Below are 922746 nucleotides of genomic sequence, written 5' to 3'. Positions count from 1 at the left end.
GGGTGTAATTTAAAAACCAAAACAAATGTAGATTACGGAGATATAATGAATTTTACCAGCCAAAACAACTAGCAAATTATCCGATAAACCGAAAAATTATATCGACATACTACACAAGTAAAATTTTTGTTAAAATAAAATTACACCGAAAATACAGTATACTTTTTTTAACAAAATTTAACATTTTAAAAAAGGTCAAAAAAATTTCTTAACGCCCCGAAAGATACATAAACAAAGGCATTAACAGAAATTGATCAAATTAGTTTCTAAATAAAATTAACAAAAAAATGAACTTAAATCAATTTTTTACAAGTAACTCGCTATCAACCAATTAGAAAAATTTTCTGTTTTTAAGCTATTTTTAACAGTATTTTATCAGTCATAATAAATTATGTTAACAAGTTTAATCTTACATTTTTATTATATTTTATTTATTTGATAATTTGTTGCCTATTGCTAAAATTGGCTTATTTGTTATGAATATCCATTTTAAGATGATTTAAGGCCTGTAAAATAATTTCACAATAAAAACCATTTATGTTTTTTTAAAGCATAAAAAAAAGCGCTCTTTCAGAGCGCTTTTTAGAATTTGAATAAGAAAAAACTATAAATCGATTTTTAGCAATAGTTTTAATCAATTTTTATATTTCGCGTAAGCGTAAGGATTATCCCTTTATTAGATTCCAAATATCGTTACCAAAAATGATCACCATTAGACCCATCACGATAACAAAACCTATTATCTGTCCTCTTTCTAATGTTTTTTCTGAAGGTGCTTTACCAGAAATCATCTCATAAAGTAAAAACATAACGTGTCCACCATCTAGCGCTGGGATAGGAAGAATATTTACAAAAGCTAGCCATACAGAAAACATTGCCGTAAAGCCCCAGAATTTATACCAGTCCCATTGTGGCGCCATCATCTCAACAATACCTATAGGACCTTTTACTTTTTTATAGCCTTGTACTTTTCTATTAAATATGAGTTTAAATTGTCTTACTTGTTTTGTAAGTACATCCCAAGTTTTTGTGAGACCTGCTGGTATTGCCGCAGCAACGCTATACTCATCTTTAACCAGAAGTTCATTTACATTTGCTGCTACACCTAGCGCTCTATCTTGAGCTACCATAAATCTTTTCTCAATCTGCTCGCCATCTCTATCTAGTTGCATCACAACCTCACCACCCTTTGCGGCGTCAAAGACAGACTGAAACTCTGACCACTCATTTATAGGTGTACCATTTATATTCATAATACGGTCTCCAGCAAGCACTCCATTTACATACCCTATTGAGTCCTTTGCAACAACACCTATTATATTACTAAATCTTGGTCTTATAAAACGCTCCTCTGCGTCAAGCACAGATTTTTTTGCCTCATCTGGTATGGCAAATGTCATCTCGTTTCCATCACGTACAACAGTTACATTGTCACCTAGTAAAATATCTATCTGGACATCATCAAAACGTGTGACCGTCTTATCATCTATTTTTATAACCTGGTCTCCATTACGAAGGCCTATCTCCTCACCTATCTCACCTACTGCAATACCATATTTTAATCGGTCTGCAGGCACATACTCATCACCATAATACACAAGCATAACACTATAGATAAACCACGCAAGCAGTACATTAACCGTTACACCCCCTATCATTACAATAAGACGTTGCCACGCTGGCTTAGACCTAAACTCCCAAGGTTCTGGATCTTTTGCCATCTGCTCCTTATCCATAGATTCATCTATCATACCAGCAATCTTGACATAACCACCTAGAGGTAGCCACCCTATACCATAAACGGTATCACCTATCTTCTTTTTAAAAAGTGCAAACTTCACATCAAAAAACAAGAAAAACTTCTCCACCTTAATTCCAAACCATCTGGCAGGAGCAAAGTGACCAAACTCGTGTAAAACCACAAGAATAGATATAGCTAGCGTAAACTGGGCAATCTGTATAAATGTCTCCATAAAGGATAAAAATCAATTTTTAAAACGCACAAAAATAGGCTTTTCGATGCGCATAGTAAAGTTCTAGAGCTGTATGATAGCATTTTTCAAGCCATACTTAAAGTAAATGCCACGTGCATTGTAACTTTGTAAAAAAATAAAGCTATGCGACAGATTTTTAATCGCTATAAAATACTGCTCATTACACTGTTTGTACTATCTGTAATTATACTTACCTTAATATATAGTCAGCTTAAAGTTACACCTACACTACCCATATATCAGCCAGATATGGTTAATAAAGAACTCGTAGACAGCACCCTTCAGTATGTCAAGAAATATCACAAAATAAGTGACTTTGCTCTTACAAATCAAAACGGTAATCTAGTAACTCAAAAAGACTACAAGGACCACATCTATGTGGCAGATTTTTTCTTTACCACCTGCCAGACTATATGTCCTATTATGACAGACCATATGGTAGAGATACAAGAAGAGCTCAAAGGTGACACACTTGTAAAACTACTCTCGCACTCAGTTATCCCTGAGTATGACACTCCAGAAATTTTAAAAGCATACGCCACTAAGAAAGGTGTAGATGATAGTAGATGGAATCTTGTAACCGGCTCAAAAGAAGAAATCTTTACGCTTGCGCGAAAGAGTTATCTCGCGGTAAAAGATATACCAGGTACAGAAGATGACCTAGATATGGTACATACCGAAAACTTTATGCTCATTGACAAAAAAAGTCAAATAAGAGGATACTATGACGGTACAGATCGTGAAGCCATAGATCAATTGCTAGAAGACATCGAGATTTTAAAACAAGAGTACGAGCCACGTAAAGCTTGGTATCAAAAGATTTTTTAGTTTGGAATGCGTACGCTTTCGCGAAAGCGTAAAATGCATTACTTTTGTTATCTAAATTCAATCTAAATAAACATTGAAAAAAACAGTAGCCCACTTACTAAAAGGAGAACGCGCAATCATTACAGATGTAATGACAGACGAGGTGCCTCTTAAACTACTAGAAATGGGCTGTCTACCAGGTAACGAAGTGCGTTTATTACAACTTGCGCCCTTTGCAGACCCTATGTACATAGATGTAAATGGTTGTCATATGGCAATACGTCGTGAGACTGCATTACACATTCTAATAGAAACGCCAGCATAACCCTATGGCAAAACAGCTCAACGTTGCACTCATCGGTAACCCGAACACAGGGAAGACCTCTGTATTTAATCACCTTACAGGCCTTAACCAGCAGGTAGGTAACTATCCCGGTATTACGGTAGAAAAAAAGGAAGGTGTATGTAAACTCCCTCGTGGTGTAAAAGCACATATATTAGACCTACCAGGTACTTATAGTCTTAATGCTTCTTCACTAGATGAGAATGTTGTAATAGAGTTACTACTTAACAAGAATGATAAAGACTACCCAGATGTAGCAGTTGTAGTGTCTGACGTAGAAAACCTAAAGCGCAACCTGCTCCTTTTTACACAAATTAAAGATCTAGGTATACCCACCATACTCGCCATAAATATGGCAGACCGTATGGAGCGCAAAGCCATCTCCCTAGATATACCAGAGATGGAGAAGCGTCTTAAAACACGCATAGCTCTTATAAGCTCAAGAAAAAATACGGGAATTACAGAACTCAAAGAGCTTATATCTGAGTATCGCACGCTTAACACAGAGCCTTGTGTAAATGCATCTGTCATTGCTCCAGAATATTTTGATAGACTACGCAAAGCCTTTCCTAACCAAGATTTATATAAGTTATGGCTAGTAATTACTCAAGATGTAAACTTTGGTAAACTAGAACGTGGGGAGATGAAGAGTATCTCATCATTTAAGACCGAGTCTGAGAGTAACCTAAAAAGACTACAGCAAAAGGAAACCATCATACGCTATAAGTTTATAAATGAGACGCTCAACGAGACACAAACTATAGACGTAGAAAATGCAAAAGATCTAAGAGCGCGTCTTGATCGCATACTCACGCACAAAGTATGGGGTTACGTGATTTTCTTTGCGATACTCTTGCTTATTTTTCAAGTGATATATGACTGGTCGCAATACCCAATGGATGCGATAGACGCTGCATTTGCACATATGAGTGAGTGGGTACAAGCCACGCTACCAGAAGGAAAGCTCACAGACCTACTTGCCGAAGGTATAATCGCGGGACTAGGTGGTATCGTGATTTTTATACCACAAATTGCCTTTTTATTTTTATTTATTTCTGTGCTAGAAGAGAGCGGCTATATGAGTCGCGTAGTCTTCTTGATGGATAGGGTGATGCGCCGTTTTGGACTAAGTGGTAAATCTGTAGTGCCGCTTATATCTGGAACGGCCTGTGCTATACCCGCTGTAATGGCGACTCGTAATATAGAAAGCTGGAAAGAGCGATTAATTACCATACTAGTAACGCCATTTACCACCTGCTCTGCACGATTACCTGTATATCTTATTATTATATCACTTGTTATTCCAGATGAGAAGTTCTTATTTTTTAATCTGCAGGCGCTCACGCTTATGCTTATGTACCTCATAGGCTTTGGTGCTGCCATAGGCTCTGCGTGGATCCTCAATAAGATTCTTAAAATAAAAAGTAAGTCTTTCTTTGTAGTAGAAATGCCTAACTATAAACTCCCTCTTCTTAAAAACGTGGGAATCAATGTACTTGAAAAGACAAAATCTTTTGTAGTAGATGCTGGTAAAATCATACTCGCCATAAGTATTGTGCTATGGGTACTCGCTTCTTTTGGGCCTAATGAAAAATTTAATCAGGCAGAAGATATTGTAACCACAAACCTAGAAGCACAAGGAGGTATCAACGCATTTACAGATGCGCAGGCTTACCAAGCAGAAATAGATAAACTCGTTGCAAGCCAGAAGCTAGAACACAGCTATATAGGTTATATGGGTAAAGCCATAGAGCCTATAGTAGAACCACTTGGTTATGACTGGAAAATAGGGATCGCCCTTATCACTTCGTTTGCCGCTCGTGAGGTCTTTGTAGGTACACTAGCAACTATTTATAGCGTAGGTGACGCCGAAGAAGAAACGATAAAAAATAGAATGGCAGGCGAGATCAACCCAGTACTAGGTACGCCTAGATTTAACTTTGCAAGTGGTATATCGCTCTTATTATTTTATGCCTTTGCAATGCAATGTATGAGTACACTTGCCATTGTAAAGAGGGAAACTAATACCTGGAAGTGGCCTATGATACAACTAGGGGCAATGACAGTAATTGCATATATGGCTGCGCTAATAGCCTACCAGATGCTCAAATAAACTGTAAGGATTAACCATTAAGAACTACTAAGTAATATGGAGATTTTTCAAAAAATTATGGTGCTGCTCATCTTTCTTGCAGCTGTAGGTTACTTAATAACAAAATTTATTTATACCCCGTCTTTTTTAAAAAAGAAGAACGACAACGGCTGTGGTAATGGCAGTTGCGGTTGCTAGTTTTTTACCTCCACCCTCAAATAATAATCACTCGGATTTATTTTTGATCCCGTTGTAGGATAAGGCGCTAGACCTCTTATATAGATCTCAAGACCATCTTCTGTAAACACTGGTGGTGATTGCACCCCGTTTAGTGTAACTTGTTTGGTGATTTTATCACCTTTTTGATTTATTATTTCTACCTCAACTTTTGCATTTCCCGCCCAGATACAGTCGGCACCTTTTGGGCACCTGCTGTCTTGCAATACTTGCACCAGTCTCAATGACGTATGATTTATAGGCGTAGCGGTGCCTTGATATGCTTTAACATATATCACTGGGACTTCTACTTTTGTGGTGTCTTGCGCTTTCGCGAAAGCGGAAAATAAAAGCAAACAAATGAGTGTAAGGTATGTTTTCATAAACAACGGTTCTTTTTAAATCTTATGATTAGTTACTTAAATACTCCAAAACTAATGCCACGTTGCAAAATAACTATTAATTAGCCTCTAAAGAGGAAGAAGTCATCCTTCATATGCTCTATTTTTTCATCCTTATTTGTGATGATATATTCTAAAGCGAGGTCTGTAAACTCTTTTCCTTTTGTAGTAAGAGAGACAATGTTCTTATCAATGTGTACGAGATTATTTTTTTCAGCAAGGTCGAGTACTGTTTTAGAGCGTACCTTTTGCCAGTTTATATGCTCATTAAGATGTTTTACGTGGCGCTCACTCTCTTCCTCGTGGTTGTTTAAATGTAATAAAAATGTAAGAAGTGACACTTCCGTGCGCTGTTGTTTCTGGCGATACATCACTGCAATGAGACCTTTATTTGGCGCAAATAGATAGACCATTAAAAAGACTAAACCTAAGACGGTTGTCATAGATCCAGCGATAGAGGCATCAAGAAAATGAGCCACCCAATACCCCGCTATTGCCGAAAAGACTCCAAAAATAACAGATAACACCAGCATCTTTTTTAAATCTGAAGTGAGCAAATATGCAGTGGCTGCCGGGGCAATCATAAGCGCTACGACTAGCACTGCACCTACTGCTTCAAAAGCGCCCACCACCGTAACCGAAGAAACTGTCATTAACCCATAGTGCAGAACGACTGGTGAAAATCCTAACGCTGCTGATAGTCCTGCATCAAAGGTGCTTACTTTAAGTTCCTTAAAGAAGGCAAATAGCATACCTACGGTTATTAATAGAATTGTACCCATAACCCATAAAGATTTTGGACCGATATCTGTACCAGACACAATGAGTCTGTCAAAAGGAGCAAAAGCGAGCTCACCTAGCAAGACGGCGTCTACATCTAGGTGCACATCGTTTGCATTTTTTGCAATGAGAATAACACCTATGCTAAATAAGGCTGGGAAGACTAAGCCTATTGCCGTGTCTTCTTTTACAAGTCCTGTTTTCTGTATTGCCTCCACGAGTACAACTGTAATCACTCCCATAAGAGCCGCAAGAAGTATTAAAAGTGGAGAGTTAAGATCTTCTGTTATAAAGAAGCCTATCACAATACCCGGTAAGATAGAGTGACTTATGGCGTCACTTATGAGCGCCATCTTGCGCAATACAAGAAAAACTCCTGGTATAGCACAAGCTATAGCGACTACTGCGGCAATAAGTTGTATTTCTACCTGAGCATCCATTAATTATTCTTATAAAGGTTTACTGCGGCATCATAGCCTTTTTCTGTCATTGCCCATTTCTGACCTCGTACTTTCACCCATTCTTTTTCTTCCATCTCTTTAAGAGAAGCACGGGTATACCCTTGGAAATTATTAAGAATCCTTATTGCGTGTGGGTGTGATATATTCTCGTGTGTTTTTGCAATATCAAACATAAATTGCAAGGTCTTTTGTAATTTGAGATCTCGTCTATTCTGATACTTGCGCAGCTGTTTAAACAAAATTCCGCGACCAGGAGAAAACACAAAAGAAACCACCACAAACACACCAGCTACCAGCACAATAACTGGCCCTGTAGATAAGTTGTTTTGACTCGCACTTATAGCTGTCCCAAATACACCAGAAAAGGCGCCAAAAATCGCCGCAAGCACGATCATTACACTTAGCTTATTTGTCCACTGTCTTGCAGCTGCGGCAGGAGCAAGAAGCATAGCACTCATAAGTACAACACCTACCGTTTGCAATCCTAAAACAATTGCCAGAACAATAAAAAAAGTGATAAGCACATCTATAAATCTAGTATTAAAACCCAATGTCTTTGTATAATCTGCATCAAAGAGAAGAATTTTAAACTCCTTCCAGAAGAGTAACATAATCACCAGACAAATCCCAGTTACAATCGCCATCAAAATTACGTCGCTCTCTACAAGGGTTGCGGCTTGACCAAATAAGTATTTATCAAGTCCAGCTTGATTTGCATTGGGCTGTTTCTGTATAAATGTGAGCAATAACATTCCAAAACCAAAAAATAATGACAACACAAGACCAAGTGCTGTATCACTCTTGAGGTGCGTTTTTGTAATCATACCTCGTATCCAGAAAGTACCTATCAAACCACTTACGAGTGCTCCAAGCAATAAGATATTACTATCCTTTGTGCCGGTGATTAAAAAAGCTATTGCAATACCTGGTAGGGCTGCGTGTGAGATTGCATCACCTAGAAGGCTCTGTTTTCTCAATACCGCAAAACTCCCTAACATCCCACAGATTGCTCCAAGAATAGCTGTACCCAAGGTGATAGTCCTTAGGGTATAATCTGAAAATAATTGCGAGAAGTAATCTGAGAGTTCCATAAATTAATAGCTATTAGTTCTTAACCTTTAGCTTTGGGATTTAGACTTAATGAATTGAGAGCAATATCTAAATATCTATTAAATTGCGCATCAGAACTCCCTTGACCTTCACCAATGTTGAGTGAAATAGATAATGCTGCCCTGCGATATTGAGAGCTTAAAGCAAACCTCTCATCAACTGGGAACTTCTGAATTATTTCATAGACAAAGTCAACAAAGTCTAGTGATTTTTGATACACTTTTAGTTTTTCAAAATTAAATACAACTTCTTTACTCATTCTCTAAATATTCTAAAAGCTAAACTCTAAAAACTACCAACTACTGATTTACCGCTACTTTATAATTAATTCCATAGGTTTTGGTGAGATTATCATCATTAAATATATCTTTTACTGGACCGGTAGCAATCTTCTTTACATTTAAGAATGTTACCCAGTCAAAATACTCTGGTACCGTTTGTAAATCGTGATGCACAACCACTACGGTTTTACCTGCTTTACGAAGCTCCTTTAAGATATTGATAATAGCAATTTCTGTCGTGGCATCTACCCCTTGAAAAGGTTCATCCATAAAATAAATAGCAGCATTTTGCACAAGTGCTCTGGCAAGAAAGACACGTTGCTGCTGCCCGCCAGACAGTTGACTTATTTGCCTACTTTTAAAAGGTAGCATCCCTACTTTTTCAAGTGCTTCTAGCGCTGCCTTTTTTTGCTTTGCTCCTGGTCGTTTTATCCACCCTAGCTTTCCATACGTTCCCATCATCACTACATCTAGCGCCGTAGTGGGGAAATCCCAGTCTACACTCCCCTTTTGAGGTACGTAGGCCACAAGCTTACGCTGCTTATCGTATGGTTTTCCATAAATGGAAACACTACCCGCTATGGGGTCTATAATACCCAAAATGGATTTTATTAGAGTAGACTTACCAGCACCATTAGGACCTACTATTGCCATAAGCACACCTTCAGGCACTTCAAGATCTATATCCCACAGCACTGGCTTATAGTTATAAGCAACAGTGAGATCATCTACGCGTATGGCTATTTTTGATTCTGACATTGTTTTATTTTAAAGCTTCTACGATTGTAGTCACATTATATGTAAACATCCCTATGTAGGTTCCCTCTTCTGTACCAGCATTACCCAGCGCATCGCTATATAAAGATCCCCCTATGGTTACTTCGTTTCCTTTAGACTGAACTGCGGCTTGCAATGCCTCTATCGTGCGTCTAGGCACAGAGCTTTCTACAAAGATGGCTTTTACCTTATTCTCTATTATAAATTTTGATAGACGCTGTACGTCTTGAACACCAGCCTCTGCTGCTGTAGATAGACCCTGCAAGCCTACTACCTCAAAACCATAACTCTTGCCAAAATAATTAAAGGCGTCGTGTGCGGTAACGAGTATCCTTTTTTCGGGGGCAAGGGTTGCTACTTTGGCCTTTATTTCGGCTTCTAGGGTTTCTAGTTTTGCGAGGTACGCTTTAGCATTTGTTTGATAATGTTGTGCGTTCTGAGGGTCCTTTCGCGAAAGCGTACTTGTCACCTCTGCTACAAACTGCTTAAAATAATTGATATTAAACCACACGTGAGGATCATAGTTAGACGCAAAATAGTCTGACCCTATGAGCGTGCTTTTATCAAGAGCTTCTCCTAGAGCCACTTGCGTGACTTGGGTGGCGTTCATCTTTTCAAACACCTCCACCAGTTTACCTTCTAGGTGTAGGCCGTTATAAAAAATAACATCTGCACGAGATAATTTTGTCACATCGCCAGCACTTGCTTTATATAAGTGTGGATCTACTCCGGCACCCATAAGCCCTTGCAAGTTGATGTGCTCACCACCTATGTTTTTTACGAGGTCCGTAATCATAGAGGTAGTGGTAACAACGTTTAACCTACCATTATCCTCTTTATTTTCTTTACAACTTATCACGCTTAAAGCGAAAAATACAATTGCGATATAAAAACTCTGCTTCATTAATATTGCTTTAAATTAAATGTGGATGTAAAGATTTTCGGCTATTTTTTTTGAGATAAAAAACTGCTCTCCCTGCACCTGAATGACCATTGATCCATCAAAAAACTCTTTACCAAGCACTTTAATTTTTGAACCTATCGCTATGCTACGCTTGTCTAAAAACTGAAGAAAGTCTGGACTTGTCTCACGCACACCTACTAGCTGACCTTGGTTTCCTTTCTTAAGTTCGGCGAGTAGTTTCTTTTCTGCACTTTTGATATTTCCGTTTTTATCTGGAATAGGATCACCGTGCGGATCGTAATCTGGATAATCTAAAAACTTATCGAGCCTGTTTATGAGCTCTTGTGATTTTATGTGCTCCAGTTGCTCTGCTATATCGTGCACCTCGTCCCATTGAAAATCGAGCGTTTCTAAAAGAAAAACTTCCCAAATACGATGTTTTCTCACGACACCTAGCGCCGCTTTTCTTCCTTTTTCTGTAAGTGTGGTGCCCTTATATTTCACATAATTTACCAGACCTTTATCTGCAAGCTTCTTTACCATATCTGTAACAGAAGATGGCTTGGTCTCCATCTCTCCTGCTATGGCATTAGTGCTCACCCCGTGCTTTGCAATCGCCTCAAGATGGTAGATTGCTTTTAAATAATTTTCTTCTGACTTGCTATACATAACTTATTGATGTCACCAAAGATACAGATTTTTACAATCGCAACAATAATTTTTTAGATAAGACTAACTTTTTATATAGCTTTGCAGAAAAAAGAAAAACTATGCATAGAATACTTTTATGTCTATTGCTTTTTGCTACTCAATTTACCACTGCTCAAACCACCATTAAAGGTGAAGTTTCTGACCCTAAGGGCCCATTACCCTTTGTAAACGTATACCTCGCAAATACAACTCTAGGTGCATCTTCAAATAATGATGGTAGCTTTGAGATTTTAAATGTGCCAGACGGAACTTATACCCTTATTGCCTCTTTTACAGGTTATGAATCTGTAAAGAAAAACATCACTGTAAACGGTGGTACTATTACCGCAAATTTCTTTCTAAAACAAAACACATCTCTCGAGGAAGTCGTAATTTCTGGAACCCTCAAACCTGTGGTGCGTAAAGAAAGCCCCGTGCCGGTAGAGGTGTACTCTCAAGCATTTTTAAAAAAGAATCCTGTTCCCTCGGTTTTTGAGGCGTTGCAAAATGTGAATGGCGTGCGCCCGCAGCTCAACTGTAGTGTGTGTAATACAGGCGACATACATATTAATGGTCTTGAAGGACCATACACGCTTGTACTCATAGACGGGATGCCTATTGTAAGTGGCCTTTCTACTGTATATGGTCTTTCTGGGATTCCTACTTCACTTATAGAACGTGTGGAAGTTGTAAAAGGACCAGCCTCATCGCTCTATGGAAGCGAGGCAGTAGGAGGATTAATAAATGTGATTACAAAAATACCCGAACAAGCACCACGCTTTTTTATAGAAAACCAACTTACAAGTTGGGGAGAAAACAACTTAGACATAGGCGCTTCTTTTAAGGCTGGAAAAGCAAACAGTCTAGTGGGTGTAAACTATTACAACTATAGCAATCCCATAGATAACAACAACGACAACTTTACAGATGTAACGCTGCAGGGCCGTATTTCGGTGTTTAATAAGTGGAGTTTTGATCGTAAGGATGATAAAGTCTTTGATCTTGCTGGACGGTTTTTTTATGAAGACAGATGGGGTGGAGAAATACAGTGGACACCCGCTTTTCGCGGAGGCGATGAAATATATGGAGAGAGCATTTACACACGTCGTTTTGAAATTTTAGGAAATTACCAACTACCCACTACCGAAGATTTCTTACTACGCTTTTCATACACAGACCACGATCAAAATAGCGTGTATGGCAACGAAGCATACATCGCACAGCAACGCATAGGTTTTACCCAGCTCACCTGGAACAAAAAAATAAATAAGCACGACCTACTGCTCGCAGGTGGTGTACGTTATAACTATTATGATGACAATACCACAGCAACCTTTAATGCAGGAGCAAATGCCGAAGAAGAGGTGGTGATTCCTTCATTTTTAATACAAGATGAGATTAAGTTTACAGATAAAAACACTCTTTTACTGGGTGCGCGTTATGATTATGACTCACGACACGGCAGCATATTTACCCCGCGCCTAGCCTACCGACATAAATTTAATGAAGACAATATTTTAAGAATCAATGCTGGTACAGGTTTTAGAATTGTAAGCCTCTTTGCCGAAGATCACGCCGCGCTTACAGGTGCAAGAGATGTCATTATCACAGAAGAGCTAGACCCAGAGCAATCGTATAATGTCAATCTCAACTACTTAAAGAAAATTTATAATCGCAATGCCATCTTAACGCTAGATGCTTCTACTTGGTTTACACATTTTACAAATCAAATACTCCCAGATTATGACACAAACCCAAACCAGATTATATACAGCAACCTTAATGGCTACTCACAAACTTACGGTGCTAGTATTAATCTAGACGCCACACTCACAAACGGTATAAAAGGAAGTCTAGGAGTTACATATCAAGACGTATCACAAACCGAAGACGGCGTGCGTGAGCGTCAAATTCTTACAGAGAGTTATAGTGCTAACTGGTCACTAAGCTATAAAATAGAAAACCTTAATCTCAATATAGATTATACAGGTAGCCTATACGGCCCTATGCGATTACCCATACTGGGAGAACTAGACCCTAGAGAAGAATACAGCCCCACCTGGAGTACACAAAATATACAGCTCACCTATGACGGCATTACAAACCTAGAACTCTATGGCGGAGTCAAAAACTTGTTGAACTACACTCCTAACCGCAATAACCCTTTTATCATCGCCAGAGCAGACGATCCTTTTGATGAAAATGTAGTCTTTGATAATCAAGGGCAAGTAGTACCTACGGCAGATAACCCAAATGCACTCACCTTTGACCCCAACTATATATTTGCTCCTAACCAAGGAATACGAGGCTTCTTTGGGATACGCTACACCTTAAACTAAAGTGTTAATCCTCATTAATTTAACACCTATGGATATAAACTTGTGTACTTTTCTCAAAAATTGAGAAGATGAAGAAGAAAATCATACGTGCCATTGCCCCATTACAATCTTGGGATATTTTTTCTGAAGGTCTTGCTCAAAACAGTATAAAAGCGAGAAAAAAAGCCGAACGAGAGCAACTTGCCATTTTCAAGAAAAAATATAAGTGGACGATTGATGTTACCGCAATAACAGATTGCGACTACACCACCATAGTTGTTACAGATCACACACAGCGCATACAGTGGGTAAATGCAGGCTTTAGCGATATGACAGGTTACCCTAAGAGTTATGCCATAGGGAAGCACCCTCGCTTTTTACAAGGCGCAAAAACTTCACTACAAGTACGTGAAGAGATTAAAACACACCTCAACAAAGGAACAGTTGTAGAACGACAACTCCTCAATTATAAAAAAGATGGCACACCGTACCTGTGTGATATCAAAATTATACCGCTACACAATTCAAAAAGTGAGATCACTCATTTTATGGCGCTAGAGAAACCTGCTAGAGTAGCCTAATATTTCTTTCTATTAAATATTGAGTCCTCCTTTTTTTGACTCATTAGTACAGCACACTTTTTTAAACTACTTGCACTCCACGTAAATTGTAGGTGGATATTTTTCGCTTTCGCGAAAGCGTAAAAAACCATAAAATGCTCTATATAAAGGAAATCCGTAAAGGATGTGCGTAAGAAATTTCTATCTTACCGCTGCTTAAAATTGAAAACGTGACCTAATGAAACTAAAAATTTTCATACTTGCATTACTTGTATCTAGTCAAGTATTCTGCCAAGAACGAAAACTTATAATAGTTGACAGTTTATCAAAAAAGCCTCTTGCATTTGCTCACATTTTTACGGGTAACAATAATGAAGGTCTTACTAGCAATGCAACTGGAGAAGTAATTTTAAAACAAGGATATAAGAAGGAAGTAATTACAATAACACATCTAGGCTACCACACAAAAACCTTAAAAAAAGAAGTATATAATGATACTATCTTTCTAAAAGAAAAGAACACAAACCTAACAGAGGTTATAGTACAGAATAAAAAAGTGCAAACCTTAGGATATACAAATCTTAAGAAAACTCATTATATCACAACCTATGGTGAAAATATTATTCTAGCACAACACATCCCCAATAAAACAGGCGCTGCGCATACCCTTAAATCGCTTCATTATAAAATACGCGCAAAGAAAAAAGATAGCCTTTTAGTAAGAGCCCACATTTATAGCGTTGACCCCATAACTAAAAAGCCTAACAAAGAGTTATTGTCAAAATCAATTATCTATCCCGTACGTAGAAAAAAAGGCACACTTAGTATAGATATTCAAGATCAATACATAGAGATGCCTAGCGAAGGACTGTTTATAGGCTTAGAATGGCTAGGAGAAAATAATGATGCTGCATACGGATTTACAGCCGGCAACGACTCATCTATAAATGCATTTGTAACGCTTGCCAAGCTCAAAAATAAAATCTGGTTGCAATCACAAGTAAGTGGTTCTTACCTCAGAGCATCTTTTGGCGTAGAGGTTTATTAATTAAGGCACCAGCTCCTTCACCCTTTCATACACAAGATCACCTTCCCATCCTCTGTAGGAGAGATAGTCTGCAAGTTTTTTGCGCTTGCGGTATTTATCGGTTTCTGAGGAGAGTTGTTCATAACGCTTTCGCGAAAGCGTATTAAAAACCCTATCATACTCCTCGTCTTCTATCTCAAGTAAGGCTGTTTTGAGATTATAAGCGCTTATGCCGCGTTGTTTTAACTCACGGGTGATACGTACCCTTCCCCAGCTTTTATGACGAAATTTACCCCTTGCAAAGGCTTTTGCAAATCGCTCCTCATTTAAAAAGTTGTGCTCAAGTAGGTGACCTATCACTACATCTATAGCTTCTGGTATCATACGCATATCTCTAAGCTTTTGTGCCACCTCTTTATGACAGCGGTCTTGATAAGCACAGTAGGCTTCTAGCTTGCGTTTTGCCTCTTCTACAGTATATGTTTTTACGGGTTGTCGCACTGGGCAAATGTACTTGTTTTACCGCGATATCATTTTTACAACAGCGCATAAAAAAACCCCATCCTCTATTGAGAATGGGGTTTTTACTAGTTTACAATCTTGATTTCCTTGCCAGAAGCGTCTGTAAAGTTATACTCGAGATACGTGTATGCATCTCGTGGCATTACCTTTACCCACTTTTTGTGTTCTAAAAACCATTTAGAACGTATAGAAGGAAAGCCTTTTGTTAAATAGGCTGCAACAAAGGGGTGCGCGTGTAGCGTTACCTTTTTTGCACCAGATTTTAAAATACGGTTGAGTTGTCCTTGAAGCTTCTCTACTATTACAATAGGTGCTTCTATCTCATTAGTTCCGCCGTTCGGGTTTTCCTCACGGGTCTTAATGTTCATCTCTGGACGTACTCGCTGCCTAGTGATCTGGATAAGTCCAAATTTACTAGGAGGTAATATTTTGTGTTTTGCGCGGTCTTCTTTCATCTCGTCTTTGAGGTGATTGAATAATTTGCGACGATTTTCAGCCTTTGCCATATCGATAAAATCGACTACAATGATACCTCCCATATCACGGAGGCTAAGCTGTCTTGCTACTTCTGAGGCAGCAATCATATTTACCTCGAGTGCAGTGTCTTCTTGACTCTTGGCCTTGTTTGATCTGTTACCACTGTTTACGTCTACGACGTGTAGGGCTTCTGTGTGTTCGATCACGAGATAAGCACCACGGCTCATTGATACTGTTTGTCCAAAAGAGGTTTTAATTTGTCTTTCGATTCCAAATTTCTCAAAAATAGGCACTTGGCTATTGTATAATTTTACAATGCTCTCTTTATGAGGAGCGATCTCGCTTAGGTATTCTTTAATTTGATAATAAAGTGTCTCATCATCAACAGTGATGCTCGTAAAGCTATCGTTAAATATATCCCGCAGGATAGACGATGCCCTATTCATCTCACCTAGTACTTTACTAGGGTGGTGAGCACCTTTAATTTTTTTGCTCATAGTGGTCCATTTGTCCACTAGATTTTGCAGGTCCTTATCTAGTTCTGCAACTTTTACACCTTGTGCAACAGTGCGCACAATCACGCCAAACCCTTTGGGTCTGATACTTGTTACCAGTCTTTTAAGACGTGCCTTTTCTTCTTTGCTCTCAATCTTTTGTGAGATAGAGATGCGGTCTGAAAATGGCACGAGAACAATATAACGACCAGCTATAGACAACTCGCTACTTATGCGAGGCCCCTTAGTCGAGATAGGTTCTTTTGCGATCTGTACAAGTACACTTTGTTTAGACTTAAGAACATCGGCTATTTTGCCATTTTTGTCTATGTCTTTTTCAAAGGTGAAGTTTTGTAAGGAATAGTCTTTTAATTTACCTGTGCTTATACTTTTGATGTACTTAAGTAAGGTAGGCAGTTTTGGGCCCAAATCGTGGTAATGCAAAAATGCATCTTTCTCGTAACCTACATTTACAAATGCAGCATTGAGACCAGATACGGCCTTTCTCACGTTTGCGATATAAATATCACCTACGTTAAACTTATTTTCATCTTCATCTTTATGAAGTTCTATAAGTTTTCCATCTTTTAGTAAGGCAAAATCAACTACGGAGGAACTAGATCTTATGATCAATTCTTTATTCACGTTGTAGTAATTTTTATCCCAATATAAATCGGGATGGTTGATACTTTTAATTTATCACAGGTGTATAGTGTATGTGTTTACATACTGTGTGTAATAAATACCGTTGCAATAATGACGTATCTTAGGTAAAAGATAGTGCTGTTATTGCGATGTCAAAGAACGCGTTATTGCACCCTTAGGGTGTAATAAAAGAAAAAGTAGTCTTAAGACTACTTTTTCTTTTTGTGGCGATTTGCTCTACGTCTTTTCTTACGTTTGTGAGTCGCTACCTTGTGTCTTTTTCTTTTTTTACCGCTTGGCATAAAAATGATAGTTTAAAATATTACTTATTAGTCTACACTAACGTTCGTTTTTACACCTTCTACAAATACTTTAGCAGGCTTGAACGCTGGAATATTATGTGCTGGAATCTTGATAGTTGTATTTTTTGAAATGTTTCTACCAGTCTTCTCGGCTCTAGTTTTGATTATAAAGCTACCGAATCCTCTTAAGTACACGTTATCTCCTCCTTCTAATGAAGTTTTTACTTCCTCCATAAAAGATTCAATAGTCGCTTGTACGTCATTCTTTTCGATACCCAGTTTCTCAGAAACTTTCGCTACGATATCAGCTTTAGTCATAATGTCAAATATATTAGGGGGTTAAAATTCAAGATTGCAAATATAGGAATTAAAATATCAAAGAATCAAACATAATCTTTTAAAAAATAGACACATAACATCTAGCTTTGTATAAAACCCTATTTTATATTGTCTTTTTCTAACAAACTCATTACTTGGTATTTAGAACACAAGCGTGATATGCCTTGGCGCAATACCACCCATCCTTACCACATCTGGCTCTCAGAAATTATTCTTCAGCAAACGCGCGTAGCGCAAGGATTACCGTATTATATTGCCTTTACAGAGGCCTTTCCTACAGTGCAAGATCTTGCTCAAGCTACAGAAGAAGAAGTTCTTAAATTATGGCAAGGTCTAGGCTACTATTCTCGTGGTCGTAACCTACACGCAAGTGCAAAAATGATTGTAGAAGAGATGGACGGAGTTTTTCCTAACACCTATGAGGAGATTAAAAAACTTAAAGGTGTGGGAGATTATACCGCCAGTGCCATTGCAAGCATATGCTTTAATGAGCCTACTGCCGTGGTAGATGGCAATGTGTATAGAGTGCTATCTAGAGTATACGGTATAGACACTCCTATAAATAGCACAGCCGGCATAAAAGAGTTTAAAGCACTGGCGCAGGAGCTTATTGATGAAAACCGCCCTGCAGATTTTAACCAGGCTATAATGGAGTTTGGGGCGATACAATGCAAACCTCAAAACCCTTACTGCTTGCACTGTATATATAATCACAGCTGTGTGGCGCTACAACAAAATAAAGTATCTGAGCTTCCCGTAAAGCTCAAGAAGACAAAGGTGAAACACAAATATTTCCACTACCTATATATTAAAGACAAGCAAGAGCAAACTATCATAAAGCAACGCACAGGCAAAGGCATCTGGCAGGGACTGTATGAGTTTCCCGTTATAGAAGAACTTGCGGCGCTGCAAGAGGGAGAAGGAGACCGCTTTCGCGAAAGCGTAAAAAATCACCCCTTACTACAAGATCTGGTTATAAATGATATTGATAGATATAATAACACCCCTATTGTACACAAACTGTCACACCAGCATCTACACACCACATTCTGGATAGTAACGGTAGATGAAATTACTGATAATGCCACACCTATAAATAGGATTACCGAACTACCCGTACCCGTGCTGATAGGGAATTTTATAGAGAAGTTACTCTAGTACGGTTCTAAGCTCTTTTCTATACTCTGAAGGATTTTGACCCACAAAGGCCTTAAATTTTTTATTAAAGTGAGAGAAATTATTAAATCCACTGGCAAAACATACCTCTGTGATACTAAGGGGCTGCTCTGCAAGTAACTTTGAAGCGTGTACGAGGCGGTACTCGTTTACAAATTGCGTAAAGGTCTTATGAGTAATCTTTTTAAAGAAACGACAAAAACTCGGGATGGTAAGGTTAGTAAGATCTGCCATATCTTCTAGTGGTATTTCTTCTTTAAAATGAGTTTTTACATAATTAAAGACTAGGTTAATACGGTCGTTATCTTTTACATCAGACATTAATGAGAATCCATCTGCATTGAGAATTCTGTACTCCTCAGTATGTGCAAGATCATTAAGAATATTGAGTTGTGACACCAGGCGTTCAAAATCTGTTTGATTTTCCATTGCTTCCATCATCGCTCCTACTCTGGCCTTTGTCTCGCCAGAAAATACAATCCCACGATTTGCAACGTGCAATAATCTTTTAATACTGGCCATCTCTGGGATATTAAAGAAGTCTGCTCCTAAAAAATCGGGTTTCATATGTATGACGGTCTCACAGCTGTTACCCGTATCCTCATTTGTAAAACCACAGTGAGGTAAATTGCTCCCTACTATTATAAGTGTTCCCCAAGTGTAATAAGAGACGTTACTCCCTACCTGCCTTCTCCCTGTACCTCCGTTTACAAAAACGAGCTCTATCTCGGGATGATAATGCCAGACATTATTAACGTTTGTAGTGCGCTCATCAAACTTCTGATATGCAAACGAGGTTCCAAAATCTGGAGAAATAGACTCAAAAGTAGGTTTTTGCAAAATCATAGTAGAGCTGCTTTACGAGGCAAAATTAAATAGGTTTAAATCCTTACATCACTAGAGATTTACCTCAATTATGTGCTAAATTAACATTTTAAGATTTATTAACACATTACTGTGTTAATTACACACATATATTTGAAAATATGCGTGTAGTAGAAACTTATAATCGACCGTATGTTTGCAGTGTAAAAAATTAGAAATCAATCTTTTAAATTGAAATATTATGAAAAATGCAATCAAATTACTAGCAGCCTTTGCGATTTTAGTAACAAGCATTCAAGTTAATGCTACAGGATTAAACAATCCTCCTAAGACATCTGCAGAGAGCTTAGTTTTAAAAACAGACGGAGAGGTCGTGTATCTTAACCTACTTAACCTTGACCAAAGCCCAATAAACGTAGTAGTACGTGACGCAATGGGACGCATTGTTTTTACAGAAACTATTGAAGAGACAAAAACGGTACACAAGGCTTTTAACTTTACAAAAGCTTTCAAAGGTACGTATTATGTAAAAGTAAAAGACGGTGACAAGAGTTACACCAAAGAGGTGGTTATCGGATAAACAAGACTAGTTTATTTTGTGTAAAAATTAGTATGCTTAGTTTAATCCCTAAAAGGTGGTTCTTTTAGGGATTTTTTATGTCTTATTGTGAGGTATCACTGTTAGTTAAGGAGATTATAACTCTATATCCTTTATGAAATACAAGTGTGTTTTGGTAAACTTTCGCGAAAGCATAACAGCCTTGCATCGCAATATTTATTACATTTGATACTATGGCAGGAACAGTAAATAAAGTGATCCTTATAGGACACACCGGAGATGACGTAAAGATGAATTACTTTGAAGGAGGTAATTGTATAGGAAGATTTCCTCTAGCGACTAACGAGGAGTATGTAAACCGTACCACGGGAGAGCGCGTGAGTAATACTGAGTGGCACAATATTGTTGTGCGTAATAAAGCTGCCGAAATCTGTGAGAAATATCTGAAAAAAGGTGACAAAGTATATGTAGAAGGTCGCCTTAAAACTCGTAAGTGGACAGATGATAAAGGTATGGACCGCTACTCTACAGAGATACAGTGTCAAGAGTTTACCTTCTTAACACCTAAAGGCGAGAGTCAAGGACAAGGGCAGCAAGCCCAGCAACCTAGACAAGCTGCTCAACCAGCACAGCCTAAAGCGCAACCTTATAATACAAATCAACCTTCTCAACCTGCGCAACCTACTACAGACACCAGTGATGTAGATGATTTGCCATTTTAAGTTAATTTAAATTTTTGAACCTTTGGATCCCGATCCCGAACCCTTACTTATACTTTTACTCGCCCTTGACACCTCAAGTATTTTGAGTCTCGTGGCGCTTGTTATACTGCTCACGTGCTCTGCGCTTATAAGTGGTGCAGAGGTAGCTTTTTTTTCTTTATCACCTAGTGACTTACTAGAAACCGAAGAGCTCGTTGCAGATCGCAAGATGATGGTGGTAAAAAAATTACTCACCAAACCAAAAAAATTACTAGCAACTATACTTGTGGCAAATAATGCTATAAATATTGCTATTGTTCTCCTATTTGCCAGCCTGGGTGAAGTCATATTTGCAAATATTACAGCAGAGATTCTTACCATCCCTGTGCGCTTCTTATTAGAAGTGGTCCTTATCACGTTTTTGATATTACTTTTTGGAGAGATTTTACCTAAGGTATATGCAAACAGAAATAATAAGAAATTTGCAGCACTAATGGCATACCCGCTGCGTTTTTTAGATATGATCTTCACACCATTAAGCAGTCCTATGCGACTCGCGACGATATGGATACAAAACAAGCTAGGTGAACAAAAATCTAGTTTTAATGTAGATCAATTATCACAGGCACTAGAACTTACTAGTGAAGAAGACACAACAAAGGAGGAACAAAAAATTTTAAAAGGCATTGTATCCTTTGGTAATACAGATACAAAACAGGTAATGCGACCACGTATGGATGTCTTTGCCCTTAATAAGGATGACGATTACCAAAAAGTACTTAAAGAGATTACAGAAAATGGTTTCTCCCGTATCCCCGTGTTTTCTGAGAGTGTAGATACTATAATAGGTATTCTCTATGTAAAAGATTTACTACCACATCTTACTAAAAAAGACTTTGACTGGACAAAACTTATACGCGAGCCCTACTTTGTGCCAGAAAATAAAAAGCTAGATGATTTACTCTCAGAGTTTAAAGAAAAGAAAAACCACCTAGCCATCGTAGTAGATGAGTATGGTGGTACTAGTGGCATTATCTCTCTAGAAGATATTATAGAAGAGATTGTGGGAGACATCTCAGACGAGTTTGATGATGAAAATATTATCTATTCTAAACTTGATGATTATAACTGGATCTTTGATGGGAAGACATCGCTCAAGGATTTTTATCGCATCATAAAACTAGAAGACACCACTACCTTTGAAAACAAGAAAGGTGAGGCCGAAACCATCGCTGGCTTTGTACTAGAAGTATCTGGCGGTTTTCCTCGTAAAAATGAGGTAATAAAATATGACACCTATGCGTTTACTGTGGAGGCTATAGATAAAAAGCGCATCAAGCAAATTAAATTTACCATTACATCTTGAAAAACACAGCAGCCATACTCATCTTAATCATTGTAAGCATATCATTTATTTCTTGTGGAGGCGACACCTTGCCTAAACCTAAAAGCCAGCTTAGTTTATCATACCCTGCGCCTAGCTACAAGGCTACTGCTAGCGAATGTGATTATAACTTTGACCTCAACAAGCTAGGAATTGTACGCTACAAAGATGACTGCTCTGCAGTAATAGATTACCCAACCATAAACGGCAGCATCTTTTTAACCTACCGAAGGGTAAATGAAAACATAAATGCGTTACTTAATGATGCCCAAAAACTCACGTATGAGCACGTGCGTAAAGCAGATAATATTATAGAAGAAAAGTATGTAAACGAGACTCAAAACGCCTACGGGATGTTTTATGATATAAAAGGAGATGCAGCCTCACAGTCTCAATTTTATATTACAGATAGTACAAATCACTTTCTTACAGGTTCTATTTATTTTAATGCAAGGCCTAATTATGATAGTATCTATCCTGCTGCCATATATCTCAAAAATGACATACGCCACCTTATGGAAAGTATAGAATGGCGTAAATAATATCGCCCTACTTTACCTCACAAACCTTTTAGATTTTTACCTTAAAAACGCCGACCTTTGCATTCTTAAATCAAAGCAATGCCAAACAAGTCTTTAAAATGGATATACCTCTTTGTTTTATCCATTATCTGGGGTAGTTCTTTTATCCTTATTAAAAAAGGGCTTGTAGGTCTAGACCCATTGCAACTAGGGGCTTTACGTATTTTATTTTCGGCAACGGTGTTATTGCTCTTTGGGTGGAAAAGTCTCAAAAAGATTAAGAAATCAGACTGGAAATGGATAGGCATTACCGGTATACTAGGCACAGGGCTGCCCGTATTTTTATTTGCCTTTGCAGAGACAGAGATAGATAGTGCTGTGGTAGGTATTTTAAACTCTAGCGTACCCTTACTGGCATTTATTTTTGGGATACTACTCTTTGGTGCTCAATTTATACAACGGCAGTTTATAGGTGTACTTTTAGGGCTTGTGGGTGCTGGGGCTCTTATTTATATAGGCGCTCAAATTAATGAAGGTCAAAATTATTGGTATGCCTCGCTGGTCATTATAGCAGCCTCCTTTTATGCACTTAATGTAAATATTATAAAAAGACACCTACAAGAAGTGCCTGCCATCGCTATTGCGGCTGGTAACTTTGTCTTTCTCATTATACCTGCGGCAATTATACTCGCTATTTCTGGTTTTTTTGATTTACCCGTTACTACAGATGCTACGCTACAGCAGTCTATAGGGTACATCGTGATCCTCTCTATATTTGGCACCGCACTAGCAAAAGTGATGTTTAACAAACTTGTGCAAATGAGCAATCCCGTCTTTGCTTCTTCTGTTACCTACTTGATGCCTATTATATCTGTAATGTGGGGACTGCTAGATGGCGAGGCCTTTACAATGCTTCAGTTTATTGCCACCCTTATCATTCTTGTAGGCGTTTATATAGGTAATAGCGCCAGAAAAAAAGCATAAGCGCTGTAAAAACAACTTTTACTATGTAGGTTCACGCTTTCGCGAAAGCGTAAAAAAAAGAAAAGCGGTCTACCGAAGTAAACCGCCTTTCACCAACTAAACTGTCGTTTTTCTAGCCTAATGGTGGCTGTCCATTCATAATCTCTTCACTTGCATATGCTTCAAACTGCTTGAAGTTTTCTTTAAAAGATCTTGCAAGCTTGTTTGCCGTTTCATAATAACCTTTGTCATTATTCCACGTTGCGCGTGGGCTCAATACTTCTGTAGGCACTCCTGGACACGTACGTGGTTGTGCTAGTCCAAAAACTGAGTGTATGTGATAGTCATCGTGCGTGGTTTCTTGTGGTAACTTCCCTTCCATCGCAGCTTTAATCATTGCGCGCGTGTACTTTAACTTCATACGTGATCCTACTCCGTAAGGTCCGCCGGTCCATCCTGTATTGATAAGCCATACATTTACTCCAGCTTCTGTCATTTTCTTACTAAGCATCTCTGCATATTTTGTAGGGTGAAGCGGCATAAATGGCGCTCCAAAACACGCTGAAAATGATGGTACAGGCTCGTTTACTCCTGCTTCTGTACCAGCAACCTTTGCAGTATACCCACTTATAAAGTGGTATGCGGCTTGACCTGGTGTAAGCTTAGAGATAGGAGGTAGTACTCCAAAAGCATCTGCCGTAAGGAAGAAGATGTTTTTTGGGTTTTTACCTAGTGATGGTACCTGTATGTTCTCAATGTGATCTATAGGGTAACTTACACGTGTGTTTTGTGTGATAGATGTATCTTCAAAAGCTACATTACCTTGCTCATCTAGTATGACATTCTCTAGAATGGCTCCTGGCTTTATAGCATTGTAGATATCTGGTTCATTTTCGGCAGAGAGGTTAATCACTTTTGCATAACAGCCACCCTCAAAGTTAAAGATGGTGTTATCTTTAGTCCACCCGTGCTCATCATCACCTATAAGCTTGCGCTCAGGATCTGCAGAGAGTGTGGTTTTACCTGTTCCAGAAAGTCCAAAAAAGATAGCGGTCTCACCGTTATCACCTACGTTTGCACTACAGTGCATAGGTAATGTCTCTTTCTCTACAGGAAGTATAAAGTTAAGCGCAGAGAAGATTCCTTTCTTAATCTCACCTGTGTAACCTGTACCCCCTATAATGATGGTTTTTTCTGTAAAAGATAATATCGCAAAGTTGCTCTGGCGTGTACCATCTACAGCTGGATCTGCTAGAAAGCCCGGTGCGTTTAAAATCGTCCACTCTGGGTCAAATCCTTTAAGCTCCTCTTCTGTAGGTCTAAGAAACATATTATATGCAAACATATTAGACCAAGGGTACTCGTTTACAACGCGTATGTTGAGTTTGTAATCTTTATCTGCACACGCATAACTATCACGCACGTAGATTTCTTTTTCTGAGAGATAGTTTGCAACTTTTGTTTTAAGTTTTGCAAACGCCTCTTCTTCAAAGGGGAGGTTTATATCTCCCCACCAGACTTTACCTTCTGTTTTTGCGTCCCTTACGATAAAACGATCCATAGGAGATCTACCTGTAAACTTACCTGTGTTTACAGCGAGAGCGCCAGATGATGCGGTTTTACCCATATCATTTTCTACAGCAATTTGATGTAGTTTTTCGGGAGAAAGTTGGTAGTTGATTTTGGCATTTTTTATGCCAATTTTTTCTAATGAGAGTGTCTTCGATGCTAAGCTATCTGCGACCATACCAATGAGTTTTGTGTTGTTTTATGACACAAAAGTAAGAAGTCTAATCTAGGTACTATAACGTTTTCGCTGTTTTATTTAGATTTTATGAATTGTACTAGGAGTATTACCCAGCTCACAATGAGCAAAGTACCTCCTAGAGGGGTGATAAGAGCAATTTTTGTGAAGTTAAAACTGGTCAAATCATTAGTAGCAAGCCCATAAATAGAGCCAGAAAAGAATAGTATACCTATAACCGTAAGTATGAGAAGTATCCTCTTTGACTTTTCGCTTAAAGCGAAAACAGATATGAGCAATAGCAACAAGGCGTGATACATCTGGTATTTTACACCTGTCTCAAATGTAGAAAGTGCATCTGCATCAAGAACTTTTTCTAGCCCGTGAGCCCCAAAGGCACCAATAACTACAGCCGTTAATCCAAATATCGCACCTGCTATACGTAACTTTTTATCCATAATCTTACTATTATATGCCTTGCAAAAGTGTACATTTAAACCTGCATAAATCAAACACAAAACTACAAAATACACCATCAATGCGAAAGATTCTAGTCATAGGAGCCGGTAAATCTACTAGCCAACTCGTAAACTATTTACTCAATAAATCTGCAGCAGAAGATTTGCACATTACCGTAGGTGACATCTCTCTTGAAAATGCTCAAAAGCTTATAAATAATCACGATAATGGGACAGCTATCTCACTAGATGTTTTTGACAAAACACAACGAGAGCAAGCCATACAAGAAGCAACCATCGTTATCTCAATGCTACCCGCACGTTTTCACATAGAGGTGGCAAAAGACTGTGTGACTTTTAATAAGTCTATGGTGACCGCATCTTATATTTCAAAAGAAATGGAAGCCCTAGATACCGCTGTTAAGGAAAAAGGACTTGTGTTTATGAATGAGATAGGGCTCGACCCAGGTATAGACCATATGAGTGCTATGCAGGTGCTAGATCGCATACGAGATAAAGGCGGTAAGGTGATACTTTTTGAATCTTTTACGGGTGGACTTGTTGCGCCAGAGAGTGATACAAACCTCTGGAATTATAAATTTACTTGGAACCCTCGCAATGTGGTACTTGCCGGTCAAGGCGGTGCGGCAGAGTTTATACAAGAAGGTACTTATAAATACATCCCTTACCAAAGACTCTTTAGACGTACAGAATTTTTAGAAATAGAAGGCCACGGAAGATTTGAAGGATACGCAAACCGCAACTCCCTTAAGTATCGTTCTATATATGGCCTGGATGATATACCTACGCTTTACCGAGGTACCATACGTCGAGTAGGCTTCTCACGTGCCTGGCAATTATTTGTGTTACTAGGTATGACAGATGATAGTTATACGCTACAAGACACAGAGACAATGAGCTATCGTGATTATACAAATCTCTTCTTACCCTACTCACCTACAGACTCTGTAGAGCTCAAACTACGTCACTACCTTAAAATTGATCAAGATGACTTGCTCTGGGATAAATTACTAGAACTAGACCTTTTTAATCCTTCAAAAAAATTAGGACTTACAAACGCCACTCCAGCTCAAGCACTACAACGCATACTAGAAGACAAGTGGACACTCGCTCCAGAAGATAAAGATATGATTGTGATGTATCATAAATTTGGCTACGAGCTCAATGGTACTCGCAAGCAAATAGATGCGACTATGGTAAACATAGGAGAAGATCAAGTAGAAACTGCAATGGCAAGAACCGTAGGACTCCCAGTGGCAATGGCCACACTACGCATACTTAATGGTGAGATTACCACACCTGGCGTTCAGTTACCTATTAATCGTGAGGTGTATGAACCTATTCTCAAAGAGCTAGAAGAGTATGGCATCACCTTTAAAGAGTATGAGGTAGACTACCTAGGGTACAACCCAGATAATGTAGGGGGATAGTTTTACGCTTTCGCGAAAGCGTCACAAAAAACACGCAACTCAATTACACATTACCAGTTATTACGTATCTTTCTCTTTCAATTCACAATCACAAGCGATGAAAATAGTTAAAGACGAACTAGTTATAGACGGTATAGATAAAATTATCTTGCGCCAGCTTATGGAAGATGCTCGTAAACCTATACTTGAGATTGCTCGTAAAGTGGGTATCTCTGGTGCTGCCATACACCAGCGTTTACGTAAGCTAGAAAAATCTGGACTCATTGCCGGTTCAAAATTTATTATAGACCCAAAAGTACTGGGTTATCGCACACAGGCTTTTATAGGTGTTTATCTAGAGCGTGCGGCTAATAACGCAAGAGCAGTAAGACAGCTTAAGGATATACCAGAGGTAATAGAGTGTCACTATACTACAGGTAACTGGTCTGTTTTGATTAAGATTCTTTGTAAAAACAATGAGGATCTTATGAACCTACTTAACAAGAAAATACAAGCCATAGACGGGGTTTCCCGTACAGAAACCTTTATCTCCCTAGACCAGCAAATAGACAGACAGATAAAAATATAAACTAGAGCTTATATATACTTCATAAAAAAAGCCTCTCAAAAATGAGAGGCTTTACTTTTTATAAAAAAGAAACTATAAATTATAGCCCTGGGTATGTGCCAGATAGTATCTCAATACCATCTATTACCCATCCTACAACAAAGAAACCTGCTGTAAGGATAAATAAAATGTTCCACCCTATAGGGCTTCCTAGGTACCATCTGTGTCCTGCAAAACCTCCTAAAAATAACCATAGAAGTATAGCTATAAGCTGGCGGTCTGCCTCTACTGCAGCAGGAGATGTAAGCACCTCTGCGGTGTCATCTTCTGTGAGGGTTACACCTTCTACAGCTGCAACAGCTGTTCTCTGTACTGGAAATCCAGCATAGGTATTTGTAACTGAAAGCAGTACAAACGCAAATAATAATGTAATTTTGAGTCTCATAATTTGGATGTGAATTGATTATCTATGAATAAATGTACTCAAAATAATTTTATGACTTTAAAAGTTACATTACTTTTTATTTTATCGTTTTCTAGCTTTACAGTTTTTAGTCAACTCGATGATTATGAGTACACAGGAGTCATTAAGCTTAATGACTCTGCCTTTATATCATACAAGCTAGCCTTTGAAGAGTTAGATGGGAAGATACAAGGTTACTCGATGTCTGACCTAGGTGGTAAGCACGAGACTAAGTCTAATATAAAAGGTACTTATGACAGTGATAAAAAAGAATTCTCATTTGCAGAGTATGATATTGTGTACACAAAATCTCCGCTAGGAGAAATTGATATGTGTTTGGTTAATTTTTCTACTAGAATGCGCAATCTAGAAAAAAACAAAGCATTTAGCGGTGATTTTAAAGGGCTGTATCCAGACAAAACAGCTTGCCTAGACGGGATGCTCATAATGGCCGCATCAGAAAGAGTACAAGAGCGTATTGCAAAACTAGACGAAAGAATACAAAAGTCTAAAAAGGTAAGTCAAGAAGTAAAGGATAAAATTTCTGCAAAGCGATCTGTAGACACACTTACTATGAGCGTGGTAAGAAAAGACGAAAACCTCAACATATTTGCAAAGAGTAAGGAGTTAACAATTTCCATTTACGACTCTGGAAAAGTAGATAATGACCGTATTAATCTATACGTAGACGACAAGCTTATACTAGAGAACTACGCTATCACTCGAGAGAAGAAAAACATACCCGTAACTATTACAAATAAAACCGCTGTCGTGCGTGTAGAGGCTGTAAATGAAGGAACCTCATCTCCTAACACCGTAAAGGTTGAGGTGCAAGACGGGCCAAGTCTTATAACCACAAGGACAAGCCTCAAAACTGGTGAAAAAGCAGAGCTTACACTTGTAAAGCAATAAGCACACTTCCAAAATTAATAAAGCCCTTATGTTATAAAACATAAGGGCTTTAGACTTTAAAAGAGGTATGTGTTTTTACTGCACGCTTATCTCTATACCTGTCATATTTCCGCTTGTTACAAATAGCAACTCATCTGGCACGGCTACGTTTTCAAGATCTCCAGTAAATGAACCAAAAACAAAATTAAGGTCTAGGTCAAAACTGTTAAGGTTTATTGCACCTACAGTTTCTAGATTTGTTTTATAAGTTACCCCTCCTGTTTCAAATTGTATAGAAGCTGGTAATGTTTCACTTGCTGTGTTATATGATTGTTCCATCACTAAGGGCGCATCTGGATTTGAAGAGCCTACTGTGAGGGTAAATGTCTCACTTCCTATGTCGTTTGTAGCGGTTACTACAAAGAGTCTCCCATCATTACTTAATACTGCATTCGGGGTGTCTGAGATAAATGTAGCTCCACCTACCGAGGCTCTAAATTTTACACTAGGCGCTTCTGCTGGTCCTTCATCATCACCGCAGCTTGTTATGAAGCCAAATGTTAGTAATAGTACCGCAATCTTTAAAAATCTTAAATTCATTATATGTTTTTTGAGTGAACAGCAAAAGTAATCAGTTTCAAATAAATCTACGACAATAAAAAACCCACGCTATAAACGTGGGTTTTTCTATTTCATATTTTCGCGAAAGCGAAAAAATTCTTCTGTCTATACGACTCGCTCTTAGTATCTGTAGTACTCAGGCTTAAATGGCCCTTCTACTGTCACACCGATGTAATCTGCTTGATCTTTAGAAAGTGTTTCTAGCTCTGCTCCTAGTCTTGATAAGTGCAATGCTGCTACTTTTTCATCTAGGTGTTTAGGAAGCATATAAACTTCATTATTGTACTTCTCGCTATTGTTCCAAAGCTCGATTTGTGCTAGTGTCTGATTTGTAAATGAGTTACTCATTACAAAACTAGGGTGACCAGTTGCACAACCTAAGTTTACAAGACGACCTTCTGCAAGAACGATGATATCTTTACCATCTATCGTGTACTTATCTACTTGAGGTTTGATTTCATCCTTTGTAGCGCCGTGGTTACCGTTTAACCAAGCCATATCGATCTCATTATCAAAGTGACCTATGTTACAAACGATTACTTTATCACGCATTGCCTCAAAGTGCTCACCACGTATGATGTCTTTGTTTCCTGTAGTTGTGATAACGATATCTGCATTACCTACTACGTTTTCTAGTTTCTTAACTTCAAAACCGTCCATTGCTGCTTGAAGTGCACAGATAGGATCGATTTCTGTTACTGTAACGATAGATCCAGCTCCTTTAAAAGATGCTGCTGTTCCTTTACCTACATCTCCGTATCCACATACTACTACACGCTTTCCAGCAAGCATAGTATCTGTAGCACGACGTATAGCATCTACCGCACTCTCACGACATCCGTATTTGTTATCAAACTTAGACTTAGTTACAGAATCGTTTACGTTTATAGCTGGCATAGGTAACGTTCCATTCTTTACACGCTCGTAAAGACGGTGTACACCCGTTGTAGTTTCTTCAGAAAGTCCTTTTATGTCTCCTGCTAGTTCTGGGTAACGGTCAAGTACCATATTTGTAAGATCACCACCGTCATCAAGAATCATATTAAGTGGCTTACGATCTTCTCCAAAGAAAAGTGTTTGTTCGATACACCAGTCAAATTCTTCTTCATTCATTCCTTTCCAAGCATATACTGGAATACCAGCATCTGCAATTGCTGCAGCTGCTTGATCTTGCGTAGAGAAGATGTTACAAGAAGACCAAGTTACCTCTGCTCCTAGCGCTTTTAATGTTTCAATCAATACAGCTGTCTGTATTGTCATATGCAGACATCCTGCGATACGAGCACCTTTAAGCGGCTGCTCATCTCCATACTCCTCACGTAAAGACATAAGCCCAGGCATCTCTGCCTCTGCTAGTTCTATCTCTTTACGTCCCCAAGCTGCAAGGGAAATATCTTTTACTTTGTACGGTACGTACGGTACTGTCTTATTGCTCATTTTCTTATCTTTATCTTAAATTCATAGACCCGTTAAGGCGGTGCAAATTTACGCAATAACTTAGACACTCTAATGCCTCTTTACAAAACGATAACAGTTTCCCCTACTACAAAAGTATATATCTGGAAGATTGAGGAAAGTCTAGAAACGCTTAAATCTACCCTACCCTTAGGCGAAGGACAAACCCATATCCTTACACCGCATTGCCAAAAAAGACTTGACTGTATGAAGTCTGACCTGCACCAGCGTGGCTTTATGAGCATACGCCACCTACTCGCAGAGGCAGGTTATACAGATTTTGACCTATATTACTCTCCATCTGGCAAGCCTCACCTGCACGATGGCAAGCACATCTCAATAACACATAGCTACACATTTACCGCTATTATTATAAGTGACAACCCAGTAGGAATAGATATAGAGAAGCAGCGCGATAAGATTTTACGCATCGCTCATAAGTTTACACCTATTGAGGAGTATTACACCCTTACCAGCTCTGAGGCTCGCATACGTAAACTCACCTATGTATGGGGAGCAAAAGAATCGCTATATAAACTATATAATCAAGAGGGGTTGAGTTTCTTAAAACATATAGACGTGCAAGACTTTGAGCTAGATGCCTCACAAACTACAGCAAGAGTGGTGTACAATGGAGCATCTTCAACCTATGCAATTTATCTTATGGAGTTTGAAGGTTTTACCTGCGTGTACGGTTTATAAAGTCTATTTATTAATTACTCAAAGGTGTTGTAGCAACTCTCACAGCAAGCACTTATTAATCCACATAATTAATTGTAAATTTGCCCCCTTAAATAGGGATAAGTACGCTTTCGCGAAAGCGCATATATAATACACTTACAATGAAATATCACTTTAACGAGATAGAGGCCAAATGGCAAAAATACTGGGCAGATAAAGGCACCTTTAACGCCTCAAACAGCAGTGACAAGCCTAAATATTATGTGCTAGATATGTTTCCTTATCCATCTGGAGCAGGACTGCACGTGGGGCACCCGCTAGGGTATATTGCCAGTGATGTGTACGCGCGTTACAAGCGCCTTAAAGGCTTTAATGTATTGCACCCGCAGGGATATGATTCTTTTGGACTTCCAGCAGAGCAATATGCAATACAAACAGGACAGCACCCTGCCGTAACTACAAAGGTTAATATAGAAGGCGGTGTAGATAACCAAGGTAATGAGATTGCAGGGTATCGTAACCAGCTTGATAAAATAGGATTCTCTTTTGACTGGAGTCGCGAGGTACGCACCTCAAATCCTGAGTATTACAAATGGACACAGTGGATTTTTACAGAGCTATTTAACTCGTGGTACAATAACGACACAAATAAAGCAGAAGGTATAGAGACTCTAGTTTCCGCTTTCGCGAAAGAAGGAAATGGAAATATAAACGCTGCTTGTGATGATAACATTGAGCCATTTACCGCAGCACAATGGAATGACTTTTCTGAAAACGAAAAACAAGCCATACTCCTACAATACCGCCTCACCTACCTCGCCGAAACAGAAGTAAACTGGTGTCCAGCACTAGGTACTGTACTGGCAAATGATGAGATTGTAAACGGCGTTTCAGAACGTGGAGGGCATACCGTAGTGCGCAAGAAAATGACACAGTGGTCTATGCGCATCTCTGCCTATGCAGAGCGTTTACTACAAGGGCTTGACAGCTTAGACTGGAGTGAGTCTATAAAAGAAACACAACGCAACTGGATAGGTAAATCTGTAGGAGCTACTGTATCTTTTAACTTAAAAGATCACGACAAAAAGATAGAAGTATTTACCACACGCCCTGACACTATTTTTGGTGTAAGTTTTATGACACTTGCTCCAGAGCTAGATCTTGTACAAGAGATTACTACTCCAGAGCAAAAAGAAGAAGTAGATGCATACATCGCCTCTACCGCAAAGCGTTCTGAGCGCGAGCGTATGGCAGATGTAAAAACAATCACGGGAGCATTTACAGGAGCCTATGCAGAGCACCCATTTACAAAAGAGCCTATACCTATCTGGATAGGTGACTATGTACTTGCCGGTTATGGTACAGGTGCGGTAATGGCAGTACCTTGTGGTGACCAGCGTGATTATGACTTTGCAAAGCATTTTAATATCCCTATCCCTAATGTTTTTGAAGGGGTAGATATTTCTGAAGAGGCCTTTGCAGACAAGGCAGCTACCGTTATTGCAAATTCTGATTTCTTAAACGGATTAAAGTATAAGAAAGCAGTAAAACTTGCCATCTATGAGTTAGAAAAAATAGGTGCAGGTTCTGGTAAAACAAATTACAGATTACGTGATGCGGTTTTTAGCCGCCAGCGTTATTGGGGAGAACCTTTCCCAGTATATTACAAAGACGGGATGCCACATATGATTGATGTGGAACACTTACCACTGGAGCTACCAGAAATAGAAAAATACCTCCCTACAGAAGATGGAGAACCGCCACTAGGCCGTGCAGATGTATGGGCGTGGGATACTAAGGCTAACAAAGTTGTGTCAAACGACCTTGTGCGTTCGAGCGCAGTCGAGAACTCCGAGGATAATGGAATTTACCCATTAGAATTAAACACAATGCCTGGCTGGGCAGGTAGTAGCTGGTACTTCTTTAGATATATGGAAAAAGCACAGCGTGATGCTGTCTTTGCCTCAAAAGAAGCGATGGACTACTGGGGTAATGTAGATTTATACATAGGAGGATCTGAGCACGGTACCGGTCACTTATTATACTCTCGTTTTTGGGTAAAATTTTTAAAAGATAGAGGACACGTATCTGTAGATGAGCCTTTCCAAAAGATGATTAACCAAGGGATGATCTTGGGGACGAGTGCTTTTGTTTACAGAGAGGAGAATAGCAATACATTCTTGTCACTAGGATTAAGTAAAGACAAGCAGGTACAACCTATACACGCTCCAGTAGCATTTGTAAATGCATCTGATGAGCTAGATGTAGAAGCTTTCAAAAAATGGAGGCCAGAATTTAAAGATGCAGAGTTTATCCTTGAAGATGGCGTTTACAAAGTAGGCCGCGAGGTTGAAAAAATGTCTAAGTCTAAGTACAATGTCGTAAATCCAGATGAGATTTGCGAGCAGTATGGAGCAGACACTTTACGTATGTACGAGATGTTTTTAGGGCCGCTTGAGCAAGCAAAACCTTGGAATACGGCAGGTATTACAGGCGTACATAACTTCTTAAAGAAATTCTGGAAGTTATACCATAATGGCGCAGAGGCTGCTTTTAATGTAACCGATACACCAGCAAGTAAAGACAACTTAAAGACGCTACATAAAACCATAAAAAAGGTAGAAGAGGATATTGAGAATTTCTCTTTTAACACCTCTGTATCTACATTTATGATTGCGGCAAATGAGCTAAGTGCTCAAAAATGTACTTCGCGTGAAGTTCTTGAGCCACTTGCTATTCTTATTGCACCTTATGCACCCCACATTGCAGAGGAGCTATGGAGTAAGCTGGGTCACACCGAAAGCATTTCTGAAGCTAGCTTCCCGGTTTTTGAAGAAAAGCACCTTGTAGAAAGTGCAAAAAACTATCCTATCTCTTTTAATGGTAAAATGAAATTCACCCTTGAGCTACCATTAGATATGAGTAAGGATGAGATAGAAAAAACCGTGATGGCACACGAAAAAACACAAATGTATCTTGATGGCCGCACACCAAAAAAGGTGATTGTTGTGCCTGGTAAGATTGTAAACATCGTGGGTTAACAAACATATACTCTTGCCCGTAAGTCATATTATGGGCAAGATTTAATTATATACTGATGTCTGGAATAGATGATATAGAGATCATAGGTCTCATTGCTGCTACACTTACCACTGCAGCCTTTTTACCCCAAGTATATCAAACTTGGAAAACTAAGGATGTATCAGGGTTGAGCTTACCTATGTTTACAATGTTTTTTGTAGGCATTGTGTTCTGGCTTATTTATGGAGTGCTTAAAGAAAGTCTATCCATCATACTGGCAAATGCTATTACAGTTATCTCCTCATTTTTACTATTATATTTTAAAATCAAATACGGTAAAAACTAGCATTTACATATTGTTAAAAATGGCTGTCTATTTTTAATAATATCACTTTTTACACCCCTGATTTTTAATATTTTATCAGCTTTCATTTTTCACATTTCCGCTACCTTGCCGCAAAAATTTAAGCGATGGTTATAGGGGTACCCACTGAGATTAAAAACAATGAAAACCGAGTGGGCATCACCCCAGGAGGTGTATATGAACTCACAAAACGCGGTCATACCGTATATATTCAAAAGGATGCTGGCGTAAACAGTGGTTTTGTAAACCAGCAATACATAGATGCTGGAGCAAACATACTAGACACCATAGAAGAGGTATATGCAATCGCTCAAATGATTGTAAAGGTTAAGGAGCCCATAGCTCCAGAATACACGCTTATTAAAAAAGACCAGATCGTTTTTACCTACTTTCACTTTGCCTCAAGCGAGCCACTCACAAAAGCAATGATAGCTAGCGGCGCTACCTGTATAGCCTACGAAACGGTAGAAGAAGCAGATAGATCTCTTCCACTGCTTACCCCTATGAGCGAGGTTGCTGGGCGTATGTCTATTCAACAAGGAGCAAGATATCTTGAGAAACCCGTAAAAGGGCGAGGCGTACTACTAGGTGGTGTGCCAGGAGTGAGCCCTGGCAAAGTACTCGTACTGGGCGCAGGCGTGGTGGGTATACAAGCGGCCAAAATGGCTGCAGGTCTAGGCGCACACGTCACCATACTCGATATAAGTATGAAGCGACTACGCTATGTAAATGACATAATGCCACCACACGTAGTAACAGAATTCTCAAACGAATTCAACATAAGAAAACATATCAAAACACACGATTTAATCATAGGAGGCGTTTTGATACCTGGAGCAAAAGCACCTAAGTTAATCACACGTGATATGCTCAAGGAGATGCGACCTGGTACCGTAATAGTAGATGTAGCGGTAGATCAAGGTGGCTGTGTAGAAACCTCAAAACCTACCACACACCAAGATCCCGTTTTTATCATAGATGATGTGGTGCACTATTGTGTTGCAAATATGCCGGGAGCAGTGCCTTACACCTCTACGGTAGCTCTCACAAATGTCACATTACCCTATGTGCTCAAACTAGCAGACAAAGGCTGGAAAACAGCCTGTGCACAAGATGAGGTTCTTAAAAAAGGGGTGAATATTGTTTCCGGAAACGTGGTTTATGAAGAAATCTCTGAGGTTTTTGATATCCCATACACACCACTAGCGATTTAAAAAGGAGGTTGAGTACGCTTTCGCGAAAGCGTAAAACTCTTTATAGACCTATCACTCCACTAAAGCAATAGATCTACCGACTATTGACACGAAAAGGGTAAGAAAATGTCGTTTTATATTTTGGCGTAGTTTATGCGCTATACTTTTGTAACTTTAAAAACGTAAAACAACTAAAAAAATAAACGACTATGCTAGCAGGATCTATGGGTTACTACATTATAGTAGGAGCCATTGCACTCATAAGCGGACTTGTAAGTTCTAAGCTTAAGAGCAAATTCAAACATTATTCTAACCTACAACTACGCAACGGGATGTCTGGCGCAGAGATTGCCGAAAAGATGCTCGCAGATAATGGAATTACAGATGTAAAAGTAATCTCTGTTGCTGGCCAGCTTACAGACCACTATAACCCTAGAGACAAAACGGTAAACTTAAGTGAGGTTGTTTACAGCCAGCGCAATGCCGCAGCGGCTGCCGTGTCTGCCCACGAGGTAGGTCACGCTATACAGCACGCTACAGCATACAGCTTTTTACAAATGAGATCTAAGCTTGTGCCTGTGGTAAATATTGCTTCTAAGATGAGTATGTGGGTAATTATGGGTGGTGTTGCACTTATGGCTACTACTAAGATAGGTGGCACTGTTGCCATTATAGGTCTTGCACTTTATGCAATGGGAACACTCTTTAGCCTTATCACACTGCCTGTAGAGTATGATGCAAGTAATAGAGCACTTGCCTGGCTCAAAGCCGAAAATATGGTAACCCCAGAAGAGTATGATGGTTCAGAGGATGCCCTAAAATGGGCAGCACGCACCTATCTTGTTGCCGCTTTAGGATCACTTGCCACTCTCTTATACTTTGCACTACAAGTTTTTGGAAGTAGAAGATAAAAGACTATATAGTAGTTAATTACTTACTATAACCTGCCACAATGACGCGATAGTCAATCCTGATATGCGCATTGTAAGGTTTGGAATTATTATTGACTAACTTTGTATTACAAATTAGAATAACAATTTAACACGATATAGTTATGGCATTAGAAATCACAGATGCAACATTTGAAGAACAAGTATTAAAAAGCGATAAGCCAGTATTAGTAGACTTTTGGGCTGCTTGGTGTGGACCTTGTCGTATGGTAGGACCAGTTATCGAAGAGATTGCTGGAGAGTACGAAGGTAAAGCTATCGTAGGTAAAGTAGATGTAGATGCAAACCAAGAATTTGCTGCAAAATACGGTGTACGTAACATCCCTACAGTACTTATGTTTAAAAACGGTGAAGTAGTAGGACGTCAAGTAGGTGTTGCTCCAAAGGCTACTTATACAGAAGCAATAGACGGACTTTTATAGTCTCCCCTATTTTAATAAGATTATCAGAAAGGTTTGGCACAGTGCCGAGCCTTTTTGTATTTTTAAAGCATTAGATAGAAGGTGTACGCTTTCGCGAAAGCGTAAAATGCACACTTTACTATTTATGAAATTTATATTGTCTAACACCAATAGATTTTTGCGCAAGCGAAAATGACTAATAGCTGCCAGAGCAGCGATATTTATGGAAAAGAAAATAAAAGTACAAGACGCTATTGACAACCAGTTGCTCAATGATAGAAAGATATTCCTTTGGGGAATGGTAGATGATAAGAGCGCAAAGCACGTTATAGATAGATTACTATATCTTGACGCACAAGGGCACGATGAGATTCAGTTATTTATAAATAGCCCTGGTGGTTATGTAACTTCTGGATTTGCAATGTATGACACTATAAAGATGATTAAGAGCCCAGTCTCTACCATCTGTACAGGTCTAGCTGCTAGTATGGGGTCACTATTACTCTCTGTAGGAGAAAAAGGTCGCCGCTTTATACAGCCACACGCTCGTGTTATGATACACCAGCCTTCTGGAGGAGCTAGAGGTCAAGCATCTGATATAGAAATTACTGCACAAGAAATTGTAAAAACAAAAGAGCTTAGCGCACAGATTCTTGCAGATAACTGTGGGCAAACTTTTGATAAAATAATGAAAGACTTCCAGCGTGATCACTGGATGGGTGCAGATGAGTCTGTAGACTACGGTATCGTAGACGGCGTTTACGAAGGATAAACCCGCTACTCTAATAACACATCGGAACTTGTTCTTCTTTTAGGGCAAGTTCCGATTCATTTAAGAGCATTTCTAACCGCTACACTCGCATAACGATGGATATAAAATCAGAACTTCATAAAACCTCAGGCTTTGGCAATTTAGAGCTACTAGCGCGCCAGGTGGTAGAGGGATTTATATCTGGTATGCATAAGAGTCCTTTTCACGGCTTCTCGGCAGAGTTTGCAGAGCATAAGATTTACAACCCCGGCGAGAGTACAAAACACATAGACTGGAAACTCTATGCAAAGACAGACAGGCTTTATACAAAGCGATATGAAGAAGAAACTAACCTGCGCTGTCACCTTATTGTAGATAATAGTAGTTCTATGCACTATCCTGCTGTAAAAGAGCCTAGCATAACAGAGCTTAACAAGATAAGCTTCTCTGCGCTGGCTAGTGCAGCTATTATGAATCTTATGAAGAAGCAGCGTGATGCTGTGGGAATGAGTATCTATAGTGATACTTATGATTTTTATACAGGAGAAAAAGGTAGCGATAGGCACCACCATATGCTACTAGACCAACTTAATGGTATTATAAATACTACTCGCTCACATAAGGAACAACCTAAAGGCACAGATACTTATAAACACCTTCATCTTATTGCAGAGAAGTTAAAACGTAGGTCTCTGGTTTTTCTTTTTTCTGATATGCTACAAGACGATGTGGAGCAAGAGCAACTTTTTGAAGCCTTACAGCATCTTAAATACAACAAGCACGAAGTAATTTTGTTTCACACCTACAGTAAGGAGAAGGAATATAACTTTGATTTTGACAATAACCCAAAAAAGTTTGTTGATGTAGAAAGTGGAGCATCTATTAATTTATATGCAGATAGTATACGTGATATTTACAAAAGCTCTGTAGAAACTTATTTTAAAACACTGCAAATCAAGTGTGCACAATATAGAATTAAATACATTCCTGCGATTTTAGAAAACGGCTTTAGCCCCATACTGACGACGTTTTTAGTAGAGCGTCAGAAATTTTTATAAAAATTTTAAAAAATTATTTGGTGCAATTAAAAAGGTGTTCTATATTTGCACCCGCAACAGAGCAACGATGAGTTGTTAGTTCTTGACAAAGGAAATGTAGCAAGTAAAATATTGAAGAATTAAGACAACCTCCAAGTCTATAACATAAGGGAACGGTCTGGTAGTTCAGTTGGTTAGAATATCTGCCTGTCACGCAGGGGGTCGCGAGTTCGAGTCTCGTCCAGACCGCATAATTAAGCCCACATTTGTGGGCTTTTTTTTTACAGTGTTGTGTTGGCCACGTCACACGTGGTAAGGGTTTGTAGTTGAATCCGATGAAGAGCTTTTCCTGATTGGAGAGGCTTTTTTTGTTTTCGTTAAGTTCTGGATATAATAAAGCATAAAAAAAGAGCACCCGAAGATACTCTTTAACAAACAAATGCTTTAAGCCCCCCAAAAACTTAAAGCATTACAAGTATATAAGATTGTATTTTCTATACTTTACGGGAATCCACAATTAGAACAATTTTTCTTTTAAATGAGCCCCATATCCTTCACCAGAGCTACGAGATGTATTGCATTATTTGCTCTAAATTGAATTTTCAACTTATTTAGTTTCTTTTCAATAGCACTTACGCTAGAAGGTGATACATTCTTCTCTTTAAGATCTTTACTTATCTCTTCTTGAGAGTAGCCATATGAGAGTAATCTCATAAGTGTAATGTCGTACTCATTTATTTCTAGATTTGCATTATTAGATAACGCCATTGCGACTTTAGGGGAGATATAGCGATTACCCTCAGACACGGTTTTAATTGCGTCCTTAAGCTCTGAAATACCATCCCTACCTTTACACACAAAGGCATCTATATGGACATCATTATAGAGTTGACGTACTCTTTGAAAGCGGTCTTCTACAGAGTAGACTATAACTTTAATCTCGGGGTGTTCTTTTTTGACAACCTCTGCAAGCGCGTCTCCAGAAGAAAATCGCTGCCTTCTATGATCTGCTGTAAAAGACAAGTCGGTTATTAATAAGTCATAAGGTAAATTATCTCTGTCTGCCTTCTTGATTTGTAAATAAGCCTCATCACAATATGTGACCTGTTTTGCTCCATTTATATTTAAACCACTAAGTGTATGCGACACACCTTCATTAATACTGACTAAGTCATCTGCTATTAGAACTTTTTTAAACATTACATCTGGATATTTGCCTGAAAACCTTTATTCTTTTCACTTTCAAATGTAACAGTTCCCTTAAAGGCTTTTATACGGTTTTCCACATTCTGCAAGCCATTTTTATTAGATAGTTCTGACCCTATGCCATTATCCTTATATCTGATTGCAATTTTTTTATGATCTTGATTAAACTCAATGAGTACCAAACTTGCCCTGCCGTGTTTTACTGTATTTGTAATAAGCTCTTGCAAAACTCTATAAATAGCATTCTTCTTCTCGTTAGATATTTGTGCCCATCTCACGCCATCACTATTTCTAGTAACAATATTTAGTGAGTCACATTGATACCCCAGTAAAAGATCACTTAATGTAGTCTGAAAATTTTTACTAGCATCTATTGGACTTGTCTCTCTAGAGATATCTCGTGTTCTATTATAAATACTTTCTAGGTTATCCATAAGACCAGGATCCAGTTCCTTACTGCTCTGCATATGTGCCATTACTTTATAAATATCATTAGATACTTCATCGTGTATTTTTTTAGAAAAACGAGCCTCTGTTTTAAACATCTCCTCCATCCTTTTTTTCTTGTTAAACAGCCTAGAAATAACAAATACAGCAACAGCAAGAAGTATTAAAAAAATGACTAAAAATTGGTAAAATCTATTTTTAGTTTTTTCCTTTTGAGCAACTAGCTCACTCTCCTGAGCTTCATTTTGAAAGACACTGTAGTCATATTTTTGAGCAACATATTTATTTGCCACTTGTTCTTGCACACTCTGCAAACTATCTGACAATTGCTTATAGGCTAAGGCGTCTGTTGTTATACCCGCCTCAATGAGAAGTCCTAAAGCTTCTTTTTTATAAGTGGGACTTCCTAGCGAGTTTGCAATTTCGCTTGCTCCCAATGCGTACTCAGATGCTTTAAGAAGGTTTTCATTATTTCGATAATATTGAGAAAGATGTCTTTTAACAGAAAAGAGGCCTCGCATATAACCTATTGTCTTATTTATATCTTCTGCGCGCTTCATAAAAGATAGCCCTTCGAGAGGATGCAAATGAGACAAATTATAACCGTAATTATCAAGAATAGTAGCCAGATATTTTTTTTCTAATATAGAAGTTGAATCAATTACAAAGGGAGCCAGCAAGTCTACTGCTTTTTGATAGTCTTCACGATCCATATAGATTGAAGCTATATTATTTAAAAGGATTAAACTATCTCTGTTTTTTGAAAGTAAAGGAAGTGTATTCTTGTAATACTTTAATGCATTATCATCATCTCCTAGCCTTCTATAAAGTCTACCTAGACGGTTTCCTAATCTTATTTTGATATCCTCTCTATCTATAGTTTGTGATGCTAGATCAAGAGCCTTATAACTTTCTATAGCAGAGATTTCGCTTTTAAAAAACTCACCCATATTAAAATATCCTAGCGAGATAAGATCAAAAATCTGTGCTCTATAATGTGGATCCTCTTTTTTAGTATTAGATTTTAATTCGTTTTCAAAGAAAACCACACCCTTTTGTATAGATTCTTTACTAGTAGCACCCATAATAGAATTATAGTAGAATGTTGTGCTATCAACCTCCTTAGTCTGGCTATGGGCGTGAGAAGCAAAAATTAAAAGATAAAATAGGGTAAGAAAAAAAATAGGGAAGCTTAGATCGTATTTCTTCATCTCTCAAATATATTATAATTTCTGTATCTGATTTATACTTTACACTGGGAGAGATAAAATAGAAGTTTCTATTTTTTTAGTACTTTTAACATCGTTGTGTTGGCCACGTCACACGTGGTAGGATTTGTAGTTGAATCCGGTGAAGAGCTTTTCCTGTAGGAGAGGCTTTTTTTGTTTACAGCACATTCTAAAAAAGATGAGCGCAAAAGAACTTACTATAATCAAAACCTTGTACAAACTATTGAGCATAAAAAAAGCCACACGGACTGTGTGGCTTTTACTTACTAGCTCCTCAACTAAGACTCGAACTTAGGACCCTCTGATTAACAGTCAGATGCTCTAACCAACTGAGCTATTGAGGAGTGTTACTTTTTGTAAGCGGATGCAAATATAAAGCTTTTTTACAATCATCAAAAAAAAATTGACATTTTTTCGACTTTTTTTAGCGATTTATTTTGCCTTCATAACTTAAGCAAAAACCTATCCCCACAAAATAAATCTACAACTACTTTTTAAACAGCTTTTTACGTGATTACATTATGAATTTCGCGAAAGCGTATCTATTCAAAATGAAAAAATCCCAAGTACAAAAGTTTCTTGGGATTCTTCAAAAATGTTTCTATTTACAACACTTCTAGTAGGAGAACTATTGTTTCCGATTATGAATTCGGGGAAGTCATAGTCGGGTAGTTTTAAATAAAAACAATACACCAACACTTGGTATCAACTATCATTTAGTAGGATTAAATGCTTTGTTTATGAAACAGTCTACTCTGTAAAACTCCTACCTCTTATATCAAAATAACATATGGAGCTAGAAATCAATATGATAGATATAGTTTGTTTCCTATATCTTTGTTATAATCCCTATGAACAAGTCATTTTATATCTTTTTTACCCTATTATCACTTACTACTAGTATTAGTTTTGGGCAATTAGGGTTTTGTTCTGGAGATCTCGGTGCTCCCATCTTTGTAGAAGATTTTGGGACGGGCACTAGTAATGGGCCTGCTTTAAGTACAGATATAACTTCTTATACATATGTAGATAGCGGTCCAGAAGATGGCTTTTATACAATCTCTTCACAAATGCAACAACTAGGCGCATTTCATATAGGGCCAGATCATACTCCTGGTGATACTAATGGAAAAGCGTTTATAGTAAACGCGAGCTTTACAGCAGATCAATTTTATCAAAAAACAATAAGTGGTCTTTGTGAAAATACTTCATATGAGTTTTCTGCATTTTTACAAAACCTCTATAATATCAACTCTGCAGTATGCGGCGGAAACGGTATACCAGTAAATGTAAGGTTTCAAATATGGGATAGTTCTGATACCGTACTTTTAGCCTCAGGAGATACGGGCGACATTGCTGGAACGGCAAATCCTATATGGACCCAATACGGTCTCATCTTTGAAACACAAGCAGGACAAAACGAAGTCATATTAAGGATGATTAATAACGGCAACGGTGGCTGTGGTAATGATCTTGCTATAGACGATATAGTCTTTAGAGCCTGTGGAGATGTAAGCACTATAAGCTCAGATATATCTGGAGAAGAAGACATACTAATATGTAATAATCAGAATTCATTTACCACCACACTCTCTGTTGCTCTAAGCAGTGCCGTTTTTTTACAATGGGAAGTGAGTAATGATGCCATAAACTGGACCCCTATTGCTGGGGCTACAAACGGCTCGTATACTACACCTGTTTTAAACACTACAACTTATTACAGAGTAAATACAGCAACAGATATAGCAAGTATAGGAAACCCACTTTGCTCCTTTTTATCTGAAGCATATTTAATAGACTTTATAGACGCCCCTCAAGCACCTTTGAGCGATGGCAATGTAAATGTGTGTGAAAACCAACCTTTACCACCTATCTCAGTCACTGTAGCTACAGGTGAGGATGTACAATGGTACACCTCAGCTACAAGTACAGAAATAATAGCTACTGGAAATTCTTTTACACCTGCATTACCAGGGATCTACTATGCGCAGTCTTATGTACAGGGAACAGAATGCGGGAGTCTATCACGCACACCAGTAATATTATCACAACTACCAGCACCCGTTGTGACAAATCAGGTAGAGCAACGCAATATTTGTATCAACCAAGAGAGTATCGATCTTAATGCGGGTATTACAAATGTGAGCTACTTATGGAGCACGGGAGCCACCACACCAGATATAACAATCAGCAATGCCGGAACATATAGCGTGACAATGACAAACACTGCTGGCTGTAGTGTCACAAAAACATTTCAAGTAACTGGCATAGCGTCTCCCATCGTAGCAAATATTACAACTCAAGGCGAAAACATTATTATAGATGTTGAAAATGAAGGCAACTGGGAATACTCACTCAATGGCTCAATTTATTATACCCAGCCCATATTTAGAAATCAACCTGGAGGCATTAAAACTATTTTTGTTCGTAATACATCGGGCTGCCTTCCTGTTATTATAACGTACTATCATTATAATATTCCCACGTACTTCACCCCAAATGATGACGGAATCAATGACTACTTTTTATTACCAGACGCCACATACTTTAACACTAGTTTTATACAAGTCTTTAATCGTTATGGTAAGTTAATCGCTAGTGGTAACGGTACCACTTTTACTTGGGGTGGGCGATTTAACGGTAAGTTACTCCCGCCAGATGACTACTGGTACGTAATCGAGATAGATAATAAACGTATAACTGGTCACATATCACTACTTTTATAATACTATCTCTTAAAAATAACATCGTTTAAGCAATGAAAAATCACCTTCTCAAGACTACTCTAGCCCTATTTATTATTATCGCTTTCGCGAAAGCAAAAACAGTAACCGCTCAAACTAGCAATAAACTCTCACCTCAAGAACAGCGTATACTTACCCTAGTAGAAAAAAACTCGGCAGAGAGTATCGCATTTCTAGAAGAGGTAGTAAACATTAATAGCGGAACTCTAAATGTAAAAGGAGTAAAAGAAGTAGGTAATCGCTTCTCTAGCGCATTTACAGACATAGGCTTTAACACAAAGTGGATTGATATGCCCGCCGAAATGGACCGTGCAGGACATCTCTTTGCAACTACAGAGGGTACAAAAGGTAAAAGATTACTACTTATAGGTCATCTTGATACGGTTTTTGAAGAAGACAGCGAGTTTCAAAAATTTGAAATGGTAAACGACACCGTAGCAAAAGGACCCGGAGCAAATGATATGAAAGGGGGTAACGTGGTCGTACTTTATGCGCTCAAAGCTCTAAAACAAGCAGGGATGCTAGACAATGCACAAATCACAGTAGCCTTTACTGGAGATGAAGAAAGCACAGGAAAACCGCTCACTATAAGCCGTAAGGATCTTATAGACGCAGCAAAGAGCTCAGATATTGCCCTTGGTTTTGAAACCTCAACAGGTTTTGATAATGCAACCGTAGCCAGACGTGGCTCATCAAACTGGAATGTAACCGTTACTGGAAAAAGAGCACACTCGAGTGGTATTTTTCGCGAAAGCGTAGGTGCAGGAGCAAATTTTGAACTTGCACGTATTCTCAACGGTTTTTATAACGAAGTAAGAGGTCCAGAATTACTATCCTTTAATCCTGGTATGATGCTGGGAGGCACAAAAATGGATCTTGAAGCAAAACAAAGTAAGGGAAGCATCTTTGGCAAAGGAAATGTAGTAGCACAAACTGCATACGTACAAGGTGGCCTACGCTTTATATCTGAAGAGCAAAAAGAAGAAGCTCGTGATAAAATGAGAGCCATTGTTGCAAATAATTTACCGCAAACAAGCGCTGTGGTCGAGTTTGAAGATAGTTACCCAGCAATGCAGCCTACTCCTCAAAATTATGCGCTTTTAGAAAAATTAAGTCAAGTAAGCCTCGATATGGGAGGGCCAGCTGTGGCAGCATACGACCCTGGAAAACGTGGCGCTGCAGACACCTCTTTTGTCGCAGAATATGTGGCTTGTCTTGACGGTTTAGGCACAATGGGAACAGGAGCACACACGCCAAATGAAACGGTATACATAAACACCATAGAGATGCTTACTAAACGTACCGCATTATTAATTTACAGACTCATAAATGAGAAAAGATAAGTCCGCTTTCGCGAAAGCGTAAATAAATACTTCATACTCAAAAAAGCCACATCACTCTATATTACTAGAAGTTATGTGGCTTTTTAATATTGTAAAAACTAGTATTCTATGAGGCTATTAAATGCTCGTAGTACTTTTTGAGTTTAGCAATTTTGGGATCAATCACGACTCTACAGTAGCCTTGTAATCTGTTTTCGTTGTAGTAATCTTGATGATCTTGCGTAGCCTCATAAAACGTAGGTAACTCAGACACCTCTGTAACTATAGGGTCTTCATAATACTCTTGTACAACTTTTATCACTTGCTCGGCTTGTTCTTTTTGCTCTTCATTGTGATAAAAAATTACAGATCTATATTGTGTACCTCGGTCTGCACCTTGCCTGTTTAACGTGGTAGGGTCGTGCGTAGTCATAAAGACTGTAAGAATCTCTGCATAAGTAATCACAGTAGGGTCATAATCAAATTGTATCACCTCTGCGTGACCCGTAAGACCAGAGCAAATCTCTCTATATGTAGGGTGACCGGGCACGGTCCCTCCAGCATAACCAGAAACTACATTTGTAACTCCTTTGAGACGTTGTACTACCGCCTCTGTACACCAGAAACAGCCACCTCCTACGGTTGCTTGTTGTAAGTTATTCTTCTTCATCTAGGGGTGTGTCTATGCGGTTCCAAATTTTATCTGCTTTGAGCTCAAAAGTGCCTACAAAGTCCCAGTTACATTCCTCTGGCGAGATGAGTGATAAAAAAGGCTCACCTCCTCCTCTCTTGTATAAATGATAAACGGCGCCTACTATAGGCTCAAAAGAAAACTTTGCAGAGTAAATAAGGTTATTATACTCAAACTGCTCCATCATTTTATCATACTGCGCTTTAAGCTCTTTATACTCTGTCTTAAATTGATGGTTAACCTTACTTATATTTGAGTTTTTCCAGGTAGTAACATCATCTGTTACAATGGCTGGAGCACCTAGGTTTGTAGCATATGGAGTTAAGGCAGCATCATACTTCCCTTTTTCTTCATTATATACAACCTGATCTGGTTTTTTCTTTGTCATCTTAAATTATCGTGCTTGGTGAGCGGAGTTATTAGTACGCTTTCGCGAAAGCGTGATAACTCATTTTTTGTACAAAGATAATGCTCAATCATTAAACAATATCTTAAAACGAAAAGCTTAACAGCGTCTTCACAGTTTAACCTACTGCGGTTTGCACTTATCTTCTCTTAGATATTTTATTATGTGTAATCTGTTTCTGTCTACTACACTTAAAACGGGCATCATCTATTCCATAGTTACGCTTTGCGGCGTGCTTTGTACTTCTACCCTGCACACGTGCTCGCCACATTCTAAAACTAGAAGGCTTCATCTCACGACGCATAATATCTATAACCTCACGCTCACTTATCCCAAACTGAAATTGAATCGCATCAAAAGTGGTGCGATCTTCCCACGCCATCTCGATAATGCGATCTAACTGTCTATCTGTAAACTCTTTCATATTTCTTCTTTTTTTGTAATCTATTATTAATCCCATACCTGTCTATCTACTAAGGTATGCCGTTTTAAAATGCGCACGGCATCTTGCTTTACAGCGGGACGCTCTTTGTACTTCCACATTGTATCTGTAGCATATTTTTGGGTCTCTTTTATATTTACAATAGGCGCTGGGTAGTCCTTACCTATAGTTGTATTACAAAACTGCTGCTCGAGGAGGCTCATCGTCCACGGTTCGTGTATGTATGACAGCGGTACTTCACGTAGTTCTGGAATCCACTTTTTTATAAACTCTCCTTCTGGGTCGTGTTCATAACTGTTTTTTACAGGGTTATAAATACGCAACATATTAATACCGGTTTCTCCAGCTTGCATTTGTATTTGCGGGTAGTGTATACCTGGCTCAAAATCTAAAAATTGCCTCGCAAGAAATGCTGATGCATCTTGCCAGGGTTGCCACAAGTTGTGTGTAAAAAATGACAACGTAAGCGCTCTCATTCTAAAATTGAGATAACCCGTCTCTACAAGGCATCTCATACAAGCATCTACTAGCGGGTAACCTGTTTTACCCTCTTGCCAAGCCTTTGCATAGACTGGGTTAGACACTTTCTTTAAGCTATGGAAGCCTCTATTTACACTTACAAACTCCATTGTATCTTCCATCTCAAACTTCTGTATAAAATGAGCAGACCACCTAAGGCGTGAGGTAAAACCATCTATCTGTCTTTTGTAAGGTGAGGCTTGTCGCAGCTTTTTTGCCCGCTGCCATACTTCGCGCACCGACAGGTTACCCCAAGCTATATATGGAGACAAGCGACTACAACTCTTTCTGGCTAGTAAAGGTTTTGAGATATGAGCATTATAATTTTTGATTCTGTCCCTCAAAAAGCTATCATAATAACGCAGTCCCATTGTAGTGCCTCCTTTTTGAAATGCTGTATTTTCTGGTGTTTGTAAAGAGACACAATCAAAATACTGCTCAAAGACCTCTACTTCTTTCTTTGTAACAAGGTCTCCGCTTTGCGGCACAAAAATGCGTTGTGGCTCAGTCATCCACCATTCCCAGCCTTGTACCCAGCCTACTCTGTTACTTAAGCTACGCCTTACTCCATTATTTATAAATTGTATCCATCGTATGTCTTGAGACTGCTGGTAGACCTTAAATGCAATATCTCTATCATAGGTTTTTCGAATTCCAGTTTCTACGTGAGAATAGACCCGTTTTATGGTGTAATGCTGCTGTAATTTTTTAAAAACAGGTATCACTTCTCCTTGAACAACAAGTATCTTGGTGTCATAATTTTCTAATCTGCTTTGTAAATCCTGAAGTGACTCTTTTATAAAATTAAAATGTCGCTCACTATAATGCTCATCATCTAGTAAAGAAGGTTCAAAGATATATAGCAATATTACAGGTTCACTATGTTGAAGTGCCTGCCACAAGTTTTCATTATCTTGTAGTCTTAGGTCTCTTTTAAACCAGTGTACGGTGATATGTGATTTACTTTTACTCAATAATTCTCAGGATGCTCTATAATATCTTGCGCTCGTTCTTGGTGTGCTTGCAAGGTCTTCTTATCCATTTTATCAAGAAGGCTAAGCATCATATTCATTCTATTATTGTTTTCAAAATGTGCACGCTTCTCACTTAAGAAATTCCAATACAATGCGTTGAAAGGGCAGGCATCTTCTCCTGTTTTCTTACTCACTTTGTAATGACAACCCTTACAATAATTAGACATTTTATTAATATAACTACCGCTTGACACATAGGGTTTTGTAGCAATCTTTCCGCCATCTGCCCATTGTGACATTCCTCTTGTGTTTGTAATTTCTACCCACTCTATTGCATCTATGTAAATACCCAAATACCACTCATCTACCTGTAATGGATCACACATTGTAAGCAGTGCATAATTACCAGTCACCATAAGTCGCTGTATGTGGTGTGCATAGGCATTATCAAGGCTATTATTTATACTGCAGCTCAAGCAGTTCATCTTAGTTTTACCCGTCCAGTAAAAATCTGGTAAATCATTAGTATTTTCTAGCGTGTTTACAGTTCCAAATTCTGGCATTTGCATCCAGTACATCCCTCTCATATACTCTCGCCAGCCTAATATCTGTCTCACAAATCCCTCTACTTGACTTATAGAAATATCATCGCTATGGTTTCTCCAGTAGTCTATAACCGTTTCAATTACTTCTTGAGGATCTAGGAGTTTACTATTCATCGCAAAGCTCAATCTACTATGATACAGATATGCTTGATCTGGATCCATAGCGTCCTGATAATCGCCAAAATGCACCAACAGGTTCTCACAAAAATATCTCAACACAGAAAGTCCATCTGCTCTACTAGTGGGCCAGTTAAAGTGCTTTTCGGTAATGCGGCCTATGGTTTTTACTCCTTCTTTTTCTAGCAGCTCAACAATCTCACGTGCATCTTTTCTAAAACCACGCTCGTGTGGGATGAGGGTCTCACCCTTCCACTTATTGCGGTTACTGTGGTCAAAATTCCACTTTCCGCCTTCTGGATCTTTGTCATTTATCATCATAATGTCGTACCTCTTGCGCATCATACGGTAGAAGTATTCCATTGTAAATTGCTTTTTTCCTTTGAAGAATTCTTGCAAATCTGTGCGCGAACTCATAAAATGCTCTGTGTCGCAAGATTGTACGGGAATGTTTACGCTTTCGCGAAAGCGTACTAATAACTCATCTAGTCTATACTCGTCTGGTAATTGATACTCAAACTGCTCAATATCATACTGGACTATAAGCTGTTCAAGATTTTCTGTAAGACTTTGCGTGTTACGAGCATCATCTAGCTGGTAATAAACGACCGTATGACCTCGCTCTTGTAGCCAGCTTGCAAACTCGCGCATAGCCATAAAAAAGGCAACCACCTTTTGAATATGATGTTTTACATAGTCTGTTTCTTGGCGCATTTCTGCCATAAAGTACACCACCTCATCGTCCTGCTCTTGAAACCAAGAGTGTTTATGATTGAGCTGGTCGCCTAGTATGAGTCGTAATTTTTTCATTTAAAAAAGTTCTTCCTGCGTCCATAGCCTGACATATTTCCCGCTCCCATCATACATATCTTGCTGTCTCTTTATATTAAATTTACGGTCACGAGGGTCGTTACCTACCCCCGCATTATACATCCAGTTACCCCAGTTGCTGTGTACGTCATAATCTATGAGTATACTTTCAAAATATGCTGCGCCTACACGCCAGTCTTGCTCTTGTTCTTTTGCCCAAAAGCTAGCAACATTTTGACGACCGCGGTTAGACATCCATCCGGTTTCCTTGAGCTCAATCATATTTGCGTTTACAAAATCATATTTTGTATTCCCATTAATCCACTCGCGTTGGGCCTTATTGTTATGCTTCCAGTCATATTCTTTATTGAGAATACCGCCTATTTTAAAAATGTTATCACCGTGTTTAAGAGAGACGTACTTAAAATAATCTCTCCATATAAGCTCAAATATGAGCCAGTAGGTGTCTTGATTTTTTTTGACTTCTTTTTCAAATCTTTTTACCTTCCAATAAATCTGTCTTGCAGATATGGACCCATTTGCAAGCCAGGCTGAGAGCTTAGAGCTATAACCTTCACCTATGAGACCGTTACGGGTTTTCTTATAATAAGCAAGCTTTTGTGTGGTCCAGAAATAGTCATTAAGACGAGCCCAAGCAGCATCTTCTCCACCTTCCCAAGGGAATGCTGTGCGGTGATCTTTTACAAAAGTGTCTAGCCCTAAGTCTTCTAGTGTAGATATAGGAGTTACGGTAGTTAAGATATTTTCTTGCGGTAGTGCCGTAAGCTCTTTGAAAATAGGTCTAACATCACTTTCTTTCTCGCACTTTTTTCTAAACTGTGTAAAGATTTTAGGAACCTCTGTTATGGTATTGAAAGGAATATCATCTGGGTGAAATAGAAACTGATCATACACCAGCTCGTGGCTTACTTCAGGTATTGCGCGCTCTACAGCGTTTGTAACTTTAACCTCTTCTGCCGTCCACTCTTTTTGAGAATGCAGGCTAGTTACTTTATAACTTTTAACTACAGAGGTTATATGCTCTTCGGGCTTGAGATTATAAACTAGCAAGGTGATATTGCGCTTGTCTAGATTTGCTTTTAGATTTTCTATTGTTTCAATAAGAAACTTAGCTCTATATTTTTCGGTCTTTTTAAAACCAAAATCACCCTCCTCATAATGACGAGGATCAAAATAATAAACACCGACAACTCTTTTACCGGTAGCAATAGCCGCCGTAAGTGACGCGTTATCTTGAACTCTAAGATTATTTCTAAACCATACCAATGCGGTATCCATATCCTAATTTTCGAATAAAGATACTATTGTTTATTGTTTTATTAAAAAGATTAAACAAATTTTAACCTCATTATACAACATTAGTATTAAGATTGAGTAGTTCGCTTTCGCGAAAGCGTAATAAAAAACATTTTACCTAACCTGGTGAGCTGGTTTAAGGAGATCATTTACCGTTTTTACAGGATTGAACGTTAAGAGCGGCACTTCAATAAAGATGGTATTCCAGTGCGCCATTCCTCCGTTCCAAAGACCGGGGTGCTCAAGTGCTTTTATTTTCTGTCCCTCGTAACTTTTTGAAGCTATGAATCCGGCTTTATAGTCTACATATTTGAGAAGGTTATATTTCTCACCTTTGTAATTTTTTACTCCGCAAACAATATCTACTGGGTTGAAGTGAGTCGCATTTGTTACAATTTGTTGCTGTGCGTTATCACCAGGGTTGATTTGCACACTCTCTACAATCTGGAGACATTCCTTCCCATTTTCGTGACGAACCCAAAACGGACCTCCACCTGGCTCTCCTTCATTTTTTACCATACCACAAACTCGTAGTGGCCGGTCTAGAAGTTCTCTCAAGTACTCGACTTGATAGGTAGGCGAGTATCGCTCAAAATCTGATGCAACCTTTATAAAAAGCTCATTTTGTAGAAATGTAGCAATCTCTAAAATAACTTGCTCATTTATAGCTTTGGCATCATCTAGTTTATGCAAGTAGGCAAAAGATTTTTCTTGTATCTCAAGCAACTTACCTGCAAGCATTTTTTTAAAGTGAGCAACCTTCTTACGATACTTGCTTACAACTACATTGTCTATATTCTTTATAAAAATAACATCTGCATCTTGCTCATTAAGGTTGTTTATAAGCGCTCCGTGACCACCAGGTCTAAAAACTAGTTGTCCTTCTTTGTCCCTAAGCAATTCTCCATTACTTGCTAGTGCAACAGTATCTGTAGCTGGAGATTGAAATGAGTATGAAATGTCAAAAGTAGTGGCGGTTTTTTCTTGTACGTAGTCTTTACGTTTTTCAAACTGTTTTTGAAAACGCTCTAAATGTGCCTCAGAGATTGTAAAGTGCAATCGTGCTACTCCATCTTTTGCCGCATAAGATGCGCCTTCAAATAAATGCTCTTCAAAGGCAGTAGCAATATTTTTTTTATACCTGTGGAATGGGAATAAGCCTTTAGGTTTGTTTCCAAAATTAAGCTCATCTTCATTGAGCAGTATTTTTATAAACCGCAATCTATTTACATCTATATCTAGTGATTCTCCATCACTATACCTCTTCTTAATGCGCTTACGCACCTTTTTATAAAAAGGGAAACTATCTAATCCCACAAAAAATAGGCGTAGTTCTGGTACTCCCTTTTTATTAATGTAGGCGTTTATTGATCCCTCTACGGGATTGTAATCATCATAAAACTGAAAGAGAAATTTAAACATTCTAGTTGCCGCACCAGAGGCTGGTGTAAACTTTAATAACTCAAGGTTACCACTAGATTGATCAAATTTTTCTACAAGTGCTTTTTCTTGATCTGAAGATAAGATGAGTATTCCATTTCCATCTGTGGCGGCATCCCTTAAATCTGCAAAAGGAATACCTTTGGTTAGACTCTCAAACTGACTCTGTACTTGCTCTAGTGCAATGCCTCTTTTGTCCAGCTGCTTTTTATCTTCTTCTGTTATTTTCAAACTAATAGTGTGTTAATTACCTGAGTTGCCTCCGTCACTCGCTCTTGTACTCCTCCCTTCATTATAATGTAGGGTCTATTATACTTTATCAAAGCGCTTTCAAAGGCTTTAAACATTTCTAACCGCCGGTGTGGTCTATCTCGTAAATCATCCTCTTCCCAAGGTGTATCTATGTAGGTTAAAAGATACAAATCATATTGATTTTCTAATGCTATTTTTTCTAATAATTCTGGGCACCACCCATCATAATATGCTTCACTATAGACCTTTGTAGTAAGTAAATCTGTATCACAAATGATAAGCCTATCTGTGCTTGCGGCTGCTTTATTTTCTAAATCTATCTGTCCAGCAGCTATGGGAAGTAAATCTTTGGGTCGACAGATTTTCTTCTCCTTCTCCCAAAGTTCTTGTAAATATTCTCGGGCAAACTCTTCTACCAGGGGAGCGTTGTAATGCTCTGATAGCTTTCGCGAAAGCGTACTTTTCCCACTACTCTCTGGTCCAAAAAGACATACTCTTATACAACTGCTAGGGACTTGTCTAAGTTTTTCTTCCATTCTAAATAACCGAAAACGGCAATAATCGTTAATGCAAAATACAAGATACTACTAAAGGTTAAACCTTTATAAAAATATAAGGGCACAGTGATGATATCACCTATAATCCAGTATATCCAGTTTTCTATTTTACGCTTTGCCATAAGCCACATTCCTACAAAGAAAATGCCTGTCGTAATCATATCTATATATGATGTCCAGTGTGAAATTTTATCAAAAGTGATATATACGACATATGTAAATACCGCCGCGGCTATAAAAATACCCACAGAGATAATGTGCTCTTTTTTTGAGGTAGTGGTAATAGGAGTGACTGCTGTACCATCTACCGTTCTGGTCCAGACATACCAGCCATATACACTCATAATAAAGTAATATGCATTAATCATCATATCACCTAGCAAACCCCATTTGAGTAATAAATACACAAAAATGGCTGTACAAATCATCCCCGTAGGAAAGACCAGAACGTTATTCTTTTTTGAATAAATAACCGATGCTATTGTAAATACAGAGGCGAGTAGTTCTAATACGATATCTAGTGTATCATAACTCGCGTATTGCCCAAAGAGGAAATCAAAAATCTGCGACATAGTCTGAGCGATCTGTTTTTACCATTTTTATGTAAAAGAGGCCTATGCCCACTTCTTCAAAACTGCGCTTCATCTCTACAGTGAGAAGCCCCATCACCTCATCATAATCGCCATAAACCTGCGTAGCAAGGGGGTTTTCTATAACAGTGAGGCCTGAGTCACGTAGCCTTTTTATAAAATTTATAATATGCCCTTCATAATCATCCTGCAAAGGACTAAAAGTAAGGTCTACAGATATATTCATAATTTGTTATTTATTATAGACGTGCAAAAGTGCTCCCATCCCATAGTTTACGTGACCTGTCTTTACTAGTGCAGAGTTCTCGTTATAAGATTTGTCAAACACTTGCCATTTTTTATTATTAAAAAACACCCTTCTTACAAAAGTCTTCTGCGCAGGAAGATCATTTGTAAAAGGCAACAGCGGTCTAAAAGTGATAGACACCTTTTGTATACCTCTAGGCGTTTCTATCTCATTATATTTTTTAGTCTGTATCAATTTCCCTTGAGGGTCTGCATAGCCTAGTACTTGTAAAGACGCATATAACCCACCTTTAGGGATAAAGATTTGGTGTTTTGAAATGTCTAATTCATACATCTCATCATCTTGCTCGCTTACGCGAAAAACGATATCATCGTGTACCATAGCATCACCAGGTAGTCCGTTATCATTTTTATAAAACTGAATTCTAAAAAGAGTAGAAAACTTCATATTACCCTTTTTACGAAACTCCTTTTCTGAGTTAATAGGTAGCCAGAGTTGCGCCACTTTTGTAGACTTACCCTCTTGCCTTTCAAAAAACACAGCCACCTCACTTTCTACCGTAGGAAGCCAGCTATTATAATAGTTGATGTGTGTAGTTTCTTTAAGCTTTTTCTTTTTATACTTTCCTTTTTTTTCTGAAGTGAGAACCACTTCCTCTAGCTGGCTTGCTGCAGGTTGCAAGTATACTTGAGAAACCAGCCCTTTTGTAGCAACAGTTTTACTCTCAAAACCTATTGCCGAAATGTAAAGACTATCAATGTCTTTATACTTAGATGCCTCAAATCTAAACTCTCCCTCTTCTCCAGCAAATGTACCTCGTCCATCTCCAAAAGAGATAGTTGCAAAAGAAACCGGCGTCTTTGTAACTGCATCTTTTACAAAGGTAGTCTGGCTATTTACAACCGCAGTTAATGTAAGTACTATGGCTAAGAAGAAAACTTTCATATAAACAAATGTAGTGGTTTTAAACCGTTAGTTATTCCAGGTGTTATCTTCAAAAGCCGTGCCTACCACTACCATTGTAGCCCCAGCGGTAAAAGCCGCTTGCATAGCACGCTCTGTACGTATGCCGCCACCTACAATTATGGGTATGGTAATCGCCTCACAAACTGATTTTATAATATGAGGTTGTACTGCACTTCTAGCACCGCTTCCTGCCTCTAGATATAGTAGTTTTTTGCCCAGATATTGTCCAGCCAGAGCAGTCGTTATAATAGTTTCTGGTTGATCTTGAGATAGCGGTTGCGTATTACTAACTCTCTCAACTGCCGTTTGCGACCCGCCATCTATAAGAAGGTAACCCGTAGGTATGACTTCAAGATTACTTTGTTGCACTACTCGTGCGGCTTTTACTTGCTGTCCTATTAAAAACTCCGGATTATCACCAGAGAGTAGTGATAAAAACAATAGCGCATTTGCCTCTGGAGTAACTTGTGTGTAATCTCCCGGAAATAATATTACTGGTAAATCTGTTTCGGCTTTGAGGAGTTGTACAACTTTTTCGGTTTTGCGGTTGTGATCTGTACTACCACCTATAAACAGATGTGTAGTTTGCGCAGGGATTTTTTTTAAGTACGCTTTCGCGAAAGCGCTACCCTTCTCATTACCATCCACCTCAAACTTATCTGGATCTATGAGTATGGCGAGCAATTGCTCTTTATACTGAGTAGCCCTTATTATGTTTTCTAGTATAGACATTATAAACGAAGGTAGGGATTTCATTGAGTTTTGAGAACGGAATTGATGACCGATGAAAACATAGCAATAACAACTTAAACATATTTACAAGGCACTTTAAAATGAAATATTTTCAATACAGAACCTACCTTAAGACCTAAGCAAACTTATAAAGACGTAGAAAAAAATAACTTTACTTTAGAGATGAGATGGCATCTTAACATATCATCAAATGAACACTTCACTAAGCTAAAGAACAACGCGTTAAAAAAATTACTATCAAGATTAAATTATATAGTAAGAAATTTCATAAGTTTATAGCCATTAATTATTTCATCAATCAATCAATCAACATATTTATGATCACAAAATTACGCGCACTTGTAGCCGTTCTATGCCTATTCCCCTTTGCCATAAACGCTCAATCTACCTCGAGAGATATTGATAAGATTCTTGTTTCTCACATTGCAAAACAACAGCTTAAACCTTCTGACATTGCTGCTTACCAAATAACAAGTGAGCACACTAGTTCTACAAGCGGTATACAACACATTTATTTTAGGCAAACGTATAATGGTATTGAGGTTATTGGAACAGAAAGTAGTGTTCACGTTAAAAACGGTAAACCAGTACAGAGTCACATTAACTTTTATAGGGACATAGAAACTCGTGTAAAGTCTACCTCGCACATAATTAATGAAACTGCAGCAATACAATCTGTGGTGACTAAAATGGGGTACACATCTGGAGGATTAAATCAAATATCTTATGATGCAAAAACAAACACTAGAACCTTTAAGAGTGCGTACATATCTCGTGACCCTATACCAGTAAAAAAAGTCTATACTGTCACAGATCAAGGAGCCCTAGTTGCTACTTGGGAACTTTTTATAAATGAAACCCAAAGCAAAAATTGGTACAACTTCTTTGTAGATGCCACAAATGGTGATATACTTTCTAAAAAGAATAGGACCTTAACCTGTACTGTAAATCACGATCACAGTGAGAGTGCTCATAAAACCGCTTTCGCGAAAGCGGAAAATATAACATTCAAAGCTTCTCCTCCAGCGGATGCGTCTTTTACGGAAGGTACATATACAGTGTATCCACTACCACTAGCTTCACCTTTTGACGGTGACCGCTCTCAAGTTTCTGGAGTTTTTAATGCTGTTGCCTCACCGTTTGGGTGGCACGATACAAATGGTATAACAGGTGCTGAGTATACAGTTACAAGAGGAAATAATGTAAATGCATATGAAGATGGTGACAATCCAGGCTTTCAACCAGATGGAGGAGCAGGCCTTTTCTTTGATTACCCATTAAACACTGTTTTTAGTGGTGGAAATCAATCTGAAAGCGCAGCTATAACAAATCTTTTTTATTGGAATAATGTTATACACGATGTACTATACCAATATGGTTTTGACGAGGCTAGCGGTAACTATCAAGAAAACAATTATGATAATGGCGGTGTAGGTAATGACCAGGTGAATGCTGAGGCTCAAGACAGTTCTGGTGAGTGTAATGCAAACTTTAGTTTTTCTCCAGATGGAGTTTCGGGTAGAATGCAAATGTATACGTGTGGCTCTAGAGACGGAGATTTAGACAACCTAGTAATTATACACGAGTATGGCCACGGCATCTCTACACGTCTTACCGGTGGGGCTGCAAATTCTGACTGCCTATTTAACGACGAACAAATGGGAGAAGGATGGAGTGACTGGTATGGTGCTGTTATGACAATAAAGCCAGAAGATGTTGCAACAGATTTAAGACCTGTAGGCAACTGGCTATTCGAACAAGGGCCTGATGATCCAGGTATACGTGACTTTCCTTATACAACAGACTTATCTCAAGATCCTCGTACATACAATAATATTCAAAGCGCTTCTGTCCCTCACGGTGTAGGTTCTGTATGGGCAGCAATGCTATGGGAGATGACTTGGAACCTTATTGAAGAATACGGTTTTGACCCAGATATTTATAATGGTACTGGCGGAAATAATATTGCTATTGCCCTCGTGACAGAAGGACTCAAATTACAACCTTGTAATCCAGGTTTTATAGATGGTCGTGATGCAATACTCGCGGCAGATCTTACACTATATGGAGGAGCAAATCAGTGTCGTATCTGGGATGCTTTTGCAAAACGAGGTTTAGGGTTGAGTGCTAGTCAAGGATCTTCTTTTAGCCGTTTTGATGGTATAGAAGCCTTTGATTCTCCATCAACATCTTTTCAATTAAATGAAGAGCCTATATGCCTCTCTGCAGATGTTGTTGTATTAGGAGGAGGCTTACCTACGGGAGGTATATATTCTGGTCCGGGTGTAACAGATAATGGAGATGGGCAAACTTTCACATTTGACCCTACAATAGCTGGTATAAATGATCACGTTATTACTTATGTTGCAGACTCTACTTGTGACGATGATGGAGGCGATACAGCAACGGCAACCCTGAGTGTTAAATCTGATGATCCTATTATTGTATGTCAAGACATCACAGTAACACTTGACGCCGAAGGAAATGCACAAATCGCTCCTCAAGACGTGGTGACTAATTTTTCACCGGGAGATGGTTATACCATAGATCAATCTGGCATATTTTCACCAGAGAATATTACTGGAGGCACTACCTTAAACTTATCTGATGATGAAACATCGGGCCCTGTACCTCTAGGGTTTGATTTTAGTTTTTTTGGAGAGACATACTCTACAGCTATTGTTTCGTCTAATGGGTTTTTAACTTTTGAAAACAATAGTAATTCTGGGTGTTGTTCTGGAGAATTTATTCCAAGTCAAAGTGCGATAAACAATTATATCGCTTTCGCCTGGTCAGACCTTTTTCCTCCAGGAGGGAATGGAATCGTTAGATACACAACAATAGGTGCTGCACCTAACAGAGTATTTGTATTAGATTTTATTGATATATCCTTATGTTGTGATTCTACTCCAGAAGTAACAACACAGTTAAAGTTGTTTGAAGATAGCTCAGTGATAGAAATACATACTACTGAAATAATACAATCTGGGACAATGAGCCAAGGGATAGAAAATGCTGATGGCACCGAGGGCTACGTACTTGATGAACGTAATAGCACGCCGTTTACCCTAGCAAATGATTTTATAGCATTCATTCCTAATGCTGGAGATTTTCCTGATAATTGTGGAAATGCGACTACTGTGACTTTAGACATTGATACCTTTACCTGCTCTGACTTAGGAGAAAATACAGTGACAGCAACCGCAACAGATAGTGAGGGTAACACATCAAGCTGTACAGCTACGGTTACTATAATCTCTGATGTTTCTGTAACATTTGAACAAGAAGAAGTATTATGTGCCGATCAAACTAGTGTTACTTTAGGTGGAGGCCTTCCTACTGGTGGAGTATATTCTGGAACAGGTGTTATAGATGATGGAAATGGGCAAACATTTACAATTGATCCATCTGTGACGGGCGAAGGTTCTGTCACAGTATCTTATGAATCTGAAAATTCTTGTGGCATAAATGGTACAGCCGCTGTTACACTAGAAATTATTCCTAGTATTCCGGATGTAACTTGTCAAGATATTACCGTTTCTTTAAATGACGAGGGAGTAGCAACCGTATCTTGGGAAGATATTTTTGACTCAAGTACCTTTACGGGAAATCTTGAAAGCACATTGTATGCATTAAATCCAAATTCTGGTGTATTGAATATTGCTGAATATCAATTTAATCAAACTAATAGTGACCTTGAACTTAATTCAAGCTTTAACTACTCTACGGGATTAGATCGTAATTACGGTTTTGACAAGCATCCAGAAACTAGTCAAGTATACTTAGTAGCTTCTGAAGTGGCTGGAGGAGTAAGATCTCTTTACAGAATTGATCTTAATGCCCCCTCAGAAGACCCAATACTTATTTCTAATTTAGTTTCATCAAATGGCAGTAATCAAATAGTAGATATTACATTTGACAACAACGGCAACCTCTACGGGATTTATAATAATGGAGAGCTTGAAATTATAAACACTGAGACAGGGGCTTCCTCTCCTTTTACGTTTATAAATGTTTTTGGCGCTATAGGTATTACATATGATTTTGACAATGATCGTTTATTATATGCTACAGGTACTGGACCAGTAAACATCTATGACGTAAATATCTCTAATGGAAGCTTTAACAATATAGGAACCTTTTTAACACCAGGACCTAGTGAGTTTTGTTCAGCACAAGCCTTGGAATACATAGGAAACGACACTTTAATGGCAGGAGCAACATCTTCTTGTGATATACTTTATGAGGTAAATCTCACCTCTTTTGAGACATCTCTTCTAGCTAATCCTACAGGGTCATACCCAAATATTAAGGATCTATTATTGTATTCTCAAAAACCCCTTGATAATTGTACTAACGAGCCTTTAACTTTAGAGGTGAGTCCTAGTACTTTTGACTGTTCTAATTTAGGAGAAAATGTAATTACTCTTACAGCAACAGATAGTCTAGGGAACACAACAACTTGCACTAGTACAGCAATTGTTTCAACAACAGTTGATGTTACATTTACAACAGATAATACATTTTGTATAGATCAAGGTGAAATTATTTTGGGAGGAGGGTTTCCTGCTGGTGGAGTATATTCTGGTCCAGGAGTAACCGATAATAATAATGGTATTGATTTCACACTCAACCCATCAATAGGAGAAGGATTTTATGAAATTACCTACTCGTACACTAATGCTTGTGAACTTCAAAACCAAGCAACACAAACTATAGAAATATTTGGTGCAATTCCAGATTTAGAATGTACTGATATAACCGTAAATCTCGATGAAAATGGTATAGTTGTCCTAGATGCTGCGCTCTTACTAGGTGCTGCTGGTGAATCTGAAATGGGGACACTCTACGCTTTGAACCCTTTCTCTGGTAATCAAAACATTGCGAAATATAGTTATAATACAACTACTGATGACTTAATTCTGGATTCTTCTTATTCTTATAACACTGGAGCAGATAGAAATTATGGTTTTGATCAAAATCCGTCAACTGGTGAATTATATCTACTAAGAAGAGTGCCAGAAACAGGAAGTAGAGCACTTTATAGTATTGATTTGCAAGAGGAGGATGGAGAACCTACTTTTATTTCGGAAGTACTTTCTGTAAATGGATCAAATCAAGTTCAAGATATGGCCTTTGGGACAGACGGAACACTCTATATGGTATTTAATGGTGGTGAGATTAACAGTTATGATATAGATTCTGGCAATACAGAAGCTATTGCTACTGTTGACTCTGCTGGAGCTGTTGGAATGACCTATGATACTGATCAAAATAGACTTCTATACACCACAGGATCTAACCCAGTAAATCTTTTTGCCATTGACAACTCTACTGGTACGGTTACTGAGTTATTTTCTTTCTTTACTCCTGGAAGTAATGGTGGCTGTAGTGCTCAAGGTATAGAATATGTTGGGCAAGGCAAGGTTATTGCGAGCTCCACATTTGGCTGCGATGTTATATACACTGTTGACCTCACTAGTCAAGAGGCTAATTTACTCTTAAACCCAACAGGTTCATATTCTGATATAAAAGACTTAATGTTTTTAGGAACATTACCTGTAGACAATTGCAATGGTGAAGCGCTTACTTTTACGGTAACTCCTAATCAATTAGATTGTTCTAACATTGGTGAAAACATAGTAACTGTAACAGCAACAGATGCAGATGGAAACACGAGTGAATGCACCTCAACAGTTACTGTAATTGACAACATTGCCCCTGTGGTTAACTGCTTACCCTCAATAGACGTGGTTTTAGATAGTTCTGGTGTTGTAACTTTAACAGCTGAGGATCTTGTTACAGGTGATATTTTTGATAATTGTGATACAAATCTTGAGATAGAGATTTCTCCAGCGCAGATTACTTGTGATGAATATGCTGGAATATCTCTCACTGAGATAATTGAAAACGGAAGTTTTGAAAACGACTTAAATTTTTGGACCTCTACAATTGAAAATGGAAGTGATGACGGAGGATGTACTCAACCTTGGAAAGTTGAAGAAAATTCTCAAACCATATGTTGTTGTGTAGACGAAGTGTCTCCCACAGACGGTTCTTACGGAGCTTTTACCTCTTTTGATGGTAGTGAAAATACCCTGTATAGACTTTTTCAAAATGTTTTAATACCTACTACAATTAATGACAATGACTTTGAAGCTAATTTGAGTTTTGATTGGGTGGCAAACTTTGATTATAACGGCACTGAAAGTAGAAAACTTGAAGTAGCTCTATATGACAATTCTGGTTCTGAAATTGAGGTTATTTATCAAGATATTATTCCTGCAGATGGCCTTACTTCTAGAAATGAATCTATCTCTCTGGATTTGACGGCTACTTTATTAGCCTATAGAGGTCAAGAAGTGACGCTGGAGTTTAGTGCATTTATTCCAGAGAACTTTTCTGGACCTGCAAAAGCAATGATAGATAATGTTTCACTCCAAGCAGCTACAAATAACGTAGATATAGTAATTACTGTAACAGATGATTCAGGTAATGCCACGTCTTGTACTGTTGAAGTAAACATTACAGATCCAGATAATGTTTGTGGATTAAGTACAGAAGAGTTTAGTAGCACTGAAGTTTTACTTTTTCCAAACCCCGCATCGTCGAGTGTTCAAATCACTTGGGGAAATAATACTCTAAAGAGTATTACAATTTATGATATGCTAGGAAAGCTCATTTTTAATGAAAAAATTAAGGATAATCAAATTCAAACTAGTTTTGATGTTAGTAACCTTAATACGGGTATTTACTTAGTCCAACTAAGTGACGAGTCTAATAATTTAACTACCAAAAGGCTTATTGTAGAGTAACTTAATTGTAACTCTTTTGTTTAATCCCAAAAGGCCAGAAGTTAAAACTTCTGGCCTTTTTGATTTATATAAGAAATATAATGCCTGTATTTATGACCTCACATTGATTAAAAATTTACTCGCATAGTATGCTTGATAATCAAAAACTCTAGTATATCTTTGCGGCATCTCAAAGGGGTGCTTTTAAATAAGCTGAGATTATACCCATTGAACCTAGAACAGGTAATGCTGTTTAGGAATGAGAAAGAGATCTTACTAAAACTACAACTGCGTAGTTTTATGAAGGTAACACTACTCTTGAGACGTGCTTTTATAGCACACCCTCTTCAATATGTGCGCACAGCACAGGTATGTTTTATACTAACATTTAAGGAATATTTGCCCTTTGTATTCGTAACCAAACTAATTACGGATGAAAAAGATCCTATTAAGTATGATGGCACTTGCAGCAATCACTGCTACTGCCCAACAAACTACTGTTATTGACACCACAAAAGTGGAGTCGCTAGATGAAGTACTGGTACGCTCTGTAAGAGTAAAAGCCGACTCACCTATCACGCACTCTAACCTTACAAAGGCACAAATCGCCCAGCGTAACTTAGGTCAAGACATCGCTACACAGCTTAACTTTTTACCTAGTGTTGTCACCACATCAGATGCTGGTGCGGGAATAGGGTATACAGGTTTTAGAGTACGTGGTACTGGTAACCAAGGTATCAATGTAACGATAAATGGTATCCCTTATAATGATGCAGAGAGCGCAACTACGTTTTTTGTAAACCTTCAAGACTTTAGCTCTTCTGTAGAGAGTTTACAGTTACAGCGTGGTGTAGGGTCTTCTACAAACGGACCTGGAGCCTTTGGAGCAAGTCTTAACATTCTTACAGATGCTATTTCTAAGGAGGCTTATGGTGAGATTTCTAACTCATTTGGATCTTTTGCAACACGTCGTCACAATGTGAAGTTTAGCACAGGGTTACTTAATGATCATATAGAGATATCAGGAAGATTATCACAAATAAAGTCTGATGGATATATAGACAGAGCATCTTCAGACCTTAAGTCTTACTTTTTACAAGCAGCTTATACAGATGATAAAACTCTTATTAAGTTAGTTAACTTTGCAGGATCTGAGGTGACGTATCAATCTTGGTTTGGTATAGACGCAGAGACACTTGCAGAAGATAGAACGTTTAACCCAGCTGGTCAATTTACAGATGAGAATGGTGTAACGCGTTTTCACGGTAATCAAGTAGATAATTACAAGCAAGATCACTACCAGCTACACTGGAACCAGCGTTATGATAACAACTGGAGTACACAGCTTAGCCTTAACTACACATATGGTCGCGGTTTCTTTGAAGAATACAAAGAAGATGAAGATCTTGCATTTTACAGCATTGCTTCTGTAGTTATAGGTGATGAGACGGTTGAGACCTCAGATATTATAAGACGTCGCTGGCTAGATAATGACTTTTATGTGGCAAATGCTACGGTAAATTATAAGGACACAAGCCTAGACTTTGTAGGAGGATTATACGGAAGTGTATATGACGGTGACCATTTTGGCGAAGTGATTTGGGCACGTTTTGCTAGTGATAGTGAGCTAGGTGATGATTACTATTTTGGAACTGGTAAGAAGAAGGAGTTTTCTGCTTTCGCGAAAGCGAACTACCGTTTCAACTCAAAATGGAGTGGTTACCTTGACTTACAGCAACGTTTTATCTCATACACAACAGACGGAATTAACTCTGACATAACCGAATTTATTGTAGATGAAGATTATAGTTTCTTTAACCCAAAAGCGGGGCTTTCTTATAAGGTAAATGATAACAACCAGCTGTATGCATCTTTTGCTAGAGCAAACAGAGAGCCTAACCGTACAGATTTTGAAAACGGAGCACCACGTCCAGAGCGTCTTAACGACTGGGAGTTAGGGTGGCGTCATAATACAGAAAAGGTAAGCCTTAATGTAAACGGATACTATATGGGTTACCGTGACCAGCTAGTGCTTACTGGAGCGCTAGATGACGTAGGAGCACCTATACGTGCAAATAGTGGAGAGAGCTTTAGAGCTGGTATTGAGATAGACGCGGCAATCGCTATAACAGGTAAAATTACTGTACAGCCTAATGTTGCAATAAGCACAAATAAAAACAGAGATTTCTTTTTTGAGAGAGACGGTGTGCTTACTAACCTAGGTAATACAGACATCTCATACTCGCCTAATCTAGTTGCCGGTAACACCATCTCTTACAAGCCAGCACAAAACTTTAGAATAAGCCTTTTATCTAAATATGTAGGTGAGCAATACTTAGGTAATATAGACAGTGAGACTTCTAAACTAGATAGCTACTTTACAAATGACCTCAATGTTACTTATGAGCTTAAAGATATCCCGGTATTTAAGTCTATCGTGTTTAACGCGCTAGTAAATAACATATTTGATATTGAATATGTATCAAACGGTTACTTCTTTACCTATGACGATGATTTTTCTGTGCCAAATGAGATCACAACTATAGAGGGAGCAGGCTTTTACCCACAGGCTGGGATTAACTTTCTAGTAGGTGCTACGATGAAGTTTTAAAACTAAATTTTGAATTTATGTTTTTTTAGCTTACTTTAAGTGTCAAATAATTAACAATTTGTAGCAGTTGGGGGACTGTAATACACTTTGTAACAAAAGAAGCCATCTTAACGAGATGGCTTCTTTTCATTTAATTAAACACGGTAATCGTTCCTCCAGATTCATTTACTCTGTAATTGAGCATCGTGTAGGGCAACACCTCATCATTAGACTGCCCTGTAAATAAGTTATAACTATGTGCATCATCACACTGGCAGAAAACGTTTATACCGTTTATCACCATTCTAGAGCAGTCGTTTGGAGCGTGGTTAGGATCTGATGCTTCCCAGGCAATAAGACCACTACCGGTGTTAATTACAAAAAAACCTCTCAAACCACCATTAGACACATAAATAGGGTTACTAGGTATCTCAAGATCGAGCACCTGTATCGCACTAAGTTGTGTAGAAAAATTTACATCTAGCAAGAAGGGATTGCGCTGGCCGCCATCATCACTTTCAGAACAAGAAGTAATAAGAACTAGAGCAAAAAGTAAAGCACAAATGTGACGCATAATATTGTTTTTGATACGCTTTCGCGAAAGCGTAATTTTAATCCTATAAAGCTCGCAAGGTACTATAAAACGAGAAAGGATTTAAAATATTTCGTATATTCGTAAGGCACGTCCCGAAGAGGGACTTTTTTTGTGTTTGAGAAATTGACACATCATTTTATTACTAATATTATTTAAAACCGGATCTATTATGAGCAAGGTAAATTACTATACAGCAGAAGGATTACAAAAACTTAAAGATGAACTTAATCACCTACGTGATGTAGAGCGCCCTAAGGCATCACAAGATATTGCAGATGCACGTGACAAGGGAGATCTGAGTGAAAATGCCGAATATGATGCTGCCAAAGAAGCACAAGGAATGCTAGAAATGCGCATCTCAAAACTAGAAGAGCTTGCCGCAAACGCTCGCATCATAGATGAGTCTCAACTAGACACCTCAAAAGTGCTGGTACACTCTACCGTAAAAATTAAAAACCAGACTAACGGCGCGACAATGACCTACAAACTAGTAGCTCAAAATGAAGCCGACATCAAGAAAGGACTTATCTCTGTAGACTCACCTATAGGTAAAGGACTTCTAGGCAAAGAAGTAGGTGACGTTGCCGAAATACAAGTGCCTAGCGGGATAATGAAATTTGACGTAGTATCAATCACTAGAGACTAGAACGATGTCAAGCATTTTTACAAAAATCATAAACCGAGAAATCCCAGGCCAAATTGTTGCAGAGGATGATAAGCATATCGCAATACTAGATATAAATCCTAATGCAAAAGGTCACACCCTTTGTATCCCTAAAAAAGAGGTAAACAAGATTTTTGACCTAGAGGAACAAGAGTATCTTGACCTGATGCGTTTTTCTCGCAAGGTAGCAATCGCTCTAGAGAAGGCAGTGCCTTGTAAACGTGTAGGCGTATCTGTCATAGGTCTTGAAGTACCACACGTGCACGTACACCTCATCCCGCTACAAGATATGGATGACATAAGATTTGAAAAGAAAGTATCTCTTACAGATGATGAATTTAAGGAGCTTATAAGTGATATAAAGAAAGCTTTATAGAATACTACTAGTAATATGTTATTACTCCATAAATAATAACACATAAAGTAACTAAAAGTCCAAGTCCTATGATATAGGTTTGGGCTTTTAATTTTTTATACGTTTCCTTTTTGGCAAGCTTATTATGGTACTCATAAAGGCGCTCAATATCTTCGGTCCAGCTTACGGGGTAGATAGGAAAATTGCAATGTTTACAAACCAACTCTTCTCTCACGACATCTGTTGCCTTTTTTGACCAGAAAGTATCTTTCCACTCCTGTTTAAAGCTTAACTCTAAGCCACTATTACTATAACATTCTGGGCAGTTGCACTGCAAGGCAGCCGTATGTATGGTTTTATAAATTGTTTTCATAAATGTGATACGCTTGCACGTTACAAATTGGATGTTTTCATCACACCAGAGAGTGCCAGGTGCTGTAGTAAGATAATTGTTTTGGCATCTTTAATAACACCTTTTTTTACGTCTTGTAACGCTTTCGCGAAAGCGTACTCAACCACCTCAATATCTTCGTTTTCACTATCTAGACCACCACCATCTGTTACTTTTTGAGCATCGTCATAAGGTGCAATAAATAGAAAAATGCGCTCTGTTACCGCTCCAGGAGAGGTAAAAATATCTCCCACACTAGTAAGTACTGGTAGAACATAACCGGTCTCCTCCTCTATCTCACGTATAATGGCTTGCTCTGGCGCCTCGTCTTCTATAATACCGGCAGGCACTTCTGTTAAAAAACCATTGTCTCCCGCAAGATATGCAGGTAGCCTAAACTGTTTTATGAGAATGACCGTTTGCTTTTTTACATTATAAAGCAAGGCACAGGCTCCGTGGCCTCTGTCATATACCTCGCGCTTTACATCGCTCCAAGATTGGTCTTGGTTTTGATAACTGTAGGTTACTTTTTTTAGCGTTGCCCACTGATCACTTATGATCTCTTCTACTACGTTTTTTATTCGATTACTCATTATGCGAGACGTAAAGCTATTTGCATTGTTGTTCCTTTATTAACCTCAGAGTCGAGTACTTTAATGCGGCCATCGTGATACTCTTCTATGATACGTCTTGCGAGTGATAGCCCTAGCCCCCAACCTCTTTTTTTGGTAGTAAAACCTGGTTCAAAGATTTTATTAAACTTAGACTTAGCAATGCCTTTACCCGTATCTGTAATTTGAACAATCGCAAAGCGTTTATCACGAGTGATAGTAATGGTTAACGCACCTTTACCCTTCATCGCATCTATGGCATTTTTTATAAGATTTTCAAATGTCCAGCCATATAGTTCTTTATTGAGCATTACTGGTAGTTGCCCCTGCGGGATGTCTAGCGTAAAGGTGATGAGTTTTGAGCTGCGCTTGCTTAAGTAATCATAAGCCTCTTGTGTCTCTGCAATGAGGTCTACTTTTTTAAGATCTGGCACAGAGCCTATTTTACTAAAACGATTTGTAATAGTCTCAAGCCTATTAATATCTTTAGTCATCTCTGCAATATAGTCTGGATCTACATTTTCTGTTTTGAGAATTTCTGTCCATCCTACCAGTGATGAGAGTGGTGTCCCTATCTGGTGTGCTGTTTCTTTTGCCATCCCAGCCCATAATAAGTTTTGAGAACCCGCTTTTGAGGTGAGATAGTAAAAGTAAATTAAGGCTATAAAGAGAATAACTATCACGATAAGCGCAATAGGAAAGTACTTGATCTGATTTATAATAGCCGAGTTGCCATAATATAGTGTTTGCTCCTCTACGCCATCAAAGGTGATAGCAATAGGCTCATTTACCAGTGCATACTCTTCGGCTAGCTGTCTTAAATCTTCTTGCGAGAGCTTATCTGCATCTGGAATATTTTGAGGCACAAAAGTATCTGCCTCCAGTTGATACAGTAATAATGGGATCGTTCTATTATCACTTATGATAAGGCTTTGCAAAGAGGTAAGCTCGTTAGATAATATGCGGGTATCTCTATTACGACTTTCTAGGTTAACCTCACTTGTATTTGCAAGGGCTCTCATTGCGGCAGCATAAATCTCTACCTTAGACTGCTCTGCATCTTTAAGTTGGTCAAAAAATAGCGACACATTCCACAAGATGAGTGTGGTAATGATAAGTGATGAGATGATGATAAACCATCTCGCAATATGCGGCTGTGCGCTAAAATTCATACAATGCTATTTGGGTTAAAGATACAGACAATTCAAAAACCAACTATGTTATAAAACACGCTCAATATCTATTAAAAAAATGACCGCATCTTTATGATATGCTAGTAGTTAATTTCTACCATTTTCATTGGGATATAAAGCTGGTAATGGGTCACTCTGCCAGTACTCCTTAGTATGCACATCCATTACGGTAAGCGGTCCTTTAAAAGCGGCTCCTGTGTCTAGATTCCAAACGTTAGCTTTATTTACAGGCGTTGTTTTATTAATACGATTAGTAGGTGTGTGCCCTATAAATATCTCCGTAAAAAGCTTTAAGCGCTTAGGGTATAAAGCATCACTCTCGGCTATATCATCTCGCATAGCACATACCATTTCCCATAAAGTTCTATCCCAAAAGAAAACTGTGGTGTGCCACTCGTGCTCAGGCCCGTTAAGGTTTTGAAATCCTGCGTGACAAAACATTCTATTATGCTCATCTATATGATAGTCTTTAAACGTTTTGTAAAAATCCAGATGCGTCTTGATCTCTTCTTTAGACCTACGACTGTAAGAGTCTATAGTGCTTTGTCCCCCGTGCTGTAGCCACTTAGGCGACATCTCCTTACCTTCTAGCCACTGCTGCACGAGGTCATCGTGATTGCCTCGTATAAAGGTTGTTTTATTTGATTTTTGAAGCTCCATAAGCTTATCTATAACCTCTGCACTCTCGCTCCATCCATCTACATAATCACCTAAAAAAATGAGATGATCTTCTGCTCTAACCTTTGCCCTCTCCATAGCTTGCTCTAAGGCACGTAAACCACCGTGTATATCTCCAAAAATTAATGTTCTCATAAATCGTAACTATCCTTCTTTTATATTTTATTCATACCTCACCTTTCTCAAAATACGCATTGTCTCGCGATATCTACCGTAGGCACCACCTCTTATCTTTTTCATAAACGGTTTGAGCTCTACTAGTTTTTGCATTGCACTATCAAAACCGTTGAGATAACAAATTAGATATGTGTTTGATAGATTATATAAATCCTTCCACTCACCTTGATTGAGCGCTATACCACGTTTAAGCTTATAAAAAATAACATTGTTATTATTAAAAATATGATACAACGTCTTTCTATCTACCTGAGGTGGCTCAAACACCAAATTGGTATGAATGGTGTAGGTTCCGCTTTCGCGAAAGCGTATCTCAACCTCTTCTAGTGGGTAATATTTAAACTGCTCTTGTACTCCGAGATGCACATACTCTAAAATCTTAAAACAATCTTCATCATAGGTAATTGAAACCTCGTCCAGCGAAGAGTAAAATAATTTCACCTGCTCATTAATAAGCTCTATATCTACTCTTGAGTAATAGGTCTCACCCTTAACCACTTTTTTTACTCCTGCCCAGCACAGTACAAACTGCTCTTTAAAGACTTTATAAGTGCTGTCCCTATCTTTATGACGATGATTTACAAAATCCATCACACCGTCTAGTGTGAGTTTTATGCTGTTTTTTGCGTGTCTCTCTATTGCAGCAACAATGTCACTATTTACATCTACTATATCAGACTTAAAGACCTTAGGCATAGAGATACTGCCATCTCTAAAAAAGACTGTACCTCCCCAGTATTTCCAAATATTGCGACGTAAAGCTGTAAGTTTATCTTGTGCTCTAATGGTTACAAGGCCCACCACCTTATCTGCCGGGAGATTAGGGAATGGTATGTTCTCATAAGAGATAATAGGTGGGTTATCTAGATATGCGTTTATGAGGTTTTGCAACTTACTATCATCAAAGAACGGCACGCCCATAATATCATTTTCGCCGTCATCTACGCCTATGACGATGTACGAATTATTTTTTGGGTTGCTATTGGACAGCGCACAGATATGTTTTAAAAATTTTGCTTTGCCCTCTTTATTGCTAATGTCAATCTTACGCTTCTTGTCATAAAAACTGTTCTCGTCATTGTGAGCGAGAAGATTTTTTACAAGAAGTCGTTTATTAATCATCGTGCTCTGTGCATTGTTATATTCTAGTCATTTCTATTAACTACCGTAGAGCTTGCTTGTGCTGTGGAGAGCACGACGAGATCTGCAATGTTTACGTGATAAGGTCTGGTGACTGTAAAGTGTATAATGTCTGCAATGTCTTCTGGTTGTAGGCAGTCAAAACCTTGATACACCTTATCTGCTCGCTCATCATCATTTTTAAAGCGAACTTTACTAAAGTCAGTTTCGACCATCCCGGGGTTTATGGCTCCCACACGTATGTTATGCTTATTAAGATCTAGACGCATCCCTTGGTTTATAGCATCTACAGCGTGCTTACTTGCACAGTATACATTGCCATTAGGATACACTTCTTTGCCAGCTGTAGAGCCTATATTTATGATATGACCTTTCTTACGCGCTGTCATCTGTGGGATAATTGCTTTACTCACATACAGCAATCCTTTTACATTAATGTCGAGCATTGCATCCCAATCATCTATAGAGCCATTTTGTATAGGGTCCAGACCGTGGGCATTACCTGCATTGTTAATTAAGATATCTATGGTATTAAAATCTTCTGGTAGACTTTGTATCGCAGTGGTAACATCTTCATTGTTACGCACATCAAATGTAAGTGTGTGTACAGGCACGTGCTTACCAAGCTCATTTTGTAGTTGTTTTAATACTTCCTCACGACGACCGCAAAGAATGAGACGTACCCCTTCTTGTGCAAATCGAGTGGCTGTTGCTTTACCTATACCACTGGTGGCTCCGGTTATAAGTGCTGTTTTCATAATATTTTCTTTATGCTACTTCTTCTCCTACGCTAGCTTCTAAGATGGTAAACCAATCTTTAAGGCTTAATGCTATTTTTTCTGCCAGTACAGCATTTGTAATACGGCTCGCAGTTGTGGTCCCTATAACTGGGTGTATACCCGCTGGGTGCTTGAGCAACCAGGCTAGTAATAATTGATCTTGTGTGGCATTGTACTTTTCGCATAACGGCTCTAGCGCTTTTTTAATGCGATCGCTCTGCGGTGTCTCTTCTCTAAAAACAGATCCCAGCGGACTCCAACTCATAGGTGTGATCCCATTAGTCATCATATAATCTAGACTCCCATCATCTAGGGCGCTACGCTCTGTTATGGAGATTTCGAGCTGGTTTGCACTCACTGCTACACGTGATGCCACAAGTGCTGTTTGTGAAGCCGTAAAGTTAGAAAGTCCAAAGTTTTTAATCTTCCCCTGTTCTTTTAACTGGCTCACTGCTGCCGCTACCTCATCTGGAGCAAGCAGGGGACTTGGTCTATGTAATAAGAATAAATCAAGGTACTCCGTTTGTAGCTCTTTGAGAGACCTTTCGGCGCTGGCTATGATGTAATCTTTGTCGTACTGGTAATGTTTTATGGTGTTTTCTGGCCTGTTGTCACCCATCATCTGGATACCGCACTTGCTTATAATTTGTACGGTTTCTCTAGGGATGTTCGCTTTCGCGAAAGCGCTACCCCACTCACCCTCTGTCGTATAATCGCCGTAAATATCTGCGTGGTCAAAGGTGGTAATGCCTTGCTCAAGGCAGTGATGTATGGTCTCAACCATTTGGCGTTCATTAAATTGCTTGCCCCAAACGCCCCAGGTCATACAGCCTTGAATTATTCTTGAAAATTGCATCCGTAGTTTTTAAATTTGATTTTATTAAAAATAGTTGTTCTAAAACTACAGAAATGTGTGCGAAGCCCTTTATTTTCAATATTTTTTAACCAAATGTTAACAAGATTTTCAGGAATAAAATAAGACTTTGCGACGTTAGAAGTTTCTGCTTACTAGAATAAAGAATTATGGAAGAAAATACTACATCGATTGACATACAGGCAATCAATGAAAAAATTGAGCGTGAGAGTGCCTTTGTAGAGGTTCTTACAATGGAGATGAATAAAGTAATTGTGGGTCAAAAGCATATGATTGAGCGATTGCTCATAGGTCTTTTGGGTCGTGGTCACATTCTTCTAGAAGGAGTGCCTGGTCTTGCAAAAACGCTAGCCATAAACACCTTGTCACAAGCGGTACACGGCTCTTTCTCTCGTATACAATTTACGCCAGACTTACTACCTGCAGATGTTGTGGGAACGCTTATTTATAATATGAAGCTTGCAGACTTTAGCATCAAGAAGGGACCTATTTTTGCAAACTTCGTTCTTGCAGATGAGATCAACCGTGCTCCGGCAAAAGTGCAATCTGCCCTACTAGAGGCAATGCAAGAAAAGCAAGTTACCATAGGTGATGAAACTTTTAAACTAGATAAGCCATTTTTAGTAATGGCTACACAAAACCCTGTAGAGCAAGAAGGAACGTACCCACTACCAGAAGCACAGGTAGACCGTTTTATGCTCAAAACAGTTATAGATTACCCAAAACTGGAAGATGAGCAACTCATCATACGCCAGAACTTAAAGGGTTCTTATGAAAAAGTAAATCCTGTAGTATCTGTAGAGCAAATTATAAGAGCGCAAGAGGCGGTAAAAGAAGTGTATATGGATGAAAAAATTGAGAAGTACATTCTTGATATCATCTTTGCAACGCGTTACCCAGAAAATTATGGCCTGGCAGATTTAAAACCTCTCATAAACTTTGGAGCATCGCCTCGTGGTAGTATTAACCTTGCCACAGCTGCAAAATGTTATGCATTTATCAAGCGGCGTGGTTATGTTATACCAGAAGATGTACGTGCCGTGGTACACGATATACTGCGCCACCGTATAGGTATTACCTATGAAGCAGAAGCAGAAAATATTACCTCTGTAGATATCATAAACAAGATTGTAAACCAGATAGAAGTACCATAGACAGTCTCATAAAACAGTGAGAACAGTTACTATGCGATAAATTATAGTCCCAAAAAGAATTGGATACAAAAGAACTTCTTAAAAAAGTACGCAAGATCGAGATCAAGACACGTAGACTGTCTGATCACATTTTTGGTGGAGAATATCACTCTACCTTTAAGGGTCGTGGTATGACTTTTTCTGAGGTGCGCCAGTACCAGTTTGGTGATGATGTGCGTAATATAGACTGGAACGTGACAGCACGTTACAGTGAGCCGTACATTAAAGTTTTTGAAGAAGAGCGAGAGCTCACAATGATGCTCGTGGCAGATGTGTCTGGGTCTGAGTTTTTTGGCACAGACAAGCAGTTTAAAAATGAAATTGTTACTGAAATTGCGGCAACACTCGCCTTTAGTGCAATGCAGAATAATGATAAAATAGGTCTCATCCTTTTTACAGATGAGATAGAGCTATTTATACCTCCTAAAAAAGGAAAGTCTCACGTACTACGCATCATACGCGAGTTACTAGAGTTTAAACCTAGTTCAAAAAAGACAGACCTTGCACAAGCCATAAAGTACCTTAGTAATGTGATGAAAAAGAAAGCCATTGTTTTTGTGCTTTCAGACTTTATTACAGACGGCTATGAGCAAACAATGAAAATTGCTGCAAATAAGCACGATATTACAGGTATACGTATTTATGACCAGCGAGAAGAAAAAATACCTAGCCTAGGTATTGTACAAATGGAAGATGAAGAAACTGGCGAACTAGCACTTATCAACACAAGTTCAAAAAAGATAAGAACAAACTATGAGGTATACTATAAAGAGCGTGTTGCTTACTTTAAAGAAACCTTTAAGCGCAGTGGTGCCGGTGTTATAGATGTACGTACAGATGAAAGCTATGTAAAAAAGCTACTCGGATATTTTAAAAGACGTGGCTAGTAGCGATAAAAACCCCAAAGAGAAATACCTAATGAATACCTCAAGACAACATAACTTTAATACAGCTGGCATATCTAAGTCTGCCTTGTTTGTGTTTTTCTTGATCTGCTTTCTTTTTGCCACATCGTCTCAAGCTCAAGATGATGTACGTGCCACCATAGATTCTACAAGCATTCTTATAGGGCAACAAATTAATTACAAGATTGAAGTTCTTGCAAATGATGGTGAGGCGGTAGTTTTTCCAGAGGGGCAAACTTTTAATCCTCTTGAGGTTATAGAAAGTTATAAAATTGACACCGCAAGCTCAACATCTGCAAGAGTAAAGCTTGTAAAGAGATATGGTTTAACACAGTTTGATAGTGGTCGCTATGTAATTCCAAAGCAAAAAATAATCATAGGGACTAAAACTGTAGAGACAGATACTTTTCTAGTAGAAGTAAATAATGTTGTACTAGACACTGTAAACCAAGGTCTTTATGATATTAAACCTATTATAGAGTTACCTAGAGACTATAGCAAGTGGTGGAAGTACCTGTTATGGATCATCCCAGTACTTATTGCCATTGCCTTATTTTTATGGTTCTTACTGCGTCGTCATAAAAAACAAAAAGAGGCAGAAAAATATGTGCCTCCTTTTGAGCAAGCTATTGCAACACTCAACGCACTAGATCAAGAAGATTATATCGCTCAAGCAAAATATAAGGAATACTACACCGTACTTACAGATGCCATACGTCGCTACTATGATGAGAAGGTATATGATCGTGCTATGGAGAGCACAACAGATGAGCTCATTGCCCGTCTTGAGATGGAGCGCGACAGTGGTCACATTGACTTCAGCGGGGAGACTATTGTAAAGCTTAAAGATATTTTTAAACGTGCAGACCTTATAAAATTTGCACGTGTAAATCCGCCAGAGGGTAAGGCGCAAGCAGACCGTCTTAGTGTAGAAGAAATAGTAAAAGAAACTAAAGAAGCACTCCCACCTCCTACTGTAGAAGAACTTATGAAGCAGGAGGATTATAGAGAAGCGCTTTCGCGAAAGCGTAAAAGAAAACTATGGCTTACCGCAATAGGTGGTGTTCTGGCCATCTTACTTGTAGCAACCACCGTAGGTATAGTTGTTAAGGGGTATAGTGAGGTTAAAGATTTTGTCTTCGGGAATATGACCCGTGAGCTTGCCGAAGGTACTTGGATTACCAGTGAGTATGGAGCGCCATCTATGATTGTGAGTACACCAAAGGTTCTTACAAGACAAGAAATAGCATTACCACCTGAGGCGCAAGGGCAAATGGAGGCAACCTCATTTGCGTGGTCTACTGTACCAGCAAATGTTTCTATACTCGTATTTCAATTTAAATTTCCAGAAAACGCCGAAGTGAAAGTAGAGCAGCTCATTGCAAATCAACTTGCGATGTTTGAGCAAAACGGCTTCTCTGCAGATGTTGTGAAGAATGAAAAGTTCAAAACCCCTAATGGTGCTGAAGGTCTTAAAACCTTTGGAAAAGGAACTCAAATTATAGACGAAGAAAAGGAAATGATGGACTCTGGTGAGTATGCATTTTTAACTTTTCAGTCAGAAAGTGTGATTCAGCAATTATTTATAAGCTGGCACGATGAAGATCCTTATGGTAAACAAATCGCAGAGCGCGTGATGCAAAGTGTAGAACTGCAAGCAAAAGAAGAAGAGAAGTAATGCTAAGCAATTTTGAATTTTCAAATCCTGAGTTTTTCTGGTTGTTTCTTGCACTGCCAGTGGCAATCGCTTGGTACTTATGGAAACGCAAGAAGCAAACTCCTGCGGTAAAAATATCTAGCATTAAAGGTTTTAAAACGAGCACTAGCATTTTACCTAAACTCAGACCGCTTCTATTTATTTTGAGACTAGCAGCTCTTAGTCTTATTATAGTGGCACTCGCTAGACCGCGTAATGTAGAGGTATCTACTAAGACTAAAACCACAAAAGGTATAGATATCGTAATCGCGATAGACGTATCTGCCAGTATGCTGGCAAAAGATTTACGTCCTAATAGACTGGAAGCACTTAAAAAAGTAGCCTCAAGTTTTATAAATGGGCGTCCTAACGATCGTATAGGGCTGGTAGAGTATGCGGGAGAGAGTTTTACAAAAACACCTATCACGAGTGATAAGAGTATTGTACTAAGTGCGCTTAAAGGCATACAGTACAACAGCATTATAGAAGGAGGAACCGCTATAGGTATGGGGCTAGCAACGGGTGTAAACCGCATTAAAGACAGCAAAGCATTAAGCAAGGTTATCATATTAATGACAGATGGTGAGAATAATGCGGGACAGATAGACCCACGTATCGCAGCAGAGCTCGCACAAGAGTTTGGCATTAAAGTATACACCATCGGGATGGGTACAAACGGCACGGCACTATCACCTTATGCTCGTAACCCTAACGGTACCTTTGTGTATGAAAACATACAAGTTACTATAGATGAAGAGCTACTAGAAGAAATCGCCGAAACCACAGGGGGTCAATATTTTAGAGCGACTAACAACAAGAAACTTCAAGAAATCTATGACGAGATAGATAAACTTGAACGTACCGATGTAGAAGAGTTTAAGTATACAAATTATGAGGAAAAGTACAGGCCTCTAGTTTTACTAGCAGGATTGTTACTTATGATTGAGTTATTATTAAAGTATACTGTTTTTAAGAGTTTTATATAAATAATATATGCTTTTGTAAAAGGCACCTATGTATCTATTAGAAGAAAAAATATGGTTTTGGTTACTGCTCGCTATACCAGCGGTGATACTCTTATATATGGGGGTATTAATCTGGCAGCGCAGTGCTCAAAAGAAATTTGCAAGCGCAAATCTTCTTAAAAAATTAAGTCCAGACAGGTCTTATTTTAAACCAGGTCTTAAGGTCCTTATGATCTGTATTGCCATTGCATTTTTAGTAGTAGGACTCGTTAACCCAAAAATGGGAACTAAACTTGAGACCGTAAAGCGCGAGGGAGTAGATGTGGTGTTTGCCATAGACGTTTCAAAATCTATGCTAGCAGAAGATATAGCGCCTAATAGAATTGAAAAATCAAAACAACTAGTTACTCAAATCATCAATAGTCTGGGTAGCGATCGTATAGGGATTATAGCCTATGCAGGAAGTGCATACCCACAACTACCTATCACGACAGATTATAGCAGTGCTAAGCTATTTTTAAGCCAGATGAATACAGATATGCTCTCTAGCCAGGGTACGGCCATAGGAGAAGCTATAGAACTCGCAAAAACCTATTATAATGATGAGGAGCAAACTAATCGTGTGCTTTTTATCATATCAGATGGTGAGGATCACGTGGGAGAAGCATCGAGCCTAGCAGAACAAGCAAATAAAGAAGGTATACGCATTTTTACCATAGGCGTAGGTAAAACCGAAGGTGGCCCCATACCTCTCAAGCGCAATGGCATTGTACAATCTTATAAGAAAGATCAAAACGGAGAGACCGTAATCACACGCCTAGACGAGGCTACTCTCAAGGCTATTGCAGAGCAGGCTAATGGTGAGTATATAGACGGTAACAGCACTGCCACGGTGGTTGAAACGGTACAGAATTTGCTCAATGGTATGGACAAAAAAGAATTTGAAGCCAAGCAGTTTGCAGATTTTAAAGATCAGTTTCAATGGTTTTTAGGCGCAGGATTACTGTTTTTATTTTTAGATATATTTCTACTAGACCGTAAGACTAATTGGCTCAAAAAGTTAAACCTTTTTAATGATAACTAAGCAATGAAAAAGTTACTTACACTGGCGCTCGCCACACTAGCTTTTACTGCCATAGCTCAAGAAAAAGCAAAAGAAGGAAAGACACTTGAAAATCCGCTGGCGGGTGAGGCTAGAGAGTATATTCTAGAAGGCACGGAAGCAATGATAAACCAAGAAGGTGGCGTTGTAGATTTTGACGCTTTCGCGAAAGCGGAATCAAATCTAAGAGCAGCCATCTCACTCACACCAGAGAGTGTACCTGCAAAATATAATGCAGGAAACAACTATTACAAAAACAAAAAGTGGGAAGAAAGTACAAGTGCACTAGCCAAGGCAGCCGCTGTTGCCCAAACTAAAAGAGAAAAGCACAAAGCATATCACAACCTAGGTAATGCACTCTTTCAACAAGAGCAATGGGATGGAGCTGTAGAAGCCTATAAAAATGCCCTACGCGCAGATCCTACAGACGAAGAAACACGCTATAATTTACAACTTGCCAAAAAAGAAAAGGAAAACAATGGCGGTGGTGGTAGCGATAATGACGACCAAGAAAACCAAGACGAAAACCAAGATAAAGAGGAAAATAAAAAAGACGACAAAGGGGAAGGAGATAAAAAAGAGGGAGAAGACGGCGACAAGGAAGAAACAGACGATAAGGGCGAAGAAAAAGAAGACGAGGGAGAGCAGAAAGAAGATGATAAAGGAGACCCAAAAGACAAAGACAAAAAGCAAGATGGTGGCGAGGGTGAAGAAGATAAAAAACAACCACCACCGCAACCTAAGAAAGGGCAACTATCTCCTCAACAAGTACAGAGTTTACTAAAGGCGATGCAGGACCAAGAGAAAAAAACCCAAGAAAAGATAAATGCACAGAAGGTAAAAGGTGCAAAAGTAAAAACGGAGAAAGACTGGTAATGAAGATGAAATCAAACATAGTTTACCTGTTTCTACTCATAGGGACAGTTTTATTTGCGCAAGACGTTCAGTTCAATGCAAAGTTGAGCAAGAATAGACTAGGTGTAAATGAGCGTTTACGTGTAGATTTTATAATGAACCAAGATGGAGATAATTTTAGAGCTCCTAGTTTTGAAGGTTTTAGCGTGGTAGGTGGCCCTAGCCAGACTACAAGCAGGCAGTGGGTAAATGGTAAGAGTAGTTTTTCAAAAACATATTCTTATGTATTATCACCCACTAAGCGTGGCAACCTTGAGATAGGCCAGGCCGAAATAACAGTAGGGGGTCAAGTCTATAAATCACCACCAGTACCAGTTACGGTTACTGCCGCTGTAGAGGTCCCAAAAGACCCAAATGACCCTACGTATCTGGCAAAAGAAAAAGTACATCTCGTGGCAGAGGTTTCAAAAAATAGCCCTTATCTCAATGAAGCATTTACTATTGTTTACAAGCTTTATGTCTCAAAAGAGACAAGTGTAAATAACTGGCGTGAGCTTGACTCACCAAAGTTTGCAGACTTCTGGAGTCAAAGCGCAGACGAGAAGCAGTTTAAAATTTATGAAGGCAAGTATAAAGGAGAAGACTATCGCTATGTTATCTTAAGACGTACTGTGCTCTACCCTCAAAAAACAGGAAAGTTAGAAATAGAACCTTTAAGTTTAAGTGTTGCCGTAAGTGTCCCTACTAATCGCCGTGACATCTTTGGACGTATACTTAGTAAAAGTGCAAATATTACAGTAAGCGCTCCTATAAGAACGGTAGATGTAAAACCATTACCAGATGCTGGCAAACCAGATTACTTTTCTGGTGCTGTAGGTGAATTTGACTTTAAAGTCACCTCAACTAAGGATACACTAGATGCAGGAGAGGCTTTTCAGCTAAAGTTACAAGTACAAGGAAGAGGAAATCTCAAACTTTTTGAATTACCTAAACCTAACTTGCCAAGTACACTAGAAGTATATGAGCCAGAAAATAGCGATAAAATACGTACTAATCTTGCCGGTATGAGCGGCCTTAAGGAAGATACATATACAGTTGTACCACAGTTTAAGGGCAGTTACCCCATACCACCACTTTCATTTACGTACTTTAACCCTAAGACCAAGTCTTACGAACGTATCACCTCACAAGAGCGTGTAATTACAGTAGAAAATGGACCTACAGACACTGCAAGTGCAATATCTGACACTAATGATACAAAGCAGCAGCAAGTCGTTGCTTCAAATAATCAATTTCAGTACATAAAGACAACTGCAAACCTTAAACCAGTAACGCAAGAAAAGTTCTTTAAGAGCACACTATTTTGGATGCTTAGTCTACTTCCATTTCTATTGATTCCTATAGCCATACTTGTACGCAAAAAGCAGGAGTCCTATGCAAATGATGTCACGGGTAATAGAATACGCAAGGCAGATAAGCTTGCTAGAAAATTTCTCGCTACAGCAAAGAAAAACCTAGGTAGTCAAAAAGAGTTTTACATCGCAATGGAGCGTGCACTACACAACTACCTTAAAGCAAAACTTAACATCACAACCAGTGAGATGTCTAAAGATCGCATCACAAGATTACTTAAAGAACGTAATGTAGACCAAAACACCACAATAGAGTTTATAAGTCTTCTAGAAAGTTGCGAGTTTGCTAGATATACACCAGCCAGTAGTGTGGCAATGCAGCAAGATTATGATAAAGCCGTGAGAGTTATAAGTGCCATAGATAAACAATTATAAGATGAGAGACCTGATTACATACATCGCGGTAACTGTACTTATGCTTGCAGTTACACCTGTTATAGCTCAAACTCCAGAGCAATATTTTGAAACTGCAAATGCACACTATGCAGAGGGCAGGTATCAAGAAGCTATAGATGATTATAAAAAGATATTAGACAGCAATCAAGAAAGCGCTGCCGTTTACTATAACCTTGCAAATGCACACTTTAAACTAAATAATGTAGCGCCTAGCATTTACTATTATGAGAAAGCAAAGCAACTTGCTCCAGCAGATAGTGACATAAAAAACAATGCTTCATTTGCAGATAAGATGAAGATAGATGCCATAACACCATTGCCAGAAAACACGCTTCAAAAATGGTTTAACAGCATTCTCAATATTATGAATACAGACGGCTGGGCATATGCTACAGTTGCATTTGTATTCTTATTTGTAATACTATTTATAAGCTACTACTTTTCTGTAGCCTCTGGTAAGAAACGTTTATTTTTTGTGAGTTCTGTGACCAGTTTACTTCTTGCCATCTTATCACTTGTGTTTGCTTATAATGCTTTCGCGAAAATTTCTAAAGACAACCCAGCTATTGTATTTGCTGCAACGTCTGAAGTAAAGAGCGAGCCAAACTTAAAAAGTACACTAGCTTTTATACTACACGAAGGAACTAAAGTGATGATTCTTGAAACAGTAGATAACTGGAACAAAATAAAACTAGCAGATGGTAAAACTGGCTGGATTCCTACGACAGATGTAAGAGCGTTGTAGTTATTTGTTCTACTTTTGCTATTCTAGGTATTATAAGTAACTTATAGTAAGTCTACTTTAATTCTATTTATTTTTTTTAAACAAAGCACGTTATCACAATTATTGCTAGTTTTATTACTAATTAAAAAAACAACCGTTGTTTAAGGCAATTTCTTTATATGCACTCGCTTTTATGATGTCCTTCTCTATAATAGGGCCTTCATTTATAGCACTCTTTGAATCAGACAGCTCTATTGAGATTGTTCAAGATATCGAAGAGGAACAAAGTGAGTCTAAAAAAGAGCTAGAAGAATATGAGAAGTTCCTTACAGACGATCTCAGTTTTTCTATTATACGTACAGATGATCCTGTACTAGCTTTTTATTGCTACCTAGACAGTTCTTACGGCCACATTAAAGATGTGAGCTCTCCCCCACCAGATTACGTATAAAGATTACTTCATCTTTTGAGTACTTTGTGTAAATATCACCCATTACTCTTTTCGCGAAAGCGTTATTACATTTTAAAATCATCGCCTTATCCAACTATGGAGGGGTATTATCTTATTAATTATGTTTAAATATTTAAAAAACGACTTACCCGCTAGTGTCGTTGTATTTTTTGTTGCTTTACCATTATGTCTTGGTATTGCACTTGCCAGTGGCGCACCACTATTTTCTGGTCTTATAGCCGGTATTATAGGAGGTATTGTAGTAGGAGCCTTAAGTGGCTCTCAAATAGGTGTAAGTGGTCCTGCAGCAGGACTCGCTGCCATTGTACTTACCGCTATTGGCGCTCTAGGAGGTTATGAAAACTTCTTGGTAGCCGTAGTATTAGGAGGTGTAATACAGCTTATTTTTGGATTTTTAAAAGCAGGTATTATTGGCTATTACTTTCCGTCTTCTGTGATTAAGGGAATGCTTACGGGTATAGGTATCATTATTATTTTTAAGCAAATTCCTCACTTTTTTGGGTATGATGCAGATCCTGAGGGAGACTTTGCTTTCTCGCAAATGGATGGAGAAAACACCCTGTCTGAACTAGGAAACATTGCAGGCTCTATAAGTATAGGAGCTACACTTATAGGAGTTGTTGCACTCGCTATTCTTATTTTATGGAGCAACGTGCTTTCTAAAAAAGGAAAGTTTTTCCAGTTAGTACAAGGACCTCTTGTTGCCGTAGCCGTTGGTATTATCTATTATGTAAGCACAATAGGAACAGATTATGCTATTAGTGCAGAGCACTTAGTGAGTGTACCTGTACCAGATAGTGTAGACAGCTTTATAGGGCAATTTGCTTTTCCGAACTTTGGTGCAATTACAAACCCAGCTATATGGGTAACAGCATTTACTATAGCACTTGTTGCGAGTCTTGAGACACTTCTATGTGTAGAAGCAACAGATAAACTAGATCCAGAAAAAAGAGTAACACCTACTAATAGAGAGTTACTTGCTCAAGGTACAGGTAACATTTTATCTGGTATGATAGGAGGACTACCAGTGACACAAGTAATCGTAAGATCATCTGCAAACATACAGTCTGGTGGTAAGACAAAGATGTCTGCCATCATACACGGTTTCTTATTATTAATCTCTGTAATTTTAATACCAACCCTACTTAACAAAATACCACTTTCTGTACTTGCGGCTATATTACTTATTGTAGGGTATAAACTTGCAAAACCAGCTACTTTTAAAGCAATGTGGAATGCAGGATGGAAACAATTTGTACCATTTATTGTAACCGTAGTAGGTATCTTCTTTATCGATCTTTTATGGGGTATAGGACTTGGTCTTGCCGTAGGTATCGTAGTAGTACTTTACAAGAGTTACAAGAACTCGCACTTCTTAAACAAAGAAGATATAAGTAACGGTTCTCAAAAGATGAAAATGACCCTTGCCGAGGAGGTTACTTTCTTTAACAAAGGAGCTATCTTAAAGGAACTTGACAACCTTCCAGAAAACTCTTACCTTGAGCTAGATGTACGTAAAACGAGATTCTTAGATAACGATATTATAGAGATACTAGAAGATTTTGCTCTTAAAGCAAAGAGCCGAAACATCAATATCAAGCTTATCTCAGAACGTGGTATCGTAGAGAACCCACCTAGTTATATTGAGTTTTTTAAACTAAGACCTAAAACAGCCTAACAAAATATTAATGATCACATTTTTGTGATATACAACACACTATTATGAAAACATTTAATAAAGCTATACAAGACGCTACTACACCTCAAGGTGCATTAGATATTTTAAAAGAAGGAAATAAAAGATTTGTTGCTGCAAAGGCAGCAGATAGAAACCTACTAGATCAAGTAAAAGATACTACTAGTGGACAATGGCCACACTCTGTAGTACTAAGTTGTATCGACTCTCGCGTACCTGCAGAGCTTGTTTTTGATCAAGGTATAGGTGATATCTTTAGCGCACGTGTAGCGGGCAACATCGTAAACGAAGATGTACTAGGTAGCATTGAGTACGGATGTAAAGTTGCTGGGTCAAAACTCGTAGTCGTATTAGGTCATACTATGTGTGGTGCAGTAAAAGGCGCTTGTGACGATGTACAACTAGGTAACATCACCGCATTATTATCAAAAATACGTCCAGCTGTACACGCAGTAGAGGAGCCTAAGGATGCTGCAGACCGCACTAGTGCAAATAAGACATTTGTAAACGATGTGGTTACAAAAAATGTACACTTAACGATAGAAAAGATGCGCGCAGATAGTCCACTTCTTACCGAAATGGAAAATGACGGTGACATCAAGATAGTAGGAGGCGTTTATGACATCTCAAATGGTGAAGTAACATTTGTATAGTAAAACCGCTTTCGCGAAAGCGTAACTCACAACAGTTTACGCTTCATACAAACTAAAATGTTAAATTAGTAGGGTGGTTCCGTTAAGAAGCCACCCTATTTTTATGCAAAGAATTAACTTTCTATTTTGACACCAACCTAACCATTATGAAAAACTTCTTTAAACACCTTAAAGGCGATGCCTTTGGAGGAATTACAGCAGGTATTGTAGCCTTACCACTAGCACTTGCCTTTGGTGTGTCTTCTGGACTTGGACCCAGTGCCGGATTATATGGTGCTATTTTTATAGCATTTTTTGCTGCACTTTTTGGAGGAACTCCTACTCAAATCTCGGGACCAACAGCTCCTATGACCGCAGTGAGTATGGTAGTTATCGCAGGTATTATTGCAACTTTTGATGGCGATGTAGATAAGGCGCTACCGGCCATACTCACCGTATTTTTACTTGCAGGTCTCTTCCAGATTGTACTGGGAGTAATGGGCATAGGTAAATACATAAAATACATCCCCTACCCTGTTGTATCTGGATTTATGACCGCTATAGGTGTGATGATTCTTATCACGCAACTTCTACCTGCTGTGGGGTATTATCCTAATCAAGATGAAAGTTATGTAGATAGTTTTAAACCACAGGCGCAAGAAATTGTGCTCGATAAGATTTTACAAGACGAAGCAGGTGAAGGTCTTCTGGTTTTAGAAAACTTTGAAGAAACCATACGCAGAGCAAAACTTACAGACGATACCGACATTTACAAGGAGGCCGTAACTCTTGCAAAAGCATCTTCTTCTGGGGTGGTAGGAACATTTAAGGTAATGGGACGCGCCTTGCAAAACATAAACTGGATAGAGCTTGCCCTTGCGCTTGCCACGATTTTTATTATTTACGGCTTTAAACGCATAACAACCGTTGTACCTAGTACGCTTGTCGCTCTGCTCGTAGTATCTGGAGTAGCATATGTTGCTCCTTTTGAATACCGAGCAATTCAAGAAATCCCAAGCGGGTTTCCCGTACCTAAGCTTTCTATCATTACAGATTTTAAGTTCAGCATCATATCACCATATATACTCACGGCACTGTCGCTTTCGTTTCTTGGAGCAATAGATTCGCTGCTTACATCTGTTGTGGCAGATAATATGACAAAAACCAGACATAAGCCTAACAAAGAACTTATAGGCCAAGGTATAGGAAACACTATTGCTTCCTTCTTTGGCGGAATTCCTGGAGCAGGAGCAACCATAAGGACGGTAGTAAATATTAACTCTGGTGGTAAAACCAAATTATCAGGAATGATTGCTGGTGTATTACTCCTTTTTATACTCCTAGCCCTAGGCCCTATCGCTTCACAAATACCGGCTGCAGTACTTGCAGGTATACTCATTACCGTAGGTATAGGAGTGATGGATTACAAAGGTCTTAAAGCTATCCCTAACCTTCCTAAGGATTTAAAGATGGGACCTATTAAACTAAGTTCTGAGGTAATTATAATGCTTGTGGTGCTTGTGCTATCTGTAGTTTGGGACCTAGTGGCTGCAGTAGGAATTGGCCTTGTGTTATCGTGTCTTATGTTTATGAAGAAGATGGGTGATTTCACCGCTAGACAGTCTAAAGTTTTTGACCTACGCGCCGCCGAAAAGAATAAAGTATTATGGAGTGACGAACTTATTTTTCCAGATCATCTCAAGGAGGAGGTATTTATAAAGCACCTTCGTGGGCCGCTATTCTTTGGGTATACGAGTGAATTTTCGGCACTTACTAAGCAAATTCCTGCAACGGCATCAGATGTTATCTTGCGTATGGGGCGTGTACCTTATGTAGATCAGTCTGGTGTATATGCGATAGAAGACACGATTCTCCAACTTAACCAAGGCGGAATTAATGTGCATATTGTAGGCCTTAGAAAACAGCCTAAGTATATGCTAGAACGTATTAAAATCATCCCTGAGTTAATACCAGAAACAGAGGTTTATGACACTTTTGAAGAGTGCATCAATTCTCTTAACACGCAGGTAAAAGACAGATATTAAATAGATGATGTGGGGTGTAATTACGCTTTCGCGAAAGCGTAACTATCAACATTGCTAAATACTAGAAGAGTCGTCTGTTTCAGTCGGCTCTTTTTCTTTATCTGGGTTATAGATATCCTCGTCTTTGGCAGTTTTTATAATTGCCGGAAGTAATGCAGGAGCAAGTGGCTGTACGATAGGATATAAAATAGACTCTTCTTTATTATCATCACCTATGAGACTTATCTGCCGGTCTGCTGCATCTATAAACATAAGAACCACACTTAGTAAAAAGGCAAATTTTATAACCGCAAATGCAGCGCCTAGTAGCTTATTTACAATACCTAGCATTGCAAAATTTGCAACTTTAGTCAGCAGTTTTCCTGCGAGCGAAACAACCAAAACAATAATTACAAATGTTATTGCAAATGAGGTAAGCTTTATAATTTGCTCTCCCCACGCCGTTTTCTCAACAAGCCAGTCTGCCACATAATATGAGAAATGTATGGCTCCGTAAATACCCGCAATAAGGCCTACCAGTGAGGCAAGTTCTACAAAAAAGCCTTTACGTATACCTTGTACTAAACCTAGAATCAAAATGATCCCAAAAACGATGTCTATTGTGTTCATATGGCTAAGATAAGTTTTTTACAGATTAATGAATTTTGATATTGTGCAAGTAGCTCACCTACGCATTGTATCTTTGTTATCTTACACTTGATGGATATCTTAACTTGTAAGACCCATCTATATTTTCTTAATAAAATAGGATCACAACTGCGGGACTAAACTCCCGATGATGCACATTTATGGCAAGAGACGAGCAACTTAAAGAGAGATATGAAGCGGTAGTACAAAAACTAGCCGACCGCTTTGCAGAGGGAGATACGGGAGCGATGGATCTAGACAGCATTATATATCTCATAGGTATACAAGAGCTAGGGCAACTAGATAAAACCTTTAAGAAGGATGAAAAGATGAACTTGATGCATATAGCCATATGCCGTTTACTAGAACCTTTTGGGTACTACCAGTACGATTATGATGATCCAGATGGATGGCCACATTACAAAGTACTAGAAGCATTACCACCACTTAAAGCTGGTGAGCAACAAATACTTATGAAGGATGCCATCGTGCAGTACTTTTTAGAAAAAGGACTTATTTCTTAAATCTTACTAATAGCAAACATAGATTTTGTGGGTGTTTATTTTCGCACGCTCTTTTTAAGGCTACACCCCAATTTTATTCTTAAATTTGCGCTTTCCTTTTAGAGGGTAAAATCATCCATTATGTTAGATAAAATCAAAGAACACATTGAAAAAGTAAAGGCCTTTAATGCCCAAACTTTAGAAGAGGTAGAGGCGTTCAGAATCAAGTATTCTGGAAAGAAAGGGCTTGTTAATGATTTTATGGCAGATTTTCGCAATGTGCCTAATGAGATGAAGCGCGAATATGGACAGGTAATTAATACCCTTAAAGCGAGTGCTCTTGAAAAAGTAAACGAGCTTAAAGAAAAGCTAGAAGGCGCCGAAGAAGAAACAGCTACTGGTGATTTATCACGTCCAGGTGAACCTATTGAAATAGGAGCACGTCACCCTATCTCTATTGTAAAAAATCAAATTATTGATATTTTTTCTCGCATAGGATTCAACGTTTCTGAAGGTCCAGAAATAGAAGATGACTGGCATAACTTTACTGCCTTAAATCTTCCTGAGTATCACCCAGCACGTGATATGCAGGATACCTTCTTTATACAAACAGATCCAGACGTATTATTACGCACGCATACCTCATCTGTACAGGTGAGATATATGGAAAACAACAAACCACCTATACGTACAATCTCTCCAGGTCGTGTATATCGTAACGAGGCTATAAGTGGTCGTTCACACTGTTTCTTTCACCAGGTAGAGGGACTATACATAGATAAAGACGTATCATTTGCAGATCTTAAACAAACACTGCAGTACTTCACCACAGAGATGTTTGGAAAAAGTAAAATACGTTTACGTCCATCATACTTCCCATTTACAGAGCCTAGTGCAGAGGTAGACGTATACTGGGGTCTTGAGACAGAGACAGATTACAAAATGACAAAAGGAACTGGATGGCTTGAGATTATGGGCTGTGGTATGGTAGATCCTAATGTACTTGAAAACTGTGGTATTGACTCAAAAGAGTACAGTGGCTTCGCATTTGGTATGGGTATAGATCGTATTGCACTATTATTACACCAGATCTCAGACATTAGAATGCTTAGTGAGAACGATGCACGTTTCTTAGAGCAGTTTAAATCTGCTTTTTAAAGTCATACTATCCCCTCGAGCGCAGTCGTGGGAAACATCATTTCTTTATTAAATAGGTCTTTACTGCGCTTGACCAGATTAGAGCTATGCGCAAAGACATTATCATACCAGAAGTAAAAGACGTTTATATCGCTGCTGTGCAAGAAATGCACGAGGAGTTTAAAACACTAGACTGGAATGCATATATCATAAACGATGGCCTAGCACCACTCGAGATGGTAATTCTTACCGTACAAGGCTATAATGATAAGCAAATGACCACGCACACGCGTCACACCATAAAAGTGCTACCAGCAAAGGGGTTTGCAAAGATTGAGTTTATGCAAGAAGACATCTTTAAGCTAGATAACTTCTACTCGGTTACTTATTTTTTAGATAACAAGATGTATGAGAAGCGTTTTGAGTTTCCTGCACATTCCATAAAAGCAGAAAGCGCCGTAGCGCTTCCTGTAATGGATAAAGATGGTGTACTAGCAGTGTAGCTTATTACGCTTTCGCGAAAGCGTACTTAAGAGAAAAACACACCTTATTTACTTATGTAATAGTAACCAGTTATTACCACAGCTCCTGAAACCATTATTAAATTAAACAAGATATAGTAGAGTATATAACTTAATACTAGTCGCAAAATAGTTGTTATTATTTTACTCTCTTTAAAAAATTGCACAAATGTCCATCCTGCAAATATTAATGGCATTATAAACAAGGTACCTTCTAAAAAATACGCTATATCCTCGTTGCTGTTGAGAAGAAGTAAGGGTGTGCAGATAAGATAAATAATCAACTTTTGCCCCTCCACAAAAAGATTAACAATTAGGTGCTCAAAGTAATTATATCCTTTTCCTAAAAAGGATATATAAGTAGTTAATGCAGTAAACGGTAAAAGTATTATAGTTGCATAGGCATAGTTGTCTTTCACAATTTCTAGAAAAGAAATAATAGCTGGCGCAGCCTCTCTTTCAATATATGAAGCGTTTCCATTCTTTAAAACATCTCTCAAGGCTTGGCTAAACCCCGAAATGACATCTCCCATCACTGTATTTTTATCCAATAACAGAGATGAAAACACGTATATAGTTGCAAGTAACAGTACAAAGGAAATCGGCTTAAAATGGCTTACACGCTTTCCTTCTATATATTCTCTAATGGTATGACCTGGGCGAGTAAAAAGTTGCTTTATGGTGTAAAGAAAACCTCTGTCAACTTGGAGTACACTATTAGGTATCTCTTGAAGAACATATGTGCCGTTTATTCTATCTGTACGGGATTTTTGCCCACAATTACTGCAAAAATCTCCTTCTAATGGTGCCCTACAGTTCTTACAATTCATACCTTAATTAAGCTTCTCTGTAAGCTTTTTAAATACCTTCTTAGGATCTTTTCCTTTATAGAGAATACAATGCACGGCTTCGATAATTGGAATTTTGGCTTGTTTTTCGCGAGACTCATTAAGTTCTAAAGCACTTTTTGCTGCATAATAGCCTTCGGCAATCATAGACATTTCCATCTGTGCGCTTTTTACCGTGTAGCCCTTCCCTATCATATTACCGAACATTCTGTTACGGCTAAAGACAGAATATCCCGTCACCAATAAATCTCCTAAATAAGCAGAGCCATTAATGTCTCTCTTCATCTTATGAGCACGTTTTACATAACGTTTAATCTCACGTATAGCATTACTCATTAACAACGCTTGAAAGTTATCTCCGTAGCCTAAACCGTGTGCAATACCAGCCGCGATGGCATAAATATTTTTGAGCGTAGCAGCATACTCAATCCCGATAATGTCATCACTAGTGGTACATTTTATATAATCACTAGATAAGTTTTTTGCCACCAGCTTTGCATTTTCTTTATCTGCACAAGCTATTGTAAGATATGACAAGCGCTCAAGCGCTACCTCCTCTGCGTGACAAGGACCAGCAATAACCCCTATATTTTCAAAAGGTATGTTATATACATTATGAAAGTGATCACCCACCAGCTTACCACTCTCTGGCATTATACCTTTTATAGCAGAAATAATGAGTTTATTTTCTAAAGAAGCCGAGAGCTTTGCTAGCTCACCACCTATAAATGCAGACGGCACTGCAAAGATGACTACATCTGCATAAGCAACTATCTCGTTTATATCATTACTTAACTTAAGTTGTTCTGGCTTAAACTCTACAGAGCTTAGGTAACTTGGGTTATGCTCTTCGCGTTTGATGTGCTCAAGTGCGTAGTTACTGCGCATATACCAACCTACAGTCTCTAGGTTTTCACATAGCATTTTTACAATAGCGGTCGCCCAGCTTCCTCCTCCTATAACTCCAAATGTGGGTTTACTCATCATCTGTATTTTATGTCTTAATTGTGCTAGTTACTTTTTCATCACGTTGCCTACCTTTTCTGGTAGTACCTCATAGCCCATATTATATAATGTGAACCCAAAGATATCTGCATACTGCTCGATGGTTTTTGCTACTGGCGTACCAGCCCCGTGACCAGCGTCTGTCTCAATACGTATAAGTACTGGGGCATCTCCTGCTTGCTTTTCTTGAAGCTCTGCAGCAAACTTAAATGAGTGCGCAGGCACTACACGATCATCGTGATCTCCCGTAGTAACCATTGTTGCTGGGTATGACGTTCCCGCTTTTACATTGTGTACTGGAGAATACCCTTTAAGGTATTCAAACATTTCTTTACTATCCTCTGCTGTACCATAATCATATGCCCATCCTGCACCTGCTGTAAAGGTGTGGTAACGTAACATATCCATTACACCTACTGCTGGTAATGCTACCTGCATAAGATCTGGACGTTGTGTCATTGTCGCTCCTACAAGTAAACCTCCGTTAGAACCACCGCGTATTGCTAAGTACTTTTTTGAGGTGTATTTGTTATCAATAAGATACTCTGCGGCTGCAATAAAATCATCAAATACATTTTGCTTTTGCATCTTAGTTCCTGCATCGTGCCATTTTTTACCATACTCACCACCACCTCTTAAGTTAGGCACTGCATACACTCCACCTTGCTCCATCCACACAGCATTTGCAATGCTAAAGCTAGGTGTAAGACTTACATTAAAACCTCCGTAAGCATATAAAATAGTAGGGTTCTTACCATTGAGCTCAGTTCCCTTTTTATATGTGATAATCATAGGCACCTTCGTACCATCCTTTGAGTTATAAAATACCTGCTTGCTCTCGTAAGCCTCTGGGTCAAAATCTATATCTGGCTTGATAAATAATTCTGAGGTACCAGATGCGATGTCGTATTTATAAATGCTCCCTGGCGTTTTATAGTTTGAAAAACTATAGTACAGTTCTTTTTCATCTTTTTCTGCGCCAAAACCTCCTACGCTTCCTACTCCTGGTAATTCTACATCGCGCACTAGCTTACCGCTGTAGTCATACTGTTTTACCTTTGAAACTGCATCTACCATATAACGTGCAAAAAATGATCCTCCGCCAGTACTTGGGCTCAATACATTTTCTGTTTCTGGTATAAAATCTACCCAGTTTTCTGGTGTAGGGTTAGATGCATCTACCGTTACAACACGCATATTAGGCGCATCAAGATTAGTTGCTATAAAAAGCTTGCTCCCTACGTTTTCCATCACGTAGCTATCAGAATCTTCGTGACCAAGTATGGTTACAAAGTCACTACCTGGCTTAGTAAGGTCTTTCATAAATAACTTTCCTCCAGAGGTAGAGCTACGAGCGCTCACAAGCAGATAGCGATTATCTTTTGTAACACTACCACCTACATATCTATGCTTCTCTGCAGCTGTCCCGCCAAAAATGAGCTTATCTGTAGACTGTGCAGTACCCAATTTATGATAGTATAATTTATGCTGATCTGTCTTTGCCGATAGTTCGCTGCCCTTAGGCTTATCATAACTAGAGTAATAAAAACCTTCATTTTTGTACCAAGACATTCCTGAGAATTTTACATCTACTAGGGTATCTTCTACAATTTCTTTTTTCTCTGTATCCATTACCAGAATCTTACGCCAGTCACTTCCTCCTTCAGAAATGGCATAAGCAAGTATAGATCCATCTTCAGAGAAGCTTGCTCCTCCTAAAGAGATAGTACCGTCTTCTGCAAAGGTGTTTGGATCTAGAAATACCGTAGCTGTACTAGGATCTTCACCTGTTTTATAGCGGTAAATTACATATTGATTTTGGAGTCCGTCGTTTTTATAGAAGTACGTATAATCACCTTCTTTAAAAGGTGAACCTACTTTCTCATAGTTCCATAAAGTAGCGAGTCTATCTTTAAGCTCTGCTCTAAAAGGGATATTCTTGAGGTAGTCTTGCGTAGTGTTGTTTTCACGCTTTACCCAGTCCATTGTTTCCTCACTGCGATCGTCTTCTAGCCAGCGATAAGGATCTTGCACTTCTGTGCCAAAATAGGTGTCTACCGTATCTACTTTTTTTGTTTCAGTATAAGTTACAGCCATCGATGTTGATTGTTTTTCGGCGTCTTGATTACAGCTTATTATTGCGGTTGTAGCCAGTGCAAATAGAACTAGTTTTTTCATAACGTGTGGGTGTTTGAATGGAGATTCAAGATACGAGTTATTACGCTTTCGCGAAAGCATAAAAAAACCCACTTAAATAAGTGGGTATAAATATGTTATGGTGCGCACTACCTACACTAAATCTTTGTAATAAGACCAGTTGCGATAGATGAAGTAACCATTGAGGATAGCAACTAGTAAAGCTGGCGCAATATTAGGCGGATCAAGCACTGCGTGAAAGAGCACAATATTTACCGAAATAGGTATAAGTGCTAGTAATGCCGCAGGAAATGCTTTTTTAGTAATAAATAGTACTCCAATAATCGCTTCAAGCCCTCCCACAAGTGGCCACATATAACCACTATCTGTAAATGCCTGAAAAAGATTTGCTGCGCCTACGTTATCACCAAATTCAAAATCTGGCATAAACCAGAAAAATTTGTTCAAACCAAAGACAAGTAACATAAGTCCTAGGCCTATTCTTATAATTGTGTGTGCTAATTTCATTATGGTTGGTTTTATTGTTCCTAACCTTAGACGAAGTGAGCAGCACTTAATTACAAGACCTACTCTTTACCGTCTAGCAGCTCTTGAAATTTGATCTTATACCTAGAGAGATGCAAACCATCTATAAGACCGTGGTGTACATACAAGGCAACAGGCATTGTGTAAACTCCTGGCTCTTTTTGAGTAATCTGGCCGTAAGAAATTTTTGGAACACTGTCTTTTGCTTTAAAGAGTCTTGAATGTGTGATTGCTGTAAAATCCATCCAAGGTATGGCAGAGCAATGCATCACATCATCTGTATTAATAGGCGGAAAAAGCTCATCTGACTCCTTTACACGCTCCACCTCACGCTCTACAGATTTTGTAAAAACCGTCATATCTGCATCGTAAGGAATGTAACTAAACCCAAACGTCTCATTGTCTCTCATAAGCGTAGCGCTAGCGCTTATAGTATCTAGCAAGACCACCTCTCCATTAGGCCTAATGCGGTATCTAAAGTTTTCTATAGCCATAGCCGCCTCAAGAGATTTATGCAGGTAGTACACAAAAAGTGAGATACCCTGCTCTTTTGCTTGCAGCTTTGCAAGTGTCATATCTACTTGCCAGGTGATCCCAAAGTAAGGTTCTTCAAATTGTGAGAAAAACTCAAAATGCTTCTTACGTTTCCAGGTGGTGATGTCTATTTTTTTCAATGCTTGAGGTATTTATCACAAATATAAAAAGTCCCTCGCGATGAGGGACTTTTTATACACTAAGATATGTAAAAGCTGGATTTACACTAATCCGTTTGCTACTAGGTACTCACCTATTTGCACTGCATTTGTTGCTGCTCCCTTACGAAGGTTATCAGACACAATCCACATATTTACCGTATTCTCTTGTGAGTAATCACGACGAATACGACCTACAAAAACATCATTTTTACCCTCTGCATAAATAGGCATAGGGTACGTATTTGTATCTGGGTTGTCTTGTACAGTTACTCCAGAAGTTTCATTAAGAACCTTACGAATATCTTTCTCTTCAAAAGGCGCACGCAGCTCTACATTTACAGATTCACTATGTCCTCCTACTACTGGAATACGTACTGCTGTAGCTGTAACAGCTATAGAGCGATCATCTAGTATTTTTTGAGTTTCGTTTACCAGTTTAAGTTCTTCCTTTGTGTATCCATTTTCTTCAAAAACATCACAAGCTGGTATGGCGTTGCGGTGTATAGGGTATGGGTATGCCATCTCACCTTTTTCACCCGCATATTCATTTTCTAGTTGCTCTACTGCTTTTACTCCCGTACCAGTAATAGATTGATAAGTAGATATGACTAATCTCTTAATACCGTACTCTCTATGTAAAGGAGACATTGCTAGCACCATCTGTATGGTAGAGCAGTTAGGGTTTGCAATAATCTTATCTTCCTTAGTTAGTGAGGTTGCATTTATTTCTGGCACTACAAGCTTCTTTGTAGGGTCCATTCTCCAGGCAGAGCTATTATCTATTACTGTTGTACCTACCTCTGCAAACTGAGGTGCAAACTCCTTAGAGGTGTTTCCTCCAGCAGAGAAGATTGCTATTTGCGGCTTTGCTGCAATGGCATCTTCCATAGAGTGAATCGTGTACTCCTTGTCTTTATAAGTAACCTTTTTACCTACAGAGCGCTCTGAGGCAACAGGTATTAACTCTGTAATTGGGAAATCACGTTCTGCAAGAACTTTTAACATCACTTGGCCTACCATCCCGGTGGCTCCTACTACCGCTACTTTCATAGTATCGTTTTAAAGAGGTTTGTAAACATTTTATTCGCTTTCGCGAAAACTATTATAAAACGCCAAAGTTAGCACGGAAGCTCCATTAATAAGTCGTTAAAACTGTAAAAGTTAGTTACATATATAACAATCTGTTAAAGTTTGTTCATAACCAATAAAAAAAACCACCTTGCTAGATAAACAAGGTGGTTTAAGTTAGAATATAATAGTGTAGCGGTTGCTACGAGAAATTACTTCTTAAGAGCGTCTCTGATCTCTTTTAATAAATCAATCTCAGATGGTCCTGGATCTGCTGGAGCTTCTTCTACAACAGGCTTCTTAGTTTTGTTGTAAGCTTTAACCATCATAAATAATACAAATCCTACAATGATTAAGTTTATGATCGCGTTGATCCACTTACCATACATAATTGCATTTTCTGCAGTTGTAACTGTACCATCTGCAGCTACAACAGCCTCATCAAGTACTACTTTAAGATCTGCAAAGTCTACTCCTCCTGCAAAGTGACCTACGATAGGCATCATAATATCTCCTACAAAACCGTTGATTACTAATCCAATTGCACCAGCAAGGATAACAGCGACAGCAAGATCTATGACGTTACCCGTCATAATAAACTCTTTAAATTCTTTTAACATTTTAATGTATTTTAAGGTTAATTTTTAAGCAAGGTAATAAAAAAAACCAAAGCCTAAAGAAACGTTAATTTTTTTGATATTAAAAACACTAGTCTCGGAGAACGACACGTTTTACACGCTGACCAACCATAGTAAGTAATTCGTAAGAGATAGACTGCACTTGTTGAGATAAAGTTTCTGCACCTGTTTGTGTTCCAAAAATCTCTACATCATCTCCCTCCTCACAGGCAATGTTTGTAACGTTTACCATAATCATATCCATACAGACGTTCCCAACAAAAGGAGCTTTCTCTCCCGCAATCGTTACGTAACCCACTCCATTGCCGTAGGCTCTAGAAATACCATCTGCGTGACCTATAGGTATAGTAGCGGTTACCATCTTCTCTTTTGCCACAAGGGCTCTGTTATAACCTACACTATCACCTGGGTTGATAATATGTTTTTGTGAGATTACAGAATTAAGACGAGCAACTGGTTTTAAGTTTGCTGTCTCTTCTGGTGTATTACCATATCCGTACAATCCTATACCTGTGCGCACACAATCATAGTGAGCATTGGGATAATTAATAATCCCCGAAGTATTGGTCATATGCATAAATGGTGCATAACCTAATTGGGTCTTTATTTCATTTGCTATTTCATCAAACTGGGCAATTTGATGTAAAGTAAAATCGCGCTCATCAAGATCTTCACTAGCCGCTAGGTGTGAGAATAAGGATTTCACCTTTAGATGTTCAGATTTGAGTACGTTTTTGACAATCCAAGGTACATCTTCCCCTGTAAATCCTAACCTATTAAGACCTGTATTAAACTTAAGATGAATGGGATATGCGGTTTGCTTTTTTGCTTTCGCGAAAGCGGAAAACATTTCCAGCATTCTCCTGCTATAAATATTAGGCTCCAAACAGCGCTCTAGCAGCGTTTCAAAATTATCCGGCTGTGGGTGTAGTACTAAAATAGGTGTTGTAATACCCGCATCTCTCAGCGCGACACCCTCTTCCACGTATGCCACCGCAAAGTAGTCTACATTGAGCTTTTCTAACTCTTGAGCAACCACTTGTGCATCGCTACCATATGCAAATGCCTTTACAACGGCCATTACTTTTACACCTGGCGATACTTTACTGCGCATATATGCGTAGTTGTGTCTTAATGCTCTGAGATCTATTTCTAAACGTGTTATAGCCATCTAGCTAGGGTCTTGAGGAGCCTCTTTTGAGGAAGGTGTTATCTCTTCTGGCTGATCTACATCCATCGTACGGAGACGGTCACGCAGCATTGCCTTATAATATGCAGCTCTAGATAACGGCTCATACTCTTCTGTCTCACCTAGCATCACAATATCTTGCCCCTGTGCTTTTCTATAACTGTATTGTGCTAGATTACCTGTGCGAGTACAAACTGCGTGTACCTTAGTCACATACTCTGCTGTTGCCATAAGGTTAGGCATAGGCCCAAAGGGGTTTCCTTTAAAATCCATATCAAGTCCCGCAACGATTACTCTTATGCCTCGGTTTGCAAGATCATTACAAACCTTTACAATCTCATCATCAAAAAACTGTGCTTCATCTATACCTACCACATCACAATCATCTGCAAGAATAGGAATATTTGCTGCTGCTGGTACAGGTGTAGATCGTATCTCATTTGAGTCGTGAGAGACTACCATTTCTTCATCATAGCGCACGTCTACCGCAGGTTTAAAGATTTCTACTTTTTGTTTTGCAAACTGCGCGCGCTTGAGCCTACGGATGAGTTCTTCTGTTTTACCAGAGAACATCGACCCACAAATGACTTCTATCCAGCCAAATTGCTCTTTATGATTTACTGTATTTTCGAGAAACATTTTGTACTTTTCTACACCAAAACGAGTTTAATTTCGTTTTATCAATCCCAATGATTAGGAGTAGGTAAATGTATCAAAATTACGTCGAAACCGACCCCACATATCTCAAAGTTATGAAGAAATCCATCAAGGCAGACCTTGTAAGCCTAGCACACAAAATATTACAACTACGTGATACAGCAGATTATACTAAGCTAGCGGCTACCTCTAGAGAACTACACGAAAAATTAACCGTTCTGGCCTATGCAGAAAAGCTAGAAAAAACAGGTGTACCCACAATAGGTCTTAAAGATGTAGAAGATAATCTTGAGGCAGTAACTTCTATCGAGACCGTAAAGCAAGACGTATTTTCTGAACCTACAGAAAGTGAGCAGGCAAAAACTCCAGCTCAAATACTAGCCGAGAATGAAGCACGCTATGAGGAGGCTAAAGGAACAACAGATCACCACAGACCTGATGGTACAGAGTACAATGATGAAGATCCAGTACACGAGCCTGTTATAGAAAAAATAAAAGATATGTGGCCAGAAATGGCACCAGAAGCGGCAGATATTGATAAGGTGATAGACTCCATCATCCCGCAAGAACCTGCTGTAGGTAAAAATGACAGCTTTACAATAGGCTCTGAGTATGGTCAAACACCCATATTTGAGCCAAAAGAAACAACAACCGAGACTCCCAAAGAAGAAGAAAAACCTAAGAACCTTAATGATCGCTTAAAGACAGGGCTTAAAATAGGGCTTAATGACAAACTATCTTTTATAAAACACCTCTTTGCCGGAAGTACGTCTGACTACAACCGCGTGTTAAGCCAGCTAGAAACATTTGCTTCTGCTAGCGAGGCGAGAAACTTTATTACACAGATGGTAAAGCCAGACTACAATAACTGGGAGGGTAAAGAAATACAAGAGGAGCGATTTATGGAGGTTATAGAAGCGCGTTTTAATTAAATCGCTATGAAAACACAACGCATCATTTACTGGATTGCTACCATAGGTATTTGTGCCATTATGTTATACTCTGCACAAATGTATTTTAGAAACACAGCGATGGTTGAGGGGTTTTTTGAATCTTTAAACTACCCCACATACATTGTTATACCCCTAGCGATATTAAAAATAGCAGGAGTTGCAATGGTACTCTGGCGAGGTATTCCCTGGCTTACAGAGTGGGCATATGCTGGTATTTTTATGGATGTTGTGCTCGCTGCGGCGGCACATTATAATGCAGACCAAGATATTACCCTCACACTTGTTGCAACGGTTCTCGTACTTGCATCATATTTTTTTGGTAAAGAGGTACGACCTATGTATCGCTAGATTTGCAGCTACAAACTGTCATTAATCACTAACTTTGCGGTATGTCAAAACTTTATCTCGTACCCACACCCATAGGTAATCTTGAAGATATGACCTTCCGTGCCATACGCATACTTAAGGAGGCAGATCTTATTCTTGCAGAAGATACACGCACCAGCGGTAAACTACTCAAGTACTATGAGATAGACACCCAGATGATGAGTCACCATATGCATAATGAGCATAAAACGGTAGATGCTATTGTAAAGCGCATTGCTGCCGGGGAGACCATAGCTTGTATAAGTGACGCGGGTACACCAGCAATTTCTGATCCTGGTTTTTTACTTACGCGTGCTTGTGTAGAGGCAGGTATAGAGGTAGATTGTTTACCAGGTGCAACGGCATTTGTACCTGCACTTGTAAATAGTGGCTTCCCTAACGATAAGTTTGTTTTTGAGGGTTTTCTCCCTGTAAAAAAGGGTCGCCAGACTCGTTTTCTTGCACTTAAAGAAGAGACACGCACGATGATTATTTATGAGTCGCCACACAAACTAGTAAAGACCTTAGGCCACTTTGTAGCATATTTTGGAGAAGATCGCCCGGTTTCTGTCTCTCGAGAGATTACAAAATTGCACGAAGAAACCGTGAGAGGTACCGCAACAGAGGTGCTAGCACATTATACAAACAAACCTCCTAAGGGTGAGATTGTCATCATAGTAGGTGGCAAAAGCAAGTAGTTAAATGGTTTTTTTTACGCTTTCGCGAAAGCGTAATCTTAAAAATTATAAGTCGCCGCAAGTATTAAATTTCTTCCCGCAGCAGCTATTCCAGAAGAATACGTACGGTATCGCTGGTCTGTAATATTCTCAAGATTTGCCGTAAAAGACCAACTGTCTGAAAGTACATATCTACTCGCAATACTCAAGTCATACCAGCTAGGTGAGAAGGGATTACCATCTCCGTCTAGCGCATAAAGGTGTGAGTTACTTTGCTGGCTAGGAGCAAGCTCATCAAAATCAAACTTACCGCTATATGCCACAGAGGCATCAAGTGTCCACTTATCTTTTGCCCAGATTAAATGCCCATTTCCAAAGAGTGGTGCCACGTGTCTAAAAGGCACATAACTCCCATCTTCTTCTTGCTCTACTCCACTCGTGTAATTAAACTGGCTTGTGAGCTTTAAATGCTTTGTGAGGTTTGCATTTGCCCCTATCCCCACACCATATACCTCTGCCTTAGACGCGTTTTGAATAGCTTGTACATTACTAGTCTCACCTTGATACTCTATCTCTGTAACACCATTAAGATTAAAATCGCGGCGCACCAGTGCATTCTCCAGCAGGGTATAATACCCGTTTACATCAAACTGTAGTACGTTAGAAAAATTAAGACTCACGCCCAGCTCTCCATTATAGGCATATTCAGATTTAAGATCAGGGTTAGGCACAACAACAGAACCTGGCTCGCTATCAAAAATTTTACCCACGTCATCTATATTAGGTGCTCTAAAAGCTGTACCCAGATTAGCCTTAACACTTACTTTTTTTGACACCTCGTGAGTCACGCCAAAACTTCCAGTGAGATTACCCGTACTCAAGTCTGCGTTTTGAAAAGGAAATGCAAAAAACTCATTATTATCAGAAAAGTCTGCTGCTAGTAAGATGTGATTATAACGTAATCCCGTTTGTAAATGTGTCTTATCAGAAAGCTCTATTTGTGCACTGGCATAAGCTGCTAGCGATTGCCAGGTAGAGCCATCTGGATATCTCGACGCTGTGTTTGCAATGTCACCCGTAGTTATATCTGTTACTTGACCATCTGAGTGTACTTTGTTATGTATATACTCAAGGCCATAAAATATTTTGTTTCTCTTAGTCTCAAGCTTCTTAACAAAATCTAAACCTACAGATATTGCATCTACACTCTCATCTGTCTCAAAGAAGTCTGTCGCGTTAAAATCCCGGTCATTTCTACTTTCTTTAGAATTCTGGTAAGTAAAGGTACCTATCACTCTATCGTAGTACTGACCATTACCTTCTTTATTAACCTGGAGGTTAGTCATAAACCACTTTTGTGGGCCATAAAACCACTCTGCCGATCTAAATTCGCCATCACGTTTTCTCGTTAATCTATCATAACGATCATAATCTGATGTGGCTGCATAAATCACTCCAAGGTTAAAATCCCACTTTTCATTAGGCGTATATCTCACTTTTTGCATTAGATTAAGTGAGTTAAAAGCAGAGCCTACTTGTACCAGTGGGTCATCATTTGTGACAGCTACATCTACCCCATCTATAGTCTGTACATATTCAGAACGTAGGTAATCATCTGGGCCGTGCTTCCCTTGTCGCTGGTTATCATAATCTGAGTAACTAGCACTTGTGAGGAAAGACCACTGTCTTTTTCCCAGTGTGATATCAAAGTGACCAGTCTTCTCATTATTGGCCGTATTTACTCTGGCTACAGCTGCACCTGTTACCGTAAGGCTATCTGAAAATGATAGTTTGGGCTGTTTTGTATAAAAATTCATCACTCCACCTACAGCGTCACTACCATAAATTACCGAACCTGGACCTAGTAAAACTTCTGTGCGGTTTATAATAAAAGGATCAATAGATATCACGTTTTGCACGTTTCCCCCTCTAAATATTGCCGTATTAAATCTCACACCGTCTAAAGTGATAAGTAGCCTATTTGTAGAGAATCCTCGTATGAGTGGACTACCTCCACCCTGCTGACTTTTTTGAACAAAAACAGACCCACTTGTCTCTAGTAAATCTGCCGCTGTTTGCGGGTTTGCTCTTATAATATCCTTTGAGGTGAGACCTACTATTTTCTGAGGTACATTCTTTCGGCTTTGTGCAAATTTGCTAGCAGAGAGCACAATTTCTGTAAGCTGGTTATCCTTTTGTTTGAGAAAAATTCGGTTAGAAAATGCTGCTATTTGTGCTTTTGTATACTGAGCGTCCTTATGTGCGACTTCTTGAAAATAAAGGGTTTCCGCTTTCGCGAAAGCGGTCACATCTGCCTTGCCATCAAAATCTGTGAGTGCACTTTTACTCTTGTCATTATTAAAGATAGCAACCCCTATTATAGGCTCACGCGTATCTACATCTAGTACTGTAATGACCTGCGAGTAAGAAGTAAAAGACAGCAGCAGAAATAGGGATAAAAGTATGCGCATTTAGCTAAAAATTGAGTTAAGCACCGCTAGTGAGCGAGGTTTCTTAAAACCTTGCAAATGTAACTCATAATACTGTAACAGTATATTGAGAAAGGAGGTGCGTTGTTTTTGGTTTAGTTTGATTTGTGTAAGTGCATCAAAATTTATGCCTAAGAACCTTTTTAACAACTCAATTTCTTCTCCAGATCTACTATACAAGGTGCGCTCTGAAGACTCAAAATAACCATCTAGCAAATTAAAATATATGTGATGTGCCTCACTATCATCTGGATAGAAGCCTAGATAGCCGCTTAACTTCACTAAAAATAATAGATGAAAATTTGCAATATCACTATGTAAATCTAGCCATAAGCTTGAGGCAACCAGAAACTCAAATAATGGAGCATTTTCTTCTTCCTCTTGCACAGAAGATCGCAGCATATCTGATATAAAAAAAACGATAGCACTCTTTGCTACCTGAGTGTGCAGGCTGGTATAATGAGTAATGACTTTTGCTTCTCTTATACTCTCGAGGGTTCCCTTGTCTTTATGGTTTGCCTCTATCTCAAGATGCGTGAGCGGCTGAAACATCGCTACACGTAGCTTTCCTTTTTTGGATTTAAGAATATTTCTGAGCAGGTACGACTTGACACCGCTGCTTTTTGTAAAAGCCTTTACAATAAGATCTGCCTCACCATACTTGAGCGCAGAGAATACAATAGCTTCTGTTTTTACTAGCATTATCGTATGATCATCACTTTTTCTATGGTAGTCTCTTGCATTTCTTCTGGAGGGCCGGTAATAAGTAATAAGTATACCCCAGAAGCCACCTTATGACGGCCAAAGGCTGTTGTATCCCACTCTATGCTGCCACCTGTGGTATTTTCTTCATAAACGAGGTTGCCTACTAGGTCTGTAATTTTTACATTAGTACGAGCGGTAAGTCCTTCTATACGCACGTTACCATTAAAGCCTGGTCTCACAGGGTTAGGATATATAAGTACATTCTCCAGATTATCTGCAGGAGCGGTAGAAGTACCATCAAAAGATACCATACCTCTTACGGTACCAAAGTAAACACTCCCCGTCTCTGGGTCTATCGCAACAGATTGTACCGTGTTAGAGGGCAGTGGTGAGTTATCTGTAGTGAAGTGAAAAATGGTTTCTTGACCATTAGGACTCACGTAAAACACACCAGAGTCTGCAGTGGCTAGCCACTTATTATTTGCTCCATCTACAATGATATCTGTTATCACTTGGTCATTAAGCAATTCTTGAGCTAGACCATCCTCTAAAAATATAATTGCATTTGCGCTTATCTGGGGGTTTTCAAAAATTTGTGATGGGCCAAATAGTACTCTAAGACCTAATCGTGTTCCAATCCACAAAGCCCCGTTTCTATCTATTGCTAGCGAGCGTATATCATCTATAGGTAAATTTGCTGCTCCATCTTCTCCTGCAAGTCTTGCAAACTCATTAGCAGCTGGATTATAAGCAATCACACCTCTTGTATCTGTCCCAAAAAATACGACACCATCAAGACCTATTGCAAGGGCATCAAGATTTGCATCACTTCCTGCTAGAATCTCCTCTGTGTTAAAAGAAGAAAATTGTCCTGCTGGACTTACCCTGTGCAAGCCTAGCGGTGATCTTGCATTAGTTACCCAGAAATTACCCTCAGCATCAAACGCTCCTCCGTTTACACGTACATCATCTGTAGTTGATGAAACAGGAGATAGCGAACTATTATTTTCATCATATAAAATACTTGGCGTTGCATCTAGCACCTCAACTAGACCTGCATTAAAAGAACTTGCATATATCTGTGTTGGGTCTAAGGGGTTTATAGCAACGTGCACAAAATTTGTCGCCCCAAAAAGATCTCCAGGGTTTATAAAACTCCACCCCAAACCCTCTTCATATCTACTTATTCCCTGTGTTTTGAGCGGGAAAGGATTATAAGAGACATCAAAATCTCCAAAAACAGACCACAAGTTTCCAGCGCTTGCTACTACATCAAAATGTTCATTTTCTAGCGGACCATTAGGAAGTAGCCTTGCTACATCAGAAATATTATTACTAGAAAATCGCGCCACACCAGAACCCAGTGTCCCAACAAAGATTTCTCCTTGAAGTGTCAATGTAGTAGTATATCTTGTTGTAAAACCTTCTATCGCACCATAGGTTTGAGCTAGATTTTGATTTTCATCATAAAGTAAGACAGTAGCATTATATGTTACAGATAAAAAATCTTCATTAGGTCTAATGTCTATTACCGTCTCTGGGTATGATTCAAAAATGTTATAATCTATCCCATTTTGAGAGATAAGAATCTGGTTGTCTTCTTGTAAGTAAAGGTCATTATTAAAACTTACAATCTCCTGGTAAGATCCAGTACGTATAGTCTCCCAGTTATCAAAATCTATAATATTATCATTTGCAACAAGTGCCCTACGTAAACCTCCGTCACTAGACGCTGCATAGATGTATGGCTCTTGTATGGCTACACTACCTATATCTAGTAAGCCACCGCCGTTACCTATAAAATAAGAATCGTCAAACTCTAACTGACTAAGCTCAAATAAGGAAATACCAAAACTAGAGGATATATAAACAAAGCCATTATACTCTTCAAAATGATTAATGCGCTTACGGTCTGGTGGGATAGCAGGTTTATTAAAAATATCTACCACAGTAAGAACATCTGTGCTATTTCCCACTACAACATCTATAACACCATTTTCATACCCTATAAAGAGAGTGTCAAAATTTTCACTATAATAAATAGCAGATATTACATTACCAGAAAGACCATTTACGGTGGTTCTAGTCTCTATAGACTCATCAAGTGTGTTATATATAAAAACAGCATTTTCTGAAGCCACGTATACTCTATCATTACCAGAGGTCATATCAGACACTCGGTTATAAGAGTAATGTGCTGTCCAGTTTTCTGAAAAGTCTTGCGACATCACTGTAAATGATGTGAGAAGAATCAATAAGAAAAAACGCGTCTTCACTACCGGTAACTGTTTATTTGTATAAAACGACCAAATGTACAATTATTGCTTTGAGCACAGAAATGGAGCGAGGTAATGCATAAGATAGTTAGGTATTCTGATTACGCTTTCGCGAAAGCGTAATACTACCCATAAAAAAATCAGACAGCCTGAGCTGTCTGATTGTAATACTATATTATGTGTGTGACTTACTATACCACTCCTTGAGCTAGCATAGCATCTGCCACCTTTACAAATCCGGCAACGTTTGCTCCTTTTACGTAGTCTACATAACCGTCTTCATCTTTTCCGTACTCTACACACGCTTCGTGTATGTCTAGCATAATCTTGTGAAGTTTTTGATCTACCTCTTCTGCAGTCCAGTTAAAACGTAAACTGTTTTGAGACATTTCTAGTCCAGATGTCGCAACACCTCCTGCGTTTGATGCTTTTCCAGGTGAAAAAAGAATTTTTGCATTATGGAAAACTTCTATAGCTTCTGGCGTACAAGGCATATTTGCACCTTCGGCAACGCATATACATCCGTTATCTACTAGTGTTTTTGCCTCATCTCCATTAAGTTCATTTTGTGTAGCACAAGGAAGTGCAACATCTACCTTAGTAGACCAAGGTCTTTGTCCCTCGTGATACTCTGCACTTGTGTATGTATCTACATACTCGCTTATACGACCACGTTTTACATTTTTAAGATCCATAATAAACGCAAGCTTATCTGCATCTATACCATCTTTATCATAAATGTAACCTCCAGAGTCTGACATAGTCACTACTTTACCACCTAGTTGAGTAACTTTCTCTGTAGCATATTGAGCAACGTTTCCAGATCCAGAAACTGCTACTGCTTTACCTTCAAAAGTTTCACCTTTAGTCTTAAGCATACTTTGTGCAAAGTATACATCACCATAACCGGTAGCTTCTGGACGCATTAAAGAACCTCCATAAGTAAGTCCTTTACCTGTAAGTACTCCTGTAAACTCATTACGAAGTCTTTTGTACTGTCCAAACATATAGCCTATCTCACGACCGCCTACTCCTATATCTCCAGCAGGTACGTCTGTGTTAGGACCTATGTGACGAGCTAGCTCGCTCATAAAGCTCTGGCAAAAACGCATTACCTCTGCATCAGACTTTCCTTTTGGGTTAAAGTCAGATCCTCCTTTACCACCACCCATAGGTAATGTAGTAAGACTGTTTTTAAACACTTGCTCAAACCCTAAAAATTTAAGAATACTCAAGTTTACAGAAGGGTGAAAACGAAGTCCTCCTTTATATGGCCCTATAGCGCTGTTAAACTCTACACGGTATCCTCTATTTACTTGAATCTCTCCAGAGTCATCTGTCCAAGGCACTCTAAACATAATAGTGCGCTCTGGCTCAACCATACGCTCTAAGAGTTTCTTACCCTGGTATTTTGGATTTTTTTCTATAAAAGGAATTACAGTTTCTGCCACCTCGTGGACTGCCTGCATAAATTCTGGTTCATTTGGGTTGCTCTGAGCAACATAATCGACAAATTTTTTAATGCTGTCTGACATAAAAGGTATCTATTATGACAATGCTTTAAACATTGTTCTGTTAGAGCTACAAATATACATTATCCTTGATTTTTAGCGTGTTTTTTTTAGAATATCGTAATTAAATATATTATTGTAAGATTGCACTTACGTGAAATATCATTTTAACTCAAAAAACTCGATGTTTGACATATTTTTATATATTTGCTCACCTAATTACCTACTTATGAGAGCCAAGTACCTACTACTGGCATTATTATTAATGGTGATCACACAGCAGGGCTTAAATGCTCAGTTTGGGTTTTCACACGAACTTGGCGTTATAGCCGGTCCAGTTGCGTTTCAATCTGATTATGGAGAGCGTAGTAATGTTGAGACCAACCTTGGTAATGTAGGCTTTGGTGTGGGAATAGTGCACTACCTAAACTTTGCCTATCAAGCAGACTGTAACTGTTACTCAAAGTACACCTACTTTAATGATCACTTTAAGGTACGAAACGAGATAGATTTCCATATAACAAACTTAGACAACTTTGGCCCAGAGGCGAGTGATAACGATTTTGGAGGTATGCGACTTCGTGCACATACAGGTAGAACTCAAGTACTAGAGATAGGTTCACAACTAGAATACTTCCCTATGAGCATACGTGACTTCTCTGCTGGGGCCTATAAGTTTGCTCCATATGTAAGTGTAGGAGCTCACTTTGTTTCTTTTAATCCTAGTGCTACAACTTCACTACGTGAGGATGGTAATATCTTTGGACAAGTACTCAATCCTTTCACAACAGATCCTACAGATACGGGACCAGCTATTATAGAAGGATTTAATGTAGGTGAAGGACAGATGGGTACAGGTATAGATACCCGTGTGGGTGATACTTGGGCAATCACTTGGAGTGTAGGTACTCGTTATAAATTAGGTATTCTAAGTGATCTTAATATAGATTTGAGATGGCACTACTACACTTCAAACTGGGTAGATGGGCTTAATCCAGACCCAAGACCTGTCAACAGAGTAAACGACTGGATATTCTGGATGAATGTAGGGTATATCTATTACCTAGATTAAAATACTGATAAGGTTGAGAGTTACGCTTTCGCGAAAGCGGAATACTACTCAAGAGCCTGCTCAAGATCTTCTATTAAATCATCTACATCTTCTATCCCCACACTTAGTCGTATTAAAGAATCTGTTAAACCTATTTTAAGCCTATCTTTTTTAGGTATTGCAGCGTGTGTCATTGTAGCTGGGTGACCGGCTAGACTTTCTACACCTCCTAGACTTTCGGCGAGGGTAAAGATTTTTAAATTTTTTATAACCTTGAGTGCATCTTCTGTACTATCTCCATATGTGGAAAATGATAACATCCCCCCAAAATCTTTCATTTGTCTCTTAGCAATATGGTGGCTAGGGTGGTCTTCAAAACCTGGCCAGTACACCTTTTCTACTTTAGAGTGATTTTTAAGATAATGGGCAATTGCACGCCCGTTTTGACAATGCCTTTCCATACGTATGTGCAAGGTTTTTATACCGCGCAACGCAAGAAACGCATCTTGAGGACCGCATATAGCGCCAGACGCATTCTGTATAAAGTAAAGCCTTTCTGCTAGCGTCTTTTCATTTACGACAAGTGCTCCCATTACTAGATCACTGTGACCGCCTAAGTACTTTGTAGCACTATGCATCACAATATGCGCCCCCAGATCCAGAGGAGTCTGAAGGTATGGAGTTGCAAACGTATTATCTACAGCAAGGAGTATATTGTTTTGATTTGCAAGTTTAGCAACGGCTTGTATGTCAAAAATATTCATCATCGGGTTTGTAGGAGACTCCATCCAGATCATCTTTGTATTATTTGTGATACGAGTTTTAATATTTTGAATATCTCTCATATTTACAAAATGAAAAACGACGCCATATCCCTCAAATATTCTAGTAAATAAGCGAAAAGAACCGCCATAAATATCATTTGTAGTGATAACCTCGTCACCTGGTTTAAGTAGTTTCATTACCGCATCTATCGCAGCCATACCAGAGGCAAATGCCATACCAAATGCTCCATTTTCTATACTTGCGAGAGATTGCTCAAGTGCGTGGCGTGTAGGGTTTGCAGATCTACTGTAGGCATATCCCTTATGATCACCTGGTGACTCTTGAACATAAGTAGAGGTTTGGTAAATGGGCGGCATCACAGATCCATAAGCTGCATCTGGCTGCTGGTTACCGTGTATAGTTTTCGTGTTAAATTTCATAAGTAGATTTTTGCACCTTGCAAAGCTACTTAACTATAGTAAAAAATAACCCTGCTGAGCACTTCAAAAAATTATTAGATACCCAATGATTTAACACACTAACGTTTGTTAATTTATTTTTTGTAGGTTTTTGTCTACAAATAAGGCCGAGAATAATGTTCTTTAACGAAAAAAAACAAATTTATACTCCTATAAAATATTCTGGCTAATTAAATAACTTATATTTAACACATTAGTAACCTTAAACAATTTTAGTATGAAAAAAATTACTCTTGCATTTTTAATGCTTTTTACTAGTTTATTTGCAATCGGTCAGTGTGATTATACACTAGAACTTAATGACAGTTTTGGTGACGGTTGGAATGGAAACTCTATTGATGTTATCGTAAATGGCACAATCGTTTTAGACGACGCCACACTAGATGCTGGAAGTCAAGGTTTTGAGACTTTTAGTGTTACAGATGGAGACGCTATTACCTTTACTGTAGACGACTCTGGTTCTTTTGATGGAGAAGTTTCTTATCGTATACTAAATAATGTAGACCAAGAAGTAGGAGCGGGAGATCTTACAGATGTACCTACAGAAATCGCCGCAAACTGTATAGATTGTACTCCGGCAGATGTAGTAATTACAGCAAAAAACGAATGTGAATCTCAAGAATTCTCAGTGAGAGTTGAAGTTGTAAGCCTCGGCTCTGCACCGACTATTACTTTTACAAATGACATAGATGATAGCACATTAGAAGTAACAGAAGAAGGGACTTACTTTATAGGACCTTTTGACTCTGGAACATCTGTGGTTTTAAGTTCTGCTGGAGATGACACAGATTGTGATACCACATATGACGCAATCACTTTAAGCTGTGATTTACCTAATGACGACTGTACAGGAGCTATTCCTATTGAAGATAATGAAACAATCACAGCAAGTACAACTACGGCTACAGAAGATTTTGCAGGATGTGGTGTATCAGATCTTGCACTAGGTATATGGTATGTTATTAACACTGGTGATGTTGCTTCAGATATTACTGTTAGTCTTGCTGGTTCTGATTTTGATACAGAGGTGTCAATTTTTAGTGGTACTTGTAACGCACTTACTTGTGAAGGAAATAATGATGACTCAAACGGAACTCTTCAAAGCGAAATCACCTTTACAACAGATGGTCTAGGTACAAATTATTACATATTAGCAACAGGATTTAGTGATAGTACAGGAGAATTATCTCTAACAGTAACAGGAGATAATCTTCTTTCTACAGAGTCAGGGTCTGATGCTCTAGATGGATTCTCAATGTTTCCAAACCCAGCGTCTAACGTGTTAAATGTTACTGCGGCTTCTACAATATCTAATGTTAAGGTATACAACCTTGTAGGCCAAGTAGTAGTAAATCAGAGCGTAAATGCTCTATCTGATGCTATTGATGTTTCTAACCTTAAATCTGGTGCTTACTTAGTACAAGTAACTGCAGAAGGTCAAACAGGAACTTACAAGTTTATCAAGCAATAAGCTTTATAAGCTAAAAATTTTTAAAAGGCTACTCATATATATGAGTAGCCTTTTTTTATTGCTGCCTTAACCCTACATTTATCTAATGAAAAAAATACTGGCTCCCCTCCTACTTACTATACTATCTATCTCTATCGTGAGCTGTGAGAAAGAAGTTGTTTACGAAACTAATAGCGCACGTTATACCACTAGCGACATAGCTTTATGTGCAACACAGCAATGCCCAGACATAGATATTGATATTATTACTTTCTCTTCGCCAGAAACGGTTAAGGACATTGCAAATAAGTGGATTCTTGATAAGACAACTTCCACTTTGTATAATGCTTCTGAAGTGCCAGACATCAGCATAACAGATGCAATAGACTTATACATAAACGAGTCTCAAATTTCATATCCCGAAACTACTGAGCTGTCTGATGCTCACGAAATCCAAATAGAAACAGCAATCTCATATGGGACTAATAATTTGCTGTCTATTGTGCACTATACCTATCAATTTTCTGGTGGCGCAAGTGGGTATGACAGAGCAAGCTACCTCAACCTAAATCCACAAAACGGAGAGCTATTATCTAAAGAAGCACTATTTACAGAAGATTTTTACGCTTTCGCGAAAGCGTACTTCACAAAAGAGTACCCACAGCAGGCGTATATCTTTAACAATCCCACGTTTTATGAGAGTCTTAAAGAAGTTGGTTTTACAGAAGTAGGCGTAGTGCTTTATTACATAAATCTAGATGCACTACAGTCTGAAAATATGGTGGTTACTATACCTTGGGAAGAAGCAGAGAGTTACCTTACTTTTTAACGAGTTTTGACAACTGTATAACGCACCCTAAGTGTAAGCCTTCGTGATAATTATTAAATTCCAGAGCTTCTCCGACGTTAGTAAGTGTACCGCCCGTAGTAGATAATGTGTATTCTTTAAAGTCTTTAAAAAGTCCAGCTTCATAATCTTCTTGTAATTCTGCTAGTGTTGTAAACAAGAGTGTATGCATTTGTGCCACCTCTTCTTGAGTAACTAGCCCTTCTGGTTTTGTACCTTTTCTATAGCGATCTATAAATGCCATATCAAGCTTAGTTTTAAGCCCAGACAGCCCGTATGTAAGAAGTTGCTGTGTGGCGATGCTATGACCTATATTCCATATAATGTTATTATTAAAACCCTCTGGAATTGTGTTAAGCTCCTCTGTAGTATGACTTTTTAAAAAGCGTTCTAAAAGTTGTCTACTTTTAAGGCAGATATCAAAGGTATAGGTCATAATGTGTAATTTTTGTCTAAAAATAATTCATTTTGGATGAGTTAGATGGTAATTTTGTAAAGTAATTTAATAAGCCACCATATTTTGAAAAAAATCATACACTTAGCTACTTGCAACACTTGCCAGCGTATTATTTCTGAAATAAACCCGTCTAGTGACGTTGTATTACAAGACATTAAAACCGAGCCTCTTACAGAAGATCAAGTTGTGGCTATGAAAGAAATGAGCGGTAGTTATGAGTCGCTTTTTAGTAAACGAGCACAACTCTACCGTAAACGTGGTCTTAACGAGCAATCTCTCTCTGAAGAAGATTTTAAAAATCTTATACTTGAACATTATACTTTTTTAAAGCGCCCGGTTATGATTGTAGACAATCAAATTTTTGTAGGTAATAGCAAGAAGGTGGTTGCTGCTGCTGTTGAGGCATTTTCAAAAGCATAAAAATCTATGAGTAAGCGTCATCTCGCATTTCTTGCTGCCTTTGGCGCTAGTTTTATATATGGTGTGAACCACACGCTGGCAAAAGATCTTATGCCCAAATACATTGAAGCATATGGGTTTATTATGCTTAGAGTGTTAGGCGCAGCCATACTATTCTGGATTACAAGCTTGTTTTTACCCTCAGAAAAGATTGACCGTAAAGACTGGTGGCGCATTATACTTTGTGCTCTTTTTGGAATGACTATTAATATGCTTATGTTTTTTAAGGGGTTACAGCTATCTACTCCTATAAACAGTAGTGTGGTCATCACCCTATCTCCAGTTATCCTTCTTATTCTATCTGCTTTATTTTTAAAAGAGAAAATCACTTGGCTCAAAGGGTCTGGTATTGCTATAGGCCTAGTAGGAGCACTTATTCTTATATTATTTGGCGCAAAAACTCAAGCTAATGCGCCCAATATACCCCTAGGTAACACGCTGTTTATAATTAATGCCATTGCCTACTCCGTCTATCTAATTTTAGTAAAGCCACTCACGGCCAAATATGCCTCGGTCACACTTATGAAATGGTTTTTCTTAATAGCAGTATTTACAAACGCACCCATTGCCTTACCACAATTTCTCGAAGTACAGTGGTCTAGTTTACCACCTTCAGTCATAGGTGTAATGTTGTTTGTAGTAATAGGAACCACATACTTAACATACCTATTTAATGTATTTGCCCTGCGACAGCTCAAACCTTCTACTATAGGGGCCTTTATCTATTTACAACCACTCATAGCTACGCTTGTAGCTATTATACTAGGAGCAGACACCCTCACTACTATAAGAGTAGTAGCAGCTTCGCTTATTTTCTTAGGTGTATATTTAAGTACAAAACGAAAAAAAGTAAGTGTCTAATTATACGTGCACATCATATTCAAGTATAAATGATATAGATGATCGTGTTTTTATAGCACTAGACAGTCAGGACACTTTCTATTTTTCAAAACCATTCTTACACGCGTTTGAAAAGGCAAACCCGCTTATTACATACACCTACCTTCTATTTTCTCTCAATGACAAACCCGTAGCTCTTGCCATAACCCAGGCAATAGATATCTCATTAGATATGGCTTCAGAGAAAGTGCCACTCACCCAGCAACTAGCACGCAGTATACAATGCTACCTAAGCGGAAAGAAAACACATATACTAGTGTGTGGAAATATCTTTCTGAGCGGTGCATATGGTCTTTATGTAAAAACCGGTATAGATAAAAGAAGTGTATATGATACGCTTTCGCGAAAGCTAAAAAAGCTCTCTATACCAAAAAAACCAAGCCTCTTTTTCCTAAAGGACTTTAATGCTACCGAAGATGCATCTGCTAGCATCGCAGAAAAAGAACACTTTCAATCCTTTACGGTAGAACCAAATATGAGGCTACATTTAAGGTGGAAAGACTTTGATAGTTATAAAAATGCCTTAAAATCTAAGTATAGAGTAAAGGTTAATAGAGCAGATACATTGAGTAAAAACCTTACTGTACGATCGCTATCTGCACCAGAGATAAGAAGCAATAAAGACAGTTTACAGCTGCTATATAATAACGTAACTAGCAAGGCTGTTTTTAATACCCTAACAATTACAATAGAGACCTATGCATTGCTAAAAAATGCTTTTAAAGACCGTATCATTTTTAAAACCTATAGTAGAGGTGAGATGCTTGTGGGATTTTCAACCGCTTTTATTGTAGATAATGTGCTTGATGCACATTTTATAGGACTTAACTATGAGTTTAATAAAACAGATGCCGTATACCAAAGAATGCTTAACGATTATATAAGACAAGGTCTCTCATTAGGGGTGAAAGAAATCAACTTGGGCAGAACAGCATCTGAAATTAAAAGTACTCTAGGTGCTGTACCAGAACAACTGCGGTGTTATATAAAACACCGTCGTACGGCAGCAAATATGTTATTTAAACCTCTTGTGCGTCAAATCGAAATGACAGAATACAAGCAACATACACCGTTTAAAAAATAAACTTGGTGCACTATCAATTAGAAGTACGTGCTTGAACTTTTTGACATTTAAATTCTCCTTCAATATAGTAAATTGTGTTAAAAATTTAACTTTTATTTTAAGTTTTGACTACCAAAAGCAGTATTTAGATACATATATTTACACCAAACAACCTAAAAATCAACTCATTATGAAAACTCAAGAAATTGCAAACAATCTAGTAGAATGGTGTAATAAAGGAGATTATGCAAAGTGCTATCAAGAACTTTACAGCCCAGACATCGTAAGTCTCGAACCATCGTGGGCAGAACACTCAAGATCTGAGGGTATGGAAGCTGTAGAAAAAAAAGGAGAATGGTGGGAAAATACTTTTGACGTACACAGTACTACTGTAAGTGAGCCTACTGTGGCAGAAAACTGGTTTTCTGTACGATTTGATATGGATACTACTCATAAGCCTAGCGGGCAACGCAGTACATCTTCAGAAATAGCAGTTTATCAAGTAAAGGATGGAAAAATTGTTCAAGAGCAATTCTTTTATGATATGCCTGGACAATAGCAGTATCATTATAGGAGCAGCATCATACTGCTCCTATAATTTTTTTATTACTCTCTATCTCTAGGCGCCTGCCCGTGAGATCTCATATCTTCTTTAGTTAAGACTTTATAGTCTGGTGTTTTTGGCGCATTTTCGAGCATAGGCATTAATGCCTCTGGAAGGCCAGTAGTTTTACGTGTGGTAAGATCTATCCAAGCTCCTTGCATACTTCCGCGAGCTAGGTTTCTTCCTTTATAATCATAAAAGTTATGTACAAACTTAAAGAACATACCATCCTCACTAGCTCCACCTAACTCAAAGGTCACAGTGATAGGTCTACCTTGAAAGGCTTCTTTAAAAAAGAATATTTGCTCGTGAAAAATCACTGGCCCTATGTTATACTCCACCATCTCCTTCTGGCTTAAACCATTCTCTATCATAAAGCCCATACGAGTATGAGACATAAAGTTTACGTAAGCTGAGTTTGCTAGGTGGCGATTTGCATCTATATCACTCCATCGTATATCAAATTCTTTTGTGTACATATATAAATTGTTCTAATTAAATCAAGTTTGTGACAATACCGTCTTGTCGTAAAATTACAATAATCGCTTCTTTGAGGTACAGTAGTTTTCGATAAAAATATCTTAATAAGCTTTTACAGAATGACTATATATAGGTATTAGCCTCTCATAATTATGTAATTTTGTGATAGTAGTATGTTGTACTACAAAATGTTAAATATATAAAGCTACATACCTTAAATGCCCATAGTTTCATCAAATTTTCGCGCAAGCGGACTATTTAAAGATGCTCATTTTTCTACCATTTACTCTGCAAAAATTAGGCGTGTAAAAGGGGTTAAACAGTCTAGAGAGCGTTTAGAACTTCCCGATGGTGACTTTATAGATATAGACTGGACAAATGCTCGAGTTTCAAGAAAAAATCAAAAGGTGGCTGTTCTCTTTCACGGCTTAGAAGGTGATGCACAGCGTCCTTATATGCTAGGCACAGCAAAGTTATTAAGCGCAAATGGCTATGATGTTGCCGCTGTAAATTTACGGGGCTGTAGCGGCGTGCAAAATAGACTCTACCGGTCTTACCACAGTGGAGAAACGGGTGACATTGCATTTATTGTAGAAACACTTGTTAAGCGTAAATATGAAAAAATAGGTCTCTACGGTGTGAGCTTGGGAGGTAATGCTGTTTTAAAATACCTAGGAGAGCATACTAATATACCTACAGAGGTTAAAGTAGCCTCCTGCATAGGTGTACCCGCAGATTTACGTATGTCACTTGAGCAATTATCAAAAAAAGAAAATGTCATTTATCGCACTTCCTTTTTAGTACACTTACGTGCAAAGTATAGAAAAAAAATGTCTCGCTTTCCTGAGAAAATGAGTAAGCAGTCGTATAAGAAAATTAATAGTTTACAATCTTTTGACGATATATACACCGCGCCCGCTCACGGGTTTGAAGATGCACTAGATTATTATGCAAAAGCAAGTAGCGCTCAGTTTATAAAAAATATTAAAGTCCCTACCCTTATCCTTAATGCAAAAAATGATAGTTTTTTACACGGTGACTGCTACCCTATAGAACAAGCAAAACAGTCTGACATCTTACATTTAGAAATGCCAGATCACGGAGGGCACGTGGGCTTTTATATGAAAGGAGAGTATTACTACAATGAGTTACGCACCTTTGACTTTTTTAAAAATTATATTGAGTAAAAAGCTGTTGTTGATTATCTTTAGAAACTTAAACTAAACTGAACTACTATGAAATTTAAAGGAATTATAGCTGCTCTTGCACTTGCAGGACTTATGATAAGCTGCGGCGGCGAAGAGAAAAAAGCCGAAAAAGAAACCGTAAAGATAGGCTCAAAAAAGACAACCAAAAAAGATGATGGAAAATCTGTAAATCTTGCACTTGCAGGAAATGACCAGATGAAATATGACAAGAGCGAACTTAAAGTTAAAGCTGGTCAAGAGGTTACTCTTACACTACGTCACACAGGAAAAATTGATAAAAAAATAATGGGTCACAACTTTGTACTACTTAAGCCAGGAACGTCTATTCCAGAATTTTCGGCAGCGGCGGCAGCAACTGGTGAAGCTGGTGACTGGATTGCAAATGAAGATCAGATCATAGCTCATACTAAGATGATAGGTGGTGGGCAGTCTACTACTGTAACCTTTACCGCACCAGAGGCTGGAACATATGATTTTATATGTAGCTTTCCAGGTCACTCAGGACTTATGAAAGGAAAATTTATTGTAGAGTAATCTACACTATTTTAAAATTAAAAGCCCTGTAAACAATGCGTTTACAGGGCTTTTAATTTTAAAACAGTTCTTCTAAAACTCTGGTCGCTTACGATTTGCCTTTTTTTCTGACTGTTCCTTTTTGGCTTTAAGGCGTTTTAGCTTGGCAAGTTTAGATGGACGTTTTTTCTTTCTCACTTTAGGTACTTGTATGGCAACCTCTAGCAAAGAGAAAAAGCGCTTTATGACATCATCTTTATTTTTATGCTGGCTACGTGATGCTTGTGAAGCAAGCTGCAGCACCCCTTCCTTAGTGAGTCTGTGAGCGAGCTTATCAGTAAGGCGTACTATTTCTTCTTCTGTAAATGCAAGGGTTTCTGGTAACGACCAGCTCAACTCTATTCTAGAACTTGTTTTATTTGCGTGCTGTCCACCCGGGCCACTGCTTTTTGAAGCCTTAAATGATAATTCTTGTAAGAGCTGTTCTCTATGCACTGTTTTTATTTCTTCGGCAGCGCTCGCTGCAGTAAATGACCTCTGCCCAGTTTTTCTCCCACTTTTTACGCCAGGTAAATGGACGTTTACAAACGGGACAATCTTTTGTGGGGAGGTCTCTCTTTTTCACGTAAGTGTACTTATTTATATCGTTCTTCTAGATTATCGAGCATTATTTTTGTGATGGCATCTAGGTCAAATTTATGCTCCCAGCCCCAATCCTTGCGCGCAACACTGTCATCTATAGACTCTGGCCAAGAGTCTGCAATGGCCTGTCTAAAGTCCGGCTCGTAGCTTATCTCAAAGCTAGGTATTACCTTTTGTATACTTGCTGCAACATCTTCTGGGGCATAACTTACTCCGGCTAGGTTGTATGATGAGCGTACTTTTATATTCTTTTTTGGCGCATCCATAATGCCTATAGTTGCTCTTATGGCATCATCCATATACATCATAGGCAATATTGTTCCTTTATTAAGGAAGCTACGGTACTGGCCGTGTTTAAGAGCTCTATGATAGATGTCTACAGCATAGTCTGTTGTTCCTCCTCCTGGCTCTGTTGTATAACTTATAAGGCCTGGGTAACGTATGCTACGTACATCTACGTCATATTTATTATGATAATACTCACACCAGCGCTCTCCTGTCTGTTTTGAAATCCCGTACACGGTAGATGGTTCCATAACGGTGAGTTGTGGTGTGTTTTGAGCTGGTGTAGTCTCACCAAAAACAGCTATACTAGATGGCCAGAAAACTTTTTTTACCTTCTTATCTTTTGCTAGGTTAAGTACGTTAAATAAAGAGGTCATATTAAGATGCCAGGCCTTTGCTGGAAAACGCTCTGCAATAGCACTAAGCATTGCTGCCATAAGGTACACGGTATCTACCTTGTATCTAAATATTACATCTTCTACTGCTGCAAGGTCTGTAGCATCTAGTAGTTCAAAATGCCCCTCACCCATTATGTCTTCATTACCCTCGCGTATATCACTGGCAACTACCTTATCTGCACCAAATCTATTTCTTAAGGTGAGTGTAAGTTCTGTGCCTATCTGGCCGCAGGCTCCTATTATGAGTATTCTTGATTTCATTTGTGTGTGTTTTGAAGTACGCTTTCGCGAAAGCGTAGACAAACTTAGTCATAAACAGCCAGATAAAACTACAACAGATTCTTTAGCTATTGTTCTAAGCATTTTGAACACTCCTAAATTAGTAGACTTAGATGACTAATAAAACAATGTGTCTACAACTCTTGGATGAATGTGTCTACAAAAGTTGGATGACTTTTGTTTAACACCTATTAAAGCTCATTAAAACTGATTGAAGCACTATTAAACCCCTTTAACCTATCCAATAGTTGTAGACATATAGAATTGCACTAGTGCCTTAAAAGGGGTATGTGTATACAACTCTTGGATGAGTTCTCTAGCCTAAAAACCTATTTATTGGGTTTTAAATACATTTCAACTATTCTAATTAAAATGTTATGTAGGAAATTTACAACAAAAAAAATTGTTAGACTTATCCAATATCAGTGAACACTTTATTGTTTGTCTTTAGCTTCACCTATCCAACTTTTGTGTACACATCAATATGAAAAATATAAATATGATAATGATATTCTAAATTATTGCTCACATATATGCATTTGCCCTACTTTTGTTATGTCTTTACGCGATATTCTATGAGATATTTATCTGTTTTATTATTATTTATTTTGGTGTTTATGCTAAATGCTTGCTCTGAAAAGCAAACACCTCAAGAAATCACTACCCAAGAGCAAACACTAGGAAAAGACACTTTATCTATAGCAAAACCTGCTAATCTTAAACCAAAAATAGGCCTTACACCACAAGCAAAAGAAGGTGTAGCAAACTGGCCTTTATACAGGGATCTATCTGTAGCGATAGATAGTTTACAAATACCTACACTGGGCGTTTTAAAAAATAAGATTCAAAAATTTGACAACCTATATGAAGCAAAGGCAGAAGCAGAAGAGGCAGAGGTGCAAGTTGCTCCTAAAGAAACATTGTCTAACGCAATACAAGCAAGACTCATTGCCATTGAGACAAAGGTAAAAGTGCTTAAAAATGAAGCTTTTTTAAACAAACCAAACTCAGAAATACTGTCTAAGCAAATAGGAGATTTACATAATGCCTACCAGGATCTCAATTTACAACTCAATGAGGCGTTCAACACAAGCTTTAGAGATTTACTAGAAGAAATAAAACTTGAGAATGAAGAGCCTGATGGTGATGGGGAAGAAAAAGAAATTCTTGAAGATTAATAAATACAGTAAATTATGAAATTTATAGCTACCCTTTTTGTTCTTATCGGCATTACTACAACTACACTTGCGCAAGATAATGACTCTATTGAGACATCTATCACAACAGCCTTAGATGCGTGGCATCAAGCAGCATCTAACGCAGATTTTGAGGCCTACTTTGCTTTAATGACAGATACTGCCATTTTTGTAGGAACAGATGCAACAGAAATTTGGGATGTGGAGTCTTTTAAAAATTACTCAAAACCTCATTTTGATAAAGGTCGTGCTTGGTCATTTAAGGCTATAGATAGAAATGTGTATGTAGAGGGATTAAACCCAAGTATTGCTTGGTTTGATGAACATTTAGAAACACAAATGGGGATTTGCAGAGGCTCTGGAGTTCTAAAAAAAATAAACGGCAACTGGAAAGTGCACCACTATGTCTTATCTATTGCAGTGCCTAATGAAAATGTGTCTGAGCTTACCAAAATGAAAAGTGAATGGGACACTCGCTACATCGAGAAAATGCGCAAAAAACAGTAAGCAAAAGATGTTTATTTTATTAAAATCTCAGCTTTTTAAAGGTTATCTTGATATTATGTAGATTTTTTGTTGGTTTTATAGAGAAATAATTGTGTAAAATACATTTACTGCATTATATTTATCGCCTAATAAAACTACAATGAAAAAACTACTAGTACTAGGTCTTTGCCTAGTTGCGGGAGTATCTGTTGCTCAAATAGGTACATCTGCCCCGTGGATGGAAACTTTTAACAATCCTAACCGAACCACAGAACCCACTTTTCAAGAAATTGTAAATGCTTTTGAACTGTATTGGGAAGACAAAGATGAGACCGTAAAAGGAAGCGGTTACAAACCATTTAAAAGATGGGAATCTTTTCACCAAAATTATCTTAATGATGATGGTACCGTAATGACTCAAAAGCAACTTTGGGACGTATGGCAAGACGTAAACAGCTCTTCACGAGCGGCACAAACAGATGAGAGCGATTGGGTAAACATAGGCCCTCTTACTCATACTAATACAGGCTCTTGGTCTGCAGGCCAAGGGCGTGTAAACGCGATGGCTGTAGACCCAGCAAACCCTGCTGTTATTTATATAGGTGCTCCAGCTGGAGGTATCTGGAAGTCTACAGACACAGGCGCAACGTGGACACCTCTTACAGACCAACTACCACAAATAGGAGTGTCTGGTATCGCTATTGATCCTACCGATAGTAATATCATATACATTGCCACTGGTGATGATGATGCTGGTGACTCTACAAGTATAGGCGTGATGAAATCTACAGATGGTGGTGTTACTTGGAACACCACAGGTCTTAATGAAAGTAATTCTCCTTTAACAATGAATGAGATTTACTTTGACCCTGCAGACAATAAAACACTATGGCTTGCAACTAGCGATGGTGTTTATAAAACGACAGATAGTGGTCTAACTTGGGAAAACAAAATCACAGGCGACTTTGACGACTTAAAAGTAAAACCAGGAAGCTCTGATGTGCTGTATGCAGCTACTTCAAATAGAGTTTATAGATCTCTAGATGCTGGAGATACTTGGACAAACATATCTGCTGGAGTCATTACTGGCGCAGCAAGACTCGTACTAGATGTAACCCCAGCAAATCCAGAAGTACTCTATGTGTTTAGATCTGATTCAAGTTTTGGTTCTGGATCAATATTTAAATCTACAGATAGTGCAGATAGCTTTATAGAAACTTTTACTGGAGGTCAAGATATTTTCCAGAGTACACAAGCCTGGTTTGATATGGCATTTGCCGTTTCAGACACAAATGAAGACGAAATTTACACAGGAATACTAAATGTATGGAAATCTACTAATGGTGGCGCAAACTTCACACAACTTAACGACTGGAGTTCACCAAACCAAGCAGCATATACCCACGCAGACATTCATAACCTACGATTTATAAACGGAACTCTTTATTGTGGGAGTGATGGTGGTATTTACACATCTACAGATGGTGGCGCTAGTTTTACAAGCATTACAGATGGTCTAGCAATAGGACAATTTTATAGAATAGATGTAGCTGCTACAGACGCTTCTCTTATTTCTGGAGGATTACAAGATAACGGTGGTTATGCTCGCCTTAACGAGCAATGGCAAAACTATTATGGAGCAGATGGAATGGAGAATGTATTTGATCCAAATGACCCAAACAGAGTTTACGGATTTATACAAGGTGGCGGTGGTCCTTATTTTTCAAATAATGGAGGAGCATCACTCGCAGGAGCTTTTAGCGCTCCAGAAAATGGTAACTGGATAACACCTCTAGCCTTTGCAAAAGATAGTAGACTATATGCGGGATATACTAGTCTTTATGAATTAGATTTTTGTTCTAATACTTGGGTACAACGTTCATCGTCTTTTGGTACTCGTATTGATTACCTTGAGACAGACCCAAATGATGAAGAGGTAATGTATGTAGCGGTTGATAATCAACTATACAAAAGTTCTAACAGCGGTGATAATTTTGCTTTTGTGACTAACTTTTCAAATAATATATCTTCACTTGAAGTGAAAAATGGAGATAGCTCAACATTATATATTGTTACCGCTGGAACCTCAGGTAAAGTATATGAAGCAAACATTACAGGCACAGACATTACGGCAACCGAAATAACCGGCTCATTACCTAACATTCCTAAACTAGTTATAAAGCATCAAAACTTACACTCAGAAAACCCACTATATCTTGGTACAGCACTTGGAGTTTGGAGATATGATGATGTTACAAACGACTGGGAGACCTTTGATAATGGATTACCTAATACTGCTGTACGTGACTTAGATATTAATGAATCTAATGGTATTCTTACGGCAGCTACCTACGGTCGTGGCATCTGGCAAACTAACATAGATACAGAGCCCATAGCGCTAGATATCGCTACTACTTCATTAGCACCTATAGGTAATCAAGCCCTCTCTTGTGAAGAAATCCCTACAGAACTTACTTTTATAAATAGTGGTACAGATGTAGTTACAACTGCGACCATAAATTATCAAGCTGGTGGTATTTCAAATTCAATAGATTGGTCGGGATCACTTGCATCACAAGAGTCTACTACAATTGAGTTGCCAGTGCTAGGTCTCTCTACAGGGACATATGAGCTTGTGGCAGAAGTTATATTAAATGGTGATCAAGTAGTAGATAATAATGACTCAAGAACCATTCTAGCTGTAAATGCAGTAGGCGAAGGCGATCTTATAAATGACTTTGAAACAGAAGAAGATGCACTTCTTATACTTACCGAAAATAGCAATGCAAGTAATTGTGACTCTAGTAACACAACCTGGCAAAGAGGGATCCCTTCGGGCCCAGCTCTTAATCAAGCAGCATCTGGTCAGAATGTATATGCGACTAACTTAGGTGGTGATCACGGTGATAATATCAAAGAATTTTTAACTACTAAATGTTATGACATATCTGCACTAGAAGTACCTCAAATTTCATTTCAGATGGCTTTTGAGCTAGAAAATGATTGGGATATTATGTATATGGAGTATACTACAGATAATGGCGTTACTTGGAATATATTAGGAACAGCAAATGACCCTAACTGGTATAACAGTGATACCTTACCGGGTAACAATTGCTTTAACTGCCCAGGAGCACAGTGGACAGGTGACAACGACACATCGCTTAACGAGTATAGCTATGACCTTACCGCCTTTGCCGCAGAGACCAGTATGATCTTTAGATTTGTTTTCCACTCAGATCAGAACACGGTGAGAGAAGGTGTATTATTAGACGATTTACAAATAGGTCTTGAGCCACTTGCTATAGATGAGGTTTCTATTTCAGGTCTTAGCATTCACCCAAATCCCTCAAATGGCGTCTTTAACATCAACTGGTCTCAAGGAACTCCGCTTACTATAGAAGTTTATGACATCTTAGGTAAGGTAGTGGTAAAACCTATTACAACCGCTGCAGGTGAGACTGCCTATCCATTAGATATGAGCTCATTTGCCACCGGTTTATATTTACTTAAACTCAATACAGGTACAAAGCAAATAACCAAAAAGCTGATACGCAACTAACTAATCAAGCCCTCTTAAAAGAGGGCTTTTTGTTTTATTAACTTTGTAACAATCCAAAATTAATAACGTCTTATTCAGATATAATTTCAAACACTCATAACACTATGAAACTTTATAAATCGGCTGCAATTGTAGCCTCTTGCGCACTTACTCTGGTAAGTTGTAAAACAGAAGGTCCAAAAGACAAAGCCAAAACAGAAGAAATTCCAGGTATCGTACTTGAAAATATGGATACTTCTGTAACTCCTAATCAAGACTTTTACAACTACGTAAATGGCTCTTGGATGAAAAACACAGAGATACCTGATGATCGTACAAGCTGGGGAGGCTTTTCTGTACTACGTAAATCTACAGATGCAGATGTTCTTGCTATACTTGATGAAGCAGAAAAAAGTGGGATGTACACTGCTGGCACAGACCAAGCAAAAGCACTAGCAATCTTTAATACAAAGTTAGATACGCTTGCGCGAAATGAAGCCGGATTAAAACCATTACAGCCAGCACTAGATGATATTGCCGGTGTTACAAACCTCGCAGAGTTACAAACCGTACTTGCTACAAACCCTGCAGTATCTTCTCCATTTTTAAGTATAGGTGCTGGAGCAGATCTTAATGATAGCTCAATGAATACTGTTTATCTAGGCGCAAATGGTTTAGGTCTTCCAGACCGTGACTATTACATCTTAGAAGACAGTAAGTCTAAAGAGATACGTGTAGAGTACAAAAAGCACATCGCAAGAATGTTACAAATGCTAGGTGACTCTGAAGTAGATGCCACAGCAGCTGCAGAAAAAATTCTTGAGATGGAGACTGCACTTGCTATACCTAGACTAGATAAAGTAGAAAGCCGTGATGCTCGTAACTTTAACAATCCACGTTCTGTAGAAGAGGCAGATGCAATGCTAACATCTGTAGATCTTAAAAAGATGATCAAAGACTTGGGTATCAAAAAAGAATTTGACACCCTCACGGTAACACAGCTTAAGTATACTGCAGCCTTAGACAAATTTTTAAATAACACATCTATTGAAGATATAAAAACACTCGTACGCTGGGATACTTTTAATAGTGCTGCCGGTAGACTAAGTACTGATGTTGAAACAGCAAACTGGGAGTTTTATAGTAAATACCTAAGCGGTGCAAAAAAGCAACGCCCAGCAGATGAGCGTGCGCTTGCAACTGTAAACGGTACCGTAGGAGAAGCTCTAGGGCAGCTATATGTAGATGCAAAGTTTCCGCCAGAGGCAAAAGCAAAGGCAGAAACAATGATTGCAAACGTGATTGATGCTTACAAAAACCGTATCCAGAATTTAGACTGGATGGGAGAAGAGACTAAAGAAAAAGCAATCGAAAAGCTTGATAAATTTACAGTTAAGATTGCATATCCAAACAAGTGGGAAGATTACTCTACAATGGAGGTATCTGCAGATAAGACCTATTTTGAAAATATGACAGCAGTAGGTAAATGGGGTCAACTTAAAAATTATGAAGATATAGGTGAACCTGTAGATAAATCTAAGTGGGGAATGTCACCACAAACGGTTAATGCATACTTCAACCCGCTTAACAATGAGATTGTTTTTCCTGCAGCAATATTACAGCCACCATTTTACAACTACACGGCAGATGAGGCTGTAAATTATGGAGGTATAGGTGCCGTAATAGGTCACGAGATTTCACACGCCTTTGATGATAGTGGAGCACGTTTTGATGCAGAGGGTAATCTAAAAAACTGGTGGACAGAGTCAGACCTTGAGGCTTTCACAAAACGTGGTAATGCACTTGCAGAACAATACAGCAATGTAGAAGTACTAGACAGCGTTTTTGTAAACGGTAAGTTTACACTAGGTGAAAACATAGGTGATCTAGGAGGAGTACTAGGAGCTTATGACGGTCTTCAGAAATACTATGCAGAAAATGGACGTCCAGAAAACATAGACGGCTTTACGCCAGAACAACGTTTCTTTATGTCTTGGGCAACCGTATGGAGAACTAAGAGCCGTGATGAAGCTTTAAGAACACAAATCAAGACAGACCCACACTCTCCAGGTATGGTGCGTGCTGTACAACCTTTACTTAATGTAGATGCTTTTTATGAAGCATTTGATATAAAAGAAGGAGATGCAAATTACCTAGCTCCAGAAGATAGAGTGCGTATTTGGTAATACAAACGCTTTATAAACTTAAAAAACCGTCTCATTAGGGACGGTTTTTTTATGCTTTCGCGAAAGCGTACTTAAACTATTTAATGGTTATAGCAATCTATAAATCAACCTGAAACTCGTAGTTCAAAACGGGTTTTACAACTACACTATTTACCTCTTTAAACGTGGCTGTATCCTCGTCTATGTACTCTGGAGGCTCAAGACCTAGTTCTTGTGCTTGCTGTGTATAATATTCCTTTTTTGACGGGTGGCTAGGTGCAACGGCATTTATAATATGGCCGAAGGCGTCCTGCTTTATAATAGCCATTAAAATGCCTATACAATCATCTCTATGAATCATATTTACGGGAGCCTTACCATTAGTAAGCCCCTTACGACCGGCAAGAAACTTAACAGGGTTTCTACTACCTCCAAAGAGTCCTCCAAAACGTACTACGGTGGTCTTAAAAGCACTGTTATTAAAGAAAATTTGCTCTACATCGTGTAATTGTTTACCAGCATTAGTCTCAGGTCTAGGCGCGATTTTTTCTGTAACTACTCCCTGCGAGTCATCATATACTGAAGTGCTACTTACTAGAATAACTTTTTCTATTTGTGATTTTTCTACTTGATGTAAAAAGTGAGCCATTTTAAGTGCATAATTCGCTCCAGTATTTCTACGTAGCCCTGGAGGTATCATTATCATAAGCACATCGGTATCAACAAGCAAGGTGTCTACAAGTCCAGACACACCTGCCTCTGCTAAAACAACTGGGTACGCTGTAATGCCACTTTTTGTAAGTGCTTTTGCCTTCTCTGTATCTGTGACGCTACCTTTTACTTGGTAACCATATAATTTGAGATGTGATGCTAGTGGTTGCCCTAACCAGCCTAATCCTGCAATAGTTATTCTTTTAGTCATATGTGTCCCATTATCACGGGGATTTTAAAATACTGTACTATTCTTGTACCTGTAGTGTGTCACTTTGTGGAGTGGCAAATGCCAGCTCATTTATGTTAATCGCGCGCTCTATAATAATGGCATCATTTACGACAAAGGGTTTAGGCATCATCGTTTCTGGTCTGGCAGATACTGTGAATTTTGAATTTTCTAATAAGTCAAAAGAGTATTCTCTAAAACTTATTTTTGGATCTACTCCGGCAGGCACCACAAAACTAAATTCAAGCTCCTCATCTGCTCCCATATAATAACTTAGTAGAGCATTACTCCATCTCTTCTTATATAAAGATGCCGTGCTATCTGGCTTATATTCTTTTTTATTATAAGATAGCATTTTAAACGGCGTATTCTTATCTGCAAAGAGACGTATTCTATTAATACGTCGCTGTGGTCTTATGCTCAACGTTACCTCTCTATTTCCATCTACAACCTCATCTTTTTCTTTGATAATGATAGTTTTTTCAAGGTCTATAACAGAGGTTTCCTTTGCATAGCTAAAGGAGGTATTATACTTGCCTCCAGAAGCATTTGTGATATACTCACTGGCAGCTTTGGGGTTAGACCCTAGATATCCCTCTACCCAACTATCTATATAATCATCATAGGTGACCCAGTAAGCATTACTATCACTATCATTGTGGTAATATAATAAGCTATTAGGCTTTTGCCTCTCTTCTGTATAATCAGACTTTGCGTGTGCTACTCCTAAAAATACAAACGTAAGTATTAAACCTATATAACCTAAAAAGCGCTTACTCTTGTAATAGCCTATTACGGGTAATGATAAACCAAATACTAGCACTGTAAAAAGTATAGAAATCCAGTATGCAGATGGTCCTAAGCCCACAGGGAAAAACTGGACTAATGGTGAAAACACAAATAATGCTGGCGCTACCAGTAAAAGCATTAATATAACGCTTGGTTTCTTTTGCTTAATCATTACAAAAAAGGCAACAAGACCAAATAATAATGGAATAATAAAGTAACCAGCCCCTTTAAGATATATAGCGACCATCATATTTATAATAACCCATAAAGCAAGTGGGGCTACATAAGTACTTGCTGTATGTTCTAGTTTACATAAACGACTATATACGCCGAAGCTAAACGCTAGTGACATCATCACAAAAGCAATCGTATACCAGTGACCATTATAAATAAATACTGGCAACATATCATTATACTGAGGGTATAATGATGGCATTAACCACACAAATATTTGTAGAAGTAGTAAAGCACATCCTAGGGAAATAAAAAGTGCTAAAAAACCTCGCCCTACAGGACCTCCCCTTAACTTTTTATCTCTAAAACCTTTAATTAATAAAAGTATGAACACTACCAAGGCAATAATAGCCATAGGTAATACCCAAACAAACGGATATGAAACAAAAGTAAGTAGTGGTGTGTCAAAATATACCCTATCCTCACTAGATTTAATGCTAGATAAATCTACTTGAGCAAAGTGCTTGATAAGCGGCAATAAGTACTGTCCTTGATGCTCAAGTGTGCGCGGGTCAAGATTATCTACAGTATCATTTACCGTATGATAATTATAATGACTGTCTATAAAAGCAAAGAAAAAACCTGGTATATCACCATCTTCACGGAGCACTGTAGAGTCTGTATCATTAGGTAGCATTTTATATATACTATACATTAATGATGTAGCCACGGGGTACTCAAGTCCAGCCTTCTCAAACTCTTTAATGAGATTTTCATTACCCCCATTAGTCTCCACAATCATATTAGAAGGTCCAGAAGAGCCTCTAGCTTCAAAGTTTAAGGCAATACCCACATCTTTTGCCCAAGGGTGTTCTTTTACAAATAACGTAGCACCGTCTAGACCTAACTCTTCAGAGTCTGTAAATAGCACGATAATATCATTTTCTGGCTCAACTCCAGCTGCTAGATAGGCTCTTAAACTTTCTAACACAGTCACCACTCCAGACCCCGCATCGCTCGCCCCGTGAGACTTACTATGCGGAGCACTATCATAATGCGACATTAATAATACTGCCTTACCCGTGCCGGTTCCTTTATAACGTGCCACTATGTTTTTTGGCTTTACTAAGGTACTTGATCCCCACCAAGAGTCTAGTACATATCCCTCTTGCACAGAAGACTCAAGACCTAGTTTCTTAAGCTCATCTATAATATACCCACGCACTTCTGCGTGTGCAGATGACCCTACGTAGTGAGGTTTTTGAGAGATTACTTTGAGTTGGCTCATTGCACGTTCTGTAGAGAACTCAGTGAATGGTACATCTCCAGAAGATGCCGTCTCTGGTAAAAGCGATTTAAAGCTTAACCACACAAGAAAGAGGAGTACAAATAATGAGAAGAAATGTTTAAGGCGCTTCATTTGTTATTGGTTTGGTGCTTGTAAAATACAAATTTATAGGTTTGGAGTACGCTTTCGCGAAAGCGTAACACAACTTATTAAATATAAATGACTAACTTTAAGACAACAAAATCAGATAGTTATGGCAATTAAAAGTTTTATGGGTAAACGTGCAAAAGAAGTAAAAAGCACTGCAACAGATATAAAAGTAAGCGATTATATGAGCCGAAAACTCATCACCTTCTCTCCAGATCAATCTGTTCTTGAGGTGATGAATAGTCTTATAAAGCATAAAATATCTGGTGGTCCCGTGGTAAATGAACAAAATGAACTACTAGGGATAATTTCTGAGGGCGACTGTATGAAGCAAATCTCAGAGAGTAGATATTATAATATGCCTATGGATAATATGAAAGTGAGCAATCATATGGTGTCTAATGTAGATACTATAGATGGCAATATGAATGTTTTTGATGCGGCAAATAAATTTTTGGAATCAAAACATAGACGGTTCCCTATAGTTGAAAATGGTAAACTAGTAGGCCAGATAAGCCAGAAGGATGTCCTTAAAGCTGCTTTAGAGCTTAATGGTCAGACTTGGAAATAGATTACATTGATTTTTCAAACCAGGCCAACTCTATATTTTCTGGCTCGTAGATAAAATTATCTTTGCGCTCTAGTCCTATTTTCTCTAGTACGCGGCAAGAAGCACCGTTGTCCAGCTCTGCCATACCGCACAGTTTTTTACCAGCATAGTTTTTAAAAAAGTAATCTCTAGCGGCGATAGATGACTCTGTTGCATAACCCTTACCCCAGTATTGTGGCATAAAGCGATAACCTATATCATAAAAATCTGTATGACCGTTCATCTCATTTTCAAAATTCATTTTTAAGCCGGTCCACCCTATCCAGTCACCGGTAGATTTTTCGATGGCTGCCCAGCGGCCTATACCGTAAGTTTCATACTGCATACGTATGTAATCTACATATGCCCTTGCTTTACCCATACAACTTATAGGCTTATTGCCTAGATATTTATGTACCAGAGGATCACTGTCCAAGCGATACATATCTCCTGTATCCTCTATGACAATCTCCCTAAGGATTAGGTTTTTAGTTTCGGCATAGATTTTCATATTAATTCTTTCTTTTTACGAGTGCGTAAAAGTCACCATCTAGCGGTAAATATCCTTGGTCATATATAAAGTAGTATATAGTACCTGCTTTAGTCGTGTAAATGCTTGTAAAATAATTAAAGTCAAAACCCGCTGCGTTTAGTTTTGCCTTAGTTGTTTTTGTCTTTTCCTCAGGATTGAGTTTTTCAAGTATACGGTAGTTTTTGCGCAACCTGTTATTTATGTTGCGCATCATATTTTTTGAGTCCTTATTCTGGCTGTTGTTGCGAGCATTGCGACAAGAAGAACTACAATACTTCTTATCTGCTCTACCTATAATTTTATCTCCACATTCTGGACACGTTCTATCCATACTAGTTGTTCTTATAGATTTTTATATCTATCTCTCCTGCGGCATTCATATGTGCGCGGTACATACCTGCTGTATTAAACTCCATCGCTACATTTCCATCTCGGTCTATAGATACAATTCCTCCAGTACCGCCTAGCTCTGTAAGCTTTTTCTGGATTACCTCTTCTGCCGCTTCTTGTAATGTAACTTCCTTATACTCCATAATAGCAGCGATATCGTGTGCTACCATACCACGCATAAAAAACTCTCCCCATCCTGTACTACTTACCGCACAACTTGCATTATTTGCATAAGTGCCAGCTCCTATAATAGGAGCATCTCCTATACGGTTATACCTCTTATTTGTCATTCCTCCTGTAGAGGTGCCTGCTGCGAGATTACCATACTTATCTAGTGCTGCACAACCTACGGTACCATATTTACTATCCTTTATAAAAGGATCCATAAAAGTCACTTTATTATCTAAGTCGTGATCGAGTTGCGTTTTTTCTTTATCTATTATTTTTTGGAGCGATTTATACCTTCTCTCTGTATAAAAGTAAGATGGATCTACTATCTCAAGTCCTTGTTCTGCAGCAAACTGCTCTGCTCCTTTTGCACTGAGCATCACGTGCTCAGACTTGTTCATTACAGCTACTGCAAGGTCAATGGGGTTTTTTACAGTAGTCACACCAGAGATAGCTCCCGCATTAAGGGTATTACCATCCATAACGCTAGCATCTAGCTCATTTGTACCATCGTGTGTAAATACAGCACCCTTTCCAGCGTTAAAAAGAGGGCTATCCTCCATAATATTAATAGCAGCTGTTACTGCTTCCATACTCGTGCCTCCATCTGAGAGCACCTTATGACCCGCTCTTGTAGCCTCATCAAGTTTTGCTCGATATGCCCTCTCAAGAGAGTCGGTCATATTTTTTTTAAGAATGGTACCTGCTCCTCCGTGTATAACAAGACCAAACTTTTGATCTGCAGGTATAGATGATGCACTAACCTTATCCTCTTTTTCCTTAACAGGCATATCGCAAGAACATACAATTAAAGACAACATAACAAGGGTAACTAACTTTTTCATAGGCTTTTACTAAAATATATAGGTCTAATATAAGGAGAAAGAAGCATTTGAACGGCTTAAAAGTGATGAATACAGACACTTCCTACTTGTAAATTTTAAAAAAAACTACATTTTTTGTGTATTTCATCGATTAAATACACAAAGTATACGATTAAGTGCAAATTATTTTTATCTTGCAGTCATAACTCATAACCCCAAATTATGAAACTGATTAACCAAAGTCTCTGCATTTTTGCAGCAATGCTACTTATCTGCTCTTGCAGTACCGATCCAATTAACGAGTCAGAAGACCTGACTTCTAATCTTGAAGCTCCAGTTGATGTTGAAAACGACATCGAATTAGCCCAGGAGGTTCTTGCAGTATTAAATGCCCATAGGGCAACTTTAGGTCTTAATGAACTTCAATGGCACAACTATTCTGAAGATCTTGCTGTAGGTCACTCTAATTATATGGTGGTACAAAGCCAGCCTAGTCACGATAACTTCTATGAGCGTTCAGCAATGTTACAACAAAGCGGTGCTCATATAGTAAGCGAAAACGTAGCATACGGTTATATGGACGCAGAATCTGTAGTACAGGGATGGTTAGGGAGCCCAGCACATAAAGAAGCACTAGAAGGTGATTACACACATACAGGTATAGGTATCGTAAAGAATGAGATGGGTATCCCATATTACACACAACTATTCTTTAGATAACATAAAAAACCCCAAATCTTTTGATTATCATCCCCACCTGCTTAAGTAGGTGGGGATGTTTTTTTTACGCTTTCGCGAAAGCGTACTACTTTTTGTACTTTTATAGTAACTAAATAAGACACATATGGCCATAGCACCTCCCTTTAATTTAAATAAATGGATAGAAGAAAACAGAGACCTTCTTAAACCACCCGTAGGCAATAAAAATCTTTACAAAGACGCTGGTGACTACATTGTTATGATTGTAGGTGGACCAAATGCCAGAAAAGACTATCACTATAACGAGACCGAAGAACTCTTTTTTCAACTAGAAGGACACATTGAAGTGCACGTACAAGATGAAGGTGTAAAGCGCACGATGAAACTAGGTCCTGGTGATATGTACTTGCACCCAGCTGGGGTACCGCACTCACCAGTGCGCCACGACAACTCAATAGGACTCGTAGTAGAACGTAAAAGACTAGACCTAGAAGGAACAGACGGTCTTTTATGGTACTGTGATAATTGTAATAACAAACTACACGAGGTATACTTTAAACTGCACGATGTAGAAAAAGACTTCCAGTCACATTTTAAGGACTTCTATAATAGTGAGGAGCTTAGAACGTGCAACAACTGCGGTACGGTGATGGAAGTAGATGAACGTTTTACCGCAGATTGATAAAAAAACAGAATAATTTTTAGGGTGTATTTAATAATACACCCTTTTTTATGGAAACCTTTGAATTATTCTTAGATTTGACTCACATAGACATCTCATAAAAGTTTGAGAAGTATAAATAGAAATTAACCCTTGAGTAAGGCAACTTTACTGGTTTTCTTATCTCAGTTATTCATAAAAAAACGATGAGCACAGTAGCAAAAGATTTTGGAATGGACGAAGCGATGAAAATCCTCGGACTTTCTGCCATAAACGAAGGAACCTCAACGGGTCAAAAAAACTTTGGTAACGGTGAGATTATTGAATCACACTCACCAGTAGATGGTCAACTTATAGGTAAAGTAAAAACCACTACAAAAGAAGATTATGAGACGGTAATGAGTGCAGCTACAGCGGCGTTTAAAGATTTTAGAACAATGCCTGCTCCTGCTCGTGGAGAACTTGTACGTCAGTTTGGTAACAAGCTACGTGAGGTAAAAGAACCACTAGGAAAACTTGTTTCTTACGAGATGGGTAAATCATATCAAGAAGGTCTAGGTGAAGTACAAGAGATGATAGACATCTGTGACTTTGCGGTGGGGCTATCACGCCAGTTACACGGTCTTACAATGCACTCAGAAAGACCAGGTCACAGAATGTATGAGCAATACCACCCACTAGGTGTGGTAGGTATTATATCTGCCTTTAACTTTCCTGTAGCAGTATGGGCTTGGAACACGGCTCTTGCTTGGGTATGTGGTGATGTATGTGTATGGAAACCATCAGAAAAAACACCGCTTTGTGGTGTTGCTTGTCAAAACATTATCGCAGAGGTGCTCAAGGCAAATGATATGCCAGAAGGTATCTCTTGTCTTATAAATGGAGATTACAAAGTAGGAGAAATGATGACCACAGATAAGCGTGTACCACTAGTATCTGCTACTGGATCTACACGTATGGGTAAGATTGTATCTGCTACTGTAGGAGAGCGTCTAGGTACATCGCTACTTGAACTAGGAGGTAACAATGCTATAATTGTGACACCAGATGCAGATATTAAGATGACCGTTATAGGTGCCGTTTTTGGAGCGGTAGGTACTGCAGGACAAAGATGTACATCTACACGTCGTCTTATCATACACGAGTGTGTGTATGATACGGTAAAAGATGCTATTGTAAAAGCATATGGTCAACTACGCATAGGTAACCCACTAGATGAAAACAACCACGTGGGGCCACTTATAGATACAGATGCTGTTGCAAATTATAATAACGCCCTAGAGCGTGTGGTAGCAGAAGGTGGTAACATCATTGTAGAAGGTGGTGTTCTTACAGGTGAAGGTTATGAGAGCGGTTGCTATGTAAAACCAGCAATAGCAGAGGCTAGTAATGAGTATGAGATTGTACAGCACGAGACATTTGCTCCTGTCTTATACTTATTAAAATATACTGGAGACGTTATAGATGCACTAGAGTTACAAAATGGTGTAGCACAAGGTCTATCTTCTGCAATTATGACTAATAACTTACGTGAGGCAGAGCGTTTCTTAAGTGCGGCAGGATCAGACTGTGGTATTGCAAATGTAAATATAGGTACCTCTGGTGCAGAGATAGGTGGAGCCTTTGGAGGTGAGAAAGATACAGGTGGAGGACGCGAGTCTGGATCTGATGCTTGGAAGGTATATATGAGAAGACAAACTAACACTATAAACTATACCACAGAGCTTCCGCTGGCACAGGGTATCAAGTTTGATTTATAGATTATACTCTTTATAATTATTAAAAACCGTTTCTTTTATAGGAGCGGTTTTTTTATGCTTTCGCGAAAGCGTCACCCGGACAAAAAAGCTATCTTTCTACCACAATAATTACGAGATCACATTTGAAGCCGGCACGACATATTTTACCTACCATTGTTTTTGCACAATTTTGTGGCACGTCATTATGGTTTTCTGGTAATGCGGTGATGCCTGGGCTCATAAGTGATTTTTATCTTAATCAAAATGCCGTAGCACATCTTACAACTGCTGTACAGCTAGGGTTTATAGTAGGTACGCTTTTATTTGCCGTTTTTGCCATTGCAGACAGATTCTCTCCTTCTAGAGTATTTCTAGTTTGTGCGACCACGGGCGCTCTGTTTAATGTTGCTATGATTTGGCAGGGTAACACGCTCTCTACACTACTCTTATTGCGATTTCTCACCGGTTTTTTTCTAGCCGGAATATATCCTATAGGGATGAAAATAGCAGCAGATTATTTTGACAAAGGACTGGGTCGCTCGCTGGGATATCTAGTAGGTGCTCTTGTGCTAGGCACCGCTTTTCCTCACCTGCTGGGCGATGTGCTATCTAGCATCTCTTGGCAAACCGTGATGATTATTACCTCTTGTACTGCAGTATTTGGCGGGGTTTTATTACAATTATTGGTGACAGACGGACCATACAGAAAGGCCGGAAGCGCCTTAAGCTTTAAACAGCTAGAAGATATATTTAAAGATCCTAATTTTAATAAGGCCGCACTAGGATATATAGGTCATATGTGGGAATTATACACCTTCTGGACGCTGGTTCCTGCCATTCTCATCATCTATCTAAAACAACATCCAGAAACGAGCTTATCTGTAAGCTTGTATTCATTTATAATTATAGGTGCCGGCTCCATTGCTTGTATAGCTGGTGGATATCTATCACAAAAAGTAGGAGTTCAAAAAATGGCAAAACTCTTTTTACTCTTGTCTGGTATGTGCTGCCTTATAGCGCCGTTGTTATTAAGCACAGCATATTACCCAGTTGTCATTGCGTTTCTCATTTTTTGGGGTATGGTCGTCATTGCAGACTCTCCGCTTTTTTCTACACTCGTAGCCCAGCGAGCAGCCCCATCTGTAAAAGGTACCGCTTTAACAATGGTAAATTGTATAGGATTTGCGATTACCATCATAAGTATACAGACACTTGTGTTATTACAGAACTTTATGCCACTTATGTATGTCTTACCACTTCTCGCTATAGGTCCCGTTTTTGGGCTTCTAACTATGAGAGATAGATAATTATTTCTTTTTACGCTTTCGCGAAAGCGTAATCTCGTTCCGCCGTAATTTTACTAAGATAAGGGCTTGCCACTTACAGCCTATGACGTTATCTTTTTGTAAACATTTGAAAATCAGCAAAACACACTAAACAATGTGTTTTACAAGGATTGAACTCCCAAAAATGCTCGATAAACCCATTAAAATCGTCGAGGAAATACATAAATCTCTAACAATCAATGCATAAAATGCTGTTATGTTAAAATTTTAACTAACTTTAAGTCACACGAACCATTTAAACCTAACCAATATGAGTAAGAAATCAGGATACCTACTTGGTATGCTACTTACGATTATCATTTGTATGATTTTGGCTTGGATTTTTTGTTGTGGAGCCGGCGCAAGCGCTGCCCCTACTACAGATAAGCAAGAAACAACAGTAGATGATCAAAACGCAGTAGCTGCTACCACAGCGGCCACCTCAATGGGCTTCAATTTAAGAGGCACAGACGGAAACTTTGCTTTTACAAGCAACGACAATTTTAATTTTAATAGTTCAGACTTTGCCATCATTACTCCTGTAGCAGGAGATGTAAACAATGGTATTGCAAAGCTTAAAGGCTATTTTGATGCAGAAGGTAATGACAATAAAATGGTCAATATTACAGGCTATTATGACAGTGATGAAGTAAACAACTCGGCTTATGCAAACCTAGGTCTTGCACGTGCCACTGCTGTAAAAAATTACTTTGTAGATCAAGGTATCTCTTCAAGTCGCATTAACACCTATGGTGAGCTACGCGAAGAATTAGTTCCAGATGGAGATATTTATAGAGGGCCTGTTTCATACAATCTCTACGCACAAGCCGCCGAAGATGAGGCCAAAGCGCAAGAAGACCTTGCAAATATGGCTGAAGCTATCAAGGCAGACCCGCTAGTAATTTATTTTGACTACTCAGAGGCTTCTGTAAACCTCAACGCACAACAGCGTAAAAAACTAGGAAACATCACACGTTACCTTGATAAGGTAGAAGGATCTAGCATTACGGTAGAAGGGCACACAGACAGTCAAGGTAGTATGGCTACAAATGATAGACTAGGACTTGAGCGTGCAGAATTTGGTAAGCAATACCTTCAAAACAATGGGATTGCGGGTGCAAAAATCAAAACCGTTACAAAGGGAGAACGTAACCCTATTGCAACAAATGATACAGAAGAAGGCCGCACTCAAAACAGACGCGCCGTAATAACTATAAACTAACTCATTAAAAAATATACATATGGATTTTTCAAATATAGCTTGCTGGATCTGGCCACTTATAGCCGGAGTAGTATGCGGAATTTTAGGATACTTACTAGGTAGACTCTTTGGTAGTTCTAAAGAAGAAACAACAACTCACGACACCTATGATTACAAGGCAGATCTTGATGCGTGTAGAAAGAAAACAGCCTCATTAGAAGCAGACCTAGAGGCGTGTAGAACAAAGCTTAAGGCTACACCTCCACCAGCGGCTCCAGCAGCAGCTAGTACCACTGCAAGTATGGCAAGCTCATTTGCAGCCGGTGCAGCGACAAGCGAGACCGTTATCTCAAATACAAATACGAGTGTACCATCACCGTCTATAGGTATCATAGGTGTACCATTTGATGCAGCAGCGGCAAAAGGCGTGTATGGTAAGAAAAGAATAAAAGAAGACGATCTTACTATTGTAGAAGGAATAGGTCCAAAAATATCTGAGCTCTTTCATAATCACGATATCAAAACGTGGGCAGCACTTGCAAGCACTTCTGTAGAGAAGTGTCAAGAGGTACTTAATTCTGGTGGTAAACGCTTTGAAATACATCGTCCAGGCACCTGGCCTATGCAAGCCGAAATGGCCGCTCTAGGTAAGTGGGCAGAGCTTAAAAAATGGCAGGACGAGCACGATTACGGTAAAGCGTAAATAGCTCTATATATTCCATATAAAAAAAGTCCGCTATGATATGTTTCATAGCGGACTTTAATTTTATAACAGTTCTCTTCTATAATAATGTAGCCTGCAGTGTTATTTCTGCTTTCATAAGCTTAGATAATGGGCACACTTCTTTTGCCTTAGTTACTATTTTTTCAAACTCCTCCGTTGAGATATTTGGAACCTTTCCTTTTGTGGTGAGGTGAATTTTTGTAATCTCCCCATCTTCAAAAGTTACGTCTGCACTCGTATATAGAGCATCTGCTACGTAGTCTTCTTCATTGAGTAAAAAACTAAGTTGCATTGTATAACATCCAGAATGTGCTGCTCCTATAAGTTCCTCTGGATTTGTACCCACTCCGTCTTCAAATCGGGTCCCAAAGGCATATTGTGCTTTATCTAGCACGGTACTTTCGGTAGAGATTGTTCCTTTTCCTTCTTTTCCGCTTCCTTCCCAGTGTGCGCTTGCGCTTCTTGTAAATTTCATTGTCTTTTTTGTTTAAAGATATAAGTATTCCGCTTTCGCGAAAGCGGCATTAACACCTTATAACAGTGCGTTTAACAAATATTTACAACGCAAAAACTATCCCGCTCCCTGAGCAAAAACTACAATCACACCTATAATGATAAGTCCCGCAAGTATGGCAAAAAATATTTTCCAGAACGAATACGGTCTTTTACCAGAAAGCGCGCCCGTCTCACCGTTTACAAAGAAGTTATACTCCTTACCATTGTAACGATAAGAGCTCACATAAACGGGTAATAAAATATGCTTAAAGGTCTCCTCTGCCAGCTTCATATCTATAGAGGTTACTCGCTGCGTGTCGCCCCCTATATCTCCAGCGGCCCAGCTTGTGGCGATTTGCTTTGCCGTCTCACGTGACTTGGTATGACCATCTTTAAGAGGGATGGTATACTTTTCTGTCACAAAACCAGATAAGAATCCGCTATTGAAGGGTTGTAGCTTTTTAAGATCCCAGCGTGCAATTTTAGAGGGAACTCTACCAGCGCGTTGTTTTGATGCTTTTATGAGCGTGTCATCTACAAATCCAGACACGTGACCAGAGGCGGGATACCATCTTGTTTTACGCACTTGCCTGCTCTTTCTATTACCATCACTATCGCGATAGGTTTGTGTCTCATAATAATACTCACCACGCTGTCCCGTATAGTTTGCAGCAAGCTGTGCATCAAAGGTCCAATAAGGCAAGTACAGCCCCTTTGTAAACTGCGGATCTAGTGAGGCTTTCTTAAGTTTATTAGGCGCCCACCAGAGACCGTTCACCCATTTTTTAAATATTTGAAAAGACTTTTTTTGATCTATCTGAAAGGGAAGAACAGCTCCTGGTAATATCCAGTCTTCCTTGCGGGCATCTTCAAGTATGAGTGGCATACTGCAATACACGCAGTGTAGGGATTTATAGTTTTCTTCTACGTGCTGGTTTGCTCCACAATTTTTGCAATGCAACATAGAGATCTCTTCGCTGTTTTTTTGATCACCCATACTTTCTAGGTATGGATACAGCTCTAACTCTTCAAACTTGCTAGTCTCTAGTGATATCTCTTCTTTATGACCGCAATACTCACAAGTGATGGCTGTGGTACCTGGCTTATACTTGAGCTCTGCCCCGCAATTTATGCAGGCCTTTTTGAGTTCGGTTTTATGTATGGGGTTTTCTTCCATATAGGCATAGGGTAATTACGCTTTCGCGAAAGCGCACTTAAGCTATTACATTTTAAAATTTTTTAAACCGGCAGTGGCGGCGGTGTGTTACCTCCTAAAAATGACTTAAGCTCCTCTACCTCCTGCAATGCAGTCCATCCAGCCATACCTTGCTTCCATACAAGGCTTTCTTTATTGATAGTGCGGTTTGCAAATAGCGCTTTTAATTGTTCAAAAGAAACGGGACCTTGTTGTGCACCGTTTACAGCATAAAAATATTGTACTGCGGCTGGTATAGGTGGCGGCATCATTCCGCCTTGATTCATTTGTGGTTGTGCTTGTTGTTGTCCTCCCATTTGTGGAGACATCATTCCTCCCATTTGTTGTGCGAGTACAAAGCCCATTCCCATTCCCATTCCTGCACCTGCTGTACCACCATCATTTGCAGCGGCAGCTTCTATCGCTTTGGCAGTTTTGAACTTAGTAAGCTTATCTAGGTCAAGCTTATCGATACGGCTGTACTCAAAGATTTCTTTCTTGAGGTCTTCTGGCATCGATACATTCTCGATGTAAAACTTCTCAAGAGAGATACCTACAGACATAAATTCTGGCTTCATTACCTCTTGGCACGTCTCAGAAAGCTCAGAGGTATTTGCCGCATAGAGCTCTATAGGGAGATTTGCTTCACCTACCGTATCTGTAAATCTAGTAGCAATGAGACTCTTGAGATGCTCATTAATTTCAAAATTTGTAAAATTGTTATCTGTCCCTACGATGTCTACAATAAACTTTCCTGCATCTGCAATTTTAAAGGCATAGGTGCCAAAAGCGCGAATCTCGACTAGTCCAAAACGGTCATCGCTTAATGTTATAGGGTTTTTAGTTCCCCACTTTTCGTCTGTAAATAAGTGTGTGTTTACAAAATAAACTTCTGCTTTAAATGGAGAGTTAAAGCCATATTTCCAACCTTTAAGTGTTGAAAGAATGGGTAAATTTTGAGTAGTAAGGTCATATGTACCTGGCGTAAAAACATCTGCAAGTTGGCCCTCGTTTACAAATACGGCTGTCTGTCCTTCACGCACAATGAGCTTTGCACCGTTTTTAATCTCGTTTTGATAACGTTCAAAACGGTGAGCAATCGTGTCATCTGTGTAGTCTAGCCACTCTACAATATCTATAAACTCGTTACTGAGCTTCTCTTTAATCTTGCTAAAAATATCCATAGGTTGTGTTGTTTTTACTATTGGTGGCTTGAAGATACAAAATGTTACAAAAAACCGGCTATTGTTCCCCCAAACAATAGCCGGTTTTAAAGTGCCTAAGCAAAGGCTAATTCAAACTTAAGATTTTTTTAGTTTTCTAATTCTGATACTCATAGGAGCTACCATCTGGAAACTCGATAGAAAAAAATGACACATCAAATTCTTCATCTTGGCATATTTGCTCTAGAAGTCCCCATTCTTCTGTTTGCGATTTCATAATTGTTTTATTTTATGATTACTACAGCACAAATATGCAACCATAAACAGATTAGTATGTAGCTATAATGGCGCATATTGCTTAGGGTTTTTACCCCTAATCCTACGGGTGTATTCATCACAACTTATGATTAATGAGTAGCTATGGTTTTTGTTAAGCTTTCGCGAAAGCGTAATAGACCCTATAAGATTTGGTATTTTTGAACCTTACATTTTAAAAGAAATTATATGCTTACTATAGATCCAAAAGATATTCCTGTTTCTGAGTTATTTGGTCACCTTACAGGTGCAGTGGGGCCACGTCCCATAGCATTTGCAAGTACTGTAGATAAGGATGGTAATGTAAATCTGGCTCCTTTTAGTTTTTTTAATGTCTTTGGGGCAAATCCTCCCATACTTGTGTACTCACCCTCTCGTAGCGGGAGAGATAATACCACAAAAAACACGCTAGATAATGTGCTAGAGGTTGCAGAGTGTACGGTAAATATGGTAAACTATGCAATGGTACAGCAAATGTCGCTCGCAAGTACAGCTTATGCAAAGGGCGTAAATGAATTTGTAAAAGCTGGTCTTACAGAGCTTGCCTCAGAAACGGTAACACCTCCTCGCGTGGCAGAATCTCCAGTGCAGTTTGAGTGTAAGGTGATCGAGGTAAAAGCGCTGGGTGATCAAGGTGGCGCGGGTAACCTCGTGATATGCGAGATTCTTAAAATGCATATAGATAAAACCATTCTTACAGACACTGGTGCCATAGACCCACTTAAAATAGATCAAGTATCACGTATGGGCGCAAACTGGTATAGCCGTGCAAAAGAAGGGCTTTTTGAAGTGCCAAAACCTATTGCAAAAACAGGAATAGGCGTAGATCAAATTCCAGAAAACATACGCCTGAGCGATATACTTACTGGTAATGACCTCGGGATGCTGGGTAATGTAGAGCAACTCCCTACCCAGGCACAAATAGACACATTTATAGCAAGTGATGTGCATATAAAGGAACTAGTAAAAACAGGCGATGACCTTGTGATACACAAAAAAGCGCAAGAATTATTGGCTCAAAAAAATGTGAATAACGCGTGGAAGATTCTACTCGCAAAACGTTAGAATTTTCATAGATTTACACCCTAATAATTGAACACGATGGAAGTACAAGGAAAAGTAAAAATGATAGGTGAGACTCAAACTTTTGGGAGTAATGGGTTTAGAAAGAGAGAGATTGTTGTCACAACAGAAGAGCAGTATCCACAGCACATAATGGTGGAGTTTGTACAAGATAAAACAGACTTACTTAATAACTACTCTGTAGGTCAAAATGTAAAAATAAGCATTAACCTAAGAGGTCGTGAGTGGGTAAACCCACAGGGAGAAACAAAATATTTTAACTCAATACAAGGATGGCGCATAGAGAATCTTGCAGCAGCAAATGCTGGTGGAGGACAACAATTACCTCCTATGCCTCCTGCAGACTCTTTTGAACCTGCAACAAATCTTAATAGCGACGACCACGACGATCTACCTTTTTAGATCGATAAAGTGCTTACTAGCAACATTTTAAAACCCAAATCAACTCAATTGATTTGGGTTTTTTACTTTAAAGCTATGAAAGTTTATCACCTGTGTCAAAATTGCTATAAGAATTTTACAGCTAGTAACACTAGCAGTAAACACCCTGTAAATGAGTTAAATAAACCCATATGCAAGTCGTGTGAACGTGCCAGTACTCCAAAACGTGTCTCAAGCGCAATTATAGAAGCAGCCATTACGGGATGCCTAATGCTTGTTGCAAGCTATCTTTTACTTGAAAATCTCACACAAGTAGCGCTCGTTGCAATTATATACACCATCCCTGCACTTTTATATATTTTATATACTAGAAAGAATTTTGACCACATACAAGCGTTTAATAGTAATAAGGCATAGTTATCTTTGCCCTGACTATTAAATTAGATTGTGCTACCACTACCAGATCACCATATGTTTTCTAATGATCCTTGGTTTCCAGACCACCATCTGGCAGACGAAGAGGGTCTCCTTATGGTAGGTGGTGATCTTACCCCAGACTGGTTATTACTTGCCTATAGATCTGGGATTTTTCCTTGGTATAATGAGGGACAACCCATCTTATGGTGGACACCAGACCCTAGAATGGTGGTTGCTCCTCAAGATGTACACGTGTCAAAATCTATGCGCAAACTACTGCGTGACAATCCCTTTAAGGTTACCTATAATCAAAATTTTCTAGAAGTTATACTCGCCTGTAAACGCATTAAAAGATATGGACAGCAAGGCACCTGGATTACAAATGACGTGGTAGAAGCTTACCTAAGACTTCACCAGCTAGGCTATGCCATCTCTGTAGAAGTCTGGTATGAAGACAAACTCGTAGGAGGTCTGTACGGCATAGACTTGCAAGATAAAGGTGTTTTTTGTGGCGAGAGTATGTTTGCCACTGTGAGTAATGCTAGTAAGGTGGGATTTATTACGCTTTCGCGAAAGCTTACTAAAAACGGATACAAGCTCATAGACTGCCAGATGTACACAGACCATCTCGCAAGCCTAGGCGCCGCCGAAATACCTAGAGAAACATTTTTAGAATATCTTAAATAGTAGCTTTACTACTCTTGTACCATCTCGTACCTAAAACAGTTTACATCGTGATCATTTACCATCCCTATGGCCTGCATAAAGGCATAGATAATGGTGCTTCCCACAAACTTGAAGCCTCGCTTTTTAAGATCTTTAGATATTTTATCACTTAGAGGCGTATTTGCTGGGCATTCCTTATAGTCATTCCAGTGATTTTGTATGGGTGTATTATTTACATAATCCCATAGGTATTTTGAAAAACTGCCGTATTCCTTTTGGATCTCCATAAATAGCCTTGCATTTGTAACCGTACCACGTACTTTAAGCTTGTTTCTTATTATGCCAGCATCTTGCAAGAGTGATTGTATTTTATCTTCCTTATAAGCGGCAATACGCTTGTAGTCAAAATTATCAAAGGCAACTCTAAAGTTTTCTCTCTTTTTTAAAATTGTAATCCAGCTCAATCCCGCTTGAAAAGTCTCAAGAACCAAAAACTCAAAGAGTAGATCTTCATCTCTAAGCGGAGTTCCCCACTCGTTATCGTGATAAGCCTCATATAGGTCATCACCCACACACCAGCCACATCTATGTTTTTCCATACGGTTACAGTTTGTTTTTCTAACTCGAAAGATAGTAAGTTTGTAGTAAAGCCTGCGACATAATGGCTATGGAAACTATGCAAAAAACAACAGCACAACTAGTAAGAGAAAGTCTCTCTGAGGCAATCTCTTACCAAGATTATAGAGTACTTACAGAAACTCACGCCCTAGAAGGCACAAATACAGGTCCAGAAGTCACAGAGGCATTGCACAACTATACAATGCTCAATCACAAACGTATGAAGCGTCTAGATAAGACCATAAAACTGTCTGAAGAAGCTCAAAACGCAATAAAGCAATATAACAATAAAACCACTTGGCTTGTACTAACAGAAAGCTGGTGTGGTGACGCGGCACAAACAATGCCTGTAATGCAAAAGTTTGCAGACCTCAACCCTAACATTGATTTTAAGGTCATTCTAAGAGATGAAAATCTTGAGCTTATGGATCGTTTTTTATACAACGGTGGTCGGTCTATCCCAAGACTTATTGCCTTTGACAATGAAACTCAAGAAGTACTTGGAGACTGGGGACCACGTCCATCTGAAGCTACAAAAATGGTAAATGATTATAAAGAAGCTCACGGTAAACTCACACCAGAGTTTAAACAAGACTTACAAGTGTGGTATAATAAAGACAAAGGTCAGAACACTGTAGAAGATTTACTTCATCTATTAAAATAGATTATAAGCTTATCCTTGAAAATCAAAAGTCACACTGCCTAGCTGTGTGGCTTTTGTTCCTTTATCAAAGTACGCCCTGTTTAAATATTTCATAGCCTGGTCTATAAGGCATCCATTTGCGCTTGTAGAAGCATTTTTATTAAACGTTTTCTTTACAATAACCCCTTTATCATTTACAGTAATATTTATGACCACCTTGCCAAAAGCGTCACAAGTATACACGGGGTTAGGTAAGGCAATAGCTGTACGACCTACTAAGTTATAAGAAACAGTACTCTGTCTGTAAGCGCTCTTTTTCTTAATGCCTCTAGCATCTTCTCTTGCCTCTATTGCGGCTTGTACTTCTTTCTTCTTTTCTTCTAGAGCAGCTTCTCTAGCCTCTTGCAGGGCGTTGAGCTGATTATTTGTGCGCTCATTAAGATTTTCAACACTGCTTTGCTGGCGCTGTACAATGGCCTTTCTTATCTCGTCCTCTTCTTGCAGCGCTTTAGATAATTCACTTGAGTTGTATGCTTGATTAGACAGACGAGTTCTTTGCTGTACAGGTGTTTTGGTTTCTTCCTCCGGTTCTTCTAGATTTTGAGTAATAACCGGTATTTCTATAAACTCCTCTGCTATCTCACCCTGATATGGTTTTACTCCCAAAAAGAAAAATATAAGCACTAAAAAACTCGCTCCAAAAACGGTAATGAGTAGTGCCTTATCTGATGGGGATAATTTCATAGGTATTTAAAAGTTACAAAAAATAAGCCATAAGTTATGGCTCGTAGGTGGCGCGCCTCTAGATATCGGTAGGATTGCTTTGAGTAATCTCTCTTATAAAGTCATCTAGTAGATGTGCATTATCTACGCTATAGTTGCCTATTTTGGTTCTTCTAAGCGCCGTAAGATGAGCACCACTTTTAAGCCCTTCTCCAAAATCGAACGCCAGGGATCGTATATAAGTACCTTTACTGCAGCTTACTTTAAAATCTACTTCGGGCATTTCAATACGTGTGATTTCAAAAGATGAGATGTGTATCTCTCGTTTCGGGATTTCTACTTCCTCACCTGCTCTTGCAAATTCATACAGACGCTTCCCTTCTTTTTTTAGTGCAGAAAATACAGGTGGACGTTGCATTATTTTTCCTTGGTACGCTTTCGCGAAAGCGTATATATCCTCCTCAGTGATATGCTCGGTAGGGTATTCTTTATCTATGGCTGTCTCCAGGTCATAACTAGGCGTGGTGCCACCTAGAGTGATGGTGCCAGTATATTCCTTCTCCTGACCCATAAACTCGTGTAGACGCTTTGTAAACTTGCCTGTACAGATAATCATAAGACCAGTAGCTAGCGGGTCTAGTGTGCCTGCGTGCCCTACTTTGATCTTTTTTATGTTTCGGTTCTTACGTATGAGCCAACGCACTTTGTTTACTAGCTGGAAGGAAGTCCACTCAAGAGGCTTGTCAAAAATAAGCACTTGGCCATCTCTAAAATCTTGATCTGTAAGGCTCGTTATCTTAGACATAGACTTAGTTATAAAGTGAGAAACCTATCGCAATAACTCCTACAATGAGGCAGTATATAGCAAACCAAGAGAGTTTACTTTTCTTCACAAGTTTTATCATCCAGGTGCAGGCTATAAGTCCTGCAACAAAGGCAGATATAAAACCTATCACTAGTACAGAGACATTACCCGTTTGAGTTGTAATTACACCGTCCATAAGGTCTTTTGCAATTTTCCCAAAAATAAGTGGAATCACCATTAAAAATGAAAATCGTGCTGCCTTACTCTTATCATTACCCAGTAATACAGAGGTAGATATAGTCGCTCCACTACGTGAGATACCAGGTATCATAGCGACTGCTTGAGAAACGCCAATTATAAATGCATTTGAAAAAGTAACATTCTTTTGAGTGTCTTTTGCTCTATCTGCAAAGTATAGTAGTACCGCAGTTACAAGTAGCATACAGCCTACAAGCATAATATTTCCACCAAAAAGTGCTTCTAGTTGCTCCTCAAAAAAGAGTCCTACAATAACAGCAGGTATCATTGACAAAACGATTTTTGCCGAAAATTGTGTTTCTTCATTCCACTTGAATGAAAACAATCCGCTTAAAATTTCTATGATATCTTTTCTAAAAACTACAATGGTAGAAAGTGCTGTTGCAAAATGTACCACTACGGTAAACATAAGGCTCTCTTCTGGTACAGAAGTATCTCCTAGTATAGCTTTACCTAGCTCGAGGTGCCCACTAGATGAAACAGGTAAAAACTCAGTGAGTCCTTGAATGACACCAAGGATAAATGCGTCAAGATTATTCATAGGGCAAAGATAAAACTGTAGTTATAAGCGGCAAATGTTACTTACCTTTATTAGGATTTAATAAGATGGCATATACTTCTATACCAAAACCTATAAGTATTACTGCTGGGGCAAGACGTATGCGTCTCCAAGAGTAAATCTCTGGGTTAAACACATTAGGGTCATCACTACCTCCTCCAGACATAAGTATAAAACCTAAGGCTATAACTCCAAGGCCTATAAGCATCCACGTAAAATTTTTCTTCCCAAATATAAATTCGGTAGTTTGTTTTGATACTTCTTTACGTTTTTGTTCTCCCATAATACATCTAGTAATTCGGCTAGTAGTATAGCTCGTCTGTGCGCAAATTTAAGAAACGTTGTGTTGCCAGAAAGGTACTAAACCAAGTAATGAGTATTCCCATTAAAAACACACCTCCAAATAATGCTCCAAGTACGAGCGGGTCATCTAGTAATGTGAGTTGCGGGAATGCTTTATTTGCATAATACAGTACTCCTGCCATACCTGCTATAGCGATAAGCGCACCTATAATCCCGAGGCGCACACTCTTCCATACAAAGGGACGTCTTATAAAACGTTTTGTCGCACCTACCATTTGCATTGTCTTTATTGTAAAACGCTTTGCATACACAGATAGTCGTATAGAGCTATTGATAAGTAGCACAGCGATGAACGTAAATATGCCAGAGATAATGAGTATCCACAGGCTTATTTTTTTGATATTATCGTTAAGCAATGATATAAGAGGTTTATCATAAGTTACTTCTTCTACAAAGTCTTTTGATGCGATCTCGTTTGCTATTTCTTCTACCTTCTCTGCAGATACATAATCTGCATTGAGATATAAGTCTATGCTATTTTGAAGCGGGTTCTCGCCAAGGTAATCTACAAAGTTTTCTCCCAAGGCTTCACTATGAGCTGCCGCAGCCTCTTCCTTTGAAACAAATTTTATAGATTTTGTGTACGCTGCAAGAGAAAGTGTTTTCTCTAGCTGTTTCATCTCCACGTCTTTTGCAGTGTCTTTAAAGTAAACACCTACAGCAATGGTCTCCTTAAAATAATCTGCTACCTTCTTAGTATTGAGGACTAGTAACCCCAAAATTCCCAACAGAAAAAGAACCAAAGCAATACTAATCACCACCGAAAAATAGGAGGTAATTAATCGTCTTTTCTGGTATTTTTCAAAAGATGAACTCATTTGCTAGGGTTTTGAGTAAAAGTAGTAAATCCTACACACTCCGTTATGAAACGAAGAGATTCTGATTGTATTATTATTAAAATTACAGATTTACAAAAACCCATCACTCTCTACATACGCATCTATCACACGCTGCTCGCCCTCTTTTCCTTCTATACTGTTACCGTGTTCCATTCCTAAAACTCCTTTAAAACCACGACTGTGTATGTATTTAAATACATTTTTGTAGTTAATCTCACCAGAGGTAGGCTCATTGCGTCCTGGGTTATCCCCTATCTGGAAATAAGCAATCTCGTCCCAGCACTGCTCAATGTTTGGGATTAAGTTTCCTTCTTGAATTTGCTGGTGGTAGATGTCAAAAAGAATCTTGCACGACGGACTGTTTACAGCTTTACAAATTTGATATGCTTGTGGTGACTTAGATAAAAAGAGTCCTGGGTGGTTTCTAAAATTAAGTGGCTCTAGCACCATCACAATACCGTGCGGTTCTAGTAAGGCGCTTGCTTGTCTAAGGCTCTCTACTACGTTTACCGTTTGAAAATCAATATTTTGACGCAAGTCTACGTGACCAGGCACCACGGTCATCCATTTTGCATTTACACGTTTTGCTACCTCAATAGAGCTCTTAATATCTGCCAGAAACTCATCCCGCCATTCTTGTTTTCCGCTGGCTAGGTTTGGCTTTGTCCAGTGTATTTTATGAGCCACAAAAACGCCCATAGTGAGACCACGCCTACGCATCACCTCTGCCATTGCTTCTTGTTCAGCAATGGGGCGATTGCGCATTTCATTATCTTCAAAAGCGGTAAAGCCTTGATCTGCCATAAAGTTGAGCTGATCTATAACATTTTTGCCAGCGAGCTCATTAAACATCCCTATGTGCGGGGCATAATTGAGATTAAAAGCGTGTGGTTCTGTTTCCGCTTTCGCGAAAGCGGAATCTCTCACAACCGCATCCATAGCGTGTATACCTACGGTCCCTAAACCTAAAAAGGAACCCGTAAGAGCTCCTTTTTGTATAAATTTTCTTCTGTCCATATAATTACAGTGAGTAAGCTTTTCCTCCTGTTGCTTCCTCTACTGACAAGCAACCTATTTGTTGTCCCGGAATAGGTTCATAAGCAAGTACGTTTTCTCCTATCTCTTCAGACTGTTTCCAGCCCCAGATAGTCATACCTCTTACGTTTTGCAGTAAACTAAAAGCGCCAGCGTCTGGATCTACGGATACCGTCTTATCTCTCTGGTATGCTTGGTAATACTCACCTAGACTTTTATTAAATACTTCTTCTTGTTCTTTTGAAGCATTTAGATATTTGGCTAGAAGCTTGTCATAATCTTCGGCCTCTGCATCTTCAAAAGTTTTACCTGTAGCATCTTGTAATCTATTTGCAAGAGCATCAAAACCAGCCTTGATCTGTGCTTGATCTTCAAGAGGTGTCACTTCGTTCCAATACATATCTATAAACTTATGAGCACCTACATCTACAGCTCCTGGTATTGCCTCATCTGATGGGATGATAAGATCTACAATATGACGAAGCGCTTTACCTTGTGAGTTATTAATAAACACAGGTTCAAACACTGGCCCGTCTGCTTTACAGCTTTGTAGTAGGCTTAATACTGTAGGTGTTGCAACGAGTGCCACTCCACCTAATCCTAAGTTTTTTATTAATTGTCTTCTTTTCATCTTATGCTTCTTTTTTAATTTGAGCGGCAGCGTGATTTGCAGCACGTGCACTAAAAGCCATATAAGTAAGTGATGGGTTTACACAACTTGCAGAGGTCATAAACGCACCATCTGTCACATAAACATTAGGTACTGCGTGTAGCTGGTTATTACCATTACATACAGATGTTTTTGGGTCACGTCCCATACGTGCTGTACCCATCTCGTGTATACCGTTACCTGGAGCACTTGGGTCATCCATAGTCTGGATATCTTTAAAGCCGGCTTTTTTAAGCATATCTTTTGCACTTGCAATCATATCCTTACGCATTTCCCACTCGTTTTCTTTCCACTCTGCGTCAAAGTTTACTTTAGGTAATCCCCATTTATCAAGATCATTATAATCTAGGGTCATTTTATTCTCGTGGTAAGGAAGACACTCTCCAAAGCCCATAAGACCTATTGTCCACCCTCCTGGTTCTTGAATTGCTTTTTTAAGCCCTGCACCATATCCAGCCTCTGCAATTTGAGGTTGATAATCACCACGACCAGCACCACCTTGATAACCGTAACCACGCTTAAAGGTTTTTTGATCTGTTACTCCTCCTATGTTTCTAAAACGAGGTATGTAAATCCCGTTAGGGCGACGTCCTTTATAATATTTATCTAAATCTCCATCCCACTTTGCAGTAGCTCCTGCTTTAAAGTGGTGGTCCATTAAGTTATGTCCAAGCTCACCAGAGTCATTACCCATACCGTTAGGGAAGCGCTCACTCTTAGATTGCATAAGTATACTTGTAGACCCGATAGCAGATGCACAAAGGAAAACGACTTTAGACTTAAACTCTAACTTTTCATTTGTCTCTTGATCAATCACCTTAACTCCGGTAGCCTTACCGGTAGCATCATCATATATAACTTCTGTTACGATAGAAAATGGACGTAACGTCATATTTCCTGTACGCTCTGCAGCTGGTAGCGTAGATGAGTTACTTGAGAAATACCCTCCAAAAGGACACCCTCTCACACAGCGATTTCTAAACTGGCAAGCAGATCTACCATCATAGGTCTTTGCTCCTGTAATATGTGCAACACGACCTATGGTAAGAAGGCGACCATCTTTATAATTTTCGGCCATATTCTTTTTAAGAACCTCTTCTACACAGTTAAGCTCCATAGGTGGTGAAAACTTTCCGTCTGGTAATACCTCTAGACCTAATTTTTCTCCAGATACAGAGATATACTCCTCTACCTTATCATACCAAGGTGAGATATCTTTATAACGTACAGGCCAGTCTACAGCAATGCCTTCTTTTTTATTTGCTTCAAAATCTATATCAGACAGTCTATAACTCTGTCTACCCCACATAATAGAACGACCGCCTACGTGATACCCACGTATCCAGTCAAAGCGTTTTGTCTCATTATAAGGGTGATCAATATCATCTACAAAAAAGTGACGACTATCTGCCTTGTGAACGTATCCAGTACGAGCTTGTTTCTCATATCTAGCCTCCACTTCACGTGAGTTATTACCTTTAAATTTGTTGTCCCAAGGGTCATTGTGCATTGTAGGGTAGTCGTCTATATGCTTTACCATACGACCGCGCTCTAATACGAGCGTTTTCATACCGTTTTCACATAGTTCTTTTGCTGCCCATCCACCAGAGATTCCTGAGCCTACGACAATTGCGTCGTACATTTCGTTTTCGTTAGCTGTATTCACCATAAAATATATTAATGAAAATTTATTGGGATATAGGTTACCAAATATATAAATTTTAAGTTGTTTTTTGTGAATATCTAAAAAAGACTACCTTAGTCAAACACTAGATTTAACAGTAAATGACAGGCGAAAACGTTATAGTTCTAGTCTTATTTAAAATTCATCTTATGAAAAATTATTTGTTAGGCGCTTTTTTATGCGCTTTTGTACTTATTTCTTGTAAAGAAGAGGTAAAAAAAGAGGAGAATTCCGCTTTCGCGAAAGCGGAAAAAGAAGTTTCTAAAGAAAATACGCCCTCTTACAAACATTCCCTCGCTCAATGGTCTCTTCACAAACCGTTTCAAGACGGTACTATGGACCCGATGGAATTCCCGCAAATTGCCAAAGACCTTGGTTTTACAGGAGTAGAATATGTGACACAACTATATCCATCTGTTGCTGAAGTAGGGACAGACTATAAAGAACGTGTGATGAAACTTGCAAAAGACCTTAATGCTAAGGCAACTGCTGCAGGTATGGATAACGTTCTTATTATGGTTGATCACGCTGGTGAACTAGCAGATCCAGATCCTAAAAAACTAGAAGAAGCTATTGCAAATCATAAAATATGGATGGACGCAGCCAAACTTATGGGAGCACACTCGGTAAGGGCAAATCTCTTTGGAGAGCTAGATCCTGTAAAATGGCACGCACTATCTGTAGCATCTCTTAAAGAACTAGGAGCTTACGGTAAAGAAGTAGGCGTAAACGTAATTATAGAAAACCACGGAGGATGGTCTAGTGATGGAGAAAAGCTTGTTGCTGTGATGAAAGAGGTTAATATGGAAACAGTAGGTGTCTTACCAGATTTTGGAAACTTTTGTGTAAAACGTGAAGGTGGAGAACGCTGGGGTGCGCCTTGTGTTTTAGAATATGATACCTATAAAGGAATAAAAGAAATGATGCCGTATGCAAAAGGAGTGTCTGCAAAGTCATATAACTTTGATGAAAATGGTGATGAGACAAAATTAGACTATCAACGATTAATGCAAATCGTTGCTGATAGTGGTTTTGAAGGATATGTAGGCACAGAATATGAAGGACCACTAGAAGACCCAAAAGAAGGTATCGCTCTTACTAAGGCACTAGTTCAAAAATCAATAGACAATCTTAAATAAGCAATATGAAATCAACGACTAAGTTTCAATTATCCCTAATGATGTTTCTCGAGTTTTTTATCTGGGGAGGCTGGTTTGTAACCTTAGGTACCTTTATGGGTAATAACCTAAGCGCCGAAGGAGGAGAAATTGCAGCAGCCTTTTCTACACAATCTTGGGGAGCTATTATAGCACCATTTATTATAGGTCTTATTGCAGATCGATTTTTTAATGCAGAGCGCATTCTGGGAGTATTACATATTATAGGTGCTGTACTTATGTATTTGATGTCACAAGCAACAGACTCGGCTGTGTTTTATCCATATGTTTTAGGGTATATGATTGCTTATATGCCTACACTGGCGCTAGTAAACTCGGTTGCATTTAACCAGATGAAAGACCCATCAAAGGACTTTCCATTCATTCGTGTATGGGGAACCATCGGTTGGATTGTGGCAGGACTATTAATAAGTTTTGCTTTTGGATGGGACTCTCAAGAATCTATCGCTGCAGGTTTACTTAAAAATACGTTTGTAATGACTGCTATTGCTTCTGCAGTTCTAGGAGTTTTTAGTTTTACACTTCCTAAAACACCACCAAGTGCAAAAGGAGAGAAAGTTGCCATTAAAGATATTTTAGGTCTTGAAGCTTTAGATTTACTTAAGGATAGAAACTTCTTAGTGTTTTTCCTTTCTTCGGTACTTATTTGTATTCCACTTGCCTTTTACTATCAAAATCTAAGTCCGTTCCTAACGGAGTCTGGTGTAGAAAAGTCTACAGCCCTTGCTTCTATAGGTCAAGTATCTGAGGTAGTGTTTATGTTATTACTTCCTTTCTTCTTTAAGAAATTTGGGTTTAAGAAAACTATCCTTGTAGGGATGCTCGCTTGGACTTTGCGCTACCTGCTGTTTGCTTATGGTAACACGGGAGACCTTTTCTTTATGATTATTACAGGAATTGTTTTACACGGTATTTGCTATGACTTTTTCTTTGTGTCTGGACAGATTTATACAGACAGTAAAGCTGGACCAAAAATTAAAAGTGCTGCTCAAGGACTTATCACACTTGCTACTTACGGTGTAGGGATGCTTGTAGGTTTTTATGTGGCAGGAAAAATAACAGATGCAAACATTGTAGGTGAAGGTCACGACTGGAATTCAGTATGGGTATTCCCAGCAATTTTTGCAGCTGCCGTATTTGTGATTTTTGCACTGTTATTTAAGAGTGAGAAAATAGAATATACGGAGTAGTAGCAAAGTCTTAAAAAGTCTCTCCACTACCCTAAAGGGCGGACTTTTCTTAGAAAAAGCATATTTACTTGATATAATTAAAAAATTAAAACACAACACAATGAGCAATAAAATAAGATGGGGCGTCTTAGGTGGCGGCGGAGATAGTTTAATAGGTGTGTTACACCGCGTGGCGGCAAGTATGTTTGACGCATACCAGCTAGTAGGTGGTTCTTTTAACCCAGATATTGAAGTAAGCAAAGAATTTGCTGCTCAAATAGGCATCCCGACAGATCGCATTTATAAAGATCTAACGGAGCTTGTAGAAAAGGAAACAGCGCTACCAGCAGACCAGCGTATGCAAGTGGTGTCTATACTTACACCTAACTTCTTACACTTCCCGATGGCAAAGCAGCTTCTAGAAGCTGGCTTTAACGTGATTTGTGAGAAGCCTATGACGATGACGCACGCAGAGGCGCTAGAGCTTGAGGTTATCCAAAAGAAGAATGGTAACGTCTTTGGACTTACGCATACATACACAGGTTACCCTATGGTGCGTCAAATGAGGGAAATGATAGCAAATGGAGAACTAGGCGAGATACAAAAAGTAGACGCTCAGTATTACCAAGGCTGGATTAATAACCTCATACACGACAAGGAGCAGCGCAATAGCACCTGGCGTTTAATGCCTGAGAAATCGGGAATTTCTTGCTGTCTTGGCGACATAGGTGTTCACGCTTACCAGATGCTAGAGTTTGTGACTGGCAAGAAAATTAAATCTGTACTTGCAGACCTCAACCATCTATATGCAGATAATGAGATGGATATAGACGGCACCGTATTACTACGCCTAGACGAATACACAAAAGGTGTATTGCGATCTAGTCAAATAGCAACAGGTGAGGAGAACAACTTTACCGTAGCTATCTATGGTACAAAAGCAGGTCTCAAGTGGGAGCAAGAAAACCCTAACTATCTTTATTTACTAGAAGATGGACAACCTATGCGCGTGCTTAAACCAGGCCACGCTTATAACAGTGCGCTATCGCTAGACGGCACAAAACTACCTCCAGGACACCCAGAAGGAATTTTTGACGCGATGGGTAATATCTATAAAGGTGTTGCAAAGGCAATACGTGGAGAAGATTACAATTCGGGCGAGTTTCCCGGGATGACAGATGGTGTACGAGGAATGAATTTTATAGAGAAAGCCGTACAATCTCATCGTGATGGGAATGTGTGGGTAAGCTTAAAATAAATGAGAAAGATATTAGTCATTTTTAGTGTCTCTTTAATCTTATTTTCTTGTGGATCTATAATAAATAACGTTCTAGAAAAGGCAGGTATTTTTGAAGAAAGAGCTTATGTACAGTTCAAATCTAGTTCTACAAAACACATCGCATTTATACATATGCATCACATTGGTACCGAATTATTTTATGATGATGTTTCAAGGGTTATCGATTCTTTGCAAAAAAACAGTTACGTAGCATTTTATGAAGCAATAAGAAATCCAGAAGATATGAATTCCATTCAATCAGAAATATCTGAAAGAAAACTTAGAAAAATAACTGGATTTATACCTAGTAAATATTATGATTCTATTTCCAATAAAATTGCTGGTAATATCAAATACAAAGGAGACATTGAATTAGTAAATCAACCTAATTACACTGATTTAAATGTTGATATGCAGACCGCTATAAAAGCAGATGTCGATATATATACTTTGATTGGGGAATTTGAATCCAAAAATGAAGAAATATTACTCTCAGATTGTGATAAAAACACAGCGATAAACGATAAAAATTATAAGTGTGAACTAGTAGATAAAAAATTGAGAAAAAATTTTTTAAGGAAATTATTCTAGACTATCGAAATAGAGCGTTAGCCCGACGGATTATAGATTCTAATTCTGAAAAAATAGTTCTAATTTATGGTGCAAATCACTTTAAAGGTCTTTGGGAAGAATTAGACAAAATTGACAGCACTTGGAATTATGACGAAACATTTCCAGATTATCAGGATAAAAATACAGCTCGATAAAAGCTTTCGCGAAAGCGTAAAAAACAACAACTAAAAAGATTCTCGCCTTTGCGGGAATGAAAATAAAAATATCCAATGAAAACAATAAAAGGACCCGCAGTATTTCTCGCCCAGTTTATGGATGACAAAGCTCCATTTAATTCGCTAGACGGATTGTGTAAATGGGCAGCAGACCTTGGGTATAAAGGAATACAAATCCCAACTTGGGAAAACCGATTAATTGACCTCACCACAGCTGGAGAGAGTAAAACCTACTGTGATGAGCTTAAAGGTAAAGTAAATGACTATGGGCTTGAGATTACAGAGCTCTCTACACACCTACAAGGGCAACTAGTTGCAGTACACCCTGCTTATGACTTGATGTTTGATAATTTTGCTCCAGACGATTGTAAAAACAATCCAAAGAAGCGTACTGAGTGGGCTCGCAAGCAAGTAATAAGCGCAGCACACGCAAGTAAACATCTAGGTCTTGATGTGAGTGCGACGTTTAGTGGTTCGCTGCTTTGGCATACAATGCACCCTTGGCCGCAACGTCCTGCAGGACTTGTTGAGATGGGGTTTGAAGAACTAGCCAAGCGTTGGTTACCTATACTCAACACTTATGATGAGTGTGGTGTAGATGTGGCTTATGAGATTCACCCTGGTGAAGATCTACACGATGGTGTGACTTTTGAGCGTTTTCTAGAGGCTACAGGTAATCACAAGCGTTGTAATATTTTATATGATCCGAGTCACTTTGTATTACAGCAACTCGATTATATCGCATACATAGATCACTATCACGAGTTTATAAAGGCCTTTCACGTAAAAGATTCTGAGTTTAAACCAGATGGGAAGCGTGGTACTTTTGGCGGTTACAGTGACTGGCAAGATCGCGCTGGGCGTTACCGCTCTCCGGGAGATGGACAGATAGACTTTAAAACTATTTTTACAAAACTCACAGAATACGGTTGTGACGTTTGGGCAGTAATGGAGTGGGAATGTTGTGTGAAAAGTCCTGAGCAAGGAGCTAGAGAAGGCGCACCATTTATCGCTTCACACATTATTGAGGCAACACAAAAACGCTTTGATGATTTTGCAGGTGAGGATATTGACAAGGAGCAGTTGAAGAAGATATTGGGACTTTAAAACACTATTATGAAAAGAACAATTTATATCGCGGCAGTGGCAATTTTCGCTTTAAGCTGTAAAGAAAAAGAAGTTACTACAACACAAGAGGTTGAAGAAGTAGAAACGGTAACACAAGCATCTACGACCGAAATTGTCCTTTTTGACGGCTCTAGCTTTGACGCTTGGAAAGGTTATGGTACAGACGGTATGCACGAAAACTGGACCATAGAAGATGGAGCAATGGCTTTTACACCTAGTGAAGAAGGTGGTAAAAACATCATTACAAAAAACACCTACAAAAACTTTGAACTCAATCTCGAGTGGAAAGTTTCTGAAGGTGGTAACAGTGGCATCTTTTGGGGTGTAAAGGAATCGCCAGAGTTTAAAGAAGCTTATGAAACTGGACCAGAGATACAAGTGCTAGATGACGAGCGTCATCCAGATGCAAAGGTGGCAAATGGAACCCACAAAGCAGGATCTCTTTATGATATGATAAAACCAGCAGACGGTATGATCAATCCCGCTGGTGAGTGGAACAAAGTAACGCTCTATATCAATCACGATAGCAACCTAGGTAAAGTAAGCCTTAACGGGAAAGAAGCATATACCTTCCCCGTAAATGGCGAAGAGTGGGATGCTATGGTTGCAAAGACTAAGTTTGCAGACTGGAAAGGCTTTGGTAAATATCAAGAAGGTCACATAGGTCTCCAAGATCACGGAGATAAAGTATGGTACCGCAACATTACAATAAAAGAATTATAGATTATGAAATTATACCATTTAGGAATTATCGCAACAGCACTAACCATTACATCGTGTGGCTCAGGAAATGTGGGTGACGAACCTACAAAACCAGAACAAACAGAAGTATGGGGTCCAAAACCTGCAAAGGTTGCCATAAACGGGCAAACCGGTATCCCTAGTGATGCTGTAGTATTGTTTGACGGCACAAACCTCAACGCTTGGAAAAGTAAAAACGACGGCGGCGCTCCTAAGTGGACGATTAATCAAGACGGCAGTATGACCGTAAAGGATAAAACGGGAGATATTGTGACCAAAGAGGACTTCGGGAGTGTGCAATTACACCTAGAATGGCGCAGTGACCCAAGCAATACTCAGACTAACCAAAACAGAAGTAATAGTGGTGTGTTTTTTCAAGGCTTATACGAAGTACAAATCCTAAACAACAATGATAATGACACCTATGTAAACGGTATGGTAGGCTCTATTTATAAGCAAAAAGCTCCAGACGTTATGGCTGCAAAACCTACTGGAGAGTGGAACAGCTATGATATTGTTTTTCACGCGCCAGCGTTTAATACTGCAGGTAAAAAAACAAAAGCTGCTACAATCACCGTATTTTTAAATGGTGTACTCATACAAGATCACTACGAGATTAAAGGAAGTACAGAATACATAGGTTTCCCAAAAAACAATGCTCACGGTGACGGCCCAATTGTACTGCAAGATCACGGCGATATGAGTGGTGTAGGGTATAGAAATATTTGGTTACGTAAATTAGATTAATGAACTTCCCTGCACTCCTTACAACATTCGCCCCAGCACTCATAAGTCTGGCATTATTTATAAATACACGTTACTTTCCGCCATCGCTGGGTAATCCTTTTTTATCAAAAGCTCCAGAATGGTGGATGAGAGATCAAGCCACTTGGGATAAAGCATACTCCTTTCTTGCTCAAAAGTACGGGATAGGCACCATTGCACTTTTTGCAATTTGTAGTTGTCTTCTCTTTTTAGAAAGCCCTTATGCCGCATACGGTGGTTATATAGCATTAGTAGCATATGTTGTGCTGGCTAACTACCAGGTGCGCTCTTATATGCAAGAAAAAGTAAAATAGGGTGTGATTTCGCTTTCGCGAAAGCGTAAAAAAACCACAGTCATTCTTAATTTTTCATTACTTACTGAACCATTATCTTTGCGCTATGATAAAATCAATGACTGGTTTTGGGAAGAGTGTCGTACAGCTTCCCGGAAAAAAGATTACTATCGAGATCAAATCGCTTAACAGCAAAAACCTTGATCTCAATGCACGTATCCCTTCTACATATCGTGAGAAGGAACTCGCACTACGCAATATGGTGGCAAAAGCTCTAGAACGTGGTAAGATAGATGTAGGACTCTACATAGAAAGCACTGGCGAAAACACCAATACAGCGATTAATGAATCTGTTGTAAACACGTATATGAAACAGCTGTCAAACGCTGTTGCTGGTGAGCCTAGCGAGATAGAGCTACTTAAAATGGCTGTGAGACTTCCAGATGCTCTCAAAACTGAGCGTGAAGAACTGGATGAAAATGAGTATAAAGCCATTGTAACTAATCTAGAAGGTGCGCTTAAGGAAATAAACGCTTACAGACTAGATGAGGGTAACTCTCTCAAGACTGAGTTTGAACTGCGCATTAAAAATCTACAGCGTTTACTAGATGAAGTTATCACTCTTGATAAAGATCGTCTTGCAGATGTAAAGGTACGTCTGGAGAAAGCCGTTGCAGATCTCAAGGTTAATCTTGACGAAAATAGGTTTGAGCAAGAGCTTATCTATTACCTAGAGAAATACGACATCACAGAAGAAAAGGTACGTCTTAAAAATCACTTAGATTACTTTACAGAAGCACTAGAATCTGATAACTCTAACGGTAAAAAGCTAGGCTTTATAGGTCAAGAAATAGGTCGTGAGATTAATACCATAGGCTCAAAATCTAATTATGCACCTATGCAACAGCTAGTGGTGCAAATGAAGGATGAGCTAGAAAAAATAAAAGAGCAAGTATTAAACGTACTCTAATGGGAAAACAACCTGACGCACAAGAACTAAATCACACGGGGAAACTCATTGTTTTTTCGGCGCCTTCTGGTAGTGGTAAAACAACAATTGTAAGACATCTCTTGGGTCAACCAGAGCTCAATCTAGAGTTTAGTATCTCTGCAACTAGTAGAGAACCTCGTGGCACAGAAGTACACGGCACAGATTATTACTTTATCTCTCTTAAGGAGTTTAAAAATCATATCAAAGCAGACGACTTTCTAGAATGGGAAGAGGTCTATCGTGACAACTTTTACGGTACACTCTGGAAAGAAGTACAACGTATCTGGGCGATGGGTAAGCACGTTATATTTGATATAGATGTAGTAGGCGGTTTACGCATAAAGAAAAAGTTTCCAGATAAAACCCTTGCCGTTTTTGTAAAACCACCGAGTGTAGACGAGCTCAAAATACGTCTTAAAAAACGTAGTACAGAAAGTGAAGATAAAATCAATATGCGTGTTGCAAAAGCCTCTGTAGAGCTTGCCACAGCACCACAATTTGATCATATTATTCTTAATGATAATCTAGAAAAAGCTCTTAAAGAAGCGGTCACACTTGTTACTGATTTTGTAAAATAATAGCTCAATGACATTACAAGATTTTAAAACTAAACTTACCAGCGCACCCACCGAAATTGAGTTTACAGATACAATGGCTGTTATAGAAGCGCTATATACTTTTACGCCTAGCTCTTTTAAGAATGGTGATATTCATAATGACGCAGGTGAGAACAATGGCTCTTGTAAGCTATTTGCATTTGCACAAGAGCAAGGACTAAGTAAAAGTGATACGCTACAGTGTTTTGGCGCATATTATAGAGAAGATGTGCTACAAAACCCAGAGGGTACAAATCACCAAAATATTAGAAATTTTGTCAAATACGGTTGGGACGGAATTGACTTCGACACAAACCCGCTCCAAAAGAAATAACCCAAAACTTACTATCCCTTGAAAATAGGCCTATACTTTGGAACTTTTAACCCTATACACATAGGGCATCTTGCTATTGCAAATCATATGGCAGAGTATAGTGATCTAGATAAAATCTGGATGGTTATCACGCCTCACAATCCTTTTAAGAAGAAGAGTAGTCTTCTTAACAATCACCATCGCTACCAGATGGTTATGGAGGCTGTAGAGCATTATGATAAAATCGAGCCAAGTAATATTGAGTTTGACCTACCACAGCCTAACTATACGGTATACACGCTAGCTCATCTAGAAGAAAAATATCCTCAGCACGAGTTTTGTTTAATAATGGGTGAGGACAACCTTAAAAGCCTTCATAAGTGGAAAAACTATGACGTTATTTTGGAGCGTCACGACATCTATGTATACCCTAGAATCTCTGAAGGTACGGTTGAAACACAGTTTGATAATCACCCAAAGATTCACAAAGTAGACGCTCCTATTATGGAGATTTCATCTACAATGATACGTAAGGGTATTAAGGAGGGTAAAAACATACGACCACTACTTCCTCCAGAAGTTTACACCTTCATAGACGAGATGAGTTTTTATAGATAATCCTGATGCCTAAAAGAGATCTCACTGACCAAAACGCAAAAGAAGCCACTTACTACGGGCTTATGATGGTTGTGTCTTTTCTAGTATATTTTATATTAAACAGAGTCATTAAATCAAGTAATGACTTACCTGATTTTTTAACAGGTTTTGCCACGGCAATATTTATTGTTTCCAGTGTCTTTACAATTATAAAATACGTCAAGGCTCGAAAAGAACCTCATAATGCTCACCTGGGCAAAGCAAAACTCTTTGCAGGGCTCGCTGTGGTATTCTGGGTGTTAGTCTTAATGAATATGAGCAAAGAGATTCTGCACATTTTTGGTTCATTAAACTAGATGAATTTATTACATAAAAAAAGAACAAACATTCCAGACTATCGCCCTTCATATTTGTTCTTTTAATTAGTCTATAATTGCGCTTGAGCGCTTTCTTTTATTTCTCTAAGTGAGGAATACGTAATACTTGACCTGGATAAATTAAATCTACGTCTTTAAGCATAGGCTTATTTGCTTCAAAAATTTGTGGGTACTTCATTGGGTCTCCGTACATCGCTTTTGAGATCTTGCTTAAAGAATCTCCTTTTTCTACCGTATAAAAACGAGCTTCTGGCTCTGGGTTCTCTACAGTAAGTCTATCGTCTACCGTTGCAATACCTGTAGAGTTACCTACTACAAGGATTACCTTTTCTTTAGTTGCTTGGTCGTGTGCACTACCTGCAACAACAGCAACATCACCATCTATAGATATATCTAGATCATCTACATCTAGACCAAGGTCACTAATAGTTTCTGCCATATTGCTTGCTGCTTTTGCATTTTCCATTGCAATCTTTTCTTCTGCAACTGCTGCTGCTTCTGCCGCCTCCTCTTCTTCTGTTTTTCCTATCCCGAATACTTTTGCTCCGGCATTTTTAATAAATGAAAATAATCCCATAATTATAATTTTTAGTTAGTGTTTTTTATTGTGTAGTCAATTTACAAAAAAGTAGGTGTTTATACAGTATTGTTAAGAGGAGATTGGTAATAATAATCACTTAGTACTTTAGTCCTCAATTTTATGCATTATATCTATAGTTCTAATCGTTATTTAAAACAGAAAACCCTTACGCTAATTAACACTTAGGTAAGGGTTTTCCAACTAAATAACCAACCAAAAAATCTTTATACGTCACACTGTGGTTGTACAGTGCTCATTTTTATTTTAACGCTTTTGCTTTTTTCGCCTTGAGCGCTTCTATTTCTTTTTTAATTTCTGAAGTCTTCTTGCGTAACTTAGGTAAGGTTTTAGACTTCCCATCTTCTGAGGTTCTAAACTCTATATACCCTCTACCTCTAAACTGATAGGTAGTACCTGTAGTTACTTGATATAACTCTATGGTCTCGTCATCTATAACGGTAAGGTCAAAGAACTCATTGTCTGGAAAATTATAATCTAGTGTTAAAGTTTTTTGGTAAAAATCACCAGGTACATCATCTACATCATAAATCCCATCATAGTCCCAGTATATATTATTTACTGGTGTACCATTACCATCTTCAGAGCTTCTAAAGTTGCCAGAAACCCCTGCTGGTAAAAACTGTAAGTAGTTCTCATTATCAAAAGGATTGATCTCACCTTCTTGACTCGTATATATTTTCTCCCAAGCCTCAAACTCTTGTAAGAAGTAGTGTATGTTATTGTAAAACACTAAGTCATAGTCAAAGGTGTTGCGCTGGTAACCTACCAGTATATATCTCGCTCCCGTAGATGGGTGATATAATTCTATCTCATTACCAGATAACTGGCGTACGTCAAAGCTGTAATCTCCGTCTAAATCGTGATAAGCATCTAGCTCAAAACCAAAGGTATCATAGCTACCTACATCTATCCCAAACCCGGCTCCATTGTACCCTAAACCAGAAAGGTTATTATTTGCAAAAATATTTCCTCCTCTAAAAGAAACTGTAAATGCCTTTTGTAAAAATGGTACGACTATATTTCCAGATGAGGCATCTATATCTACATACCAGATCTCATAATCTGTTAATACTTGATTAAGTGTAGGTCCATTATTAACCTCTACATATGGATCTACTTCTACAATCGCCTCTGTATAACACGAAGTAAACAAAATGGCGACGAGCGCTACTGCAATAAAATGTTTGATCGTTTTCATACTGTTTGTTTTTGGATTCCCTTAACAGTATTCAAACCACGTGCCAAAAATTCAATTAACTCAAAATCAGATGTTTAAATATATTTATTACTAGATAATTTCAAAGAGTTTTCCGGGGAGAGGCCTTATTACTCCTTTTAATTCCATTTGTAATAAGATGCTTGCAATCTTGTAAGTAGGCAATTTACAATTAAGAGCGATGATGTCCATAAGCTCTTTACCATTGTCTTTTAAGAAGCGCCATACCAGTTTTTCTTCATCTGTAAGTTCTACAAAAAGTTGTTTTTGGATCACGGGAGCTTGTTCTTGCTCTAGTTTCCAGCCTAGTATATAGATAAGATCTGCCGCACTAGTCATAAGATTTGCTCGCTGCTGTTTTATGAGATTATTACAACCCAAGCTCTGCTTATCTTCTGCCCTTCCCGGTACCGCAAACACGTCTCGATTATATCCATTTGCAAAGTCTGCAGTCACAAGAGAACCTCCCTTCTCTGCAGATTCTATAACGATAGTAGCCTCAGACAGCCCAGCTATAATACGGTTGCGCTGTAAGAAGTTAGTATGTACAAAACTGCTCTTACTCCAGAAATCTGTAACAAAACCACCATTTGCCTCTACATCGCTCATATACTTAGCGTGCACCTTTGGGTAAATTTGATTAAGCCCGTGAGCCAGTACACCTACATTTTGCAATCCGTGCTCAATACAGGCTTTATGTGTGGTAATATCTACCCCATAAGCAAAGCCAGAGATAATAAGCGGATTTAAGGGAGCCAAATCTTTAATGAGCTTTTTTATAAAATGCTCCCCATAGGTGGTAATCTTTCTGGTCCCTACAATGCTTATAATTCTTCTATTATTCCAGTTTATGTTTCCTCTAGAAAATAGCAGCACTGGTCCATCTAGACAGTGTTTAAGACGTTGTGGGTATTGCTCATCTGTAAATGCACAGACGTTTATGTTGTTATCTTGTATGAATTTTAATTCCGCTTTCGCGAAAGCGTGATACTCCTCATTACCAAAAGCTTTAAGTTTATGCTCACCTATGCCATCTATCTTAAGCAATGTGCTCTTTTTCTGTTCTAAAACGGCCATAGCCGAACCAAAGTGCTGAAGCAATTTTTTTATAGAACCATCACCTAGATTAGGCGTGTATTGTAAGGTGAGAAGTGCGAGTAATTCTTTTTCTGTCATTAATGCTTGAAATTGAGGCTACTAAGTAACAACTATTATATCTGTTAATAAAATATATCTCGCCTTGTTGCGTGACTAGACATTTTGACTATTTTTGAGTTATGCAGTTAGACCAATACATAAGTGACCTTTTATACAGATATGAGTGTGTAATTTTACCAGGTTTTGGGGCTTTTTTGACTCAAATCCAAAGTGCGCAAATACACGCCACTACGCACGCTTTTTATCCGCCTAAAAAGAAATTGTCATTTAATGCACAACTTACAGACAGTGATGGTTTACTGGCAAACTATATTGCAAAGACAGAGATGATTCCTCATAGTGAGGCGAGTAATCGTATTAAAACCTACGTGCGCTTTCTTTATGACAACCTGCATAAGGGAGAGTCACAAACGCTTACAAACATAGGTACACTATCTCTAGACGCAGAGAGTAGATTACAGTTTGAGCCATCATATCACCTCAACTATCTTACAGACTCTTTTGGACTATCTTCTTTTACCTCGCCAGAGATTATGCGAGAAGTTTATAAAGAAGAAGTTACTGCACTTGAGGAGACAACACCTATTGCTTTTACACCAGAACGTAAGGCAAGTAACTCTTGGTTCAAGTATGCAGCAGCAGCGGTTATAGCCTTTGGCGTTCTTGGAGCGGCTAGCTTTAACTATGTTCAAGATGTAAAAGAGCATAACTATGTGGCACAAGAGCAAGCAAGAGAGCAGCTAGAAGATAAGATACAAGAAGCAACTTTTGTTATCCCTAATCCTTTACCAGCTATACAGCTATCACTTACAAAGCCTGCAGGTAATTATCACATTGTAGCGGGCGCCTTCCGTATGGAAGAAAATGCGCAAAAGCGTGTAGACCAGCTTACAGAAAAAGGATACAAGGCTCGTACCATAGGGACTAACAAGTATGGACTGCATCAAGTAGTGTACGGAAGCTTTACAGACTCTCAAGAAGCGCTTTCAGAACTTAGAGCAATACGCAAGACAGATAATCAAGATGCTTGGTTACTTGTACAAAGTATCGATTAATACTCTTTATACATTTTACTGTTTCCCTTTTCTACTTTGGTGTACCTTTGCGCCAAAATTGAATATCTATGGATTCACGCACACCAAGCGACTCAAAAACAATACTTACAGATCTTGTACTGCCAAGTGAGACTAACCCACTGGGTAATCTTTTTGGAGGTGAGCTACTTGCTCGTATGGATAGAGCAGCTAGTATTGCTGCAAGACGTCACTCACGTCGTATCGTTGTTACAGCATCTGTAAATCACGTAGCTTTTAATAGAATGATTGCTCTAGGGAGCGTTGTTACTGTAGAAGCAAAGATTTCTAGAGCATTTAAAACATCTATGGAAGTCATTATAGATGTATGGATAGAAGATCGCGAGAGCGGCCTTAAAACGCAAGCAAACGAGGCGATTTACACCTTTGTAGCAGTAGATGAGCAAGGGCAGCCTGTACCAGTACCTCAAGTTGTACCAGAATCTGATCTTGAGAAACAGCGTTATGATGCAGCCTTACGCCGTAAACAACTATCACTTGTGCTTGCAGGCAAGATGAAACCTGCAGAAGCAACAGAGCTCAAGGCACTATTTATATAATAAAAAAAAAAGCCTCCATTATGGAGGCTTTTTTTTATTTGTATCTATGGGCTATTACCACTTTTCTATTTCTTCTTTAATAGCCTCTTTTGTTTTTCCTGTTTTTTCTTGAATACGGCCTAGAACCTCATCCATCTTTCCATCTGCAAAGGTCTCATCATTATCAAAATGCTTACCATATTTCTGTTTGAAATCTCCTTTTACTTGATTCCACTTTCCTTCTAATTCTGTCGAGTTCATAATCTTTCTTTTTAAGTTCACTACTAAATTACTCACAATGAGATGTCTATTGTAATAAGAGTGTATTAAAAAGTGTTATGGTTGTGCTAAAGTTTGCAAGCCTAGTAAACACTAAAATTTTATACCTGTTCTTAATCTAATAGGGTGCGATAGCTCGTAACTTACTGCAGGCGCAGCACTATTTTGATAAACAGGTGCCATAAACTGAATACCTGCATCCCACTCTGGTGTAAATTGCACATCTATTCCCATAGTAGGGGCAAACTCTGTAAACATAAGTCCGCTGGTGTCAAGTCCTCTCACTACTTGCCCTTGTACGCCCAGGTATGCACTTATACCCTTTGTGGCTTGATATCTAAAAATAAGAGGAAACTCGACCACCTCGTCATTACCTACACGTGACCTTGATATCCCACCCTGCAAGCTAGACTTATAACCTAAAGATGTCCCCACAAGTAGCGTGCGTGTTTGATCATAAAATTCTTTATTGGGTTCTCCTACATTACTAGGTAGCGCACCTATTGCGTTTAGAGAAAAACGAGGTTCTCCCGTGGTTGTGGTGTTTTGAGCACTAGTAATTGAAGCGCATAAAATTAAGAGCAAGAGGCTGAGATGTTTCATAGCCCTAAATTTAAAACTTATGTAACGCGCTTATGTTAAGCTTATTACAAAAAACAGAATTGAAATGCCAAATGATATTTAGAAGTACACTTTCGCGAAAGCGTAAACCAGCGGCTATCGTCTACTTATCCACTGTGTAGGGTTGAGCTTGGTCTGGTTTTTACTTACCCTAAATTTAAGAATGCTCTTGCCCGTAAATGCATTACGAGAGACCTCACCTAGTGGCTGTTTAAGAGTTACTTTTTGACCCAGTTTTACTTTAATATTTTTAAGATTAAAATAGGTGGTAAGATAATCACCGTGCCTTATGATAATAGCAATGTTTGCTCCCTTTGCGTCTTGTATAGAAGTTACCTCTCCCTCAAAGATGGCTCTTACAGTAGCATTTTCTGTGGTTTCTATATCTACACCACTATTGCTTAAAGTAATCCCGGGTAAGGTAGGGTGTGCAGACTTACCGTAAGGTCTTACCACGCGGCCACGCTCTACTGGCCATATGAGTCTACCTTTATTACTAGAAAACTCTTTTGCGAGTGTAACCTCTGCTGGTGTGAGAGCAAATGTCTTACTGCTTGTAGATTTACCTGCTTTTTTATTACTAGCAGCAATAGCTTCTGCAATGAGCTTATCTATCTGTCTGTCTATGCGATCTGCCTCCTTTTGTTTCTTTTTGATCTGAGCGATATAGGTACTAGACTCTTTACGTATTTCTTTTATGAGTAGGTCCTGGCGTTGCTTTTCTTTATCTAGTTCCTTTTTTGCCGTTCTATTTTCGGCAATGAGGGTTTCTTTGTCTGCTTTTTGCTTGACTAGTTTTTTATTAGTCTCTTGTATAAGTATTGTGCGTTCCTTGATTTGCTCACCTTGCTTCTTGCGGTAGTTTGCATACTGCTTCATATACTGTACACGCTTGTAAGCTTGCTTAAAATCTTCACTAGAGAGTAAAAACATCACCTTGCTTTGTCCGCTCTTACTTTTATACGACTTGCGTATCATCTCACCATAATCTTCTTTTAATATGGCGAGCTCCTTACGGAGGTTTTCCATCTTTACGAGATTTTCATTAATCTCTCTTGACAATAGGTTGGCTTGACTATTTGTAACTCGTATGAGATCTGAGCGTAGTCTTATCTGGGTGTCCAGATCTTCTACTTGGGTGAGGATAGATATTTCTTTTTTCTTATTTGTTTCGCGTAAGCGTTGCAACTGTCGCATTTCTCTTTTAAGAGCCTCACGACGCTGTTCTAGCTGCTTTTGCTTTGCAGACTGCCCAAAGGCCGCTTGCGTAAAAAAGAGCATCATAAAAACACTCAGGAGAGCTATATATATGCGCCTATCTCTTTGCATCTAGCTTTATTTCTTCATATCCAGAAGGAATACTAAACGGCATACGTACCTCTCCATCTAAATCTATATCACGAAACTCGATTTGTACCTGTGACTGGTTGCGACCATCATCTGCAAGAATATCTAGCGAAAATGGGAAGGTCTTACTTCCTATCTGTTTGTAATTTCCATATGCGATATCTAAAGTCCCGTTACCATCTGTTTGCTCTATGCGCTGTTCTTGCGTGACGAAATTTTGAGTAGCAATCCCAAAGAAGATGAGTGCCTCCTTGAGTTGCTTTTTTGGTGTGACCTCATAACCCGTTTCCGTTTCTTTAAAGGTATACTTTCCCTCTCTTAGGTCATAAACAGTTTGTCCCGTAAGCAATCGCTGTAACTGGTAAAAATCTATATCTACTCCTAAGTACTGACTAAGAAATGTAAAGTCTCCATCAAAATATTGATTATTGAGCTTGTCGTAAAATTGTACCTTTTGTGGTGTAATCAAGGCGCGAGCACCAGAAAAACCAATGAGTGACGCGTTTAGCCAGATTTTTTTGTCTTTTTCTATGCGTATCGTAAGAGTTACTGTAGGCTTTGAGCCTTTTTTATCTCTGTACTTTATCTTGGTACGGGCATCTAGCGTTTTATAAGTGAGTGCATTATTGTAATACTCAGTAATAAGTCTTTTTGCAGAGACATCTTCGGCAGTGCTAGTACTCGCTACTTTTTTTGCACCACAACTTGCTAGAACAGCTAGTAAAATAATGTAAGTGAGCTTTCTCATTATTATCCTTGCGCTTTTAATTGTTCTACTTTATTGTAGTATTTACTTGCTGTAGAAGCGTTACCGTCTCCTTTATGTGCATCGCCCAGTTGCTGGTAAAAATCTATTTCCATCTTTACATCATCTATCACATAATCTACACCTAGTTCAAGTTGATCTATGGCTGCTTTAAATTTACCTTGATTATTAAGCGCAACTCCATAAGTAAGGTATAATAGTGGCTGTGATGGATAAAGGTCTAGTGCATTTGCAGCAATCTCTTCGGCATCTTTAAAGCTTCCAGAGTCCAAAAGTAAAAGACTTGTGTTTTTAATAAGCTCGAGATTTTCTGGATCACTCTGTAAAGCTTTTTTAAGATATGGCAGCGCCTTATCCTTACTTCCTTTTTTAATGTAATAAGAGGCTAATTCTTGATAGATATTAGAATCTCCCACCTGTGTGTCAAAAACTGCAATGGCTTTTTCTAACTGCGGTTCATATTGTGGGTTACCGTTTACAAATAATACAAAGTCATTAAGCACGCGATGCTTTGCTGCGGCACTCATACGAGTACTTTCCAGTACTTTTTGCATAGAGCTTATGGCCTCGTCTATTTTATTATCATTGAGATTAAACTTATACAGAGCTAGGTGTACCTCATCTGCATAAGGGTTTACCTTTTGAAGTTCTAGGGCGGTTTCATAAGCTTTTTGCGTATTTCCTTGCTCGCTATAAAGCAATATGAGTTTAAGATACTCTGCTTCACTTTTAGGGTTTGAGGCTATATTTTTCTCTATAGCTTTTACCTGCCTAGATGTATCTCCAGAGAGTAGATACAATCTGTTTTTTAATCTATCACGATATATATCTGTACCTATTTCTTCATCAAGCTCATCTATAAGATCTAGCGCCTCGTTATATCTTTTTGTGCTTGTATAAATACGTGCAAGATCTTCTTTATACTGCACGTCAAAATTAATGAGATTTTTTACCGTAGCCTCAGCAGCATCATAATCTCGCTGCTGGAAGTAGACTTCATATAATGCTTCTAGTACATCTTCATTATTTGGCTCGAGTTCTAAAAACTTATTAAAATCTAAAGCAGCCTCATCATACTTTTTTAAGAATACGTGATTTTTACCTCGCTCAAAATATAAAATAGGATGACTAGATGGTGACATTGAGATACACTTGTTAAGCTCCATAATGGCACGCTCATAATTCTCAATTCCCTTTTGTTTTAATGCTTCAAAAAAAGATGTCTGAAAATCGTCTGAAACATTACCAAGGTCATCTACATTCTCATCTGCAAAGGGATTTGCTTCTTTTAAGAATTGCCCATACGCACGATCCTTTACTAGTGTAAAAGCGATCGTGAGTATGAGTATGTAGATTCCTTTTTTCATTAAATATGATTATATAAAACTTATTTCATCACCGTGTAATCCCCTAGACTTACGCGTGTGTGCTCTCCATTATATTGTACTTTATTACCTATCATCGCTTCTGTCCACTGTGCGTTTTTTATCACACTATCTTGCTGGATTAAGCTGTGACTTATGGTACTATCTTCAATAGTTGTGCCAGCTCCTATCGCAACACCTGGACCTATCGTACAATTTTTAAGAACTACATTTTCGCCAATAAAACAAGGCTCAATAATCGTTGAATTCTCATTTACCACAGAGTTTGCTATAAGTTGCTCTTCCTTCTCATCGTGTAAGAACTGTAACATCTTAGAATTAGTATCTATGGCAACTTCTTTATTACCGCAATCCATCCACTCATCTACAGTTCCAGTTTTGAAAATACGACCTTCTGCCATCATTTTCTTAATACCATCATTGATCTGGTACTCACCTCCATTCATAAGGTTTTCATCAAGAACTTCTTGAAGCTTCTCTTTAAGAACGGCTACATCCTTAAAATAATATATACCTATCACCGCTTGGTCAGACACAAAAGTTTCTGGCTTCTCTACAAGCTCTACAATCTCATCTTTCTCATTAAGTTTTACAACTCCGTAAGCTTCTGGGTTAGGCACTTTCTTAGTCCAGATTACACTATCTGCCTCAGGATCTAGTTCCAAATCTGCGCGTATAAGTGCATCTGCATAGGCGATTACCGCAGGACCACTCAAAGAAGGCTCTGCACTCATAATAGCGTGACCAGTTCCTAATGGAGCTCCCTGGCGATAAATAGATGCCTTTGCTCCAAGACTTTCTGCAAGCTCTTCAAGTTGTGCAATTACAGCATCACCAAAAAATGTAGGGTCTCCTAGTACAAAAGCAATCTCGTCTATAGGTTGCTTTAAGATCTTAGCAATATCTCGTACAAGTCTGTGTACAATAGGTGCTCCCGCTACGGGAATTAGTGGTTTTGGTATGGTTAAACTATGTGGTCGCAATCTAGAGCCTAGACCGGCCATTGGTACTATTATTTTCATTTGCTTAAATTTTTCTATAATAAGGTTGCTATTATGTTGCTAGGTGTCATTTCTTATTTTACCCCAGTACTCCCAAAACCGCCTTCACCACGATCTGTACTTGAGAGTTCTGTTACTTCTTCCCATTGCCCTTGCTCGTGCTTTGCAATGACCATCTGTGCAATGCGCTCTCCATTTTCAATTGTAAACGGTTCATTAGATAGGTTTACAAGGATTACTCCCACTTCTCCTCTATAATCTGCATCTATGGTTCCAGGAGCATTGAGCACAGTCACGCCCTTTTTTGCAGCTAGGCCACTACGTGGTCTTACTTGAGCCTCTACACCTACTGGTAGCTCCATAAATATCCCGGTAGGAACAATAGCTCTTTCTAACGGTCCTATCGTGATTGACTCTGTGATATTTGCACGCAAATCCATTCCTGCGCTAGCAATGGTCTCATAATGAGGGAGTGCGTGTGCACTTTTATTTATAACCTTTATTTTCATTTGTTCTTCTTTCTAACTTATTCTCGTACTGAGATACTATTATTTTTTAAGTACGCTTTCGCGAAAGCGTACTCATCTTCTTTTTAATATACGCAAGAGTAGCTCTTTTTCGCGGAAGCTTATTACACCAATTAATAATACGGTCATTACAGCTCCTACAAGATACAGTCTCAAGCTACCCACGCCAAAGTAATCTCTAAATCCATAAAAATATAGACTAGACAATGCAATACTTAACACGAGGTACAAAAGTATATTTTTTAGATCATAAGGGATTGCTAAATGTTTGCGACCCATTATATATGATGTGACCATCATCAAGGTGTATGCTGCACAGGTAGCAATAGCGCTGGCTAGATATCCTATTTTTGGGATGAGTAAGACATTTATCACAATAGTAAGTAATGCCCCTGCAACCGAAATATAAGCGCCATATCTAGTTTTATCTGTTACTTTATACCAGACAGACAGCGTTTGGTAAACTCCAAAAAACAGGTATGCAACGAGTATAAGTGGCACAATGTTCATTCCTTCCCAATATTCTTCTCCATCAAGCAAAATCACTTTTACAACATCTACGAGGACCACATAAGCAAATAGCGCTACAGAGCCTAAGACTACGAATGCTTTTGTAATCTGAGCATACATGACTTGTGCATTTTCATTTTTTGCTTCGCTAAAAAAGAAAGGTTCAATCCCTATTCTAAATGCAGTAGCAAACAGTGTCATACCAATAGATAATTTATAGCAGGCGCCATAAATAGCTACTTCTCCTTTGGCGATGTCTTCTGGTAGTAACTTTTCTAATAGAATCTTGTCAAAGGATTCATTTACAGCAAAGGCAAGACCCGCAATAAGTACGGGGGCACCGTACGCAAGCATTTTTTTAAATAAAATCGTATCAAAAGACCATCTTGTAAAATAGGGCTTTATCACGATAAGTAGTATCAAAAAACTAGGTATACAAAATGCAATAAATGCAAGCTCAATTTTATCTGTGGGCAAATAACTGTTTATACTATCTAACTGCGGTAGCCACACAAGAAATACCACAGATAATCCTGTAGAAATAACAACGTTAAGTAACTTTATAAGTGCATAGCGCATACTCTTATTTTGAGCTCGCATATATGCAAAGGGTATTACCGCAAGCGTGTCAAACGCTATGACTAAAATCACCCATCTCCAGTATTGCGCAGGAACATCAGATATACTTGATAGTGCATCTATCCCAGTAAATGCTATAATAACAAATAAAATGGTAGACCCTAGCAAACCAAGTAAAGAGGTTGAGAGTGTTTTTTTAGTATGCCTTTCATCATTAAAAAACCTAAAAAAGGCTGTCTCCATACCATAAGTAAGCAGCACGTTAAAGATCATTATATATGAAAACACGATAGTCATCTCCCCAAAGGCATCTGTATCTGGCAAGTATCCAGTATACAATCGCGTTAATAGAGCCGTGAGAACTCTAGGCAATACAGTTGCAAGACCGTATATAAATGTATGTCTAAAAAGATTTTTAAGAGCGCTCAAGAAGTAATTTTTACCGGTCAAAAATAAAGAAATAAAGCCTAGTAGCCGTTTCCGCGTGGTCGCTGTTGTGGGTAAGCAACCCCTGTTTTTTCAGTAATATTTGATAAAATACAATACTTTGTAAGCCCCTCTTCTTTGTAAATAATACCAGCTTGATCTTTTGATAGTTTAAAAGGAAACGTATCCTTTGCGGCAGGTGCCGTATTTGCAGCTTCTTGATCTGTGTCACTAGACATTATCACATCCTGATGTATTCCATTATCTGTTCTAAATCTAGCTACGTATCCTACATTACCCTGCATAAGCTTACCTACGCTTTCGCGAAAATAAACTTTCTCTAATGTTACGTTACTAGGAACACTGGTGGGTATATAAAACTCTATACCAGAACCACCACCCGGGGCTCCAGCGACATACGTGTTATAGTGAGCAGCAATAGAAGCAAATGAGGGGTTTGATAAAGTCATCGTATCCTGATTTTCTAAAGATGAAGTAGACTTACATTGGGTTAGTAGTAGTGAGCTCAGTGCTAGGCTCAAAACTGTAAGTAGTTTATACATAATGGTGGTTGTTTATGAGTAATATACAAATCTCATTCCAAGATACGATAGTTCATCACAATTAGACTTCTTAGTATAAAAGAAAACCTCGAGATCATAGACACCTCGAGGTTTACACTCAAACCAAAATAATTGTGAAGAAAGAGTTTAAATATACCCTGCTTCATTAAAAAATAGGTGAAAACCGATAATCGTTTACTTTTTTATGATGCTCATAATAAGGAGAAACAAAAAATGCCAGCTGTAAACAGCTGGCATTAATAAAGTAATAAAATTGAGGGTTGACCCTATTGCTTGATAAGCTTTATAGACTGTATACCTTGCTCTGTCACTACGTTTGCTATATATATTCCTGTAGTTAATCCTGAAGCATCTATTCTTGTCGTTGTATTTCCAGACTCTAAAGACATAACTTTTTTACCTAAAACATCATAGACAACAATCTCTTTTGTAGGTGCGTTTGTAGTAAGAACCCATTCGTTTGTAGTTGGATTAGGAAAAGCAGATAGGCCTGTCTCTGTAAGCTCATCTGTACTTAGCGTCTCATTATGTAAATACAAATTATCTATATAGATAGTTCTATTACCTGTATTTGCTCCTGCAAGCGTTAATACAAACTGTCTAAGTGCATCTCTTTGCTGTGTTGCATCTCCATCTGTAAAGTCAGATAATGGCACATCTAGTGATACCCACTCTCCAAATGTTGTTACCGGATTTGTTAACTGAAAAGACGAAGTTTCACCTGCGTCACCTACGTGATTAGACCATTTTGGATTTGCAATAAGACCCGCCGAATTATCTGTATCTATCCAATAATCCATATGGAAAAATGTAAGTGAAGATAAATCTATAGGTGCTCCCCAGTCTACTAGTAAAAACTCAGAAGATGGTTGATTCATCGTGATTTTTTGGGTGTCGTTTCCTTCTACCTGGATTGTTTCTATATCTTGTGTTCCCACTCCAAAAGCTCCAAATACAGTATTCTCTTGTGTTGTGTAAGCATCGCTAAATAAAGAAAAAACATTTTCGGCATCTCTTTCTGGTGGCGTAGGAGCTGCTACAGTTGGAGCTGCAGGCTCTTCTGCTTCTCCTACTACTAGAGAAACATTATCTATAACAACGACTCCTGTCTCTGCACCCATATCAAATAATACTCTACTATTTGGAATTCCTATTCCTCCAGCTGTAAGAGTAAGTTCAAAAGTTGTTAAGGTTTCTGTAAGTGTTACTGTTTCAACCGCCGCAGTAAAAGGTGCTTCGTTAAGACCTATACCAGCAATAATTGTACGAGTTTCTCCAGCCCCAGTAGATGCGTCAAAGGTGAGGACATATGTTTCTCCCTCAGTAATAGAGAGGATCTGACTTAAATTTACGTCAAACGCATTTCCCGCTGTCTCTACATTTGCAAAGTTAAAGCTGTTGCCGCCATCCTCTTGTACATTAAAGGCATTCCCCGTCCATTCTACCATTCCTTCTTCAAAATCGCCATTATTAAGCAGGTTCTGGGCTTGCATTGCAAATGCACTACAAAAGATAAAAAGCAGTAAAGTAATTTTTTTCATAATAATTCAATTTAATTAATAATACGAAATTTAAAATTACAAGCTTATTTTGCCAAATCACCAAATTAGACCTATACAAATAACATACATCGTAATATTAACACCGTAAAATTGCGAATTATAGAATTTAAAATTGTTTTCGATGCTTTTTTAGAGGTCAAATCCATAATTAAAGTAACAATCCTTATTAACTTTGTTATTTTAAAAACTTTTCCTAAAACCTTAGCTTTTACTGCTGTTAAGAACCTTAGCTGCCTAGCTTATAACAGAATATATTCGTAATAAGACATAATTATAACTCGTATTGACAAAAACGAATTGTATACTTAGAAATGAAGCTTATTTAATTCTTACGCAAACGTTATAAACTAATCATTGTTGTGGTTATGTTGTAGTAAATTACACCAATGATGTACTTATATAATCTCACTACGTAGAGGTCTTTACATCTTTATGAAGTAATCATTGAGCTGTATAGATCTGTCTAAATTAATTTTTTTCCTCAAACGATATCTTTTAATTTCAACACTTCTATGAGATATATTAAGTAGTGGAGCAATCTCCTTTGAGCTTAAGTTAAGACGCAAGTACACACAAAGTTTTAAATCATTTGCAGTTAGTTCTGGGTGAATTTCTTTTACTTTTTTAAAGAAGTCTTTATCTGCGTGATTAAATGCTTTCTCAAAAAATGCCCAGTCTTCGTTAGTACTAATATTCTTATCAATATCCTTGATAATCGCTTTAAGTTCTGGGGTAGGTTCAAGTTTACTAAGCTTTTCTTTTATAGACTTAAGCGTTTTACTTTTATTTACCATTGCCAGTGTAGAAGTTGCTAGCTCTCTATTTCTAGCACTTATATCATCTCTTAAATTTTGATTTCTGAGCTCAATATTTTCCTTTTCTACAGCCAGAGCCTTTAGATCCATATCTCTTTTTGTTCTTTCTAAAGCTTGATCCTGTTTTCGTTTGTATCTACGTTTATTATGTTGTTGAAACGCTAAGAAAACAAGAATAGCGAGTATAGAATAGAGAATGATTGCCAGATATGATGTATACCAAGGTCTATCTATCGTAAAATTATAAGTAGCAACATTTTCTGAAACATTATCTCCTACCTTTGCCCTAACTTCAAATGTATATGAGCCTGGAGAAACATTTGCAAATTCTTGTCTATTTGAGGTTGTCCACTCACTCCATTCATCATAAAAGCCCAGCAATCGATATTGATAACTGGTTTGTTTAAATTTATCATATTGAGCCACGTGATAGTTAAAAGAGATATTGTTTTCTTTAAAACTAAAATTTGAATCTTCAAAAAGTGACACGACGTGAGGTGTTCCCTCTATTGGATTGTTTTCTATACGGTTAATATGGACGCTATATTTCTCTTTATCATTGTAGGGCGAAAATATTAGATACCCGTGAGAAGTTCCTAATAGAAAATCATTTGATGAAATGGAGGTGATGTTTTCAAAACCTTGTGCGGCATTACGGTCTCGTTGCGGAATATAAATTTTATTAATAGACAACTCGGTGTCCAAAGGATCTTTAGAAAAGTAAACAACATCTTCATCTGTAAACGCCCACATCTTGTTACTTTCATCATTTATGAGTTTGCCAGAAACAAACTTATTGTCATAAATGGCACTTATTTTATCTTCTCTACTAAATGTGTTGGTAATATCGTTGTACTTATAAATACCATTCTTATTTGCGTAGTAAATCGTATTGTCAAATTTAGAAAGGCTTGAATGTTCTCCTTTATTTACGGATGGATTCAGATCATATGAGCTTACCTGCTTGAATGTACTGTCCATTTCAACTCTATAAACGCCTTTGTATTCGTTATTTACTAAAATAACAGTAGGCGAAATAAACTCAAAATATCGTGAAGATATATCAAAGCCCTTAATTTTATTACGGAGTTCCCATCCATTTGCTGATTTTTCTAAAACATATAATCCATCATAATTACCTTGTAAAAGCAGATTAGGATTTTCAGGTATAGTGCGTATCGTCCAGGTGCCTTGGGGTTTTGCAATTTGTTTTGCTATACCTTTTTCAACAATGTAAGTGCCATTGTTATGACCGCAGAAAAGTATGTTTTGTATGACCTTTAAATCCCAAACCTGCTCCTCGGTACCCGGAACAAGTTTAAAGTCTTTACTGTCTAGATCTCTATAAAATAAACCTTGATTTGTGCCTAGGTAAAGTGCATTATTATGAATAGTTGATACATACGTTGTACCCAACCTCCCTTGTTCATCATAGTAATTTAGTACGGGACTCGTTGTATTTATACAAGCAATTCCATTATCCAGACCTACCCATATATTCTTAGATTGATCTTCATAAATAGCCAGTACAGTATTATTACCAAGACCCTTATTCTGAGTTACTTGGTAATCTAGTGTGCCATCTTTAGACAATTTTATAAGACCGCTTGCGACGGTTCCTATAACTAGTGATTGATCAGAAAGTTCTATAGAGCGATACAAGGTCATATCTTTAATATATGACGCTGCAGGGTATGCCCAAGCAGTAACCTCTGTAGGTGTAATTTTAAAAATCCCATTTTTTTGGGTTACTCCTAACCAATATGACTCTCGCAGGTAGAGCCCTATAAAAGTTTTATTTTTAAATACATCTCTTGTATCGTAGCTTCTGGCTTGACCATTTTCTATTATAAACAATCCCTTTCCTTGCTCTTGAAATAGTAAGTTACCGTCTATTTCAAATAGTCTGAAAATAGCATTCTTTGTAGCTACAGCAATATAGGTTATGCTATCATCTTTAGGGTTATAAACATAAATGCCGTTAAGAGATTGTAAGAGCACTTTGTCTTTGTAAGATATAATCTTCCAGATTTGCTCCCCTTCTATCATTGAGTGGCTTAAAAGGCTGCTGAGTGATGTATATTGTAGTATACCATCACGGTCTTCTTCCCAAAATCCAAAATCCATATGAGCCCCAGTATAAACTCTATCCCCTATAGCAGCAACAGATCTCAAAATTGTCTCGTTAGGCGAAGGTCTCAAGCTCCATTGAGCACCGTTGTATTGTAAAAGTCCTTTGTTGTTTGCAAAATAGATGATTCCATCATCTCCTTGAGATACTTGCCAGTTCTGGTTATCTGCACCGTAAAGTGACGGCTCAAAATTTTGAATAGGAGGTAACTCTTGTGATAGAGCACAGTTACATAACAAGCTAGTTATGAAAATAGTAATTAGAAATGTGGTGTTCTTTACAAAATTCAAAGCCTATAATTCTTGAAATTATCTTGAAAAGATACCAATAATAACTCTTTTATCTTGTCATAGTTAGATTTAAGCTATAACAAAAATCCCTGACCATTATGGCCAGGGATTTCATATTTCAATTTGTGTTGTATAATTAAATCACTTAATCAGTTATTAATTATTTAAAGCTTCTGCACCACCTACAATCTCGAGTATCTCGTTTGTAATAGCCGCTTGACGTGCTTTGTTATACTGTAACTTAAGTGCATCTCTAAGCTCTGTTGCGTTATCTGTTGCTTTATGCATCGCAGTCATACGTGCACCGTGTTCTGACGCTACAGAGTCTCTTATGCCTTTAAAAAGCTGTGTCTTTAATGCTTTAGGAATTAATCCTTCTACAATCTCTTCTTTAGACGGCTCAAAGATATAATCTGCTGTGGCAGTTGTTTCTTCTTGCACGGTTGCTACGATAGGTAAAAACTGCTCAGGAGTAACAATTTGCGTTGCTGCATTTTTAAACTTGTTGTAAATGATGTCTATACGATCATATTCACCAGCTTCAAAACGAGCCATTAAGTCTTCTGCAATAGCTGATACGTTATCAAAAGTAAGATCATCGTAAATATCATTGTTATTTTCGATTACCTTAAAAGTCTTACCAAGTATAGCATCTGCTTTTTTACCTAAGGTTACTAGGTGCACTTCTTTGCCAGCATACTTTGCAGCAACACGTGCATTTACACCTTTAATAATGTTTGTATTAAAAGCTCCTGCAAGACCTCTGTTTGATGAAATAGCTACAATAAGTACCTTATTAATCTCACGATCTTCTGCGAGTTTGCTTCCAGAATCTCCTTCTAGCGTTGCACTTAAGTTCTGTAAAAGCTCAGTAAGCTTATCAGAATATGGGCGCATTGCTGTAATTGCATCTTGTGCTTTCTTCAACTTTGCAGCAGATACCATTTTCATAGCACTGGTAATCTGCATCGTAGAAGATACTGATGAAATTCTGTTTCTTATTTCCTTTAAGTTTGCCATCTTGTATAAATTCCCGTGTTTACAAGTAAGACTTGCTAGGCACGATTTGTCTTTAATTTTGACAAGTCTCCCGCTTGCGCGGGAGTTGTTGAATTATATTTTTCGCGAAAGCGAAATTCTACTAGTTATAATTAGCAGACAGGTCTTTTGCTACTGCTACAAGTGTATCTGTAACTTCATCTGTAAGCTTTCCAGACTTAAGTGTATCAAGGATACCTCTGTGCTTTGCGTTTAAGAACTCTATATATTCTGCTTCAAATTCTTTAACTCTGTTTACAGGCACGTCACGTAATAAGTTTTTAGATCCTGCATAAATAATTGCAATTTGATCCTCTACTGTAAATGGCGTGTTTTCTGCTTGCTTAAGTATCTCTACGTTACGCTTTCCTTTTTCGATTACGTTAAGGGTAGCAGCATCTAGATCTGATCCAAACTTTGCAAAGGCTTCTAGTTCACGGAAAGCAGCTTGATCAAGCTTAAGTGTACCAGATACTTTCTTCATTGACTTAATCTGTGCGTTACCTCCTACACGTGATACCGAGATACCTACGTTAATAGCAGGACGTACACCAGAGTTAAATAAATCTCCATCTAAGAAGATCTGCCCGTCTGTAATAGAAATTACGTTTGTAGGGATATAAGCAGATACGTCACCCGCTTGTGTCTCAATGATAGGAAGTGCAGTAAGTGATCCTCCACCTTTAACGATAGGTTTAAGACTATCTGGAAGGTCATTCATTGTTTTTGCAATAGCATCATCATTAATCACCTTTGCAGCACGCTCAAGTAATCTAGAGTGTAAGAAGAATACATCTCCAGGGTATGCCTCACGTCCCGGTGGACGACGAAGTAGCAATGATACCTCACGGTATGCAACTGCTTGCTTAGATAAATCATCATAAATGATTAATGCAGGACGACCTGTATCTCTAAAGTACTCTCCAATTGCAGCTCCTGCAAATGGTGCATATACTTGCATTGCTGCAGGATCTGATGCATTTGCCGCTACGATAGTTGTGTATGCCATTGCTCCAGCATCTTCTAGTACCTGTGCAATAAGTGCAACAGTAGAAGCTTTTTGTCCTATAGCTACATATATACAGTGTACTGGCTCACCAGCATCGTAAAATTCTTTTTGGTTAAGGATAGTGTCAATACAAACAGTAGACTTACCTGTCTGACGGTCACCAATTACAAGCTCACGCTGCCCTCTACCTACTGGTATCATAGCATCAATTGCCTTAATACCTGTTTGTAATGGCTCTGTTACTGGCTCACGAAAAACAACACCAGGCGCTTTACGCTCAAGTGGCATCTCATAAGTTTCTCCAGCGATAGGTCCCTTTCCATCAATAGGAAGACCTAACGTGTTTACCACACGTCCAGTAATACCTTCACCTACCTGGATAGATGCGATACGTTGTGTACGTTTTACGGTATCACCTTCTTTAATAGATGAAGAAGCACCTAAGAGTACAACCCCTACGTTATCTTCTTCAAGGTTAAGAACAATTGCCTCAAGACCGCTTTCAAACTCTACAAGCTCACCATATTGTGCGTTTGCAAGTCCGTAAATACGAGCGATACCATCACCCACAGTTAGTACTGTTCCTACTTCGTCAAGGGAAGCTGTTGCTTCAAAACCTGAAAGTTGTTTCTTTAAAATTGCCGAAACTTCTGCTGGTTTAACTTCTGCCATTTGATCTAAATTTATAAGTCCGCTTTCGCGAAAATTTTCTCACCTCACGATGAGCCGTTTATTTATAAACTGTTACTAAATTCTCTTTTTAACTTGCCTAACTGGCTAGCGATACTTGCATTGTACTGTGTATCACCTACTCTTAATACAAAACCACCTATGATGCTCTCATCAATTTCGTTTGTAAGAGTTACGTTCGTGCTTCCTGTAAGCTCTTTTACTTTTGCAAGAACCTTAGTCTCCAGTTCTGGAGTTAAAGCTACTGCTGTAGTTACTGTAGCACTCTCAATCTTATTGCTTTTATTGTACTCTGCAATAAAACTATCTGCCACACCACCTAGTAAATTTGCTCTACTATTATCTACAAGAACATCTACAAGACCTAATGTCTCTTTTGTACCGTCTGTAAAAACCTGACGTAATACAGCGCGCTTATCGTCTGCTTTTATTACAGGACTGTTTAAGGCATTGCGAAGTTCTTTACTTCCTTCAATAGTAGCCTTTACAGATTTCATATCATTTAAAACTGCCTCTACAGATCCATTATCTTTTGCAAGATCTAGTACTGCTTTTGCATATCGTATTGCTGCTCTACTCATAGTGATAGCGGCTTAAAATCTGTTAGTTTAATGTTGCTTGACCTAGCATCTTGTCTACAAGACCTAGTTGCTTTTCTTTATCAGAAAGCTCATTTTTTACAACCTTCTCTGCAATCTCTACAGAAAGTGCTGCAACCTGACCTTTAAGATCTGCGATAGCGCTCTTACGTTCTGCCTCAATAGCTGCTTGTGCTTGAGCTACCATTTTATCTGCAGCGTCTTTTGCTTCTACCTTAGCGTCGTCTATCATTTTAGTCTTCATCTCACGAGCTTCTTTAAGCATCGCTTCACGCTCTGCTCTAGCTTCTTTTAAAAGTTTCTCGTTATCTGCTTGAAGACTTGCCATCTCTTTCTTTGCATTTTCTGCAGCATCAAGAGCTCCTTGTATTCCTTCTTCACGCTCATTAAGCGCGCTCATAATAGGTTTCCAAGCAAATTTTACCATAAGGAAAATAAGCAGTAAGAAAAGGATTGTTTGTTTTACAAACAGGTCAAGTGAAAAATTCTCTAATAATTGTTCCATCTCAAAAGTGGTTCTGTGTTCTTATAATCTTTGTTTAATTAAATTCAACTCCTGTAACCAACCGTTACAGGAAGTTGAATTTTTAGAGTTGATCTGGATTAAGCTCCTAATATAAGCGCTCCAAATGCAAGTCCTTCTAAAAGTGCAGCAACGATAATCATCGCAGTCTGGATTTTACCAGCAGCCTCAGGCTGACGAGCAATTCCTTCCATTGCAGCTCCACCAATCTTACCAAGACCGATACCACCTCCAATTACTACTAGACCAGCTCCTACTAAATTTGGGAACATTGGTGCTACTTCTTGTACTAATGCTAAAGACATAATAGTGTATATAAAAAATTAAACAAATAAAAATTCTTAATTAAGTGAAGTTCTTACGGATAACTTCAGTGTCCTCAATCTCCTCTCCTAGCTCGTCGTGCAGCTCCTCATCGTGATGATCATCTGCAACTGCCATACCTATAAATAGTGCAGAGAGTGTTGTAAATATATAAGCCTGTAAGAATGCTACTAGCACCTCAATAAGCATTATGAATAATGATAAAAATAATGATACAATAGTAGACCCTGTTGCAGATAAGCTTTCTTGCATAAGAATACCTACCGCTACAAGACTCATTACAACAGTGTGACCTGCAGTAATGTTTGCAAATAGACGTACTAATAATGAAAATGGCTTAATAACCAGTGTACCTATGAGCTCTATAATACCTAGTAATGGTCTAAATACATAAGGAATACCTGGCATCCATAACATATGTCCCCAGAAGTGCTTATTACCACTAAATACATAAATTACTAATGTAATAACAGCTAGTGCCGCTGTAACAGCTATCTGACCTGTAACGTTAAATCCAAATGGCATTAAACCTACAAGGTTAAGTATCCAGATAAAGAAGAATACAGTAAGAAGGTATCCAGTAAATTTTCTATAGCTCTCACCAATGTTTGGCTTAGCGATTTCATCACGTACATAAACCACTAGTGGCTCAAGTACACGTCCAAATCCAGTAGGAACTTGTTTGTTTTTGTATTGTCTTGCTAGTCTTGAGAACCAAAACAGCATTAATAAACCTATAAGTAATATCCCGAAGACACTCTTTGTGATAGATAAATCAAAAGGCTTTGAAGCATTTACTGCGTGGTGCTCTTCATCAAACTGAACAGCAGCCTCACCAGCATTAAGCTCATATATTTTACCGTGAAGCTTTACAAAGCGACTATCACCTTTTTCTACAACGACAGTTCCATCATCATCGTGGTGAAACTCTGAAGACATAAAAGCTGTAAAGCCATTTTCTCCCCATAACATTACTGGCAAAGGAAAACCCCAGTGATGCTCAACTCCATTATCATCAAAAGTTGAGAATAAATGGAAGTCGTGAGAGTCCTTTAAGTGATGTTGTATGTACTCATTAATCTCCGTTCTTGTATTAACAGGATCACCCTTTTTTGCTCCATCTTTTCCGTAAACAGAAAAAGAAGTCAAAAGCACAAGAACTAATGTTAAAAATGAAATCGATTTTGATGCTATTTTCATTCCAATATTTTCAATAAATGACGTGGCCTAAAATTCTGTGCAAAAGTACTCATTTTCTTCAAAATAAAATAGATTTCGTAATTATTTCAATTTTGAGTCTCTCTATTCAAGATTTTCACAATAACAATTACCTCGTAAAAGATAAATATGAAGATGGGTAACAGTAGAGAAACACTGTCTATTTTACTCAAATCAGGTCCAAAAAAAATAACATCTCTAAAAAGAACACAAAAGAATAAAACTTTTACCGCCATAGATCCTAAGTATAAAAAACCTAATTGATCTTTAAACTCTTTTGTGAGCGAGGCAAGTAGCTCAAAGACTACCACAAGTACATAAGATGCTACTGCTTGAAATATGTATACACTCCATAAACTGTATGGATGATATATCTCAAATTTTAATGTGAGATAATAGTGAACGTTATAACTAATAAGAAATAAGCTTATAACACCCAGTGTATAAAGAATTAATTTTTTAATCAACACTTATTTATTGAGACGCATTACCCCTTTTATGACGAAGTAAATAGATAGAAAAATAGCAAAGAGTGTAACTGTTTTTTCTAAGTATGAAGTTTCAAATTTTTGATCTAGCCACTCACCTAGTAAATTACCTAAGTATATAGTCACTCCCATCTGCAGGGCAATAGTAGAAAATCGTGCCCAGTTTTTAAGCGGAGCGTTCTCCTTTTCCTTTGGCATTAGAAAGTGATTTAAGATTACCTTTCATCTCACAAGATGCATTAAATGTAGCTCCAGGCTCTACAGCAAGCTTACCAGTGATTACTTCTCCTTCTATATGTGCAGAGGTCTTTATAGATAGTAAATTTTTAATCTCTAATCTACCTACAATTTTACCCTCTACATCTGCATCATTGCAAATTATAGTGCCAGTTACAACACCTGTTTTGCCCACCACAATTTTATTTGGAGCAGTTATATTGCCTTCTATAACACCATCTATACGAAAACCTCCTTCTGAGGTTACATCTCCTTTAAGAGTAGTGCCTTGACTAATGCGGTTTTGCTGGTTTGTAAGAGCTGGTCCTTTTCCTTTTTTGTTATCTGAAAACATCTGTAAGGGGGTTATTTTTTAATCTCAATTTGTTTTTTGTGCCTTATAAGCATCAAAGTTTTTATGTACTTGGATGATCTTGTAATTTTCTGAAGCAATAATAGTACTAGGTCGTGTAATTCTCACCTCATCATTTACCGCAAGTAATTCAACAAGGCCTTCGGCTTGATTTCTACTGTCTAAAAAGTGTATTACTACAAAAGACTCATTCTCATTATATACATCTATAGAGGTAGAAAACTGTGTGTAACCTATCTTTTCAAAGCTCTCTACAAGCCTCTTCTGAAAATCGCGCGCTCCCTGCACGTCAGAACTTGTAAACGAGTATAGCACCTTATAGTTTATAGAAATTGCCTCGTCATCAAAGTTTTCAAACTTCATTGTAGGCAAAGCATTGCGCAATAAGTTTTGAGCTTTCTTACCTTCTTCTGTACGTGGGTAGGTAAGTGCTACATAATTAAGGCTCTCTTTGTAAGCATCATACCCCTTGTATCTGCCCAATACGGTTGCTTTAAGCAGTTCAAATTTAGGTAAATATGGATCTCCATAAAGTTGATCAATTTTCACTTCTAGATCTGAGAGAAGACCTGCATATTCCTGGTTTTGAAAACGCTTGTATAACCCTTTATAAATTTCTTCTGGAGCCTCTGCATCGGCCTCGAGTGCTGTGTTAGGATTATTTATTCTTGTAGCATAACGAGAGTCTGGATACTTTGTGGTAATCTCATTTTTATAGGTTTCCGCTTTCGCGAAAGCGCCCATAGAATCATACACTTGATACAAGTTATAGGTAGCTGGTAACACAAGTTTCTCATCAGGTTTGAAACTTAATAGCTTTTCTAAACGACTTGCTGCCAAAGGATATTCTTTAAACTTTTCTTTATAAATAAGCCCTAGTTGAAAGTATGCAAAGTCTCGCTCTTTAATGAGGCTATCTATTTGAGTTTTATCTCTAGGTAGTGTTGCAATATAGTCTTGTGCAGTTTTCTTTTGTGTCTCCTCTTCTTCTTGGAGTACTACCGGCAAGGGACCTCCGTTACTAGCTGGAGTTTGTTTTGATGAGAGGCGCCATCCATCTGCTAGTCTTCTTTTACCCCATCTGCGCTCAAAGGCTTGTTTACCATAGGCAACGGCTACATCATTATAGAAGTAAAATTCACCAGGTGCCGCTTGCGTTTTTTTACGAGTACTAGCGTTACTATTAAAAAACTCGTTGTTACGTATTTTATCTACTCTAGCGATAGAGTCTGCAGCTTCTTTTGCCTTAAGCTCTGCAATATAATTTTCAAAATATGCTGTTAGATCGTCTTCAGACATTGTAACTAGCGAAATTATACTGTCATTACGAAGGGTAAGATCCTCATATGCAATAACGTCTGTAAGGTTATCACGTTTCTTTTTTACAGACCTATACTCTCTTGTACGGTCGCTTATTTTACCGAGCATACTATCGTAATAAGCACCAGCAGTTTTATATGCTGCTTGCTCAAAATTATAATCTGCAAGTGCAAGATAATCTCGTGATACAAGATAGTTATCTGTGCTGGTCTCCCTTAATGACTTATTATAGTTTGCAATAGCAGAGTCTTCTTTACCTAGGCTCATATAATAGGCAGCCTTTGTGTAATATATTTTATCTAAAAATGGTCTATTCTCTCTATTGCTTACCATTTTGTCTAGACGCTCTCTTAGTGCAAGAGTATCTTCTGTAGTAAGGTCACTATTACGTATTTGTTCCAGATGTGCATTGATATGATACTTGCGCGGTATCTTTCTATTAAGGTCTATTACTTCTTGAAAAGCAAGATTTGCACTATCTTTTTTATCGAGACGATTATACAGCTGCCCCTTGATATAATTATAACGACCTCTTTCTTCAAACTTACGAGTAAGGTCTGATGCTTCCTTTATATAAATAAGAGCACTATCTGGTTTGTTTAGATTAAGGTAGGCCTGGGCGAGCATTGCTTTTGCATCTGCAATGTCTTGGTTTTTAAGATTCTTCTCTACTTTAAAAATCTTATTGAGATTTTCTATAGCAATCTCATTATTTTCTAGCCTGATGTTTGTCTTTTCCTTCCAGACTTTAGCCTGAGCAATATTGTTACTCTTAGGGTAGTAAGCAAGTACGTAATTAAAAGCTTCGAGTGCTGGTACAAATTGCTGGTCAAAATATCTTGCTTTGCCTAATAGTAAGAAGGCCTCATCCATTTGTGGGTTGCGCTCTTCTCCATCTATTTTCATAGAGTGGCGTTGTATGGCTTTAATTGCTTTTTCTTCTGCTCTTACAAAGTTAGGATCTCTGTTTTCTTCACCTAATGATGTATTTTCTTCAAATGATATGCGCTCTATAGGTAGTACCTCCCAGTAGTTATCATCAAAGGTTTGTATAAGTGCGTTCTTACCTTCATCTAGGGCAACATTACCATTATATAGTGTATTGAACTCTGTGGTAACCGCGTGATAGTTGCGACTTATAAATGAATCTTTCTTGCGAGAGCAGCTCACAAGAATTAATACAAGAATACTTGTACAAAGGATACGTCTTAAGAGTATTATCAAACCTGTTGTGTTTTTACTAAAAGGAACTGTAATTTACCCATTTTAGTATGGAAGCGTGTAAAAATACATTTCTTTTTGAAAAAACATAGATTTCCCTCTTTTTATTAGGACTCTTCACGCCACATCCTGCTTTTAGTAAAATAATTTATGGATGTCATAAAAAAAGTTAAGAAAATTCTTAAAAAAAACCGCTGTTTTTTCGGTTGATAACTAGCACTTTAGTATTTTTACTGTTCAAGTTGCATAAACTTGAAGAATTAAGTTGGGGAACTTAGGAAATGGTCGCTTTATTGTGGCCATTTTTTTTACCCCTATTTTAAGCCACTATTCAACTACAACTTCATTACCCGCAAAGTAAGCCTCGAGATCTTTGAGAGTAGCTGGAGAAGTAATAATATCTTTTACTAAGCTCCCTTTCTCTAAAACTACAATACGCTCACAAACTTCTGTTACGTGCTGAAGATCGTGACTAGATACCAGGACAGTTACCTCTCTATCTGATGCCATCTTTTTTATAATTCCTTTTAAACGTATTTGCGTAGTAGGATCAAGATTTGCAAATGGCTCATCAAGTATAATTACATCTGGACTCCCTATTAAGGTCGCTACGATACCTACCTTTTTTTGATTTCCTTTTGAAAGGTCACGTAAGTATTTACGTTTCCCTATAATCTCATCGTTAAAAAAGTCTTGAAACGTTGCCAGCAATGCATCTACATCTGCCTTATTTTCTCCTCTTAGGTCTCCTATAAAATAAAAGTACTCTTCTGGAGTAAGGTATCCTATAAGGAAAGTTTCATCTATAAAGGAAGCTGTGTGTGTCTTCCAGTCTTCACTCTCATTTACTTTTACCCCTCCATTTTCTATATATCCAGTAGAAGGTTGTATAAGATCTAGCAGACAGCTGAAAAGCGTAGTCTTACCGGCCCCATTATTACCTACAAGTCCAAAAGACTGACCCTTTGGGATTTCAAAACCTTCAAGGTTAAGAACTGTAACTCCGTTATATGATTTTGACAAGTTGTGTACTGTGATCATCGTCTCTCTATTTTGTTTGTTTGTAAGCTGCAAGCGTTTTATACTTCTCTGTCTTATATATTTTTATAATCTGGTCAAATACTTTGTCTCTAAAAGCAAAGCCTATAAGCCCTACTATGGCAACAAGTGCATAGCCCAAAGTAGGTCCTACCGTAAAGTGCCCTATCGCATAAAGTGCCATAGGTCCAAGCATTTTAGGTAAACTCACAAGCAGCGTTTTAAGGTTAAAAGAACTCTTGTCTCCAAAGGCCTTTTTACCACTCTGTAAGTCTATAGGTGTTTTTATATAAGCCCCACCTAGTAATACAAGGTGTGCATTTATACCCATATTAAATATGGCTCCTACTAGTACTGCAATAAGTATATCCCACCCAAAATAAATATAGGGTATACATAATATGGCCGAAAAGAATGTAGCAATCACCACGAGTAACCACTTAGACTTTAAGTAATCTTTATAGGCGATGTTTTGTGTCATCATAAGTGGGTAATAGGCACTATCCCAAGATGGAACAAACTGCCCAAAACTAAAGAGAAAACCACCACTCACAAATACAGATGCAAACATCTTCCAGAAAGGACCATCATAAACCTCAACTGCACCCGTAAAAAAGAGCAACCCGTAAAACAAGAACATAACACTCATAAACACTGTAGTTTTAGAGCGTTTATTTCTCATTATAAGTCTAATATCATTTTTAAGAAAAGTAGACTGCTTCCCAAAACGATCTAGCCAACCTAAATCTCCACCACTTGCTTCACTCACCTTTTTTGCCAGCCCTGCATCTAGATATAATCTTGCAAGAAAGTACTTAAAAGCAACCGTTGCTACTGTGACAAGTAATGCTATAGGAAATATAACAGGCCACATATACTCATATAACCCTTGAAAAAACGGTTGTGTAAAGGCTGTGATATCAAAATATCCATAATACTGAGCAAAACCTAAGGCAGCAAATAATGCTCCTACGCTCAACACAAGCCACAGCTTGTCATTTAAAAAGACATTAATAAAATTATTTGCATATATAAAGCAAAACATAGCCACGTGCCACGCAATCACACCTAGCGGATTAAAACCCTTTGCCAGTAAAACAATAGAAAATGGAATAAAGAAAAAAGCGTGCATCCAGTTCCAGAAGGCAAGCACCGTTTTACCAAGTGCAAACTTTACAATCTTAGTCTTTTTAAAAGGTAAAAGTAATAGCGGTTTAATATTTACTACGGGCATTTTTTGCCCCATATATCTTAATATAAGATCACCTACTATGTAATAAATAACAAATGTATTTACGGTAGAGAAAGGCTCAAGGTCTGCTTTTTCAAGACCCATATATAAAAGAACTCCCATACCACCCAACCAGAAAATCATTGATAAGGCTCCAAAAACCATCAAAATTTTAAGTGCAAGGTTAGTCCCAAAAGCAGGACTTCTAAAAAAAGCCTTCCACTCAAGGCTTACAAATTGTTTGACCATAATTTTCGGTTGTTTAGCGAGGTATAGGTATTTAAACTACTCGTATTGTTACACACAAAACGCATTGCTTTGTATTTTTGTAAAAAAAACGTCAATGTCTTCATTTCATACACTTCATATTCAGACCATTACAAGAATCACAGCAAAGTCTGTTGCTATCACTTTTGCACTTCCGGGTGCTTTAAAAGAGCACTTTACCTTTGCGCCTGGTCAATATATTACTTTAAAAACTACGATAGACGGTACAGAGGTTAGACGTGCTTACTCTATTTGTAGCACACCTCAAGAAGGGCTTACCGTTGCGGTAAAAGAGGTAGAAAACGGAACGTTCTCAACGTATGCAAATAGAGAACTTAAGGAAGGTGACACGCTAGAGGTACAAGAACCAGAGGGTAGATTTAAGATAGATAATTCCGCTTTCGCGAAAGCGAAAAACTACGCAGCATTTGCCGCAGGTTCTGGTATTACACCTATTCTGTCTATGATAAAGACAACCCTTACTCAATCTCCAGATAGCACTTTTGTACTAGTCTTTGGGAACCGAACGCCAGAGGAGGCAATGTTTATAGACGAGTTACAAGCCTTGAGATCACAATATACAGATCGCTTCTCTATAGAGTCTATTTACTCGCAGTCGCGTGTAGATGGCGCACACTTTGGCCGTATTATGAAATCTACGGTAAACTTTGTGGTAAAAAATAAATATGCCGAAAACAACTTTGACGATTACTTTTTATGTGGTCCAGAGGCAATGATTAATGAAGTAACTAAAGTTCTGAAAGAAAATGAAGTTGCAGACACTGCCATACATTTTGAACTCTTTACAGCAAGCACAGAAACTACAGAGATCGAGGCGCCTCTAGATGGTAAAACGGCTATAAAAGTACTTTGTGACGATGAGGAATTTGAGTTTACAATGGATCAAGAGACAAACATTCTTGACGCATCGCTAGATGAAGATATAGACGCACCACACTCTTGTCAAGGCGGCGTATGTAGTAGCTGTATCGCACGAGTAACAGAAGGTACTGCTGTGATGTCACAAAATCAAATTCTTACAGATGCAGAGGTTGCAGAGGGACTTATCCTTACCTGCCAGGCGCATCCTACCTCAGCTAGAATTGTGGTAGATTATGATGATATATAATTGAGGTTATAACATTTTTAAAAACCTGCCCGTTATACAACAGGCAGGTTTTTTTATGCTATTAAAGTAGGTAACCCCTACCTTAAAAGGAGATTATCTATTTTTAACCTATGTGGAACTTTTATCGTGACGTAACATTATATGCTGCTGCAGTCTGCATTTTATTTGGACTCGCGACAGTTCCTGCTCGAGATAGCATTATAAATGGTGTTTTGGTAACCATCGCTGTTTTTGGTGTGTTTGGGACTGGCTTGGGCATTCTTGCCTTTGGTTACTTTCAAAAGCAACAATACTATATGTACCATAATCTTGGTTTTACAAAGAGGCACCTCATCACAAGAACCTATTTGATAAATGGTGTTCTAGCCATAGTCTTGCTTATCATTACATCCTTCTTTGTATGATAAACGAGCTACAACTCATATCTGCACAAAAATCTTTTGGAAGCAAAGAAGTGCTCAAAGATGTCTCCTTTACACTACAGACTGGTGATATTTTGGGACTATTTGGTGCTAATGGATCTGGCAAATCTACATTGCTCAAGATACTTTTTGGCACCTTAAGAGCGACTAAAGCAACACTTACCATAAATGGCTCACCTATATCTCTAAAGAAGATTATTCCAGAGCAATATATAGGGTATTTACCGCAAGAGAGCTTTCTACCTAAGCATTTAAAAGTAAGAGATATCATCCCGCTATTTTATAGTGATGGAGATGATCAAGACGCCATTTTTAGAGCTCCATTTATAGAAAAAATAGCGTCAAAAAAAGCGGGCGTACTCTCAATGGGTGAGATACGTTATCTAGAGCTGCTACTTGTAGCAAATCTTAATCACCCATTCCTTATGCTAGATGAGCCTTTCTCTATGATAGAGCCCTTGTATAAAGAAAAGATAAAAGAGTTTTTGTTTTCGCTTAAAGCAAAAAAAGGAATCATACTCACAGACCATTATTATACAGATGTACTAGACGTTACTACGAGCAACATTGTACTTTCTAACGGGTTTTCTTCGGTAGTATATTCGGTAGAAGATCTTAGGCTACAAGGGTATATTAAATAAAAAAACCTGTCTCATCTTTATGACTTGACAGGTTTTGGTTTTATTTACGCTTTCGCGAAAGCGTACTTCTATATAAACTTCTTAATAATCGTTGCTACAGGCTCTATCGCTGTGGTTTGCTCTATAGATGGTCCTGCAACCCATACGGTTTTATAAGTAGCTCCCTGTGCGGCCTTTGTGGTATCACGCATACCCTTTGCAAAACGAATGGCTTTTACCCATTTTTTGAGCTTCTTATTTTTATTAAGAAGACCTTCTAGCCAGGTTTGTTTTGTTCCTATCTTTTGAACATAAGGTGTATTAATAACTGTACACGGTGTACCAGATATCTTTTGTGTCATCACGATATCTTTTGCTCCAAAGTCTACACAAGCTTGCTTGTACTCTTGAGACACAGGTGCCTCTTCTGAAGCTATAAAAGGGCTTCCTATACTTGCTCCTATCGCGCCGAAAGACATCGCACGATCAAGGTCGCTCTTGTTTGCAACCCCACCAGCAGTTATTACTGGTATCGCGCAGTTTTCATTAAGCTCTTTTATAAGTGCTTCTGGAGCGATATTACCTCTGTGACCTCCTGCTTGATTATTTACTGCAACTAGTGCATCACAACCCATTGCTTCTACCTTTTTTGAGTAGCTCAAGTCTGTAACGTCACAAAATACTTTAATTCCCTTTGGTTTTGCCTTCTCGATAACCATTCTAGGTGACCCGAGAGATGTGATAATGAAGTCTACACCTAGCTCACAAGCTGCTTCCAGCTGTGCAGGGTACTTCATATTAGATTTATTTACAATAAGATTTATCCCGAAGGCTCCTCCAGGTACTTTTGCCGCTTTAAGCTCAGTAATGGCAGCTTTAAGCTCTTCTATAGTTCTATAATTAAGTGCTGGCACACAAGCAGCGATACCGCTCTCCATTCCGGCTTTTAACATTGCGACATTAGACACCAGAAACATAGGTGCCATAATAATAGGGTGAGTAATGCCTAGTAAGTCGTTAAGGGTAGGTTTTGTTGTGCTCATAGTTATATAATATACCACAAATATAGTATAATTTTACTGTGCGCGCATAGTATGTTATATTAGATAGTTGCTTTAATCTTTTCTATTACCTGTTCTGGCAAGATGGTTTTCATCACATCTTCATAACCTTCTGGCACTAGATTGCCGTATATTGAAGTTGGGATTTTTGGATACTTTTTTCTGTCTGACACTATGCAGTGCTCTTCTTGATTAAATGGAGCAAAGCCTGCATAAGGATGTGTTACTCCCCAAAGGCTTATCGTAGGCACGCCATACATTGCTGCGAGGTGTGCGTTACCACTATCCATAGAAAGCATCCCGTCTAGCTGACTTATAAGATTAAGTTCTTCTTTAAATTTAAGTGCTCCAGCTACGACCTTTACATTTTTACAGGTATCTGAGAGGTTATTGAGTATAGTCACTTCTGAGGGCGCTCCAAATAGAAAGATATCGTACTTATCTAATAGGTCTATTCCTTCTACTACCATTTTCATATAATCTAGAGGATACTGCTTACCTAGGTGAGCGGCAAAAGGTGCTACTCCCAGCCACTTACGACTATGGCCTGCTGTAAACTCAATGATTGCTGGCGCTTTATTGGGTTTTGGTAAAACCTCTGGAACTAGGTTTTTAAATTCTAGGTTGTCAAAAACAGCTATGTAGCGCTGTGCGGTTGTTGCAAGTTGTGTAAAGTTCTTATCGCTTTCTCTAGTGAGTGCTTTCTTTTCGGCTCTTCCTTTATCTAGAGTTGCACTAGGCAGATTAAGAAAGGTACGAAGCATTTTAGACCGTATGACATTGTGCAAGTCTGCAACGTGTGTGATACCAAGCTTTTTCAGCTGGCGCGCGAGTTTCCATATACCCATCACTCCTTTATGTTCTGAAGTGACATTTGCAGCAACAAATTCAAGGTTAGGTATGGAGCTTACAATGGGTTTAAAAAATGGCTTTGAGAGAAAAGATATTTTTATGTCTGGATTTGCTTTCGCGAAAGCGTAAACCACAGGCACCGTCATCGCTACATCTCCCATTGCAGAGAGCCGTATGATGAGAATATGTTTTTGTCTAGCCATTGTAAGAATGCACGATACCGCTCTTTAAAATAAAAAACGGTGTCGCGCGTAAGGATTCATTACTTTTTAATGTTTCTGAGTACTGGGTTTAACTCATCGTCATTATACATTTTCATTTGCTTGTATACCTTCATATACTTGTCTCCTTTTGAGATGTCATCAAGTAAGGTGTCTATTGCTGTAGAGAGGTCTACGCGTTGCTCTAGTAAAACATCTAGCTTAGTCTGGCAAGCAGCTCTGTGTGCATCACTTGCATCTTCACGTGTTGCTTCTTCTTGCATATGATATACTTTTAAAGCGAGTATAGATAAACGGTCTACTCCCCAAGCTGGGCTTTCTGTATTAATTGTTGCTCCTTCTTTTACAGTTACATCTTTATACTTCTCAAGAAAGTAGCTATCTATATACTCTACCATATCTGTACGATCTTGGTTTGAGGCATCAATCTTACGTTTAAGTGTAAGTGCAGCCACAGGGTCTATTTGAGGATCACGTATAATATCTTCATAATGCCATTGTACAGTATCTATCCAGCATTTACGGTATAGCAAGTGCCCTAGTACATCTTCATTTTTATCATACTTGTTGATAAAAGGTTGATCTACGGTGTTTATTACGTGATAGGTGTCTATCGCTTCTTTAAAAATGGCATTTGCCTTATCTGTAAACATATTATTGTTTTTCTAAAATGTGTAAATACTCTATTGTGCTACTAGCTTTGTGATGACGGCTAGCTGTTTTATCTGCTCTGAATCGTTTATAGCTGGTGGTTTTTACATCATATCTACCATACTGCTCCATCACCTTCTTAATAACTGATGGACTCATTAAACCCTCATTACTGTAGCTTACAAAAATGTACTTAAACTGAGCATTTTTTATAAGCTGTTCAAAGCTTGAGACAACCGTTTTCTTACTACAATAAGCACTTTTATTATAGATGGGAAGACCTGTTTTTCCTCGTGGTGCAAAGATATTATATTTTGCAATGGTATTAAGTATGTGATAATTTGCACCATACTGCCTTACGTTATATGGCGGGTCTAAGTATAAAATATCTCCGCTTATTTTAGTAATAAGCTCGTTACCATCTTCTTGAAATACTTTATGGGCTGTCTTTGTAATCTCAAAAGTAGCCGGAGTAATGACCATATTCTTTGCGGCTCTAGGTTTTATAGTTTTGAGATAAGACCCATAAACAGAGGCAGTGTTTGCAATTTTATCTGCACTCTCAAGTAGGCTGGCTAGTAGAAAATAGTAGACATCTGTACTTATCGCTTTATTATGATACCATTTTTCAACCTCTGTGCGTATGCTATCGATTTTTTGAGCATTATGCTTGCTGAAATATAACCGATTACCCACACCTCCTTCTCCATATTGTGCCGCAATAAAACCCTTTTGTAGTGGTAATGAATTTAGGTTTTCTATAAGGTCATTATATTCAAAATTCTTATAATTTCCTATATAATTACGGTTAAGAACATAGCTATAAAACTCAAGATCATTTGCTATTACGGCTTTTACTTGAGATTTAAATACCCTACCTACTGCGCCTGTACCTGCAAAGAGATCGCAAAAAACTAAATCGCCTAGGTCTTGCCCACACACGCTATGTATAGTGTCTTGTATAAAGGAAGATAATCTATGTTTTGAACCTATATAATTCATCTATTTACCCATATAATGTCTGCCATTGTTTCCTTTCCTTCCTCGAAGGAAAGGACTTCCATTACTGCTGGTGTTTTCTGTTTTCCGTAGGGTTCTATGATGGATTTTATGAGTTCTATTTCGGCTTTTAGTTTCCAGTGTTCTCCGTTTTGGTCGTGCACAACTATAAATAACCTGTTATTGAGGTGAAAGCGTTGTCCGGTACTTTGGTGCTTGTAAAACCAGTGTATGAGTTGGGTTTTGTGCGCTTTCGCGAAAGCGTAATTCTCACCAAATCCTTTTGGGAATATACTTGTTTTATGGTCTATGCGCTCGCCTAGCCATCTAAAATCGTAGTGGTCTTCTACCGGATTTGGGTTAGGTGCGAAACCTGGTAAGTCTGTAAAAATTTTTTCTACGGCCTGGGCACTCCAGAAGTTGTACCATCTGTTTATGGCGTAGTTAAAGAAATCTTGTGTAGGAAAATTGTGCTCCTTTTGTTGCTCCTCGATTTGAACTAAAAGCGCTTCCCAAGACATTGTTTTATAAATAAACTTAGTCGCATCATCCCAAGTATCATTTTGCTTTCTATTCCACACATAGGGAAGGTTACACCTTTTCTTTAACTCGCTCTCTATGTAGGATATATCGAGCTTCATTATGCGATATAGTTTATAAATACTGGAAGAAGGACAATAAGCCACAACAAGCTTTCCTTAAAAATAGGACTCTCTGTGTGTTCTAAAAAGTTACTTACTATAATGGTCATTACAGGTACAATAAGATACCACTCTGCGCCTGTTTTATGTGCCGAAAGCGTGATCACTAGTAAGCCTACAGCGAGTAATCCTAAAATTACAGAGTATCGAGACTTTGCCCCAGAAGAGGCATTTCTTTGCTCTCCTAGGTAGCGCCATACGGTCCATAAGAGCAGGGCTATAAAAAATGCAATGGGTGTGAGAGTTTCAAGTTCATTATAGGCCTTAAAATCAAATGACACAGACTCAAATACAATGTCAACATCTGCCGGACTACCAGCTTGTAACAGCAAAAAACTATAGTATATAACTGCAAATGATATGATTGCAATAAGGGGTATGATTAAATATCTGGGGTTTGATATATTATATAACAGAAGTGCAATATAAATTGCTATTAAATACAACCAACTAAAATAAAAAGAAATTGCTGCTAGAAGTATCCATAGGGTGGCATCAAAAATCTTGCGTTCCATATACAACTCAGATTTAAAACTTATGATACGTCGCAAGGCTATGAGAATAAAAAAGCCTGCAAGTAGTATCGCACCATCTCTTAATGCCGCTGGCAATGCAAGGCTAAACGCGGCAAAAAGTAATACGCCGTAGGTGCTACGCTTAGTCAAATCATTTTTTTGAGCTACAAAATTGAGTATAAACATTGTGCTTATAAAAAGTAGCCACATCCCCACTAGTCGAAGGGTTTCTTGCCAGTTAAAGGGCTCTATAACCAACTGCCTATTGCTATAAAAAAAGCCTAATGTCATATAAATGATGACCACAACTACGGCTAGGGGCTTTGAAGTACCAAAAAATCTTGTGAGCATAGCTAGTTTTTTTCCTATTTTTGCAGTCGCATCTATAGATGTACAACTAAGATTTCAATATTGTAAACATACAACATTATGAGTTTGAGAGGATTTTTTGAAGGAGTACAAGAATTTGCAGAAGCAACTTTATTTGCGCCCTTTAATGCACTTGCAGAGTTAGAACTAAGTAACTGGTGGCTTGCAAATGGTGTAAACTGGATTTTTATGCTCATTTGTGCTGCTGCAATCGTATACTGGATTATGGAAATCAAGAAATATGATGCAAATGATACTGAGTATCGTGAAGCAAAAGCTCACGGTTTTTTAGGTAAAAACAGCGAGCTCGAGAGCAACCTTTAATAATACTTTTATAGGTCAAAGCCTATATCTGTACGATAATTGATCCTATCAAAATGTAGATTTTCTATATTTTGATAGGATTTTTTTATGGCCTGTTTGAAATCATCATCAAAAGATGTAATTGCGATAACACGACCTCCGTTAGTCACTACTTGCCCATCTTTTTCTGTGGTGCCGGCGTGAAAAACAAGCGAATCCTCTATAGTATCAAGGCCAGTAATCACTTTACCCTTCTCATATGCTTCTGGGTAACCTCCAGATACGAGCATAACCGTTGCTGCACTTCTTGGGTCTAGTTTAAACTCCTGTTTATCTAACGTTTGAGCATCTACTGCCATAAAAAGCTCTACAAGATCAGACTGTATACGTGGTAATACCACCTCTGTCTCTGGATCTCCCATACGCACATTGTACTCTATTACTTTAGGGTCATCTCCTACTTTGATAAGACCTATAAAGATAAAACCTTTGTACTCAATGCTTTCTGTAGAAAGCCCGTTTACCGTAGGTTTTACGATACGCTCCTCTATTTTTTGCATAAAAGCATCATCTGCAAATGGTACCGGACTTATAGCACCCATACCACCAGTGTTAAGACCTACATCTCCCTCACCTATACGCTTATAATCTTTGGCTGTAGGGAGTACTTTATAGTTCTTACCATCTGTGAGTACAAAAACACTAAGTTCTATACCATCTAAAAACTCCTCGATCACAACTGTCGCACTTGCATCACCAAATTTTCCTCCCAGCATATTTGCTAGCTCTTGCTTTGCCTCTTCAAGATTGTCTATAATTAAAACCCCTTTTCCTGCAGCAAGACCATCTGCTTTTAATACATAAGGTGCCTGTAGTGTTTCTAAAAATGCCTGTCCCTTATCAAGTGTTTCTGAGGTAAAAGCCTCGTAAGCCGCCGTAGGTATATTATGAGCCATCATAAACTCTTTTGCACGCTCTTTACTTCCTTCTAGCGCCGCTCCTACTTTACTAGGTCCTATAACAGCAACATTTTTAAGCGATTCATCTGCCTTAAAAAAGTCATAAACACCTTGCACAAGGGGGTCTTCTGGCCCCACTACAACCATCTCTATCCCTTCTTTTATTACAACCCTTTTTATTGCATCAAAATCTGTTACTCCTATAGCAACATTTGTCGCTATTTGTGAGGTCCCGGCATTACCAGGCGCTACAAATAGTGAATCACAGTGGTCACTTTGAGCAATTTTATATGCAAATGTATGCTCACGTCCTCCAGAGCCTAAGATTAAGATGTTCATTTGATTAGTTTTTAGGTTTAAGAGCAAAAATAAGTTTTGCTTGTGTAAATAGATGCGATGTCTCTATATTTTTCAATCGTGTTTTGTATTTTGGTGTTCAAAACTAAGGTGACTTGAAACTATTTAATAGAGCGTTACGAATGCGAGGGTTTGATACTGATTTTGCAAAATCAGAATTAGCACGTATCCAAAGCATACCAGAAAGTGAATATGAAGACTACATTTCAGAACAAAAAAAGACCATAGTAACCTATCACGAGATTTATAACTCTTTTTATAAAAATCTACTTGTAGAGAGAGATGAAAAAGACTGGGAAACACTACCGATACTTACAAAAAAAGATTTACAACAACCACTAGAGCAAAGACTATCAGAGATATATCATCTCAAAAATGTGTACGTAGGTAAAACCTCTGGTTCCTCTGGCACACCTTTTACTTTTGCAAAAGATAAGGATGCACACGCACTCACTTGGGCCTCTTTTATAGATAGATACCAGTGGTTTGATCTTGATCTAGACCGTTCAAAACAAGCGCGATTTTACGGTATTCCGCTCAACGCTATTGGGTACACAAAAGAGCGTCTCAAAGACTTTTTAAGCAATAGATACCGCTTCCCGATTTTTAATCTAAACGAGAAAGTCCTTGAATCTATTTATAAAAAATTTAAAAAAACAAAATTTGAATATATAAACGGGTATACAAGCAGTATTGTTCTTTTTGCAAAGTATTTAAAAAAGAACCACCTCATACTCACAGATGTCTGCCCTACTCTAAAAGCCTGCATTGTTACAAGCGAGATGCTTTTTCCAGATGACCGCAAGCTTATAGAAGAATACCTCAACGTACCCATTATTAATGAGTATGGCGCCTCAGAAATTGGGCTCATTGCATTTCAAAATAAAGACAATGAATTACAGGTAGACAGCGAGCTTCTTTTTGTTGAAATTCTTGATGAAAATAATCACTCAGTTCCCAATGGGGAGATAGGTCGTATTGTAGTCACATCACTCTATAATAAAGCACATCCATTTATACGTTATGACATAGGAGATATAGGTGCGCTTTCGCGAAAAAGTACTCCCAAAAAACCTATTTTAGAACAATTACAAGGCCGTACAAACGATATCGCTAGACTCCCAAGCGGAAAAGTAGTCCCAGGTCTCACATTTTATTATGTAACCAAAAGTATCATTCAAGACGATGGTAACGTGCAAGAGTTTGTTATAGAACAAACCGCTCTTGATACATTTAGATTTATTTACACAGCACAAAAACCACTCACTGTTAAGCAACAAGATGCTATAAAAAAAGCCACAGCAACCTATCTTGAAGAAGGATTAAACGTAGATTTTATCAAGGTAACTACAATGGATAGGTCTGACCGAGGAAAATTAAAACAGTTTACATCAAAAATCTAACTGAACTTATCCATAAGTTCTGACTTGATAAACAGGCAAATACCTCTTTATCGGTAGTATTACAATTTCTATCTTACCATAAAATATCGTGTTATGCCAGCCTTTCCAAAACCTGCATTTACTTATAATTTTTCGGTTAAAGACCAGATAGACTTACTACTAGCTCATAAAGAAAAGCGTCACATACCAGCAAAGTCTAAAACCAAATTGCTCATCGCTTCTTGGAACATTGCAAACTTAGGACTTCATAAACGCTGGACTATACACGCAGCCCTTATAGCAGAAATTATAGACTGGTTTGATCTTATTGCCATACAAGAGGTAAACGTAAATCTTGAAGGCCTTAGACAAATAGAGGCCGCGTTACCTAGTCATTATAACTTACTTTTTTCTGATAAGGCTGGTAATAATGAACGGTTTGCCTACATATTTGATAGCCGCGTAGTCAAGCAACTTGAGATGGTGGGCGAAGTAGCAATCCCGCCTAAGGATCATAAGTATATAAAGTTGCCTGGAGTTACTAGCTCTTTTACTGGCTTTGATCGCAATCCTTATCTAGGTTCTTTTCAATGGAGGAATACAAATTTTGTTTTACTTAATGTACACTCCTACTTTGGGAGTAACAGCAAGAAAAACATTCATCGTAGAGCTTTAGAAACTTATGCAATCGCCAGGCATACAGACTTGATGGGAAACTCTAAATATGCCTTTTCTGATAAAATTATTGCCCTTGGTGATTTTAACTTACCACTAGTAGAACCTGGTGACCTTATCTATAAAGCCTTAGTAAAACGTGGCCTAGAACTTCCTAAACATTCTACTAAAGTATACTCAAACATTGCAGATGATAAAATGTATGATCAAATAGCCTTTTTACCTTCTCTAAAAAACACCATACAGGCAAATGGGACTTTTGATTTTGATAACGCAGTTTTTCCAGACTTATGGCAAGAAAGCCACAGCAGGTTTAAGTCTTATGTAAAGTATTACCTATCTGACCACAGACCTATCTGGATGCAAATAGCTTTCTAGTAGGTTTCTATATATTTTGGCCTCACAAAAAAGTACTCCATTAAAAATATTCCTAACCAGTATGCTGATTTAAACCAAGAATACTCAAGATGCTGATTGTAAAATTTAAAATTATACTTTACTAGTTGTACTTTATTTGCACTCATAGACCCTTCTCGTATTCTATAAAAAGCTAGATCCTCTTGAAGCCCTAAGGCTTCTTTACTGCTTCTTTTTATTGCTTCAAGCCACAATGCCCAGTCTTGCCTTTTTCTTATGCTAGGGGCGCTTATTTTGCCTATCAGGCTAGCATTGTATACTCCAGTGAGATTGCCTATGTAATTATTTTTGTGCTGTTTACTATACGTAAGAGAAGGCATCGCGTTTATGCGCTTTCCTAGTGGGTTACCCTCATCATCTATTTGTATGTAGCTGGTGTATGATACTGCACAATTATGCTTTTGCATAAATGTAATTTGCTTAGATAATTTTTCGGGGTGCCAAAGATCATCTGCATCTAGAAAGGCTATGTAGTCACCACTGGCAAGCTCAGTAGCTTTATTACGGGCATAGGCGGCTCCTTTGTTTCGCGAAAGCGTAATAACACGTATCCTACTATCTGCACCAGCAAGCTCTTGTGCTAGTGATAGCGAGCCATCTGTAGAGGCATCATCTACAATAATATGCTCCCAGTTTTGATAGGTTTGCGCTTTTATGCTTCCGCTACAAGCTTGTATAAAACATACCGCATTATACAATGGTGTTATAATAGAAACTAAGGGTTGTGGTGTATGGCTAGTAGGCTTTTTCATCTCCTACTATGGCTTTATAAATAGTGGTAAAAACAATTTTTATATCTAGAAATAATGACCAGTTCTCAACATAAAATATATCAAACTTTACGCGGTTTACAATATCGTCATCTGTCTCTACTTCACCTCTATAACCGCTTACTTGTGCTAGACCGGTAATACCAGGTTTTATAAAATGACGTACCATAAACTTATCTATGCGTTCTGCATACATATGCGTGTGGCTTACCATATGAGGTCGTGGCCCCACTACAGACATATCTCCCTTGAGTACATTTATAAACTGCGGCAACTCGTCCATACTCGTTTTTCTTAAGAACTGACCTACGCGAGTAATGCGTTCATCATTTTTACTCACTTGTTCAAGATCTGCCTTTTCATTAGGTCTCATAGACCTAAATTTATAGCAGTAAAACTCGTGATAGTCAAGACCATTACGTTTTTGTTTAAAAAAAACGGTTCCCTTTGAGTCCAACTTAATTAATATGGCGAGTATAGGTGTGAGCCAAGAAAGAACTCCTACAAGTACAATTACCGACAAAACAATGTCAAAAGCACGCTTTATAAACTGGTTAAGAGGCGTGTCTATAGGGATGGTACGTAATGATAAGATTGGAGTAATCCCCAAGTACTGGTACTCTAGTTTTTTTGTAAAAATCTCTCTGCTATCTGGTATAAACTTGAGAATTTTAAGGTTGTTATCTGTAAACTCGGAGATTTCTCTAAGTTCTTCATTTGAGAATTGCTCTACAGAGCAGTATACCTCATCTATATTATTTTCTAAAACATATCTAAATATATTATCTAGAGAGACTTTAGGTTTATTTATATCAAAAGTGCTCTTAACCATATACCCGTAGGCCTTGTTTTCTAAAAAGAAGTTTTTGAGCTCTTCTGCTTGATTATTCCAACCTAGAATAACCACATTACGGTGGTTACCGCCTAGCACAGTTCTATAAGTTTTAAGTAAATAAAACACGCCAAACTTTACGATAGACACCCCAAGAAATACATATAAGACATAAAAAATAACACTACGCGGTGTTGTGTTTACATCTTGAAAGAAACCATAAAAAGCAAATACTAGTAAAGCAAATATGGCAAGTTGTAATAAAATAAGAGAGACAATGCGCGTGGGTCTTGTATATCGATATACCTCATAAAAACCTGACTTAGTTGCGGTAAACACCCACGTAGTAATGATGTATAGAGAAAACAACAAGAAATTTTCATTCATTACAAGACATAGCTTAGCTAGCAACACGATAATTGCAAGGTCTATACAATAAATTGCTGGCCTTATATAAACTGAATATCTACCTACGCGTTGCGCCATACTTATTTACGTATGTGCTTTGAGAAGTCCTTATGCTCACTTTTATAGAGCTCCTCTTGTGTAAGATTTTTAAAATATTCGAAGGTTTTTTTCATACCCTCTTCTCTACCTACGGTAGCTGTCCAGTCTAAAATCTCTTTAGCTTTTGTAATATCTGGCTTGCGCTGCATAGGGTCATCTACAGGTAAGTCTTTATAGATTACCTTTTGATCTGTACCTGTAAGTTTTATAATCTCCTCTGCAAAGTCTTTTATCGTGATCTCATCTGGGTTACCTATGTTTACTGGAAGTACGTAATCACTCATAAGTAGCCTGTAAATACCTTCTACTTGGTCATCTACATAACAGAAAGACCGTGTCTGTAAACCATCTCCAAAAACCGTGAGATCCTCCCCTCTTAATGCTTGCCCCATAAAAGCTGGTATTACACGACCATCGTTAAGTCGCATTCTTGGGCCATAGGTGTTAAATATGCGCACAATGCGCGTCTCAAGCCCGTGAAAACGGTGATAAGCCATTGTGATAGACTCTTGAAAACGCTTTGCCTCGTCATATACACCGCGAGGGCCTATGGTATTTACATTGCCATAATACTCCTCATCTTGTGGGTGTACAAGTGGGTCTCCATATACCTCAGAAGTAGAGGCTATGAGTATACGTGCATTTTTAACCTTTGCAAGACCCAGTAGGTTATGGGTGCCTAATGAGCCTACTTTTAAGGTTTGTATTGGAATTTTAAGGTAATCTATTGGGCTTGCTGGTGAGGCAAAGTGTAATATATAATCTAGCTCACCTGGCACGTGTACAAAAGTGGTCACATCGTGATGATGAAACTCAAAATGTTCTAATTTAAAAAGATGCTCAATATTAGATAAACTACCTGTAATAAGATTATCCATCCCTATCACGTGAAAGCCTTCTTTAATAAAACGATCACATAAATGTGACCCTAAAAATCCTGCTGCACCTGTTATTAAAACTCTCTTCATTCTCTATTATTGGTTGATTGGGTAGCAAATCTTATGACTGACTGCTTGCCGTAAAAATAAGGAAGTATTCACTGCTTATAAAACTAAGCTCCTATAACCTTCTCAATGTGTCAGTAAAGTCTTTCAAAATAGCTTTTCTAGCATATTTTTCTACTATAAACTTCCTTGCGTTACTCCCCATTAACGTTGCTTTATCACTATTGGTACGTAAGCTGTTTAAAATAGCCACAATCTCTTGTGCATCTGTAGTGCTTTTATAATAGCCGCCTTGCGAAACCTCTATAATTTTTGCAGGCTCTGCATCTGGGTGGCCGGTTATTATAGAAGGGCGTGCACTTGCCATCATTCCTAAAATTTTTGAAGGCATTACTGTGTCTACAACTTCGGCTTTTTGAAATAAGATATGTACATCTGCACTAGCTAGTAAACTCGCTAACCCTTCAAGTGGTACTGGATCATAAAATTGTACATCTGACGCTTTAAGTTGATCTTTAAGAATCTCCATTTTTGCTCCTGCACCTACTACAATTACTTCAAAATTTGTAAAATCTAGTGCAGCAACTATTTTTTTAAAAAAAGACCAGTCTTGTTTATCTCCCACATTACCTGCATACAGAATACTAAACTTGTCTTGAGAAAAGTATGGGTGTTGTTCCACTTGAGACGGGTCACTCTCTGTGGCATCTATCCAGTTAGGCAGGTAATATGTAGTCGTATTTGTCTTTTCTTTAAGTTTAGCCAGCATAGTCTGGCTTATAGTGCTCACAAAGTCTGCTTTGTCCAGAATAGAGCGTTCTAAACGCATTAGACCTTTATAGGCAACACTTTTACTTTCTGACGAGGTGGCAAGTCCAGATTGAAAAGCTGCGTCAAATTCAAAATCTTGAATATGTATCCAGTGTTTTGCATTACGCTTTCGCGAAAGCGTATTACCTAACCACGCACTGCTCGTAAATGGTATTACTGAGATTACAATATCGCACTCCTTTATTTGCTTAAAGTTCAAACGTGAGCCTAGCGTAAAGTCTGTAATATGTACCACACGCTTTAAAAAGGTGGGACTCTTAGGAGTAAACTGCTTGTATCTATAAATGTCTATAGATCCTTTTTTCTCGTGTAAGTAACTCCCTTTATCTTGATATGCTGGAGCAATCTCCCACTGCGGATAATATGGAAAAGCTGTGATGACAGATATGTGTGCACCCTGCTGCTCCAGGTACTCTGCCATCTGGGTACTGTATAAACCTATGGCCGTATCTTCTGGATAGAAGTTAAGGGAGATGAGAGTGATGTGCTTGCCTGTGAGATTATTCAATACGATCTTTTAATATAACTAGTGGAGAACCTATACATACCTTACCTGCTGGTACGTTTTTAAAAACGCTACTTCTAGCACCTATTACGGTTCCGGCAGCTACAGATACTCCTGGTGCTACGTAAACATCTGTAGCCAGCCAGCACTTCTCTGCTATGTGTATAGGCTTTGCATAAATATCAAAATGAGATGAGCGATAGTCGTGCGAGCCTGTGCATAAATAACTACGTTGTGATATAACGGCATTTGCACCTATCGTAATAGGTCCTAAAGTGTACAAAACGACCTCATCTCCTATCCAGCAGTGATCACCTAGGTTTAACTTCCAAGGGTAGGTTATCTGAGCGCTAGGTCTTATGATGACATTTTTGCCCACTTGTGCGCCAAAACATCTCAAAATAAAACGTCTCCAGCCGTATAAAAACTGTGGAGAGTGTTTAAAGAAAAGAGCATATACCACACGCCATAGTTGTACTATAAAAGCAGACCTCCCACGAAAACCCTTTGGCGTTTTATATTGATCTAAATTCTGGTATTCCACTACTTTCTAAATATGGTTATAAGTCTACTGGTAAATGCCTTCATCGTGAAGTTTTCACTAAAATGTGCCTGGTTCTTAACCCCAATATCAGAAATAATCTTGGGATTACTGGCAATACTTTTCATCTTTAAAACGAGATCTTCTACATTTTGTTTTTCAACAAAGAGACCTTGCTCTCCATTTTTTATAATGTCTGGTATTCCTCCTTGCGTTGTGGTAATTATTAGACTACCTGTTGCCATTGCTTCTAAGATAGATATGGGCTGCCCTTCCATTTTATAATATGTAGGCAGCACAAAGACATTACCCCACTCAAAAAGGGCTTTCTTTTCTTCTCCCATTACAACGCCTTTATAGTCTACATTTTTGAGTTGCAGCAACAATGGTTTTACTTGCATCCACATTTCTTTTGTGACAGCTCCACCTATTTGAGCTTGGTAAGAAACATTATGGTTTTGAAGTTCTAGAAGTGCTTTTAAAAATATTATAATTCCTTTTTCTTGCATTAGGTTACTCAAATAGATAAACCGTGGAGAGGCGTAGTCTTTTGTGATATCTGTTTTTAAATACTCTTGAGCAAAATTGGGTAGAATATGAACATTTTTTTCATCTAGAAAGGGTGTCAAATTTGGTTTTAATGACTCAGACAGCACAATTCCGTCGCTTGATAAAGACATAAGTTTCTTTGTAACCCATCTTTTTACACCAGTCATTTGATGGTAAGCTGTACCTAGGTGATTACCGTGTATATGGGTGATGATACGCTTTCGCGAAAGCGCAGCAAAAACTATAAAAACTGCATATTTAAGCACCCCCAAAAACGTTTGTCCTGGAGTGAAATAAATTATGTGATTTGAAAAAACTTTAAACGCCTGTGTATTATACTTAAGGTTGTGCCAAAGCTTTTTAAAGGAAAATACGCCCAGCTCTTCATCTAGATAACTAAAGGATGTATTTACCTCTGTAACGTTATAACCTTCATTTTTAAGCACACTACTTACCACCTGATTTGCTAGCGAAACGCCAGTGGTAGGCTCTGGTAGTGGTCCAATAAGAAGAACTTTTTTATGAGACATCTGAGGGGTTTACAAAAAGTGTTTTGGCAGAAAGGAAGTTAAAGAATAATGCAAAATAAATAACTCCGGCCTCACGCTCTAAAATATTTGTAGTTAACATAACAATGCCATAAAATAACAGAACTAGTATAAAGAGTTCATTATTAAATCGCGTTGCAAAGACAAGATTAATAGATAGTGTGCCTAAGAAAGCTAATAATAATATAACTCCCCCTATGGTTAATAAACTCAAAAACTGATTATGCGTGTTATACCTCCCTTCTTTTAAAACACTATTACCTGTGGTTTCATACTTTTTATTGAGCACATCCCTATAATCACCTATACCGTACCCCAAAATAGGACTTTCATAAATGAGTTCTTTTGCTACGCCGTAAATAGTATATCTAATATTTGTAGACGTAGGTCCTCCCTCACCAATCACCTCAATTTTTTGAAGTTCTAAAAACTTATTTCTAGTGCGTGGTATGGCAATCATCAATATAACAAGACCTAGAATTGCAAAAATATAAGGTCGTACAATTGCTCTTTTGCGCTGAAATAGTATAAACAGTGTAGAGACAATCATAAGGGCTAAAATAGGCCCCTTCTTTGCATACAGCAGTAAGAACAAAATGAGTATTGCATCAAGTAATAAGACTCCTACTATTTTCCATTTACTTTTTAAGGAGCGCAATATGAACATTGAAAATAAAATTGCCACACTACAATGCATTGAGAGATAAATAGGGTGGATACCATATTTACCCACATCAACACGCATCACAGTAGGAAAATGAATGAGCATATCACTAAAACTATAATGTGTAATGTAAAACCATAAAAACGGAATCACATTAAAAAGAACAACGGTCACAAGATATACCCCTAGAAATTTTTCTAACCTAGAGTAGAGGTATTTCATATCGTTTCTTGAAAACAAGGCAAAACAGAGCGGAAACAATAGTAATGACAAAAAAGAGGTAAGCTTTCTTGCTCCATAGGCGATGTTATCGCTGTAAATAAGTGTTATCGCTATTAAAAAATAAACCGCAGCATTTACTAAAAAAAAGCGAGTGTTAAATGTGTTTTTACTTTTGAAAAAATGATAAACCGAGACAGCACAAAATAACCCCACAGCAATAGATTTTATATTTGTAGGTAACAGTATTGATGCAAATAGAAGAAACAAAGCTCCTTCTAGATACACTAAGCTTTTGTTATGTGTTTTTGCCTCCATTTATATTGATTATTTAATCCATTTTTGATAAGGTAATCTATTAATCTAGCAATACCCATAACACCTATAAGAGTTCCCACGTAATACGAAAATCCATTTGCAAAATCTCCTCTTAAGAAAAACAATAAGTGTATCGCAAAGTAAAAAGCCATAATTTTTTTAATAAGAATGTGGCTATGTAACCAAGTCAAAAAGTAAACTATTGCATACCCAAGAGCAATGGCAAGAAGTATAACACCTATAATCCCAAAATTTACATATCCCTCAGATACCATAGGGTTAGATAAGTTACTATACGTAAACTCATAGTTGTCTATTAAGTGCTCGCCTACTAGCTGTCCCGTACTCACTGGTTTTCCTTCCCAGATTTTACGGGGTATAAAAAACAAAAATGCGCTTAAAAACTGGTATCCATATGAGAAGCCCTCGTACTTTACATAATCTATCGTAGCAACTATATTTATAAAGGCATCATAATGTATTGTATTAAAAACCTCACCTATCCCCTCACCTTCAAACTCATCTAGAAGTATACGCGGCTGTATAATAATCTGTCTCAAAGAAGACTTTGCGTGCGTAATAATAGCCGAAAGTGGAAACACAACAACCATTGTAAAAAACATAAAAAACATCGTCTTCACATTACTATTAAGCAGTCTAGGTGCGAGCAAGTAAATTATAGAAATATAAATGGGACCTAAGGCATTTCTCTTTTCTACTAGCGGATTTTTAAACCATAATAGCAGTATCATAAATAAAACAAACATAACAGCCACAGCAAGCACATTTATACCTGACTTTTTAGACTGTTTATAATACTGTACCGTTAAAATAACACCCCCTAGCGGTACTACAAAAAGTAGCTTTTTCCATATAAGTAAAGCAGTGCGACCTATGGATGAGGCCATCCATCCAGCACGAGCCATCTCGTTAAAAACAAACCCCATACTCACAACAAATACGAGTAAAGAAATACCTAATATTCCAAAAAGCACAAGAGGTAATCTTTTGTCTCTATTATAATTTGGGACTATAACCCTCGTTTTTCTAGTTTTTTTAAACCACGTATAAGCTCCAAAAAAACAGAGCGTAAAAAGTATTATTAATACATTACTATAAATAATGCCTGAAGATGTGTAAGGTAGCTTTGTTAAGAAATCTGCATTTTTATCTCCTATAACTCGTAGCTGCAATATGGGTGCTATGATAAAAAACAAGAAGTTAAAAACAATGTACACAGATATAAACGGTGTGTACTCTCGCTCTTGATATAAATGCCACCAGAACAACGCAAACAGTACAAGGTTGCTCATAAAAAATGACATCCACACCCATACATCTGTTGCAAAAGTTGCAAACAGCACAACACTTATCCCTAGATAAGCTAGTAGTAAGATGAGTCTACCTATCATTGCCTTGCGTAAGTTTATAAAACACCCTTGCCATTGCCTCTACCGTATACCGCTCACGACAGTAGGTGGAGATTGCATCTCTTTTTTCAATCCACTTTTCTCTGTTTGAGAATATTTTTTTTACGCTTTCGCGAAAGCGTACCACATCATCTGTCTCATAAAACACCACATTATCGCCCTCTATTGCTGCCTCTATTTCTGGCGAGTGCGGTTCATCACGAGAGATAAGCATAGGTACACCAAAACCAAAACTTTGGGTAATAGATAGACCTACATAACCCGGCGAAACACTAAACAAGCTTGATGCATAAAGTCGTTCTAACTCCTTTGTGTCACTTATATGACCATATAAAACCACACGATTCTCAAGATGATGTTTCTTTATAAATGTAGCGATTTTAGATTGTTCTTCTCCAGCGCCTACTATGAGAAGCTTTGTTTCTGGTGGGAGATCTGGTAAACACGCTTTAAATGCTTGGACTAAAAAGAGTGGTTTTTTTTCTGGAGTTAATCGGCCTATGTAAATAAGATGGTCGTGTTTACCTGCAGCGACATTCATTACTTCACTACTCATAAGTGCGTTAGGCGCGGCGAGTATGTGTGTTGCGGGCATTTTTTCTTGTAGCTCTTCCTGCTGTTTTTTAGTATACACCACGATGGTAGAAGCTAGTTTACGCATTTTATGACGCAAGCGATCTGTTGGACTATTTTTACCCTTTCGCGGCCAGGCGTGACCCCACAACACGGTTTTGAGCCCCTTAGATTTCCGTTTATATAGCAACCACCAGTTGCTCAGTATACGAGGGTTCATCTCAAGTACAACAATACCTTGCTCTAGTGCTAGATGTCTAACTCCTCGTTGCCATAAAAAACGATTACCTAGTAAAAATTTGTTTTCTAGTTTTTTATGTAAAATGCTATTGTCTGTTTGTACAGACGGCTCAAAATAATGAGCTCCACCATATAGCGAGAAATTTGTATTCAGTAATCTGTAGAGTTCAGCATAGAAGCCTCCTCTATAATCTGGTAATGCAGTCTGTACAATGGTAAGTCTAGACGGCATATGTTTGGGGTTTAGACTGTTTAAAGAAATACACCCAACTTAATAACGCTAGCGCTAGTTCTGTTAAAACTACTGCTATCACAATACCATAAATAGGCCATATGGACACCAGTAAACAGGCGAGCAATACATTAAAAACGCCTCCTATTAATAGTATATTCATACGCTTTACATAGGCGCCTACAGCAGGTAAGTATAAGGTAAGGATGAGCATATTAAGGCCTGCAAAAACGGTTGCAGTACATAATATCTTAAATGCAGTTGTGTAAGCTGTTATGGCGGGATCATCAAATAACAGTTGTAAAATATCTTCTCCAAAGATGAGTATGATGGTTATAAAAATACCCGCCAGTATTATAATACCCGGCGCCATCTTACGTATACTTGCTCTTCTCTTTGCCTCATCTTGTACAGAGAGCCAGGGGAAAACAGCTTGCATAATGGGAGAAAAGAAACCTTTGGCTGCCATAAAAATTCTTTCAAAACTACCGTAAATACCAGCAATAGCATCTCCAGCAATCATCCCCACTATAAATACATTTGCAGAGTTAAAAAGACGTGCAGCTATATTAGACACAAAGATGCTTTTACTTTCTGTCATAAGTTCACCCATCATCTTTTTTGAAGGCTTAATGAGTTTTACAAACTTGAGACTTATGATAAAGCTTATGGTTCCGGCTATAAGAAAGCCTATACTGGTGAATAATGGCACATTGCTATAATCACCCACCTGACGTACAAAAATGAAGATTAGAGCCGTAAAAATGATTTTAGCAAGCACATTGAGTATTGCTATAAACTGCATTTTCTCAATTCCCTGAAAAAACCAATCTGGAAACAATGCCTGCCCTACTACTACACCATAACTTAACGCATACACCTCCCACTCTAACCTAAACCTAGGAAACGCAAGTATGATTATCGCATACACAACCGCTACTGCAACAGCCAGCAATAACTTAATAGATATCACTGCCGAAAAAACTTGAGATTTTCCTGAATCATTGTCTTTGAGAATAGATATCCTACGGGTAGCACTTAAGTTAAATCCAAACTCAACAAACACATATAAAATAGTGCAAAAAGATTGTGCCAATAATACAAGTCCATATTTTTCTACACCTAGTGTACGTACTAGGTAAGGCAATAATATAAGAGGTAACAGAATATTTGCCGCCTGTATAAACAGTAACGAAACGTAGTTACCAGCCATCTTGCGGCCTGCAGCATTCTCTTTTATGGATTTTAATATACTCAATTATGGTTTTATTAAAACTACTGTGTCTGACACACCGCTTGTAAAATGCAGTTGCTCCCAGTTACTTGTGCGTTCTGAAAAAGCTTTCCACTCCTCTGGTTGCTTCTTTCCTTCCTTCTTGTAATTATAAGGTGTATGTGAATCGAGTGGTATATACCGTTCTGCATCATCTAGTAACAGATAACCTCCAGAGGTGAGCTTCTGTATAGCTTCTAGGGCAATACGATCACGATATTTACCATCTACAACCATAAAATCTATAGAGCTATTATCAAATTCTTTTACAATATCTACGTATGGAATATGACCTAACATATCCTGCTCACAAGATTTTAAGATATAGCGTACGTTTGTAAGCTTAGCTTTTTCAAGTTGTTGTTTTACTTTTTGATACCAGTCTTGATGATCTTCTATGCTTACGAGGTTCTTAAGTTTATGAGCATACCAAACAGTACTTCTACCAGACCCAAACTCTACGCCAGACATCTCTTTATGTAAGTTTGTGTCTAGCCATTTTATAGCGCTAGGTGCAATCCAAGGTTTATCCTTATTAAATTGCTCATATACATAGAGTCCTATTCTGTTTGTTATATATCTAGGGGTCCAGATTTTGGGATTCATCTATTTCTTTTTTAAGTACCAGTTGTATAGGTTTACAACACCTTCTTCTAGGTTTACGGTATGCTTCCACCCTAGCTCGTGTAGTTTATCTACGTTAGTAAGTTTACGAGGTGTTCCGTCTGGCTTTGAGGTATCAAAAGCTAGTTTACCTTTAAAACCTACGGTACTTTTTATAAGCATAGCAAGCTCTTTAATGCTTATATCTATGCCTGTACCTATATTTATATGGGTATTCCTTACCTCATCACTATCGCCTCTTACTTGTTCAAAGCTCGTTTTTTCCATTATATGTACACAGGCATCTGCCATATCTTGACTCCATAAAAACTCGCGTCTAGGACTACCTGTTCCCCATATCTCTACACTTTCGGCAGAGATGCCAAACTTTTTTAAGATAGGTTGCGCTTTCGCGAAAGCGGAAACCTCTAGATCTTTACATACCTCATCGTTTTTACCTTCTGACAAGAGCTTTGCAAGATGCATTTTTCTAATAAGTGCAGGCAAAACGTGTGATTTCTCAAGGTCAAAATTGTCGTTGTACCCATATAAATTAGTGGGCATTACCGATAGAAAATCTGTCCCATACTGAAGATTGTAACTCTCACAAAGCTTGATTCCTGCGATTTTTGCAATAGCATAGGGCTCATTTGTATACTCTAGTGTACCTGTGAGCAGCGCATCTTCTGGCATAGGTTGTGGTGCGTTTTTTGGATAAATACAGGTACTACCCAAGAAAAGTAATTTTTTAACTCCGTGCTTGTAACTCTGGTGTATCACGTTGTTTTGTATCATAAGATTGAGATACAAAAAGTCTGCTCTGTACGTATTGTTTGCTATGATACCGCCCACCTTTGCGGCAGCCAGAAAAACATATGCTGGTTTTTCTGTTTTAAAAAATGTTGCTGTGGCAAGGGTATCTGTAAGATCCAGCTCTTGATGTGTGCGCGTGACGATGTGATGATAGCCCTTTGCGGTAAGTGCCTTTACAATAGCACTTCCCACAAGGCCTCTATGGCCTGCAACATAGATTTTTGCCTCTTTAGGTATGATTGTGCTACTCAAAATAGTTCATTGTTTGATACCCTCCTTCTTTAAGATAGCTGTCCTTTTGCATTAGCTTGATGTCGCTCTTCATCATATCATCTACAAGTCCTTGTAGTTTATACTCTGGTTTCCAACCTAGCTTATTATATGCTTTTGAAGCATCACCTATTAAGAGCTCTACCTCTGTAGGTCTAAAATATTTTGGATCTACCTCAACAACTACTTGACCTTCTTTTACGGGGTACTCAGGATTATTTGATGAGACTACTTTACCTTTTTCTTCTACTCCCTCACCTGTAAACTCTAAGGTGACGCCTATATAGTTAAAAGCCATTTTTATGAAGTCTCTCACAGTAGTTGTCTCTCCTGTAGCTATCACCCAGTCTTCTGGTTCGTCTGCTTGTAAGATCATCCACATCATACGTACATAATCTTTTGCGTGTCCCCAGTCACGTTTTGCATCTAGATTACCTAGATACATTTTATCTTGAAGACCTAAGGCAATCTTTGCGGTTGCTCTAGTGATTTTTCTAGTTACAAAAGTCTCTCCCCTTACAGGCGACTCGTGATTAAATAATATACCATTGCAAGCAAACATATTGTACGCCTCACGGTGGTTTACGGTAGACCAGTATGCATAGAGCTTTGCTACTGCATATGGACTACGAGGATAAAACGGTGTTGTCTCGCTTTGTGGTACCTCTTGTACCTTACCATACAGCTCTGAGGTAGATGCTTGATAGATTTTTGTTTTCTTCTCTAAACCTAAAGCTCTTACAGCTTCTAGCAGGCGTAGAGCACCTAGACCATCTACATTTGCCGTATACTCAGGCATCTCAAAAGAAACTTGAACGTGGCTCATTGCTCCAAGATTATAAATCTCGTCTGGCTGTACTTCTTGTATAATTCTAAAGAGGTTTGTGCTATCTGTAAGATCACCGTAATGCAAGAAAAATCGTTGATTATCAATATGAGGATCCTCATACAAGTGATCTATTCTATCTGTATTAAATAGTGACGTCCTACGTTTTATACCGTGTACTTCGTACCCTTTTTTAAGGAGAAACTCACTAAGATAAGCTCCATCTTGCCCTGTGACACCTGTGATTAATGCTACTTTATGACTCATAACGTGCGTATTGGAGTTTCTTAATTATTTAATGTTTCGGCTTTATATGAGTTGTATAGCTTTATTGTACCAGAAATAAAAAGAAACAATATCACAAATAATAGTGGGTATATAATAATCATATTATCTAGAATAGATGTGTCTCTAGAAGCTTGGATGTCGCTTACAATAACGGCCACATCTGTATAGCTTACATCATCATTTTTAAGTTCTTCTGTATTGCGAGAAAGCATTATTTTAAAATCAAATAGAGATGACATTTCATTATCACTTCTATTATTATAGTAAAATCCCTCTTTTGAAGTGTTCTGTAAACCAATTGCTTCTTTTGTATAACCCTCTACGAGTTCATCAAGTTGTTTAAGTGTCTTCTCATTATAGGCAATAAACTCTTTATGATTTTGCAATCCCTTCTCCTTAAGCTGTTTTGCAAAGGGTTGATCATTAATGAAGCTCATAAGACTTGCAATATCTTCTTTACTCTGCTCACTTTTAAGCCCTACGGTGAGCTTGTGATATTTATAAGTAGACAGAAAACGATCTGTAGCAAAAAGCTCTCTATCATCTTCTAGTTTGAACTCACGAGTCATCTCGCCTAGGGCTCTATCATTCTCACCTATATACGCTATGAGATCAAGTACCTCTACCACGGGAGCGACCTCTACAGAAGCCACGCCAAAGGTAGATGGGTCTTTACCAAGAGAAATAACAAAGTCTGTATCTCCTTCGGCTAGATTATTATTAAACTGGTTAATAGCAGTATAAACGTACGACTGACTTTTAAAATTAGTCTTAAGTAAAAGATTTGCCTCATATGAAGCTGCACCCTTTGTAAAGTAGCCAAGGACAATACCTGCGACTATAAGCAGTAGTATAATCCACCACTTTCTAATTATAAAATCTACTATTCTAAATATGAAGTAGATACAGTTTTTTATAAATCTGCCTATGAGAGAGAATATATCAGAAAGGTCCATCTCCTGCTGGCTAGCAGGTTGATTGTAATGATCGCTCATACATATTATATTTTGGTCGTTAGTGGTATGTAAGCCGTAAAAGGTCCAAAATACAGTTTATAATTTAGACTCTTAAATTACTTGAATAATTGATCCAGTATTTTTTCTGTGATGAGGTATGTAGGCTTTACACCTGTGGTACCTAATCCTCCAGAAGCTAGTGTACTACCTGTTTCTAGGGGATTATCACTAGCATAATATGCATAACGCACTTTTACTGTTTCCTTTATACTCTTACGCAACTTTGCTGCGGCTTGTATCGCTTTTTGATAATGAGCACCTTCCATCTCTAGTCCAATAACGCTCCACGTACTGTCGTGAAAGAATTTAAGGATATCCCTGTTTTGTAGTGATGTACCTAGTACAGAAACCATTGCTCCTTCAAAAACGAGAAGTCCGTTATCTTCAAAGTCTTCTTTAGACAATTCATTATCAAAAGGATAATTATCTGCAGTTCCCTCAAAAAGGTGTGCGCTAGGTATCATAAGATCTCCCTTGCCACCTTCAAGAATACCCGCTTTACCCATTATTGATATAGAGTCTACATCTAGATATATCTTCTCCTCACCATCTTGATATGGTTTGAGTAGCTCCTCCATAGTTTCGTAAGCTTGCTCTCCAAAGGCATAGTCCATCACAATAATTACTGGATGTTCTTCATCTTTCATCTCCTTCTTACAGAAATCATTTTCTGCCACAGGAAGCTTACACATATCAAAAATCTGAACGTTGATATTCGTTCCGCTTTCATCCGGAAGGTATATCATTCCGTTTTGTAACGCTACTTTTTGCACTTTATTACGTAACGCACCGTTGCCACTATTACTAAGCATCTCATAAATGTCAAGTTTAGACTTCTTACGAAGCTCAGACTTAAGAGCAAGTGGAGCATACAGTGTATTCATTACAGAGTGCATATTTGCACTTATAATGTGTAACGGTCTATGTATTAAACCGTGTTGCTTTAAGGTAGCCTTAATATCATTTGCCCATACCTCACCGTGTATGTGATGACCTAGTCGCTCACGCAACACTGGGCTAAATGTAACCGTACGCTTGTTTTCTTTTAAAACCTCTGCAATAGCCAGTTTACCTAGCCAGTAGATGATTTGTAAAAAGCGTTTGTTATTTGTTCTTGTATTAAACTCTGGAGCAATACTACTTACCTCTGCAAATGTTCTTCCTAAAATGTTTGCTGTGTGGGTCATAGCGATTTCCCAACCCTTCTGGTCGAGATCATCATTATCTAAAACAGCTTTTTCTAACTTCTCCCAGTCACGTATAACCGCTCCCTCATCATTAATGAGTACGCGCTTCATTATTTTGTGAGATTCTATAAAAAGAAAAGTAATGTGGGTAAGGATATCATATATCTCAGAACGACCACGAGTAATCTCGATGTTCATCTGTTCTTCATCTATGCGATAGCAATTACGGCGGCGCTTAGCCGGTACAATAGGTTCAAAGTGGCTATTTTTATACCCCTCGTCGCTAGTAAGATTAATAAATCTACACTCCTCTATTCCCTCTGGAAGTCTATCTATTACATAAAGAAGTCCATCTAGCTCGACTTTTTCTTCTGCTATAGTACCGTAAATTTCTGGTCTTAAGATTAATAGTGCTTCACGTAATGTTTCTCCAGAAACACCCATTGGTTTGTAGAACCCTCTATTAAAGAGGTGACGCATTGTGATATACATCCTTTCGATGGCGCTGCTACTCTCTTGTGCTCTTGTACGCCCTTGTTTTTTTAATATACTCATATTAAAGGTCAAAGGTAATGATTAGTATTTACATCTCACCCCTTGCAAGGCATAGACTATCTAGCCTCGGTACAAGCAAGTTACTGCTTTACTGCAAGAAGGTCTGCTATTTTTCTATCATTTGAGAGTCTTGGGATCTTGTTTTGTCCCCCCAGTTTTCCCTGTGATTTCATATACTCATTAAAGCCGTCTTTTGCCACTCTCGTTATTTTAAGAGGTTGTAGTACTTTACCCTCTATAAGATCAAAGTAGTAAGAATTTTGAGCTTGTAGTGAGGTGTCTAGCGCTTTCGCGAAAGCGTTTAAATCTCCCGTCCCCTCATTTTCAAATTCTATCATCCACTCGTGATAAGGCAGTCCAGATTGTGGTGCTACTTGTGGTGCTACGGTAAACTCGGTCACCTTGATATCTGTACCTGCAGATGCCTCAAGCATAGCCTGCTCTACTTCTTTACCTATCACGTGCTCCCCAAATGCCGAAATAAAGTGCTTAATACGTCCAGAAACCATCACTCGGTAGGGTTTAAGACTGGTAAATATTACTGTATCGCCTATGTTATAAGCCCACAGGCCAGCAGTGGTAGATATAATCATTACATAGTTTACATCTAGCTGTACATCTTTGAGGGTGATTCTTGTAGGGTTTTCGTTAAAAAACTCATCTGCTTTTATAAACTCATAAAAGATTCCGTTATCTAGCTGCAGGAGCATTCCTTTCTCAGTCTGTGAGTCTTGAAAAGCAAAAAATCCTTCACTTGCAGGGTACAGCTCAATACTATCTACACTTCTCCCTATAAGGTCTTCTAGCTTGCGACGGTATGGCTCATAATTTACCCCACCATACACAAAGAGTTGATAGTTTTTAAAGAGCTCTCCCACAGTTTTACCACTCTTCTGGATAAGACGCTCATAATACATCTGTACCCACGGCGGAATCCCTCCTATAAGGGTCATATCTTGATCTATAGTCTCCTCTACAATCTTATCTACCTTATGCTCCCAGTCTTCTATACAGTTAGTCTCTAGGCTGGGAAGTCTATTTTTCTGAAGATAGTTAGGCACATAGTGAGCTACTATACCAGATAGACGCCCTAACTTGATGCCGTTTTTTTCGGTCATTATGGGGCTTCCTTGTAAAAAAATCATTTTACCATCTACAAAGCTAGTATTACCTGTCTCTGCGATATATGATAATATGGCATTACGCGCACTGTTAGGATGCGTCTTCATACTATCTTTTGTGAGAGGTATGTACTTTACTCCAGAAGTGGTACCAGATGTTTTTGCAAAGTACAAGGGCTTACCAGGCCATAAAACATCTGCCTCGCCAGCAACCATCTTATCTACATAAGGTTTAAGCGCTTCATAATCTCTTATGGGTACGTGTTTTACAAAATCTTGATGGGTTTTTATTTTATCAAAATGGTGATCGTTACCAAAGTTTGTATACTGCGCAGCATCTATGAGCTTCTCAAAAACCTTTTGTTGAGTTTCTATAGGGTGATCTGCCCACTTCTTAATTTTACCTGTGATGTAAGAGGCAAAAATCTTTGCGCCAAAAGACTTTAATGACATTAGTTAAAATCAATAAAATTAACTGGGTTAATGGGGTATCCATTACTCCATAATTCAAAATGTAAATGTGGTCCTGTTGTGAGTTCTCCTGTATTACCTACGGTTGCCACAACTTCACCCGCTTGTACAAGATCACCTTGCTCCTTGTTAAGAGAGGCATTGTGTTTATAAACGGTAATCAAGTTTTTAGGGTGCTCAATAATAAGTACGTGACCCGTCTCTGCTGTCCACTCTGCAAAAATCACCGTACCATCTGCCGCTGCTTTTACAGGGGCATCTTTTTCTGTTACAATATCTATCGCATAATGCTTTAAGGCAGCATTATAAGTAGATGTAATGGTCCCTTGCACTGGCGGAAATAATGAGAAATCTGTATCCTCTACAGCCTTATCAAATACATTGTATTTATCTTCTTGCTCTACCGTTTGTCTAAGCAAGCTATCTTCCTTGCTAGGTAGCACATAAATATCTTCTTCATTAAAAACCGCATCTCGTATAGAATCTCTATCAAACTCTAGTGCCGCTACGTCACCACTTAATACTCTGCGTATGGATGAGTAGTATTGCTCGTTTACTCGTATCGCATTTTCTAGCGAGTCTGTCTTTGCGACTAGTAAGGTTGCATTACGTTTAAGTTTTGTGCTTGAGTAACCCGGGATATACTCTCTAAGTGGTGTAAACGCAATGAGTAATGTGGTTAAGGCTATAAGCACTATAGCAGACACACCTACCAATATAAACACGTTAAGCCGTGTGAGTTTAAAAGAAATACGCTCCTCAAAAGTATCTTCATTAAGTATCACTAAGCGGTACTTATGCAGTAGCTTTTTTGCGATTTTCTTCTTTTTTGTTTTCTTTTCTGCCATCTGATTTACAAATATACTTTTTTAGATGTGATATAGTGTAGACCTATTATTACGCTTACGCGAAAATTACCATCGTACACCACAAAGCTCCTTATTCTGTCCTTTTTATGACTTTAACGCTCATATGTTTGTTTTCTTACTATCTTTGTTTTTCTAAAACAGAAGATGATGAACACATTAAGTATACTTTTAGGAATGGTAGGCCCTTGGCAAATAGGACTTATTGTATTAGTGGTTTTACTACTTTTTGGAGGTAAAAAAATCCCTGAAATGATGCGCGGCTTAGGAGGCGGTATTAAAGAATTTAAGAAGGCATCAAAAGATGAAGATGACGATCTTATTGAAGAGAAAAAATAAAATCTAGTTTTATACTATATAAAAAACCGCATAGCTCATTGAGCTATGCGGTTTTTTGTGTGTATCACTTTTCTTTCGCGAAAGCGTGATTAAAAACCTACTTCAACTTAGCCGTTTTTAATATACTCTCTAGCTCAAACATATTGTCTCGCTGGTCTTGAGAAGGTGAAAATATAAAACCTTCTAGTATGAGGTATCTCCCGTTTTCTTCATCACGTATTGCATAATTTACAAAGGGTCCAGCCATATAACGACCATCTACCTCCCAGGTTCCTTTAGTTTCATACGTAAACTTACCGTCTATTTCTGTCTCTTGTAAATAAGGTGAGAAGGCTCTCTCTGTTATAAAACGGCCATCATCTACAGGTATTTTTTTACCACCTATAGAGTCACGCATACGTATGATATTTTTTATGGTAAGTGTATCCTTATCTATGGCTTGAAGTGGTACTTCGTATACTGTTATATTCATATTACCGCTACGTTTTAAATCCTTACGTATCCAGAAGATATCTGGTTTTTGCTCTGCATAACGATATGCATTTGGAAAATTGAATCGTACACCAAAGGTCTTGCGCAAAGAGTCTGTGTTCTTGAGTGCTTTTTTAATACGGCGCTGGTTTGCTACCAGTTCTTGATTTTTAAGCGCTGTTACAATCTTCTCTTCATTATCTATGATAAGGTTTGCAATTTGTGTCTCGCTTTTACCTGTAATAATAATACCTGTTTGTGGGCGCGCATACTTATCATTAACAATAGTTACAGTCGCACTGTCTGCCGGTTTAATCTGTACAAAGATTCTATTCTTAAGTAAAAAGTCACCAAAAGCTTCTGGCGGTATCTGGTCTATAGAGAACTTAGGTTCTTCTCTAGGCAATCCATATACCGGATCTGCAAGAACGTCTCTTAGCGCGTCTCCTATAGTGCCCTGCCATTGATCTTTAGTAAGTACTACTTTTACGTTATTTATGTTACCTACAGACTCTGTTAAGATTCTCTTACCGTCTCCATTAGAACAAGAAAATAGAATAGTCGCTGTGACTAAGCTTAAAAATACTTTTTTAATCATTTTATTTAATTTTTTCTAACACCCTGACATTACTAAGATGCTGGTACTGTTTTTATATCTATAAATTTCGAAAAATGCGCCTGGTACATTAGACAGTGGCCTGTATTCTGACTGATCAAAATTCCAGCCGTTGTGTCCTTTATGCTCTGTAAAAATAGCATTAAGCGACTCAACCCATTTTACTATTGATGTTCTATCTGGATTTGTAACAGTAAGGACCTCACCACTGGCAAGGTATGCATCTGCACAGTTGCGCTTCTCATAGCTCAAACCGTTTTCAAATGTTTGTGTAAAACCACAATCTACCACACCGTCTGACGGAATGGGTTCTTTATCAGAAATAGGTTTATAGTGTTGTAATAGATACTCGTATACCGGGTCTTTTTTTGAAGTGTTCTCTACATCTACAGGCTCAAGTATAGTCTCTTGAGCGATGCTCACACTCACAAAACAAAAACATAAGATGTATAGAATAGCTTTCATAATCAATTATTTAGACACTCGAAGTTTCATTCCGGGTTTGAGTCTAGAGCTACTAATATCGTTCCAAACTTTGATATTCTCAACACTTACTCCCGGAAATTTATTTGCAATCTTCCAGAGGGAATCTCCATTTTGAACGGTATAGGTCTTTTTCCCTTTAAGAGAGACACTTTTCTTCTTGCTCGCAACAGCATTATTAGTCACTGGTTTTCTAGGGTATATTGTGAGTCGCTGCCCTATTTTAAGCGCGTTAGATCGCAGGTTGTTCCACTTTTTGATCTGGCTTACGCGCACACCATATTTATTTGCAATTTTACCTAGGTAATCACCACTACGCACGCGGTATCTTACTTGCGAGCTCGCCGCTAGTACCTCTGGTAAAGGTTTTTCTCTTTTGTCTAATTCCGCTTTCGCGAAAGCGTAAATAGCAGCCTCATTTTGTACAAACTTCCCTACGCTCTCTATAGGCAGTCTCACATAATACTTCTTGTTTTCTATCACAGGAATAATGTCCAACTTGTACTGCGGGTTTAAGAACTGTACAATCTCAAGAGGTACGCCCACAATGCTAGATACTTGGTCTAGTGCAATAGTTTGTTTCACGTGTATCGTGTCTGTCGCAAAGTAATTTACGGGTGCCTTTTCTGGAGTGTAGCCGTGCTCATCTGCATATTCAAAAAGGTACATTGTTGCTAGAAATGCTGGTACGTACCCTGCGGTTTCTCTAGGTAAATTCTGGCGTATATTCCAGTAATTTTTATAACCTCCAGAGCGTCTTATGGCTTTAGAAACATTACCAGGGCCAGAATTGTAAGATGCCAGGGCAAGGTCCCAGTCGCCGTGTATATTATATAGTTGCGATAAGTAGGCACAAGCCGCCTCTGTAGCTGCTATAGGATCCATACGGTCATCTACATAACTGTTTACTTCTAGGTCAAACATTTTACCAGTTGCAAACATAAATTGCCAGAGTCCTGTTGCTCCAACTCTAGATTTTGCTCTAGGTCTTAATGCACTCTCTACAATGGCGAGATATTTCATCTCAAGAGGAATGTCATATCTGTCTAGTCGTTCTTCAAACATAGGGAAGTAAAACTGGCTCACAGCCATTAACTTCTCCATAGTAGGTTTATGACGTTTTAAATAACGGTTTATCACGCTCTCTAGTGAGGGATTATACTCGACGTTAAAGGGTGTGCGCGCATTTATAGCTGCGAGTCGCTTTTTTAAGGTATCTGTGGGTAACTCAAGCCTTACTTCTGGTAGGTAGGTCTGGCTGTTTCTTATAGCATTTATAGAGTCATAAAGATCCATTCTGGCAAGTTCTTGACGCCAGCGCATATCTATGAGTGCTGCCTGTGGCTCATCTTCTAGCCTAAATGTTATTGAATCTTTTACTTGAGTAGCAATAACTGTTTGAGGTAGATCTTGTGATATCACATTTGTCTTCACCTCATTTACAATAGTGATTGTATCCGGTTGCAATATTTGAGTTTTTACTTGCTCACTAGCAGGTTGCTTAAGCTTGTATGCCTCGTATGATAGTGTGTCTTGTGCTTGCAGCGATAGTGTAACTAGCACTAGGGAATAGAACAAGAAAAGGTTATTTTTTATGTGCATTTGGGTCATAGTCAAGAAACGAAAGATACGAGAAAATCGTATGGTTTTAAAAATTAGGAAAGACCTTAACGATTTAAGGTAATATATTACCAGAACAGCATTTATTTATTCAATAATTCACTTGTATTTTTTATGGCTATCACGCATTATAGGTCATTAAAAAAGCCACCGCTTAGGGTGGCTTTCAAAAATTTATGTGTTGTCATTATGCTTTAATCGCTGCTATACCTGGTAGTGTTTTACCTTCTAGCATTTCTAGCATTGCTCCTCCTCCAGTAGAGACATAACTTACTTTTGAATCAAAACCAAATTGCTTTACAGCAGCAACACTGTCACCACCACCTACAAGTGAGAATGCTCCGTTTTGAGTAGACTCTGCAATACTATGGCCTAATGCAATAGTACCTCCTGCAAAAGTTTCCATCTCAAAAACGCCTAGAGGTCCGTTCCAAAGTATAGTTTTTGCTCTTTTTACAACAGCATCAAAATTTTCGCGAGAAGCGGGTCCCGCATCTAATCCTTGCCATCCATCTTCTATAGCTGTGATGTCACTCACTTTTGTATTTGCATCGTTTGCAAAATCATCTGCAGCAATAACATCTACAGGTATATGTATCTGTACACCTTTTTCTTTTGCTTGCTTAAGTATATCAAGCGCAAGATCCATTTTATCATCCTCACAAATAGAGTTTCCTATCTGGCCACCCTGTGCCTTAATAAACGTAAATGCCATACCACCACCTATAATCATCTCATCTACTTTATCAAGTATGTTTTCGATTACAGTAATTTTTGAAGACACCTTAGATCCTCCTAGTATAGCAAGTACTGGCTTCTCGCTATTGTTAAGCACGCGATCAAGACTCTCTATCTCTTTTGCTAGTAAATATCCATAACACTTAGCATCTGGAAAAAATTGAGCAACTACTGTTGTAGATGCGTGTGCACGGTGTGCTGTACCAAAGGCGTCATTTACATAAACATCTCCTAGAGTGCTTAATTGCTTTGCAAACTCTTCATCACCTGCAGTTTCCTCACTGTGATAGCGTAGATTTTCTAATAGTAAAATCTTACCCATCTCAAGGTCTTGAGCTGCCTGCGTTACTTTATCACCCACACAATTATCTACAAAGTTTACCTCTACCCCTATAATCTCAGAAACAGTACTACATATTTGAGATAGCGAGAACTCCTCTTCTTCATTTTTAGGACGTCCCAAGTGCGACATTAAAATAGCCGAACCGCCATCCTCAAGAATTTTTAAAATAGTAGGTTTTGCAGCCTCTATTCTGGTAGTATCTGTGATATTACCTTCCTCATCAAGAGGAACATTAAAATCTACACGTATAAGTGCTTTCTTATTCTCAAAATTAAAGTCGTCTACTGTGATCATATCCGTTGGTTTTACTAGCAAATATAATGGATACAGAGGATAATAAATGCGGTGATTCCTTTATATTTGGCGCTATGCTGTTCTCAAACGTTATAGGGCAAGATTTTATTAAAAATCACCTCACTACAAGTGTAGATGCAGGTCGTATTGCTCACGCTCAACTATTTGTAGGCCTTGCTGGCACAGGTGTCTTACCTATGGCCATTGCTTATGCTCAATATATTTTATGTAATAACGCTCAAGGCGAAAACAACTCTGGCGCGGCAGATTGCAATCTAAAATTTGAAAATTTATCTCATCCAGATTTACATTTTGCCTTTCCAGTTGCTACTACGCCAGAAGTAAAAAGCCATCCCGTATCTAGTCATTTTATTAAACAGTGGCGCTCTTTTATAAAAGAGAACCCGTACGGAGACCTTTTTGAATGGCACCAGCACCTAGGTATTGAAAAAAAGCAAGGTCAAATAGGTGTAAATGAAGCTGCAGATATTAATAAGTCCCTTGCGCTTAAAGCTTATGAAGGTGGATATAAAGTAATGATCATTTGGTCTGTAGATAAAATGAACACCGCTGCCTCAAATAAATTACTCAAGCTTCTTGAAGAGCCACCTGCACAAACCCTATTTATCCTCATTGCCGAAAATGAAGACAGTATCATAGACACTATAAAGTCACGATGTCAAGTTCTCACGTTTCCGAAACTAAGTGAACCTCAAATTGCACAGGCACTAATTACAAAACACAATACACCAGAAGCCGAAGCAAATAAAATTGCACATCAAGCACAAGGTGATTATCAACAAGCATTGCACCTTTTACATCACGATGGAGATGATATACAATTTGAAAAATGGTTTGTTACTTGGGTACGCACAGCCTTCGAGGCTAAGGGTAAAAAAGAAGCCGTTTTAGGCCTTATTTCTTGGAGCGAGGAGATAGCAAAATCTGGTCGTGAGACACAGAAAAATTTCCTTGAATATTGTGTCCAGTTTTTCCGTCAGGCTCTGCTTAAAAACTACAAGGCAAATGACCTTGTTTTTATGGAACCAGAGACGGGATTTGATCTTTCTAAGTTTGCTCCATTTGTGCATAATAACAATATACTTCCCATAGTAGAAGCCATACAAGACGCCGAATATCACATAGAGCGCAACGGTAATGCAAAGATTATCCTTACAGATCTCTCTATTAAACTCACTAGATTACTACATCGCAAGAGTCAATAAATCAATTTATTACATATTTTTAGATGAGACTAAAATAATATTTAGTCAAAATTATTTAGGAAATCTATTCGCCTTCGGAAGATTACTCACCACAATATTTAAAAAAGCATAGCCTGGTTTTACTCTACTACGTCAGTTCAACCAAATTGAACATAGCATAACAACATTCCCAAGCTAAAAATATGACTAGCCCTCAGATATATTTACACACAAAACACACCCTCATTACAGATCAATATTGTTAGTTAAAAGTAGATTATATTACAGTGATAATGCTTCATAAAATAACGAGTATTATACACTATAATTATGATTTCATATAGGTTACAAAACAATCAATAATTTAAGATAAATCATAGCTTACATTGAGGTCTAAATTCAATTAAACACCTCAAAAATTACCTTATAATATTTCTGAAAAAAACCCTAATAAATTAATATCTGAAGCCTACTTCTTTATATTTTACAAGTAAAATATTATGTAATAATATCAACTCTCTAATGCCAAAATCTTAAAGAGAAATATAGTTTACTCACGCAGCATTTTTGGCTGAGACCATTGCGATAATCTATTATTAACAAGTTTAACGCATAAAAAAAGCGGTGATTTCTCACCGCTTTAAGCATTTTAAATAAACTTTATTTACTCCTTCGTGGTGTAATTGTCATTCATTTCTTTAAGAATAGTCTTTGTAAGATCTAATTCTTCTTTCCCAAAAAGAACACTTCCAGCATCATTAGACCCATAAATGTATGAGTATCCATTTGCCTTACCGTAATCCTTAACTTTAGTTTTAACCTTAGTAATAAGAGAGTCTATTACCTCTTGGCTCTCTACTTGTAGCTTTCCTATTCTTGCCTGGCGTTCTTGTTGTAACTGTTGTGCTTCGGCTCCAAGCTCATTATACTTTTCTTCTTGTTTTTTACGAGACATAGAAGGTCCGTTTTTTCTAAAAAGATCTTCTTTAATTTGGTAAGCTTTGATCTTAAGTTCAAGATCTGCCATAATCTCGTCGTTTTCTTTTGTAAAACGCTCTTTTGCTTCTTTAAGCTCTGCATATTCTGTAAGTAGCTCTTCAGTATCTACAAAACCAGTCTTCTCTGTTTGACACGCAACAGCCATCATTGCTGCAACTAGTAATACTCCTATTTTTTTCATTGTGTGTTTTTAATTAATTGCGGCGAAAATACTGAGAATCCATAACATTCTAACATTTTAAAATCTACAAGTTGTATAGATGCATAAATTTTCAAATCCTACTATTTTATTTCACGTGGAACATTGCACGCTAAAAACTTGTTAAAAACGAGATGATAATAAAAAACAATCAACAAAATAATTATCAATAAGAAATCCCTATTAAAAAACACCTCTTAAAAGGTGTCTTAGGTTAGTTTTTACAATAATTACATACACAGACAAGACTAAACCTACAAAACGCCCTTAAAACGGCTTATTTTAATTTTAAGCGTGTTTTAAGACATAAATTTGAGAAGAGTAACCTCCATTTGCTTTTGCCTTCTTGTTTGAGCGTAGACCAGTTGTAAGAGCCTTAAAATAATTCATCTTACCAGAACTATATTTTTCAGAAAGTAGGCTCACGTAAAAAGCATCAAACTTCATAGGTAAAACTTCTACCAGTTTTAAATCACTTAGTTCAAATAACATATTTATAGATTGCTCAGAAAAATGATATAGGTGACGAGGCACATCATATGCAGCCCAAAATTCTTCATAATGAAATGCATCGTAAGATTCAAAATTTGGGACAGCTATAAACACGGTTCCATTTTTAGTGAGATGTGTTTTAAGCCAATCTATTTGTCCTTGTAGATCATAAACGTGTTCTAAAACGTGCCACATTGTAATCACATCAAATTGCTCCTCCCCTACTTCTTCAATAGTAGATTTTAAATTGAGTCCTTTTTTTTGAGCTAGTGATTTGGCTTTTATGCTAGGTTCAATTCCAGAAGTATTCCAGTTATGTCTAGACAGATGTTCTAAAAAATCTCCAGTTCCAGCACCGATATCTAAAACACGACCCAAAGATGGGTGATATTTTTTGAGGAGTTTACGCTTTCGCGAAAGCGTAATTCCCTTTACCGTTTGATAAGCAATTTCAAATAAAGAACGTTTGCCATCTGTATGAGATATATAGTCATCACTTTCATAATATGAAGGTAAGCTCCCTAAAGTAGGTTTTGGCATCGTGTAATACATATGTAATTTCTCGTCATATGTAAGCACAAATTCTTCACCTGTTACAGAATGATCTTTAACTTTAAACTCCTTATTCATTAAAATTGTTTCACGTGGAACGAAAAGAAAACTTAAATTACCTTCCCATATAAACTAACATCACACTTATATCTGAAGGAGACACTCCACTCACGCGTGATGCTTGAGAAATTGTAGTAGGTCTAATTTTAGATAACTTTTCTCTAGCTTCAAATGATAGTGATTTAAGCTTTGAGTAATCAAAATTATCTGGAATTTTGATATTCTCTAGACGTTGAAGTTTATCTGCATTTGCTTTTTCTTTTGCAATATAACCAGCATACTTTACTTTAATTTCTGCTTGTTCTAACACATCACGCTCCAGACTATACTCATCAATATATGCTGCAACCTTTTTAAACTGCTTCATATCCTCTAGATGTATTTGAGGTCTTGAGAAGACCTTAAACATCTTATCAGATTGTCGCATAGGAGAAGATCCTCGTTCTTCTAATATATTATTTACCTCCTCTGGGAGTATACTTGTATCCTCAAAAAACTTAACTAAATTATCCGACTGCTCGCGCTTTTTTTCCATAGTCACAAGACGCTCCTCAGATGCTAGACCTACTTTATGTGATCTTGGAGTGAGACGCTCGTCTGCATTATCTTGTCGTAACAAGGTTCTATACTCTGCACGAGAAGTAAACATTCTATATGGCTCTTCTGTACCTTTTGTAATAAGATCATCTATAAGAACACCTATATAAGCCTCGTCACGTTGTAAAGTAAAAGGCTCTTGATCGTGTACTTTCAAGTGAGCATTCATACCCGCTATAAGACCTTGAGAGGCGGCTTCTTCATATCCCGTTGTTCCGTTAATTTGACCAGCAAAGTATAGTCCGCTTACAAGCTTCGTTTCTAAGGTATGCTTAAGCTGTGTAGGAGGAAAATAATCATACTCTATTGCGTAACCAGGGCGGAAAAATTTTACGTTTTCAAAACCAGCTACACTACGCAAGGCTTTAAATTGTACATCTTCTGGAAGAGATGTTGAAAATCCATTTACATAAATCTCACAAGTATCCCAACCTTCTGGCTCAACAAATAACTGATGTCTATCCTTATCTGCAAAGCGGTTAATTTTATCTTCAATAGACGGACAATACCTTGGCCCGAGAGATTTGATTCTACCATTAAACATAGGAGAACGATCAAAACCTTCACGTAATAAATCGTGTACCTCTGGCGAAGTATAACTCATATGACAAGGACGCTGATTAGTAAGCGGACTTGTCTCTTTACTATAACTAAACTTCTCTGGAACGTCATCTCCTGGTTGGATAATCATTTTAGAAAAATCTAATGATCTGCCATCTACACGAGGAGGTGTTCCTGTCTTCATTCTACCAGAATCAAAACCAAAATCCAGTAGTTGCTCTGTGATACCAGTAGCTGCTCTTTCACCAGCTCTACCTCCTCCAAATTGTTTCTCACCTATATGGATAAGTCCATTTAAAAAAGTACCATTTGTGAGCACTACAGATCTACCTCTTACTTTAATACCTAAAGAAGTGGTTACACCTACAACCTTGTTATTTTCTACTAGAAGTCCGCTCACCATCTCTTGATAAAAATCAAGATTAGGTGTTCCTTCTAGACGCAATCTCCACTCCTCTGCAAATCGCATACGATCACTTTGCACTCGTGGTGACCACATAGCAGGACCTTTTGATTTGTTGAGCATCTTAAATTGTATTGCTGTCTTGTCAGACACAATACCACTATATCCTCCTAATGCATCAATCTCTCTTACAATCTGCCCTTTTGCAATACCACCCATAGCTGGATTACAACTCATCTGGGCGATGGTTTGTAGATTCATTGTTACAAGAAGCGTAGAACTTCCCATATTTGCAGCAGCGGCAGCGGCTTCACAACCTGCGTGACCCGCACCAACTACAATTACATCATATGTATCTTGAAATAAACTCATTGTTTCACGTGGAACATTAAACGTGTCCTTTATTGAACACTTTGTATTACGCTTTCGCGAAAGCGTGATTACCCTAACAGAAAATCGTGCAAAGATAAATAGTTTTAATCACTTAAAGAGTTAAGGTTATAAGAAGCCAAAACTATTGAAAACAAGTAATTGTAAGAAAATTACTACTTAACGCAATGCTAAATAAGTATTCTCCTTACTACGCATAAGCTTTGCCTCCTCTATACTCTTATCTTTATAACCGCAATAGTGAAGTATACCGTGTACCATAACACGGCTTAATTCGTCTCTAAATGAGCAATTAAAATCTTGAGCATTCTCCTCTACTCGCTCTACAGAGATATACATATCGCCACTTACTACATTGCCCTGAGTATAGTCAAAACTGATGATGTCTGTAAATGTATCGTGGTCAAGAAAGTCTACATTAATTTTATGTAAATAAGCGTCATCACAAAAGATGTAATTAAGCTCACCGACAATCTTCTTTTCTGCACTAATAACTACTTCTAACCAAGAAATGATTTGTTCTGGATTAACTAACTCAAAATTATTTGTACTATTAAATTCTATCATCGCTCTTCTGAAAATAATCTTGCACCTTACGCTTATATTCTTCTTTAAGAGGAAGTGCGTTACGGTTAAGAATTTCTGTTGTATTAAAATATTTTTTTGCTTTTTCTAAAGCACTATTTACGGGATTTGAAAAACTCTTAAGATTTGTATTTGCCTCACGTTTTTCTTCTTGACCTTGCTGAAAAGTGGCTTCCTTGAGCTTCAATAATTCGTGCTTAAGTTTAGTCATATTCTGCATAGTCTCATTACTAAATCCTTTGTCTAATAATTGCTCCTCAACTTTCTGCATATCCTTTACAAGTTTTTTTGCGTCATCACCTAGACCTTCACGCTCAATTGCATCTTGTAACTGCTGTCGTAATTTAGACTGTTCCTTGTAAATTTCATAAAGCAATCCTTGCTCATACTCATCCCCACTATTTTCACCTTCGCCATTACCAGAACCTTCTCCTTCTTTATCTCCATTACTTGATTCTTTACTGCCTCCTTTACCACCTTTTCCTTCACCCTCTTTTCCGCCCTCTCCATTAGATCCAGGTTGCTCTCCTCCTTTTCCTTCACCTTCTTCACCGCCTGGTTTATCTCCACCTGCCTTTTCTCCGTCTTCACCATCCTCACCATCTTTACCGTCTCCAGGTTTGTTTCCTTGACCCATTTTCTTATTGAGCTCTTCCTGACTTTGTATGATGTCTGGCAATTGCTCACCGCCACCACCGCCAGAACCTACCCCTACACCTTTTCCTTTTCCAGAACCTTTACCCGACATCATAGCATTTTGCATATCATCAAGAGACTGGCTAAGAAGGTCTGCAAGTTCATTTGCTCCAGTAATAACATATTGCTGGCTGCTTACTCCCTGTATAATTTGATTTTCTGCAAGACGCTCTAACGCCTTATTCATATTATAATCTATATCTACCAGTGACTCGTTTATTATTTCATCAAGCTTAGGTTGACGTAATGATAATGCATAAAGACTATCATCTATATGCTCAAAATTCTGTTTTAAAACATTCTGGCGTCTTAGCTTTTTAGCATAGTTAGGATTTTTATCATCCATACTTCTAAAGTTCATCATCACGACTTCTTCTTCAAAACTAAAAACTAATAAATTATCAAGTATCTGCCTAAGCATCTCTGCATCCTCTTCTAATGCTTCCTCACCAGACATTTGCATTTGTGACTGCATAGACTGGCTCATTTGTTTCATTTTATCTGCTGCCTTTTTTTGTTTTTTCTGTGCTGCAGATGTGTCTTGAGGCTGCCCACTTTGTTGTTGTTGCTGTTCTTGATTTTCTAATTCTTGTGAAGCCCCTTGTTGCTCTTCTTTAATCTCTTCTTGCTTTTGCTCATCCCCCGGAATATCCATTGGCTTTTTAAGTTCTTGATTTTCTTTTTCAAGATCCTTAAGCGCTTCTTCTAGATTTTTAAATTCTTCATTAAGTTGTTGCTGTTGCTCACTGGTATTTTCTGCTCCTTCCTTTTTACTTAATGCCTCTTGTTTTTCTGCAAGCTTTTGTAAATCATTTGCAATTTGCTCGGCCTTTTTTTGAACGTAATATCTCTTTGTAAGTTCAACCATTTGCTCAAGGTTGCGCTTATTATTTTTATTCTGTTTTTCTAATTCCTCTAGCTTTTCTGAGAGCTCTTCTTTTGGCATTTTTTCTCGCAGTTCTTGTAACTCTTTAAGAAGTTTTTCATTTTCCTTCGCCTTTTTTTCTTGACGTTCGAGGCGTTCCTTTAACCTCTCTTTGTCCTCATCTGTTTGTTCTTCTTCCTTTTGAAACTCATCCAGATTTTCTTTAAGTTGTTTAGAAAAGTCTTTCATCATTTCTTCTTGCTGCTGTTGTCGCTTTAAGAAATTGTCCAGCTTTTTTTGATCATTAAAGGTAAGTTCCTTGTTCTCCTTTTGTGTACGAGAGATTTCTTTGAGCTCCTCCTCTCGTTCCTTCATCTTTTGTAAAGACTTGTCTAGATTACTAATTGATTTTTGTTGTTGCTCTAGTTGTTTGTTTTTGAGTTCATCCTCTGTGAGTTTTGTGTAGCTAAAAATTGTACTCTTTGTGCTCTTGTAATTATGAACAGCATCATTATCAAAAACCTCAAAATAATATTCATAATTCGTACCCTCCTGCAAATCAAGATTATCAGGAAAGGCATAAACAAATTGATCCACATTACCGTTTGATATAGCAATAGTCTTATATTGCTTTACTTCAGTTTCAGACGGGTAATACACGATTTGCAACTTAGTTAATCCATAGTCATCACTTACTTTACCGTAAAAATAGTTTTGTTGTTCGTTTACCGTATCTCTTTTTGCCTCTAGTAATAGTTGAGGGTATTGATCTTTTATAACTTGCAAGTTATAGGCAAGGCTTTCATAATCTTTTAATCTTGCATTGCTCGTACTTACCTCGTAGCTCGTGTTATTATAAATACGCTTAGAGGTGCTGTAAGATGTGCTGTTGTTTTTATTTTCGCTTAAAGCGAAAGAAATAATCGTATCCTTAAGCACAAGATCTACATTATCAGTTTGTCTTGTACGTAACTCCCAGCTCACGTTTGAGCCTTCTGGAATAATTGCGTTTCCAGTATTTTTAATACGTTCTGTGCGCTTATTAGTGTGATTAGGATAATCTATAACCATCTCAAAATCAAGTAGTACCGGAACTCTAAGTATCTCAAGATCATAAGGTTGAGAAACCACCTTATTACCTTGAAGGCTAAAGGTCACATCTTCTGTAGGTTGCTCAAAAACATAACTATATTCTCCTGGAGCCGTTTGTTGTAAAAAATAAACCTCATCGTTAAAGCGTATACTTGCCTCCTCTGGAATTACATCTCCTACGGTACGTACTCTAAGTTCAAAATCTTTATTCTCTATCGCTTGTAAATCTTCATTAACCACATAAAAAGAAAAAGGAGCTGGTGGCTCATAAGCCTCATTATAGTTTACAACACGCTCATAGCTAGAAGAAAATACCTTTTCCTTACCTGCATAGTTTACGATAAGAAATACCACAATCGGGATGGCAGCATACTTTAAGTACTTACTATTTTTTTTTAAATCTATGGCTAGCTTAAAAGGTACCGGCTCTAGCTCTTCACTTTTTTGTGCTATGCTCGCCAGCATAAGTTCTGAGTCTCCAGCATCTTTGTGTAACTGTAATGTGTTTATAAGTTTGTCACTTACCTCTGGAAAATAATTACCTATTATGCTCGCAGCATCTTTGTAGTTAATTCCTTTTGAGAGTTTAAAAAGTCTAGATAGTGGTAGTAAAATGAATTTGGCGAGAAGTGCTATTTCTACAAGAATAAAAACCCAAAATAGAACGGTACGACCTGGAGGACTGAGCCAAAAGAAATATTCAATTAAGAGGGTGAGTAAAAAATATAAGACCCCAAAAGCAAAAAACAAAATCACGCCTTTAAGCAACTCATTTGTGTAATACTTCTTAATAAAACCTTCTAACTTCCTCTCTATCTTTTCAAACCTGTGCATCATTATAGGTATTCTCTTTATAGCAACCTCTAAAGTACTATTTTATTATGTTTTAAGAATGTTCTATTTTGTCTACAATAATCTTGCCTATCAACACTTTATGCAAGATTATTGCTTTGTCCTTTCTAACAATATATTAAACACAGCACTTTTACCCTATGAAAGATCTCAAATATCTTACTGCCTACTCTACTCCACTATGTGCTTTTATAGGTCTTACTTATCAAGGTATCTGGGTGTGGTTAACCCCGATTTATGCCTTTGTACTTGTACCTATCATTGAATCAATTTTACCTGTAAATGAGGTTAATATAGACTCTCAAGAAAAGGAAGATAAGAAATCATTACACTGGACAGATTTCTTATTGTATCTAAACATTGTGATTGTGTACGGTATATTATTACTTACATTAACCACAGTAACTACTCAAGAAACTAGCCTTGCAGAGCTTGTAGGTCTCATATTTTCTGCCGGTATTGTAATAGGCTCTAATGGAATAAATGTAGCTCACGAGCTGGGTCATCGTAAAAGTAAAATAGAGCGAACTCTAGGTAAACTCCTCCTACTGCCAGCACTCTATATGCACTTTTATATAGAGCATAACTATGGCCACCATCTTAAAGCTGCTACTCCAGAAGATCCGGCCACAGCAAAGTATAATCAATCGCTTTATTCTTTTTGGGTATCTTCTATTTACAAGCAGTATACAAACTCCTGGAGGATACAAATGGACCTATTAAAAAGAGCAAATAACTCTTTTTTATCTTTTAAAAATGATATGCTCTGGTATCACATTTTTCAAGCTAGTTATCTGTTTGTTGCCTATTGGTTTTTTGGCTCTTTAGGTCTTATGGTTGTAATTTTTGCAGCAATCGCAGGCTTTTTACTCCTTGAGACTATTAATTACATAGAACATTATGGGTTGAGACGTAAAAAACTTCCTAGTGGCCGTTATGAACGTGTAAGAGAAGTACACTCGTGGAATAGTAACCACGTTTTTGGACGTATAATGCTTTATGAGCTTACCCGTCACAGTGATCACCACTATCGTGCAAATAAGAAATATCAATTACTAGATTATCACGACATAAGCCCACAATTACCATATGGATATCCTACCAGTATGGTGCTATCGCTATTACCACCCTTATGGTTTAAGATTATGAACAAGCGAGTCCCAGCAGATCAGAGACCACAGGTTAATTAAATATAGTTCTACAAAATGTAATTACTAGGGTTACGCTTTCGCGAAAGCGTAAAAACTTTAAACCCCAAATCTCAAAATTTTACTCTTCTTAAAAGTATCTTTGCACAAAATCTAAGACTATGTCTCAAAATGTTAGAGTGCGATTTGCACCTTCACCTACTGGGCCATTGCACATCGGTGGTGTGCGCACGGCGCTTTTTAATTACTTATTTGCAAAGAAACACGGAGGTACTTTTATCTTACGTATAGAAGATACAGATCAAAATCGCTATGTAGCTGGTGCCGAAGATTACATACGTGAGAGTCTAGACTGGTGCGGTATCTCTTATGATGAGGGGCCTACTAAAGATGGTGGATATGGACCATATAGGCAAAGCGAGCGCAAGGATATGTATCATACCTATGCACAGAAGCTTATAGATTCTGGTAATGCTTACTATGCTTTTGACACGGCAGAGAGCCTAGATGCTCACCGAAAAGATCACAAGGCAAACGGTAAAACTTTTATATATAACTGGCATAACCGTCTTAAACTAGATAACTCACTAGTACTCTCTCAAGAAGAAACTAAACAACGCATCGCAGCTGGTGATAACTATGTGATACGTTTTAAATCTCCTCAAGATGAAGTTTTAAAACTTCAAGATGAGATACGTGGTGATATGGAGATAGATACAAACATACTAGATGATAAGATTTTATTTAAGTCTGATGGTATGCCTACTTATCACCTAGCAAATATTGTAGATGACCACCTTATGGAAATCTCTCACGTAATACGAGGTGAGGAGTGGTTACCATCTCTTGCTTTACACGTATTGCTATACAGAGCATTAGGGTGGACAGCTCCAAAATTTGCACACTTACCGCTTATCCTTAAACCAGTGGGTAAAGGAAAGTTAAGTAAGCGTGATGGAGATAAACTAGGTTTTCCAGTATTTCCGCTACAATGGGAAGATCCTAAGAGTAATGAAATCTCTTCTGGTTACAGAGAAGATGGATACTTTGCAGAGGCTGTAGTAAATATGCTTGCCTTTTTAGGATGGAATCCAGGTACAGAGCAAGAAATCTTTAGTCTTGAAGAGCTTATTGCTGCCTTTGACTTAAAACGTGTTAATAAAGGCGGTGCCAAATTTGATCCAGAAAAAACAAAATGGTTCCAGCAGCAGTATATGCAAGAAACGCCTGTAGCAACTATTGCAACAGCTTTCTCTACATTGTTAACTGAGAAAGGTGTTGAGACTACAGAAGGATATACTACACAGGTTATAACACTTATAAAAGAGCGTGCTGTATTTGTAGAAGATCTTTGGACCTTAGGTAGCTACTTCTTTACAGCTCCTACTGCCTTTGATGAAAAAGCGTCAAAAAAAGCCTGGAAAGAAGGTACTAACGCTATTATGGAAGAAGTAAAAATCATACTTAATGGTGTAGATAACTTTACAACTATAGAGGCACAAACAGCTCTTAAAGCTTGGATAGTAGATAGTGAACTAGGATTTGGTAAAGTAATGCAACCTTTTAGGCTTTCGCTAGTGGGAGCTATGCAGGGACCAGATGTTTTTGATATTGCAACTACTATAGGTAAAGAAGAAACACTGCGACGTATAGATTATGCTATCGCTACGCTAGGATAATTATTATTTGATATTCTAAAAAAGAGGGAGTTTATAGCTTCCTCTTTTTTATGCTTTAAAGATAAAGAACAATACCTCCAGCTAGTAAAGATGGAGATCCTTTAAAATTATTTGCATTAGGATCTACATCTAATAGATCTCGGTCGTTAAGATTATTAAACATATTTGTAAATCCATATTGATATTGTATAATAAATCTCACGTGCTCAAAACCAGCGGTGATACCTATGATACCAAAACCATTTATACGTGATATTTCTTCAATATCTTCTGCTCTTAATGCTGTATAGCCTTCTACAATATTATCTCTCTGGCCCGTCTGTCTTAAATTCATTTTACCATTAACAAGTAAGGCAGGACCAAAATCTATTGCAAGATGTTTTTCTATAAGATTGTAACTAAATAATAGATTAAGCTGTGCTCCTATTACTGTATATCGAGTTTCTTCTAGACGTGACTCTCCTAGTGGACGACTTTGTAAATTTATATTAGCACTTAAAAAATCAATCCCATAAACGATTCCAAAATCGTTGTATAATCTACCCCTCGTGGTAAGACCACCTAGAAAACCAGTTTCCCCTTTTAGATTAAAGTTTTGGGTATCTATATCTAGTACTGAGAGTTTTGCCTGTAGCCCTAATCTATTATAGTTACCTGGACTATAATAAGACTGTGCTGTTACGGTAAGCATACCTATAGCAAAGAATATTAAAAAAACTATGTATCTCATATATTGAGGTTCAGACTAGAACGACTTTGATTAATCAGTTTGTAATATAGAGCAAGTTTATTTCGTTTCAGAAACTTTTAGCTTAAGTGTTACTTTTTCTCGATAATAGCTACTTATCTTTATGAGAATCTTTGTAAAAGGTTCAATAAACCATCAAAAACAATAATTATGAGTCAAGTTATTCTTCCTGTACTAATAGTTTTTACACTATTTGTGTTAATCTCTGCTTTCTTTATGGTAAAACAACAAACCGCTGCTGTAGTCGAGCGTTTTGGGAAATTTGTAGGGGTACGTAATTCTGGATTACAATTTAAAATACCACTAATAGATAAAATTGCGGGGCGCATCAACCTAAAAATTCAACAACTAGATGTTGTGGTAGAAACAAAAACAAAAGATGACGTTTTTGTAAGACTTAAAATCTCTGTACAGTTTCAAGTAGTTAAGGATCAAGTATATGATGCTTTTTACAAACTAGAAAACCCAGGAGATCAAATTACTTCATACGTTTTTGACGTAGTACGTGCAGAGGTACCTAAAATGAAACTAGATGACGTTTTTGAGCGTAAAGATGATATTGCCATTGCAGTAAAGCGTGAGCTTAATGAAGCAATGTCTAACTACGGTTTTGACATCATTAAAACACTTGTAACAGACATTGATCCAGATTTACAGGTAAAGGCAGCTATGAACAGAATTAATGCAGCAGAACGCGAGAAAGTGGCTGCAGAGTTTGAAGCAGAAGCAGATCGTATCAAGATTGTAGCAAAAGCACGTGCAGAAGCAGAGTCTAAGCGTTTACAAGGACAAGGTATTGCAGACCAGCGTAGAGAGATTGCTCGTGGTCTTGAGGAGTCTGTAGATGTATTAAATAATGTGGGGATAAATTCTCAAGAAGCATCTGCTCTTATTGTTGTAACACAACACTATGATACTTTACAATCTATGGGTGAGCAAACTAACTCAAACCTTATACTTATGCCTAACTCACCACAAGCGGGTAGCAATATGCTTAATGATATGATTACCTCATTTGTAGCTTCAAATCAAATAGGAGAGCAAATGAAAAAAGAAAATGAAGCAAAAGGAATCATAAATAAGAAAAATAGAGATTCTCAAGAAGATTAAAATCATCTTTATAGTAAAAAAGCCCCAAGAAATCTTGGGGCTTTTTTTGTAAATAATAATGCGATACTACCCTTTATATTCTCCTTTTTTATCTACTTCCTTAACGCGCTTATAGCCAAAGATTGCACTAAGTAATTTTGCTACTACTGCCTTTTGTACCAGTGAGCCCAAAAGATTACCTAGAGAAGAAACTGGAGACAACCCTGAGCTCATTCCAGTCTTTGCGCCATTTACATTAAGTCTTACCTCCTCCTCACTTATTTGTCTCTTAAGTTTAAGGATTTTAAGATCGTGTTCTATCTGGTCAAAGTTATTATATACTCTCATCTATCTTATTTTTTATAGGCATAGAAGCTCCTGCAGAGGGCGTTTCCTTAAAAGAATCATCGCTAAAGGCCATTTTACTATACTTTGTAAGTAACATACGCTCAAGTGGTTTCCCTGCAAATAAGAATACTAATAAGAAAATGACAATATATATACCACCCACTATAAAGTATCCTTTACTAGCACTATCTAAAGCATCACCTATTACAATAGCAAGACCAATAGATAAGAATAGCAAAGCAAGAAGACCAAAAGTGGCTCTAAGCGCAAGATTTGCAGCACTTACTAAACCTCTCATTCCATTTTTAAACAGTGAGAGTTTATAGTACTCTGCAGTAACCTTAGCATACTGTTGCCCGTTATCTGTAAGTCCTTTTAGATTATTTGTTAACTTTTCAAAAGCCATATTTGATTGGTTTTTTAAGGCTTATGATAATGCTTTTTCTGTTTTTACCTTTGCCTTTTCTACAGTAGCATCTTTTTGCAACTTAGCATTTTGAAGTCTTAGTTCTGCAAGTTTAGATTCTAATGTTGCAATTACATCATCTGCTTTGTGACTTGCTGTAGAGATTGTGCTATTAAGTTTTTCTTCAAAAGATAATTTTGCCTGTTGTGCATTATCTGTAAGTGACTCTCTAGTCTCTTTAAGTTGTTTTACCAGCTTTTCTTGTTCTTTCTTTGCCTTTTTAGAAAGGTCTTTTCTAGTCTTAGTTCCTTTTTCTGGAGCATAAAGAATTCCTGCTGCTGCGCCTATTGCACCACCTAGAACTAAAGCTAATAATGTATTACTTGACTTACTCATATCTCTATTATTTTTGATTAGTATTTGTTGTTGTGTAAAGATATTTTGATAGCCTTTTATTCTCCGTTAATAACCGGTTAATATCCACAATACCAGCTCATAATAAATGTTAAAAAAACCCGCTATCTTTCTAGATAACGGGTTTTTATGCCAATTTTAGTTAAAATAGAGATCCCTATTTCTTAAAACCTTGCTGCCGCTTCTTGCAGCAATTCATTCTTATCTTCTCTTGCTTTTTCGACAAATGCTTCTGCACCTTCTATGTCTTTAATGGTTTTGTTTTGCGCTTTCGCGAAAGCGTATAAACTCTCCATACCCGCAAGACGAGTTCCTACCTTCTTTGCCGCAGTGTTAAAGAATCCTTTTACCTCTTCTTCTGTAAGCTGGACTGCTAGTTTTTGAATATCTGCTACTGTAGTAAGACGCTTCTCCTCTGGAAGATTTGCTAGCTTCTTACCTAGTTTATTTATGGTACTCAATGCAGATGCTTGTTGCTGCTGAGGTTTTGGTGCATTTTGATTTTTTTGTGAGGCTTGCTTAGGTTTAATTTTTGCCCAAGAATCACGTAAACCTACCGTTCTGTTAAAAACAAGATGCGATGTTGTACTGTCCTTATCTACATTAAAATATCCCTTGCGCTGAAACTGAAATAAGTCACCTACCTCAACATCTTTGAGACTAGGCTCAAGGTAGCCTGTAATGGTTGTTAAACTGTTAGGATTTATAAATTCCATAAAATCCTTGTCTTCGTGACCATCTGGATTTTCATCACTAAAAAGTCTATCAAACAAGCGCACCTCTGCCTTAATAGCGTGTTGTATAGATACCCAGTGAAGTGTTCCTTTTACATTGCGCTTAGAAGCTTCTGTACCGCTTCCAGATCTACTCTCTGGGTCATAGGTACAATGTATCTCTGTGATGTTTCCATCTGCATCTTTTATGACTTCTTCACCCTTTATGATATATGCATTTTTGAGACGTACTTCTTTACCCGTAGTAAGTCTAAAGTATTTACTACCAGCATTTTCTTTAAAATCTTCACGCTCTATGTACAGCTCTTTACTAAAAGGAACTTTACGCTCACCTGCACTCTCATCTTCTGGATTATTTTCTGCATCTAGCCACTCTTCTTTTCCTTCTGGATAATTTGTAATCACCAGCTTTACAGGATCAAGAACTGCCATCACTCGTGGTGCAGTACGATTTAAATCTTGACGTATATGAAATTCTAATAGCGCTACATCTATCACATTCTCACGCTTTGCAACACCTACTGCATCTATAAAGTTACGTATAGAAGCAGGAGTATACCCACGACGACGTAAACCAGAGATAGTAGGCATACGTGGGTCATCCCAGCCAGATACAACACCTTCTTCTACCAGTTTAAGAAGCTTGCGCTTACTCATAATGGTATAGTTGAGGTTAAGGCGTGCAAACTCTCTTTGTTTTGGACGTAAATCTTCACCTGTATAAACTTGGTCAAGAAACCAGTCATATAGCTCTCTATGAGGCTTAAACTCTAGTGAGCATAAACTATGCGATATTTGCTCTATGTAATCGCTCTCTCCGTGTGTCCAGTCATACATAGGGTATATACACCAGTCACTACCTGTACGGTGGTGATCTTTATGTAAAACTCTATAGATAATAGGGTCACGCATTAACATATTTACGTGTGCCATATCAATCTTAGCACGTAGTATGTGTTCTCCTTCTTTAAACTCTCCTGCCTTCATTCTTGCAAAGAGGTTTAAGTTTTCTTCTACTGTGCGATCACGATAAGGTCCAGGTACACCAGGTTGTGTAGGTGTTCCCTTTTGCTCTGCCATTGCTTCACTAGACTGTGAATCTACATAAGCCTTTCCATCTTTAATGAGCTGGATAGTCCAGTCGTATAATTGCTGGAAGTAGTCACTAGAAAAACATACTTTATCCCACTGGTATCCTAACCACGAGACATCTTCCTTAATGGCATCTACATACTCTTGCTCTTCTTTGGCTGGGTTTGTATCGTCAAAACGTAAGTTTACCGGTGCACCATACTTCTCCCCTAGTCCAAAACTTATGCATATAGCCTTACAGTGCCCTATGTGTAAATACCCATTAGGCTCTGGTGGAAATCTAAAGCGTAAATCTTCTTTAGAATAAGACCCTTTAAGATCTTCTTCGACGATTTGCTCTAAAAAATTTAATGATTTATGTTCTTCTGTCATAACCTATAATTCTTGTGGTAAAATTAATCATTTTGACGATGGATTGTGCAGGTGATTTAACTGGGATTTTTTACGCTTTCGCGAAAGCGCAATTATACCCTTATAAACTATCCATAGACAGGAGCGCTCGCACTAGATTTTGTAACAAAATATACTTCTCAGCTACATATACTATAATCAATATACCTTTATGAACACACTCAACTATACCTGTCCAAAATGTGCAAATACAACTTATAATATAGGGCAAATGAGAGCTACTGGTAGCTTTCTAACTAAATTACTCAATATGCAAACCGAAAAATACAGTACAGTTACTTGCAAAAACTGCTCATATACTGAGTTCTATAAAGCAAAAACTAGTGCGCTGAGTAATATTTTTGATCTCTTTGGAGGATAGTATTCTTATTATACATTGTACGTATTGTAACTTTGACCACTTATAAACAATACCGCCATATGGGAAAAATAAGAGTAACAAACATACGTGCATACGCCTACCACGGTTGCCTCTCTGAAGAGACAGCCATAGGATCTGATTATAGAGTAGATGTAGAAATTGAGGCAGATTTATCTAAAAGTGCTCAAACAGACACGCTATCTCACACGGTAGATTATGTGTTGCTTAACCGTATTGTTAAGGAAGAAATGGCAATACCCTCTGCCCTACTTGAGACCGTTTGCGAGCGTATACTGGTACGATTTTTTAATGAGGAAGCACTCATACAAGTAGCAACAGTCGCAGTATCTAAGGTAAATCCTCCTATAGGTGGCGATGTAGAAATGGTAACTGTAGAGCGTACTAAAACTCGTTAAGCATTCATTTTAAACAATATAAATGCTGTAAAAAAAGGATAAGGTTTTTATATCTCTTCTTGATAATGCATAATTGCAACTAGAAGGAAGTAAAAAAGTAGTGATTCTCATAAGTTATATAACAAATCTATTCCTATATTTGCACGCACAACTGGTATCGTGGCCGAGTGGCTAGGCAGTGGTCTGCAACACCATCTACAGCGGTTCGAATCCGCTCGATACCTCAAAAAGGAACTTCATACGGAGTTCCTTTTTTTATGCAATATTATTTTCTAGGTAATACTATCTGGCGTAATCTCTGGGATTTCTTGAAAACGCTCCATCTCCTGTTGTATATTAAACTCGTCTGAGGGTACAAAACCCTTAGTAACTAATACAAGACCACAAACTATAAGAACAAGGCCTAAAACCTTTTTTAGTTTAAAAATTCTACGTGGAGTAAGATATCTTTTAAGTTGTTTTGCTAGAATAATCTTGCCTAAGTCTGTAATAAAGTAAGCACCTATCATCCCGATAAAAAACCCAAGAAGGCGCTCTCCATCATTTTCTACAGTAGGGCCTATAATTATTAAGATACCTAGCCAGAAAACAAGCACTCCTATATTTATAAAATTAAGTAAGAATCCTTTTATAAAAAGTTGTAGATACCCTCCTTTTTTAACCTTTGCTCTATTAGGATCTAGGGCATCTCGTGTAGGTTTTTTAAGATAAATAGTAAGTCCGTACACTATCAATATAGCACCACCAAAAACATAAAGACCTGGCTGGTTACTTAAGTTTTCTAGCAGTTGATAACTACTTAAGTAAGCAACCATTATAAAAATAATATCTGCTATGATAACACCTATATCAAAACTTAGAGCAGCTCTAAAACCTTTTGTAGCCGCTGTCTCAAGTAACACAAAAAACACAGGCCCTATTAAGAACGCTAGGAAAAATCCTAGGGGTATGGCTGTGTGTAAGTCTTCAAACATAAAAGTATGGTGCTTTACACAAAGTTAGGTAAAGGGATTTACAAAAGAAAAGGGATGCTCACTGGTTATGAACATCCCTCTATAATTTAAGAATACATTATGGTTACATAATCTTTATACGCCCTCCAAAGGTGCGATGCTTCTTTACCTCTGCAGGATTACCGTAAATCACAATGTCACCACCGGCACGTATAGTAAGGTCTGCCATTTTACTCGCATAAGCCTCTACTTCTCCTCCAGCTTGTACAAATATCTCTGCAGTTTCTGTCTCTAGGTTACGACCCTCATAGATACCACCTGTATTTACTTTTACTCTCTGTACCGTTGCTTGACCACTCGCTTCTATAATACCTCCTGTAACAGCTCTTAAAAGGGCTTCTCGCACTTGTAAACCTACTTTAACGCGAGCTCCTTCTTGCATCTTAATCTCAATCTTGTCTTGTTCTATAAGCTCGTTTGAGGTAATAACAGCTCCTTCATTACCATCTATAACTTCTAGATTATTATAATGTACATATACAAAGGTCTTGTTACCATCAAAAATGAGATCTAGATCCATTTTAATCTTAAGTGTTCCATCTTTGTTTACCACATTAACCTGGCTTACGTCTTCACCTGTAATCACCACCTTATTCTCTGTAGATTTTACAAGATTTACCACGATACGATCATACACTTTTACTTCTGTAAAATCTCCTACATTTTTTGTGATAGGATTTTGAGCAAAAGAAATACTCGTTATAAGTATGGCTATAAATGTTACTATTGTTTTCATAATAATTGTCTTTGTTTGTTATAGAGACAGGCGGTCCTCTTTATTGTTACAGTCTTACTATTAATGACGCTTTCCTTTCCAAGTACCGCCATAGGTATACCCAGGACTATTTTTGTGAAGATTGCAACAGTCTTCACAAATAAAAACCCATTGCTTTTTACTGTGAAGTCGCACTCTAAAGGCAACTTCAGTTTGTGTATTACAGGTATGGCATTGTTTTGTTTTCATACAATAAAACCACCTTATAAATTTTATAAAGTGGCTTATTTTTTTGCTTTCGCGAAAGCGTATTTATTATTGATGCAAGCCTTCCTTAACACCTACAAGTGTAAAGTCTAGGTGTTTCTTAACAAGATCTGCTTCTTTTACTTTTACTACTACCTCATCTCCTAGGGTAATCTGGTTACCAGACTTCTGCCCTATAACCGAGTAGCTATCTTGATCAAACTCATAGTGATCTCCTTTTATGTCACGCAAGCGCACCATACCTTCACACTTATTTGAGATGATCTCTACGTAGATTCCCCACTCTGTAACTCCAGAGATCACACCTATAAACTCTTCATCTTGATGGTCTTGCATAAACTTGACTTGCATATACTTTATGCTATCACGTTCTGAACTTGTAGCAAGCTGCTCCATATGAGATGAGTGCTTACATTTTTGTTCATACTCTTCTTCACTAGCAGATTTTCCGCCATCTAGATAATGTTGTAATAAACGATGCACCATTACATCTGGATAACGACGTATAGGTGAGGTAAAGTGGCTGTAATACTCAAATGCAAGACCGTAGTGACCTATATTTTCTGTACTGTAAACAGCTTTACTCATAGTACGTATGGCAAGTGTGTCTACCATATTTTGCTCTTTCTTACCTTGTACATCTACGAGTAACTGGTTAAGAGAAGAGGTTACACTTTTACGATCTGTGAGGTTCATTTTGTAACCAAATTTACCTACCACCTTCTCAAGAGAGGCAAGCTTCTCATCATTAGGCTCGTCGTGTATACGGTAAACAAAGGTCTTTTTAGGTCGTTGTTTACCTATAAACTCAGATACTTTTCTGTTTGCAAGTAGCATAAACTCTTCTATGAGTTTATTTGCATCTTTTGATGTTTTAAAGAAAACTCCCGTAGGGTTTGCATCATCATCAAGATTAAACTTTACCTCTACTTTATCAAAAGAGATAGCTCCATCCTTCATACGCTGGCGGCGCATAATTTTTGCGAGTCTATCTAGCTCTAAAGTTGCTTCTACAAGCTCATCTGTAACTGTATACTCTTCACCAGTAAGTGATACTGCCGCTGGAATAATATTAGATCTACTCTCTATAATAGCTTGTGCTTCTTCATAAGCAAAACGCGCATCACTGTAAGTAACTGTACGTCCAAACCAAGAATTTACAATTTTTGAAGTTTCTGGTACCATCTCAAATACAGCAGAGAAGGTATATTTTTCTTCATTAGGACGTAGAGAACACGCACCGTTACTCAATATTTCTGGTAACATAGGTACTACTCTATCTACAAGATATACAGAGGTTGCACGCTCATAAGCCTCATCATCTAGTATAGTACCTGGTACGAGGTAGTGGCTTACATCTGCAATATGCACGCCCACTTCATAATTACCATTTTGTAGTTTTTGGAAACTCAATGCATCGTCAAAGTCTTTTGCATCCTTTGGATCTATGGTATATGTAAGTACATCACGCATATCACGACGCTTTGCAATCTCCTCTTCTTTTATAGAAGTATCTATCTTATTTGCATACTCTTCTACCTCTTTTGGAAACTCATATGGCAATCCATATTGTGCAAGTATAGAGTGTATCTCTGTGTTATGCTCACCAGGTTTACCGAGTACTTTTGTGATTTTACCATAAGGAGAGTCTGCTTTTTCTGGCCAGTCTTCTATGGTAACCACTACTTTATCACCATCTTGTGCATCACCTATTTTTTTAAGTGGTACAAAGATGTCTGTATACATCTTGTTAGACTCAGATGTAAGTACAAAGGCAAACTTTTTTTGGAGTTTTACAACCCCTACAAATTCTTCAGTTTTACGCTTGATGATTTTTGTAATCTCACCTTCGTGTTTCTTACTACGACGCTGGCGGTATATATATACCTCAACCTCGTCACCATTAAGTGCTTTATTTAAGTGATGTGGTGGTACATAGATATCTTGTTCAAGATCATCTACCATCACATAACCGCCACCTTTACCAGAAACATCTAGTATCCCAGTGTGGTAATTTTTATTTGCTGCAATCTTAAACTGGCCACGTCCCTCTTCTACGATTTGTTCTTTGGCTTTAAGTTGCTGTAAGTTTTTGATTATTTGATTACGGCTAGATGGATCATCTACATCAAGTTTTGCCGCTATTTGTTTGTAATTGTAAGTTTTGTGATGATCTGCTTTTAGAATTTTTAGTATTCTTTCTGAGAGGTTTGTTATTTTTCCTGGTCCTCTCCTTCTCTTCTTCTTATTCATTTATTTTATATCTGGTACAAAATTAGTCTTAAAATGTTCAACTTCAGTATTTCTGTTAAAATTTTAAGTTTTTATAACCTTTTAGAAACAGGGTTTGTGATTATTATGCTTTCGCGAAAAGATGAAACGAGCTACTTACTAAGAGTATGTAGCAAGAGCATTAAAATTTTATACTCTTTAAGTCAAGACATTTTGATATGTAAAGAGTACTGTGCAAAAGCTATGCCTTAAAACATTTTACGACAGTCATTCTCAAAATTACGGAAACAGTAAATCTTAATCTCATATTACTTAAAACATCCCTTTTAAGGTAACATTTTAAAAATCAAAACTTTAAAATTAAAAGTTATTTCTATTTTTCTTAAAAAAATCTTAAAATTAGTGTAACAATTGTATTTTTGTAGCGTCTTTATAGAGACGAGCACTATGAATACATCAAAGCTTTTTCATAAAAACACCTTACTATTTCTAATAATCTTCATTATTGGAATCATAGGCTTTGCGATATATATAAACGCAACCTTTGAGGAAGAAAACCCTAATCACACCTCGACACCGTTTTCTCAAGAGCGAGTGAGTTATCACTCATAACCTAACAGCTTTATTTTTCTTTTCAGTTTCCTTTTTCACGTAAGTGAAACAAATCTCCTTGTCAACACTTTTTAAAACAGTCTTCTTTTCCTTTTTTTCTTCTAGTTACTTCTAGATGTTATTCACATATAATATTATATATATTTCTTTTCTTTAAAAATTTAAAAAAAAATTGATGCTTATTATATAGTGTGAATAGCGGTATAACTTTTTGAGCTGTTCTTTGTAAAAGTGACTTTTTGTTAGTTATTGACATCTTATCTACGAGTTATTATAGTTAAATAGGCTTGTAAATCTGTATGTTACATTAGGTAGTTAACAAATGTTGATAACCACACTTCACATAAAATTGCTTATAACTTGAGTTATTAACTTATTAAAAATGGCTGCTTTTATTGCTCATAATTTTGATCATTATTTGGGATAGAAAAATTAGGTTTATATACCCTAAGTCCTGTATTGTATTTTTATTTTATAATCACAAATAGAGTTATCAGTATTGCTTAAAAGTTATTGACAATTGCTATTAACAGGTTTTTCACGGTTATCAACAATTGTAAACAAAGCAAGAGGTTTATACACATACACCTATTAAAGTTGTGATATACAACATATTAAGCGTGTAACTTTATCGAAGAATAAAAAGAACACAAAATTATAGTCAGTATTAAATTACCGGTTAAGTAAAACGGTAAAACAATACCGCTATTTACTAACTTTGTTATTCAAACAAACGTACTATGAAAATCTCTATAGGAAACGATCACGCAGGACCTAGTTATAAGAATGTTATTGTCAAGTTTTTAAAAGAAGCCGGGCATACTGTTAGTAATTATGGTACAGACACACCAGATAGTGTAGACTATCCAGACTTTGGACATCCTGTTGCGACAGATGTAGAGGAGGGTAAGGCAGATTTTGGTATCGTTATATGTGGTAGTGGTAACGGTATTGCAATGACTGTTAATAAGCATCAAGGTGTACGTGCGGCCCTATGCTGGATAAAAGAAATTGCCATTCTTGCACGTGAGCATAACAATGCAAATGTGATAGCGATACCAGCACGCTACACTTCAGAAATGCAGGCGCTTGAGATGGTAAAAGCATTTATTACTACAGAGTTTGAAGGAGGTCGCCACCAGAGACGTGTAGACAAAATAGCTTGTAACTAGCCTTATAAAAATCCCGCTACGCGGGTATTACTTATGGACAAAGTAGCCCTTGATTTTAAAATCAAAAAGTTTGAATTTCTTAATACGAGCGAGTTGTACGATATACTACAACTTAGAGCTGAGGTTTTTGTAGTAGAACAAGACTGCGTGTATCAAGATGTAGATGGTAAAGATCAAGATGCCGTACACGTGATGGGTTATAAAAACGAAAAGCTAGTCGCATATACCAGAATTTTTGGACCAGGAGGTTATTTTGAAAATGCCAGTATAGGTAGGGTAGTAGTGAAAGAAAATGAACGCGCGCACACTTACGGTTATGATTTAATGAACACATCTATAGAAGCGGTAGAGCGGTATTATAATGAGACAACCATAAAAATATCTGCTCAAACGTATCTCAAACGTTTTTACAACAATCTTGGTTTTAAAGAAGTAGGTGAGGGCTATCTAGAAGATGGTATTCCTCATATTGGGATGCTGAAAAACTAATAGCGAGAATTTTTACGCTTTCGCGAAAGCGTACTCATAACTTAAGCCGTAAACCTTACCAAGCCTCTGTCTCACAGATACACCTAAAAGTGGTTTTACTTTTAGAAAGCGTATCGGTTTTAATACGCTCACTTTGAATATTAAAGAGACTACCGTCATTAAGTAGTTCATCAAGATTAAAAGTAATCAAATATCCCTCTGGATGATCTTTTACGCCAGCTTCTGATACTGGTAATTGTTTTAAACGATCAATTTGTTTAAAATGATTAATCACGTTTACAAACTCACTTTCCGAAAGGAGCCTATAGTATAGTTTTTTAGGAAATTGTTCTCTAGATTTTTTTGTCTTATTGATATGGTTAAGACGCAAAGTAGCCAGTTCTGAACGCCATTTACAAAAAAGAAGAGCTTCTTTATAATCTATACCTATTATAGGGTGCTTTGCATACACTGGGTTATCAAGAATATTAGTTAAGGCTACTTCACTGGTATCTTTAATATTAAGTAAAGATGATACCGCATCTGCATAACTGTTTTGTTGCAACACTTTTATTTCATCTGGAAGTGGCGCATTGTGAGTGGGTAAAGTCTCAAACATTTTTGAGGACTCTGTAGTCCAATAATAATCTCGATGCCTCAAAAACTCTTTATACATTTCATTAGTCACGGGTTGTTTATCAATAAACATAGTATCTACCAGTTTGATAGTACCCGGAGGAATGTAGTTTTGGTTAAAATTCTTATTGATTTTTGATGTAGGCTTGACAGCTTGAGAACAAGACAAAAAACTCATTGTAAGTATGCAGATTGCTACCGTAACTTTAACCATATAATTACTTTTTCTTGGGCTTTACTTTCTTCACATAAGTAACGAGAATCTCTACACGCTTATCATCTTTAGGGTCACCACCTAGTGGAAACCTACTACCAAAACCTTGATAGCGCATTCGTTTTTTTGCTACACCGTGATCTGCAAGATAATCGTATATAAATTTTGCTCTCGCCTCAGAGAGATTACGTTTACCAGTCTTTAGATTAATACCATCACGGCCGTGGTCTACACAACACACGTGACCCTGTATCTTAAAAATAATCTCAGGATGTGCAGCGAGATATTTGGCTAGCTTATTAAGGTCCTTACGAGATTTGCCGTGTATATAGCTGTAGTTAGTTTTAAAAAGAATGTTTTTTAATAGGATACGGTCTCCCTTTACAATAGGCTCATCTTCAAAGGTTTTATATCTATCCTTTGTCTCTTCTAGTTCTTTTTCTTCGGCAATGGCTTCTTTTGGAACTACGCGAGGTTCTAATAATGATACGATAATCTCTACTTTACGATTAAGGGTGCGTTGCACTTCACTACCCACGTCATCTAGTCTGGTGAGAAGTAACTCCCCTTTTCCGTCTGAGTTTTTTATGATACTATCTGCAATACCTCTATCTACAAACTTTTGTTTAATAGTATTTGCACGCTCTTGTGAGAGCCAGTTATTATAGGCATCTGTACCCCGGTCATCACAATAGCCATAAATAGAGATATCTTCTATTTTATCTAGAGGCAAAGAGGTAATAAAGCGTTCTAGCTTTGCATTTTCTATAGCAACGAGATTAGATTTATCTGTCTCAAAAAAGGTTTCGTGTGTTTTATCGACCTGAGCAAAAGCTTGCACAGATAATAGGAGCAGGGCTATATGTAGCGCAGTCCTTTTAATTATTTAAAATCTTATTGTAGCGATTTTTATCTGCTAGTACTGCTAGCGCTTCCTTAACCTCTACATTATTTATAATCTGGTACTCATAAAGACCATCTCGATAAAAGTATCTCTTTACAATCTCATCTATGAGTAGATTTTCAATCTCATCTTGACGCTCATCTATAGATTTTTCTTTTGCCAGGGTTATCGCATTATTAAGTTGATTGTAAGCCGCCGATACTTCTGTTTTAAGATCATCCTTATCTGCTTGTTCTAGTGCCTTTGCAAATGCTTTTTCTGTACCGGTTTCATACTTAAAACCTGTACGATTTAAAAATGATTTAAAGTCTGCAAAATCTGCTTGTGACCACGAGAACTCACTCATATCGCTATACTGATGATTATAATAGTAATCTGTAGCATATTCAAAAATCGCATTATCCTTAAGAAGAGCAGTTGTTACTGGGCTCAACTTTGCAGAGCTCACTTGTATATCTGGTAATACACCACCACCGTCTAGTACCTTACGACCGTTTTTAGTTTTAAACTCATTATAATCTGCAGCATCGGTGCGTACAGCATTTCCATTTTCATCACGATTCCAGTAATCTAGAGCTTGTATACAGCGACCAGAAGGCGTGTAGTAGCGAGATATCGTGATTTTTACAGATGTACCGTAAGTAAGTGGTTTAGGGCGCTGTACAAGACCTTTACCAAAGGTTCTAGCACCTACCACCACAGCTCTATCATAATCTTGTAAACCTCCAGAAACAATCTCTGAGGCAGAGGCAGACCTACCATTTACGAGCACTACAAGAGGTATCTCTGTATCTACAGGTTCTTGCGAAGTCGTATAGGTCTTATTGTATTTTTTTACTACAGACTTTGTGGTTGTAATGAGAGACCCTTTAGGTAAAAAGAGATTGCAAATATTTATAGCCTCACTAAGTAAACCACCACCGTTACCACGTAGGTCAAGTATAATCTTTGTAGCACCATCTGTTTTAAGACTCACAAGTGCTTCTTTTACCTGGCTAGATGCCTTTTTATTAAACTTTGTAAGCACGATGTACCCAGTATCACCATTTATGAGTTTTGAAAACGGGACTGCATCTATCTCTACCGCAGAGCGTTTTATAGTTGCTTTATCTGTTTTTCCTTGGCGCTTGTAGGTGATGACCACCTCACTGTTTGGTGCTCCTTTAAGTAAATCTCCAGCATCACCATCTACATCTGCCACGGTAATGTCACCTATTTTTATAATCTCATCACCTGCTTTAAGACCTGCTTTATCTGCCGGGTAGCCTTTGCGCGGTTCTGTAATGGTCATCTTTCCGTCTTGATTGCGCACGGTGGCACCTATACCAGAGTAGTCTCCAGAGCGGTTAATTTTTGCATCTTCTACCTCTTGCTCCGTCCAGTACTTTGTATACGGATCAAGATCTGCAAGCATACCCTCTATGGCACTATCCATAAGCTCTGCAGGGTTTGTCTCATCTACATAATTCATATTAAGCTCCTTAAAGAGCTCTGTAAAAATTTCGATTTGCTTTGCGATTTCAAAGAAGTCACTTTTAAAACTAACCGTACTGATACCTATGACAACAGCAATAACGGGAATGAATATTTTCTTTTTCATAATACAAGATGTCTGTAAGAGACTATAGTTGTGCGTATAACGCTTTCGCGAAAGCGTAATTATCTACTTTTTATTTTTTTTAATCCATCTGCGCATAAAAAATGCACCTATACCTAACAAGATAAGAAAAGGCCAGAGATGCAACAAACTTATGATGCAGGAGCTATCGCATCATTAAATCGTTTTATAAGTTTGACCATAGCCTTATGAAGCTGTTGTTGAGAGACTTCTTCTCGACCTGTATAGATAATAAGCATCACAAAGGTCGTGCCTTTTATACAAATCTGGTCTTTGTGTAAACGATAAGACTCCCGCATCAAGCGTTTTATACGATTGCGAGATACGGCAAGTTTAAAATTGCGCTTAGATACAGAAACGCTCACTTGGTGTGATATGCCTTCTTCCTTGAGTGGTGTCTCCATATATATGAGCCGCAGCGGAAAAGACTTGACAGACCTTCCCTCTATAAAAAGCGCTTCTATGAGCTTCTTAGATTTTAGCTTTTCTTTTCTTGGGTACGTGTGTGCCATTGCTGGCAAAGATAGTAGAATTGAGGTAGGTAAAGGAGGAGATATACGCTTTCGCGAAAGCAAAAAAATCACAATACAGCACATCAAATAATGGAAAAAATACATTTTATTGGAAAATATCCATAATTTTGTCATCTATGAAGACAGAACCTCAAAAAGTAAAACGTGCTGTGACAGACTACTCGGGTAACCGGTCTGTACAAACAGGTTTCCCCAGTCCTGCGACGCATTACCGTGAGCCTATGATAGACCTCAATAAGGAGCTTAGTTCTTCTCGTGATGCGACCTTTTTTGTACGTGTAAAGGGTGATAGCTGGAAGTCACATAACATTCTTGATAAAGATGTTTTGATAATAGACCGCGCACAAGTAGCACAAGAGGGTAAACTGGCACTAGTTATTACAGAAGAGGGTTTTGATGTGCAAAGAATAAATGCTTCAAAACCTATAGAACTCTGGGGAATGATAAGCTACATAATACACAAGGCGGTATGATTGCGATGGTAGATTGTAATAGCTTTTATGCCTCTTGTGAGCAGGTATTTAGACCTGACTTAAAGGGTAGACCTGTCGCTGTATTGAGTAATAATGATGGCTGTATCATAGCAAAAAATAAAGAAGCAAAGGCGCTCACACATATCCCATATCGCGACCCACTTTTTAAAATAAAAGGGTTGCTGGCACAAAACGATGTCACGCTCTTCTCATCAAATTACACCTTGTATGGAGATATGTCTGACCGCGTGATGAATGTACTGCGCGAGTTCTCACCTGCCGTTGAGGTGTACAGTATAGATGAGTCTTTTGTAGATCTCTCTGGGATGATTCACGTAGATCTTAACGCCTACGGTCACCAAATTAAAAATACGATTGTGCAGCGCACTGGGATACCTGTAGGAGTAGGCATTGCACCTACTAAGGTGCTGGCAAAACTTGCAAACCGTATTTCAAAAAAGGTAGCACACTTTGACCACGTGTATGTGATGGATACCGAGGAGCGACGCATAGAGGCACTTAACTGGGCAGAAACAAAAGACATCTGGGGGCTAGGTAAAAAACACGTGGAGCGTCTCGCTCATATAGGTGTCTTTACAGCTTATGCATTTACAGAAGTACCACTTGCGTGGGTACGTAAAGAAATGACCGTAGTAGGGGAGCGCTTGTGGAGGGAGCTTAATGGAGAATCTTGTATTCCTTTTGAAACGCTTCCGCGAAAGAAAAAAGCAATAGGAACAGCAAAATCCTTTGGTAAAAAACTGGATAACCTACCACAAATAGAAGAAGCCTGCGCTTACTACATAAGTGAAGTAAGCGAGGTGCTACGCTCCCAAAAATGTTGCTGTACACAACTGCGTATATATCTCACCACAAACTATCACAGCACAAATGATGTGCAACACGCAGATAAGACCATTGTAACCTTATCTGTGCCCACGAATGATACTTTTATTCTTATAGTAGAAGCAAAAAAAGCCTTAAAGCGAATTTATAAGCCGGGATTTAAGTACAAAAAAGTGGGCGTAGACCTTTTAGGTCTCATACCAGAGGAGGAAGTACAAGGTAACCTCTTTATGCCCGAAGCGACGGGAGATAAGCGCCTCATAAAAGCCTTTGACGCAATAAATAATCGCTACGGGAAGTCTACAGTTTCGGCAGGATTATCTGGCACCTCAAAAAGTAATAAGGAATGGGAACTCATTAAAGAGGAGCGCAGCCCACGATATACAACCCAGTGGGATAGTTTACTGGAGATAGGGAAGGGGTAGTATTTATCAACCTATTGCTTTAGAGAGTTAAACATCTCTTTGTATTCCTCACTCAGGGTGATAAGTTTATCCATAAGTAAGAAGCTGTTTTTGGGTTTGAGGAGGTTTGTATCTAACTGTCGTGATTCACAATAGTCAAAAAAGTAGTAAGCACTATTTTCTGGTAGGCCTAGCTCGTTGTACAAAAAGTCATCATTAAAGACAGGATCCTCTTTAAAGAGTTTTTCTAATTGTAAGGAATTAATAGCTAGAGTTGTTTTTGCATTTCTCCGTCCGTCCTTTTTCTTAAATAGCTTACGTGCCTTTTTAAATAGTGCAACAAAGTTAATTCCGTAAGTAGACGCTGGTGGGACGTAGAGATGTCCGTTTTTGTCAATATCTCCTAGTATAGACTGCTGGACTGTCTGCTCATAAGCCGGCGCACTAAAAGTGATTTCTTTTTTAGGCGTATTATGCAAGAGTACCTCGTCAAGTTCATTGTTTACTTCTTTTAACTCAATGACTATGGGACTAGATATATCTTTTGCGGTGATCACTTTAAGTTGAGGTGCATATGGAAAGAGATAGAAAGAAATAGAATCATTTACAGCTGCCGCAATTATAAAGGACCCATTACTAGTGCTTTGGGTTTGTATATTTCTTGACAGGTTTTTTACACTTACACCAGGTAGTGTTTGGGTTGCATTATAAATAGTCCCTTCGAGCGTCTGTGCTGAGGTATAACTCCCCACCAAGCAAAAAAGAAAAAATAACTTATAATTCATAAACGCTTTACTCACATTTAAAAATATAAAACTATCATAGTATCAGAAGATTATGAATCATAAAGTCTTTATAAAAAAACCAGCTCGTAATGAGCTGGTTTAAATAAGCGCTAGTAATGTGAGGTTATCTTACTTGTTTTCCCACACATTATCTGTTTGATCAATATCTGCCATTTTTGAGGTAGGATCAATCTTCATCATCTTTACTTTACTTATAGGTGCGTCTATTGTAAAGGTATATGTAGGGTTTGTCCAAGGCCAGTCTGCGAGTTGCTCACGAGTAATGTTTGGCGTTGGGTTTGGTTTTTCGGCACGCATCATACGCAGTGGCATATAGTATGATTTTTGAGAACCGTCTGCCATATCTACATAAAGATCTATAGGCATAGGCATTAACCCTTTTCGCGTAAGCGTAACCTTTGTTTTATTACCATCTGCCTCAACGCTTGTGATACCGTAGTCTATCGTATTTGTAGTTTGTGTCCAGTCTGTAAGATACCAGTCTAGCTCCATACCAGAAACCTTCTCTGCCGTACGTTTAATATCGTTAGGCGTAGGGTGCTTAAAAGCAAAATCATCAAAGTATTTTTTGAGCGTTTTTTTAAGGTTATCTTCCCCTATAACGTATCCTAGTTGTGCTAGAAATACGGCACCTTTACTGTATGCAGCGATGCTGTAAGGCATATTCTCGTTGTAACGGTCTGCGTGTGTAGTTTGTGGTTGTTCTTTACCGCTTTTTACAAGGTAGTAGTACCCTCTGTATGATCCAGCAATTGGATTAGGGTTATCACCTCCTGTAAGTTCATTTTCGGCTAGAGCAGAGATATATGAAGTAAATCCTTCATCCATCCACTCGTGTTTTGCCTCATTACTTGCCAGTAAGAATTGAAACCAAGTATGTGCCATCTCGTGTGCAGTCACACCAAAAAGGCTCCCAAACTTGCGCTCACCAGTGATAAGTGTACTCATTGCATACTCCATACCACCATCTCCACCTTGTATCACAGAGTACTGCTTGTAAGGGTATGTACCTACGTGCTTGTTATAAAAGGCAAGTAAGTCTGCCGTCATAGGCTGTAGTTTTTTCCAGTTTGCCTTTATAGACTCTTTATTTTTATAGAAGAAGTGTAGCTCTGTATCATTTTCTCCCATAATCACATCGTGTACATACTCAGGATCTGCAGCCCAGGTAAAGTCGTGTACGTTTGGTGCTTTAAAGTGCCATTGTAATTTACCACGCTTTGCGTTTTTACCAGGCTTCATAGAAGTGCCAGCATACCCGTGACCCATATCTTCTGGATCTTGTAAATAGCCTGTACCACCTACGGTGTAGTTTTCATCTATTGTGATTTTTACATCAAAGTCTCCCCATACACTGTGAAACTCACGAGCGATATAAGGATGTGCGTGCCAGCCTTCAAAATCATATTCGGCCATTTTTGGGTACCACTGTGTCATAGATAGTGCAACACCTTCTTTATTGTTACGACCACTACGGCGTATCTGTACTGGTACTTGTCCTTTAAAATCCATATTAAAGGTTGTACTTGCTCCTGGTGCGATAGGTGCAGCAAGTTGTACTTCTAGCACAGTACCGGCTACCTCATAGTTTAATTTTTTACCATCTTGAGTAAGGCTTTTTACTTTTATAAAACCTATCTCATCTGGCCCTAGCTTGCTTATTCGATCTTTAACACGACCATCTGGATCTGCAATGTTGCGCGAGCGCACATCCATCTCACTACCTGGTTGAAATGCATTAAAGTAAAGGTGATAATACACACGGTCTAGCGTCTCTGGTGAGTTGTTTGTATACACCAGCTTCTGTTTACCATCGTACTGATAGTTTTTTACATTCATATCGATCTCCATCTCGTAGTCGACGTGTTGTTGCCAGTATGAGGTGTTGTTTTGTGCATACGCTTTCGCGAAAGCGAACAACGATACCATCACCAGTAATTTATAAGCGTTTTTCATTATAGATTGATTTAAAGTTAAAATCCCAAATTCCACTATCGAGGAACTTGGGATTTTTAGAAATTACTAAAATTATTTTTGTAGCTCTGCTAGTTTAAAAGCATTGTACATATTGACCATCTCACCAGATTTTGAAATATCGCTAAAACGCGCTTTCTTAGTCTCATCACCTCCTAAGATAACTTGAGTACCGGTAGCAAGACCACTAGCCATAATGATCTTTTTAATGTTTGCAGCGCTTAATTTTGGATAATAGCTACGTAGCATTGCTGCAACACCAGCCGTGTTAGGCGATGCCATAGAGGTACCTTGTAAGAACTCATACGTATCTTCAGGAGTGGTACTGTATATACGTACACCAGGAGCAAATACATCTACTTGAGACTTACCATAGTTTGAGAAGCTTGCTACAAGCTCACCACCATACTTTAGGTTAAGTGCTCCTACAGTGAGGAAAGTGTCACTCATCTCATTTACATTATCTATCTGATCGTTAGGGTATACTCTATTTGCCGGATCATCAAGGCTTATCCCTTCATTACCCGCAGCGTTTACGATAAGTACATCCTTCTTTGCCGCATATTTTATTGCGTCATAAACCCACTCTGGATTTTGAGAGTAGTATTTTCCAAAAGAGGTATTGATCACCTTTGCACCATTATCTACCGCATAGCGTATTGCTAGTGCGATATCTTTATCATACTCATCACCATCTGGTACTGCACGTAGTGCCATAATCTTGATGTTTTTATTTGCAACACCATTCATACCCTTACCATTATCACGCTCTGCAGCAATAATACCTGCTACGTGTGTACCGTGTTTTGCACCGTCTGGCTCTGGTCCATACACGTTGTTATTACCATAGTTGGTATCTGTAATATCATAAGGATCATCACCTAGTACTTTTCTAAAATCTGCTGTTTTATTGTAGTTTGCCTCTAGCTGATTTGTAAAGTAATCTACGCCATCATTTATATTTTTAATAAACTCAGGTATTGAGTCTGCATAGCTCAACATTTGTGTTAAGAACGCAACGTGCTGCTGCATCTCTGCCGTAGGGTTTGCAATGGCTTTAAGATCTGCCGCAGTATAATCTTCTTTACCCAGCTTTGCTTTTACAGCTGCGTGGGATGTTTTAAGTTGCCCTAAAATTTGCTCGTAACGTGTTTTGTTTGCTTGTGCCTCTGTTACTTTCGTGTCATACTCACTTTTTGCTTTTTGATACTGTTGGAAGATTTCTCTTAGGTTTGCAGGTATAGATGCAAGTGTTTTACCTTCAAACTGGCTCTCGTATCTTTTTATAATACGTACAAACTCTAGCTGCTCTGCATTTACATCACCTAGAAAATTCCATCCGTGTATATCATCTACATACCCGTTGTTATCATCATCTTTACCATTACCCGGTATCTCGTTAGGGTTTGTCCAGATTTTATTTTTTAAATCTTCGTGCTCTATATCTATACCAGAATCTATAACAGCAACAATAACTTGTTGTCCTATTTTATTAGGTATAATTTCTTCATAGGTACGATTTACACTCATACCAGGTATGGTATCTGCTTTAAGGTCTGCATAGCTCCACGCTTTTTCTTGAGCATCTGTAAGGGCAGCTACTTTAAGAGGGTTGCTATCTACATTTTCAACCGGTACTGTAACGAGTGCGCTAGGCGTGTCACAGGCTGTTAGAAAAGCTGCAGCAGTAGCTGCAAGAAGAAAGGATTTTGTAGTTTGAATCTTCATATTATTAATTAAATAGTTCATTAAAGGTAAAAATATCTTTTGCACGCACACCTTTTTCGGTATGTTGTACAGTAACAAGCTCATTGTGAGCATCGTGTTCTAGCCAGAGATAATAATTATTATCTGCCGCTTGTTTCAAAAATCGTTCTTTTTCATCTATAGATAGAAGTGGGCGTGTATCATAACCAGTCACATAAGGTACGGGTAAATGACCTAATGTGGGTACAAGATCTGCCATAAAAACAATGGTCTTACCTTGATACTGTATATGTGGTAACATTTGCTTTTCTGTATGACCATCTGCAAAGAGAATACCAAAACCTAGTTCGCTCGTTTCCTTAAAGGCATTTTCACCACGTTCTATAAAGTGTAAATGGCCACTTTCTTGCATAGGGATGAGGTTTTCTTTTAAGAAACTCGCCTTCTCTCTATTATTAGGCTCAATAGCCCACTGCCAGTGATTTTCATTAGTCCAGAACTTAGCATTTTTAAAAGCTGGTTCATAACCCGTATGATCTTTGTTCCACTGTATGGCGCCACCTACGTGGTCAAAATGCAGGTGCGTCATAAACACATCTGTAATATCATCTCTATGAAAACCATACTGGGCCAGTGATGTATCTATAGAGTGATCACCCCATCTATAGTAATATCCATAAAACTTCTCAGACTGCTTGTCACCCATACCATTATCAATAAGGATGAGCTTATTACCATCTTCTATAAGGAGACAGCGCGCTGCAATATCTATAAGGTTGTTACTATCTGCAGGGTTAGTACGACTCCATATAGACTTAGGCACCACGCCAAACATCGCACCACCATCAAGTTTAAAATTACCAGCCTCAATAGGATATATTTTCATAAAAACGTGTCAATAGTAGTTGGGATGGTATTTTTTACGCTTTCGCGAAAGCGGAAAACACCTCAAAAAAAGGCTTTTATCCATCACATAAATCTCTGCAAAATACCAAAAAGAGAGTTTTTAAACCCTTATATACATTAGTTTTTAACAAAGAATTGTAACTTCACAACGAAAGCCAAAAGCTTTAAAACACTAATATCGCATCAAAACTGAATTCATATGTTAGAACTAGCCGGAATCATAATTTTAGGGATCATTGCACAATGGGCTGCTTGGCGTTTAAAATTACCTGCCATTTTACCACTACTACTCATAGGTCTTTTTGTGGGACCCGTATCTACACTTATATCTGAAGATGGCACAAAATGGATAGAACCTATCTGGAATGGAGAAGAAGGATTATTTCCGGGAGAGAGCCTGTACTACTTTGTCTCGCTAGCGATATCAATTATACTTTTTGAGGGTGGTCTTACCTTAAAACGTGACGAAATAAGAAATGTAGGCCCAGTAATTACAAAGCTTATCTCTATAGGTAGTCTCGTGACTTTTATAGGAGCTGGTCTTGCTGCCTACTGGATTTTTGGACTAAGCTTACAGATATCATTGTTGTTTTCTGGATTAATCATTGTAACCGGACCTACGGTAATATCACCTATATTAAGAAATGTGCCTGTAAAGCGTGATATCTCTACCGTTCTTAAATGGGAAGGGATTCTTATAGATCCCATAGGGGCGCTTGTGGCGGTACTTATGTATGAGTTTATCTCTGTAGGGGAGGGCGCTGCTTTTACAAAAACAGCGCTGGTTGAGTTTGGAAAAATTGTGCTTTTTGGTAGCACCTTTGGTTTTACGTTTGCACACGCGCTTGCCTTTATTGTAAAAAGAAAGCTAGTACCACACTACTTGATGAATGTTTTTACACTAGCGGCAGTGCTAGGCGTATTTGTAATGTCAGACCAGTTTGCTCACGAGTCTGGACTGCTAGCCGTAGTTGTAATGGGGATGGTTTTAGGTAATATAAACTTGCCTAATATAAAAGAGTTACTTTACTTCAAAGAGTCACTTAGTGTACTACTTATATCGGTACTGTTTATTTTACTTTCGGCAAATATGAACCTTGTAGACCTTGAGTTACTATATAGATGGGAGACACTAGCATTATTTCTTGTTGTGGTATTTATAGTAAGACCTATAGGGGTTTTCTTGAGTACTTGGGGCTCAGATTTACAGACTAACGCAAAGCTTTTTATCTCTTGGGTTGGTCCACGCGGTATTGTAGCGGCAGGTATTGCTTCTCTCTTTGGGTCAAAACTTCTTATTAAAGGAGAGCCTGGTGCAGAGTATATCACACCACTTGTATTTATGATTGTACTGGGGACGGTACTTCTTAACGCGACAACAGCTAGGCTATTTGCTAAGGCAGTAGGCGTATTTTTAGTAAAATCTGAAGGAATACTCATAGTAGGTGCCTCAGAAATGCCACGTCTTATTGCTAAGTATCTTCAAAAAAATGGACGCCACGTAGTCTTGCTGGATAGCAACACAAACCACATACGTATCGCAAAAGAGGCGGGGCTTATGGCAATGCAGGCTAATATTTACTCAGACGATCTTACAGATGACGTAGAGCTAAGCGATATAGGATATCTAATGTCACTTACAGGTAATAGCGATATCAACAAGTATGCAATAAACCGTTTTAGAAAACAATTTGGAGAAAACGGAGCGTACCGTCTCATCTCAAAAAGAGAGATGGACAACATAGCACAGTTACCTAAAGAAGGTCTCTTCTCTGCAACAGATGATTTTATAAATATGACTGAGGTCACAAGGCAGTATCCTACCATAAGTGAAGTGCCTATTTCTACAAAAGAAGAGTACTCAAAAGTGGCAAAAATTATTACAGATGATGATGAGATGATTCCTCTTTTTGTAAAACAGAAGGATGGAACCATACATATTATAGGGTCATTTGTACAAGAGCTTGACGTTAAGTCTTTTCAGGGGAGCCATATTGTTTATTTAGGAAAACCTTTTGATGAAGCATTGCTTGACACTCAAAAAGACAGCAATAAAAAGGTAGAGGAACCTTTAGAAAAGGAATAGGTTTTTAGTACGCTTTCGCGAAAGCGCTCTCAACCATTCTCATATCTATAGAAACGTTACTTTATGGCTAGTGGGTAATACTTTTTCTTGTAAAAGTAAATAAGCATCCCTGCCCTAAAAAGCATCCAGACCATAAAGGCACACCATATTCCCAAAATACCCCACCCCGTGTATTTACTTATATAAAGCACGGGCACAAAGCCTAAAAATGTGGCCACAAGAAGCGTGTTACGTAACCACCCCATTTCTCCTAGACCCTTAAAAATTGAGTCTAAAGTAAAGGCAATAGCGTTAATAGGTTGCATTACAATCACCATAAAAAATACGCCATAAAATACGATAAGTACTGCATCGTCATTACTAAAGAGTAAGCCCATAGGTTTGTATAGAATAGCACAGATAATCATCAAGAAAACAGCAACAACAAGGTTATATTTTATAACTCGTTTTGTGAGTAGCCAGAGGTTGGGGTAGTCCTTTGCACCTAGCAATCTACCGCTTAATAGGTTGCCAGCCGCTCCATAGCCATCTATAAAGAATGCTGTAAAGAGCCATATATTTGCCGCAATGGTGTGGGCAGCTACTGTCTCATCACTTATTGCGGTCGCCTCACGTACAGCAAGTACAAGAGCCACATTGAGAGAAAATGATCTTATAAAGAGGTTAAGACTCATCGAGATAAGTCTTTTAATCTCAGGGTGCAGCGGTAATCGTAGTCTAAGAGAAACGTCTGTCTTTATAAGTAAAAGCACAAGCGCTAGTATAGCCATTACAGCCTGTGCTGCCAGACTTGCCCAGGCAGCACCCTTAACCCCCATAGGCTCAATAATACCGTCTATACCGTATACAAGCATAAAGTCAAGGCCTATGTTAAGAGAGGCGCCTATAATTGCCACAATCATAGGCCAGAAGGTATTTTGTAACCCTCTAAAAATTCCAAACACGGCAAAGGTGAACAGTGTAAGTGGGAAACCCCACACGCGTATATTATAATAGTCTATACTTAAAGATAACACCAACCCCTTTGCATTAAGGAGCATAAAAATCTCTTTTACAAAGAAGTATGTACTCCCTAAAACAATGATAGATAGAATGATATTAAAGTAAATAGCCTGTGCAGGTAACACTTTAATATCTTCAAGCTTTCCAGCACCTAGGTTTTGAGATATTATGGCAGAAATGGCGCTACGTGTTTGCCCTAGTATCCATATAAGCATAGAGAGAAAAGAACCTACAATACCTACAGCAGCGAGCGCTTCGACACTATTTTCTGCAATGTTACCTACTACTGCAGCATCTGTGCTAGAGAGTACAGGCTCTGCAATACCAGCAATAAGCGCAGGAACTGCCAGCTGCTGTATGCGCTTAAAGGAAATATCTATGTTGTGCGATAGTATAGTGATAACTCAGGCTTTAAAATAATTGAGTTACAAAAATACATCTTATATAATGCGCTCATAACAATAGAAGGGATCATTACTTTGCTTTGGAAAATATATATTACCCAGTCTTTTATAACCGCGAGCTTCATAAAATTGTTGATTGCGCTTATTTTGCGAGAAGGTGTCGAGCCGTATAGAAGGTGCTCCAGCTTTTTGTGCAAATTGATGTGCATAGTTCATCATTTTTCTAGCATAACCCTTACCCTGCATATCTGGATGCACAGCGAGTCTATGTACATAGATATTACCTTGGGATGGAGTTAACCATTCAACATCTTCATACTCTTTATCCATAATGGTAGACACCACGATGGTCCCTATGATCGCTCCGTTTTTTTTTAAAACACAGAGTTCCTCACGGTCTATATCTTGCTCAAAAGCGGCGGCACTAGGATAATGCTCATTCCATTGATAGATGCCTTTTTCAATCATAGATTTTGCGCACGCTCTAGTGAGCGCAAGTATCTCTGGAATGTCTATTTTTTTTGCCTTTACAATCACAGTTTAAAAGTATTTTTGTAATCTTATGTAAAATTACAAATTACGGTATGAAAAATATTCTTGTTCCTATAGGTTCATCAAAGAGTGCGGTTAACACACTTCAATATGCAATAGATCTTGCTCAAGAGGTAGATGCAAATGTGTATGTTATCTCAGTGTTTCAAGAATTTTCTAAGGCAGGAAGCGCCTCAAAGTTAAACACCGTTCTTAAAGAAGATACAGAAAACACACTAGAGAAAGTGGTAAGTAGTGTAGATCATAAAGGAGTCTCTGTTGTTTCACATCCTATAAAAGGTGGAGTGGTAGATGGTGTAGAGCGTTTTAATAAACACGTACCTGTAGATCTTATGGTACTCTCACCACGCAGTAACTCTGTACGTGACGAGGTCTATCTTGGTAATACAACCGGAAAGCTTGTAAAAAGTACAAATATACCAGCCCTCATAGTGCCAGAAAACGAAACTTTTAAGCAGCCATCTCAAATACTAATGGCTTTTAAAAATGGAAACTTTGATAAAAAACGCCATTTAGAACCGCTTAAAAAAATGCAAAAGCATTTTGGCACAGAGATTCAACTTTTGCACGTTGAGACACCAGAGAGTGACGATAAGATGAAAAACGTATCTGACGACCTTAAGGAGATGAGTGCATCTTATAAGACCACCTCAAACGCAACTACCTATCAAGGTGTACTTGAACATTTTCAGTCTGTAAATCCAGATATAGTTTGTGTGGTGCGCAGGAAGAGAGGTTTCTTTAAGAAACTCTGGGAAAAAAATGTAGTACTCAAAAAAGAGTTCTTTACACCTAAACCATTACTCATATTAAGAGTTCAAGAGTAAATTTTATTTTGGGGGATTAGCTCAGTTGGCTAGAGCGTTTGACTGGCAGTCAAAAGGCCACCAGTTCGAATCTGGTATTCTCCACGTTTTAAAAAATAAAAACCCATCAATACATATTGATGGGTTTTTTATATGTTTTTAGTACGCTTTCGCGAAAGCGTAAACTACCTCTCTGTAAAGGGAATAGAAGGGTCTAATATTTCTTTTACCAATCTTTTTAAAACGGCCTCAAACTCCAAAAGGGTGTCTGCTGTGATCTCTTGGTTTCTATTGTATTTAAATGGTAGAAAGCCTGACTGTAGATTTTTGAAAGATATTATTCCCGCATTTACGGGAAACTGAAGAGGCTTCTTTTTGTGAAGCATAAATGCATACATAAGCACTTGGAATGCTTTTTCAAATTTACCTTCAGGCAGAAGCAAATCTTCATAAGACTTTAAGTTGAGATCGGTTTGTGTTACTTTACCGGTTTTATAATCTATAATGTTGAGGTGACCGTTGCGTTGTTCTACAAGATCTACCTTACCTCTTAGAGTAATAGTATCTGTGAGGGATATATCACGTAAATCATCTTCTACCGCTTGTATTATAACGGTATCGCCCTTTTTAAGCAAGGATATCTCTCTTTTGAGGTAATTGTGGACATAGCGACATATAACCGCGTAGATGATCTTATTTTTACCTTCTTGTATATGAGTTAGACCATATTCTGATTTGAATTGATTACGTACCTCTTGCTCAATACCTTTAATGAGATTTTTTAAAATATCTTCTGTAAGTATAATACCTATGTGTGGTTTATAGAGTTCCTCAAGGGTGTTATGGACTATGGTACCCATTGTATTTGCTGCAACGGTTTCTTCTACCTCATCGCTACTATCTATACCGAGAATATAGCGCTCGTAAAATAGCACTGGATTGCGTAAATAGGTGGTGAGTGCAGAGGGAGATATGCCTCTTTTGAGAAACTGTGATAATTTTGTAACCACCTCTGGTGTTTTTGCTATCACTTGCGACTTTTTGCTTGTACTGTGTGATGCAGGTGTAACTGTATATTTAGTAAGGTTATGAATTCCTTCTTCTTCTATCTGTCTTATAAAACGACTTTGCTCACTACTTCCTAGTCCGCTACTATGAGTTGTATATAATAGATCTACAGTAGAAGCCCTATGTAAAAGATGGTAAAAGTGATAAGCATATACTGCATCTTTTTCTGAATATGTAGGTAAATCATATAGCTTTTTAAGATCGTAGGGTATGTAGGAGTTTTGGCTCTTACCAGAAGGTAGTATTCCCTCATTAACAGAGGTGAGGATTACGTGATCATAATCTAGCACACGAGACTCTAAGACTCCCATAATTTGTAAACCTTGATCTGGATCACCTTTAAGATCTATAGTTTCTGAAGAAATAATATCACGATAAAAGAGGATAAATGTTGAGATATCACTTATATGCTCTCTTACTTCCATAAGTGTTTTTAACTTATTAAAAGCTACATAAAACCCATAGAGATACTCTACTTGTAAACTATTTTGAGTTTCGTCGTATATAGTTCTTAAGTCACTAATGATTTGAAGACAATTTGATACGGCGAGTTTTGGGTTATCATTCCACTCTAAAAATAAGGTCTTGGCAATATTTAGGTGCTCTTGGTTAACAGTATTTAGTAATACACCTGTAGAGATATAAATGAGGTTTTTAGATATAATCTCTTGTTGTAATGTTGTGGCTGTTTCTTTTAGTAATGCCTGAGTAATGGGATTGCGTAGTACTTTTAAAACATCTTTGTAATAGTACCCGTTAGTCTGTGGATTTTTTTTTAAACTAAGAAGTTGCTCAAAAAATGAAGCTGTTGGGGTTTTACCTATTGGAATACCCATAGTAATATTTACTTTATGGATGTGTGTAGGTAGTGCGTTAAGTACAGGTAATAATAATGCCTCGTCTCCTAGAATGATAGCAGTTTTGGAAAGTGCGTCTTGAGATGTTTTTTCAAGAATAGTTCCTAGAGTTTTGGCCTGTAGGACATCTTGTGAGCAGGCATAAGTATTTATATTTTTTGAAGTACTATAATTATCAAAGCTCCAAGAAAAGTCATTGGCGCTGTAATATGCCCAGTCTCGCTTGTATTTCTTTATAAAGAGATTAGTCTCGTGATATGGGTTTTTAATAAATGACTTTTCTGTATCCCAATAAATTTCCGAATTTCCTGAGGCTAGTATGGCCTGTATAATTTGTTGTTCTGCAGTATTAAGCGCATTAAAGCCTAGAAAAACGTGTCTTACCTGAGTAGAGGAAGATATGTAATGCTCTATAACTTCTACAGCTTGTCTATAAATATACCCTTGATGGACAGCATCAGTATGAAGTGATTTCTCGCAAAAGACTGTGTAAATCTCAAGCAAGTTGTTCCAGAAGTCTATATAATTTACAACTATCTCATTTGTAGATGAAGACCAATGATCTGATAGTTCTTTTATATCTTTAAGGTGGTTAAAGACTTTTTTTTGATCCAGCAAAAACCGATCTATTTCATTAAAGTCACTCAATATAGATTGAGCCCAGCCACAGAAAGTTTGGAAGCTTACCAGCTTTTCCTTCTCTACAACTTCTGTATAACTTTCAAAGAGATTAAATATTAAGTCTACATTGCTCGCAGATTTTAATCCTGTTATATGAGATATAAATTCTTCAATAGAGAAAATTTGTGGAGCAAATGAAGTTTTATGTGCTCTCTGAGCTATTTTCTTTCTAAGTGTATTACCAGCTCTTCGGCTAGGTAAAATAAATATGAGATTATCTGTATCTGTTACACTTTCCTCTTCTAGTACTACGTCTATAAAACTTTGCATAGTCTAAAATAAAAAACGCCTCGCAATTGCGAGGCGTTTTTAAGATTATAAAAATCTTATTTTATTTCTATTGCTCTAGAATAGAAAGCTCAACACGTCTGTTTTCTTGACGTCCAGCAGCAGTTTTATTTGAAGCAACTGGTCTAGCTTCACCAAATCCTTTAGACTCTAAACGAGACGCTGGGATTCCTTTTCCTGTTAAGTAGCTTCTTACTGAAGCAGCTCTCTGGTCAGAAAGGTCTAAGTTATATGCATCACGTCCTCTATCATCAGTGTGACCTTCGATAAGGAAACGAGTTGTTGGGTACTCCATCATTACTGATGCTACTTTATCAAGAGTCGCATAAGATTCAGTTCTGATTGATGCTTTGTTGTAATCAAAAAGTACTTTTTTAGTCTCAACGTTAAGGTCATTAAGAACTTCTACAGATACTTCTGGACATCCATTGTTTGCTACAGTTCCTGCAACGTCTGGACACTCATCATCTTTATCTAATACACCGTCACCGTCTTTATCTTGGTAAGGACATCCGTTGTTAGCACGTGGTCCTGCCTCATTTGGACAATTATCATCAGCATCTTTGATACCATCACCATCTGCATCTGGACAACCACCTAAAGCAGCGATACCAGCAACAGTAGGACAAGCATCCTTAGGATCAGGAATACCATCACCATCTGTATCAGGACAACCATCAAACTCTGCTAAACCAGCAACAGTAGGACAAGCATCTTTAGAATCTTGGATACCGTCACCGTCAGAATCTGGACATCCGTCAAACTCAGGAAGACCTGCGACTTCTGGACAAGCATCATCTTTGTCATATATTCCATCACCATCTGTATCTTTTCCTCCGAAAACAATACCTACAGCAGCAACGTGTTGAAAGTGCTTGATTCCGTCATCTTCAAAAGCGTGCTTATATTTAGATTGTAAACCAATATTGAAGTTTTCTCCTAACCAAATTTTAACTCCGGCAGCAGCATTTGCAGTTCCAAATCCACCTAACTCACCGTCTAGTGAACTTTCTACCCACGTATAACCAGCACCAACAGAAAGAGAAGGATCAAACCATCCACCTTCACCATTGATAAGGTCTCTTAAGCTATAAGAGAAATCTCCGTCAGCTCCGTAGTATTGTAATTCATTTCTTGGTCTTGAATCTCCTAATTTGTCAATTCTGTTTAATGAACCAGATACTCCAAATGTGAAACCATCCCCTAAGTAGCGAGAAACGTTTACATAAGAAACTGAAGGTACGATGCTCCAGTGATCTTCAACATTATAAAATTCTTCAAATAAGTTTCCTCTCATTTCAAGGTTAGTACCAGCCTCACGAATTGCGTCACCTACTGGGTATGTGTCAATTGCGTTTGCTCCGACTGAGATAGCCCAAGGATTGTTTGCGTCTTGTGCATTCACTGATCCTAAAGCAAGAATCATAAGTGCTGCAACTAAAAATCTGCTAAGATGTTTCATTGTTTAGTCTTAAATTTTAAGTGTTAATTACCGACAAAAGTAAGTTGTTAAAATTAATCAACAAAGCTAAAAGTACTAAATTTTTCCAAACCTCCCTTACAAACAGGGGGTAAGGACCGTTTAAATTACTTTCAAATCTTTTCCTACTTTTGTAAAAGCCGCCATCGCAGCATCAAGATGTTCAATAGAATGAGCCGCACTCAATTGTACACGAATACGTGCCTTTCCCTTTGGTACCACGGGGAAGAAGAAGCCTATCACATATATACCTTCTTCTAAAAGTGCGTCTGCCATATCTTGTGATAACTTTGCATCATAGAGCATTACAGGCACAATTGCCGAGTCTCCATCTATAATGTCAAAACCAGCTTTTTTCATTCCTTTTTTGAAATATGCTGTGTTTTCTGCTAGCTTATCTCGTAAAGAAGTGTCTTTTTCTAATAAATCTAAGACTTTTATTGAAGCACCTACAATGGCTGGAGCAAGAGAATTTGAAAATAAGTAAGGACGACTACGCTGGCGTAGTATTTCTATAACCTCTTTTTTTGCAGTTGTATATCCTCCCATTGCGCCACCTAGTGCCTTACCTAATGTACCAGTAATAATATCTACACGACCTAAAACACCTTTTTCTTCTAGCGTACCTATACCGCGCTCACCTATAAAACCTGTAGCGTGACATTCATCTATCATTACAAGAGCGTCATACTTATCTGCTAGATCACAAATCTCATCTAGTGGAGCAACAAGACCGTCCATTGAGAACACACCATCTGTAACTATAATTTTGTGGCGAGCACCATTTTCGTTTGCTTTTTTAAGTTGCTCTTCTAGATCTGCCATATCATTATTTGCATAGCGATATCTCGCAGCTTTACATAAGCGCACACCGTCTATAATAGAAGCGTGATTAAGCGAGTCAGATATGATAGCATCTTCTTTACCTAGTAGCGGTTCAAAAACACCACCATTTGCATCAAATGCAGCAGCATATAATATAGTGTCTTCGGTTCCATAAAATTTCGCAATACGCTGCTCTAATTCTTTATGTATGTCTTGTGTACCACAAATAAAACGTACAGAACTCATCCCAAAACCGTGAGTATCCATAGTGTCCTTTGCAGCTTGTATTACTTCTGGGTGTGATGACAGCCCTAGATAGTTATTTGCACAAAAGTTTATAACCTCTTCTCCTGTAGAAATTTTGATTACCGCGTCTTGTGGAGATGTGATAATACGCTCTTTTTTATAGAGTCCTGCATCTTTAATTTCTGCAAGTTCTTTTTGTAAATGTTGTTGTATACTACCGTACATATGTGTTTGTTTTTTACAAAGGTATTAAACCGCGACTACTTCTATCGTGCTGTCTATATAAACAAGCAGTTTATGAGTTACGTCATAACCCATCTCTTGATATAACCCGGCGTAGGTTGCAAGTTGTTTTGCATAAGAGTCGTTATGGGCACCCGTTTTATAGTCTATAATCATAGTACTTCCGTCTGGAGTAACTACAACACGATCAGGTATGTAAAAACGACCATCACTAGCCAGTATCATACGCTCATTATAAACGGTGTTTTCTTCTTCAAAAAATAACTTTAGGTCTGGATGTGAGACAACCTGATTCATTATGCCCGTCATAACCTTTCGGCTTTCTTGAGGTATGATACCGTGGCGCACAGCATCGTCTACTACGGCTGTAATCGTATTGTGGTTTGTAACAGCGGCCATTAACTCGTGTATGAGATTACCGTAAGTAATTGCATTTTGCTTTTTCTCATCCCATAAAAAACTAGCCTGAGTAATTATTTGTATACCTAACTCTTCTTTGGCTGTAGACCGAATGGTGGGTGTAAAATTTTGATAATCAGAAGTTTTGTTTTTTTTAATAGCGGCTGTTTTGCTGCCAAAACTATATTCTCGCTGGTCGTTATTCCACAAATTGTTGTTTTGAAGATAATCGATAAAAAGGTCACTATATGAACCTATTTTTTTTACGCTTTCGCGAAAGCGTGATAACACGTATAACCGCTCAGAAGCTCTAGTAAGCGCCACATATAAAACATTAATGGTGTCAAATTGTTGCTCATTATTTCTTTTTTCAAAAAGAGCAGTACCTGCCTCTCCAAAATCGTTAAGCGCATTATTATGTGGGACCATTAAAGTGTTAAAACCATTAATATCTTCATTTTCCATAGGGAACCACTGGTGCTCGCCACGAGTGCGATACAAGTCTGAGTCTGCATAAGGATATATAACTACTGGAAACTCAAGCCCTTTTGATTTATGAATACTCATTATCTGCACAGCATTGTCTTGTGCTGGTGCTACGATACTTGCTTTTTCTCTTTTTTCTTCCCAGTAGTCTATAAAACCTAAAACACCACCACTGTGTGCTTGAGCATAATTATAAGCCAGATCGAGGTATGCCACTACATATGCATCAGATATTGGAGCTAAGTAAAAGGAGCGTATAACGTACTCTATATACTCATAAAGAGAGAGGTTTTTTAAGTAATCGAGATGTATAAAAACATCAAAAGCTTTGAGCTGCTCTAAAAATTCTGATAATGTGCTAGCCGTATGAGTACTGTAAAAATTATGGGTGTCTTTTATATTATAATGTGCTCCCAAAAAGTAAAGTACAGCAAGTCTATACTCTAACTGTTTTGGAAAAGAAAGCATTGTGATAAAGTTGTGTATAAACTGCACGGTAGGAGAATTTTCGATAAGTAAACTCTCTGAGGAGACAACCTCTGTACCTGCCTCTTGTAAAACTTGAGCAATGTGTGTACCGTGTTTATTACTTCTGGTAAGTATACAAATATCACTATGTAAATAGCCTTGTGAAGTGACGTTCTTTATGATTTCTAGAATGCGCTCAGGGTAGAGTAGATCTGCTTCGGTATTATTTTCATAATCAATAAACTCTAGAGATACATACCCATTCTTTTTGCTAGTTGTGCCTTGTGCATTATCTGTTTTATAAATCTCACTATAGAGCTCATTATCAAAGTGTACGGCAAGGTGTGTAAAAAAACTATTATTAAAATGGATAATAGACTCATTACTTCTATAGTTAGTATCTAAACGAGCCACGGTAGCCTCTGTAGTAAAAGGATTAATCTGGTGGCTAAGAGCAATAAACTGCTCTGCCTCACCACCGCGCCATCTATATATAGCTTGTTTTGGATCACCTACGAGTAATAAAGAATTGCTTACTTCATCACTAGAGGCGCTACTTATCGTATTATCTATAAGTGGGACGAGATTGTCCCACTGCATCACAGAGGTATCTTGAAACTCATCTATAAAGTAATTTGTATATCGCTCACCGAGCCGCTCATATAAAAATGCAGCAGGTTGGTCTTTAAGCGATTTTGAAATGAGGGCATTAAAATCTGATATGAGCAATACATTTTCTTCTTCCTTAATAAGGTCGAGCTCCTTTTTAATAAGGTGTAAAACAGAAAGAGGTATAAGCTTAGAGCGAAAAGCCTCATACTTCTTTTGCTGCGAGGCAAGAGATTTTAGTTTTAAAAAGTCGTCTACAAAGCGATTTCTATTTGCATCTATTATAGATTTTATATCATCTTTTTGTCCCTTTGTGTAAAATGCATACTCCTCGATATTGTCTTTATAACCCGAGCCAGAATATTTTAGACCTTTTATGCCACTAGCCACTTGTACTATAAACTTATAGTAATAGCCGCTGGCAAAACTTTTTTGATCTAGACCTAATGTGTGTATAAAGTCTAAAAGACTTTCACCCATTTCTTGCTGTTTGCTAGCCAGAGACTTAATTTGAGTGTTAAGAAATGTAGCAAGCTCATCAAAGTCTGATAATGATTTGCTTTTAAGAAGTTCTAGCGCCTTGAGATCATTTTCATTATGTAATAGCGAGGCAATTTCTAGTAAATCTCTACTTATGTCCCAGCTCTTATCATCATCTGCTTTTTCAAGAGCAAAATCTACGAGTACCTTAGTAATGGTGTCGTCTACACCCACTTTTGCAACAAGAGCATCTACAGCTTGTGCGCTGAGCGTTTTTTGATCTAGAGACACTTCAAAACTGCTAGAGATATTAAGATCTTTTGCAAAGGTGCGTATAATTCTATGCGTAAGTGTATCAATCGTAACAATATCAAAAGCAGCATAATTATGTAAAATTCTATTGAGAATCTCCTTTGATTTATGCACCACCTCATCTACCGGCAAGTTACTAGCGCTAGCCAGATCATCTAGCATATCTGGTTTATCACCCTGCTTATAATCACCTATGGCTTTAAGAGTTTCGAGCACTCTGTTTTTCATCTCGGCAACTGCCTTGTTTGTAAAAGTGATTGCAAGTAAATGTCTAAACTTATTGGGATCCTTACTTTTAAGAAGCGTAGTGATGTATTGCTTTACAAGACTATATGTTTTACCAGATCCTGCAGAGGCATTGAGCACAATAAATGTATTCTTTTCGGTCATAGCACTAAGATAGCAAAAAGCCACCCATAAAGGTGGCTTTGTCAAACCTCAACCTAATAATTATATAGACACCTATAATACCCCTAAAATGAATGTCTATGTTTATAAGACCTTTATTTTCTAAACGGTTGCGTTAATTTGTTGTGTTTTATTACGCTTTCGCGAAAGCGTACACCTATTTATAAGAATTCTATAACATAAAGAATACCTTACTTTATGTAACTTTGTTAAAATCAGAATTGAAGTTTAACCAAAAACGAAAGAGAAATGTCATTTACCTTACCAGAATTACCATATGCAAAAGATGCTCTAGAGCCTAACATAGATGCAAAGACTATGGAGATCCACCACGGCAAGCACCACGCTGGATATACAAATAAACTTAACAATGCCATAGAGGGAACAGACCTTGAAGGTAAGACTATAGAAAATATACTTATTAACCTAGATATGTCTAACACTGCTGTACGTAACAATGGTGGAGGTTTTTATAACCACAGACTTTTTTGGGAAGTTATGTCTCCAGACGGTGGAGGAGAGCCTACGGGTGAACTTGCAGAGGCTATAAACGCAGCTTACGGAAACTTTGAGTCTTTTAAAGACAAGTTCTCATCTGCAGCAGGAGGACAGTTTGGTTCAGGATGGGCTTGGCTATGTGTGCACGAAGGTGGAAAAGTTGAGGTATGCTCAACACCTAATCAAGATAACCCACTTATGCCTAAAGTAGGTTGTGGAGGAACTCCTATCTTAGGGCTTGATGTATGGGAGCACGCATACTATCTTAATTATCAAAACAGACGTCCAGATTATGTAAATGCATTTTTTAATGTAATAAACTGGGAAAAAGTAAGCGCTCTATATGCTCAAAACAAATAAGCGATAGTTTATATAAATTAAAAAGGTCCATTCATCAGAATGGACCTTTTTTTTATGTCTTAACTTTTTAAGAGCATCTTACTCTAGCAGAGTTTATAATGAGATGTGATAAAATCCTTTAATAAGAAATTGACTACATCACTTTATGTAAAGATTGCGCATAAAAAAAGGTGGAAAGATCCACCTTTTTTTGCCCCAAATCTACCATTAACTTAACCTACTTATGCTATGGCTTTGCTAATATAAGAGTCATTTTTTAAGTATGATGCAATTTTTAGACAAAAAACTCAATTTTTAGACGAAATACACAGTTTTTGAGCAATTTATGATTTAATTAAGAAGGCCGTTAGTAGGCTCTTTCTTTATTTCCTTCTACAAAGTTTATAAAGGCTTTGTTAACCACACGGTGTCCACCGTTTGTGGGGTAGTCTCCGGTAAAATACCAATCTCCTAGGTTTTCTGGACAAGCTTCGTGTAAACTCTCTACCGTTTGATAGATAATTTCCACTTCGGTTTTTACAGTGTCATCTGTGAGAAGCTCTGCTATTTTTTGAGAAACCTCACGCTGTGTAAATGGTTCGTAAATACGCTTTACATAGTTCTTAACGTGCTTATCTTTAAGATCTACTTGTTCTTTACATTGTTTATATACTTCATCTATAAGATCTTCCTTGCCATTGTCTTTAAGTAAAGCTATAGCTGCTCTAAAGGCAATAAAATCTTCAAGTCTCGCCATATCTATACCATAACAATCTGGGTATCTAATCTGAGGGGCGCTTGATACTACAATGATTTTGGCTGGATTTAAACGAGCCATCATTTTGATAATACTCTTTTTGAGAGTTGTACCTCGCACGATACTATCGTCTATAATTACTAGCTTGTCTTCCGGCTTTATTACTCCATAGGTCACATCATAAACGTGTGCTACTAGATCATCGCGACTACTATCTTCTGTAATAAATGTACGAAGCTTTGCATCTTTTATAGCTATCTTCTCGGTACGTAGTCGCTGTGATAAAATCTCTGTGAGCTGTGCTTCTGTAAGGTCTCCCTTTGCAGCGAGAATTTTTTGTCCTTTTTGTCTATTGAGCTCATCTTGTGCTGCTTCTACCATCCCGTAAAAAGATGTTTCGGCAGTGTTAGGTATAAATGAAAAAACAGAGTTTTTTGTATCGTGATCTATACTTTCTAATACTCGAGGCATAAGAAGACGACCTAGCATTTTACGCTCTTTATATATTTCGGCATCAGAGCCTCTTGAGAAATAGATACGTTCAAAGGAACAAGCTTTTCGCGTAAGCGGTTCTAAAATTTGCTCTACTGTAAGCGTTCCGTTTTTCTTTACAATAACTGCGGCACCTGGATCTAGCTCTTTTACCTCTTCAAAAGGCACGTTAAAGGCTGTTTGTATAACTGGGCGCTCACTTGCTACCACGGCTACCTCGTCATTTTCAAAATAATACGCAGGACGTATACCTGCTGGATCTCTTAGTACAAATGCATCTCCGTGACCTAGAAGCCCTGCCATTGCATAACCGCCATCCCAATCTTTTGAAGCACGGCGTAAAATTTTTGCCACCTTAAGGCGCTCTGCAATTTGAGGTGAGGCTTGTTGTTTATTAAAGCCTTCTTTTTTTAGTTTTTTGTAAAGTTTTGCTACCTCATCATCAAGGAAGTGACCTATTTTTTCCATCACTGTGATGGTATCTGCTTGCTCCTTAGGGTGCTGTCCTAATGACACGAGCTTGTTAAAAAGCTTGTTTACATTAGTCATATTAAAATTACCCGCAACTATGAGGTTACGGTGCATCCAGTTGTTTTGACGCAAGAAAGGGTGTACACTCTCTACACTGTTTTTTCCAAAGGTGCCATATCGCACGTGACCTAATAGTAACTCACCTATGTAAGGGACATTACTTTTTTGCCAGGCTACGTCATCCTTTTTATCTGGATTTGCTGTCATAAGGGTATTGATACGCCCATTAATCTCTGCAAAAATATCTTGTATGGGTTGTTGTGCCGTAGAGCGCTGTCTTGAGATGTAACGCTCACCCGGAGCAACATCTAGTTTTATACTGGCAAAACCAGCTCCGTCTTGACCACGGTTGTGCTGTTTTTCCATCATAAGGTACATCTTGTTTACACCGTAAAAAGCGGTACCGTATTTTTCTTTATAAAATTCTAGTGGTTTTTTTAGTCTTATTACTGCAATACCACATTCGTGCTTAATAGCGTCACTCATAGCTTTATAAAACAAAAGCGCTCCAGAAAATTGGAGCGCAGGATTTAGTCGTTTATGTTTATATCAAATTGAACAAGTTGTTTAAACTGATGCAATCTTTCTTTGATTTCTTCTGGGGTTACAGATTGTAATCGCTCTGTTCCAAATTTTTCTACAGTAAAGGATGCTAGACAAGAGCCATATATAAGAGCCGTCTTCATTGTTTCAAAAGAAGTGTCTCCTGCTTGTGCAATATAACCTGCAAATCCTCCTGCAAAGGTATCTCCAGCTCCCGTAGGGTCAAAAACGTCAGACAGTGGCAGTGCTGGCGCAAAAAACATTTTATCACCTTCAAAAATAAGTGCTCCGTGCTCACCCTTCTTAATGACTACATACTTAGGCCCCATCTCGTGAATCTTCTTTGCAGCAGTCACAAGAGAGTACTCACCACTTAACTGGCGTGCTTCCTCGTCATTTATAGTAATAACATCTACTTTTTTGAGCGTAGTTTTAAGCTCGTCAAGCGCGATATCCATCCAGAAGTTCATTGTGTCTAGTATCACAAGCTTAGGCTTTACATCCATTTGCTCGATAACACTAAGTTGTACTTGTGGTTGCAAGTTACCTAGCATTACAATAGGTGCTTCCTTATGAGATGCAGGAACCTTAGGAGAAAAATCTGCTAGTACATTAAGCTCTGTTGCTAGTGTATCTCTAGAGTTCATATCGTTATGATATTTACCACTCCAGAAAAATGTTTTACCACCTTTTACAACCTCTATACCGTCTGTGTTAATACCTCTCTCTGCAAGAAAATCAAGATACTCTTGAGGGAAGTCATCACCTACTACGGCTACGATGGCTGGATCAACATTATCAAACTGTGCCGCAGCAAGTCCTATATAAGGAGAAGCTCCCCCAATAATTTTATCTGTTTTTCCAAAAGGTGTTTCTATAGCATCAAAAGCGCAAGAACCAACAATAACCAATTTACTCATCTATAATTTTTGTGCAAATATACGGTTTTGAATGTTTGACAACTCAACTTTAAGGAGACGGCTTTCGCGAAAATTTTAAATTAAATTATACAAATAAACTGGCAATAAAACTTTTTAAAGCATCCCAGTTTCTTATAACCAGCGTGGTAAGAAAAGCCGAAATTGCCATCGTATATATTCTCTTTTTTTCTGTGTTCATAATCATACTTATTTCCTTCCAAAATCTGCTGGAATTTCTCCCCAGGCTTTGGTTTCCCATTTTACGATGGTGGTTGTATAGGTGTTTGTTTTAAGCCACTGCTCTGCCCGTGTGATGAGGTCAAAAACATCTTTGTTTTTTTGACTTTGTTTGAGGTTAGTCTTGCAATGCTTCTTTTTTACCCAGCCTATTGCTATACGGGAGTCACTATATATAAGACGGTCGCTACCTATCTTTTTTAAGTATGCCAGCCCGTGTACAAGGGCTAGAAACTCTCCTATATTATTAGTCCCTTGTTTAAAAGGACCTTGGTGAAAGAGTTGCTTTACTGTTTGAGTATCTACCCCACGATATTCCATCACGCCTGGGTTACCAGAGCTTGCCGCATCTACCGCTATAGAGTAGAGGTTAGGCTCGCCGTATGTTGCTTTTTCTTCGGCGGTGAGTATTTTTTTCTTTTTTGAGGAGCCTTTAAAGTCATTATAGTCTCCATTGTAAGCGGTTTTTGCTTTAGCAAAGGTGTCAAAACTCTTGTATTTTGCCCCAGCATAACCGGTAATCATTGCCTTGCAATCTTTCCAAGATGTATAGATTCCAGGTTTTTTACCTTCCCAGACCACGTAGAATTTTTCTTTTTTTGCCATCTCTCTAAGATAAGAACTTTGCGATTACCTCTGGAAAGTGCGTGTATTCTAGCTGGTGTATTTTTTTGGCAATTGCTTCTGGGGTGTCTTCTGGAGTGACTTCAACTTTGGCTTGAAATAAGAAATCTCCCTTATCATACTCGGGTGTTACCTTGTGTATGGTGATGCCTGTGTGAATTTTTTGAGTGGGATTCTTAAGGTATTCCGCTTTCGCGAAAGCGTAAACAGCCTCGTGCACATTCATTCCGTACATCCCTTTACCGCCAAAGTTAGGTAGCAACGCAGGGTGTATGTTTATGACCTTATCTGGAAATGCCGAAATGATTTTTTCTGGAAAAAGCCATAAAAAGCCAGCAAGAACGATAAGATCTGGCTTTGTTGCAGTGAGTAAATGCAGTACATCATCACTTTTATAAAAAGCTTTTCTGTTAAAACTTAATGCGGGTACATCTAGCTTTGTGGCGCGGTCTAAAACTTTGGCACGCGGGTTGTTAGTAAGTACTTGCACGACTTGTGCATCCGTACAATCCCGAAAATACTCTATAATACGCTGGGCATTTGTACCGTTACCCGAGGCAAAAATCACAATTCGTTTCATTTTTCTTGTTGCTGTTGTGGGTGCGAAATAAAGAAATATTAGTAACTATTTGAAGGTTATAGAAAGGAACTTCTTTTATATTTCCGTAAATTACCTTCACATTTTTGAGTTGCAAACTTGTTTAACCGTAAAGTTTGTTATTTTTGCGACTTAAATAAAAATTTAAATTAGAAAATTATGTCAGACATTGCATCAAGAGTAAAAGCGATTATCGTAGACAAATTAGGAGTAGACGAAAACGAAGTTGTAACTGAAGCAAGCTTCACAAACGACCTAGGCGCTGATTCACTAGACACAGTGGAACTCATTATGGAGTTTGAAAAGGAATTTGATATCCAGATTCCAGATGATCAAGCAGAAAATATTGCGACCGTAGGTCAAGCAGTATCTTATATAGAAGAGGCTAAATAAGTCCCTACATATGGAGTTAAAGCGAGTAGTAGTTACCGGACTTGGTGCACTTACCCCGATAGGAAATAATATTCAGGAATACTGGGAAGGACTTTCTACAGGGAAAAGCGGGTGCGCGCCCATCACCTATTTTGATGCAGAAAAGTTTAAAACGAGGTTTGCTTGTGAACTTAAAAACTTTAATGCTCTCGACTTCTTTGATAGGAAAGAAGCTCGTAAGCTAGACAGATTTGCTCAGTACGCATTGGTAGCCTCAGATGAGGCTATCAATGATGCGGGCATAGACCTTGACTCTGTTGATAAATTTAGAGTTGGGGTTATATGGGGAGCCGGTATAGGTGGTCTAGAGACTTTTCAAAACGAAGTTCTAAACTTTGGTGCTGGAGACGGTACCCCTAGGTTCAACCCATTCTTTATCCCAAAAATGATTGCAGATATTGCTCCTGGTAATATTTCTATCAAGCACGGTTTTATGGGGCCTAACTATACAACGGTTTCTGCCTGTGCGTCTTCTGCAAATGCGATGATAGATGCTCTAAACTATATACGTTTAGGTCATTGTGATATTATTGTAACTGGAGGAAGTGAAGCTGCTGTTACACCAGCAGGTATGGGAGGTTTTAATGCAATGCACGCCTTATCTACCAGAAATGATGATATGGAGACGGCTTCTAGACCCTTTGATGCAACCAGAGATGGTTTTGTACTAGGTGAGGGAGCAGGAGCATTAATACTAGAAGAATATGAACACGCAAAAGCACGTGGTGCAAAGATTTATGCAGAGGTTCTAGGTGGAGGTATGTCAAGTGATGCTTATCATATGACAGCACCACATCCAGACGGTATAGGTGTAGAGCGAGTGATGCTTAATTGTTTACGAGATGCAGGTTTAAGCCCTGAAGATGTAGACCACATTAACACCCACGGTACATCAACACCTCTAGGAGATGTTGCAGAGCTTAAGGCTATTTCAAAAGTTTTTGGTGAGCACGCCGCAGATATTAATATTAATTCTACAAAATCTATGACAGGTCACCTACTAGGTGCAGCTGGAGCTATAGAGTCTATTGCAGCAATACTTGCAATGCAGCACAGTCTCGTTCCTCCTACTATAAATCATACTACTGTAGATGAAAATATAGACCCATCTTTTAACCTTACGCTTAACAAAGCGCAAGAAAAAGAAGTAAATGTTGCAATGAGCAATACCTTCGGTTTTGGAGGGCACAATGCTTGTGTATTATTTAAAAAATTAGACGCTTAATATATAGATGAGTACGTTTAAAAAAATATTTAACTCTCGTGCTGAAAAGGACGGGAGTTTTTTTATGCGTATGCAGTCCATTATAGGTTTTAAACCTAAGAATCTTGCGATTTATGAAAAGGCATTTACACATAGATCTCTAGGCCTTAAAAAGGAAGATGGAAACCCGCTTAATTATGAGAGACTTGAGTTTTTAGGGGATGCTATGCTAGGGTCTGTCATTGCAGCGCACCTTTTTAATGAAGTACAAGGAGGTAATGAAGGGTATCTCACAAAAATGCGATCTAAAGTAGTAAGTCGTAAACATCTCAATGAGCTAGGGCGTGATCTTAACCTTGTAAGATATGTGAAGGCTAGTATACCTATAGATAACTTTGGTGCAAACATACACGGTAATCTCTTTGAGGCCCTTGTGGGAGCTATATACCTAGATCGCGGTTATCGCTATTGTGAGAAGTTTATAGCAAAGCGAGTTATAGAGCCTTATGTAGATATTGAAAAACTAGAAGGGCGGATCATAAGTTATAAGAGCGTTCTTATAGAGTGGTGTCAAAAGGAAAAACATACCTTCAAGTTTGAAACTTTTGAAGATACGGGTCAAGATGCAGTAAAGCACTTTGGTGTGCGTCTACATATAGATGGTAAAATTATTGCTAAGGCACGTGCTACAAGTAAGAAAAAAGCCGAAGAGATAGCCTCAAAACGCGCATTTTATGCATATCAACGAGAAATTGAGTCACAGTAGACTTTAATTTATAAATCATTTCACTACATTAGCGACGTAATCATCTTTACCTTAGCAGATTAAGTTCTAGAGCAGAAATGCTCATAATTATGTCAGTGAAGTTTCCAAAAAAATATTATCTCGTATTTACACTACTCGCACTAGTTACAGCGCTTGCGGTAAACTGGGTAACTTCAAATATTGCCAAACAAAAAGAAGAGACACAATACTTACAACTTGATAGAGCAAATAAAAGAGCCGCATTTGAGTTACAAAGCTCTTTAAACACTTATGCTGCTCTTGTCTCTGGTATTAAAGCATATATAGAAATCACAGATGGTGAGTATCTAGAAGAGGAAGACATAAAGTACCTCTTAGATATGCAGCTTAGAGATCTATCCATACCTCCACCATTTAGTATTTCATACTTAGACACAAATCATATTTTTCAATTTGATTTTACAATGAAAAAGACTGCCCTTGAAAATTTGGAGGGTACTTCTTTAGAAAAAATCATAGGTAAATCTGGTATAAGTAGGATGGACACTTTAATGCGTAGTAGTAAATATTATGCATCAAATCCTACAAACCTTATAGAAGGTATTGTAGGTCTTCCGTTAGGTTTTGGCATACTAGATGACAATGGAGTATCTAAAGGTTATATTACAACCGTAGCAGAGTTTGCGCCTATAATAGATCGTGTTTACAAGAATGTAAACAAAGAAGATTTTGTCTATAGATTTCAAGCAGGAAACGGAAATTACTTTGACCGTGCAAAATCTTATAATGGTCAAAAGTGTTATGCAAAAACAGAAGACCCAGAGTACTTTAAAAACTTTAACATCCCAGATGAGTCATATGTATCAACCACAGTAAATTTTTATAACAAAAAATTTGTAGTGAGTACCGCATATAAGCGCCCACAAGAGAATAGTATGGTTATGTTTATAACCTCTTTGATCTGGTACTTAGCCTTACTAGGCTTTATGCTATTTTTAGTTATACAGTTTTACGTTTATGAGCGTAAGGACAAAATGATAGCAGCTCAAAATAAACGACTCTCAGAGGTAGTTGCTACAAAAAATAAATTTTTCTCTATTGTAGCTCACGACTTAAGAAGCCCTCTATCTTCTGTGATAAATTTTTTGGATGTTTTAAAGCAAGAAGAGTTTAAGAGTAAGCAAACTGCTGCTATTATAGATTCACTAGAAGATTCTAGTCGCAACAGCATATCCTTACTAGATAACTTGCTCAAGTGGTCTAAGCTAGAAACAGGTCAAATAAAGTATGAACCTATACCCCTAGATATTCTAGCTATTACAAAAGATCAAATTAAGGTATATAGCGATAATTTAAAGCAAAAAGGGATAAACGTGCGTCTAGAATCTAGTTTTAAAGGCACAGTAGAGGGCGATAAAAATATGATTGCTACAGTGATAAGAAATTTATTATCTAACGCGATTAAGTTTTCAAATGACAATGATATCATAGTCATAGAGTTCTCAAAAACAGCTCAAGATTTTATTTTTACAATAGAAGATAACGGGATAGGGATGACAGATGCTTTTCGAAAAAAAATATTCAGTCTCACAGAAACTACTGTTCAAAAAGGAACACGTAATGAGAAAGGCTCAGGGTTAGGCCTTATATTATCTAATGAGTTTATAAAAACCCACAACGGTGATTTAAGTATAGAATCTCAAGAAGGTAAAGGAACCATAGTCACATTTACATTACCTTTAAAATCATAAAAAAACACCCAATTTTAACGAAAACGTTTACGTAAGTTTTACATATCCCCCCACTTGCTTTAGATGCTTCTTTGTATCTTTCTCACTTGCTTTATCACTATGGGAATGTATAAAATTCTTTTAGAAGATTCCATTGGTTATGACTTCACACTCATAGCCATACACGGTTCATTAGAGCCCTATTATCTAGCATATTTACTTAATAAAAATTTAGAAGTTCGCTTATCCAGAACCCGCGAAGACCTCTTATTAACACAATATGATAGCACAACAAGATATCCTTGTTTTGAATTTAATGATAAGCAACAATATATAGACTACTACGTGTTTTCAAACAAGTCTAAGGTGGCGGTAAGTCAAAACCTTTCTCAAGGCTTATTTGAGTCACAACAGAGCCTTAAAACGGCTTATTTTATACCAGAGCTACCACAAGTAGACTATTTTATAAAAGTAATTGAGGATGGTAACGCTTTCGCGAAAGCAAAAACCTTAAAAACCTTAAATCAAATACCGCAAATCGTTACGGCATATGACGTAGACGTAAGCACACTAAAAAATAAAGAACACTTAATTTTTGAATAATGTCGAAAAGAAAAAAAACCAAAATTGTTGCAACCTTAGGGCCAGCAACTAGCAAGAGAGAAGTTTTACTCGATATGATGAATGCCGGGGTAGACGTTTTCCGTATCAATTTTTCGCACGCAGATTATGAAGACGTTAAGGAGCGCGTTGCAATGATACGTGAGCTCAGTGAAGAGACAGGTTTTAACACCTCTATCCTTGCAGATTTACAGGGGCCTAAGCTTAGGGTAGGTAAAATGAAAGAAGAGGTAATCGTAAACCCGGGAGACATCATTACCTTCTCTACCGAAAAAGAATTTGAAGGAACAAAGGAGCGCGTTTATATGAATTATAAGCAGTTCCCTAGAGATGTAAAAGCCGGTGAGCGCATCTTACTAGATGACGGTAAGCTTATGTTTGAGGTCATTAAAACAGACGGTAAGACAGAAGTAGAAGCAAAGGTGATACAAGGTGGACCACTACGTTCTAAAAAGGGAGTAAACCTACCTAACACAAATATATCGTTACCAGCACTTACAAAAAAGGATGTAAAAGATGCCATTTTTGCGCTAGGGCTTAAAGTAGACTGGATGGCACTCTCATTTGTGCGTCACGCAGAGGATTTACAGCAATTACAAAAACTTATTAAAGAGCACTCAGATCATAAAGTGCCTATTATTGCAAAAATAGAGAAGCCAGAGGCTGTAGAAAATATAGATAAGATTGTGGCTTACTGTGATGCTCTTATGGTGGCTCGTGGCGATCTTGGAGTAGAGATACCAGCACACGAAGTACCACTTGTACAAAAGCAATTAGTACTAAGAGCAAAAAAGGCAAGAATACCAGTAATTATAGCTACCCAGATGATGGAAACTATGATCTCAAGCCTTACACCTACACGTGCAGAAGTAAATGATGTGGCAAACTCTGTAATGGATGGAGCAGATGCTGTAATGCTGTCTGGAGAGACATCTGTAGGTAAGTACCCTGTACAAGTAATAGAAAAAATGGCGTCCATATGCCGTAATGTAGAAGATTCTGACTTAATAAAAGTGCCACAAGCACCACCACACATTAAGACTAAACGTTACATTACAAAAGCAATATGTTATCACGCTGCTCATATGGCAGATGAGATAGATGCAAAAGCGATTACAACACTTACTAATAGTGGGTACACTGCTTTCCAAATTTCGGCGTGGAGACCATCTTCACATATACTTGTTTTTACATCAAATAAGCGCATACTTACACAACTCAACTTGCTTTGGGGGGTAAAAGCATTATTTTATGACAAGTTTGTAAGCACAGATGAAACTGTAGAAGATATAAGACAGCTTGCGGTAGATACTGGTATTGTACATAAAGGAGATATGCTTATTAATCTCGTTGCAATGCCATTACCAGAGAAGGGTATGGTAAATACGTTAAGAGTTTCAGAAGTATAAACGCTTTAAATTAATATAAGAAAGGAGCCTATATGGCTCCTTTTTTATGCTCTAGATTTTGTCACCCACTATTTAGAGTCTTCTACTTCTGTAATAAGAAATCCAGCCTGTGTTTTTGTTACTACAACCGTACGCTTATAGTTTTTAAGATTGTAGGCATATGCTAGGTTTTGTATTTTGCCTTTGGGACTTACATTTATAGTAAGCTCGTCTGTAAGTGTTCTTTCTCTTTTTTCTTTGTTCAAAATTGTTACCGAGCCCTTAGTATTGAAATTGGGCTGAATTTCTTTTGGTAAATTAAATAGGCGTTGTGTGATTTTATACGTTTCCTCCCAAGTTTTAGAGGGTAACTCTATAGATGTTGTCATACCATACGCCTCTCCGTCTTTATGAGCCTTTGTAACCACATTTACTATATGATCTTTTGTACTTATGCGATTTGCATAATCTTTTACCGTCTCTCGAGGTTGAGGAGGGGCTAGAGTAGTGAGATATCCATTAAAAGCAAAACCAGTAGCTCCTTGATAACTTACCTCAACCATCTCGCCAGAGATGCCTCCTAGGGTCATTGCTGTATGTTGTGGAGTACTTAAGTATTTTACTTGAGCACCATAAGGGAGAACAAGAAGTTTTTTTGATTTAAGATTTGTACCAGAGCGCAGAGATAAGCCTGAAGTTGCATTTACATAATAGTAAGTTTCTGTAAGTTCATTACTGGGAGAGGCGATCGCAATAAGCTCATTATTTTGTTGCGGTTCCTCCTTATTAGACTTAGAGTTACAACTAGCTAATGTTACAATTGAAATAATAGCAAGGGTGAAGATGTGGTTTTTCATAATTGATGATTTTGGTTAAACAATGTATCAAGAGAAACCACGATATGTGCCACAAATTACTGAGGTATCGTTAAAAAAATGATAAAACTACGACAACGCTTAGCCCTTGCCATTATTGCCTTAACGCAAATTAAAATTCAAAACCAAGGTTTATAAACCACTCGCTACTCTTTACTTCTGGACTATATGTATATTTTATTATAAGAGGCCCCAGTAGGGTCTCGGCTCCATAGCCTATAGCATATCCAGAATAAGCTGGAGGTGGCAGCCAGGACTTAGTACTATCAAAAAGGTCATACCCTACATTTGCAAAATTTGCAGAAACATTAATATGATTTTTGGGAAAAATCTCATAGTCTATATCAAACACAGCTTTTACATAACCGTCACCTAGTATGCTTAAATAATCATACCCCAAGAATGGGATAATATTATTTATTCTTTTTGCACCATATCCCCCTAGCGCAAAGTCTAGTGACCTATTATTTGTACCACCTAATTTAAATCCACCAGCGGCTTCAACTGTTGTCGTGATGCGATCTGAAAGACTTGCGGCATACATAAATCTTGCATTTGCAATACCAAACTCACTAAAATTATTATTATAGTCTGATGAAAATAAATAAACATCAAAATCTGCATCAAATAGCACTCCAGAGTTTGGGAAATACTTGTTATCAAGCGAGTCATATTTGAGTTGAGAATAAGCCCCACCCATATGACTTTTGTCAAAGATTACAGCGGTTTCTCCCTCTGTAGTAGGTAGTACAGTCTCTGTTTCTACATCAAGAAACTTATGCTGTACACCTATATTAAAAGAAAATTGTTTTGCCAGTATGGTTTGTAAATATATCCTATTTGATACATCTTGATAGCCTAGGTTAACACGATTTATACCTTCGAGAGAAACCCCATCTGTGGCATCAAAAAGTTGGGCATTTACGCCTTTTTCAAAAGAGGTGTATGAAGATTTAAGACCTACGCTCCAGTAAAAACCTTTGTCTATATAGTAATCAAAATTATACCGGATGTTGTCACCCAGTATAAGATCAAAAGAGGCAACGTCATTTTTAAACAGAACTCTTTTTTTTGTAAAATTCACAAGGCCCGCAGTTCGATATAAATCATCATAATGTAACGCAAGACGCAATGATTGTGTGCTTTTTGACTCTTGAAGCTCTAAGTGCAATACTTTTTCACCCGCTACATTTTGTAAGCGGTGGCCTATCTTTTCAAAATTTTCGGTTGCAGAGAGGTTATTTAATCCATTATAAAAATCTTCATAAGAAATTTTAACCGGTGGTGTGAGCTTAAGTTTTCCCAGTACGTAAGCACGTGTGTATTTTTCATTACCAGTAATACTAACGGTAGCAATTTGTATAGAATCTTTTATGGTGGGTGAAACACGCTTTCGCGAAAGCGGTTTTTGCCTCACCCCTATAGCTTGTAAAGTTTGAAACTGCTCCTTTGCCTTAGTCTCCCCAAGGTTTATTATCTCACGACCTTGATCAAAAGAGACCACAGAATAGGAATCTATGGCGGGTCTTATATAAACATCTGTGTCCTTCTTTTTTGTTTCCATCGCTTTTGCAGTGCGATAGTTATTAATCTGTAAGAGTACTTCTGTGGCAGATTTGAGGTGATCTCTACCTCGCAAGGTATCTTGTACATCTACGCCTATGATAATCTCCATCCCTTTATCACGTAACTCTTTTACCGGATAATTATTTACCACACCACCATCTATGAGGACTTTATCATCAAGCAATACAGGACTAAAAAGCGATGGTAAAGCCCCACTAGCACCTAGGGCCTCCGGTAGGTAACCTTCTTCTAAGACTACCTGTTCTCCATTTTCTACATCTGTAGCGATACATAAAAAGGGAATGGGCAGTTTACTAAAATCTGTAAGATCAGACACGTGATCAAGGTTCTTAACAAGAAGATTATAGGTGTTTTGTCCCTTACTAAGTGAGCTAGGTAGGGAGACCTTAAAATTGTCAAAAGGGAGGGTGATAGCATATCGCTCATCATCGTGACGCTCATATGGAGTTTTTGCTCTACGAGGTAAATTATCCTGAATGATATTATCAAAATTTACCGCAGTAAAAATAGAATCTAGTTGTTGAGCACTATAACCAGATGCATAAAGACCACCTACGATGGCTCCCATACTTGTACCGGCAATATAATCTATACGCACACCTGCATCTTCTATAGCTTTAAGAACACCTATGTGAGCAAGTCCTTTTGCACCACCACCGCTTAACACAAGACCTACTTTTACATCACCTTCTGGCACATCTTGCGCATAGATAGGTATGGCGAGTAGCGTTATTGCGATGAGGAGGAGTTTTCTCATTGTTTTACGTGATAGTGGTTATAGATAATTGTTGCTTTTGCTGGCCCTATCACCTCTGTAAGGCTCTTTTTTGAAGCAGTTTTTACTTTTGAAACAGATCTATAATGTTTAAGTAAATCTACGATAGTTTTTTCACCTATACCTTTTATAGTATCTAGTTCTGTTCCGAGTGCTGCATTACTACGCTGGTTGCGGTGAAAGGTGATACCAAAACGGTGAGCCTCGTTGCGTAAGTGTTGTATGATTTTAAGGGTCTCACTTTTTTTATCAAGATATAGCGGGATACTGTCACCAGGATAGAACAGTTCTTCAAGCCGCTTTGCTATACCTATAATTGCAATCTTACCACGCAGCCCTAAGTCATCTAGTGCTTTTACGCCGCTTGATAGTTGTCCTTTACCACCATCTACAATAATGAGTTGAGGTAGTGGTTCTCCTTCATTAAGCAAGCGTTTATACCTTCTAAATACGACCTCTTCCATACTTGCAAAATCATCTGGACCCTCGACAGTTTTTATATTAAACTTACGGTAATCACTTTTACTGGGTTTACCGTTTTTAAACACCACGCAAGCGGCAACTGGGTTTGTACCCTGTATGTTTGAGTTGTCAAAACACTCTATGTGTCTAGGCTCTTCACTAAGTCGTAGGTCTACTTTCATTTGTGCCATAATTCTATTAGTATGGCGATCTGGATCTACAATTTTAGTTTGTTTAAAACGCTCCATACGGTAGTATTTTGCGTTACGCTCAGAGAGTTCTAGTATGCGTTTTTTGTCTCCTAGCTTAGGCACAGTGATTTTAAATCTAGAGCCAAGGTCTACCGGAAATGGCACATATATCTCTTTTGAGTTATGATCAAAACGTTGTTGTATTTCTATAATACCTAGCTCTAGCAGTTCTTTATCTGTTTCGTCTAGTTGTTTTTTGAGTTCTAAGGTGTGTGATTTTATAATAGCACCGTGGCTTATCTGTAAGAAGTTTACATAGCCGTAGCCTTCATCACTTATAATAGAGAAAACATCTACGTTACTTATTTTTGGGTTTACAACGGTACTCTTAGACTGGTAGCCTTCTAGTATGTCAAGTTTTTCTTTAATGCGCTGTGCATCTTCAAACTCCATTGCTTCGGCGTGGGCTTTCATTTTTTCGCGAAAGCGAGCCAGAGAGTCCTTAAAATCTCCCTTCACAATCTGTCGTATGTGCTCTATATGCTCGTGATATTCTTGCTCTGACTGCTTGTTTTCGCAGGCCCCCTCGCAATTACCTAAGTGATATTCAAGACAAACCTTAAATTTACCAGCGTCTACTTTTTCTTTGGATAGGTCATAGTTACAGGTGCGCAATTTGTAAAGATTTTTTATTAAATCTAGAAGTGTACGCACCGTTTTCATACTCGTGTATGGGCCAAAGTACTCACTACCATCCTTAATTAATCTACGCGTAGGGAACACCCTTGGGAAGCGCTCGTTTTTAATACAAATCCACGGGTAACTTTTATCATCTTTAAGCAAGACATTATATCGCGGTTGGTACTCTTTTATAAGGCTATTTTCCAGAAGTAGCGCATCTGTTTCGGTCTCTACGACGATGTGTTTCATCTCGTAAATTTTTTTCACCATTGTGCGTATACGCCCGTTATCGTGTGTTTTGTTAAAATAAGATAACACACGTTTTTTGAGATTTTTTGCCTTACCTACGTATAGTAATTTTTCATTCTTATCGTAATACTGGTATATCCCCGGGCTGGTGGGGAGGGTCTTGAGTTGAAGTTCTATTGGAGCAGCAGGCATACCCAAAGATAGTATATGATTGGTATTACGCTTTCGCGAAAGCGTAAAAAATCACGTTAAATTCTACTTAAAGAAAGCGCATATTTTATACCTTGCTATCATATGCCAAAACGTATAATAGGTCGCACAGACAAAGTAGACTTTCCGGAATTGGGACTTCAAGATATCGATGTAAAGGTCGATACGGGAGCTTATACCTCATCCATACACTGTCATAACATTGTGGAAGAGAAGGATAACCTTATTTGTACATTTTTTGATAAAAAGCACCCTTTATACAATGGCCAAGTGATGACTTTTAGCGATTATGACATTGCTGCGGTGCGCAGTAGTAATGGAGAGATACAGTATCGTTATGAGGTGCAGAGCAAGATTACCGTATATGGAAAAACATATAAAATATCACTCACCCTAACCTCTAGGGAAGATATGCGATTTCCTGTACTTCTAGGTCGTAAGTTCCTTACCAATAAATTCATAGTAGACACCTCGCTTACAGATGTGTCTTATAACCTCAAAAAGAATGAATCTAAAAATTTTATCTCGTAATCCTAATTTATATAGTACGGCTAGGCTGCAAGAAGCTGGGCTCAAAAGAGGTCACAGTGTAGAGGTCATAGACCCTCTTAAGTGTGATCTTATTATAGAGAAGAAAAACCCTACGGTATTCTATAAAAATAGAACCCTTGAGACTGCAGATGCTGTCATACCACGCATAGGGGCGTCAATCACCTTTTATGGCACAGCCGTTGTGAGACAGTTTGAGATGATGAATACATTTACCACCACTACTTCACAGGCGCTTGTGCGCAGTAGGGACAAGCTGCGTAGCCTTCAGATCTTATCTAGATCTAAGCTGGGCTTACCAAAAACTGTTTTTACAAACTACTCTCGTGACGTAGGAGAGATGATTGCTCACGTAGGAGGTGCGCCTCTTATTATAAAACTACTTGAGGGTACACAGGGACTAGGTGTTGTTCTAGCAGAGACAAAAAATGCAGCAGAGTCTGTGATAGAAGCTTTTAATGGACTAGAAGCGCGCGTGATAGTGCAAGAGTATATCAAAGAAGCAAAGGGAGCAGATTTAAGAGCCTTTGTAGTAGACGGGCAGATAGTAGGCGCTATGAAGCGACAAGGAAAAGAAGGAGAGTTTAGATCAAACCTTCATCGCGGTGGTACTGCAGAGATTATAACCCTATCTGACGAAGAAGAAAATGCAGCCATCAAGGCGGCAAAAGCAATGGGACTAGGCGTAGCAGGTGTAGATATGCTACAAAGTGAACGCGGGCCGCTTATACTTGAGGTAAACTCATCACCTGGTCTTGAAGGCATAGAGAAAGCAACTGGAAAAGATATAGCAAAGACTATCATACGTTATATAGAGCGTAGCATATAATTATCAAAACATTTGGCACACATAGATGAACATAATGTGCTCACCATACTAGGGGAGCAAATCTTACCAGGTAAGAGCGCAACAGTAAATTTTAATATTGCAAAATTATATACGGCCTCCTCTGTTGAGGTGCCTATCATTATAGAAAGGGCCGTACAGCCTGGCCCTGTCATATTAATTACATCCGGCATACACGGTGACGAGATAAATGGTGTAGAGATTGTAAGGCAGCTTATAGCAAAGAAGATAAATAAACCTAAAATAGGAACCATTATCTGTGTGCCAGTGGTCAATATTTTTGGTTTTTTAGATATGAAACGTGCCTTTCCAGATGGGAGAGACCTCAATAGAGTGTTTCCTGGTAATCCTAGAGGGTCACTGGCCAGTAGATTTGCCTACCAGTTTGTAAAGAAAATTTTACCAGTAGCAGATTTATGTCTTGACTTCCATACCGGAGGTGCCTCTCGTTTTAACGTTGCACAAGTTCGTATAGACCCACTAGATGTAGACTCTATGAAGTATGCAACTATCTTTAATGCACCATTTACATTACACTCCAAAGTAATTTCAAAATCATATAGAGCCACTTGTTCTAGAATGAATAAATCTACCATTCTCTTTGAGGGGGGTAAATCTAAAGTAAGCGATAAAGAAATTGCTCGACTAGGTGTTTTTGGTACAATGCGAGTACTTAATCATTTAGATATGCTTGATGATAAATTTACAGTACCAGAAGCACCAAAACCCTCAGTACTCGTAGAGAGCACTCGCTGGATGCGCGCACAATATTCAGGGTTACTACATACTAAAGTTTCTTGTGGTGAGCGCCTCACTGTGGGACAACATATCGCAACCATTACAGATCCTTACGGAAAATTTAGACACGTGGTGAAGGCAAAAAATGAGGGATATGTAATTAATGTAAATGAGGCATCACTTGTATATCAAGGTGATGCAATTTTTAATATCTCTAGAGAACATAATGAAGACCAAGATGAAGCAGGAGCTGAGGAAGAAGTATAAAAACCTTCGTAATTCCTTAACTCTAGAAAAGCTAGATGAACTAAGTCTTGAAATTGCAAATCAAGCATTGAGCCTAGACATATGGGAGCACGAGTTTTATCACATCTTCTTGCCTATAGAACGCTTACGCGAAATTAACACGGAGTTTCTTCTTTCGATTTTAGGAGGTAAAGACAAGAATATTGTACTCTCTTCATCAGATTTTAACGACAATACGATGAAGCATTATTTACTTACAGACAGCACAAAAATTGTTGTAAACAAGTATGGCATTCCAGAGCCAGCTGGCGGTATCGAGATCCCTGCAAGAAATATAGATGTTGTTTTTATACCTCTACTAGCTTATGATCAAGAAGGTAACAGAGTGGGCTACGGCAAGGGGTTTTATGATCGCTTTTTATCTCAATGTAAGAGTGATGTGGTAAAAATAGGGCTTAGTTTTTTTGAGCCAGAAGAAGAGATAATCGTAAAAAACAGCCAAGACATTGCACTAAATAGCTGTATTACACCGAAAAAGGTGTATCATTTTTAGGCCATTTTGATTTATTTGGTATATTCATAATCCCAAATCATATTTATGAATATAACTGCCTTTACAATGAAGAGAAGGAGAGATTCTCATACCCACTCATCACCTATGGAAAAGTCTGATCAGTTTTCTATTGATAAATTTTACTATCAAGAAATTTCTGCCTTAACAGAGGCTGGTGGCTGGAGTGTAGATTTTAAGAATAAAACCAGTCATTTTGACCATCAGGCACGTGTCATACTGGATGTTCCTAAAGATTACGTACCCACATTAAGGTCCGGCTATAAATTTTATGCAGAAGAGCATCTAGATCGAGCAACGGAGTTCTTTTTTGGTTGTGCAGAAGGGAAACCATTCTCTACAGAAATAAAAATGCAAACTTATAACGGAGAGATTTTCTGGGCTATTGCAAAAGGAAAACCGCTTAGAGATGAGTCCGGAGAGATTATAGGTATACGAGGCGTTTTTAGAAAAATAGATGAACAAAAGAAAAGAGAGCAACAACTGGAGCAATCTCTCAAGCTCATAGAAGGTCATAACTCTAGACTCTATGACTTTGCACATATTATATCTCATAACTTAAGGTCACAGGTGAGCAATTTACAAATGTCTTCTGCATTAATGGATAGATCTACTCTTACAGAAGATCAAATAGAGCTAGTAAATAACTTTGAAAAAATAGGCAATAGCCTAGACGTTACACTTCAGCATCTTAATAAGATTGTAAGTGTTCATAATATCTCAAATACAAAATTAGAACCTGTTGTTATAAAAGACGTTTATGACCGTGTAGTCGCTGGCCTTAGCCAAGATATTAGAGCGAGTAGGGCGGTTATGTATACAGAATTTTCTGAAGTAGAAGAGGTGATGTACATAGAAGCCTATCTAGAAAGTATATTACAAAACTTGATAACTAATGCGTTGCGATACAAACATCCAGACCGTGACCCAGAAATAACTGTCTTTACCTATGAAGAAAATGGCAAGAAATACCTTATGGTACGAGATAATGGTTTAGGTATAGATCTAGAGAAGCACGGTAAAGATCTTTTTAAACTATATAAAACCTTTCACGGTAATAAAAATGCTTTAGGCTTAGGACTTTTTCTAACACATAATGAGGTCCAAGCAATGGGCGGAGACATTACTGTAGAAAGCAAAGTAGATAAAGGTTCAAAATTTATTGTTACATTACAGTAGATTTAAGTTAATTCCCCCAATCATATATGAATTACCCCATAAAACTAGCTTGCCTCATAGACGATGATGATATGTACGTAAGCCTGCTTACCAAGCTCATAGATATACGTAAACTCGCAGAAGAAATACTTGTATTTAAAAACGGCGAAGAGGCGTTAAATCACTTCGTAAGTAGCTTTAAAGATCCTCAAGGACAGCCTGTACCACAAATAATTTTACTAGATCTCAATATGCCTATAATGGATGGATGGGGATTTCTTGAAGAATTAAGCAAGCACGACTTTCCTGCACTTAACAACTGTACACTGTATATTGTGAGTAGCTCTATAAACCCCGTAGATATAGAGCGCTCTAAGCACTTTAACCTCGTAAAAGACTTTATTGTAAAACCTATAGGTCCTAACGAGCTGATCGAGATATTTTCAGAAGCACCTACTGCGCCGTAGTTACTTTTTCCTCTTGAGGAAACACGCGCTTGTTAAATACAAGTAGGATACCTACGCCCGTACTTATCGCCATATCTGCTACATTAAATATGGCATTAAAAAATGTAAAGGTTTTACCTCCTAAAAAAGGAACCCATTCTGGCCACATAGCATCTTGTATAAAAGGAAAGTAGAGCATATCTACCACTTTTCCAAAGAGAGGGTCTGCATACCCACCACCTTCTGGCATAAAGGTCGCAATCTGGCTAGGCGTGCTCGCGCTAAAAATAGACCCGTAAATAAGAGAATCTATAATATTACCTACAGCACCAGCAAAGACCAGTGACAGTGCGACAACCAGCAATTTTGGCGCATTGTTTATTACAGACTTATATAAGTAATAGCCTATCACTGGAGCTATAATAAGCCTAAAGAGAGAAAGCGTGATTTTACCATATTTACCCGGTAGCTCTACGCCCCAAGCAGCTCCTTGATTTTCTACAAAGAAAATCTGAAACCAGTCTAGACCAAAAACCTGTATACTCTCACGTAGGTAAAAATTAGTTTTAATATATACCTTAAGTACTTGATCTACTAGAAGTATCAAAAACACAATAAGAGCAACTTTTTTTAACGACATAATATAGTTTTGAAACGTGACAAAAATAGGGTATTCACAACGATTTTACTACCGTCACATCACCGTGTATACTTTTGATTGCGAGCAATGGGCCTTTTGCTTGAGTAGGAGGGATATCAACCTTTCCATTTCTAGATTGTGCGGTGACATTAACCAGATTGCTGGAGATATAAATACTCCCAGATATGGTGTTTATTTTTCCGCTTTCGCGAAAGCGGAATTCTTCCCCCTTAAAATGCCCGCGACCTAGATCTATGCGTACTTGGCCAAGCTTTCCATAGGTATCTACACTAGCCAAAGTTGAGTAAATAGAAACATCTAAACCTATAGGAATAATAATCTCAAGCTCAATAGCCATTACCTTATGGGCAGCTAGTTTATCATTAAAAGGGATGTAATCTGGAGTCTTTCCTGTAGTGATTTTAAGTACTCCATCGTTTGTGGAAGTATTGAGCATCGTACTTGCAAAGGTCTCCCCATCTATAATGGTTGCTACTGTAATCTCTCTTACCTCTCCTGTAGTAATCTTAATTTTAAAAATCTCATTACTATGTATATACAACTCCTTTATAGCTGTTGCATCATAAGTTTGTGAAAGTCGTTTTTGAGCATATAAACTCATCGTGACTAGCATAAATAATATGGACAAACGTAAACTCAAATACTAAAGGGGATTTATAAAAAAAGCGCTCATAAGAACGCTTTTTTAATTATAGATTGTATAACAACTATTATGACTGCATATTCTTTGCCTCAATACTTAAAGTTGCGTGAGGAACTAACTTTAAACGTTCTGGGTTGATAAGCTTTCCAGTCACACGGCATATACCGTACGTCTTGTTATTAATACGAGTAATCGCATTTTTAAGATCACGTATAAATTTCTCTTGACGTATAGCAAGTGCACTGTTTGCCTCTTTACTCATCGTGGCGCTACCTTCGTCAAAAGATTTAAACTGCGGTGACGTGTCATCTGTACCGTTGTTACCATCGTTGAGGTAAGCACTTTTGATAAGCTCGAGATCGTGTTGTGCTTTCTCAATCTTCTTTTCTATTAATTCTCTAAACTCAGCGAGCTGTGCATCGCCAAATCTTTCTTGTGTGTCGTTTGCCATAACTAGTGTTTTGAAATGGTTAAAAATGTTTTTATATCGTCAAAAGCAATCTCTAGCCCTTCACTTAGTGTAGGTACAATTTCTAGAGTATCTGCTAGTGTTTCTGCTTTAATATAGTCTGCATTTGCAGCTACCGTTTGAGCAATTGCCGGCTCATCTTGTAACTGTATGTGTATGCGATCTGTCACTTCAAATCCAGAGTCCTTACGCAGGTTCTGTATACGGTTAACCAATTCTCGTGCCACGCCTTCTTTTTTAAGCTCATCACTTATCGTTACATCTAGTGCAACAGTTACTCCAGCATTACTCGCAACTAGCCAGCCTTCAATATCTTGCGATGTTATCTCAACGTCACCTGCCTGCAAAATAGTATTTTCCCCATTAATTTCAACGGTTAATTCTCCATCTTGCTCAATTTTTGCGATATCCTCAGCTTGTAAAGAATTTATCTTGCTGGCAACCAGCTTCATATCTTTTCCAAAACGAGGTCCTAACACCTTAAAATTAGGCTTGATTTGCTTCACTAAAATCCCAGAATCATCAGAAATGAGCTCAATCTCCTTGACGTTTACCTCAGATTTAATCAAATCTGCTACGGCTAGGATCTCATTTTTGTCATTTTCATTAAGCACAGGGATCATAATACGCTGTAACGGTTGGCGTACTTTTATCTTCTCTTTTGCTCTTAATGAGAGTGTTAGTGAGCTTACTATCTGTGCCTTTTGCATTTTGTGCTCAAGCGCAGTGTCTATATAAGCGGCATCGCTCACAGGGAATTCTGCGAGGTGTATACTCTCAAAATTTTCTTTTCCAGTAGCAGCGTTGAGGTCTTTATAGAGTTTTTCCATAAAGAATGGTGCTACGGGAGCACTAAGCTTTGCTACCGTCTCAAGACAGGTATATAATGTTTGGTATGCAGAGATTTTATCGGTAGCATATTCACCCTTCCAGAAACGTCTTCTACTTAGTCGTACAAACCAGTTAGATAGGTTTTCTTGTACAAAAGTGTCTATCGCCCTTGTTGCTTTGGTAGGCTCATATTCGGCATAAAACTTATCTACCTCTGCTATAAGACTGTGAAGTTCTGATAGTATCCATCTGTCTATTTCTGGACGTTGAGAAAGTTCTATTTCCGCTTCCGCGAAAGCGAAATTATCAAGATTTGCATACAGCGCAAAGAAGTTATACGTGTTGTAAAGTGTTCCAAAGAACTTACGTTTTACTTCTTCTATTCCTTCCAAATCAAACTTGAGGTTATCCCAAGGGTTTGCGTTAGAAATCATATACCAGCGCGTTGCATCTGGCCCGTATTTTTCTAGGGTCTCAAAAGGATCTGTTGCATTACCAAGACGCTTAGACATCTTTTGCCCATTCTTGTCAAGTACTAGTCCGTTAGAAACTACATTTTTATAGGCTACATCGTCAAAGATCATAGTAGCAATCGCGTGGAGTGTATAAAACCATCCACGAGTTTGGTCTACACCTTCGGCTATAAAATCTGCTTTACGCCAAGTGTCTTCTACGAGCTCTTTATTTTCAAAAGGGTAGTGCCATTGCGCATAGGGCATAGATCCGGAGTCAAACCATACATCTATAAGGTCTGCCTCACGTGTCATAGGCTGCCCGCTGTCTGAGACGAGCGTAATTTTATCTACAATGTTTTTGTGAAGATCTACAAGCTCGTAATTTTCTTCACTCATATCGCCCACTTTAAACCCTTCAAAAGGATCTGTGTCCATCACACCTTTGTCAAGTGCCTTTTGGATTTCGGCTTTAAGTTCGGCTATAGAGCCTATGAGGATTTCTTCTTTTCCATCTTCCGTTCTCCATATAGGAAGCGGTATTCCCCAGAAACGGCTACGTGATAAATTCCAGTCGTTTGCATTTGCAAGCCAGTTTCCAAAACGTCCTTCACCTGTAGACTTGGGTTTCCAGTTTACGCCAAGGTTAAGCTCGTGCATACGATCTTTAAAATCGGTCACTTTTATAAACCAAGAATCTAGCGGGTAGTAAAGTACCGGCTTGTCTGTACGCCAGCAATGTGGGTAACTGTGTACGTACTTCTCAACCTTAAAGGCTTTATTTTCTTCTTTTAAGCGTATCGCAAGTTCCACGTCCATAGAACGTTCTGGAGCCTCACCATCTGCATAATATTCATTCTTGATGTACTTATTTCCAAACTCTTTGAGCTCAGGGCGAAATTTACCTTGAAGATCCACAAGCGGCACAAGGTTACCATCTTCATTTTTAATAAGAAGTGGTGGAATTTCTGGTGAAGCTAGTTTTGCAACCAAAGCATCATCTGCACCAAAAGTAGGTGCTGTGTGTACGATACCTGTTCCATCCTCTGTCGTTACAAAGTCTCCTGCAATTACTCGGAAAGCATCTTGAGGATTATCATTAGGTTGTACAAAGTCAAATAGTTGCTCGTAGCGAAGTTCAAGAAGGTCTGCTCCTTTAAATTCTCTAGCTACGAAGTATGGTATTTTTTTATCTCCAGCATTGTATGTGTCCAGTTCTTCTTTCGCGGAAGCTGAAACAAATTTCTTATCAAACTGCTTAGAGATTAAATTTTTAGCAAGGATAACCTTTACTGGCTCAAAAGTGTACTGGTTAAATGTCTCAACGAGTACATAATCTATCTTTTTCCCTACGGTAAGTGCCGTGTTTGAAGGTAGTGTCCAAGGTGTCGTCGTCCAGGCGATAAAGTAAGTATTCCCGTCTGCAAGTTCTTTTGCAAGTGGATTTTCACCTTGATCTGTGATTTTAAATTGTGCAACCACCGTAGTATCTGTCACATCGCGGTAACAGCCAGGCTGGTTAAGTTCGTGAGAGCTTAGTCCCGTTCCCGCCTTAGGAGAATACGGCTGGATGGTGTACCCTTTGTACAGTAAATCTTTGTTATAGATTTGCTTAAGTAGCCACCATACGGTTTCCATATATTTGGCCTTGTAGGTGATGTATGGATCTTCCATATCTACCCAGTAGCCCATTTTTTCGGTAAGGTCGTTCCAAATATCTGTGTAGCGCATCACGGCTTTTTTACAAGCCTCGTTATACTCCTCTACAGTGATTTTTGTACCGATATCCTCTTTGGTAATGCCAAGTTCTTTTTCAACACCAAGTTCTACAGGAAGTCCGTGTGTATCCCATCCCGCTTTACGCTTTACCTGAAAGCCTTTCATCGTTTTGTAACGAGGAAAAATATCTTTAATCGCACGCGCTAGTACGTGGTGTACACCCGGTAGTCCGTTTGCCGAAGGTGGTCCTTCAAAAAACACATACGGTTTTGCTCCTTCTCGAGAAGTAACCGACTTCTCAAAAACGTCATTTTCTTTCCAGTAGGCAAGTACCTCGCTAGCGATGTTAGGAAGGTCTAATCCTTTATATTCAGTGAACTTAGCGCTCATTTTGTAGTCTTTAAATGTTGTGCGCGAATTTACGAGATTTTTAGGCAATAAAGAAGTGCCTCAAGATGATAACATCTTGAGGCACTTCGAGTCTATTAAATTTATATATGATAAGGTGTTTTACACGTGTTTTCCTACTTCAAATCCGTGCTTTCCGAGGTATTGATTTCCAGAATCTATGGCGTCCTCTTCAAGCGTAGTCCCCATCGAGTCGTTCCAGCGGTTAAGGTATCCAAAGAGTGAAATCACCCCAAGCATTTCTACAATCTCACCTTCATCCCAGTATTTATATAATTCTTCCTTGATTTTTGCATCTACGGCATTTGGTACTTGGCTTGCTGCCAGTGAGAAATCAAGCGCAGCACGCTCAGCATCAGAAAAGGCATCGTGTGTGCGATACTCCCAGATGTTATCTAGTTGCTCTTGCTCTGCTCCATAGCGCTCTGCAGCACGTATAGCGTGCGCCTGGCAGTAACGACATCCAGTAGCATTACTAGACACCCACGCAATCATACGTTTTAAGGCAGAAGTCACTCGGCCTTGGTTTGCCATCACGGCTTTGTTGAGATTTATAAATGCGCGCGAGATATCAGGACGACGCTGCATTGTAAGTACCGAGTTGGGACAAAAGCCTAGTGTTTCATTAAAAAATAGGGCAAGTTCTTTGGTGGTTTCGTCGTGTTCGGCAGAGAGTGGTGTTACTAATGGCATAGGTTTGAATTGTGTTTTTGTTATAGAGTAAATATAGTAAGAGTTGAAGTTGTATTTATTGAAATTCTTAATGAAATAGTGATAATATTTTGAAAATACACTATGTATTTCGTCGAATATATAGTGAATACCTAATTTATTTAACATTTTATTCACATATTGTGATGCAAACAATTTAAAACCCTTTATAAATGAGAAGAAACGTGAAATTTTTGGCAACATCCCTAGCGGTGATTGCTATGGCAGTTGGATGTTCTGATGATACTATTGAAGATGGAATAGATCCGAGCTCAGAATTAATAACCGTGCAAGATGGAAATGAAGTAATGAACGAAAATGTGGGTACAGGGCAATTTATTCCTGGACAGTACATAGTCGTTTATAACACTGAGTTTGGAAAGTCTATGGATTTGCAATCATCTAAAGAGGCTGTTTTAAATCTAACCCAAGAAATTTTAGGAGGAGATAAATCTTTAGAAGAACTTAAGATTAAAAATATTTATTCAAAATCTTTAAACGGTGTAACATTATCGCTTAATAATGAACAATTAAAGGCTTTGAATGCTGATAGTAGAGTGAAGTTTGTAGAGCAAGATCAAATAGTACAATTTGCTCCTCCTTGTGGAACTCCTAATGGTGGGCCTTGTGATGGTAATGGTGGTGACGATGGCGGAAATGATAGTGGACAAGAGACTCCTTGGGGTATAACTAGAGTAAATGGAGGGGTTGCATATAGTGGCAACAATGTTGCTTGGGTATTAGATTCTGGTATTGATCTTGATCACGCTGATTTGAATGTAGATGCTTCAAGAGGTTTTAATGCATTTACATCTGGTAGGGATGGTAAGTCTTTAGATGACAGAAACGGACACGGAACACACGTGGCAGGAACAATTGCAGCAATAGATAATAGTATAGGCGTTATTGGTGTTGCAGCTGGAGCAAGTGTAATTCCTGTTAAAGTATTGGATTCGAGAGGTTCTGGTGCATATTCAGGTGTTATTGCAGGAGTAGATCACGTTGCGGCAAATGGATCTTCTGGTGATGTTGCCAATATGAGTTTAGGAGGCCCTGTATCTGTAGCTTTAGAACAAGCTATACAAGCTGCTGCGCAGACGGGTGTGAGATTTATGCTTGCTGCTGGGAATGAGGCTCAAGACGCAAATAATGTATCTCCGGCTAGAGTAAATGGAAACAATATTTATACTATATCGTCGATGGCTCAAGGAGATAATTGGTCGAGTTTCTCAAACTACGGTAACCCTCCAGTTGATTATTGTGCGCCAGGCTCAGCAATTAAATCTACTTGGAAGAGTGGTGGATATAACACAATAAGCGGCACCTCTATGGCAACTCCGCACGCCGCAGGAGTTCTACTTTTAGGTAACGCAGGAACAAGTGGAACAGTAAATGGAGATCCAGATGGAAACGCAGATGCAATTATAACACACTAAAAAGCTTCAAATATTAAGCAGACCGCTCTCGTAAGAGAGCGGTTTTTTTGTACCTTCATTTTTTAAGAAAATCACACATAAAATGGCTGGACATACAGTAACTACAATCTATAAACAAGGAATGCAATTTGAGACAGATAGCCCTACGGGTTATAAAGTACTCATAGATACTTCTCCAGAAAATGGAGGTAATAACGACGGGATGGGTCCTAAGGCAATGATGCTTTCTGGTCTTGCAGGTTGCACAGGTCTTGATGTGGTATTTGTACTCAACAAGATGAGGGTGGATGTGCCAAAATTTAAAATGGTCGTAAAAGGAGAACTCACAGAGGAGCACCCTAAAACATATCACACCGTATGGCTAGATTATCACTTTTATGGTGATGACTTAAACGAAGAAAAAATCCAAAAAGCAGTAACACTCTCTGAAGAGCAATACTGTGGCGTTATGGAAATGTTTAGAAAATTCTGTAAGCTAGAAATAGCGGTTCACTACCACCCAGAAGCCGCCTTAGAAACTAGCAACTCATAACACAGCAAGTAATGAGAAAATGGTTACTCATACTCTGCACATTACCTGTCATTGCAATTGCCCAAGATTCACAAGCTTTTACACGTGACAAAGAATTTTATGTGCGCGGTAATACTGCTGTAATAGGCAATAATATCTTGAGCAAAAACACCGAAAAGCCTTTTAATGACTTAGAAAAGGTGAACGATGAGTTTAAGATGAAGTATGTAGACATAGATAATGATGCTAGTACCTGGAGCTCTAGTAGCGCATATCTTAATCTTAAAAAAGATGTTAAGATTGTTTATGCTGGTTTGCACTGGTCTGGCACCTATAATGGTGAGCGCAGTGGCAAACGTATGAAAGATGGTAAGGTTTATCATAAAATGCTTGATGAGCGTGCTCACGACATACAAGAAGTGCTACTTAAATTACCTAACGGAGCTTATCAACGCGTGCGTGGTTCCCTAGTGTATGATGGAGAAAATGCAACTAATGTTTCTGTAAAATCTAGAGCACCATATGCGTGTGTGGCAGATGTAACAGAACAAATGCAGGCTTTTGTAGATGGGGAGATTACAGTCGCAAATGTAAGTGCCACTCAAGGCGAAATTATAGGAGGAAGCTCTGCTGGATGGTTACTATATGTAGTGTATGAAGACGATAGTGAGCCACTACAATATATCACCACGTTTAATGGACTTGAATTTGTAAATAAAAAAGCCGTAGAAATTGATTTTGGAAATTTTCAATCCTCAGAAAATGGTGAGCTAGAGACTGCTGTAACTATAGGAGCACTCGAGGGTGATGGTAACTTAGGTCGTGATGAGATAAGTATTTTTGACCCACAGACTAAAATATTTGTCACACTAGATAATGAGGTGAGAGCTTCTAGCAACTTCTTTAACAGTACGATTACTATAAATGACAAGCGGTTTACAAAAAGAGTGCCTAGCAGTCTTAATACGTTAGGTTTTGACCTTGCAAAAATTAAAATTCCTACAGCTCAAAATAAGATTATTGCAAACAGCACGGGTGGTGTAAAAATGAAATTTAAAACACGCTCAGATCGTTTCTTTTTATTTTTTACAGCTTTCCAAACCACTATAAGTGAGCGTTATTATAATGAGAAGCGTGTAGGCTCGCCTACCGCAGAGACTGCTACCGTTGCTATTGTAAAAGAACCGGTTGTGTCTAAGCCTAAAAAAGTTATTGTAAACCAAAAAGTAGCAATTGCGGTACCAGATGTTACCATAAAAGAAGACAAAAAATATCAAGCACCAGCGGTGGTAAATAAAGATCTAGCCGCTTTGTTAGAAAAGCCGTCAATTACTATAGAAGGTATAGCACCGGGGTATTACATTATTACAAACGCATTTTCTAACATTTCAAATGCAGAGCGGTGGATGCAAACGTTACAAGAAAAAGATCTACAGCCACAAATGTTTTACCGCCCAGATAATAAGCTCTTTTATGTATTTACAGAGGCAGGTAAGGATGCGGCATCTCTGTACGATAAACTTAAAACGATTAAACAAATACCAGGTTTAGAAAAAACGTGGATGCTTAAAACGAATCTTAATTAATGCGCTGGACTTTAAAACCAAAACCAGAGGCACAAAAAGTAGCAAAACTAGCACAAGAGCTGGGAGTAGAAGCTCCTATTGCAACACTCCTCATACAGCGAGATATTGACACGTATGAGAAAGCAAAAAACTTTTTTAGACCCTCACTAGATGCTTTGCACGATCCATTCTTGATGAAAGATATGGATAAAGCTGTAGCACGTATAGAGCAGGCAATAGCTCAAGGCGAAAACATCCTAGTATTTGGTGATTATGATGTAGATGGTACCACGAGTGTTGCCTTGATGAGTTCTTATCTCGATACCATTCACCCGCAGGTGGCAACCTATATTCCAGATCGCTATGCAGAGGGTTATGGTGTTTCTTATATGGGAATAGACTTTGCTGCAGATAATGATATGACACTCATTATTGCATTAGATTGTGGTGTAAAAGCGATTGAGAAAGTGGCTTATGCAAAAGAAAAAGGAATCGACTTTATTATTTGTGATCACCACAGACCCGGTGATCAGCTGCCGGATGCGGTTGCTATTTTAGACCCAAAAAGAGAAGATTGCCCGTATCCTTATGATGAGTTATGTGGGTGTGGTGTAGGTTTTAAACTTATAAGTGCAATTGCGCTTTCGCGAAAGCAAAATTTTGAAGAGCTTCTTCCTTACCTAGATCTTGTTGCCACCGCAATAGGCGCAGATATTGTTCCTATTACAGGAGAAAACAGAATACTTGCCTATCACGGGCTTAATGTGATAAACCAAGCACCTCGAGCAGGTTTTGAAGCCATTATAAAGCAAGTCAAAAAGGAAACCCTTACCATCACAGATGTTGTTTTTATCATAGGCCCACGTATAAATGCCGCGGGAAGAATGGTGCACGGTAACCACGCGGTGACCTTATTACGAGAGACAGATCTAGCGACAGCAACCAAGTTCGCATCAGAGATAGAGCAATATAACTCAGATCGAAAGGAAGCAGATAAGAGTATTACTCAGCAAGCCTTAGATCAAATTATAGAGAATCAAGAGGAGGGAAATAAAACCACCGTTGTTTTTCAAGAGGACTGGCATAAAGGGGTGATAGGGATTGTGGCTTCTAGACTTATTGAAACATATTACAGGCCTACGCTTGTTTTTACAAGAAGTGGTGATAAGTATGCAGCCTCTGCGAGATCTGTAAAAGGTTTTGATGTATATAACGCCCTACACGAGTGTGCGGAGCATATAGAACAGTTTGGTGGACATAAATATGCTGCAGGACTCACTTTGTTACCAGAGCAATATGAGGCTTTTAAAGCAAAGTTTGAGGAGGTGGTTGCCGCTAGTTGTGATGAGCGCTTGCTAGTGCCAGAAATTTCTATAGATAGTGAGATAAACCTCGCAGATATTACACCTAAGTTTCACCGTATTATAAAGCAGTTTGCGCCGTTTGGGCCACGTAATATGTCACCTACGTTTATGACTAAAAACTTGACAGATACTGGTTATGGTAAAAAAGTAGGGGCAGATCAAACACATCTTAAAGCGGCTGTTGTTCAAAACAGCAGAGGTTCACAGATAGGGTGTATAGGTTTTAATCTAGGCGATAAGTATGATTTAATTACAAATAAAAAGCCATTTATGGCAGCCTACGCCATAGATGAAAATGAGTGGAATGGTAATGTAAGCCTCCAGCTTAGACTAAAAGATATTAAGTAAAGCGGTCATTACTCTTTTAAAAAAGCCGAAATAATAGTGACTATCTCCTCTGGTTTTTCTTCTTGAATAAAGTGCTTGGCTTCTAGTAGGTGTATATTTTCTTCTTTTATATTTAGAGACGATTTTAGTTGGGTTTTTTGAGGTTCTATGCGTAAAAAGGTGTCTTCTTTTCCCCAAATCACTGCGGTTGGTATATCTAGACTTTTAGTGAGTGAGGTGTAATCTGGTAAGGTGTTGCAAGTTTGTGTAAAGAAGTAATACATCCCTCTGGTTTTACCTTCTCGTAATGGTGTTTTATACCCTGCTACGTCTATCTCGTTGAGGTTGTTTTGTAACATTCCAGATTTAAATAAATTTTTGAGCATCACATTTGTGGTAATGCCATTACGGTAACCCCACATAGCCGTGCGAGCCATAAATCCCTCCTTAAATCGTACGGGAGGATCAAAACCTTCTTCATAAATAATGGTATTGAGAAGTATGAGGTTATTAATGCGCTCTGGTTGTTTTTTGAGCAACTCCCAGGTCCATAGCCCGCCGGCGTCGTGCATCACGTGAGACCAGGTTGTGATGTTGAGACTATCTAGTAGCTCGAGTAATCGTTGCGCGTGATTTTCTTCAGAATAGATGTCGTAGCCTTTTGGGTTGTCACTGCTTCCGTAACCTAGCATATCTGGAACAATCACTCGGTAGCCGTTATTTACAAGTGGGTCTATCATTTTTCGATAAAGCCACCCAGACGTAGGTACGCCGTGTAAGAGCACAATCACTTTATCACTTTTACCTTTATCTATATAAGCGATAGCGCCATCACTAGTGTTGAAAGTTTTCTGATTTTGGCGAAAGCCGTCATATGTTATTTGCCCTTTGCGAGCAGTAGTAGATTGGTATGGTTTGCAAGAAAAAAGTGCAATAGCACAGAGAGTAAGAACTAGAAATCGCATCAAAAAGTTTTTCTAAAGATAGCGAAGTCTATGATGAATTGGTTTGTGAGGCCTTATTTCTTGAGAAACTCCTCGAGTTTAAAGCCATTCTCATCATACACTCCATAGGTGTAGTGCGCAATCCAGTCACCTATATTGTAATAGGTGCTGTTTTCTCCCACTTGTATGGTCATAGGTAAATGACGGTGCCCAAAAACAAAATAATCATAGTGAGCAGACTCAAGTTTGCGCTTTGCATAAGCTGCAAGCCACTCATTTTCTTCTCCTAGAAACACGTGGTCATCATTACCAGAGATGAGCTTGTTTTTTACAGACATATACTGAGCAATTTTCATCCCAATATCTGGATGTCCCCAGCGAAATAACCACTGAAAAAACTTACCACGGAAGACTTTCTTCATACGCTTATAGCCATTATCTCCAGGGCCTAAGCCGTCTCCGTGACCTAAAAAGAACTTCTTATCATCTATAGTAAACACTTTAGGGTCGTGATATACGGGAATGCCCAGCTCTTCTTCAAAATAGCCGTTCATCCATAGGTCGTGATTCCCTACAAAAAAATAAATCTCGATGCCCTCATCACGCATCTCGGCAAGTTTGCCTAGTGTGCGCACAAAACCTTTAGGCACTACCGTTTTATACTCAAACCAAAAGTCAAAAAGATCACCCATTAAGAAAATAGCTTGAGCATCTTTGCGAGCCATCTCTAGCCACTGCAAGAATATGCGCTCTCGCGGTCTACTTTCCTCCATAGTGGGAGCACCCAAGTGGTTATCACTTGAGAAGTATATTTTCTTTCCTTTTGGGAGGTTAATAGTCATCTAGAGTTGATCTGCCGCGTGCCACTCTGCATAGCTTGTTGCTGTTTCAGAAAGGCGTAGTGAGTGTAATTTTATTGTGTCTGGTAAAAATGATTGAATCTTTGCAGCAAAGTCTATCACCATCATCTCACTCGTAGGCTGGTAATCTACAAGTAGTACATCGTGACCACGATCAGATAGTTCTTTTGCAAGCTCTACGTGTGGTGTGTTTTTATTAAAAACGGTAGCGTGATCAAAAACGTTTACAATCTCTCTATTTACAATTTTCTTTAAGTCACCAAAGTCGATAACCATTCCCAGCTTTGCGTTGCCTGTATCTGTAATAGGCTCTCCTATTACGGTAACGCTAAGTTTGTAACTGTGTCCGTGTACATTCTTGCACTTGCCGTCATAGCCATAAAGCGCGTGACCTGTCTCAAAGGTAAACTGTTTTGTAATTCTAATTTTTGACATACTGTATTATTGGTTTTCGCTTTCGCGAAAATTGAAACCTATACGACTTAACGTCTGTTTCTAAATTTGTTGTACAAAACTACGATAATCAATACAAGTCCCAAGATGAGGAACAATCCGTTACCGCTTAAAAAGCTCATAATGTCCATACTATTTCTATTTTAGTTTGTTAATACCCAACCACTTTACGCACACGATCAATCACTCCATTTGCAACCTTGGTCGCTTTTTCTGCTCCTACTTTTAATGCAGCATCTATCTCGTTGAGGTTATCCATATAGTACGCATACTTCTCGCGTTGTGCAGCATACTTCTCGATGATTACCTCATATACAGCTTGCTTTGCGTGACCGTAGCCAAAATCTGTACGTTTATAATTTTCGCGTAAGCGTTCTACTTGTTCTGGAGTTGCTAGTAATTTATAAAGGTTAAACACATTACAGCCCTCAGTTTCCATAGGTTCCTCCATAGGAGTGCTGTCTGTTTTTATCCCCATAATTTGCTTACGTAGCTTCTTGTCTGGTAAAAAGATATCAATAATATTTCCTTTAGACTTAGACATCTTTGCGCCGTCTGTGCCTGGTATATACATTGTCTCCTCATTGTGACTTGCTTCTGGCAGTACAAAAACTTCTGTTTTTGTAGCTGCGTGAAAACGGCTTGCCACGTCGCGCGTCATCTCAATATGCTGCGCTTGATCTTTACCCACGGGTACAACCTCTGCATCATACAGCAAGATATCTGCCGCCATAAGCATAGGGTAGGTAAATAAACCTGCGTTTACATCTTCTAGACGGTCTGCTTTATCCTTAAAACTGTGAGCAAGTGTAAGTCGCTGGTACGGGAAGAAACAGCTCAAATACCAAGTGAGCTCTGCCGTTTGTGGTACGTCACTCTGTCTGTAAAAAACCGTTTTATTAATGTCAAGACCAAAGGCCAGCCACGTAGCTGCTGTACTGTAGGTGTTGTGACGTAGCTGTGCTCCATCTTTTATTTGCGTGAGCGAGTGCATATCTGCAATAAAGAGAAAAGACTCATTTGCAGGGTTATTTGCCATCTCAATCGCTGGTATAATAGCTCCTAGTAAATTTCCTAAGTGTGGTGTGCCTGTACTTTGCACTCCGGTAAGTATTCTTGACATAAAATTTGAGTAAAAAGCAAAGTTAACTTTTTCTGTTCATTGCATAGGCTGAATTACCTATTTTTGGAAGAATGCACATATTAAGAAAAATAGCGGTCGCACTTTGGAAAGTATGGTTTTACTTTTTGATGCTCGTGGTCATTCTCATATTATCCCCATTACTTATTATAAGTATCCTCAAGGAGACCTGGTATGGTATGTTTTTTAGACTTGCTCAAATATGGGCACGCACAATTATGCTGCTTATGGGATTATTTCCAAAAGTGACTCGTGAAGAAAAGTTTGTGCGTGGCAAAGGATATATGCTGGTGAGTAACCACACCTCTATGATGGATATCTTGCTTATGTTGCACCTTGCAAAAAGTCCTTTTGTATTTGTGGGGAAAGCAGAGCTTGCAAAGCTCCCGCTTTTTGGGTTTTTCTATAAACGTACGTGTATTCTTGTAGATAGAGGTAACGCGCGTAGCCGCAAGCAGGTTTTTGATCAAGCACAGCGCAGGCTCAGTCAGGGGTTTAGTATCTGTATTTTTCCAGAAGGTGGCGTGCCAGATGATACTTCTATCGTGCTAGACACTTTTAAGGACGGTGCTTTTAGACTGGCTATAGATCATAAGCTGCCTATCGTGCCTATGACGTTTTATGACAATAAAAAGAGATTTCCTTATTCATTTTTTGAGGGTGAGCCTGGTGTGATGCGTGCAAAAGTACATTCATTTATACCTACAGAAGGAATGACTCAAGACGATAAAAAGCCGCTTAGGGAGCAAACAAGAGTGATTATTTTGCAAGAATTAAAAGGGGATTAAGTACGCTTTCGCGAAAGCGTAATAACCGCCATAAAAAATAAAAGGCTCCGTAACCAGCGGAGCCTTTTTTGTTATCATTGCAAGCGCAACGATTACCTAACCAACTAAAAAACTAACCTAATACCAAGTAAACTACACTTGGCATAGCTTCTTTACTAGAACTTATAACTTACACCTGTATACACACCTATGTAATACGGCTGAAAGTCTACCACTGTATTATCAAAACTATTGAGTTGATATTTAAGCGATGGTTCTATATTAAATATGACCTTATCTGTCATTTTATAATCTAATCCTATTCCAATATTTGTGGTAAAGCTCACGTCATTTACTCCGCTTGCAGTACCTAGGTTGGTACTTAGTTCATTAGACTTAAGTATAACCTCGTTATCACTAAGAAATAATGTGCTTACTCCTCCCACTAGTGATACTCCCACGCGCTTATCTGTAATAACATAGATTGCCTCTAGAGGTACTTCTAGATAGCTAAGTTGTTGTTGCAGCGATCCATTTGCAGTGACCCCTATATTTGGTATAGCGCCGTCTGTATTAAAATTATTTTGAGCTGTACTGTTATCTGCAATAGCAATTGTCTTTGCGTTATCAGAATAATTAACACCTCTTAATGTGCGCCCCAGGCTGTTAGTAGAAAATGAAATATCATTTGTGTTATAACTAAGATCTACATTGTTTACACCAGTACGTATTTTTAATTTAGGACTGATGGCATAACTTACTTGAACTCCATAACTCAGATTTACATCGCCAGACTTATCATTATCTGCAAATTGCTTATCGAGTCCAGACCCTCCAAAATCTCCATAATATACAGGTGCTGCTACAGCGCCTACGTCCCATCTAGAGCTATTTGTGTTTTCTTCTTCTAGTGCAACTGTGTTTTCTTCTTTGTTAAGTTCAATTTGCTTTGCTTCTTCTACTAGGTCTTTTTCTTTTGTGTGAACTGTCTCATTTGCTGCGACAGTAGTAGGGTTATCTTCTTTTCCTATTGTTGTTTTTTGATCTTTTGTTACTTGATTTGTGGTAGTTGCCTTCTTTTCTGTAGAAGATGTAGTCGTATTATTTACATCACTATATGCAATAAGTCCATTTGATTCATTACTAAGGGGCGATGTATTAATTTTAGAATTACTTCTAGATATCTTACCACTCTTTAATCCACTAGCATTACTGGTAGTAGTTATGTTGCTCTTTGTTTGAGAATTTCTTTGAGATGAGTTGGTCGCAGCGATAACCTGCTCTTTGCTAGTAATAGTTGTTTGATCTGATGTTTGTTGTTCTCTAGTATCTATTGAATTTTTTACTACAGATTGATTTGTTTCAGATTGTGTGGTGATTGTATCTTGATTTACAAGAGGTGTCGCCTCAGTAGAATCTGAAGGGAGCAATAATGTACCAAGTCCAAAAAGTAATACGAGTCCTGCGGCAATACCACCCACTTTCCACCATAGAGGTATAACTCTGCGGTTGTCTTTCTTTTGATTTTTGACAATATCTGCCCATACACGCTCGCTAGGGTGTGCTTCAAAGTTTTTAAACTTTTCTTGAAAAAGTCTGTCTATGTTCTTCTTCTCCTTCATTACTATAGGTGAGATTTGCTCTGCAAGCTATGCAGACTCGTCTCAATTTTTTCTTTTAATATTATTCTAGCACGCGCAAGATTTGACTTTGAGGTGCCTTGAGAAATAGTAAGCAATTCTGATATTTCTCTATGTGAGTAACCATCCATTACATAAAGGTTAAAAACCATTCTATAACGATCTGGTAACTCTTGTATAATACTAAGTAAGTAATCTAGTGGGATAGCATCTTCTTCTACCTCAACTTCTACCTCTTTAATATTTTCTTCATTTACAAGACTATAAACTCCTGGTTTGCGATACCGCTGTAACGCTGTGTTTATCACAACCCTTTTTAACCAGCCCTCAAAAGAACCTTTATTTTTATACTGAGTGATTTTATCAAAAATAGTTATAAACGCATCCTGCAGAATATCTTCTGCTTCGGTGTAATTAGGAGCATATTTGAGACAAACAGAAAAGAGTACACTCGCATAGCGCTTGTATAAATCGGCCTGTGCCTTAGGTTGCTTCTTTTTACAGTTTTTTATGAGTTGGTCTTGACTCAACTGTTGTTGGTTTTGTTTATGTTCTCATAAATATAAGAACAGATATCTTTTTAAAGGGTTCTTTCTTCCACTTTGTGATACCGTAAAATCACGTCTATTCGTATAACAGGGGTTTTATATTCTAGTTTGCAATCTATAGATGCAAAAAAGGTGCAAAGGTTGCGTGGTAATAAAAAAAACCTCCTGAGCAGGAGGTTTTTATATAAAATATGAGTGGGTAAATTATTCGTTGCTAGCTTTTATAGCAGCGTGTATTTTTGTCTCTAGCTCTTCCATAAGATCTGGGTTGTCTAGCAGTAGTGCTTTTACAGCATCTCTACCTTGCCCAAGCTTAGTGTCTTGATAGCTAAACCAAGAACCAGCTTTTTTAATAATCTCATAGTTCACACCTATATCTATAATCTCTCCTACTTTTGAAACCCCTTCTCCATACATAATGTCAAATTCTGCCATACGGAAAGGTGGAGCGACTTTATTTTTTACAATCTTAACGCGGGTTTTGTTACCCATTACGTTTGCATTGCTATCCTTTATTTGCGTAGAACGACGTATGTCTAAACGTACAGACGCATAAAATTTAAGCGCGTTACCACCCGTAGTAGTCTCTGGGTTTCCAAACATAACTCCTATCTTCTCACGAAGCTGGTTAATAAAGATAACCGTACAATTAGTCTTGCTTATAGATCCCGTAAGTTTACGTAGTGCCTGTGACATTAATCTGGCGTGAAGCCCCATTTTTGAGTCTCCCATCTCACCTTCTATCTCACTTTTAGGTGTAAGTGCCGCTACAGAGTCAATTACTACGATATCAATAGCGCCTGAGCGTATCAAGTTGTCTGCTATCTCAAGAGCTTGTTCTCCATTATCTGGTTGTGAGATAATAAGGTTGTCTATATCTACATCTAGTTTTTCTGCATAAAAACGATCAAAGGCGTGCTCTGCATCAATAAATGCTGCAATACCTCCAGCCTTTTGCGCCTCTGCAATGGCGTGTAGTGTTAATGTTGTTTTACCAGAAGATTCTGGACCATAAATCTCAATAACACGACCGCGAGGATATCCTCCTACGCCCAGCGCTACATCAAGACCCAAAGATCCTGTAGGTATAGACTCAACGTCTACTATGGCTTGGTCACCCATTTTCATTACGGCACCCTTACCATAAGTTTTATCTAGTTTATCAAGGGTGAGTTTTAAGGCTTTTAGTTTTGCATCTTTTTCGCTGCTCATATCTTCTTTTTTGTCTTGTAAAAATAACTTTTAAAAGAGGCTTTGGCAAGGTACGCTTTCGCGAAAGCGTAATAGTTCTCAACATCATCTCTTAATTAATATACTTATGTAAATGAAGTATATAGGAAGTTTGTATGGCGAAGATACTAAAATTTGGAATCTTTACTAATTTAAAAAGGAATTATTCCAATCTCGTGTAGAATAAATAGGTTTTTAATTAAAAAAGAGAAGTAAATGTCTAGCAGCTAGTGTGTAATGTAATTTTTTCTTTAAACACGCAACCATTTAGAATTATGGCGTCTTTACTATGAAGTAGTATTGAAAGTTGAATTATTAACCCGTTTAAAACAATAATTCCCTTAACATATGTCCGTTTTAAAATGATGCACGCACATATGAAAAGGAAGGCCCAAAGCGACATAGTGATATATAAAGAGTGCTTATGACAAAAGAAATAAGTAAAAATCTGAATTAGCCACGATTCACAAAAAATGCCTTTATGTCGATGTAAAGGCATTTTTTGTGCCTTGACATTAGAAAATGTACCTTTGCCGCAATTATTTTTCTTTTAACTTAAACAAAGTATAGTATGCACCTGTACAATAAACTAAGCGCAAAAGAGAGAGCCCAGCTTATAGAACAAGCTGGAGAAGAACGTCTTACACTCTCCTTTTACAAATACCATAAAATTGGTAATCCAGAACTTTTTAGAAATCACCTTTTCATTGCTTGGGATGCTATGGAGGCTTTAGGTAGAATATACGTCGCTCACGAAGGGATTAATGCCCAGATGTCTGTGCCGGCAAAGCGATTTACTGAGTTTAAGGAACACCTAGACGGTATAAACTTCTTAGAAAATGTACGCCTTAATATAGCTAGAGAGCAGGATAATAAATCTTTTTTAAAGCTCAAGGTAAAAGTGCGTCACAAGATTGTGGCAGATGGACTAGAGGACGAGACTTTTGATGTGACTAATAAGGGTGTGCACGTAAATGCATCTACTTTTAATGAGCTCATAGAAGATGATAATACGGTGCTTGTAGATATGCGCAACCATTATGAGAGTGAGATAGGTCACTTTAAAAATGCAGTAACTCCAGATGTAGATACCTTTAGAGATAGTCTTGATATTATAGAAGAAGATCTTAAAAATCACAAAGAAGATAAAAAACTAGTAATGTATTGTACCGGTGGGATACGATGTGAGAAGGCTAGTGCTTATTTTAAACATAAAGGGTTTAAAAACGTGTTTCAGCTTGAGGGAGGTATTATAGAATATGCTCGCCAGGTAGAGGCAGAGAAGCTTGATAATAAGTTTAAGGGTAAAAACTTTGTTTTTGACCATCGTCGTGGGGAGCGCATTTCTGACGATGTTATTTCTAATTGTCACCAGTGTGGAAAGCCTTGTGATGAGCACGTAAACTGTGCAAATGAGGCTTGCCACCTTCTATTTATACAATGTGAAGAGTGTGCAAAAGCAAACCAAAATTGCTGCTCTACAGAGTGTGCAGAGATAAACGCACTCCCATACGAAGAGCAAAAGAAATTACGTTCTGGTAAAGGAAATAGTAATAAGATATTTAAAAAAGGAAGATCTGAGAAGCTAGCTTTTAAGAAGTAAGACTGTAGAAGTAGAACTTACAATTTTCTGTTTGGCAAAGGCGCTTGAGATTACCTATCTTTATCCATAGTTCAGTTTTGAACAAAAAAATAACGTGTTTACACTACTGTTGCAGTCACAGTGATTGATATAGAGTGATAAACCTTCTAAATATAAATAATATGGCGTGTGGCAATTGTGGCACAGGTGCAGACGGATCTCCTAAAGGTTGTAAAAACAACGGAACCTGCGGGACAGATGGATGTAATAAACTTACGGTTTTTGACTGGCTTTCTAATATGTCTCTACCAGAGGGACAAGAAGCTTTTAATTATGTAGAAGTACGGTTTAAAAACGGACGTAAGAACTACTATAAAAATGATGATAATATTACCTTGAGTATAGGTGATATTGTAGCGACACAGGCAGAGTCTGGTCACGATATAGGGATGGTAACCCTCACGGGAGAACTTGTGCGCGTGCAGATGAAACGCAAGAAAATAAAACAAGACACACCAGACACTCTTAAAATTTACCGCAAAGCATCACAGCGTGATATAGATATCTGGACTACTGCTCGTGAGAAGGAAGAACCTATGAAGGTACGTGCGAGACAGATCGCAATACGCCTACAACTGCAGATGAAAATCTCAGACATAGAGTTTCAAGGAGATGCCTCAAAAGCTACTTTTTACTACACAGCAGAAGATCGTGTAGACTTTAGACAGCTCATAAAAGAATTTGCACAAGAGTTCCGTACTCGTATAGAGATGCGCCAGATAGGTTTACGCCAGGAGGCAGCTCGTCTGGGAGGTATAGGATCTTGTGGTCGTGAGTTATGTTGCTCTACGTGGTTAACAGATTTTAGATCTGTAACAACCAGTGCAGCAAGATACCAGCAACTATCACTTAACCCTCAAAAACTTGCAGGGCAATGTGGTAAATTAAAGTGCTGTCTCAATTATGAGCTTGACGCTTATATGGATGCCTTAAAAAGTTTTCCAAAAACAGAAACAAAACTTTATACTAAGAAGGGTACAGCAGTATGCCAGAAGATAGACATCTTTCAGGGTAGACTATGGTATGCTTATGAAGGTGAGTGGATGAACTGGCACGAGCTCACCACAGATCACGCAAATGAGATTATCACTGCAAATAGAAAAAAAGAACCTGTTGCAAGTCTAGAAGAATTTGCATCAGAGCTTATTGTAGAGACTACTGTAGATTTTGGCAACGTGGTAGGGCAAGACAGTCTCACCCGTTTTGATAAGCCTAAAACAACAAACAAGCGCCGCAACAATCGCAAGAAAAAGCGTAGCAATAGTGATAATAAACCACAAGCAAAGCGCTCACAACCTAAAGGTCCTAAAAAACCAAAACAAGGCGGCCAGAAGGGTAAAACTACTCATAAACCTCAAAAAGAAGGACAAAAACAAGGTGGTACAAAACCAAATAACAGAAATAAAAAGCGTCCTCATAAACCAAAACCTAATGCGTAACGTATTACTAGGTATACTCATCATACTTTGTGCCTCTTGCGATTCAAAGCAGGAGTACCATAGTTATATTTCTCTAGGTGACTCTTGGAAGATAGACGAGCCCGTTGTACTAGAAGTTACAGAGCTAGATAGTATGCAGGTATATGACACATTTATCACTGTGCGCAACAATAATGAATACCCATACAGCAACCTGTTTTTAATAACAGAAATGCAGTTTCCGCGTGGGAGAACCATTACAGATACACTAGAGTATGAGATGGCAAACCCAGATGGCACCTGGATGGGTGACGGTTTTGGAGATATAAAAGAAAGTAAATTAATATATAGAGAAGGAGTACGCTTTCGCGAAAGCGGAACCTACACCTTTACCATAAAACACGCAGTGAGAAAAAACGGTAATATAGATGGAGATGCAAATCTTGAAGGACTTACCGAAGTAGGCTTACGCATAGAAAAACAAGAATAAACAACTATGGCAACAAAAAAAGCTCCTAAAAAAACTGCCGAGAGTAGTGGGGATTACAGTAAATATATTTCTTGGTTTTGGAGACTTTTTGTGGGCGGTATAGCGCTGGTAGTACTCGTATTTTTACTTGCTAGCTGGAACGCCTTTGGAGAGCTTCCTACCTTTGAAGAGTTAGAAAACCCTGAGAGCAATCTTGCCACAAAAATCATCTCTGTAGATGGAAAACAGTTAGGGACTTATTATAACGAAAATAGAACTCCTGTAAAGTACGAGCAATTACCACAAAACCTAGTAGATGCTCTTGTTGCTACAGAAGATGAGCGTTATTATGATCACTCTGGTATAGACTTTAGAGGGACTACAAGAGCCTTTGCCTATTTAGGTCAAAAGGGTGGGGCAAGTACAGTCACACAACAACTTGCAAAGCTTTTATTTACAGGTCAAGCAGCGAGAGGATGGAAGCGTTATGCTCAAAAAATCAAGGAGTATGTTATCGCAACCCGCCTTGAGAGACAGTATACAAAGCAAGAAATCATTGCAATGTATCTTAATAAACAAGACTTCTTGTTTAATGCCATAGGGGTAAGCTCTGCCGCACGTATTTACTTTAATAAGGATGTAGAAGATCTAGAGCTACACGAGAGCGCAGTAATTGTTGCGATGCTTAAAAATCCTCGTCAGTACAACCCTTATCGTAAAATTTCTCGAGAAAAATCTCTAGGAAGACGTAATCAGGTATTCAAGCAGATGGAAAAAAACGGTATGATCACCACTGCCGAAAAAGACTCCTTGCAAGCGCTACCTATGGAAGTAAAATTTACACCAGAAGGCCACGCAGATGGTATTGCTACCTACTTTAGAGAAAACCTCAAGAAGTTTATGGCTTCTTGGATAAAAGAAAACCCAAAAGGGGAGGACCTAGAAGGTAATCTTACTTATTACAATATATATAGAGATGGTCTTACCATTACCACTACCATAGACTCGCGTATGCAAAAAATTGCAGAGGATGCTGTTGCAGCGCATATGCCTAGATTGCAAAAAGAGTTTGATAGACAAAACGAAAAAAATAAAACGGCTCCTTTTAGAGATATAGAAGAAGAGGATGTAGATAGAATTTTTAACAACGCTATAAAAAGTTCTTCTAGATGGCGTAAAATGAAAGCGCAAGGAAAGTCTGAAGATGTAATAAGAAAGTCTTTTGATATAAAGACAGATATGACCATCTTCTCTTGGGGAGGTGAGATTGATACAGTAATGACTCCTCGTGACTCTATACGTTATTATAAAAAGTTTTTACGTACCGGTATGATGTCTATGGTCCCACAAACCGGTGAAGTACGTGCCTGGGTGGGAGGTAATAATATGACACACTTTCAGTACGATCACGTACAGTTAGGAAAGAGACAAGTAGGATCTACCTTTAAGCCATTTTTATATGCCACTGCGGTAGACCAACTCAAAATCTCTCCTTGTGATACCTTGCCTAATACTATTTATTGTATTGCAGCAGGAAGCCACGGTAATACTAAAGACTGGTGTCCAGAAAACTCTGGAGGCGAGATGGGGGGAATGATTACTATGAAAGATGCCCTTGCACAATCTGTAAACACAGTATCTGCTAGACTAATGGATAAAGTAGGCCCAGAGCCAGTAATAGACCTAGTAAGCAAGCTAGGGGTAGATACCAGTAATATTCCTGCGGTACCATCTATTGCCTTAGGAACTGCAGATTTAAGTCTTTATGAAATGGTCTCTGCATACGGGGCTTTTGCAAATCAGGGAGTCTACGTAAAACCACAAATAGTAAGTACCATACAAGATAAAAACGGGACTATTCTTTACCAGCACGTGCCAGAAACACGTGATGTACTAAGTGCAGAGTCTGCTTATGTAACTTTACAGATGATGGAGGGAGTAACCCGATCTGGTTCTGGATCAAGATTACGCCATACCTGGCGTGGCAAAGACCCCGTGTATAGAAAAGCGGTAACAGGTTATCCTTATGGATTTACAAATGCAATAGCAGGTAAAACAGGTACTACGCAAAATCAAAGTGATGGATGGTTTATGGGTATTGTTCCAAACCTCGTTACCGGTGTGTGGGTAGGAGGAGATGATCGTGCGGTACACTTCCCAGGCATTAATTACGGTCAGGGAGCAACAATGGCCTTACCTATATGGGGTATGTATATGAAGGGAGTTTATGAGAATGAAGATTTAAAAGTCTCAAAAGGTGAGTTTGATAAGCCTAAAGATCTTTCGATTACCATAGATTGTGAAAACTATAAAAGTGAAAGCGTAAATGATGAGCTTCCAGATGAGCTAGATTTTTAACAACTCCATACTAATAATAGAATAAAAGAGCGCGATATATCATCGGGCTCTTTTTTTGTAGATGCAAATTTAATAAGTACGCTTTCGCGAAAGCGTAATCAATTACAAAATCCGTATTTTTAATCATTCAAAACCAAGAATATGATAACAAAAGAAGTTGCCGGAGTAGATGCGGCTCTTGAAGGTGTAACTAGCAGTATGACGATGATGCTAGGAGGGTTTGGCCTGAGTGGTATTCCAGAAAACGCTATTGCAAAACTAGTAGAACTTAATGTAGATAATCTCACCTGTATATCAAATAATGCGGGAGTAGATGATTTTGGCCTAGGGTTGTTATTACAAAAGAAGCAGGTTAAAAAAATGATCTCTAGCTACGTGGGAGAAAACGCCGAGTTTGAACGCCAGATGCTTAGCGGAGAACTTGATGTAGAGTTAATACCTCAAGGTACACTTGCAGAGCGCTGTAGAGCTGCTCAAGCAGGCTTCCCAGCAATATACACACCAGCTGGTTATGGTACAGAAGTAGCAGAGGGTAAAGAGACAAGAGAGTTTGATGGAAAGATGTACGTGCTAGAGCACGCATTTAAGGCAGACTTTGCTTTTGTCAAAGCTTGGAAAGGTGATGCAGCGGGTAATCTTATTTTTAAAGGAACGGCACGTAATTTTAACCCTAATATGTGTGGAGCAGCAACCATCACTGTGGCCGAAGTTGAAGAACTTGTACCCGTAGGTGAGCTAGATCCTAACCAGATACATATACCAGGTATTTTTGTACAACGCATTTTTAAAGGAGAGACGTACGAGAAGAGAATAGAGCAACGCACGGTAAGAACAAGAGATTAATTATGGCATTAGATAAAAATCAAATCGCACAGCGCATCGCAAAAGAGGTGCAAAATGGATACTACGTAAACCTAGGTATAGGTATACCTACACTAGTTGCAAACTATGTACGTGATGATATAGAAGTAGAGTTTCAAAGTGAGAACGGAGTATTAGGTATGGGACCTTTCCCTTATGATGGAGAAGAGGATGCAGATATTATAAATGCCGGAAAACAAACCATTACAACACTGCCTGGCGCTAGTTTTTTTGACAGTGCAACCAGTTTTAGTATGATACGTGGTAAGCACGTAGACTTAACCATACTAGGAGCAATGGAAGTCGCCGAAAATGGAGATATAGCAAACTGGAAAATACCTGGTAAAATGGTAAAGGGTATGGGGGGCGCTATGGATCTTGTAGCAAGCGCAGAAAATATAATCGTTGCAATGATGCATACTAATAGAGCAGGCGCGTCTAAACTTCTTAAACGTTGCAGTCTTCCACTTACTGGAGTAGGTTGTGTAAAGAAGATAGTAAGTAATCTAGCTGTTCTTGAAGTAACACCAGACGGGTTTAAACTATTAGAACGCGCACCTGGAGTTTCTGTAGAAGAAATACAAGCAGCCACAGAGGGAACACTTATTATAGATGGTGATGTGCCAGAGATGCAGCTGTAACTAATGATTATCTATGACCTAAATAATAAACCTCACACTTATACGTACGTGGTAGATAGAGACTACCAGGGTTTAAGTGATAGGTTTTTAAAAAATACGTATAAAGCACTTGATTTTCTTTACAAAACAAATGCGCTTACCATTACATATAAAGATGATGGTGTTGTGAAAACACTTGATATTATAGATGTGCTCGTTGCTGATGTGGTAAATGGCATTAATATCGTGTACTCAGAGCGCAAGAACTATTACAGGCCGTCTACAAATACGGTGGGATTTTATGATACACACGGTATCATATTTAGAAAAAATCATCGTAAGCGATGGTTTTCAAAAAATAAGGGGTACAATTCTCCTATGGCTGTACTTGCGCACGAGCTTATACACTGCTATAATGAACTGTTTGAAACAGAAGATTATAAAGCTAGAAAACTGAATATTACGTCTCGAAAGAAAAAAATAGACAGTGCGGGTAACGACATCTCATATCCTAATAAAGAGGAGGAGTTTGTCATAAGAATGACAAACCAAGTTGTAAAAAGATTAGGTGAAGATAAAAGGTCTAATTATGGAAGAAGTTATTACGAAGTAGAAGAGGTTACAGATACTCGAAAGAAAGGAAAACGAAAAAACGGAAGAATCTCACAAATATTTAACCACTCTTAGAGTGGTTTTTTTATGAAAACACACCTGCATTAATTTTGAAGATTTCGATAAAAAGTCGATTAAAAACTTAATTATTCGATGAAATACACAAAACATTAACATTTGATGATTATTTCTACTGTTTTGGTTGTTGTCTATTTATAATATTATCTTACATTTACATTCCCAAATCAAGTAATTGATTCCGATGAAGTGTAAAGTATATTCGATAATCTACATTTCACTTCATTATATAGTATAGCTTAAACGTATAAGAGTGTTTTGAGTTATGATTTGTTAGAAATCCGCGGGGGGAGCCCTGCGGATTTTGTTTTAATCCCTATTTGACGCAAGAATGAAAAAAATTACAAACTCAGCCAGACAACTCGCAACTGGAGTTCAAAATACTTTCTATTTTACATCAAACTGTATAAAACTAGCAAGAAAGGTCTTTATGATATAATCATAGTGACTAGATGCCTTTAGGTATAGCACCTATTAATCGCTTAGTGTAGGCCTTTATGGGGTTTTTATAAATTGCATCTGCATCTCCTATTTCTTCTATTTTACCATTATTCATAACCACAAGTTGGTCAGACATATATTTTACTACTGCGAGATCGTGAGAAATAAAAATATAAGTAAACCCAAAGTCCTTTTTGAGCTCATTAAGTAAATTGAGTACTTGCGCTTGTACAGAGATATCTAGCGCGCTTACAGACTCATCACACACAATAAGTTTTGGATTTACAGCTATGGTACGTGCAATCCCTATGCGCTGGCGCTGTCCTCCAGAAAACTCGTGTGGGTATCTATTATAGTGTTCTTTCTCAAGGCCTACACGTTCTAATAGTTGCATCACTCGCTCTTTACGCTCCTTTGTCGAGGCATATAGTTTGTGCACTTCCATAGGTTCTATAATAGCTTGACCCACGGTAAGCCTAGGGTTTAGAGAAGCAAATGGATCTTGAAAAATGATTTGCACTTCTTTACGTAAACTACGTAGCGCTTTGCCACGTAAACGTGTAATGTCTGTTCCTTTATATAAAATATGACCTGCGGTTGCTCGGTCCAGTTGCAAGATCGCATTCCCTAGCGTAGACTTTCCACATCCAGACTCACCTACTAGACCTAGCGTTTCTCCTTCGTAGATTTTAAAAGTAACATCATCTACTGCTTTAAAGCCCTCAGCTTTGGTAAAGATGCCACTATTAGAAAAATAAGTTTTTTCTACATTGTGAACTTCTAGAAGTGGAGGTTGCTCATAAAGCTCTTTAAGATGTGCAAATCGTTCATCTGCTGTTTCTACTTGAGATAGTGTTTTATTATCGAGGTAATCTTGTATTGTGGGAAGCTTTTTAAGTCGCTCGTCAAGTGAAGGTCTTGCGCTTAGTAATGCTTTTGTGTATTGATGTTGAGGTGACTTAAAGAGTTGTTGTGCTTCTGCAGTTTCTACTATATCACCTTTGTACATTACAAGTACGCGATCTGCAATATCACTTACTAGCGATAAGTCGTGAGATATAAAAATCACACTCATCTCGGTTTCTTGTTGTAGCTGTTTAAGAAGTAAAATAATTTCCTTTTGTACGGTGACATCTAGTGCCGTCGTAGGCTCATCTGCAATGAGAATTTTAGGCTTACAAGCAATGGCCATTGCAATCATTACTCGTTGTTTTTGGCCTCCAGAAATTTCGTGAGGATAAGCCTCATAAATTTTTGATACTGTAGGGAGTTTTACTTTTTCAAATAAAGCTAGTACTTCGTCTTTTATACGCTTTCGCGAAAGCGTAGTATGCCTTCTTAAAATCTCCGCTACTTGATCTCCGCAGCGCATAGAAGGATTAAGGCTGCTCATAGGCTCTTGAAAAATCATAGAGATTTCATTCCCTCGTATGGTTTGAAAATCCTTTTCAGAAAGTGTGGTTAGTGATTGCCCATTAAATGAGATAAGCCCCTCTATGTGAGTATGTTTTTTAGGAAGTAAACCTAAAATGGCTAGTGAAGAAACACTTTTTCCAGAACCAGATTCTCCTACAATGGCAAGTATCTCATTACGGTATAAATCAAAAGAGATACCGTGTATCACTTCATTGACCTCTCCTTGCTGTCGAAAAGATAGATGAAGCTGTTTTACAGAAAGAAGTTCTTGAGATTGCATAACTCAAAAATACGTTTTTTAAATACCAGATTGCATATGAGATTATAGTGAGTGCGTTTGAGCATTATTATACAAATGTGAAATCTTTAATTTTTGTTGAGCAATAAGTTAATTAAGGTAGAACATAGCTTAAATATTAATTTTTTGTTAAAAAAAATTGTGTAGTTCATCGAAAAGATTACGATTTCTTTAAAGATTTCACGTTATTTACTATCCAAATACAAAGTTTTGATTAAAAAATTATAAATAATCCGTTTTTAATCAATCTTCTCCAACATTAATTAAATAATCAACTTATGAAAAAATTGTACTCTTTTGTCCTACTGGTACTCCTAGCAGGATTGACAGCAATTGCTCAAAATGTAGATGGCGTAGTCCAAAAATATTTGAGCGGAAATGCAGAAGAAGTAGGTCTAAAATCTACAGACGTTGCACAATGGGAAATAACAGATATTGTCCCATCACTTAACCCCGAGATACAGCACGTTTACGTACAGCAAAAGTATCAAGGAGTTCCAATCCAAAACGGAACATATAAGCTTACTGTAAAAAATGGACAGGTAACTTATGAGATTAACCAGTTTGTTAAAGACATAGCAGAAAAAAGCGCAGGCAGCACAGCTAGCTTATCTCCAGAAAATGCGATACAAAAAGTGGTACAGCATCATAAGATGCAAGCACCTCACAATCTTTCTGTAACAAAATCTAGTGGTAACACTTTTGAGTATGCAAACTCAGGTATAAGTATAGAGCCTATTAAAGTAGAAAAGCGATACCTATCTGTAGGAAACAAATTACACCTTACTTGGAATGTATCAATCTATCAACTAGATGCTCAACACTGGTGGAATGTAAATGTAGATGCCGCTACAGGTGAGATATTAAAAACCGAAGATTGGGTAGTGTCTTGCTCTTGGGAAGATCCAAACCACAGCGAGCACAATCATACTAATTCTAATGTAAAAGAAGATGCTATTTACGGTCCGCTAAAAGCTAGCTCTGCAGCTGCAGTAGTAGGTGGAGGCTCTTATAATGTGTATCCGCTAGGTATAGAAAGCCCTAGTCACGGTAACCGCGCGATAGTAACAGATCCAGCTGTGGCAAATGCTTCACCATACGGGTGGCACGATACAAACGGTTCTGCAGGAGCAGAGTTTACTACTACAAGAGGAAATAACGTTCTAGCTCAAGATGATACAAATGGTAACAATGGTTCTGGAACAAGTCCTAATGGTGGTAGTGCTCTTAACTTTGACTTTGCACTTAATTTAAATAATACCCCATCTACATTTTTACCAGCAGCAACTACAAACCTTTTTTACTGGAATAATATTATGCACGATGTGTGGTACCAGTATGGGTTTACAGAGGCAGCAGGTAACTTTCAAGAAAATAACTATGGTAAAGGTGGTATAGGAAGCGATTCTGTAAATGCAGATGCCCAAGATGGTAGTGGTACAAATAACGCAAACTTTGCCACACCACCAGATGGAAGTAACCCGAGAATGCAAATGTTCTTATTTACAAATCCTACTCGTGATGGAGATTTTGACAACGTGATTATTGCCCACGAGTACGGCCACGGTATTTCTACACGTCTTGTAGGAGGTCCAAGCACAAATGCCTTAGGGGGTAGTGAGCAAATGGGTGAAGGATGGTCAGACTGGTTAGGTCTAGTTATGACTATACGCCCAGGAGATACTAGAGATACTGCTAGAGGGGTAGGTACATATGCTATAGGGCAGCCTACTACAGGAGCAGGTATTAGACCTACGAGATATGCTACAGATCTTGCTGTAAATGGTACAACTTATAATGATGTTAGTAGCCTTGTAGTACCTCACGGTGTTGGGTATGGTTTTGCAACGATACTATGGGATATGACTTGGGATCTTATAGATCTGGAGGGGTATGATAATGATCAGTATAATGGTACAGGTGGTAACAATATCGCAATGGCTCTTGTTATAGAAGGTCTTAAGAATACGGCAAATAACCCAGGATATGTTTCTGGACGTGACGGAATATTACAAGCAGATCAAGATCTTTATGGAGGACAGTACAACTGTTTAATATGGGACGCTTTTGCAAGAAGAGGTGTAGGTGTAGATGCTGTAGAAAATAGTAATGGTGGTACAAATACTAATACAGATCAAATTGCTTCATTTACAAGTGGTTGTTCTGGACCACCACCACCAGCATCTTGTAACTCTACTGTAAGCTCTTTCCCATATTCTGAAGGTTTTGAAAATACATTAGGAGCTTGGTCACAAGACACATCAGATGATTTTGACTGGACAGTTCGTACAGGAGGAACACCTTCTAACAGTACAGGACCTTCTGGAGCAAATGAAGGATCATATTATATTTATGTAGAAGCATCTAGTCCTAACTTTGGGAGTAAGACTACTACAATAAACTCACCTTGTTTTAACCTTGCAGGAGTAAATGCTGCGGAGGCTACTTTTAGTTACCAGATGACAGGTAACTCAGTAGGTACAGTGAGACTAGAAGCTAGAGATGATAGCTCACAAACGTGGACAGAGTTATGGTCACTAAGTGGAGATCAAGGAGCAGCTTGGCAAGATGCAACGGTAAGCCTTGCGGCATATGATGCCTCGACACAATTAAGATTTAGAGCAACAACATCTGCCTCTTGGCAAGGTGATATTGCTATAGATGGATTTGCTATAGAAGGTACTGCTCCGGCAGATACGCAAGCTCCTACAGCTCCTACAAGTCTTGTTGTTACAGATGTGACAACCTCTAGTGTTGCATTATCTTGGAACGCTTCTACAGATAATATAGGTGTTGTTGCTTATGATGTATACCAAGGGTCTAATAACCTAGGAGAAGTTACAGTGACTACTGCAAATGTTACTGGTCTTGCAGAGGGAACTACTTACCAGTTTACTGTAAGAGCAAAAGACGAGGCAGGTAATGTTTCTGGAGCGAGTAATACGGCAACAGCCACTACAGAGACTACTACAGTTCCATCGGGTTGTACAGCAACCGCTGGAGCAGGATATAGTGAAAGTTTTGAAGCTGGACTTGGTCAATGGACTCAAGATAGCAGTGATGATATAAACTGGACACGTGATGCATCTGGAACACCTTCTAGTGGTACAGGACCATCCTCTGGATCACAAGGATCTTTCTATATGTTTGTAGAAGCATCTGGTAACGGTACAGGATACCCAAACAAGAGAGCGATATTAAACTCTCCTTGTTTTGATTTATCTACAGAGACAGAGGCAAACTTTACATTTGATTATCATATGTATGGTTCGACAAATGGAGGTCAAGTAGATCTAGAAGCGAGTGCAGACGGTGGTACTACCTGGACAAGCCTATGGAACCAGACAGGAAACCAAGGCAACCAGTGGAATGCAGTTACCGTGAGCTTAGATGCTTATACGGGAGGTACAGTTCAGTTACGTTTTAACCGTATTACAGGTAGTACGTGGCAGTCTGATGTTGCAATAGATAATGTTGCTCTTACTGCTGGAGGCGGAGGAGATGACACCACAACTCCACCTACAGGATACTGTGCAGCAAACGGTAATAACAGTACAGAAGAGTATATCGCACGTGTACAGATAGGAAGCATAGATAATGCCTCTGGTAGAAATGCTGCCGGATACCAAGACTTTACAAATATCTCAACAGCCTTAAGTGGTAGTGCTACAATCACTATAACACCAGAGTGGCCAGGAAGCACTTACAGTGAAGGTTATGCTGTTTTTGTAGACTGGAATCGTGATGGTGACTTTACAGACGCAGGAGAAACGGCTCTTACCATTTCTGCAACGCAGGCTACACCGGTAAGTGGTACTATCACAGTACCTTCTGGAGCAGCTCAAGGAGCTACTCGTATGAGAGTGGTTATGAGATATAACGCTGTGCCAGCTGCTTGTGGAAGCTTTAACTATGGAGAGGTAGAAGACTACATTGTAAATGTATCAAGTAGTGCAGCCTTTGGTGGAGATATAGAAGGTGATACGGCATTTACAGACTTTGGAAAAGGAGACTTCTCAATCTTCCCTAATCCGGTTACTCGTGGGGAATTAAATATAAGCTTACAAGGAGCAGAAGCAACCTCTGTAACTATATTTAACCTTCTAGGTCAAGCGGTTCATAAAGGTAATTTTGAAAACACAATTGATGTGTCGAGACTTGAAGCTGGCGTTTATGTCATTCAAGTAGAGACTGAAGGTTCAAAAATGATTAAACGCTTTATCAAAAAGTAAGGCCCGTCATTTATAAACATAAGAAATCCCGACTTCAGATGAGGTCGGGATTTTTTTTTGTTGTTATTACGCTTTCGCGAAAGCGTAAATAAAGCAATACTATTTATTTAAGAAGTTCTTAAACTCTTTGTTAGTAAAGAGTTTCCAGATGCCCAAAAAGCCAGCGATAACTTGTAAGAAGGTCCCAGCGGTTAATAATTCTGGAGCTCCTGGCCAGTGCATAATTTTAAATAATGCACCCAGAACAGTACAGATTAACCCTAAAATAAAAAGAGCGAGTATATGTTTTACTTTCATAACTATGGATTTTTTAAACCGATATTATTTCATCTTCATCTAGTAAGCGCTCGTTGCGTAGCTTGAGTAAAATTTGAGCAACGGCAACGGTGTCTTTCTCACAATATACGACTATGCGGTCTATGTCATTTTCTTCATAATACACCTGGCGCACCTGGCTGCCGTCTATATCATCTTTTGGAGAAGGTATTCCCAAAATTTTGGTCATAAGCTTGAGAGAGGTGTAGTGTTTATAGTCTCCAAACTTCCATAAATCTAGGGTGTCTATATGAGGTATCTCCCAAGGTTTTTTGCCAAAAAGATTAAGCTTTTGTGGTAGCGTAACTCCATTTATAATCATACGTCGCGCGATATACGGGAAGTCAAACTCTTTACCATTATGCGCACAGAGTAAGTGCTCACGGCGGTTAAAATGATCTTCAAGTAGGTTTTTAAACTCATTAAGTAGCTTGGTCTCATCATCACCAAAAAAGGAGGTGGTTCTAAAGCGTTTACCATCTGTACTGGTATTAAAATAGCCTACAGAGATACACACTATTTTTCCAAATTCTGCCCAGATGCCGGCACGCTCGTAATAGTCTTCTGGTGTAAACTCATCCTTGCGTAGGTATCTTGTTTTATCTGCATAAAGTGCCTTTTCTACATCGTCTAGATCAGAAAAATCTGGATGTTGAGGTACTGTCTCAATATCCAAAAAAAGGATATGTTCTAGTTGAAGCCTTTGTATCATTTTTTTACTTTTAAAAGTATACTACCACTCGCATAATTTATAATACGTTGACCACCACCATCAACCTTTAAATTTATGGAGTTGAATATTATTTTTACATCCACAAGATCATTTGTTTTACGGAGTGTAAGTTTATCTCGGTCGTTAATGGGTTTATTTATATCCTCACCTTCTAGTTGCTTTAAAAATGCCTGTGTGGGTATCGTGAGTGCTGTGCTGTCTTGTGTTGTGATAAGAATTTCTTTCCCATTAAGCATCATAGAAAAGCCTTCTTCTATATATTCTGACTGACCGTTGAGGTTAAAGTGAAAGTCCTGCTTCCAGTCATAGCCACGTATATCATATGCTGTAATAGAGGCGTTATTAAAGTGTATGCTTTTTTTCTCTAGATCACGTGATTTTATAGGGTAGCCTAAGTCTTTTAAAATATAGTTAGACAACTTCCAGGTAGTTACATCGGTATGTTTTTCTACCGGGTTGTAACCTATGATGGGTTTTAGATCTTCTGCGGCATCGTGTTCTACGAGGTACCTTGTGATAGATGAAAATCTTCTATAAGCTACGGGGTCTGAGTTTTCTTTATTTTCCGCTTTCGCGAAAGCGGTATACATCTTTTCAAATTCATCTATCTGGCTGCGTTTACTCACAGAGAAGGCTCCCCAAAACCCAAAAGTGCTCAATAAACCCATAACCGCAAGAGCCATAGGTAAAAACCGAAGTTGCTGCTTGCGACTGAAGAGCAAGTAAAGCGTAGCGCCTGTTATAAAAATTGCAATTACAATAAGAAAATATCGCGGTTCTGTGATGCCGTAATCTGATACTCTTTTATAAATCGCAGCATAAAACAAGATGAGCAAGGGTAGCAATAACCAGTATGCTAGCGGCTGAAAGTTTTTAAAAACCCTAGAGGTATGAGTTGCTTTTAATGGGTGAATAATAAACTGAATGATAAATAGAAGCCCAGCAAGTGCGATAATAAGGTAGCTCACCCAGCCCTTAGGTAATTCCCACTGTATACAAATTTTAAGAGCATAGGCATACAGTATCGTGATATAGAGAGCGGCAAGCGGTATGAGTATAAACTTTACGAAGACTTCAATAGCTTTATGAAAGTGTAGATGTATGTTATGTTGTATCTCTTTAGGAAAATCTGAAAGGTATACCCACGTATTTATGATTCCTAAACACAGGAGGAATAACTGGAAGTAGCGCCTACCATTTATTTTCACATCAAAAAGGTACTCTATGGCTAGCAACGCAAGTACAATACCTAAATAAAACACTCCAGAAAACAAGGCACTCCTGGCAATAGCCATAAGCATATCTGCCAGATAATTCCAGTAGGCTTTAGGGTGCCATACAGTAATAAAAGGAGCAAAGAGTAACGCTAGATGACCTACTATAAGTAGTACAAAACACCTTATATATGGGGTCTCATTATTTTGAAAGTCATAGTCAGGTAATGTAAAATAGAATGCAACAAGGAGTAATATGATAATAACTTTAATCCACCAGAGTCCTTTCCTTTTAAACTGCTCAATGTAAAACTGAGTTCCTATAAGCCAGCTCACACCTAATACCGCTGTTAGTGAGATGTTGTTGTAGGTTTCAAAAATGTCATCTATATCTCTTTCGGCAAGTACTACTAGCAGTAGTGTAAATAATATAACCCAGATGAGTGTCACCGGAAATCTCTTAAAAGCAGCGAGTGCTTTAATCATAAATTCTGAAGGGGAAAATAATCGCATTGATTGATGATTGAATGTATTGAAAAATACAATAAATTAATAGAACTCTATACTAATCAACGTTTTGAGTCATTTCGTACCCTGCGTCTATGTAATCATAAAAGTCTTGAGTAAAGGGTTTTCCTTCTACCCAGTCACCACGATGGTGCCCTAGTCTTACAATGATAAGATTGTCTTCTGGTATGGTAATTACATATTGCCCTAGTATGCCTCGCATTGCAAATATTTTTTTATCGCGATAGTTACTTAGCCAGAAGCCGTATCCATACTCTGTATCTTTAGCAAAGCGTGGTTGTATGCTGGTTGTCACAAAATCTTCGGGAAGTAATCTTTTGTCATTCCAAGAGCCACCATCTTTATAGAGTTTTCCAAAACGGGCAAAGTCTCTAGCATTACTTGCTATACAGCAATAGGTTTTTGCAAGCTTGTTATTATCATCATCTAGCTGCCATAGTGCTTCTTGCTCCATTTCCATAGGTTTCCAGAAGCTGTCTGATAGGTATTGCGGGAGCGGTAAGCCACTAGCTTTCTGTATCACCATACCTAGCAGTTGTGTGTTGCCAGAGAGATATTTAAAAGATTGACCGGGTTGTTCTGTAACCTTGAGATTTAAAATAGTTTCGGCAAGGTCATCATCATAATAAGAACGCGCTGTGAGGCTAAAGGGGCTAGAGTAACTCTCATCCCAGTTAAGACCAGAAGCCATAGAGGAGAGATCTCCCACAGTCATACCAGAACCAGCAAATTCTATAAAAAAATCACTCACCGGTTGATCTAGTGATTTTATATAGCCGTCTTGTATTGCCTTACCTAGTAACGCGCTGGTAATACTCTTTGCCATAGAGAACGAGTTAGTCTTGCTGTTCTTGCTATAGCCCGTTGCATAGTCTTCATATAAAATACTGTCATTTTTAATAATTAAAAAGGCAATAGTCTCAAGCTCACTATTAATAGAAGATAGACGCTCTGTAGGTACGACGTTCTTATATTGCTTATGTTTTGGCCAGGTCTGTGGGGTGCTAGTTTCAATAGTTGCGTTATCAAAATAATCATAGTCGTCTATAAAAGCCGTAGTATGGCCAGTCATATATACCACGCGCACACCTTTTAAAATGTAGTCATAGTCTGTGATGTAAAGAGCCGCTATAATGATAACAATAAAAAAAAGTAAGCCTTTAAAAAAATTTTTTAGATACCTCATTTTGTAAAGATTGATATTTTAAAAGTATTATTTTTTTGCTTTCGCGAAAGAGTTACTCACCTATTAATAAAAGCCTGATCTAAAATAAAGAACCTTGAGTCACGGGGCTTTCGTGTTCTAATAGCCACTTCTTGCGGTGTAGTCCTCCTGCGTAGCCCGTAAGAGAGCCATCACTACCTATCACGCGATGACAAGGGATGATGATAGAAATAGGATTTTTACCATTTGCGCTGGCTGCTGCGCGTATTACCTTTGGGTCACCCAGTTGTTTTGCCATAGCGAGATAGGTCGTAGTCTTACCGTGAGGGATGGTGCAAAGTTCCATCCAGACCTTTTGCTGAAAAGTAGTTCCCTTAGGGGTAAGAGAGAGATCAAAATGACTCCGCTCTCCTGCAAAGTATTCTTTAAGTTGTTTTACAGCCTCTTGAAGATCGTCTGGGATTACTTTTGTAATCGCTCGACCGTCTTCTATAAACGTTGCAGCACAAAGTCCTTCTTGAGTTCCTTTTAATGATAATAAACCTAGGGGTGTTGATATAATAGCTGCTTCCATATTTTCAAATATAGGGATTAAGTATGTTGTATATTGTGCTGTAAGTCAGTACATTTGACGGCTTTAAGGCAGGTGTATGCGTCTATTGATATTGTTTATAATCCCTATTATACTATTATCTAGCCATCTAGTCTATGGGCAAGATAATGCACTTGTTCTAGACGAAGGTAGTGTGTATACAATAGATGTGGCTCAAGAGCAGCATAAAAGAAAGGAATATACCAGCGCCATTAAAACGCTAGATACATTACTTAACTCTCCGCTGGTAGAAGAAGATGTAAAAGTGCAATTTCAAGGGTACACTTTACTAGGCGACATTTATCTCACACTCAAAGATACACCTAGTGCTCACGAAGCTTTTGAACGAGCTTTAACAATGGCACAAAAGTCAAAAAACGACACGTTACTTGCTATTTCTCACAGCAATCTAGGTAAGACCTATAGTATTTACCCCGAATTTGAAGAAAGGGCAACAGCTCTATTTAAAAAAAGTATAGATGCCTATACAAAGCTCAACTTGAGAGATATGGCACTACAGTCGTATATAGACTTAAGCCGTATGCATCTCGCTCAAGATAATATTGCAAAGGCGTATCCTGCGCTTATGGAAGCAAAAATGATGAGCCTTAGAGATACTCAAAATTATAAACCTAGAGCGCAAATACTTACGTTACTCGGGAAGTACTACATAGCCAAAGACAAAAGAACCCTAGCCGAAGAAGCTTTGCTAGAAGCCATAGATATCTCTTTTGAGCAAGAGCTCATTGCCGAAGAGGAGGAGGCACAGCATCAAATAGCAAGACTCTATGAAAAAGATGAAAAATTTGAGGCTGCCTACTACCACTCACAAAGGCAATTATTACTGGCAAACCAACTGTACAAAATACAAACGCAGCAAGAAATAAGACAAGCAAGTGCTCAGTTTGATTATAGAGCAAATAAGCGCGAACTAGAAATTACTAAAAAAGAAAAAAGCCTTACAGATATACTCGCCGCAAGTTCTCGCAAGGCAAATACAGTCCTCATTGTGGCTTCCTCCTTGCTGTTTTTAGGGCTTTTTATCATTTTCACAATGTATAAATCTCGTAAAAACTATAGTGATCGCTTACGCGAAAAAAACATAGAACTCACAAAAGCAAAAAACGAAGCCGAACAGCTCTCTAAGCTCAAAACACAATTTTTTTCAACCATAAGCCACGAGTTACGCACACCGCTTTATGGAGTAATAGGTATAGCAACCATCTTACTAGAGGATAAAAAAATTAAGACCCATCGTGATGACTTAAAGTCGCTTAAGTTTTCGGCAGATTATTTACTTGCTCTCATAAATGATGTGCTCCTTATGAGTAAGATGGAGGCAAAAGATATAAAACTTGAGCACGCACCTTTTAAACTCACTACTTTATTACATAGCATTACACGCTCATTTGAGTTTAGCCTTGAGCAAAACAACAATAAACTTCATTTACATATTGACCCAGAGGTGCCTAACGAGCTTCAAGGAGATTCTGTAAGGCTTTCTCAAATACTAATGAACCTTATAGGTAATGCCATAAAGTTTAATGAAAATGGCAATATCTGGGTAAATATACATCAGCAAGCTCGCACAAATGATGGGAGTCATAGCATCTTGTTTGTAGTAAAAGATGATGGTATAGGAATCCCTAAAAGCAGTCAGGCAACTATTTTTGAAGAGTTTACTCAGATTGAGAATAAAAATTATAATTACCAAGGTACAGGCTTAGGTTTGCCTATTGTAAAAAAGCTACTCGCATTATATAACAGTGAGGTTGTACTAGAAAGTGATGAGGGTCAAGGAGCAACCTTCTCATTTGTCATAAAATTTAAAAAACCTAAGAGCACAGCGTTACCTCGTCAAGTTATTACATCAAATGAGTTGTTAGAGACAGAGAGTGTACACACACTACAAGATGCTCATATTCTTGTGGTAGATGATAACCGTATTAATCAAAAAATTACTCAAAAACTTCTTGAGAGCAAAGGTTTATTGTGTAGTCTAGCTAGTGATGGTGAAGAGGCCGTAGAGATGGCAAAAAATCAAGAATATAGCCTTATACTTATGGATATCCATATGCCTAAAAAAGATGGTATACAGGCCACAAAAGAAATTAGAACGTTTGATAAGTCTACACCTATAGTTGCTTTAACAGCGGTAGAGATACAAGAGATAAGACATAAAATTTATAAAGCAGGAATGGATGACATTCTAGTAAAACCTTATGATGTATCCCTGTTTTTAAGCGTGCTAGTACGTAATATTAAAAACAAGCATATCGTAACCGCATAAAGTGGCTGGGTTACTCGCTTTTAGGGCTATTCTCATCATAAAGGCCTAGAGCTTTGGCTCTTTTTTGCCAGTTGCGACGGGCTAGCGTTTGCAAGTCTGCTACACTATCACTTTCATCCATAATTTCTAGTCCAAGAAGAGTTTCTATCACATCTTCCATTGTAACCAGACCACTCATAGTACCATACTCATCTACCACTAGGGCAATGTGATTTTTTGTAGAAATAAGTTCTTCAAAAAGATCTGGAATAGGCAAATTACGTTTTGTTATTAAAATAGGACGTTCTATCTCTTTAAGAGTTGTTGTGTGATTATCTAGTGCCATCTCACGGTATACCTCGCTCTTTAAAACAATACCAGTGATGTGATCACGTGTTCCTTCAAAAATTGGAATTCTAGAAAAACGCAGCGATTGGTTTTCTTCAAAAAAGTCTGCAACGGTGGTATTTGCATCTGCCATTTTAATAACCGTACGTGGCGTCATAATATCCTTAGTAAGTACCTCTTTAAAGGTAAGAAGGTTATTAAGAATTTTAGATTCACTTTCTTCAAAAACGCCATCTTCACCCGCCATTTGTGCCATTGCAGTAAAGTCCTCACGGCTTAGCACACTCTCGTGATGACCACCGCCACCTACCATACGAGTAAAAAGTTGTAGCAACCATAACACTCCTGTGTACTTTAAAAGTAGCACCATTATCTTAAGTGTCTTTGCAGAGAAGTTTGCTAGAGATTTCCAAAATTTTGCACCTATAGTTTTAGGTATAATCTCACTAGCAATTAAGATAAGTAAGGTCATTATTGCAGAGACAAAACCAAGAAAATTAATCTCTGTAAAGCCTAAGTTTATAACAAACTCGGGATATAAATCTGCAGCTACAGTACCTACCATCATTGCACCTACGGTGTGTGCAAGTGTGTTTAAGGTAAGGATTGCAATAAGCGGTTTATCTACATCTTTTTTAAGTTCTTCAAGAGTTTCGGCGTAGGCTTTTCCTTCGTTTTTCTTGATGTTTATGAACGTAGGTGTCACGCTTAGAAGTACAGCTTCAAGTATAGAACACAAGAATGAAAAAAATATCGAAATCGTTGCCCAAAGTAAAAGTTGACCCATAGTTAGTTTGCTATTTATGTAAATGTATGGAAAAAGAGAGTATAGTAGAAGTGCTTTTACGCTTTCGCGAAAGCGTAATTTTACTCATACTTCTCATAAACCTCTTTAAAAGTAAATGCTTCTTTGCTTGCGCCGTGCTTTTGTAAGAACTCGAGCTTCTCTAGTCCTTCTTGCACTGTAGGTGTTGTACCTGCCTTAATCCACCAGAGTACGTAGTGTGCCGTTCCGTATTTTTGGAACCACTCTTTCTGGCGTTTCATAATCGCACTGTGGAAGGTTTTATAGGTGAATTCTCTTAGTGACGCCACATCTTCCCACACAGAAAAATTAATAAGCACCTGCTCATCGTTAAGCGCATTAGTGACTGGTGTAGCTTCGGTATCTATAATGTCACGCCATATAAACCCTGGCGAACTTTCGGCTAGCTCATTTACACGGTCTGTATTATCTCTAAAGTCCTTCATCTCTGGATCTTCTATAGAGACACCCTTCATACGGGCTACATTGAGCTGTGCAAGGTGATATGCCATTACCCGAGTAACTTTACCACATCTTTTGCAAAGTAGCTAGCTATTACTTGTGCTCCTGCTCTTTTTATAGCTGTGATTTGTTCCATCATCACGCTATCGTGATTTAGCCATCCTTTTTCGGCAGCGGCTTTGAGCATTGCATACTCACCACTTACTTGGTAAACGGCTATCGGTACATTTACAACTTCTCGTAAATCACGTACAATATCTAGGTAACATAGTCCTGGTTTTACCATCACGATATCTGCACCTTCTTCTATATCCATCAGGGTTTCTTTAATCGCTTCGTCACGATTTGCAAAGTCCATCTGGTATGTTTTTTTATCTTTTGGAATATCTTTTAAGTCTACGGGGGCACTGTCTAGAGCATCACGAAAAGGACCGTAAAATGAGCTTGCATACTTTGCGCTATAACTCATAATACCGGTGTTATAAAAACCTTCGTCTTCTAGCAAGGTGCGCATTTCAAAAATGCGGCCATCCATCATATCGCTTGGTGCAAGTACATCTGCTCCTGCACGAGCGTGACTCAATCCCATCTCGGCAAGTATGGCTGTGGTGTCATCATTTACAATCTCACCATTACCTACCACACCATCGTGGCCAAATTTTGAGTAAGGATCTAGTGCAACATCTGTCATAACCAGCATATCTGGACAGGCGTCTTTTACGGTTTTTATAGCACGTTGCATTAGGCCGTCTGCATTAAGCGCTTCGGTACCAGAGTTGTCTTTTAAGCTATCTGGTACTTTTACAAACAGAAGTACGGCTTTAAGTCCCATTGCCCAGAGCTCTTTTACCTCTTTAGTAAGCAGGTCAAGACTGTAGCGATAATAATCTGGCATAGAGTCTATCTCTTGCTTTATCCCTTTTCCTTCTACCACAAAAAGCGGTACAAGAAAATCATTTGGAGTGATATAGGTCTCTCTTACTAGTGAGCGCATAGCCTCACTGCTACGTAGTCTTCGGTTTCTTATAAGCATCGTTCTATCTTCTATGTGTTGAGGTAAATAGGTGTGTGATTTTAAATAAATCTGGTTTCAATATCTATCTAAACCTCGTATTTTGCATTACAAATTTACCAATTTAAACATCGCCTTCCTTTGCTCAAAGAAGCCTTTCAATTTATTTATCCCTGGCGCACCTATCAGGAGCGATTTTTAAAAGATTTTCAAGATCACATTGCAGATGATCACTTGCACGTAGTTGCCCCACCAGGCTCGGGAAAAACTGTGCTTGGTCTTGAGATGATGCGCCGTGTAGATAAGTGCACGCTTGTGCTCGCACCTACTATCACGATACGCAACCAGTGGGAGGAACGTATGTTTGAGTGCTTTATCGAGCAAGAAAAATGTACTATTCCGCTTTCGCGAAATATAAAAAAACCTGCACACATCACCTTTGCAACCTATCAATCATTACACGCATTTGCCAAAAATGAAATGGAAGGCGATATGGAACGTGTGCTTAATTTTTTCGCGCAAGCGGGAATAAAAAACATCGTACTAGACGAAGCTCATCACCTCAAAAACGAGTGGTGGAAGCCACTTTTTGCACTTAAAGAACTGCCAGAGTGCACCATTACCGCACTCACGGCAACACCGCCATATGATAGTGATCAAGCAGAGATAGCAAAGTATTTTCAGCTTTGTGGACCTATAGATATTGAGATAAGCGTGCCAGAGCTGGTTAAAGAGGGAAACCTCTGTGCACACCAAGATTATATTTATTTTTCTGAGCCAGATGCTGCACAAATAGAATACATTTTAGACTATCGTGTTAAAGCAAAAGCAGTTATAGATGAGCTTGTTCAAAATAGTGAGTTTGGCAGTTTTATTATAAATCTCCCAGTATATAAAACACCAGGAAAACATCTTGAGATCATTTATAAAGACCCTAACTTTTATATAGCTTCTCTTGTCTATCTTAATGCACGTGGGTATAAAATCCCTAAGGTAAAAATAGATTTGCTAGGTGTAGACCTTACCCAAGAAAAGCTTCCTACCTTTAATCAAGAGTGGGCAGAAAAGTTATTGCAACCGCTACTAGTAGATGGTCGAGAAGATCATTATGAAGACGAAGAGGTACTCGCTACTGTTGAGAAGACACTTCGTAAGGTAGGTGCTTTTGATAAAAAACGTGTAAACTTTAAAGGCGAGCAGCAATTATATAAATCACTAGCCCAAAGCCCTAATAAGCTCAAGAGCATACGAGAGGTTATAGATTTTGAAAGTGCTCAAATGGGTGAAAACTTACGCGCTGTTATACTTACAGATTACGTGCGTAAGGAATTTATAGACACCTCTACAGAGGCGCTTGACACAATAAATAAGCTGGGAGTAATACCTATCTTTCACCATCTGCGATACTCACTTGAACAGCATCCAGGTAGGTGGCAGGGTAAGGATAAACTAGAAAAACTTGCCGTACTCACAGGTACCATTATCATAGTACATAAAACACTGGTAGCACAAATTACAGAGACCCTAGATAGTGATGATTTTACTCACGACGCCTTAGGTGAAACAGTCTTTGTGATAGTACGCCCGAGAGAAAAGGTAAAAAGCCAGATGGTAAGCCTTATGACGGCTCTTTTTACAGACGGCCATATAGAAGTGCTAGTAGGTACAGCGGCATTACTAGGAGAAGGTTGGGACGCGCCAGCTATAAATACATTAGTCCTTGCCTCTTATGTGAGTTCTTTTGTAATGTCTAACCAGATGCGAGGTAGAGCTATACGAGTACAGCCTAGTAATCCAGATAAGGTGGCTTCTATATGGCATCTTGCCTGTATAGATCCCACTATAGATGGTGGTGGTGAGGATGTGATAAAATTAACCCGACGCTTTGATGCCTTTTGTGGTGTATCACTAGAGGGAACTCCCTTTATAGAAAATGGCGCAGAGCGGTTTGCTCTACCTACCACTATTTTAGAAAAAGAAGTATTAAATAGTAAAATGTGTACCCTTGCGGGAAATAGGGGTGCGATACAACAGCGATGGGAGCAAGCTATAGGTACGGGAAAACTGTTAGTGCGCGAACTGAAATTAGACTTTAAACCTAAGGGGAAGCCGCTACAAAAAAACAGCGTTTATTATAAAGATGCTGTAAAATATGGAGTACTACAGCTGGGAGCCTTACTCACGATTACCGTACCGGAGATTATTATTAATAATGCAGGAGCTTACTTCTCTAGAGGAATGGGCTTTTTTATATTTGCAGTGCTAGGCACAGCGGCAATGGTACTTGCGCCCAAGACTTATAAAACTCTCGTGTTGTACTTAAAATATGGACGTGTAGATAAACTGGTGTATAAAATTGGGCAAGTAGTGCTTAAAAACCTACGAGAGCAGTACTACATCACCACGCAGCTAGAAGCTCTAAAACTAGGTGTAGAGTATCTACCTAACGGTGCCGTCTCTTGCTTTCTTACAGGAGCTACTGCCAAAGAAGAAATCCTTTTTGTAAAGTGTATGGAAGAACTTCTCACGCCTATAGATAATGCACGCTATATGATTGAGCAGTCTGGGTGGTGGCAGCGCAAGTTTGGCTTTGCAAATTATTATCCCGTACCAGAACTCTTTGCAGGTAATAAAAAAGATGCTTCGCTCTTTTTTAACTTCTGGAGAATTTATATTTCAGAAAATGCAAGGCTCACTTTCACGCGTACTAAGGAAGGTAGAAAACGACTCTTAAAAGCACGTTTTCATTACTTAAATACCAAAGGCGGATTTAAAACCAAGACGAGTGCTATATGGAGATAGGTTCTTAAGAAACCCACTCTTTCGGTTGCTGCAGTACTTTTATTAATCGTTCTTCTTCGCTTCCAGGTGCTGGGTGGTGGTCATATTTCCACTGTACTACGGGAGGAAGGCTCATTAAGATACTTTCAATGCGGCCATTGGTTTTGAGACCAAAAAGGGTTCCTTTATCGTGTACGAGGTTAAACTCTACGTAACGACCACGGCGTACTTCTTGCCAGTCTTTTTGTTCTTTCGCGAAAGCGGTATCCTTTCTACGCTCCACAATAGGGACGTACGCCTCTAAGAAACTGTCGCCCACAGTGGTCACAAAGTTGTACCAGTCTTGCATAGAGCGCTCTTCGGTAGCTTTGCAGTAATCAAAAAATAAACCTCCTATACCGCGACCTTCATTGCGGTGTGTGTTGTAAAAATACTCATCACAACGTGCTTTGTATTTTGGGTAAAAATCGGCATCGTGTGCATCACAAGCGGTTTTACACGTCTGGTGAAAGTGCGTTGCGTCTTCATCAAAAAGGTAATAAGGAGTGAGGTCTTGCCCTCCACCAAACCATTGATCTACAATGTTTCCTTCTTTGTCATACATCTCAAAGTAACGCCAGTTTGCGTGCACCGTAGGAACCATAGGGCTCTTAGGATGAAGAACCAGTGATAGACCGCAGGCAAAGAAATTTGCATCTTCTACGCCAAAGTATTTTTGCATTGCCTCTGGTAGCTCGCCGTGTACTTGTGATGTGTTTACACCTCCTTTTTCAAAGATATTTCCGTTTTCAATCACGCGTGTGCGACCACCACCTCCTTCTGGGCGATTCCAGTTATCTTCTTGAAAGCTTGCCTTACCATCTAGTTGCTCTAGTGTGCTAGTAATTTGATCTTGAAGATTGAGTATGTAGTTTACAAATTGTTCTTTCATTATATATTTTTTAGGTGGTGACCTATGCAGTCAGGCTAGTGTGATGATCCTTGTCAAGCAATTTTATGGTTTGTACCGTTGCGGCAGTTACAGATATGGGTAAAACGAGTATAATTCCCACAAGTGGGATGATAAGAAACAGCATAAATACAATACCGTTACCTATGGCTTGGCCCTTGTTTCTTTTTACAAAATCTACGCTTTCTCTATACTTAAAATGACGTTCTAGTGTGTAGTCCATATTACCGAAACCTGCGTAGTAAGCTTGTGTAAGAAATAGTAAAATAGTGGCAGCAATACTCCCTATAATTGGGATAAAATTGAGCAGTAAGATTGGTAGTGTGATAAGCAGTTCTAGACCCAAGTTACGCACGTTTATGCGTATGCCTCGTATAAGTTGTTCGGTGTTTGAGGTGTCTCTATGAGTGTGATTTTCTCCTTTAAGGTGAGCTTCTATCTTTTCTGAAACAGGGCTCATAAATGGAGCGCTCAGTGCCATTATAATGTGTTTATACAAGATAAGGCCTATGGCGATAATGAGTAGTGCGCTTACTATCTCTGCAAATATAAAGAAGGCGTGTCTTCCCGTTTCCCAAGGCCAGATTTGCTCTACCCAGTGACCTATATTATCAGAAAAACCCCAGGCAGATGCTGCAATCATTGAGGCAGTAATAAGACTTATAGCCATTGGGATGGCAAAATACTTCCAAAGCCCAAGCTTTGAGATTAACCCAAATGATGATTTATACGTCTGTAATCCGTTTAAGATGCCTTTTATCATATTATACTGCTATATCTTCTTTGAGAACTTCTCTGTCTTCCTTTGTGATTCCTTTTGACCAAATGGCGAGGCCAAAGGTAAGTACACCTAGTCGACCTATAAACATAAGGATTATGATAATAATCTTACCTATACTGCTTAAATCTCCAGTAATCCCAGTACTCACACCCACAGTGCCAAGTGCAGAGGCTACTTCAAATAAAATATTTTCAAAATCAAAATCTTCTGAGAAGGTGAGTAAAAACGTCCCTACAAAAATAAGTGTTGTATAAAATATAAAAGATGATGTTGCTACGTATAGTCGCTCATAAGGAATGCGTTTTCCTAAGAAGGTGATGTTTTTAGATCCTTTGAGTCGGCTTTTCATTATGGCAAATACGGCAGTAAGTGTCGTAATTTTCATACCTCCAGCTGTACCAGAAGGAGAGGCGCCTATGTACATCAAAAATATAGTTACGAGTAACATAGGTAATACAAAAGTACCAAAGTCAACAGTATTAAAACCTACTGTAGTCATCGCGGTCATAGATTGAAAAAATGCAGCACTCACTCGAGCTGACCCACTCAAATTTGAGATGGACGGCTCTAAGAAGTAAAAAAATAAGTATCCAAAAGCTAGAAGTATAAGCGAACCTATTGCGACAATCTTTGTTGTAAAGCTAAGCGAGTGTGTTCTGTTTTTTATCCATAAGCCCACGTCTGTAATCACAATAAAACCTAGGGAACCGCAAATAGCGAGCATTGATATGGTAAAGTTTATGAGTCCATTATCTACGTAAGGTGTAAATCCACTGTTAAAAAGACTAAAACCAGCGGTACAAAAAGCACTTATACTATGAAAAATAGATGACCAGATAGCCTCTCCCGTTCCCATACCATCTGACTTAAAAGCAATAAAGAATAATATGGCACCTAGAACCTCCATAATTACCGTATACAGTACTACAGATTTTAAAAAGTCTTTGATACGTATAGTAACGGGTAATGTAAACTCTGTATTGAGAATACTTTTGTGCCAGGGTGTTATTTTATGGGTAGTAGATAGCAGCATAAATGTAGTAAAGGTCAAGTAACCTATACCTCCCAGCTGGAAAAGTGCCATTATAACAAATTGTCCTCCTATGTTATATGAGTCAAAAATCGACATCGTAACTAGCCCCGTAGTACTCACTGCAGAGGTTGCAATAAATAGATGATCTAGTATTGAGGCACTCGTCTTTTGTAACCAAGGCAAGCTCAGGAGTAAAGTTCCTACTAAAACATACGTGAGAAAACCATAAAATAAATTTTGTTGCGGCGTCCAGCTCCTTTTAAGTGCGGTGTATCGTAAACTCAGCTTATTGTAGAATGTTCTCATAGCTAGAAATTATACTCAAAAGTATTTGTTTTGCCCTCCATAGCCTGTTTATATATGGTTAAATTATCACTCTAAGTGAACCAGTACTGTGTCACAACGCTTGATTTCTCTTAGGGTAGTACGCTTTCGCGAAAGCGGGACCATCTCCAGTAGTTGTGCGACCAGTTGCTCTTCGTCTTGCCCGCAAAGACTAGTGATGAGGTTGCGCCCCACGCGGTTGTTATGCAAGTCCATCGCACGTTCTAAAGGTGCGTTAGGAGAAAAATCTTCGTGCCAGTCTGTAAACCGTTTTGCCCACGCCAGCGAGCGCTGCAGTGGCAAGCCTCGTTGCACACTAAGGTGTACGATAAGCATATTCCACAGGGCGTGTCTAAAAGCATTTTCTGGGCCGTTGAGGTGTTGTTTTTTGCCATAATGTTTATTGCATATAGCAACCGTTTTGCGAGTCCCCCTTATGGTAGGAATCACAAATCTAGGATGGCGTGCACTGAGCCAAAAAAGGCTCCACAGCTGTTTAAAATCCATAGATTTGACAACAGCCCAGACGTTCATTATGCTTTGTACTCTTTTACTGCTTCTATAAAAGCACCTGCATTTTCTATAGGAATGTTAGGTAAAATACCGTGACCAAGATTTACAATGTACTTGTCTTTGCCAAATTCATTAATCATCTCGTGCACCATTCTCTTGATCTCGCTAGGAGGTGAGAATAATCGAGTAGGGTCAAAGTTACCTTGCAGCGTGATATTACCACCAGTTAGGTAGCGAGCGTTGCGTGCAGAGCAAGTCCAGTCTACACCTAGTGCAGATGCTCCAGACTTTGCCATTTTATCAAGTGCAAACCAGCACCCTTTTCCAAAGGCAATTACGGGAGCCTCATCTTTAAGTGCATCTATAATTTGCTGTATGTATTGCCACGAGAATTCTTGATAATCTACTGGTGAGAGCATTCCTCCCCAGCTATCAAAAACTTGTACTGCATTTACACCAGCCTCTACCTTTTTCTTAAGATAAGCAATGGTAGTATCTGTGATTTTTTGAAGTAAAGCGTGCGCGGCTAGTGGTTGTGTAAAACAAAACTCCTTTGCCTTGTCAAAGTTTTTTGACCCTTGACCTTGCACACAGTAACAAAGTATCGTCCACGGTGATCCTGCAAAACCTATAAGCGGAATCTCGTCATTGAGTTTTTCCTTAGTCATCTTAATGGCATCCATCACATAGCCTAGCGTCTCATCGATATCTGGAACAATTACTTGCTCCACATCTTTTGCAGATCGTATAGGGTTAGGCAACCACGGCCCTACATTAGGCTTCATTTCTACATCAATATTCATTGCCTGAGGGATCACTAAGATGTCAGAAAATAAAATAGCAGCATCCATCCCATAACGACGTATAGGTTGTACGGTAATCTCACTCGCAAGCTCAGGAGTCTGGCAGCGTGTAAAGAAGTCATACTTTGCTTTAATTTCCATAAATTCTGGAAGGTATCTTCCAGCCTGACGCATCATCCATACTGGTGGACGGTCTACAGTTTCTCCTTTAAGTGCTCTTAAAAATAGGTCGTTTTTTATGCTCATATCTCTAGGTCTGTTCGAGCGCAGTCGAGAACTTAATTGTACTCTTATAATGAACCTCTCGACTGCGCTCGAGGGGACAATTTTATGTTTTTCTAGATGCTTATGTTCTAGATTCTTCTTTCAATGTTTTCACCGCCTTAGCAATGGTGCTTTCTATAGTTGTTGCATTAGACACGATTACCTTTTTAAAGTGTAGTCTTGCCGTTGTGGCAGTGGTCTCGCCTATGCAAAACGCTATGCTGTCTATTGCTAGTGTGTTTTTGTTCGCTTTCGCGAAAGCGTTCACACCACTCGGACTAAAAAATAATATACCATCAAATGTACGGTCAAAGGACTGTGTTATTTGATGAGTTTCATAAACCACCACCTCTTCACACGCTACATTATTTTCTTTGAGTAATGTAGGTAACTCATCTCTGCGCTGTCTCCCGCAGAAGTAAGTGAATGATTCGCTTTTATGGTTTTTGGCTATAAAATGAGCCAATTCTTCTCCATTTTGAGCTGTTTTTGTCACTTTTATGCCATTTTCGGCTAGAAGTGCTGTTGTTTTTATGCCAACAGCAAAACAACTTTTTATACTTTCTAATTGCTCACTAGAAAGGTTGTTACATAAAGCACGTACTCCATTTTGAGAGGTGATAATGATATTTTTTAGCTTTCGCGAAAGCGTAAAAGAAACCTCTTGTGTACGTATCGCATCATATTCCACAAATTGTAAGCCTGCATTGAGAAGTAGCTCTCGCTGGTTAGGCTTTAGTTTTTTTGTGGATAGCACGGTCATTTTTTCAAACTACTCTTGATCTCCTTCATTAATGCTCTACCGCCATTATCAAGAACCTCTAGCGCACAGTCTGTACCAAAACCTAGTGCATTTTCTGTTGAGACTACTTGCTCAACTTCAATCTTTGTCGCGCCGTCTAGTGAAAAAAGCACTCCCTTAAAACGTATGGCTCCATCTATTTCTTGTGCCAGTGCACCTATGGGTGCGGTACAACCGCCTTCTAGCGTGCGTAAGAACTCGCGTTCTATATGTGTGCACAATGCTGTTGTGCGATCGTTAAGCTTTGCACAAGCTTCTTTAGAAAATGCATCTTCTTCCATTGCTACCACGAGCATAGCTCCTTGTGCCGGCGCAGGAATCATCCAGTCAAGTACTTCATAATTTTCTGGAAGTACATTAATACGTTTAAGGCCTGCCTTTGCAAAAATGGCGCCCGTCCAGTCACTTTCTTCTAGCTTTTGTAAGCGTGTGTTTACGTTACCACGTATATCTGTGGTTTTGTGGTTAGGGTAGCGATTGAGCCATTGGGCTTGCCTTCTTAAACTACCTGTCGCGATGGTGCAGGCTTGCTTATAATCTGGCGCGCCTTTGTGTACTAAAATATCTTCGGTCTCTGCTCTAGGTAATACTGCAGCTTGCACAATCCCTATAGGTAATGCCGTAGGGACGTCTTTCATACTATGCACGGCAATATCTACCGTACCATTGAGCATTGCAACGTCTAGTGTTTTTGTAAAAATGCCGGTGATACCTAGTTCATATAACGGCTTGTCAAGTATGAGGTCTCCCGTAGATTTTACAGGTACGAGCTCTGTGGTATAGCCGTGATCTTCTAGTTGTTTTTGAACTGTTTTTGCCTGCCAGAGAGCGAGCTCACTGTCTCGAGTGCCTATTCGTATCGTTTTAGACATTATGTTGATCTAGTTGGAAAATAGTGGAAATTAAGGCAATGCTTTCTTCGGTTTCTCCATTTGCGTGACGCAGGTGATGTGCTACCTGGTTTGTAATTTTCTGAATGATTTTATCACTCATAGCTGTTGCTGTTGCCTCGCTAAAATCTGGAGTTTTCTTGCGTACATTTTCTAGCTCTGCAGCTTGTACTTCTTTAAGTCTAGCCTTGAGAGCCTTTACGGTAGGAGCAAACTTTCTGGTTTGTAACCAGGCGTTAAACTCGTCTGTAATTTCCTTTATGATGGTTTCTGCCTGTGGGATATATCCTTGACGACGTTTGAGTGTGGCGTCTGTCATTTTTGATAATTGATCTAGATGTATGAGTGTGACATTCTCTAGCTCTTCTACATCATTAGATACGTTTTTAGGTATCGATAAATCTAGTATAAGAAGTGGCTTTTTAGAATGGATAATCTCTTTGCTTACCGTAGGTTTTTGAGCTCCTGTGGCTACAACGAGTACATCTGTTTGTGCAATCTCACTTTCTATCTGGGCATACTCTTTTACTAGTAAGTTAAATTTACCAGCGATTTTATCTGCCTTTTCTTTAGTTCTATTTATGAGTGTGATGTGCTCATTTTTAGTGTGCTTCACTAAGTTTTCACAAGTGTTGCGACCTATTTTACCAGTACCAAAAAGAAGAATATTCTTTTCTGACATATAAGGCACACGTGCCATTATATATTGTACTGCTGCAAAACTCACCGAAGTTGCACCACTTGAAATCTCGGTTTCATTTTTAATGCGCTTACTGGCTTGAATAACGGCGTTTACTAATCGCTCCATAAAAGGATTAATAAGTTGCAGTTTTTTAGAACGCTTAAAACCTATCTTAAGCTGACCTATAATTTCAAAATCGCCTAGTATCTGGCTATCAAGACCGGTACCTACTTTAAAGAGGTGGGCAATTGCGTCATCTCCCTTGTGCAAGTATGCTACGTCTAGAAACTCTTCTATAGTTCCGTGCGTATGCTCGCATAAAATTTTTACTAGTGTAATCGCGTCTGGTGCAAAGCCGTATAACTCTGTACGGTTACAAGTAGATATTACGGTAAGAGCCGTAACGCCTTCATCGCGAGCGCCATTAAGTATGGCGGCTTGTGCTGTTTCTGATATTGCAAAATGCCCACGCGTGGTCGCGTCTGCTTTTTTGTAACTCAGACCTATGGCATAAAACTGTTGCTCTCTGTTCAAAAGTATAATTCTATTTGTATCCCAAATATGAGGGAGTGCAAAAATAAAGGTCACTCTCCTTAAAAAATAACGCTAGAAGAATCATTTGTGTCGAGAGCGGTTTATCACGTCTGTAATAAACCGTAAATTTGTGTAAGCTATCGTTATGACTGCTAGCGGCAAAGGAATACGCCTATCTTAATTTAGAGTGATTCTAAATAAAAAAGAGATCAATAAAATGGAATTAAATAAAAAAAGTAACGCTCAAGGTTTGCTTCAAGAGATTAAAATAGAAGACGGTTTTTATGTCTTACGTTTTGATAACAATGATTCTAATGTGAGCCAAGTGGAGCGAGAGGTAGATAGTAGCTTTATACAGTTTCATTTTTGTATCAAGGGCTCTGCAGTGTTTAATTTTAATAATGGAGCCTATCAACTTTCTATTACAGATGAGAATTCGCTGTTGCTATATAATCCGCAGCGTGATTTACCTATGAATCTAGAACTCGCCCCAGAGACCTGGCTGGTGAGTGTCATTATCTCTATCAAGAAATTTCATAGCTTATTTTCTAGCGAGGCAAATTTTATGCATTTCTTAAGTGATGAAAATAAAGATAGAAAATACTACAAGGACGGCAGCATCTCACCTAGTATGGCGATTGTACTTAACCAGTTAATGAATTATAGCTTGCACCCTTCTATAATGCAATTGTATTTTAAGGGAAAAAGTTACGAGCTATTAAGCTTGTACTTTAATAGGCCTGCAGATGTAGATATAGAGCAATGCCCTTTTCTAGTAGATGAAGATAATGTGCAAAAAATAAAGCGTGCTAAGCAAATAATCATTGCAAGAATGGATGCACCACCAACACTAAGCGAATTATCAGATGAGATAGGTCTCTCACTCAGTAAATTAAAAGAAGGCTTTAAACAGATTTATGGTGATTCTGTGTTTAGCTTCTTATTTGACTATAAAATGGAAGTCGCACGCCAGTTGCTAGAGACGGGATCACATAATGTAAATGAGGTAGGTCTTAAAGTAGGTTATAGCACGGCGAGTCACTTTATAGCTGCTTTTAAAAAGAAATTTGGGACCACCCCAAAAAAGTATTTAATGAGCTTGGGGTAGGTACGCTTTCGCGAAAGCGTAAAAACTAATACCATTATCACAAAGTCTTATAACAATCATAACATTTAAAAGAGGGTTAAACCTTATTTTTGTTAAGGAAAAATTGCCAACAAATGAACAAAGGAGTTTTAATGGTCAATCTGGGATCACCAGATAGTACAGATCCAAAAGACGTAAAAAAATACCTAGGCGAGTTCTTAATGGACGAGCGCGTAATAGATGTTCCTTATGCTGCAAGAGCATTGCTAGTAAAAGGTATCATCTTAAATACACGCCCCAAAAAGAGTGCAGAGGCCTATAGTAAGATATGGTGGGATGAAGGATCACCATTAATTGTCCTTACAGAACGCTTGCAGAAAAAAGTGCAAAGCCACACAAAACTCCCTGTAGAAATCGCAATGCGATATGGTACACCTTCTATAAAAGAAGGACTTCAAAAATTACACGATCAAGGGATTGATGAGGTAATGCTATTACCATTATATCCTCAGTATGCAATGGCAACTACAGAAACCATCTTAGTACTAGCCGAAGAGATACGTGCTGAGTTTTTCCCTAAGATGAAGATTACAGATGTAAAACCATTTTACAACAAGCCAGAGTACATCAAGGTGCTAGGAGACTCTATTGCAGATAGTCTTAAAGGTGTAGATTATGAACATCTGTTATTTTCTTATCACGGTGTACCAGAAAGGCACATACGTAAGAGTGATGTGACGAGTATGCACTGTAAAATAGATGGTTCTTGCTGTATGTCCCAATCTAAGGCACACGAGTTTTGCTATCGTCACCAGTGTTATGAGACTACAAGGTTAGTAGGCGAATATTTAGGGATGGAGCCACTTACTTATTCTACCTCCTTTCAATCACGTTTAGGTTTTGACCCGTGGTTACAGCCGTATACAGACCGTACAATAGAACGTATGGGTAAAGAAGGATTTAAGAAAATGGCAATTGCAACACCAGCATTTGTATCAGACTGTCTTGAGACACTAGAAGAAATTGCGATGGAGGGTGAAGAAATCTTTCACGAGGCTGGAGGAAAGGACTTCCATACCATTCCTTGTATCAATGATCGTGATGACTGGGCAGGTGTTGTTGCAGGGTGGATAAATGAATGGGCGCTTGTAGAGGCTGGTAAGGCTATAGCGTAGTTAAGTAGTTTAAGCTTTAGAGCGCAGTTTATTTTGCCTTGGATTTACAGTCCCTTCTTTTTTAGAGAAGGTTGACTTTTCTCCAAAGGAAACCTCGTTCATAGCGCTTATTGCCTCGTCGATAGTGCTGAAGAGCTTAATAGGATATTTTGTAAAATTCTGCTCAAAGTGAATTACTTTCTTCGTAGTAATTTTATCTGCTACAATGTGTAATGCATTTATGTCTGGGTAGTACGGACATTTCATATAGACTATGGGGTCTATTGTAAAGTCTACTGTTCTGTCAAAGATGAAACCGTATTTAAGCCCGTTATAAAATGCGCGAGATTGCTCGTGAAGTTCTATGGTTTTTGAAATATCTAATACGATTCCTTCTTTCATTTTGCATATTATAAAAGTTTTATAAAACTCAATAGTTGCAAAAGGAAGTTTTTTAACTTGAATTAAATTACTCATATCTGAGGATGTTTGGGAAACATTAATTTGCTGTTATACAGCATATTGCACGGGGCAAAAGTAAATAATCTATTACCTAGCTTACGTTAAAACTTTGATAACGTTTAATCATATAATAAAATAGCAAATATCTATTGGCAAATAAAAAATCTACAGCACTAGGCACACAACCCATATCAAAGTTGCTCGTACAGCAAGCCGTTCCTGCGTCTATAGGAATACTTGTAATGTCGCTCAATATGATAGTAGATACCATCTTTGTAGGAAGATGGATAGGTCCTCTTGCCATTAGTGCCATTACAGTAGTTATACCCGTAACCTTTTTTATAGCAGCTATAGGGCTCGCGGTAGGTATAGGTGGTAGTTCTGTACTGTCTAGAGCCTTAGGTTCTGGTGATGACGATAAGGCACTTCGAGTTTTTGGTAATCAAATAACACTCACATTTTTAGTATCGGGATTACTAGCAATTCTAGGACTCGTTTTTCAAAATACGCTCATCGAGTTTTTTGGAGCAGATGACTCTTTTAAAGATATGGCGCTTACCTATTACCGCATTGTACTTTACGGTATTGTGATGCTTGCAATGTGTATGATGGGTAACAACGTGATACGTGCAGAGGGTAAACCTAAATTTGCGATGTACGCGATGATTCTCCCAGCCATAGGTAATATAGGGATGGATTACCTTCTTATCAATGTACTAGGTTATGGGATGGAAGGTGCTGCCTGGGCAACATTTGCGAGTTATGCGGTGTGTTTTGCTTTTATCGTATGGTTTTTCATTTTCAAGAGTGAACTCAGAATTGTACCTAAATGCCTTGTGCTTACAAGAAAAATCGTCTCAGAAATTTCTGGTTTAAGTTCTGTAACACTGGCGCGACAAGGAGTAATTTCTGTGCTTACTATATTACTTAACAATGTACTTATCAATTATGGCGACGCTCTAGACGTTGCTAGTTACGGGATTATAAGCAGGATGTTAATGTTTGCACTGTTTCCCGTGATAGGGGTCACACAAGGATTTATGCCTATCGCTAGTTATAATTATGGAGCAAACCAATATGCGCGCGTGCGAGAAACCATCAAGACTTCCATTCTTTATGCAGGCGGTCTTGCACTAGCTATTTTTATAATCATAATGATTGTACCAGATTTTTTTGTGTCTTGGTTTATAAGCGATAGTAACGCACAAGCTCAAGCCATAGCAGATAATAAAGTCTTGATGGAACGCACCCCTAACGCACTGCGCACTGTCTTCGCTGCGACGCCAGTGATTGTAATACAGTTAATAGGAGCTGTGTATTTTCAAGCCATAGGTAAAGCGATACCAGCTTTACTGCTCAGTCTTACGAAACAAGGCTTTTTCTTAATCCCACTGATACTCATACTACCTAACTTTTTTGGTGTTTGGGGAGTATGGATTGCATTTCCTATTGCAGATGTATTGTCTACCGTAGTTACAGGCTATTTTTTAAGGCGTGATGTAAAAGATAATCTTGTAGTAATAGAAGAGTAGTATTTTTGCGCTTTCGCGAAAAAGTGAAGCACTCCAAAACGTATCTCTGTCATTTCAAGCTTGCCGAGAATCCTATTTCCGCGAGCGGTTCCTGTTGAGTATTGATAGGTTTTGTGAGCTTGAAGTGTGATTTCTCCTTCGTCGAGGTGACGATTGCTTTTCTTTTTTCTTCGTTGTTGAGATGATAATAATGACGTTAATTTTATAGAGATTATAAGGTATACGCTTTCGCGAAAGCGTTAAAAATTCATCCTTGCTTCTTACTTCATAGAGAATTGTGTAATTTTCTTAGCTATAACAAACACAATCCAAATGAAGACAAAATTATGCTACCTATTACTGGCGGTGTGCTCAGTATTATCTTTTGATACGTTTGCACAAACACCAGACCCCTCTACTTACGAAGCTTTAGAATATAGACTCATTGGCCCTTTCCGTGGTGGTCGAAGTGCTGCCGTTACTGGAGTGCCGGGACAACCAGACCTATTTTATATGGGGAGTACAGGTGGTGGCGTGTGGCGCACTACAGATGGTGGTAAAGAATGGGAAAATATCTCAGATGGTTATTTTGGAGGAAGTATAGGAGCTGTTGAGGTTTCAAAAAGCGACCCAAATGTGATTTACGTAGGTGGTGGTGAGAAAACATTAAGAGGTAACGTATCTTCAGGCTATGGTATCTGGAAGTCTGAAGATGCAGGGAAAACCTGGATACAGTCGGGTCTTAAAAATAGCCGTCACGTGCCAAGAATACGTGTCCATCCTACTAATTCTGATATTGTATATGCAGGGGTTTTAGGTAACATCTATAAACCTACACAAGAGCGCGGGGTTTATAAAAGTACAGATGGTGGTAAGACGTGGAGAAAAACACTTTTCTCAAATGCAGATAGTGGTGTTGTAGACTTAATTATAGATCCAAACAACCCAAGAGTACTGTACGCTACTACGTGGAATGCTCGCAGGACTCCGTACAGTTTAAGTTCTGGGGGAGAAGGATCGGCCGTGTGGAAAAGTACAGACAGCGGTGAGACGTGGAAAGAGATTTCTACAAACGATGGTTTTGCCGAAGGTATACTTGGGATTATGGGAATCACTGTTTCTCCAGCAAACAGTAACCGTCTGTATGCAATGGTAGAAAACCAAGAGCAAGGAGGTTTATATACCTCTACAGACGCAGGTACGACTTGGAAAAAAATAAACAGTGAGCGTAAATTACGTCAGCGTGCTTGGTATTACACACGTCTATATGCAGATACTAAGGATGAGAATACGGTGTATGTGTTAAATGTGCGTTACCACAAATCTACAGATGGAGGAAAAACTTTTAGTACGCATAATGCACCTCACGGAGATCACCACGATTTGTGGATAGCTCCAGAAGATCCTAACCGTATGATTATAGGTGATGATGGTGGCGCGCAAGTGTCTTATGATGGTGGTCGCTCTTGGAGTACGTATATGAACCAGCCTACGGCTCAGTTTTATCGTGTGACTACAGATAATGCGTTTCCATACAGAATTTATGTAGCGCAGCAAGATAACAGCACGATACGCATTCCGCACCGCACAGAAGGTGGTAGCATTACAGAAAATGACTGGGAGAGTACCGCCGGTGGTGAGTCTGCACATATAGCTGTAGATCCAGAAAATAATGAGATTGTGTACGGAGGAAGTTACGACGGATTCTTAACGCGTGTAAATCACGAGAAAAACACGGTACGTAGCGTATCTGTATGGCCGGATAACCCAATGGGTCACGGTGTGGAGGATATGAAGTACCGCTTTCAGTGGAATTTTCCTATCATCTTTTCAAAACATAATCCTAACAGGTTGTATACATTCTCACAAAGCGTGCACGTGAGTGAAAACGAGGGTCAAAGCTGGGAAGTTATTAGTGGTGATCTTACGACTAACGATCCAGAAAAAATGAAATCTTCTGGAGGACCTATCACACAAGATAATACCTCTGTAGAGTACTACTGTACCATTTTTGCAGCGGCAGAGTCTCCTCTTAAGGAAGGATTACTCTGGGTAGGTAGTGATGATGGTCTTGTACACGTTACTCGTAATGGAGGGCAATCTTGGGAAAACGTAACACCTAAAGGAATGCCAGAAAATATGATGATTAATAGTGTGGAGCCATCTGCCTTTGAAGAAGGAACGGCCTACGTGGCTGGAACACGTTATAAATTAGGTGACTTTGCTCCTTATTTGTACAAAACCACAAACTACGGTAAGTCGTGGAAAAAGATTACAAGTGGTATACCTGCAGAGCATTTTACACGTGTAGTACGTGAGGACCCAAAACAAAAAGGGTTATTATACGCCGGTACAGAGACGGGAATGTACATCAGTTTTGACGATGGTAAAAACTGGAAATCGTTCCAACTTAACTTGCCTATCGTTCCTATTACAGACCTTACGATTAAGGATGATAACCTCATTGTAGCAACGCAAGGACGTAGCCTTTGGATTATAGATGATCTGGGAATGTTGCATCAGTCCGCTTTCGCGAAAGCGGGAACAAATAAATTGTTTAAACCTAAGAAAACGTACCGAATGGGCGGCCGTGGTGGTAGATCGAGCCTTACAGCTGGAACTAATCATCCTAGTGGTGTGATGACTTATTTTAACCTCAAGGATTTTGACAAGAAAAAGGATACCGTCACCCTTACCTATATGAGTATGGCGGGTGATACCTTACAATCATATAGTACAGGTAGTAAAAAGAAAAAGTTGAAAGCCAAAAAAGGCGGAAATATGTTTGCTTGGAATACTAGAATAGATGGCGCAGAGCGTCTAGATGGTATGATATTATGGTGGGCAAGTCTTGACGGGCCACAAGCAGTACCTGGTAATTATAAAGTGTCACTTAACGTAAATGGGGATGTGCAAACAGAGACCTTTGAGATTGTTGCAAATCCTAATGCAGAGGCGACAGTGGCAGATATGCAGAAGCAACACGACTTTATTTCTGATGTAAATAAATCTGTAGACAGAGCGCATCAGAGTATCAAAAAGATTAGAAAAATCAATAAGCAACTCAAGTCATTTACTGCGCAATATAAAGACGACCCACGTACAGAAGCCCTGCGTGAGAAGGCAAAAACAATGCAGGAAGAGTTTGGTAAGATTGAGAAAGAACTCTATCAGACTAAGAACCGTTCTGGCCAAGACCCGCTTAACTTCCCTATTAAGTTAACTAATAAATTAGGGCATTTAAACAGTCTTGTGGGTATGGGAGATTTTGGACCTACAGACCAAGACGTAGCTGTAAAAAATGAACTTACGGCAGCAATCAATACACAACTCAATGCCTTTGACACAATGCTAGATGCAGAGGTGTCAAAATTTAATGAAGAGTTTAATAGCTTGAAGTTAGATTACCTTTTTGTAGAAGATGCAAAGGAGTAAATAAGTAATATTCTTATTAGAAAGGCGCAGAAGAAATTCTGCGCCTTTTTTTGTGATTTTCTTAACCAACCTATTCTGTAAATTGTCATCTATATCAAAATATTCATTCATTAATAAATCAAAAAAATGACAAAACTTAAAACAATTACGGGACTCTGTTTATTCCTTTTTGCAATGAGCCTTACTGCTCAAGAGACTGATAGTGGAGAAAATTTTACAAGAAAGGGCAGACTATTATTAGGTGGATCTACAAACGGAGGTCTTAATTTCTCAAAAACTTCTTATGAGTTTGATGGGGATACTGTAAGTGAAGACAAGACTAATACATTTGTGCTGGAGGGGAAAGTAGGTTATTTCATAATTGACAACTTAGCGCTTGGTGTGCAAACAGGTATATCGAGATTTAAAAATGAAGATGAGGATGGTAATAATGAAAACACATCATCAAGTTTTAATGCAGGGCCTTTTGCAAGTTATTACTTTGACGTGGGTAACTCTAAAATAAGACCTTATGTGTCTGCAAGTACCGGTATTGGATATTCAAAATTGGAAGGCACTAGTGCAGTTATTAGTAGTGGTGATTCAGATATTGTATTTCAGAGTTTTGAACAGAAAGATCGCACCTTTATGTGGTCTGCGGGTGCTGGAGTAGCGTTTTTCTTAAATAAAACAATCGCAATTAACGTAGAAACAGCTTATACTAATAGAACAAATAAAGATCCAGATGACGATTTTGACGCTAAGTTTACCACATCTAATTTGGGTATAACTGGAGGACTAAGTATCTTTTTCTAACATAGAGAAGTAAATTTTTAAAAAGGCGCAGAAGAAATTCTGCGCCTTTATTGTTTTGTCTTGCTTCGTATCTTTACCATTATGGCAGAATACTACCTTTATTTCAAATCCCTACACATCATTTTTGTGGTCACTTGGTTTGCTGGCTTATTTTATATGCCGCGTCTTTTTGTATATCAAGTAGAAGCTATTGAAAAACCATCACCAGATAAAGAGATACTTGGTAAGCAATTGGGCTTAATGGCACACCGTCTTTGGAAGATTATTACAGGCCCTTCTATGATACTCACTGTGATTTTTGGGAGTTTGATGTTTTATATAAATCCAGGGCTTTTTAGTGCCCCGTGGATGCATATTAAACTTGCTTTTATTGTGTTGTTGTTTTTATATCATTGGAAAACCTGGCGTATACACAAGACATTTCAAGCAGGTACTTTTAAATATACTTCTAGACAAATGCGCCTTTGGAATGAAGGAGCAACGCTTATACTTTTTGCGGTTGTTTTTCTAGCGGTCACAAAAAGCACAACCAATTGGATTTTTGGAATGTTAGGTCTTGTAGGTCTGGCAGTATTATTGATGCTAGGCATAAAACTGTATAAGAAAATACAAGATAAAAATCCAGATGCCTAATGCTCACTTTTAATCGTACATCCCTCGGCACAAAAATCTTTACCTCAATGCTTGCATTGGTATTGATTGCCTTCTTGATGATTGCTGCTGTCACCTATTTTCAATACAAAGAGCAAATAAGAGACTATAATGAGGAACGATTAGAACGTAAAGAGTCTTCTATAAAGAAAACTATAGACTTTGTATTAGATAATACCAGCTATGAACTTAAGACCGAAAAAATCCCATATATCTTTAAAGAGAAGATATACGAGATTGCAAGTATACAGGGTGAAAATCTCACAATGTACGATCTAGATGGGGAGCCTCTTATCTCGTCTACAGATCAATTATTTGATAGTCCCGCGCAAAAGAAATTATGTCTTGAGACTTTAGAAAACTTAGAAAAATCTGAAGAAAAACGATATGTAAATCAGCTGGATGGTGAGGTGTCTCAACAACTCTCTTATAGCTATATAAATGACCCTAAATATAGACCACTCGCCATACTTGAGATACAGTATGAAGATAGTGAGGCTTTCATTAATAAGGAACTCAGAGAGATATTGTGGCGTCTGGTGGTGGTAAATATCCTTATGGTATTGACCGCAATTTTACTCGCTTATTTTCTGGCGAGATACATTACAAAAACACTTAAAACGGTAGAGGATAATATAAAAGAAACCCAACTAGATAAGCGCAACGAGAAAATTGATACTACAGAGCTTCCCTCTGAGCTCACAACCCTCGTAAACGCTTATAACGGGATGATAGACCAACTTGAGGGCAGTGCTGCAAAACTCGCGCAAAACGAGCGTGAGGCCGCCTGGAGAGAGATGGCGAAGCAAGTAGCTCACGAGATCAAAAACCCACTCACACCTATGCGTCTCACGGTACAGAGCTTTGAGCGTAGGTTTGACCCAGAAGACCCCGAAGTTAACCAGAAGATAAAGGAATATAGCAGTACCCTCATACAGCAAATAGATACTATGAGCAGCATAGCGAGTGCCTTCTCAAACTTTGCAGATATGCCAGCACAGCAAAGCGAGATTCTTAATGTGCCTAATATCGTAAAGCTCTCTGTAGATATTTTTAATGAGCGCTATATAGATTTCGCCTCCGCGAAAGAGGAGATTTTTGCAAATTTTGACCGCACGCAACTTATTAGAGTGGTAACAAACTTGGTAAAAAACGCGGTGCAAGCCACAAAAACTACAGAAGACCCAAAAATCTTAGTCGAGGTAAACGATCTAGATGCACAAGTAGAAATAACAGTGACAGATAATGGGACGGGTATTTCTGAAGATAACTTACCTATGATTTTTGAGCCAAAATTCACTACCAAAACAAGTGGTATGGGACTGGGTCTCGCAATGGTAAAAAATATTGTGGAGACCTATAAAGGAACAATTACCTTTACAACACAAGAGGGAGACGGCACAGTTTTTAGAGTCATCTTCCCAAAATAAATAAGTGTAAGCGTCCCATTTTTGGCGTATAAAAAAGACTTTTATAAACTAACATATAGCTATGTACAATAACATACTTTCAGAAACTTCAGATAGCATCACGACTATCACGATAAACAGACCTTCAAAACTTAACGCTCTTAACAAGGAGACTATAGAGGAGCTTCATACCGCTTTCGCGAAAGCGGAAGAAGATACAGGCGTACGCGTTGTAATCATTACCGGATCTGGAGAGAAGGCATTTGTAGCAGGAGCAGACATTTCTGAATTTGCAAACTTCTCTGAAGAGGAAGGTGCAGAGCTTGCAAGAAAGGGACAAGAATTACTTTTTGACTACGTTGCCGAAATGGGTACCCCAGTCATAGCAGCCGTAAACGGTTTTGCACTGGGAGGCGGTCTAGAGCTGGCAATGGCAGCACATTTTAGAATCGCTAGTGATAATGCTCGTATGGGGCTTCCAGAGGTGAGTCTAGGTGTGATACCAGGTTATGGTGGTACACAACGCTTACCACAACTAGTAGGTAAAGGGCGTGCGATGGAGATGATAATGACTGCCGGGATGATAGATGCAAATACGGCACTTGAGTACGGACTTATAAATCACATCACTGCACAAGAGGAACTATTACCACTAGCAAATAAACTAGGCGGAAAGATTATGCGTAACTCACCTATGGCAATTGCCGCAGCGATTAATGCTGTAAATGCAGGTTATGAAAATGCTGTAGATGGGTTTGATACAGAGATAGAAGAATTTGGCGGGTGTTTTGGTACAGAAGACTTCACCGAAGGAACCACGGCATTTCTAGAAAAAAGAAAGGCTGAGTTTTAAGTCAGGTAAAACTATATGATTTAAAAAAGGCTGTAACCATTAGGTTACAGCCTTTTTTATTTTTTAAATCTCCCATCCCTTTCTATACTCACGTTTTACCCAGGCATTTGCCTCTTCATAATTAGTCACGCGCATATTATCTCCATCCCACTTAATGGTGCGACGCCCAGGGTAGTTATATGGATCCCAGTCCCCAGACTTTTTGCCAGGTTTAAATTCTTTCTTTTGGTATGCTTTTATAGCAAGATTCCCCATTAAAACAGCCTCGGTAAGTGGCCCGCCATAAGAAAATGGTGATGAGGTGCTGCCTCCATTTATACAAGCTTCTACCCACTCACCTGCGTGACCGGTGGTCACTCTTTTTATAGTTTGCGGCACTGCCGCCATATCTTTCATACGCTCGCTAGGTAATAAGCGAGGGTTGCCGCTATAGGTGTCTGTTATCATAATACCATCACTACCATAAAAGATGCTTCCGCCGCCGTCTTTACCTGGTGTTTCACCTTCGCCTATTTCGCTTGGTAGGTCAGGCATAATACCGCCATCGTACCAGTTAAGACCCACATCACCTTGCGTAGGTGACTTAAATTTAAGTCTTACAATAGAACTAGGAGGGCAGGCTTCTGGATAATCTGCCTCTACAAAATCTCCAGACCAAATGGTGGTACAACTTGCCTCTGCTTCATAAGGAAAACCAAGTTCTAGCGCTTTAAATGGAGTTTCCATAATATGGCAACCCATATCACCCATTGCTCCTGTACCAAAATCCCAAAAACCACGCCACTTAAAAGGCAGGTAGTTTTCATTATAAGGTCTGTAACTAGCTGGGCCTAGCCATAAGTCCCAATCTAGGTTTTTTGGGATAGGTTGCCCTTCTGTAATATGCTTAAATCCTTGTGGCCACACGGGTCTGTTTGTCCAACAATCTACACGAGAGACGGTACCTATAACCCCTGCGTTTATCCATTCTTGTGCGGTTCTTATACCATCGCTTGAGGCACCTTGATTACCCATTTGAGTTACAATGCCTTGCTCTTTTGCCACTTGCGCCATAAGCCTAGCTTCATAAATATTATGAGTAAGAGGCTTCTCTACATAGGCGTGTTTATTTTCACGCATAAAGGGTATGGATATGGTGGCGTGTGTATGATCTGGAGTACCCACCATTATGGCATCTATATCGTTAATATGGTTATCATAGAGTTTTCTAAAATCTCTATACGTCTTTGCTTTAGGGTGCATCTTATAACTTGCTGCACCGCGATTATCATCTACATCACATAGGGCAACAAATTTTACCTTACCATACTGGGTAAGCTCGTTTACAACACCGCCACCACGACCGCCTACACCTATGGCCCCTATGTATAACGTGTCTGATGGAGCAACGTGATTACCACCTAAGACAAAGCTAGGGACGATTGTAAAAGCCGCACTTGCTGCAGCAGATTTTTGAAGAAAAGAACGACGTTTCATAGGGTTTATGTTTTATAAGCTCACTAAAGATATTAAAATCATTTGTGAAAGCTTTTTAAATTTTTCACTTCAGTTTAGAGCGACCAAAAGATTAAAAAGTTGCTGATTAGTAGTGTTTAATATAATATGTTAACGTTTTTTTAACGGACTACAATGTTACTTGTGGCAAAATTTTAAGTCATATTTGTGAATCATCAATTAATCATATATAATGAATCATTTTCGTTTAATTTTTACGCTCTTAGTATCACTACTAAGTTTTTATTCTTATTCTCAAACGGTCTTTAGAGGTGTAGTACTTGAGGAAGGCTCAAAAAAGCCTATTGTGGCAAAGGTGGGTGTGTCTGGTCAAGGTGCCGGTGCCACCTCTGGAACTAATGGTAGATTTCTATACAGAAAATACGACCAAGTTGTTTCTCCAGAAAGTGAACTTGTCATCTCTGCAAAAGGATATGAGTCAGTAAGTATTTCTGGTGATGATCTTCGTAATTTATATAATATCACGAGTACCATTTATTTAAAGCCTGGTGTTTCTAAAGATGTAAAACCTCTTAATGAAGCAAAGGATATAGTTATTTTTTGGGATGTTTCTGCTTCGGCAAAGAGCCAAAATAGTAATAAGGCTATAGATTTTGTTAATTCTTACCTAGCAACACTTTCGTCGCCAGCGGTTCGTTTTGTAGCTTTTAATGATAAGGTTGTTTTAGATAAAAAAATCACAGCCGGAGCAGATGGTACTTTCGCTTTAAGCGAAATAATAAAAAATATTAAGTACACTGGAGCGACAGATTACTCGCTTATAGATGGAAGTAATACTGATGTTGCTATTGTAGTGTCTGATGGAGAGCAAAGTTTTGGGAACATTGAGTTACCGCGCACAAGCCGTTTATATACCGTAAATACGGTTGCCACTTCAAATCACGAGAGTATGATGGCAGATGCCTCATTCTATAATGGGTCTTACATTCCTCTTTTTTCTACAAATCCAGATAAGGCTATAGCACGTATAAATGCAGGTGGTATTTTTGAGAAGGCAGATTTTAGTAAAGCACAAGCAACAGTAAAAGGAATTGTGTCTAGTACAAATGGACCTATACAAGGTGCTGCAGTTTCTTTAAGAGGTACGCTTAACGAGTATCTTACTAAAGCAGATGGTACTTTTAATATACCTGCCGTAGAGGGTGATGTACTTCAAATAAGATATTTAGGAATGTATCCTAAAGATGTGTTGGTCACAAAAAATCCAGTTATACAGGTAGAAATGATACCACAAGCAGATATGCTGGATGAGGTGTTACTTACTGGTAATGCTAAGTCTAAAGAAAAGAAAGTAGATGCAGGAAGCGGTGTTGCAAAAACAAAAGAATCTGTAGGTTATGCAGTAAATACGATTACAGCAGATAATATAAAGCCTAATGCAACATTTCTGGGTGATGCAATACGCGGTAATTTTGCAGGCGTACAGGTACTAGGACCTCCTGGTAGCGAGCGGTTTTTAATACGTGGTGGTAATATGTCTATTAACAATGAGTTGCCGCCTCTGTGGGTTGTAGATGGAGCTCCATTTGCAGATGTACCATATTATCTCGATCCTCAAAATATTAAGAGTATTACAATTTTAAAATCTGCAATTGCAACGGTACGTTATGGTACCATAGCAAGTGGAGGAGCTTTTCTAGTAAAAACAAAGGCTGCAAATCCTGATGCTGTAAAAGCAAAGGGTATTGTAGATAGAGCTCTTGTAAAAGGTAATGATTACAGTGAGACACTATCAGATATGGTTGTTGAAACTTCACCTTATATTACAGCACTTGATAAGGAGCCTACTGTGGATGCAAAGTATAAAAAGTACCAAGCGCTTTCAAAAAACTTTAAGAATTCGGTTTCCTTTTATGCAGATAATGCAGAGTATTTTCAAAAAATAGCACCCGCAAAGGCAGAGCTTATACGTTTACAACTTGCAGAGGTGGCTGGAGAAAATGTAAAGGCACTGCGCATACTTAGTTACTTATATGAAGCCGCTGGCTCTTATAAACGTAATGCACAAGTAAGTGAGCGCATCGTAGCACTAGCACCTAGGGAGGCACAATCATATCGTGATCTGGCACTAGCATACACCTTAAGCGGTGATTATAATAAAGCGCTAGAGCTATACATTAATATGCTAGGAGAGCGCATACTAGGGGTAGATTTTTCTGAAATAGAAGGGCCTCTAGGTAACGAGTTGAGACATCTTGTCGCACTACATAAAGATAAAATTGAGTATAATAGACTGCCTAATGAGTGGCTCACTAATGATCTTGAAATGGACATCAGGTTAGTCATAAACTGGTCTGAGCAAGATGCTCCATTTATTTTTCAGTTTGTAAACCCTAAGAAGAAATTTTACACGTGGGATCACACCTTATTTGATAATAAAGAGCGATTACTTAAGGAGCGTAAAATGGGATTCCAGTTTGAGGAGTTTGTTATAGATGACGCAAAAGCCGGTGAGTGGATTGTAAACGTACAGTACCTAGGTGAAGAGGCAACCTTTGCAATACCTCCTTACTTAAAGTACACGGTGTATAGAAACTACGGAACTTCAAAAGAAACTAAAGAAGTAAAGGTTGTAAAGCTATTTGAGCAAAAAGACAAGGTGTCTCTGGGTAGAATAAACTTATAAGGTCACATCACATATACCGATATCTTAAAATTGTAAGATATATCTTTCAAAAAAGGCTTGCTTTAAAAAAAGTAAGCCTTTATCGGTTATACCCTATAATGCCGACATTTAAGTATCTTTAAGTGTCTAGAAATCAAATAGATGATTTTAAGGTCAATCTGTTTATCAATCAATTCATCAAACTATGAGAACTAATGTATACATCATTGCCTGCTTATTGCTGGCAAGCTTATCGCTCAATGCACAAACTATTTTTAGAGGAACCGTGGTCGCAGCGGGGTCAAAAACGCCTATTGAAAATGCAAAAATAGGTATCACAAATCAAGGCGTGGGGGTCACGAGCAATGCTCAAGGAGCCTTTTCTTATAAGAAATATCACGAGACCCTTTCAGATACAGACCAGCTCATCGTATCTGCACCAGGTTTTGAAACCATACACTTAAACGCGACAGATGTGAGAGCCTTGCTCAATAGATCTAGCGCTATTGTTTTAGAAAAGGGCTCACCACAAGAAAGCCCAGCAATTACACATCTCAAGATATTTTGGGATATCTCTGAGGGTATGCAAGATCGCAACCTCAATAAAGAACTTATCTTTGTAAAACAATATTTGGCAGCTCTTAATGATCCTAAGGTTACCCTTGAGGTGTTTAATAAGGATATCATAAGAACAGAAGTTTGGAAAAAGTGGGATGGAGATATGGACCGCTTTCGCGAAAGCGTAACCCAGCAAACCTATAATGCCCCGTCTAATTATAGTGTACTCAGTCTAGAAGGTGCAGATGCCGTTTTATTACTCTCAAATGGAGTGCCTAACTATGGTAAACTTAATGCAAATCAAGATATTCCAGTTGTACCATTTACCACAGTACAAACTACCGAAGGCCAGCAATACCTCGATGCCTTGGCTAGGTATACTTCTGGCACTGTAAAATATACAGTTGCTCAGGCACCAGTTGTTGAGAATGTAACCCCAACTGTAAATCGTAAAAATCGCATATACTCTGGTGAGATAATGTCACTTACTCAAAAAATATCTGGAACCGTAAAAAGCCTGGGGAAACCATTACAAGGAGCAACCATCGTAGTAAAAGGAGATTTAAAAGAATACACTACAGATGCAAATGGCGCTTTTCAAGTAGAAGCAGCAGCTGGAGATATACTACTTGTACAAGCGCTAGGGATGTTTCCTAAGGCAGTAGCAGTACAAGAGCAAAATAATTATGATATAAAAATGCTACCCAGCAGTGATCAACTAGAGGAGGTGGTGCTTACTGCAAAGCGTGAGAAAATTTTTGCAGGTGATAAAATTATAGAAGGTACAAATGAGCCTAATATGCCAGGAGGCATAACGAGCTTAGGAGATTTTTATATTACAGATAAAGACATCACACCAGATGGACAAAGTTTAGAACGTGTATTAAGAAAGAATTTTAAAGGTGTACAGGTTAGTTATACAGAAAAGGGTGAGGTAGTCACCATTTTTGGTAAGAGACCTAATTGGATTGTAAATGGGGTAATGGTGAGACAAGGACAACCTATACCATTATATATTCCAGATAATGAGATTCTCTCTGTAATTATAAAAGACAACCCACTTTCTACAAATATTAAATATGGTGGAGAAGGAGACCGAGGCTTACAAGTACTGGTAACTACAAAGAGTTATAGAAAAGATGCTATTAAAAACACAGCCCTTGTAACCGGTAATAATTATACAGAAGAGGTAGAAGACCGCTCTGTTACTGCGTCACAAGTGACGGGAGTGATTACAAGTCCCAAAGGGCCATTACAGGGAGCAGAGGTTGTACGTAAGGGTTCACTAGAAATTGCTTACACCAAGGCAGATGGAACCTTTAATCTCGCAGCAAAAAACGGAGATATTCTCATTATCTCTAGCCTAGGGATGTTTACAAAGGAGATTGCGGTTACAGATAAGAAGGAGTATGCTGTAGCGTTGTTACCTAATAGTGATTTACTAGACGAGGTAGTCTTAAATGTTACTAAAACCGCAAAGGAGAAACTCTACGAAAAAAAGGATGCGATAGCTAACAAAAATGGTTTTGCACCTTCAGTCATTTTAAAAGAAGAGTTCGAAAATATAGCACACCTAAGTCTCATAGATGCAATTTATAAAAATTCCAGTAGAACAGCAGCAGCCGGGCAATATCCTTACAGAATCATTCTTAATACTAGGTTTAGACAACCATATGCGGTTGTTGTTGATGGTATTGGACGGGAGGCGAGTATTATAGAACAGTTACCTCCCTCTAACGTGGCAATGATACTAATCACCGCCTCACCGGGAGCTGGAACAAAGTATGGCATACCAACCCCTAACGGATTAATAGATATTAGAACTCAGAGCTTTGTAGATTTTAAGAATAGAGATAAAAAACCTAAATCTGCCCTTGTAACCGGTAACGATTATACAGAAGAGGTAGAAGACCGCTCTGCTACTGCGGTACAAGTGACGGGGGTAATAACCTCAGGAGCAAAACCTTTAAAGGGAGCTGCAATCACAAAAAAAGGCACCTTTAACGAGGTATATACAGATGCAAATGGCCGTTTTACCATCACCGCAGCTATAGATGATGTCCTTGTAGTGAGTGCACCGGCTATGTTTACAAAAGAGGTGTTGATAGAAACTCAAGATATGGGTGCGATTGCCTTAACTTCAAAAAGCAATGATCTAGATGAGGTCGTGCTAGAAGGGCGAGAGCGCGTAGATAACACGGTAGAGACAGCTTATGGTAAAACCAGTGGTGATAAAATAGGCTATGCCACGGGAGAGATTAGTACAAGAAATTATAGTGCTGGGTACACCAGTCTAGACCAGCTCATAAAGGGTAAGGTAAGTGGCGTGACGGTAAACAGTGGTTTACTCACAGGCCAAGCAACTACTTATAAAATACGTGGCGGCTCACAATCTATTACAAACGATGTACCTCCTATATGGATTGTAAATGGAACTCCATATCAAGATCCTCCATCATTTTTGGATGTAAACCAGATAGACAATATCTCTGTACTTAAATCTGTGGTCGCAACCTCTCGTTATGGGTCGCTTGCAGCAGGAGGGGCTTTTCTTATAAAAACCAAAGAAGCAAATTTTGAGGCAAAGGCTGCCAAAAATAAACAGAGTGCTCTAGTTTCTGGTAACGAGTATACGGGTGACGTTACTGGTAGTATAGACACCGCATTGCCTTCGTATATTTTACGCTTTCGCGAAAGCGGAACCCCGCAACAGCAATTTGCACTTTACAAGAAGTTGTCTCGTACCCAAGAGTCGCCACTGGAGTATTATGTAGATGCCGCACAGTATTTTCAAACCATAGACCCAAAACTTGCAGATGAGGTGCGCTCAGACCTAGCCTACATCGCTCGTAATAATACAAAGGCACTACGCACACTGTCATATCTATATGAACTAGTAAATGATACGGGAAATATCGTGCTTGTAAACGAGCGCATTGCAAAAATTGCTCCTAGTGAGTCTCAGTCTTATCGAGATCTAGCACTGGCTTATCAAAATGATGCGCAGTATGATAAGGCACTTGAGTTGTACATAAATATGCTGGGAGAGCAAATTATGGGTGTAAACTTTAACGGCTTAGAGAAGCCACTGCGCAGTGAGTTGAGCCGTCTAGTTGCATTACATAAAGATAAAATAGATTATAGTAGATTGCCTAATGAGTGGCTACGCACAGATTTTAAGGTAGATATGCGTATGACCATAGATTGGTCTGACAAGTCGGTTCCTTTTGAGTTTCAGTTTGTAAACCCACAAAAGAAGTTCTTTAAGTGGACACACACGCTAGAAGAAACCAGAGACCGCCTTAAAACCGAACAAAAGGAAGGTTTTCAGACCGAGGAGTTTATTATAGATGATGCTCCTGCTGGAGAGTGGTTAATTAATGTACAATATCTAGGCAACGAGGGTGATTATGTATTGCCTCCATTTTTAAAATACACTGTATATCGTAATTATGGAACACCAAAAGAAACAAAGGAAGTACGTGTTATAAAACTATTTAAGCAGGTGGATAAAGTGACACTTGGTAAAGTGACGATGTAAACCCTAAGTCATAATTTTATATTGTAAAGCCCTCTTTTGAGGGCTTTTTGTGTGCTTATAACAGCACACCTTTCAATTCTAGAAAATAAGATTTCTATAACAGCTAAGCATTTTAAAATCTAGTATCTTGTTGTTCTTAAAGAAGAACAAATCTTAGGTGTCTACATATCTTGACACCTTGTACCAAACAGATTTAATGAAGACAGAAAAAACACTACCAGGTAATACAGCACTCCCATCTACCGCAGCAAATCTTGCAAAACTCATCGCTCAGGAAGATGGTGATTTTAAATACAAAGTAGAAGATTACTTTCAGACGCCAGAGGCGTACGCTTTTAAACTCTCTCCAGACGGGAATTATCTCTCATATATGAAACGTCGTGAGGACGGTAAACGTGATTTGTTTTTAAAAAATACAACCACTCAAGAGGAGCTATTGCTTGTAGAGCAGCAAGAAGATCTAATACGTAGCTACTTCTGGGCGAGCCCAGATAGAATAGTCTATTCTCAAGATAAGGGCGGTGATGAAAATTACCACCTCTTTGGCGTAAACTTAGATGGTAGTGGTAATGAGGAGCTCACGCCTTTTGATAATGTGCGTGTAGGCGTACTTGCCACGCTCAAAGAAGATAAAGACCACGTTATTGTGCAGATGAATAAGGACAACCCTGCGCAAGAAGAGCCTTATAAACTCAACATTAAAACGGGTGCTATAGAGAAGCTGTATACCGTAAAGGAAGGAGATAACCCTGTGGCTGGATACGATTTTGACAAATATGGAAACCTAAGAGCTATCTCAAAGATTATAAACGGTGTCGATATGGAGCTCTTCTATAATGTAGATGGCGAGTTCAAAAAAATAATGGAAGTTCCCTTTGGAGAGTCCTTTGGTATTATTCGGTTTGATTATGCTTCAGATAATCCAGATGCGGCATATGTAATCTCAAATCTCGAGACAGATAAGACAGAAATTCAACGTTACGACTTAAAGGCAAATAAGGTGCTCGAGACAATGTATAGAGATGATACGTATGATGTGAGCGGGATTACGCTTTCGCGAAAGCGCAATTACGAGATTGATTACTACTCACATAACGGTGAGAAGGCAGTCATTGTACCTGTAAGTGAAACTTATAAAAAAGTGCAGGCACGTTTACAAAAAGATTTTGGCGACAAAGATTTTTATGTAGTAGGAAGAACAGACGATGAGCATAAAATGATGGTCGTAGTAACTAGTGACCGCATTATAGGTGAATATCATTTATATGATGTAGAAAAGGATACAGTTACCTTGCTTTATAAAATACTCCCACAACTGGAGGAGGAAGATATGGCTGCTATGGAGCCTATTACTTTTACCAGTAGAGATGGTGTGACCCTACACGGGTATCTCACCTTGCCTAATGATTTGGCAAAGGGAGAAAAGGTCCCTATGATTGTAAATCCTCACGGAGGGCCGCAGGGTATACGTGATAGCTGGGGTTTTAACGCAGAGGCGCAGCTTTTTGCAAGCCGTGGGTATGCGACCTTGCACGTAAACTTTAGAATTTCTGGAGGATACGGTAAGGAGTTTTATACCTCTGGTTTTGGACAAATAGGCCGCAAAGCGATGGATGATGTAGAAGATGGTGTAGATTATGTGGTAAGCCTAGGAGCAATAGATAAAGATAAAGTAGCCATTTATGGCGCAAGTCACGGTGGCTATGCCGTGCTGCGTGGTATGACCAAAACACCAGAAAAATATGCCTGCGGTGTAGACTATGTAGGGGTGAGTAATTTGCACACCTTTATGGGTACGATACCGGCTTACTGGGAGAAGTACCGTGATATGCTACATACCATCTGGTATAACCCAAACAAGCCAGAAGAGAAGAAAATAATGGATGAGGTATCTCCTGCACTACACGTAGATAAAATTGTAAAACCTCTTTTTGTGGTACAGGGAGCAAATGACCCTAGAGTTAATATAGATGAGGCAGACCAAATAGTAGCGCAGCTACGAGCACGAGGGGTTGAGGTGCCGTATATGGTAAAGTATGATGAAGGCCACGGCTTTGGTAAAGAAGAAAATACCCTAGAGCTGTATAAAGCGATGATGGGCTTCTTTGCAACGCATCTTAAATAAATATTTTAGTAAGAGTTAAAAAGCCCTAAGCACTTATAATGCTTAGGGCTTTTTTATTAAATGATTGCTAGGTTTATTTTGAACCCTCCCACTCACGGTAGAATTGCTCCAGAAAACCTTCCATATAAGCGTGACGTTTTTCGGCAATTTTTTTTCCGGTCTTTGTGTTCATACGGTCTTTAAGTAAGAGTAGTTTCTCATAAAAATGATTGATAGTAGGAGCGGTACTCTTTTTATACTCATCTACAGTCATATCTAACTGTGGTTTGACCTCTGGGTCATATAGTTTGCGATTTTTAAAACCGCCATAGTTAAACGTACGAGCAATGCCTATAGCACCTATAGCGTCTAGCCTGTCTGCATCTTGCACAACATCTAGCTCTGGCGAGGTGAACTCTTGGGCCTTATTACCGCCTTTAAAAGAGATATTTTTTATAATCTGTACCACGTGCTCTATAACGGCGCTGTCACAGTTTTGACTTATGAGAAACTCGGTTGCCATTTTTGGCGCAACGGTTTCATCTCCGTTGAAAAATTTTGAATCTGCAATATCGTGTAGCAAGGCTCCTAATGCAACTACGAGCTCATCTACAGGCTCACCTTTTGCAATGTGCATTGCATTGTTATAAACACGTTCTATATGAAACCAGTCGTGACCACCTTCGGCATTTGCTAGGGTTGCTTTTACAAAGGTGATGGTGTTTTCTATAAGAGTTTGCTGTTGGCTCATACTATAATTTAATAATGCTATAAAGATGGATTAAAGTTCGTGAGATTTATGGAGAGTAACAAGTACGCTTTCGCGAAAGCGTGTATAAAAAAAGACCGCTCTATAAAAGCGGTCTTCATATTGTTACAAGAAGTGTTGTCCTAGCTTGCGTGCTCTTCAAAAGCATCCATAAGGTTTTCTGCAATCATCTCTGCAGGTCTTCCTTCAATGTGGTGACGCTCTATCATATGTACTAGCTCTCCGTCTTTAAAAAGTGCCATAGATGGGCTAGATGGAGGAAATGGTACCATATAAGAACGAGCAAGATCTGTAGCCTCTCCATCTACTCCTGCAAATACAGTATAGATGTTATCTGGCTTCTTACCGTTAACAACTGCGTGTACAGCAGCTGGACGCGCGTTACGAGCAGCACAACCACAAACAGAGTTTACAACCATAAGGGTTGTACCTTCTTTTTTCATTGCAGCTTCTACGTCTTCTTTTGTATGTAATTCTGTGAAGCCATTTCTGGTAAGGTCTTCACGCATTGGTTTTACTAAATCTGGTGGATACATAATCAATTTATTTTGAATACAAATATACAAAAAGCATACCTTGATATTAAGACGGAAAAAATGGCAGATTATTACACAAACAAATCGTATTTCTATGAGGGAGGCGGTAAGTATGGCGGGATGGCGTAACAATTAAAAAGTCCTCACGTCTAATGGTTAGAACCCGTAAATTTGCGGGATAAGAATAGAATGTAAGTATGATTAAATATATAGGTGCTGTAGTAGGTTACTTTTTGGGACGTGGATTTTTTGGAGCTGTAATAGGATACTTTCTAGGTAGTGCTGTAGATATGTTTATGGACCAGGGTAAAAAAACGGGTCAAGGCGGTAGTACAGGCCAGCGTTTTAAAACCGTTTTTGAACAAGCTACACAGCAAAGTGTTTCTCCAGGAGATTTTGAGCTCAACTTACTGTCGCTTGCTTCTATAGTCATAAAGGCAGATGGGAAGGTAAGTCAGAACGAGCTAGACTATGCCAGACAGTATTTTGTGAGAGCTTATGGTAAAGAGCGTGCAAATGCGACTTTTAGAACATTTAACACAGTCATAAAGGATAGGGAGGTCTCTGCCACACGTATATGTACCTACCTCAATAGTCGTACTCGTTATGAGGTGCGATTACAAATTTTACACTTTTTATTTGGCATTGCACAGGCAGATGGTCAAGTGAGCCAGCCAGAGGTAAATGTGCTAGGTACTATAGCAGGATATTTTAGAATAAATCATCAAGATTTTGAGAGTATAAAAAATATGTTTGTTAAGAAAGCAGACAGTGCCTATAAAATCTTAGAGATAGATAAATCTGCTAGTAATGATGAGGTAAAGAAAGCCTTTAGAACAATGGTTAAAAAGTACCATCCAGATAAACTTATGGATATGGACGAAGCCTACAGAGCCGGCGCCGAAGAGAAATTCCGTAATGTGCAAGAGGCTTACGAGCAAATCCAGAAGGAACGCGGTATGTAATCTTACTATTTCTTTAAGAGTTCTTTGCGTTGTGGCTGCTTAACTTTGTTTAAAAAGACATAATGAAAAAGCCATCTACCCTATTTTTTGATGTAAATGAGACGCTTCTTGATCTTGAATTCTTAAAAGAAAAAATCACCAGTGTACTAGATGATAGAGGAGAGCTCGTCTCGCTATGGTTCAGCACCTTATTGCATTACTCACTCGTGGCAAATACGATTGAGGCTTATAAAGGTTTTGGCCAGATAGGCGTAGCCGCACTCCAGATGGTAGCTGCTGGTAATGATATCACACTCACAAAACAGCAAGCAGAAGCAGCTGTAATAAAACCCTTTAAAACGCTTAAGCCTTATAGCGAGGTAAGAACATCGCTGCTAGCATTAAGAGAACAAGGTTTTAGACTTGTAGCGCTTACTAACTCTTCACAAAAAGGTCTTGAAGAAAAACTAGAATTTGCGGGTATTGCAGATTGTTTTGACACCTTGCTTAGTTGTGAGCCCGTTCAAAAATTTAAACCGGCGCCAGAAGTATATAACTGGGCAATGACAACTATGGGTGTATTACCAGAAAATGCAATGATGATTGCTGCACACGGCTGGGATATTGCCGGAGCGCAAAGCGTAGGTATGCAAACAGCTTTTATAAATAGACCTGGTAAACAGCAATACCCACTTGTGCCAGAGGCAGATTATGTGGTAGATGATTTGAGTCAACTAGCAAGTGTAATCAAGTAACTCGCTATTTGAAAATAACTTTCAAGGCGGCTTTGAGAAAGGGAATTTTTGGTGCGCTTAACACCACTTTTAATTCATCTGCAAGGGATGACTCTTCATCTAGAAATCTAAAAATATGAGAAGCTCTTCCCTTTTTAAACATTCTGGTAAAAATTGAGGCACCTTGCTCGTTATGCTTTGTAAGCACCTCTAGTAATACCGCATCATAAAAAGTCCACCTGTTTTTAATATTGTAGGATGTAAATGGAGTGTCAGATTTTAAAAAATCGATGAGATCTTTAGACTTCTTAAGTGTATGCGTAAATGTATAACCAGTACTTGCTTTAGTCCAGCCTCCTGCAGTTCCTATGTGTAGTACGTGCGGTGTGTTGTGCTGTGTAAAATCATAGGTAGTCATAGGGATGCTTCCTTGCTCACGATCAATAATCTCATAGTTGTCTACACCTAGATTTTTGAGATAAGTTTTGATAGCATTTTCATATTCGGTTTTAGAGAGGAGTCTTTCAGAAAATAAAGTGTACTCTAAGAGTGCCTCTGTGTTAGATGTAGGTAAGACGTACATAAACCTACAATTTCCCTCCTGCGGAATGCTAAAATCCATATAAGTAGCCTGTTTTGGGTCAAAAACAGGTTTTTCGGTCTTGACAAACCACCCTATAAAATGTTGCTGTAGTACAACAGCTTGCGTTTGCTCCTTGAGCAGGCTAGGTTTATAAATGCTATTAAGTACCGCAGGACTCTCAAATGTACCTATGTCTGTAGTTACTGTTGCTTTCCCATCTAGTGTGGTTGTAGTGCTAACAGATGCTTCTATAAACGTGATATTGCTATGTTGCGATAATTCCGCTTTCGCGAAAGCGTATAAACCAGCACTTTCTATCTTTTTATACGTGTAAGGCGCAATGTCGATATGACTATGCACTCCCTCACCTTTTATTAAAACCGAAGGCCAGGTATATGAAACAATCGCTTCATACATAGAAGGTTCTATCTCCCAGAAGCACCAGGTGCGGTCATTACTTTTATTAAGGTCTTGGTCTATGATGGCAATACTCTTTTTTGAAAAAAAGGGATCTTTTGCCATACGCAAGGCAGTAGTAAGTCCAGAAAGACCAGCGCCCAGAATGATATAATCGTAGTGAGTTTGCACGTGATAAAGATACGTGTAAAAGATGGAGTGCTGTATCTTTGTAAGGTGACAAAAACGAGCATTCATAACAACACATTTACACTCTTACCTACGGGCACAATGTTCTGGGAGGAGCGAGAGATTCTTTTTATTGCAGATGTACACTTAGGCAAGGTGGCTCATTTTAGAAAACACGGTAGCGCGGTACCACAAGAAGCTATACTCAAGAATTTTGAATTACTAGACGAGGCTATTTCTTGTTGTGACCCTAAGGAGGTTTGTTTTTTGGGTGATCTTTTTCACTCGGCAATAAATATAGAATGGCTTTATTTTGAAAAATGGGTCAATGCTCAAGCAGCTCAGATTACACTCGTTACCGGTAATCACGACATCATAAACCCTGAGCGCTTTGAGCAATTAGGTATAAAAATGTTTGATGAGCGAGTGATAGATACATTTTTGCTCACGCATATCCCTGAGGAGCGTGAGGGGTATTTTAATTTTTGTGGCCACATACACCCTGGGGTTAGACTTAAGGGTTTAGGAAGGCAAGTAATGAAGTTGCCTTGTTTCTTTAAAAAAGAGAACCAACTTATTTTACCTGCCTTTGGAGAGTTTACAGGTAACTACATACTTGAGCCAGAGGCTGGTGATGAGGTATTTGTCGTAACTCCAGAGGAGGTGATTCTTGTTGAATAGATTTGTGATTATGTTAATACAGCAAGTCTTTCCACGGCTGTAACTTTACTAAAAATCAGTGATTATGAAAAAGACCTATGCGATTGTTAATTTTCTTTCTGTGTTATTAGTCCTAGCAGTAAACGGACTTTCACAAGCCCAGCGCTGGAATAATACTACGATAGGTGAAGCTTCAGATAAGTATGAGAATTTATTTACTCCAGCAGGATATGCATTTTCTATCTGGGGTGTGATTTTCTTAATGCTCATAGGATATTCGCTTTTTCAAATACGCCGAGCTTTCTTTAGCAAGAAAGAATCATCGTTTATTACACAGACCGGCTGGTGGTTTGCCATTGCAAATTTTCTTAACGCAGCTTGGGTGGTTGCATTTACGTATGATTACATAGGATTATCTGTAGTTATTATGCTAGGAATTTTGTCTAGCCTATTACTCGTAATTTGGCGCACTAATATGGAACGTTGGGATGCTCCTATTGAGGTCATTGGACTTGTGTGGTGGCCCATTTGTATCTATGCTGGGTGGATAGCCGTTGCTACTATTGCAAACTTCTCTGTCTTCTTTTCTAGTATAGACCTAAAGGGTACAGAGCTTAACGAGGTTGTGTGGACTATGGTAATGATTACTGTGGCTGTACTTATAAATGTACTTATGGTATGGTTACGTAATATGAGAGAGTTTGCGCTGGTTGCTGTGTGGGCACTTGTAGCGATATTCATAAGACATAAAGATCAATATGAGAGCATCGCTTACTACGCTTTACTAGGAGCAGTAGTATTAGTAATAATTACAATGCTACACGCCTTTAAGAATAAGGAAACCGCTCCTCATTTAAAATTCAAGGAACGGTTTCTTGATAATTAAACCATACTCTGCATATCACTTGCAAATGTAGGATATGCAAAAATCGTTTCTCTAAACTGTGTACAGGTTAACTTTTGCTGTATTGCCATTGCAAATAAGTTGATCATCTCACTCGCCTCTGGCGCAAGAATCTCAGCGCCAAGTATCTCATCATTTTCACCTTTAAGCGTTTTGTAGCAATAGTTCTTTGAGTTTAATCTCTTTACACTAAACCAGTCTGGAACGTGCTCACTTAGTACTTTATAAGAAATGCCTTGCTCTTTTGCTTGGTCTTCTGTGAGTCCTACCATTGCTAGCTGTGGTGTGGTATAAACTGCTGTAGGTATTGCCGGAAAATCATATTTGGTATGTGTTCCAGTAGCTAGTTGTATACCTACGTGTCTACCTTCCTTACTAGACAGTGGTGTGAGTGGTAGAGAACCAGAGTCTGCTACATCGCCACAGGCATATACATTAGGGTTAGTAGTGCTTTGTAAATACTCATTTACCTTAATACCTCTAGGTGTAGTTGCTACATTTCCTTTGCCTAGAGCAAGCATATCTACAGAGGGCACACGTCCAGAGGTATTAAAAACCATTTCGGCTTTTACGCTCTGCTCTTCGCCATCACGTGTATAAAAAACGCGTGTATTTTTTTGAAGCATTTCGGCGCGGATAACATCTGCATTAAAAATAAAGTTGATTCCTATTTTTTTAGACTCTTCTTCTAAGAGCCCCGTGATACTAGCATCAAACATTTTTAAAACACGCTCCCCACGTTCTATAATTGTTACATCTACACCACAGCGTGCCGCGATATGAGCAAACTCCATAGCGATATAACCTCCACCCACAAAGATAATGCTCTCTGGCAGGGCTGGTAATTCAAGAAAATCGTCTGAGGTTTTAAACAACTCAGCACCTTCAAAGTGTAGCGGTCTAGGGATAAGACCAGAGGCAATAACTACCTTATCTACCGTTACTTTTTTACCCTCAACGCTTAGAAGACCTTCCTCTATAAATTGAGGCGACTGGTGGTACATTGTAATCCCTAGTTTATCTAGCGATTCTTCGGTTTTTATGGGCATTGCAGAGACAAACTTTTCTTTGAATTTTTGAAGTGCTTGCCAGTCTATTTTTGGGATTTCGGTCACGCCTACCGCCTCCATATCGCTCGTTCTAGCAATGATTTCACTGGCGTTAAGGAGTACTTTTTTTGGGTCACAACCTCTATTTGCACAGGTCCCGCCATACTCACGATTATCTGCAATGGCTACTTTCATTCCTTCTTTGGCACAACGTGTTGCCACCTGTCTACCTGCGCTGCCCGATCCTATTACAAAAACGTCATAATGTTCAAATCCCATACCTTCTTTTTTTTATAAAGGTAGTGCGGTAATCTGCATTTGGGTGTTATGGAAATTGTAAAATCTTAATCACGCTTTCGCGAAAGCGTACTCACAACCCATTCAAAATCTGTAAAAAATAATATTACTGCGGGTTTGTAAATCCGTCTACTACAGTCTTTGGTGTACCGTCTATGGCAAACGTATTGTGACGTAAATTTTTAATAAAGATGAAGAAGAAAATTACATAAATCATTTGCGAGCCTACCAGATCCCAGTCTTCCTTAAATGAAGTTCCCGCCATTAATAATGTGATTAATACAAAACTTAGTGCTGCGGCAATACGTGTTTTAAACCCTATAATTAATAAGATGCCCAGTACAAGCTCGACAATAGGTAGTCCAAAAGCGATAGGCTCCACCAGAGCGGGTGGTAACATTGTTCCCTCAAAACCTTTTGATAGTCCGCTGGCAAAGTCTTCCATTTTAGGAAGTCGCACTACCCCGTGCAATAAGAAGTTGATTCCTATGGTAATACGCGCGATTACAAATGCTAGCTGATGATCTGTCCAATGTTTCATACTTTAAAAGTAGAAAATAGAAGAGAGGTGTAATGTTATGAAAATGGTAAAAAGTAAATAGCGCTTTCGCGAAAGCAAAAAACCCAATACTAGTCAGTATTGGGTTTTAGCATATGTTCAAGTACACTAGCTCGTTTCGTACTTAGACAGATTGGCAAGAATATTTTCACTTTCTTTTAATTTTTCATCTATGTCTTTATAAATGAATTTGCTTCCAAAATAAGCGACAATGAACCAAGTAAGGATTGCAACACTAATCCATATTCCCTTTGCGAGATTAAGGGTATGATTACCTCCAGAAGTCCACGCATAAAAGCCCACTCCTACGGTAGCCATCCATATACCCACTATTGATAGGTCATAAATAGCGGTCTTTGCAGTGTGAATTCTAAATTTACTTACCTCCTTTTGAAGTGCAATTATACTTAGACTCTCAATATTTAATTTTTTGAGAGGACTGTGTTGTATGTATGAGAAAATCATTGCTGCTGCACCAATGCTTACAATTCCTACATAAAAAGCACTCCCCCATAATTTGTACATAAGAAACAGTGAAGCTATCGCATAAATGAGAGCCATATTTTTTCCTGCGAGCGATATGTTTAAAAACTTATTAAAGCTACTCTGAGATTTGTTAAGTTCAAGTTGTTTGATTTTATTTTCATTGAATTGTACACGAGCCTCCAATTGGTTCATATCCTCTTTCCAAATATTTTTTATATCGTCTATATTCATAATATTAGTTTTTAGCAGATGAAAGCTCCTGCTTCCATCGGTTTTTAATACGACTAATCTTAGTCGCTACATTTGTTTTTGTAATACCTAAAATATCTGCAATGACCTCATAGTCTTTATCCTCCAGATATAAAAACATTAAGGCTTTATCAAATTCATTGAGACCAGCTAGCAATTTTCTTAAACGCTCCTGCTCATAACTCCCTTCACTAGTCTCAGGAGCTGGAGTGAATTCAAGTAAACTTGTATCTAGTCGTACAGTGTTACTTTTTTTCTTGAACGTTTTACGATAATGTGAGATAGCAACATTCATTGAGATTCTATACAACCACGTGGTTATTGCATAGTTATCATTATAAGAGCTTAAAGATTTCCAAATCTGGATGAGAATCTCTTGTTCTAAGTCTTTTTTATCATCATCGTTTGTACAGTACATTGTGATCACTTTATATAAAATGCCTCTGTGCCTTTTGACAATGTCAATAAATGTAATTTGCTTATTCAAGCTGTTTCGTATTTTGGGTATACCTTATTATTCGCAGGAAATTTCAATAAATCACAATTAGAGAAAAATAATTTAATTTATTTTATTTACTCTGTTCAAAACGTTTGTTTAATTTAAGAAACCATTTACTTTTTAAGCTTTCGCGAAAGCGTACTCAAGACTATCTTTGTAAAAAATCTTATTTCTTGAGTAAATCAGAACTCTCACAGCACTTTGCACAGTCTCTGCCACTGCAGAAACTAGGGGAAGCTATTGCCCATTCTCAACGTATACAAGCAAAAGGTCTCACGGGATCGTCATTATCTTTTGCTGTAAGTCAGCTTTTTGAAGGCCGAGAGCGCCCCGTATTGTTAATTCTTAATGATAAGGAAGAAGCGGCTTACTATCTCAATGATCTAGAAGCCTTGCGCAAGGAAGAAAACGTACTCTTTTACCCTGGAAGTTACAGGCGTCCGTACCAGATTGAGGAGACAGATAATGCAAATATCTTGTTGCGAGCAGAGGTGCTTAATCGTGTAAACTCACGTAAAAAGCCAGCTCTTATCGTAACGTATCCAGATGCGTTATTTGAAAAAGTAGTGACACGTAAGGAGCTAGATAGACAAACGCTCAAGGTGACTGTAAATGATAAGTTATCGCTAGATTTTATAAATGAGATGCTCTTTGAGTATCGTTTTAAAAGAGTAGATTTTGTAACAGAGCCGGGTGAGTTTTCGGTGCGTGGAGGTATTGTAGATGTATTTTCATTTTCGCACGACAGGCCGTACCGTATAGAATTTTTTGGCGATGAGGTAGATAGTATTAGAACCTTTGATGTTGAGAGTCAGCTGTCGTTAGACCAAGTAAAGAAAATATCAATAATGCCTAATGTGGAGAACAAGGCATTAGAAGAAACAAGAGCTAGTTTCTTAAAATATATCTCTACAAAGACAGTCGTTTTCATTAAAAACAGGTCGTTGTTATATGACCGTACAGATCAAAACTTTTCTAAAGCCGAAGAAGCTTTTGAAAACCTCTCACAAGAGGTAAAACGCAACTCACCAGAAGAGCTTTTTTGTCACGGCAAAAATCTAAAAGAACAACTTGACTCTTTTACCACTATAGATTTAGGAAGTAGTGCAGAGGTAGGTGAGATAGAACATAGCATCACCTTTGATGTGGCGCCACAGCCATCTTTTAATAAGCAGTTTAACCTTCTTATAGAAAACTTAAATGATAACCACGCTCGCGGTTATAAGAATATAATCACCTGTAGTAGTGAGCAGCAAGCAAAGCGTTTTCAAGACATTTTTGATGATGCAGATGCTATTGTATCGTCCTATGAGACCATTGTGCTATCACTTTATCAAGGTTTTGTAGATAATGACACAAAAATGGTGGTGTATACAGATCACCAGATCTTTGAACGCTACCATAAGTTTAATATCAAAAATGGTTATGCAAAAAAGCAAGCCATCACGCTCAAGGAGCTTACTAACCTAAGTGTGGGTGATTATGTCACGCACATAGATCACGGTATAGGAAAATTTGGCGGACTCAAAAAGATAGACGTTGAGGGTAAAATGCAAGAAGCCATCAAGCTCATTTATGGTGAGCGTGACATCTTATACCTGAGTATACACTCATTACATAAAATCACCAAGTACAACGGTAAGGATGGTAAGCCGCCACAAGTATATAAACTAGGAAGCCAAGCCTGGAAAAAGCTTAAAGCAAAAACAAAATCTAAGGTAAAACACATAGCCTTTAACCTTATAAAACTCTATGCAAAACGCCGCTTGCAAAAGGGATATGCCTTTGGGCCAGACACCCATATGCAGCACGAGCTAGAAGCGAGTTTTATATATGAAGACACTCCAGATCAAAGCAGCGTTACAGAAGATGTAAAACGTGATATGGAGAGCGATCGCCCTATGGATAGACTAGTGTGTGGTGATGTAGGTTTCGGTAAAACAGAAGTTGCCATACGTGCCGCGTTTAAGGCGGTAGATAACGGTAAGCAGGTAGCAATACTGGTTCCTACCACAATACTTGCCTATCAACACGCGCGTACGTTTAAAGAACGCCTTAAAGGTTTCCCAGTGACGGTAGAGTATCTCAACCGTTTCCGTACAGCCAAAGAAAAAAGAGAAGTGCTCGCCGGCCTCGAGAGTGGCGCGGTAGATATTGTGATAGGTACACACCAGCTCACTAGTAAAAATGTCATTTTTAAAGACCTAGGTCTCCTAGTAATTGATGAAGAGCAAAAGTTTGGCGTAGCCGTAAAAGATAAACTCAAGACTATCTCTGAGACCGTAGACACGCTCACACTTACAGCAACACCTATACCGCGTACCTTACAATTCTCACTTATGGCGGCTCGTGATCTTAGTACCATCACCACGCCACCACCTAACCGTTACCCTATAGAAAGTAATGTTGTGCGCTTCTCAGAAGAGGTGATACGCGATGCAGTCTCGTATGAGATACAACGTGGTGGCCAGGTGTTTTTTATTCATAATCGTATAGAGAATATAAAGGAAGTCGCTGGCCTCATACAGCGTCTTGTGCCAGATGCAAAAGTAGGCGTAGGTCACGGCCAGATGGAAGGTAAAGCCCTAGAGGCAAAAATGCTCTCGTTTATGAACGGGGAGTTTGATGTACTGGTCTCAACCACCATAATTGAGAGTGGTCTTGATGTCCCTAATGCAAATACCATTTTTATAAATAATGCAAATAACTTTGGACTCTCAGACCTACACCAGATGCGTGGTCGTGTGGGACGAAGTAATAAAAAAGCCTTCTGTTATTTTATCACACCGCCATACTCTGTAATGACCGAGGATGCTAGAAAACGTATCCAGGCGCTAGAGCAGTTTTCTGTACTAGGAAGCGGTTTTAATATCGCGATGAAAGATCTTGAGATACGTGGTGCAGGAGATTTATTAGGAGGAGAACAGAGCGGATTTATCAATGAGATAGGTTTTGACACCTATCAAAAAATCCTCAACGAGGCCATAGATGAACTCAAAGAAGATGAGTTTGCAGAGCTTTATAAAGATGATCCCGCTTTCGCGAAAGAAGAAAGAGAATACGTAAAAGACACCGTACTTGATACCGACTTTAGTCTTCTCTTCCCAGATGATTATGTAAATAGCATTACAGAGCGTCTTAATCTATACACTGACCTGAATAATGTAAAAACCGAAGAACAACTAGATGACTTTGAAGCAAAACTTGTAGATCGTTTTGGACCCTTACCAGATGAGGCCGAAGACTTGCTGGACTCTGTGCGCATTAAGTGGGTAGCAACTAAGATAGGCCTAGAGAAAGTAGTAATGAAAAATGGCAAACTCACAGGCTTCTTTATTGCAGACCAGCAGAGCTCTTTTTACCAAAGTCCTACCTTTGGTCGTGTGCTTAAGTTTGTACAAGAAAACGCATACCGCGTGAGCATCAAAGAAAAGAAACTGTCTAAAGGACTTAGACTTCTCTTAAAATCTGACGATGCAAAAACTGTAAATGACGTAGTTGCATTATTAAGACCATTAATGCCAGCGAGTACTCAAAAAGTAACCGCAAAGACCTCAGGAGGTGATGAGTAAATCTTGGAAAACTTCGCTTGCGGTAATCGCTGCAATTATTACCATCATAGGTTTAGTAACTGGGAAGTTTCTGTTCTTTGTGATTTGGTTACCCTTGGGATGGTTATTTAACTCAAAAAAGGAAGACCGTGTGGACTAAGTATTCTTTTTTCTCAATGTGTATCTGTGTCTTGCTACTGACATCAGTGAGTCGTGCACAAGCACAAGATGCCGTAAAAACGGAAAGAGAATACCGAATTAAACCCGAGCTTGTACCGCAAAAAGCAAAAGATTTCATAGCAACTTTCAATATAAATCGTTCAGTAAAATGGCTACAAGAAGTAGCTAATGATGGCGCTAGTATTGAAGCAAAGTTTAAATACAAAGGACAACGTCACAGTGTAGAGTTTACAACAGATGGAGTTCTAGAAGATGTAGAAATAGTTATTGGGTTAGGAGATTTGCCAGAAGAGACAAGACGAGAGATATCAAACTATTTTACGCAAGAATTTGATTATTTTAAAGTAGAAAAAATACAATCGCAGTATAATAACACTGCAAAAGAAATCATAGATAGGAATGCAGAGATGCTTACGGCATCATCGCTCACACCGCACTATGAGGTCGTTGTAAAAACACGTAATTCTGGTAAAAAATCAAAGCGTTATGAAGTTCTTTTTAACGAGAAAGGAACCTTCATAAATAGGTCTCAAATAAGCATACGACGTGATAATATTCTACGCTTTTGAGTATGTTTAAATTCTCATCCTTTATACTCATATTTTTTACGAGCGCTTTGCTTTACGGTCAATCGCTTTATGAAGTGGGTATACTTCCAGAAGTAAATATTGGCCCAAAATCAATGCGCTGTGGAACATCAATGTAGAATTTGCGCCACGTTTTGAAGTAAGTGAAGGCGATTTTAAGGGTACTAATGATACAGATGTATTTTACTCCTTGCTAGATGTCACCACCGTTGCCACGCGCACTGTGGGAGTAGATGCAAAAGTGGGAATAGGATATTTAGCTCGTTTTCGTGATAAGGACCTTATACACCGTGCGATACAACAGTACTCATTTACCGTACCTTATTTTGGTTTTCGCTTGGGGCATCGCTTCCGTACAGATCAAACATTTAACGCTAGGCAAAAAGTTGAGTTTAGAGTGCGGTACAGACTATCTTCAGATATATCGCTCAATGGTGAGTTTATAGACCCAGGAGAAGTGTATTTAAAACTAGGGAACGAGTATGTATATTCCATTCAAGGAGATGCAACAGACCTAGAGGTCAGGTTTGTGCCTACTTTGGGGTATTATGTAAACGATGCAAATAAACTAGAGGTTGGCGTAGACTATCGTATGGATTCATTTCTTAATGCTACTGCAAATCATCGTTTCTGGATAAATCTAGGATATTACTTGAGTTTGTAGGGGTACGCTTTCGCGAAAGCGTAAAACGTGCAAAACGTTGTCTTTACTGAAGTGACGTGCAAATGTCGGGTTAAATACTGCTCAAAAAATGAAACAAATCATAAATGAGCCATACTATTGCAGTGTAGAACTTCTTGTACATTTGATGCGCATCATTACAAGGCAAAACATTTATGATGAAACAACCAGAATTAGGACAAAAGATTTTAGAACTGCGCCAGCAAAAGGGATTAACGCAGGAAGAACTTGTAGCGCAATGTAATATCTCTGTGCGCACAATACAGCGCATAGAAGCTGGAGAAACAATGCCACGTGTTTACACGATTAAAACTATTCTCTCTGCGCTAGATAGAGATTTAGATGACCTGCAAGAAGACACCATTTTTGAGGCCAAAGTAAAAAAGGCAATGCTTTTTGAAATAGATGAAAGTAAGGATGTATCATATCTATTTAAACAACTTCACATAGGCTGGATTGCTGGTATTTTGAGTATGATTGTGTTTATACTTCAGATTTTTGACACTTATCACTATGAGACTGAAAATGTATATTTTGCTGGAGATATAGGTTTTAGACTGCTAGCTCTTTTTGCAATCGTATTTTTTATATTTCATATGAGGGCTTTCATTTTAATAGGAAACCTCTTTAAGGCGAGTATATTAAAAGCGGCTGCACTAGTTTTTATCACGGTAGAGATTATTGCAAACTTAATTACCATTATAGATGTGCACGGCACGTATATCTCAGATATCGCTTATGGTATTATAACCTCAGTTTTGTATGGTGTAGCTTTTCTCGTTTTTGGATATGCGTTGTATAAGCTCAAAGGGTTAGGGGCCTTATCTCAAGGCACCGGTATCGGGTATATTGTACTAGGTGTTTTCTTTTGCACCATAATTTTGGCCATTGTAGCGCTGCCATTAAGTATCGTGGCACAGGTATTTAATATCCTTATTATTTTAAAAGCGATTGATCTGATCAAAAAGCAAATAGGATAACATAAAAGATATTCACGATGAAAAAATTACTAAAGATATTTACCATCTTAGGGCTAGGTGTGCTTTGTTATTTCTTATTTGAGCCAGTGTTTCACTATCCTGTAGGGTGGAAAGAACTGCCTTTACAACAAGATGAAAAGTTACATACGCTACATACAGACACCACTTTATTTAAATATGATAATATGTTAGAATCGTTATTTAAAAAAATGGATAATCCAAGTTTATCTATTGCTGTAGGTTACAAAGGAAAGGTGTATTGGAGTAATACTATAGGTTACAAAGATATTTCTAAAAAACAGCAAGCAACTGAACAAACACAATATAGATTGGGCAGTACATCTAAGGCGGTTACCTCTATGGGGCTATCGCTTTTGCTAGAAAAAAAAATACTACAACTTTCAGACACTGCGGGTGATTACATTCCTTCGTTGCCGGAAAATTTAAAAAATATTACGGTTGCACAGCTAGCATCTCATACTTCAGGAATACGTAATTATAGGACTTGCTTTTGTTTTCCAATTTGGGAAACACTGAATAATGATTCATATATTAATGTGGATGAAGCTCTATCAATTTTTAAAGATGATGATCTTCTCTTTGAGCCAGGAACAGATTTTAGCTATAGTTCTTATAATTACACTTTGCTCAGTGCCATAATGGAGAGAGCGGCAGAAAAGGATTTTACTACATTTATGAAAGAAGATGTATTTGAGCGTTTGCATATGAATAATACACAAGCTGAGACTGAGAGAATGGACAAAAATCACTTGGCTTTTTTTTACGATATCGAGAAAGGATTTTATAAAAAGAGTTTTACTGTTAACAATAGTAATAAATGGGCTGGCGGAGGTTTTGTTTCGACTCCTTTAGATTTAGTCAGAATGTCAAATGCTTTAATGACTACAAGTTTTATATCAGCAGAGACCAAGAGTCTTATTTGGACACCAATAAATTTAACGAACGGCTTAGTAAATAATCAGAATTATGCATTGGGTTGGCGGTCAGATATCACAGAAAAAGTGAGTGATAGATCAACACCTATAGTACATCACGCAGGTGTGGCAAATGGATCAAGTTCCGTGTTAATCTTGTTTCCAGAGTATGAGATGTCTATATCTATCTTGACTAATAACACAAATCAAGTCTCTGAACTTTTTGATATTGCATATGAGTTTGCAAATACTTTCATTAAAGACTTGTCTGGAGATGATTACTAGAGTAGTAAAATTTAAAAACTCTATTTGATTTAATAATAGGTAATGAGACTTTAAAAGAAATAAAACGCATCCTCAAAATGCTCAAGGCGTTCTTGCTTTGAGTTTTTGAGTACTGCGATAATGTCAAATCGTACTTCTACATCTAGGTCATTTTCTAGTACGTATTCATTTGACACTTTTACGATAGACTTTTGCTTACCAGTACTCACAAAACTTTGCGGATCGCCGAAGAAATCTGAGTTACGCGCTTTTACTTCTACCACAACGAGGATGCCTTCTTCTTTCTGGCAGATAATGTCGACTTCATTTTTTCCAAAAAACCAATTACGTTCAAGAATCGTGTAACCCTGCTTTATTAAATGCAGGGTTGCTAGTTCTTCACCGTATTCGCCTAGTTCTTTTGGGGTCATCAGTTGTTTAGAGGTAAGTTATTTTAGTCTCATTTTGAGTAACAACAAGTTCAATCTCACTCCCCAACTTCAACGCATTATTATTATCTACGTGACCTGCTGGGAAGTCAAACGCTACTGGAAAGTCACATTCTTCTACAGCATCAAGTACAATCTCTTGAGCCGTTTTCCCGAAAGGGATTCTGTTATCGTGCATCTTCGTCATACCACCCACAACCATACCCGCACAGTGATCTAGCATCCCGTTACGTTTTAGGTTGACTACCATTCTATCTATGTGATAGAGGTACTCATCGAGGTCTTCTATAAATAAGATTTTACCCGCTGTATCTAGATCAGAGCTACTACCACATAGACTGTAAAGTATAGAGAGGTTTCCGCCCACAAGCGTGCCCTTTGCAGTGCCTAGTCTATTAAGTTTATTTGTGGTGTTGTAACTAAAGTTAGGTTGCTCGCCAAAAAGCGATTGTTTTAATGACGCTTTCGCGAAAGCGGTATTATCTTCAAGAGAAACCGGCATTGTGGCGTGTATCGTTTTGAAGCCTATTTTATGAATGTGACTGTGTAAAACCGTCACATCTGAGTAGCCCACTATCCACTTTGGGTATTTGACAAACTTGTAAAAATCTAGATCATCTACTATGCGCACGGTCCCGTAGCCGCCACGAGCACACCAGATGGCTTTAATCTCCGTATTATCCATCATTTGCTGAAAGTCTTGTGCTCTCTCAAAGTCTGTCCCAGCATACTGGTTGTCTTCAAGGCCTATGGTGTTTCCTAACACGGGAACTAAGCCCCAACTTTCAAGAAGCGCGATGCCCTCTTCAAGTTCTTTTTTAGAAATTTTACGTGCCGTGGCAACTATTCCGACTTTATCGCCGTATTTAAGATATGGAGGTGTAACCATTGATTTATTTTTCACACCTCAATATACTAACATTTAAACTTTTTGGGTTTATAATGATCATATACCTAAGTCCCCACTTTTTGTTATATTGAAGTGCTCTAAATCAACCCCTTATGGAAATTATCTCCTCTTGCAACACAGCTTCCATAACCCCATATGTACCTAGCACAGGTAACCCTTGGGATGTTATGAAGGTAAAACACTTATATAAAAGACTCGCATATGGTGCCACGGCTACAGTGCTAGATGCGGCCTTGTCACAAACGCCTCAAGAAGTTGTAGATGCACTGTTGCTAGATGCTCAAACTACGCCTAACACTACTGCACCTGCTTGGGCTTATTGGGATTTGAATGACTTTAATGATTATGATACAGAAAATAATGAGTTTATAAGCCAGTGGTATAGACAAGCGGCAAAAGATATAAGAGATAAAAACTTAAAAGGGCGTCTCACATTTTTCTGGCTCAATCATTTTGTGACGCAAATAGAGACCTACTTCTACGCGCCTTATACTTTTCAATACTGGGATATGCTGCAAACGCATTGCTTAGGTAATTTTAAAACCTTCGTAAGAGAGATAGGGCTTAACCCTGCGATGCTTCTTTTTCTCAACGGTTTTGAAAACTCTAGCCAAAACCCAAACGAAAACTATGCGCGTGAACTTTATGAGCTGTTTACATTAGGAGAAGGTAATGGCTACACACAGCAAGATATAGAAGAAACCTCCAGAGCGCTCACGGGATATAACCACTGGGTAGAGTACGGTGCCGCCATCACATTTGATGAGAGCACCTTTGACAGTTCAGAAAAAACAATTTTTGGACAGACAGGTCCCTGGGGATATGATGATGTAATAGATATTCTCTTTGAGCAAAAAGCGGGTATTATAGCCACTACAATTTGTACTAAATTATATACATACTTTGTAAGTCCAGACGTAAATGATACTATCGTAGCAGAAATGGCAACGCTATTTATGGACCAAAACTGGGAGATTGAGCCAGTACTAGAGATGCTTTTTAAGAGCGAGCATTTTTTTGATCAAGATGCGATAGGGATGATTGTAAAAAGTCCATATGATCTCATAATGACCTTTTATAACGAGCTAGATTTTACCTATAATGATACAGATGATGGCTTTGCTAGTTATGCAAATTATATCTCAGATATGCTGGGTCAAAACTTATTTCAACCTATAGATGTAGCTGGCTGGCAGCGCAACCACGACTGGATAAACTCTAGCACTCTTACCGGGAGATGGCTAAGCCTTGAGAATCTAAGTTGGAATTTCTGGCTAGAGACTGGTTATCAATATCGAGATTTTGCGCAAGCCCTTACAAACTCAAGTACAGACCCAGTGGTAATTACAAAAACAATAGTAGACTACTTTTTATCACGACCACTGTATACGGAGGCAGATTATGAGATAGCAGAGGCTATTTTTAAATGGGAAACACCAGAAAATTACTGGGAAGATGGTATATGGAACTGGAATTTTGATTCGGCGGCATATCAAACCATCTTGCTTATTCACCATATTTTCCGAATGCCGGAATTTCAACTCAAATAACCCCGCCCTATGTGTACTCACGATAAGAATCACGCTTTCGCGAAAGCAAAAAAAAGAACAGCAACGGGACCTACAGCAAGTCTTAAAGACGCACATCACGATGATGAGCACAGCACTTGGAATAGAAGAAGTTTTATGCAGGCTCTAGGTCTAGTAGGTGGCGGAAGCATTATGCTAGGAGGTACAAATCTTACAGCATCTGCACCCTCAAGATTAACAACAGCCCTCACCACTGCCGAAAATGAAGATCGCGTACTCGTTCTAGTACGTCTTAAAGGTGGTAATGATGGTCTCAATACGATCGTGCCGGTTTATGATTATGATTTTTATGCAAATAATAGACCGTCTATAAGACACACAGAAAACAGTTTATACAATCTCAATGCAGATTTTGGGATACCACAATCTATGGCAGACTTACAGTCATTATGGGGAGATGGTGCAATGCGTGTGGTGCACGGTGTAGGCTATCCAGATCAAAATCTATCACACTTTAGAAGTTCAGATATCTGGGCATCTGGAGATGCTGTAAACTATGAGGAGACGGGCGTTCTGGGGCGTTATTTTGAAAATTTATATCCAGATTTTCTTATTAATCCCCCAGAGATTCCTGCGGCTATACAGATAGGGAGTCAGGGTAATCTCATTTTTGATGGGGTAGATAATAGCTATGCATTTTCTGTAGCAAATCCTGCGCAGCTATCTAGCATTGCCGAAAATGGGGTACTACACGATGTGCTAGATGTACCGGGATGCACCTTTGGTGAGCAGTTAGAATTTATGCGTGGTATGACTAACACCACATTTACCTACGCGAGTACCATAAACGAAGCTTATGAAAATGCGACAAATGCCGTTGAGTATGATACGCAAAGCTTAGGGAGGCAACTCGCCATTATCTCAAGAATGATCAAGGGAGGTCTAGGCACAAAGGTATATCTAGTGACGCTAGGCGGTTTTGATACGCACGCAAACCAGCAAGAAACCCACGATAATAGAATGGAGCAAGTAGCTCGTGGTATGAAAGATTTTTTTACAGATCTTGAGGCAAGCGGTATGCACACTAATGTGATGGCAATGACCTTTTCAGAATTTGGACGTCGCATAGAAGAAAATGGATCAAATGGAACAGACCACGGGGCGGCATCGCCTGTTATGGTTTTTGGTCCAGCAATGCAGGGCAACGGTTTTGTGGGAACGCATCCAGATTTACAAGATCCAGATCAAGTAGGAAATTTAAAGTACGGTACAGATTTTAGACAAGTGTATGCTACAATGCTTAAGCAATGGCTATGTATCGACGGCGGGCTGGTAGATGAGGTGTTGCTCGGGCAATCTTTTGAGAGTGTAGACCTAGGTTTTGACTGTGAGTCTCTCTCTTCTGGAAGTTTTGATATAGCAGATACTTTTCAGCACTGGAGCAGTGTTCAGGGTAATGACACTTTTATAGAGTTTACGATGAACAGCACGGCAAAGGTAACCGTTACCTTATACAATCTACTAGGGCAAGAAGTGGGTACAGTGGTAAATGATTTTATATACGAGGGGCCACAAAAATTTAATATTAAAGAACGCATCAATAAGCGATTGTTTACGGGACAATACATCTATCAGATTCAGTTTTCGGGTAAAAAATACAGTAAGAGTATTCTTGTAAAATAAGCAGTTTTATGTAGTTGTGAGTCCGCTTTCGCGAAAGCGTAATAAATCCCTCTCTACTTTGCATCATCTCAAGTTGCAGCTATTGTGACCTGGCTTGTAAAAGCTGTAGGTACTAGCTTGTTTTTCTTTATTTTTGTCGCTTCTTAAAGAACACAATATGTCTCAAAATCCACAACGATATACAATTACAGCGGCACTGCCGTATACTAACGGACCTATACACATAGGCCACCTTGCAGGAGTGTATGTTCCGGCAGATATTTATGCGCGTTACCAGCGTATGCAAGGAGCAGATGTTGCTTTTATATGTGGAAGTGATGAGCACGGTGTGCCTATCACAATCAAAGCAAAAAAAGAGGGCGTTACCCCTCAAGATGTGGTAGATAAGTACAATGCGATAATCAAAAAATCTTTTGAAGATTTTGGGATCACCTTTGATAACTACTCACGTACCTCTGCAAAAATTCACCACGATACAGCGTCTGAGTTTTTTAAGAATATGTACGACCAAGGTAAGTTTATAGAAGAAACAAACGAGCAGCTGTATGATGCAGAGGCAAACCAGTTTCTTGCAGACCGTTTTGTGACGGGAACTTGCCCTAAGTGCGGTTATGAGGAGGCTTACGGAGATCAGTGTGAGAGCTGTGGTACCTCCCACAACGCAACAGACCTTATCAACCCAAAGAGTGCCATAACAGGAGCTGTACCTACACTTAAGGAAACAAAACACTGGTTTTTACCACTAGATCAATACAATGACTTCTTTAAGGAATGGATCATAAAAGGACATAAAAAAGACTGGAAAACTAATGTGTACGGGCAGTGCAAATCTTGGATAGATGATGGACTACGTCCACGTGCCGTAACTCGTGATCTAGACTGGGGAATCCCAATACCTGTAGAAGGAGCAGATGGAAAAGTGCTGTACGTTTGGTTTGACGCGCCTATAGGCTACATTTCTTCTACAAAGGAGTGGGCAGCACGTGAAGGCAAAGACTGGGAGCCGTACTGGAAAGATGAAAACACAAAGCTACTTCACTTTATAGGAAAGGATAATATCGTTTTTCACTGTTTGATTTTCCCTGCGATGCTCAAAGGTCACGGCGAGTATATTTTACCAGATAACGTGCCTGCAAACGAGTTTTTAAATCTTGAAGGACGCAAGCTTTCTACTTCAAAAAACTGGGCAGTATGGTTACACGAGTATCTAGAAGAATTTCCAGATCAGCAGGATGTGTTGCGTTATGTACTTACAGCAAACGCACCAGAATCTAAGGACAACGACTTTACTTGGAAGGATTTCCAAACTAGAAATAATAGCGAACTTGTAGCAATTTTCGGAAACTTCATTAACAGAGTTACCGTACTTACGCACAAATATTATGATGGCGCGATACCAGAGCCAGGTGCGTTTAATGCGTTAGATACAGAAGTGCTAGATGCTATAAAAGCATACCCTGCAGTGATAGGCAGCAGTATAGAAAAATACCGCTTTCGCGAAAGCCAAACAGAGTTTATGAACCTCGCTCGTCTAGGAAACAAATACCTAGCAGACGAAGAGCCGTGGAAGACGATCAAAACAGATGTAGAGCGCACTAAAACAGTAATGTATGTAGCCTTGCAAATTGCAGCTGCACTTTCTGTTTTAAGCGAGCCATTATTACCGCATACAAGCGGAAAACTGAAAGATATTCTTAATGTGAACTCTAGTGCAGATGAGAACGCATTACAATGGAGTGATATATCATCTAAGGAGGTCTTACTTCCAGCTGGTCACACCATTAATAAATCTCAATTACTCTTCTCAAAAATAGAAGATAGTCAGATACAAGTACAGCTAGATAAGCTAGAAGCAAGCAAAGCAGCAAACGAAGCCGCTGCCGCTGCCGAAAACGCTGTTGTAGAGCCACAAAAGGACACGATTACCTTTGACGATTTTACAAAACTCGATATGCGAGTAGGTACCATTATCGAAGCAGAGAAGATGAAGAAAACGAAGAAACTTCTCATCTTAAAAGTAGATACAGGTATTGATGTACGTACCATCGTTTCTGGTATCGCAGAGAGCTTTACTCCAGAAGAAGTAATAGGGAAACAAGTAACCGTACTCGTAAACCTGGCTCCTAGAGCATTACGTGGTGTAGAGAGTGAAGGAATGATTTTAATGACAGAGGATGCTAGTGGGAAATTGGTTTTTGTAAATCCTGATGCCGAAGGAGTGGTTAATGGGAATATGATAAGTTAATAAATTAAATATATATTGAATGAATAGATTCATATTGTTAATAGTCTTGGTGCTATCAATGACTGCATATGGCCAAGAAGAATATCTTAAAATTTCTTTTAAGGATGTAAAGTCTTCAAGTGCTTACATCGACAATGTACATTTAGTTAAAAATCAAGAAACGGGATTTTTATCCATTTTTGCAGAAGAATCCAAGACTACTTACGGCTTTCAATACGACGAAAATTTAAAGCAGATAGCACAATTGACATCTGGGGGACTTAAAAGAAAGTATAAAGAAATTATAGGTCAAGTATACGATAAGGATAGAATTAGGTTGCTTCAAAAAAACAAGAAAGGAACTAAGTTTGCTAGTATATTATACGATTTCAATGCTCAAGTTACAGAAGAGATTGAGTATGATATTGATATGTCAGATCAGAAATTTATCCAATCCTACAGTAAGGATGGTGTTTGCTATGTTTTTACAATATTCAAATACAAAAATCTTCTTAGAAAATGGATGTTTAAGTTGGATGGATCAGTATCACATACTGATCTATCTCTTCAAGAGGAATTAGTGCGTAATAGATTTTCATCAACAAATATTTATAATTTATTGACTGAGACGCAAGGCTTCAACACCATTTTAAAAATGGTAAAAGTTGAAAATAGACTTCCTAATACACTTGAAATAGCCACTGAAGAAAGTAAGATGTATGCACACGACAATGGATTTTATTGGACGCTAGATAGTAATCATCATTATACAGTTTTACTAGATTTTCAATTACCTGATTTAGAGCCTACAATCACTTTTGTTGAGAAAACTAAATTAAACACAAGACGTCCAGCTTCTAATTCTTTTATTGTAGGTAATGTATTGGCTCAAATTGTATCAAGCACTCAAGAGTTAAAGCTCAATTTTAGAGATATAGAAGGAATGGAGTCTTTGAAAACATATAATTTACTCAAAGATGATGAAATCACCTTTAAAAATTCTCCTATACTTCAGGAGGGTTCTGTCTATAGCTTTGGAGCAACGAGAAAACTTGAGAAAACATCAAAATTTCTACGAAAAATAGCTTCAGATAAAAACGGTATAGCTCTTTTTAAAAGTAATAATGGGTATCGAGCTACTATTGGTGGTGTAAGAGCACAAGGAGGAGGATTTGGGGCAATGGGAGCGATGGGAGCAATTCCAATTGCAAGTTTTGGTGCAGCTACTATGAGTTTTAACCCAGCTTCATTTGCATATGGTTCTTATGGTTTTACTGGATCTACGCGCATTGAAAGTTTATTTCATAACGATTTTGACCATCGTGAAGGAGAGTTGCCTGATAATGTATTTGACGAGATTGAGGAGCTTTCTAGTAAATGGTTAAAAAGAGCAGATGATGTCTATTTGATAGACGATTTTGTTCTCTTTGGAAATTATCAAACCAATCGTAAACTCTTTACGCTTTATAAATTTCAAAACAAGTAAAACCTCCTTGAAAATTTTAGAATTTATATCAAACAGCTCTACCTTATCAGAAAAATCTGTAAAAGCAACTTTACAACTTCTTTCTGAAGACTGCACACTCCCATTTATAGCGCGCTACCGCAAGGAAGCGACGGGTGGACTAGACGAGGTAGAGATTGGGAAAGTTATCGAGCTTAAAGAGCAGTTTGAAACCCTAGTAAAACGTAAAAAATCAATTCTTAAATCACTAGAAGAACAATCTGTTCTTACCAGGGAACTCAAAGATAAGATTGAAAAATCACAAGGTCTTACTACGCTAGAAGACTTGTATTTACCATACAAGAAAAAGCGTAAAACGAAGGCCGAGACAGCACGTATAAATGGACTAGAACCACTTGCCAAAATCATTATGTCTCAAAATGCGCAAGACCCAGAAGGACTAGCGCATCGATATACTAATAAGGAGGTTCCAGATGCACAAAGTGCGTTAGAAGGAGCACGTCACATTATAGCCGAGTGGATTAACGAGCGTGCAGATATACGTAACAATATACGTGAGCAGTTAAAACGTTTTGCCACCATAGAGACGAAGGTGGTTAAGAAAATGGCAGATGAGGAAAAAGCGCAGAAATTCCGTGATTATTTTGACTGGTCTGAGTCACTAAGCCGCTGTCCGTCACACAGACTACTTGCCATTTTAAGAGCCGAAAATGAAGGTTACATCCGTGTGAAAGTTGTCATTGATGATGAGCGAGCGCTTGACAAAATAGAGCGCAAACTCATACGCTCTCGTGGCGACAGCGCCACACAGATTGAACTTGCCATAAAAGATGCTTACAAGCGACTATTATTTCCTGCATTGAGCAATGAGCGTCTCTCAGAAGCAAAGAAAACTGCAGATGAAACTGCTATTCAGGTTTTTGCAAAAAATTTAAAACAATTACTCCTTGGTTCGCCGCTAGGTGAGAAGCGTATTCTTGCGCTAGACCCAGGTTTTAGAACAGGTTGTAAGCTTGTGTGCCTCGATGCACAGGGACAGTTGTTACATAATGAAACCATCTATCCACACGCACCAAAAAACGATGACAAAGGCGCTATAAAGAAGATCTCTAGTCTTACAGATGCTTATAAAATTGAAGCAATCGCCATCGGTAATGGTACGGCTTCCCGCGAGACCCAAAGACTCGTAAAGCGTATTCACTTTAGGAATGCAATGGAGGTTTTTGTAGTGAGTGAGGCAGGAGCTTCTATTTACAGTGCAAGCAAGATTGCCCGTGATGAGTTTCCTAATTATGATGTGACAGTTCGTGGTGCAGTTTCTATCGGCCGTAGGTTACAAGATCCGCTGGCAGAGCTGGTGAAGATAGATGCAAAGTCCATTGGCGTAGGGCAATATCAGCACGATGTAGATCAGACCGCACTTCAAAAATCGCTAGATCAAACGGTAGAAAACTGTGTAAATGCCGTGGGTGTGAATATAAATACGGCAAGTGCTCCGCTGTTGAGTTATGTGTCAGGTATTGGACCAAAACTGGCTGAGGGAGTAGTACGCTTTCGCGAAAGTGAAGGACCCTTTAAAACACGTCAAGAGATTAAAAAGGTACCACGTCTGGGAGGAAAAGCATTCGTACAAGCCGCAGGCTTTTTAAGAATCACGGGTGCCGAAAATCCGTTAGATAACTCGTCGGTACATCCAGAAAGATATAAGTTGGTTGCAAGCATAGCCAAAGATCAAAAAGTTTCTGTTGCCGAAATGATTGGAAACACAAGCCTTCTTAAATCAATAGACCTTCAAAAGTATGTAACCGATGAGGTAGGACTTCCTACACTCACCGATATTATAAGCGAACTAGAAAAGCCCGGGCTAGACATTAGAGAAAAAGCAAAGGTTTTTACTTTTAATCAAAACATACGCACTATAGAAGATGTCCAGTCAGGCCAATTACTGCCAGGGATTGTAAATAATGTAACAGCTTTTGGAGCCTTTGTAGACATAGGTATTAAAGAAAGCGGCCTCATACATATTTCAAACCTTGCAGATGGTTTCGTGAGTGATGTAAGTGCTCACGTAAGTTTACAGCAGCAAGTTATTGTAAAAGTACTAGAAGTAGATATCGCAAGAAAGAGGATACAATTGAAGTTGGAGAAGTAAAATGTAAGATCCATTTTGAAACTTACCAAACAATAGTTGATGGCATACCAAATTTTGTAATAATATTTTATCTGACCTTATAGAAACGATGTTTTTAGATTTAGGTTGTGAAATATCTCCTTTGCAGTTTATATTTGAGTTTTAAGACATCAATCAATCAAATCATTTATGAAATCATTTTTCACCATTCTATTTGTACTAATTGTTTCACTAGTTTCAGCACAGAAGGCCGTTGTGCAAATTAAAGATGTAATAGGCGATGGAAAAGGTAAATTAAAAGAATCAATGACAGTAGTCAATAAGGAAGATGGTTCTTTTGTCCTTTTTCTTTTAGGGTCAAGGTCTACTGAAGCAATTTTATATGATAAGGATTATAAGAAAGTTTCTACCATAAAAGGAGATAAAGTCCTGAAAAAGGATGTTGCAGTAATGGGTTATACGATAAGCAATAACCAGTATCAACTAATTTCTAAAGGGTTTGATACGGGTTCACTCACAAGTACGGTTTTTGATTTTGAAAATCATAAAGTGACAACAAAAACCTTAGACCTAAATCTCAAGAAACAAACATTTATAGAGTTTTTTAATTTAGGGGATAAAATGTACTTGTTAACCATAGATAGGGATTCTTCTAATTTAATACACTACAGTGTTGATGATCAAGGTGTGGCGACACGTAATGAGATTGTAATAGAAAATACTTTTTATAGCTCTAAGGGTTTTGAGATGAATTTAAAGAAGATCCTTAGAAATAAGTATACTTCAAAAGTTTTGCCCGATGATAAAACGACAATGAAGCAAGCGGCAGAACTGCTTAAATTTTATTTAATTAATGATAATCATCTTGTATTTACCGTGGACTATAGTAATACTGTAGTCAATATTTTTGACATCTCTTTGAAGACTTTTGAAGTAAGGGAACAAACCTTTTTTAGGCCAAGGCCAAAAATTCAAGAATATGGATGGAAGGCAAATTCATTTTTAAAAGATCATTATTTGTTTCAAATTGTTTCTTCTAAAAAGGAAATGATTGTGACTGTTACAAATAGAAGGGATAGCACGCTAGTTAAACAATTTGGTGTGGAAAAAGATGATAAAATGGATTTTACTAATTCCTCAATTATATTAGCAAAAACAGAAGATGATAAATTAATTGAAAAAACATCTCAATTTCTTAGAAAAATAAGTAGTGATCGTAATGGTATTGCTGTCTCATCTGTAAATGGAAATTACCAAATCACCTTAGGAGGTAAACAGCTTATGAACGGCGGCGGAGGAGTAGCAATGATGAACCCTGCGGCAGGAATACCAATTGCCTCAGTAGGAGCATTTACTTTTGCATTTAATCCTTCTTTCTTGATGATGGATACAAATTCTGTAACACATTATACTAGTGTAGAGTGTGTGTTTGATAAGTCATTTAATCATTTGCCAGATGTAGAAGCTTCTTCACTTATGTTGAAGAGAAGAGACTTCCTTAGTCCTGATATAAAAAATGTAGCAGAGACATTTTTCAATATAGAAGACGACTATTTTTTGGGAATGTATTATAAAGAGGCAGATATGTATGTAATTAGAAAATTCTAGTCTTGCTCAAAATCGCATTCCACCCTATTTATAAACACCCATTGCCAGAGGGGCATCGTTTTCCTATGGAGAAATATGATCTGCTTCCTAAGCAGTTAGTATATGAAGGGACGTGTATTGCAGATAATTTTTTTGAGCCGGTACAGGTAGCTCACGAGCATATTTTGAGATGTCATACTACAGAGTATGTAGATAATCTCAAAGCACTTACTATTGACCCAAGAGCACAGCGAAAAACCGGTTTTCCGCTCTCACAAGAACTTGTTGATCGCGAATTAATCATCACTCAAGGCACCATTGATGGGTGTCACTACGCGCTTGAAAATGGTATTGCGATGAATATTGCTGGCGGCACACACCACGCTTATACAGATCACGGAGAGGCATTTTGCCTTCTCAATGACCAAGCGATTGCTGCGCGATATTTACAAGCAAACGAGCTTGCAAAAAAGATTCTCATTGTAGACCTCGATGTTCATCAAGGTAATGGAACGGCAGAGATTTTTGCGGGTGATGATTCGGTGTTTACGTTTTCTATGCACGGTAAGGCAAACTATCCTTTTAGAAAAGAAATCTCAAATCTTGATATTGCATTAGAGACTGATACAGGCGATGTGGAGTATCTTGGTATTCTCAAAAAAACATTGCCAAATTTGATTAAAGAACAACAACCAGATTTCATCTTCTACCTATGCGGAGTCGATATTTTGGCGAGTGACAAACTGGGTAAATTGGGGTGTAGCATAGATGGTTGTAAAGAGCGCGATCGGTTTGTGTTACAAATCTGTCACGATTTAAAAATTCCCGTACAATGTAGTATGGGCGGCGGATATTCTCCAGACATAAAAGTGATAATTGGCGCACACGCAAATACTTTTAGAACGGCACAGGATATTTACTTTTAGTACAATCTTTCGTAAGGTTATTATTTCTTTTTCTTCATCAACTTCGCGGTCATTTTCTTGATCCTGTCGGCTAGTTTTTCGCTGCTCAATTTTTCGCGTAAGCGGTCTGTAATTATTGGAAAAGATAAAGGCGTAGGTTGCTCGCAATCCATCCAGACAATTTCTTGCGTCTCTATACGCTCAAGCGCTTGCTGCAATCGACCTTCTTCTAGCTGATGCTCAAAAGTCTCTGTAAATGCTTGTTGAAATAATAAATTATCTGCCTCATAATCACGGAACACATCAAAAAACAGCTGACTACTACTTTGCAGGTGTTTTTGTTTGATTTGCTTGTTTGGGAAGCCTGTAAAAACAAGCCCAGAGATCACTGCGATGTCTCTAAATTTTCGCCTGGCCATCTCTGTAGCATTAAGACTATTTTGCAAGTCGTCGTGCATATATGCCGTCGTAAATAGGTCGTTATCTAGTAGCTGCTGTATGTCTATAGGTTGGTCTGAAAGTAGCTCAAAACCGTAGTCATTAAAGGCAAGAGAGAAGGTGATAGGATTTAGCAAACTAAGGCGATACCCAAGTAAACTTCCCATAGCCTCGTGCACAAAACGACCTTCAAAAGGGTAAAAAACGTGATGATAGCCATCGCGTGTTTTAAATGTTTCAATGAGCAGTTGCTCATCACTTGGGATGATACTCTCTACCTTTTGCTGTCTAAAAATGTGCTCTAGCGCATTAATCTCTAAAGACCGCTTTCGCGAAAGCGAATTCCCAGTATAAAGTTCCTCCCGTAACAGTTGAGACATCTGGCTGCTCAAGGTAAGTCGGCCGCCCATCCACGAGGGGACTTTATTAGTTTTCTTTGAGCTGTTGCGCACGTGCACTTCCATATTTTTAATACGGATAAATTCTAGGTTGCGACCAGCAAAAGTAAACACATCACCACGCGTTAACTTACTGATGAAAAACTCCTCAATAGTGCCTATGTAACCACCTTTTTGATATTTGACTACAAGATTTGCATCGCTCACAATCGTCCCTATTTGCAGGCGATGGCGCATTGCCACCATACGAGAATTCACTTTAAATCTGCCGTCCTCAAGAATCTCCACTTTCTTATACTCATCATAAGCTTGCAGGGATTGTGCACCCATCGTCATAAAATTAAGGCACCATTCCCATTGCTCTTTTGTCATTGCTTGAAAGCAAAACGTAGTCTGTATCTCGGGCCAAATATCGTCGGGTAAAAATCCGTCAGACACGGCTAGCGTCACGAGATATTGTATCAGTACGTCAAAACTATTGAGATATGGAATTCTATCTTCTACCGTATTTTCTTTAACGGCGCGCTGCAAAGCAGAGGCTTCTACCAGCTCAATGGCGTGTGTAGGCAAAAAGTAAATCACACTCTCCTTGCCGGGGCTGTGACCAGATCGCCCAGCACGTTGTAAAAAGCGAGCGACACCCTTAGGGCCGCCTATTTGGATAATGGTTTCAACAGGCGCAAAGTCTACTCCGAGATCAAGGCTAGAAGTACAAACTACCGCCTTGAGAGAGCCATTTCGAATGGCACCCTCAACCCACGTACGCGTCTCCTTATTGATACTCCCGTGGTGCATTGCAATCTCTCCCGCATACTCAGGATGTGCCGCAAGAATACGCTGAAACCAAATTTCGCACTGGCTTCGTGTGTTTGTAAACAGTAAGGTCGTCTTGCTGTTGTTGATAATGGGCACTACGTACTCTAGCAAGTGCAATCCCAAATGACCACGCCAAGGAAAGGTTTCCATCTCGTCTGGAATAATAGACTTAACAGTAATTTTTTTGTTGATGTTTGCTTTGATAATTACGCTTTCGCGAAAAGCGTCACTCTCATAACCGAGCAATACTTCTCGAGCTTGCTCTAGATTCCCAATCGTTGCCGAAATTCCCCAGATACGCATATCTGAAGCGACAGTTTTCAATCGGCTCAAGGCGAGTTCCATCTGTACACCGCGCTTAGTCCCTAGAAGTTCGTGCCACTCATCTACTATTACGGCAGAGCAATTTTTAAAAACTTTCTCATACCCTTTTGAGGCAATCAAAAGCATCAAACTTTCTGGGGTAGTAATTAGCAAGTCAGGCATAGAACGTTTTTGCTTTGCACGTTCAGACTGAGAAGTATCGCCATTGCGTATTCCCACCGTCATCTGTGTGCCGAGATCTTGTGTGATACGAGAAGCCGAAAGCTCAATCTCATTAGAAAGCGAGCGCAGAGGAGTGATCCAAATGGCCTTTAGTCCTTTTTTATGTTTGGTCTTGTAATCAGGGTTTCGTTTGATGTAATTAAGAACTACCGGAAACCAAAGTGCATACGTCTTACCACTCCCCGTAGGCGCATTAAGCAATCCATTTTTACCCGCAAGAAACGCCTTCCACGTTTGTTTTTGAAACGGAAAAGGTTTCCAGTCTTGCGACTGGAACCAGTTATTTGCGATATCGAGTAGTTCTTTATTATTCAATAAATATATTATTTAGGAATCATCCCTTTCAAATCCTCTAGCGTATTTGCATCTTCTATCTTCTTGTCGTGTCGCCAGCGTAGCATCCTTGGGAAGCGCGTGGCTATTCCACTCTTATGTCTTTTGGATAACGCTATGCCTTCAAAGGCTATCTCAAACACGTGATGAGGTGTTACAGATCTTACAGGTCCAAAACGTTCTAACGTGTTTTTTTTAATCCAGTTATCTACTTTTCTAAACTCGGCATCTGTGAGTCCTGAATAGGCTTTTGCAAAAGTAACGAGCTCGGTTTTATCTTCATTCCATAAACCAAAGGTGTAATCTGTAAATAAATTACTTCGTCTACCGTGACCACGCATTGCATAGGTGAGCACTGCATCAATAGTAAGCGGATCTACTTTCCATTTCCACCAGTCGCCTTTTTTTCTACCTACCCGATAGGGGCTGTCTTTGCGCTTAATCATTAATCCTTCAGAGCGCATCTCTCTACTGCGGTCTCTTTCTTGCGCCATCGCTTCCCAACTATCAAACTCCATTGTTTCAGAAATGCCTATAGGCAAACCCTTATCTGTTATATTGCGATATAACGATTCGAGTATTATTCTCCTTTTCGCGAAAGCAGTCTCACGCAAGTCTTTTCCTTCCCATTCTAAAATGTCATAAGCCTTGATAATCACAGGCACTTCTTTGAGCATTTTCTTGCTCACCGTCTTACGCCCTATACGCGCTTGTAAGTCGTTAAATGTGCCAATCTGCCCATCATAAAAAGGCAGTAACTCACCATCTATGACGGTTCCGTCTGGTATATGTTCTTTGAGAATCTCAAGTTCTGGGTACTTATCTGTCACTAGCTCTTCACCGCGACTCCAGATAAAAATCTCCCCATTACGAAAGATGGTTTGTGAGCGTATACCATCCCATTTATGTTCGGCAAGAAAGTCTGTCACATCACCCAGCGCCGAAGGTTCATCTTCAACTGCATAGGCAAGGTAAAATGGATACGGTCTTGAAAACTCTTGACTTGCATCTTCTTCGATAACCAGATCGTGAAAGGTGACCGTCTGCGGTTTCCAGTCGCCCATTAATTTATAGGCAAGTACATCTTCTTCTATATCTGTTGCTTGTGATAATGCACGCGTCATTAACTTTTGACTCACGCCTATTCTAAAGCCACCGGTGATAAGCTTTGTAAATACAAAACGTTCATAATAGTTGAGGTTTGCCCAGTTATCAAAGAGGTATTCCTTTTTCTCTTCATCGGTTTTTCGCTTAAGCGAAATCATCTCTTCCAGAAACTGAGTAAGCGACTTCTCAGAAGATGCTGTTGCTGCGGGAACCACAAGTGCAATCGTTTCTGCAAGGTCACCCACGATGTGATAACTTTCTTCAAAAAGCCATAACGGGATGTTTGATAGTTCGCTCGCCCACTCCCTAAGTAAGGTTGTGTTTACAGGTCTTGGAGGGCGACGGTGCGATAAGATGGCAATCGTCCAGACCTTGTCTTTATCTGGCGCTTCCTTAAAATAATGCGCAAGTGCCTTGACCTTCTCGTTAGTCTTATTTGTGGAATCAAGGGTCTTTATGAGTGCTGCAAATAGTTTCATACGCTAGTTTCCTCCTCCTCTTTTTTTGCATCTCCTTCTGCTAGTTCGCCTTCATATTGCGTTTCTTCTGTACGAGCATCATAACCCAGACCGCGTAAATAGCGCGAGAATATATCTGTATATCCGTGTGTACAGATAATTTTTTCTGCACCCGTAGCTTCTATACTTTGTAGTGAGCTAGGCCAGTCACAGTGATCACTTAGCACAAAGCCTTTGTCAATAGCTCTGCGTCTACGTGCTCCTCTAAAAGCCATCCAGCCGCTAGCGCTTGCGGTTACGTATGGCACCATCTTGCGTATCCACGTACTGCCGTGAGTGGCTGGTGGTGCTAGGACGATACTTCCTTTAAAATCTTCTTTTTTGGTATCTCTAGTGATTAGTTCTGTTGCTGGCATATCGATCATAGGGCGCAGAACTTCGGTCATTTTTTCGATAGCGCCGTGTGTAAGAATCTTTCCAATACTCGGGTCAAGGTGCTTTAATAATCGTTGTGCTTTACCTAAGCTATAAGCAAAAAGTACAGAACACTTTCCGTCGGCTTTGTTTTGCGCCCACCAAGTATTAATATCGTGCATTACTTCGGCTTGTGGAGTCCACTTGAAGGCTGGGAGTCCAAAGGTGCATTCGGTAATGAAAGTGTCGCATTTTACGGGTTCGTAGGGTTGAGAGATACCATCTACTTCAGTCTTATAATCGCCTGTAAATACCCACACTTCGCCCTTGTGTTCTACACGTATCTGACTAGACCCAGGAATGTGACCTGCAGGATGAAAGGTGAATTTTACGTTGTTGATGTTTACGCTTTCGCGAAAGCGTACCCCAGAAACATTAATATCTCCCAATCTATGAGAAATGATAGGCATATTGCTCTCGTGAGTGATATACTGTTTATGTCCCCATCGACTATGGTCTGCGTGGCCGTGCGTGATGAGGGCTTTATCTACAGGTTTCCACGGGTCTAGATAGACCTTTGCGGGCGGGCAATAGATGCCCTTATCTGTAAATTCTAGAAGTGGTTTTTTCAACAGTGGGTTGGGTTTTTAGTAAAGGTAAGGGAGAAGATGTATTAGTCAAGTATCACGTGTAGAAGTAGTCCTTGGTTTGAGGTCTCACCTTCTGTCGCAGTGTTCTTGTACTTAACTTTAAACTTCTCGCCTGTTACTTCATTTGCTTGCAACTTCTTAAGTGAGATGCTTGCTTGTGAATCGCTCACAAGAATGAGAGGTTCTTGTTGCTCGTTTGTAAAAAAGAAGTAACCTCCCTCATAAGCATCAAAAGTGAGCGTTTCTGTAAGTACTTCTTTTTTGCTCGTACTAATCTCTGGTGAGAGCATTGTAAAAGAGATGACTGTCGTAAGTAATAGTATGATGGTTTTCATAATAGTAGTGTTATGTTATAAGCTTTTCTTTATCAATTGTTTTGAAGAAGTTGCTCTTCTTCTATCATAAAGATAGGGAGGCGCGTAGCTTTTATTTTATTTATTAACCTGGTTTTGTGACTGCTAGTTAATGGTTTGTGAAAGACAAGTGACTGAAGATGCTTCTTTTTTATTACATAAATAACTTTTGGCATCAGATTTGTGACATTCAAAAAAAGAACGTGTCTCTTATGTAAATCAAAAAGCAAAACAGTATGAACACATCAGTAAAAAATCGCCCGTCTAATTATGACCAGGCAACCGAAAATATAAAGCGCAATCTTGAAAGATACGGTAGATTACTGCATATGAAAAAGTTCAGAAATCCTGCTTTCACATTTGCAGACCGTCACTAGATATATATTATTTGAATTAGCTTTAAAAGCCCTAGATTTTTAAGAAGTCTAGGGTTTTTATGTTGTAGTGCAATCTCGTAGCTTTACGATAAGCAACTTCTATATGAATCTTACCTTAAGTATACCGGCTCTTCTGTTTCCTGCAATCTCTTTAACAATGCTTGCATATAACGCTCGCTATCTCGCTATTGCTGCACTTATTAGAAACTTGCACGCCTCTTACCAAGAGACAGGCTCTGAAGACGTGCGGCTTCAAGTAACTAAGTTGAGAAAGCGTCTATCTATCATTAAAAATATGCAGGCGGTGGCGATTGTAAGCTTTTTACTAGCGGTGATAACGATGTTTCTTATTTATATAGGTGTCACCTTCTGGGCAAACTTAGTGTTTGCTGTAAGTCTGGTTGCTCTTATGACCTCCCTTATTTTGTCACTTGTAGAGGTGCAGTTGTCTACAAAGGCGTTAAGTATACAACTTAAAGATATGGAGCAATAAAAAAGCCCCTATCTGTGAGATAAAGGCTTTCTTGTACCGAAAGTGGGAATCGAACCTTAATTGCTTTAAGTTATTATAAGCTGATGATTTACCTTATTATTAGGGTTTTTGATTGTTATTGATTATGCAATTTGTTTTAATTTGTTGTAAATAGTTGTTACTTTGTTACTCAATTGTTACCATATGAGTGTAAAGCTAAGAACTAAAAAACTTAAGAATGGAGGGAAGAGTTACTATCTCGACATTTATCATAACGGTCAAAGGTCATACGAATTTTTAGGTATTAAAACAGTATCTAAAGGTGTAAATAAAGATACAACTGAATCGAGAAAAGAAAAACAACGAATTGCCGAAGCCCGAGCAGCTCAAAAGGAAATCGAATTAATATCGGGAGGTTCAAATTATATCCCTAGACATATTCAAAGAATTAATTTTTTCGATTTTTCGGAAATATATCTAAAAGAATATTTAAAAAAAGATGGCAGAATGATATATGCGGCCGTTGAAAAGTTCAGAGAATTTACAGGTAATGATAAATTGAAAATAATTGATATCACTCCAGATTTAATGCAACGCTTTTATGATTTTTTAATCCATAAAGCTGGTTTGTCAGGAGAAACTCCCCATAACTATATTACGAGATTTAAAAAACTTTTAAAATCGGCAAAGAACAAGGGTATCATAAAAGAAGTACCCACGGCTGATATCCGCTTTAGCAATCCAAACAAGGGAGATACTCTTTCAAAGGAAGTTCTTGATATTGATGAAATAAAAGTTTTATACAATACTTACTGTGGCAATGATGTTGTTAAAAGGGCATTTATCTTTTGCTGTTATACGGGCTTAGGTTTAGCAGAGATAAGGAAGCTTAAATGGGGTCACATAAAGAAAAATCGTTTGGTAATTCAACGCAGTAAAACAGATAGCAAAATTGATAATGAATTGTCTAAACAAACACTGTCATTATTAGGTAAACGAAAACTAAATGATAATTTGGTTTTTGATTTAAAAGGTATATCTGATACTGCGGTTAATAAGAACTTGAAAAATTGGCTTAGGCGAGCTGATATTGAGAAAAAAATCACTTTTTACTGTGCACGTCACTCGTTTGCGGTGCTACTTTTATTGAACGGGGCAAATCTAAAAAGTGTAGCAGACGCTATGGGTCACAGTAGTACTAAAACTACTTTAAAGTATTTAAACCACGTTGATAGACTTAAAGATGAGGCTATAAACAATTTACCTTCTTTTAAATGAAAAATATACTTAGCAAAGAAATCGCTGATTTTGCGGATTTTCCTTTTAAATTTAGTCTAAATGAAAAGTTCAATAGTAAGGTTGTACACATTAAACTATCGACTTTAAATACTGCAGAATCAAATCAATTTGAAATTCACGAATCCTTCGACCATCTCGAAATTTTAAAACAATATGCAAGTGTTGAAATTAAAAATAAGGTAATAGAATTCTACTATCATCTTGCCAATCTATTTGATGAAGAAAAGATTTTTGATCATTTGGACGATAACAATATTTTCATAAGTCTAACTGGTCGTGATTTAAAGCATTATAAAACTTTTGGTTATTATCTTAATGGAGTTCCTTGCCGTCCAGACTTTTTATTTATGATGTATAAAGTATATTCATATTTTGATGAACCAACTTCTACCATATCCAGATTTAAGAATTGGATGTTGGCTATTCAGAAATATTGTGATGGTTTTAGAAAAGGTTATGACAATTTCGAAAGTGATAGCTTTTTGGGATTTGGAACTTTAAATATTGCAAATAAAATACATAGGGATCGACTTTATACTTTAGCTAGTGAAGATTGGAAACGTTTAATTTTGCAGCCTATTCTAAATATTGGCAATGGGACATATGCAATTGACACTTATAAGTCTGGTGAAATTAGTGCTAGGCATTATAAGGCTTGGTCATATATTTTGAGATATCCAGATTATTTCGAAAAAAAGATACCAAATCAAAAAGGAACTCCTTTAAAAGTTCATTTTGAAAAGAAATTACAAAAAAAAACGAAAATTGAGTCTTTTTTATGGAGGAGTAATTCAGATGAAGGTCTTAAAATTATTTATTATAGTTTTAAGTCTGAAGGGCTAATCAATTGTTCGTTGCCAGAATTTAAAAAGATATTTAGAGGGAATAAAAAATATAATCAAATTAATTGGGAAGGGACTGCAACACAATTAATTTATTTTTTTAATGAAATGACAGCAAAAAAGTTGATTAAGGTCAGTTCCAAAAAACACGTACAGTTAAGTTCTTGTTTTAAATCTAACCTGAATAATGCATCCCAAATTCTTACTCAAATTCTCAATAAAGATATAAATATCTCTAGTCAAAATTTTTTTGACAACCTAATTAAATCGGTGGGTGAGAGTATTTCTACTTCATAGTCGACTTCAATACTGAAGTAACTATGAAGTTATTATAGTTTGTTTTTAGTCTAATTTTGAGCCATCACTAAACTTTAGTGTGACTTAGCGCAAAGTCTTTGATAGTTAAAAACTGAAAAGATAATGAAAACAATTCCCAAAAAAATCGCAGAACATTTATTCTTCATAAAGGACATACATTCTTTTAATGAAGCAGCTGCCTACTTAGATTTGAGTAAATCACATCTTTATCGATTGACCTCAAATAATGATATTCCATTTTTTCGTCCCGGTGGACGGAAAATCTATTTTAAAAGGGCGGATTTAGATGCTTGGATGTTAAGAAATCCAATTAAATCAAATTTCCAAATAGAAAGGGAAGCTTCCTTACAATCCCTGCTTAAATAACAAGAGACTATTTTATCGATTCTTTAGTCTCTAGAAGTAGGAATAAAAAAGCACAACCCTGGACGGTTGTGCTTGATTTTCAAAAAGTCTTAATCTCGAATTAAAACCTATGTAAATATATAGGTTTTCAAATAATTATATTATGAAAACTATAGAGTTAAATACAGATTTTATAAAAACTCGTGTTAAACAGAAGAAAATATTATCTGCTACAGAGGAAATTACTCTTAAAATCATTTACAATTTTCAAATAAATAACAAAGTGTTTTTTGGATTGGACAACTGGCTAGCAGAGAAAAGAGGCTTATCAGAAAAGTCTATTCAGAATCATTTGAGAAGTTTAGAACGAAAGGGGTTTATTGATAGATCGAAAATGTATCGCAAGAGTAGAAGAATTATCTGTCTCAAACCTACTGAAGAATTCTTTCACTACTTCCAAAAGAAAAGTTCTGGAACTTCCGGAAGAATATTTCCTGAAGTTCCGAAAGAATATTTCGGACATAATCCTAAAGAGAATTCCAAAAATAATTCTCAATCTAATTCTGGTAGTGAACAAGTAGATAGAATCAATTCAAGGTATCATTTAAGTATTATTTGATGATTGTAATAAATGACGTATCCAAGATCTTAAATACGTTTTTGGACTTAGGGGAAAAAAGAATTTCACGAACTGGAAAAAAGATGATATTAGGTAATCAATATAAAAATGAAGTGTTGAAAATTGTGGAGTATATGGCTAATTCAAAAAAATATACGGAACGAGGAGGTAATAAGAATAAGGGTATTCTGCTAAGGGGTCCAGTAGGTTCTGGTAAGAGTACGATTTTTAAAATTATAGAGGATTTTGAAGTAAAAAAAAAGATGAAGACAGCAAAGTTTGTGTCTGCATCATTTGTCGTTAGTCAATACAATTTGTCTAAGCAAAAGGAAATGGTAATAAATAAGTATTCAAATGAAATTTATTGTTTTGATGACTTAGGCAGAGAACCCTTAGGGTCAAACTTTGGAAAAGAAGACATATTTGTTAGAATCTTAGAAAACAGATATAGAAATTTTTGCAATAACGGTCTGCGAACCCACATAATCACAAATCTAACTATTACACAAATTAAGGAACGGTATGGCTTTCACATAGAAGATCGTTTTTACGAGATGTTTAATATGCACGAATTAAAAAATACGTCTTTCAGGTAAATGGAGGCTTAACTAATTATTCTTTCCCCTAAGTTAACCCTGAAGCAAAGGGGAAAGAGTTAGCAAGTTGGACTTTGTGTGTACAAACGCTAAAAGCGTGTGTGTACATAAAGTAGAAGTATTCACTAAAGCTCATACATAACAATGAATAATAAAACAGAGAGGGTATCAATAAGACTAACAGGTCAAGAGAAACTTGCACTGCAGGAAAAAGCGAAAAAATATGATACTACGCTTTCAAATTACCTTATAGCTTCCGGACTTAACAAACAAATCTGTGTGCGATTTCTCCCAGATCTTGAAACTGAAAAGTTAAAAATTGAACTAGCTCAATTAGGTAGAAATTTATGGCTTTTAGTCAAATTAAAAAGAGTATTTGAACTCTCAGAAACATATAATCTTGAGCTTCTGAAAAATGAAATTGCTGGCTTACTTTCAAAAATCAATAAGAAATATGATCATTAAAATTGTTCGGACAGGTTCTTCAGAAAATCTTCTTGATTACTTGGTTAATCAGCAGCACGAAATTCTGGATTCAAAAGGAGTGTTGCCTTACCAAGATATAGAATCAATTAAGAAGGAATATCACACTAGAGAGCTCACAAATAATAAAGCAAAAAACATAGCTTATAACATCATTGTTTCTTTTCCGGCTGAGGATAACATTACAAAATCAATGCGCTTGAAACTTCTTGAAGACGTAATGCAGGAATTTAATGGCGGTAGTGATCTATGGTTTGCAGTAGCGCATCCAGACAGTATAAATCATCAACACTTTCATTGTGCACTTTCGGCAATAAAACTGGATGGTAATTCAATTGATATGTCAAATTTTTCAAAAAGAGCGATGACGCTTTCGCGAAAGCTGGAAAAAAAATATCATTTAAAACGTATTTTAAATGAGAGAAGTATGAATTCTAATCAATCAATTAATGCATTAAGATTTGCAATTGATCACGCAATAAATGAAGCTCAGAATATGGATGAATTTATTGCAATTATGCGCCTAACCGGGTATAAATGTAAAGTGGGTAGAGGTATTACTTTTATTAAGCTAGAAAATAATCATCCCATAAAAGGCAGCGCAGTGGGAAGAGAATATAGTCTAGGTAATTTATTGAAAAAACTTGAAAACAAAATAGAAATTGAACCTGACACCAAAATAGGCAGACCAAGCAATGTAAAGCCTATGAGCACGTCAAGAACCCCAGATTTTATAGACCTTATTTTAGAAAGCTCACCAAACACCAATTCATCCATAGACAACGCAGACGAGGAGGTCTATAAAAAGAAAAGAAGAAAAAAACGCACACGAAGATGAATATTCAAGAAACTTATTTACTTAAACTCATTCAAAAAGTTGAACACTTAGAGAAGGCACTGAAAAACTTTCAAGGATCAAATAAGAGCAATAATGAGTTGCTACAACGGGTGGATAAAGCTGAGATAACACTTACTGACTTTATAAGTTCATTATCAATTATGCGCTCTCATAATATTGAATCAATAAGAATGTTAGAAGAACTACTAAAGAATGTTCCAAAAAGTATACCTAGGTCTTTTATTCTCAAAATTGAAAGAGGTAGTGCTGTAGAAATAGTCAAATCATTTTTGATCTTAATTGGTTTGTGTAGCACAGTATATGTGAGTTCAAAATGGATAGAATTCAATTATTTTGACAAATATAAAAATGCTTGGGAAAGTGTTTATGAAGACAATAACGAGAGTACCCAACACTATCTTGACCAAAAACTAAATGAATTTAAAAACCAATCATTTTGGGAGAAAATAACAAACGAGTAAATGTGCCCAGACAGTTATATCAAGTTTATGATAACCCATCAGTTGGGTTGAGCCTTTCTTCAACTTGCTTAAAGAACTCTGAAAAAGAGATGTCATAATATTTTAGCAACACATCTAAGGTACTTACAGAAAGATTTGTGGAGCCCGTCTCTATTCTACCTATGTGTATACCTAAATCATTGTATACAAACTCTTGAGATAAAGATAATGTGGCCCTCAACTCTCCTAATTCTAATGCAATGGCATTGATTAAAGTGTCATTTCTCAATTTTTTACTCATAGTTTGGAAATTCCTAAGAATATTTATAAATTGTAATGACTTAAATGTCATTTATGTTGCTTTATATTCTACATTTTAATAATAAGAACTATTTCAAAATTGGTGTCACAAATAATATTCTTAGGAGAGTTCGTCAAATACACGATAATTTTAATCTAGGTATAGATTTACATAATACAATTATTGTTACCAATGCAAAACAATCTAGGATTAAACGTCTTGAACGTAATCTATTAGATATTACCTCAGACTTTCAATATAAATTTCCAGAACACTTAAATAATTGCCCAGGGCGTTATGAGTTTCGTACATTAAATTGTCAAAACTTGATAAAACAATTCATTTTAGAGCAAAAAAACTACAAACTAAATTACCAAGTTTACGAAGGGCTGGATTTGTGTGGGCATTATGATATTACAATACCTAAGGCATACTACCCTATTGATACGCGTTATACACTTCTTTCAGATCTATTACAACAAGATTTAGACAATTATTGTGAAGCCAATAAACTATCTATACGTGATTTTTACAATGAATTACTTTACAAAAAAGCGTGTGAGCTAGGTATCGAACGTCCTGAAACTAATGTGGATTACAAAGGCTATTATCAATATGAAGGCAAGTAACAACCTCACAAAGTAAAGCTAAAAACCCTTTTTGCTTGCGTTTTTTTTGTGGTGCTTTTAGATTTCAACTTTCTATACTCATATTGAACCTACAGTGCTGCAAATGATAAAAACACCTTACTAAAAGGTAAATGTTTTTAATTTTATCTAAATCGTAATATTGTCCTATTCTTAGGGAAGCCTACAATTTGAGGCTCACTTTAATTCCTCTTTGTTCGAATTAACAATAAAGAAAACCCAGTATTAGATTTTTATAGTAATTGGTGTGCTTTTACAAGAGGTTTATTATTGGAGAGCGATACTCTTCTTAAAAATTAAAGATATAGTAGAATTACTTTTGCATATTTAGGCTTTTTGTAATTGTATTTGGTAAGGTTTATGATCTAATGGGCTATTTAACATAATTTTAACACAATGAATAATTATGTGCAATTAGTTTAATTTCAGCAGGTTATGTGTTGCTAAAATTAATTTAAACCACTTAATTACGGATTTCCGTAATTGAGTATAGGCATATTTGCTTAGGTTTAGACTTTTAATTTCATCAATCAATCAATCATATTACATTTTTTTCTTCATAAAGTTCAATATCAAATTCAAATAATCGGTATTGAAATAAATCTTCATAAGAGAGAAATTAATATGATAAAATTTAAATCAGACTATGAAACTAGTTTCGAATAGGAACTTTTTGCTAATTATTATAATCTTCTTTGGTTTTTTAAAATCACTAATTAGTCAAAATTCATTACCAACAGTTACTCCAAGTACACCAGAGTCTTATGCTCTTTCAATGGCGTCAAATGTACCAATAGACCAATCAACTGGTCAAATGGCGTTTACAGTTCCTATTCACAATATACAAATTGATGGCAATGATTGGCCAATAACTCTTCAGTATAATTATGGAGGATTTATTACGGAAGCTAAGCCTTCATTGGCAGGGTGGGGATGGACGCTCAATGCTTACGGTAGTATAACTAGACAAATAAGAGGAATTGCTGATTTTAAACCCAAAGGTTATTATGGCGACATTAATACTGGTGATGAGCTAACAGAGGTTCAGAGCTTGATAAATGACTTCGTGGATGTTTCTAGTAGTTCAGAAATTTACGATATGCCTTACCATAAATTTATGGCAATCTATAGAGGTGAATTGGATTCAGAATTAGATAAATATGTAGTCAATATTGCAGGTAAAAGATTTTCTTTTAAGGTTAAGAGGGAACCAAATAACGTATTAGAACCTTATTTTCTGTCCGTTACTAATTATAAAGTTGATATTGAAACTTCACTGTTTCCATATTTTCATATTAGCGCTTTTACAGTTACAGATGATGCTGGCGTAAAGTATCATTTTACAAGCGGAGATTCAGAGGACATATACGCAACTCCTGAAAACCCAGATATTTACTACGATAGAACTACATCCTGGCTTTTATCAAGAATACAATATATTAACGGCGAAGGAGTAAATTTTAATTATGGTTCAGAGACTTGGCATACTTGGAATTTCTCAGCCAAAGCCATCAGTTGGAATGGTGAATACACTACGCCGAATCAATTAGGAACTTATTTCGACGGAGTTACTGGAGGCTATAATGATGCTAATAAGGTAACATTAATGAATAGAAAAATACTCAATTCTATTGATTTCCCTAAAGGTAGTTTAACTTTCCACACAGTGGAGAAGGGCCCGGGTGGTTTTGAGAATCATAAAGTTTACGATAGAATTACGTTAAGAAATAATAATGATCAAATCATTAATGATTTCACTCTTGAGCATTTGGGAGGCAGGGATGCACTAGTAGAGATAACTAAAAATAATGAAATGTATTATGGATTTGACTATAATCAATTAAGTTTTTCATATCCAGGTTTTTTTAGAAATGCATCATCTAAGCCTCTAGATCAAGACAATTATGGATACTACAATGGTGCAAATAATAGTCAAGCTATAGCAAATTCTATAAATGGGTCGCAAGTAAACAAAGAAATTAGTGAATTGCATACTCGTAAAGGGGCAATGAAAAAAATAATTTATCCTACAGGTGGATTTACTGAAATTAGATATGAACAGAATGATATTAAGGTTCCCTATGAGCAAAGTAATGGTTCTGGCTCAGACTTTAATAGAAACATAACACTACAGCTGTACGCAACAGCAACAAATAATAATCGGCATATTGAAAGAACAGTAACTTTTGATTACCCTGTTAGAGCCAGTCTTTCTCATTTTATCTCTGGCGATGCAACTCACGGTAATTCAATTTATTTAGGAATTAAACGTTTGTCTGGGCCTCCAGCTTCTGATTACACGGAACATTGTTATAATAGTGCAACACCTTTAAATCACTGGTATTACCCATTAGTAATTAACTCTAGAAGGAATAATTTAAATGTGCCTGATCCTTTTGACCCTAAGCCTTGTGATGTTTATTATCCTAACCCTATTTTGGTGCCAAATTTTGTAACAGGTAAAGATCCTGATAACAATTGTCCATATCCTCCTGGAAATGTTTTTGGTTGTACTGATGATTATACAATTAATCAAACAGGCAATTCTGGTGGGGATTTTTGGATTATTCCAGGTACGTATAGATTTTATATTTCAACCCATACAGATGGTAATACAGATAGACCATCTTATTTCTATAATGATCCAATCAATTCAAGAATTAGACTTGAATACTACATTCCTGATATGACCGATGACGGGGAGCCTTTTGTTAATGATTTAGTTGGCGGTATTCGAGTTAAAGAAATTTCAAATTTCGATAATACTGGTGAAAAGGTTTCTAAAGTCGAATATTCTTATTATGATGAAGATGGTTTTTCAACTGGAGTATTGAATAAAAAACCACAGCTTTCAGAAACTCATAATGTAACCGTGATTCCTGAATCTGGGAGTGGAATAACACAATGGACACAAAAGAACTACTATCTTAATACATATGTTGAAGAATTTGGAAATAGAGGTGTCCCTATATATTATCAGAAAGTGAGAAAAAAGTTTGAATTTGTAAGTGAATCTACAAGCAATCCAACTCCATTATTTCCAACTGTTACTAACCCTAACTCTTCCGATTATAACTTTAACGTATCGCATAATGGATATGTAGAAACGGAATATGAAACCCCATTTGAGATTAACGAATATAGCTATCCAAAAGTTCCTATAAATACAGATATACAAGGAGCTCGAAAGGTTTCTGAAAGAACCTATGATGGAAACTCTAACCTTCTTAGTGAGTTAGAAACAGATTATATACTAAGAAGACATTTGTTAAGCCCTGACCAACTTTTCTTGCAAGATAATATTTTAATCAACCAGGATGATAACGACGAACATCCCTGGAGTTTCAAAATCTATTTACCCAAAAATAGAACTGTAGATTTTGCAAATAATTGCTATTCTGAGTCTGGTGAATGTTATTTAGATATTAAAATGTTACATAAATTTATTAGATATAAGGAAATAGAAATGTTCTGGATGCCAGATGAGGTTAGAAGTTTTCAGGACGACATAGAGACAATTACTTCGTATACTAGAGATCAAGAATCTCAATATCTTTACAATAAGGAAAAAAGTTTTTCAACCAGCAGCGGAAAAAATTATAGAGAAGTTTACTCATATCCGCAAAACTTTGATAATGATGAGTATTCTGGTATGGTTACAAGAAATCAATTAAAAACGCCAGTACAAATTCAAAAATATGTTGATGACCAAAAAACATTTGATGGAAAGGGAGAATATGATACTACTGCATTCCAGGGATATAAATTAATTAAACAATTAGTTCAAGTTAAAGACCAAGAAGATTATTTTGAGGAGTTTAGGATTGAATATGACATTGAAGGTAATATTATATCTTTAATAGATAAAGATGATTTAGAAACTATTTTTGTTTGGGGATATCACAAAGAATACCCTATTGCTAAAATAGTTAATCCCCCTTCATCCGATGGTCTTTTGTCTTTTGGAAGTCTTAGTGCACTCTCAAATGCCGATAATGACAATACATTAGGTTATTTAGGTAATGAAGGCGCATTAAGGGAAGCGCTGGATAATCTTAGGAGCAGTCCAGAGATGATTAATGCACAAGTGACTTCCTATACTTACGATCCTTTAATAGGCGTCACTAGTCAAACAGATCCACGTGGTTACACGATGTATTATGTATATGATGAGAAAAACCGTTTAGAATTTGTAAAAGATTCGAATGGTAATATTTTAAGTCAGAATGAGTACAACTACATTTTAAACAACTAGGAGCTATGAGATTATTAATTACACTATTAGGATTGTTTGCGTCAACTACGTTGTTTAGTCAGACTATTTCAGAGAACTATGTTAAGACTACATCATATCAAGTAGAGACAGTAAGTGGTGATGTAGGTGGGGACGGTAAGGTTGAATCAATAAATTATTATGATGGATTAGGCAGAATAAAACAACAGATTATTGTTGATGGTGTTGTGTCAAGTGCTGGATTTACTGATGGTAATGAATCCAGTGGAGACAGTCGAAGTCTAGCTGGTCTTTCGATTGATTGGGCCTTAGGTGAAGGTAGTACTCAAAACTTTACACGCTATGGCGATGCAAATGAGAGTCGCCGTGTGCAAGGCACAACACCTTCAGACGAAACTGATATTTTGTGGGAATGTGCTAATAATGCTGGTTCAGCTAGGTCAGATGGCGGCTTTTACTCGGGTTATTTTCCAGTAGATAAATCTAGTTCCTACATTTTTACTGTTTGGGTAAAGAAAGGTGCAAATTTAACTGATGGAAGATCTTATTTAGGAACGTTAAATGTTAGTACGCTAAGTGGCTCTCCTCATTCCAACCCTTATTTTGTCCCGGGTAGAGTTTTGCCTGAACTTGACGAGTGGTATTTGTTTGTGGGTGTAGTTCATCCTTATAACTATTCGGGTGGCGATACTGGAATAAGTGGAATTTACGACAAAGAAGGGAATAGAGTTTATGATGGTATTGAATGGAAATGGAATAGTACGACTACTCAAACTAAAATGAGAGCGCTACTTTACAATGCATCAAACACTTCCACACGTCAGTATTTTTGGAACCCTACTGTTCAGAAACTTAATAAAACATCTGGCAATTTTGTAAATGACTGGAATGAGGGTGTTGGTAATACGCCATTTTTCAATAGGAATGGGAGTGATCAAGAAAATAAGAGAGTTTATGGTACTGGTCCTAATGGAGGCACAGAATTATTATGGAAGTGTGATAATGATGCGGGTCGAAATGCAGACGGTGGCTGGAATACAGACTATTTTCCGATAGATAAAACAAAGAAGTATCGTTATACAACTTGGGTTAAGAGAACGGGTAGTCAAGATGGTAGTACCTACCACGGCACTCAGTTAGTAGATGATTTAAATGGTAAAGCACAAACTAATCCTTACTTCTGGGCGGGTGATCTTCCGGAGCTTGATGCGTGGTATCTTCTAGTTGGAGTTATTCATCCTTATAATTATCGAGGAGCTGATACAGGTGAGAGTGGTGTTTATGACTTACAAGGTAATAAAGTAAAAGATGGTAGAGAATTTAAATGGAAATCTACATCTACTCAAACCAGGATGCGTAATTATCTCTATTATAGCACAGATATAAATACTAAGCAATACTTCTGGTCTCCTCGTTTTGAAGCAATGACTTCAGGATCGACTCGTCTTAATGATGGTGCTGCATCTGAGAGTGTTGCAGATTATATTGCTACTACAAGTGGTGGTGATATTGTTACGCATTTTGAATATGACGATTTTGGACGTGTTTCAAAAAGTTTTCTCCCTTATGCTTCTCAAGGTACATTAAATGGAGAGATTCATTCTGATGCAGAAGAACAGACATATGATTTTTATGATGTAGAGAAGTATCAAAATACAACAAATCCCTATAGTGAAACTCTTTATGAAAAGTCTCCTTTAAATCGACCGTTAAAGCAGGGTGCTCCTGGAGCCTCTTGGGTTGTTGATCCTATTAATGATACTGATCATACAATAAAATTTGAGTATGCAAGCAATGTAAATCCTTCTGCAAGTTCAGAAGATCGGGTTTATTTCTTTGATGTGGCTTTTGGCACTGATACATCAGATCCGACACTGGTGCCAGGAGTATTGTATGATGGTCTAGAACTTTATAAAAGCATTACTAAAGACGAAAATTGGACTCCATCTTCAAACAATAATAACACCACTGTAGAATTTAGAAATAAGCAAGGACAGGTTGTACTTAAGCGCACATTTAATGATAACGTAAAGCACGATACCTATTATGTCTATGACGACTTCGGTAATCTTACATTTGTGTTGCCTCCTAAAGTTTCAACATCTGACGGTACGGTTAGCGCTACAGAACTTAATAAACTCTGTTATCAATACAAGTATGATGGTCGTAATCGTTTGATAGAGAAGAAAGTGCCTGGAAAAAGATGGGAGTCAATAGTTTATAATAAGCTTGACAAACCTGTTCTTACTCAGGATGAGAAGCTTGACGAAGACAACAAGTGGTTGTTTACTAAGTATGATGCTTTTGGGAGAGTTGCTTATACTGGGTTAATTTCAAATTCATCGTCTAGATTAACATTACAGAATCTAGCAAATGGAAATTCTTACCCTTCACAATATGAAACTAGAACAAGTGCTTCACCTACAGTAGGTGGTGTTCCTTTAAACTATACATATAGTGGGGCTATACCGACAAGTATAGAAAAAATATACACAATAAATTACTACGATAATTATAATAGCTTTAATGTAGGTTTTACCAAACCAGAAGCAAATTATTTTGGTGTTGACTTAGTAGATGGGATACAAACTAAGGGTCTTTCTACCGCTTCACGGGTTAATGTACTTAACACTACAAGCTACATTAATACACTTATGGGATATGATGCCAAGGGGAGACTAATCTGGCAGCGCACAGACAATACCTATCTAAATACTTCAGATGAGGTACATTATAATCTAGACTTTACTGGTAAAGTTTTAGAAAGCAGGTCTGAACATCGCAAAGGGAGTAATTCAGAAATTGTAACTACAGATTACTTTACATATGATAAATTGGGTAAATTACTCACGCATAAACAACGTGTAGATAATGGGTCTAATGTAGGAGATCTTGAGCTCATTACTCAAAGTATTTATGATGACCTAGGGCAACTAGAATCTAAGCTAGTAGGGGGAGAGACTACTTTAGATCAAGAACCAGGGACTGAACAAGGCCTTCAGGATATTGATTATCGATATAATGTAAGAGGATGGCTCACAGATATAAATAATGTAGACCAGGCCACTGCTGGTGCATCAGATTTGTTTAATTTTAGAATTAACTATGACATTCTAGCTTCTGGGGATACTAAAATTGAGGGTGGATTGTATAATGGAAATATATCTAGAACTATTTGGAAAAGTTTAGGTTTTGATAAAAGAAAGCGTTCTTATATATATGATTACGACCACCTTAATCGTATAAACAATAGTTCTAGCTTTCGTAATCAAGTAGGTGTAGATACGAGTCCAATGGACATTGAAGATGTATATGACTTAAGAAATGTAGTTTATGATAAAAATGGTAATATAGAGTCACTACAGCGATTTGGATCTCATAACGCTCATAATACAGAAATGGATAGACTTGCCTATACGTATGATGGCAATAAGCTTACCAGGGTGCGAGAACTAGCTACATCACTTATTAAAAATGAAGGTTTTAGAGATGGAAACCCAGGGTCAAGTACTGACTATACTTATGATGTTAATGGTAATATGACCCAAGATCTAAATAAAGGTATTGGCTCGATAAGTTATAACCACCTTAATCTTCCTACTACGGTAAACGTTACGGTAAATGAAGGAGCGGGTACGGGTATTATAGGGTATGTTTATGACGCTACGGGTGTAAAGCTACGTAAGACTGTAAATGGAGTAACGACAGATTATGCAGGTAACTTTATTTATAAAAACAATGTATTAACAATGTTTAGTCATCCTGAGGGTTATGTAGAACCAGATGGGAGTGATTTTAACTATATTTACCAGTATAAGGATCACTTAGGCAACGTTAGACTTACATATGCAGATACCGATGGTAACGGGTCTATCAATCCATCGAGTGAAATTATATCTGAGAAAAACTACTATCCTTTTGGACTTGAACATAAAGGATACAATAATGTCGTGAATGGTACGGAACATCCGTATAAATTCAACAACAAAGAACTTCAAGAAGAATTAGGGTTGAATATGTATGATTTTGGAGCAAGAATGCTCGACCCTGCATTAGGACGTTGGTTTAATATAGATCCATTGGCTGAAAATAGCCTAGATTTAAATCCTTATCATTTTGTAGCAAACAACCCATTGATTTTTGTTGACCCAGATGGAATGGATTGGTTTTATTACAGAAATGAAGGAGAGGAAGAAGCTTCTTGGAATTGGCAAGATGGAAGTGAATATGAACATTCCTATACATATACAGACGATGATGGTAATGAGCAGACCGAAAGTATAGCTTTGCAGGGTGTTAAAGCCGTTGTAGTTTTCAATGGTAGTACTGATGAAAAACTAGGAGCCGATGGCAAAATGACAGGAGAAGGAGCTGTTACGGCAGATGTTACTATTTATGGTCCTGGCGGAGCTGATGATGTACAAAATTATAGAGGTATTTCTGTATCATCAGACCCAAGTAAATACTCTATGATTGAAGAAGGAGATTATCAAGGTAGTCATCAACAAATGGCAACTAGTCCCTATGGTAAAGGGTCGTTAACTTATAGAATTAGTAATTTGGATGGTACAACTAGAATTAACCCTGAAGGAGGTACAAATAAAGCTAATGGTAAGGATTATATGGAGGCAATCTTTTTGCATAGAACGAATTGGAGTGGTAAAGGAGATAGAAGTTCACAAGGTTGTTTAATTATAGATGGTAGACAATGGAAAAAAGTAGAAGGGCAATTAGGAAAGCTTAATTCATTTTTAATTCAAGTTAGGAGAACCAATCCTAATGAGAGAGCAAAAAATAATGTTTCTACAAGAACAACACCACCACCTGTTGATAGTAGTTTAAAAGGACGTAAAAATTAATTATGATAAAAATGCAATTAACAATTTATATATTTTGTTTTCTTTTACTAGGCTGTAATGATAGCGCTAAAAAGGAATGTACTTCTATTAAAGTTACTGCTTTTACGCATTATAAGAGTAATGAGAAATTAGACATTTATAATAGGCCTGAAGATAACAATATTTTAAAAGCAATAAATTCTGATGAAGAAGCAGGTTATATTTTACAAATAACAGGTGTTGAGAATGATTTTTTTAAAGTTAGTTTTGAAGATTTAGATTTTAAAAATGTTTGGGTAAGAAAAGGCACATTAGGTTTGGTTACTAGAAATTATGATAACAAAAACCTGAACCTTTATGATAAACCAAATCTTGATAGTTCTATATCTTCCGTTTTAGAGAAAGAGCAAATAGTTAGAGTTTTAAATGTTTGTAATAAATGGGCTTATGTAGAAACCATTAACGAGGGAAAAACCAAACGAGGTTGGTTGCAACCCGATATGCAATGTGGTAATCCTTATACCACTTGCCCTTAAAAATAAAAACCGTCCAAAGTGGCGTTTTTTTATGCGTAAGTATTACGAGCTTTAGCGGGTAATGGGTCAGAATGGTGCTTTTGAAAAACGAAGTTAATTTTGGTATGATTTTCAATTAGTTATAAAAGAAATAAGCCCTCAAATGGGGTCTTATTCTTGTTTATTCACATAATAAAGATTTCTTAGATGGCTTAAAATAAGGATTTGTTTTCCTTACGTAGGTCAGAATGGTGCTTGGTATATTTAAAGTATGAATTGTAAAAACTGTGATCAAGCTCATTGTATTAAAAGAGGGAAGCGAAATGGTATACAACGGTATTACTGTAAGATTTGTTTCACTTCATTTCAAGAAAACTATCATTATAAAGCGTATGATAGTTCTATAGATACGTTACTTATTAGTCTTTTAAGAGAGTGTTGTAGTGTGTTAGGTATCGCCAGAGTATTGAAGATTTCTAAAAATACTGTTTTATCAAGGATGTTGAAAATCAGTAAGCAAATCAAGATTCCGTACTTTAATACTTTAGGGTGTAAATTTGAAGTAGATGAGCTATGGAGTTTTATAGGTAATAAGAAAAATAGTACTTGGATAACTTATGCTATAGAGCAAAAGACTGGGAGCGTGATTGATTTCTTTGTTGGCAGAAAGACTAAAGAAAACATTAAGCCTTTAATCAATAAGGTGCTCCTTCTTCAACCCACTAGAATTTATACCGATAGACTTAATATCTATCCTAGTTTAATTCCCAAAGAAATGCACAAACGTTTTCAATATTGTACCAATAAGATTGAGCGTATGAATTTGACATTACGAACTCATATTAAACGCTTATCAAGAAGAACGATATGTTTTTCGCGAAAGCAAGAATATCTAGAAGCTCATTTAAAAATATACTTCTGGGGTTACTAGTCTTTTTAATGTTTGAAGTAAGAGGGGCATTTAATTTTTTAATACACTGAATACTATTATATTTACAGTAATGAAGCCTTTTTTACAACGTAAAATACCAGCATATAATTTGCAAGAGATACTTATCGTACTTGCTATTATAGGTATATTATTATTACTGGCAATGCCTAAGTTAATGCCGCTTATCTCAAAGACCAAAAGTCTCGAAGCCCAGACGCAACTTAAGCACATACACAATATGCAAATTTTATACAGTTACTCTTCTTCCAGATTTTCAAATGATTTTGATCAGATTGATTTTGAAGCTCCTCGCACTGTAAAAAATGGAGGTAATGCAAATTATGTGTATGAGATTATTACGGCTACCACAGATGCATTTAAGGTGCGGGCAACTGCCGTTGTAGACTTTGATCGAGACGGTATTTATAATGTATGGGAAATAGATGAGATTGGAACGCCTAAGCAAGTAATAAAAGATTAGTGCTAGCAGTAGTCTTAAAAATAATTGTAATGGCTAGTTTGCTCGCTATTTTATGTCAAGATATTAAAGATAGAAGCGTTTACTGGTGGCTCTTTTTAATAACTGCTACAGGTTTTGCTACCTTACATATACTTAGTGTAGGAGCGCTGCAGTTTGCAATTCATAGTGTGGTTAACGTTGTTGTAATCCTTCTTATACTCCTTATTTTATGGGGATATGCTAGGCTTATAATGCGAGTAGATGGTTTACAAGATGTATTTGGTCTTGGTGATTTCTTATTTCTATTTGCACTAGCAGTAGGGTTTTCAACCGTAAGTTTTATCACCTTTTTTGTTTTTGGCCTTCTATTCTCTCTTAGTGTACATATGCTTTTAGGTTTTACGCTTTCGCGAAAGCGTAATTTAAATAAAAAGGAAACTACAGTGCCACTTGCGGGATATCTCGCATTGTTTTTTTCGGGAGTACTAGTGGTGCACTGGGTTGGGTTATATGATAATTTATACACGTTATAGGTGACAAGGGCTTCATATCATATTTCGGTAGAGCTACAACAGCTCATAAGTGCAGACCAAGCATATCAATACCGCATAGTCCCATTTAAAAAAGAAGATAATAAAACTATCTTTTATTCTGACATAACAGATATAGCAGGTCTTACCCAAGAGTTAATAGTTTTCTTAGGGTATCCGCTTCAAATCAAATATATTGAGACGTCAATACTCGATAGGTATTTGAGCACAAATTATAGAAAGCAAAGCTCAGAAAATCAAACACTTGCTTACACGCAAGATTTTCTAGAAAAAGTACTACTTACAGCAAAAACAATAGGGAGTAGTGATATACACTTTGAGCCATTTGAAAATAGCTGTCGTATTAGGTACAGACTTGATGGTAAGCTTAAGGAGCAGTTTAGAATCCCTAAAGGAGAGTACCCTGCGATCATTAATAGAATAAAAAATCAAGCAAACCTCGATATTTCTCAAAATCGTTTACCGCAAGATGGAAGAATCACGGTAAAAACACAACACGATGAATTTGACATAAGAGTCTCCACCTTGCCGTCTATGAACGGTGAGAGTATCGTACTCCGTATTTTAAGTAAAGATACCTCCGGAATACAATTAGATAAACTAGGTTTTACAGAAGAGGAACTCAAAATTTATAAGGAAGGCGTGCGTAACCCTAATGGAATTGTCTTGATATCAGGCCCGACAGGCTCAGGTAAAACCACAACCTTATATGCAACTCTCAAAATTTTAAATACTGTAGATACAAAGATTTTAACTATAGAAGACCCTATAGAGTACACCTTAGAGGGGGTGATGCAAATTCAACTACGCGAGGATATAGGTTTAGATTTTGAAACGGCTTTAAAAACCTTTTTAAGGCAAGATCCAGATGTAATAATGGTAGGTGAGATTAGAGATGTTAAGACGGCAAATATGGCGATAAGGGCTGCATTAACTGGGCACCTTGTACTATCTACTATCCACACGAACTCTGCCTGGGCTACAATCTCCAGGCTTATAGATATGGGTGTTCCAGCTCACCTTATAGCGAGTACACTTAACTTAAGTGTTGCCCAGCGACTCGTGAGGAAGTTATGTGGATATTGTAAAAAGGAGCAACTTATTAAACTTGATGATTTTCCTTCTCAATTTATAGTGCCTAAGACTTTAGATAAACATTATGTTGAGCAAGGGTGTGATAAATGTTTTCATACCGGGTATTCTGGTAGAAAAGCAATTTATGAGATATTACCTGTTACCAAGGAGCTATCTACTCATATAAAGAATAATGAATTGCAAATAGATGACTATCTCTATAAATACGAGATAAAGCAACTGAGCGATCAAGCCATACAACTTATTAGTGATGGAGAAACTTCTATAAACGAGGTCTTCTCTTTACTTAAAAACGCATAATCTATGATTAAAAAATATGTAGTGTCAATGTTTTTTGTGTTTACGACACATTTATTATTTGCACAGCAATATGATGAGGGTAGAATACAACAATTAGAAAACAAACTAACGGCAATTTCTTCAGATATCCCTGGGCTCTCTGAAAAGCTTGATATTACAATGCAGCAAGCAAACTTATCTACCTTCTTGCTTGCCATTTCCGAAGTGCATACGGTAAATATAGATGTTAGCCCAGATTTACAAGGAATTCAAATAATCAATAATTTTAAAGATGTATTAGTCTCTGATGTGCTCGTTTATTTATGCAAAAACTATAATCTTAAAATTGATTTTACAGGTACCATACTCTATATAGATCGTGTTAAAGAAGAAAAAGAAGAAGAAACAGAAAAAGAGATTCTAGTATCTTATAGTCCCAATAATCAACTAGTGAGCGCAGATTTACAAAACGATAATTTGAGTCGTGCGTTTAAGACTATTTCTGACCTTTCTGGCAAAGGTATTTTTTATACCCCAGAGTTAAAGGATAAATCTCTTTCGGTCTTTATAAAAGATTTACCATTTGATATTGCTATGGAGAAGATAGCTTATTCAAATAATCTTGTGGTTTCTCAATCTAAAGATGGATCATATGAGTTTGAGTCTGCCGTTACAAAGGCCCCTGGGGGACCAGGTGGTGTAACAACATCGAGACCAGCAAAGTCTAGACGATCAAATTTCTTTTTTGAGGTTATTAATCTTAAGGAAAAGCGTATAAATGTTGATATTCAAAATATCGCAATTGCAGATATTATATATGACATAGGTAACGAGTTGAAAATTGATATTTTTACTGCTTCTCCATTAGAAACAGCTGGAAGAGTGACAGTAACTGCAAAAGATATTTCTTTTGATCAGTTACTTACAAAGATATTTGAAAACACAACCTTATCAATTCAGAGTGCAAATAAGCAGGTGTTAACAAGTAGTCCAAACAGGCCTGCAGTAAACGGTCAGCAGGTAGCTAGCACGGCAAAACGTTTTACTTTTAAAAAAGACGGAAATATCTATTATTTTGGAACTTTCAAACAGCTTACGCTTAGGGCATCAGAGGTTGTGCCGCTCAGGTTTCGCTCTATTAGTATTCTAGCAGATCCACAAAGCTCTGGACGAAGTGCCGGTCGATCTGGGTTAAATTATGGACGTAATTCTAATTTTGTAAACGGTGGTTCCATCAGAAATAATAATCAAAACACGAATGTGAATTTTAATAACCAGAGTAATACGCAGCTCACTGGGCAATCATCTCAAAATCAAAATAACACAGACTTAGGGTCACTTATACCTCAAGATGTAAAACAAGATTTAAATATTATAGTAGATAAAGAACTTAATAGCTTTATTGTATCTGGGGCTAGTGCAGATATTAAGCGTTTTAAAGAATTTATACAAGATATAGATAAGCAAGTGCCCATAGTAATCATTGAGGTAATGATTCTAGAAGTAAGTAAAAACTCAACTCTCGATGCTGGCATTGAGTGGGGTATTGGTCAAGAGCCTAGTGTTACTCAAGGAAATATTTTTCCAAATACAAACTTGTCATTAGGGGCAAGCACTATCAATAGAATTTTAGGTAGAATAGATGGTTCAAGTTTTTTTAATATTGGGCAAGTAGGACCTAATTTTTTTGCAACCATAAGAGCGTCAGAAACTAACGGAAATTTTAATATCAAGTCATCACCACGAATCACCACATTAAATGGTCATCGCGCCTATTTTTCTAACGGAAGAACTAGTTATTATGAAATTACTCAAAATCAATTTGTAGGTGTTCAAAATCCCGTAGTTAGTGAGAGTGTTGATTACGTGCCTATAGATGCAGAGCTTTCTTTAGAAGTTTTACCATTTGTCTCAGAAGACGGTGAAGTGACTATGGATATTAAAGTTATACAATCAAGTTTTAGTGGAGAGCGTGTTACAGAAAACGGACCTCCAGAGATTAGTTCTCGGGAGTTTACTTCCATTATAAAGTCAAGAACAAATGATATCGTTGTATTAGGAGGTTTGGAAGAGGATAGTAAGAATAACTCCGGCTCTGGAGTTCCCTTTTTAGCTCGTATTCCTATTATAAAATGGCTATTTAGCAAGCGTGTTCGTACTGCTTCAAAATCAAAGTTGACAGTTTTAATTAAGCCAACAGTGATATATTAATGTTAAATATGCTGCCGCAAAATATCATCTATGGAAGAACGCACTATGCATTTGAGCATATAGGTGCAGCAGATGATCTGTCTATATTAATACTACAAGTAACAGAACGGAAGGGTGAACTTAATATAACGCAAACTGTATCTATAGGAGCTATTAGTGAGATTAAAGAACATTTTTCTAAAGTAAAGTCTGGCCATTTACTTATTAATAATAGCCAGGTATTACATAAAACTGTTCTTTCCAATACTGGGGATGTAGACATCCAGCTTTTAAATAGAGCATTTTCAAATATAGATCTGGACGTTTTTTATTATGAAATTATAAGAGGTGTAGATAAAGCTTTTGTTTTTATCTGCAGAAAGCAATATGTTAAAGACTTACTTCAAGAATATCTTAATGAAGATATATTTATAACAACTTGGAGTTTAGGTGTCTCGTCAATAAATAGTGTAGTTTCTATATTAGATGGTGATGGAGAGATAACAACTATCTCTAGTACTGTAATCTATAGCAATGGGTATATAGAAAAAATAGACTTTAAGCATCAAAACCAAGGTGGTCAATCAAGCTATCAAATCGATGAATTAAAAGTGCAAGGAGATCGAATAAATGCATTAGGAGGCATCTTAAGAACTTTCGGGGGTGTTGATGAGTCTAGATATTTTTCAAACAATAAAGATGATCAGGAGGTAAGTAATACGCTCTTTAAACAACAAAGACTTTATGATATAGGATTGCCAATAGCTCTAATAATATTATTACTTGTTTTCTTTATCAATTTTCTTTTTTACAATCACTATTATCAAGAAGTTTCTGTCTTAGGGGAAGTTAGTGAGAGTAATTCGCTTCAAAAGGAACTGCTCATTAAAAAGGATGCTATTGTTGACCAAAAGCAAAAGTTATTCGAAGATGTAATTGAATCATCATCATCATCATCATCCTTTTATATTGATCAAGTAATACAAGAAATGCCGGAAACCATTTCCCTTGATAGGTTACAGTATCATCCATTAATTAAAAAAATCAGAGAGGGTAAGTCTATTTCTTTAGAAAAGGATATCATCCTAATAAGCGGCATATCAAAAGTAAATAGGGATATTTCTTATTGGATTTCAGTAATTGAGAATAAGGATTTTGTAAATAAGGTTTTTATTAAAAATCTTGTAAATAAAGGGTCAAACACATTATTTACACTTGAATTACACACAAAGTAGCTATGAAGATTCAACAGAAAAATAGACTTCTTTTGTTTGGGTTTTTAGGCACCCTAGTTATAGGTTATTTATTATCTATCTCAGAAACCCTAGCTTTGAAACGGAATTATGATAGATTGAAAGAGGGAGAACTTATTTTTAAAAATATTCCTCATCGATTAAGTGTTTTGAATCAGAAGGAGGTTTACTATGATTCTTTATTATCAAGTCATCAAATTACGGAAACTTCATTGCAAAACAATCTTTTAAAAGCTTTGGAGCGTTATGCCGAGAGAGAACAGATAAAGATTATTTCTTTTAATGAGCCCCATATATATGTTGACCAGGGTAAGACTATAAATTCTTATGCATTTTCTGTTTCTGGAGATTTTAAGTCTATTTTGGGACTTGCTTATGAATTAGAACAACGAAGTAAATTTGGGATGATAGCCTCCTTAGAATTTAAAAAAATTAAAAGTTTTCAAACAAGTAAAGTGTCGTTAGAAGGAAACTTTGTTTTACAATTAGTACAATAAAATATGATAAATAATAAGCCATTTTTAAGACTCTTTATAAAAATGTTACTGCTGTTGACTATGAGTCACTCTTTCATAAGTTGTAATATGACAAAGCAAGTGAAGTTAGTTAAAGCAAAGAATGATCATATTGAGTTAGGAAGTTTAGTTGTTCGTGAGGGTACTTTAAAAAATAATGTTGAGACTAAGGGTGCGCCATTACTTAGTGCTAGATTAAGAGTTGCTGTAAACAAGAAACAATTTACTCCACAAGCTAAGTTGAAATTCGTAAAAAGGATAAATGGCACAATGGATAGTATTTCTTCTCCTACAGCATATTATGCTCTAGAGTTGATTGATGATATAGGCTATACTGTTGCTATAAATAATGATGTGATATCAAGAGAATTTATAAAGAAATCTAAATCTGTTGGAGCAATAACCAAGATAAACGCAGTTTTCAAAGGAGCCATTTTGACTTCGGGAATTACTGCAGCTTTTCTAGAAAAATTATCAGATGATACTATGGGGGTTGTTTTTTATAAAGATGATAAACGCCTTGATATAATTCCTCTTTCTAAGATGATTATATTTGACTATGAAGTATCATATTTCTGTTTTGGAAAAGACCATAAAAATAGTGTTGTAGTTATGGATATAGTTGAAGAGGGTAAGCGATGTAAGAAGCCATTAGTGAGAACGGCGGCAAAACTCAATAAAAGTAAAAAGCTTATAGACTATTAAAGACTTATCTTATGAAAAGGTTATTAATTATTATTTTAAGTTTAACAGCTATATATAGCTGCGAAGAAATAGTGAGTGTTGAGGATATCTCTGAAGAAATGATTGAGGTTTTAGCTCCAGTAGATGATGCTATTCTTAATACCGAAGAAGTTACTTTCTCTTGGGCAGAAATAGATTTTGTAGATAGATATCATATACAGGTTGCAAAGCCAGCATTTGCTCAGGCTACTCAAGTTGTTCTCGATAGCTTTTTAGGCGATTCAATTCAGACTTTTAGAAATCTCACAGTGACATTAATGCCTGGATCATATGAATGGCGAGTAAGTGGTTTGAATAGTAATTACAGCACAGATTATACTACGCAATCGTTTACTATAGATACGATTTCGGAAGAGAATCCAGTTGACATTTCTAATCAATTGGTTGATATTATTGCGCCTTCAGATAATGTTGTATTATCGACTAATAATGTGAATTTTAGCTGGGAAAACCTAGCTAGCACCACAGGCTATCGTATTCAAGTTGCAATACCTGATTTTCAAAATCCAGAACAATTAGTGTTAGACACTACGACTGTCAATACTTCGTTTAATATAGAACTAGTAGATGGGCCTTTTGAGTGGCGTATCCAGGCTTTTAACGAGGTATTTAGTACAGATTTTACTACACAAAATTTTTCAATTGTTACAGATTCAGATATTTCAAATGAGATAGTTAGCTTATTAGCACCTTCAGATGGTTTCGTAGTAAATGATACTAACGTAACATTCTCCTGGGAACCTGTGAGCGAGGCAACCTCTTATAATTTGCAAATCGCGAGGCCTGGTTTTGAAAATGCTGAAGAGTTATTGGTTAATGAGTCTTTTGATACTTCGAGTAACCAGTCGTTTATATTAGAAGATAATAATTCGTATCAATGGCGTGTAAAAGCATTAAATGAAACTTCAGAAACAGTATACACAACTAGAGCTTTTAGTGTGAATGTGACAGAAGAGCTGTCAGAGCAAGAAATAGTTGTTGTTTCTCCAGAGAATGGATTTGAAACCTCAGAAACCTCAGTAAATTTTATTTGGGAAGCTCTCGAGCAAGCAACTATATATAGAGTTGTTATTACTGATGTATCAGACAACTCCGTTTTCCTAGAAGAATCAACCACAGCATCAACGCTTACTGTCGAGTTTGAATTAGGACAATATGTTTGGGCTGTGAGAGCTGAAAATGAATCTGATAATACACCGTATACCGAGCAAACAATCTCGATAGTTGAATGAAAAATAAAAAACGAACTTTATACTTGTTGGTGACAGTAATTACAATTTATATTGCAATTATAGTACGTTTTTTTATGCTTAGTAATGATAATAATTCTTCTAAAAACACTGAGTTTTTGACAAGTGATTTTAAACCCACCAAGTATGAGGCCCGTAAAGACTTTAGTATCATTAATGATTACCGTGATCCTTTTTTAGGGATATTGCCAAAAATCAACCAAAAGGTTTTTAAATCTCAAGGTAATCAATCTAAAATTGTAAATAGTTACTATCCAGAAATCCACTACTTAGGTGTAATTTCAGACGCAAAGTCTGAAGCTAAGGTTTTGTCTCTTAAAATTAACGGAAAGGAAATTATAATTAGAGAAGGTAAGACTGTGGATAGTGTAAAAGTTCTTTCGGGTAATAGTAATAACTTAATAGTTTCATATAAGGGAGTCCCAAAAGCTGTAAGTCTTTTTAAGCAATGAAAATGTGGCAACAAAAGATATCAGCAGGCGCGCTCCAATTTGCGATACTAATAAGCGTGGTTATTGCAGTTATTGTAAGTGCTTTTATCCTTTTATCTTACACTCAGCAGCAATTTGCTAGGCAGGTAAATGATTCAGCTAAGGTCCTGGGGTTAGCGTCTTCTGGATTTGATTATCTAAAACAAAAGGACATTACATACGGCGATAGTATTAATTTTAACTTGGAAGGTCAAGAGAACGAGAGTATTACTTTACACAAATCTCATTGGGGAATATATGATAAGGTTGTTTCTGTAGGGAGTAGAAACGGCTTAAGTAAAACAAAGATAGCCTTAGTTGGTGGCCGTGTGGATAGTAAGAATCGACTTGCATTGCATATGGAGGAGACAAATTCACCGCTAGTACTTGTGGGTAATACTTTAATTCAAGGCAATGTTGTCTTACCTGTCAGAGGAGTAAAACCAGGCTCAATATCGGGTGATTATTTCGAAGGGAATGAGCTTATAGATGGAGAGATTAATAGTTATGAAACTCCTAAGCCACAAGTGCCAGACGTGAAATTAAAGTATATTGAAAAACTACTATTTGGAAGTGTTGGTAATCAAGATAATTTATATATCCGTTCAACAGAAAAGATAATGAGTTCCTCTTTTACTACGGATTCAAAATGGTTATATAGTCCAGGAGTAATTGACTTGAAAGCGCTAAAAATTGAAAATAATATTATTGTAAAATCTGACACTTTAATTCGTGTTTTCGCTTCCACGAAAGCAAATAATATTTTATTGATAGCTCCCAATATAGAAATATCAGATAATGTACAGGGCACTTTTCAAGCATTTGCCTCTAAAAGTATAATAACTGGTGAACGCACAAAACTAAATTATCCGAGTGCCCTAGTTTTGATGCAGGAAAATGGTTTGTCCATAGATAGAAAAAGAGAACAGAGAGGTGTTATTTTAGGTAATAACAGTCTAGTCTTAGGGGGGGTTTTTCATTTTGGAAAAGGAAATGATGATTATCAAAGAGCAATGATTCATTTGTCTGAAGGTTCTCTTGTAAGGGGAGAAGTATATAGTGATCAAACAGTAGAATTAATTGGGTCTGTAGAAGGGTCGGTCTATACACATCAATTTGAAACGAAGTTCAAAGGTTCGGTATACAAGAATCATTTATATAACACAACTTTGTCAACTGAAAACTTTCCAGAAGTGTTTACTGGAGTTCATACGAATGTGACAGATTTAAATATTCTTCAATGGGTTTATTAAAGAAAAGAATAAAGGCAACAACCTTGATGGAAACCCTTGTTGCGACTAGTATAATCTTGATAATATTTGTGATTGCTAGTCTTGTTCTAAATAATGTATTTAAATCAATAACTCTACGAGACACATTTTCAGTTTCAAATAGAATTGAAAAATTAATGTACCTATATCAAAATGACAAATTGAGTTTGCCTTATGATGAATTGACTAAAGACTATGAGCTTTCCATAGAACAAGTAAATATAGGCAATATAAGATATGTGCAAATTGACTATAAGTCTAAATCAAGGCAGAATATAAGATCGAAATTTATAATTGATGAAAAATAAAGATAAAATACCTGCATTTACTTTAAGTGAAGTCTTGATAGTCCTTGTAATTACAAGTATTGTTGTTGGTATTGCTTTTGCCGTTCTTCATCTCGTTACTAAACAATTTAATACAATGAGTAATCGCTATGACGAACGAATACAAACACAAAAGTTAAAACAACAAATTGCAGTTGACTTAGATAGCGGTCAAAGCATAATTTTGAAAGATGACGAAGAGAAATTACAGATTATTAATGATGATAATCGTAACGCTAATTATGAGTGGGCTGGAGATTATTTAATTAGGAATAGAGACACCTTATCTAAGACCCTTAAAACGATAAGATTCTATTACCTCGGAACGGAAGTAACTGCAGGACCGGTTGATGGCATTGAATTAGAGTTAAAATCATTTGGACGGCCATTGCGTTTGTTTACATCTAAAAAAGTCGATTCCAAACAACAGCTTAGTGATTTATGGGATTAAAAACTAGTACTTTTAATCAACCTAAGAAGAAGGGCGATTCCTCAACTTTAGACAATTTTTTTAAAAAAGAAATACTTTTTTTCGGAAGTAGTTTCAATTCGAAAAAGAAGGAGCAATTTTACACAGAGCTTAGTGTGCTTTTAAATTCTGGTATAAGACTTAAGGATGCTTTGTACCTTATTAGTGAATCTCAAAAAAAGAAAGAGGATGCACTTTTTTTTAAAAAATTAAGAGATCATATTATAGCAGGAGATGATTTTTCCAAAGTTTTAATGGGTCAAAAAGAATTTACGAGATACGAAGAACATTCTATTAGAATTGGAGAGCAAAGCGGGACTTTAACAAGTGTCTCAAGTTCACTTTCTGATTTTTATAAAAGAAAAAATGAGCAGCGCCGTAATATAGTAAGTGCTCTGACTTATCCTGCAATCGTATTGGGAACCGCAATGCTTGCAGTAATATTTATGCTACAATTTGTAGTTCCTATGTTCAAGGATACATTTAGACAAAATAATGTAGAATTACCGGCAATCACAAAAGCAGTGATTGCAGTATCAGAAGGGGTTGGGAATTATGGGTGGATTTTTTTATTGTTGCTTTTAACTTTCTTAATAGTTCAAAGGTCGCTGAATAAAAAAGCTTTTTATTGTAGACAAAGAGATTTATTTCTTCTAAAAATTCCTTTTTTGGGGCTCTTTGTTAAAGTTTCAAATATTGCACGCTTTACGCAAGCAGTTTCGCTATTAATTAATGCAAAGGTGTCAATACCGCAAAGTATTAAACTGGCTAAAGAGATGATCGATTTTGTTCCGATTGAAGATGCATTAAATAATGTTGAGCAAGATCTTATTAAAGGTGAAAGTTTAAGTAAATGTCTGAGTAAACATTCGATCTTTGATTCTAAAATGGTTGCTTTAGTTCGTGTCGCAGAACAAACAAATAAAACCGAGTTTGTTTTTCAACGATTAAATGAGCAATATAATCAGGAGGTGTTAAGAAGGTCTAAACAATTTTCTACAGTATTAGAGCCGTTAATTATTCTTGTTGTAGGGATAATAGTTGCTGTTATTTTGATTGCTATGTACCTTCCTATGTTTGAATTAGGAAATGTTTTAAAATAGTTGTAATCACACTAATAAAAATCACTTCTTCTAAAGGCTATTTATAGTTTTATTGATAAACTGAACTACCTTATAATCCTGAAACTATAACTAGGTATTAAAATTGAGTTTAATTGCGCTACAAGCCAATACTTTCTTAATTTCTTAGAGTTGAGATGTGTTTATTATTTTCTTAGTGTGAGGAAATTGCAATAACATAGTATTCACCTATATATTTATTTGCGTAGATGATGTGATTATAAAGTTAAGTGTAAAAACATTTTAACCTTATGTATATAAAGAGAAGATATAAGTCTTAAAATAATTATTGGTAATATAAATGTTGATGTATCTATTAGATATAAATGGATAGATGGTCATTCAAAATTCTCAGGGTATTTTATATTACTTACAAATTAATTAATTCAGGACCATTTAATACTCGGCATATAAAAGAAATTCATACTCACTGTAGATCAATATTACTTTTTTTTGTTACTATAATGTTATCTAATAAAACAAGAAACCCCGTAGAATATACCTCTGCGGGGTTTTTATTGTACCGAAAGTGGGAATCGAACCCACACTCCAAAGGAACGCGAGTTTGAGTCGCGCGCGTCTACCAATTCCGCCATTTCGGCTAGTGGAAACAACTGCTTGAGTTGTTTAGAGAGCACAAAATTAAAGAATATTTTTATCTACCCACCACAAAAGCACGCTTTTTGTACTGCTGCACTCATTTTTAATTACTATTTTTGCACCTCCTTAGAGGAAACATAACAACCGTAACTCATTATAAATGACTGCTACCGCACCGCAACCGAAGATTTTTGCTTGTCAACAAAGCAAGCCACTGGCTGAAAAGATTGCAAAAGCTTTTGGACAACCATTAGGAAACGTAATCACATCAACATATAGCGACGGTGAGTTTCAGCCTTCTTTTGAAGAGTCTGTACGTGGATCACGTGTTTTTATTATAGGGAGTACGATGCCATCATCAGATAATATGATGGAAATGTTATTGATGCTAGATGCTGCAAAGCGTGCAAGCGCAAGACACATTACTGCCGTGATACCTTATTTTGGGTGGGCGCGACAAGATCGTAAGGATAAGCCACGTGTGCCTATTGCTGCAAAGCTTATGGCAAGCCTACTAGAGACAGCAGGTGCTACTCGTATTATCACAATGGATTTACACGCAGATCAAATACAAGGATTTTTTGAGAAGCCAGTAGATCATCTATTTGCAAGTACAATTTTCCTTCCTTATTTAAAGGGGTTAGGATTAGAAAATCTTACCATCGCATCTCCAGATATGGGAGGTAGTAAGAGAGCTTATGCATATAGTAAAGCAATGGAAAGTGACGTAGTTATTTGTTACAAGCAACGTGCAAAGGCAAATGTTATCTCACATATGGAGCTCATAGGTAGTGTAGAAGGACAGCACGTAGTACTTGTAGATGATATGGTAGATACTGCCGGAACACTTACAAAGGCTGCAGACCTAATGATGGAAAAAGGAGCATTAAGCGTACGTGCAATATGTACACACGCCATATTAAGTGGTAACGCTTATGATAAAATAGAAAATAGTCAACTGGCAGAATTGATCGTAACAGATTCAATCCCGAGAGACCATAAAAGTGATAAGGTCAAAGTATTAACTTGCGCCCCACTTTTTGCAGATGTAATGCACCGTGTTAACAGTAACACAAGTATCGCATCTAAGTTTATTATGTAATTTTTTTTTAACTATAATTATTTAACAATGAAATCAGTTTCGATCCAAGGATCTAAAAGAGAAAGCGTAGGCAAGAAAGCTACAAAAGCCTTACGTAATGCTGGACTGGTACCTTGCGTAGTATACGGAGGGGACGAGCCAATACATTTCAGCGCACCAGAACTAGCGTTTAAAAATTTGGTTTACACTCCAGACGCGCACACTGTAGAGATAGAGCTAGACGGTGTAACCGTACAGGCTATCTTACAAGACATACAGTTTCACCCGGTAACTGATCGTATCTTACACATAGACTTCTACCAGATTTTTGAAGGTAAAGAAGTAACTATGAACATCCCAGTACACTTTACAGGTAACTCTAAAGGTGTTCGTAATGGTGGTGTTTTACGTAAAACAAACCGTGTACTACGTGTGAAAGCACTTCCTAAAGATCTTCCAGATTTTCTTGAGGCAGATATTACAAACCTTAAGATTGGAAACAAGCTTTACATAGGAGAGCTTCCACAAGAAAACATTACAATAATGCACCCAGACAACACAGTTGTATGTCAAGTGAGAACTTCACGTACTGCCGTTGTTGACGATGAGGATGAGGATGAGGATGATGTTCCTGCAACAGAGACTAGCGATGTAGCTGCTGTTAAGGAAGATTAATTTATCTCATAAATTATAAATACAAAAGCATCTCGTTCTTCGAGATGCTTTTTTTATTTTTATACAGTATTAAAATGAGTGGTACTTTGTGTAACAATCTCTACGATACACCCATTAAAACTCCTAACTATGCTCGCTTTTTTTGGAAGACTTTTTAATAAATCTAAAGAAGATGAAGCAGCAGTAGACCCTATGAAAAAATTTCTCATCGTTGGTTTGGGTAACATTGGTCCCAAATATGAAAACACACGTCACAATATAGGTTTTAAAGTAGTAGACGCTTTCGCGAAAGCGCAAGAAACCACCTTTGAAACCGAAAAGCTAGGTGATATCGCACGCACTAGAGTAAAAGGTAAAACAGTAATACTGCTGAAGCCTAATACCTTTATGAATCTAAGTGGTAAAGCCATACGTTACTGGCTACAACAAGAAAAAGTCCCTGTAGAAAACCTACTAGTTATCACAGATGATCTTAACCTAGAGTTTGGGACCATACGTGTGAAAACCAAAGGCTCAGACGGAGGACACAACGGCCTTAAGGATACTCAAGCACAGCTCAATACCACTAAGTATAACAGATTCCGTTTTGGGATAAGTGATCAGTTTTCAAAAGGAAGACAGGTAGATTATGTGCTAGGTGAGTGGACGCCAGATGAGAACGCAGCACTACCAGAACGACTGGATAAAGCCAGCGAGGTCATAGCCTCGTTTGTAAAAGCTGGGATAAATAATACAATGAACGCCTACAACGGAAAATAGTAGTGAAAACTCATAACAGCGCACATACATTTACCTCTCAAAAAGGAACCGTGGTGACTATAGGCACCTTTGATGGCTTGCACCTAGGTCACAGAAAGATTATAAACAGAATAAATGAGAGCGCCCGCGCAAACGGCTGGGAGTCGTGCGTACTTACTTTTTTTCCGCACCCGCGTATGGTGTTACAAAAAGACACCTCGCTCAAGCTTATAAACACCATTGCAGAGCGTGAGCAACTGCTTGAGAGTTTAGACCTTGATCACCTCGTTATACACCCTTTTACACTAGATTTCTCTCGTTATCACGCAGAGACTTTTGTAGAAGAAATACTGGTAAACAGCCTTAATGCAAAAAAAGTGATTATAGGGTATGACCACCGTTTTGGCCGTAATCGTAATGCAAATATTGAAGATCTCAAGCGTTTTGGAAAAACGCTGGGCTTTGAGGTAGAGGAAATCTCAAAACAAGAACTAGAAGATGTAGCCATAAGCTCTACTAAGGTGCGCAAGGCACTAGTAAGTGGTAATGTTGCACTAGCAAATAGTTATCTCAGTGCGCCTTTTATGCTTAATGGTGTTGTGGTAAAAGGTAAAAGCCTAGGTAGAACCATAGGCTACCCCACTGCAAACCTAGAAATAGCCGAAGACTATAAACTCATCCCCGCACAGGGCGTTTATGTAGCAAAAGCAATCATAAACGGTAAGCCAGTATTCGGGATGATGAATATAGGTACAAACCCTACGGTAGGAGGAGAGAAGCAAACTATAGAGACCTACTTCTTTGATTTTGATGAAGACCTTTACGGGCAACAGCTGGAGATACAACTACTAGAACGTATAAGAGAAGAAAAAACCTTTGACACTATAGATGAACTTGTCGCAGCGATGAAAACTGACGAAGCTTTTTCTCGTAACTACATAGCATCACTAGAAAAATCAAATTCTCAAAACGCTTAACAAATGGGAATTAACAAGCTACTCTTTACAAGAATAGATAACAGCGCACTCATCGTTTTTAGAGTGTTTTTTGGTTTTCTTATTACTTGTGAGGCTTGGGGAGCACTCATTACTGGCTGGGTACGTCGCATACTTGTTGCGCCAGATTTTACATTTAACTTCATAGGTTTTGACTTTTTACAAACCTTCCCTGGCCCTGGACCACAAATGTATGCTTGGTTTGGGTTAATGGGTGTTTTTGGGGTGATGGTAATGCTAGGCTTTAGGTATCGCGTGGCGATTGTAGGCTATGCGATTATGTGGAGCACGGTATATTTTATGCAAAAAACCGCATATAATAATCACTACTATCTCTTGATGTTATTGCTCTGGATTATGGCTATACTGCCTGCGCACAGATCTTTCTCACTAGATGCACGCTTTCGCGAAAGCGTAAGAGACCTCTCTATGCCACGATGGGTCACACTATTTATAATATTACAGCTGTGGATTGTCTATACCTACGCCTCTATTGCCAAAATATATCCAGACTGGCTAGATGCTACGGTGCCAGAAATATTAATGCGCGGTAAGAAAGATTACTGGCTCGTGGGTGGCGTATTGCAACAAAAGTGGACACACTGGGTGATCGCCTACGTAGGAATCCTTTTTGACGGATTAATCATCCCAGCATTGCTTTGGAAAAAGACGCGCAAGTGGGCATTTTTCATCTCTATTTTCTTTCATCTCTTTAATTCGTTTGTGTTCCAAATTGGGATTTTTCCATATATGTCACTGGCGTTTACCGTGTTCTTTTTTGAGCCAAAAACCATACACCGTATTTTCTTAAAAAGGTGGAAACCCTATTATGACAACACAAGTGACGAGGTCATACTACCTAAATATAAAGGAGCTCTTCTAGCGGTGTTTGCCGTGTATTTCATCTTTCAAATAGGTTTGCCACTGCGCCAGCATTTTATACCAGATAATGTGTTGTGGAGCGAGGAGGGACACCGCTTGAGCTGGCGTATGATGCTACGTTCTAAAAGCGGTACCGTAAAGTTTACGATAGAAGACAAGACAACAGGAAAACGTACTCCGCTAGACCACAAAGAATATCTTACTAAAAATCAACAGCGCAACATACGTTCTAAGCCAGATGTGATTTGGCAATTTGCACAGCATATAAAACGTCTTAAAGCTACTCAAGGAGAAGATGTGGCTATCTATGTGAACTGTAGAGTGCGCATTAATGGGCGCCGTTCTAAATTATTGATTGACCCTAAGGTAGATATTGCGAGCGTGAGCTGGCAATGGTTTGAGCATAATAGTTGGGTACTAGAAAGTGAGGATTATCTCAACGACAAACCATTTTTTCCTAGTGTAGGCTCTTTAGAAAAGCAGGAAGATCTTCGTGACTCCACGAGAGTTCGCCCTCCATTAAGAAAGCAGGAGTAAAAAGTACTGCTCGGTTTTTTGATTGATGAATGACTGCAAAATTACAACCACTCGCGGCTACAATTTTACGGATTTCCGTAAAACGGGCTATATTTTTTAAAATTTCTCTAGCTGCTTTTAAAAACTAGGTGGTGCCTTTCCTTTTACTTGCGGGCATTTCCTTAAATTTACCCTTTCGTTTTTAAAACCCATTTACTATGCTAGAAGTAGCACACATTAGAGAAAACAAAGAAGCTTTCGCGAAAGCGTTATCTAAAAGAAACATAGACGCCGCAACCTTGCTAGATCAAGTAATTGCTGCAGATGAGTTACGTCGTAATTCCCAGTCACAGTTAGATGAAGTACTTGCAGATAGTAATAAGTTTTCTAAAGAAATTGGGATGCTTTTTAAGAGCGGAGAAGCTCAAAAGGCAAATCTCTTAAAGGAGAAAACAGCCGGTCTCAAAGAGCAGTCTAAAACACTACAGGAGCAGCTTAATGCGGCTACAGAAGAGCTTCAAAATTTACTATACCAACTGCCTAACGTGCCTCACGATAGCGTGCCAGAAGGTAATAGTGATGAGGATAATGAGGAGATCTTTAGAGAAGGAGACATCCCAGTACTACACGATGCGGCGCTACCACACTGGGAGCTTGCAAAAAAGTATGACATTATAGACTTTGAGCTAGGTACAAAAATTACGGGAGCAGGTTTTCCGGTATATAAAGGTAAGGGAGCTCGCTTACAGCGCGCGCTTATCGCTTATTTTTTAGATAAAAATACAGCCGCAGGCTATACAGAGTACCAGGTGCCACACCTTGTAAATGAGGCTTCTGGTTTTGGTACAGGGCAACTTCCAGATAAGGAAGGACAAATGTATCACGTGACAGAAGACGACTTATATTTAATTCCTACGGCAGAGGTGCCGGTGACTAATATGTTCCGCGGTGATTTGCGCAGTCATAGTGAGTTGCCTATTACTTGTACTGGGTACACACCTTGTTTTAGAAGAGAGGCAGGATCTTATGGGGCGCACGTACGTGGGCTTAACAGGTTGCACCAGTTTGATAAAGTAGAGATTGTGCGTATCGAGCACCCAGATAACAGTGCTGCGGCGCTAGACGGGATGGTAGATCACGTAAAGACAATCTTGCAAGAACTAGAATTGCCATACAGAATCTTGCGTCTTTGTGGTGGTGATCTTGGGTTTACCAGTCACCTTACGTATGATTTTGAACTCTTTAGTACAGCACAAGATCGCTGGCTAGAGATAAGCTCTGTGTCTAACTTTTTGACCTTTCAGGCAAATCGTTTAAAACTTCGTTTTAAAGACCAAGATGGACAAAACAAGCTTGCACACACACTTAACGGTAGTGCCCTTGCATTACCACGTGTACTCGCAGGGATTTTAGAAAATTGCCAAACTCCAGAAGGGATAAAAATTCCTAAGGCACTTGTGCCGTACTGTGGTTTTGATATGATAGATTAAAAAAATCACTTTCCACGCAAAGCCATTTCTTTATCGAGAAGGAGTGTAGCCTTTGTAATGGAACACTATTATAATATAGAAACGTGCTGCAGCAATGCTATGGCACGTTTTTCGTTATCTTTAGGCTATGAAGAAGAGTTTGTTACTACAAGTTGTTATGATGTTGCTGGTTTCTGCTTTCGCGAAAGCGCAATCAGAACAGCTAGCGCGCAATTATGCAGACCAAGGCGAGTATCAAAAAGCCATTATCTCTTACAAAAAAGCCCTAGTAAAACAACGCGGAAACAGTGTGCTACTCGCTGGGCTCATAAAAAGTTACCAGCAACTAGAGCAGTATAATAAAGCCGAAGAGGTGATAAGTCAAAATCTTAAAACCACGAGGGATAAAGGGTTTTTACTAGTAGAGTTAGGGTATAACCACCAGCTGCAAGAGCAAGACTCTATAGCCAGAAGTTATTATGACCAGGTAATTGAAGGTGTGGCACAGGGTACAATGAATCCTTATCGCGCCGCTCGCACCTTGCAACAGCATAGCCTGCTAGAAGAAGCCGTGCGTACTTATGAGGTGGGTATGGAGAGTAACCCTAATTCAAATTTTAATATACAGCTAGCAAAACTATATGGGGAGCTAGGTGAAGTGCAAAAGATGTTTGATGCATATCTAGATCTTATAAATAGAAGCGGGAAGTATGTGCAGGTGGCACAACGCAATTTCTCAATTTATATAAATGATGACCCGCTTAATGATGCAAATATCATTTTTAGAAAAACACTACTCAAGCGATTACAGTCTGAGCAAAACGTCCTTTATAATGATTTACTTAGTTGGCTATTTATCCAGCAAAAACAGTATAACAAAGCCTTTGCCCAAGAAAAAGCTATTTACCGCCGTACAGACGGTAGGTATGAAGGTTTAGAAAATCTTGCAGATATTGCGATAGAAGAAGGCGAGCTAGAAGATGCTAGAGAGATCTTACTATTTTTAAAAGAAAACATCGCAAATGAAGATGTAAAGCTAGAAGCCGAACAGAAACTTATAAAGATAGACATTGCTAGTGCTAGCACTGTAGATGCCCAAGAGGCTATAAAAAACAGGTATGAGGCTATTCTTGATGAGTATGGTCAAACACCATTTACCATACCACTACAGATAGATTATGCGCATTATTTAGCTTTTAATATGGAGCAGCCAGATGCCGCAATTACGTATCTCAAAAAATCACTTAAGTCACCGTTAAGAAGATTTGACGAAGCGCGACTCAAGATGGAACTTGCAGACGTACTCGTGCTTAAAGAAAAGTTTAATCAAGCACTTATCTATTACTCACAGATCCAGAACAAGATTAAAAATAATGTCATCTCACAAGAGGCACGATTTAAAGTTGCACAGACGAGTTATTACAAGGCAGATTTTGAATGGGCAGAGGCGCAGCTCAATGTGCTTAAAGCAGGAGCCACACAACTCATTGCAAATGATGCCCTAGAGTTGCTACTCGTGATACGCGATAACTCTATGGATGATAGTTTGCAAACGGCACTTAAAAAGTATGCTACGGCAAGCCTGCGTGCATATCAAAACAAGACCGAAGAGGCTATCACGCTATATGATGATATACTAGAGGTTCATAAGGGAGAAAAGATAGAGGATGAGGCACTACTATCTCAAGCAAAACTTCTTGAAGCTAAAAAAGATTTCAAAAAAGCCGAAAAAAATTACCTCACCATTATCGAGTATTACAGTGATGGCGTACTAGCAGATGATGCTTATTATCGCCTAGCAAGATTATACGAAGGACCGCTCAATGAACCAGAAAAGGCAAAAAATAATTACGAGCGCATCATTTTTGACCTTGCAGATAGTATCTATTATGTAGAGGCGCAGAAGCGATTTAGGAACTTAAGAGGAGATGCAATTAATTAGAAAACATAGAAAATGCTTATATATAACGTTACCATAAACATAGAAGAGTCTGTTGAGAAAGAATGGCTTACCTGGATGCAAGAAGTACACATACCAGAAGTGATTGCAACCGGAAAGTTTGAAAAAGCACTTATGACAAAAGTACGCGCCGAAGAAGAGATGGGCGGAGTAACCTACTCCGTACAATATGGTTGCCCTAGCCAGCAGCAGCTTGATGCCTACTATGCCGAAGATCAAGAAAGAATGCAAGCATCTATTAACAAGTTTGCGGGTAAATTTGTCGCTTTTAGAACAGAGCTTGAGGTAATCTCGCAGCACTAGTTTTCAGGCAAGGAAATACAAGTAACGCTTACTCACTAGCCCCACTACGATGTCAAAACAACAAAAGAAGAGAAAATTTGAAAAGCCGCACGCAAACCGTGGTCATCGCGATCAAGGGGTGAAGGCAAAAAAGCACTTGGGGCAACACTTCTTAGGTGACGAGTCTGTAGCAAGAGATATTGGGGACACGCTCACATTAGAAGGGTATAAACACATCTTAGAGATAGGGCCTGGTACGGGAGTACTTACCAAGTATATTCTTGCAAAACCAGCACAACTCACGGTGATGGACTTAGATACCGAGTCTATTGAGTATTTAAGAAGCTCGTTTACGTTAGAGCATAAGCTCAATGATGAGAAATTTACCGTACTAGAAGCCGATTTTTTAAAGTACGACCTAGACACTATTTACCCTGGAGAGCCACTAGCAATTACGGGAAACTTTCCATATAACATTAGTACGCAAATAGTTTTTAAAACTATTGAGCATAAAGAGCGCATCCCAGAGTTTACGGGAATGTTTCAAAAAGAAGTTGCTGCTCGTATTTGTGCAGATCACGGGAGCAAGACCTACGGCATTTTATCTGTGCTAGCACAAGCATTTTATGATGCAGAATACTTATTTACGGTACCTCCCACTGTTTTTATACCACCACCTAAAGTAGATAGTGGAGTTTTACGCTTAAAGCGAAAAGAAAACTTTAAAGACATAGGTTGCACAGAAGAGATGTTATTTAAGGTTGTGAAAATGGCATTTCAGCAGCGCCGAAAGACGTTGAGAAACAGTCTTAAGGGTATGGGGTTAAGTGACTGCTTTCGCGAAAGCGAAATTCTCAATAAACGCCCAGAGCAAATCTCTGTACAAGGCTTTATAGAACTTACAGCAGCAATCACAAAAGATATACAAGAGCAGTAAAATCTCTAGGCATTGTAATTACTCTGCGCAAGGGGTTTTCCTATATTTGTACTACTAGTAAAAACAAACCTATGCAATTTCAACTCACAAGCAATCTCATAGACCAGATACAAGCACACGTAGCTGTTCAAGATGAGGTAGCCCTCAAAGAATTGCTTACAGATCTTCACCACGCAGATATTGCAGAGATCCTTGATGAGGTAGATGCAGATGAGGCTGCCTACCTAGTACTTCTCTTAGATAGTGAGCAAACTTCTGAGGCTCTTATGGAGCTAGATGAAGATGTGCGAGAAAAACTTCTAGAAAACCTAACTCCTGCCGAAATTGCAGATGAGGTAGAAGAAATGGATACCGATGATGCGGTAGATATGATAGGTGAGCTAGATGATGATATACAGCTAGCAGTTATAAACCAGATAGAAGACGAAGAGCATAAAGCAGACATACGTGAGATGCTGCAATATGATGAGAATAGTGCTGGTGGTCTTATGGCAAAGGAGCTTATTAAGGTAAAAGAAACCTGGACAGTGGCAGGGTGTGTGCGTGAGATGCGTCGCCAGGCAGAAGAGGTGACTCGAGTGCACTCTATCTACGTGGTTACAAAAGAAAATGAACTCATAGGTAGACTGTCGCTCAAAGACCTTCTCACCTCAGATACGAGAACAAAAATATCTGAAATCTATATACCTAAAGTAGACTCTGTAAATGTAAATGACCCAGCAGAAGATGTTGCAAAGGTGATGCAAAAGTATGACCTAGAGGCTATACCCGTTGTAGATGATAAGCGAGTGCTGCAAGGACGCATTACAATAGATGATATTGTAGATTTTATAAAAGAAGAGGCCGAAAAAGATTACCAGATGGCAGCAGGTATCTCTCAAGATGTAGAGGCAGATGATAGCATACTACAGCTTACTCGTGCGAGATTACCTTGGCTATTTTTAGGATTACTAGGTGGTGTAGGAGCTGCGGCTATTATGGGCGGTTTTGAAGAGGTGTTAAATGATCACGTTATTCTTTTACTATTTACACCGCTTATTGCTGCAATGGCTGGAAATGTAGGGGTGCAATCTAGTGCGATTATTGTACAAGGTCTTGCAAATGATGATGTAAAAGGAAGCATAGGTAACAGATTAATTAAGGAAATGCTGCTCGCAATGCTTAACGGTGCTGCGCTGGCCATTGTATTGTTCTTTTACGTATGGATATCAGAAAGTGCGGTAGACTATGCGACGTCTATATCAATTTCGCTATTTGTTGTAATCATTGTTGCCGGGATTATAGGTACGTTTATTCCGTTGTTTTTACATAAAAGAGGGATTGATCCTGCGATTGCAACTGGGCCGTTTATTACTACAAGTAATGATATATTTGGAATACTTATTTACCTCTATATCGCAAAACTTATACTAGGTATTTGAGCCAGAAAAGCTATGAATATCACCTCACCGTACCAGCATCTGCTATAGATGTGCTCAATCACGTAAACAATGTCGTGTACTTAGACTGGGTGCAAATTGCTGCATCAAAACATTGGAACCACGTAACAAGAGACTATTTTAAAGACGAAGACCCAGCCGAAGAACGACTAGGCATCAATAAAATGGCTTGGGTGGTGATGGATCACCATATAAAGTATCACGGCCAGGCATTTAAAGATGACGAGATTGTCGTAACAACTACGGTGGTTCAAATCTCTGGCGCGACCTCCCAGCGGCATACCACTATAAAACGTAAGGGAGAAGAAAAAGTACTGGTGAGTGCAGTTACAAACTGGTGCTTGCTCAAAATGCCCCAAGGACGACCTATGCGAGTACCGGTGGAGGTATTAGAATTGTTCTAATAAAAAAAGTGCTGTCATATGACAGTACTTTTTTGTAGTTATTATTTCTAATACTTTTTCTTATTTAATTCCCAGTTGAGTGAAGATTGCTATAAGTTGTTCACTAGATGGCTTTGGAGCATCTGCACTCACAATATTTCCATTAGGGTCTATTAAAATAAATCTAGGTATAGAACGTATAGCATAGTCTTGTGCAAATTTTGACTCAAAGTTGTTGTCCGCGATTAGTTGTGAACCGCCAAGAGACTTGTCAGTCACCATCTTCCTCCATTTATCATAATTCTTCTCAAAGTCTACAGAGATACTCGCAAAGGCTATGTTTGCATCTTCATACTCACTTTCTAGCTTTTTTAAACTTGGTATCTCTGCGATGCAGGGAGAGCACCAAGTAGCCCAAACATCTATGTAAACATATTTACCTTCAAAATCTTGAAGCTTAGTAGTTCCCCCATTAAAGTTTTCGAAGTCAAAAGTAGGAGACCTTTTTCCTCTGAGAAGATTGCTCACTTTTTTAAAGCGATCTTGTATCACTTTCTTAGTCTCATTGCCAGTTGCTAGATTAAGTAACTCTTCCTTGATTTGAGCACTATTCTCTTTGGGAATATATAAAAACATAATACTTTGAATAACGGCGTCACGTATAGAAGGACTCGTCTTTTCTTTCAAAATTTCGATAATTTCTTCAGTCAATCTTTCATCTCCGCCTCTTTTGTAAGCATCATCCTTTATTTTAGCTGTAATCATCCATCGATATTTTTGAAAACTTGACGCATACATTTCATTGTCTCCGTCTAAGTTATTGTACGTATCCTTGAATGCTGCGGGAACTTCGAAAGTGTCGATTTGATGAATGCTTTTGTACCGTCTTGGATATTCATTGTAAATATATATTTCATCAAATTTTAATGCTTGTTCTTCTAGTAATTTAAAGGACATATCTGCAGTGAGACTAGAAAGATCTTTTTTTAAAGAATTGAATATGCTGTCCCATCTTTGTTTAAAAGCTTCTGGTTCTTTCCCAAATAATTCCGATAAGTTGTCGCGTGTTACTGTTAAGGTACTGGATTTCTTGGCTAGATAGTCAACAATAGCTTGATTACCCTCTGTAATTTCCAGTGTGGGATGTTCCTCATTTAGATCTACTGTAAAGGATGTTGTGCTTCCTTTTTGTACGAATAGGGGAAAACTATTCATACCTATACCAATTGAAAAATATCCATCAGCATCTATATCTAGTGTATCAGTAAAACTGCCATTTTCATCTAATTCACTGGAGCGAGAAACACTTAAATTACCCCAAAGATATGCCTCTGTGGTTGTCGCGTTTTTAAATGTTCCTTTGATTATAGTCAATTGTTCTGAAGTTCCTTGCTGGCAGCTTATTAAAAGAAATAAAACTCCAAGAATTGTTAGTGTGAAATTTGTTGTTTTCATTTTTGATGATGATTTAAAATGTAATCTACTGTATAATTGAATGTCTGTCAAAAAATTAAGTTTTTTATAACTTCTTCTATATTTAGACGAGCACTTTAGATACCTTTATTCTAAATACGATAAAATGAAACCCATTAATCTCGACGAGAAATTAGGCAAATTTGATAAGCAATGGCATCCGCACCAGGTTGCTACGGTAGATGATATGCAAGTACTTTTAGCAAAGGTTTCGGGTGAGTTTGTATGGCACAGTCATAAGGATGAAGACGAGTTGTTTTTTGTGCAAAAAGGGGTGTTAGAAATGCGCTTTCGCGAAAGCGGAAACCCAGAAAAAGAGTGGTCTGAAACGGTACATCAAGGTGAAATCATAGTTGTACCTAAAGGCGTAGAACATTGCCCAACTACCAAAGATGGAAAAGAGGTACACCTACTGCTTTTCGAAAAATTAAGTACGGCTCACACGGGAGAAGTAACAGACGCCAAAACTCAAACAGATTATCCTAAAATTTAAAAGAGAAATATGAATAAGAACAAAATAGCAGGAATTATTGTTATGACCATTGCGGGAATATTATTATACGCATTTGATGACACATCTGGAGGTGTAGGTTTTGTAACTGGTGCGATGATGGCAATAGGATTAGGTTTCTTTTTAGGTTGGATTCCTCTGAGAAAAAATAAAATTAAGTAATGAAAATACTTCACCTAGATAATAACCACCCGCTACTGGTAAAGCAACTTGAAGAAGCAGGTCATACTAATGTTGAAAATGTTACTATCTCAAAAGAAGAGACAGAGGCAATCATAGCAGATTATGAGGGTATTGTAATACGCAGTCGTTTTAAAATAGATAAGCAGTTTATAGACGCTGCTCCTCACCTTAAATTTATTGCTCGAGTAGGCGCAGGCCTAGAGAGTATAGATATCCCTTATGCTGAGAGTAAGGGCATTTATCTCATCAGTGCGCCAGAGGGTAACCGCAATGCCGTAGGGGAGCAATCACTAGGGATGCTGCTCAGTCTTTTTAATAATTTAAATAGAGCAGATGCCCAAGTAAAAGCTGGTCACTGGAGCCGAGAGCCTAATCGAGGTGTTGAGCTAGAAGGAAAGACCGTGGGGATCATAGGCTATGGTAATATGGGGAAAGCCTTTGCTAGAAAATTACAGGGTTTTTACTGTAAAGTGCTTTGTTATGATATAAAAGAAAAGGTGGGTGATAGTAATGCTACGCAGGTGTCACTGAGCCAATTTCAAAAAGAGGTTGATGTTGTGAGTTTACACACGCCTTGGACTCCACAAACAGATAAAATGGTAGATGCTGCTTTTATAAATGCTTTTACAAAACCATTTTATCTCATAAATACCGCAAGAGGGAAATCTGTTGTGACAAAAGATCTTGTAGCAGCTATGAAAGCAAAAAAAGTACTAGGAGCTGGGCTGGATGTACTTGAGTATGAAAAGTTATCTTTTGAGAATTTATTTACCACAGGCGGAAATTCAAACCTACCAGAACCCTTACAATATCTTATAGAGCAAGATAATGTACTCCTCACGCCACACATTGCGGGGTGGACGGTTGAGAGTAAAATAAAGCTAGCGCAAACCATAGTGGATAAGATACTGCAGCGTTTTTCTTAAATTGATGTTTTAAAAGATAAGTATATGAGTTTAGTGATAAAGAAATTTGGTGCGATTGCATTCTTTTTAGGTCTTCTAGGGTTTACGCTCGCACTGTATTTAGGTAAGAGCCTAGATTACGGTACGCAAGAACTCGTAGGTTGGGGAGTTATGGGTATGACAGCAGCGATGGTGTATTTTGGGGTGGCTTACCAGCGTGACACGGTTAATGCGGGTAAAATCTCTTTTGGTAGCGCTTTAAAAACGGGAATTATAATTGCTGCTTTAGGCGGTTTAGGTGTAGCACTTGCAGATATAGTGTATACCTTATTTGTAAATCCATCTTTTTTTCTTGAGTATAATGACTATGCTAGAGATCTAGCAGAGCAGTCTAATAATCAAGCTACGATAGATCAACTTGCTCGCCAGCGAGAGATGTATGAGGATTATAGTGGTACCCAGATGTCATTTATAGCTGGACTTATGATGTTTGTAATGACGTTTATGCTTGGTTTTGTGGTGAGTTTACTTGCCGCTGTGATTTTAAAGAAAAAATAGTTCATCATACGATAATACTTTAATTATGAAAAGAGTAACAGGCATAGGCGGGATGTTTTTTAAGAGTGAAGATCCTGATGCTCAAAAGAGTTGGTATAAAAAGCATTTAGGGATTCCTACAGATCAATACGGCTGGACTTTCTGGTGGCGTGATGAAAATGGTAATAAGTGCTCTACTCAATGGAGCCCTATGAATGCGGATACAAAATACTTCTCTCCCAGCAAGAAACAGTTTATGTTTAATTTTAGGGTAGATAATCTCATAGAGTTACTTAAAGTACTTAAGGAAGAAGGTGTCACTATAGTAGGAGAGGTAGAGGAGTATAGCTACGGTAAATTTGGCTGGATACTAGATCCAGAAGGAAATAAAATCGAACTCTGGGAGCCTATAGACAGCGTTTTTGAAAAAGATAATTAGCACGATAATCACGTACATCTTTTTTGTAGTTTTAAGGGCAACAAACTAACAACCAATAATATGAGTACAGAAGACAACAAAATACCAGGCGACAAGCCTGAAAATGATGGCAAACGTATGGCAGACGATGCAAAAGATGCTGTAAATGACTTTGCAGAAGATGCTAAGGAGACTGCAAAAGAGTTTGGCCAAAGCGCAAAAGAAGAGTGGGATAAAGTGACAGGAAGTACAGAAAGTAAAAAAATTCTTGCAGGAATTTTAGCAATTTTTCTTGGGGCATTTGGAGTACATAAATTTATCTTAGGATACCAGAAAGAGGGTATCATAATGCTTGTACTAAGTGTTGTGGGAATAGTACTTTCTTGTGTAGGTATAGGTGTGCTTTTAGTTTGGGCTGTAGGCCTAGTAGGACTTATAGAGGGGATTATTTATCTCACAAAATCTGACGAAGAATTTTATAACACTTACCAAGCGGGTAGAAAACCTTGGTTCTAGTATAATTTAAAAGCTCAGTTTAAAACTGAGCTTTTTTTATTTTCTATTTTAATGTAATATTGCGATATTACATATTCAAATAAAACGTATTATGGGAGTTACAAAGAGACATATACACTCTATGAGAGCAAATCAAATTGCAGATGTTGCAAAGATTCTTTCTAATCCTGCTAGAGTGGCTATTATAGAATACATAGGAGATTGTGATGGCTGTTTGTGTCAAGATATATCAGATAAGATACGATTATCACAGCCTACAACCTCTCAGCACCTGCAGGTTATAAAGAGAACCGGAGTTTTAAAAAGTCAGTTTAAAGGGAAGGCGCAATACTACAGTATAGATGCACGTAAATGGGGACAACTACAGACCTTGTTTAATGACTTTTTTGAGCTTACAAAATCAAAAATGGCAGATAAGTAATGAGCACACCACTACTGCATAAAGCTTATGATAGTGCCCTCTTTAAAAATGAAGGAGAGCAACTTGTTAGTTTGCTAGCAAACTATCTACATACTACAACAACGGGTGGTTCAGATAAAGTGCTTAGATGGACAGAGCCAGAAGATGAGTACAGATTTTGGCAACAGTACCTCTCAACATCACATAGCACTTCAGATTTTTTTAAAGAAGTACTAGAGCGATCTATACATACCCATCACCCTAAATATATTGGTCATCAAGTTGCACCCACTGTACCAGTGTCTGCTCTTGCAACATTATTGAGCGCACAACTTAATAATGGGATGGCAGTGTATGAGATGGGAGCTGCTGCCACGGCAATAGAGCGCCTTGTTATAAACACCTTTTGTAAGGCTATAGGGTACACAAACGGAGATGGATTTCTCACCTCTGGAGGTACCCTTGCAAACCTCACAGCGCTTCTTGCAGCACGCAGGGCTAAGGCTACAGATGATGTGTGGAATGAAGGTCACAGTAAGAAACTAGCCATTATGGTTTCAGAAGAGGCACATTATTGTGTAGCTAGAGCCGCTCGTATAATGGGACTAGGAAGTGATGGAATCATAAAAGTACCCGCAGGCGATAATTACCAGATACAGACAGATGCTTTAGAGTCGTATTACACTTCGGCGATAAAAAATGGTTTTGAGGTAATTGCCATTGTAGGCAGTGCGCCAAGTACGAGTACGGGAGTGTATGATGATTTGGAGGAGGTTTACGCTTTCGCGAAAGCAAAAAAAATATGGTTTCATATAGATGCTGCACACGGCGGTGCGGCCATATTTTCTAAAAAGTATAAGCACCTACTTAATGGAGCCCATAAGGCAGATTCTATAATTATAGATGGTCACAAAATGATGGGAACTAGTGCCATCACTACAGCCGTTATTTTTAAAAATAGCACAGATAGCTATGCTACGTTTGAGCAAAAAGCACAATACCTATGGGAGAAAAATGACGATGCAGACTGGTTTAATATGGCAAAGAGAACCTTTGAGTGCACAAAAAGTATGATGAGTGTGCGCTTTTATGCTATTATAAATGCATACGGCCTGCAGTTTTTTGACGATTTTGTAACAACACTTTATGATGCTGCACAGCAATTTAGCGATCTCATAGCTGGCCAGCAAGATTTTGAAATTGCTCTTGAACCGGTGTCAAATATTGTTTGCTTTAGATATAAACCTTCTAATCAAGAGGATATAAATGAAGTAAATAAGCGTATAAGAAGAGTTCTTCTAGAAGATGGAGAGTTTTATATAGTAGCTACCACGCTGCGTGGTGAGTATTACTTACGCACTACGTTTATGAATCCTTTTACTACAGGGGCGCATACAGCTGGGTTACTCAAAAAAATACGAGTTATTGCAGCTACCAGTTTTTAAGAGCATCTTTATAAGAGATTGAGATGTGATATGTTGTAAAGTTTTATGCGGTGACCATTAGACCTTTGTTAAAACAAGATTATACCCATTGCGCTCAGATTTATCAAGATGGGTTAGATACAGGTATGGCAACTTTTGAGACAATAGTCCCAGACTGGATAAGTTGGGATGCTAAGTTTTTAGAGCAGTGTAGATTTGTAGCAATTAAAGAAGAGGTTATACTAGGTTGGGTAGCACTCACCCCGTTTTCTACGCGTGAAGTTTATAAGGGTGTAGCAGAGGTTACCTTATATATTTCTAAAATTGCCAGAGGGAAAGGGATAGGACGAGCATTACTTATGACCGCAATAAAGGAAAGTGAGCGAGCGGGATTCTGGACTTTACAAGCCAAAATTTTTGCTCAAAATGAGGCTAGTATGGATTTATTTCAAAAATGTGGTTTTAGAATAGTGGGTGTACGTGAGAAGTTAGCGATGAGAGATGGTATATGGCACGACAATGTGCTTCTTGAGAAAAGGAGTGAGCTGTTTTAGGTAGCATAAGGAAATAAGAGACTCTCTAGAATGGTGTTTTGATGAGGGGTTAAGAATTCATTATCAATGGATTTGTAAGTAATGAGTAACTTATAGGACAAAATCTACCCTATGAAAAATACAAACGACTTCTCAACATTAAAAGCTTTGTACATTAACTGTACTCTTAAAAAGACACCACGTATGAGCCATACTCGAGCTCTTATGGATGTATCAATGGATATTATGAAATCTGAAGGGGTCGCGGTAGAGCATCTACGCTTTGTTGATCACGACGTTGCTTATGGTGTATATCACGATATGACAGAACACGGTGAGCATAAAGATGAGTGGCCGGCTATTTTTAAAAAAATAGAAGAAGCAGATATTCTTGTAATAGGTAGCCCTATATGGCTGGGAGAAAAATCTTCTGTAGCGACAAAACTGATTGAACGCTTGTATGGAGAGAGTGGTAACCGTAATGAAAAAGGGCAATACTATTTTTACGGTAAAGTAGGTGGTTGTATTATTACTGGTAATGAGGATGGTATCAAGCACGTTGCTATGGGAACACTCTATGCTTTGCAACATATAGGTTACAGTATTCCTCCTCAAGCAGATTGTGGGTGGATAGGTGAGGCAGGACCAGGTGCTAGCTATAATGATGAGGAAAGTGGTGCAAAGAATAATGACTTTACAAATCGTAATACCACCTTTATGACGTATAACTTACTGCACCTTGCAAAAATGCTTAAGGATCAGGGTGGATACCCTGCTTATGGTAATTCTAGAGGTGATTGGGATGATGGGACAAGATGGAATTTTGAAAATCCAGAATATAGATAGAGACTCTTGTACGGGCCTACTCCTCTTCTGGGGTGCGTTGCCCGTACTTTTTTTCTAGCTCCGCTTGAAACTCTTCCATAACTGGTTTTACCGTGCTTTCTGGAAGATCTGATATGCGTATGTACATCAAGCCGTCTATGGCATTGTTAAAGAGCGGGTCTACGTTAAAGGCTATAACCTTCGCATTTTGTTTAATATACTTTTTAATAAGAACAGGAAGACGTAAAGAACCTGGCTCAACCTCTTCTATAAGCTTGTCAAACTTATTGAGATCTGCCTTACTTTCATCAAAAACAAATTCTTTATCTGCGTCTTTGAGGTTCACTTTCCATTCTTTTTTGGGACGAATGTATTGAGCGATATATGGGTCGTAGTAGTGAGACTTCATAAACTCAATCATAAGTGACTTAGAGAAGTTAGAAAACTGGTTTGAGATACTTACACCTCCTATAAGATATTTGTGCTCCGGAAAACGTAATGTGGTGTGTACAATTCCTTTCCATAATAGAAATAGTGGCATAGGCTTTTGTTGATACTCTTTTGTGATAAAAGCGCGTCCCATCTCAATACTCTCGCTCATCATTTTGTGAAGCTCTGGTTCAAAACGAAAAAGATCTTGAAGGTAAAAACCATCAATTCCATATTCCTTATAAATTTTTGACCCTAGCCCCATTCTGTATGCTCCGGCAAGAGTGTTTTCTTTATTATCCCATAAAAACATATGGTAATAATACCTGTCAAATTTATCAAGATCGATGGCTTCATTTGTGCCTTCCCCAATGGCTCTAAATGTGATCTCTCTTAAGCGGCCTATCTCTCGTAAGATGTTAGGCATTTCTTGAGCAGGTGCTAGGTAGACTTCGTAGTTTTTACTTTGTAGTAAACGACGGTCTTTTTCGCGCAAGCGTAAAATTTCATTTTCTATGAGATCACTACTTATTTCGGTTACGATCTTTTTAGGTTCTTTTGTGACCTTAAGCTTTTGCGGGATATCTTTAAGTAAGCTGTTTTTTTCAAAAGAGTTTGCAAGCATATATGTTTTCTTGCGTAAGAACTCTGTAAAATCTGCAAGTGACTCGTGCTCCTTTTGTGCAGCAACTTTAATAGGATTACCTATACGTACTTTTATGACTCTATGCTTTTGTGTAAGCAGTTCGCTAGGCAACTTTGCGGTACGTAGTGTGTCGCTTAGTCGTGATAATTGATAAAAGAGCCTGCTATTTTTTGCGTGAAAATAGATAGGGACAACCGGAACCTCTGCTTTTTTAATAAGCTTCATTGCTGCTTCTTCCCACGGCTTGTCTATAATGAGCTTATCATCTTTATAGGTAGACACCTCTCCTGCAGGAAATACGCCTAGAGGGTGACCATCTCGCAAGTGTGAGATGGCACTTTTAAAACCTGCAATACTAGATTTTACGTCCTTTTTATTTTCAAAAGGATTTACAGGCATCACATAAGGCTTAAGTGGCTCTATGCGATGTAATAAGAAATTTGCTATGATTTTAAAGTCTGGACGTTGCTCAAGCATAAGTTTGAGCAATAGTATGCCGTCTATGCCACCTAGAGGATGATTTGAAATAGTAACGTATGCTCCACTCTTTGGGAGTCTCTTGAGGTCTTCTTCTGGGATTTCAAATTTAATCTTAAACTCGTCTAGTAGTGCATTGAGAAACTCGAGATCGCCTAGATGCTTGTTACGGTCATAGATTTTATTTGCCGTAGAGATTTTTAGAACCTTCATTAATGACCACCCAATAAAAGTGCCTACAAAACCGAATTTATCGACATTGATAGCGCGGGCAACTTCTTTTGAGGTGACTAGACCCATAAAATTATTGGTAGCTTGTTAAGATGGCAAATATAACAAATAGGTGTTCTGTAATTAAACTTTGTTTAACCTATGGACAATACAAATTTAATTTTGTGTCACAAGCTGGACTGTATTTTGTGCTACTTGCTTGAGAAGTATCTTTTTATCTTCTTGAAACTTATCTAGCGCTTTCTGGTTAAAATGTCTAATAGTGTAAAGATGCACATTAGGCGTAACGGTTACTTTAAATTTTCCTTTAAGTTGATTAACTAGCTTTTCTAAACCGTTGAATTTATTATCTACACAAACAGAGAAACTTATAGCAGAGTTCTGTATGAGATCAACCTTAAGCTTAAATTGAGACAGCAGCTGGAAAACCTCTGCAATATTATCTTCTACCATAAATGAAAAATCTAGTGAGGATAGCGATATCAATACTTGATTCTTCTTTACAATATAACAAGGCACCTCTGGTACCAGTGATGCGACTGCACTTACTTTTGTGCCTGAATCTTTTGGGTTCAAAAATGATTTAACATAAAGCGGTATCTCCTTACGTTGTAGTGGTTGTAAGGTTTTAGGGTGTATGACTGAGGCTCCATAAAAAGCCAGCTCTATAGCTTCTTCATAAGGAATCTGGTGTAGTAGCTCTGTATTGTTAAACACACGAGGATCACCGTTTAAGACTCCTGGCACATCTTTCCAGATAGTGAGATTTTGCGCATTAAGACAGTAAGCAAAAATACCTCCTGTATAATCTGATCCTTCACGACCTAGTGTGGTCGTAAAGTTATTACTATCTGAGGCGATAAAACCTTGGGTGATAGAAAGTGCTTTTGGGTCTATAGATGCTTTTATAGCCGTTTGTGTTTTATCCCAATCTACACGGCCATCACGATAACTATCATCGGTCTTTATGATTGCGCGTGCATCTAGCCAGGTATTTGTAATTCCTTGCTCACTGAGGTAAGCGCTCACAATAGTTGTAGATAATAACTCCCCATAACATACAATCTGGTCATAAACAAAATCATATTTTGGAGATTTGTTCCACGCGAGAAAGCCTTTTAACTCTTCAAATAATGCTTTTATAGATGTAAAAATAGTATGCCCAGGTGTAAATAGGTCGCTGGCTATCTGCGTGTGATAGTCTACTGTGGCTTTGAGATGTTCTGGCAGTAATGTTTTATCGTTAAAATAGGCATTTACAATTGCCTCCATCGCATTTGTGGTTTTCCCCATTGCAGAGATAACCACAAGTTTTTCTGTCACTCCAGTTTCATTAAGAACGGTGGCAATATTCTTTATCCCAGCTGCATCCTTTACAGAGGCTCCCCCAAATTTAAATACCTGCATATTAAAAAGTGTTGTGTTGTGTTTAAATGCGCTTTCGCGAAAGCGTGATTACCACATTACATTATTAAGATGGCGCTATGGTTTTAATGTATTTATGTAAACGCCCTTCGTCCATCTGTACTAGATACCAGTCTTTGAGGAATTGAGCACCACTTTTTTCATAAAAGTCAATAGCGTTTTTATTCCAGTCTAGTACGACCCATTCAACCCTTTTAACTCCATTTTCTTTACCAAAAGTCATTACTTGGTCATATAATTTTTTACCTACTCCTTTGCCTCGATATTCCTCTCTTACCACAAGATCTTCTAAGTGTAGTGATTTTCCGTCCCAAGTAGAAAAGCGATAATAGCATAAAGCCATACCGATAACGGTGTCATTTTCTTTGGCTACAAAACAATAAAAAAGGGGGTTGTCACCAAATCCATTTTCTATTAAAATGTCTTCGTTAATCTTTACAGCATCTGGTTCTTTCTCAAAAACTGCCAGTTCATTAATGAGAGATAATACAGCTGGCATATCTTCTGGAGTTGCCTTTTTGATAGCGAGGTTCATAAGCTTCTTGTTATTCTAAAAAGCTAAGGTATATAATTACCGTAACTATTCTTGTGCGAAAACGTTGTCGTAAGTGCATTTTAGAATTACATTTACATAAATTTTAAAAACACTAAAGTGTCACGTAAAAATCAAACTCTAGGCGAATTTATAATTGAAAACCAAGCAGAATTCCAGTACTCATCTGGAGAGCTATCTCGCTTAATAAACTCAATAAGGCTGGCAGCAAAGGTTGTAAACCACGAGGTGAATAAGGCAGGACTAGTAGATATAGTAGGTGCCGCAGGAGAGACTAACATACAGGGTGAAGACCAGCAAAAGCTGGATGTAATGGCAAATGACACCTTCATAAGAACGCTTACTAATCGTAATATTTTATGTGGTATTGCCAGCGAAGAAAATGATGATTTTATCTCCCTAGAAGGTCAAAATGGTGACAATAACAATAAATATATCTTACTTATGGATCCCCTAGACGGATCTTCAAACATAGATGTAAATGTGTCTGTAGGAACTATTTTTTCAATATATAGAAGGGTGACGCCACCAGGTACTCCTGTGACTATAGAAGATTTTTTACAACCAGGGAGAGAGCAAGTAGCTGCCGGTTATATTGTATATGGTACCTCTACTATGATTGTCTACACAACAGGTCACGGGGTAAATGGATTTACTCTCAACCCTGCAATAGGTACTTTTTACTTATCACACCCTAATATGCAGTTTCCAGAGATGGGTAATATTTATTCTGTAAATGAGGGTAACTATGTACACTTTCCGGATGGTGTGAAGAAGTATATAAAATACTGTCAAGAAGAAGCCGAGGGACGCCCCTATACATCACGATATATAGGATCGTTAGTGTCTGATATACATAGAAATATGATAAAAGGTGGTATATATATGTACCCAAAAAGTTCAAAAGCTACAAATGGAAAATTACGCCTTCTTTATGAGTGCAATCCTATGGCTTTTATAGCAGAGCAGGCAGGAGGTAAAGCTAGTGATGGTTACACACGTATTTTAGACTTAAAACCTACAGAGCTACACGAACGTGTTCCCTTCTTTTGCGGGAGCAGATTAATGGTAGAAAAAGCCGAAAGTTTTATGAATAACGACTAAAAGTTAACATAAGGCATTATTAAGGGTTAAACAAAGTGTATTTTTTTTATATTTGATATACAACAATAAGGCTTAACCCTATTATGGCTAAAAATACAAAAGCAGAAAACCAGCAAACAGAAGATGTGGCAAACTCAAAAATTGAGGCAATTAAGAACCTTATTTTTGGAGAGAATATACAAGAGTATAATCACGAGTTTGAAGCATTAAAATCTGATATCGCACAAAAGCGAGAAGAGATGCTTGCTTATGTAGATGAGGCTCGTAAGGAGATTATGACAGCTGTAGATAACCTCAGTACTGATGTTAACATACGCATATCTGATCTTGAACAGTCACTTAATGATAAAACAGAAGATCTAGATAATAAAAAGGTGAGCCGTTCTAGTCTAGGAGATCTTCTTATACGCTTAGGCGAAAATATTAAAGAGTAATAGAATAGGTAACATCTTTAAATGACAACAGATGAACGTCTCGAAATTTTAAAGGAACTTTTACTCACAAATGAGAAAGAGCCTGAAAAAGACGTTTATAAGAAGATTAAAGCATTAGAAAATAGTCAGAAAAACTTATCTGACCGTATAGATCCTTTACTGGATGAACGTTTGCAGCAATTTGTTACCACAATGCCAGAGACTCTCGGGCCTGTAATTACTGAAACCTTAAAGACTGAGATTAAAAAATCTCAAGACGCCGTGGCTGAGGCTCTTTTTCCTATTATGGGAAAAATGATTAAGAAGTACGTTCAAGCTGAGGTCGCAAAACTAAGTGACTCCATAAATGAAAAAATAAACGCAACATTTTCTTTCAAAAATATTTTTAAGTCTAAGTCAAAAGAAAGGCCAACGGCTGCAATGATGCTTAAAGAAGAATATAAAGCGTATATTGAACAGGTACTTGTAGTTGAAAAAGGTTCTGGAATACTCAAAGCAAATTATGCTAAGAGCCAGACTATGGATGAAGATATGATGGCTGGTATGCTCACAGCAATAAAAAGCTTTGCAGAAGATGCTTTTGAAAAAGGTGAGATGGAGCTAGAGCGTATAGATTACCAACTATTTACTATACACCTTCAAAATTTTTCAAACTATTATATGGCCGTGATTATAAGTGGTATATATGATGATAAGTTTAAAGATAAACTGGAAGATGTCTTGCTAGACTTTGCTCAATACGTAGTAAATAAGGAAGACCTTGATGATAATATTATATTTGCAAAAAAATTAAAAGAATTTTTTACTGATGAGCGTATCTAAAAAAATTGTATTGTTAGGACATTTTGGTGTGGGTAAATCGTCACTTCTTCGCAGGTTTGTAGAAAATACTTTCTCAGATAATTATGTCGTGACCATAGGTGTTCACATAATGAAAAAGGAAGTAGTTGTTGATACAAGTAATAAAGTTACCCTTATTATATGGGATGTTGAGGGTACAGATGATTTTACTAAGTACAGGCCATCATACCTTATGGGAGCTTCTAGCTTTGTATATGTTTTTGATGCGTCAAGGCCAGTTACTTACAGCGACTTAAAATATAATCTAGCCCACCTAAAAGAAAAGCACCCTAATGTACCTGTGCACATAATCGGGAATAAAGTGGATTTAGTCGATGCTGAAGAAATAAAGCGAGCTCTAGAGGAGCAAGAAGTTCAACATAGTTATCTTTCAAGTGCCAAAACTGGCGAAAATGTTGAACAGCTGTTTAAGGACGTGGCAGCCCAATTGTTAGAAAATGCTTGATAACCTCAGACAAGATTTTATAAATAGAACTACGCAAGTAGTCGTAGTCAATAAGGAACTAGAGGTTATAGACTCTGACAATAATCTTTTTGACTTAAAAAAAAATTCTAATATCACGGATTTCCATCCGTTCTTTTATGCATTAAGTACTGTTTTTGAAGAAAACCTTCAAGAAGAAACTTTCTTCTGTGTACAGATGGAAGTGTTAAGTCGCCATTACTTTATAGATATAAAAACCTATCTACAAGAAGGTGATGAGAGTCTTGTTCTCATCTTAAACGATCTTACAGATCATTATAAGACGGTGCATCAAATAAAGCAGGTGCGCAATGAGTCTATCATAAACTTTAATATATCTCAAGAACTTAACCAGCAACTAGAGATACAGCGCAGTTTTAAAAATAAATTCTTGGCAAATGTAAGCCACGAGATACGTACGCCTCTTAATAGTATTGTGGGCTTTATATCTGTATTAGAAAATACCGAGATCACTAGAGAGCAACTTGATGTATTACATATTATAAAAGATAGTTCAAAAAATCTTGTGACTATACTAGATGACCTAATGGACATCTCAAAAATTGAAGCTGGAAAGTTAGATATTAAAAAGCGACGTTTTGATTTTAGAGAGTTTGTAGAAAAGCTAGCAAAAACATATCAAATACGTACAGATGATAAAAGACTGTCATTTGATTTTGAATTGAGTTCTAAGATACCACGTTTTTTAGTGGGAGATCATTTACGTATAAACCAAGTTATTGTAAACCTTTTAGAGAATGCGTTAAAATACACGCATCAAGGTGGAATTAAGTTTAGGGTTACTACGTCATCATTAAATGCACGCCGTATTCCAGTGACATTTGAGGTTACAGATACAGGTATAGGTATACCCAAAGAAAAGCTAGATAGTATTTTTGACAGCTTTACGCAGTTAGAAAAGCGAGGTCTTTTTGGAGGGTCTGGTTTGGGTCTGAGTATTGTAAAACAACTCACAGACTTGTTAGAGAGTGATCTTGAAGTTAAGAGTGTAGAAGGAGAAGGGTCAACCTTTAGCTTTACTGTATATATGGGAGTTTCTCATAATCAGAAAAAGGATAAAGGCGCAAAGAAAAAAAGAGTAAAGAAAGATCTTAAAGGGTCTAAAAGACCACGTATCCTGCTAGGTGAAGATGTTGAGGTAAATCAACTTCTTATGATGAGGCTTTTCTCAGATTATGGTGCCTACAGCTTAGATATTGCAAAAAATGGAGAAAGAGTAATAGAGTATCTAGACAGATTTCCATATGATTTAGTCATATTGGATTTAACTATGCCTATAATGGATGGTCTTGATGCAGCAGTACAAATAAGAAGTAGTAGTAATAAAAAAATAAGTAAACTACCTATCATAGCTCTTACAGCGAGAACATCTCAAGAAGAGCAAGACGCGGCAAAAGAAGCTGGTATGAATGCCTATCTCACTAAGCCTATTGATGCAGATTTACTATTCTCTACTATAGAGCGACTCTTATCTAGATACAAGCGCAAGGATAAAGTGCTTGAGATATCAGAAGAAGAAGAGTAGAAGAATATATGTTATAAAATAAAAAGGGTCAAAATTTAAATTTTGACCCTTTTTATTTTATCTAAATCGATCTAAAACTAGCGATTCATATTCTTGATTTCTTCTTGAAAAGTATCAAGATCTGCATTTTCTTTAACTAGCGTAAGTGCTTTATGTACAACGTAGCTAGCATTATTTGTAGAAAATCCTAAACCTATAGCAAGACGCTCTAGTAAAGGTTCTTCTTCTTCAAACTCGTGATCTATGTGTACCATACGAGTAAGATCATATAAGCGCTCTAATCTTCTATCATAAGTTGTAGGGGGATTGATAGGGTGAGACATATAATCTTTAAGGATGATTTCATAATCCTCTGCAGAAATAGAGAGGTTACGAGCAAGTCTATCTAAAAACGCTTTTTCTTTATCGGAGATCACACCGTCATCCATAGCGACACGCACTATAGCTGCAAAGTGATCCTCATTTCTTTGGCGGAAACCGCTATCATATAAATCTGCAAAAGACATATTTCTTATGTATTAAAAGTAAGACTCAAAGATAGCCATTTAATCAAGATTTATAATTTGTACATTTGATAAAAACCCCTAATTTTTTTAGATGGATTCATTCTTGTTTTATTTTAAAGAAGGCCTCTTCCACGTGTTAGATTGGAAAGCTTACGACCACATTCTCTTTTTAATTGTACTCACTGTACCCTACCTCATTTCAAACTGGAAAAAACTCTTTACCCTAGTCACCATATTTACTATAGGGCATACGCTCACACTAGCAATGTCTGCCTATGGGATTATACGTGTAAATAGCTCCTTGGTAGAGGTACTCATACCCGTAACTATACTCATTACTGCGTTATATAATATTTTTACAGCTGGTAAGAAAAATAGAAATCTTAAATTAGGGATACATCTCTTTGCAGCATTATTCTTTGGGCTTATACACGGCCTCGGGTTTTCTACCTATTTTAAGATGATGACCGCAAGTTCAGATAGCAAGTTACTTCCGTTACTAGAGTACACTTTAGGTATAGAGAGTGCTCAGATTATTATAGTACTCGTTGTATTAATAGTAAGTTTTATAGGACAATCTATTTTTAGGTTTTCACTACGTGACTGGGTGATGGTTATATCTTCTATTGTAATAGGGGTTGCCATACCAGTATTTCAAAATGCATTATCAAGTATTAATTTCTAGTAAAAATAGTACTTTAGGAGCGTAAAGGGTTTTTAGTACGCTTTCGCGAAAGCGCACTCATAATTACAAAATACACAATGGGGTCAAAACAGCATAAATACGATATAGCATACCTAAGAATGGCTCGGGAGTGGGGAAAACTATCGTATTGTAATCGCAAGCAAGTAGGGGCAATAATCGTTAAGGATAAGATGATTATCTCAGACGGTTATAATGGCACACCCACAGGATTTGAAAATGTGTGTGAAGATGAAGAAAATAATACAAAATGGTACGTTTTACACGCTGAGGCAAATGCTATACTAAAGGTAGCAAGCTCAACTCAATCTTGCCACGGTGCAACGTTATATATTACACTGAGCCCTTGTAAAGATTGTAGTAAATTAGTACATCAAGCAGGTATAAAACGTGTGGTTTACCATAGCGCTTATAAAGATCTTACAGGAGTAAAATTTTTAGAAAAAGCTGGCGTTGAGATAGTGCACCTTCAAGATATAGACTCATAATGAAAATTAAGCGCAAGTACATACCCATACTATTTGGTTTAGGCATTGCCCTAGGGATTTTACTAGGGAGTATGTTAGACTTTGGTTATAACGATACTGCGCTCTTTGCATCAAACTCAAAAAAGGAAAAACTCAATAAACTTATTGATTACATAGACTATGAGTATGTAGATGCCATAAATACAGATAGTATAGTAGATGTTACTGTAAACGGTATTTTAGATAATCTAGATCCTCACTCAAGTTATATACCACCAGATGAGTACCGGGCTGTAGAAGAAAATATGAAAGGCGATTTTGTGGGTATAGGGGTTAGTTTTTATCCATATAATGACTCTATTGCAGTCATACAAGCTATAAAGGGAGGTCCAAGTGCTAGAGCTGGAGTAAAAGGAGGTGATCGCATTGTATATGCAGATGGAATAGACTTATCTCAGAACACTATTACAGATGATTCATTATCTCGTATTCTTAAAGGAAAAGTACGCACACCTATTGAGATTAAGATAAAAAGACCAGGAGAAGAAGATTTGCTTACCTTTAATTTTAACAGAGACCGTGTACCTATCTCTAGCGTTATAGGTAGTTATATGCTTACTGATGATTTAGGATATGTAAAAATTAATCGCTTTGCAGAGTCTACTCATAAAGAGTTTGTAGATGCACTTACGGTTTTAAAAAATCAAGGTGCAACTAGTATTGCTCTAGATTTAAGAGATAATCCAGGAGGCTATATCTCGAGCGCAGAGGGGGTAGTAGATGAATTTTTAGAAGAAGATAAGCTCATATTATTTACTAAAAATAAATCGGGTAAGATATCTAATAGTTATACAGATAACGGTGGCCTTTTTGAAGAAGGTGAAGTTTTTGTACTTATTAATGAAAATTCGGCAAGTGCTAGTGAAATCGTTGCGGGAGCACTTCAAGATAATGACAAAGGCATTATATTGGGGCGCAGGTCCTTTGGAAAAGGCCTTGTGCAGCGTGAGATGGATTTGGGTGATGGAAGTGCGGTAAGGCTTACAATAGCCCGCTACTATACACCTACTGGTAGATCAATACAAAAACCGTATGAGCTAGGAGATAAAGATTATTATGAAGATTACCTTAACAGGTATGAAAACGGAGAGTTGCGCAGTGCAGATAGTATTAAAGTGGCAGACTCATTAAAATTTAGAACCCCAAAGGGTAAGATAGTTTATGGTGGCGGTGGTATTATTCCAGATGTATTTGTGCCTAAAAACACAGACTATGAAGTTGAACATCTTAACTACGTACTGAGGTCTGGTTATATGCGCCTCTTTATTTTTGAACAATTAGAAAAAGATAGGCCTTACTATAACTCACTATCTATGGAGCAGTTTAAAAATGAAGTTACCATTACAGATGCTGTAATAGAAGATTTTATATCTTTCGCTCGTTTTAGAAAAATTACGTTAAAGGCTAGTAATTATAAAGAATTGTATAGAAGATATCTCAAAGCTACTATGGCTGGACAACTCTTTGGTAACAATGCTTTTGAGATGATGGTTAATCAAGAAGACGATGTGATCAAAAAGGTCATTGCTCTTTCAAAAGAAGAATAAACTATGTTGATGGTAGTAGCCGTTTTTGTATATATAATTGCCATCATCTTTAGGTTGATGGATAATAGTGCTGGGCTACTCATACGTCACGGCATATCTGTAAGTCCTTTTTATTTAAAGCCACCAGTCATTCTAGAGCAAATAGAGCAGCTAGAAGATAAAAAACTCATACGTAAATTACATCGTAACTTATGGTATCAAAAGTTGCACATAGCTTTTACGGTCTTAGCTATATTAACTTTAATAGTTGGAATTATATACGAGATATATAACCCATACATCATTTACCTAATGTAATTACTTACCGTGCTTTTCGGCTATCTTACGAGAGGTACGTAATATTAAGAGTAATAAAATTGCACAAGCACAGGCTATGATACCTATAAGTGCAATGCTACTATCTCCCTGTAAAGGGTTAGAAAAATCAAGCAAAGTGAGATTGTAAATAAGAAGACCTAGTGCTAGTAAAATACCTATAGGGATAACAAATTTCATACGTCTATTTGAAAAGTTCTTGAATGTTTGCAGTAAATAACTTTACAGCAATGGCTAACAAAATTACACCAAAAACTTTATGTATGATAGCAATACCGTTCTTTCCTAAAAATCGTTCAATGTGTCTTGACGTTTTAAGTACTAGATAAACAAGCAAGATGTTAAGAACGACAGCTATAAGAATATTCATAAGGTCATACTCTGCTCTTAGTGCTAGAAGAGAAGTAAGGGTTCCAGGACCAGCAATAAGCGGGAAAGCTAGCGGAAAAACAGAAACCGTCTTTTTACTAAGTGTATCGTCATCTTTAAAAAGGCTTACACCTAGTATCATCTCCAGTGCAATAAAAAAGAGAATAAATGATCCCGCAACTGCAAACTCATATACATTAATACCTATAACACCTAGTATACTCTCACCTACAAAAACAAATAAGGTCATTACAATAAGAGCAACTAGCGCCGCTTTCTCACTCTGTATGTGACCTGCTTTCTTACGTAGTTTTAAAACAATAGGGATACTTCCTACAATGTCGATAACTGCAAAAAGAACCATTGTAGCGGTTAGAATCTCTTTTAAATCTATTTTCATTAGTGCTTTTTTTAAGACGGCGCAAAGATACCTCATATTACACGCTGCATCTTTCACTTTTGGTGTGAATAAATTGTAAAGTTTTATTAACGCTTTCGCGAAAGCGTAATTCTTAATTATCTTTATACAAGATATTTAAAATGAGCATATTAAATGTTAACTTGTGTGAGAATCTTAATCACCTTAACGTTAGAATAGCAGGTCGCTCCTCTATGAGTATAGATAAAATCTATTTGAATTAAAATTATTTAAATGATAAACTATAGTTAGAGAGCCCCTTTTAAAATACTTTTATAATTCACCTAGAAAATAAAAAAAATGAAAAACACAGAGACCTTTGACCTTAACGACCCATCTGCTATAGCAAAATGTCCTTTTTTAGGAGGAGCCCATAAACAATTTGCTGGAGGAGGAACAACAAATAGAGACTGGTGGCCTAATGAGCTTAGACTTAATGTGCTACGCCAGAATGCTACAAAATCTGACCCTATGGGTGAAGATTTTGACTATGCTGCTGCTTTTAAAAGTTTAGATTTTACAGCCCTTAAAAAAGATGTTATAGATCTAATGACAGACTCTCAAGACTGGTGGCCTGCAGATTATGGTCACTACGGAGGATTTATGATACGTATGGCTTGGCACAGTGCCGGTACATATCGTATAGGTGATGGTCGCGGTGGATCAGGTTCTGGATCGCAGCGTTTTGCTCCGCTTAATAGCTGGCCAGATAATGGTAACCTAGATAAGGCTCGTTTACTTTTATGGCCTATTAAAAAGAAATATGGAAACAAAATATCTTGGGCAGACCTTATGATTTTAGCAGGTAACTGTGCGCTAGAGTCTATGGGATTCCCAACATTTGGTTTCTCAGGAGGACGTGAAGATGTCTGGGAGCCAGAGCAAGATATTTACTGGGGTAGTGAAGTAGAGTGGGGAGCAAACGAAGCCCGTTATAAAGATGGTGATCTAGAAGCACCACTTGCAGCAGTAATGATGGGGTGGATATACGTAAACCCAGAAGGCCCTAACGGAAATCCAGACCCTATGGGCTCTGCGGCAAATGTGAGAGAGACCTTTGGCCGTATGGCGATGAATGATGAAGAAACTGTAGCACTTGTTGCTGGAGGACACACTTTTGGTAAAGCACACGGTGCGGCAGATCCAGAGAAGTATGTAGGTACAGAGCCTCACGGAGCTTCTATAGAAGAAATGAGTACTGGATGGAAAAATAGCTATAAAAGTGGAGTGCTAGATGACACAATTACCTCAGGTATTGAAGGTGCTTGGACTCCTAATCCAACACAGTGGGATGCAGATTATTTTGACGTACTGCTTAATTATGACTGGGAACTTACAAAAAGTCCTGCAGGAGCACACCAGTGGACACCTACAGAAGAGAGTAATGCTAGAATGGCTCCTACAGCAGGAGATGCTTCAAAAAAGCAACGTCTTATGATGACCACGGCAGATATTGCACTTAAAGTAGATCCAGAGTACCTTAAAATTTCAAAAAAGTTTCACGAAGATCATAAAGCTTTTGAAGATGCTTTTGCACGTGCTTGGTATAAACTTACACACCGTGATATGGGACCATTATCTAGATACTTAGGTCCAGAAATGCCTGGAGAGAAATTATTATGGCAAGATCCACTTCCAGAAGCAAATGGTTATACACTAAGTGATGCACAAGTTGAGATCCTTAAGAGCGCTATTGCAGATAGTGACCTTACCATAGCAGAAATGGTAACAACAGCTTGGGCAAGTGCCTCTACATATAGAGATTCAGATAAAAGAGGAGGAGCAAATGGCGCACGTATTGCACTAGCACCACAGAGCCACTGGGAAGTAAATAATCCAGAGCAGCTCAACAAAGTACTTATCTTTCTTAAGGATATACAAAACACTTTTGATGGAGAGGTTTCTCTAGCAGATTTAATTGTACTTGCAGGTAGTGTAGGTATAGAGCTTGCAGCAATGAAAGCTGGAAGAGAGATTACGGTGCCTTTTACTCCTGGTAGAGTAGATGCTACACAAGAAGATACAGATATAGATAGTTTTGGATATCTAGAGCCAAAAGCAGATGGTTTTAGAAACTATGTACAAAGCTCTCAGAAAGCACAAGCTGCCGAGACTATGCTTGTAGATAGAGCACAATTGTTAGGACTTTCAATACCAGAGATGACAGTACTCGTGGGTGGATTGAGAGTTCTAGGTGCAAACTATGATGGGTCAAAAGTAGGAGTTTTTACAGATAGACCTGGGGAACTTACAAATGACTTCTTTGTAAACCTCCTTGATTTTACATACACTTGGAAAGCATTATCATCAGACGATACGTTGTTTTCTGGTACAGATAGACGTACAGGTGAGATGAAATTTACAGGCTCACGTGCAGATCTTATTTTTGGATCAAACACAGAGTTAAGAGCTGTTGCAGAGGTTTATGGAGCAAGCGATGGCGAAGATCGTTTTGTAAATGACTTTGTAAAAGCATTTGTAAAAGTGATGGATGCAGATCGTTTTGACGTGAAGTAATATAATTACGCTTTCGCGAAAGCGAAACAAAAAACAAAAGCCGACTTATAATAAGTCGGCTTTTTTATTGAATTTTTTGCAAGCTAGAAATTGGTTTCAAAAAGGCCAAGACACACTTTAATACCTTGTCTCATATTACCTATGCGTATATTCTCATTAGGATTATGCTGGTTGTTGTCCATATTAACAAGAGGCAAGATAACGGTAGGAAGATTTAAGGTGTTAATAAGCGGTACAATAGGCACCGTGCCACCCATCATACGTATCGTTACGGGCTCTTCATTAAAAACTTGTGTCAATCGCTGCCTCATTTTTACACCAAAATCTCCCTGTGGACTTGTTCTAAAAGCATTTACAAGAGTTTTAGTCTTAACTGTTGCTATGCGCTTGTGAGTAAGGCGCTCCTGAGCGGTGGGGAGTCTGTCTAGTACAAAATACCCCTCATTGCTTATGTGCTTTTTAATTTTATCTAGCTGGTCATCCCCACTTATTTCTGGTACAAGGCGCACATCAAGGTGTGCAGTTGCGGTGCTAGGTACTACGGTCTTGAGCCCTTTACCTGTCCAAGAGGTGTTGAGCTGTCTCACATTAAGTGTAGGATATTGTAGCGCTTCTTGATAATTTTTACCCACACTTTCGGCGCTGTGTAAGCCTAATTTTTTATTAAAGCTAGCAGCGGTAAATGGCACAGACTGCATAACAATAGCTTCTTCTGGACTTATAGTAATACCGTCATAATAACCATCTATAAGTACCCTGCCATCATCATTTTTCATACTTGAGAGTAAATGCGATAGTCTAAAAACTGGGTTAGGCACATAATTACCATAGTGACCACTATGTTGTGGTAAAGCTGCGCCATAGGTTGTAATCTCACAAGTGGCTATACCACGACAGCCAAAGGTGAGTGTAGGCTTATTAGAACTATGCGCAGGGCCGTCCATCACTATAAAATAGTCTGCAGCATAGCGATTTTTATAAGTGTCAAGAGTGCCTATTAGAGCAGTAGAACCATACTCTTCTTGAGGGTCAAAAATTACTTTGATATTAAAATTTGGTGTTTTGCCTTGCTCCTGTAATATTTCTAATGCGGTAATAAACATTAGGATAGGTGCTTTATCATCTGCTGCGGCTCTTCCATATATGCGCCATTCATCATTTATTTTTTGGTTTAATGCATCCCAGCCCATTGCTGTCCAAGTCCCAGATGGGTCTTGTTTTTTTAATACAGGGGTAAAAGGATCTTCTTGATCCCAGACTGCGGGATTTACCTGTTGCCCATCTATGTGTACATAAAAGAGAATTGTTTTAAGCGCAGGGTCGTATACTTTTTCTGCAAGTAGTATAGGCAATGTCTCGCTTTTAAGACGCGTAGTTGTAAAGCCTAGTGCTTCATATTTCTTTTCTACCCAAGCAATGTTTTCAAGCATAAGCTCTGGACTTTCTGGGAGATTAGGAATGCTCACAAAATCTTTGTGCTGTAATAAGGTTGCTCTAAGACGTTCATCTATAACCTTATCATAATTACTTTGGGATAGTGCAAAAAGTGGGACTAGACATAATATGTACAAGAGCTTTTTCATAGGCTTAGATTATATGTTGACATTAGGTTTACGCTTTCGCGAAAGCGTACTTGTCACTCTAGAAAGATACACAATAGGACAATGTGTAAAAAGTGTGGTTTCTAAAACTAAGTGCAAATTAAACCATATGACAAATACCAAAGGTGGGGTGAAAAATGTCTTATAGTTTTAAGCACAAGGCAGTATCTTTGCCTTCTATGTTTCAACTCAAAAAAACCATCGTATCTGAAGACATCATCGAAAAAGATTTTGTCTGTAATCTTAATGCCTGTAAGGGTGAGTGCTGTATAGCGGGAGAGGCTGGCGCACCACTGGAGGAAGATGAGGTGAAGATTATGGCTGACATCTATGAGGAGGTAAAACCTTTTTTACGCCCAGAAGGTATCGCCGCTATTGAGGCACAGGGTACATCAATCGTGCGTGATGGTGAGCTTGAGACCCCACTTGTAAATGGTGCAGAGTGTGCATATGTGACTTTTAATGATAAAGGCTGGGCAAGTTGCGGTATAGAAGATGCATATAATGCTGGTAAAGTAGATTGGAAAAAACCTATTTCTTGTCATTTATACCCTGTGAGGGTACAAAAGTATAGCTCATTTTCGGCAGTAAATTATCACCGCTGGCCTATTTGTGATGACGCCTGTACACTGGGGCAAGAACTTAAAGTACCCGTTTACAAGTTTACTAAAGATGCGCTCGTACGTAAATTTGGCGAAGAATGGTATGCAGAGCTAGAAACTACTGCTGCAGAAATGGGTAAATAAGAGTAAGGTAACCGTAGCCTTATCTGTAGTATAGTTGTCTTATCTTTAGTCATCATAAAGAAAAAAAGACTGCAATGCACTTTACTTCAAAACTACCGGATGTAGGTACCACCATTTTTACAGTGATGAGTAAGCTTGCTCATCAAGAAGGAGCTATTAATCTTGCTCAAGGTTTTCCTGGGTTTGATAGTGATCCCAAGTTACAACAACTGGTAACTAAGGCTATGAGTGATGGGTATAACCAGTATGCACCTATGCCTGGAGTATATGGCCTACGCGAGCAAATAGCCAATAAGATAAACACATTATACGGCAGTGATTATCATCCAGAGAGTGAGGTAACTGTGACCGCTGGGGCTACACAAGCTATTTATACCATTGTATCTGCTTTTATAAGACCGGGAGATGAGGTAATTGTTCTTAAACCAGCATATGATTGTTATGAGCCAGCAGTAACGGTAAATGGAGGAACTATAGTCCCTATACAACTCAAGGCACCGTTGTATAAAGTAAACTGGAGTGCGGTAGAGCGTGCTATAACGCCTAAGACTAAGATGCTTTTTATAAACACACCGCATAACCCCACAGGTACTATACTTGATAAGGAGGATATGATGGAGCTGTCTAGAATATTAAAAGGCACAGATATTATCTTGCTTAGTGATGAGGTGTATGAGCATATTGTTTTTGATGGTAAAAAACACGAGAGTGTAGCTAGATATCCAGAGCTACGAGCGCGTAGTTTTATTACTGCATCTTTTGGAAAAACCTTTCACAACACAGGGTGGAAAATGGGATATACAGTAGCGCCTAAGGCATTAATGGAGGAGTTTCAGAAAGTACACCAGTTTAATGTTTTTTCTGTACATCACCCATCACAAAAAGCCTTCGCTACATATCTTAAAGAACCAGAACATTATTTAAGACTCAATGATTTCTTTCAGCAAAAGAGGGATTTATTTTTAGACCTAATTAAAGACTCACGTTTTAAAGTAACACCCGCTGCTGGTACTTATTTTCAAATGCTAGATTATAGCGAGATAACGCAGGAGGAAGATGTAGAATTTGCAAAGAGACTTACAAAAAACCATAAAGTAGCATCAATACCAACCTCAGTATTTAATCTTCATCAAGAAGATTTTAAAATGCTCCGTTTTTGCTTTGCAAAAGATGATGAAACCCTTAAAAAAGCAGCAACTATTTTATGTGAGATTTAATCATCTAGTTTCCTTGCTACCCAGCCTCTCACAAGCTCTGCAGTTATACCAAAGGCTACGTGAGCCAGAAACTCATTTGCTTGTAACTTTACTGGGATGTCTTCTGGAGCTTCTTCTAGACCCATAAGTGGTAATGATGTCTCGTGTGTAGCAAGATATGCTGTCGTTCCGAAGAGGGCGCCCTCCACCACATTAGTCTCTGGTCTGTCGCGTTTTGTATAGCCTAGACTCGCGCCTAGTGTCACCCCTATTGGGATGTTTACTAGTTGTTCTGCTAGGTCCCGGTTTGAAGCACTTACGGGTTCACCCGTGAGTTTTTCAGAAATATTATCTACAAGTTTAAGTTGCGCGCTTTCTGTGTTAGGCTGTCTTACTGGTAAAAAATGTTCGATTGCTGTTTTTACAATAGTACCTGCAAGTCCACCTAGTACACCAGAGATAACCCCTCTCGAAGCAGTAGATGCCATTGTGTCTTTTTCTAGCCAGTTTGATAATGCAGAGTTGCTCATTGTAATATAGTTTTGGTTAGTGTTTTTAAATATAGTTTAGAACTTGAGCTTAGGGTCTTAAGAGAATTGTAATTAACAAGATTTTAGCGAGCCTACTTGATGAACAAATGTTTTTACAATGATTACTTAAATCATATTATAGGTAAATATTATGACTGCTTGTGAGCGCGATATTTGTTTTGTGATTATATTTATACATTAAGTTAGATAGCACAGCATATTATGAATGACAAACTTTTTGATGCCATACGCAACGGAGATGTAGAGATGGTAAAAGCAATTATAACGGCACACCCAGAGCTTATTAATATAAAAGATCAACGTGGTTCAACGCCGCTCTTACTTGCCACTTATTACGGTAATCAAGATATGGCAGAGGCTATGCTTAAGCACAAACCAGATCTTAATGCAAAAGATGCTTCTGGCAACACGGCCCTTATGGGTGTTTGTTTTAAGGGGTATGCGGCCATCGCAAAACTACTTATAGACCACGGTGCAGATGTAAATGCTCAAAATTTAAACAGTGCAACCGCTTTGATTTATGCAGCAACTTTTGCACAGTCGGAAATTGCACAGCTACTTATAGATAATGGCGCAGACGCAAGCCACGTAGACGAAAAAGGAAACACCGCTTATGATCACGCAAAAATGCAAGGAGCAGAAAAGCTAATGGCTATTTTAGAAGGCAAGTAGCAGGTTTACGCTTTCGCGAAAGCGTAATTCTCCATCTTTACGCACGCATTTTTAATCTATCCAAATTGCGAGAGGTCAAAATTTGCATAGTCTTTTACCCAGTGCGTGCACCCATTTTTAAACATTGCATCTTTGTTTTTTGTGCCTATGCCTAAAAAATCTATCTCAAGATCTTGTGCAGCTTTGAGATCCCAGAGACCATCGCCCACAGCAATGATGCGCTCAAAACTAGAGTGACCATAATGTGCCTTAGACTTCTCTATGGCTTCTTTTACAAAACCTACTCGTGATACATTTTCTAGCGAGGTGGCGAGTACTTCTGGTATAAATGGCACACCAGAGCCTTCCATCTTTACCACTGTTGCTTTTGGGAAAGCTCCCGTACCATATGCAAAAGGAATTTTTTCGTTTATGAGAACCTCAAGTAATGTTGTAGCACCTTTTATCTCTGGCACAGAAGGGTGTTTTATGAGCTCTTCTCCTAAGAGTGTATCTAGTGTGTACCGTAAATCTTGTGGTGCTTTCTTGCCAAAATTGCGCTCATAATTATACTCCAGTGCATAGCGATCTGTATGATGCAGGTAGTTATCATAATCTGTATCTATATCTTTGAGACCTATATCTGCAAGTACTTTGGTTATTACAGGTAAATAGGTGGGTATGCTGTCTGTAAGTGTACCGTCTATGTCAAATACAATAAGTGTGTCTTGATTAATCATCTAAAAAGGTGTTTTAATTTCATCTCGCCATCGCTGTTGAGCTTATGAACAATTTTTATAAAAGCAAGCGCCGTGATTAAAGAGTCTCCCGCTGCGGTATGCCTGTCGTGTAGTGGTATTTTAAGAGCTTCGGCAAGCTCATCTAGGGTGTAGCGTTTGTCTTGTAGAGGTCTGTTTACTGGGTGTACTAGTCTCTTGTATAAAATCTCTGTATCGAGTTGTCTGTTTTTTAGCCTGCCTAGCCCAGCTCTCTTAAGTGATTGATTTACCACTGCTACGTCAAAGCCTACGTGATGCCCTACCAGAATATCTGTGCCTATAAAATCTAGACACTGGGCAATGGCTTCTTTTTCATTAACCTTGAGGTAATTGCCTTGTTTTAAGATCCCGTGTATTTGTGCGCTGTCTGGATTGTAAAAGTCTTGTTTTAAAAATAGCTCGAGCGTGTCTGCCACAATAACTTGATTGCCTACCACAGCAACACCACCTAGGGAAAGAATGCGATCTTTTTTATAATCTAAACCCGTGGTCTCTGTATCAAAAACTACAAATCTTGTGTTTTGTAAACCCTTGCTGTCTGCGGTTTTTTTAAAGAAGCGTTTTTCCTTTTTTTCTTTCGCGAAAGCGTCAAGATATTTTATCCAAAACTCTGGTAGTGAGTCATTATTTTTTGAGAATAAGGACATCTAGCTTAAGTTTTGAGTTTGAAATCGTACACGTAGTACTTCTTGCACATCTCGTAAGGGTTTAAAACATCTCTTGAGTTTAAGTCTATCAGATTTTGATAATGACTCTAGTTGTATAAAGCGACCGCTATCTCCGTTTTTTAAACCTTGTTGTACTCTAAATTTAAGTAGTGCTTTAAACGCATAAGCACAACTTTCATATAACTCTCGGTTTTCTGGTTCTAGCATAGCGAGTTGCTCGTATCTAGTAGAAGTTCTATTTACATTTTTGAGACCGTGATATAGAGAAAGTACTCTTGCCGCACCTATAAGAGGTGCCATTGCTCTGTTTTTTATATCAAATTCATCTTTGTGAGCCCCATCACTTTCTACCAGAAAGTTTCTAAAAAAACTCACCGGCGGCGGATTTTTAAGCGCATCTTTTGCCATAAATCGATAAAAAATGGAGCTGTCACCTAGTAAACTGTAAATGTGAGTAGTGAGCTCTTCAACGAGTTGCTGGCTTCCAAATGTGCGCCTGTAATCAAAAAAGATACCCGAGAGTAGCATACTCTCTGGTGAGGGGTCATATATCCAGCCTTTAAATTTTTCTTTCCACTCACTTATGGGTAAACAATACAAAGGGTTGCTTCCCATCATATCTGCAGGACAATAATCATAGCCTATTTTATGCAGGCGTTTGTTCATACGGTTTGCCAGTCTTAAGAAATAAGCTTTTGTGGCTTCTTCTTTTTCTGCGGGGACATTTTCATAAACAAGGGCATTATCTTGATCTGTATATAACAGCTGCTCTTCCCTGCCTTGACTGCCTAAAGCTAGCCAAGTAAAAGGTACTGGAGGGGGTTCACTCATTTTGGCTAGTGAGAGTTCCATCGTGCGATATATGAGGGCACCCTTGAGCTCAGAGAAGATATTGAGTATGTGTGATAGTGGTAAACCTTGGTCAAGATAGTTTGTAAGTATTACCGTTGCTTTCTCCCAAGACATACGTAGGAGTTTAGTCTTTTCTGCTCTTTTAATTTCTTTAATAAGTTCGGCAGGACTATTACCAAATGAGACTACAATATCGTGCTTGCTTAGTATCCCTATTATAGCGCTTCTATCTGTTCCATCTTTTGTAATTACGAGATGATTTACTCCGTACTTTATAAGCATAAGCTGCGCCTGGCCCACTGTTAAATCTCCAGGAGTGCACACCACGGGATGAATCATTATATCCTTTGTAAGTGTGTTTGTAGTGTCTGTACCACTTGCAATGGCGTTGCGCAGTTCTCTGTTAGTCAAAATCCCAACAGGTAGCTCGTTGCTAGTTACAACCAGACTACCTATCCTGCTAGATTGCATAAGTTGTGCTGCCTCTTGCACAGTAGCACTTGGGTCACAGCTTACTACATTCTTACTGTAGTTTGCTTGCTGCAAACCTAGTAAGTCTTGATTACGATCTGGCTCATAGGTGTTAAGTAAGGATCCGTTTTGTTGCAAGGTATAGGGGTCCTTTATGTTTGAAGCAAAGCTGGCGATGAGGTAATTTGAGATGGCTTTGTTCGCTTTCGCGAAAGCGGAAAACGCTTCTACCGGTATCGTGTAGATAATAGTTTCCTCATTTGCCGTTGCTGTGGTACGGTAGGTGTTCTCACTAGTTACTTTAAGGCCAAATAAATCACCCTCATCACAAATGTCTACCACCTTTGTCTTATTACCAGAAGGTCTGGTGAGTTTTATAGCGCCCTGCTGAACGATATAAAAGCGATCACTATAAAGCTCGTCTCTAGAAAAAAGAATCTGATCTTTATCTAGATAGAGCACATTTGCCAGCGTAGATATTTTAAAGAGATCGTCACTCGCCATAAACTGAAAAGGCGGGAACTGTTTTAAAAAATCATATATACGTGTTGCGATTGTGTTTTGCATAGACAGTGCGATGGTACGTAAAGATAATAATGAGTTGCTAGCTTTTATAATAGTACGGTGGTTTTATATAGGCATACGTTTTATCTTTATACTATGGAAAGAGATCAACTTAATGTGGCAATGATACAAAGCGATTTAATCTGGGAGCAACCCGCTCAAAATCGCTTAGCCTTTGAAAAGCACTTTACACAATTACCAGAAAACTGTGATCTCGCCATCTTGCCAGAAATGTTTACAACCGGTTTCTCTATGAATCCAGAACCTCTAGCAGAGACTATGGATGGCATCACAGTGCAGTGGATGAAAGCACAAGCAAAAAAATATAAAACGGCAATTTGTGGTAGTCTCATTATAGAGGAAAACGATTTGTACTATAATCGTTTTGTTTTTATAACTCCAGAGGGTACGGTAGAATATTACAATAAAAGACACACCTTTAATATGGCAGGTGAGGGTGAAAAATATCAAGCTGGTGATGCTCCCATCACTGTCACCTACCTAGGGTGGAAAATACTATTGCAAGTTTGTTACGATTTGAGATTTCCTGTTTTTGCAAGAAATACTTCAGGCTATGATGTGGTCTTATATGTGGCAAACTGGCCAGAGGCTAGAGTAGGAGCGTGGGATACTTTATTACAAGCGCGCGCTATAGAAAATATGGCTTATGCCATAGGTGTAAATCGAGTAGGTACAGATGCAAATAATCTCAATTATGTAGGTCATACCGCTGCATATGATGTGCTGGGTAAAACTATGGCTATTGCAAGAGTTGAAGAAAAGGTAGTGCTTGCTACACTTTCAAAAAACCACATTAAAGAGACAAGAGCAAAGTTGCCGTTTCTTCAAGACAAAGATGTATTTACTCTGGGGTAGGAATTTCTAGTGGCTGTTCTTTAGGGAGTAGCTCAAATCGCTCCTTTGCAAACCAGCTAGGTCGCACCTCTATCTCACCAGGGTAGTTAATTATAATTTCTGGCTGTCTCTTTAGTAAGAAGTTACCAGAGTCAAAGACTTTATTGTTATTTGCATCTTCTACAAGGCGCACTTTATACTTACCAGGTTTGAGAAGCTTAAACTCAAATACCGTTTCTTTTGAACTAAAGCGCTCTTCTACCACCTTTTCTTGACTATCGAGCAACTGTACGATATATGGGAATGCTTGTGCATTTACTAGTGTGAGCTCTATATCACCGTAATCACCTATTTCCTTAGTTTGGGCTTTGTAGCGCAAGGTGTCATTCTTTTGTCCAAAGTAATCTGTAATCGCATTTGGTAAGACCGTAATACTATATCTCGTTTTTTCTTCCTTTTTGAAGTCAAAATCAATAGCTGTGCTATTCTCTGCAAGGGCGTAGTCAAACTCTATTTCTGTAGAGTCTTTTATTACGGTAATAAGCTCTTTGTTTATACTATCTATGGGGATATTACTCTGTATACGATAAGCTTTATTAAATAAAACTACATTTCGGTACTTCGATGAAAATGAGAGCGAGTCTAATCTTGGTTTTCTTATACGTGCTTGCAAGGTGTCTGAGTATCCAGGAGCAGTAGCGTTAAATATGAGAGAGTCTATTGCCAGCTTAGGCTTGTACCAGTAGTAAAGGGTGTCTTCACCTTTTTTAGTAATTGTTGAGGTGTGCTTGTCTCCTGCATCTGTTAGAAGATTAATAGAAATACTATCTCTATATCCCGTGGTTCCAAAGGCTATTCTACCTTCTGCTGCGTGCTTAGGTCTTGAGACTTTATAAGCAGGAGCCTCTGTAAATAACTTTAAAGTATAAGAAGAGTCTGTAGGAACATTAATAAACTCTTCTACAAAGGCAATTTTATCCTTTTTAGGCTGGAAGGTATAGTTTGCATCCTCATCTTTGAGACCTATAAGCGCATACTTTCCAGGCTTGAGGTAGTCTAGTGTAAAAGTATCTAAACTATCTAAGGTATTAGTAACATATAGAGGAGGTTTGTTATAAACCGTTGAGTCTGTATAAGTACTATCTGCTTCGTAAAGCATTACAGTAACAAAGTTGTCTGGCTTTTCTGCCACTGCATCTATAATTTTCCCTGATACTTTAAGGCTATCTATGTAGTCTCCAGTAGACATCACATATTTAAATGAAGGGAAAGGGTTTCCTTCATTATTATCTACAATACTTAGCCCAAAGTTAAATACATAAGTTGTGTTAGGAGCTAGCGTATCTTGAATGTCAATTTTGATATATTTTGAAGCAGATCCCTGCGGTGAGATGACTCTATTCACAATAGGAGGCGAGATGATAAGCTGCTTGCGCAAGTCTTTGAGCTTTACATATTCATCAAAGTAAATGCGTATCTCATCTCCATCAAAGTTGGTTGTAAAGTTAGGCGGTGTCGCTTTTACAAACACGGGAGGTAGACTATCCATAGGCCCTCCATCTGGTGAGCCGCGTTTTGCACAATTTACCAGAGTGAGTGCCATACCCACGATTACAAGAGCAAAAACGGTTGCTCTTTTTAAGTTCATAAAGTACCAAGGGTTATCTCTCATCTATTTGCAAAGAAACAATTAATTTACCCAAAACGAAATACCTATTGCGCTATTGCCATAACAGCAATACTTAACTTAATATTAGGGATTTTAAGCAGCTGCAATGCGCAGGCCTCCAGAGTAGCTCCCGTAGTGAGTATGTCATCACATAGTAAAATATGCTTTCCTTCTAGCGAGTTGTCTACCGCTACGGTAAAAGCATCTAGCACCTCGTCACTGCGAGTAAAACGGCCTTTAAAAACTTGAGTCTTCGTATTCTTAGACTTTATAAGCACATCATCTCTATATGTTGCAGTAAGTGACTTTGCAAGCGCTTTACCAAAACCGGCTACTTGATTGTACCCTCTCGTTTTCTTCTTTTTAGGGTGTATAGGTACGGGTACTATACAATCTATTTCTTTATAGTTGTCAAGAGTAGCAAGATCTGCACCTAGCCAGTTGCCTAAAAACTCGCTTATGTTTTTGTGACCTCTGTACTTTAAGTTATGTAAGAGTTCTTGTACGGGACCTTTTTTCTCAAAATAAAATAAGGCTGTTGCTTCTTCAAGATTGAGGCGCCCGTAAAATACTTTTTTTATTGCAGGGTCGTTGTACCTATGAAAATCTGTAAGAGGGAGTGTATGTCTACATTGTGTGCAAATCATAATTTCTACCTCAAGAAGCTCATTGTCGCAAGATTTACAACTTTCAGGAAAAAACAGAGATCGTAAAGATTGTAGCAAGGTTTTACTTTTTTTTTCTAATTTAACGCCTTTGAGCGAATAATAGACCATCTATGCGTACTAAAAGTACCAATAATACTTTACTAATTCTTGTTATACTGCTATGTCTAGTTGTCGCTGGGTTAGGGTATTATACGTATGATTTTCAAAGTGAGGTGCAAAAGAGAGAAGCGCAATTACTCACAGAGAAAGCACAAATAGCTACGCAACTTGAGCAAGAAATATCAAAATATAGCACACTGCTAGAAGAACGTGATGCGTTAAAAGCAAACCTCAAACAAGCACAAGTAAGACTTATAGAGCTCAAAAAGACACTTCAAGGAGAAGATGTTACTAGGTCAAAGATGCGACAATTTCAGCTCGAGATACAAAAACTACGTAGGGAGCGGGAGTATTTTATTACCGAAAATGACAGCCTTACGCTAGAAACTAAAAGGCTAGCAACACTCCAGCAAGAGACACAAAAAGCACTAGATGATGCAAAGAAGTCTCAAGACAGTATTCAAAAATCTAATAGAGAGCTTGCAGACAGGCTCACACAAGGAGCAAAGCTTACCGTGAGTAACCTCGCTGCACGCGGCGTTATACAACGCAACAGTGGTAAATTTGTAATCACCTCTCGCGCCAGTCGTGTAGAGATGATACAAGTATGTTTTACGGTAAATGATAATCAACTGGCAGTAGCAGGTGATAAAATCTTTTATGTGCAAGTTCTTAACGAGCAAGGTAAAATGCTAGGTGTAGAGCGATCAGAAAAGTGGCCTAGCGGAGAAGAGATTGTGTACAATACAAAAACTAAAATCCCGTACTCAAATAAGGCATATACCATATGCGAGCTAGTGCTTCCCGTACAGCAAATAGATAGAGGTGCATATACTGTGCGCGTTTTCCACGATCAAGCAATGTTGCTCTCTACAACCCTTACCTTAAAATAGGTTGCTTGCAATTTCCATAACTACAGATGGATTACTATTTTTACCCCTAGTTAAATAAGTAAATATTACTCTCAATTATTGAGATTTAAAGGGTTTTTATTACGCTTTCGCGAAAGCGGAAACAGCTCCACATAAATCATCAGTATCATAACCATCTACATACTATGGCTCAACAAGACGATCAATTTAAAAAAGTAATCTCCCACGCAAAGGAATATGGCTACGTTTTTCAAAGTAGCGAAATATATGACGGACTAAGCGCTGTTTACGATTACGGTCAAAACGGTGTAGAGTTAAAGAAAAATATACGTGATTACTGGTGGAAATCTATGGTGCAAATGCACGATAATATAGTGGGTCTTGACGCGGCAATCTTTATGCATCCTACTACCTGGAAAGCCTCTGGTCACGTAGACGCTTTTAGTGATCCGTTAATAGATAATAAGGACTCAAAAAAACGTTATAGAGCAGATGTGCTAGTAGAAGATTACTGCCTTAAGATTGAAACAAAAATCGAAAAGGAAGTAAAGAAGGCTCAAAAGCGTTTTGGAGATGCGTTTAATAAAGAAGAGTTTTTAAGCACAAACCCACGTGTACTTGGATATCAAGAAAAGATAGATACAATTTTATCTCGCCTAGGTAAGTCACTAGAAAAAGAAGACCTGGCAGATGTAAAACTGCTCATAGAAGAGTTAGGCATAGGTTGCCCGCTAAGTGGTAGTAAGAACTGGACAGATGTAAAACAGTTTAACCTTATGTTTGGAACTAAGCTAGGTGCTAGTGCAGATAGCGCTATGGATCTTTACTTGCGTCCAGAAACTGCTCAAGGTATTTTTGTAAACTTCTTAAACGTTCAGAAAACGGGACGTATGAAGATTCCTTTTGGAATTGCACAAACGGGTAAGGCTTTTAGAAATGAGATTGTTGCAAGACAGTTTATCTTTAGAATGCGTGAGTTTGAGCAAATGGAGATGCAATTTTTTATAAAACCTGGAACACAAGGAGAGTGGTACAAACACTGGAAAGAAACCAGAATGAAGTGGCACTTATCTCTAGGTATGGGTGAGGATAATTACCGTTTTCACGATCACGAGAAGCTTGCTCATTATGCAGATGCTGCGGCAGATATTGAGTTTAAATTCCCTTTTGGGTTTAAAGAGCTAGAGGGTATACACTCTCGTACAGATTTTGACCTTAAAGCACACGAAGAGCACTCTGGTAAAAAGCTACAATATTTTGATCACGAAGATAATGCGAGTTATACACCTTATGTTTTAGAAACATCAATAGGTCTTGATCGTATGTTTCTTGCAGTATTTTCTAATTCTCTTGTTGAGGAAGAGTTAGAAAACAACACAACAAGAACAGTACTTAAATTACCTGCTGTACTTGCGCCTGTAAAAGCAGCTGTTTTTCCGCTTGTAAAGAAAGATGGCTTACCAGAAGTAGCAAAGCAAATTATAGATGATCTTAAGTATGACTTTAATGTGTTTTATGACGAAAAAGATGCTGTAGGTAAGCGTTACAGAAGACAAGACGCAAACGGAACACCTTTCTGTATTACTGTAGACCACGATACGCTAGAAGATAAAATGGTGACCATACGCCACAGAGATACGATGGAACAAAAGCGTGTTCTTATCACAGACCTCGCAGCAATAATTGATAAGGAAGTAAATTTTAAGCACTGGATAGCATAGTATTTATTATGCATACACTGTTAAAACGCCCATTTAGTGGGCGTTTTTTTATGCTTTAAGGTGTGTTTTTGTTATTTTTAGGAACTTTTTAACAAATTATTTATATAACCAAAAACTACAAAATGAAAAAAATTAACCTTCTGTTGTGCATTGCACTCTTAGCCTTTGGCTTTGGAATTTCTGCACAGGAGACAGAGCCTGTTGGACCTTTTACGGTTACTACAGCAGCTACTGTCACACAAATGCCTTCTATAGCGTCACGCTCAGAACTTATTCCTTCTGTTGACAAACCAGGTCCTGTTCAAGATGGTCGTGCCTCTAAGTATGAGATTGTACCTGGAAAGGGATCAACTGGAGATGATATTCTTGCTCATAGCCAGCATAGAAGTACTAATACCATACAAGGAAGAACGCCTAGTCTTGTTTTAGAAACAGCACTTTCTAACTCACAACCTACAGACCCTTCTGGAGCAGTTGGTCCAAACCACTATTTTGCTGTATTTAATACAGGATTTAGAATTTTTGATAAAGATGGTACCCCGTTAACAGCCCAATTAGGAACTGGAAATATTTTTCCTGCGTCTGGATGTTGTGATCTTACCGTATCATATGATAATCTTGCCGACCGATGGGTAGTTTCATTCTTAGGGGGAGGCGTACAAGTGGCAATATCTAATGGCCCAGACCCTGTAACCTCTGAGTGGACAGTATATAATTTCCCAAGTATATCTGACTACAATAAACTGTCAGTTTGGAGAGATGGGTACTATGTGACTGAAAATACTGGAGGTTCTACTAAGTTATGGGTTCTTGAAAGAGCATTTCTTGGAGATGGAACTCCAGATCCAGCAGCACAAATGGCAGGTTTTCAATTACCAGGTATTGTAACTAGTGGTTTCCACAGTCCGCAAGCTTTAAATATTACAGACGATAATCACCCAACAACAGGAGGATGTCCTATTGTCTATCTTCAAGACGATGCTTGGGGAGGTGTAACAGCAGACCATATTAAATTATGGGAAGCAACAATGGATTGGGATACGCCAGCAAATTCTACAGTTTCTGCTCCATTAGAAATATCAACAGCACCTTTTGTATCTGTATTTGATAATGGGTCATTTGCAAACCTAACACAGCCTGGAGGTCAAGATATTGATGCTTTACAAGCTACAATTATGAATCAAGCGCAATTTAGAAAATTTGGAGACCACAATTCAGCGGTATTTAACTTTGTTGTAGATACAGACGGTAGTGCTGCAGAGCTAGCAGGAATAAGATGGGTCGAGCTTAGACAAGATAGTGATGGAGGTGCTTGGTCTTTATTCCAAGAAGGAACATATACAGCTCCAGACGGAAAACACGCTTGGCACGGTAGTATGGCTATGGACTCTCAAGGAAATATAGGCTTAGGGTATACAGCTATGGCAGGGCCAGAAACACCTACAGATGGAAGTGTGGACTTAGTATTAAGTTCATATTATACAGGAAGGTATGCTGCAGATGCTCCAGGTACAATGAGTGTTGAAGAAACACTAATAGCAAAAGGATCAGGAAATATACCTGGATCTGAACGTTATGGAGATTACGGAAAGATGGATGTAGATCCAGTAAACGGTAAAGAATTTTGGTTCTTAAATGAATATGTAGGAGCGAGTGGTCGTGCTAATGTATTGGGTGTTTTTCAAATTGCACCTAACTTTCCAAATGATCTAGGTGTAACTAGTATTGATACACCGGTAACGGGTACACTAACAGCAACTGAAGATGTAACTGTAACTATTTTTAACTTTGGCGAAAATGATAAATCAGGGTTTGATGTAACTTATCAAATAGATGGAGGAGCTTTAGTGACGGAAGCATTTATCGGAACAATTCCATCTGCTACTTCTGCTACATTTACTTTTGCAACCCAAGCAGATTTATCTGCAGTAGGTCAAACGTATTCTATCGTAGCTTCTACATCATTTGCAGAAGATGAAGATAACTCAAATGATTCTACTACTAAGGAAGTAACTCATCTAAATCCTATAGACACTGGAGTTGTGACTATTACAACGCCAGAGTCAGGTTCAGGATTATCTGATGCAGAAGTTGTAACCGTAACTATTCAAAACTTTGGCGGAGAGACACAAACGTCAATACCTGTATTCTATATTTTAGATGGTGGAGCTCCTGTACAAGAGACCTTTACAGGATCTATTGCTAGTGGAGAAACAGCGACATATACTTTTACTGCTACCATAGACCTTTCAGAACTTGGAGATTACACGATAGTTGCCGGAACCGAGATTACTGGTGATGCAGATGAGAGTAATGATGATTTTACATTTGAAGTAAGTAATTTCATATGCCAGCCAGTATCAAATTGTGCTGGGTTTGATGATGGAGTAACAGGGTTTCAGTTAGCAGATCAAGATATTTCTGTATCGTGTAGTACTACGTCAGAGGGGTATAGCGATAATTCTGATGTTGTTTTCAATTTTATTTTAGAAGAAAATCCATTTGTAGGTACTTTACAGATGGGATTTGATGATTCTATTTATGCGCTTTGGATAGACTTTAATGATAATAATGCTTTTGAAGATGATGAGCTTGTTTCGAGTGAGCAAGTTGCAAGTGCAAATTCAGATTTTGAATTTACAATTGATTTTAACGACTTTCCAGGCCTAACTACTGGAATGCATAGAATGCGTTTACGCGGAGAAGATGAGAGTACTGCTGGTGATGTTTTGGACCCTTGTGGGGATTTAGCCTTTGGAAGAACTAATGACTTTACGGCAAATATCACTGGTATGCTGTTAGGTCTCCAAGATGAAGAATTTGCCGAAGCAGATTTTTCAATCGTTGAATCATCAAAAAATAATTTTGATATCAATTTTATAACGAGCTATGAAGATTTAACTGGTCTTAGAGTTTATAATATGTTAGGACAGGAAGTTCTTTACTATAATATGACGAAGGAGGGTGATCGCTACACTTACAGTCTTGATATGAACTATGTTTCAAAAGGTGTTTATATCGTACAAGTAGGAACGCTAGATGGAACATCTATGAGAACTCAAAAATTAGTTGTAAAATAAAAGCAACATCTTATTATAAATATAAAGAGCCGTTGCAATTGCAACGGCTCTTTTATTTTACATTGGTGATATTATTACTCAGCCATTTTAATCTCTGTAAGGTCAACAGGATTTGCCTTGTCACAACGTTGCATACGTCTTTGTGGTAAAAACTTGACCCATACGGTAGCACCGTCTTTCATAAAATCTTTATCTATAGTCATAGGGTCTAAAAAACGACCGTCTTTAAGCTTTATCGTCCACTCACAATCACCTTCTGCCTTAGATTGTACAATTGTTCCAGATGTGTATCCCGTAGTATCAAATGACATAGTAGTTTCTTCTTTTGCTTTTTCCTCAGTAGTAGCTTTTTGACCGCAGCTTGCGAGCACAAGCCCTGTCACTAAGGTGATACCGGTAATAAATAGCTTTGTTTTCATAAATAGGTTGTTTTTAGTGCTTTAAATATCGTAAAAAATTAGAAGAACGCTTTAATCTGTATGTTACCAGTATGAATTGTTCTAGTTTCTTCGCTCTTTCTTCCAAAGTAAGAAACATTAAGATCTAAGAACTTCGTAATTCTTTTTTGTGCGATTACATTCCACGTAAAATTTGATCCTGGCTGTAGTCCTTCTAAGATTTGATAAGCGACTGGGCTGAATGCGCTTCCGCGAAAATCATTATTTATAAACTTCATCTCACCCGAAACAGATATCTTTTCAAAATCTGCTAGTGCAAAGGAGATGCCAAGATTTTGCTGATCTAATCTTTCTTGTCCCTCGCTCTGGTTTTCTTTGTTTTGAAATTCATAAAACAATGATACCCTAGATTGCTTTCCAAAAAGGTATGACACCTTAGGATTAAAGCCACTATTATCAATATCAAAGTTACGAGAGACAAAATTTTCGGCGATACTCTGTGTACTTCCCACGCTAGTTTTAAAATTAAAAAGCCAGCTCTCCTTAATCTTATGTAAAAAGTTAAGTTGATGTGTGAGCAACTTTCCTTCTTGCAACCCAGTAGAAAGTAATGTTTTTGAGGTGTTAGATAAAAAACTATATGAGGTGGTATACCGCTGTTTACCTCTGTTAAAGAATAGTGTGTTCCTCAAGTTTATGGTGGCACCTATCTCGTTTTCATCTTCATTAAAAGGGTTTAGACTAAAATCGTTAGAAAGGCGCAACACCTTTTTATCAAGTATATAACTCGTCTGGTTATAAAAATGAGACAAGAATTTTTTAATACCCTTCTGTCCAGACCACTGGCCTGGCTGCAGTGTGAGTTGCTGGCTTAATCTGTTTTGATGCGTCCGTACAAATACTTGATTGGGTAACAAAACTCGTACATAATCTGCCTCATCTTGAAACTGTGCAATCTCAAATTCATCTAGCTCTTGCACACCATCGCCATTATAATCGTTCCAAGTGTGTGTGCCTTGCCCCTCATCTACCTGTATATAAGTAAATTCTTGTTGAGGTTGTGTGCCACTATTTGTTTCATAAACAGTATTTAACCTAACGATATCATTTGCAAACCGCTGGTCATAAAGCAATCGTGAGTTAAGTGAGTTTTCACTCTCTCGCTGGTCTGTGTATACCAGGTTTCTGTAGTTTACAAAGATGGACAAGTTTGTCTTTTCATTTTTAAGAAGCTGTGACTTTAGGTAATACGTATTTGAAGTATTAACCCGTTCTATTGTGTTAAGTCGTAAACTGTCATTAGTACGGTATTTAAAACCTGCTTCTACATAGATCTTTGTGCTGTCACCTATCCCTGTGTAAAGGGCATACTCATTAAAGCGCTGGCTATTTGGTGTGATAGAGTCATTACTCTTTGCAACACGTAAGTTATCTTCTAGATGTAGGGAGCCGCCTACCCACGCTTTTTTAAAATCATAAATAGTTCGTGCATTCACCCGTGTAAAGTTCGTACTGAGCAGTAAATCATCTGTAGACAGTATACTTGCGTTTGCGATAGTTTTTAGATTTCCTAGTTGCCATCTACCTAAAAGACGATGACGCAAACCGTTATAGTATCCATCAAAATGTAGATTTTGAAAAGTATACGTAAGTGCGCCATTTTGCACATCTGTGTAGTCAAGGCCTAGCGTACTATAATTTTGTGTACCTAGCAAGAGCCCATTTGCGTTTGCCAGCGAATTTTCCAAATTCCAATCACGATTGAACTCCACATTATAAAGCCCCTCTACATTTACAAAGTCTTCTTGAATATAATCCCAATTTACAAATGCTTTGAGAAGCTTTGTGCTATCTTTCTTGATAAGGTGTTGATTTACATCAAGGTGTAAAGCATAACCGTTATTATCACCATCATCTTGAGTAGAAAATGTGTTAGTATCATTTTTACTCCCTGCAGCTTCAAAATTTATGGTGGTCTTCTCAGATGGTGTATAACTACCATTTACAACACCTAGTTGCAGTAACGTGGGTGAAAACAATTGTACCTCTGGTGCAAAAGACCCCTGTGGCACACCATTTACTGGGGCTACGTACTCAAAAGTGCGTTGTAATGTGTTTGTAGTACTCAAAACATAGTCGCCCTGGTTAACACCTACATTAGTAAATCGCACTTGAAAAAGGGACTCATTTGGGTCTGTGCTAAACTCAAATACCTCTACACCATTTATTATAATCTGCCGGTATAGTATTTTATTAGTGTCAAAGGTATCGGGTACGGCGCTGGGTGCTACCATTTCGGCAGTATTATCTCCTGCAGCTTCTAGAATGGCAACTTGTTCGGTGGTTAGGTTTTGTTGTAAAGGTTGGTTCTTTACGTCACCTTCAGAATATACGTGAGCAGCAATTTTCAGGTTATCGCTTTCGCGAAAGCTTCCCCCCGCATAAGCCAGCACGCGAGTATATCTTCGCTCAGAAAATTGATACTCTACATTGATACGCATCTCGCTTGTGATGGGATATGTAGCGTTAAAACGTATTTCTCCAGCATTGTAATCTATTACATAATCTTCATTTTCTCCTCGTTGCAGCGGGATGCCATTTACGTATACTGTCTCGCTACCAGAGACCACAAGCACAAAAAGTTCGCCATTAGGTCCTGTGAGTTTATAAGGTCCTTGATTACCCTCTTGACCTGTAAATGTACTTTGTGTAAATACCCCACGCACCAGCGCCCCAGAGCCAAAGAGGTCTGTGCTTTTTGTGTCTGAATGATTAATAGTGCCTGATAATGAAAGCCCTTGAATCTTTTTTGTAAACTGCCCAAAGTAGGAATCTGTGTTTTGAAGATTTATATCTCCTGCTCTTATATTCCAGTTGTCTGAAAATAGCTCAATAAATATTTGATCAAATTCGTCTAGATTTTGAGAATACCCTCCTTGCTGGCTTGGGATGTTTGCATCTTGTAAAGAAGCGCGTAGGGTAACTTTCTCACTAAGCTTACCACTTATTTGTAAATCTAGTTCGGAGTTGAGTGTGCTGTTTTGACTATTACCCACTGCGACTCCTCTTAAAATGCTTCCGCTCACGTTAAGACCAGAGAAGGGCTGAGCGCTATTTTTTCTTTTATCAACACCAAGGCTTACAAGTTTATCTAGAGCGCCAGTGCTTTCTACTATTTGACTTTTGTCAAATTTTGAGTAGCTGCGAGTGAGAAAATCTGGATACAGTTTGTATGTAATCTCTAGACTGTCTGGGAGTGTGGTTTTTTTCGCTTTAAGCGAAAGAATACTCTTAGCATAATCTATAATGTAAAGAGAACTGTCTACTGTTTTACCCGTGAGTGATTTTATACTAAAAAGGGATGGATTAATACTTACAGAGTCTATCACAATAGTATCTCTAGTCGCAACCTTTACTGTACGAGTTTGTTGAGCCAGTAGCGTGCTGGTAAATAGAAAACATATGATGACGTAAAATAACCGCATTTATAGTAAAACTCCATACTAGGCTTAATAGTGCCTACTCGTAAAGGTAAACTTTATAAGGTTTTTAAGAGGAGTGAAAAAACCTAATTTATAACTTAGCACTTTAATAAAGCAACGTATGAAAATAGTATCTTATAATGTAAACGGAATTCGTGCTGCCTTGCGCAAAGATTTTGCACTCTGGCTTAAGCAAACAGATCCAGATGTGGTCTTGTTACAAGAAACTAAAGCTACACCAGACCAAGTAGATGTTGCCGTTTTTGAAGAACTGGGATACGAGCACTACTGGTTTAGTGCGCAAAAGAAAGGATATAGTGGAGTAGCCGTACTTACTAAAAAGACACCAAAGCATATAGAATATGGTACTGGTATCGCCTCTATGGATTTTGAGGGGCGCAACATACGTGTGGATTTTGATGACGTGTCTGTGATGAGTATGTACCTGCCTTCTGGTACTAATAGTGCCCGTCTTGAGCACAAGCTGGAGTATATGGATTTGCTACAAGATTACGTAAATGAGCTCAAGCAAGATAAGCCTAATCTTGTGATAGGTGGAGATTATAATATTTGTCACGAGGCTATAGATATACACGACCCTGTGCGTAATAAGAAAGTGAGTGGCTTTTTACCTGTAGAGCGCGAGTGGATAGGTAATTTTATGGAGAGCGGCTTTATAGATTCTTTTCGCCATCTTAATAAAGAACCAGATAACTATACCTGGTGGAGTTATAGAGCAAATGCTAGGGCAAACAATAAGGGCTGGCGTATAGATTATAATATGGTGAGTGAACCTCTTAAAGATAAAATATCACGAGCAATCATACTCTCTGATGCAAAACATAGTGATCACTGCCCTCATATGGTAGAGCTTGACTTATCATAAGGATCACTAAATTTTACACAAAAAATAAAGTTATAAAATGAAAAAAATACTGATATGCCTTCTGGCTGTGAGTGCGCTAGTATCTTGTGTACCTGCAAAAAAGTTTAAAGATCTTGAGGCAAAATATAGCCGCCTTAGAAAAGATAACCGCAATATGTCTAAGGAGCTTGCCGAGGCAAAAGCTGCTCTAGAAAAAACTAAAGAAGAGCGTGATCTTGCTCTAGTAGATCTTGATGCATTATCTAATAAATACAATGAGGTAAGTGGAGAGTATGATGCTGCAAAGGCAAATCTTGCACAATTACAAGACAGCTATAATGCCCTAGAGACTAACAGCAGTGCCTCAATAGCAGAAAACTCAAAGAAGAACAGACAACTGCTCGAAGAGTTAGAATCAAAACAAAATGATCTTGCCGAAAAAACAGCAGCGCTTGAAGCAGAGCGTAAGCGACTAGAGCGATTACAAAAAGATCTGGCAGATAGGTCTGCCAGAGTAGATGAGCTAGAAGGTCTTATTGCGGCAAAAGATGCAAAAATGAGAGGTCTTAAAGATGCGATATCTAAAGCGCTCACAGATTTTGAAGGTAAAGGCCTTACTGTAGAGCAACGAGATGGGAAAGTATATGTCTCACTTGAAAACAAGCTTCTTTTTGACTCTGGTAGCTGGACCGTGGGTACAAATGGAACGAAGGCAGTAAAGCAACTAGGTAGTGTACTTGCAGATAACCCAGAGATTGCCGTACTTATAGAAGGACATACAGATAATGTGCCTTATGGAGGAAGTGGTAACCTACAGGGTAACTGGGACCTTAGTGCAAAGAGAGCAACATCTATTGTAAACATACTGCGCCAGAATAAAAGAATAGATCCCAAAAATCTTACAGCAGCAGGTAGAGGAGAATATGCTCCAGTAGCCGAAAATGACACGCCAGAAAATAAAGCCAAAAACAGAAGAATAGAAGTAATCCTTACACCACAACTTGATGAGGTAAAGGCTTTGTTACAAGAGATAGATTAAAAATGATTTATAAAACTAATCTCAAACGTAGATTCTTGGCGGGATTTATAGATTATACTATAATTTATTCTTTAACCTTCCTATTGATATTTGCTTTTGGCACTCCTGATGTAGAGGGAACATATCATCTCAATGGATTGCCGGCGTTAATACCAGTTACGGGATGGTTGATTCTCACTGTTGTTTTTGAATCATTATTAGGAGGTACACTTGGAAACTCCATAATGGGATTGAAAGTATTGCCGGCAAATATGAAGATTAGAAATCTTACGTTTATAGAGTCTTTAAAAAGGCATTTATTAGATCCAATAGATATGTTTATGTTTGGTTTAATTGCGATTATAACAATAAATAATACTGATAAGAGGCAGAGGTTAGGTGATATCTGGGCTAATACAATAGTTGTCAAGGCAAGTGATATTACACCTATTAAAAATTCAATTTTTAAGTAAATAAGAAGTGATGCAATACAATAAAATACCGCATACAGATATAGAAGTATCAAAAATATGCCTAGGCTCTATGACGTGGGGACGTCAAAATACTGAGGCAGAAGGACACGAGCAAATGAGCTATGCGCTTGATAATGGAGTAAACTTCATTGATACTGCAGAGATGTATAGTGTCCCTTTCAAACCCGAGAATCAAGGATCTACAGAGACTATTATTGGGACTTGGCTTGCAAAAAATAAGAATCGTGATAAGATTGTGCTGGCATCAAAAATTACGGGTCCTAGTCCTACTTTTAAACCTATAAGAGATAACCTAGGTTTTTCAAAAGAAGCACTAGAAGATGCTTTACACAAGAGCTTAAAAAGACTACAAACAGATTACCTAGATATTTATCAACTACACTGGCCTGAACGCAATACAAATTACTTTGGGCAACGCGGATACAAGCACGACAGCAGCGAGCAGTGGGAAGATAATATTGCAACTATTTTAGAAAGTCTCGACACTTACGTAAAGCAGGGTAAAATTAGGCACATAGGTTTATCAAACGAAGGGCCGTTTGGGACAATGCGATTTATGGAAGAAGCTCGTAAAGGAGCACCTAGAGCCGTAACGGTACAAAACCCATATAACTTACTTAATCGCACAGACGAGGTAGGTCTTACAGAGGTGTTACATAGAGAAGGTTTAGGCTTACTACCATACTCACCTCTTGGTTTTGGACAACTTACAGGTAAATATCTTGATGGTTATCCAGAAGATGCGCGTGTTACTTTGTTTCCTAACTACAGTCGTTATCATAGTGATAATTCATTTGAGGCTACAAGACGTTATAAAGCAATTGCAGATAGTCACGGTTTAAGCCTTGCACAAATGGCGCTTGCCTTTGTAAACGATAGGCCATTTGTTACGGCAAATATTATAGGAGCTACCAGTATGAAACAGCTTAAAGAAAACATAGGCAGTGCATCTGTTTCCCTTTCTAAAGAGGTTCTTAAGGCTATAGATGAGGTACACGAGGCGATACCAAACCCTGCACCATAAGTCTATTGTACATATTATTAAGAAGCGCTACCCCTTGGGTGGCGTTTTTTACGCTTTCGCGAAAGCGTAATTACCCAAATAAGTGTCTCACTACATCGTGCACCTTGGCCACTTTTATCACATTTATATGATAAGTGTTATCTGGTATTTTACAGTATTTTGAAATAATAATACTGGTAAAACCTAGCTTCTCTGCTTCCAGAATGCGTTGTTCTATGCGGTTTACGGGTCTTACCTCTCCTGCAAGCCCAATCTCTGCAGCAAGGCACATTGCTTTATCTACAGGGATATCTACATTACTTGATAATACGGCTGCTACCACGGCAAGATCTATCGCAGGGTCATCTACAGAAATGCCTCCTGTCACGTTAAGAAACACATCTTTTGCACCCAGTTTAAATCCAGCTCGTTTTTCAAGTACGGCTAGAAGCATATTGAGCCTTTTTACATTATAGCCCGTAGAGCTACGTTGTGGTGTTCCATATACTGCGGTGCTCACAAGTGCTTGTATCTCTATCATAAGTGGTCGCATCCCTTCCATTGTTGTGGCAATGGCTGTACCGCTTAATTCCTCATCATTTTTTGATATGAGTATCTCGCTAGGGTTACTTACCTCCCTAAGGCCTGAGCCTTGCATCTCATAAATACCAAGCTCGCTGGTACTCCCAAATCTGTTTTTGTGTGCTCTAAGTATGCGATACACGTGGTTGCGATCTCCCTCAAACTGTAGTACAGTATCTACCATATGCTCCAGTATCTTGGGCCCAGCTATATTACCATCTTTTGTGATGTGACCTATAAGAATCACTGGCGTTGCTGTCTCTTTTGCAAAGCGTATAAGCTCTGATGTGGTTTCTCGTATTTGAGAAATACTGCCTGCTGTACTCTCTATATGATCTGAGTGTAGTGTTTGTATAGAGTCTATAATCACGATATCTGGCTGTACCTCCTCTACGTGTCTAAAGATGTTTTGGGTTTTTGTCTCAGTGAGAATATAGCACTGGTCGCTTTCTGGGTGTATGCGCTCTGCTCGCATTTTTATTTGTTGCTGGCTTTCTTCACCAGAAACATATAGTGTTTTATAGGGTAGAGCAAGACTTATTTGTAACAGCAGTGTACTTTTCCCTATACCTGGTTCTCCACCTAAGAGTGTAAGGGATCCTGGTACAAGTCCACCACCCAGCACACGGTTAAGCTCGCCATTTTTTGTATTCATACGCGCTTCGGAGGCGGTAGAGATGTCTGCTACTTTAAGTGGCTTGCTTGTTCTTGTGAGTCCTGAAACTTTGGTAGTGCTGCTTTTCCAATCTTTCTTATCGGCTTTTTGTACTACTTCCTCTACGATGGTGTTCCATTGTTTACAGGCGTTGCATTGCCCCTGCCATTTGGCATATTGGGTCCCGCAGTTTTGACAGAAAAAGGTAGTTTTAATTTTGGCCATTGAGAGAAAAGCTTTTGGCTAAATTAGGAAATCATATGATGTAATACTGGTGATACGGCAGTAAGATATACACAAGATAGTGAGTAAGGTTGTAGGGGGTGTGAGTACGCTTTCGCGAAAGCGTAAGCATATTAGGTTACCTTCTTTATTACTTCTGACCTATTAGACACATCTAGTTTTGCATAAATATTACTAGTGTGAAATTTTACCGTAGCTATGGAGATGTGTAAGGCCTCTCCAATTTGTTTATTTGTGAAACCTTTAGAGAGCTCTAAGAGTACTTCGGTCTCGCGCTTAGAAAGATTGTGACTTGTACTGATTTGATCTACACTCTCTTGGAGAGTTTGCTCTTTTGTGTTTGCTACATTTTGTAACTCTTTTACATAGTGACCTAACTGGTTACGTATGTCGTGGTTTTCTCGCTTTAAGTATTTAAAACGATATAATAGTGCGGCACCTAAAATGAGCATTTCTATAATACCACCAAATTTTACTTGATTTGAAGTAATCTCAATAAATTGATACCCCGTTACTCGCAATGCAAAGTGGCCTATGGAAGAAAATAGTAGTATAAGGTATGCTATTACCAGTATATAGGCATAACTGTATTTTGTAGCGATATACCAGCATAATAACCAGCAGCCTATAAGTAGAGAGGACATCATATATCCTGCGTATCTAAATAGATAGAAATTATCTAGCAGCAAACTCCCAGCATAAAATCCAGCAGATATGAATAGGGTTATATAAAACCATTTTTTAATGCCAGGAAGCACCTTTTCGATTCTCAAGAATGTAAAGCAGAATAATAGTGCTGTAAGCCCACAAATCCAGTGTAATAACATCTCTAGGAAATCATAGTAATCTATGAGACTTGGAAAGAAGTATGAGAAAAAGCCATCATCATAAAAGATACTTACAGAGGTGGCAAACAGGAAGTATACGTAGTATAAATACACCTTTTCATTAAAGGTGAAATACATAAATAAGTTAAGGATGATTACTAATAAGGCAAAACCAAAATAACTGCCAGAAAATGCAAGCGATGTAAAGTTATTGCGCTGGTAAGTAATATTATCTACAATGGTAAGTGGAAAGTAAGCCTCGTGCCAGAAAAAAGTCTGTATATAAAATGTATTTTTTCCTTGCTGCATTGTTGCAGGTACACTTGTGAGTCTCTCAAGCTCAGGTTTTTTTTTAATGTCAATATTATTTCCAGAGGTGCCTAGGTGTTTTAAAGTGTCATTTGATACTTGATAAAGAGAGAAATTCTTAATGTGAATGGAGGGAACTTTAAAGTGGTAAACACCTTCTTCACTTTCTTTAAGATCTAGCGTGATTTTAAACCAGTACCATCCATTCTGACTTCCCCAGTTTAAATCTTTTTGATCTATTGGTTTGAAGTTTTCTGTTAGAAGGGTGGACTTTGTGATACTATTATTTACGTCTCTTATGTACTCAAAAGAAGTTACCTCAAGAGCATCTGCTACTTTTTGACTGTGAGTAGTGAAGCTAGTGGTCAAGAGAAGGGTAAATAGTAATATGTAGCGTAGTAGGATTGTCAAATCTAAATGGGTTGTTAAAGATGAAGTTTTTTTAGAATAATGGTGCTTTTGGCAATAAATACGGTGGTTTAGGTGAAAACTATACCTAGGGTATAGGTCAAAACCATCAATCTTTTGAGATTTTTGTGGTATACATTTCATTTGAGGGACTGAAATGTATGTGTAAAAAAAGCTATTCATTAATAGTGGGTAGCTTTTTATTTTTTCGCGTAAGCGTTATTGTTTTTTACACTACTTAGTATCCAAAATCCTCTTTTATTTTATCTGCTCTATCGAGCATAAGATCTTTAGTAAGAAAAGAAACTTCTTCTAGTAGAAAAGCATTTTGATAAGTGCGCATCGCTTTCTTAGGTTCCCCAGCCTTTTCAAGAGATAAAGCTAGGTAGTAATTACCTAGCATAGTCTCTGGATATTGTTTTCTAGCTAGTTGCCCAAGGTTTGCAAGCCCCGTCCAGTCTCCTTTCTTTTCTAAGGCTGTTGCAGTCGCAACATAATCATTGATTCGTATAGGGTCATCTAGGCCAAAGAGGTCTTTTACAGTAGTGTATTTATCTATTAAATAGTCGTAGGGAGCGTCACTTTTGAGTAAGTGTTCTTTGTATTCTGTCTTGCTTATAGGTCTATACACAGAAAACATTTGCTCTAATGCCTTTGGTATAGCTCTTCCCACGAGTGAGTAGTGAGTTGCTCCTTCAAAATTATCAAAATTGTATTGCAAGCTTTCATTCTTAACTTGTTTAATCTGGCTGTCTAGCTGGATAATAGAGTTGCGTAGGGCTCCTATATCTTCGGTTCCAGTAGCGAGGTAATAAAAAAGTTTTTGATCGATGGCTCCTAATCTAGCAGTAAGTCGTTCTTCCATTTGAGGAGCAATGTCTGGGCTAAGAGATATATATCCTTGAAAGAGTGCAGGGTCTTTCATAAGGTAATAGTTCATAAAATTTGCTGTGAGATCGTGGCCTACTGCAATTCTAAAAGTACTTGTTCTATAATTTTTATCTAGGTAAGGCATTAACTCTAGGCCTACAAATTCAAAAAACGAAGCACCTGTGTCTGATGGTAAGTTGCTTACCTCGTCATAATAGGTATCATCATTGCGACTTTCTACTTGATTAATGCCCACAACTATTACTTGAGGCATTTCTTCCCAGTAGCTATAGTAATCTACATTACCAGCGACAGGCTCAAAAAGGTAATCACCATCCATAACAATGATGATAGGGTAGGTTTTATCCACATTACCCTCGTAATTACGAGGTAGCTGTATTTTAAGTTGTCTCGTCTCTCCTAGAATATCTGAGGAAAGCTCTTTATAGTCTATTTGTGCAAATAGCGGTAGGCTTAAAAAACTGATAATGAGTGTGAAAAAACGTAATTTCATTTGGGGCTTGTTTTAGATTACTAAGCCCTAAAGTAGTAAAAAAATCAGCCTTTATTAAATATGAGTACTATTAAGGCACAAATACCTCCTACTACCACGTTAAAAATAGTTTGAGTACCCCAGAGTAACCATCCAAAAATGATCCCTCCTTCATAACCAAAGAAGCTAAAAATTGCACCCATTGCTATAGGGTAAACACCCATACCAGCATTAGTCGCGCTCATAGCAAAAGCTCCTATTACAAAAGATGCAAGAATTACTCCTAGTGGTGCGCTTGCAATGCCGGGTACTGTAAATTTCATTACCCAAAACATTCCAATATACATAAACCATATAAAGAGCGTGTGAAAAATAAAAGCACCATTATGCTTCATCTTAAGTATGCTCTTGATGCCATCTAAAAGCCCAAGACCAAAATCTCTTATCTTTTTAATAAATGAGTGAGAGGAAGTTTTAAGTAATCTTAACCCTATGATACCCGTCGCAATCCCGACAATGAGAAGTATAATAAAACCAATAGGATTTGCATTATCTCTAAAATAAGAAACTAGAGCAGTAGACTGTAATGTGATCGCAGTAGCCATAACTAAGAGGAGTACAATTAAGTCTGCAATGCGCTCTGCTACAATAGTTCCAAAGGCTTTTTCAAACGGTATATTATCTGTGCGTGACAGTGACACTCCTCGTAGTACTTCTCCAGATCGTATAATAAATGTATTTGCAAAGTAGCCTATGAGAATAGCCATAAAGCTCGAACTAAATCTAGGCTTGTAGCCCAGAGGTTCTAGCAAAAATTTCCAGCGATAAGCTCTTGAGAAATGACTAAATAACCCAAAAAGTAACGAGATAATTATCCATATAGGGTCTACCGTTTTGATAGCTTCCCACATATCACTGCGCTCAGTCACAGTCATTTTGTTGAGTTGATACCAAACCAAAAAAACTCCCACGAGTGGGAGTATAATTTTAAGCGCAAGGCTTGTATGTTTTTTTGTAAACAAGCTTACTTAAGTAAGTTAGTCTCTTCGTTAGGAAAACAAAGCGTAGGTTTAAACTCCTTAGCTTCGTCTAGCTCCATAAAGGCGTATGTAATAAGGATAAGGATGTCTCCCTTTGCCACTTTACGAGCAGCTGCGCCATTAAGAGTGATCTCACCGCTGTTGCGTGGTCCCGGTATTGCATACGTTTCAAGGCGTTCACCGTTAGTTACATTTACGATTTGAACTCGTTCTCCTTCTATAATTTTTGAGGCATCCATAAGATCTTCATCTATAGTGATACTTCCTATATAGTGTAGTTCTGCACCCGTTACTTTAACGCGGTGTATTTTTGATTTTACAACATTTACTAGCATAGTGCAAAGGTAATAATAAGGTGTTTAATTTAAGGCGATGTTATCTATAAGTCTCACCTCGCCAGCATAAACGGCAAGGAAAGCGCGATATTGTTGATTTTTACGCTTTCGCGAAAGCGTACGAAGATTTTTGATATTTACAATCTCAAAATACTCCAGCTCTAGTCCATCTTTTTCTTTGTAGATAGACTCGATATATGCTTTCAATTCTCGTGCCGAAAGTGTGTCAAAATTGTCTTTTACATATAATAGCGACTCGTATATGAAAGGAGCGATATCAAGTTGATGTGCTGTAAGTCGCGCATTGCGGCTACTCATCGCGAGACCATTCTCTTGGCGATGTATGGGGCAACCTATAATTTCTAAATCAAGATTTTCTATATCAACGAGCTTGCGCACAATGGTGAGTTGCTGGAAATCTTTTTCGCCAAAATATGCCTTATGAGGATTAACTTGTCTAAAAAGAATATTTAAAACGGTACCTACACCATCAAAATGTCCTGGGCGATGCTCTCCTTCCATTACGGTTTCTAAATGGCCAAAATCATAGCCTTTTGAAGACACATTATTCCCATAGATTTCTTCTGGTGACGGGTTGTAAACAGTGACCTTAGACCCATAGTGAGATAAAAAAGCGAGATCCTTTTCTATGGTTCTGGGATACTTTTCTAAATCTGTAGCGTTATTAAACTGCGTAGGGTTTACAAAAATACTTACCACAATAAGGGCACAGTCTTTGAGTGCATAGTCTATTAGTGAGGCGTGACCCCTGTGCAATGCACCCATTGTGGGTACAAAACCTACGGTTTTACCTTGCGCTTTTGCTTGACTGACGATTTTAGAAATCTGATTATGAGCTGTGATTGCTTGCACTTTACCAAAATTTTAACGGGGTGCAAACTTACTAATATTAACCCTAAGTGCGTAAAAATTCGTACTTTTGCGTGTTTTTTGAATAGAATAACAACCTAATTTTACATATATGAAAGATAAGAGGATATTGTACGTGTCATCTGAAGTGATTCCTTATCTACCAGAGACCGAGATTGCCTCTATGTCGTTTGAAGCTCCTCAAATGGTTAATTCCAAGGGAGGGCAAATACGCATATTTATGCCTCGCTACGGCAATATTAATGAGCGCAGGCACCAACTACACGAAGTGATTAGGCTATCAGGAATGAATCTTGTGATCAATGATTTTGATATGCCACTTATCATCAAAGTTGCATCTATACCTAAAGAACGTATTCAAGTTTACTTTATAGATAACGAAGAATATTTTAAGCGCAAAGCGACCTTTACAGACGAGGATGGAAATCTTTTTCCTGATAATGACGAACGTGCTATTTTCTTTGCAAAAGGAGTGGTGGAGACGGTTAAGAAATTAAACTGGGCACCAGATATTATACACGTTCAAGGATGGCTAGCATCTTTATTACCATTATACCTAAAGCAATATTATGCTAGTGAGCCACTTTTTACACAAAGTAAAATTGTAACATCTGTGTATAATCAAGGTTTTGAAGGTTCATTAAATAGTGAGTTGCTCAACAAAGTTGCTTTTGATGGAGTAGATCCAGAGACTATAAAAGAGCTTGAAGATCCAACTTACGAAAACTTGATGAAGGTGACCATTAGAAATAGTGATGCAGCCATTGTGGGGTCTCAAGACTTAAACGAAAACTTGCTTAAAATTTTAAATACGACCAAAATCCCTGTTCTGCCGTATAAGAAGAAAGAGGAGTTTCCTCAGGCATACGAAGATTTTTATACTACCCAAGTTTTAGAAGAATAGATAGTTACTATGAAGTTGAACAAATTATTTAAGCAAGCACTTGCAGTAGTGGGCCTTGCGTTATTGATTATATCTTGTGAGGATGAGTTTGGTTCTATAGGGACAGACATTGTAGGGCAAGTAAATTTTGAAACAGAGGTAGCTCAAGATTTTGAGGTTGCAGCATATAGCCGCAATTATGCAGATGCTTCTGGTTTTAATGGAGTGCAGACTAATGGTTCTCAAATTGGTGTTGTAGGTTATTACAATGACCCTACTTATGGATCTACTACGAGTAATTTTCTTTCACAAGTGGCTTTGTCAAGAACCAATCCTGACTTTGGAGATAATACAGAAGATAACCCTACAGTAATCGACTCTGTTGTCTTTTCACTAGCATATTTTGCGACTAATGAAGGTACAGATGATGATGGAGCTTCTACATATACACTAGATTCTATTTTTGGAAATACACCAGGACAGATGAAATTATCTGTTTATAGGTCTAACTTCTTTTTAAATAGCTTAGATCCAAATTCAGATTTTGAAGATGCCGCATTATATTTTTCTAATGAGATTGGAGATTTTGCTGGTGTAGAGGGAGATTTGCTATTTGAAGTAAGAGATATTAACAGTGCTGGGGAGCTGGAAGAAGGTTTTGTGCCAAGTGCAGAGGAGCTTGTTCTTACGGAGCCAGTTCTTGACGATGATGGAAACATACCAGAAGATCCAGAGTTTGAAGTTTCTGACAGGTTGAGCCCAAGAATTAGAATGGCTTATGATAATACCACAACAACAGGTGCAGAGGTTATTGCTTACTGGCAAGAAGCTATTATTAATCAAGAAGACACAGGAGTTCTACTTAATAGCAATACATTCAACGATTATTTTAGAGGTCTTTATTTTAAAGCAGAGCCTATAGATGATAAGGGAAGTACTATTCTATTTAACCTAACAGGGGTAGATGTAACCATATATTATAGCTTTGAAGGAGATGATGACTCAGGCGAACCAGGAGAATCTACAGATGATGGTGTGGGGGATATATCACTCTCTTTAAGTGGTGTTCGTGCTATTGGGTATACAAACGATTTTGGAATTAGCCCAATAGGCACAACAACCTTTAATGATAGCCAGAATACGGTAGATGGAGAAGAAAATCTATACCTTAAAGGTGGTGATGGTTCTATCGCGCTTATAGATTTATTTGGAGCAGATGCAGATGCAGATGGTGTTGCAGACCAACTCGAAGCTTTGCGTTCTTGTAATATCCTAATAAATGAGGCAAACTTAACTTTTTATGTAGATCAAGAAGATCTTAATGATGCAGGAGCAGGTCAGTTAGAGCCAGAGCGTGTTTTTATTTATGATTATGATAATAATAGTACGCTTTTAGATGCTGCCATAGATGTAACTACAGGAACAAATGGTCCAGTTGATACGCGCATAAATCATTTGGGAAGACTTACTAGAGAAGTTGAAGATGATTTAGATAGTGATGGTGTAAGCTATAAAGTTAGAGTGACTCAGCATATCAATAATATTATCCAAAATGATTCTACAAATGTACGTCTCGCGCTAGCGGTTTCTCAAAATGTAACTGTTGAGAACACTGCGCTTATTGGAGGTACGGGTGATTCAGAAGATGGTCAAAGAATTCCATTGTCTTCTGTTATCTCTCCAGAAGGAACGATATTGCACGGTAGTGCGAGTCCAAACGAAGAAAAGCGTTTGAGGTTAAGAATTTTTTACACACTAACAGAAGAAATAGATCCTACTAGCCCTTGCGGTATAGCATTAGGACTTTAAAATATATTAAATATGTGCGGAATTGTAGGTTACATAGGTCATAGGGAAGCTTATCCTGTAGTTGTTCAAGGTCTAGAAAGGCTTGAATACAGAGGTTATGATAGTGCAGGTATAGCACTATATGATGGAACGGACGTTAAGTTTTCTAAAACAAAAGGAAAAGTTGCAGATTTACGAGCTAAGCTCGAGTCAGATATCACTACAACTGGTGGTATAGGGATAGGTCATACAAGATGGGCCACTCACGGAGTGCCTAACGACGTTAACTCTCACCCTCACTTTTCAAATTCTGGAGATTTAGTAATAATCCATAATGGTATTATTGAAAATTACGATCCATTACGTCAAGAGCTTATTTCTCGTGGCTATACGTTTGAGTCTGATACCGATACAGAGGTTCTCGTTAACTTAATAGAGGATGTCAAGAAAAACGAAGGTGTAAAGCTTGGTAAAGCTGTGCAGATAGCGCTTAATCAAACTATAGGTGCCTATGCAATCGCTGTGTTTGATAAAACGAAGCCAGACGAGATTGTTGTGGCAAGATTAGGAAGTCCGCTTGCGATTGGTGTGGGAGAAGATGAGTTCTTCATCGCGTCAGATGCGACTCCTTTTATTGAGTACACAAAGAAAACCATCTATCTTAAAGATGGTGAGATGGCGGTAATACGCAATCATAAAAAATTAAAAGTACGTAAGATTAAAGATGACTCTTTAGTTGATCCGTATATAGAAGAGCTTCAGCTTAATCTTGAGCAAATAGAAAAAGGTGGTTATGATCACTTTATGCTTAAGGAAATTTATGAGCAGCCTCAAGCTATTAAAGATACTTTCCGTGGGCGTATGCTTGTAAAAGAAGGTATTATAAAAATGGCAGGTATTGATGATAATATCGAGAAGTTTAAAAACGCTCGTCGTATTATCATTATTGCCTGTGGTACTTCTTGGCACGCAGGTCTTGTGGCGGAGTATATTTTTGAAGAATTTGCTCGCGTTCCTGTAGAGGTTGAGTACGCATCAGAGTTTAGATATCGTAATCCGGTTGTCTTTAAAGATGATGTGGTAATTGCTATTTCACAAAGTGGTGAAACAGCAGATACGATGGCGGCTATTAAACTTGCCAAAAAACAAGGAGCATTTGTATTTGGAATTTGTAACGTAGTAGGTTCATCTATATCTAGAATAACTGATGCTGGAGCGTACACACACGCAGGTCCAGAAATAGGGGTTGCATCTACAAAGGCATTCACAACACAAATTACCATACTTACGCTTATCGCACTTAGGCTAGCGCAAGCTACAGGTAAGATGGCAGACTCAGAGTTTAGAAGTTACCTTCAAGAACTAGAGAGAATACCTGGAAAGGTAGAGAAAGCTCTTAAGTGTAATGATCAAGCAGAGCTCGTAGCAGCACAATATAAAGATGCGCCTAATGCACTTTACCTAGGTCGTGGATACAACTTCCCAGTAGCGCTAGAGGGAGCATTAAAGCTCAAAGAAATCTCATACATACACGCAGAGGGATACCCAGCTGCAGAAATGAAGCACGGGCCTATCGCTCTTATTGATGAGATGATGCCAGTTTTTGTAATCGCTATGAGAAAAGGCCATTATGAGAAAGTGGTAAGTAATATTGAAGAGATTAAGGCACGTAGTGGTAAAATAATAGGTATTGTTACAGAAGGTGATACAGAGGTAAAACGCCTTGCAGATCACATTATCGAAATACCAGAAACACTTGAGCCACTCACACCTATACTTGCAACCATACCGCTGCAATTACTGTCTTATCACATCGCTTTGATGCTCGATAAAAACGTAGATCAGCCACGTAACCTTGCAAAGTCTGTTACGGTAGAGTAGATAGTAAATAATTAGAATTTTTTAGAAGGATATTTTAAACTCAAGTTTAAAATATCCTTTTTTTATGCGTTACTTTTTGGCCGAGCTCAAAGGTTTTTGGTATAGAAATTATCACAGGTAATAACCGTAACCCCTAGTTTTTAGTGCGCTTTCGCGAAAGCGTAATCATCACTAAAAAAAGCCTTTCAAAAACTTACACTTTACACTTTTGCATAAAAAATTAAACAGTATCTTTGCACGACGAAAAACGACAAGTTTTTCGCTATTATTTTGCTAAACATTAATATAGAGACTAATGTCACAAGTTACAGGTAAAGTTGCACAAATTATAGGCCCAGTAGTAGATGTCGCTTTTGAGAGCGGAACTGAGTTACCTAAAATTTACGATTCACTAGAAGTTACAAACTCAAACGGAACAAAATTAGTTCTTGAAGTACAGTCACACATTGGAGAGAATACAGTACGTACAATCTCAATGGACTCTACAGACGGATTAAGCCGTGGGGTGGATGCTGTTGCAACAGGATCTGCTATACAAATGCCTATTGGGGCAGATATTTATGGTCGTCTATTTAATGTAATAGGTGATGCTATTGATGGTATGGATGATCTTCCTAAAACTGGAGATGCAGGTTTACCTATACACCGTAGCGCACCAAAATTTGAAGACCTATCAACATCTACAGAAGTACTTTTTACAGGTATTAAAGTAATCGACCTTATTGAGCCTTATGCAAAAGGAGGTAAGATTGGATTATTTGGAGGAGCAGGAGTAGGTAAAACAGTACTTATCCAAGAGTTGATTAACAATATTGCAAAAGGTCACGGTGGTCTTTCTGTATTTGCAGGAGTAGGAGAGCGTACACGTGAAGGAAATGACCTTTTAAGAGAGATGCTTGAGTCTGGTATTATCAAATACGGAGATGACTTTATGCACTCTATGGAAGAAGGTGGATGGGATCTTTCTAAAGTAGATAAAACTGCGATGAGAGACTCAAAAGCAACTTTCGTATTCGGGCAAATGAACGAACCACCAGGAGCACGTGCACGTGTGGCACTTTCTGGACTTACTATAGCTGAGTATTTCCGTGATGGAGCAGGAGAAGGACAAGGAAAAGATGTACTTTTCTTCGTAGATAACATCTTCCGTTTTACTCAAGCAGGATCAGAAGTATCTGCACTTCTTGGACGTATGCCATCTGCCGTAGGTTACCAGCCTACACTAGCAACAGAGATGGGTGCGATGCAAGAGCGTATTACTTCTACAAAGAGAGGGTCTATTACATCAGTACAAGCGGTTTACGTACCTGCAGATGACCTTACCGATCCAGCACCAGCAACAACATTTGCTCACCTTGATGCAACTACAGTACTTTCACGTAAGATTGCAGAGCTTGGTATTTACCCAGCGGTAGATCCACTAGACTCTACATCACGTATCCTTACTGCAGATATCTTAGGTAATGAGCACTATGAGTGTGCACAAAACGTAAAAGAGCTTTTACAGCGTTATAAAGAACTTCAAGATATTATTGCCATCTTAGGTATGGAAGAATTATCTGAAGAAGATAAAATGGCCGTAGGACGTGCACGTCGTGTACAACGTTTCCTTTCTCAGCCATTCCACGTAGCAGAGCAGTTTACAGGTATCCCAGGAGTACTGGTAGATATTAAAGAAACTATCAAAGGATTTAATATGATTATGGACGGAGAGTTAGATCACCTTCCAGAAGCAGCATTTAACCTTAAAGGAACTATCGAAGAGGCAATCGAAGCAGGAGAAAAAATGCTTCAAGAGGCTTAAGAGATTTTTAATTACGCTTTCGCGAAAGCGTACTATAAATTATAAACTATGCATTTAGAAATTGTAACTCCAGAGGCATCTCTAGTAAGCGGTGAAGTATCATCGGTTACCGTACCAGGTGTTAATGGTGAATACCAAATGTTAGATAATCACGCAGCAACTGTTTCTTTACTAGTAGCAGGTACTGTAAAATTTGAAGGAAATCCTACTATAGCCGATGGTCAAGAAGGTAAATTTACCAAAACACCAGACGGTAAGTGGTCACTTGTAATTGCTAGTGGTACTGTAGAGATGAACAACAATAAAGTGATTGTGCTAGCAGATTAAAGCGCATTTACATACACTATTAAAAGCCCAAATTCTTATGAGAATTTGGGCTTTTTTATTGTTTTGGAAATAGATATTAGAGCTTTTTATGTAGAATACTCCAGTATATCGCCAGGTTGGCAATCTAAGGCCTTACAGATAGCCTCAAGCGTAGAGAAACGCACTGCCTTTGCCTTACCCGATTTGAGTATAGAAAGGTTTGCTGTGGTGATGCCTATTATTTCTGCGAGTTCTTTGCTCTTCATCTCACGATCTGCAAGCACCTTGTCTAAGTTTATCGTTATAGGCATAGGTTATATGGTTAGATCGTTTTCAGATTTGAGGACGTGTGCATCTTTTAAAACCGTAGTGATTGTTATGATGGCTAGTCCCAATATGATTGTGTAGCTATTTTCAAAGGCATTAATAACCATTTGAGGAGCTTCGTTAGTTTCAGCTTGATTAAAATAGCTCATTAGGTATAGTCTCCAGCAAAGCGAAATAATACCGTATGCGATAAAGGCTACAGCTCCAAAATTGAGCATCTTTATACTTCTCAAATTAAAGTATCCATACTGTATCATAAACCATAGTCCCTTAGCGACAAGTAAGTGAGCTGCACATAGTACAATGATAGTGGCTACATAAGTTATGATTAGTAAATGACCTTCACCATCTGCATTGAGAAGATCATCTAGAGAGTTATAAAAAGTGATATTGAAGATGACCTTAGCTAGATTTAAAATAAGTAAACCTACAATTACGCCCAGAAGTAATTTTATGTTTTTCATAATAGAAAATTATATGGTTAGATTATTTTCTTCATTGATAGTCTGTGCTTTTGCAAATGCTTCACTCAAAAACATAAAGAAAAGCCCAAAGAGAATAAATACAAGCATCCCACCATCAATGTTTATTTTTAATTCACTCAGGACAAGGAGGTCTACGATAATCTTGACAATAGTTGCTCCAATTCCAATCGCTATAAAGTAGTTGCCTGCTTTTTTAAAATTAGAGATAACCTTTTGTGTAAAATATACACCAGTAGCTAGGATATCCACTGTATTTTTAATCAACCTAATGGACAGAAAGTATAGCAAGTATAGCGAGCCTATTAGAAAGAGAACGATAGCAGTTTTTGTGGAGGAAAGCGAGTTTATGTTTATTTGATCACCAAAAAATGAAACCTCAGTTTTCTTTCCTAGATATAGAAGAAATGGGATGGTAATAAGCCCTACCGCAAATAGTATTACCATTAGGTAGTAGTAAAGGGAAATTAGTTTTCTAAGAATTGCTAAATTTTTCATTTTATTATCGTTTTACAATAACAAATATATAAAAATTATTGAAAAACAATAATTTTATTTAAAAATCACACATAAAAAATCCCCAGGACTATTTTTAGTGCTGGGGATATAACCTTTAAGGATGGTCCTTTACTTTTCTTGTAACCAGTATTTTTTGAGCTTACGAGCTTTTTTATCTGCATTTTCATCGGTAGCGATGGTGTAGGTAGGATCTGCGCTTACTGTTAGGTTTGTGGTTGCCTCGCTACCAAAACGTTTATAGGTGACTGCAATCGTTTGACCTACAGTGAGCTTTTTAACAAGCGCATTATAGGCATCTACAGTCGTTATCGTTGCTCCATCTATTGCAGTTATAAGATCTCCTTTATTAAGCTTTGCATTATACGCAGGCGAGCCTTTTGAAGTTGGGCTAGCAATACGTAATCCGCTTTCAGAGGCGTTTACACGTAGTCCTAGATAAGGCTTGTTTTTGTCTTGTGTGATTTTCAGGCCGGCATTTGTAAATAGGTTTTGATAATCTGGCATCTGACTATCATAAATGTATTGAGAGAAGAACGCTTTCGCGAAAGCGTCTCCCGCATACCCAGAGAGTACATTTTCAAGATCTTGAATACTGTATGAGACCTCCTTTTTTCCAAACTGATTCCACACCGCTTTAAAATAGTCATCTAGATTAAGCCCTTGCTGGCGGAGTGAGAGGTCAAGCGCTAGACCCAGCACACTTCCATAAGAGTAGTATGAGATAAAGGTGTTGTTTCTATTTACAGGATCTACAGAGGTCGCGGCATCTACAAAAGGTGCCTGGTAACTCATCTCAATCGGGTTAAAATAATCGTGGGCAGGAGAGTTCCAAACATAGTTGAATGTTCGGTTGAGTCCTTTTACATAATCTTCACTGGTGATAACGCCTGCGCGAGCAAGAATTAAGTTAGTGTAGTAGCTTGTAAAACCTTCGGCAAACCATAGAGAGCCACTCATATTTGCTGCGGTAAAGTCAAAGGGCTCGAGATCTGCTGGGCGTATGCGCTCTACATTCCACGAGTGAAAAAACTCGTGAGAAACCGTTCCTATATTGCCTTCCATACCACCAGCTGCTAGTGATTCTCTATCGGTAAGTATGGTACTGTTGCGGTGTTCCATCCCATCACCAGATACGTGAGGAGCGTAACAGGCAAGGAAGGTGTACTCGCCAAAATCATAGGCAGGCAACTCTCCAAACACTTCTTTTTGTGCAAGAACAATGGCTTTTACCTTTTTCCAGTAGGCGTCAAAATCTTCTGCACTGTCATCACTATGCAATGCAAAGCGTATGTTTTTACCATCTACCATAAACTCTCGCAACTGGTAATCACTTACCTCTGTAGGGCTGTCAAAAAAGTATTGTAAATCTGGTGCTGTAAATGTTGTTTGTGAGACTTTTTTGAGTTGGCTAGCAACTTTCCAGTTTAAGTCTCTCCTTACATTAAAGTCTATCTTGATAGGGCGATGCTCTTCTCCCTCCATAAACATAAATGTAGCAGGCATATTGAGGTGTGCGTGTGACTCATCTATTTGTGAGTACGTACCATCTGCCCTATTTGCAAAGAGTGTGTAGGATACGTTTATTTCTCCATCGTGATTTTTAATCTCCCAAGAGTATGGATCTGGTCTGGTTGCCTCTAGTATTTCTCCTTTACTGTTTGTTGCCTTAAAGTCAAATACATTTTTTGCAAACTCGTGTATGGCATAACGTCCCGGTGATGATCTACTCATACGTACGGTAACGGTCTTCTGTTTAAGTTCTGCGAAGGTAATAGCAATGCTAGCCTCGTGATGTACAGCATTTTCAAAGGAGATGCTATACTCATTAGTTTGAGCGATACAAAAGGAGCTTAAGAGCAATGCAATAAGAAGTAATCTCATAAAGGAAAGTTTAGATTTTAAAAGTAAGAAACTAACGGCACTTCTATCCCTACAAAATGTCACATTGGTGAAGTATCTTTACCATATGTTACCAAAAAAATTACAGAAAAAACTAGATACTCGAAAAGCTACGCAAGCACTACGAGTGCTCACGCCTCCAGCAAATCTCGTTGACTTCTCGTCAAACGATTATTTAGGGTTTTCTAGTAATAGTAGCATCGCCCAGAAAATTACAGCACGCGCTCAGGCTATATTGCAAGAAGAGCAGCTCAGTGCAAATGGAGCCACGGGGAGCAGATTGCTGTCTGGTAATCACAAGCTATACACTCGCACGGAGGAGATGCTAGCAGATTTTCACAAAGCTGAGACCGCACTTGTTTTTAATAGTGGGTATGATGCAAACGTGGGCTTCTTTCAGAGTGTGCCGCAGCGTGGGGATCTTATTCTCTACGATGAGTATATACACGCTAGTATACGAGATGGCATACAGATGAGCCCAGCTAGAGGCTATAAGTTTAAGCATAACGATATTGCCAGTATAAAAAAGCTAGTCTCTAGGTTGCGAGAGATGCATCACCTAGATGATCAAGAAGGTGCCATTGAGCTATACCTTGTGACCGAGTCTGTTTTTTCTATGGATGGTGATACGCCAGACCTTCTTGCTATTGCACATATCTGTATGAAAAATGGCATACACCTCATTATAGATGAAGCGCACGCAACCGCTGTGCTGGGACCTCAAGGCGCCGGACTCGTACAAGAACTCCATCTAGAGGATAGAGTTTTTGCACGGATTGTCACCTTTGGTAAAGGGATAGGTGCGCACGGAGCTGCGATTTTAGGTAGTGAGGCTTTGAGGAGCTATCTGGTGAATTTTGCACGCTCTTTTATTTATACCACTGGGCTGCCTCCACACTCGCTTGCCGTTATTTTAAGTGCTTATGAGCAATTGTTAGAACGTACAAATGAGGATGCGCCAGAGGTTGTGAACTTGCGCAAACTTATAAATCATTTTAAGGCCGAAGTAAAAAGGTTAGCTTTAGGTGAGCTCTTTATAGATAGTGACTCTGCCATACATTGTGGTGTGATACGTGGTAATGATGCGGTAAAGACGCTTTCGCGAAAGCTAAAAGAAAACAACTTTAACGTCAAGCCTATTTTATCGCCCACAGTGCCTCAAGGTCAAGAGCGCCTGCGTATTTGTTTACACGCTTATAACAGTAAAGATGAAGTTACTGAACTTCTAGAATTAATAAAAAGCCAATTATAGTATTAAACAAGCTCAGTCATTAAAGAGCTTTGTTGAACTACAAAAGAATATAGAATGAAAGATAAACAAGCTACATACTTCATTACAGGGATTTCTACAGATGTGGGGAAGACAGTTGCTGCAGCCATTGTTACAGAGGCCTTACAGGCAGATTACTGGAAGCCAGTACAGGCTGGAGATCTCGATAATAGTGATACTCACAAAGTAAAGCGATTAGTTAAAAATGAAATATCGCAATATCACGATAATAGTTTTGCTTTACAGACGCCTATGAGTCCGCACGCGGCTGCCGCTATAGATAATGTAAGCGTTACCGTAGATAAAATTAAAAGACCAGAAACTACAAATTCGCTTGTAATTGAGGGTGCAGGCGGCTTACTAGTCCCTATAAATGAAACCGAAACCATTGCAGATGTAATAAGCCCTACAGATAAAGTGATTGTAGTATCGCGTCACTACCTAGGAAGTATCAATCACACACTGATGACTATTGAATTACTCAAGGCACGTAATCTTGAGATAGGTGGTCTCATATTTTCTGGAGATGAGCATCCTACCACAGAGGCTATTATTAAAAAAATGAGTGGAGTAACCATAATAGGTCGTATTGATGAAGAGCCTTACTTTGATGAAAATGTTATTGCAGAGTATGCAGAGCGCTTTCGCGAAAGCGTAATAAGTCTTTAGGCTATTTTTAAACCCATTCTAACTAAGAAGGCTATTACCTTAACTAACTTTGCACTAAACTTACTATTGTGACTATACTAGAAAAAGACAGCAAGCACCTCTGGCACCCACTCACGCAACATCAAACGGCTCGAAATCCTATTGTAATTACACGCGCAAAAGGAGCCGTGATGTATGATGATGCTGGTAATGAGTATATAGATGGTATTGCATCTTGGTATACCGCAATGTATGGTCACGGTAATGAGTACATCACTAGCGCGATGCATAAACAAATGCAGCAGTTGGATTTTGTAATGTTCAGCGGGTTTACGCATCCTCCAGCAGTTACCCTTGCCGAAAAGTTGGTAGAAATTTTACCAAGTAACCAAGAGAAGGTGTTTTTTAATGATAACGGCTCTACAGCAGTAGAGGCGGCTATCAAAATGTCACTGCAGTATTATCACAACAAAGGAGATAAGAGAGACACGCTTATCGCTTTTGAAGATGGTTTTCACGGCGATACCTTTGGAGCGATGAGCGCCTCGGGTTTGAGTTCGTATAACGGTCCTTTTGAAGATTTTTTACTTAAAGTAGAACGTATCCCAACTCCGCAAGATGATAACCTTGACGAAGTAATGGCTATGCTAGAGGGGATACTTGCATCAAATAAATGTGCGGCTTTTATTTTTGAGCCATTAGTACAAGGTGCTGCTGGGATGAAGTTCCACTCGGTTGCGGGTCTTGATGCGCTTGTAAAAAAATGCCGTGAGGCAAATGTACTCACCATTGCAGATGAGATTATGACTGGTTTTGGAAAGACTGGAACCGTTTTTGCCTGTGACCAGTTAGATAATAAACCAGATATAATGTGCCTCAGTAAGGCACTTACTGCGGGAATGTTTCCGCTTAGTATCACAAGTTGTACTCAGGAGATCTTTGAAGGCTTTTTAAGTGATCAAGTACATAAAGGATTTTTTCACGCACATACCTTTAGTGCGCATCCCGTAGGTTGCGCTGCCGCTATTGCAGGAATTGAAGTACTGCAAACCAAAGAAATCACAAAAAGTAGAGAGCGTATTAACGATGCTCATACGGCATTTGCACAAACGGTAAAAGCACATCATAAAGTGAATAATGTGCGAGTAAAAGGTGTTGTAATCGCCATAGATCTTACTATAGAGATGGCGCGCTATGGCAATCTGCGTGACGAGCTCTACCAGTTTTTTATGCAACGAGGCGTAGCACTTAGGCCGCTAGGTAATACCATTTATGTGCTACCGCCTTATGTAATTACAGATAAAGAGCTGGCCAGAGTGTATACCGCAATACAAGAAGCGCTAGATCATTTCTAGTTGTCTTCTAGCAGTAGTGGCGATAGGTCAATCACTTGGTCACTGTCATCTATAGTGACATTATAAACTTCATACACTTTCTCATCATCCTCACCACTAGTGATGATATGTATGACGCCAGTTCCGTTAGGGCCTTTTATGGGTGTTGTCGCATTAGTTCTTTTTTCTCCATTATTAAAAGAGATATTAAAACTCCCAAAACCGTCACTTTCTATAGGTTCTCCTAGTACAGCAATCACTTCTTGGTTAGATTGTACTTGAGCTAGCGCCTCATCACTTCCAGAAGCTGTTTTGATTTTATTTGCAAAAGCAAAGACGCCACCTACTATTAATATGACTCCTATTACGACTATAGAGAGGCATCCTCCTACGGGTACAGCCCATTTCCAGTTGCGTTTCCACCAGCTAGGCTTCTCTATAAGTTCATTTTGATTATCCATTGTGATTGATTTTTAGATAGGTAACAGTTGTGAGGTAAAAGTTACACTTCTTTTTAAGAAAACTCAAAAATAGATGGGGTACGCTTTCGCGAAATTGTACTTTTGTAAATCCAATTTTAAACAAACTTATACTTTGAAAACTCCTATAGCTATAACCGGTCTAGGTTCTATCTCTCCATTAGGTTCAAATGCTGAAGAGCAGTGGAACGCATACCAAGAAACAACTACAAAAATTGCTTGGGAAGAAGAGCTAGAAGCATTTACTGCAAGGTTAACACCAGAGGGCCAAAAAGCTATTCAGGCTATACGTCGAGAAGATAAAAACTATTTAAGAATTGATCCATCTGTACTATATGCTCTTTATGCAGGTAGAATTGCTGTAGCGCAAGCAGGGTGGAAAGATGGAGATTTTGGTATAAACGTAGGTTCTTCAAGAGGTGCAACACAACTTTTTGAAAAGTTTTTTGAAACGTATAAAGAACGAAACATCGTTCCTACACAGGCATCACCATCTACTACGCTAGGTAATATTTCATCTTGGCTAGCAAACGATTTAAAATCTACTGGACCAGACATATCGCACTCTATAACGTGTAGTACTGCTTTACACGCTTTATTAAATGGCGTAGCGTGGTTACAATCTGGAATGGCAAAAAAATTCTTAGTAGGAGGTTCTGAGGCCGCACTTACACCGTTTACCATTGCACAAATAAGAGCAATGAAACTCACACCTACAGAAGAGGGTACGAGTGCATATCCTAATATGGCGCTTAACCTCTTTAAAAAGAAAAACACAATGGTGCTAGGAGAAGCTGCAGCAGTAGCTTGTCTTGAGTTAGGAAAAAAGAAAAACGCACTTGCATATGTAACTGCAGTGGGATATGCTACAGAGATGCTAGATCACGCAGTATCTATATCTGACGAGGGGCTTTGCTTCCAGAAATCTATGAAAATGGCACTGGGCAAAACAGATCTTTCTGAGATAGATGCTATTGTAATGCACGCACCAGGTACACTTAAGGGCGATACCTCTGAGATGGGCGCTGTAAAAGCCGTTTTTGGTGAAGAGCTACCTATGCTCACTACAAACAAGTGGAAAATAGGCCACACCTTTGGTGCAAGTGGTCTGTTAAGTTTAGAGCTCGCTATAAATATGTTGCAAGAGCAACGTTTTATAGGTGTACCATACCTCAAGGATAAAACAAAAGATCAAGCTCTTAACAAGATTCTTGTAAACGCTGTAGGTTTTGGAGGTAATGCCGTGAGTATTATCGTAGAGAAAGCTTAGGGTGGTATTACGCTTTCGCGAAAGCGTACCAAAAGAACTTTTAACACATAAAATTATACCAGTACTGGCTACATTTTTTTAAAAACTTAGTAATAGCCATTTACTTGCTTAAGACTATTTCATATTTTTACGTTATGACAGAAATAAGACACAACTGGACCAAAGAGGAAATACTCGCTATTTATAATAAACCTATGATGACGCTTTTATATGAAGCGGCAACTACCCATCGCGAGCATCACGATCCAAATACGGTACAAGTTTCTACCCTTTTATCTATAAAAACTGGTGGATGTCCAGAAGACTGTGGGTACTGCCCGCAAGCGGCAAGATACCATACAGATATAGAAGGTAATGACCTTATGTCTGTACAACAAGTAAAAGCACAGGCTTTACGAGCAAAGGCGTCTGGAAGCTCACGCGTATGTATGGGAGCAGCCTGGCGTAATGTAAAAGACGGACCAGAATTTGATAACGTACTAGAGATGGTGCGTACCATAAACAAGCTAGATATGGAAGTGTGCTGTACCTTAGGTATGGTGACAGAAAATCAAGCAGAGCGTCTAGCAGAGGCTGGATTATATGCATACAATCACAACCTTGATACCTCAGAAGATTATTATAAAGATGTCATTTCTACGAGAGCTTTTGAAGATCGTCTAGATACGATTTCTAACGTGCGTAAAACTAATGTGACCGTATGTTCTGGAGGAATCATAGGTATGGGAGAAGCTGTAGAAGATAGAGCAGGAATGCTTGCAGCACTTGCAAAGCTTGACCCACAGCCAGAGTCTACACCTATTAATGCACTAGTGGCAGTACCAGGTACACCTATGGAAGATATAGATCCTATATCTATCTGGGAGATGATACGTATGGTTGCAACGACAAGAATAGTATTGCCACAAACGCAGGTTAGACTATCTGCAGGAAGAACAGAGATGAGTAGAGAAGGACAAGCTATGTGCTTCTTTGCAGGAGCAAACTCCATCTTTGCTGGTGATAAACTACTTACTACACCTAATCCAGATGTAAATGAGGATATGAAAATGTTTGATTTATTAGGTCTTACTCCTCAAAAGCCTTTTGTTAAAAAAGCACAGCCAGAGTCTGTAGAAGCAGTAGATTCTAAGTTTGAATCACTTGGAGAAAAACCAAAATGGTCACGCCCAGGACACAAAATAGAGCGCAACGAAGAGGCAAAACTTGCCGGAAAAGCGCTTAAGTAGGCAGAACCATATTTGAAGTAATATCGTAGATATACGCGAGAGTATATCACAAAACACTAACTCCCTTCTGGGAGTTAGTGTTTTGTGGTACTATAGCTTTACATAATTTAAGGTCATCTTATATGCAGTTACAAGAAATCACAAGAGTACATACTATAACCAAAAAGGAATTTTTACGTGATTACGTAAAGCCGCAAAAACCCGTGGTTATAGAGCACCTTATAGATGACTGGAAGGCTTATGATAAATGGAACCTAGCCTATATAAAAGATATAGCTGGAGATAAGGAGGTGCCGCTCTATGATGATAGACCCGTAAAGCACGACGAGGGTTTTAATCAAGCGCACGCTACAATGAGTATGCGTGCCTATGTAGACTTACTCAAAAAGCAGCCTACTAACTATCGCATTTTTCTATATAACTTAATGAAAGAAGTTCCTTCATTAAAAGATGATTTTAAGTTTCCAAAAATAGGTTTAAGGTTACTCAAGCAAATACCTATGCTGTTTTTTGGAGGAGAGGGGAGCAAAGTCTTTATGCATCACGACATAGACTGGGCAAATATTTTACACTTTCACTTTGAGGGTAAAAAGCAATGTGTGTTATTTCCTCCTAGTGAGACGCCACATCTTTACAAAGTACCTTACTCCCTCATCACCCGCGAGGATATCAACTTTGATGATCCAGATTATGATAAGTTTCCAAATCTCAAAAAGGCAAAAGGTTTCATTTGCCATCTTAATCACGGCGAGACACTGTATATGCCAGAAGGATACTGGCATTATATGAAATATGAAACTCCTGGATTTAGTATGAGTTTACGGGCGCTTCCGCGAAAAATGTCTAACCTCAGGAAAGCGTTGTATAATGTGTTCTATATGCGTCACTATGATAACTTTATGAGACGCCGAAAAGGACAGGCTTGGATAGATGAAAAAAATGAGCGTGCAATGAGCGTTTTAAAATAGTAGGACTTCTTGACTTATTCTTTGGTATTGCATACTAAATCTTAAAATATCGCTAACACAATACAATGACTTAGCATTGAGTGTGTTGTTTGTCTGTCATAAAAGCTGTTATATCGATAATTTTTCATTTTTAACAGTTATGTTGTATTAGGAGTAATGTTTTTTTGATATTTGCTTTATACCCAACCCCTAGAATATTCAATAATGAAGAGAGTCCTCTTGATAGATGACGATAAGGCTGTAAATTTCTTTAATAAGCGAGTAGTCGTAGGCCACTCGGGATTTGAGCACATTAAAACAGTGCAAAGCGGAAAAGACGGGCTGTTATTTTTAGAACAAGTGCTATCTGGCGATGAGATAAAACCAGACATCATTTTTCTAGATATTAATATGCCAGCTATGAATGGCTGGGAGTTTTTAGACCACTATGAACTTTTTAATGAAGATTTTAGAAGTGACATACAAGTGATTATCCTTTCTAGCTCTTCAAACCCAGAACACGTAAAAAAATCTATAGTAAATTATGAAGTTCTCGACTTTATAAATAAGCCGCTTTCATTCAGCATACTAGATGGTGTTTTAGAAACCGTAAATGACGCTTCCCTAAGGCTCGCAAATAATAAATAGCACAACTTGGAGTATAAAGCCTTATTGATTGATGACAGTAAACCTGTATCCTATTTTAACAAAGTTGTATTAGAAAGATCTGGTAAATTTTCTTCTATTGAAGTAGCGAGAAATGGGCTTGAAGCTATTGAAGCTTTAGATGCTGGTTACCTAGCCGATATTATTTTTTTGGATATTAATATGCCAGTAATGAATGGCTGGGAATTTTTAGAACACTACCAGCAGCGAGCAAATCATAATATCCCTATTATATTACTTCTTGCAACGATGCCCAGACAGGCAGAACAAGATAAACTTGCGACTTACCCATTTGTAAAAGGGGTAAAGAAAAAAATGCTTTCACCAGAGATGCTTAAAGAGGTAATCGATCAAATGATCTTAGTTTAAATAATGTGTAATGTTATAGCTATAATGCCTAAGTATACTAAGTCCTTACTATTTCTTTTCTTTATAATTTCAACAGTAAGTTATAGTCAAACTAGAGCAAAAATTGTTGGTGTAGTTACAGATAATTATGGCGTGCTTCCTGGAGCATTAGTCTCAATAGAGGGCTATAATAAATCAACACAAACAGATATAGATGGAGCCTTTAGTTTTGAAGTAGATGAGGGAGAGTATGTCTTATCTGCGAGTTTTGTAATGTATAATGTACAGTACAACACCGTCGTTTTAAAAGCGGGGGATATTAAGGAGATTAATTTTAAACTAGAAACTGGTTTTTCGGCAGATGAGCCTATTTCTCTTGGTACTAGATCAGACCCAGTCTCTTCGTTTCAAAACACAGCCTCTGTAGATATTATTTCGCCACAGCAAATTTCTAATTCTCCGCAAATAGAGCTTAGCCAGATCCTTCATTATCTCGCTCCTTCATTTTATTCAACACATCAAACCATAGCAGATGGTACAGATCATATAGACCCTGCAACACTTCGTGGTTTAGGTACAGATCAAGTACTTGTATTAATTAATGGTAAGAGAAGGCATAATAGCTCATTACTTAATGTAAACGGCACAATAGGTAGAGGAGCTGTAGGAACAGATTTTAATGCGATACCAGTAAGCGCTATTGAAAGAATAGAGATTTTAAGAGATGGGGCAACTTCTCAGTATGGATCTGATGCTATTGCTGGTGTAATCAATATCGTATTAAAGAAACAGACCAATGCAATCACACTTGATAATTTAGTAAAAATTAATCAAGAGGGTGATGGTCTTACTCAGTTTGCGGGAGCAAATTTTGGGATGAAAATAGGCAAAGAAGGATTTTTAAATCTAACCGGAGAGTACAGAAAGAGGGAGGCAACAAACCGAGCTGGTAATTATACAGGCAGTGTTTATGTAGATAACGCAGAAGAAGACGCTAGTCTCATTGAGGAAAATGATTTTTATACTCAAACAGGTTACTCAGACAGAAGGGTTATGCAAATAGGAAATGCTGAGACTCAAAATCTCGCAATTCATTTTAACGGCGAGATTAAAGTCTCAGATAGTGCGAAGGTTTATCTTAATGGTGGTAGAAATTATAGAGAAGGAAAGAGTGCTGGTTTTTATAGATTTCCAAAAGATCAGGACCGTGTGATAACAGATTTATTTCCTAATGGATTTTCGCCTCAAATTCTTACAGATATTCAAGATGATGCGGTTACGCTAGGCATAAAAGGGGTAAAACGTGAGTGGACTATAGACTTTAGCCATTCTATAGGTACAAATTCTCTCGATTATACGGTTAATAATTCTAACAATGCATCTATGGGTGTGGCTTCACCTACAACTTTTTATGCTGGAGGGTTTTTATATAGTCAAAACACATCAAATCTAGATCTATCTAAGTCTTTTGAATGGCGTTCTGGGCTTAATTTTTCTTTTGGAGGTGAGCTTAGAGTAGAAAATTATCAGATAGGCGCAGGAGAAGAAGCCTCTTATATAGATGGAGGAAGTGTCTTTATAAATGAAAATGGAGAAGAAGTACCTAGAATTGCTGGAGCTCAAGTTTTTCCTGGTATACAGCCAGACAATGAGCTTAATAAGTTTAGAACAAATAGCTCTTTTTATGTAGATGTAGAGGCAAATGTTACAGACCAATGGCTAGTACAAGGAGCAGCGAGAAATGAAAATTATAATAACTTCGGGAATCAAATTATCTGGAAACTCGCCTCACGTTACAAGATATATGAAAATACCAGTATAAGAGGAGGCATCGCAACAGGCTTTAGAGCACCCTCATTACATCAAGTTTTTTTTCAGAATATAAGCACACAATTTATAGATGGAGATATTGTACAAGTGGGTACATTTAATAATGAGAGTGCCCTTACCGCACAGGCTTTTAATGTAGATAAGTTAAGGCCCGAACTCTCTAACCACTATAGCGCAGGCTTAAGTAGTAAGATTAATGATTACTTATCTGTCTCGCTAGACTACTATTATATTTCTATACAAGATAGAATTGTTCTCTCTGGTAGAATTGCAGATGGGTATGAAAGTATATTAGACCCTTTTGGAGTGGGAGCGGCGCAGTTCTTTACAAATGCTATAGACACAAAGACTTCAGGTTTTGATGCTTCTGTAGTATTTAAAAAATCATTGGGAACTGGAAATATAGAAAGCTACTTAGGTTTCAACATTAATAAAACTAAGGTGGGAAGCGATATTAGAGTTCCAGAAGCTTTTGAGGGGGCAGAAGAGGTTATTTTTAATAGAGAAGAAATAGGACGCCTTGAAAAAGGACAACCGGGTTATAAACTTAGTTTTAGAAATTTTTATGACGTTCAAAAACTCCGTGTTCAACTTAATAACACATTGTTTGGGCCAGTAACGTATTTCCATCCAGAAGATGGCAACTCAAATAATTGGGTTCTCAATGAGTTTACTGGCAATATAGAGTCAAGAGATCAAAAATTCTCACCAAAGATTATTACAGACCTTTCTATAGATTATCAGTTCAGCTCTAGAGTAAGAGCAGCGATAGGAGGAAATAACATCTTAAATGTGTATCCAGATAAGCATACCCATTCTTCAAATACAAGTAATGGCAACTTTATTTATAGTAGGAGGGTAGGTCAGTTTGGTGTTCAGGGAGCAAATTATTTTATTAAAGTCGCTGTGAAGCTGTAATAGGTATATGATGAGGTCGGTTTCATTTTTTAAAATAGTTATTACCTACCTCTTTATAGGGGTATCTATTATTCTAAATGCACAGCAACAACCCAGCCAAGTCTCGAGAGTACAAAGAGCTATTTATATCTTTAATATAGCGCAGCAAGTAAGCTGGCCAGAACCGCTAGAAGAGCAGTTTGTAATAGGCGTGCTGGGCCCAGACAGAACGCTTATTGACCTCAGAGCAATGGCTCAACAAAGAAGAGTACAAGACAGACAGGTTGCTGTAGTAAACTTTTTATCCATAAAAGATATTCAAGATGTAGATGTACTTTATGTAAATAGAAAGTACAATTACCAGATGCCGTATGTCTTACAATCCCTAGAGAATAAGGGAGTGCTAGTTATTGCAGAAGACTACCTATTTAATTCCTCAATGGTTAACATAGTGCGGGTAGGAGAAACTTTTAGACACCAGATTAATCAAGGCTTATTAAGCCAAAATAGCTTTAAGGTAGCCCCGTCACTACAGTCATATGCAATTGCAAATTCAAAAAAATGGCAAGCACTTTTTGAAGAGGCGCAAGATTCTCTCCAGACGGTTCTTGCAAATGCAAAAGAAAAGGATGAGGTAATTAATCGTCAAGAACGTGAGTTGTTAAGTCAAAACGAAATTATAGATACCATACAAGAAATTGTAAAGTATAAAGACAACTCTATACAAGAGTTGAGAGAAGTAGATAAACTACAAAAGAAAACTATAGAAGATAAAAGGGAGATTGCACAGCAGCTTGAGATCAAAATCAAAAATCAATTAAGAGAACTAGATAAGCAAGAAGTTGTTTTACAAAATAGCAAGAGAGAAATCAAGCTTAGGCAAGACAGTATTGAGGTGCAAAAAGTAAGTATAAGTGATCAAAAAAAGGTGCTGCTCGAGCAGTCTTCAGAGTTAGACCTAAGAGCTACTGTAAACTGGTTACTTACAGGTATAGCGCTATTATTTCTTATTGCCGGTTTTGTACTATACAAGAATTATCGCACAAAAAAGAAACTTATAGAGCAACTCACTATTCAAAATGCAACCATACTTGAGCAAAAAGAAGAATTGAGTCAAAAAAATGAAGACCTAGAGCAGTTTGCATATATCGCTAGTCACGACTTACAAGAGCCACTTAATACTATTTCTAGCTTTATAGGCCTCATAAGAGGAGATTATGGAGAACAGTTTGATGAGGTGGGAATGCAAAGTCTAGAATTTATAGAAGAAGCAAGCGATCGTATGGCTAAGCTTATAAATATGCTTCTTGAGTATTCTAGAATAGGTAAAACAAGAATTTTTACTCAGGTTGACACACATAAAGTATTACAAGATTTAGAGAAAGACATTACATCACTTGTATCACGCACAGGTGCCACTATAAATTACACACAACTGCCAGTGGTGTCTGGCTCTGAAGTGGAGCTACGCTTGTTGTTTCAAAACTTAATTACAAATGCACTCAAGTTTTGCCCAGAAGACAGGCGCCCCATTCTCAATATAAGCACAACAAAAGTGAGTAATGTAGATAACCCATCACAAGGTATGTGGCAGTTTTCTTTTTCAGATAATGGTATCGGTATACATCAAGCACATCAAGATCGCATTTTCTCCATCTTTCAGCGATTACATACCAATGATGAGTATGAGGGAACCGGTATTGGTCTTGCACACTGTAAAAAGATTGTAAGTATCCATAAGGGAAGCATTTGGCTAGACTCAGAGCTTGGTAAAGGGACCACCTTTTACTTCACAATACCCTACGGTATATAATTAGGGTTTTTTTACGCTTTCGCGAAAGCGTAACCACAAGCAACACAAACTACATTTAAAACCTGCTACCAGTAATTTACTTAAATTGCTATGCACTAGATGTTGTTTTAAAACTAAAGCCTAAATGATGGAACTCACGTCAACCTATTGGAATAATCGCTATGCTGAGGGAAGTACAGGTTGGGACTTAAAAGAGGTCTCTCCACCTATCAAAGCATACCTCGATCAATTAGAAAATAAGGAGCTTAAAATTTTAATCCCTGGTGGCGGTTATAGCTATGAGGCTCAGTATTGCTGGGAGCAGGGGTTTAAAAATGTGTATGTAGTAGACTTTTCTCAACTTGCATTAGAAAATTTGAAACAGCGAGTGCCAGATTTTCCTAGTTTGCAACTTATACAAGAAGATTTCTTTACGTATGACGGTCAGTTTGATGTAATCATAGAGCAAACGTTTTTCTGCGCATTGCAGCCAGATTTGAGACCTGCTTATGTTGCACATATGCATACATTGCTTAAGGCTAAAGGAAAGCTTGTAGGCTTACTTTTTAACTTTCCTCTTACTGAGAAAGGACCACCATACGGAGGAAGCACTACAGAATATGAAAGCTTGTTTTCAGAACACTTTGACATTCAAAAAATGGAGACTGCCTATAACTCAGTAGCTGCTCGTGCAGGTAAGGAGTTATTTATCAAAATGGTAAAAAAGTAAACTAGTAAATACCATAACACAATGATTGTACAACTCGCCGACGGAACTATTAAAACCAAATATGGTATCTATAAAGAGATACTCTTTTATGACGGTATTAAGGAGTCTCACGCGCTAGTGATGGGAGATATTTCGGGAGAAGAAGATGTGCTCTGTAGGGTGCATTCCTCGTGCATTTTTGCTCACCATTTTAATAGTATAGAGTGTGATTGTCGTGAGCAAATGGAAATATCACAGCAACTTATAGAACGAGCAGGAAAGGGCATTGTAATCTGGCTAGAGCAAGAGGGAAAAGGAAATGGTCATTATGCACTCCTCAATACCTTACCACTCAAAAAAGAAGGTATGCCGCAGGCAGATGCGTACGAGGCCGTAGGTTTCCATAAAGACAATAGAGACTTTTCGGCAGCAGCAAAGATTTTGAAACATCTAGAGGTAAATTCCATCACGATGATTACTGGTAATGAAAAGAAAACCAAAACACTCACAGATCTCGGCATACGTGTAAGTGGTATTCAACCTACGGAGCTATGATACGAGTACGCTTTCGCGAAAGCGTAACTTTAAAACAATACCGGTATCACATAATACGCCAGTGCAAACAGCAACCCTACAGAGATGAGATTTAAAACCACACCCACACGTGCCATCTGGTCTACGCGCACGTGACCACTAGCAAATACAATCGCATTAGGCGGTGTAGCCATAGGGAGCATAAAAGCACAACTAGAAGCAAGGGTTACGGGAATGACCATTTGTAGCATAGGCACATCCATCCCGATGGCAATACTTACCACAAGAGGTACGAGTATGGTCACGAGTGCCACATTACTCATTAACTCGGTCATAAAAAGCATTAAGAAAATAAGCACGGCAGTCACCACCCACATACTCCAGTCTTCTTGCTGTGAGATGTAATCTCCTATCATATCTATAAAGCCAGATTGCGCTAGTCCAGAGGCAAGTGCAAGACCACCGCCAAAGAGAATGAGAATCCCCCAGGGTAATCGCGAGGTATCTTCCCAACTGAGCGGAAAAGAACCTTTCTTGTAATGAATAGGTACTATAAACATAAATAGCGCGGCAATGACAGAAATGGTCGTATCTGTAAGGGTAATATCTGGTAGCAGGTTGTTTAAATACGAGCGCAACATCCAGGAGATTGCTGTAATGAGGAATATGGCTAATACTACTTTCTCACCCTTTGAGATAGGACCTAGTTTATCGAGTTCGGTTTGTATAATATTTGCAGACTTCCCTATGGTGCCTAGCCCGTTGCGATAAAAGACGCGGGTAATCATAAAGTAGGTAATAGTCATCAATAAGATAGAAAAGGGAACACCCATTTTCATCCATTGAAAAAAGCCGATATCTACATTATAACTTTCATTTAAAAAAGCAAGCATTACAGAGTTAGGCGGTGTGCCTATCAAGGTCGCCATCCCACCTATATTTGCGCCAAAGGCGATACCTAGCATAATACTAAGCGCAAAGTTGCGGTCGTTTTTTGTAAATCCATCTTCGTCATCTATGAGAAGCTGTATAACAGATACAGCTATGGGGAGCATCACGACCGTACTTGCTGTGTTTGAAATCCACATACTCATAAGGCCAGTGGCAATCATAAAACCTAAGATGATACCGTTTGCCTTTGTGCCCGTAATTTTAAGAATTGATAACGCAATACGCTTGTGTAGTTGTACTTTTTCTAGTGCTAGCGCGATGACAAATCCACCAAAAAACAGATACACAATAGGGTGTGCATAGTTGCTTGCAACTTCTTTTATAGTACCTATACCAAGTAGTGGAAATAGTGCTAACGGGATTAACGCGGTTACAGAAATAGAAACCGCTTCTGTAATCCACCAGATAATCATCCATACGGCAATGGCAACCACTTTATCTATCGCTGGGTTGATAATATCAAAAGGTAATGCCAGTATGAGAATGCAAAGTAACGGGCCTGTAATAAAACCTATTTTTCGCGAAAGCGTAAATTCTTTCATAGCCCTAAAAATAGGTAAAAAAGAAAACTACCTACCCTTTAAAAATAGCGCAAGTCTTATTTTCCAGTACGGCATCTCCTCCTTGAAGTATTCATAAAAAGATTTGAGCTTATCTGGATCTGCTACTTTTAAGATGGCGTCGTGTACTTGCTTGACCTCTACGGGCTGTATAAACTGGTAAAAATCTATCTCCATTCCTTCTTCGTGCAGCTTTATGAGGTGATTGTACACAGAGCCTATGGTGAGTTTGCGAGTCTCTGCAATTTCTTCAAGTGAGAGGCCTTGCTGGATGAGGTTTTTAGTCTCAAGATACGTTTTGCTACCGCTTTTAGGTTTTGGTTTTTTGAGGTGTTCTTTGATGAGTTTTAAAAAGTCGGCGCCATATTTTTCCATTTTGGCTTGCCCTACACCTTGTATGTCTAAAAACTGTTTTTGAGTCACAGGCTCTTGGTCTTCCATATCTTTAAGAGACGCATCTGAGAATACAATATAAGCCGCAACATTTGCCTCTCTAGCTAGTTCAGCTCTTAGCTCTCGTAGTTTTTCAAAAAGAGAACCTTTTGGTTTTTTAGGCTTACGTTCTTTAGTAATCGGTTTGGCTTTTTCCTTACTAGGTTTTGCAAGTTGTATCTTTTTACCGTCGTATAAAACTTCTTTAGAAAGCGGTGTGAGGAGAAGTCTTCCGCTTTCGCGAAAGCGTATTTCTAACAACCCTTGATTAATCATTTGTATCACATACTGCTGAAGATCTCGCCAAGAGACATCCTTTGCAGCGCCGTACGTTTTTATATTCTGATACCCTTTGTCATAAACCTGTGCGTTTTGAGAACCTCGTAAAACGTCTATCACGGTACCCATTGCTTCCTTTTGTTGCATACGCGCCACCCCGGAAAGTACTTTTTGAGTAAGTACGGTGCCGTCAAAATATGCGGGTGCATTTTTACAAATGTCACAGTTGCCACAGTCTTGCGATAAAAACTCGCCAAAGTAATTTATGAGAACCTTACGCCTACAGCTTAGTGCCTCTGCATATTGCTGCATACGGTCAAGCTTAGCCATCTGGTAGTCGGCATTTTTTGCTCCATCTATAAACTGGCGTAGCTGCATCGTGTCTGCATAGCTGTAAAAAAGAACGGTGTGTGAGGGTAAACCATCACGACCTGCTCTACCTATTTCTTGATAATATCCTTCAAGATTTTTAGGCATATTATAGTGTATCACCCAGCGCACGTTACTCTTGTCAATACCCATCCCAAAGGCAATAGTGGCACAAATTATAGGTGTGGTATCGTTTATAAAATCTTCTTGCACTTTTGAGCGTTGCTCTGCACTCATACCTGCGTGGTAGGCGGCAGCGTTGTGCCCGTTGCTCTTAAGTTTGGCCGCGAGATTTTCTGTGCTTTTTCTTGATAGACAGTAAATGATTCCACTCTCAAAAGGGTGATCTTCTAGAAAGTCTAGTATTTGCTCGTTTCTTTTTTGACCTGGTCGTACGTCCAGATAGAGGTTTGGTCTGTCAAAAGAGGAGATGTATTTTTTTGCTTGTGGGATACTAAGTTGTTGTGCAATGTCATCTTGCGTAGACCTATCTGCAGTTGCTGTGAGTGCTACAAGTGGTGTTTCTGGGTAACGTCTTTTTAAATAACCTAATTGTGTGTAAGCGGGTCTAAAATCGTGTCCCCAAGATGAGATACAGTGAGCCTCATCTATGGCAATGAGTGATATCTTTATTGTAGAAAGTACGGGGTCTAATAGTTGCAAACTCTCTGGAGCCACATAAATAAGATCTAGCGCATTGTGCTGTAGGTCTGACAGTACCTTTTGTGTTTCTTCTGGTGGTTGTGTGCTGTTATAATAGGCTGCCTTAATACCATTTGCTCGCAAAGCATCTACCTGATCTTTCATTAAAGCAATAAGCGGTGAGATCACAAGAGCAACCCCGTCAAGCGCCAGTGCTGGCAGTTGAAAACACATAGACTTACCACCACCCGTAGGCATTATGACTAGTGCATCTTGCCCATTACAAATGGACTCAATAATCTCTTGCTGGTTAGGTCTAAAGCCATCATAACCAAAGTGAGTTTTGAGTAATTTATGTAAATCTTGTTGTGTGGGTAGTGCAGAATTTGTCATTGCGACAAAGGTACTCAATGTATGATTTTAATACCCCTATTTTATAATGGAGACTTAAGTTACAGCCAGACATATAAATAAAATTGATGACGCATATATCTGACTGTAAGCTAGGTGATAAGCTACTAGTTATTCTTACTAAGCATTAATAACTCATTGCACACAATCTCTGTTGTGTACCTTTTTATACCATCTTTATCTTCCCAAGAGCGGTTAGTAAGTTTTCCTTCTATGGCGATTTCTTGTCCTTTTTGCACATAGCTCTCTACTACTTTTACAAGGCCACCTCGTACTACGATGTTGTGCCAGTAAGCGCGCTCTATCTTTTGTCCATTCTTGTCTTTATAAGAATCATCTGTAGCCATAGAGAAGTTGGCAATTTTGTTTCCGTCTGGGAAAGTTGTGATTTGTGGATCTTGACCTAAACGTCCAATAAGCTGTACTTTGTTGCGTAATGCATTCATAATAAAATTGTTTTCTTGAGCAGGTTAAGCCTGCCAAATTAGTTTCAGTTCTTTCTTGAGTCACTCCCAAGAAAATCATCGTTCTTGTGAACAGTGCAAATATGAACCATAAAAGAATCTCCATACGAAATGTAAACGCTTACTTACGTTTATAGTCGTTTGTAAATGATTGTAAGTATTTGTAAATGAATAAATTATTTATGAAATTTTAATACAAATAATTTAAAATCAGTTGTTTAGGTGAATTATTAAGTCTGTTTTATATACTTTACAAGTATGCTATGATAGGTGATGCAATAATAAAGCAAGAAGCTTTTCTGTCTTATAAGGTTTTAAAATACTATCATCTATACCGTGTTTGCCCAGCTCATTACTTTCATTATTATAGTTTGTCGCAGTTAATGCTATAATAGGAGTTGTAGTATTAAATTCTCTTATGGCGACGCTCGCATCTATACCATTCATCACGGGCATATTAATATCCATAAGGATAAAGTCATACGTGTTTTCTTGTACCATAGATACAGCTTCTAGGCCGTTACTAGCGGTATTGTTTTCAATACCATATTGCTCGAGAACTTTTTTGGTAACTACTTGATTGATTTTATTATCATCTACGATCAGTATTTTTTTACCCTTAAGCTTATCATAACCAGATATTTCAAATGGAGCTTCTACGTGTTCTTCACTCCCGGTTTCGAGATCTATTTCAAAGTAAAAGTTTGAACCCTTGTTAGGGCTACTTTCTAATGAGAGTTTACTCCCCAGTATTTTTAAAATCTTATTTACAATGGGTAACCCTAAGCCTGTTCCGTCTTGAGTAGTTAAGTTTTCTGCTTGGGCAAATTCATTAAAGATATTTGCCTGTTCTTCTTCTGGTATACCTTGACCGGTATCTTTTACTTCAAACAGTATGCTGTTTACTTTGCCTACTTGTTTTTTAAGAGTTGCCTTTATGGTAATGCTGCCATCTTCTGTAAATTTACTAGCATTACTCATTAAGTTCATAAGCACTTGTGATATCTTGGTTTTATCTCCATACAATGTGTTAGGAATCTCTGGATCGATAATGCTATGAAAACTATTGTTATTCTTCTTATTAATAAATTCTAGGTTTTGCCCTATGTGATGTATTAATCTATCTAGGCTAAAATTTGACATCTGTAGGCGCTCCCCTTCCTTAGAGCCATATTTATTTAAACTCAGTATGTCATTTACCAAAGCCAGTAAATAATCTGCCGAAAATTTTAATGATTTGAGGTCGTCATTATGCGATTTAAGCGCAGGATCTTCTAAAAAAACAGAGGATAGACCAATGATTCCATACAGGGGTGTTCTTAACTCGTGGCTTATTGTAGATAGAAATTTAGTATTGCTACTTGCTAGCTTTTGGGATCTCTTTTTTGCTTCAAGATACTGTCTGTTTTTTGCTCTCAAATTTTGTAAAAGCTTATTTCTTTTTGATCTACCATATAAAAGTGAGCCTATTAGTATGAGTAGAATAGCCCCTATAGTTAGTGTGGTTTTAAGGAGCAAATTGTTTTGTTGAGCCGTTTGTGCCGCTAGATCATTTTCTAACTTAGATGCTCTAAGTTCTTGTTTGTATTTGTTGAGATTAAAACGCGAAGTAGCATTTTTTTCTTGTTTAATTTTATTGGACTCATATCGTTTTTCAACGAGAGCATCATAAACTTTACGCACCTCATTAATCTCTCTGTACATCCCTAAAGATTCATAAGCCTGCATTAAATTTTTATAGTTATTAATCTTGTAATTATCATCTTGCTTCTCACCACCTATTTCCATAGATTTTTTTATCGCAGTAATAGCTTCTCGTGGTTTATCTTGTAATAGGTGTATGGCACCTTGTACATAGTAAACGGTACTCTCAAAATTTTGTTTTCTGCCGTTAAAATCGTGAAGCTCGAGCAGGTCTTTTGCCTTGTTTAGATACGGTTGCGCTCTATCTGGCTTGTTTATAGTAACATATAGTTCGGCTAGGTTATTATAGGCTACAAAATATGCTACCGTATTGTCTGCAACCCCTTGACTAAGTTCTAGTGACTTTTCAAAATACTCAATAGCCTTTTGCGGTTCTTGCTCAAAAAAAGTATTACCCAGATTGATATAAGCACTCACCATTCCAAAGGTGTCACTAGCTTGCCTGCGCTCCTCAAGACTCTTTGTAAATAGCTCTTCTGCTCCGTGTATATTGTCTACTTGTATAAAGGCGTTACCTAAAGCGCTTCGTAGTCTAGCCGCAAGAGCTTGCTCTTCGAGACGTTGTGCGTTTTCTATAAGATAGGGTGAAACCTCAATGATTTTTTCATAACTAGACTCATTAAATAGTTCTAATATGAGAGGTAGATATGAGTTAATTTCATCTTTTGTAAGCTCTTTTTCTTGAAGCATTAAAATATCTTCTTGAGAAAATTTTTCTTGGCTATAAGAAACGGCTGACTGTAGGATTAAAAAAAAGAATAAAAATAAAACGCTTTGTCTTACCATAGTATATGATTTGGGACCATTAAAGTAGCTCTTATCAATTTTTTATACTCAAAATAGACGTAATTAATTGATTTTGTGATTTATATCTTGAAAATAATACATTTTATCGATAAAATTTGCGATTTTTTATTTTTTTGTGATTTTTAGTAAGTATTTCAATACCAATAACTTATTCATTGACGGGTGCTTTAGGATATTGAGACGTAAATCCTGTTCCATTATAGTGTTGTGTGTATAGAGATTACGCTTTCGCGAAAGCGTACTTATATCTTTTTCTATTAAATAATTCCTCCATATCTTTTATCTGTAATTAGAAAGCTTATGAGTAACTATCACATTAAGGGCTTAGAAGAGTATTTTCAAGTCTACCGAAAGTCTGTAAATACGCCTGAAAAATTTTGGGAAGAAATAGCCGAAGAGAACTTTGTTTGGAGAAAAAAGTGGGATACTGTACTGCAGTGGGATTTTACAAAACCAGAGGTAAAGTGGTTTAAAGGGGCGCAGCTCAACATCACAGAAAACTGTATAGATAGGCACCTGTATACTAAGGCAGATCAAACGGCTATCATTTTTGAGCCTAATGATGTAGATGAGCAAGCACAACACATTACTTATAAACAACTGCACGAGCGCGTGTGCAAATTTGCAAACGTGTTAAAAGATCAGGGCATTGAGAAAGGTGATCGTGTATGTATATATCTACCTATGATACCAGAACTCTCTATAGCCGTACTCGCCTGTGCTCGTATAGGTGCGGTACACTCTGTAGTGTTTGCTGGTTTTTCTAGTACAGCACTTAGTACACGCATAAATGATGCTTCCTGTAAGCTAGTAATCACGAGTGATGGCTCTTATCGAGGTAAGAAAACCATAGATTTAAAAGGTATCGTAGATGAAGCACTTGCAGAAACACCTTGTGTAGACAGTGTGCTCGTTGTAAAAAGAATACATACAGAAGTCGCAATGAAAGAAGGCCGTGATCACTGGTTACAGCCCTTACTAGAAAAAGCAAGTGCAACTTGTGATGCGGTCCTAATGAATGCCGAAGATCCTCTCTTTATACTTTATACATCTGGATCTACAGGTAAGCCTAAAGGGATGGTGCACACCACAGCGGGATATATGGTATATAGCGCATATACGTTTAAGAACGTTTTTCAATATAGACAAGGAGATGTATACTGGTGTACGGCAGATATAGGTTGGATTACGGGTCATAGCTATATCATTTATGGGCCACTGGCAAATGGGGCAACTACAGTAATGTTTGAGGGTGTACCCACCTATCCAGATTGGGGTAGATTCTGGCAAATTGTAGAAAAACATAAAGTCACACAATTTTATACAGCACCTACGGCTATACGTGCGCTGGCCAAAGAGAGTCTTGATAATGTTACTAAGTATGACTTATCAAGTATTAAAATTTTAGGAACCGTAGGAGAACCTATTAATGAAGAAGCGTGGCACTGGTATGATGAAAATATAGGTAAAAAAGGAATCCCAATAGCAGACACCTGGTGGCAAACCGAAACTGGAGGCATTATGATAAGTCCTATTCCATATGCTACACCTACTATACCAACCTTTGCAACATTACCATTACCAGGGATACAACCATCACTTATGGATGAAAATGGCGCTGAAATCAAAGGCAATCAAGTAGACGGCCGTCTTACTATTAAGTTTCCTTGGCCAGGGATGGCGCGCACTATATGGGGTAATCACCAGCGATATAAAGAAACTTATTTTACCGCCTATGAGAACAGGTATTTTACGGGTGATGGCGCCCTAAGAGATGCAACAGGTTATTATAGAATAACTGGTCGTGTAGATGATGTTATTATTGTCTCTGGACATAACCTAGGAACCGCACCTATAGAAGATGCCGTAAATGAGCACCCAGCCGTTGCAGAGAGTGCCATCGTAGGTTTTCCTCACGATGTAAAGGGTAATGCCTTATACGGGTATGTGATTCTTAAAGAAACAGGAGAGAGTAGAGATCAAGATAACGTGCGTAAGGAGATTAACCAGCTTATAACAGAACGTATAGGCCCTATTGCAAAACTGGATAAAATTCAATTTACACCAGGATTGCCAAAAACAAGGTCTGGTAAAATTATGAGAAGAATACTCCGTAAGATTGCTAGTGGCGAGAGCGAGCAGCTAGGAGATATAAGCACCCTGCTTAATCCAGAAGTTGTAGCGACTATAAAGGATAATGCATTACTATAAAAAAAGCCCTAAGTAGTTGCACTTAGGACTTTTTATAAATTCTAGTTGTTATCATTGAGGTTATCTCTAGGTTGTACGTACTCTTTTTTATCTTTTACTTGATGATTTATTGTTTTGCCGTGAGTAGCTTCTAGATTAATAGCTTGTTCTTTTTTACTAGTTTTCTCGGGATTAGGTGTTGTATTGCTCATAATTCTTATTTTTTGTTTACCTCAAGATACATTCATAAAATAGTGCTTGCCATACTTTTAAAACTCTTTAACCTCTACTTGTTAATAAGTGTAAAAGTGGTTAAGTGAGTGTGGTTGTAGTAAGATAGATTAACTTTGTACTACTAAAAACATTTGCTATGAAATCTTCATTTTCTGATATCATAAATTCTGAGACTCCTGTACTAGTAGACTTTTTTGCTACTTGGTGTGGGCCGTGTAAAACGCTTGGACCTATTTTAGAACAAGTAAAAGACACCCTAGGAGATGGTGTGAAAATTGTAAAGATTGATGTAGATAAAAACCAACCGCTGGCAGCAAAGTATCAAGTGCGCGGGGTGCCTACAATGATATTGTACAAAAATGGAAAACAGGTCTGGAGACAGTCTGGTGTACTAGACAAGACGGCGCTGGTTGATATCATTAAAAAATCATAATATGATTTTATTAATTTCTCCAGAGCAAACCACCCCAGATGAGGTAGAGACGCTTCATCATTTATTTGAAGCAGGTTTAGCACATTATCATTTTAGAAAACCTGAAGCAAGCCTTGATGAACATATTACATACCTCAATCGAGTAGACGCTCAGTATCACAACCGTATAATGACTCATAACTATCACGAGGAGCTTTGTAAGAAGTTTGACTTGCGTGGTGTGCATCTTGAAGAAGCAAAGTGGAGAGCTCAAGAAACTCGGTTAGAAGGGTATGTTTCCGCTTTCGCGAAAGCGAATAAAAAAGTATCATCATCATACCACGAGTTAGAAGATCTAGAAGCTCAGTCTGTAACTTTTGATTACACAATTCTAAGTCCCGTTTTTGCCGCTATTTCAAAAAGTGATATGCAAGGTCGTGGGTTTAATGTGCGAGCTAGCGAGAAGTTTATTGTAGGGATGGGAGGTATTAATGCCGTAACCACGCCAGAGGCAGTGGCACTTGGCTTTAAAGGAGTAGGCGCTCTGGGAGGTATATGGAATGCACAAAACCCTGTGGCTGCATTTGTAGAAATGCAAGAAGCTTTTAAAGAGGCAAATACATAACCTATAGTATATTTGCAGTATGGCAAAAAGAGGAACACCAAAAAACACAAAGAATAAGGCAAAGCATTCTAAACTTATGGATCGCAAGAAAAAGAAAGAGCGCGAAAAAAGAGAAGCGAGCCAAGAGCGACTTAAAGTTGCCAAAGAAAAAATGAAAGCTCTTAAAGAGAGTGAAGAAGAATAAAAAAACATCCTACGGGATGTTTTTTTTGTTGATAGTTAATTGTTTAGGTAACAAATAGGCTTTTGTTGCGTCTTTATAAAAACCTAGGCAACCATTTTAATTTTTGTTGCGTCTATATATAAAATAGCAATCTTATGACGGCACTTATAAAATTTATCTTAACACTCCTTATAGGTACATATGCAGCTGCAGCAGTTGCACAATCATTTAATGCAACAGTACACGACGCGCGTACTAATGAACCTATCCCGTTTGCCACCGTAAAGCTGTCTAAAAACACTGGTACCATTACAAATGAGGAAGGCATCTTTACCATAGGAGAACGTAAACTAGCAAGTCTTAAAGACTCCGTATATATCTCTTCTATGGGATATGAGGAGGTGGCTATTTTACCTAAAAAAGTAGGAGATACAATTATTAAATTAAAGGTAAAGACTAACGAGCTAGAAAACGTTTTTCTTACCAATAATCCGCTAGAGGTAGAAGATATTATAGCGCGTGTAAAAGAAAATATTGCCACAAATTATCCCAACACACTTACTGAGAAAAAAATATTTTTTAGACAATCTGCGTCTAATACTATGGATAAAATGGATGTTGAGGTAGAAAAGACAACCATCCCAGAGTTTAATCAAGCATTTATGGACAGCCTGGTGGGAGCGGTCGAAAAGAAAAGTGATTATTACAGCGAGTCTGTAGGTACGCTTGCTGGCAACTACAACAAACAAAAACTTGTTATTGATAAAGCGGCAAAGCTCTATGATAAAAGTAAGAAGGATGTAGGTGTAGAGAGTTTTGGTAAAAGACTGGAAGAGATTGTTGAGAAGAATGTAAAAGCAGATTCATATTTTAAAATAAAATCTGGAATTATAGGCACAACCATAGAAGTAGACGACTCTACAAAGATGGGGAGCTCAAACGGCGGACTCAAAATCGAGGTAGATACAGAGCAAGAAGAAAATGATAAAGAACAGGCCATCACAGCGAGTATAAAGTCTGATCTTTCTGATCTTTTTGAAGCGATGTTTTATAAAGAGGACACAAAGCTAGATTTTTTAACAAAGTCCAACCGTTACCGTTTTACAAAAAGAGAATTTACATCTATAGGAGATGCTATTGTTTATGTGATAGATTTTGAACCTAAGGGAAGAAAAGATTTTAAAGGCACCCTGTACATTAATACAGAAGACTATGCGGTAATGCGCCTAGAGTATGAGAATGTACGTAAGCTCTCTAGCTTTGGGATGTTCGGGATAAGCTATAAAAAGCACTTGTATAGAGGCAAGAGCATCTATGCAAAAGACGAAAATGGAGGCTACTCACTGCGATATATGGAGCTAGAAGATGGTGATAAAGTAGGCATAGATAGACCACTTAAAATCATCGAAAAAAATAAAAACGTAGCAGGCCGAAGAAAACAAAATGAAGTTGCAATGGAGATAGAGTTTGCAACTACGAGTTACTCAAAAAAAGAGCTTGTCGTGTTTAACTCTGTTGTAATAGACGAGCCAGCTTATAAAAATGTAACAGAGAGTGAAGAGCTAGAAGCGACCTACTTACCTAACTATGATCCTAATTTCTGGAAAGGGTACACGATTATGGAGCCTAATGCGGCCATACAAAGCTTTAAGTCAGAAAGTAAGTAACAATTCACCTCCCATATCATAATTAAGATAATGCCAGTATACTATCTAGGGTAGCTGGCATTTTTATGTATACAGGTCTAAGGGGGCTTTTAGTATCTTTACTTTATGGAATTAGTATTTATAGGGCTCGCAATAGGAGCGGTACTCTCATATTTTATATACAACTGGTTTTCTGGCAAATCAAAAACACCAGATGCCCACGCACAATCTGTAGTGCTTATGGAGCGCATACGCACGGTATGTAAGTTCATAACCGTAGAAGGCGATTTTGCCGAAATATATCACTACGAGGGCCTCAAAAATAAATGGATGAACCTCTTGCTAGGGTCAAAAAAAGCTATTGTACTCATAGATGCAAAGGCGCACATAGGTTTTGATCTTACTAAAATAAAGATGGAGGCAGATGATAAGAATAGAACCATAAAACTCTTTGGCTTTCCAGATCCTGAGTTACTATCTGTAGAGACAGATTTTAAGTATTATGACAAGAAAGAAGGCTGGGCAAACCCTTTTACTAGTACAGATCTTACCGAGATTAATAGAGAAGCAAAGCAGCACATACGTGACAAAATACCACAAAGCGGCTTGTATGAAGAGGCAAAATCTCAAGCACTTGAGACGGTGCAATTAATGCAAAAGCTGGTAGAAACCATAGGATGGAAACTAGACTACTCATCACTAGAAATATCTGACACTACAACGAGTAAACCTAAAATAGAAGCCTAGTGATACATCTCATTACAGGTAACACTGGTGCGGGTAAAACCACCTATGCCCTCGCTCTTAAAAAAGAGGTAAAAGGTGTCATATTCTCTATAGATTATTGGAACAAGACGCTCTTTCTAGATGACAAGAAAGAGACAGATGGTGTAGACTGGTTTTTAGAACGTATTAACCGCAGCGATGAGATGATACAGTCACTTATCATCCAGTTACACGAGGCAGGTACGCCAGCTATACTAGATTTAGGATTTGCAAAAGCAGAAAGGAGAGCACGTTTTTACGCTTTCGCGAAAGCGCAACAAATCCCTTTCCAGTTACACTTTTTAGACATAGATAAAGAAGTTAGACAGCAGCGCGTGACGCATCGCAATCTAGAAAAAGGGACGACATATCAATTTGACGTCTCACCAGCCGATTTTGAATTTATGGAAACTTGGTTTGAACCGCTCACAAGTGCAGAGCGTAAAATCGCATATATCAAAAAGCGATGAATATAGAGGCCTTTAGAGAATATTGTATGAGTAAAAAGGGCGTAACAGAAGCGTTTCCCTTTGATGCAGATACGCTCGTTTTTAAAGTAATGGGTAAGATGTTTGCCGTGTGTGGACTAGAGCGCGTGCCTCTAGCTGTAAACCTTAAATGCGACCCAGATCGCGCTGTAGAACTGCGTGAGATGCACGACGGCGCCATTACTCCTGGCTGGCATATGAACAAAACACACTGGAACACCTGCGTACTAGAATCGCTACCCGTCTCGTTACTTATTGAGCTTACAGACCACTCATATAACCTAGTGGTTTCAAAAATGACAAAAAAACTTCAAGCCGAGTTAAAGGCGCTATAATATGAATACACCTACTACCTTTTATAAGGATCAAATAACACAACACAGTCAAGAATTATCTAAAGTCAAGACAAAACTCAATGTGTCAAGTACTGTGCGTCTTGCCGTTTTTATCGCTACTGGAGCTGGTATATACTTTAGTCTAGGTAATACACAATTGCTTATAGGTTGTATAGTATTGGGTATTGTTGCATTTGTAATACTAGTGGGGCGTCATAGTAAGTTACAGCACGAGCGAGATCTCCTTAAAGCACTAATAGCGCGTAGTGAAGTAGAGCTTAAAGTATTAGAACGAGATTTTACAGATTTACCAGATGGGAGTGAGTTTCATAATCCGGAGCATTTATATAGTCAAGATATAGACCTTTTTGGCCGTGGATCTTTTTATCAATACTTTAATCGTACAGCGCTACAGAGCGGCGCTGCAAGACTTGCAGAGATGATGCTCTCTAATGATACACTAGATATTAAAAAGAAGCAAGAAGCTGTAAAGGAGCTTAGTACACTTGCCACCTGGAGACTTAGATATGGAGCTATTGCATCGCTTGTAAAAACAGATGTCTCTGCACAGGCTGTTGTAAGCTGGTTACAAGAGTATACCACTTTTGTGCCTAGTATGATGAAAGTTTTTACAAAGGTCTTTTCTGTAATTTCACTGGCAGTAGTTGGAGCTTATTTTTTAGGGTTTATTGCCGGCTGGTGGGTGTTTGTCATTTTTGGTATTGGTTTATTAATAAGTGGGCGATATGTAAAAAACATAGGGTTACTATCGGCGCATACAAGTGCTATACAGACTACATTTACTCAATATGCAAGTTTACTTGCAGAGATAGAAGCTCAAGAGTTTACGAGTACACTTCTTAATAATAAAAGAGAAAAAGTCATTACAGAAGCACAAGCAAGTTCTAGTATTTTAAAAAAATTCTCAAGACACCTTGATGCCCTAGATCAACGTAATAACATATTAGTAGGACTTATAACTAATGGGTTTTTTCTGCGTGATATAGGTGTTGTGTACAAGATAGAAGACTGGATTACTACAAATCGAGAGGCGGTAAATGACTGGTTTGAGGTGATATCATTTTTTGATGCTTACAATAGCTTGGGTAATTATACCTTTAATCATAGTCATCACGTCTTTCCAGAAATTGTAGCAGTTGGAGAAACCTTACGTGTAAAAGGAGCGGCACACCCGCTGCTAGATCCTGCTATTGCTGTGACTAATGACATTACTATAAAAGATGATGAGTTTTTTATAGTTACAGGAGCAAATATGGCTGGTAAAAGTACTTTTTTACGCACCGTCGCTTTACAAATTGTAATGAGCAACATAGGCTTACCTGTTTGTGCCAGTGAGGCAGTTTATAAACCCATAAAACTCATTACCAGTATGCGCACCACAGATAGCCTTACAGATGATGAGAGTTACTTCTTTAGTGAGCTCAAGCGCCTTAAGTTTATAGTAGATGAGATTGTAAACGAGCGCTATTTTATCATACTAGATGAAATTCTAAAAGGAACAAATAGTACAGATAAAGCTACTGGCTCCCGTAAGTTTATAGACAAACTGGTAGGTAATGGAGTAACGGGTATCATAGCTACACACGACTTAAGTCTTTGTGAGGCCGCAAACGATCTTGCTGAGGTAAAGAACTATTACTTTGATGCACAAATTATAGATGACGAGCTATTTTTTGATTACACTTTTAAGGAAGGCATTTGTCAAAATATGAATGCAAGCTTTCTTCTTAAAAAGATGGGTATAGTAGATTAATGCCTTCACTTAATATGAATTACTAACTTTACGATAGTAACTTAAAACTTCTATTATGATACTTGGTGCCTTTTCTACGAGTCTAAATGTAAAAAACCTTAAAGAAAGCAGAACTTTTTATGAGACGCTTGGGTTTAACGTTTTTGCAGGTTCGATGGAGCAAAACTATTTGATTATGAAAAATCAAAATGCGCTCATAGGTCTTTTTCAAGGAATGTTTGAGGGTAACATCCTTACATTTAATCCAGGTTGGGATGAAAATGCCCAGCCTCAAGATCAATATGATGATGTGCGAGTAATACAAGAACATCTCAAAGCACATAATGTGACACCCATTACTGAAGTAGATACCTCTACAAGCGGCCCTGGGAGTATGTTGTTTAAAGATCCAGACGGTAATATGATATTAATAGATCAGCACATATAATATTGGATAGTCTAACTCAAATAGTACTAGGTGCAGCCGTAGGAGAAGCTGTTTTAGGTAAAAAAGTGGGTAATAGAGCAATGCTCTGGGGAGCCATAGCTGGCACCATACCAGATCTAGATGTGGTGTGGAGATACCTTACAGATACTATTACAGCAACAGAGATGCACAGAGGCTTTAGCCACAGCATCATTTTTGCACTCATAGCGGCACCGTTTTTTGGGTGGCTTGTCCATCAGATAAAAAAGCGACCAGACGTAGGCTGGATGGGCTGGTCAAAACTTTTCTTTTGGGGCCTGTTTACACATCCGCTTTTAGATGCCTTTACAACTTGGGGCACACAAATATTTTGGCCCTTTCACTGGAGAGTTGCTTTTAATAGCATTTTTGTGGTAGATCCTTTATATACACTACCATTTCTCATATGTGTTATTGCAGCTGCTACAAGGGATAGAGATACGCTTTCGCGAAAGCGTACTAACAACCTAGGTATTTATCTTAGTACGGCTTATTTATTACTTACGGTTCTCATAAAATTTGCGGTGCACCATAAAGTAGAAGCGTCATTGCAAGAGCAAGGAATCACGTATACTAAAATCTCGACCAGACCTGCGCCGTTCAACACGGTTTTATGGAATATTAATGTCGATACCCAGGATGCTTACCTTATAGGTGATTACTCGTTTTTTGACTCTCAGCCTATAGTTTATAAAGCATTTCCTAAAAAAAGAGCGCAAGCCCAAAAATGGATTGAGACAGATGAGGTACAACGCCTTATTACCATTTCTGAAGGATGGTACATCTTAGAAAAAGAGGAGGAGAGCTGGGTGTATAATGACCTCCGTTTTGGCCTCATTTCAAATGATGATAATGATAGTCAGTTTGTGTTTAGATACCTTCTTACAGAAAATGACGGAGCCATAACCGCCACCGAAGACCGACCTACACCAGAAAATGGAAAGAAGCTACTCATAGATTTATGGCAACGAATTAAAGGCAATTAGTCATCAAATCTTCCTGGAAATTGCTCACACAATATCTTCATAAGACTTTCTTTTGTGAGTGGTTTGTTATCAAAGTGACATAGTAAAGGATACTTCTCAGCCTTTTGCTTATCTACTGGTGATGTTGAGGTTGTGAGCATTGCGATAACAACACCTGCTTTCTGGTTAATTTCTAGATTTTCATAATGTTCTAAAAATTCAAATCCATCCATACCCGGCATATTAATGTCTAAAAAGATGAGGTCAGGTTTTGGGTAGTCCTCATCTATTAACGTTTTAAGGTAATCGAGACCTTCTTCACCAGAGTATTTTATTGTCACTTTTGCGGTAACTTTTGCTTTTTTTATGACTCTAGAGTGTACAAAGTTATCAGACTCAGAGTCATCTATAAGTAATATCTCTCTTAGTGGTTGCATATGGTTATTTTTTTAATGTAAAGGTAAAAGTACTCCCTTCTCCTATAGTAGATGATACGCTTATTTTACCTTTATGGAGTTCTACAATTTTTTGACAGAAAGCGAGACCTATACCAGTACCTTCATAATCTTTTGCACTGTGTAGTCTGGTAAACATATTAAACACCTTCTCAAGGTGTTCCTTTTTAATACCTAGACCATTATCTATAACTTCAAACCTATAATATAGCTTAGTCTCGCTAAGTCCTATATGAATTTTTGGGGTACGCTCTGGAGGTGTAAATTTAATTGCGTTAGTAATAAGGTTTGTAAATAGCTGCCTTAGTTCTACAGGGTAACCAGGTACAATGGGTAAGGTGTCGTGAGTAATGACAGTTTGTGTTTCTTCTATTTTTGGGCCTAGGTCTATCTTAATCTCTTCTATAAGTTGAGAGAGCTCTACTTTAGATCGTGATCCAGATCGCCCTAACCTACTATAATTAAGGAGACCAGTAATAAGGGTTTTCATACGAGAAGTAGCCCCTTTTATAAACCCAAAATAAGTAGCGGCTTCACCGTCTAGCTTCTCTGCATAATCTTCTTCAAAGAGGTCTATAAAATTATCTACTGTACGTAATGGTTCTTGTAAATCGTGAGAGGCAATGTATGCAAACTGGTTAAGTTGTTTGTTCTTATTTTCCATCTCGTGTATGAGATCCTCATTCATTGCCATTTGTGCTTCCTTAAGGGCAATTTCATCATCTCTAGAGTGCACTAGCTCGATTAACTTTTCATTATTTTCTGCGAGTCTTGAGAAGAGTGGCATAAGGCGTTTTTTTACCGCATAAACATTATAAAGCATAAGCAATAGCGCGATAACCAGAGCGATAAGGCTCAAAACATAGATATTATCATAAGTAGACTTACGTTCTTTTAAAATTTCATTTTCTTCTATGAGCATAACATTCTTCATACTCTCTATATCTTCTATGAGTTGAAGTGTTTCTGCCCTACCCGATTTTTTTCTATTTTCTTCTGGTGTGCGTAAGATGTAGTTATCTAGGTTGTCATTCATCCCCTCGACGCGCTGGTTGAGTAGAGAGCGCATTTTTTTAAGGTTTTTGACCTGTACGGGGTCGCCTTCTATTTTTTGTTCTAGAACTTCTAGGCGATCATCAAGTTTTGCAACTTCTACCTTGTAATCTATACGGTAATCTGGGTCTTTACTTATGAGATAGCCTCTCAATTTTGTTTCGGCTTTGAGTATAGTTTCTGATACGCTGTGTATTTGCGCCTTAACTTCATTAGTATGTACTATCCACTTTTGAGAATATTGTGATGCTAGATAAAGCGCTCCTATAAGCAAGATGACTGCTAGGGTAGAAAAAAAACTAAGGTATAGGGACCTTACGATATTTTTAGACTGAGAGCTATCCATTAGTCTAGTGATAAAAACTTAAGTACTTTTTCTTTAAGTGATAGAATGGCTTCCTTATGCTCATAGGCTTCAAAATCGTGGTGGCGTAGATAATCTGTAAGCTCTTTTTCTCTTGCATCTTTCTCGCGTTGTCTCTCTAGGCGTTTAATGAGATCTTGCTTTTCTGAAATAAATTTTTCAAAAAGAGGGAGCAACTTTTGCTGTAAATTTTGGAGATTTTCTTTTAAGAAAAAACCAGAAGCGCCACTCATAATAAGCTCGGCGGCTTTTTCTTCATTATTAAGATTTCCAGTGATGATAATGACTGGAATCTCTTTATTAAATTCTTTTACTTGTTTTATAACGTCAAAGCCCGTAAAACCCTCGAGGTTAAAATCACTTATCACGATGTCTGGTAAAAACTGTTTAAGAGCCACCGCAAGCGAGAGTTCCTTATCAGAAATACTAATTTCTACATTTGTACAAAACTTCTTTATTTGCTTCTGGACTAAAAATGCGTCAGACACTAAGTCTTCTACAATAAGTATACGCAGAGGAGTATCTATCATCTGTATGTGGTCTTGGTTGTTAACGTAAAGATATGTGTATTTAACACTTTATCGTCTTAAGATAATTATAAAAAACACAAGCGCCTAGATTAGAGATATATCATTTTTCTTTTCTAAAAACTGTGGGAGTAATTCCTTTTATAGATTTAAAGCTTTTATTGAAATGGGATAGCGTTTTATAGCCACATAAATCTGCTATACTACCTATGGTGAGATCGCTATTTGTAGCGAGATAAGTACAAGCCTTTGAGATACGTACTTCTGTAAGAAACGTAAAATACGTCTTATTTGTGCGTTGTTTAAAATATTTACAAAACCCGTGTGGCGTGAGTGCTGTGAGAGCGGCAAGTTGTGCTAGAGTAATGTCTTGGTGATAGTTGCTTAAGGTGTAGTCAAAGATGGCGCTCATACGTTTTCCATCTTTTTCAGAGATATGGCGTTCGTATATAAATTCAGATAGGGGAGTGCGTTTTGCTACCTTAAGCGCGGTTATAATATCTATAAAATAACCCAGTTTATAGATACCTTTTGCTGTAGCGATGTAGTTAAAAAGCGCAGCGATATCTGGCGTTATGGAGGTTTTAAATCCCGCTTTCGCGAAAGCGTAAAAATCTACAATCCCTTTACCCTCATCTAGTGCCAAAAAAGTATCTCCAAAGGAGGCAAGACTAAAAAACACCGTATGCATTAACGCCTGCTTACCATCGCTATTAAAAACGTGCGGCTGGTGACTACCCAAAACAATAACATCTCCCTTAACAAAAGAATGGACCGCATCTCCTGCAAAGAGTGTCCCAGATCCCTCTTTTATAAAACTTATTTGCACCTCTTCGTGATTATGAAGCGAGTTATATAACACGCCTTCATCAACTTGAAAAAGTATGGCAGCATTAGTAGGCTTGGGTATCTTAAAAGGCAGCACTTTCATAGAGCTAAGATACTTTTTTGCTAGATAATGACATAAGAACTTAATATTTGGATAATATACAGTTAGCAATGGATAAAACAGTATTTAATCTAGAGGTAGTCGTACGGCTATCTTTGATAAAAAATTTAAAATATGGCGATAGAGTGGAAAGGTGTAATGCCGGCTGTTACAACCAAGTTTACTGATACTGATGGGCTGGATATACCAGCATTTAAAAAAAATATAAAAGCACAACTTGATGCTGGAGTACACGGCATAGTACTAGGAGGTACACTAGGAGAAGCAAGTACGCTAGAAGATCACGAGAAGCGCACACTTACAAAAGAGACCGTGGCTTATGTAGATGGTAAAGTGCCTGTAATGATAAATATAGCAGAGCAGTCTACAAAGGGCGCTATTGCCGCTGCTCAAAAGGCAGAAGATGACGGTGCAAGCGGCCTTATGATGTTGCCACCTATGCGATATAAAGCGGGAGATCAAGAGGTGATACAGTACTTTAGTGATGTGGCTAGTAGTACAAAACTACCCATTATGATTTATAATAACCCTGTAGATTATAAAATTGAGGTTTCCTTAGCGATGTTTGAGGTATTACTAAAACACGATAACATACAAGCAGTTAAGGAGAGCACAAGAGATATATCAAACGTGACGCGCATTAAAAATAACTTTGGCGATAGGCTTAAAATTATGACAGGTGTAGACACACTTGCACTAGAGTCATTGCTTATGGGTGCAGATGGTTGGGTAGCAGGACTTGTATGTGCTTTTCCAGAAGAGACGGTTGCTATTTACGAGCTGCAAAAAGCAGGAATGATACAAGAAGCACTTGCTATCTATAGGTGGTTTTTGCCCTTACTAGAGTTAGATATAAATCCTAAATTAGTACAAAACATAAAACTCGCCGAGGTACATACAGGTATAGGTACAGAAAATGTGCGAGCACCTAGGTTACCGCTTTTTGGAGAAGAAAGAGAGCAAGTGCTCAAGATTATAAAAGAAGGAATAGCCACAAGGCCTACGTTACCTAACTATAAAAATCTTTAATGCTTGCGTTAAGACCCTCTTGTGAACATTGTAATGTGCCCTTACCACCAGAATCTGGTGAGGCAATGATTTGTAGCTTTGAGTGTACTTTTTGTATTACTTGTGTCACAGAGCTATTAAAAGAAGTATGTCCTAACTGTGGAGGAGGGTTTGAAAAACGTCCCGTTAGGCCTAAAGAGTTATTAATAAAATATCCAGCATCTACAACCGTAGTTCATAAACCAGTAGCTATTGTAGCGCACCTTAAAACCATAAAACCATAAAAGCATAATGATTACAGGTAAAAATCAAATAGGGTATAAACAATCTGCAGAGGGTGCAAAAACGTACAAGACGGCAAACCCTGTGACCAATAGCGATAACCCAACAGTTTTTTATGAAGCCACCCAGTTAGAAATAGATGAAGCTTGTAGCCTAGCTGCTCACGCATTTAGTACATATAGTAAACTTCCTGGTGTAAAACGCGCAAGCTTTTTAAACGCCATTGCAGATGAGATTGAGGCATTAGGCTCAGACCTAATATCAATGTATATGCAAGAAAGTGGTCTTCCAGAAGGGCGCGCTCAAGGCGAAAGGGGTAGAACGCTAGGCCAACTAAGAATGTTTTCAAAGCTTGTAAAAAAAGACACTTGGAGAGTGCCGTTATTACAAGATGAAGGTGGTAATTTAAAAAAGACATACATACCGCTGGGGCCAGTAGTTGTTTTTGGAGCTAGTAATTTTCCACTGGCATTTTCTACCGCTGGAGGAGATACGGCAAGTGCACTTGCAGCAGGATGCCCAGTAATTGTAAAATCGCACCCTATGCACGCCGGCACAGGTGAGATGGTGGCGACAGCAATAACAAAAGCAGCCCAAAAGACGGGAATGCCAGAAGGTGTTTTTTCTAACCTTAATAGTAGTGGTAAAGAGGTAGGAGAGCAACTTGTAAAACATAAGGGTATAGCAGCAGTAGGTTTTACAGGCAGTCACAACGCAGGGAGAGCATTATATAATCTTGCTGCGGCTAGAGAGACTCCTATTCCTGTTTTTGCAGAGATGGGAAGTGTTAATCCTGTTGTTATTACACAACAGGCAATCTCAAAAAGAGCAGCTCAAATAGCCGAAACCTATGCCGCTTCTATCACGCAAGGCGTAGGACAGTTTTGTACAAATCCAGGGCTTATTATAACAGTAAAGAGCGAGGAGACAACACATTTTATAGAAATTCTAGCAAAACATCTTGAGGCCGCTCCCGATGGCTGTATGCTTCATACTCGCATACAAGAAGGATATGAGAAAAGTAAAAATGAGATAAAAGAACAAGAGAGTGTATCTCTTAAAGTAGTAGGGTCTTCATCAAAACCTAACCATACCACAGCAGCACTAGCCGTAGTAGATGGAACTTCTTTTATCGCAAATAAGACATTACATAAAGAGGTATTTGGACCATTTTCTATGGTTGTATTTGCAGAGGATGAAAATGAACTTCTTAAAATAATAAACAGTCTTGAGGGACAACTTACCGCCACGATTATTGCAGAAGATAATGAGACTACAGCCCTACAAGACATTACACTAGCATTACAAAATAAAGTGGGACGCATTATATATAACGGTGTGCCTACGGGTGTTGCTGTGGTAGATGGGATGACACACGGAGGCCCTTATCCTGCAAGTACAGATAGTAGATTTACGGCAGTGGGTAACCATAGCATTATGAGATGGGTGAGACCATTTAGTTTTCAAGATTTTCCAACGGCTTTATTGCCAGATTATTTAAAATAGTATGAGATATTTAGTGTGGGTGATAGCCTTTTTTATGTCTATAACGACTATTGCACAAACTGCTACAGAGCAGCTCAAGCAATGTATTGAGGCTTCACAAAGTTTTAAATGGAACGAGGATAGCAAGGAAGTGCATCCACTGGGGGTGTTTTCAAAAGAGCGATTTGAGAAGGAGTCCGCTTTCGCGAAAGCGCAACTTAAAAAACTTAACACCATCTCGCCAAAAACCTTGTCAGAAACCGAAAGGATATCTCTCGAGCTATTAAAATTTAAGCTGCAAGAAACCGTAGACTACTATGAGTATGAACGCTTTTTAAATCCGCTACTGTCTGATTCAGGTTTTCATAGCAGTTGGAACTATATGGTGCGGCCCATCACCTCATACAAGCAAGCTGTTAAGTATCTTGACAAGTTAAATGCTTTGCCAGAGGTGGTAAATCAATATGTGCCATTACTAAGAGAAGGAATAAAAAAAGGCGTGTCGCAGCCGCGGGTTATTTTTGAAGGATATGAGAGTACTTATAACTCACAAATTGTAGCAGATTATAAAGACAGTTTTTACTACACACCTTTTTTAAATCTTCCAGAGTCAATAACAGAAGAGCAGAAGGATTCTTTAGAAACCGCAGCAAAGCTAGCTATAGAAAACAGTGTGGTTCCAGCATTTAAAAGTGTAAAGGCTTTTTTTGAGAATGAATATTTCCCTAACACACGCACTACCATAGGAGTATCTGAAACCCCTAATGGAGACGCCTATTATCAAAACCGTATACGTTATTATACTACATTAGATATCACGGCAGATGCTGTTCATAACAAAGGACTTGAAGAAGTTGCTCGCATAAAAAGCGAGATGGAAAAGATTATAAAAGAAGTAGCTTTTAAAGGAAGCTTTGCAGATTTTTTAAAATTCCTACGTGAAGATGAGCAGTTTTATGCCAAAACTCCTGAGCAACTTTTAATGATTGCACGTGATATGGCAAAGCGTGCAGATGCGCAACTGCCTCGGTTTTTTAAAACATTACCACGCAAACCCTATGGTGTCGCGCCAGTACCAGATGCGATCGCACCTAAATATACTGGAGGGCGATATGTAGGTAGTCCAAAGGGAAGCACAAGCCCAGGATATTACTGGGTAAACACCTATGACTTACCTAGTAGGACTCTTTACACACTGCCATCTCTTACTGTGCACGAGGCTGTGCCCGGCCATCACTTACAGGGAGCACTTAATCAAGAGTTAGGTGATAGTATTCCTCAGTTTAGGCGTAATATGTATGTAAATGCCTATGGCGAGGGCTGGGGCTTATACTGTGAGTATCTGGCAGCAGAGATGGGTATGTATACAACACCGTATGAGCGTTTTGGTCAACTTACCTATGAGATGTGGCGTGCTTGCCGGTTAGTTGTAGATACTGGTATACACGCAAAAGGTTGGACTCGTGAAGAGGTAGTAGCCTTTATGTCACAAAATACAGCATTGTCACTACACGAGATACAAACAGAAACAGATAGATATATATCCTGGCCAGGGCAAGCACTAGCTTATAAAATGGGTGAACTCAAAATAAGAGAACTAAGAACACTTGCAGAAAAAGAGCTGGGCAGTCGTTTTGATATAAGAGATTTTCACGAGATTATTTTAGAACAGGGCACAGTAACTCTGGCTATTTTAGACCGAAGAGTAAAAGATTGGATACAAAAAAGTAATTGACAGTGTAGGGTTAAGCTAGCATTTATGTCTTTTATCCCTATGTAATTTAATTAATTTATAGCTAACCTCACACTTGTCAAAACATTGGAGAATCATAAGTGATGAAACATATTTTTAAATGTATTGATGCACATACGTGTGGTAATCCAGTACGAGTGGTAGCTCAGGGAGGTCCAGAACTTACGGGCAAAACGATGAACGAGAAACGCCAGCATTTTTTAAAAGAATATGACTGGATACGCAAGGGCTTGATGTTTGAGCCTAGAGGACACGATATGATGAGTGGTAGTATATTATTCCCTCCTCACGACCCTGTAAACGATGTTGCTATCTTGTTTATTGAGACATCTGGATGTTTACCTATGTGCGGTCACGGTACGATAGGTACAATAACAATTGCCATAGAAGAAGGGCTCATTATACCTAAAAAAGAAGGTGTAGTAAAAATGGAAGCCCCTGCAGGCCTAGTAGAAATTGCTTACCAAAAAACTAAAAATAAAGTAGATTGGGTACGTCTTACTAATGTAGCATCATATCTCGCTGCTACAGATCTGGAGATAGATTGTCCAGAGCTGGGTATAATACATTTTGATGTAGCCTATGGAGGTAATTACTATGCCATTGTTGACCCTCAAAAAAACTTTACAGGAGTACAAGATTTTACAGCTAGCCAGATTATCCAGATGAGCCAGGTGGTGCGAGAGCGTATTAATAAGAAATATTCTAATGCATTTATACATCCAGAAAATGACACCATAAGAGATGTCACTCATATGTTATGGACGGGTGATACTATTAACCCCGCTTCAGATGGGCGTAACGCTGTTTTTTATGGAGATAAAGCTATAGATCGCAGTCCGTGTGGTACTGGTACTTCTGCGAGGCTTGCACAACTGTATGCAAAAGGAAAGCTAGAGGTCGGTCAGGCATACACGCACGAGAGTTTTATAGGCTCTACCTTTATAGGCCGTGTCGAGCAAGAGACAGTGGTGGGAGAGTATAAAGCAGTCATCCCTAGTATACAAGGCTGGGCGCGTATTTATGGTCATAATACAATCACAATAGATGAAGAAGATCCGTATGCTTTCGGATTTTCGGTAATTTAGAAAACACAAAAGGTCTTGACTATGGCAAAACATATTATCATAATAGGAGGAGGCATTGTAGGAGTGAGCTGTGCTTACTTCCTACACAAGGCAGGACATCAAGTTACCATTATAGATCAATCTAAAATGAGTGATGGAGCCAGTTATGTAAACGCCGGTTATATGTCGCCCAGTCACTTAATTCCGCTCGCAGCTCCTGGGGTTATGAAGCAAGGAGTAAAGTGGATGTTTAATAAAAAGAGTCCGCTGTATATAAAGCCACGGCTTAATGCAGACTTCTTAAAATGGTCTCTTGCTTTTAATAAGTCTTGTAATCAAAATCACGTACATCGCGCCATACCGGTAATGAGAGAAATGGCGGTTATGGGGAGAGATCTCTATCACCAGATAAAAAAAGAAGAGCGCTTCTCATTTCATATTGAGAAAAAAGGATTGTTAATGCTCTGCCAGACAGAAAAAGCCTTGCATCACGAAGATGAGTTAGTGCAAATAGCAAGAAAAGAAGGCCTTCAAGCAAAAACAATAACAGCTCAAGAGGTACAGAAAATGATGCCAGAAACTGTGCTAGATATCGTAGGAGCTTCCTACTTTGAGTGTGACCATCATAGCACACCCGGTGAGTTTATGGAGGAGATAAAATCATATTTGTTACGTGAGGGAGTCGTTATAAGGCAAGAAGAAAAAGTACTTGATATAACAACTGCTGGCAGTAAGATAACCAGCGTGCATACAGATAAAGAATTACTCACGGCAGATGAGTTTGTGCTAGCTGCTGGTAGCTGGACAAGTACGCTTTCGCGAAAGCTTAATATTAACCTCCTACTACAAGCCGGAAAAGGGTATCGCATACAGACTAAAACTGCTACGGGAATTACCTATCCAGCCATACTTGCCGAAGCAAAAGTAGCCATCACACCTATGAATGGTTTTACTAGATTTGCCGGAACAATGGAGATTGCTGGTATTAATCACACTATTAATAAAACACGAGTGGAGGCAATAGCCCAGGGAGTAAACAAGTACTTCCCAGAGGTACACATTACTGGACAAGAAAAGGAAGCCGCTGCGTGCGGTCTTAGACCTGTTTCTGCAGATGGGATGCCGTACATAGGTAAAAGCGCTAAGTGTGATAACCTTACAATCGCAACTGGTCACGCTATGATGGGTTGGACACTAGGACCTAGTACAGGTAAGTTAGTACAAGAAATTATAGATAATAAAACATCTAGTGTTACCTTAGATATGCTCCATCCAGACAGAAAGTTTTAAGAATAATATATTAATAATAGATCAAGATGAGCGCTCACACTATAGATGTAACCATCCTTACTTGCCAGAAATATCTTAACCCAAAAGTTATAACCACATACGAGCAAAATATTCTTGACGAAAGAAAGCTTATTACTCAAGCACTAGAGGATTTAGGTCTAAAGGTACATTGTGTTGCTTGGGATGATACAGAGTATGACTGGTCACAAACTAGAGCCGTGGTTTTTAGAACCATTTGGGATTATTTTGAGCGCTACGACGAGTTTTCTGCTTGGTTAGAGGTTGTAAAAGCAAAGACACAACTAGTTAACTCTTATGACCTCATACAGTGGAATATAGATAAACACTACCTTAAAGATTTACAAGATAAAGGTGTCGCTATAGTGCCTACTGAGTATGTAGATACAGGTTCTTATAGATCAATTGCAGAGGTTTGTTTAGAACGTGACTGGCAAGATGTGGTTATAAAACCTGCTATTGCTGGCGGCGCCTTTCACACGCATAAGGTACTAGAGTTTGAGCGAACAGACTATGAAGAGGTTTTTGAAAACCTAGTAGCAGAGCGAGATATGCTCATCCAGCCATTTGTACCCACCATTTCCTCTCGTGGCGAGGCCTCACTTATGGTTTTTAATGGGGAGTTTACCCACGCCATTCTTAAAAAACCTAAGCAAGGTGACTATCGTGTGCAAGACGATTGGGGAGGTACGGTACATCCCTACTCACCTACACAAGAAGAAATCACCTTTGCCGAAGATTGTTTTAAAGCTTGCAGCACAATGCCAGCATATGGAAGAGCAGATATACTCTGGGGTGAAAATGGAGACATTCTTTTAGGCGAGCTAGAAATCGTAGAGCCAGAATTATGGATACGTAACGACCCAGCAAGCGCAAGGCAGTTTGCTCAAGGTGTTTTGGAGGCACTTGTGTAGTAGGCTTTGTAGTAGTTTTGAGTACGCTTTCGCGAAAGCGTAAAAAAACCCATATATTTACACCATATGAATGCACAGGGCTGGATATACTTACCACTACTTCTTAATTTCCTCATAAAGAGGGACCCTGAATAGATGTCTTACTTGAATTTTAAGTAACTTTAAGACAATCTAAATTTTATAAAAATGCCTTTTTATCATAAGCTGGGAGAGATCCCACATAAACGTCACACACAGTTTCGTAAACCAGATGGTACCCTGTACTCAGAGCAACTCTTTGGTACGATAGGTTTTGACGGGATGAGTACAAATAGTTATCACGTACACAGACCTACACAAGTTAAGGAGATACGCAAGCAATACTCTGTAAAGCCAGAAATTGCTCGTGAGAATAATATGCAGTCATACCGTTTTAAGGGGTTTCAAATCAAACCAGAAAAAGATTATCTGGAGAGTAGAAAACCCGTTCTGACTAACAGTGATTGTACCATTATACTTGCTGCTCCCCAAGAACGCACGCAAGAGTACTTCTATAAAAACACAGATGCAGACGAGCTTATCTTTGTTCATAAAGGAACAGGTAAACTCAGAACTCATCTGGGCAATCTTGATTTTAAATACGGAGACTATCTTTTAATACCACGTGGTGTTATTTATAAAATAGATTTTGATACAGAAGATAATCGGCTTTTTATTGTAGAATCTCGCAGGCCTATATATACCCCTAAGCGTTATCGCAACTGGTTTGGCCAGCTGCTGGAGCACTCTCCTTTTTGTGAGCGCGACCTTCGCCAGCCTTACGAGCTAGAAACTAATGATGAGAAAGGTGACTTTGTAATTAAAGTAAAAAAGCAAGATGACATCTTTGAGATGGTATATGCTTCTCACCCTTTTGACGTGGTGGGTTACGACGGTTACAATTATCCATATGCATTTTCTATACACGATTTTGAGCCCATAACGGGGCGCATACACCAGCCACCACCAGTTCATCAAACCTTTGAGACAGATGCCTTTGTAGTGTGCAGTTTTGTGCCTAGAAAGTATGACTACCATCCATTAAGTATCCCAGCACCGTACAATCATAGTAATATAGATAGTGATGAGGTGTTGTATTATGTAGATGGCGATTTTATGAGTAGGGCAGATGTAGAAGCAGGTCACATCTCACTACATCCAGCAGGTATCCCTCACGGTCCACACCCCGGCACTGCCGAAAAGAGTATAGGTAAAGAAGGTACAGAAGAGCTTGCCGTTATGGTAGATACTTTTAAGCCTCTTAAAGTATGTAAAGATGCAATGAGCATTGCAGATGAGAGTTACTACCAGTCGTGGTTAGATCACTAGGGTGGTTACGCTTTCGCGAAAAATTAAAAAACAACAAATTAATAATACATAGACAAGTTAAGAGCTAGTGCTACAGACTTGTAAATAAATATATAATATGGCAAAAGACTTAAAATCCGTAGACTACGGACTGGAAAAAATTTTTGAAGGAGCGCAAGATTTTCTTCCGCTACTGGGTACAGATTATGTAGAATTTTATGTGGGTAATGCAAAGCAGGCTGCCCATTTTTATAAAACCGCTTTTGGATTTCAATCATATGCTTATAAAGGTCTAGAGACAGGCTCTAGAGATGAGGTGAGTTATGTAGTAAAGCAAGATAAAATACGTCTCGTATTTACATCGCCACTTAACAGTAAGTCACCTATAAATGACCACATAGTAAAACACGGAGATGGTGTAAAGGTGGTTGCCTTATGGGTAGACGATGCTAGAAGCGCTTATGAAGAAACAACAAAGCGTGGCGCAAAGTCATATTGTGAACCTTTTGTAGAAAAGGATGATCAGGGAGAAACGGTAAGAGCAGGTATTTATACCTATGGGGAGACCGTTCATATGTTTGTAGAGCGCAAAAATTACGAGGGTGCCTTTTTACCAGGTTACCGCGTGTGGGAGTCAGATTACAACCCGACACCTACAGGTCTTAAATATGTAGACCATATGGTAGGTAACGTAGGGTGGAACCAGATGAATAAATGGGTAAAATTTTATGAAGACGTAATGGGCTTTGTAAACTTCTTGTCTTTTGATGATAAGCAAATCCACACCGAGTACTCTGCCTTAATGAGTAAGGTAATGAGCAACGGTAATGGTCGCATTAAGTTTCCAATAAATGAACCTGCAGAGGCTGCCAAAAAATCACAGATAGAAGAATATCTAGATTTTTATGAAGGTGCTGGGGTGCAACACCTCGCACTAGCAACAGATGATATTATAAAAACGGTTGCACAGCTTAAGGCTCGTGGTATTGAGTTCTTGCCACCACCACCACAAACTTATTATGATGACATCCCACAGCGTCTGGGTGAGCATATGAAGGTGATGAAAGAAGATATCGAGCGTTTACAAGAATTATCAATTCTTGTAGATGCAGATGAGGATGGGTATTTATTACAAATATTTACAAAACCACTACAAGATAGACCTACCCTTTTCTTTGAAATCATACAGCGTATGGGAGCAAAAGGCTTTGGGGCAGGTAACTTTAAAGCGCTTTTTGAGTCAATAGAGAGGGAGCAAGCACAGCGTGGTACGTTGTAGTTTTGAGTGCGCTTTCGCGAAAGCGTAATTCCTTTTATTACTCAGAATCACAATATTTTAACGAAAACTTCGTCTTAGAAATAAGGCGAAGTTTTTTTGTTATCCTATTTTTGGAATAACAATTGTATTCTAAGGGTATAACCACCAAATAACCCCAGAAAATGAAATCAAAAAATAAACATATAATAATAGGTATTCTGCTGGCGGTCTTTGCTTTAACTACAGCTTTTGTGCAAATGCCAGATCCTCCTGTAACTAAAGCCCACAATGACTCGTATCAAGCTGGTGAGTGGCTCAAATTTAGAGTGCATTACGGACTGCTCACGGGTGGGTATGCAACTATAGATATTAAGGATGAGATGTTTAATGGCAAGCCTGTGCATCACATTAAAGGTTATGGAGAGACTACGGGTATTGTAGGTCTTGCCTTTGGGGTAGAAGATTATTATGAGAGCTGGGTAGATAAAAAGACAGACTTGCCTTATAAATTCTTGCGCAAAATAGATGAGGGTGGCCATACTAAAAATAAGGTGATTGAGTTTGACCAGCAAGCAAATAAAGCACACATAAACGACTTAAAGCATAACAAAAAGACCACTATAGATACAGAGCCGGGTATACAAGATATGGTCTCTGCTATGTATTACCTGCGCAATAATCTAGAAACAGAAGGTTTAAAAGCTGGTGATGAGATTAACCTCACAATGTTTTTTGATGGGGAAAACTATCCTTTTAAGATGCGTTTTTTAGAGCGTGAGACCATTAGAACAAAATTCGGAAAAGTAAAAACACTCGTGTTTAGACCACTAGTGCAGTCTGGTAGAGTTTTTAAAGAGCAAGAAAGTCTTACCATATGGGTGAGTGATGATGATAATAAAATACCCTTGCGCATTAAGGCAAGCTTATCTGTAGGGTCTCTCAAGGCAGATCTTGATGCTTACAAGGGGCTTAAGTATCCTTTTGAGATGGTCTTTGACTAGGGATTTTTGTAAATTGCCATTTAATAAGATAGAGACTATAGCTACACACTTTTTAATCTTTTTTTGAGTTAGAACTTAAGCTTCTATAGTCGCAATTATAAATGAAGAAAACCATACAGCCAGATATTGAAAAAATCATCAATCAGCTTGATGATAAGTATGAAAAAATAGATCAAGATCTAGACGATCACCTTGAGGGCTTGTTACAAAGTAAACCCATTACTTACTGGGATTATATCCATACAGATGCACTCTTAAGTTTACAGATACCGCGCACAAACTTTCCAGATGAGAATGTATTTGTGATGTACCACCAGGTTAACGAGCTTTTATTTAAAATGATACTATGGGAGATAGAGCAGGTGGCTCATCACCCAGATCTTACGGTAGATTTTTTTAGCTCTCGTTTGGACCGTATAAGTCGTTATTTTGATATGCTCACCAGTTCTTTTAGTATAATGCAAGAAGGAATGGAAATAGAGCAGTATATGAAGTTTAGAAAAACACTTACACCAGCAAGTGGTTTTCAAAGCGCACAGTATAGAAAGATAGAGTTTGCAAGTACAGATTTAATAAACCTTATAGATGCCCGCTTTCGCGAAAGCATAGATCGCAATACTCCTTACGAGCACGCGTTGGAACATTTGTACTGGCAAGCAGCCGGAAAAGATTACAACACGGGTAAAAAGTCATATTTACTCTCTGCCTTTGAGGCAAAATATAAAAACGACTTTGTCGCCTTTACAAAAGAATATAATACCATAAATTTGTACGCTCGCTTTAAAAGCTTGCCTAAGGAAGCTCGTGAAGATAAGAAGCTGCTGGATGCAATGCGCCATTATGATTATACAGTAAATGTAACCTGGGTGATGTCACACTATCACGCAGCAAATCATTACCTCAATAATGGTAAAAAAGTTGTAGAAGCAACAGGCGGCAGTGAATGGACCAAATATATGCACCCTAAGTACCAGCGTCGCATTTTCTTTCCAGATGTCTGGAGTGAAGAAGAGCTTGCAAACTGGGGGAAGGACGTTTAAAACAACATACTTTTAGTGAATTATTATCGCCTCTACATTACACTATTTTTAAGCCTTGCCCTATGCTCTTGTGGAGAGAAGCAAGATGCTACTTCAACACCTATAGATCAAACTTTAGAAACCGAACCAGAAGTGATCAAAGAGTACGGTTACGTACTTGATGATTATGTGGTAGAGAGAGATACTGTGCAGTCTGGTGATAGTTTTGGTAAAATACTCTTTGACTCAAATGTAGATTATGCCACTATTCAAGAAATATCTGATAGTGTAAAAAATGTGTTTGACACACGTCGTATACGTGTAGGCAAGCCGTATATGCTGCTTAAATCTAAAGACACTCTTGAGGCAGCTCAGGTCTTTATTTATGAGCAAAATAAAGAGGACTATGTGGTTGTAGACTTTGAAGATGATGTTACTGCTGCTGCAAAAAAGCACCCGGTTACTATCGTAGAGCGCGAAGTTTCTGGAGTAATAAGTAGCAACCTCTCATCTACTTTTGACGATCTAGGAGCTAGTGTTTTAGTAAGTATTAAAATGGCAGATATTTATGCCTGGACTATAGATTTTAACAAACTAGACGTAGGTGACCGTTTTAAAGTGATTTATGATGAGCGATTTGTAAATGACACTGTACCTGCAGGAGTCGGAAATATAAAGGCTTGCGTGTTTGAACATAGAGGGAGAGAGATTTATGCTTATAGATTTGAAAACGACTCACTGCCTGGAGGTTACGACTATTTTGATCAAAATGCCGAAAACCTAAGAAGAGCCTTTCTTAAAAGTCCGCTCAAGTATGGGAGATTATCATCTAGATATAACTTGAAGAGAAGGATAAAATATTACGGTTACAGAGTAAGACCTCACAAAGGAACAGACTTTGCCGCTCCCATAGGCACCCCTATTCTAGCGACGGCAGATGGTGTGGTGACCAAGTCAGAAAGACGTGGCGGTAATGGTAACTATGTAAAAATACGTCACAATGGTACGTATGACACGCAGTACTTGCATATGAAAAAACGCCTAGCAAAAGTAGGTCAGAGTGTAAGACAGGGTGATGTAATAGGTACTATAGGGATGACTGGTAACTCAGGAGGACCACACGTATGTTATAGATTCTGGAAAAACGGTAAACAAGTAGATCCTTTTGCAGAAGACCTGCCAGCCTCAGAGCCTATGGCAGAGGAGCTGCTACCAGTTTTTGACAGTATAAAGCGACCATTACAATTACAGCTAGACAATCTTCCTTTTATGACAGAAGCAGAAGATGATATTACAGAAGAGCAAGAAGCTACAGAGGCTTTACAATAATCACCTAGATACAACAAAATGAAAAACATAAACCCAACTACTACTGCAGCTTGGAAAGAATTACAAGCGCATTATGATGAGATAAAAGATACACATCTTACAGATCTTTTTAAAAATGATAAGCGCGCAGAAGATTTTTCAATTCTTTGGGATACATTTTATGTAGATTATAGTAAAAACAGAATTACAGAAGAGACAATGACCCTTCTACTCAAGCTGGCTCAAGAGGTAGGCTTACAAGGGGCTATAGATAGTTTTTTTGGTGGCAAAAAAATTAATGCTACAGAGGGGCGTGCTGTAATGCACACCGCACTGCGTGATGAGAGTGATAACGCTTTCGCGAAAGCGGAAGTAGATGCCGTAAAAAAATCAATACAGACCTTTACCGAAAAGGTGATTTCTGGGGCACATAAAGGAGTTACAGGAAAGGAAATTACAGATATTGTAAATATAGGTATAGGAGGTTCTGATCTAGGGCCGGTAATGGTAGTAGAGGCTTTACAATATTATAAAACACGTCTCAACACACACTTTATATCAAATGTAGATGGTGACCACGTGATGGAAACTATTAAAGATCTTGATCCAGAGACCACATTATTTGTCATAGTTTCAAAAACATTTACTACACAAGAGACACTTAGCAATGCTACTACCGTGCGCAAGTGGTTTGTAGATAAAGTAGGAGAAGATGCTGTAAAAAATCATTTTGTCGCAGTCTCTACAAATGCAGAAGCTATTGCAAACTTTGGAATCTCCCAAGATAATGTGTTCCCTATGTGGAACTGGGTAGGAGGTAGATTTTCACTATGGAGCTCTGTAGGTCTTTCTATTGCACTTGCTGTAGGGTATGATAATTTTGAAGGCCTACTACACGGCGCGTTTAAAATGGACGAGCATTTTAAAAACACATCTTTTGATAAGAATTTACCTGTAATAACAGCACTGCTTAGTGTGTGGTATAATAACTTCTTTAAAGTTGAGACAGAGGCTGTAATACCTTATTCTCAATATTTGCATAGACTTCCCGCATATTTGCAGCAAGCTATTATGGAGAGTAATGGTAAAAGTGTAGATCGCAATGGAGAGCGTGTTTCTTATGAAACAGGTAATATTATATGGGGAGAGCCGGGTACAAATAGCCAGCACGCGTTCTTTCAACTTATTCATCAAGGGACAAAATTAATACCAGCAGATTTTATAGGTTTTAAAAATTCGTTGCACGGAGAGAAGAGTCATCACGACAAGCTTATGGCAAACTTTTTTGCACAAACAGAAGCTTTAATGAATGGTAAAACAAAAAATCAAGTAATTACTGAGTTGCAAGCTGGAGGTTTAAGTCCAGAGGCAATAGTAGAGCTAGCCCCTTTTAAAGTTTTTGAAGGAAATAAACCTACTACAACTATACTTGGTGAGGCATTAACACCAGAGAGTCTAGGAGTGTTAGTAGCAATGTATGAGCATAAGATTTTTGTGCAAGGGGTTATATGGAACATTTACTCCTTCGATCAGTGGGGTGTAGAGTTAGGAAAACAACTTGCCAAACAAGTTTTATCTGATATAGATAACGATGAGATGACGTCCCACGATAGCTCAACTAAAACATTGTTAGAGCGTTATAAATTGTAGTAATTTTCTTATAAAATATATGAAGCGCTAAAACGCCCTGAGAGCTTGATCTCAGGGCGTTTTAAGTTCTGTCAAATTTTTCAAATCTTTAAGAAAATAAGTTAACCTTAAGTTAATATTGATACTTGTGAATTTAAAGTAATTTTGCACTGCTAATTATTTAATAAATATCATGAAGAAAATTACATTTTTATCATTGATCGCTTTGTTTCTTGTGACGGCTTCGTCACTTGCGCAAGGGGTAACAACAAGTTCCATTGCTGGACGTGTGCTAGACAACACTGAAGGACCATTACCTGGGGCAAACATTGTAGCTACACACGTACCTACAGGTTCTGTTTATGGAGCAGTAACAGATTTTGACGGTTTTTACCGTTTACCAAACCTTAAATCAGGTGGTCCTTACAACCTTACAATTACATATGTAGGTTTTGAAGATTATGCACTTAACGGTTTTAACTTAGGTCTCGGAGAGACTAAGAGAGTAAGTGTAACAATGCAAGAAAATGCAAATGCACTTGACGAGATTGTAATTACTGGATCTAATAACAGTGTGTTTAACACAAATAAAACTGGTACAGAAACTACAATTACAGAGCGTGACATCGCTACAATTCCTTCTGTATCTAGAGGTATAGCAGATTTTGCACGTGTTACTCCACAAGCTCAGATTACTGAGGGGAACGATGGTTTTTCTATCTCTCTAGGTGGTCAAAACAACCGTTACAACGCTATCTATATTGATGGTGCTGTAAACAATGACGTTTTTGGTCTTGCAGGTTCAGGTACTAACGGAGGTCAGACAGGTGTAAACCCGTTCTCTGTAGATGCTATTGAGTCTTTCCAAATTAACCTTGCTCCTTTTGATGTACGTCAGTCTGGATTCTCTGGAGGATCTGTAAACGCAGTAACGCGTTCTGGATCTAACAACTGGGAAGGTAGTGTATACGGTTTCTTAAGAAACGAGAGCCTTGCAGGTAAAACTCCTGTAGATCTAACAAATGAAGGTGACGATCGTGAGAAACTTGCAGAATTTTCTGCTAAGACTTACGGTATCCGTATAGGAGGACCTATTGTAAAAGATAAATTATTCTTCTTTGCAAACTACGAGCGTCAAGATGACGAGACTCCTCAACCATTTACTTTTTCAAACTATCAAGGAAGATCTTCTGAGGCAGATCTTGCAAACCTAGCTAGCTTCTTACAGTCTGAGTACGGTTATAATCCTGGTATTTTTGATAACAATACTAGAACTTTAGAAAGTGACAAGATAAACTTACGTTTAGATTGGAACATTAACGAAAACCACAAAGTATCTATACGTCAAGGTATCGTTGAGGCGACTAACCTTGAAGCTCGTAACTCTGGAGAAAGAGGAATTGGTTTCATTAATGGTTCTGAGTTTTTTGAAACAAAGACATATTCTACTGCATTTGAGTTAAACTCTACGTTTGGTTCTAAGTTTGCAAACAACCTTAAGATAGGATATACTTCAGTAAATGATGATAGAGATCCTTTTGGTAACCCATTCCCTACTGTAGATATTCAAGATGGAGGAGGTACAATATCTTTTGGATCTGAGCCATTCTCTACTGCAAACTTACTAGAGCAGGATATCTTTACAATAAACAACAACTTCCAGATCTTTTCTGGTCGTCACGCTGTAACACTTGGTGCAAACCTTGAGATCGCATCTGCAAAGAACTTATTCTTTGCTTTTAACTACGGAGATTATACTTTCGAAGATCAATTTGATGATGATGGAAACTTAGTTTCTTCTGGTCTTAACCAGTTCTTAACTGGTCAAGATGCAGACGTTTTTCAACACGGTTACTCTTTAGTAGGTAATGGTGCTGTAGGTGATGAGTCTGCTGGATCTGCAGATTTTGGAACAACACAATTAGGTTTCTATATTCAAGATGAAGTTCAAGTAACAGAAAACTTCAAAGTAACAGGAGGAGTACGTGTTGATATCCCATATTGGGAAGAAGGAACTGTAAATAGCGATTTTAACTCTAGAACTATTCCATTATTAGAGGCTGCAGGTAAAGATTTACAGGGTGCTAAGGTAGGACCTAATGTACGTGCTACTGGCCACTTTGCACCACGTTTAGGATTTAACTGGGATGTTTTTGGAAACAATACGACACAAGTACGTGGAGGATTAGGAGTATTTACTTCAAGACTTCCTTTAGTATGGCCAGGTGGTACTTATAACAACAATGGTGTAACTGGTGGATTTAGCTTTATCTTCGGAGAGCCTTTCCAAGCAGATGTAAACCAGCAAACACAAGTTGTTGCTGCAGGTTCTGGAGGAGTAGGTGGAAACATCGATCTTTTTGCTAAGAACTTTAAACTTCCACAAGTAGGTAAATACAACATCGCTATCGATCAAAAATTACCTATATGGGGATTAATCGCATCTGCAGATTTCTTATATAATGATGTACTTACAGATGTTTACTATGAGAACCTTAACCTAGGTGACCCAGTAGGAAACTATGATGGAGCAGATAACCGTCCGTTCTACAACCGTAGTGATGAGATAGATGATACTTATGGTAGAATCATCCTTGCTTCTAACACAAACGAAGGATCTTCTTACAACGCTACGTTTACTCTTAGAAAGCCTATCCAGAACGGTTTCCAAGGACAAGTATCTTACTCTTATGGAGAGTCTGAAAAAATCTTTGATGGTACATCTTCTCAAAACAGCTCACAGTGGAGAGGAATTCAAACTGTAAATGGTAAGAACTCAGATATTCCAGTTTCTCGTTCTGACTTCTCTTTAGGTAGTCGTATCTCTGCAAACGCATCTTACGAGATTGAGTACGGTGGAGACTTTGGAGGTAAAACTACAATTGGTCTTTTCTATGAAGGGTCACAATCTTCACCATATAGCTTTACATACAGAGAAGGTCGTGATTTATTAAATGATGATTCACGTGATAACGCTCTTATTTATGTTCCAGCAAACCAGTCAGAAATTACTTTCTCTGGTGACGCAGCAGAGCAAGCTAGACAGTGGATGTTACTTGACCAGTTTATCGAGTCTGACGATTACTTAAGTACTCGTAGAGGACAGTATGCTGAGCGTAACGGTTCAAGAGGACCTTGGAGCCACATCGTTGATCTTAAGTTCTTACAAGATATATATGTAAAAACTGGAGACAAGAAAAACACATTCCAGATCTCTTTAGATATCTTCAACTTTACAAACCTTCTCAACAAAGATTGGGGAGTACGTAAATTTGTAGGATCTAACGTTTCACCATTACAAACAGTTTCAACATCTGACGAGCAACCAGTATTTAGCTTTGTAGAGAGCTTACTTGAGTTTGATGATGCAGGAAACGTAATAGGTAAAAACGTAGATCGTATTGATGATTCAGGATTACAATCATCAAGATGGCAAATGCAAGTAGGTCTTCGTTATATCTTTAACTAAGTGCTATTATAAATTGTTTGCTTAGGCAATTTAAAAAGCCGCTACTGGAAACAGTAGCGGCTTTTATATTTATGAATTATCTTTGACACTCAACCATAATAAATATACATCATATGTACTCAGTTGTTCAGTTTGTCCACTCTTATTGGGCGTATTTAGTTCTTATCGTTCTTGTTATTGCAACAGTAAATGCCCTTTCTAAATTCTTTGGTAAAAAGGAGTATGGAGGTAAGGATATGAGTCTAGCACTGTTTACACTTATAACTATGCACATACAGTTACTCATAGGGCTTGTATTATGGTTTGTGTCTCCTAATGGCTTACAAGCCATAAAAGCAAACGGAATGGGCGGTTTATCTAGCCAGGCTAGACAGCTAGCGGTAGAGCATCCTTTCCTTATGATTATTGCTGTAGTACTTGTTACTGTGGGATATTCAAAACATAAAAAACAGCGCCTTTCTACGCCTAAGTTCAAGAAGATAGCCATATTTTATACCCTTGCTTTAATTGCAGTACTTGCTATTATACCTTGGTCGCAGTGGTTTTAATATAGCCCTTTAGACTATACCTTTTATGGGTAGTGTTACGCTTTCGCGAAAGCGTGATTAGAACAAAAAAATGTCCGCAATCTAGTTATTTTAGATTGCGGACATTTTTATTAACTGTTATAAGTAGTTTTATTGATCTTCTTTAATAAGATATACATACACTGGGAAATGGTCACTGTATCCTCCTGTGTACCCTCCATTTGCAAAGCTTCTGTAGGGGTATCCTTTATAACGCCCTTTAGGGTTGCTTAAGTAGTTCTTATTATAAATACCTGCTTTATAATAGCGGTATGTGCTAAAATCTTTATCAAGCAAAGGTGCACTTATAATAATCTGATCAAAAAGATTCCATCCATCACGATAGGCGAGTGTACCAATCCCTTTTTTAAACATAGGCTCCATAGGGTTGTAAAGCATATCATCTTTGACTTTTTCTTTCTTTCCAGACGCTTTCATTGTTTTCTTAACACTAGGGCTTGTAGGGTCGTCGTTGAGATCTCCCATTGTAATGATCTTTGCATAAGGATCATTACTCTGCAGGCTATCTATAATTTTCATATTAAGTGCAGCAGCGGCGATACGTTTTTTACGACTTCGTGCTTCTCCACCAGAGCGAGATGGCCAGTGATTTACAATCACGTGTATCATATCACCATCGAGCATCCCAGAAACCAAGAGCTGGTCACGCGTGTACACCCTTTTACTTGTGTCAACGTTATCATAAATAAGGAGCTCGTGCTTGCTAATGTTAGTCGGTTTAAAAAGCGCCTTTTGATACATAAGTGCTACATCAATCCCTCGTCTATCTGGCGAGTCAAAATGCGCAATGCCGTAATCCTTAGCAAGTAGTTTTGGATCATTTGCTAGTGCTTCTACTGTTTTTCTATTTTCAATTTCTGCAAGGCCTATGAGTGCTGGAGCATTATTTGTTACATCTGCTCCTATTTCTGAAATGACGCGCGCCATCTTGCTTACTTTATCTTGATAGATTTCTTCGGTCCAGTGGTCTTTACCATCTGGTGTGCGATCATCATCATAGGTGATGGGGTCGTTTTCTGTATCAAAGAGGTTTTCTACATTGTAAAAAGCAATGGTATGTGCACGATAGGTTTTGTCTTGTTGCGCTTTCGCGAAAGCGGTAACAGTCAATAAACCAGATAAGGCGAGTACTTTTAGTTTCATAAATTAATCGTGTGTTATCTTTTTGTAAACTCTTTTGCAGAGAGCGTGCCAAAGGTACTGAAACGTTCTATTTTGCCTACTTTTGGCCGATAATCGTAACGGTTTCTTAATAAACCCACCAAATATTAATCATTTATGAAGCAATTTACTTTATCACTTTTATGTGTGTTTCTAGCAGCCACAGCGTGGTCGCAAACACAAATAAAAGGAACGGTGATGGATGCCATCACCTCTGAGCCGCTTCCAGACGTTACTTTACGTCTCGAAAAGAGCGCTGCAGAAACAATGACAAATGCTATGGGAGTATTTGTACTTAACAACTTGGCCCAGGAAGGAGATCAGATTCTTTTAGTTTTAAAAAATGGTTTTATCACTAAGAGGCTTCCTATTATTCTTACAACTGGGCAAACGCTCAATCTTGATGTGATTACACTAGATGTAGACATCTCTGCAGAGCAGCAGCAAATAGGGTTAATCTCACTTTCTGATAATGATCTTAACAGTGGTGATGATGATCTAGGTAACTTTAATGTGTCAGGACTTCTATCTGCTGGTCGCGATGCTTTTTTAAGCGCAGCCGCTTTTGACTGGAGTGCAACTTTTTTTAGACCTAGAGGTCTCGATAATGCAAATGGCAAAGTGCTCATTAACGGGATTGAGATGAATAAACAGTTTAACGGTAGACCACAATGGGGTAACTGGGGAGGGCTAAATGACGCACAGCGTAATCGCGAATTTTCTCAAGGACTTACTCCTAGTGAATATAGCTTTGGAGGTCTCGCAGGGGTTACAAATATCGTAATGCGAGCTTCACAAGAACGAGAAGGAGGTAGAATATCTTATGCTGCTGCAAATGCCTCATATCAAGGTAGAGTGATGGCAAGTTATAATTCTGGTCTTAACGCAAACGGGTGGGCATATAGTGTGCTACTAGCAAGACGTTTTGGAGAAGAAGGTTTTCAAGATGGAACATTATATGATGCAAACTCTATGTATCTCTCTGTTGAGAAAAAAATAAATGATGCTCATAGTTTAAACTTTACGGGATTCTATACGCCTAACAGACGTGGTAGAGCGACAGCTATTACAGAAGAGCAGTTTGATCTAAAAGGAAGAACGTATAATCCTTTTTGGGGTTATCAAGATGGTGAGAAGCGTAATACAAGAGAGCGAGAGATAGAAGAGCCTGTTTTTATGCTTAATCACTACTGGACATTAAGCGATAAAACAACAATCAACTCAAACCTGGGCTACCAGTTTGGTTCTATAAAAAGTGGTAGAGTAGATAATGGTAGTTTGAGAAATCCAGCGCCAAACTATTATCAACTTTTGCCTAGTTATGCTTTACAAGATCCTAATCCTACGGCTTATGATTTTCAGAATGCATACCTTCTAGAGCAGGACTTTATAAATGATGGTCAATTTGATTGGAATTCTTTATATCAAGCAAATGCTAATGGAGGCAATTCTAATATCATACTTCAAGACGATGTGATAGATGATAGCCAGCTTAGCGCAAATGTGATAATTAACTCTCAAGTAACAGACGCTATCACTATAGATGGTAATGTGAGCTATAGAGGGTTAAAGAGCGAAAATTATGCACAAGTAAGCGACCTACTAGGGGGAGATGGTTTTCTAGATATAGATAACTTTTCTGTAAGTGAGAGTCAAGACGGTCAAGATGGAGATCTTGCACAGAGTGATGTACGTAACCCTAATAGAGTAGTAGTAGAGGGTGATCGCTATAAGTATAATTATGATATGGATGCGACCGTAGTTTCTGGCTTTGCACAGGCACAGTTTACTTATAACAAAGTAGATTTTTATGTTTCTGGTACAGCAAGTAATACTTCATACCAGCGCACGGGACTCTATGAGAACGGAAACTTTACAGGTGGTCGCTCTTTTGGACCTAGTGAGAAACTTTCGTTTACAAACGGAGGAATTAAAGCGGGTGCAACCTATAAATTATCTGGGCGTCACCTTATAGATGTAAATGCAGGATATTATTCTGTAGCTCCAGGTATACGAAATAGCTTTAGTAATGCTCGCCAAAATAATGATGTAGTGATAGGCTTAGAGTCAGAGCAAATACAGAGTGTAGATGCAAGTTATATTTTTAGATCACCTATAGTAAAGGGACGTCTTACGGGGTTTTATACTGGTTTTCAAAAAGGAACAGACATAGGTTTCTTCTTTACACAAAATAGTATAGCTGGTACAGAAGCTTCTTTTGTTCAAGAGGTTCTTACAAATGTAGAACGTAGAAATATAGGAGCAGAGCTAGGTATAGAAGCGCAGGTATTACCTACTCTTAAACTTAAGGCTGCAGCATCTGTAGGGCAATACACGTATGCAAATAATCCTAATATATATTATACATCAGATGATTTTGAGGGGCCTCAAACCTTTGGTGATGGGACAACTGCAATAAAAGATTTGCACGTTGCAGGAGGACCAGAAAGAGCCTACCAACTAGGTTTTGAGTATAGAGACCCAGAATTCTGGAACTTTGGACTTACAGTAAACTACTTCTCAAATTCATACTTAGACTTTAGTAACCTAGCTAGAACTGCAAACTTTAATCAAGACATAGATGGACAACCATTTAATGATTATGACACAGATGTAGCGAGAGACTTACTAAGACAGACAGAAATAGATGATTACTTTTTGGTCAATATTATAGGAGGTAAATCTTGGAGGGTAGGAGACTACTTTGTAGGCTTTTTTGCAACTGTAAATAATGTACTAGATGAGACCTACATTACAGGAGGTTTTGAAGATAGTAGACGAGCAAATTATAGGTCAAGCCTAGAAGAGGCACAAAGAGACACCCCAGTTTTTGGTGATCGTCTCTTCTTTGGTAGAGGAACAACATACTATGTAAACGCATACGTGCGCTTTTAATAAAATAATTAAGAAAGATATTTAATATGAAAACAATAAAATTAACCCACGTATTTGCAGCCATTATTGCGTTGCTTACTATTACTAGTTGTGTGCAAGATGATGATTTTGCCACGCCAGATCTTACCGCAACAGATCCTGTTCTTGATGGCGAAGTAATCTCTGTTTCTGCACTTAGAAACTTATTCCTTCAAGAAGGAGAAACGGTAGATCTTACAGAGTCTACACAGTATGTAGAAGGATTTGTGATAAGTAGTGATGAGTCTGGTAACTGGTTTGAAGAAATCATTATACAAGACAACGCTACAGCGCCTACTGCAGGAGTACGTATCTTAATAGACGAGAGCCCTCTATTTACATATTATGAGATAGGGCGTAAGATATTTGTAAAATTAGGAGGTCTTCACTTAGGTGAAAGTAATGGTGTGTTAACACTGGGAGTTACAAACAACCTTGAGAAGATACCAGCTCCATTACAATTTGATTACATACAGCGATCTGCAACGGTAGAGACTATTGTTCCTGTAGAGACAACCATCTCAAACCTAAGTGAAGACTTAGAAAACATTTTTATAAAACTTACAGATGTTCAGTTTGCAAAAGAAGAAGTGATTGATCAAAGCCTTACTTATGCGGGTGAGCCACTAGATGAGTTTGATGGAGAGCGCACTATCTTTAGTTGTGCGACAGAGCAAACACTTATTTTAAGCACAAGTACCTTTGCAAATTTCAAGTCTATAGTACTTCCTACGGGACGCGGAAGTATTTCTGGAGTACTTACTCGTAATTTCTTTGGAGAAGACTTTAATCTTGCTATAAACGACAGAAATGACGTAGTTTTTGATCAAGCAGAGCGTTGTGATCCGGTAGAGATAGATTGTGGTGTGGCAGATGCTGCAGGAAGTACAATTCTTTTTGAAGATTTCTTTGAGACACAAGCTACAAATAGCCCAATATCTGGAAATGGATGGACTAACTACCAGCAAGAAGGGTCAGAAACTTGGGAGGCATACTCTAGTGGAGGTCAAAACGCCTCTTTAGGTATTTCTGCAAGAGTAGGATCTTTCCAGTCTGGAGATGATGCTACTATCGCTTGGTTAATCACACCTATGCTAGACCTTCAGGCTAATACTGGTGAGACACTTCAGTTTATGACTTCAAACAGTTTTTCAGACGGTAGTACGCTTGACCTTCTTTTTTCTAGTGATTGGGATGGTACCGAGGCTACTATTGCAACAGCCACTTGGGATGTTTTACCTGCAGGAGTGATTGTAGATGATGGAGATTTCTTTGGAGACTGGATAGACTCTGGTATTGTAGATCTTTCTTGTATTGAGTCTAACGGTTATGTTGCTTTTAGATACAGCGGGTCTGGTGATGCAGATTTTGACGGTACTTTTGAGCTTGACGAGATACAGATTAATGCAAACTAAGTAACGTAGTTATATATACGCTTTCGCGAAAGCGGAATAATACATTTTAAAAACCCACTGTTAGTATTACTAGCAGTGGGTTTTTTTATTAAAGCATCAAGGCAACTTAACTAGACTGCTGAAATAAATGTGCTTATCGATAGTTGGCAACACAAGAGGCCAAAAAATTTGGCTGTAAATAACCGTACGGTTTCTTAAAAGAACATAGTCTGCATTGTAATATCAGGTTACAACTAGCGCTTTATACTAATTTGATATTACGGTATAAAAAAACCGCAACACTTACGCATTGCGGCTTCCTGGATGGTTGGTTAGTTAATAATTATCCAGTTTATCTAGTAACTATCTTGAAGACAGAGCGTCTGTTAAGTTGATGTTCATCTTCTGTACAGTTTGTACCGCAAGCTATAGCAGGTTCAGACTCTCCTTTTCCTATACTTGAGATGCGGCTAGCATTTATGCCTTTGCTTACTACATAATCTCGCATTGAGTCTGCACGACGTTGCGATAGGTTCTTGTTATAAGATTCAGACCCACGTATATCTGTGTGTGACTCTGCACTTATTACCATAGTAGGGTATTGCTTCATAACGTTCACAAGTCTATCTAGCTCTGCTGCCGCAGAGGGACGTATGTTAGACTTATCAAAATCAAAGTAAATAGGATTTAAAACAACTTCTGTTTCTGTAACAACTACTTGATCTATAATAGGTTCTAGCGTTATAGTCTGGCTCATACCAGATTTACCTACTGTAATGTTTTGATTTGCTTCTTTATAGCCATCTGCGCTCGCAGTTATTGTGTATGTACGATTACATTTAGACTGGTAGAGGTATTTACCTGTTGTTGTAGCAGTGTCAGACTCACTTGTGTTATCTGTAGTATTATTTACAATCACAAGAGCTTTATCTATACCCTCACCAGCTGGATTTACTACCGTGAGAGCAACATCTACATCACAAGGAGGCAGTTGTCCTAATATATAAATGTCATCTCCTCCTTTACCACCGGCACGGTTTGAAGAGATAAAACCTGTATCTGTATCTTGGTTTATATATATTGAAAAGTCGTCTGCAGGGCTATTTATCCCTGTACCTGCATTTTGAGGAATAGCATACGTGTTTGCCCCCTTACTCTCTGACATAAATACGTCAAGGCCTCCCATACCCATATGACCATCACTTGAGAAATATAAAGTGCCATCTTGAGCTATAAAAGGGAATACTTCTGTACCCTCTGTATTGATTTGATTTTTGAGCGCGGTAGGTGTGCCAAATGTTCCATCCTTATTTACAGCAACCATATATAAATCTGACCCTCCTTTTCCGCCAGGTCTATCACTAGAAAAATATAGCGTGTTACCGTCAGGACTAATTGCGGGATGACCGGTTGAGAACTCATCACTATTAAATGGAGCAGATTGTACATTTACCCATTCTCCTCCTACCTTTTCTGCAGTATAAAGATTAATTTGGTTTACGCCAGCCTCGTCCTTATCTAGATCTCCTTTATAATAGTCATTGCGGTCAAAATACATACGTTTTCCATCTGGAGAGATCGCTACTTTGCCCTCGTGATACTTTGTATTTACGTCACCTGTTAGTAAAGAGGCTGTTCCTAATTTTGATCCGTCTAGTGTCGCTGTATATATATCTAAAAAAGGTTCGTCATTTAGATTATGTTTTTTGCGATTTGTATTTCTAGCACTAGCAAAGTAAAGTGTGTTGTTACTTACCGCACTCCCATAGTCTGCATAACTTGTATTTAAAGCTCCGGAATTTGTTACGGTATAAGCAGGCTCTTGACTTAAAAGCTGGCTTAGATAATTAGAATTCTTTAAAAAACTAGCAGATCTAGAATCATTGGGTTTTGCCTGAGTAAATTTTTGCATCCAAGTTTTATAGTCTGCCGCGTTACCCTCTGCCTTAAGAGCTTGTGCATACTTATACATAAGATCTGGTGTGAGCTTTGCGCTTTTTCCTTTAGTAGCTCTTTTGTAAAAAGAAACTGCTTTTTTTGTATCGCCTAGTATTGCATAACTTTCGGCGAGTTGTGCATATACATACTTGTCTGCTTTTCCCTTTTCTATAAGTTTGGTGTATTCAGTTATAGCTTCGGTATAAGCAAGTCTCTCAAACAGACCATCTGCTTTTTTTGTGTCTTTGTCTTGTGCTACGGCTCCTGTTGCTGTAAAAATTAGGAGCAATATATATAAGTAAAACTTCTTCATATTAGTGTGCTATGGTTAGGTTTAGAAGTATCTAGGTGAACGTAATGCTTTTTTATTACGCAGAATGTTGTAGGTTATAATGATCTCGTGTGAGGATGGGGCTATGTTATTTATCTCAGAAGTTACTGCATCATAAGCATACCCTATTCTAAACTCTGGTGTTGCTTGAAAACCTACTATCCCACTAAATGAATCATCATATCTATAAGAAACGCCTAGTTCAAACTTTTCTAGAAAGAGCGCATTAACATTTGCATCAAAAGAAACTGGTGCATCAAACGCAGATTTTACCATTACTGAAGGCTTAAGTTTTACATTATCTGAAACTTGAAAAACATAACCCGAAGTTATAAAGTAGTGATTAGTCTCAGAGCCTATTTTTAGTTCATTAGTATCTAGATGAACAGAGTTAAGTAAATTAGGTACAGAGAGTCCTACATAAAACTTATCGCTGTATAAGAAAGCACCGGTCCCTACGTTGGGATACGTTTGATTAATGTTTTGTGAGAAAAATGCATCGCCGGGATCTTGAAGTTCGAGGTCTACAAGGCCTACCTCGTGAAAAGTTGCTCCAGCTTTAACACCTAAAGCAAGCTTAAAGTCGTCACTTACATCTATGGTGTATGAAAAGTCTGCATAAGCGTTAGTCTCTCTTACTGGGCCTAGTTCATCTCTTATAAGTGATATTCCTAGCCCCACTTTTTCTGAAACAGGTGAGTGTGCAGCAAATGTAAATGTCTCTGGAGACCCGTCTAAGCTAGACCATTGGTTTCTATATAATAGGTTTATTGCAAGACTCTCTTTAAGGCCAGCATAAGCTGGATTTACCACATTCATATTATACATATACTGTGTATACTGTGGGTCTTGTTGAGCAACAGACTCGTCTACGTAAAATAGACTTAAAATTAGCGTTAGTAATAGTAGTTTCTTCATTGTTGTCTCGTTGTTAATTCAACTATATCGTAGGTACAATTAGATTTTTGATTATTCTTGATTTAAGTAAATCCACCCTGTAGCTTGAGTTCCATATGTTGGGTCTTCTCGTTCAAGAGTGATTACATAAAAATAAGTTCCTGTAGGCAAGTCATCACCTGCATCAGTTTGTCCTCTCCACTCATTTGTATATGAGTCTTGTTCAAATACTAAAGTACCTAGACGGTTATATATTTGTAGATTGGTTATTCCAGATCTGTCAGAAAGGAAGCGTAAATCAAGTGTATCATTGAAGCCTGGTGATCCAGATGGAGAAAGACCTTCGGAAATAACACAATTTCCTACCTCATATAGAGTCACATCTACCTGTGCAGTGCCAGAGCAAACCCCTCTAGTTATTTCTACAGTAAAGGTTTGAGTACCCACAGTAGTAGATGGTAATATAACGTCATAGGTAGCACTTGTAGCGCCATCTATTACAGTTCCATTTACAAACCACTGGAAACTAACTCCAGCCGCATCTGTTGTGGCAGTCAGAGTTTGTAATTCATTAGGACAAGTTTGGAAGTTGTCCATAAGCTGTACATCAAGAATGCTACCTGTAATAAGTATGCTATCTGTAGCAACACAACCATTATCTGAAACGACAACTTCATAATTGCCAAGCTCTACAACCTCTATTGATGAGGAAGTATCTGGTAATTCTATACCGTCTTGAAACCATTGATAAGTTACTTGTGATGGATCTATATTAGAAGGGCTTGCATCTAAGAAAATAGCATCTTCAAAACAAGTGTCAAAATCGTTTCCTAATTCTATAACAGGTGTTGATCCAAACTCAATATTTACAATTTGACTCTCAGAACAACCATCTACAGTAACAATGACTTCATAAACACCAGTTTCTGTAACAGTAATGGAAGGTGTTGTTTCTCCAGTGCTCCACTCATACGAAGGGTTTGCTGTATTGGTCCCAGAAAGCGTTGCAGTGAGCTCTATAGAACTTACGTCACAAACAGATTGGTCATCACCTAGGTCTATATCAAAATCTGGACATACAATACTACAGTTGGTATTTCCATCACCACCAGTTTGACCTACACTTATAAATCCGCTTGATCCATTAAAATTCGTAATGAGAAGTATGTAAACCTCACCAACTTGAGCGTCAGGAATTGTAAATGTCTCAACAGCGGCTGCAGAGAAGCTGCAATCTACACTTGTACTTGGATTTAAGTTCTCACAGGCGTTATCTGGACTGTCAAATGGTCCCCAAGCTATAAAATCTACATCTAGTTCAGTGCCTGTAGGGTTGCCATCTGCGTCAAAAGCTGTGTTTTGAACAATTTCTAAGTCTATATCACCTTCTTGACCTATTTCAAGGTAAAACCAGTTAGGGTTAGGTTGAGAAAATAAACACTCATAATCAATGCCATCTTGAGCCGAAGATCCATCAGAAGTATTTTCAAAAATGAGGCCCTCTTGACTACATAGTGGTTCAATATCATCACAAGTTGCTGGTGGAGTACATTCTATAGATAATTCAAAACCACCAGTAGCGCCATTTTCTCCATACACATAGATTAAATATTCTGTACCTACAGTTGTAACAAACTCAACTTTAGATTGCTCTGTGCCACCAAAATCGTCATTACCCTCTACACATATTAGCTCTTCACAAGAGCCAGAATAAATCTGTAAGCCAGTATCAAATGTTGAGTCAAGTAAACTAAATTCAGTGCTATCACCCGTACCAGTAAATGTAAACCAGACTCCTGGAGAGTCTCCTGTACCTATATTTCCACAATCTTCTAATGGAACATCTGTTGCTGGCGCTCCAACTATAGTTCCAGTAGCGGTATCACCACAAAGTAGTTCTTCGGCATCAAGGCAACCTTGAGGAGCTTCAATACAGGTGACAGTAAGCTCATAATCTCCTATGCTTGATCCAAATCCAAAAACATAAATTGTATATTCTACACCTTCTACAGAAAGAAAGTCTACTTCAGATTGTAGGCCGCAAGAATCATCGTTTCCATCTACACAAGTTAAAGCGTCACAGGTACCTGTGAATACTTGAAGTTTTGTATCATATGTAGAGTTACACATTGCTAGTTGTATAAGCTCTCCTGTTCCAGTAAATGTATAGTAGTTTCCTGGAGCTCCAGGACCTGTTCCACAAGTTCCAGGCTCACCAGTTGAGGTAGATCCTACAGTTGTTCCTGTTACAGTGTCTCCACATACTAGTGGTAGGGCATCTGGACATAAATCATTTATATTACAACTAGAGCCATCCTCGTTAGCTTGATTAATTGTTAATGTATCGGTCCCAACACACCCTTCAAAGGTTACAAAAACTTCATACACTCCTGGGGAAGTCGCTTCTAGTGTGGCAGAGGTCTCTCCCGCTATAAGAGTCCCGTTTAAAAACCATTCATAAGTTGATCCGTCAGGGTCTACATTAGTTGGAGATCCATCTAGAGTGACAGCATCTTCAAGACAACTATTGATGTCTTCCCCAAGGTCTACAATAGGCGCTACGTTAAAAGTAGCAATAGCATCATCTGTATAGGTACATCCAGCATCAAAAATAGCTTGTACTGTATATGTTCCTGATGCTGTTGCGCTTATAGATGGTCCTGTTTCCCCTGTTATAACAGTTCCATCTAGACTCCAAACAAATGTTGTTGTACTTGCGGGTAGGCCTGTGTCTAAAGTTTCGGTTTCTCCCATACAAGAAACTACATCATCAATATTTACTGCAGGTTCAGAAATAAACTCGACTGTTATATCGTCTCGTACTTCACAATCTGGCAAATCTGTAAGAGTTACTACTACGCTATATTCACCAGGCTCAGTAACAACTAGTGTTGATGCTGTTTCTCCAGTTATAACTACGTCGTTAAGCAACCAGGTATAAGTTTCTGCATCTGGATCTGTAGCATCTAGAGTAACAGGGTTTCCTTCACAAGATGCAAGGCCATTTTCAACGAGTAAATCTTCACCTAGATCTGTATTTGTAACGTTAAAACTACCAGCCTCAATAAATACTGCAATATCAAAAAGACTATCTGTTTGGTCTGCTACCACAAGTTTAATCGTGTATGAATTTCCCGGTACTACTGTGGTAGATGCGGTAAGCTCGACAGTTTGACCATTAAAGTTTGTTGCAGCTGTGTTTTCATCATTAAAAGGGAGGAAGTTGTACTGACCAAAAAACTCTTCATTTACTGCAGCACAATTATTAGGTACTTCAGGTCTTATGTTTGTCACTTCTATTGGAGTGTTTGTGCCAGGTAGTACAGCAAGGTTTACAGAGGTTCCTGTGTCATTATCTGTAAGTATAAAAGCAAAGGCATCTGTAAATGTGCACTCAAAATTTTGATTGTACTCCTCTGATGCCATTAAGAAATCAAAGCTCAATTGCTCAGTAAAGGGAGTAAAATCAAACTGTATAAATGAAGCGTTATTTGTTGCCGTTGCACCAGTAAAGTTTTCTAAGTCTGTATCTCCTGGCCAGGCTGCCCCACCGTTGCTTTGCGTAGTAAGGTTAGGGCCTGGTGCCGTAGATACGCTACCAGAACTTAGTACTACTCCCGCTTCAAAGGGGAAGTTGCTGCCATTTGCATTAAAAGCACCCACGCCATTTACAGATGCAAAATCTGTACCTGTACTTTGTACAAAGTTCTCAGTTCCTGCACAAGAGGCGTTTATGAGAATGTCTTCTACGAGTTGTTGTGTTGTTAGTGATTCGTCTACAGTAATTTGTGAAAATAATGCCGAAGGGATAAGCCAAAGTAGGGAAAGTAAAAGTCTCTTCATTTGATTGGGTTTGTCGTGATTTATAGCCTTATAGTTGAATAAAGAAATATCCTTAAATCACATAGAACTGCACGATTATGATGCAAATTATGTAATGAATACGCTATAAAGCTAAATTATATACACTGCTAAAGTGTAACAAATAAAGCAATCTTCAAACAATTAACAAAAATATTGGATATAATACTTTATAAACCCGACAACCGACTTCTTTCCTACTTGGTAAATTCTAGTTTTTAACAGTTGCCGTTAAAATTGTAAAGACAGGGAAGTGGTCACTATAACCACCCAGATAGTTTTTGCCAGCATATGTTCTAAAGGGATTACCTTTAAACTTCCCATCGTACTCTGTGAGATAAAAATCATTATAAATGTCAGACTTCTCATAAAGGAGGTCATTGTCATAAATACGCACAAAGTTGTTTGAAAAGATAATTTGATCAAAGATGAACCACTCATAATTATAATTAAGACTACCCTCATATCTCGTCCCGAGATAAAGCATCGGGTTGTAAAAGTCAGTTTTAACCAGGTGTTTTTTTATGCTCTCACTATGTGGTCCATCATTAAAGTCACCCATTATAATCACCCTTGCTTCTGGATTTTGTGCAACAAGATTGTCTATAAGTTCTCGGTTTTTTTGAGCGGCTTTTATTCGTTTGTGAGAAGTTTCATTTGCTCCTCTACGTCGAGATGGCCAGTGGTTTACAAGTATGTGTACCTCTGTACCGAGTAAGTTACCTTGCACATATAAAATGTCTCTGGTAAAGTCGCGATCTCCCTCTTCTGTCTCTAGGTATAATGTAATCGCCTCGCTTTTATGTACCGCAAAGTCTTTCTTTTTATATAGTAGCCCTACATCTATACCACGCTCGTCTGGAGAGTCATAATGTACGATAGCATACCCTTCATCTTCAAGCTTACTAGTTTTTATTAGTGCTTCTAGTACAGCCTTGTTTTCTACCTCTGCTACGCCTAGTAAGCTTGGTGATGTCGCAGTCTCTTTTTTTCCTATTTTAGAAATAACCTTAGCCAGTTTTTTAACTTTTTTGTCAAACTTATAAGAGTTCCACTCCTTAAAACCACCTGGTGTAAAGTCGTCATCTAGTGTTGCGGGGTCATTTTTTGTGTCAAAAAGGTTTTCAAGATTGTAAAAACCTATAGCACATTTTATTTTTTTGGTTTGCGCTTTCGCGAAAGCGGTTGTGTCCTCCATATTAAACAGTATCTATGAGACCCACAATTTAGTCAAAAAGACTGCAATCCATTTGCTACCTTTGTATTTATGCTGGAAGTTGAAAAAATAGAATATGAAAAGTGCATTCTTGTAGGGCTTGTAACCCAAAAACAAACGCACGAAAAAATGACAGAATACCTTGATGAACTCGAGTTTCTGGCCTACACGGCAGGAGCAGAGGTTCTTAAGCGTTTTAGTCAAAAATTAGAACGTCCTAACCCTAAAACTTTTATAGGGACTGGTAAGATGGAAGATGTAGCTGCTTATGTAGAGCAGCACGATGTAGGTACAGTCATTTTTGACGACGAGCTTACACCGGGACAGCAGCGTAACATTGAGGCACTACTTAAATGTAAAATTGTAGATCGTACATATCTTATACTAGATATTTTTGCACAACGAGCACAAACTAGTTATGCGCGTACGCAGGTAGAGCTTGCGCAGTATGAGTATCTCTTACCTCGTCTAGTAGGTTTATGGACACACCTTGAGCGCCAGCGTGGGGGTATAGGTATGCGTGGTCCTGGAGAGACAGAAATTGAGACAGATAGACGTATCGTACGTGACCGAATCACACTGCTTAAAAAGAAAATGAAAACCATAGACAAGCAAATGTCTACACAACGTGGTAATCGTGGTGCACTGGTAAGAGTTGCTCTTGTAGGATATACAAATGTGGGTAAAAGTACCCTTATGAATGTGATAAGCAAGAGTAAGGTGTTTGCCGAAAATAAACTCTTTGCAACTCTTGATACTACTGTGCGTAAGGTGGTAATAGGTAATTTACCATTCTTACTATCAGACACCGTTGGGTTTATAAGAAAGTTACCTACACAACTGGTAGACTCTTTTAAGAGTACACTAGATGAGGTGCGCGAGGCAGATTTATTATTGCACGTGGTAGATATCTCACACCCACAGTTTGAAGATCATATTAATGCCGTGAATAAGATTCTTGATGAGATAAAGAGTATGGATAAACCTACACTTATGGTTTTTAATAAAATTGATGCATATAAGGCAGAGGCTTATGATGATGATGACCTTATGGTAGAACGCACGGGGGCTCACTACTCACTAGATGAGTGGAAGGAGACCTGGATGTCACGTACTAATGGTGATGCGATATTTATTTCGGCGCTTAATAAAAACAACTTTGATTCCTTTAGAAAGAAGGTATACGAGCGCGTGAGAGAGATACACGTAACACGTTTTCCATATAATGAGTTTTTATACCCAGAGTATATAGATCAATACGGACAAGAAGAGGAATAAAAAGAATAACGCTTTCGCGAAAGCGTACTTAAAACAACACAATTACAATTATGCTCATAATAGGTATAGGTGGAGGTACCGGTAGTGGAAAGACTACCGTAGTAGATCAGATAGTTTCAGACCTTCCAGAAGGACAGGTAACGGTTATCTCCCAAGACTCATATTATAAAGATCTTTCTAGCCTCTCTATGGAGGAAAGAAAGAAAGTAAACTTTGATCACCCTAATGCGATAGATTTTCCATTGCTGTGTCAACATCTCAAAGAACTTAAAGAAGGAAGGAACATATTACAACCAGTATATTCATTTGTTGCACATAACCGTACAGAAGAGACGGTGCTTACCACGCCTACTAATGTGATGGTGGTAGAGGGTATTCTTATACTTACAGATCCTGCTATTAGAAATCTTTTTGATATCAAAGTTTTTGTACACGCAGATAGTGATGAGCGATTAATACGTCGTCTCAAGAGAGATATTGCAGAGCGCGGTAGAGATCTAGATGAAGTGCTTAATAGGTATCAAACCACGCTTAAGCCTATGCACCAACAGTTTATTGAGCCCACAAAAGAATTTGCAGATATTATTATACCAAACAATAGGTATAATACTGTTGCTGTAGATATTGTACGAAGCATTATAAACGAACGTTTAAATTAAGGTTTTACTATATTTACTACAATGGGTGTCAAAGAGCTGAGGCAAAAAAAATGGTTTAGAGTATTGAGTAATAAATATTTACTCATTACCATCATTTTCTTAATCTGGATGCTGTTTTTTGACGGGAGTTCATACCTATTACATAGAGAGCTTAACCAAGAGCGAGATAAGTTAAAGGGTAACCGCGATTATTTTAAAAACGAAATTTCAAAGGATAATGCTCAAATACTACAGCTCAAAGATAGCGCAGGTTTAGAGCGGTTTGCTCGTGAAGAATATCTTATGAAAAAGGATAACGAGGAGATTTACATTATTGAATATCAAGATAGTTTAAAACAGGAAAATGAAGACTAGTTTATTTTCAGAATTTGATCCAGTATCTGCAAAAGCATACAAACAGAAAATACAGTTTGATCTTAAGGGTGCAGATTATAACGATACACTTGTCTGGCAGAGCTTAGAGGGTATACACGTACGCCCTTTTTACCATAAAGATGAGGTAAAAAAAACGGCAAACATCACACTACCTAAGCATTGGTTTATAGGAGAGAAAATTTTTATAAATCAAGCAGTACAGTCTGCAGAGACGGCAAATAATGCTATAGCAAATGGTGTAGAGGCTGTTTATTTTCAAGCCAATAAACCTTTTGATATAGCTGCGTTATTTACAACGCTTAGTGATACTTCGGTGCCTCTGTATTTTGATCTATCATTTTTAGACGCTCAATTTTATAATGAGCTATATCGATATAGTGATAAGTATGAGCTCGTAGTAAAGCTAGATATTATTAACCATCTTGCTTTAGATGGTAACTGGTTTACAAACCTCAATAAGGATCATCAAGATTTTAAAGAAGTTATACAAGAAGCAGCGTCATCATTTACAATAGACACTACACTTTATCAGAATGCTGGAGCAACTATGGTGCAGCAACTGGCATACGGTATGGCACAACTAGCTGAGTATTTAAACTTTTGCGAGCAAGAAAATCTTAAACTAGAAGAAGTAGTTGTAGAGGTAAGTGTGGGTGCAAATTACTTTTTTGAAATTGCAAAGCTTAGAGCATTAAGAGAATTAGCACAAACTGTTTTAAGTGCTTTTTCTTATCAAGACACAGCTATTAAAATCGTAGCACACTCAAGCCGTAGAAATAAAACTATTTACGACTATAATACTAATATGTTGCGTACCACTACAGAGTGTATGAGCGCAGTTTTAGGAGGAGCAGACTGGGTGGTAAATATGCCTTACGATGCATTATATCATAAAACAAATGATTTTGGACAGCGCATATCTCGTAATCAATTAATAGTGCTTAAAGAAGAAAGCTATTTTGATGCTGTACAAAATCCTTCAGATGGATCTTACTATGTTGAGGAACTCACCCATCAGCTAGCGGAAAAAGCACTTACGCTGTTTAAGAATATAGAGCGCAATGGGGGTCTATTAAAACAACTCAAAGATGGAACCGTACAACGCAAGATTAAAGAAAGCGCAACTAGAGAGCAGCAGCTTTTTGATGAGGGGGTCATTACATTATTAGGAACTAACAAGCATCCCAATCAAGATGATAAGATGAAGGATAATCTTGAGTTATATCCTTTTGTAAAAATAAACCCACGTAAAACAATAATCGAACCTATAATAATGAGACGTCTCGCAGAAACTGTCGAAAAAGAGCGTCTTAAAACTGAGTAGATATGATAAAAATAAATCAACTAGTAGTAGTGATTCTCCTTTTGTCTGTAAGCTTAATGTCTTGTGACAACAAGAAAGAACTTGCACTACAACATTCAGAAAAAGAAAGTATAACTACCTGTGGTGATGAAGATAGCGCGTTGCTTAACGAGGCGCTGTATCAATTTGAACAAGATATTACAGAGGCATATGATCCAGAGGCAAAAATTTTAAACAGCGCGTACGGTCGCTACTTGTATGTAGGTTTTACGGGTACAGCAGAGTTTGACAGAGTTGCAACAAGTCACTCGATAACTATTTATAAAGAATTACTGGCTCGCAATATTTTGCTTGAAGATGGAGGCACTAGTAATCTTAACTATAAGCATCCTGCAGTGCAGTGTGTTATAAATAATATGGAAGATAAAGATCTGTCTACCACTATAAATGCGCTTGTAGAGACTAATACTATGAACCCAAAATTGTTCAACTCACGTATGCGTAATTTTGGGAGACAAGCAAAAGATCAAAGAGTCACTGCGCTCTATGTGGCACTAGATGCATTTTATCAACATCTTGCGCCAGTAGCGCAAGTAGCGCAAGAAAGTAATGAGTAGAAGAGACGTACAACATATCACCCTTGGGGCTCAAGTAAGAAGTAGTTCTCAACAAGATGTGGTTTTAAAAACCACTGCCGAAAAGATAGATGTAAAATCTACCTATATTCCAGAAGATGTTCAAAATCTAGAACACTTAGATTTTGTGGCCGGTATGGCGCCTAACTTACGCGGGCCATATAGTACGATGTACGTAAGAAGACCTTGGACGATACGCCAGTATGCAGGTTTTTCTACTGCAGAAGATAGTAACGCATTCTATCGTAGAAACCTTGCTGCAGGACAAAAGGGACTGTCGGTAGCTTTTGATCTCGCAACACACCGTGGTTATGATAGTGATCACGAGCGCGTAGTAGGAGATGTAGGTAAGGCAGGTGTGGCGATAGACTCGGTAGAGGATATGAAAATCCTTTTTGACCAGATACCGCTAGATAAGATGTCTGTCTCTATGACTATGAATGGTGCTGTATTGCCTATTATGGCATTTTATATAGTCGCAGCTCAAGAGCAAGGAGTAGATACGGCGCTACTTTCGGGTACAATCCAAAATGATATTCTTAAGGAATTTATGGTGCGTAACACGTACATATATCCTCCTACACCATCTATGAGAATCATCTCAGATATCTTTGAATATACAGCAAAGAAGATGCCTAAATTTAATAGTATCTCAATCTCTGGATATCATATGCAAGAAGCCGGAGCAACTTGTGATATAGAACTCGCATACACCCTAGCAGATGGGTTGGAGTATATAAAAACCGGTCTCGCTGCCGGGATGGATATAGACAGCTTTGCACCAAGGCTTTCATTTTTCTGGGCAATAGGGATGAACCACTTTATGGAAATTGCAAAGATGCGTGCCGCCAGAATGTTATGGGCAAAAATTGTAAAACAATTTAACCCTAAAAACCCAAAGTCTCTTGCCTTGAGAACGCACTGCCAGACTAGTGGATGGAGTCTTACAGAGCAAGATCCATTTAATAATGTTGCGCGCACAACTATTGAGGCTGCAGCAGCGGCCTTTGGAGGGACGCAGAGTTTGCACACTAACGCACTAGATGAGGCCATTGCTTTGCCTACAGATTTCTCTGCGCGTATCGCTCGTAACACACAAATTTTCTTACAAGAAGAAACACACATTACAAAAACCGTAGACCCGTGGGCGGGTAGTTATTATGTAGAGTCTCTCACAAATGATATTGCTCATAAAGCCTGGGAGCTCATTCAAGAAGTAGAGGAGCTAGGAGGTATGACTAAAGCTATAGAAGCTGGTATTCCCAAACTACGTATTGAAGAGGCAGCTGCTAGAAAGCAAGCCCGCATAGATAGTGGTCAAGATATTATAGTGGGAGTTAATAAATACAGACCTACAGAAGATGAGCACCTTGATATACTTGATGTAGATAATACAAAGGTGCGTGATGGCCAGCTTAAGCGTCTGGATCAAATCAAAAATGACAGAGACTCAGCTAAAGTTTCTCAAGCTTTAGAGGCGCTTACAAACGCAGCTAGAGAGGGCAATGGTAATTTATTATCACTTGCGGTTACGGCAGCTAGAGAAAGAGCAACCTTAGGAGAAATTTCAGATGCACTAGAGGAGGTTTATGGGCGTCACAAAGCGCAGATACAATCTTTTAGTGGTGTATATAGCAAAGAGATGAAAGAAGATTCCGCTTTCGCGAAAGCGCAACAACTCGCAAACCAGTTTGCAACGCAAGACGGGCGTCGCCCTAGAATTATGATTGCCAAAATGGGGCAAGACGGTCACGACCGTGGAGCCAAAGTAGTAGCAACTGGCTACGCAGATATAGGTTTTGATGTGGACATAGGGCCGCTATTTCAAACACCTAAAGAGGCAGCAAAACAAGCAGTAGAAAATGATGTGCATATACTAGGAGTCTCATCACTTGCTGCTGGTCACAAAACATTAGTTCCTCAAGTAATTGAAGAACTAAAGTCGTTAGGAAGACCAGATATTATGGTGATTGTAGGAGGAGTGATTCCACAGCAAGATTATGAATTTTTATTTGAGGCTGGAGCCGCAGCTGTTTTTGGGCCTGGAACAAAAATAAGTGAGGCAGCGATAGGTCTTCTAGAGATTATGATGGACTAGATGAAATATTATATCCTTACATATACTTTTATAGAAAATTATTTAGAGAAAAGAACGCCCTATCGCAAAGATCATTTTGAGGTTGCAAAAGCAGCTGTAGCTGCGGGCAGTCTTCTACTAGGTGGTGCTACAGAAGGTCCTGGTGAAACAGGTGTGCTAATTTTTCAAGTAAAAGACAAATCGCAAGTTGAGACATTTGCGGCACAAGACCCTTATGTGAAAAACGGTATTGTTTCTTCTTGGGAAATCAAAGAGTGGAATGTTGTGCTAGGCTCAAAGTTATCATAGTAGTAAACGTGTATTAAAAATAGACACGTACAAAAGGCTGCCACGCATCTGCATAAACAGAATCATTGTTGTCAAAGAGTACATTGTAACGTATCCCGATTGCGCCTAGGCTATTTCCTCCTACGTTGAGACGGTATCCCGCGCCTAGAAAGAGTGCAGTATTCCAAGAATTTGGAATGTCTGGTAGTCCAGAAACCGATTGAAAAACGCGAAGTTGTTCAAACTCTCCAGAAAGCTGTAAGAAATCAAGCGGATTTGAAATGACAATAGCACTTGCCCCTACAAGGGTTGTTTTAAAATCTCCAAATTTTTGATAGGTATAATTAAGCCCTGGACCAAATGCGACATATTGATTGGGTTGATACAATGCACTCGGTGCAACCGTGATGTTCGTATTGTTTCGGCCAAAATTTAAGCCTAATCCACCACCAAAACGCACCTTGCTCCAAAACTCACTTTTAGGTTTTGTAGTAATCTCTTGCGCTTGGGTTGTTGTTGTCATTGTAAAAAAGAGGCCCGTAAGTAGTATAATCCCTAAAAAATTGCATTTCATAGCTGTAGTGTCTTAATTCTCTGTTATAAATATAGGTATTATATGTCCAAAAATGTTAATTATCGTATTTTTGCTTTTCTAAAGTCGCAAGACGCAGAACTTAAATATCAAATGGATAGATTTTCATTTCTGAATGCCGCACATACCGCTTACTTTGCTGAGCTTTACGATCAATATTTACTTAACCCAGATAGTGTAGAAGCTAGCTGGCGCGCTTTTTTTCAAGGTTTTGACTTTGGACTTGAAAGTGCAGAAGAGGTTACTGGTGATGTAGGGGGAGAGACTGTGGTTATTCCTGAAGGAATTCAAAAAGAATTTCAAATAGTAAAATTAATAGACGGATACCGTAACAGAGGTCACCTCTTTACAAAGACTAATCCTGTACGCGCACGTCGTAAATATGCACCTACACTAGAGATAGAAAACTTTGGACTCTCTAAGTCTGATCTTAGTACAGAGTTTGAAGCTGGTTCAATTTTAGGTATTGGGAAGAAGACATTACAAGAGATTGTAAATCACCTTGAGGCCATATATTGTGACCATATAGGTATTGAGTATATGTACATTCGTAATCCAGAAGAGATTACTTGGATACAGAACTGGCTCAATAAAAATGATAACCATCCTTCTTTCTCAAAAGAGGAAAAAAGGCATATTCTCAAAAAATTAAATCAAACAGCTTCTTTTGAAGGTTTCTTGCACTCTAAGTATGTAGGGCAAAAACGTTTTTCTGTAGAAGGACTTGATGCTATGATACCTGGTCTGGATACACTTATCGAGAGAGGATCTGATAAGGGTGTTGAGCAATTTGTAGTAGGGATGGCACACCGTGGTCGTCTTAATGTACTGGCAAATATCTTCGGAAAATCACCAGAGGCAATCTTTTCTGAGTTTGACGGAAAAGAGTATGATGAGGATGAACTTTTTGATGGAGATGTAAAATACCATATGGGGTGGACTAGCTTTCGCGAAAGCGATAAAGGACACAAAATACGTATGGACCTAGCACCTAACCCATCGCACCTTGAGACTGTAGGAGCTGTAATAGAGGGAATGTCTCGTGCAAAAATTGATAATCAATTAGGAGGAGATGAGAAGAAAATCCTTCCTATTGCTATACACGGAGATGCTGCCGTAGCTGGTCAAGGTATTGTATATGAAATTGTGCAAATGGCACAGTTAGAGGGATATCGCACGGGTGGTACGATACATATCGTAGCAAATAACCAAGTAGGTTTTACTACAAACTATCTTGATGCGAGATCATCTACCTATAGTACAGATGTAGGTAAGGTTACCTTGTCTCCAGTACTACACGTAAACGCAGATGATGTAGAGTCTGTATGTCACGCATTTGCCTTTGCACTTGATTTTAGAATGCAATTTGGCCGTGATGTATTTATAGACATACTAGGTTATAGAAAGTATGGGCATAATGAAGGTGATGAGCCTAGATTTACACAGCCTTTATTATATAAGGCAATCTCAAAACACTCAAATCCTCGTGATATCTATGCAGAAAGACTTCTTAAAGAGGGGGTTATAGAAAAGGGATATGTAAAGCAGCTCGAAAAAGAATATAAAGACGATCTTGAAGAAGATCTTGAAGAATCTCGTAAGAGAGATAAAACAGTGATTACTGAGATTCTTGCAGATGACTGGGAAGGGTATGAGATAGGAAGTAGAGAAGATATTCTTACTCCTGTAGATACTACCTATGATATAAGTAAGCTAGATGTTATAGCAGATGGTATTACTAAGTTACCAGAAGATAAAAAATTCATACGTAAGATACAGCGTATTGTTGTAGATAGAAATAAGCAGTATACAGAAAAGAATCAATTAGACTGGGGAATGGGTGAGCTTCTAGCTTACGGTTCTCTTATGGAAGAAGGATTTAATGTACGTATATCTGGACAGGACGTAGAGAGAGGTACATTCTCTCACCGTCACGCCATTATCAAAACAGAAGATGATGTAGAAGAGATTAATCTACACAACCGTCTAGATGTAGCTGGTAAGATGGACATCTATAACTCACTACTTTCTGAGTATGGAGTCGTAGGTTTTGACTACGGGTATGCGATGGCTGCTCCTAAGACACTTACTATCTGGGAGGCTCAATTTGGAGATTTTTCAAATGGTGCACAGATAATGCTAGATCAATACATAAGCGCTGCAGAGTCTAAGTGGAAAACACAAAACGGACTCGTGATGTTATTACCTCACGGGTATGAAGGTCAAGGTTCTGAGCACTCTAGTGCACGTATGGAACGTTACCTACAGCTTTGTGCTACAGATAACCTTATAATGGCAGATGTAACGACGCCAGCTAACTTCTTTCACCTACTACGTCGCCAGATGAAGTGGAATTTTAGAAAACCGCTTGTAGTTTTTACACCTAAATCATTATTGAGACACCCTCTTGTAGTCAGTACTAAAGAGGAGCTCACCACAGGCTCTTTTCAAGAAGTTCTTGATGATCCTGAGGTAGATAAGAAGAAGGTTACGTCACTTGTATTCTGTACAGGTAAGTTTTATTATGACCTCTTAGAGCGTCGTAAGGAAAATGGACGTGATGATGTAGCCCTTGTGCGTATAGAGCAATTATTCCCGCTGCCACAAAAGCAGTTAGAAGATATTATTGCAAGTTATCCTAATGTGACAGATTATGTCTGGGCACAAGAAGAGCCTAGAAATATGGGAGCTTGGGGTTATATGCTTATGAATTTTGATCAAGTAAAACTTAGAGTAGCATCGCGACGTGTATATGCATCTCCAGCTGCGGGAAGTAGTACAAGATCAAAAGCAAGACACAAAAAAGTAATAGATAGCGTTTTTGAAGCGCCTGTAAAATAGTAACAATTAATAGCCGCCAGCGTCCTTCATCTAAGTAAGTTGAGCAACACTGGCGTAACCAGAAACATTATGGTTTTAGAAATGAAAGTCCCTTCACCGGGAGAATCCATCACAGAAGTTGAAATCGCACAATGGCTCGTTGAAGACGGCGATTATGTAGAAAAAGACCAGGCCATTGCCGAGGTAGATAGTGATAAAGCAACACTCGAGCTTCCAGCAGAGATGAGTGGAATCATTACACTTAAAGCAGAAGAAGGTGATGCTGTTGAGGTAGGTGCAGTTGTGTGCCTTATTGATACTGCTGCAGAGGCGCCGGCAACAGACACCTATGAAGGTGGTGACGAAGGTGGTGGAGATGGTAAAGTAGAAGAAAAACTTAAAAAAGAACAGGCAGCAACTCCAAACACGGGAGAAAAAGCTCCAGCCGAAACTGAAAAGACATACGCATCTGGAACTCCAAGCCCAGCAGCAAGAAAAATTCTTGATGAAAAAGGAATGACTGCTAGCCAGGTTACGGGTACAGGTAGAGCTGGTCGCGTGACTAAAGAAGATGCTGTAAAAGCAACACCTTCTATGGGAACTCCAGGACCAGGTTCTAGAGGTGACTCACGTACTAAGTTATCTATGTTACGTCGTAAAGTTGCAGAGCGTCTCGTAGAAGCAAAAAATACAACAGCAATGCTTACTACCTTTAACGAGGTAAATATGCAGCCTATATTTGACCTGCGTAAGCAATACAAAGAGGACTTTAAGGCAAAGCACGGTGTAGGTCTAGGCTTTATGTCATTCTTTACACTAGCAGTGGTAAGAGCTCTTGAAATGTATCCTGCTGTAAACAGTATGATAGATGGTAAGGAGATGCTCACTTTTGATTATAAAGACATCTCAATTGCTGTATCAGGTCCTAAAGGCCTTATGGTACCAGTTATTAGAAATGCAGAAAACCTTTCTTTTAGAGGGGTTGAGAGTGAGGTAAAACGTCTTGCAATAAGAGCCAGAGATGGTAAAATTACGGTAGATGAGATGACAGGAGGAACCTTTACAATCTCAAATGGAGGTGTATTTGGATCTATGTTATCTACACCTATCATAAACCCACCTCAATCTGGTATCTTAGGAATGCACAACATAGTAGAGCGCCCTATCGTAAAAGATGGCGAGATTGTAATCGCACCTATAATGTTTGTAGCATTATCTTATGATCACAGAATTATCGATGGTAAAGAGTCTGTAGGATTCTTAGTCGCTGTAAAAGAAGCACTAGAAGATCCTATTAACATTCTTATGGATGGAGATATCAAGAAAGCCCTAGAGATGTAAATCATTAGGGTATAATAATATATGAAAGCCAACTTGTAATAAGTTGGCTTTTCTTTTTTTACGCTTTCGCGAAAGCGGTCTCCATAGTATTAATAATCAAAGTATGTAAGACTTTTTAGATGAGTTCCATAGTTGTGCAAAAAAAACACTCATTAAAAAAATTTAATGAGTGCTTTTCAGTTGGGGGAAAGCTTAGGTTTGCGTAATCATAAAAATAAAAACTCCCATTATAAGAAATGAGAGTTTTATAATAGCTTTTTTCAAATATCATCAAAATCTTGAATAATAACCCTCTTATGAAAAAAGCTACGGGGGAGTCACAAAGATATGATGGTATGGAGGTAAAATTTTACGGATTTCCTTTATTTGGGCGTTTTTTTTTTAATTTTTTTTGACTTTTTTTAAATCAGGCGCAAGTCGGCTAGTAAGCGTATGAGGTGTATGGTAGTTTTTGCACCAAACTCAGTGCGCAACTCACGCAGTCGCTTCTCGATACTACTGCGGCTGTAAGGTTTCATATTCTTAGACTTAAAGTGATGTTGTATTTCGTCTTGTGTAGCCCCATCTGCGAGAAGACTTAATAGCTCGATGTCGTAGTTATTAAGTTCTACCAGATTTTTTTGTTTTACATTATCTGCAAGGTGTTGAGAGATGTATTTTTCACCTTTTGCGACCTGCTCTATGGCTTCCTTAAGATTTTCTAATCCTCGTCTATCTTTACAAACATAACCATCTAGCAAGCCCGACTTCCAGAGGCTGTCAAAACGTTGTGGGTGATCTTCCATAGAGTAGACGATTACCTTAATGGACGGGTCTACCTCTTTTAATGCTTTAAAAAGGTGTTCTCCAGAGGTAAGGCGTTCTTTGCGATGAGACTCTTTAAAGGAGAGATCTGTGATTAAAAGGTCAAAAGGAGCTTTATCTTGAATGGCCATTTTAAATTCTAAAAAGGCTTCATCACAGTACTCGACGTGTACAACTTCTGGTATTTTGAGCTGTTTAAGAATAGAGGAGACACCCAGTTTTATGTTATCTATGTCTTCGGCCGCTAGTATTTTTTTAAACATTGTACTGTAAATTAAATAGGGATTGATAATTCTGCTCTAAAACCTTCATCTACCGCAGAGTCAAATTTTATTTCTCCTCCTAGAGATTTGAGACGGGTTTGCGTATTTAACAAACCGCTCCCGCGATTATCTCTCGATAGTGATACTCCTTTACCATTGTCACTGTAATTAATTTCTAAAAGTTTATCTACACTCTTAAAAACTAGCGCTACAAGAGAAGCTTTACTATGCTTTCTCATATTAGTCATTAACTCTTGTAGTACTCTGTAAATCTCGATTTTTACTTCGGGATTAATTACATTCCAGTTTATAGACTCCAGACCTCTTAGTATTAGTTTTCTTTCTGATGAGGTATAGGTTTGTAAGTTCATTGCAAGTTCTGTCGGGAAGTTCTCATCTGTTTGTATAGGCTTAGTCTCTCTAGAGAGGTCTCTACTTAATTTGTAAATGTCTTCAAGTCTATCTGCTACTGCAGGTGAGCTTATTTCGTTTTCTACCTCATTCATAACTAAGTAAATCTCGTTTGCAAGCTCATCGTGTAGTTTTTTGGCAAGGCGTTTTTCTGTTTCATAGCGATCTAGTAAACGCTGTTTTTTTGATTTCTCACGCTGGTACAATATAAAAACAACACCTATTATTAAAAGAGCTCCTATACCTGCTAGAGCCCAGTTTCTTTTTCTAATTGCTATGTCTTCCCGAAGCTGTGAGGCTGTAATTTTTTGTAAGGCGATATTTTCTCGTTCTTCTGCCTTTTCTACATCATAGCGCAGCTTTGCAAAGTCAAACTTAGCTTTGTTTTGAGCTTTAGTTAGAGAATCTGATAAGGAGGTGTATTCTTCAAAAAGGACATTAGACTCTTTAGTTACTGGGATTAAATAATCGAGCGCTTTTATAACAGCCTCAGTATTCTTAGCTTTAGAAGATATGTTATAAGCTTGTTGTGCGTGATATGCAGTCTTTTTAGTGTTTTCTAATGCCATATAAGCCTCTGCAAGGTGTATATGACTCGCATATTCTCCAGGTATGTCATTTATATCACTTCTCAAGTCTAAAGCTTCTTCTAGTAAGGGTATCGCGTCTTTGTGTCCAGCACGTGATTTTGCAAAGCCATAATTATCTTTGAGTCTATATAATGTTTTAAGTGACAAGCTATCTTTATAGGCAAGACCTACCTCTAGTTGTTGTATGGCGCCATTATTGTCACCAGATTTGAGTAGCGTGATAGCATAATTATTAATGAGTGAGGCTTTACTACTTGAAGCGTTAGCAAGTTGTAATGCTTTGCGATGGTACCGTATAGCCTCTTTCCATAAGCCACGCTCCCTATAAACCCTACCCAGAATATCATAGAACCAAGATATTTCTGAAGGGTCCTTTAGTGTATTACTATAGTCAAGAGCATTTACAATAGTATATTCTGCTCCATCTATATCGCCAAGACTGGTTTGTATGTAGCTCGCTTTTTTTGAAATTTTTATAATCTGTAAACTATCCTTTAACTCAGTAAAGAGTTCTATGGCGTGTACATAGTTTGTAAAAGCCTCAGAGGTATTCTGCTTTTTCTTATAAATATCTCCTTGACTATCATAAGATTGAGCGATAAATCGCTTGTTTTTTAATCTAGTTGCTTCGTCTAGTACTATTTTGGTCTGTGCAATTGCTTGATCGTATTGCTTATCATAATAATACAAATCACACCTATAGATTAGTTGCTCAAGGTATATAGAGTCAGACACTTGTCTTGACCAGTAAATTGCTTTATCATTTGCTACGAGTCTATCTTTGTAAGATTCTTTTTTTTTACGGCTTAACTTTTTGTAATACAGTAAACTATCCTCAGCCTTATATTTCTGAGGTGGGAGGGTGCTGTAAACCGTAAAACTATACAGTAAAAAAAGGGATGACAGAACAAACTGTTTCATCCCTCTAATATACGAATTAGTAAAAAATATTAAGATGCAAAAGGTCTAATTACCCTCTTCATCTTCCTTTTCTTCTCCATTGTTATCATCCTCTCCCCAAGTGCTTTCTATGCGATCACTTTCTTCGACCACGGTATCTGGAGTACAAGCAGTAAAAGTTACTCCCATAAATATAAATGCTAAGATGTAAATTGTCGTTTTCATAATTTTAATGTTTCAGGGTTATATTTTTTTGAAAGAATAAGCCTACATAAAGAAAAAATATGCTGCATTTTACGGATTTCCTTTATGAAACCTATTGCCAATTATCGTTCTTTGTGTACTGATTATCTTTTAGATACGTAAATATCTAGCTTATCAAGAGTGCTAGATGGAAAACCGATGGAAAATCCTTTCCTGTTCTTAATAGACTTGTATGTAAGAATGAATTAGAAAAAAATACCATTATGATGTTTAGAAAAATTGTTTTGTCCGCTTTCGCGAAAGCGGAAACAGAAACCCCCGGAAACACAAAAACACAATGGGCAGATCACCTAGCAAATAGTTTATGGTGCGAGTGTAAATATCAAATTTCAAGAAGAACGCTTCTCAATTATTACAATAGTTATGTAGATGGGGTTGATGAAGATGAGCTATGCCCTAATGCAAAGATGATAGAGATGCTTTGTAAGTATCTAGGCTATCCCAATTATGCCACTTATCTTTTACACCAAGCTAGTATGCAGGGTGTTAAGAGTAGCAAAAATCCGCAGGCATTTACTTATACGCTACAGACGGAGAATTATAAAGAAGAAGTTACAATACTTGTACGTAGAGAGCTAGTGCCTTCTCGTAATGTTGCTTAGTTTAGCTTATAGTGTATTTTGTTTTGATCTAGAGAATCTAGTAGTTCTTGGCAAATTTTGACCTTAGTCTTTTTGCTAGGCATTTTCACGTAGATTTTTTCCTTGGGTTCAAAGACTTGAAAGTGCAGTTTTGCACTACCCATATGTTGGTCTAATATTTCTTTAATTTCGGCTACGCGAGCTTCAGCTACTTCATTAATATCAATGTTTATGGTGAGTTTTTTTGCATTATTCTCCATAACATCTTGAAGTTGCTGTATACTATTAAACTGTGTGCGAGGATCTCCTTTTCGTCCAGTTTCCCTATTAGTAAAGCCGTCTTTTATAAAGACCTTTGCGTGTATAAAACTATTAGGTATTAAGAAGTGCCTCATCTTTAGGTACTCTTCTCCAAACATTCTAAACTCAAAACTATCTGTAAAATCCTCTACTGTAAAGGCGGCCCAGCCTTTACCATTTTTTGATACGCGATGTTGAACATCTGTAATCACCCCGCCAAAGGTGAGCTCCCTATTTACAAAAGCTTCCATCTGGTTAAAATGAGCAACGGTAGCGTTGCAAAAGGTTTCCATCTCGGTTTTAAAATCATCTAGTGGGTGACCAGATATATATACACCTACCACTTCTTTCTCACGTTTGAGCTTCTCCATTGTACCCCATTCTTCACACGGAGGAACTTCTGGTTCTGGAATTTGTACTTCACTTGACTCGCCAAAAAGGCTTACCTGCGAGCTATTTTCATTTTCTTGATAACGTGCACCATACTTTACAGCTTTTTCTAAAAAGGTTATCCCATCACCATTATCATTAAAGAATTGCGCTCTGTGCGTGTCGCCGTCTAGTTCATCAAAACCACCAGCAAGGGCAAGGCTCTCAAAAGCTTTCTTATTTGCAGCACGTAAATCTACACGACGAGCAAAGTCAAAAACAGATTTGTACTTACCATCTTTTCTGTTTTCTACAATAGTGGCAACAGCTCCTGTACCTACGCCTTTTACCGCACCCATACCAAAACGTACAGCGCCATTATCATTTACTGTAAATTTTCTAAAAGATTCATTTACATCTGGGCCTAGTACTTCTAGTCCCATACGCTTTGCCTCTTCCATAAAGAATGTTACTTGCTTTATGTCATTCATATTGTTAGAAAGTACAGCGGCAAGATACTCTGCTGGGTAGTGTGCTTTTAGATATGCTGTTTGATAAGCAATCCAAGCATAACAGGTAGAGTGAGACTTGTTAAAGGCATACGCGGCAAAAGCCTCCCAGTCTTTCCATATTTTTTCTAGCTTTTCTGGATCGTGTCCTTTTGCAGATGCCTGTTCTATAAACTTAGGCTTCATTTTATCAAGAACTGCAATTTGCTTTTTACCCATTGCCTTACGCAGTACATCTGCCTCACCCTTTGTAAAGTCGGCAAGTTTTTGAGATAGAAGCATCACTTGCTCTTGATATACAGTAATACCATAAGTCTCTTTTAAGTACTCTTCCATCGCTGGGAGATCATACTCAATTTCTTCTTCTCCGTGCTTCCTCCTTACAAAAGAGGGAATATATTCCATAGGACCTGGACGATAAAGGGCATTCATCGCAATAAGATCTTCAAAAACGGTAGGTTTAAGAGATTGCATATGCTTTTGCATACCAGGTGATTCATATTGAAAAATCCCTACGGTATCTCCACGCTGGAAGAGTTCGTATGTCTTTTCATCATCTAGAGGGAAGTTCTCTGGATCCAGATCTACATTGTGGCGATACTTAACAAGCTTAACAGTGTCCTTTATAAGAGTAAGGGTCTTCAGACCCAAGAAGTCCATCTTAAGCAATCCAGCTTCTTCTACTACAGAGTTGTCAAACTGTGTTACATAGAGGTCTGAGTCCTTTGCTAGTGCAACAGGTACAAAATTTGTAATATCATCTGGCGTGATAATCACTCCACAGGCGTGTATCCCCGTGTTACGTACAGACCCCTCTAGCTGGCGTGCTTGCCTGAGCATTTGGCCTTCCAGATTGTCTTGAGTCTCTATATTTATAAGTTCTTGTACCTTAGGTAAATCATCAGATCTAAAAGAACTGCGCAACTCAGCATCTGTCTTGCCAAAAATCTTGCGCAGCTTACTCATAGTAGGTATGAGCTTTGCAATACGATCTGCATCTCCTAGTGATAGATCTAGTGCTCTAGAGGTATCACGTATAGATGACTTTGCAGCCATTGTACCGTATGTAATAATTTGTGCAACTTGATTTGCTCCATACTTATCTATTACATACTGCATTACACGCCCACGTCCTTCATCATCAAAATCAATATCAATATCGGGCATACTCACACGATCCGGATTTAAGAAACGCTCAAAAAGTAGGTCATACTTCATTGGGTCTATGTTTGTAATCCATAAACAGTATGCAGCAACAGATCCCGCGGCAGATCCACGACCAGGTCCTACAGATACATCCATATTACGAGCCTCGCGTATAAAATCTTCTACAATCAAGAAGTAACCCGGATATCCTGTTTTTTCTATAACGTCAAGTTCAAAATCTAAACGTTCTGTAACTTCTTCTGAGAGTTCTTCACCATAGCGTTTTTTTGCACCTTCATAAACCAGATGTCTTAAAAAAGCATTTTCACCACGTTTTCCACCATCTATTGCATCTTCGGGAGATACAAATTCTTGAGGTATGTCAAACGCTGGAAGCAGTACGTCTCTCGCAAGTTCATAAGGTTCAATTTTATCAACAACCTCTTGTACATTTAAAATAGCTTCTGGCACATCTGCAAAGAGGATTTTCATTTCCTCTCCGCTTTTAAAGTAGTACTCATCATTAGGAAGGCCATAACGATAGCCACGACCACGCCCCTTTGGAGTAGCTACTTTTTCTCCATCTTTTACACAAAGCAATACATCGTGCGCATCTGCATCAGATTTATCTATGTAAAAAGTGTTATTTGATGCGACGGTTTTAATATTATGCTTTCGCGAAAGCGCAATTAAAACAGGCATCACTCTATCCTCATCTTCTTGCCCGTGACGCATTAACTCTATATATAAGTCATCGCCAAACTGCTCTTTCCACCAAATGAGGGCTTCCTCGGCTTGATTTTCACCTACGTTAAGTATTTTGCTAGGCACCTCTCCATATAAGTTACCTGTGAGTACAATAAGATCATCGCGATATTGCATTATCACATTACGATCTATACGAGGTACATAATAAAAACCATCTGTGTAGGCAATAGACGCCATTTTACAGAGGTTTTGATATCCATTTTTATTTTTGGCGAGGATCACTATTTGATACCCATTATCCTTCTGGCTTTTGTTTTTGTGATCTACACAGACGTTAAACTCACAACCTATAATGGCTTTAAGAGGTACTCCTTCTGGATCTTCTCCTGCCTCTACAGCTGCGGCATTTGCTTTTTTGACACCTGCGTTATGCGACTTTACGGCTTTGGTAAAGTGAAAAGCTCCCATCATATTACCCATATCTGTCATAGCGACTGCAGGCATTTTTTGAGCCGCAGCAGCCTTTACAATGTCTTGTACGCTAGCGGTAGACTGCAGTATAGAAAACTGTGAGTGATTATGTAAATGAGCAAACTTTACCTCAGAGAGCTTTGCAGCATTATCTTCTAGTTCTGTTTGTGATATTTCTGGGGCTTCATTTTGCGCAGCTAGTTTTTTGGCAATACGCTCAGAGGCTTTTTTGAGATTGATGTGTTTGAGTCCTATAAACTCAATGGGTTGCGGGTTTGCTTGAGAGAACCTGTCAAAATAATCTGGCTGTACATCTAGCTCCTCTTTTGTGTATACACGCTGGCGTATAAGTTCTAAAAAGCAACGCGTAGTCGCCTCAACATCTGCCGTAGCATTGTGAGCTTCTCCAAAACCTTCACCAAAAAGATGTTTGTGCAACTCTGTAAGTGTAGGTAGTTTAAATTTTCCACCTCGTCCTCCAGGTAACTGGCAAAGGGTTGCCGTTTTTTCTGTACACGTATCTAGTACGGGCAGCTCTTGCAGGTCGTTGCCAATGTTGAGCCTGTGAAACTCTGCACCCATAATATTTGTATCAAAACCTACGTTTTGACCCACCACATATTTTGCCTGAGATAATGCAATATTAAAATTCTCAAGAACCTCAGAGAGTGCAACTCCATCTTTTTCTGCTAGGGCTGTTGATATCCCGTGTATACGCTCTGCATCATAGGGAATGTCAAAACCATCTGGCTTTACTAGATAATCTTGGTGCTCTATGACTTGTCCCATCTCATCGTGCAGCTGCCAGGCTATCTGTATACAGCGTGGCCAGTTGTCTGAGTCTGTAATAGGAGCGTTCCAGTTTTTTGGAAGTCCTGTAGTTTCGGTGTCAAAAATGAGGTACATAGGCGTAAGAAATGTGGATAAGAAATGTACAGAATTTTACTCTTTAATGTGCCCTTAATTGATGTCAAATTTTAATGATTTATGCACAATAATATTACTCGTTATAAGTGGCTGATGATGAGAAATTGATGCAAAAAAAAATCCCAACCTACTGGTTGGGATTTTTCTCCTTTTTCAAATCCAATTTTTTAAAATGTGGCAATTATGCCCACTCTTCAAGAGTTTTTACTTCGTTAAGAGCATTCTGTATACTATTACGTTGTTTTTCTAGTATTGTTCTTGTTGAGTTTGGTAATGAAGTCTCTGCGAGTACTTCGTTATATGTTTCTACAGAGGCCTTTTCTCCTCGTATTGCTTCTTCTAAAACCGCTTCGTCATTATCTGTTGTAAAAGCTGCTTTTACATCCATCCACGCTCTGTGCGCATCTGCTGTAAAGCTTGTTCCTTTGTCTACTTCTTGGCCAAAGCTGCGTACCTCTTCCTTAATTTCGTGTCCAAAGTTATATCGATCTTGAGCACGGTTTTTAAAAAAGTTTTTTAGTCCTGTGTTGCTTACTTTTTCTGCTGCTTTCTTGTAGCCAGCTTCTGCATCATATGACTTGGTTAATAAATTGTTTAACTTATTTCCTACTTCTTCTGTATAGCTCATAATATGTTTTTGTTGTTAGTAATGATGTAAAGGTACAGGGAGACAGGGCTTTGGGATAGAGGTTTAACCACCTTTAACCTCATAGCACTAGATTTGGCGCATATTAACGTAAATCTCTGTTAAGTGTCTTAAAATACTTAACATAAAAGAAAAAGCACCCCTTGTGGAGTGCTCGTATTATGCGTGGTTCCGCTTTCGCGAAAGCGTAATAAACTTTAGTAATTTATAGTAAATGCACCTTCTGTTACATCAAACCCATCATCTGTTTGAAAAGAAAAGGTGCCTACAATAAGCTCATTTGCTGCGTCATTTGTAATGATGGTAAGCTCTCCAGAAGTAGCATTAGACACTCCATTGGGAACCGTATAACCAGCCGAAAGGTCTGGATTTGTACCTAATAAATAGTCACCTGGCATTGTGTTGAGCGGAAAGTTTAACGCAAGAGATGTGGTAGAAGTTTGTCCCACTACGGTTATAAGATTACCAGATACCGAACTATTTATGATAGTAGGAGTAAACGTTATCGTATTTACCTTTGCAGTAAAGTTGTTTTGAAGTACAATTACTTCTGGTTCATTCATTAAAGGACTTAGTATAGGGACTTGATATGCAACACCTCTATAAAAGAAAACAGAGTCTTGTAGTGATTCTGTATATGCGGTAAAGTTAAACTCTCCAGAGAGGCTGTTGTCTCCGTTAAGAGTGTAGATAAAATTTCCGGTAGATAGCGCGTTAAGAGTGCTGTACTCTATGCCGTTCTCATCTGTATAGGTTGCGATGTTTGTGTTATTTGCACCTCCTAGGGTTACAGGACTCTGGCTTTGATTATTGACGAGAATGTTTACAGCTTCAAGGCCGCGTTCTCCAGCGACTACTAGACTGCCATCTATGTTAAAAATGGCTCTTGAGTCATTTGCTCTAAAGAGTAAGCTGTCTTTAATTCCTTGTAAGGCTGGACTATTGTCTTCTATAGTACTACAAGAAGTAAAGAGCATTACACTTAAAAATGTAAGAAATAATACTTTCATTGAGGGGTGTCTTAAATATTTTGCAAAAGTACTCTATATTAAAGACATAACGTGTCGAAAGGATTAAAAATTGTAGTATATTTGCAGACTTAAATAAAAACAGGGGTCGGGTACCCCACAAATTAACTTTTATGTCAGTTAAAATTAGATTACAAAGACACGGTAAAAAAGGAAAACCTTTTTACTGGATCGTAGCAGCAGATGCACGCGCAAAGAGAGATGGTAAATACTTAGAAAAAATAGGTACTTACAATCCAAACACTAACCCAGCACAGATTGATCTAGATGTAGATGGAGCTGTAACTTGGTTACAAAACGGAGCGCAGCCTACTGAGACGGCAAAACGTCTTTTATCGTACAAAGGAGCAATGCTCAAAAATCACCTTGCAGGTGGTGTACGTAAAGGAGCGCTTACTGAAGAGCAAGCAGAAGAAAAATTCAACGCTTGGTTAGAAGAAAAAGCTTCTAAAGTTGCAGCTAAGAAAGGTGACCTTTCTAAAGCAGAAGAAAAAGCAAAAGCAGACGCTCTTGCAGCTGAGAAAGCTGTAAACGAGGCTCGTATCGCAGCAGCACAACCAGAAGTGGTTGCAGATGCTGAGGATGCTCCTGGTGCAGAGGGTGAAGCAGCAGCTTCAGACTCTGAAGAGTAAACAGCATTATAAGCCCACGGGCTTTATAAATGTAACAGAAACGTCCTAATGTAATTATTAGGACGTTTTCTTATTTTATAAGATATCATTGTATTTTTACAACCTATGAAAAAGGAAGAATGTTTTTACCTAGGTAAAATAGTACGTAAGTACAGTTTTAAAGGAGAACTACTCGCAAAACTAGATACAGACGAGCCAGAACAGTATGTAGATATGGACTCTGTCTTTATCGATTTTGGGCCTAGTCTTGTGCCTTATTTTATCGAGTCTTCACAATTACACAAGTCTACACTGCTCCGTGTAAAATTTGAAGATATAGATACAGAAGAAGATGCAGATGATATGATAGGAGCTGGTTTATACCTTCCACTAGACCTATTGCCAGAGTTAACCGGTGATCAATTTTACTTCCACGAGGTAGTAGGCTTTACTGCGGTAGACAAAGCTTTTGGTGAGATAGGTACCATCACTTATGTAAATGATAGTAACACACAGGCTATTTTTGAGATAGACCGCGATGGCTCTCAAGTACTCATCCCTATGGTAGATGACTTTATCAAAAAGGTAGACCGCGAGAACAAGCAAATGCATTTTGAACTACCTGAAGGCTTGATAGATTTATACATATAATGTCATCAAAACCCTTTAAATTCAAATACTTTACCATCGCTCAAGATCGTTGTGCGATGAAAATAGGCACAGATGGTGTCTTGCTAGGTGCTTGGACGTCTACAGAGGCATATCCAGATAGCATACTTGATATAGGGACAGGTACAGGTGTGATTGCACTTATGCTTGCTCAGCGCTGTGATGCACAAACTATAGATGCCGTAGAGCTAGATGATAATGCTTATGAGCAGGCTACCGAAAATTTTGAAAACAGTGACTGGGGCGATCGTCTGTTTTGTTACCACGCACATTTATACGAGTTTGCGGCAGAGGTAGATGATGAGTATGACCTTATAGTTTGTAACCCGCCATTTTATACAGAAGATCTCACACAGGCCTCACAAGACGCATTAAAAGAAAAGTCGCAAAATGATGGTGCAGCCCAAGATGCACGAGAGCAAGCAAGGTTTGAGTCTGCGATGCCTTTTGAATTACTTGTGGGAGCGGTAGCAAAGCTGCTTTCACCAGAAGGTACATTTAACGTGATAATCCCTTATGAGCGTGAAGAGGATTTTATTTTGCTATGTTCTAGAGCGCAACTTGCACCTACAAGAATTACCAGAGTAAAAGGAACCCCAGACGCACCATTAAAGCGCAGTCTTATGTCTTTCTCATTTGCTGCTCAAGATGAAGAAGTTGTAGATGGTGAAGACCGCTTTCGCGAAAGCGTAACCCCGCAAAGTCCCGCAGAGATAACAACGCTTATTATCGAAAAGTCACGTCACGATTATACGGATGCATATGTCTCACTGGTTAAAGACTTCTATATCAAAATGTAAGCTGGGTTTTGGGCATTGAAAACGTTTTCGCTACTTTTACGATGCAAAAAACTAAGCTATGAAACCAGATCTTTTTGAGGCTCCAGATTATTATAATCTAGACGACCTTCTTACCGAAGAACATAAATTAATACGTGATGCTGCCCGTGCTTGGGTAAAGCGTGATGTATCACCTATAATAGAACAAGCAGCGCAAGATGCAAAGTTCCCAAAATCTATCATTCCAGGCCTAGCAGAGATAGGTGCTTTTGGACCATATATTCCTGAGCAATATGGCGGAGCTGGCTTAGATCAAATTTCTTACGGACTTATAATGCAAGAGATAGAGCGTGGTGACTCTGGTGTGCGATCTACAGCTTCTGTACAATCTTCACTAGTGATGTATCCTATATGGAAATATGGCTCTGAAGAGCAACGTAACAAGTTTTTACCAAAACTAGCCTCTGGTGAGTTTATGGGATCTTTTGGACTTACAGAACCAGATCACGGGTCTAACCCTAGTGGAATGGTTACAAACTTTAAAGATATGGGAGACCATTATCTTTTAAACGGGGCAAAACTTTGGATCTCAAATAGCCCATTTTGTGATGTGGCTGTTGTGTGGGCAAAAAATGAAGAGGGACGTATACACGGTCTTATTGTAGAAAGAGGAATGGAAGGATTTTCTACTCCAGAGACTCACAATAAATGGTCACTTAGAGCAAGTGCAACAGGAGAGCTTATCTTTCAAGATGTAAAAGTGCCTAAAGAAAATTTATTACCAAATAAATCTGGATTAGGAGCGCCATTAGGTTGTCTTGATTCGGCACGTTTTGGTATTGCTTGGGGAGCGATAGGAGCCGCAATGGACTGTTATGATACTGCATTGCGTTATGCAAAAGAGCGTATCCAATTTGGGAAGCCTATTGCCGCTTTCCAATTGCAGCAAAAGAAGCTGGCAGAAATGATTACAGAGATTACAAAGGCACAATTACTAGCTTTTAGATTAGGACAGCTCAAAAATGAAGATAGAGCTACGTCGGCACAAATATCTATGGCAAAACGTAATAATGTCGAGATGGCTATAAAAATTGCTCGTGAGGCACGCCAGATGCTAGGTGGTATGGGTATTACAGGAGAGTATAGTATTATGCGCCATATGATGAACCTAGAGAGTGTAATTACGTATGAAGGTACGCACGACATACACTTGCTTATAACAGGTCTTGATATTACAGGTGAGAATGCTTTTAAATAGTAAACGTTACTCTAACTGAAAAAGCCTCATTACATTTTTATGTAATGAGGCTTTTTTAATTTTGTGAAATTTAAATCTAGCCGTTAATAGCTTCTACCATATTAATCTTACCTGGTAGCATTTGCTTAAGCATATTTTCTATTCCGTTTTTAAGTGTAAACGTACTAGAAGGACAACCGCTACAAGCACCTTGTAAAATTACCGAGACGTTTTGGGTCTTCTCATCATAATGTTTAAATACGATATTACCTCCATCACTAGCAACGGCAGGTTTTACATATTCTTCTATAATATTTACAATCTCTTTTGATACGTCATCTAGAGTTTCAAACTTTTCTTCGGCGATGGCGTCTACTTGTTGAGGAGTTTTGAGCTGCTCTGCAGTTACGATTTCTTTTCCATCTTGAATGTAGTCACGTATAAACTCACGTGTCTCAGTTACAACCTCATCCCACTCTGCCATATCATACTTCTGGACTGAGATATAATTTTCATCAAAAAACACTTCTTTTACAAATGGAAAGTGAAAAAGCGCCTTAGCCATAGGTGCATTTGCAGTATCATCAATGCTTTTAAACTCAAAAGAGGTTGTTACCAGCTTTTTATTTGCTACAAACTTAATAGTAGACGGGTTAGGCGTAGACTCTGCATATACTGTTACTGGTATTTTTTTGGCAGCAACATCTTCTATAATTACAAGTCCGTTATCATTAAGATAATCTTCTACTTGGTTTGCAACTTCTTGCTGCACATCTATCCACTCTACGATATTATATTTTTCTATCGCGACAAAGTTTTGTGCGATGTAAACTGTTTTTACAAATGGTAAGTAAAACAGTTGCTGTGCAAGTGGAGAGTTTGCAGCCTCATCTATATTTTTAAATTCGTAGCTATTGTGATTAACAAGAAATTGATCTGCTTGAAATTTTTTGATTGCAGGATTTGATGTTCCTTCTACAGATATATTATATGTTGCCATAGGTGATTTTTTTTGCAAAGGTAGGGAAGATGAGCTTTAAAATGTTATAGAATAGTATATGAATGAGTACTAGGGACGATGTTATTAAATTTAATACCACTAGTGTTATATTTTGGTAAATATGCTGCTGTAATAGTATCTCCCGATATGAGTTCACTTCATATTTAAGGATATGTATTGTAAAAAGTCATATATTTGAGAGCTACGGAAGTAAAATCTTTTGTAGGCCTTACTTAAAAAATAATAGACTGCAGTCGCAAGGGGCAATATCCAAGGCGATTTACTGTTGTATAGAAAACGAAAAACCTATGAGTTTGAAGAAATCCTACTTTCTAATAGCCTTGTTTTTTGCGCAATATGCTATTGCACAAGAGGGAATACCTGTATACCTTGATTACTTACAAGATAACCTGTATTTACTACACCCATCTATGGCGGGAGCCTCTCAAACCACAAAGTTAAGAGGAACTGCACGTGGCCAGTGGGCAGGAGTAGATGATGCACCAGCATTACAAACGGTTAGTATGAATGGTCGAGTAGGTGAGAAAATAGGTGTAGGAGGTATTCTTTTTAATGATAGAAATGGATACTTTTCTCAGCAAGGTGCTTATGCCACATTTGCTTATCACTTAATGCTAGGTCGTAGCTTTGTGGATCTTAACCAGCTTTCTTTTGGGATAAGTGCTGGTATTATACAGGGTAAACTAGATGAGACTAATTTTGACCTCACAGATTTTGATCCAGTAATTTCAGGAATAGAGCAAAGTGATTCTTACTTGAATGTAGATTTTGGAATGTCTTACAACTTCTTAGACTTCTCTGCACATTTTACAGTTAAGAACGCAATACCTGCAAAACGTGATATTTTTAGTGAAAATTTTGAGCCTAACAACCAGCGTCGCTATATAGTCTCAATGGCATATGCGGTAACACCTAATTATACAGACTGGAGTTTTGAGCCATCTGTAATGTTTCAAGCAACAGAGCAAACGGGTGAAGCTACACTAGATGTAAATGCAAAAGCATATTATAAACTAGACTGGGGACGTCTCTGGGGAGGTTTATCTTATAGAAGAAGTTTTGACGGAGCAGAGTTTACAACAAATGGTGAAACTGTAGATGTACAAAAATTACAATACGTTACACCTTTTATAGGAGGAATGTATGATCGCTTTATTTTTGGTTACACATACTCATACCAGAGCAACTCTGTAGTGCTTACCAATGGTGGTTTCCACCAGATTACATTAGGTCTTAATTTAGGAGTAAATAAAGATCCTTATGACTGTAATTGCCCTGCAATAAATTAACTATTATCTCGCTTTCGCGAAAGCGTAATCACAATAAAAAAAGCCTCATCAAGTTGATGAGGCTTTCTTGTTTTTAAGACTTTGTCTAGACTTACTCATTTGAAGCCATAAGTGCTAAAAACTTATCTAAGTTGGGTAAAATAAGAATACGTGTTCTTCTATTTCTAGACATATTCTCTTTGCTGTTATTTTCTACAAGTGGGACATAGCTACTTCTCCCAGACGCTATAAGCTTTGCAGGATCTACGTTGTGATTGTTTTGCAACTCACGCACGATGGCAGTCGCTCTCTGCACACTTAAGTCCCAGTTATCTTTAAGGTAAGAACCCTTCTTAACGGTGCGGCTATCTGTGTGTCCTTCTACCATAACCTCTACTGCAGGCTCAGAATTTACTACGGCTGCAATACGTTTTAAAAGATCATCTGCCTCTTTGCTTACTCTATAGCTTCCTGAGCGAAATAACATCTTATCTGAGATAGAGATTTGTACAACCGTATCATCTATGTCTATATTAATGTCTTGGCTAGCGTTGTTTCCATACACATCGCGATCTAGGTTGCGTTTAAGCTTGTGCGATACGGCAAGATTCATAGAGTCTTCAAGTGTTTGTGCTTGTGCAAGCTCACTTGGGTCTACATTTGCAAGTGCAGCTCTAAGTTTCTTTTTTGTGTTTTCAGACATTACCGTACCATTTGTAGTAATCTCAAATTTTGAATCATTTGAGGCCTGTAAATCTGTGTTGGTGTCTTTAAGAGCGTTAATTTTATTATTATAATCATCTACACGTTGCTCTATAGCAGCATACTTTGCCTTTATTTCCTCTTTCTCTACTTTAGTTTTGGTAAGTGTAACCTTTGTAGTGTCATACTCAGATTGTAGTTGGGTATATTTTTTCTTTGATACGCACGAGGTTATCATTCCTGCAGTAAGTGCAATAAGTAAGGTGTTTTTTGATATTCTTGAAATACTCATAAATCTTTAGTTTAGTGTTTACTTCTATCTTATACGGCTAGAGTGATTTGTATAGACGTTAAGAGAATCATAAAAACAAAAATTGCCTCTAGTTGTCGCTAGAGGCAATTATAATATAGATGTATCAAACTTATTCTTCCCAGTGGTAATCTTTTACTTTGCCCTGCTTTTTTATTGCTTCAATAAGGGCGTTGCGCAGCTCGTTATCTTTCTTATTTGTCTTTGCAGCTACATATGATTGACGCTTCTTATTAAGAGTGGCAATCTCCTCTTGTATTTTTTTACGTTCTTTCTTTTTTTGAGCGATGTATGCTTTTATTTCCTTTTCGTTCTTTCCTTTTAATTCCTTGGGAAGTTCTGATACTTCAAGCTCTTCTACAATTTCCTCATTATCATCTAGCGCATCTACAAGGTCCCAGCTACTATTTTTATATAACCTTGAGCTCTTGCTTACGGCTCTTTTTACGGCATTTGCACTACCATATGCCTCTGCATTAGTATCTTGACTGCTTTGTAGTGCCATCTTGCTAGAGGCAAGATTTCCATACCCTACATAGGTTTTGTTAAGTGCAGCATTTTTATGTAAAATCTCATCATCATAAGGAGAAGGTATATGTACCGTTGTACGGTCGCTATTTATTGCGATGTAGTCACCCTTTGTAAGTGCAGCACCATCTTTCCAATGTGTTTTAACACCTTGATTATAGTCACCACAAAAGATAGTGTTTATGGTTACATCTTTACCGCAAGCATTGCTGGCAGCACTTTCATAAGTAATAGGGCCTTGGTTAAAGGGTTCATTACCTGCTATAAATATTAAATTAAGGTCGTTTGCATTTTTACCCCAGTCTAGTTGGTTGAGCGAGGTTTGTATCACATTACCACAATACTCGTTACCACCATTTGTTGTGAGTGAGAAAAGGTTTTTAGAAATCTCATCTAGATCTGTGCTAAAGGCGCTCACCATCCTAATATATCCCTCTCTTGCATTAAGGCGATCATTACCGTATTCATAAAGGGCAATTTTAAGATCTGGTTGTGAGTCATTGCCGCATTTTGCAAGTGCAAGCTCGTTTACAAGTTCCCAGAGTTGAGCCCTTGCCTGGTCTATAAGACCATCCATACTATTTGAGGTGTCAAGCAGCAAAGCGACTTTTATGGTATTTGCGTCAGGTTTTGGTGTAGAGATGTGTAGTGATGAGGTTTCCGCTTTCGCGAAAGCGTAATTTTCCACTTTAAGTTCTCTTGCGATACTGTTTGTAAGTGTTCCCAGGGTAGCAGCAAGTAGCAATAGCGTTTTCATAAGTTTGTTTTTTGAGATGAATAAAAATGTTGAGAGCTATATCTAATGTCTCTTTTTGAATTAGTTACAAGTCAAAAGTAGCTAGGACTTTGTCTAGAAATTATCGTTATTGAGTAAACTAGCACTGCGGGTGAGTGAACGCGCCAGTGATTTGAGTAAAGTGGTAAAATATGGTTGTAAAATGCCATTTATAAGCAAGTTGCGAGGCCTTGTGATTTTAGGATGCTAGATTTATAGTGTATGTTTGATACTAATGAGAACTAGAATTTACATATTATGCATACTCTGTATTGCCTTGTTGTCACCAGCAATGCAAGCACAGCAAAAAAATAGAGCCGTAAGTCGTAGCACAAACGAGATCTTCATTTTAAGAGGTAGTGTGCTAGACACCGAAACTATGAAGCCTGTAAACAAGGTAAATGTAGAGGTTACTGGAGGTGCTTACACAAAGACTGGCCGCGATGGGGAGTTTCGTATAGAGGCAAAAGTAGGTGATGAGCTTGTGGTTAAAAGTGAAGATTTTGAAACCGTTTATTATACAGTAAAAGACAAGCAGCGCATTAGGATAGAGGTAAGACCACTAGAAGAGGCTATAGCGCTTGAGCAAATGCAAGATGTAAAAGAAGAGTTAGTAAGCTATAAAACATATCTCAACGAGGCTCAATCTGTATATAGGAGAGATGCCGCTGCTGGCGTAGATCAAGTTGCAAAAGCACTTGCCATAGAGGGCTTGTCATCACAAGAGCGAGCAGAGAGTTTTAAGTTACTGGGTGATATTTATAGTTTCTGGAAACAGTATGATCTTGCCATTACAAACTATAAGCTTAGTATAAAGAATACCCCCAGCACTGCGGTAGAGATTGCTCTTGCAAAGGCATACTACAATAACAAAAGTTATCAAGAGAGTATACGTCTTTACAAAAGGTTAGAAAACAAAAAGCTCACACCCCAACAGCTTGTTACAGTAAAAGAAGGCCTGGGAGATGCCTATGTTGCTACTGGTGACTATGTGACTTCTATTACAAATTATGAAGCTGTAGAGCGTACGGTTTCAGAGCTTAATAAAGTCTCAGAAGCTGCACGCGTGCGTACAAAAATAGGTGATGCTTATGACCAGCAAGGGGCGCAACAAGAAGCAGCATCAAACTATAACAAAGCGGCGCAGTTATCTAGTCTTGAGAAAACAGAATCTTCTGTAAGAGCAAAAACAAACATTGCAGATTATTATAGTAGAAACAAATCTTATGACGCAGAGATCGAGTTACGTAAATCTGCTATAGAAGACTTAAGTGTGGTTGCACCAGACTCTATTTCTAATGATGATGTGATTACCACTCAAAAGCAAAATTATAAGATAGGATTTGCACTGGCTGCTCAAAATAAATACGACGAGTCTATAACATTTCTTAACAAAAGTATAGAAGAGGCAAAGCGCAAAGAAGACCTCACGGTAGAAACTAATGCACGTAGAAGGCTCTCTGAGGTATATAGAGATAAAGGTGACATAGACAAGTTTAAAGAAGCTTACGAGGCTTATAAGGAGGTGGTAGATCTTAGTTACAATCGTAAGGAACAAGAGATTTCGCAGGCTACAAGATTTGCAAAAGATATTACAGAACAACAAAACCGAATCATAAGCTTAGAAAAAGATAGACAACTCAATGAGAGTAGATATCAGCTAGCTTTTCAAGAGCAAGAGCTTGTAAAGGCACGTGATACTAGACAAAAGGTGATTATAGGATCATTAATTCTAGTGACAGCCTTGCTTATGCTTACAGCTTTTGCAATGTACCGTAGTAGTAAAAAGCAGCAGTATGCAAATAATGTACTTGCTCTTAAAAGTCTACGCTCACAGATGAATCCGCATTTTATCTTTAATGCCCTTAATTCTGTTAATAGCTTTATAGCTACAAATGATGAGCGCACTGCAAATAGATACTTGTCTGACTTCTCTATACTAATGCGAGCCGTATTAGAAAATAGTGAGGAGGATTTTATACCACTCTCTAGCGAGATAGATCTCATAAAACGCTATACAATGCTAGAACATTTTAGGTTCAAAAATAGATTTGACTACGAGATCGAAGTAGATAAAGAGCTCGATGTAGACGCATTTATGATACCTCCTATGTTGCTCCAGCCTTACGTAGAAAACGCGGTATGGCACGGTATGAGGTACAAAGAAGAAAAAGGAAAACTACAAATAACCTTTACTCAAAAAGATGAAGAAACTGCGGTAATAACCGTGTCTGATGATGGAGTGGGGCGCAAGCGAAGCAAGGAGCTAAAAACCGAAAATCAAAAGAAACAGAAATCTAAAGGAATGGGTAATATCAAAAAGCGTATTGCAATCCTTAACGAGATGTATGGCGATAGAATAAGTGTTGCGGTATCAGATATTTTTGAAAACGGAGAGGGAACACAAGTACAACTCTTTATTAAAAAAGCATAATTATGGAGCTTAAAACAATCATAGTAGAAGACGAAGAGACAAGTAGAGAGATACTGCGCAACTACCTTACAAAATACTGCCCAAAAGTAACTATCGTAGGCGAGGCCGAAAATGTAGATGAAGCCCTTATATTAATACGCAATCATAAACTAGATCTTGTCTTCTTAGATGTAGAGATGCCTAAGGGTAATGCCTTTGACCTGCTTGAGCAAGTGGGCGACCGTACATTTGAGACAGTCTTTGTCACGGCATATAATCAGTATGCGATGGATGCGCTTAATACACACGCCTCATATTATTTACTTAAACCCGTTTCTATAGATGAGCTTATCAAAGCAATAGACTATGTGACAGAGATAAAATCTAAAGAAAATGCACTAGAAAACAAGGTGCTTACCACACACAATATGGATAAGCAGGGTAAGATAACTATACCTGTACAAGATGGTTTTGAGGTGCTCCCGGCAAAAGATATTTTATACTGCCAGGCAGATGATAATTATACTCAGATTTTTATGAAATCTGGCGATAAGAAGCTAGTAAGTAAAACGCTCAAGTTTTTTGAAGTAGCCCTTACAGATTTTGGATTTGCTCGCGTGCACAAGTCTTTTCTTGTAAATGTGAATGAGATCACTGGTTACAAAAAAGGAAAGGGTGGGAGCGTAGTTATGAGTACTGGTAAAGAGGTGCTTGTTTCGGCTAGTCAGAAGTCTAACCTGCTTGCTTACTTTCAATAAACGTTTCTAAAAATCTTTGTGTGATATAGTAATGGTAGTGGTGGGTTTTACGCTTTCGCGAAAGCGTAATAAGACCTTTTTAAGCACCTTCACATCTCCATTGGTATAAAGATAGTGCTCACTTGACACATCCCCCGAAAGATTGTTTAATTCTTTTAAAACTGCCTCTGTTTGTCTAGCTACAGCTAGCCCAGAGTCTATAATTGCTACGTGTGGAGGTAGCATCTTTTTTAATAATGGGATGAGGTAGGGGTAATGGCTGCAACCTAGCACGAGGTAGTCTATGTTTTTTTCGACCATAGGCTGTATATAGGATTCTAGTAAGTTGTATAGCTCAATATTCTCTAGGTCTCCTTGCTCTATAAGAGGTACAAGACCTTCTCCTATTACCTCAATAACGTCTACACCTTGTGTCCATCGCTCTGAAGTGGTTTGAAAAAGTGAGCTGTTAAGCGTGCCCTTTGTAGCGAGTATGCCTATTGCCTTGCTCTGAGATTGTACAGCTGCAGGTTTAATAGCAGGTTCTATACCTATAAATGGAATTTTATAGTTTTCTCTAAGATAGTTTATGGCATTTGTAGTTGCCGTGTTGCAAGCTATTACAATAATTTTGGCGCCTAGGGCAATGAGTTTTTCTGTGTTTTTTACAGAGAGAGCAATAATGTCTTCTTTAGACTTTGCGCCGTATGGTGCATTTTTGCTGTCTGCAATATATATGGTGTCTTCGCCGGGTAGTCTAGTGACTATCTCTTTCCAGATTGAGGTGCCGCCTATACCACTGTCAAAAACTCCTATAACATTCTTGTTACTCATAGTTCTAAAATAAAAAAAACTGCCCTAGAAAGGGCAGTTTTTATATACTATTTGATAGTGTACTCAGTGAGTGGTTATCAAGCTTTAGATTTATATACCTAGAGCAGCTTTTGCATCTGCCATAAGATCGTAACCATCTGCCATAAGAACGCCTCCTGCTCCTGGAGTTGAGTCAAGTACAAACTCATAACCTTTTGCTCGTGCTACTTTCTGTATAGCAAGTCTAGCTTCTTCTAAGATAGGTTTGATAAGCTCTTGTTGTTTTACCTCAAGTTTTTGCATTGCAGACTGTTGGTACTTCACAATGTTAGTACGAGTTTCTTGTACCTCGTTCATACGTCTTTGGTTCTCTTCATCTGTTTGCGTTTCTGCCTCACGGTTGTAACGCTCAAGTGTTTTTTGAAGTTCATTACCCATTCCTGAGATGTCGGCATCATATGATTTCTGTAGTTTTTCTAGCTCAGTCATTGCTGTCTTATATGAAGGCATAGCTTCTACAAGAGACTGCGAGTTAATGTGTGCAACTTTGCTTTGTGCTTGCATAGCGCTGCTCATTCCTACGATAAGTGCAATTGCTGCTAATACTTTTGTAAACTGTTTCATTGTAATCTAATTTGAGTTAAGTGTAAAATTTAATAAAGGTTAAATACCTCCTCCATCTTCGCCATCTGCTTGTGAAGGATTTGCTTTTCTTTTTCTAGCTTGTATAATTGAGTCTCTTTTTGCTTTACGTACGGCAATTATAGAGTCCTTTCTTCTTTTTCTAGCTTCTAGTGCTGCTTCTTTTGCAGAGAGCGCATCACCTGTTTTTTTATCTAAAGTAGGAGTTCCAGAATTTCTACTTGCTGCTTTTGCCTCACGCACAGCTGTAATAGAGTCTTTTTTACGTTTACGCTCTTCAAGAAGTTTCTTTCTTCTTTCTTCAAAAGCTGCTTGACGCTCTGCCTTTTGTGCATTACGTTCTTTATTACGTGCTTCTAGTGCTGCCTCACGCTCAGATTTTTTTGCCTCTATAGCACGTTGTCTTTCTTGGGTAGCCTTATCTTGCTCTACAGTTTTTGCTTCGTCTATATCAAAGTCTCTTTCTTCTTTCTTATTATTTATCTGGTTGCGCTTTGCAGCACGAGTGATACTTCTTAATACTTGATCGCTTATGTTAAGGCGGTCTGCAGTATAAAGCATCATAAGATCTGAAGATTTATCAAAAACTAAGTCAAACTTTTTGGCTGCAGATATCTCTTGCACCGCATTAAAAACTTGATCTTGTACGGGTTCTACGAGTTGTCTTCTCTGTATAGCGAGATCTCCTCCAGGTCCAAAGCGTTTTTGTTGATACTCTAAGATTTGATCTCTCTCAAAAGCAATCTCTTCATCACGTTCTTCTATAAGTTCTTTCGTTAATAGTGCTCGCTCATTATCTAGCTGTTTTTTCATTGCAGATACTTCTTCGAGCTTTGTTTCTATCTCTCCTTTCCATCTTGCAACTTTTTCATCAAGTTGTGAGGAAGCTTCTTGATATTCTGGTACATTCTCGAGAATATATTCCATATCAATATAACCTATACGTACACCACTTGCTCGTTGACCTTGAGCACTAAGGCTTATAAGGAAAGTTGCTATTAATAAGATAAAAACGTTTGTCTTCATAATTTCAGAGTTGCATTAGAAATAATCGTGCCAAAAATTAAAACTGCTGTCCGATAATGAAGTGAGTTTCCCATCCATTTGCTCCTGTTGTACCAGGAATTGGGTCAAATCCATATCCAAAATCCAGACCTAATAATCCAAAGGCCGGCATAAATATACGAATTCCTGCCCCAGCAGATCTACTCAATTGAAACGGGTTATAATCTCTAAAATTGTCATAAGATGATCCTGCTTCTGCAAAAGTTAATGCATAGATGCTCGCCTGAGGGCTAAATGTGATAGGGTAACGCAGTTCAAGACTAAATTTATTGTAAATGGTAGCACCATCATTAGCCTGCCCTGTGCTTTGTAAAATAGCGCCTCTATCTATAGGAGTTACAGACTGGTTAGGGTATCCTCTAAGTCTTACAATCTCTCTACCATCAAGAGAGAAACCTCCTAGACCATCACCTCCTAAGAAGAAACGTTCAAAAGGTGGTACGCCTCTATCTTGATTATAAGCACCTAGCCAACCAAATTCTACTCCAGATTGTAGTACAAACTTACCTACAAGTGGTGTGTACCACTTACCAGTAAACTTTACTTTATAGTATTCTAGCCAGTTAAAACGTTCTTGGTCTATCTCTCCTACAGTTTTACCTGTGCTACTAAGACCATCTGCGATAGCCTCATCACGTTCTATAGCGAGACCTTTATAATCAACCCCGTTCCACGCTGAGTATGGTAACGTTAATTTTGCTGTAAGACTTATGTCAGATCCACTTGTAGGGAAAATTAATCCTCCATAAAGCTCACGTCTACTTAGACCTATAGTATAGGCTAAGTTTTCTGAAGCTCCATCTCCAAAGGTAAACAGACCTGTGTTATAGTTTTGTAAATCAAAGTGCTGGAAACTTATAGCGTGTGATAAGCTAAAGTTTCTATCTGGCCATTTAAGACGCTTAGATAATCCTACAGAACCTCCCGTAATTAAGAATTTACTGTTTCTATCTACACGATCACTTGCGCTACCTGTTGTAATACCTGTAAAAAGGTATTGTATAGTGTGCGAGAATGATGTAGAAAATTGTACTGGTTGTTTCCCTCCAAACCAAGGATCTGTAAGAGAGGCGCTATACGTCTGGAAAAACTGACTTGCTTGTGCTCTCAAAGAAAACTTCTGGCCATCACCCATAGGTAATGGGTTGTAGGCATCTTTATTAAATATGTTCTGTATAGAGAAGTTGTTAAATGAGAGTCCTAGAGTTCCCACAAAACCTCCACCACCAAAACCTCCTTGAAGTTCTATCTGGCTTGCTCCTTGCTCTACAACGTTATACTCTAGATCGACTGTTCCACCTACTGGGTCAAAATTATTGAAGTTAGGAGTAAGCTGCTGTGCGTCAAAGAAACCTAATTGACCAAGCTCACGTATTGTACCTACTACTGCTTTCTTACTGTAACGCTGTCCAGGCTTGGTAAGTAGCTCTCTGTAAATAACTTTATCTTTAGTCTTGTCATTACCTTTTACAGTTACTTTATTAAAGTAAGCGAGTTTACCTTCGGTAATGCGCACCTCAAAGTTTATGGTGTCATTTTCTACACTAGTCTCTACTGGATTTACATTTGAGAATAAGTAACCACTGTTTTGATAAAGGTTTGCGATGTTATCTGCATCGGGGTCTGTATCATCTTTTATACGTTCTTGAAGTAAAACACCATTGTAGACATCACCTCTTTTAAGACCTAACTGTCTACTTAGTTGCTCGTCTGTATAAACTGAGTTTCCTATGAAGTCTATGTCACCTATATAATATCTACGACCTTCTTCAACATTTATTTCTACAGTTATCGTTTTGTCATTATTCTTAATGATAGAATCTGATACAATTCTAGCATCACGATATCCCTTTTCTTTGTACTTATTTATAATGGCTACTTTGTCGTCTTCATAGTCTGCCTTAATAAATTTTGACCTTTTCCAAAGGCGCCAGATTTTTTTCTCCTTGGTGTTCTTCATTGATCCAAGGAGCTTTGCTTCTTGTAATTTTTCGCGGCCATTAAAGTTGATATCTTTAATTTTTACACGCTCTCCTTTGTCAATATTTACAATCATATTGACTTTATTTTTACCTAACGTGTCTGATGCAGGTACTGTATTTACAAACACTTTTGAGTTTAAAAATCCTTTTTTCTTATATGAGTTCTCAATATAGTTTGTAGTGGTGGTCTCAAGGTTTTCTGTGACTTTTGCTCCTTTGTTAAGGCCATTGTCTTTGATGAAGGTAGAACCTTTCTTTTGCTTAATACCTTTAAAGCGCACTTCATTAAGTTCTGGCACTTCTTTAATATCTAGCTGGAGATTTACTTTATCCCCATCTATTGCCGTCACATAAAGATTAATATCAGAAAATAGCTCTAATGACCACAATTTCTTAATTACGTTAGAAACTTTTGTGCCGGGAAGAGATATACGTTCTCCTACTCTTAACCCTGTAAATACAATTACAGTATTCTCATTGTAAGTAGAAGTTCCAGTAACCTTTATATCTGCAATTTCATACTTGATATTTGGATCTAGCGGGGTGTCTCTTTGCGCATTTACTAAGGTGCTACATAATAAGGCCAAAATAAAAATCCATCTGCCTGTTGCTCTTGAAAAAGTAGCTGTACTATTTAATCTGTTCACTTGTCTTTCCAAATCTTCGTTCTCTTTTCTGATAATTGTAAATAGCGTCATGTAAATGTTCCTTTCTGAAATCTGGCCACAATACTTCTGTAAAGTAAAATTCAGCATAGGCAATTTGCCATAACAAGAAATTGCTCACTCGTTGCTCTCCACTTGTACGTATTAACAGATCTACATCTGGTATGTCATAGGTGTAAAGATGCTGATTTATACAAGATTCATCTATTTCAGCTGGCGAAATTAGGTTATTTTTAACTTTATCGCTTATTTCTCGTACTGTTTTTATAAGCTCTTCTCTACTGCCGTAACTCAGTGCTAGAGTGAGTTTAAGCCTTTTGTTGTCTTTTGTTTTTTCTATCACTTCATTGAGTTCTCGCTGGGCTTTCTTAGGTAAAGAGCTCGTTAAACCTATGGTGTTGAGCGCAACATCATTGTCTTGAAGTGTAGAAATTTCTTTTTTTAGAGAAGAGACGAGTAGATTCATAAGTGTATCTACCTCTGCTTTAGGTCTGTTCCAGTTTTCTGTAGAAAAAGCGTAGAGTGTAAGGTGGGGTATGCCCAGCTCTGCAGCAGCCTCAACAGCTTCTCTTACAGCTTTTGTACCTTTTTTATGACCAACGGCTCTAAGGAGTCCTTGTTTTTTTGCCCATCGTCCATTACCATCCATAATGATGGCAACGTGCTGGGGTAATTTATTTTTGTCAATGTGGGCGAGTGCGTCCATTATATATTTAAAATGCGCAGAAACAAGGTCTGCGGCCAAAGGTAAAGCTTACAGTCACACCTGTAAACACATACCAGTCATTATTATTTCTATTTCCAATACTTATCGTATTGTCCTCTCCTGCGGGTGCGCTTCCATCCAGATTATCTGTAAATGTATAACGAGCACCACCTTCTAATGCAATAACCATAGAGTTAAAAGCTACTTTGTAGCCTAACACAATAGGTATTGCAAAGTCCAGAGCATTTCCATCTTGAGTAACGCCACTTACTCTAGAAATGTTTTCGTGATTAAATGCGGTTATACCTGAGTATAAGTATGGTGCATTTGCATTACGATCTTTAAACATATCAAATTCCCAAAAGGTATACTCCAGTCCCAGTGAGACTTCTTGTAAACTGTTTGTAAATGATAATCCTCTACTTTGTCTTCTAGCTTCGTGGCTATCTACATCATTTCCTTCCAGCTCTGTAAACAGGGCTGTAAACCTGAAGGAATGTCTTGAACTTCGGTTCCATTTTAAAATCGCTCCAAAAGCTGGTTTGTTTGGCGCAATATAATTAGTTGATCCAATGTCACTTACAACATTTGACCCGCCAATAAAGGCTCCTATCTCATAGGTTTGCCCTTGCACTTCAAAATTCCAAAAAATGGCGATTAAAACAATCGTCAGGTACTTCATATAGCCGTAAAAGTTTGCAAATATAACAATTCTGTGATGGTACTGGCAATAAGAGGTTATTAAGATGATTATGTGTGTGTTCGCTTTCGCGAAAGCGTCTTTAAACCCTATATAGTCAGTCCTAAAAGAAAACAGCCTTTGCGCATAATTATTGTCTAGTTCCTTTTATCTTCTCCCCAGAGTAGCTTGTGTCTAAGTGTTTTTAGAAAGCTATCTCCTTCTAAACGAATGAGGCTTATCTCAAATGGGGCTTTTTGTAGCGTTATGATTGTTTCATTATCTACCGTAGCTATTCTTGAGTCAAGAGAGATAAGATGTTGATCTGCTCTTCCAGAGACGCTCAGTTCGATTGTGGTGTCATCTGGTATAACTAGTGGTCTTGCATTAAGATTGTGAGGCGCTATAGGGGTGAGTATAATGCTTGATGTTTGTGGTGTGATTACTGGTCCTCCACAGCTTAGTGAGTAGCCTGTAGAGCCTGTAGGTGTGGCAACTATAAGACCATCTGCCCAGTAATTTGTAAGATTCTCACCGTCTAATTTTGTAGTTACAGAAATCATAGAGGTGGTGTTTTTTCTGCTTACTGTAATCTCGTTAAGTGCAAAGTTGAGTTCTCCTATGGGGTCTTTTTTGCTATTGGTAGTGACTTGTAGTAGGCTTCTTTTTGAGATGCTGTACTTACCGGTAAGTATTTTTTCTATAGACGCGGCGATGTCATTTTTCTTGATAGTGGCAAGAAAACCTAGTCGACCTGTGTTTATCCCTATTATAGGTATGTTAAGATCTCGTACATATGTAACAGTTTTTAGAATTGTACCGTCTCCACCTATACTCACAAAAAGGTCGTAAGTGTTATCTAGTTCTCTAAAGGTAGAAAAGTGATTGTAGTCCTTCTCTATAGTGTCATTCTCGTGTATAAGTTTGAGAAAGTTTTTCTCTATAATAACTTCTATTTGCTTTTTGTCTAAAATATCTAGGAGCTGCTGGATATATTGTCCTGCGGCCTCGTGGTAGAACTGACCGTATATACCTATTTTCATAGTTAGTTATATGTTTAAGTATTTCTCAAGGTATTGTGATCGCTCACGTAGGTCTGTAAGAAATGTATCTTCTTGATGACTTGAGACTATTATGTAGCTGTATCTTCTAAAAGCTGCTAGTATATCGTTAAAGTTTGACCTTCCTATTTTAAGAGAAATCTCTGCTACATCATTTTCTATTTTTGAGATAAACATACCCCATAGTTTACCATCATTAGACTCTACAATCTGGCTTATCTCGCTAAAAGAGTAGTCTTGCACTCCTTTTTCAATTACAACTACGCTTCCAGGCTCACTTATAAATGGTGTGTTATTAAAGAAATTCATCACATCTTCAAGTTCATAATAACCAAGATAGGTGTTGTTTTCTCCAAGTACTGGCATAAGGTTGCAGCCATTTTGAGCAAAGGCTTCTAGTACGTCTAGCCAGTTAGTATCAAATCTTACAAAAAATTGCTCATACCCGTGGTTATAATCACTTATGGGGGTAGTTGCATCTAGGCAATGTGTATCATTCTCAGGGAGCGACCCTACATAAATCCCATCTCGCTCAATAGGCACGTGAGAGTACGTGGTTTGTGTAAAAATAGATTGCACCTCGCCTATATTCTCTTTTTCTGAGACAGGCTTTATGTCATTTATTATAAAATCTGTTAATGTCATAATGCAAAATAATGAAAAAATACCCGCCCAGCACTGGTCTCTTTGTATTTTTGTGATATCAAATAATATATGATTGCTATGACAAAATTAAGCGTAAATATTAACAAAGTAGCCACATTGCGTAATGCTAGAGGAGGGAATGTGCCAGATCTATTAAAGGTGGCAAGCGACCTTGAGAAAATGGGCGCACAAGGAATAACCATACACCCTAGACCTGATGAGCGCCATATACGATATCAAGATGCTCGCGATCTAGTAGATGTGGTGACTACAGAGTTTAATATAGAAGGTAATCCTATTCAAAAATTTATAGATCTCGTACTAGAAACTAAACCTACACAAGTTACACTAGTGCCAGATGCAGTAGATGCAATTACGAGTAATGCGGGATGGGATACAATAAAACATAAGGACTTTTTAAAAGAGGTTATAGCCGAATTTCAAAATGCAGGTATACGCACCTCAATCTTTGTTGACCCTGTATTAGAAATGATAGAAGGGGCAAAAGAAACAGGTGCAGATAGAATAGAATTGTATACAGAAGCCTATGCAGATGGTTATACCGAAAACAAGGACGAGGCTATAAAGCCATATATAGCGGCAGCTTTTCTAGCTAGTGATCTAGGTATAGGCATTAATGCAGGACACGATCTTTCTCTAGACAATGTGGCATATTTTCATAACAGCATCCCAGATTTGCTAGAGGTTTCTATAGGCCACGCTCTTATGGCAGAGTCATTATATCTTGGTTTTGAGACCGTAGTAGCCTCTTATTTAGAAAAATTACAATAAATGATAGTACACTCAAATATTATAGGAGATGGCAAGCCACTGGTAATTTTACACGGCTTTTTAGGTATGGGTGATAACTGGAAAACGCTGGCAAAACAATTTGCTACAGATGGTTACCAAGTGCATCTTGTAGACCAGCGCAATCACGGTCGAAGTTTTCATAGTGACACATTTAGCTACGAGGTGTTGGTAGAAGATCTAAAACTATATTGTGAAGAAAATGGACTTGATAAGATACACTTGTTAGGTCACTCTATGGGAGGTAAAACAGCAATGCTCTTTGCGGTTACGTATCCAGCTATGGTAGATAAACTTATCATTGCAGATATAGGAGTTAAAGAATATCCACAGCATCACCAAACTATTTTAGAGGGGCTCACAGCGCTTTCAAATAATAGCGAAGCGATGTCTAGTAGGTCTGGAGCAGATCAATTTCTAGCAAATTATATATCAGACTTAGGGACGAGAATGTTTTTACTTAAAAATCTTTATTGGGTAGAAAAAGGGGTTTTAGGTCTACGTATGAACCTAGCGGCTCTTATTCAAAATATTGAAGAAATAGGAAAGCCCTTACCGCTGGGCGCAACTTATAACGATGCTACTTTATTCCTTAGAGGAGATAAATCTAATTACATCCTCGAGGAAGATAAAAATGGGATTTATAACGCTTTCGCGAAAGCGCAAATCAAGACAATTTCTAATGCGGGTCACTGGCTTCACGCAGAAAATCCTAAAGATTTTTATAAAGAAGTGATAAATTTTTTATAGTATTGTCAATCACAAAAAGCTATGTATGCATAGTAAATGTGTAAAAAATCAATGTTTCCTTTATAAATAGCTTATTTTTGAAGGTACATTTTTACGAATAACACAATTCCCATAACCTAAATTAAATTATGAAAAAAGTATTAAGTGTCATTGTTCTGCTACTTGTTTGTGCAGTGACGTACGCCGGAGGTTACCGAGTGAGTCTACAGGGACAACGAGGTCTAGCAATGGGTCACACAGGTGTGGCTTATGTAAACAGTGCTGAGATAGCATTCTTTAACCCAGGAGGCCTTGTGCACCTAGAAAGTAAACTAAGTATATCTGTAGGAGGCTTTGGAGTATTTTCTGATGTAAAGTATCAGAACACAGAGTTTGGAACATCTTCACAAACAGACAGTCCTACGGGAACGCCTCTATATTTATACGCAGCTTACAAGCTTAGTGAGAAGTCTTCTGTAGCGCTAGCAGTTTATACTCCGTATGGTAGTACAGTAGAGTATCCAACAGATTGGTCTGGATCGCACTTAGTAAATAGTATAGAACTATCTGCTATTTTTATACAGCCTATATTTTCTACAAAATTAACTGAAAACGTAAGTTTTGGAGGAGGACCGATTCTGGCTATAGGAGGTGTAAACTTTAATCGTAATCTAACAAGAAGTTTAACAGACGAAAACGGAAATAGATCAAATGTAGAGGTTGATGCTTCTGGAGTAAAAGGATATGGTTTTTCTGTAGGTGGTTATGCTAAGTTTAGCGATAAGTGGTCTTTTGGTGTAAACTATAGATCTAGAATTGATATCGAGGTAGAGCAAGGAGAGGGTACAGCAACATTCTCAAATGTGCCTAACTCACCGCTTGCACCTACTGTAAACGGAGATTTTGACTTTACAGCAACATTGCCATTACCAGCAGAGTGGACAGTGGGTGTCACTTACAAGCCTACAGATAAATGGGTTCTTAACGCAGATGTAAATTATGCAGAGTGGGATATATACAACTCTCTTGATCTTAATTTCTTAAATCCTGATGGATCTGTAGCACTAGAGTCTATTAACCCAAGAAATTACCAAAACGCTTGGACATTACGCCTAGGAGCAGAGTATGCCGTAAGCGATAAGTTTGCTTTAAGAGGTGGTGCTTATTTTGACGAGTCTCCGGTACAAGAAGGATTCTTCTCTCCAGAAACTCCACGTAATGATTCTTTTGGTTTTACAGGAGGATTCTCTTATAACGTAACACAGAAGCTCGCTATAGATGCTTCTTTCTTATACTTAGCCTTTAGAGAGGTAGATGCTTCTTATGATGCATATACAGAAAGTGGTGTTGAAGCCCCATTTGCGGGAACGTATAGATCAAGTGCATTTGCACCAGGTTTAGGATTAAGCTACAAATTATAAAATTACAGCAATGAAAAAATATTTTAATTATATCGCACTTCCTGCGCTTGCACTTGGCCTTGTTGCTTGTGAGCCAGAATTTGAAAATGAAATTGAGGATGGAACAGTATACACAAATGGAGAAGCAAACTTTTCTTCATATGTCGCTGTAGGTAACTCGCTTACTGCAGGTTTTGCAGATGGAGCGCTTTATATAACTGGTCAAGAAAACTCATACCCTAACATTATGGCGCAGCAGTTTGCGCTTGCAGGTGGAGGTGAGTTTACACAGCCTTTAGTAAGTGATAACTTAGGAGGGTTAACACTAGGAGGTACTCAAATTGCAAATAACCGCTTTGTACTTGCGACAGATGCAAATGGTAATCCAGGACCAGCAGTATTATCTGGAACTCCTACTACAGAAATTACAAATGTTGTAACGGGACCTTTTAACAATGTGGGTGTGCCAGGTGCAAAGAGTTTTCACCTTGTGGCGCCAGGTTATGGTAATGTAGCTGGAGTACCTACAGGACAGGCAAATCCATATTTTGCAAGATTTGCATCAGAGGCTAATGCTACAGTTATGGGAGATGCACTTGCGGCAAACCCATCATTTTTCTCTTTATGGATAGGTAACAATGATATTTTAGGTTTTGCAACATCAGGTGGTGCTGGAGTAGATCAGACAGGAAACTTTGATCCTACTACATACGGTCCTAATGACATTACAGATCCTAACGTTTTTGCTAGTGTGTATTCTCAAGAAGTTGGACTTCTAGTAGGTTCTGGAGCACAAGGAGCACTTGTAAATATTCCAGATGTAACATCTATTCCTTTCTTTACTACGGTACCATCTCAGTCTATTCCTTTAGACGCAGGTACTGCGGCTACTCTTAATGCAGCATTTGCAGCATATAACACTCAAGTGTTACCAGGTCTAGCATCTTTTGGGATCATCACTGCAGAAGAGGCTGCTGCTCGTCAAATCACATTTGCCGAAGGAGCAAACTTTATAACAATTCAAGATGAAGACCTTACAGATATCTCTGCAATAGTACAAGGACCTCCTTTTAACTTAGATCCTATTACTGCGGGATTATTATCTCAATTACGCCAGACTACAAATGATGATCTAGTACCACTTACTACAGCGGGAGTGCTTGGAACTACAGATCAAGATTTCTTAAATCTATTAGTTTCTTTAGGAATCCCTGCAGAGCAGGCTGCACTACAGGCTATAAATGGAGTGTCACGTCCTTTACAAGACCAGTTTGTACTTACCTCACAAGAGCAAGAACTTATCACGGCAGCACAAACACAGTACAATGCCACTATACAGGCACTTGCGCAGGCAAATGATCTTGCCTTTGTAGATGCACGTTCTGCATTACAAGTGGTTGCAAATGGTGGTGTTTCTTTTAACGGCGGAGTGCTTACCTCAGACTTTGTAACTGGAGGAGCTTTCTCTCTAGATGGTGTGCACCCTACACCAAGAGGTTATGCATTTACAGCAAATGCTATTATAGATGCAATAAATGATCAGTATGGTTCTACAATACCAGGAGTAGATATCGGTTCTTATGCAACAGTAGCTATAAGCAACGATGTAAACTAAGTTTTACAACCTACATACTATATAGTAAAAGCGCCTTTTTATAAAAGGCGCTTTTTTTATGTGTAAATTTATGCTTTCGCGAAAGCGTATTTAACCTATAAAACAACCTATTATGAATACAATTATTAAAATATTGCTTACAGCGGTTGCTGTGGTCGTGCTTTCAAAGTTTTTGCCAGGTGTAACGGTAGATGGTTTTGTGACTGCTATCATTGTTGCAGTAGTGCTCGCGTTACTTAAATTTATAGTAAGGCCTATACTTGTGATACTTACTTTGCCAGTTACTATTGTGACATTTGGACTGTTTTTATTTATCATAAATGCCATTATCATATTAATAGCAGATTATTTTGTGGGAGGTTTTTCTGTAAGTGGCGTTTGGATAGCACTCCTCTTTAGTATTTTACTTAGTATTTTTCAGAGCATATTATTCTCGCTACTTAAAGATGATAAGTAAGAGGACGTTAAGCACTTATTAAAAGATTGTTGGAGTTGTAAAAATATCGTATTTTTGCGCCCTCAAAATTACATTATAATGAATATTACAAAAGAGCAAATAGACGACCTTAACGCAGTAGTGAAGGTAGAAATCGTTAAGGATGACTATAACGAGAAGGTAGAGTCTATACTTAAGAACTATCGTAAAACAGCAAATATTCCTGGTTTTAGAAAAGGTCACGTACCTATGGGAATGGTGAAGAAGCAATACGGGATGGCTGTGCGTGTAGATGAGGTAAATAAAATACTTCAAGAAGCTCTAGGTAAGTTCTTACAAGAGGAGAAGCTTGACGTGTTAGGTAATCCGCTTCCAAAAAATCAAGAAGATTTTAACTGGGATGCAGAAGATTATAACTTTGAGTTTGAGCTAGGAATGGCGCCTAAGTTTGATGTAAACCTTAAGCCTAAAAAAGCAATCACTAGCTATAAGATTAAGGTAGATGATAAAATGGTAGATAGTCAAGTAACTACTATTAGAAAACAATACGGAAAGTTAATCTCTCAAACTGAGGTTGCAAAAGACAGTGAAGTAACTGGAACATTTGCAAGTGAGAAAGCGGGTATAGATAACCAAGCTACTTTTGAGATAGAGCAACTTAAAGGGAAGAAAAATGTAGATGCATTTGTAGGAGCAAAACCTGGAGATGTAATTACGGTTAAGACTAAAAGTCTTTTCTCAGAGCCTGCAACATACCAAGCAGCATTAAAAATCTCTGAAGACGAAGCAAAAGACCTGAATGCAGAAGTTACTTTTACACTAACAGAAACAAACAAGCGTGAGCAAGCAGATCTTGATCAAGAGCTTTTTGATAAGTTATTCGGAAAGGACGTTGTAAAATCTGCGACAGAGCTTAAAGATAAAATAAAAGAAGATGGTGAGCGCCAGTTTACACAACAGAGCGACCAGCAACTTATGAATGACGTTACAGAGCGTCTTATTGATGAGACTAAGTTTGACCTACCTTCAGACTTCTTAGCTAGATGGATACAGTCTACAGGTGAAAAGCCTATGACAGAAGAAGAAGCAAAAGAAGAGTTTACACGCTCTGAAAAAGGGTTAAGATGGCAGCTTATAGAGGGTAAAGTCGTTACAGAAAACGAACTTCAAGTAACATTTGACGAGCTTAAAGATTATTCTAAAGATATGATTAAAGCACAAATGATGCAGTACGGGCAAATGAACCCAGAAGAAAAAGAGCTTGATGATATCGCAGCACGTATACTTGGTAATCAAGAAGAAGTAAAGCGTCTTTCTGAACAGCTTATGAATGTAAAAATGCTTACATTCTTTAAAGAAAATGTAAAACTCAAGGAGAAGGAAGTAACCTTTGACGAATTTGTAAAGGAAGTATACAATTAGAATACCTCCTAGATAATAAGTATCTTTAAAGCGTTTTACTTGTCTAGGTAAAACGCTTTTTATTTAAGAAAATATTGCTAGAACAGATATGGATTACGGAAAAGAATTTAAAGACTTTGCAATTAAAGATCAGGGTGTAAACTCAAACTATTACGATAAAATAATAACGAGTATGTTACCGCAAGGACTTACTCCTAACATCATAGAAGAACGCCAGATGAATATCGCGATCTTTGATGTATTCTCACGTTTAATGATGGATCGCATCATTTTCTTGGGTACAGGAATAAATGACCAAGTAGCAAACATCGTGCAAGCACAGTTACTATTTTTAGAAAGTACAGATGCAAATAAAGACATCCAGATTTACATAAACTCACCGGGAGGAAGCGTGTATGCTGGCTTAGGTATTTATGATACAATGCAGTTTATAAAGCCAGATGTAGCTACTATCTGTACAGGTATGGCAGCCTCTATGGGAGCCGTGTTGTTATGTGCTGGAGAAAAAGGAAAACGTAGTGGTCTACCACATAGCCGTGTGATGATACACCAGCCTATGGGTGGAGCTCAAGGTCAAGCAAGTGATATTGAAATCACAGCAAAAGAAATCCTTACGCTCAAGAAGGAGCTATACGATATCATAGCAAAGCACTCAGGTCAAGACTACGATAAAGTATATAACGATAGTGATCGTGATTACTGGATGAAGGCAGATAAGGCACTTGAGTACGGTATGATAGACGAAATTTTGAAGAGAGACTAATGAAGTTTACGCTTTCGCGAAAGCGTAATTCAAGTCAAAATAGTAAATAGAATGGCAAAGGAAGATTTAGAATGTTCATTTTGTGGCAGAAAAAAACCAGAGACTAACCTGCTTATTGCGGGGCTAGATGCACACATATGTGATAGATGTATCGAGCAGGCTCACGGTATTGTTATAGAAGAGTCTAAGGATGTAGCTACAAATGATCTTGAAGGAGAACTCAAGTTAAAGAAACCACAAGAGATAAAGTCGTTTCTTGATGAGTATGTGATAGGTCAAGAATTTACAAAGAGAGTAATGTCTGTAGCGGTTTATAATCACTACAAGAGATTGTTACAACCAGCTACAGATGATGATATAGAGATCCAGAAAAGTAACATCGTGATGGTGGGACAAACTGGTACCGGTAAAACACTTATAGCAAAAACAGTTGCACGTATGCTTAACGTACCACTTGCTATTGTAGATGCAACGGTTCTTACAGAGGCTGGTTATGTAGGTGAAGATGTAGAGAGTATCTTAACTCGCTTGTTACAAGCAGCAGACTATAACCTAGAGAAAGCTCAACGCGGTATTGTATTTATAGATGAGATAGATAAAATTGCTCGTAAGAGTGATAACCCATCTATTACTCGTGATGTAAGTGGTGAAGGTGTACAGCAAGCTTTATTAAAATTACTAGAAGGGACGGTTGTAAACGTACCACCTAAGGGAGGACGTAAGCACCCAGACCAGAAGTTTATAGAAGTAAATACAGAGCATATCTTATTTATAGCTGGTGGAGCTTTTGACGGTATAGAGCGTCATATCTCTAAGCGTCTCAATATGCAGGCTATGGGATTTGTGGCAAGTAAAAGCGATGAGGCTCTAGAAAAGGATAATATGCTCAAGTATATTATACCTAAAGATCTAAAAGACTTTGGCCTTATACCAGAAATTATAGGTAGACTCCCTGTATTAACTCATATGAACCCGCTTGATGCAGGAACGCTTAGAGCAATCCTTACAGAGCCTAAAAATGCGATTATAAAGCAATATAAGAAGCTTTTTGCGATGGATGATATAGAGTTTAGCATTACAGATGATGCGCTAGATTATCTTGTTGATAAAGCTATAGAGTATAAGCTAGGAGCTAGAGGACTACGTAGCTTATGTGAGGCTATCTTAACAGATGCAATGTTTGATCTACCTAGCTCAGATGAGAAATCGCTTAATGTGACTAAGACCTATGCAGAGGGTAAACTTAATAAGTCTACGCTCAAGAAGCTTAAAGCCGCTTCATAGTTATAAAAAGCATAATAGATTGTATTAAAAGAAGCATCCTTGCTAGGATGCTTCTTTTTGTTTTAAGCGTGCCAAGTAAACATAAAAAAACAGCTATCGGTCCCCCAACTGATAGCTGCTTTACAATCATTACATCACGTAGTGATTGCTATTGTAATATTGTAATTGTTACTCTTTAGAAATTACTACAAACTCTATACGTCTGTTAAGTTCATTTTCTTGAGGAGTACACGATGTGCAATTTATAAGTAGTTGTTCTTCTCCAAAGCCTTGAGATGATAACCTGTCTTTTGAAATTCCTTTACTTAACAGATATTCCATCGCAGAGGCTGCTCTTCGCATAGATAGCCTTTTATTATAACTTGCGCTACCTTGTGCATCTGTATGTGCATTTATTGCAATTTTTAATTCTGGATTTGCTTTGAGAGTTGCAACGACCGTATTAAGGGTTATAGTTGAGATTTCTTTAATTTTTGCACTATCCAAGTCAAAAAGAATATTGTCTATTTTAATAATAGTTTTTTCTGTTGTTTTGACTATTGGGGCTGGAGTTGCCTCAAGTATGAGGTTTTTGACAAATATTTTATCCTCTTGAGCGGCTGTGTTAAACGTCTCTCGAGTAGTTTCAAATCCATCTTTATAGGCAATAACCGTATAGTTTACAAACCCTTCTACAGGAAAGTTATAACTACCATCTATATTAGAGCGTACACTTGCTACTTCCTCGCCATAATCATCAAGTAGAGCAACTGTGGCGTTTGCTAGTGCAATCTCTGTCTCTGCATCTATCACTTTTCCTGCAACACTCAGTGCTAGGATAGATTCTTCTATTTTATAAATATCATATCCTCCATTACCACCATCTCTGTTTGAGGTCATATAACCTATATTCTCATTTGCCTGTATAAAGGCAACTTCATCCTTTGGAGAGTTAATGGTGCTTCCTAAGTTTCTTGTAGAAACAAAACCAAGCTTAGATTTTCTTGACCTAAAGATGTCATAACCACCTTGACTATCGTGTCCTTTTGAAGAAAAGTAAAGGTACTTGCCATCAAGAGACGTTTGCGGAAACTTCTCATCAAGAACCGTGTTTACACTACCCTCAATCCTTTCTGCTTTTCCTATAAGTTCATTGTCTTTTACTGCAATTCTAAAAATGTCAAAACCTCCTATAGCTTCTGGTTTATTTGAAGAGAAGTAAAGCCATTCTCCATTTCTGCTTAAATGAGGGTTTTCAACAGAGTAATCTCCATTTACAGATAGTGCAGTGATATTTATCCACTCACCTTCACGCTCTGGATTCATCTCTGCGCGATAAAGTTCAAAGCTTTGTGTATGATCTTCTTTGCTCTGTGTAAAATATAGGGTGTTGCCATCTTGAGAAAAGGCAAGGGTACCTAGATTGTCATTCCGATTTAAAATAGAAGAGAATAATAAAGGTCTTTTCAAATCATAATCATAGGTAATATCTGAGCAATATAACTTAGTATACGGTTCTTTTGATATGGGATCTTTTTTTGCAAGACCACCTATTTTACGAGCAGAAAAAGAAATAAATTTCTCTCTAAAGAAGCCTATGCCGTAGTCAGAATATTTTGAGTTTATACCTGTATTAAAGGTTTCAAACTTAAAACCATTATCACCGTAGAAGGGTTTTTCTTCAGTACTATAATTTGCTACATTGTCAGCAAGTGCAGTATAGGTTAATTGATCTTGACCTAGTGCTGTAAATGTACAAAGCAATAAAGCTGTAACTGTAAAAAAAGTTAGGGTTGTTTTCATCTCCTTAATTATGATTCTGGGGAATCGCATTGCTCTAAATTAAGAGTGATATCCCTAAGAATAAAGTAAAAGCCTGACTTTTAGATAAGAAGGTGTTTTTTGTCGATGAGCGACTAAAAAAGCATATTTTTTCAAGTAGCTCCCTACGTGTTTTGGTAATTAATTGATATGTAGTAGAGCTTCAATAAAGTCACGTTTATTAGATAATCTAGGGACTTTATGTTGTCCTCCTAGCTTATTATTCTCTCGTAACCAGTCATAAAAGAGGTTCTCTCGAGCTGCGTGTATTTTTGGAGCATTAAGCGTAGTGTTATTAAAACGTTTGGCTTGGTAGTCGCTATTTACCTCTTGCAGCGCTAGATCAAGCTGGGTATTAAATAATGTCATATCCTCTGGAGGATTTTTAAACTCTATAACCCACTCGTGAGCACCTTTTTCTTTACCATCCATAAATATGGGTGCAGCAGTATAATCTTTTATCTCACAGCCAGTTTCTAGGGTAGCTTTTTTGAGAGCCTGCTCTGCATTTTCGATAATAAGCTCTTCGCCAAAAACATTAATGTGATGTTTTGTTCTGCCAGTTACCTTAATTTTATATGGGCTGGTAGAAGTAAAGCGCACCGTATCACCTATTTTATATCTCCATAAACCTGCGTTTGTCGTAATAACAATTGCATAGTTTACACCAGCTTCTACCTCACTTAGAGGGATGATTTTTTGATCAAGCGTTCCGTAGGTGTTCATAGGGATAAACTCATAAAATATCCCGTAATCTAGCATCAAGAGCAGATCCTTTGAGTCATTCTGCCCCTGTATGGCAAAAAAGCCCTCAGAAGCATTATAAATCTCATAATACTTAAAGGAGTCTGATGGTATAATTTTTTGATATTGATTAAGATAAGGATCAAAATTTACCCCTCCGTGAAAATAAACCTCTAAGTTAGGCCAGATGTCTAGTATACTGTCTTTTCCCGTAGTTTCTAGTACATTGTTGAGTAGCACAAGCATCCACGATGGGACACCTGCTAGACTGGTTACATCTTGTTGTATGGTCTCGTCTACAATAGCTTGCATTTTCACCTCCCAGTCACTTAACAATGAAATGTCGTGATTAGGAGTACTGCTAAATTCTGCCCAGAAAGGCATATTATCTATAAGTATGGCAGAAAGGTCACCATATACAGTACCATTATCCTGGTATAATTGCTTACTACCACCTAAGCGTAACCCTTTACCAGAAAACAAGTGAGAACCTTCATTATTATTGAGATACATACAGAGTAAATCTTTACTTGCTGCATAATGACAATCTTCTAGCGACTCTGGACTTACGGGTATATACTTACTTCGTGCATTTGTAGTGCCGCTACTCTGTGCAAACCATTTTATAGGGGTAGGCCATAAGATGTTAGACTCTCCTTTGCGACTTCTTTCTATATAAGCTTGATTCTCCTCATAAGAGGAGATGGGGATCGTCTGGGCAAAGTCATTGTAACTACGTATGGATCTAAAATCATACTTTTTACCTATCTCAGTATCCTTTGCTTTATCGATAAGTTTTGCGCGCAATTCTTCCTGCACTTCGGCTGGGTATTTCATAAAAAGCTCCATCTGGTGAATGCGCTTTTTTAAGAACCAAGAAGCAATAGAATGCACTAAAGGGATCGGCATAAAGTTGGTATATTTACACGTGTGTGATAGGTTGTTTTTTTTTGCTTTCGCGAAAGCTAATTTAACCTTTTTTATACAATGCAGTAATCAAAATTCTTATAAATGCAATACCAAGGTGTCCTCAAGAAAATGCAAACGGAGCATACAGATCCTATAAATTATTACCTCGTGATGGAAGGTGATTTTATACAGGTCAATCAGTTGCTCAATAAGAGACTGCATATCGAGTTTGTAAAATATGAGTGCCTTGCCTGTGGGGAGAATAAAAAGATTTTTAGACAAGGATATTGCTATGATGACTTTTATAAAGTACCTCAAGCTGCAGAGTGGATAATGAAACCAGAACTGTCTAAAGCGCATCTAGGAGAAGAAGATCGCGATCTCGCTTATGAGCAAAGTGTCCAACTACAATCTCACATAGTTTATCTAGCAAATTCTAGTAATGTAAAAGTAGGAGTAACTCGTAAAACCCAAGTGCCTACAAGATGGATAGACCAAGGTGCTCACGAGGCTATAGAAATTGTAGAAGTACCTAACCGATACCTTGCAGGTATTACAGAGCTTGCGTTAAAGGAACACGTTTCTGACAAAACAAACTGGCGTAAAATGCTCAAAAATGACATAGAAGATGTAGATCTTAAGGAGCATCGAGAAGCATTAAAACAATATATACCAGAAGAAGCAAAGCAATATTTTATCCCTACTAACGAGGAGACGCACGTGCACTTCCCAGTAGAGCGTTACCCAGAAAAACTTAAGACACTTAACTTAGATAAAACACCTGCATACGAGGGAACTCTTAAAGGAATAAAGGGGCAATACCTCATTTTTGAAGACGACACTGTTTTTAACGTGCGTAGCTGGGAGGGTTATGTGGTGCGACTAGAGATCCTTAACTAACTACTAGTTTTACTAGCTGTATCACCGAGAGTACAATAAGTGTGATCCCTATATAACGATTAAGAGAATTAGGGCTAGAGGTAGACCTTTGTTTAATATGAGAACCAAACTTGCTGTACATCAAGAGTGTGGCTATTTTACCTAAAAACACGCCTGCAAGCAATACAATAGTCCATACACAAGGATGTGACCCAGCGGTGAGCATCCATTTACTTAGTAGTGAAAACACAACTATCCAATAGATTAAAACGGGAGGATTTATAAAGCTCAAAATAAAGCCTACAAAGTATTGAGATTGTTTTCTTGGTTTTGGATTTTTTTGAGAATGCTTCTTTACTATAAAATAGACGCCTACAAGGGCAAGTAAAAATGCGACGAGATATTGCACCCAGTAGTTCAGAGAGATGAACTCTTGTAGAACCATCCCAAAGCTTAAAGCAGTAAGTGCAAGTAATGACTCACCTAGGCCTGCGCCATAGCTCAATTTTAAAGCATCTTGATAAGACCCTTTTACTCGTGCCTTAATCACTGCAAGGTTTGATGCTCCTGGTGGCAGTGCACCCATAACTGTAGCTGTAAAGCCTATGATGAAAGCAAGAATAATCATAAAGCATTAGTAGTTGTTATACTAAAAAACTTACGCTATCTGCGCTTATTTATGCAGTAATAAGCTTTATGGATTGAAAGACAGCAGCACTTATAAGTACTATACCTATCACTATATTCATTTTATTTTCAAGATTAGAAAACTTCTTTGAAAAAAAATCACTCAGTCTTGCATATGCATAAAGCATCACAACTTTTCCTATTAGAACTCCCGAAAGAAAAGAGAGTATAATACTCCACGGAGAGTTTTTACCTATAAATACATAGCTCGAAATAGAAGACAGCACGGCTACCCAAAAAATAAACATAGGGATGTTTAAAAAGCCAAGTAAGAAACCAGTGCCAAAGTTTTGATGCGCTTCATCTTCTGAGGTTTGTGAGCTGGATTTTTTTAGAATAAGTAAGATACCAGCTAAGAGCATTAATACTACAAAAGCAATCTGTATCCATAAATAATCTTGGTAGAGCTTTTTTACTAAAAAACCAAAACTTATGGCAAACCCTGCTACAATAGTTTCGCCCAGTGCAGCTCCGTATGCAACAAACATTGCTTTAAATATACTGCCGCCTGTAGCTTTTTTGAGTACAAGTAAATTAGTCGCGCTAGGGATAATTGTAGCGACTAGGGCAATCCCAAAACCAAGGAGTAGTAAGAGTAAAATCAATTAAAGTGTGTTATAAGGATGCAAAATTAAATTATAGACACCTAGTTCTCATTAAGTTTATCATATCATTAGCATTTTAAGTAATCCTTAGTCCATTATGTGACGATGTATTTACGTTGTTTACCATCTCTATGTCCTTTTTAAAAGCCTATCTTTGCAGACCTAAAAATTTTACAATGAGTACCATAGTAGCTATTGTGGGGCGCCCTAATGTAGGGAAATCCACTTTTTTTAATCGGTTAGTGCAACGTCGTGAGGCAATTGTTGATGCCGTGAGTGGTGTGACTAGAGATCGCCACTACGGAAAAACAGATTGGAATGGACGTGAGTTTACAGTCATAGATACTGGTGGATATGTTGTGGGAAGTGACGACATTTTTGAAGCAGAGATAGACAAGCAAGTAGAGCTTGCCATAGATGAGGCAGATGCTATCATCTTTATGGTAGATGTAGAGCACGGTATCACTGGGATGGATGAAGAGGTCGCAAACTTACTACGTAGATCTAAGAAGCCTATTTTTCTTGCTGTAAATAAAGTAGATAATAATAAGCGTGCAGCAGATGCTGTAGAGTTTTATAATCTTGGTCTTGGTGATTTTTATACCATTGCCGCTACAAATGGTAGTGGTACAGGAGATCTTCTGGATGCTGTAGTTGAGGCATTACCAGAAAAAGAAGAAGAAAGCGAAGAAGATGAGCTACCACGCTTTGCGGTAGTAGGTCGTCCTAACGCAGGTAAATCTTCTTTTATAAATGCATTAATAGGTGAGGAGCGTTATATCGTAACAGATATTGCAGGAACCACTCGTGATGCGATGGATACAAAGTATAATCGCTACGGTTTTGAATTTAACCTTGTAGACACGGCAGGTATACGACGTAAGGCTAAGGTAAAAGAAGATCTTGAGTTTTACTCTGTGATGAGGTCTGTACGTGCTATTGAGCACGCAGATGTTGTTCTACTTGTAGTAGATGCAACAAGAGGCTTTGACGGCCAGGTACAAAATATATTTTGGCTTGCAGAACGCAACAGAAAAGGAATAGTAATCTTAGTAAACAAGTGGGACCTTGTAGAAAAGAAGACTAACACAATGAAAGAATTTGAAAAGCACATAAGACAGCAAATAGAGCCATTTACAGATGTGCCTATTGTATTTATCTCTGTGCTTGAGAAACAGCGTATTTTTAAAGCTATTGAGACTGCCGTAAAAGTTTACGAGAGTAAAACAAAACGTATCAAGACCAGTGAGCTTAATGAGTTTTTCTTACCGCTAGTAGAGGCATTCCCTCCACCGGCTATTAAGGGTAAATATGTAAAAATCAAGTACTGTATGCAGCTACCTACACCGCAACCACAGTTTGCGTTGTTCTGTAACCTGCCGCAATACCTTAAAGAAGGCTACAGAAGATTTTTAGAAAATAAACTACGAGCAGCTTACGACTTCTCTGGAGTCCCTATTTCTATTTACTTTAGAAAGAAGTAAAACCACTTTTATATATAAAAAAGCGACCTATAGAGGTCGCTTTTTTTGTTTTAGATACTTGATTTATTTCCAGTTGTAGGTTTTTTTACGCTTTCGCGAAAGCGTGTATAGAAAGAATCACTCAGAAGATCTTTTTTAAGGAGCACCTCACATTGTTAAAATTATATTAAAAACAAGATCCTCCTAAAACTTCTCACTAAAAGGTTGGTTATTTACGTACTCATCAATTAATCAGTACAATGCAATTACGTCATTTAGTAATCTTAGTTGGACTTCTTTTAGTTTCAGCTTTCGCGAAAGCGCAAAACTTCTCAGTTACAGGTACACTTACAGACAAGGAATCAAAAGAGCCACTTGAGGCTGCTACCGTTTTTCTTGAAACCGTAAAAGATAGTACGCTCATCACCTACACCATCACAAATCAAAATGGAGCTTTTACCCTAGAAGGGAGAGCCCAAGAAAAGGATGCTCGAGTTAATATATCTTTTTTAGGGTATGAAAATTATAGCAAGCAAGTAGACCTTAGTGCGGGTGATATTTCTTTAGGTGTTATAGAAGTGGGACTTGCGACTAACACACTGGGAGAGGTTGTGGTAAAAAGTAGGGCCCCCATTACTGTAAAAAAAGATACTTTAGAGTTTAACGTATCTTCTTTTAAAACTAAAAAGGATGCAAATATTGAGGACCTTCTCAAGGAGCTGCCAGGTGTTGAGGTAGATGAAGATGGTAAAATCTTAGTAAATGGTAAGGAAGTTAACCAGATACTTGTAAATGGGAAACCCTTTTTTGGCGATGACCCTACGGTAGCTACACGCAACCTTACTAAGGAGATGGTAGAAAAGATACAAGTGGTAGATACGAAAACAGATGATGAAGCCTTTGCTGGTGAAGATGGTGACCAAGAGAATAAAACCATAAACTTGACCATTTCTGAAGAGAAGAACAAGGGTGTTTTTGGCCGTGTAGCTGCTGGTGCTGGTACAGATGAGCGCTTTGAGTATGCCGGTATTGTAAATGCTTTTGATAATGACAGGCGCATAAGTGTACTTGCTGGAGGTAATAATATAAACGAGGCTGGTTTTAGCTTTGGGGAGATACGCAAGATGTTTGGCGGTGGGAGAAGTGTCTACTTTAACGGTAATGGAAGTTTTGGTATAGACGGGCGCAGTTTTGGTGGTGGCCAGGGTATTACAAACAGTCGCAGCATCGGGACAAATTATACAGATGAGTATGCAAAAGGTTTTGATGCGAGTATGGATTACTTCTACTCTGCAGCAAACTCTTTTGACGAGACACGTATCGAGCGTGAGAACATCTTGCCAGATCGTCGTTTTTTTACAAATAGCAACTCAAGAAGTGACTCAAACTCTGATAATCATAGTGCAAATGCAACTATAAATATTAAGAAGGATTCTACAATTCTTATAAATATACGCCCTAAGTTCTCTTATGCAAAGAGTGAGACGCGCTATACTCGTGATGAAGAGTCTCTTGATGAAAATGGGGATCTTATCAACCAGTCTGATAATGCAAACTTTATAAAAGATAAAGGGAAGAATTTTGAAAACACATTGAGTATTACAAAAAAGTGGGGTGACAAAGGAGCCTACGTGCGTGCTCGTCTTCAGAACGAAATAAACAGACAAGAGAGTGAAGATTTTATAGTCTCTAATACTGCCATACTAGGAGATGCTCCAGAGCTTATAGAGCGCAACCAGTTTACAGATGGTGAGACTAAGCTGGATGGTTACAATCTTAACTTTACATACCGCATACCACTTATTGCCAAAAAGTTATTTCTAGATGCAGATTTTGGGCATCGTGATGATAGCCGAAAGCGATCAAGAACCACTTTTGATTTTGATGAAAACACGCAGCAGTATAGCACACTTAATGAGGCGTTAAGTACAGACTTTGAGGGACGCAATATGCGTACAACACCTAAGCTGGGGCTTAATTATAACACAGAAAAGTTTAATATAAACTTTGGAGCAGGTTATGTTTTTAGAACACTAGAAAATACAGATAACCTGCGTCCAGAACTTAACGTAAAGGAAAATTTTGAAGCGCTAGAACTAGACTCTTATATTAACTATCGTTTTAGCCCAAAGGCATCTTTATATGCCAGTGTGAGTAAGAGTAATAGTCCGCCAGATGTGCAACAGCTCAATCCTTTTGTAGATGTGTCAGACCCACTTAATATCACTGTGGGTAATCCAGATTTATCACCTTCTAATGTTTATAATTTTTATGGAGGGTTTAATAATTTTGACTTCCAGAAAGGGGGTGGTTGGTACTTAAACGGTAATGGTAGTGTTACAAATGATGCCGTGGTAAATAAAACTACCATAGATGAAAACCTTGTGCGTACCACTACTTATGAAAATGTAGATGGTAATTATAACGTAGGAGCCGGTGGTGGTTATAATAAAACGCTCAAGATAGATTCACTAAGAACCATAAAATATGGTGGAGGTATTTACGGGAACTTTGGCCGTAATGTAAACTTTAATAATGATGTGAAGTATGCAAGTAAAACAAGATCACTTACCCCAAGAGTAAATGTGACCTTTACTTGGAAAGACCTCTTTGAGGTGCGCCCTAGTTATAACATTTCATTTTCAAAAACAGAGTTTGGTCTAGATGCGTTTGATGATCAAGAGTTTGTGTCGCACACAGTGCGCTTGAGTACGGCTCTTTTTGTGCCAAAAAACTGGGAATGGCGTAATGAGATAAACTATAACTATAACCCTAATATTGCAAGTGACTTTCAGCAAAGTGCTTTGTTCTGGAACTCGACACTAGCATACTCTTTTGCCAAAGAAAGAGCAACAGCTACACTTAAGGTGTATGACGTGCTTGATCAAAATACAAACGCCCGTCGTACGGCAAATGCAAACTTTATACAAGACGTACAGAGTACGGTATTGCAACAATATTTTATGCTTAGTTTGAGCTGGAAGTTTAATACGCTAGGTAAAAAAGGCGAGACAGATAATGGTGGGATAATGTTCTTTTAGACGCTTTCGCGAAAGCGTAAAACTATTTGTAATTTAAAAACCTTATTTTCGACTAGCTATTAGTTAAAACGAGGTATGCGAGCATTAGTCATTTCAGGAGGAGGAAGTAAAGGCGCTTTTGGCGGCGGTGTTGCTCAGTACCTTATGCAAGAAATGGGCAAAGAGTATGATATGCTTGTAGGTACCTCTACAGGAAGTCTTTTAGTGCCTCATCTTGCGCTTCAAAATATCGAAAAGATAAAAGAGGTATACACCTCTGTAAATCAAAATGCCATTTTTAATGTATGTCCTTTTGTAATAAAGAAAGATAAATTTGGCGAGCAATCTATTGCTATTGATCACTGGAGTGTACTGCGCAATTTTTTAAAAGGCTCTAAAACCTTTGGAGAAAGTAAGAAGCTACGCAAGCTTATAGAAAAAACCTTTACGCGTGAAAATTATGAACAGCTACAAGCTAGTGGTAAAGAAGTACTAGTCACAGTTTCTAATCTCTCACTTCATAAAACGGAATATAAATCCAGTAAGGAAGAGACCTACGAAGATTTTTGTGACTGGGTATGGATGTCGTGTAATTATATCCCTTTTATGAGCCTCGCCTCAAAAAATGGATGCGAGTATGCAGATGGAGGTTTTGGCGCACTAGTACCCATCAAGGAGGCTGTAGAACGCGGCGCGACAGAGATAGATGTAATCATATTAGAAACAGAAGTGACTTATTATAATAATCTCCCTTCTACTAACGTGTTCTCCCTGTTGAGCAATCTACACGGCTTTATGATGGATCGTATCGAAAAGCAAAATATCACCATAGGTAAATATGCTGCCAACCAAAAAGAGGCGATAATAAACTTCTATTATACACCGACGGTGCTCACTACAAACTCACTTATTTTTAATAAAGAAAAAATGAAAATCTGGTGGAAGAGTGGTTTTGACTATGCCAAGTATAAAAACGAAGAGCTCAACGAGATTAAGGTAGATGATGAGGGGTAGTATCCCGCTTTCGCGAAAGCGGAAACATTTTTGAGAGTTTATACGTTGCTAATTAAGTTGGAACAGCTTATATTGTAGTCTTTTACCCACAAATCAATCAAGCTTTGAAGCATATTTTACGTTTACTATTCGTTCTTTTTTTTACAACACTCTATTCTCAAAATCCTAGTATAAAACAAATCCCATCGTGGGTAAATAAAGTTGACTATAAGGAGAATATTGAAAATGAAGAAGCAGAAAGTGGCTACTACTATCTTCTATATGATAAGCAGCTTAATGCTGTAAATAAAACTAGATATAGTAACTCTGTAGTTAAAATTATAAATGGAGAGGGCATAACTCAAATGTCTAATCTAACATTTGAATTTGACCCATCTTATGAGAAGCTCATTTTTCATAAAATTGATATAATACGCAATGGGGAGCGTATCTCTCAACTTAATCTTAATAAGATTGAGACTATACAAAGAGAGTCTAATCTAGAAAAGAATCTATATGACGGGAGACTTACAAGTCTTGTAAATCTTACAGATGTGCGAGAGGGCGATGTGATAGACTATGCATACTCTATAGCTGGAGAGAATCCTATTTATGAAGGAGGATATAGTAGCAGTCTTTATTTTCAATATGCAGCCCCTGTAGGTAAACTACACTTTACGGTGACTGTGCCTAATAATGACTCTTTTAAGTTTAAATACTTCAATAATGCGCCTAAGCCAGCAGAAAGTATTTCAGGTAATAGCAAGGTTTACGAATGGACGCTAGAAGATGTTGCACCTAAGTTTTATGATACTAACGAGCCTATGTGGTATGATGATTATGGTTTTGTGCAATTTGTAAATTATGAATCGTGGGAGAGTATTGTAAATCAGTATAAAGAGATCTACACATTAAGTGCCGCAGATAAAAAACGATTAAAACGACTGTCAGATCAAAATATCAAAAGTGAGACCAAAGATCTTGCTCCTTCTAAGGAGGAGATTGCAAATACTCTTATAGATTTTGTACAAGATGATGTTAGGTATTTTGGTTTCGAAAATGGGATGAATTCTCATAAACCAGAGTCACCACTTAAGGTGCTTGAGCAACGATTTGGAGATTGTAAAGGGAAGTCATTTTTGCTAAGTGAGTTGCTGCAAGCAAATGGCATTGAGGCATACCCTATGCTGGTAAACAGTACTGCAGGAAAGAGTATAGGTGATAAACTCCCTACGCCTAATCTCTTTGACCATTGTGTTGTTACCTATAATCTAGACGGTGAAGATTATTATATCGATCCCACAATCTCAAATCAGGGTACAGGAGCAAAGGGTAAATTTTTTCCAAATTATGAGAAGGGGCTCGTTTTAAAACCTGGAGAAAAAGGGCTGACTCAAATTGATTTTAAGCCAACAGGAGGGGTTGCTATAAGTGAGATATATGATGTAGATGAGATTAATGGGTCTGGAGCATTAACCGTTGTAACTACATATAAAGGGAGTGATGCAGATAGATTACGTGCAGATTTTGACCAGCGTAGTAATGCTTCAATTCAAAAAGACTACCTGCGATTTTACAGTACATTATATCCTAATATAAAAAAGGGAGATGACCTTGAGGTAGAGGATTTAAGAAATACTCGTAATGAGTTTATAGTAAGAGAGTCTTACGTTATAGATTCTATCTGGGCAAAGTCACCAGATAATGAAGAGCTTATATATATAGAGACCTATCCGTTATTATTAGAGAGTTATGTAAACCCTACTACATCACCAGAGCGCACGGCGCCATATGCTATAAATTATCCATTAGATATTGAGTTTAATATCACAGTTAACTTACCGGAGCCTTGGGAATTTGAAGACTATAAAAATACGATCGAAAGCTCATATTTTAAGTATGAACAGCAAGCAAGCCATTTTGGAAACAAACTACTAGTAACTCATAATTACTCTAGAAAGAAAGATTTTGTTGAGGCTGGTGACGTGCGTAAGTATATATCTGATCATAGTAAGGTTCAAGATGATCTTTCTTATTTTGTTACTTATGACCTAGAAGCAGCCTCTGCGATAGAAACTTCAGGACTAAGTTATATCGCTATTTTCCTACTAGTAATTAGCTTGATGTTGTTTGGGTATGGAGCTTATAGACTTTATTACGAATATGATGTTCCTGCTCAGGTTAAGGATACACAAGGGAAAAATATAGGAGGCTGGCTCATACTTATTGCAATAGGTCTTGTTTTTACTCCTATCGTTATTTTAGTGCAAATACTTTCTGAAGACGGATATTTTGATGCCTATACTTGGTCTGCTCTATGGAATTCTGAAGGCTTAACAGGAAAGCCAATGATCATACTCATCGCCATAGAGATGATTATTAATGTAGCGCTTATCGTATATAGTTTTGTGGTAATTATATTGTTCTTTAAGAGAAGGACAATTGTTCCTAGGTTAATGATTATTCTATATGCTGGCACACTTGCTTTCTTAATTTTAGATAGTGTTGCAGCAAATGCGCTTGCTTCAGATATGTTTACTCCAGAAGAAAATCAAGAGTCACTTAAAGAAATTATTAAGGCTATTTTTAGGTGTGCTGTTTGGATTCCATACTTTATTATGTCAGAACGAGTAAAGGAAACCTTTGTAAAAAGAGCTCCTGGATATGTAGCCCCACCAGAGACAGTAGAGCAATCTAGTGTTCAAGTTATAGAGAGTGCAGAAACTCCTAAGGAATACAATAGTCTCGAAAATAGGTTAGAAAATGAGCGTTATAAAAACGGTTAATTAATTAACCGTATCCTTCACTGTTTCTTTTGTTGTTTTCTTTTTTCCAAAGAGACCACCTAATATTCCCGTGGTAACATCTTTAATGGCGTCTTCAGCTTTTGGGGTTGTGGTGGTGTTTTGAGGAGTTTGTGTGTCAGTAGTTGTGCTATCTGTCGCAGTAGTGTTTGGTGTTGTTTTGTTTCCACCTAATAGACCTCCTAATACATCAGTAAGTTTATCTTCTACTTTGTCTTTTGCGCGTTGCTTCTGGATCTCTATAATCTGGTTAGTAAGCGCTGTTGTAGCTGCTTTTAAGTTAAGGTCTACCTTAGGCGCAATAAAATTTCCCGAAAGGGAAACAGGAACGTCTATATGGATGTTCTCTTTTTCGGCATCTGTGAGTTTTGAGAGTAAGCCGCTCACGTCTCCGCCTAGATATTTTGCAGGGAGATCAAGGTTGAGGGTGTAGTTCATCTCGTTTGTAAAGCTATGTCCACCGCTTACCTTTACATTAATTCCTTTTACGTTAAAATCAAAAGGCTTTACAGCCACCTGACCATCATTAAACGTAAGGCTCGTTTTGAGCTTGTCTAGTTTCAGGTTGTCAAGATTTATAAAATCAAGTTTTTGCGATAGAAGATTAAGAAGCGGCATTTTATCTGCATCTACATCTGCGGTCAAAATCTCTGCAAAGGCATCTCCAGAAATAGTGCTAAGTATAGGGCTGAAGTTGTCATCCAGCTGTCCCTGCAATTGTATTTTGGTATTGAGCGCGCCTTGTAGTGCCTTTGCGATAGGAGCAAGTCCTTGCAACATCTCGAGTTCCTTAAAAGAGCGGTCTATATCTATACTGCTCAAGTCTACAGTCATATTAAAAGTAGGAGCACCATCGCGTGTGGTGACAGATCCAGAGAGTCCTGCCGCACCGCCAAAGATACCAGAGTTAAGATTGCTTAATGATGCCTGCTCATTTGCAATGGTCACGCTACCCTTTGTATTACTAAGTTCTAGCCCATCATAAATTACCTTTGCGGCATTAAAGTTTACAGAGGCATCTAGAAAATCTGGAATTTGTACAGCGGTATCACTCTCGCCTGCACTGGCTGGTGAAGTGCCTGTTGTAGTAGCAGTGCTGGTTGCAAAATCATCTAGATTAAACACCTTTGAGGTCACATCAAAACGTCCTTTTAAATCTTCCTTAGACATCACAAAAGGGATGAGGTTTTCTATAGATCCCGTTGCATTTATGTCTGAAGTTCCACTTGTTGCGGCAAATGAGTTAAGTGCAATATTGCCGGTTTTAAAACTCACATCTGCATTTTGTATAGCAATGGGATTAGGCAGTTCTGGAGTGCTATAAGTGAAGTCACTAAGTGTAGCATTACCAGAGCTTTTTATATTTTGATACTGTTGCTTCTCCACAGCGTTCATATCAAAACTCGTCACCACATCTGCTACCAGTCTACCTTGCAGTGGCTGGTCTAGATTAAGAGGATACACCTTGTCAATGTTACCTAAGTCTAGCGCACCATCTAGGTCAAGATTAACAAGCATATTACCCATCAAGTTTTTAAGTGTTCCCTTTGCCGTAAAGGTGTCTTGGTCAATCTTAAAACGTAAGTCGTTTATTTCGATATAAGTAAGTTCTGTAATGCCGGTATCATTTTTAATCTTTACATCTATATTGATGTTGTTCATTCTTTTAGGGAGATCAGGATACTTAAAAGAAGCATTGTTAGACACAATCTCAATATCAAGATTTGGGATGTTAGTCTCAGTTGTTTTCCCTTTTATAATTCCGCTTACGCGAAAATCGCCACTCGTCTCCACCCCATCGAGATTTGCTCTATATTCCTTAGGGATTAGGGCTAGAAAGTTCTTAAAATCTGATGAAGGCGTTTTAAATGATAAGTCCATAAGATTGCCATCTTCTAGAAGCTCTATAAAACCATTAAACTCTAGTGGGAGTTCGTTTATTTTGGCTAAGTTTTCTTTAAAAGTATACTTCTGTTTTTCTAGCTCCATTTGGATTACAGCCTCGAGGTCTAGGTCGTGCCCGTCTAAGTAATGTGTGCCGCCATAATCAAAAGATACTACAGCGTGGGTCTTTGTATCTAGTTCACTCTCAATAGCCGAAAAATCTCCAGAACCCGTGTGGTTTACCTCTGTAAGTTCTAAGTGGGTTTGTGTAGAGCGATCGTCATAAATTATTTTTGAGTCTATGAGGCTGTACTCTTGTAAGTTAAAAACAAAAGGTTCTGAGCTCTCCTCAGTAGTAGTCTCCGTAGTTGGTGTCTCTTTTACAATATCATAATTTGCATTACCTAAGGAGTCTACTTGTACGTGTACGTTTGCTTCTAGAAGTGATAGTGCATCTATAGCAATAGGCTCATCTGCTGTGTTTTTAAAGAGCTGGGTAACGCCCATCTCAATGCGTATTTCTTTACCACTCGCAAGTGTGTCACCAGCAAATGGTGCGTTGTTTACTACCTTAAAATCATTTACTATAACCGTAGCATCAGGAAAACTCCTAAAGAGGCTTAAGTCCAGAGACGACCATTCTACTTGAGCGTTGAGGTTATTGTTTATGGTTTCCTTGAGGAGGTCTTCTAGTTTTCCTCTAAACAAAAATGGAGAAGCAGCCAGCACGATAACAAGTACAAGAACTACAATGCCTATAATTTTAAATATCTTTTTCATTTGTTGTTTTCTAATGTTGTCTTTTACTATCTGCCTTAGTGTGAATATACTTGTTTAAACAGGGAGCTTAATTTCTTCTCCTTCTTCAAGGTTAAAACGTTTCTTAAATAACCATACACCTAGATAAAGGAACGGTGTGTCGAATGCCGCTACGAGAATTTTAAATAAGAATCCACCTAATAATAGTCCGCCAAATAAATTCCATTCTATTAATCCAAAGGCGCACAAGAGCAAAAGCACACTTGCCGTATCTATAAATTGTGATAAAAAGGTGGAGAAGTTATTTCTGAGCCAGAGGTGTTTGCCCTTGGTTACTCGTTTCCAAAAATGATAAATGTGTATATCTACATATTGTGCAAGTAAGTATGCCATCATACTTGCAAAAACCGCCAGCGCCGTAGCGCCAAATACGGTGGTAAAGAGACTATCACTTACAGGCGACCAGCTCGTAGCAGGAACTACTTTTGCCACATAAACGATGAGTAACGAAAATAGAGAGGCAAAAATGCCAGCAGTGACCATCTGGTTTGCTTTTTTTCTCCCGTAAATCTCGCTTACAATATCTGTAATAAGAAAGGTGATAGGGTAGGGAAGTATCCCTACAGAAATCTCAAAAGTATAAATGCCCAAAAAGTCCCAACTAAAGAATTTTTGAAATATAAGGTTAGATACCACCAGGGCACATATAAAAAGAGCACCTAGTGTAAAATAGATGCGATAGGCTAGCTGTAAGTCCTTTGAGTTTAAGTGACTAGAGTTTTGATTCATTTTCTTAATAACTTCAATTTCAAAATTAGGGCATTGTGATTTTGATTTCCTTAATTTGTTGTGAAATCTTAAGCCCAACTTAGAACAGCTATCTCATTGCATACTATATACTTATCATTAGGCAGTAATCAAGGTAATACGTACGAGGCACTCAATAATGCAATTCAATTGCTTTTTGAGCGTGTAGGTCGTGTGCGCAAAATCTCACCAGTGTATCAAAGCCCAGCTTGGGGTTTTGAGGGAGCAGATTTTCATAACTGTGCTGTAAAGATGGAAACATCACTATCTGCAAGTAAGCTCTTAGATGCAACGCAAGCTATAGAAAAGTTACTAGGTAGAGATAAAACAGAGGGAGAAGGATATCAATCACGATATATCGATATAGACATATTACTATATGACGATGTTGTTAAGCAAACAGAGCGATTAACCATACCGCACGAGCATATGCTCAAGCGTCGTTTTGTATTGCAGCCGCTCGTAGATATAAGTGCAGAAGGTGTAGCTCCTGTTTTTAATAAGTCTTTTACAGAGCTGCTAGAAGCCTGTGAAGATGATAGCTCATTAACAAAGCAAGCAAAGTGGCTCAAGAAGCCACAAGACAGTATAGATCTAGGTGGTTACAATTATATAGCGATAGAAGGTAATATAGGCGCTGGTAAAACAAGTCTCGCTACAATGATCTCTGAGGAGTTTAATGCAAAGCTCATTTTAGAGCGATTTAAAGACAATGCATTTTTACCTAAATTTTACAAAGACCCAGATAGGTTTGCCTTCCCTCTAGAAATGTCTTTTCTGGCAGATCGCTATCAGCAATTGCTTGATGATATTGGTCAGTTTGATTTGTTTAAAGACTTTATGTGTGCAGATTATGATCGATATAAATCGCTCATCTTTGCACAAGTTACATTACAAGAAGAAGAGTATGTGCTGTACAAGCGTCTCCACGAGATGATGTATAAGGATATGCCACAACCAGACTTGTATGTGTACTTATATCAAAACACGGAGCGTTTGCTTAAAAATATAAAGAAGCGTGGCCGTAGTTATGAGAAAAGTATTGCTCCAGAGTATCTAGAAAAAATCAATCAAGGGTATCTAGATTTTATAAAGGGACAGCATAATCTTAATGTAAAGATTATAGACATCTCAGATCTTGATTTTGTAAAAAACCGCGAAGACTTTTTGAAGGTGATTAACACTTTTACTGCTTAGTTTTACAGCCGCTTGTTATTTTAAATCACTAATGTATTTGTCCAAAAAGGCAAGGCGCTTTTTTGTCCATTCTTGCATATACGTAATACCTTCTTCCTCATAAATAAAAGTGTCCCATACGAGCGCTTCTCTCTCGTATACTTGCTGTTCTTTTAGTAGCTTATAGGTATCCATTTGTTTTTTGAGCAACTGCTCTTCGCTTAAAACTCCTTGTCGTAAGGTGAGCCATCGCGCTTGAAAACGTGCAATAAAATCATCTGCATCTGTGGCGATAAGCCTTCTTAATAGTCCGTTGCTTAAAAAGTCGTTTGTGGTATTAATACGCTTTCCGCTGTAGATGGTGCCTAGTGTTCCGTCCAGATCCCAAGGAGCATAAAAGTAGGGCGCTCCAGCATCATAACGTATCAGGTAGAGATTTTTTCCTAGATTATCTGGTGCACGTAGGGCATTTATATATAAGAAGTAATCTATAGCATTATCAAGTACAAATTGTTTTGAGATCGCTTTCGCGAAAGCGTCATCATCACTATTAACCACAAAGTCTGTAAAAGGATATACATTGTCCCAAGGCGCATTAGAAGGCGATGGGTATTTTATATCATAACCACCCCAACTGGCTAAAAAATTCTTTGCAGGAGGTATAGAGTCAAAGGAACTGGCACCCAGGTAGCGTGCTCCTTGAAAAATCTCACCACGTACGGTATCACCCTTGTTTTTCTTTATCTTAACTAACTTGCGATCTACCTGCTCCTGCAGTAAGAAAAGACCTTTGTAGCGACCATTTATAAACACCTCACTATAAGCGGCGGTCGCACCAGCCTTTGCCTTAGGTTCTTTATCTAAATAATGTGGTGTGTAGATATCATTCCAGAGATTAAGTGAGATAAAAGAGCGCATACGTAAGGGCTCGTTATAAAGTCCATCCAGAATCCAGTCATCATCAGAGCGCATTCCAGCTAGCTTGTAGTCTTGGTTTTCAAAACCTAGACTGTCTTTGTAAAAGTTGAGGTCATAGGTTTTCTTCTTAAAAACAAGCGAACTGCTACCTCGTAGCTCAATACCGGCATAACTTGTAAATGTGATCTCCTCATCTGCATACCCAATGCGACTCATACGTTTAGGCTCATTTACAATTTCTTGCGAGGCGTTTATAGTAATAAGCGGTAGGGATGTTATGTAAGCTTTATAGGTGTTGTTATTAAGCTTGAGGGTGTGAGTTGTGCTGTATATGGAGTCTGTGCTATGAAGGGTAAGCGTGTATGAATCATTGCCCAGTGAGAAAACCTCTGTTTGTGATAGCTTTCTATTTTCTGGTATTTGTATGACGGCAATCTGTAACGAGTCATCTATCGCAAGTTGCTCACTATGCCAGGTAGTTTGAGCACAGCTAGACAAGCTCATTGCAGCTAATAAAATAAATAGAAAGTACTTCACGAGTAACATTGATTAGTTCTCGTAAATTTAAGCAAACGGAGTGCCATAATAAACTCTTAGTTAAAAGTTTACGTGGGGACTGCTTGTAAATGGGGTATGCTCGCTAGTATGTGCGCTTCATAAGTCCTTGCCCAAAAAGCCTGAGTGTTTCCTTTTTATCTTCTGATATATCTACATTATCAAGTGCGGTAAACGCCTTTTGAGTATACTTAGCTATTTCTTCTTCGGTTGCTTTTGCGGCGCCTGAGTCCAGAAATTGTTGCTTTACCGTCTCTATTTTATCTGTAGGATCTGCCGGTGAGATAGAGAAAAAGTGCTCTAGCTGTTGTGCATCATCCTTGTTAGAATTTGCTAGGGCAGTGAGGTATAAAAATGTTTTTTTGTTTTCTATAATATCGCCACCTACTTGCTTTCCAAAACTCTCTGGATCGCCAAAGGCGTCTAGATAATCATCTTGTAGTTGAAAAGCCAGTCCAAGATCACGCCCGTAGTTATAAATACCTTCTTGACAACTCTTTGATGCGCCAGCTACAATAGCTCCCATTTTAAGTGCAGCACCTACGAGAACAGCAGTTTTATACTCAATCATCTTCATATATTCTGGGATGGTCACATCGTCACGCGTCTCAAAATCTACATCATACTGTTGCCCCTCACAAACCTCTATAGCTGTTTTTGAAAACAGTTTTGCCAGCTCCTTAAAGGTGGCTCCCTCATAATTTTCAAAAAGCTGGTAGGCACGTATAAGCATTGCATCACCAGAAAGAATACCCGTGTTAATATCCCACTTCTCGTGCACCGTTTCTTCCCCGCGTCTCAAGGGTGCATCATCCATAATATCATCGTGCACTAGAGAGAAGTTATGAAAAATCTCTACTGCCAGTGCTGCATCTAGTGCATCCTTATAGTCTTTTTCAAAAAGCTCACACGCCATAAGTGTAAGTACCGGACGCAATCTTTTACCACCTAGCTGTAAGATGTAGTTAATAGGCTCATAAAGATTTTTAGGTTCCTTCTCTAGCGCGTGCTTGTTGAGATATTCTAAAAATATAGATGTGTATTCTGGTATGCTGTGCATAAATGGCAATTTTTTGTAAAAATAAGTGATAAAAGGAGATTATGCCCTATTACGCTTTCGCGAAAGCGCACAGTAAAAACTTACAGTTGTTAAATTTTAACTAAAGTTAACGGAAACTTAAAAAACTTAAAAAGTTTCCTACGTATCTTTGCGCCTTGACTATGAAAGAACAATTATTAAAAACCGCCACCGAACTGTTTTTAAATCAAGGATTTAAGAGCATTACTATGGATGATATTGCCCGTGAGATGGGAATGTCTAAAAAGACGGTATACAGTTATTATGCTAATAAGGAGGCTATTGTCTCTGCTTGCGCACTTGATATGTTTAATTCTGTGTGTGGAGGTATAGATGGGATATGCGCGCGTGAGATGAATCCTATAGAAGAGCTTTATGATATTAAAAAATATGTTCTTGAGCATATAAATGGTGAGCGCACCTCTTCTATGTATCAACTCCAAAAATATTATCCAAAAATACATCAAGAATTACGCAAGAGTCAGTATGACTATATGCAAAGCTGTGTGACTACAAATGTACTTAGAGGTATAGAGCAAGGACTTTTTATTAGTGAAATAAGTGTACCGTTTGTGGTAAACATTTACTTCACCGGTATGACGGGTATTAAAGATGAGACGATTTTCCCTAGATCTGCTTTTCCTGTAGGAGACTTGCACGATATGTATTTAGAGTATCACATACGCGGTATTGTAACCCCTAAGGGTAGAAAAATTTTAAATAAACTTATTAAATCTAACCATAACTAATGATACAGAGATTATATATAGCTGTAATGCTTCTTGCTAGTGTAGGTGTGACCGCACAGACCAGAAGTTTTACTGTAGAAGAGGCTGTGACTTTTGCTCTAGATAGCAACTACACAGCAATAAATAGCCGTCGTGATATCGCAAAGGCAATAAAGCAAAAGTGGGAGACCACAGCGAGTGGGTTACCACAGGTAAGCGCAAGTCTAGATTATAATTATCAAATCAAGCAGCCTACACAGCTTATACCAGCCGAGTTTACTGGAGGAGAGCCAGGTACTTTTATACCCGTAGTTTTTGGAACACAGCAAAATGCTACCGCGACCGCAACATTGAGTCAGCTTATTTTTGATGGATCATACCTTGTAGGTCTACAAGCAGCAAAGACGTTTCTAGACTATTCTAAAAATGCAAATGAAAAAACACAACTTGAAGTGCGCAAAGGAGTGATAAACGCTTACGGCGGTGTGTTACTTGCACAAGAAAGTGTAGCTATTTTAGATCGAAACATTGCAAACCTAGAAGATAACCTTAAGGAAACAAAACTCATTTTTGAAAATGGTTTTGCAGAAGAGGAAGATGTAGAGCAGTTACAAATCACTTATTTATCACTTCAAAACCAGCGTGCAAATGCAAAGCGTATGGTGGTGATTGCAAAGCAAATGTTTAACCTCGCAATAGGTTTAGGCGTAGATGAGGAGACGGTTCTTAAAGATAGTCTAGAGTCACTTGCTGTTCCAGCACTAGGATTACTTAATGATACGGTTAACATTGAGCAAAATGTAGACTATAAGATTGTAAATAATCTTAATGAGCAAAGAGCACTAGAGCTTAAGCTAGAAAAGAGCAAGGCCTTACCTACACTAGGAGCATTTATAAACGTAGGAACCTTTGCAGGACGTAACGAGTTTAACTTTTTTGATAGTGATGAGAAGTGGTTTGCACAGTCTATCACAGGTTTTACACTCAACATCCCTATTTTTAGTTCTGGTATGCGTAATGCAAGAACAGCGCAGGCTGAGATTGCGCTAGATCAAGCAGCAACTCAAAGAGAGGAGACAGAGCAACAGATAAAACTTGCTTATGCATCTGCAAAAAGTGATCACGAGCTTGCGATAGATAACTACAACACTGCGCTAGAAAACATCAAACTTGCAGAGCGCATTGAAAATAAAAACCAAGTAAAGTTTAGAGAAGGGCTTAGTACGAGTTTTGATTTAAGACAAGCACAAACACAGCTTTACCAAGTGCAGCAAGAATTAATACAGGCAATGCTACAAATTGTAACAACAAAAGCAGAGCTAGAGACTATTCTTAATGTGCCTAACTATACAAACAACTAGTTTTTAAAAAGAAAATCCAAATAGTACCAATCAGTAATATTACAATGATGAAAAAATATATCACACTTGCCATCTTAAGTATCGCGCTAGCCTCTTGCGGTGGAGACAGTAACGAGAAATCTGTAGAAGCCCTTCTAGAGTCTGGATCTGTAGAGGAGTTACAGGCAAAACAAGAATCACTTAAGGCAGATGTCGCAGCGACAAATGATCAACTAGCACAAATAGAAAAGGTGCTAGAAGAAAAGAATCCTAGAGAGAAAAAAGAGGTTCTTATTACCACAATGACGGTAAAAGACACCTTGTTTAATCACTTTATAGAGGTGCAAGGTAATGTAGAGACTAAGCAAAATGTACTCATCTACCCAGAGTATCAAGGTACCTTATCTCGTGTAGTTGTAAAAGAAGGACAGCGCGTGCGTAAAGGGCAAACACTGGCTCGTATAGATGACGGTGGTCTAAGCAGTCAAGTAGCACAAATGGAATCTCAACTAGCACTTGCAAAAACTACTTTTGAGCGCCAGCAACGTCTTTGGGATCAAAAAATAGGGTCAGAAATACAATACCTACAGGCAAAAACACAATATGAGTCATCACAAAATATGGTGAGCCAGATTAAAAGTCAGCTGGGTAAAACAACGGTTACAGCTCCATTTTCTGGAGTAATAGATGAGGTGATTACAGACCAAGGTACAGTGGTCGCTCCAGGTATGGCACTATTCAGAATCGTAAATCTTGATAATATGTATGTAGCAGCAGAGATTCCAGAAAGCTACCTGCCTACAGTAACTGCTGGTAAAAAGGTAAAAGTAGAGTTTCCAGTACTAGGAGAGTCGGTAGAGACTACCGTGCGCCAGACGGGTAATTATATCAAGCCATCAAACAGAAGTTTTGCAATAGAAGTAGATGTTCCTAATAAGGATGGAAAGGTAAAACCTAATCTTACAGCGAGACTTTCTATCAACGATTACACGGCAGAAAGTGCAATTTTAATCCCTCTCAATGTGATTAATGAAAATGCAGCTGGTGAGCAATTTGTGTATACCGCTTTCGCGAAAGCGGACGAAATGGTAGCACAACAAAAGATTATCACTACAGGTAAATCTCAAGGACCTAACATAGAAGTACTATCTGGTCTAGAAGTAGGAGATAAAATCATTGTAGAAGGTGCGAGATCTGTAAAAGATAACCAGCCAGTAAAAATCTTAACATACTAAGCGATGACAGATAAGAAAAAGAAAAATGTAAACAAGGAGTTTGCGATTTCAAGTTGGGCGATAGATAATCCTACGATTATTTACGTTCTTATGGCACTGTTTCTTGCCTTAGGGATGGGAGCCTACCTAGGGATGGCTCGTGAGAACTTTCCAGAAATTAATGAGACTAAAATTTATATCTCTGCACCTTACCCAGGTAACACTGCCGAAGATATAGAACGTCTCATAGTAGATCCTCTAGAAGATAAACTGCAGAATCTTTCTGATGTGGTAGAAGTATTATCTACCTCACAAGAAGATTATGCGATCATCACAGTAGAGTTTAAAGAAGGCGTAGATGTACAAGTTGCAAAGCAACGTGTTAAGGATGAGGTAGACTCAGAAACTGCAAATGAGGACTGGCCTACGTTTAACAACGCTAAGGTAGAGCCTAATGTTTTTGACCTAAGTATCTCAGAAGAGACACCTATTCTTAATGTAAACGTATCTGGTAACTACCCTACTATAAAACTCAAGGAGTATGCAGAGTACCTACAAGACGAGATAGAGAGTCTTAAAGAAATCAAGGAAGCTACCATACGTGGTGCTCAAGAACGCGAGGTAGAAGTAGCGGTAGATGTGTATAAAATGATTGCTGCTCAAGTAAGTTTTAACGACATACTTGCTTCTATAGGCAATGAGAATATGACCCTCTCTGCAGGTAACCTTATAAGCAGTGGGCAGCGTCGTAACATACGCGTTATTGGAGAGATTCAAAGCCCAGAAGAGCTTGAAGACTTTGTGATCAAATCAGAAAATGGAGCGATATACCTAAAGGATATCGCCACTGTATCATTTACAGAAGAAGATAAAACTACTTATGCACGTGACCTTACGCTTTATGATGGAGACACCGTAGATGATGAGGAGATAAGCGAGACAGTAGTAATGCTAGATGTAAAGAAACGTTCTGGCGAAAATATGATTGAAGCTGTTGAGCAAATCAACGAGATTATCGAAAACGCCACAGCAGAGGTCTTTCCTCCAGATGTAGTCGTACGTACGGCAAATGACCAGAGTGCCAAAACAGAAAACCAAGTAAATGACTTAGTAAACAATATCATCTTCGGGATTATACTTGTAGTAGGGGTGCTTATGTTTTTCTTAGGGTTTAAAAATGCACTCTTTGTAGGTTTTGCGATCCCTATGTCTATGTTTATGAGTTTTATGATCCTTAATTTAATGGGTTATACGATGAATACGATGATACTTTTTGCCCTCATTATGGGACTAGGTATGCTTGTAGATAACGGGATTGTGGTAGTGGAAAACGTATACCGTCTTATGGATGAAGAAGGTATGGGACGCATAGAAGCAGCCAAAAAAGGTATCGGAGAGATTGCTTTCCCTATTATCATTTCTACACTTACAACCGTAGCAGCCTTTGTGCCGTTAGGACTATGGCCAGGTATTATGGGACAGTTTATGATTTACTTCCCTATCACATTATCTGTGGTACTAGGTTCATCATTATTTGTGGCAATATTTATAAACTCGATGCTCGTATCACAATTTATGAATACAGAGGAGAAGGCGCTTTCGCGAAAATTTCTAATACGCACATCACTCATAATGTTGCCTATTGGGTTAATGATATTATTTTTAGGCGGAAGCATACGCGGTCTAGGAAGTCTAGTGCTAGCGACTATTATCTTTATGTGGATCTACAAATACCTACTTAAAGGTGCCGCCGATGTTTTTCAGCAGCGTTTCCTTACGTGGCTTGAGAAGGTGTACAAAAACTTCTTAGGGTGGTCTATTAGAGGCTACAGACCTATTGCATTTGTAGGAGGTATTTTTCTACTGTTAATTTTAACCTTTATGGCATTTGGAGGTTCTATAGGAGCAGGTCGTACCGCTATAGAGTTCTTCCCAGATAATAAGCCTAACCAGATTACGGTGTATATCGAGTATCCGGAAGGAACAGCCATCGAGAAAACAAATGCCATTACTAAAGAAATAGAGCAGCGCGTCTTTAAAGTATTTAATGACGAGGCATATCTCGAGGGCGAAGATTACAATGCTCTTGTAGAAACTTCTGTATCACAAGTAGGTGAAGGTGCAGGTAATCCTCAAACAGATGGCGGTAGTGCTGCCGAGATGCCGCATAAAGCAAAAATTACGGCAACAATGCGTGAGTACAAGTACCGTAACGAGGCAGATAGTGAAGAGCTGCGCTTTAAAGTACAAGATGCCGTGAGAGGTGTGTATCCAGGGGTTGTAATTACAGTAGAAAAAGATGCTGCAGGACCACCACAAGGGTATCCTATTAACATCGAGCTAGAAGGTAAAGATTACCAAGAACTCATCATCGCAGCAGAGCAAATGCGTAACTACATCAACAGCCGTAACGTGCCAGGTGTAGATGAGCTTAAGATTAATGTAAATAGAGGTAAACCAGGTACAGAGGTCATCGTAGATCGCCAGAAGGCTGGAGAGCTAGGTGTGGCAACAGGTCAAGTAGGTATGCAGCTACGTCGTTCTATCTTTGGTGATAAAGCTGGAGTATATAAGAAAGACGGAGAAGATTATGACATTTACGTGCGCTTTAATGAAGAGCAACGTTATGACAAATCTGCTTTATTTAATCAGAATATCACGTTTAGAGACCCAGCAACTGGGCAAGTAAAAGAAGTGCCGGTGAGTGCTGTTACTACTACAAAAAACACATCATCTTTTAGCGCGATTAAGCACAGAGATTCAAAACGTGTGGTAACGGTATATTCTAACCTTGCTGCTGGATTTACAGATGCGGGTGTGGTAGTTGCAGCCATTCAAGAAGAGATGAAAAACTTTGATGGTGTGCCTAAGGATATCAAGGTAAACTACACAGGGCAAATTGAAGAACAAGCTAAAGAAATGAACTTCTTAGTAAGCGCCTTCTTTGGAGGTCTTGCGTTAATTTTCTTCTTACTTATTTTCCAGTTTAGTTCTATATCAAAACCAGTGATTATTATGATTGCAATCTTCTTGAGCTTTATAGGAGTTTTTGGAGGTATTATTATAAGTGGAGCGCCTTTCGTTATAATAATGACTATGATGGGTATTATATCACTTGCTGGTATTGTGGTAAATAATGGGGTGGTCCTTCTAGACTACACGCAGTTATTAGTAGATAGAAAAGAGGTGGCGCTAGGTCTTGAAGACAAGCAATTGCTTGATAAAAAGACAATGCAAGAATTGATTATAGAAGGAGGTCGTGCACGTTTACGCCCAGTATTGCTTACTGCCATCACAACCGTTCTTGGTCTAATACCTCTGGCGATAGGAATTAACATTGACTTCTTTGGATTGTTCCAAGAGTTTGATGCAGGGATTTATGTAGGAGGTGATAACGTGATTTTCTGGGGGCCACTTGCGTGGACAGTAATCTACGGATTAATCATAGCTACCTTCCTTACTCTTATTATCGTACCATTGCTATATTACATTGTATATCGTATTAAATATAAAATACGAGGTGGTAAAGAAACAGCAGAAGAAGAAAAAGAGCTGCCAGAAGCGGCATAATTTGTTAGTTAGTTAAGTGTAGAAAAGCGCATTCGGCAATAAGCTGAGTGCGCTTTTTTTTGTGGGTAATTACGCTTTCGCGAAAGCATAAAAAAACACCCTATATGTAGGGTGTTTTAGAATTGCTCAATAACTTAATATTAAAGTTCTGTAAGCGGTATTGGGAATTGAGAGAATACATCATCATTTGCTCTGTCTATAGGGAGCTCGTCAAGACGATTATAACGACGTACATCAATCCATCTGTGTCCTTCTGCATAGAGTGAGTACCTGCGTTGTGTAAGCATCTCATCTGTAAGAGAAGCAGCATCCATAGCTCCAGCATAAGGATCCAGTCCAGCGCTTTCACGTATGATATCTAAAGCTGTAACTGCTTCCATAGGATTAATGGTAATGTTTGCCTCTGCGTATAATAGGAGTAGTTCTTCTTTACGTATGATTGGAATAGGGTCTACGTTACTAGTATATCTAAACACATCATACTCTCCAGTAAGACCATCTAGAGTAAGAGCAGATTCTCTAAGCACCACTTTGTCAAGACGTTGGTCATCTGTCTCAGCATCTGTAATAAATGATGGTTGTGCGATACGCGCGCCAGCAGTAGATGAGTTGAGAGCAAAAAACATAGGGTTAAGAATATCTGTCTGGTCTTGAGTGAAGTTGTGATAAACACCTAAATCTAATTCATTATTATCTAGTGTTAAAAATGAATCTTCAAGAGATGATAGTACACCAGCAAAATCGCCTTGATATGCAGCTACACGTGCCGCAAGCGCGTTACTTACTTGGCTAAAGCTTGCTGGAGTATCAAAATCTCCAAAGCCAGAAGAAAGTACAAAAGGAAAGGCATCACCACCAGCACTCAGGTCTAAGGCAGCATCATCTAGTGTTGATTTTATAAAGCTTAACGCTTCACTTTTTGAAACAATAGGTCCTAAATTAGTCTCATCTGCTACATCTATGCGTATACCACCTTCGTCTGTAAGATTAAGGTTGAGCAGTAGCTCGTGAGCAATCATTGTATTAAGAAACCCTCTTGTAGCGCTAAGCTCTTCGTCTGTAAATATGGCAGAGAGGTCTTGTGCATCGAGAAAACTTAATATTAAATTTGCATTTTTTACAGTTCTATAGCGGGCTGACCAAGGTGTTGTGATATAAAATGTGTTATTGTCTAGCACAGAGTTCTCACCACCTAGTAAATCACTAGTAAAACGTGGGTCAGAACTTGAGAATCTATAGTATTCTCTTCCTATAACTCCACAGTCGTCATAATAGGTGCCAAGCCCAACTCTTGAGCTGTATAAAATCCCTCCTACGAGATCTTGTAAGTCACCCCTTGTTAGGTTTTCTGCAAAAGCATCAACCTCAGGGTTATTTAAATCTGAATATTCTTGAACTTCACAAGAATAAAACCCGGCGCAAATACTTAGTGCGAGTAGGCTTTTTATAAAATATTTTTTCATCTTTTTATATTAAAAGTTTACAGCTAGGTTAAATAAGAATCGCTTAGAAGATGGGAAAGGTGTAACCTCTACACCGGTAAAGATACCGCCACCACCAAAGTTTGATACTTCTGGATCATAACTGTTATAGTCAAATATGTTAATTAGGTTAGTACCTGAAAAGCCAACTTTTATGTTGTCTATATTACCACCTAAAAAGTTATCTAAAGTAGCAGAAGGAAGCGTGTAGTATAAACCTACCTCACGTAATCTCAGGTAAGATGCATCCTCTACAAATACCTCTGCAGATGATCCTAGTTGACTTATTCTGTATGGTCCATTTGCAAGCGTACCAGTTGGATCTAAACCAGAGTCGTCATAATCTGCACTTGTACCATTAAGATCAGATAGAAGTGTGGTTAAGTTAATGTTATCTCCACCTTTCTTCCATTGCCATAAAAATGATAATTGAAAATCTTTGTATTGAAGGCTGTTGTTAAGCGCCATTTGAAAATCTGGCTCAGAATCCCCAAACTTCTGGAATCCATTTGCTCCAGGGTTAGGACCTATACCTACAATTTGCGTAGCACTTGACCCTTCCTCGATTCTAAAGGTTCCTAATGTTGCTCCAAAAGCTCCTACGTTAAAAGGATCTACATCAAGACGAGTGATTTTTGAAGTGTTTTTAAACCAGTTTACACTAGCGTCCCAAACGAAGTTTTCTGACTCGATGATAGTACTGTTAAGAGATAGCTCAATACCTTTATTTTGTAATTCACCTGCATTAACAAACTCGCTAGTAAAACCTGAAGAAGGTGAGAGAGCAGAGTTAAGAATTAAATCATCTACGGTTTTGATATAGTAAGTTGCAGAAAAATCTATCTTATTATTAAAGAAAGTAATATCTGTACCAAATTCAAGTTCCTTCTGGCGTTCTGGGCTTAATCCAGCATCTCCACGCACACCTACTAGACTTATGCCTAGTAACCCGTCTGATGAAAATGAAGTATATGAGGTAAATAATGCGCCAAATGGAGCAAAGTTACCAGCTTCTCCATAAGCCGTTCTAAGCTTAAGTTTGTTTATAAAGCCATCTTCTTTCCAAAAATCAAACTTGTTGATATTGGCAGCAAGGGAAGCTTTTGGGTAATAGTTTAACTTATTTGCATCTCCATTATTTGAAGACTTATCGCCTCTAAGGCCTATAGCTCCTATAAGTTTGTCTTGGTAGTTAATCTCTTCTTGTACAAAAAATCCTGCATCTTCTTGAAGTAGTCTAAACTGGTTAGTACCCGTATTAGCCGCTTGATCAACATTAGTTTCAGACGCTACAAGGCCACTTGCTGTGATAAGTTGTGTGTTTCTGTCAAAATACTCGCGAGTTATACCAGCTTGAGTTCTAAAAGATAGATCATTATCTGTTCTGTAGTTGTGTACTAAGAAAGCTGCAAGGTTGTAGTTTCTATTTTGTGTATCTCCTTGTACGGCCACGCCATTTTGTCCACCATTTGCTGGTTTTTGAAACTGTAAGTCTTTTGGGAAGATAGCTCTTGACTTCTGTCCATAGGTGTCAAGTCCACCACGCATTATTAATTCTAGACTTGACTTTTCAGCCTTAAAAATATCAAGGTTTGCAGAGGCTCCTATGATAAATCTATCTACTGTTTCTCTATTTGTAACTCTATCGCGTGTCTGTAACGGGTTAGAAGCACCAGCTGGGTTGTCTGGATATACACCATTTTCATCTGGAAATAATTCTAACCAAGGTGTTGTTCCTGTTAATGTAACTCCAATAGTTGTCCCTGAGTTATCATTGTTAAAGAAACCACGATCAGACTTTGAGTTGATATAGTTTGTGTTAAGAGATACTTTTAAAAAGTCTGTTGCTCTGTGATCTAAATTTAATCTAAGAGAGGTTTTTTCATATCCAGTATTTTTTACGATACCATTTTCATTACTATGTGTTACTCCAGCATAAAATCTAGTTTTGGTATCACCACCACTCATACTAAAGTTGGTTTTACTTATAAGACCTTTCTCGCCAAAAATTTCTTCTTCATAATCTACTAGGCGTCCCTCATCTCTAGCTGCTATAAAAAGCGGTACAGCGTCTGCGCCAAAACTATCTTCTACACGTTGCTCATTGTAGTTACGTAAACCTAAGAGTTTAGTTACCTGCGTCCATCCAAAGGATTGACCAAATTTAAACTGTGTTTCTCCTGCTTTACCTTTCTTAGTTGTTATAATTACAACACCGGCGGCAGCACGAGATCCATATATTGCGGCAGCAGAGGCTCCTTTTAATATCTCAATGTTTTGTATATCATCTGGATTAATATCTGCTATTCTGTTTGTTGGGTTGTCTTGGTTTGAAGCACTACCTCCAGCCGATGCTGCCGATACTGCATTAAGACCTGCAGAGATGGAAGAGTTGTCTACATATACACCATCTATAATATATAATGGCTGTGTGTTACCTTGTATAGAGGTTGCTCCACGTAATTTTATAGAAAGTCCTCCACCAGGTGCTCCAGAGTTTTGACTCACTAGCGCTCCGGCAAATTTTCCATAAAGTGCACCGTCTAGTGTAGGTGGTGGTGTTGTGCCTGTAATTTGTTCGGCAGAGATTGATGCAACTGCATTTGCTGCGTTAGATCTTTTTACAGAAGACGCAAGTCCAGAAATAACAACTTCATCTAGTGATTCAGAAGATTCTTCAAGAGTTACATTAAGTGTTTGTGAGCTAGTAACTGCAATTTCTTGAGTTGCGTAGCCTAAATAAGTAAATTCTAATGTTCCAGAGTCGCCAGATAATGTTATAGAATAATTTCCGTCAAAATCTGATGTGGTTCCGTTTGATGTTCCTTTTTCAATGACGTTAACAAAAGGAATTGGGTTATTTCCCGCATCACTTATAACTCCAGTAACGACAGATTGTCCCATCATTGCACAAGGAATTAAAAATAACAAGAAATAAACCATTTTGATGAATGGATGTTTTTGTTTCATATAATTTGGATTTTAAATTTATATCCAAATTATAAATAATATTTAATATAAATTACATATAAGTGTGTATTTGTTAATAGAAAGCTTAATTATATATGTTTTTTAAGGATAATTCATATTTTTATTGTAAATAGTGATTTTTCTCACAGTGTTTGTTGTAGGTTTTCGTATTTAATAGCTTGAAAATATTAAAAATAAAAACACAATAGAATCTTTCTATTGTTTTTGGACGATTTTAAATTGGTTTAAATCGATTTAATATTTAGCGGTTTACTTTTGTGTATTGGTCGCAGTAAAAAGCTCTTAAAGCGCTTTATTTTACGCTTTCGCGAAAGCGGACTAAAAAAATGTGTAAAACTGGGGATAACATTCCTTAGGTCATTAATGTCAACACAAAAGAATGGCGTATTTTTATTTTCCTTAAAAATTACAGTTTGGCAAAGAAGAAAGTGACCCCATTAATGCAACAATACAATGGTATCAAGGCAAAATATCCTGATGCTTTGTTACTCTTTAGAGTTGGCGATTTTTACGAAACATTTGGTGAAGATGCGGTAAAAGCTGCTGCTATTCTCAATATCACGTTAACTAATCGTAATAATGGTGGAGAGCGCACTGAGCTTGCGGGTTTCCCGCATCACTCGCTCAATACATACCTGCCTAAACTGGTAAAAGCGGGTTGTCGTGTCGCTATTTGTGATCAACTTGAGGACCCAAAACAAACAAAAAAAATCGTAAAGCGAGGCGTTACAGAGCTTGTTACGCCTGGTGTCGCGATGAATGATGATATACTCTCTGCAAAGACAAATAACTTTCTGGGAGCTGTATATTTTGAAAAAGACAAGGTGGGTGTTTCTTTTTTAGATGTGTCTACGGGAGAGTATCTTACGGCTCAAGGTGATGTTGCTTATGTAGATAAGTTGTTACAGAATTTTACTCCTAGTGAATTACTTGTTTCTAAGGCTCAAAAAAAGAAATTCATAGAATCGTATGGGCCAGATTATCACACTTTTTATCAAGAAGATTGGGTTTTTCACATAGATTATGCGAGAGAATCATTGCATAAGCACTTTGATGTGAAATCTCTTAAAGGTTTTGGTGTTGAGCATCTTACGGCAGGTGTTATAGCTGCTGGGGCTGCTTTACATTATCTAGGAGAGACGCAACACCATAAACTACAACATATCACAAGCATAAGTCGTATTGCTGCAGATGATTATGTGTGGATGGATCGCTTTACTATACGTAACTTAGAGTTGTATAACTCTGCTTCTGGCGTAAAGGCTATCACCCTAATAGATATAATTGATAAAACTACCTCTGCAATGGGTGGGCGCCTTCTTAAAAGATGGCTCGCATTGCCACTTAAAAGAGTAGATGAGATAAAACGCCGTCACGAGGTGGTGTCATTTTTATCAGATAACGGCAATATTTTTGATAAAATGCAGGGTCATATCAAGCAGATAGGAGACCTTGAGCGTTTAATAAGCAAGGTTGCCACGGCTAAGATTAGCCCTCGCGAGGTGATACAACTCAAAAACTCGCTAGAGGCTATTGTACCTATTAAAACGCTAGCATCTGGTACAGATAATGAATCGCTTAAAATTATAGGGGAGCAGTTGCAGAACTGTGAAGTATTACGTTCTAAAATAAAAGAAACCTTAAGAGAAGAAGCTCCTGTCTCTATAGTGAAAGGTGGAGCAATTGCTCCTGGTTTTCATAAAGAACTAGATGATTTACGAGCATTATCACAAGGAGGTAAGGATTACCTAGAAAAGATGCTGGAGCGCGAGACAGAGCGCACTGGTATTACTTCTTTAAAAATAGCATCAAATAACGTTTTTGGGTATTATATAGAAGTAAGAAATACACATAAAGATAAGGTGCCTGAGGAGTGGATCAGAAAACAAACTCTTGTTAATGCTGAGCGTTACATTACAGATGAGCTTAAGGAGTATGAGGGTAAAATACTTGGGGCAGAAGAACGTATACAAGGTATAGAGCAGCAACTATTTGCTGAGCTGGTGAGTTGGGTAGGTGGTTTTATTCCACAAGTACAGGCTAATGCAACACAAATTGCACAGCTTGATTGTTTGCTAGGCTTTACACAACTTGCAAGAGAAAATAATTATGTGAGACCCACCCTAGATGAGTCTCAAGTAATAGACATAAAGGAAGGGCGTCACCCTGTTATAGAAAAGCAACTGCCACTAGGTGAGGCATATGTTACAAATGATGTATATCTAGATAGTGCAGATCAACAAATGATTATGATCACGGGGCCTAATATGTCTGGTAAGAGTGCTATTTTAAGGCAAACAGCATTAATAGTGCTGCTTGCTCAAATGGGAAGTTTTGTACCAGCCCAAGCGGCTCATATAGGTCTAGTAGATAAGATTTTTACTAGAGTAGGAGCTAGTGATAATATATCTATGGGTGAGAGTACCTTTATGGTAGAGATGAATGAGACAGCTAGTATACTTAATAATTTGAGCGACCGAAGCCTAGTTTTACTAGATGAGATAGGTAGGGGGACAAGTACCTATGACGGTATATCTATAGCCTGGGCAATAAGTGAGTACCTACACGAGCACCGTGGCAGGCCAAAAACGCTTTTTGCCACACACTATCACGAGCTCAACGAGATGTGTGAAACCTTTGAGCGTATTAAGAACTATAACGTCTCTGTAAAAGAGCTTAAAGACAACGTCTTATTCTTACGTAAACTGGTGCCAGGAGGAAGTGCGCATAGTTTTGGTATACACGTAGCAAAAATGGCGGGAATGCCACAGCAAGTACTGCGTCGCGCTACTAAGATGATGGGTAAGCTAGAAAAGTCTCACGGTAGTGAAGAGCTTACGGGTACCTTAAAAGATGCTGCAGAGGAAGAAATGCAGCTTAGCTTCTTTAATCTAGATGATCCTTTACTAGAAGAAATAAAAGAAGAGATACTTCATATAGATATTGACACGCTTACACCGGTAGAGGCGCTTATGAAACTTAACGAAATAAAAAGAATGCTTGTTAAGAAAAAGAGTAAATCAACATCTTAATGTGTTGGCATTAAATTGATTAAAACAAAAAAAAGGCTTCCTAAATGGAAGCCTTTTGTACTCGAGACGGGTCCCGATAGCTATCGGGATGAACCCGTTATTTATACTTTTGAATCAGCTTTTGTGTTATTTCGTCATACTTTTTGAGGTTTACTAAATATGTTTTGCTTTTCATATTCTTGATATGCTTTTCGATTCTCCGTGCTTGTTGATATTCTAAATTTATTATTTTAAAGAAGATTTTCCAATCTTGTGCTCTAGCGGTAAACCCTTTATTGTTTAGTATATGTTGCTGAATTCTTTGTTCTAAATCTAGGCAGCTGCCTATATAATAGCGGTCAAGGTTTTCGGAATAGAGTATATAGACTATAGCCATTATTAATAGTTATAAAATAAAAAAGGCTTCCTAAATGGAAGCCTTTTGTACTCGAGACGGGACTTGAACCCGTACGTCCTAATGGACATTGGATTTTAAGTCCAACGTGTCTACCAATTCCACCACTCGAGCATATTCTCACGGATGTGAAAATAAAATTGGTATATTTTCTATACGCTTTCGCGAAAGCGTAATTATTTAAAATTTTGAGCGAAAGACGAGATTTGAACTCGCGACCCCCACCTTGGCAAGGTGATGCTCTACCCCTGAGCTACTTTCGCATTTCATTCTGTAAAGAACATCACTATTTCTCATAGCGGATGCAAATTTAAGTCTTTTCTAGTTTTTACAAAGGGTTTTCTACATTTTTTTGACAAAATAAAATTAAGGACTGCTAGCCCTAGAGGGAATGATGTTTCTCACTCTGAGATTTTTTAAAAATTTCCAAACCGAACCTTAAGGCAGTTCGTATGTATTTATAAGTTGTGATTTTAGGCCTATTGTTAATTACTTATTATTGAGGCATTTATAAAAAAAACAACTAAAGCAATTCGTCGACACTAAACTGTATTTCATCGATATAAATGAGCTCGTCAATCGTTAAAAAGTTAAATATTAACGATTAAGTGTATGTTAATTGTAACTTATACAAGTAATTAAATTAGATTTGTAAGTAATGTTTTGTCTTCCTCTTTAGGAGAAGCGCATATCTAGTTTTATTGATAGTTAAGCTTTAAGGCGAAATCATTAAAGTGTTTAAAAAAAGAATTTATATATGGGAAAAATTACTATTCCTTCTGGACAGATTAAAAAATCATCTTTCTTATCTCATAAGAGTGAGATGGCAATGTCAATAACTAGTGTGAAAAGTGCTCTGGGTAAACTCGGTGTTTTTTCTGTGCTGTATATGCTTTTAATAGGTTCTTCTCTAGCAGCACCAAATGAAGTGGTTGAGAGCTGTAGCGATGAGTTAAAAATAAGTACCTTTTATGCAGATCCTGTTCTGGATCTCGACTTTTATGATGTTGGGGTAGATAATGAGGTGCAGTTTAGACCTACAACGGGCAATATTTCAGGTTTGTCGGTTGTTCCAAGCTTGTCTTCTGACACTAGTACAATACAAAGCGCAATAATCGATTTTGCAAATAATGTTGATCCAAACGAAATTTTATATAGCACACTCGGGCCTACTAATTTGTTTTTGACAGCTCCATTTAGTACTACAAATTTTACAGTAGGTGGTGTTACTTTAAGAGTAGCACAAACTACTTCTAATTTTGTTGTTACTGAGGCGAGTGGTAACCCTATATCTAATGATGTTTTTTTAGAGTTCTTGAGCACTTTATACTATAGGAATGCCACAAATACACCTACTCCGGGCATAAGAACAGTTACTATACAAGTAATTGATCCAAATGGCGCCTCTGGAAGTGCGCAGAACATTATAAGAGTTTTTGCAAATGGCCCCGTAGCCAGCGATGATACAGATGCAGTTAACGGTGATAATGCAGGTACGATAACGGGTGATGTACTAGTTAATGATACTGGTGCTGGACTTGTCGTGTCTGAAGTAGATGTATATCCTACACAGGTGGGGGTGCTTTATGAAACATTATATGGGTCAATTGTTATACAATCAAATGGTACATATACATATGATGTAGATGAATCTAGTTCGTCAGTTACAGGTTTGAAGACGGGAGAATCTTTGGTAGATATAATTTCATATACAATTAAAGATAATAATGATATTATTGACTACGGAATATTGTCAATAACCATAAACGGTGTAGACGAAGCTCCAGATGCTCAGGATAATGCAGATAGTATTACAGTAGTTACTGAGGTGGATGTAAGTGGAAACATAATTACCGACGAAGGGGTTAACGGAGTAGATTTTATAGATAGAGGATTGACTACACTCGTATGGGAAACAGAGTTTCCAACCGCAGGTCCCAGTCCTCAATACTCTACACCTGTTGATGGTCAAATAAGAGGCGTTAATGGCGTGCAGCTTGAGTTTTTCTCAACTGATGTGGATAATATTGGTATTCCTAATCAAAATCAAACAGTGGCGTTAACTGGAACAAATGGAGGCCACTTTGGGTATTTAAGATTTGGTATTCAGGCTAGCACAAATCCAGTTAATGATACAGAACTCCGAATTACTTTTGATGAGCCAGTGTTTAATCTAGGTTTTTTACTGGTTGACATTGATTTTTCACAAGCAACAGTTTGGCAAGATCAAATTAAAATTAACGGGTCACTGGACGGAGTGACATCAGCTTATAAATTTGTCACTACAGGGGGAGTAGTAGATGCCGGGGGAGATACATTTTATGGAATAGGAAACGCAGTGCCTAGTGATGCTACAGGTAACATTAATATTCTTTTTGAGGAGCCTGTAAATGAGCTGATATTTAGTTATAACTATGGTCCAAATGTTACGGATAATCCTCCTGGAGGGCAAATTGCAGGAATATCAGATATATACTGGCAAGGCAAGGCAGAAGATATTGTTATAATTGAGATTGATGGAAATCCTGTTGCTGTAGGTGGTTCTGTTTTTGTAGGAGAATACGGGAGTATAGAAGTCTTCCCTGATGGAACATATACTTATACCCCAGATACAAGTAATCCCGCGGTTGCTGGGTTATTGACCGGGCAGACATTGACAGAAGATTTTGATTATGTATTATCGGATGGTGTTGCAACTGATCAAGCACAACTCATAATTACATTAAATGGAGATAAAACTGCGCCTACCATAACGATTGATACTCCTATTGAAGGGGATAATATTGTAGATAGCGCAGAGGTAGGTAGTGTAAGCACTTCTGGAACTACAACAGATGTCGAGGATGGTCAGATTGTAACCGTAACATTCTCAGATGGTACAAACACTGTTACGACCACCGCAACCGTAACGGGTGGCGTATGGACGGCTACAGATGTGGATATTTCTAGTCTTTCAAATGGTCCCATCACTGTTACTGCAGATGTAACTGACGTTGGTGGTAACCCAGCAACAGATAATGCACCAGTTACTTTAGATAAAAATCTAGGTGTACCAATTGATGCGATGGACGATAGCTACACAGCTACAGCAGAAGAAGGAGTTAATGGCATTACCTTAGGTGATGTTCTTTCTAATGACGTAATTAATGGTGTACCTGTAGACCCTGCAGATGTTACAATCACTCCAAATACAGATGGTCCACTTACGGTGAATGCCGATGGCACAGTAACCGTAGCAGCAAACACTGCACCTGGTACTTATACAGTAGATTATACAGTTTGTCAAGATGGAACAACCCCCCCTGACAGCAACTGTGATACTGCGACAGCTACAGTAGTGGTAAGTGCACCGGACCCAATCGATGCGATGGATGATAGCTACACAGCTACAGCAGAAGAAGGAGTTAATGGCATTACCTTAGGTGATGTTCTTTCTAATGATGTAATTAATGGTGTACCTGTAGACCCTGCAGATGTTACAATCACTCCAAATACAGATGGTCCACTTACGGTGAATGCCGATGGCACAGTAACCGTAGCAGCGAACACTGCACCTGGCACTTATACAGTAGATTATACAGTTTGTGAAGATGGTACAGCACCACCTAACAGTAACTGTGATACTGCGACAGCTACAGTAGTAATAAGCGCACCAGACCCAATCGATGCGATGGACGATAGCTACACAGCCACTGCAGAAGAAGGTGTTACTGGTATTACCTTAGGTGATGTTCTTTCTAATGATGTCATCAACGGAGTACCTGTTGATCCTGCAGATGTTACAATCACTCCAAATACAGATGGTCCACTTACGGTGAATGCGGATGGCACAGTAACCGTAGCAGCGAACACTGCACCTGGTACTTATACAGTAGATTATACAGTTTGTGAAGATGGTACAGCACCACCTAACAGCAACTGTGATACTGCGACAGCTACAGTAGTAGTAAGCGCATCAGATCCAATTGATGCGATGGATGATAGTTACACAGCTACAGCAGAAGAAGGAGTTAATGGCATTACCTTAGGTGATGTTCTTTCTAATGACGTAATTAATGGTATACCTGTAGACCCTGCAGATGTTACAATCACTCCAAATACAGATGGTCCACTTACGGTGAATGTGGATGGCACAGTAACCGTAGCAGCGAACACTGCACCTGGTACTTATACAGTAGATTATACAGTTTGTCAAGATGGTACAGCACCACCTAACAGTAACTGTGATACTGCAACTGCTACAGTAGTAGTAAGCAAACCGGATCCAATTGATGCGATGGATGATAGCTACACAGCTACCGCAGAGGAGGGAGTTAATGGCATTACCTTAGGTGATGTTCTTTCTAATGATGTAATTAATGGTGTACCTGTAGACACTGCAGATGTTACAATCACTCCAAATACAGATGGTCCACTTACGGTGAATGTGGATGGCACAGTAACCGTAGCAGCGAACACTGCACCTGGTACTTATACAGTAGATTATACAGTTTGTGAAGATGGTACAGCACCACCTAACAGTAACTGTGATACTGCGACAGCTACAGTAGTAGTAAGCGCACCGGACCCAATCGATGCGATGGATGATAGCTACACAGCCACTGCAGAAGAGGGAGTTAATGGCATTACCTTAGGTGATATTCTTTCTAATGATGTCATCAACGGAGTACCTGTTGATCCTGCAGATGTTACAATCACTCCAAATACAGATGGTCCACTTACGGTGAATGCCGATGGCACAGTAACCGTAGCAGCGAACACTGCACCTGGCACTTATACAGTAGACTATACAGTTTGCGAAGATGGTACAGCACCACCTAACAGTAACTGTGATACTGCGACAGCTACAGTGGTAGTAAGCGCACCAGACCCAATCGATGCGATGGACGATAGCTACACAGCTACAGCAGAAGAAGGAGTTAATGGCATTACCTTAGGTGATGTTCTTTCTAATGATGTAATTAATGGTGTACCTGTAGACCCTGCAGATGTTACAATCACTCCAAATACAGATGGTCCACTTACGGTGAATGCCGATGGCACAGTAACCGTAGCAGCGAACACTGCACCTGGTACTTATACAGTAGATTATACAGTTTGTGAAGATGGTACAGCGCCACCTAATAGCAACTGTGATACTGCGACAGCTACAGTAGTGGTAAGCGCACCGGACCCAATCGATGCGATGGATGATAGCTACACAGCTACAGCAGAGGAAGGTGTTACTGGTATTACTTTTAGTGATGTATTAGCCAATGATACTTTAAACGGAGCGACGGTAGATCCAGCAGATGTTACTTTAACCGCTACACCAACAGCGGAATTGTCAATAGACCCTGCTACTGGAGATGTTATAGTAGCCAGCGGTACTGCACCTGGTACTTATACAATTCCTTATCAAATTTGTGAGACAGCTGTTCCATCAAATTGCGAGACTGCAACAGCTACAGTAGTGGTAAGTGCACCGGACCCAATCGATGCGATGGATGATAGCTACACAGCTACAGCAGAGGAGGGAGTTAATGGCATTACCTTAGGTGATGTTCTTTCTAATGATGTCATTAATGGTGTACCTGTAGACCCTGCAGATGTTACAATCACTCCAAATACAGATGGTCCACTTACGGTGAATGCCGATGGCACAGTAACCGTAGCAGCGAACACTGCACCTGGCACTTATACAGTAGACTATACAGTTTGCGAAGATGGTACAGCCCCACCTAACAGCAACTGTGATACTGCAACTGCTACAGTAGTAGTAAGCAAACCGGATCCAATTGATGCGATGGATGATAGTTACACAGCTACCGCAGAGGAAGGTGTTACTGGTATTACCTTAGGTGATGTTCTTTCTAATGATGTCATTAATGGTGTACCTGTAGATCCTGCAGATGTTACAATCACTCCAAATACAGATGGTCCACTTACGGTGAATGCCGATGGCACAGTAACCGTAGCAGCGAACACTGCACCTGGTACTTATACAGTAGATTATACAGTTTGTGAAGATGGTACAGCACCACCTAACAGTAACTGTGATACTGCGACAGCTACAGTAGTGGTAAGCGCACCAGACCCAATCGATGCGATGGATGATAGCTACACAGCTACAGCAGAAGAAGGTGTTACTGGTATTACTTTTAGTGATGTATTAGCCAATGACACTTTAAACGGAGCGACGGTAGATCCAGCAGATGTTACTTTAACCGCTACACCAACAGCGGAATTGTCAATAGACCCTGCTACTGGAGATGTTATAGTAGCCAGCGGTACTGCACCTGGTACTTATACAATTCCTTATCAAATTTGTGAGACAGCTGTTCCATCAAATTGCGAGACTGCAACAGCTACAGTAGTGGTAAGTGCACCGGACCCAATCGATGCGATGGATGATAGCTACACAGCTACAGCAGAAGAGGGAGTTAATGGCATTACCTTAGGTGATGTTCTTTCTAATGATGTCATCAACGGAGTACCTGTTGATCCTGCAGATGTTACAATCACTCCAAATACAGATGGTCCACTTACGGTGAATGCCGATGGCACAGTAACCGTAGCAGCGAACACTGCACCTGGCACTTATACAGTAGATTATACAATTTGTGAAGATGGTACAGCTCCACCTAACAGTAACTGTGATACTGCGACAGCTACAGTAGTAGTAAGCGCACCGGACCCAATCGATGCGATGGACGATAGCTACACAGCTACAGCAGAAGAAGGAGTTAATGGCATTACGTTAGGTGATGTTCTTTCTAATGATGTCATCAACGGAGTACCTGTTGATCCTGCAGATGTTACAATCACTCCAAATACAGATGGTCCACTTACGGTGAATGCCGATGGCACAGTAACCGTAGCAGCGAACACTGCACCTGGTACTTATACAGTAGATTATACAATTTGTGAAGATGGTACAGCACCCCCTAACAGCAACTGTGATACTGCGACAGCTACAGTAGTGGTAAGCGCACCAGACCCAATCGATGCGATGGACGATAGCTACACAGCTACAGCAGAAGAAGGTGTTACTGGTATTACTTTTAGTGATGTATTAGCCAATGACACTTTAAACGGAGCGACGGTAGATCCAGCAGATGTTACTTTAACCGCTACACCAACAGCGGAATTGTCAATAGACCCTGCTACTGGAGATGTTATAGTAGCCAGCGGTACTGCACCTGGTACTTATACAATTCCTTATCAAATTTGTGAGACAGCTGTTCCATCAAATTGCGAGACTGCAACAGCTACAGTAGTGGTAAGTGCACCGGACCCAATCGATGCGATGGATGATAGCTACACAGCTACAGCAGAAGAAGGAGTTAATGGCATTACCTTAGGTGATGTTCTTTCTAATGATGTCATCAACGGAGTACCTGTAGACCCTGCAGATGTTACAATCACTCCAAATACAGATGGTCCACTTACGGTGAATGCGGATGGCACAGTAACCGTAGCAGCGAACACTGCACCTGGTACTTATACAGTAGATTATACAGTTTGTGAAGATGGTACGGCACCACCTAACAGTAACTGTGATACTGCGACAGCTACAGTGGTAGTAAGCGCACCAGACCCAATCGATGCGATGGACGATAGCTACACAGCTACAGCAGAGGAAGGTGTTACTGGTATTACTTTTAGTGATGTATTAGCCAATGACACTTTAAACGGAGCGACGGTAGATCCAGCAGATGTTACTTTAACCGCTACACCAACAGCGGAATTGTCAATAGACCCTGCTACTGGAGATGTTATAGTAGCCAGCGGTACTGCACCGGGTACATATACAATTCCTTATCAGATTTGTGAGACAGCTGTTCCATCAAATTGCGAGACTGCGACAGCGACAGTAGTAGTAAGTGCACCAGACCCAATCGATGCGATGGACGATAGCTACACAGCCACTGCAGAGGAAGGTGTTACTGGTATTACTTTTAGTGATGTATTAGCCAATGACACTTTAAACGGAGCGACGGTAGATCCAGCAGATGTTACTTTAACCGCTACACCAACAGCGGAATTGTCAATAGACCCTGCTACTGGAGATGTTATAGTAGCCAGCGGTACTGCACCGGGTACATATACAATTCCTTATCAGATTTGTGAGACAGCTGTTCCATCAAATTGCGAGACTGCCATAGCTACAGTAGTAGTAAGCGCACCAGACCCAATCGATGCGATGGACGATAGCTACACAGCTACAGCAGAAGAAGGTGTTACTGGTATTACCTTAGGTGATGTTCTTTCTAATGATGTCATCAACGGAGTACCTGTTGATCCTGCAGATGTTACAATCACTCCAAATACAGATGGTCCACTTACGGTGAATGCGGATGGCACAGTAACCGTAGCAGCGAACACTGCACCTGGTACTTATACAGTAGATTATACAGTTTGTGAAGATGGTACAGCACCACCTAACAGTAACTGTGATACTGCGACAGCTACAGTGGTAGTAAGCGCACCAGACCCAATCGATGCGATGGACGATAGCTACACAGCTACAGCAGAAGAAGGAGTTAATGGCATTACCTTAGGTGATGTTCTTTCTAATGATGTAATTAATGGTGTACCTGTAGACCCTGCAGATGTTACAATCACTCCAAATACAGATGGTCCACTTACGGTGAATGCCGATGGCACAGTAACCGTAGCAGCGAACACTGCACCTGGTACTTATACAGTAGATTATACAGTTTGTGAAGAGGGTACAGCACCACCTAATAGCAACTGTGATACTGCGACAGCTACAGTAGTGGTAAGCGCACCGGACCCAATCGATGCGATGGATGATAGCTACACAGCTACAGCAGAGGAAGGTGTTACTGGTATTACTTTTAGTGATGTATTAGCCAATGATACTTTAAACGGAGCGACGGTAGATCCAGCAGATGTTACTTTAACCGCTACACCAACAGCGGAATTGTCAATAGACCCTGCTACTGGAGATGTTATAGTAGCCAGCGGTACTGCACCGGGTACATATACAATTCCTTATCAGATTTGTGAGACAGCTGTTCCATCAAATTGCGAGACTGCCATAGCTACAGTAGTAGTAAGTGCACCAGACCCAATCGATGCGATGGACGATAGCTACACAGCCACTGCAGAGGAAGGTGTTACTGGTATTACTTTTAGTGATGTATTAGCCAATGACACTTTAAACGGAGCGACGGTAGATCCAGCAGATGTTACTTTAACCGCTACACCAACAGCGGAATTGTCAATAGACCCTGCTACTGGAGATGTTATAGTAGCCAGCGGTACTGCACCGGGTACATATACAATTCCTTATCAGATTTGTGAGACAGCTGTTCCATCAAATTGCGAGACTGCGACTGCTACAGTAGTAGTAAGCGCACCAGACCCAATCGATGCGATGGACGATAGCTACACAGCTACAGCAGAAGAAGGTGTTACTGGTATTACCTTAGGTGATGTTCTTTCTAATGATGTCATCAACGGAGTACCTGTTGATCCTGCAGATGTTACAATCACTCCAAATACAGATGGTCCACTTACGGTGAATGCCGATGGCACAGTAACCGTAGCAGCGAACACTGCACCTGGTACTTATACAGTAGATTATACAGTTTGTGAAGATGGTACAGCACCACCTAACAGTAACTGTGATACTGCGACAGCTACAGTGGTAGTAAGCGCACCAGACCCAATCGATGCGATGGACGATAGCTACACAGCTACAGCAGAAGAAGGAGTTACTGGTATTACCTTAGGTGATGTTCTTTCTAATGATGTCATCAACGGAGTACCTGTTGATCCTGCAGATGTTACAATCACTCCAAATACAGATGGTCCACTTACGGTGAATGCCGATGGCACAGTAACCGTAGCAGCGAACACTGCACCTGGTACTTATACAGTAGATTATACAGTTTGTGAAGATGGTACAGCACCACCTAACAGTAACTGTGATACTGCGACAGCTACAGTGGTAGTAAGCGCACCAGACCCAATCGATGCGATGGACGATAGCTACACAGCTACAGCAGAAGAAGGAGTTAATGGCATTACCTTAGGTGATGTTCTTTCTAATGATGTAATTAATGGTGTACCTGTAGACCCTGCAGATGTTACAATCACTCCAAATACAGATGGTCCACTTACGGTGAATGCCGATGGCACAGTAACCGTAGCAGCGAACACTGCACCTGGTACTTATACAGTAGATTATACAGTTTGTGAAGATGGTACAGCACCACCTAACAGTAACTGTGATACTGCGACAGCTACAGTGGTAGTAAGCGCACCAGACCCAATCGATGCGATGGACGATAGCTACACAGCTACAGCAGAAGAAGGAGTTAATGGCATTACCTTAGGTGATGTTCTTTCTAATGATGTAATTAATGGTGTACCTGTAGACCCTGCAGATGTTACAATCACTCCAAATACAGATGGTCCACTTACGGTGAATGCCGATGGCACAGTAACCGTAGCAGCGAACACTGCACCTGGTACTTATACAGTAGATTATACAGTTTGTGAAGATGGTACAGCGCCACCTAATAGCAACTGTGATACTGCGACAGCTACAGTAGTGGTAAGCGCACCGGACCCAATCGATGCGATGGATGATAGCTACACAGCTACAGCAGAGGAAGGTGTTACTGGTATTACTTTTAGTGATGTATTAGCCAATGATACTTTAAACGGAGCGACGGTAGATCCAGCAGATGTTACTTTAACCGCTACACCAACAGCGGAATTGTCAATAGACCCTGCTACTGGAGATGTTATAGTAGCCAGCGGTACTGCACCGGGTACATATACAATTCCTTATCAGATTTGTGAGACAGCTGTTCCATCAAATTGCGAGACTGCGACAGCTACAGTAGTAGTAAGTGCACCAGACCCAATCGATGCGATGGACGATAGCTACACAGCCACTGCAGAGGAAGGTGTTACTGGTATTACTTTTAGTGATGTATTAGCCAATGACACTTTAAACGGAGCGACGGTAGATCCAGCAGATGTTACTTTAACCGCTACACCAACAGCGGAATTGTCAATAGACCCTGCTACTGGAGATGTTATAGTAGCCAGCGGTACTGCACCGGGTACATATACAATTCCTTATCAGATTTGTGAGACAGCTGTTCCATCAAATTGCGAGACTGCAACAGCTACAGTAGTGGTAAGCGCACCAGATCCAATTGATGCGATGGATGATAGCTACACAGCTACAGCAGAAGATGGAGTTACTGGTATTACCTTAGGTGATGTTCTTTCTAATGATGTCATCAACGGAGTACCTGTAGACCCTGCAGATGTTACAGTCACTCCAAATACAGATGGTCCACTTACGGTGAATGCGGATGGCACAGTAACCGTAGCAACGAACACTGCACCTGGTACTTATACAGTAGATTATACAGTTTGTGAAGATGGTACAGCACCACCTAACAGCAACTGTGATACTGCGACTGCTACAGTAGTAGTAAGCGCACCAGACCCAATCGATGCGATGGATGATAGCTACACAGCTACAGCAGAGGAAGGTGTTACTGGTATTACTTTTAGTGATGTATTGGCCAATGACACTTTAAACGGAGCGACGGTAGATCCAGCCGATGTTACTTTAACCGCTACACCAACAGCGGAATTGTCAATAGACCCTGCTACTGGAGATGTTATAGTAGCCAGCGGTACTGCACAGGGTACATATACAATTCCTTATCAAATTTGTGAGACAGCTGTTCCATCAAATTGCGAGACTGCGACAGCTACAGTAGTAGTAAGTGCACCAGACCCAATCGATGCGATGGACGATAGCTACACAGCCACTGCAGAGGAAGGTGTTACTGGTATTACTTTTAGTGATGTATTAGCCAATGACACTTTAAACGGAGCGACGGTAGATCCAGCAGATGTTACTTTAACCGCTACACCAACAGCGGAATTGTCAATAGACCCTGCTACTGGAGATGTTATAGTAGCCAGCGGTACTGCACCGGGTACATATACAATTCCTTATCAGATTTGTGAGACAGCTGTTCCATCAAATTGCGAGACTGCCATAGCTACAGTAGTAGTAAGCGCACCAGATCCAATTGATGCGATGGATGATAGCTACACAGCTACAGCAGAAGAGGGAGTTAATGGTATTACCTTAGGTGATGTTCTTTCTAATGATGTAATTAATGGTGTGCCTGTAGACCCTGCAGATGTTACAATCACTCCAAATACAGATGGTCCACTTACGGTGAATGCTGATGGCACAGTAACCGTAGCAGCGAACACTGCACCTGGCACTTATACAGTAGATTATACAGTTTGTGAAGATGGTACAGCACCAACTAACAGTAACTGTGATACTGCGACAGCTACAGTAGTAGTAAGCGCACCAGATTCAATCGATGCTATTGATGATGATTATAGCCAAACGCCTATTGATACAAGTTTAGAAGATGTAGTAGTAGGTGATATAACCATAAATGATTTAATGAATAATGTGCCCGTAAGTGATACAGAAATTTCAATTTCAATTGCTAGTAATGGTGGAATAAACGGACTAATAATTGATTCAGATGGGCTTTTGATAGTTCCTGCAGGGACTTCTCCTGGAAACTACACAGTTTTATATACGATATGTGAGGTTGCAGTGCCAACAAATTGTGATACTGCATCTGTTCAAATATATATTGGAACTTGTACTGATTTCCCTAATTATGATTGTGATAATGATGGATTAACAAACAATGAAGAGCTTACTGGAGTTGACGATCCTACCACCCCTGCAGATCCTGATGGTGAGATTACAGATCCATTAGATATTGATAGTGATGGTGATGGAGTATCAGATGGTCAAGAAGCGTTTGATGGTACAGACCCTAATGATAATTGTAGTCTAGTAGTAGCTAACCAGACAGAAATGACTGATGCCGCTTACGACAGTGCAGATTGTGATATGGATGGTCTTACCAATAATGAGGAGACAACAGGAATTGATGATCCATCAACTCCAAACGATCCAAATGGTAATACCACAGATCCACAGAATCCTGATAGTGATGGCGATGGAGTAATCGATGGCGATGAAGCTGGAGATATGACCGATCCTAATGATCCTTGTGCTCTTGAGATTGCTAGTCAAACGGTAACGCCAACGACAGCTTGGAATGATCTTGATTGTGATATGGACGGTTTAAATAACGGTGAAGAGCTTACTGGAGTTGACGATCCTACCACCCCTGCAGATCCTGATGGTGAGATTACAGATCCATTAGATATTGATAGTGATGGTGATGGAGTATCAGATGGTCAAGAAGCGCTTGATGGTACAGACCCTAATGATAATTGTAGTCTAGTAGTAGCTAACCAGACAGAAATGACTGATGCCGCTTACGACAGTGCAGATTGTGATATGGATGGCCTTACTAACAATGAGGAGACAACAGGAATTGATGATCCATCAACTCCAAACGATCCAAATGGTAATACCACAGATCCACAGAATCCTGATAGTGATGGAGATGGAGTAACCGATGGCGATGAAGCTGGAGATATGACCGATCCTAATGATCCTTGTGCTCTTGAGATTGCTAGTCAAACGGTAACGCCAACGACAGCTTGGAATGATCTTGATTGTGATATGGACGGTTTAAATAATGGTGAAGAGCTCACTGGAGTTGACGATCCTACTACCCCTGCAGATCCTGATGGTGAGATTACAGATCCATTAGATATTGATAGTGATGGTGATGGAGTAACAGATGGTCAAGAAGCGCTTGATGGTACAGATCCTAATGATAATTGTAGTCTAGTAGTAGCTAACCAGACAGAAATGACTGATGCTGCTTACGACAGTGCAGATTGTGATATGGATGGCCTTACTAACAATGAGGAGACAACCGGAATTGATGATCCATCAACTCCAAACGATCCAAATGGTAATACCACAGATCCACAGAATCCTGATAGTGATGGAGATGGAGTAACCGATGGCGATGAAGCTGGTGATATGACCGACCCTAATGACCCTTGTGATTTACAGGTGAGTAGTCAATCTATTGATCCTACTCAAGCTTGGAATGATCTTGACTGTGATATGGATGGTTTAAATAATGGTGAAGAAATAACGGGTATAGATGATCCTGATACACCTGCAGATCCAAATGGAAATACAACAGATCCTACAAATGCTGATACAGATGGTGATGGAGTAACAGATGGAGATGAAGCAGAAGATGGTACAGACCCTAATAACCCTTGTGATTTCTTAGTTGGTAGTATTACACTAACTGTAGGAGGTGATTTTGACACCCTTGATTGTGACGGTGATGGAGTTACTAATGGAGATGAGATTGCAGATGGTACAGATCCGTTTGATGTTTGTGATTTTGTTGCAGATAGTCAAACTCTTCTAACGACACCGGAGTTTGACAATGCAGATTGTGACAATGATGGGTTAACAAATGAGGAAGAAATAACAGGGATTGATAATCCAAATACTCCTGCAGATCCTAATGGTAATACTACCGACCCAACAAATCCTGATACCGATGGAGATGGAGTATTAGATGGTAGAGAAGGTGTAGATGGAACTAATCCTAATGATTCTTGTAGTCTTGAAGTAGAAAGCCAGACAGTAAACGTGAGTCAAGATTTCCTTGATGGAGATTGTGATGGTGATGGTATACCTAACGGAGATGAATTAGGTGATGAAAATGGTAATGGAATACCAGATTTCTTAGAGGTTAACAATAATAATCCTAATGCGACCGATGGTTTAGAAGTATTTGATATAATGACTCCTAATGGCGATGGTTTAAATGATGTATTTGTCATAAGAGGTATTGAGCAGTATCCAAACAATACTGTACGTATTTATAACCGTTGGGGAGTAGAGGTTTATGGAGTAAAAGGTTATGGTCAGGATGGTCAGTACTTTAGAGGAGAGAGTAATGGTCGTGCTACTATAAACGGCGATCAGCTTTTACCAGTAGGAACGTATTACTACACTGTAGAATATACTAATGCTTCAGGTAAACTTCAGCAACTTGCGGGACCTTTATACTTAAACAGATAATAATAGATACTAATATTCGGTGTACTTTTAAGAGTACACCGGATTAAAATAAAGCAATATGAAAAAATGTTTTAACACTATATTTGTTGTGTCATTACTCATTTTAACGCTGAGTACAGTTCAGTTAAATGCCCAGCAAGACGCACAGTATACACAGTATATGTATAATACGTTAAGTATTAACCCTGCTTATGCGGGTTCACGTGGTGGTGTTAGTGTGCTGGGTCTTCACAGAAGTCAGTGGGTTGGTCTTGACGGCGCACCTCGTACACAAACCGCTTCTATCCATTCCCCTATAGGAGACTCTCAGCGTGTAGGTTTAGGTCTTAATATCGTTCAAGATGATATTTTTATCACCAGTGAGACCTATGTAGACCTTGCCTTTAGTTACTCAATACCTACATCAGATATTGGTAAGCTTAGTTTTGGATTAAAAGGAGGGGTACATTTATTAGATGTAAACTATTCAGAGGCTTCGCCATTTCAGAATGGTGATGCGCTTATTCAGAATAATATAGACAACCAGTTTTCTCCTCAAATAGGAGTGGGGTTATTTTATTCTACAGATCGTTTTTATGCTGGTTTAAGTGCTCCAAATTTATTGGAGACCGATCACTTTGATGATAGCCAAAACACGAACGATCCTAATGCTACTTATCTCGCTACCGAGCGTATTAACTACTACCTCACTTCGGGTTATGTTTTTGATATTACTCCAGACTTTAAGTTAAAACCTGCTGCTATTGCAAAGTGGGTATCTGGAGCGCCATTACAAGTAGATGTTACTGCAAATGCTTTATTATATGATAGATTAACCTTAGGTGCTGCTTATAGGTGGAGTGCTGCTTTGAGTGGTCTTGTAGGTTTTCAGGTGACAGATAGTTTAATGATAGGCTTTGCTTATGATCGTGAGACTACCGAGTTGCAACAGTTTAACAACGGTAGTTACGAGGTGTTTTTAAGGTTTGAGATTTTAAAGAAACCTAAGCGTTTGATTTCCCCTAGATTCTTCTAATTAGATATATTAATATTTTTTTGCTTTCGCGAAAGCGTTAGTTTAAATAGAGCTGACTAAAATTATTTTGTATGAAACAAAGATTACTAAAGAGCTTACTAGCATCAATAATGTGTTTGCTGTGCTTTACTGTTACGGCACAAGAGGGTAAGGTACGGGAAGCGACTGAAAATTTTGATCAATATGCCTTTGTAGATGCTCGTAATTTATATTTACGAGTTGCAGAGAGAGGTTTTAGATCACCAGAGGTTTTAAAGAAACTAGGTGATGCTTATTATCTCACTGCCGATTATAAGCAGGCTGCAAAGTGGTATGGTGAACTTTTAGGTTCAGAAAGTGATACGCTTGTTGCAAATGCTGAGTATTACTTTAGATATGCTCAGTCTCTTAAGAGTATGAAGCGCTATGACCTGGCAGATACTCAAATGGATATTTTTAATAGGTTAAATGGAGATGATTCTCGAGCAGAGCGTTATGTAGCCGAGCGTGATTACCTTAAGGAAATCGAAGCACAGTCTGGTAGATATACCATTGGGAAGGTTTCTTTTAACAGTGAGCTTCAAGATTTTGGTCCTAGTTACTATGGTGAGGATCTTGTTTTTTCTTCAAATCGCGAAGTGGCTACTGGAGACTACATACACGATTGGAACGATCAACCTTTTTTAGATCTTTTTGTTGTAAGAGATACAGAGACTAATGATCCTACTATTAATCGTCTATCAGATGAGATAAACACTCCTTATCACGAGAGTACTTCTGTGTTTACAGAAAATGGAGATGTTGTTTACTTTACAAGAAATAACTATTCAAAGAAGACAAAGTTAAAGAGAGATGAGGATGGTACGACAAAGCTAAAGTTATATGTGAGTGAAAAATCTAATGATGGTTGGTCTGTTCCTGTAGAGCTTCCTTTTAATAGTGATGAGTTTTCTACTGCACACCCTGCTTTGAGTCCTGAAGAAGATATTTTATACTTTGCCTCAGATAGGCCTGGTACAAAAGGCTTAAGTGATTTATGGATGGTAACCATTAATGGAGATGGTAGTTATGGCGAGCCTGTAAATCTAGGCGATCGTATCAATACCGAGGGTAGAGAGACGTTTCCTTTTATCAGTTCAGATAACAAGCTTTTTTATGCTTCAGATGGGCATCTTGGTTTAGGAGGTCTTGATATTTTTGTTAGTAAGTTAGACGCGGCTGGTAGTATAGGAGACTCTTACAATGTAGGTAAGCCTGTAAACAGTAGTGCAGATGATTTTGGGTTGATATTAAACGAGGAGCTTGGTACGGGTTATTTTGCCTCTAGTAGGGCTACAGGTCTTGGTAATGATGATATTTATAGTTTTGAGCGTAAACAAAAGTTGCTTACAGATTGTGCTCAGAATATTACAGGAGTTACAAAGGATGTAAAGACCGATAGGATACTTCCTCAAGCTACGGTAGAGTTGCGCAATATTGCCAATGAAGTTGTAGGGACAAAAATAAGCGACAATGCGGGACGTTTTAGTTTTCCAGATGTAGATTGTAATACATCATACATAGTACGTGCTAGTAAGTCTTTATATGAGCCAGCAGAGGCTATAGTCAACACCACATCAGAGGTAGGGCTGGTTTTAAACAGAGATTTATACTTAAAACCACCATTAAAGATAGAGTTAGGCGACGATCTTGCAAAGACACTAGAGCTTAATCCTATCTACTTTGATTTTGATAAGCATAACATTCGTCCAGATGCCGCATTAGAGCTTGAGAAGGTTATCGCAGTAATGAGGGAATACCCAAGTCTTAAGATCGATGTACGCTCACATACAGATAGTAGAGCTCCAGATGCTTATAATATGAGTTTATCTCAGCGTAGAAATGTATCTACAATACGATACATAGTAGATCAAGGAGGTATTAGTATGTCACGACTTACCGGTAGGGGATATGGAGAGACCCAGCTTACTAATGCTTGTGGTAATGGTATAGAATGTACTGAAGAGGAACACCAACTTAACAGAAGGTCTGAATTTATTATAGTGGCAAAATAAAAGTCATTTATACATAATTAAAAAAGCCTCGCTCAGAAATGAGCGAGGCTTTTTTAATGGGTTGTGTTTACCTAGTCTAGTTAATTCTTTTGAGTCTTTTAGTCTAAGTTTTATGCCTTTATTGCACATAGATACCTACTGGTTTCAATTAAAAAACAAGTTTTTGTAAAAATTTTATAGAATTCTTGTCTAATTGTAATTTAAAACGCACTTAATCGTGTTTTATTAACTTTTTGTCGATATTAAAGATTTAATTATAAGTTGTTGTTTGTATTAAAAATAACTTAATCTATCTTTCGAGTAAACTATGGCCAATTTTTTGGATTCACATAAAGTAATATTATAGTATTCGCTTATGAAATCACTACTACGTAATTTATCTTATCGGAACAATTTTAAAAATTCAATTTTTGGGTTTTTATTACTTTCTTTCTTAGTATCGCAAGTCGGTAATGCACAATGTAACATTACAGTTATCTCTACATCTATGATATCTGCTTGTGATGATGGAGGCACTACTCCAGATCCTAGTGATGATACTTTTACTGCAGATGTAACAGTTACATTTGATATGGCTCCGGCTACGGGTAGTCTAGACATTACTGGTGATAATCTAAATGCTGTAACGGTTTTGGTTGCAGATTTAGATACGGCAACTTCACACACATTTCAAGATGTTCTGTTTACGGCAGATGGAATGCTCCAAAGTTTGACTGCTACATTCTCAGATGATGCAGCTTGTACTTTTACAGATCCTATGGCAGTTTCGGCACCAGCTTCTTGTAGTCCGGATTGTGTTATAAATGGTATAGTGGCAGATAATATCTCAATCTGTAATGATGGAGGTACACAAGGACCAGGTCAAGATGGTGATGATACATTTACTGCAGATATAACTGTAACATTTGATTTTCCGCCAACGACAGGAACCCTCAATTTAACAGGAGATAATGTTTTTGATCAATTTGAAGGTGTTGGTACGTTAGACTCTCCTACAAGTCATACGTTTGTGGGCGTTGTGTTTCCATCAGACGGAGGGCCGGTAGACTTAACAGCTGCTTTTTCTGATAGTACTTGCCCTTTTAATCTCCCTAATACATTTACAGCACCGTCGCAGTGTAGTGTACCCGTTGGTGATGGAGGTTTAGTAATAGATAAGTCTCATTGTGATTGGGGGTATACTACAGATGATAGGTATAGAATACGTTATGAAGGAACTTTAACTAACACTGGGGCGAATCCTGTATATAACATAAATATTTCTGACGATTTGGGTACACCATTTTTAGGTGACGCAAATATTGTGAATATAGTGTCAAGGTCTGCTGGGCCTTTAAGTTTAGGAGTAACTCCTAATGGCTCTTTTAATGGAACTACACAAGAAGATGTTATTATAATTGATACATTACAAGAGTTAGGTCCGGGAGAAAGTATTACTTACGCATTTTGTATTGAGGTTGATGCTGTTGCAGCTTTGGACGGAGCCACAGTTGTTAATGAAATTTTTGCAACAGCAAATGATGCAGTTACTGGAGATCCTTATATAACGAGTGCTACAGATGTTGAGTTGTTTGAGGAAAACCTTTCTATATTGAGCGCTGGCCTTCAAGTAAATGATGCTACTCCTCCTATTAATACAGATGGAACTTCTGATTTTTTCTATACAATTACACTTAGGAACTCTGGTTCAGGTACGGCAAGTAATGTGCAATACGTAGATTCATTTGATCATTTATTTAATTCAGGTATCCCAATCAATACATTTACTGTAACACAGCTTACAGGAACATTAGCTGCAAATCCAGATTTCGATGGAGGCTCGGGAGTAATAGGTACCTCCACAAATCTTTTAGTTCCTGGTCAGACTATGACCTCTGGAGAGACAGCATCTTATAGAGTTGATTTGAATGTAGGACCTACAGGAAATCAATCAGTAAGGAATACGCAAGGTGTTTTTTCTGGTGAAGATTCAAATGGAACGGCTGTTTCGGACATATCAAGAAGAAATACAACAGCAGAGCACGATGATGAGCAGTGTTTTTGTGATCAAACTCCGGTGCAACTTTTATTCACACCAATTCCTGTAATCACAAAAACAATTATTAATAATGATCCCGCTGGCACCTTGGGCAATAGAGATGTTACTTTTCAAATAGAGATTCAAAATGATCCAACGTCTCCCGTAGACATATTTAATTTACAAGTTGTTGATGATATTGAAGCGATGTGTCCTGGAAATATTGTAAGTATTGGGGCTCCACAAATAGTAACATCAACAGCAACAGTAGATCCAGTGCTCAATGCCTTTTATACTGGACAAGGACTTAATAACATTTTTGAAAATAATACAGGTCAATTCGCTCCAGGCGAAAGACTTATTTTAACAATTGATGTTGAAATTACATTACCATGTACTATGGAAAATGTAGCTACTTTCACGGCTACAGATCCAAATGGCACAGTAGTAGGGCCTGTCCAATCGTCTGTAATATTAAATAACCCTCCCGAGGCTGAAGATGACATTGATGTTACAAATGTTGATACGCCAATTACAATAGCTCCTTTAAGTAATGATTCAGATCCAGATATGGACCCTATTATTATAACCGAGGTTGATGGGATGCCTATTACAGAAGGTGGTGCGCCAGTGTTACTTTCAGATGGTACTATTGTAGAATATGTGGGTGGTGAGCTCATTATTACACCTCCTCCTGGAAGTAGTACTCCTATATCTTTTCCTTACACAGTAGCAGATCCTTTAGGTAATCAAGATACAGCAAATGTGTTTATTACGGTAAATACCTGTACGATTGCAATTATTTCTTTAGACAATATTAGTGCGTGTGACTCAGGCGGTACAACCGGTGATGCCTCAGATGATTCATTTACAGCAGATGTTATAGTCGAGTTTACAAATCCACCAGGGTTAGGTACTCTAGATCTAACTGGTGCAGGAATAAATGAGTTCGTTCCAGTGTCTTCAATACCAGCGGGTGCAACATCATACACGTTTTCTGGTTTAACCTTTGCTTCAGATGGTGCAGATGTTATTTTGACAGCAACATTTGTAAATCCAAGTGGCTGTACAGATACACAAGTAGCAGGTACAGCGCCAGATTCTTGTAGTGTTGCTGCCGCCGATGTGGGTATAACTAAAACATTAAATCAATCGGGACCTTTTGCCCCTGGAGATACGGTCTCTTGGAATATAGTTGTAAGTAATTTGGGAACAGATACAGCAACAAATGTATTTGTTACAGATACTCCTACAAATGTTACTATTACAGGAATAACTGGAGCAGGTTGTGTAACCTTCCCTTGTAATGTCGGGACAATATTGCCTAATTCACCATTTAGTGATGTGACTTTAATCGTGACAGGTACAATAGATGCTGCTGGACCTTTTACAAATATTACATCAGTTTCAGCAGATCAAGTAGATGGGAACCCTGCAAATAATGTGGATGATGGTACAGACGGAAATAACGATGGAATTGCAGTTGGTGAGGCAGATTTGGTTACGGTTAAAACCTTGGTAAGTGGTAATGCTACACCGGCGGAAGGAGATACAGTATCATTTACAATTACGGTTACGAATAACGGTCCAGATGATGCTACTAATGTTTCTTTAGTAGATGCAATCCCAGCAGGCCTTACTGCAACTGTCAATAACGGAAATACGGGAGGTGACCAGCCTTCTACATATACTGATCCAAACTGGACAATACCTTTAATAGGTAGCGGACAATTTGTTACTTTAACAATCGATGGTGTTGTAGATGGTGGCGAAGATGGAAACACGATAACAAATACAACTACTGCAGCATCAACACCAGATCAAACAGATCCTACTACTGCTGGAGATGATTTAAATGAAAGTGTTACAGTAGATGGGTGTATTGATACTGACGGTGACGGTGATTGTGATAGTACAGATCCAGATCCTAATGACCCTTGTAATTTCACACCTGGAAGTATAGCTGATACTAGTAATCCAATATGGGCTGCTGCAGATTGTGATGGCGATGGTGATCCTAACGGTACTGATCCTAACCCTACAGATCCTTGTGATTTTAGTGCTGGTACTCCGGCTCCAACTAACCCTATGATGGCTGGTACTCCAGCTCAGAATGCATATGATATTTGGGCTGCTGCAGATTGTGACGGCGATGGTGTCACTAACGGAATAGAGAATGATACAAATGGTACAGATCCTTATGATACTTGTAGTTATTTACCCGGAAGTCAGGATTATACAATAACGACTACAGAATTTCAAGATGCAGATTGTGATGGCGATGGTGTAACAAATGGAAATGAAATTGACCCTGATGGAAATGGTGTTGACGATGGTAATGGAACAGATCCAACAGATCCTTGTGATTATGAACCTTTGCTAGTTACTCAAACACAAAGAGGAGACTGGTTAATAGCAGATTGTGATGGTGATGGTGATCCTAATGGAAGTGATCCAGATCCAATGAATCCTTGTGATTTTACACCAGGAACTCCAGTGCCAACAGATCCAATGATGGTTGGAACACCAGAACAGATAGCTTATGATATTTGGGCTGCTGCTGATTGTGATGGGGATGGAACACCAAACGGAACAGATACAGCGCCTTATGATCCTTGTGTAGACGATGGAACGATAGGCGATGAAGATACGACCAATGCGATTTGGCAAGCTGCCGATTGTGATGGTGATGGTGAGACTAACGGTACAGAAGATATGAATGGTTCAGATCCTAACGATCCTTGTAGTGTTAGTGGTGTTGCTACGATACCAGCACCTGCAGACCCGAACTATGATGTATGGGCTGCTGCCGATTGTGATGGTGATGGAGAGACTAATGGTGAAGAAGTAATGAATGGTACAGATCCGTTTGATCCTTGTAGTGTTACGACACCGACAGTTCAGGTAGATCCTATGGCTCCGGGTACTGCTGCTCAGAATGCTTATGATGTATGGGCTGCTGCAGATTGTGATGGCGATGGTGATCCAAACGGAACAGATCCAGCACCAGAAGATCCTTGTGATTTCACAGCAGGAAGTACACCAGATACGACGAATGCGATTTGGCAAGCTGCCGATTGTGATGGTGATGGAACACCAAATGGAGTAGATCCAGATCCACTTGATCCTTGTACGGATGACGGGGTGATAGGAGATGAAGATACGACGAATCCAATCTGGCAAGCTGCTGATTGTGATGGGGATGGAACACCAAACGGAACAGATACAGCGCCTTATGATCCTTGTGTAGACGATGGAACGATAGGCGATGAAGATACGACCAATGCGATTTGGCAAGCTGCCGATTGTGATGGTGATGGTGAGACTAACGGTACAGAAGATATGAATGGTTCAGATCCTAACGATCCTTGTAGTGTTAGTGGTGTTGCTACGATACCAGCACCTGCAGACCCGAACTATGATGTATGGGCTGCTGCCGATTGTGATGGTGATGGAGAGACTAATGGTGAAGAAGTAATGAATGGTACAGATCCGTTTGATCCTTGTAGTGTTACGACACCGACGGTTCAGGTAGATCCTATGGCTCCGGGTACTGCTGCTCAGAATGCTTATGATGTATGGGCTGCTGCAGATTGTGATGGCGATGGTGATCCAAACGGAACAGATCCAGCACCAGAAGATCCTTGTGATTTTACAGCAGGAAGTACACCAGATACGACGAATGCGATTTGGCAAGCTGCCGATTGTGATGGTGATGGAACACCAAATGGAGTAGATCCAGATCCACTTGATCCTTGTACGGATGACGGGGTGATAGGAGATGAAGATACGACGAATCCAATCTGGCAAGCTGCTGATTGTGATGGGGATGGAACACCAAACGGAACAGATACAGCGCCTTATGATCCTTGTGTAGACGATGGAACGATAGGCGATGAAGATACGACCAATGCGATTTGGCAAGCTGCCGATTGTGATGGTGATGGTGAGACTAACGGTACAGAAGATATGAATGGTTCAGATCCTAACGATCCTTGTAGTGTTAGTGGTGTTGCTACGATACCAGCACCTGCAGACCCGAACTATGATGTATGGGCTGCTGCCGATTGTGATGGTGATGGAGAGACTAATGGTGAAGAAGTAATGAATGGTACAGATCCGTTTGATCCTTGTAGTGTTACGACACCGACTGGTTCAGGTAGATCCTATGGCTCCGGGTAACTGCTGGCTCAGAATGCTTATGATGTTATGGGCTGCTGGCGAAGATTGTGATGGCGATGGTGATCTCCAGGAATCGGGGAACAGATCCTAGCACCAGGAAGATCCTTGTGATTTTACAGCAGGAAGTACACCAGATACGTACGAATGCGATTGCGCGATTGTGAAGGATCCAAACGGAACAGATCCAGCACCAGAAGATCCTTGTGATTTTACAGCAGGAAGTACACCAGATACGACGAATGCGATTTGGCAAGCTGCCGATTGTGATGGTGATGGAACACCAAATGGAGTAGATCCAGATCCACTTGATCCTTGTACGGATGACGGGGTGATAGGAGATGAAGATACGACGAATCCAATCTGGCAAGCTGCTGATTGTGATGGGGATGGAACACCAAACGGAACAGATACAGCGCCTTATGATCCTTGTGTAGACGATGGAACGATAGGCGATGAAGATACGACCAATGCGATTTGGCAAGCTGCCGATTGTGATGGTGATGGTGAGACTAACGGTACAGAAGATATGAATGGTTCAGATCCTAACGATCCTTGTAGTGTTAGTGGTGTTGCTACGATACCAGCACCTGCAGACCCGAACTATGATGTATGGGCTGCTGCCGATTGTGATGGTGATGGAGAGACTAATGGTGAAGAAGTAATGAATGGTACAGATCCGTTTGATCCTTGTAGTGTTACGACACCGACGGTTCAGGTAGATCCTATGGCTCCGGGTACTGCTGCTCAGAATGCTTATGATGTATGGGCTGCTGCAGATTGTGATGGCGATGGTGATCCAAACGGAACAGATCCAGCACCAGAAGATCCTTGTGATTTCACAGCAGGAAGTACACCAGATACGACGAATGCGATTTGGCAAGCTGCCGATTGTGATGGTGATGGAACACCAAATGGAGTAGATCCAGATCCACTTGATCCTTGTACGGATGACGGGGTGATAGGAGATGAAGATACGACGAATCCAATCTGGCAAGCTGCTGATTGTGATGGGGATGGAACACCAAACGGAACAGATACAGCGCCTTATGATCCTTGTGTAGACGATGGAACGATAGGCGATGAAGATACGACCAATGCGATTTGGCAAGCTGCCGATTGTGATGGTGATGGTGAGACTAACGGTACAGAAGATATGAATGGTTCAGATCCTAACGATCCTTGTAGTGTTAGTGGTGTTGCTACGATACCAGCACCTGCAGACCCGAACTATGATGTATGGGCTGCTGCCGATTGTGATGGTGATGGAGAGACTAATGGTGAAGAAGTAATGAATGGTACAGATCCGTTTGATCCTTGTAGTGTTACGACACCGACAGTTCAGGTAGATCCTATGGCTCCGGGTACTGCTGCTCAGAATGCTTATGATGTATGGGCTGCTGCAGATTGTGATGGCGATGGTGATCCAAACGGAACAGATCCAGCACCAGAAGATCCTTGTGATTTCACAGCAGGAAGTACACCAGATACGACGAATGCGATTTGGCAAGCTGCCGATTGTGATGGTGATGGAACACCAAATGGAGTAGATCCAGATCCACTTGATCCTTGTACGGATGACGGGGTGATAGGAGATGAAGATACGACGAATCCAATCTGGCAAGCTGCTGATTGTGATGGGGATGGAACACCAAACGGAACAGATACAGCGCCTTATGATCCTTGTGTAGACGATGGAACGATAGGCGATGAAGATACGACCAATGCGATTTGGCAAGCTGCCGATTGTGATGGTGATGGTGAGACTAACGGTACAGAAGATATGAATGGTTCAGATCCTAACGATCCTTGTAGTGTTAGTGGTGTTGCTACGATACCAGCACCTGCAGACCCGAACTATGATGTATGGGCTGCTGCCGATTGTGATGGTGATGGAGTAACTAATGGTGAAGAAGTACATGCAATGGTACAGATCCATTTGATCCTTGTGATTTCAATCGCTTCAGTAGACCTTATCACAGTACTGGTGATTATTTATCGTGCAGATTGTGATGGAGATGGAGTAACTAACGGTGATGAGATTGCTGATGGTACCGATCCAAATAATCCTTGTGACTTTGATGTTGCAAGTCAAGATGTGACTACGATAGCAGAGCCATTTATTTCAAGTGACTGTGATGGTGACGGCGAGACAAATGGAGATGAGATAGCAAACGGAACAGATATATTCGATCCTTGTGATGTAACAGTTGCAACGATTCCAGATGCTGCAGATGAGAACTATGCTATATGGGCTGCTGCCGATTGTGATGGTGATGGAGTAAGTAATGGAGATGAGGCTGCTAATGGTACAAATCCATTTGATCCTTGTGATTTTGATCCTTCTTTAGTGACCTTATCACAGATGGGTGATTATTTTGATGCAGATTGTGATGGTGATGGAGTAAGTAATGGTGATGAGATTGCTGATGGTACCGATCCAAATAATCCTTGTGACTTTGATGTTGCAAGTCAAGATGTGACTACGATAGCAGAGCCATTTATTTCAAGTGACTGTGATGGTGACGGCGAGACAAATGGAGATGAGATAGCAAACGGAACAGATATATTCGATCCTTGTGATGTAACTGTTGCAACGATTCCAGATGCTGCAGATGAGTACTATGCTATATGGGCTGCTGCCGATTGTGATGGTGATGGAGTAAGTAATGGAGATGAGGCTGCTAATGGTACAGATCCATTTGATCCTTGTGATTTTGATCCTTCGTTAGTGACCTTATCACAGATGGGTGATTATTTTGATTCAGATTGTGATGGTGATGGAGTAACTAACGGTGACGAGATTGCAGCAGGAACAGACCCATTTGATCCTTGTGATTTTGACGTTGAGGATATTACTGTAACACAAACAACAGCGTTTTTAAATGCTGATTGTGATGGTGATGGAGTAACTAACGGTGACGAGATTGCCGATGGTACCGATCCAAATGATCCTTGTGATTTTGATATTGTAAATCAAGATATAACAATTGTGGAAGGCGATTATTTAGCTGCAGATTGTGATGGAGATGGAGTAACCAATGGTAATGAGATTGCGACTGGCACAGATCCAAATAATCCTTGTGAATACGATGCTTCAATCCAAGATGTTATAATGGTATCAACACTGTGGTTGGCACTAGATTGTGATGGAGATGGTGTTTCAAATGGAACGGAAATAAATGATGGAAGTAATCCGCTTGATACTTGTGATTATTTAGAAGACAATCAGGATATCACAATAGTGACAGATGAATGGAACAATGCAGATTGTGATGGCGATGGTGTAACCAATGGTCAGGAAACTATAGATGGAACAGATCCTCTCGACGCTTGTGATTTTGATCTCGATAATCAAGATGTAACTATAGTAGGTGATATTTATTTGAATGCAGATTGTGATGGTGACGGAGTAACCAATGGTAATGAGATTGCGACTGGTACCGATCCAAATGATCCTTGTGAATATGATGCTTCAATCCAGGATGTTACAATCGTATCAACACTGTGGTTAGCACTAGATTGTGATGGCGATGGTGTTTCAAATGGAACGGAAATAAATGATGGAACTAATCCGCTTGATACTTGTGATTATTTAGAAGAGAATCAGGATATCACAATAGTGACAGATGAATGGAATAATGCAGATTGTGATGGCGATGGAGAACCAAACAGTTCAGATACAGATCCATTTGATCCTTGTGCTGGTGATACAGATATAGTAACTATTCCAGATCCAACGGATCCAAACTATGATGTTTGGGCAGCGGCAGATTGTGATGGAGATGGAGAGGTTAATGGAAATGATCCAGATCCATATGATCCTTGTATAGGAGGAAACATAGCAAACGTAAACCTGTTCGATAATAATTCAGATTGGTATATGGCAGATTGTGATGGAGATGGTGTAACAAATGGAATAGAAGTAGATCCTGATATGGATGGTACAGCTGGTCCTGATGGTACAGATCCAACCGATGCTTGTGATTACAATGTTGATGATGTTAGTTTACCGCAATCAGGAGATTGGTTAACAGCGGATTGTGATGGTGATGGTAATCCAAATGAAACAGATGACGATCCATTAGATCCTTGTGTTGATGCTGATGTTACTATGGTAGATCTTACGGATACAGATTCAGATTGGTATAATGCAGATTGTGATGGTGATGGGACTATCAATGGTGAAGATCCAGACCCATTAGATCCTTGTGTAGATAATGGAGTAATAGGTGATGAGGATTCAACAAATTCTATATGGGCATTAGCAGATTGTGATGGTGACGGAACTATCAATGCAAATGATCCGGATCCAAATGATCCTTGTGTTGATGATGGTACAATAGGTGACGAAGATCAAAACAACCCAATTTGGCAAGGTTCTGATTGTGATGGTGATGGTGTTTTAAATGGTCAAGAGGTTATTGATGGAACAAATCCATATGATTCTTGTAGTTACGATACCGCAAACCAAGATATCTCGATAGTGACATCTCAGTGGGAAATGCAGGATTGTGATGGTGATGGTGTAACAAATGGTGATGAAGTAACCGGTGGTACTGACCCTGTAGATCCGTGTGATTTTGAGCTTGATGATGTTAGTCTACCTCAATCACCAGCGTGGAATATGCTGGATTGTGATGGCGACGGAGTTACTAATGGTGATGAATTGGAAGACGGAACAAACCCATTAGACTTGTGTGATTACATATTAGATAGTCAGACTGTTACACCTAGCCAAGAATGGTTAGATACAGACTGTGATGATGATGGGACACCTAATGGTAGTGATAATAATACAGGTGATCCGTGTATCTTTGATTTAGATAACTTAGATCTAAGCACTATTTCTGAAGAAAACGCTTTAGCAGATTGTGATGGAGATGGCGTTACTAATATTGACGAGCTTGATCCTGATGGAGATGGGATGATAGGACCTAATAATACAGATCCAAATGACCCTTGTGACTTCAGTTTTGAGAATCAGTCTGTAGAACCAAGTGAAGAATGGAATGATCTTGATTGTGATGGCGATGGCGTTACTAATGGAGTAGAAATATTAGATGGTACTAATCCATTAGATCCTTGTGATTTAAATCCAGAAAATCAAGATATGACAGCTACAACTCAAGAGTGGAAAGATCTAGATTGTGATGGTGATGGTATACCTAATGGAGATGAATGTGGAGATGAAAATGGTAATGGTATAATTGACTTCTTAGAGGTTAACAATGGTAATCCTAATGCGACCGATGGTTTAGAGGTATTTGATATAATGACTCCTAATGGCGATGGTTTAAATGATGTATTTGTCATAAGAGGTATTAAAAAGTATCCAAACAATACTGTACGTATTTACAACCGTTGGGGAGTAGAGGTTTATGGAGTAAAAGGTTATGGTCAGGATGGTCAGTACTTTAGAGGAGAGAGTAATGGTCGTGCTACTATAAATGGCGATCAGCTTTTACCAGTAGGGACGTATTACTACACTGTAGAATATACTAATGCTTCAGGTAAGCTTCAGCAACTTGCCGGACCTTTATACTTAAACAGATAATAATAGATACTAATATTCGGTGTACTTTTAAGAGTACACCGGATTAAAATAAAGCAATATGAAAAAATGTTTTAACACTATATTTGTTGTGTCATTGCTCATTTTAACGCTGAGTACAGTTCAGTTAAATGCCCAGCAAGACGCACAGTATACACAGTATATGTATAATACGTTAAGTATTAATCCTGCTTATGCGGGTTCACGTGGTGGTGTTAGTGTGCTGGGTCTTCACAGAAGTCAGTGGGTTGGTCTTGACGGCGCACCTCGTACACAAACCGCTTCTATCCATTCCCCTATAGGAGACTCTCAGCGTGTAGGTTTAGGTCTTAATATCGTTCAAGATGATATTTTTATCACCAGTGAGACCTATGTAGACCTTGCCTTTAGTTACTCAATACCTACATCAGATATTGGTAAGCTTAGTTTTGGATTAAAAGGAGGGGTACATTTATTAGATGTAAACTATTCAGAGGCTTCGCCATTTCAGAATGGTGATGCGCTTATTCAGAATAATATAGACAACCAGTTTTCTCCTCAAATAGGAGTGGGGTTATTTTATTCTACAGATCGTTTTTATGCTGGTTTAAGTGCTCCAAATTTATTGGAGACCGATCACTTTGATGATAGCCAAAACACGAACGATCCTAATGCTACTTATCTCGCTACCGAGCGTATTAACTACTACCTCACTTCGGGTTATGTTTTTGATATTACTCCAGACTTTAAGTTAAAACCTGCTGCTATTGCAAAGTGGGTATCTGGAGCGCCATTACAAGTAGATGTTACTGCAAATGCTTTATTATATGATAGATTAACCTTAGGTGCTGCTTATAGGTGGAGTGCTGCTTTGAGTGGTCTTGTAGGTTTTCAGGTGACAGATAGTTTAATGATAGGCTTTGCTTATGATCGTGAGACTACCGAGTTGCAACAGTTTAACAACGGTAGTTACGAGGTGTTTTTAAGGTTTGAGATTTTAAAGAAACCTAAGCGTTTGATTTCCCCTAGATTCTTCTAATTAGATATATTAATATTTTTTTGCTTTCGCGAAAGCGTTAGTTTAAATAGAGCTGACTAAAATTATTTTGTATGAAACAAAGATTACTAAAGAGCTTACTAGCATCAATAATGTGTTTGCTGTGCTTTACTGTTACGGCACAAGAGGGTAAGGTACGGGAAGCGACTGAAAATTTTGATCAATATGCCTTTGTAGATGCTCGTAATTTATATTTACGAGTTGCAGAGAGAGGTTTTAGATCACCAGAGGTTTTAAAGAAACTAGGTGATGCTTATTATCTCACTGCCGATTATAAGCAGGCTGCAAAGTGGTATGGTGAACTTTTAGGTTCAGAAAGTGATACGCTTGTTGCAAATGCTGAGTATTACTTTAGATATGCTCAGTCTCTTAAGAGTATGAAGCGCTATGACCTGGCAGATACTCAAATGGATATTTTTAATAGGTTAAATGGAGATGATTCTCGAGCAGAGCGTTATGTAGCCGAGCGTGATTACCTTAAGGAAATCGAAGCACAGTCTGGTAGATATACCATTGGGAAGGTTTCTTTTAACAGTGAGCTTCAAGATTTTGGTCCTAGTTACTATGGTGAGGATCTTGTTTTTTCTTCAAATCGCGAAGTGGCTACTGGAGACTACATACACGATTGGAACGATCAACCTTTTTTAGATCTTTTTGTTGTAAGAGATACAGAGACTAATGATCCTACTATTAATCGTCTATCAGATGAGATAAACACTCCTTATCACGAGAGTACTTCTGTGTTTACAGAAAATGGAGATGTTGTTTACTTTACAAGAAATAACTATTCAAAGAAGACAAAGTTAAAGAGAGATGAGGATGGTACGACAAAGCTAAAGTTATATGTGAGTGAAAAATCTAATGATGGTTGGTCTGTTCCTGTAGAGCTTCCTTTTAATAGTGATGAGTTTTCTACTGCACACCCTGCTTTGAGTCCTGAAGAAGATATTTTATACTTTGCCTCAGATAGGCCTGGTACAAAAGGCTTAAGTGATTTATGGATGGTAACCATTAATGGAGATGGTAGTTATGGTGAGCCTGTAAATCTAGGCGATCGTATCAATACCGAGGGTAGAGAGACGTTTCCTTTTATCAGTTCAGATAACAAGCTTTTTTATGCTTCAGATGGGCATCTTGGTTTAGGAGGTCTTGATATTTTTGTTAGTAAGTTAGACACGGCTGGTAGTATAGGAGACTCTTACAATGTAGGTAAGCCTGTAAATAGTAGTGCAGATGATTTTGGGTTGATATTAAACGAGGAGCTTGGCACGGGTTATTTTGCCTCTAGTAGGGCTACAGGTCTTGGTAATGATGATATTTATAGTTTTGAGCGTAAACAAAAGTTGCTTACAGATTGTGCTCAGAATATTACAGGAGTTACAAAGGATGTAAAGACCGATAGGATACTTTCTCAAGCTACGGTAGAGTTGCGCAATATTGCCAATGAAGTTGTAGGGACAAAAATAAGCGACAATGCGGGACGTTTTAGTTTTCCAGATGTAGATTGTAATACATCATACATAGTACGTGCTAGTAAGTCTTTATATGAGCCAGCAGAGGCTATAGTCAACACCACATCAGAGGTAGGGCTGGTTTTAAACAGAGATTTATACTTAAAACCACCATTAAAGATAGAGTTAGGCGACGATCTTGCAAAGACACTAGAGCTTAATCCTATCTACTTTGATTTTGATAAGCATAACATTCGTCCAGATGCTGCATTAGAGCTTGAGAAGGTTATCGCAGTAATGAGGGAATACCCAAGTCTTAAGATCGATGTACGCTCACATACAGATAGTAGAGCTCCAGATGCTTATAATATGAGTTTATCTCAGCGTAGAAATGTATCTACAATACGATACATAGTAGATCAAGGAGGTATTAGTATGTCACGACTTACTGGCAGGGGATATGGAGAGACCCAACTTACTAATGCTTGTGGTAATGGTATAGAATGTACTGAAGAGGAGCACCAACTTAACAGAAGGTCTGAATTTATTATAGTGGCAAAATAAAGGTCATTTATACATAATTAAAAAAGCCTCGCTCAGAAATGAGCGAGGCTTTTTTAATGGGTTGTGTTTACCTAGTCTAGTTAATTCTTTTAAAGTCTTACGTCGTTATTGCTTATAGATTAATCCATCTTTCATAACAAAAGAGACACTTTCTGTAGTTGCTATGTTTTGTGTAGGGTCATCGTCTGTAGCTACAATGTCTGCAAGGTAGCCTGGGGCTAGTACACCCAGTTTACCTTCCATATCTAAAAGTTTCCCGTTTGTAATAGTTGCAGACTGTAGTGAAAACATAGGGCTCCAGCCATAATCTACCATATATCTAAACTCCTTTGCATTCTCACCGTGAGGAAATACGCCTGCATCTGTCCCAAAAGCAATATTTACTCCAGACTTTGCAACCATTGTAAATGTCTTTTTGAGCGTAGCATCTACCTTTTCAATTTTAGGTATGATGATGTCTGGGTAGTAACCTTTTACTTTAGCCTTGGTAGCGACGTACTTTCCTGCAGATAGGGTGGGTACGAGATAGGTGTTGTGTTTTTTCATAAGCTGCACCGTTTCTTCATCCATAAATGAGCCGTGCTCAATAGTCTGTACACCCGCTTTAATAGCACGTTGCATCCCTTCTTTACCGTGTGCGTGTGCAGCTACGTGCATTCCGTACTCCTTTGCAGTGCGTACAATCTCATCTACCTCTTCTTGTCTAAATTGTGGGTTATCACCATTTTTACTCACACTAAGAACACCTCCGGTGGCTGTGATTTTTATAAGGTCAGCGCCATTCTTATAGCGTTGCCTTACTGCCTTTCTTGCGTCATCTACACTGTTTATAACACCTTGGGCTGGGCCAGGGTCGCCCATATTTACCTTTTTAAAACCATTAGTAGGATCTGCGTGGCCTCCTGTGGTTCCTATGGCCTTTTCGGCAGTATAAATACGAGGACCTCGAGTGGTTCCTGAGTTAATGGCGTTTCTTAAAGATACATTTACTCCAGAGCCGCCTAGATCTCTTACTGTTGTAAAGCCTGAGAGTAATGTTCTTTCTGCAATTTCGGCTGCTGTAAAGGCTACGTCTGCCTCATTCTTAGTAAAGGTCTCAAGATACTGTTTTGGGTTTGTCTCGCCTTCTATATGCACGTGCATATCAATAAAACCAGGCATTACCGTTTTGGTTTTAAGATCAATTATGCTTTGTCCAGCTTTCGCGGAAGCGTACCCCTTCTCAACACTCACAATTTGATTACCCAGTACGGTAATAGTTTGCTCTTTTAAAACTTTGCCATTTTGAGTATCTATTATTTTACCACAATGTAGTAACGTCTCTTGTGCAAAAGTGGTCATACTCACAAGGCAAGCAAGTAGAAGGGATAGCGTATATTTCATAGATTATTTATTTACAAAGTCAATCACGGTTTTAGTTATAAAAGCAATTTGGTCGTCCTCTAGTTCTGTGTGCATAGGTAGGGAGATACAATCTTTTACAATGGCATTAGTCACAGGGAAGTCTGCCTCATTATATCGCTCATCTTTATAAGCTTTCTGGCTGTGCAGTGGGATAGGGTAATACACGCCGCAAGGTATCCCATTCTCATTAAGGTGTGCTACAAGAGCATCACGATCTGTGTCTACTACTCGTAGTGTATACTGGTGAAAAACGTGGCAATCACAACTATCACAAACTATAGGCGTAATAATCTTTTTATTACTCATAAAGGCTTCTGTATACTTGCGTGCAGCATCGCGTCTCGCTTTGTTATATGAATCTAGATGTGGCAGTTTTGCTCTTAAAACAGCTGCTTGTATAGAGTCCAGTCTACTGTTTACGCCTACTACATCGTGGTGGTATCGTACGTACATACCGTGATTTACCACACCTCTTATGGTATGGGCAAGGTCATCGTCATTTGTAAATATTGCACCGCCATCACCATAGCATCCTAAGTTTTTCGAAGGGAAAAACGATGTTGTACCTACGTGACCTATTCCTCCAGTTTTTGTTTTCTTACCATCACGACCTGTGTAGTTTGAACCTATACCTTGTGCGTTATCTTCTATAACAAAGAGGTTGTGCTCTTTTGCTAGATCCATAATAGCATCCATATTTGCTGCTCTACCAAAAAGGTGGACAGGCACAATAGCCTTCGTTTTTGGTGTGATAGCTCTCTTAATAGCTTCGATGTCTATATTAAAATCTACTGGGTCAACATCTACAAGAACCGGGGTAAGTTTTAAAAGGGCAATCACCTCTACAGTAGCTGCAAAAGTAAAATCTGCCGTGATGACCTCATCTCCTTGTTCTAAGCCTAGACCCATTAGAGCGATTTGTAGTGCATCAGTACCATTTGCACACGGTATAACGTGCTTTACACCTAGATACGCTTCCAGTTCGGTTTGAAAGCTTTTTACTTCAGGTCCATTTATAAAGGCAGTGTTTGCAATAACCTCTGCAATGCTGCTGTCTACTTGTTCTTTTATAGTCGCGTATTGGCCTTTAAGATCGACCATTTGTATTTTTTTCATTAGATATGGGAGAAAGGCAAGTGACCTTTCTACAGAGTGGTATTTTAATAAAAAGCGTTGATTTTACAGAAAACAAAAATACAAAATCTCCATCTCCTACTCAGACCTATTTAATTACAAAGTGTATTTTTGACTTATGCACATATTGTATTCTTTATTAATGAGGTTAGTCCAAGCTGTATTACCGCTTGCTGGAAATTTTAATAAAAAGCTTCAAAAGTCTATTACAGGTAGAAAGGATACTATCAAGTTTTTAAATGCCGAGCTCATAACTGGAAAGAAAACGTTGTGGATGCACGCTGCTTCCCTGGGAGAATATGAGCAGGGAGTACCTATATTAAAGGCTCTTACTGAGCACTATACAGATCACCAGTGGGTGATAAGCTTCTTCTCTCCCTCTGGCTATGAAATAAAGAAAAATAACGCTTTCGCGAAAGCGACCATCTACCTACCACTAGACACCACATCAAACGTTAGTACCTACTTAGATACCATAAAACCAGAAGCAGTTTTTTTTGTTAAGTATGAATTCTGGCCTAACTACCTACGAGAGCTACAACGCCGAAAGATTAGAACCTTTTTGATTTCTGGAGTCTTTAGAGAAAGTCAACCTTTTTTTAAACCTTATGGTAAATGGATGATCAAATCATTAGAGAGTTTTGAGCATTTCTTTTTACAAGATCAAAACTCTGCCGAAGCTTTAGAAGAGCTAGGATTTCAAAATTATACAATAAGTGGAGATACTCGTTTTGACAGAGTGAGCCAGCAGCTTACAATGGATAATACGCTTGATTTTGTCTCACAATTTAAGAAAGATAATCTCTGTGTGGTATGCGGAAGCACTTGGCCAGAAGATGATAAATTAATTATAGACTACATAAACAATCACGAAGGCAAGGCCAAATTTATTATCGCTCCACACGAAATTAAAGAAGGAAAAATATCAGCATTTATAGGAGCTTGTACCGCTAGAGTCGCTCGTTACTCTACAATGGATATAAATACTCTAAAAGATTATGATGTACTTATAGTTGATACCATAGGACTTCTTACTAAAATCTATAGTTATGCAGATGTAGCTTATGTAGGCGGTGCTATGGGGAATACGGGATTACATAATATTTTAGAACCGGCGACCTTTGGAGTGCCTATTCTTATAGGTCCTCATTTTAATAAATTTCCCGAGGCAAAAATACTCCAGCAGCTTGCTGGATTATATGCGGTTGCGAGTCAAGATCAATTTGACGAGCGACTCAACAAACTACTCAGTGATGATAAGTTTAGAGCTCAGACAGGTATGATTGCAGGGCATTTTATAAATAGTAATACTGGGGCTACGCGAGCTGTAATAGACTATATCAAAGGCAGTAATTAAGTAAGCACAGATACGGCTTCTCTCAAGTATCTTCTAAAAGGGAGCATCTCTTTATACATTTCAATAAGTAGTGCGTCAAAATCTTTTGATAAAACTTGCTTTCGCGAAAGCGTAGTCTCCACTGCAAATGTTTTATACCTAAGTAAGTCAATATGGGGGTGGTCCTTAGAAAAACCCTTTGGTGCGGTTTTTAGTTTATCTTGACTCCATAGGTTTCCAAAGGCTTTTGTAAAGCTGGGTTTTTCTAATATAGCTTTGAGTTCTTCGCCGTTATAATCTATCGCATCGCGTATGCTATCTAGAATTTCTTTTTTAGGCTTCCAGTAACCACCGGCCACAAGATTATGTTTAAGACCTATCTCAATGTAAAAATCCCCTTGTTTAGTTCTTTGATCCAGTCCTGCGCCTATATGGTCTTTGTAAATAGGCTTGTTAGGGTGAAACATTAGATTGTTATTGATACGGTTTATAGCTTTTTTACCAGGCGTGTCATAATACGCTTCATCTATCTCCGCCAGCTTCGCATTAAGTTTGTTAAGCCAGTTTATATGGTTGTCTCTAATATGATGATACTCTTTGCGATGAGCATCCATCCACTCTTTGGAGTTGTTTTGTTGAAGTTTTTCGAGAAAGTCGTAGGTATCTTGAAAGTTCATTTTTACTTTAAAATTAACAGTTTTAGGTAATATAGTAAGTATGAGGGATAAATGTTAACGTAACTTTAGAGCTTATTGGTAAAGCTTTGTGCGTGAAGCCTTATTAATCAATCTACATTTGTATTACACTAAACCAATATGATTATGAAAACATTAAAAATAGGAGCAATTGCTCTAGGTATTATGGCTGTATCATTAACCTCTTGTAAAGAGAAGAAAACAGAAGCAGAGCAGGCTATAGAAGAAGCAAAAGAAAATGCCGCTGAGATAAAAGAAAAAAATACAGACGACGGTTATAAATTAAAAACAGAAAATACAAACGGTTCTGAGACCAAAGTAAAGGTAGATGAAGATGGAGAGGTTAAAATTAAAACAGATTATTAGTCTGTTTTGTAACGGCACGTAAAAAGGATAATATAGGTTATTGTATTATCCTTTTTTTATGCTTTAAATTCTGTCATCTGCGCTTTGAGTTCAAGCATAGACTGTTGTAACTCTTTAAGTAGGCTGTTACTACTACCTTCATCTAGATTAAAAGTGAGCTTACTATTTACTTGCCATATTTCCTGTATGTCGCTTACAGCAACCTCATAGGGTGCATAATCTTCATTGCTTGATATAAGAAGTACACGAGATGAATCTGGAAGTTTTTGTAGTTTTTTTACCACTACAGCATCCTGCATAACAATTACATATACTTTATTATCACTAGCATACTCAAGACTTTCTACACCTTTTGCAAGTACCCAGTCTTCTGGTCTAAAGTTAGGGAGCATACTGTCGCCCTCTACTTGAAAACCTCTATAAGTAGCATTACGGTATTGAGGTATAGGGAAGTCAAAGGCAGGCAGGTTTTGATACCACTCTACATCTGCAATATTATTAGGATAACCCGCAGCGGCTTTTTGATTTACTAAAACCATATTTTCATTATCCTCCTTATCTACTATGACAACCTTAGGACTTATGTCTCCTTTATCTGGGTTAAGGTGCTTCTGTTTACTGTAACCGTAAATCCATAGTGGGTTTATTTGAAAAAGGCGCAGTAGCTCTGTAATAACTTGGCCAGAGAGTTTTGTACGGCCACGCTCTATATCTGCAGTACTATTTTTTATGCCTAATTTTTCGGCAAACTCTGCTTGTGTGAAGTCGTGATCTTCACGCACTTCTTTAAATCTACGTATTTCTGAAGGTAAATCATTTGTTCCCATACGGTAAATGTATGAAAATTAGGAATATTTCCAAATAAAATTTTTTTTATCTAAAAACATCTTTTTCAGCACTTTGGGCGTATAAAGAACATAACATTTTAAAAACAAGTGTTGTGTAAGACAGATTGTCGATGTATTTATGTTTTTTATCGGTTAAGAATTGTAGTAAATATCTAATATTGCTGATTAAATGTGAAATTATGTTAAATTTGCACCTCACAACTATCTAAACAAATTTCTATTATGAAAAAATTATTATTAAATGTTGCTGCACTAGCCCTTATCGTAGGAGCAGTTTCTTGTAGAGAAGTACAAGAAAAAGCAAATGAAGCTGGAAACGCTGTTGAAAATGCTGCAAATGATGCTGCAAACGCAACTGGTGATGCTGTAAACAGTGCTGGTGATGCTCTTGAGAGCGCTGGTAACTCTGTAAAAGATGCTGCAAATGACGCTGCAAACGCTGCAGGAGATGCTGTAGACGCAACAGGAAACGCTATCGAAAACGCTGCAGATGCAACAGTAGAAGGAGTAAAAGATGCTGCAAATGCAACTAAAGATGCTGCAAATAACGCTATTGATGCAACTAAAGATGCTGCAAACAATGCTGTAGACGCAACAAAAGACGCTGCAAATAACGCTGCAAATGCAACAAAAGATGCTGCAAACGGAGCTGTAGATAAAGTAAAGAAGGCGACAGGTCACTAAGAAGACACTTAACCATCATAAATAAAAAAACCAGCTGTTAGGCTGGTTTTTTTTATGTTATAAAATAGAGTAATACTATTCAGGTAGTATAGCGCTACTTGCAGCTACATCTCTGTTTATTTTTCTCATAAGGCCTTGTAACACTTTACCAGGACCTACTTCTATAAACTCTGTACCACCATCTGCAATCATTTGCTGTATGGTTTGTGTCCATCTTACTGGTGCGGTAAGTTGTGCTATTAAGTTTGCCTGTATTTGGCTAGCATCTGTTATAGCGCTAGCAGTTACATTCTGGTATATAGGGCATATAGGTTTTGTAAACTTGGTTGCCTCTATAGCCGCGGCTAGTTCTTCTCTAGCTGGCTCCATTATAGGTGAGTGAAAAGCTCCTCCTACAGGAAGCACAAGCGCTCTACGTGCACCTTTTTCTTTCATAGTCTCACAGGCTTTATTTATGGCTTCTATCTCTCCAGATATTACAAGCTGGCCTGGGCAATTATAATTTGCGGCTACCACAACTCCTGGTGTTTGCTCACACACCTCTTCTACCACGGCGTCTTCTAGACCTAATACGGCTGCCATAGTAGATGGCTGTACCTCACAAGCTTTTTGCATAGCCTGTGCACGCTGGCTCACAAGCTTTAATCCATCTTCAAAACTTAATGCGCCACTTGCTACAAGGGCAGAAAATTCTCCTAGTGAGTGACCAGCTACCATTGCCGGTTCAAAATCTGTCATAACAGATTTAAGTGCTATAGAATGTATAAAGATAGCCGGCTGTGTTACTTTAGTTTCTTTAAGATCCTCTGCAGTTCCTTCAAACATTACATCAGTAATATTAAAACCTAAAATATCATTTGCCTTTAAAAAAAGATCTTGAGCATCTGGGTATTTTTCAAAAATGTCTAATCCCATTCCTGAGAACTGAGCACCTTGACCCGGAAATATATATGCTTTCATAAGTTTATGTTCGTTAGTAGGTGCAAAAGTACAAAATGAGAGAGACTCAATGAGGAGATATACGCTTTCGCGAAAGCGTACTCAAAACTACGTATAAGTTCTTTGCTCTACTTTCTCTTCCAGCTTTGAAAAGTAAAGCCGCTTTTATGTTTATCATCTACATCGTGAAAGGTACTGTTTACAAGTTCCCACTCACTCTCTGGTATTTCTGGAAAAAACGCATCTGCCGCATACTCGTTATGTACTCGGGTAAGTTCTATATGGGTGGCATATGGCATACCTAGTTTATAAATCTCGCCACCGCCTATAATAAATGTGTGAGCCTCTTGCTTACAATATGCCAGCGCATCTTCTAGGGAATGCACAACGGTAGCACCTGGTGCGTTGTATTGCTTATCTCTTGTAATGACTACGTGTGTTCTATTAGGTAGCGGTTTTGGGAAAGACTCCCAGGTTTTACGCCCCATAATAATATGGTGACCTGTGGTGAGTTTTTTAAAATGACGAAAATCATCTGGAAGATGCCAGGGTATATCGCCATTTTTACCCAGTGCATTATTTTCGGCAGCAGCTGCTATCATTGTTATCATAGGGGAGTATTCTGGTTGTCTAGTGAGGTGTTTGGGTCTGTTGAGATTGGACTTTTTTTTTCTGGTAACGGGTGTGATACTTGCACGCCTTCCTCTAGCTCTGCGATGCGTAGTTTTTGTTTGGCTACGAGTCTGTCTAGGTGTTTTTGTTCCCATTCTTTATTCATAAACTTGCTCATTACAATGACGTTTATGAGATGTATGAGAAAGAAGAATGTCCATATAAGAATTGCCCATACAAACCAAGGAGTCTCAAAAGGCTTGAACTCTTCACCCACATTAAGCACTTGATTAATTACAATAAGAAGTATTGCTCCTGCTAGAAAAGCTACAAAGTGCCTGTATAGGTTTTTCTTTTGCCTTACGCGAGCTTGAGCGTTTTCTATAAGTTCTTTTTGAACTGGATCTATAGATGTTGTTGTTTTCTTTGAGAATAGTGCCATAAAATGCGACCTTTATATAATCATATAAAATTAGCCTTTTAGAACGTCATTTTAAAAATAGCTTATGAAAAATTTTGCCAAACTCTTCCCAATCCTGAGTCAGTATACCTATCTCAATACGGCATCTTCTGGTTTACTCTCTGTGCCTGTGATGGAGTGGAGGCAAGAACACGATCTTGATTTTCTCGTACAAGGTAGCTTGCTTAAAGAAAATCAAGGTAAAATATTAGGGTCTGTGCGTGAGAAGGTAGGGGAGCTTTTTTCTTGCGAGGCAAATAGAGTAGCCCTTGTTCCTAATTTTTCATACGGTTTTAATACACTACTTGAAGGTATAAAAACACACAAAAAGGTACTGTTGCTAGAAGGAGATTACCCATCTATAAACTGGCCTTTTGAAAGTAGAGATTTTGATATTAAGTACACACAGATTAGTTTTAATATTGAAGAGGTCGTTGCAGAAGCTTTTAAGAAAGATACGCCAGATATTTTTGCATTCTCACTTGTGCAGTGGCTGGATGGGTTAAAAATAAACCAAGGGTTTCTTAAAGAGTTAAAAGCGCTATATCCTGATACATTATTTCTTGCAGATGCTACACAGTATGTAGGTACAGAGGTGTTTGATTTTGATAACTCTGCACTAGATGCTATAGGGGCGAGCACCTATAAGTGGATGAATGCTGGGTATGGTAATGGTTTTTTCTTGTTTAAAGAAAGTATTGTAGATCGTGTTGCACCTAGTACAACAGGTTTTAATTCTGTACAAGGTAAGTATAAACCTCAAGAAGGTAACTTTTTAGGTCGTTTTGAGCCGGGACACCAAGATACGCTCAATTATGGAAGCCTAGGTGTAGCAATAGATGTTATAAATCAACTTGGTATGGGGGTTATAGATAAGAGAATTAAGGATATAAATATAAAAGCCAAAGAGATGTTTTTAGAAAATGGACTTCTTTCAAAAGCAATTGCAGAGCGCGAGAGTCACGGTGCATTTTTTAATATAACAGGAGATGATAAAACTATAATAAAACTAAAAAACCAAGATATACTTACGATGGTGCGAGGAGAAGGCGTTCGGGTAGGTTTTCATTACTTTAATACAGAAGATGATCTAGCACATTTACTTGAAGTCATTAAGTCATAATTCCTTTGTTTTGTGGTTTTTACTGTAAATTTTATGTGATTGAGGTGTTAATTAATCACCATATTATCAATTTATGATGTCTGCAAACGTTTTCGATTTACTAGATATCAATTTTAAGAGGTGCAATATTATTAAATCGTGAATAATGAGCTCAATAGTCTGATTATCTGTTTTTTATAGTGTTCTAGTCCTATCTTTGTACTTTATCAAAAACAAAGAATTATGGCGCTTACTAAGAAATTTTTAAAAACAAAGCCTGTTTGTAAAGTAACCTTTGCGATTGCTGCTGCAGAGGCAGATACGGTTGCCGTAGCAGGTGATTTTAATAACTGGGATACCACAAGACCTCTTAAAAAACTTAAGAACGGAACCTTTAAAGGAACTTTTGATATCCCTACAGAAAAGTCATACGAGTTTAAATATGTAGTAGATGGAGAGTGGGTAAATGAAGAAGCTGCAGATGGTTACCAATGGAATGATTATGCCGCTGCCGAAAACAGTGTTTTAGAATTATAACGTTAAGTTTTCCCCCAACTTATAGTGCAAAAAGCCATTTTCGGTTAGAAAATGGCTTTTTTTACATTACAGAAATATAGAATTACTCTACTACCTCGACACCACGCCAGAAGGCAACCCTATTCTCTATACTTTTTGCTAGCTCACTTACTTCTGGATAATACCAAGCGGCATCAGTATTTTCTTTTCTATTTACCTCTATTGAGTAATATGATGCCTTACCTTTCCACGGGCAGGTACTGTGTAAATCACTAGATTTAAAATATTCTTTCTTTATAGCCTCGTGCGGAAAATAGTGATTGTTTTCTATCACTATCGTATCATCACTTTCTGCTATTACTTCGTTGTTCCATATTGCTTTCATAATTCTTTTTTTTAGATGTTGTTACGCTTTCGCGAAAGCGTATTCTTATTTCTTTTCAAATAAATAGTTCTTGTAATATCCCTTACTATCTGCAAAGTCGTTTATAATATTAAGCCCAGACTCATTTGCAAGCCACTCTACAATGCTGTCGTCATACTTCTGGCTTATCTCTGTATGTATGGTCTCCCAGGCATTAAAGTGTACATCAAGATCTAGAGCGTTAATACGTACATCTTGATCTTGCTTACTAACGAGATAGCTCTTTGCAGTGCCTGTTTCTGGGTCGTAAACCTCCCAGTGTTTAAACTGGTCTGGATTAAAAGTACCATCCATCTCATCATTAATGCGGTGCAGTAGGTTTTTATTAAAAGCAGCGGTAATACCTTCTGGGTCATTATAAGCATCAAGTATCACCTGCGGATTCTTTTTCTGGTCAAACCCCATAAAAAGTAAATCTCCCTCGCTCATTGCTTTTTTAATATTTGATAAAAAGTCTATAGCCTGTGGGTGTAAAAGGTTCCCTATGTTTGAGCCTAGTACTACAATTACTTTTTTACGAGAGTTGTAATTTGCTAGCCCTTCTAGCACGTCAAAATAGGTGCCCTGTTGTGGTTTTATGTCTACTTGTGGTAAATCGATATTCATACTTTCTTCTAGCCCGTCTAGCGCATTCTGACTGATGTCTATAGGAAGATAAGTAAAAGTGTCTCCGCGAGTTACTAGGTGTTCTAGTAAAATCTTTGTTTTCTTCCCGTCACCAGCCCCTAGTTCTATAAGCTCAAAACCGCTTTTACTGCTAAAAGCTTGTGCAATGGCAGTTTTATGTGTTTCAAAAATTTCATACTCACAATCTGTGAGGTAGTAGCTAGGCATTGCCATAATATCTTGAAAGAGCTTGTCTCCCTTCTTATCATATATAAATTTTGAAGAAAGGTATTTCGGAAATGCCGTAAGCCCTTCTTCAACTTCTTTATGAAATGCGGTTGCTATGGTTGGTTTAATTTGTGTCATATTTGTAATGGTCGTGTAGTGTGGTAATAACTTACTATTATTTTGCTAGGCGTAGTCCTGTAAATTGCCATCGTAATCCAGTTTGAAAAAAATTACGATAGGTGTGTCTTGTATGTCTACTTGGTGTTGCCACAGAGCCACCTCTTAAGACCTTCTGGTTTACCATAAACTTACCATTATATTCTCCCAGTGCTCCTTCTTCTTTTTTATAGCCAGGGTAGGGTAGGTAGGCGCTCTCTGTCCACTCCCAGCGGTCTCCCCAGTCTAGATGTTTACTTGCTACTTCCCACTCAAATTCTGTAGGTAAGCGTAGTCCTTTGTATTGTGCATAGGCAAATGCCTCGTAGTATGAGATATGAGCTAGAGAGGCACTCTTGTCTATTTCTTGTAAGCCTTTTTCTAGTGTGTAGTGATACCATTTATCTCCTACTTTATGCCAGTACATAGGGCATTCTATATTGTTTTTTTGAACCCAGTCCCAGCCTTCGGCGTGCCAGAGCAATGTTTTATTATATCCTCCAGCTTCTATAAAAGCTATCCACTCCCCGTTTGTTACAAGAGTATTAGATATTGCATAGTCATGTAGGTATACTTTATGACGCCCCAGCTCATTATCGTAGCAAAAATCTGTAGTGTTATGTCCTATTTCATATACACCTTCGGTTATATGGGTCCATTGTGATTGTGGGATTTCTTTTACGCTTTCGCGAAAGCTAATATCTCCTCCATAAACAGGCATAAGTGGGTTGTTGCCTAGTATATATTTTATATCTGTAGCAAGTAGCTCTTGATGTTGTTTCTCGTGATGTATGCCTATGGTAAGTAACTTGGTCACCTCTTCCGAAACGTCTCCTTCTAGAAGATCCTTAAGGGCCTCTGTCACATATTTTCTGTAAGCATATACTTGATCTACCGTGGGTCTGGATAGATTACCTCTGTCTGTGCGCACAACACGCTTACCCACACTCTCATAATAGCTATTAAAAACAAAAGCAAAGTCATCGCTAAAAAGTGTGTAACCTTCTTTATGATGTTTTAGAATAAACTCTTCAAAAAACCACGTAGTGTGACCTAGGTGCCACTTAGGTGGCGAGACATCTACTATGGGTTGTACGACATAGTCTTCTATCTCAAGTGGTTTACACAGGCGCTCTGTGTGCTGTCGAGTTTCAAGAAAAAACTCGAGTAAATTTTCTGTAACAATCATAGCGGTGACAATTATAAGTCACATAAAGTTACGGGTTTTTAAGTGCGTGTAAAATTTTATGACCTCATTTGGCAAAATGTTAATATTTAGGTTAAATGATACACCAAGTTTAATCCAGTAGGTAGTATTAATAGGTGATGGGTATTGTATATTCTGCAGCTACTTTTTTGCCACCTAGTTCTCCAGGTTTAATTTCTGGAATAGATAAGATGACTTTCAGAATCTTTTGCACCAGCTTACGAGCTATAAAAAGATTATTTGCTGTATGATGAAAAATCGTGCTTGATAACTATTTACTATTGAGATTGCTATAAATGAAAAGAGGAGCAAAATCTCTTTTGCTCCTCTTTTGTAATAGTTTGTGTTCTTACAGCCTTACAATGTAAATGCAAGTTTAAGATCGCTATCCTTTTTTGTTCCTCCCATATTGCCGGGAATTACTTGAGGCATCATCATAATCACTCTTTTTACTTCTTTTTGTACTCCTGGAGAGCCTCCTTTTACAGAACGTATTACTGGTTTACCTTCTTTGTTTATAAACATATCAATTGCCACCTTCCCTTTTACATAGTCTGATGGAAATTTAAAATTCTTAACAATATGTCCTGCTAGTTTCTGGCGTAAACAATTGTTTTTTTGGTTGATAGATCCCGTGCAACCTGGCCACGTAGGAGGTACTTCTTCAACTTTAAGAGTTGTAGACTTTCTCATAGTCACACCTTCTTGTGCATTTATAGTTGTGAAAGCTGCAAAAAAAGCAAGGGCAAATAATAATTTTTTCATTGTTGTAAGTAGGTTAATTTGAGGTTATACCGCAACTGCTCCTTTAATATGAGGATGCGGATTGTAATTTTCTAAAGTAAAGTCATCAAAAGTGAAGCCAAAGATGTCTTTTACCTCAGGATTTATTTTTAAAGTAGGTAAAGTACGAATTTCTCTGGATAATTGAAGTTCAACTTGTTCCATATGATTACTGTAAATATGGGCATCGCCAAAGGTGTGAATAAAATCTCCGGCCTCATAGCCACACACTTGCGCCATCATCATTGTAAATAGTGCGTAACTAGCTATATTAAACGGAACTCCTAAAAAGATATCTGCACTGCGCTGGTATAGCTGGCAACTTAGCTTTCCATCTGCTACATAAAATTGAAAAAATGCGTGACAAGGAGGTAAAGCAGCTTTACCATTTGCAACATTTTCAGAAAAAGAGACAGAAGTATCTGGCATTACAGATGGATTCCAGGCGCTCACAAGCATCCTGCGGCTATTAGGATTTTTTTTAAGTGTCTCTACAATATCTTTTATCTGGTCTATCTCGTCACCATTCCAGTTGCGCCACTGGTAACCATAAACGGGACCTAGGTCTCCATTTTCATCTGCCCACTCATTCCAGATGCGCACACCATTTTCTTGCAAATACTTCACGTTAGTATCACCTTGTAAAAACCATAAAAGCTCATAGATGATAGATTTAAGGTGTAGCTTTTTTGTAGTAACCATCGGGAAGCCTTCTGAGAGGTCAAAACGCATTTGATACCCAAATACACTTTTTGTTCCTGTACCGGTGCGATCGCCTTTAAAGTTGCCTTCGGCGAGTACGTGCTTCATTAAGTCGTGATACTGTTTCATACATCTAGTTTACTTAGTGATAATTGTAAGGTGCTTATGCTGGTAGTGATTACGCTTTCGCGAAAGCGTAAAAAGTCTCTTGCAAAGTTCAAGCAAAATAAAAACACCTGCCGTCTTCTACAACGAAAGGTGTTTCTAGTTATTATGAGTTATTAACCGAGGTTATTTGCCGCCTAGTGAGGCGCGATCTTCTGAGCGTTCTAGCTTGCGCTGTATTTTTTTTATCGCAGACTCTATAGACTTTTCTGGTTCAATCACATTGTATGTTCCCCAGAATTCTGGATCACCAAAACCTAGATTTTGATCTGCCATAATGATATATTCATCTATCTCGCCATTGCCTTCCCAAGAGGTGTTTGATGTGGCGAGTTGCCAGTCTGTGACAGCCATCTCACAAGAGAGCGTGTATATAGACTTAAAAAGACGGCGTTTTCTCTTGACCTCAAAAGAGAGGTCTGCTTTACTATAACCATAAACCCACCTGCCATTCTTCTCGCGATAGTTTACCTCATAAGAGATGTTGCGAGGTTTTATTTTTACGTCGCTTGGTTTGCGGCGCACAAACATCTCGTTTACCTCATTTGTATTGTCTAGCTTGAGAGCATAAGTAGCTTTTACAAGAGCGAGACTGCTTGCGCCTATATATAAACTCCCTTCATATAGCGGTGTAAGCACTTCTCCACGTTGTTTAAAACGGACGACAAAAACATTCTCTCCATTAATTTCTGATACTTTGCCAAATCTAAAGGTGTAAGCATCCATCGTATCTGGGCTAAAGATATATTCTGGATACTTCATTACGTCTACATATAACGTGCTAAAAGGACCTCCTTGTAGCTTAAGAGCAATGGTGTCTAGTTTTGAGTAGTCTGTGTCTTTTCTAGATTTGACTAGTCGTATTTGGTCTTTTTTGCTGTTTGCATTAGGTTGCTTATAGATGTTTACAACGGCTTCTGCTAGAGATGCATTTTTACTACGCTTTTTTATAGTCTCTCTGTAAAAAGCAGTCATTACGGTTTTATCACCTAGATAGTTGTCTTTACGTTTATTGAGTACTTTTTTTACAAGCGCTTTTGCATCTGTATAAGCGACTAGGTTTGCAGGGTCAAGACTTATGATGCTGTAGTCTAGTTTAATTTTGAGTGGCTTTTTGAGATTTTCTGGTAATAGAATAATCTTTTCATTAAAGCCTAGAGCGGTAATTTTAAGTTGCTTCTTTGTATCTGTCGCTGGTATTTTTAAGGCAAACTCACCTTCATTATTTGATACAGTACTTAGGTTAGTGCCCATAAGGGTAACGGTAGCCTTAGCGATGTCATCTTTAGAATCAGACTCAGTTATTGTTCCTTTTACTTCAACATAATTTGTTATGTTTTGAGCATAGGTACTTGGGATAAATGCCAGTATAATACATAGAGCAAGTAACCATCTAAGCTGGCTAGTAAGCGGTTTTTTTTGCGTTTTCATAAGCGGTTTTTTTAGTATGTAATCTATTCTACCACATTAAGATACGACAAAAATTAATGTAGATAGTACACTTTTGTCGGGTGTTGTAAAGATTGCTTTCACCCAGTAGGTTGTTTTACGAGATAAACAAGGGTGATTACGCTTTCGCGAAAGCGTAAAAATCTAAAAAAAAGAGTGGTGCTTGATAAGGATCTATTACCCTATAATCATACCAGCAATGGTTGCAGATATAAGCGAAGCTATAGAACCTCCTATAAGTGCTTTAAGACCAAAACGTGATAATTGCGTGCGCTGCCCTGGAGCTAGAGAACCTATACCACCTATCTGAATACCGATAGAGGCAAAGTTTGCAAATCCACAAAGCATATATGTTGCCATTATGATAGACTTCTCGTAGTTGAGGTGTACAACGTTTGTGGTGTCTTTAAGCTCTGCAAGTTGTATGTAACCTACAAATTCGCTTGCTGCTAGTTTTATACCTAGTAGTTGTCCCATCATCGTTGTGTCTTCACTAGCCACACCTATAAGCCACATAAGTGGGGCAAAGATGGTACCTAAGATAGCTTCTAGCGATAATTGCGGGTATGCAGAGTGTGTAGCTATCCAGCCGTTAAGTGTCGTGATTTCACCTATCCAGCCTAGTAGGCCGTTTGCCATAGCTATAAATGCTACAAAAACCAGAAGCATTGCCCCTACATTTACAGCAAGTCTTAATCCTTCTGTTGTTCCGTTTGCAATAGCATCAAGTACGTTTGCTCCTATTTTATCGTTTGAGACAGATACGTCTGTGTTTACTTCTTCTGTCTGAGGGTATAATATTTTTGAAATTACAATAGCTCCTGGTGCTGCCATTACTGAGGCTGCGAGTAGGTGCTTTGCAAAAATAAGTCTAAGCGCTTCGTCTTCACCACCTAAGAAACCTATGTATGCCGCAAGTACCGCTCCTGCAACTGTAGCCATACCACCTATCATTACAAGTAAGATTTCTGACTTGTTCATTTTTTCTAAGTATGCCTTTATAAGAAGCGGTGCTTCCGTCTGGCCTAAAAAGATATTACCAGCTACACTTAAACTCTCTGCTCCAGAGATACCTAACAGTTTTGATAGTAACCACCCAAAGGCTTTTACAACCTTCTGTATTACTCCAAAGTAGTACATCACAGAGGTAAGCGCAGAAAAGAAGATGATGGTAGGTAATACTTGAAAAGCAAATATGTACCCAAAAGTTGAGGTGTCACTCACGAGACCTTGAAATAAGAAATCACTTCCAGCAAGGGTAAACTCTAGTATGCTTACAAAGATGCTTCCTATAAAATCAAAAATACTTTCTACAAAAGGAACTTTAAGTACACAAACAGCTATAATAAGCTGGAACGCAAGTCCTATACCTACTGTTTTCCAATTAATTGCTTTGCGATTGCTACTAAATAAAACGGCAATTACAATAAGAGTAACCATACCTAGTACACCGCGGCCAAAACTCTCAAAAGTAAAACCTTGAGAAGGGATAACATCTGCCATAGCCTGTGCTTGCTCCTGCGCAAATGTTGTAAGTGAACTCATTAATACTATTAGGGTGAGTAGTAGCTTGCGCATATAAGATTGTTTAGTTGCGTTTTGAGATTTCATCTCGCACTTGTGCAGCAGTCTCATAGTCTTCACTATTTACGGCTTGCTCTAATTTGTTGTGTAGTTCTTGAAGTGACATTTTTTTATAATCATCACCGCTTGATGTAGGCTCTTCTTCCAGAATGATTTCATCCATTAGGACTTCATCCTCTTCTGTAAACTCCTCTGGGTTTGTGTTTCCTTTGAGAAAAATACCTGCTTTATCAAGTATATTTTTATAAGTAAATATAGGTGCTTGAAAACGCAGGGCTAGTGATATAGCATCGCTTGTGCGTGCATCTATAATTTCTTCTATTTTGTCTCTCTCACAAATTATACTAGAGTAAAAAACACCATCTACAAGTTTGTGTATTATTACTTGTTTAATGACGATATCAAAACGATCTGCAAAGTTTTTAAATAAGTCGTGTGTGAGAGGTCTGGGTGGTTTTATTTCCTTTTCTAATGCAATCGCAATAGACTGTGCCTCAAAAGCTCCTATTACAATAGGTAACTTACGTTCTCCGTCCTGTTCAGTAAGAATAAGGGCATACGCGCCATTTTGAGTCTGGCTGTAGGAGATTCCTTTAATGTTTAAACGCACTAAGCTCATAAGTTGCAAAAATAGGAAAAAGGGTTTATAAGTTAAGAAGTTTATACGATTTGCCGTATTGTTATCTTAATTATAAGGTAATGTGCAGTCTTTTAGACAGATAAGGGTAAATAAAAATGAGCTTAAATTATATTTAAGCTCATTTTATATAACTAATAGTTTATTTCTAGCTGTTAGAAGCTTTAAAGGCTTTAAGCTTCTCATTGAGCTGAGGTACAATTTCAAAAGCATCACCTACGATACCATAATCTGCTGCTTTAAAGAAAGGAGCTTCTGGATCTGTGTTGATTACTACTTTTACTTTTGAAGAGTTAATACCCGCAAGGTGCTGTATAGCTCCAGAGATACCTATCGCGATGTATAGGTTAGAAGCAACAGGCTTACCAGTTTGCCCTACGTGCTCACCGTGAGGTCTCCACCCTAGATCAGATACTGGCTTAGAACAAGCAGTTGCTGCTCCAAGTATGTCTGCCATTTCTTCTATCATCCCCCAGTTTTCTGGTCCTTTCATACCACGACCTGCAGAGACTACAATCTCAGCATCTGCGATAGAAACCTTGTCTGTAGCTTTATCTACAGAGGCAACCTCTACACCAAATGTCCCTAGATCTGCACTAAAATCTTCTGTTGCAGCAGCGGCACTGTTTTCTTTAAGACCATATGCGTTCTTACCAAGACCTACAATTTTTACATCTGTAGAGATCTCTGTAATGTTAAATGCTTTGTTGGTAAAAGCAGTACGCTTTACTTTAAATGGAGCTGCGCTTTCTGGAAGTGCAACTACATTTGATGCATATCCTGCCTCAAGCTCTACCGCTAGTAAAGGAGCAAGATACTTTGCATTTGCGCTCTGGCTTAATACCACTACTGTTGCACCTTCTGCCTTTGCTGCAGCAGCAATACCCTTTGCATAAGCAGCTGCATTAAATGCGTCTAGCTTGCTGTCTTTAAGGTTTAAAACTTTATCTACACCATAGGTTCCTAGTGGTGCTGTGTCACCTCCATTTACTGCAATAGCAGTAACAGAAGTTCCCATCATATCTGCAACACCTTTTGCATAAGATGCTACCTCAAGTGAAGCTTTTTTAAATTCTCCGTTTTCTGATTCTGTATATACTAAAACTGACATATTATCGTACTTTTTAGATAGCTTTCGCTTCGTTATGTAATAAATCGATGAGCTCGTCTACAGTGTCTACAAGTTTTACGGCTCCTTTTGGTGCTGGCTTTTCAAAGGCAACAGCTGCTGTTTCGGTTGCTGCTCCAGCAGGTTCAACAACGCTTAATGGTTTTTTACGAGCCATCATAATACCTCTCATATTAGGTATACGTAGGTCACTCTCTTCTACTAGTCCTTTTTGACCTCCTATTACAAGAGGTAAAGTTGTAGTAACTGTTTCTTTACCACCATCTATTTCTCTAGTTGCAGTAGCGTTTGTGCCATCTACTTCTAGTGAGATACACGTATTTACAAAGTTTGCTCCGGTAAGACCTGCAAGCATACCTGGTACCATACCACCATTATAATCTATAGACTCACGGCCTGCAATTACAAGGTCGTATCCTCCGTCTTGAACTACTCTTGCAAGTTCTTTGGCAACTTGAAAACCATCTTTTGCTTCTGTGTTAACACGTATAGCTGTGTCTGCACCTATTGCAAGTGCTTTACGAAGTGTAGGTTCTGTTTCTGGTCCTCCTACGTTTACTACGTCTACAGAAGCTCCTTGTTTTTCTTTAAACCACATTGCTCTGGTTAATCCAAACTCATCATTTGGGTTGATCACAAACTGAACACCATTAGTATCAAACTTGGTGTCTCCTTCAGTAAAGTTAATTTTTGAAGTCGTATCAGGTACGTGACTGATGCACACTAATATTTTCATAGAATTTGTTTTTTATAAAGATAAAGGTACGCTTTCGCGAAAGCGTAAACTCGTACTATTTCGTTATCGTTACAAAAATAAGGTAAAAAACTATATTTTACTATGCGCGCATAGTAAAATTTTGCAAAATTCTCATTTTTTGAGGTTTCTGAATTGCTTATTTTTGTGAGTACGTAAAAAACGATTATTAATTAGGTGATTAAGGCAATGCTTTGAGAATCCTTTGCAAATTAACCCACTAGTGGGTAACTTATATGAGAACAATCCAGTTTAGAGAAGCCGTTTGTGAGGCTATGAGTGAAGAAATGCGTCGTGACGCATCTGTTTATTTAATGGGAGAAGAAGTAGCCGAATATAATGGTGCTTACAAAGCTTCAAAAGGAATGCTAGACGAGTTTGGTGCAGATAGAGTTATAGATACTCCTATTGCAGAGCTTGGTTTTGGAGGTATAGGTGTAGGTAGTACTATGACGGGTTGTCGTCCTATTGTGGAGTATATGACCTTTAACTTCTCACTTGTAGGTATTGATCAAATTATAAACAATGCAGCAAAAATAAGACAGATGTCTGGTGGGCAATTTTCTTGCCCTATCGTTTTTAGAGGACCTACAGCATCTGCAGGTCAACTAGGAGCAACACACTCTCAAGCTTTTGAAAACTGGTTTGCAAATACACCTGGTCTTAAAGTAATTGTACCATCTAACCCTTATGATGCAAAGGGACTGCTTAAAGCAGCGATACGTGATAACGATCCTGTAATCTTTATGGAGTCTGAGCAAATGTATGGTGATAAAGGTGAGGTGCCAGATGGAGAGTATGTATTACCTATAGGTGTTGCAGATATTAAGAGAGAGGGAACAGATGTAACTATCGTTTCTTTTGGAAAAATTATAAAAGAGGCTTACAAAGCAGCAGACCAACTGGCAGAAGATGGTATTTCTTGCGAGATTATCGATTTACGTACGGTACGCCCGCTAGACAAGCAGGCTATCTTTGACTCAGTAAAGAAAACTAATAGACTTGTGATACTTGAAGAGGCTTGGCCTTTTGGAAACGTGTCTACAGAGATAAGTCACCAGGTACAAGAGCACTGTTTTGATTACCTAGATGCACCTATACAAAGAATAAACACGGCAGATACACCTGCCCCTTACTCACCAGTACTACTTAAGGAGTGGTTGCCTAACAGCGATGACGTTGTAAAGGCTGTTAAGAAGGTGATGTACAGATAAGCTTTCGCGAAAGCGTACTATATTTGACCCCTTTCTACCTAAGAGAGGGGTTTTTTAATTAATGTGTATAAAATAACATCTCATACAGAATAATACATATTCTAAACGTTATAGGGTAATCATTGTAACCCTACTGAATGATATGTAACAACGCACAAATAGAATTAATAGATGAAACATAATTTACTTTTCTTCCTTATTACGCTCTTTACGGTGGCTATATCTTATAGTCAGACTAAAGTGAGTGGAGAAGTTTTTGACGCGCAGGGAAATGCATTACCATTTGTAAATGTCGTTTTTATGGGTTCTAATGAGGGAACTATTACAAATGAGAATGGTCGCTTTTACCTCGAGTCTGATACTACGTGGGAGCAAGTGCGATTTTCTTTTATAGGATTTTCAAACCTTATTGTAGACTTAGAGCAAAAGGTCAACTACGAGATGAAAATCATACTAGAAGAAGAGGCTGGGGCCCTAGATGAGGTCGTAATCTTTACGGGTAAAACAGATAAAAAGAACAACCCTGCTGTAGATATACTACGCAAGATATGGGCAAATAAAAGAGAGAACGGACTTAAACAGTTTAAGCAATACCAGTATGATAAGTATGAGAAGCTAGAGTTTGACCTTAACACCATAGACAGTGCCCTTATAAATAGCCGTCTCTTTAAAGGAATGGAATTTATATTTGATCAGACAGATACCTCTAATGTTACAGGTAAAACCTATCTACCCATTTTTGTAAACGAAGCCGTGTCAAAAGTTTATGGAGATAACGAGATTAATAAAGTAAAAGAAGAGCTGCTAGGTAATAAAAACAGTGGTTTTAGCGAGAATCAAACAGTGATAGGTTTTGTAAAAGATCTGTACAGTGATTATGATATCTACCAGAACTACTTACAGTTTTTTGATAAGAGTTTTACAAGTCCGCTGTCGCGCACAGGGATACAAACCTATAATTATGTACTCTCAGATAGTGCCTACATAGATAATAAATGGTGTTATAATATCATTTATTATCCACGTCGTAAAAACGAACTCACCTTTAAAGGAGACTTCTGGGTAAACGACTCAACCTGGGCAATTAAAGAGATTAATATGCAGCTTTCAAAAAGTGCAAACATAAACTGGGTCAAAGAAATCTATATGGAGCAAGAGTTTGATATCGTAAACGATACTACGTTCTTACTCTCGCGTGATTACTTCTTGTCAGACTTTGCTTTTAATAAAAAAGAGCAATCTAGAGGAATGTACGGTAAGCGTACGACCCTGTATGATAACTATGAGTTTGATAAAAAGCTAGACAAAGATTACTACGATAAAGAAGTTTATAACTACGATAAGGATATCTATAATCGTGACGATGAGTTTTGGGAAGAGAATAGAAAAGAAGAACTCAGTAAAGACGAGCTAGGCGTTTATAAAATGCTAGACACCCTTAAAACGGTTAAGAAATTTAGAAATCTCTATAATGCAGGCTCTGTGCTAGCCTCTGGTTATTATGAAATCCCAAGTCTCAATTTTGATTACGGACCTATATTTTCAACCTTTGGGTTTAACGAGGTAGAAGGTTTGCGTGTACGTACAGGTGGTAGAACTTATTTTTCTCAAAACGACCCTTGGCGTCTAGAAGGTTTTCTAGCTTATGGTTTTAAAGATAAAAAAGGAAAATTTGGTATTTCTGGTAAATGGCTTTTAGATAAAAAGAGTAGACTTATAATCTCTGGCGGTTACCGTCAAGATGTAGAGCAAATAGGGGCGAGCCTTACCACCTCAAGAGATGTGCTAGGTAGAAATCTTGCCTCATCATCGCTAGTAAACACAGCGACTAATGATAAGCTCACCTCTATAAAACTGGCAAATGTAGCAGCAGAGATAGAGGTGGTGCGTAACCTGCAGGTGCGTGCAGATTTCTCACTGCGCACGCTCGAGTCTGCCTCAGAGACCTTTAGTCTAGACTACTTTACAGATGCCACACAAACCACCACCACAGGTGAGCTTAAACAAGCAGAGGTGGTTCTTACTACTATCTGGGAGCCGGGTAAAAAGACCTCAGGTTTTGGTGTAGAGCGACGCGTTACAAACGAGTGGTTCCCTAGCTTTTATGCGAGTTACACACGTGGGCTAGAGGGTACGCTAGACAGTGATTTTGGGTACGACAAGTTTCAATTTTCTGCTCGTAAGGCAATACGTGTAGGAGGTCTAGGTACACTTACCGCTTCTACAGAGGTAGGTAAAACCTTTGATGAGGTGCCACTGGCATTATTAAGTCCAGTGCCAGGTAACCAGTCACTGTTCTCAATATTCAACACCTTTAGCCAGCTCAATTTTTATGAGTTTACTACAGATGAGTATGCTTCTTTACAGCTAGAACATAACTTTGGAGGAAGAATCTTTAACCGTATTCCTTTCTTAAAAGGGTTAAACCTCAGAGAGATTATAGGCGTGCGTGGTATTATAGGTAATATATCACAGGCTAATATTGATCTTAACAGACCCGCCTTTGAGAGTCTTCTCTTTGCAGAGGGAGATCCAGTAACCGCCATCACACCATCTATGATTGCCCCATCTATGGAGCCGTATTATGAGTACAGCATCGGGGTAGGTAATATCTTTAAGGTGTTTCGTATAGATGTAAACTTTAGAGGAAATTATAACTTCTTGCCAGATGCTCGCAAGATTGGAGTGACAGGTAGCTTTGGATTTTATTTTTAATGAGAGTTGTTTTTACGCTTTCGCGAAAGTAGTATTCCCGTCAGAGATGTTTATTTAAGTAAATCACATTAATGAGATAATAGAACAACAAACAGATTATCTTGTTGTGAAAACATTCAAGGTGGTACTTTAATTAGTATCACCTTTCTTTTTTAAACCGCTGTACGAGTAGGTGCCTAACCTAATCTTAACACGTATTCCTTTGGTGATAACGCTTTTACAGCGTATTTTTGCACCCCGAAAGATATTTTTTGGCAAGCTGCTGTTTATAATTAATTGAATTTCAGCTATTTAAAATTTAGCTTTCGCGAAAGCGCAATACTAACAACACAAATTAGTGCTCATATATTAAGAGATTTTTTAATAGGAGGGAGCATAATTTGTTTTTTATAATGATATGACAGCAGAAAAAGTAAAAACATTTGACGTTTTAATCGAAATCCCAAAAGGGAGTCGTAACAAATATGAGTATGATTTTGAACTAAAGAAAATACGTTACGATCGTATGATCTTTTCTTCTATGATGTACCCTGCAGATTACGGTTTTATACCAGAAACTCTTGCACTAGATGGAGATCCTCTTGATGTACTTGTTCTTGTAACAGAGCCTACTTTTCCTGGATGTGTGATTGAGGTAAAGCCTATAGGAGTTTTCCATATGGCAGATGAAAAAGGACCAGACGAAAAAGTTATCTGTGTACCAGTAACTGATCCAAGTGCAAACAAGCTTGAAGACTTATCTGATTGTAACCCACACCTTATAAAAGAGATTGAGCACTTTTTCCAAGTGTACAAAGATCTTGAAGAGAAAAAAGTAGACGTAGGTGGATGGGGAGACGTACACGAAGCTAGAGAAATTGTAGCAAAGTGTTACCAGAGATTCCAAGAGTCTGATGTACCACGTAGCGAGGTGAGTATATACTAAGACTCACAGTATAAACGAATTAGCCTAGAAGCCGTAAAGCAATGCGTTACGGCTTTTTTTGTTTGTTATTGTTTTGTGTATTCTATTGATTGTTAAGCATTTGTGATTTGGGTTGATTTTGCTACATTAGTAACATCTAAAATTTTAAGAATTTTATTAATAAATTCTCACTAAAACCAAACAAAATTTATGGAATCAATGATGATTTACGTGCCGATTGTATTGGCCCTTCTTGGGCTTGTCTATATGATCATAAAGCAATCTTGGGTTATGAACCAAGATGCTGGTGATGGTAAGATGAAAGAAATATCTGATCACATCTATGAGGGAGCGCTCGCTTTTTTAAATGCCGAGTATAAACTGCTTACCATATTTGTAATTATCGTAAGTGTATTACTTGCTATTGTGTCTTATGTAGTGCCTACCACGCACTGGCTTATTGTTATTGCATTTATATGCGGTTCTGTATTTTCTGCCTTTGCAGGAAACATAGGAATGAAAATCGCTACCAAGACGAATGTGCGTACCACTCAGGCGGCACGTACTAGCCTGCCTAATGCGCTTAAAATATCTTTTGGCGGAGGTACGGTGATGGGACTTGGAGTCGCTGGTCTTGCAGTGCTTGGTCTCACAGCATTCTTTATCTTTTTCTTCCATTTCTTTATGGGTGGTGAGTGGACTAATACGATGGATATGACCATTGTATTAGAAACACTAGCAGGATTCTCTCTAGGTGCAGAGTCTATTGCACTTTTTGCTCGTGTAGGGGGTGGTATTTATACCAAAGCTGCAGATGTAGGAGCAGACCTTGTAGGTAAGGTAGAAGCTGGTATACCAGAAGATGATCCTCGTAACCCTGCAACTATTGCAGATAACGTGGGAGATAATGTAGGAGACGTAGCAGGGATGGGTGCAGATTTATTTGGCTCATATGTAGCAACCGTGCTAGCAGCAATGGTACTAGGTAATTATGTGATAAAAGATATGGGGGGTAGCATTTCAGACGCCTTTGGAGGTATTGGTCCTATATTGTTGCCTATGGCAATAGCAGGTGTGGGTATTATTATATCTATTATAGGTACAATGCTTGTTAAAATTAAGAGTAACGATGCAAAGGAGTCTCAGGTTATGGGTGCTCTTAATATAGGTAACTGGACTTCTATAGTGCTTGTGGCAGTAGCTTGTTTTGCACTATGTAAATGGATGCTTCCAGAAACGATGCAAATGGAATTCTTTGGAGAAGGAGTGCAAGAAATCTCATCTATGCGCGTGTTCTATGCGACTATAGTGGGGCTAGTTGTGGGTGCTGTGATTTCTTCTGTGACAGAATATTATACTGGACTTGGTAAAACGCCTATTCTCAAAATTGTACAACAATCAAGTACAGGAGCAGGAACTAACATTATTGCAGGTCTCGCTACGGGTATGATCTCTACATTCCCATCGGTATTATTATTTGCCGGTGCAATCTGGGCGTCATATGCATTTGCCGGTTTTTACGGGGTGGCTCTAGCAGCTTCGGCTATGATGGCTACTACAGCGATGCAACTTGCGATAGATGCCTTTGGACCAATCTCAGATAATGCAGGTGGTATAGCAGAGATGAGTGAGCAGGAGCCTATCGTGCGTGAACGCACAGATATTCTAGATTCTGTAGGTAATACTACGGCGGCTACAGGAAAAGGATTTGCGATTGCCTCTGCAGCGCTTACATCGCTCGCATTATTTGCGGCTTATGTAACCTTTACGGGAATAGACGGTATTAATATTTTTAAAGCACCTGTACTCGCAATGCTCTTTGTAGGAGGAATGGTACCAGTGGTATTTTCTGCACTTGCGATGAATGCCGTAGGAAAAGCAGCTATGGAAATGGTACAAGAAGTACGTCGCCAGTTTAAAGACATACCAGGTATAATGGAGGGAACTGGGAAACCAGAGTATGATAAATGTGTGGCTATATCTACACAGGCTTCACTTAAAGAAATGTTGCTGCCAGGTATTTTAACCATTGGTTTTCCGCTCGTGATTGCTTTCTTGCCGCTTGCCTTTGGGATGAATCGTCTTGCTATTGCAGAGATGCTAGGAGGGTATATGGCCGGCGTTACAGTAAGTGGTGTGTTATGGGCAATTTTTCAGAACAATGCTGGAGGTGCCTGGGATAATGCAAAAAAATCTTTTGAGGCAGGAGTAGAGATTAACGGTGAGATGACTTACAAGGGCTCTGATGCTCATAAAGCTGCTGTTACTGGTGATACGGTAGGGGATCCTTTTAAAGATACATCTGGACCGTCTATGAATATACTTATAAAACTTACCTGTCTTATCGGTCTTGTGATTGCACCTATACTAGGCGGTCATACAGATGATGGTCTGGCTATTACTACAGAAGATGGGACTGTGGTCGCAATTACTCAAGATGGACGCATAAAGGAAACACGCGAGGTCCAAAAAGAAGTTCGCTTCTCTATGGCAGAGCGCGATGGGCAGTTTGTAGGAACAGTAACTATTACGACAGATGATAATGGTGAGATGAGTACTGAGGTAAAAGAGTTTACAGGTACAGAAGCAGAGGTAAAAAAGCAAATGGACGCCTTTGAAGCATCACTTCGCAATAAATAGTTTATACACTAGCTATTAAATACAACAAGGTGAGTTTTATAGGCTCACCTTTTTTATGACATTCACATACCTTAACAAAGGTTTACAATGATGTTGTGAGAGCTGCAGCTGTTTATGCGGTAATTTTATGTAAAAATTAAAATTATGTTGTTACCAAAAACACAAGTTCCTTCACTGGAACTCCCATTAATAAATGATACTAACTGGAAACTGAGCGATCAAAACGCAGAAAACTTTACGCTCTTAGTTTTTTATAGAGGACTACATTGTCCTGTATGTAAAAAACAACTTGAAGAGCTTTCTCAAAAGCTAGATAAGTTTGTAGATCGCGGCATTAATGTCGTGGCTATAAGTGCAGATACAGAGAAGAGAGCAAAAATAGCAGGTGAAGATTGGGATATAGAAGGGCTGCCAGTAGCATATAATCTATCACTTGAGAAAGCAAGAGAGTACGGATTGTTTATTTCTGAAGCGGTTTCAGATAAGGAGCCAGACTTCTTTACAGAACCTGGTCTCTTCTTGATAAAACCTGACGGAACACTATTTTTCTCAAGCGTACAGTCTATGCCTTTTGCAAGACCACACTTTGACGATATTTTAGGAGGGATAGATTTTATTATGAAAAAAGATTACCCAGCTAGAGGAGAGGTAAAAGGAATTCCTCAAAATGCGTAAGATATAGATACATATCGCTACTAAAAAGTGCATTACTATAGTTGTGCACTTTTTTTATGAAGCTATTATTTTTACGCTTTCGCGAAAGCGTAATACTAACCAATACATCGTACAATGTTCTTTTCTAAAAAACAAGATCCTATACAAATAGACGGGTACCAGTCCTATGGGACTAAAAATCACTTATACCTCATAGGGCGCGCTTTAGAGCACGAAGGAGTAGATCTAAAGAAAAAGGGTGTGCTTGCTGCTTTTAAAAATGCCTATAAACAGTTTGCTACAGATGAGTTGCGTCACACAAAACTCAAAGTGACTTTGCCAGATGGAGCTGTCTTTTATACCACCACAGATGCCGAAGGATATTTTAAAATAGATGAGCAGGTACACGGCTTAGATAAGATGACTAATAGTGAGGGCTGGCTCCAGCTTATAGTGAGCTTTGATGATGTAAAAAAGGATGTGGTGCTTATGGGAGAAAATAAGTTTGCTATAGAGATGCTTATCCCTTCAGAAAATGCGTCTTATGGAGTCATAAGTGATATAGATGATACGATATTACACACGGGAGTAGCGTCGCTTCTTAAGTGGAGAGTGATAGTAAATACACTTTTTAAAGATGTAGGGAGGCGTACATCGCTAGAGGGAGCTCCTTCTTTATATCAAAAGCTACATAGAGGAACTTCTGGAGCAGATGCAAATCCAATGTTTTATGTGAGTAACAGCCCTTGGAATTTATATAACTACCTAGAATCTTTTGTGAGGAATCAAAATTTCCCGAAAGGGCCTATATTATTAAGAGATTTTAGAGGGCCTTTTGAGAAAACTCCAAAACCAGAAAAGCCACACAAGCAGCACGAGATTAGAAATATATTAAATACCTATCCAGACTTAAAGTTTGTGCTTATAGGTGATAGTGGAGAGCACGATGTAGATATTTATCTAGAAGTAGCAAAGGAGTATCCAGAGCAAATACTGGCGGTGTATCTGCGCAGTGTAAAGCATAAGAAAAAGGTAATGCGTGTAAAAAGTGTACTTGCACAGTATGAGACCACGCCGGCAGTACTAGTAGAAAAGAGTTTCTTTGCAGAGGAGCACGCGAGATCTATAGGTCTTATAGTATAAAGCATAAAAAAACGGCTACTTAATTAAAGTAGCCGTTTTTGTTTATGTAGTTAGATTGTGTTTTGACTATTGTCTTGCAAAACGTAATTCACTAGTAAATGTAGATGTGCCATCTGCCTCAACATCTGTGCTTTCAAATAATAGTCTAAGCTGGCTATCGTTAAATAAAGTAACATCTCCAGTCTCACCATCTATAGTAATTGTCTGGTTTGTATCATTTACAGAATAATTACCTGTATCTGAGTTTGTGATAATCTCAGTTTCTTCTACAGGGTCGTTATTTTCTAGTTGAGTTGTTCTTGTTACGCGGTATTGGAAGTTTACAGTATAAGTTCCGTTTGCGTCAAAAACAATATTTGAAGATCCAAATGTATCACCTACCTCACTTATTGTTGTAGTAGCTGTACCACCTGTAACTTCTTCTTGTATTACCTCTTCACTCTCGTAAAAGTTTAAGTTGTAAGTTCCGGCAAGTAGTGCAGGTGTAAGTGTTGGTCCTGCTGGCTCAGAAGAATCGTCGTCATTGCTACAAGATATAGTCATAACAGAAATTGCCATAACTAAAAATAGAGTAATCTTTTTCATAATATAGTTTAAGTTTAAAAACGCGCAAATCTAGTTTATAAAAACAGAACTAGAAAGAATTTTCTTATTGAATTAGAATGAGCTGGTAAATCTAATATGCTTACAATAAGAACATTGGGTTATGTTAAAAAAGTCCGTTTAACTCAGCATCTATTCTATTGATGATATCTCCTAGGTCTTCTGGATTATCTACAAAGTCAAGATTATCTACATCTATAATAAGAAGCTTTCCTTTGTCATAACCGTGTATCCACGCCTCGTAGCGTTCATTAAGACGGCTTAGGTAATCTATAGATATAGAGTTTTCATAATCTCTGCCACGCTTGTGTATTTGCGATACAAGGTTTGGGATAGAGCTACGCAAGTAAATCATAAGGTCTGGTGCATCTACTACACTCTCCATAAGGTCAAAAAGCGACTTGTAGTTGTTGTAATCTCTATTAGTAAGCAAGCCCATCGCGTGTAGGTTAGGCGCAAATATGAATGCGTCTTCATAGATAGTACGGTCTTGTATAATAGATTTATTGCTATCGCGTATCTCTAGTAATTGTCTAAAACGGCTATTTAAAAAGTAAATTTGCAGGTTAAAAGACCAGCGCTCCATCTCGTTATAAAAATCATCTAAGTAAGGGTTATCTACCACGTCTTCAAACTGTGGAGTCCACTTAAAATGTTTTGCGAGAAGTTTAGTCAGTGTCGTTTTACCGGCACCAATATTACCGGCGATGGCGATGTGCATAGTTAAGGTTGTTTAGCTAGTTTGAGACGGAAAGCAGTGAGCTTTTTATCACTGTAAATATAGAGACTTTCCCCTTTTAAAGAAAGCTGTTTTATAGATAAATCTAATGTTTCTATAACTCCTACAGCAGCAGTATCATTAGGTTTGTAATAGAGCCTCTTATCTGCATAAAGTATAAAAGCACCTTTGTCTTGTGACATAAGCTGGCTTTCAGGACTTTCTATCTTCTCTATAAAACTTCCATAATTATTGTAGAAAAAAACACCATCTTTAGTACTCACCCAGGCAAAGTTAAAGTTGCTCATAAGTGCTGTGGCATTATGTGCCATAGGGGGAAACTGGGTAAGAACCTTTTGAGTATTCCAGTCAAAAATTTCTAACTGTTGTAAATCTGTATTAAAAATCCAGAATCGCCTATCACTTGCCGTACGCACGTGGCTTACATTTCTAAAGTTTTCTATCGTAGAGAAGTTTATACGTGTGATCTCGTTAAGTGTGTTGTCAAGAATGACAGCTGTGTTTGAGCTTTCATAAAACAAGGTAATTCTAAGCGGGTTGAGCACATCTACCGAAGTTAACGCACCCAGTTGCAATGCCGAAAATTGATACTCATTTTGCACATCAGTCTTATATAATATATCACCTTTAATGTGGTAAAGGGCATTAAAAGCATCTACAGCTATAAAGGTGTCTGTGTCTAGTGTGACCTCATTGATCTTCTCTAGGGAGTAGCTCTGGCTTATAGCTGTGATAGAAGCAAGAAATAATAGTATGTAAATCAGTTTGTGCATTAGTAAGCAAAGTACAAAAATCTAGCCGTTATAGTTAATACCTTTGTAATGTGAGAAAAGAGATCAAAAATAGAGAAGACGTATATAAACTGGTGACCACTTTTTATGGTCGCATACGTAGTGATGTTTATCTGGGACCTATTTTCAATAAACACATTACAGACTGGCCACATCACTTTGAGCATCTCACAGATTTTTGGGAAGGGAACCTGTTTCAAAAGCGCATTTTTACAGGAAGACCTTTGCAGGCTCACAAACGTGTAGATAGAGATGAGGGTTACACTATAAATGAGCAACACTTTGGCGTGTGGCTCAATCACTGGGTGCAAACGGTAGATGAACTATATGAAGGGGACCTTGCAGAGATGGCAAAGTTTAGAGCTCGTAAGATTGGAACTTTCTTTCTAGTAAATATGTTTCAGGCTAAGCCTAAAATGGAGTAGTTTCCCGCTTTCGCGAAAGCGTAACACAGCAACTAATACTTTTCGTTAAATCTAGCACAGCAATTTATAACCATAGCCACGCACGTTTACAATCTCAACCTGAGGGTCGTCTTTGAGTTTCTTGCGAAGTTTTGTGATAAAGACATCCATACTACGTGCGTTGAAAAAGTCGTCATTGCCCCATAGTTTTTTTAAAATCAGGCTGCGGTCCAGCACTTGATTCTTATTTTTTACCAGATTAAAAAGAAGATGAGCTTCTCTATGTGTGAGACGGGTGACGTCATTCTTGTAATGCAACTCTTGCCTCGGGAAGTCGAAGCTGTAGTCACCCACCTTAAGCACCTCTGACATTTTTTGTTGTGCAGAGCGATTCAATAAGTTTTTAATACGCACGATGAGTTCTTCCATACTAAAGGGTTTTTTTAGGTAGTCATTACCACCTATGCTAAACCCCTCTACAACATCTGCTGGTTGAGACTTTGCTGTGAGAAATATAATGGGGATTTCATCATTTACGGCTCTTACTTCTTTGGCTAGAGTAAAACCATCCATCTTAGGCATCATTACATCGAGTACGAGTATGTCTGGAGTGTCTTGTTTAAATTTTTTAAAAGCAATCTCACCATCTGGACATAGTGTGACGGTGAAGTCCCTAGTCTCAAGGCTCTCTTTTACAATCTGGCCTAGCGCAGGCTCATCTTCGGCGAGTAGTAGATTTATTTTAGACATAAGGCAGTGTGATTTTAAAAGTGGTGGGTTGGGTTTGTACCGCGAAATTACCACTGTGTTTTTCTATAATGGTCTTTGTATAGTAGAGACCTATACCAAAACCTTTTACGTCGTGCTTATTTCCCTTTGGCACTCTGTAAAACTTGTCAAAAATGTGTTGAGCTTGTTGTTTTGTAAGCTTGTTGCCACCGTCTGCGATGGTGATTTGTATATTTTCTTTTGTGCTGTTAAGAGCTATTTTTATGGTATCTCCACCATATTTTATGGCGTTATCTATAATATTATCTAGCGCGTTTTCTAGGTGAAAAACATCTATAGATGCACTTATATTTCTGTCTTGAGTGGTAAAGGTTAGCGCCTTGCCATTTGTGGTTTCTTGATGTGACTGTGTGATGTGCTCAAGTAGCTCAGTGAGGTTAGTCTCTTGTTTATTAAGTTCTAAAGCTTCGCTGTCTAACGTGGCGGTCTCAAGTAACTTCTCAACCATCGTGTTGAGTTTTGATACTTGCTGTGATGACATCTCAAGATACTTTTTTGTTTTCTCTTTACTGTCTGCCTCATTAAAGTGTTGTATACTTTCTATAGCTACACCTATGGTGGCTATGGGGGTTTTAAACTCGTGGGTGATGTTGCTTATAAAGTCATTTTTAATCTCGGCAAGCTGCTTTTGCTCTTGTATGATTTTAAGGAGGTAAAGTAGGCTGGCTATTACAGCACCTACAAGTAGTAGGGAGAGGAGCATCCCTAGTAAATTACGTCGTAAAACGATACTGGCTACATTTTTAAAACCTACGGCTAGACTACTCTTCTTAGGGAGCAAATTTGAGGTAGAGACGATAGCAAGATCGTGATTATTGAGTGTTTTTATGGTATCACTTTCTGCTGTGTTGTAAGCAATAGTATATTGTGTGTTGTTGAGATTTTTTCGCGTAAGCTCTAGGTTAATAAGGCTATCTAGGGTAGGCACGTTTATCTTATCATCTTTAAATGACAAAACTATACTCGTTGTAAGGTCTGTAAGTGCCTCAAGTCTATCTGGTAATGCTGTTTGTGACGAGTCCGTTATCTGTTGTGAGGTAAGTAGGTTGTTTTTTATTCTTTTTGAAAGTACTTCTACAGCTTTTTCACTTTCACCAAAAACTTTAAAAGTAGTATGACTGCTCGATGTAGGTGAGTTGCGTTTAAACTCTTGAGCATATGTGGTATCTACTTTAACAACGCGACTGGCAAAAATGCTGTCTAGTTCTGTTGGGCTTGCACCTTCAACTATAATGTTATCATCATTATTAGTCTCTTCTATTTTAATACTATTTATGGTAAGACCACTGTCTACACGCTTACCTAGATTCTGCATTTTATCTGACTTAAAAAATAAATCTAGATTTTGATCGTCCCCCAGAAATCCTATGGAATTAGAAGCTGTGATGCCTTCATAATAAGCGCTTACAGCGTTATCAATACTGATTTGCATATCACGTTTGAGCTGTGCTTTTCCCACCTCATAATTTTTATAATTCCAGTAAATCTGCACTGCGAGTGTGCATATTATGACGGCGCTTATAAAGTACAATATGGTTTTATAATGTCTTTCTTGCATAGTTCAAATGTAGTGGGTTAACTAGCTGTTACCAAATCGCTTAACACTCGTTAACGGTTGTTAACTCAAATAGCCATAGATGTTCTCCATATTTGTACTGTTCAATACAACAAACATTTTAAAACCAATCTATATGAAAACAATTATCACAATCATTCTATCCTTACTAGTGAGTGTTTCCTTTGCTCAACAAAAAGAGTTGAAGCTCGAAGTATCTCAAGAATTTAAAGAAGAACTAAAAGAGGCGCTCACAGTTCTTTCTGAAAAGCTTGAAGATGTAGAGCGCAATGATTTCTTTGCAAAGTCAGATATAGTAAAATTACAGACTAAGATGGAAGAGGTAAGTCAGAAAATAAGTTACACTCTCGAAAAAGAAGATGTTACTCTAGATAGTCTGAATGCTAAGGTCACAAAAAAAATAAAATTTACCATAAATCTAGATGAAGATGATTAAACCCCACTCGCTGGGCTTACAAAAGAAGACTTAAGCAATATTGAGAAAGAACTTTCGGAAGCGGCACGTATTTTTGAAAAAAGCCCATCCTTTTTAGAACTAAAATCTAGGCTTGAAAAGCTAGAGCAACAAAATAATAAGAACAACAAATAACATAAAGACTATGAAATCTATATCCAAAACTTTACTAGTGCTTGTGATGGTTTGCGCTTTCGCGAAAGCGTACTCACAACAAATATCTGGAGTGGCAACATACCAAACGCAGCGTCATATAGAAATGAAGATGGACAGTACATCTGGTATTACTAGTGATATACAGAAGACCTTACAAGAGCAGCTACGCAAGCAGTTTCAAAAAGAATACACACTCACCTTTGATGGTAAAAAGTCTTTGTGGAAAGAAAATGCAAGGTTAGATAAGCCACAAGCGCCTTCAAGTAACGGGATACAAATTCAAGTATCTACTAGTAATGATGAGCTGTTTAATAATATAGAAGAGCAGAGCTTTACAAATAAGACCAACCTAATGGGAAAAGACTTCCTTATAGAAGACAGCTTAAAAAAGCCTGAGTGGAAACTTGAGAAAGAGATAAAAAATATAGGGCAATACACCTGTTTTAAAGCGACACTTACAGAAGAGAAGGAGACTATTAATATGGTTAATGGAGAAGAAACAGACCCAACAAAAGAAACAAAGGTCACAACTGCCTGGTACACGCTAGACATACCTGTACAGCAAGGGCCAGATCGTTTCTGGGGATTGCCAGGACTTATACTCGAGGTAAATGACGGTAAGATGGCTATGATGTGTACAAAGGTAGTACTTAATCCAAGCGAAAAACTTAACATAACACCACCTACAAAAGGTAAAAAAGTAAGTGCAGAGGAGTATGAAGAAATTTCTACTGCAAAAGTTAAAGAGATGATGGAGCGTTACCAGACTAAAGGTAAGAAAGGAGGTAATCACATCAGTATTGAGATACAGGGATAAATAATTTTTAACCCGTATTAAACTATTAGCTAGCTTTATAGTCTAAAATTTCAAACACAGATGTTATGAGTAAAGCTACCTTTTCTTTTTTAATGATTTGCACATTCCTTTTTTCGGCAGTGGTTACTGCGCAGGAGATTACTGGGGTGGCTACTTACCAGAGCAAACGCACGGTAGATATGTCTAATTTTGGACGTCGTGGTCAGCAAATGAGCGAAGCTCAGAAAAAGCAAATGATGGAGCGTATGAAGCGCTTCTTAGAAAAAGAATATACACTAAGCTTTACAAAAGATGAGTCTTTTTATAAGGAAGAGGCAAAGTTAGAAACTCCGGGACAAGGTGGAGGAGGCCGTGGTTTTGGCGGTGGTTTTACACAAGGAGGTATTTATTCTAATCGTGCAAGTAATGACTATGCACGTGAGAATGATATGATGGGTAAAACTTTTCTTGTAAAAGACACCTTAAATAACCTTAACTGGGAGCTTATAAAAGAAAGTAAGATGATAGGGCAGTATCCCGTTTTTAAGGCAGTGGCAACGCGCAGCCTTGAGACTAACCTGTGGTCTAGAATGGGGAGAAGAGCAAGAGAGTTGCAAGAAAAAAATGACTCTATTAAAAAGGTTGGAGGAACCGTTGCCGAAGAGGAGCCTAAGACTGAAGAAATCGTAGCTTGGTACACACCTATGATTCCTGCAAGTCACGGCCCAGACGAGTTTGGCGGGTTACCAGGTTTAATACTAGAGTTAAGCACAAGTAATACCACTATTTTATGCACAAAGGTGGTGTTAAACCCAAAAGAGCCTGTAAACATTGAGGCTCCTGTAAAAGGTAAGGAAGTAAGCCGCGAGGAGTACACAAAAATCCTTGAAGAAAAAGGAAAAGAAATGGCAGAGCGTTTTGGCAGAGGAGGAAGACGTGGTCAAGGCGGCGGCAGATTTTAGAAAGGCTATCATCGCTTTCAGTTTGCTGTAGTTTATATAAAGCCTGCCGAAGTACGAAAGCGTAGCACTAATATTCATAATTATTTTATACACAACGACCCTTAATTGCTGGACGTTGCGTTGTAAAAAAACAACCAATCCAAAGATGAAAAATACCCAACTTCTTTTGGCAGTGCTGCTTGCATTGCCCAGCATTATTTTTGCCCAAAGTATGACACTTAAAGGTGTGGTTAAAGACAGCATAGGGAACCCGCTTGAGTTAGCAAATATTATTGCTACAAACAAAGCTGAAGGTACCTTAGAGTCTTACGGTATTACAGATCAATCTGGTAGATATAAGCTGGATCTTGCTACGGGTGTTACCTACGATCTTAAAGTAAGTTACTTGGGATTACAGTCTATACTAGAAGAGTTTACACCTGCCCAAGATGCAGATGAGGTAGTTAAAGATTTTGTACTTAAAGAGGATCCAAATCAGCTTGATAATGTAGAGCTTGTCTATGAAATGCCGGTTACTATAAAAGGCGATACCATTGTTTATAATACAGACAGTTTTACAAATGGTACAGAACGCAAGCTAGGCGATGTACTTAAAAAATTACCGGGTGTTGAGGTAAATGATGATGGTGAGATTGAGGTAGAAGGACAGGTCGTAAGCAAGGTGATGATAGAAGGGAAGGAGTTTTTTGACGGAGACTCTAAGCTAGCAACAAAAAATATACCTGCAGATGCACTCAAAAAAGTAGAAGTACTTAAAAATTATAATGAAGTAGACCAGATGCGAGGCCTGGGTAATGATCAAGATAATGTTGCGATAAACTTAAGACTTAAAGAAGGAAAGACTAATTTTTGGTTTGGTGATGTGACTGCCGGTCTAGGTGATGGTGAGAAGACGCGCTATCTGGGTAAGGCAAAACTGTTTTATTACAGTCCTAAGGGGAGTATTAATGTTATATCTAACTTTAATAATACGGGAGATGTTCCATTTACTTTTCGTGATTATTTCAACTTCACAGGCGGTTTTAGAGGGTTTAATAGACGAGGTGGTACTGGATTTAATGTAAGCGATAGCGGTTTAGGCTTTTTAACTACTCAAAATAATAGAGCAAATGAGATTGAGTCTAATTTTGTAGCGGCAAACTTTACCTATGCAGCCTCACCTAAGTGGGACCTCAGTGGCTTTGCGCTACTAAGCGATAATAAAACCAACTTTGTAAATAACTCTCTTAACACATTTATCAATCAAGGGTTTACTCAAGGATTTGACGAAGTGACAGACCAGCGCAACCAGCTTGGTATGGCAAAATTAAGCTCTAAGTTTAAGCCTAATGCGAGCCTGCAGGTAGATTATGATGTACTGCTTAAAAAGTCAAAACAAACAGAATTTTCTGATGGCGCAAGTATTATTACGCAAGATGGAGAGATCACAACAGACATTGTAGACCAGAATAAGGAGAATGAACCATTTTCTATAAATCAAAATGCAAATGTTTATTATACGCTAGATGAGAATAACATATTCTCTGGTACCTTCCAGCATTTATATCAGGATGAAAATCCATTTTACAGTGCGTTATTATCTCAAGAGCCTTTTACGTCTCCTAACCCAGATGATCCAGATAATCCTTTTGAAGCCATAGATTTTACAGCAGGAGCAGACGGGCTTTTTGATATTAATCAAAATAAAAGCGTTATCTCAAATAAGCTTGACGCAAAGATAGATTACTACTATGTTCTTAATAATAAGAGTAATCTCAACTTTACACTAGGAACCACTTTGAGTCGTCAAGACTTTAATTCTAACTTATTTGAAATTTTAGAAAATGGTAGCAGTCAAGATCTCAACGAGACAGAAGACGGTACACCTATAGGTAATGATGTGCGTTTTAATTTTAGTGATGTGTTTTTAGGTCTTCATTATAAAATAAAGACAGGCATATTTACAATCACACCAGGGCTTACACTACATAATTATACTACTAAGAGTACACAACTAGGGAGCACAACAGAAGATAGTGAGTGGATGGTGCTGCCAGACTTATATACTGTAGTTGAGTTTTCTCAAGGTAAAAGCTTGCGTTTTAATTACCAGATGACTGCCCAGTATACAGACGTAAATAACTTTGCCGAAGGCTTGTTGTTTAATAACTACAACAGCCTCTTTAGAGGTAATCGAGATATAGAAAATGCCATCTATCACGACGTGAGTTTAAATTATTTTAGCTTCAGTATGTTCAACTTTACGAGTCTTTTTGGAGGTGTTAATTATAGCCGTCGTGTAGATCCTATTAAGACAGCCGGTGATTTTATAGGTATAAACAGAATATCAAGACCTGTAAATAACACAAATTTTGCAGACCAGACGTTAAGTGCAAATGCACGCTTTTCAAAACGCTTTAAAAAGTGGAAGTTTAATGCAAGCGCAAGAGGTAGCTACAGTGATCTCAACAACATTGTAAATACAGAAGATCGTAATACAAAGAACTTAACCCAGAACTATACAACGAGTGCAGAGACTAATTTTAAAGAAGGTCCCAATTTTGAAATAGGTTATAACTTTACGAGCACAAACTCAGATAATGGGGTGACAGATAGAACCTTCTTTACAAATAGACCATTTGCAAATGCAGAGTGGAGTTTTGGAAAAGGATTTACAATTGCTGCAGACTGGAGCTTGTACAACTATGACGATAATGACGATAGTACTGAGATAGAAAATAGATATTCTTTCTTAGAAGCAAATCTGTACTATAAAAAACCAGAAAGCAAGTGGGAGTTTAGAATACAAGCCACAAACTTGCTAGATGTAGATGTGATAAGTACAAATAGTGTAAATGATTTTACCATCTCAAATACAGAGTATTTTGTGCAGCCTCGTATTGTAATGTTTAGTGTACAGTATAGTTTGTAGTATAACTACAAGAAACACTTTTTAAAAGCGACTTCATTCTTTATGAGGTCGCTTTTACTTTTTTTAATTACTTTAGAAAAATGATACAAGAAATTTATGATAAAGCTCGCGTAGTAAACTTCTCAGATGCTGTATTTTCTATTGTAATGACACTTCTCATTCTAGAGGTGGGTGTCCCTAGTATTGCAACACTTAATAAGTTGTCTTTTGGAGCCGTGCTTGCTAACAGAATACCAGATTTCATAGGTCTAGTGGTGAGTTTTTTAGTGAGTGCATTATATTGGATAGGTCACATTAAGTTAATGAAATTTGTAAGTGTTGTAACAGGTAAGCTATTGTGGATTAATATATTTTTCTTGCTCACCATCGTCTTACTTCCATTTTCAACAGCGATGTATGTAAATGGGTTTGATTACCCAGGACCTTTTATGTTTTACTGTATCAATCTTGCGGTTATAGGTGCTTTTAACTTAATTATGACGCGCTATGTGTATTACTCAGAAAACAAGAAAACAGGTTTTACTAGAGTACTGTATCGCTGGTACCGTGCAAGGGCTATAAATGTTTTAATAATTTGGGTTCTTGCCGCGCTTTGTACACTGGTGTTCCCAATGTTTGCTCGAATGATTTTTGTCTTTCTTTTTGTTGTTCAATTTCTTATTGATCGTCGTTTTAAGAAGAAAATGACACTTGCCGAGTAGTGTTAAAAATGTGGTAAGTATAAGGTTTACGCTTTCGCGAAAGCGTAACTTTAAAGAAAAAAGCTATGAAATATCTCTTAGCCTTACTGATCACAACTACTATGAACACGACACCGCTCTCTTTTGATTTTGGAACTACTTGCAACACTTGTGATGACTGGTTTGTCGTGCTTGATGGTGTGATGGGAGGATTATCTATGGGTAGCATTGAGCAAACTAAGGAAAGTATCATCTTTCGCGGAAGCGTAAGTCTTGAGAATAATGGTGGTTTTGCATCATTGAGAACTCCTTACCAGTCGTATGATATGTCGAGTTATACAACCGTGACTGTGCGATATAAATCTACAGGGCAAGATTTTGGGCTCACGCTCAATAAGTATAAAAGATTCTGGAGACCGAATTATAAAATAAATCTACCCATCACTCAAGGGGAGTGGAAAACCGTAACCTATAATCTCGCAGATTTTGGCACCTATAGATTAGGGCAACCTCTGGAAGGGCAGCCCGATAAAGAAGATCTCGCAGATATTATACGCATAGGATTAATTTCAAATACAAAAGCCGCAACAGATTTTGAGATTGAGGTAGATAAAATCATATTTGAGTAACTACATTTTTGTCATTTCGAGCCTGCCGAGAAATCACATAACAGTGAGAAGCCCTGAGCAAATACAATTAAAGTCTATCGTCATTTCAAGCCTGCCGAGAAATCACATCACATTGAGCACATATGAGTGATAACATACAAAACAAAAAAAGGGAGCCACTAGGCTCCCTTTTTTACTATCTATACGGATAGATTATAGGTTAAAAGCGTCTTTAACTTTCTCAACATAATCTAGTTTTTCCCAAGTAAAGAGTTCTACTTCAACTTCCTTTTTCTTACCGTCAAAGCTTTCAAAAGTTTTTGTTACCACTTCGTTTGTACGTCCCATATGTCCATATGCTGCAGTCTCGCTGTATATAGGAGAGCGCAGTTTTAATCTGCTTTCTATTGCAGCTGGTCTCATATCAAAAAGTTCGGTTACCTTTTGAGCAATCTCACCATCAGATAGCGATACATTTGATGAACCATAGGTATCTACAAAGATTCCCATAGGCTCAACAACACCTATTGCATAAGATACTTGTACAAGTATCTCATCTGCTACTCCAGCAGCTACTAGGTTTTTTGCAATGTGACGCGTTGCATAAGCTGCAGAGCGGTCTACCTTTGATGGGTCTTTTCCAGAAAAAGCACCACCACCGTGAGCTCCTTTACCACCATACGTATCTACTATAATTTTACGCCCCGTAAGACCTGTGTCTCCGTGAGGTCCACCTATCACAAACTTGCCTGTTGGGTTGATGTGATACTTAATATCATCATTAAAGAGTGCAGCGATATTTTCTGGTAACATACCTACTACGCGAGGTATAAGAATGTCTTGTATGTCACCACGTATGCGACCTAGCATTGCCTCATCTTCATCAAAGTCGTCGTGCTGTGTAGACACAACAATAGCTTCAATGCGTTGTGGCACATTATCATCACTATACTCAATAGTAACTTGTGCTTTTGCATCTGGACGTAGGTAAGTAATCTCATCATCCTCACGGCGTAGTTTACCTAGTTCAATAAGTAGTCTATGTGATAGCTCGAGAGCTAGCGGCATATAGTTTTCAGTTTCCTTAGTCGCATAGCCAAACATCATACCTTGGTCTCCTGCACCTTGCTCTTCTTTACTCTCGCGGTCTACACCACGATTTATATCATCAGACTGCTCGTGTATGGCAGACAGTACACCACAAGAGTTACCGTCAAACATATACTCACCCTTTGTGTATCCTATTTTATTAATAGTCTCACGGGCAATTTTTTGAACATCTAGGTATGCATTAGACTTTACTTCTCCTGCAAGAACTACCTGCCCAGTTGTAACTAGGGTCTCGCAAGCAACTTTAGACTGCGTGTCAAAAGCAAGAAAGTTATCGATAAGTGCGTCAGAAATCTGATCTGCAATTTTATCAGGGTGTCCTTCAGAAACAGATTCTGAGGTAAATAAATAAGCCATTTTTTAATTTTTTGTCAAGAAGTAGATTTGACGAGTGCTGGGTAGAAACATAACACAAGAAATGTTAAAGTCTTGTGTTTGATTTTAGCCATTTTTTTTTGAGGTTGCAAGCAGTCAAATCTGTCCTCGTTATTATGGGGACAAAAGTAAAGAAACTTTAATGATATAAATAATCTATTACCCTACCAATCTGGTAGGGTAATGTTATTTTTTTGTGAAAATTTTCTAAGACCTATTTTCTGCTTTTATGGAGAGATTAGAAAAATAGTTTTATATATAGATTAAATACAGTTTAATTTTTTACTAATTAGATTTAACATAACTTTATTTAGAAAATTATTCTAAAAAGTTTGTTTTTGTGAAATTGTTTTTACAATATTTGTGCTCACAAAGTTCAACAACTTATTGAAATGTTATCAAGAAAGGCTGAGGGAATGACCCTATGAAGCCTTAGCAACCCTTTCACTTAGAAAGAAGGTGCTACATTCTACCCAAGAGTCGCTCATTACCGAATCTTGAGGATAGATAACATCGAGCAGTACCGCTCAGGTACGTGCTTATGTTTTTTCTTATAATATTTTTCTTAAAAATCTTGAGAGCCTGTAAAAGGTTTAAGAGACGTTTGGCTTTTGTTTTTAATCCTTTCACACAAGGTGAAAGGGAATCTATTAAACTCAAAAAAAAGAAAAATGAGTACACAAAAATTAGCAACCAAAGCGTTGCACGCAGGACACGATTATGCAGCAAACGGAGGAACAAGAGCCGTGCCTATTTACCAGAGCACTGCCTACGTTTTTAATGATGCAGACCACGCAGCAAACCTTTTTAACCTCTCTGAGCCAGGTTTTATCTACACACGCCTTAATAACCCTACAAATGACGTGCTAGAGAAGCGCCTCACTGAGATAGAAGGAGGGCTGGCAGCTGTTGTAACAGCCTCTGGTACTGCGGCAATTAACACCACGCTACTTACACTGCTAAAACAAGGAGACCACGTAGTAGCCTCAAGTAGTCTCTATGGAGGAACGTATAATTTACTAAGTGTCACGCTTCCTCGTTTCGGGATTACAACGACTTTTGTAGATCCTTCAGATCCAGAAAATTTTAAAAACGCAGCACAAGAAAATACCCGTGCCTTCTTTGTGGAGTCACTAGGTAACCCTAAGTTGGATGTATTAGATTTAAAAGGTATTTCCGCTTTCGCGAAAGCGCACAAAGTCCCTTTCATTGTAGATAACACGGTAGCTACTCCAGCGCTTCTTAACCCAATTGAGCACGGGGCAGATATCGTGATTCACTCTCTTACAAAATACATAAACGGTAATGGTACCGCACTAGGTGGAGTGATTATAGATGCAGGAAAATTTGATTGGAGTAATGGTAAATTTCCTGAGTTTACAGAGCCTTCTGCCGGTTACCACGGCTTAGTATACCACGATGCACTAGCAGAGGCAGCGTTTATTGCAAAGGTGCGCATAGAAGGATTGAGAGATCACGGTGCGGCATTAAGTCCATTTAATGCATTCCAAATTTTGCAAGGGCTAGAAACACTAGAAATTAGATTGCAAAAGCACTCGCAAAATGCACTTGCACTTGCGCAGTGGCTAGAAACTCGTGATGAGGTGGCGTGGGTAAACTACCCAGGTCTTGAGTCAAGTAAGTACAATGATCTTGCACAGCAATACTTGCCTAAGGGGCAGAGTGGGATTGTCACCTTTGGTATAAAAGGTGGTTTTGAAAGTGCAAAAACTATTGCAAACGAGACTAAGCTTTTCTCACTACTCGCAAATATAGGTGATAGTAAATCACTCATTATACACCCAGCGAGCACCACACACCAGCAACTCTCAGACCAAGAGCAAGAGGCAACTGGAGTGACTAAAGATCTCGTACGTCTTTCTGTAGGTCTTGAAAATATAGAAGATCTTAAAGAAGATCTCGTAGCGGCTTTTGCGCGCGTAGATAAAACTGTTTTAGTGTAATTAATTGTGATGCTCCAGCTAGCTTTTTTGCCAGAGCTAGTTGGAGCTTTTTTACAATAAGTAGCCTTTCACCCCATCTTAAATTGCAATACATATGCTTAACATAGTATCCATATCATCTTTTACCACACGTTCTGGTTATCATTGTGATCTCGAAGTGTCATACCAGCTGGCAGGTCAGGTACTAGGTACGGCTCCTGTAGTACTGGTTAATCACGCGCTCACGGGTAACTCTACCATAACTGGAGACAAAGGCTGGTGGAGTGATTTGATAGGTAAAGAAAAAGCTATAGACACAGGTTGCTACACCATACTATCTATAGATATACCAGGTAATGGCCACGCAAGCACGCAGCGCATTACAGCTTATAAAGAGTTTACAAATTATGACATCGCACGCATACACGGGGAGGTGCTACAGCATCTTAACATAACATCACTTTTTGCCGTTGTAGGTGGTTCCTTAGGGGGGCAGATAGCCTGGGAACTCGCAAGCCAACAGCCAAAACTTATAAAACATTTAATACCCATTGCGACAGACTGGAAAGCGACAGACTGGGTGATAGCACAATGTCACATACAAGACAGTCTGCTTACCCATTCTAGCCAGCCCGTAGCAGATGCGCGTATGCACGCAATGACCTTTTATCGCACACCAGCTTCTTTTAAGGAGAAGTTTAATCGCAGTAAGCGCGATGAGCAATTGTATAATACACAAAGCTGGCTTAATCACCACGGCATAAAACTCTCAGAACGTTTTTCGCTATCGGCATATAGGCTTATGAATCAGTTATTGCTTAGTGCAGATATTACACAAGGAAGCAAAGATTTTAAAGAGTCCCTACGTGACTTTACCGGTACCGTGCATCAAGTAGCCATAGATACAGACGGACTTTTTCTGGCAGATGAGATGTATGAGACCCACTTACAATTACAAGAGATGGGCATCTCATCTACCTATGATGAGATAAAATCCATACACGGTCACGATGCCTTTTTAATAGAATATGAGCAACTATCAAGCTTTGTAAAACCCATTTTTTCAACACAATTATGTCACAAATAAACATCGCCATTTTTGGTATAGGTAATGTGGGGAGCACGCTCATCACACAGATTACAGATTTTAATAAAAAGTCTTCTAGTAAACAACTTAACATTTTTTGTATTGCAAACTCTACACTGGCATTATTTCAAAATGAGACAACAGGCAGCTGGAGTGCAGATTTTGAGAACCAAGCACATCCATACACACTAGATGATATTTACGCTTACGCGAAAAAGTTAAAACAACAACAAGAGTCAAATCACGATGTTGAAAGCTCGTTTATCGCAGTAGATGTCACTGCGAGTCCGCAGTTTGTAGAAAACTATGTATCTCTCGTTGAAAATGGATTTCATATCGTAACGGCAAATAAAATTGCAAATACACGCTCTTATGATTTTTATAAAATCCTGCGTAAATCTTTAAAACAGCACAACAAGAAGTTCTTATATGAAACAAATGTAGGAGCAGGACTGCCTATTATTGAGACCATAAAAAGTTTATACGATAGTGGTGAAGAAATACATAAGGTACGAGGCATATTTTCTGGCTCTCTTAGTTATTTGTTTAACACCTTTTCGGCAGAGAATAAGAGTTTTTCAGACATATTACTTGAGGCAGATGCGTTGGGACTCACTGAGCCAGATGCTAGAGAAGATCTATCTGGTAAAGACGTGGCACGCAAGCTCTTGATTTTAGGGAGAGAGGTAGGACTCACAAAAGAGTTTGACGATGTAAAAGTACAATCACTAGTGCCTAAAGCTTTAAATGGTACCACTACCTTACCCCAGTTTCGCGAAAGCGTAAAAACCCTTGATGCCATTTTTGAGAAAAGTAAATCACAACTAGGAGCAAATGAAGTGTTGAGACACGTAGGTGAGCTAGATTTAAAAACACAACAACTTGAAGTAAAACTAGTGCAAGAGTCTAAGCACACAGCGCTGGGACAAACGCAAGGTGCAGATGCTGTTTTTGAAATTTATACAGACTCTTACGGCGATCACCCACTTGTGATACAAGGAGCTGGCGCAGGAAAGGCAGTGACGGCAAGAGGTGTGCTAAGTGATATTTTAAAAATCACGACAAGTCTTAATTAGTTATGAGCACGGCACTTACAAAGGCACTAAAGGAGCGTATCCTCGTGCTAGATGGTGCGATGGGTACGATGCTGCAGGCGTATAACTTTAGTGAAGAAGATTTTAGAGGAGAGCGCTTTAAAGATTTTCATCGGTCTGTAAAAGGTAATAATGATTTACTGTCACTTACGCAGCCTGCCGCAATTGCAGAGGTGCACCGCAAGTATTTTGAGGCGGGAGCAGATATTGTGGAGACTAACACCTTCTCGAGTACCACCATTGCAATGGCAGATTATGAGATGGAGGAGTATGTGTATGATTTGAATTACGCTTCCGCGAAAATTGCGAGAGATGTCGCTCAATCCATAACCACAAAAGAACCTCACAAACCCAGATTTGTAGCAGGAAGCATAGGCCCTACAAACAAGACGGCGAGTATGTCTCCAGATGTAAATGACCCGGGTTATCGTGCCGTGAGTTTTGAAGAACTTAGAGTTGCTTATAAGCAGCAAGTAGAAGCCTTGCTAGATGGTGGTGTAGATTTACTACTGGTAGAAACTGTGTTTGACACGCTCAATGCCAAGGCTGCGCTTTTTGCGATAGATCAGGTAAAAGAGGAGCGAGCGGTAGACACGCCAGTAATGATTTCGGGTACTATAACAGACGCTTCTGGTAGAACGCTTTCTGGGCAAACGGCAGAGGCATTTTTAATTTCGGTATCACATATTCCGCTGTTGTCTGTTGGTTTTAACTGTGCGCTAGGTGCTAGTCAGCTGCAACCACATCTAGAAGCTATAGCAAGTAAAACAGAGGTGGGTATTTCTGCACATCCTAATGCGGGATTGCCTAATGCCTTCGGGGAGTATGATGAAACACCAGAACAAATGGCAATACAGATTAAAAAATACATCGATAAAAACCTTGTAAATATTGTGGGTGGCTGCTGTGGTACCACACCTGCACACATTAAAGCCATTGCTCAACTAGTAGCCAATGTAACCCCTAGAAAATGTAAGCTATAATGAATGTGACTCCTAGATATATGCGACTTTCTGGCCTTGAGCCTCTGGTAATTACTCCAGAAAGTAATTTTATAAATGTAGGAGAACGTACTAATGTTGCGGGGTCAAGAAAGTTTTTGAGACTCATAAAAGAGCGACAATTTGAAGAAGCACTTTCTGTCGCTAGAGATCAAGTAGAAAACGGCGCCCAGATCATCGATATTAATATGGATGACGGTCTCATAGATGGCAAGGAGGCGATGGTTACCTTTTTAAATCTTGTGATAGCAGAGCCAGATATCGCGAGAGTGCCCATTATGATAGATAGCTCTAAATGGGAGATTATAGAAGCTGGATTGCAGGTAGTACAAGGTAAATGTGTTGTAAACTCTATTTCTTTAAAAGAAGGAGTAGCCATTTTTATACAGCAAGCAAAGGCTATCAAACGTTATGGTGCCGCTGTGATTGTAATGGCTTTTGACGAAGTAGGTCAGGCAGATACTTATGAGCGTCGCATTGAGATTGCAAAGCGCAGCTACGAGATTTTGGTTAATGAGGTAAACTTCCCGGCAGAAGATATCATATTTGATCTCAATATTTTTCCTGTGGCGACGGGTATGGATGAGCATAAACGGAATGCATTAGACTTTATAGAGAGCACGCGATGGGTAAAAAATAATTTACCTCATTGTAGTGTGAGTGGTGGTGTAAGTAATGTGTCTTTCAGTTTTAGAGGAAATAATGCCGTGCGCGAGGCGATGCACTCGGTGTTTTTGTATCACGCTATCGATGCAGGGATGAATATGGGTATCGTTAATCCCGCTTTGCTAGAGGTGTATGATGATATTCCAGCAGATTTACTAGAGCGTGTCGAAGATGTAATACTCAATAGAAGAGATGATGCAACAGAGCGCCTACTCACATTTGCAGAGACTGTAGGTCAAAAAGAATCTACACAAAAAGAAACCGAAGCCTGGCGAACAGAAGATGTGCAGAGCCGTATTACCAGAGCACTGGTAAAAGGAATAGATGCCTATATTCTACAAGATGTAGAAGAGGCTAGACAAGCTGTAGATGCTCCAATTAAAGTAATAGAAGGTCACTTGATGACGGGTATGAATGTAGTGGGAGATCTTTTTGGGAGTGGGAAGATGTTTTTACCTCAAGTGGTAAAATCTGCCAGAGTGATGAAAAAAGCCGTTGCTTATTTATTACCCTACATAGAAGAAGAGAAGTTGAGAAACGGTACCCAAGCCGCGAGTCAGAGTGCGGGTAAAATTGTTATGGCAACCGTAAAAGGAGATGTGCACGACATAGGTAAAAACATCGTGAGCGTTGTGCTAGCGTGCAATAATTATGAGATTATAGACCTAGGTGTGATGGTGCCGCCAGAAAAAATCATAGCCACCGCCCTTGCCGAAAATGCAGACATCATAGGTCTAAGTGGTTTAATTACACCTAGCCTTGATGAGATGGTTTATCTAGCCAAAGAGCTAGCAAGACAAGATATCAAAATCCCAGTTTTGATAGGTGGTGCGACCACAAGCAAGGCACACACTGCTGTAAAAATTGATACGCATTATGAGAGTGCCGTTGTGCACGTAAACGATGCAAGCAGGGCGGTGACTATTGTGGGCGATTTGTTACAGAAGGATACAAGTGTTCTTTTTAAAAATGAACTGAAGGATGAATATGCCCGCTTTCGCGAAAATTTTAACTCAAGACAACGCATTAAGGAATACGTAACGATTGAGCAGGCGAGAGCAAATAAATTAAAGATAGATTTTAAAGCCGAAGGTATTGTCGCTCCAAAAGAACTAGATGTACAAGTGATTGAACATTTAGATCTCAACGAACTGGTGCCTTATATAGATTGGAGTCCATTTTTCAGGAGTTGGGATTTGCACGGTAAGTACCCAGAACTTTTGACAGATGAGGTGGTAGGAACACAAGCCAGCGAACTATTTGCCGATGCACAACAAATGCTCAAACAAATCATTGCCGAAAAGTGGCTCACTACTAAAGCGACTTTTGGACTTTTTAAGGCAAATGCAAATAACCAAGATGATATAATTATAAGTCAGGAGCAGAGTGAAGATTCGATAACATTTAGAACCCTTAGGCAACAATCAAAAAAGGCAGCGGGCAAGCCCAATATTGCGCTATCAGATTTTATTGCTCCGCTGGATAGTGGATTGCAAGATTATATGGGTGCCTTTTGTGTTACAGCAGGATTTGGAACAGCCAGAAAGGCAAAAGAGTTTGAAGATGCGCTTGATGATTACAGCGCGATAATGATTAAAGCACTTGCAGATAGACTCGCAGAAGCCTTTGCCGAATATCTACATAAGGAAGTGCGCACAAAGCACTGGGGGTATGCCACCAGAGAAGCACTAGCTAATACAGATTTAATTAAAGAAAAATACCAAGGTATTCGTCCAGCGCCAGGTTATCCCGCTTGTCCAGATCATTTGGAGAAAGAGACTATCTGGAAGTTGCTTGGCGTGGAAGAGTCCATAGGTGTTACCCTTACCGAAAGTTTGGCGATGTGGCCGGCGGCAAGTGTGAGCGGGTATTATTTCGGGCATCCAGAGGCAAGGTATTTCGGGCTAGGGAAAATAAAAGAAGATCAAGTAAAGGACTATGCGAGCCGCAAAAATATTGCTTTCGCGAAAGCGGAAAAATGGCTCACCCCAAATATAGCAGAGTAGATTATGACAAAAGTACGAGATCACATAGCAGAAGCAATAGCAGCGAAGAGAACCGATTTTTCTTTTGAAATCTTGCCACCTCTCAAAGGGCAAAATATCAATACCATTTTTGATAATATAGATCCGCTTATGGAATTTAAGCCGCCTTTTATTGATGTAACTTATCACCGTGAGGAATACATTTATAAGGAGCGTGAGGATGGATTGCTAGAGAAAAAGGTGGTGCGCAAGCGACCTGGTACCGTGGGTATTTGTGCTGCGATACAAAACCGCTATCAAGTAGATGCAGTACCGCACGTGTTGTGTGGAGGTTTTTCTAAAGAAGATACAGAGAATTTTTTGATAGATATGGATTTTCTAGGTATTGAGAATGTGATGGCCTTACGTGGGGATGCGGTCAAGAGTGAGACTTACTACAAGCCCAATAAAAATGGAAATATCTATGCGCAAGACCTCGTAGAGCAAATTATTGATTTAAACAACGGAACCTACCTAGATGAAGATTTGCAGAATAGCGCCAAAACAGATTTTTGCATAGGTGTGGCGGGATATCCAGAAAAGCACCTGGAAGCGCCCAGTCTTGAAAGTGATATTCATTTTTTGAAAAAAAAGCTAGAAGCTGGTGCTTGTTATGTGGTGACCCAAATGTTTTTTGACAATCAGAAATACTTTGATTTTGTAGATAAATGCAGAGCCGCAGGTATCACAAAACCTATTATACCAGGACTCAAGCCGCTGGCGACAAAGAAGCAACTCAATTTAATACCACAGCGCTTTAGCGTAGATGTGCCAGATGCATTAGTAATGGAGGTTGTAAAAGCAAGAGACACTGCTGCCATACGCCAGATAGGAATAGAGTGGTGCATACATCAAAGCAAGGAGTTGCAAGCTGCTGGAGTGCCTGTACTTCATTATTACTCAATGGGTAAAAGTGATAATATTAGACAGATAGCAGCGGCTGTTTTTTAAAATTAATCTAATGGAGATACTACATTTTTTAATGCTGTTAGGTAGCGCAAGTGTGGCCGCAACTGCACATAGACCTTTTGCATATGCTTTGCTTATGCATTTCGGTATGGAATTGCCAAAAACTAGAAAAGAGCATAAGGTGAGGGTATACGCAGTCAAGTTATGGGCTAGGTATGTGATAAAGGCAGTAACTGCTGTAACAGGCGTTCAGTATCTGTGTTATCTGGTGGATCCTATCGCATCTTTTTTTATGGCTGTTGCATTGTGGGTTGTGATTTTTGGGTATGCAATATGGTTGATACCTATGAGAGTGCAGCGTTATGGTAATAGCTTGCGCGAGGTACGCCTTATGGGAATCCCAGAGGTATATGGTGCGTGTAGACTTTCGGGGTAGTGGCCTTTTTAGTGAGTGAAAAACCCTCTAGCGCCAAATTCTGTAATTCCGCTTTCGCGAAAGCGCAATAAAAAACAGGCTCTCTATAATAGAAAGCCTGTTGCTTATTATATACCTCGTCTAAAAGACGAAAAAAAGTTACCTATTTCTTAGCTAAGAAAGGGTATCTGTAATCTGTAGGAGTAACAAATGTTTCCTTAATCATACGTGGGCTTACCCAACGTAGTAGGTTTAAAGCAGATCCTGCTTTGTCATTTGTTCCAGAAGCACGTGCTCCCCCAAAAGGTTGTTGCCCTACAACAGCTCCCGTAGGCTTATCGTTTATATAGAAGTTACCAGCGGCATTTTTAAGTGCTTTTGTAGCTTCTTGTATTGCATAACGATCTGTTGCTAGTATTGCTCCGGTAAGTGCATACTCACTAGTGCTGTCTACAAGCTTAAGCATCTCGCTCCAGTCTTTATCTTCATATACATAAATAGTCATCACTGGGCCAAAAAGCTCTGTGTGCATTGTTGTATAATTAGGATCTGTAGTTACAATAACGGTAGGCTCTATAAAGTACCCTTTTTTCTTATCGTGACCACCACCTACTATAATCTCTGCGTTTGCATCTTCTTTTGCCTGGTCAATGTATTTTGCAAGCTTATCAAAAGATCCTTCGTGTATTACGGCAGTGATAAAGTTACTCATATCTTCTGGAGATCCCATTTTAAAAGACTTTACGTCTTCTATCACAAGCTCTTTAATTTCTTCCCAAGAAGATGCTGGTATGTACCCGCGACTTGCAGCACTACATTTTTGACCTTGGAACTCAAACGCTCCACGAGAGATCGCTGTTGCCACTTGTTTTGCTGGTGCAGTAGGGTGTGCAACGATAAAATCTTTACCACCTGTCTCACCTACAATGCGAGGGTAAGTTTTATAGTTATGTATGTTTTCTCCTATCTTTTTCCACACATCTTTAAATACGTGTGTAGATCCTGTAAAGTGTAATCCAGAAAAATCTGGACTTGCAAGTACGGTATCTGTAATCATTACTGGATCACCGTGTACCACTTGTATCACACCATCTGGTACACCTGCCTCACGGAAGATGTCAAGTATAATCTTTGCAGAAAGCATCTGGCTATCTGAAGGTTTCCATACTACTACATTACCCATAAGTGCACAAGCAGCAGGAAGGTTTGCCGCGATGGCTGTAAAGTTAAAAGGAGTAATCGCATAGATAAATCCTTCTAGCGGACGGTATTCTAGTCTATTCCAAGCTCCAGAGGTAGACTCTGGCTGCTCGTTATAGATATCTGTCATAAACTGCACGTTAAAACGTAAGAAGTCTATAAGCTCACAAGCAGCATCAATCTCTGCTTGGTAAATCGTTTTAGACTGGTTAATCATTGTTGCAGCATTAATCTTTGCGCGGTAAGGTCCAGCGATAAGCTCTGCAGCTTTTAAGAAAATACCAGCACGTTGCTCCCAAGGAAGCTCTGCCCACTCCGTACGAGCCTCAAGTGCCCCAGCGATAGCCTGGTCAATGTGTGTTTTTTCGGCAAGGTGAAACTCACCTACCACCTTCTTGTGATCGTGCGGTGGCGTAATAGGTTGTGTATTTTTAGTACGCACCTCTTTACCGTTTATGTACATAGGTACTTCGGTATGTGCGTTAAATAACTCTTTATAAGCTGCGGCAACGGCCTCGCGTTCTGGAGAGCCTGGTGCATACGATTTTACCTCTTCGTTTACAGCGATTGGAACTTGAAAAAATCCTTTTCCCATAGTGGTGTTTGGTTTTAATTTTTTGGTAATGCAAAAGTACAAATTCTATTGCGATAGCTCAGCGGTTTGGCAATACTGTAACAGTTGGGGTTTTTTACGCTTTCGCGAAAGCAAAATAGAAGACAATCACATCTAAATTTGTTAAGATCACATTTTAGTATGAGTGTGGCTACTGTAGACAGTCATACGTACAAAATAATAGGTATCGAAACCGCAAGTGTAGGCTTTTTCGTAAGTTGCAAACAGAACTTACGACCCATAAAGAATGTGCACAGTTACTTATATACCTAAAAAAGATAACACTTTTATTCTAACGTCTAACCGCGACGAGGCTTATGGAAGAACCACACTTGCGCCTAGCTTTTATGATATAGATGGGGTGAAAATGCTGTTTCCAAAAGATGCCGTAGCCGGAGGATCGTGGATAGGAGTTTCAGAAAAAAATACAATGATTTGTCTTCTTAATGGAGGGTTTGAAAATCATATCAAGGTTGAGGATTATAAGATGAGTAGAGGCGTAGTGGTAAAAGAACTACTTAAGTCTGATGATTTAACGACTTCTATAAATGATTTTGACTATGAGGGAATTGAGCCCTTCACCATTATCGCTATAGATTGGAACACTGGTCTCAAGGCAACAGAACTGGTTTGGGATGGAGTGAAGGCGCATATAAGCGAACTAGATGATTTACCAAAAATATGGTCTTCTTCTACACTGTATACTACAGAGATGAAGGAGAAGCGTAAAAAGTGGTTCAAAACATTTGCTCAAAATACTGATTGGAGTAGTGAGCAATTATCAAGTTTTCACACCACAGCTGGTGAGGGAGATGAAAAGGTAGATCTTAAAATGAATCGTGGTAAACTAGGAACCGTAAGTGTTACCCAAGTAGAAAAGACTAAGGAAGATTGTATAATGACCTACCGCGATTTACAAAAGGATGAGGTGCACATTACTAACTTTGATACAGTTGCTGTTTGAAAAATACAGGTAAAATAATAGTGCTTGCTTTTCCAGATACTTTTGTAAAAATGTCTGATGAGCTTATGTGTAAAATACTACCACTGGTAGGCTTAGGCACACGCACACATATTAAAGCAGGTCACGCTGCGCTGGTTCTTATAGAAAATGAAACGGGAGTGGCTCAATACTTTGATTTTGGCAGGTATATTACTCCTCCAGGCAAGGGGAGAGTGCGTGGGGCTCTTACAGATGTAGAGCTTGTTGTGCCCGTAAAAGCTCAGATAAAAAATAATCAATTAATTAATCTTAATGAGCTTTTGCTATGGCTAGAAGCGCATCCAGAAAAAACACACGGGGAGGGTCGTCTTGTTGCATCCTTATGTGATACGGTAGATTATGATAAAGCCCTTTCATATATAATGTGTCTTCAAGGGCAAGGGAGTATTCCTTACAAAGCCTTTGGGAAAGTGGGAAGTAACTGTGCAAGATTTGTGACAGACACGATTCTAGCTAGTACAAATAATAACTCCATAATAAAATATCTTAAGCGCAATAAGAAATTTACTCCCAGCACCGTGGGTAATGTAGAGCGTAGTGCATCACAAGACGGGGTGTATGAGGTGTATAATGGGTGTATAAAACCATATACATCTACAGCCTTAAAAGAAAACCTCACAAACTTCTTTGACCGAAAGGTTCCTGAGGTTCTTGATCAAGATGGGATAAGTATTGAGGTGCCAGAAGGAGCTACCTTTCTAGATGGGACGGGTAGTGGAGCTTACTTTTATTTAGAAGTCCAGGGTGATAAGACTAAGGCATTAGTAAAAAGATATACAGAGCGTGGAGTGCAAGACTTTTGTGGTACTGCACAATTGCCAGAAGGGTTTGATGCTACACAACCTTATAAGTTTGTTTATGATAGTAACTGTTTATACTGTACAATACAACAGGGAGAAGAGATTTTTCGCCTTGAGCTTACAGGGCAAACGGCAGCTAGTTTAATGCAAAAGGTGCGCTCAGCTTAAAGGCAGGTATTTTTACTCTGAATTTTTTTGTGGTTGTAAAGTTTACCATCTGGTAATGCCCTTCCATAGAGCCAAAGGGAGACGTAAGTAAGCAACCAGAACTATAGGTGTGGCTTTCGCCCGGTTTCAAAACAGGTTTTTTGCCTATCACACCCTCGCCATTTACGACTTCGGGAGTGTTAAGAGCGTCTTGTATTTTCCAGTGACGTGCCATAAGTTGCACGCTATCTTTACTCTGGTTGTCTATGGTTACTTTGTAGCCAAAGGCGAAGTGCATTTTATAGTTTTTATAAAACGTGCCCTCAAAGGTAGTCTCTACCGAAATCTTTATGCCTCTAGTTACTTGTTGTACCATTTTAAAATAAAAATGCGGTAATCGCAAAGAAGATTACTGCAAATAATGTCGCTCCTAAATAGAATACTATGTTTAAAAATACAAATTTTAGAATTGTCCACCTGCGTTTTTGTTTGTAAAAATTACGCAACGCCTTGTAAAAGTAAAACGGACCCACAAGAATGAGTAATAGAGATGCAACTATTTCATCTCCAATAAGTAGGTCTGGAATAAGGGCAATGAGCAATACTAAAAACACCCAGCTGAATATGTGAAATATGAAGACTAAGTGCTCCATATAATTAAACTTCTTCTTTGAATAAATTAGCCATAAGAAAAGCGCAAAAATAGGTGCAAAAAAGAATAAGAAAAACGGAATCTTAGAAGCTAGAAATCTTAAAAAACGAGCCGGATTATCCTTAACGCGTTTTATATCCTCATTCTTGCTATATAAAAACACGTTGGTTCTGGTCTTACTATATTTTAAGCTATCTAGAGCTTCTCGTGGGTCACTTATGTCTGTGTATTCATAAAAGTCGTAAAATATCTCGCCTTTTGTAAATATGTTCTCAAGGTAGATCCCGTTTATAGAGCTTTCTGCTCTTGTGTCATAAGGCACTTTTACGATGGAGTCTTTTTTTGCTTCTTGTGCTTGTTTTCTCTCTTTTAGCTTTTTTACACTCTTCTCTACAGTGTTGTTTATTTTTTCTTCAAGGAGTTGTGCTTCTTCATTGTTGAGGTTTTGAAGCTCGTTGAGATCAATGTCTTTTGTGATTTCTTTTATGGAGTCTATATCGTCTTTGGCTTGGTCTACATTGAGTTGCACGACACCCTCATCTGTAAAATCTAAGTCGTTATTTCCATTTATAAAACCTATGATTGCGAGTAATATAAAATAAGAAATGGACGCACTCAGAAAAAACCGAAAGGGGTTTGCATATTTGAGGCGCTTCCCTTCTACATAGTACCTTGTGATGGTTCCTGGTTTAAAAAGTAGGTCTTTAACGGTATATCTAAAACGGGAGTCATAAGTAAACACACTAAGTACAAACTCATTAAAGAAGTCTTTTATAGTGAGCCGTTTTGTCGTGTTAATTTGCCCGCAGTATGCACAATAACGATCGGTAAGGTCTAGCGGGTGCCCGCAGTTAAGGCACTCAACGCCACGATATTTCATCGCCTTACGTGAGTTAGATTTTACAGGTGTTTCCTTCATCCCTGTAAATATATGATTTTAGTGAATACGCTTTCGCGAAAGCGTAAAAATCTAATTTGTTATTTGTGAAGAATTAGTTTGTCCTAAACCTACCAGCTCGTCAAAACGTCCTCCAGGCTTGCGGTAATACACTAGTATTTGATAGTTGTTTTCTGTTTGCCAAAAGTTCCCGTCTAGACTATTCTTATAATCTATGCTTCCATCTTTGTTTACTAGCACATAATTGTAGTTGTAAAAACCTTGTTTAAGTAAGTACGGTAGCTCGTATCTTCTAGTGCGGGTGTTCCACTCCAGTTTTGTGCTATTGTCTATTACATAGTTGTTGAAGTTCCCATATAGATGTATAGACTGCTCATCGAGAAGTTTAGGGTGTCTCAAAGAGAAGTGTATCCATACATACTCTGCCTCGGTAAGAGGTGTGCGACCTTGTAGGGTGTTTATGAGAAAGTTTCCGTTTATATCTGGATTGTAGGTGTAGGGCTGGTCATACCTAGCTGGATTAGAGTATAGATAATTGTGATACAGGCTCTTGAGCTCTATGCTTTTTATGGCAAAAGTAGCGGCACGCACATCTTTGTTTTCAAAGTTAAAAAACTCATTGCCAGCCCAGAAAGCGGTCTCTTGGTCATATCTATACTCGAGCCTGTTACCTATATTATATTGAGGCTCTATGCCTGTAATGGCTGTTTTGAGGTTGTTGTTTTGTATTAAAACTGTGTGAAGATTTTGTTTTGGGTTTATAATAACTTCATCTCCAGAGTCTATAAAAAATCGCAGTACTTGTTTTGAGTTGATGTATTGTAAATCTCTTGACCTTTTTACTTGAGCTCCTACATTAAATTGGGGTGAGAATATCATAAACTTACGTGAGAAAACGAGCTCACCTTCTTCATCGTAAATGCTAAGGAGGTAATTGCCTGTTTTTGTGAGGCGCTTAGTCATCTGGTTAGGTATAGATAGCTCATAGTGCGTGTATAACTGGAGCGTTGCAACCGAGTTTTCAAAATTGAGAATGCGTACATTATCCATCCCGTCCATATACTCAGATCTAGCAAGGCTACTCTCTGTCCAGTCTGCATTGTGATGCGTGATTTTATAAAAGTAATCACGCTCATCTCCATAAATATCGTCAAAAGAAAGCGACAACCTGCTACCTAGTTGTAGTATGGGTAAAGATGTTCCAGATGTGCTGCTAGCGTTAAATTGTACCGTTTTAATAAAAGGAGGTTCTGGTACTTCTTGTGCTACCTGTGCAAAGGTGGTAAACGTTGCAAATAGTAAGAAAAGTGTAAAATAATTTTTCATAGTGGACTGATGGTTGCCAAATATAAACAAATTTGATGCCGAGATATTGCGTTGAGGTATGCGTGATAAGATGTGGTACTGTGTTTTTTACGCTTTCGCGAAAGCGTATTTAAAACTTTAGAAATTGAATACATTGTAAGGTAATAATTGAATTTTAAAGTACTTAATGTGAGTCTGTAATGAAAATGAACCACGAGTAGCGGTGCCTACTTGAAGTCGTTATGAATTTTGTGGAGCGTCTAAGTATAGATTTCTTAAAAAAGTGGCTGTTTATTAAACAGATTGACAAACTCTTATTTAGAAATGTTATAAATAATACTTTCACTTTTTCTAGCTCGGAAAAATGAGACGTATTTTGTAAATTTGCGCACCTCAATTTTAGAGGATTTTAGATAACATAAATCTACTGACATATGTCAAAAGACATCAGAATCAAAAAAGGTCTTGATATCCGATTAGTAGGCGAAGCAGAAAAGACAATTTCTGAAGGGCCTAGATCGCGTACCATTACTATTAGGCCTTCAGATTTTCATCTCGTGACTCCTAAAATGGTCCTTAAAGAAGGAGCTAGCCTTAAGGCTGGAGACGAGATTTTCTACTCAAAGTCTCAAGAAGAAATCAAATTTGTATCTCCAGTTGCTGGAACAATTACAGAAATCAAGCGTGGCGCTCGCCGTGTGATTACTGATATCGTAATTGAAGCAGATTATGCTGGTGCTACTCGTGATCTTGGAGCGTTGAGTCCAACTGCAGATGCTGCTACTGTAAAAGCAAGATTGCTTGAAGGTGGTGTGTGGCCGTTTATAAAACAACGTCCTTATGATGTGGTTGCAAACCCAACAGTATCTCCAAAAGCAATTTTTATATCTGGTGTAAACACTGGACCACTTGCTGCAGATCTTGATTTTGTACTGGCAGGTAAAGAAGCAGCGCTGCAAGCGGCAGTTACAGCATTAGGAAAACTTACAGATGGTGGTGTACACGTATCTATAGGTTCTAGTGCATCCGTATTTGCAAGCCTTACAGGTGTTACAACATATACAGTAAAAGGACCACACCCAGCTGGTAATGTGGGAACCTTAATAAATAAAACAAGTCCTATTAACAAAGGTGAGACTGCCTGGACGGTTGCAGCACAAGATCTTGTCGTTATAGGAGAGTTGTTACTTACAGGTAAGTTTAACGCACAACGTGTGATATCGGTTTCTGGGTCTTCTATAAAAGCGCCTAAGTATTACCGTACAATCATAGGTGCAGAGGTATCTACATTTGCATATGATGCTGGAGTAGAAGGTGATAATAATCGCTTTATCTCTGGTAACGTGTTAACAGGTGCTAAAGTTAAACCAGACGGAGCGCTTGGGTTTTATGCAACAGAGTTTGTAGTAATACCAGAGGGTGATGATTATGAATTCTTCGGGTGGAATAAGCCTGTTTTTGATAAAATCTCTCCATCTAGAGCACTTACTTTTTCTTGGTTACAGCCTAAAAAGAAATATGATCTAGACACAAATACAAACGGTGAGCACCGTGCATTTGTAGTAACTGGAAATTATGAAGAGGTTTTTCCTCTAGATATTTACCCTATGCAAATCCTTAAGGCTTGTATGGTAGAAGATCTAGACGAGATGGAAGCTTTAGGAATGTATGAGGTGGCTCCAGAAGATTTTGCACTTACAGAATTTATGTGTGTGTCTAAGCAGCCACACCAAGAGATCATTCGTAAGGGATTAGATGTTATGTATAAAGAAATAGGATAAGTTATGGGAATGAAAGAAAGTTTACATAAGCTTAAAATGAAGTATGAAGGGAAGAAGATGGCTCCGGCTTTCAACGCACTTCACACTTTTTTATACGCTCCAAACGAGACTACACACAGTGGTGGTCACATAAGAGCGGTAGATGATTTAAAACGTACAATGAACACGGTAATCATAGCATTGATTCCTTGTTTGTTATTTGGAATATTTAATGCTGGTTACCAGCATTATCTCGCAACAGGAGAGATTGAAGCAGCTCAAGGGTTCTTTAGTACTAACTTCTGGAATCTAGATAACTTCTCTATAGGAGCTTGGACAGTACTGCCATTAGTAATTGTTTCTTACGGTGTAGGATTACTTGTAGAATTTATTTTTGCTGTTATAAAAGGACACGAGGTAGAGGAGGGTTACTTAGTGACTGGAATGCTTGTGCCACTTATTGTACCTATAGACATTCCATTATGGATGCTTGCGGTAGCAGTTGTTTTTGGTGTAGTAATAGGTAAAGAAGTTTTTGGAGGTACAGGGATGAATATCCTAAACCCAGCACTGACTATACGTGCTTTCTTATTCTTTGCATACCCAACGTGGATGTCTGGAGATAAGGTGTGGGTACACGAAGCAGTAGAGAGAGCAGGAACACCAGATGCAATATCTGGAGAAACTATCTTAGGTAGTTATGCTCAAAATGCTGCCACGATTAATTATGACTACACAGATATGTTCTTAGGATTTATTCCTGGATCTGTAGGGGAGACTTCTAAAATACTCATTATTGTAGGAGCCTTATTCTTAATCTTTACAAAGATAGGTAGCTGGAGAATCATACTTTCTACTATAGTAGGAGCACTAGCAATGGGACTTATCTTTAATGGAGTTGTAGATGCAGGATGGATAGATGATACTAGTAAGTTTTATGGCTTAATGAGTGTTCCTTTCTGGCAACACCTTATAATAGGTAGTATTTTATTTGGAGCAGTATATATGGCAACAGACCCGGTAACTGCATCACAAACTAATAAAGGGAAATACATTTACGGTTTCTTAATAGGTTTTATATCTATTATGATACGTGTATTTAACCCAGCATACCCAGAAGGAGTATTCCTAGCGATCTTATTAATGAACGTATTTGCTCCTACAATTGATCACTACGTGGTACAAGGGAATGTGAAGAGAAGAATGAAGCGTCTTAAACTTAAAACAGCATAACGATGGCAAAGACAGACGGAAACGGATATACAATTCTCTTTGCGACTATTATGGTAGTCGTAGTAGGAGGAGTTCTAGCAGGACTAGCACAAGGTCTTAAGCCTGCTATTAAAGAAAATGAGCGCTTTGAAAAGCAGCAGAACATTCTTTATGCAATGGGCGTAAATGAGAATGTAGAAGGAGATGGAGGTGTAAACTTCATCCCTACAGATAAGGTAGAAGCAGAGTACGATAAGTACATTAAAGAAGCTTACATCATCCAGAATGGTAAAGTGACTCAAAGTGATGAGGCATTTACTGTAGATATGAAGAAGCAAAGCAAGTTGCCTAAAAATGAGCGCAAGATGCCTCTTTTTGTAGGAGAGCGTGATGGTAAACAATTTTTTGTTGTGCCTATGTACGGTAAAGGACTTTGGGATGCTATCTGGGGATATGTAGCGCTAGATAAAGATCTAGTTGTACAAGGTGTATTTTTTGATCACAAAGGAGAGACTCCTGGTCTAGGTGCAAACATTAAAGAACGTTACTTTATGGACGACTTTACTGGTGAGCAAATTATGTCAGACACTCAGTACTCAGGTATCACAGTTGCAAAAGGTAACAATGATCCAAAAAATGAACGTAAGGACGATAATAAAGTAGATGCTCTAGCAGGTGCAACGATCACTGGTGACGGTGTGAGTGCAATGATTAAAAGCACGCTTAAGAGCTACGTTCCAGTAATTAAAGATTTTAAAACCAAAGCATAATGGCGATACTATCAAAAAAAGATCAACGACTCATTCTTGATCCATTAGCAGATGATAACCCAATTACTATTCAAGTATTAGGTATCTGTTCGGCCCTAGCAATTACTGCTCAGCTTAAAGCGTCTATCGTAATGGCAGTATCGGTACTATTTGTACTAGGTATTGGTAACGTAGTGATATCGCTTATGCGTAACATCATACCATCAAAAATTAGAATTATTGTACAACTTATCGTTGTGGCAACACTTGTAATTGTAGTAGACCAGACGCTCAAGGCATTTGCTTATGAGCTTAGTAAAGAACTTTCAGTCTTTGTAGGTCTTATCATTACAAACTGTATCATTATGGGACGTTTTGAAGCTTTTGCTTTAGGTAATGGTCCATACAGATCATTTTTAGACGGGATAGGTAACGCACTTGGTTATGGTGTGATCTTAATCATAGTAGGTTTCTTCAGAGAGCTATTAGGTTCAGGAACGCTTCTAGGTATTAAAGTACTAGGAGATCCTATAGAAAAAACAGGATTATACAGCATAGGCTACGAGAATAACGGTTTTATGTTACTATCACCTATGGCACTTATCGTAGTTGGACTCATTATCTGGGTACAGCGTAGTAAGAACCCTGCACTCGTAGAAGAGAACTAGAAAATGAATTATCACGCTTTCGCGAAAGCGTAAACCTATAAAATCAAAGATATGTTAGAGCATATTGAATTATTTTTCAAATCGATTTTCATAGACAATATGGTATTTGCCACCTTCTTAGGAATGTGTTCTTACCTAGCCGTGTCTAAAAAAGTGTCAACCGCTGTTGGTCTTGGTGCTGCTGTCATATTTGTACTAGCAGTAACAGTGCCTATAAACTGGCTACTTGACCAGTATATTCTTCGTGATGGCGCACTAGCGTGGTTAGGACCAGAATATGCAGATTATGACTTAAGTTTCTTATCATTCATACTATTTATCGCAACTATTGCAACAATGGTACAACTGGTAGAGATTGTAGTAGAGAAGTTCTCTCCGTCATTATATAACTCACTTGGTATTTTCTTACCACTTATTGCAGTAAACTGTGCCATCTTAGGAGGGTCATTATTTATGCAATCTAGAGATATCCAAACGTTAGGTCTTGCCTTTAACTACGGTATATCTTCAGGTATAGGTTGGTTCCTTGCAATTCTTGCAATTGCGGCGATACGTGAGAAAATACGTTACTCAAATGTTCCTGCTCCATTAAGAGGTCTTGGTATTACTTTTATCATTACAGGTCTTATGGCAATAGGTTTTATGAGTTTTGGAGGAATGCTTACAGGTGGTGACGAAGAAGAAGCTGCACCAGCAACCGATGCTGCTCAAATAGAGTTACAAGAAGAAAATACGCAACCCGTAGCTATGATCGAGGTTGAAATTGCTAACGAAAAAGAAAACTAATTATGTTACTAGCTGCATCAATGTCTGGCGTTGTTATCGCCACAATCGCTGCCTTTTTAGTGCTTACGTTAATCCTTGTGGGCTTATTGCTTTTTACTAAGCAAAAGTTATCTCCATCAGGACCTGTAACAATTACTATAAATGGTGAAAAAGAAGTTGAAGTTGCCTCTGGAGGTACGCTCTTATCAACTCTTGGAAACAATAAAATATTTTTACCATCTGCTTGTGGAGGTGGAGGTACTTGTATACAATGTGAGTGTCACGTTCTTGAAGGAGGTGGAGAAGCATTACCTACAGAGACACCACACTTCTCTCGTAAGGAGCTTGCTCACGGAGCACGTCTTGCTTGTCAAGTAAAGGTGAAGCAAAATATGAACATCACGATTCCAGAAGAAGTTTTTGGAATTAAAAAATGGGAGGCAACGGTTGTACGTAACTATAACGTAGCATCATTCATTAAAGAATTTGTAGTTGAGATACCAGAAGATATGGGGTATAAAGCTGGAGGATATATCCAGATTGAAATCCCTGAGTGTACGATTAACTATAAGGATATAGATATCACGGCTCACCCAGAAGAGCACGAAACACCAGATAAGTTTCAAGCAGAGTGGGATAAGTTTGGTCTATGGCCACTTACAATGAAAAATAATGAGACTGTAGAGCGTGCATACTCTATGGCTTCTTTTCCAGCAGAGGGACGCGAGATTATGCTTAACGTGCGTATTGCTACGCCGCCGTGGGATCGTGCTAAAAACCAATGGATGGATGTTAACCCTGGGGTTGCTTCATCATACATATTTGCACAGAAGCCAGGTGATAAAGTAGTTATCTCTGGGCCTTATGGAGAATTCTTCATAAACGAATCTGAAGCAGAAATGCTTTACGTAGGAGGAGGAGCAGGAATGGCACCTATGCGTTCACACCTGTATCACCTTTTCAAAACCCTTAAAACAGGACGTACGGTTACTTACTGGTATGGAGGACGTTCTAAGCGTGAGTTATTCTACTTAGAGCACTTCCGTGAGTTAGAGAGAGAATTCCCTAACTTTAAATTTTATCTAGCGCTTTCTGAGCCTATGGAAGAAGATAACTGGAAAGTAAAAGACTCTACAGATGGAGAAGGAGACGGTTTTGTAGGTTTCATTCACCAAGTAGTAATTGACCAGTACTTAAGCAAGCACGAGTCACCAGAAGATATCGAACTTTATTTCTGTGGTCCTCCACTTATGAACAACGCTGTTCAGAAAATGGGAGAAGATTATGGAATTCCAGATGAGAACATCCGTTTTGATGACTTTGGAGGATAGTATATAATTTCGCTTTCGCGAAAACCTTAACACCCGATACAGCAATGTATCGGGTTTTTTTATACGTTTTCGCGAAAGCGTACATATCTATTATCATTTTATAATTACCGTTGCTGTACTCAAAACTACCGTTCGTGTAGTGGCTATTTTACACCTTAAGTAACTGGTTCATATTTGCATCATTATTAACAACAACTTTTAATTATGAAAGCATTTATGAAAACCGTCGTACTACTCGTAGTATTCGCTTGCACTTGGGGGAGTGTAGCGCAGACACATCCTGACCACAATTACTGGCAGTTGAGTCCCCGAGTAGGATATGATTTTCCTACATATGATAATGATACTCCTTTTATAGATTATCAAGGAGGTATTGAACTGGGTCTCTCTGTAGACTATTACTGGAGATGGTTTGGTGTAGGGCTAGATCTTGATTACATTAAAAACAGTCCGGAGAGCACGTTTCCTATAGATAATCTTATAGATATCTCAGGAACAACACTCACAGATTTCTCTTTGAGAGAGGAGGGTATTACTAGATTCTTTTATGGTATAGGACCTAACTTTCAGTATGTGTCACCCAGTAATAAGTTTAAAGCAGAGCTAAATCTTAGAGGTGGTCTTGCTAGTATAAAAGGCGGACTGACTCAGTTGAGAGAGAATACTGTTATAAATGATCGATTGAACTTTCACGCAGGTTATGATGAGGGTAGTGTTCTTACGGGTAAAGCCCAACTGAGATTTACCTATTTCTTTAATCAAACTTTTGGCATACACGCAGGAGCTTACTATATGAGACATTTTGCTGTACAAGAGAGTCTTGATGGTGGTATGGCTGCTAGATATTATGATGCTACTATTTCAGAGCAGGGTAGCAGTCTCACCGGTGATATTTACACGCGTGCAGAAGCTTGTGAGCACGATATATCATCTGTAGGCCTATTTGCAGGATTAACTATAAAGTTAAAATCTAAGCACGATAATAAGTGTTGTACTAGTTGTGAGAAGTACTCGCTGGCGGTGACAGCTCGTGATAAGTTTACAAGAGAAGTACTACCTGATACAGATGTTGCTTTGCGTGATAGCGCAGGTAATATTGTGCAAACAGGAACTACAAATACCTTTGGTATAGTAGTGTTTAATGACATAGCAAAAGATGATTATGTTATAGATGGGCAACTTTATGAGGTGGGTCTAACTAGTAACAATGCAGGAGCTTCTGAGTTTAAAGAAGGACAGACTTTACAAAAGGAGATTCTTTATGAAGACGAGAACTTTATTCTTCAAGGTAAAGCCGTTATCTGTAATACTGCAACTGGACTACCTGGTGTAGATGTCATTATAAAAAATCTCACAGCTGCAGAACAAAAAAGTACAATCACAGATGAGAATGGTACCTACATATTACATATAGGGCAACGTGGCTCTTATGAGTTGAGAGGTAAGAAAGATAAATACTTTTCTCAAACGGTTACAATAAACCCAGCCGAGTATGACAGAAGTACAACACTCTTTGTAAAGCTTGAGATCTGTCTAGAAGAAGCAGAGTGTGGTAAAGCCATTACACTAAATAATATTTTATATGATCTGGATAAATATGATATACGTCCAGATGCACGACCAGAGCTTAATAGGCTTGCACAGTTTATGAAAGATAATCCTGGTATACGTGTAGAGGTAAGCTCGCATACAGATTCTAGAGCGTCAGACTCTTATAACCAAACGCTATCTCAAAACAGAGCAAATGCCGCGGTAGACTATGTAGTCTCGCAAGGTGTAAGCCGAAGCAAAATCACAGGTAAGGGATACGGTGAGTCAAGATTACTTAATGAGTGTGCAGATGGGGTTTCTTGTAGTGAGACAAAACACCAAATAAACAGACGCACAGAGATGAAAGTAATCTGTAATTAAAATTAAGTGTTAGCCAAAGGGACTGCTCTATCACAACAATCATTGTTGAACTATGATCTGATAAGGTGTTGATAATTAGCTTAGATAAAGCGGTCCTTTTTTTAATCTAAAAATAAAATGAAAACAATATATAAAATAACAATAATGATGTCACTAGCCATTCTAGGAGTGAGCTGTAGTGATGATGAGTGTGGGTATGAAGTAACTCAAAGTATAGATTGCCCGAGCTTAGGGCTTAATATAGGAGACGCTTGTTCTGTAAATGGCGATGGGGTTTCTAATGGGACTGTAAATGAGTTTTGTGAGTGTATTCCAGATTTCACTTTAATTTCTGAATGCCCTGGATTTTTTCAAAATGGTGACTTTGAAATTACAACAGGAGACCCTAATACTGTAGTTGATAATGATATTGACTTAGCAACTGGCTGGGGTCCATTATGGCAATCTGGAAGTCTCGCAGATCTTTTTGACGATACGACAACAAATTATGGTGCTGGATGTTTTGTAGGGCCTACCCCACAATCTGGAGTTTTTGCAGGTATGTGGGTTGAGAATAATAGCAATGCAGATGCTGGTGCTACATTTAGAGAAGGTTTTTTTAATCAACTCAATGCTGTTATAAGCCCCAATACTGGGACTTATACACTCAGTTTTGATTATGCAAATATGAGTCAAGCTTGTGCAACGTCAAATGACATCAAGGTAGGGATTTATGGAGTTAATTATGATACAAGTACACCGCTACCTGCAAACCCTACTGGAGTAGGAACACCGTCTAATCTAGATTTGTTTGGTTCTTCAAACACGGTTTACCTTGGTGAGGTTACCATCACATCTGGTACTACAAATACGTACACGAGTGTGTCATTTGCATTAGATACAAATACGTTGCCTATGCCACCAGCCGGATTCAACCATATTATGATATCAAATTCTCATTTACCATTTGAGGATTTTGGGAGAATGTTCGTTGGGTTTGATAACTTCTGTCTAATCAATTAATAAAATAAGGCCTTAGAGCTATAGAGCTCTAGGGCTTAAATTTTAACTAGTAATATTTAGCTATATTTAAGCATAACTAACCATTCTAATTATGAAAACATTCAAACAATTAGCAGTTCTTGCTGTACTATCTACTTTGTTAATCTCTTGTTGTGACTGTCCGAGCGGCGCCCCAGACCCTCAACATATAATAAGTGAAAACGACGCATATCAATTACAACAAACTTATTTTAATAACCAGCATAAGTATATTACCATAGGTGTAGAAGGTCAATATCAAAACGGAGAGCCAGATAATGTAGGTGTCATTGTTAAGGATATTGATGATTTACAAAAATATTTGATTAATATAAAAAAAGAAGCCATTGCACAGGGAAAACAAAATCCTGGAGCAGTGATATACTTTGGAGCAAAGAATGATGAAAACAATGTCCCAAGGTCAACTGTTTTTTTTCAAGCGATGCACGCAACTCCAGATCCTGATAGTGACGATCCAGATTTTCCTGATACTGATGATTATAAGAAATTCTCATATCCACACGCTTTTTATGATAAGTTAGACCCTATGGGTAAAGAACCAGGTGATGCGGAGCCTGTTGAAGGAGGTTCCAATTAGTATATTTAAAACAGCAAATTAATGATGAGTGATATTTTGTTAATTGTGACAAAGCTTGCTTTGTTCTTATCTGCAATCATATCTTTTTGGCGTTGGAAAGAGCTTAAGCTAGGAAATCTGGTTTACTTTCCATTTTATATGTTATTTGTGGTTTTAATTGAAGTTTGCTCTCATTTCAATGGTATAAGCAGTATTGATAAACTATTGTATACCTTATTTGACATAGTTACATATCTATTTTTTATAAGTTGGTTTTATAAAATTCTTAGCAAGAATAAACTTGTCGTTTTATTGGCTGTATGCTATGTTATTTCATTAATTTTTAGCTTGATACTTGAGGATATAACTGGAGAGTTAAAGATTCAGTCTACAGTAGGTACGATGATAATGTTTTTACTTTCCATTTTGTTTTATACCTCTCTTATAAAATCAAATCAATTAATAGATTTTATTAGATTACCAGCTTTTTGGATTGTCACTGGCATATTAATTTTTACTTTAGGTTATTTACCTATAACATTCAGTCTTACTAAAGATTTTTTACCTAGTCGTAACGTGGTCTACCTTATTCTGGTAGTTGTAAATGTTCTTTTGTATGGCTTTTTTTCAATAGCATTTTTATGTCCTCAGAAAAGATAGATTCTGTTTTACTAATTTCAGTGTTCTCCATTTTAGCAATTATTGGTGCGCTCATTTTTATTTTTACAGTATTTATAAAGCAGAGAAATAAACTGGTTAAAGAAAAATATGAGAATCAGATAATGAGTGAGCGACAACAACACGCCCTAGAACTCCAAGCGCTACGCTCACAAATGAATCCGCATTTTGTGCATAATTCTCTCAATGCAATTCAGTATTATATACAGCGCAATGAGGTAGAGCTGTCTGAGATTTATTTGACTAAGTTTTCAAAATTAATACGGTCGTTTTTTACGCTTTCGCGAAAGCGTCATATTACCATAGCGCAAGAGATATCCTTATTAGAAAATTATCTCTCTATTGAGCAATTACGATTTGAGGACAAGCTTAACTATAGCATCACAAAAGATACCGAGCTTGATGAGGAAGACATTATACCCACAATGTTGTTGCAACCTATAGTTGAAAATGCTGTAAATCACGGTATTTTTCACAAAGCTACTACTGGTACTGTTGCGATTCATTTTGGCTACGTGAGTGAAGACTCTTTTAAAGTCACTATAATAGATGATGGTATAGGACTAGTAAAGTCTAAAGCAATATTTGATAACAGCGGCAAAGAACTTAATAACAGGTCGTCTAGCGTATTGCAAGATCGTCTCAATCTATTAGAATACAGTAATACTTGGAAAGTAAGCTACACACTAGAAGATAGAGAAGATACAGAGGGGGCGATAGCTACTTTAATTTTTAAACCCATAGAAGATGAATATACGAGCATACCTAGTAGATGATGAGCGCAAGGCGCTTGCTATCTTACGTTCTAAGCTAGAGAGGTATTGTCCGCAATTGACTATTGTGGGAGAGAGTCAAAGCCCCAAAAATGCCATTACAGAAATACAAGAGTTACAGCCAGATGTGATATTTTTAGATATCTCAATGCCGGAGATGACAGGTTTTGATATGCTCAAGTCTATTCCAAATCCAGCGTTTGAAATCATTTTTGTAACTGCTTATGATGAGTATGCCATCGAGGCAATACGCCATTGTGCTATAGGCTACATAGTAAAACCAGCAGATAAGGATGATCTAATCACGGCGGTCCACAAGGCTATTCAAAACGTAGAGCATAAGGATTCTTTGGCCAAAAACAAGCAGCTTATCGCAAATCTAGGGGTTCAAAATTTTCAAAAAAAGAAGATCGTAGTGCCCACTCAAAAAGGACTAGAGTTTATCCCTATACCGTCCATCATACGGTGTGAAGGAGTAGATGGGTATACAAAACTCTATTTAGAAGAAGGTAAAACTATGTTGAGTTCTAATAGTATAGGCCACTTTGTAAAGATGTTAGATAAAACAACGTTTTATCAAGTACATAAATCGCACCTTATCAATTTAGATCATATCATTTCTTACCTCAATGAGGGGTACGTCCAACTTACAGAAAATAATAAGGTGCCTGTATCCCGTAACAAGCGCAGTGATTTTTTAAACAACTTTAAAAGTAAGTAGTCTCTATAGTCTTAATAATAAGAGCAAATGTGTAAAGTAAGAACTGCAATAATTATCTTTGTAATATGGCAGAACTTCTTACAGAACAAGAGCTTCACAACCTAGCGATGAACATCGTAGGAGAAGATTTAAAGAGTCAAGGCTTTGAGTTTATGGCAGTAAATTCTAAGCTTAAAAAGGACCCGCAGTTTGTGGCTCTCAAGGATAAAAAATTACATTTTGTAATCGTAAGAGCACGTACATTTCCAGAAGATGCAAATGTGTATGATGAAGCTTTTATGATAAAAATGCGTGATCACGCACTCAAGTTTGAAGCACGTACATTTTATGCTGGGGTAGGACTAGGTCACGGAGACAATTATCAAAAGCCGGTAGAAAAAGATGCGGCTTACAGAGAGATTTATAACGGACTTCAAGAGATACAATAATGCGCATACTTTTATCACTTCTTATTGCTGTAAGTTTTCTAGCTTGTAAACAGTCACAAACCCCAGACGAAATTACAATCGCAGGTAACGCCTTTGGTACTAGTTATGGAGTAAAATATTTTGGAGAGGTAGCAGAGGCTCCACAAATTAAAAAGGGTATAGACTCTGTGGTAGCAGCGGTAAACCAGTCACTAAGCACGTACATTCCGCAAAGTGATATTTCAAAAATAAATAGAGGCGATACCACCGTTGTTGTAGATGCTATGTTTAAGGATGTATTTACGCTTTCGCGAAAGCTAAATAAAGCCACCTCAGGCTACTTTGACCCTACAGTAGGCACATTGCGCAATGCTTATGGATTTGGGGATACAGAAGCCTTTGAAACATTAGATGAGCCTACATTAGACTCATTAATGCAGTATGTAGGTTGGAGTAAAGTACAATTACAAGAAGATGGAACGATAAGCAAGACCGCATCAACTATTTATTTTGACTTTAATGCCATTGCAAAAGGGTATGGAGTAGATAGAGTGGCAGCTTATATGGGTTCAAAGGGGTTCAAAAACTACCTCGTAGACATAGGCGGAGAGATAGTGGCTGCAGGGACCAACCTCAATAAAGAACAGCGCTGGACAGTAGGAATAGAAAATCTAGATTCTAAAGTGACTGACAGAACGGCATCAGTTCTCGTAAGCCTTACAGACAAAGCAATGGCTGGCTCAGGAAACTACCGAAAGAATCGCGTTGACAAAGCTACGGGTAAACAATACGTACATACTATAAACCCACTTACGGGTTCTGCAGAGCGTAGTGATGTACTCAGTGCAACCATTATAGCAGATGATTGTGCCACGGCAGATGCCTGGGCTACGTCTTGTATGGCAATGGGGCTTGAGCGCTCAAAGGAGGCCTTAAAAGGTCAAAATATAGAAGCCTATCTCGTGTATGATGGAGGTGTTTTTATGACTTCTGGTTTTAACCAATATATACAGAAGTAACTACTACTTATAGCAAACAGGTATAATCTCGCCAGGGGCAAGACGATAACGGTCTACCTCTTCTGGGGTTAGTATAGTTGTATAATCTACTTCGTCTACCTTAAAACCTATGGTTCTAAGCTTTTCAAAATAATCTCTACCATACACGCGCACGTGGTCGTACTGTCCAAAGATTTTTGCGCGCTCATCACGGTCTGTGATGGTGTTATCTTCAAAGGTGGTTGCTCTATTTAATTCTTGAGGGATTTGTAATATCGCCATCCCGCCAGGGCTCAACACACGATATAGCTCTTGCATCGCCTTTGTATCATCAGGTATGTGCTCAAGCACGTGGTTACAAAAAATGAGGTCAAAACTATTTTCGGCAAATGGTAAATCACAAATATCTGCCTTAACATCTGCCAGTGGAGAGTTAAGGTCTGTGGTGGTGTAATCTAGGTGTGCGCTTTCGCGAAAGCGTTTATAAAAAGCTTGCTCTGGAGCAAAGTGAAGTACTTTTCTTTCTGCTTTAAAAAAATCTGTCTCACGCTGTAGCCACAGCCATAAAAGTCTGTGACGCTCTAGCGAAAGGGTAGATGGTGAGAGTACATTTTCTCTAGGAGTGCCATATCCATAAGGCAAGAATTTTTTAAAGGTCTTACCATCTATAGGGTCTTGATAGCGATTACCCTTAAGAGTAAGTGCCAGTAGTGGTCGCACCACATAACTCAACCTGATTAATAAAGGTCGAGGGATGGCATTTAAGAAAAATTTGAAAATTTTCTTCAAAGCTTATAATACTAGCGCTTGCTGGCGAAAAGGAGTTTCCTCATCACTCTCTATGCCTAATGCTTTGTAAATGTATGCAAACGTAGATAGCAGCTCAGGTTTACCATCTACAATGGCAACGTCGTGCTCAAAGTGAGCACTAGGTTGATTATCGCGAGTGGTGATTGTCCAGCCGTCATTGTGCTGTTTTATGTTTCTTGTTCCCATATTAGTCATAGGTTCTATGGCAACTACCATACCTTCTATAAACTTTTTACCACGACCACGTTTACCATAGTTAGGCATTTCTGGGTCTTCGTGCATTGTAGTACCTAGACCGTGACCTACGAGCTCACGTACAACTCCATAACCGTGGTCTTCGGTAAATTTTTGAATAGCATATCCTACATCACCTACGCGGTTACCTACTTTGAGTTGTTCTATACCCACATAAAGAGACTGCTTAGTTACCTCAAGTAGTTTTTTTACTTCTGGGCTTACTTCACCTACCTCAAACGTATAGGCGTGATCACCGTAAAATCCGTTTTTTATAGCACCACAATCTATAGAGATAATATCACCTTCTACAAGTGGCTTATCGTTTGGGATACCGTGTACAACCTGTTCATTAGGACTCATACATAGCGTGTTTGGGAAATCATAAAGCCCTAAAAATCCGGGTATGGCGTCTTGAGATCTTATGTAATCCTCTGCTAGTTTGTCAAGGTAGAGCGTGGTAACACCTGGCTTTACTTCACCAGCTAGCATCCCTAGTGTGCGTGATACTACAAGGGCGCTCTCACGCATCAATTCTATTTCTTCTCTGGTTTTTTGTATGATTGCCATTGCTATTAATCTTCTTTAAAAAGCTCTTCTATACGTGCCATAAAGCCACCTTTAGATTTTTTCTTTTTTGGTGTTTTCTTTTTTTTCTGTGTTGCCTTAAGGCTTTGCGTTTGTTCTTGCCCTTTGCCCAGTTTCTGATAGATTTCTCCCCAGCCTAACATTCCTCTTACATCCCTATCGTCTATAAAGATATCTGCATTTATCTTGCGGCTTATTTTTGGGCTCATTACTTCTTCTGGATAACTTTTATTTACCGCATAAAAGGTGAGTCCATTTTCTTTACAAAAGGCTACAGCTTCTTCTAGTTTATCTTGAGACCTATAGGTCCATAAGATCAATGAATTTCCTTCTTGCTGTAACTTTTTAAGTGTGTCAAAAGCAAATAATAATGGCTTACCAATTTTAGGATACGCATTTTCTACAATGGTACCGTCAAAGTCTACCGCTATGGTTTTTGTTTCTTTAATCACTTAAAATTTTATGCAAAATTACAAAAAGAACTACGGTTACGTTTATATAATAAGAAAGGGCTTCTATAAGTTTTATAGAAGCCCTTTTTAAAGTAGTTATTGTTCTTTACTGAATAAGATCACCTTTAGGGTCTGGTCCATACTGGTTCGGTCCGTGTGTTCCTTCTGTTGCCATTAATATTAAAAGCCAGATACCTCCTATAAAAGGTATAAAGGCAACAAAGTACCAAGAGCCGCTCTTATCTTGATCGTGTAGTCTTCTTACCGATACGGCTATAGATGGTATTATTATCGCAAGTATATAAAGCATAAGCAATAAACCGCCTGCCATCATAAGAGCTTCACTCTCCATCGCTGCTCCTGCTATGAAAGGGATATACATTAAGAAAGTAAATATCATATTAAATAAATAAAACATCCAGTACTCTTGACGACGTGCTCTACCGTCAAAATTTGCATAGTTATCTCGTACTACCTTTAAATACCATTCCATAAATTAATTGTGTTTTTTGATTAATGTTAATGTGGCTAAACTAAAGAATATTGCCTAGCTTTTTACAAGTATTAAAAAATAAAACCCTTCATAAATTATGAAGGGTTTTGATAATCTAAAGGTTGTTCATATTACTCCGCATAAGCGTGTTTATATTCTTGACCTGAGAGTATTTTTACCATATCCTTCTCTAGACTTTCTAACGGATACTCAACCACACGGCCTAGTTCCTTACCATCTTTAGTAAATATAAAAGTAGGAACATTTGTTATTTCTTTGTGATTTACTAGCTCTGCAGGTTCTGTTTTATCTTCAGAAACGGTTACTATATGAATAAGGTCACTATCGTAATCTATTTCATCAAGTATTTTAAAAAAGGCAGGTACCTCACGCTGGCTATCTTCACACCAGGTTCCCATAAATACGGTGACACGTACATCTGTAAGCCCCTTTTTTAAAGCAGGAAGACTCTCTGTATCTAGTGTGTGATCTTTATAACTCTGTATAAACCATTTATTATAAGCACGAGACTCGAGGGTATCTCTTTTAAACTCACCTATAAGTATAGGCGCTTCTTCCTCTAGAGGTGCTTCTGTAGCTACTTTTTCTTCTAGCTCTTCGGTAACTTGCTCTACTGTTTTGTGCTCATTACAAGCTGTTAATAGTACGGTAAGAGTGGCAAGAGCGATTATTTTAATTTTCATATGCGTGTTTGTAAGATTCTCCTTTTAAAATTTTAAGCATATCTGCTTCTAAGCTTTCTACAGGACGCTCAACGATACGACCTATTTCCTTTCCGTCTTTTTTAAAGATAAAAGTAGGAACGCGTATAATGTTATTTCCTGCTGTAAATTCCGTAGGCTTTTTCTTTGTGCGATCTACAGTAATTAACGTAAGGTCTTTTTTGCTAAAAGACGCATTGTCTAGTATTTTAAACATACGAGGTGTCTCACGCTTACTATCTCCACACCAAGTTCCCATAAAAGTTGTTATAGTAACGCCTTCTATCTCTTTTGTGATTTCTGGTATAAGTGCATCATCAGTTTTATACCGTGCATAGTTTGTGTTGTACCAGCTTCCAAATGGTGGTTGCTCTAGTGCTGTGCGATCTTCCTTACCCACGAGCATTGTCTTTACTTTAGGAGCAGGCCTTGCAGGTAAGGCAGGTTTTGTAGGGGTCGTAGGTTTTTCAATTCTATTACCTTTTGCAATCACTGTAGCTTTTTCTTCTTTTGGCGCCGTTGCCTGGGTTTCTGTAGCTGTTTTTGAAGTATTACAGCTTACAAGAACTACAGCTAGCAACCCTGTATAAAAGATATTTTTCATTTTCATATATTTTAGATTAAAGGTACACAATCCATTACATCTGGTTGTGGTACGCCTAGCAATTTTAAAACTGTAGGAGCCACATCAGATAGAATACCATTGTTGATTTTCTTGATGTCTTTATCGACTAGTATCACCGGTACTGGATTTGTCGTGTGCGCCGTATTAGGCGATCCATCTGGGTTGATCATCACCTCTGCATTACCGTGGTCTGCAATGATGATTACAGTATAATCATTTTCTTCGGCGGCGGTTACAATATCTTTTGTACAGCTGTCTACTGTCTCGCAGGCTTTTATTGCGGCTTCCATAACACCCGTATGACCTACCATATCTGGATTTGCAAAGTTAAGACACACAAAGTCTACGTCTCCTTTGTTTATTTCTGGAACAATTTTGTCACGTATCTCAAAAGCGCTCATTTCTGGCTGCAAGTCGTAAGTGGCAACCTTTGGCGAGGGAGCTAGCAATCTAGATTCTCCATCAAAAGGTTCTTCACGCCCTCCAGAAAAGAAGAAGGTTACGTGAGGATATTTTTCTGTCTCTGCGATGCGTATTTGTTTCTTGCCTGCGCTTTCTAGAACTTCACCAAGGGTATTTACGAGGTTGTCTTTGTCGTAAATAACTTTAATGCCTTTAAAGGTGTCATCATAGTTAGTCATTGTAACATAATACAGGTCAAGCTTTTTTGTGTCTTGCTCTGCAAAATCTTTTTGAGATAACATTTCCGTTAGTTCGCGACCGCGATCTGTTCTAAAATTAAAGAAAATCACCACGTCACCTTCTTGTACGGTAGAGATGGTCTCACCATCTTGAGTCACAAAAAGCGGATCTATAAACTCATCTGTTTTACCTGCGTCATAACTGGCTTGTATAGCTTGTTCTATATTTTTAGTAGGTGTTCCAGCTCCTTTGGTAATTAGATTATATGCAAGTGCAACGCGTTCCCATCGTTTATCTCTGTCCATTGCGTAGTAGCGACCTATGACAGATGCTAGTTGTGCGTTATGCGCTTTCGCGAAAGCAGAAATATCACCTATCATCTTTTTTCCAGATTTTGGATCTACATCTCTGCCATCAGAAAAAGCGTGAATGAAAGATTGTGGCACTCCTGCATTTTCGGCAGCGAGAATAAGTCCTTTAAGATGCTCAATGTGTGAGTGTACACCTCCATCAGAAACGAGACCGAGAAAGTGAACAGATTTGTTGTTTTCTTTCGCGAAAGCGAAAGCATCCTTAAGCGCTTGCTCATCTTTGAGCGTATCTTCTTTAAGTGCTTTATTGATCTTAGCAAAGTCTTGATAAACAATCCTTCCTGCGCCTAGGTTCATATGGCCCACTTCGCTATTACCCATCTGGCCCTCTGGCAGGCCTACATTCTCACCGTGGGTGAGTAGCTGTGCGTGCGGGTACTTATTGTAAAGGCTATCTATAAAAGGCGTTTGTGCCTGGTCTACGGCAGATACTTTCTTGTCTGGAGCCATACCCCAGCCATCTAGTATCATTAGGATTGTTTTTTTATTCATCGTCTTAGGTTGAGTAGTAAAGATAAAAACAAAACCTCGCGGGTGCGAGGTTTTAAAGGGGTTTTAACGAAAACGGTTGCGAGTATATTATTACATAGTCGCTGGTCCCGTATAACCATATTTCTGGATGCTCTCCTTGATTTGTTCTATGCGATTTTCTGGATCTGGGTGTGTGCTTGCAAACTCTGGTTGGCGGCTACCACCACTTGCAGCTTTGAGTATTTTCATCACGCCTATCATCTGGTACGGGTCATAACCAGCGCGTATCATAAAACGCACGCCTAGATCATCACTCTCTAACTCGTCATCACGACCATTACCTAGTAATATGTTTTGACCTATGGCACCTGCTGCGCCTCCCATACCTCCACCTACTTCTGCACCCATAGAGATGGTAGACCACATCTCTGAGTTTGCTACACGCTCTGCACTGTGTTTACCTAGTACGTGACCTATCTCGTGACCTAGTACTCCAGCAACCTGATCTTCATTTTCAAGTTTTGAGAGTAGGGCATAGGTGATAAAAATCTGGCCACCTGGTAATGCAAATGCATTAACCGTTTGCTCATCTTGCAATAAATGAAAATCATAGTTATAAGGTGTCTCTCTAGCCATACTTTCTTGTACGAGCTTGTGACCTACTTGATCTACAAAAGCTTGTAACTGCTGGTCTTGATGTAAGCCTCCGTGCTGCTCTGCCATAGCAGGCGCGTGTTGTAAGCCTATGGCAATCTCCTCTTCTGGAGACATTGTGATGCTTTGGGTTTTACCCGTATAAGGATTTTCTTCCTTGTTGCTACAGTTTTTAAAAAGTGCAAATGCAACAATGGCAACTCCTATAAGTAACCTGATCTTAAGACCGCTACCTCTTCTCATAATCTAGATGGTTGTTTTTATTAATGCTTACAAGGTAATAAAAAGTCTGTAGTCTCTTAGTATAATAGCCTTGTAGAAACTCAAAAACCGGAACAGCAGTTGCTATTCCGGTTTTTGTTTATGTATGGTGAAGTACTACTTTACAGCAACTCTCCAGCCGTATTTATCTTCTGTGCGGTTATATTGTATGTCGTTTAAGTCTTTTTTAAACTGTACTCCATAACTATTTTCTGGTGCATTGAGTTTGTGATCTTCACCCTTGTAAGCAAAGCTCTTAAAAGGAACTACTACTGCAGCAGTACCTACGCCAAAAATTTCTTTAAGCTCACCAGCTTGTGCAGCTTCTACAATCTCTTTTACGGCTACTGGTCTTACCTCTACAGTAATACCTGCTGCTTCTGCCAGTTGTATGATACTTTTACGTGTGATACCATTAAGGATAGTATCATTAGTAGGTGCTGTAAGAAGTTTGTCTCCCACACGGAAAAATACATTCATCGTACCTGCTTCTTCTAGGTATTCGTGTGTATTTGCATCTGTCCAGATTACCTGCTGGTATCCTTCTTCTTTTGCAAGATTAGTAGGGTAAAATTGTGCAGCATAGTTACCTGCAGCTTTTGCATAACCTACACCACCACTCGCGGCACGGCTATACTTTTCGGCAAATACTACGCTTACTTCACCAGAGTAATATGATTGAGCAGGCGCAAGAATAATCATAAACTTATACCTGTCTGATGGTGATGCAGATACTCCCGGTTGTGTTGCAATGTGAAAAGGGCGTATGTATAAAGAATTACCATCTCCGGCTTTTATCCAAGCTTCGTCTAGTTTAAGAAGCTCCATAAGACCTTCCATAAAAACTTCTTTAGGAAGTTCTGGCATTGCTAGACGTGCAGATGAGGTATTGATACGCTCCCAGTTATCTTCTGGACGAAATAAGAAGATATCTCCTTGATCATCTTTAAAAGCTTTCATTCCTTCAAAAACAGCTTGACCGTAGTGAAAAACTTTTGCACTAGGATCCATAGAGATAGGTCCGTAAGGTACTATTTCTGGTTGCTGCCATTGCCCGTTTACATATTCTACAGAAAACATATGGTCTGTAAAAACGCTTCCAAAAGCAAGGTTATTAAAATCAACATCAGCAATTTTACTGTTGTCTCGCTTTGTAATCTTAAGAGTAGAGGTTGTTTCCATAGTAACAAATTTAGTGATTTGTCATACTCGGTGATTGATTTTTGCATAATTTTACGATGTTCAACTTAAAACCAAATGATTATGAAACTATGTGCAACGATATTCTTAATTTTCTTGACATTACTAAGTTGTAAACAAGGAGAAGAGGGGAGTAATGACGCTTTCGCGAAAGCGGAATCAGAAAAAAAAGAAGAACTAGCTACAAATCAAACGATTGCTCAAAACGATTATGCTAGCTATGGAGCAACGATATCTCCAGAAAATACATTAACTAAAAGTGAGATTGCCGAAAAATATGCTTCACTTGCCGAAGGAGATACGGCGGTTGTAAAATTTCAAGCTCCAGTAAACGCTGTTTGTGCCTCAAAAGGATGCTGGATGCGACTGGATATAGCTGGTGAGGAGCAGGTATTTGTAAAATTTAAAGATTACGGATTTTTTGTCCCTACAGATACAGATGGAGGAGAGGCTATTGTAGAAGGCAAGGCATATCTAGAAGAAGTATCTGTAGATGAGTTGAGACATATGGCAAAAGACGGTGGCAAGTCTGAAGAAGAGATTGCAGCCATAACAGAGCCACAGAGAGAATTAAGATTTATGGCAGATGGTGTTCTCCTTAAATCAGAGTAAGAAGTAACTCGATATTGTTTTAAAAAGGGTGGGTGTAAGCCTGCCCTTTTTTATATGTTGCGGAAAGCAATAACTCCAAAAGAAAAATGAAAAGAGAAATAATTACCACGGCAGACGGCTCAAAGACCATACACATACCAGACTGGGATGAGCAGTATCATTCTAAACACGGTGCGATACAAGAGGCTAGACACGTTTTTCTTAGAACTGGGCTTGCTCATTATGTCACTACCTACCCAGATAAAAAAGAGATAGCTATCCTTGAGATGGGTTTTGGTACAGGTCTCAATGCCTTGCTTACCTATTATGAGGTGCATAAACATAAGGTGTCTTTTAATTATGTAGGAGCAGAGGCTTATCCCGTTTCTCAAGAAGAAGCCCAAGCTATGGAGTATGCTAGCCAGCTAGAGGAAGAGGATGCTACAAAAGTTTATAATGAGATGCACGACGTTGCCTGGGAGCAACCAGAAAAAATAAACGAGCACTTTACACTCACTAAGCGCACACAGCGTTTTGAAGATATTACAGATAGTGATGTTTTTGATCTTATTTATTTTGATGCCTTTGGCCCAAGAGTGCAGCCCACTTTATGGACAGAAGAAATCTTTGCAAAAATGTATGAAGCCTTAATACCAGGAGGAGTACTTACTACCTATTGTGCGCAAGGAGCTGCCCGTAGGGCAATGCAAGCTGCAGGTTTTGTAGTAGAGCGACTGCCTGGACCTCCAGGCAAGCGTGAGATGCTTAGAGCTAGCAAGCCGTTAGTGTGAAGCTAGTTTCTTTTTGTTTATAATCCATTCAGCACATACTATCGCGATAAAGCCCGCTATGTATGCTAGAATATCCCACCAAGAAAAAGAAGTGCCCAAGATCACTTGTGCCCATTTTTGATCTGCTAGGCCTATCTTATAAATAAAAGAAGAGGCTTGCAATCCCTCTATTATAAATGCAAATAGTAATACATAAAAGGCAACTTTAATCTTGCTTGAGAGGGTGTGACCTACAGAGAAAAACCCCATCACAAAGGCGTAGATTAATACAATAACAATCGTATCTCCTAAGTAGGGTCTTATAAAATCGTCGTGTATGTATGTTGCTATAATTACTTCAATAGCAAAAAGGACTAAAAAGAGAGTGATGTACTTAATGGAGATCTTCATTTGGACTTGAAGATGTTTATAACAACTCGTCCTAGAGATATCATAATAGTGATAGTTCCCGCAAATAGTAATCCAGAGATAACCGAAAATGTTCTACCAGTGTCAGAAACATATTTTTGCATTGCTTCAGATTGTTGTGGAGTAATCTCATTACCACTGAAAAATCCGTCACGGTTGAGATCAAATTTTTGCAAGGTTAGCTGTTGGGAGATGTCTTGATATAAAGCAGCACTCACAACAATAAAATAAACGCATAAAAAAAGGATAGGATTTATAAATAACCATTTACGACTGGCAAGTAATTTCTTTTTATAAAACCATAAAACTACTATGAGTAAAATAGTTATTAGTAATGCGATAATGAGATGTGTGGAAGGTTGTATTTGATTCATATGTGGTGCAAAGCTGTGGTAATATTTTAAAACACCGTATCCTGTGTTTCATCTGTGAAGTATTGTAAAAACTTCATTCCTCTATAGGAGTTGCCTTGTTTGTTAAGTTTTGGGCTCCATACAGCAATTGCATAACTACCAGGCAGTATGGCTACCATACCACCACCTACACCACTTTTACCTGGTAAACCTACTTTGTAAGCAAACTCGCCAGCTTCATCATAAAAACCACAGGTTTGCATAATGGCGTTAATGCGTTTCGCCTGATTGGGGGTGACAATTGTTTTGCCTGTGTTAAACTGCTTTCCTCGGTTTGCAAGAAAGCCGAACGTATATGAGAGTTGCTCACACGTCATCTCGATACTACATAGGTGAAAGTATAGGTCTGTAACCTGGTCGCAGGTATTTTTAATATTATTAAACGACTTTATAAAATTTGCAAGTGCAAAGTTGCGATAACCCGTTTGCTGCTCAGAATGAGCAATATTTTCAGAATACTGAAGATCTTCTATACCAGATACCTCGCGTATATAATCTAGCAGTGCTTCTTTTGGGTTATCAAAAAGCTCACAAATAATATCACATACCACAATAGCCCCTGCATTAATAAGCGGGTTTCTAGGGATGCCATTCTCACTCTCAAGTTGCACTAGTGAGTTAAAGGCAGTTCCAGAGGGTTCAAAATCCATACGTTTCCATAGGTCATCACCTATTTTAGAAAGCACGAGACTAAGTGATAGCACTTTTGCAATACTCTGTATAGAAAATTTTACAGTCGCATCACCCGCAGTAAACACCTCACCGGTCTGGGTGGTGAGACATACGCCAAATTTTGTATCATCTACCTTTGCAAGTTCTGGTATGTAGCTTGCTACATTGCCGCTATTTTCCATAGCGAGTACCTTCTTGTACGTTTTATCTACTATAGGCTGGCAATCTATCATTGTCTAATTATTTTGTAGGGTTAACGTCTCAATGAGGCGCACACCTCCATTGCTCGTTTTTTCAAAAAGGAATGAGATGCTTTGCCCTTGATAAAACTTAGGATACTTTGCTTTGCGTTTACGCTTTCGCGAAAGCATCTCTATCACAAACAGATCGGTATCTGTCTCAGAAACATATAGCTGGTATTGTGATCTTCTTTTGTCTCCAGCTTTTTTAAAGCTTTCTATCTCCTTAGGTTGATATAAATCACCAAAGAAGTTTTCAAAATCCTTGTCATTAAAACGAGTATCTAGACCATCTAGCCAAAATGCATAAGCTTGGTTTGTAAAGCTTATAGTTTTTGACCCCGTAGCAATTGCTGTCGCACCAGTTTGCTTAAAAACTGATGATTTTTTTACAAGACCAATAGCCTGCTTGTAGATGTCTGTTGTTTCTTGTGCTTGCAGCCCTAGGCTCAAGCACAATATGGTGATAATAAGATATAATTTCATTAGAGTACTTTTCCTTTTATTTTTTTCCAAACCGCAATCAGTAAGGCTCCAGAAGTGAAGCAAAAACCAAGCCCTATGAGTGCATTAGTAAGTTGGCCATAAATGAAGTAACCTGTGGTAAACAACGTTCCGTAAATTAATACACAGCCTAGTAGCATTGCGACTATTCCCATAGGCACGCTCCACGCTTCTGTGTGTTGTACGATGGGAACTCCTTCTTGGTTTGCAGCGGTGACAATTCCTTTCCAGCCCGGCCCACCTGGTTGCGTTTTTTTATAGAACGCATAAAGTGTTTCTTTAGTTTCTGGTTTTGTGAGATAGGTGACAACAAGCCATATAAGCGTTGAGGTAAACACCACAAAAGGAAACTTAGCATAGCCAGGCATTATCCCGCTAGTGCCAAAAAGCGTTTCTCCCAGCGAGGTAAATTCTATAAGTATAGAAATGATACCAGAGGCGAGCATCGCGCTTATCTCTGTCCACGCATTAATGCGCCACCAAAACCAGCGCAGTATAAAGATGAGCCCAGTACCTGCTCCAAACATTAGTATGATATTAAAAAGCTGTAGCGCATTAGTAAGCGCCAGTGCGATACCCGCACTCACTACCATAAGTATCACTGTGGTGATGCGACCTACAGCGACTAGCTCCTTCTCTGTCGCTTCTGGTTTAATTTGTTGTGCATACACATCATTTACCACATATGATGCTCCCCAGTTAAGGTGTGTGCTTATCGTACTCATATATGCCGCAGATAGTGATGCAAGCACAAGGCCTAGCAAGCCGCTAGGTAGCATTGTGAGCATTGCAGAGTAGGCAAGGTCTTGCCCTAGCTTATCTTCAGAAATATTTGGGAAGGCTTCTTGTATACTTGCGAGGTCTGGAAATACTATAAGTGAGGCTAGTGCTACTAGAATCCACGGCCAGGGGCGTAGCGCGTAGTGCATAATGTTATAAAAGAAAGTTGCACCTATGGCGTGGTTTTCATCTTTGGCAGCGAGCATACGTTGTGCAACATAACCACCACCGCCAGGCTCAGATCCTGGGTACCAAGAGCTCCACCATTGTACTGCTAGTGGTATAATAAGTAACGTGATGAGCATCTCTGTATTATTAAAATCTGGAAGAATATTAATTTTATCTTTTACATTATCGTGTGTAATAAGCGCTTCAAGCCCTCCTATTTCTGGCATACCTACAATATAATATGCCGCGCCAAAGGCTCCTGCCATCGCCACAAAAAACAATATAAAATCTGTATATACCACACCTTTAAACCCTCCTATGGCGCTAAAGAGTACAGTAATCACACCAGCTACTACCACGGTTGTTACTGGGTCAAGACCTAGCATCACTTCACCTATTTTTATGGCAGCTAGGGTTACACCCGCCATAGCCAGTACGTTAAAAACAATACCTAAATAGATGGCTCTAAAACCTCTTAAAAACCGCGCCGGAGCACCGCCATAACGCAGCTCATAAAACTCAATATCTGTCTTTACCTCAGACTTGCGCCACAGCTTTGCATACACAAAAACGGTAAGCAGTCCAGTGACTAAAAATGCCCACCATACCCAGTTACCAGACACACCGTTAGTACGCACAATATCTGTCACCAGATTAGGCGTATCTGTAGAGAAGGTTGTAGCAACCATAGATAGGCCTAACAACCACCAGGGCATACTGCGACCAGATAGAAAATATTGAGTCGTGTTTTTTCCGGCGCTTTTACCTACATAAAACCCAACACCTAGTATGATGATAAAAAGTAGCGCAATAATGGCTATGTCTAATCCTGATAAGTCTATCATAAGAATGTATAATTTGTCTTATATTTAAGAGAAATATTAGGCGAAAGATAAGCATTCATCACCATAGTTTTTTTTGATATTTTGACATCATTACACCCCTTAAGCTGTTATCATAGTGTATGTATGGAAGAATGAATCATATAACGCTTTCGCGAAAGCGTAGATAAAACCATTATGACTACCAAAATCAAGTAAGTAATGAATCCTGCTCAAGCGTATATACTCTCAAAACCAGAGCCCTGGCGTACAATGCTTATAGAGCTACAAGCTATTATAAAAAGTACCGTGCCTGAGGTAGAGGAGACCTATAAATGGAATTTACCATTTTATATGCTAGATGGTAAAATGTTTTGTTTTCTCAACTTTAGAAAGTCGTTTATAGACGTGGGTTTTCCGCGTGGAGTGCAAATAACTGTTCATAAAGAGGTACTTGTGGGAGGTGAAAAAAGAAAAAATCTAAGATCTCTACGTTATAAAAATATGAAAGATATTGATTATAAGGTTTTTATGGATGTGTTGCTTAACTTTGCTAGTAGAGATAACCTTAAAAAATAGTGTTATAAAATAGGGCATTTACCCCTAATAAAAACGCGCTATAATATTGTTAAAAGAACAAATATCATCTAATTTTATACCTAACAACTTGCCATCCAAATGAATCGTAGTTCTAGCAATAGAATTTAGTATTTGATAGCAAGCGGGAGGCTTTTGGGGGAAGGCCTCCCTTTTTATTATTTTGTGTCTATGCAAAATGTATAAAGATGGGTGTATTTATACATCCACTAAAAAAACAAACCTCCACAAATCATATATTTATGGAGGTTTGGTAGGCCATATAATATGTGTAGTTAAGGTTTAAACAAGCCATTTTTAAGTGCATAAATAACAAGACCTGTTCTGTTTTTTAAATTTAGTTTTGAGAACACACTATCTCTATATCCCTGTACCGTCTTAGGGCTTAAAAACATTACAGAAGCAATCTCATTATAAGTCATTTCTGTGCAGGCGTGTTTTATAAACTCTATTTCTCTATCCCTAAGTTCATCTCTATTATCTCCATCTAAGCTTTTTACAAGAAGCTGGCTCACGGTATTAGTATGGTAATACCCATTTATGATAAGCTCATTAAGAGCGTTTTCTAACACCTTTTTTTCGGTGTCTTTAAGGAGGTAACCTTTTGCACCTGCGCGTATCATTTTTAAAATAGTATGATCATCCTCCTCTACAGAGAGCGCAAGCACTAGTATGTCTGGATAGAGCTCTTTGAGATTTGTAGTAGCCTCAATACCGTCCATAATAGGCATATTTACGTCCATAAGGACGATGTCTGGACGCTTGTTTTCAAACTTAAGGTTGTCTAGTAGTTCTTGCCCATTTTTACAGGTATAAAGCACTTTAAAATTTTTAAATGAATTTACTAAGCCACTTATGGCCTGGCTAAGTAATGTGTGATCATCTACAATAACTATTGTTTTCATAATGATTGTGTTTTATAGTTAAGTGATAGCGTTGTGCCCTCATTAACTTGTGACATATATTGTATGGTAGCGCCTATAAGCTTTGCGCGTGTTTCTATATTAGTAAGGCCTATACCATTTTTTGCTCTGGCTTTTTCATAATCAAAACCTACTCCGTTATCTTTTACGGTAATGAGTACGGTGTCACCTCTATAGTTGAGGTGTACATCTAGGTGCGTAGCTTTAGAGTGCTTTATGGTGTTTGTAAAAAACTCTTGCAATATTCTAAAGATAATGGTCTCAATCTTTTTATCTATTTCTATTGGGCTGCCAGATATTTTGAGCGATGGTTTTAGATAAGACATTCTCTCAAAGCGTTCTAGCTCTAGGTTAAGTGCCTCTGGTAAAGACATATTTTTAAGCGCCTCTGGGTTTATGAGTTTTGATAGCGCTCGTATCTCAGTAAGACCCTTACCTATGGTTGCTACTGCCTCGTCTAGATCTTGCTGGCTACCACCAGAGTTTTGTGTTTGTATTTTTGCTAGTGTAAGTAGCTGCCCTATATTATCGTGTAGCTCCCAGCTTATGTTACGTAGCGTTTCCTCACGTATCTCTATCTGCGTTTCTGTAATTTCTCTTTCAAAACGTTGTTTTGCCTCTTCTTGTTCTAACAGTAAGCTGTTTTTACGCTTCATAAAAACAGAAAATAGCACTACAACAACAACCAGCAGTAGTAGTAAAATGGTGATGGCAACAAGCACTATAAAAAGAGTGCCGCTATCTTGATCTTGAATCAGAAACATAGATTGCTATTGGGGTGTGATTAAATTAAGAGTTCAAGATACTTATTTTGGTACGCATTCACCATAGGGCATTTGCCCTTTAGTTTACAGTATGAGCTTTAAAATTTGCATCTAGAAAGCTCTCTTATAAGACTTCTCTTGCTCTTGGTTTTGTCCATATAAAGCCAAAAACAAGTAAGGCATTTGCAAACAGTAAGGCCGCAGTCTGTACGCCCCTCAAGATATCTAGCATAGCTCTGGAGTAGTTAAAGTCCATCTGCCCTGTCAAAAAAGGAGCCAGAGGAATAAAGGAAATACCAAAAACCAGATAAGCTGTAAAAACAAAAAGCGCTAGCTCATTTTTTACCCGCAAACTGTCATCACTCTTAAGGCGCTCTACGGCATAAATCATAAGTAAAAACACCATTACCACCATTGCGATACTATACGTTTTACTCATATAGAATGTAATTACAGGCACAGTAAAACCTCGTATAATTACTGCGGTCATCATTATAGTAGCAATAACTAGTACGAGTCGTTTTCTGGTTTTATTTTTTATATGATCATAAATCATTTTATAAAATAAGGTGTAAAACAAGAACGCATACAGATTATATACCCAGTGATTATTGTGGTAGTAATGTGAGTAAACTCTAGCCATACCTTCGGTAATAACGGCTATCCAGAGTATGTACAGTATCGTTTTTATAGGTAGGTGTTTGTACTTGTAGAAGAAAATAGTTGCCACAAGTGCCGCTATAATTTCAGATATGTACATTAGGGTGCTCAAGGAGTGAGGTTTATTTGATGAGATTGAAAGGTAGTAAATTAGAAATTTTCATTTTGTAAGATTTTTTACGCTGGAGTGTTGTATTACGCTTTCGCGAAAGCGTACTCAAAACCAAATTTTAAAAAAACGAGAGAAACGCCATTTACCGTACACGCGGCTTATTATCAAAACGGTAATACAGCGCAATTGCACAAAACAAAGTCGCTACTAAAAATAGTAGAAACAAAATGGTCACGCAGACCAGCCATATGACAAGAACTTCTTCCTTAATCATAAAGTGCGCTTTATTAATGTTGCTGAATGTACTCCTCTATAAAAACCAAATGCAATCGTGCCATAACACGCAATTACTGCAATAAATTGAATAAGAAAAATTGCCTCATATATGAAAACACTATCCATAACAAGGAAGTATCGCGAAAACATAATGACGGGATATGAAATGTGGAATATTAAAAAACCAATACATACCCACAAAAAGATATCTCTGGTGTATGCTGCAATTTTATTACTTTTTAATTGCTCCACTAGGTATAGCGTGAGTGCTATAATGATTAAAATAGTAGATAACGTAAATGAGAACACAGGCCAGTCTTTAAAAGGGTCTTGAGTAATCGCAGTAATAGTAAATGCGATAGCGCTTATTATGATTAATACATTTGCTATAGCGATGCGTGTGTGATGTGATAAATGCAATCTTGTGATTATTAATAAGCCTAAACAAACGATAACCTCATAAAAGTTATAAAGTATCTCAAACCTATAGGGCGCTAGTAGTATGTGACAAGTAAACTCATTAATGGCGATATACCATAAAAGCGGTAGCATCCATTTTAATGGGGTTGACTTGTACTTTTTATAATATACAGTCGCAGAGATTGCGGCAGCAAACTCAAATAATAGCACTATGTATATTAGGTAATCCACAGGGTGTACAATGTTTTGTTCTAAATGTTAATATTTATTTGTTGATTTCTACCTTATTTCCATAATAGAATCCAAAGGCAATCGTAAGATATGATAATATGGCCACTGTAAATTGAATATAATTTAACGACCTATGTATTTTATTTCCGTCACTTACAAACTCTCTTGCCAATAAAATTACAGGGTAGGCAATAAAGAAAATTAAAAACCCCAGAGCGACCCATAGAAAAAGATCTCTTGACATTTTTAAGACCCTATCCGACTTTAATAGATCAATAAAGTAGATTAATAGAGATACTAACACTATAAAAGTGAAAATTGTAAAATTAGTACTAGAAAATTCTTTAAGAGGGTTTACAAAATAAATACTCACTATGAATATAATGACACATAAGAAGAAAAAAATAGAAACAATTTTTTTTCTTAAACTTTGTGTGATTTGAGTTCCAATTAGAAATATTAGACTTGCGGGAATTATTATCCGATAGAGATTCTTTAACAAGTATCCAGTTGCTGTCCTTGCAAAAAGATACTGAGCTAACATCTCGTTGAGGGGAATGTACCATAAAATAAACAGCAGCAATTTAAGTCTAGAATTACGATATTTATAGTAATAGATAGAAGCAAAAATTGCTGCTGTAAATTCAGATATTATACCTGCTATTTTAAACTCTTCGTTCATTTATCCTATTGATAATCATCGGGGTCACTATTCGGTGGTGGACTCCACGGAAAATCATTCGCCGCAAGACTCTGTACTCCATTCTGTATAGGCATTGTTAAGTCTGCTCTGTTTGATCCAGTAGTTGGTTTTTTTATTAATTTTCCTACTGGCACCGCAGTGCTCTTTCCATTTTCTGTCTTAATTGCAAAAGAAACATCGTCTATTAGGTCACCTCTTGCGCCAGCTTCCATTATGGGATTGAGAAAAACAGTAGCTCTTCCATCATTTTGTGAGTCGTCATATTTGGCAAAATAAATGCGCAGTCCTGTAATTTCAGTTTTATTTGCTTCTTCTGCTTCTTGTTCGATAAAGGCGAGATAATCTTTAAGCGTTTCATAATCTATAGAAAGCGATCTGGTAGCTTTAAGATTTGGATTGTTTTTTTCTAAAATGGGCGCTATGTCTTTGCCATAACGATGGTACATATCCTCAGCTTCCTGAACGTCTATAATAATCTTAGGTGGTGGTATTGAGCCACCTTCAGTGGGATGTGCGGGTTTCTCATTACAGCCCTCAAGGATGATGACACTTACAAAAAGTAAGGCCAGTAATTTAATTGTTTTCATTTGTACAATTGGTTTTAGGTTAGTGTTAAAACTTAAACCAAGCTAGGGAAACACAATTATACTACCCTTATAGGTAGTGGGGTAGGGGTAAATGACCCTTTATGGGAAGTAGGAGCTAGGGCAAATGTTGTTACAGCTCACACTAGCATAAAAAAAAGAAATAACCTAGTTCTCTTCTAACTCAGATGCTTTTTTAGAATAGATAAAGCCAAAAGAGAAGATGGTGTACATTAAAATTGCTACAATTGCCATAATGTATGAGAGACTAACGTTAAGTGCATAATTATTTATATACAAGACTCGAGCTAAATTAATTACAGGGCCAGCAATAAAAAATAATGCAAATCCCGCAACAAAGTAATTAATCATATTACGTGACCAATTTGTAAGGTTGCTTGATTTTAACGTGTGTATTAAATATAACAGAAAGCCAATAATAGCGATGGTGGAGCCTAGGGTGTTAGACATTTTCCACGCTTCAGAGAGACCATTTAAGCTTAAGTCAGAAACTACAATAAGTAAGAATGCAATTATTAAAATACTAGCAGTTAGTTTAAGGTTACGGCTAGCTACTTCCATTCTTATAACGCTTAAATAGTATGTTACGGCTATTACATAAAATAGATTAGTAAGTTCAAATTTAAAGCCTTGGTTAAGAAGGTACAACCCTCCTAATTCATTAGCAGCGTTGTACCATAAATAAACTAAAAAGTATTTTAGGTTAGTGTGATTATACTTGTAAAAATAAATACTAGCCAAAATAGCAGCTATAACTTCAGAAGAATAGGCTATAATCGTAAGTGGATGCATTTATTCTGGTTGGTATTTACTAGTGGTAATCATTAGGATCGTTAGAATGCGGTGGTGGTGGGAACGTTACCGTGTTTCCAGCGAGACTTTGCACATCTCCATTAACTAATTCTGTGTCAGAAGCCTTAGGTATTTTTCCATCTATTACATCACCTACCGTGATTGCCTGTTTGTTACCATCTAAGTCTGTGTGAATCGCATAAGAGATATCTCCATCTATGCCCTTAAAGGCGGCTACTGGGTTAAAGAACACCGTCTCTCTGCCAGGTTTTCCTTTAGTAGGTTTTGTGGCCCCAAAATAGATACGTAGCCCTTTTGGTGTTACTCCAGCTTCTTTTGATTCTTGATCTATAAAAGCGATATATGCTTTTAGCTTGTCATAATCTGCAGTGACAAATCTTGTCGCTTCATAAGGAGGGTCTTGATCTCTATATTGATCGTTTACTTTATTTTCAATGATAGGAGCGCGATCATCTCCATAAGTTTTGTACAAGTCATCTGCTTCTTGTACAGGGATAATGTTGTCAGGTATCTCTGCCATAGTTTGATACATTTTACGTGGTCTTTCCTTGTGGATTTATTGTAGGCTTATCACGGGTTAAAGTGAAGTACTTACTGGGTAAAAAAAAGAACACGTATTAATAATTTGATTTTAGATAATTAATTTGGATTATTATTCATCACCAAAATACAACTTATCATTGTAATGACTACGTTTTCAAGCTTATCAAAAAGAAATTTTATTTTGAAAAGTTGAACTTGAACTTGAACTTGAACTTGAACCTGAACCTGAACCTAACGTTATTAAAGTCCCCTCCTTCGAAGGAGGGCTAGGGAGGATGTTTCACCCTCTTAAGCACACACTAATTAAGAAAAGTTGAACTCGAAATTGAACCTGAACTTGAACCTAACGTTATTAAAGTCTCCTCCTTCGAAGGAGGGCTAGGGAGGATGTTTCACACGAGTAAGCACGATTGAGTAAGAAAACTTGAACTTGAAACTGAACTTGAACTTGAAACTGACGTTATTAAAGTCCCCTCATTCGAAGGAGGGTTAGGGAGGATGTTTCACCCGAGTAAGCGATTGTTTAACACAGAAAAAATCCAACATACCTAAGTACATTGGATTTTATGCGGAGTGTATGCTTTCGCGAAAGCGTACTAAAAAACTTTTTTCTAAAACTCTGCGTGACCCGGAAAACGTGGGTAAGGTATCACGTCGCGTATGTTTGTCATACCAGTCACAAAGAGTACAAGGCGCTCAAAGCCAAGGCCAAAACCACTATGTGTACACGTTCCGAACTTACGCGTGTCTAGGTACCAAGAAAGCTCCTCCTCAGAGATGTCTAAGGCTGCCATTTTTTCTTTAAGCACATCCAGACGTTCCTCACGTTGTGATCCTCCTACCATCTCACCTATACCTGGGAAGAGTACATCCATCGCTCGTACGGTCTTACCATCTTCGTTAAGGCGCATATAGAAAGCTTTGATATTTGCCGGGTAGTCAAATAAGATCACAGGGCACTTAAAGTGCTTCTCTACCAGAAAACGCTCGTGCTCAGACTGTAAATCTGCGCCCCATTCGTTTATAGGGTATTTAAATTTCTTCTTCTTATTAGGCTTACTATTACGTAAGATGTCTATCGCCTCTGTGTAGCTCACACGTTTAAAGTTGTTATCTACTATAAAGTGAAGTTTCTCACGTAGTGGCATTGCCGCACGCTCTGCCGCAGGCTTAGACTGGTCTTCTTTAGTCTGTCTTTCTTCTAGAAAGGCAAGGTCGTCTTGGCAGTTTTCTAGCGCGTAGCTTATCACATACTTGATAAAATCTTCGGCGAGGTCCATATTGCCATCAAGATCACAAAAAGCCATCTCTGGCTCTACCATCCAGAACTCTGCAAGGTGACGCGAGGTATTACTATTTTCTGCTCTAAAGGTAGGTCCAAAGGTGTAAATCTTACCTAGACCTAGCGCGTAGGTCTCTCCCTCTAGCTGTCCAGATACCGTAAGATTGGTCTCTTTGCCAAAAAAGTCTTTGCTATAATCTATAGTCCCATCTTCCTTACGTGGTGGGTTTTCTGGATCTAGTGCGCTTACGCGAAACATCTCACCAGCACCCTCTGCATCACTACCAGTTATAATAGGTGTGTGTGCGTGGTAGTATCCGTTTTTATTAAAGTACTCGTGTATTGCAAAAGAGAGCTTAGAGCGTAAACGCATAATCGCCCCAAAGGTATTTGTACGTACTCTTAGGTGTGCTTGCTCACGTAGCTTTTCTAGCGTGTGACGCTTAGGCGATAAGATGGTTTTTTTAAGCTCCTCTGGATCTGCATCACCTTCTATCTCTACTTCTTTTACTTTAATCTCAACGCGTTGTCCTCCACCCTGACTTTCTTCTAGGGTACCAGTAATAGCCACTGCAGCACCTACGGTAATACGTTTAAGTAACGCAGGATCTGTATTTTCAAAATCAACCACACACTGTAGGTTATTTATCGTAGAGCCATCATTAAGAGCTACAAACTGGTTTGCACGAAAAGATCGTACCCACCCTTTTACGGTAAATTCTTGATGAATAGAATCACTACTCAGTAATTCTACTATAGGTGTATGTGTCATATGTGTTATTTTTTCGGGTTTGCTTGACAGTGGGCAAATATAAAAGTTTTTTGCCGTAGGGCGTAAGGTAAAACACCCTAACTTGAGCTAGCTGTGCGCGGTGGTAATGTGGGTTTTTAGTACGCTTTCGCGAAAGCGTAATTTTAAGGATTTATAAACCGTCCTTCCCACTCATCATTAGTCTTTGTAAACGATGCTCGTATGTGGTTAGGCCTCTTAAGCTGAAGGTATTCTATCTGTGTAGGAGCAAATGCTATAATGGTAAAAAAATGTGTTGCCTCTAGATAAGAGACTTCATCTGGATTTGAAAGGGTAGCTCCAGGAGGCTGTGCTGTGGTATAATCTTTTTTTGAATTAGGTTGCACACCCGTGTAGTATTTGGCAAGCTCTGTTGGATCTGTAATAATACTTGCCGTAGCGGTCACCTTAACCTGAAGTAATTTTTTAGGGTGATAAAAAAGTAAACTGGCCGTAGGGTTTTGTAACAGCTGAGCGATTTTTGAAGATCTACTATCTGTATAGATACGTAGCGAGAGGTCGTCTTGTACTTGCCTCAGTACTACGGTGCGTAGCTGCGGGATGCCACCTGCATCTACCGTGCCTAAAGTAACGTATCTAAAAGGATGCCCTTTCTTATTAATACCCAGTGAGAACTCCTTTTTTACCTCGTCAAAATATTGATCTAGCATTGCCTTTTTTTACAAAGATACGCGCTAGCGCTTAGCTTTATAAAAGTGCAATAGTCACTAGTATGTGTTTACAGGCTTATTGCTTGTCTTTAGTTTTAGTACCAGCCGGATCTTCATCACCTTCACGATCTACAATTTGAAGTGCAGGTTCCTTAAAGACATCTTTATTTGCAATTTCAGACTCAAGAGAGAGTAGGAGTGATGGTAATAATAGAAGGTTTGCAAGCATTGCAAATAATAGCGTTGCACTTACAAGACCGCCTAGTGCTACTGTACCGCCAAAACTACTTATCATAAATACCGAGAAGCCAAAGAAAAGCACAATAGAAGTGTAGAACATACTTACTCCCGTCTCACGTAGTGAGGCATACACAGATTTTTTAATTTTCCACTTGTTTGCTTTGAGTTCTTGTCTGTATTTGGCAAGAAAGTGTATTGTATCATCTACAGAGATCCCAAAGGCAATACTAAAAACAAGAATCGTAGATGGCTTGATAGGGATGCCTATAAAGCCCATCATACCTGCTGTAACAAGTAGTGGTAGTAGGTTAGGGATAAGGGATACAATAATCATACGTAGTGATTTAAACATCCACGCCATAAATAAAGCAATGAGTAATATGGCTAGTGATAAGCTTATCACGAGGTTCATCACGAGGTAGTCTGTTCCTTTTTGAAAAACGAGAGCTGTACCCGTCATTGTCACCTCATAGCGCTCTTCTGGAAAGAGTTTATCGATTTTGAGCTGTATATTTTCTTCGGCACGCTCCATCTTGTCTGTGCCTACATCTTTCATAAATGTAGTGATTCTAGCATATTGCCCAGTACTATCTACATAGGCTCCCATAAGGTTTTCGTCATTATCAAAACTCTTTGCATACGGCAGTATAAAGTTGCGCTCGTTGCTGGTAGGGAGCTGGTAGTACTTAGGGTTGCCATTAAAGTAAGCTTGCTTAGCATACTTCACAAGATTTACAATAGAGATAGGAGCAGAGAGCTCTGGTTGCTCTTCTATAGTAGTGCTTAGCTCTTCCATTCTCTTGAGGGTAGAGAGCTTCATTACACCTTGTTTTTTCTTGGTATCTATAAGAATCTCAAGCGGCATAATACCATCAAACTCTTCTTCAAAAAACTTGATGTCTTTGTAGAAGCCAGCCTTTTTAGGCATATCTTCTATAAGCGAGCCAGAGATACGTATTTGATAGATCCCTATGATACTTAATGCAAGTAATAATACACTTGATGCATAAATGGTTGTACGCCTGTTGCGCACCATACGTTCCATCCAGTCTACAAAACCTTCTATCCAGTTTTTACCTAGGTGCTTGAGGTGTTTCTCCTTAGGAGGAGACATATAACTATATAAAATAGGAATGATGAGAAGGCATAATAAAAATATCGCAATGATATTTATACTCGCCACGACACCAAACTCACTAAGTAGTGAACTCTCAGTTAAGATAAAAGTTCCAAAACCAGAGGCCGTAGTAATGTTAGTCATTAAGGTGGCGTTACCCACTTTTGTAATCACTCGCTGAAGTGCTTTTACTTGGTTACCGTGATTTTTATACTCTTGCTGGTATTTATTTATTAAGAAAATACAGTTAGGAATCCCTATCACAATAATAAGCGGCGGTATGATAGCTGTAAGTACAGTGATTTCATACCCTAGTAAACCTAAAAACCCAAAAGCCCACATCACACCTATTATCACCGTTACCATAGAGATAAAAGTGGCTCTGTAAGATCTAAAGAAGAAGAAAAATATAAATGAAGTCACCAGTAATGCTGCACCCACGAAGATGCCTATCTCATCTATAATGTTTTGAGCATTAAGCGTGCGTATGTAAGGCATACCACTAGTACGAACTTTAATATCGTGTGCCGCTTCAAAATCTGCAATGGCAGGGATGAGATCGTTTACCACAAAGTCCCTACGGGCTGGTGTATTTATTAAATCTTTTTTGAGATATACCGCAGAGCGTACGGTACCAGTCTCTTTGTTGTAAATGAGATTCTCGTAAAACGGTAAATCGTCAAAGAGTAACTTTCTGTAACTAGCAGCACTCTCTGCGGTGAGCGTACTGTCTGTCATAAAAGGCACAAGATCAAAACGCTGTGGCTCTTCTTGCTTGTCTAGTATTTTTAAATCCTTAAGTGATAAAGAAAGTGCAACTGCATCTGCCTGAGCAATTCTAGCAGAGAGCTCATTCCAAGCGGTAAGTATTTCTGGGGTAAAGAGGCGCTCGTCTTGTATACCTAGCACGATGAGGTTACCCTCCTCGCCAAATTTATCTTTAAAATTTTGATACTCTAGATTTACCTCGTGGTCATCTGGCAGAAGATTTGCCTCCGTATATGTAAATCTCATATGACGCCACTGAAATCCTAAAAATACAGTAAACGCTAAGACAAGAATGATTATTAACGGACGGTTGCGTAGTATAATACTCGCTACCGATTCCCAGAAACCCTTACTTAGAAATTTTGCCATTGCCTTGTTTTAAGCCGTGCAAAGATATTCTTTTGAGAGCAGATACTTGGAGAAAATGCGAGCGGCTTGTGGGTAATGTGTAGACCGCTTTCGCGAAAGCGTAAAAAAATTAACCTAGGTTCATAAAAATATAAACAGCTAGGTCTATTGATTAAAGTTTTAGGTTGAAGGTAAACTTAAATGCAATGTTGTCTTCCCAGTTAGGTAAGTGGTAGGCACCATAACGATATGTCAAACTCGTACCAAAACCGAAAAGAAGCTTATTGAGTTCAAAACCCGTCTCAGTATATCCCTTACTTAATGAACCAAAAGCGTCTATATCGAGATGATCTTCTGGATTGCGTATGTCGCCTAGCGCAAAACGACTTATAAAGACCATCTCTGGCTTGAAGCGCTTTGAGATATTAAAAGGTGCGAGTCTATGCTTTATTTGAGCAGTAAATAATCTATCTGAAAAGAACTCGCCAAAATACATAGTCTCAAAACTATTAACTCCCGCTACAGAGAATCGCTGCAGTATGGTTTCCTTAGTAGGCGCATTAGGAAATGCGTGAAAGAGGTGGGTGATAGGTAAGTCTCCAAAGGCAATATTACCCTCAAGAAGAACTTCGGTTGCCGTTTTATTGAGTCTGTCTACACGATAAAACATTTTTGCAGCCAGTTTTGTAAATGCAAGATCGCCACCTAGGCCATCTACTGCTTGAGAGATTTGACCAGAGATGATGGGGTGACCCTCATAAACTGGAAGCACATCGCTATCTGTTTTTAAATATTTATTAGACGGGCTCCATCTAAAAGATGCTGTTGCCTCTGTTACATCATAATCACGTATAATCTCACCATCTTTATTGTAGCGGTAGGGTGTGGTCTGATCTAAGCGTCTATGGGCAATTTGAAATTCAGATAATATTTGTGGGGTAAGTCTATACTCTAGATTAATGCGCGTGGTGCGGTGTTTGTAAAACTGTGTAATATTTACAAGACGAGGCTCAAAGAGTGAGTACACCCTGCGGTCTGTGAGATATGCATAGTTACCTACTTCCTCAAGGTCACTATTATATGTCGCAGAGATCCAAGCACCTTTATCTGGATTAAGTAAGTAGCCTCCACCTATTCCATATTTAAGATCTTTATCCTTAAAACCGTATGCTGTGTAGCCTTCTAGTCTAAAGCGTTTTGAAAAAGACTCATTTGTAACGCCGCCTATGCCTAGTCGTAATCCCTCATAGTTATTAAACTTCACAGGGTAGGTAAGATCAAAATCAAAAGCTTTAAAGCTAAAATAGCCTATGCTAAAGTTGTTTGTAGTACCTAGTCTACGTTCAATATTTTCGGCATTTACTATTTTTTCTATTTCAGAAAAGCTTCGCTTGTCTTTGCTTGTGAGTTTTTCGGGGCGGTATTTTTGCCAGAAACTTTCTGTTTTTTCACTAGCGCCTTGGTCAAAGGTAATTGCATATTTTGAAAGCTCGTGATTTATTGGAGTGTTTACTTTAAAATCACTCATTGTAGTGGTAGACACTAAAAACTTGCGGCTTACCATATTTTCTAGCACTTCATTTTCAATAGTACCAATAGAGATACGTCCCTTAAAAAACGAAAGCTGTCTGTCTTCACTTCCCTTGTCTAAAAATAGTTCTCTACGTACAGGTAGATAAATGTTGTTTTCTTCTATGTACGTGTATTCTTGGTTCAATACAATATTGAGCTTGTCGCTTATGCGTACTTTAATGTCTTTTATAGCAAATGTTCCCTGGTCAAGAACCATTGTGCCTGTAAGCCCCGGGATGCGCTTAGGTGCTTTTGGGGTAAATGAAATAATGTAATCTTCTCCAGGAGCGGTTTCTTGAAGTGTATAGTTGTAGTTACGTACGCCTCTTTTAGAAAGAATGCCGGCATATCTATTATTAAATATGACAAAATCACTGTCATAAAACGAGCGAGACTGTATGTTTACTGCAAAGACTTCATACCTAGGGTTTTTAAAACCAGCCAGCTGGTAGCCCATAACCTCCTCTGTAAAGTCGCTCTCACGGTCATATTGTACTAGACTAGCCTTTTCAGAAAAGAAGTTGTGTGAGCTCCCGTTGAGGCTGTCTGTGATAATCGTTTTCTCATATGCGTGTAGCGAGAATGACTCTAGCGCTTCTCGAGGGTCATTTTGTGATTTGTTATCAATTGCCTTTTGCACTATAGCATCTGCTGTAAGTGTGGTTTGGGCGCTTAGTGTAGCACTGCAGACAAACGAAAGGAATACGAAAATTATACGCATATAAATTGTTGTAACGTAAATGTATCAAAAAAGCGACCCAAGAGGTCGCTTTTTGTAATTGTTTAACTACTGTAAGTAATTACACAGTCATTATCTCTGTTTCTTTATTAGCCAGAACTTCTTCTATCTTTTTGATATGAATATCAGTAAGTTTTTGAATATCTACTTCGGCATTTGCTTTCTCATCTTCAGAGGCGCTGTCTACTTTTTTGATATCGTTATTTGCGTTTTTACGATCATTACGCACACCTACTTTTGCATCTTCTGCTTCAGCTTTGGCTTGCTTTACAAGCTCTTTACGACGCTCCTCAGTAAGTGGTGGTACATTTATAATAACACTTTCACCGTTATTCATAGGGTTGAAGCCTAAATTACCATTTATAATGGCTTTTTCTATTTCTTGAATAATAGACTTCTCCCAAGGTTGGATAGATATTGTACGACCATCTGGTGCAACTACATTTGCTACCTGACTAAGAGGTGTTGGACTCCCGTAGTAATCTACCATTAAACCTTGAAGCATTGCGGGGCTAGCTTTTCCAGCTCTAATGGTAAGTAGGCGTTTCCCTAAGTGCGTGATAGCATTATCCATCGCTTCTTTTGCACTATCTATTATAAATTTTAAATCTTCGTTCATCGTAATATTAATTGTGATAACAAGTTTACAAAAATTGAGCCAATATTCTGCGTTCTTAGTTTACAGTAGTACCTATAGAATCATCTCCAGAAACAACTTTCATTAAGTTGCCTCGTGTATTCATATCAAAAACAATGATAGGTAATTCATTTTCTTGACTAAGGGTAAATGCAGTTGTGTCCATTACTTTGAGCCCTTTGCTTAGTACATCATCAAATGATATATGATCATACTTCACAGCATCTGTATTCTTTTCTGGATCTGCTGTATAAATACCATCTACACGAGTTCCTTTTAAAATTACATCTGCTTCAACCTCTATTGCTCTAAGCACAGCTGCAGAGTCTGTGGTAAAGTAAGGGTTACCAGTACCACCACCAAAGATTACTACACGCCCTTTTCTAAGGTGACTCATAGCTTTGCGACGTATAAAAGGTTCTGCAACTTCATTTATTTTTATAGCAGTCTGAAGTCTTGTTTTTACATCTGCGGCTTCAAGTGCATCTTGTAATGCTAGGCCGTTTATAACCGTGGCGAGCATTCCCATATGATCACTTTGTACACGATCCATACCCTTGCTTGCTCCGGCTACACCTCTAAAGATGTTACCACCACCTATAACAATAGCAACTTCAACACCTTTTTCTGTTACTGCTTTGATATCTTCGGCATATTCTGCTAGACGCTTTGGGTCAATACCATATTGACGTTCTCCCATTAATGCTTCACCAGAAAGCTTAAGTAAAATTCTTTTGTATTTCATAATATCTAAGATTATGCAAATATAATGTTTAAACCTTTTTTTAAAATCACATAATGTAAGAAACCAGCATTATTTAAATAGGGAAGCGATGATTAGGGGTTAGATTTTATAAAAGCTTACCCCGCATCTACTATTCTTTAGTATCTTTAGTTCCCTTATAGGTGAGTTAGAACTCGCACTTGAAAATAAATATTAACAAACTCAAAACAAGGAAATGAAATTTAAATTTAAATATGCTTTAATAGTATTAAGTATGGTTATACTTAGTTGTGGTAGTGATGATGATGGGAGTCCTACTACAACTCCGGTAGATCCAGAACAGCCAATAACTGCTGCTTATACAGCAACTATTACAACAGAATTTAGTGAAGAAAATTTTCCTCAGGATTATCCTTCTGGAGCTAGTTTTGGAACTATTGTAGCTATTACACACGAACCTGGTCTTTCAGTATATCAATTGGGTCAGATTGCAAGTGAAGGTTTTGAAGCATATGTAGAAGATGGAGATGTAGCAGCATTAGGAGCCTTCATATCTAGTCAGGTGGGTGAGGAAAATGAAGGAAGCTTTTCAATCCAATCTGCTGGATCAGTAAGTGCTGTAGGATCAGAGACCTTTAACCTCTCTTTTACTCCTACTCGCACGCGAGTTACAATTATTGCAAATCTTAACCCTAGTCCAGACTGGTTTGTAGGGGTTAGTTCTTTTGATATAACAGATGGCAATAGCCTAATCGAAAATGAAATCATAGGCTTACAACCTATTGATGCAGGCACCTCTTCAGGAGACACTTATGATGCTCCAGATGAGACAGAAAATGCTGTAATAAGTACAATAAACGGAGCCCCTTTTTCTAGTGGAGGTTTTACACCAGAAATAGGTCAGATAGAGATATCTAGAGTAAATTAATTACGACTGTTATTAACGCTTTTTGAAGAGGGCTTTATGCTCTCTTTTTTTTGCGCTTTTGCAAAAGCTTACTAACACCTTAGAAAGTATTTTATAATAATTATGGTTTATACGTTTTTTATAGGAAGTAAATCTTAATCTGCTTTTCAAACATTCTATATACTAAAAAAGCCTCCACATTGTGGAGGCTTTTTTTATGGATAAGTTCTAAACTATTAAGTTAAAGAAACTCTTTTAAATCCTTGTACAGATGCATCACCTTTAGAAGCAACAAATTCTGCTACGTTCTGGCTGTCGTCCATAATAAAACGTTGGTCAAGTAGTGCCTGCTCGTGATCTAGAGTAGTATTATCTGCTACAAAACGCTCAACTTTACCAGGTACAATTTTGTCCCAGATTTGCTCAGGCTTTCCTTCTGCTTTTAATTGCTCTTTGATATCTGCTTCTGCCTTTGCAAGTACTTCAGGAGTAAGTTGCGACATAGAGATATACTGAGGTACATTCTTTAAAGTCTTACCAAGACGTCCAAGCTCGATGTTATCTTTTTCGATAGCTGCGATTCTTGCTTCAGTTTCTGATGCAACATATGCTGGATCAAAATCTTTGTAAGAAAGTGTAGTCGCACCCATAGATGCAACTTGCATAGCAACACTCTTTGCAACCTCTGCAGCATTATCTGTAGCAGCAGTAAGTCCTACTAGAGCACCTATCTTGTTACCGTGTACATAAGAACCTACAAAAGGAGCTTCTAATGTCTCGTAACCACCTATTTCAATTTTTTCACCAATAACACCAGTTTGCTCAATAAGCTTTTCTGCAACTGTCATCCCATCAAAGTCTGCAGCAAGCATCTCATCTTTAGAATTTACAGAAAGAGCGATATCTCCCATTTTGTTAGCAAGTTCAACAAATGTATCGTTCTTAGTAACAAAGTCAGTCTCACAGTTAAGTGATACTACAACGCCGCGAGTGTTTGCGTCGTTAATCTTTGCAACAACAACACCTTCAGAAGAGTCTCTGTCTGCTCTCTTTTCTGCAACTTTTTGTCCTTTCTTGCGAAGTACAGTTACTGCGTTATCAAAATCACCTTCTGCTTCAACGAGGGCCTTTTTACAGTCCATCATTCCAGCACCAGTAGCTTCTCTTAATTTTTTTACGTCTGCGGCTGTTATGTTTGCCATTTGTATATGTTTTAAAATTGAAAAAAGTCGTCTAATCGTTTTCCGCAAAGAAAAGAATTAAACGACCTTTTAGTATTAACTTAATGTTATTTACTCTTCTTCTTCACTTGCAGCTACGGCAGCTTTTGCAGGCTTAGCTTTAGGAGCTTTTGCTTCTTTTTTAGGAGCATCTGCACCTTCTTTTTGAGCATCTTTTCCAGCTTTGCGGTCTGCAAGACCAGCGCTAACAGCGTCAGAAACAAAACCTACGATCTTGTCGATAGATTTAGAAGCATCGTCATTTGCAGGGATAAGATAATCTACCTCTCTTGGATCAGAGTTAGTATCTACCATTGCAAAAATTGGAATGTTTAATTTTTGAGCTTCTTTAATCGCGATGTGCTCTCTCTTAATATCTACAACAAATAGAGCGCCAGGAAGACGTGTCATATCTGATATAGAACCAAGGTTTTTCTCAAGCTTCTCACGAAGACGGTTCATCTGTAGTTTCTCTTTCTTAGAAAGTGTATCAAAACGACCATCTTGTTTCATACGGTCAATTGTCTGCATTTTCTTAACTGCTTTACGTATAGTAACAAAGTTAGTAAGCATTCCACCAGGCCATCTTTCTGTGATGTACGGCATATTTGCGTTACGAGCTTTTTCTGCTACGATATCTTTAGCTTGTTTTTTGGTAGCTACAAAGAGTATTTTTCTACCAGAAGCAGCAATCTTTTGTAGAGCCTCGCAAGTCTCTTCAATTTTTGCTGCAGTTTTATAAAGATTGATGATGTGTATCCCGTTACGCTCCATATAGATATACGGTGCCATATTTGGATCCCATCTTCTTGTGAGGTGTCCAAAGTGTACACCTGCATCAAGCAATTCTTTTATTTCGATGTTGTTTGCCATTTTTGTAATAGTTTACGTTCCGTTGGACATTAAAATTAGCAACTCCGTGTTACGAAGTTTAGATGCTAAACTAACCTTATTAAGATTCCGCTTTCGCGAAAGCATAATAAGCAACGACAACATTTCAATTAATTTAAATTTTTAAAAATAAGTAATTCTAAATCTCGCTTGCCATATAGCCTGAGCCACTTGCAAGTGAAGCGATATATTAACGCTTTGAGAATTGGAACTTCTTACGTGCTTTCTTCTGACCAAATTTCTTACGCTCAACCATTCTTGGGTCACGAGTAAGAAGACCTTCTGGCTTAAGGATAAGACGATTTTCTTCGTCTAGTTCACACATTGCTCTAGAAAGAGCAAGTCTGATAGCCTCTGCCTGACCAGTGATACCACCACCATATACGTTTACATTAATGTCAAAGTTACCTTCGTTGTTTGTTAAAACAAGTGGCTGGTTTACTTTGTACTGTAATGTTCCCGTAGGGAAGTAGTTGTTCAGTTCTTTTTTGTTTACAGTGATTTTACCTTCTCCTTCAGTAAGATAAACACGAGCTACTGCGGTCTTACGACGACCGATTTTGTGTAAAGTCTCCATTTACTTGATTTCGTTTAGGTTAATGGCACGAGGCTTCTGCGCTTCCTGATCGTGCTCTGCTCCTGCATACACTTTAAGGTTGCGGAAGATTGCACTCCCCAATTTGTTTTTAGGTAACATCCCTTTTACGGCAGCTTCTACTACACGTGTTGGATCTTTGTCGTAGAGTTCTCTAGCTGTAAGACTACGTTGCCCTCCTGGGTATCCAGTGTGACGGATGTATGATTTTTCCGTCCACTTGTTTCCAGATAATTGCACCTTTGCAGCGTTTATGATAACAACGTTATCTCCACAATCTACGTGAGGTGTAAAACTAGGCTTGTACTTACCGCGTAAAAACTTAGCTACGATAGAAGACATACGTCCTAGCGTCTGTCCTTCTGCATCTATCAAAACCCACTCCTTGTTTACGGTAGCTTTGTTTGCAGATACTGTTTTGTAACTTAATGCGTCCACACTAATTAATTTTAATTAAACATTCCATTTCCCGTCTAAAAACGGGTTTGCAAAAGTACATAAAATTATTTATCACACAAACCTCTGTATCACTATATTTTGTAAGCATTTTTTTTCAATAATATATTCTATCATTTACAGTACTTTTTTGGTCTATATAATAGGTGTTGTTTACGCTTTCGCGAAAGCGATATTTTACCCCACAAAAGTTAATAAAATCTTAAAAAACTGTTTAGGTTGTCACAACGCTTGTTTTTATAAGTCTCTCTAATATCATCAACCAAAAACAACCTAATGTATCTTACAGTCAATCGCCTACGAGCAGTAATCATTCTTTTCTTTCTAAGTTCCCTGTCTCTATTTGCTCAAGTAGACTCTACCAAAATAGCCATTGCAAGAAAAGTCTATACCACAAATACCTTTACCGGTGACGCGCCTAAAATAGATGGAAACCTATCTGATGGTGCCTGGGCTAGCGTGCCGTGGTCTACAGATTATTTACAATTTGAGCCAGATGTAGGCACACCGCCTACACAGCAAACTAAGATGAAAATCACCTATGATGCAAAAAATCTGTATGTGGCCTTTCACTGTTTAGAGAGTGATAAGTCAAAACTAGAAAAAAGATTAGGCCGCCGTGATGACTTTCCGGGTGATTGGGTAGAGATTAATATAGATAGTTATAATGACGATCGTACAGGTTTCTCATTTACAGCCTCTGCCTCTGGAGTAAAAGGTGATGAGTTTATATCAAATAACGGAAACTTTGATAGCAGCTGGAATCCTATCTGGTATCTCGCCACCTCAGAAGATGAAGAAGGCTGGACTGCAGAGATGCGTATCCCGTTAAGTCAGTTGCGTTTTAGTGCAGATGATGAGCAGGTGTGGGGTATACAGTCTACAAGACGCTACTTTGCAAATGAAGAGCGTTCTACCTGGCAACCTCTGCCGGCAAATCCTCCTGGCTGGGTAAGTGAGTTTGGAGAGCTGCGTGGTATAAAAGGAATAAAACCTCAAAAGCAATTAGAAATACAACCCTTTGTGCTGGGGCAGTACGATACTTTTGAAGAAGAGGTGGGTAATCCCTTTAGAGATGGAGATGACTTTAGTGGCAATGTAGGTCTTGATGCAAAAATTGGTATCACAAATGACCTTACACTAGATCTTACGGTAAATCCAGACTTTGGGCAAGTAGATGCAGACCCTGGAGCTATAGCGCTAGATGGATTTGAGATTTTCTTTCAAGAACGTCGACCTTTCTTTGTCGAAAATAAAAGTGTCTTTGATTTTAGAGTAGGTGGTGGTGCAGATAATGTTTTCTTCCCGAGACGTATAGGGAGAACACCACAAGGATTTACTACCTCAGACCCGAGTAAGGGAGAGTATGAAGACTTACCTATTAACACGACTATACTAGGTGCAGCAAAATTTAGCGGAAAAACTAAAAACGGTTGGACTATAGGTGTACTTGAAAGTGTCACAGCAAAAGAGTTTGCAGAGATAGAGCTAGATGATAGAGAAGAAATCACAACACAACTGGAGCTTAGCGATGAGCTAGGTACAAAAAGAGAAGAGCTGGTAGAGCCTCTTACTAACTACTTTGTGGGTAGAGTTCAAAAAGATTTTAATGATCGTAACTCTTTTATAGGAGCCATATTTACAAACACAACACGTAATATGGAGCGTAGCTTAGACTTCTTGCATACACAAGCCTACTCTGGTGGTATAGATTTTAACCATAACTGGAAAGATCGTAAGTATTACATAACTGGTAGAGGGATTATAAGTCGTGTTAACGGAGATCCTCAAGCTATACTCAATACACAAACCTCACTTACACATTTATATCAACGTGTAGATGCAGACCACGTAGCGGTAGACCCTAATGCTACAAGCCTCTCTGGTACAGGAGGAAATCTTGCCATAGGTAGAGGTAGTGGTAAATGGCGCTATGAGCTAGGGGGTAACTGGAGGTCTCCAGGTCTAGAGCTCAACGATATAGGCTTCTTGCGTCGTGCAGACCGTATTGTGCAATTTGCAAGTGTAAGACGCTTCTGGAACAACTCTACCTCTTGGTATAGACGAGCAAATGTAGGTGTGGAGCAAACTACACAGTATGATTTTCAAGGTAACTTTAATCGCATTCAGTATGAAGGTAGGGCAGAGATAAACTGGAAAAACAACTGGTTTACAGAAGTAGGTGGTGCGCACAAACCTCGCATATTTATAAACTCATTTTTGAGAGGAGGACCACGCTGGAGGTTTAATGAAGAAAACTTTTACTTTGTAGCCGCAGGTACAGACCAGCGTAAAAAGTTGAGTGCAGTTGCGATTTATGTAAACTCGCAAGCAAAGCAAAATAACTTCTCATTTAATCAGTACGAGCTTAGACTTAACTACCAGCCGCTAGATGCATTAAGTTTATCACTCTCTACAGTCTATGAGAAAAACCCAAACAGAACGCAGTATGTATCTCAACAAGCTTATGAGCCTGCCCAATATAATACGAGGTATATAACAGGAGCGATTAATCAAGAGACGTTAAGTGCGACACTACGTGTTAATTATAACATCAACCCTAATTTTACCATACAGTATTATGCGCAGCCGTTTATAGCAAAAGGGACCTATACTAATTTTAACTATGTAGCAGATAGCGAAAACGAAGATCTTAACAAGCGAGTAACCTTATTTAATCAAAACCAAATAAGTACTGTAGATGGTGGTTATGCTGTAGATGAAGATGAGGATGGAAGTGTAGATTATGCCTTTGGAGATCCAGATTTTAACTTCGTTCAATTTAGATCTAACCTCGTTGCGAGATGGGAATATAAGCCAGGCTCTGAATTATTTTTAGTCTGGTCACAAGGTATCGAAGGTGGTGCCTCTACAGAAGATAGCCTCTTTGACGCAGCAGATAGCCAGATACTTGGGCAGCAAATCAGAAATACATTTTTAGTAAAATGGACGTATAGATTTGTATTGTAATAAAAATTATGCCCCAAATGCACCCCAAAACTTGTATGTTGGTTTTGGGGTTTTTTACGCTTTCGCGAAAGCGTAACACCTCATATTTACATTAAGTGATGTGCGAGAAAAATAATTTTTAACGGTATATCCTTAACTACGATTAATACGTTATATCTTTGTCGAGTTAAAAAAATAAATGAAACAAAGTCTATATCTCTCACTATTACTACTTGCTTTTATAAGTTGTGGTACAGATGAGTCTAAAGAAAAGTCTCCTATTGCAGAGGCGACTTATAGACAAATTTCTTACACAGTAGAGACGGCCATAGACTTAAACAATGATGGCGTCGCCTCTACAGATTTACTTGAAGAAAATGAGCAGGTACTCAATCCTCAAGAAATAACCTTTACAGCAAAAAATACTGTCATACCGCCTTATGCAATTACAACTTGCGTGACCGAGAACGGCGATCACCTTATGGAATTTGTATGCATAGTGGTTGAAAATTACGTACAAGCACCCAGTTACACAATTAATGGTAATACGGTTGTTATAGAAACGGGTTTAATAGGAGAATTGTCACAAGATCTTGACACCTTACGGTTTCGAGAGTTTCTTAATAGAGATCATCTCAATAATTATCCTCACGGAGATTTTAATAATCTTGCCGCAGTCTCAACATATGTGAGGAAATAGCGTGAGATTACATATATGTAAATAAAAAAGCCAAATGAGAAGTTATTTTCATTTGGCTTTTTTAATATGAGATAGCTTTATTTTTTAGTGTGCCTCTAGCCAGTTTTGACCTACTCCTACTTCTACATCTAGAGGTACTGCCATTTTAAAGGCACTTTCCATTTCGGTTTTGATTAGGTTTTTGATGTCATCAAGCTCAATGTTTGGAACGTCAAAAACAAGTTCATCGTGCACTTGGAGAAGCATTTTTGTTTTGTAATCACTGTTTTCTAGCTTCTCAAAAATATTAATCATAGCAATCTTAATAATATCTGCTGCGCTTCCTTGTATAGGTGCGTTTACAGCATTACGCTCTGCAGCACCACGCACAACACCGTTGCTTGAGTTAATACCATTAAGATAGCGACGTCTGTCTAGTACTGTTTTTACATACCCATTTTCTCTAGCGAAGTCTACAAGCTCACTCATATAGTTGCGCAGTTTTGGGTACGATTTATAATAGTTGTCTATAAGCTCTTTTGCTTCTCCTCGGGATAGGTCTGTCTGGTTAGAAAGTCCAAAGGCAGAGACACCGTATATAATACCAAAGTTTACTGTCTTTGCATTACTACGTTGCTCTCTAGTCACCTCTTCTAGTGGTACATTAAAAACTTTTGCCGCTGTACTAGCGTGAATGTCTTCACCATCTGTAAAGGCTTGTATCATATTTTCTTCCTCGCTTAGAGCTGCTATAATACGTAGCTCAATTTGAGAATAATCTGCTGCGAGCAGTGTGTGGTTTTCATCTCTAGGGACAAATGCTTTACGTACCTGGCGACCACGTTCTGTACGTATAGGGATGTTTTGTAGGTTAGGATTGTTAGAACTTAATCTTCCCGTCGCTGCTACGGTTTGCATATAGTCTGTATGTACACGGCCATCTTGAGCGACTTGCTCTGGCAATGCATCTACATATGTAGACTTTAGCTTAGATAGCCCGCGGTAATCTAGTACTTTCTGGATGATATCGTGATCTTTTGCAAGGTATGATAGTACATCTTCTGCGGTTGAATATTGTCCTGTTTTTGTCTTTTTAGGCTTGTCTACAAGCTTCATTTTGTCAAAAAGAATTTCGCCTAGTTGCTTAGGTGAAGATATTTTAAACTCTTCTCCAGCTTCTTCATAAATCTCAGAAGTAAGACGTTCTATATCTGCATTAAGATCACCAGATAAACTTTCTAAGAAGTTTACGTCCAGGTTGATTCCTTCTACCTCCATTGCTGCAAGTACTCTAAGTAGTGGGATCTCAATGTCATTAAATAATTTACGCGTGCCCGCTTCATCAAGCTCCTTCTCAAAGTGCTGTTTGAGTTGGAGGGTAATATCTGCATCTTCTACCGCATACTCTGTTTGCTGGTCTAGTGGCACGTCGCGCATAGACTTTTGGTTTTTTCCTTTTTTGCCTATTAGCTCTGTGATAGATACAGGTGTGTAGTTAAGGTAGGTCTCTGCCAGTACGTCCATATTATGACGCATATCTGGGTTAATGAGATAGTGTGCAAGCATTGTGTCAAAAAGTTTACCCTTAACTTTTACATCATACTTTGCAAGGACCTTAATGTCGTATTTGAGATTTTGACCTATTTTTTCAATCCCTGTATGCTCAAAAAACGGCCTTAATTCTTCTATAAGTGCTTGTGCTTCATCTTTACTTTCTGGAAATGGTATGTAATATCCCTTACCAGCTTCCCAAGAAAAAGCGACTCCTACAAGCTCTGCCACAAGCGGGTCGAGCCCTGTAGTTTCTGTGTCAAAACATACAGAAGTTTGTTTGAGTAGGTTTTGTATAAATAGTTTTCGCGCAAGCGGGCTATCTATTGTCTGGTAAAAGTGCTGTGTATCTTTTATAGTTTTACGTGTAGAGGCATCTGCTACGGTTGCTGCAGTAGCGCCACCATCTCCTCCAAAAAGTGAAAACTGTCCAGCACCTGCTGCAGTAGCTGCTTGCTTCTTTGCAGATGGGGTAGAAGATACCTGCGTGCCTTGCTCTGCCTCGCCAGAAAAGATTTTTACAAACTGATCTTTCATACGTCTAAACTCCAGCTCGTCAAACTTCTTTGTGACCGCCTCTGCATCTGGCTCTGAGAGTTCATAATCTTTTGCGTCAAACTGTACATCACAATCTAGCATTATAGTTGCGAGTTGTTTAGAAAGAAGCCCTAGCTCTGCATTTGCAATAACCTTTTCTTTCATCTTGCCCTTGAGCTTATCTGTATTTTCAAGAAGCCCTTCCATAGAGCCGTATGCTGCGATAAATTTCTTTGCCGTTTTATCACCTACACCTGGAAGTCCTGGTATGTTGTCTGACGCATCACCCATCATCCCTAAATAATCTATAACTTGCTCTGGGCGCTCTACTTCAAAACGCTTTTGCACCTCTGGGATTCCCCATATCTCAATACCATTACCCATACGAGCAGGCTTGTACATAAATATGTTTTCTGAGACTAGTTGTGCATAATCCTTATCTGGTGTAACCATAAAGACTTTAAAGTCTTCCTTTTCGGCTTGTTTTGCAAGGGTACCTATAAGATCATCTGCCTCTACACCTTCACGCTCAATAATGGGAATGTGCATAGCCTTAAGTATTTCTTGTATATGAGGTACCGCTATGCGTATCGCTTCTGGAGTTTCGTCACGATTTGCCTTATAATCTGCATAAGCTTCAACACGAGCAGAGCTTCCGCCCTTGTCAAAAGCAACAGCTAGGTGATCTGGTCGCTCTCGTTTTATAACATCAAAAAGGCTATTTGTAAATCCCATTATAGCACTCACATCCATACCAGAACTTGTGATACGCGGGTTTTTAATAAGAGCGTAATATCCTCTAAAAATCAATGCGTAGGCATCTAGTAAAAAAAGTCGTTTCTGAGTATTTTCGGCAGTATTAGTCACTTGAGATGGGTTTTATTACGCTTTCGCGAAAGCGTAGTACGATAAACTCAAATGTAAGAAGATGCATCCAGAATAGCGGGCACTGTTAATAAATTATACGAGGGTAAGTAAAAATCATTTTTAAAATAAAATGAACTAGGGCCATTAAAACGAAGTAGAAAAAACCTAACATTTGGGAATAAAGAAAGCCAAGCAAAAATGCTTGGCTTTCACCCCAAATCATAATTGATTATTAAAAGTCAATTACAACAGTCTTAAATATTTTTCGCCCTAAGGCATATACAAATATATAACAATTCTTTGATTTGTTTATTGTTCCTTTTTAAAAGGATTAACAAGAATGTTAATTATATAGTTGAATTTCAAGGGTTAAAGATAGTAGATTTTTATAGTGACTACATTGTTAAAAATCTATAAATCTTTAATTGAGTAGTTGGTCGTTAAAAATATGCTTCACGTCTATTTATTAAGATAATTTCGGTTGTAGATTCAGTTTTTGTCACTATTGTAGTAGCTAGAAGTTATATTTTTATTCTCACCATTTTGATATTTCATCATTGTAAAACCTTTATGTATACAGTGGCTTCCTGCCTCACCAGATTTATTTATGGCGATGTAGGCTATTTGAAAATCTTTATATCTAGGTCCCTTTTTTGTAATTCTTGTAATGGCTTCTTCGCAGGCTTTTTGGGGGCTCATTCCACCGCGCATCAACTCTACTATCAAGAAGCTTCCTACCGTTTTTAAAACTTCTTCACCCATACCTGTAGCCACGGCACCACCTACTTCGTTATCTATAAATAATCCAGAGCCTATAATAGGAGAATCTCCCACGCGCCCTTTCATCTTATAACCTAAACCTGAGGTTGTACATACACCTGCTATATCACCATCTTTATCTATAGCGAGCATTCCTATAGTATCGTGGTTTTCTATATTAATTTCTGGTTTATAGTCACTAGTTTTGAGCCATTCTTGCCAGGCATTCTTACGCTCTTCTGTGAGTAAGTTTTCCTTTTTAAATCCCTGCTGGTATGCAAACTCCTCTGCACCCTTACCTGCAAGTATCACGTGTGGCGTGTCTTCCATCACTTTGCGAGCGAGGGCAGCTACGTTTACAATATTTTCTACGGCGAGCACGGCGCCACAGTCACCCTCTGGATTCATAACACAGGCATCTAGGGTCACATTGCCCTCTCTGTCTGGAGTTGCACCTATGCCTACCGTGGTGTTTTCTATATTTTCTTCTTCAACGGCAACACCGGCAATAATGGCATCTAGAGCAGAGGTTCCATTTGTGAGTAATTCACCAGCTTTTTCTGTAGCGCCAGAAAATCCCCAAGTACAGATAGCGATGGGTGCTGGTTTTTGTTGCGCTTTCGCGAAAGCGGAATTATCATTCTTGCTGTTTTTGACATTATCATCACAACCAAGTATACTTGCTCCAGTAGCAATACCCGCCCCAGCTACCGCCGAACGGTTTATAAATTTTCTTCTATTCATAATAGGTGCATCTTACATCTTAAAAAGTAGTGTTATTATACTTGTGTATAGAGTTTATTGCGCTCTGCCCACTCTGTCCAAGAACCATCATAAACGTGAGACTCTTGATCTGAAACTAGGGTAAAGGCGAGTAGAATAATGCAAGCCGTTATGCCAGAGCCACAACTAAAAATAATAGGACGTTTGTCTATATGTAGGTCCTTAAATAGTTTTTCTAGTTCCTCTTTTGGTTTGTAATATCCATTAGATAACACTTGAGTGTAGGGGAGGTTAAGTGCGTTTTTTATATGACCGCTTTGTAAGTGAGCTCGTGGCTCTGGAGCTGTACCATAAAAACGCCCTTGTGATCTTGCATCTATAAGCTGGTACTCTTGTGAATTACAATTGTCTACTATTTGCTCATAATGGTATATGGCTGCTTGATTTTTATGAGCTTTAAAGGAAGTAGCAAGTTCTTTAGGTTTATGAACTTCTAAGGATTCAAATCCTGCTTCATTCCAGGCTGGTAGACCGCCATCAAGTACGGCTACAGTCTTATGACCCATTACGGTAAACATCCACCACACTCTAGGGCTGGTGAATATTCCTTTGCTGTCAAAAACAACGATTTGTGAATCTCTGGTGATACCAAGTTTTCTACATTCCTCTTCAAACTGTTTTTCACTAGGGAATGTGTTGGGATATGGACTTTTAGTATTGCTAAAGGTATTTTTGATATCAAAATGAACTGCTCCATTTATAGTATTGCCCTCATCATACTCTTGACTTGCGTCTAGTACTATAAGGTTTTTATCTTCTTTGCTCTCTTTGAGCCAGTGTATGGTTACTAAGGGTGTTGTCATTACTACTTAACTATAAGTTCATCTATAAATATCCAGCTTTTGCCATCATACGTGTGACCTAAATGCCAGCTAGGTAAATTTCCTACCGTCTTTGCTATAACTTTTATGTATCTAGCGGCTTTCTCATCTTGAGATGCTGCTACTGTTTTAATTAAAGTCTCTTCACTTTCTATAGTTGCATCTATATCTTGGCTATAGTAGGGTGTAAAAGTGGTGCCATCTACAGAGGTAAAAAAGCTAACCTCTGTAGGGTAAAAAATCCAGCTGCGTTGGTCTTGTAAAAATGAGGTGGCAATTGCGTTTATATTTTTTACTTCTCCTAGATCGAGTGTAGCAACTACATTTTGATTATTATATCCTTGCCAGGTGCCAGATCTGTATTCTTTTGAACCTCTTATGCCATCTATTAAGGCATTCTCTCCGCCTGCGCTATATTCATTTGCATAAGTTGTCTCGAGAGTCACTTTATAAGCATCATTGATTTTATGAAAAGGGGTAGCGATTGTAGCACTTTTGCCGTGTCTTGAAATGGCATAAGTACGTAACTCTGTATCTGATGTGATGATGATGGGTTTTCTATATCGTTTAAAGGTCTCGCCGTCTTCTTTAAGAGCAAAGTATATCTCTGCATCTTTGTCTGTAGACTGTAATGCGACGGTTGTATTTTCTGTAAAAGTAATATCGCCACTTGCGATAAACGGTGCAGCTACAATGAGATGTTCTGTTATGGCAGTTTTTGGGCTGTGCGCTGGATGTTTACCCCATCTACCAGGAGTGCTAGACATATCAAATTGCAAGAGGCCACCAGCCATAATATCTTTATGGTTTATGTAAGAGTAGGGGTGTGCCTTACCATTAATAGAAGCATTTTTTATATGGATATTAGTGTCAGATACATTGCTGGCTTCTATGGTAAAATTATTGCCATTTTCTAGATAAATCGTGGCTTTGTCAAAAAGAGGAGTCCCTATAGCATAGGTGTTGCTTCCTGGTGTCACAGGGTAAAACCCAAGCGAGCTGAGTACATACCAAGCACTCATCTGGCCACAATCTTCATTACCAGAGATGCCGTCTGGGGTGTCTTTATACATAGTAGTAAGAATCTCGTGCACACGCTTTTGAGTTTTCCACGGTTTATGAATATAGTTATAGAGATAGGCCATATGATGACTAGGCTCATTACCGTGTGCATACTGTCCTATCAAGCCTGTGATGTCTTGCTGGTGCCTTCCAGAAGTTTCTTGCTGGGCTGTAAAAAGTGCATCTAGCTTTTTATCCATCGCTTTTTTGCCACCCACAAGATCTATAAAGCCACTTACGTCTTGAGGTACATAAAAGCTGTATTGCCAAGAGTTTGCCTCTGTGTAATTAAAGTTTACCTCGTAGGGGTCAAATGGTGAGAACCAGCTATTACGCATTCTACCTCGCATAAACCCTGATTTTGGGTCATATACATTTTTATAGTTTTGTGCTCTTTGGATAAACGATTTATAGCTTTCTTCGTCACCTCTTTCTTGAGCCATTATGGCTATAGTCCAGTCATCATAGGCATATTCTAATGTTTTTGAAACAGACTCTGCTTCCATTTCTGTGGGTATAAATCCATATTTTTTATAGGAGTCTAGACCTAGTTTATCTTGTGATGCGCTATGTAGCATCGCCTCAAAGGCACGATCTGTATCGTAGTCTCTTATGCCTTTCATATACGCATCTGCTATAACTGGAACGGCGTGATAGCCTATCATACAGCCTGTGTAATTACCAGAAAGATCCCATATGGGCATTATACCACCCTCGTCATATTTTGCAATAAAGGTGTTTATAAAATCATTTGTGCGCTGTTCTTCTATAATGGTGTACAGCGGGTGTGCCGCGCGATATGTATCCCAAAGTGAGAAAACACTATAGTAATCAAAATCTGTAGTTTGATGAATCTCTAGATCCATACCTCGGTAGCGACCATCTATATCTTGATAAATATTAGGCGCAAGCATCGTGTGATAGAGCGAGGTGTAAAAGTTAGTTTTATATATTGTGTTTTCTGACTCAACTATGATTTTTTCTAGTTGTTTTTCCCAGGTACTTTGAGCAGTTGCTTTTACTTGCTCAAAGGTTTTGTCGCCTATCTCTGTTTCTAAGTTTTGTTTTGCACCCTTCTCATCTACTGCAGAGATTCCTATTTTTATGATCACAGGCTCATTGCTAGGATTCTCAAACTTAAGAGCCACCTTGTTGCTTTTAGACTGTGGGTCTTTAATGTATTTAAAAGGGTGTGAGGTTTTGAGATAGTAATAAAGTAATTGTTTTGATGCCCACGCTTTACTGTGACGATGACCTTGCATTTCCGTATATAGTTTCTGGTCGTCATCTTCTTTAATGACTTCCCAAGAGGCGCTTAGCACTTCGTCTCTATGGTCAAGATCTATGATGAGGTAGTTGTTGAGGGAGTCCGCTTTCGCGAAAGCGTATTTATGAACACCACTACGTTGAGAAACCGTAAGCTCTACGTCTATATTTGTACTATCTAGGTGTACTTTGTAATATCCCGGTTGGGCAATTTCATTATCGTGAGAGAAGTGATCACGATATCCTTTTTTACCATTTGCGCCGTTATTAAAACGTATGGTATTAGACGGCATAAGTAAAATATCACCATAGTCTGAAACACCGGTCCCACTTAAGTGTGTATGGCTAAAACCATAGATATACTCATCATCATAGTGATAACCGGAGCAGCCATCCCAGCCATCTAGTCTTGTATCTGGACTTAACTGCATCATCCCAAAGGGCATTGTCGCACCAGGGTAAGTATGGCCGTGACCGCCGGTGCCTATAAATGGATTTACATAATTTATAAGCGCTTGGTCCTTTTGTGCTGGAGTGGTCTCAGTAACGTGTTTACACGAGTTAATAAAGACTGCTGCAATTAATAGTGTAAGTAGGTAACGCATTTGCAAGGATTGGTTTGTGTCTAAGATAATAAAAGCCCTAAAGCTATACGAGATAGCTCTCGCAAAATTTGACAGTGGTTTTAGGTTTAGTACCTTTAGTATATGAAAATTGAGGTATGTGCAAATTCATTTGAGAGTGCTCTAGCGGCGCAAAATGGAGGTGCACATCGTATTGAGTTATGCGAGCAGCTTGACGTAGGAGGTGTAACACCTAGTCACTCACTTTTTGAGAAGGTGATGCAAGAACTATCAATAACATCTTTTGTGCTTATACGACCACGCGCTGGTAATTTTATATACTCAAATAGCGAGTTTAAAACGATGCTGCGTGATATTGCTTTTGCAAAGTCTATGGGTGTGCAAGGTATTGTTTCTGGCGTGCTGCTCAGTGATCATATAATAGACATTAAAAGAACATCACAGCTTGTAAAGGCTAGTGAGGGAATGTCTTTTACTTTTCATCGTGCGTTTGATCAAGTGCTAGATCCTGTAAAAGGTCTAGAGCAGCTTATAGAGCTAGGCGTAGATCGCGTTCTTACTTCTGGTCAAAAACCAGATGTTATTGAGGGGTTTGATGTTTTGAAATCACTACGCGAGCAAGCTAAGGAGCGCATTGTTATTCTGCCAGGAGGCGGAGTTTCAATTACAAATGTTGAAAAATTTTTAGATGCTGGTTTTAAAGAAGTGCACGGCAGCTTTCGCGAAAGCGCAATAGAAAACTCTTCACATCAACAACGCATAAAGAAAGAAAAACATACAAATCAACAGACTATAAAACAACTCATCAAACTAATCAAAAAATGAAATCAAATCACATTAAAATAGCACTAGACTGGACGCCTAATATAAATCATATAGGGTTTTTTGTGGCGCAAGCACAGGGCTTTTACAAAGAAGAAGGGCTAGAAGTAGCTATAGAAAATCCCGCCGCAGATAATTATGAACTGACCCCAGCAAAGAAGGTAGAGCTCGGTCTAGTAGATATGGCATTGTGCCCTACGGAGAGCTTGCTTAGCTACCGTACAAAGGCAAGCCCTTTTCCGCTTAAAGCGGTTGCTGCTATCTTGCAAGAAGATGTTAGTGCTATTGTGGTTAAACGTGATAGTGGTATCGCATCTCCTAGTTCTTTAGATCATAAAATTTATGCATCTTACAAAGCACGATATGAAGATGAGATCGTAAAACAAATGATACGTAATGATGGTGGTGAGGGAGTGCTAGAACTCGAGTATCCAGATAAGCTGGGTATTTGGGATGCGCTCATTGCAGGAACTTATGATGCTACCTGGGTGTTTTTAAATTGGGAAGGCGTGCAGGTGCAAGAGAGGGGTGATGACTTCACCTATTTTAAAATGGCAGATTATAAGGTACCATACTCATACTCACCAGTAATAGTTGCAGATGAAAATAGAATAGTGGCACGTAAGGAAGCTTACCAGGCCTTCCTTAAAGCTACTGCTCGAGGCTATCTATATTGTAAGGAGCAACCTGAGGAGGCTGTTGCTATACTCGCTACACTTGTGCCCGAAAAGGATAAAGAGATAGATCTTAAAAAGGCATTACAGATGTCTTTAAAAGCATTTGGTACAGGAGATTCTTGGGGGAGAATGGATCAGGGAGTTATAACCACTTTTTTAGAGTGGTTATATAACAAAGGTCTTGAGACAAAACCCATAGATGCCAATACCATTTTTACAAACGAGTTGCTGTAAAAGTAAAAAAGCTGCAAATATCATATTTGCAGCTTTTTTTATAATTTATATATGCCTAATCGTTAAGTTTAAGAACTGCCATAAACGCTTCTTGTGGTATCTCTACATTACCCACAGCACGCATACGTTTCTTACCTTTTTTCTGCTTTTCTAGAAGTTTACGCTTTCGCGAAATATCACCACCGTAACACTTAGCCGTTACATCTTTACGTAGTGCTTTTACCGTCTCACGAGAGATGATTTTTGCACCTATGGCAGCCTGTATAGGAATATCAAACTGCTGGCGTGGGATAAGTTCTCTTAATTTCTCACACATACGCTTACCTATATCATAAGCATTGTCTTGGTGTAAGAGCGCAGATAGTGCATCTACTGGTTGCCCGTTAAGAAGTACATCTACCTTAACCAGTTTTGAAGCCCTCATACCTATAGGAGAGTAGTCAAAACTCGCATACCCCTTTGAAACTGTTTTAAGACGATCATAAAAATCAAAAACAATCTCTGCAAGTGGCATATCAAAAGTAAGCTCAACACGCTCTGTTGTTAAGTATGTCTGGCTAGCTATTTGACCTCTCTTTTCTATACATAGAGACATTACAGGTCCTACAAAGTCAGACTTTGTAATAATAGTTGCTTTAATAAAAGGCTCTTCCACACGATTCATACTAGATGGATCTGGAAGGTCTGATGGATTATTTACTAAAATAATATCATCTGGATGTTTATTTGTAAACGCGTGATAAGATACGTTAGGTACTGTTGTGATAACAGTCATATCAAACTCGCGTTCTAATCTTTCTTGTATAATCTCGAGGTGTAACATTCCTAAGAATCCACATCTAAATCCAAAACCTAATGCCGCCGAACTTTCTGGCTCAAATACTAGAGAGGCATCATTAAGCTGTAGTTTTTCCATTGAGTTGCGTAGCTCCTCATAGTCCTCCGTGTCTACAGGATAAATACCTGCAAATACCATAGGCTTTACGTCTTCAAAACCTGCAATGGCGTTTTGTGTAGGGTTCTTTGCGTCTGTAATAGTATCACCTACTTTTACCTCACGGGCATCTTTTATACCTGTAATAAGGTATCCTACGTCACCCGCTTTTATTTCTTGCTTAGGTGCTTGTGTAAGTTTTAATGTTCCTACCTCATCTGCACCATAAGTGTTTCCAGTAGCGACAAATTTTATTTGTTGGTTTTTTCTAATAGAGCCATTTATTACTCTAAAGTACGTTTCTACTCCTCTAAAAGGGTTGTAAACACTATCAAAAATAAGCGCTTGTAGTGGCTCATCTGGATTACCCTTTGGAGCAGGTATGCGCTCTATTACTGCGGCAAGAATTTCTTCAATACCTATACCTGTCTTTGCAGATGCTGGAATTACTTCTTCTGCATCACAACCTAGTAGGTCTACAATATCATCTGTTACCTCTTCTGGATTTGCACTAGGTAAATCTACTTTGTTAAGTACAGGTATGATCTCTAGATCATTTTCTAGTGCCAGATAAAGGTTTGAGATAGTTTGTGCTTGTATACTCTGTGCTGCATCTACTACTAGAAGCGCTCCTTCACAAGCGGCTATACTACGCGATACTTCATATGAGAAATCTACGTGACCAGGTGTGTCTATGAGGTTGAGAATGTAATCTTCGCCTTTGTATTTATACTCCATCTGGATAGCGTGGGACTTAATGGTAATACCGCGCTCACGTTCCAAATCCATACTATCTAGTAATTGCGCCTGAGCTTCACGTTTTGTAACCGTAGCGGTCTCATCAAGGAGGCGGTCTGCTAGTGTACTCTTACCGTGGTCAATGTGCGCAATAATGCAAAAATTTCTAATATTCTTCATAGTCATAGCAAATAGGGTGCAAATATACGGCTATTAAGAGCTATTTATTTCTCAGTAAAATAGATTTTGCGTATTTGGTCGAAAAATCTTAAAATTTTGTGAAAAGTTGTTAGTAGTGTTATTACATTTAAAGCCTTAAAAACGAGCGTTATTAGACATATAATCACAATCCTGATGCTTTTTAGCATCTCATCAATCATCGCCCAAAACATACGCATACAAGGAGTTGTAAACACATCTCAAAACAGCCCAATTGCCTTTGCAAACGTCGTATTACTTGATGAGGAGCAAAAGCTGGTAAAGGGTACTATTACAGAAGAGGACGGCTCTTTTATTCTAGAAAACCTTAAAACGGGCACATATCACCTTAGAGTTAGTTTTGTAGGTTTTGACGACCAAAAAATTGAAAGTATACTACTAGAAAAAGACACAACTTTAAGGCCCATAGTGCTTAGCGCAAGTCAAGAAAGTCTAGATGAAGTTGTGCTTACTTCAAAAAAACCTACTGTTGTACGCAAAGCAGATAGACTTGTTTTTAATGTAGAAAATACCATACTATCATCCGGTAATACGATGGATATTTTAAAAAGAACTCCGGGAGTAGTTGTTAATCAAGAAGAGATTACAATTAGAAATGAAGGAGTTACTGTGTATCTCAACGATAAGAGAGTGCAGTTAAGTGCAGAAGAAATTCAAGATCTTTTAAGTAGTCTCTCTGGTGATGCTATACAATCTGTAGAAGTGATTGCAAATCCACCAGCTAGATATGAGGCAGAGGGAGGTCCTGTACTTAATATTGTTACTTCCAAGGTGGTGTCTCTAGGCTATAAAGGAACTGTTTTTGCTAGAGGAACTTACGGCATTTTTCCAAAACATTCTTTTGGGACGTCACAGTACTATAAAAATGAAAAATTGAATCTGTTTTTTAATTATAGTTTCAACCCGCAGAAGTCCTCTTTTAGGAGTGACGATTTTATAAACTATAGAACTGCAGATGAACGTATAAACTGGCTTCAAGATTTTGAACGTAAAAACTGGTCAAATGCTCATAACGCAAATCTTATTATAGATTATAAGCTTAATGAGACTTCGCAGTTAAGTTTTTCGGCTGTGGGCTTATATTCACCAGGTATTTATGATTACTCAAGATCTATAACAGATGTTACTTCATCTATAGAAGACCCGTACACGATTAGAACCTCTAGCGGATTAAATGGAGAGCGCACTAATATTGCGCTAGATGCAAAGTATACCAAGACGCTTAAAAATGGATCGTTGAGTATGAATGTGCATCATACTAATTTTTCGCGAAAGCGTGATCAATCTTTAAATTCTCGATATATAGATGCTACTGGAGACCTGTTTAGAAATGTGCGTTTTACGAGTGACTCTTTTCAAAATATTGAGATTTACACAGGGCAAATAGACTATGCAACGACCTTAGGGACTGTTGCTTTAGAGCTGGGTGCGAGAACGTCTATTATAGATTCTAGATCTGTGGTTAAATTTCCAACTATTGTAGATAGTGGTGTGTCAGGCTTGCAAGAAGCACAAGATGATGATTTTCTTTATGATGAAGATATTGTTGCGGGTTATGTTTCTGTTGCAAAAGACTGGGATAAATGGAATGTAAAAGCTGGGTTGCGCGCAGAGCAAACTAACTCAAAGGGAACTTCGCTTGCGCTTAACGAGATTAACGACTTGGACTATCTGGAATTTTTTCCAACTGCATATGTGCAGTATGCTCCTGTTGAGAATCATAGTTTTAGCCTAGACTACTCAAGAAGAGTAGATAGGCCTAGGTATCAAGATTTAAACCCATTTGCCTATTTCTTAAATGAAAACAATTTTGATCAAGGTAATGCACAGTTAACTCCAGCTTTTAGTCATCGATTTAATTTTAATTATACTTTAAAAAGTGCTTACTCTTTTGATCTCTATTATCGTGATAATGGAAATGAGATATTAAGGCTTCCTTTTCAAAATAACGATGCACAAGTATTGCGTACCTCAAATCAAAATGCCTTAGATAGTAAATCTTGGGGTCTCGACTTCACACACGGTAGAAGTATTTCAGACTGGTATTATTTATATACATACTTAAGTGCCTTTCACGAGGAGGTAACCTTCCTCGCGCAAGAGAGTGGCAATGTTGCTCAAGATAACAAGGTAGATGGAGTGTATGCATACATTGGTAATTATCTCACCCTAAGTAAAGATAGAAGTTGGACAGCAGAGGTGAGCGCAGAGTATATTTCTAAATTCTTATTTGGCAGCTATATTCAAGACCGTGTGATAACATTAAATGCCGGTGTACAAAAGAAGTTTTGGAAAAACAGAGCTATACTTAAAGTAACAGTAAATGACATACTAGGCGAGGCAAATGCTTTGCTTACCTCTCAATATCTTAACCAAGACAATGCTTATTTCGCTGTTCCAGAGACACAAAACTTGCAAGTAGGCTTTACCTATAAGTTTGGTAATTTTAAATTACAAGATAATAATAGAGCTCTTGAGATTGATGAGTTAGAACGACTTAAAGAATAATCATCTTTTGAGTAGCAGCCCTTCATCTAAGCAGCGTGTTTTTGGGCTTGACTTAATGCGAGCAATAGCGATTCTTGCTGTTTTAGGATCTCATATTTTATATATTTTTCCCGAGCAATATGGAGGTGTCATCCCGCTACTACAATTAGGGGGAGTGATGGGCGTAGAGATCTTTTTTGTGCTGAGCGGCTATTTAATAGGGTCTATATTGCTTAGGCTATTTGTAAAAGAAGATTTTGGGATGAGCGATGTTAAGTATTTTTTAATACGCAGGTGGTTCCGTACGTTGCCTAGTTATTACCTCGCTTTAGTTCTCAATATTTTGCTAGTTATTGCGATAGGTAGACAGCTTCCAGAAAATATACCATACTACTTTCTTTTCCTTCAGAATTTCTCTTCGGGGATGGAAGTGTTTTTTACAGAGTCGTGGAGCTTGCCAGTAGAGGAGGTGGCATATATTATAGGGCCATTGTTGTTATATGTTGCGGTTTACGCTTTCGCGAAAGCAAAAAAAGAAACCTTATTCCTGGGCAGCACAATAGCAGTCATAATCGTATTTCTTATAACTAAATTACTCTACCATTTTACCACACCAACACTTGATGCACAACAGTGGAACATAAATCTAAAGGCAGTAGTCATCTACCGAATAGATGCGATTTATTATGGTGTGCTGGCAGCATATCTATCTCATAAATACTTAAAACACTGGCTTAAGCACAAACAGTTATTATTTGCTTTAGGGATAATATTGTTTTTTGGGTTTCAGTTTGTTTTAGGAAAATACAGTTTAGATCCTGTGGCTGCATCATTTATTTGGGATGTAATCTATTTGCCATTTACTTCGATTGCCATCGCTCTTACTTTGCCAGTTCTTTCTTCTTGGCAACAAGCGCCTAGATTTATAGCTGTGCCCATACGTTATGTAAGTATAACCTCATATGCGGTTTACCTCTTGCATTATGGGTTATTGTTGCAGGGTATGCGATGGTTGTGGCCTATAGAGTTGTTAAGTTTTAATGAGAGAGTGGGTTATGCAGCCATATACTTTATACTTTTATTTCTAATAGCAGGGTTGTGGTACCGTCTTTATGAAAAACCTATGACAGACCTACGCGATAAGCATTTTATAACGAGTAGGTATAAACACTAAAAAGAAGTTACCTTTGTACCAGATTAAATTATTTGAGTTCTTTTGTGCGTGATACGTATCAAGGGAATAAGGCAAGGAAATTAAGTATGGCAAAAATAGGAGATATAGATGTAGGTGATTTTCCGCTATTACTAGCACCTATGGAGGATGTAAGTGATCCACCATTTAGAGCGTTATGTAAAGAACAGGGGGCAGATGTTGTATATACAGAGTTTATATCTAGTGAAGGGTTGATACGTGACGCTGCAAAGAGTGTGATGAAACTGGATATTTATGAAAAAGAACGTCCTGTAGGTATTCAGATTTTTGGAGCAGTAGAGGAGTCTATGTTGCGCAGTGTGGAGATTGTAGAGGCAAGTGGGCCAGATATTATTGATATTAACTTTGGGTGTCCAGTCAAGAAAGTAGTATCAAAAGGAGCTGGTGCGGGTATCTTAAAAGATATAGACCTTATGGTTAAGTTAACCAAGTCTATGGTAGAGCATACTAAGCTGCCTGTTACTGTAAAAACCCGCTTAGGTTGGGATCACGAAAGTATTAAGATTGTTGAGGTTGCAGAGCGTTTGCAAGATGTAGGTTGTGCTGCAATATCTATACACGGTCGTACACGTGCACAAATGTATAAAGGTGATGCAGACTGGAAACCAATTGCTGCTGTAAAGAATAATCAAAGAATGCACATCCCAGTGTTTGGCAACGGAGATGTAAACTCTCCAGAGCGTGCTGTGGAGATGCGCGATGAGTATGGTCTTGATGGAGCGATGATAGGTCGTGCAAGTATAGGCTATCCGTGGTTTTTTAATGAAGTAAAGCACTTTATGAAAACAGGAGAGCATAAAAAGCCACCTACCTTAGTAGAACGCGTAGAAGCTGCACGACGTCACCTAGAGATGTCTATAGCTTGGAAAGGAGAGATACTTGGCGTGTTTGAAACAAGGAGGCATTATACAAACTACTTTAGAGGGATTCCGCATTTTAAGGAATACCGTATGAAGCTAGTAACTTCAGATAAAAGTGAAGATGTATTTGCTGCATTAAATCTTATTGAAGAGAAGTTTGCAGGCTACGAGTTTGTCTAGTCTGAGCTTATAAATTTCTTATTTATCCTTGAGGCTGCAAGTCTAGCGCTTAAAAAGCCTAGTATCACTATTGTTGCATATACGATTACGATATTTACCAGCTCAAATTTTACGGGGTAGGGTAAACTCTCTGTAATTGGGATAAAGCCAAACTGCTGCTGTATTACAATAAGAATTGCACCTAGTATAATCCCTACAGCGCCACCTAGAAGAATCATCAGTGCGCCTTGAGTAAATATAATCATACGTATAGATGCTAGAGATGCGCCTAGATCGCTTAGTGTTTTAATATGCTTGCGCTTATCTACTATAATCATAATAAGACTCCCTATAAAGCTAAAAAGAGCTATTATAAGTACGAGCGTGCATATAAAATAGAGTGCGAGGTTTTCAGTATTGAGCATCTTGTAGAGGGCGTCATTAAGCTCTATTCTGTTTTTTATGATCACGTTGTTATTGAGTAGCGAGCTTATTTTTTCGTGTAAGCGGTCTTCGTCTGCTTCTGGAGATAATTTAATCTCAAGTGTACTTATCTTATCTTCTGGGTAACCCAATAGTGCGCCTACAAAGTCAATATTTGCAAAAATATGATCATTGTCAAGTGTCTCGCCGGCTTGAAAAACTCCACTCACCACTGCCTTTGATGAGTTAAAAGCTTGTGTAGGGTCTGTGATTTGTCCCGTACCAGGTTTTGGTGTCATTACAGAGAGTAGGCTGCTATAGTCTGTTAGGTTAACAGAGAGTCTTCTTCTTACAAGATAGCCCATAGCTACTGCTGGCTCACCTACAGTAGGCCAGTTTCCGGCAAAGATGGTGCTATCTATTTGAGTAACGTTAAGGTAATTTTCATCTACTCCTTTTATAAAGCCCAGTGAGGTTTTACCCTCGTGCTCGAGGTATGCACGTTCTTCTATTACTTTTGAGTATGCTTGTATCTCTGTAAATGAGGCGAGCTCCTTTTCTTGAGTAGGGGTGAGGGTAATTGTTTTGCCAGTAGCGGGTAGTACTTTAATGTCTGGGTCTATAATAGACGTAATAGAGAGGTTAAACTCCTTAAGCCCAGAAAAAGCAGAGAGCACAATAAATAGAACCATCGTGCCTAAAATGATACTCCCTATAGATATGTAGGTAATTATGTTTACAGCATTTGTACCACTTTTTGATACAAGGTAACGTTGCGCTATATAGCGAGCAAACTGCATTTATATTTTCTTTCTACGAGCGAGTAAACTTGGATCTTCTAGTGGGTTGTCACCACCTTTAAGAGAGCGCTCTATACCATCTAGGTACTCTAGAGTGTCATCTATATAGAATTGAAGTTCTGGCATACGTCGCAGTTGGTGACGTGTGCGCTGTGATATGTTATGACGTATGATAGGTTTTACTTGATTTACCTCTTTAAGTATCTCAGTAGCCTTATCATTAGGGAAGATGCTCAGGTATACTTTTGCAATAGATAAGTCTGTAGGTACCTTAACCTTAGTTACAGACACAATAATGCCTCCTTGACCGCTGTCTCTAAGTGCGTTTTGAAGCACTTCTGCAAGATCTTTTTGAAGAACACCTGCTACTTTTTTCTGTCTGTTTGATTCCATAGACTGCAAAAATACGTTTTTTTGATATGTATTACTTTTGTCAAGCCTTGATATGCGGTATTTAACGTTGTATTATGGTTTTTACGCTTTCGCGAAAGCGTAATTCAAACATTTATAGTACCGAAAATAAGATATGGATAAGATAGAACACATAGGTATAGCTGTTAAAAATCTAGAGGCGGGCAACTCGCTTTATGAAAAACTACTGGGCGTACCACATTATAAGATTGAGGAAGTTGCCTCTGAAGGGGTGCGTACATCTTTCTTTAAAACAGGTCCTAATAAAATAGAGCTTCTAGAGGCGACAAACGATGATAGTGCAATCGCTAAGTTTATAGAAAAAAAGGGAGAAGGGATACATCACATAGCCTTTGCGGTAGAAAATATTGTAGAGGAGATGGAAAGATTAAAAAAAGAAGGGTTTATTATTCTTAATGAAAAGCCTAAGAAAGGTGCAGATAATAAGCTAGTTGCGTTTGTGCACCCTAAAACAGCAGGTGGTGTTCTTATAGAGTTATGTCAAGAAATTAATAATTAGCAAAGAAAAGCTTTGTTAGGGTGAAGATTTATTATAAATTTGCACCCGTTTTCAACTTCTATTAGATTAGAAAACATAGAAAACAACGGTCCCATAGCTCAGTTGGTTAGAGCATCTGACTCATAATCAGAGGGTCCTTGGTTCGAGCCCAAGTGGGACCACTTAGTAAACCTCGCAAACATCTGTTTGCGAGGTTTTTTTATGCGTTATAATGAGAGATGTTCTAATCTCTGTAAAACGTGTTTTGCGGTATTTTATCCAGATTAAAGGATATGTATCTCCGACGAACAACACAAAATCTAAAATTTTTTTGAAATTTTATTAAGGTGAGAGTTTGCTCCAACTTGTTAGAATTACATTTCTATTTACTTAATTTTCAAGTAATTATAAAATTAATTTTGTTAAAATCTAGAAAATGCCTCATTTGTTTTAAGATTAAAACTCTCTAGAAACCCTATTTTTTTTAACCAAAAATTCAATTTTATCGATAAAATACGTATTATTGTCGATGTAATACACAATTACAACCTACTTAACCCTCATTAAATTAGTATTAATTTAACTAGTTTAAAACATTTTATATTTGAATTACTATGAGCCCCAAACTCAGAAATTTCATTACAACAGCCCCCCTTTTATTTATGGGGATAAGTGCGTTTGCTGGTAAAGAAGCACCGCCTCCGCCAGGTAGAACCCCTCTACCTGGGCTTATTGCGCCCATAGATGATCACCTCCCATTATTACTTATAGGAGGTCTACTACTAGGTGCGTATTATATGTATAAAATTAAAATGAAAAAGGCTAGTAGCCCTCAGTAAGTCTTTTTACATACTTGCCTATAACATCAAACTCAAGGTTTACACGAGTACCTACTTTAAAGTTTTTAAAGCCTGTGTGTTCATAAGTGTAAGGAATTATAGCTACGCTAAAAGCTCCTTCTTTTGAGTCTACAACAGTGAGACTAGTGCCATTTACAGTAATAGAGCCTTTTTCTATGGTAACATTTCCTAGTGAGGTGTCGTAGTCAAAGGTGAATCTCCAGCTTCCATCTTCTTCACTTATAGCTGTACAGGTTCCTACTTGGTCTACGTGACCTTGTACAATATGACCGTCTAGTCTTGCGCCTAGTTTCATCGCGCGCTCTAGGTTTACAATATCGTTTACAGCGAGATCGTTGAGGTTTGTTTTATCTAGCGTTTCTTGTATGGCTGTAACCGTATAAGTGTCTCCATCTATACTTACTACTGTAAGGCATACGCCGTTGTGTGCTACACTTTGGTCTATTTTGAGCTCATTTGTGATTGCACTTTTTACTTTGTAGTGTATATTTTCTTGATCCTTAGTGATTGATTCAATAGAGGCTAGATCTTCAATAATACCTGTAAACATAAATGGTTTTTATTTGGTTACTTTTGTGTTACAAAAATACAAAACCCGAAAGGCATCAAATGAATAAACAGCAAAAAGTACGTGTAGGGATTTCTATAGGAGATTTAAATGGTATAGGCGCAGAGATTGTGATCAAGACGTTTTCTGAGGCAATGATGTTAGATTTTTGTACGCCTGTAATTTTTGCTTCGGCAAAGACACTTTCATATATAAAGAAAGAACTGGGGCTTCAAGCAGAGTTTTATGGGATAGACGCTTTCGCGAAAGCGTTAGATAATAAGATTAATGTCTTTAACCTGTGGAAAGAGCCTGTAAGTATATCTTGGGGAGAGGCTACAGGTATTGCGGGTGATTATGCACTCAAGTCATTTACAGCAGCAACAAAGGCGCTTAAAGATGGTGATATAGATGTGCTAGTAACGGCACCTATAAACAAAGCAAATATCCAGAAAGAAGATTTTGCCTTTCCTGGTCATACAGATTATCTTGCTCAGGAGCTTACAGGTGATGCTATGATGCTTATGGTGACAGATACATTAAAAGTGGGGCTTCTTACAGATCACGTCGCTGTAAAAGATGTGGCAAGTAATATCACACCAGATGTAATAAAAAAGAAAGTAAATACACTATATAAATGCCTGCAACAAGATTTTGGGGTAGATAGGCCTAAAATAGCATTGCTAGGCATTAACCCTCACGTGGGAGATAATGGTGTGATAGGTGATGATGATGATAAAGTGCTTATCCCTACCCTAGAAAAAATGAGAGCTACAGGACAGCTTGTGTATGGTCCTTATGCGGCAGATAGTTTTTTTGGTTCTGGTAATTATAAAAATTTTGATGCTATTCTTGCTGCATATCACGATCAAGGTTTGATACCATTTAAAACCTTATCATTTGGTAAAGGTGTTAATTATACAGCTGGGCTAGATAAGGTGAGAACATCTCCAGATCACGGTACGGCTTATGAGATAGCTGGTAAGGGTGAAGCAGATCCTGGTTCTTTTAGAGAAGCTGTGTATGCGGCTATCAATATTTATAATAAAAGAAAAGAATACCAAGAGATAACAAAAGATATACTCAAGGTGTCGCCAAAACGCGCAGGAAGAGAGCGTGCAGGTAGAGGCCCAGCAAGAAAGTAAGTGTAATATAGTTGTGCAATGCATTAATCATATAGCTGTTAGATTAATTTTTTTAATTCTTAGCTATTGTGATTTAAAAAATTATGTATCTTTGCACGCTCCAAACGGATGATGTGATGAAAGAATTAAAACTATACACTATACAGTACGTAGGTTTAAAAGAAGGAGAGCATACGTTTGAGTACACGATTACAAAATCGTTCTTTGATCTTTTTAACTATGATGACTTTAACGATGCAAGCGTTGAGGCTACACTTCTCTTAACAAAGAAGTCTACCTTTATGGAGTTTGATTTTAATATCTCAGGAACAATCAATGTAAATTGTGATGTGACAAATGAGCCTTATGATCAGCCTGTAAGTGGGAGCTATGAGCTTGTAGTTAAGTTTGGTCAAGAGTTTAATGATGATATTGAAGATGTTCTAATACTCCCATTTGGAGAGTATGAAGTAAATGTCGCTCAGTATATTTATGAACTTATTGTGCTGTCTATGCCTAATAAAAGGGTTCACCCTGGTATAGCAGATGGAACATTAAAGTCAGATATTTTAGAAAAGCTGGAAGAATTAAGTATTCCAGACCAAAGAGCAAAAGAAGAGAAAGAAGAGACAGATCCTAGATGGGATTCGTTAAAAAAACTATTAACAGATAAATAAGAGTACGTAATGGCACATCCTAAAAGAAAAATCTCAAAAACAAGAAGAGATAAAAGAAGAACGCATTACAAAGCTGCTATACCTCAAATAGCTGTAGACCCTACAACAGGAGAAGCGCACCTTTACCACAGAGCACATTGGTTTGAAGGTAAGTTATACTATAGAGGTCAGGTAGTTATTGATAAGACTGAGGAGATAGAAGCTTAAGCTTCTATTTTCAAGACATAGAACTCTCACATTGTGAGAGTTTTTTTTATGCGTAGGATTGTCAAAAAAAGTTAATTGTAGGCCATTTTTGATCAATTTTTAGTATTTTTCTCATCGTTTTGTTCTTAACTGAATAAAGACGAAAAATCTAACTGAAACAAATGAGTAAAATCTCAGCGGCAATTACAGCTGTAGGAGCTTATGTTCCAGACTATGTGTTGACTAACGATATTTTAGCAACTATGGTTGATACCAATGATGAGTGGATTACCACTCGTACAGGTATTAAAGAACGTAGAATTCTTAAAGAAGAAGGCAAAGGAACCTCGTTTCTTGCCATCAAAGCAGCACAAGATCTTCTTGAAAAAAAGCAACTCGATCCCAAAGAGTTAGATATGGTAATCGTAGCAACTGCTACACCAGATATGCCAGTAGCCTCAACCGCAGTATATACAGCCTCTCAAATAGGTGCGACTAATGCATTTGCATTTGATCTCACAGCTGCTTGCTCTAGCTTCCTTTACGGGATGTCTACAGCAGCTAGTTATATTGAGTCTGGTAGGTATAAAAAAGTACTGCTCATAGGCGCAGATAAAATGTCATCTATTATAGACTACACAGATAGAGCCACGTGCATCATCTTTGGAGATGGTGGAGGTGCAGTACTATTTGAACCTAATGAAGAAGGGATGGGACTCCAAGATGAGTACCTTAGATCTGACGGAATAGGAAGAGAATACCTTAAGATAGATGCAGGAGGGAGTATACTACCCACTTCACAAGAAACTTTAGATAACAAACAGCACACAGTTTTTCAAGATGGAAAAACCGTATTTAAATTTGCTGTTTCAAATATGGCAGATGTAAGTGATAAAATTATGAAACGTAATAACCTTACAGGTGACGACGTTAACTTTTTAATCGCACATCAAGCTAACAAACGAATTATAGACGCTACTGCCAAAAGGATGGAGCTAGATGAGGATAAAGTACTCATTAATATCCATAAATATGGTAACACCACATCGGCCACTTTACCACTGTTGATGAGCGACTATGAGAATAAACTAAAAAAAGGAGATAATATCATATTTGCCGCTTTTGGTGGTGGATTCACTTGGGGTTCGATCTACCTCAAATGGGCATATAACTCTAATTAAACCTAAACAGACTAAATTCAAACACTTATGGATTTAAAAGAAATTCAAAATCTGATTAAATTTGTTGCAAAGTCAGGCGCTAGCGAAGTAAAACTTGAGATGGATGACGTAAAAATCACTATCAGAACTGGTGCAGACGATGAGAAAGCACCAACTACTTTCTTACAGCAAATGCCAGCAATGCAAATGGCTCCAGCAGCACCAGCGGCTCCAGCACCAGTTGCAGAGGTAGCAGCACCTGCAGCACCAGCGGCCCCAGCAGAAGATAATTCAAAATACATAACTATTAAGTCTCCTATAATCGGAACCTTCTATAGAAAACCGGCTCCAGACAAGCCTATGTTTGTAGAAGTAGGAAAGACTATAGGTGAAGGTGATGTGCTTTGTGTTATTGAAGCGATGAAACTTTTTAACGAGATCGAAAGTGAAGTGTCAGGTACGATTGTAAAAGTACTAGTAGACGATTCTTCTCCAGTAGAATTTGATCAGCCATTATTCTTGGTAGATCCATCATAATCCCTTGCGGGTATTTTAATCATTGAGGAGACTGTGGTTTTTTACGCTTTCGCGAAAGCGAGACCTAAACAACAACACGCAGTAATCACAATAAAAAATAAACAGTATGTTTAAGAAGATACTTATAGCAAACCGTGGTGAGATTGCCCTTAGGGTAATACGTACGTGTAAAGAGATGGGGATTAAAACGGTAGCTGTATACTCTACAGCAGACCGTGAGAGTCTTCACGTAAAATTTGCAGACGAGGCAGTATGTATAGGCCCAGCAGCAAGTAACGAGTCTTACCTTAAGATGTCTAACGTTATTGCAGCAGCAGAGATTACAAATGCAGACGCCATACACCCGGGATATGGATTCCTTTCTGAAAACGCAAAGTTTTCAAAAATATGTGAGGAGCACGACATAAAATTTATTGGAGCATCTGCAGAGATGATTTCAAAAATGGGAGATAAAGCTACTGCAAAAGAAACTATGAAAGCCGCAGGCGTACCTTGTGTACCAGGATCTGACGGTATCATAAAAGATTTTGAAGAGTGTCAAAAACTTGCCATAGAGACGGGTTACCCTGTAATGCTAAAAGCTACCGCTGGTGGTGGAGGTAAAGGTATGCGTGCCGTATGGAAAGAAGAAGACCTACTTAAAGCTTGGGAAGGTGCACGTCAAGAGAGTGCTGCAGCCTTTGGAAACGACGGTATGTATATGGAAAAGCTCATAGAAGAGCCACGCCATATCGAAATCCAAATTGTAGGAGATAGCACAGGTAAAGCCTGTCACCTGTCTGAAAGAGATTGTTCTGTACAAAGACGTCACCAAAAACTTACCGAAGAGACACCATCGCCATTTATGACAGATGAGTTACGTGAGCGTATGGGTGAAGCAGCAGTAAAAGCAGCAGAGTTTATTAATTATGAAGGAGCAGGAACGGTTGAGTTTCTTGTAGACAAGCACCGCAACTTCTACTTTATGGAGATGAATACGCGTATACAAGTAGAGCACCCTATTACAGAGCAGGTAGTAGACTATGATCTTATACGTGAGCAAATACTTGTGGCAGCAGGCGTACCAGTTTCTGGTAAAAACTACTACCCACAACTACACTCTATAGAGTGTCGTATCAATGCTGAGGATCCTTTTAACGATTTTAGACCATCACCAGGACGTATTACAAATTTACACGCTCCAGGAGGACACGGTGTACGTATAGATACACACGTATATAGTGGGTATATGATACCACCTAACTATGACTCTATGATTGCTAAGTTAATTACGACTGCACAGACTAGAGAAGAGGCGATTAACAAAATGAAACGTGCTCTTGATGAGTTTGTAATAGAAGGTATAAAGACTACCATACCTTTCCACAGGCAACTTATGGATCACCCAGACTATATAGCTGGTAACTATACCACTAAGTTTATGGAAGACTTTGAGATGAAGCCTCTAGAAGACTAAATAACTAAAAACTCCCGATAGCAATATCGGGAGTTTTTTATTTTAAGGTAGCTCTTACTATACAGACTGTTGTCTAATTATTTTTTTGAGAACTACAATTTGCCCAAAATGATAATGAGAGTGCTCCAGCAGTCCCATCAGATTACGCTCATAAGTACCGTACTTTTCTAATACAAAATTACTCTTTAGCTCTTGGTCTGTAAGCCTAGATGCCTGAGATGCACATCTATCTAGATTTGTATACAATGTATCGAGTCTCAGTTTCCAAGCCTCTTGAGTTTTTAATATAGGTGCATTGTAGCTATATATATCTTTTGCAGTAAGTGGCTCACCATCTAGTACGCCGCTTACAGCTTCTATATAGTAATTTATGTGGTACACAAGCTTTGCAATGGTATTAAGGCCGTAAACAGCTTGATTTGCCTCTTCTAGTGTTATATCATCTAGATGTTCTTTAAGATGAGAACCCGTCGTGTTAGGTCCAGATATGAACTCTCTGAGGTGCTTTGCAAGATGTTGAGAAGTGGTCATTACGTTATTTTAATTACAAGATAATGTTTCTACATAAATTTTAAAACGCAATGTTACGCTTTCGCGAAAGCGTAATAAAATCCATAATGCTCATAACTAAAAAACGCTTGCAAAACCTAAAACAGATTCTACAAGCGTCTCTAAATTTTGCAACAAATTCTGGTTACATCTCACTTACAAATTCTTTAAAAATCTCTTTGTGACGTTCTAAATCCATATCTGGTGAGAGTGACACACGAGCGATGTAATCTTTATCACCCTCCTTAGTTGTTCCTTGGGTGGAGGTTGCAGGTATAGTCCAGTACACACCCTTAAGTTGCCCATAACTCACACAGTACTTGCTCTCCTCAGGGATTTTTGTAATCATTAAGTTTATAAGTTTGTGGTTGAGTGCTCTTTTATAAGTCTCACGCTGGGCTGGAGTATCGCCTTGAGTAGGTAAGTCTAGTGAAAACACAGATGGAGTAAATCCTTGCTGTGCAAGCTCTTCTGAAACAAAATTGATTTTTGCATCTGGCAGCACTTCGCTTATAAAGGTTACAAACTTACGTGTGTTTATATAAGCATCTGCAATGCGCTGGTTCATAGAAGGCAGTTGTTGAGCAAGTAGCTCATATTGCAAAGCGGTAGCCTCATTATCGCATATGGTTAAGTGCTTCTCGATATTTGCGATGAGCGGAGTTGCTTTTGTGTTTGCCACACAGTAGCCAGCAGTCACTTTACCGCCACTCGGAAATTTTGATCCGCTGGCGTATGAGATTGCCCTCACAGTTGATAGATAATCATCATCACCTAAGAAGTGTACATTAGGGCAAAACGTTTGATCTAGAATAAATACCGGATCTATTGCTGTGTCTCCACTAGGCGTTTTACGAGGAGTTCTCAACACTTCTTTAAGTTTTACAAGATCTGGCACCTCTACCCTTGGGTTTGTAGGGATCTCTGCAATGATGTATGGTATAGCATCTTGCTCTGCGAGTGTAGTAAGTACACGATCTACACTTTGTACCATATCATTATCACCATCTACCGGTAGGTCTACAACCTCTACATTATCAAGACAGGCAGCTACACGTCTTGCTTGGTCATTTGTCCCTCCATAACAGTTAGGTGGTACTACAAACTTGATTGCTTTACTAGGGTGTTGTTCTTGAGCTTCTGCTACAAGACCCATCATTATGGCATATTGTATAGATAGTCCACTTGAACCTACAAGCGCTTTTGAGTTTGCTTGTGTGATTTCTTTTATGGTACTTAAAACCTTTACTTTATCTGCTTCTTTGGTACTTTTATTAGCGGTAAAATCGGTTGTGTTTACGAGAGACTCTAGTGCTACAAGTGTGTTTTCTGGTGTCATTGCCACCGTCTCCCTTCTGCGCACGTGTTGTATATCTGCTACGTAGTGGTTGTTATTTTCTCCATTAATAATGAGAATACTACCTAGATCTCCATACGTATTTACATAAAAGTCTACTTCTTTATGTAAAGCTGTAGAAGCGATTTTTTGCTGTTCAGATAGTAGTACTGTGCTTCCATTAAAAGGTGTGATATCATCAACACTTTCTAGCTTTTGAAGCTCAAAGTTATAGCCGTACACTTCTTTTAAGGCTGTTGTGTCAAAACGAGAAGAGAGCACTCCAGTATATAAAATGCGTGTGCTCTTATTTTCTAATAAATTTTTACGGAGCACGGCAAGTACAGGTACAGTCTTAGACTGAAAGCTTATAACGCTTTCTGTCTTTAGGTCATATGTTTTTGCTATTGCCCATTCTAAAATACTTGATAGTGGGTGTCCCAGTCTAATATAATCATAAGCTGTAGGTAACTGGCTCAGTGATTCTTGATCTGAAACATTATTGTTATATAGTTTTTCAAACTCATAAAGAAACTGGCTTTTGGCTTGAGACTCATCATAAATATCTAATCTATGTGTGGTAAGACGTAACCAGTCTTGAGGCATTTCTTGTAATACTTCTTTTATATATGCTAGCATTGCGCTGTGTTTTTATGGTATCACCTCATAATCTGTGAGGCTTTATATGTGTCGCAAAGTTATGAGAAAGTATACAGAAAGAGGGGAGATTTATGCGTCTTAACGATTACTTAGCGTATTAAAAAACCACCCTAGATGACTAAGGTGGTTGTTTTTTAATTTGCTTTGGCGATATGCTATGCAAAGAGCTATATAAATTAGTATTCCGCTTTCGCGAAAGCGTAAAAAATCTTCTAGCTTGCCTCTTTGTTATTTACATAATCCATAAGGTCTACATCATTACCTAGTAATACTTGCGTAGGGTTGATACGACCTGCTTCTGGTCCGTTTTCTAACTTAAGTACGCCACGAGGACATACAGCGCTACATATACCACAACCTACACAACTAGAACGTACGATGTTTTCTCCTTTCTGAGCATATGCACGTACATCAATTCCTTGCTCACAGTAGGTAGAACAGTTACCACAAGAGATACATTGCCCCCCGTTTGTAGTGATTCTAAAACGAGATTTAAAACGTTGTACAAATCCTAAGTAGGCTGCTAGTGGGCATCCAAAACGGCACCATACACGGTTACCAAAAATAGGGTAGAAGCCTGTCCCAATTACTCCTGCAAACCAAGCGCCTATCAAGAAGCTATAGGTGTCTTTTATCCACTGGGAGTTAATGCCTAAAAAAGCTTCCGCACCCGTAAAGTAACAGTATAATGTGACGAGTGTCATCACGAGTGAAAATACGAGTACCGAGTGTATGAGCCAGCGCTCAAGTTTCCAGGCTTTCATAGATTTATTAGAATGCTGGCGGTAGGGATCACCAAGAGTTTCGGCAAGGCCACCACAACCACAAACCCAGCTACAGTACCATCTTTTTCCAAAGAAGTAAACCATTACCGGTACAATCACGAGTGTAAGCACAACACCCCATACGAGGATGAAGATACCTAAACCACCACTTTGAGTAAGTGTGTCGAGATTCCACTCAAAGAAGAAATCATAATCTAGCGGGAATGCGTTTTTAAAATCATAACCAGGCTTTCCTAAACTTGCCATAATCTCAGGGATAAGAAAGGCAAATACAATCTGAAAGAATAGTACAGAGGTAGTACGTACAATCTGGTATTTATTGTGACGGTATTTTATATACATACGCACCGCCATCGTTACCATAATCACACAGTATAAAAAGCCATATACAAACCACTGACTCGCATCACCTCCGTTAAGGGCATTACTTATGGGGTCGAGTATAAATGTCCAGTTTACTACATAGTCTGCATTAAAATAAAGCACTAGATAAAATAGTACGAGGTACACAAGTACCAGCCAGGCAATCCATCCTCTATTGGTTGCTGCCTCGTGATATACGTGGTCATTTTTGATGCCTGGTTTGCCAAGTAACACGAGATTAGGAAAAATGAACATAAGAGCTCCTAGTATCCCTAGCCCAAAGGTTAAGAACCACATAAGCCCTTTATTTTCTACTATAAATCCTGTTCCGGCTTTTTTGGCTAGTGAGAAGCTAAAGGCTTGAAAGTCTTTATCGTTTATTCTGTACTGATATTGTTCTCCTTTTTTATCCCACTCCTTTGCCGCATCATATTTTGCAATTTGGGCATCATAGTAGTCATTGTTTTGAGCAAGGGCATCTCTTACGGCACCTGTAAAAGCAAATGTGCCTAGTTTTTTACCCACTACGTTATCTGAGATTTTTTGAGCGACGAGTTCGCTTTTAATTCCTTTTTCAGAAATAAAGGAATCGAGTTGTTCTTGTTGTAAGGTGAAGTCTCCCATAAAGATGGAAGCTGTCCAGATGGCAAGCCCAGTAATAAAGATCACCAAGCCTAGGTTTTTAATAATTTTCATAAGTGTAAGTCGTTAGGTTGGTTATGCGAAAATTCTTTTCCAGCTTTTCTTTTTAGGACTAAGTGATGTCCCGTATGCAGCATTATAAGCATCGAGAATATCCTTCTCGTAATGGCTATAAAACTCAGGATCAAAGTTTGCATCTTTAAGATGCTCTAGCACATAATCTGTTGTGCGTCCCTCAGTAAGCCAGCGGTCAAATAGCTCGTGACGTAGCCTGATACCAAAGTTATTTATACCCACAAACTTGCGACTATCCTCTTGCATCTCTATAGTGATACACTTGTTATCATCCTTATGCATCCAGTGAAAGTGTGTATTGCCGTCTTTAGGTTTTGAGAACACCCATCCATACGTCTGGTACTCTATATCCATAAATTTTGCACTGTTAAACCAGTGTCCAGGGTTATAGGCAGTAGGATTTCCAGTTAATGTCTGTGCAAGTGCTTCTCCCATCATTCTACCGGTATACCAAACAGCTTCAATTGGTCTACGACCGTTTATACCTTCGTGTTGCTCTGCACAATCACCTATGGCATAAATATCTTTTATGTTAGTCTCTAGCATAGGGTTCACCTTGATACCTCGACCTAGCTCAATACCACTATCTTTTAAGAAAGCCACATTAGGCGATACTCCAGCGGTAAGTCCTACAACGTTACAGGCTATTTCTTCTCCTGTCTCTTTTATAGTTACAGCGCGCACTTTACCATTATCATCTGCTAGAATACTATCTAGATTAAAGCCTAAACGTAAATCTACGTGGTGAGATTTAATGTGTCTGTTTATCATCTCGCTTTCTCCTTGTGGTAAAACGCCATTCCAGAAACTGTTTTCTCGGACTAAAAATGTGACCGGAATATCACGCGTGAGCAGCATCTCTACCATTTCAATACCTATAAGACCGCCACCCACTACCACAGCACGTTTACAGGTTTCTTTATCTGGAGCATTTGCCTCTAGCATATCTAGATCTTGTTTTGAGTACAACCCTTGTACACCGTCTAGATCTTGCCCTGGCCAGCCAAATTTATTAGGTTTTGACCCCACAGCAAGTACGAGTTTATCATAACTCATTTTTTCGCCACCAGAGAGTAGTAATTGCTTATTCTCGTGATCTACTGTCTCTACAAAAGCGCGTTTAAGATCTATACGGTTTTTCTTCCAGAAGTAATCTTCATACGGTTTTGTGTGCTCATATTTCATATGTCCCATATAGATATACATAAGCGCTGTGCGAGAAAAGAAGTGATCTGTTTCGGCAGAGATGATGGTGATCTTTTTGTCTGAAGCTTTGCGGATGTGACGGGCAGTTGTAACGCCAGAAATCCCGTTGCCTATAATGACGATGTGTTCTTGCATAGTGGTTGGTGTTTTTAAGTAAGTTGAAAAGAGGTTTTAGTAATGTGGTATGTGATTACGCTTTCGCGAAAGCGTGTGTAAAACCTTTTTTCTTCACAAGTTACTAGGGTTGTGTCGAACTAAAGATAGTAAACTTAACAGCACCTAAGCTTATTTAGAACATATCTAAATGAATTGTAGATTAATGCTATAAATACATTAAGGACAGCAAGCTATCTGGTGATTAAAATCAATTTATTTTAAGAAAAAGTGTAAGACGATTGTTTTTTACCCGACCCAAGTGCACATAAAACAGCAATTATGAAAATCGTTACTTTCCTTTTTACACTACTTGTTATTAACACGATGAGTGCACAGAGTACAGATGCATTTTTTACAGATGCAGATGTTTTTTTTAAAGAATATATAAAAAATGGAAGAGTAGATTATGCTGCTGTACAAAGTAATCCAGAGTCTTTAGATAAACTCCTTGCGGTTGCACAAACTATAAAAGTGAGCAAGACAGATGCAAAAACGTATCAAGCTTTCTGGATCAATGCTTACAATCTATCTGTAATAAAAGGGGTTGTTGCTAAGTATCCCGTAAAGCAACCGCTCAGCATAAAAGGTTTTTTTGACAAACAAAAACACGCTGTAGGAGGTAGCTCAATCACCCTTAATGATATGGAAAACAAGAAGCTACGTGCTGTTTTTCCAGACGAGGCTCGTTTTCATTTTGTACTTGTATGTGCAGGATTGGGCTGTCCTCCTATAATAAATGAAGCATATATACCGAGTAAGCTTGAAGCTCAGTTACAGCGACAAACTAAACTAGCGCTCAATAATCCATCGTTTATAAGAGTTAAAGGCAAAAAGGTACAGATCTCACAAATATTTGAATGGTATAACGGTGATTTTACGAGAAGTGGGAGTGTGCTGGAGTTTATCAATAAATATAGAGATAGCAAAATAGACGAGACTGCAAAACTTTCATACTATCCATATGACTGGACACTTAATGATATAAAATAATGAGTATATACTGAGCCTGCGCTGCTTTATGTGAAGTTTTCATAATACAAAGGGTTTATAAAGCAGTTACCCCTACCAGGCTCAGTTCTTTCATTAATGCATAAAACTTTGACAACTTCTTTTTTCACTCCACGGTAGCTGAATTAAGAAAGTACAATTATAAATTTCCAACCTAATATTTAAAAAAATGAAACATTTTTTAATAGGCGCACTATGCCTAATCGCTACTACAATTTACGCACAAGATATTGATGATAACGAGATAGGCGGCTCTGTCATACAGACGCTTACACCATCTAAGCTTATTGCAAGAGGACAATATGATATCAAGTGGTTTAATAATTTGTACACGCAAACAGAAAGTACATTTACAGATGGTGATGAGCCTAGACAATCATTTTTTACATCATCACTTGAAGCATTTACTGGAGTGTCAGAAAATAGAAGGCTCAATGTAGGTGTAATTTTAGAAGTGAGATCTAATGTAATAGGCGGTAGAGATGCGCTAGATGTCTTTAGTTTTGACGGAGAGCGTGGCACCGCTCGTAGTGGTCTTACTTCTATAGCTCCTGCGGTAAAGTTTGTTCCTTTTGCATCTGTAAATAACTTTTCAATTCAAAGTTCGCTATCTATACCACTTATAGATCAAGAGACAGAGCAAGGGGTTTTTCTTGACCAAAAAGGATTTACGTGGCAAAACCGTTTCTTTTTTGATCACACCTTTGCAGGTGGTGACTGGCAAGTATTTGCAGAGCTTAACTCTGAGTTTAATTTTGGAAAAGAGGCAGCGCAAGATGAAAACTTTGACACTGTAGACGGCAGCTTTGCAAATAATAGTTTAAATCTTACGCCAGGGGTGTTTTTAAGTTACTTCCCTAGTGCTAAGTTTACTGTTCTAGGCTTAGTACAGCACTCACAGCGCATAGATCTAGGTAATGATTTTGAGCAAGACTTTACCGCAGTAGGTGGAGGCGCAAAATATCAACTCACAGACGAGCTCAACCTCGAGGCTTTGTATACCAACTTTGTAAGAGGTAATAATACGGGACTAGGTGAGACTTTTAACTTGGGACTACGAGTTGTTTTTTAATATAAGCATCTACTAGATTTGACGTATACTTTATAATCTAGAGATCGCTAGACCTGACCATTTATAAAAGTGGTCAGGTTTTTTTAGTTTGTGATATAGAAAGCTATCTTTATTTTATAGAATCACATTTGTTATGAAAATACTATTACAATGCCTTGTGCTTGTTTTACTTCTAGAAGGTTGTAGTGCCCAGCTTCCACCAGAAGGAAAAATTAATGGAGTAAGCTTTGTAGCAAATCGCTCTCCGGTAGACAGCACTCACGTGGCACCCGTTCTTGATATAAACGCAAACTATGCTGCCGTAATGCCCTTTGGCTTTGTGCCGGCACTAGATAAAGCGCAAATTGTATACAATACAGATAGACAGTGGTATGGTGAGACTAGAGAAGGCGGTCGTAATTATGTAGCACAACTACACGATAAAGGTATAGATGTAATGCTCAAACCCCAGATATGGATACGTCGGGGTGAGTTTACAGGTTACCTCAAGATGGAGACAGAAGAGGAGTGGCTGGCACTTGAGCAATCGTATCGCGATTTTATAATGGATTATGCGACACTTGCTCAAGAGGAAAATGCAGCAATATTTTGCATAGGCACAGAGCTGGAGCAATTTGTTGTAAATAGACCAGCTTTCTGGCAACAGCTCATAAAAGATATCAAAGAAGTATACAAAGGTAAGCTTACGTATGCTGCAAACTGGGATGAGTATAAACGTACACCCTTCTGGCAGCAGCTGGATTACATTGGTATAGATGCTTACTTTCCAGTATGTGATGATCAAACACCTACTGTGGCGTGTGCTATAGAAGGCTGGACAAAATGGAAAGAGGAGATTTCCGCTTTCGCGAAAGCGCAACAACGCAAAGTATTATTTACAGAGTATGGTTATCGCTCTGTAGACTATACAGGCAAAGAACCCTGGCGCTCTGACCGAAGTATGACTCAAGTAAATCTAGAAGCGCAAGTAAATGTTACAAAAGCACTTTATGAAGCCGTCTGGGATGAAGAGTGGATGGCAGGAGGCTTTTTATGGAAATGGTTTATACATCACGACCGTGTAGGAGGACCAGAAAATAGCCAGTTTACACCTCAAAACAAACCAGCTCAAGATATTGTAAAAGAATACTACGGTAGAAATTAAATACGATAGCTACTGCAATGTTTACGATTAAGAACCGACAGACTCATAGTATCGTAAATAAGCCTATGAAACAAATTATATATCTATGTCTGTTCTTGCTGCCTTGCCTTGTTTATGCTCAAAAACAGCAAGTAGATAGAATCACCTTTAAAGGGTTAAAAAAAGTAGATGAGTCACTGTTGAGAAGACTAATAAAAACAGAAGTAACATCTCCTTATGACTCGCTTAAAGTAGCTACAGATGTAGAGCGATTTAATAGACTTCCTGCCATTGCAAAAGCCACCGCTATTATAGCTGAGGTACGTAATGGTGCTATAGAAGTCACTTATGATATTGTAGAAAATTTTACAATTATACCGGGTATACGTATCTCTGAGGCAAATGATGGAAGTTTTGCCTTTAGACTAAGTGTATTTGAGTTTAACTTCTTAGGCCAGAGCCAGATTGTGGGTGGCTTTTACCAGCGTGATGTTTTTAATTCTTACGGAGCTTACTGGGAGGCCCCATTTTTATTTACAAACAAGTTAGGGCTAGGCGTTAATTATATTAAAGATGTCACCTTTGAGCCCATTTACTTTGATACAACTACTCTCAATTATAAAAAAGATAGAGCTGGAGCTGAGATTTACGGACTTTACGAAATTGACTTTCATAACAAAGCAGAGCTAGGGATTAATATTTTTAAAGAGCAGTATGCTGCAAACGATACTGATATAGATGCTACTTTTCCAAACAATCTAGAGGCTTCAAAAATTGCTGTGCGAGCTGAGTATGAGACAAATTTTTTAGACATAGATTATCAGTATGTTTCTGGTTTTAGAAACTTACTTGATGCACGATATATTAATGGAGGTGAGGGCTTACTTGACGACTCTTTTATAGGAGTTAATACAACCGAATATTTTAAAAGAATAGGAAGTAAAGGTAACTGGGCAAGTAGATTACAATTAGGATTTGCTTCTTTTAATGAGTCTGAGTTTGCGCCATTTACTGTAGATAATCAGTTTAACTTACGTGGGGCTGGTAATGATATCGCGAGGGGTACGAGTTTTATATTTATAAATACAGAGTACCGCCACACGCTGCTAGAGAGAGGCTGGTTTGTACTACAGGGTAATGCCTTTGTAGATGGAGGAACCTTAAGAGAGGCAAGGCAACCGCTAGATAATCTTGTAAGTGGTGATGCTCTTGAGGTATACTCTGGGGTAGGAGTGCGTTTTATACATAAACGTATATTTAATGCTGTTATAAGACTAGATTATGGCGTAGGGCTAGGGGCGTCACAAAACAGTGGTCTTGTCTTTGGGATAGGACAGTATTTTTAATAGGTAGAGAGATTCTTTTATAGTGATGTAAAGTGTTACAGAGAGTATTAATTTTAATGGTATGTTGCATTACTGCTGTACAGCTTGCTGGACAAGAGGGTGAAGTGCTAGACCTTAAAGTACAAGGCTCAAAAAGGCTTAAGCCTAGTTTTATAAAACTCATAAGTGATATAAAACCGGGAGTTGCATTAGACTCTGCAGTGATAAATCAAGATATAATACGCCTTAAAAGACTTCCAGCAGTTGCTCACGCTTATTTTCAGGTTTTTAAGTCACACGATAACTTCTATAATGTTTTTTATAACGTAGAAGAAAATATCACAATAAACCCGCAAGTCAATTTCTACACGACTAATGATGATGAGTTTGCATACAGGCTAGGCCTTTATGAATATAATTTATTAGGAAGAAATATAGGTTTTGGAGGGTTTTATCAGAAAGATATTTTTAGCTCGTATGGTATAAATTTTAGAGCGCCTTTTTTATTTAATAATAATGTAGGACTTGCGATTAACTTTCAGAGTCTTACTACTCAAGAACCTGTGTTCTTAGATAATGGTACTGCAGACTATAAGTATAACAATACTTCTATAGAGATTTTAGGCCTATATGCTTTTAACTTTAAGCATCGTGTTGAGTTAGGTGTTAACTTCTTTAATGAAGATTATTTATACCTTAATGGAGCCACAGATGTGAGCGTGCCACAAGCCTTTAATGTAGATAAAATACTGCTTAAAGGTATTTATGAGTATGATGCTCTTAAGTATGACTTTCAGTATGTAAGTGGTTTTAAAAGTACTTTTAATGTACAATATGTACAGGCTAATGCGGTGACATTACCAGATTTTACCATCTGGTGGAATGATTTTAGATATTTTGCTAGAATACGAGATAAGGATGGTATTTATGATGGAAACTTCGCAACGCGATTGCGTCTAGGTCTTGCTACAAATGCAGATTCTCCTTTTGCCCCCTTTTCTGTAGATAACAATCTTAATATACGAGGTGTAGGTAATACCATAGATAGAGGCACCGGTGTGGTAGTACTCAATGCAGAGTATAGACAAACGCTAGCAGATCGCGACTGGTTTACAATACAAGGAGTGGGCTTTGTAGATGCTGGCTCTTGGCGCAATCCTGGGGGAGATTTTGGTGATTTTGGTGATGATCAAAATTTACGAGTTTATCCAGGTCTAGGTCTTAGGTTTATTCATAAAAAGATTTTTAACGCCACTTTTCGAGTAGATTATGGGTATGGTGTTACCTCAAATTCCACTAGTGGATTTGTGTTTGGTATAGGGCAATATTTCTAGTCACGTTTGTTAAACTCAAAACAATTGAGATAATATTAATAAGATCTCATAAGTAGTATTGTAGATTTATATCAGTATTAACAACAAACCAAAAACCAATGTCACTAATAACCATTATTCTAAGTATTCTTTTTCCGCCACTAGCAGTTGCACTAGAAAAAGGAGCAGGAAAAGATTTACTCATAAATATCTTACTTACCCTATTAGGCTGGCTACCCGGAGTGATTCACGCCTTTTACGTAAACAGTAAATAAGAGCAACACATATATTACAAGCGCCCGCTATATAAGTAGCGGGCTTTTTTATTTTATAAAGACTTGTAGGAGTTTAATAGATATAGGTACGCTTTCGCGAAAGCGCAAAAAAACCTTTTAAAAATAGTAGGTTTTAGACAAACTATAGCAGACATTTTTTCGTAGGTTTAAAAAACCATTACAACCTACATCTATGCGCATCATTACTATTGTATTTGTACTTCTTTACGGCATTTGCACTACTGCACAAGAAGATAAAGTAAGACCTTTTGATGTAGAGGCAGACCTTTTTGGCGGAACGATTTTAAAACATAATCCAGATATCTCTCACCTTATTACAGAACACCCCACGGGAGTGATGCTGGCATATAACCGAAAGACCTATGGTTTTGAACCCTGGGAGCGTCGTTACAACTTTCCAGATGTGGGGTACACCTTTGTGTACCAAGATATGAAAAATGAGTATCTGGGGGAGTTATATAGTGCGTATGCGCATTATAACTTTTATTACTGGAAGAGGCGCTTGCAGTTTAGAATAGGGCAGGGTCTCGCGATTGCTACAAAACCCTATGACAGGGAGACTAATTTTATAAATAATGCATATGGTACTACAGTCTTGAGTAGCACGATGCTTAAGTTAAGTTATAAGAAAAATAATATTTTTAAAAATATAGGCTTTCAAGCAGGGGTGACTATTATACACTATAGTAATGCAAATCTTAAGGCGCCAAATAATTCTACAAATACGTGGGCGTTTACTGCAGGATTAAATTACTTCCCAAAAGCGGCCGAGTTTCCCGAGTATATACCTATGGGAGAAAAAACACCTTATAAGGAACCTATACATTTTAACTTAACACTGCGCGGTGGAGCAAACCAAAGCGATATAAACAACTCACCACGCTATGGTTTTGTTACCATTACTGCCTTTGTAGATAAGCGTATTAATCACAAATCTAGCTTTACGGCGGGAGTTGACGCATTTTTTGCAAATTTTTTAAAAGAGCTCATACGTTATGAGTCTATTGCTTATCCAGATGGTGATGTCACGGGTGAGGAAGACTGGAAGCGTTTTGGGATTTTTGTGGGTCACGAGCTGCACTTTAATGAGCTTTCTTTTGTATCCCAATTGGGATATTATGTGTACTACCCGTATGATTTTGAAGGGAGATTTTACAATAGGTTAGGTTTAAAAAGAACCTTTGGAAAACATCTTGCAGGGAGTATGGTCGTAAAGGCACACGGTGCAAAAGCAGAGGCAGTAGAGTTTGGTATAGGATATAGATTTTAATAAGATGAGACACTCCATTTATATAGCTAGTATAATAGTAATCATTGTAAGTGCCATTTCTTGTGACACAGAAGATACACTTACGTGTCTAAAAACCACAGGAGATATCATTACACAAGAGTATGACCTAACAGATTTTGATAGTATTACCATCTTTGAGCGTGCCCAACTCATAGTAACAGACGCTCCAGATATCTCTGTAAGGTTAGAAACAGGAGAAAATTTACTTGAAGATTTTGAAATTCTTGTAGAGGACAATACACTCAAAATTAAAAACACAGCTTCTTGTAATGTTATACGTGATTATGATACATCAAAGGTGTATGTGAGTCATCCCGATTTAAAACAAATTCGCAATAGTAGTGGGCAAACCGTAGAGGCAGAGGGTGTCTTGACCTGGAACACTCTAAGGTTAGTAAGTGATGACCTTATAGAAGAAGACTTTTATCATAAAGACGGAGACTTTAATCTTACACTAGATTCAGAAAATGTGCTATTACAATGCAACGGATTGTCTAATTTCTTCATAAACGGAAGTGTAACAAATCTTACCATAAACTTACTAGATGGTGATAGTAGATTACCCTTAGAAGATCTTGATGTTCAAAATGTCTCCATCTTCCACAGGGGGACTAATGACGTGATACTAGCACCACAATTATCTATAGTGGGAGAGTTGCGTAGTACGGGTAATTTGATTTTAAAAAACACACCACCAGTTGTTGAGGTAGAAAGCTTCTTTACGGGTGAAGTTATTATTGATTAATTATTCTTTCGCTTAAAGCGAAAAAAAAAGCGCCCCAGTATGGAGCGCTTTATATAATAAAATCGAAGTAGTTCAGACTATATAGTTTCTACCACTTTATCTAATGCGATTCTTGATTTTGGATTTTTGCTAGGTTGATTAAAATCCTCTTCATCTCTGTATCCTATAGCTACGGCAACTAGGGCTGCATAGCCATCGTTTCCTATAATCTTGTCATAGTTTGCAGGCTCTATTCCTTCCATAGGGGTAGCATCTATGCCCATAACAGCACAAGCACTTAGTAATACACCTACAGAGAGGTATACTTGCTTATCAAACCAAGCAGTAATCTGTTCTTTAGGTAGCGGTTTTAAGTTCTCATTGTAATAATCTACCATTCCTTGTGGTAATTCTCTCTTTATTTGCTCTTCAAAAAGTGATAAATCATCTACTCTACTAAAAACAACTACAGTATCACTCTTAGTTACTTTCTCAGTGTTTATCCAAGATACTTTAGAGAGCTTCTCTTTTGTGTCTTGATCAGAAACAAAAGTAAATTTCCAAGGCTGGCTGTTTATAGAAGAAGGACTTAGGCGTAAACTTTCTTTAAGCTCCTCTATGTGCTTAGGATCTATTTTTTTTGTCTCGTCATACACCTTTGTAGTGTAGCGCTCTTGCATTGCATTTATAAAACTCATAACATTTATTTTTTTTACTATATTAAGTATAGTAGCAAAAGTATGTATAGTTATATACCTTTGCAAGAACGGTCAAAAAGTATAGGTTTAATTTAACACATCGAGATGCACACTTTTAAAGGAAAAGAATACCCTTGCTGTACAAGTCTTACGATGGGAGTGATAGGAGGTAAGTGGAAAACGGTAATCATTTACCATCTTATAGAAGGTCCCTTAAGATATAGTGAGTTACGCAAGCAAATGCCTTCTGTGACAGAGCGCACACTTAGCCTACAGCTCAAAACATTAGAGAGTGATGGTATAATAGATAGAAAGGTTTATACTACAAAGCCACCACTTAAAGTTGAGTATATGCTTACAGATTTAGGAAAGTCACTTATACCACTTATAAACGCAATTGCAGACTGGGGCCGCAAAGCAGATGAGGTATAAACCTGTTATGATATCTTGTTGAGGTAATATTTGTGCAAATCTTCTGCACTAGCGCCTAGCCATTTGCGCACATAAATACTCCAGAAGTGAAACTGTAATTTCCAGATACCATTTTCTTCATAACGACGTGCAGAGGTTGTGAGCCATTCTTGAATAACGACAAATTTACGTCGCGCATATAACTTATTTATTAGGTCATTATCCTCATAAATAATATATCGCTCATCAAAGCGGCCCAGTTCTTCAAAAAGACTTTTGGTAATAAACTGGCTTTGGTCACCACCACGGCACGCTCGCCACTTAAACTTTGTGAGCCAGCCAGCTAGTCGCAGCCACCAGTGATTAGAATCAAATTTCATTTTAAAACATCCCGCAGGATTTCCCTGTGATACCTGTTTTACAATGAGTGCATCATAGTTTTGAGGTGGGTATGAGTCTGCGTGTAAAAAGTAAAGTATGTCACCTGTAGCTTGTATGGCCCCTGTATTCATCTGTCGTGCTCGACCTTTTTGAGATGTAATAATAGATACCGTTTTACTAAGCGCTGCATATTGCGTGACTTGAGTAATAGTATCATCACTACTGCCACCATCTACAACGATGATTTCGTGTATATAATTTTGAGAAGACGCCTTGTTTTCTAGGTGAGTGAGCAATGCACATATGGTCTCAGACTCATTAAGAACAGGGATGACTACAGATATAGAATTCATTAAAGATGTATCTTATTCTAAATGTACGCAAAAACACCTCAATCAGTTTTACTTTATTGCTTATTTAAGCCCCAATCATATTCTTTAAATGTTACAGGTGTACCAGGCGCAACCTGAGTATTTGCATATTTATTTATATAGGGTAGTAAGCTTTTATTAGATCCTCTATAAAAGTCTTCTGTATAAAATTTAAAAATAGAAGAAAGTGCTGCCGTATTTGCACTAATATCATTTTTTGAACTATTAATAAACTGCTTAGTTGCTTTGTCAAGTTGCTCATTGATTTTACCAGCAGTGTATGCCTCACGCAGTAGTGGTGGGCAAGAGATAGATGCACAGTTTATGGCAAAATGTATTCTAGGCTCATTCATCTTGCGTAGCACGCCATTTTCAATACCACCTAGAGAGAGCAGGCGTCCATCTACTCTTGCACGCCCTTTAGTCCACGGGGCGTCTATATCTTTTATACTGCTTACCTCTGGGTTATCAAGTATGAGCTCTACGGTAACTGCGTTATAAAGATTAATATAGTAAGCAAGTAACTCTTGTTCACTCCACTTGTTTGATGGGTCAAGATTTGCGAGTTGATCTAAGTAGCCGTTAAGTAGCGGTCTATCTTTTTGGAATCCATTATAGTCTACGAGCCCCTCTTCGTTTACATACTTTTTGAGCAATGAGTCCCACTGCGAGTGATCTACATTTACAGCAGAGTTTGCCGTAGTAGATGTAAGTGGTTGTGTAACTTCCTTAGTAGGTTGCCCTTGACTTGTAATCCCTCCAGCAGAGAGCAACGCGCAGCTTTGTAAAGAGATGGTTATGGCTATTATTGATAAAATGCGTGTGTATATTTTCATAACTATTATTTTATTGTTTTACACTTTCGTGAAAACATAATATCGCTTTTTCAAAATAGATAAGCGAGTAATTAAGAAAACTTTACTACTTATTGAGCGTCCAGTCATATGCTTTATATCTCACCTTCGCCGAAGGTAAAATAGGAGTTGAAGCGTACGTATTTAGATAATCTATGAGGCTACCCTCCGTTTTAAAATCTTTTGCAAACCAGCTGAAAATTTTAGACACCTCAACTCTTTCCGTTGTAATCGTATTACGAGAGCTGTCATTTATAAATTCACGAGCTAGCTTATTAAGCTGGTCATCTACACTTGCCGCTGTAAAAGCCTCATTAAGCAATGGCGGGCAAGAAAATGATGCGCAGTTTATCCCAAAGTGGATTCTTGCATCGCCCATTTTTCTTAAAATATTGTGTTCTATCTGGTTGAGGTTATACCAGCTATCTTCAAGTTTCCAGAATCGTTGATCCCACGGATTTTTAATATCCTTTATGCTTTCTAGCGGATAGTGACGTAAGATGAGATCTATAGTCATTGCATTATATGCGTTCATCCAGTAGGCGAGCTTTTCTTCTTGAGACCACGCATCTGTAGGTGTTTGTTCTCCTAGTCGTTTAATGTAGTTGCGTAGTTTACCCCAGTTTGATTTAAAACCATTATAATCTACATTTCCAGCTGGTGATACATATGCCTTAAGTAAGTCATTAAAGCTATCGTGATTAACAGTTTCTGTAATTACGGTATTAGAAATTTCAACTTCTTCTGGTTCAGTAATCATCTCTTCTGCTGGAGCACTTACTGTGGTTGTATCTTCTGTAACAGTTATGATGGGAGCTGTTTCTATAGGGACACTATCTTTCTTTATGACAACAGGTGTTTCGACAGTAGAGACTTCAGGTGTTGCAGTTATAGTCTTAGTTGTGCTACAAGCACAAGCAAGACCGAGTAAAGTAATGTAAAGAAAGGTTTTCATAGATGTTGGTTTCATAAAAAAGCGCCTCTTATAAAGAAACGCTTTTTGTGTGACTCATAAGTATAGAGTCGTATTTATTATAAAAAACTAACAGTAGCCTAGCAACATCCACCACCATCATAATGATACGTAGACTCACTTATAAAGATGTCATCACGACCTAAAGCAGCAAGTGCTCCTGCTGTTTTATCACAAATAGCCAGCGGCTGATTTTTAAGAAGGATGTGCCCTAGCTTATCATCAAAAAAGTCTTCTTCTCCATAATAAATGGCAGCTTTACCTGTAAAAATACAAGGTCCGTCTGCTGGCATAGGGTCTTTGATTGCTGCTACTTCAATAGACTCAATGTATATGAGCTCATCTGTAGGATACGCCCCAGGATTAAGTATTCTATATGGTTTACGAGCTCTTATCTCAATAGTTCCAAAACCAGCATCTGTAAGCGCTTTTACATATTCGGCTATGGGTAGACTTCCAGAAAGACAAAGCGCACGTAAACGATCATCATTGCGTAGCTCCTCATTCATTTCTTGCTCACAAGTAGGGTCGCTCATTACAAGTTTACCGTGAGGTTTTAGCACGCGATACATCTCTGCAATGGCACGTTTTAAATCTTCGGCTTTAAATATGTTAAAGAGGCAGTTTTGTGCAGCTACGTCTATTGAGTTATCTGCCACATTAAGGTTAAGGGCATCTCCTTTTTGAAGATCTACAAATTCGCTATTAAACCAAGGGTTCAACTTCTCTGCTTCTATAAAGTTTTTGCGAGATGCTTCTAGCATTTCATCTACCACGTCTACACCTACTACACCACCTTTATTACGATTAAAGTATGCAAACTGTAATAGCTCCATACCACCACCTACACCTACATAAAGCATCTTAGGCTCATTAGTAAGATCACGAGCATTTACAGTGCTTCCGCAACCGTAATTCATCTCCTGCATAATCTTTGGGATCTTTAATCCGGGTAACTCCCAGATAGGATTTGTAGTACAGCACAGTCCTACATCTGGTGTAAGTGCTGCTTCTTTATAAAGATCATTTGTAGCATTAAGGTAACTCATAATTCGTTTTTTTAATAGGTAGTAGATAGTGTGTTAAGGTGATTTTTTAGACTTAGATTCCGCTTTCGCGAAAGCGTACTAACACCCAATCTAATCTGACTATAATGTTTTAATTAATTCTGTAAATAGCATAATCATCTCTGGCTCTGCTTTACCAGCCATTGCGATTATTTCTGGAATATCTACTGGCTTGAGGTTGTCCGGGTCACACTCATCTGTAAGAACAGATACTGCCACCACTGGAAGTTTTAAGTGATTTGCTACGATAATTTCTGGTACGGTACTCATCCCTACGGCATCTGCTCCTATAATTCTTAAGTAGCGATACTCTGCGCGAGTTTCTAGCTGTGGGCCTACTACAGATGCATATACTCCCTCGTGTAAGTTTATCCCATTGTCTTTTGCAATAGTGCGTAGCGTATTGTTCATAGCAGCATCATAAGGTGCGCTCATATCTACAAAGCGCTCTCCCATTTTTTCTACTCCTTTAAAAGCTAGCGGTGATCCTCCTTGTAGATTAATGTGATCATCTATGAGCATTAATTCTCCTTTTTTGAAATCAAGGTTAATCGCTCCAGAAGCATTAGATACTAATAGGTGCTTGATACCTAAAGCGTGCATCACACGTACTGGGTAGGTTACATCTGTAAGTGAGTAGCCTTCATACACGTGAAAACGACCTTGCATAATAATAACCTTTTTACCTTCTAGCGTACCGTAAATTAATTTACCTGTATGGAACTCTACCGTTGCCGTTGGAAAATTAGGGATATGATTATAGCTTGCGGTGTGTTCTATCTCAACACGATCAATAAGTTGCCCAAGACCAGTACCTAAAATGATACCTACTTCAGGATTTTCAAAGCCTTTGCTTTTTAAGTAATCTGCTGTTTCTATGATGTATTTTTCCATAATATGTTTTTTTAAACGTATTAAATTTTCTTGTTATTGTAAATACTGAGCAAACTCAGCATATGGTTTTAGGTCCTCTGCAAAGTCAATGTCGTTAAGGGTTTCAAGTTGATGAACTTTTGCTGTTGCTAGATCATTCATAGTACTTGCAAATACCGTATCGCCACCCCATTTTTTATTGTAAAATACGTCTTTTACAAGCTTGTTCATCCCCAATAAATAATAACCACCATCTTGGGCTGGGCCTATTACTGCGTCATTAGTATGCAGCGCGTCAAAAGCCTCATTTATGTGAGAAGCACGCAAGTCATAAAGGTCACTGCCTACAATGAGTACATTGTCATACCCATCTGCAAAGGCTTTTTCAAATGCATTATACATACGCACCCCTAGATCTTCACCTTCTTGCTGGAATTTTTCAAAAATAGCATTATCCCACATATCATTATCGCGCACTTTCACAGAGTAGCCTACGCGCTTAGTACAATTTAAAGTGCTTACTACGTCCTTGGTGTGTGATAAGAGCTTCTTGTAAATCTCAAGAGCGTTTTCTTGACCTACACCTTTGGCTAGTCTGCTTTTTACTTTGCCTAGTTCTGGATTCCTGGTGAATATGAGTACTATGTTTTTTTTCATTATTGCTTTCTATAATTATATACGAGGTATAAAAACATAAGCGCCATCGTGATGAGCTGCTGGTATATACTCGCATTAATAGACCAACCTAGGTTCTCAAAATTTAGCTTGCTTACAGTAAGTATGAGTAATAGGATAAGGAGTATGATAAATATGAGTATGATTTTCTTTCTAGTCATTACTCATCATCTTTTTTTGTCCACTGGTCACTTTTTTTAATGGCTATAAACATCCCAATATTTGCAATAATAATGAGACTACTAGAGAGATAGTCTTTCCAAGTGGATGTCTCGTTAGTAAGATGATAAGCCAGTAAAGCAAATCCTCCTATGGTGAGTCCTATAAAAATGAGTGGTATATATTTATTCATCTAGTAAACTTTATGTCCTGTTTTTAAATACTTTCCCCATATTTTGGAAAATACGTGAACAGAGTCGGTTGGTTGTTTTTTCTTGTTTTGAATTTCGTAGCCTTCATCTTTCCACGCAAATATGCTTCCGTATAGATTTTTGACATTTGTAAACCCTTTCTTCTTCAGTCGCTCGCCAAAATCTTCAGAGCGTATGCCTACGGAGCAATAAACGACGATGGGTTGATCTTTTTTTGCTTTCGCGAAAGCGTACATACTATCATTCACCTTCTCAGAAACCCACACCGCTCCAGGGATATGGCTTACCTCAAATTCTTCCTTTTTACGAGTGTCTAAAATTAAATAGTCACTCATTTCCATCTTGAGTTCTTGCACAGAAATATAAGGAACAGAGCGCGTGTTGTACTGTTTTAATAACAAGTCCATATCTGATTGCCCAACACTTATAGCGCTTATGAGAAAGATGAGTATGTATGTGATTTTTTTGATAATAGGTCTTTATAATTTGATGCCAAATCCTTGTAAGCCACTCTCTACAGGTGGCAGTATTTCTGTATTGTCCCAGATGCCAGTTACGATGGTACGCGCATACTCTTCTGGCAGTAAGCCGTTTTGCATTAACTGGCTCGTGAGCTTGTAATTATATGCAAAGGTATGATGTTCATAGCTAAGATTGCCAGAAGTGTCTTCTAGAATGGCATACCAGACTTCGGTAGAGCCATCATTTGCTGGCATCCCGATCACCCCAGGGTTGAGCCAGAGTTTATCTTCTTGCTCCGTATGAAAAGGCAAGCCGCAATGTCCTGCAATAATCACATCACTTTGTGTTGTATCAAAATTTGAACCTTTTATTTCCCAAGGCGTAGATTTAAATATAAATTCAGAAATATGATTATATGAGCCGTGTACAACCGTAACCTTTTTACCAGCGTAGGTAAATGTAATATGGTCTGGAAGTGCCTCTAATGTCTCTAGCGAATTCTTAGAGAGTTTGCTTTGTGCATAAGGATACCACAGCTGGCTAAAACCATCACAACGGGATCCTTCTCTAAAGTCACATCCACAATCTTCTGCGCCCTCACTCAGTTGTTTTTCTACATTACCTGCAATACCGTGCGTTCCCCATATTTTATAGAGTTGTACGGTTTCTTCAGGCTGCGCACAATAACCCACGATGTCTCCGGTGCAGATGCAATTTTCTGGAGCAATTCCTTGCTGCTCTGCAATAGCTTTTAGTTTCTCTAGCGCTTGTAGATTGCTATACACACCGCCATAAAGGAGTACTTTGCCGGTAAGATTGCCTATGTTTTTTATCTTTTTATCCATCGTGGTATGAGGTATAATATGGTGCAGGCTGTGATGCCCCAGACGTTTGTCCAGAGTAAGGCAGCATAAGATCCTGTCGTAAATTGTAATGATTGTGGTAAGGCATCAAAAACTAATATGAAGCCAAAAATGATACCCGTCACTACACTCAAGTAATAACTAATTTTTGGGGCTGGCTTTCGCCAAAATAAAAATACAGGCGTTAGTCCAATTACCATTGTTCCAGATATGGTCGTGGCGCTTAAAATCTCTGCATTAAGAAATACGGGAATGGTTCCCAATATGGCAATTACAGCCATAGATAATCTCCCAAACGAAAGATTTTTACCCAAATTTAAATCGACTGAAAGTAATTTTGAAAATGACGAGAATGTACTATCCAGCGTAGATGCCGCCGATGTAATCATAATAAAGTTGATGACTAACAATATGACTACGCCAAAAGCTTTACCCACTTCTACCGCGGCTTGGCCTGCCATTCCTTGTAACTGGGCAAATACACCTATAACACTAAATAAGATAATACAAGCTGCTCCCAATACCGAGGCGATTAAAAAGCTACGAAGTGTAACCTTCGGCGAACTTAAAAAAGCTCTATCTGTTAATACAGGATCGTGAAAGGGATATGAGAATGACTGTAACAAGGCTGCAAAAAGCAAATTAAGACCGAGATCAAAACTCCACGTTCCAGAAGTAGCAACCTCCTTCACACTAAAATCATCTACCGAAAATATACAGCATAATATCACACATAGCAGTATGGAGAATAATCCCATCTGTATCACATCTGTAAATATAGAACTGCTCAATCCGCCCTTGAGCGCATAAGCTAGAGTGAGTATTGTAAAGACCAGAATCGCCCAATAATAAGGAGTGCTTCCCATCTCTCCAAAGTAAGAACCTATCACCATCGTGTTACTCCACACCTCATTAAAGAGCCTAATGGCGATGAGCACAGAAAATAAGCGCATCGCGCCTTTTCCAAATCGAGAAGTCAGAAACTGATGTATACTTGTAAACCCACCTTGCAGGCGCATCTGGTAGATGATAACACCAGCCACGGCAAAGGAGAGGTAATAACCCGCATAAGCCACACCGCCCACAATCCCAAAACTCAGACCTAAGTTGGCAGCATTGGTTATACTCTTTGCAAAAATCCACGAGATAATGAGACTACCCGTAAGCATCCACACATTAGGAGACTTCTTACGATGCGTAGCCTTAAAAAACTCATCAGGACTTTTGGCAAGCGGAGACAGCACAAACAATAAAATGCTTGATGCTATAATTAATCCCCATTGCCAGATTTCTACATTCATATAGTAATTACTTAACTAGTTGTAATCGCTTTTGCTTTGCAAAAGCTTGGTTCTTGTGTTCCCCTCTTTGAAGAGGGGCTAGGGGAGATGTCCGCAGTACCCTCCCACAATTCCTTAATCTACATCCCACCACACGCGCACGTTAAGACTATTGCCATCTGTCGCATCAAATGCCGTCTGGTAATTATCTGCATTGAGCGCTTCTTCTTCAGATGGGTAAGGCATACGCACGGGAATTAAACCGTCGTTAAGACTTGCTTGCACATCCATAAACGCAGGAAAACCGGTGCGTCTATATTCTATCCAACCTTCATAGCCGTTTATGATGTTTGCAATCCACTTTTGAGTAAGTATTTGTTCTAGCGGCGAACTATCTGCGTTATTAAAAGAAGCATTACCAGTAAGATAATCTGCTGGTAATGGTGTTTGCCAGTATTCAAAAGCGAGTGTCACGCCGTTTTCGTAAAGTGCCTGCGCATCTGCGGTAATAAGTCCGCGCTGGGCAGCTTCGGCGAGTGCTAGCGAAGTTTCCCAAGCGGTCATAAAGTTGGCATCTAGCACTGAAGTATCCTCTCTAAAAGCAGTACCTGCAAGTGATAAATCTCCTAGCACAGCAGCTGTTGAGGTTGCATCTATTCCATTGATTAGTCCGTTAAAAACTCCAGTACTTGATGCTGGTCTAAAGAACGTATTAAGCCTCGTGTCTTCAAGATCGACAAGAATGGTTTCCATCGTTTCAGAAAGCACAAAGTTGTTAAAGTCACCCACACGCAATTGTGCAAGTCTAAAACTATTAGGCTCCGTATTGCTAAAGTTAAAAACAGCATTATCACTATTACTCGATATAAAGTTATCCTCATTAACCAGCGCTTGCAAATCTGCACTTACATCTACACGATCTGAGATACGTAAAAGGTGTTTTATTTTAAGACTGTTTGCAAAGCGAACCCAAGCTTGTAAATCACCATCATAAAGAATATCTCCTTCTAGCGGGATCACATCTTCATAAGCTTCTATAGCAGCAATTCCTGCATCTAGATTTGCTAGAATACCATCTGCTCCAGTATATATGGCCTCCTGTGTGTCATAAGCTGGTGTTACCGTTCCATCTATTCCATCAAACGCTTCTGAGTAAGGAACATCGCCAAAAAGATCTGTAAGACCAGCCGCCATATAAGCCTTGAGGATAAGAGCAGGACCTTCATACACAGCAAAGGTCACATTAGTTTGCGCTTGCTGTAAGATAATCTCATTGTCTCTTAAATTAGTATAAAAAATAGGCCAAGGATTTCCACCTAGCTGCGGTGATTTCAAAGCGTGACGATCAAAAAGATTAAAGTCAAGAGCCGTTCTGTGCTGCGATAGTAAGTCTCCTGCCACAAAACCTTCGTAACTCATTTGCTCTCCGTAGTCATAAATAACTTGTCGCAATAACAAGCTAGGCTGTACACTTACGGGGTCATTTGGGTTGGTGTTTATTTCTTCAAAATCTTCTGTGCAACTGCTCATTCCAAGTAAAAGCAGGAGGGAAGTGATGTATAAAAAATGTTTCATTTGTAATGTTTTATGTTACGCTTTCGCGAAAGCGTTAAAAGTTAAATCCTGCCTTAAATCCGAAGCTTCTTGTTGTAGCATAGCTCAAATCTTCTACACCGCTCACAAATCCTTGTCCCTGTACTGCGAGTTGCTCAGGGTCAAAATGTGGGTTTTCTGTGATGGCAAAAAGATTGCGCCCTATAAGTGATAGGTTTACGTCTACACCTTCTTTAAGACCGATAAATCCGTCTTTAAGCTTGAATGAATATCCTATAGAAAACTGACGAAGTTTTAAGAACGAGGCGTCATAAATGTTGTTTTCTTCGTGGTTACGGTCATAAAACTGACGGTAGTAACTCTCTGCCGAAACTGCCGTGGTGTTTGGAACAAAATTTGGATTTGCCGCAGTACCTGTGTTTACAACTCCTTGCGCTATAATCCCCTCTTCTGGGCGGAAAGCTGTTTCTGCTAGTTGGCCTCCTACATTACCTAGCGCTCGCGTTCTAGAGACAATATCTCCACCTTGACGCCAGTCAAGTAAGAAAGAGGCACTCCACTGCTTGTAGCGGAAATCATTGTTCCAACCTAGATTAAAATCTGCTGTGTAATTTCCTATTTTCTTGAGATTGTTATCTGCAATAAAGCGCCCGTTGTTATCAATGATAAAATCACCATCGTCATTACGTAGGTAGCCTGTTCCATAAATATCGCCAACTTCCCCGCCTTCTTCTACTTGGAAAAATACGGTTTGGTTTGCGCTGTCATAAATACGGCTAAAGGCAAGCGTAAGACGACCATCAGATTGTGGTAGACTTTCAACCACAGATTTGTTTGTGCTGAAGTTAAAGGTTGTGTTCCATCTAAAGTTTTCATTTACGATAGGAGTGATGCCTGCAATCACCTCGATACCCGAAGTGCGCACCTCACCACCATTTACCACCTGCTGATTAAAGCCTGAGGAAATAGCAATAGGTAAGGAGATAATCTGATCTTTGGTAAGGGCGTTGTAGTAGGTGAAGTCTACATTAAACCTGTCTTTAAAGAAGCGTATATCCGTACCTATCTCGTACGATGTAGTTTGCTCTGGTTTAAGGTTTGCATTAGGGATAAAGTTTTGTGCGCTAAAAGTAGGCTGCCCTTCAAAAGGAGTCTGTGCGATAAACGCTCCAGAAGTTTGGAAAGGATTGGTGTCATTACCCACCTGAGCGACACTTGCTCTTAGTTGCAAGTAGCTTATTGCCTCTGGAAGTTCCCACACATTAGATCCTATAAAACTCAAACTAGCCGAAGGATAGAAAAACGAAGTATTATCTGCGCTAAAAGGTGTTGCAAGTGCGCTTGACCAGTCATTACGTCCAGTAACATCTAGATATAGAAAGTTCTTGTAACCAAGTTTTACCACTCCGTAAAATGAGTTGATACGCTTTTCAGATTCAAATTGGAATGCTTCTATAGGTGATGCGGCATTATTAAGGTTAAAAATGCCTGGTTGTGCAAGGTTTGTAGTTTGCACCTGTTTTGTAGAAGCTACTTGTGATAGGCGGTTTCCTCCAAGACTTACATCTAGCGAGAAGTCGCCAAACTTGTTATCATAGTTAAGTAAGAAGTCTGTATTGATTTCACGATAAAAAACATCGTGCTCAGCATAGCCACCATTCTGGAAACGGTTAGAACTAAAGTTTCTTAAAAACTGTCGTTTCTCACTACTGTAGTCCATCCCTGTGCGTATGGTAAGGTCAAGATTTTTAGCGAGTGTTTGTGTAAGTACTATGTTACCAAAAACGCGATCACGGTTAAAAGAGTTCCTGTTTTCTTGTAAAATAAAAAACGGATTGTCAAAGAAGGTGTAGTTAAAAGAATATTGCTGCACGCCTTCTAATCCTGGCTGCCAGTAATCACGGAGGCTGTCTATATTAAGAGAGCGAGGTCCCCAGGCTACGAGTGAGTAATTTACATTCTCACTTCCGTATCCGTTTGAGGGGCGGTTATCACTACCAGAATTTACATAACTAATGCTCGCTTTGATTTTAGTTTTGTCTGTTGGCTTAAAGTTGAGTTTTGTTGCGATGGTCTGTCTATCTAAGTTTACACCAGGTATGATAGACTCACTACGTAGGTCTGTAAACGATATACGGAAATCACCTTTATCAAATCCGCTAGAGACAGATACGTTATTTATGGTGGTCACTCCAGTTTCATAAAAGTCTTTTAGGTTATCTGGGTTTGACCTAAATTCAGTAGGAGTAATGGCAAGTCCATTGTATAAAGCTGTATCTCCACCACGTACAATCATCCCGTCTGCAAGCGTCACCGGACTATCAAATTGCGGAATTAAATTTCCAGCATCAAGTCTAGGTCCCCAAGAGTAGGTGATGTTATCTGAGATTCCTGCTCCAAGGCCATCTACATATTCAAAAACACCGCCTTGTCCTTGTCCGTACTCGTTTTGAAAATCTGGAAGTTGGAAAGCACTGTCTAAAAAGATAGAAGAGTTAATGCTTATACCAAGTCCTTTTTTCTTGCTCCCATCTTTTGTTTCTATAACAATTACTCCATTTGATGCACGTGTACCGTATAGTGCTGCTGCACTTGGGCCTTTAAGTACAGAAACAGAAGCAATGTCATCTGGATTTACTTCCATCGCGCCGTTTCCAAAATCTACTTCTTGAAAACCTGCGGCTGCTTCATTTGTGAAGTTAAAAACAGTGTTGTTATTAATAGGTACACCATCTACTACAAACAGCGGATTGTTATTAGAAAAAGAAGCTTCTCCACGTATACTTATACGTGATGAAGATCCTACACCCGTGGCTCCTTGAGTGATAGTAACACCAGCAAGCTTACCAGAAAGGTTGTCCAGAAAGTTTACAGACTTTACCTCGTCTATATCTTTTGCATTGATGGTTTGTACTGTATAACCTAGTTCTCTTGTGTTGCGTTTTACGCCTAGAGCGGTTACTACCACCTCGTCAAGTCCCTCCTGCGAGATGTTTAGTGTTACATTTATTTGCGTTCTGCCAGCTACAGTAATTAATTGTGAGCTATAACCGAGCGAAGAGAATTTTAAAACGGATGCATCCGTAGGTATGGTAATGGTGTAAACACCATTTTCGTCTGTAATAGTTCCTTGGTTTGTGCCTTCTACAAGGACATTTACAAAAGGTATTGTAGTGTTATCTTCTGCGTTTGTAACGGTTCCGGTAACGGTAGTTTGAGCATACAAACTTGCTGTAAAAAGCAAGAGCATACTAAGATAAAATGATTTCATCAAAGTGTATTAGTTGGTAATTAAGAAAATCTAAGAATAACTGTAAGCTGTTGTAGCTTACAAGATTTAAATACGAACTAATGATGGTGATCCTTTGTTAAAGTGGCTTTTAGTGAGCGACTCAAAGAATCGGTTTGTAGTATGGTAATCAAGAGAAAGACCTTGATTTATTATGTTTTGTATAAGTTGTAATAGTCTTTTTGATAATGTAGAAGCCTCTTTGAGCATCTGCTGTAAATCTGCAAATGTGTCAAGATCTGAAAGGGTCTCAAGGAGGTAAAGGTTTGTACGCTTTCGCGAAAGCGTATCAGAAATAATAACACCCAGTTTACTAGACTGCCACGGTAAATTTTTAAACTGCTCAGGCTTAAAATGGTTCTTTTTAATCCCCATTAGATAACAACCGCCATCTGTACTTGGGCCAATAACAAGCGCAGATTGCTTGAGCTTTTCTTGTGCTAAAAGAATGTGCCCCGCCGAAAGATGCGGCGTGTCATTACCTATGGTTATAATTTGGTCATAACCACTGTCAAAAACCGAGGTAAGCGCATTTGTAAAACGCTCGCCAAAGGTGTTTCCTACCTGCTCATTTTCAGAAAAAATAACATAGGGAATTCCTGTCTTGCGTGCCGTAGCAATAGTTTGCCTATTGAGCTCTTTAAATAAGGCCACAGACTGCCCGAGCTTCTTGCGAGAAGCTTCGGTAGTTGCTGTTTGAGCAAATATGAGTATGGCGGTTTTTGGTGTCGTGATTTTCTACGTATTAAGCAACAGTTCCTTGACAACTACTTCCTGCACCTGCAGTACAACCATAACAGTGCTGAGAGATCATAATGTTACGATCATTAAGTAAATCTTCATTATAATCTTTAATGTGCTTTACACTACTCGCCACTGGTAATTCTAGCATTTGATTAAAATCACAATCAAATAAATAACCATCCCAGCTTATTGAAATTGTGTTTTTACACATTACATTCTCTACTGCGGCAGGGTTATATGCCTCTACGAGTTGATACATATAATCCTCATAGTTTTCTGATGCGATGAGGTAATCTAAAAATCGTGCTATAGGTAAGTTTGTGATTGCAAAAAGGTTGTGGAACTGGATATTAAAATCCTCCATAAGTGCCTTTTTAAAATCCTTCTCCATACTTGCTTGGTCTCCCGGTAAGAAAGCTCCAGATGGATTGTAAACTAGGTCTAGTCTTAAGTCACTTCTTGGCATACCGTAGCCACGCTCGTTAAGCTCTTGTAATGCTTTTATAGACTTGTCAAAAACTCCATCACCACGTTGCTTGTCTGTTTTACCACGTGTCCAGTGTGGCATAGATGAGATGACGTGTACATTGTGTTTTTTAAAGAAATCTGGTAGATCGTAGTACTTTTTATTTGCACGTATAATGGTAAGGTTAGAACGCACAATAAAGTCTTTAATCCCAGCCTTACTCGCTTCTTCTACAAAACGTCTAAAATGCGGATTCATCTCTGGTGCGCCACCAGTAAGATCTAGCGTGTGAGCTCCTGTGTTGCGTATCACTTCGAGACATTGCTCCATAGTCTCCCAAGTCATAATTTCCTTGCGATCTGGACCAGCATCTACGTGACAGTGATCACACACTTGATTACACATATACCCCACGTTTATTTGGAGTATTTCTAGTTTGTTAGGGCGTAACGGTAGCTGGTTGGTCTCTTTTATTTTCTTAGCAAACGTAGGTAGTTCATCTTTGAAAATACCATTAGATAAAATTTCTATCTGCTTGTTTGCTTGTGCGAGTTCGCTACCTTCTTTCTTCAGTGATTTTGTTGCTGACATTTAAAAATGTTTGTCGTTTGTAGTGTTGATTTCTTTTGGTTGGAAATCTGTATGAGTACGCTTTCGCGAAAGCGTAAAACTACCCGTCTAGTTTATTTACTTTATTCATCATCATCACGCCGTGTACCAGCGTCGCACCACTTTTTATAGCGGCACCTACGTGTACAGCCTCCATCATCTCTTCCTTAGTGATTCCTTTCTGTAGGCCGTCTTTAGTATATGCGTCTATGCAATATGGGCACTGCTCTGTGTGGGCAACGGCAAGTGCGATGAGCGATTTCTCACGTGCAGTAAGTGCACCTTCTTCAAAAACTTTACCGTAGTAGTCAAAAAACTTAGTTCCTAACTCTTCACTCCACTCCGTGATTTTTCCGAATTTTCTTAAATCTTTTGGGTCGTAATATTGATCTGCCATAGTTATATAGTGTGTAAGCATACGAATATATGCTTAATCGTAATTAACTACAATTACTTACGTAGAAATAAAGAATAAGGTTTCTAATTTGTGAAATAGGGTCTCTCAAAAAAAATATTGCAATTTTTCTCAAAAAGATGTTGTCAGATCTCAGAAAGGTTTTATATTTGCATCCGCTTACGAGAAGTATCGCATACAACTCAACAAATAGTGTGAGTTACATTGCAAACGTAAGCCATCTAAAAGCTTTAGGTACCTTAGCTCAGTTGGTAGAGCAACGGACTGAAAATCCGTGTGTCCCTGGTTCGATTCCTGGAGGTACCACATTAAAACCCGATCTTTTGATCGGGTTTTTTGTTTTATATAACTTTCGTTGTTGCAATTGCTTCACAGTCGTACATTGCGGTTTGATGTAAGATATATTTTAAAAGTAATAAGACACTAGATGATTATACTATTCCTTTTGGCCGGATTAGCCTTATTTGTTTTTATGGGTTACGGGCTTTTTACGCTTTCGCGAAAGCGTACACCAGACCCTTTTCCGCCATCGTGGGAGTCTTTATTAAGTGATGAAGTGCTTTTTTACAAAGAGCTCACTCCTAAAAAGAAGGAATTCTTTAAAAAAAGAATGATGGCCTTTCTCACCGAAGTAAATGTAGAGGCTGTAGGATTTGACCTGTCTGATAAGGATAAGGTATTTGTGGCAGCTAGTGCGGTGATCCCCATTTTTAACTTTGGAGACTGGCATTACAATAACTTAGATACGGTGCTTATTTATCCAGATTACTTTAATGCAAATCTTGAGTATCACTCAGAGGGTGAAGATCGTATTATAGGAGGTATGGTAGGGACGGGACAGTTTGAAAACCATATGATACTCTCTCGCAAGGCGCTTCATTTTGGGTTTAATAACAAGACAGATAAAGGAAATACAGCTATACACGAGTTTGTGCATTTACTTGATAAGATGGATGGTGAGGTAGATGGTATACCAGAACAGTTACTAGGTAAAGAAAATATTGTGCCCTGGCTAGATATGATGCATACCGAGATGGAGGCTATAAATAATGATACCTCAGATATAAGAAAATATGGTGGTACAAGTAAAATAGAGTTTTTTGCGGTGGCGGCAGAGTACTTTTTTGAGCGTCCAGATCTGTTTAAACGTAAACATCCGGAGTTATACAAAATGCTCGAAGTTTGTTTTGTAACAGGTTATTAGGGTGATTTTTACCATTACCTTAACAATGTGGGTGCTTTCCTTTTGTATTTTTGACGCTTACTATTGTATATGCAACTTATAATTGATGTAGGGAATACTAGGGTTAAAGCCGCTATCTATAAAGGAGATGTGCTGCAAGCTAAGCATCACTTTGCATTACAAGAATTTAGTGAAGAGGTAGGTGAGTTTGCAGGTCTTTATCCTATTAAAAAGGCAATTATATCTTCTGTAGGAAGGCTTACAGATGAGCAAGCCAGATCTGTACAATTACGTTTTCCCACGATTGTGCTTTCGCACAATACAACGCTTCCATTTACAAACGATTATGGTACGCCAGAGACGCTGGGTGTAGATAGAATGGCTCTTGTGGCAGCTTTTATGCAATCACATCCTCAAAAAAATGGACTCATTATAGATGCGGGTACTTGTATTACCTATGATTTTATAACTAATAAAGGTTCTTATAAAGGTGGAGCAATCTCGCCAGGGTTGCGCTTGCGTTATGAGACACTTAATAGACTTACGGCAAATCTTCCGCTGTTAGAAAAACAAATGCCAGATAGTATAATAGGGACTAGTACAGAAGAATCTATACACTCTGGAGTTGTGCAAGGCACTTTACTTGAAATAGATGGTGCAATAAATCATTACAAAGAGCATTATAATGTGGATACCGTAATAATAACGGGTGGTGATGGAGAATTCTTGGCAAAACGATTAAAAAATAGCATCTTTGCGCACTCAAATTTTTTGCTTGAGGGCCTCAATTATATCTTAACATATCAGAATGATTAAAAAACTTTTTATTGTAGCAATGCTGATGATGGCCGTTAAAGGTCTTGCCCAAGAAGGAGCTACTACTTCTCCATACTCTTTTTATGGAGTGGGGATACAACAGTTTAGAGGAACCGTAGAAAATAAATCTATGGGAGGCATACAGACGTATAGCGATAGTTTACACCTCAATTTATTAAACCCTGCATCACTAGGTAAATTGCGTTACACCACTTTTACAGTAGGAGGTAACCATAACGAAGTAAATGCAGAAGATGCCACGACAAAAGAGGGTTCTTCAAAATCTACTTTTGATTATCTAGCTATTGGTTTTCCTATTTCAAAAAAAGGAGGGGTGAGTATAGGTCTTATGCCATATACTGCAGTAGGCTATAAACTGGATGATAGTACAGATGACGTTCTTAATCGTTTTACAGGTCGTGGTGGTCTTAATCGTGCGTTTGTTTCTACAGGTTATACACTTGCCAAAGGACTTACAGTGGGAGCAAGTATGTACTACTACTTTGGAAATATTCAAAACGAAGCTGTAAGATCTCAAGAAGAAGCAGAGCTAGGTACGAGAGAGTCTAATAGAAGTGACTTTTCGGGATTAGCATTTGAGCTTGGGGCACAGTATGAAACAATGATTAGTGATAAGCTTGAGCTAAGATCATCAGTAAAGTATGTTCCATCTGCTACTATAGGTACAGAAAATGAAAGAGAGGTTTCTACAGTTTTATTTAATAGTCTAGGTTTGCTGCAAGATGTAGATGTGCAAGAAATAAGTGTTCCAGATACAGATTTTGATCTTCCTTCTTCGGTAACGGTAGGGTTAGGTATAGGAGAAAAGAATAAGTGGTTCTTTGGTGGTGAGTACACAAGCCAGCAAACAAGTAGTTTTAGTAATAGAACCTTTACTCCAGATAATGTTTCCTTTGAAGATGCAACACAAATGAGAGTAGGAGGTTTTTATACGCCAAAATATAATTCTATCTCAAGTTACTGGGAGCGTATGACTTACCGTGCAGGGTTTAGATATGAGGAGACTGGACTTGTAGTTTCTAATGAAGATATAAATGAGTTTGGCATATCTTTTGGAGTTGGACTACCTACAGGACGAAGAATTAGTAATCTTAACTTACAATTTGAAGTAGGACAGAGAGGGACTACAAACGCAAACCTTATACAAGAAAACTTTTTTAACGTAGGCGTAAGTTTATCAATAAACGACTTATGGTTTGTCCAATCTAAATTTAATTAACAGTAAAACCTAACATTATGAAAACTAGATTAACCACATTTTTTGTAGCGCTCGTCATAGCTGGCGGATTTACAGCAAATGCACAAATAAGTGAGGAGTGCCTTACGACGGGTTCTATATTTGTAGAAGCTGCAAAAGTGAAAAATTACGAGGCTGCGAGAGCACCTTTTGAAAAACTTCAAAAAGACTGCCCTAACTATTCGCTAGCTTTATACCAGTATGGAGAGCGTTTACTTAAAGCAGATCTGAAAGCTGCGAGCGCTGCCGAAAAAGGAGCCGTAGCACAAAAGCTTATTGAGTTTTTAAAGAAGAGAGAGCAATACTTCCCTGCAAAAACTCCAAAAGGAAAGAACGCAGCAGCACAGGCGCAAATAATGTTTGATAACAAACTTGGAACGCCTAAAGCACAATTTGATGCATTTCAAAATGCATTTAATATGGATGCAAACTCTATTACAAGTGCAAAAAATATCTACACTCGTTTTAAGCTAGCAGTAGATCTTTATAAGAATGGACAGCAAGTGCAGCTTCAAGAGGTTTTTGACCTTTATGATGATACGCAAGCAAAGCTTAATAAAGAAGCGACTGCACTAGATTCAAAATTACAGAATCTAGTAGAAAAAGAAGAATCTGGTACTGCACTTAGCGCAAAAGAGAAAAGAAGAGTAAAAGGTTATAATACGAACCTTAAGGCTTTCGGAATCTTTGGAGGAAGTACAGATGGGGCTCTTGGAGAGTTAGGTAACTGTGAGAACCTTGTGCCACTTTATCAGAAGGATTTTGATTCTATGAAGAATGATAAGGAGTGGATCAAGAAAGCTGCAGGGCGTCTTGCAAGTAAAGATTGTACAGATACAGATTTATTTAAGCAAATGGTTGAGAACCTTCACAGACTTGAGCCTTCTGCAAAATCTGCAAAGTACTTAGGTATCTTAGCTGGAAACAGAGGAGACTCTGCTGCAGAGGCAAGATATTACCAAGAAGCTATCGATCTTGAAACAGATCCAAAAGAAAGAGCAAATGCTTATTACAGACTTGCAGAAAAAGCAAGAAAAAGTGGTAGCTACGGTAAAGCAAGAGGTCTTTATAACAAAGCGCTTAGTGAAGATCCATCTTACGGTATTGTTTACTTGAGAATTGCAGCAATGTATGCAGCAAGTGCAAATAACTGTGGTCAGACTACTTTTGATAAGAGAGCCGTATACTGGTTAGCTGCTAGTACAGCACAAAGAGCTGGACGTGTAAGTCCATCACTGGCTGGTACTGCAAACAAGACGGCAGCAAGTTACAGAGCTTTAGCTCCAAGTAAAGCAGATGTATTTACATCTGGAAAAGCTGGTCAAACTATCAAGATAGGATGTTGGATTGGATCAAGTGTAAGAGTTCCAAATAACTAATGTCACTACTACATAGAAATATATTAAAAATCTTAGTCACGGCTTTTGCCGTGACTTTGTTTTTAAGTTGTGATAGTAAAGCAGACGATATACGTAGGTTAAGTATGAAGTCTGATGGTCCTGTTACAGAAGGTAGGGGTATCAATCTTAAGTATGTAGATTCTGGTAAAGTCACTGCACATTTAAAAACACCTTACATAAAAAATTATGCAAACGCCTCTTTTCCTTATGAGGAGTTTCCAGATGGCATAGAAGTCACTTTTATAAGTGAAGATGGTAAGGAGAATTTAATTACCTCAAACTATGCCATACGTTATAAGGGCACAAACCTTATAGATTTGCAAGATAATGTGGTGTTGTTTACCCACGACTCTATAACTTTAAAAGCGCAACAGCTATACTGGGATCAATCTAATAGTTGGATTTTTACAGACCAGCCGTACACGCTTATTCTTAAAGATGGCTCTCGTAACGACGGAGACCTCTTTGACTCAAATGAAGACTTTACAAATTTTGTATCTTTAAACAACGTAGCAAAACAATACGTAAAAGAAAATTCTGAAGACTTATGATGCGATATGCAAAATACACAGAGTATGTATATATAATAGTTGCCGTGCTTGCAGGTTATAAAACAGTATCACTTTGGGGTGAAGATCGCTCTAGAGCATACCTGTTCTTGTTTTTCTTTGCTGTGAGTGTAGGGATGTATTTCTTTAGACGTCATTTCCGTAAGAAGTTTGAAAACAGGAAAAACTCTTAATGGGAAGCTTTGAAGGACAGATTATAACCATATGTTGCTCGCTCATACTCTCTGCGTTTTTTTCAGGAATGGAGATTGCTTATGTGTCGGCAAATAAAATACATATTGAAATAGAGAAGAAGCAAAATGATTTTCTCTCTATTGTTCTCAAAAAACTTACTGCAAAACCTTCCAAGTTTATAGCAACAATGCTGCTGGGTAATAATATTGCCCTGGTTGTATATGGTTATTTTATGGGAGCACTCTTACAAGGGTGGCTGGAGAATATGCCTTTCGGCGAAAGTTTAACGTGGCTCAATACCTTCGTGCAAGAATTTAGCCTGCTCAGTCAGACAATTATTTCTACACTAGTGATTCTAATCACAGCCGAATTTTTGCCAAAAGTTTTCTTTCAGATTTACGCAAATAAGCTTCTTAAGTTTTTTGCAATACCTGCTTATTTCTTTTACCTCTTATTTTATGTGCTAAGCGCATTTATTATTTGGATATCAGACCTCGTTCTTAAATACTTGTTTAAGACAGATGGAGATGAGGTGCAGTTAGCTTTCACGAAAGTGGAACTAGGAAATTATATATCTGAGCAAATGGAATCTGTAAATGACTCTGATGAGGTGGATACAGAAATACAGATTTTTCAAAATGCACTAGAGTTTTCTGAGGTAAAGTCGCGAGAAGTGATGTTGCCCCGTACAGAGATTGTAGCTGTAGATGAGCGCACTACGCCTGCCGCAATAAATAAGATTTTTATAGAAACGGGACTTTCTAAAATACTGGTTTATAAAGACACAATAGATGATATTATAGGCTACGTGCACTCTTTTGAGCTCTTTAAGAGGCCTAAAACAATAAGTAGCGTATTGATGCCGGTAGTCTATGTGCCGGAGACTATGCTGGTAAAAGATGTGCTTAATGTGCTTACAAAAAAACGCAAAAGCATTTGTGTAGTTATAGATGAATATGGCGGGACAAGTGGTATGATGACTGTAGAGGATATCGTAGAAGAACTTTTTGGCGAAATAGAGGATGAGCACGATACAGTAGCACTTGTAGAAGAACAGTTAAGTGAGTTTGTGTATAAGCTCTCTGCTAGGCACGAGGTAGACTACCTTAATGAGACTTACAAACTTGATCTTCCAGAAAGTGAGAACTATGAAACCCTAGGAGGACTTGTGGTAAGCCATACCGAAGAAATTCCAGAAGAAGGAGAGACCATTGAGATAGCGGGAATAATCTTTCACATCTTAGAGACTTCAAATACAAAAATTGAGCTATTAGAAGTCCGTACTTCTAAAGAGTAAATTGCCTTGTTTTTTTATTTTTTATTATGCTATAATAATGGTATTTTCGCCCACTATTATAGCATAAACAACATACAATGGCAATTTTAAATAAAATACGTAGCAAGAGTATCTTCTTGATCATTATTATCGCACTTGCACTGTTTGCATTTATCTTCTCATCTATTTTAGATAGTGGAGGTTTTAATGCAGATAAGCAAAACCGTGTTGCATCTATAAACGGTGTAAACTTAGATCGTGAAGACTTTGCCACAAAGGTAGAGGCACAAACGCGTAGAGCAGGAGCAAATAGTTCTACTACAAGAGCCGTAAACGCTGTATGGGAGCAAGAAGTAAACAGAGTACTTCTTGAGGAGCAGTATGAAGAGTTAGGTATACAAGTGGGTAAAGACCGCACACAAGAGTTACTTAAGCAAGCACTTCAAAATGATGTGCGTTTTCAAGATGCAGATGGGTTTTTTAGCGAGGCAAAAATGCAAGAGTTTATTGCTACTTTAAAAGATAGCCAGAATCCTGGTGATTACCAGTCTTGGTTAGTTTTTGAAGAAAGCTTAAGAAATCAAGAAAAGCAAGAGATTTACTATAATCTAGTAAGAGCTGGTGTAGGAGCTACTCTTAAGGATGGAGAGGTAGCTTATAAGCTTGATAATAATACGGTAGATATACAGTATGTACAAATGTTGTACACATCTGTACCAGACGAGGAAGCTCCAGTAAGTAAAGATGAAATTCAAGAGTATGTAAATGATCATAAAGATGAATTTCAAACTGAGGAGACGCGTTCTATACGTTTTGTAAAATTTGTAGAAGAAGCTTCTCTAGAAGATGAGAATGCGCTTAAAGCAGAGCTTTCAAAATTAAGAAATGAGTATACAGCTCGTAATGGTGCAACAGGAGTAACAGAAACTTTTGCTGGATTTGATAAGACAGAAGAGATAGAAGATTTTCTTATAGATAACTCAGATGTGCCATTTGTAGATCGTTGGTTCTTTAAGAAAGATTTACCTTCTACTAATGCAGATACACTTTTTGCCTTAGGTAAAGGTGGAGTTTACGGTCCTTATAAAGACGGTAGATATATGAACCTTTCTCGTGTTGTAGACGTGAGAAAAATGCCAGACTCTGTAAAGACAAGTCATATCCTTATAGATTTTCAAGGAGCTGTTACAAATACGGCTAGAGGACCTATCCCTTCTTCTGCGACGAGATCTAAAGAAGATGCAAAGAAACTTGCAGATAGCTTACTTTCTGTTTTAAAAAGAAACAAAAACAAGTTTGAAGATCTTGCAAAAGAGTTTTCTACAGATAAGTCTAATAGTGATAACGGTGGAGATCTAGATTATCAAAACCCAAATCTATTTGCAGCCGGATACAGAGACTTTATTGTAGACAATAATGAAGGAACAATAGGTATTGCAGAAACTAACTTTGGTTACCACGTAATTAATATTGTAGATCAAAAGAACGTACAAGATGTAATTAAGGTTGCAACTGTAGTGAAGGAAATATTACCTTCAGATAAAACGATTTCTAATATTTACAACACAACTCAAAAGTTTGAACTTGCTGCTGCCGAAGGAGATTTTCAAACTGTAGCAACAGAAAATGGTTATGCAGTACGTCCAGTACAACGTATACGTGCTATGGATGAAACGCTACCTGGAGAAGGAGCACAGAGATCTGTGATACAATGGGCTTTTGAAGAAGATACTAATGTAGGAGATATCAAGCGTTTTGCTACAAATGATGGATACATAGTAGCTCAGGTTACACGTAGAACGCCTGCAGGTACAGAGAGAGTAGAAGATGTGTCACTACAAGTGACGCCTATCATACGTAATATGAAGAAAGCAGAGATCATTAAAAATAAAATTTCTGGATCAACACTTTCTGAAATCGCACAATCTCAAGGAACAACTGTAAAAACAGCTGGTGCCGTATCTATGAATGCGCCTACTATCGCTGGAGCAGGAAATGAGCCTAAAGTTGTAGGAGCAGCTTTCGGATTAAAAGAAGGAGAAGTGTCTTCACCTATAGAAGGATCAAGAGGAGTATATGTAATAGAGGTTGTAAAAGTCTCTGAAGCACCAGGCTTAGAGAACTACGCTGCCTTTGCAGGTCAGCAGGCCCAAAAATCCAGAGCAGCTGTAAGTACAAAAGTGCTTAACGCTCTTAAAGAAGCTGCAGATATTGAAGATAACAGAGCTACATTCTACTAGTAGATTGTATTTCAAGTAAAAAAGGCTCGAACAATTATTGTTCGAGCCTTTTTTTTTTTTTTGGTGCGTGTTTACGCTTTCGCGAAAGCGTTATTCTCCCAGTATCATTTCTTTATAAGGCACGATAGTGTCATACCCTTTGTTTCTAAAATAGTCCATTTGAGAAGCTGTTCCTACTGCCAAAACAAAGTCACCACCCCAGCCTCCTAAGCTTTTTATTGCGCGAGGATAATCTGCAAAAAGTTGTGTTTTTATTGTGGGTGTTTTAAGAATACGAGACAAATTATCTTCGTGTTCTGAAAGTAGTTTTTCAAAAGCCACAATGGATTTACAACTCAAAAGGTCTTGAGTAAACTTAGAAAATCTAGCCTTCTCCTCAGTTAGTGATTCTTGATCAAGACTCCTATAATGTTTTATGCTCTCTCTACTGTTTTGTTTCTTATTGAGATAAACAAAGTAAAGTTCGTCCTTAAAATGCGGGCTATATGTCACGGGTGTGACTATAGGTGTCGTGCTGGTTTTTTGATAGATGAGAGCGCTCTCTGTTGTGGCGCAAGCTATATCATACCCACTACCTCCAAAGGTCATATCAAGTAGTTTGTAAGGGTCTACAGAGGCCCATCTGGCAATGTTTGCGAGTAGAGTAGAAGAGGAGCCTAGCCCCCAGTCTTTTTGAAATTCTAGTGTACTCTCGATCCCATAGCCTTGTCGTGTATTTAAAAATGAGCTGTTGAGTTTTTGTGCAGCTTGTAAAATGCTTAAAAGTCGCTCGTAAATGGCATCTCCTCTTCCATCATTACTATCTAGGGGAAAGCTAAACTTATAATCTAACCACAGCTCTCCAGTGCTTAAATAACTACGCCAGATGATTGCTTCTTGATTTATGGGCTTTATATCTAGATGCTGTCCTTTTTTTGTAGGTAGCGCTAGCGCTTGTGCTCCATCTAGAACAAGATATTCTGAGGTGAGTAATAGTTTGCCGTGACTGTAATAATGGTGTTTCAAAAAACGAGATTTTATGAGCGTAGTCCGTCTATAAAAGTGACAACTGCGCTATGAGTAACGGTGTTTGATTTAAAGTGATTTACCGTTTGTTGCTTCTCATCTGTAGTCGCATTCATCTGGTTTAAAATATTCATAAGGTGCATTTTCATATGCCCTTGCTGTATGCCAGTTGTGGTGAGGGACTTAAGTGCAGCAAAGTTTTGAGCTAGACCGGCGACGGCAACAATTTGCATAAGTTCCTTTGCAGATGGGTTTCCTAGTAGCTCCATACTCCACTTTACTAGTGGGTGTAGTTTTGTGAGACCTCCTACGGTACCTAGTGCTAGTGGTATCTCCATCCAGAAGGTAAAAATGCCATCCTTGATACTTGCGTGCGTAAGGCTTCTATATTGCCCGTCTCTTGCTGCATATGCGTGCACACCTGCTTCCACCGCTCTAAAGTCATTTCCAGTAGCAAGTATTACGGCATCTATACCGTTCATTATTCCTTTGTTGTGGGTAACAGCTCGATAAGGTTCTTCTTCGGCAATGGTAACTGCTTGAACAAATTTTTTGGCAAAGGTCTCGCCGTCTATATTTTTTTCGGTGAGTTGATCTGTAGGGCAACTTACCTCTGCACGTACAAGACAATCTGGAACATAGTTAGATAAAATGGACATAATGATATCTAACGTGTTTCCGGTTTCGCGAAAGCGGGCATCTGCCTCAAACCCTTCTTTAAAAGTGGTTGCAAATTGCTCCAAACAGCTGTTTATAAAGTTTGCACCCATTGCATCTAGCGTCTCAAAGGTGCAGTGCAGCTGGTAGTAATCATCTACAGCGGCTGTTTTATCTCGTAGGGCGATGTTTTTTATGCCGCCACCACGTTTTTTCATATTAACCGTAATCTCCTCTACATCTTCATAGAGCTTTGGTGTGATTTTATCAAAGTATTGTTGTAAGTCTTCTTTATCACCATCATAAGTAAAGTGTACCTGTCCTACCTTAGTGGTGCCTAGAACGGTGGTTTTAAAACCGCCTCTCTCTTGCCAGAATTTACCAGCCTTACTCGCTGCAGCTACTACAGAGCTTTCTTCTATAGCCATCGGGATGGTGTAGATGGTGTCGTTTATGGTAAAATTAGGCGCTACTCCCAGCGGCAGGTAGTAGTTTGTGATGGTATTTTCTATAAACTCATCGTGCAGTTGCTGGAGCTTTGCATCTGTGTTCCAGTATGAGGTTAAAGTCTGAGTTGCTGCCTCAGAATTGTTAAAGAAGTTTGCGGTAAGCCACGTAATCTTCTCAGTTTTTGATAGTTTAGAAAAACCAGATATCGCCTTTGTCATTAAGCAGTTTTTTAGAAAGTGATAAAGATAATGAGAATGTGGTTAACCTAAGTCTAATGCGTGATTATAGCGGTGTGAGTTCTTAACATTCTGAAGGTTTTTAACAGGAAAAAGCAGGGTTTTCTGCCTTATTTTTAGTAAAATTGAAATACTTTACACAATTGGTAAAAATATATGAGATTACATACCTTTTTGATTGCTGTATTTCTTCTTGCAATCCAGAGCGCAACTGCGCAAAAAAAACAAATAAGCCTTGAAGATATTTGGAAAAATGGCACTTTTAGAGCAGAGCGACTACAGTCTATACACTCTATGGCAAATGGTCAAGAGTATGCTGTACAAAACTTTGATAGAGCAACCCGCACAGGTAGTGTAGATATTTACAGCTATGATACGGGCAAGAAAGTGCGTACGGCTGTAAGTAGTGCAGATATAGACGGGCTTGATTACTTTATAAGTTATGAGTTTAGTGATGATGAGCAGCAGGTGCTACTCTCTACAAAATTGCAATCTATCTTTAGAAGATCTACGCTGGGTGAATATTATGTGTGGAGTACGCTTTCGCGAAAGCTGACTAAAGTATCTGACGATCTTATTCAAGAGCCAACATTTTCACCAGACGGAAAGAAAATTGCTTACGGAAAGGATAATAACCTCTTTGTTTTTGATATTGCCTCTGGAGCAACACAACAGCTCACTACAGACGGAAAGAAGAACAGCATTATAAATGGAATTACAGACTGGGTGTATGAAGAAGAATTTGGCTTTGTGCGCGCCTTTGACTGGAGTGCAGATAGTAAGAAAATTGCTTACATACGTTTTGATGAGAGTGAAGTTCCAGAATTCTCTATGGATGTATATGGTAATAAATTATACCAGACACAGACTGTTTTTAAGTACCCAAAAGCTGGAGAGCCTAATGCAAAAGTGAGCCTACGCTTGCATAACCTAGACACGGGTAATAGTCGTAAAGCAAAAGATGTAGAAATTAATCTACGTGATAACGCTGGGTACTACATACCACGTATCTCTTGGTCAAAAGATCCTAATGTACTTTCTGTACAAACACTTAATCGTCATCAAGATACTTTAAAGCTTTCGCTTTTTAATGCGAGTACCTACCAGACTACACTTGCCGTACTAGAAACAGATAAAGCATATGTAGATGTGACAGATAACCTTACTTTTCTAGATGACAATAGCTTTATCTGGACAAGCGAAAAAGATGGGTGGAATCACATCTATCACCATAATGCAGATGGGTCTTTAAAAAATCAAGTAACTTCTGGTAACTGGGAAGTGACAGGTTATTATGGTTATGACGCAGGTACAAAACGTATTTTTTACCAAAGCTCAGAAAATGGTTCTATTAACCGCGGTGTGTATGCTATAGGTCTTAATGGTAAAAAGAAGCAAGCCCTTGCAGATAAAGAAGGGACTAACAGTGCAGACTTTAGCGCAAACTACAGCAACTTTATACATACGTACTCAAATACAACAACACCTTACCGCTTTACACTAAACAGCGCAAAAGATGGAAAGCAAATACGCGTTATAAAAGATAATCAAGCCTTAAAAGATTTATATGCGGGTTATGATATCTCTCCAAAAGAATTTTTTGAGATAGATGTAAATGGAGAATCGCTTAATGCTTATATGATTAAGCCTACAGATTTTGATCCATCTAAAAAGTACCCTATGTTTATGACACAATATTCTGGGCCAGGATCACAGAGTGTGGCAAATAAGTGGGATACGTCTAACGATTACTGGTTTCATATGCTAGCACAAAACGACTACATTGTAGTTTGTGTAGATCCAAGAGGGACCGGATTAAAAGGGCGTGACTTTAAAAAAGTAACTCAAAAAGAGCTAGGTAAATACGAAGTACAAGACCAGATTGCTGCAGCAAAAGAGTTGAGCAAGCGGGCTTACATAGATGAAGATCGTACAGGTATCTGGGGTTGGAGTTATGGAGGTTTTATGGCTTCAAATTGTCTTTTTCAAGGAGCAGATACCTTTGAGATGGCTATAGCTGTTGCACCGGTAACATCGTGGAGATTTTATGACACTATATACACAGAGCGTTATATGCAAACCCCACAAGAAAACGCAAGTGGTTATGATAATAACTCACCTATGAGTCACGTGAGTAAGCTAGAGGGAGACTTTTTACTAGTGCACGGTAGTGCAGATGATAATGTGCACGTGCAAAACGCAACGCGCCTTGTAGAATCACTAGTACAGGCAAACAAGCAGTTTGATTACTTTAACTATCCAGATAAAAATCACGGTATTTATGGTGGTAACACACGTTTACACCTATTTACAATGATGACAGATTTTATCAAAGAAAAACTTTAGATATAAACGACTTATATTAGCACTAAATAATTAATTACAATATGGAATATAAATTCGGTGGTTCTGAAACCAATCAAAAGACTGTTTTAGGACATCCTTCTGGTCTTTTTGTACTTTTCTTTACAGAGATGTGGGAGCGTTTTTCTTATTACGGAATGCGCGCATTACTTGTTTTATTTTTAGTTTCGGCAGTACTTGATGGCGGCTGGGGCTGGGAGCGTGCAGAGGCATTACAATTATATGCTTTCTACACAGGGCTAGTTTATGTAACACCAATCTTTGGAGGGTTAATAGCCGATAAAATTACGGGGTATAGAAAAGCCGTTATCATAGGTGCATTTTTAATGACACTAGGACACGCATCTATGGCTTTTGAGATAAGCTCAGATATTTTCTTCTATGCAGGACTTGTGTTGCTTATAGTAGGTAATGGTATGTTTAAGCCAAATATTTCTTCTATGGTGGGACAGCTTTACAAAGACCAAGGAAAAGAAAAAGATGCGGGATATACCATATTCTATATGGGTATTAACTCTGGAGCTTTCTTAGGTATTTTATTATGTGGTTACATAGGTGAGTCTGTAGGATGGCACTATGGTTTTGGTCTTGCAGGAATCTTTATGCTTGTAGGGATGTTACAATTCTATTTTGCTCAAGGAATTTTTGGTAAAATAGGTTCTAAGCCAGCAAAAGTAGACGAGCTTGATGATGTTATAGAAGATAGCGTAGAAAACGCTGCCGAAGCTATAGATAGCGTTATAGATGATGCAGAGAAGTCTAAGGTAACTCGTGATCGACTTATCGTGATTAGTGTACTTGCATTCTTTACAATTTTCTTCTGGTGGGCATTTGAGCAGGCAGGAGGATCTATGACCATCTTTGCAGCAGACTATACAGATAGAGTGCTAGAAGGAAGTAGTGGTATGACCTTTAAAATAATAAACACGCTTCTCACCGTTGTACCTATGATAATTATTACCTGGGTACTAGGTATGTTATTTAAACAAACATATGGTAAGTATGCATTGTCTAATATCATTTTAGGATTAGGTTTTGTAGTAATTTGGGGTATTGTAATCTGGATGTTATCTCGCCAGTTTGCAGATGATGCTCCAGAGGTTCCAGCTTCTTGGTTTGGTATCTTAAACTCATTCTTTATCATTGCTTTTGCACCATTATTTTCAAAAATATGGAAGAGTAAATACAACCCTAGTGGACCTGTAAAGTTTGCTATAGGTCTTATTTTATTAGGTCTTGGTTTTGGTATTCTTTCTTTTGGGTCTATGGGTATTCCATTAGGAGCAAAGACAGCTTCTGTAAGTATGGTATTTTTAGTGCTAGCATACCTTTTTCACACCCTTGGTGAGTTATGTGTATCTCCTGTAGGATTATCTTATGTGAGTAAACTCGCGCCAGCAAAACTAGTAGGGCTTATGTTCGGGATCTGGTTTGTAGCAAACTTTATTGCAAATACAGCTGCGGGTATAACGGGTAGTTATATAGATCCTATTGTTGAGGAGCACGGTATGGCAACATTCTTTTTAATATTTACAGTGATACCAGCAGGAGCAGGTGTAGTAATGTTATTATTAAATAAAACACTTATCAGAATGATGCACGGTATACGATAATGGTATAATCGTACACAATATGAATTAAGAAAAACGTTCCCTATATTGTGGAACGTTTTTTGTCTGTAAGAATCTAGTAATTAGACAGACTTAATAATTAAATAAACACAATGAATAAAATACTATACCTCCTGTTTCTTATAGCGACAACATCTATAAGTGCTCAAGAAATCAACTGGATGACAATGGATGAGGCGCTTGCTGCACAAAAGGAAGAACCTAAAAAGATTTTTATGGATGTCTACACTACCTGGTGTGGCCCTTGTAAAATGCTGGATAAAAATACATTTGCAAATCCAGATGTGGCCGCTTTTATAAGCGAGAACTATTACGCAGTAAAGTTTAACGCAGAGGGTACTGAAGAAATTAATTATCTAGGTAACGTATATACAAACCCAAGGCACGATCCAAATAGAAAAGGGCGTAATAGCCAGCACGAGCTAGCAGCAGCTTTAAAACTAAGAGGATACCCTACAATGGTGTTTTTTGATGAGCAGGGTAATTACATACAGCCTATTGTGGGATACCATACCCCTAGACGTCTTGAGATTTATGTAAAGATGGTGAGTAATGACGACTATAAGACGCTCACAACTCAAGAAAAATGGGCAAAATATCAAGAAGACTTCGTGTACACTTGGTCTAAATAATTTACTCAATCTATTATAAAAGCTCCCTTTTCATACGTGCTATGGAAAGGGATTTTTTGTTTTGTACAAGTCGCTTTCCATCGGGATACATAACTGTGATAATTAGACCCATCTGCAACAATTGTACAGTTAGGGTATCGCTCAATGAGTCTACTCATATTAATTTTTGGCGAGTGCGTGAGTATCACATAATCTGGATTTGCCTCTTCAAGATTGTATATACCTAAACTATCTACAATAAGTATTTCTTTTCGCTTAAAGCGAAAATAATTTCCGTGAGATTTCTGCACAACGGTATCTATTTTGAGAGCATCTTGATATGCCTTTACTCTACTATCTGTATGGGTAAGATATAGGGTGTCATTATTAAACACCGTAAGTTGCTTTTCTTGTAGTTGAGTAAGTGTTGTTGATGCACTTCTATTAAGTATTGCCAGGTGTTGAGAAGCAGGCTGATTATTTTCTAATACGATAAAACCTGTCAAAATTATTGTTGCTAGGCTAGCAACAATAAGTCTGCGTTTTGAATATTTCATACACAAAAGGAGTGTAGTAATCATAAACATATAAACGAGTATCATAAGTGTTGCAGACACACTTATATGTCTAGCCACAAAATCTTCTTGTCCTGCCACCCAAGCTATATAATTATTCATTACATCTATAATACCTCCATAAGATTGAACTATAAACTCTGGTAGAAGGTCTGTGACGCTCAGAAAACACACAATCAAGCCACCGCCTAATATGAGACCTAAAAACGGAATGATTAAAACATTAGAAATAATAAATAACCCAGGAAACTGATGAAAGTAAAAGAGGCTAAGTGGCATTACACCTAGTTGTGCTGCAATAGTCACAGATACCACGTCCCGTAGTTTTCTCAATATAAACACCTCTGGAGACCAGAAACTGGCTAGCCAAGGTTGCACCCATAAAATCGCTATTACAGCTAGATAACTGAGCTGAAATCCCACCTGATATATAAGCAGCGGGTCAAGTAGAAGTAAGAATATAGCAGAAGCTAGTACTGCATCTTGCGACTTTCTTCTTCCGCCCAGAAGCTCACCTACCTCAAGAAAGCTAAACATAGTTGCAGCTCTTAGCACAGATGGAGATAAGCCAGTAATAATGGCAAAGCTCCAGATGAGTGAGATAATGAGTAGTGATTTTACCCATTGCAGTTTCCTCCATTTTACAAAACTAAATAAGAATCTAAGTATTAGTAAAATCACACCTACGTGCAGTCCAGATACGGCGAGTATGTGCATCATACCTGCTGCGGCATACTGAGAACTCATCTCTTTATCTATACCCTGTCTTTGGCCCAGTACGAGTGCTTCAATGACTGCAAGTTGTCTTGGTGTAAAAGATTGGAGGTGAAGGGAATTTTTTACGCTTTCGCGAAAGCGTGACGCCCACACACTCACATCATACGTTTCCTTACTAGCGCGCAACATCTCTTGAGGCTTTGCAGAAACCTGTCTGTATATTTCTTGCTTATTGAGATAAGCACCATAATCAAACTGATACGGATTTTTGGGATGGGGTACGGGCAACAGAGCAGTTCTTGCATACCACCATTCTCCAGTTTTTGGTAATATGGTTGTAGAGTCTTTATAAATGTTGAGAAGTAATTTGCCAGTAGCAATAGTGCTATCTATTCCTTTGAGATCTACTAGATACTTATGTTGATACAACGTAGGTTTTAATTCCCTATTTATTTTGACAAGTAGCGTGTGTGAGCCATCTGTGTTAGTATGTGTATAATGAGTCTGCGAGCGCGTATCATCAGTATAAGTTCTAGATAGATACCCTATGGTGATAAATAATGCAGAAGTACAGCACATAAAGAGTGCTGAGCCTATGATTTTTTTACTGCTATATGTATTAAGTAAGACTCCAGTAAGAGATAAGAGTATTGAGCAAACCCAGACTGTAATAGCTGGAGTCTTAAAGTAGTCATACAATACTATACCTATGGTGATAGATATGAGTAGCGTTAAAATAGGAATATTTACTTTTCTCACAGATAACTATAAATACTCGCTTTTTACAAGTATTAATTGTCTGAAAGATAGTAAATTATGTTTTACAGAACACGTCTCGCCATTACATAAGCACGATTCCAGTAGCGCTCATTAAGATTTGAGGTAAGTACTCCTTTTGAGGTTGTGGCGTGTATAAAATAGATGTCATCGCCATCTACCTTTGTTACTAGGCCTACGTGGTTTATACGTTTACTACTTTTTGAAGTTCTAAAAAATAAGAGGTCACCTGTGTCAATATCTTTATTTTTTACGGGTTTGCCTCGTTGTGCCATATCTCTTGACACTCTAGGCAAAACAATGTTTTCTTTTTGAAAAGCAACATATATAAGACCAGAGCAATCCATACCCTTGCGCGTAGTCCCACCAAATTTATAACGAGTACCAGAAAATGCTTGCGCCTGCTTTATAATGCGCTCTGTTTTTGTGGTACTTATTTCTTTTACAGTGGTTCTTTTTGAGCTACCACAAGAGGTAAGTAATAGTAGTAGAGATAATGCGGCAAGAAAGTGTTTCATAAGTAGCTATGAGATTTGGAGTGATCTTATTAGTTAGTTTGATTCATTCTTTGTGATATCTACAATAAGTTTTGCAGTTTTATCACTAGCACCAGCACCACCCAGTCTTTTCTCTAGTTCAAAATAGTCTGTAAACAGTTGCTCTCTATACGAGTCGTTTGTAATCTTGTCTAGCTCGTGCTTGAGGTTTTTTGTGTTAAGGTCACCTTGTATAAGTTCTTTTACAACCTCTCTATCCATAATAAGATTTACAAGTGAGATGTATTTGGTTTTTATAATACGTTTTGCAATACTATAAGAAACCGCATTTGCCTTATAACAAACCACTTGGGGTACTTTAAATATTGCAGCCTCAAGTGTCGCGGTACCAGAAGTGATAAGTGCAGCGTTTGCAAAGCTTAGTATGTCATAGGTTTTATTCATCACGAGTTGTACATCGTGATTTTTTAAAAATGACTCGTAAAAAGTGACTTCTTGGCTAGGCGCGCCTGCAATCACAAATTGATAGTCTGGATAGTTAGGTATAACACTAAGCATCACCTCTAGCATCGCATTAATTTCTTGTGTGCGGCTACCGGGAAGTAGGGCAATCATAGGGCGTTCATCAAGATTATGCTCTTGTGCAAATGTCACAGCATCTGCTTGCTCTCTGTTTGCCACAGCATCAAGTAGTGGGTGTCCTACAAAGTTTACATCATAATCATACGTGTCATAAAAATCTTTTACAAACGGTAAAATGACATACATATGGTCTACACAGGCCTTAATTTTTTTTACACGACCAGATCGTGATGCCCACACTTGAGGGCTTATGTAATAATGTGTAGTGACACCTAGTGGGTGTGCCCACTCTGCTATACGTAGGTTAAAACCACTGTTGTCTATAAGAATAAGTGCATCTGGCTCAAATCTAGCAATGTCTCTTTTACATTCTTTTATAAGTCCATTAATTTTACGGAGGTTGGTAATCACCTCCATAAAGCCCATAAAGGCTCTTTCTTTATAGTGTGTGACTAGAGTACCGCCCACCTCTTGCATAAGATCACCACCCCAGAAGCGTATCTCTGCCTCAGGATCTTGTTTATACAAGGCTTTCATAAGATTTGAACCGTGCAAATCTCCGCTAGCCTCACCGGCAAGAATGTAATACTTCATTAACTAAACATTAATATCATTGTCACAAAAGCCATTGCGATGGTCATAAGTAGTACTCCTCTTGCTCGCGCATCTTGTCCTTGTCTAAGTAGTCCAAAAAACGCTACTAGATTAAGAACGGCACCTATAGCCATTATTTTACCAAGTCTTCCCTCTGCCAGGGCCGTTTGTAATACGTTTGTGAGTGTGCGGTCTTGTGTTGTGCCTATGTAAAAGGAAAAAATAAGAACGCCTATGGTGTTTGCTAGTAGTCCTATAATTATGCCTATGAGAATATCTTTTTTCATAATTATTCCGCTTTCGCGAAAAGTTTTAAAGGGAATAGATGCGCTTTCGCGAAAGCGTAATTACTATCCTTCCCACTCATTAAGTTCTTGAATAAAGTGATGTGCAGTAAGATCAAACTGTACGGGTACGATAGAAACATAACCTTGTGATAATGCCCACTCATCTGTGTCTTCACCTTTGTCTTGATTTACAAACTCTCCTGTAAGCCAGTAATAGTCTCTTCCCATAGGGTTTGTGCGCTTGTCAAAATCTTCGACCCACTGTGCCTTTGCCTGGCGACACACTTTGGTGCCCTTAATTTTATCTGCAGGTAATTTTGGGATATTTACATTTAGTACGATACCTTTAGGTAAGCCGTTTTTGAGAACTTGTATTGTGATGCGCTCTACATATTTTTTTGCAGGTTCAAAATCTGCATCGTGACTGTAATCTAAAAGGGAAAACCCTATTGCTGGGATGCCTTCTACACCGGCCTCTACTGCAGCACTCATCGTGCCGCTGTATATAACATTTATACTTGAGTTACTGCCGTGATTAATGCCGCTTACACAAATATCTGGTTTGCGGGTGAGAATTTGCTGGTTTGCAAGTTTTACACAGTCTGCAGGAGTTCCAGAACAAGTGTATTCTTTGTGCGTAGCATCTGGCTCTAGTTTAACAGGATCGCAGTAGAGAGTGTCGTTTATGGTAATGGCGTGCCCCATCCCACTTTGTGGGCTATCTGGAGCAACTACAACAACATCACCTATGTTGAGCATCACATCTATAAGGTTGCGTATGCCGGGTGCGGTGATGCCATCATCATTAGTAATAAGTATAAGTGGTTTTTTGTTCATAGCAGGAGTTGTGTTCTATATACGAAAATACGTAAATTGTACATTAATAAGTGTTCTGGCGGGGTTTAACAAAAGATTACGACCGCAGCTCTTTTTGTGGCACAATTTTTAATGTAAATTGCTAGTTACGTGAAAATACTGAATTTTATGAAGAGGAATTTAAAATTAATAGCGCTGTTACTGTTGTTTTCAGTTGCGAGTTGCAGTTTTACTACAAAGTCGTTTGACGATCCAGATAAAGATAAAACCCTTTTAGATCTTATTGCTTACTTACTCGAGCGTGGTCATTATGACGCAAAAGATATAAACGATGAATTTTCTGCAAATGTATTTGATGATTACATAGACGCGCTAGATCCATATCGTCGTTTTTTCTACAAAAAGGATATAGAAGAGTTTGAAAAGTATAAAACTCAAATAGACGATGCGATAAGAGATAAAGATTTATCTTTTTTTGATCTTACTTACAATCGTCTTATAGAACGTACCGAGGAGGCAAATAAAATACAGGAGGAGCTACTTAAAAAACCTTTTGATTTTGAGAAGGAAGAGATTCTGAATACAGAATATGAAAAGCAACCTTTTGCAAAAAATAAAAAAGAGCTTAAAAACAGATGGAGACAGCAACTTAAGCTTAATGCGCTTAGCTCATACTATGATTTAAGAGAAGATCAAGAAAAGGTAGACGAAGAAGGAGATGATAAAGAAGCAGCTGAGCCAAAAGAGATTCTTTCTAATGAAGAGCTTGAGGTAAAAGCTCGAGAAGAGGTTGCAGATAATACAAAAGAGTTTTTTGAATTTACCTTAGAGCTTGAGCGTAAAGACTGGTTTGCAGTATTCTTAAATGCTATAGTAGAAGAGTTTGATCCTCATACTTATTATTTTGCACCAGTGGCAAAAGATCGTTTTGATACACAAATGAGTGGTCAGTTTCAAGGGATAGGTGCTAGACTTCAAAAGAAGGGAGGCGAAGTACGTATCACAGATATTATTTCTGGTGGTCCAGCCTGGAGAGGCGATGAGCTACGTGAGGGAGATATTATTATGAAAGTTCGTCAAGAAGATGAGAAAGATGCCTTAAGTATTGTAGGTATGCGTCTTCAAGATGCGATAGAGTTCATAAAAGGTCCTAAAGGAACTAAAGTTATTCTCACAGTAAAGACTAAGTTAGATGGTAGTACAAAAGAGATTACTATAGAACGTGATATTGTAGAGCTAGAAGAAACCTATGCAAAGTCTGCAGAGGTGGTAAAAGATGGTAAAAAATACGGTATCGTAAACCTGCCTAAGTTTTACTTTACAATGGATGATTACAAAGAAAAAAACGCTGCAAGTGATGTAAAGAAGGAGATAGAACGTCTCAAAAAAGAGGGAGTAGAAGGACTAGTTATAGATCTTAGAAACAATGGTGGAGGATCGCTTAAAACTGTGGTAGATATTGCCGGCTTGTTTATAAAAGATGGACCTATTGTACAAGTAGCTTCTAATGGTGATCAACCAGAGGTGCTAGAAGATAGAGACTCTTCTGTATTATGGGATGGACCCCTCGTGATTTTAGTAAACGAGATATCTGCATCTGCCAGTGAGATACTTGCTGCAGCAATGCAAGATTATAAAAGAGCCATTATTATAGGAGGGAAACAGACCTACGGTAAAGGGACTGTGCAAAACGTAGCAGACCTTAATTCTTACCTGCGTAAAAACCCTTATGGAGATCTAGGAGCTCTTAAACTTACAACTCAAAAATTCTATAGAGTAAATGGAGGGTCTACACAGCTAGAAGGAGTAAAGAGTGACGTAGTTGTTCCAGATCGTTTTACATATGTAGATATAGGCGAGCGTGATCAAGAAAATCCACTTCCTTGGGATAAAATAAAAGCTGCAGATTATGATGTGTGGGATGGTTATGTAGACTTTGAGCAAACTATCGAAAACAGTAACGAGCGTATGTCTAAGAGCGAGCACTTGCAGCTAGTAGATGAGTATGCAAAGTGGATTAAAGAACGTCGCGATGATAAAGAGTGGTCGCTCAACTATAATAAATACAAAGCAAGACTAGCAAAAAGTGAGGCATTTGCAAAGAAGTTTGATGCCATAGATGATTACGATACAAAGCTCACTTATGAGTCACTACCGTATGAGCAGCAACTTTTTGAAAAAGACACTATTCTTCAAGAAAAGCGTGAGCGCTGGCACAAAAATCTAGCAAAAGACGCTTATGTAGAAGAGGCACTTAATGTGCTTAATGATTTAAAAATCAACAATATTAGAAGAGATAAGCTTGTGACTATTAAGGATTAATAAATGTCGCAAAGAGCAAATTCATTAACAAGCCTAGCGCTCCAAAAATTTAAAAGAAATTTTTGGGGCGTTTTGAGTTTGGTGTATATCATATTGTGCGGTCTAGCTGCTTTATTTGCTTATGTCATCGCTCCAGATAGTAGTGAGAACGCAAACCAGATGCACCTCTCTATCCACTCACAACCGCCCGGCTTTACGGTAGATATACTCACTATCCCAAGTGACTTAAAGATGGAGCAGTCATTTATTTCTAGATGGTTTTCGGGCAAGATTAATTCAGATACAGAAATACCCATAACCACTTATAATCTAGAAAACGATGGTATCACATACACCCCGTATATGAGTGATGGAGTGGTGGGTTTACCAAAAAAAGTTACTATAAATGGGGTTGAAGATTATAACGCTTTCGCGAAAGCGTACATATCCCCACGTACATTTATACTAGGGACAGATAAGTACGGTCGAGATCTTTTGAGTAGGATGCTCATAGGTGCGAGAATATCTTTTTCTATAGGATTTGTAGCAGTTTTTATATCACTTATAATAGGTCTGTTTATGGGCTCGCTAGCAGGTTATTTTGGCGGAAAAGTAGATGCTGCTATTATGTGGATTATTAATGTGACTTGGTCTATCCCAACCTTGCTTCTCGTTATTGCAATTACTCTTGCGCTAGGTAAGGGGTACTGGCAAGTTTTTATCGCAGTAGGGCTTACAATGTGGGTTGAGGTGGCTCGTGTTGTGCGAGGACAGGTGATGGGTGTAAAACAAATGCAATATGTTACAGCAGCAAGAGCACTAGGGTATACAGATGGGCGTATTATTGTAAAGCATATTTTACCTAACGTTATAGCGCCGCTCATAGTGATTTCGGCAGCAAACTTTGCAGGGGCCATCCTTATAGAAAGCGGATTGAGTTTTTTAGGTATAGGAGCACAACCACCTACACCCAGCTGGGGAGCTATGATTAAAGATCACTATAGTTATATCATCCTTGGGAAGCCGTATCTTGCCATCATTCCAGGTATTGCGATAATGTTGCTTGTAATGGCGTTTATGCTTGTAGGTAATGCTCTAAGGGACGCACTGGATGTAAAAAATTAGATTTTATTAATGAAAAGAAAATACACCTATCCGTTACTAGTTATTGTTTTTACACTTGCTTGGTATGCATTTGAAAATTATGCAAACAAGGCTGTAGATGCTCCTATGATAGAGCAGGGCAGACAGCCTAAGGCAACTACAAACACCTACTTTTTACCTACATCTACCACGGGGCAGGTGGTTCACCATAATTATTACTCGCTCAGTTATAGTGAGAGAGATGAACAAGCAGAATGGGTTGCGTACGAACTTAAAAAAAGCCACATTGTAAATAATGATTTTAAACGTCCTTATTTTGAGGTAGACCCTCAGGTGGAGACGGAGTCTGCACACTGGCGTAATTATAAAAAATCTGGATATGATCGTGGGCATTTGTGCCCAGCAGGTGATAGGGAGTTTAGTAAAGCGGCCTATGAAGAAACTTTTTTGACAAGTAATATTAGTCCGCAAAGGCACGATTTTAATGCTGGTATCTGGAATGAACTTGAGCAGCAAGTGCGTTACTGGGCAAAGAAGTATGATGGAGTTTATGTAGTGACTGGTGGTGTGTTAAAAGATAAAATGGGCGCCATAGGTACAGAAGGAGTTACCGTACCAGAATCCTTTTATAAAATTGTTTATGATCAATCTGGAGGAGATGCAAAAATGATTGCCTTTTTAATGAATCACAAAGCATCAAATAAGTCTCTTAAAACATTTGTCACCTCTGTAGATCAGATAGAAAAGCTTACTGGCATAGACTTCTTTCCAGAGCTTGAAGATAGTGTAGAAGATAGGCTAGAAGCTAGCACGAGTACTAAGGGCTGGAAGCTTAGATAACTAAAGTATAAAATAAAAAAAAGCGGCCTAGTGCCGCTTTTTTTTATTTGTAAAGAGATAAGTGATTATCCTTTTATAAGACTTCTAGAGATTACAATTTTTTGAATCTCACTAGTTCCTTCATATATCTGAGTGATTTTTGCGTCACGCATTAATCGCTCTACGTGGTATTCTTTTACAAAACCGTTACCACCGTGTATTTGTACAGCTTCTACTGTTTGCTCCATTGCAACCTTTGATGCATAAAGTTTTGCCATAGCGCTTGATTGATCATAGTTGTTACCTTGATCTTTATCCCAAGCGGCTTTCATCACTAGGTGACGTGCAGCTTCTATCTCAACGTACATATCTGCAAGTTTAAAAGCGATAGCTTGGTGGTTACAAATCTCTGTGCCAAAGGCTTTGCGCTCTTTAGAATATTTAAGAGCAAGCTCGTATGCTCCAGAAGCAATACCTAGTGCCTGTGCAGCAATACCTATACGTCCTCCAGAAAGTGTTTTCATTGCAAATTTGAAACCAAACCCGTCTTCACCTATTCTATTTTCCTTAGGTACTTTTACGTCATTAAACTGTAGTGTGTGCGTGTCACTACCACGTATACCTAGTTTGTCTTCTTTAGGTCCTACTTCAAAACCTTCCATCCCTTTCTCAACTATGAAAGCGTTGATACCGCGGTGACCTTTTTCTCTATCAGTTTGAGCGATTACAAGGTACACGTCAGAGCGTCCTCCATTTGTAATCCAGTTTTTTGTACCATTAAGTACGTAGTGATCTCCTTTATCTATTGCTGTAGTAGCTTGTGAAGTTGCATCAGATCCAGCTTCTGGCTCAGAAAGACAAAAAGCACCTACCATCTCACCTGTAGCAAGCTTAGTAAGGTATTTTTGTTTTTGCTCTTCAGACCCATAAGTTTCAAGACCATAACAAACTAATGAGTTATTTACAGAAACAATTACAGACGCAGAGGCATCTATCTTAGATAGCTCTTCCATAATAAGAACATATGAAATCGCATCCATTCCACTTCCTCCATATTTTGGATCAACCATAATACCCATAAAGCCTAGGTCACCCATTTTCTTTACAAGTTCTGCAGGAAACTGTTGTATGTTATCTCTTTCTATTACTCCGTCTAGTAATTCTGTACGTGCAAAATCGCGAGCAGCGTCGCGTATCATAAGGTGTTCTTCTGTTAAGCTAAAATCCATAGTCAATTTTAAATATTAAGGATTGTGTAAAAAATCTCTACAAATATACTTGTTTCTTGTGCTTTTCTCAATAGATTTAGGGTGATGGAACAAAAAAACTATAACGTTATAGGTGTGATGAGCGGTACCAGCTTAGATGGAATAGACTGTGCGCTTATTAAAATTAGTATGTCACCGCAAATATCTGGAGAAGCCTATCCGGTTTTTGATGCTCAGATAATTAATGCAGAAACAATTGCCTATACAGACTTGTGGGAGAGTAAGCTTCGTACTGCACATACTCTTTCTCGAGACGAGTTAACAGCTATAAATAAATCATACACCCAGTATTTAGCTCAAGTTATAAACGCTTTTATAGCCCAGCATCATATAAAGGATATTGACGCGATATGTTCTCACGGCCATACTATATTACACCAGCCACAAGATGGTTTTACTTTACAGATAGGTAATCTTCCAGAGCTTGCTCAGTTGCTTAGTCATAAAGTGGTTTGCGACTTCAGGGTGCAAGATGTAGCGCTAGGTGGGCAAGGCGCACCGCTTGTTCCTATAGGAGATAAGCTGTTGTTTGGTACATATGATTATTGTCTCAATCTTGGTGGATTTGCAAATGTTTCGACTGATGAAAATGGAGTTCGGCTGGCATATGATATTTGTCCAGTTAATGTTGTGCTCAATACATATGCTCATAAGTTGGGTAAGCCGTATGATGATGAGGGCGCTTTCGCGAAAGCGGGAACCGTACACGCTCCCTTATTAAAGGAACTGAATAGCTTACCATATTATGGCTCTCCAGCTCCAAAATCTCTGGGGATAGAGTGGGTGCACGAACAAGTATTCCCAATAATTGAATCTTATAAAGTCTCTGATATAGATGTGCTGGCGACGTTTACAGAGCATATTGCTGTGCAAATTGCGACTCAGTTTAAAGAAAACACCTCAGTTTTAGTCGCCGGAGGAGGAGCTTACAATAGCTATTTACTAGGTCGTGTGCAAGCTCAGTATAAAGCAAATAGGGTCAAGGGAGCTGTGTTAAATCTGGTAGTGCCAGATGCGCAACTTATTGAATTTAAAGAGGCTCTCGTTTTTGGTTTATTAGGGGTTTTAAGGCTTGAAGGACTTCCTAATTGCCTTGCAAGTGTCACAGGAGCATCACAAGACCACTCTAGCGGAATGTTATATGATTCTTAATTTATGCACACTTCTTCTAGAAGGTGATTCAAGTTTGTATATTTGGGCCTTACTTAATCAAATATATGAGAGAGCTTTTACAGCGATACGAAGATAAGTCACCAGAGATTGTTTTTCACTGGAATGACCCAGAAACCGAAGCAGAGGGATGGGTAGTTATTAACTCTTTAAGAGGAGGTGCCGCTGGTGGTGGTACACGTATGCGTGTAGGACTTGATAAAAATGAAGTCCTTTCTCTAGCAAAAACTATGGAGGTTAAGTTTACGGTCTCTGGTCCAGCTATAGGTGGAGCAAAGTCAGGAATTAACTTTGACCCAAAAGATCCTCGTAAGAAAGGAGTACTAGAGCGCTGGTATAAAGCCGTGTCACCACTACTTAAAAGTTATTATGGTACGGGAGGCGATCTTAATGTAGACGAGATACACGAGGTAATACCTATTACAGAAGAGAGTGGCGTATGGCACCCACAAGAAGGCGTTTTTACTGGGCACTTTCAACCTACAGAGGCAGATAAGATTAACCGTATAGGACAACTTAGACAAGGAGTCATAAAGGTGATAGAAAATCCGTCATTTTCTCCAGATGTAACACGCAAGTATACTGTAGCAGATATGATTACTGGCTATGGTGTTGCAGAGGCAGTACGTCATTATTATGATATTTACGGAGGTGATGTAAAGGGCAAGCGTGCCGTGGTACAAGGTTTTGGTAACGTAGGTGCAGCAGCGGCTTACTACCTAGCGCAAATGGGTGCGAAAGTAGTAGGTATTATAGATATTGTAGGAGGTTTTATAAACAAAGAAGGTTTTACCTTTGAGGAGATACGAGATATGTATCTTAATAAAACAGGTAATACACTTAACGCCTCTACAGAAGGATTGATACCATTCTCACAAATGAACGAGGAGATATGGAATCTTGAGACAGAGATTTTTGCTCCTTGTGCAGCTTCTCGTCTTATTACAGAAGATCAAATTAATAGAATGATAGATACGGGGCTGGAAGTTATTTCTTGTGGAGCAAACGTACCGTTTGCAGATAAAGAAATTTTCTTTGGACCTATAATGGAGCATACAGATGCAAAGGTGAGTCTTATACCAGACTTTATTTCAAACTGTGGTATGGCAAGAGTATTTGCATACTTTATGGAGCGCCGCGTGCAAATGACAGATGATGCAATCTTTAACGATACATCACAAACTATACGTAATGCGATAGAAAATACGTATCAGAATAACAGTTCAAAACAAAATATAAGCAAGACAGCTTTTGAAATTGCATTAAAAGAATTACTTTAATATTTACATCTGTAAGATGTAATAATCACACCAACTTTATATACATATGGAATCAGTAATTATTCTCATTTTTATTATCGGGTACCTTTCTATAACCCTTGAGCATCCTCTTAAACTTGATAAAACAGTGCCTGCACTTATTATGGCATCACTTATCTGGGCATTTCTAGCCGTAGGTTTTCATCTAGGCTGGTTTGACGTAATAGACACCTATGAGCAAGCTTATAGCTTGTTTCCTAATGGGGTGCCTCTTACGGGAGATGCCCTGCACGATGCAGAGCACGGTTTTGACAACACACTTTTGCACCACTTAGGTAAAACAGCAGAGATACTTATCTTCCTTATAGGGGCGATGACCATTGTTGAGATTATAGATCTTCACAGAGGTTTTGAAGTTCTTAAAGGAGCTGTAAGAACTCGTAGCAAGAAGAAGTTATTATGGATTATAGGGATACTAGCATTCATACTTTCTGCTATAATAGATAACCTTACCGCTACAATTGTACTTATAACCTTATTACGTAAGCTTATTGTAAACAGAGAGCAACGTCTTTGGTTTGCTGCAATGGTAGTAATTGCTGCAAATGCAGGTGGAGCTTGGTCACCTATTGGAGATGTTACCACTACAATGCTTTGGATTGCAGATAATGTTACAGCAATGGGACTTATTAAGTTTGTAATTATACCTTCTGTAATTTGTTTTGTTATACCATTCTTTATTGCAACCTACTTGCCAGCTTTTAAAGGTGATATAGTTGTAGACACACAAGAAGATGAAGAAGCTGGAAGATTACTAAGTAGTAAAACAATGCTTTTCTTAGGGCTAGGTATGATAGTATCTGTGCCTATTTTTAAGACAATAACACACTTACCTCCTTATATGGGTATGATGCTTGCACTAGGTGTAGTGTGGTTAGTATCTGAGTACATTCACCCAGAAGAAGACTTCACAAAAGAGCGTAAGCACTTATACAGTGCTCACAAAGCACTTTCTCGTATCGAGATCTCAAGTATCCTTTTCTTTTTAGGAATATTAATGGCAGTAGCAGGACTTGAAAGTCTTGTATATGGTGTGTCTGAAGCTGGTGATCCAGTGGGAACATTGCGTTATGTTGCAGAGATTCTTAATGGAGCGGTACCTAATCAAGATGTTGTGGTAGTAATACTAGGTATTCTATCTGCTATTATTGATAACGTGCCACTTGTGGCTGCCTCTATGGGTATGTATACTGCAGAGACAGACAGTTTACTATGGCACTTTATTGCATACTCTGCCGGAACAGGAGGAAGTATGCTTATCATAGGTTCTGCGGCAGGAGTTGCAGCTATGGGAATGGAAAAGATAGATTTTATCTGGTACCTTAAAAAGATCACGTGGTTAGCCTTTGTAGGGTTTGCTGCGGGAGCTATTGCCTTTGTTCTTCTTACGGGAGGAACAATGGGTGCTTAAGTCTAGGCAATTTTCTAAAATAACGTTCGTTTCATTCTAAAGCCTCAATTAATAAACATATGCTTAATACACTTATTCAAGACGGAGCTCAAGATGCGGCAGATATACTTGCTACAGACGAGCCCGTAGAGAAGACATTATCTATCATAGATTTGCTCTTAACTGGAGGTACAGCGGGAATTATCATTATTGCCGTTCTATTTGTACTACTTTTTGTGGCTATCTATATCTATTTTGAAAGACTCTTTGCTATAAAAGCAGCTTCAAAAGTAGATGGTAATTTTATGAATCAAATAAGAGATAATGTCGCTTCTGGTAACATAGAAGGAGCAAAAATATACTGTGCTCAGGCTAACTCTCCTGTATCTAGATTAACCGCAAAGGGAATCTCTCGCATAGGAAGCCCTCTTGAGGATATTAATACAGCTATAGAAAATCAAGGAAAACTAGAAGTCTATAAACTAGAGCGCAATGTGAGTGTACTCGCTACCATAGCTGGAGCAGCTCCTATGATTGGGTTCTTAGGGACTGTGATAGGTATGGTACTTGCCTTTCATACACTTGCAACAAGTTCTGGACAAGCAGAGATGGGTACTCTTGCAGAGGGCATTTATACCGCGATGACTACTACAGTTGCTGGTCTTATTGTGGGTATTATTGCTTATATGGGATATAACCACCTTGTAGTGCGTACAGATAAAGTAGTACACTCTATGGAGGCAAATGCGGTAGATTTCTTAGACCTATTAAACGAGCCTAGCTAGTATGAATCTGCGCGGAAGAAATAAAGTGAGCCCAGAGTTCAGTATGAGTAGTATGACAGACATTGTCTTTTTACTACTTGTATTCTTTCTGTTAACCTCACCAGCTATCACGCCAGATGCCCTAGATCTTATTTTGCCTAAAGCAAAAGGAAAAACCAGTAACAAGCAAAACCTATCTGTAAGCATCACAAAAGACCTTGACTATTATGTAAACAAGGAGCGTGTGACAGAAAACGGTATAGAAGGCTTTATCAATAGCGAGCTAGCCGGAGTAGAAGAACCTACCATTATACTAAGAGCAGAAGAAGGAGTGCCTATAGAAAATGCCGTAAAGATTATGGATATCGCAAACCGTAATAAGTACAAAATTGTACTAGCTGTAAGGCCTAACTAATTGATAAATGGTTTTTGGTACGCTTTCGCGAAAGCGTAATTACACTCTTAAATAAATATACCTTGGCATACCTAGATACCATACATAAACGCAAATCTTTCACCATAAGTAGTATTATTATGGCGATCATTTTATTGCTTATGTTTATGGTGGGTATGAATTATATGGACCCGCCAGAAGAAGGAGGTATAGCCGTAAACTTTGGAACCTCTAGTGTAGGTTCTGGTAATGTACAGCCTACAAAACCTGTGGCATCTGCACCAAAAAATACAGCACCACAACCAGAGCCCACTCCTCCAGAACCAGAGATTAAGGATGAGGTTGTCACGCAAGACACAGAAGATGCTCCGGTTATAGAAAAAAAACCAAAGGAAACTCCCAAGCCTAAGGTTGAGAAACCAAAAGAAAAGCCGGTAGAAAAACCAGTAGAAGAAGCAAAGCCAGATCCTAAACCAGATAAGTCTACCACAAGTGCACTAGACGCACTTATTAATGGTCCTAAAAAGGATGGGGTAGCACAAGGAGGTGAAGGTAATGATAACCAAGCTGGAGATAAGGGCGATCCTAATGGTGACCCTAACGCATCTAGTTATTATGGTACCGGAAGAGGTCTAGATGGTGATGGTAACTACCAGTTAGGTGGTCGTAAAGCGCTAGGAAAACCAAAACGCCAGCAAGAGTGTAATGAGTCAGGAGTAGTTGTAGTGAGTATTGAGGTAGACCGTACCGGTAAAGTTATAAAAGCTACGCCAGGAGTGCGAGGCACTACAAATAACACACGATGTCTCTTAGAGCCGGCAAAAGCAGCAGCACTTGCCACAAAATTTAATGCCGACTCAAAAGCGCCTTCAAAACAAATAGGAAAAATAGTATACCGCTTTAGTCTCTCAGACTAATCGTTGTAACACCTATCTTTATACCACAATGACATATCAAGAAACCTTAGACTGGCTTTTTAATCAGCTACCTATGTATCAACGTAAGGGAGCTGCTGCATACAAGGCAGACCTAAGTAACATAAATCTTCTAGCAGCACATCTAGGTAATCCTCATACCACATTTAAAACCGTTCACGTAGCAGGCACAAACGGTAAAGGATCTACTAGTCATATGATGGCATCTGTTTTACAAGAAGCAGGTTATAAAGTGGGGCTATATACCTCGCCACATCTTAAAGACTTTAGAGAGCGCATAAAAATAAACGGTGAGCTTTGTAGCAAGCAGTTTGTAATGGGGTTTGTAAAAAAACACAAAGCCTTTTTTGAAGAGCATCAACTATCATTTTTTGAAATGACTGTAGGGATGGCCTTTTCATATTTTGCTGTGAAAAAAGTAGATATTGCGATCATAGAGGTAGGCTTAGGAGGTAGGCTAGATGCTACAAATATTATTACGCCTGTACTTTCGGTTATAACAAATATTGGTATGGATCACACGCAGTTTTTGGGTGATACCATCCCGCTTATAGCCGCAGAGAAAGGAGGTATTATTAAAGAGAATGTCCCTGTTGTAATAGGTGAGTATAATGAAGAGACAGAGGAGGTCTTTAGTACGCTTTCGCGAAAGCGTAATGCACCCCTTCACAAGGCCTACGATTTTGACTTGATGCCTATGCAATCTGACCTAGTGGGGGATTATCAAAAAAATAATATACGTACGGTTCAAGTAGCGTTTTCTGTGTTGCAGGGAGCGAGTTTTCACGTAGGGATCCAGCATATTGCAAAGGGATTAAAGAACGTGGTAAAAAATACGGGCCTCCAGGGAAGGTGGCAAATATTGCAAGAAGAGCCAAAGGTGATTTGCGATACTGGGCACAATAAGGAAGGGCTCACTTATGTGATGAATCAATTAGGTAAGGAGCGTTATAAGAATTTACATATTGTACTTGGCGTAGTTTCAGATAAGGATTTAGAGAGTATTTTACCATTATTTCCGGGATATGCCTCTTATTACTTTTGTAAACCTGCCGTGCCAAGAGGAATGGAGGTACAACACTTAAAAAAAGAAGCAGAAGGCTTAGGACTTAAGGGTAAAGCATATCCTAGTGTAAAAGAGGCATTTAAGGCCGCAAAAAAAGTTGCAGGAACCAGTGATCTTATTTTTATAGGCGGAAGCACCTTTGTCGTAGCAGAAATAATTTAATTTTTATTGCAAAAGATTTTACACTATAAAACTTTAATTCTATATTTGCACCCGCATTGAAATAATGGCAACGCTATCTTTTTAATGTTACTTGACTACATAAGTCGGGGCGCTTAGCTCAGTTGGTTCAGAGCACTTGGTTTACACCCAAGGGGTCAGGGGTTCGAATCCCTTAGCGCCCACAAACAAGAAACGATAAACTTGTCTAAAAATAATCGGGCGCTTAGCTCAGTTGGTTCAGAGCACTTGGTTTACACCCAAGGGGTCAGGGGTTCGAATCCCTTAGCGCCCACAGAGGCTTCCAGAAATGGGAGCCTTTTTTTATGCATTAATTTTTCTATATACTATCTTGTAATGCATTACTTACAAAGGAACTATTAGTCATTGAGCATATGCAGCAGGTGATTAATTCTTTTATATGCGCTCTTGTGGTGTAACATTATGTATTATTGATATACTTATGCACTAACAAAAACCATATATATGATTTTAAGTTTAAAGAATGTCTCAAAAACGTACCCTAACGGTGTAAAAGCCCTTGATAATGTAACCATAGATATAAAGGCAGGAATGTTTGGTCTACTAGGACCTAACGGGGCAGGAAAGTCTTCTCTTATGAGAACTATTGCAACATTACAAGAGCCAGATACAGGTGAGATAGACTTTAATGGACTTGATATACTTAACAACAAAATTGAATTTAGAAAAACACTTGGGTACTTACCTCAGGAGTTTGGAGTATACCCTAAAATGAGTGCCAGTGACTTGCTACACTATTTTGCAAGCCTAAAGGGAATTACAAATAAAGCGGAGCGTACAGCTATTGTAGATAAAGCGCTTGAGGTGACTAACCTAAGTGATGTGCGCAATAAGCACGTAGCAGGATATTCTGGAGGGATGAAGCAACGCTTTGGTATCGCCCAGTTATTACTTAATACCCCAAAACTAATTATTGTAGATGAGCCTACAGCAGGTCTTGATCCAGCAGAGCGTCATAGATTTTTAAATGTATTACGTGAGATAGGGACAAACCACATCGTTATATTTTCTACACACATTGTAGATGATGTAAAAGAATTATGTACAGATATGGCAATTCTTAACGGTGGTAAAATCTTATCGCAAAGCACTCCAAAGGAATTAGTGCAAAGCCTAGAGGGACATATCTGGAAAACTACAACCTCTAGAGAAGGTGTAGAAGCATTACAGAATAGCCATAATGTAATATCATCTAGCTTTAATGATACAAACGATCTAGATGTGCGTGTTTATAGCGAGATTATGCCAGGAGAAGGTTTTGAACCAGTAGCTGCCACACTAGAAGATGTGTATTTTACAACACTCAATAAGAACCAATCTCAAACGGTAGCATAGTTATGTTTAGTACTATCTATCTACACGAGATAAGGACTTGGTTTAAGAAACCGCTTTTTTATATATTTTCTGCCATAATGTTTTTACTAGCTGTACTTATAATGGCAGCTGGCTTAGGCGTTTTTAGTAGTGATAATGTTACAGTGACTAGCAATGTTTATCTTAATAGTCCGCTGGCTATAACGGGTATTTTATCACAGCTGGCAATGCTCGCTTATCTATTAATTCCTTCTATTACAGGAGGCACAATAGATCGAGATTTTAAAAACAATATGCACAATGTTTTGTACTCGTACCCGCTTACTAAGGTGCAGTACTTACTTGCCAAATTCTCGGCAGCAATAACCATTAACTTATTAATAGCTATCGCTACCATATTAGGTCTTCTTGTAGGATCTGTCCTTCCAGGATCTAATGAGGCGCTTTTAGGTCCTTTTAGTTTATGGAATTATGTACAGCCATTTGCTTTTATCATATTTCCTAATGTGCTTTTTTACAGTGCGATTGTTTTTGCTATAGTCGTGTTTACTCGTAATCTCAACATTGGATTTATGACTGTACTCACGATGATTATTATACAGCTTATAGCGACAAGTATGGCAGATAATGCAGATGATACATTCTGGTATGCGCTTTTTGACCCTATGGCAAATGTGGCACTAGCAGATGCCACAGAGTACTGGACACCAGTTGAGCAAAACAATAAATCTATACCTATGGTGGGTACTTTACTTTACAATAGGTTATTGTGGGCAGGTATATCTTTTGGAATCCTCTTTTTAATCATTGCACGTTTTAACTTTCAGCAGCACGCTATGCGCTTTAATTTCTTTAAGAAAAAGGCAGTGAGAGCAGTAAAGAAAAATTCTAGTAAAATACAACGCATAGAGATGCCTGCCGTCACTACAGACTTCTCAATAGTGGGGCAGTTTAAAACGCTATGGCAGCTCGTAAAAAGTGATACTAAATACATCATTACTGGCTGGCCGTTTATAATCATTACGTTTCTAGCTATTGTACTCACCTTTGTAATGATGAGTTTCTCTCAACTTATATATAATACGGCAATCTTACCAAAAACGTGGACAATGCTCGCAGAGCCATCTGCATATATCGTGTTGTTTTCATTCTTGCTCATACACTTATATTCTGGATTTTTAATGGACAGAGCAAAGGCTGCTCACATCAATCAGATTGTAGATGTAACACCTACAAAAGATTGGGTTTTTCTAGTCTCTAGAGGTATTTCATTATTCTTAATGACAGCTTTTTTGCAAGTTGTATTAATACTTTGTGGTCTCGCTTTTCAAACCTTAAAAGGGTTTTATGACTACCAGATAGATCTCTACGTATTTCAAGCATTTTTAATTAATGTATGGAAATATGTACCGTGGATATTACTGGCATTACTCGTACATACTTTAATTAAAAATAAGTGGGTGGGTCTGGTTACCTTACTGGTTATAGGTATAGGAGTTCCATTACTTCAGAATGCGATAGGTGTCCAGCAAGCTATCTTTGACTTTAACTCTGGAGGAACGCCTAGCCCTTCAGATTTTGATGGTTATGGTACCGTACTACCTCGTTTTTATGCGTTTAGGGTATATTGGATTGCTTTTGGTATCATTTTACTTATGGCGGCTATACTGTTCTATAGGCGTGGTATGGGGGCTACGGCAAAGGCGCGTTTTGCTTTCGCGAAAGCGAGATTAACTACACCCATCATTACCACAGCAGTGGCAAGCCTCATTGTCTTTTTAGCGATAGGTAGTTATTCTTGGTACATAAATAATGTAGAAAATGAGTTGCTCACAGGTAAAGAAAGAGAAGAATTACGCGTGCAGGCCGAAAGAGATTTAGGAAAATATGCCGGCATCCCACAGCCACGACTTGTTGCTGTAAATACTTTTATGGATATGTATCCAGAGTCGCGTGATTTTAAAGCTGGGGCAACATTTACAATGGTAAATAAAGATTCAGTAGCCATAGACACTCTACACGTAAACCTCACAGATTACCCTACAGAAATTACACTAGATCGTGAGGCAGAGATTGTTTATGATAATGAAGATTATAACTATAAAATGTACGCTTTCGCGAAAGCAATGCAGCCTGGAGATACATTGGTATTTAAGTTTACAATGGAGAATGAGGAGAACAAATTTTTAGACGATAAGTCTCCTATTTCTACAAACGGAACTTTTGTAAACTACGGGATGTTTCCTTCTATAGGATATGATGAGCGTTTTGAAATACGTAATACAGAGGTGCGTAAAAAGTATGACCTCGCGCCTAAAGATAGAATGCCAGACCCAGATACCCCGGGAGCAAGAGATCGTAACTACATAGGAGGATATAGTGACTGGATAGACTTTGAGGCAACCTTGAGCACGGCTCCAGATCAAATTGCAATCGCACCAGGATACCTCACAAAAGAGTGGGAAGAAGATGGACGCAAGTACTATCACTATAAGATGGACTCTAAGATGCTTAACTTTTACTCCTTCTTAAGTGCTTCTTATGAGGTGAAGAGAGAAGTGTATAATGGTATTAACCTTGAGATTTATCACCATCCAGATCATACATATAACTTAGACCGTATGATGAACGGTATGAAAAAGGGACTAGACTATTACGGGACTAATTATACCCCATACCAGCATAAGCAGGTACGTATTATTGAGTTTCCAAAAGCTTACGGAACCTTTGCACAAGCATTTGCAAATACAATTCCTTTTAGTGAAGGCTTAGGTTTTGTAGCAGATGTAGATGACGAGGATCAAGATGCGGTAGACTACCCACTGTCTATAACTGCTCACGAGCTTGCACACCAGTGGTGGGCACACCAAGTGATAGGCGCTCCAGTAAAAGGAGCTACTTTATTATCAGAAAGTATGTCTGAGTATAGCTCACTTAAGGTGTTAGAAAAAACGTATGGAAAAACCCAAATGCGTCGTTTCTTAAAAGATGCTATGGATGGTTATCTCACAGGTAGAACAGCAGAGCAAATAAAAGAACAACCATTAATGTATAATGAAAACCAGCAGTATATTCATTATCAAAAAGGGTCACTTGTACTTTATGCAATGAGTGACTATCTAGGTGAAGACGTCTTTAATGGAGTTGCCAAAAGGTTTGCAGAGAAGTATCAATTTAAAGCCAGTCCTTACCCTACGGCTACAGAGTTTGTAAATGACTTAAGAGCGGTAACACCAGACTCATTGCAATATCTTATTACAGATATGTTTGAAAAAATCACACTGTATGATAATAAAGTAGATGAGGCTAGTTATACAGAACTTCCAGATGGTAAGTATGCTGTAAATGTAAAAGCATTTGTGAGTAAATATCACTCTCAGAAAAAAGGTAAAAAACAATTTGTTTCAAAACAAGGAGACAGTATTACCTATACTCCAGAAGGAGAAGAAGATGCAATAGTATCATTACCACTAAGTGATTATATAGAGCTTGGTATATTTGGTGAAGAAGATGAGGAGACAGGTGATGAGAACGTTCTATACTTACAGAAGATAAAGGTGAGCGATATCAATAATAATTTTGATATCATCGTAGACCAAAAACCTGTAGAAGCTGGTATAGATCCATTTAATAAACTCATAGATAGAAGAGGAAGCGATAACCGAAAAAAGGTAACAGAAAACACCGCTACTATAGAAGAGTAAAAGTAAATACATCGCTTATAAGTAAACAAGCCTCACTCAATTAAGAGTGAGGCTTGTTTGTTTATGTGATTTTCTATACTACTAGTTACTTGCTTCAATTATAGTTTCTGCTAGGGTGGGGAAGTGCCACTCTAGATTTGATCTATCTAAGAGTCTAAAGTTCCCACCATCATCCCAAACTATAGGTAAGAGACCACGTGCTAAACTTTGCTCAACATAAAACTGCATATAGGCTTCTCTAGTGCTTGTGTTATCTCTGTCTATAGCACCCCACTCGCCTAATATTACAGGACGTCCTTGTTGTACAATCCATTTTTCTCTAATGTAGTCAAATTCATTTTCGAGTTGCGTTTTCTCTTCATCTGTTCCCCAGTTTGCTGTGCCATCTTCTTGACCTGTAAATGGCCAAGGGAAATAGGTATGTAAAGAAACTATAAGGTGGTCATCTTCTGGCAGTACAAGTCCATCCATCGCCGCGGGTGTTGTACTTGCTGCATAAGTACTTATCATAACGTGACGACCTAGGTTGTTGCCTCCAGTAGCTCTTATAGCATTAAGCGCTGTCTGGTGATACTCATTGAGGATTGTTCTTCCCTCTTCTGTGCCGCCAGACCACTCTTCTGGAGAGTTAAGAAGTCTATTTTCATTAAGTGTCTCAAAGATGAGTTTGTCACCATAACTCTTAAATCGATTTGCTATTTGTGTCCATAAACTTGCTAGTCGTTCTTTTGCGGCCGGTGCATCTTCTGTAGTAGGACGTAACCAGGCATTATCGTGATGCACGTCTATAATAACGTGCATATCCTTACTTATTCCATAATTTACTGTCTCTTGCACTTGAGTCATAAAATCTTCATTAACAGTATATGGTGCTGTAGACTGCTGGTCGTATCCCCAAGTGATAGGTACTCTTAGTGTTCTAAAGCCCATCTCGTATACCTTATCTATAATAGCTTGTGAGGGTAATGGGTTTCCCCAGGCAGTTTTATCTGCATTTTCTACATCTAGGCTATTACCAAGATTCCATCCTATACCCATTTCGGCAACAAGTGTTGTAGATGAGATGTCTCTTATAGTACCTGGTATGTCTATACTTGTATCTGCCACAGGGTTTTCATCTTCTGGAAGATTTTGATTTGTTGTTTCTGACGTTTCATTGTCAGAGCAGGCCAGCGAGCTTATACTTATAAGTATAGGTAAGATGTACTTATGCAGCTGTAGTTTCATAATTTAACAGGTTTGTGTATTTCCTTTTTGTAGAAAAAATTCTATTAAAATTACAAAATATAAAAACATAACATTGCCATAGTATCATAAGGCAATGCTATGTGTAATAAGATATTTGTGTTGAGGGTGATTACGCTTTCGCGAAAGCGTAAAAAATTATAATCCTGCAGCGTTGTATAACTTAGCCTTAGCAGCCAGTTGTTTTACCAGTAGTGCGTTAGACTTGAGTCTTGAATCTATAAGCTTTTGCTCACGTGAGTTAATAAGAAAGAGTGAGCTACCTCCTAAAAAGAATTTACGTTCTTCGGCCTTTACGAGTGCTTCATAATCTGTTACGATATTTGCAATAAGTGTATTTTGGGTAGCCAGAGATGTGATTTCTGCCTGTGTGGCTTCTAGTTTGTTTTGTATAGAAAGGGTGCTTGCGCTACGCTCATACTCTGCATCTTGTACCTTAATTTTTGCAAGCCTAAGGTCTCCACGTTCTTGACGTAAAAATATAGGGAAGCTTACATCTACAAAGGCCTTATAGTTTGCCGTATTGAGGCTATTGAGTTGGTCTCCATCTGGAGTTAAGAAGTTGTATTGCAAGTTTACCTTAGGTAAAAGCTTATTCTTCTTAAGAAATCTATCTACTTCTAAACTATTGATTTTTGCGTCTAGGCTTCTCAACTTAGGGTGATTTGCCATAAAAACTGAGACGTCTGTGATACCAGCTAGTAGGAGTGAGGCATCAAGTACCGTAAGATCTGGAAACACTGGGTTTACAGTCTCATTTATTTCTAATGGGATACCGTCTAACCATAAAAAGTTACTCACCACAAGACGAGCTTTTTGCGCTTTGAGTGTTGCGGCTTCGACATTAAGTCGTCTGTTTTGCTCTGTAATACGAGCTTCGGTAATATCTATAGCGGCCTTATCACCCTCTTCTACACTGCGCTCTACTGCTTTACGTCTAGTCGTTGCATTTTTTAAAAAGGTGGTGTAGATACGTTTTTCATTTTCTGCCTCTAGCCAGTCAAAATAGGCCAGACTTCCTTCAAATATGAGATTATTGACCAGCAAGTCCCTATCTGCCTGCGTTTGTTGTTCAAAAAAGCGAGCCTTTTTGAGCGTTGCCATACGCTCATTAATGAGAAGTCCTTGTGCAAGAGAAAAGGAGACACCAGCACTGTACAATCCATCTTCTGGAACGGTAAGGTTAGGATTGAGAAACTCTCCAGTATTTTCTTCAAAATTTCCTTTAAGCTCTATCCCGTACCAGGTAGGAATTTTAAAAGTAGCATTGAGCTGGTCGTAGTACTCAGTCCCTTTAAACTTCTTGCGGTCATAGTCTACCTCAATTTTTGGGTCAAATCCCCCTCGAGCTTTAAGTAAGTTTGCCTCGCCAGTAGTAAGTACAAGCTCTGCCTGTTTAATAAGCGGATGGTGCTGCTTTACATAGCCTATAAACTCTTCAAAAGTAAAGGAGTTTTCTAGGGTTGAGACATTCTCTTGAGCTTGACTCAGAGTAGTAAACAGACTTAACAAGCTTGTTAATATAATGAAGGTGTTTAATCTCATTACTTTTTATCTTTTACAGGTTCTTTTCCATCTGGTAAATAATAGTCTGCAGGGAAACCATTGAGCTGTCTCCATAGTTCATACCAGATAGGTACATCATTAAGTAGAGCAATAGTTTGTGCACCAGAGCCTACACGTACGTTTTTTGGCCAGCTTTCGGCCTCTGGATCTGGAGCGATAAGAACTCTAAATTTTCCGTTACTACTTATAAAAGTTTCGACAGCCACCACGGTACCTCCATAGGTCCCGAAAGAGGCATCTGGCCATCCACTAAATACGATAGCAGGCCATCCATCAAATTGTACACGTATACTCTCACCGGTATGTATGAGTGGTAAGTCTATAGGTCTTACAAAAGTCTCTACAGCTAGGTCATAGTCGGATGGCATAATGCCTACCAGTTGCTCTCCTTCTTTAAAAGTTTCTCCTATACCTGCTTTTATGGCCTTGTTTATATATCCATTTTGAGGAGCAACTACATATTGTAATGTGCTGCGTATCTCATAATTAGTAGATGCATTGTCTAGTTTGCTTACCTGTGCTTCTGTGTCATACTGCGCAGAGGAGGCTGTAAATTTATCACTCTGAGCTTTGCTTATTTTCTCGGCATAGGTAGCTTGTATTCTAGAGATCTCTAGGTTTGCATTAAGCACCTCGTTTTGACTAGCTAGTAATTTATTTTCTTGAGAGATAAGTTTTGCCTCTGTCTCTTGTAATTTAAGGCGCTTATCTTCTACCTCTGCTGTACTTTTTAAACCTTCAGATTGTAATGTTGCGGTACGTTCGTACTGTGTTTGAGCAATATCTCTATTTGTTCTTGCAGCTACTAGGTCTATACTATCACTCTGTACTTTAAAACGAGACTGCTTGAGTTTGTTTTCTGCCTGTTGTAGTTTTAAACCGCGCTCACGCTGTAAAGCCCCTAGCTGATTTTCTAGCGCTTGTACTTTAGACTTATAAGAGCCTACGGCATTACTTTTTGCATCACGCTGCTGTCTAGTTCTTTCGGCAAGAAGCGGATCTTGATATTCATTTTTAATTTCAGAAATGCGCAGTATAGTGTCGCCCTTCTTTACATAATCTCCCTCGCGTACAAACCATTGTTCTATACGCCCCGGTATTTGAGACTGTATGGTTTGTGGTCTTTGGTCTGGTGTGAGAGTGGTTACAAACCCTTTTCCTGTAACATTTTGAGTCCAGGGTAAAAAGAGGATAATCACGCCTATAATAGCAAAGGCAACGAGAAATCTATTAAAGTACTTAAAGTGCTGTTTTTTTTGCGCTTTTGCGAAAGCGGAATACCCACGTATATCCACCTTCTTGTTAAGTTGATTTTCAGATATATTAAGCATTTAGTTTTTCTTTTGAGTTATGATTTTTCCATTCTCGAGTTTGATATATCGATTACATTGAGCTTGCCAGTCTTTGTTGTTACTAGAGACAGCAAGCGCCCAAGGTCTATCTGGGTGGATGAGGTAATCCATAATCGCACGTGCCTCTGTACTTTCAAAATGCTCAAGAGCATCTTTGAGAAGTAGTACTCTAGGCTCGTGTACTATTGCCCTTGCAAGCAAGATGCGCTTAGATATGGTATGTGGGATTTGCTGTCCTTCTGGAAAGAGCATTGTACGCAAACCGTTAATCTGCTGTCGCACAAAATCTTGTAGGCCTACTATTTTAATAACCTCGTTAAGTCGCTCTTGAGAAATCTCTTTATTGCCAAATGTGATGTTTTCTAGTATCGTGCCCTCAAAAGGATTTTGCTCCGGGAGTACTTGCCCTATTTGAGACCTATATGCATTAGGACGTAGCCCCTTGAGAGATAGATCGTTTATATAAATAGCGCCAGCGGTAGGCTCTATGATACCAGAGATAAGTTTTAATAAGGTAGTTTTACCAGACCCAGACACCCCATCTATGAGTAGCCTGTCTTTTGTCTCTATTTTGAGTTTTATGTTTGAGAGTATATCACCCGTTTGTGGGGTAGCGTAGGTTACATTATCTATTTGAATATCTGTGTCTTTATGATTTTCAAAAGGGTCAAAACCTACCTGAGGATCTATCTCTTTATCTACCACTTGTCCTATTTTTTCTAAAGATGTAAGTACATCATAAAAACTCTCAAGCCCTGTAATTAGTTTTTCTACAGAGCTTATTACGAGTAAGATTATAATCTCTGCAGCTACAAACTGGCCAATGTTCATTTGCTGGTTTAAAACTAGTAGTCCACCTATGAGTAAGAGTCCCGCAGTGACAAGCACTTTGAAGCCTATCATTTGTATAAACTGTATAACCAGAATTCTAAAGTGACTCTCTCTAGCCTCAAGGTATTTTTCGGTAAGAGTGTTATTGCGCTCCATAGCTAGTGAGGTGCGGCCCGAGAGTTTAAAGCTTATAAGTGATCTCGCTATTTCTTGTAGCCAGTGTGCCACTTTATACTTACCCTTAGATTCTGCAAGACTGGTTTGTAGCCCTCTTATTGCGGTAAATTTAAAAACGAGATACACTAAGATGACGAGTAAAAAACCATAAATAATAAAAAATGGATGGTAAAAGGAGAGAAGCATTAAACCAAAGACAATTTGTAATATCGCCGCTGGAAAATCTAATAATATTTTTGATAATCCTTTTTGTACTGTAAGAGTATCAAAAAATCTATTTGCAAGCTCTGGAGGGTAAAAATCACGCAATTCGCTCATTTTTATTTTAGGAAAACGATAAGCAAATTCAAAAGATGATCTTGTAAAAATCTTTTGCTGTATGTTTTCGAGTATACGTATTTGCATAAGTTGCAGTATTCCTTGAAAGGCAACACCTAGTGTCACGAGTACAACAAGCACAATCCAAGAGGTACTCACTTGCGCACCCTGTATTAAGTTTATAATCGCTTGTATACCTAGAGGTAGTGTGAGTGCTACTAGACCTGCAAATATTGCATAAAATAAAATTTGCTTGATGTCACGCCTGTCCAGCTTGAGCATATTTAGAAAACGTTTCCAAGGAGTCATTTCTTTATTCATAATAAAATGTGTCTTTATATAATGCAACTATTTAATAGCATTGAGTACTAATTCCTTATAAAATTCTGTAATGTTATTTTTTCCTTCACATACATTTGTAAGCGATGGCAAATGCTTTGAAAAGTAGCGCTGGTGATGTGCGCCCTCTATTACTGTAGAGATAAGCATATGTGGGTACTCATACGTAGGGTGTATATCTGTAACAAAGTCACTCACACGCTGTACTACTCGCTTATAAGTTTTATAGTATCCCTTTGAGTTTTCTTTATCTATATCTTTAGTGTGGTATGCTTTTGATGATTCCGCTACGATTATGCGGTGCAGGATTACCTCGTTTACATAAGATATACTCGTGTCTTCTATAACATCTTTAGTAAGGAGTTCTATACAAGATAGCAGTTTTATAGAAGGGTCACTTATATTAGTCGTCGCAAAAACAATTTTGTACTCAATCCAACTCCAGTACCAGCTTACAAGATATACTAGAAGGGCGTGTTTGCTTTCAAAATATCGGTATATCGAGCTCTCATTAGAGTTAATTGCAAGGCCAAGCTTCTTAAAAGTAAACTTTTCAAAGCCTAGCTCATCTATCATCTCAATACTCTTACTCACGATCTTACGACCTAGGTCTGTGGTCTCGGGATCACGAGTGTACAAGGCTGGATCTATTGTGATTTGTATGCGTAATCTTTCCATATTACAAAGATATGATAGTAATACTATTATAATTAAAAGTTTAACTATTTGTTGTGAAAGTGATGCATTTTGTTGAGGCAGCAACAGTTGTAATATAGCCTATAGACGTAGAATATAATTATAGTGTAAAGAAGTTTCTACGTGTGTAAACTTTTATAATTATAAGGAGCACGATGGCTAGAGCCTCTCTAAATAGGGAGTTTCCCGCTTTACATTGCAATTCCTCACGCCGGCCTTGCCAGGCAGTTACGGGATTTTCATTGCAATCGGGGCTAAAGAGTAAAGCTATTAGATCTCTTTGGTTTTGAATGCTATAAAGTAAAAGTTAAACAAATTCCATCCGACTCAGTTCCATTTCCAGAATTTCAAGATTATACTATGGTTTTATTTCTACACAGAGGTTTTAACCACAATTCTTCTTTAATTAAATTGTTGAAAATAAATGTTTAAAATTCGTTAGTGCACTCTGAGTTCTTAAGACCTATCGCTTCAATGTAAAGTGCCCATTAACCGTTCTCTGTGTGCCTAGGTCATCTACCTCTGTAAACTCTACTCTAAACCAGTAGTCGTTACTCGGCATCGGTTGGCCATTAAAGGTACCGTCCCATCCTGGGCTTGTAGGGCTTAGTTGTTTTAAGAGCTTCCCGTATCTATCAAAGATAAAGATCTTCGCATTCAGGTTGGGATCTACCCCTAGCCCTATGATATTCCACGTATCGTGGAAACCATCTGCATTAGGTGTAAAGAAACGTGGGTAATCTATAATCCCTATCTCAAACTCAGAGGTTGAACAGTTACCACTTGCTAGTCTTCCAAAAATAGTGTGCGTCCCTGGAGTCACATTTGTAAAAGTCGTACTACTCTGGAACGGGCCATCATCTAGTGCAAACTCATACTCAGAGGTAGGATCTACCCCTGTGATATTTATCACCTCTACCGTGTATAATCCGGTACTGTTAAAAGAAGGTTCTAGTACAATTGCCTCAAACACCGGTGCACTCTCTGCCGTATATACCGCCTCAGCTAGGTAATCACACTCCGTACCATCAACATACGTAGCTGTAACCAGCACCTGGTAGGTTCCTGCAGCATCTACAGTCACCACAGGGTCTTCTGATATCAATGCACCATCTAGCGTCCACGCATAGCTATAAGTCACCCCAATTTGAGGATCTTCTACCGTACCATCTATTGTAAATGGTTCTAAAGTTTCTCCAGTAATCTCATCCACACAAATCTGTCCGCCCTCATTGCTAAGGTCTGTATATGGTAGTGGTTGCACAAAAATCTCAAAGTCTACCACCATCGTACTCTCACAGTTACTAGCTGTATTAACCGCTCTGGCATAAATAGTCTGTGGGTTACTCGTATTCACATAAGCACTTGGCGTGTCTATTGCATTTATCATTGCCTCTGCATCTGCAAGGCTGGTGTAGTAGGTTACAGAGGTTGCAGTCACACCTCCAGTAATCATCGCATTCTGCTGCGTAAGATCAAAGGTGGCCTCATCTTGGTTAGGTGCAACATTAATCCCAAGATCATCGGCACACTGTACCATATTATCTGCTGGAGATACCTCTGGACGACTTTCTACCGTAAATATGATGCTTGTAAAGTTCACACAGCCTGTGGTGTTATCTTCAATACGCACAAACAGCTCCTCACCATCTGCCACCGTGTATGGCGAACTTAGTGCAGCAGTGTTTGCCTCTGCCTGCACCAGTAACTGGTGATAGCTTATTGTAAAATCACTTGTTACCTGTGGCGCCGCAAGAATCCCTATCTCATCTGCCAGTGTCGTAAGATCAACACTTCCCATTGTATCATCTCCATCAAATTCTTCACAGAAGGTATAATCAATAGGTCCCGCTTCTGCCAAAACAGGTAGCGGATTTACAATCACCTCAAAAGGCACAATCACATAACATAAGTTTCCGTCGCTGTCTAAGTCATCATCGCCTGGCACATTTCGTTCCACACGTGCATAGAGCGTTTGGTTACCAGATGTGGTATTGATAAAATTGGTAACATCTGCCACTGCAAGCGTTGGGTCGTCTGGGTTCGCTTCCGCGAAAGCGAGATCTGTATACACTAAGATATCTACAGGCTCCCCTCCACCTATCTGAGCAATCACACCCGTAAGATCAAAGCTCTCAAAACCATCGGTATCTGAACCAGAGCCAGCGTCAATCACCCCATCGCCATCAGTATCAATATCTGTCGTGGCATCACATACCTCTACGGCATCTGGCATTGTGTTAGGCGTAGGTAATGGTAACACCTCAATGTCAAAAGTAGTCTGGTCGGTACATCCTGCTGCGCTAGAGACTACTGCCTGTATCGTTTGTGGGTTCTGAATGTTTGTATAAGCCGTAGGGTCTGCAATAGGCGTATCACTCGTCTGGTCTGCAAGACTTGCATAATAGGTCACAGATAGTAATGGATCACCTCCCGTAAGACTTGCCTCATTAACGGTAAGGTCAAACACATTAAAGGTATCTGCATCATCATCACAAACCATTAGGTCTAAATCATCATTTGCTGGGTTTGCCGTAGGTGGGCTTTCTACAGAGATTTCAAAAGAGCTCACTGCAGCACATATATTTGGACTACCATCATTTACTTGTAAACGTACCCAGATTACCTCAAGTGGTGTCATCTGTGTTGCGTTATAGTTGGCTGGATCTATAATCGGGTTGTTACCCGTTTCTGCATCTACCAGGGTATTGTGATACGTGATGACAAGCGTGGTTGCATCTTGTGTCCCTATGATGGCAACCTCGTTTTGAGTAAGGTCTATAATTTCCATCAGGTTATTATCATCATCACACTCGGTAAGGGTTTCAAGAGCCGCAGGAATCTCAGGGATAGGATATACCACAAGCTCAAATTCATAAATCTTAGTACAAGCTGTTGCCGTAGCAGGATTGGTATCTTGTGCTACCACATACAGTGAGGTCATCCCTGTGATGTTGTTATAAGGAACGGTAATATCTATCTGCCCTGCTCCTGTATCTGCCGTGGCATTATCTAGGGTTTCATAAAAACGTAGGGTGATATCTGTAAGCGTTGCTAATAAGTCATCATTATACTGTTGTAAGTCAAAGGCTCCAAAACCATCATTGTCTTCATCACAAGCTATCGCTTCTGGTAAAGGTTCTCCAATAACAGGTAGCGGATTCACTTGTAGGTCTACGGTAGTTTCTGCTCCACACATTCCTGCATCACTACTACTGACTAAGATAAAAAGCGTCTGCGGACTAGTTCCATCATTGATATATGCCTCTGGTGTGGCAATAGCATTTGCAATACCGGCATCGAGGTCTGCTTGCGACTCATAGTAAGTTACGGTAAGGGTTGGGTCGCCACCGGTAATACCTGCATCAAGGCTGGTAAGGTCAAAAGTGGTAATCCCATCATCATCGGTTCCTACGAGGGCACCCGCACTATCACAGGCTTCAAAAAGCCCTGGTGGGGTGATGGTAGGAATCATTGCGATGTTTAGATTAAAAGTACCTACTACAGTACAACCTGTTGTGGTGTCTTCTAGACGTACCCACAGCTGGGTAGCCGGTGCACTGGCAAGGTAGTTTACAGGGTCTGCAATAGGCATATCTGCCGCACTGCCTACCATAGCTTCTGCACTGGCGAGCGTCTCGTGATACGTAAGAGTTATAGCTGCAGGGGTTTGTGTCCCGTAGATCACTGCATCGTTTTGTGTAAGATCAAACAGCGCTTGCCCGTCTCCATCATCATCACACTCAGTTAGGTCTGGGATGGTGGTAGGCAGTACCGGTGCAGGTTGCACGATAAGTTCTAACTCCACGATACGGTAACACTCAGTGCTGGTAGCTGGGTCTGTATCTGTAGCTCTTACATAGATAGTTCTTGATACCGTCTGGTAGGCTGCTGGGTTTGCAATGGCTGGTGTACCTAGCTCTGCAGCGGCAATTGTCTCGTGGAAACTAAGTCCCACAAAGGCCTCGCCATTTATAATGTCTGTTGTTACTTGGCCGGTAAGATCAAAAATAGCATCCCCATCATTATCTGGGTCGCCATCATTTGCCATTGTATCACACTCTTCTACCGGTGCTATGGTGGTAGGTGATGGTAATGGATTTACCACTAAGGTTAAGGTGATGGTCTCATAACAAGACGTCACAATATCTTCTACACGTACAAAGATGGTTTGGTTTGCCATCACCACATTCTGATACATATCTGCAAGTGCTGGCGTACCCGCATCTGCATCTGCTTGGGTGAAGTGATAGCTTACACTCCAGTCATCATTACCACCAGTAATCTCATCGTCACGACTACGTAAATCAAAGCTTGCAAACTCATCGGTATCACTACCGCTTTCTATGTCATCACAAAGCTCGTATTCGGCAGGTTGGATAGGAGTTGGCAATGGGTTTACAATAAGTTCTAAAGGAGCAATATTACTACAGAAGGTCATTGTAGTGGTCATCTGTGCAGTATCGGTTACTAGGGCATATACGGTGGCGGTATTACTCGTATAAGCAGTAGGGGTTGCAATGGCAGGAGTACCAGCTTCCGCGGAAGCGAGTGAAGAAAACCACTCCACCGTATGCGTTGCAGCGTCTAAGCCGCCTAGAATATTAGCTTCTTGTGTACTTAAATCAAATATTTGAAGCCCATCTGTATCATCATCACACAGTGCGTATGGAGTTGCATCTTGGTTAGGCATTGGGGTGTTGAGCACACGCAGGGTAAGCGGTGTAGTGCTGTAACAACCGGCATCGTTAAAAACACGGGCATACACAATTTGCTCAAAAGGCTCATTGTTGATATACATCATATTGTCAAGCTCCTGACCTACTGGTGCATTATCTGCATCTGCCTGGGTGAGGTAATAGGCGACGGTAAGGGTTGGGTCTCCACCGGTGATTTCGGCGTCTCTAGAGGAAAGCACGAAGAAGTCAAAAACTCCGTCGTTATCATCATCACACTCCTCATAATCTGCAGGGGTTACGGGTACCGGCACTGGGAAGCTACGCACACTAAGATTTACCGTTGAGTAGCAAGCCGTGGTATTATCGGTCACGCGAGCCACTACAATCTGAGGGTTGGTGGTCATTGTAAACATTGTTTTGTCTGGAATACTTGCATCACTAGCATCGGCCCCAGCCTGGTCTAAGTGGTAGGTGATGGTAAGGTTTGCATCAAAACCACCCGTAATCTCAATATCTTTTGAAGAGAGGTCTACCGTGGTAAGGCCATCTATCACACCATCATCATCACAGACTTGAAGTTCGGTAGGCGTGGTGAGTACAGGGTTCTGGTTTACGATGATCTCAAAGTTCATTGCCAGGTTGACAAAATCAAACGTCGTACAGCCTGTAGTGGCATTCTCAAGACTGTAGTAAATGGTCTGAGGGTTGCTACTGTTTGAAAAAGCAGTAGGGTTAGCAATGGCATTCATAGCCGTGTAATTCCCTACGTTCTCATAATAAGTAACTAGAATATTAGGATCACCGCCAGTAATCTGGGCATCGTTCTGGGTAAGATCAAATTGTGCAGCATTTGCGATAGGTGAACATTCTTCAAGTGAAGAGATGTTGGGTAAGAAGGTGGGGTTAGCCTCCACATTGAGCAATACGTGTATCCCTAGACCACGACAGTCATTTGCAGTATCGCCATCTACACGTACCCAGATGCCTTGCTGTCCATTTGCACCTGTATAGGTGAGGTTATTTGTATAGGCATCAATAGTTGCCGTTATAGGATTGGTCTCTGTTTCTGCTTCTTGCTGGGTTTCGTAATAGCTTACTGTAAGCATCTGTCCAGCAGGAAATAAAGCTAGCACTTGTGCTGTAGCATCAGAAAAATCAAATACAGACTGACCATCACTATCTGTATCACACTCAAAATATTCTAATTGAAAAGTATCGGGTATCTCTGAAGTATCTACCTCAAGGTCAATCTGAGCCTGACGTGTACATCCATTTATGGTAGAAATAGAAACGCTTATGGATTCGTTGTTTTGTATTTGGTTTGTGTACGCTGTAGGATTAGCTATTGCAGCGCCACTAAGGTCATAATATAGAAATGTCTCATTTTCGGGATCACTGCTTAATAAAACTTGCGCCTCTGTTAGATTAAAGAATGCAAAGCCATCTTGATCAATATCACACTGACTTAGTGATGCAGGAGAGTTTATGACAGGTAGAGGAGCAACAACTATATTAAAAGTAACAATAGCAAAGCAGGCATCGTTTTGAGTGTTTGAAACTCTTGCCGTGATGGCTTGTACTTCTGCATCAGTATTAATAAATGAGGTGGGGAGAGCACCATTGTTTGCATTTGCATCTCCTGGATTATCGTGATATGTAACAGTGAAAATTGTAGGATCTTGACCATTTAGAATATCATCATCTAGTGTAGATAAGTCAAAGGTGGTAAACTGGTTTGTGTCATCTCCATCTGCACTGTCATCGCAAACTATATATGATCCAGGGTCTGTAGCTGTAGCTTGTGGTATAATAGTTAAAGTAATGTCTGTAAAATCTGCGCAGCTATCGTTACTTACATTATCTATTCTGGCAGTAATAGTTTCTGTGCCGGTAACAGTAAAATTAGTAGGAGTTGTAATTAGATTTGTTTCTGAAGAAGCATCAGTAGGAGTGGGGTAGAAGTCTATATTATATAATATATCACTTTGAGTTCCTAAAATAATACTGTTAAGGGTTGTTAAGTCAAAGTTTTCTATTCCATCTGAAGAGCTATCATCGCAGATGTTTTGTGTAGGAACTGCATTTGCTGTGGGTTGACTGTCTACTATGAGGTCGATAGCGGTGGTGTCAAAACAAATCGCACTAGAGTTACTCTCTATTCTAGCGTAAATAGTTGTACTTGGTGTGTCATATGCAGCAGGTGTAGTAAAAGGCATTACATTATCTATAGCCTGTTGCACTGTAGTATGCCAGGTCACCGTAAAGCTAGCTGCGCTTTGAGTACCTAAAATGATACTTTCGGTTAACATTTCTAAGTTGAAAATCGCAGTACCATCATTTGTATTATCATCACATATACGTACTGGTGGAACAGGGTTTGCTATTGCTTCGTCTGCAATGGTTATTGTAAAGCTAAATTCGTTTGGACACAAATCTGGGTCTTCCGCATTTTCATCATAAACAAATACAGTAGTAGTAGTAGTGATAGGGATAGTCCAATCTATAAGCGTTGCAGCAGGATCAGATTGTAAAGCAGTATAATATTGAGGGTTGTTGAGAAAATTTCCCGAAAGGGTAGCAGGGTCAGCAAGTGTAAAAGTTTCACAAGCTGTAAAATCATCTATAACATCTATAGAAGGATAATCCACTAGAGTTATCGTGATATTAACATCTATAGAATCACAATCACCCACGGCAAAGTAGTTATATATGAGAGAGGGATTAGATATGGGATCTGTCGCGGGGTCAAAAATATCAGTACCACTATCTAAAGGAGGAGTCCAAGTCCCTCCCGTTGGCGGATTACCATCAAATCGATCCAGAAGATTTATGGGGCCAGCAGCAGTACATATATCTGTATCTGTATCTTCTGGTGTTACAGCAAATCCAGAATAATATCCGCCAAAACCAGCGGCAAAATTTGCCCCAACTAAGCCCACGGCAATGGGGCCCTCTGAGAGAACAGTGATATCTCCCGTTTGATTACTAACATTGTAAGTTACCCAATCTGGTGTTCCAGGATTAGCAAGTGCTGACATAGCAGGCAATATTGTTCCATTTACGGTAACTTGATCGCCTACAGCAGATGTAATAAAAATACGACCATCGTAAGCATCAAAAACAGGTGAAATCTCATTTACAGAAGGAATAAGATTAACCTCATTTTGGAAAAAGCAACTCAAGGGCGGCACAAATACCATACCTGGTGTAGCATTTGCTACATCGGTACCAATATCTCCCCCAATAAGTTGATAAACATAAACCGATTTACCACCTCCCGTACTTAAATACATATTTCTATGAGGTTCTCCGAGAATATTTGGAAGAAACAAATCATTATCTCTTATAAATTCAAAATCACCAGGATTAGTTAACGTAAATAAAAAATTACCATTAATAGAAACATCCGTATTTGCTTCCGTTGCGATAACTAATATTCTCTCCAAAGCATCACTGCCATTACCTCTGACTAGCATATACTCTTCACCAACAAGACGTTCTTGTACAATCTGATCGATTAAGATATCCGATCCTCCTTGGTTTAGAGAAGGGTCGTTGGCATTTATATTTCCAGTCGTAACCACGATAGGGTGAGCATCATCTTGCGATGTTATCAGTGCGCCAATAAAGCCATCATCATTACCAGGAGTAGATGCACCACCGTATCCAGATAATGTATAAGACTCACCTGCATTGAGCGTTATAGTCAGTACATCATCAGTTATGTTTGGTTCGAAAATTACATCTGTTTCATAATCTGATACAGTTATGATTGTATTATCTTCAACAGCCATAAAGGAAGTGAAAAAATTGTGGTTATTAATTGTATTATTAAGTTCCGAAAAACCGACTCTAAACCTAGTACCTAAGGCATCATCACCTTTTGCAGTTAAATAGCCAGAATGATTTCCAGAGGAAGATTGAACTCTTAAGGAGGTGTAAAATAATTCAGTAGAGCTTACAATTATACCCTTTGTGCTTAAAGCTTGATTAAGTTCTGTATTAGTTATTAAAATATTAGAGCCAATATTAAAAGATGCGGGAGCCCCGGCAGATATGGTCTGTGTTCCTAGTACTGTTCCATTCCCTAGGCTTATGGTGATAACTATAGAATCTGTTGTAGCGGTTGCTGGATTATCATAAGGAGTAGAAAAATATAAATAAGCAGATGTAATATCTTGTCCTCCCACGTCTCTCGCGTGTATAGGCGGTATGTAATGAGTGTTACCCAGTTGTGCAAATACAGGAAGTGTACATAGCGTGAGTACTATAAGTACGGCGTAGTTTTGGATTTTCATAACCTCTAGTTGGTATAAGGTGTGCCTTAAAAATAGTGATATTTTGACTATCAAGGTACTAGAGGGGAGGTAATTATCTGCTTGTGGAGGTGTGAGGTGTTGTATTCCGCTTTCGCGAAAGCGTAAACACTCTTGTAAGCTATAGAGGTGAACACCGTAAGTAAATGAGTTTAAAAACAAAAATCCCGCTCAAAAGAGCGGGATTTTATATAAGTGAGATGTATTATTAAATGAGGCTTGCGCCTTACTTTACTTTATTAATTATTGCTTCAAACGCTTCTGGGTGGTTCATAGCAAGGTCTGCAAGCACCTTGCGGTTAAGCTCGATTCCATTTGCTTTAACTCCTCCCATAAACTGAGAATAAGACATACCGTGCATACGAGCACCCGCATTAATACGAGTAATCCATAATGAACGGAAATTTCTTTTCTTCTGACGACGGTCTCTGTATGCATAAGACATTGCTTTGTCTACTGCATTCTTTGCAACTGTCCATACGTTTTTACGTCTTCCAAAGTATCCTTTGGCTTGCTTCATCACCTTTTTTCTTCGGGCTCTTTTAGCAACTGAATTTACTGATCTAGGCATAATTTAATGTGTTTTTGTAGCAGGCGACACACACTGTGTGCTCTTGTGTATCTCGCTCTTAAGCGGCGAGACGGCCATACTCCAGGGTTTAAAAATAATTTGTTTTAACCGGTTAAAGTGATTACTTAAGGTTAAGCATCAATTTAACATTATTCTCATCTGCTTCGTGTACAAGACCGTCGTGCGTCAGAGCTAGCTTGCGCTTCTTAGATTTTTTTGTCAAAATGTGACTCTTAAAAGCGTGCTTTCTTTTGATTTTACCAGTTCCGGTAAGCTTAAAACGCTTCTTAGCACTGGATTTTGTTTTCATTTTAGGCATCTGTTCCTATTTTTTAAATTATCTCACTTATTTTCTTACTAAACCCTCCTTACTCATTGAGTAGGAGGGTTTTTATAATAACTACAGCTCTTGAGTTTACACTCGAGTCTGTATTGTATTTATTTCTTTTTAGGTGCGATGAACATTGTCATACGCTTTCCTTCTAGTCTTGGGAGTTGCTCTACTTTTCCTAACTCTTCTAGCTCTTGAGCTAGTTTAAGAAGTAGTATTTCTCCCTTGTCTTTATAGATGATAGAACGACCTTTAAAGAAAACATATGCTTTAAGTTTTGCTCCTTCTTTAAGGAACTTCTCTGCGTGTTTCTTTTTAAACTCGTAGTCGTGATCATCTGTGTTAGGACCAAAACGAATCTCCTTGATTATCACTTTTGAGGCTTTTGCCTTCATTATCTTCTCACGCTTCTTTTGCTCGTATACAAACTTTTTATAGTCTATAATCTTACAAACTGGCGGAGCAGCGTTAGGTGATATTTCAACAAGGTCTAGCTCTAGTTCGCTAGCTAGTGCTTGTGCTTTTTGGATAGGGTAAATCCCTACTTCCACGTTATCTCCCACTAGACGTACTTCTTTTGCACGTATCTTTTGGTTGATTTTGTGTTGGTCTTCCTTAATGATCCTTGCAGGACCTCTCGATCTTTTTCTACGTATTGCTATGGCTTTTCTATTTTAAATTAAACTTAATCAAATGTTTTCATTGTCGATGCAATCTCGGTAGATACAATTTTCGCGAAAGCGTCTATAGTCATACTACCTAAATCCTCACCACCGTGTCTTCTTACAGATATTGTGCCATCTTTTTCCTCTTGCTCTCCTATAATAAGCATAAACGGAAGTTTTTGCATCTCTGCTTCCCGTATTTTCTTACCCATAGTCTCGCCTCGGTTATCTATAAGGGCGCGAATTTCGTGATTTTCTAGCAAATTTAATACATTCTGAGCATATTTCTCATATTTCTCACTCAATGTCAGAATTGTAGCTTGCTGTGGCATAAGCCAAAGTGGGAAATTACCACCCGTATGTTCTAATAATATAGCAACAAATCGCTCCATACTACCAAAAGGGGCGCGGTGTATCATTACCGGCCTGTGCATCTCATTGTCACTGCCTTTGTACTGTAATTCAAAACGCTCGGGCAAGTTGTAATCTACCTGTATGGTCCCTAGTTGCCAGCTGCGACCTAAGGCATCTTTTACCATAAAGTCTAGCTTAGGTCCATAAAATGCTGCCTCACCAGTTTCAACAACATAGTTAAGTCCTTTTGCTTTTGCAGCGTTAAGAATGGCATTTTCTGCTTTCACCCAGTTTTCGTCTTCTCCTATATATTTATCTGGATTTTCTGGATCACGTAAAGAGACTTGAGCGGTAAAGTCTTCAAAGCCTAATGAACCAAAAACATAAAGTACCAAGTCTATTACTTTCATAAACTCTTCATCCAGCTGGTCTGGTGTACAGAATATGTGTGCATCATCTTGAGTAAATCCTCTTACACGCGTAAGACCGTGTAGCTCTCCAGACTGCTCATAGCGATATACGGTTCCAAACTCTGCAAAGCGCTTAGGTAGCTCTTTATAACTCCACGGGCGACTGTTATATATCTCACAGTGGTGAGGACAGTTCATAGGTTTGAGTAAAAACTCTTCACCCTCGTTAGGTGTTTGTATAGGTTGAAAGCTATCTGCTCCATACTTTGCATAGTGGCCAGATGTTTCATATAATTCTTTTTGTCCTATATGTGGAGATACCACCATCTCATAGCCTTGCTTCTTTTGTGCAGCTTTAAGAAAGTTTTCTAAACGCTCACGTAAAGCAGCTCCCTTAGGTAGCCATAAAGGTAAGCCTTGACCTACGCGCTGTGAGAAAGTAAATAGTTCAAGTTCTTTCCCTAGTTTTCTGTGGTCACGCTTTTTTGCTTCTTCTAGAAGTTCTAGGTATTGCTTAAGATCTTTTTGTTTTGGGAAAGAAGTTCCATAAACACGAGTAAGTTGTGGTTTGTTTTCATCACCACGCCAGTATGCGCCAGCAACACTCATAATCTTTACGGCTTTTATGATACCTGTATTAGGTATATGTCCCCCGCGACATAAATCTGTAAAGTCGTCGTGATCACAAAAAGTGATAGTACCATCTTCTAGATTTTCAATAAGTTCTACCTTAAACTCATTTCCTTCACATTTATATTTATCAAGAGCTTCTTGCTTTGTTACAGATCGCATTTTAAAATCGTGCTTTCCACGAGCAATCTCGAGCATCTTATCTTCTATCTTCTTAAAGTCTTTATCAGAAATAGTTTGATCACCTAGATCAACATCATAATAAAAACCATTTTCTATAGCTGGACCTATAGTAAGTTTCGCTCCAGGGTATAACTTTAATATAGCTTGAGCAAGTACGTGAGAAGAAGAGTGTCTAAAAGCAGTCTTCCCTTCTTCATCATTCCAGGTAAATAAGGTAATCGATCCATCTTCTGTAAGTGGGGTAGAGGTCTCTACGGTCTCCCCATTAAATTTTGCAGAAATAACGTTGCGCGCCAGCCCCTCGCTGATGCTCTTTGCGACATCCATAGGAGTAGCTCCCTTGTCTATCTGTTTTACATTGCCATCTGGCAAAGTGATATTGATCATAGTTCGATTATTTATAAGAAGCAAAGATAGGATGTTCGATGTAGGTTTACAATAACTAGGCAATCTGTTTTACATTATATATAGGACAAAGTTTTTTACGCTTTCGCGAAAGGTGTTTTGTGTTCAATTAATAGCATATCAGGATTATATGGTTTTAAGAGTTGTCTTAGTTGGGTTTTTGAGAGCGATTTTAGAAATATTTCACATTTTTTCTTGTCAGGCTTGAACTTCTGTGTATCTTTGCCGTCCGTTTAAATGTGAGCGGTAGTTCTTATAAGTGTCTGTTTAATTGGCTTTAAAATTTATTTCAAATTATTTTCAAAAGATAGTTTGTAAAGTCAAAAAAGGTTGTAGTTTTGCAGCCGCTAACAAATGGAGGTTTATTTGTAGAAGTTGTTCTTAAAGATTGTTGTTTTTATTGCTTCAGAAAAAAAATAATTTTTTTCAAAATAAAGTTGTCAGTATTAAAAACAGTTGTATATTTGCACCCGCTTAGAGAAACAGTAACACATCTAGCGAAGTTCAAGTAATTTTTTTGAATGTTTTGGAAGGATAAAAAGGGGTTCGATTCCTCTTGCATTAACATTGATTTTCTAGTTTTTAGGGATTAGGAAAAGTTCATTGACTTATTGAATTGACAGCGCGTATTAATACTTTCGGGTATTATTACAAAGAATTTGAAAACTAGAAGTTTATTATTGACCGGATATTTCGAGTTGTGAGGAGTTAATATTATTAACAACACACGATGAAGAGTTTGATCCTGGCTCAGGATGAACGCTAGCGGCAGGCTTAACACATGCAAGTCGAGGGGTAACAGGAGTAGCTTGCTATTTGCTGACGACCGGCGCACGGGTGCGTAACGCGTATAGAATCTACCTTATACTGGGGGATAGCCTTTGGAAACGAAGATTAATACCCCATAGTATTATTTTTTGGCATCATTAAATAATTAAAGTTTCGGCGGTATAAGATGACTATGCGTTCTATTAGTTAGTTGGTAAGGTAACGGCTTACCAAGACTTCGATAGATAGGGGTCCTGAGAGGGAGATCCCCCACACTGGTACTGAGACACGGACCAGACTCCTACGGGAGGCAGCAGTGAGGAATATTGGACAATGGAGGCAACTCTGATCCAGCCATGCCGCGTGTAGGAAGACTGCCCTATGGGTTGTAAACTACTTTTATATGGGAAGAATAAGGTCTACGTGTAGATCGATGACGGTACCATAAGAATAAGCACCGGCTAACTCCGTGCCAGCAGCCGCGGTAATACGGAGGGTGCAAGCGTTATCCGGAATCATTGGGTTTAAAGGGTCCGTAGGCGGGCATATAAGTCAGTGGTGAAAGTCTGTGGCTTAACCATAGAATTGCCATTGATACTGTATGTCTTGAATTATTGTGAAGTGGTTAGAATATGTAGTGTAGCGGTGAAATGCTTAGAGATTACATAGAATACCGATTGCGAAGGCAGATCACTAACAATATATTGACGCTGATGGACGAAAGCGTAGGTAGCGAACAGGATTAGATACCCTGGTAGTCTACGCCGTAAACGATGGATACTAGTTGTTTGGTTTTCGGACTGAGTGACTAAGCGAAAGTGATAAGTATCCCACCTGGGGAGTACGTTCGCAAGAATGAAACTCAAAGGAATTGACGGGGGCCCGCACAAGCGGTGGAGCATGTGGTTTAATTCGATGATACGCGAGGAACCTTACCAGGGCTTAAATGTAGTCTGACAGCTTTAGAGATAGAGTTTTCTTCGGACAGATTACAAGGTGCTGCATGGTTGTCGTCAGCTCGTGCCGTGAGGTGTCAGGTTAAGTCCTATAACGAGCGCAACCCCTGTGGTTAGTTGCCAGCGAGTAATGTCGGGAACTCTAGCCAGACTGCCGGTGCAAACCGTGAGGAAGGTGGGGATGACGTCAAATCATCACGGCCCTTACGTCCTGGGCCACACACGTGCTACAATGGTAGGGACAGAGAGCAGCCACTTAGCGATAAGGAGCGAATCTATAAACCCTATCTCAGTTCGGATTGGAGTCTGCAACTCGACTCCATGAAGCTGGAATCGCTAGTAATCGGATATCAGCCATGATCCGGTGAATACGTTCCCGGGCCTTGTACACACCGCCCGTCAAGCCATGGAAGCTGGGGGTACCTGAAGTCCGTCACCGTAAGGAGCGGCCTAGGGTAAAACTGGTAACTGGGGCTAAGTCGTAACAAGGTAGCCGTACCGGAAGGTGCGGCTGGAACACCTCCTTTCTAGAGCTTGTCCCTGTTATTGTGAGTTATGTAATTTATTATGTAGCGATATCATTAACAAACAGCAAACGACTTACAACCGAATGGTTAGTAATAGGTTTTAGTTTTCAATAGCTGTCGATTTAATTATTAATAAGGAAGTAGGAATTGAGTAAGTAAGAATTAGTTTTTACTAACAATTACACTTAATTGCTATAGACTATTAAGACAGTCTCATAGCTCAGCTGGTTAGAGCGCTACACTGATAATGTAGAGGTCGGCAGTTCGAGTCTGCCTGAGACTACTTTTATGCTTTCGCGAAAGCTTTATAAATCGTGACGTTCATACGTATTACATTTTGAAGGAAATTTTAGAAGTTGAGAATCATTACTTCGTCATTCGAAATCTGATGTCATCATCTTGATTTCATAGAAATGGGGGATTAGCTCAGCTGGCTAGAGCGCCTGCCTTGCACGCAGGAGGTCATCGGT

At 38.5% G+C, this 922746-nt stretch carries 799 protein-coding genes, 13 tRNA genes, 1 rRNA gene and 2 riboswitches (1 of these 815 running past the window's edge); of the genes, 424 read left to right on the top strand and 389 right to left on the bottom strand.

The window, feature by feature from the left end; genetic code table 11:
• Positions 1 to 665 precede the first annotated feature (665 nt).
• Entirely contained in the window at positions 666 to 1973 is a 1308-nt protein-coding gene (rseP, locus tag MED134_RS10310; protein ID WP_038598647.1) for an RIP metalloprotease RseP, read from the bottom strand.
• Between the two features lie 144 nt (positions 1974 to 2117).
• On the opposite strand from rseP, the gene MED134_RS10305 reads away from it, so the two are divergent.
• From MED134_RS10305 to feoB, 3 genes are all read left to right on the top strand, one after another.
• The gene (locus MED134_RS10305; protein WP_038598644.1) at positions 2118 to 2822 is read left to right on the top strand and encodes an SCO family protein; all 705 of its coding nucleotides are present in this window, start codon (positions 2118 to 2120) and stop codon (positions 2820 to 2822) included.
• Positions 2823 to 2895: 73 nt separating this feature from the next.
• Positions 2896 to 3126, top strand: coding sequence for a ferrous iron transport protein A (locus tag MED134_RS10300; RefSeq protein WP_035326774.1), 231 nt, complete (start codon positions 2896 to 2898; stop codon positions 3124 to 3126).
• A gap of 4 nt (positions 3127 to 3130) precedes the next feature.
• Positions 3131 to 5257 carry a ferrous iron transport protein B gene (gene feoB, locus MED134_RS10295; RefSeq protein ID WP_038598632.1) on the top strand — a complete coding sequence of 709 codons (2127 nt, stop codon included), beginning with the start codon at positions 3131 to 3133 and terminating at the stop codon, positions 5255 to 5257.
• Between the two features lie 173 nt (positions 5258 to 5430).
• Here feoB and MED134_RS10290 read toward each other — a convergent pair whose 3' ends face one another.
• The 7 genes from MED134_RS10290 to MED134_RS10260 form a co-directional block, all read right to left on the bottom strand.
• On the bottom strand, positions 5431 to 5835 hold the full coding sequence (locus MED134_RS10290; protein WP_038598630.1) for a hypothetical protein: 405 nt from the start codon (positions 5833 to 5835) through the stop codon (positions 5431 to 5433).
• A gap of 80 nt (positions 5836 to 5915) precedes the next feature.
• Positions 5916 to 7073 carry a metal ABC transporter permease gene (locus tag MED134_RS10285; RefSeq protein WP_038598627.1) on the bottom strand — a complete coding sequence of 386 codons (1158 nt, stop codon included), beginning with the start codon at positions 7071 to 7073 and terminating at the stop codon, positions 5916 to 5918.
• Positions 7073 to 8185 (bottom strand): metal ABC transporter permease, encoded by a 1113-nt coding sequence (locus tag MED134_RS10280; RefSeq protein ID WP_038598624.1) that lies wholly within the window; start codon positions 8183 to 8185, stop codon positions 7073 to 7075. The genes MED134_RS10285 and MED134_RS10280 overlap by 1 nt, the downstream gene beginning before the upstream one ends.
• A 20-nt stretch (positions 8186 to 8205) precedes the next feature.
• Positions 8206 to 8463, bottom strand: coding sequence for a four helix bundle protein (locus tag MED134_RS10275; protein ID WP_038598621.1), 258 nt, complete (start codon positions 8461 to 8463; stop codon positions 8206 to 8208).
• 40 nt (positions 8464 to 8503) lie between these two features.
• Entirely contained in the window at positions 8504 to 9244 is a 741-nt protein-coding gene (locus MED134_RS10270) for a metal ABC transporter ATP-binding protein (protein WP_038598619.1), read from the bottom strand.
• A 4-nt stretch (positions 9245 to 9248) separates the two neighbouring features.
• Positions 9249 to 10166, bottom strand: a complete 918-nt coding sequence (locus MED134_RS10265) for a metal ABC transporter solute-binding protein, Zn/Mn family (RefSeq protein ID WP_038598616.1) — start codon at positions 10164 to 10166, stop codon at positions 9249 to 9251.
• A 15-nt stretch (positions 10167 to 10181) separates the two neighbouring features.
• Entirely contained in the window at positions 10182 to 10835 is a 654-nt protein-coding gene (locus tag MED134_RS10260) for a metal-dependent transcriptional regulator (protein ID WP_038598613.1), read from the bottom strand.
• 101 nt (positions 10836 to 10936) lie between these two features.
• Here MED134_RS10260 and MED134_RS10255 point away from each other — a divergent pair, with 101 nt between their 5' ends.
• The 3 genes from MED134_RS10255 to MED134_RS10245 all read left to right on the top strand — a co-directional run bounded on the left by MED134_RS10255 (position 10937) and on the right by MED134_RS10245 (position 14782).
• Positions 10937 to 13195, top strand: a complete 2259-nt coding sequence (locus MED134_RS10255) for a TonB-dependent receptor (RefSeq protein WP_038598610.1) — start codon at positions 10937 to 10939, stop codon at positions 13193 to 13195.
• Positions 13196 to 13263: 68 nt separating this feature from the next.
• Positions 13264 to 13755, top strand: coding sequence for a PAS domain-containing protein (locus tag MED134_RS10250; RefSeq protein WP_038598607.1), 492 nt, complete (start codon positions 13264 to 13266; stop codon positions 13753 to 13755).
• Between the two features lie 217 nt (positions 13756 to 13972).
• Positions 13973 to 14782 carry a carboxypeptidase-like regulatory domain-containing protein gene (locus MED134_RS10245; protein WP_038598603.1) on the top strand — a complete coding sequence of 270 codons (810 nt, stop codon included), beginning with the start codon at positions 13973 to 13975 and terminating at the stop codon, positions 14780 to 14782.
• On the opposite strand, the gene MED134_RS10240 is transcribed toward MED134_RS10245, so the two are convergent.
• The 3 genes from MED134_RS10240 to MED134_RS10230 all read right to left on the bottom strand — a co-directional run bounded on the left by MED134_RS10240 (position 14783) and on the right by MED134_RS10230 (position 17519).
• On the bottom strand, positions 14783 to 15262 hold the full coding sequence (locus tag MED134_RS10240; RefSeq protein ID WP_038598600.1) for a regulatory protein RecX: 480 nt from the start codon (positions 15260 to 15262) through the stop codon (positions 14783 to 14785).
• An 86-nt stretch (positions 15263 to 15348) separates the two neighbouring features.
• Entirely contained in the window at positions 15349 to 16899 is a 1551-nt protein-coding gene (locus MED134_RS10235; protein WP_038598597.1) for a ribonuclease E/G, read from the bottom strand.
• A gap of 329 nt (positions 16900 to 17228) precedes the next feature.
• Positions 17229 to 17519, bottom strand: a complete 291-nt coding sequence (locus MED134_RS10230) for an HU family DNA-binding protein (protein ID WP_013750876.1) — start codon at positions 17517 to 17519, stop codon at positions 17229 to 17231.
• Between the two features lie 129 nt (positions 17520 to 17648).
• Here MED134_RS10230 and mutY point away from each other — a divergent pair, with 129 nt between their 5' ends.
• Complete coding sequence (gene mutY, locus MED134_RS10225; RefSeq protein ID WP_038598594.1) at positions 17649 to 18698, top strand: A/G-specific adenine glycosylase; 1050 nt, start codon at positions 17649 to 17651, stop codon at positions 18696 to 18698.
• Here mutY and MED134_RS10220 read toward each other — a convergent pair.
• Positions 18690 to 19562: an AraC family transcriptional regulator gene (locus MED134_RS10220; RefSeq protein ID WP_038598592.1), complete on the bottom strand. Its 873-nt coding sequence runs from the start codon at positions 19560 to 19562 to the stop codon at positions 18690 to 18692. The genes mutY and MED134_RS10220 overlap by 9 nt on opposite strands.
• 220 nt (positions 19563 to 19782) lie before the next feature.
• Between MED134_RS10220 and MED134_RS10215 the strand changes: the two genes are divergently transcribed.
• The 5 genes from MED134_RS10215 (at position 19783) to MED134_RS10195 (ending at position 23690) form a co-directional block, all read left to right on the top strand.
• Positions 19783 to 20121: a T9SS type A sorting domain-containing protein gene (locus tag MED134_RS10215; RefSeq protein ID WP_052084217.1), complete on the top strand. Its 339-nt coding sequence runs from the start codon at positions 19783 to 19785 to the stop codon at positions 20119 to 20121.
• 212 nt (positions 20122 to 20333) lie between these two features.
• Positions 20334 to 20822: a single-stranded DNA-binding protein gene (locus MED134_RS10210; protein ID WP_038598589.1), complete on the top strand. Its 489-nt coding sequence runs from the start codon at positions 20334 to 20336 to the stop codon at positions 20820 to 20822.
• 22 nt (positions 20823 to 20844) lie between these two features.
• The gene (locus MED134_RS10205) at positions 20845 to 22167 is read left to right on the top strand and encodes a gliding motility-associated protein GldE (protein ID WP_038598586.1); all 1323 of its coding nucleotides are present in this window, start codon (positions 20845 to 20847) and stop codon (positions 22165 to 22167) included.
• Positions 22164 to 22727 carry a gliding motility lipoprotein GldD gene (gene gldD / locus MED134_RS10200; RefSeq protein ID WP_038598584.1) on the top strand — a complete coding sequence of 188 codons (564 nt, stop codon included), beginning with the start codon at positions 22164 to 22166 and terminating at the stop codon, positions 22725 to 22727. The genes MED134_RS10205 and gldD overlap by 4 nt, the downstream gene beginning before the upstream one ends.
• 78 nt (positions 22728 to 22805) lie before the next feature.
• Complete coding sequence (locus MED134_RS10195) at positions 22806 to 23690, top strand: DMT family transporter (RefSeq protein WP_038598581.1); 885 nt, start codon at positions 22806 to 22808, stop codon at positions 23688 to 23690.
• A 112-nt stretch (positions 23691 to 23802) separates the two neighbouring features.
• Here the strand turns inward: MED134_RS10195 and pckA are convergent, their stop codons facing one another.
• Together pckA and MED134_RS10185 are read right to left on the bottom strand one after the other, a co-directional pair.
• A complete protein-coding gene (gene pckA / locus MED134_RS10190; protein ID WP_038598578.1) occupies positions 23803 to 25416 on the bottom strand; it encodes a phosphoenolpyruvate carboxykinase (ATP) in 1614 nt (537 codons plus the stop codon).
• 74 nt (positions 25417 to 25490) lie between these two features.
• On the bottom strand, positions 25491 to 25871 hold the full coding sequence (locus tag MED134_RS10185; protein ID WP_038601163.1) for a DUF423 domain-containing protein: 381 nt from the start codon (positions 25869 to 25871) through the stop codon (positions 25491 to 25493).
• An 80-nt stretch (positions 25872 to 25951) separates the two neighbouring features.
• On the opposite strand from MED134_RS10185, the gene MED134_RS10180 reads away from it, so the two are divergent.
• Positions 25952 to 27322 carry a saccharopine dehydrogenase family protein gene (locus MED134_RS10180; RefSeq protein ID WP_038598575.1) on the top strand — a complete coding sequence of 457 codons (1371 nt, stop codon included), beginning with the start codon at positions 25952 to 25954 and terminating at the stop codon, positions 27320 to 27322.
• A gap of 97 nt (positions 27323 to 27419) precedes the next feature.
• Positions 27420 to 27890 carry an Lrp/AsnC ligand binding domain-containing protein gene (locus tag MED134_RS10175; RefSeq protein ID WP_035326699.1) on the top strand — a complete coding sequence of 157 codons (471 nt, stop codon included), beginning with the start codon at positions 27420 to 27422 and terminating at the stop codon, positions 27888 to 27890.
• Between the two features lie 79 nt (positions 27891 to 27969).
• Here MED134_RS10175 and MED134_RS10170 read toward each other — a convergent pair whose 3' ends face one another.
• Entirely contained in the window at positions 27970 to 28314 is a 345-nt protein-coding gene (locus MED134_RS10170; RefSeq protein ID WP_038598571.1) for a TM2 domain-containing protein, read from the bottom strand.
• A 51-nt stretch (positions 28315 to 28365) separates the two neighbouring features.
• On the opposite strand from MED134_RS10170, the gene MED134_RS10165 reads away from it, so the two are divergent.
• On the top strand, positions 28366 to 29244 hold the full coding sequence (locus tag MED134_RS10165; RefSeq protein ID WP_038598568.1) for a hypothetical protein: 879 nt from the start codon (positions 28366 to 28368) through the stop codon (positions 29242 to 29244).
• A gap of 75 nt (positions 29245 to 29319) precedes the next feature.
• Here MED134_RS10165 and MED134_RS10160 read toward each other — a convergent pair whose 3' ends face one another.
• Positions 29320 to 29823, bottom strand: coding sequence for a DUF6252 family protein (locus tag MED134_RS10160; protein ID WP_038598566.1), 504 nt, complete (start codon positions 29821 to 29823; stop codon positions 29320 to 29322).
• Positions 29824 to 29964: 141 nt separating this feature from the next.
• Positions 29965 to 31281, bottom strand: coding sequence for an adenosylhomocysteinase (ahcY, locus tag MED134_RS10155; RefSeq protein ID WP_038598563.1), 1317 nt, complete (start codon positions 31279 to 31281; stop codon positions 29965 to 29967).
• Positions 31282 to 31353: 72 nt separating this feature from the next.
• Between ahcY and MED134_RS10150 the strand changes: the two genes are divergently transcribed.
• The 9 genes from MED134_RS10150 to MED134_RS10110 all read left to right on the top strand — a co-directional run bounded on the left by MED134_RS10150 (position 31354) and on the right by MED134_RS10110 (position 39946).
• A complete protein-coding gene (locus MED134_RS10150; RefSeq protein WP_038598560.1) occupies positions 31354 to 32001 on the top strand; it encodes a 4'-phosphopantetheinyl transferase family protein in 648 nt (215 codons plus the stop codon).
• A 140-nt stretch (positions 32002 to 32141) separates the two neighbouring features.
• Entirely contained in the window at positions 32142 to 35021 is a 2880-nt protein-coding gene (gene leuS / locus MED134_RS10145) for a leucine--tRNA ligase (RefSeq protein WP_038598557.1), read from the top strand.
• A gap of 56 nt (positions 35022 to 35077) precedes the next feature.
• The gene (locus tag MED134_RS10140; protein ID WP_193352751.1) at positions 35078 to 35347 is read left to right on the top strand and encodes a SemiSWEET family sugar transporter; all 270 of its coding nucleotides are present in this window, start codon (positions 35078 to 35080) and stop codon (positions 35345 to 35347) included.
• A gap of 125 nt (positions 35348 to 35472) precedes the next feature.
• Positions 35473 to 36579 (top strand): alanine dehydrogenase, encoded by a 1107-nt coding sequence (ald, locus tag MED134_RS10135; protein WP_038598554.1) that lies wholly within the window; start codon positions 35473 to 35475, stop codon positions 36577 to 36579.
• A gap of 188 nt (positions 36580 to 36767) precedes the next feature.
• Positions 36768 to 37469: a zinc metallopeptidase gene (locus tag MED134_RS10130; protein WP_202807056.1), complete on the top strand. Its 702-nt coding sequence runs from the start codon at positions 36768 to 36770 to the stop codon at positions 37467 to 37469.
• A gap of 143 nt (positions 37470 to 37612) precedes the next feature.
• Positions 37613 to 37930, top strand: coding sequence for a thioredoxin (gene trxA / locus MED134_RS10125; protein ID WP_038598552.1), 318 nt, complete (start codon positions 37613 to 37615; stop codon positions 37928 to 37930).
• Between the two features lie 202 nt (positions 37931 to 38132).
• Positions 38133 to 38681: a ClpP family protease gene (locus MED134_RS10120; protein WP_038598549.1), complete on the top strand. Its 549-nt coding sequence runs from the start codon at positions 38133 to 38135 to the stop codon at positions 38679 to 38681.
• Between the two features lie 95 nt (positions 38682 to 38776).
• Positions 38777 to 39718, top strand: a complete 942-nt coding sequence (locus MED134_RS10115) for a DUF58 domain-containing protein (protein ID WP_038598546.1) — start codon at positions 38777 to 38779, stop codon at positions 39716 to 39718.
• Between the two features lie 154 nt (positions 39719 to 39872).
• Positions 39873 to 39946, top strand: a tRNA-Asp gene (locus MED134_RS10110).
• Positions 39947 to 40231: 285 nt separating this feature from the next.
• Here the strand turns inward: MED134_RS10110 and MED134_RS10105 are convergent.
• The 3 genes from MED134_RS10105 to MED134_RS10095 all read right to left on the bottom strand — a co-directional run bounded on the left by MED134_RS10105 (position 40232) and on the right by MED134_RS10095 (position 42923).
• Positions 40232 to 40897 (bottom strand): response regulator transcription factor, encoded by a 666-nt coding sequence (locus tag MED134_RS10105; RefSeq protein ID WP_038598543.1) that lies wholly within the window; start codon positions 40895 to 40897, stop codon positions 40232 to 40234.
• Complete coding sequence (locus MED134_RS10100; protein WP_038598540.1) at positions 40897 to 42561, bottom strand: ATP-binding protein; 1665 nt, start codon at positions 42559 to 42561, stop codon at positions 40897 to 40899. Before MED134_RS10100 ends, MED134_RS10105 begins: the two co-directional genes overlap by 1 nt.
• A 288-nt stretch (positions 42562 to 42849) precedes the next feature.
• Positions 42850 to 42923: transfer RNA gene (locus MED134_RS10095), tRNA-Asn, on the bottom strand.
• 507 nt (positions 42924 to 43430) lie between these two features.
• Between MED134_RS10095 and MED134_RS10090 the strand changes: the two genes are divergently transcribed.
• Both MED134_RS10090 and MED134_RS10085 read left to right on the top strand, forming a co-directional pair.
• Complete coding sequence (locus tag MED134_RS10090; protein WP_038598537.1) at positions 43431 to 45305, top strand: T9SS type B sorting domain-containing protein; 1875 nt, start codon at positions 43431 to 43433, stop codon at positions 45303 to 45305.
• A gap of 32 nt (positions 45306 to 45337) precedes the next feature.
• Positions 45338 to 46666 (top strand): M20/M25/M40 family metallo-hydrolase, encoded by a 1329-nt coding sequence (locus MED134_RS10085; protein WP_038598534.1) that lies wholly within the window; start codon positions 45338 to 45340, stop codon positions 46664 to 46666.
• Positions 46667 to 46772: 106 nt separating this feature from the next.
• Here the strand turns inward: MED134_RS10085 and msrA are convergent, their stop codons facing one another.
• The 12 genes from msrA to MED134_RS10025 all read right to left on the bottom strand — a co-directional run bounded on the left by msrA (position 46773) and on the right by MED134_RS10025 (position 57334).
• Positions 46773 to 47315: a peptide-methionine (S)-S-oxide reductase MsrA gene (msrA, locus tag MED134_RS10080; protein ID WP_038598531.1), complete on the bottom strand. Its 543-nt coding sequence runs from the start codon at positions 47313 to 47315 to the stop codon at positions 46773 to 46775.
• The gene (locus MED134_RS10075; protein WP_038598528.1) at positions 47302 to 47724 is read right to left on the bottom strand and encodes a DUF2452 domain-containing protein; all 423 of its coding nucleotides are present in this window, start codon (positions 47722 to 47724) and stop codon (positions 47302 to 47304) included. Before MED134_RS10075 ends, msrA begins: the two co-directional genes overlap by 14 nt.
• A 157-nt stretch (positions 47725 to 47881) precedes the next feature.
• Positions 47882 to 48202 carry a TIGR03643 family protein gene (locus tag MED134_RS10070; RefSeq protein ID WP_237747106.1) on the bottom strand — a complete coding sequence of 107 codons (321 nt, stop codon included), beginning with the start codon at positions 48200 to 48202 and terminating at the stop codon, positions 47882 to 47884.
• Positions 48193 to 49677: a cryptochrome/deoxyribodipyrimidine photo-lyase family protein gene (locus MED134_RS10065; RefSeq protein ID WP_038598526.1), complete on the bottom strand. Its 1485-nt coding sequence runs from the start codon at positions 49675 to 49677 to the stop codon at positions 48193 to 48195. Before MED134_RS10065 ends, MED134_RS10070 begins: the two co-directional genes overlap by 10 nt.
• Complete coding sequence (locus MED134_RS10060) at positions 49674 to 51209, bottom strand: cryptochrome/photolyase family protein (protein ID WP_038598524.1); 1536 nt, start codon at positions 51207 to 51209, stop codon at positions 49674 to 49676. Before MED134_RS10060 ends, MED134_RS10065 begins: the two co-directional genes overlap by 4 nt.
• Positions 51210 to 52508 carry a DASH family cryptochrome gene (locus MED134_RS10055; protein ID WP_038598521.1) on the bottom strand — a complete coding sequence of 433 codons (1299 nt, stop codon included), beginning with the start codon at positions 52506 to 52508 and terminating at the stop codon, positions 51210 to 51212.
• Positions 52509 to 52640: 132 nt separating this feature from the next.
• Positions 52641 to 54197 carry a DUF4301 family protein gene (locus tag MED134_RS10050; RefSeq protein WP_038598519.1) on the bottom strand — a complete coding sequence of 519 codons (1557 nt, stop codon included), beginning with the start codon at positions 54195 to 54197 and terminating at the stop codon, positions 52641 to 52643.
• Positions 54194 to 54754, bottom strand: coding sequence for an AAA family ATPase (locus MED134_RS10045; RefSeq protein WP_038598517.1), 561 nt, complete (start codon positions 54752 to 54754; stop codon positions 54194 to 54196). Before MED134_RS10045 ends, MED134_RS10050 begins: the two co-directional genes overlap by 4 nt.
• The gene (gene pnuC / locus MED134_RS10040) at positions 54715 to 55347 is read right to left on the bottom strand and encodes a nicotinamide riboside transporter PnuC (RefSeq protein WP_038598514.1); all 633 of its coding nucleotides are present in this window, start codon (positions 55345 to 55347) and stop codon (positions 54715 to 54717) included. The genes MED134_RS10045 and pnuC overlap by 40 nt, the downstream gene beginning before the upstream one ends.
• Complete coding sequence (locus tag MED134_RS10035) at positions 55331 to 55591, bottom strand: hypothetical protein (protein ID WP_038598511.1); 261 nt, start codon at positions 55589 to 55591, stop codon at positions 55331 to 55333. The genes pnuC and MED134_RS10035 overlap by 17 nt, the downstream gene beginning before the upstream one ends.
• Before the next feature lie 6 nt (positions 55592 to 55597).
• On the bottom strand, positions 55598 to 56557 hold the full coding sequence (locus tag MED134_RS10030) for a hypothetical protein (RefSeq protein ID WP_038598508.1): 960 nt from the start codon (positions 56555 to 56557) through the stop codon (positions 55598 to 55600).
• A gap of 27 nt (positions 56558 to 56584) precedes the next feature.
• A complete protein-coding gene (locus MED134_RS10025) occupies positions 56585 to 57334 on the bottom strand; it encodes a geranylgeranylglyceryl/heptaprenylglyceryl phosphate synthase (protein ID WP_084811661.1) in 750 nt (249 codons plus the stop codon).
• Between the two features lie 314 nt (positions 57335 to 57648).
• On the opposite strand from MED134_RS10025, the gene MED134_RS10020 reads away from it, so the two are divergent.
• Together MED134_RS10020 and MED134_RS10015 are read left to right on the top strand one after the other, a co-directional pair.
• Entirely contained in the window at positions 57649 to 64146 is a 6498-nt protein-coding gene (locus MED134_RS10020; protein WP_038598502.1) for a M36 family metallopeptidase, read from the top strand.
• A gap of 162 nt (positions 64147 to 64308) precedes the next feature.
• Positions 64309 to 64402: riboswitch (TPP riboswitch) on the top strand.
• 156 nt (positions 64403 to 64558) lie between these two features.
• A complete protein-coding gene (locus tag MED134_RS10015; RefSeq protein ID WP_038598499.1) occupies positions 64559 to 66736 on the top strand; it encodes a TonB-dependent receptor in 2178 nt (725 codons plus the stop codon).
• A 130-nt stretch (positions 66737 to 66866) separates the two neighbouring features.
• Here MED134_RS10015 and MED134_RS10010 read toward each other — a convergent pair whose 3' ends face one another.
• Positions 66867 to 67289, bottom strand: a complete 423-nt coding sequence (locus tag MED134_RS10010) for a hypothetical protein (protein WP_052084216.1) — start codon at positions 67287 to 67289, stop codon at positions 66867 to 66869.
• Between the two features lie 190 nt (positions 67290 to 67479).
• On the opposite strand from MED134_RS10010, the gene greA reads away from it, so the two are divergent.
• Both greA and MED134_RS10000 read left to right on the top strand, forming a co-directional pair.
• Entirely contained in the window at positions 67480 to 67956 is a 477-nt protein-coding gene (gene greA / locus MED134_RS10005; protein ID WP_038598494.1) for a transcription elongation factor GreA, read from the top strand.
• A gap of 4 nt (positions 67957 to 67960) precedes the next feature.
• A complete protein-coding gene (locus tag MED134_RS10000) occupies positions 67961 to 68350 on the top strand; it encodes an HIT family protein (protein ID WP_038598492.1) in 390 nt (129 codons plus the stop codon).
• Positions 68351 to 68357: 7 nt separating this feature from the next.
• On the opposite strand, the gene MED134_RS09995 is transcribed toward MED134_RS10000, so the two are convergent.
• From MED134_RS09995 to MED134_RS09965, 7 genes are all read right to left on the bottom strand, one after another.
• Positions 68358 to 68702: a hypothetical protein gene (locus MED134_RS09995; RefSeq protein WP_038598490.1), complete on the bottom strand. Its 345-nt coding sequence runs from the start codon at positions 68700 to 68702 to the stop codon at positions 68358 to 68360.
• Positions 68703 to 68722: 20 nt separating this feature from the next.
• A complete protein-coding gene (locus MED134_RS09990) occupies positions 68723 to 69313 on the bottom strand; it encodes an NUDIX domain-containing protein (protein ID WP_038598488.1) in 591 nt (196 codons plus the stop codon).
• Complete coding sequence (locus tag MED134_RS09985) at positions 69313 to 70503, bottom strand: sensor histidine kinase (protein WP_038598486.1); 1191 nt, start codon at positions 70501 to 70503, stop codon at positions 69313 to 69315. The genes MED134_RS09990 and MED134_RS09985 overlap by 1 nt, the downstream gene beginning before the upstream one ends.
• A gap of 108 nt (positions 70504 to 70611) precedes the next feature.
• Positions 70612 to 71337 carry a metallophosphoesterase gene (locus MED134_RS09980; protein WP_038598483.1) on the bottom strand — a complete coding sequence of 242 codons (726 nt, stop codon included), beginning with the start codon at positions 71335 to 71337 and terminating at the stop codon, positions 70612 to 70614.
• Positions 71338 to 71364: 27 nt separating this feature from the next.
• Positions 71365 to 72501, bottom strand: coding sequence for an ATP-binding protein (locus MED134_RS09975; protein ID WP_038598480.1), 1137 nt, complete (start codon positions 72499 to 72501; stop codon positions 71365 to 71367).
• Positions 72502 to 72524: 23 nt separating this feature from the next.
• Positions 72525 to 73277, bottom strand: coding sequence for an SDR family NAD(P)-dependent oxidoreductase (locus tag MED134_RS09970; protein WP_038598477.1), 753 nt, complete (start codon positions 73275 to 73277; stop codon positions 72525 to 72527).
• Positions 73278 to 73287: 10 nt separating this feature from the next.
• Positions 73288 to 74154 carry an aldo/keto reductase family oxidoreductase gene (locus tag MED134_RS09965; RefSeq protein ID WP_038598474.1) on the bottom strand — a complete coding sequence of 289 codons (867 nt, stop codon included), beginning with the start codon at positions 74152 to 74154 and terminating at the stop codon, positions 73288 to 73290.
• Between the two features lie 167 nt (positions 74155 to 74321).
• Here MED134_RS09965 and MED134_RS09960 point away from each other — a divergent pair, with 167 nt between their 5' ends.
• From MED134_RS09960 to MED134_RS09905, 12 genes are all read left to right on the top strand, one after another.
• Positions 74322 to 75326: an AAA family ATPase gene (locus MED134_RS09960; protein WP_038598472.1), complete on the top strand. Its 1005-nt coding sequence runs from the start codon at positions 74322 to 74324 to the stop codon at positions 75324 to 75326.
• A 59-nt stretch (positions 75327 to 75385) separates the two neighbouring features.
• Positions 75386 to 76252 (top strand): DUF58 domain-containing protein, encoded by an 867-nt coding sequence (locus MED134_RS09955; protein WP_038598469.1) that lies wholly within the window; start codon positions 75386 to 75388, stop codon positions 76250 to 76252.
• 31 nt (positions 76253 to 76283) lie between these two features.
• Positions 76284 to 77948, top strand: a complete 1665-nt coding sequence (locus MED134_RS09950) for a hypothetical protein (RefSeq protein WP_038598466.1) — start codon at positions 76284 to 76286, stop codon at positions 77946 to 77948.
• A complete protein-coding gene (locus tag MED134_RS09945) occupies positions 77948 to 78952 on the top strand; it encodes a vWA domain-containing protein (protein ID WP_038598463.1) in 1005 nt (334 codons plus the stop codon). The genes MED134_RS09950 and MED134_RS09945 overlap by 1 nt, the downstream gene beginning before the upstream one ends.
• Before the next feature lie 28 nt (positions 78953 to 78980).
• Entirely contained in the window at positions 78981 to 80015 is a 1035-nt protein-coding gene (locus MED134_RS09940; RefSeq protein WP_038598460.1) for a vWA domain-containing protein, read from the top strand.
• 3 nt (positions 80016 to 80018) lie between these two features.
• A complete protein-coding gene (locus MED134_RS09935; RefSeq protein WP_038598457.1) occupies positions 80019 to 80909 on the top strand; it encodes a tetratricopeptide repeat protein in 891 nt (296 codons plus the stop codon).
• The gene (locus MED134_RS09930) at positions 80909 to 82675 is read left to right on the top strand and encodes a BatD family protein (protein WP_038598454.1); all 1767 of its coding nucleotides are present in this window, start codon (positions 80909 to 80911) and stop codon (positions 82673 to 82675) included. Before MED134_RS09935 ends, MED134_RS09930 begins: the two co-directional genes overlap by 1 nt.
• Before the next feature lies 1 nt (position 82676).
• Positions 82677 to 83441: a tetratricopeptide repeat protein gene (locus MED134_RS09925; RefSeq protein WP_038598451.1), complete on the top strand. Its 765-nt coding sequence runs from the start codon at positions 82677 to 82679 to the stop codon at positions 83439 to 83441.
• A gap of 136 nt (positions 83442 to 83577) precedes the next feature.
• Entirely contained in the window at positions 83578 to 83871 is a 294-nt protein-coding gene (locus tag MED134_RS09920; protein ID WP_038598449.1) for a hypothetical protein, read from the top strand.
• Positions 83872 to 83992: 121 nt separating this feature from the next.
• On the top strand, positions 83993 to 85570 hold the full coding sequence (locus MED134_RS09915; protein ID WP_038598446.1) for a SulP family inorganic anion transporter: 1578 nt from the start codon (positions 83993 to 83995) through the stop codon (positions 85568 to 85570).
• Between the two features lie 44 nt (positions 85571 to 85614).
• Positions 85615 to 86241 (top strand): carbonic anhydrase family protein, encoded by a 627-nt coding sequence (locus MED134_RS09910; RefSeq protein ID WP_038598445.1) that lies wholly within the window; start codon positions 85615 to 85617, stop codon positions 86239 to 86241.
• A 146-nt stretch (positions 86242 to 86387) separates the two neighbouring features.
• Positions 86388 to 88265 carry a SulP family inorganic anion transporter gene (locus tag MED134_RS09905; protein ID WP_035335305.1) on the top strand — a complete coding sequence of 626 codons (1878 nt, stop codon included), beginning with the start codon at positions 86388 to 86390 and terminating at the stop codon, positions 88263 to 88265.
• 54 nt (positions 88266 to 88319) lie between these two features.
• Here MED134_RS09905 and MED134_RS09900 read toward each other — a convergent pair whose 3' ends face one another.
• The gene (locus MED134_RS09900) at positions 88320 to 88874 is read right to left on the bottom strand and encodes a CvpA family protein (RefSeq protein ID WP_035326543.1); all 555 of its coding nucleotides are present in this window, start codon (positions 88872 to 88874) and stop codon (positions 88320 to 88322) included.
• 179 nt (positions 88875 to 89053) lie between these two features.
• On the opposite strand from MED134_RS09900, the gene MED134_RS09895 reads away from it, so the two are divergent.
• The 3 genes from MED134_RS09895 to MED134_RS09885 all read left to right on the top strand — a co-directional run bounded on the left by MED134_RS09895 (position 89054) and on the right by MED134_RS09885 (position 91035).
• Complete coding sequence (locus MED134_RS09895; RefSeq protein WP_035335302.1) at positions 89054 to 89416, top strand: hypothetical protein; 363 nt, start codon at positions 89054 to 89056, stop codon at positions 89414 to 89416.
• Between the two features lie 120 nt (positions 89417 to 89536).
• Positions 89537 to 90553, top strand: coding sequence for a phenylalanine--tRNA ligase subunit alpha (pheS, locus tag MED134_RS09890; RefSeq protein WP_035326534.1), 1017 nt, complete (start codon positions 89537 to 89539; stop codon positions 90551 to 90553).
• Between the two features lie 86 nt (positions 90554 to 90639).
• Positions 90640 to 91035 (top strand): hypothetical protein, encoded by a 396-nt coding sequence (locus MED134_RS09885; RefSeq protein WP_038598439.1) that lies wholly within the window; start codon positions 90640 to 90642, stop codon positions 91033 to 91035.
• Between the two features lie 44 nt (positions 91036 to 91079).
• Here the strand turns inward: MED134_RS09885 and MED134_RS14760 are convergent, their stop codons facing one another.
• The 9 genes from MED134_RS14760 to MED134_RS09840 all read right to left on the bottom strand — a co-directional run bounded on the left by MED134_RS14760 (position 91080) and on the right by MED134_RS09840 (position 99817).
• The gene (locus MED134_RS14760; RefSeq protein WP_052084215.1) at positions 91080 to 91883 is read right to left on the bottom strand and encodes a DUF3667 domain-containing protein; all 804 of its coding nucleotides are present in this window, start codon (positions 91881 to 91883) and stop codon (positions 91080 to 91082) included.
• Between the two features lie 3 nt (positions 91884 to 91886).
• Entirely contained in the window at positions 91887 to 92888 is a 1002-nt protein-coding gene (locus MED134_RS09875) for an NAD(P)H-dependent glycerol-3-phosphate dehydrogenase (protein WP_038598436.1), read from the bottom strand.
• 27 nt (positions 92889 to 92915) lie between these two features.
• The gene (locus MED134_RS09870) at positions 92916 to 95084 is read right to left on the bottom strand and encodes a prolyl oligopeptidase family serine peptidase (RefSeq protein WP_038598434.1); all 2169 of its coding nucleotides are present in this window, start codon (positions 95082 to 95084) and stop codon (positions 92916 to 92918) included.
• Between the two features lie 111 nt (positions 95085 to 95195).
• Positions 95196 to 95570 carry a DoxX family membrane protein gene (locus MED134_RS09865; RefSeq protein ID WP_052084213.1) on the bottom strand — a complete coding sequence of 125 codons (375 nt, stop codon included), beginning with the start codon at positions 95568 to 95570 and terminating at the stop codon, positions 95196 to 95198.
• 59 nt (positions 95571 to 95629) lie between these two features.
• Positions 95630 to 96262: a CatA-like O-acetyltransferase gene (locus MED134_RS09860; RefSeq protein WP_038598432.1), complete on the bottom strand. Its 633-nt coding sequence runs from the start codon at positions 96260 to 96262 to the stop codon at positions 95630 to 95632.
• Positions 96263 to 96343: 81 nt separating this feature from the next.
• Positions 96344 to 97333 carry an aspartate-semialdehyde dehydrogenase gene (locus tag MED134_RS09855; RefSeq protein WP_038598429.1) on the bottom strand — a complete coding sequence of 330 codons (990 nt, stop codon included), beginning with the start codon at positions 97331 to 97333 and terminating at the stop codon, positions 96344 to 96346.
• Positions 97334 to 97563: 230 nt separating this feature from the next.
• Entirely contained in the window at positions 97564 to 97971 is a 408-nt protein-coding gene (mscL, locus tag MED134_RS09850) for a large conductance mechanosensitive channel protein MscL (RefSeq protein ID WP_038598415.1), read from the bottom strand.
• Between the two features lie 88 nt (positions 97972 to 98059).
• Positions 98060 to 99160, bottom strand: coding sequence for an alanine racemase (gene alr / locus MED134_RS09845; RefSeq protein ID WP_038598412.1), 1101 nt, complete (start codon positions 99158 to 99160; stop codon positions 98060 to 98062).
• Complete coding sequence (locus MED134_RS09840; protein ID WP_038598409.1) at positions 99161 to 99817, bottom strand: thymidine kinase; 657 nt, start codon at positions 99815 to 99817, stop codon at positions 99161 to 99163. It abuts the gene before it with no gap.
• Positions 99818 to 99930: 113 nt separating this feature from the next.
• Here MED134_RS09840 and MED134_RS09835 point away from each other — a divergent pair, with 113 nt between their 5' ends.
• The 3 genes from MED134_RS09835 to rsmI are packed head-to-tail and all read left to right on the top strand — an operon-like array spanning position 99931 to position 101852.
• Positions 99931 to 100767, top strand: coding sequence for a hypothetical protein (locus tag MED134_RS09835; RefSeq protein WP_038598406.1), 837 nt, complete (start codon positions 99931 to 99933; stop codon positions 100765 to 100767).
• A gap of 6 nt (positions 100768 to 100773) precedes the next feature.
• Positions 100774 to 101136: a DoxX family protein gene (locus tag MED134_RS09830; protein ID WP_038598403.1), complete on the top strand. Its 363-nt coding sequence runs from the start codon at positions 100774 to 100776 to the stop codon at positions 101134 to 101136.
• Positions 101137 to 101177: 41 nt separating this feature from the next.
• Positions 101178 to 101852: a 16S rRNA (cytidine(1402)-2'-O)-methyltransferase gene (gene rsmI, locus MED134_RS09825; protein ID WP_038598400.1), complete on the top strand. Its 675-nt coding sequence runs from the start codon at positions 101178 to 101180 to the stop codon at positions 101850 to 101852.
• 38 nt (positions 101853 to 101890) lie between these two features.
• On the opposite strand, the gene MED134_RS09820 is transcribed toward rsmI, so the two are convergent.
• The 4 genes from MED134_RS09820 to gdhA all read right to left on the bottom strand — a co-directional run bounded on the left by MED134_RS09820 (position 101891) and on the right by gdhA (position 108836).
• Entirely contained in the window at positions 101891 to 104302 is a 2412-nt protein-coding gene (locus tag MED134_RS09820; RefSeq protein WP_038598398.1) for a TonB-dependent receptor plug domain-containing protein, read from the bottom strand.
• Complete coding sequence (recO, locus tag MED134_RS09815) at positions 104303 to 105022, bottom strand: DNA repair protein RecO (protein WP_038598396.1); 720 nt, start codon at positions 105020 to 105022, stop codon at positions 104303 to 104305.
• Positions 105022 to 107301 carry a two-component regulator propeller domain-containing protein gene (locus MED134_RS09810; RefSeq protein WP_038598393.1) on the bottom strand — a complete coding sequence of 760 codons (2280 nt, stop codon included), beginning with the start codon at positions 107299 to 107301 and terminating at the stop codon, positions 105022 to 105024. Before MED134_RS09810 ends, recO begins: the two co-directional genes overlap by 1 nt.
• Positions 107302 to 107492: 191 nt before the next feature.
• Positions 107493 to 108836: an NADP-specific glutamate dehydrogenase gene (gdhA, locus tag MED134_RS09805; protein WP_035326496.1), complete on the bottom strand. Its 1344-nt coding sequence runs from the start codon at positions 108834 to 108836 to the stop codon at positions 107493 to 107495.
• Between the two features lie 205 nt (positions 108837 to 109041).
• Between gdhA and MED134_RS09800 the strand changes: the two genes are divergently transcribed.
• On the top strand, positions 109042 to 109884 hold the full coding sequence (locus MED134_RS09800; protein WP_038601146.1) for a THC0290_0291 family protein: 843 nt from the start codon (positions 109042 to 109044) through the stop codon (positions 109882 to 109884).
• Between the two features lie 44 nt (positions 109885 to 109928).
• Here MED134_RS09800 and MED134_RS09795 read toward each other — a convergent pair whose 3' ends face one another.
• On the bottom strand, positions 109929 to 111068 hold the full coding sequence (locus tag MED134_RS09795) for a cystathionine gamma-synthase (protein WP_038598390.1): 1140 nt from the start codon (positions 111066 to 111068) through the stop codon (positions 109929 to 109931).
• Positions 111069 to 111324: 256 nt separating this feature from the next.
• Here MED134_RS09795 and MED134_RS09790 point away from each other — a divergent pair, with 256 nt between their 5' ends.
• Entirely contained in the window at positions 111325 to 112578 is a 1254-nt protein-coding gene (locus tag MED134_RS09790; protein WP_038598388.1) for a T9SS type A sorting domain-containing protein, read from the top strand.
• A gap of 85 nt (positions 112579 to 112663) precedes the next feature.
• Positions 112664 to 113386, top strand: coding sequence for a DUF4163 domain-containing protein (locus tag MED134_RS09785; RefSeq protein ID WP_038598386.1), 723 nt, complete (start codon positions 112664 to 112666; stop codon positions 113384 to 113386).
• Here the strand turns inward: MED134_RS09785 and MED134_RS09780 are convergent.
• Positions 113376 to 113840 carry a DinB family protein gene (locus tag MED134_RS09780; RefSeq protein ID WP_038598384.1) on the bottom strand — a complete coding sequence of 155 codons (465 nt, stop codon included), beginning with the start codon at positions 113838 to 113840 and terminating at the stop codon, positions 113376 to 113378. The two genes, MED134_RS09785 and MED134_RS09780, sit on opposite strands and share 11 nt — an antisense overlap.
• Before the next feature lie 84 nt (positions 113841 to 113924).
• Here MED134_RS09780 and MED134_RS09775 point away from each other — a divergent pair, with 84 nt between their 5' ends.
• The 4 genes from MED134_RS09775 (at position 113925) to MED134_RS09760 (ending at position 116842) form a co-directional block, all read left to right on the top strand.
• A complete protein-coding gene (locus MED134_RS09775) occupies positions 113925 to 114281 on the top strand; it encodes an arsenate reductase family protein (RefSeq protein WP_038598382.1) in 357 nt (118 codons plus the stop codon).
• Between the two features lie 6 nt (positions 114282 to 114287).
• Complete coding sequence (locus MED134_RS09770; protein WP_038598380.1) at positions 114288 to 115181, top strand: DMT family transporter; 894 nt, start codon at positions 114288 to 114290, stop codon at positions 115179 to 115181.
• Positions 115174 to 116304 carry a peptidogalycan biosysnthesis protein gene (locus tag MED134_RS09765; RefSeq protein ID WP_052084209.1) on the top strand — a complete coding sequence of 377 codons (1131 nt, stop codon included), beginning with the start codon at positions 115174 to 115176 and terminating at the stop codon, positions 116302 to 116304. The genes MED134_RS09770 and MED134_RS09765 overlap by 8 nt, the downstream gene beginning before the upstream one ends.
• A 169-nt stretch (positions 116305 to 116473) precedes the next feature.
• On the top strand, positions 116474 to 116842 hold the full coding sequence (locus MED134_RS09760) for a nuclear transport factor 2 family protein (protein WP_038598377.1): 369 nt from the start codon (positions 116474 to 116476) through the stop codon (positions 116840 to 116842).
• Between the two features lie 47 nt (positions 116843 to 116889).
• Here MED134_RS09760 and MED134_RS09755 read toward each other — a convergent pair whose 3' ends face one another.
• Entirely contained in the window at positions 116890 to 117366 is a 477-nt protein-coding gene (locus MED134_RS09755; protein WP_038598374.1) for an acyl-CoA thioesterase, read from the bottom strand.
• A gap of 219 nt (positions 117367 to 117585) precedes the next feature.
• On the opposite strand from MED134_RS09755, the gene MED134_RS09750 reads away from it, so the two are divergent.
• Together MED134_RS09750 and azu are read left to right on the top strand one after the other, a co-directional pair.
• Positions 117586 to 118554 (top strand): YheT family hydrolase, encoded by a 969-nt coding sequence (locus MED134_RS09750; protein ID WP_038598371.1) that lies wholly within the window; start codon positions 117586 to 117588, stop codon positions 118552 to 118554.
• Between the two features lie 48 nt (positions 118555 to 118602).
• Positions 118603 to 119109: an azurin gene (gene azu / locus MED134_RS09745; RefSeq protein WP_035326473.1), complete on the top strand. Its 507-nt coding sequence runs from the start codon at positions 118603 to 118605 to the stop codon at positions 119107 to 119109.
• 72 nt (positions 119110 to 119181) lie between these two features.
• Here azu and arfB read toward each other — a convergent pair whose 3' ends face one another.
• From arfB to MED134_RS09735, 3 genes are read right to left on the bottom strand one after another with little or no spacing between them, the layout of a single operon-like run.
• Positions 119182 to 119583, bottom strand: a complete 402-nt coding sequence (gene arfB / locus MED134_RS09740) for an alternative ribosome rescue aminoacyl-tRNA hydrolase ArfB (protein ID WP_038598368.1) — start codon at positions 119581 to 119583, stop codon at positions 119182 to 119184.
• Positions 119576 to 119713 carry a DUF2256 domain-containing protein gene (locus tag MED134_RS14885; RefSeq protein ID WP_084811657.1) on the bottom strand — a complete coding sequence of 46 codons (138 nt, stop codon included), beginning with the start codon at positions 119711 to 119713 and terminating at the stop codon, positions 119576 to 119578. The genes arfB and MED134_RS14885 overlap by 8 nt, the downstream gene beginning before the upstream one ends.
• Before the next feature lie 10 nt (positions 119714 to 119723).
• Complete coding sequence (locus tag MED134_RS09735) at positions 119724 to 120674, bottom strand: NAD-dependent epimerase/dehydratase family protein (RefSeq protein ID WP_038598366.1); 951 nt, start codon at positions 120672 to 120674, stop codon at positions 119724 to 119726.
• 593 nt (positions 120675 to 121267) lie between these two features.
• Here MED134_RS09735 and MED134_RS09730 point away from each other — a divergent pair.
• From MED134_RS09730 to MED134_RS09715, 4 genes are all read left to right on the top strand, one after another.
• Positions 121268 to 121870 carry a hypothetical protein gene (locus tag MED134_RS09730; protein WP_148305655.1) on the top strand — a complete coding sequence of 201 codons (603 nt, stop codon included), beginning with the start codon at positions 121268 to 121270 and terminating at the stop codon, positions 121868 to 121870.
• Positions 121871 to 121885: 15 nt separating this feature from the next.
• Positions 121886 to 122395 (top strand): nuclear transport factor 2 family protein, encoded by a 510-nt coding sequence (locus MED134_RS09725; RefSeq protein WP_038598361.1) that lies wholly within the window; start codon positions 121886 to 121888, stop codon positions 122393 to 122395.
• 139 nt (positions 122396 to 122534) lie between these two features.
• Positions 122535 to 125936 (top strand): T9SS type A sorting domain-containing protein, encoded by a 3402-nt coding sequence (locus MED134_RS09720; RefSeq protein ID WP_038598359.1) that lies wholly within the window; start codon positions 122535 to 122537, stop codon positions 125934 to 125936.
• A gap of 104 nt (positions 125937 to 126040) precedes the next feature.
• The gene (locus tag MED134_RS09715) at positions 126041 to 128101 is read left to right on the top strand and encodes a M13 family metallopeptidase (RefSeq protein WP_038598356.1); all 2061 of its coding nucleotides are present in this window, start codon (positions 126041 to 126043) and stop codon (positions 128099 to 128101) included.
• Between the two features lie 97 nt (positions 128102 to 128198).
• Here the strand turns inward: MED134_RS09715 and MED134_RS09710 are convergent, their stop codons facing one another.
• Together MED134_RS09710 and MED134_RS09705 are read right to left on the bottom strand one after the other, a co-directional pair.
• Positions 128199 to 129002: an SDR family oxidoreductase gene (locus MED134_RS09710; RefSeq protein ID WP_038598354.1), complete on the bottom strand. Its 804-nt coding sequence runs from the start codon at positions 129000 to 129002 to the stop codon at positions 128199 to 128201.
• A gap of 37 nt (positions 129003 to 129039) precedes the next feature.
• Positions 129040 to 131403, bottom strand: a complete 2364-nt coding sequence (locus MED134_RS09705) for a M28 family peptidase (protein ID WP_038598352.1) — start codon at positions 131401 to 131403, stop codon at positions 129040 to 129042.
• Between the two features lie 121 nt (positions 131404 to 131524).
• Between MED134_RS09705 and MED134_RS09700 the strand changes: the two genes are divergently transcribed.
• Positions 131525 to 131989 (top strand): CBS domain-containing protein, encoded by a 465-nt coding sequence (locus tag MED134_RS09700; RefSeq protein ID WP_035326448.1) that lies wholly within the window; start codon positions 131525 to 131527, stop codon positions 131987 to 131989.
• A gap of 1 nt (position 131990) precedes the next feature.
• Here MED134_RS09700 and MED134_RS09695 read toward each other — a convergent pair whose 3' ends face one another.
• From MED134_RS09695 to MED134_RS09685, 3 genes are read right to left on the bottom strand one after another with little or no spacing between them, the layout of a single operon-like run.
• Positions 131991 to 132518: a GNAT family N-acetyltransferase gene (locus tag MED134_RS09695; RefSeq protein ID WP_038598349.1), complete on the bottom strand. Its 528-nt coding sequence runs from the start codon at positions 132516 to 132518 to the stop codon at positions 131991 to 131993.
• Position 132519: 1 nt separating this feature from the next.
• Positions 132520 to 132870 (bottom strand): hypothetical protein, encoded by a 351-nt coding sequence (locus tag MED134_RS09690; RefSeq protein ID WP_038598346.1) that lies wholly within the window; start codon positions 132868 to 132870, stop codon positions 132520 to 132522.
• 1 nt (position 132871) lies between these two features.
• Positions 132872 to 133942, bottom strand: a complete 1071-nt coding sequence (locus MED134_RS09685) for an isoaspartyl peptidase/L-asparaginase family protein (protein ID WP_038598343.1) — start codon at positions 133940 to 133942, stop codon at positions 132872 to 132874.
• 201 nt (positions 133943 to 134143) lie between these two features.
• Here MED134_RS09685 and MED134_RS09680 point away from each other — a divergent pair, with 201 nt between their 5' ends.
• From MED134_RS09680 to MED134_RS09655, 6 genes are all read left to right on the top strand, one after another.
• Complete coding sequence (locus MED134_RS09680) at positions 134144 to 134641, top strand: CAP domain-containing protein (protein WP_038598340.1); 498 nt, start codon at positions 134144 to 134146, stop codon at positions 134639 to 134641.
• 124 nt (positions 134642 to 134765) lie between these two features.
• Positions 134766 to 135302 (top strand): 3-hydroxyanthranilate 3,4-dioxygenase, encoded by a 537-nt coding sequence (locus MED134_RS09675; RefSeq protein WP_038598325.1) that lies wholly within the window; start codon positions 134766 to 134768, stop codon positions 135300 to 135302.
• A gap of 185 nt (positions 135303 to 135487) precedes the next feature.
• Positions 135488 to 137041, top strand: coding sequence for an aldehyde dehydrogenase family protein (locus tag MED134_RS09670; protein WP_038598323.1), 1554 nt, complete (start codon positions 135488 to 135490; stop codon positions 137039 to 137041).
• 122 nt (positions 137042 to 137163) lie between these two features.
• A complete protein-coding gene (locus MED134_RS09665) occupies positions 137164 to 138327 on the top strand; it encodes an MFS transporter (protein ID WP_038598321.1) in 1164 nt (387 codons plus the stop codon).
• Positions 138328 to 138616: 289 nt separating this feature from the next.
• Positions 138617 to 139567 (top strand): OmpA family protein, encoded by a 951-nt coding sequence (locus tag MED134_RS09660; protein ID WP_038598320.1) that lies wholly within the window; start codon positions 138617 to 138619, stop codon positions 139565 to 139567.
• A gap of 19 nt (positions 139568 to 139586) precedes the next feature.
• The gene (locus MED134_RS09655; RefSeq protein ID WP_038598318.1) at positions 139587 to 140249 is read left to right on the top strand and encodes a hypothetical protein; all 663 of its coding nucleotides are present in this window, start codon (positions 139587 to 139589) and stop codon (positions 140247 to 140249) included.
• 79 nt (positions 140250 to 140328) lie between these two features.
• Here MED134_RS09655 and MED134_RS09650 read toward each other — a convergent pair whose 3' ends face one another.
• From MED134_RS09650 to MED134_RS09640, 3 genes are all read right to left on the bottom strand, one after another.
• On the bottom strand, positions 140329 to 140745 hold the full coding sequence (locus MED134_RS09650) for an OsmC family protein (RefSeq protein WP_038598314.1): 417 nt from the start codon (positions 140743 to 140745) through the stop codon (positions 140329 to 140331).
• Between the two features lie 96 nt (positions 140746 to 140841).
• Complete coding sequence (locus tag MED134_RS09645) at positions 140842 to 141942, bottom strand: DNA helicase PriA (protein WP_038598311.1); 1101 nt, start codon at positions 141940 to 141942, stop codon at positions 140842 to 140844.
• Between the two features lie 62 nt (positions 141943 to 142004).
• Complete coding sequence (locus tag MED134_RS09640; protein ID WP_038598308.1) at positions 142005 to 143144, bottom strand: SPFH domain-containing protein; 1140 nt, start codon at positions 143142 to 143144, stop codon at positions 142005 to 142007.
• A 483-nt stretch (positions 143145 to 143627) separates the two neighbouring features.
• On the opposite strand from MED134_RS09640, the gene MED134_RS09635 reads away from it, so the two are divergent.
• The 4 genes from MED134_RS09635 (at position 143628) to aat (ending at position 146006) form a co-directional block, all read left to right on the top strand.
• Positions 143628 to 144503, top strand: a complete 876-nt coding sequence (locus tag MED134_RS09635) for a flavin reductase family protein (RefSeq protein ID WP_038598306.1) — start codon at positions 143628 to 143630, stop codon at positions 144501 to 144503.
• A 36-nt stretch (positions 144504 to 144539) separates the two neighbouring features.
• On the top strand, positions 144540 to 144923 hold the full coding sequence (locus MED134_RS09630; protein ID WP_038598304.1) for a DUF3127 domain-containing protein: 384 nt from the start codon (positions 144540 to 144542) through the stop codon (positions 144921 to 144923).
• A gap of 75 nt (positions 144924 to 144998) precedes the next feature.
• The gene (locus MED134_RS15200) at positions 144999 to 145319 is read left to right on the top strand and encodes a hypothetical protein (protein ID WP_148305654.1); all 321 of its coding nucleotides are present in this window, start codon (positions 144999 to 145001) and stop codon (positions 145317 to 145319) included.
• A 54-nt stretch (positions 145320 to 145373) separates the two neighbouring features.
• Complete coding sequence (aat, locus tag MED134_RS09625; RefSeq protein WP_038598302.1) at positions 145374 to 146006, top strand: leucyl/phenylalanyl-tRNA--protein transferase; 633 nt, start codon at positions 145374 to 145376, stop codon at positions 146004 to 146006.
• 8 nt (positions 146007 to 146014) lie between these two features.
• On the opposite strand, the gene MED134_RS09620 is transcribed toward aat, so the two are convergent.
• Positions 146015 to 146584 carry a DNA-3-methyladenine glycosylase I gene (locus tag MED134_RS09620; protein WP_038598299.1) on the bottom strand — a complete coding sequence of 190 codons (570 nt, stop codon included), beginning with the start codon at positions 146582 to 146584 and terminating at the stop codon, positions 146015 to 146017.
• Between the two features lie 68 nt (positions 146585 to 146652).
• Between MED134_RS09620 and MED134_RS09615 the strand changes: the two genes are divergently transcribed.
• Positions 146653 to 147267 (top strand): thioredoxin family protein, encoded by a 615-nt coding sequence (locus MED134_RS09615; RefSeq protein WP_038601140.1) that lies wholly within the window; start codon positions 146653 to 146655, stop codon positions 147265 to 147267.
• Positions 147268 to 147276: 9 nt separating this feature from the next.
• On the opposite strand, the gene MED134_RS09610 is transcribed toward MED134_RS09615, so the two are convergent.
• From MED134_RS09610 to MED134_RS09575, 8 genes are all read right to left on the bottom strand, one after another.
• A complete protein-coding gene (locus MED134_RS09610) occupies positions 147277 to 147990 on the bottom strand; it encodes a hypothetical protein (RefSeq protein ID WP_038598296.1) in 714 nt (237 codons plus the stop codon).
• Between the two features lie 58 nt (positions 147991 to 148048).
• Positions 148049 to 148774: a tRNA pseudouridine(55) synthase TruB gene (gene truB / locus MED134_RS09605; protein ID WP_038598294.1), complete on the bottom strand. Its 726-nt coding sequence runs from the start codon at positions 148772 to 148774 to the stop codon at positions 148049 to 148051.
• Between the two features lie 4 nt (positions 148775 to 148778).
• Positions 148779 to 149573, bottom strand: coding sequence for an undecaprenyl-diphosphatase UppP (gene uppP / locus MED134_RS09600; RefSeq protein ID WP_038598291.1), 795 nt, complete (start codon positions 149571 to 149573; stop codon positions 148779 to 148781).
• Positions 149574 to 149610: 37 nt separating this feature from the next.
• Complete coding sequence (locus MED134_RS09595; RefSeq protein ID WP_035326394.1) at positions 149611 to 149874, bottom strand: DUF3098 domain-containing protein; 264 nt, start codon at positions 149872 to 149874, stop codon at positions 149611 to 149613.
• A gap of 19 nt (positions 149875 to 149893) precedes the next feature.
• Positions 149894 to 150772 (bottom strand): cell division protein FtsX, encoded by an 879-nt coding sequence (locus MED134_RS09590; protein ID WP_038598289.1) that lies wholly within the window; start codon positions 150770 to 150772, stop codon positions 149894 to 149896.
• 90 nt (positions 150773 to 150862) lie between these two features.
• Complete coding sequence (locus MED134_RS09585; RefSeq protein ID WP_038598287.1) at positions 150863 to 151810, bottom strand: hydroxypyruvate isomerase family protein; 948 nt, start codon at positions 151808 to 151810, stop codon at positions 150863 to 150865.
• Positions 151811 to 151814: 4 nt separating this feature from the next.
• Positions 151815 to 152459: a gluconate 2-dehydrogenase subunit 3 family protein gene (locus tag MED134_RS09580; RefSeq protein ID WP_038598285.1), complete on the bottom strand. Its 645-nt coding sequence runs from the start codon at positions 152457 to 152459 to the stop codon at positions 151815 to 151817.
• Position 152460: 1 nt separating this feature from the next.
• Positions 152461 to 154140: a GMC oxidoreductase gene (locus MED134_RS09575; RefSeq protein WP_193352750.1), complete on the bottom strand. Its 1680-nt coding sequence runs from the start codon at positions 154138 to 154140 to the stop codon at positions 152461 to 152463.
• Positions 154141 to 154331: 191 nt separating this feature from the next.
• Here MED134_RS09575 and MED134_RS09570 point away from each other — a divergent pair, with 191 nt between their 5' ends.
• From MED134_RS09570 to MED134_RS09510, 13 genes are all read left to right on the top strand, one after another.
• The gene (locus MED134_RS09570; RefSeq protein ID WP_038598279.1) at positions 154332 to 155321 is read left to right on the top strand and encodes a sugar phosphate isomerase/epimerase family protein; all 990 of its coding nucleotides are present in this window, start codon (positions 154332 to 154334) and stop codon (positions 155319 to 155321) included.
• Between the two features lie 5 nt (positions 155322 to 155326).
• Positions 155327 to 156550, top strand: coding sequence for a nucleoside permease (locus MED134_RS09565; protein WP_035335195.1), 1224 nt, complete (start codon positions 155327 to 155329; stop codon positions 156548 to 156550).
• A 100-nt stretch (positions 156551 to 156650) separates the two neighbouring features.
• Complete coding sequence (locus tag MED134_RS09560) at positions 156651 to 157787, top strand: Gfo/Idh/MocA family protein (protein ID WP_038598276.1); 1137 nt, start codon at positions 156651 to 156653, stop codon at positions 157785 to 157787.
• Positions 157788 to 158399: a hypothetical protein gene (locus tag MED134_RS09555; RefSeq protein WP_038598274.1), complete on the top strand. Its 612-nt coding sequence runs from the start codon at positions 157788 to 157790 to the stop codon at positions 158397 to 158399.
• A gap of 251 nt (positions 158400 to 158650) precedes the next feature.
• Positions 158651 to 159703, top strand: a complete 1053-nt coding sequence (locus tag MED134_RS09550) for a sugar phosphate isomerase/epimerase family protein (RefSeq protein WP_035335192.1) — start codon at positions 158651 to 158653, stop codon at positions 159701 to 159703.
• 9 nt (positions 159704 to 159712) lie between these two features.
• Positions 159713 to 160447, top strand: a complete 735-nt coding sequence (locus MED134_RS09545; protein ID WP_038598272.1) for a DUF1080 domain-containing protein — start codon at positions 159713 to 159715, stop codon at positions 160445 to 160447.
• A 3-nt stretch (positions 160448 to 160450) separates the two neighbouring features.
• Complete coding sequence (locus MED134_RS09540) at positions 160451 to 161212, top strand: DUF1080 domain-containing protein (RefSeq protein WP_038598269.1); 762 nt, start codon at positions 160451 to 160453, stop codon at positions 161210 to 161212.
• On the top strand, positions 161212 to 161544 hold the full coding sequence (locus MED134_RS09535; protein WP_035326367.1) for a hypothetical protein: 333 nt from the start codon (positions 161212 to 161214) through the stop codon (positions 161542 to 161544). Before MED134_RS09540 ends, MED134_RS09535 begins: the two co-directional genes overlap by 1 nt.
• A gap of 85 nt (positions 161545 to 161629) precedes the next feature.
• Entirely contained in the window at positions 161630 to 162493 is an 864-nt protein-coding gene (locus tag MED134_RS09530; RefSeq protein WP_035326365.1) for a YicC/YloC family endoribonuclease, read from the top strand.
• Positions 162493 to 163092, top strand: a complete 600-nt coding sequence (gmk, locus tag MED134_RS09525) for a guanylate kinase (RefSeq protein WP_035335184.1) — start codon at positions 162493 to 162495, stop codon at positions 163090 to 163092. Before MED134_RS09530 ends, gmk begins: the two co-directional genes overlap by 1 nt.
• 7 nt (positions 163093 to 163099) lie before the next feature.
• Positions 163100 to 163444 carry a HopJ type III effector protein gene (locus tag MED134_RS09520; protein WP_038598266.1) on the top strand — a complete coding sequence of 115 codons (345 nt, stop codon included), beginning with the start codon at positions 163100 to 163102 and terminating at the stop codon, positions 163442 to 163444.
• An 18-nt stretch (positions 163445 to 163462) separates the two neighbouring features.
• The gene (gene nadD / locus MED134_RS09515; protein WP_038598263.1) at positions 163463 to 164041 is read left to right on the top strand and encodes a nicotinate (nicotinamide) nucleotide adenylyltransferase; all 579 of its coding nucleotides are present in this window, start codon (positions 163463 to 163465) and stop codon (positions 164039 to 164041) included.
• A gap of 5 nt (positions 164042 to 164046) precedes the next feature.
• On the top strand, positions 164047 to 164376 hold the full coding sequence (locus MED134_RS09510) for a hypothetical protein (protein WP_038598261.1): 330 nt from the start codon (positions 164047 to 164049) through the stop codon (positions 164374 to 164376).
• A gap of 97 nt (positions 164377 to 164473) precedes the next feature.
• Here the strand turns inward: MED134_RS09510 and lysM are convergent, their stop codons facing one another.
• The 3 genes from lysM to dprA form a co-directional block, all read right to left on the bottom strand.
• Complete coding sequence (lysM, locus tag MED134_RS09505; RefSeq protein WP_035326359.1) at positions 164474 to 164974, bottom strand: peptidoglycan-binding protein LysM; 501 nt, start codon at positions 164972 to 164974, stop codon at positions 164474 to 164476.
• A gap of 262 nt (positions 164975 to 165236) precedes the next feature.
• Positions 165237 to 166196, bottom strand: coding sequence for a hypothetical protein (locus tag MED134_RS09500; protein WP_038598252.1), 960 nt, complete (start codon positions 166194 to 166196; stop codon positions 165237 to 165239).
• Between the two features lie 90 nt (positions 166197 to 166286).
• The gene (gene dprA, locus MED134_RS09495; RefSeq protein WP_038598250.1) at positions 166287 to 167390 is read right to left on the bottom strand and encodes a DNA-processing protein DprA; all 1104 of its coding nucleotides are present in this window, start codon (positions 167388 to 167390) and stop codon (positions 166287 to 166289) included.
• 101 nt (positions 167391 to 167491) lie between these two features.
• Here dprA and MED134_RS09490 point away from each other — a divergent pair, with 101 nt between their 5' ends.
• Complete coding sequence (locus tag MED134_RS09490) at positions 167492 to 168427, top strand: SPOR domain-containing protein (RefSeq protein ID WP_038598249.1); 936 nt, start codon at positions 167492 to 167494, stop codon at positions 168425 to 168427.
• Positions 168428 to 168495: 68 nt separating this feature from the next.
• Positions 168496 to 169005 (top strand): acyl-CoA thioesterase, encoded by a 510-nt coding sequence (locus MED134_RS09485; protein WP_035326344.1) that lies wholly within the window; start codon positions 168496 to 168498, stop codon positions 169003 to 169005.
• 54 nt (positions 169006 to 169059) lie between these two features.
• On the opposite strand, the gene MED134_RS09480 is transcribed toward MED134_RS09485, so the two are convergent.
• From MED134_RS09480 to MED134_RS09370, 23 genes are all read right to left on the bottom strand, one after another.
• A complete protein-coding gene (locus tag MED134_RS09480) occupies positions 169060 to 169245 on the bottom strand; it encodes a CsbD family protein (RefSeq protein WP_038598248.1) in 186 nt (61 codons plus the stop codon).
• A 111-nt stretch (positions 169246 to 169356) separates the two neighbouring features.
• Entirely contained in the window at positions 169357 to 169866 is a 510-nt protein-coding gene (locus tag MED134_RS09475) for a hypothetical protein (protein ID WP_038598247.1), read from the bottom strand.
• Positions 169867 to 169980: 114 nt separating this feature from the next.
• A complete protein-coding gene (locus tag MED134_RS09470; RefSeq protein ID WP_038598240.1) occupies positions 169981 to 171213 on the bottom strand; it encodes a murein hydrolase activator EnvC family protein in 1233 nt (410 codons plus the stop codon).
• On the bottom strand, positions 171200 to 171979 hold the full coding sequence (locus MED134_RS09465) for a DUF4292 domain-containing protein (RefSeq protein ID WP_038598239.1): 780 nt from the start codon (positions 171977 to 171979) through the stop codon (positions 171200 to 171202). The genes MED134_RS09470 and MED134_RS09465 overlap by 14 nt, the downstream gene beginning before the upstream one ends.
• 2 nt (positions 171980 to 171981) lie before the next feature.
• Positions 171982 to 173364 (bottom strand): tetratricopeptide repeat protein, encoded by a 1383-nt coding sequence (locus MED134_RS09460; protein ID WP_038598237.1) that lies wholly within the window; start codon positions 173362 to 173364, stop codon positions 171982 to 171984.
• A gap of 20 nt (positions 173365 to 173384) precedes the next feature.
• Complete coding sequence (locus MED134_RS09455; RefSeq protein WP_038598235.1) at positions 173385 to 174404, bottom strand: sugar phosphate nucleotidyltransferase; 1020 nt, start codon at positions 174402 to 174404, stop codon at positions 173385 to 173387.
• A 53-nt stretch (positions 174405 to 174457) separates the two neighbouring features.
• On the bottom strand, positions 174458 to 174892 hold the full coding sequence (dut, locus tag MED134_RS09450) for a dUTP diphosphatase (protein WP_038598233.1): 435 nt from the start codon (positions 174890 to 174892) through the stop codon (positions 174458 to 174460).
• Between the two features lie 72 nt (positions 174893 to 174964).
• On the bottom strand, positions 174965 to 176428 hold the full coding sequence (locus MED134_RS09445; protein ID WP_038598231.1) for a polysaccharide biosynthesis C-terminal domain-containing protein: 1464 nt from the start codon (positions 176426 to 176428) through the stop codon (positions 174965 to 174967).
• A gap of 38 nt (positions 176429 to 176466) precedes the next feature.
• Complete coding sequence (locus tag MED134_RS09440; RefSeq protein ID WP_038598229.1) at positions 176467 to 176988, bottom strand: hypothetical protein; 522 nt, start codon at positions 176986 to 176988, stop codon at positions 176467 to 176469.
• A 287-nt stretch (positions 176989 to 177275) separates the two neighbouring features.
• Positions 177276 to 178550: a T9SS type A sorting domain-containing protein gene (locus MED134_RS14755; protein ID WP_052084206.1), complete on the bottom strand. Its 1275-nt coding sequence runs from the start codon at positions 178548 to 178550 to the stop codon at positions 177276 to 177278.
• A 443-nt stretch (positions 178551 to 178993) separates the two neighbouring features.
• Positions 178994 to 181807: a triple tyrosine motif-containing protein gene (locus MED134_RS09430; protein WP_148305653.1), complete on the bottom strand. Its 2814-nt coding sequence runs from the start codon at positions 181805 to 181807 to the stop codon at positions 178994 to 178996.
• A 156-nt stretch (positions 181808 to 181963) separates the two neighbouring features.
• Positions 181964 to 182827, bottom strand: coding sequence for an ATP synthase F1 subunit gamma (gene atpG, locus MED134_RS09425; protein WP_035326320.1), 864 nt, complete (start codon positions 182825 to 182827; stop codon positions 181964 to 181966).
• A gap of 121 nt (positions 182828 to 182948) precedes the next feature.
• Positions 182949 to 184526, bottom strand: a complete 1578-nt coding sequence (atpA, locus tag MED134_RS09420; protein WP_038598227.1) for a F0F1 ATP synthase subunit alpha — start codon at positions 184524 to 184526, stop codon at positions 182949 to 182951.
• Between the two features lie 62 nt (positions 184527 to 184588).
• Positions 184589 to 185125 (bottom strand): ATP synthase F1 subunit delta, encoded by a 537-nt coding sequence (atpH, locus tag MED134_RS09415; RefSeq protein WP_035326316.1) that lies wholly within the window; start codon positions 185123 to 185125, stop codon positions 184589 to 184591.
• A gap of 22 nt (positions 185126 to 185147) precedes the next feature.
• Positions 185148 to 185648: a F0F1 ATP synthase subunit B gene (locus MED134_RS09410; RefSeq protein WP_035326314.1), complete on the bottom strand. Its 501-nt coding sequence runs from the start codon at positions 185646 to 185648 to the stop codon at positions 185148 to 185150.
• A gap of 98 nt (positions 185649 to 185746) precedes the next feature.
• Entirely contained in the window at positions 185747 to 185971 is a 225-nt protein-coding gene (gene atpE, locus MED134_RS09405) for an ATP synthase F0 subunit C (RefSeq protein ID WP_269465683.1), read from the bottom strand.
• 40 nt (positions 185972 to 186011) lie between these two features.
• Positions 186012 to 187190, bottom strand: coding sequence for a F0F1 ATP synthase subunit A (gene atpB, locus MED134_RS09400; protein ID WP_038598225.1), 1179 nt, complete (start codon positions 187188 to 187190; stop codon positions 186012 to 186014).
• Between the two features lie 86 nt (positions 187191 to 187276).
• Entirely contained in the window at positions 187277 to 187678 is a 402-nt protein-coding gene (locus tag MED134_RS15465) for a DUF6168 family protein (protein WP_038598223.1), read from the bottom strand.
• A complete protein-coding gene (locus tag MED134_RS09390; RefSeq protein ID WP_038598221.1) occupies positions 187679 to 187894 on the bottom strand; it encodes an AtpZ/AtpI family protein in 216 nt (71 codons plus the stop codon).
• Positions 187863 to 188267 (bottom strand): polymer-forming cytoskeletal protein, encoded by a 405-nt coding sequence (locus MED134_RS09385; protein ID WP_038598219.1) that lies wholly within the window; start codon positions 188265 to 188267, stop codon positions 187863 to 187865. Before MED134_RS09385 ends, MED134_RS09390 begins: the two co-directional genes overlap by 32 nt.
• 24 nt (positions 188268 to 188291) lie before the next feature.
• Positions 188292 to 190829, bottom strand: a complete 2538-nt coding sequence (locus tag MED134_RS09380; protein ID WP_052084202.1) for a tetratricopeptide repeat protein — start codon at positions 190827 to 190829, stop codon at positions 188292 to 188294.
• Between the two features lie 324 nt (positions 190830 to 191153).
• Entirely contained in the window at positions 191154 to 191867 is a 714-nt protein-coding gene (locus tag MED134_RS09375; protein WP_038601132.1) for an ABC transporter ATP-binding protein, read from the bottom strand.
• Between the two features lie 7 nt (positions 191868 to 191874).
• Positions 191875 to 193344: a DUF5687 family protein gene (locus MED134_RS09370; RefSeq protein WP_038598217.1), complete on the bottom strand. Its 1470-nt coding sequence runs from the start codon at positions 193342 to 193344 to the stop codon at positions 191875 to 191877.
• Positions 193345 to 193438: 94 nt separating this feature from the next.
• Here MED134_RS09370 and MED134_RS09365 point away from each other — a divergent pair, with 94 nt between their 5' ends.
• The 3 genes from MED134_RS09365 (at position 193439) to MED134_RS09355 (ending at position 195554) form a co-directional block, all read left to right on the top strand.
• A complete protein-coding gene (locus tag MED134_RS09365; RefSeq protein WP_038598215.1) occupies positions 193439 to 194491 on the top strand; it encodes a ferredoxin--NADP reductase in 1053 nt (350 codons plus the stop codon).
• Between the two features lie 110 nt (positions 194492 to 194601).
• Positions 194602 to 194895 carry a hypothetical protein gene (locus tag MED134_RS09360; RefSeq protein WP_038598213.1) on the top strand — a complete coding sequence of 98 codons (294 nt, stop codon included), beginning with the start codon at positions 194602 to 194604 and terminating at the stop codon, positions 194893 to 194895.
• On the top strand, positions 194892 to 195554 hold the full coding sequence (locus MED134_RS09355; RefSeq protein WP_038598211.1) for an ATP-binding cassette domain-containing protein: 663 nt from the start codon (positions 194892 to 194894) through the stop codon (positions 195552 to 195554). The genes MED134_RS09360 and MED134_RS09355 overlap by 4 nt, the downstream gene beginning before the upstream one ends.
• Positions 195555 to 195622: 68 nt before the next feature.
• On the opposite strand, the gene MED134_RS09350 is transcribed toward MED134_RS09355, so the two are convergent.
• From MED134_RS09350 to MED134_RS09325, 6 genes are read right to left on the bottom strand one after another with little or no spacing between them, the layout of a single operon-like run.
• The gene (locus MED134_RS09350) at positions 195623 to 196576 is read right to left on the bottom strand and encodes an NAD(P)H-dependent flavin oxidoreductase (protein ID WP_038598209.1); all 954 of its coding nucleotides are present in this window, start codon (positions 196574 to 196576) and stop codon (positions 195623 to 195625) included.
• A gap of 59 nt (positions 196577 to 196635) precedes the next feature.
• Entirely contained in the window at positions 196636 to 197649 is a 1014-nt protein-coding gene (locus MED134_RS09345) for a glycosyltransferase family 9 protein (RefSeq protein ID WP_038598207.1), read from the bottom strand.
• A 59-nt stretch (positions 197650 to 197708) separates the two neighbouring features.
• Entirely contained in the window at positions 197709 to 198320 is a 612-nt protein-coding gene (locus MED134_RS09340; RefSeq protein ID WP_038598205.1) for a DUF4254 domain-containing protein, read from the bottom strand.
• A 1-nt stretch (position 198321) separates the two neighbouring features.
• Positions 198322 to 199320 (bottom strand): DNA adenine methylase, encoded by a 999-nt coding sequence (locus MED134_RS09335; protein WP_038598203.1) that lies wholly within the window; start codon positions 199318 to 199320, stop codon positions 198322 to 198324.
• Positions 199317 to 199958 (bottom strand): hypothetical protein, encoded by a 642-nt coding sequence (locus tag MED134_RS09330; RefSeq protein ID WP_038598201.1) that lies wholly within the window; start codon positions 199956 to 199958, stop codon positions 199317 to 199319. Before MED134_RS09330 ends, MED134_RS09335 begins: the two co-directional genes overlap by 4 nt.
• Positions 199958 to 200884 (bottom strand): DUF6427 family protein, encoded by a 927-nt coding sequence (locus MED134_RS09325; protein ID WP_148305652.1) that lies wholly within the window; start codon positions 200882 to 200884, stop codon positions 199958 to 199960. Before MED134_RS09325 ends, MED134_RS09330 begins: the two co-directional genes overlap by 1 nt.
• Before the next feature lie 78 nt (positions 200885 to 200962).
• Between MED134_RS09325 and MED134_RS09320 the strand changes: the two genes are divergently transcribed.
• A complete protein-coding gene (locus MED134_RS09320) occupies positions 200963 to 201226 on the top strand; it encodes a DUF6341 family protein (RefSeq protein WP_052084201.1) in 264 nt (87 codons plus the stop codon).
• Between the two features lie 8 nt (positions 201227 to 201234).
• Here the strand turns inward: MED134_RS09320 and purD are convergent, their stop codons facing one another.
• Positions 201235 to 202503: a phosphoribosylamine--glycine ligase gene (gene purD, locus MED134_RS09315; RefSeq protein WP_038598197.1), complete on the bottom strand. Its 1269-nt coding sequence runs from the start codon at positions 202501 to 202503 to the stop codon at positions 201235 to 201237.
• 140 nt (positions 202504 to 202643) lie between these two features.
• Between purD and MED134_RS09310 the strand changes: the two genes are divergently transcribed.
• Both MED134_RS09310 and MED134_RS09305 read left to right on the top strand, forming a co-directional pair.
• Positions 202644 to 203924, top strand: coding sequence for a phenylacetate--CoA ligase family protein (locus tag MED134_RS09310; protein WP_038598195.1), 1281 nt, complete (start codon positions 202644 to 202646; stop codon positions 203922 to 203924).
• 93 nt (positions 203925 to 204017) lie between these two features.
• A complete protein-coding gene (locus MED134_RS09305; protein ID WP_038598193.1) occupies positions 204018 to 204956 on the top strand; it encodes an endonuclease/exonuclease/phosphatase family protein in 939 nt (312 codons plus the stop codon).
• Here the strand turns inward: MED134_RS09305 and MED134_RS09300 are convergent.
• The 17 genes from MED134_RS09300 to MED134_RS09220 all read right to left on the bottom strand — a co-directional run bounded on the left by MED134_RS09300 (position 204953) and on the right by MED134_RS09220 (position 223969).
• The gene (locus tag MED134_RS09300) at positions 204953 to 205747 is read right to left on the bottom strand and encodes a glycosyltransferase family 2 protein (protein ID WP_038598191.1); all 795 of its coding nucleotides are present in this window, start codon (positions 205745 to 205747) and stop codon (positions 204953 to 204955) included. The two genes, MED134_RS09305 and MED134_RS09300, sit on opposite strands and share 4 nt — an antisense overlap.
• Positions 205731 to 207083 (bottom strand): undecaprenyl-phosphate glucose phosphotransferase, encoded by a 1353-nt coding sequence (locus tag MED134_RS09295; RefSeq protein ID WP_038598189.1) that lies wholly within the window; start codon positions 207081 to 207083, stop codon positions 205731 to 205733. Before MED134_RS09295 ends, MED134_RS09300 begins: the two co-directional genes overlap by 17 nt.
• A gap of 2 nt (positions 207084 to 207085) precedes the next feature.
• Positions 207086 to 208072, bottom strand: coding sequence for a UDP-glucuronic acid decarboxylase family protein (locus MED134_RS09290; RefSeq protein ID WP_038598187.1), 987 nt, complete (start codon positions 208070 to 208072; stop codon positions 207086 to 207088).
• Between the two features lie 91 nt (positions 208073 to 208163).
• Entirely contained in the window at positions 208164 to 209387 is a 1224-nt protein-coding gene (locus MED134_RS09285; protein WP_038598185.1) for a WcaI family glycosyltransferase, read from the bottom strand.
• A complete protein-coding gene (locus MED134_RS09280; RefSeq protein ID WP_038598183.1) occupies positions 209380 to 209928 on the bottom strand; it encodes a putative colanic acid biosynthesis acetyltransferase in 549 nt (182 codons plus the stop codon). Before MED134_RS09280 ends, MED134_RS09285 begins: the two co-directional genes overlap by 8 nt.
• On the bottom strand, positions 209928 to 211004 hold the full coding sequence (locus MED134_RS14750; RefSeq protein ID WP_052084198.1) for a glycosyltransferase family 4 protein: 1077 nt from the start codon (positions 211002 to 211004) through the stop codon (positions 209928 to 209930). Before MED134_RS14750 ends, MED134_RS09280 begins: the two co-directional genes overlap by 1 nt.
• Positions 210994 to 211908, bottom strand: coding sequence for an O-antigen ligase family protein (locus MED134_RS09270; protein WP_158407709.1), 915 nt, complete (start codon positions 211906 to 211908; stop codon positions 210994 to 210996). The genes MED134_RS14750 and MED134_RS09270 overlap by 11 nt, the downstream gene beginning before the upstream one ends.
• A gap of 284 nt (positions 211909 to 212192) precedes the next feature.
• Positions 212193 to 213635: an O-antigen polymerase gene (locus MED134_RS09265; RefSeq protein ID WP_052084196.1), complete on the bottom strand. Its 1443-nt coding sequence runs from the start codon at positions 213633 to 213635 to the stop codon at positions 212193 to 212195.
• Positions 213625 to 214698, bottom strand: coding sequence for a glycosyltransferase family 4 protein (locus MED134_RS09260; RefSeq protein ID WP_052084193.1), 1074 nt, complete (start codon positions 214696 to 214698; stop codon positions 213625 to 213627). Before MED134_RS09260 ends, MED134_RS09265 begins: the two co-directional genes overlap by 11 nt.
• A complete protein-coding gene (locus tag MED134_RS09255; protein WP_038598179.1) occupies positions 214688 to 215956 on the bottom strand; it encodes an oligosaccharide flippase family protein in 1269 nt (422 codons plus the stop codon). The genes MED134_RS09260 and MED134_RS09255 overlap by 11 nt, the downstream gene beginning before the upstream one ends.
• A complete protein-coding gene (locus MED134_RS09250) occupies positions 215957 to 216577 on the bottom strand; it encodes a class I SAM-dependent methyltransferase (RefSeq protein ID WP_052084191.1) in 621 nt (206 codons plus the stop codon).
• Entirely contained in the window at positions 216578 to 217624 is a 1047-nt protein-coding gene (locus MED134_RS09245) for a GDP-L-fucose synthase family protein (RefSeq protein WP_084811689.1), read from the bottom strand.
• 7 nt (positions 217625 to 217631) lie between these two features.
• Positions 217632 to 218750, bottom strand: a complete 1119-nt coding sequence (gmd, locus tag MED134_RS09240) for a GDP-mannose 4,6-dehydratase (RefSeq protein ID WP_038598175.1) — start codon at positions 218748 to 218750, stop codon at positions 217632 to 217634.
• Positions 218751 to 218770: 20 nt separating this feature from the next.
• Complete coding sequence (locus tag MED134_RS09235) at positions 218771 to 219766, bottom strand: hypothetical protein (protein ID WP_038598173.1); 996 nt, start codon at positions 219764 to 219766, stop codon at positions 218771 to 218773.
• A 77-nt stretch (positions 219767 to 219843) separates the two neighbouring features.
• Entirely contained in the window at positions 219844 to 221529 is a 1686-nt protein-coding gene (locus MED134_RS09230) for a DUF6909 family protein (RefSeq protein WP_038598172.1), read from the bottom strand.
• An 80-nt stretch (positions 221530 to 221609) separates the two neighbouring features.
• Entirely contained in the window at positions 221610 to 223103 is a 1494-nt protein-coding gene (locus MED134_RS09225; RefSeq protein ID WP_038598170.1) for a GH3 auxin-responsive promoter family protein, read from the bottom strand.
• Positions 223103 to 223969 carry a M23 family metallopeptidase gene (locus MED134_RS09220; protein ID WP_038598168.1) on the bottom strand — a complete coding sequence of 289 codons (867 nt, stop codon included), beginning with the start codon at positions 223967 to 223969 and terminating at the stop codon, positions 223103 to 223105. Before MED134_RS09220 ends, MED134_RS09225 begins: the two co-directional genes overlap by 1 nt.
• A gap of 168 nt (positions 223970 to 224137) precedes the next feature.
• Here MED134_RS09220 and tatA point away from each other — a divergent pair, with 168 nt between their 5' ends.
• Positions 224138 to 224326 (top strand): twin-arginine translocase TatA/TatE family subunit, encoded by a 189-nt coding sequence (tatA, locus tag MED134_RS09215; protein ID WP_035326230.1) that lies wholly within the window; start codon positions 224138 to 224140, stop codon positions 224324 to 224326.
• Positions 224327 to 224423: 97 nt separating this feature from the next.
• Here the strand turns inward: tatA and MED134_RS09210 are convergent, their stop codons facing one another.
• The 4 genes from MED134_RS09210 to MED134_RS09195 all read right to left on the bottom strand — a co-directional run bounded on the left by MED134_RS09210 (position 224424) and on the right by MED134_RS09195 (position 228891).
• Complete coding sequence (locus MED134_RS09210; protein WP_038598166.1) at positions 224424 to 225395, bottom strand: DUF4837 family protein; 972 nt, start codon at positions 225393 to 225395, stop codon at positions 224424 to 224426.
• Positions 225396 to 225410: 15 nt separating this feature from the next.
• Positions 225411 to 225878: a hypothetical protein gene (locus tag MED134_RS09205; protein ID WP_038598164.1), complete on the bottom strand. Its 468-nt coding sequence runs from the start codon at positions 225876 to 225878 to the stop codon at positions 225411 to 225413.
• A 6-nt stretch (positions 225879 to 225884) separates the two neighbouring features.
• The gene (locus MED134_RS09200) at positions 225885 to 227498 is read right to left on the bottom strand and encodes a lytic transglycosylase domain-containing protein (protein WP_148305651.1); all 1614 of its coding nucleotides are present in this window, start codon (positions 227496 to 227498) and stop codon (positions 225885 to 225887) included.
• Between the two features lie 205 nt (positions 227499 to 227703).
• Positions 227704 to 228891, bottom strand: coding sequence for a phosphoglycerate kinase (locus MED134_RS09195; protein WP_038598160.1), 1188 nt, complete (start codon positions 228889 to 228891; stop codon positions 227704 to 227706).
• 74 nt (positions 228892 to 228965) lie between these two features.
• Between MED134_RS09195 and MED134_RS09190 the strand changes: the two genes are divergently transcribed.
• A complete protein-coding gene (locus tag MED134_RS09190; RefSeq protein ID WP_038601113.1) occupies positions 228966 to 230117 on the top strand; it encodes an ATP-binding protein in 1152 nt (383 codons plus the stop codon).
• 643 nt (positions 230118 to 230760) lie between these two features.
• Here MED134_RS09190 and MED134_RS09185 read toward each other — a convergent pair.
• From MED134_RS09185 to MED134_RS09165, 5 genes are all read right to left on the bottom strand, one after another.
• On the bottom strand, positions 230761 to 231276 hold the full coding sequence (locus MED134_RS09185; RefSeq protein WP_038598158.1) for an OmpH family outer membrane protein: 516 nt from the start codon (positions 231274 to 231276) through the stop codon (positions 230761 to 230763).
• 306 nt (positions 231277 to 231582) lie between these two features.
• Entirely contained in the window at positions 231583 to 232416 is an 834-nt protein-coding gene (locus MED134_RS09180) for a class I SAM-dependent methyltransferase (RefSeq protein ID WP_038598156.1), read from the bottom strand.
• Between the two features lie 37 nt (positions 232417 to 232453).
• The gene (gene mnmG / locus MED134_RS09175; RefSeq protein WP_038598154.1) at positions 232454 to 234331 is read right to left on the bottom strand and encodes a tRNA uridine-5-carboxymethylaminomethyl(34) synthesis enzyme MnmG; all 1878 of its coding nucleotides are present in this window, start codon (positions 234329 to 234331) and stop codon (positions 232454 to 232456) included.
• A 177-nt stretch (positions 234332 to 234508) separates the two neighbouring features.
• Positions 234509 to 234916: an rRNA maturation RNase YbeY gene (gene ybeY, locus MED134_RS09170; RefSeq protein WP_038598152.1), complete on the bottom strand. Its 408-nt coding sequence runs from the start codon at positions 234914 to 234916 to the stop codon at positions 234509 to 234511.
• Positions 234903 to 238424, bottom strand: a complete 3522-nt coding sequence (locus MED134_RS09165) for a hypothetical protein (protein ID WP_084811654.1) — start codon at positions 238422 to 238424, stop codon at positions 234903 to 234905. The genes ybeY and MED134_RS09165 overlap by 14 nt, the downstream gene beginning before the upstream one ends.
• Before the next feature lie 155 nt (positions 238425 to 238579).
• Here MED134_RS09165 and MED134_RS09160 point away from each other — a divergent pair, with 155 nt between their 5' ends.
• The gene (locus tag MED134_RS09160) at positions 238580 to 239629 is read left to right on the top strand and encodes an alkane 1-monooxygenase (protein WP_038598150.1); all 1050 of its coding nucleotides are present in this window, start codon (positions 238580 to 238582) and stop codon (positions 239627 to 239629) included.
• A 119-nt stretch (positions 239630 to 239748) separates the two neighbouring features.
• Positions 239749 to 241266, top strand: coding sequence for a glutamate--tRNA ligase (gltX, locus tag MED134_RS09155; RefSeq protein ID WP_038598148.1), 1518 nt, complete (start codon positions 239749 to 239751; stop codon positions 241264 to 241266).
• A gap of 55 nt (positions 241267 to 241321) precedes the next feature.
• Here gltX and MED134_RS14745 read toward each other — a convergent pair whose 3' ends face one another.
• Positions 241322 to 241996 (bottom strand): hypothetical protein, encoded by a 675-nt coding sequence (locus MED134_RS14745; protein ID WP_052084188.1) that lies wholly within the window; start codon positions 241994 to 241996, stop codon positions 241322 to 241324.
• 168 nt (positions 241997 to 242164) lie between these two features.
• Here MED134_RS14745 and MED134_RS09145 point away from each other — a divergent pair, with 168 nt between their 5' ends.
• The gene (locus tag MED134_RS09145) at positions 242165 to 243124 is read left to right on the top strand and encodes an SPFH domain-containing protein (RefSeq protein WP_035326207.1); all 960 of its coding nucleotides are present in this window, start codon (positions 242165 to 242167) and stop codon (positions 243122 to 243124) included.
• Between the two features lie 66 nt (positions 243125 to 243190).
• On the opposite strand, the gene MED134_RS09140 is transcribed toward MED134_RS09145, so the two are convergent.
• The 4 genes from MED134_RS09140 to MED134_RS09125 form a co-directional block, all read right to left on the bottom strand.
• Positions 243191 to 243451 carry a DUF6327 family protein gene (locus MED134_RS09140; RefSeq protein ID WP_038598146.1) on the bottom strand — a complete coding sequence of 87 codons (261 nt, stop codon included), beginning with the start codon at positions 243449 to 243451 and terminating at the stop codon, positions 243191 to 243193.
• Positions 243438 to 243857, bottom strand: a complete 420-nt coding sequence (locus tag MED134_RS09135) for a phage holin family protein (protein ID WP_052084186.1) — start codon at positions 243855 to 243857, stop codon at positions 243438 to 243440. The genes MED134_RS09140 and MED134_RS09135 overlap by 14 nt, the downstream gene beginning before the upstream one ends.
• A 21-nt stretch (positions 243858 to 243878) precedes the next feature.
• Positions 243879 to 244253, bottom strand: a complete 375-nt coding sequence (locus tag MED134_RS09130; protein WP_038598144.1) for a YtxH domain-containing protein — start codon at positions 244251 to 244253, stop codon at positions 243879 to 243881.
• A gap of 182 nt (positions 244254 to 244435) precedes the next feature.
• Entirely contained in the window at positions 244436 to 246469 is a 2034-nt protein-coding gene (locus tag MED134_RS09125; RefSeq protein ID WP_038598142.1) for a glutamine--tRNA ligase/YqeY domain fusion protein, read from the bottom strand.
• A 190-nt stretch (positions 246470 to 246659) separates the two neighbouring features.
• Here MED134_RS09125 and MED134_RS09120 point away from each other — a divergent pair, with 190 nt between their 5' ends.
• The 3 genes from MED134_RS09120 to MED134_RS09110 all read left to right on the top strand — a co-directional run bounded on the left by MED134_RS09120 (position 246660) and on the right by MED134_RS09110 (position 247509).
• Entirely contained in the window at positions 246660 to 246869 is a 210-nt protein-coding gene (locus MED134_RS09120; RefSeq protein WP_038598140.1) for a zinc ribbon domain-containing protein, read from the top strand.
• A gap of 59 nt (positions 246870 to 246928) precedes the next feature.
• Positions 246929 to 247285 (top strand): dihydroneopterin aldolase, encoded by a 357-nt coding sequence (gene folB, locus MED134_RS09115; RefSeq protein ID WP_035326199.1) that lies wholly within the window; start codon positions 246929 to 246931, stop codon positions 247283 to 247285.
• 153 nt (positions 247286 to 247438) lie between these two features.
• Positions 247439 to 247509: transfer RNA gene (locus MED134_RS09110), tRNA-Cys, on the top strand.
• 48 nt (positions 247510 to 247557) lie between these two features.
• Here the strand turns inward: MED134_RS09110 and MED134_RS09105 are convergent.
• The 4 genes from MED134_RS09105 to rnr form a co-directional block, all read right to left on the bottom strand.
• A complete protein-coding gene (locus tag MED134_RS09105) occupies positions 247558 to 248259 on the bottom strand; it encodes a LysE family translocator (protein WP_035326195.1) in 702 nt (233 codons plus the stop codon).
• Between the two features lie 103 nt (positions 248260 to 248362).
• Positions 248363 to 249034 carry a head GIN domain-containing protein gene (locus MED134_RS09100; RefSeq protein WP_038598137.1) on the bottom strand — a complete coding sequence of 224 codons (672 nt, stop codon included), beginning with the start codon at positions 249032 to 249034 and terminating at the stop codon, positions 248363 to 248365.
• Positions 249035 to 249094: 60 nt separating this feature from the next.
• Complete coding sequence (locus MED134_RS15340) at positions 249095 to 249262, bottom strand: hypothetical protein (protein WP_193352749.1); 168 nt, start codon at positions 249260 to 249262, stop codon at positions 249095 to 249097.
• Between the two features lie 66 nt (positions 249263 to 249328).
• Positions 249329 to 251533 carry a ribonuclease R gene (gene rnr / locus MED134_RS09090; protein ID WP_038598133.1) on the bottom strand — a complete coding sequence of 735 codons (2205 nt, stop codon included), beginning with the start codon at positions 251531 to 251533 and terminating at the stop codon, positions 249329 to 249331.
• Between the two features lie 426 nt (positions 251534 to 251959).
• Between rnr and MED134_RS15275 the strand changes: the two genes are divergently transcribed.
• The 3 genes from MED134_RS15275 (at position 251960) to MED134_RS09080 (ending at position 253785) form a co-directional block, all read left to right on the top strand.
• Positions 251960 to 252124 carry a hypothetical protein gene (locus MED134_RS15275; protein WP_157496176.1) on the top strand — a complete coding sequence of 55 codons (165 nt, stop codon included), beginning with the start codon at positions 251960 to 251962 and terminating at the stop codon, positions 252122 to 252124.
• 740 nt (positions 252125 to 252864) lie between these two features.
• Positions 252865 to 253296: a ribose 5-phosphate isomerase B gene (gene rpiB / locus MED134_RS09085; protein WP_038598131.1), complete on the top strand. Its 432-nt coding sequence runs from the start codon at positions 252865 to 252867 to the stop codon at positions 253294 to 253296.
• Between the two features lie 33 nt (positions 253297 to 253329).
• Positions 253330 to 253785, top strand: a complete 456-nt coding sequence (locus MED134_RS09080) for a GNAT family N-acetyltransferase (RefSeq protein ID WP_038598129.1) — start codon at positions 253330 to 253332, stop codon at positions 253783 to 253785.
• Between the two features lie 55 nt (positions 253786 to 253840).
• Here MED134_RS09080 and MED134_RS09075 read toward each other — a convergent pair whose 3' ends face one another.
• The 4 genes from MED134_RS09075 to rnpA all read right to left on the bottom strand — a co-directional run bounded on the left by MED134_RS09075 (position 253841) and on the right by rnpA (position 257648).
• The gene (locus MED134_RS09075; protein ID WP_038598127.1) at positions 253841 to 254614 is read right to left on the bottom strand and encodes an SUMF1/EgtB/PvdO family nonheme iron enzyme; all 774 of its coding nucleotides are present in this window, start codon (positions 254612 to 254614) and stop codon (positions 253841 to 253843) included.
• A 4-nt stretch (positions 254615 to 254618) separates the two neighbouring features.
• A complete protein-coding gene (locus tag MED134_RS09070) occupies positions 254619 to 255455 on the bottom strand; it encodes an OmpA family protein (RefSeq protein ID WP_237747104.1) in 837 nt (278 codons plus the stop codon).
• A 37-nt stretch (positions 255456 to 255492) separates the two neighbouring features.
• On the bottom strand, positions 255493 to 257118 hold the full coding sequence (locus tag MED134_RS09065; protein ID WP_038598122.1) for a S41 family peptidase: 1626 nt from the start codon (positions 257116 to 257118) through the stop codon (positions 255493 to 255495).
• A gap of 149 nt (positions 257119 to 257267) precedes the next feature.
• Complete coding sequence (rnpA, locus tag MED134_RS09060; RefSeq protein WP_038601103.1) at positions 257268 to 257648, bottom strand: ribonuclease P protein component; 381 nt, start codon at positions 257646 to 257648, stop codon at positions 257268 to 257270.
• A gap of 137 nt (positions 257649 to 257785) precedes the next feature.
• On the opposite strand from rnpA, the gene MED134_RS09055 reads away from it, so the two are divergent.
• Positions 257786 to 258142 (top strand): S24 family peptidase, encoded by a 357-nt coding sequence (locus MED134_RS09055; protein WP_038598120.1) that lies wholly within the window; start codon positions 257786 to 257788, stop codon positions 258140 to 258142.
• Positions 258139 to 259413 (top strand): Y-family DNA polymerase, encoded by a 1275-nt coding sequence (locus tag MED134_RS09050; protein ID WP_052084183.1) that lies wholly within the window; start codon positions 258139 to 258141, stop codon positions 259411 to 259413. The genes MED134_RS09055 and MED134_RS09050 overlap by 4 nt, the downstream gene beginning before the upstream one ends.
• 11 nt (positions 259414 to 259424) lie before the next feature.
• On the opposite strand, the gene MED134_RS09045 is transcribed toward MED134_RS09050, so the two are convergent.
• The 4 genes from MED134_RS09045 to MED134_RS09030 form a co-directional block, all read right to left on the bottom strand.
• A complete protein-coding gene (locus tag MED134_RS09045; RefSeq protein ID WP_038598116.1) occupies positions 259425 to 260177 on the bottom strand; it encodes a hypothetical protein in 753 nt (250 codons plus the stop codon).
• 129 nt (positions 260178 to 260306) lie between these two features.
• Positions 260307 to 262154: a M1 family metallopeptidase gene (locus MED134_RS09040; protein WP_038598114.1), complete on the bottom strand. Its 1848-nt coding sequence runs from the start codon at positions 262152 to 262154 to the stop codon at positions 260307 to 260309.
• Between the two features lie 72 nt (positions 262155 to 262226).
• Positions 262227 to 263921, bottom strand: coding sequence for a S8 family peptidase (locus tag MED134_RS09035; protein WP_237747103.1), 1695 nt, complete (start codon positions 263919 to 263921; stop codon positions 262227 to 262229).
• Positions 263905 to 264765: an MBL fold metallo-hydrolase gene (locus MED134_RS09030; RefSeq protein ID WP_038598112.1), complete on the bottom strand. Its 861-nt coding sequence runs from the start codon at positions 264763 to 264765 to the stop codon at positions 263905 to 263907. Before MED134_RS09030 ends, MED134_RS09035 begins: the two co-directional genes overlap by 17 nt.
• A 219-nt stretch (positions 264766 to 264984) precedes the next feature.
• Between MED134_RS09030 and MED134_RS09025 the strand changes: the two genes are divergently transcribed.
• The gene (locus MED134_RS09025; RefSeq protein ID WP_038598110.1) at positions 264985 to 266871 is read left to right on the top strand and encodes a cation:proton antiporter; all 1887 of its coding nucleotides are present in this window, start codon (positions 264985 to 264987) and stop codon (positions 266869 to 266871) included.
• A 56-nt stretch (positions 266872 to 266927) separates the two neighbouring features.
• Here MED134_RS09025 and MED134_RS09020 read toward each other — a convergent pair whose 3' ends face one another.
• Entirely contained in the window at positions 266928 to 268205 is a 1278-nt protein-coding gene (locus MED134_RS09020; protein WP_237747167.1) for an MATE family efflux transporter, read from the bottom strand.
• Here MED134_RS09020 and MED134_RS15385 point away from each other — a divergent pair.
• Entirely contained in the window at positions 268147 to 268293 is a 147-nt protein-coding gene (locus tag MED134_RS15385; RefSeq protein ID WP_237747102.1) for a hypothetical protein, read from the top strand. The two genes, MED134_RS09020 and MED134_RS15385, sit on opposite strands and share 59 nt — an antisense overlap.
• Positions 268294 to 268313: 20 nt before the next feature.
• Here the strand turns inward: MED134_RS15385 and MED134_RS09015 are convergent, their stop codons facing one another.
• Positions 268314 to 268814: a GNAT family N-acetyltransferase gene (locus tag MED134_RS09015; protein ID WP_038598106.1), complete on the bottom strand. Its 501-nt coding sequence runs from the start codon at positions 268812 to 268814 to the stop codon at positions 268314 to 268316.
• 47 nt (positions 268815 to 268861) lie between these two features.
• On the opposite strand from MED134_RS09015, the gene MED134_RS09010 reads away from it, so the two are divergent.
• Together MED134_RS09010 and MED134_RS09005 are read left to right on the top strand one after the other, a co-directional pair.
• On the top strand, positions 268862 to 269656 hold the full coding sequence (locus tag MED134_RS09010; protein ID WP_038598104.1) for a universal stress protein: 795 nt from the start codon (positions 268862 to 268864) through the stop codon (positions 269654 to 269656).
• 10 nt (positions 269657 to 269666) lie between these two features.
• Positions 269667 to 269740, top strand: a tRNA-Ala gene (locus tag MED134_RS09005).
• An 80-nt stretch (positions 269741 to 269820) separates the two neighbouring features.
• On the opposite strand, the gene MED134_RS09000 is transcribed toward MED134_RS09005, so the two are convergent.
• From MED134_RS09000 to MED134_RS08985, 4 genes are all read right to left on the bottom strand, one after another.
• Positions 269821 to 272511: a PD-(D/E)XK nuclease family protein gene (locus tag MED134_RS09000; protein WP_038598102.1), complete on the bottom strand. Its 2691-nt coding sequence runs from the start codon at positions 272509 to 272511 to the stop codon at positions 269821 to 269823.
• A gap of 67 nt (positions 272512 to 272578) precedes the next feature.
• The gene (locus MED134_RS08995; RefSeq protein ID WP_038598100.1) at positions 272579 to 273991 is read right to left on the bottom strand and encodes an OmpA family protein; all 1413 of its coding nucleotides are present in this window, start codon (positions 273989 to 273991) and stop codon (positions 272579 to 272581) included.
• A gap of 120 nt (positions 273992 to 274111) precedes the next feature.
• Complete coding sequence (gene kbl, locus MED134_RS08990; RefSeq protein WP_038598098.1) at positions 274112 to 275305, bottom strand: glycine C-acetyltransferase; 1194 nt, start codon at positions 275303 to 275305, stop codon at positions 274112 to 274114.
• A gap of 24 nt (positions 275306 to 275329) precedes the next feature.
• Positions 275330 to 278467, bottom strand: coding sequence for a UvrD-helicase domain-containing protein (locus MED134_RS08985; protein ID WP_038598096.1), 3138 nt, complete (start codon positions 278465 to 278467; stop codon positions 275330 to 275332).
• A 267-nt stretch (positions 278468 to 278734) separates the two neighbouring features.
• Between MED134_RS08985 and MED134_RS08980 the strand changes: the two genes are divergently transcribed.
• Positions 278735 to 279343 (top strand): superoxide dismutase, encoded by a 609-nt coding sequence (locus tag MED134_RS08980; protein ID WP_035326152.1) that lies wholly within the window; start codon positions 278735 to 278737, stop codon positions 279341 to 279343.
• A 346-nt stretch (positions 279344 to 279689) separates the two neighbouring features.
• Here MED134_RS08980 and MED134_RS08975 read toward each other — a convergent pair whose 3' ends face one another.
• From MED134_RS08975 to MED134_RS08960, 4 genes are all read right to left on the bottom strand, one after another.
• On the bottom strand, positions 279690 to 281588 hold the full coding sequence (locus MED134_RS08975) for an amidophosphoribosyltransferase (protein ID WP_038598094.1): 1899 nt from the start codon (positions 281586 to 281588) through the stop codon (positions 279690 to 279692).
• A 44-nt stretch (positions 281589 to 281632) separates the two neighbouring features.
• Positions 281633 to 282565: a PfkB family carbohydrate kinase gene (locus tag MED134_RS08970; RefSeq protein ID WP_035326150.1), complete on the bottom strand. Its 933-nt coding sequence runs from the start codon at positions 282563 to 282565 to the stop codon at positions 281633 to 281635.
• Between the two features lie 207 nt (positions 282566 to 282772).
• Positions 282773 to 283408, bottom strand: a complete 636-nt coding sequence (locus tag MED134_RS08965; protein WP_038598092.1) for a viroplasmin family protein — start codon at positions 283406 to 283408, stop codon at positions 282773 to 282775.
• Between the two features lie 4 nt (positions 283409 to 283412).
• Positions 283413 to 284006 carry a phosphoribosylglycinamide formyltransferase gene (locus MED134_RS08960; RefSeq protein WP_038598090.1) on the bottom strand — a complete coding sequence of 198 codons (594 nt, stop codon included), beginning with the start codon at positions 284004 to 284006 and terminating at the stop codon, positions 283413 to 283415.
• Between the two features lie 177 nt (positions 284007 to 284183).
• On the opposite strand from MED134_RS08960, the gene MED134_RS08955 reads away from it, so the two are divergent.
• The 6 genes from MED134_RS08955 to pyk all read left to right on the top strand — a co-directional run bounded on the left by MED134_RS08955 (position 284184) and on the right by pyk (position 290165).
• Positions 284184 to 284417, top strand: a complete 234-nt coding sequence (locus MED134_RS08955) for an acyl carrier protein (protein WP_013750595.1) — start codon at positions 284184 to 284186, stop codon at positions 284415 to 284417.
• A gap of 10 nt (positions 284418 to 284427) precedes the next feature.
• Positions 284428 to 285681 (top strand): beta-ketoacyl-ACP synthase II, encoded by a 1254-nt coding sequence (gene fabF, locus MED134_RS08950; protein WP_038598087.1) that lies wholly within the window; start codon positions 284428 to 284430, stop codon positions 285679 to 285681.
• 7 nt (positions 285682 to 285688) lie between these two features.
• Positions 285689 to 286426 carry a ribonuclease III gene (rnc, locus tag MED134_RS08945; protein ID WP_038598085.1) on the top strand — a complete coding sequence of 246 codons (738 nt, stop codon included), beginning with the start codon at positions 285689 to 285691 and terminating at the stop codon, positions 286424 to 286426.
• An 89-nt stretch (positions 286427 to 286515) separates the two neighbouring features.
• Entirely contained in the window at positions 286516 to 288156 is a 1641-nt protein-coding gene (locus MED134_RS08940; protein WP_158407708.1) for a sensor histidine kinase, read from the top strand.
• Positions 288157 to 288255: 99 nt separating this feature from the next.
• Complete coding sequence (locus MED134_RS08935; RefSeq protein ID WP_038598081.1) at positions 288256 to 288738, top strand: IPExxxVDY family protein; 483 nt, start codon at positions 288256 to 288258, stop codon at positions 288736 to 288738.
• Positions 288738 to 290165 (top strand): pyruvate kinase, encoded by a 1428-nt coding sequence (gene pyk / locus MED134_RS08930; RefSeq protein ID WP_038598079.1) that lies wholly within the window; start codon positions 288738 to 288740, stop codon positions 290163 to 290165. The genes MED134_RS08935 and pyk overlap by 1 nt, the downstream gene beginning before the upstream one ends.
• A gap of 68 nt (positions 290166 to 290233) precedes the next feature.
• On the opposite strand, the gene MED134_RS08925 is transcribed toward pyk, so the two are convergent.
• The 3 genes from MED134_RS08925 to uvrC all read right to left on the bottom strand — a co-directional run bounded on the left by MED134_RS08925 (position 290234) and on the right by uvrC (position 295156).
• Positions 290234 to 291001, bottom strand: coding sequence for a hypothetical protein (locus MED134_RS08925; RefSeq protein ID WP_038598077.1), 768 nt, complete (start codon positions 290999 to 291001; stop codon positions 290234 to 290236).
• Between the two features lie 130 nt (positions 291002 to 291131).
• Positions 291132 to 293363, bottom strand: a complete 2232-nt coding sequence (locus MED134_RS08920) for a patatin-like phospholipase family protein (protein WP_038598075.1) — start codon at positions 293361 to 293363, stop codon at positions 291132 to 291134.
• Positions 293360 to 295156 (bottom strand): excinuclease ABC subunit UvrC, encoded by a 1797-nt coding sequence (gene uvrC, locus MED134_RS08915; RefSeq protein WP_038598073.1) that lies wholly within the window; start codon positions 295154 to 295156, stop codon positions 293360 to 293362. The genes MED134_RS08920 and uvrC overlap by 4 nt, the downstream gene beginning before the upstream one ends.
• A 102-nt stretch (positions 295157 to 295258) precedes the next feature.
• Between uvrC and MED134_RS08910 the strand changes: the two genes are divergently transcribed.
• The 6 genes from MED134_RS08910 to MED134_RS08885 are packed head-to-tail and all read left to right on the top strand — an operon-like array spanning position 295259 to position 299750.
• Positions 295259 to 295705 carry an ATP-dependent zinc protease gene (locus MED134_RS08910; protein ID WP_035326121.1) on the top strand — a complete coding sequence of 149 codons (447 nt, stop codon included), beginning with the start codon at positions 295259 to 295261 and terminating at the stop codon, positions 295703 to 295705.
• On the top strand, positions 295680 to 296552 hold the full coding sequence (gene rimK, locus MED134_RS08905; RefSeq protein WP_038598070.1) for a 30S ribosomal protein S6--L-glutamate ligase: 873 nt from the start codon (positions 295680 to 295682) through the stop codon (positions 296550 to 296552). The genes MED134_RS08910 and rimK overlap by 26 nt, the downstream gene beginning before the upstream one ends.
• Before the next feature lie 12 nt (positions 296553 to 296564).
• Complete coding sequence (locus MED134_RS08900; protein WP_035326119.1) at positions 296565 to 297575, top strand: succinylglutamate desuccinylase/aspartoacylase family protein; 1011 nt, start codon at positions 296565 to 296567, stop codon at positions 297573 to 297575.
• Complete coding sequence (locus MED134_RS08895) at positions 297547 to 298107, top strand: 5-formyltetrahydrofolate cyclo-ligase (protein WP_038598068.1); 561 nt, start codon at positions 297547 to 297549, stop codon at positions 298105 to 298107. The genes MED134_RS08900 and MED134_RS08895 overlap by 29 nt, the downstream gene beginning before the upstream one ends.
• A gap of 45 nt (positions 298108 to 298152) precedes the next feature.
• Positions 298153 to 299304: a PAS domain-containing sensor histidine kinase gene (locus tag MED134_RS08890; RefSeq protein WP_052084179.1), complete on the top strand. Its 1152-nt coding sequence runs from the start codon at positions 298153 to 298155 to the stop codon at positions 299302 to 299304.
• 26 nt (positions 299305 to 299330) lie between these two features.
• Positions 299331 to 299750 (top strand): response regulator, encoded by a 420-nt coding sequence (locus MED134_RS08885; protein ID WP_038598066.1) that lies wholly within the window; start codon positions 299331 to 299333, stop codon positions 299748 to 299750.
• Here MED134_RS08885 and MED134_RS08880 read toward each other — a convergent pair.
• From MED134_RS08880 to MED134_RS08860, 5 genes are all read right to left on the bottom strand, one after another.
• Positions 299737 to 300369: a lipoprotein signal peptidase gene (locus tag MED134_RS08880; RefSeq protein ID WP_038598064.1), complete on the bottom strand. Its 633-nt coding sequence runs from the start codon at positions 300367 to 300369 to the stop codon at positions 299737 to 299739. The two genes, MED134_RS08885 and MED134_RS08880, sit on opposite strands and share 14 nt — an antisense overlap.
• Positions 300370 to 300403: 34 nt before the next feature.
• The gene (locus tag MED134_RS08875; protein WP_148305648.1) at positions 300404 to 301030 is read right to left on the bottom strand and encodes a hypothetical protein; all 627 of its coding nucleotides are present in this window, start codon (positions 301028 to 301030) and stop codon (positions 300404 to 300406) included.
• A gap of 70 nt (positions 301031 to 301100) precedes the next feature.
• Positions 301101 to 301484: a TraR/DksA family transcriptional regulator gene (locus tag MED134_RS08870; RefSeq protein WP_035326112.1), complete on the bottom strand. Its 384-nt coding sequence runs from the start codon at positions 301482 to 301484 to the stop codon at positions 301101 to 301103.
• Positions 301485 to 301486: 2 nt separating this feature from the next.
• Positions 301487 to 304894, bottom strand: coding sequence for an isoleucine--tRNA ligase (ileS, locus tag MED134_RS08865; RefSeq protein WP_038598060.1), 3408 nt, complete (start codon positions 304892 to 304894; stop codon positions 301487 to 301489).
• 120 nt (positions 304895 to 305014) lie between these two features.
• Entirely contained in the window at positions 305015 to 305605 is a 591-nt protein-coding gene (locus tag MED134_RS08860) for a carboxymuconolactone decarboxylase family protein (RefSeq protein ID WP_035326111.1), read from the bottom strand.
• Positions 305606 to 305796: 191 nt separating this feature from the next.
• Here MED134_RS08860 and MED134_RS08855 point away from each other — a divergent pair, with 191 nt between their 5' ends.
• The 4 genes from MED134_RS08855 to recJ all read left to right on the top strand — a co-directional run bounded on the left by MED134_RS08855 (position 305797) and on the right by recJ (position 310847).
• Complete coding sequence (locus MED134_RS08855; protein WP_038598058.1) at positions 305797 to 307059, top strand: S8 family serine peptidase; 1263 nt, start codon at positions 305797 to 305799, stop codon at positions 307057 to 307059.
• An 82-nt stretch (positions 307060 to 307141) separates the two neighbouring features.
• Entirely contained in the window at positions 307142 to 307591 is a 450-nt protein-coding gene (locus MED134_RS08850; RefSeq protein WP_035326110.1) for an OsmC family protein, read from the top strand.
• 11 nt (positions 307592 to 307602) lie between these two features.
• The gene (locus MED134_RS08845) at positions 307603 to 309156 is read left to right on the top strand and encodes a hypothetical protein (protein ID WP_038598056.1); all 1554 of its coding nucleotides are present in this window, start codon (positions 307603 to 307605) and stop codon (positions 309154 to 309156) included.
• Positions 309156 to 310847, top strand: a complete 1692-nt coding sequence (gene recJ / locus MED134_RS08840) for a single-stranded-DNA-specific exonuclease RecJ (protein WP_038598054.1) — start codon at positions 309156 to 309158, stop codon at positions 310845 to 310847. The genes MED134_RS08845 and recJ overlap by 1 nt, the downstream gene beginning before the upstream one ends.
• Before the next feature lie 8 nt (positions 310848 to 310855).
• On the opposite strand, the gene MED134_RS08835 is transcribed toward recJ, so the two are convergent.
• The 4 genes from MED134_RS08835 to trpS all read right to left on the bottom strand — a co-directional run bounded on the left by MED134_RS08835 (position 310856) and on the right by trpS (position 314206).
• Positions 310856 to 311791, bottom strand: a complete 936-nt coding sequence (locus MED134_RS08835) for an alpha/beta fold hydrolase (RefSeq protein ID WP_038598052.1) — start codon at positions 311789 to 311791, stop codon at positions 310856 to 310858.
• Positions 311792 to 311844: 53 nt separating this feature from the next.
• Positions 311845 to 312606 (bottom strand): UDP-2,3-diacylglucosamine diphosphatase, encoded by a 762-nt coding sequence (locus tag MED134_RS08830; RefSeq protein WP_038601094.1) that lies wholly within the window; start codon positions 312604 to 312606, stop codon positions 311845 to 311847.
• 6 nt (positions 312607 to 312612) lie between these two features.
• Positions 312613 to 313065, bottom strand: a complete 453-nt coding sequence (locus MED134_RS08825; protein WP_038598050.1) for a 6-pyruvoyl trahydropterin synthase family protein — start codon at positions 313063 to 313065, stop codon at positions 312613 to 312615.
• Between the two features lie 169 nt (positions 313066 to 313234).
• Positions 313235 to 314206 carry a tryptophan--tRNA ligase gene (gene trpS / locus MED134_RS08820; protein ID WP_038598048.1) on the bottom strand — a complete coding sequence of 324 codons (972 nt, stop codon included), beginning with the start codon at positions 314204 to 314206 and terminating at the stop codon, positions 313235 to 313237.
• Between the two features lie 71 nt (positions 314207 to 314277).
• Here trpS and MED134_RS08815 point away from each other — a divergent pair, with 71 nt between their 5' ends.
• Entirely contained in the window at positions 314278 to 315012 is a 735-nt protein-coding gene (locus MED134_RS08815; RefSeq protein ID WP_038598041.1) for a lysophospholipid acyltransferase family protein, read from the top strand.
• Positions 315013 to 315167: 155 nt separating this feature from the next.
• Here MED134_RS08815 and MED134_RS08810 read toward each other — a convergent pair whose 3' ends face one another.
• From MED134_RS08810 to recA, 3 genes are all read right to left on the bottom strand, one after another.
• Positions 315168 to 316613, bottom strand: a complete 1446-nt coding sequence (locus MED134_RS08810) for an outer membrane beta-barrel protein (protein WP_038598039.1) — start codon at positions 316611 to 316613, stop codon at positions 315168 to 315170.
• 2 nt (positions 316614 to 316615) lie between these two features.
• Entirely contained in the window at positions 316616 to 317161 is a 546-nt protein-coding gene (locus MED134_RS08805; protein WP_038598036.1) for an RNA polymerase sigma factor, read from the bottom strand.
• A 222-nt stretch (positions 317162 to 317383) separates the two neighbouring features.
• Positions 317384 to 318391: a recombinase RecA gene (recA, locus tag MED134_RS08800; protein ID WP_035326099.1), complete on the bottom strand. Its 1008-nt coding sequence runs from the start codon at positions 318389 to 318391 to the stop codon at positions 317384 to 317386.
• Between the two features lie 589 nt (positions 318392 to 318980).
• Here recA and MED134_RS08795 point away from each other — a divergent pair.
• The 7 genes from MED134_RS08795 to MED134_RS08765 all read left to right on the top strand — a co-directional run bounded on the left by MED134_RS08795 (position 318981) and on the right by MED134_RS08765 (position 326464).
• Entirely contained in the window at positions 318981 to 320012 is a 1032-nt protein-coding gene (locus MED134_RS08795) for a rhodanese-related sulfurtransferase (protein WP_038598034.1), read from the top strand.
• Between the two features lie 161 nt (positions 320013 to 320173).
• On the top strand, positions 320174 to 321490 hold the full coding sequence (locus tag MED134_RS08790) for a stage 0 sporulation family protein (protein WP_038598032.1): 1317 nt from the start codon (positions 320174 to 320176) through the stop codon (positions 321488 to 321490).
• Positions 321483 to 321959: a gliding motility lipoprotein GldH gene (locus tag MED134_RS08785; protein ID WP_038598030.1), complete on the top strand. Its 477-nt coding sequence runs from the start codon at positions 321483 to 321485 to the stop codon at positions 321957 to 321959. Before MED134_RS08790 ends, MED134_RS08785 begins: the two co-directional genes overlap by 8 nt.
• A gap of 6 nt (positions 321960 to 321965) precedes the next feature.
• Positions 321966 to 324296 carry a penicillin-binding protein 1A gene (locus MED134_RS08780; RefSeq protein ID WP_038598026.1) on the top strand — a complete coding sequence of 777 codons (2331 nt, stop codon included), beginning with the start codon at positions 321966 to 321968 and terminating at the stop codon, positions 324294 to 324296.
• A gap of 141 nt (positions 324297 to 324437) precedes the next feature.
• On the top strand, positions 324438 to 325139 hold the full coding sequence (locus tag MED134_RS08775; RefSeq protein WP_038598024.1) for a CoA transferase subunit A: 702 nt from the start codon (positions 324438 to 324440) through the stop codon (positions 325137 to 325139).
• Between the two features lie 2 nt (positions 325140 to 325141).
• On the top strand, positions 325142 to 325798 hold the full coding sequence (locus MED134_RS08770) for a CoA transferase subunit B (protein ID WP_038598022.1): 657 nt from the start codon (positions 325142 to 325144) through the stop codon (positions 325796 to 325798).
• 3 nt (positions 325799 to 325801) lie between these two features.
• Complete coding sequence (locus tag MED134_RS08765) at positions 325802 to 326464, top strand: hypothetical protein (RefSeq protein WP_038598020.1); 663 nt, start codon at positions 325802 to 325804, stop codon at positions 326462 to 326464.
• Between the two features lie 451 nt (positions 326465 to 326915).
• On the opposite strand, the gene MED134_RS08760 is transcribed toward MED134_RS08765, so the two are convergent.
• The gene (locus MED134_RS08760) at positions 326916 to 328604 is read right to left on the bottom strand and encodes an ABC transporter ATP-binding protein (protein WP_038598018.1); all 1689 of its coding nucleotides are present in this window, start codon (positions 328602 to 328604) and stop codon (positions 326916 to 326918) included.
• Positions 328605 to 328900: 296 nt separating this feature from the next.
• On the opposite strand from MED134_RS08760, the gene MED134_RS14740 reads away from it, so the two are divergent.
• Positions 328901 to 332854, top strand: a complete 3954-nt coding sequence (locus MED134_RS14740; protein WP_052084178.1) for a M36 family metallopeptidase — start codon at positions 328901 to 328903, stop codon at positions 332852 to 332854.
• 99 nt (positions 332855 to 332953) lie between these two features.
• On the opposite strand, the gene MED134_RS08750 is transcribed toward MED134_RS14740, so the two are convergent.
• The 5 genes from MED134_RS08750 to MED134_RS08730 all read right to left on the bottom strand — a co-directional run bounded on the left by MED134_RS08750 (position 332954) and on the right by MED134_RS08730 (position 337383).
• Entirely contained in the window at positions 332954 to 333151 is a 198-nt protein-coding gene (locus MED134_RS08750) for a GldL-related protein (protein WP_035326085.1), read from the bottom strand.
• 13 nt (positions 333152 to 333164) lie between these two features.
• Entirely contained in the window at positions 333165 to 333881 is a 717-nt protein-coding gene (locus tag MED134_RS08745) for a 3'-5' exonuclease (protein WP_035334986.1), read from the bottom strand.
• The gene (locus MED134_RS08740; RefSeq protein WP_084811651.1) at positions 333878 to 335629 is read right to left on the bottom strand and encodes a DUF4153 domain-containing protein; all 1752 of its coding nucleotides are present in this window, start codon (positions 335627 to 335629) and stop codon (positions 333878 to 333880) included. The genes MED134_RS08745 and MED134_RS08740 overlap by 4 nt, the downstream gene beginning before the upstream one ends.
• 52 nt (positions 335630 to 335681) lie before the next feature.
• On the bottom strand, positions 335682 to 336830 hold the full coding sequence (locus tag MED134_RS08735; protein ID WP_038598013.1) for a serine hydrolase domain-containing protein: 1149 nt from the start codon (positions 336828 to 336830) through the stop codon (positions 335682 to 335684).
• Positions 336831 to 336909: 79 nt separating this feature from the next.
• Positions 336910 to 337383, bottom strand: coding sequence for a methylated-DNA--[protein]-cysteine S-methyltransferase (locus tag MED134_RS08730; protein ID WP_038598010.1), 474 nt, complete (start codon positions 337381 to 337383; stop codon positions 336910 to 336912).
• Positions 337384 to 337459: 76 nt separating this feature from the next.
• Here MED134_RS08730 and MED134_RS08725 point away from each other — a divergent pair, with 76 nt between their 5' ends.
• Positions 337460 to 339691, top strand: coding sequence for a response regulator (locus MED134_RS08725; protein WP_038598008.1), 2232 nt, complete (start codon positions 337460 to 337462; stop codon positions 339689 to 339691).
• Between the two features lie 10 nt (positions 339692 to 339701).
• On the opposite strand, the gene MED134_RS08720 is transcribed toward MED134_RS08725, so the two are convergent.
• The 3 genes from MED134_RS08720 to hemB form a co-directional block, all read right to left on the bottom strand.
• The gene (locus MED134_RS08720) at positions 339702 to 340805 is read right to left on the bottom strand and encodes a CNNM domain-containing protein (protein WP_038598006.1); all 1104 of its coding nucleotides are present in this window, start codon (positions 340803 to 340805) and stop codon (positions 339702 to 339704) included.
• Positions 340806 to 340885: 80 nt separating this feature from the next.
• Complete coding sequence (locus MED134_RS08715) at positions 340886 to 341335, bottom strand: DUF3291 domain-containing protein (RefSeq protein WP_038598004.1); 450 nt, start codon at positions 341333 to 341335, stop codon at positions 340886 to 340888.
• Positions 341335 to 342318: a porphobilinogen synthase gene (hemB, locus tag MED134_RS08710; RefSeq protein ID WP_038598002.1), complete on the bottom strand. Its 984-nt coding sequence runs from the start codon at positions 342316 to 342318 to the stop codon at positions 341335 to 341337. Before hemB ends, MED134_RS08715 begins: the two co-directional genes overlap by 1 nt.
• 120 nt (positions 342319 to 342438) lie before the next feature.
• On the opposite strand from hemB, the gene MED134_RS08705 reads away from it, so the two are divergent.
• A complete protein-coding gene (locus tag MED134_RS08705; RefSeq protein ID WP_038598000.1) occupies positions 342439 to 345099 on the top strand; it encodes a DEAD/DEAH box helicase family protein in 2661 nt (886 codons plus the stop codon).
• Positions 345100 to 345103: 4 nt separating this feature from the next.
• Here MED134_RS08705 and hemF read toward each other — a convergent pair whose 3' ends face one another.
• From hemF to hemA, 8 genes are all read right to left on the bottom strand, one after another.
• Positions 345104 to 346009, bottom strand: a complete 906-nt coding sequence (gene hemF, locus MED134_RS08700) for an oxygen-dependent coproporphyrinogen oxidase (RefSeq protein WP_038597998.1) — start codon at positions 346007 to 346009, stop codon at positions 345104 to 345106.
• 22 nt (positions 346010 to 346031) lie between these two features.
• Positions 346032 to 346790, bottom strand: coding sequence for an EI24 domain-containing protein (locus MED134_RS08695; protein ID WP_013750544.1), 759 nt, complete (start codon positions 346788 to 346790; stop codon positions 346032 to 346034).
• 1 nt (position 346791) lies between these two features.
• The gene (locus MED134_RS08690; protein WP_038597995.1) at positions 346792 to 348147 is read right to left on the bottom strand and encodes a TrkH family potassium uptake protein; all 1356 of its coding nucleotides are present in this window, start codon (positions 348145 to 348147) and stop codon (positions 346792 to 346794) included.
• A gap of 66 nt (positions 348148 to 348213) precedes the next feature.
• A complete protein-coding gene (locus MED134_RS14735; protein WP_148305647.1) occupies positions 348214 to 348672 on the bottom strand; it encodes a DUF6973 domain-containing protein in 459 nt (152 codons plus the stop codon).
• Between the two features lie 26 nt (positions 348673 to 348698).
• Positions 348699 to 349727 (bottom strand): uroporphyrinogen decarboxylase, encoded by a 1029-nt coding sequence (gene hemE / locus MED134_RS08680; RefSeq protein WP_035334967.1) that lies wholly within the window; start codon positions 349725 to 349727, stop codon positions 348699 to 348701.
• Between the two features lie 100 nt (positions 349728 to 349827).
• Positions 349828 to 350508 carry a uroporphyrinogen-III synthase gene (locus MED134_RS08675; protein WP_038597993.1) on the bottom strand — a complete coding sequence of 227 codons (681 nt, stop codon included), beginning with the start codon at positions 350506 to 350508 and terminating at the stop codon, positions 349828 to 349830.
• Positions 350505 to 351419: a hydroxymethylbilane synthase gene (gene hemC / locus MED134_RS08670; RefSeq protein ID WP_035326057.1), complete on the bottom strand. Its 915-nt coding sequence runs from the start codon at positions 351417 to 351419 to the stop codon at positions 350505 to 350507. Before hemC ends, MED134_RS08675 begins: the two co-directional genes overlap by 4 nt.
• Positions 351412 to 352653, bottom strand: coding sequence for a glutamyl-tRNA reductase (gene hemA / locus MED134_RS08665; protein ID WP_237747101.1), 1242 nt, complete (start codon positions 352651 to 352653; stop codon positions 351412 to 351414). The genes hemC and hemA overlap by 8 nt, the downstream gene beginning before the upstream one ends.
• A 217-nt stretch (positions 352654 to 352870) precedes the next feature.
• Between hemA and MED134_RS08660 the strand changes: the two genes are divergently transcribed.
• Positions 352871 to 353761 (top strand): AraC family transcriptional regulator, encoded by an 891-nt coding sequence (locus MED134_RS08660; protein ID WP_038597990.1) that lies wholly within the window; start codon positions 352871 to 352873, stop codon positions 353759 to 353761.
• Between the two features lie 113 nt (positions 353762 to 353874).
• A complete protein-coding gene (gene hemH / locus MED134_RS08655) occupies positions 353875 to 354915 on the top strand; it encodes a ferrochelatase (protein WP_038597988.1) in 1041 nt (346 codons plus the stop codon).
• A 9-nt stretch (positions 354916 to 354924) separates the two neighbouring features.
• Here hemH and MED134_RS08650 read toward each other — a convergent pair whose 3' ends face one another.
• Positions 354925 to 355296 carry a hypothetical protein gene (locus MED134_RS08650; RefSeq protein ID WP_148305646.1) on the bottom strand — a complete coding sequence of 124 codons (372 nt, stop codon included), beginning with the start codon at positions 355294 to 355296 and terminating at the stop codon, positions 354925 to 354927.
• Positions 355297 to 355505: 209 nt separating this feature from the next.
• Here MED134_RS08650 and MED134_RS08645 point away from each other — a divergent pair, with 209 nt between their 5' ends.
• The 6 genes from MED134_RS08645 (at position 355506) to MED134_RS08620 (ending at position 364010) form a co-directional block, all read left to right on the top strand.
• Entirely contained in the window at positions 355506 to 356888 is a 1383-nt protein-coding gene (locus tag MED134_RS08645) for an MATE family efflux transporter (protein ID WP_038597984.1), read from the top strand.
• A gap of 312 nt (positions 356889 to 357200) precedes the next feature.
• Positions 357201 to 360302: a WD40/YVTN/BNR-like repeat-containing protein gene (locus MED134_RS08640; RefSeq protein ID WP_038597982.1), complete on the top strand. Its 3102-nt coding sequence runs from the start codon at positions 357201 to 357203 to the stop codon at positions 360300 to 360302.
• Positions 360303 to 360428: 126 nt separating this feature from the next.
• Positions 360429 to 361097 (top strand): outer membrane beta-barrel protein, encoded by a 669-nt coding sequence (locus MED134_RS08635; protein ID WP_038597980.1) that lies wholly within the window; start codon positions 360429 to 360431, stop codon positions 361095 to 361097.
• Between the two features lie 81 nt (positions 361098 to 361178).
• On the top strand, positions 361179 to 361730 hold the full coding sequence (locus MED134_RS08630; protein ID WP_038597979.1) for a CopD family protein: 552 nt from the start codon (positions 361179 to 361181) through the stop codon (positions 361728 to 361730).
• Between the two features lie 47 nt (positions 361731 to 361777).
• Positions 361778 to 363178 (top strand): sensor histidine kinase, encoded by a 1401-nt coding sequence (locus tag MED134_RS08625; protein WP_052084278.1) that lies wholly within the window; start codon positions 361778 to 361780, stop codon positions 363176 to 363178.
• Between the two features lie 61 nt (positions 363179 to 363239).
• The gene (locus tag MED134_RS08620) at positions 363240 to 364010 is read left to right on the top strand and encodes an enoyl-CoA hydratase/isomerase family protein (RefSeq protein WP_038597975.1); all 771 of its coding nucleotides are present in this window, start codon (positions 363240 to 363242) and stop codon (positions 364008 to 364010) included.
• A gap of 63 nt (positions 364011 to 364073) precedes the next feature.
• Here MED134_RS08620 and MED134_RS08615 read toward each other — a convergent pair whose 3' ends face one another.
• On the bottom strand, positions 364074 to 365486 hold the full coding sequence (locus tag MED134_RS08615; protein ID WP_038597973.1) for a Gfo/Idh/MocA family protein: 1413 nt from the start codon (positions 365484 to 365486) through the stop codon (positions 364074 to 364076).
• Between the two features lie 211 nt (positions 365487 to 365697).
• On the opposite strand from MED134_RS08615, the gene MED134_RS08610 reads away from it, so the two are divergent.
• The 3 genes from MED134_RS08610 to MED134_RS08600 all read left to right on the top strand — a co-directional run bounded on the left by MED134_RS08610 (position 365698) and on the right by MED134_RS08600 (position 374354).
• The gene (locus tag MED134_RS08610; RefSeq protein WP_038597971.1) at positions 365698 to 368151 is read left to right on the top strand and encodes a TonB-dependent receptor plug domain-containing protein; all 2454 of its coding nucleotides are present in this window, start codon (positions 365698 to 365700) and stop codon (positions 368149 to 368151) included.
• A 184-nt stretch (positions 368152 to 368335) separates the two neighbouring features.
• Positions 368336 to 372229, top strand: a complete 3894-nt coding sequence (locus MED134_RS08605; protein WP_038597969.1) for a carboxypeptidase-like regulatory domain-containing protein — start codon at positions 368336 to 368338, stop codon at positions 372227 to 372229.
• 196 nt (positions 372230 to 372425) lie between these two features.
• A complete protein-coding gene (locus tag MED134_RS08600; protein ID WP_237747100.1) occupies positions 372426 to 374354 on the top strand; it encodes a S9 family peptidase in 1929 nt (642 codons plus the stop codon).
• Between the two features lie 73 nt (positions 374355 to 374427).
• Here the strand turns inward: MED134_RS08600 and MED134_RS08595 are convergent, their stop codons facing one another.
• Both MED134_RS08595 and MED134_RS08590 read right to left on the bottom strand, forming a co-directional pair.
• The gene (locus MED134_RS08595) at positions 374428 to 375084 is read right to left on the bottom strand and encodes an HD domain-containing protein (RefSeq protein WP_038597967.1); all 657 of its coding nucleotides are present in this window, start codon (positions 375082 to 375084) and stop codon (positions 374428 to 374430) included.
• 140 nt (positions 375085 to 375224) lie between these two features.
• Positions 375225 to 375638 (bottom strand): BrxA/BrxB family bacilliredoxin, encoded by a 414-nt coding sequence (locus MED134_RS08590; protein WP_038597964.1) that lies wholly within the window; start codon positions 375636 to 375638, stop codon positions 375225 to 375227.
• Between the two features lie 197 nt (positions 375639 to 375835).
• Here MED134_RS08590 and MED134_RS08585 point away from each other — a divergent pair, with 197 nt between their 5' ends.
• Both MED134_RS08585 and MED134_RS08580 read left to right on the top strand, forming a co-directional pair.
• Complete coding sequence (locus MED134_RS08585; RefSeq protein WP_038597962.1) at positions 375836 to 376603, top strand: TerB family tellurite resistance protein; 768 nt, start codon at positions 375836 to 375838, stop codon at positions 376601 to 376603.
• Positions 376604 to 376665: 62 nt separating this feature from the next.
• Positions 376666 to 377337 carry a haloacid dehalogenase type II gene (locus tag MED134_RS08580; RefSeq protein ID WP_038597960.1) on the top strand — a complete coding sequence of 224 codons (672 nt, stop codon included), beginning with the start codon at positions 376666 to 376668 and terminating at the stop codon, positions 377335 to 377337.
• A gap of 4 nt (positions 377338 to 377341) precedes the next feature.
• Here the strand turns inward: MED134_RS08580 and MED134_RS08575 are convergent, their stop codons facing one another.
• A complete protein-coding gene (locus MED134_RS08575; RefSeq protein WP_237747098.1) occupies positions 377342 to 378553 on the bottom strand; it encodes a lycopene cyclase family protein in 1212 nt (403 codons plus the stop codon).
• Between MED134_RS08575 and pdeM the strand changes: the two genes are divergently transcribed.
• Positions 378533 to 379165, top strand: a complete 633-nt coding sequence (pdeM, locus tag MED134_RS08570; RefSeq protein WP_038601080.1) for a ligase-associated DNA damage response endonuclease PdeM — start codon at positions 378533 to 378535, stop codon at positions 379163 to 379165. The two genes, MED134_RS08575 and pdeM, sit on opposite strands and share 21 nt — an antisense overlap.
• 64 nt (positions 379166 to 379229) lie before the next feature.
• Positions 379230 to 380030, top strand: a complete 801-nt coding sequence (locus tag MED134_RS08565) for a TspO/MBR family protein (protein ID WP_038597956.1) — start codon at positions 379230 to 379232, stop codon at positions 380028 to 380030.
• Here the strand turns inward: MED134_RS08565 and MED134_RS08560 are convergent.
• The 4 genes from MED134_RS08560 to MED134_RS08545 all read right to left on the bottom strand — a co-directional run bounded on the left by MED134_RS08560 (position 380027) and on the right by MED134_RS08545 (position 383175).
• The gene (locus MED134_RS08560) at positions 380027 to 381376 is read right to left on the bottom strand and encodes a dihydrolipoyl dehydrogenase family protein (protein WP_038597954.1); all 1350 of its coding nucleotides are present in this window, start codon (positions 381374 to 381376) and stop codon (positions 380027 to 380029) included. The genes MED134_RS08565 and MED134_RS08560 overlap by 4 nt on opposite strands.
• Positions 381377 to 381500: 124 nt before the next feature.
• Positions 381501 to 381935, bottom strand: a complete 435-nt coding sequence (locus MED134_RS08555; RefSeq protein ID WP_038597952.1) for a DoxX family protein — start codon at positions 381933 to 381935, stop codon at positions 381501 to 381503.
• 126 nt (positions 381936 to 382061) lie between these two features.
• The gene (locus MED134_RS08550; RefSeq protein WP_035334942.1) at positions 382062 to 382670 is read right to left on the bottom strand and encodes a hypothetical protein; all 609 of its coding nucleotides are present in this window, start codon (positions 382668 to 382670) and stop codon (positions 382062 to 382064) included.
• Positions 382671 to 382674: 4 nt separating this feature from the next.
• Positions 382675 to 383175 carry an RNA polymerase sigma factor gene (locus MED134_RS08545; RefSeq protein WP_038597950.1) on the bottom strand — a complete coding sequence of 167 codons (501 nt, stop codon included), beginning with the start codon at positions 383173 to 383175 and terminating at the stop codon, positions 382675 to 382677.
• Between the two features lie 185 nt (positions 383176 to 383360).
• On the opposite strand from MED134_RS08545, the gene mfd reads away from it, so the two are divergent.
• The 6 genes from mfd (at position 383361) to MED134_RS08520 (ending at position 390387) form a co-directional block, all read left to right on the top strand.
• A complete protein-coding gene (gene mfd, locus MED134_RS08540; RefSeq protein ID WP_038597948.1) occupies positions 383361 to 386759 on the top strand; it encodes a transcription-repair coupling factor in 3399 nt (1132 codons plus the stop codon).
• Positions 386752 to 386898 carry a hypothetical protein gene (locus MED134_RS15335; protein WP_169816456.1) on the top strand — a complete coding sequence of 49 codons (147 nt, stop codon included), beginning with the start codon at positions 386752 to 386754 and terminating at the stop codon, positions 386896 to 386898. The genes mfd and MED134_RS15335 overlap by 8 nt, the downstream gene beginning before the upstream one ends.
• 46 nt (positions 386899 to 386944) lie before the next feature.
• Positions 386945 to 387487: a hypothetical protein gene (locus tag MED134_RS08535; protein WP_148305645.1), complete on the top strand. Its 543-nt coding sequence runs from the start codon at positions 386945 to 386947 to the stop codon at positions 387485 to 387487.
• A 109-nt stretch (positions 387488 to 387596) separates the two neighbouring features.
• Positions 387597 to 388169: a DUF2490 domain-containing protein gene (locus MED134_RS08530; RefSeq protein WP_084811650.1), complete on the top strand. Its 573-nt coding sequence runs from the start codon at positions 387597 to 387599 to the stop codon at positions 388167 to 388169.
• 173 nt (positions 388170 to 388342) lie between these two features.
• Positions 388343 to 389167, top strand: coding sequence for a helix-turn-helix domain-containing protein (locus MED134_RS08525; protein WP_038597944.1), 825 nt, complete (start codon positions 388343 to 388345; stop codon positions 389165 to 389167).
• Positions 389168 to 389184: 17 nt separating this feature from the next.
• Positions 389185 to 390387: a serine hydrolase domain-containing protein gene (locus MED134_RS08520; protein WP_038597942.1), complete on the top strand. Its 1203-nt coding sequence runs from the start codon at positions 389185 to 389187 to the stop codon at positions 390385 to 390387.
• A 50-nt stretch (positions 390388 to 390437) separates the two neighbouring features.
• Here the strand turns inward: MED134_RS08520 and MED134_RS08515 are convergent, their stop codons facing one another.
• Together MED134_RS08515 and MED134_RS08510 are read right to left on the bottom strand one after the other, a co-directional pair.
• Positions 390438 to 390797: a YraN family protein gene (locus MED134_RS08515; RefSeq protein ID WP_013750503.1), complete on the bottom strand. Its 360-nt coding sequence runs from the start codon at positions 390795 to 390797 to the stop codon at positions 390438 to 390440.
• A gap of 7 nt (positions 390798 to 390804) precedes the next feature.
• The gene (locus MED134_RS08510; RefSeq protein ID WP_038597936.1) at positions 390805 to 391704 is read right to left on the bottom strand and encodes an LD-carboxypeptidase; all 900 of its coding nucleotides are present in this window, start codon (positions 391702 to 391704) and stop codon (positions 390805 to 390807) included.
• Positions 391705 to 391817: 113 nt separating this feature from the next.
• On the opposite strand from MED134_RS08510, the gene MED134_RS08505 reads away from it, so the two are divergent.
• The 7 genes from MED134_RS08505 (at position 391818) to MED134_RS08475 (ending at position 403270) form a co-directional block, all read left to right on the top strand.
• On the top strand, positions 391818 to 393275 hold the full coding sequence (locus MED134_RS08505) for a DUF1800 family protein (protein WP_038597934.1): 1458 nt from the start codon (positions 391818 to 391820) through the stop codon (positions 393273 to 393275).
• 9 nt (positions 393276 to 393284) lie between these two features.
• Positions 393285 to 394937 carry a DUF1501 domain-containing protein gene (locus tag MED134_RS08500; protein ID WP_038597932.1) on the top strand — a complete coding sequence of 551 codons (1653 nt, stop codon included), beginning with the start codon at positions 393285 to 393287 and terminating at the stop codon, positions 394935 to 394937.
• A 157-nt stretch (positions 394938 to 395094) separates the two neighbouring features.
• Positions 395095 to 397182 carry a methionine--tRNA ligase gene (metG, locus tag MED134_RS08495; protein ID WP_038597930.1) on the top strand — a complete coding sequence of 696 codons (2088 nt, stop codon included), beginning with the start codon at positions 395095 to 395097 and terminating at the stop codon, positions 397180 to 397182.
• A 19-nt stretch (positions 397183 to 397201) separates the two neighbouring features.
• Positions 397202 to 398647, top strand: coding sequence for a hypothetical protein (locus MED134_RS08490; protein WP_148305644.1), 1446 nt, complete (start codon positions 397202 to 397204; stop codon positions 398645 to 398647).
• Positions 398648 to 398654: 7 nt separating this feature from the next.
• On the top strand, positions 398655 to 400778 hold the full coding sequence (locus MED134_RS08485; protein ID WP_038597926.1) for a Tex family protein: 2124 nt from the start codon (positions 398655 to 398657) through the stop codon (positions 400776 to 400778).
• 168 nt (positions 400779 to 400946) lie between these two features.
• Positions 400947 to 402365, top strand: coding sequence for a hypothetical protein (locus MED134_RS08480; RefSeq protein WP_038597924.1), 1419 nt, complete (start codon positions 400947 to 400949; stop codon positions 402363 to 402365).
• A 2-nt stretch (positions 402366 to 402367) separates the two neighbouring features.
• A complete protein-coding gene (locus MED134_RS08475) occupies positions 402368 to 403270 on the top strand; it encodes a histone deacetylase (protein WP_038597922.1) in 903 nt (300 codons plus the stop codon).
• Positions 403271 to 403290: 20 nt separating this feature from the next.
• Here MED134_RS08475 and MED134_RS08470 read toward each other — a convergent pair whose 3' ends face one another.
• The 4 genes from MED134_RS08470 to MED134_RS08455 are packed head-to-tail and all read right to left on the bottom strand — an operon-like array spanning position 403291 to position 408744.
• Positions 403291 to 405762, bottom strand: a complete 2472-nt coding sequence (locus MED134_RS08470) for a ligase-associated DNA damage response DEXH box helicase (protein ID WP_038597920.1) — start codon at positions 405760 to 405762, stop codon at positions 403291 to 403293.
• Between the two features lie 8 nt (positions 405763 to 405770).
• Positions 405771 to 407366: an ATP-dependent DNA ligase gene (locus MED134_RS08465; RefSeq protein WP_038597917.1), complete on the bottom strand. Its 1596-nt coding sequence runs from the start codon at positions 407364 to 407366 to the stop codon at positions 405771 to 405773.
• A complete protein-coding gene (locus MED134_RS08460) occupies positions 407363 to 408391 on the bottom strand; it encodes a ligase-associated DNA damage response exonuclease (protein WP_038597915.1) in 1029 nt (342 codons plus the stop codon). Before MED134_RS08460 ends, MED134_RS08465 begins: the two co-directional genes overlap by 4 nt.
• Before the next feature lie 41 nt (positions 408392 to 408432).
• Positions 408433 to 408744 (bottom strand): hypothetical protein, encoded by a 312-nt coding sequence (locus MED134_RS08455; RefSeq protein WP_038597913.1) that lies wholly within the window; start codon positions 408742 to 408744, stop codon positions 408433 to 408435.
• Between the two features lie 254 nt (positions 408745 to 408998).
• Between MED134_RS08455 and MED134_RS15270 the strand changes: the two genes are divergently transcribed.
• The 10 genes from MED134_RS15270 (at position 408999) to MED134_RS08410 (ending at position 415433) form a co-directional block, all read left to right on the top strand.
• The gene (locus MED134_RS15270; protein WP_157496174.1) at positions 408999 to 409139 is read left to right on the top strand and encodes a hypothetical protein; all 141 of its coding nucleotides are present in this window, start codon (positions 408999 to 409001) and stop codon (positions 409137 to 409139) included.
• Between the two features lie 103 nt (positions 409140 to 409242).
• Entirely contained in the window at positions 409243 to 409632 is a 390-nt protein-coding gene (locus MED134_RS08450; RefSeq protein ID WP_038597911.1) for a DUF2721 domain-containing protein, read from the top strand.
• A gap of 183 nt (positions 409633 to 409815) precedes the next feature.
• Positions 409816 to 410889 (top strand): site-specific integrase, encoded by a 1074-nt coding sequence (locus tag MED134_RS08445; protein WP_038597910.1) that lies wholly within the window; start codon positions 409816 to 409818, stop codon positions 410887 to 410889.
• Positions 410886 to 412049 (top strand): hypothetical protein, encoded by a 1164-nt coding sequence (locus MED134_RS08440; RefSeq protein WP_038597908.1) that lies wholly within the window; start codon positions 410886 to 410888, stop codon positions 412047 to 412049. Before MED134_RS08445 ends, MED134_RS08440 begins: the two co-directional genes overlap by 4 nt.
• 123 nt (positions 412050 to 412172) lie before the next feature.
• The gene (locus tag MED134_RS08435) at positions 412173 to 412436 is read left to right on the top strand and encodes a helix-turn-helix domain-containing protein (RefSeq protein ID WP_038597906.1); all 264 of its coding nucleotides are present in this window, start codon (positions 412173 to 412175) and stop codon (positions 412434 to 412436) included.
• 142 nt (positions 412437 to 412578) lie between these two features.
• The gene (locus tag MED134_RS08430; protein ID WP_038597903.1) at positions 412579 to 413034 is read left to right on the top strand and encodes a hypothetical protein; all 456 of its coding nucleotides are present in this window, start codon (positions 412579 to 412581) and stop codon (positions 413032 to 413034) included.
• Between the two features lie 41 nt (positions 413035 to 413075).
• Positions 413076 to 413630 carry a hypothetical protein gene (locus tag MED134_RS08425; RefSeq protein WP_148305643.1) on the top strand — a complete coding sequence of 185 codons (555 nt, stop codon included), beginning with the start codon at positions 413076 to 413078 and terminating at the stop codon, positions 413628 to 413630.
• Between the two features lie 144 nt (positions 413631 to 413774).
• The gene (locus MED134_RS08420) at positions 413775 to 414095 is read left to right on the top strand and encodes a plasmid mobilization protein (protein WP_038597899.1); all 321 of its coding nucleotides are present in this window, start codon (positions 413775 to 413777) and stop codon (positions 414093 to 414095) included.
• A complete protein-coding gene (locus MED134_RS08415) occupies positions 414085 to 414951 on the top strand; it encodes a relaxase/mobilization nuclease domain-containing protein (RefSeq protein ID WP_038597897.1) in 867 nt (288 codons plus the stop codon). Before MED134_RS08420 ends, MED134_RS08415 begins: the two co-directional genes overlap by 11 nt.
• The gene (locus MED134_RS08410; protein ID WP_038597895.1) at positions 414948 to 415433 is read left to right on the top strand and encodes a hypothetical protein; all 486 of its coding nucleotides are present in this window, start codon (positions 414948 to 414950) and stop codon (positions 415431 to 415433) included. The genes MED134_RS08415 and MED134_RS08410 overlap by 4 nt, the downstream gene beginning before the upstream one ends.
• A gap of 25 nt (positions 415434 to 415458) precedes the next feature.
• Here MED134_RS08410 and MED134_RS08405 read toward each other — a convergent pair whose 3' ends face one another.
• Positions 415459 to 415713: a helix-turn-helix domain-containing protein gene (locus MED134_RS08405; RefSeq protein ID WP_038601074.1), complete on the bottom strand. Its 255-nt coding sequence runs from the start codon at positions 415711 to 415713 to the stop codon at positions 415459 to 415461.
• Positions 415714 to 415766: 53 nt separating this feature from the next.
• Between MED134_RS08405 and MED134_RS08400 the strand changes: the two genes are divergently transcribed.
• The 18 genes from MED134_RS08400 to MED134_RS08315 all read left to right on the top strand — a co-directional run bounded on the left by MED134_RS08400 (position 415767) and on the right by MED134_RS08315 (position 438854).
• On the top strand, positions 415767 to 416342 hold the full coding sequence (locus MED134_RS08400) for a GIY-YIG nuclease family protein (RefSeq protein WP_038597893.1): 576 nt from the start codon (positions 415767 to 415769) through the stop codon (positions 416340 to 416342).
• Positions 416343 to 417006: 664 nt separating this feature from the next.
• Positions 417007 to 420615, top strand: coding sequence for a hypothetical protein (locus MED134_RS08395; RefSeq protein ID WP_038597891.1), 3609 nt, complete (start codon positions 417007 to 417009; stop codon positions 420613 to 420615).
• A gap of 5 nt (positions 420616 to 420620) precedes the next feature.
• Positions 420621 to 425453: a DUF6443 domain-containing protein gene (locus MED134_RS08390; protein WP_038597889.1), complete on the top strand. Its 4833-nt coding sequence runs from the start codon at positions 420621 to 420623 to the stop codon at positions 425451 to 425453.
• A 2-nt stretch (positions 425454 to 425455) separates the two neighbouring features.
• Positions 425456 to 425968: an SH3 domain-containing protein gene (locus MED134_RS08385; protein WP_038597887.1), complete on the top strand. Its 513-nt coding sequence runs from the start codon at positions 425456 to 425458 to the stop codon at positions 425966 to 425968.
• Between the two features lie 250 nt (positions 425969 to 426218).
• Entirely contained in the window at positions 426219 to 426878 is a 660-nt protein-coding gene (locus tag MED134_RS08380; RefSeq protein WP_038597885.1) for an IS1 family transposase, read from the top strand.
• Positions 426879 to 426948: 70 nt separating this feature from the next.
• The gene (locus MED134_RS08375; RefSeq protein WP_038597882.1) at positions 426949 to 427359 is read left to right on the top strand and encodes a prepilin-type N-terminal cleavage/methylation domain-containing protein; all 411 of its coding nucleotides are present in this window, start codon (positions 426949 to 426951) and stop codon (positions 427357 to 427359) included.
• Positions 427360 to 427388: 29 nt separating this feature from the next.
• On the top strand, positions 427389 to 427871 hold the full coding sequence (locus MED134_RS08370; protein ID WP_038597880.1) for a hypothetical protein: 483 nt from the start codon (positions 427389 to 427391) through the stop codon (positions 427869 to 427871).
• Positions 427872 to 429284, top strand: coding sequence for a GspE/PulE family protein (locus MED134_RS08365; RefSeq protein WP_038597879.1), 1413 nt, complete (start codon positions 427872 to 427874; stop codon positions 429282 to 429284).
• Between the two features lie 3 nt (positions 429285 to 429287).
• Positions 429288 to 431474 (top strand): type II secretion system protein GspD, encoded by a 2187-nt coding sequence (locus MED134_RS08360; RefSeq protein WP_084811648.1) that lies wholly within the window; start codon positions 429288 to 429290, stop codon positions 431472 to 431474.
• A complete protein-coding gene (locus tag MED134_RS08355) occupies positions 431474 to 432688 on the top strand; it encodes a hypothetical protein (RefSeq protein ID WP_038597877.1) in 1215 nt (404 codons plus the stop codon). The genes MED134_RS08360 and MED134_RS08355 overlap by 1 nt, the downstream gene beginning before the upstream one ends.
• A 2-nt stretch (positions 432689 to 432690) precedes the next feature.
• Complete coding sequence (locus MED134_RS08350) at positions 432691 to 433203, top strand: hypothetical protein (protein WP_052084173.1); 513 nt, start codon at positions 432691 to 432693, stop codon at positions 433201 to 433203.
• An 87-nt stretch (positions 433204 to 433290) separates the two neighbouring features.
• Entirely contained in the window at positions 433291 to 433926 is a 636-nt protein-coding gene (locus MED134_RS08345) for a hypothetical protein (RefSeq protein ID WP_148305640.1), read from the top strand.
• 11 nt (positions 433927 to 433937) lie between these two features.
• Entirely contained in the window at positions 433938 to 435197 is a 1260-nt protein-coding gene (locus tag MED134_RS08340; protein ID WP_038597873.1) for a hypothetical protein, read from the top strand.
• Entirely contained in the window at positions 435194 to 435667 is a 474-nt protein-coding gene (locus MED134_RS08335) for a hypothetical protein (protein ID WP_038597871.1), read from the top strand. Before MED134_RS08340 ends, MED134_RS08335 begins: the two co-directional genes overlap by 4 nt.
• Complete coding sequence (locus MED134_RS08330; RefSeq protein WP_038597870.1) at positions 435664 to 436938, top strand: hypothetical protein; 1275 nt, start codon at positions 435664 to 435666, stop codon at positions 436936 to 436938. Before MED134_RS08335 ends, MED134_RS08330 begins: the two co-directional genes overlap by 4 nt.
• Positions 436926 to 437264, top strand: a complete 339-nt coding sequence (locus tag MED134_RS08325; RefSeq protein ID WP_038597868.1) for a hypothetical protein — start codon at positions 436926 to 436928, stop codon at positions 437262 to 437264. Before MED134_RS08330 ends, MED134_RS08325 begins: the two co-directional genes overlap by 13 nt.
• Positions 437254 to 437733 carry a type II secretion system protein J gene (locus tag MED134_RS08320; protein ID WP_038597866.1) on the top strand — a complete coding sequence of 160 codons (480 nt, stop codon included), beginning with the start codon at positions 437254 to 437256 and terminating at the stop codon, positions 437731 to 437733. The genes MED134_RS08325 and MED134_RS08320 overlap by 11 nt, the downstream gene beginning before the upstream one ends.
• Positions 437724 to 438854: a type II secretion system F family protein gene (locus MED134_RS08315; protein ID WP_038597864.1), complete on the top strand. Its 1131-nt coding sequence runs from the start codon at positions 437724 to 437726 to the stop codon at positions 438852 to 438854. The genes MED134_RS08320 and MED134_RS08315 overlap by 10 nt, the downstream gene beginning before the upstream one ends.
• A 539-nt stretch (positions 438855 to 439393) precedes the next feature.
• Here MED134_RS08315 and MED134_RS08310 read toward each other — a convergent pair.
• Positions 439394 to 439474, bottom strand: a tRNA-Leu gene (locus tag MED134_RS08310).
• 158 nt (positions 439475 to 439632) lie between these two features.
• On the opposite strand from MED134_RS08310, the gene MED134_RS08305 reads away from it, so the two are divergent.
• The 11 genes from MED134_RS08305 to MED134_RS08255 all read left to right on the top strand — a co-directional run bounded on the left by MED134_RS08305 (position 439633) and on the right by MED134_RS08255 (position 450850).
• Complete coding sequence (locus tag MED134_RS08305; RefSeq protein ID WP_038597861.1) at positions 439633 to 440574, top strand: ribose-phosphate pyrophosphokinase; 942 nt, start codon at positions 439633 to 439635, stop codon at positions 440572 to 440574.
• A 27-nt stretch (positions 440575 to 440601) separates the two neighbouring features.
• A complete protein-coding gene (locus tag MED134_RS08300) occupies positions 440602 to 441228 on the top strand; it encodes a 50S ribosomal protein L25/general stress protein Ctc (RefSeq protein WP_038597859.1) in 627 nt (208 codons plus the stop codon).
• Positions 441229 to 441357: 129 nt separating this feature from the next.
• On the top strand, positions 441358 to 441987 hold the full coding sequence (pth, locus tag MED134_RS08295) for an aminoacyl-tRNA hydrolase (protein WP_035325988.1): 630 nt from the start codon (positions 441358 to 441360) through the stop codon (positions 441985 to 441987).
• 2 nt (positions 441988 to 441989) lie between these two features.
• Positions 441990 to 442943: a bifunctional riboflavin kinase/FAD synthetase gene (locus MED134_RS08290; protein WP_038597856.1), complete on the top strand. Its 954-nt coding sequence runs from the start codon at positions 441990 to 441992 to the stop codon at positions 442941 to 442943.
• Positions 442944 to 442946: 3 nt separating this feature from the next.
• Complete coding sequence (locus tag MED134_RS08285; protein ID WP_084811647.1) at positions 442947 to 444380, top strand: HTTM domain-containing protein; 1434 nt, start codon at positions 442947 to 442949, stop codon at positions 444378 to 444380.
• Between the two features lie 197 nt (positions 444381 to 444577).
• A complete protein-coding gene (gene serS, locus MED134_RS08280; protein WP_038597854.1) occupies positions 444578 to 445849 on the top strand; it encodes a serine--tRNA ligase in 1272 nt (423 codons plus the stop codon).
• A 127-nt stretch (positions 445850 to 445976) separates the two neighbouring features.
• The gene (locus tag MED134_RS08275) at positions 445977 to 447770 is read left to right on the top strand and encodes a tetratricopeptide repeat protein (protein WP_052084172.1); all 1794 of its coding nucleotides are present in this window, start codon (positions 445977 to 445979) and stop codon (positions 447768 to 447770) included.
• A 12-nt stretch (positions 447771 to 447782) separates the two neighbouring features.
• On the top strand, positions 447783 to 448091 hold the full coding sequence (locus MED134_RS08270; RefSeq protein WP_038597850.1) for a DUF4286 family protein: 309 nt from the start codon (positions 447783 to 447785) through the stop codon (positions 448089 to 448091).
• A gap of 49 nt (positions 448092 to 448140) precedes the next feature.
• Entirely contained in the window at positions 448141 to 449007 is an 867-nt protein-coding gene (gene rsmA / locus MED134_RS08265; RefSeq protein ID WP_038597848.1) for a 16S rRNA (adenine(1518)-N(6)/adenine(1519)-N(6))-dimethyltransferase RsmA, read from the top strand.
• Positions 449008 to 449078: 71 nt separating this feature from the next.
• The gene (mgtE, locus tag MED134_RS08260; RefSeq protein WP_035334905.1) at positions 449079 to 450428 is read left to right on the top strand and encodes a magnesium transporter; all 1350 of its coding nucleotides are present in this window, start codon (positions 449079 to 449081) and stop codon (positions 450426 to 450428) included.
• A complete protein-coding gene (locus tag MED134_RS08255; protein WP_038597845.1) occupies positions 450425 to 450850 on the top strand; it encodes an acyl-CoA thioesterase in 426 nt (141 codons plus the stop codon). Before mgtE ends, MED134_RS08255 begins: the two co-directional genes overlap by 4 nt.
• 60 nt (positions 450851 to 450910) lie before the next feature.
• On the opposite strand, the gene MED134_RS08250 is transcribed toward MED134_RS08255, so the two are convergent.
• The gene (locus MED134_RS08250; RefSeq protein WP_038597843.1) at positions 450911 to 452284 is read right to left on the bottom strand and encodes a TlpA family protein disulfide reductase; all 1374 of its coding nucleotides are present in this window, start codon (positions 452282 to 452284) and stop codon (positions 450911 to 450913) included.
• Positions 452285 to 452408: 124 nt separating this feature from the next.
• On the opposite strand from MED134_RS08250, the gene MED134_RS08245 reads away from it, so the two are divergent.
• The 10 genes from MED134_RS08245 to MED134_RS08205 all read left to right on the top strand — a co-directional run bounded on the left by MED134_RS08245 (position 452409) and on the right by MED134_RS08205 (position 458575).
• Entirely contained in the window at positions 452409 to 452795 is a 387-nt protein-coding gene (locus MED134_RS08245; protein ID WP_038597841.1) for a cupin domain-containing protein, read from the top strand.
• 9 nt (positions 452796 to 452804) lie between these two features.
• Positions 452805 to 452975, top strand: coding sequence for a hypothetical protein (locus MED134_RS15265; RefSeq protein ID WP_158407707.1), 171 nt, complete (start codon positions 452805 to 452807; stop codon positions 452973 to 452975).
• On the top strand, positions 452975 to 453922 hold the full coding sequence (locus MED134_RS08240) for a 2-hydroxyacid dehydrogenase (protein WP_038597839.1): 948 nt from the start codon (positions 452975 to 452977) through the stop codon (positions 453920 to 453922). The genes MED134_RS15265 and MED134_RS08240 overlap by 1 nt, the downstream gene beginning before the upstream one ends.
• A gap of 24 nt (positions 453923 to 453946) precedes the next feature.
• Positions 453947 to 454459, top strand: a complete 513-nt coding sequence (locus MED134_RS08235) for a DUF4199 domain-containing protein (protein ID WP_038597837.1) — start codon at positions 453947 to 453949, stop codon at positions 454457 to 454459.
• A 22-nt stretch (positions 454460 to 454481) separates the two neighbouring features.
• Positions 454482 to 454877 carry a VOC family protein gene (locus tag MED134_RS08230; RefSeq protein ID WP_038597835.1) on the top strand — a complete coding sequence of 132 codons (396 nt, stop codon included), beginning with the start codon at positions 454482 to 454484 and terminating at the stop codon, positions 454875 to 454877.
• Between the two features lie 60 nt (positions 454878 to 454937).
• Positions 454938 to 455372 carry a TM2 domain-containing protein gene (locus MED134_RS08225; protein WP_038597833.1) on the top strand — a complete coding sequence of 145 codons (435 nt, stop codon included), beginning with the start codon at positions 454938 to 454940 and terminating at the stop codon, positions 455370 to 455372.
• A gap of 91 nt (positions 455373 to 455463) precedes the next feature.
• Positions 455464 to 455793 (top strand): ArsR/SmtB family transcription factor, encoded by a 330-nt coding sequence (locus tag MED134_RS08220; protein WP_035325968.1) that lies wholly within the window; start codon positions 455464 to 455466, stop codon positions 455791 to 455793.
• Positions 455793 to 457217 (top strand): pyridoxal phosphate-dependent decarboxylase family protein, encoded by a 1425-nt coding sequence (locus tag MED134_RS08215; RefSeq protein ID WP_038597829.1) that lies wholly within the window; start codon positions 455793 to 455795, stop codon positions 457215 to 457217. The genes MED134_RS08220 and MED134_RS08215 overlap by 1 nt, the downstream gene beginning before the upstream one ends.
• Before the next feature lie 65 nt (positions 457218 to 457282).
• Complete coding sequence (locus tag MED134_RS08210; RefSeq protein ID WP_202807061.1) at positions 457283 to 457750, top strand: GNAT family N-acetyltransferase; 468 nt, start codon at positions 457283 to 457285, stop codon at positions 457748 to 457750.
• Between the two features lie 111 nt (positions 457751 to 457861).
• Positions 457862 to 458575, top strand: a complete 714-nt coding sequence (locus MED134_RS08205; protein ID WP_038597826.1) for a flavodoxin family protein — start codon at positions 457862 to 457864, stop codon at positions 458573 to 458575.
• Between the two features lie 16 nt (positions 458576 to 458591).
• Here the strand turns inward: MED134_RS08205 and MED134_RS08200 are convergent, their stop codons facing one another.
• The 3 genes from MED134_RS08200 to MED134_RS08190 form a co-directional block, all read right to left on the bottom strand.
• Positions 458592 to 460406 carry a GNAT family N-acyltransferase gene (locus MED134_RS08200; RefSeq protein WP_038597824.1) on the bottom strand — a complete coding sequence of 605 codons (1815 nt, stop codon included), beginning with the start codon at positions 460404 to 460406 and terminating at the stop codon, positions 458592 to 458594.
• 87 nt (positions 460407 to 460493) lie between these two features.
• Positions 460494 to 461744, bottom strand: coding sequence for an aspartate kinase (locus MED134_RS08195; protein WP_038597822.1), 1251 nt, complete (start codon positions 461742 to 461744; stop codon positions 460494 to 460496).
• A gap of 64 nt (positions 461745 to 461808) precedes the next feature.
• Positions 461809 to 462297 (bottom strand): GNAT family N-acetyltransferase, encoded by a 489-nt coding sequence (locus MED134_RS08190; RefSeq protein ID WP_038597819.1) that lies wholly within the window; start codon positions 462295 to 462297, stop codon positions 461809 to 461811.
• 117 nt (positions 462298 to 462414) lie between these two features.
• Between MED134_RS08190 and fbp the strand changes: the two genes are divergently transcribed.
• The 5 genes from fbp to MED134_RS08165 all read left to right on the top strand — a co-directional run bounded on the left by fbp (position 462415) and on the right by MED134_RS08165 (position 466723).
• Positions 462415 to 463419: a class 1 fructose-bisphosphatase gene (gene fbp / locus MED134_RS08185; protein ID WP_038597816.1), complete on the top strand. Its 1005-nt coding sequence runs from the start codon at positions 462415 to 462417 to the stop codon at positions 463417 to 463419.
• An 83-nt stretch (positions 463420 to 463502) separates the two neighbouring features.
• Positions 463503 to 463853, top strand: coding sequence for a fructose 1,6-bisphosphatase (locus MED134_RS08180; RefSeq protein ID WP_038597812.1), 351 nt, complete (start codon positions 463503 to 463505; stop codon positions 463851 to 463853).
• 21 nt (positions 463854 to 463874) lie between these two features.
• Positions 463875 to 464675, top strand: coding sequence for a hypothetical protein (locus tag MED134_RS08175; protein WP_038597810.1), 801 nt, complete (start codon positions 463875 to 463877; stop codon positions 464673 to 464675).
• Positions 464662 to 465159 carry a Rab family GTPase gene (locus MED134_RS08170; protein WP_038597808.1) on the top strand — a complete coding sequence of 166 codons (498 nt, stop codon included), beginning with the start codon at positions 464662 to 464664 and terminating at the stop codon, positions 465157 to 465159. Before MED134_RS08175 ends, MED134_RS08170 begins: the two co-directional genes overlap by 14 nt.
• Complete coding sequence (locus tag MED134_RS08165; RefSeq protein ID WP_052084171.1) at positions 465152 to 466723, top strand: ATP-binding protein; 1572 nt, start codon at positions 465152 to 465154, stop codon at positions 466721 to 466723. Before MED134_RS08170 ends, MED134_RS08165 begins: the two co-directional genes overlap by 8 nt.
• A gap of 77 nt (positions 466724 to 466800) precedes the next feature.
• Here the strand turns inward: MED134_RS08165 and MED134_RS08160 are convergent, their stop codons facing one another.
• Positions 466801 to 467229 carry a fructose 1,6-bisphosphatase gene (locus MED134_RS08160; RefSeq protein WP_038597806.1) on the bottom strand — a complete coding sequence of 143 codons (429 nt, stop codon included), beginning with the start codon at positions 467227 to 467229 and terminating at the stop codon, positions 466801 to 466803.
• A gap of 91 nt (positions 467230 to 467320) precedes the next feature.
• Between MED134_RS08160 and MED134_RS08155 the strand changes: the two genes are divergently transcribed.
• The 4 genes from MED134_RS08155 to MED134_RS08140 all read left to right on the top strand — a co-directional run bounded on the left by MED134_RS08155 (position 467321) and on the right by MED134_RS08140 (position 470303).
• On the top strand, positions 467321 to 467914 hold the full coding sequence (locus tag MED134_RS08155) for a HupE/UreJ family protein (protein WP_038597804.1): 594 nt from the start codon (positions 467321 to 467323) through the stop codon (positions 467912 to 467914).
• A gap of 77 nt (positions 467915 to 467991) precedes the next feature.
• Positions 467992 to 468420 carry a deoxycytidylate deaminase gene (locus tag MED134_RS08150; protein WP_035325946.1) on the top strand — a complete coding sequence of 143 codons (429 nt, stop codon included), beginning with the start codon at positions 467992 to 467994 and terminating at the stop codon, positions 468418 to 468420.
• Positions 468420 to 470006 carry a S41 family peptidase gene (locus MED134_RS08145; RefSeq protein ID WP_038597802.1) on the top strand — a complete coding sequence of 529 codons (1587 nt, stop codon included), beginning with the start codon at positions 468420 to 468422 and terminating at the stop codon, positions 470004 to 470006. The genes MED134_RS08150 and MED134_RS08145 overlap by 1 nt, the downstream gene beginning before the upstream one ends.
• 9 nt (positions 470007 to 470015) lie before the next feature.
• Entirely contained in the window at positions 470016 to 470303 is a 288-nt protein-coding gene (locus tag MED134_RS08140) for a hypothetical protein (RefSeq protein WP_237747094.1), read from the top strand.
• Here the strand turns inward: MED134_RS08140 and MED134_RS08135 are convergent, their stop codons facing one another.
• On the bottom strand, positions 470304 to 470501 hold the full coding sequence (locus MED134_RS08135; RefSeq protein ID WP_035325942.1) for a hypothetical protein: 198 nt from the start codon (positions 470499 to 470501) through the stop codon (positions 470304 to 470306). It abuts the gene before it with no gap.
• A 4-nt stretch (positions 470502 to 470505) separates the two neighbouring features.
• Positions 470506 to 471090 carry a MarC family protein gene (locus MED134_RS08130; protein ID WP_035325940.1) on the bottom strand — a complete coding sequence of 195 codons (585 nt, stop codon included), beginning with the start codon at positions 471088 to 471090 and terminating at the stop codon, positions 470506 to 470508.
• A gap of 318 nt (positions 471091 to 471408) precedes the next feature.
• On the opposite strand from MED134_RS08130, the gene katG reads away from it, so the two are divergent.
• Positions 471409 to 473625, top strand: a complete 2217-nt coding sequence (gene katG, locus MED134_RS08125) for a catalase/peroxidase HPI (RefSeq protein ID WP_052084170.1) — start codon at positions 471409 to 471411, stop codon at positions 473623 to 473625.
• Positions 473626 to 473708: 83 nt separating this feature from the next.
• Here the strand turns inward: katG and MED134_RS08120 are convergent, their stop codons facing one another.
• Positions 473709 to 475208, bottom strand: coding sequence for a M20/M25/M40 family metallo-hydrolase (locus tag MED134_RS08120; protein WP_038597798.1), 1500 nt, complete (start codon positions 475206 to 475208; stop codon positions 473709 to 473711).
• A 197-nt stretch (positions 475209 to 475405) separates the two neighbouring features.
• On the opposite strand from MED134_RS08120, the gene MED134_RS08110 reads away from it, so the two are divergent.
• Together MED134_RS08110 and MED134_RS08105 are read left to right on the top strand one after the other, a co-directional pair.
• Entirely contained in the window at positions 475406 to 475972 is a 567-nt protein-coding gene (locus MED134_RS08110; RefSeq protein ID WP_038601058.1) for a DUF3109 family protein, read from the top strand.
• Between the two features lie 74 nt (positions 475973 to 476046).
• On the top strand, positions 476047 to 477189 hold the full coding sequence (locus MED134_RS08105; protein WP_038597794.1) for a methionine aminotransferase: 1143 nt from the start codon (positions 476047 to 476049) through the stop codon (positions 477187 to 477189).
• Here the strand turns inward: MED134_RS08105 and MED134_RS08100 are convergent.
• The gene (locus MED134_RS08100) at positions 477186 to 477698 is read right to left on the bottom strand and encodes a DUF1440 domain-containing protein (RefSeq protein ID WP_038597792.1); all 513 of its coding nucleotides are present in this window, start codon (positions 477696 to 477698) and stop codon (positions 477186 to 477188) included. The two genes, MED134_RS08105 and MED134_RS08100, sit on opposite strands and share 4 nt — an antisense overlap.
• A 222-nt stretch (positions 477699 to 477920) precedes the next feature.
• Here MED134_RS08100 and MED134_RS08095 point away from each other — a divergent pair, with 222 nt between their 5' ends.
• Positions 477921 to 478391 carry an ankyrin repeat domain-containing protein gene (locus tag MED134_RS08095; protein ID WP_038597790.1) on the top strand — a complete coding sequence of 157 codons (471 nt, stop codon included), beginning with the start codon at positions 477921 to 477923 and terminating at the stop codon, positions 478389 to 478391.
• Between the two features lie 56 nt (positions 478392 to 478447).
• Here MED134_RS08095 and MED134_RS08090 read toward each other — a convergent pair whose 3' ends face one another.
• From MED134_RS08090 to MED134_RS08080, 3 genes are read right to left on the bottom strand one after another with little or no spacing between them, the layout of a single operon-like run.
• The gene (locus MED134_RS08090; protein WP_038597787.1) at positions 478448 to 479110 is read right to left on the bottom strand and encodes an HAD family hydrolase; all 663 of its coding nucleotides are present in this window, start codon (positions 479108 to 479110) and stop codon (positions 478448 to 478450) included.
• Positions 479107 to 479796, bottom strand: coding sequence for a PolC-type DNA polymerase III (locus tag MED134_RS08085; protein ID WP_038597784.1), 690 nt, complete (start codon positions 479794 to 479796; stop codon positions 479107 to 479109). Before MED134_RS08085 ends, MED134_RS08090 begins: the two co-directional genes overlap by 4 nt.
• Positions 479797 to 481707, bottom strand: coding sequence for a DUF294 nucleotidyltransferase-like domain-containing protein (locus MED134_RS08080; RefSeq protein WP_038597779.1), 1911 nt, complete (start codon positions 481705 to 481707; stop codon positions 479797 to 479799).
• A gap of 93 nt (positions 481708 to 481800) precedes the next feature.
• Between MED134_RS08080 and MED134_RS08075 the strand changes: the two genes are divergently transcribed.
• On the top strand, positions 481801 to 482580 hold the full coding sequence (locus tag MED134_RS08075) for a nitrilase family protein (protein ID WP_038597775.1): 780 nt from the start codon (positions 481801 to 481803) through the stop codon (positions 482578 to 482580).
• Here MED134_RS08075 and MED134_RS08070 read toward each other — a convergent pair.
• Both MED134_RS08070 and MED134_RS08065 read right to left on the bottom strand, forming a co-directional pair.
• Complete coding sequence (locus MED134_RS08070) at positions 482567 to 484207, bottom strand: Ig-like domain-containing protein (RefSeq protein ID WP_158407706.1); 1641 nt, start codon at positions 484205 to 484207, stop codon at positions 482567 to 482569. The genes MED134_RS08075 and MED134_RS08070 overlap by 14 nt on opposite strands.
• Before the next feature lie 65 nt (positions 484208 to 484272).
• Positions 484273 to 484875: a ComF family protein gene (locus MED134_RS08065; protein WP_316930955.1), complete on the bottom strand. Its 603-nt coding sequence runs from the start codon at positions 484873 to 484875 to the stop codon at positions 484273 to 484275.
• A gap of 131 nt (positions 484876 to 485006) precedes the next feature.
• Between MED134_RS08065 and MED134_RS08060 the strand changes: the two genes are divergently transcribed.
• The 3 genes from MED134_RS08060 to MED134_RS14730 all read left to right on the top strand — a co-directional run bounded on the left by MED134_RS08060 (position 485007) and on the right by MED134_RS14730 (position 490668).
• The gene (locus tag MED134_RS08060; protein ID WP_038597770.1) at positions 485007 to 485888 is read left to right on the top strand and encodes a hypothetical protein; all 882 of its coding nucleotides are present in this window, start codon (positions 485007 to 485009) and stop codon (positions 485886 to 485888) included.
• Between the two features lie 164 nt (positions 485889 to 486052).
• The gene (locus MED134_RS08055) at positions 486053 to 487588 is read left to right on the top strand and encodes a glycine--tRNA ligase (protein ID WP_038597765.1); all 1536 of its coding nucleotides are present in this window, start codon (positions 486053 to 486055) and stop codon (positions 487586 to 487588) included.
• 122 nt (positions 487589 to 487710) lie between these two features.
• Positions 487711 to 490668: a GEVED domain-containing protein gene (locus MED134_RS14730; RefSeq protein WP_052084168.1), complete on the top strand. Its 2958-nt coding sequence runs from the start codon at positions 487711 to 487713 to the stop codon at positions 490666 to 490668.
• Positions 490669 to 490742: 74 nt separating this feature from the next.
• On the opposite strand, the gene MED134_RS08045 is transcribed toward MED134_RS14730, so the two are convergent.
• Both MED134_RS08045 and MED134_RS08040 read right to left on the bottom strand, forming a co-directional pair.
• Positions 490743 to 491087 (bottom strand): hypothetical protein, encoded by a 345-nt coding sequence (locus MED134_RS08045; RefSeq protein ID WP_038597761.1) that lies wholly within the window; start codon positions 491085 to 491087, stop codon positions 490743 to 490745.
• Between the two features lie 38 nt (positions 491088 to 491125).
• Positions 491126 to 494551 (bottom strand): hypothetical protein, encoded by a 3426-nt coding sequence (locus MED134_RS08040; protein ID WP_038597757.1) that lies wholly within the window; start codon positions 494549 to 494551, stop codon positions 491126 to 491128.
• A gap of 118 nt (positions 494552 to 494669) precedes the next feature.
• Here MED134_RS08040 and MED134_RS08035 point away from each other — a divergent pair, with 118 nt between their 5' ends.
• From MED134_RS08035 to MED134_RS08020, 4 genes are read left to right on the top strand one after another with little or no spacing between them, the layout of a single operon-like run.
• Positions 494670 to 495434: an exodeoxyribonuclease III gene (locus tag MED134_RS08035; RefSeq protein WP_038597754.1), complete on the top strand. Its 765-nt coding sequence runs from the start codon at positions 494670 to 494672 to the stop codon at positions 495432 to 495434.
• Between the two features lie 37 nt (positions 495435 to 495471).
• On the top strand, positions 495472 to 496452 hold the full coding sequence (locus tag MED134_RS08030) for a flagellar motor protein MotB (protein ID WP_038597750.1): 981 nt from the start codon (positions 495472 to 495474) through the stop codon (positions 496450 to 496452).
• A 2-nt stretch (positions 496453 to 496454) separates the two neighbouring features.
• Positions 496455 to 496904: an RDD family protein gene (locus tag MED134_RS08025; RefSeq protein ID WP_038597748.1), complete on the top strand. Its 450-nt coding sequence runs from the start codon at positions 496455 to 496457 to the stop codon at positions 496902 to 496904.
• Positions 496905 to 496914: 10 nt separating this feature from the next.
• Positions 496915 to 497949, top strand: coding sequence for an aldo/keto reductase (locus MED134_RS08020; RefSeq protein WP_038597745.1), 1035 nt, complete (start codon positions 496915 to 496917; stop codon positions 497947 to 497949).
• Positions 497950 to 498019: 70 nt separating this feature from the next.
• Here the strand turns inward: MED134_RS08020 and radA are convergent, their stop codons facing one another.
• From radA to panC, 6 genes are all read right to left on the bottom strand, one after another.
• Positions 498020 to 499390: a DNA repair protein RadA gene (radA, locus tag MED134_RS08015; protein ID WP_038597742.1), complete on the bottom strand. Its 1371-nt coding sequence runs from the start codon at positions 499388 to 499390 to the stop codon at positions 498020 to 498022.
• Between the two features lie 131 nt (positions 499391 to 499521).
• The gene (locus MED134_RS08010; RefSeq protein WP_158407705.1) at positions 499522 to 500955 is read right to left on the bottom strand and encodes a LuxR C-terminal-related transcriptional regulator; all 1434 of its coding nucleotides are present in this window, start codon (positions 500953 to 500955) and stop codon (positions 499522 to 499524) included.
• A 235-nt stretch (positions 500956 to 501190) separates the two neighbouring features.
• Positions 501191 to 502336, bottom strand: coding sequence for an alpha/beta hydrolase (locus MED134_RS08005; protein ID WP_038597736.1), 1146 nt, complete (start codon positions 502334 to 502336; stop codon positions 501191 to 501193).
• Positions 502337 to 502380: 44 nt separating this feature from the next.
• The gene (locus MED134_RS08000) at positions 502381 to 503286 is read right to left on the bottom strand and encodes a YbhN family protein (protein WP_052084276.1); all 906 of its coding nucleotides are present in this window, start codon (positions 503284 to 503286) and stop codon (positions 502381 to 502383) included.
• Positions 503287 to 503339: 53 nt separating this feature from the next.
• Positions 503340 to 503690: an aspartate 1-decarboxylase gene (gene panD, locus MED134_RS07995; RefSeq protein WP_035325908.1), complete on the bottom strand. Its 351-nt coding sequence runs from the start codon at positions 503688 to 503690 to the stop codon at positions 503340 to 503342.
• 24 nt (positions 503691 to 503714) lie between these two features.
• Complete coding sequence (gene panC, locus MED134_RS07990; RefSeq protein ID WP_038597733.1) at positions 503715 to 504563, bottom strand: pantoate--beta-alanine ligase; 849 nt, start codon at positions 504561 to 504563, stop codon at positions 503715 to 503717.
• A gap of 109 nt (positions 504564 to 504672) precedes the next feature.
• Here panC and MED134_RS07985 point away from each other — a divergent pair, with 109 nt between their 5' ends.
• The 5 genes from MED134_RS07985 (at position 504673) to MED134_RS07965 (ending at position 511264) form a co-directional block, all read left to right on the top strand.
• On the top strand, positions 504673 to 505485 hold the full coding sequence (locus MED134_RS07985; RefSeq protein WP_035325905.1) for a glycogen/starch synthase: 813 nt from the start codon (positions 504673 to 504675) through the stop codon (positions 505483 to 505485).
• Between the two features lie 9 nt (positions 505486 to 505494).
• A complete protein-coding gene (locus MED134_RS07980; RefSeq protein ID WP_038597730.1) occupies positions 505495 to 507273 on the top strand; it encodes a DUF4270 domain-containing protein in 1779 nt (592 codons plus the stop codon).
• 12 nt (positions 507274 to 507285) lie between these two features.
• The gene (gene glmS / locus MED134_RS07975; RefSeq protein ID WP_038597727.1) at positions 507286 to 509133 is read left to right on the top strand and encodes a glutamine--fructose-6-phosphate transaminase (isomerizing); all 1848 of its coding nucleotides are present in this window, start codon (positions 507286 to 507288) and stop codon (positions 509131 to 509133) included.
• A 295-nt stretch (positions 509134 to 509428) separates the two neighbouring features.
• Positions 509429 to 510937: a F0F1 ATP synthase subunit beta gene (atpD, locus tag MED134_RS07970; protein ID WP_035334816.1), complete on the top strand. Its 1509-nt coding sequence runs from the start codon at positions 509429 to 509431 to the stop codon at positions 510935 to 510937.
• A 48-nt stretch (positions 510938 to 510985) separates the two neighbouring features.
• A complete protein-coding gene (locus MED134_RS07965) occupies positions 510986 to 511264 on the top strand; it encodes a F0F1 ATP synthase subunit epsilon (protein ID WP_035325900.1) in 279 nt (92 codons plus the stop codon).
• A gap of 86 nt (positions 511265 to 511350) precedes the next feature.
• On the opposite strand, the gene MED134_RS07960 is transcribed toward MED134_RS07965, so the two are convergent.
• From MED134_RS07960 to MED134_RS07945, 4 genes are all read right to left on the bottom strand, one after another.
• Positions 511351 to 511554, bottom strand: a complete 204-nt coding sequence (locus MED134_RS07960; protein WP_035334814.1) for a helix-turn-helix domain-containing protein — start codon at positions 511552 to 511554, stop codon at positions 511351 to 511353.
• A gap of 3 nt (positions 511555 to 511557) precedes the next feature.
• On the bottom strand, positions 511558 to 512034 hold the full coding sequence (locus tag MED134_RS07955; protein WP_038597724.1) for a DUF2975 domain-containing protein: 477 nt from the start codon (positions 512032 to 512034) through the stop codon (positions 511558 to 511560).
• Between the two features lie 9 nt (positions 512035 to 512043).
• Positions 512044 to 512550, bottom strand: coding sequence for a hypothetical protein (locus MED134_RS07950; protein WP_038597721.1), 507 nt, complete (start codon positions 512548 to 512550; stop codon positions 512044 to 512046).
• Positions 512551 to 512679: 129 nt separating this feature from the next.
• The gene (locus tag MED134_RS07945) at positions 512680 to 514452 is read right to left on the bottom strand and encodes a M61 family metallopeptidase (protein WP_038597718.1); all 1773 of its coding nucleotides are present in this window, start codon (positions 514450 to 514452) and stop codon (positions 512680 to 512682) included.
• Positions 514453 to 514537: 85 nt separating this feature from the next.
• Here MED134_RS07945 and MED134_RS07940 point away from each other — a divergent pair, with 85 nt between their 5' ends.
• The 3 genes from MED134_RS07940 (at position 514538) to bioA (ending at position 517743) form a co-directional block, all read left to right on the top strand.
• The gene (locus MED134_RS07940) at positions 514538 to 515722 is read left to right on the top strand and encodes an aminotransferase class I/II-fold pyridoxal phosphate-dependent enzyme (RefSeq protein WP_038597715.1); all 1185 of its coding nucleotides are present in this window, start codon (positions 514538 to 514540) and stop codon (positions 515720 to 515722) included.
• Positions 515723 to 515776: 54 nt separating this feature from the next.
• Complete coding sequence (gene bioD / locus MED134_RS07935; protein WP_038597712.1) at positions 515777 to 516409, top strand: dethiobiotin synthase; 633 nt, start codon at positions 515777 to 515779, stop codon at positions 516407 to 516409.
• Positions 516410 to 516477: 68 nt separating this feature from the next.
• Entirely contained in the window at positions 516478 to 517743 is a 1266-nt protein-coding gene (gene bioA / locus MED134_RS07930; protein WP_038597709.1) for an adenosylmethionine--8-amino-7-oxononanoate transaminase, read from the top strand.
• Here the strand turns inward: bioA and MED134_RS07925 are convergent.
• Positions 517740 to 518183 carry a cytochrome c oxidase assembly factor Coa1 family protein gene (locus MED134_RS07925; RefSeq protein ID WP_038597706.1) on the bottom strand — a complete coding sequence of 148 codons (444 nt, stop codon included), beginning with the start codon at positions 518181 to 518183 and terminating at the stop codon, positions 517740 to 517742. The two genes, bioA and MED134_RS07925, sit on opposite strands and share 4 nt — an antisense overlap.
• 133 nt (positions 518184 to 518316) lie before the next feature.
• On the opposite strand from MED134_RS07925, the gene MED134_RS07920 reads away from it, so the two are divergent.
• From MED134_RS07920 to MED134_RS07880, 9 genes are all read left to right on the top strand, one after another.
• Positions 518317 to 519471, top strand: coding sequence for a beta-ketoacyl synthase N-terminal-like domain-containing protein (locus MED134_RS07920; protein ID WP_035334804.1), 1155 nt, complete (start codon positions 518317 to 518319; stop codon positions 519469 to 519471).
• 134 nt (positions 519472 to 519605) lie between these two features.
• Positions 519606 to 520700 (top strand): biotin synthase BioB, encoded by a 1095-nt coding sequence (gene bioB, locus MED134_RS07915; RefSeq protein WP_035334803.1) that lies wholly within the window; start codon positions 519606 to 519608, stop codon positions 520698 to 520700.
• 122 nt (positions 520701 to 520822) lie between these two features.
• Positions 520823 to 521668: a cupin-like domain-containing protein gene (locus MED134_RS07910; protein ID WP_038601044.1), complete on the top strand. Its 846-nt coding sequence runs from the start codon at positions 520823 to 520825 to the stop codon at positions 521666 to 521668.
• Positions 521669 to 521872: 204 nt separating this feature from the next.
• The gene (locus MED134_RS07905) at positions 521873 to 522295 is read left to right on the top strand and encodes a response regulator (RefSeq protein WP_052084167.1); all 423 of its coding nucleotides are present in this window, start codon (positions 521873 to 521875) and stop codon (positions 522293 to 522295) included.
• Between the two features lie 6 nt (positions 522296 to 522301).
• The gene (locus MED134_RS07900) at positions 522302 to 522682 is read left to right on the top strand and encodes a response regulator (RefSeq protein ID WP_038597700.1); all 381 of its coding nucleotides are present in this window, start codon (positions 522302 to 522304) and stop codon (positions 522680 to 522682) included.
• Positions 522683 to 522685: 3 nt separating this feature from the next.
• Positions 522686 to 525409, top strand: coding sequence for a TonB-dependent receptor domain-containing protein (locus MED134_RS07895; protein ID WP_237747090.1), 2724 nt, complete (start codon positions 522686 to 522688; stop codon positions 525407 to 525409).
• A 7-nt stretch (positions 525410 to 525416) separates the two neighbouring features.
• Positions 525417 to 527201 (top strand): YfiR/HmsC family protein, encoded by a 1785-nt coding sequence (locus MED134_RS14725; RefSeq protein WP_084811643.1) that lies wholly within the window; start codon positions 525417 to 525419, stop codon positions 527199 to 527201.
• 127 nt (positions 527202 to 527328) lie between these two features.
• A complete protein-coding gene (locus tag MED134_RS07885; protein WP_038597697.1) occupies positions 527329 to 527910 on the top strand; it encodes a methyltransferase domain-containing protein in 582 nt (193 codons plus the stop codon).
• 21 nt (positions 527911 to 527931) lie between these two features.
• Entirely contained in the window at positions 527932 to 528444 is a 513-nt protein-coding gene (locus MED134_RS07880) for a GTP cyclohydrolase (RefSeq protein WP_038597693.1), read from the top strand.
• Positions 528445 to 528473: 29 nt separating this feature from the next.
• Here the strand turns inward: MED134_RS07880 and MED134_RS07875 are convergent, their stop codons facing one another.
• From MED134_RS07875 to MED134_RS07860, 4 genes are all read right to left on the bottom strand, one after another.
• The gene (locus tag MED134_RS07875) at positions 528474 to 529916 is read right to left on the bottom strand and encodes an SLC13 family permease (protein ID WP_038597690.1); all 1443 of its coding nucleotides are present in this window, start codon (positions 529914 to 529916) and stop codon (positions 528474 to 528476) included.
• A gap of 27 nt (positions 529917 to 529943) precedes the next feature.
• Complete coding sequence (recQ, locus tag MED134_RS07870; RefSeq protein ID WP_038597687.1) at positions 529944 to 532049, bottom strand: DNA helicase RecQ; 2106 nt, start codon at positions 532047 to 532049, stop codon at positions 529944 to 529946.
• Between the two features lie 125 nt (positions 532050 to 532174).
• Positions 532175 to 532513, bottom strand: a complete 339-nt coding sequence (locus tag MED134_RS07865) for a single-stranded DNA-binding protein (protein ID WP_035325876.1) — start codon at positions 532511 to 532513, stop codon at positions 532175 to 532177.
• A gap of 279 nt (positions 532514 to 532792) precedes the next feature.
• Positions 532793 to 534925 (bottom strand): response regulator, encoded by a 2133-nt coding sequence (locus MED134_RS07860; RefSeq protein WP_158407704.1) that lies wholly within the window; start codon positions 534923 to 534925, stop codon positions 532793 to 532795.
• 417 nt (positions 534926 to 535342) lie between these two features.
• On the opposite strand from MED134_RS07860, the gene acs reads away from it, so the two are divergent.
• Complete coding sequence (gene acs / locus MED134_RS07855) at positions 535343 to 537253, top strand: acetate--CoA ligase (protein ID WP_038597680.1); 1911 nt, start codon at positions 535343 to 535345, stop codon at positions 537251 to 537253.
• Between the two features lie 41 nt (positions 537254 to 537294).
• On the opposite strand, the gene MED134_RS15330 is transcribed toward acs, so the two are convergent.
• Positions 537295 to 537444: a hypothetical protein gene (locus tag MED134_RS15330; RefSeq protein WP_193352748.1), complete on the bottom strand. Its 150-nt coding sequence runs from the start codon at positions 537442 to 537444 to the stop codon at positions 537295 to 537297.
• A 158-nt stretch (positions 537445 to 537602) separates the two neighbouring features.
• On the opposite strand from MED134_RS15330, the gene trxA (MED134_RS07850) reads away from it, so the two are divergent.
• The 10 genes from trxA (MED134_RS07850) (at position 537603) to MED134_RS07810 (ending at position 545105) form a co-directional block, all read left to right on the top strand.
• Complete coding sequence (trxA, locus tag MED134_RS07850; protein WP_038597677.1) at positions 537603 to 537899, top strand: thioredoxin; 297 nt, start codon at positions 537603 to 537605, stop codon at positions 537897 to 537899.
• A gap of 1 nt (position 537900) precedes the next feature.
• Positions 537901 to 538503, top strand: a complete 603-nt coding sequence (locus MED134_RS07845; protein WP_038597674.1) for a thiamine phosphate synthase — start codon at positions 537901 to 537903, stop codon at positions 538501 to 538503.
• 19 nt (positions 538504 to 538522) lie between these two features.
• Positions 538523 to 538687: a hypothetical protein gene (locus tag MED134_RS15325; RefSeq protein WP_193352747.1), complete on the top strand. Its 165-nt coding sequence runs from the start codon at positions 538523 to 538525 to the stop codon at positions 538685 to 538687.
• Positions 538688 to 538821: 134 nt separating this feature from the next.
• Complete coding sequence (locus MED134_RS07840) at positions 538822 to 540333, top strand: carboxypeptidase-like regulatory domain-containing protein (RefSeq protein ID WP_038597671.1); 1512 nt, start codon at positions 538822 to 538824, stop codon at positions 540331 to 540333.
• A 105-nt stretch (positions 540334 to 540438) separates the two neighbouring features.
• Positions 540439 to 541059 (top strand): DUF4230 domain-containing protein, encoded by a 621-nt coding sequence (locus tag MED134_RS07835; RefSeq protein WP_038597668.1) that lies wholly within the window; start codon positions 540439 to 540441, stop codon positions 541057 to 541059.
• Entirely contained in the window at positions 541059 to 541547 is a 489-nt protein-coding gene (locus MED134_RS07830; RefSeq protein ID WP_038597666.1) for an AAA family ATPase, read from the top strand. Before MED134_RS07835 ends, MED134_RS07830 begins: the two co-directional genes overlap by 1 nt.
• Positions 541544 to 541900, top strand: a complete 357-nt coding sequence (locus tag MED134_RS07825) for an MmcQ/YjbR family DNA-binding protein (RefSeq protein WP_035325865.1) — start codon at positions 541544 to 541546, stop codon at positions 541898 to 541900. Before MED134_RS07830 ends, MED134_RS07825 begins: the two co-directional genes overlap by 4 nt.
• Before the next feature lies 1 nt (position 541901).
• Positions 541902 to 543674 carry a MutS-related protein gene (locus MED134_RS07820; RefSeq protein WP_038597663.1) on the top strand — a complete coding sequence of 591 codons (1773 nt, stop codon included), beginning with the start codon at positions 541902 to 541904 and terminating at the stop codon, positions 543672 to 543674.
• 55 nt (positions 543675 to 543729) lie between these two features.
• Positions 543730 to 544101, top strand: a complete 372-nt coding sequence (locus tag MED134_RS07815) for a VOC family protein (protein ID WP_038597660.1) — start codon at positions 543730 to 543732, stop codon at positions 544099 to 544101.
• A 2-nt stretch (positions 544102 to 544103) separates the two neighbouring features.
• A complete protein-coding gene (locus tag MED134_RS07810) occupies positions 544104 to 545105 on the top strand; it encodes a metal-dependent hydrolase (RefSeq protein ID WP_038597657.1) in 1002 nt (333 codons plus the stop codon).
• On the opposite strand, the gene MED134_RS07805 is transcribed toward MED134_RS07810, so the two are convergent.
• From MED134_RS07805 to MED134_RS07790, 4 genes are all read right to left on the bottom strand, one after another.
• Positions 545102 to 545521: a response regulator gene (locus MED134_RS07805; protein ID WP_038597654.1), complete on the bottom strand. Its 420-nt coding sequence runs from the start codon at positions 545519 to 545521 to the stop codon at positions 545102 to 545104. The two genes, MED134_RS07810 and MED134_RS07805, sit on opposite strands and share 4 nt — an antisense overlap.
• A gap of 4 nt (positions 545522 to 545525) precedes the next feature.
• Positions 545526 to 546938, bottom strand: coding sequence for a sensor histidine kinase (locus MED134_RS14720; protein ID WP_052084162.1), 1413 nt, complete (start codon positions 546936 to 546938; stop codon positions 545526 to 545528).
• Positions 546938 to 547486, bottom strand: coding sequence for a response regulator (locus tag MED134_RS07795; protein ID WP_038597651.1), 549 nt, complete (start codon positions 547484 to 547486; stop codon positions 546938 to 546940). The genes MED134_RS14720 and MED134_RS07795 overlap by 1 nt, the downstream gene beginning before the upstream one ends.
• A gap of 100 nt (positions 547487 to 547586) precedes the next feature.
• Positions 547587 to 548414, bottom strand: coding sequence for an AraC family transcriptional regulator (locus tag MED134_RS07790; protein WP_038597648.1), 828 nt, complete (start codon positions 548412 to 548414; stop codon positions 547587 to 547589).
• 132 nt (positions 548415 to 548546) lie between these two features.
• Between MED134_RS07790 and MED134_RS07785 the strand changes: the two genes are divergently transcribed.
• The 15 genes from MED134_RS07785 to MED134_RS07715 all read left to right on the top strand — a co-directional run bounded on the left by MED134_RS07785 (position 548547) and on the right by MED134_RS07715 (position 567807).
• Positions 548547 to 549461: a dihydrodipicolinate synthase family protein gene (locus tag MED134_RS07785; RefSeq protein ID WP_038597645.1), complete on the top strand. Its 915-nt coding sequence runs from the start codon at positions 548547 to 548549 to the stop codon at positions 549459 to 549461.
• A complete protein-coding gene (locus MED134_RS07780; RefSeq protein ID WP_038597642.1) occupies positions 549461 to 549724 on the top strand; it encodes a DUF1272 domain-containing protein in 264 nt (87 codons plus the stop codon). The genes MED134_RS07785 and MED134_RS07780 overlap by 1 nt, the downstream gene beginning before the upstream one ends.
• 7 nt (positions 549725 to 549731) lie before the next feature.
• Positions 549732 to 551228, top strand: a complete 1497-nt coding sequence (locus tag MED134_RS07775) for an aldehyde dehydrogenase (NADP(+)) (RefSeq protein WP_038597639.1) — start codon at positions 549732 to 549734, stop codon at positions 551226 to 551228.
• A gap of 1 nt (position 551229) precedes the next feature.
• Positions 551230 to 552942: a DUF885 domain-containing protein gene (locus MED134_RS07770; RefSeq protein WP_038597636.1), complete on the top strand. Its 1713-nt coding sequence runs from the start codon at positions 551230 to 551232 to the stop codon at positions 552940 to 552942.
• 101 nt (positions 552943 to 553043) lie between these two features.
• Positions 553044 to 554048 carry a 4-hydroxyproline epimerase gene (locus MED134_RS07765; protein WP_148305639.1) on the top strand — a complete coding sequence of 335 codons (1005 nt, stop codon included), beginning with the start codon at positions 553044 to 553046 and terminating at the stop codon, positions 554046 to 554048.
• Positions 554049 to 554069: 21 nt separating this feature from the next.
• Positions 554070 to 555317, top strand: a complete 1248-nt coding sequence (locus MED134_RS07760; RefSeq protein WP_038597630.1) for an NAD(P)/FAD-dependent oxidoreductase — start codon at positions 554070 to 554072, stop codon at positions 555315 to 555317.
• Between the two features lie 26 nt (positions 555318 to 555343).
• Positions 555344 to 556249, top strand: coding sequence for a RimK family alpha-L-glutamate ligase (locus MED134_RS07755; protein ID WP_038597627.1), 906 nt, complete (start codon positions 555344 to 555346; stop codon positions 556247 to 556249).
• A 186-nt stretch (positions 556250 to 556435) separates the two neighbouring features.
• Complete coding sequence (locus MED134_RS07750; protein ID WP_038597624.1) at positions 556436 to 557596, top strand: homogentisate 1,2-dioxygenase; 1161 nt, start codon at positions 556436 to 556438, stop codon at positions 557594 to 557596.
• 97 nt (positions 557597 to 557693) lie between these two features.
• Positions 557694 to 558854 (top strand): 4-hydroxyphenylpyruvate dioxygenase, encoded by a 1161-nt coding sequence (gene hppD / locus MED134_RS07745; RefSeq protein WP_035325846.1) that lies wholly within the window; start codon positions 557694 to 557696, stop codon positions 558852 to 558854.
• 161 nt (positions 558855 to 559015) lie between these two features.
• On the top strand, positions 559016 to 559834 hold the full coding sequence (locus MED134_RS07740) for a DUF3108 domain-containing protein (protein ID WP_038597621.1): 819 nt from the start codon (positions 559016 to 559018) through the stop codon (positions 559832 to 559834).
• 101 nt (positions 559835 to 559935) lie between these two features.
• Positions 559936 to 560874, top strand: coding sequence for a tryptophan 2,3-dioxygenase family protein (locus MED134_RS07735; protein ID WP_038597618.1), 939 nt, complete (start codon positions 559936 to 559938; stop codon positions 560872 to 560874).
• A 15-nt stretch (positions 560875 to 560889) separates the two neighbouring features.
• Positions 560890 to 562182: a M23 family metallopeptidase gene (locus MED134_RS07730; protein WP_038597614.1), complete on the top strand. Its 1293-nt coding sequence runs from the start codon at positions 560890 to 560892 to the stop codon at positions 562180 to 562182.
• Between the two features lie 18 nt (positions 562183 to 562200).
• The gene (gene pgi, locus MED134_RS07725) at positions 562201 to 563811 is read left to right on the top strand and encodes a glucose-6-phosphate isomerase (protein ID WP_038597611.1); all 1611 of its coding nucleotides are present in this window, start codon (positions 562201 to 562203) and stop codon (positions 563809 to 563811) included.
• A gap of 172 nt (positions 563812 to 563983) precedes the next feature.
• Complete coding sequence (locus MED134_RS07720) at positions 563984 to 567259, top strand: carboxypeptidase regulatory-like domain-containing protein (RefSeq protein ID WP_038597608.1); 3276 nt, start codon at positions 563984 to 563986, stop codon at positions 567257 to 567259.
• Between the two features lie 113 nt (positions 567260 to 567372).
• On the top strand, positions 567373 to 567807 hold the full coding sequence (locus MED134_RS07715; protein WP_035325832.1) for a hypothetical protein: 435 nt from the start codon (positions 567373 to 567375) through the stop codon (positions 567805 to 567807).
• Positions 567808 to 567936: 129 nt separating this feature from the next.
• On the opposite strand, the gene MED134_RS07710 is transcribed toward MED134_RS07715, so the two are convergent.
• Positions 567937 to 568989 (bottom strand): endonuclease, encoded by a 1053-nt coding sequence (locus MED134_RS07710; RefSeq protein ID WP_038597605.1) that lies wholly within the window; start codon positions 568987 to 568989, stop codon positions 567937 to 567939.
• Positions 568990 to 569124: 135 nt separating this feature from the next.
• Here MED134_RS07710 and MED134_RS07705 point away from each other — a divergent pair, with 135 nt between their 5' ends.
• Both MED134_RS07705 and MED134_RS07700 read left to right on the top strand, forming a co-directional pair.
• Complete coding sequence (locus MED134_RS07705; RefSeq protein ID WP_038597602.1) at positions 569125 to 571902, top strand: carboxypeptidase regulatory-like domain-containing protein; 2778 nt, start codon at positions 569125 to 569127, stop codon at positions 571900 to 571902.
• Between the two features lie 26 nt (positions 571903 to 571928).
• Positions 571929 to 573335, top strand: a complete 1407-nt coding sequence (locus tag MED134_RS07700; protein ID WP_038597599.1) for a DUF5689 domain-containing protein — start codon at positions 571929 to 571931, stop codon at positions 573333 to 573335.
• A gap of 331 nt (positions 573336 to 573666) precedes the next feature.
• Here MED134_RS07700 and MED134_RS07695 read toward each other — a convergent pair whose 3' ends face one another.
• The 4 genes from MED134_RS07695 to MED134_RS07680 all read right to left on the bottom strand — a co-directional run bounded on the left by MED134_RS07695 (position 573667) and on the right by MED134_RS07680 (position 581539).
• Positions 573667 to 575565, bottom strand: coding sequence for an OmpA family protein (locus MED134_RS07695; RefSeq protein WP_038597596.1), 1899 nt, complete (start codon positions 575563 to 575565; stop codon positions 573667 to 573669).
• Between the two features lie 21 nt (positions 575566 to 575586).
• Entirely contained in the window at positions 575587 to 576501 is a 915-nt protein-coding gene (locus tag MED134_RS07690) for a type IX secretion system membrane protein PorP/SprF (protein WP_038597593.1), read from the bottom strand.
• Between the two features lie 51 nt (positions 576502 to 576552).
• Positions 576553 to 580323, bottom strand: coding sequence for a choice-of-anchor L domain-containing protein (locus MED134_RS14715; RefSeq protein ID WP_052084159.1), 3771 nt, complete (start codon positions 580321 to 580323; stop codon positions 576553 to 576555).
• A 229-nt stretch (positions 580324 to 580552) separates the two neighbouring features.
• Entirely contained in the window at positions 580553 to 581539 is a 987-nt protein-coding gene (locus MED134_RS07680; protein ID WP_052084157.1) for an endonuclease, read from the bottom strand.
• A gap of 69 nt (positions 581540 to 581608) precedes the next feature.
• On the opposite strand from MED134_RS07680, the gene hflX reads away from it, so the two are divergent.
• The 7 genes from hflX (at position 581609) to MED134_RS07645 (ending at position 588193) form a co-directional block, all read left to right on the top strand.
• Positions 581609 to 582835, top strand: coding sequence for a GTPase HflX (gene hflX / locus MED134_RS07675; RefSeq protein WP_035325824.1), 1227 nt, complete (start codon positions 581609 to 581611; stop codon positions 582833 to 582835).
• A 50-nt stretch (positions 582836 to 582885) separates the two neighbouring features.
• Positions 582886 to 583494: a uridine kinase gene (gene udk / locus MED134_RS07670; RefSeq protein WP_035325822.1), complete on the top strand. Its 609-nt coding sequence runs from the start codon at positions 582886 to 582888 to the stop codon at positions 583492 to 583494.
• Between the two features lie 63 nt (positions 583495 to 583557).
• Positions 583558 to 583848: an FtsB family cell division protein gene (locus MED134_RS07665; protein ID WP_316930951.1), complete on the top strand. Its 291-nt coding sequence runs from the start codon at positions 583558 to 583560 to the stop codon at positions 583846 to 583848.
• Positions 583838 to 585193 carry a methylmalonyl-CoA mutase subunit beta gene (locus MED134_RS07660; RefSeq protein ID WP_038597589.1) on the top strand — a complete coding sequence of 452 codons (1356 nt, stop codon included), beginning with the start codon at positions 583838 to 583840 and terminating at the stop codon, positions 585191 to 585193. The genes MED134_RS07665 and MED134_RS07660 overlap by 11 nt, the downstream gene beginning before the upstream one ends.
• A 2-nt stretch (positions 585194 to 585195) precedes the next feature.
• Complete coding sequence (locus tag MED134_RS07655; protein ID WP_038597586.1) at positions 585196 to 585789, top strand: hypothetical protein; 594 nt, start codon at positions 585196 to 585198, stop codon at positions 585787 to 585789.
• Positions 585782 to 587905 (top strand): methylmalonyl-CoA mutase, encoded by a 2124-nt coding sequence (gene scpA, locus MED134_RS07650; protein ID WP_038597583.1) that lies wholly within the window; start codon positions 585782 to 585784, stop codon positions 587903 to 587905. The genes MED134_RS07655 and scpA overlap by 8 nt, the downstream gene beginning before the upstream one ends.
• Positions 587906 to 588193 carry a YciI-like protein gene (locus MED134_RS07645; RefSeq protein WP_038597580.1) on the top strand — a complete coding sequence of 96 codons (288 nt, stop codon included), beginning with the start codon at positions 587906 to 587908 and terminating at the stop codon, positions 588191 to 588193.
• Between the two features lie 13 nt (positions 588194 to 588206).
• On the opposite strand, the gene MED134_RS07640 is transcribed toward MED134_RS07645, so the two are convergent.
• Entirely contained in the window at positions 588207 to 588746 is a 540-nt protein-coding gene (locus MED134_RS07640; protein WP_038597577.1) for a hypothetical protein, read from the bottom strand.
• Between the two features lie 111 nt (positions 588747 to 588857).
• Between MED134_RS07640 and MED134_RS07635 the strand changes: the two genes are divergently transcribed.
• A complete protein-coding gene (locus tag MED134_RS07635; protein ID WP_038601025.1) occupies positions 588858 to 591605 on the top strand; it encodes a 2-oxoglutarate dehydrogenase E1 component in 2748 nt (915 codons plus the stop codon).
• A gap of 69 nt (positions 591606 to 591674) precedes the next feature.
• On the top strand, positions 591675 to 592925 hold the full coding sequence (odhB, locus tag MED134_RS07630) for a 2-oxoglutarate dehydrogenase complex dihydrolipoyllysine-residue succinyltransferase (RefSeq protein WP_038597575.1): 1251 nt from the start codon (positions 591675 to 591677) through the stop codon (positions 592923 to 592925).
• A 401-nt stretch (positions 592926 to 593326) separates the two neighbouring features.
• On the opposite strand, the gene MED134_RS07625 is transcribed toward odhB, so the two are convergent.
• Genes MED134_RS07625 through MED134_RS15260 form a run of 3 tightly spaced genes read right to left on the bottom strand, consistent with a single transcriptional unit; the run spans position 593327 to position 596118 of the window.
• On the bottom strand, positions 593327 to 593992 hold the full coding sequence (locus tag MED134_RS07625; protein WP_038597572.1) for a helix-turn-helix transcriptional regulator: 666 nt from the start codon (positions 593990 to 593992) through the stop codon (positions 593327 to 593329).
• A gap of 11 nt (positions 593993 to 594003) precedes the next feature.
• Positions 594004 to 595914: a tetratricopeptide repeat-containing sensor histidine kinase gene (locus tag MED134_RS07620; protein WP_038597569.1), complete on the bottom strand. Its 1911-nt coding sequence runs from the start codon at positions 595912 to 595914 to the stop codon at positions 594004 to 594006.
• A gap of 45 nt (positions 595915 to 595959) precedes the next feature.
• Positions 595960 to 596118 carry a hypothetical protein gene (locus MED134_RS15260; protein ID WP_158407703.1) on the bottom strand — a complete coding sequence of 53 codons (159 nt, stop codon included), beginning with the start codon at positions 596116 to 596118 and terminating at the stop codon, positions 595960 to 595962.
• A 242-nt stretch (positions 596119 to 596360) separates the two neighbouring features.
• On the opposite strand from MED134_RS15260, the gene MED134_RS07615 reads away from it, so the two are divergent.
• Positions 596361 to 596759: a hypothetical protein gene (locus tag MED134_RS07615; RefSeq protein WP_035325807.1), complete on the top strand. Its 399-nt coding sequence runs from the start codon at positions 596361 to 596363 to the stop codon at positions 596757 to 596759.
• Here MED134_RS07615 and dnaE read toward each other — a convergent pair.
• The 3 genes from dnaE to MED134_RS07600 all read right to left on the bottom strand — a co-directional run bounded on the left by dnaE (position 596756) and on the right by MED134_RS07600 (position 602824).
• Positions 596756 to 601147, bottom strand: coding sequence for a DNA polymerase III subunit alpha (dnaE, locus tag MED134_RS07610; protein ID WP_038597566.1), 4392 nt, complete (start codon positions 601145 to 601147; stop codon positions 596756 to 596758). The two genes, MED134_RS07615 and dnaE, sit on opposite strands and share 4 nt — an antisense overlap.
• 202 nt (positions 601148 to 601349) lie before the next feature.
• Positions 601350 to 601796: a ferritin-like domain-containing protein gene (locus tag MED134_RS07605; RefSeq protein WP_038597563.1), complete on the bottom strand. Its 447-nt coding sequence runs from the start codon at positions 601794 to 601796 to the stop codon at positions 601350 to 601352.
• Between the two features lie 215 nt (positions 601797 to 602011).
• Positions 602012 to 602824: a DUF6252 family protein gene (locus MED134_RS07600; RefSeq protein WP_038597560.1), complete on the bottom strand. Its 813-nt coding sequence runs from the start codon at positions 602822 to 602824 to the stop codon at positions 602012 to 602014.
• A 131-nt stretch (positions 602825 to 602955) separates the two neighbouring features.
• Here MED134_RS07600 and MED134_RS07595 point away from each other — a divergent pair, with 131 nt between their 5' ends.
• The 4 genes from MED134_RS07595 (at position 602956) to MED134_RS07580 (ending at position 606159) form a co-directional block, all read left to right on the top strand.
• Complete coding sequence (locus MED134_RS07595) at positions 602956 to 603474, top strand: 30S ribosomal protein S16 (RefSeq protein ID WP_035325802.1); 519 nt, start codon at positions 602956 to 602958, stop codon at positions 603472 to 603474.
• A 105-nt stretch (positions 603475 to 603579) separates the two neighbouring features.
• Entirely contained in the window at positions 603580 to 604104 is a 525-nt protein-coding gene (gene rimM, locus MED134_RS07590; RefSeq protein WP_038597557.1) for a ribosome maturation factor RimM, read from the top strand.
• Positions 604104 to 604922 (top strand): tRNA1(Val) (adenine(37)-N6)-methyltransferase, encoded by an 819-nt coding sequence (locus MED134_RS07585; protein ID WP_038597554.1) that lies wholly within the window; start codon positions 604104 to 604106, stop codon positions 604920 to 604922. Before rimM ends, MED134_RS07585 begins: the two co-directional genes overlap by 1 nt.
• Positions 604923 to 604980: 58 nt before the next feature.
• Positions 604981 to 606159, top strand: coding sequence for an acyl-CoA dehydrogenase family protein (locus MED134_RS07580; protein ID WP_038597551.1), 1179 nt, complete (start codon positions 604981 to 604983; stop codon positions 606157 to 606159).
• A gap of 76 nt (positions 606160 to 606235) precedes the next feature.
• Here MED134_RS07580 and MED134_RS07575 read toward each other — a convergent pair whose 3' ends face one another.
• Positions 606236 to 607138 carry an iron-sulfur cluster biogenesis protein NfuA gene (locus tag MED134_RS07575; RefSeq protein WP_038597548.1) on the bottom strand — a complete coding sequence of 301 codons (903 nt, stop codon included), beginning with the start codon at positions 607136 to 607138 and terminating at the stop codon, positions 606236 to 606238.
• 308 nt (positions 607139 to 607446) lie between these two features.
• On the opposite strand from MED134_RS07575, the gene MED134_RS07570 reads away from it, so the two are divergent.
• Positions 607447 to 608448, top strand: coding sequence for a type IX secretion system membrane protein PorP/SprF (locus tag MED134_RS07570; RefSeq protein ID WP_038597545.1), 1002 nt, complete (start codon positions 607447 to 607449; stop codon positions 608446 to 608448).
• A gap of 91 nt (positions 608449 to 608539) precedes the next feature.
• Here MED134_RS07570 and MED134_RS07565 read toward each other — a convergent pair whose 3' ends face one another.
• Both MED134_RS07565 and MED134_RS07560 read right to left on the bottom strand, forming a co-directional pair.
• Complete coding sequence (locus tag MED134_RS07565) at positions 608540 to 609421, bottom strand: flagellar motor protein MotB (RefSeq protein WP_038597542.1); 882 nt, start codon at positions 609419 to 609421, stop codon at positions 608540 to 608542.
• Between the two features lie 130 nt (positions 609422 to 609551).
• On the bottom strand, positions 609552 to 610724 hold the full coding sequence (locus MED134_RS07560) for a VWA domain-containing protein (RefSeq protein ID WP_038597539.1): 1173 nt from the start codon (positions 610722 to 610724) through the stop codon (positions 609552 to 609554).
• A gap of 253 nt (positions 610725 to 610977) precedes the next feature.
• On the opposite strand from MED134_RS07560, the gene MED134_RS07555 reads away from it, so the two are divergent.
• Together MED134_RS07555 and MED134_RS07550 are read left to right on the top strand one after the other, a co-directional pair.
• Positions 610978 to 613176, top strand: a complete 2199-nt coding sequence (locus tag MED134_RS07555) for a histidine kinase (protein ID WP_038597536.1) — start codon at positions 610978 to 610980, stop codon at positions 613174 to 613176.
• Between the two features lie 2 nt (positions 613177 to 613178).
• On the top strand, positions 613179 to 613913 hold the full coding sequence (locus MED134_RS07550) for a LytR/AlgR family response regulator transcription factor (protein ID WP_038597533.1): 735 nt from the start codon (positions 613179 to 613181) through the stop codon (positions 613911 to 613913).
• 6 nt (positions 613914 to 613919) lie between these two features.
• On the opposite strand, the gene murI is transcribed toward MED134_RS07550, so the two are convergent.
• The 8 genes from murI to MED134_RS07510 form a co-directional block, all read right to left on the bottom strand.
• Positions 613920 to 614726: a glutamate racemase gene (gene murI, locus MED134_RS07545; RefSeq protein WP_038597530.1), complete on the bottom strand. Its 807-nt coding sequence runs from the start codon at positions 614724 to 614726 to the stop codon at positions 613920 to 613922.
• Between the two features lie 90 nt (positions 614727 to 614816).
• Positions 614817 to 615329 carry an OmpH family outer membrane protein gene (locus MED134_RS07540; protein WP_038597527.1) on the bottom strand — a complete coding sequence of 171 codons (513 nt, stop codon included), beginning with the start codon at positions 615327 to 615329 and terminating at the stop codon, positions 614817 to 614819.
• Positions 615330 to 615368: 39 nt separating this feature from the next.
• Positions 615369 to 616373 carry an OmpH family outer membrane protein gene (locus tag MED134_RS07535; protein ID WP_038597524.1) on the bottom strand — a complete coding sequence of 335 codons (1005 nt, stop codon included), beginning with the start codon at positions 616371 to 616373 and terminating at the stop codon, positions 615369 to 615371.
• A 37-nt stretch (positions 616374 to 616410) separates the two neighbouring features.
• On the bottom strand, positions 616411 to 619092 hold the full coding sequence (locus MED134_RS07530) for an outer membrane protein assembly factor (protein ID WP_084811641.1): 2682 nt from the start codon (positions 619090 to 619092) through the stop codon (positions 616411 to 616413).
• Positions 619025 to 619765 (bottom strand): isoprenyl transferase, encoded by a 741-nt coding sequence (locus tag MED134_RS07525; RefSeq protein ID WP_035325783.1) that lies wholly within the window; start codon positions 619763 to 619765, stop codon positions 619025 to 619027. Before MED134_RS07525 ends, MED134_RS07530 begins: the two co-directional genes overlap by 68 nt.
• Before the next feature lie 7 nt (positions 619766 to 619772).
• Positions 619773 to 620447 carry a DUF6089 family protein gene (locus tag MED134_RS07520; RefSeq protein ID WP_038597518.1) on the bottom strand — a complete coding sequence of 225 codons (675 nt, stop codon included), beginning with the start codon at positions 620445 to 620447 and terminating at the stop codon, positions 619773 to 619775.
• A 155-nt stretch (positions 620448 to 620602) separates the two neighbouring features.
• On the bottom strand, positions 620603 to 621487 hold the full coding sequence (locus MED134_RS07515) for an NAD kinase (protein ID WP_038597515.1): 885 nt from the start codon (positions 621485 to 621487) through the stop codon (positions 620603 to 620605).
• A 6-nt stretch (positions 621488 to 621493) separates the two neighbouring features.
• Positions 621494 to 622150 (bottom strand): CBS domain-containing protein, encoded by a 657-nt coding sequence (locus MED134_RS07510; protein ID WP_035325779.1) that lies wholly within the window; start codon positions 622148 to 622150, stop codon positions 621494 to 621496.
• Positions 622151 to 622228: 78 nt separating this feature from the next.
• On the opposite strand from MED134_RS07510, the gene MED134_RS07505 reads away from it, so the two are divergent.
• From MED134_RS07505 to clpX, 8 genes are all read left to right on the top strand, one after another.
• Positions 622229 to 622942 carry a pyridoxine 5'-phosphate synthase gene (locus MED134_RS07505; protein ID WP_038601022.1) on the top strand — a complete coding sequence of 238 codons (714 nt, stop codon included), beginning with the start codon at positions 622229 to 622231 and terminating at the stop codon, positions 622940 to 622942.
• Positions 622943 to 623710, top strand: a complete 768-nt coding sequence (locus tag MED134_RS07500; RefSeq protein ID WP_038597512.1) for an alpha/beta fold hydrolase — start codon at positions 622943 to 622945, stop codon at positions 623708 to 623710.
• 128 nt (positions 623711 to 623838) lie between these two features.
• Complete coding sequence (locus MED134_RS07495; protein ID WP_038597509.1) at positions 623839 to 625110, top strand: OmpP1/FadL family transporter; 1272 nt, start codon at positions 623839 to 623841, stop codon at positions 625108 to 625110.
• 10 nt (positions 625111 to 625120) lie between these two features.
• Complete coding sequence (locus MED134_RS07490) at positions 625121 to 626704, top strand: lipase (RefSeq protein WP_038597505.1); 1584 nt, start codon at positions 625121 to 625123, stop codon at positions 626702 to 626704.
• A 112-nt stretch (positions 626705 to 626816) separates the two neighbouring features.
• On the top strand, positions 626817 to 627161 hold the full coding sequence (locus MED134_RS07485) for a phage holin family protein (protein ID WP_038597503.1): 345 nt from the start codon (positions 626817 to 626819) through the stop codon (positions 627159 to 627161).
• Between the two features lie 78 nt (positions 627162 to 627239).
• On the top strand, positions 627240 to 628562 hold the full coding sequence (gene tig / locus MED134_RS07480) for a trigger factor (protein ID WP_038597500.1): 1323 nt from the start codon (positions 627240 to 627242) through the stop codon (positions 628560 to 628562).
• An 88-nt stretch (positions 628563 to 628650) separates the two neighbouring features.
• Positions 628651 to 629325 carry an ATP-dependent Clp endopeptidase proteolytic subunit ClpP gene (gene clpP, locus MED134_RS07475; RefSeq protein ID WP_038597497.1) on the top strand — a complete coding sequence of 225 codons (675 nt, stop codon included), beginning with the start codon at positions 628651 to 628653 and terminating at the stop codon, positions 629323 to 629325.
• A gap of 51 nt (positions 629326 to 629376) precedes the next feature.
• Positions 629377 to 630609, top strand: a complete 1233-nt coding sequence (clpX, locus tag MED134_RS07470) for an ATP-dependent Clp protease ATP-binding subunit ClpX (RefSeq protein ID WP_035325769.1) — start codon at positions 629377 to 629379, stop codon at positions 630607 to 630609.
• Between the two features lie 168 nt (positions 630610 to 630777).
• Here the strand turns inward: clpX and MED134_RS07465 are convergent, their stop codons facing one another.
• A complete protein-coding gene (locus MED134_RS07465; RefSeq protein ID WP_038597493.1) occupies positions 630778 to 632391 on the bottom strand; it encodes an OmpA family protein in 1614 nt (537 codons plus the stop codon).
• 159 nt (positions 632392 to 632550) lie between these two features.
• A complete protein-coding gene (locus tag MED134_RS07460) occupies positions 632551 to 634062 on the bottom strand; it encodes a GH3 auxin-responsive promoter family protein (RefSeq protein WP_038597491.1) in 1512 nt (503 codons plus the stop codon).
• 102 nt (positions 634063 to 634164) lie between these two features.
• On the opposite strand from MED134_RS07460, the gene MED134_RS07455 reads away from it, so the two are divergent.
• Positions 634165 to 634962, top strand: coding sequence for a DUF2797 domain-containing protein (locus MED134_RS07455; protein WP_038597488.1), 798 nt, complete (start codon positions 634165 to 634167; stop codon positions 634960 to 634962).
• On the opposite strand, the gene MED134_RS07450 is transcribed toward MED134_RS07455, so the two are convergent.
• Together MED134_RS07450 and MED134_RS07445 are read right to left on the bottom strand one after the other, a co-directional pair.
• Entirely contained in the window at positions 634955 to 635569 is a 615-nt protein-coding gene (locus MED134_RS07450) for a LysE family translocator (RefSeq protein ID WP_038597485.1), read from the bottom strand. The two genes, MED134_RS07455 and MED134_RS07450, sit on opposite strands and share 8 nt — an antisense overlap.
• A gap of 49 nt (positions 635570 to 635618) precedes the next feature.
• On the bottom strand, positions 635619 to 636233 hold the full coding sequence (locus tag MED134_RS07445; RefSeq protein WP_038597482.1) for a LysE family transporter: 615 nt from the start codon (positions 636231 to 636233) through the stop codon (positions 635619 to 635621).
• Positions 636234 to 636409: 176 nt separating this feature from the next.
• Here MED134_RS07445 and der point away from each other — a divergent pair, with 176 nt between their 5' ends.
• The 4 genes from der (at position 636410) to MED134_RS07425 (ending at position 644495) form a co-directional block, all read left to right on the top strand.
• Positions 636410 to 637717 carry a ribosome biogenesis GTPase Der gene (der, locus tag MED134_RS07440; RefSeq protein ID WP_038597479.1) on the top strand — a complete coding sequence of 436 codons (1308 nt, stop codon included), beginning with the start codon at positions 636410 to 636412 and terminating at the stop codon, positions 637715 to 637717.
• 239 nt (positions 637718 to 637956) lie between these two features.
• Positions 637957 to 640737 carry an outer membrane beta-barrel protein gene (locus MED134_RS07435; protein ID WP_038597476.1) on the top strand — a complete coding sequence of 927 codons (2781 nt, stop codon included), beginning with the start codon at positions 637957 to 637959 and terminating at the stop codon, positions 640735 to 640737.
• A 75-nt stretch (positions 640738 to 640812) separates the two neighbouring features.
• Entirely contained in the window at positions 640813 to 641730 is a 918-nt protein-coding gene (locus MED134_RS07430; RefSeq protein ID WP_038597473.1) for a patatin family protein, read from the top strand.
• A 104-nt stretch (positions 641731 to 641834) separates the two neighbouring features.
• Positions 641835 to 644495 (top strand): DUF3857 domain-containing protein, encoded by a 2661-nt coding sequence (locus MED134_RS07425; protein WP_038597470.1) that lies wholly within the window; start codon positions 641835 to 641837, stop codon positions 644493 to 644495.
• On the opposite strand, the gene MED134_RS07420 is transcribed toward MED134_RS07425, so the two are convergent.
• Both MED134_RS07420 and MED134_RS07415 read right to left on the bottom strand, forming a co-directional pair.
• Positions 644496 to 647177, bottom strand: a complete 2682-nt coding sequence (locus MED134_RS07420; RefSeq protein ID WP_038597467.1) for an AsmA-like C-terminal region-containing protein — start codon at positions 647175 to 647177, stop codon at positions 644496 to 644498.
• 54 nt (positions 647178 to 647231) lie between these two features.
• Complete coding sequence (locus MED134_RS07415) at positions 647232 to 647945, bottom strand: queuosine precursor transporter (RefSeq protein ID WP_038597464.1); 714 nt, start codon at positions 647943 to 647945, stop codon at positions 647232 to 647234.
• 96 nt (positions 647946 to 648041) lie between these two features.
• On the opposite strand from MED134_RS07415, the gene folK reads away from it, so the two are divergent.
• Complete coding sequence (gene folK, locus MED134_RS07410) at positions 648042 to 649160, top strand: 2-amino-4-hydroxy-6-hydroxymethyldihydropteridine diphosphokinase (RefSeq protein ID WP_038597461.1); 1119 nt, start codon at positions 648042 to 648044, stop codon at positions 649158 to 649160.
• A gap of 15 nt (positions 649161 to 649175) precedes the next feature.
• Here the strand turns inward: folK and MED134_RS07405 are convergent, their stop codons facing one another.
• Positions 649176 to 650561, bottom strand: coding sequence for a CotH kinase family protein (locus tag MED134_RS07405; RefSeq protein ID WP_158407702.1), 1386 nt, complete (start codon positions 650559 to 650561; stop codon positions 649176 to 649178).
• Between the two features lie 136 nt (positions 650562 to 650697).
• The gene (locus tag MED134_RS07400; protein ID WP_035325748.1) at positions 650698 to 651672 is read right to left on the bottom strand and encodes a polyprenyl synthetase family protein; all 975 of its coding nucleotides are present in this window, start codon (positions 651670 to 651672) and stop codon (positions 650698 to 650700) included.
• A gap of 161 nt (positions 651673 to 651833) precedes the next feature.
• On the opposite strand from MED134_RS07400, the gene MED134_RS07395 reads away from it, so the two are divergent.
• From MED134_RS07395 to MED134_RS07380, 4 genes are read left to right on the top strand one after another with little or no spacing between them, the layout of a single operon-like run.
• Positions 651834 to 652439 (top strand): TetR/AcrR family transcriptional regulator, encoded by a 606-nt coding sequence (locus tag MED134_RS07395; protein WP_038597455.1) that lies wholly within the window; start codon positions 651834 to 651836, stop codon positions 652437 to 652439.
• Positions 652439 to 653779, top strand: coding sequence for a TolC family protein (locus tag MED134_RS07390; RefSeq protein WP_038597452.1), 1341 nt, complete (start codon positions 652439 to 652441; stop codon positions 653777 to 653779). The genes MED134_RS07395 and MED134_RS07390 overlap by 1 nt, the downstream gene beginning before the upstream one ends.
• A gap of 47 nt (positions 653780 to 653826) precedes the next feature.
• On the top strand, positions 653827 to 654993 hold the full coding sequence (locus MED134_RS07385; RefSeq protein WP_038597449.1) for an efflux RND transporter periplasmic adaptor subunit: 1167 nt from the start codon (positions 653827 to 653829) through the stop codon (positions 654991 to 654993).
• Positions 654994 to 654996: 3 nt separating this feature from the next.
• Complete coding sequence (locus MED134_RS07380; protein ID WP_038597445.1) at positions 654997 to 658542, top strand: efflux RND transporter permease subunit; 3546 nt, start codon at positions 654997 to 654999, stop codon at positions 658540 to 658542.
• A gap of 140 nt (positions 658543 to 658682) precedes the next feature.
• Here MED134_RS07380 and MED134_RS07375 read toward each other — a convergent pair whose 3' ends face one another.
• Positions 658683 to 660005, bottom strand: coding sequence for a RagB/SusD family nutrient uptake outer membrane protein (locus MED134_RS07375; protein ID WP_038597442.1), 1323 nt, complete (start codon positions 660003 to 660005; stop codon positions 658683 to 658685).
• 9 nt (positions 660006 to 660014) lie between these two features.
• Positions 660015 to 662993 carry a SusC/RagA family TonB-linked outer membrane protein gene (locus tag MED134_RS07370; protein WP_038597439.1) on the bottom strand — a complete coding sequence of 993 codons (2979 nt, stop codon included), beginning with the start codon at positions 662991 to 662993 and terminating at the stop codon, positions 660015 to 660017.
• A 461-nt stretch (positions 662994 to 663454) separates the two neighbouring features.
• Here MED134_RS07370 and mutS point away from each other — a divergent pair, with 461 nt between their 5' ends.
• Complete coding sequence (gene mutS, locus MED134_RS07365) at positions 663455 to 666046, top strand: DNA mismatch repair protein MutS (protein ID WP_193352754.1); 2592 nt, start codon at positions 663455 to 663457, stop codon at positions 666044 to 666046.
• Between the two features lie 97 nt (positions 666047 to 666143).
• On the opposite strand, the gene MED134_RS07360 is transcribed toward mutS, so the two are convergent.
• The 3 genes from MED134_RS07360 to MED134_RS07350 all read right to left on the bottom strand — a co-directional run bounded on the left by MED134_RS07360 (position 666144) and on the right by MED134_RS07350 (position 666703).
• Positions 666144 to 666422, bottom strand: a complete 279-nt coding sequence (locus MED134_RS07360; protein WP_038597433.1) for a GIY-YIG nuclease family protein — start codon at positions 666420 to 666422, stop codon at positions 666144 to 666146.
• A 48-nt stretch (positions 666423 to 666470) separates the two neighbouring features.
• Positions 666471 to 666554, bottom strand: a tRNA-Leu gene (locus MED134_RS07355).
• A 77-nt stretch (positions 666555 to 666631) separates the two neighbouring features.
• Positions 666632 to 666703: transfer RNA gene (locus MED134_RS07350), tRNA-Gly, on the bottom strand.
• A 494-nt stretch (positions 666704 to 667197) separates the two neighbouring features.
• Here MED134_RS07350 and MED134_RS07345 point away from each other — a divergent pair.
• From MED134_RS07345 to MED134_RS07315, 7 genes are all read left to right on the top strand, one after another.
• Positions 667198 to 681498 carry a gliding motility-associated C-terminal domain-containing protein gene (locus tag MED134_RS07345; RefSeq protein WP_038597430.1) on the top strand — a complete coding sequence of 4767 codons (14301 nt, stop codon included), beginning with the start codon at positions 667198 to 667200 and terminating at the stop codon, positions 681496 to 681498.
• 58 nt (positions 681499 to 681556) lie between these two features.
• On the top strand, positions 681557 to 682513 hold the full coding sequence (locus tag MED134_RS07340; RefSeq protein ID WP_021778014.1) for a type IX secretion system membrane protein PorP/SprF: 957 nt from the start codon (positions 681557 to 681559) through the stop codon (positions 682511 to 682513).
• A gap of 71 nt (positions 682514 to 682584) precedes the next feature.
• On the top strand, positions 682585 to 684546 hold the full coding sequence (locus MED134_RS07335; protein WP_038597427.1) for an OmpA family protein: 1962 nt from the start codon (positions 682585 to 682587) through the stop codon (positions 684544 to 684546).
• 355 nt (positions 684547 to 684901) lie between these two features.
• Positions 684902 to 690745 carry an Ig-like domain-containing protein gene (locus MED134_RS07330; protein WP_084811639.1) on the top strand — a complete coding sequence of 1948 codons (5844 nt, stop codon included), beginning with the start codon at positions 684902 to 684904 and terminating at the stop codon, positions 690743 to 690745.
• A 160-nt stretch (positions 690746 to 690905) separates the two neighbouring features.
• Complete coding sequence (locus MED134_RS07325; RefSeq protein ID WP_038597422.1) at positions 690906 to 696299, top strand: gliding motility-associated C-terminal domain-containing protein; 5394 nt, start codon at positions 690906 to 690908, stop codon at positions 696297 to 696299.
• 58 nt (positions 696300 to 696357) lie between these two features.
• Complete coding sequence (locus MED134_RS07320) at positions 696358 to 697314, top strand: type IX secretion system membrane protein PorP/SprF (protein ID WP_021778014.1); 957 nt, start codon at positions 696358 to 696360, stop codon at positions 697312 to 697314.
• Between the two features lie 71 nt (positions 697315 to 697385).
• Positions 697386 to 699347, top strand: a complete 1962-nt coding sequence (locus tag MED134_RS07315; protein ID WP_021778015.1) for an OmpA family protein — start codon at positions 697386 to 697388, stop codon at positions 699345 to 699347.
• 105 nt (positions 699348 to 699452) lie between these two features.
• On the opposite strand, the gene MED134_RS07310 is transcribed toward MED134_RS07315, so the two are convergent.
• The gene (locus MED134_RS07310) at positions 699453 to 700730 is read right to left on the bottom strand and encodes a metal-dependent hydrolase family protein (protein ID WP_021778016.1); all 1278 of its coding nucleotides are present in this window, start codon (positions 700728 to 700730) and stop codon (positions 699453 to 699455) included.
• A gap of 3 nt (positions 700731 to 700733) precedes the next feature.
• On the bottom strand, positions 700734 to 701867 hold the full coding sequence (locus MED134_RS07305) for a DegT/DnrJ/EryC1/StrS family aminotransferase (RefSeq protein ID WP_021778017.1): 1134 nt from the start codon (positions 701865 to 701867) through the stop codon (positions 700734 to 700736).
• Positions 701868 to 702027: 160 nt separating this feature from the next.
• On the opposite strand from MED134_RS07305, the gene MED134_RS07300 reads away from it, so the two are divergent.
• The gene (locus MED134_RS07300) at positions 702028 to 703242 is read left to right on the top strand and encodes a 3-deoxy-D-manno-octulosonic acid transferase (protein ID WP_237747158.1); all 1215 of its coding nucleotides are present in this window, start codon (positions 702028 to 702030) and stop codon (positions 703240 to 703242) included.
• Here MED134_RS07300 and MED134_RS07295 read toward each other — a convergent pair.
• Complete coding sequence (locus MED134_RS07295) at positions 703239 to 703898, bottom strand: DUF2461 domain-containing protein (protein ID WP_021778019.1); 660 nt, start codon at positions 703896 to 703898, stop codon at positions 703239 to 703241. The genes MED134_RS07300 and MED134_RS07295 overlap by 4 nt on opposite strands.
• 144 nt (positions 703899 to 704042) lie before the next feature.
• Here MED134_RS07295 and MED134_RS07290 point away from each other — a divergent pair, with 144 nt between their 5' ends.
• Positions 704043 to 704282: a hypothetical protein gene (locus tag MED134_RS07290; RefSeq protein WP_038597418.1), complete on the top strand. Its 240-nt coding sequence runs from the start codon at positions 704043 to 704045 to the stop codon at positions 704280 to 704282.
• Positions 704283 to 704338: 56 nt separating this feature from the next.
• Here the strand turns inward: MED134_RS07290 and MED134_RS07285 are convergent, their stop codons facing one another.
• A complete protein-coding gene (locus MED134_RS07285) occupies positions 704339 to 705109 on the bottom strand; it encodes a helix-turn-helix transcriptional regulator (RefSeq protein ID WP_021778021.1) in 771 nt (256 codons plus the stop codon).
• Between the two features lie 243 nt (positions 705110 to 705352).
• Here MED134_RS07285 and MED134_RS07280 point away from each other — a divergent pair, with 243 nt between their 5' ends.
• Positions 705353 to 705814 carry a hypothetical protein gene (locus MED134_RS07280; protein WP_021778022.1) on the top strand — a complete coding sequence of 154 codons (462 nt, stop codon included), beginning with the start codon at positions 705353 to 705355 and terminating at the stop codon, positions 705812 to 705814.
• 75 nt (positions 705815 to 705889) lie between these two features.
• Here the strand turns inward: MED134_RS07280 and fabD are convergent, their stop codons facing one another.
• The 3 genes from fabD to MED134_RS07265 all read right to left on the bottom strand — a co-directional run bounded on the left by fabD (position 705890) and on the right by MED134_RS07265 (position 707807).
• Entirely contained in the window at positions 705890 to 706774 is an 885-nt protein-coding gene (gene fabD / locus MED134_RS07275) for an ACP S-malonyltransferase (RefSeq protein WP_021778023.1), read from the bottom strand.
• A 107-nt stretch (positions 706775 to 706881) separates the two neighbouring features.
• Positions 706882 to 707364 carry a dihydrofolate reductase gene (locus tag MED134_RS07270; RefSeq protein ID WP_021778024.1) on the bottom strand — a complete coding sequence of 161 codons (483 nt, stop codon included), beginning with the start codon at positions 707362 to 707364 and terminating at the stop codon, positions 706882 to 706884.
• Positions 707361 to 707807: a 2TM domain-containing protein gene (locus tag MED134_RS07265; RefSeq protein WP_038597414.1), complete on the bottom strand. Its 447-nt coding sequence runs from the start codon at positions 707805 to 707807 to the stop codon at positions 707361 to 707363. Before MED134_RS07265 ends, MED134_RS07270 begins: the two co-directional genes overlap by 4 nt.
• A 64-nt stretch (positions 707808 to 707871) precedes the next feature.
• Between MED134_RS07265 and MED134_RS07260 the strand changes: the two genes are divergently transcribed.
• Together MED134_RS07260 and MED134_RS07255 are read left to right on the top strand one after the other, a co-directional pair.
• Positions 707872 to 708948, top strand: a complete 1077-nt coding sequence (locus MED134_RS07260) for an aminotransferase class V-fold PLP-dependent enzyme (RefSeq protein WP_021778025.1) — start codon at positions 707872 to 707874, stop codon at positions 708946 to 708948.
• A 222-nt stretch (positions 708949 to 709170) separates the two neighbouring features.
• Positions 709171 to 709464, top strand: a complete 294-nt coding sequence (locus MED134_RS07255; protein ID WP_021778026.1) for an isoamylase early set domain-containing protein — start codon at positions 709171 to 709173, stop codon at positions 709462 to 709464.
• An 82-nt stretch (positions 709465 to 709546) separates the two neighbouring features.
• On the opposite strand, the gene MED134_RS07250 is transcribed toward MED134_RS07255, so the two are convergent.
• From MED134_RS07250 to MED134_RS07205, 10 genes are all read right to left on the bottom strand, one after another.
• Positions 709547 to 709828 carry a DUF427 domain-containing protein gene (locus tag MED134_RS07250; protein WP_021778027.1) on the bottom strand — a complete coding sequence of 94 codons (282 nt, stop codon included), beginning with the start codon at positions 709826 to 709828 and terminating at the stop codon, positions 709547 to 709549.
• A 45-nt stretch (positions 709829 to 709873) separates the two neighbouring features.
• A complete protein-coding gene (locus MED134_RS07245) occupies positions 709874 to 710839 on the bottom strand; it encodes an L-histidine N(alpha)-methyltransferase (protein ID WP_021778028.1) in 966 nt (321 codons plus the stop codon).
• A gap of 37 nt (positions 710840 to 710876) precedes the next feature.
• A complete protein-coding gene (gene egtB / locus MED134_RS07240) occupies positions 710877 to 712046 on the bottom strand; it encodes an ergothioneine biosynthesis protein EgtB (RefSeq protein WP_021778029.1) in 1170 nt (389 codons plus the stop codon).
• A gap of 375 nt (positions 712047 to 712421) precedes the next feature.
• The gene (locus MED134_RS07235; RefSeq protein ID WP_021778030.1) at positions 712422 to 712829 is read right to left on the bottom strand and encodes a hypothetical protein; all 408 of its coding nucleotides are present in this window, start codon (positions 712827 to 712829) and stop codon (positions 712422 to 712424) included.
• Positions 712830 to 712853: 24 nt separating this feature from the next.
• Entirely contained in the window at positions 712854 to 713678 is an 825-nt protein-coding gene (locus MED134_RS07230; RefSeq protein WP_021778031.1) for a thymidylate synthase, read from the bottom strand.
• Between the two features lie 162 nt (positions 713679 to 713840).
• Positions 713841 to 715145 carry a carboxypeptidase-like regulatory domain-containing protein gene (locus tag MED134_RS07225; RefSeq protein WP_021778032.1) on the bottom strand — a complete coding sequence of 435 codons (1305 nt, stop codon included), beginning with the start codon at positions 715143 to 715145 and terminating at the stop codon, positions 713841 to 713843.
• 195 nt (positions 715146 to 715340) lie between these two features.
• Positions 715341 to 716741: a NupC/NupG family nucleoside CNT transporter gene (locus tag MED134_RS07220; RefSeq protein WP_038601015.1), complete on the bottom strand. Its 1401-nt coding sequence runs from the start codon at positions 716739 to 716741 to the stop codon at positions 715341 to 715343.
• A gap of 10 nt (positions 716742 to 716751) precedes the next feature.
• Complete coding sequence (locus tag MED134_RS07215; RefSeq protein ID WP_021778034.1) at positions 716752 to 717366, bottom strand: bifunctional nuclease family protein; 615 nt, start codon at positions 717364 to 717366, stop codon at positions 716752 to 716754.
• A gap of 166 nt (positions 717367 to 717532) precedes the next feature.
• Positions 717533 to 718495 carry an electron transfer flavoprotein subunit alpha/FixB family protein gene (locus MED134_RS07210; protein ID WP_021778035.1) on the bottom strand — a complete coding sequence of 321 codons (963 nt, stop codon included), beginning with the start codon at positions 718493 to 718495 and terminating at the stop codon, positions 717533 to 717535.
• 13 nt (positions 718496 to 718508) lie between these two features.
• Positions 718509 to 719249, bottom strand: a complete 741-nt coding sequence (locus tag MED134_RS07205; protein WP_021778036.1) for an electron transfer flavoprotein subunit beta/FixA family protein — start codon at positions 719247 to 719249, stop codon at positions 718509 to 718511.
• Between the two features lie 254 nt (positions 719250 to 719503).
• On the opposite strand from MED134_RS07205, the gene MED134_RS07200 reads away from it, so the two are divergent.
• From MED134_RS07200 to MED134_RS07175, 6 genes are all read left to right on the top strand, one after another.
• The gene (locus tag MED134_RS07200) at positions 719504 to 720481 is read left to right on the top strand and encodes a pyruvate dehydrogenase complex E1 component subunit beta (RefSeq protein WP_021778037.1); all 978 of its coding nucleotides are present in this window, start codon (positions 719504 to 719506) and stop codon (positions 720479 to 720481) included.
• Between the two features lie 171 nt (positions 720482 to 720652).
• On the top strand, positions 720653 to 723196 hold the full coding sequence (locus MED134_RS07195; RefSeq protein WP_021778038.1) for a DUF5686 and carboxypeptidase-like regulatory domain-containing protein: 2544 nt from the start codon (positions 720653 to 720655) through the stop codon (positions 723194 to 723196).
• Between the two features lie 397 nt (positions 723197 to 723593).
• Entirely contained in the window at positions 723594 to 724121 is a 528-nt protein-coding gene (locus MED134_RS07190) for an inorganic diphosphatase (protein ID WP_021778039.1), read from the top strand.
• A gap of 189 nt (positions 724122 to 724310) precedes the next feature.
• The gene (locus tag MED134_RS07185; protein ID WP_021778040.1) at positions 724311 to 726740 is read left to right on the top strand and encodes a sodium-translocating pyrophosphatase; all 2430 of its coding nucleotides are present in this window, start codon (positions 724311 to 724313) and stop codon (positions 726738 to 726740) included.
• A 144-nt stretch (positions 726741 to 726884) separates the two neighbouring features.
• Positions 726885 to 727415 carry a peroxiredoxin-like family protein gene (locus tag MED134_RS07180; RefSeq protein ID WP_021778041.1) on the top strand — a complete coding sequence of 177 codons (531 nt, stop codon included), beginning with the start codon at positions 726885 to 726887 and terminating at the stop codon, positions 727413 to 727415.
• Between the two features lie 114 nt (positions 727416 to 727529).
• Entirely contained in the window at positions 727530 to 728537 is a 1008-nt protein-coding gene (locus MED134_RS07175; RefSeq protein WP_021778042.1) for an App1 family protein, read from the top strand.
• Between the two features lie 66 nt (positions 728538 to 728603).
• Here the strand turns inward: MED134_RS07175 and MED134_RS07170 are convergent, their stop codons facing one another.
• The 3 genes from MED134_RS07170 to MED134_RS07160 all read right to left on the bottom strand — a co-directional run bounded on the left by MED134_RS07170 (position 728604) and on the right by MED134_RS07160 (position 730652).
• A complete protein-coding gene (locus MED134_RS07170) occupies positions 728604 to 729122 on the bottom strand; it encodes a hypothetical protein (RefSeq protein ID WP_021778043.1) in 519 nt (172 codons plus the stop codon).
• A gap of 124 nt (positions 729123 to 729246) precedes the next feature.
• Entirely contained in the window at positions 729247 to 729861 is a 615-nt protein-coding gene (locus MED134_RS07165; RefSeq protein ID WP_021778044.1) for a deoxynucleoside kinase, read from the bottom strand.
• A 2-nt stretch (positions 729862 to 729863) separates the two neighbouring features.
• Positions 729864 to 730652, bottom strand: coding sequence for a hypothetical protein (locus MED134_RS07160; RefSeq protein WP_021778045.1), 789 nt, complete (start codon positions 730650 to 730652; stop codon positions 729864 to 729866).
• A gap of 50 nt (positions 730653 to 730702) precedes the next feature.
• On the opposite strand from MED134_RS07160, the gene MED134_RS07155 reads away from it, so the two are divergent.
• Positions 730703 to 731095, top strand: a complete 393-nt coding sequence (locus MED134_RS07155) for a group III truncated hemoglobin (RefSeq protein ID WP_021778046.1) — start codon at positions 730703 to 730705, stop codon at positions 731093 to 731095.
• Positions 731096 to 731146: 51 nt separating this feature from the next.
• Here MED134_RS07155 and MED134_RS07150 read toward each other — a convergent pair whose 3' ends face one another.
• Together MED134_RS07150 and MED134_RS07145 are read right to left on the bottom strand one after the other, a co-directional pair.
• Positions 731147 to 731824, bottom strand: a complete 678-nt coding sequence (locus MED134_RS07150; RefSeq protein ID WP_021778047.1) for a response regulator transcription factor — start codon at positions 731822 to 731824, stop codon at positions 731147 to 731149.
• The gene (locus MED134_RS07145) at positions 731817 to 733421 is read right to left on the bottom strand and encodes a sensor histidine kinase (RefSeq protein ID WP_021778048.1); all 1605 of its coding nucleotides are present in this window, start codon (positions 733419 to 733421) and stop codon (positions 731817 to 731819) included. The genes MED134_RS07150 and MED134_RS07145 overlap by 8 nt, the downstream gene beginning before the upstream one ends.
• A gap of 133 nt (positions 733422 to 733554) precedes the next feature.
• Here MED134_RS07145 and MED134_RS07140 point away from each other — a divergent pair, with 133 nt between their 5' ends.
• From MED134_RS07140 to MED134_RS07115, 6 genes are all read left to right on the top strand, one after another.
• Positions 733555 to 733875 carry a hypothetical protein gene (locus tag MED134_RS07140; protein WP_038597406.1) on the top strand — a complete coding sequence of 107 codons (321 nt, stop codon included), beginning with the start codon at positions 733555 to 733557 and terminating at the stop codon, positions 733873 to 733875.
• A gap of 163 nt (positions 733876 to 734038) precedes the next feature.
• Positions 734039 to 734866 carry a GLPGLI family protein gene (locus tag MED134_RS07135; protein ID WP_021778050.1) on the top strand — a complete coding sequence of 276 codons (828 nt, stop codon included), beginning with the start codon at positions 734039 to 734041 and terminating at the stop codon, positions 734864 to 734866.
• A gap of 65 nt (positions 734867 to 734931) precedes the next feature.
• Positions 734932 to 735807 carry a GLPGLI family protein gene (locus MED134_RS07130; RefSeq protein WP_038597403.1) on the top strand — a complete coding sequence of 292 codons (876 nt, stop codon included), beginning with the start codon at positions 734932 to 734934 and terminating at the stop codon, positions 735805 to 735807.
• Between the two features lie 145 nt (positions 735808 to 735952).
• A complete protein-coding gene (locus MED134_RS07125) occupies positions 735953 to 738718 on the top strand; it encodes a carboxypeptidase regulatory-like domain-containing protein (protein ID WP_021778052.1) in 2766 nt (921 codons plus the stop codon).
• 80 nt (positions 738719 to 738798) lie between these two features.
• The gene (locus MED134_RS14710) at positions 738799 to 739419 is read left to right on the top strand and encodes a TMEM175 family protein (protein ID WP_021778053.1); all 621 of its coding nucleotides are present in this window, start codon (positions 738799 to 738801) and stop codon (positions 739417 to 739419) included.
• Between the two features lie 65 nt (positions 739420 to 739484).
• Complete coding sequence (locus MED134_RS07115) at positions 739485 to 740027, top strand: CIA30 family protein (protein WP_021778054.1); 543 nt, start codon at positions 739485 to 739487, stop codon at positions 740025 to 740027.
• 192 nt (positions 740028 to 740219) lie between these two features.
• Here the strand turns inward: MED134_RS07115 and metK are convergent, their stop codons facing one another.
• Positions 740220 to 741473, bottom strand: coding sequence for a methionine adenosyltransferase (gene metK / locus MED134_RS07110; protein WP_021778055.1), 1254 nt, complete (start codon positions 741471 to 741473; stop codon positions 740220 to 740222).
• Between the two features lie 410 nt (positions 741474 to 741883).
• Positions 741884 to 742005, top strand: a riboswitch (SAM riboswitch).
• A gap of 157 nt (positions 742006 to 742162) precedes the next feature.
• On the opposite strand from metK, the gene MED134_RS07105 reads away from it, so the two are divergent.
• The 7 genes from MED134_RS07105 (at position 742163) to MED134_RS07075 (ending at position 750651) form a co-directional block, all read left to right on the top strand.
• On the top strand, positions 742163 to 743455 hold the full coding sequence (locus MED134_RS07105) for an O-acetylhomoserine aminocarboxypropyltransferase/cysteine synthase family protein (protein ID WP_021778056.1): 1293 nt from the start codon (positions 742163 to 742165) through the stop codon (positions 743453 to 743455).
• Positions 743456 to 743549: 94 nt separating this feature from the next.
• Entirely contained in the window at positions 743550 to 744521 is a 972-nt protein-coding gene (locus tag MED134_RS07100) for an alpha/beta fold hydrolase (RefSeq protein WP_021778057.1), read from the top strand.
• The gene (locus tag MED134_RS07095) at positions 744509 to 745597 is read left to right on the top strand and encodes an aspartokinase I/homoserine dehydrogenase/homoserine acetyltransferase (protein WP_021778058.1); all 1089 of its coding nucleotides are present in this window, start codon (positions 744509 to 744511) and stop codon (positions 745595 to 745597) included. Before MED134_RS07100 ends, MED134_RS07095 begins: the two co-directional genes overlap by 13 nt.
• A 2-nt stretch (positions 745598 to 745599) precedes the next feature.
• The gene (locus MED134_RS07090; protein ID WP_021778059.1) at positions 745600 to 746598 is read left to right on the top strand and encodes a homocysteine S-methyltransferase family protein; all 999 of its coding nucleotides are present in this window, start codon (positions 745600 to 745602) and stop codon (positions 746596 to 746598) included.
• The gene (gene metH / locus MED134_RS07085) at positions 746598 to 749288 is read left to right on the top strand and encodes a methionine synthase (protein ID WP_021778060.1); all 2691 of its coding nucleotides are present in this window, start codon (positions 746598 to 746600) and stop codon (positions 749286 to 749288) included. The genes MED134_RS07090 and metH overlap by 1 nt, the downstream gene beginning before the upstream one ends.
• 3 nt (positions 749289 to 749291) lie before the next feature.
• A complete protein-coding gene (metF, locus tag MED134_RS07080; RefSeq protein ID WP_021778061.1) occupies positions 749292 to 750257 on the top strand; it encodes a methylenetetrahydrofolate reductase [NAD(P)H] in 966 nt (321 codons plus the stop codon).
• A gap of 10 nt (positions 750258 to 750267) precedes the next feature.
• The gene (locus MED134_RS07075; protein WP_021778062.1) at positions 750268 to 750651 is read left to right on the top strand and encodes a hypothetical protein; all 384 of its coding nucleotides are present in this window, start codon (positions 750268 to 750270) and stop codon (positions 750649 to 750651) included.
• A gap of 142 nt (positions 750652 to 750793) precedes the next feature.
• Here the strand turns inward: MED134_RS07075 and pruA are convergent, their stop codons facing one another.
• Complete coding sequence (pruA, locus tag MED134_RS07070) at positions 750794 to 752425, bottom strand: L-glutamate gamma-semialdehyde dehydrogenase (protein WP_021778063.1); 1632 nt, start codon at positions 752423 to 752425, stop codon at positions 750794 to 750796.
• Between the two features lie 265 nt (positions 752426 to 752690).
• Between pruA and MED134_RS07065 the strand changes: the two genes are divergently transcribed.
• Together MED134_RS07065 and MED134_RS07060 are read left to right on the top strand one after the other, a co-directional pair.
• Positions 752691 to 753407 (top strand): NRDE family protein, encoded by a 717-nt coding sequence (locus tag MED134_RS07065; protein WP_021778064.1) that lies wholly within the window; start codon positions 752691 to 752693, stop codon positions 753405 to 753407.
• On the top strand, positions 753404 to 754414 hold the full coding sequence (locus tag MED134_RS07060) for a DUF6695 family protein (RefSeq protein WP_148305638.1): 1011 nt from the start codon (positions 753404 to 753406) through the stop codon (positions 754412 to 754414). The genes MED134_RS07065 and MED134_RS07060 overlap by 4 nt, the downstream gene beginning before the upstream one ends.
• On the opposite strand, the gene apaG is transcribed toward MED134_RS07060, so the two are convergent.
• Genes apaG through MED134_RS07045 form a run of 3 tightly spaced genes read right to left on the bottom strand, consistent with a single transcriptional unit; the run spans position 754383 to position 757269 of the window.
• Entirely contained in the window at positions 754383 to 754769 is a 387-nt protein-coding gene (apaG, locus tag MED134_RS07055) for a Co2+/Mg2+ efflux protein ApaG (protein WP_021778066.1), read from the bottom strand. The genes MED134_RS07060 and apaG overlap by 32 nt on opposite strands.
• A gap of 1 nt (position 754770) precedes the next feature.
• Positions 754771 to 755964: a DUF3667 domain-containing protein gene (locus tag MED134_RS14705; protein WP_021778067.1), complete on the bottom strand. Its 1194-nt coding sequence runs from the start codon at positions 755962 to 755964 to the stop codon at positions 754771 to 754773.
• Between the two features lie 51 nt (positions 755965 to 756015).
• Complete coding sequence (locus tag MED134_RS07045; RefSeq protein WP_021778068.1) at positions 756016 to 757269, bottom strand: DUF5103 domain-containing protein; 1254 nt, start codon at positions 757267 to 757269, stop codon at positions 756016 to 756018.
• 413 nt (positions 757270 to 757682) lie between these two features.
• On the opposite strand from MED134_RS07045, the gene MED134_RS07040 reads away from it, so the two are divergent.
• The 14 genes from MED134_RS07040 to MED134_RS06975 all read left to right on the top strand — a co-directional run bounded on the left by MED134_RS07040 (position 757683) and on the right by MED134_RS06975 (position 770839).
• The gene (locus tag MED134_RS07040) at positions 757683 to 759029 is read left to right on the top strand and encodes a Na(+)-translocating NADH-quinone reductase subunit A (protein WP_021778069.1); all 1347 of its coding nucleotides are present in this window, start codon (positions 757683 to 757685) and stop codon (positions 759027 to 759029) included.
• 3 nt (positions 759030 to 759032) lie between these two features.
• Positions 759033 to 760241 carry an NADH:ubiquinone reductase (Na(+)-transporting) subunit B gene (locus MED134_RS07035; RefSeq protein WP_021778070.1) on the top strand — a complete coding sequence of 403 codons (1209 nt, stop codon included), beginning with the start codon at positions 759033 to 759035 and terminating at the stop codon, positions 760239 to 760241.
• Between the two features lie 2 nt (positions 760242 to 760243).
• The gene (locus tag MED134_RS07030) at positions 760244 to 760990 is read left to right on the top strand and encodes a Na(+)-translocating NADH-quinone reductase subunit C (protein ID WP_021778071.1); all 747 of its coding nucleotides are present in this window, start codon (positions 760244 to 760246) and stop codon (positions 760988 to 760990) included.
• Positions 760990 to 761637, top strand: a complete 648-nt coding sequence (locus MED134_RS07025; protein WP_021778072.1) for an NADH:ubiquinone reductase (Na(+)-transporting) subunit D — start codon at positions 760990 to 760992, stop codon at positions 761635 to 761637. The genes MED134_RS07030 and MED134_RS07025 overlap by 1 nt, the downstream gene beginning before the upstream one ends.
• A 51-nt stretch (positions 761638 to 761688) precedes the next feature.
• Positions 761689 to 762423 carry an NADH:ubiquinone reductase (Na(+)-transporting) subunit E gene (gene nqrE / locus MED134_RS07020; RefSeq protein WP_021778073.1) on the top strand — a complete coding sequence of 245 codons (735 nt, stop codon included), beginning with the start codon at positions 761689 to 761691 and terminating at the stop codon, positions 762421 to 762423.
• Between the two features lie 2 nt (positions 762424 to 762425).
• Complete coding sequence (gene nqrF / locus MED134_RS07015; RefSeq protein WP_021778074.1) at positions 762426 to 763733, top strand: NADH:ubiquinone reductase (Na(+)-transporting) subunit F; 1308 nt, start codon at positions 762426 to 762428, stop codon at positions 763731 to 763733.
• Positions 763734 to 763937: 204 nt separating this feature from the next.
• On the top strand, positions 763938 to 765644 hold the full coding sequence (locus tag MED134_RS07010) for an OmpA family protein (RefSeq protein ID WP_021778075.1): 1707 nt from the start codon (positions 763938 to 763940) through the stop codon (positions 765642 to 765644).
• A gap of 117 nt (positions 765645 to 765761) precedes the next feature.
• Positions 765762 to 766646 carry a hypothetical protein gene (locus MED134_RS07005; protein ID WP_021778076.1) on the top strand — a complete coding sequence of 295 codons (885 nt, stop codon included), beginning with the start codon at positions 765762 to 765764 and terminating at the stop codon, positions 766644 to 766646.
• 91 nt (positions 766647 to 766737) lie between these two features.
• A complete protein-coding gene (locus tag MED134_RS07000) occupies positions 766738 to 767262 on the top strand; it encodes a hypothetical protein (protein WP_021778077.1) in 525 nt (174 codons plus the stop codon).
• A 21-nt stretch (positions 767263 to 767283) separates the two neighbouring features.
• Positions 767284 to 767901, top strand: a complete 618-nt coding sequence (locus MED134_RS06995) for a hypothetical protein (RefSeq protein WP_021778078.1) — start codon at positions 767284 to 767286, stop codon at positions 767899 to 767901.
• Between the two features lie 122 nt (positions 767902 to 768023).
• A complete protein-coding gene (locus tag MED134_RS06990) occupies positions 768024 to 768695 on the top strand; it encodes a sensor histidine kinase (RefSeq protein ID WP_202807058.1) in 672 nt (223 codons plus the stop codon).
• Entirely contained in the window at positions 768667 to 769413 is a 747-nt protein-coding gene (locus tag MED134_RS06985) for a LytR/AlgR family response regulator transcription factor (protein WP_021778080.1), read from the top strand. The genes MED134_RS06990 and MED134_RS06985 overlap by 29 nt, the downstream gene beginning before the upstream one ends.
• Before the next feature lie 65 nt (positions 769414 to 769478).
• Positions 769479 to 769841, top strand: a complete 363-nt coding sequence (locus tag MED134_RS06980) for a hypothetical protein (RefSeq protein WP_021778081.1) — start codon at positions 769479 to 769481, stop codon at positions 769839 to 769841.
• Complete coding sequence (locus MED134_RS06975) at positions 769841 to 770839, top strand: FAD:protein FMN transferase (RefSeq protein WP_021778082.1); 999 nt, start codon at positions 769841 to 769843, stop codon at positions 770837 to 770839. The genes MED134_RS06980 and MED134_RS06975 overlap by 1 nt, the downstream gene beginning before the upstream one ends.
• A gap of 3 nt (positions 770840 to 770842) precedes the next feature.
• On the opposite strand, the gene MED134_RS06970 is transcribed toward MED134_RS06975, so the two are convergent.
• The 9 genes from MED134_RS06970 to MED134_RS06930 form a co-directional block, all read right to left on the bottom strand.
• The gene (locus MED134_RS06970; RefSeq protein ID WP_021778083.1) at positions 770843 to 771607 is read right to left on the bottom strand and encodes a class I SAM-dependent methyltransferase; all 765 of its coding nucleotides are present in this window, start codon (positions 771605 to 771607) and stop codon (positions 770843 to 770845) included.
• A 3-nt stretch (positions 771608 to 771610) separates the two neighbouring features.
• Positions 771611 to 772432, bottom strand: coding sequence for a type I methionyl aminopeptidase (map, locus tag MED134_RS06965; RefSeq protein ID WP_021778084.1), 822 nt, complete (start codon positions 772430 to 772432; stop codon positions 771611 to 771613).
• 5 nt (positions 772433 to 772437) lie between these two features.
• A complete protein-coding gene (locus tag MED134_RS06960; protein WP_038601003.1) occupies positions 772438 to 772899 on the bottom strand; it encodes a BT0820 family HAD-type phosphatase in 462 nt (153 codons plus the stop codon).
• A gap of 109 nt (positions 772900 to 773008) precedes the next feature.
• A complete protein-coding gene (locus tag MED134_RS06955) occupies positions 773009 to 773395 on the bottom strand; it encodes a DUF805 domain-containing protein (protein WP_021778086.1) in 387 nt (128 codons plus the stop codon).
• A 131-nt stretch (positions 773396 to 773526) separates the two neighbouring features.
• Positions 773527 to 774099 (bottom strand): thioredoxin family protein, encoded by a 573-nt coding sequence (locus tag MED134_RS06950; RefSeq protein WP_021778087.1) that lies wholly within the window; start codon positions 774097 to 774099, stop codon positions 773527 to 773529.
• Positions 774089 to 774721: a thioredoxin family protein gene (locus MED134_RS06945; protein WP_038597394.1), complete on the bottom strand. Its 633-nt coding sequence runs from the start codon at positions 774719 to 774721 to the stop codon at positions 774089 to 774091. Before MED134_RS06945 ends, MED134_RS06950 begins: the two co-directional genes overlap by 11 nt.
• An 11-nt stretch (positions 774722 to 774732) precedes the next feature.
• Positions 774733 to 776247: a 2,3-bisphosphoglycerate-independent phosphoglycerate mutase gene (gene gpmI, locus MED134_RS06940; protein WP_021778089.1), complete on the bottom strand. Its 1515-nt coding sequence runs from the start codon at positions 776245 to 776247 to the stop codon at positions 774733 to 774735.
• 90 nt (positions 776248 to 776337) lie between these two features.
• Positions 776338 to 777123, bottom strand: a complete 786-nt coding sequence (locus tag MED134_RS06935; protein ID WP_021778090.1) for a M48 family metalloprotease — start codon at positions 777121 to 777123, stop codon at positions 776338 to 776340.
• A 135-nt stretch (positions 777124 to 777258) separates the two neighbouring features.
• On the bottom strand, positions 777259 to 778323 hold the full coding sequence (locus tag MED134_RS06930; protein ID WP_021778091.1) for a branched-chain amino acid aminotransferase: 1065 nt from the start codon (positions 778321 to 778323) through the stop codon (positions 777259 to 777261).
• Between the two features lie 81 nt (positions 778324 to 778404).
• Here MED134_RS06930 and MED134_RS06925 point away from each other — a divergent pair, with 81 nt between their 5' ends.
• The gene (locus tag MED134_RS06925) at positions 778405 to 778953 is read left to right on the top strand and encodes a DUF4920 domain-containing protein (protein WP_038597391.1); all 549 of its coding nucleotides are present in this window, start codon (positions 778405 to 778407) and stop codon (positions 778951 to 778953) included.
• 86 nt (positions 778954 to 779039) lie between these two features.
• Positions 779040 to 779723 (top strand): tRNA (5-methylaminomethyl-2-thiouridine)(34)-methyltransferase MnmD, encoded by a 684-nt coding sequence (gene mnmD, locus MED134_RS06920; protein WP_021778093.1) that lies wholly within the window; start codon positions 779040 to 779042, stop codon positions 779721 to 779723.
• Here the strand turns inward: mnmD and MED134_RS06915 are convergent.
• Genes MED134_RS06915 through MED134_RS06895 form a run of 5 tightly spaced genes read right to left on the bottom strand, consistent with a single transcriptional unit; the run spans position 779715 to position 783752 of the window.
• Positions 779715 to 780113: a DUF2809 domain-containing protein gene (locus tag MED134_RS06915; RefSeq protein WP_021778094.1), complete on the bottom strand. Its 399-nt coding sequence runs from the start codon at positions 780111 to 780113 to the stop codon at positions 779715 to 779717. The two genes, mnmD and MED134_RS06915, sit on opposite strands and share 9 nt — an antisense overlap.
• A complete protein-coding gene (locus MED134_RS06910) occupies positions 780110 to 780505 on the bottom strand; it encodes a hypothetical protein (RefSeq protein ID WP_021778095.1) in 396 nt (131 codons plus the stop codon). The genes MED134_RS06915 and MED134_RS06910 overlap by 4 nt, the downstream gene beginning before the upstream one ends.
• 26 nt (positions 780506 to 780531) lie before the next feature.
• Entirely contained in the window at positions 780532 to 781449 is a 918-nt protein-coding gene (locus MED134_RS06905) for a glutaminase (RefSeq protein ID WP_021778096.1), read from the bottom strand.
• A 3-nt stretch (positions 781450 to 781452) separates the two neighbouring features.
• Positions 781453 to 781941, bottom strand: a complete 489-nt coding sequence (locus MED134_RS06900; protein ID WP_021778097.1) for a hypothetical protein — start codon at positions 781939 to 781941, stop codon at positions 781453 to 781455.
• Entirely contained in the window at positions 781941 to 783752 is a 1812-nt protein-coding gene (locus tag MED134_RS06895) for a sodium:solute symporter family protein (RefSeq protein WP_021778098.1), read from the bottom strand. Before MED134_RS06895 ends, MED134_RS06900 begins: the two co-directional genes overlap by 1 nt.
• A gap of 198 nt (positions 783753 to 783950) precedes the next feature.
• On the opposite strand from MED134_RS06895, the gene MED134_RS06890 reads away from it, so the two are divergent.
• Positions 783951 to 784307, top strand: coding sequence for a DUF1801 domain-containing protein (locus tag MED134_RS06890; protein WP_021778099.1), 357 nt, complete (start codon positions 783951 to 783953; stop codon positions 784305 to 784307).
• A 293-nt stretch (positions 784308 to 784600) separates the two neighbouring features.
• On the opposite strand, the gene MED134_RS06885 is transcribed toward MED134_RS06890, so the two are convergent.
• From MED134_RS06885 to pyrH, 13 genes are all read right to left on the bottom strand, one after another.
• Positions 784601 to 785230, bottom strand: a complete 630-nt coding sequence (locus tag MED134_RS06885) for a response regulator transcription factor (protein WP_021778100.1) — start codon at positions 785228 to 785230, stop codon at positions 784601 to 784603.
• Positions 785227 to 786012: a sensor histidine kinase gene (locus MED134_RS06880; RefSeq protein WP_021778101.1), complete on the bottom strand. Its 786-nt coding sequence runs from the start codon at positions 786010 to 786012 to the stop codon at positions 785227 to 785229. Before MED134_RS06880 ends, MED134_RS06885 begins: the two co-directional genes overlap by 4 nt.
• A gap of 124 nt (positions 786013 to 786136) precedes the next feature.
• A complete protein-coding gene (locus MED134_RS06875) occupies positions 786137 to 786772 on the bottom strand; it encodes a hypothetical protein (RefSeq protein WP_038597388.1) in 636 nt (211 codons plus the stop codon).
• 282 nt (positions 786773 to 787054) lie between these two features.
• The gene (locus MED134_RS06870) at positions 787055 to 787711 is read right to left on the bottom strand and encodes a hypothetical protein (protein WP_021778103.1); all 657 of its coding nucleotides are present in this window, start codon (positions 787709 to 787711) and stop codon (positions 787055 to 787057) included.
• Positions 787712 to 788398: 687 nt separating this feature from the next.
• Positions 788399 to 789001, bottom strand: a complete 603-nt coding sequence (locus tag MED134_RS06860; RefSeq protein WP_021778105.1) for a hypothetical protein — start codon at positions 788999 to 789001, stop codon at positions 788399 to 788401.
• A 165-nt stretch (positions 789002 to 789166) separates the two neighbouring features.
• Positions 789167 to 789811, bottom strand: coding sequence for a hypothetical protein (locus tag MED134_RS06855; protein ID WP_021778106.1), 645 nt, complete (start codon positions 789809 to 789811; stop codon positions 789167 to 789169).
• 19 nt (positions 789812 to 789830) lie between these two features.
• Positions 789831 to 790352 carry a hypothetical protein gene (locus MED134_RS06850; protein ID WP_148305637.1) on the bottom strand — a complete coding sequence of 174 codons (522 nt, stop codon included), beginning with the start codon at positions 790350 to 790352 and terminating at the stop codon, positions 789831 to 789833.
• 634 nt (positions 790353 to 790986) lie between these two features.
• Positions 790987 to 792429 carry an asparagine--tRNA ligase gene (asnS, locus tag MED134_RS06845; protein ID WP_021778108.1) on the bottom strand — a complete coding sequence of 481 codons (1443 nt, stop codon included), beginning with the start codon at positions 792427 to 792429 and terminating at the stop codon, positions 790987 to 790989.
• 143 nt (positions 792430 to 792572) lie between these two features.
• On the bottom strand, positions 792573 to 793118 hold the full coding sequence (locus MED134_RS06840) for a pyridoxamine 5'-phosphate oxidase family protein (protein ID WP_021778109.1): 546 nt from the start codon (positions 793116 to 793118) through the stop codon (positions 792573 to 792575).
• Between the two features lie 76 nt (positions 793119 to 793194).
• Positions 793195 to 795612, bottom strand: a complete 2418-nt coding sequence (locus MED134_RS06835; protein WP_021778110.1) for an efflux RND transporter permease subunit — start codon at positions 795610 to 795612, stop codon at positions 793195 to 793197.
• A gap of 151 nt (positions 795613 to 795763) precedes the next feature.
• Positions 795764 to 797884, bottom strand: a complete 2121-nt coding sequence (locus tag MED134_RS06830; RefSeq protein ID WP_021778111.1) for a DUF5686 family protein — start codon at positions 797882 to 797884, stop codon at positions 795764 to 795766.
• A 79-nt stretch (positions 797885 to 797963) separates the two neighbouring features.
• The gene (frr, locus tag MED134_RS06825; RefSeq protein ID WP_021778112.1) at positions 797964 to 798521 is read right to left on the bottom strand and encodes a ribosome recycling factor; all 558 of its coding nucleotides are present in this window, start codon (positions 798519 to 798521) and stop codon (positions 797964 to 797966) included.
• A gap of 55 nt (positions 798522 to 798576) precedes the next feature.
• Positions 798577 to 799284 (bottom strand): UMP kinase, encoded by a 708-nt coding sequence (gene pyrH / locus MED134_RS06820; protein WP_021778113.1) that lies wholly within the window; start codon positions 799282 to 799284, stop codon positions 798577 to 798579.
• Positions 799285 to 799498: 214 nt separating this feature from the next.
• On the opposite strand from pyrH, the gene MED134_RS06815 reads away from it, so the two are divergent.
• A complete protein-coding gene (locus MED134_RS06815) occupies positions 799499 to 800191 on the top strand; it encodes a spondin domain-containing protein (protein WP_021778114.1) in 693 nt (230 codons plus the stop codon).
• A gap of 215 nt (positions 800192 to 800406) precedes the next feature.
• Here MED134_RS06815 and tsf read toward each other — a convergent pair whose 3' ends face one another.
• The 4 genes from tsf to rplM all read right to left on the bottom strand — a co-directional run bounded on the left by tsf (position 800407) and on the right by rplM (position 803314).
• Entirely contained in the window at positions 800407 to 801372 is a 966-nt protein-coding gene (tsf, locus tag MED134_RS06810; RefSeq protein WP_021778115.1) for a translation elongation factor Ts, read from the bottom strand.
• A 90-nt stretch (positions 801373 to 801462) separates the two neighbouring features.
• Positions 801463 to 802263 carry a 30S ribosomal protein S2 gene (gene rpsB / locus MED134_RS06805; protein WP_021778116.1) on the bottom strand — a complete coding sequence of 267 codons (801 nt, stop codon included), beginning with the start codon at positions 802261 to 802263 and terminating at the stop codon, positions 801463 to 801465.
• 208 nt (positions 802264 to 802471) lie between these two features.
• A complete protein-coding gene (gene rpsI / locus MED134_RS06800) occupies positions 802472 to 802858 on the bottom strand; it encodes a 30S ribosomal protein S9 (protein ID WP_021778117.1) in 387 nt (128 codons plus the stop codon).
• The gene (gene rplM, locus MED134_RS06795; RefSeq protein WP_021778118.1) at positions 802859 to 803314 is read right to left on the bottom strand and encodes a 50S ribosomal protein L13; all 456 of its coding nucleotides are present in this window, start codon (positions 803312 to 803314) and stop codon (positions 802859 to 802861) included.
• A gap of 294 nt (positions 803315 to 803608) precedes the next feature.
• Here rplM and MED134_RS06790 point away from each other — a divergent pair, with 294 nt between their 5' ends.
• Together MED134_RS06790 and MED134_RS06785 are read left to right on the top strand one after the other, a co-directional pair.
• Complete coding sequence (locus MED134_RS06790; protein ID WP_021778119.1) at positions 803609 to 806302, top strand: DUF5916 domain-containing protein; 2694 nt, start codon at positions 803609 to 803611, stop codon at positions 806300 to 806302.
• 178 nt (positions 806303 to 806480) lie between these two features.
• Entirely contained in the window at positions 806481 to 806981 is a 501-nt protein-coding gene (locus tag MED134_RS06785) for a hypothetical protein (protein ID WP_021778120.1), read from the top strand.
• A gap of 84 nt (positions 806982 to 807065) precedes the next feature.
• On the opposite strand, the gene polA is transcribed toward MED134_RS06785, so the two are convergent.
• The 4 genes from polA to MED134_RS06765 all read right to left on the bottom strand — a co-directional run bounded on the left by polA (position 807066) and on the right by MED134_RS06765 (position 815211).
• Positions 807066 to 809915 (bottom strand): DNA polymerase I, encoded by a 2850-nt coding sequence (gene polA, locus MED134_RS06780; protein ID WP_021778121.1) that lies wholly within the window; start codon positions 809913 to 809915, stop codon positions 807066 to 807068.
• A gap of 489 nt (positions 809916 to 810404) precedes the next feature.
• Positions 810405 to 811418, bottom strand: coding sequence for an isoaspartyl peptidase/L-asparaginase family protein (locus MED134_RS06775; RefSeq protein WP_021778122.1), 1014 nt, complete (start codon positions 811416 to 811418; stop codon positions 810405 to 810407).
• Positions 811419 to 811453: 35 nt separating this feature from the next.
• Complete coding sequence (locus tag MED134_RS06770) at positions 811454 to 812260, bottom strand: sulfurtransferase (RefSeq protein ID WP_021778123.1); 807 nt, start codon at positions 812258 to 812260, stop codon at positions 811454 to 811456.
• 2 nt (positions 812261 to 812262) lie between these two features.
• Complete coding sequence (locus MED134_RS06765) at positions 812263 to 815211, bottom strand: GH92 family glycosyl hydrolase (protein ID WP_021778124.1); 2949 nt, start codon at positions 815209 to 815211, stop codon at positions 812263 to 812265.
• 102 nt (positions 815212 to 815313) lie between these two features.
• Between MED134_RS06765 and MED134_RS06760 the strand changes: the two genes are divergently transcribed.
• Together MED134_RS06760 and MED134_RS06755 are read left to right on the top strand one after the other, a co-directional pair.
• Positions 815314 to 816015, top strand: a complete 702-nt coding sequence (locus MED134_RS06760; protein WP_021778125.1) for a copper homeostasis protein CutC — start codon at positions 815314 to 815316, stop codon at positions 816013 to 816015.
• Complete coding sequence (locus tag MED134_RS06755) at positions 816012 to 816923, top strand: ABC transporter substrate-binding protein (RefSeq protein ID WP_021778126.1); 912 nt, start codon at positions 816012 to 816014, stop codon at positions 816921 to 816923. Before MED134_RS06760 ends, MED134_RS06755 begins: the two co-directional genes overlap by 4 nt.
• 55 nt (positions 816924 to 816978) lie before the next feature.
• Here the strand turns inward: MED134_RS06755 and lepA are convergent, their stop codons facing one another.
• Positions 816979 to 818775 carry a translation elongation factor 4 gene (gene lepA / locus MED134_RS06750; RefSeq protein ID WP_038597376.1) on the bottom strand — a complete coding sequence of 599 codons (1797 nt, stop codon included), beginning with the start codon at positions 818773 to 818775 and terminating at the stop codon, positions 816979 to 816981.
• Positions 818776 to 818949: 174 nt separating this feature from the next.
• Between lepA and MED134_RS06745 the strand changes: the two genes are divergently transcribed.
• The 3 genes from MED134_RS06745 to dusB all read left to right on the top strand — a co-directional run bounded on the left by MED134_RS06745 (position 818950) and on the right by dusB (position 823554).
• Positions 818950 to 821322, top strand: coding sequence for an outer membrane beta-barrel protein (locus MED134_RS06745; protein ID WP_021778128.1), 2373 nt, complete (start codon positions 818950 to 818952; stop codon positions 821320 to 821322).
• Between the two features lie 7 nt (positions 821323 to 821329).
• Complete coding sequence (locus MED134_RS14700) at positions 821330 to 822475, top strand: acyltransferase family protein (RefSeq protein ID WP_021778129.1); 1146 nt, start codon at positions 821330 to 821332, stop codon at positions 822473 to 822475.
• 86 nt (positions 822476 to 822561) lie between these two features.
• Complete coding sequence (gene dusB, locus MED134_RS06735) at positions 822562 to 823554, top strand: tRNA dihydrouridine synthase DusB (RefSeq protein WP_021778130.1); 993 nt, start codon at positions 822562 to 822564, stop codon at positions 823552 to 823554.
• On the opposite strand, the gene MED134_RS06730 is transcribed toward dusB, so the two are convergent.
• Positions 823551 to 824756: an FtsX-like permease family protein gene (locus tag MED134_RS06730; protein ID WP_021778131.1), complete on the bottom strand. Its 1206-nt coding sequence runs from the start codon at positions 824754 to 824756 to the stop codon at positions 823551 to 823553. The genes dusB and MED134_RS06730 overlap by 4 nt on opposite strands.
• Positions 824757 to 825149 (bottom strand): 30S ribosome-binding factor RbfA, encoded by a 393-nt coding sequence (gene rbfA, locus MED134_RS06725; RefSeq protein WP_021778132.1) that lies wholly within the window; start codon positions 825147 to 825149, stop codon positions 824757 to 824759. It lies immediately after the preceding gene.
• 133 nt (positions 825150 to 825282) lie between these two features.
• Between rbfA and mce the strand changes: the two genes are divergently transcribed.
• The 3 genes from mce (at position 825283) to MED134_RS06710 (ending at position 826505) form a co-directional block, all read left to right on the top strand.
• Positions 825283 to 825687 carry a methylmalonyl-CoA epimerase gene (mce, locus tag MED134_RS06720; protein ID WP_021778133.1) on the top strand — a complete coding sequence of 135 codons (405 nt, stop codon included), beginning with the start codon at positions 825283 to 825285 and terminating at the stop codon, positions 825685 to 825687.
• 87 nt (positions 825688 to 825774) lie between these two features.
• Positions 825775 to 825848: transfer RNA gene (locus MED134_RS06715), tRNA-Ile, on the top strand.
• A 432-nt stretch (positions 825849 to 826280) separates the two neighbouring features.
• Complete coding sequence (locus MED134_RS06710) at positions 826281 to 826505, top strand: hypothetical protein (protein WP_038597373.1); 225 nt, start codon at positions 826281 to 826283, stop codon at positions 826503 to 826505.
• Here MED134_RS06710 and MED134_RS06705 read toward each other — a convergent pair.
• Entirely contained in the window at positions 826489 to 827076 is a 588-nt protein-coding gene (locus MED134_RS06705) for a riboflavin synthase (protein WP_021778134.1), read from the bottom strand. The two genes, MED134_RS06710 and MED134_RS06705, sit on opposite strands and share 17 nt — an antisense overlap.
• A 59-nt stretch (positions 827077 to 827135) precedes the next feature.
• Between MED134_RS06705 and pdxA the strand changes: the two genes are divergently transcribed.
• From pdxA to accC, 6 genes are all read left to right on the top strand, one after another.
• Positions 827136 to 828218, top strand: coding sequence for a 4-hydroxythreonine-4-phosphate dehydrogenase PdxA (gene pdxA / locus MED134_RS06700; protein ID WP_035325573.1), 1083 nt, complete (start codon positions 827136 to 827138; stop codon positions 828216 to 828218).
• 116 nt (positions 828219 to 828334) lie between these two features.
• A complete protein-coding gene (locus tag MED134_RS06695; protein ID WP_038597369.1) occupies positions 828335 to 828874 on the top strand; it encodes a YceD family protein in 540 nt (179 codons plus the stop codon).
• A gap of 9 nt (positions 828875 to 828883) precedes the next feature.
• On the top strand, positions 828884 to 829081 hold the full coding sequence (gene rpmF, locus MED134_RS06690) for a 50S ribosomal protein L32 (protein ID WP_021778137.1): 198 nt from the start codon (positions 828884 to 828886) through the stop codon (positions 829079 to 829081).
• A gap of 161 nt (positions 829082 to 829242) precedes the next feature.
• Positions 829243 to 830241 carry a beta-ketoacyl-ACP synthase III gene (locus tag MED134_RS06685; protein ID WP_021778138.1) on the top strand — a complete coding sequence of 333 codons (999 nt, stop codon included), beginning with the start codon at positions 829243 to 829245 and terminating at the stop codon, positions 830239 to 830241.
• Positions 830242 to 830268: 27 nt separating this feature from the next.
• On the top strand, positions 830269 to 830757 hold the full coding sequence (gene accB / locus MED134_RS06680) for an acetyl-CoA carboxylase biotin carboxyl carrier protein (protein ID WP_021778139.1): 489 nt from the start codon (positions 830269 to 830271) through the stop codon (positions 830755 to 830757).
• Between the two features lie 106 nt (positions 830758 to 830863).
• Complete coding sequence (accC, locus tag MED134_RS06675) at positions 830864 to 832213, top strand: acetyl-CoA carboxylase biotin carboxylase subunit (protein ID WP_021778140.1); 1350 nt, start codon at positions 830864 to 830866, stop codon at positions 832211 to 832213.
• A 57-nt stretch (positions 832214 to 832270) separates the two neighbouring features.
• Here accC and MED134_RS06670 read toward each other — a convergent pair whose 3' ends face one another.
• The 4 genes from MED134_RS06670 to MED134_RS06655 form a co-directional block, all read right to left on the bottom strand.
• Positions 832271 to 832744 (bottom strand): DinB family protein, encoded by a 474-nt coding sequence (locus MED134_RS06670; protein ID WP_021778141.1) that lies wholly within the window; start codon positions 832742 to 832744, stop codon positions 832271 to 832273.
• Positions 832745 to 832907: 163 nt separating this feature from the next.
• Positions 832908 to 834737 (bottom strand): PLP-dependent transferase, encoded by a 1830-nt coding sequence (locus tag MED134_RS06665; protein WP_021778142.1) that lies wholly within the window; start codon positions 834735 to 834737, stop codon positions 832908 to 832910.
• Between the two features lie 233 nt (positions 834738 to 834970).
• A complete protein-coding gene (locus MED134_RS06660; RefSeq protein WP_021778143.1) occupies positions 834971 to 836602 on the bottom strand; it encodes a 4Fe-4S binding protein in 1632 nt (543 codons plus the stop codon).
• Positions 836603 to 836623: 21 nt separating this feature from the next.
• Positions 836624 to 837964 (bottom strand): NAD(P)/FAD-dependent oxidoreductase, encoded by a 1341-nt coding sequence (locus MED134_RS06655; RefSeq protein ID WP_021778144.1) that lies wholly within the window; start codon positions 837962 to 837964, stop codon positions 836624 to 836626.
• A 300-nt stretch (positions 837965 to 838264) separates the two neighbouring features.
• Here MED134_RS06655 and MED134_RS06650 point away from each other — a divergent pair, with 300 nt between their 5' ends.
• The 8 genes from MED134_RS06650 to MED134_RS06615 all read left to right on the top strand — a co-directional run bounded on the left by MED134_RS06650 (position 838265) and on the right by MED134_RS06615 (position 846158).
• Positions 838265 to 838975 (top strand): DUF547 domain-containing protein, encoded by a 711-nt coding sequence (locus MED134_RS06650; RefSeq protein WP_021778145.1) that lies wholly within the window; start codon positions 838265 to 838267, stop codon positions 838973 to 838975.
• A 187-nt stretch (positions 838976 to 839162) separates the two neighbouring features.
• Positions 839163 to 840065: a hypothetical protein gene (locus MED134_RS06645; protein ID WP_021778146.1), complete on the top strand. Its 903-nt coding sequence runs from the start codon at positions 839163 to 839165 to the stop codon at positions 840063 to 840065.
• A 133-nt stretch (positions 840066 to 840198) separates the two neighbouring features.
• Entirely contained in the window at positions 840199 to 841209 is a 1011-nt protein-coding gene (locus MED134_RS06640; protein WP_021778147.1) for a glycoside hydrolase family 113, read from the top strand.
• A 65-nt stretch (positions 841210 to 841274) separates the two neighbouring features.
• Entirely contained in the window at positions 841275 to 842534 is a 1260-nt protein-coding gene (locus MED134_RS06635) for a POTRA domain-containing protein (protein ID WP_038597363.1), read from the top strand.
• Between the two features lie 56 nt (positions 842535 to 842590).
• Positions 842591 to 843847, top strand: a complete 1257-nt coding sequence (locus MED134_RS06630; protein WP_021778149.1) for a hypothetical protein — start codon at positions 842591 to 842593, stop codon at positions 843845 to 843847.
• Positions 843848 to 843945: 98 nt separating this feature from the next.
• Complete coding sequence (locus tag MED134_RS06625) at positions 843946 to 844101, top strand: YqaE/Pmp3 family membrane protein (protein ID WP_021778150.1); 156 nt, start codon at positions 843946 to 843948, stop codon at positions 844099 to 844101.
• A gap of 193 nt (positions 844102 to 844294) precedes the next feature.
• Positions 844295 to 845392, top strand: a complete 1098-nt coding sequence (locus tag MED134_RS06620) for an acyloxyacyl hydrolase (protein WP_021778151.1) — start codon at positions 844295 to 844297, stop codon at positions 845390 to 845392.
• Positions 845393 to 845396: 4 nt separating this feature from the next.
• On the top strand, positions 845397 to 846158 hold the full coding sequence (locus MED134_RS06615; protein WP_021778152.1) for a head GIN domain-containing protein: 762 nt from the start codon (positions 845397 to 845399) through the stop codon (positions 846156 to 846158).
• A gap of 77 nt (positions 846159 to 846235) precedes the next feature.
• Here MED134_RS06615 and MED134_RS06610 read toward each other — a convergent pair whose 3' ends face one another.
• Positions 846236 to 846835 (bottom strand): nitroreductase family protein, encoded by a 600-nt coding sequence (locus MED134_RS06610; protein WP_038600994.1) that lies wholly within the window; start codon positions 846833 to 846835, stop codon positions 846236 to 846238.
• 105 nt (positions 846836 to 846940) lie between these two features.
• Here MED134_RS06610 and MED134_RS06605 point away from each other — a divergent pair, with 105 nt between their 5' ends.
• Positions 846941 to 847267, top strand: coding sequence for a winged helix-turn-helix transcriptional regulator (locus MED134_RS06605; protein ID WP_021778154.1), 327 nt, complete (start codon positions 846941 to 846943; stop codon positions 847265 to 847267).
• A gap of 5 nt (positions 847268 to 847272) precedes the next feature.
• Here MED134_RS06605 and MED134_RS06600 read toward each other — a convergent pair whose 3' ends face one another.
• The 16 genes from MED134_RS06600 to MED134_RS06525 form a co-directional block, all read right to left on the bottom strand.
• Complete coding sequence (locus tag MED134_RS06600) at positions 847273 to 847980, bottom strand: TIGR04283 family arsenosugar biosynthesis glycosyltransferase (protein WP_021778155.1); 708 nt, start codon at positions 847978 to 847980, stop codon at positions 847273 to 847275.
• A gap of 53 nt (positions 847981 to 848033) precedes the next feature.
• A complete protein-coding gene (locus MED134_RS06595; RefSeq protein WP_021778156.1) occupies positions 848034 to 848834 on the bottom strand; it encodes a DUF547 domain-containing protein in 801 nt (266 codons plus the stop codon).
• 85 nt (positions 848835 to 848919) lie between these two features.
• Complete coding sequence (locus MED134_RS06590; RefSeq protein ID WP_052084151.1) at positions 848920 to 849807, bottom strand: DUF547 domain-containing protein; 888 nt, start codon at positions 849805 to 849807, stop codon at positions 848920 to 848922.
• 98 nt (positions 849808 to 849905) lie between these two features.
• On the bottom strand, positions 849906 to 850874 hold the full coding sequence (gene arsM / locus MED134_RS06585) for an arsenosugar biosynthesis arsenite methyltransferase ArsM (protein ID WP_021778158.1): 969 nt from the start codon (positions 850872 to 850874) through the stop codon (positions 849906 to 849908).
• Between the two features lie 99 nt (positions 850875 to 850973).
• Positions 850974 to 851786 carry a purine-nucleoside phosphorylase gene (locus MED134_RS06580; RefSeq protein ID WP_021778159.1) on the bottom strand — a complete coding sequence of 271 codons (813 nt, stop codon included), beginning with the start codon at positions 851784 to 851786 and terminating at the stop codon, positions 850974 to 850976.
• Positions 851787 to 851819: 33 nt separating this feature from the next.
• Positions 851820 to 852422 (bottom strand): TIGR04282 family arsenosugar biosynthesis glycosyltransferase, encoded by a 603-nt coding sequence (locus tag MED134_RS06575; protein ID WP_021778160.1) that lies wholly within the window; start codon positions 852420 to 852422, stop codon positions 851820 to 851822.
• The gene (locus tag MED134_RS06570; RefSeq protein WP_021778161.1) at positions 852422 to 852601 is read right to left on the bottom strand and encodes a hypothetical protein; all 180 of its coding nucleotides are present in this window, start codon (positions 852599 to 852601) and stop codon (positions 852422 to 852424) included. Before MED134_RS06570 ends, MED134_RS06575 begins: the two co-directional genes overlap by 1 nt.
• Complete coding sequence (locus MED134_RS06565) at positions 852601 to 852792, bottom strand: hypothetical protein (RefSeq protein WP_021778162.1); 192 nt, start codon at positions 852790 to 852792, stop codon at positions 852601 to 852603. Before MED134_RS06565 ends, MED134_RS06570 begins: the two co-directional genes overlap by 1 nt.
• Positions 852793 to 853218: a rhodanese-like domain-containing protein gene (locus tag MED134_RS06560; RefSeq protein ID WP_021778163.1), complete on the bottom strand. Its 426-nt coding sequence runs from the start codon at positions 853216 to 853218 to the stop codon at positions 852793 to 852795.
• A gap of 72 nt (positions 853219 to 853290) precedes the next feature.
• On the bottom strand, positions 853291 to 854118 hold the full coding sequence (locus MED134_RS06555) for a metallophosphoesterase family protein (RefSeq protein WP_021778164.1): 828 nt from the start codon (positions 854116 to 854118) through the stop codon (positions 853291 to 853293).
• The gene (locus MED134_RS06550) at positions 854103 to 855437 is read right to left on the bottom strand and encodes a sodium:solute symporter family transporter (RefSeq protein WP_021778165.1); all 1335 of its coding nucleotides are present in this window, start codon (positions 855435 to 855437) and stop codon (positions 854103 to 854105) included. The genes MED134_RS06555 and MED134_RS06550 overlap by 16 nt, the downstream gene beginning before the upstream one ends.
• Positions 855438 to 855551: 114 nt before the next feature.
• The gene (locus MED134_RS06545) at positions 855552 to 856991 is read right to left on the bottom strand and encodes a SusD/RagB family nutrient-binding outer membrane lipoprotein (protein ID WP_021778166.1); all 1440 of its coding nucleotides are present in this window, start codon (positions 856989 to 856991) and stop codon (positions 855552 to 855554) included.
• A 34-nt stretch (positions 856992 to 857025) separates the two neighbouring features.
• Entirely contained in the window at positions 857026 to 860241 is a 3216-nt protein-coding gene (locus tag MED134_RS06540) for a SusC/RagA family TonB-linked outer membrane protein (protein ID WP_021778167.1), read from the bottom strand.
• 66 nt (positions 860242 to 860307) lie between these two features.
• On the bottom strand, positions 860308 to 860913 hold the full coding sequence (locus MED134_RS06535) for a DUF2064 domain-containing protein (RefSeq protein WP_021778168.1): 606 nt from the start codon (positions 860911 to 860913) through the stop codon (positions 860308 to 860310).
• 91 nt (positions 860914 to 861004) lie between these two features.
• Complete coding sequence (gene arsS / locus MED134_RS06530; RefSeq protein ID WP_021778169.1) at positions 861005 to 862060, bottom strand: arsenosugar biosynthesis radical SAM (seleno)protein ArsS; 1056 nt, start codon at positions 862058 to 862060, stop codon at positions 861005 to 861007.
• Positions 862061 to 862139: 79 nt separating this feature from the next.
• On the bottom strand, positions 862140 to 862475 hold the full coding sequence (locus MED134_RS06525) for an arsenosugar biosynthesis-associated peroxidase-like protein (protein ID WP_013750118.1): 336 nt from the start codon (positions 862473 to 862475) through the stop codon (positions 862140 to 862142).
• A 251-nt stretch (positions 862476 to 862726) separates the two neighbouring features.
• Between MED134_RS06525 and MED134_RS06520 the strand changes: the two genes are divergently transcribed.
• The 9 genes from MED134_RS06520 (at position 862727) to MED134_RS06480 (ending at position 871409) form a co-directional block, all read left to right on the top strand.
• Positions 862727 to 862799: transfer RNA gene (locus tag MED134_RS06520), tRNA-Phe, on the top strand.
• Positions 862800 to 862920: 121 nt separating this feature from the next.
• Positions 862921 to 863697: a zinc-dependent peptidase gene (locus tag MED134_RS06515; protein ID WP_021778171.1), complete on the top strand. Its 777-nt coding sequence runs from the start codon at positions 862921 to 862923 to the stop codon at positions 863695 to 863697.
• 69 nt (positions 863698 to 863766) lie between these two features.
• On the top strand, positions 863767 to 864492 hold the full coding sequence (locus MED134_RS06510) for a type III pantothenate kinase (RefSeq protein ID WP_021778172.1): 726 nt from the start codon (positions 863767 to 863769) through the stop codon (positions 864490 to 864492).
• Entirely contained in the window at positions 864485 to 865732 is a 1248-nt protein-coding gene (locus MED134_RS06505; protein ID WP_021778173.1) for a hypothetical protein, read from the top strand. The genes MED134_RS06510 and MED134_RS06505 overlap by 8 nt, the downstream gene beginning before the upstream one ends.
• A gap of 17 nt (positions 865733 to 865749) precedes the next feature.
• On the top strand, positions 865750 to 867129 hold the full coding sequence (locus MED134_RS06500; protein ID WP_021778174.1) for a tetratricopeptide repeat protein: 1380 nt from the start codon (positions 865750 to 865752) through the stop codon (positions 867127 to 867129).
• Positions 867129 to 867701 (top strand): LPS export ABC transporter periplasmic protein LptC, encoded by a 573-nt coding sequence (gene lptC / locus MED134_RS06495; RefSeq protein ID WP_021778175.1) that lies wholly within the window; start codon positions 867129 to 867131, stop codon positions 867699 to 867701. Before MED134_RS06500 ends, lptC begins: the two co-directional genes overlap by 1 nt.
• Positions 867698 to 867892 (top strand): hypothetical protein, encoded by a 195-nt coding sequence (locus MED134_RS06490; RefSeq protein ID WP_021778176.1) that lies wholly within the window; start codon positions 867698 to 867700, stop codon positions 867890 to 867892. The genes lptC and MED134_RS06490 overlap by 4 nt, the downstream gene beginning before the upstream one ends.
• A complete protein-coding gene (locus MED134_RS06485) occupies positions 867892 to 869190 on the top strand; it encodes a hemolysin family protein (RefSeq protein WP_021778177.1) in 1299 nt (432 codons plus the stop codon). Before MED134_RS06490 ends, MED134_RS06485 begins: the two co-directional genes overlap by 1 nt.
• A gap of 77 nt (positions 869191 to 869267) precedes the next feature.
• Positions 869268 to 871409 carry a peptidylprolyl isomerase gene (locus MED134_RS06480; RefSeq protein WP_021778178.1) on the top strand — a complete coding sequence of 714 codons (2142 nt, stop codon included), beginning with the start codon at positions 869268 to 869270 and terminating at the stop codon, positions 871407 to 871409.
• Positions 871410 to 871499: 90 nt separating this feature from the next.
• Here the strand turns inward: MED134_RS06480 and MED134_RS06475 are convergent, their stop codons facing one another.
• The gene (locus MED134_RS06475; protein ID WP_021778179.1) at positions 871500 to 872414 is read right to left on the bottom strand and encodes a GYDIA family GHMP kinase; all 915 of its coding nucleotides are present in this window, start codon (positions 872412 to 872414) and stop codon (positions 871500 to 871502) included.
• Positions 872415 to 872425: 11 nt separating this feature from the next.
• On the bottom strand, positions 872426 to 873739 hold the full coding sequence (locus MED134_RS06470; RefSeq protein ID WP_021778180.1) for a hydroxymethylglutaryl-CoA reductase, degradative: 1314 nt from the start codon (positions 873737 to 873739) through the stop codon (positions 872426 to 872428).
• Between the two features lie 174 nt (positions 873740 to 873913).
• Here MED134_RS06470 and MED134_RS06465 point away from each other — a divergent pair, with 174 nt between their 5' ends.
• The 3 genes from MED134_RS06465 (at position 873914) to MED134_RS06455 (ending at position 878384) form a co-directional block, all read left to right on the top strand.
• Positions 873914 to 876103 (top strand): S9 family peptidase, encoded by a 2190-nt coding sequence (locus MED134_RS06465; RefSeq protein ID WP_021778181.1) that lies wholly within the window; start codon positions 873914 to 873916, stop codon positions 876101 to 876103.
• A 41-nt stretch (positions 876104 to 876144) separates the two neighbouring features.
• Positions 876145 to 877734, top strand: coding sequence for a peptide MFS transporter (locus MED134_RS06460; RefSeq protein ID WP_021778182.1), 1590 nt, complete (start codon positions 876145 to 876147; stop codon positions 877732 to 877734).
• 110 nt (positions 877735 to 877844) lie between these two features.
• Positions 877845 to 878384, top strand: coding sequence for a thioredoxin family protein (locus tag MED134_RS06455; RefSeq protein WP_021778183.1), 540 nt, complete (start codon positions 877845 to 877847; stop codon positions 878382 to 878384).
• Positions 878385 to 878389: 5 nt separating this feature from the next.
• Here the strand turns inward: MED134_RS06455 and MED134_RS06450 are convergent, their stop codons facing one another.
• From MED134_RS06450 to surE, 5 genes are all read right to left on the bottom strand, one after another.
• Positions 878390 to 880414, bottom strand: a complete 2025-nt coding sequence (locus tag MED134_RS06450; RefSeq protein WP_021778184.1) for a ComEC/Rec2 family competence protein — start codon at positions 880412 to 880414, stop codon at positions 878390 to 878392.
• A gap of 62 nt (positions 880415 to 880476) precedes the next feature.
• On the bottom strand, positions 880477 to 880950 hold the full coding sequence (locus tag MED134_RS06445) for a C40 family peptidase (protein ID WP_021778185.1): 474 nt from the start codon (positions 880948 to 880950) through the stop codon (positions 880477 to 880479).
• 33 nt (positions 880951 to 880983) lie between these two features.
• The gene (lpxB, locus tag MED134_RS06440) at positions 880984 to 882105 is read right to left on the bottom strand and encodes a lipid-A-disaccharide synthase (protein ID WP_021778186.1); all 1122 of its coding nucleotides are present in this window, start codon (positions 882103 to 882105) and stop codon (positions 880984 to 880986) included.
• Positions 882105 to 882392, bottom strand: a complete 288-nt coding sequence (locus MED134_RS06435; RefSeq protein WP_021778187.1) for a hypothetical protein — start codon at positions 882390 to 882392, stop codon at positions 882105 to 882107. The genes lpxB and MED134_RS06435 overlap by 1 nt, the downstream gene beginning before the upstream one ends.
• A gap of 63 nt (positions 882393 to 882455) precedes the next feature.
• Entirely contained in the window at positions 882456 to 883229 is a 774-nt protein-coding gene (gene surE, locus MED134_RS06430) for a 5'/3'-nucleotidase SurE (protein WP_021778188.1), read from the bottom strand.
• 147 nt (positions 883230 to 883376) lie between these two features.
• Here surE and MED134_RS06425 point away from each other — a divergent pair, with 147 nt between their 5' ends.
• Genes MED134_RS06425 through MED134_RS06415 form a run of 3 tightly spaced genes read left to right on the top strand, consistent with a single transcriptional unit; the run spans position 883377 to position 887453 of the window.
• Positions 883377 to 885530 carry a carboxy terminal-processing peptidase gene (locus MED134_RS06425; RefSeq protein WP_021778189.1) on the top strand — a complete coding sequence of 718 codons (2154 nt, stop codon included), beginning with the start codon at positions 883377 to 883379 and terminating at the stop codon, positions 885528 to 885530.
• 3 nt (positions 885531 to 885533) lie between these two features.
• Entirely contained in the window at positions 885534 to 886634 is a 1101-nt protein-coding gene (locus tag MED134_RS06420) for an ABC transporter permease (protein ID WP_021778190.1), read from the top strand.
• A gap of 9 nt (positions 886635 to 886643) precedes the next feature.
• Complete coding sequence (locus MED134_RS06415) at positions 886644 to 887453, top strand: DNA/RNA non-specific endonuclease (RefSeq protein ID WP_021778191.1); 810 nt, start codon at positions 886644 to 886646, stop codon at positions 887451 to 887453.
• A gap of 65 nt (positions 887454 to 887518) precedes the next feature.
• Here the strand turns inward: MED134_RS06415 and MED134_RS06410 are convergent, their stop codons facing one another.
• On the bottom strand, positions 887519 to 888661 hold the full coding sequence (locus tag MED134_RS06410; RefSeq protein ID WP_021778192.1) for an acyl-CoA dehydrogenase: 1143 nt from the start codon (positions 888659 to 888661) through the stop codon (positions 887519 to 887521).
• Between the two features lie 84 nt (positions 888662 to 888745).
• On the opposite strand from MED134_RS06410, the gene MED134_RS06405 reads away from it, so the two are divergent.
• The 11 genes from MED134_RS06405 (at position 888746) to MED134_RS06355 (ending at position 900957) form a co-directional block, all read left to right on the top strand.
• A complete protein-coding gene (locus MED134_RS06405; RefSeq protein ID WP_021778193.1) occupies positions 888746 to 889852 on the top strand; it encodes an anhydro-N-acetylmuramic acid kinase in 1107 nt (368 codons plus the stop codon).
• Between the two features lie 65 nt (positions 889853 to 889917).
• Entirely contained in the window at positions 889918 to 891150 is a 1233-nt protein-coding gene (locus MED134_RS06400) for a Glu/Leu/Phe/Val dehydrogenase dimerization domain-containing protein (protein WP_021778194.1), read from the top strand.
• A gap of 46 nt (positions 891151 to 891196) precedes the next feature.
• Positions 891197 to 892600 (top strand): sodium:proton antiporter NhaD, encoded by a 1404-nt coding sequence (gene nhaD / locus MED134_RS06395; RefSeq protein WP_021778195.1) that lies wholly within the window; start codon positions 891197 to 891199, stop codon positions 892598 to 892600.
• 59 nt (positions 892601 to 892659) lie between these two features.
• Positions 892660 to 893364 carry a MotA/TolQ/ExbB proton channel family protein gene (locus tag MED134_RS06390; protein ID WP_021778196.1) on the top strand — a complete coding sequence of 235 codons (705 nt, stop codon included), beginning with the start codon at positions 892660 to 892662 and terminating at the stop codon, positions 893362 to 893364.
• A gap of 1 nt (position 893365) precedes the next feature.
• Entirely contained in the window at positions 893366 to 893758 is a 393-nt protein-coding gene (locus MED134_RS06385) for an ExbD/TolR family protein (RefSeq protein WP_021778197.1), read from the top strand.
• A gap of 62 nt (positions 893759 to 893820) precedes the next feature.
• Complete coding sequence (locus MED134_RS06380; RefSeq protein WP_035325465.1) at positions 893821 to 894654, top strand: hypothetical protein; 834 nt, start codon at positions 893821 to 893823, stop codon at positions 894652 to 894654.
• 28 nt (positions 894655 to 894682) lie between these two features.
• Positions 894683 to 895900 carry a bifunctional folylpolyglutamate synthase/dihydrofolate synthase gene (locus MED134_RS06375; RefSeq protein ID WP_021778199.1) on the top strand — a complete coding sequence of 406 codons (1218 nt, stop codon included), beginning with the start codon at positions 894683 to 894685 and terminating at the stop codon, positions 895898 to 895900.
• A 107-nt stretch (positions 895901 to 896007) separates the two neighbouring features.
• A tRNA-Val gene (locus tag MED134_RS06370) sits at positions 896008 to 896082 on the top strand.
• A 35-nt stretch (positions 896083 to 896117) separates the two neighbouring features.
• Positions 896118 to 896192: transfer RNA gene (locus MED134_RS06365), tRNA-Val, on the top strand.
• Between the two features lie 191 nt (positions 896193 to 896383).
• Positions 896384 to 897274 carry an ABC transporter ATP-binding protein gene (locus MED134_RS06360; RefSeq protein ID WP_021778200.1) on the top strand — a complete coding sequence of 297 codons (891 nt, stop codon included), beginning with the start codon at positions 896384 to 896386 and terminating at the stop codon, positions 897272 to 897274.
• Positions 897275 to 897276: 2 nt separating this feature from the next.
• Positions 897277 to 900957, top strand: a complete 3681-nt coding sequence (locus tag MED134_RS06355; protein WP_021778201.1) for an ABC transporter permease/M1 family aminopeptidase — start codon at positions 897277 to 897279, stop codon at positions 900955 to 900957.
• An 81-nt stretch (positions 900958 to 901038) separates the two neighbouring features.
• Here the strand turns inward: MED134_RS06355 and MED134_RS06350 are convergent, their stop codons facing one another.
• The 10 genes from MED134_RS06350 to thrS all read right to left on the bottom strand — a co-directional run bounded on the left by MED134_RS06350 (position 901039) and on the right by thrS (position 920007).
• Entirely contained in the window at positions 901039 to 902184 is a 1146-nt protein-coding gene (locus tag MED134_RS06350) for a glycoside hydrolase family 5 protein (RefSeq protein WP_021778202.1), read from the bottom strand.
• Positions 902185 to 902340: 156 nt separating this feature from the next.
• Positions 902341 to 903747, bottom strand: a complete 1407-nt coding sequence (locus MED134_RS06345) for a TolC family protein (protein WP_021778203.1) — start codon at positions 903745 to 903747, stop codon at positions 902341 to 902343.
• Entirely contained in the window at positions 903747 to 905099 is a 1353-nt protein-coding gene (locus tag MED134_RS06340) for an HlyD family secretion protein (RefSeq protein ID WP_021778204.1), read from the bottom strand. The genes MED134_RS06345 and MED134_RS06340 overlap by 1 nt, the downstream gene beginning before the upstream one ends.
• A complete protein-coding gene (locus MED134_RS06335; protein WP_021778205.1) occupies positions 905100 to 906767 on the bottom strand; it encodes a peptidase domain-containing ABC transporter in 1668 nt (555 codons plus the stop codon). It abuts the gene before it with no gap.
• Between the two features lie 27 nt (positions 906768 to 906794).
• Positions 906795 to 907463 (bottom strand): TetR/AcrR family transcriptional regulator, encoded by a 669-nt coding sequence (locus MED134_RS06330; RefSeq protein ID WP_021778206.1) that lies wholly within the window; start codon positions 907461 to 907463, stop codon positions 906795 to 906797.
• A 481-nt stretch (positions 907464 to 907944) separates the two neighbouring features.
• Positions 907945 to 916458 carry a T9SS type B sorting domain-containing protein gene (locus MED134_RS06325; RefSeq protein ID WP_021778207.1) on the bottom strand — a complete coding sequence of 2838 codons (8514 nt, stop codon included), beginning with the start codon at positions 916456 to 916458 and terminating at the stop codon, positions 907945 to 907947.
• A 244-nt stretch (positions 916459 to 916702) separates the two neighbouring features.
• Positions 916703 to 917047, bottom strand: coding sequence for a 50S ribosomal protein L20 (gene rplT, locus MED134_RS06320; RefSeq protein ID WP_021778208.1), 345 nt, complete (start codon positions 917045 to 917047; stop codon positions 916703 to 916705).
• A 121-nt stretch (positions 917048 to 917168) separates the two neighbouring features.
• Positions 917169 to 917366: a 50S ribosomal protein L35 gene (rpmI, locus tag MED134_RS06315; RefSeq protein ID WP_021778209.1), complete on the bottom strand. Its 198-nt coding sequence runs from the start codon at positions 917364 to 917366 to the stop codon at positions 917169 to 917171.
• A 119-nt stretch (positions 917367 to 917485) separates the two neighbouring features.
• A complete protein-coding gene (gene infC / locus MED134_RS06310; protein ID WP_262485475.1) occupies positions 917486 to 917998 on the bottom strand; it encodes a translation initiation factor IF-3 in 513 nt (170 codons plus the stop codon).
• Positions 917999 to 918063: 65 nt separating this feature from the next.
• Positions 918064 to 920007, bottom strand: a complete 1944-nt coding sequence (gene thrS / locus MED134_RS06305; protein WP_021778211.1) for a threonine--tRNA ligase — start codon at positions 920005 to 920007, stop codon at positions 918064 to 918066.
• Between the two features lie 745 nt (positions 920008 to 920752).
• On the opposite strand from thrS, the gene MED134_RS06300 reads away from it, so the two are divergent.
• The 3 genes from MED134_RS06300 to MED134_RS06290 form a co-directional block, all read left to right on the top strand.
• A 16S ribosomal RNA gene (locus MED134_RS06300) occupies positions 920753 to 922276 on the top strand.
• A 209-nt stretch (positions 922277 to 922485) separates the two neighbouring features.
• A tRNA-Ile gene (locus tag MED134_RS06295) sits at positions 922486 to 922559 on the top strand.
• 132 nt (positions 922560 to 922691) lie between these two features.
• Positions 922692 to 922746, top strand: a tRNA-Ala gene (locus MED134_RS06290) (it continues 19 nt past the right edge of the window).

This window comes from Dokdonia sp. MED134 (assembly GCF_000152925.2).
Lineage (GTDB): Bacteria > Bacteroidota > Bacteroidia > Flavobacteriales > Flavobacteriaceae > Dokdonia.
Note: the sequence above shows the minus strand (reverse complement) of the source record. Positions and strands in the feature narration are given on the sequence as shown.

Coding starts and splice junctions, on each gene's coding strand:
- MED134_RS08385 (WP_038597887.1), top strand. CDS start 425,456: ATGATAAAAATGCAATTAACAATTTATATATTTTGTTTTCTTTTACTA.
- MED134_RS15325 (WP_193352747.1), top strand. CDS start 538,523: ATGGCAAAAAGAGGAACACCAAAAAACACAAAGAATAAGGCAAAGCAT.
- MED134_RS06570 (WP_021778161.1), bottom strand. CDS start 852,601: ATGACTAGAAAGAAAATCATACTCATATTTATCATACTCCTTATCCTA.
- MED134_RS07090 (WP_021778059.1), top strand. CDS start 745,600: ATGAGCACGGCACTTACAAAGGCACTAAAGGAGCGTATCCTCGTGCTA.
- MED134_RS09160 (WP_038598150.1), top strand. CDS start 238,580: ATGAAAGATCTCAAATATCTTACTGCCTACTCTACTCCACTATGTGCT.
- MED134_RS07215 (WP_021778034.1), bottom strand. CDS start 717,366: ATGAGCTTAGTGCGTTTAAACATTAAAGGAATCTCCTACAGCCAGACT.
- MED134_RS06580 (WP_021778159.1), bottom strand. CDS start 851,786: ATGGAAAAATACATCATAGAAACAGCAGATTACTTAAAAAGCAAAGGC.
- MED134_RS08395 (WP_038597891.1), top strand. CDS start 417,007: ATGAAACTAGTTTCGAATAGGAACTTTTTGCTAATTATTATAATCTTC.
- thrS (WP_021778211.1), bottom strand. CDS start 920,007: ATGATCAATATCACTTTGCCAGATGGCAATGTAAAACAGATAGACAAG.
- MED134_RS07105 (WP_021778056.1), top strand. CDS start 742,163: ATGAGTACACAAAAATTAGCAACCAAAGCGTTGCACGCAGGACACGAT.
- MED134_RS10010 (WP_052084216.1), bottom strand. CDS start 67,289: ATGCGTCACATTTGTGCTTTACTTTTTGCTCTAGTTCTTATTACTTCT.
- radA (WP_038597742.1), bottom strand. CDS start 499,390: ATGGCCAAAATTAAAACTACCTTTTTCTGTCAAAACTGCGGGACCCAA.
- MED134_RS07115 (WP_021778054.1), top strand. CDS start 739,485: ATGAAATATCTCTTAGCCTTACTGATCACAACTACTATGAACACGACA.
- MED134_RS08605 (WP_038597969.1), top strand. CDS start 368,336: ATGAGAACTAATGTATACATCATTGCCTGCTTATTGCTGGCAAGCTTA.
- MED134_RS09835 (WP_038598406.1), top strand. CDS start 99,931: ATGAAGAAATCCATCAAGGCAGACCTTGTAAGCCTAGCACACAAAATA.
- MED134_RS08600 (WP_237747100.1), top strand. CDS start 372,426: ATGAAGACAGAAAAAACACTACCAGGTAATACAGCACTCCCATCTACC.
- clpX (WP_035325769.1), top strand. CDS start 629,377: ATGGCAAAGGAAGATTTAGAATGTTCATTTTGTGGCAGAAAAAAACCA.
- MED134_RS06590 (WP_052084151.1), bottom strand. CDS start 849,807: ATGAAAACCTTTCTTTACATTACTTTACTCGGTCTTGCTTGTGCTTGT.
- hflX (WP_035325824.1), top strand. CDS start 581,609: ATGCTGGAAGTTGAAAAAATAGAATATGAAAAGTGCATTCTTGTAGGG.
- MED134_RS07735 (WP_038597618.1), top strand. CDS start 559,936: ATGAAGAAAACCATACAGCCAGATATTGAAAAAATCATCAATCAGCTT.
- ybeY (WP_038598152.1), bottom strand. CDS start 234,916: ATGATAGAATTTAATAGTACAAATAATTTTGAGTTAGTTAATCCAGAA.
- MED134_RS09620 (WP_038598299.1), bottom strand. CDS start 146,584: ATGGAAAAACATAGATGTGGCTGGTGTGTGGGTGATGACCTATATGAG.
- MED134_RS08965 (WP_038598092.1), bottom strand. CDS start 283,408: ATGGCAAAAAAAGAAAAATTCTACGTGGTCTGGGAAGGTAAAAAACCT.
- MED134_RS08100 (WP_038597792.1), bottom strand. CDS start 477,698: ATGAGCAACTCTGCATTATCAAACTGGCTAGAAAAAGACACAATGGCA.
- MED134_RS07295 (WP_021778019.1), bottom strand. CDS start 703,898: ATGAACTTTCAAGATACCTACGACTTTCTCGAAAAACTTCAACAAAAC.
- MED134_RS06905 (WP_021778096.1), bottom strand. CDS start 781,449: ATGATAGATTGCCAGCCTATAGTAGATAAAACGTACAAGAAGGTACTC.
- MED134_RS08615 (WP_038597973.1), bottom strand. CDS start 365,486: ATGAAACGTCGTTCTTTTCTTCAAAAATCTGCTGCAGCAAGTGCGGCT.
- MED134_RS08625 (WP_052084278.1), top strand. CDS start 361,778: ATGCTTGCATTGGTATTGATTGCCTTCTTGATGATTGCTGCTGTCACC.
- hemC (WP_035326057.1), bottom strand. CDS start 351,419: ATGTCTAAAACGATACGAATAGGCACTCGAGACAGTGAGCTCGCTCTC.
- MED134_RS07680 (WP_052084157.1), bottom strand. CDS start 581,539: ATGGAGGACACAACCGCTTTCGCGAAAGCGCAAACCAAAAAAATAAAA.
- MED134_RS06605 (WP_021778154.1), top strand. CDS start 846,941: ATGCACACTTTTAAAGGAAAAGAATACCCTTGCTGTACAAGTCTTACG.
- MED134_RS09935 (WP_038598457.1), top strand. CDS start 80,019: ATGAAAAAGTTACTTACACTGGCGCTCGCCACACTAGCTTTTACTGCC.
- MED134_RS09375 (WP_038601132.1), bottom strand. CDS start 191,867: ATGATCACAGTACACAACTTGTCAAAATCATATAACGGAGTTACAGTT.
- MED134_RS08770 (WP_038598022.1), top strand. CDS start 325,142: ATGGCATTAGATAAAAATCAAATCGCACAGCGCATCGCAAAAGAGGTG.
- MED134_RS08870 (WP_035326112.1), bottom strand. CDS start 301,484: ATGGCAAACGACACACAAGAAAGATTTGGCGATGCACAGCTCGCTGAG.
- MED134_RS10250 (WP_038598607.1), top strand. CDS start 13,264: ATGAAGAAGAAAATCATACGTGCCATTGCCCCATTACAATCTTGGGAT.
- MED134_RS07125 (WP_021778052.1), top strand. CDS start 735,953: ATGAAAAATACCCAACTTCTTTTGGCAGTGCTGCTTGCATTGCCCAGC.
- MED134_RS07230 (WP_021778031.1), bottom strand. CDS start 713,678: ATGAAACAGTATCACGACTTAATGAAGCACGTACTCGCCGAAGGCAAC.
- MED134_RS15260 (WP_158407703.1), bottom strand. CDS start 596,118: ATGAAAACGACAATTTACATCTTAGCATTTATATTTATGGGAGTAACT.
- trxA (WP_038597677.1), top strand. CDS start 537,603: ATGAAATCTTCATTTTCTGATATCATAAATTCTGAGACTCCTGTACTA.
- MED134_RS09050 (WP_052084183.1), top strand. CDS start 258,139: ATGATTGCGATGGTAGATTGTAATAGCTTTTATGCCTCTTGTGAGCAG.
- MED134_RS14740 (WP_052084178.1), top strand. CDS start 328,901: ATGAAAAAATTGTACTCTTTTGTCCTACTGGTACTCCTAGCAGGATTG.
- MED134_RS06635 (WP_038597363.1), top strand. CDS start 841,275: ATGAAACAAATTATATATCTATGTCTGTTCTTGCTGCCTTGCCTTGTT.
- MED134_RS08330 (WP_038597870.1), top strand. CDS start 435,664: ATGAAAATGTGGCAACAAAAGATATCAGCAGGCGCGCTCCAATTTGCG.
- MED134_RS07255 (WP_021778026.1), top strand. CDS start 709,171: ATGGCGCTTACTAAGAAATTTTTAAAAACAAAGCCTGTTTGTAAAGTA.
- rnr (WP_038598133.1), bottom strand. CDS start 251,533: ATGAATAAGAAGAAGAGAAGGAGAGGACCAGGAAAAATAACAAACCTC.
- MED134_RS07160 (WP_021778045.1), bottom strand. CDS start 730,652: ATGCACAAACTGATTTACATACTATTATTTCTTGCTTCTATCACAGCT.
- frr (WP_021778112.1), bottom strand. CDS start 798,521: ATGAACGAAGATTTAAAATTTATAATAGATAGTGCAAAAGAAGCGATG.
- dprA (WP_038598250.1), bottom strand. CDS start 167,390: ATGACAGAAAAAGAATTACTCGCACTTCTCACCTTACAATACACGCCT.
- MED134_RS08590 (WP_038597964.1), bottom strand. CDS start 375,638: ATGTATCCACCAGATTTAGTAAAACCAATGCGTGAAGACCTTACCAGA.
- MED134_RS06415 (WP_021778191.1), top strand. CDS start 886,644: ATGAAAAGAAAATACACCTATCCGTTACTAGTTATTGTTTTTACACTT.
- MED134_RS08145 (WP_038597802.1), top strand. CDS start 468,420: ATGAAAATTAAGCGCAAGTACATACCCATACTATTTGGTTTAGGCATT.
- MED134_RS08940 (WP_158407708.1), top strand. CDS start 286,516: ATGTCAGTGAAGTTTCCAAAAAAATATTATCTCGTATTTACACTACTC.
- MED134_RS07720 (WP_038597608.1), top strand. CDS start 563,984: ATGAAGAAAATTACATTTTTATCATTGATCGCTTTGTTTCTTGTGACG.
- MED134_RS06625 (WP_021778150.1), top strand. CDS start 843,946: ATGTCACTAATAACCATTATTCTAAGTATTCTTTTTCCGCCACTAGCA.
- MED134_RS09065 (WP_038598122.1), bottom strand. CDS start 257,118: ATGAAAAAGAAAATATTCATTCCCGTTATTGCTGTTGTCATAGGTATC.
- MED134_RS08920 (WP_038598075.1), bottom strand. CDS start 293,363: ATGAGAAAACTCCTCCTCATCGCAATAACGCTACTCGCCATACCTATC.
- pruA (WP_021778063.1), bottom strand. CDS start 752,425: ATGGGAAAAGGATTTTTTCAAGTTCCAATCGCTGTAAACGAAGAGGTA.
- MED134_RS09530 (WP_035326365.1), top strand. CDS start 161,630: ATGATAAAATCAATGACTGGTTTTGGGAAGAGTGTCGTACAGCTTCCC.
- MED134_RS06730 (WP_021778131.1), bottom strand. CDS start 824,756: ATGCAGTTTGCTCGCTATATAGCGCAACGTTACCTTGTATCAAAAAGT.
- recA (WP_035326099.1), bottom strand. CDS start 318,391: ATGAGCAGCGAAAAAGATGCAAAACTAAAAGCCTTAAAACTCACCCTT.
- MED134_RS15340 (WP_193352749.1), bottom strand. CDS start 249,262: ATGAAAACAAAACAATGCCATACCTGTAATACACAAACTGAAGTTGCC.
- MED134_RS08165 (WP_052084171.1), top strand. CDS start 465,152: ATGCTTGATAACCTCAGACAAGATTTTATAAATAGAACTACGCAAGTA.
- MED134_RS06390 (WP_021778196.1), top strand. CDS start 892,660: ATGCTTAATACACTTATTCAAGACGGAGCTCAAGATGCGGCAGATATA.
- MED134_RS08575 (WP_237747098.1), bottom strand. CDS start 378,553: ATGAATGCTCGTTTTTGTCACCTTACAAAGATACAGCACTCCATCTTT.
- MED134_RS07615 (WP_035325807.1), top strand. CDS start 596,361: ATGATGTTTAGAAAAATTGTTTTGTCCGCTTTCGCGAAAGCGGAAACA.
- MED134_RS06435 (WP_021778187.1), bottom strand. CDS start 882,392: ATGAAAAAAGATATTCTCATAGGCATAATTATAGGACTACTAGCAAAC.
- MED134_RS10275 (WP_038598621.1), bottom strand. CDS start 8,463: ATGAGTAAAGAAGTTGTATTTAATTTTGAAAAACTAAAAGTGTATCAA.
- MED134_RS06665 (WP_021778142.1), bottom strand. CDS start 834,737: ATGCTAGCATATATAAAAGAAGTATTACAAGAAATGCCTCAAGACTGG.
- MED134_RS09365 (WP_038598215.1), top strand. CDS start 193,439: ATGTCTTCATTTCATACACTTCATATTCAGACCATTACAAGAATCACA.
- MED134_RS07700 (WP_038597599.1), top strand. CDS start 571,929: ATGAAAACAATAAAATTAACCCACGTATTTGCAGCCATTATTGCGTTG.
- MED134_RS06610 (WP_038600994.1), bottom strand. CDS start 846,835: ATGAGTTTTATAAATGCAATGCAAGAGCGCTACACTACAAAGGTGTAT.
- gmk (WP_035335184.1), top strand. CDS start 162,493: ATGGGAAAACAACCTGACGCACAAGAACTAAATCACACGGGGAAACTC.
- MED134_RS10035 (WP_038598511.1), bottom strand. CDS start 55,591: ATGAATATATCTGTAGACCTTACTTTTAGTCCTTTGCAGGATGATTAT.
- MED134_RS09145 (WP_035326207.1), top strand. CDS start 242,165: ATGAGTCAAGTTATTCTTCCTGTACTAATAGTTTTTACACTATTTGTG.
- msrA (WP_038598531.1), bottom strand. CDS start 47,315: ATGAAGAAGAATAACTTACAACAAGCAACCGTAGGAGGTGGCTGTTTC.
- MED134_RS15330 (WP_193352748.1), bottom strand. CDS start 537,444: ATGAGCAATACAACACCTAATCCCGAGAAAACTAGTAAAAAAGAACAA.
- MED134_RS09875 (WP_038598436.1), bottom strand. CDS start 92,888: ATGATGAGTAAACCCACATTTGGAGTTATAGGAGGAGGAAGCTGGGCG.
- MED134_RS06765 (WP_021778124.1), bottom strand. CDS start 815,211: ATGCGTTACCTACTTACACTATTAATTGCAGCAGTCTTTATTAACTCG.
- metK (WP_021778055.1), bottom strand. CDS start 741,473: ATGGCTTATTTATTTACCTCAGAATCTGTTTCTGAAGGACACCCTGAT.
- MED134_RS07940 (WP_038597715.1), top strand. CDS start 514,538: ATGTTACCAAAAAAATTACAGAAAAAACTAGATACTCGAAAAGCTACG.
- arsS (WP_021778169.1), bottom strand. CDS start 862,060: ATGTCAGCAACAAAATCACTGAAGAAAGAAGGTAGCGAACTCGCACAA.
- MED134_RS08300 (WP_038597859.1), top strand. CDS start 440,602: ATGAAATCAGTTTCGATCCAAGGATCTAAAAGAGAAAGCGTAGGCAAG.
- MED134_RS06515 (WP_021778171.1), top strand. CDS start 862,921: ATGATTATACTATTCCTTTTGGCCGGATTAGCCTTATTTGTTTTTATG.
- MED134_RS09995 (WP_038598490.1), bottom strand. CDS start 68,702: ATGAAAACAATTTATAAAACCATACATACGGCTGCCTTGCAGTGCAAC.
- MED134_RS09770 (WP_038598380.1), top strand. CDS start 114,288: ATGAGTAAGCGTCATCTCGCATTTCTTGCTGCCTTTGGCGCTAGTTTT.
- MED134_RS09785 (WP_038598386.1), top strand. CDS start 112,664: ATGAAAAAAATACTGGCTCCCCTCCTACTTACTATACTATCTATCTCT.
- MED134_RS06995 (WP_021778078.1), top strand. CDS start 767,284: ATGATGAGTGATATTTTGTTAATTGTGACAAAGCTTGCTTTGTTCTTA.
- MED134_RS06710 (WP_038597373.1), top strand. CDS start 826,281: ATGAGCCCCAAACTCAGAAATTTCATTACAACAGCCCCCCTTTTATTT.
- MED134_RS08725 (WP_038598008.1), top strand. CDS start 337,460: ATGCGTCTATTGATATTGTTTATAATCCCTATTATACTATTATCTAGC.
- MED134_RS07030 (WP_021778071.1), top strand. CDS start 760,244: ATGGCAAAGACAGACGGAAACGGATATACAATTCTCTTTGCGACTATT.
- MED134_RS07145 (WP_021778048.1), bottom strand. CDS start 733,421: ATGCAAGAAAGACATTATAAAACCATATTGTACTTTATAAGCGCCGTC.
- MED134_RS08315 (WP_038597864.1), top strand. CDS start 437,724: ATGGGATTAAAAACTAGTACTTTTAATCAACCTAAGAAGAAGGGCGAT.
- MED134_RS07985 (WP_035325905.1), top strand. CDS start 504,673: ATGAAAGATAAGAGGATATTGTACGTGTCATCTGAAGTGATTCCTTAT.
- MED134_RS08790 (WP_038598032.1), top strand. CDS start 320,174: ATGGCGTGTGGCAATTGTGGCACAGGTGCAGACGGATCTCCTAAAGGT.
- MED134_RS07565 (WP_038597542.1), bottom strand. CDS start 609,421: ATGAGTATTTCAAGAATATCAAAAAACACCTTACTTATTGCACTTACT.
- MED134_RS08205 (WP_038597826.1), top strand. CDS start 457,862: ATGAAAAATACAAACGACTTCTCAACATTAAAAGCTTTGTACATTAAC.
- MED134_RS08170 (WP_038597808.1), top strand. CDS start 464,662: ATGAGCGTATCTAAAAAAATTGTATTGTTAGGACATTTTGGTGTGGGT.
- MED134_RS09080 (WP_038598129.1), top strand. CDS start 253,330: ATGGACAAAGTAGCCCTTGATTTTAAAATCAAAAAGTTTGAATTTCTT.
- MED134_RS09230 (WP_038598172.1), bottom strand. CDS start 221,529: ATGAGTATATTAAAAAAACAAGGGCGTACAAGAGCACAAGAGAGTAGC.
- MED134_RS08320 (WP_038597866.1), top strand. CDS start 437,254: ATGAAAAATAAAGATAAAATACCTGCATTTACTTTAAGTGAAGTCTTG.
- MED134_RS06695 (WP_038597369.1), top strand. CDS start 828,335: ATGAAAGAATTAAAACTATACACTATACAGTACGTAGGTTTAAAAGAA.
- MED134_RS06465 (WP_021778181.1), top strand. CDS start 873,914: ATGAGATTACATACCTTTTTGATTGCTGTATTTCTTCTTGCAATCCAG.
- bioB (WP_035334803.1), top strand. CDS start 519,606: ATGACAGAAATAAGACACAACTGGACCAAAGAGGAAATACTCGCTATT.
- MED134_RS10215 (WP_052084217.1), top strand. CDS start 19,783: ATGAAAAATGCAATCAAATTACTAGCAGCCTTTGCGATTTTAGTAACA.
- MED134_RS07340 (WP_021778014.1), top strand. CDS start 681,557: ATGAAAAAATGTTTTAACACTATATTTGTTGTGTCATTACTCATTTTA.
- MED134_RS10230 (WP_013750876.1), bottom strand. CDS start 17,519: ATGACTAAAGCTGATATCGTAGCGAAAGTTTCTGAGAAACTGGGTATC.
- MED134_RS09010 (WP_038598104.1), top strand. CDS start 268,862: ATGAAAAATATTCTTGTTCCTATAGGTTCATCAAAGAGTGCGGTTAAC.
- MED134_RS07250 (WP_021778027.1), bottom strand. CDS start 709,828: ATGAAAGCAATATGGAACAACGAAGTAATAGCAGAAAGTGATGATACG.
- feoB (WP_038598632.1), top strand. CDS start 3,131: ATGGCAAAACAGCTCAACGTTGCACTCATCGGTAACCCGAACACAGGG.
- rsmI (WP_038598400.1), top strand. CDS start 101,178: ATGTCAAAACTTTATCTCGTACCCACACCCATAGGTAATCTTGAAGAT.
- MED134_RS07100 (WP_021778057.1), top strand. CDS start 743,550: ATGCTTAACATAGTATCCATATCATCTTTTACCACACGTTCTGGTTAT.
- MED134_RS08030 (WP_038597750.1), top strand. CDS start 495,472: ATGAAAAAAATACTGATATGCCTTCTGGCTGTGAGTGCGCTAGTATCT.
- MED134_RS06550 (WP_021778165.1), bottom strand. CDS start 855,437: ATGAATGTAGAAATCTGGCAATGGGGATTAATTATAGCATCAAGCATT.
- MED134_RS09855 (WP_038598429.1), bottom strand. CDS start 97,333: ATGAAAGTAGCGGTAGTAGGAGCCACCGGGATGGTAGGCCAAGTGATG.
- MED134_RS09030 (WP_038598112.1), bottom strand. CDS start 264,765: ATGAAAATATATCCTATTGAGGCTGGTAATTTTAAACTTGATGGTGGT.
- MED134_RS06880 (WP_021778101.1), bottom strand. CDS start 786,012: ATGTTTCTGATTCAAGATCAAGATAGCGGCACTCTTTTTATAGTGCTT.
- MED134_RS09930 (WP_038598454.1), top strand. CDS start 80,909: ATGAAGATGAAATCAAACATAGTTTACCTGTTTCTACTCATAGGGACA.
- MED134_RS07705 (WP_038597602.1), top strand. CDS start 569,125: ATGAAGCAATTTACTTTATCACTTTTATGTGTGTTTCTAGCAGCCACA.
- MED134_RS07375 (WP_038597442.1), bottom strand. CDS start 660,005: ATGAAAAAATATTTTATAAAAAGCCTACTCGCACTAAGTATTTGCGCC.
- MED134_RS07640 (WP_038597577.1), bottom strand. CDS start 588,746: ATGAAATGCAATTTTTTAGGGATTATACTACTTACGGGCCTCTTTTTT.
- MED134_RS06980 (WP_021778081.1), top strand. CDS start 769,479: ATGGCAGAACTTCTTACAGAACAAGAGCTTCACAACCTAGCGATGAAC.
- MED134_RS09125 (WP_038598142.1), bottom strand. CDS start 246,469: ATGACAGAAGAACATAAATCATTAAATTTTTTAGAGCAAATCGTCGAA.
- MED134_RS08550 (WP_035334942.1), bottom strand. CDS start 382,670: ATGAATATAGACGATATAAAAAATATTTGGAAAGAGGATATGAACCAA.
- MED134_RS09780 (WP_038598384.1), bottom strand. CDS start 113,840: ATGACCTATACCTTTGATATCTGCCTTAAAAGTAGACAACTTTTAGAA.
- alr (WP_038598412.1), bottom strand. CDS start 99,160: ATGGCTATAACACGTTTAGAAATAGATCTCAGAGCATTAAGACACAAC.
- ileS (WP_038598060.1), bottom strand. CDS start 304,894: ATGAGCGCTAAGTTCACTGAATATAAAGGATTAGACCTTCCTAACATC.
- der (WP_038597479.1), top strand. CDS start 636,410: ATGAGTACCATAGTAGCTATTGTGGGGCGCCCTAATGTAGGGAAATCC.
- MED134_RS06890 (WP_021778099.1), top strand. CDS start 783,951: ATGAATCCTGCTCAAGCGTATATACTCTCAAAACCAGAGCCCTGGCGT.
- MED134_RS08750 (WP_035326085.1), bottom strand. CDS start 333,151: ATGAAAGTAAAACATATACTCGCTCTTTTTATTTTAGGGTTAATCTGT.
- MED134_RS06375 (WP_021778199.1), top strand. CDS start 894,683: ATGACATATCAAGAAACCTTAGACTGGCTTTTTAATCAGCTACCTATG.
- MED134_RS08795 (WP_038598034.1), top strand. CDS start 318,981: ATGCACCTGTACAATAAACTAAGCGCAAAAGAGAGAGCCCAGCTTATA.
- MED134_RS07270 (WP_021778024.1), bottom strand. CDS start 707,364: ATGATAACAATGATAGCAGCTGCTGCCGAAAATAATGCACTGGGTAAA.
- hemB (WP_038598002.1), bottom strand. CDS start 342,318: ATGCTTATAAGAAACCGAAGACTACGTAGCAGTGAGGCTATGCGCTCA.
- MED134_RS07260 (WP_021778025.1), top strand. CDS start 707,872: ATGAAAAATTTTGCCAAACTCTTCCCAATCCTGAGTCAGTATACCTAT.
- MED134_RS08715 (WP_038598004.1), bottom strand. CDS start 341,335: ATGGCATATCACCTTGCACAGCTCAATGTAGCCCGTATGAAGGGTGTC.
- MED134_RS09035 (WP_237747103.1), bottom strand. CDS start 263,921: ATGAACTATTTAATTAATAATATGAAGATTCAAACTACAAAATCCTTT.
- MED134_RS09695 (WP_038598349.1), bottom strand. CDS start 132,518: ATGAAAATCTATGCCGAAACTAAAAACCTAATCCTTAGGGAGATTGTC.
- MED134_RS08825 (WP_038598050.1), bottom strand. CDS start 313,065: ATGTCAAAAATTAGAATTACAAAACAGTTTACCTTTGAGACAGGTCAC.
- MED134_RS08455 (WP_038597913.1), bottom strand. CDS start 408,744: ATGAAAACCATCATACTATTACTTACGACAGTCATCTCTTTTACAATG.
- MED134_RS09580 (WP_038598285.1), bottom strand. CDS start 152,459: ATGAAAAGAAGACAATTAATAAAAAACTTAGGATTAGGTGGAGTGGCA.
- MED134_RS06840 (WP_021778109.1), bottom strand. CDS start 793,118: ATGCTAGATCAATATTTTGACGAGGTAAAAAAGGAGTTCTCACTGGGT.
- MED134_RS08980 (WP_035326152.1), top strand. CDS start 278,735: ATGTCATTTACCTTACCAGAATTACCATATGCAAAAGATGCTCTAGAG.
- MED134_RS07320 (WP_021778014.1), top strand. CDS start 696,358: ATGAAAAAATGTTTTAACACTATATTTGTTGTGTCATTGCTCATTTTA.
- nhaD (WP_021778195.1), top strand. CDS start 891,197: ATGGAATCAGTAATTATTCTCATTTTTATTATCGGGTACCTTTCTATA.
- MED134_RS09200 (WP_148305651.1), bottom strand. CDS start 227,498: ATGCACATAAAAAATAACCTTTTCTTGTTCTATTCCCTAGTGCTAGTT.
- atpH (WP_035326316.1), bottom strand. CDS start 185,125: ATGAGTAGAGCAGCAATACGATATGCAAAAGCAGTACTAGATCTTGCA.
- MED134_RS10045 (WP_038598517.1), bottom strand. CDS start 54,754: ATGGAAGAAAAACTTAGACAAGTCCCTAGCAGTTGTATAAGAGTATGT.
- MED134_RS07965 (WP_035325900.1), top strand. CDS start 510,986: ATGCATTTAGAAATTGTAACTCCAGAGGCATCTCTAGTAAGCGGTGAA.
- MED134_RS08935 (WP_038598081.1), top strand. CDS start 288,256: ATGGGAATGTATAAAATTCTTTTAGAAGATTCCATTGGTTATGACTTC.
- MED134_RS06925 (WP_038597391.1), top strand. CDS start 778,405: ATGAAACTATGTGCAACGATATTCTTAATTTTCTTGACATTACTAAGT.
- aat (WP_038598302.1), top strand. CDS start 145,374: ATGTTTTCTAATGATCCTTGGTTTCCAGACCACCATCTGGCAGACGAA.
- MED134_RS07010 (WP_021778075.1), top strand. CDS start 763,938: ATGAAAGCATTTATGAAAACCGTCGTACTACTCGTAGTATTCGCTTGC.
- MED134_RS07520 (WP_038597518.1), bottom strand. CDS start 620,447: ATGAAGTACCTGACGATTGTTTTAATCGCCATTTTTTGGAATTTTGAA.
- MED134_RS09130 (WP_038598144.1), bottom strand. CDS start 244,253: ATGAGTAAGTCAAGTAATACATTATTAGCTTTAGTTCTAGGTGGTGCA.
- MED134_RS07740 (WP_038597621.1), top strand. CDS start 559,016: ATGAAATCAAAAAATAAACATATAATAATAGGTATTCTGCTGGCGGTC.
- MED134_RS09290 (WP_038598187.1), bottom strand. CDS start 208,072: ATGAAGAGAGTTTTAATAACAGGTGCAGCAGGATTTTTAGGGTCACAT.
- MED134_RS07345 (WP_038597430.1), top strand. CDS start 667,198: ATGGGAAAAATTACTATTCCTTCTGGACAGATTAAAAAATCATCTTTC.
- MED134_RS09965 (WP_038598474.1), bottom strand. CDS start 74,154: ATGCAATTTTCAAGAATAATTCAAGGCTGTATGACCTGGGGCGTTTGG.
- MED134_RS08445 (WP_038597910.1), top strand. CDS start 409,816: ATGAGTGTAAAGCTAAGAACTAAAAAACTTAAGAATGGAGGGAAGAGT.
- MED134_RS07865 (WP_035325876.1), bottom strand. CDS start 532,513: ATGAATGCATTACGCAACAAAGTACAGCTTATTGGACGTTTAGGTCAA.
- MED134_RS06900 (WP_021778097.1), bottom strand. CDS start 781,941: ATGAAATTATATCTTATTATCACCATATTGTGCTTGAGCCTAGGGCTG.
- MED134_RS09235 (WP_038598173.1), bottom strand. CDS start 219,766: ATGAGCGATCATTACAATCAACCTGCTAGCCAGCAGGAGATGGACCTT.
- MED134_RS07515 (WP_038597515.1), bottom strand. CDS start 621,487: ATGAAAATAGGTATATACGGTCAGTTCTACCACGAGGCCGCAGGACAA.
- MED134_RS07390 (WP_038597452.1), top strand. CDS start 652,439: ATGATACAGAGATTATATATAGCTGTAATGCTTCTTGCTAGTGTAGGT.
- MED134_RS09730 (WP_148305655.1), top strand. CDS start 121,268: ATGAGATATTTATCTGTTTTATTATTATTTATTTTGGTGTTTATGCTA.
- hemF (WP_038597998.1), bottom strand. CDS start 346,009: ATGAAAGAACAATTTGTAAACTACATACTCAATCTTCAAGATCAAATT.
- clpP (WP_038597497.1), top strand. CDS start 628,651: ATGGATTACGGAAAAGAATTTAAAGACTTTGCAATTAAAGATCAGGGT.
- MED134_RS08995 (WP_038598100.1), bottom strand. CDS start 273,991: ATGAAACATCTTAGCAGATTTTTAGTTGCAGCACTTATGATTCTTGCT.
- MED134_RS10140 (WP_193352751.1), top strand. CDS start 35,078: ATGTCTGGAATAGATGATATAGAGATCATAGGTCTCATTGCTGCTACA.
- MED134_RS06455 (WP_021778183.1), top strand. CDS start 877,845: ATGAATAAAATACTATACCTCCTGTTTCTTATAGCGACAACATCTATA.
- MED134_RS10265 (WP_038598616.1), bottom strand. CDS start 10,166: ATGAAGCAGAGTTTTTATATCGCAATTGTATTTTTCGCTTTAAGCGTG.
- MED134_RS06645 (WP_021778146.1), top strand. CDS start 839,163: ATGAAACATTTTTTAATAGGCGCACTATGCCTAATCGCTACTACAATT.
- MED134_RS07585 (WP_038597554.1), top strand. CDS start 604,104: ATGTCATCAAAACCCTTTAAATTCAAATACTTTACCATCGCTCAAGAT.
- MED134_RS09210 (WP_038598166.1), bottom strand. CDS start 225,395: ATGATTAAAAAAGTATTTTTAAGCTTAGTCACAGCGACTATTCTATTT.
- MED134_RS08380 (WP_038597885.1), top strand. CDS start 426,219: ATGAATTGTAAAAACTGTGATCAAGCTCATTGTATTAAAAGAGGGAAG.
- MED134_RS08640 (WP_038597982.1), top strand. CDS start 357,201: ATGAAGACAAAATTATGCTACCTATTACTGGCGGTGTGCTCAGTATTA.
- MED134_RS07210 (WP_021778035.1), bottom strand. CDS start 718,495: ATGTCAGTTTTAGTATATACAGAATCAGAAAACGGAGAATTTAAAAAA.
- MED134_RS14755 (WP_052084206.1), bottom strand. CDS start 178,550: ATGAAAAAAATTACTTTACTGCTTTTTATCTTTTGTAGTGCATTTGCA.
- MED134_RS06490 (WP_021778176.1), top strand. CDS start 867,698: ATGATGCGATATGCAAAATACACAGAGTATGTATATATAATAGTTGCC.
- MED134_RS09260 (WP_052084193.1), bottom strand. CDS start 214,698: ATGCCGTCTAGACTTACCATTGTACAGACTGCATTACCAGATTATAGA.
- MED134_RS06975 (WP_021778082.1), top strand. CDS start 769,841: ATGCGCATACTTTTATCACTTCTTATTGCTGTAAGTTTTCTAGCTTGT.
- MED134_RS09295 (WP_038598189.1), bottom strand. CDS start 207,083: ATGGCGCAACGCGTAGGTAGATATTCAGTTTATATAAGGCCAGCAATT.
- purD (WP_038598197.1), bottom strand. CDS start 202,503: ATGAACATCTTAATCTTAGGCTCTGGAGGACGTGAGCATACATTTGCA.
- map (WP_021778084.1), bottom strand. CDS start 772,432: ATGGCAATCATACAAAAAACCAGAGAAGAAATAGAATTGATGCGTGAG.
- MED134_RS07945 (WP_038597718.1), bottom strand. CDS start 514,452: ATGAGATTACTTCTTATTGCATTGCTCTTAAGCTCCTTTTGTATCGCT.
- MED134_RS09195 (WP_038598160.1), bottom strand. CDS start 228,891: ATGATCACAGTAGACGACTTTAATTTTGAGAATAAGAAAGCACTTATA.
- MED134_RS10285 (WP_038598627.1), bottom strand. CDS start 7,073: ATGGATGCTCAGGTAGAAATACAACTTATTGCCGCAGTAGTCGCTATA.
- MED134_RS08925 (WP_038598077.1), bottom strand. CDS start 291,001: ATGAAAAACCACATCTTCACCCTTGCTATTATTTCAATTGTAACATTA.
- MED134_RS09575 (WP_193352750.1), bottom strand. CDS start 154,140: ATGTACGACGCAATTGTCGTAGGCTCAGGAATCTCTGGTGGATGGGCA.
- MED134_RS09975 (WP_038598480.1), bottom strand. CDS start 72,501: ATGATTAATAAACGACTTCTTGTAAAAAATCTTCTCGCTCACAATGAC.
- MED134_RS06895 (WP_021778098.1), bottom strand. CDS start 783,752: ATGATAGACTTATCAGGATTAGACATAGCCATTATTGCGCTACTTTTT.
- MED134_RS08855 (WP_038598058.1), top strand. CDS start 305,797: ATGAGAAGAAACGTGAAATTTTTGGCAACATCCCTAGCGGTGATTGCT.
- MED134_RS09360 (WP_038598213.1), top strand. CDS start 194,602: ATGTGGAACTTTTATCGTGACGTAACATTATATGCTGCTGCAGTCTGC.
- MED134_RS06640 (WP_021778147.1), top strand. CDS start 840,199: ATGAAAATACTATTACAATGCCTTGTGCTTGTTTTACTTCTAGAAGGT.
- MED134_RS07895 (WP_237747090.1), top strand. CDS start 522,686: ATGTGTAATGTTATAGCTATAATGCCTAAGTATACTAAGTCCTTACTA.
- MED134_RS09895 (WP_035335302.1), top strand. CDS start 89,054: ATGGCAAGAGACGAGCAACTTAAAGAGAGATATGAAGCGGTAGTACAA.
- MED134_RS08240 (WP_038597839.1), top strand. CDS start 452,975: ATGAAAATACTTCACCTAGATAATAACCACCCGCTACTGGTAAAGCAA.
- MED134_RS09310 (WP_038598195.1), top strand. CDS start 202,644: ATGCGAGGGTTTGATACTGATTTTGCAAAATCAGAATTAGCACGTATC.
- MED134_RS09630 (WP_038598304.1), top strand. CDS start 144,540: ATGGAAGTACAAGGAAAAGTAAAAATGATAGGTGAGACTCAAACTTTT.
- arsM (WP_021778158.1), bottom strand. CDS start 850,874: ATGAGTTACCTTAATGCTACAAATGATCTTTATAAAGAAGCAGCACTT.
- MED134_RS08420 (WP_038597899.1), top strand. CDS start 413,775: ATGAATAATAAAACAGAGAGGGTATCAATAAGACTAACAGGTCAAGAG.
- MED134_RS10160 (WP_038598566.1), bottom strand. CDS start 29,823: ATGAATTTAAGATTTTTAAAGATTGCGGTACTATTACTAACATTTGGC.
- MED134_RS06755 (WP_021778126.1), top strand. CDS start 816,012: ATGAAATCAAATCACATTAAAATAGCACTAGACTGGACGCCTAATATA.
- MED134_RS10210 (WP_038598589.1), top strand. CDS start 20,334: ATGGCAGGAACAGTAAATAAAGTGATCCTTATAGGACACACCGGAGAT.
- MED134_RS06600 (WP_021778155.1), bottom strand. CDS start 847,980: ATGAATTCTATATCTGTAGTCATCCCTGTTCTTAATGAGTCTGAGACC.
- gpmI (WP_021778089.1), bottom strand. CDS start 776,247: ATGAATAAAAAAACAATCCTAATGATACTAGATGGCTGGGGTATGGCT.
- MED134_RS07530 (WP_084811641.1), bottom strand. CDS start 619,092: ATGACGCTATTTACAATTATCAGAAAAGAGAACGAAGATTTGGAAAGA.
- MED134_RS09225 (WP_038598170.1), bottom strand. CDS start 223,103: ATGTCATTAAAGTCTTTTGGCGCAAAGATTTTTGCCTCTTACATCACA.
- MED134_RS10060 (WP_038598524.1), bottom strand. CDS start 51,209: ATGAAAAAATTACGACTCATACTAGGCGACCAGCTCAATCATAAACAC.
- MED134_RS06855 (WP_021778106.1), bottom strand. CDS start 789,811: ATGCATCCACTTACGATTATAGCCTATTCTTCTGAAGTTATAGCTGCT.
- MED134_RS09300 (WP_038598191.1), bottom strand. CDS start 205,747: ATGAAAAAGCCTACTAGCCATACACCACAACCCTTAGTTTCTATTATA.
- MED134_RS07430 (WP_038597473.1), top strand. CDS start 640,813: ATGCGAGCATTAGTCATTTCAGGAGGAGGAAGTAAAGGCGCTTTTGGC.
- MED134_RS08080 (WP_038597779.1), bottom strand. CDS start 481,707: ATGCAAAACACAATCGCAACACGTATATATGATTTTTTAAAACAGTTC.
- acs (WP_038597680.1), top strand. CDS start 535,343: ATGAGTAACTATCACATTAAGGGCTTAGAAGAGTATTTTCAAGTCTAC.
- atpA (WP_038598227.1), bottom strand. CDS start 184,526: ATGGCAGAAGTTAAACCAGCAGAAGTTTCGGCAATTTTAAAGAAACAA.
- MED134_RS06770 (WP_021778123.1), bottom strand. CDS start 812,260: ATGACAACACCCTTAGTAACCATACACTGGCTCAAAGAGAGCAAAGAA.
- MED134_RS06620 (WP_021778151.1), top strand. CDS start 844,295: ATGCGCATCATTACTATTGTATTTGTACTTCTTTACGGCATTTGCACT.
- MED134_RS09560 (WP_038598276.1), top strand. CDS start 156,651: ATGAGCAATAAAATAAGATGGGGCGTCTTAGGTGGCGGCGGAGATAGT.
- pyrH (WP_021778113.1), bottom strand. CDS start 799,284: ATGAAATACAAAAGAATTTTACTTAAGCTTTCTGGTGAAGCATTAATG.
- MED134_RS07265 (WP_038597414.1), bottom strand. CDS start 707,807: ATGGCACTATTCTCAAAGAAAACAACAACATCTATAGATCCAGTTCAA.
- MED134_RS08910 (WP_035326121.1), top strand. CDS start 295,259: ATGCCAAAACGTATAATAGGTCGCACAGACAAAGTAGACTTTCCGGAA.
- MED134_RS07040 (WP_021778069.1), top strand. CDS start 757,683: ATGTCAAAAGACATCAGAATCAAAAAAGGTCTTGATATCCGATTAGTA.
- MED134_RS09140 (WP_038598146.1), bottom strand. CDS start 243,451: ATGAGAGTATATAATAACTTTGACCAGATAGAACACGATCTTAAAATC.
- MED134_RS10100 (WP_038598540.1), bottom strand. CDS start 42,561: ATGAAGAAATACGATCTAAGCTTCCCTATTTTTTTTCTTACCCTATTT.
- MED134_RS07300 (WP_237747158.1), top strand. CDS start 702,028: ATGAGGTTAGTCCAAGCTGTATTACCGCTTGCTGGAAATTTTAATAAA.
- MED134_RS06420 (WP_021778190.1), top strand. CDS start 885,534: ATGTCGCAAAGAGCAAATTCATTAACAAGCCTAGCGCTCCAAAAATTT.
- MED134_RS07875 (WP_038597690.1), bottom strand. CDS start 529,916: ATGAAAGAATTTACGCTTTCGCGAAAAATAGGTTTTATTACAGGCCCG.
- MED134_RS07950 (WP_038597721.1), bottom strand. CDS start 512,550: ATGAAAAATTTAGCAATTCTTAGAAAACTAATTTCCCTTTACTACTAC.
- MED134_RS06885 (WP_021778100.1), bottom strand. CDS start 785,230: ATGAAAACAATAGTTATTGTAGATGATCACACATTACTTAGCCAGGCC.
- MED134_RS08610 (WP_038597971.1), top strand. CDS start 365,698: ATGAATCATTTTCGTTTAATTTTTACGCTCTTAGTATCACTACTAAGT.
- MED134_RS07835 (WP_038597668.1), top strand. CDS start 540,439: ATGGAATTAGTATTTATAGGGCTCGCAATAGGAGCGGTACTCTCATAT.
- MED134_RS08885 (WP_038598066.1), top strand. CDS start 299,331: ATGAATTACCCCATAAAACTAGCTTGCCTCATAGACGATGATGATATG.
- MED134_RS07885 (WP_038597697.1), top strand. CDS start 527,329: ATGGAACTCACGTCAACCTATTGGAATAATCGCTATGCTGAGGGAAGT.
- MED134_RS15275 (WP_157496176.1), top strand. CDS start 251,960: ATGAATACATCAAAGCTTTTTCATAAAAACACCTTACTATTTCTAATA.
- MED134_RS08890 (WP_052084179.1), top strand. CDS start 298,153: ATGAATATAACTGCCTTTACAATGAAGAGAAGGAGAGATTCTCATACC.
- MED134_RS14705 (WP_021778067.1), bottom strand. CDS start 755,964: ATGAAGGAAACACCTGTAAAATCTAACTCACGTAAGGCGATGAAATAT.
- MED134_RS08480 (WP_038597924.1), top strand. CDS start 400,947: ATGAAATCATTTTTCACCATTCTATTTGTACTAATTGTTTCACTAGTT.
- MED134_RS09510 (WP_038598261.1), top strand. CDS start 164,047: ATGCCTAAAAGAGATCTCACTGACCAAAACGCAAAAGAAGCCACTTAC.
- MED134_RS08505 (WP_038597934.1), top strand. CDS start 391,818: ATGGAAATTATCTCCTCTTGCAACACAGCTTCCATAACCCCATATGTA.
- MED134_RS08490 (WP_148305644.1), top strand. CDS start 397,202: ATGAATAGATTCATATTGTTAATAGTCTTGGTGCTATCAATGACTGCA.
- rimK (WP_038598070.1), top strand. CDS start 295,680: ATGAATCTAAAAATTTTATCTCGTAATCCTAATTTATATAGTACGGCT.
- MED134_RS07165 (WP_021778044.1), bottom strand. CDS start 729,861: ATGCACATCGCCATCGCCGGTAATATTGGTGCCGGTAAAACGACACTG.
- panD (WP_035325908.1), bottom strand. CDS start 503,690: ATGCTAGTAAATGTTGTAAAATCAAAAATACACCGCGTTAAAGTAACG.
- MED134_RS09350 (WP_038598209.1), bottom strand. CDS start 196,576: ATGAGCACAACAAAACCTACCCTTAACGACTTACTAGGCATTACTCAC.
- MED134_RS08140 (WP_237747094.1), top strand. CDS start 470,016: ATGGTAGTAGCCGTTTTTGTATATATAATTGCCATCATCTTTAGGTTG.
- MED134_RS08350 (WP_052084173.1), top strand. CDS start 432,691: ATGAAGATTCAACAGAAAAATAGACTTCTTTTGTTTGGGTTTTTAGGC.
- MED134_RS09540 (WP_038598269.1), top strand. CDS start 160,451: ATGAAATTATACCATTTAGGAATTATCGCAACAGCACTAACCATTACA.
- MED134_RS09465 (WP_038598239.1), bottom strand. CDS start 171,979: ATGAGAAAGCTCACTTACATTATTTTACTAGCTGTTCTAGCAAGTTGT.
- MED134_RS06510 (WP_021778172.1), top strand. CDS start 863,767: ATGCAACTTATAATTGATGTAGGGAATACTAGGGTTAAAGCCGCTATC.
- MED134_RS08040 (WP_038597757.1), bottom strand. CDS start 494,551: ATGCGGTTATTTTACGTCATCATATGTTTTCTATTTACCAGCACGCTA.
- azu (WP_035326473.1), top strand. CDS start 118,603: ATGAAATTTAAAGGAATTATAGCTGCTCTTGCACTTGCAGGACTTATG.
- MED134_RS08375 (WP_038597882.1), top strand. CDS start 426,949: ATGAAGCCTTTTTTACAACGTAAAATACCAGCATATAATTTGCAAGAG.
- MED134_RS08450 (WP_038597911.1), top strand. CDS start 409,243: ATGAATCTTACCTTAAGTATACCGGCTCTTCTGTTTCCTGCAATCTCT.
- pheS (WP_035326534.1), top strand. CDS start 89,537: ATGTTAGATAAAATCAAAGAACACATTGAAAAAGTAAAGGCCTTTAAT.
- MED134_RS09000 (WP_038598102.1), bottom strand. CDS start 272,511: ATGCAAAGTTTTATAGACGTAGTACTAGAAGAGGAAAGTGTAACAGAT.
- MED134_RS09485 (WP_035326344.1), top strand. CDS start 168,496: ATGGATTCACGCACACCAAGCGACTCAAAAACAATACTTACAGATCTT.
- MED134_RS10195 (WP_038598581.1), top strand. CDS start 22,806: ATGCCAAACAAGTCTTTAAAATGGATATACCTCTTTGTTTTATCCATT.
- rseP (WP_038598647.1), bottom strand. CDS start 1,973: ATGGAGACATTTATACAGATTGCCCAGTTTACGCTAGCTATATCTATT.
- MED134_RS10025 (WP_084811661.1), bottom strand. CDS start 57,334: ATGAAATCCCTACCTTCGTTTATAATGTCTATACTAGAAAACATAATA.
- MED134_RS06930 (WP_021778091.1), bottom strand. CDS start 778,323: ATGGAAACAACCTCTACTCTTAAGATTACAAAGCGAGACAACAGTAAA.
- MED134_RS06575 (WP_021778160.1), bottom strand. CDS start 852,422: ATGAAAAAAAACATAGTACTCATATTCACCAGGAATCCAGAACTAGGC.
- MED134_RS08135 (WP_035325942.1), bottom strand. CDS start 470,501: ATGAAATTTGTTATCCCTATAGGTATTTTACTAGCACTAGGTCTTCTT.
- surE (WP_021778188.1), bottom strand. CDS start 883,229: ATGAACAAAAAACCACTTATACTTATTACTAATGATGATGGCATCACC.
- MED134_RS09480 (WP_038598248.1), bottom strand. CDS start 169,245: ATGAACTCGACAGAATTAGAAGGAAAGTGGAATCAAGTAAAAGGAGAT.
- MED134_RS07220 (WP_038601015.1), bottom strand. CDS start 716,741: ATGCGCAAGCTACTACTCACCCTAATAGTATTAATGAGTTCACTTACA.
- MED134_RS07205 (WP_021778036.1), bottom strand. CDS start 719,249: ATGAAAATATTAGTGTGCATCAGTCACGTACCTGATACGACTTCAAAA.
- MED134_RS08695 (WP_013750544.1), bottom strand. CDS start 346,790: ATGATAAAAGGCATCTTAAACGGATTACAGACGTATAAATCATCATTT.
- MED134_RS09790 (WP_038598388.1), top strand. CDS start 111,325: ATGAAAAAAATTACTCTTGCATTTTTAATGCTTTTTACTAGTTTATTT.
- MED134_RS09470 (WP_038598240.1), bottom strand. CDS start 171,213: ATGCAAAGAGATAGGCGCATATATATAGCTCTCCTGAGTGTTTTTATG.
- MED134_RS06760 (WP_021778125.1), top strand. CDS start 815,314: ATGAAAATTGAGGTATGTGCAAATTCATTTGAGAGTGCTCTAGCGGCG.
- MED134_RS06565 (WP_021778162.1), bottom strand. CDS start 852,792: ATGAATAAATATATACCACTCATTTTTATAGGACTCACCATAGGAGGA.
- MED134_RS08190 (WP_038597819.1), bottom strand. CDS start 462,297: ATGAACCTCGCTATCAAAAAGGCAACTCCAGAAGATATGCCAGCTGTA.
- MED134_RS06790 (WP_021778119.1), top strand. CDS start 803,609: ATGTATCTTACAGTCAATCGCCTACGAGCAGTAATCATTCTTTTCTTT.
- MED134_RS07075 (WP_021778062.1), top strand. CDS start 750,268: ATGGAGATACTACATTTTTTAATGCTGTTAGGTAGCGCAAGTGTGGCC.
- MED134_RS06650 (WP_021778145.1), top strand. CDS start 838,265: ATGAAAATCGTTACTTTCCTTTTTACACTACTTGTTATTAACACGATG.
- MED134_RS08335 (WP_038597871.1), top strand. CDS start 435,194: ATGAAAAATAAAAAACGAACTTTATACTTGTTGGTGACAGTAATTACA.
- MED134_RS08815 (WP_038598041.1), top strand. CDS start 314,278: ATGCACATATTAAGAAAAATAGCGGTCGCACTTTGGAAAGTATGGTTT.
- MED134_RS07560 (WP_038597539.1), bottom strand. CDS start 610,724: ATGAAAACGCTATTGCTACTTGCTGCTACCCTGGGAACACTTACAAAC.
- MED134_RS08235 (WP_038597837.1), top strand. CDS start 453,947: ATGAGTTTAGTGATAAAGAAATTTGGTGCGATTGCATTCTTTTTAGGT.
- MED134_RS06335 (WP_021778205.1), bottom strand. CDS start 906,767: ATGAATAAAGAAATGACTCCTTGGAAACGTTTTCTAAATATGCTCAAG.
- MED134_RS14735 (WP_148305647.1), bottom strand. CDS start 348,672: ATGGATTTTAAACAGCTGTGGAGCCTTTTTTGGCTCAGTGCACGCCAT.
- MED134_RS09680 (WP_038598340.1), top strand. CDS start 134,144: ATGAAACTGATTAACCAAAGTCTCTGCATTTTTGCAGCAATGCTACTT.
- MED134_RS09390 (WP_038598221.1), bottom strand. CDS start 187,894: ATGCCAAAGGAAAAGGAGAACGCTCCGCTTAAAAACTGGGCACGATTT.
- fabD (WP_021778023.1), bottom strand. CDS start 706,774: ATGAAAGCATATATATTTCCGGGTCAAGGTGCTCAGTTCTCAGGAATG.
- MED134_RS07580 (WP_038597551.1), top strand. CDS start 604,981: ATGAAACCAGATCTTTTTGAGGCTCCAGATTATTATAATCTAGACGAC.
- MED134_RS08620 (WP_038597975.1), top strand. CDS start 363,240: ATGTACAATAACATACTTTCAGAAACTTCAGATAGCATCACGACTATC.
- truB (WP_038598294.1), bottom strand. CDS start 148,774: ATGTCTAAGATAACGAGCCTTACAGATCAAGATTTTAGAGATGGCCAA.
- rsmA (WP_038597848.1), top strand. CDS start 448,141: ATGTCAAAACAACAAAAGAAGAGAAAATTTGAAAAGCCGCACGCAAAC.
- MED134_RS09475 (WP_038598247.1), bottom strand. CDS start 169,866: ATGAAACATCTCAGCCTCTTGCTCTTAATTTTATGCGCTTCAATTACT.
- MED134_RS08130 (WP_035325940.1), bottom strand. CDS start 471,090: ATGAAAATAGATTTAAAAGAGATTCTAACCGCTACAATGGTTCTTTTT.
- MED134_RS07555 (WP_038597536.1), top strand. CDS start 610,978: ATGAGAACTAGAATTTACATATTATGCATACTCTGTATTGCCTTGTTG.
- MED134_RS10090 (WP_038598537.1), top strand. CDS start 43,431: ATGAACAAGTCATTTTATATCTTTTTTACCCTATTATCACTTACTACT.
- MED134_RS09075 (WP_038598127.1), bottom strand. CDS start 254,614: ATGGTTAAAGTTACGGTAGCAATCTGCATACTTACAATGAGTTTTTTG.
- MED134_RS06670 (WP_021778141.1), bottom strand. CDS start 832,744: ATGACCACTTCTCAACATCTTGCAAAGCACCTCAGAGAGTTCATATCT.
- MED134_RS08810 (WP_038598039.1), bottom strand. CDS start 316,613: ATGAAGGAGAAGAAGAACATAGACAGACTTTTTCAAGAAAAGTTTAAA.
- MED134_RS08835 (WP_038598052.1), bottom strand. CDS start 311,791: ATGCGATTTCTAGTTCTTACTCTCTGTGCTATTGCACTTTTTTCTTGC.
- gltX (WP_038598148.1), top strand. CDS start 239,749: ATGTCTCAAAATGTTAGAGTGCGATTTGCACCTTCACCTACTGGGCCA.
- MED134_RS09270 (WP_158407709.1), bottom strand. CDS start 211,908: ATGAAATACCTCTACTCTAGGTTAGAAAAATTTCTAGGGGTATATCTT.
- MED134_RS09500 (WP_038598252.1), bottom strand. CDS start 166,196: ATGAAAACGATCAAACATTTTATTGCAGTAGCGCTCGTCGCCATTTTG.
- odhB (WP_038597575.1), top strand. CDS start 591,675: ATGGTTTTAGAAATGAAAGTCCCTTCACCGGGAGAATCCATCACAGAA.
- MED134_RS07025 (WP_021778072.1), top strand. CDS start 760,990: ATGGCGATACTATCAAAAAAAGATCAACGACTCATTCTTGATCCATTA.
- ahcY (WP_038598563.1), bottom strand. CDS start 31,281: ATGAGCAATAAGACAGTACCGTACGTACCGTACAAAGTAAAAGATATT.
- MED134_RS08060 (WP_038597770.1), top strand. CDS start 485,007: ATGCGTACTAAAAGTACCAATAATACTTTACTAATTCTTGTTATACTG.
- MED134_RS08340 (WP_038597873.1), top strand. CDS start 433,938: ATGAAAAGGTTATTAATTATTATTTTAAGTTTAACAGCTATATATAGC.
- MED134_RS10000 (WP_038598492.1), top strand. CDS start 67,961: ATGTCAAGCATTTTTACAAAAATCATAAACCGAGAAATCCCAGGCCAA.
- MED134_RS09820 (WP_038598398.1), bottom strand. CDS start 104,302: ATGCGCATACTTTTATCCCTATTTCTGCTGCTGTCTTTTACTTCTTAC.
- MED134_RS07795 (WP_038597651.1), bottom strand. CDS start 547,486: ATGATAGATACTCCTCTGCGTATACTTATTGTAGAAGACTTAGTGTCT.
- kbl (WP_038598098.1), bottom strand. CDS start 275,305: ATGTACGGTAGTATACAACAACATTTACAAAAAGAACTTGCAGAAATT.
- MED134_RS07790 (WP_038597648.1), bottom strand. CDS start 548,414: ATGAAAGTGCTGCCTTTTAAGATACCCAAGCCTACTAATGCTGCCATA.
- MED134_RS09100 (WP_038598137.1), bottom strand. CDS start 249,034: ATGAAAACAATAGTAACATTTATAGCCATACTTATAACGAGTATTTCT.
- MED134_RS10085 (WP_038598534.1), top strand. CDS start 45,338: ATGAAAAATCACCTTCTCAAGACTACTCTAGCCCTATTTATTATTATC.
- MED134_RS08390 (WP_038597889.1), top strand. CDS start 420,621: ATGAGATTATTAATTACACTATTAGGATTGTTTGCGTCAACTACGTTG.
- hemH (WP_038597988.1), top strand. CDS start 353,875: ATGAACAAAGGAGTTTTAATGGTCAATCTGGGATCACCAGATAGTACA.
- rpiB (WP_038598131.1), top strand. CDS start 252,865: ATGAAAATCTCTATAGGAAACGATCACGCAGGACCTAGTTATAAGAAT.
- MED134_RS14750 (WP_052084198.1), bottom strand. CDS start 211,004: ATGTCTCATAAAAAAGTTCTTCTTATTGGACCACTACCAGAGCCTACC.
- MED134_RS08985 (WP_038598096.1), bottom strand. CDS start 278,467: ATGACCGAAAAGAATACATTTATTGTGCTCAATGCCTCTGCAGGATCT.
- pckA (WP_038598578.1), bottom strand. CDS start 25,416: ATGGTCGCAGATAGCTTAGCATCGAAGACACTCTCATTAGAAAAAATT.
- MED134_RS08515 (WP_013750503.1), bottom strand. CDS start 390,797: ATGACCCCAAAAGAACTAGGCGAATACGGTGAAGAACTAGCAACCCTG.
- metH (WP_021778060.1), top strand. CDS start 746,598: ATGAATGTGACTCCTAGATATATGCGACTTTCTGGCCTTGAGCCTCTG.
- MED134_RS06705 (WP_021778134.1), bottom strand. CDS start 827,076: ATGTTTACAGGTATTATTGAAGATCTAGCCTCTATTGAATCAATCACT.
- MED134_RS06480 (WP_021778178.1), top strand. CDS start 869,268: ATGGCAATTTTAAATAAAATACGTAGCAAGAGTATCTTCTTGATCATT.
- MED134_RS08005 (WP_038597736.1), bottom strand. CDS start 502,336: ATGAAATTACGTTTTTTCACACTCATTATCAGTTTTTTAAGCCTACCG.
- MED134_RS07490 (WP_038597505.1), top strand. CDS start 625,121: ATGAAAAAATATTTTAATTATATCGCACTTCCTGCGCTTGCACTTGGC.
- MED134_RS08245 (WP_038597841.1), top strand. CDS start 452,409: ATGAAACCCATTAATCTCGACGAGAAATTAGGCAAATTTGATAAGCAA.
- MED134_RS08405 (WP_038601074.1), bottom strand. CDS start 415,713: ATGAGTAAAAAATTGAGAAATGACACTTTAATCAATGCCATTGCATTA.
- MED134_RS15335 (WP_169816456.1), top strand. CDS start 386,752: ATGAGTAAATCTTGGAAAACTTCGCTTGCGGTAATCGCTGCAATTATT.
- MED134_RS07815 (WP_038597660.1), top strand. CDS start 543,730: ATGATACTTGGTGCCTTTTCTACGAGTCTAAATGTAAAAAACCTTAAA.
- MED134_RS09355 (WP_038598211.1), top strand. CDS start 194,892: ATGATAAACGAGCTACAACTCATATCTGCACAAAAATCTTTTGGAAGC.
- MED134_RS07380 (WP_038597445.1), top strand. CDS start 654,997: ATGACAGATAAGAAAAAGAAAAATGTAAACAAGGAGTTTGCGATTTCA.
- MED134_RS07465 (WP_038597493.1), bottom strand. CDS start 632,391: ATGAAAACAACCCTAACTTTTTTTACAGTTACAGCTTTATTGCTTTGT.
- MED134_RS07505 (WP_038601022.1), top strand. CDS start 622,229: ATGACAAAATTAAGCGTAAATATTAACAAAGTAGCCACATTGCGTAAT.
- hemE (WP_035334967.1), bottom strand. CDS start 349,727: ATGAGCATAAAAAACGACCTATTTTTAAGAGCACTTAAAGGAGAAACT.
- MED134_RS09055 (WP_038598120.1), top strand. CDS start 257,786: ATGAAGACAGAACCTCAAAAAGTAAAACGTGCTGTGACAGACTACTCG.
- MED134_RS06360 (WP_021778200.1), top strand. CDS start 896,384: ATGATTTTAAGTTTAAAGAATGTCTCAAAAACGTACCCTAACGGTGTA.
- MED134_RS09550 (WP_035335192.1), top strand. CDS start 158,651: ATGAAAACAATAAAAGGACCCGCAGTATTTCTCGCCCAGTTTATGGAT.
- MED134_RS08270 (WP_038597850.1), top strand. CDS start 447,783: ATGCTTATATATAACGTTACCATAAACATAGAAGAGTCTGTTGAGAAA.
- MED134_RS10170 (WP_038598571.1), bottom strand. CDS start 28,314: ATGAGACTCAAAATTACATTATTATTTGCGTTTGTACTGCTTTCAGTT.
- MED134_RS08860 (WP_035326111.1), bottom strand. CDS start 305,605: ATGCCATTAGTAACACCACTCTCTGCCGAACACGACGAAACCACCAAA.
- rpsB (WP_021778116.1), bottom strand. CDS start 802,263: ATGGCAAACAACATCGAAATAAAAGAATTGCTTGATGCAGGTGTACAC.
- MED134_RS15385 (WP_237747102.1), top strand. CDS start 268,147: ATGTTACCTACTACTGCAGCATCTGTGCTAGAGAGTACAGGCTCTGCA.
- MED134_RS09385 (WP_038598219.1), bottom strand. CDS start 188,267: ATGTTTTCAGATAACAAAAAAGGAAAAGGACCAGCTCTTACAAACCAG.
- MED134_RS09025 (WP_038598110.1), top strand. CDS start 264,985: ATGTTAGAACTAGCCGGAATCATAATTTTAGGGATCATTGCACAATGG.
- MED134_RS07420 (WP_038597467.1), bottom strand. CDS start 647,177: ATGAAAAAGATATTTAAAATTATAGGCATTGTAGTTCTTGTACTTGTT.
- MED134_RS10180 (WP_038598575.1), top strand. CDS start 25,952: ATGCGAAAGATTCTAGTCATAGGAGCCGGTAAATCTACTAGCCAACTC.
- MED134_RS09905 (WP_035335305.1), top strand. CDS start 86,388: ATGAAAAACTTCTTTAAACACCTTAAAGGCGATGCCTTTGGAGGAATT.
- MED134_RS06630 (WP_021778149.1), top strand. CDS start 842,591: ATGGTATGTTGCATTACTGCTGTACAGCTTGCTGGACAAGAGGGTGAA.
- MED134_RS08595 (WP_038597967.1), bottom strand. CDS start 375,084: ATGAGCCAACAGCAAACTCTTATAGAAAACACCATCACCTTTGTAAAA.
- MED134_RS09045 (WP_038598116.1), bottom strand. CDS start 260,177: ATGAATTATAAGTTATTTTTTCTTTTTTGCTTGGTGGGGAGTTATACC.
- MED134_RS09410 (WP_035326314.1), bottom strand. CDS start 185,648: ATGGAACAATTATTAGAGAATTTTTCACTTGACCTGTTTGTAAAACAA.
- MED134_RS08200 (WP_038597824.1), bottom strand. CDS start 460,406: ATGGGTCTAGTCACCTCAAAAGAAGTTGCCCGCGCTATCAATGTCGAT.
- MED134_RS08660 (WP_038597990.1), top strand. CDS start 352,871: ATGGAATTAAATAAAAAAAGTAACGCTCAAGGTTTGCTTCAAGAGATT.
- MED134_RS07455 (WP_038597488.1), top strand. CDS start 634,165: ATGCAATACCAAGGTGTCCTCAAGAAAATGCAAACGGAGCATACAGAT.
- trpS (WP_038598048.1), bottom strand. CDS start 314,206: ATGTCAAGAATACTTACCGGAGTGCAAAGTACAGGCACACCACACTTA.
- MED134_RS08160 (WP_038597806.1), bottom strand. CDS start 467,229: ATGTCTTTTGCAGATTTATATGATAGCGGTTTCCGCCAAAGAAATGAG.
- MED134_RS15200 (WP_148305654.1), top strand. CDS start 144,999: ATGAAAGTTTATCACCTGTGTCAAAATTGCTATAAGAATTTTACAGCT.
- MED134_RS06405 (WP_021778193.1), top strand. CDS start 888,746: ATGGAACAAAAAAACTATAACGTTATAGGTGTGATGAGCGGTACCAGC.
- MED134_RS08960 (WP_038598090.1), bottom strand. CDS start 284,006: ATGAAACGAATTGTGATTTTTGCCTCGGGTAACGGTACAAATGCCCAG.
- MED134_RS09925 (WP_038598451.1), top strand. CDS start 82,677: ATGAGAGACCTGATTACATACATCGCGGTAACTGTACTTATGCTTGCA.
- MED134_RS07770 (WP_038597636.1), top strand. CDS start 551,230: ATGAGATATTTAGTGTGGGTGATAGCCTTTTTTATGTCTATAACGACT.
- MED134_RS09705 (WP_038598352.1), bottom strand. CDS start 131,403: ATGAAGCGCCTTAAACATTTCTTCTCATTATTTGTACTCCTCTTTCTT.
- MED134_RS08585 (WP_038597962.1), top strand. CDS start 375,836: ATGATTAAATATATAGGTGCTGTAGTAGGTTACTTTTTGGGACGTGGA.
- MED134_RS07360 (WP_038597433.1), bottom strand. CDS start 666,422: ATGGCTATAGTCTATATACTCTATTCCGAAAACCTTGACCGCTATTAT.
- MED134_RS09945 (WP_038598463.1), top strand. CDS start 77,948: ATGCTAAGCAATTTTGAATTTTCAAATCCTGAGTTTTTCTGGTTGTTT.
- MED134_RS08730 (WP_038598010.1), bottom strand. CDS start 337,383: ATGGAAGCAGCTATTATATCAACACCCCTAGGTTTATTATCATTAAAA.
- mce (WP_021778133.1), top strand. CDS start 825,283: ATGGATAAGATAGAACACATAGGTATAGCTGTTAAAAATCTAGAGGCG.
- MED134_RS06560 (WP_021778163.1), bottom strand. CDS start 853,218: ATGGACTTGTTATTAAAACAGTACAACACGCGCTCTGTTCCTTATATT.
- MED134_RS06410 (WP_021778192.1), bottom strand. CDS start 888,661: ATGGATTTTAGCTTAACAGAAGAACACCTTATGATACGCGACGCTGCT.
- MED134_RS09335 (WP_038598203.1), bottom strand. CDS start 199,320: ATGAATTATATAGGTTCAAAACATAGATTATCTTCCTTTATACAAGAC.
- lysM (WP_035326359.1), bottom strand. CDS start 164,974: ATGGGATTATTTTCATTTATTAAAAATGCCGGAGCAAAAGTATTCGGG.
- MED134_RS08175 (WP_038597810.1), top strand. CDS start 463,875: ATGACAACAGATGAACGTCTCGAAATTTTAAAGGAACTTTTACTCACA.
- murI (WP_038597530.1), bottom strand. CDS start 614,726: ATGAGTAACAAGAATGTTATAGGAGTTTTTGACAGTGGTATAGGCGGC.
- MED134_RS08215 (WP_038597829.1), top strand. CDS start 455,793: ATGAGCACACCACTACTGCATAAAGCTTATGATAGTGCCCTCTTTAAA.
- MED134_RS07485 (WP_038597503.1), top strand. CDS start 626,817: ATGAATACAATTATTAAAATATTGCTTACAGCGGTTGCTGTGGTCGTG.
- MED134_RS07005 (WP_021778076.1), top strand. CDS start 765,762: ATGAAAACAATATATAAAATAACAATAATGATGTCACTAGCCATTCTA.
- MED134_RS08220 (WP_035325968.1), top strand. CDS start 455,464: ATGGGAGTTACAAAGAGACATATACACTCTATGAGAGCAAATCAAATT.
- MED134_RS09165 (WP_084811654.1), bottom strand. CDS start 238,424: ATGATGCACAGGTTTGAAAAGATAGAGAGGAAGTTAGAAGGTTTTATT.
- MED134_RS09650 (WP_038598314.1), bottom strand. CDS start 140,745: ATGAAATTTACAAGAAGCGCAAGCGCACACTGGGAAGGAAGCGGAAAA.
- MED134_RS06990 (WP_202807058.1), top strand. CDS start 768,024: ATGAGTGAGCGACAACAACACGCCCTAGAACTCCAAGCGCTACGCTCA.
- lptC (WP_021778175.1), top strand. CDS start 867,129: ATGTCACTACTACATAGAAATATATTAAAAATCTTAGTCACGGCTTTT.
- MED134_RS15265 (WP_158407707.1), top strand. CDS start 452,805: ATGAATAAGAACAAAATAGCAGGAATTATTGTTATGACCATTGCGGGA.
- MED134_RS07960 (WP_035334814.1), bottom strand. CDS start 511,554: ATGCCTATAACGATAAACTTAGACAAGGTGCTTGCAGATCGTGAGATG.
- MED134_RS08370 (WP_038597880.1), top strand. CDS start 427,389: ATGGCTAGTTTGCTCGCTATTTTATGTCAAGATATTAAAGATAGAAGC.
- MED134_RS07645 (WP_038597580.1), top strand. CDS start 587,906: ATGAAATATTATATCCTTACATATACTTTTATAGAAAATTATTTAGAG.
- MED134_RS09760 (WP_038598377.1), top strand. CDS start 116,474: ATGAAAACTCAAGAAATTGCAAACAATCTAGTAGAATGGTGTAATAAA.
- dnaE (WP_038597566.1), bottom strand. CDS start 601,147: ATGTACCTCATTTTTGACACCGAAACTACAGGACTTCCAAAAAACTGG.
- MED134_RS08180 (WP_038597812.1), top strand. CDS start 463,503: ATGGCTAAAAATACAAAAGCAGAAAACCAGCAAACAGAAGATGTGGCA.
- MED134_RS06355 (WP_021778201.1), top strand. CDS start 897,277: ATGTTTAGTACTATCTATCTACACGAGATAAGGACTTGGTTTAAGAAA.
- MED134_RS07785 (WP_038597645.1), top strand. CDS start 548,547: ATGGCGATAGAGTGGAAAGGTGTAATGCCGGCTGTTACAACCAAGTTT.
- MED134_RS07605 (WP_038597563.1), bottom strand. CDS start 601,796: ATGAGCTATACAGAAGAAGTAGGAAATAAGTTAAACAATTTATTAACC.
- MED134_RS08735 (WP_038598013.1), bottom strand. CDS start 336,830: ATGAGGTATCTAAAAAATTTTTTTAAAGGCTTACTTTTTTTTATTGTT.
- MED134_RS07135 (WP_021778050.1), top strand. CDS start 734,039: ATGAAATCTATATCCAAAACTTTACTAGTGCTTGTGATGGTTTGCGCT.
- mgtE (WP_035334905.1), top strand. CDS start 449,079: ATGCAATTTCAACTCACAAGCAATCTCATAGACCAGATACAAGCACAC.
- MED134_RS07395 (WP_038597455.1), top strand. CDS start 651,834: ATGAAAGAACAATTATTAAAAACCGCCACCGAACTGTTTTTAAATCAA.
- MED134_RS06775 (WP_021778122.1), bottom strand. CDS start 811,418: ATGAATAGAAGAAAATTTATAAACCGTTCGGCGGTAGCTGGGGCGGGT.
- MED134_RS08415 (WP_038597897.1), top strand. CDS start 414,085: ATGATCATTAAAATTGTTCGGACAGGTTCTTCAGAAAATCTTCTTGAT.
- MED134_RS08065 (WP_316930955.1), bottom strand. CDS start 484,875: ATGATTTGCACACAATGTAGACATACACTCCCTCTTACAGATTTTCAT.
- MED134_RS08285 (WP_084811647.1), top strand. CDS start 442,947: ATGGGAATTAACAAGCTACTCTTTACAAGAATAGATAACAGCGCACTC.
- MED134_RS08400 (WP_038597893.1), top strand. CDS start 415,767: ATGTTGCTTTATATTCTACATTTTAATAATAAGAACTATTTCAAAATT.
- MED134_RS07195 (WP_021778038.1), top strand. CDS start 720,653: ATGAAACATAATTTACTTTTCTTCCTTATTACGCTCTTTACGGTGGCT.
- MED134_RS07200 (WP_021778037.1), top strand. CDS start 719,504: ATGAGAACAATCCAGTTTAGAGAAGCCGTTTGTGAGGCTATGAGTGAA.
- recQ (WP_038597687.1), bottom strand. CDS start 532,049: ATGACAAATTCTGCACTACCCACACAACAAGATTTACATAAATTACTC.
- MED134_RS09715 (WP_038598356.1), top strand. CDS start 126,041: ATGAAACTTTATAAATCGGCTGCAATTGTAGCCTCTTGCGCACTTACT.
- MED134_RS06555 (WP_021778164.1), bottom strand. CDS start 854,118: ATGGATAAAAAGATAAAAAACATAGGCAATCTTACCGGCAAAGTACTC.
- MED134_RS07760 (WP_038597630.1), top strand. CDS start 554,070: ATGGCAAAACATATTATCATAATAGGAGGAGGCATTGTAGGAGTGAGC.
- nqrE (WP_021778073.1), top strand. CDS start 761,689: ATGTTAGAGCATATTGAATTATTTTTCAAATCGATTTTCATAGACAAT.
- MED134_RS06955 (WP_021778086.1), bottom strand. CDS start 773,395: ATGGAATGGTATTTAAAGGTAGTACGAGATAACTATGCAAATTTTGAC.
- MED134_RS08740 (WP_084811651.1), bottom strand. CDS start 335,629: ATGCGATTATTTTCCCCTTCAGAATTTATGATTAAAGCACTCGCTGCT.
- MED134_RS09555 (WP_038598274.1), top strand. CDS start 157,788: ATGAGAAAGATATTAGTCATTTTTAGTGTCTCTTTAATCTTATTTTCT.
- MED134_RS08440 (WP_038597908.1), top strand. CDS start 410,886: ATGAAAAATATACTTAGCAAAGAAATCGCTGATTTTGCGGATTTTCCT.
- MED134_RS07495 (WP_038597509.1), top strand. CDS start 623,839: ATGAAAAAAGTATTAAGTGTCATTGTTCTGCTACTTGTTTGTGCAGTG.
- MED134_RS09885 (WP_038598439.1), top strand. CDS start 90,640: ATGCGCAAAGACATTATCATACCAGAAGTAAAAGACGTTTATATCGCT.
- leuS (WP_038598557.1), top strand. CDS start 32,142: ATGAAATATCACTTTAACGAGATAGAGGCCAAATGGCAAAAATACTGG.
- MED134_RS09870 (WP_038598434.1), bottom strand. CDS start 95,084: ATGAAAAAACTAGTTCTATTTGCACTGGCTACAACCGCAATAATAAGC.
- MED134_RS08090 (WP_038597787.1), bottom strand. CDS start 479,110: ATGATTAATCAAGACACACTTATTGTATTTGACATAGACGGTACACTT.
- MED134_RS07980 (WP_038597730.1), top strand. CDS start 505,495: ATGAAGTTGAACAAATTATTTAAGCAAGCACTTGCAGTAGTGGGCCTT.
- MED134_RS10055 (WP_038598521.1), bottom strand. CDS start 52,508: ATGGATACCGCATTGGTATGGTTTAGAAATAATCTTAGAGTTCAAGAT.
- tatA (WP_035326230.1), top strand. CDS start 224,138: ATGAACACATTAAGTATACTTTTAGGAATGGTAGGCCCTTGGCAAATA.
- MED134_RS09265 (WP_052084196.1), bottom strand. CDS start 213,635: ATGATAGGTAGACTCATCTTACTACTAGCTTATCTAGGGATAAGTGTT.
- ald (WP_038598554.1), top strand. CDS start 35,473: ATGGTTATAGGGGTACCCACTGAGATTAAAAACAATGAAAACCGAGTG.
- MED134_RS06350 (WP_021778202.1), bottom strand. CDS start 902,184: ATGAAACTACAGCTGCATAAGTACATCTTACCTATACTTATAAGTATA.
- MED134_RS09660 (WP_038598320.1), top strand. CDS start 138,617: ATGAGTAAGAAATCAGGATACCTACTTGGTATGCTACTTACGATTATC.
- fabF (WP_038598087.1), top strand. CDS start 284,428: ATGGAGTTAAAGCGAGTAGTAGTTACCGGACTTGGTGCACTTACCCCG.
- MED134_RS07905 (WP_052084167.1), top strand. CDS start 521,873: ATGAAGAGAGTCCTCTTGATAGATGACGATAAGGCTGTAAATTTCTTT.
- MED134_RS07245 (WP_021778028.1), bottom strand. CDS start 710,839: ATGACACAAATTAAACCAACCATAGCAACCGCATTTCATAAAGAAGTT.
- MED134_RS09670 (WP_038598323.1), top strand. CDS start 135,488: ATGAGCACAGTAGCAAAAGATTTTGGAATGGACGAAGCGATGAAAATC.
- MED134_RS10175 (WP_035326699.1), top strand. CDS start 27,420: ATGAAAATAGTTAAAGACGAACTAGTTATAGACGGTATAGATAAAATT.
- MED134_RS10120 (WP_038598549.1), top strand. CDS start 38,133: ATGGAAAAGAAAATAAAAGTACAAGACGCTATTGACAACCAGTTGCTC.
- MED134_RS09830 (WP_038598403.1), top strand. CDS start 100,774: ATGAAAACACAACGCATCATTTACTGGATTGCTACCATAGGTATTTGT.
- gdhA (WP_035326496.1), bottom strand. CDS start 108,836: ATGTCAGACAGCATTAAAAAATTTGTCGATTATGTTGCTCAGAGCAAC.
- MED134_RS08435 (WP_038597906.1), top strand. CDS start 412,173: ATGAAAACAATTCCCAAAAAAATCGCAGAACATTTATTCTTCATAAAG.
- MED134_RS07405 (WP_158407702.1), bottom strand. CDS start 650,561: ATGAGCTTGTCTAGCTGTGCTCAAACTACCTGGCATAGTGAGCAACTT.
- MED134_RS09325 (WP_148305652.1), bottom strand. CDS start 200,884: ATGCTCACAAGATTTTTTGGTACTTCAAAGCCCCTAGCCGTAGTTGTG.
- MED134_RS09120 (WP_038598140.1), top strand. CDS start 246,660: ATGAACACACTCAACTATACCTGTCCAAAATGTGCAAATACAACTTAT.
- MED134_RS07775 (WP_038597639.1), top strand. CDS start 549,732: ATGATTACAGGTAAAAATCAAATAGGGTATAAACAATCTGCAGAGGGT.
- MED134_RS07575 (WP_038597548.1), bottom strand. CDS start 607,138: ATGGCAACATATAATATATCTGTAGAAGGAACATCAAATCCTGCAATC.
- MED134_RS08325 (WP_038597868.1), top strand. CDS start 436,926: ATGGGTTTATTAAAGAAAAGAATAAAGGCAACAACCTTGATGGAAACC.
- MED134_RS07330 (WP_084811639.1), top strand. CDS start 684,902: ATGAAATCACTACTACGTAATTTATCTTATCGGAACAATTTTAAAAAT.
- MED134_RS07805 (WP_038597654.1), bottom strand. CDS start 545,521: ATGCAACCACTAAGAGAGATATTACTTATAGATGACTCTGAGTCTGAT.
- MED134_RS06330 (WP_021778206.1), bottom strand. CDS start 907,463: ATGGAAAGATTACGCATACAAATCACAATAGATCCAGCCTTGTACACT.
- mnmG (WP_038598154.1), bottom strand. CDS start 234,331: ATGAGTTTATTTCAAGATACATATGATGTAATTGTAGTTGGTGCGGGT.
- MED134_RS07755 (WP_038597627.1), top strand. CDS start 555,344: ATGAGCGCTCACACTATAGATGTAACCATCCTTACTTGCCAGAAATAT.
- uvrC (WP_038598073.1), bottom strand. CDS start 295,156: ATGCCTGCTGCTCCAATAGAACTTCAACTCAAGACCCTCCCCACCAGC.
- MED134_RS09185 (WP_038598158.1), bottom strand. CDS start 231,276: ATGAAAAAAATAGGAGTATTACTAGTTGCAGCAATGATGGCTGTTGCG.
- MED134_RS07750 (WP_038597624.1), top strand. CDS start 556,436: ATGCCTTTTTATCATAAGCTGGGAGAGATCCCACATAAACGTCACACA.
- MED134_RS08430 (WP_038597903.1), top strand. CDS start 412,579: ATGAAAACTATAGAGTTAAATACAGATTTTATAAAAACTCGTGTTAAA.
- MED134_RS09490 (WP_038598249.1), top strand. CDS start 167,492: ATGCAGTTAGACCAATACATAAGTGACCTTTTATACAGATATGAGTGT.
- MED134_RS07880 (WP_038597693.1), top strand. CDS start 527,932: ATGATTGTACAACTCGCCGACGGAACTATTAAAACCAAATATGGTATC.
- rnc (WP_038598085.1), top strand. CDS start 285,689: ATGAGTACGTTTAAAAAAATATTTAACTCTCGTGCTGAAAAGGACGGG.
- MED134_RS07710 (WP_038597605.1), bottom strand. CDS start 568,989: ATGAAACTAAAAGTACTCGCCTTATCTGGTTTATTGACTGTTACCGCT.
- MED134_RS07435 (WP_038597476.1), top strand. CDS start 637,957: ATGCAATTACGTCATTTAGTAATCTTAGTTGGACTTCTTTTAGTTTCA.
- MED134_RS09590 (WP_038598289.1), bottom strand. CDS start 150,772: ATGAGTTCATCTTTTGAAAAATACCAGAAAAGACGATTAATTACCTCC.
- gmd (WP_038598175.1), bottom strand. CDS start 218,750: ATGAGTCATAAAGTAGCATTAATCACAGGTGTCACAGGGCAAGATGGA.
- MED134_RS06325 (WP_021778207.1), bottom strand. CDS start 916,458: ATGAAAATCCAAAACTACGCCGTACTTATAGTACTCACGCTATGTACA.
- pnuC (WP_038598514.1), bottom strand. CDS start 55,347: ATGTCGCAGATTTTTGATTTCCTCTTTGGGCAATACGCGAGTTATGAT.
- MED134_RS09455 (WP_038598235.1), bottom strand. CDS start 174,404: ATGAAAATAATAGTACCAATGGCCGGTCTAGGCTCTAGATTGCGACCA.
- recO (WP_038598396.1), bottom strand. CDS start 105,022: ATGCTAGTAAAAACAGAAGCTATTGTATTCTCTGCGCTCAAGTATGGT.
- MED134_RS09610 (WP_038598296.1), bottom strand. CDS start 147,990: ATGAAATTATCCCCATCAGATAAGGCACTACTCATTACCGTTTTTGGA.
- MED134_RS06345 (WP_021778203.1), bottom strand. CDS start 903,747: ATGAGATTAAACACCTTCATTATATTAACAAGCTTGTTAAGTCTGTTT.
- MED134_RS07525 (WP_035325783.1), bottom strand. CDS start 619,765: ATGGACGCACTCGCCCACATTGACAAAAATAAATTACCCCAGCACGTT.
- MED134_RS08070 (WP_158407706.1), bottom strand. CDS start 484,207: ATGAACTTAAAAAGAGCAACCGTTTTTGCTCTTGTAATCGTGGGTATG.
- MED134_RS09735 (WP_038598366.1), bottom strand. CDS start 120,674: ATGAAATCAAGAATACTCATAATAGGAGCCTGCGGCCAGATAGGCACA.
- MED134_RS09865 (WP_052084213.1), bottom strand. CDS start 95,570: ATGAAATTAGCACACACAATTATAAGAATAGGCCTAGGACTTATGTTA.
- MED134_RS07550 (WP_038597533.1), top strand. CDS start 613,179: ATGGAGCTTAAAACAATCATAGTAGAAGACGAAGAGACAAGTAGAGAG.
- MED134_RS08250 (WP_038597843.1), bottom strand. CDS start 452,284: ATGAAAACAACAAATTTCACACTAACAATTCTTGGAGTTTTATTTCTT.
- MED134_RS09320 (WP_052084201.1), top strand. CDS start 200,963: ATGAGTTTGAGAGGATTTTTTGAAGGAGTACAAGAATTTGCAGAAGCA.
- MED134_RS06525 (WP_013750118.1), bottom strand. CDS start 862,475: ATGGCAGATCAATATTACGACCCAAAAGATTTAAGAAAATTCGGAAAA.
- MED134_RS08580 (WP_038597960.1), top strand. CDS start 376,666: ATGAAAAAGCCATCTACCCTATTTTTTGATGTAAATGAGACGCTTCTT.
- MED134_RS07310 (WP_021778016.1), bottom strand. CDS start 700,730: ATGAAATATACGCTATCCCTTCTACTTGCTTGCCTTGTGAGTATGACC.
- MED134_RS07415 (WP_038597464.1), bottom strand. CDS start 647,945: ATGAATCAAAACTCTAGTCACTTAAACTCAAAGGACTTACAGCTAGCC.
- MED134_RS09635 (WP_038598306.1), top strand. CDS start 143,628: ATGCTTACTATAGATCCAAAAGATATTCCTGTTTCTGAGTTATTTGGT.
- tig (WP_038597500.1), top strand. CDS start 627,240: ATGAATATTACAAAAGAGCAAATAGACGACCTTAACGCAGTAGTGAAG.
- MED134_RS08045 (WP_038597761.1), bottom strand. CDS start 491,087: ATGAAAACAAAGCTATTTATTACCGGTATCACCTTAGTGACAGGGCTT.
- greA (WP_038598494.1), top strand. CDS start 67,480: ATGAGCAAGGTAAATTACTATACAGCAGAAGGATTACAAAAACTTAAA.
- MED134_RS07065 (WP_021778064.1), top strand. CDS start 752,691: ATGTGCACAGTTACTTATATACCTAAAAAAGATAACACTTTTATTCTA.
- MED134_RS06445 (WP_021778185.1), bottom strand. CDS start 880,950: ATGAAACACTTTCTTGCCGCATTATCTCTACTACTATTACTTACCTCT.
- MED134_RS06460 (WP_021778182.1), top strand. CDS start 876,145: ATGGAATATAAATTCGGTGGTTCTGAAACCAATCAAAAGACTGTTTTA.
- MED134_RS09840 (WP_038598409.1), bottom strand. CDS start 99,817: ATGTTTCTCGAAAATACAGTAAATCATAAAGAGCAATTTGGCTGGATA.
- MED134_RS06500 (WP_021778174.1), top strand. CDS start 865,750: ATGAAAACTAGATTAACCACATTTTTTGTAGCGCTCGTCATAGCTGGC.
- MED134_RS06950 (WP_021778087.1), bottom strand. CDS start 774,099: ATGAAAATTAAAATAATCGCTCTTGCCACTCTTACCGTACTATTAACA.
- MED134_RS10290 (WP_038598630.1), bottom strand. CDS start 5,835: ATGAAAACATACCTTACACTCATTTGTTTGCTTTTATTTTCCGCTTTC.
- MED134_RS09340 (WP_038598205.1), bottom strand. CDS start 198,320: ATGTTTACAGATAAGGCAAATGCCATTTTTAAAGAAGCGATAGACACC.
- MED134_RS09980 (WP_038598483.1), bottom strand. CDS start 71,337: ATGAGAACATTAATTTTTGGAGATATACACGGTGGTTTACGTGCCTTA.
- MED134_RS06505 (WP_021778173.1), top strand. CDS start 864,485: ATGATTAAAAAACTTTTTATTGTAGCAATGCTGATGATGGCCGTTAAA.
- MED134_RS09520 (WP_038598266.1), top strand. CDS start 163,100: ATGACATTACAAGATTTTAAAACTAAACTTACCAGCGCACCCACCGAA.
- MED134_RS06660 (WP_021778143.1), bottom strand. CDS start 836,602: ATGAAAATTATTAAAAACCTAGGCTTGGTGATCTTTATTACTGGGCTT.
- MED134_RS07655 (WP_038597586.1), top strand. CDS start 585,196: ATGATAAAAATAAATCAACTAGTAGTAGTGATTCTCCTTTTGTCTGTA.
- MED134_RS14715 (WP_052084159.1), bottom strand. CDS start 580,323: ATGAAGAGACTTTTACTTTCCCTACTTTGGCTTATCCCTTCGGCATTA.
- MED134_RS07280 (WP_021778022.1), top strand. CDS start 705,353: ATGAAAAAATTATTATTAAATGTTGCTGCACTAGCCCTTATCGTAGGA.
- trxA (WP_038598552.1), top strand. CDS start 37,613: ATGGCATTAGAAATCACAGATGCAACATTTGAAGAACAAGTATTAAAA.
- MED134_RS10015 (WP_038598499.1), top strand. CDS start 64,559: ATGAAAAAGATCCTATTAAGTATGATGGCACTTGCAGCAATCACTGCT.
- MED134_RS06910 (WP_021778095.1), bottom strand. CDS start 780,505: ATGAATCAAATACAACCTTCCACACATCTCATTATCGCATTACTAATA.
- rpsI (WP_021778117.1), bottom strand. CDS start 802,858: ATGGAGACTTTACACAAAATCGGTCGTCGTAAGACCGCAGTAGCTCGT.
- MED134_RS08895 (WP_038598068.1), top strand. CDS start 297,547: ATGAAGCAGGAGCTGAGGAAGAAGTATAAAAACCTTCGTAATTCCTTA.
- MED134_RS09190 (WP_038601113.1), top strand. CDS start 228,966: ATGCTGTTCTCAAACGTTATAGGGCAAGATTTTATTAAAAATCACCTC.
- MED134_RS08785 (WP_038598030.1), top strand. CDS start 321,483: ATGCGTAACGTATTACTAGGTATACTCATCATACTTTGTGCCTCTTGC.
- MED134_RS06860 (WP_021778105.1), bottom strand. CDS start 789,001: ATGAAAACAATTAAATTACTGGCCTTACTTTTTGTAAGTGTCATCATC.
- MED134_RS09440 (WP_038598229.1), bottom strand. CDS start 176,988: ATGTATAAACTACTTACAGTTTTGAGCCTAGCACTGAGCTCACTACTA.
- MED134_RS07460 (WP_038597491.1), bottom strand. CDS start 634,062: ATGCCGATCCCTTTAGTGCATTCTATTGCTTCTTGGTTCTTAAAAAAG.
- folB (WP_035326199.1), top strand. CDS start 246,929: ATGGGAAAAATAAGAGTAACAAACATACGTGCATACGCCTACCACGGT.
- MED134_RS09135 (WP_052084186.1), bottom strand. CDS start 243,857: ATGGCTTTTGAAAAGTTAACAAATAATCTAAAAGGACTTACAGATAAC.
- MED134_RS09800 (WP_038601146.1), top strand. CDS start 109,042: ATGAGAGCCAAGTACCTACTACTGGCATTATTATTAATGGTGATCACA.
- MED134_RS06470 (WP_021778180.1), bottom strand. CDS start 873,739: ATGACAAAGGCGATATCTGGTTTTTCTAAACTATCAAAAACTGAGAAG.
- MED134_RS09645 (WP_038598311.1), bottom strand. CDS start 141,942: ATGGAAGAAAACCCCATACATAAAACCGAACTCAAAAAGGCCTGCATA.
- MED134_RS07190 (WP_021778039.1), top strand. CDS start 723,594: ATGACAGCAGAAAAAGTAAAAACATTTGACGTTTTAATCGAAATCCCA.
- MED134_RS09370 (WP_038598217.1), bottom strand. CDS start 193,344: ATGGTCAAACAATTTGTAAGCCTTGAGTGGAAGGCTTTTTTTAGAAGT.
- MED134_RS09565 (WP_035335195.1), top strand. CDS start 155,327: ATGAAATCAACGACTAAGTTTCAATTATCCCTAATGATGTTTCTCGAG.
- MED134_RS08745 (WP_035334986.1), bottom strand. CDS start 333,881: ATGATACAAAGGCTTCAACTAGAACATATCCTTTTTTTGGATATTGAG.
- pdxA (WP_035325573.1), top strand. CDS start 827,136: ATGAATAAACAGCAAAAAGTACGTGTAGGGATTTCTATAGGAGATTTA.
- MED134_RS07925 (WP_038597706.1), bottom strand. CDS start 518,183: ATGGATAATCAAAATGAACTTATAGAGAAGCCTAGCTGGTGGAAACGC.
- MED134_RS07285 (WP_021778021.1), bottom strand. CDS start 705,109: ATGGGAACAAATGATTTACCTTCAGAAATACGTAGATTTAAAGAAGTG.
- apaG (WP_021778066.1), bottom strand. CDS start 754,769: ATGGTACAACAAGTAACTAGAGGCATAAAGATTTCGGTAGAGACTACC.
- MED134_RS08305 (WP_038597861.1), top strand. CDS start 439,633: ATGACTGCTACCGCACCGCAACCGAAGATTTTTGCTTGTCAACAAAGC.
- pgi (WP_038597611.1), top strand. CDS start 562,201: ATGAAAAACATAAACCCAACTACTACTGCAGCTTGGAAAGAATTACAA.
- MED134_RS07140 (WP_038597406.1), top strand. CDS start 733,555: ATGAAAACAATTATCACAATCATTCTATCCTTACTAGTGAGTGTTTCC.
- MED134_RS06985 (WP_021778080.1), top strand. CDS start 768,667: ATGAATATACGAGCATACCTAGTAGATGATGAGCGCAAGGCGCTTGCT.
- MED134_RS08675 (WP_038597993.1), bottom strand. CDS start 350,508: ATGACCGTGCTATCCACAAAAAAACTAAAGCCTAACCAGCGAGAGCTA.
- MED134_RS10270 (WP_038598619.1), bottom strand. CDS start 9,244: ATGTCAGAATCAAAAATAGCCATACGCGTAGATGATCTCACTGTTGCT.
- MED134_RS10260 (WP_038598613.1), bottom strand. CDS start 10,835: ATGTATAGCAAGTCAGAAGAAAATTATTTAAAAGCAATCTACCATCTT.
- MED134_RS07185 (WP_021778040.1), top strand. CDS start 724,311: ATGGAATCAATGATGATTTACGTGCCGATTGTATTGGCCCTTCTTGGG.
- MED134_RS09985 (WP_038598486.1), bottom strand. CDS start 70,503: ATGAATTTTAGCGCACAGCCGCATATTGCGAGATGGTTTATCATCATC.
- MED134_RS08970 (WP_035326150.1), bottom strand. CDS start 282,565: ATGAGTAAATTGGTTATTGTTGGTTCTTGCGCTTTTGATGCTATAGAA.
- MED134_RS08635 (WP_038597980.1), top strand. CDS start 360,429: ATGACAAAACTTAAAACAATTACGGGACTCTGTTTATTCCTTTTTGCA.
- MED134_RS10185 (WP_038601163.1), bottom strand. CDS start 25,871: ATGGATAAAAAGTTACGTATAGCAGGTGCGATATTTGGATTAACGGCT.
- MED134_RS09615 (WP_038601140.1), top strand. CDS start 146,653: ATGGAAACTATGCAAAAAACAACAGCACAACTAGTAAGAGAAAGTCTC.
- MED134_RS08560 (WP_038597954.1), bottom strand. CDS start 381,376: ATGGGATTTGAACATTATGACGTTTTTGTAATAGGATCGGGCAGCGCA.
- MED134_RS07690 (WP_038597593.1), bottom strand. CDS start 576,501: ATGAAGAAACTACTATTACTAACGCTAATTTTAAGTCTATTTTACGTA.
- MED134_RS14730 (WP_052084168.1), top strand. CDS start 487,711: ATGAAAAAAATTAACCTTCTGTTGTGCATTGCACTCTTAGCCTTTGGC.
- udk (WP_035325822.1), top strand. CDS start 582,886: ATGCTCATAATAGGTATAGGTGGAGGTACCGGTAGTGGAAAGACTACC.
- MED134_RS10280 (WP_038598624.1), bottom strand. CDS start 8,185: ATGGAACTCTCAGATTACTTCTCGCAATTATTTTCAGATTATACCCTA.
- MED134_RS07695 (WP_038597596.1), bottom strand. CDS start 575,565: ATGAAGAAGTTTTACTTATATATATTGCTCCTAATTTTTACAGCAACA.
- MED134_RS07510 (WP_035325779.1), bottom strand. CDS start 622,150: ATGACATTAACAGATTTTATAATAAATGACATAAAGCCTGTCTCAGAA.
- MED134_RS10020 (WP_038598502.1), top strand. CDS start 57,649: ATGATCACAAAATTACGCGCACTTGTAGCCGTTCTATGCCTATTCCCC.
- MED134_RS08410 (WP_038597895.1), top strand. CDS start 414,948: ATGAATATTCAAGAAACTTATTTACTTAAACTCATTCAAAAAGTTGAA.
- MED134_RS07955 (WP_038597724.1), bottom strand. CDS start 512,034: ATGAAAAACATAAAATTACTTCTGGGCGTAATTGTAGGTTTACTTATT.
- rimM (WP_038597557.1), top strand. CDS start 603,580: ATGAAAAAGGAAGAATGTTTTTACCTAGGTAAAATAGTACGTAAGTAC.
- MED134_RS10130 (WP_202807056.1), top strand. CDS start 36,768: ATGCTAGCAGGATCTATGGGTTACTACATTATAGTAGGAGCCATTGCA.
- MED134_RS07910 (WP_038601044.1), top strand. CDS start 520,823: ATGCAGTTACAAGAAATCACAAGAGTACATACTATAACCAAAAAGGAA.
- MED134_RS07600 (WP_038597560.1), bottom strand. CDS start 602,824: ATGAAAGTATTATTTCTTACATTTTTAAGTGTAATGCTCTTTACTTCT.
- MED134_RS10150 (WP_038598560.1), top strand. CDS start 31,354: ATGCCTCTTTACAAAACGATAACAGTTTCCCCTACTACAAAAGTATAT.
- MED134_RS08780 (WP_038598026.1), top strand. CDS start 321,966: ATGGCAACAAAAAAAGCTCCTAAAAAAACTGCCGAGAGTAGTGGGGAT.
- MED134_RS09940 (WP_038598460.1), top strand. CDS start 78,981: ATGTATCTATTAGAAGAAAAAATATGGTTTTGGTTACTGCTCGCTATA.
- nqrF (WP_021778074.1), top strand. CDS start 762,426: ATGTTACTAGCTGCATCAATGTCTGGCGTTGTTATCGCCACAATCGCT.
- serS (WP_038597854.1), top strand. CDS start 444,578: ATGCTAGAAGTAGCACACATTAGAGAAAACAAAGAAGCTTTCGCGAAA.
- MED134_RS06915 (WP_021778094.1), bottom strand. CDS start 780,113: ATGAAGATCTCCATTAAGTACATCACTCTCTTTTTAGTCCTTTTTGCT.
- MED134_RS06685 (WP_021778138.1), top strand. CDS start 829,243: ATGAGTAAAATCTCAGCGGCAATTACAGCTGTAGGAGCTTATGTTCCA.
- MED134_RS07540 (WP_038597527.1), bottom strand. CDS start 615,329: ATGAAACAGTTTACAAAAGTATTAGCAGCAATTGCACTTATCGTAGGA.
- recJ (WP_038598054.1), top strand. CDS start 309,156: ATGCGCTGGACTTTAAAACCAAAACCAGAGGCACAAAAAGTAGCAAAA.
- MED134_RS08095 (WP_038597790.1), top strand. CDS start 477,921: ATGAATGACAAACTTTTTGATGCCATACGCAACGGAGATGTAGAGATG.
- MED134_RS08035 (WP_038597754.1), top strand. CDS start 494,670: ATGAAAATAGTATCTTATAATGTAAACGGAATTCGTGCTGCCTTGCGC.
- rpmI (WP_021778209.1), bottom strand. CDS start 917,366: ATGCCTAAAATGAAAACAAAATCCAGTGCTAAGAAGCGTTTTAAGCTT.
- MED134_RS07780 (WP_038597642.1), top strand. CDS start 549,461: ATGCTTGCGTTAAGACCCTCTTGTGAACATTGTAATGTGCCCTTACCA.
- MED134_RS08850 (WP_035326110.1), top strand. CDS start 307,142: ATGGCTGGACATACAGTAACTACAATCTATAAACAAGGAATGCAATTT.
- MED134_RS07385 (WP_038597449.1), top strand. CDS start 653,827: ATGAAAAAATATATCACACTTGCCATCTTAAGTATCGCGCTAGCCTCT.
- MED134_RS08155 (WP_038597804.1), top strand. CDS start 467,321: ATGGATTCATTCTTGTTTTATTTTAAAGAAGGCCTCTTCCACGTGTTA.
- dut (WP_038598233.1), bottom strand. CDS start 174,892: ATGAAAATAAAGGTTATAAATAAAAGTGCACACGCACTCCCTCATTAT.
- mscL (WP_038598415.1), bottom strand. CDS start 97,971: ATGTTAAAAGAATTTAAAGAGTTTATTATGACGGGTAACGTCATAGAT.
- MED134_RS07305 (WP_021778017.1), bottom strand. CDS start 701,867: ATGAAAAAAATACAAATGGTCGATCTTAAAGGCCAATACGCGACTATA.
- rpmF (WP_021778137.1), top strand. CDS start 828,884: ATGGCACATCCTAAAAGAAAAATCTCAAAAACAAGAAGAGATAAAAGA.
- MED134_RS07765 (WP_148305639.1), top strand. CDS start 553,044: ATGAAACATATTTTTAAATGTATTGATGCACATACGTGTGGTAATCCA.
- MED134_RS09900 (WP_035326543.1), bottom strand. CDS start 88,874: ATGAACACAATAGACATCGTTTTTGGGATCATTTTGATTCTAGGTTTA.
- MED134_RS09795 (WP_038598390.1), bottom strand. CDS start 111,068: ATGAAATTTAACACGAAAACTATACACGGTAACCAGCAGCCAGATGCA.
- MED134_RS07535 (WP_038597524.1), bottom strand. CDS start 616,373: ATGAAGACAAACGTTTTTATCTTATTAATAGCAACTTTCCTTATAAGC.
- MED134_RS08225 (WP_038597833.1), top strand. CDS start 454,938: ATGAGTACAGAAGACAACAAAATACCAGGCGACAAGCCTGAAAATGAT.
- atpD (WP_035334816.1), top strand. CDS start 509,429: ATGTCACAAGTTACAGGTAAAGTTGCACAAATTATAGGCCCAGTAGTA.
- MED134_RS09570 (WP_038598279.1), top strand. CDS start 154,332: ATGAAAAATTATTTGTTAGGCGCTTTTTTATGCGCTTTTGTACTTATT.
- MED134_RS09685 (WP_038598343.1), bottom strand. CDS start 133,942: ATGAAAAAGTTAGTTACCCTTGTTATGTTGTCTTTAATTGTATGTTCT.
- uppP (WP_038598291.1), bottom strand. CDS start 149,573: ATGAATAATCTTGACGCATTTATCCTTGGTGTCATTCAAGGACTCACT.
- MED134_RS10070 (WP_237747106.1), bottom strand. CDS start 48,202: ATGGGATTAATAATAGATTACAAAAAAAGAAGAAATATGAAAGAGTTT.
- MED134_RS07845 (WP_038597674.1), top strand. CDS start 537,901: ATGATTTTATTAATTTCTCCAGAGCAAACCACCCCAGATGAGGTAGAG.
- MED134_RS08075 (WP_038597775.1), top strand. CDS start 481,801: ATGGAAAGAGATCAACTTAATGTGGCAATGATACAAAGCGATTTAATC.
- MED134_RS07450 (WP_038597485.1), bottom strand. CDS start 635,569: ATGATTATTCTTGCTTTCATCATAGGCTTTACAGCTACAGTTATGGGT.
- MED134_RS10245 (WP_038598603.1), top strand. CDS start 13,973: ATGAAACTAAAAATTTTCATACTTGCATTACTTGTATCTAGTCAAGTA.
- atpG (WP_035326320.1), bottom strand. CDS start 182,827: ATGGCAAACTTAAAGGAAATAAGAAACAGAATTTCATCAGTATCTTCT.
- MED134_RS09460 (WP_038598237.1), bottom strand. CDS start 173,364: ATGAAAAAAGGAATCTACATACTCATACTCACGATCGCTTTTACACTA.
- MED134_RS06815 (WP_021778114.1), top strand. CDS start 799,499: ATGAAATTTAAATTTAAATATGCTTTAATAGTATTAAGTATGGTTATA.
- MED134_RS06745 (WP_021778128.1), top strand. CDS start 818,950: ATGCTTTTTAGCATCTCATCAATCATCGCCCAAAACATACGCATACAA.
- MED134_RS08150 (WP_035325946.1), top strand. CDS start 467,992: ATGGGGTCAAAACAGCATAAATACGATATAGCATACCTAAGAATGGCT.
- MED134_RS09305 (WP_038598193.1), top strand. CDS start 204,018: ATGCCAGCCTTTCCAAAACCTGCATTTACTTATAATTTTTCGGTTAAA.
- MED134_RS10105 (WP_038598543.1), bottom strand. CDS start 40,897: ATGTTTAAAAAAGTTCTAATAGCAGATGACTTAGTCAGTATTAATGAA.
- MED134_RS08085 (WP_038597784.1), bottom strand. CDS start 479,796: ATGTCCTTATTCTCAAAAAATAATGACTCACTACCAGAGTTTTGGATA.
- MED134_RS07235 (WP_021778030.1), bottom strand. CDS start 712,829: ATGAAAAAATTATTATTTGCCCTTGCTTTTTTTGCAGCTTTCACAACT.
- pyk (WP_038598079.1), top strand. CDS start 288,738: ATGTCGAAAAGAAAAAAAACCAAAATTGTTGCAACCTTAGGGCCAGCA.
- MED134_RS14760 (WP_052084215.1), bottom strand. CDS start 91,883: ATGAATTGTAAGAACTGTAGGGCACCATTAGAAGGAGATTTTTGCAGT.
- MED134_RS08555 (WP_038597952.1), bottom strand. CDS start 381,935: ATGAAACATTGGACAGATCATCAGCTAGCATTTGTAATCGCGCGTATT.
- MED134_RS07170 (WP_021778043.1), bottom strand. CDS start 729,122: ATGAAAAAGATTACTCTATTTTTAGTTATGGCAATTTCTGTTATGACT.
- MED134_RS09220 (WP_038598168.1), bottom strand. CDS start 223,969: ATGGCAGAAAAGAAAACAAAAAAGAAGAAAATCGCAAAAAAGCTACTG.
- MED134_RS07820 (WP_038597663.1), top strand. CDS start 541,902: ATGAATACACCTACTACCTTTTATAAGGATCAAATAACACAACACAGT.
- accC (WP_021778140.1), top strand. CDS start 830,864: ATGTTTAAGAAGATACTTATAGCAAACCGTGGTGAGATTGCCCTTAGG.
- lpxB (WP_021778186.1), bottom strand. CDS start 882,105: ATGAAGTATTACATTCTTGCCGGTGAGGCTAGCGGAGATTTGCACGGT.
- MED134_RS09330 (WP_038598201.1), bottom strand. CDS start 199,958: ATGAAGCTCGATATATCCTACATAGAGAGCGAGTTAAAGAAAAGGTGT.
- MED134_RS09700 (WP_035326448.1), top strand. CDS start 131,525: ATGGCAATTAAAAGTTTTATGGGTAAACGTGCAAAAGAAGTAAAAAGC.
- MED134_RS08275 (WP_052084172.1), top strand. CDS start 445,977: ATGAAGAAGAGTTTGTTACTACAAGTTGTTATGATGTTGCTGGTTTCT.
- MED134_RS10115 (WP_038598546.1), top strand. CDS start 38,777: ATGGATATAAAATCAGAACTTCATAAAACCTCAGGCTTTGGCAATTTA.
- MED134_RS08765 (WP_038598020.1), top strand. CDS start 325,802: ATGATTATCTATGACCTAAATAATAAACCTCACACTTATACGTACGTG.
- MED134_RS08055 (WP_038597765.1), top strand. CDS start 486,053: ATGGCTCAACAAGACGATCAATTTAAAAAAGTAATCTCCCACGCAAAG.
- MED134_RS09655 (WP_038598318.1), top strand. CDS start 139,587: ATGGATTTTTCAAATATAGCTTGCTGGATCTGGCCACTTATAGCCGGA.
- MED134_RS07570 (WP_038597545.1), top strand. CDS start 607,447: ATGAGTTTGAAGAAATCCTACTTTCTAATAGCCTTGTTTTTTGCGCAA.
- MED134_RS09585 (WP_038598287.1), bottom strand. CDS start 151,810: ATGGACAGAAGAAAATTTATACAAAAAGGAGCTCTTACGGGTTCCTTT.
- MED134_RS07225 (WP_021778032.1), bottom strand. CDS start 715,145: ATGAAAACGCAAAAAAAACCGCTTACTAGCCAGCTTAGATGGTTACTT.
- MED134_RS09750 (WP_038598371.1), top strand. CDS start 117,586: ATGCCCATAGTTTCATCAAATTTTCGCGCAAGCGGACTATTTAAAGAT.
- MED134_RS09950 (WP_038598466.1), top strand. CDS start 76,284: ATGAATACCTCAAGACAACATAACTTTAATACAGCTGGCATATCTAAG.
- atpB (WP_038598225.1), bottom strand. CDS start 187,190: ATGAAAATAGCATCAAAATCGATTTCATTTTTAACATTAGTTCTTGTG.
- MED134_RS06385 (WP_021778197.1), top strand. CDS start 893,366: ATGAATCTGCGCGGAAGAAATAAAGTGAGCCCAGAGTTCAGTATGAGT.
- MED134_RS09960 (WP_038598472.1), top strand. CDS start 74,322: ATGGAAGAAAATACTACATCGATTGACATACAGGCAATCAATGAAAAA.
- MED134_RS09970 (WP_038598477.1), bottom strand. CDS start 73,277: ATGAAAACAGCACTTATAACCGGAGCCACCAGTGGTATAGGTAAAGCA.
- accB (WP_021778139.1), top strand. CDS start 830,269: ATGGATTTAAAAGAAATTCAAAATCTGATTAAATTTGTTGCAAAGTCA.
- MED134_RS10255 (WP_038598610.1), top strand. CDS start 10,937: ATGCATAGAATACTTTTATGTCTATTGCTTTTTGCTACTCAATTTACC.
- egtB (WP_021778029.1), bottom strand. CDS start 712,046: ATGATTGTTACAGAAAATTTACTCGAGTTTTTTCTTGAAACTCGACAG.
- MED134_RS14710 (WP_021778053.1), top strand. CDS start 738,799: ATGATACAAGAAATTTATGATAAAGCTCGCGTAGTAAACTTCTCAGAT.
- MED134_RS08510 (WP_038597936.1), bottom strand. CDS start 391,704: ATGGTTACACCTCCATATCTTAAATACGGCGATAAAGTCGGAATAGTT.
- MED134_RS09755 (WP_038598374.1), bottom strand. CDS start 117,366: ATGTACACAAAAGAATTTGATATACGATGGAGTGATATAGATGCAAAT.
- MED134_RS08465 (WP_038597917.1), bottom strand. CDS start 407,366: ATGAAACTATTTGCAGCACTCATAAAGACCCTTGATTCCACAAATAAG.
- mnmD (WP_021778093.1), top strand. CDS start 779,040: ATGAAAAGAGAAATAATTACCACGGCAGACGGCTCAAAGACCATACAC.
- MED134_RS09910 (WP_038598445.1), top strand. CDS start 85,615: ATGAAAACATTTAATAAAGCTATACAAGACGCTACTACACCTCAAGGT.
- MED134_RS07045 (WP_021778068.1), bottom strand. CDS start 757,269: ATGAAAAATTATTTTACACTTTTCTTACTATTTGCAACGTTTACCACC.
- rplT (WP_021778208.1), bottom strand. CDS start 917,047: ATGCCTAGATCAGTAAATTCAGTTGCTAAAAGAGCCCGAAGAAAAAAG.
- bioD (WP_038597712.1), top strand. CDS start 515,777: ATGAAAGATAAACAAGCTACATACTTCATTACAGGGATTTCTACAGAT.
- MED134_RS08020 (WP_038597745.1), top strand. CDS start 496,915: ATGCAATACAATAAAATACCGCATACAGATATAGAAGTATCAAAAATA.
- lepA (WP_038597376.1), bottom strand. CDS start 818,775: ATGAAGAATATTAGAAATTTTTGCATTATTGCGCACATTGACCACGGT.
- metG (WP_038597930.1), top strand. CDS start 395,095: ATGTCTCAAAATCCACAACGATATACAATTACAGCGGCACTGCCGTAT.
- scpA (WP_038597583.1), top strand. CDS start 585,782: ATGAGTAGAAGAGACGTACAACATATCACCCTTGGGGCTCAAGTAAGA.
- MED134_RS08520 (WP_038597942.1), top strand. CDS start 389,185: ATGAAAAAATTACTAAAGATATTTACCATCTTAGGGCTAGGTGTGCTT.
- MED134_RS06595 (WP_021778156.1), bottom strand. CDS start 848,834: ATGAAAATATACACACGCATTTTATCAATAATAGCCATAACCATCTCT.
- rbfA (WP_021778132.1), bottom strand. CDS start 825,149: ATGGAATCAAACAGACAGAAAAAAGTAGCAGGTGTTCTTCAAAAAGAT.
- MED134_RS07635 (WP_038601025.1), top strand. CDS start 588,858: ATGGATAGATTTTCATTTCTGAATGCCGCACATACCGCTTACTTTGCT.
- MED134_RS08500 (WP_038597932.1), top strand. CDS start 393,285: ATGTGTACTCACGATAAGAATCACGCTTTCGCGAAAGCAAAAAAAAGA.
- MED134_RS06850 (WP_148305637.1), bottom strand. CDS start 790,352: ATGGCAGAGATACCTGACAACATTATCCCTGTACAAGAAGCAGATGAC.
- MED134_RS09535 (WP_035326367.1), top strand. CDS start 161,212: ATGAACTTCCCTGCACTCCTTACAACATTCGCCCCAGCACTCATAAGT.
- MED134_RS09345 (WP_038598207.1), bottom strand. CDS start 197,649: ATGGCTAGACAAAAACATATTCTCATCATACGGCTCTCTGCAATGGGA.
- MED134_RS09725 (WP_038598361.1), top strand. CDS start 121,886: ATGAAATTTATAGCTACCCTTTTTGTTCTTATCGGCATTACTACAACT.
- MED134_RS08630 (WP_038597979.1), top strand. CDS start 361,179: ATGGCAGAATACTACCTTTATTTCAAATCCCTACACATCATTTTTGTG.
- MED134_RS06540 (WP_021778167.1), bottom strand. CDS start 860,241: ATGAAATCATTTTATCTTAGTATGCTCTTGCTTTTTACAGCAAGTTTG.
- MED134_RS09205 (WP_038598164.1), bottom strand. CDS start 225,878: ATGAAAGCTATTCTATACATCTTATGTTTTTGTTTTGTGAGTGTGAGC.
- MED134_RS06830 (WP_021778111.1), bottom strand. CDS start 797,884: ATGCGTATAATTTTCGTATTCCTTTCGTTTGTCTGCAGTGCTACACTA.
- asnS (WP_021778108.1), bottom strand. CDS start 792,429: ATGACACATACACCTATAGTAGAATTACTGAGTAGTGATTCTATTCAT.
- MED134_RS07825 (WP_035325865.1), top strand. CDS start 541,544: ATGAATATAGAGGCCTTTAGAGAATATTGTATGAGTAAAAAGGGCGTA.
- MED134_RS07500 (WP_038597512.1), top strand. CDS start 622,943: ATGATAGTACACTCAAATATTATAGGAGATGGCAAGCCACTGGTAATT.
- tsf (WP_021778115.1), bottom strand. CDS start 801,372: ATGGCAAACATAACAGCCGCAGACGTAAAAAAATTAAGAGAAGCTACT.
- MED134_RS06425 (WP_021778189.1), top strand. CDS start 883,377: ATGAAGAGGAATTTAAAATTAATAGCGCTGTTACTGTTGTTTTCAGTT.
- MED134_RS10165 (WP_038598568.1), top strand. CDS start 28,366: ATGACTTTAAAAGTTACATTACTTTTTATTTTATCGTTTTCTAGCTTT.
- MED134_RS14745 (WP_052084188.1), bottom strand. CDS start 241,996: ATGAGATACATAGTTTTTTTAATATTCTTTGCTATAGGTATGCTTACC.
- MED134_RS15270 (WP_157496174.1), top strand. CDS start 408,999: ATGAACACATCAGTAAAAAATCGCCCGTCTAATTATGACCAGGCAACC.
- MED134_RS07860 (WP_158407704.1), bottom strand. CDS start 534,925: ATGCTTCAAGAAAAAGAGCTTACAAAAGATGAAATTAACTCATATCTA.
- MED134_RS07620 (WP_038597569.1), bottom strand. CDS start 595,914: ATGAAACAGTTTGTTCTGTCATCCCTTTTTTTACTGTATAGTTTTACG.
- MED134_RS09720 (WP_038598359.1), top strand. CDS start 122,535: ATGAAAAAACTACTAGTACTAGGTCTTTGCCTAGTTGCGGGAGTATCT.
- MED134_RS07290 (WP_038597418.1), top strand. CDS start 704,043: ATGAAAACATTAAAAATAGGAGCAATTGCTCTAGGTATTATGGCTGTA.
- MED134_RS08880 (WP_038598064.1), bottom strand. CDS start 300,369: ATGTCGTTAAAAAAAGTTGCTCTTATTGTGTTTTTGATACTTCTAGTA.
- MED134_RS07370 (WP_038597439.1), bottom strand. CDS start 662,993: ATGAAACAAAAACATCCATTCATCAAAATGGTTTATTTCTTGTTATTT.
- MED134_RS07335 (WP_038597427.1), top strand. CDS start 682,585: ATGAAACAAAGATTACTAAAGAGCTTACTAGCATCAATAATGTGTTTG.
- MED134_RS06875 (WP_038597388.1), bottom strand. CDS start 786,772: ATGTACATATCTGAAATTATAGCGGCACTTGTGGCAACTATTTTCTTC.
- MED134_RS06935 (WP_021778090.1), bottom strand. CDS start 777,123: ATGAGAAGAGGTAGCGGTCTTAAGATCAGGTTACTTATAGGAGTTGCC.
- MED134_RS09690 (WP_038598346.1), bottom strand. CDS start 132,870: ATGGATAGAACGTGTCCAGAATGTGGAGATAAAATTATAGGTAGAGCA.
- MED134_RS08760 (WP_038598018.1), bottom strand. CDS start 328,604: ATGCAATCTCAAGAACTTCTTTCTGTAAAACAGCTTCATCTATCTTTT.
- MED134_RS08525 (WP_038597944.1), top strand. CDS start 388,343: ATGATGAAACAACCAGAATTAGGACAAAAGATTTTAGAACTGCGCCAG.
- MED134_RS10030 (WP_038598508.1), bottom strand. CDS start 56,557: ATGAAAGTTTTCTTCTTAGCCATAGTACTTACATTAACTGCGGTTGTA.
- MED134_RS08845 (WP_038598056.1), top strand. CDS start 307,603: ATGAGAAAATGGTTACTCATACTCTGCACATTACCTGTCATTGCAATT.
- MED134_RS09105 (WP_035326195.1), bottom strand. CDS start 248,259: ATGTTTGAAGACTTACACACAGCCATACCCCTAGGATTTTTCCTAGCG.
- MED134_RS07150 (WP_021778047.1), bottom strand. CDS start 731,824: ATGTCTAAAATAAATCTACTACTCGCCGAAGATGAGCCTGCGCTAGGC.
- MED134_RS07595 (WP_035325802.1), top strand. CDS start 602,956: ATGTCAGTTAAAATTAGATTACAAAGACACGGTAAAAAAGGAAAACCT.
- MED134_RS06945 (WP_038597394.1), bottom strand. CDS start 774,721: ATGAAAAATATCTTTTATACAGGGTTGCTAGCTGTAGTTCTTGTAAGC.
- MED134_RS08120 (WP_038597798.1), bottom strand. CDS start 475,208: ATGAAAAAGCTCTTGTACATATTATGTCTAGTCCCACTTTTTGCACTA.
- MED134_RS06485 (WP_021778177.1), top strand. CDS start 867,892: ATGGGAAGCTTTGAAGGACAGATTATAACCATATGTTGCTCGCTCATA.
- MED134_RS06545 (WP_021778166.1), bottom strand. CDS start 856,991: ATGAAACATTTTTTATACATCACTTCCCTCCTGCTTTTACTTGGAATG.
- MED134_RS08110 (WP_038601058.1), top strand. CDS start 475,406: ATGTTTCAACTCAAAAAAACCATCGTATCTGAAGACATCATCGAAAAA.
- MED134_RS09915 (WP_038598446.1), top strand. CDS start 83,993: ATGTTTAAATATTTAAAAAACGACTTACCCGCTAGTGTCGTTGTATTT.
- atpE (WP_269465683.1), bottom strand. CDS start 185,971: ATGTCTTTAGCATTAGTACAAGAAGTAGCACCAATGTTCCCAAATTTA.
- MED134_RS09040 (WP_038598114.1), bottom strand. CDS start 262,154: ATGAAAAACGCTTATAAATTACTGGTGATGGTATCGTTGTTCGCTTTC.
- MED134_RS07315 (WP_021778015.1), top strand. CDS start 697,386: ATGAAACAAAGATTACTAAAGAGCTTACTAGCATCAATAATGTGTTTG.
- rnpA (WP_038601103.1), bottom strand. CDS start 257,648: ATGGCACACACGTACCCAAGAAAAGAAAAGCTAAAATCTAAGAAGCTC.
- MED134_RS08955 (WP_013750595.1), top strand. CDS start 284,184: ATGTCAGACATTGCATCAAGAGTAAAAGCGATTATCGTAGACAAATTA.
- MED134_RS06400 (WP_021778194.1), top strand. CDS start 889,918: ATGAGAGAGCTTTTACAGCGATACGAAGATAAGTCACCAGAGATTGTT.
- MED134_RS08355 (WP_038597877.1), top strand. CDS start 431,474: ATGTTAAATATGCTGCCGCAAAATATCATCTATGGAAGAACGCACTAT.
- MED134_RS14725 (WP_084811643.1), top strand. CDS start 525,417: ATGATGAGGTCGGTTTCATTTTTTAAAATAGTTATTACCTACCTCTTT.
- MED134_RS06655 (WP_021778144.1), bottom strand. CDS start 837,964: ATGCAAGAACACATCGTCATTATAGGCAACGGGATTTCTGGCGTTACA.
- MED134_RS09545 (WP_038598272.1), top strand. CDS start 159,713: ATGAAAAGAACAATTTATATCGCGGCAGTGGCAATTTTCGCTTTAAGC.
- MED134_RS07715 (WP_035325832.1), top strand. CDS start 567,373: ATGTACTCAGTTGTTCAGTTTGTCCACTCTTATTGGGCGTATTTAGTT.
- MED134_RS09595 (WP_035326394.1), bottom strand. CDS start 149,874: ATGGGAGAACAAAAACGTAAAGAAGTATCAAAACAAACTACCGAATTT.
- MED134_RS07840 (WP_038597671.1), top strand. CDS start 538,822: ATGACGGCACTTATAAAATTTATCTTAACACTCCTTATAGGTACATAT.
- metF (WP_021778061.1), top strand. CDS start 749,292: ATGACAAAAGTACGAGATCACATAGCAGAAGCAATAGCAGCGAAGAGA.
- MED134_RS06835 (WP_021778110.1), bottom strand. CDS start 795,612: ATGGCAAAATTTCTAAGTAAGGGTTTCTGGGAATCGGTAGCGAGTATT.
- MED134_RS09180 (WP_038598156.1), bottom strand. CDS start 232,416: ATGAATAAGGAGTTTAAAGTTAAAGATCATTCTGTAACAGGTGAAGAA.
- MED134_RS07400 (WP_035325748.1), bottom strand. CDS start 651,672: ATGCACAGCATACCAGAATACACATCTATATTTTTAGAATATCTCAAC.
- MED134_RS09710 (WP_038598354.1), bottom strand. CDS start 129,002: ATGACTAAAAGAATAACTATTGCAGGATTAGGCTGGTTAGGGCAACCA.
- MED134_RS07000 (WP_021778077.1), top strand. CDS start 766,738: ATGAAAACATTCAAACAATTAGCAGTTCTTGCTGTACTATCTACTTTG.
- MED134_RS06615 (WP_021778152.1), top strand. CDS start 845,397: ATGAGACACTCCATTTATATAGCTAGTATAATAGTAATCATTGTAAGT.
- MED134_RS09675 (WP_038598325.1), top strand. CDS start 134,766: ATGGCCATAGCACCTCCCTTTAATTTAAATAAATGGATAGAAGAAAAC.
- MED134_RS07625 (WP_038597572.1), bottom strand. CDS start 593,992: ATGTTTAAAAAAATACTAGCGGCCGAAGACATAGATAACATAAAACTG.
- MED134_RS08105 (WP_038597794.1), top strand. CDS start 476,047: ATGCACTTTACTTCAAAACTACCGGATGTAGGTACCACCATTTTTACA.
- pth (WP_035325988.1), top strand. CDS start 441,358: ATGCTCGCTTTTTTTGGAAGACTTTTTAATAAATCTAAAGAAGATGAA.
- MED134_RS08775 (WP_038598024.1), top strand. CDS start 324,438: ATGATAACAAAAGAAGTTGCCGGAGTAGATGCGGCTCTTGAAGGTGTA.
- katG (WP_052084170.1), top strand. CDS start 471,409: ATGAAAAACACAGAGACCTTTGACCTTAACGACCCATCTGCTATAGCA.
- MED134_RS07180 (WP_021778041.1), top strand. CDS start 726,885: ATGTTGTTACCAAAAACACAAGTTCCTTCACTGGAACTCCCATTAATA.
- MED134_RS08195 (WP_038597822.1), bottom strand. CDS start 461,744: ATGCAGGTATTTAAATTTGGGGGAGCCTCTGTAAAGGATGCAGCTGGG.
- MED134_RS09990 (WP_038598488.1), bottom strand. CDS start 69,313: ATGAGTAATCGAATAAAAAACGTAGTAGAAGAGATCATAAGTGATCAG.
- MED134_RS10075 (WP_038598528.1), bottom strand. CDS start 47,724: ATGACAAAGAAAAAACCAGATCAGGTTGTATATAATGAAGAAAAAGGG.
- MED134_RS07035 (WP_021778070.1), top strand. CDS start 759,033: ATGGGAATGAAAGAAAGTTTACATAAGCTTAAAATGAAGTATGAAGGG.
- MED134_RS08650 (WP_148305646.1), bottom strand. CDS start 355,296: ATGAAAGAAGGAATCGTATTAGATATTTCAAAAACCATAGAACTTCAC.
- MED134_RS06785 (WP_021778120.1), top strand. CDS start 806,481: ATGAAACAAAGTCTATATCTCTCACTATTACTACTTGCTTTTATAAGT.
- hppD (WP_035325846.1), top strand. CDS start 557,694: ATGGCAAAAGACTTAAAATCCGTAGACTACGGACTGGAAAAAATTTTT.
- MED134_RS07660 (WP_038597589.1), top strand. CDS start 583,838: ATGAAGACTAGTTTATTTTCAGAATTTGATCCAGTATCTGCAAAAGCA.
- MED134_RS08345 (WP_148305640.1), top strand. CDS start 433,291: ATGACAAAGCAAGTGAAGTTAGTTAAAGCAAAGAATGATCATATTGAG.
- MED134_RS08360 (WP_084811648.1), top strand. CDS start 429,288: ATGATTAAAAAATATGTAGTGTCAATGTTTTTTGTGTTTACGACACAT.
- MED134_RS07175 (WP_021778042.1), top strand. CDS start 727,530: ATGTTCTTTTCTAAAAAACAAGATCCTATACAAATAGACGGGTACCAG.
- MED134_RS07095 (WP_021778058.1), top strand. CDS start 744,509: ATGTCACAAATAAACATCGCCATTTTTGGTATAGGTAATGTGGGGAGC.
- MED134_RS14720 (WP_052084162.1), bottom strand. CDS start 546,938: ATGGATAGCTCTCAGTCTAAAAATATCGTAAGGTCCCTATACCTTAGT.
- MED134_RS09250 (WP_052084191.1), bottom strand. CDS start 216,577: ATGAATCCCAAAATCTGGACCCCTAGATATATAACAAACAGAATAGGA.
- MED134_RS08690 (WP_038597995.1), bottom strand. CDS start 348,147: ATGAGAACATTCTACAATAAGCTGAGTTTACGATACACCGCACTTAAA.
- MED134_RS07130 (WP_038597403.1), top strand. CDS start 734,932: ATGAGTAAAGCTACCTTTTCTTTTTTAATGATTTGCACATTCCTTTTT.
- MED134_RS09640 (WP_038598308.1), bottom strand. CDS start 143,144: ATGGATATTTTTAGCAAGATTAAAGAGAAGCTCAGTAACGAGTTTATA.
- MED134_RS08025 (WP_038597748.1), top strand. CDS start 496,455: ATGATTTATAAAACTAATCTCAAACGTAGATTCTTGGCGGGATTTATA.
- dusB (WP_021778130.1), top strand. CDS start 822,562: ATGGCAAAAATAGGAGATATAGATGTAGGTGATTTTCCGCTATTACTA.
- mutS (WP_193352754.1), top strand. CDS start 663,455: ATGCAACAATACAATGGTATCAAGGCAAAATATCCTGATGCTTTGTTA.
- MED134_RS08975 (WP_038598094.1), bottom strand. CDS start 281,588: ATGAGTGACGCTATTAAGCACGAATGTGGTATTGCAGTAATAAGACTA.
- MED134_RS06340 (WP_021778204.1), bottom strand. CDS start 905,099: ATGCTTAATATATCTGAAAATCAACTTAACAAGAAGGTGGATATACGT.
- MED134_RS08565 (WP_038597956.1), top strand. CDS start 379,230: ATGAAAAAGACCTATGCGATTGTTAATTTTCTTTCTGTGTTATTAGTC.
- glmS (WP_038597727.1), top strand. CDS start 507,286: ATGTGCGGAATTGTAGGTTACATAGGTCATAGGGAAGCTTATCCTGTA.
- MED134_RS10220 (WP_038598592.1), bottom strand. CDS start 19,562: ATGATTTTGCAAAAACCTACTTTTGAGTCTATTTCTCCAGATTTTGGA.
- MED134_RS08720 (WP_038598006.1), bottom strand. CDS start 340,805: ATGGGTCAACTTTTACTTTGGGCAACGATTTCGATATTTTTTTCATTC.
- MED134_RS10305 (WP_038598644.1), top strand. CDS start 2,118: ATGCGACAGATTTTTAATCGCTATAAAATACTGCTCATTACACTGTTT.